This window comes from Pseudonocardia sp. EC080619-01 (assembly GCF_001420995.1).
Classification (GTDB): Bacteria; Actinomycetota; Actinomycetes; order Mycobacteriales; family Pseudonocardiaceae; genus Pseudonocardia.
Genome location: NZ_CP012184.1, coordinates 462055 through 1382489, shown reverse-complemented (window position 1 = coordinate 1382489; position 920435 = coordinate 462055). Strand labels below are relative to the sequence as shown.

General features: G+C 74.1%; 845 protein-coding genes, 3 tRNA genes, 6 rRNA genes and 8 pseudogenes (2 of these 862 only partly in view). 506 read left to right on the top strand and 356 right to left on the bottom strand.

The window, feature by feature from the left end:
* Both AD017_RS06355 and AD017_RS06350 read left to right on the top strand, forming a co-directional pair.
* Positions 1–9: the 3' end of a CHAD domain-containing protein gene (locus AD017_RS06355; RefSeq protein WP_060573454.1), read on the top strand. It extends 1608 nt beyond the left edge of the window; the window shows 9 of its 1617 coding nt (coding positions 1609–1617); its start codon lies beyond the left edge, outside the window; its stop codon occupies positions 7–9.
* A 10-nt stretch (positions 10–19) separates the two neighbouring features.
* Positions 20–1063 (top strand): PHP domain-containing protein, encoded by a 1044-nt coding sequence (locus tag AD017_RS06350; RefSeq protein WP_060573451.1) that lies wholly within the window; start codon positions 20–22, stop codon positions 1061–1063.
* A 10-nt stretch (positions 1064–1073) separates the two neighbouring features.
* On the opposite strand, the gene AD017_RS06345 is transcribed toward AD017_RS06350, so the two are convergent.
* A complete protein-coding gene (locus AD017_RS06345) occupies positions 1074–1523 on the bottom strand; it encodes a cupin domain-containing protein (RefSeq protein WP_255388240.1) in 450 nt (149 codons plus the stop codon).
* Positions 1524–1890: 367 nt separating this feature from the next.
* Between AD017_RS06345 and AD017_RS06340 the strand changes: the two genes are divergently transcribed.
* Positions 1891–2913 carry a glycoside hydrolase family 16 protein gene (locus AD017_RS06340; protein ID WP_145982675.1) on the top strand — a complete coding sequence of 341 codons (1023 nt, stop codon included), beginning with the start codon at positions 1891–1893 and terminating at the stop codon, positions 2911–2913.
* On the opposite strand, the gene AD017_RS06335 is transcribed toward AD017_RS06340, so the two are convergent.
* Complete coding sequence (locus AD017_RS06335) at positions 2914–3912, bottom strand: carbohydrate kinase (RefSeq protein WP_060573446.1); 999 nt, start codon at positions 3910–3912, stop codon at positions 2914–2916.
* A gap of 97 nt (positions 3913–4009) precedes the next feature.
* On the opposite strand from AD017_RS06335, the gene AD017_RS06330 reads away from it, so the two are divergent.
* Positions 4010–5020 (top strand): GTP-binding protein, encoded by a 1011-nt coding sequence (locus tag AD017_RS06330; RefSeq protein ID WP_060573444.1) that lies wholly within the window; start codon positions 4010–4012, stop codon positions 5018–5020.
* A 13-nt stretch (positions 5021–5033) separates the two neighbouring features.
* Here the strand turns inward: AD017_RS06330 and AD017_RS06325 are convergent, their stop codons facing one another.
* From AD017_RS06325 to AD017_RS06310, 4 genes are all read right to left on the bottom strand, one after another.
* Positions 5034–5606 carry a hypothetical protein gene (locus AD017_RS06325; RefSeq protein WP_060573443.1) on the bottom strand — a complete coding sequence of 191 codons (573 nt, stop codon included), beginning with the start codon at positions 5604–5606 and terminating at the stop codon, positions 5034–5036.
* A 177-nt stretch (positions 5607–5783) separates the two neighbouring features.
* Positions 5784–6755, bottom strand: coding sequence for a small ribosomal subunit Rsm22 family protein (locus AD017_RS06320; protein WP_060573441.1), 972 nt, complete (start codon positions 6753–6755; stop codon positions 5784–5786).
* An 87-nt stretch (positions 6756–6842) separates the two neighbouring features.
* A complete protein-coding gene (gene idi, locus AD017_RS06315; RefSeq protein ID WP_010238201.1) occupies positions 6843–7373 on the bottom strand; it encodes an isopentenyl-diphosphate Delta-isomerase in 531 nt (176 codons plus the stop codon).
* A gap of 9 nt (positions 7374–7382) precedes the next feature.
* Complete coding sequence (locus tag AD017_RS06310) at positions 7383–8546, bottom strand: NAD(P)/FAD-dependent oxidoreductase (RefSeq protein ID WP_060573439.1); 1164 nt, start codon at positions 8544–8546, stop codon at positions 7383–7385.
* A 122-nt stretch (positions 8547–8668) separates the two neighbouring features.
* Between AD017_RS06310 and AD017_RS06305 the strand changes: the two genes are divergently transcribed.
* The 7 genes from AD017_RS06305 to AD017_RS06280 all read left to right on the top strand — a co-directional run bounded on the left by AD017_RS06305 (position 8669) and on the right by AD017_RS06280 (position 17088).
* Positions 8669–10174, top strand: a complete 1506-nt coding sequence (locus tag AD017_RS06305) for an MDR family MFS transporter (RefSeq protein ID WP_369821664.1) — start codon at positions 8669–8671, stop codon at positions 10172–10174.
* A 649-nt stretch (positions 10175–10823) separates the two neighbouring features.
* Positions 10824–10904, top strand: coding sequence for a putative leader peptide (locus AD017_RS37355; RefSeq protein ID WP_369821703.1), 81 nt, complete (start codon positions 10824–10826; stop codon positions 10902–10904).
* A 302-nt stretch (positions 10905–11206) separates the two neighbouring features.
* On the top strand, positions 11207–11560 hold the full coding sequence (locus AD017_RS06300) for a hypothetical protein (RefSeq protein WP_010231013.1): 354 nt from the start codon (positions 11207–11209) through the stop codon (positions 11558–11560).
* Positions 11557–13389, top strand: coding sequence for a hypothetical protein (locus tag AD017_RS06295; RefSeq protein ID WP_010231015.1), 1833 nt, complete (start codon positions 11557–11559; stop codon positions 13387–13389). The genes AD017_RS06300 and AD017_RS06295 overlap by 4 nt, the downstream gene beginning before the upstream one ends.
* Positions 13389–15431 (top strand): hypothetical protein, encoded by a 2043-nt coding sequence (locus AD017_RS06290; protein WP_060573435.1) that lies wholly within the window; start codon positions 13389–13391, stop codon positions 15429–15431. The genes AD017_RS06295 and AD017_RS06290 overlap by 1 nt, the downstream gene beginning before the upstream one ends.
* Positions 15432–15463: 32 nt before the next feature.
* Entirely contained in the window at positions 15464–16753 is a 1290-nt protein-coding gene (locus tag AD017_RS06285) for a YeeE/YedE family protein (protein WP_010224574.1), read from the top strand.
* A 38-nt stretch (positions 16754–16791) separates the two neighbouring features.
* Positions 16792–17088 (top strand): hypothetical protein, encoded by a 297-nt coding sequence (locus tag AD017_RS06280; RefSeq protein WP_060573433.1) that lies wholly within the window; start codon positions 16792–16794, stop codon positions 17086–17088.
* A 142-nt stretch (positions 17089–17230) separates the two neighbouring features.
* Here AD017_RS06280 and AD017_RS06275 read toward each other — a convergent pair whose 3' ends face one another.
* Positions 17231–18034, bottom strand: a complete 804-nt coding sequence (locus AD017_RS06275) for a YceI family protein (RefSeq protein ID WP_010224576.1) — start codon at positions 18032–18034, stop codon at positions 17231–17233.
* On the bottom strand, positions 18027–18827 hold the full coding sequence (locus AD017_RS06270; RefSeq protein WP_060573431.1) for a collagen binding domain-containing protein: 801 nt from the start codon (positions 18825–18827) through the stop codon (positions 18027–18029). The genes AD017_RS06275 and AD017_RS06270 overlap by 8 nt, the downstream gene beginning before the upstream one ends.
* 176 nt (positions 18828–19003) lie before the next feature.
* Between AD017_RS06270 and AD017_RS06265 the strand changes: the two genes are divergently transcribed.
* Both AD017_RS06265 and AD017_RS06260 read left to right on the top strand, forming a co-directional pair.
* On the top strand, positions 19004–19918 hold the full coding sequence (locus AD017_RS06265) for a diiron oxygenase (RefSeq protein WP_010224578.1): 915 nt from the start codon (positions 19004–19006) through the stop codon (positions 19916–19918).
* A gap of 16 nt (positions 19919–19934) precedes the next feature.
* Entirely contained in the window at positions 19935–21437 is a 1503-nt protein-coding gene (locus AD017_RS06260; protein WP_060573428.1) for an FAD-dependent oxidoreductase, read from the top strand.
* Positions 21438–21450: 13 nt separating this feature from the next.
* On the opposite strand, the gene AD017_RS06255 is transcribed toward AD017_RS06260, so the two are convergent.
* The 4 genes from AD017_RS06255 to AD017_RS06240 all read right to left on the bottom strand — a co-directional run bounded on the left by AD017_RS06255 (position 21451) and on the right by AD017_RS06240 (position 24101).
* A complete protein-coding gene (locus AD017_RS06255; protein ID WP_060573426.1) occupies positions 21451–22272 on the bottom strand; it encodes an LmeA family phospholipid-binding protein in 822 nt (273 codons plus the stop codon).
* Between the two features lie 196 nt (positions 22273–22468).
* Positions 22469–23473, bottom strand: a complete 1005-nt coding sequence (locus AD017_RS06250; RefSeq protein ID WP_060573424.1) for an isopenicillin N synthase family oxygenase — start codon at positions 23471–23473, stop codon at positions 22469–22471.
* Positions 23470–23922 carry an NUDIX domain-containing protein gene (locus AD017_RS06245; protein ID WP_060573422.1) on the bottom strand — a complete coding sequence of 151 codons (453 nt, stop codon included), beginning with the start codon at positions 23920–23922 and terminating at the stop codon, positions 23470–23472. Before AD017_RS06245 ends, AD017_RS06250 begins: the two co-directional genes overlap by 4 nt.
* Positions 23923–24027: 105 nt before the next feature.
* A tRNA-Arg gene (locus AD017_RS06240) sits at positions 24028–24101 on the bottom strand.
* Between the two features lie 209 nt (positions 24102–24310).
* Between AD017_RS06240 and AD017_RS06235 the strand changes: the two genes are divergently transcribed.
* On the top strand, positions 24311–25108 hold the full coding sequence (locus AD017_RS06235; RefSeq protein WP_050802321.1) for a Stp1/IreP family PP2C-type Ser/Thr phosphatase: 798 nt from the start codon (positions 24311–24313) through the stop codon (positions 25106–25108).
* A gap of 99 nt (positions 25109–25207) precedes the next feature.
* On the opposite strand, the gene AD017_RS06230 is transcribed toward AD017_RS06235, so the two are convergent.
* Positions 25208–25837, bottom strand: coding sequence for a methyltransferase domain-containing protein (locus tag AD017_RS06230; RefSeq protein WP_060573420.1), 630 nt, complete (start codon positions 25835–25837; stop codon positions 25208–25210).
* A 725-nt stretch (positions 25838–26562) separates the two neighbouring features.
* Between AD017_RS06230 and AD017_RS06225 the strand changes: the two genes are divergently transcribed.
* From AD017_RS06225 to AD017_RS06185, 9 genes are all read left to right on the top strand, one after another.
* A 16S ribosomal RNA gene (locus AD017_RS06225) occupies positions 26563–28082 on the top strand.
* 320 nt (positions 28083–28402) lie between these two features.
* Positions 28403–31505: ribosomal RNA gene (locus tag AD017_RS06220) — 23S ribosomal RNA — on the top strand.
* Positions 31506–31638: 133 nt separating this feature from the next.
* Positions 31639–31755: ribosomal RNA gene (gene rrf, locus AD017_RS06215) — 5S ribosomal RNA — on the top strand.
* Together the 16S, 23S and 5S rRNA genes form the textbook arrangement of a ribosomal RNA operon.
* 1487 nt (positions 31756–33242) lie before the next feature.
* On the top strand, positions 33243–33779 hold the full coding sequence (locus AD017_RS06210) for a single-stranded DNA-binding protein (protein ID WP_060573418.1): 537 nt from the start codon (positions 33243–33245) through the stop codon (positions 33777–33779).
* A gap of 25 nt (positions 33780–33804) precedes the next feature.
* A complete protein-coding gene (ettA, locus tag AD017_RS06205) occupies positions 33805–35481 on the top strand; it encodes an energy-dependent translational throttle protein EttA (protein ID WP_010225779.1) in 1677 nt (558 codons plus the stop codon).
* 101 nt (positions 35482–35582) lie between these two features.
* Positions 35583–39155 carry a hypothetical protein gene (locus tag AD017_RS06200; protein WP_145986079.1) on the top strand — a complete coding sequence of 1191 codons (3573 nt, stop codon included), beginning with the start codon at positions 35583–35585 and terminating at the stop codon, positions 39153–39155.
* Between the two features lie 109 nt (positions 39156–39264).
* Positions 39265–44076, top strand: coding sequence for an NAD-glutamate dehydrogenase (locus AD017_RS06195; RefSeq protein WP_227012674.1), 4812 nt, complete (start codon positions 39265–39267; stop codon positions 44074–44076).
* Between the two features lie 21 nt (positions 44077–44097).
* Positions 44098–44523, top strand: coding sequence for a thioesterase family protein (locus AD017_RS06190; protein ID WP_010225636.1), 426 nt, complete (start codon positions 44098–44100; stop codon positions 44521–44523).
* Positions 44520–45200 (top strand): hypothetical protein, encoded by a 681-nt coding sequence (locus tag AD017_RS06185; RefSeq protein ID WP_060573414.1) that lies wholly within the window; start codon positions 44520–44522, stop codon positions 45198–45200. Before AD017_RS06190 ends, AD017_RS06185 begins: the two co-directional genes overlap by 4 nt.
* Before the next feature lie 15 nt (positions 45201–45215).
* On the opposite strand, the gene AD017_RS06180 is transcribed toward AD017_RS06185, so the two are convergent.
* The 5 genes from AD017_RS06180 to AD017_RS34405 all read right to left on the bottom strand — a co-directional run bounded on the left by AD017_RS06180 (position 45216) and on the right by AD017_RS34405 (position 52204).
* Positions 45216–48428 carry a YncE family protein gene (locus AD017_RS06180; protein ID WP_060573412.1) on the bottom strand — a complete coding sequence of 1071 codons (3213 nt, stop codon included), beginning with the start codon at positions 48426–48428 and terminating at the stop codon, positions 45216–45218.
* Positions 48429–48464: 36 nt separating this feature from the next.
* A complete protein-coding gene (locus AD017_RS06175; protein WP_145984107.1) occupies positions 48465–49847 on the bottom strand; it encodes a hypothetical protein in 1383 nt (460 codons plus the stop codon).
* A gap of 188 nt (positions 49848–50035) precedes the next feature.
* Positions 50036–50419 (bottom strand): globin, encoded by a 384-nt coding sequence (locus tag AD017_RS06170; protein ID WP_010235960.1) that lies wholly within the window; start codon positions 50417–50419, stop codon positions 50036–50038.
* Between the two features lie 12 nt (positions 50420–50431).
* The gene (locus tag AD017_RS06165; RefSeq protein ID WP_010235963.1) at positions 50432–51457 is read right to left on the bottom strand and encodes a mechanosensitive ion channel family protein; all 1026 of its coding nucleotides are present in this window, start codon (positions 51455–51457) and stop codon (positions 50432–50434) included.
* A 93-nt stretch (positions 51458–51550) separates the two neighbouring features.
* Positions 51551–52204: a pyridoxamine 5'-phosphate oxidase family protein gene (locus tag AD017_RS34405; RefSeq protein ID WP_033200148.1), complete on the bottom strand. Its 654-nt coding sequence runs from the start codon at positions 52202–52204 to the stop codon at positions 51551–51553.
* Positions 52205–52270: 66 nt separating this feature from the next.
* Between AD017_RS34405 and AD017_RS34400 the strand changes: the two genes are divergently transcribed.
* The gene (locus AD017_RS34400; protein ID WP_060573408.1) at positions 52271–53620 is read left to right on the top strand and encodes a PLP-dependent aminotransferase family protein; all 1350 of its coding nucleotides are present in this window, start codon (positions 52271–52273) and stop codon (positions 53618–53620) included.
* A gap of 46 nt (positions 53621–53666) precedes the next feature.
* Positions 53667–54737 (top strand): D-alanine--D-alanine ligase family protein, encoded by a 1071-nt coding sequence (locus AD017_RS06150; RefSeq protein WP_010232394.1) that lies wholly within the window; start codon positions 53667–53669, stop codon positions 54735–54737.
* Positions 54738–54797: 60 nt separating this feature from the next.
* On the opposite strand, the gene AD017_RS06145 is transcribed toward AD017_RS06150, so the two are convergent.
* Together AD017_RS06145 and AD017_RS06140 are read right to left on the bottom strand one after the other, a co-directional pair.
* Positions 54798–55343, bottom strand: a complete 546-nt coding sequence (locus AD017_RS06145) for a DUF3515 domain-containing protein (RefSeq protein ID WP_202796394.1) — start codon at positions 55341–55343, stop codon at positions 54798–54800.
* An 8-nt stretch (positions 55344–55351) separates the two neighbouring features.
* Complete coding sequence (locus AD017_RS06140) at positions 55352–55588, bottom strand: Lrp/AsnC family transcriptional regulator (protein ID WP_010232392.1); 237 nt, start codon at positions 55586–55588, stop codon at positions 55352–55354.
* Positions 55589–55688: 100 nt separating this feature from the next.
* On the opposite strand from AD017_RS06140, the gene AD017_RS06135 reads away from it, so the two are divergent.
* Both AD017_RS06135 and AD017_RS06130 read left to right on the top strand, forming a co-directional pair.
* Positions 55689–56675 (top strand): thiamine-phosphate kinase, encoded by a 987-nt coding sequence (locus tag AD017_RS06135; protein ID WP_227012897.1) that lies wholly within the window; start codon positions 55689–55691, stop codon positions 56673–56675.
* Between the two features lie 108 nt (positions 56676–56783).
* Positions 56784–58574: an L-lactate permease gene (locus AD017_RS06130; RefSeq protein WP_029239129.1), complete on the top strand. Its 1791-nt coding sequence runs from the start codon at positions 56784–56786 to the stop codon at positions 58572–58574.
* 6 nt (positions 58575–58580) lie between these two features.
* On the opposite strand, the gene AD017_RS06125 is transcribed toward AD017_RS06130, so the two are convergent.
* Positions 58581–58823 (bottom strand): hypothetical protein, encoded by a 243-nt coding sequence (locus tag AD017_RS06125; RefSeq protein WP_139323803.1) that lies wholly within the window; start codon positions 58821–58823, stop codon positions 58581–58583.
* A 335-nt stretch (positions 58824–59158) separates the two neighbouring features.
* Between AD017_RS06125 and AD017_RS06120 the strand changes: the two genes are divergently transcribed.
* The gene (locus AD017_RS06120) at positions 59159–59527 is read left to right on the top strand and encodes a hypothetical protein (protein ID WP_139323804.1); all 369 of its coding nucleotides are present in this window, start codon (positions 59159–59161) and stop codon (positions 59525–59527) included.
* A gap of 478 nt (positions 59528–60005) precedes the next feature.
* Here AD017_RS06120 and AD017_RS06115 read toward each other — a convergent pair whose 3' ends face one another.
* Genes AD017_RS06115 through AD017_RS06105 form a run of 3 tightly spaced genes read right to left on the bottom strand, consistent with a single transcriptional unit; the run spans position 60006 to position 64005 of the window.
* A complete protein-coding gene (locus AD017_RS06115) occupies positions 60006–61400 on the bottom strand; it encodes a heterodisulfide reductase-related iron-sulfur binding cluster (RefSeq protein WP_082538348.1) in 1395 nt (464 codons plus the stop codon).
* 7 nt (positions 61401–61407) lie between these two features.
* A complete protein-coding gene (locus AD017_RS06110; RefSeq protein WP_060573402.1) occupies positions 61408–62535 on the bottom strand; it encodes an FAD-binding oxidoreductase in 1128 nt (375 codons plus the stop codon).
* A 15-nt stretch (positions 62536–62550) separates the two neighbouring features.
* On the bottom strand, positions 62551–64005 hold the full coding sequence (locus AD017_RS06105; RefSeq protein ID WP_010239564.1) for an FAD-binding oxidoreductase: 1455 nt from the start codon (positions 64003–64005) through the stop codon (positions 62551–62553).
* 182 nt (positions 64006–64187) lie between these two features.
* Here AD017_RS06105 and AD017_RS06100 point away from each other — a divergent pair, with 182 nt between their 5' ends.
* The 13 genes from AD017_RS06100 to AD017_RS06040 all read left to right on the top strand — a co-directional run bounded on the left by AD017_RS06100 (position 64188) and on the right by AD017_RS06040 (position 76683).
* Entirely contained in the window at positions 64188–66335 is a 2148-nt protein-coding gene (locus AD017_RS06100) for a malate synthase G (protein ID WP_060573400.1), read from the top strand.
* Positions 66336–66449: 114 nt separating this feature from the next.
* Entirely contained in the window at positions 66450–67646 is a 1197-nt protein-coding gene (locus AD017_RS06095; protein ID WP_060573398.1) for a cytochrome P450, read from the top strand.
* A 10-nt stretch (positions 67647–67656) separates the two neighbouring features.
* Positions 67657–68139, top strand: a complete 483-nt coding sequence (locus AD017_RS06090) for a GNAT family N-acetyltransferase (RefSeq protein ID WP_227012896.1) — start codon at positions 67657–67659, stop codon at positions 68137–68139.
* 170 nt (positions 68140–68309) lie between these two features.
* A complete protein-coding gene (gene mbhE / locus AD017_RS06085; protein WP_060576262.1) occupies positions 68310–70682 on the top strand; it encodes a hydrogen gas-evolving membrane-bound hydrogenase subunit E in 2373 nt (790 codons plus the stop codon).
* Positions 70679–71278, top strand: coding sequence for an MnhB domain-containing protein (locus AD017_RS06080; RefSeq protein ID WP_010239574.1), 600 nt, complete (start codon positions 70679–70681; stop codon positions 71276–71278). The genes mbhE and AD017_RS06080 overlap by 4 nt, the downstream gene beginning before the upstream one ends.
* Positions 71279–71280: 2 nt before the next feature.
* The gene (locus tag AD017_RS06075; RefSeq protein ID WP_033200348.1) at positions 71281–71730 is read left to right on the top strand and encodes a Na(+)/H(+) antiporter subunit C; all 450 of its coding nucleotides are present in this window, start codon (positions 71281–71283) and stop codon (positions 71728–71730) included.
* Positions 71731–71771: 41 nt separating this feature from the next.
* Complete coding sequence (locus tag AD017_RS06070; protein ID WP_060576261.1) at positions 71772–73370, top strand: Na+/H+ antiporter subunit D; 1599 nt, start codon at positions 71772–71774, stop codon at positions 73368–73370.
* On the top strand, positions 73367–74122 hold the full coding sequence (locus AD017_RS06065; protein ID WP_060573396.1) for a Na+/H+ antiporter subunit E: 756 nt from the start codon (positions 73367–73369) through the stop codon (positions 74120–74122). The genes AD017_RS06070 and AD017_RS06065 overlap by 4 nt, the downstream gene beginning before the upstream one ends.
* Positions 74119–74385, top strand: coding sequence for a monovalent cation/H+ antiporter complex subunit F (locus tag AD017_RS06060; RefSeq protein ID WP_010239588.1), 267 nt, complete (start codon positions 74119–74121; stop codon positions 74383–74385). Before AD017_RS06065 ends, AD017_RS06060 begins: the two co-directional genes overlap by 4 nt.
* A complete protein-coding gene (mnhG, locus tag AD017_RS06055; protein WP_010239591.1) occupies positions 74385–74819 on the top strand; it encodes a monovalent cation/H(+) antiporter subunit G in 435 nt (144 codons plus the stop codon). Before AD017_RS06060 ends, mnhG begins: the two co-directional genes overlap by 1 nt.
* Positions 74820–74849: 30 nt before the next feature.
* On the top strand, positions 74850–75374 hold the full coding sequence (locus tag AD017_RS06050; protein WP_010239594.1) for a gamma carbonic anhydrase family protein: 525 nt from the start codon (positions 74850–74852) through the stop codon (positions 75372–75374).
* Positions 75374–76054: a uracil-DNA glycosylase gene (locus AD017_RS06045; protein ID WP_010239597.1), complete on the top strand. Its 681-nt coding sequence runs from the start codon at positions 75374–75376 to the stop codon at positions 76052–76054. The genes AD017_RS06050 and AD017_RS06045 overlap by 1 nt, the downstream gene beginning before the upstream one ends.
* Positions 76055–76098: 44 nt before the next feature.
* Complete coding sequence (locus tag AD017_RS06040; RefSeq protein ID WP_050802497.1) at positions 76099–76683, top strand: DUF1707 domain-containing protein; 585 nt, start codon at positions 76099–76101, stop codon at positions 76681–76683.
* 95 nt (positions 76684–76778) lie between these two features.
* Here AD017_RS06040 and rpmB read toward each other — a convergent pair whose 3' ends face one another.
* Entirely contained in the window at positions 76779–76970 is a 192-nt protein-coding gene (rpmB, locus tag AD017_RS06035) for a 50S ribosomal protein L28 (RefSeq protein ID WP_010239613.1), read from the bottom strand.
* A gap of 148 nt (positions 76971–77118) precedes the next feature.
* Between rpmB and AD017_RS36055 the strand changes: the two genes are divergently transcribed.
* Both AD017_RS36055 and recG read left to right on the top strand, forming a co-directional pair.
* On the top strand, positions 77119–79245 hold the full coding sequence (locus AD017_RS36055; protein ID WP_060573395.1) for a DAK2 domain-containing protein: 2127 nt from the start codon (positions 77119–77121) through the stop codon (positions 79243–79245).
* Positions 79246–81411: an ATP-dependent DNA helicase RecG gene (gene recG / locus AD017_RS06025; protein WP_060573393.1), complete on the top strand. Its 2166-nt coding sequence runs from the start codon at positions 79246–79248 to the stop codon at positions 81409–81411.
* A gap of 6 nt (positions 81412–81417) precedes the next feature.
* Here recG and AD017_RS06020 read toward each other — a convergent pair whose 3' ends face one another.
* Positions 81418–82278, bottom strand: a complete 861-nt coding sequence (locus AD017_RS06020; RefSeq protein ID WP_060573392.1) for a hypothetical protein — start codon at positions 82276–82278, stop codon at positions 81418–81420.
* A 180-nt stretch (positions 82279–82458) separates the two neighbouring features.
* On the opposite strand from AD017_RS06020, the gene AD017_RS06015 reads away from it, so the two are divergent.
* The 4 genes from AD017_RS06015 (at position 82459) to AD017_RS06000 (ending at position 87898) form a co-directional block, all read left to right on the top strand.
* Positions 82459–85839, top strand: coding sequence for a pyruvate carboxylase (locus AD017_RS06015; RefSeq protein ID WP_060573390.1), 3381 nt, complete (start codon positions 82459–82461; stop codon positions 85837–85839).
* 79 nt (positions 85840–85918) lie between these two features.
* Entirely contained in the window at positions 85919–86506 is a 588-nt protein-coding gene (gene rsmD, locus AD017_RS06010) for a 16S rRNA (guanine(966)-N(2))-methyltransferase RsmD (RefSeq protein WP_145982671.1), read from the top strand.
* 41 nt (positions 86507–86547) lie between these two features.
* On the top strand, positions 86548–87033 hold the full coding sequence (gene coaD / locus AD017_RS06005; RefSeq protein ID WP_010232325.1) for a pantetheine-phosphate adenylyltransferase: 486 nt from the start codon (positions 86548–86550) through the stop codon (positions 87031–87033).
* 97 nt (positions 87034–87130) lie between these two features.
* Positions 87131–87898 carry a DivIVA domain-containing protein gene (locus AD017_RS06000; RefSeq protein WP_139317045.1) on the top strand — a complete coding sequence of 256 codons (768 nt, stop codon included), beginning with the start codon at positions 87131–87133 and terminating at the stop codon, positions 87896–87898.
* Positions 87899–87908: 10 nt separating this feature from the next.
* On the opposite strand, the gene AD017_RS33260 is transcribed toward AD017_RS06000, so the two are convergent.
* On the bottom strand, positions 87909–88409 hold the full coding sequence (locus AD017_RS33260) for a glyoxalase/bleomycin resistance/extradiol dioxygenase family protein (protein ID WP_060573388.1): 501 nt from the start codon (positions 88407–88409) through the stop codon (positions 87909–87911).
* A 34-nt stretch (positions 88410–88443) separates the two neighbouring features.
* Here AD017_RS33260 and AD017_RS05990 point away from each other — a divergent pair, with 34 nt between their 5' ends.
* The 8 genes from AD017_RS05990 (at position 88444) to AD017_RS05950 (ending at position 95230) form a co-directional block, all read left to right on the top strand.
* On the top strand, positions 88444–89265 hold the full coding sequence (locus AD017_RS05990) for a helix-turn-helix domain-containing protein (RefSeq protein WP_227012673.1): 822 nt from the start codon (positions 88444–88446) through the stop codon (positions 89263–89265).
* Positions 89266–89389: 124 nt separating this feature from the next.
* On the top strand, positions 89390–90355 hold the full coding sequence (locus tag AD017_RS05985; protein ID WP_060573384.1) for a MinD/ParA family protein: 966 nt from the start codon (positions 89390–89392) through the stop codon (positions 90353–90355).
* 26 nt (positions 90356–90381) lie between these two features.
* Positions 90382–90960 (top strand): DUF177 domain-containing protein, encoded by a 579-nt coding sequence (locus AD017_RS05980; RefSeq protein WP_010232331.1) that lies wholly within the window; start codon positions 90382–90384, stop codon positions 90958–90960.
* A gap of 70 nt (positions 90961–91030) precedes the next feature.
* Positions 91031–91213 carry a 50S ribosomal protein L32 gene (rpmF, locus tag AD017_RS05975; RefSeq protein ID WP_010232332.1) on the top strand — a complete coding sequence of 61 codons (183 nt, stop codon included), beginning with the start codon at positions 91031–91033 and terminating at the stop codon, positions 91211–91213.
* 7 nt (positions 91214–91220) lie between these two features.
* A complete protein-coding gene (gene rnc, locus AD017_RS05970; RefSeq protein ID WP_010232333.1) occupies positions 91221–91970 on the top strand; it encodes a ribonuclease III in 750 nt (249 codons plus the stop codon).
* Positions 91971–92852, top strand: a complete 882-nt coding sequence (mutM, locus tag AD017_RS05965) for a bifunctional DNA-formamidopyrimidine glycosylase/DNA-(apurinic or apyrimidinic site) lyase (RefSeq protein ID WP_060573382.1) — start codon at positions 91971–91973, stop codon at positions 92850–92852.
* Positions 92853–93734: 882 nt separating this feature from the next.
* Entirely contained in the window at positions 93735–94052 is a 318-nt protein-coding gene (locus AD017_RS05955; protein ID WP_060573378.1) for a PadR family transcriptional regulator, read from the top strand.
* Positions 94052–95230: a hypothetical protein gene (locus AD017_RS05950; protein WP_060573376.1), complete on the top strand. Its 1179-nt coding sequence runs from the start codon at positions 94052–94054 to the stop codon at positions 95228–95230. The genes AD017_RS05955 and AD017_RS05950 overlap by 1 nt, the downstream gene beginning before the upstream one ends.
* A 156-nt stretch (positions 95231–95386) precedes the next feature.
* Here the strand turns inward: AD017_RS05950 and AD017_RS05945 are convergent, their stop codons facing one another.
* The 9 genes from AD017_RS05945 to AD017_RS05905 all read right to left on the bottom strand — a co-directional run bounded on the left by AD017_RS05945 (position 95387) and on the right by AD017_RS05905 (position 106611).
* Positions 95387–96451 (bottom strand): magnesium and cobalt transport protein CorA, encoded by a 1065-nt coding sequence (locus tag AD017_RS05945; protein WP_060573374.1) that lies wholly within the window; start codon positions 96449–96451, stop codon positions 95387–95389.
* Between the two features lie 174 nt (positions 96452–96625).
* Complete coding sequence (locus AD017_RS05940; RefSeq protein WP_060573372.1) at positions 96626–97492, bottom strand: alpha/beta fold hydrolase; 867 nt, start codon at positions 97490–97492, stop codon at positions 96626–96628.
* A 220-nt stretch (positions 97493–97712) separates the two neighbouring features.
* Positions 97713–98408 (bottom strand): response regulator, encoded by a 696-nt coding sequence (locus AD017_RS05935; protein ID WP_060573370.1) that lies wholly within the window; start codon positions 98406–98408, stop codon positions 97713–97715.
* Positions 98405–100942, bottom strand: a complete 2538-nt coding sequence (locus tag AD017_RS05930) for a DUF4118 domain-containing protein (RefSeq protein ID WP_060573368.1) — start codon at positions 100940–100942, stop codon at positions 98405–98407. The genes AD017_RS05935 and AD017_RS05930 overlap by 4 nt, the downstream gene beginning before the upstream one ends.
* A 17-nt stretch (positions 100943–100959) precedes the next feature.
* A complete protein-coding gene (locus AD017_RS05925; protein WP_060573366.1) occupies positions 100960–101565 on the bottom strand; it encodes a potassium-transporting ATPase subunit C in 606 nt (201 codons plus the stop codon).
* 2 nt (positions 101566–101567) lie between these two features.
* On the bottom strand, positions 101568–103667 hold the full coding sequence (kdpB, locus tag AD017_RS05920; RefSeq protein WP_060573364.1) for a potassium-transporting ATPase subunit KdpB: 2100 nt from the start codon (positions 103665–103667) through the stop codon (positions 101568–101570).
* The gene (kdpA, locus tag AD017_RS05915; RefSeq protein WP_060573362.1) at positions 103664–105355 is read right to left on the bottom strand and encodes a potassium-transporting ATPase subunit KdpA; all 1692 of its coding nucleotides are present in this window, start codon (positions 105353–105355) and stop codon (positions 103664–103666) included. Before kdpA ends, kdpB begins: the two co-directional genes overlap by 4 nt.
* Complete coding sequence (gene kdpF, locus AD017_RS37350) at positions 105355–105732, bottom strand: K(+)-transporting ATPase subunit F (protein WP_082399074.1); 378 nt, start codon at positions 105730–105732, stop codon at positions 105355–105357. The genes kdpA and kdpF overlap by 1 nt, the downstream gene beginning before the upstream one ends.
* 93 nt (positions 105733–105825) lie before the next feature.
* Complete coding sequence (locus AD017_RS05905) at positions 105826–106611, bottom strand: CAP domain-containing protein (RefSeq protein ID WP_227012672.1); 786 nt, start codon at positions 106609–106611, stop codon at positions 105826–105828.
* A 22-nt stretch (positions 106612–106633) separates the two neighbouring features.
* Here AD017_RS05905 and AD017_RS05900 point away from each other — a divergent pair, with 22 nt between their 5' ends.
* The 17 genes and pseudogenes from AD017_RS05900 (at position 106634) to AD017_RS05820 (ending at position 124356) form a co-directional block, all read left to right on the top strand.
* Positions 106634–106924 (top strand): acylphosphatase, encoded by a 291-nt coding sequence (locus tag AD017_RS05900; RefSeq protein ID WP_029239800.1) that lies wholly within the window; start codon positions 106634–106636, stop codon positions 106922–106924.
* Between the two features lie 84 nt (positions 106925–107008).
* Positions 107009–107425 (top strand): VOC family protein, encoded by a 417-nt coding sequence (locus tag AD017_RS05895; RefSeq protein ID WP_010237268.1) that lies wholly within the window; start codon positions 107009–107011, stop codon positions 107423–107425.
* A gap of 108 nt (positions 107426–107533) precedes the next feature.
* Complete coding sequence (gene smc / locus AD017_RS05890) at positions 107534–111142, top strand: chromosome segregation protein SMC (protein WP_060573358.1); 3609 nt, start codon at positions 107534–107536, stop codon at positions 111140–111142.
* Between the two features lie 49 nt (positions 111143–111191).
* A complete protein-coding gene (gene ftsY / locus AD017_RS05885; protein ID WP_060573357.1) occupies positions 111192–112934 on the top strand; it encodes a signal recognition particle-docking protein FtsY in 1743 nt (580 codons plus the stop codon).
* Between the two features lie 333 nt (positions 112935–113267).
* Positions 113268–114524: an ammonium transporter gene (locus AD017_RS05880; RefSeq protein ID WP_304440542.1), complete on the top strand. Its 1257-nt coding sequence runs from the start codon at positions 113268–113270 to the stop codon at positions 114522–114524.
* Between the two features lie 3 nt (positions 114525–114527).
* Entirely contained in the window at positions 114528–114866 is a 339-nt protein-coding gene (locus tag AD017_RS05875; protein ID WP_010225327.1) for a P-II family nitrogen regulator, read from the top strand.
* A gap of 145 nt (positions 114867–115011) precedes the next feature.
* On the top strand, positions 115012–117396 hold the full coding sequence (locus AD017_RS05870) for a [protein-PII] uridylyltransferase (protein ID WP_060573355.1): 2385 nt from the start codon (positions 115012–115014) through the stop codon (positions 117394–117396).
* 80 nt (positions 117397–117476) lie between these two features.
* Positions 117477–117815: a P-II family nitrogen regulator gene (locus AD017_RS05865; protein ID WP_010236519.1), complete on the top strand. Its 339-nt coding sequence runs from the start codon at positions 117477–117479 to the stop codon at positions 117813–117815.
* Between the two features lie 99 nt (positions 117816–117914).
* Complete coding sequence (locus tag AD017_RS05860; RefSeq protein WP_060573353.1) at positions 117915–118547, top strand: AAA family ATPase; 633 nt, start codon at positions 117915–117917, stop codon at positions 118545–118547.
* Positions 118548–118557: 10 nt separating this feature from the next.
* Complete coding sequence (gene ffh, locus AD017_RS05855) at positions 118558–120126, top strand: signal recognition particle protein (RefSeq protein WP_010229574.1); 1569 nt, start codon at positions 118558–118560, stop codon at positions 120124–120126.
* Positions 120127–120142: 16 nt separating this feature from the next.
* A complete protein-coding gene (locus AD017_RS05850; RefSeq protein WP_060573350.1) occupies positions 120143–121258 on the top strand; it encodes an amidohydrolase family protein in 1116 nt (371 codons plus the stop codon).
* Positions 121255–122031: a CPBP family intramembrane glutamic endopeptidase gene (locus AD017_RS05845; RefSeq protein ID WP_010229568.1), complete on the top strand. Its 777-nt coding sequence runs from the start codon at positions 121255–121257 to the stop codon at positions 122029–122031. The genes AD017_RS05850 and AD017_RS05845 overlap by 4 nt, the downstream gene beginning before the upstream one ends.
* Before the next feature lie 148 nt (positions 122032–122179).
* Positions 122180–122656 (top strand): annotated as a pseudogene (gene rpsP / locus AD017_RS05840) (30S ribosomal protein S16); the annotation flags it as partial.
* A gap of 17 nt (positions 122657–122673) precedes the next feature.
* Positions 122674–122913: an RNA-binding protein gene (locus AD017_RS05835; RefSeq protein WP_060573348.1), complete on the top strand. Its 240-nt coding sequence runs from the start codon at positions 122674–122676 to the stop codon at positions 122911–122913.
* Complete coding sequence (rimM, locus tag AD017_RS05830; RefSeq protein ID WP_010229560.1) at positions 122910–123473, top strand: ribosome maturation factor RimM; 564 nt, start codon at positions 122910–122912, stop codon at positions 123471–123473. The genes AD017_RS05835 and rimM overlap by 4 nt, the downstream gene beginning before the upstream one ends.
* A 100-nt stretch (positions 123474–123573) precedes the next feature.
* A complete protein-coding gene (locus AD017_RS05825; RefSeq protein ID WP_010229557.1) occupies positions 123574–123789 on the top strand; it encodes a helix-turn-helix domain-containing protein in 216 nt (71 codons plus the stop codon).
* A gap of 24 nt (positions 123790–123813) precedes the next feature.
* On the top strand, positions 123814–124356 hold the full coding sequence (locus AD017_RS05820) for a Clp protease N-terminal domain-containing protein (protein ID WP_060573346.1): 543 nt from the start codon (positions 123814–123816) through the stop codon (positions 124354–124356).
* A gap of 26 nt (positions 124357–124382) precedes the next feature.
* Here AD017_RS05820 and AD017_RS05815 read toward each other — a convergent pair whose 3' ends face one another.
* Complete coding sequence (locus AD017_RS05815; RefSeq protein ID WP_010229550.1) at positions 124383–125168, bottom strand: MgtC/SapB family protein; 786 nt, start codon at positions 125166–125168, stop codon at positions 124383–124385.
* Between the two features lie 50 nt (positions 125169–125218).
* Between AD017_RS05815 and trmD the strand changes: the two genes are divergently transcribed.
* The 9 genes from trmD to AD017_RS05770 all read left to right on the top strand — a co-directional run bounded on the left by trmD (position 125219) and on the right by AD017_RS05770 (position 134327).
* Positions 125219–125986, top strand: coding sequence for a tRNA (guanosine(37)-N1)-methyltransferase TrmD (gene trmD / locus AD017_RS05810; protein WP_060573344.1), 768 nt, complete (start codon positions 125219–125221; stop codon positions 125984–125986).
* Between the two features lie 331 nt (positions 125987–126317).
* Positions 126318–126677, top strand: a complete 360-nt coding sequence (gene rplS / locus AD017_RS05805; RefSeq protein ID WP_060573342.1) for a 50S ribosomal protein L19 — start codon at positions 126318–126320, stop codon at positions 126675–126677.
* A 42-nt stretch (positions 126678–126719) separates the two neighbouring features.
* Positions 126720–128996, top strand: a complete 2277-nt coding sequence (gene lepB / locus AD017_RS37345; RefSeq protein ID WP_369821663.1) for a signal peptidase I — start codon at positions 126720–126722, stop codon at positions 128994–128996.
* An 89-nt stretch (positions 128997–129085) separates the two neighbouring features.
* The gene (locus AD017_RS05795; protein WP_139324053.1) at positions 129086–129868 is read left to right on the top strand and encodes a ribonuclease HII; all 783 of its coding nucleotides are present in this window, start codon (positions 129086–129088) and stop codon (positions 129866–129868) included.
* Positions 129865–130188 carry a DUF2469 domain-containing protein gene (locus AD017_RS05790; protein WP_010227806.1) on the top strand — a complete coding sequence of 108 codons (324 nt, stop codon included), beginning with the start codon at positions 129865–129867 and terminating at the stop codon, positions 130186–130188. The genes AD017_RS05795 and AD017_RS05790 overlap by 4 nt, the downstream gene beginning before the upstream one ends.
* A gap of 132 nt (positions 130189–130320) precedes the next feature.
* Positions 130321–130683 (top strand): YraN family protein, encoded by a 363-nt coding sequence (locus AD017_RS05785; protein ID WP_010227808.1) that lies wholly within the window; start codon positions 130321–130323, stop codon positions 130681–130683.
* Positions 130683–132197 (top strand): YifB family Mg chelatase-like AAA ATPase, encoded by a 1515-nt coding sequence (locus AD017_RS05780; RefSeq protein ID WP_060573340.1) that lies wholly within the window; start codon positions 130683–130685, stop codon positions 132195–132197. The genes AD017_RS05785 and AD017_RS05780 overlap by 1 nt, the downstream gene beginning before the upstream one ends.
* Positions 132194–133369, top strand: coding sequence for a DNA-processing protein DprA (gene dprA / locus AD017_RS05775; protein WP_060573338.1), 1176 nt, complete (start codon positions 132194–132196; stop codon positions 133367–133369). Before AD017_RS05780 ends, dprA begins: the two co-directional genes overlap by 4 nt.
* A gap of 31 nt (positions 133370–133400) precedes the next feature.
* Positions 133401–134327, top strand: a complete 927-nt coding sequence (locus tag AD017_RS05770; protein WP_060573336.1) for a tyrosine-type recombinase/integrase — start codon at positions 133401–133403, stop codon at positions 134325–134327.
* 7 nt (positions 134328–134334) lie between these two features.
* Here the strand turns inward: AD017_RS05770 and AD017_RS35185 are convergent, their stop codons facing one another.
* The gene (locus AD017_RS35185) at positions 134335–134904 is read right to left on the bottom strand and encodes a hypothetical protein (RefSeq protein WP_060573334.1); all 570 of its coding nucleotides are present in this window, start codon (positions 134902–134904) and stop codon (positions 134335–134337) included.
* Between AD017_RS35185 and AD017_RS05760 the strand changes: the two genes are divergently transcribed.
* Positions 134892–135608, top strand: a complete 717-nt coding sequence (locus AD017_RS05760; protein WP_060573332.1) for a FliA/WhiG family RNA polymerase sigma factor — start codon at positions 134892–134894, stop codon at positions 135606–135608. The genes AD017_RS35185 and AD017_RS05760 overlap by 13 nt on opposite strands.
* A gap of 13 nt (positions 135609–135621) precedes the next feature.
* On the opposite strand, the gene AD017_RS05755 is transcribed toward AD017_RS05760, so the two are convergent.
* Complete coding sequence (locus AD017_RS05755) at positions 135622–136290, bottom strand: M23 family metallopeptidase (protein WP_227012671.1); 669 nt, start codon at positions 136288–136290, stop codon at positions 135622–135624.
* A 377-nt stretch (positions 136291–136667) separates the two neighbouring features.
* Between AD017_RS05755 and rpsB the strand changes: the two genes are divergently transcribed.
* From rpsB to AD017_RS05730, 5 genes are all read left to right on the top strand, one after another.
* Positions 136668–137528: a 30S ribosomal protein S2 gene (gene rpsB, locus AD017_RS05750; protein ID WP_010239922.1), complete on the top strand. Its 861-nt coding sequence runs from the start codon at positions 136668–136670 to the stop codon at positions 137526–137528.
* A 92-nt stretch (positions 137529–137620) separates the two neighbouring features.
* A complete protein-coding gene (gene tsf, locus AD017_RS05745; RefSeq protein WP_010239919.1) occupies positions 137621–138436 on the top strand; it encodes a translation elongation factor Ts in 816 nt (271 codons plus the stop codon).
* 99 nt (positions 138437–138535) lie between these two features.
* Positions 138536–139093, top strand: coding sequence for a ribosome recycling factor (gene frr / locus AD017_RS05740; RefSeq protein WP_010239917.1), 558 nt, complete (start codon positions 138536–138538; stop codon positions 139091–139093).
* 4 nt (positions 139094–139097) lie between these two features.
* Positions 139098–140033: a phosphatidate cytidylyltransferase gene (locus tag AD017_RS05735; protein WP_082539057.1), complete on the top strand. Its 936-nt coding sequence runs from the start codon at positions 139098–139100 to the stop codon at positions 140031–140033.
* Positions 140030–140785: a class I SAM-dependent methyltransferase gene (locus AD017_RS05730; protein ID WP_060573330.1), complete on the top strand. Its 756-nt coding sequence runs from the start codon at positions 140030–140032 to the stop codon at positions 140783–140785. The genes AD017_RS05735 and AD017_RS05730 overlap by 4 nt, the downstream gene beginning before the upstream one ends.
* Positions 140786–140794: 9 nt before the next feature.
* On the opposite strand, the gene AD017_RS05725 is transcribed toward AD017_RS05730, so the two are convergent.
* Complete coding sequence (locus AD017_RS05725) at positions 140795–141274, bottom strand: Rieske (2Fe-2S) protein (protein ID WP_075300538.1); 480 nt, start codon at positions 141272–141274, stop codon at positions 140795–140797.
* Between the two features lie 221 nt (positions 141275–141495).
* On the opposite strand from AD017_RS05725, the gene AD017_RS05720 reads away from it, so the two are divergent.
* Together AD017_RS05720 and rlmN are read left to right on the top strand one after the other, a co-directional pair.
* On the top strand, positions 141496–142074 hold the full coding sequence (locus tag AD017_RS05720) for a hypothetical protein (RefSeq protein ID WP_010239906.1): 579 nt from the start codon (positions 141496–141498) through the stop codon (positions 142072–142074).
* Between the two features lie 26 nt (positions 142075–142100).
* Positions 142101–143210, top strand: a complete 1110-nt coding sequence (rlmN, locus tag AD017_RS05715; protein WP_010239904.1) for a 23S rRNA (adenine(2503)-C(2))-methyltransferase RlmN — start codon at positions 142101–142103, stop codon at positions 143208–143210.
* A 49-nt stretch (positions 143211–143259) separates the two neighbouring features.
* Here the strand turns inward: rlmN and AD017_RS05710 are convergent, their stop codons facing one another.
* From AD017_RS05710 to AD017_RS05695, 4 genes are read right to left on the bottom strand one after another with little or no spacing between them, the layout of a single operon-like run.
* Positions 143260–144384: an ABC transporter ATP-binding protein gene (locus AD017_RS05710; RefSeq protein ID WP_060573328.1), complete on the bottom strand. Its 1125-nt coding sequence runs from the start codon at positions 144382–144384 to the stop codon at positions 143260–143262.
* 51 nt (positions 144385–144435) lie between these two features.
* On the bottom strand, positions 144436–145308 hold the full coding sequence (locus AD017_RS05705; RefSeq protein ID WP_033200371.1) for a carbohydrate ABC transporter permease: 873 nt from the start codon (positions 145306–145308) through the stop codon (positions 144436–144438).
* The gene (locus tag AD017_RS05700) at positions 145308–146246 is read right to left on the bottom strand and encodes a carbohydrate ABC transporter permease (RefSeq protein ID WP_010239898.1); all 939 of its coding nucleotides are present in this window, start codon (positions 146244–146246) and stop codon (positions 145308–145310) included. The genes AD017_RS05705 and AD017_RS05700 overlap by 1 nt, the downstream gene beginning before the upstream one ends.
* The gene (locus AD017_RS05695; protein ID WP_060576255.1) at positions 146243–147598 is read right to left on the bottom strand and encodes a sugar ABC transporter substrate-binding protein; all 1356 of its coding nucleotides are present in this window, start codon (positions 147596–147598) and stop codon (positions 146243–146245) included. The genes AD017_RS05700 and AD017_RS05695 overlap by 4 nt, the downstream gene beginning before the upstream one ends.
* Positions 147599–147882: 284 nt before the next feature.
* Between AD017_RS05695 and AD017_RS05690 the strand changes: the two genes are divergently transcribed.
* Entirely contained in the window at positions 147883–148860 is a 978-nt protein-coding gene (locus AD017_RS05690) for a LacI family DNA-binding transcriptional regulator (RefSeq protein ID WP_010239893.1), read from the top strand.
* Between the two features lie 67 nt (positions 148861–148927).
* Here the strand turns inward: AD017_RS05690 and AD017_RS05685 are convergent, their stop codons facing one another.
* Positions 148928–149998, bottom strand: a complete 1071-nt coding sequence (locus AD017_RS05685) for an ATP-dependent DNA ligase (RefSeq protein ID WP_010239891.1) — start codon at positions 149996–149998, stop codon at positions 148928–148930.
* A gap of 106 nt (positions 149999–150104) precedes the next feature.
* On the opposite strand from AD017_RS05685, the gene mug reads away from it, so the two are divergent.
* Entirely contained in the window at positions 150105–150665 is a 561-nt protein-coding gene (gene mug, locus AD017_RS05680; protein WP_227012670.1) for a G/U mismatch-specific DNA glycosylase, read from the top strand.
* Here mug and AD017_RS05675 read toward each other — a convergent pair whose 3' ends face one another.
* From AD017_RS05675 to AD017_RS05665, 3 genes are all read right to left on the bottom strand, one after another.
* Positions 150666–150851 (bottom strand): hypothetical protein, encoded by a 186-nt coding sequence (locus AD017_RS05675; RefSeq protein WP_010239887.1) that lies wholly within the window; start codon positions 150849–150851, stop codon positions 150666–150668.
* A gap of 122 nt (positions 150852–150973) precedes the next feature.
* The gene (gene ligD, locus AD017_RS05670) at positions 150974–151945 is read right to left on the bottom strand and encodes a non-homologous end-joining DNA ligase (protein WP_060573326.1); all 972 of its coding nucleotides are present in this window, start codon (positions 151943–151945) and stop codon (positions 150974–150976) included.
* A 7-nt stretch (positions 151946–151952) separates the two neighbouring features.
* Positions 151953–152213 carry a DUF2631 domain-containing protein gene (locus tag AD017_RS05665; protein ID WP_010239883.1) on the bottom strand — a complete coding sequence of 87 codons (261 nt, stop codon included), beginning with the start codon at positions 152211–152213 and terminating at the stop codon, positions 151953–151955.
* Positions 152214–152285: 72 nt separating this feature from the next.
* Here AD017_RS05665 and dxr point away from each other — a divergent pair, with 72 nt between their 5' ends.
* Genes dxr through AD017_RS05650 form a run of 3 tightly spaced genes read left to right on the top strand, consistent with a single transcriptional unit; the run spans position 152286 to position 155229 of the window.
* Positions 152286–153431 carry a 1-deoxy-D-xylulose-5-phosphate reductoisomerase gene (gene dxr, locus AD017_RS05660; RefSeq protein WP_060573324.1) on the top strand — a complete coding sequence of 382 codons (1146 nt, stop codon included), beginning with the start codon at positions 152286–152288 and terminating at the stop codon, positions 153429–153431.
* Positions 153428–154744 carry an RIP metalloprotease gene (locus AD017_RS05655; protein WP_060576253.1) on the top strand — a complete coding sequence of 439 codons (1317 nt, stop codon included), beginning with the start codon at positions 153428–153430 and terminating at the stop codon, positions 154742–154744. The genes dxr and AD017_RS05655 overlap by 4 nt, the downstream gene beginning before the upstream one ends.
* On the top strand, positions 154741–155229 hold the full coding sequence (locus AD017_RS05650; protein ID WP_060573323.1) for a hypothetical protein: 489 nt from the start codon (positions 154741–154743) through the stop codon (positions 155227–155229). Before AD017_RS05655 ends, AD017_RS05650 begins: the two co-directional genes overlap by 4 nt.
* Before the next feature lie 9 nt (positions 155230–155238).
* On the opposite strand, the gene AD017_RS34370 is transcribed toward AD017_RS05650, so the two are convergent.
* A complete protein-coding gene (locus AD017_RS34370; RefSeq protein WP_145982666.1) occupies positions 155239–155532 on the bottom strand; it encodes a hypothetical protein in 294 nt (97 codons plus the stop codon).
* Between the two features lie 776 nt (positions 155533–156308).
* Between AD017_RS34370 and ispG the strand changes: the two genes are divergently transcribed.
* The 5 genes from ispG to map all read left to right on the top strand — a co-directional run bounded on the left by ispG (position 156309) and on the right by map (position 161576).
* On the top strand, positions 156309–157466 hold the full coding sequence (ispG, locus tag AD017_RS05645; RefSeq protein ID WP_010239873.1) for a flavodoxin-dependent (E)-4-hydroxy-3-methylbut-2-enyl-diphosphate synthase: 1158 nt from the start codon (positions 156309–156311) through the stop codon (positions 157464–157466).
* Between the two features lie 46 nt (positions 157467–157512).
* Positions 157513–158346, top strand: a complete 834-nt coding sequence (locus tag AD017_RS05640) for a GNAT family N-acetyltransferase (protein ID WP_060576252.1) — start codon at positions 157513–157515, stop codon at positions 158344–158346.
* Between the two features lie 58 nt (positions 158347–158404).
* Positions 158405–160234, top strand: coding sequence for a penicillin-binding transpeptidase domain-containing protein (locus AD017_RS05635; RefSeq protein WP_060573321.1), 1830 nt, complete (start codon positions 158405–158407; stop codon positions 160232–160234).
* A 76-nt stretch (positions 160235–160310) separates the two neighbouring features.
* Positions 160311–160688 (top strand): DUF3054 domain-containing protein, encoded by a 378-nt coding sequence (locus AD017_RS05630; protein WP_227012669.1) that lies wholly within the window; start codon positions 160311–160313, stop codon positions 160686–160688.
* A gap of 30 nt (positions 160689–160718) precedes the next feature.
* Positions 160719–161576, top strand: coding sequence for a type I methionyl aminopeptidase (map, locus tag AD017_RS05625; protein WP_010239864.1), 858 nt, complete (start codon positions 160719–160721; stop codon positions 161574–161576).
* Position 161577: 1 nt separating this feature from the next.
* Here map and AD017_RS05620 read toward each other — a convergent pair whose 3' ends face one another.
* The 7 genes from AD017_RS05620 to AD017_RS05590 all read right to left on the bottom strand — a co-directional run bounded on the left by AD017_RS05620 (position 161578) and on the right by AD017_RS05590 (position 168517).
* The gene (locus tag AD017_RS05620) at positions 161578–162042 is read right to left on the bottom strand and encodes a peroxiredoxin (protein ID WP_060573320.1); all 465 of its coding nucleotides are present in this window, start codon (positions 162040–162042) and stop codon (positions 161578–161580) included.
* 112 nt (positions 162043–162154) lie between these two features.
* Entirely contained in the window at positions 162155–162985 is an 831-nt protein-coding gene (locus tag AD017_RS05615) for a DUF1295 domain-containing protein (RefSeq protein WP_060573318.1), read from the bottom strand.
* Positions 162986–162989: 4 nt separating this feature from the next.
* Complete coding sequence (locus AD017_RS05610; protein ID WP_060573316.1) at positions 162990–164363, bottom strand: cyclopropane-fatty-acyl-phospholipid synthase family protein; 1374 nt, start codon at positions 164361–164363, stop codon at positions 162990–162992.
* Between the two features lie 9 nt (positions 164364–164372).
* Entirely contained in the window at positions 164373–165671 is a 1299-nt protein-coding gene (locus tag AD017_RS05605) for a cyclopropane-fatty-acyl-phospholipid synthase family protein (RefSeq protein WP_082538347.1), read from the bottom strand.
* Positions 165668–166480, bottom strand: coding sequence for a DUF1365 domain-containing protein (locus AD017_RS05600; protein WP_060573314.1), 813 nt, complete (start codon positions 166478–166480; stop codon positions 165668–165670). The genes AD017_RS05605 and AD017_RS05600 overlap by 4 nt, the downstream gene beginning before the upstream one ends.
* A complete protein-coding gene (locus AD017_RS05595) occupies positions 166474–167745 on the bottom strand; it encodes an NAD(P)/FAD-dependent oxidoreductase (protein WP_010229885.1) in 1272 nt (423 codons plus the stop codon). Before AD017_RS05595 ends, AD017_RS05600 begins: the two co-directional genes overlap by 7 nt.
* A gap of 40 nt (positions 167746–167785) precedes the next feature.
* Positions 167786–168517, bottom strand: a complete 732-nt coding sequence (locus tag AD017_RS05590) for an alpha/beta hydrolase (protein ID WP_060573312.1) — start codon at positions 168515–168517, stop codon at positions 167786–167788.
* Between the two features lie 393 nt (positions 168518–168910).
* Here AD017_RS05590 and AD017_RS05585 point away from each other — a divergent pair, with 393 nt between their 5' ends.
* Positions 168911–169720: a 1-acyl-sn-glycerol-3-phosphate acyltransferase gene (locus AD017_RS05585; RefSeq protein WP_227012668.1), complete on the top strand. Its 810-nt coding sequence runs from the start codon at positions 168911–168913 to the stop codon at positions 169718–169720.
* 8 nt (positions 169721–169728) lie between these two features.
* Here the strand turns inward: AD017_RS05585 and AD017_RS05580 are convergent, their stop codons facing one another.
* Positions 169729–171120 (bottom strand): mycothione reductase, encoded by a 1392-nt coding sequence (locus AD017_RS05580; protein ID WP_060573308.1) that lies wholly within the window; start codon positions 171118–171120, stop codon positions 169729–169731.
* A 53-nt stretch (positions 171121–171173) separates the two neighbouring features.
* Between AD017_RS05580 and AD017_RS05575 the strand changes: the two genes are divergently transcribed.
* Entirely contained in the window at positions 171174–171635 is a 462-nt protein-coding gene (locus AD017_RS05575; protein ID WP_060573306.1) for a GNAT family N-acetyltransferase, read from the top strand.
* A 1-nt stretch (position 171636) separates the two neighbouring features.
* Here the strand turns inward: AD017_RS05575 and AD017_RS05570 are convergent, their stop codons facing one another.
* Complete coding sequence (locus AD017_RS05570) at positions 171637–172560, bottom strand: hypothetical protein (protein WP_060573304.1); 924 nt, start codon at positions 172558–172560, stop codon at positions 171637–171639.
* A gap of 137 nt (positions 172561–172697) precedes the next feature.
* Between AD017_RS05570 and AD017_RS33250 the strand changes: the two genes are divergently transcribed.
* Positions 172698–173195 carry a lipopolysaccharide assembly LapA domain-containing protein gene (locus tag AD017_RS33250; RefSeq protein WP_227012667.1) on the top strand — a complete coding sequence of 166 codons (498 nt, stop codon included), beginning with the start codon at positions 172698–172700 and terminating at the stop codon, positions 173193–173195.
* 531 nt (positions 173196–173726) lie between these two features.
* Here the strand turns inward: AD017_RS33250 and AD017_RS05560 are convergent.
* From AD017_RS05560 to yaaA, 4 genes and pseudogenes are all read right to left on the bottom strand, one after another.
* Positions 173727–175376 (bottom strand): DEAD/DEAH box helicase, encoded by a 1650-nt coding sequence (locus AD017_RS05560; RefSeq protein ID WP_369821662.1) that lies wholly within the window; start codon positions 175374–175376, stop codon positions 173727–173729.
* Between the two features lie 563 nt (positions 175377–175939).
* Positions 175940–176871: pseudogene (locus AD017_RS05555) on the bottom strand (serine protein kinase RIO).
* 416 nt (positions 176872–177287) lie between these two features.
* Complete coding sequence (locus tag AD017_RS05550; RefSeq protein ID WP_010226033.1) at positions 177288–177758, bottom strand: hypothetical protein; 471 nt, start codon at positions 177756–177758, stop codon at positions 177288–177290.
* Between the two features lie 70 nt (positions 177759–177828).
* Complete coding sequence (gene yaaA / locus AD017_RS05545; RefSeq protein ID WP_060573302.1) at positions 177829–178578, bottom strand: peroxide stress protein YaaA; 750 nt, start codon at positions 178576–178578, stop codon at positions 177829–177831.
* Positions 178579–178909: 331 nt separating this feature from the next.
* On the opposite strand from yaaA, the gene AD017_RS05540 reads away from it, so the two are divergent.
* Together AD017_RS05540 and AD017_RS05535 are read left to right on the top strand one after the other, a co-directional pair.
* Positions 178910–180220: a bifunctional o-acetylhomoserine/o-acetylserine sulfhydrylase gene (locus AD017_RS05540; protein ID WP_010226029.1), complete on the top strand. Its 1311-nt coding sequence runs from the start codon at positions 178910–178912 to the stop codon at positions 180218–180220.
* 45 nt (positions 180221–180265) lie between these two features.
* Complete coding sequence (locus tag AD017_RS05535; RefSeq protein ID WP_060573300.1) at positions 180266–181405, top strand: homoserine O-acetyltransferase; 1140 nt, start codon at positions 180266–180268, stop codon at positions 181403–181405.
* A gap of 10 nt (positions 181406–181415) precedes the next feature.
* Here AD017_RS05535 and AD017_RS05530 read toward each other — a convergent pair whose 3' ends face one another.
* Positions 181416–181838, bottom strand: coding sequence for a PPOX class F420-dependent oxidoreductase (locus tag AD017_RS05530; protein WP_060573298.1), 423 nt, complete (start codon positions 181836–181838; stop codon positions 181416–181418).
* Between the two features lie 86 nt (positions 181839–181924).
* Here AD017_RS05530 and AD017_RS05525 point away from each other — a divergent pair, with 86 nt between their 5' ends.
* Positions 181925–183670: a proline--tRNA ligase gene (locus AD017_RS05525; RefSeq protein ID WP_193408776.1), complete on the top strand. Its 1746-nt coding sequence runs from the start codon at positions 181925–181927 to the stop codon at positions 183668–183670.
* 142 nt (positions 183671–183812) lie between these two features.
* Here the strand turns inward: AD017_RS05525 and AD017_RS05520 are convergent, their stop codons facing one another.
* Positions 183813–184571, bottom strand: coding sequence for a hypothetical protein (locus tag AD017_RS05520; RefSeq protein ID WP_060573294.1), 759 nt, complete (start codon positions 184569–184571; stop codon positions 183813–183815).
* A 102-nt stretch (positions 184572–184673) separates the two neighbouring features.
* Positions 184674–185084: a secondary thiamine-phosphate synthase enzyme YjbQ gene (locus tag AD017_RS05515; RefSeq protein WP_010236985.1), complete on the bottom strand. Its 411-nt coding sequence runs from the start codon at positions 185082–185084 to the stop codon at positions 184674–184676.
* 37 nt (positions 185085–185121) lie between these two features.
* On the opposite strand from AD017_RS05515, the gene AD017_RS05510 reads away from it, so the two are divergent.
* Positions 185122–186192, top strand: coding sequence for an aminotransferase class V-fold PLP-dependent enzyme (locus tag AD017_RS05510; RefSeq protein WP_227012666.1), 1071 nt, complete (start codon positions 185122–185124; stop codon positions 186190–186192).
* Between the two features lie 17 nt (positions 186193–186209).
* Here AD017_RS05510 and AD017_RS36045 read toward each other — a convergent pair whose 3' ends face one another.
* On the bottom strand, positions 186210–186671 hold the full coding sequence (locus tag AD017_RS36045) for a ferritin-like domain-containing protein (RefSeq protein WP_010236978.1): 462 nt from the start codon (positions 186669–186671) through the stop codon (positions 186210–186212).
* Complete coding sequence (locus tag AD017_RS36040) at positions 186668–187120, bottom strand: hypothetical protein (protein WP_060573292.1); 453 nt, start codon at positions 187118–187120, stop codon at positions 186668–186670. The genes AD017_RS36045 and AD017_RS36040 overlap by 4 nt, the downstream gene beginning before the upstream one ends.
* A 290-nt stretch (positions 187121–187410) precedes the next feature.
* Between AD017_RS36040 and rimP the strand changes: the two genes are divergently transcribed.
* The 9 genes from rimP to AD017_RS05460 all read left to right on the top strand — a co-directional run bounded on the left by rimP (position 187411) and on the right by AD017_RS05460 (position 196732).
* A complete protein-coding gene (gene rimP / locus AD017_RS05495) occupies positions 187411–187998 on the top strand; it encodes a ribosome maturation factor RimP (RefSeq protein WP_227012665.1) in 588 nt (195 codons plus the stop codon).
* On the top strand, positions 187995–189029 hold the full coding sequence (gene nusA, locus AD017_RS05490; protein WP_060573288.1) for a transcription termination factor NusA: 1035 nt from the start codon (positions 187995–187997) through the stop codon (positions 189027–189029). Before rimP ends, nusA begins: the two co-directional genes overlap by 4 nt.
* Positions 189030–189118: 89 nt before the next feature.
* On the top strand, positions 189119–189439 hold the full coding sequence (locus AD017_RS33245) for a YlxR family protein (RefSeq protein ID WP_010234156.1): 321 nt from the start codon (positions 189119–189121) through the stop codon (positions 189437–189439).
* Between the two features lie 163 nt (positions 189440–189602).
* The gene (infB, locus tag AD017_RS05485) at positions 189603–192632 is read left to right on the top strand and encodes a translation initiation factor IF-2 (RefSeq protein ID WP_060573286.1); all 3030 of its coding nucleotides are present in this window, start codon (positions 189603–189605) and stop codon (positions 192630–192632) included.
* Positions 192633–192734: 102 nt separating this feature from the next.
* On the top strand, positions 192735–193031 hold the full coding sequence (locus AD017_RS05480; RefSeq protein ID WP_060573284.1) for a DUF503 domain-containing protein: 297 nt from the start codon (positions 192735–192737) through the stop codon (positions 193029–193031).
* A gap of 69 nt (positions 193032–193100) precedes the next feature.
* Entirely contained in the window at positions 193101–193547 is a 447-nt protein-coding gene (rbfA, locus tag AD017_RS05475; RefSeq protein ID WP_060573282.1) for a 30S ribosome-binding factor RbfA, read from the top strand.
* Complete coding sequence (locus AD017_RS05470; RefSeq protein ID WP_060573280.1) at positions 193544–194554, top strand: bifunctional oligoribonuclease/PAP phosphatase NrnA; 1011 nt, start codon at positions 193544–193546, stop codon at positions 194552–194554. Before rbfA ends, AD017_RS05470 begins: the two co-directional genes overlap by 4 nt.
* A 166-nt stretch (positions 194555–194720) precedes the next feature.
* The gene (locus AD017_RS05465) at positions 194721–195353 is read left to right on the top strand and encodes a class I SAM-dependent methyltransferase (RefSeq protein WP_010242655.1); all 633 of its coding nucleotides are present in this window, start codon (positions 194721–194723) and stop codon (positions 195351–195353) included.
* Positions 195354–195355: 2 nt separating this feature from the next.
* Positions 195356–196732, top strand: coding sequence for an MATE family efflux transporter (locus AD017_RS05460; RefSeq protein ID WP_060573278.1), 1377 nt, complete (start codon positions 195356–195358; stop codon positions 196730–196732).
* Positions 196733–196748: 16 nt separating this feature from the next.
* Here AD017_RS05460 and AD017_RS05455 read toward each other — a convergent pair whose 3' ends face one another.
* Together AD017_RS05455 and AD017_RS05450 are read right to left on the bottom strand one after the other, a co-directional pair.
* Positions 196749–198464, bottom strand: coding sequence for an ATP-binding protein (locus AD017_RS05455; RefSeq protein WP_060573276.1), 1716 nt, complete (start codon positions 198462–198464; stop codon positions 196749–196751).
* A gap of 84 nt (positions 198465–198548) precedes the next feature.
* Positions 198549–200024, bottom strand: a complete 1476-nt coding sequence (locus tag AD017_RS05450; protein ID WP_060573274.1) for a cation:dicarboxylate symporter family transporter — start codon at positions 200022–200024, stop codon at positions 198549–198551.
* 116 nt (positions 200025–200140) lie between these two features.
* Between AD017_RS05450 and AD017_RS05445 the strand changes: the two genes are divergently transcribed.
* The 10 genes from AD017_RS05445 (at position 200141) to dapB (ending at position 209849) form a co-directional block, all read left to right on the top strand.
* Positions 200141–200800 carry a response regulator transcription factor gene (locus AD017_RS05445; RefSeq protein ID WP_060576247.1) on the top strand — a complete coding sequence of 220 codons (660 nt, stop codon included), beginning with the start codon at positions 200141–200143 and terminating at the stop codon, positions 200798–200800.
* 11 nt (positions 200801–200811) lie between these two features.
* Complete coding sequence (gene truB / locus AD017_RS05440) at positions 200812–201705, top strand: tRNA pseudouridine(55) synthase TruB (protein ID WP_060573272.1); 894 nt, start codon at positions 200812–200814, stop codon at positions 201703–201705.
* 52 nt (positions 201706–201757) lie between these two features.
* Positions 201758–202747, top strand: coding sequence for a bifunctional riboflavin kinase/FAD synthetase (locus tag AD017_RS05435; RefSeq protein WP_010242643.1), 990 nt, complete (start codon positions 201758–201760; stop codon positions 202745–202747).
* 64 nt (positions 202748–202811) lie between these two features.
* Complete coding sequence (locus AD017_RS05430) at positions 202812–203423, top strand: helix-turn-helix domain-containing protein (RefSeq protein ID WP_060573271.1); 612 nt, start codon at positions 202812–202814, stop codon at positions 203421–203423.
* Between the two features lie 222 nt (positions 203424–203645).
* Positions 203646–204167 carry a 2'-5' RNA ligase family protein gene (locus AD017_RS05425; protein WP_060573268.1) on the top strand — a complete coding sequence of 174 codons (522 nt, stop codon included), beginning with the start codon at positions 203646–203648 and terminating at the stop codon, positions 204165–204167.
* A 170-nt stretch (positions 204168–204337) separates the two neighbouring features.
* On the top strand, positions 204338–204607 hold the full coding sequence (rpsO, locus tag AD017_RS05420; protein WP_010227233.1) for a 30S ribosomal protein S15: 270 nt from the start codon (positions 204338–204340) through the stop codon (positions 204605–204607).
* A gap of 254 nt (positions 204608–204861) precedes the next feature.
* Entirely contained in the window at positions 204862–207141 is a 2280-nt protein-coding gene (locus AD017_RS05415; RefSeq protein ID WP_010227236.1) for a polyribonucleotide nucleotidyltransferase, read from the top strand.
* 70 nt (positions 207142–207211) lie between these two features.
* Positions 207212–208519, top strand: coding sequence for a pitrilysin family protein (locus AD017_RS05410; protein WP_010227239.1), 1308 nt, complete (start codon positions 207212–207214; stop codon positions 208517–208519).
* 34 nt (positions 208520–208553) lie between these two features.
* The gene (locus AD017_RS05405; RefSeq protein WP_010227241.1) at positions 208554–209033 is read left to right on the top strand and encodes a DUF456 domain-containing protein; all 480 of its coding nucleotides are present in this window, start codon (positions 208554–208556) and stop codon (positions 209031–209033) included.
* A 111-nt stretch (positions 209034–209144) separates the two neighbouring features.
* The gene (gene dapB, locus AD017_RS05400) at positions 209145–209849 is read left to right on the top strand and encodes a 4-hydroxy-tetrahydrodipicolinate reductase (protein ID WP_060576246.1); all 705 of its coding nucleotides are present in this window, start codon (positions 209145–209147) and stop codon (positions 209847–209849) included.
* Between the two features lie 8 nt (positions 209850–209857).
* Here the strand turns inward: dapB and AD017_RS05395 are convergent, their stop codons facing one another.
* Positions 209858–210388, bottom strand: a complete 531-nt coding sequence (locus AD017_RS05395; RefSeq protein ID WP_060573267.1) for a GNAT family N-acetyltransferase — start codon at positions 210386–210388, stop codon at positions 209858–209860.
* Positions 210389–210514: 126 nt separating this feature from the next.
* Here AD017_RS05395 and AD017_RS05390 point away from each other — a divergent pair, with 126 nt between their 5' ends.
* From AD017_RS05390 to AD017_RS36980, 4 genes and pseudogenes are all read left to right on the top strand, one after another.
* Positions 210515–211444, top strand: coding sequence for a 3,4-dioxygenase subunit beta (locus AD017_RS05390; protein ID WP_060573265.1), 930 nt, complete (start codon positions 210515–210517; stop codon positions 211442–211444).
* Between the two features lie 607 nt (positions 211445–212051).
* Positions 212052–213095: a winged helix-turn-helix domain-containing protein gene (locus AD017_RS05385; RefSeq protein WP_227013361.1), complete on the top strand. Its 1044-nt coding sequence runs from the start codon at positions 212052–212054 to the stop codon at positions 213093–213095.
* A pseudogene (locus tag AD017_RS05380) lies at positions 213046–214119 on the top strand (IS630 family transposase); the annotation flags it as partial. The gene AD017_RS05385 and the pseudogene AD017_RS05380, both read left to right, overlap by 50 nt.
* Before the next feature lie 33 nt (positions 214120–214152).
* On the top strand, positions 214153–214443 hold the full coding sequence (locus tag AD017_RS36980; protein WP_255388955.1) for a DNA glycosylase AlkZ-like family protein: 291 nt from the start codon (positions 214153–214155) through the stop codon (positions 214441–214443).
* A 119-nt stretch (positions 214444–214562) separates the two neighbouring features.
* Here the strand turns inward: AD017_RS36980 and AD017_RS05375 are convergent, their stop codons facing one another.
* From AD017_RS05375 to AD017_RS05360, 4 genes are all read right to left on the bottom strand, one after another.
* Complete coding sequence (locus AD017_RS05375; protein ID WP_060573259.1) at positions 214563–216107, bottom strand: AbgT family transporter; 1545 nt, start codon at positions 216105–216107, stop codon at positions 214563–214565.
* 92 nt (positions 216108–216199) lie between these two features.
* Entirely contained in the window at positions 216200–216643 is a 444-nt protein-coding gene (locus tag AD017_RS05370; protein WP_010234971.1) for a nitroreductase/quinone reductase family protein, read from the bottom strand.
* A gap of 55 nt (positions 216644–216698) precedes the next feature.
* Positions 216699–217835: a DUF4097 family beta strand repeat-containing protein gene (locus AD017_RS05365; RefSeq protein ID WP_060573256.1), complete on the bottom strand. Its 1137-nt coding sequence runs from the start codon at positions 217833–217835 to the stop codon at positions 216699–216701.
* A complete protein-coding gene (locus AD017_RS05360) occupies positions 217832–218416 on the bottom strand; it encodes a toxin-antitoxin system HicB family antitoxin (protein ID WP_060573255.1) in 585 nt (194 codons plus the stop codon). Before AD017_RS05360 ends, AD017_RS05365 begins: the two co-directional genes overlap by 4 nt.
* Positions 218417–218504: 88 nt before the next feature.
* On the opposite strand from AD017_RS05360, the gene thyX reads away from it, so the two are divergent.
* Positions 218505–219269, top strand: a complete 765-nt coding sequence (thyX, locus tag AD017_RS05355; RefSeq protein ID WP_050802541.1) for an FAD-dependent thymidylate synthase — start codon at positions 218505–218507, stop codon at positions 219267–219269.
* A gap of 7 nt (positions 219270–219276) precedes the next feature.
* Here thyX and AD017_RS05350 read toward each other — a convergent pair whose 3' ends face one another.
* Positions 219277–220008 carry a Crp/Fnr family transcriptional regulator gene (locus tag AD017_RS05350; RefSeq protein WP_010241510.1) on the bottom strand — a complete coding sequence of 244 codons (732 nt, stop codon included), beginning with the start codon at positions 220006–220008 and terminating at the stop codon, positions 219277–219279.
* A gap of 143 nt (positions 220009–220151) precedes the next feature.
* The gene (locus AD017_RS05345) at positions 220152–221468 is read right to left on the bottom strand and encodes an MFS transporter (protein WP_060573253.1); all 1317 of its coding nucleotides are present in this window, start codon (positions 221466–221468) and stop codon (positions 220152–220154) included.
* Between the two features lie 178 nt (positions 221469–221646).
* Between AD017_RS05345 and AD017_RS05340 the strand changes: the two genes are divergently transcribed.
* From AD017_RS05340 to AD017_RS05320, 5 genes are all read left to right on the top strand, one after another.
* The gene (locus AD017_RS05340; RefSeq protein WP_060573251.1) at positions 221647–222273 is read left to right on the top strand and encodes a TIGR03085 family metal-binding protein; all 627 of its coding nucleotides are present in this window, start codon (positions 221647–221649) and stop codon (positions 222271–222273) included.
* A gap of 38 nt (positions 222274–222311) precedes the next feature.
* Complete coding sequence (gene dapA, locus AD017_RS05335) at positions 222312–223340, top strand: 4-hydroxy-tetrahydrodipicolinate synthase (protein WP_060573249.1); 1029 nt, start codon at positions 222312–222314, stop codon at positions 223338–223340.
* 93 nt (positions 223341–223433) lie between these two features.
* Positions 223434–225143, top strand: coding sequence for a ribonuclease J (locus tag AD017_RS05330; RefSeq protein WP_304438063.1), 1710 nt, complete (start codon positions 223434–223436; stop codon positions 225141–225143).
* Positions 225144–225259: 116 nt separating this feature from the next.
* On the top strand, positions 225260–227827 hold the full coding sequence (locus tag AD017_RS05325) for a DNA translocase FtsK (RefSeq protein WP_060573246.1): 2568 nt from the start codon (positions 225260–225262) through the stop codon (positions 227825–227827).
* Positions 227828–227905: 78 nt separating this feature from the next.
* A complete protein-coding gene (locus AD017_RS05320; protein ID WP_010241501.1) occupies positions 227906–228853 on the top strand; it encodes a YceI family protein in 948 nt (315 codons plus the stop codon).
* 19 nt (positions 228854–228872) lie between these two features.
* Here AD017_RS05320 and AD017_RS05315 read toward each other — a convergent pair whose 3' ends face one another.
* Together AD017_RS05315 and AD017_RS05310 are read right to left on the bottom strand one after the other, a co-directional pair.
* A complete protein-coding gene (locus tag AD017_RS05315) occupies positions 228873–229334 on the bottom strand; it encodes a tRNA (cytidine(34)-2'-O)-methyltransferase (RefSeq protein ID WP_010241500.1) in 462 nt (153 codons plus the stop codon).
* A gap of 322 nt (positions 229335–229656) precedes the next feature.
* The gene (locus AD017_RS05310) at positions 229657–229962 is read right to left on the bottom strand and encodes a PadR family transcriptional regulator (RefSeq protein ID WP_010241499.1); all 306 of its coding nucleotides are present in this window, start codon (positions 229960–229962) and stop codon (positions 229657–229659) included.
* Positions 229963–230197: 235 nt separating this feature from the next.
* Between AD017_RS05310 and AD017_RS05305 the strand changes: the two genes are divergently transcribed.
* Positions 230198–230638: a hypothetical protein gene (locus AD017_RS05305; RefSeq protein WP_060573244.1), complete on the top strand. Its 441-nt coding sequence runs from the start codon at positions 230198–230200 to the stop codon at positions 230636–230638.
* Positions 230639–230650: 12 nt separating this feature from the next.
* Here AD017_RS05305 and AD017_RS05300 read toward each other — a convergent pair whose 3' ends face one another.
* Both AD017_RS05300 and AD017_RS05295 read right to left on the bottom strand, forming a co-directional pair.
* Positions 230651–231475 (bottom strand): helix-turn-helix transcriptional regulator, encoded by an 825-nt coding sequence (locus AD017_RS05300; protein ID WP_060573242.1) that lies wholly within the window; start codon positions 231473–231475, stop codon positions 230651–230653.
* A 4-nt stretch (positions 231476–231479) separates the two neighbouring features.
* On the bottom strand, positions 231480–231989 hold the full coding sequence (locus tag AD017_RS05295; RefSeq protein ID WP_060573240.1) for an amino-acid N-acetyltransferase: 510 nt from the start codon (positions 231987–231989) through the stop codon (positions 231480–231482).
* A gap of 60 nt (positions 231990–232049) precedes the next feature.
* Here AD017_RS05295 and rimO point away from each other — a divergent pair, with 60 nt between their 5' ends.
* The 4 genes from rimO (at position 232050) to AD017_RS05275 (ending at position 235726) form a co-directional block, all read left to right on the top strand.
* A complete protein-coding gene (gene rimO, locus AD017_RS05290; RefSeq protein WP_010241492.1) occupies positions 232050–233555 on the top strand; it encodes a 30S ribosomal protein S12 methylthiotransferase RimO in 1506 nt (501 codons plus the stop codon).
* The gene (pgsA, locus tag AD017_RS05285) at positions 233552–234163 is read left to right on the top strand and encodes a CDP-diacylglycerol--glycerol-3-phosphate 3-phosphatidyltransferase (protein WP_010241490.1); all 612 of its coding nucleotides are present in this window, start codon (positions 233552–233554) and stop codon (positions 234161–234163) included. Before rimO ends, pgsA begins: the two co-directional genes overlap by 4 nt.
* A gap of 162 nt (positions 234164–234325) precedes the next feature.
* On the top strand, positions 234326–234679 hold the full coding sequence (locus AD017_RS05280; RefSeq protein ID WP_010241489.1) for a helix-turn-helix domain-containing protein: 354 nt from the start codon (positions 234326–234328) through the stop codon (positions 234677–234679).
* A gap of 195 nt (positions 234680–234874) precedes the next feature.
* Positions 234875–235726, top strand: coding sequence for a PspA/IM30 family protein (locus AD017_RS05275; RefSeq protein WP_060573238.1), 852 nt, complete (start codon positions 234875–234877; stop codon positions 235724–235726).
* 537 nt (positions 235727–236263) lie between these two features.
* Here AD017_RS05275 and AD017_RS05270 read toward each other — a convergent pair.
* From AD017_RS05270 to AD017_RS05255, 4 genes are all read right to left on the bottom strand, one after another.
* The gene (locus tag AD017_RS05270) at positions 236264–237136 is read right to left on the bottom strand and encodes a DNA-formamidopyrimidine glycosylase family protein (RefSeq protein ID WP_060573236.1); all 873 of its coding nucleotides are present in this window, start codon (positions 237134–237136) and stop codon (positions 236264–236266) included.
* 37 nt (positions 237137–237173) lie between these two features.
* Positions 237174–238631 carry a glycosyltransferase family 39 protein gene (locus tag AD017_RS05265; protein WP_060573233.1) on the bottom strand — a complete coding sequence of 486 codons (1458 nt, stop codon included), beginning with the start codon at positions 238629–238631 and terminating at the stop codon, positions 237174–237176.
* A gap of 132 nt (positions 238632–238763) precedes the next feature.
* The gene (locus tag AD017_RS05260) at positions 238764–239165 is read right to left on the bottom strand and encodes a MauE/DoxX family redox-associated membrane protein (RefSeq protein WP_010241940.1); all 402 of its coding nucleotides are present in this window, start codon (positions 239163–239165) and stop codon (positions 238764–238766) included.
* A 59-nt stretch (positions 239166–239224) separates the two neighbouring features.
* Positions 239225–239914 (bottom strand): DUF2848 domain-containing protein, encoded by a 690-nt coding sequence (locus AD017_RS05255; protein ID WP_010241941.1) that lies wholly within the window; start codon positions 239912–239914, stop codon positions 239225–239227.
* Between the two features lie 115 nt (positions 239915–240029).
* Here AD017_RS05255 and AD017_RS05250 point away from each other — a divergent pair.
* A pseudogene (locus AD017_RS05250) lies at positions 240030–241304 on the top strand (MFS transporter); the annotation flags it as partial.
* Positions 241305–241382: 78 nt separating this feature from the next.
* On the opposite strand, the gene AD017_RS05245 reads toward AD017_RS05250, so the two are convergent.
* Complete coding sequence (locus tag AD017_RS05245; protein WP_010241944.1) at positions 241383–242024, bottom strand: GntR family transcriptional regulator; 642 nt, start codon at positions 242022–242024, stop codon at positions 241383–241385.
* 65 nt (positions 242025–242089) lie between these two features.
* Between AD017_RS05245 and AD017_RS05240 the strand changes: the two genes are divergently transcribed.
* Positions 242090–242881, top strand: coding sequence for a carbon-nitrogen hydrolase family protein (locus AD017_RS05240; RefSeq protein WP_010241945.1), 792 nt, complete (start codon positions 242090–242092; stop codon positions 242879–242881).
* A 14-nt stretch (positions 242882–242895) separates the two neighbouring features.
* Here the strand turns inward: AD017_RS05240 and AD017_RS05235 are convergent, their stop codons facing one another.
* From AD017_RS05235 to AD017_RS35180, 3 genes are all read right to left on the bottom strand, one after another.
* Positions 242896–247911: an ATP-dependent helicase gene (locus AD017_RS05235; protein WP_082538345.1), complete on the bottom strand. Its 5016-nt coding sequence runs from the start codon at positions 247909–247911 to the stop codon at positions 242896–242898.
* Positions 247912–247971: 60 nt separating this feature from the next.
* Positions 247972–248472 carry a hypothetical protein gene (locus AD017_RS05230; protein WP_010224794.1) on the bottom strand — a complete coding sequence of 167 codons (501 nt, stop codon included), beginning with the start codon at positions 248470–248472 and terminating at the stop codon, positions 247972–247974.
* A 96-nt stretch (positions 248473–248568) separates the two neighbouring features.
* Positions 248569–248730 carry a hypothetical protein gene (locus AD017_RS35180; protein WP_010224792.1) on the bottom strand — a complete coding sequence of 54 codons (162 nt, stop codon included), beginning with the start codon at positions 248728–248730 and terminating at the stop codon, positions 248569–248571.
* A gap of 77 nt (positions 248731–248807) precedes the next feature.
* Between AD017_RS35180 and AD017_RS05225 the strand changes: the two genes are divergently transcribed.
* The 3 genes from AD017_RS05225 (at position 248808) to AD017_RS37340 (ending at position 251487) form a co-directional block, all read left to right on the top strand.
* Positions 248808–249002, top strand: coding sequence for a DUF3046 domain-containing protein (locus AD017_RS05225; protein WP_029239204.1), 195 nt, complete (start codon positions 248808–248810; stop codon positions 249000–249002).
* A gap of 248 nt (positions 249003–249250) precedes the next feature.
* On the top strand, positions 249251–250303 hold the full coding sequence (gene recA / locus AD017_RS05220) for a recombinase RecA (RefSeq protein ID WP_010224787.1): 1053 nt from the start codon (positions 249251–249253) through the stop codon (positions 250301–250303).
* A gap of 2 nt (positions 250304–250305) precedes the next feature.
* Positions 250306–251487 (top strand): regulatory protein RecX, encoded by a 1182-nt coding sequence (locus tag AD017_RS37340; RefSeq protein ID WP_349675461.1) that lies wholly within the window; start codon positions 250306–250308, stop codon positions 251485–251487.
* Positions 251488–251502: 15 nt separating this feature from the next.
* Here AD017_RS37340 and AD017_RS05210 read toward each other — a convergent pair whose 3' ends face one another.
* Positions 251503–252462, bottom strand: coding sequence for a LysR family transcriptional regulator (locus tag AD017_RS05210; RefSeq protein ID WP_029239203.1), 960 nt, complete (start codon positions 252460–252462; stop codon positions 251503–251505).
* 87 nt (positions 252463–252549) lie between these two features.
* Here AD017_RS05210 and AD017_RS05205 point away from each other — a divergent pair, with 87 nt between their 5' ends.
* From AD017_RS05205 to AD017_RS05180, 6 genes are all read left to right on the top strand, one after another.
* Positions 252550–253272: a succinate dehydrogenase cytochrome b subunit gene (locus AD017_RS05205; protein ID WP_082538391.1), complete on the top strand. Its 723-nt coding sequence runs from the start codon at positions 252550–252552 to the stop codon at positions 253270–253272.
* A 3-nt stretch (positions 253273–253275) separates the two neighbouring features.
* Positions 253276–255243: a fumarate reductase/succinate dehydrogenase flavoprotein subunit gene (locus tag AD017_RS05200; RefSeq protein ID WP_010224779.1), complete on the top strand. Its 1968-nt coding sequence runs from the start codon at positions 253276–253278 to the stop codon at positions 255241–255243.
* An 11-nt stretch (positions 255244–255254) separates the two neighbouring features.
* Entirely contained in the window at positions 255255–256004 is a 750-nt protein-coding gene (locus AD017_RS05195) for a succinate dehydrogenase/fumarate reductase iron-sulfur subunit (RefSeq protein WP_060573227.1), read from the top strand.
* A gap of 356 nt (positions 256005–256360) precedes the next feature.
* A complete protein-coding gene (locus AD017_RS05190) occupies positions 256361–257173 on the top strand; it encodes a hypothetical protein (protein ID WP_060573225.1) in 813 nt (270 codons plus the stop codon).
* A 6-nt stretch (positions 257174–257179) separates the two neighbouring features.
* Complete coding sequence (locus tag AD017_RS05185; RefSeq protein ID WP_010224773.1) at positions 257180–259078, top strand: fumarate reductase/succinate dehydrogenase flavoprotein subunit; 1899 nt, start codon at positions 257180–257182, stop codon at positions 259076–259078.
* Entirely contained in the window at positions 259075–259851 is a 777-nt protein-coding gene (locus AD017_RS05180; RefSeq protein ID WP_010224771.1) for a succinate dehydrogenase/fumarate reductase iron-sulfur subunit, read from the top strand. Before AD017_RS05185 ends, AD017_RS05180 begins: the two co-directional genes overlap by 4 nt.
* Before the next feature lie 300 nt (positions 259852–260151).
* Here the strand turns inward: AD017_RS05180 and AD017_RS05175 are convergent, their stop codons facing one another.
* Positions 260152–260430 carry a hypothetical protein gene (locus AD017_RS05175; protein WP_227012662.1) on the bottom strand — a complete coding sequence of 93 codons (279 nt, stop codon included), beginning with the start codon at positions 260428–260430 and terminating at the stop codon, positions 260152–260154.
* 122 nt (positions 260431–260552) lie between these two features.
* Between AD017_RS05175 and AD017_RS05170 the strand changes: the two genes are divergently transcribed.
* The 4 genes and pseudogenes from AD017_RS05170 to AD017_RS37330 all read left to right on the top strand — a co-directional run bounded on the left by AD017_RS05170 (position 260553) and on the right by AD017_RS37330 (position 264400).
* Complete coding sequence (locus AD017_RS05170) at positions 260553–261269, top strand: alpha/beta hydrolase (protein WP_349675460.1); 717 nt, start codon at positions 260553–260555, stop codon at positions 261267–261269.
* 7 nt (positions 261270–261276) lie between these two features.
* Positions 261277–261606: a hypothetical protein gene (locus AD017_RS05165; RefSeq protein WP_060573221.1), complete on the top strand. Its 330-nt coding sequence runs from the start codon at positions 261277–261279 to the stop codon at positions 261604–261606.
* Positions 261607–262269: 663 nt separating this feature from the next.
* Positions 262270–263541 (top strand): annotated as a pseudogene (locus AD017_RS37335) (prolyl oligopeptidase family serine peptidase); the annotation flags it as partial.
* Between the two features lie 109 nt (positions 263542–263650).
* Positions 263651–264400 carry an AAA family ATPase gene (locus AD017_RS37330; protein ID WP_010224315.1) on the top strand — a complete coding sequence of 250 codons (750 nt, stop codon included), beginning with the start codon at positions 263651–263653 and terminating at the stop codon, positions 264398–264400.
* A gap of 60 nt (positions 264401–264460) precedes the next feature.
* Here the strand turns inward: AD017_RS37330 and AD017_RS05140 are convergent, their stop codons facing one another.
* From AD017_RS05140 to AD017_RS05125, 4 genes are all read right to left on the bottom strand, one after another.
* Positions 264461–265339 (bottom strand): amino acid ABC transporter permease, encoded by an 879-nt coding sequence (locus AD017_RS05140; RefSeq protein WP_010224313.1) that lies wholly within the window; start codon positions 265337–265339, stop codon positions 264461–264463.
* A gap of 67 nt (positions 265340–265406) precedes the next feature.
* On the bottom strand, positions 265407–266054 hold the full coding sequence (locus tag AD017_RS05135; protein ID WP_060573213.1) for an amino acid ABC transporter permease: 648 nt from the start codon (positions 266052–266054) through the stop codon (positions 265407–265409).
* A gap of 81 nt (positions 266055–266135) precedes the next feature.
* Positions 266136–267023, bottom strand: coding sequence for a glutamate ABC transporter substrate-binding protein (locus tag AD017_RS05130; protein WP_060573211.1), 888 nt, complete (start codon positions 267021–267023; stop codon positions 266136–266138).
* Positions 267024–267132: 109 nt separating this feature from the next.
* Entirely contained in the window at positions 267133–267861 is a 729-nt protein-coding gene (locus tag AD017_RS05125) for an amino acid ABC transporter ATP-binding protein (protein WP_010224307.1), read from the bottom strand.
* A 135-nt stretch (positions 267862–267996) separates the two neighbouring features.
* Between AD017_RS05125 and AD017_RS05120 the strand changes: the two genes are divergently transcribed.
* Together AD017_RS05120 and AD017_RS05115 are read left to right on the top strand one after the other, a co-directional pair.
* Entirely contained in the window at positions 267997–268680 is a 684-nt protein-coding gene (locus AD017_RS05120) for a response regulator transcription factor (RefSeq protein ID WP_010224305.1), read from the top strand.
* A gap of 17 nt (positions 268681–268697) precedes the next feature.
* Entirely contained in the window at positions 268698–270125 is a 1428-nt protein-coding gene (locus tag AD017_RS05115; RefSeq protein ID WP_060573208.1) for a HAMP domain-containing sensor histidine kinase, read from the top strand.
* Positions 270126–270137: 12 nt separating this feature from the next.
* Here the strand turns inward: AD017_RS05115 and AD017_RS05110 are convergent, their stop codons facing one another.
* On the bottom strand, positions 270138–271124 hold the full coding sequence (locus AD017_RS05110) for a TAXI family TRAP transporter solute-binding subunit (RefSeq protein WP_060573206.1): 987 nt from the start codon (positions 271122–271124) through the stop codon (positions 270138–270140).
* Positions 271125–271221: 97 nt separating this feature from the next.
* Between AD017_RS05110 and miaB the strand changes: the two genes are divergently transcribed.
* Both miaB and AD017_RS05100 read left to right on the top strand, forming a co-directional pair.
* Positions 271222–272700 (top strand): tRNA (N6-isopentenyl adenosine(37)-C2)-methylthiotransferase MiaB, encoded by a 1479-nt coding sequence (gene miaB, locus AD017_RS05105; protein ID WP_082399505.1) that lies wholly within the window; start codon positions 271222–271224, stop codon positions 272698–272700.
* Between the two features lie 10 nt (positions 272701–272710).
* On the top strand, positions 272711–273160 hold the full coding sequence (locus tag AD017_RS05100; RefSeq protein WP_010224298.1) for a hypothetical protein: 450 nt from the start codon (positions 272711–272713) through the stop codon (positions 273158–273160).
* A 46-nt stretch (positions 273161–273206) separates the two neighbouring features.
* Here AD017_RS05100 and AD017_RS05095 read toward each other — a convergent pair whose 3' ends face one another.
* On the bottom strand, positions 273207–274598 hold the full coding sequence (locus AD017_RS05095; RefSeq protein ID WP_060573204.1) for a DUF349 domain-containing protein: 1392 nt from the start codon (positions 274596–274598) through the stop codon (positions 273207–273209).
* A gap of 282 nt (positions 274599–274880) precedes the next feature.
* On the opposite strand from AD017_RS05095, the gene AD017_RS05090 reads away from it, so the two are divergent.
* The 5 genes from AD017_RS05090 (at position 274881) to AD017_RS05070 (ending at position 280161) form a co-directional block, all read left to right on the top strand.
* Positions 274881–275582, top strand: coding sequence for a hypothetical protein (locus AD017_RS05090; protein ID WP_060573202.1), 702 nt, complete (start codon positions 274881–274883; stop codon positions 275580–275582).
* Positions 275579–276523, top strand: a complete 945-nt coding sequence (miaA, locus tag AD017_RS05085) for a tRNA (adenosine(37)-N6)-dimethylallyltransferase MiaA (protein ID WP_060576242.1) — start codon at positions 275579–275581, stop codon at positions 276521–276523. Before AD017_RS05090 ends, miaA begins: the two co-directional genes overlap by 4 nt.
* Complete coding sequence (dapF, locus tag AD017_RS05080; protein ID WP_082399069.1) at positions 276520–277392, top strand: diaminopimelate epimerase; 873 nt, start codon at positions 276520–276522, stop codon at positions 277390–277392. The genes miaA and dapF overlap by 4 nt, the downstream gene beginning before the upstream one ends.
* Before the next feature lie 55 nt (positions 277393–277447).
* A complete protein-coding gene (gene hflX / locus AD017_RS05075; RefSeq protein ID WP_060573200.1) occupies positions 277448–278950 on the top strand; it encodes a GTPase HflX in 1503 nt (500 codons plus the stop codon).
* 77 nt (positions 278951–279027) lie between these two features.
* Positions 279028–280161 (top strand): hypothetical protein, encoded by a 1134-nt coding sequence (locus AD017_RS05070; protein WP_060573199.1) that lies wholly within the window; start codon positions 279028–279030, stop codon positions 280159–280161.
* Positions 280162–280186: 25 nt separating this feature from the next.
* Here the strand turns inward: AD017_RS05070 and lexA are convergent, their stop codons facing one another.
* A complete protein-coding gene (gene lexA, locus AD017_RS05065) occupies positions 280187–280921 on the bottom strand; it encodes a transcriptional repressor LexA (protein WP_060573197.1) in 735 nt (244 codons plus the stop codon).
* A 208-nt stretch (positions 280922–281129) separates the two neighbouring features.
* Here lexA and AD017_RS05060 point away from each other — a divergent pair, with 208 nt between their 5' ends.
* The 5 genes from AD017_RS05060 (at position 281130) to AD017_RS05040 (ending at position 286893) form a co-directional block, all read left to right on the top strand.
* Entirely contained in the window at positions 281130–281462 is a 333-nt protein-coding gene (locus AD017_RS05060; RefSeq protein ID WP_139323810.1) for a hypothetical protein, read from the top strand.
* 175 nt (positions 281463–281637) lie between these two features.
* Complete coding sequence (locus tag AD017_RS05055; protein WP_060573194.1) at positions 281638–282276, top strand: hypothetical protein; 639 nt, start codon at positions 281638–281640, stop codon at positions 282274–282276.
* A gap of 333 nt (positions 282277–282609) precedes the next feature.
* The gene (gene nrdR, locus AD017_RS05050) at positions 282610–283098 is read left to right on the top strand and encodes a transcriptional regulator NrdR (protein WP_029239609.1); all 489 of its coding nucleotides are present in this window, start codon (positions 282610–282612) and stop codon (positions 283096–283098) included.
* 167 nt (positions 283099–283265) lie between these two features.
* Positions 283266–286145, top strand: a complete 2880-nt coding sequence (locus AD017_RS05045; protein ID WP_029239608.1) for a vitamin B12-dependent ribonucleotide reductase — start codon at positions 283266–283268, stop codon at positions 286143–286145.
* 106 nt (positions 286146–286251) lie between these two features.
* Complete coding sequence (locus AD017_RS05040; RefSeq protein ID WP_010231589.1) at positions 286252–286893, top strand: hypothetical protein; 642 nt, start codon at positions 286252–286254, stop codon at positions 286891–286893.
* Positions 286894–286916: 23 nt separating this feature from the next.
* Here the strand turns inward: AD017_RS05040 and AD017_RS05035 are convergent, their stop codons facing one another.
* Complete coding sequence (locus tag AD017_RS05035) at positions 286917–287909, bottom strand: alpha/beta hydrolase (protein WP_349675459.1); 993 nt, start codon at positions 287907–287909, stop codon at positions 286917–286919.
* Between the two features lie 156 nt (positions 287910–288065).
* Between AD017_RS05035 and AD017_RS05030 the strand changes: the two genes are divergently transcribed.
* On the top strand, positions 288066–288536 hold the full coding sequence (locus AD017_RS05030) for an NUDIX domain-containing protein (protein ID WP_010231587.1): 471 nt from the start codon (positions 288066–288068) through the stop codon (positions 288534–288536).
* 7 nt (positions 288537–288543) lie between these two features.
* On the opposite strand, the gene AD017_RS05025 is transcribed toward AD017_RS05030, so the two are convergent.
* The 3 genes from AD017_RS05025 to AD017_RS05015 are packed head-to-tail and all read right to left on the bottom strand — an operon-like array spanning position 288544 to position 289789.
* Positions 288544–288780, bottom strand: coding sequence for a hypothetical protein (locus AD017_RS05025; protein WP_060573192.1), 237 nt, complete (start codon positions 288778–288780; stop codon positions 288544–288546).
* Positions 288781–288799: 19 nt separating this feature from the next.
* A complete protein-coding gene (locus tag AD017_RS05020; protein WP_060573190.1) occupies positions 288800–289567 on the bottom strand; it encodes a methyltransferase domain-containing protein in 768 nt (255 codons plus the stop codon).
* A 9-nt stretch (positions 289568–289576) separates the two neighbouring features.
* The gene (locus tag AD017_RS05015; protein WP_010231584.1) at positions 289577–289789 is read right to left on the bottom strand and encodes a helix-turn-helix domain-containing protein; all 213 of its coding nucleotides are present in this window, start codon (positions 289787–289789) and stop codon (positions 289577–289579) included.
* Between the two features lie 221 nt (positions 289790–290010).
* Here AD017_RS05015 and AD017_RS05010 point away from each other — a divergent pair, with 221 nt between their 5' ends.
* From AD017_RS05010 to AD017_RS04995, 4 genes are all read left to right on the top strand, one after another.
* Positions 290011–290697 (top strand): transglutaminase family protein, encoded by a 687-nt coding sequence (locus AD017_RS05010; RefSeq protein ID WP_060573188.1) that lies wholly within the window; start codon positions 290011–290013, stop codon positions 290695–290697.
* Positions 290698–290723: 26 nt separating this feature from the next.
* Complete coding sequence (locus tag AD017_RS05005; RefSeq protein ID WP_060573186.1) at positions 290724–291797, top strand: MBL fold metallo-hydrolase; 1074 nt, start codon at positions 290724–290726, stop codon at positions 291795–291797.
* Positions 291798–292024: 227 nt separating this feature from the next.
* Positions 292025–292516: a DUF3145 domain-containing protein gene (locus AD017_RS05000; RefSeq protein WP_060573184.1), complete on the top strand. Its 492-nt coding sequence runs from the start codon at positions 292025–292027 to the stop codon at positions 292514–292516.
* Positions 292517–292562: 46 nt separating this feature from the next.
* Complete coding sequence (locus tag AD017_RS04995; protein ID WP_010231577.1) at positions 292563–293108, top strand: hypothetical protein; 546 nt, start codon at positions 292563–292565, stop codon at positions 293106–293108.
* A 69-nt stretch (positions 293109–293177) separates the two neighbouring features.
* On the opposite strand, the gene AD017_RS04990 is transcribed toward AD017_RS04995, so the two are convergent.
* From AD017_RS04990 to AD017_RS04970, 5 genes are all read right to left on the bottom strand, one after another.
* Positions 293178–294425, bottom strand: a complete 1248-nt coding sequence (locus AD017_RS04990; RefSeq protein ID WP_029239605.1) for a beta-ketoacyl synthase — start codon at positions 294423–294425, stop codon at positions 293178–293180.
* A gap of 40 nt (positions 294426–294465) precedes the next feature.
* Positions 294466–294708: an acyl carrier protein gene (locus AD017_RS04985; RefSeq protein ID WP_010231572.1), complete on the bottom strand. Its 243-nt coding sequence runs from the start codon at positions 294706–294708 to the stop codon at positions 294466–294468.
* A 66-nt stretch (positions 294709–294774) separates the two neighbouring features.
* Complete coding sequence (locus AD017_RS04980; RefSeq protein WP_010231569.1) at positions 294775–295755, bottom strand: beta-ketoacyl-ACP synthase III; 981 nt, start codon at positions 295753–295755, stop codon at positions 294775–294777.
* A 5-nt stretch (positions 295756–295760) separates the two neighbouring features.
* A complete protein-coding gene (locus AD017_RS04975) occupies positions 295761–296684 on the bottom strand; it encodes an ACP S-malonyltransferase (protein ID WP_060573182.1) in 924 nt (307 codons plus the stop codon).
* 162 nt (positions 296685–296846) lie between these two features.
* The gene (locus tag AD017_RS04970; RefSeq protein WP_082399068.1) at positions 296847–298169 is read right to left on the bottom strand and encodes a CdaR family transcriptional regulator; all 1323 of its coding nucleotides are present in this window, start codon (positions 298167–298169) and stop codon (positions 296847–296849) included.
* 9 nt (positions 298170–298178) lie between these two features.
* Between AD017_RS04970 and AD017_RS04965 the strand changes: the two genes are divergently transcribed.
* A complete protein-coding gene (locus AD017_RS04965; RefSeq protein WP_060576239.1) occupies positions 298179–298958 on the top strand; it encodes a pirin family protein in 780 nt (259 codons plus the stop codon).
* 63 nt (positions 298959–299021) lie between these two features.
* On the opposite strand, the gene AD017_RS04960 is transcribed toward AD017_RS04965, so the two are convergent.
* Positions 299022–299225 (bottom strand): cold-shock protein, encoded by a 204-nt coding sequence (locus AD017_RS04960; protein WP_010227688.1) that lies wholly within the window; start codon positions 299223–299225, stop codon positions 299022–299024.
* 234 nt (positions 299226–299459) lie between these two features.
* On the bottom strand, positions 299460–302240 hold the full coding sequence (gene aceE, locus AD017_RS04955) for a pyruvate dehydrogenase (acetyl-transferring), homodimeric type (RefSeq protein WP_174521784.1): 2781 nt from the start codon (positions 302238–302240) through the stop codon (positions 299460–299462).
* Positions 302241–302656: 416 nt separating this feature from the next.
* Here aceE and AD017_RS04950 point away from each other — a divergent pair, with 416 nt between their 5' ends.
* From AD017_RS04950 to AD017_RS37325, 5 genes are all read left to right on the top strand, one after another.
* The gene (locus AD017_RS04950; RefSeq protein WP_010227692.1) at positions 302657–303088 is read left to right on the top strand and encodes a DUF3052 domain-containing protein; all 432 of its coding nucleotides are present in this window, start codon (positions 302657–302659) and stop codon (positions 303086–303088) included.
* Positions 303085–303546, top strand: coding sequence for a peroxiredoxin (locus AD017_RS04945; protein WP_060573178.1), 462 nt, complete (start codon positions 303085–303087; stop codon positions 303544–303546). The genes AD017_RS04950 and AD017_RS04945 overlap by 4 nt, the downstream gene beginning before the upstream one ends.
* 22 nt (positions 303547–303568) lie before the next feature.
* Positions 303569–303640, top strand: a tRNA-Val gene (locus AD017_RS04940).
* A 90-nt stretch (positions 303641–303730) separates the two neighbouring features.
* Positions 303731–305527, top strand: a complete 1797-nt coding sequence (locus AD017_RS04935; RefSeq protein ID WP_060573176.1) for a tyrosine-type recombinase/integrase — start codon at positions 303731–303733, stop codon at positions 305525–305527.
* 87 nt (positions 305528–305614) lie between these two features.
* Entirely contained in the window at positions 305615–306064 is a 450-nt protein-coding gene (locus tag AD017_RS37325) for a GntR family transcriptional regulator (protein ID WP_202968830.1), read from the top strand.
* Between the two features lie 75 nt (positions 306065–306139).
* Here the strand turns inward: AD017_RS37325 and AD017_RS04925 are convergent, their stop codons facing one another.
* Both AD017_RS04925 and AD017_RS04920 read right to left on the bottom strand, forming a co-directional pair.
* Positions 306140–306829 carry a TIGR02391 family protein gene (locus AD017_RS04925; RefSeq protein ID WP_060573172.1) on the bottom strand — a complete coding sequence of 230 codons (690 nt, stop codon included), beginning with the start codon at positions 306827–306829 and terminating at the stop codon, positions 306140–306142.
* A gap of 268 nt (positions 306830–307097) precedes the next feature.
* Positions 307098–307520: a hypothetical protein gene (locus AD017_RS04920; protein ID WP_060573170.1), complete on the bottom strand. Its 423-nt coding sequence runs from the start codon at positions 307518–307520 to the stop codon at positions 307098–307100.
* A gap of 125 nt (positions 307521–307645) precedes the next feature.
* On the opposite strand from AD017_RS04920, the gene AD017_RS04915 reads away from it, so the two are divergent.
* Positions 307646–308311 (top strand): NUDIX hydrolase, encoded by a 666-nt coding sequence (locus AD017_RS04915; protein WP_227013360.1) that lies wholly within the window; start codon positions 307646–307648, stop codon positions 308309–308311.
* Here the strand turns inward: AD017_RS04915 and AD017_RS04910 are convergent.
* On the bottom strand, positions 308297–309418 hold the full coding sequence (locus AD017_RS04910; RefSeq protein ID WP_060722190.1) for a hypothetical protein: 1122 nt from the start codon (positions 309416–309418) through the stop codon (positions 308297–308299). The two genes, AD017_RS04915 and AD017_RS04910, sit on opposite strands and share 15 nt — an antisense overlap.
* Before the next feature lie 226 nt (positions 309419–309644).
* Here AD017_RS04910 and AD017_RS04905 point away from each other — a divergent pair, with 226 nt between their 5' ends.
* From AD017_RS04905 to AD017_RS33215, 10 genes and pseudogenes are all read left to right on the top strand, one after another.
* Positions 309645–309905, top strand: a complete 261-nt coding sequence (locus AD017_RS04905; RefSeq protein WP_060576238.1) for a helix-turn-helix domain-containing protein — start codon at positions 309645–309647, stop codon at positions 309903–309905.
* Positions 309905–310144: a hypothetical protein gene (locus AD017_RS04900; RefSeq protein ID WP_060573163.1), complete on the top strand. Its 240-nt coding sequence runs from the start codon at positions 309905–309907 to the stop codon at positions 310142–310144. Before AD017_RS04905 ends, AD017_RS04900 begins: the two co-directional genes overlap by 1 nt.
* 266 nt (positions 310145–310410) lie before the next feature.
* Positions 310411–310596, top strand: a complete 186-nt coding sequence (locus tag AD017_RS34360) for a hypothetical protein (protein WP_145982662.1) — start codon at positions 310411–310413, stop codon at positions 310594–310596.
* A gap of 110 nt (positions 310597–310706) precedes the next feature.
* Positions 310707–311153: a WhiB family transcriptional regulator gene (locus AD017_RS37320; protein WP_082399066.1), complete on the top strand. Its 447-nt coding sequence runs from the start codon at positions 310707–310709 to the stop codon at positions 311151–311153.
* A complete protein-coding gene (locus AD017_RS04885) occupies positions 311150–311665 on the top strand; it encodes a hypothetical protein (protein ID WP_060573156.1) in 516 nt (171 codons plus the stop codon). Before AD017_RS37320 ends, AD017_RS04885 begins: the two co-directional genes overlap by 4 nt.
* Positions 311662–313548: a type IV secretory system conjugative DNA transfer family protein gene (locus tag AD017_RS04880; RefSeq protein ID WP_082399065.1), complete on the top strand. Its 1887-nt coding sequence runs from the start codon at positions 311662–311664 to the stop codon at positions 313546–313548. The genes AD017_RS04885 and AD017_RS04880 overlap by 4 nt, the downstream gene beginning before the upstream one ends.
* The gene (locus AD017_RS04875) at positions 313545–313934 is read left to right on the top strand and encodes a hypothetical protein (RefSeq protein WP_060573153.1); all 390 of its coding nucleotides are present in this window, start codon (positions 313545–313547) and stop codon (positions 313932–313934) included. Before AD017_RS04880 ends, AD017_RS04875 begins: the two co-directional genes overlap by 4 nt.
* On the top strand, positions 313931–314596 hold the full coding sequence (locus AD017_RS04870; protein ID WP_060576237.1) for a hypothetical protein: 666 nt from the start codon (positions 313931–313933) through the stop codon (positions 314594–314596). The genes AD017_RS04875 and AD017_RS04870 overlap by 4 nt, the downstream gene beginning before the upstream one ends.
* Positions 314593–315441, top strand: coding sequence for a hypothetical protein (locus tag AD017_RS04865; protein ID WP_145982661.1), 849 nt, complete (start codon positions 314593–314595; stop codon positions 315439–315441). Before AD017_RS04870 ends, AD017_RS04865 begins: the two co-directional genes overlap by 4 nt.
* Before the next feature lie 124 nt (positions 315442–315565).
* Positions 315566–316069, top strand: a pseudogene (locus AD017_RS33215) (relaxase domain-containing protein); the annotation flags it as partial.
* Positions 316070–316413: 344 nt separating this feature from the next.
* Here the strand turns inward: AD017_RS33215 and AD017_RS04855 are convergent.
* Positions 316414–317046, bottom strand: a complete 633-nt coding sequence (locus AD017_RS04855; protein WP_227012660.1) for a TetR/AcrR family transcriptional regulator — start codon at positions 317044–317046, stop codon at positions 316414–316416.
* 111 nt (positions 317047–317157) lie between these two features.
* Between AD017_RS04855 and AD017_RS04850 the strand changes: the two genes are divergently transcribed.
* The 3 genes from AD017_RS04850 to AD017_RS04840 are packed head-to-tail and all read left to right on the top strand — an operon-like array spanning position 317158 to position 320281.
* On the top strand, positions 317158–318480 hold the full coding sequence (locus tag AD017_RS04850) for an alkyl sulfatase dimerization domain-containing protein (RefSeq protein WP_060573147.1): 1323 nt from the start codon (positions 317158–317160) through the stop codon (positions 318478–318480).
* The gene (locus AD017_RS04845; RefSeq protein WP_060573146.1) at positions 318477–319403 is read left to right on the top strand and encodes a PrsW family intramembrane metalloprotease; all 927 of its coding nucleotides are present in this window, start codon (positions 318477–318479) and stop codon (positions 319401–319403) included. Before AD017_RS04850 ends, AD017_RS04845 begins: the two co-directional genes overlap by 4 nt.
* On the top strand, positions 319400–320281 hold the full coding sequence (locus AD017_RS04840; protein ID WP_010227746.1) for an SAM-dependent methyltransferase: 882 nt from the start codon (positions 319400–319402) through the stop codon (positions 320279–320281). The genes AD017_RS04845 and AD017_RS04840 overlap by 4 nt, the downstream gene beginning before the upstream one ends.
* Before the next feature lie 124 nt (positions 320282–320405).
* Here the strand turns inward: AD017_RS04840 and AD017_RS04835 are convergent, their stop codons facing one another.
* The 3 genes from AD017_RS04835 to AD017_RS04825 form a co-directional block, all read right to left on the bottom strand.
* Positions 320406–321293, bottom strand: coding sequence for a LysR family transcriptional regulator (locus AD017_RS04835; protein WP_060573143.1), 888 nt, complete (start codon positions 321291–321293; stop codon positions 320406–320408).
* 191 nt (positions 321294–321484) lie between these two features.
* Complete coding sequence (locus AD017_RS04830; protein ID WP_060573141.1) at positions 321485–323272, bottom strand: ABC transporter ATP-binding protein; 1788 nt, start codon at positions 323270–323272, stop codon at positions 321485–321487.
* 4 nt (positions 323273–323276) lie between these two features.
* Positions 323277–325025 (bottom strand): ABC transporter ATP-binding protein, encoded by a 1749-nt coding sequence (locus AD017_RS04825; protein WP_145984103.1) that lies wholly within the window; start codon positions 325023–325025, stop codon positions 323277–323279.
* A 259-nt stretch (positions 325026–325284) separates the two neighbouring features.
* Here AD017_RS04825 and AD017_RS04820 point away from each other — a divergent pair, with 259 nt between their 5' ends.
* The 5 genes from AD017_RS04820 to AD017_RS04800 all read left to right on the top strand — a co-directional run bounded on the left by AD017_RS04820 (position 325285) and on the right by AD017_RS04800 (position 340915).
* Positions 325285–325515, top strand: coding sequence for an MbtH family protein (locus AD017_RS04820; RefSeq protein ID WP_010227755.1), 231 nt, complete (start codon positions 325285–325287; stop codon positions 325513–325515).
* Between the two features lie 73 nt (positions 325516–325588).
* The gene (gene panD / locus AD017_RS04815; protein ID WP_010227757.1) at positions 325589–326002 is read left to right on the top strand and encodes an aspartate 1-decarboxylase; all 414 of its coding nucleotides are present in this window, start codon (positions 325589–325591) and stop codon (positions 326000–326002) included.
* A gap of 8 nt (positions 326003–326010) precedes the next feature.
* On the top strand, positions 326011–327642 hold the full coding sequence (locus tag AD017_RS04810; RefSeq protein WP_227012659.1) for a (2,3-dihydroxybenzoyl)adenylate synthase: 1632 nt from the start codon (positions 326011–326013) through the stop codon (positions 327640–327642).
* A 2-nt stretch (positions 327643–327644) separates the two neighbouring features.
* On the top strand, positions 327645–339812 hold the full coding sequence (locus AD017_RS04805) for a non-ribosomal peptide synthetase (protein WP_060573137.1): 12168 nt from the start codon (positions 327645–327647) through the stop codon (positions 339810–339812).
* A complete protein-coding gene (locus AD017_RS04800; protein ID WP_202796347.1) occupies positions 339809–340915 on the top strand; it encodes a TIM barrel protein in 1107 nt (368 codons plus the stop codon). Before AD017_RS04805 ends, AD017_RS04800 begins: the two co-directional genes overlap by 4 nt.
* Positions 340916–341008: 93 nt before the next feature.
* Here the strand turns inward: AD017_RS04800 and AD017_RS04795 are convergent, their stop codons facing one another.
* The 6 genes from AD017_RS04795 to AD017_RS36020 form a co-directional block, all read right to left on the bottom strand.
* Positions 341009–341833 carry a siderophore-interacting protein gene (locus tag AD017_RS04795; RefSeq protein ID WP_010227765.1) on the bottom strand — a complete coding sequence of 275 codons (825 nt, stop codon included), beginning with the start codon at positions 341831–341833 and terminating at the stop codon, positions 341009–341011.
* Positions 341830–342681, bottom strand: coding sequence for an ABC transporter ATP-binding protein (locus AD017_RS04790; protein ID WP_060573135.1), 852 nt, complete (start codon positions 342679–342681; stop codon positions 341830–341832). Before AD017_RS04790 ends, AD017_RS04795 begins: the two co-directional genes overlap by 4 nt.
* A complete protein-coding gene (locus tag AD017_RS04785; protein WP_010227769.1) occupies positions 342678–343769 on the bottom strand; it encodes an iron chelate uptake ABC transporter family permease subunit in 1092 nt (363 codons plus the stop codon). The genes AD017_RS04790 and AD017_RS04785 overlap by 4 nt, the downstream gene beginning before the upstream one ends.
* Positions 343766–344839, bottom strand: a complete 1074-nt coding sequence (locus AD017_RS04780; RefSeq protein WP_145984102.1) for an iron ABC transporter permease — start codon at positions 344837–344839, stop codon at positions 343766–343768. The genes AD017_RS04785 and AD017_RS04780 overlap by 4 nt, the downstream gene beginning before the upstream one ends.
* A gap of 30 nt (positions 344840–344869) precedes the next feature.
* Positions 344870–345913, bottom strand: coding sequence for an ABC transporter substrate-binding protein (locus AD017_RS04775; RefSeq protein WP_010227773.1), 1044 nt, complete (start codon positions 345911–345913; stop codon positions 344870–344872).
* A 361-nt stretch (positions 345914–346274) separates the two neighbouring features.
* Positions 346275–347084 (bottom strand): MerR family transcriptional regulator, encoded by an 810-nt coding sequence (locus AD017_RS36020; RefSeq protein WP_060573133.1) that lies wholly within the window; start codon positions 347082–347084, stop codon positions 346275–346277.
* 175 nt (positions 347085–347259) lie between these two features.
* On the opposite strand from AD017_RS36020, the gene AD017_RS04765 reads away from it, so the two are divergent.
* Positions 347260–347820, top strand: coding sequence for a DUF6230 family protein (locus AD017_RS04765; RefSeq protein WP_010227776.1), 561 nt, complete (start codon positions 347260–347262; stop codon positions 347818–347820).
* On the top strand, positions 347820–348197 hold the full coding sequence (locus AD017_RS04760) for a DUF6114 domain-containing protein (RefSeq protein ID WP_060573132.1): 378 nt from the start codon (positions 347820–347822) through the stop codon (positions 348195–348197). Before AD017_RS04765 ends, AD017_RS04760 begins: the two co-directional genes overlap by 1 nt.
* Positions 348198–348327: 130 nt before the next feature.
* Here the strand turns inward: AD017_RS04760 and AD017_RS04755 are convergent, their stop codons facing one another.
* Together AD017_RS04755 and AD017_RS04750 are read right to left on the bottom strand one after the other, a co-directional pair.
* Positions 348328–348672 carry an EthD domain-containing protein gene (locus AD017_RS04755; RefSeq protein WP_060573130.1) on the bottom strand — a complete coding sequence of 115 codons (345 nt, stop codon included), beginning with the start codon at positions 348670–348672 and terminating at the stop codon, positions 348328–348330.
* Positions 348672–349598: an alpha/beta hydrolase gene (locus tag AD017_RS04750; protein ID WP_060573128.1), complete on the bottom strand. Its 927-nt coding sequence runs from the start codon at positions 349596–349598 to the stop codon at positions 348672–348674. Before AD017_RS04750 ends, AD017_RS04755 begins: the two co-directional genes overlap by 1 nt.
* Positions 349599–349729: 131 nt before the next feature.
* Between AD017_RS04750 and AD017_RS04745 the strand changes: the two genes are divergently transcribed.
* Together AD017_RS04745 and AD017_RS04740 are read left to right on the top strand one after the other, a co-directional pair.
* The gene (locus AD017_RS04745; RefSeq protein WP_010240661.1) at positions 349730–350530 is read left to right on the top strand and encodes an IclR family transcriptional regulator; all 801 of its coding nucleotides are present in this window, start codon (positions 349730–349732) and stop codon (positions 350528–350530) included.
* Between the two features lie 34 nt (positions 350531–350564).
* Entirely contained in the window at positions 350565–351890 is a 1326-nt protein-coding gene (locus AD017_RS04740; RefSeq protein ID WP_060573126.1) for a citrate:proton symporter, read from the top strand.
* On the opposite strand, the gene AD017_RS04735 is transcribed toward AD017_RS04740, so the two are convergent.
* Positions 351865–352803 carry a LysR family transcriptional regulator gene (locus AD017_RS04735; RefSeq protein WP_060573125.1) on the bottom strand — a complete coding sequence of 313 codons (939 nt, stop codon included), beginning with the start codon at positions 352801–352803 and terminating at the stop codon, positions 351865–351867. The genes AD017_RS04740 and AD017_RS04735 overlap by 26 nt on opposite strands.
* 97 nt (positions 352804–352900) lie before the next feature.
* Between AD017_RS04735 and AD017_RS04730 the strand changes: the two genes are divergently transcribed.
* From AD017_RS04730 to AD017_RS04675, 12 genes are all read left to right on the top strand, one after another.
* Entirely contained in the window at positions 352901–354052 is a 1152-nt protein-coding gene (locus AD017_RS04730) for an LLM class flavin-dependent oxidoreductase (RefSeq protein WP_060573123.1), read from the top strand.
* Entirely contained in the window at positions 354049–354903 is an 855-nt protein-coding gene (locus AD017_RS04725) for a fumarylacetoacetate hydrolase family protein (protein ID WP_060573121.1), read from the top strand. Before AD017_RS04730 ends, AD017_RS04725 begins: the two co-directional genes overlap by 4 nt.
* The gene (gene dapA, locus AD017_RS04720) at positions 354900–356339 is read left to right on the top strand and encodes a 4-hydroxy-tetrahydrodipicolinate synthase (protein WP_369821661.1); all 1440 of its coding nucleotides are present in this window, start codon (positions 354900–354902) and stop codon (positions 356337–356339) included. Before AD017_RS04725 ends, dapA (AD017_RS04720) begins: the two co-directional genes overlap by 4 nt.
* Positions 356340–356372: 33 nt before the next feature.
* The gene (locus AD017_RS04715; protein WP_082399060.1) at positions 356373–357764 is read left to right on the top strand and encodes an NtaA/DmoA family FMN-dependent monooxygenase; all 1392 of its coding nucleotides are present in this window, start codon (positions 356373–356375) and stop codon (positions 357762–357764) included.
* A gap of 44 nt (positions 357765–357808) precedes the next feature.
* A complete protein-coding gene (locus AD017_RS04710) occupies positions 357809–358291 on the top strand; it encodes a hypothetical protein (RefSeq protein ID WP_060573119.1) in 483 nt (160 codons plus the stop codon).
* Positions 358288–358788 carry a flavin reductase family protein gene (locus AD017_RS04705; RefSeq protein WP_010240640.1) on the top strand — a complete coding sequence of 167 codons (501 nt, stop codon included), beginning with the start codon at positions 358288–358290 and terminating at the stop codon, positions 358786–358788. The genes AD017_RS04710 and AD017_RS04705 overlap by 4 nt, the downstream gene beginning before the upstream one ends.
* Complete coding sequence (locus tag AD017_RS04700) at positions 358785–359924, top strand: cupin domain-containing protein (protein ID WP_060573117.1); 1140 nt, start codon at positions 358785–358787, stop codon at positions 359922–359924. The genes AD017_RS04705 and AD017_RS04700 overlap by 4 nt, the downstream gene beginning before the upstream one ends.
* Complete coding sequence (locus AD017_RS04695; protein ID WP_145982658.1) at positions 359921–361387, top strand: NAD-dependent succinate-semialdehyde dehydrogenase; 1467 nt, start codon at positions 359921–359923, stop codon at positions 361385–361387. The genes AD017_RS04700 and AD017_RS04695 overlap by 4 nt, the downstream gene beginning before the upstream one ends.
* Positions 361388–361583: 196 nt before the next feature.
* The gene (locus AD017_RS04690; RefSeq protein WP_010240632.1) at positions 361584–361973 is read left to right on the top strand and encodes a DUF4870 domain-containing protein; all 390 of its coding nucleotides are present in this window, start codon (positions 361584–361586) and stop codon (positions 361971–361973) included.
* A gap of 122 nt (positions 361974–362095) precedes the next feature.
* Positions 362096–362308 (top strand): hypothetical protein, encoded by a 213-nt coding sequence (locus AD017_RS04685; protein WP_060573115.1) that lies wholly within the window; start codon positions 362096–362098, stop codon positions 362306–362308.
* Positions 362305–362724, top strand: coding sequence for a type II toxin-antitoxin system VapC family toxin (locus AD017_RS04680; protein ID WP_060573113.1), 420 nt, complete (start codon positions 362305–362307; stop codon positions 362722–362724). Before AD017_RS04685 ends, AD017_RS04680 begins: the two co-directional genes overlap by 4 nt.
* Positions 362725–362818: 94 nt before the next feature.
* Entirely contained in the window at positions 362819–363028 is a 210-nt protein-coding gene (locus tag AD017_RS04675; protein WP_060573111.1) for a helix-turn-helix domain-containing protein, read from the top strand.
* A 42-nt stretch (positions 363029–363070) separates the two neighbouring features.
* On the opposite strand, the gene AD017_RS04670 is transcribed toward AD017_RS04675, so the two are convergent.
* Together AD017_RS04670 and AD017_RS04665 are read right to left on the bottom strand one after the other, a co-directional pair.
* Positions 363071–363277, bottom strand: coding sequence for a hypothetical protein (locus tag AD017_RS04670; protein WP_060573109.1), 207 nt, complete (start codon positions 363275–363277; stop codon positions 363071–363073).
* Between the two features lie 116 nt (positions 363278–363393).
* Positions 363394–364101 (bottom strand): TIGR02206 family membrane protein, encoded by a 708-nt coding sequence (locus AD017_RS04665; RefSeq protein ID WP_060573108.1) that lies wholly within the window; start codon positions 364099–364101, stop codon positions 363394–363396.
* Positions 364102–364284: 183 nt separating this feature from the next.
* Here AD017_RS04665 and AD017_RS04660 point away from each other — a divergent pair, with 183 nt between their 5' ends.
* From AD017_RS04660 to AD017_RS04650, 3 genes are read left to right on the top strand one after another with little or no spacing between them, the layout of a single operon-like run.
* Positions 364285–364695, top strand: a complete 411-nt coding sequence (locus tag AD017_RS04660) for a RidA family protein (RefSeq protein ID WP_060573106.1) — start codon at positions 364285–364287, stop codon at positions 364693–364695.
* Positions 364688–365572 carry an amidohydrolase gene (locus AD017_RS04655; RefSeq protein ID WP_060573104.1) on the top strand — a complete coding sequence of 295 codons (885 nt, stop codon included), beginning with the start codon at positions 364688–364690 and terminating at the stop codon, positions 365570–365572. The genes AD017_RS04660 and AD017_RS04655 overlap by 8 nt, the downstream gene beginning before the upstream one ends.
* Positions 365569–366909: an MFS transporter gene (locus tag AD017_RS04650; protein WP_060573102.1), complete on the top strand. Its 1341-nt coding sequence runs from the start codon at positions 365569–365571 to the stop codon at positions 366907–366909. The genes AD017_RS04655 and AD017_RS04650 overlap by 4 nt, the downstream gene beginning before the upstream one ends.
* A gap of 1 nt (position 366910) precedes the next feature.
* Here the strand turns inward: AD017_RS04650 and AD017_RS04645 are convergent, their stop codons facing one another.
* Positions 366911–367813, bottom strand: a complete 903-nt coding sequence (locus AD017_RS04645; RefSeq protein ID WP_060573100.1) for a LysR family transcriptional regulator — start codon at positions 367811–367813, stop codon at positions 366911–366913.
* A 58-nt stretch (positions 367814–367871) separates the two neighbouring features.
* Here AD017_RS04645 and dapA (AD017_RS04640) point away from each other — a divergent pair, with 58 nt between their 5' ends.
* Genes dapA (AD017_RS04640) through AD017_RS04620 form a run of 5 tightly spaced genes read left to right on the top strand, consistent with a single transcriptional unit; the run spans position 367872 to position 372457 of the window.
* On the top strand, positions 367872–368783 hold the full coding sequence (gene dapA, locus AD017_RS04640) for a 4-hydroxy-tetrahydrodipicolinate synthase (protein WP_193427374.1): 912 nt from the start codon (positions 367872–367874) through the stop codon (positions 368781–368783).
* Positions 368780–369502, top strand: coding sequence for a hypothetical protein (locus AD017_RS04635; RefSeq protein ID WP_060573098.1), 723 nt, complete (start codon positions 368780–368782; stop codon positions 369500–369502). The genes dapA (AD017_RS04640) and AD017_RS04635 overlap by 4 nt, the downstream gene beginning before the upstream one ends.
* The gene (locus tag AD017_RS04630) at positions 369499–370650 is read left to right on the top strand and encodes a CaiB/BaiF CoA-transferase family protein (RefSeq protein WP_060573096.1); all 1152 of its coding nucleotides are present in this window, start codon (positions 369499–369501) and stop codon (positions 370648–370650) included. The genes AD017_RS04635 and AD017_RS04630 overlap by 4 nt, the downstream gene beginning before the upstream one ends.
* Positions 370647–371285 carry a flavin reductase family protein gene (locus tag AD017_RS04625; protein WP_060576230.1) on the top strand — a complete coding sequence of 213 codons (639 nt, stop codon included), beginning with the start codon at positions 370647–370649 and terminating at the stop codon, positions 371283–371285. Before AD017_RS04630 ends, AD017_RS04625 begins: the two co-directional genes overlap by 4 nt.
* On the top strand, positions 371282–372457 hold the full coding sequence (locus tag AD017_RS04620) for an acyl-CoA dehydrogenase family protein (RefSeq protein ID WP_202968829.1): 1176 nt from the start codon (positions 371282–371284) through the stop codon (positions 372455–372457). Before AD017_RS04625 ends, AD017_RS04620 begins: the two co-directional genes overlap by 4 nt.
* Positions 372458–372491: 34 nt before the next feature.
* Here the strand turns inward: AD017_RS04620 and AD017_RS04615 are convergent, their stop codons facing one another.
* The 5 genes from AD017_RS04615 to AD017_RS04595 form a co-directional block, all read right to left on the bottom strand.
* Entirely contained in the window at positions 372492–374951 is a 2460-nt protein-coding gene (locus AD017_RS04615) for an FUSC family protein (RefSeq protein ID WP_145986078.1), read from the bottom strand.
* Positions 374952–375007: 56 nt separating this feature from the next.
* Positions 375008–375832, bottom strand: coding sequence for an SH3 domain-containing protein (locus AD017_RS04610; RefSeq protein ID WP_060573089.1), 825 nt, complete (start codon positions 375830–375832; stop codon positions 375008–375010).
* Between the two features lie 76 nt (positions 375833–375908).
* A complete protein-coding gene (locus AD017_RS04605; protein ID WP_060573088.1) occupies positions 375909–376265 on the bottom strand; it encodes a nuclear transport factor 2 family protein in 357 nt (118 codons plus the stop codon).
* Positions 376262–377215, bottom strand: a complete 954-nt coding sequence (locus tag AD017_RS04600; RefSeq protein WP_060573086.1) for a DUF5996 family protein — start codon at positions 377213–377215, stop codon at positions 376262–376264. The genes AD017_RS04605 and AD017_RS04600 overlap by 4 nt, the downstream gene beginning before the upstream one ends.
* Positions 377216–377255: 40 nt before the next feature.
* Complete coding sequence (locus AD017_RS04595) at positions 377256–377969, bottom strand: flavodoxin family protein (protein ID WP_060576229.1); 714 nt, start codon at positions 377967–377969, stop codon at positions 377256–377258.
* Between the two features lie 185 nt (positions 377970–378154).
* On the opposite strand from AD017_RS04595, the gene AD017_RS04590 reads away from it, so the two are divergent.
* Both AD017_RS04590 and arr read left to right on the top strand, forming a co-directional pair.
* The gene (locus tag AD017_RS04590; RefSeq protein WP_082538342.1) at positions 378155–380908 is read left to right on the top strand and encodes an AAA family ATPase; all 2754 of its coding nucleotides are present in this window, start codon (positions 378155–378157) and stop codon (positions 380906–380908) included.
* Between the two features lie 137 nt (positions 380909–381045).
* Positions 381046–381492 (top strand): NAD(+)--rifampin ADP-ribosyltransferase, encoded by a 447-nt coding sequence (gene arr, locus AD017_RS04585; protein WP_060573085.1) that lies wholly within the window; start codon positions 381046–381048, stop codon positions 381490–381492.
* 540 nt (positions 381493–382032) lie between these two features.
* Here arr and bioD read toward each other — a convergent pair.
* The 3 genes from bioD to bioB are packed head-to-tail and all read right to left on the bottom strand — an operon-like array spanning position 382033 to position 385063.
* The gene (bioD, locus tag AD017_RS04580; protein ID WP_202968828.1) at positions 382033–382794 is read right to left on the bottom strand and encodes a dethiobiotin synthase; all 762 of its coding nucleotides are present in this window, start codon (positions 382792–382794) and stop codon (positions 382033–382035) included.
* Positions 382791–384008: an 8-amino-7-oxononanoate synthase gene (locus tag AD017_RS04575; protein WP_060573083.1), complete on the bottom strand. Its 1218-nt coding sequence runs from the start codon at positions 384006–384008 to the stop codon at positions 382791–382793. Before AD017_RS04575 ends, bioD begins: the two co-directional genes overlap by 4 nt.
* On the bottom strand, positions 384005–385063 hold the full coding sequence (gene bioB, locus AD017_RS04570; RefSeq protein ID WP_029239721.1) for a biotin synthase BioB: 1059 nt from the start codon (positions 385061–385063) through the stop codon (positions 384005–384007). Before bioB ends, AD017_RS04575 begins: the two co-directional genes overlap by 4 nt.
* Positions 385064–385152: 89 nt before the next feature.
* Between bioB and AD017_RS04565 the strand changes: the two genes are divergently transcribed.
* The 4 genes from AD017_RS04565 to AD017_RS04550 all read left to right on the top strand — a co-directional run bounded on the left by AD017_RS04565 (position 385153) and on the right by AD017_RS04550 (position 388292).
* The gene (locus AD017_RS04565) at positions 385153–385749 is read left to right on the top strand and encodes a TetR family transcriptional regulator (RefSeq protein ID WP_227012657.1); all 597 of its coding nucleotides are present in this window, start codon (positions 385153–385155) and stop codon (positions 385747–385749) included.
* A gap of 70 nt (positions 385750–385819) precedes the next feature.
* Positions 385820–386389, top strand: a complete 570-nt coding sequence (locus tag AD017_RS35170; RefSeq protein ID WP_060573081.1) for a universal stress protein — start codon at positions 385820–385822, stop codon at positions 386387–386389.
* Positions 386390–386529: 140 nt separating this feature from the next.
* Positions 386530–387510 carry a PHB depolymerase family esterase gene (locus tag AD017_RS04555; protein WP_168172296.1) on the top strand — a complete coding sequence of 327 codons (981 nt, stop codon included), beginning with the start codon at positions 386530–386532 and terminating at the stop codon, positions 387508–387510.
* Positions 387507–388292: an alpha/beta fold hydrolase gene (locus AD017_RS04550; RefSeq protein WP_304440541.1), complete on the top strand. Its 786-nt coding sequence runs from the start codon at positions 387507–387509 to the stop codon at positions 388290–388292. The genes AD017_RS04555 and AD017_RS04550 overlap by 4 nt, the downstream gene beginning before the upstream one ends.
* Before the next feature lie 18 nt (positions 388293–388310).
* Here AD017_RS04550 and ptsP read toward each other — a convergent pair whose 3' ends face one another.
* The 3 genes from ptsP to dhaK are packed head-to-tail and all read right to left on the bottom strand — an operon-like array spanning position 388311 to position 392379.
* Positions 388311–390725, bottom strand: a complete 2415-nt coding sequence (gene ptsP, locus AD017_RS04545; protein ID WP_060573076.1) for a phosphoenolpyruvate--protein phosphotransferase — start codon at positions 390723–390725, stop codon at positions 388311–388313.
* Positions 390722–391369, bottom strand: coding sequence for a dihydroxyacetone kinase subunit DhaL (dhaL, locus tag AD017_RS04540; RefSeq protein WP_060573073.1), 648 nt, complete (start codon positions 391367–391369; stop codon positions 390722–390724). Before dhaL ends, ptsP begins: the two co-directional genes overlap by 4 nt.
* Before the next feature lie 5 nt (positions 391370–391374).
* Positions 391375–392379, bottom strand: a complete 1005-nt coding sequence (dhaK, locus tag AD017_RS04535; RefSeq protein WP_010227016.1) for a dihydroxyacetone kinase subunit DhaK — start codon at positions 392377–392379, stop codon at positions 391375–391377.
* 179 nt (positions 392380–392558) lie between these two features.
* Here dhaK and AD017_RS04530 point away from each other — a divergent pair, with 179 nt between their 5' ends.
* Positions 392559–393002: a very short patch repair endonuclease gene (locus AD017_RS04530; RefSeq protein WP_349675458.1), complete on the top strand. Its 444-nt coding sequence runs from the start codon at positions 392559–392561 to the stop codon at positions 393000–393002.
* An 87-nt stretch (positions 393003–393089) separates the two neighbouring features.
* Positions 393090–394223 carry a DNA cytosine methyltransferase gene (locus AD017_RS04525; protein WP_082399056.1) on the top strand — a complete coding sequence of 378 codons (1134 nt, stop codon included), beginning with the start codon at positions 393090–393092 and terminating at the stop codon, positions 394221–394223.
* A 15-nt stretch (positions 394224–394238) separates the two neighbouring features.
* On the opposite strand, the gene AD017_RS04520 is transcribed toward AD017_RS04525, so the two are convergent.
* The 7 genes from AD017_RS04520 to AD017_RS04490 all read right to left on the bottom strand — a co-directional run bounded on the left by AD017_RS04520 (position 394239) and on the right by AD017_RS04490 (position 402706).
* Entirely contained in the window at positions 394239–395027 is a 789-nt protein-coding gene (locus AD017_RS04520) for a DUF6339 family protein (protein ID WP_060573071.1), read from the bottom strand.
* Complete coding sequence (locus AD017_RS04515; RefSeq protein WP_060573069.1) at positions 395024–395920, bottom strand: hypothetical protein; 897 nt, start codon at positions 395918–395920, stop codon at positions 395024–395026. The genes AD017_RS04520 and AD017_RS04515 overlap by 4 nt, the downstream gene beginning before the upstream one ends.
* Positions 395917–397788: a hypothetical protein gene (locus AD017_RS04510; protein ID WP_060573067.1), complete on the bottom strand. Its 1872-nt coding sequence runs from the start codon at positions 397786–397788 to the stop codon at positions 395917–395919. Before AD017_RS04510 ends, AD017_RS04515 begins: the two co-directional genes overlap by 4 nt.
* Complete coding sequence (locus tag AD017_RS04505) at positions 397785–398777, bottom strand: PD-(D/E)XK motif protein (protein ID WP_082399055.1); 993 nt, start codon at positions 398775–398777, stop codon at positions 397785–397787. Before AD017_RS04505 ends, AD017_RS04510 begins: the two co-directional genes overlap by 4 nt.
* Positions 398774–401359, bottom strand: a complete 2586-nt coding sequence (locus AD017_RS04500) for a Z1 domain-containing protein (protein WP_060576225.1) — start codon at positions 401357–401359, stop codon at positions 398774–398776. Before AD017_RS04500 ends, AD017_RS04505 begins: the two co-directional genes overlap by 4 nt.
* A gap of 197 nt (positions 401360–401556) precedes the next feature.
* Positions 401557–402333, bottom strand: coding sequence for an SDR family NAD(P)-dependent oxidoreductase (locus AD017_RS04495; protein WP_060573063.1), 777 nt, complete (start codon positions 402331–402333; stop codon positions 401557–401559).
* 61 nt (positions 402334–402394) lie between these two features.
* Positions 402395–402706 (bottom strand): hypothetical protein, encoded by a 312-nt coding sequence (locus AD017_RS04490; RefSeq protein WP_010227007.1) that lies wholly within the window; start codon positions 402704–402706, stop codon positions 402395–402397.
* Positions 402707–402898: 192 nt separating this feature from the next.
* Between AD017_RS04490 and AD017_RS04485 the strand changes: the two genes are divergently transcribed.
* Together AD017_RS04485 and AD017_RS04480 are read left to right on the top strand one after the other, a co-directional pair.
* Positions 402899–404059, top strand: a complete 1161-nt coding sequence (locus AD017_RS04485; protein ID WP_060573061.1) for an LLM class flavin-dependent oxidoreductase — start codon at positions 402899–402901, stop codon at positions 404057–404059.
* Positions 404056–404427 carry a hypothetical protein gene (locus AD017_RS04480; RefSeq protein ID WP_010227003.1) on the top strand — a complete coding sequence of 124 codons (372 nt, stop codon included), beginning with the start codon at positions 404056–404058 and terminating at the stop codon, positions 404425–404427. Before AD017_RS04485 ends, AD017_RS04480 begins: the two co-directional genes overlap by 4 nt.
* Before the next feature lie 12 nt (positions 404428–404439).
* Here the strand turns inward: AD017_RS04480 and AD017_RS04475 are convergent, their stop codons facing one another.
* Positions 404440–405177, bottom strand: a complete 738-nt coding sequence (locus AD017_RS04475) for a helix-turn-helix transcriptional regulator (protein ID WP_075314074.1) — start codon at positions 405175–405177, stop codon at positions 404440–404442.
* Positions 405178–405381: 204 nt separating this feature from the next.
* Between AD017_RS04475 and AD017_RS04470 the strand changes: the two genes are divergently transcribed.
* Together AD017_RS04470 and AD017_RS36015 are read left to right on the top strand one after the other, a co-directional pair.
* Positions 405382–406338, top strand: a complete 957-nt coding sequence (locus AD017_RS04470; RefSeq protein WP_227013359.1) for a DUF222 domain-containing protein — start codon at positions 405382–405384, stop codon at positions 406336–406338.
* Positions 406339–406355: 17 nt separating this feature from the next.
* Positions 406356–406646 (top strand): HNH endonuclease, encoded by a 291-nt coding sequence (locus tag AD017_RS36015; RefSeq protein ID WP_227012655.1) that lies wholly within the window; start codon positions 406356–406358, stop codon positions 406644–406646.
* 98 nt (positions 406647–406744) lie between these two features.
* On the opposite strand, the gene AD017_RS04465 is transcribed toward AD017_RS36015, so the two are convergent.
* Positions 406745–407605, bottom strand: coding sequence for an alpha/beta fold hydrolase (locus AD017_RS04465; RefSeq protein ID WP_060573056.1), 861 nt, complete (start codon positions 407603–407605; stop codon positions 406745–406747).
* 175 nt (positions 407606–407780) lie between these two features.
* Between AD017_RS04465 and AD017_RS04460 the strand changes: the two genes are divergently transcribed.
* Positions 407781–408389: a DUF4232 domain-containing protein gene (locus AD017_RS04460; RefSeq protein ID WP_227012654.1), complete on the top strand. Its 609-nt coding sequence runs from the start codon at positions 407781–407783 to the stop codon at positions 408387–408389.
* Between the two features lie 32 nt (positions 408390–408421).
* On the opposite strand, the gene AD017_RS04455 is transcribed toward AD017_RS04460, so the two are convergent.
* Entirely contained in the window at positions 408422–409321 is a 900-nt protein-coding gene (locus AD017_RS04455) for an NADP-dependent oxidoreductase (protein ID WP_060573052.1), read from the bottom strand.
* A 141-nt stretch (positions 409322–409462) separates the two neighbouring features.
* On the opposite strand from AD017_RS04455, the gene AD017_RS04450 reads away from it, so the two are divergent.
* Entirely contained in the window at positions 409463–409888 is a 426-nt protein-coding gene (locus tag AD017_RS04450) for a hypothetical protein (RefSeq protein WP_139323820.1), read from the top strand.
* 21 nt (positions 409889–409909) lie between these two features.
* A complete protein-coding gene (locus AD017_RS04445) occupies positions 409910–410731 on the top strand; it encodes a S9 family peptidase (RefSeq protein ID WP_010226988.1) in 822 nt (273 codons plus the stop codon).
* Positions 410732–410740: 9 nt separating this feature from the next.
* On the opposite strand, the gene AD017_RS04440 is transcribed toward AD017_RS04445, so the two are convergent.
* The 5 genes from AD017_RS04440 to AD017_RS04420 form a co-directional block, all read right to left on the bottom strand.
* Positions 410741–411973, bottom strand: coding sequence for a cytochrome P450 (locus AD017_RS04440; protein WP_060573050.1), 1233 nt, complete (start codon positions 411971–411973; stop codon positions 410741–410743).
* Positions 411970–412773, bottom strand: coding sequence for a MerR family transcriptional regulator (locus AD017_RS04435; protein WP_060573048.1), 804 nt, complete (start codon positions 412771–412773; stop codon positions 411970–411972). Before AD017_RS04435 ends, AD017_RS04440 begins: the two co-directional genes overlap by 4 nt.
* 68 nt (positions 412774–412841) lie before the next feature.
* Positions 412842–413483: a TetR/AcrR family transcriptional regulator gene (locus AD017_RS04430; protein WP_168170501.1), complete on the bottom strand. Its 642-nt coding sequence runs from the start codon at positions 413481–413483 to the stop codon at positions 412842–412844.
* A 41-nt stretch (positions 413484–413524) separates the two neighbouring features.
* A complete protein-coding gene (locus AD017_RS04425) occupies positions 413525–414820 on the bottom strand; it encodes a cytochrome P450 (protein ID WP_010226984.1) in 1296 nt (431 codons plus the stop codon).
* 203 nt (positions 414821–415023) lie between these two features.
* The gene (locus AD017_RS04420; RefSeq protein ID WP_060572134.1) at positions 415024–416247 is read right to left on the bottom strand and encodes an IS110 family transposase; all 1224 of its coding nucleotides are present in this window, start codon (positions 416245–416247) and stop codon (positions 415024–415026) included.
* Positions 416248–416471: 224 nt separating this feature from the next.
* Here AD017_RS04420 and AD017_RS04415 point away from each other — a divergent pair, with 224 nt between their 5' ends.
* Positions 416472–418013 carry a glycosyltransferase family 39 protein gene (locus AD017_RS04415; RefSeq protein ID WP_060573042.1) on the top strand — a complete coding sequence of 514 codons (1542 nt, stop codon included), beginning with the start codon at positions 416472–416474 and terminating at the stop codon, positions 418011–418013.
* Here AD017_RS04415 and AD017_RS04410 read toward each other — a convergent pair.
* Complete coding sequence (locus tag AD017_RS04410) at positions 417976–418722, bottom strand: MerR family transcriptional regulator (protein WP_033199067.1); 747 nt, start codon at positions 418720–418722, stop codon at positions 417976–417978. The two genes, AD017_RS04415 and AD017_RS04410, sit on opposite strands and share 38 nt — an antisense overlap.
* 175 nt (positions 418723–418897) lie before the next feature.
* On the opposite strand from AD017_RS04410, the gene AD017_RS04405 reads away from it, so the two are divergent.
* Both AD017_RS04405 and AD017_RS04400 read left to right on the top strand, forming a co-directional pair.
* Positions 418898–421156, top strand: a complete 2259-nt coding sequence (locus AD017_RS04405; RefSeq protein ID WP_060573040.1) for a DPP IV N-terminal domain-containing protein — start codon at positions 418898–418900, stop codon at positions 421154–421156.
* Positions 421157–421290: 134 nt separating this feature from the next.
* Complete coding sequence (locus AD017_RS04400; protein ID WP_082399053.1) at positions 421291–422676, top strand: MFS transporter; 1386 nt, start codon at positions 421291–421293, stop codon at positions 422674–422676.
* A gap of 30 nt (positions 422677–422706) precedes the next feature.
* Here the strand turns inward: AD017_RS04400 and AD017_RS33210 are convergent, their stop codons facing one another.
* From AD017_RS33210 to AD017_RS04385, 3 genes are all read right to left on the bottom strand, one after another.
* Positions 422707–424797: a BTAD domain-containing putative transcriptional regulator gene (locus AD017_RS33210; RefSeq protein WP_082399052.1), complete on the bottom strand. Its 2091-nt coding sequence runs from the start codon at positions 424795–424797 to the stop codon at positions 422707–422709.
* A gap of 74 nt (positions 424798–424871) precedes the next feature.
* Entirely contained in the window at positions 424872–426257 is a 1386-nt protein-coding gene (locus AD017_RS04390; protein WP_060573039.1) for an MFS transporter, read from the bottom strand.
* Between the two features lie 130 nt (positions 426258–426387).
* Positions 426388–427005, bottom strand: a complete 618-nt coding sequence (locus tag AD017_RS04385; protein WP_010234467.1) for a TetR/AcrR family transcriptional regulator — start codon at positions 427003–427005, stop codon at positions 426388–426390.
* 169 nt (positions 427006–427174) lie between these two features.
* Here AD017_RS04385 and AD017_RS04380 point away from each other — a divergent pair, with 169 nt between their 5' ends.
* The 4 genes and pseudogenes from AD017_RS04380 to AD017_RS36010 form a co-directional block, all read left to right on the top strand.
* Positions 427175–428077, top strand: coding sequence for a hotdog domain-containing protein (locus tag AD017_RS04380; protein WP_010234465.1), 903 nt, complete (start codon positions 427175–427177; stop codon positions 428075–428077).
* Positions 428074–428895, top strand: a complete 822-nt coding sequence (locus tag AD017_RS04375; RefSeq protein WP_060573038.1) for an alpha/beta fold hydrolase — start codon at positions 428074–428076, stop codon at positions 428893–428895. Before AD017_RS04380 ends, AD017_RS04375 begins: the two co-directional genes overlap by 4 nt.
* Positions 428892–430547 (top strand): AMP-binding protein, encoded by a 1656-nt coding sequence (locus tag AD017_RS04370; protein ID WP_060573036.1) that lies wholly within the window; start codon positions 428892–428894, stop codon positions 430545–430547. The genes AD017_RS04375 and AD017_RS04370 overlap by 4 nt, the downstream gene beginning before the upstream one ends.
* A gap of 500 nt (positions 430548–431047) precedes the next feature.
* A pseudogene (locus tag AD017_RS36010) lies at positions 431048–431953 on the top strand (MFS transporter); the annotation flags it as partial.
* A gap of 314 nt (positions 431954–432267) precedes the next feature.
* On the opposite strand, the gene AD017_RS04360 reads toward AD017_RS36010, so the two are convergent.
* Entirely contained in the window at positions 432268–434571 is a 2304-nt protein-coding gene (locus AD017_RS04360; RefSeq protein WP_060573034.1) for a hydantoinase B/oxoprolinase family protein, read from the bottom strand.
* Positions 434568–436679 carry a hydantoinase/oxoprolinase family protein gene (locus tag AD017_RS04355; protein ID WP_060573033.1) on the bottom strand — a complete coding sequence of 704 codons (2112 nt, stop codon included), beginning with the start codon at positions 436677–436679 and terminating at the stop codon, positions 434568–434570. Before AD017_RS04355 ends, AD017_RS04360 begins: the two co-directional genes overlap by 4 nt.
* Before the next feature lie 146 nt (positions 436680–436825).
* On the opposite strand from AD017_RS04355, the gene AD017_RS04350 reads away from it, so the two are divergent.
* The 7 genes from AD017_RS04350 to AD017_RS04320 all read left to right on the top strand — a co-directional run bounded on the left by AD017_RS04350 (position 436826) and on the right by AD017_RS04320 (position 443583).
* A complete protein-coding gene (locus tag AD017_RS04350; protein WP_060573032.1) occupies positions 436826–438343 on the top strand; it encodes an FAD-dependent monooxygenase in 1518 nt (505 codons plus the stop codon).
* The gene (locus tag AD017_RS04345) at positions 438340–439941 is read left to right on the top strand and encodes a (2,3-dihydroxybenzoyl)adenylate synthase (RefSeq protein WP_060573031.1); all 1602 of its coding nucleotides are present in this window, start codon (positions 438340–438342) and stop codon (positions 439939–439941) included. The genes AD017_RS04350 and AD017_RS04345 overlap by 4 nt, the downstream gene beginning before the upstream one ends.
* Positions 439938–440675: a maleate cis-trans isomerase gene (locus AD017_RS04340; protein WP_060573029.1), complete on the top strand. Its 738-nt coding sequence runs from the start codon at positions 439938–439940 to the stop codon at positions 440673–440675. Before AD017_RS04345 ends, AD017_RS04340 begins: the two co-directional genes overlap by 4 nt.
* Before the next feature lie 14 nt (positions 440676–440689).
* Complete coding sequence (locus AD017_RS04335) at positions 440690–441391, top strand: TetR/AcrR family transcriptional regulator (RefSeq protein WP_010240959.1); 702 nt, start codon at positions 440690–440692, stop codon at positions 441389–441391.
* An 85-nt stretch (positions 441392–441476) separates the two neighbouring features.
* Positions 441477–442109 carry a VOC family protein gene (locus AD017_RS04330; protein ID WP_010240960.1) on the top strand — a complete coding sequence of 211 codons (633 nt, stop codon included), beginning with the start codon at positions 441477–441479 and terminating at the stop codon, positions 442107–442109.
* On the top strand, positions 442106–442354 hold the full coding sequence (locus AD017_RS04325) for a hypothetical protein (RefSeq protein WP_010240961.1): 249 nt from the start codon (positions 442106–442108) through the stop codon (positions 442352–442354). The genes AD017_RS04330 and AD017_RS04325 overlap by 4 nt, the downstream gene beginning before the upstream one ends.
* Entirely contained in the window at positions 442351–443583 is a 1233-nt protein-coding gene (locus AD017_RS04320; RefSeq protein WP_060573028.1) for a hypothetical protein, read from the top strand. The genes AD017_RS04325 and AD017_RS04320 overlap by 4 nt, the downstream gene beginning before the upstream one ends.
* A gap of 473 nt (positions 443584–444056) precedes the next feature.
* On the opposite strand, the gene AD017_RS04315 is transcribed toward AD017_RS04320, so the two are convergent.
* Positions 444057–444767, bottom strand: a complete 711-nt coding sequence (locus AD017_RS04315; RefSeq protein WP_010240964.1) for an IclR family transcriptional regulator — start codon at positions 444765–444767, stop codon at positions 444057–444059.
* 78 nt (positions 444768–444845) lie between these two features.
* Here AD017_RS04315 and AD017_RS04310 point away from each other — a divergent pair, with 78 nt between their 5' ends.
* From AD017_RS04310 to fahA, 8 genes are read left to right on the top strand one after another with little or no spacing between them, the layout of a single operon-like run.
* Positions 444846–445265 carry a nuclear transport factor 2 family protein gene (locus AD017_RS04310; protein ID WP_060573027.1) on the top strand — a complete coding sequence of 140 codons (420 nt, stop codon included), beginning with the start codon at positions 444846–444848 and terminating at the stop codon, positions 445263–445265.
* A gap of 47 nt (positions 445266–445312) precedes the next feature.
* A complete protein-coding gene (locus AD017_RS04305) occupies positions 445313–446146 on the top strand; it encodes an SDR family NAD(P)-dependent oxidoreductase (protein WP_060573025.1) in 834 nt (277 codons plus the stop codon).
* On the top strand, positions 446139–446939 hold the full coding sequence (locus AD017_RS04300; RefSeq protein WP_060573024.1) for an SDR family NAD(P)-dependent oxidoreductase: 801 nt from the start codon (positions 446139–446141) through the stop codon (positions 446937–446939). Before AD017_RS04305 ends, AD017_RS04300 begins: the two co-directional genes overlap by 8 nt.
* Positions 446936–448348 (top strand): FAD-dependent oxidoreductase, encoded by a 1413-nt coding sequence (locus AD017_RS04295; RefSeq protein ID WP_060573022.1) that lies wholly within the window; start codon positions 446936–446938, stop codon positions 448346–448348. Before AD017_RS04300 ends, AD017_RS04295 begins: the two co-directional genes overlap by 4 nt.
* 34 nt (positions 448349–448382) lie before the next feature.
* Positions 448383–449735, top strand: a complete 1353-nt coding sequence (locus AD017_RS04290; protein WP_010240974.1) for an MFS transporter — start codon at positions 448383–448385, stop codon at positions 449733–449735.
* A 28-nt stretch (positions 449736–449763) separates the two neighbouring features.
* The gene (locus AD017_RS04285; protein ID WP_060573021.1) at positions 449764–450963 is read left to right on the top strand and encodes a homogentisate 1,2-dioxygenase; all 1200 of its coding nucleotides are present in this window, start codon (positions 449764–449766) and stop codon (positions 450961–450963) included.
* On the top strand, positions 450960–451823 hold the full coding sequence (locus tag AD017_RS04280) for a hypothetical protein (protein ID WP_060573020.1): 864 nt from the start codon (positions 450960–450962) through the stop codon (positions 451821–451823). Before AD017_RS04285 ends, AD017_RS04280 begins: the two co-directional genes overlap by 4 nt.
* Positions 451820–453010 carry a fumarylacetoacetase gene (gene fahA, locus AD017_RS04275; protein ID WP_060573017.1) on the top strand — a complete coding sequence of 397 codons (1191 nt, stop codon included), beginning with the start codon at positions 451820–451822 and terminating at the stop codon, positions 453008–453010. The genes AD017_RS04280 and fahA overlap by 4 nt, the downstream gene beginning before the upstream one ends.
* 16 nt (positions 453011–453026) lie before the next feature.
* Here fahA and AD017_RS04270 read toward each other — a convergent pair whose 3' ends face one another.
* The 5 genes from AD017_RS04270 to AD017_RS04250 form a co-directional block, all read right to left on the bottom strand.
* Positions 453027–453719, bottom strand: a complete 693-nt coding sequence (locus tag AD017_RS04270; RefSeq protein WP_060573015.1) for a DUF899 family protein — start codon at positions 453717–453719, stop codon at positions 453027–453029.
* Positions 453720–453803: 84 nt separating this feature from the next.
* The gene (locus AD017_RS04265) at positions 453804–454277 is read right to left on the bottom strand and encodes a VOC family protein (protein ID WP_060573013.1); all 474 of its coding nucleotides are present in this window, start codon (positions 454275–454277) and stop codon (positions 453804–453806) included.
* A gap of 70 nt (positions 454278–454347) precedes the next feature.
* A complete protein-coding gene (locus AD017_RS04260) occupies positions 454348–454692 on the bottom strand; it encodes a hypothetical protein (RefSeq protein ID WP_060573010.1) in 345 nt (114 codons plus the stop codon).
* Positions 454693–454923: 231 nt separating this feature from the next.
* Positions 454924–455772, bottom strand: coding sequence for an alpha/beta fold hydrolase (locus AD017_RS04255; protein ID WP_060573008.1), 849 nt, complete (start codon positions 455770–455772; stop codon positions 454924–454926).
* A 121-nt stretch (positions 455773–455893) separates the two neighbouring features.
* Complete coding sequence (locus AD017_RS04250; RefSeq protein WP_227012653.1) at positions 455894–457057, bottom strand: helix-turn-helix domain-containing protein; 1164 nt, start codon at positions 457055–457057, stop codon at positions 455894–455896.
* 139 nt (positions 457058–457196) lie between these two features.
* Here AD017_RS04250 and AD017_RS04245 point away from each other — a divergent pair, with 139 nt between their 5' ends.
* Complete coding sequence (locus AD017_RS04245) at positions 457197–457979, top strand: SDR family NAD(P)-dependent oxidoreductase (RefSeq protein WP_082399497.1); 783 nt, start codon at positions 457197–457199, stop codon at positions 457977–457979.
* Between the two features lie 12 nt (positions 457980–457991).
* Here AD017_RS04245 and AD017_RS04240 read toward each other — a convergent pair whose 3' ends face one another.
* Together AD017_RS04240 and AD017_RS04235 are read right to left on the bottom strand one after the other, a co-directional pair.
* Positions 457992–458222, bottom strand: coding sequence for a hypothetical protein (locus AD017_RS04240; RefSeq protein WP_010236475.1), 231 nt, complete (start codon positions 458220–458222; stop codon positions 457992–457994).
* 3 nt (positions 458223–458225) lie between these two features.
* On the bottom strand, positions 458226–459458 hold the full coding sequence (locus tag AD017_RS04235; protein ID WP_060573006.1) for a S8 family serine peptidase: 1233 nt from the start codon (positions 459456–459458) through the stop codon (positions 458226–458228).
* Positions 459459–459652: 194 nt separating this feature from the next.
* Between AD017_RS04235 and AD017_RS04230 the strand changes: the two genes are divergently transcribed.
* On the top strand, positions 459653–460519 hold the full coding sequence (locus AD017_RS04230; RefSeq protein ID WP_029239778.1) for a universal stress protein: 867 nt from the start codon (positions 459653–459655) through the stop codon (positions 460517–460519).
* Positions 460520–460536: 17 nt separating this feature from the next.
* Here AD017_RS04230 and AD017_RS04225 read toward each other — a convergent pair whose 3' ends face one another.
* The gene (locus tag AD017_RS04225) at positions 460537–462732 is read right to left on the bottom strand and encodes a WD40 repeat domain-containing protein (protein WP_060573005.1); all 2196 of its coding nucleotides are present in this window, start codon (positions 462730–462732) and stop codon (positions 460537–460539) included.
* Between the two features lie 259 nt (positions 462733–462991).
* Between AD017_RS04225 and AD017_RS04220 the strand changes: the two genes are divergently transcribed.
* A complete protein-coding gene (locus AD017_RS04220) occupies positions 462992–463642 on the top strand; it encodes a TetR/AcrR family transcriptional regulator (RefSeq protein WP_227012652.1) in 651 nt (216 codons plus the stop codon).
* Between the two features lie 17 nt (positions 463643–463659).
* Here the strand turns inward: AD017_RS04220 and AD017_RS04215 are convergent, their stop codons facing one another.
* Genes AD017_RS04215 through AD017_RS04205 form a run of 3 tightly spaced genes read right to left on the bottom strand, consistent with a single transcriptional unit; the run spans position 463660 to position 468300 of the window.
* On the bottom strand, positions 463660–465234 hold the full coding sequence (locus AD017_RS04215; protein WP_060573003.1) for a hypothetical protein: 1575 nt from the start codon (positions 465232–465234) through the stop codon (positions 463660–463662).
* Positions 465231–467045 carry an NAD(P)/FAD-dependent oxidoreductase gene (locus tag AD017_RS04210; RefSeq protein ID WP_082399049.1) on the bottom strand — a complete coding sequence of 605 codons (1815 nt, stop codon included), beginning with the start codon at positions 467043–467045 and terminating at the stop codon, positions 465231–465233. Before AD017_RS04210 ends, AD017_RS04215 begins: the two co-directional genes overlap by 4 nt.
* Positions 467046–467082: 37 nt before the next feature.
* Positions 467083–468300, bottom strand: coding sequence for a cytochrome P450 (locus AD017_RS04205; RefSeq protein WP_029239236.1), 1218 nt, complete (start codon positions 468298–468300; stop codon positions 467083–467085).
* Positions 468301–468460: 160 nt separating this feature from the next.
* Between AD017_RS04205 and AD017_RS04200 the strand changes: the two genes are divergently transcribed.
* Both AD017_RS04200 and AD017_RS04195 read left to right on the top strand, forming a co-directional pair.
* Complete coding sequence (locus tag AD017_RS04200) at positions 468461–469141, top strand: TetR/AcrR family transcriptional regulator (protein ID WP_227013358.1); 681 nt, start codon at positions 468461–468463, stop codon at positions 469139–469141.
* Positions 469138–470571 carry a DHA2 family efflux MFS transporter permease subunit gene (locus tag AD017_RS04195; RefSeq protein WP_060572999.1) on the top strand — a complete coding sequence of 478 codons (1434 nt, stop codon included), beginning with the start codon at positions 469138–469140 and terminating at the stop codon, positions 470569–470571. The genes AD017_RS04200 and AD017_RS04195 overlap by 4 nt, the downstream gene beginning before the upstream one ends.
* Before the next feature lie 45 nt (positions 470572–470616).
* Here AD017_RS04195 and AD017_RS04190 read toward each other — a convergent pair whose 3' ends face one another.
* From AD017_RS04190 to AD017_RS04170, 5 genes are all read right to left on the bottom strand, one after another.
* The gene (locus AD017_RS04190; RefSeq protein ID WP_139323822.1) at positions 470617–471189 is read right to left on the bottom strand and encodes a L,D-transpeptidase; all 573 of its coding nucleotides are present in this window, start codon (positions 471187–471189) and stop codon (positions 470617–470619) included.
* A 171-nt stretch (positions 471190–471360) separates the two neighbouring features.
* Positions 471361–473172 carry a glutamine--fructose-6-phosphate transaminase (isomerizing) gene (glmS, locus tag AD017_RS04185; RefSeq protein ID WP_010225305.1) on the bottom strand — a complete coding sequence of 604 codons (1812 nt, stop codon included), beginning with the start codon at positions 473170–473172 and terminating at the stop codon, positions 471361–471363.
* Positions 473173–473190: 18 nt separating this feature from the next.
* A complete protein-coding gene (locus AD017_RS04180) occupies positions 473191–473448 on the bottom strand; it encodes a hypothetical protein (RefSeq protein WP_075300804.1) in 258 nt (85 codons plus the stop codon).
* A 71-nt stretch (positions 473449–473519) separates the two neighbouring features.
* Entirely contained in the window at positions 473520–475412 is a 1893-nt protein-coding gene (locus tag AD017_RS04175) for a maleylacetate reductase and hydroxyquinol 1,2-dioxygenase domain-containing protein (protein WP_060572998.1), read from the bottom strand.
* Positions 475413–475471: 59 nt separating this feature from the next.
* Positions 475472–476320: a MerR family transcriptional regulator gene (locus AD017_RS04170; protein ID WP_060572996.1), complete on the bottom strand. Its 849-nt coding sequence runs from the start codon at positions 476318–476320 to the stop codon at positions 475472–475474.
* Positions 476321–476495: 175 nt separating this feature from the next.
* On the opposite strand from AD017_RS04170, the gene AD017_RS04165 reads away from it, so the two are divergent.
* From AD017_RS04165 to AD017_RS04125, 9 genes are all read left to right on the top strand, one after another.
* Positions 476496–477641: a ferredoxin reductase gene (locus AD017_RS04165; RefSeq protein ID WP_060572994.1), complete on the top strand. Its 1146-nt coding sequence runs from the start codon at positions 476496–476498 to the stop codon at positions 477639–477641.
* 38 nt (positions 477642–477679) lie between these two features.
* On the top strand, positions 477680–478828 hold the full coding sequence (locus AD017_RS04160) for a fatty acid desaturase (protein ID WP_060572992.1): 1149 nt from the start codon (positions 477680–477682) through the stop codon (positions 478826–478828).
* 392 nt (positions 478829–479220) lie between these two features.
* Positions 479221–480740, top strand: a 16S ribosomal RNA gene (locus AD017_RS04155).
* Between the two features lie 320 nt (positions 480741–481060).
* Positions 481061–484163: ribosomal RNA gene (locus tag AD017_RS04150) — 23S ribosomal RNA — on the top strand.
* A gap of 133 nt (positions 484164–484296) precedes the next feature.
* A 5S ribosomal RNA gene (gene rrf / locus AD017_RS04145) occupies positions 484297–484413 on the top strand.
* Between the two features lie 1601 nt (positions 484414–486014).
* A complete protein-coding gene (locus AD017_RS04140; RefSeq protein ID WP_060572990.1) occupies positions 486015–486446 on the top strand; it encodes a VOC family protein in 432 nt (143 codons plus the stop codon).
* Positions 486447–487094 carry a GntR family transcriptional regulator gene (locus AD017_RS04135; RefSeq protein ID WP_060572988.1) on the top strand — a complete coding sequence of 216 codons (648 nt, stop codon included), beginning with the start codon at positions 486447–486449 and terminating at the stop codon, positions 487092–487094.
* A 53-nt stretch (positions 487095–487147) separates the two neighbouring features.
* A complete protein-coding gene (locus AD017_RS04130; protein ID WP_010230945.1) occupies positions 487148–487552 on the top strand; it encodes a zf-HC2 domain-containing protein in 405 nt (134 codons plus the stop codon).
* Positions 487553–487676: 124 nt separating this feature from the next.
* Positions 487677–488174 carry a hypothetical protein gene (locus tag AD017_RS04125; RefSeq protein ID WP_010230943.1) on the top strand — a complete coding sequence of 166 codons (498 nt, stop codon included), beginning with the start codon at positions 487677–487679 and terminating at the stop codon, positions 488172–488174.
* A 2-nt stretch (positions 488175–488176) separates the two neighbouring features.
* Here AD017_RS04125 and AD017_RS04120 read toward each other — a convergent pair whose 3' ends face one another.
* From AD017_RS04120 to AD017_RS04110, 3 genes are read right to left on the bottom strand one after another with little or no spacing between them, the layout of a single operon-like run.
* Positions 488177–488914, bottom strand: a complete 738-nt coding sequence (locus tag AD017_RS04120; RefSeq protein WP_139323823.1) for an alpha/beta fold hydrolase — start codon at positions 488912–488914, stop codon at positions 488177–488179.
* Positions 488911–490140: a glycosyltransferase gene (locus AD017_RS04115; protein WP_060572985.1), complete on the bottom strand. Its 1230-nt coding sequence runs from the start codon at positions 490138–490140 to the stop codon at positions 488911–488913. Before AD017_RS04115 ends, AD017_RS04120 begins: the two co-directional genes overlap by 4 nt.
* Positions 490141–490197: 57 nt before the next feature.
* A complete protein-coding gene (locus tag AD017_RS04110; protein WP_060572983.1) occupies positions 490198–490644 on the bottom strand; it encodes an Lrp/AsnC family transcriptional regulator in 447 nt (148 codons plus the stop codon).
* A 191-nt stretch (positions 490645–490835) separates the two neighbouring features.
* Here AD017_RS04110 and AD017_RS04105 point away from each other — a divergent pair, with 191 nt between their 5' ends.
* Positions 490836–494327, top strand: a complete 3492-nt coding sequence (locus AD017_RS04105; protein ID WP_060572981.1) for an indolepyruvate ferredoxin oxidoreductase family protein — start codon at positions 490836–490838, stop codon at positions 494325–494327.
* Positions 494328–494370: 43 nt separating this feature from the next.
* On the opposite strand, the gene AD017_RS04100 is transcribed toward AD017_RS04105, so the two are convergent.
* The 3 genes from AD017_RS04100 to AD017_RS04090 form a co-directional block, all read right to left on the bottom strand.
* The gene (locus AD017_RS04100; protein ID WP_170918201.1) at positions 494371–494886 is read right to left on the bottom strand and encodes an isochorismatase family protein; all 516 of its coding nucleotides are present in this window, start codon (positions 494884–494886) and stop codon (positions 494371–494373) included.
* A gap of 28 nt (positions 494887–494914) precedes the next feature.
* Positions 494915–495751 (bottom strand): excalibur calcium-binding domain-containing protein, encoded by an 837-nt coding sequence (locus AD017_RS36005; RefSeq protein ID WP_060572979.1) that lies wholly within the window; start codon positions 495749–495751, stop codon positions 494915–494917.
* A 147-nt stretch (positions 495752–495898) separates the two neighbouring features.
* A complete protein-coding gene (locus AD017_RS04090; protein WP_060572977.1) occupies positions 495899–496360 on the bottom strand; it encodes a MarR family winged helix-turn-helix transcriptional regulator in 462 nt (153 codons plus the stop codon).
* A gap of 37 nt (positions 496361–496397) precedes the next feature.
* Between AD017_RS04090 and AD017_RS04085 the strand changes: the two genes are divergently transcribed.
* Positions 496398–496790, top strand: coding sequence for a DUF5313 family protein (locus tag AD017_RS04085; RefSeq protein WP_060572975.1), 393 nt, complete (start codon positions 496398–496400; stop codon positions 496788–496790).
* Positions 496791–496803: 13 nt separating this feature from the next.
* Here AD017_RS04085 and AD017_RS04080 read toward each other — a convergent pair whose 3' ends face one another.
* The 11 genes from AD017_RS04080 to AD017_RS04030 form a co-directional block, all read right to left on the bottom strand.
* Entirely contained in the window at positions 496804–498093 is a 1290-nt protein-coding gene (locus tag AD017_RS04080; protein WP_060572973.1) for a TRAP transporter large permease, read from the bottom strand.
* Complete coding sequence (locus AD017_RS04075) at positions 498093–498701, bottom strand: TRAP transporter small permease (protein ID WP_060572971.1); 609 nt, start codon at positions 498699–498701, stop codon at positions 498093–498095. The genes AD017_RS04080 and AD017_RS04075 overlap by 1 nt, the downstream gene beginning before the upstream one ends.
* On the bottom strand, positions 498698–499774 hold the full coding sequence (gene dctP / locus AD017_RS04070; protein ID WP_010224031.1) for a TRAP transporter substrate-binding protein DctP: 1077 nt from the start codon (positions 499772–499774) through the stop codon (positions 498698–498700). The genes AD017_RS04075 and dctP overlap by 4 nt, the downstream gene beginning before the upstream one ends.
* 355 nt (positions 499775–500129) lie before the next feature.
* Positions 500130–501182 (bottom strand): pyrimidine utilization protein A, encoded by a 1053-nt coding sequence (gene rutA / locus AD017_RS04065; RefSeq protein ID WP_010224029.1) that lies wholly within the window; start codon positions 501180–501182, stop codon positions 500130–500132.
* Entirely contained in the window at positions 501137–502252 is a 1116-nt protein-coding gene (locus AD017_RS04060) for an LLM class flavin-dependent oxidoreductase (RefSeq protein ID WP_060572969.1), read from the bottom strand. Before AD017_RS04060 ends, rutA begins: the two co-directional genes overlap by 46 nt.
* Positions 502245–503627 carry an MmgE/PrpD family protein gene (locus AD017_RS04055; protein ID WP_060572968.1) on the bottom strand — a complete coding sequence of 461 codons (1383 nt, stop codon included), beginning with the start codon at positions 503625–503627 and terminating at the stop codon, positions 502245–502247. Before AD017_RS04055 ends, AD017_RS04060 begins: the two co-directional genes overlap by 8 nt.
* 31 nt (positions 503628–503658) lie before the next feature.
* The gene (locus AD017_RS04050) at positions 503659–505266 is read right to left on the bottom strand and encodes an amidase (RefSeq protein ID WP_060572966.1); all 1608 of its coding nucleotides are present in this window, start codon (positions 505264–505266) and stop codon (positions 503659–503661) included.
* Entirely contained in the window at positions 505263–506426 is a 1164-nt protein-coding gene (locus AD017_RS04045; protein WP_060572964.1) for an acyl-CoA dehydrogenase family protein, read from the bottom strand. Before AD017_RS04045 ends, AD017_RS04050 begins: the two co-directional genes overlap by 4 nt.
* 1 nt (position 506427) lies before the next feature.
* The gene (locus AD017_RS04040) at positions 506428–507633 is read right to left on the bottom strand and encodes a CaiB/BaiF CoA-transferase family protein (RefSeq protein WP_010235937.1); all 1206 of its coding nucleotides are present in this window, start codon (positions 507631–507633) and stop codon (positions 506428–506430) included.
* Entirely contained in the window at positions 507630–508199 is a 570-nt protein-coding gene (locus AD017_RS04035) for a MaoC family dehydratase (RefSeq protein WP_060572963.1), read from the bottom strand. The genes AD017_RS04040 and AD017_RS04035 overlap by 4 nt, the downstream gene beginning before the upstream one ends.
* On the bottom strand, positions 508196–509587 hold the full coding sequence (locus AD017_RS04030) for an MFS transporter (protein WP_010235941.1): 1392 nt from the start codon (positions 509585–509587) through the stop codon (positions 508196–508198). Before AD017_RS04030 ends, AD017_RS04035 begins: the two co-directional genes overlap by 4 nt.
* A 271-nt stretch (positions 509588–509858) precedes the next feature.
* Here AD017_RS04030 and AD017_RS04025 point away from each other — a divergent pair, with 271 nt between their 5' ends.
* A complete protein-coding gene (locus tag AD017_RS04025; RefSeq protein ID WP_010235943.1) occupies positions 509859–510659 on the top strand; it encodes a FadR/GntR family transcriptional regulator in 801 nt (266 codons plus the stop codon).
* Positions 510660–510697: 38 nt separating this feature from the next.
* Entirely contained in the window at positions 510698–512587 is a 1890-nt protein-coding gene (locus AD017_RS04020) for a helix-turn-helix domain-containing protein (protein ID WP_060572961.1), read from the top strand.
* On the opposite strand, the gene AD017_RS04015 is transcribed toward AD017_RS04020, so the two are convergent.
* The 4 genes from AD017_RS04015 to AD017_RS04000 all read right to left on the bottom strand — a co-directional run bounded on the left by AD017_RS04015 (position 512588) and on the right by AD017_RS04000 (position 515342).
* Complete coding sequence (locus AD017_RS04015; RefSeq protein ID WP_010224192.1) at positions 512588–513139, bottom strand: DUF1707 domain-containing protein; 552 nt, start codon at positions 513137–513139, stop codon at positions 512588–512590.
* Between the two features lie 72 nt (positions 513140–513211).
* Positions 513212–513415, bottom strand: coding sequence for a hypothetical protein (locus tag AD017_RS04010; RefSeq protein ID WP_010224193.1), 204 nt, complete (start codon positions 513413–513415; stop codon positions 513212–513214).
* 137 nt (positions 513416–513552) lie between these two features.
* Positions 513553–514221 carry a response regulator transcription factor gene (locus AD017_RS04005; RefSeq protein ID WP_010224195.1) on the bottom strand — a complete coding sequence of 223 codons (669 nt, stop codon included), beginning with the start codon at positions 514219–514221 and terminating at the stop codon, positions 513553–513555.
* Entirely contained in the window at positions 514218–515342 is a 1125-nt protein-coding gene (locus AD017_RS04000; protein ID WP_060572959.1) for a sensor histidine kinase, read from the bottom strand. The genes AD017_RS04005 and AD017_RS04000 overlap by 4 nt, the downstream gene beginning before the upstream one ends.
* 114 nt (positions 515343–515456) lie before the next feature.
* On the opposite strand from AD017_RS04000, the gene AD017_RS03995 reads away from it, so the two are divergent.
* From AD017_RS03995 to AD017_RS03975, 5 genes are all read left to right on the top strand, one after another.
* The gene (locus AD017_RS03995) at positions 515457–516386 is read left to right on the top strand and encodes an ABC transporter ATP-binding protein (RefSeq protein WP_060572957.1); all 930 of its coding nucleotides are present in this window, start codon (positions 515457–515459) and stop codon (positions 516384–516386) included.
* Positions 516383–517156 carry an ABC transporter permease gene (locus AD017_RS03990; protein ID WP_060572955.1) on the top strand — a complete coding sequence of 258 codons (774 nt, stop codon included), beginning with the start codon at positions 516383–516385 and terminating at the stop codon, positions 517154–517156. The genes AD017_RS03995 and AD017_RS03990 overlap by 4 nt, the downstream gene beginning before the upstream one ends.
* 174 nt (positions 517157–517330) lie before the next feature.
* Entirely contained in the window at positions 517331–518746 is a 1416-nt protein-coding gene (locus AD017_RS03985; protein ID WP_060572953.1) for a fatty acid desaturase, read from the top strand.
* A gap of 1 nt (position 518747) precedes the next feature.
* Entirely contained in the window at positions 518748–518942 is a 195-nt protein-coding gene (locus AD017_RS03980) for a ferredoxin (protein WP_060572951.1), read from the top strand.
* A gap of 20 nt (positions 518943–518962) precedes the next feature.
* Positions 518963–520234, top strand: a complete 1272-nt coding sequence (locus tag AD017_RS03975; protein ID WP_145982653.1) for a CdaR family transcriptional regulator — start codon at positions 518963–518965, stop codon at positions 520232–520234.
* 395 nt (positions 520235–520629) lie between these two features.
* Here AD017_RS03975 and AD017_RS03970 read toward each other — a convergent pair whose 3' ends face one another.
* Positions 520630–521391 (bottom strand): helical backbone metal receptor, encoded by a 762-nt coding sequence (locus tag AD017_RS03970; RefSeq protein ID WP_082399046.1) that lies wholly within the window; start codon positions 521389–521391, stop codon positions 520630–520632.
* An 82-nt stretch (positions 521392–521473) separates the two neighbouring features.
* Entirely contained in the window at positions 521474–522373 is a 900-nt protein-coding gene (locus tag AD017_RS03965; protein WP_060572947.1) for a LysR family transcriptional regulator, read from the bottom strand.
* 68 nt (positions 522374–522441) lie between these two features.
* Here AD017_RS03965 and AD017_RS03960 point away from each other — a divergent pair, with 68 nt between their 5' ends.
* Both AD017_RS03960 and AD017_RS03955 read left to right on the top strand, forming a co-directional pair.
* Positions 522442–523695 (top strand): MFS transporter, encoded by a 1254-nt coding sequence (locus tag AD017_RS03960; protein WP_060572945.1) that lies wholly within the window; start codon positions 522442–522444, stop codon positions 523693–523695.
* A 74-nt stretch (positions 523696–523769) separates the two neighbouring features.
* Positions 523770–525026, top strand: a complete 1257-nt coding sequence (locus tag AD017_RS03955; protein WP_060572944.1) for an alpha/beta fold hydrolase — start codon at positions 523770–523772, stop codon at positions 525024–525026.
* A gap of 335 nt (positions 525027–525361) precedes the next feature.
* On the opposite strand, the gene AD017_RS03950 is transcribed toward AD017_RS03955, so the two are convergent.
* The 3 genes from AD017_RS03950 to AD017_RS03940 form a co-directional block, all read right to left on the bottom strand.
* Positions 525362–526765, bottom strand: a complete 1404-nt coding sequence (locus tag AD017_RS03950) for an MFS transporter (protein ID WP_168170500.1) — start codon at positions 526763–526765, stop codon at positions 525362–525364.
* Positions 526766–526912: 147 nt separating this feature from the next.
* The gene (icmF, locus tag AD017_RS03945) at positions 526913–530188 is read right to left on the bottom strand and encodes a fused isobutyryl-CoA mutase/GTPase IcmF (protein WP_060572940.1); all 3276 of its coding nucleotides are present in this window, start codon (positions 530186–530188) and stop codon (positions 526913–526915) included.
* 125 nt (positions 530189–530313) lie between these two features.
* Positions 530314–530760, bottom strand: coding sequence for a hypothetical protein (locus AD017_RS03940; protein ID WP_139323825.1), 447 nt, complete (start codon positions 530758–530760; stop codon positions 530314–530316).
* 86 nt (positions 530761–530846) lie between these two features.
* On the opposite strand from AD017_RS03940, the gene AD017_RS03935 reads away from it, so the two are divergent.
* Positions 530847–531629, top strand: a complete 783-nt coding sequence (locus AD017_RS03935) for a maleylpyruvate isomerase family mycothiol-dependent enzyme (RefSeq protein ID WP_060572938.1) — start codon at positions 530847–530849, stop codon at positions 531627–531629.
* Between the two features lie 16 nt (positions 531630–531645).
* On the opposite strand, the gene AD017_RS03930 is transcribed toward AD017_RS03935, so the two are convergent.
* Entirely contained in the window at positions 531646–533364 is a 1719-nt protein-coding gene (locus tag AD017_RS03930; protein WP_060572937.1) for an alkaline phosphatase D family protein, read from the bottom strand.
* A gap of 46 nt (positions 533365–533410) precedes the next feature.
* On the bottom strand, positions 533411–534373 hold the full coding sequence (locus tag AD017_RS03925) for an ROK family protein (RefSeq protein ID WP_010227040.1): 963 nt from the start codon (positions 534371–534373) through the stop codon (positions 533411–533413).
* A gap of 112 nt (positions 534374–534485) precedes the next feature.
* On the opposite strand from AD017_RS03925, the gene AD017_RS03920 reads away from it, so the two are divergent.
* Entirely contained in the window at positions 534486–535586 is a 1101-nt protein-coding gene (locus AD017_RS03920) for a DoxX family protein (RefSeq protein ID WP_010227042.1), read from the top strand.
* A gap of 85 nt (positions 535587–535671) precedes the next feature.
* Here the strand turns inward: AD017_RS03920 and AD017_RS03915 are convergent, their stop codons facing one another.
* Positions 535672–536838 carry a hypothetical protein gene (locus AD017_RS03915; RefSeq protein ID WP_060572935.1) on the bottom strand — a complete coding sequence of 389 codons (1167 nt, stop codon included), beginning with the start codon at positions 536836–536838 and terminating at the stop codon, positions 535672–535674.
* A 126-nt stretch (positions 536839–536964) separates the two neighbouring features.
* Here AD017_RS03915 and AD017_RS03910 point away from each other — a divergent pair, with 126 nt between their 5' ends.
* Genes AD017_RS03910 through AD017_RS03895 form a run of 4 tightly spaced genes read left to right on the top strand, consistent with a single transcriptional unit; the run spans position 536965 to position 540207 of the window.
* Positions 536965–538167: a Tm-1-like ATP-binding domain-containing protein gene (locus AD017_RS03910; protein WP_060572933.1), complete on the top strand. Its 1203-nt coding sequence runs from the start codon at positions 536965–536967 to the stop codon at positions 538165–538167.
* The gene (locus tag AD017_RS03905; RefSeq protein ID WP_060572931.1) at positions 538164–538997 is read left to right on the top strand and encodes a phosphoenolpyruvate hydrolase family protein; all 834 of its coding nucleotides are present in this window, start codon (positions 538164–538166) and stop codon (positions 538995–538997) included. Before AD017_RS03910 ends, AD017_RS03905 begins: the two co-directional genes overlap by 4 nt.
* On the top strand, positions 538997–539752 hold the full coding sequence (locus AD017_RS03900) for a hypothetical protein (protein ID WP_145982651.1): 756 nt from the start codon (positions 538997–538999) through the stop codon (positions 539750–539752). Before AD017_RS03905 ends, AD017_RS03900 begins: the two co-directional genes overlap by 1 nt.
* A gap of 20 nt (positions 539753–539772) precedes the next feature.
* Positions 539773–540207, top strand: coding sequence for an SRPBCC family protein (locus AD017_RS03895; protein WP_060572928.1), 435 nt, complete (start codon positions 539773–539775; stop codon positions 540205–540207).
* 58 nt (positions 540208–540265) lie between these two features.
* Here AD017_RS03895 and AD017_RS03890 read toward each other — a convergent pair whose 3' ends face one another.
* From AD017_RS03890 to AD017_RS03875, 4 genes are all read right to left on the bottom strand, one after another.
* Positions 540266–540457, bottom strand: a complete 192-nt coding sequence (locus tag AD017_RS03890; protein ID WP_060576219.1) for a DUF1918 domain-containing protein — start codon at positions 540455–540457, stop codon at positions 540266–540268.
* An 81-nt stretch (positions 540458–540538) separates the two neighbouring features.
* On the bottom strand, positions 540539–541549 hold the full coding sequence (locus AD017_RS03885; RefSeq protein WP_060572926.1) for an alanine racemase: 1011 nt from the start codon (positions 541547–541549) through the stop codon (positions 540539–540541).
* Positions 541531–542829 carry a D-arabinono-1,4-lactone oxidase gene (locus AD017_RS03880; RefSeq protein ID WP_060572925.1) on the bottom strand — a complete coding sequence of 433 codons (1299 nt, stop codon included), beginning with the start codon at positions 542827–542829 and terminating at the stop codon, positions 541531–541533. The genes AD017_RS03885 and AD017_RS03880 overlap by 19 nt, the downstream gene beginning before the upstream one ends.
* A 45-nt stretch (positions 542830–542874) precedes the next feature.
* Positions 542875–543213, bottom strand: coding sequence for a hypothetical protein (locus tag AD017_RS03875; protein WP_010239444.1), 339 nt, complete (start codon positions 543211–543213; stop codon positions 542875–542877).
* Positions 543214–543378: 165 nt separating this feature from the next.
* On the opposite strand from AD017_RS03875, the gene AD017_RS03870 reads away from it, so the two are divergent.
* Positions 543379–543942 (top strand): metal-dependent hydrolase, encoded by a 564-nt coding sequence (locus AD017_RS03870; protein ID WP_010239447.1) that lies wholly within the window; start codon positions 543379–543381, stop codon positions 543940–543942.
* Positions 543943–543992: 50 nt separating this feature from the next.
* A complete protein-coding gene (locus tag AD017_RS03865; protein WP_060572922.1) occupies positions 543993–544310 on the top strand; it encodes a PASTA domain-containing protein in 318 nt (105 codons plus the stop codon).
* 145 nt (positions 544311–544455) lie between these two features.
* Here the strand turns inward: AD017_RS03865 and AD017_RS03860 are convergent, their stop codons facing one another.
* The 4 genes from AD017_RS03860 to AD017_RS03850 form a co-directional block, all read right to left on the bottom strand.
* Positions 544456–546819: an FdhF/YdeP family oxidoreductase gene (locus tag AD017_RS03860; protein WP_060576218.1), complete on the bottom strand. Its 2364-nt coding sequence runs from the start codon at positions 546817–546819 to the stop codon at positions 544456–544458.
* A 110-nt stretch (positions 546820–546929) separates the two neighbouring features.
* Positions 546930–548096, bottom strand: a complete 1167-nt coding sequence (locus AD017_RS03855) for a mandelate racemase/muconate lactonizing enzyme family protein (RefSeq protein WP_060572920.1) — start codon at positions 548094–548096, stop codon at positions 546930–546932.
* 141 nt (positions 548097–548237) lie between these two features.
* Entirely contained in the window at positions 548238–548399 is a 162-nt protein-coding gene (locus tag AD017_RS35165) for a hypothetical protein (RefSeq protein ID WP_168170499.1), read from the bottom strand.
* Between the two features lie 329 nt (positions 548400–548728).
* On the bottom strand, positions 548729–549070 hold the full coding sequence (locus AD017_RS03850; protein ID WP_139317203.1) for a hypothetical protein: 342 nt from the start codon (positions 549068–549070) through the stop codon (positions 548729–548731).
* A 461-nt stretch (positions 549071–549531) separates the two neighbouring features.
* On the opposite strand from AD017_RS03850, the gene AD017_RS03845 reads away from it, so the two are divergent.
* The gene (locus tag AD017_RS03845; RefSeq protein ID WP_060572918.1) at positions 549532–550392 is read left to right on the top strand and encodes an LLM class flavin-dependent oxidoreductase; all 861 of its coding nucleotides are present in this window, start codon (positions 549532–549534) and stop codon (positions 550390–550392) included.
* A 4-nt stretch (positions 550393–550396) separates the two neighbouring features.
* On the opposite strand, the gene AD017_RS03840 is transcribed toward AD017_RS03845, so the two are convergent.
* The 4 genes from AD017_RS03840 to AD017_RS03825 form a co-directional block, all read right to left on the bottom strand.
* On the bottom strand, positions 550397–551752 hold the full coding sequence (locus AD017_RS03840; protein ID WP_060572917.1) for an MFS transporter: 1356 nt from the start codon (positions 551750–551752) through the stop codon (positions 550397–550399).
* Between the two features lie 119 nt (positions 551753–551871).
* Positions 551872–552204 carry a rhodanese-like domain-containing protein gene (locus AD017_RS03835; protein ID WP_060572910.1) on the bottom strand — a complete coding sequence of 111 codons (333 nt, stop codon included), beginning with the start codon at positions 552202–552204 and terminating at the stop codon, positions 551872–551874.
* Positions 552201–552467 (bottom strand): hypothetical protein, encoded by a 267-nt coding sequence (locus AD017_RS03830; RefSeq protein ID WP_060572908.1) that lies wholly within the window; start codon positions 552465–552467, stop codon positions 552201–552203. The genes AD017_RS03835 and AD017_RS03830 overlap by 4 nt, the downstream gene beginning before the upstream one ends.
* The gene (locus AD017_RS03825; RefSeq protein ID WP_060572906.1) at positions 552464–552910 is read right to left on the bottom strand and encodes a hypothetical protein; all 447 of its coding nucleotides are present in this window, start codon (positions 552908–552910) and stop codon (positions 552464–552466) included. The genes AD017_RS03830 and AD017_RS03825 overlap by 4 nt, the downstream gene beginning before the upstream one ends.
* Before the next feature lie 111 nt (positions 552911–553021).
* Here AD017_RS03825 and AD017_RS03820 point away from each other — a divergent pair, with 111 nt between their 5' ends.
* On the top strand, positions 553022–553990 hold the full coding sequence (locus AD017_RS03820) for an NAD(+)/NADH kinase (protein ID WP_060572904.1): 969 nt from the start codon (positions 553022–553024) through the stop codon (positions 553988–553990).
* A gap of 129 nt (positions 553991–554119) precedes the next feature.
* Here AD017_RS03820 and AD017_RS03815 read toward each other — a convergent pair.
* Positions 554120–554194 (bottom strand) — tRNA-Ile (locus AD017_RS03815).
* Positions 554195–554257: 63 nt separating this feature from the next.
* Between AD017_RS03815 and AD017_RS03810 the strand changes: the two genes are divergently transcribed.
* The 4 genes from AD017_RS03810 (at position 554258) to AD017_RS03795 (ending at position 560689) form a co-directional block, all read left to right on the top strand.
* Positions 554258–555151: a LysR substrate-binding domain-containing protein gene (locus tag AD017_RS03810; protein ID WP_060572903.1), complete on the top strand. Its 894-nt coding sequence runs from the start codon at positions 554258–554260 to the stop codon at positions 555149–555151.
* 107 nt (positions 555152–555258) lie between these two features.
* Positions 555259–556563 carry an MFS transporter gene (locus AD017_RS03805; RefSeq protein WP_010224731.1) on the top strand — a complete coding sequence of 435 codons (1305 nt, stop codon included), beginning with the start codon at positions 555259–555261 and terminating at the stop codon, positions 556561–556563.
* Positions 556564–556601: 38 nt separating this feature from the next.
* Positions 556602–559508: a CoA transferase gene (locus AD017_RS36000; protein ID WP_238591882.1), complete on the top strand. Its 2907-nt coding sequence runs from the start codon at positions 556602–556604 to the stop codon at positions 559506–559508.
* Positions 559505–560689, top strand: a complete 1185-nt coding sequence (locus tag AD017_RS03795; protein WP_060572900.1) for an acyl-CoA dehydrogenase family protein — start codon at positions 559505–559507, stop codon at positions 560687–560689. The genes AD017_RS36000 and AD017_RS03795 overlap by 4 nt, the downstream gene beginning before the upstream one ends.
* Positions 560690–560711: 22 nt before the next feature.
* On the opposite strand, the gene AD017_RS03790 is transcribed toward AD017_RS03795, so the two are convergent.
* Positions 560712–561218, bottom strand: coding sequence for a DUF6328 family protein (locus tag AD017_RS03790; protein WP_060572898.1), 507 nt, complete (start codon positions 561216–561218; stop codon positions 560712–560714).
* A gap of 488 nt (positions 561219–561706) precedes the next feature.
* Here AD017_RS03790 and AD017_RS03785 point away from each other — a divergent pair, with 488 nt between their 5' ends.
* Positions 561707–562552 carry an alpha/beta fold hydrolase gene (locus AD017_RS03785; protein WP_145984101.1) on the top strand — a complete coding sequence of 282 codons (846 nt, stop codon included), beginning with the start codon at positions 561707–561709 and terminating at the stop codon, positions 562550–562552.
* Here AD017_RS03785 and AD017_RS03780 read toward each other — a convergent pair.
* Both AD017_RS03780 and AD017_RS03775 read right to left on the bottom strand, forming a co-directional pair.
* Positions 562454–563491 carry a helix-turn-helix domain-containing protein gene (locus AD017_RS03780; RefSeq protein WP_060572896.1) on the bottom strand — a complete coding sequence of 346 codons (1038 nt, stop codon included), beginning with the start codon at positions 563489–563491 and terminating at the stop codon, positions 562454–562456. The genes AD017_RS03785 and AD017_RS03780 overlap by 99 nt on opposite strands.
* Before the next feature lie 168 nt (positions 563492–563659).
* A complete protein-coding gene (locus AD017_RS03775; RefSeq protein WP_060572134.1) occupies positions 563660–564883 on the bottom strand; it encodes an IS110 family transposase in 1224 nt (407 codons plus the stop codon).
* A 226-nt stretch (positions 564884–565109) separates the two neighbouring features.
* On the opposite strand from AD017_RS03775, the gene AD017_RS03770 reads away from it, so the two are divergent.
* The 3 genes from AD017_RS03770 to AD017_RS03760 all read left to right on the top strand — a co-directional run bounded on the left by AD017_RS03770 (position 565110) and on the right by AD017_RS03760 (position 566861).
* Positions 565110–565931 (top strand): alpha/beta hydrolase, encoded by an 822-nt coding sequence (locus AD017_RS03770; protein ID WP_010224723.1) that lies wholly within the window; start codon positions 565110–565112, stop codon positions 565929–565931.
* Positions 565932–566199: 268 nt separating this feature from the next.
* Positions 566200–566544: an STAS domain-containing protein gene (locus tag AD017_RS03765; RefSeq protein ID WP_010224722.1), complete on the top strand. Its 345-nt coding sequence runs from the start codon at positions 566200–566202 to the stop codon at positions 566542–566544.
* On the top strand, positions 566541–566861 hold the full coding sequence (locus AD017_RS03760; protein ID WP_010224721.1) for a hypothetical protein: 321 nt from the start codon (positions 566541–566543) through the stop codon (positions 566859–566861). The genes AD017_RS03765 and AD017_RS03760 overlap by 4 nt, the downstream gene beginning before the upstream one ends.
* 8 nt (positions 566862–566869) lie before the next feature.
* Here the strand turns inward: AD017_RS03760 and AD017_RS03755 are convergent, their stop codons facing one another.
* Positions 566870–567598 carry a GAF and ANTAR domain-containing protein gene (locus AD017_RS03755; protein WP_060572894.1) on the bottom strand — a complete coding sequence of 243 codons (729 nt, stop codon included), beginning with the start codon at positions 567596–567598 and terminating at the stop codon, positions 566870–566872.
* Between the two features lie 157 nt (positions 567599–567755).
* Between AD017_RS03755 and AD017_RS03750 the strand changes: the two genes are divergently transcribed.
* The 3 genes from AD017_RS03750 to AD017_RS03740 all read left to right on the top strand — a co-directional run bounded on the left by AD017_RS03750 (position 567756) and on the right by AD017_RS03740 (position 571791).
* The gene (locus AD017_RS03750) at positions 567756–569594 is read left to right on the top strand and encodes a PP2C family protein-serine/threonine phosphatase (RefSeq protein ID WP_060572892.1); all 1839 of its coding nucleotides are present in this window, start codon (positions 567756–567758) and stop codon (positions 569592–569594) included.
* An 80-nt stretch (positions 569595–569674) separates the two neighbouring features.
* On the top strand, positions 569675–570658 hold the full coding sequence (locus AD017_RS03745; protein ID WP_060572890.1) for an AraC family transcriptional regulator: 984 nt from the start codon (positions 569675–569677) through the stop codon (positions 570656–570658).
* Positions 570659–570831: 173 nt separating this feature from the next.
* Complete coding sequence (locus AD017_RS03740; protein WP_060572888.1) at positions 570832–571791, top strand: YhjD/YihY/BrkB family envelope integrity protein; 960 nt, start codon at positions 570832–570834, stop codon at positions 571789–571791.
* 5 nt (positions 571792–571796) lie between these two features.
* Here the strand turns inward: AD017_RS03740 and AD017_RS03735 are convergent, their stop codons facing one another.
* Both AD017_RS03735 and AD017_RS03730 read right to left on the bottom strand, forming a co-directional pair.
* The gene (locus AD017_RS03735) at positions 571797–572561 is read right to left on the bottom strand and encodes a GAF and ANTAR domain-containing protein (protein WP_060572886.1); all 765 of its coding nucleotides are present in this window, start codon (positions 572559–572561) and stop codon (positions 571797–571799) included.
* Positions 572510–573358 carry a GAF domain-containing protein gene (locus tag AD017_RS03730; RefSeq protein ID WP_060572885.1) on the bottom strand — a complete coding sequence of 283 codons (849 nt, stop codon included), beginning with the start codon at positions 573356–573358 and terminating at the stop codon, positions 572510–572512. Before AD017_RS03730 ends, AD017_RS03735 begins: the two co-directional genes overlap by 52 nt.
* Positions 573359–573859: 501 nt before the next feature.
* On the opposite strand from AD017_RS03730, the gene AD017_RS03725 reads away from it, so the two are divergent.
* Genes AD017_RS03725 through AD017_RS03715 form a run of 3 tightly spaced genes read left to right on the top strand, consistent with a single transcriptional unit; the run spans position 573860 to position 577863 of the window.
* The gene (locus AD017_RS03725) at positions 573860–575251 is read left to right on the top strand and encodes a lyase family protein (protein WP_082399035.1); all 1392 of its coding nucleotides are present in this window, start codon (positions 573860–573862) and stop codon (positions 575249–575251) included.
* Complete coding sequence (locus AD017_RS03720) at positions 575248–576801, top strand: DASS family sodium-coupled anion symporter (RefSeq protein WP_060572883.1); 1554 nt, start codon at positions 575248–575250, stop codon at positions 576799–576801. The genes AD017_RS03725 and AD017_RS03720 overlap by 4 nt, the downstream gene beginning before the upstream one ends.
* A 51-nt stretch (positions 576802–576852) precedes the next feature.
* A complete protein-coding gene (locus tag AD017_RS03715; protein WP_060576215.1) occupies positions 576853–577863 on the top strand; it encodes a LacI family DNA-binding transcriptional regulator in 1011 nt (336 codons plus the stop codon).
* Between the two features lie 4 nt (positions 577864–577867).
* Here AD017_RS03715 and AD017_RS03710 read toward each other — a convergent pair whose 3' ends face one another.
* Positions 577868–578860, bottom strand: coding sequence for a sugar-binding transcriptional regulator (locus tag AD017_RS03710; protein WP_075314092.1), 993 nt, complete (start codon positions 578858–578860; stop codon positions 577868–577870).
* A gap of 126 nt (positions 578861–578986) precedes the next feature.
* Here AD017_RS03710 and AD017_RS03705 point away from each other — a divergent pair, with 126 nt between their 5' ends.
* Positions 578987–579355: a hypothetical protein gene (locus AD017_RS03705; protein ID WP_010238659.1), complete on the top strand. Its 369-nt coding sequence runs from the start codon at positions 578987–578989 to the stop codon at positions 579353–579355.
* A 70-nt stretch (positions 579356–579425) separates the two neighbouring features.
* Here AD017_RS03705 and AD017_RS03700 read toward each other — a convergent pair whose 3' ends face one another.
* From AD017_RS03700 to AD017_RS03670, 7 genes are all read right to left on the bottom strand, one after another.
* Positions 579426–580067: a hypothetical protein gene (locus AD017_RS03700; protein WP_060572879.1), complete on the bottom strand. Its 642-nt coding sequence runs from the start codon at positions 580065–580067 to the stop codon at positions 579426–579428.
* Positions 580068–580186: 119 nt separating this feature from the next.
* A complete protein-coding gene (locus tag AD017_RS03695; protein WP_139317202.1) occupies positions 580187–580573 on the bottom strand; it encodes a hypothetical protein in 387 nt (128 codons plus the stop codon).
* Positions 580574–580730: 157 nt separating this feature from the next.
* Positions 580731–581558: an enoyl-CoA hydratase/isomerase family protein gene (locus tag AD017_RS03690; protein WP_010224941.1), complete on the bottom strand. Its 828-nt coding sequence runs from the start codon at positions 581556–581558 to the stop codon at positions 580731–580733.
* A complete protein-coding gene (locus AD017_RS03685) occupies positions 581555–583210 on the bottom strand; it encodes a class I adenylate-forming enzyme family protein (protein ID WP_060572876.1) in 1656 nt (551 codons plus the stop codon). The genes AD017_RS03690 and AD017_RS03685 overlap by 4 nt, the downstream gene beginning before the upstream one ends.
* Before the next feature lie 42 nt (positions 583211–583252).
* Entirely contained in the window at positions 583253–584434 is a 1182-nt protein-coding gene (locus AD017_RS03680) for an acyl-CoA dehydrogenase family protein (protein WP_060572874.1), read from the bottom strand.
* 10 nt (positions 584435–584444) lie between these two features.
* Positions 584445–585191, bottom strand: coding sequence for an SDR family NAD(P)-dependent oxidoreductase (locus AD017_RS03675; RefSeq protein WP_060572872.1), 747 nt, complete (start codon positions 585189–585191; stop codon positions 584445–584447).
* A 31-nt stretch (positions 585192–585222) separates the two neighbouring features.
* Positions 585223–586383, bottom strand: a complete 1161-nt coding sequence (locus AD017_RS03670) for an acyl-CoA dehydrogenase family protein (protein WP_060572870.1) — start codon at positions 586381–586383, stop codon at positions 585223–585225.
* Positions 586384–586530: 147 nt separating this feature from the next.
* Between AD017_RS03670 and AD017_RS03665 the strand changes: the two genes are divergently transcribed.
* Both AD017_RS03665 and AD017_RS03660 read left to right on the top strand, forming a co-directional pair.
* Positions 586531–587157 (top strand): TetR/AcrR family transcriptional regulator, encoded by a 627-nt coding sequence (locus tag AD017_RS03665; RefSeq protein ID WP_060572868.1) that lies wholly within the window; start codon positions 586531–586533, stop codon positions 587155–587157.
* Positions 587158–587514: 357 nt separating this feature from the next.
* Positions 587515–588939, top strand: coding sequence for an HNH endonuclease signature motif containing protein (locus tag AD017_RS03660; RefSeq protein ID WP_060572867.1), 1425 nt, complete (start codon positions 587515–587517; stop codon positions 588937–588939).
* On the opposite strand, the gene AD017_RS03655 is transcribed toward AD017_RS03660, so the two are convergent.
* The gene (locus AD017_RS03655; RefSeq protein ID WP_060572865.1) at positions 588929–589750 is read right to left on the bottom strand and encodes a tetratricopeptide repeat protein; all 822 of its coding nucleotides are present in this window, start codon (positions 589748–589750) and stop codon (positions 588929–588931) included. The genes AD017_RS03660 and AD017_RS03655 overlap by 11 nt on opposite strands.
* Positions 589751–589993: 243 nt before the next feature.
* On the opposite strand from AD017_RS03655, the gene AD017_RS03650 reads away from it, so the two are divergent.
* On the top strand, positions 589994–591856 hold the full coding sequence (locus tag AD017_RS03650; RefSeq protein WP_060572863.1) for a primary-amine oxidase: 1863 nt from the start codon (positions 589994–589996) through the stop codon (positions 591854–591856).
* 3 nt (positions 591857–591859) lie between these two features.
* On the opposite strand, the gene AD017_RS03645 is transcribed toward AD017_RS03650, so the two are convergent.
* Positions 591860–592513 (bottom strand): GPP34 family phosphoprotein, encoded by a 654-nt coding sequence (locus tag AD017_RS03645; RefSeq protein WP_060572861.1) that lies wholly within the window; start codon positions 592511–592513, stop codon positions 591860–591862.
* A 142-nt stretch (positions 592514–592655) separates the two neighbouring features.
* Between AD017_RS03645 and AD017_RS03640 the strand changes: the two genes are divergently transcribed.
* Positions 592656–594326, top strand: coding sequence for an APC family permease (locus AD017_RS03640; RefSeq protein WP_060572859.1), 1671 nt, complete (start codon positions 592656–592658; stop codon positions 594324–594326).
* Here AD017_RS03640 and AD017_RS03635 read toward each other — a convergent pair.
* Entirely contained in the window at positions 594301–594966 is a 666-nt protein-coding gene (locus AD017_RS03635; RefSeq protein WP_010232518.1) for a TetR/AcrR family transcriptional regulator, read from the bottom strand. The genes AD017_RS03640 and AD017_RS03635 overlap by 26 nt on opposite strands.
* Before the next feature lie 112 nt (positions 594967–595078).
* On the opposite strand from AD017_RS03635, the gene AD017_RS03630 reads away from it, so the two are divergent.
* The 3 genes from AD017_RS03630 (at position 595079) to AD017_RS03620 (ending at position 598863) form a co-directional block, all read left to right on the top strand.
* Positions 595079–596506 (top strand): MFS transporter, encoded by a 1428-nt coding sequence (locus AD017_RS03630; protein WP_060572857.1) that lies wholly within the window; start codon positions 595079–595081, stop codon positions 596504–596506.
* Positions 596507–596519: 13 nt separating this feature from the next.
* Positions 596520–597719 carry a cytochrome P450 gene (locus tag AD017_RS03625; RefSeq protein WP_060572855.1) on the top strand — a complete coding sequence of 400 codons (1200 nt, stop codon included), beginning with the start codon at positions 596520–596522 and terminating at the stop codon, positions 597717–597719.
* Positions 597720–598011: 292 nt separating this feature from the next.
* Positions 598012–598863 (top strand): hypothetical protein, encoded by an 852-nt coding sequence (locus AD017_RS03620; protein WP_145986077.1) that lies wholly within the window; start codon positions 598012–598014, stop codon positions 598861–598863.
* A gap of 7 nt (positions 598864–598870) precedes the next feature.
* Here AD017_RS03620 and AD017_RS03615 read toward each other — a convergent pair whose 3' ends face one another.
* On the bottom strand, positions 598871–599362 hold the full coding sequence (locus AD017_RS03615) for a DinB family protein (RefSeq protein WP_060572851.1): 492 nt from the start codon (positions 599360–599362) through the stop codon (positions 598871–598873).
* Positions 599363–599459: 97 nt separating this feature from the next.
* On the opposite strand from AD017_RS03615, the gene AD017_RS03610 reads away from it, so the two are divergent.
* Genes AD017_RS03610 through AD017_RS03600 form a run of 3 tightly spaced genes read left to right on the top strand, consistent with a single transcriptional unit; the run spans position 599460 to position 602733 of the window.
* Positions 599460–600767, top strand: a complete 1308-nt coding sequence (locus tag AD017_RS03610) for a heparan-alpha-glucosaminide N-acetyltransferase domain-containing protein (RefSeq protein ID WP_145982644.1) — start codon at positions 599460–599462, stop codon at positions 600765–600767.
* Positions 600764–602065 carry a sensor histidine kinase gene (locus AD017_RS03605; protein WP_060572847.1) on the top strand — a complete coding sequence of 434 codons (1302 nt, stop codon included), beginning with the start codon at positions 600764–600766 and terminating at the stop codon, positions 602063–602065. Before AD017_RS03610 ends, AD017_RS03605 begins: the two co-directional genes overlap by 4 nt.
* 14 nt (positions 602066–602079) lie before the next feature.
* Complete coding sequence (locus AD017_RS03600; protein ID WP_060576214.1) at positions 602080–602733, top strand: response regulator transcription factor; 654 nt, start codon at positions 602080–602082, stop codon at positions 602731–602733.
* Positions 602734–602757: 24 nt separating this feature from the next.
* On the opposite strand, the gene mgtE is transcribed toward AD017_RS03600, so the two are convergent.
* The 3 genes from mgtE to AD017_RS35160 all read right to left on the bottom strand — a co-directional run bounded on the left by mgtE (position 602758) and on the right by AD017_RS35160 (position 605815).
* Positions 602758–604146, bottom strand: coding sequence for a magnesium transporter (mgtE, locus tag AD017_RS03595; protein WP_060572845.1), 1389 nt, complete (start codon positions 604144–604146; stop codon positions 602758–602760).
* A 114-nt stretch (positions 604147–604260) separates the two neighbouring features.
* Complete coding sequence (locus AD017_RS03590; protein ID WP_060572843.1) at positions 604261–605265, bottom strand: methyltransferase; 1005 nt, start codon at positions 605263–605265, stop codon at positions 604261–604263.
* Positions 605266–605329: 64 nt separating this feature from the next.
* Positions 605330–605815 (bottom strand): cupin domain-containing protein, encoded by a 486-nt coding sequence (locus AD017_RS35160; protein ID WP_157178966.1) that lies wholly within the window; start codon positions 605813–605815, stop codon positions 605330–605332.
* Between the two features lie 172 nt (positions 605816–605987).
* Here AD017_RS35160 and AD017_RS35155 point away from each other — a divergent pair, with 172 nt between their 5' ends.
* From AD017_RS35155 to AD017_RS03570, 3 genes are all read left to right on the top strand, one after another.
* Complete coding sequence (locus AD017_RS35155; protein ID WP_010231059.1) at positions 605988–606308, top strand: hypothetical protein; 321 nt, start codon at positions 605988–605990, stop codon at positions 606306–606308.
* A gap of 76 nt (positions 606309–606384) precedes the next feature.
* On the top strand, positions 606385–607035 hold the full coding sequence (locus AD017_RS03575) for a thioredoxin domain-containing protein (protein ID WP_010231062.1): 651 nt from the start codon (positions 606385–606387) through the stop codon (positions 607033–607035).
* The gene (locus AD017_RS03570) at positions 607032–607673 is read left to right on the top strand and encodes a vitamin K epoxide reductase family protein (protein ID WP_010231065.1); all 642 of its coding nucleotides are present in this window, start codon (positions 607032–607034) and stop codon (positions 607671–607673) included. The genes AD017_RS03575 and AD017_RS03570 overlap by 4 nt, the downstream gene beginning before the upstream one ends.
* 93 nt (positions 607674–607766) lie before the next feature.
* Here AD017_RS03570 and tatA read toward each other — a convergent pair whose 3' ends face one another.
* Both tatA and mgtA read right to left on the bottom strand, forming a co-directional pair.
* Positions 607767–607934, bottom strand: coding sequence for a twin-arginine translocase TatA/TatE family subunit (gene tatA, locus AD017_RS37180; protein ID WP_060572841.1), 168 nt, complete (start codon positions 607932–607934; stop codon positions 607767–607769).
* Positions 607931–610627: a magnesium-translocating P-type ATPase gene (gene mgtA, locus AD017_RS03560; RefSeq protein WP_060572839.1), complete on the bottom strand. Its 2697-nt coding sequence runs from the start codon at positions 610625–610627 to the stop codon at positions 607931–607933. Before mgtA ends, tatA begins: the two co-directional genes overlap by 4 nt.
* 85 nt (positions 610628–610712) lie before the next feature.
* On the opposite strand from mgtA, the gene AD017_RS03555 reads away from it, so the two are divergent.
* The 4 genes from AD017_RS03555 (at position 610713) to AD017_RS03540 (ending at position 614702) form a co-directional block, all read left to right on the top strand.
* On the top strand, positions 610713–611057 hold the full coding sequence (locus tag AD017_RS03555) for a metalloregulator ArsR/SmtB family transcription factor (RefSeq protein ID WP_227012650.1): 345 nt from the start codon (positions 610713–610715) through the stop codon (positions 611055–611057).
* Positions 611058–611215: 158 nt separating this feature from the next.
* Entirely contained in the window at positions 611216–612526 is a 1311-nt protein-coding gene (locus AD017_RS03550) for an LCP family protein (RefSeq protein WP_082399485.1), read from the top strand.
* Positions 612527–612567: 41 nt separating this feature from the next.
* The gene (locus AD017_RS03545; RefSeq protein WP_227012649.1) at positions 612568–613182 is read left to right on the top strand and encodes a DedA family protein; all 615 of its coding nucleotides are present in this window, start codon (positions 612568–612570) and stop codon (positions 613180–613182) included.
* 350 nt (positions 613183–613532) lie between these two features.
* Positions 613533–614702, top strand: a complete 1170-nt coding sequence (locus AD017_RS03540; RefSeq protein ID WP_060572833.1) for a glycosyltransferase — start codon at positions 613533–613535, stop codon at positions 614700–614702.
* 15 nt (positions 614703–614717) lie between these two features.
* Here AD017_RS03540 and AD017_RS03535 read toward each other — a convergent pair whose 3' ends face one another.
* The gene (locus AD017_RS03535; protein ID WP_060572831.1) at positions 614718–615269 is read right to left on the bottom strand and encodes a hypothetical protein; all 552 of its coding nucleotides are present in this window, start codon (positions 615267–615269) and stop codon (positions 614718–614720) included.
* 148 nt (positions 615270–615417) lie between these two features.
* Between AD017_RS03535 and AD017_RS03530 the strand changes: the two genes are divergently transcribed.
* From AD017_RS03530 to AD017_RS03505, 6 genes are all read left to right on the top strand, one after another.
* A complete protein-coding gene (locus AD017_RS03530) occupies positions 615418–616284 on the top strand; it encodes an SAM-dependent methyltransferase (RefSeq protein WP_060576212.1) in 867 nt (288 codons plus the stop codon).
* Positions 616285–616380: 96 nt separating this feature from the next.
* Positions 616381–617778, top strand: coding sequence for an aspartate aminotransferase family protein (locus AD017_RS03525; RefSeq protein ID WP_060572829.1), 1398 nt, complete (start codon positions 616381–616383; stop codon positions 617776–617778).
* 96 nt (positions 617779–617874) lie between these two features.
* A complete protein-coding gene (locus tag AD017_RS03520) occupies positions 617875–620274 on the top strand; it encodes a glycerol-3-phosphate 1-O-acyltransferase (RefSeq protein ID WP_060572827.1) in 2400 nt (799 codons plus the stop codon).
* A complete protein-coding gene (locus tag AD017_RS03515; RefSeq protein WP_139324074.1) occupies positions 620261–621724 on the top strand; it encodes an HAD-IB family hydrolase in 1464 nt (487 codons plus the stop codon). Before AD017_RS03520 ends, AD017_RS03515 begins: the two co-directional genes overlap by 14 nt.
* Complete coding sequence (locus tag AD017_RS03510) at positions 621721–623157, top strand: wax ester/triacylglycerol synthase domain-containing protein (RefSeq protein ID WP_060572825.1); 1437 nt, start codon at positions 621721–621723, stop codon at positions 623155–623157. The genes AD017_RS03515 and AD017_RS03510 overlap by 4 nt, the downstream gene beginning before the upstream one ends.
* The gene (locus AD017_RS03505) at positions 623154–623948 is read left to right on the top strand and encodes an alpha/beta fold hydrolase (protein ID WP_060572823.1); all 795 of its coding nucleotides are present in this window, start codon (positions 623154–623156) and stop codon (positions 623946–623948) included. Before AD017_RS03510 ends, AD017_RS03505 begins: the two co-directional genes overlap by 4 nt.
* Positions 623949–623955: 7 nt before the next feature.
* Here the strand turns inward: AD017_RS03505 and AD017_RS03500 are convergent, their stop codons facing one another.
* Complete coding sequence (locus tag AD017_RS03500; protein ID WP_010226501.1) at positions 623956–624693, bottom strand: Clp protease N-terminal domain-containing protein; 738 nt, start codon at positions 624691–624693, stop codon at positions 623956–623958.
* A gap of 126 nt (positions 624694–624819) precedes the next feature.
* Between AD017_RS03500 and AD017_RS03495 the strand changes: the two genes are divergently transcribed.
* Positions 624820–625116, top strand: coding sequence for an SH3 domain-containing protein (locus tag AD017_RS03495; RefSeq protein WP_082399028.1), 297 nt, complete (start codon positions 624820–624822; stop codon positions 625114–625116).
* A gap of 5 nt (positions 625117–625121) precedes the next feature.
* Here the strand turns inward: AD017_RS03495 and dinB are convergent, their stop codons facing one another.
* Positions 625122–626339: a DNA polymerase IV gene (gene dinB, locus AD017_RS03490; RefSeq protein ID WP_174521782.1), complete on the bottom strand. Its 1218-nt coding sequence runs from the start codon at positions 626337–626339 to the stop codon at positions 625122–625124.
* A gap of 43 nt (positions 626340–626382) precedes the next feature.
* On the bottom strand, positions 626383–628284 hold the full coding sequence (locus AD017_RS03485) for a hypothetical protein (protein WP_060572819.1): 1902 nt from the start codon (positions 628282–628284) through the stop codon (positions 626383–626385).
* A gap of 85 nt (positions 628285–628369) precedes the next feature.
* Here AD017_RS03485 and AD017_RS03480 point away from each other — a divergent pair, with 85 nt between their 5' ends.
* The 6 genes from AD017_RS03480 (at position 628370) to AD017_RS03455 (ending at position 634965) form a co-directional block, all read left to right on the top strand.
* Positions 628370–629197, top strand: coding sequence for a hypothetical protein (locus AD017_RS03480; RefSeq protein WP_010226505.1), 828 nt, complete (start codon positions 628370–628372; stop codon positions 629195–629197).
* 44 nt (positions 629198–629241) lie between these two features.
* On the top strand, positions 629242–630057 hold the full coding sequence (locus tag AD017_RS03475; protein WP_060572817.1) for a DUF1684 domain-containing protein: 816 nt from the start codon (positions 629242–629244) through the stop codon (positions 630055–630057).
* Between the two features lie 16 nt (positions 630058–630073).
* Positions 630074–630997 (top strand): NADP-dependent oxidoreductase, encoded by a 924-nt coding sequence (locus AD017_RS03470; protein WP_060572815.1) that lies wholly within the window; start codon positions 630074–630076, stop codon positions 630995–630997.
* A gap of 138 nt (positions 630998–631135) precedes the next feature.
* Positions 631136–632953: an NAD(P)/FAD-dependent oxidoreductase gene (locus AD017_RS03465; RefSeq protein WP_010226511.1), complete on the top strand. Its 1818-nt coding sequence runs from the start codon at positions 631136–631138 to the stop codon at positions 632951–632953.
* Positions 632954–633053: 100 nt separating this feature from the next.
* Positions 633054–633923 (top strand): hypothetical protein, encoded by an 870-nt coding sequence (locus tag AD017_RS03460; RefSeq protein WP_227012648.1) that lies wholly within the window; start codon positions 633054–633056, stop codon positions 633921–633923.
* Between the two features lies 1 nt (position 633924).
* Complete coding sequence (locus AD017_RS03455) at positions 633925–634965, top strand: LLM class flavin-dependent oxidoreductase (RefSeq protein WP_060572812.1); 1041 nt, start codon at positions 633925–633927, stop codon at positions 634963–634965.
* A 51-nt stretch (positions 634966–635016) separates the two neighbouring features.
* Here the strand turns inward: AD017_RS03455 and AD017_RS03450 are convergent, their stop codons facing one another.
* Genes AD017_RS03450 through AD017_RS03440 form a run of 3 tightly spaced genes read right to left on the bottom strand, consistent with a single transcriptional unit; the run spans position 635017 to position 638116 of the window.
* On the bottom strand, positions 635017–636522 hold the full coding sequence (locus AD017_RS03450; protein ID WP_010243265.1) for a tripartite tricarboxylate transporter permease: 1506 nt from the start codon (positions 636520–636522) through the stop codon (positions 635017–635019).
* The gene (locus tag AD017_RS03445; RefSeq protein ID WP_060572809.1) at positions 636522–637121 is read right to left on the bottom strand and encodes a tripartite tricarboxylate transporter TctB family protein; all 600 of its coding nucleotides are present in this window, start codon (positions 637119–637121) and stop codon (positions 636522–636524) included. Before AD017_RS03445 ends, AD017_RS03450 begins: the two co-directional genes overlap by 1 nt.
* Positions 637118–638116 carry a tripartite tricarboxylate transporter substrate binding protein gene (locus tag AD017_RS03440; protein ID WP_060572807.1) on the bottom strand — a complete coding sequence of 333 codons (999 nt, stop codon included), beginning with the start codon at positions 638114–638116 and terminating at the stop codon, positions 637118–637120. Before AD017_RS03440 ends, AD017_RS03445 begins: the two co-directional genes overlap by 4 nt.
* Positions 638117–638264: 148 nt before the next feature.
* Between AD017_RS03440 and AD017_RS03435 the strand changes: the two genes are divergently transcribed.
* The gene (locus AD017_RS03435; RefSeq protein WP_033200724.1) at positions 638265–638681 is read left to right on the top strand and encodes a universal stress protein; all 417 of its coding nucleotides are present in this window, start codon (positions 638265–638267) and stop codon (positions 638679–638681) included.
* A gap of 7 nt (positions 638682–638688) precedes the next feature.
* Here the strand turns inward: AD017_RS03435 and AD017_RS03430 are convergent, their stop codons facing one another.
* Complete coding sequence (locus tag AD017_RS03430; RefSeq protein WP_010243560.1) at positions 638689–639180, bottom strand: hypothetical protein; 492 nt, start codon at positions 639178–639180, stop codon at positions 638689–638691.
* A 47-nt stretch (positions 639181–639227) separates the two neighbouring features.
* Between AD017_RS03430 and AD017_RS03425 the strand changes: the two genes are divergently transcribed.
* The 4 genes from AD017_RS03425 (at position 639228) to AD017_RS03410 (ending at position 642241) form a co-directional block, all read left to right on the top strand.
* The gene (locus tag AD017_RS03425) at positions 639228–639836 is read left to right on the top strand and encodes a DUF1275 family protein (protein ID WP_145984099.1); all 609 of its coding nucleotides are present in this window, start codon (positions 639228–639230) and stop codon (positions 639834–639836) included.
* A gap of 80 nt (positions 639837–639916) precedes the next feature.
* Positions 639917–641158, top strand: a complete 1242-nt coding sequence (locus AD017_RS03420) for an MFS transporter (RefSeq protein WP_082399027.1) — start codon at positions 639917–639919, stop codon at positions 641156–641158.
* Between the two features lie 230 nt (positions 641159–641388).
* Entirely contained in the window at positions 641389–641781 is a 393-nt protein-coding gene (locus AD017_RS03415) for a transglycosylase family protein (RefSeq protein ID WP_060572803.1), read from the top strand.
* Between the two features lie 25 nt (positions 641782–641806).
* Positions 641807–642241: a pyridoxamine 5'-phosphate oxidase family protein gene (locus AD017_RS03410; RefSeq protein WP_060572802.1), complete on the top strand. Its 435-nt coding sequence runs from the start codon at positions 641807–641809 to the stop codon at positions 642239–642241.
* Here AD017_RS03410 and AD017_RS03405 read toward each other — a convergent pair.
* Positions 642235–642789: a DUF3558 family protein gene (locus tag AD017_RS03405; RefSeq protein WP_227013357.1), complete on the bottom strand. Its 555-nt coding sequence runs from the start codon at positions 642787–642789 to the stop codon at positions 642235–642237. The two genes, AD017_RS03410 and AD017_RS03405, sit on opposite strands and share 7 nt — an antisense overlap.
* A gap of 5 nt (positions 642790–642794) precedes the next feature.
* Positions 642795–643142: a PE domain-containing protein gene (locus AD017_RS03400; protein WP_060572798.1), complete on the bottom strand. Its 348-nt coding sequence runs from the start codon at positions 643140–643142 to the stop codon at positions 642795–642797.
* 279 nt (positions 643143–643421) lie between these two features.
* On the opposite strand from AD017_RS03400, the gene AD017_RS03395 reads away from it, so the two are divergent.
* Positions 643422–644153 carry an alpha/beta hydrolase gene (locus AD017_RS03395; RefSeq protein WP_060572796.1) on the top strand — a complete coding sequence of 244 codons (732 nt, stop codon included), beginning with the start codon at positions 643422–643424 and terminating at the stop codon, positions 644151–644153.
* Positions 644154–644168: 15 nt separating this feature from the next.
* Here AD017_RS03395 and AD017_RS03390 read toward each other — a convergent pair whose 3' ends face one another.
* Both AD017_RS03390 and AD017_RS37315 read right to left on the bottom strand, forming a co-directional pair.
* Entirely contained in the window at positions 644169–645644 is a 1476-nt protein-coding gene (locus AD017_RS03390) for a DNA/RNA helicase domain-containing protein (RefSeq protein WP_349675456.1), read from the bottom strand.
* Between the two features lie 16 nt (positions 645645–645660).
* Positions 645661–646065, bottom strand: a complete 405-nt coding sequence (locus AD017_RS37315) for a hypothetical protein (protein WP_349675455.1) — start codon at positions 646063–646065, stop codon at positions 645661–645663.
* A gap of 318 nt (positions 646066–646383) precedes the next feature.
* Here AD017_RS37315 and AD017_RS35150 point away from each other — a divergent pair, with 318 nt between their 5' ends.
* The 3 genes from AD017_RS35150 (at position 646384) to AD017_RS03380 (ending at position 649086) form a co-directional block, all read left to right on the top strand.
* Positions 646384–646545, top strand: a complete 162-nt coding sequence (locus AD017_RS35150) for a hypothetical protein (protein ID WP_168170491.1) — start codon at positions 646384–646386, stop codon at positions 646543–646545.
* A gap of 183 nt (positions 646546–646728) precedes the next feature.
* On the top strand, positions 646729–647727 hold the full coding sequence (locus AD017_RS03385) for a hypothetical protein (RefSeq protein WP_060572793.1): 999 nt from the start codon (positions 646729–646731) through the stop codon (positions 647725–647727).
* A gap of 114 nt (positions 647728–647841) precedes the next feature.
* Positions 647842–649086 (top strand): DUF418 domain-containing protein, encoded by a 1245-nt coding sequence (locus AD017_RS03380; RefSeq protein ID WP_060572791.1) that lies wholly within the window; start codon positions 647842–647844, stop codon positions 649084–649086.
* 25 nt (positions 649087–649111) lie between these two features.
* Here the strand turns inward: AD017_RS03380 and AD017_RS03375 are convergent, their stop codons facing one another.
* A complete protein-coding gene (locus AD017_RS03375; protein WP_168170490.1) occupies positions 649112–650431 on the bottom strand; it encodes an MFS transporter in 1320 nt (439 codons plus the stop codon).
* Positions 650432–650484: 53 nt separating this feature from the next.
* Between AD017_RS03375 and AD017_RS03370 the strand changes: the two genes are divergently transcribed.
* Complete coding sequence (locus tag AD017_RS03370; RefSeq protein WP_060572787.1) at positions 650485–651006, top strand: GNAT family N-acetyltransferase; 522 nt, start codon at positions 650485–650487, stop codon at positions 651004–651006.
* Between the two features lie 131 nt (positions 651007–651137).
* The gene (locus AD017_RS03365) at positions 651138–652541 is read left to right on the top strand and encodes an amino acid permease (protein ID WP_060572785.1); all 1404 of its coding nucleotides are present in this window, start codon (positions 651138–651140) and stop codon (positions 652539–652541) included.
* Here AD017_RS03365 and AD017_RS03360 read toward each other — a convergent pair.
* The 3 genes and pseudogenes from AD017_RS03360 to AD017_RS03355 form a co-directional block, all read right to left on the bottom strand.
* Positions 652510–652728, bottom strand: a complete 219-nt coding sequence (locus AD017_RS03360; protein WP_010227472.1) for a DUF2945 domain-containing protein — start codon at positions 652726–652728, stop codon at positions 652510–652512. The genes AD017_RS03365 and AD017_RS03360 overlap by 32 nt on opposite strands.
* 90 nt (positions 652729–652818) lie before the next feature.
* Positions 652819–653223: pseudogene (locus AD017_RS37175) on the bottom strand (M13-type metalloendopeptidase); the annotation flags it as partial.
* A complete protein-coding gene (locus tag AD017_RS03355) occupies positions 653202–654794 on the bottom strand; it encodes a M13 family metallopeptidase (RefSeq protein WP_304440540.1) in 1593 nt (530 codons plus the stop codon). The gene AD017_RS03355 and the pseudogene AD017_RS37175, both read right to left, overlap by 22 nt.
* A 63-nt stretch (positions 654795–654857) precedes the next feature.
* On the opposite strand from AD017_RS03355, the gene AD017_RS03350 reads away from it, so the two are divergent.
* Both AD017_RS03350 and AD017_RS03345 read left to right on the top strand, forming a co-directional pair.
* Positions 654858–655499 (top strand): hypothetical protein, encoded by a 642-nt coding sequence (locus AD017_RS03350; RefSeq protein ID WP_060572783.1) that lies wholly within the window; start codon positions 654858–654860, stop codon positions 655497–655499.
* Between the two features lie 69 nt (positions 655500–655568).
* A complete protein-coding gene (locus AD017_RS03345) occupies positions 655569–656492 on the top strand; it encodes a TauD/TfdA family dioxygenase (protein WP_060572781.1) in 924 nt (307 codons plus the stop codon).
* 463 nt (positions 656493–656955) lie between these two features.
* Here the strand turns inward: AD017_RS03345 and AD017_RS03340 are convergent, their stop codons facing one another.
* The 5 genes from AD017_RS03340 to AD017_RS35995 all read right to left on the bottom strand — a co-directional run bounded on the left by AD017_RS03340 (position 656956) and on the right by AD017_RS35995 (position 661795).
* Positions 656956–657822 carry a DUF222 domain-containing protein gene (locus AD017_RS03340; RefSeq protein ID WP_227013356.1) on the bottom strand — a complete coding sequence of 289 codons (867 nt, stop codon included), beginning with the start codon at positions 657820–657822 and terminating at the stop codon, positions 656956–656958.
* 508 nt (positions 657823–658330) lie between these two features.
* The gene (locus AD017_RS03335) at positions 658331–658813 is read right to left on the bottom strand and encodes a hypothetical protein (RefSeq protein ID WP_139323834.1); all 483 of its coding nucleotides are present in this window, start codon (positions 658811–658813) and stop codon (positions 658331–658333) included.
* A gap of 194 nt (positions 658814–659007) precedes the next feature.
* Positions 659008–660582, bottom strand: a complete 1575-nt coding sequence (locus tag AD017_RS03330; protein WP_010227483.1) for an AbgT family transporter — start codon at positions 660580–660582, stop codon at positions 659008–659010.
* Positions 660579–661508, bottom strand: a complete 930-nt coding sequence (locus AD017_RS03325; protein WP_227012892.1) for a threonine synthase — start codon at positions 661506–661508, stop codon at positions 660579–660581. Before AD017_RS03325 ends, AD017_RS03330 begins: the two co-directional genes overlap by 4 nt.
* Positions 661490–661795, bottom strand: a complete 306-nt coding sequence (locus AD017_RS35995; RefSeq protein WP_227012904.1) for a hypothetical protein — start codon at positions 661793–661795, stop codon at positions 661490–661492. Before AD017_RS35995 ends, AD017_RS03325 begins: the two co-directional genes overlap by 19 nt.
* Before the next feature lie 149 nt (positions 661796–661944).
* Between AD017_RS35995 and AD017_RS03320 the strand changes: the two genes are divergently transcribed.
* The 3 genes from AD017_RS03320 (at position 661945) to AD017_RS03310 (ending at position 663751) form a co-directional block, all read left to right on the top strand.
* Positions 661945–662379 (top strand): DoxX family protein, encoded by a 435-nt coding sequence (locus AD017_RS03320; RefSeq protein ID WP_060572778.1) that lies wholly within the window; start codon positions 661945–661947, stop codon positions 662377–662379.
* 42 nt (positions 662380–662421) lie between these two features.
* Positions 662422–663258 (top strand): Fpg/Nei family DNA glycosylase, encoded by an 837-nt coding sequence (locus AD017_RS03315; RefSeq protein WP_060572776.1) that lies wholly within the window; start codon positions 662422–662424, stop codon positions 663256–663258.
* Between the two features lie 124 nt (positions 663259–663382).
* Positions 663383–663751: a hypothetical protein gene (locus AD017_RS03310; protein WP_060572773.1), complete on the top strand. Its 369-nt coding sequence runs from the start codon at positions 663383–663385 to the stop codon at positions 663749–663751.
* 4 nt (positions 663752–663755) lie between these two features.
* Here the strand turns inward: AD017_RS03310 and AD017_RS35145 are convergent, their stop codons facing one another.
* From AD017_RS35145 to AD017_RS03285, 6 genes are all read right to left on the bottom strand, one after another.
* A complete protein-coding gene (locus AD017_RS35145; RefSeq protein WP_010235582.1) occupies positions 663756–663896 on the bottom strand; it encodes a hypothetical protein in 141 nt (46 codons plus the stop codon).
* A 75-nt stretch (positions 663897–663971) separates the two neighbouring features.
* Positions 663972–665294 carry an MFS transporter gene (locus AD017_RS03305; protein ID WP_060572771.1) on the bottom strand — a complete coding sequence of 441 codons (1323 nt, stop codon included), beginning with the start codon at positions 665292–665294 and terminating at the stop codon, positions 663972–663974.
* 55 nt (positions 665295–665349) lie between these two features.
* Positions 665350–665715, bottom strand: coding sequence for a hypothetical protein (locus AD017_RS03300; protein WP_010235578.1), 366 nt, complete (start codon positions 665713–665715; stop codon positions 665350–665352).
* 35 nt (positions 665716–665750) lie between these two features.
* Complete coding sequence (locus AD017_RS03295) at positions 665751–666800, bottom strand: thermonuclease family protein (RefSeq protein ID WP_145982642.1); 1050 nt, start codon at positions 666798–666800, stop codon at positions 665751–665753.
* Positions 666801–666903: 103 nt separating this feature from the next.
* Positions 666904–667950, bottom strand: coding sequence for a DNA polymerase IV (locus AD017_RS03290; RefSeq protein WP_060572768.1), 1047 nt, complete (start codon positions 667948–667950; stop codon positions 666904–666906).
* Between the two features lie 18 nt (positions 667951–667968).
* The gene (locus AD017_RS03285; protein ID WP_060572766.1) at positions 667969–668532 is read right to left on the bottom strand and encodes a hypothetical protein; all 564 of its coding nucleotides are present in this window, start codon (positions 668530–668532) and stop codon (positions 667969–667971) included.
* A gap of 305 nt (positions 668533–668837) precedes the next feature.
* Here AD017_RS03285 and AD017_RS03280 point away from each other — a divergent pair, with 305 nt between their 5' ends.
* The 3 genes from AD017_RS03280 to AD017_RS03270 all read left to right on the top strand — a co-directional run bounded on the left by AD017_RS03280 (position 668838) and on the right by AD017_RS03270 (position 670780).
* Entirely contained in the window at positions 668838–669266 is a 429-nt protein-coding gene (locus tag AD017_RS03280) for a hypothetical protein (RefSeq protein ID WP_010237660.1), read from the top strand.
* 166 nt (positions 669267–669432) lie between these two features.
* The gene (locus tag AD017_RS03275) at positions 669433–669744 is read left to right on the top strand and encodes a hypothetical protein (RefSeq protein WP_029239813.1); all 312 of its coding nucleotides are present in this window, start codon (positions 669433–669435) and stop codon (positions 669742–669744) included.
* Positions 669745–669814: 70 nt separating this feature from the next.
* On the top strand, positions 669815–670780 hold the full coding sequence (locus tag AD017_RS03270; RefSeq protein ID WP_060572764.1) for an NADPH:quinone oxidoreductase family protein: 966 nt from the start codon (positions 669815–669817) through the stop codon (positions 670778–670780).
* Between the two features lie 9 nt (positions 670781–670789).
* Here AD017_RS03270 and AD017_RS03265 read toward each other — a convergent pair whose 3' ends face one another.
* From AD017_RS03265 to AD017_RS03250, 4 genes are all read right to left on the bottom strand, one after another.
* Complete coding sequence (locus AD017_RS03265; RefSeq protein WP_145982641.1) at positions 670790–672535, bottom strand: hypothetical protein; 1746 nt, start codon at positions 672533–672535, stop codon at positions 670790–670792.
* 308 nt (positions 672536–672843) lie between these two features.
* Positions 672844–674700 carry a BCCT family transporter gene (locus AD017_RS03260; RefSeq protein WP_082399023.1) on the bottom strand — a complete coding sequence of 619 codons (1857 nt, stop codon included), beginning with the start codon at positions 674698–674700 and terminating at the stop codon, positions 672844–672846.
* A 184-nt stretch (positions 674701–674884) separates the two neighbouring features.
* Complete coding sequence (locus AD017_RS03255; RefSeq protein ID WP_060572760.1) at positions 674885–676210, bottom strand: serine hydrolase; 1326 nt, start codon at positions 676208–676210, stop codon at positions 674885–674887.
* A gap of 36 nt (positions 676211–676246) precedes the next feature.
* Positions 676247–676747, bottom strand: coding sequence for an Lrp/AsnC family transcriptional regulator (locus AD017_RS03250; RefSeq protein ID WP_060576210.1), 501 nt, complete (start codon positions 676745–676747; stop codon positions 676247–676249).
* A gap of 187 nt (positions 676748–676934) precedes the next feature.
* Between AD017_RS03250 and AD017_RS03245 the strand changes: the two genes are divergently transcribed.
* Positions 676935–679259, top strand: a complete 2325-nt coding sequence (locus tag AD017_RS03245) for a pyruvate dehydrogenase (protein WP_060572758.1) — start codon at positions 676935–676937, stop codon at positions 679257–679259.
* A 13-nt stretch (positions 679260–679272) separates the two neighbouring features.
* Here AD017_RS03245 and AD017_RS03240 read toward each other — a convergent pair whose 3' ends face one another.
* Genes AD017_RS03240 through AD017_RS03230 form a run of 3 tightly spaced genes read right to left on the bottom strand, consistent with a single transcriptional unit; the run spans position 679273 to position 682025 of the window.
* A complete protein-coding gene (locus tag AD017_RS03240) occupies positions 679273–680496 on the bottom strand; it encodes a S9 family peptidase (RefSeq protein ID WP_060572756.1) in 1224 nt (407 codons plus the stop codon).
* A gap of 31 nt (positions 680497–680527) precedes the next feature.
* On the bottom strand, positions 680528–681007 hold the full coding sequence (locus AD017_RS03235; protein ID WP_060572754.1) for a hypothetical protein: 480 nt from the start codon (positions 681005–681007) through the stop codon (positions 680528–680530).
* Between the two features lie 43 nt (positions 681008–681050).
* On the bottom strand, positions 681051–682025 hold the full coding sequence (locus AD017_RS03230) for a proteasome assembly chaperone family protein (protein ID WP_010243878.1): 975 nt from the start codon (positions 682023–682025) through the stop codon (positions 681051–681053).
* Positions 682026–682169: 144 nt separating this feature from the next.
* Here AD017_RS03230 and AD017_RS03225 point away from each other — a divergent pair, with 144 nt between their 5' ends.
* Positions 682170–683468 (top strand): nitrate/nitrite transporter, encoded by a 1299-nt coding sequence (locus AD017_RS03225; RefSeq protein WP_060572753.1) that lies wholly within the window; start codon positions 682170–682172, stop codon positions 683466–683468.
* Positions 683469–683508: 40 nt separating this feature from the next.
* Here AD017_RS03225 and AD017_RS03220 read toward each other — a convergent pair whose 3' ends face one another.
* Complete coding sequence (locus tag AD017_RS03220; RefSeq protein WP_202968825.1) at positions 683509–684177, bottom strand: PadR family transcriptional regulator; 669 nt, start codon at positions 684175–684177, stop codon at positions 683509–683511.
* Between the two features lie 332 nt (positions 684178–684509).
* Here AD017_RS03220 and AD017_RS03215 point away from each other — a divergent pair, with 332 nt between their 5' ends.
* Positions 684510–684839 carry a hypothetical protein gene (locus AD017_RS03215; protein WP_060572751.1) on the top strand — a complete coding sequence of 110 codons (330 nt, stop codon included), beginning with the start codon at positions 684510–684512 and terminating at the stop codon, positions 684837–684839.
* A 10-nt stretch (positions 684840–684849) separates the two neighbouring features.
* On the opposite strand, the gene AD017_RS03210 is transcribed toward AD017_RS03215, so the two are convergent.
* Positions 684850–685266: a MarR family winged helix-turn-helix transcriptional regulator gene (locus tag AD017_RS03210; protein WP_060572750.1), complete on the bottom strand. Its 417-nt coding sequence runs from the start codon at positions 685264–685266 to the stop codon at positions 684850–684852.
* A 107-nt stretch (positions 685267–685373) separates the two neighbouring features.
* Between AD017_RS03210 and AD017_RS03205 the strand changes: the two genes are divergently transcribed.
* Entirely contained in the window at positions 685374–686285 is a 912-nt protein-coding gene (locus tag AD017_RS03205) for an alpha/beta hydrolase (RefSeq protein ID WP_060572748.1), read from the top strand.
* Positions 686286–686319: 34 nt separating this feature from the next.
* Here the strand turns inward: AD017_RS03205 and AD017_RS03200 are convergent, their stop codons facing one another.
* Both AD017_RS03200 and AD017_RS03195 read right to left on the bottom strand, forming a co-directional pair.
* Positions 686320–687903, bottom strand: a complete 1584-nt coding sequence (locus AD017_RS03200) for a thiamine pyrophosphate-binding protein (protein ID WP_060572746.1) — start codon at positions 687901–687903, stop codon at positions 686320–686322.
* Positions 687900–688367: a MarR family transcriptional regulator gene (locus AD017_RS03195; protein WP_139317193.1), complete on the bottom strand. Its 468-nt coding sequence runs from the start codon at positions 688365–688367 to the stop codon at positions 687900–687902. The genes AD017_RS03200 and AD017_RS03195 overlap by 4 nt, the downstream gene beginning before the upstream one ends.
* Before the next feature lie 119 nt (positions 688368–688486).
* On the opposite strand from AD017_RS03195, the gene AD017_RS03190 reads away from it, so the two are divergent.
* Both AD017_RS03190 and AD017_RS03185 read left to right on the top strand, forming a co-directional pair.
* Positions 688487–688930: a CBS domain-containing protein gene (locus AD017_RS03190; protein ID WP_010226107.1), complete on the top strand. Its 444-nt coding sequence runs from the start codon at positions 688487–688489 to the stop codon at positions 688928–688930.
* Positions 688931–689007: 77 nt separating this feature from the next.
* Positions 689008–689406 (top strand): YkvA family protein, encoded by a 399-nt coding sequence (locus tag AD017_RS03185; protein ID WP_060572745.1) that lies wholly within the window; start codon positions 689008–689010, stop codon positions 689404–689406.
* Here the strand turns inward: AD017_RS03185 and AD017_RS03180 are convergent.
* Entirely contained in the window at positions 689379–689843 is a 465-nt protein-coding gene (locus AD017_RS03180; protein WP_010226111.1) for a hypothetical protein, read from the bottom strand. The two genes, AD017_RS03185 and AD017_RS03180, sit on opposite strands and share 28 nt — an antisense overlap.
* Positions 689844–690033: 190 nt before the next feature.
* Here AD017_RS03180 and AD017_RS03175 point away from each other — a divergent pair, with 190 nt between their 5' ends.
* Positions 690034–691239: an RtcB family protein gene (locus tag AD017_RS03175; protein ID WP_060572743.1), complete on the top strand. Its 1206-nt coding sequence runs from the start codon at positions 690034–690036 to the stop codon at positions 691237–691239.
* A 74-nt stretch (positions 691240–691313) separates the two neighbouring features.
* Positions 691314–691736 carry a DUF4190 domain-containing protein gene (locus tag AD017_RS34325; RefSeq protein WP_139317192.1) on the top strand — a complete coding sequence of 141 codons (423 nt, stop codon included), beginning with the start codon at positions 691314–691316 and terminating at the stop codon, positions 691734–691736.
* A 23-nt stretch (positions 691737–691759) separates the two neighbouring features.
* On the opposite strand, the gene AD017_RS03165 is transcribed toward AD017_RS34325, so the two are convergent.
* The 3 genes from AD017_RS03165 to AD017_RS03155 form a co-directional block, all read right to left on the bottom strand.
* Complete coding sequence (locus AD017_RS03165) at positions 691760–692602, bottom strand: glycerophosphodiester phosphodiesterase family protein (protein ID WP_202968824.1); 843 nt, start codon at positions 692600–692602, stop codon at positions 691760–691762.
* Between the two features lie 120 nt (positions 692603–692722).
* Complete coding sequence (locus AD017_RS03160; RefSeq protein WP_060572742.1) at positions 692723–693556, bottom strand: SGNH/GDSL hydrolase family protein; 834 nt, start codon at positions 693554–693556, stop codon at positions 692723–692725.
* Positions 693557–693655: 99 nt separating this feature from the next.
* Positions 693656–694426 (bottom strand): IclR family transcriptional regulator, encoded by a 771-nt coding sequence (locus AD017_RS03155; RefSeq protein WP_060576207.1) that lies wholly within the window; start codon positions 694424–694426, stop codon positions 693656–693658.
* A gap of 608 nt (positions 694427–695034) precedes the next feature.
* On the opposite strand from AD017_RS03155, the gene AD017_RS34320 reads away from it, so the two are divergent.
* Positions 695035–695988 carry a M23 family metallopeptidase gene (locus AD017_RS34320; RefSeq protein ID WP_227012647.1) on the top strand — a complete coding sequence of 318 codons (954 nt, stop codon included), beginning with the start codon at positions 695035–695037 and terminating at the stop codon, positions 695986–695988.
* Positions 695989–696027: 39 nt separating this feature from the next.
* Here AD017_RS34320 and sthA read toward each other — a convergent pair whose 3' ends face one another.
* Both sthA and AD017_RS03140 read right to left on the bottom strand, forming a co-directional pair.
* The gene (gene sthA, locus AD017_RS03145; RefSeq protein ID WP_010234675.1) at positions 696028–697437 is read right to left on the bottom strand and encodes a Si-specific NAD(P)(+) transhydrogenase; all 1410 of its coding nucleotides are present in this window, start codon (positions 697435–697437) and stop codon (positions 696028–696030) included.
* 85 nt (positions 697438–697522) lie between these two features.
* Entirely contained in the window at positions 697523–699013 is a 1491-nt protein-coding gene (locus AD017_RS03140) for an FGGY-family carbohydrate kinase (protein WP_060572741.1), read from the bottom strand.
* 268 nt (positions 699014–699281) lie between these two features.
* On the opposite strand from AD017_RS03140, the gene AD017_RS03135 reads away from it, so the two are divergent.
* A complete protein-coding gene (locus AD017_RS03135; protein ID WP_168170489.1) occupies positions 699282–700427 on the top strand; it encodes a DUF4192 domain-containing protein in 1146 nt (381 codons plus the stop codon).
* A gap of 5 nt (positions 700428–700432) precedes the next feature.
* On the opposite strand, the gene galE is transcribed toward AD017_RS03135, so the two are convergent.
* Both galE and AD017_RS03125 read right to left on the bottom strand, forming a co-directional pair.
* On the bottom strand, positions 700433–701401 hold the full coding sequence (galE, locus tag AD017_RS03130) for a UDP-glucose 4-epimerase GalE (protein WP_060572737.1): 969 nt from the start codon (positions 701399–701401) through the stop codon (positions 700433–700435).
* 99 nt (positions 701402–701500) lie between these two features.
* Positions 701501–702223, bottom strand: coding sequence for a metal-dependent transcriptional regulator (locus AD017_RS03125; protein ID WP_010235530.1), 723 nt, complete (start codon positions 702221–702223; stop codon positions 701501–701503).
* A gap of 72 nt (positions 702224–702295) precedes the next feature.
* Here AD017_RS03125 and AD017_RS03120 point away from each other — a divergent pair, with 72 nt between their 5' ends.
* Genes AD017_RS03120 through AD017_RS03110 form a run of 3 tightly spaced genes read left to right on the top strand, consistent with a single transcriptional unit; the run spans position 702296 to position 707225 of the window.
* On the top strand, positions 702296–703234 hold the full coding sequence (locus AD017_RS03120) for a sulfurtransferase (protein ID WP_369821659.1): 939 nt from the start codon (positions 702296–702298) through the stop codon (positions 703232–703234).
* A gap of 43 nt (positions 703235–703277) precedes the next feature.
* Positions 703278–704450, top strand: a complete 1173-nt coding sequence (locus AD017_RS03115) for an acetoin utilization protein AcuC (protein WP_060572735.1) — start codon at positions 703278–703280, stop codon at positions 704448–704450.
* A 60-nt stretch (positions 704451–704510) separates the two neighbouring features.
* A complete protein-coding gene (locus AD017_RS03110; RefSeq protein ID WP_010227063.1) occupies positions 704511–707225 on the top strand; it encodes a bifunctional GNAT family N-acetyltransferase/acetate--CoA ligase family protein in 2715 nt (904 codons plus the stop codon).
* A gap of 19 nt (positions 707226–707244) precedes the next feature.
* On the opposite strand, the gene AD017_RS03105 is transcribed toward AD017_RS03110, so the two are convergent.
* Positions 707245–708894: a fumarate hydratase gene (locus AD017_RS03105; RefSeq protein ID WP_060572734.1), complete on the bottom strand. Its 1650-nt coding sequence runs from the start codon at positions 708892–708894 to the stop codon at positions 707245–707247.
* A gap of 143 nt (positions 708895–709037) precedes the next feature.
* Between AD017_RS03105 and AD017_RS03100 the strand changes: the two genes are divergently transcribed.
* The 3 genes from AD017_RS03100 to AD017_RS03090 all read left to right on the top strand — a co-directional run bounded on the left by AD017_RS03100 (position 709038) and on the right by AD017_RS03090 (position 713180).
* A complete protein-coding gene (locus AD017_RS03100; RefSeq protein ID WP_060572732.1) occupies positions 709038–711428 on the top strand; it encodes a xanthine dehydrogenase family protein molybdopterin-binding subunit in 2391 nt (796 codons plus the stop codon).
* Between the two features lie 148 nt (positions 711429–711576).
* Positions 711577–712416: a fumarylacetoacetate hydrolase family protein gene (locus tag AD017_RS03095; protein ID WP_010227068.1), complete on the top strand. Its 840-nt coding sequence runs from the start codon at positions 711577–711579 to the stop codon at positions 712414–712416.
* Positions 712413–713180 carry a maleylpyruvate isomerase family mycothiol-dependent enzyme gene (locus tag AD017_RS03090; RefSeq protein ID WP_060572730.1) on the top strand — a complete coding sequence of 256 codons (768 nt, stop codon included), beginning with the start codon at positions 712413–712415 and terminating at the stop codon, positions 713178–713180. The genes AD017_RS03095 and AD017_RS03090 overlap by 4 nt, the downstream gene beginning before the upstream one ends.
* On the opposite strand, the gene AD017_RS03085 is transcribed toward AD017_RS03090, so the two are convergent.
* Together AD017_RS03085 and AD017_RS35140 are read right to left on the bottom strand one after the other, a co-directional pair.
* Positions 713177–713956: a hypothetical protein gene (locus AD017_RS03085; RefSeq protein WP_010227070.1), complete on the bottom strand. Its 780-nt coding sequence runs from the start codon at positions 713954–713956 to the stop codon at positions 713177–713179. The genes AD017_RS03090 and AD017_RS03085 overlap by 4 nt on opposite strands.
* 1 nt (position 713957) lies before the next feature.
* Complete coding sequence (locus AD017_RS35140) at positions 713958–714125, bottom strand: hypothetical protein (RefSeq protein ID WP_010227072.1); 168 nt, start codon at positions 714123–714125, stop codon at positions 713958–713960.
* A 177-nt stretch (positions 714126–714302) separates the two neighbouring features.
* Here AD017_RS35140 and AD017_RS03080 point away from each other — a divergent pair, with 177 nt between their 5' ends.
* Positions 714303–715460 (top strand): glutamate-cysteine ligase family protein, encoded by a 1158-nt coding sequence (locus tag AD017_RS03080; RefSeq protein WP_060572729.1) that lies wholly within the window; start codon positions 714303–714305, stop codon positions 715458–715460.
* A 21-nt stretch (positions 715461–715481) separates the two neighbouring features.
* Here the strand turns inward: AD017_RS03080 and panB are convergent, their stop codons facing one another.
* On the bottom strand, positions 715482–716354 hold the full coding sequence (gene panB / locus AD017_RS03075; protein WP_060572727.1) for a 3-methyl-2-oxobutanoate hydroxymethyltransferase: 873 nt from the start codon (positions 716352–716354) through the stop codon (positions 715482–715484).
* 184 nt (positions 716355–716538) lie between these two features.
* Between panB and AD017_RS03070 the strand changes: the two genes are divergently transcribed.
* The 4 genes from AD017_RS03070 to AD017_RS03055 all read left to right on the top strand — a co-directional run bounded on the left by AD017_RS03070 (position 716539) and on the right by AD017_RS03055 (position 723577).
* Positions 716539–718176, top strand: coding sequence for an alpha/beta hydrolase (locus AD017_RS03070; RefSeq protein WP_139317189.1), 1638 nt, complete (start codon positions 716539–716541; stop codon positions 718174–718176).
* A gap of 94 nt (positions 718177–718270) precedes the next feature.
* Positions 718271–719614: a type I glutamate--ammonia ligase gene (gene glnA, locus AD017_RS03065; protein WP_010227078.1), complete on the top strand. Its 1344-nt coding sequence runs from the start codon at positions 718271–718273 to the stop codon at positions 719612–719614.
* Positions 719615–719654: 40 nt separating this feature from the next.
* Entirely contained in the window at positions 719655–720497 is an 843-nt protein-coding gene (locus AD017_RS03060; protein ID WP_060572726.1) for an alpha/beta fold hydrolase, read from the top strand.
* A 44-nt stretch (positions 720498–720541) separates the two neighbouring features.
* The gene (locus tag AD017_RS03055; protein WP_060572721.1) at positions 720542–723577 is read left to right on the top strand and encodes a bifunctional [glutamine synthetase] adenylyltransferase/[glutamine synthetase]-adenylyl-L-tyrosine phosphorylase; all 3036 of its coding nucleotides are present in this window, start codon (positions 720542–720544) and stop codon (positions 723575–723577) included.
* A gap of 7 nt (positions 723578–723584) precedes the next feature.
* Here the strand turns inward: AD017_RS03055 and AD017_RS03050 are convergent, their stop codons facing one another.
* Positions 723585–724532, bottom strand: a complete 948-nt coding sequence (locus AD017_RS03050; protein ID WP_060572715.1) for a MerR family transcriptional regulator — start codon at positions 724530–724532, stop codon at positions 723585–723587.
* 37 nt (positions 724533–724569) lie between these two features.
* On the opposite strand from AD017_RS03050, the gene AD017_RS03045 reads away from it, so the two are divergent.
* The 5 genes from AD017_RS03045 (at position 724570) to AD017_RS03025 (ending at position 727992) form a co-directional block, all read left to right on the top strand.
* Entirely contained in the window at positions 724570–725457 is an 888-nt protein-coding gene (locus AD017_RS03045) for a TIGR03619 family F420-dependent LLM class oxidoreductase (RefSeq protein ID WP_060572712.1), read from the top strand.
* Positions 725458–725523: 66 nt separating this feature from the next.
* Positions 725524–726243, top strand: coding sequence for a M50 family metallopeptidase (locus tag AD017_RS03040; RefSeq protein WP_010230634.1), 720 nt, complete (start codon positions 725524–725526; stop codon positions 726241–726243).
* A 24-nt stretch (positions 726244–726267) separates the two neighbouring features.
* On the top strand, positions 726268–726690 hold the full coding sequence (locus AD017_RS03035; RefSeq protein ID WP_010230635.1) for a nitroreductase/quinone reductase family protein: 423 nt from the start codon (positions 726268–726270) through the stop codon (positions 726688–726690).
* 34 nt (positions 726691–726724) lie between these two features.
* On the top strand, positions 726725–727159 hold the full coding sequence (locus AD017_RS03030) for a heme-binding protein (RefSeq protein ID WP_060572711.1): 435 nt from the start codon (positions 726725–726727) through the stop codon (positions 727157–727159).
* Positions 727160–727725: 566 nt separating this feature from the next.
* Positions 727726–727992 (top strand): GlsB/YeaQ/YmgE family stress response membrane protein, encoded by a 267-nt coding sequence (locus AD017_RS03025; RefSeq protein ID WP_010230637.1) that lies wholly within the window; start codon positions 727726–727728, stop codon positions 727990–727992.
* Between the two features lie 90 nt (positions 727993–728082).
* On the opposite strand, the gene AD017_RS03020 is transcribed toward AD017_RS03025, so the two are convergent.
* The gene (locus AD017_RS03020) at positions 728083–728562 is read right to left on the bottom strand and encodes a hypothetical protein (protein WP_010230639.1); all 480 of its coding nucleotides are present in this window, start codon (positions 728560–728562) and stop codon (positions 728083–728085) included.
* Positions 728563–728920: 358 nt separating this feature from the next.
* Entirely contained in the window at positions 728921–730342 is a 1422-nt protein-coding gene (glnA, locus tag AD017_RS03015) for a type I glutamate--ammonia ligase (protein WP_010230642.1), read from the bottom strand.
* Between the two features lie 185 nt (positions 730343–730527).
* On the opposite strand from glnA (AD017_RS03015), the gene AD017_RS03010 reads away from it, so the two are divergent.
* Positions 730528–731001 carry an RDD family protein gene (locus AD017_RS03010; RefSeq protein ID WP_010230646.1) on the top strand — a complete coding sequence of 158 codons (474 nt, stop codon included), beginning with the start codon at positions 730528–730530 and terminating at the stop codon, positions 730999–731001.
* 56 nt (positions 731002–731057) lie between these two features.
* On the opposite strand, the gene AD017_RS03005 is transcribed toward AD017_RS03010, so the two are convergent.
* Positions 731058–732902, bottom strand: coding sequence for a long-chain fatty acid--CoA ligase (locus AD017_RS03005; RefSeq protein ID WP_010230649.1), 1845 nt, complete (start codon positions 732900–732902; stop codon positions 731058–731060).
* Positions 732903–733121: 219 nt separating this feature from the next.
* Here AD017_RS03005 and AD017_RS03000 point away from each other — a divergent pair, with 219 nt between their 5' ends.
* From AD017_RS03000 to AD017_RS02975, 6 genes are read left to right on the top strand one after another with little or no spacing between them, the layout of a single operon-like run.
* On the top strand, positions 733122–733523 hold the full coding sequence (locus AD017_RS03000) for a polyketide cyclase / dehydrase and lipid transport (protein ID WP_082538337.1): 402 nt from the start codon (positions 733122–733124) through the stop codon (positions 733521–733523).
* 1 nt (position 733524) lies between these two features.
* On the top strand, positions 733525–734331 hold the full coding sequence (locus tag AD017_RS02995) for a metallophosphoesterase (protein WP_060572710.1): 807 nt from the start codon (positions 733525–733527) through the stop codon (positions 734329–734331).
* A 21-nt stretch (positions 734332–734352) separates the two neighbouring features.
* Positions 734353–734790, top strand: a complete 438-nt coding sequence (locus AD017_RS02990) for an SRPBCC family protein (protein ID WP_060572709.1) — start codon at positions 734353–734355, stop codon at positions 734788–734790.
* 59 nt (positions 734791–734849) lie between these two features.
* Positions 734850–736097, top strand: a complete 1248-nt coding sequence (locus AD017_RS02985) for an ArsA family ATPase (RefSeq protein ID WP_060576204.1) — start codon at positions 734850–734852, stop codon at positions 736095–736097.
* Positions 736094–736453 (top strand): hypothetical protein, encoded by a 360-nt coding sequence (locus AD017_RS02980; RefSeq protein ID WP_060572707.1) that lies wholly within the window; start codon positions 736094–736096, stop codon positions 736451–736453. Before AD017_RS02985 ends, AD017_RS02980 begins: the two co-directional genes overlap by 4 nt.
* Positions 736450–737409, top strand: coding sequence for an ROK family protein (locus AD017_RS02975; protein WP_060572705.1), 960 nt, complete (start codon positions 736450–736452; stop codon positions 737407–737409). Before AD017_RS02980 ends, AD017_RS02975 begins: the two co-directional genes overlap by 4 nt.
* Here AD017_RS02975 and AD017_RS02970 read toward each other — a convergent pair.
* The gene (locus tag AD017_RS02970) at positions 737406–737861 is read right to left on the bottom strand and encodes a hypothetical protein (protein WP_010237164.1); all 456 of its coding nucleotides are present in this window, start codon (positions 737859–737861) and stop codon (positions 737406–737408) included. The two genes, AD017_RS02975 and AD017_RS02970, sit on opposite strands and share 4 nt — an antisense overlap.
* Before the next feature lie 164 nt (positions 737862–738025).
* Between AD017_RS02970 and AD017_RS02965 the strand changes: the two genes are divergently transcribed.
* From AD017_RS02965 to AD017_RS02955, 3 genes are read left to right on the top strand one after another with little or no spacing between them, the layout of a single operon-like run.
* The gene (locus tag AD017_RS02965; protein ID WP_010237167.1) at positions 738026–738781 is read left to right on the top strand and encodes a 1-acyl-sn-glycerol-3-phosphate acyltransferase; all 756 of its coding nucleotides are present in this window, start codon (positions 738026–738028) and stop codon (positions 738779–738781) included.
* 24 nt (positions 738782–738805) lie between these two features.
* Entirely contained in the window at positions 738806–739324 is a 519-nt protein-coding gene (locus AD017_RS02960) for a polyadenylate-specific 3'-exoribonuclease AS (protein ID WP_010237170.1), read from the top strand.
* A gap of 10 nt (positions 739325–739334) precedes the next feature.
* Positions 739335–740741, top strand: a complete 1407-nt coding sequence (locus AD017_RS02955) for a class II 3-deoxy-7-phosphoheptulonate synthase (protein WP_010237172.1) — start codon at positions 739335–739337, stop codon at positions 740739–740741.
* Between the two features lie 22 nt (positions 740742–740763).
* Here the strand turns inward: AD017_RS02955 and AD017_RS02950 are convergent, their stop codons facing one another.
* Positions 740764–741786, bottom strand: coding sequence for a LacI family DNA-binding transcriptional regulator (locus AD017_RS02950; protein WP_060572704.1), 1023 nt, complete (start codon positions 741784–741786; stop codon positions 740764–740766).
* 118 nt (positions 741787–741904) lie between these two features.
* Between AD017_RS02950 and AD017_RS02945 the strand changes: the two genes are divergently transcribed.
* The 3 genes from AD017_RS02945 to AD017_RS02935 are packed head-to-tail and all read left to right on the top strand — an operon-like array spanning position 741905 to position 745187.
* Positions 741905–742897: a nucleoside hydrolase gene (locus AD017_RS02945; protein WP_060572702.1), complete on the top strand. Its 993-nt coding sequence runs from the start codon at positions 741905–741907 to the stop codon at positions 742895–742897.
* A complete protein-coding gene (locus AD017_RS02940; RefSeq protein ID WP_060572701.1) occupies positions 742894–744318 on the top strand; it encodes an MFS transporter in 1425 nt (474 codons plus the stop codon). The genes AD017_RS02945 and AD017_RS02940 overlap by 4 nt, the downstream gene beginning before the upstream one ends.
* 23 nt (positions 744319–744341) lie before the next feature.
* Positions 744342–745187: a ribokinase gene (locus AD017_RS02935; RefSeq protein ID WP_060576203.1), complete on the top strand. Its 846-nt coding sequence runs from the start codon at positions 744342–744344 to the stop codon at positions 745185–745187.
* Between the two features lie 10 nt (positions 745188–745197).
* On the opposite strand, the gene pknB is transcribed toward AD017_RS02935, so the two are convergent.
* Positions 745198–747057, bottom strand: a complete 1860-nt coding sequence (pknB, locus tag AD017_RS02930) for a Stk1 family PASTA domain-containing Ser/Thr kinase (protein WP_060572698.1) — start codon at positions 747055–747057, stop codon at positions 745198–745200.
* 163 nt (positions 747058–747220) lie between these two features.
* Here pknB and AD017_RS02925 point away from each other — a divergent pair, with 163 nt between their 5' ends.
* Positions 747221–747574 carry an Rv2175c family DNA-binding protein gene (locus AD017_RS02925; protein ID WP_337819665.1) on the top strand — a complete coding sequence of 118 codons (354 nt, stop codon included), beginning with the start codon at positions 747221–747223 and terminating at the stop codon, positions 747572–747574.
* A 24-nt stretch (positions 747575–747598) separates the two neighbouring features.
* Here the strand turns inward: AD017_RS02925 and AD017_RS02920 are convergent, their stop codons facing one another.
* The 4 genes from AD017_RS02920 to AD017_RS02905 are packed head-to-tail and all read right to left on the bottom strand — an operon-like array spanning position 747599 to position 752848.
* A complete protein-coding gene (locus AD017_RS02920) occupies positions 747599–748597 on the bottom strand; it encodes a phytoene/squalene synthase family protein (protein WP_060572694.1) in 999 nt (332 codons plus the stop codon).
* Positions 748578–750188: a polyprenol phosphomannose-dependent alpha 1,6 mannosyltransferase MptB gene (mptB, locus tag AD017_RS02915; protein WP_075314114.1), complete on the bottom strand. Its 1611-nt coding sequence runs from the start codon at positions 750186–750188 to the stop codon at positions 748578–748580. Before mptB ends, AD017_RS02920 begins: the two co-directional genes overlap by 20 nt.
* Positions 750189–750215: 27 nt before the next feature.
* Entirely contained in the window at positions 750216–751775 is a 1560-nt protein-coding gene (crtI, locus tag AD017_RS02910) for a phytoene desaturase family protein (protein ID WP_010231354.1), read from the bottom strand.
* A complete protein-coding gene (locus tag AD017_RS02905) occupies positions 751772–752848 on the bottom strand; it encodes a polyprenyl synthetase family protein (RefSeq protein ID WP_029239599.1) in 1077 nt (358 codons plus the stop codon). The genes crtI and AD017_RS02905 overlap by 4 nt, the downstream gene beginning before the upstream one ends.
* Before the next feature lie 194 nt (positions 752849–753042).
* Here AD017_RS02905 and metF point away from each other — a divergent pair, with 194 nt between their 5' ends.
* Positions 753043–753993, top strand: coding sequence for a methylenetetrahydrofolate reductase [NAD(P)H] (metF, locus tag AD017_RS02900; RefSeq protein ID WP_060572692.1), 951 nt, complete (start codon positions 753043–753045; stop codon positions 753991–753993).
* Positions 753994–754070: 77 nt separating this feature from the next.
* Here the strand turns inward: metF and AD017_RS02895 are convergent, their stop codons facing one another.
* Both AD017_RS02895 and AD017_RS02890 read right to left on the bottom strand, forming a co-directional pair.
* Positions 754071–754757: a DUF3153 domain-containing protein gene (locus AD017_RS02895; RefSeq protein WP_010231349.1), complete on the bottom strand. Its 687-nt coding sequence runs from the start codon at positions 754755–754757 to the stop codon at positions 754071–754073.
* 38 nt (positions 754758–754795) lie between these two features.
* Complete coding sequence (locus tag AD017_RS02890; protein WP_060572689.1) at positions 754796–755416, bottom strand: N-acetyltransferase; 621 nt, start codon at positions 755414–755416, stop codon at positions 754796–754798.
* Between the two features lie 393 nt (positions 755417–755809).
* Here AD017_RS02890 and AD017_RS02885 point away from each other — a divergent pair, with 393 nt between their 5' ends.
* Complete coding sequence (locus AD017_RS02885) at positions 755810–756127, top strand: hypothetical protein (protein WP_010231343.1); 318 nt, start codon at positions 755810–755812, stop codon at positions 756125–756127.
* A gap of 393 nt (positions 756128–756520) precedes the next feature.
* On the top strand, positions 756521–756811 hold the full coding sequence (locus AD017_RS36960; protein ID WP_238591881.1) for an SAV_6107 family HEPN domain-containing protein: 291 nt from the start codon (positions 756521–756523) through the stop codon (positions 756809–756811).
* Positions 756812–756814: 3 nt separating this feature from the next.
* Here the strand turns inward: AD017_RS36960 and AD017_RS02875 are convergent, their stop codons facing one another.
* Positions 756815–757645 carry a ParA family protein gene (locus AD017_RS02875; protein WP_010232151.1) on the bottom strand — a complete coding sequence of 277 codons (831 nt, stop codon included), beginning with the start codon at positions 757643–757645 and terminating at the stop codon, positions 756815–756817.
* A 118-nt stretch (positions 757646–757763) separates the two neighbouring features.
* On the opposite strand from AD017_RS02875, the gene AD017_RS02870 reads away from it, so the two are divergent.
* On the top strand, positions 757764–758522 hold the full coding sequence (locus AD017_RS02870) for a bifunctional 2-polyprenyl-6-hydroxyphenol methylase/3-demethylubiquinol 3-O-methyltransferase UbiG (protein WP_168170487.1): 759 nt from the start codon (positions 757764–757766) through the stop codon (positions 758520–758522).
* A 309-nt stretch (positions 758523–758831) separates the two neighbouring features.
* Complete coding sequence (locus tag AD017_RS02865; protein ID WP_060572687.1) at positions 758832–759242, top strand: DUF3040 domain-containing protein; 411 nt, start codon at positions 758832–758834, stop codon at positions 759240–759242.
* Between the two features lie 99 nt (positions 759243–759341).
* On the opposite strand, the gene AD017_RS02860 is transcribed toward AD017_RS02865, so the two are convergent.
* From AD017_RS02860 to AD017_RS02850, 3 genes are read right to left on the bottom strand one after another with little or no spacing between them, the layout of a single operon-like run.
* A complete protein-coding gene (locus AD017_RS02860; RefSeq protein ID WP_145984096.1) occupies positions 759342–761687 on the bottom strand; it encodes a DUF3488 and transglutaminase-like domain-containing protein in 2346 nt (781 codons plus the stop codon).
* Complete coding sequence (locus AD017_RS02855) at positions 761684–763063, bottom strand: DUF58 domain-containing protein (protein WP_060633761.1); 1380 nt, start codon at positions 763061–763063, stop codon at positions 761684–761686. Before AD017_RS02855 ends, AD017_RS02860 begins: the two co-directional genes overlap by 4 nt.
* Before the next feature lies 1 nt (position 763064).
* The gene (locus AD017_RS02850; protein ID WP_075314118.1) at positions 763065–764126 is read right to left on the bottom strand and encodes a MoxR family ATPase; all 1062 of its coding nucleotides are present in this window, start codon (positions 764124–764126) and stop codon (positions 763065–763067) included.
* A gap of 1375 nt (positions 764127–765501) precedes the next feature.
* Here AD017_RS02850 and mraZ point away from each other — a divergent pair.
* The 9 genes from mraZ (at position 765502) to ftsW (ending at position 777189) form a co-directional block, all read left to right on the top strand.
* Positions 765502–765933, top strand: coding sequence for a division/cell wall cluster transcriptional repressor MraZ (gene mraZ / locus AD017_RS02845; RefSeq protein ID WP_010234933.1), 432 nt, complete (start codon positions 765502–765504; stop codon positions 765931–765933).
* A gap of 368 nt (positions 765934–766301) precedes the next feature.
* Positions 766302–767315, top strand: a complete 1014-nt coding sequence (rsmH, locus tag AD017_RS02840; protein ID WP_060572681.1) for a 16S rRNA (cytosine(1402)-N(4))-methyltransferase RsmH — start codon at positions 766302–766304, stop codon at positions 767313–767315.
* 37 nt (positions 767316–767352) lie between these two features.
* Complete coding sequence (locus tag AD017_RS02835) at positions 767353–768054, top strand: septum formation initiator (RefSeq protein WP_145982637.1); 702 nt, start codon at positions 767353–767355, stop codon at positions 768052–768054.
* Positions 768054–769892, top strand: a complete 1839-nt coding sequence (locus AD017_RS02830) for a penicillin-binding protein 2 (protein ID WP_082399018.1) — start codon at positions 768054–768056, stop codon at positions 769890–769892. The genes AD017_RS02835 and AD017_RS02830 overlap by 1 nt, the downstream gene beginning before the upstream one ends.
* 312 nt (positions 769893–770204) lie before the next feature.
* Entirely contained in the window at positions 770205–771809 is a 1605-nt protein-coding gene (locus tag AD017_RS02825; protein ID WP_060572678.1) for a UDP-N-acetylmuramoyl-L-alanyl-D-glutamate--2,6-diaminopimelate ligase, read from the top strand.
* A 118-nt stretch (positions 771810–771927) separates the two neighbouring features.
* A complete protein-coding gene (murF, locus tag AD017_RS02820; RefSeq protein ID WP_060576199.1) occupies positions 771928–773382 on the top strand; it encodes a UDP-N-acetylmuramoyl-tripeptide--D-alanyl-D-alanine ligase in 1455 nt (484 codons plus the stop codon).
* A complete protein-coding gene (gene mraY, locus AD017_RS02815) occupies positions 773379–774449 on the top strand; it encodes a phospho-N-acetylmuramoyl-pentapeptide-transferase (RefSeq protein WP_010237031.1) in 1071 nt (356 codons plus the stop codon). Before murF ends, mraY begins: the two co-directional genes overlap by 4 nt.
* The gene (gene murD / locus AD017_RS02810) at positions 774422–775909 is read left to right on the top strand and encodes a UDP-N-acetylmuramoyl-L-alanine--D-glutamate ligase (protein WP_227013355.1); all 1488 of its coding nucleotides are present in this window, start codon (positions 774422–774424) and stop codon (positions 775907–775909) included. The genes mraY and murD overlap by 28 nt, the downstream gene beginning before the upstream one ends.
* A complete protein-coding gene (gene ftsW / locus AD017_RS02805; protein ID WP_010238102.1) occupies positions 775906–777189 on the top strand; it encodes a putative lipid II flippase FtsW in 1284 nt (427 codons plus the stop codon). Before murD ends, ftsW begins: the two co-directional genes overlap by 4 nt.
* Positions 777190–778461: 1272 nt before the next feature.
* Here the strand turns inward: ftsW and AD017_RS34315 are convergent.
* The gene (locus tag AD017_RS34315) at positions 778462–779700 is read right to left on the bottom strand and encodes a hypothetical protein (RefSeq protein ID WP_145986076.1); all 1239 of its coding nucleotides are present in this window, start codon (positions 779698–779700) and stop codon (positions 778462–778464) included.
* 291 nt (positions 779701–779991) lie between these two features.
* On the opposite strand from AD017_RS34315, the gene murG reads away from it, so the two are divergent.
* The 11 genes from murG to ileS all read left to right on the top strand — a co-directional run bounded on the left by murG (position 779992) and on the right by ileS (position 793890).
* Positions 779992–781056, top strand: coding sequence for an undecaprenyldiphospho-muramoylpentapeptide beta-N-acetylglucosaminyltransferase (murG, locus tag AD017_RS02800; RefSeq protein ID WP_060576197.1), 1065 nt, complete (start codon positions 779992–779994; stop codon positions 781054–781056).
* 59 nt (positions 781057–781115) lie between these two features.
* Positions 781116–782489, top strand: a complete 1374-nt coding sequence (murC, locus tag AD017_RS02795) for a UDP-N-acetylmuramate--L-alanine ligase (RefSeq protein WP_238592056.1) — start codon at positions 781116–781118, stop codon at positions 782487–782489.
* 49 nt (positions 782490–782538) lie between these two features.
* Complete coding sequence (locus AD017_RS02790; RefSeq protein WP_060572674.1) at positions 782539–783546, top strand: cell division protein FtsQ/DivIB; 1008 nt, start codon at positions 782539–782541, stop codon at positions 783544–783546.
* A 315-nt stretch (positions 783547–783861) separates the two neighbouring features.
* The gene (ftsZ, locus tag AD017_RS02785; protein WP_060572672.1) at positions 783862–785232 is read left to right on the top strand and encodes a cell division protein FtsZ; all 1371 of its coding nucleotides are present in this window, start codon (positions 783862–783864) and stop codon (positions 785230–785232) included.
* Between the two features lie 5 nt (positions 785233–785237).
* Positions 785238–786035 carry a peptidoglycan editing factor PgeF gene (pgeF, locus tag AD017_RS02780; RefSeq protein WP_060572671.1) on the top strand — a complete coding sequence of 266 codons (798 nt, stop codon included), beginning with the start codon at positions 785238–785240 and terminating at the stop codon, positions 786033–786035.
* 5 nt (positions 786036–786040) lie between these two features.
* Positions 786041–786784 carry a YggS family pyridoxal phosphate-dependent enzyme gene (locus AD017_RS02775; RefSeq protein WP_060572669.1) on the top strand — a complete coding sequence of 248 codons (744 nt, stop codon included), beginning with the start codon at positions 786041–786043 and terminating at the stop codon, positions 786782–786784.
* 104 nt (positions 786785–786888) lie between these two features.
* Positions 786889–787659, top strand: a complete 771-nt coding sequence (locus tag AD017_RS02770) for a cell division protein SepF (protein ID WP_029239207.1) — start codon at positions 786889–786891, stop codon at positions 787657–787659.
* 3 nt (positions 787660–787662) lie between these two features.
* Positions 787663–787959, top strand: a complete 297-nt coding sequence (locus AD017_RS02765) for a YggT family protein (protein WP_060572668.1) — start codon at positions 787663–787665, stop codon at positions 787957–787959.
* A 47-nt stretch (positions 787960–788006) separates the two neighbouring features.
* The gene (locus tag AD017_RS02760) at positions 788007–788867 is read left to right on the top strand and encodes a DivIVA domain-containing protein (protein ID WP_010224842.1); all 861 of its coding nucleotides are present in this window, start codon (positions 788007–788009) and stop codon (positions 788865–788867) included.
* Between the two features lie 84 nt (positions 788868–788951).
* Complete coding sequence (locus tag AD017_RS02755) at positions 788952–790424, top strand: hypothetical protein (protein WP_060572666.1); 1473 nt, start codon at positions 788952–788954, stop codon at positions 790422–790424.
* 268 nt (positions 790425–790692) lie between these two features.
* Positions 790693–793890: an isoleucine--tRNA ligase gene (ileS, locus tag AD017_RS02750; RefSeq protein WP_060572664.1), complete on the top strand. Its 3198-nt coding sequence runs from the start codon at positions 790693–790695 to the stop codon at positions 793888–793890.
* An 85-nt stretch (positions 793891–793975) separates the two neighbouring features.
* Here ileS and AD017_RS02745 read toward each other — a convergent pair whose 3' ends face one another.
* Positions 793976–794281: a hypothetical protein gene (locus tag AD017_RS02745; RefSeq protein ID WP_060572662.1), complete on the bottom strand. Its 306-nt coding sequence runs from the start codon at positions 794279–794281 to the stop codon at positions 793976–793978.
* Positions 794282–794430: 149 nt separating this feature from the next.
* On the opposite strand from AD017_RS02745, the gene AD017_RS02740 reads away from it, so the two are divergent.
* The 6 genes from AD017_RS02740 (at position 794431) to dnaE (ending at position 802856) form a co-directional block, all read left to right on the top strand.
* On the top strand, positions 794431–795234 hold the full coding sequence (locus AD017_RS02740; RefSeq protein ID WP_060572660.1) for a methyltransferase domain-containing protein: 804 nt from the start codon (positions 794431–794433) through the stop codon (positions 795232–795234).
* A gap of 7 nt (positions 795235–795241) precedes the next feature.
* Positions 795242–796723, top strand: a complete 1482-nt coding sequence (locus AD017_RS02735) for a potassium/proton antiporter (protein ID WP_060572657.1) — start codon at positions 795242–795244, stop codon at positions 796721–796723.
* Positions 796724–796730: 7 nt separating this feature from the next.
* Positions 796731–797273 carry a signal peptidase II gene (gene lspA / locus AD017_RS02730; protein ID WP_010228652.1) on the top strand — a complete coding sequence of 181 codons (543 nt, stop codon included), beginning with the start codon at positions 796731–796733 and terminating at the stop codon, positions 797271–797273.
* 3 nt (positions 797274–797276) lie between these two features.
* On the top strand, positions 797277–798209 hold the full coding sequence (locus AD017_RS02725) for an RluA family pseudouridine synthase (protein ID WP_010228650.1): 933 nt from the start codon (positions 797277–797279) through the stop codon (positions 798207–798209).
* Positions 798210–798243: 34 nt separating this feature from the next.
* The gene (locus tag AD017_RS02720; RefSeq protein ID WP_060572655.1) at positions 798244–798963 is read left to right on the top strand and encodes a hypothetical protein; all 720 of its coding nucleotides are present in this window, start codon (positions 798244–798246) and stop codon (positions 798961–798963) included.
* 335 nt (positions 798964–799298) lie between these two features.
* Positions 799299–802856 carry a DNA polymerase III subunit alpha gene (gene dnaE, locus AD017_RS02715; protein ID WP_010227655.1) on the top strand — a complete coding sequence of 1186 codons (3558 nt, stop codon included), beginning with the start codon at positions 799299–799301 and terminating at the stop codon, positions 802854–802856.
* 27 nt (positions 802857–802883) lie between these two features.
* Here the strand turns inward: dnaE and AD017_RS02710 are convergent, their stop codons facing one another.
* Positions 802884–803759, bottom strand: a complete 876-nt coding sequence (locus AD017_RS02710) for a PaaX family transcriptional regulator C-terminal domain-containing protein (RefSeq protein WP_010227657.1) — start codon at positions 803757–803759, stop codon at positions 802884–802886.
* A 40-nt stretch (positions 803760–803799) separates the two neighbouring features.
* Between AD017_RS02710 and AD017_RS02705 the strand changes: the two genes are divergently transcribed.
* The 3 genes from AD017_RS02705 (at position 803800) to trxA (ending at position 808115) form a co-directional block, all read left to right on the top strand.
* Positions 803800–805116 (top strand): adenosylmethionine--8-amino-7-oxononanoate transaminase, encoded by a 1317-nt coding sequence (locus AD017_RS02705; RefSeq protein WP_082399015.1) that lies wholly within the window; start codon positions 803800–803802, stop codon positions 805114–805116.
* Positions 805117–805369: 253 nt separating this feature from the next.
* Entirely contained in the window at positions 805370–807679 is a 2310-nt protein-coding gene (locus AD017_RS02700; protein ID WP_010227661.1) for a bifunctional SulP family inorganic anion transporter/carbonic anhydrase, read from the top strand.
* Between the two features lie 49 nt (positions 807680–807728).
* The gene (trxA, locus tag AD017_RS02695; RefSeq protein ID WP_010227663.1) at positions 807729–808115 is read left to right on the top strand and encodes a thioredoxin; all 387 of its coding nucleotides are present in this window, start codon (positions 807729–807731) and stop codon (positions 808113–808115) included.
* Positions 808116–808184: 69 nt separating this feature from the next.
* On the opposite strand, the gene AD017_RS02690 is transcribed toward trxA, so the two are convergent.
* Positions 808185–809222 carry a zinc-dependent alcohol dehydrogenase family protein gene (locus AD017_RS02690; RefSeq protein WP_029239390.1) on the bottom strand — a complete coding sequence of 346 codons (1038 nt, stop codon included), beginning with the start codon at positions 809220–809222 and terminating at the stop codon, positions 808185–808187.
* An 82-nt stretch (positions 809223–809304) separates the two neighbouring features.
* On the opposite strand from AD017_RS02690, the gene AD017_RS02685 reads away from it, so the two are divergent.
* The 3 genes from AD017_RS02685 to AD017_RS02675 all read left to right on the top strand — a co-directional run bounded on the left by AD017_RS02685 (position 809305) and on the right by AD017_RS02675 (position 812864).
* Positions 809305–809835, top strand: a complete 531-nt coding sequence (locus AD017_RS02685) for a type II toxin-antitoxin system PemK/MazF family toxin (RefSeq protein ID WP_010227667.1) — start codon at positions 809305–809307, stop codon at positions 809833–809835.
* Between the two features lie 12 nt (positions 809836–809847).
* Positions 809848–811098 (top strand): MFS transporter, encoded by a 1251-nt coding sequence (locus AD017_RS02680; protein WP_060572653.1) that lies wholly within the window; start codon positions 809848–809850, stop codon positions 811096–811098.
* A 137-nt stretch (positions 811099–811235) separates the two neighbouring features.
* On the top strand, positions 811236–812864 hold the full coding sequence (locus AD017_RS02675; RefSeq protein WP_082399014.1) for an ABC-F family ATP-binding cassette domain-containing protein: 1629 nt from the start codon (positions 811236–811238) through the stop codon (positions 812862–812864).
* On the opposite strand, the gene AD017_RS02670 is transcribed toward AD017_RS02675, so the two are convergent.
* Positions 812861–813538, bottom strand: a complete 678-nt coding sequence (locus tag AD017_RS02670) for an LON peptidase substrate-binding domain-containing protein (protein WP_010227672.1) — start codon at positions 813536–813538, stop codon at positions 812861–812863. The two genes, AD017_RS02675 and AD017_RS02670, sit on opposite strands and share 4 nt — an antisense overlap.
* A 4-nt stretch (positions 813539–813542) precedes the next feature.
* Entirely contained in the window at positions 813543–814259 is a 717-nt protein-coding gene (locus AD017_RS02665; protein WP_010227674.1) for an NUDIX domain-containing protein, read from the bottom strand.
* A 168-nt stretch (positions 814260–814427) separates the two neighbouring features.
* Between AD017_RS02665 and nadA the strand changes: the two genes are divergently transcribed.
* The 3 genes from nadA to nadC are packed head-to-tail and all read left to right on the top strand — an operon-like array spanning position 814428 to position 817938.
* Positions 814428–815426 (top strand): quinolinate synthase NadA, encoded by a 999-nt coding sequence (gene nadA / locus AD017_RS02660; protein WP_060572652.1) that lies wholly within the window; start codon positions 814428–814430, stop codon positions 815424–815426.
* A complete protein-coding gene (locus AD017_RS02655) occupies positions 815423–817024 on the top strand; it encodes an L-aspartate oxidase (RefSeq protein WP_060572650.1) in 1602 nt (533 codons plus the stop codon). The genes nadA and AD017_RS02655 overlap by 4 nt, the downstream gene beginning before the upstream one ends.
* Positions 817021–817938, top strand: a complete 918-nt coding sequence (gene nadC, locus AD017_RS02650; RefSeq protein WP_010230967.1) for a carboxylating nicotinate-nucleotide diphosphorylase — start codon at positions 817021–817023, stop codon at positions 817936–817938. Before AD017_RS02655 ends, nadC begins: the two co-directional genes overlap by 4 nt.
* Positions 817939–817948: 10 nt before the next feature.
* Here the strand turns inward: nadC and AD017_RS02645 are convergent, their stop codons facing one another.
* Positions 817949–819160: a winged helix DNA-binding domain-containing protein gene (locus AD017_RS02645; RefSeq protein WP_202968822.1), complete on the bottom strand. Its 1212-nt coding sequence runs from the start codon at positions 819158–819160 to the stop codon at positions 817949–817951.
* 168 nt (positions 819161–819328) lie between these two features.
* Here AD017_RS02645 and AD017_RS02640 point away from each other — a divergent pair, with 168 nt between their 5' ends.
* Genes AD017_RS02640 through hisB form a run of 4 tightly spaced genes read left to right on the top strand, consistent with a single transcriptional unit; the run spans position 819329 to position 823899 of the window.
* Positions 819329–820807 (top strand): hypothetical protein, encoded by a 1479-nt coding sequence (locus AD017_RS02640; RefSeq protein WP_060572647.1) that lies wholly within the window; start codon positions 819329–819331, stop codon positions 820805–820807.
* A gap of 34 nt (positions 820808–820841) precedes the next feature.
* Positions 820842–822182 carry a histidinol dehydrogenase gene (gene hisD, locus AD017_RS02635; protein WP_060572645.1) on the top strand — a complete coding sequence of 447 codons (1341 nt, stop codon included), beginning with the start codon at positions 820842–820844 and terminating at the stop codon, positions 822180–822182.
* Positions 822179–823300, top strand: a complete 1122-nt coding sequence (locus AD017_RS02630; RefSeq protein ID WP_060572643.1) for a histidinol-phosphate transaminase — start codon at positions 822179–822181, stop codon at positions 823298–823300. Before hisD ends, AD017_RS02630 begins: the two co-directional genes overlap by 4 nt.
* Positions 823297–823899: an imidazoleglycerol-phosphate dehydratase HisB gene (gene hisB / locus AD017_RS02625; protein WP_029239581.1), complete on the top strand. Its 603-nt coding sequence runs from the start codon at positions 823297–823299 to the stop codon at positions 823897–823899. Before AD017_RS02630 ends, hisB begins: the two co-directional genes overlap by 4 nt.
* Here the strand turns inward: hisB and AD017_RS35985 are convergent.
* Positions 823896–824543 (bottom strand): response regulator transcription factor, encoded by a 648-nt coding sequence (locus AD017_RS35985; protein WP_010230981.1) that lies wholly within the window; start codon positions 824541–824543, stop codon positions 823896–823898. The two genes, hisB and AD017_RS35985, sit on opposite strands and share 4 nt — an antisense overlap.
* Positions 824534–825730 carry a sensor histidine kinase gene (locus AD017_RS35980; protein WP_060572641.1) on the bottom strand — a complete coding sequence of 399 codons (1197 nt, stop codon included), beginning with the start codon at positions 825728–825730 and terminating at the stop codon, positions 824534–824536. Before AD017_RS35980 ends, AD017_RS35985 begins: the two co-directional genes overlap by 10 nt.
* Positions 825731–825840: 110 nt before the next feature.
* On the opposite strand from AD017_RS35980, the gene AD017_RS02610 reads away from it, so the two are divergent.
* From AD017_RS02610 to AD017_RS02570, 9 genes are all read left to right on the top strand, one after another.
* The gene (locus tag AD017_RS02610; RefSeq protein WP_060572639.1) at positions 825841–826596 is read left to right on the top strand and encodes an ABC transporter ATP-binding protein; all 756 of its coding nucleotides are present in this window, start codon (positions 825841–825843) and stop codon (positions 826594–826596) included.
* Positions 826593–828965: an ABC transporter permease gene (locus AD017_RS02605; protein ID WP_060572637.1), complete on the top strand. Its 2373-nt coding sequence runs from the start codon at positions 826593–826595 to the stop codon at positions 828963–828965. Before AD017_RS02610 ends, AD017_RS02605 begins: the two co-directional genes overlap by 4 nt.
* Before the next feature lie 34 nt (positions 828966–828999).
* On the top strand, positions 829000–829632 hold the full coding sequence (gene hisH / locus AD017_RS02600; RefSeq protein ID WP_010238669.1) for an imidazole glycerol phosphate synthase subunit HisH: 633 nt from the start codon (positions 829000–829002) through the stop codon (positions 829630–829632).
* 30 nt (positions 829633–829662) lie between these two features.
* On the top strand, positions 829663–830094 hold the full coding sequence (locus tag AD017_RS02595) for a VOC family protein (RefSeq protein WP_060572635.1): 432 nt from the start codon (positions 829663–829665) through the stop codon (positions 830092–830094).
* A 710-nt stretch (positions 830095–830804) separates the two neighbouring features.
* Positions 830805–832457: an HNH endonuclease signature motif containing protein gene (locus AD017_RS02590; protein ID WP_060572633.1), complete on the top strand. Its 1653-nt coding sequence runs from the start codon at positions 830805–830807 to the stop codon at positions 832455–832457.
* A 199-nt stretch (positions 832458–832656) separates the two neighbouring features.
* Positions 832657–833163, top strand: a complete 507-nt coding sequence (locus AD017_RS02585; protein WP_227012889.1) for a DUF3558 family protein — start codon at positions 832657–832659, stop codon at positions 833161–833163.
* Positions 833164–833287: 124 nt separating this feature from the next.
* The gene (locus AD017_RS02580; protein WP_060572629.1) at positions 833288–833512 is read left to right on the top strand and encodes a hypothetical protein; all 225 of its coding nucleotides are present in this window, start codon (positions 833288–833290) and stop codon (positions 833510–833512) included.
* Positions 833513–833858: 346 nt separating this feature from the next.
* Positions 833859–834383 (top strand): DUF3558 family protein, encoded by a 525-nt coding sequence (locus tag AD017_RS02575; RefSeq protein WP_227012644.1) that lies wholly within the window; start codon positions 833859–833861, stop codon positions 834381–834383.
* 74 nt (positions 834384–834457) lie between these two features.
* Positions 834458–834832, top strand: coding sequence for a PE domain-containing protein (locus tag AD017_RS02570; protein WP_029239185.1), 375 nt, complete (start codon positions 834458–834460; stop codon positions 834830–834832).
* Here the strand turns inward: AD017_RS02570 and AD017_RS02565 are convergent.
* Positions 834825–835520, bottom strand: coding sequence for an SDR family oxidoreductase (locus AD017_RS02565; RefSeq protein ID WP_060576194.1), 696 nt, complete (start codon positions 835518–835520; stop codon positions 834825–834827). The genes AD017_RS02570 and AD017_RS02565 overlap by 8 nt on opposite strands.
* A 104-nt stretch (positions 835521–835624) precedes the next feature.
* Here AD017_RS02565 and priA point away from each other — a divergent pair, with 104 nt between their 5' ends.
* The 3 genes from priA to hisI are packed head-to-tail and all read left to right on the top strand — an operon-like array spanning position 835625 to position 837506.
* Positions 835625–836374, top strand: coding sequence for a bifunctional 1-(5-phosphoribosyl)-5-((5-phosphoribosylamino)methylideneamino)imidazole-4-carboxamide isomerase/phosphoribosylanthranilate isomerase PriA (gene priA, locus AD017_RS02560; RefSeq protein ID WP_010224568.1), 750 nt, complete (start codon positions 835625–835627; stop codon positions 836372–836374).
* A complete protein-coding gene (gene hisF / locus AD017_RS02555) occupies positions 836374–837147 on the top strand; it encodes an imidazole glycerol phosphate synthase subunit HisF (RefSeq protein WP_060572627.1) in 774 nt (257 codons plus the stop codon). Before priA ends, hisF begins: the two co-directional genes overlap by 1 nt.
* Entirely contained in the window at positions 837144–837506 is a 363-nt protein-coding gene (gene hisI, locus AD017_RS02550) for a phosphoribosyl-AMP cyclohydrolase (RefSeq protein ID WP_010224570.1), read from the top strand. The genes hisF and hisI overlap by 4 nt, the downstream gene beginning before the upstream one ends.
* Positions 837507–837543: 37 nt before the next feature.
* On the opposite strand, the gene AD017_RS02545 is transcribed toward hisI, so the two are convergent.
* On the bottom strand, positions 837544–838473 hold the full coding sequence (locus tag AD017_RS02545; protein ID WP_060572625.1) for an oxygenase MpaB family protein: 930 nt from the start codon (positions 838471–838473) through the stop codon (positions 837544–837546).
* Positions 838474–838641: 168 nt separating this feature from the next.
* Between AD017_RS02545 and AD017_RS02540 the strand changes: the two genes are divergently transcribed.
* Positions 838642–839295 carry a response regulator transcription factor gene (locus tag AD017_RS02540; protein WP_060572623.1) on the top strand — a complete coding sequence of 218 codons (654 nt, stop codon included), beginning with the start codon at positions 838642–838644 and terminating at the stop codon, positions 839293–839295.
* On the opposite strand, the gene AD017_RS02535 is transcribed toward AD017_RS02540, so the two are convergent.
* Complete coding sequence (locus tag AD017_RS02535) at positions 839253–839891, bottom strand: TetR family transcriptional regulator (RefSeq protein WP_060572621.1); 639 nt, start codon at positions 839889–839891, stop codon at positions 839253–839255. The two genes, AD017_RS02540 and AD017_RS02535, sit on opposite strands and share 43 nt — an antisense overlap.
* Positions 839892–839946: 55 nt before the next feature.
* On the opposite strand from AD017_RS02535, the gene AD017_RS02530 reads away from it, so the two are divergent.
* The 5 genes from AD017_RS02530 to AD017_RS02510 all read left to right on the top strand — a co-directional run bounded on the left by AD017_RS02530 (position 839947) and on the right by AD017_RS02510 (position 844638).
* Complete coding sequence (locus AD017_RS02530; protein WP_060576193.1) at positions 839947–841533, top strand: anthranilate synthase component I; 1587 nt, start codon at positions 839947–839949, stop codon at positions 841531–841533.
* The gene (locus AD017_RS02525; RefSeq protein WP_029239857.1) at positions 841530–842156 is read left to right on the top strand and encodes a Trp biosynthesis-associated membrane protein; all 627 of its coding nucleotides are present in this window, start codon (positions 841530–841532) and stop codon (positions 842154–842156) included. The genes AD017_RS02530 and AD017_RS02525 overlap by 4 nt, the downstream gene beginning before the upstream one ends.
* An 85-nt stretch (positions 842157–842241) precedes the next feature.
* Positions 842242–843054, top strand: coding sequence for an indole-3-glycerol phosphate synthase TrpC (trpC, locus tag AD017_RS02520; protein ID WP_029239858.1), 813 nt, complete (start codon positions 842242–842244; stop codon positions 843052–843054).
* A gap of 4 nt (positions 843055–843058) precedes the next feature.
* On the top strand, positions 843059–843994 hold the full coding sequence (lgt, locus tag AD017_RS02515) for a prolipoprotein diacylglyceryl transferase (protein ID WP_010239801.1): 936 nt from the start codon (positions 843059–843061) through the stop codon (positions 843992–843994).
* Positions 843991–844638, top strand: a complete 648-nt coding sequence (locus AD017_RS02510) for a DUF2461 domain-containing protein (RefSeq protein WP_010239804.1) — start codon at positions 843991–843993, stop codon at positions 844636–844638. Before lgt ends, AD017_RS02510 begins: the two co-directional genes overlap by 4 nt.
* Positions 844639–844977: 339 nt before the next feature.
* On the opposite strand, the gene AD017_RS02505 is transcribed toward AD017_RS02510, so the two are convergent.
* Complete coding sequence (locus AD017_RS02505; protein ID WP_227012643.1) at positions 844978–845334, bottom strand: VanZ family protein; 357 nt, start codon at positions 845332–845334, stop codon at positions 844978–844980.
* A gap of 94 nt (positions 845335–845428) precedes the next feature.
* Between AD017_RS02505 and pyk the strand changes: the two genes are divergently transcribed.
* Genes pyk through AD017_RS02490 form a run of 3 tightly spaced genes read left to right on the top strand, consistent with a single transcriptional unit; the run spans position 845429 to position 848503 of the window.
* Entirely contained in the window at positions 845429–846853 is a 1425-nt protein-coding gene (gene pyk, locus AD017_RS02500; RefSeq protein WP_010239810.1) for a pyruvate kinase, read from the top strand.
* 19 nt (positions 846854–846872) lie between these two features.
* The gene (locus AD017_RS02495) at positions 846873–847796 is read left to right on the top strand and encodes an acyl-CoA thioesterase II (protein WP_060572617.1); all 924 of its coding nucleotides are present in this window, start codon (positions 846873–846875) and stop codon (positions 847794–847796) included.
* A complete protein-coding gene (locus AD017_RS02490) occupies positions 847793–848503 on the top strand; it encodes a dienelactone hydrolase family protein (RefSeq protein ID WP_060572615.1) in 711 nt (236 codons plus the stop codon). The genes AD017_RS02495 and AD017_RS02490 overlap by 4 nt, the downstream gene beginning before the upstream one ends.
* Before the next feature lie 6 nt (positions 848504–848509).
* Here the strand turns inward: AD017_RS02490 and AD017_RS02485 are convergent, their stop codons facing one another.
* Positions 848510–849493, bottom strand: coding sequence for a TIGR03617 family F420-dependent LLM class oxidoreductase (locus AD017_RS02485; protein WP_060572613.1), 984 nt, complete (start codon positions 849491–849493; stop codon positions 848510–848512).
* 91 nt (positions 849494–849584) lie between these two features.
* On the opposite strand from AD017_RS02485, the gene AD017_RS02480 reads away from it, so the two are divergent.
* The 12 genes from AD017_RS02480 to AD017_RS02420 all read left to right on the top strand — a co-directional run bounded on the left by AD017_RS02480 (position 849585) and on the right by AD017_RS02420 (position 858843).
* The gene (locus tag AD017_RS02480) at positions 849585–850904 is read left to right on the top strand and encodes an O-acetylhomoserine aminocarboxypropyltransferase/cysteine synthase family protein (RefSeq protein WP_060572612.1); all 1320 of its coding nucleotides are present in this window, start codon (positions 849585–849587) and stop codon (positions 850902–850904) included.
* Positions 850901–851380: a CoA-binding protein gene (locus AD017_RS02475; RefSeq protein ID WP_010239825.1), complete on the top strand. Its 480-nt coding sequence runs from the start codon at positions 850901–850903 to the stop codon at positions 851378–851380. The genes AD017_RS02480 and AD017_RS02475 overlap by 4 nt, the downstream gene beginning before the upstream one ends.
* A gap of 618 nt (positions 851381–851998) precedes the next feature.
* On the top strand, positions 851999–852922 hold the full coding sequence (locus AD017_RS02470; protein WP_060572610.1) for a hypothetical protein: 924 nt from the start codon (positions 851999–852001) through the stop codon (positions 852920–852922).
* Positions 852915–854186, top strand: a complete 1272-nt coding sequence (locus AD017_RS02465; protein ID WP_082399471.1) for an SRPBCC family protein — start codon at positions 852915–852917, stop codon at positions 854184–854186. The genes AD017_RS02470 and AD017_RS02465 overlap by 8 nt, the downstream gene beginning before the upstream one ends.
* A 52-nt stretch (positions 854187–854238) precedes the next feature.
* A complete protein-coding gene (gene gvpJ, locus AD017_RS02460) occupies positions 854239–854616 on the top strand; it encodes a gas vesicle protein GvpJ (RefSeq protein ID WP_010228946.1) in 378 nt (125 codons plus the stop codon).
* Complete coding sequence (locus AD017_RS02455) at positions 854613–855386, top strand: GvpL/GvpF family gas vesicle protein (RefSeq protein WP_060572608.1); 774 nt, start codon at positions 854613–854615, stop codon at positions 855384–855386. Before gvpJ ends, AD017_RS02455 begins: the two co-directional genes overlap by 4 nt.
* A 1-nt stretch (position 855387) precedes the next feature.
* A complete protein-coding gene (locus AD017_RS02450; protein ID WP_010228950.1) occupies positions 855388–855633 on the top strand; it encodes a gas vesicle protein GvpG in 246 nt (81 codons plus the stop codon).
* Positions 855626–856573, top strand: coding sequence for a gas vesicle protein GvpO (gene gvpO, locus AD017_RS35975; RefSeq protein WP_227013354.1), 948 nt, complete (start codon positions 855626–855628; stop codon positions 856571–856573). The genes AD017_RS02450 and gvpO overlap by 8 nt, the downstream gene beginning before the upstream one ends.
* Positions 856570–857499 (top strand): gas vesicle protein, encoded by a 930-nt coding sequence (locus AD017_RS35970; RefSeq protein ID WP_082539053.1) that lies wholly within the window; start codon positions 856570–856572, stop codon positions 857497–857499. Before gvpO ends, AD017_RS35970 begins: the two co-directional genes overlap by 4 nt.
* Positions 857496–858293: a GvpL/GvpF family gas vesicle protein gene (locus AD017_RS02430; protein ID WP_060572607.1), complete on the top strand. Its 798-nt coding sequence runs from the start codon at positions 857496–857498 to the stop codon at positions 858291–858293. The genes AD017_RS35970 and AD017_RS02430 overlap by 4 nt, the downstream gene beginning before the upstream one ends.
* A complete protein-coding gene (locus AD017_RS02425) occupies positions 858290–858532 on the top strand; it encodes a gas vesicle protein (protein ID WP_060572605.1) in 243 nt (80 codons plus the stop codon). The genes AD017_RS02430 and AD017_RS02425 overlap by 4 nt, the downstream gene beginning before the upstream one ends.
* Positions 858529–858843, top strand: coding sequence for a gas vesicle protein K (locus AD017_RS02420; RefSeq protein WP_010241726.1), 315 nt, complete (start codon positions 858529–858531; stop codon positions 858841–858843). Before AD017_RS02425 ends, AD017_RS02420 begins: the two co-directional genes overlap by 4 nt.
* A gap of 9 nt (positions 858844–858852) precedes the next feature.
* On the opposite strand, the gene AD017_RS02415 is transcribed toward AD017_RS02420, so the two are convergent.
* From AD017_RS02415 to AD017_RS02405, 3 genes are all read right to left on the bottom strand, one after another.
* Positions 858853–859071 carry a hypothetical protein gene (locus tag AD017_RS02415; RefSeq protein ID WP_139317183.1) on the bottom strand — a complete coding sequence of 73 codons (219 nt, stop codon included), beginning with the start codon at positions 859069–859071 and terminating at the stop codon, positions 858853–858855.
* 112 nt (positions 859072–859183) lie between these two features.
* Positions 859184–859639: a hypothetical protein gene (locus tag AD017_RS02410; protein WP_060572601.1), complete on the bottom strand. Its 456-nt coding sequence runs from the start codon at positions 859637–859639 to the stop codon at positions 859184–859186.
* Positions 859636–860814, bottom strand: a complete 1179-nt coding sequence (locus tag AD017_RS02405) for a DUF418 domain-containing protein (protein WP_060572599.1) — start codon at positions 860812–860814, stop codon at positions 859636–859638. The genes AD017_RS02410 and AD017_RS02405 overlap by 4 nt, the downstream gene beginning before the upstream one ends.
* Positions 860815–860911: 97 nt before the next feature.
* Between AD017_RS02405 and AD017_RS02400 the strand changes: the two genes are divergently transcribed.
* From AD017_RS02400 to AD017_RS02390, 3 genes are all read left to right on the top strand, one after another.
* Positions 860912–861898, top strand: a complete 987-nt coding sequence (locus tag AD017_RS02400) for a malate dehydrogenase (protein WP_010230103.1) — start codon at positions 860912–860914, stop codon at positions 861896–861898.
* A gap of 211 nt (positions 861899–862109) precedes the next feature.
* Positions 862110–862655, top strand: coding sequence for a DUF3558 family protein (locus AD017_RS02395; RefSeq protein ID WP_060572597.1), 546 nt, complete (start codon positions 862110–862112; stop codon positions 862653–862655).
* 235 nt (positions 862656–862890) lie between these two features.
* Positions 862891–863256, top strand: coding sequence for a hypothetical protein (locus AD017_RS02390; RefSeq protein ID WP_227012640.1), 366 nt, complete (start codon positions 862891–862893; stop codon positions 863254–863256).
* Between the two features lie 125 nt (positions 863257–863381).
* Here AD017_RS02390 and treZ read toward each other — a convergent pair whose 3' ends face one another.
* Positions 863382–865088, bottom strand: a complete 1707-nt coding sequence (gene treZ, locus AD017_RS02385) for a malto-oligosyltrehalose trehalohydrolase (protein WP_255358478.1) — start codon at positions 865086–865088, stop codon at positions 863382–863384.
* Positions 865089–865210: 122 nt separating this feature from the next.
* Here treZ and AD017_RS02380 point away from each other — a divergent pair, with 122 nt between their 5' ends.
* Positions 865211–865678: a DUF5709 domain-containing protein gene (locus AD017_RS02380; protein ID WP_060576191.1), complete on the top strand. Its 468-nt coding sequence runs from the start codon at positions 865211–865213 to the stop codon at positions 865676–865678.
* Positions 865679–865684: 6 nt separating this feature from the next.
* On the opposite strand, the gene treY is transcribed toward AD017_RS02380, so the two are convergent.
* The 3 genes from treY to AD017_RS02365 all read right to left on the bottom strand — a co-directional run bounded on the left by treY (position 865685) and on the right by AD017_RS02365 (position 870868).
* A complete protein-coding gene (gene treY / locus AD017_RS02375; RefSeq protein WP_060572593.1) occupies positions 865685–868051 on the bottom strand; it encodes a malto-oligosyltrehalose synthase in 2367 nt (788 codons plus the stop codon).
* A gap of 11 nt (positions 868052–868062) precedes the next feature.
* Positions 868063–870237 (bottom strand): glycogen debranching protein GlgX, encoded by a 2175-nt coding sequence (gene glgX / locus AD017_RS02370; protein ID WP_060572591.1) that lies wholly within the window; start codon positions 870235–870237, stop codon positions 868063–868065.
* 163 nt (positions 870238–870400) lie between these two features.
* Positions 870401–870868, bottom strand: a complete 468-nt coding sequence (locus AD017_RS02365) for a PPOX class F420-dependent oxidoreductase (protein WP_010230083.1) — start codon at positions 870866–870868, stop codon at positions 870401–870403.
* Between the two features lie 57 nt (positions 870869–870925).
* Here AD017_RS02365 and AD017_RS02360 point away from each other — a divergent pair, with 57 nt between their 5' ends.
* From AD017_RS02360 to AD017_RS02350, 3 genes are all read left to right on the top strand, one after another.
* Positions 870926–871351 carry an HIT family protein gene (locus AD017_RS02360; RefSeq protein ID WP_010230081.1) on the top strand — a complete coding sequence of 142 codons (426 nt, stop codon included), beginning with the start codon at positions 870926–870928 and terminating at the stop codon, positions 871349–871351.
* A 1-nt stretch (position 871352) separates the two neighbouring features.
* On the top strand, positions 871353–871949 hold the full coding sequence (locus AD017_RS02355; RefSeq protein WP_060572589.1) for a histidine phosphatase family protein: 597 nt from the start codon (positions 871353–871355) through the stop codon (positions 871947–871949).
* Between the two features lie 466 nt (positions 871950–872415).
* Positions 872416–873738: a GGDEF domain-containing protein gene (locus tag AD017_RS02350; protein ID WP_145982633.1), complete on the top strand. Its 1323-nt coding sequence runs from the start codon at positions 872416–872418 to the stop codon at positions 873736–873738.
* An 88-nt stretch (positions 873739–873826) separates the two neighbouring features.
* Here AD017_RS02350 and AD017_RS02345 read toward each other — a convergent pair whose 3' ends face one another.
* Entirely contained in the window at positions 873827–875191 is a 1365-nt protein-coding gene (locus AD017_RS02345) for a diguanylate cyclase (protein ID WP_060572586.1), read from the bottom strand.
* A gap of 173 nt (positions 875192–875364) precedes the next feature.
* Between AD017_RS02345 and AD017_RS34300 the strand changes: the two genes are divergently transcribed.
* From AD017_RS34300 to AD017_RS02330, 4 genes are all read left to right on the top strand, one after another.
* Positions 875365–875571 (top strand): hypothetical protein, encoded by a 207-nt coding sequence (locus AD017_RS34300; RefSeq protein ID WP_145982632.1) that lies wholly within the window; start codon positions 875365–875367, stop codon positions 875569–875571.
* Between the two features lie 276 nt (positions 875572–875847).
* Positions 875848–877779: a 1-deoxy-D-xylulose-5-phosphate synthase gene (gene dxs, locus AD017_RS02340; protein ID WP_010230071.1), complete on the top strand. Its 1932-nt coding sequence runs from the start codon at positions 875848–875850 to the stop codon at positions 877777–877779.
* Positions 877779–878477 carry a response regulator transcription factor gene (locus tag AD017_RS02335; RefSeq protein WP_033199544.1) on the top strand — a complete coding sequence of 233 codons (699 nt, stop codon included), beginning with the start codon at positions 877779–877781 and terminating at the stop codon, positions 878475–878477. The genes dxs and AD017_RS02335 overlap by 1 nt, the downstream gene beginning before the upstream one ends.
* A 3-nt stretch (positions 878478–878480) precedes the next feature.
* Positions 878481–879644 (top strand): cell wall metabolism sensor histidine kinase WalK, encoded by a 1164-nt coding sequence (locus AD017_RS02330; RefSeq protein ID WP_060572584.1) that lies wholly within the window; start codon positions 878481–878483, stop codon positions 879642–879644.
* Positions 879645–879668: 24 nt separating this feature from the next.
* Here AD017_RS02330 and AD017_RS02325 read toward each other — a convergent pair whose 3' ends face one another.
* From AD017_RS02325 to AD017_RS02315, 3 genes are all read right to left on the bottom strand, one after another.
* Positions 879669–880841, bottom strand: coding sequence for a ribonuclease D (locus AD017_RS02325; RefSeq protein ID WP_227012887.1), 1173 nt, complete (start codon positions 880839–880841; stop codon positions 879669–879671).
* A gap of 83 nt (positions 880842–880924) precedes the next feature.
* Complete coding sequence (locus AD017_RS02320) at positions 880925–881593, bottom strand: response regulator transcription factor (protein ID WP_010233729.1); 669 nt, start codon at positions 881591–881593, stop codon at positions 880925–880927.
* Positions 881594–881903: 310 nt separating this feature from the next.
* The gene (locus tag AD017_RS02315; RefSeq protein WP_010233725.1) at positions 881904–882509 is read right to left on the bottom strand and encodes a DUF3000 domain-containing protein; all 606 of its coding nucleotides are present in this window, start codon (positions 882507–882509) and stop codon (positions 881904–881906) included.
* 94 nt (positions 882510–882603) lie between these two features.
* Between AD017_RS02315 and hemE the strand changes: the two genes are divergently transcribed.
* Together hemE and hemG are read left to right on the top strand one after the other, a co-directional pair.
* Positions 882604–883674: a uroporphyrinogen decarboxylase gene (gene hemE / locus AD017_RS02310; RefSeq protein ID WP_060572580.1), complete on the top strand. Its 1071-nt coding sequence runs from the start codon at positions 882604–882606 to the stop codon at positions 883672–883674.
* Positions 883671–885134 carry a protoporphyrinogen oxidase gene (gene hemG, locus AD017_RS02305; protein WP_060572578.1) on the top strand — a complete coding sequence of 488 codons (1464 nt, stop codon included), beginning with the start codon at positions 883671–883673 and terminating at the stop codon, positions 885132–885134. The genes hemE and hemG overlap by 4 nt, the downstream gene beginning before the upstream one ends.
* Here hemG and AD017_RS02300 read toward each other — a convergent pair.
* On the bottom strand, positions 885131–885601 hold the full coding sequence (locus AD017_RS02300; RefSeq protein WP_227012639.1) for a nitroreductase family deazaflavin-dependent oxidoreductase: 471 nt from the start codon (positions 885599–885601) through the stop codon (positions 885131–885133). The genes hemG and AD017_RS02300 overlap by 4 nt on opposite strands.
* A 224-nt stretch (positions 885602–885825) precedes the next feature.
* Between AD017_RS02300 and AD017_RS02295 the strand changes: the two genes are divergently transcribed.
* Positions 885826–887049: an IS110 family transposase gene (locus AD017_RS02295; RefSeq protein WP_060572134.1), complete on the top strand. Its 1224-nt coding sequence runs from the start codon at positions 885826–885828 to the stop codon at positions 887047–887049.
* A gap of 76 nt (positions 887050–887125) precedes the next feature.
* Positions 887126–887821: a hydrogen peroxide-dependent heme synthase gene (hemQ, locus tag AD017_RS02290; protein ID WP_010240385.1), complete on the top strand. Its 696-nt coding sequence runs from the start codon at positions 887126–887128 to the stop codon at positions 887819–887821.
* Positions 887822–887881: 60 nt separating this feature from the next.
* Here the strand turns inward: hemQ and msrB are convergent, their stop codons facing one another.
* Both msrB and AD017_RS02280 read right to left on the bottom strand, forming a co-directional pair.
* Positions 887882–888328: a peptide-methionine (R)-S-oxide reductase MsrB gene (gene msrB, locus AD017_RS02285; protein WP_010240384.1), complete on the bottom strand. Its 447-nt coding sequence runs from the start codon at positions 888326–888328 to the stop codon at positions 887882–887884.
* 33 nt (positions 888329–888361) lie between these two features.
* Complete coding sequence (locus tag AD017_RS02280; RefSeq protein WP_010240383.1) at positions 888362–888643, bottom strand: hypothetical protein; 282 nt, start codon at positions 888641–888643, stop codon at positions 888362–888364.
* 61 nt (positions 888644–888704) lie between these two features.
* On the opposite strand from AD017_RS02280, the gene ligD (AD017_RS02275) reads away from it, so the two are divergent.
* Complete coding sequence (ligD, locus tag AD017_RS02275; RefSeq protein ID WP_060576189.1) at positions 888705–889712, top strand: non-homologous end-joining DNA ligase; 1008 nt, start codon at positions 888705–888707, stop codon at positions 889710–889712.
* 31 nt (positions 889713–889743) lie between these two features.
* Positions 889744–889935, top strand: coding sequence for a hypothetical protein (locus AD017_RS02270; protein ID WP_010240344.1), 192 nt, complete (start codon positions 889744–889746; stop codon positions 889933–889935).
* Positions 889936–889941: 6 nt separating this feature from the next.
* Here AD017_RS02270 and AD017_RS02265 read toward each other — a convergent pair whose 3' ends face one another.
* From AD017_RS02265 to AD017_RS02190, 16 genes are all read right to left on the bottom strand, one after another.
* Positions 889942–890922 carry a DNA polymerase domain-containing protein gene (locus AD017_RS02265; RefSeq protein WP_060572576.1) on the bottom strand — a complete coding sequence of 327 codons (981 nt, stop codon included), beginning with the start codon at positions 890920–890922 and terminating at the stop codon, positions 889942–889944.
* Positions 890923–890924: 2 nt separating this feature from the next.
* Positions 890925–891896, bottom strand: a complete 972-nt coding sequence (locus tag AD017_RS02260; RefSeq protein WP_010240340.1) for a glycine betaine ABC transporter substrate-binding protein — start codon at positions 891894–891896, stop codon at positions 890925–890927.
* 158 nt (positions 891897–892054) lie between these two features.
* Positions 892055–893026, bottom strand: a complete 972-nt coding sequence (locus AD017_RS02255; RefSeq protein ID WP_029239897.1) for a glycine betaine ABC transporter substrate-binding protein — start codon at positions 893024–893026, stop codon at positions 892055–892057.
* Positions 893027–893088: 62 nt separating this feature from the next.
* Positions 893089–893880 carry an ABC transporter permease gene (locus AD017_RS02250; RefSeq protein WP_060572575.1) on the bottom strand — a complete coding sequence of 264 codons (792 nt, stop codon included), beginning with the start codon at positions 893878–893880 and terminating at the stop codon, positions 893089–893091.
* Positions 893877–894950 carry an ABC transporter ATP-binding protein gene (locus tag AD017_RS02245; RefSeq protein ID WP_369821658.1) on the bottom strand — a complete coding sequence of 358 codons (1074 nt, stop codon included), beginning with the start codon at positions 894948–894950 and terminating at the stop codon, positions 893877–893879. Before AD017_RS02245 ends, AD017_RS02250 begins: the two co-directional genes overlap by 4 nt.
* Entirely contained in the window at positions 894943–895626 is a 684-nt protein-coding gene (locus tag AD017_RS02240) for an ABC transporter permease (protein WP_010240331.1), read from the bottom strand. Before AD017_RS02240 ends, AD017_RS02245 begins: the two co-directional genes overlap by 8 nt.
* A 407-nt stretch (positions 895627–896033) precedes the next feature.
* Positions 896034–897689, bottom strand: a complete 1656-nt coding sequence (locus tag AD017_RS02235; protein ID WP_060572573.1) for an alpha/beta fold hydrolase — start codon at positions 897687–897689, stop codon at positions 896034–896036.
* Between the two features lie 73 nt (positions 897690–897762).
* Positions 897763–898515 carry a 3-hydroxybutyrate dehydrogenase gene (locus AD017_RS02230; RefSeq protein ID WP_060572570.1) on the bottom strand — a complete coding sequence of 251 codons (753 nt, stop codon included), beginning with the start codon at positions 898513–898515 and terminating at the stop codon, positions 897763–897765.
* 68 nt (positions 898516–898583) lie between these two features.
* Complete coding sequence (locus AD017_RS02225; RefSeq protein ID WP_010240045.1) at positions 898584–899291, bottom strand: hypothetical protein; 708 nt, start codon at positions 899289–899291, stop codon at positions 898584–898586.
* A 1-nt stretch (position 899292) separates the two neighbouring features.
* Positions 899293–899844 carry a DUF6286 domain-containing protein gene (locus tag AD017_RS02220; RefSeq protein ID WP_010240047.1) on the bottom strand — a complete coding sequence of 184 codons (552 nt, stop codon included), beginning with the start codon at positions 899842–899844 and terminating at the stop codon, positions 899293–899295.
* A 38-nt stretch (positions 899845–899882) separates the two neighbouring features.
* A complete protein-coding gene (locus AD017_RS02215; protein ID WP_060572568.1) occupies positions 899883–900257 on the bottom strand; it encodes a hypothetical protein in 375 nt (124 codons plus the stop codon).
* The gene (locus AD017_RS02210) at positions 900254–900433 is read right to left on the bottom strand and encodes a hypothetical protein (protein ID WP_060572567.1); all 180 of its coding nucleotides are present in this window, start codon (positions 900431–900433) and stop codon (positions 900254–900256) included. The genes AD017_RS02215 and AD017_RS02210 overlap by 4 nt, the downstream gene beginning before the upstream one ends.
* Positions 900430–900774, bottom strand: coding sequence for a hypothetical protein (locus AD017_RS02205; RefSeq protein ID WP_033200386.1), 345 nt, complete (start codon positions 900772–900774; stop codon positions 900430–900432). Before AD017_RS02205 ends, AD017_RS02210 begins: the two co-directional genes overlap by 4 nt.
* Positions 900775–900794: 20 nt before the next feature.
* Positions 900795–901184 carry a hypothetical protein gene (locus tag AD017_RS02200; RefSeq protein ID WP_227012638.1) on the bottom strand — a complete coding sequence of 130 codons (390 nt, stop codon included), beginning with the start codon at positions 901182–901184 and terminating at the stop codon, positions 900795–900797.
* Between the two features lie 2 nt (positions 901185–901186).
* On the bottom strand, positions 901187–901666 hold the full coding sequence (locus tag AD017_RS02195) for an Asp23/Gls24 family envelope stress response protein (RefSeq protein ID WP_010240060.1): 480 nt from the start codon (positions 901664–901666) through the stop codon (positions 901187–901189).
* Between the two features lie 106 nt (positions 901667–901772).
* Positions 901773–902450 carry a dihydrofolate reductase family protein gene (locus AD017_RS02190; RefSeq protein WP_082399010.1) on the bottom strand — a complete coding sequence of 226 codons (678 nt, stop codon included), beginning with the start codon at positions 902448–902450 and terminating at the stop codon, positions 901773–901775.
* 145 nt (positions 902451–902595) lie between these two features.
* Between AD017_RS02190 and AD017_RS02185 the strand changes: the two genes are divergently transcribed.
* From AD017_RS02185 to AD017_RS02170, 4 genes are read left to right on the top strand one after another with little or no spacing between them, the layout of a single operon-like run.
* Entirely contained in the window at positions 902596–903642 is a 1047-nt protein-coding gene (locus tag AD017_RS02185; RefSeq protein ID WP_050802507.1) for an iron ABC transporter permease, read from the top strand.
* On the top strand, positions 903639–904748 hold the full coding sequence (locus tag AD017_RS02180; protein ID WP_060572565.1) for an iron chelate uptake ABC transporter family permease subunit: 1110 nt from the start codon (positions 903639–903641) through the stop codon (positions 904746–904748). Before AD017_RS02185 ends, AD017_RS02180 begins: the two co-directional genes overlap by 4 nt.
* A complete protein-coding gene (locus AD017_RS02175; protein ID WP_060572563.1) occupies positions 904745–905617 on the top strand; it encodes an ABC transporter ATP-binding protein in 873 nt (290 codons plus the stop codon). The genes AD017_RS02180 and AD017_RS02175 overlap by 4 nt, the downstream gene beginning before the upstream one ends.
* 16 nt (positions 905618–905633) lie before the next feature.
* The gene (locus tag AD017_RS02170) at positions 905634–906839 is read left to right on the top strand and encodes a PLP-dependent aspartate aminotransferase family protein (protein WP_060572557.1); all 1206 of its coding nucleotides are present in this window, start codon (positions 905634–905636) and stop codon (positions 906837–906839) included.
* Between the two features lie 41 nt (positions 906840–906880).
* Here AD017_RS02170 and AD017_RS02165 read toward each other — a convergent pair whose 3' ends face one another.
* Positions 906881–908026 (bottom strand): acyl-CoA dehydrogenase family protein, encoded by a 1146-nt coding sequence (locus tag AD017_RS02165; protein ID WP_029239874.1) that lies wholly within the window; start codon positions 908024–908026, stop codon positions 906881–906883.
* Between the two features lie 83 nt (positions 908027–908109).
* Between AD017_RS02165 and AD017_RS02160 the strand changes: the two genes are divergently transcribed.
* From AD017_RS02160 to AD017_RS02135, 6 genes are all read left to right on the top strand, one after another.
* Entirely contained in the window at positions 908110–909201 is a 1092-nt protein-coding gene (locus AD017_RS02160) for an alpha/beta fold hydrolase (protein ID WP_010240074.1), read from the top strand.
* Between the two features lie 358 nt (positions 909202–909559).
* Complete coding sequence (locus AD017_RS02155; protein ID WP_010240077.1) at positions 909560–910222, top strand: FadR/GntR family transcriptional regulator; 663 nt, start codon at positions 909560–909562, stop codon at positions 910220–910222.
* The gene (locus AD017_RS02150; RefSeq protein WP_060572556.1) at positions 910219–910983 is read left to right on the top strand and encodes a creatininase family protein; all 765 of its coding nucleotides are present in this window, start codon (positions 910219–910221) and stop codon (positions 910981–910983) included. The genes AD017_RS02155 and AD017_RS02150 overlap by 4 nt, the downstream gene beginning before the upstream one ends.
* A 152-nt stretch (positions 910984–911135) precedes the next feature.
* Positions 911136–912107: a PHB depolymerase family esterase gene (locus tag AD017_RS02145; RefSeq protein WP_145982631.1), complete on the top strand. Its 972-nt coding sequence runs from the start codon at positions 911136–911138 to the stop codon at positions 912105–912107.
* Positions 912108–912169: 62 nt separating this feature from the next.
* Positions 912170–913651, top strand: coding sequence for an AbgT family transporter (locus tag AD017_RS02140; protein WP_227012886.1), 1482 nt, complete (start codon positions 912170–912172; stop codon positions 913649–913651).
* A gap of 52 nt (positions 913652–913703) precedes the next feature.
* Entirely contained in the window at positions 913704–914687 is a 984-nt protein-coding gene (locus tag AD017_RS02135; RefSeq protein ID WP_060572552.1) for an aldo/keto reductase, read from the top strand.
* Between the two features lie 9 nt (positions 914688–914696).
* Here the strand turns inward: AD017_RS02135 and AD017_RS02130 are convergent, their stop codons facing one another.
* Positions 914697–915401 (bottom strand): dienelactone hydrolase family protein, encoded by a 705-nt coding sequence (locus AD017_RS02130; RefSeq protein ID WP_060572550.1) that lies wholly within the window; start codon positions 915399–915401, stop codon positions 914697–914699.
* Between the two features lie 121 nt (positions 915402–915522).
* On the opposite strand from AD017_RS02130, the gene AD017_RS02125 reads away from it, so the two are divergent.
* Together AD017_RS02125 and AD017_RS02120 are read left to right on the top strand one after the other, a co-directional pair.
* On the top strand, positions 915523–916890 hold the full coding sequence (locus AD017_RS02125) for an FAD-binding oxidoreductase (protein ID WP_060572548.1): 1368 nt from the start codon (positions 915523–915525) through the stop codon (positions 916888–916890).
* A gap of 40 nt (positions 916891–916930) precedes the next feature.
* Positions 916931–918196: a cyclopropane-fatty-acyl-phospholipid synthase family protein gene (locus AD017_RS02120; RefSeq protein WP_060572546.1), complete on the top strand. Its 1266-nt coding sequence runs from the start codon at positions 916931–916933 to the stop codon at positions 918194–918196.
* Between the two features lie 51 nt (positions 918197–918247).
* Here AD017_RS02120 and AD017_RS02115 read toward each other — a convergent pair whose 3' ends face one another.
* Positions 918248–919099 (bottom strand): fructosamine kinase family protein, encoded by an 852-nt coding sequence (locus AD017_RS02115; RefSeq protein WP_060572544.1) that lies wholly within the window; start codon positions 919097–919099, stop codon positions 918248–918250.
* Positions 919096–919497 carry a low molecular weight protein-tyrosine-phosphatase gene (locus tag AD017_RS02110; RefSeq protein WP_238592054.1) on the bottom strand — a complete coding sequence of 134 codons (402 nt, stop codon included), beginning with the start codon at positions 919495–919497 and terminating at the stop codon, positions 919096–919098. The genes AD017_RS02115 and AD017_RS02110 overlap by 4 nt, the downstream gene beginning before the upstream one ends.
* A gap of 208 nt (positions 919498–919705) precedes the next feature.
* On the opposite strand from AD017_RS02110, the gene cobC reads away from it, so the two are divergent.
* Positions 919706–920435, top strand: partial view of an Rv2231c family pyridoxal phosphate-dependent protein CobC gene (gene cobC / locus AD017_RS02105; RefSeq protein ID WP_060572541.1) — the 5' portion only. 368 nt of this gene lie beyond the right edge of the window; 730 of the gene's 1098 nt are visible here — the first part of the coding sequence; the start codon lies at positions 919706–919708; its stop codon lies beyond the right edge, outside the window.

The window sequence follows — 920435 nt, the reverse complement described above, 5'->3', positions numbered from 1 at the left end:
CGCCGCTAGCCTGCGAGGTGTGAGAGACGCCGTCGCCGACCTGCGCCGGATCGCGTTCCTGCTGGAGCGGGCACACGAGTCGACCTACCGCGTCCGGGCGTTCCGCACCGCCGCCGCGGCGCTGCGGGGCACCGGCCCCGACGAGCTCGCCCGGCTGCACGCGGCCGGCTCGCTCACCGATCTGCGCGGGGTCGGCGAGGTCACCGCCCGTTGCGTGGGGGAGTCGGTCGCCGGCGAGGAACCGGTCTACCTGCGGCGCCTGGAGGACGCCGTCGCGCGGGCCGACGCCGACGGCGTCCCGCTCGCCGAGGCCGCCGTGGCGATGCGGCAGTCGCTGCGTGGGGACTGCCACAGCCACACCGACGCGTCCGACGGCGGGTCGCCGCTCACCGAGATGGCGGAGACGGCGATCGGGCTCGGCCACGACTACCTCGTCGTCACCGACCACTCGCCGCGCCTCACCGTCGCCAACGGGCTCTCCGCGGACCGGCTGCGCCGCCAGCTGGAGCAGGTCGCGGAGCTGAACGAGCGGATCGCCGGCACCGGGTCGGACTTCCGGGTGCTGACCGGGATCGAGGTCGACATCCTCGACGACGGCGCCCTCGACCAGGACGCCGACCTGCTCGCCGAGCTCGACCTCGTCGTCGCCAGCGTGCACTCGAAGCTGCGGATGCCGCGCGACGAGATGACGGAGCGGATGCTCACCGCCGTCGCGAACCCGCACGTCGACGTGCTCGGGCACTGCACCGGGCGGATGGTCACCGGCCGGCGGAAGCGCCCGGAGTCGGAGTTCGACGCCACCGCCGTGTTCGACGCCTGCGCGGAGCACGGCGTCGCCGTCGAGATCAACTCGCGGCCGGAGCGGCTCGACCCGCCGAAACGGCTGCTCCGCCTCGCCGTCGAGGCCGGGTGCGAGTTCACGATCGACACCGACGCGCACGCCCCCGGCCAGCTCGACTGGCTCGACCACGGCTGCGCCCGCGCCGTCGCCTGCGGGGTCGCGCCGGAGCGGATCCGCAACACCCGCGACGCGGCGGGGCTGCTCGGCACCGCGCCCGCCTGACCGGCCGCTCTCAGCGCAGCTCGAAGTCGGCGAAGTCGAACCCGGGGGAGACGACGCAGCTCACCAGGACGGGCTCGTCGCCGAGCGGGTACGCCCGCTGCCACACCCCGGCCGGGACCTCACGCTGGGGGAGCGTCTCCGGATCCGCCGCGCCGAGGCGGAGCACCTGCTCGGTGCCGGGCGCGTCCCCGTCGCCGCCCAGGACGAGCTCCGCGGCGGAGCCCGAGTGCCACAGCCACAGCTCGGTCGACCGGACCCGGTGCCACCGTCCCGGACCGTCCATCAGGTAGAGGATGGCGGTCGCCGTGGGCCGGCCCCCGTGCGGCGTCGGGACGACGCGGGGGAGGTCCAGGTCCGCCGGTACCAGCCACCCTCCGGGTGAGGTGCGAGGTCCAGCGCGGCAGCGAGATCGGGGCGCGACACGGCCCCACTGTCGCAGAGCACCGGTCCCCGCACCCACCGTCCCGCCCCGCCCCGCCGCTTCGCCCCCGGCGCTGCCGCATTCCCGCCCCGCGCCGCCCGCCCCGCGCCGCCCGCCCCGCGCTGCCGCACCCTTCGACCGCGCCGCACACCTTCCGACCGCGCGCCGCACCCCACGCGACGGGTGCGTGGAGCAGCGAAGGGGTGCGCCGAGCGGCGACGGGCGCGGGACGGGGTGCGTGCCGGTCACGGGCGGTGAGTTCCGCGCCACCGACGTCACCGTGGGTCGATCTCTCCCGGCACGAGCACCGATCGGGGGTGACTCGGACGAGTGTTTCGGCTGGCGCCCCTCACCGACTGCTCGTCTGATGGGGCGGTCGGTAACCGAGTGACGGGAGTGACTCACGGTGCGTGCGAACACGAGGACCCGGCCGCGAGCGCTGGCCGTGGCGTCCGCGCTGGCGGTGACGCTGGCGGTCACGGCGACGACGGCCGCGGGCACCGCCACGGCGCATTCCACGGACCCGGCGTTCACGAGCAACGCCACGACGCAGCCCGCGGACCCGGCACGCGCAGGCGCTGCGGCTGCGCAGCCCGCCGTGCAGCCGCAGCCCGACGCGGAGCCGGCACCTCCGGCAACCGGACCGGCACCGCAGCAACCGCAGCAGCAGCAGGCCCCCGCCCCGGCGTCGCACTGCACGACGACCGCCGCCGACACGCTCGGCTGGGGCGAGCCGACCCGCCGGTCCGACTTCGACGGCACCGCCCTCCCGCCGGACTGGCACCCCTACGGCCCCGAACCCGGCCACGACGAGCAGGGCATCCGCACCCCGGACCAGGTCTCCGTCGCCGACGGCGCCATGACGATCAAGGGCGACGAGGACGGCACCACCGGCGCCGTCAGCTGGCACCCCGGTCAGAAGTACGGCCGGTGGGAGGCGTGCGTGCAGTCGGAGAAGGCGTCCGGCGGGCTCAACGCGCTGCTGCTGCTCTGGCCCGTCGCCGAGGACTTCCCGGTCGGTGGCGAGGTCGACTGGATGGAGATCACCGACGACACGCGGCAGGAGACGGAGTTCTTCCTGCACTACGGGGAGAACAACGACCAGGACTACGGCTCCGTCGAGCACGACGCGACGCAGTGGTCGGCCTACGCGCTCGAGTGGACGCCGGAGAAGATCACGGCCTTCGTGAACGGGAAGGAGTGGTACTCGACCACGAACACCGAGCAGTTCCCGCCGCGGCCGATGAACATGACCATGCAGCTGGACTACTTCGGCGACGCGGGCGGCCCGACCGCCATGCACATGGACTGGGCGAAGCAGTGGGCGCTGCCCGAGAGCGAGCCGGCGGAGCTGACCCTGGCGCCCGGCTCGAACGCGACCGGCCAGCCGAAGGACTTCCCCGAGCGGGCGCCGCGCAGGCTCGGCTGATCAGCCGGCGAGGTCCGCGGCGTCGAGCTCGGCCCGGGTCGGCGGGTTCGCACCGTGCCGGGAGCAGGTGATCGCGGCCGCGGCGACGGCCTCGGCGAGCACGCCGTCGAGGGCCTCGCGCCCGATGCGGTAGAGGTCGTCGCGGGCGATCGCGCCGAGCAGCCCGCGCCGGTGCAGCCCGGCCAGCAGCGCGGCGGAGAAGCTGTCCCCGGCCCCGACGGTGTCGACGACGTCGATCCGTCGGCCCGGCAGCACGCTGTGCAGCCCCGACGCGGTGCCGGCCAGCACGCCTTCCGCCCCCAGCGTCACGACGACGACGGCAGGCCCGAGGTCCAGCCACTCGCCGACGATGTCACCGGGCTCGCGTCCCGGGTGCAGCCAGGCGAGGTCCTCCTCGCTGACCTTCACCACGTCGGCCAGCCCGAGCAGCTCGTGCACGCCGGGCAGGACCTCCTCCGGGGTGCCCATCAGCAACGGCCGGAAGTTGGGGTCGTAGCTCACCGTCGCGGTGTCGACCGCCGAGGCCAGGAGCTCGCGCAGCGCCTCGTGCCCGGGCGCGGTCGTGAGCGCCAGCGATCCGGAGTGGACGGCCAGGACGGGTCCGCCGGGGCCCTCGTCCAGGGCGCCCTCGAGCTCGTCGGTGGTCCACTGCCAGTCCGCGGTGCCCGAGATGCGGAAGTCGTAGGACGCCTGCCCGTCGTCGGCCAGCTCGACGATCGCCAGCGACGACGGCTCGCCGGCCTCGACGGCGTGCGACAGGTCGACGCCGTTGCCCGCCAGATGGTCGCGCAGCTTCCGGCCCAGCAGGTCGTCGGCCAGCCGGGCGAGCATCCGGGCCGGGACGTCCAGCCGCGACAGGCCGACCGCGACGTTCGCCGGGCTGCCACCGGGCGCGAACTCCCAGTACCCCTCGGCCGGGGCGGGGACGATGTCGACGAGGGCCTCTCCGGCGACGGCGATCACTCCGTGTGGCGGACGTCCGGCAGCTGTGTCGGGCATGGGGGGCACTGTATCGACCGGTGGACGACCCGGACCCACTCCGTGCACGCGCCCCCACCCGGCGTGCACGGTCCGTGGCACGTGGTAGGCATGTCGGGTGCCCCGGAAGATCCCGGTCGTGGTGCTGGCCGGTTTCCTCGGAGCCGGCAAGACGACCCTGCTGAACCATCTCCTCGCTACCGGCGGGGACGCGCGCATCGGTGTCGTCGTCAACGACTTCGGCTCGGTCGGCATCGACGCGATGCGCCTGGCGGGGCAGGCGGGCGAGGTCGTCGGCCTCGGCAACGGCTGCCTGTGCTGCGAGGTCGGGGAGGACGGCGTCGCCGGGGTCCTGGAGAACCTGACCCGCCGCCGTGACGAGATCGACGTGATCGTCATCGAGGCCAGCGGGATCGCCGAGCCCGGCACGCTGGTCCAGCTGGTGCTCGACGCGCTCGGCAGGCACCTCAGCTTCGGCGGGCTCGTCGAGGTGGTCGACGCCGCCGAGTTCGAGGACACCCGCCGCCGGCACGCGCAGCTGGACAAGCACGTCGGGATGGCCGACCTCGTCGTCCTCAACAAGATCGACCGGGTCGGGCCGGGGACGCTGTGGCGGGTGCGACGGCTGTGCCGCGAGGCCAACCCCCGGGCCCTGATCGTCCCGGTGCGTGACGGTGCGGTCGACCCGGCGCTGCTGTTCGACATCGAGGTCGTCCCCGGGCGGCAGCTGATGCTCGGCGAGCAGGTGCGCGAGGCCGGCCACGACCACGAGGCCCACCTGCACGCCGGCTACCAGAGCCTCACGTTCGAGTGCGACGACCCGCTCGACGCCGGGCGTCTGCAGGACCTCCTCGACGCCCGCCCGTCCGGGCTCTACCGGATCAAGGGCTCGGTGCGGTTCGCCGCCGCGCCCGGCCGGGAACGCTGGGACCTGCACACCGTCGGCCGCTACGTCCGGTTCCACCGCACCCGGTGGGACGCCGACGAACCCCGCCGCACCACGCTGGTGCTGATCGGCACCGGACTCGACGAGGCCGCCCTGCGGCGCTCGCTGGAGGTGTGCGTCGCGGGCGACGGGGACCGCCGCGACACCGACGCTCTGCTCCCCGTTGCCCGCTACGCGGTGTGACCGCGGCGCCCGCTCAGACGGAGGTGAGGTCGGGGCCGGTCGCCGGCTCGGCCAGCGTGGTCAGGGCGTCGGCCGCCCAGGTCTCCCCACCGCCGACGGCCGTCCACAGCAGCCCGCCGAGGGTCCGCGTCGGGTCGATCCGCCCGGCCTGCCAGGACCGGCTCGCGGCGAGCCGCTCGGCCCGCGCGCACAGCTGCCAGTCCGCCGACGACCGGTCGGTCACGTCGAGCGCGAAACGGGTGTTCCCGAACCGCGCGCGGTAGCGGCGCACCGGGTCGGTCGCCGCGTGGACCAGCGACAGCAGCGCCGCGGCGGCGGCGAACGCGACCGGCAGCCCGATCACGAACACCAGCATCGCCAGGGTCCAGCTGTGCGCACCCACGGTCACCGCGGTGACGGTCGCGGCGAGGAACGCGCTCGCGGTCATGACGCCGGCGGGGACCTTCGTGTAGACGAGGTCGCCGGCGTCGTCGATGACGTAGGAGGTGCCCTGGAGCAGCGCAGGATCGTGCACGCGGTAGCCGCGGCGCGTGCGGACGAGTGTCGGGAGCCGATCGGTGGGAGCACCGGTGGTGAAGTCGTTCATGGTCGTGCTCAATCTGTGAGAAAGCTGCTGCTCGCGGCCCACCGGATGGCCGTCTCGCCCGGTCAGTCGCACACGATGCCCGTCCGTGTTACGGATTCACAACGACTGGACTGTGCATCACCTGTGTGTCGTTGATCACCCCCGGTTGCGAGGGGTCGACGCGGACCCCCTCGCGTGTCACCCGGGTGGCCACGGGTCGCCCCACGCGGCGTCGCGGGCGGCCCGGTACAGCTCCTTGCGGCTGCGCGGAACGGGGGTGTCGCGCAGGGAGCCGTCCGCCGCGCACACACGCAGCGTCACGAGCCCCTTCCGCGTCTGCGGGTGCCGCACCACCCGTCCCGGCGCCGGCGCGGCCGTGTCCCGGACGGCGACGACGTAGGAGAACTTCTCGTCCTCGTGACCCAGTGAGCCGGCCTTGAGCGCGCGGTGCCGCGAGCTGCGGCTGACCCGGGCCGCGAAGTGGCACCAGTCGTCGCCGGTCACCGGGCAGACGTCGTCGTGCGGGCAGGGTGCCGCGATCCGCAGCCCGGCGGCGAGCAGCCGGGACCGTGCGGCCAGCACCCGCGCGTACCCGGCGGGCGTCCCCGGTTCGACGACGACCACCACCCGTGCCGTGCGGGCCGCCGCGTCCACCAGCGCCGCCCGTACCGGCTCGGGCAGCTCACCGAGCAGGTAACAGGCGGTGAGCAGATCGGTGTCCGGCAGCTCCGTGCCGGTGCCGAGCACGGCGGACTCCCAGCGGGCGCCCCGCACCGACGGCGCCGACGCCCCCTCGGCCAGCCGGCGCCCGAGCGCCCGTGTCGGGGCGGCCGCCTCGAGCACCGTGGCCCGGCGCACCGACGGCCACACCTGCGCCGCCGCCCACACCGCGGCACCCGTCCCGCCACCGAGGTCGACGTGCGAGACCGGATCGGGCACCCGCCCGGCCACCCGCCCGAGGACGTCGACGACCGCGGCGTGCGTCGCCGGCATCCGGTACGCCGCGTAGGCGGCCGCGTCGTCGTCGGTGCGCAGGATCGGCGACGAGGGCACCGACCCGCTGCGGTACTCGCCGATCAGCCGCTCGACGAGCGGTGCGAGCCGCCCGCCCGGGATCGGGTCCAGTACCCCGTCGAGCGCGGCACCGAGGTCGTCGGCCAGATCGTCCACCCGGCCATCCCACCACCCCGCCCGGGGAGGTCACGGATCGGGAAGCGGTGCGGCCACATGTGGCCGCCTCCCCTCCCGATCGGTGATCTACCGGGTCAGGAGCGGGTCGGCGAGGGCGTCCAGGAGGGGGGCCTGGAGGCGGGCCCAGGGGGAGAGGCCGGAGTCCGGGTCGTCGGCGGCGGCGCGGAAGCGCTCCCAGCTCCACCACCGGGTCTCCTCGACCTCGTCGGGCCGCGGGTCGGGCTCGCCGGTGATCCGCGCGACGAAGACCGGGCAGAGCTCGTTCTCCTCGATGCCGTCCTGCGAGGCGCGGTAGCTGAAATCGGGCAGCACCAGCCGCAGCTCGGTGGCCCGGATACCGAGCTCGTCGGAGAGCCTGCGGTGCACCGCGTCGGCCATGTCCTCGCCCGGGGCGGGGTGCCCGCAGCAGGTGTTCGTCCAGACCAGCGGGAACGCCGTCTTGCTGCGGGAACGCCGGGTGACGAGCAGGCGGCCGGCGTCGTCCACGCCGTAACAGGAGAACGCCAGGTGCCGCGGGGTCGTCGCGCCGTGCACGGTCGCCTTGTCGGCCACCCCGACCGGGGCGCCGTCGTCGTCGAGGAGCACGACCTGTTCCATGCGACCTGTCTACCCCAGCGACGCCGCGGTGGCCCGGCGGCGGGCGCGGATCACGCTGCCCGGCAGCTGCGCGGCGACGAGTGCGAGCGCCGTGGGGGAGACGGTCCCGCGGGCCAGGCCCAGCCGGACGGCGCAGTCGAACACGGTCCGGTGCGCCGCGGCGGCACCGATCGCGGCGTCCAGGAACGCGGGCCGTGCGGCGAGCCGGGCCAGCGTCCCGACGTGCCGGTGGTGCCGGCCGAAGGTCCGGTCCATCGCGTCCCGGTGCACGGCCCCCGCGGACGCGCCGCGCAGCGCGCTGCGGCCGGCGAGGATCCCCGAGGCGACGGCGTCGAAGATCCCCTCGCCGGTCAGCGGGTTGACCTTCGCGGCGGCGTCGCCGGCGAGCACCACCCGGCCGTCGGGCTGGAACCGGGGCGTCGTCGACAGCGGCAGGTGGTGCGCCCGCAGGGTCGCGGGGTCGGGCTGCTGGCCGGGCAGCAGCACGGCCAGCCGTTCCAGCAGGTCGGCGCGGGACCCGGCGCCGCGCTTGTCGAACACCCCGTAGCCGACGTTCGCGCCGCCCCCGGCGACCGGGAACGACCACGCGTACGCGGGGTGGTCGCCGCCGGCGTACTCGATCGTCAGCGTGCCCGGCTCGGCCGCGACCGGCGCGTACCCGCGGATCGCGACGGCGGTGTCCCCGGGCGGGGCGGCCGGCGCGCCGAGCGCGCGGCGGACCACCGAGTTCGCGCCGTCGGCGGCGACGACCGTCCGTCCGGCGACCACCCCGTCGACGACGACGCGGCCCGGCTCCGGCACGAGCGCCCGGACCCGGTGGGTGCGCAGCTCCGCCCCGGCGGCGACGGCTGCGCCGGCCAGCGCCGCGTCGAGCACCGTCCGCGTGATCACCCGGTTCGGCCGCGGCGCCGCACGGTGCACGGCCCGCCCGCCCGGGGTCCGCAGCCGCAGCCACGGCGCCTCGGGCCCGAGCTCGCGCACGCCGCCGACACCGAGGGCGTCGAGCAGGTCGAACACCTCGGCCGCGACGCCGTCACCGCACACCTTGTCCCGCGGGAACGCCTGCGCGTCGAGCATCAGCACCGTCGCGTCCGGCCGCAGCCGCAACGCGTTCAGGGCCGCCGCGGCACCGGCCGGACCGGCCCCGACCACGACGACGTCGTACGTGTGCATGCGTCCCATTCTGCGCGTCCGCCCCGGGCGGACGGCGTTCGCCGGGCACGGAATCCGTTCGCCGTGGAACGCGGCGTCGTGTTCACTCGATGTACCGCACGACCGTCCGTCCGCGGTCCCGCATGCCCTCGACCGGGGGCCGGACCGTGCCCGAACCGCGAAGGAGTCCCGCTGTGACGACCGAGCCGACGACCGGTCCCGTCCCGGAGGCGGAGCGGCTCCCGGTGGGTGCTCCGCTCATCATCTCGCTGCTGGTCGGGTCCGCCTTCGTCATGATCCTCAACGAGACGATCATGAGCGTCGCGCTGCCCGCGCTGATCACCGACCTCGGGATCACCGCCGCGACCGGACAGTGGTTGACCAGCGGTTTCATGCTGACGATGGCCGTCGTCATCCCGATCACCGGGTACCTGCTGCAGCGGTTCCGGCCGCGGGCGGTGTACCTGGCGTCGATGAGCCTGTTCAGCGCGGGCACCCTGTTGTCCGCGCTGGCGCCGACGTTCCCCGTGCTGCTGGGCGGCCGGGTCGTGCAGGCCTGCGGCACCGCGGTGATGGTCCCGCTGCTGATGACGACGATCCTGCGCCTGGTCCCCGCGTCACGGCGCGGGCAGACGATGGGCACGATCTCCATCGTCATCGCGGTCGCGCCCGCCGTCGGGCCGACGATCTCCGGGGTCATCCTCTCCGCGCTCGGCTGGCGCTGGATGTTCTGGATCGTCCTGCCGATCGCGCTGCTCGCCCTCGCTGCGGGCGCCACCTGGCTGAAGGTGACCGCCGAGACCTCGACGGCCCCGCTGGACGTGCTGTCGGTCCTGATCTCGGTGGTCGCGTTCTCCGGCATCGTCTACGGGCTGTCCGCGGTCGGCGAGTCCGCCGCCGCGGGCACGCACGGGGGCGTCCCACCCTGGGTGCCGCTGGTGGTCGGGGTACTCGCACTGGCCGTGTTCGTGCACCGGCAGATCCGGTTGCAGCGGACCGGGTCGCCGCTGCTCGACCTGCGCCCGTTCGCGATCCGCCGCTACACGCTCGCGCTCGTCCTGGTCGCGACCGGTTTCATGTCGCTGTTCGGCGCGATCATCCTGCTGCCCCTCTACATCCAGGACGTGCTCGGCGACAGCGCCTTCGTCGCCGGCCTGGTCGTGCTGCCCGGCGGCCTGGTGATGGGCCTGCTCGGCCCGATCGTCGGACGTGCCTACGACCGGCTCGGCGTGCGCCCGCTCGTCATCCCCGGCGCGGTGGTGCTGGCCGTCGCGATGTGGGGCTTCACGACGCTCGGCGCCGGCTCGCCGATCTGGCTGGTGGCGGTGCTGCACGTCGGGCTGTCCGCGGCGCTGGCGCTGATGTTCACGCCGCTGATGACCGACGCGCTCGGTTCCCTCCCCGGCGACCTGTACTCGCACGGCAGCGCCATCGTCACGACGATGCAGCAGGTCGCCGGTGCCGCGGGGACGGCGCTGTTCATCACCGTCATGACCCTGGCCTCCGGCGACGGCGGCATCGACGAGGCCGGGGTGCACGCGGCCTTCCTCGTCGCGGCGTTCGTGTCGCTCGCCGTGGTCGCGCTGTCGTTCCTGACCGGGGGCCGCGCGGCCGCCGACCCGGTCACCTCCGGGACGACGATGCACTGAGCCCCCGGACGGCCCGGCCCCCGACGGGCCGGGTCCCGCGCCCTCGCGCCGCACCCGGTGACCCCCTGCCGCACCCCGTGATCCCCTGCCGCACCCCACGCAACGGGTGCGCCGGCCCGTCACGGGGTGCCGCGGCTGTCAGAGCGCGACGAGGTGCCGGTCCGGCGGTCCGGCTGCCCGGCCCGGTGTGCGGTGCCCCGTCTCCGCGTACCGCCGGTGCGCCGCGGCCGGTCCGGTGCCGCCGGGCGGGATCGGCGGTGCGCCGGAGGCCCGGCACGCCTCCGACCTGCGGCGATACTCCGCAATCCGACAAGCCGGATGCTCGGGACGCCCGATGTCAATACCGTTCCGTCACGCCACGACACGCCCGCTTGCCGACGGGTGTTGTCCGGACCGGTTCCCGTTCGCCGTGGAACCGGCGGAGTCATCCCAGGTCAGCGGCATGAGCGTGATCGGTTCCCGACCCGGAAGCCACGATCGGGTGAATCCTGGCGGGCGATTCCCGTGCCCCGTCCCGGCATGTCCGGGCCCGTACGGAGTAGTGCAGGTCACCCGGAGCGGCCGAGGCGAGGCCCGGAGCGGTCGGATCCCACCATCTGGACATGTCCGGGCGCGGGTTGGTCCGAACGAGTAGCGCAGACTCTCTCCCATGCACCTCGTCTCCCGGTTCGCGAGTCGGCGCCACGTCGACCTGCGCCGCCAGGCGAGCGCGCTCTGTTCCGGCGCCTGACCGCGCCCGGCCCCGGGGCGCGCCCGCCCCGTCCCGTGCGGACCCGGCTCCGGCCGCTCCGCACCCGTACGGCACGGGACCGCCCCGACCCCTGAGGAAACGTCCGGTACCGCGCCCCGCGCGACCCTCCTGCCCCGCCACCCGGCGGCCCGGGAGGACGGGATCCGACGCCCACCGGAGTTCACGCCCGATCCGCCGGCGCCCCGGCCGCCGTCCTGCACGGACGGCGGTACCGGCCCGCCTCGGACCGGGTGTCCACATCGGATCCCGATCCGCTCCCCGACCACAGAAGGAGACACGTCGTGCCCCAGCACCGCGCACGATCGACGTCCCGGGCCCGGCTGATCGCGGGGGGTGCCGCACTCGCCGGCACCGCCCTGATCGGCCTGTCCGGCGCGGCCCAGGCGGCCACGCCGGACGTCGTGCCGGACCTCGGCCCGCTGCTCAGCGCGCCGAACGACGCCCAGCCGGACCCGGCGCCCACCGCGCCCCCCGTCGAGCCGTCCTACACCGCGTTCGACTCCGACGAGCCGATCAAGCAGCTGCGTGACTTCGCCCCCGCGGGCGTGCCCGCCGCCGGGCTCGTCGACGTGGTGAGCCAGGCGCCGAAGCAGATCACCCCGACCGTCCTCCAGAGCGGAACGGTCGGCGAATGAGTCTGCTCCCGAAGTCCCGCTGGGGTCGACGGACCGCGTTCGCCCTGCTGGGCGCGGCCGTCGTCGCCGGGGTCGTCGCGGTCCCGGCGACGGCACAGAACAGCATCGACAAGGTCAAGTCCGAGGTCACCGGCTCCGACGGCAAGGACTACTGGGTCGAGAACAACCTCACGCCGGAGGCCCGTCAGCAGTCCGCCGACGGGCCCAAGAAGGAGTACGCGATCGTCTGGGCCGGTGACGAGAACGTCGCCGACACCGCGGTCTCCGACGTGCGGGAGCTGCCCGGCTCCCTCACCGACCCGATCGACAAGGTCCGCGACTCGCTGCCGGGGCCGGACTTCGTCGCCGTGGTCGACGCGACCAAGGGCACCCCGGACTACGGCAAGGTCGTGAACACCGCGACCGTCGGGCCGCTGGTCGAGAACGAGCCGCACCACATGCAGTACACGTGGCGCAAGGGCGACAAGATCTACGCGGGTGGCCTCTACTCGGCGGCCACCTACGTCTTCGACGTCACCGCGCTGCCGGAGCTCAAGCTCTCCGGCATCTCGCTGCCGTCGCAGACCCTCTGCGGCTCGGTGCCGGACGCCTACTGGGTGCTCAACGACGGCACCGCCTACGGGACCTACATGGGCGGCCCTGTCGCCCCGGGCCCGTGCCGCTACACCCACGGCGAGGTCCGCACCGGCAACGGCTTCGCGGGGGCCCCGGGCTCCGTGGTGCGGTTCGGTGAGGACGGCGAGAACCTGGTCGAGGCCCCGGCCGCGACCGAGACGCCGGAGGACCCGACCCAGTGCCTCAACATGCCGGCCCTGGGCAACCCGACCTGCGCCAACCCGCACGGCATCCAGTTGCGCGAGGACCTGGACACCATGGTCACGAGTGACTACGCCGAGCCGAGGTCGATCATCCTCGACCCGGTGAAGAACCCGTCGCCGTACCTGCGACGACCGACGGTGCGGACCTGGGACATCTCCGACCTGAACCACCCGAAGGTCAAGTCGGTGCAGTACCTGCCCACCGGTCCGCGGTCCAACGGCGAGGACCCGCTGCGCAACGAGAACCGCGCCGCGATGGAGACCACGGTCACCAACCAGCCCGGCAACAAGGGCGCGTTCGCCCAGACCATGCAGGGTGGCGCGATCTTCTACACCCCGGACATCACCGCTGAGAACCCGGAGTGGAAGGAGGTCTTCGACCTCGGTACCGCCGCGCCGGAGCTCGGCGTGGGTGGCGAGAACGGTGGCCCGAGCGCGAACGGCGGCTGGATCCAGACCAGCCCCGACGACAAGACGCTCTACCACGCCACGATCGGCCGCAAGGCTGGCACGCTGGGCCCGGACGACAAGGGCACGGCGGGCGGCGTGATCGCGCTCGACATCGAGAAGCTGGTCGGCTCGGGCAACGCGCCCGAGTGCTCGATCGACACGATCGAGGAGACCACCGCCGGTGGTGCCGAGGGCGACTGCCCGACCATCAGGAGCACGGTCGGCATCAACCCGGACCAGACCGGGGCGGGCCCGCACTGGGGCGCCCTGGACAACCTGGAGCTGGGTGACGACGGCTTCTACCACCACACCGACCAGCCGAAGCGCCTCGCGACCGCGAACTACTTCGTGGCCCGCACCGGGCTCGACGGCGACCACCGGGTGTGCATGGTGGACATCGCGGAGGACGGCGAGCTCGCCGTGGACGAGACCTTCAAGGACGAGGACACGGGCGACACCTGCATCAACTTCAACCGCGAGAACTGGCCGCACGGTGCGTTCGGCAACGCCAAGCCGCACTCGATGCTGTTCGTCGCCGCGGACGAGGACATCAAGGACTGATGTCGGTGTTCGCAACCCTGCTGCCCCACGGGGCAGCGCTCGTGCCGGCCGGCGGGCTCCTGCCCGCCGGCCCGGCCGGGGCCGGCCCCGCCACCGTGATCACCACGGTGGCGGGTGCCGCCCCGGCAGGCCCGGCGCTCGCCGCCGGGATCGTCGACGGTGCTCCGCCCACGGAGACCGTCCTGCGCCTGGTACTGCTCACCGCACTCGCCGTCGTCGCGGGGACCGGGCTCGTGCGGGTCCTCTCCGGACCGGCCGGACGCGCGGAGCGGGTCGTCGCGGGAGTCGCGGCGCTCGCCGCCGTCTCCGCCGCGGTTGCCGCGGTGACCTGGTCCGGTGCCGGCACCTCCTCGTGGACGCTCGGCCTGGTGGCGGTGACCGTCGCCGTCCCGGCCCTGCTGTGGACGTCCCGGCCGGTGCTGGCGGTCGTCCCGGCCGTCGCCGTGACGGTCCTGCTGGTGATGCAGCTGGCCGCCGGCAGTCCGGGGTCGGTGCCGTACCTGCTCGACGCCGGGTACGCCGTCGCCGGCGCGTTGCTCGCCGGTGCGGTGGTGCACCTGTTCGCCACCCGCACCGCGGGCGCCCCCGGCGCCGCGGACGTGGTGGACGGCGAGCACGGGACCGGGCGGCCGGGCCGGGTGCGGGTGCTCGCGCTCGTCGCCGGTGTGGCCGCCACGGTGCTGGCCGCGGCCCGGGTCGCCGTGTCCGGGCCGTTCGCACTCGTCGACCTCCCCGGCACCGGCTACGGCCGGGCCGCGGCGGTCACCCTGCTCGCCCCGGCCGCCGTCGTGGCACTGGTGGTCGCCGAGACGCTCGTGTCCCGGCGGGCCGGGCCGTCCGCCCGCGAACGGGTCCGCGCGGCCGCCGTCCGCGAGCGGGGCCGCGGCCTCGCCGCCGTCGCGGCGGTCGCGGGGATCGGCGCCGCGACCCTCCTGGCGGCGCTGCCCGCGCCGGCCCCCGCTGCGGTGCCCGGCCAGGCGCTGCTGCGGGGGCTGGACCTCGGCTCCGGTCCGCTGACCCTCGCGGTCGCACCGATGCGGCCCGGGCCGAACCTGGTGCAGCTCACCGGCGAGGACGTCGAGATCACCGGTGGGGAGGGTGCGGCCGCGATGCCCGGGCACGACGGCGACGCCGCCCCGGCCGGCTACGTCGTCCGCGCCGGGGACCGGGAGGTGCCGTTCGTGCAGCGTGCCGGAGCCCCCGGGGGCTGGGCGCTCGTCGACGTCCCCGCGGGGACCGGCTCGATCACCGTGTCCGACGGTGCGGTCAGCCGCTCGGTGCCGGTCGACGTCGGTGACGAGCGGACCGCGCCGGAGGGCAGCGCCGGGGCCGACGGGCCGGAGTGCCTGTCCGCCGTCCTGGGACGGATCACCGCCGGTGGCGACCCCACCGTCGGGACCTGCCCGTCGGAGACGCTCGATCCCGCCGACGAGCAGGCCCTGCGTGCCACGGTCCGCTCGCTCGCGGGCAGCGGGGTGCCGGGCGTCGCGCTCGCCGCGGACGCGTCACCGCGCTCGCGGGCGGCGGCCGGCGCCGTCCGCGCCGAGGCGACGGCCGCCGGGCTCCGGCTGAGCGAGCGTGCCGGTGCGGACGACGCACTGCTGGTCCTGTCCGGCTGGCAGGGCGGCGCGACGACGCTGCGCGACACCACGGTCGCCGCCGTGGAGCGACCCACGGCACTCGGCGGAATCTACCTCGCACCCTGGCTGTTGACCGGCGGCGTGCTGGCACACACCCCGGGCGTCCTCCTGCCGCTCGACTTCGGACCGCAGGAGGAGATCCCGCAGCGCTACGTCCGCTCGCTGTCCGTCGTCGCCCCCGGCTCGTCGCCGTCGGTGGCCGGGCTGCGGGCCTGGGCCGCCGAGAGCGGCGTGCGGTTCGACGAACCGCCCGCGCTGTACGGTGCCGCACCGGTCAGCGTCCCGATGACCAGCGGCGACGACGACCATCACCAGCCGAACACGGCCGCCTGGTTCCCGGGTGGAGCCGTCGTCCGGATCGGTGGTCCGCTGGACACGGCGCCCCCGGCGCCCACCCCATGAGCACGCCCCCACCCATCCGAGGAGAGACACCCATGTCCGTGGTCAGCGACGAGGCCGCCGGGCGGCCGCCGAACGGTCTGCTCGGCGCCGTCCGGGAGACCGAACGTGCCGCGTACGGCCCGCAGGACCGCGCGGCGAAGCCGCCACAGTGGAAGGTCGTCACCGTCGGCCTGGTGCTCGCGGTGCTGTTCCTGATCGGGGTGAGCACGGTCGCGCCGGCCACGATGGTCGGTACCGCCGCGCTGGGTCTCGCACTCGGCTTCACCCTGTTCCACTCCCGGTTCGGGTTCACCTCCGGCTGGCGGCAGCTCGTCGCGGTCGGCCAGGGTGCCGCGATCCGGGCGCACATGCTGATGCTCGGCACCGCGGCGGTGCTGTTCGCGGTGATCCTCTCGTCCGGCTTCGCGCTGGCCGGCGAGCCCCGCGGGCTCAGCGCACCGGTCGGGATCGGGCTGGTCGTGGGCTCGTTCCTGTTCGGTGTCGGCATGCAGGTCGGCGGCTCGTGCGCGTCCGGCACGCTGTTCGCGGTCGGCAGCGGGCAGAGCGCGATCGTGCTGACGCTGTTCGGCTTCATCGTCGGCTCGATGTTCGCGGTGTTCACGCACAGCTTCTGGACGCAGACGGTGCCCCAGGGCCCGACCGTCGACCTGGCGCAGTCGCTCGGGTACCCGGGCGCGCTCGCGCTGACCCTGGTCGTCCTGGCCGCGATCACGGTCGTCACCTGGGTGGTGGCCCGGCGCCGCACCCCGCCGCCGGTCGAGCGGCCGCCGTCGGCCCGCGGGATCGCCCGGGTGCTGCGCGGCTCCTGGCCGATGTGGGCGGGCGCGATCGTGCTGGCCGTGCTCAACGCTGCGGTCCTGTTCGTCTCCGCCGCGCCGTGGGGCGTCACCTCGGCGTTCGCGCTGTGGGGATCGAAGTTCCTGCAGCTCCTCGGGTTCGACATGGCGAGCCTGGCCTACTGGCAGGTCCCGGCGAACGCGAGGTCGCTGGCCGGACCGGTGCTCGCCGACCGGATCTCCAACCTCGACGTCGGCATCATGATCGGCGCGCTGGTGGCCTCCGCGGTGGGCGGCGCGTTCGTGCTGCACAAGCGGATCCCGTGGAAGCTCGCGCTGGGCGCCGTCCTCGGCGGCATCGCGATGGGCTACGGCGCGCGGCTGGCCGGTGGCTGCAACATCGGTGCCTACTTCTCCGGCATCGCCTCGTTCAGCCTGCACGGATGGATCTGGGCCGTCGTCGCACTCGGCGGTACCTGGGTCGGGCTGCGGCTGCGGCCGCTCTTCGGCCTGACCAACCCCAAGCCGGCCGACTCGCTCTGCTGAGCCGCCCGGTCGCTCCCCGAGAAGAAAGAGGTTCGATCATGAACGTACGCACTGCCGGCCGCGCGGCGGCCGCCGTCGCCGGGGCCGGGGCGCTGGCCGCGCTCACCGGTGGGCTCGCGCACGCCGACACCCCCGGGGCGGGTGGCTACGACGGCGCGTCGTCGTCCCCGTCGGCCGGCTCCGGTCCGGAGTCCGGTCCGGAGGAGGCCGGCGAGTCCTCGGGCACTCCGGTGTTCCTGCTGGACGGCCTGCCGGGGGCCCCGGTTCCCGAGGACCTGCTGAAGCCCGTCGACCTGACCGCGCCGGTCTTCGGCGCCCTCGACGGCCTGTCCTGATCCTGCTCCGGTGCGCGCCGCCACGGCGCGCGCCGGGCATCGGCTCGCCGGGGGCCGCGAGCCGGACACACGGTCACCCGCCCGGAGCCGCGCCGGCCTCGGCGCCGGGCGGGTGACCGTCCCTGCTGTACCGCCCCGGGACTCAGCCCCCGTCCAGGACCGCCTGGACGTCGATGTCGATCCGCAGCGTCCGGCCGACCGCCAGCACCCCGGCCAGCACCGACTGGTTCCAGTCGATCGCGAACTCGTCCCGGGAGATCTCCGTGGTGGCCGTGAACGCCGCGCGCGTCCCGCCCCACGGGTCCGGCCCGCTGCCCCCGTAGACGACGGCGAGGTCCACCGGCGCCGAGACGCCCTTGAGCGACAGCGTGCCGTGCACCGTCCAGTGCGTCGGGTCGTGCCTCGTGAGCCCGGTACCGGCGTAGCCGATCGACGGGTGCCGCTCGACGTCGAGGAAGTCGGCGTTGCGCAGGTGCGCGTCGCGGTCCGGCTCGTCCGAGTCCACCGAGGACGCGTCGATCGCCACCTCCACCCGGCTCGTCTCGAACGGGTCGGCGACGACGACCTGCCCGGAGAACCGGCGCAGCCGGCCGTGGATCCGGCTCATGCCCAGGTGCAGCGCGGTCGCGCGGATGCTCGAGTGCTGCGCGTCGATCCGCCAGGTCCCCGGGGCGGGGAGCACGGCGCCGCCCGCCCGGGTCAGCTCGAACCGGCCCAGGTCGACGCCCGCGCCGTTCACCACCACCGCCCGCGCCGACGGCTCGTGCCCCGGTGCCGCGACGACCACCGTGTGCGGCCCCGCCACCAGGCCGTCGATCGAGAAGCCGCCGTCCGCGCGGCTCGCCGCCCGTCCCTGCTGGACACCGCCGGCGTCCATGACGGTGACGGTCCCGCCGGCGACGGGCCACCCGTCGGGGCTGCTCAGCCGGCCGTACAGCTCACTCATCGGCGTTCTCCGTCCGTGTCCCGGCAGCCGCGCCGCGCGGGTCGGGGAAGTGGACCTGCACCGGGGTCGTCGCACCCCGGTCGATCTGGACCGCTGCGACGACCGGTGGGTGCCCGCTCGCGGTGAGCGAGTGCCGGCCGGGCGGGAGGTCCCGCAGCTCGTAGCGCCCGTCCGGGCCGGTCGTCGTGGTCGCGACGGTGCGGCCGTCGAAATCGGTGAGTGCCATCCGGGCGCCCGCGACCGGGCGGCCGTCGGAGGTGCGGGCGGTGCCGGCGAGCCCGGCGCGGGCGGGCAGCCGGATCTCGACCGGCGGCCCCGGGGGACCGGCGGTCACGGTGCGCGCCACCGGCTGGTGGCCGGGCGCGGTCACGGTGAGGGTGTGCGGGCCGGTGCCCGGGGTCTCGAGCCGGAACCGCCCGTCCGGGCCGGTGGGGCCGTGCCCGACGACCTCGCCCGACTGGTCGATGAGCGTGACCGCCGCCGCGGGGACGGGCACCCCGGCGCCGTCGGTGAGGACACCGTGGACGGTCCCGCCGCCGGTGGTCACGACGTCGTGGCGGGCGGGGGAGTCGCGGACCGCGACGAGGCCGGCGTCCGGCCCGGACCCCTCGGCGCGGACGACGACGAGGTAGGTCCCGCCGGTGCCGAGCGGGACGGACCAGCTGCCGTCCTCGCCGGTGGTGGCCCGGCCGCGCTGGCGGCCGTCCAGGTCGGTGACGGTCACGGTCGCGGCGGGGACGGGGTTCCCGCCGCGGCGCCGGACGGTCCCGGTGATCGAGGGCCCGGTAGTCACGTCGGCTCTCCTCCGTTCATTGCCTATCGCAACGATATCCCCTGCGATGGGTCCGGCGATCACCCGTCCGGTGCGCCGTCGCGGTGGCGGCACGCCGGGACTTGCGTCACGTGTAACCGGTGGTAACGTTACCGGTGGTTACAGCACATGACGTCGTCGTCTACGAGGGAGTCGACATGACTGCCACCGTTCCCGAGCCCGGTATCGACACCACCGAGGAGCGGAAGGACACCGCTGCCCGGTTGCTGCGCTCGTCCGAGGAACTGTCGTTCGACCCCGCGACGCAGGTCGACTGGGAGACCCCGCTGGACCGCAGCTACCACGGCATGAGCCCGGAGTGGAGCAGCCTCTACGGCACCGCGTACTGGGACGAGATGACCGAGGACCAGCGCAGGGAGCTGACCCGGCAGGAGTCGGCGTCGGTCGCCTCCACCGGCATCTGGTTCGAGATGATCCTCCAGCAGCTCGTGCTGCGGGACTTCTACGCGAAGGACCCGACCGACCCGTCGTTCCAGTGGGCCCTGACCGAGATCGCCGACGAGTGCCGGCACTCGATCATGTTCGCGCGCGGCTCGGAGAAGCTCGGCGCCCCGGCCTACATCCCGAAGCGCAGCGTGGTGAACCTCGGCCGGCTGTGCGCGATGACCTACACCGGCGAGGCGGCGTACGCGTCGATCCTGGTCGCCGAGGAGGTCCTCGACGTGATGCAGCGGGACTGGATGCGCGACGAGCGCGTCGTCCCGTTCGTCCGGACGATCAACAACATCCACGTGGTCGAGGAGTCGCGGCACATGAAGTTCGCCCGCGAGGAGACCCGCGAGCGGCTCAAGGGCGCGGGCCCGCTGCGCCGCCGGTACCAGGCGCTCACCGTCGCGGCCGCCGCCTACTTCATCGTCACCAGCATGTGGAACGACCAGATCTACGCGAACGCGGGGCTCGACACGAAGCGAGCGCTGCGCGAGGCGAAGGCCAACGAGCACCACAAGTCGCAGCTGCGCTCGTCGTGCGCCGGGCTGATGGAGTTCCTGTCCTCGTGCGGGCTGCTCACGAAGCCGGCGCTCTGGTTCTACCGCCGCGCCAACCTCGTCTGAGCCGGGGACACCAGCCGTGGCCTTCGCGATCACCCAGACCTGCTGCACCGACGCGTCCTGCGTCGCGGCGTGCCCGGTCAACTGCATCCACCCGACGCCGGACGAGCCGGACTACACGACGACCGACATGCTCTACATCGACCCGCGGGCGTGCATCGACTGCGGGGCGTGCGCGGACGCGTGCCCGGTCGACGCGGTGTTCCCGGTCGAGAGGCTCAGCGCGTCGCTCGCCGGGTACGCCGACGTCAACGCGGCGTACTACGACGGCAAGCCGGTCGCGGGGAAGCTCGAGGGCGACTCCCCGCTGTTCCACGACTGGTACCCGCTGCAGTTCACCCGGTCGCTGCCGGCGGACATGGCGCCGCTGGACGTCGCCGTCGTCGGGACGGGGCCCGCCGGCATGTACGCCGCGCAGGACCTCCTGCTGCACACCGCGTCCCGGGTGACGCTGGTCGACCGGCTGGACACCCCCGGCGGTCTCGTCCGCTACGGCGTCGCCCCCGACCACCCGTCGACCAAGCGGATCGGGGAGTCGTTCGCCCGGTTCCACACCCATCCGCGCGTGCGGATGCGGCTCGGCACCGAGATCGGCCGGGACATGACGGCCGACGAGCTCGCCGCGCAGCACGACGCCGTGGTCTGGGCGGTCGGCGCACCCGTGGCGAAGGACCTCGGGATCGAGGGCGAGGGACTGCCCGGCAGCATCGCCGCGGACACCGTCGTCGGCTGGTACAACGGCCACCCCGACGTGCCCCGCGACGCCGTCGACACCACCTGTGAGCGGGTCGTGGTGATCGGGACCGGCAACGTCTCCATCGACGTGGCCCGGATCCTCACCGCCCCGCCGGAGGACCTGGACGACACCCCGATCGACGCCGCCGCGCTGGCCGCGCTGCGGGCCGGGGCGGTCCGCGAGGTCGTCGTGCTGGGCCGGCGCGGGCCGGAGACTGTCGCCGCGACCGCGCCGGAGCTGCGCGAGCTGCTCGGACGGTCCGGTGTGGACGTCGTCGTCGACGAGCACGACGCGCGCGTCACCGAGTCGATGGACGGCCCCGCCGCCTCCGAGGCGCACCGGCTGCTGCAGGGCGCGCGGCGGGAGAAGATCGACTGGTCGCTGCCCGCCCCCGCGCCGCGGGTCGTGTTCCGCTTCCACTCCGCGCCGGACCGGATCGCGGGTGACGTCCGCGCCCGGGGCGTGCACACGTGCGACGGCACCGAGATCCCGGCCGGGCTGGTCGTCCGCGCCGCCGGGCACCGCGGTCGCCCGGTGCCGGGACTGCCCTTCGACGACGACCGCGGCGTCGTGCCGAACGACGCCGGCCGGGTCGCCGACCGTCCCGGCCACTACGTCGTCGGCTGGATCAAGCGCGGCCCCTCGGGCGGCATCGGCACCAACCGGACCTGCGCGGCCGAGACCGTCGGGTCCCTGCTCGACGACGCCGTCGCCGGCCGGCTGCCGTCGCGCCCGCCGCGCGGGTCCCGGCTCCGCGCCGTGGGCCGCCTGCTCCGCCGGGGCTGAGCCGCCCGCTCTCTCAACGCCCCGGGGCGAACAGGGAGCGGGCCCCGCGCAGGACGTCGTCGATGCCGGTCGGCGGGACCGGCCGCCGCCACGACGCGAGCCGCCCACGGACGGTGATCCCGTCCGGTGCGATCCCGACACCGTGCAGGTGCAGCTCCGGGGGGAGGCCCGCCAGCACGACGCGGCCGGAGCGGGCCGCCCGCAGCGGGGTGCGGTCGAGCAGCGCGCGCACCGAGCGGCGCGTGTCGTCGGAGCGGGGCGGTCCGACGCGGCGGCCTGCGACGGTCAGCGCCGCGACCTTCCACGACAGCGTGTGCCCCACGACGGCGACGGCCAGCTCCGCGGCGCCGAGCCCGGGGTGACGACGCAGCCGGGCCCGCGGGACCCCGTCGGCGTCGACCGTCACGTCCAGGTCCGGTGCGTGCTCGCGGATCCGGGCGGTCACCCAGTCCGGGTCCAGCACCGCCGCGATCTCCACCGGGCCGGTGACCAGCTCCGGGGTGAGCGCGGGCCGCAGCCGGACGTCGGACGCGGACACCGTGAGCTCGCGGACCCGGAGCCCGGGCCGGACGACGTCGCGCGCGGCGAGCCGGACGTCGAGCCGGCCGGTGGTGAGCGCCCGCGTCCCGATGCCCGAGGTCCCGATCGCGGTCGGGACGAGCCGGAGCGTGCCGCCGAGGGTCGTCTCGCGACCCAGGTAGCGGAAGCGGACGGCCTCGATCAGGGCCCGCAGCAGCAGCGCCCCGCCGGGCCCGGTGCCGGACGCGAGCAGGGCCGCGCTCTCCAGCACGCCGGGGCCGCCCTGCGGGGCGGAGACCGGTTCCCGTACGGCCATACGGCGGGGTGCTCCTTCGGTCGCCCGGGGGAGGCGGCGTCGGCGGTGGTCGCGCCGGCCCGGGAGCCGGCACACCGGCCCGGCGCCGTCCGCCGGACCCGTCCGAGCGTCGCAGCCCGGCGGGCGTCCGGACAGGCCGGAGGCGGCCCCCTGCGCCGACGCGCCGCGCGCCGTCGACCGGCGGCCCGCGACCGGACTAGCCAGCCCCGGTGAGATCGGGGTGGTGCCGGGCCGCGACGTCCGGATGGGCGCGCAGCCGCGCCTTGAGCAGGTTGTCGCCGAACGTCCCCGAGATGACGTTGTCCGGGTCCCGGCTGACCCCGCGGGCCTGCGCCGCGAGCGCGGCGGGAAGCGCGATCCGCGGCACCGTGGAGTCGAGTGCGGGGTTGAAGAAGAACGGGACCGACGTCCGGACCTCGCCCGGCGGCGGCGAGGCGACCCGGTGGACGGTCGCCTTGAGGTAGCCGTCGGTGGCGACCTCCATCAGCTCACCGATGTTGACGACGAACGCCCCGGGGACGGCGGGCACGTCGATCCACCCGCCGTCGTGCTCGACCTGGAGGCCGCCCTTGCCCGGCTCGATCATCAGCAGGGTGAGGAACCCCGGGTCCTTGTGCGCGCCCACTCCCTGGCCACGGTCCTCCCGCCCGGGGTAGCGGACCAGCTTGATCAGGGTCGAGGGGCGGTCGCCGAACATGGCGTCGAATACGTCGGCGGGACTCCCCAGCGCGACCGCCCAGGCCCGGAGCAACCGCCGCGCGACGGTCGAGCAGCGCTGCTCCCAGTCGAGGAACGCCTCGCGCAGCGCGGGCTGCGCGGCAGGCCAGAGGTTCGGCCCCTCCATCCGCATGTAGGCGGGAGCGGCAGGATCGTCGTGCGTCGCCCGCTCGGCACCGATGTCGATCTGCTCGCGCCAGTCGACGCGGCCCCGGGTGAGCTCGCCGCCGGTGCGGGTCCAGCCGCGGAACTGCGGGCTCCGCAGCATCTCGACGGCCCGCTTGTCCTCGTCGGGGAGCGCGAAGAACCGTCCGGCCTCGGCGAACGCGCGTGCCGTGACGTCGTCGGGGATGCCGTGGCCTCGGAGGTGGAAGAACCCGACGCCGTGACCCGCGGTCCGCAGCGCGGAGCGGAACGTGTCCGCGGTCTCCGCGTCGCGGTCGAGGTCCGACAGGTCGAGGACCGGGAGGGTGGTCCTGGTCATGAGCTGTCGCCGCCCCGACCCGCAGTGCCTCGGGGGACCGTGGCCGCGCCGATCCGGTCGAACCACGTGTCGATCGACCGCCGGTACCCGTCCGGCATGCGGAGTCCCGCCACCTCGGACCGGGGGACGAGCCCGACCTCCCGGTGCTCGTGGGAGAGGACCGGAGCGCCGGCCGAGACGGGGTGGCAGCCGTAGGTCACGACGAAGACGTGCCGATCGACCTGGTCGATGTGGTACATCCAGGTGTCGAGGACGGGCCCCGTGGTGACCGTCCACCGGGTCTCCTCGGCGATCTCCCGCGCGACGCACTCCTCCGGAGTCTCGCCGATCTCGATGCGACCACCGGGCAGCTCCCACTCGTCGCGTTCGTTCCGGAGGAGGAGTACCCGTCGCTGCGGGTCGAGGACGACCCCCTTGACCGAAACGGCGAACTGCGACGGGGAGGACACGCGACATCCTCTCGACGTGGGCCGGGACCGACGGAAAGTAGCACCGGAGCGGCTCCGTCCGGGCGACCGACGATCCGTCGTGGGACGGAGCCGGTGTGCCGTGTGTGCCCCCGGCAGGACTCGAACCTGCGACCTAGAGATTAGAAGGCTCTTGCTCTGTCCAGCTGAGCTACGAGGGCATGTCCCGGGTCTCCCCGGACGCCGCCCACGGTAGCGACACGCGCAAGTGATCAGCCATCCGACATCGGCCTCCGGGGCGGTCCGACGGCCGTCCGACGGCGGTCCGACGGGCCGCGAGACGCCCCCGACCACCATCCGTCCGGTTGAAGAGCACGCCGAAGGGGCCTCGCCTGCGACGCTGACGGACCGTGACGTCCATACTGTGCCCATGGTTCTGGGACTGCGATCCGCGATCAGGTCGGATGTGGGTCGTCGCCGGACGTCGAACCAGGACTCCGGCGCGACGACGGGCCGGCTGCTGATCGTGGCCGACGGGATGGGCGGGCACGCCCACGGCGAGATCGCGAGCGCGATGACGGTCTCGGCCTTCACCGAGATGGAGGCCCGCCTCCCCGAGGACCTCAGCGACATCGACCTCGATGCCGAGCTGAACTCCGCCCTGGAGGACGCCACCGACCGCCTCGCCCGCCGTGCGGGGGAGGACCCGGAGACCCGGGGCATGGGCACGACCGTCGTGTCGCTGGTGCTGACGGGCGAGCACCTGGCGCTCGCGCACATCGGTGACTCGCGCATCTACCGGCTCCGTGAGGGTGAGCTCGCGCAGCTCACGCACGACCACACGATGGTGCAGCAGCTGGTCGACCAGGGGCAGATCACCGCCGAGGAGGCCGCGCACCATCCTCGGCGCTCGGTGCTGATGCGGGCGCTGAGCACCGATCACGCGCCGGAGCCGGACCTCGACCGCGTCGAGATCGTCGAGGGTGACCGTTTCCTGCTGTGCTCGGACGGCGTCACCGCCGTCCTCGACGACGCCGCGCTCCTGCGCGAGCTGGCGTCGGGGACGGAGCCGGACGCCGTGGTCGAGCGTCTCGTCGAGCTCTCGAACGAGGGCGGCGGCCCGGACAACATCACCGCGATCGTGGCGGACGTCGTCGACGTCCCCGAGGTGGCGACGCAGCCCCTCGAGACGGCCGGCGCGGCCAAGGAGATCGCGACCTCCAACTGAGGACGACGCCGGGCGGCCCCGTCCACGGGTGAGGTCCGGGCGGGCCGGGAAACCCGACGGCGGGACGGGCACCGACACCGCCCCGCCCGCACGCTCGCGTCAGCGGCGGGCCACGATCCGGCGCAGGCGGACCGTCCGCGCCGCCGAGCGGTGCACAGCGAGTTCCGCCCGGGTCTCCGCGGGGAGATCGGGCGGGTAGACGCCCGCCGCGCACAGCTCCGCCACGTCGCCCGCCGGCTCCGCACCCCCGTCGGTGAGCCGGAAGCTCAGCCGGTCGTCGGCGAGGACCGCGAAGTCCGCCGACGACGCCAGCCACTCCGGATGCTCGACGGCCGACCGGTGCCGCCACGCCTCGCGGACCGCCTGCCGGAGGTGCCGTCCGCGCCAGCCCCACGACGCCGGGGCCGGGAGGAGCAGGGACAGCAGCCCGTGCGGGGCGAGCACCCGCCGGATCTCGGCGAGCAGCCCGTCCATGTCCTGCAGGAGCGGGAGGACGAGCGGGACGGCGACGCGCTCGACGGACCGCGTGCGCACCGGAAGGGCGAGGGGCGACGCGGCCACGAGGGCGAACGCACCGTCCCCGGCCTCCAGGGCGGCCCCGATACCGGTGACGGTCGCCCGCACGCGTGCGCTCGCCCCGGGCGCGCGGCACCACTGTGCGGCGGTCGGGCCGTCGTCGGCACGCAGCCGGTGAAGCACCGGCGGGAGGACGTCTCCGTCGAAGGGCACCGGGGGAGTGTCGCGTACAGGTGGCCGATGGAACGGCCGGACCGCGACGAACGGCCGCCCACAGCCGATGATCGTCTTCGAGTGGGGTCGAGACCCGTGCCGAGCGGACGCGTGCCGCCCACCTGCCGCTCGTCGTACCCCGGGCCCGCGACGGACGGTCGAAAAAAATCTTGAAAGAAGTTGGAGATCGGGCGTCCACGAGACGAACGACAGCGCGGACGGCCCGCGCGGGCCCCGATCCGGGCTTCCTCTTGCGCGATCGGCGCTGGTCAACCAGTATCCGGAGGGAGCCCGTCAGCACGACCGTTCGTCGTGCGACAGGGTCGGGTTCGTCCGCGCTGCTGTGCGGCCTGGGGCCGTGTTCGCGCAGGTCAGCGGGCGTTTTCGACCCCGGTTTGACGCGCCCACAGGGCGTGCCGTAACTTTCTTCCTGTCAGCGAGTGAGCCGGACAGAACGGGCCCTGGAGGCCCGGTCAACAGGCCCGCTGGCCACTACGACCCCCCGGTCGGCCTTCGAGTTTGTTGTGGGTTTACGGTGGTGGGGTCAAGGCGATCCGCCTTCTGGATCCGGTCGGGAGATCGGTGATGGTGGTGCGGGTGTCTTTTGAGAACTCAACAGTGTGTCGAGCTATTATATGGTTTGGCGTTTTTGTGCCAGATTGTTTGTTTGGCTGCCGGTGCGACCCCGTCGTGCTGGTGGGCCAGTTGTTTGTAAGTCAGGGTTTTTGTTGGAGAGTTTGATCCTGGCTCAGGACGAACGCTGGCGGCGTGCTTAACACATGCAAGTCGAGCGGTAAGGCCCTTTCGGGGGTACACGAGCGGCGAACGGGTGAGTAACACGTGGGTGACCTGCCCTCCACTCTGGGATAAGCCCGGGAAACTGGGTCTAATACCGGATAGGACCTCTCAACGCATGTTGAGTGGTGGAAAGTTTTTTCGGTGGGGGATGGGCCCGCGGCCTATCAGCTTGTTGGTGGGGTGATGGCCTACCAAGGCGGTGACGGGTAGCCGGCCTGAGAGGGCGACCGGCCACACTGGGACTGAGACACGGCCCAGACTCCTACGGGAGGCAGCAGTGGGGAATATTGCGCAATGGGCGGAAGCCTGACGCAGCGACGCCGCGTGGGGGATGACGGCCTTCGGGTTGTAAACCTCTTTCGCCAGGGACGAAGCTTTTGTGACGGTACCTGGAGAAGAAGCACCGGCCAACTACGTGCCAGCAGCCGCGGTAACACGTAGGGTGCGAGCGTTGTCCGGAATTATTGGGCGTAAAGAGCTCGTAGGCGGTGTGTCGCGTCGGCCGTGAAAACTTGGGGCTTAACTCTGAGCGTGCGGTCGATACGGGCATCACTTGAGTTCGGCAGGGGAGACTGGAATTCCTGGTGTAGCGGTGAAATGCGCAGATATCAGGAGGAACACCGGTGGCGAAGGCGGGTCTCTGGGCCGATACTGACGCTGAGGAGCGAAAGCGTGGGGAGCGAACAGGATTAGATACCCTGGTAGTCCACGCCGTAAACGTTGGGCGCTAGGTGTGGGGACCATTCCACGGTTTCTGCGCCGCAGCTAACGCATTAAGCGCCCCGCCTGGGGAGTACGGCCGCAAGGCTAAAACTCAAAGGAATTGACGGGGGCCCGCACAAGCGGCGGAGCATGTGGATTAATTCGATGCAACGCGAAGAACCTTACCTGGGTTTGACATGCACAGGATCGCGGCAGAGATGTCGTTTCCCTTGTGGCCTGTGTGCAGGTGGTGCATGGCTGTCGTCAGCTCGTGTCGTGAGATGTTGGGTTAAGTCCCGCAACGAGCGCAACCCTTATTCCATGTTGCCAGCACGTAGTGGTGGGGACTCATGGGAGACTGCCGGGGTCAACTCGGAGGAAGGTGGGGATGACGTCAAGTCATCATGCCTCTTATGTCCAGGGCTTCACACATGCTACAATGGCTCATACAGAGGGCTGCGAGACCGTGAGGTGGAGCGAATCCCTTAAAGTGAGTCTCAGTTCGGATCGGGGTCTGCAACTCGACCCCGTGAAGTTGGAGTCGCTAGTAATCGCAGATCAGCAACGCTGCGGTGAATACGTTCCCGGGCCTTGTACACACCGCCCGTCACGTCACGAAAGTTGGTAACACCCGAAGCCGGCGGCCCAACCCTTGTGGAGGGAGTCGTCGAAGGTGGGACTGGCGATTGGGACGAAGTCGTAACAAGGTAGCCGTACCGGAAGGTGCGGCTGGATCACCTCCTTTCTAAGGAGTCTCACCATGTGGTGGGGCACCGGCTCGTTTCTTTCGTTTCTTCTGAAATGTGGGAATGTGTTGGTTCCTTAACTGAGATCGCACTGTCGGCCCCGAGTGTGGGTCGGGTGTGACTGGGTGGAACGCAACGAACGTCAGGCTGTGGTTCGGCACACTGTTGGGTCCTGAGGGGACACCGGTTTGGTGGGTGTTGTCTTTGGCCGCGTGGGTTCTGGGTTGTCCTAACGCCTTCTGGTTGGGGGTGGTGGTTGCCTGGGGTCTTCTGTGGTTGTGGGTTGAGTGTTGCATAGTGGATGCGAGCATCTTGTTGTGGTCAAGTTGTTAAGAGCACATGGTGGATGCCTGGGCATCAGGAGCCGATGAAGGACGTGGGAGGCCGCGATAGTCCTCGGGGAGTTGTCAACCGAACTGTGATCCGAGGGTGTCCGAATGGGGAAACCCAGCACCCGTCATGGGGTGTTACCCGTACCTGAATTCATAGGGTGCGTGGAGGGAACGTGGGGAAGTGAAACATCTCAGTACCCACAGGAAGAGAAAACAACAGTGATTCCGTGAGTAGTGGCGAGCGAAAGCGGAAGAGGCTAAACCGTGTCCGTGTCAAGCTGGCAGGTGTTGCGGATGCGGGGTTGTGAGACGTGCTGTTCATCTTCTGCCGAGGATGGGACGGTCCAGTGTTTGTGTTAGCGGAACGACTCTGGGATGGTCGGCCGTAGTGGGTGAGAGCCCCGTACGCGAAAGCATGAGTCTGGTCGTGGGCATTGTTCTCGAGTAGCAGCGAGCTCGTGGAATTTGCTGTGAATCTGGCGGGACCACCCGTCAAGCCTAAATACTACCTGGTGACCGATAGCGGACTAGTACCGTGAGGGAAAGGTGAAAAGTACCCCGGGAGGGGAGTGAAATAGTACCTGAAACCGTGTGCTTACAAGCCGTCAGAGCCTGGAGCAGTCTTGTGCTGCAGGGTGATGGCGTGCCTTTTGAAGAATGAGCCTGCGAGTTATGCTTCGTGGCGAGGTTAACCCGTTGTGGGGTAGCCGTAGCGAAAGCGAGTCCGAATAGGGCGGTGGAGTCGCGGGGTGTAGACCCGAAGCGGAGTGATCTACCCATGGCCAGGGTGAAGCGTCGGTAAGACGTCGTGGAGGCCCGAACCCACCAGGGTTGAAAACCTGGGGGATGAGCTGTGGGTAGGGGTGAAAGGCCAATCAAACTTCGTGATAGCTGGTTCTCCCCGAAATGCATTTAGGTGCAGCGTCGTGTGTTTCTCATCGGAGGTAGAGCACTGGATGGCCTAGGGGGCCGACAAGCTTACCGAAGTCAGCCAAACTCCGAATGCCGGTGAGTGAGAGCGCGGCAGTGAGACTGCGGGGGATAAGCTTCGTGGTCGAGAGGGAAACAGCCCAGATCACCGGCTAAGGCCCCTAAGCGTGCGCTAAGTGGGAAAGGATGTGGGATCGCCCGGACAACCAGGAGGTTGGCTTAGAAGCAGCCACCCTTGAAAGAGTGCGTAATAGCTCACTGGTCAAGTGGTCCTGCGCCGACAATGTAGCGGGGCTCAAGCGCACCGCCGAAGCCGTGGCAATGACATCTTGTGGTGTTGTTGGGTAGGGGAGCGTCCTGCATCTGGTGAAGCCCGGGAGTGATTTACGGGTGGAGGGTGTGGGAGTGAGAATGCAGGCATGAGTAGCGAATGCAGAGTGAGAATCTCTGCCGCCGGATGACCAAGGGTTCCTGGGCCAGGTTGTTCCGCCCAGGGTGAGCCGGGACCTAAGGCGAGGCCGTCAGGCGTAGTCGATGGACAACGGGTTGATATTCCCGTGCTCGTGATAGTGCGTCCATGCCGGGGCCGGTGATGCTAACCATCCGAACCCACCTTCGCTCCTTCGGGAGTGTTGTTTGTGGGGGAGCGTGGGATCCGATCCGGTAGTAGGCAAGTGATGGGGTGACGCAGGAGGGTAGCTCCGCCACGCGGTGGTTGTCGTGGTGTAAGCCTGTAGCCCGAGTCCTAGGTAAATCCGGGGCTCATTGAGGGTGAGAGGTGATGCGTAGCCGATTGAGGCGAAGAGGGTGATCCCATGCTGTCGAGAAAAGCCTCTAGCGAGTGCTGTTGCGGCCCGTACCCCAAACCGACACAGGTGGTCAGGTAGAGAATACCGAGGCGATCGAGCGAACTGTGGTTAAGGAATTCGGCAAAATACCTCCGTAACTTCGGGAGAAGGAGGGCCATCTGCCTTGAAGCCCCTTTGCGGGCTAGGGGTGGGTGGTCGCAGAGACCAGGCCCAAGCGACTGTTTACTAAAAACACAGGTCCGTGCGAAGTCGCAAGACGATGTATACGGACTGACGCCTGCCCGGTGCTGGAACGTTAAGAGGACCTGTTAGCTCCTTTGGGGGCGAAGCGGAGAATTTAAGCGCCAGTAAACGGCGGTGGTAACTATAACCATCCTAAGGTAGCGAAATTCCTTGTCGGGTAAGTTCCGACCTGCACGAATGGCGTAACGACTTGGGCGCTGTCTCGACCACAGACTCGGCGAAATTGCATTACGAGTAAAGATGCTCGTTACGCGCGGCAGGACGGAAAGACCCCGGGATCTTTACTATAGCTTGGTATTGATGCTCGGTTCGGCTTGTGTAGGATAGGTGGGAGACTGTGAAGTCGTCACGCTAGTGGCGGTGGAGTCGTTGTTGAAATACCACTCTGGTCGAATTGGGTGTCTGAACCTCGGGCCATGATCTGGTTCAGGGACAGTGCCTGGTGGGTAGTTTAACTGGGGCGGTTGCCTCCTAAAGAGTAACGGAGGCGCCCAAAGGTTCCCTCAGCCTGGTTGGCAATCAGGTGTTGAGTGTAAGTGCACAAGGGAGCTTGACTGTGAGACTGACGGGTCGAGCAGGGACGAAAGTCGGGACTAGTGATCCGGCACCTCCTGGTGGAAGGGGTGTCGCTCAACGGATAAAAGGTACCCCGGGGATAACAGGCTGATCTTGCCCAAGAGTCCATATCGACGGCATGGTTTGGCACCTCGATGTCGGCTCGTCGCATCCTGGGGCTGGAGTAGGTCCCAAGGGTTGGGCTGTTCGCCCATTAAAGCGGTACGCGAGCTGGGTTTAGAACGTCGTGAGACAGTTCGGTCCCTATCCGCCGCGCGCGTTGGAGACTTGAGGAAGGCTGTCCCTAGTACGAGAGGACCGGGACGGACGAACCTCTGGTGTGCCAGTTGTCCCGCCAGGGGCACGGCTGGTTGGCTATGTTCGGGAGGGATAACCGCTGAAGGCATCTAAGCGGGAAGCCTGTTCCAAGATGAGGTCTCCCACCACCTTGAGTGGGTAAGGCTCCCAGTAGATGACTGGGTTGATAGGCCGGAGATGGAAGCCTTGTGAGGGGTGGAGTTGACCGGTACTAATAGGCCGAGGGCTTGCCACAACATGTTGTTCGCATCCACTGTGTGACCCTGAGTCCACAACCCTTGGTTGTGTGGTCTCTGTTTCCTGGGTCTTCTTGTGTCCCACCGTGGTGTGGGGTGTGAGGGGGTGTGGGGATGTAATTGGATAGTGTTGTCGGTGGTTATGGCGGTAGGGGAACGCCCGGTCCCATTCCGAACCCGGTAGCTAAGCCTTCCTGCGCCGATGGTACTGCACTCGACAGGGTGTGGGAGAGTAGGTCGCCGCCGACATTCAACATTTCAGGGGATCCCCCGGACCGTTTCGGTCCGGGGGATTTTCTGCGTTCTAGGCCCGGTTTCTGCCGGTGGGTCCGGGGCGTGGGTCCTGGGGTGTCGTCGACGCCGGATGGGTGTGTGGTCTGGGGTCGTCGTGCGTTCCGCGGGACGCCGCCAGGTCCGCGGGACACCGTCAGGACCGCGGAACGCCGCGAGGACCGCGCAACGCTGCCAGGTCCGCGGAACGCCGCCAGGTCCGCGGAACGCTGCCAGGTCGGCGCAACGTTGCCAGGGCCGCGTTCCGCGGAACGCGCCCGCACGGCGTCCCCCAGGTCGTTCACGCCGGCGGCGCCGGTGGCGCCGGCGGAGGCTGGTCGGGCCGGGCGGGTGTGAGGAGAGTGCACCGTCGTCGGCACCCGAGCTGAGAACGGGTGCCACCCCCGGGGTATCCGGGACCGGTGGGCATGTCCCTGTTCCAGCGGGAGCCGTGTGCGTTCCGCGGAACGCGACGGAGCGGCGGACCACCTCGGCCGGGCAGCGGCCGTCGTCGAACCCGCTGTTTCAGCCCGTGAGCGGCAGCTGCGTTCCGCGGAACGCTCCTGCCCAGGAGGCTCAGCGCTTGCTCTGCGGCCGTGACGCGTCGCGGTGTCGCGGGTGCCCGAGCACCTCGGCGCGGATGGCGTCTGTGCCTGGCTCCATCACGGAGACAGAACGGCCTCCCGAGGTCTTGGTGTCGGCGGTGCGCGCTCCGGACGTCCCTGGCCGCATCCGGTCGGCCGCGCAGACAGCAAGCCGTTCCGGATCCCGTTGTTCCAGCGGCAGACGGATATGGGCAGGCGGCGGCGAGCGGGACATCGTCCGTGGGTGGGCAGGGACGCGGACCCGGGGGCCCGCGATGACAATGAGCGCCACGAGCGGTACAGCAGGGTGGACGCCGGGCATCCGTACAGCGTGGCTGCACCGCCTGCGGACCGCCTGCCTGATATCGGCGTGGAGCTCGTGACCGGATTCGGGCGCAGCCCGGTGTGGTCCGGGGAGCGTTCCGCGGAACGCAGATCCGGGTCACCTGCCTGCTCGTGCGAGGACCTCACCTCGACGCGGACCAGGTCCCGGAAAGCAGTGGTCGCCACGAGCGGGCCCGGCGTTCCGCGGAACGCGGCTGCCGTCGGCACCGGACAGGAGCTCTGGTCCGGTGGGCCGGCGAGGAGCGAGTTGCGATGTCGAGCTCGCGGGGCTTCGCGAATCCTGTGCTCCGGCGCGGTTCTCCCGGACCGGTTCGGACCTCGTCGACGGAGGGCCCGCGGCAGTGACGGCACGTCGGACACGGTCACGTGGAGAGCTGCACACGAGGCCGACGATGAACGCCATCGGGCCGGCCGGAGCCGGTCTCGCATCCACAAGTGGCCGAACCATCCACACCCTGCCGGAAGACCGATCCGGAAGCGTCCGGCGGCGGGATGCTCGACGGGACATCGACTCGACGTCCACCCCCGGAGGGTCCCGTGAGCAGCAACCAGATCACCGTCGTCGGCAACCTGACCCGCAAGCCCCAGCTCCGCTACACCCACAGTGGGCGGCCGGTGCTGGACCTGACGGTCGCCGAGAACTATCGCCGGCGCGACGACAGCAGCGGCGAGTGGCGTGACGTCGCCAAGACCTACTACACGGTGACGTGCTGGCGGAGGCTGGCCGAGCACGCCGCGCAGACCCTGGACAAGGGGCACGCGGTCATCGTCGTCGGCCGGCTCTTCGTCGAGGAGTGGCTCGATCGCGACAACGTCCTGCGCAAGACCCCGAAGATCGACCCGATCAGCGTGGGCCTCGATCTGCGGTGCTCGCCGGTGCTGGTCCCGCCGCGGCCGGTGAGCGGCCCCGACCGTGAGCCCGGCCGCGACCAGCGACCGGTCGACGACTGGGAGGTGCCGTCGGAGGCCCTCGACGGCATGACGGAGGACGGCGATGCCCCGTTCGGCGCAGCGCCCGACGGCGGCGAGGAGACTCCGCGTGAGGTCGCCGCCGTACCGGCTTCCGGACGCTGACGGCCGTCGAACTACCATCGGGGGCGTGGCGGACCTGATTTACACGATGCGGAACGTGCGCAAGGCGCACGGCGACAAGGTCATCCTGGAGAACGCGTCGATCAGCTTCCTGCCGGGGGCGAAGATCGGCGTCGTGGGCCCGAACGGGGCCGGGAAGTCGACCGTCCTCAAGATCATGGCAGGGCTGGAGAACGCGAACAACGGTGACGCGTTCCTGAAGCCCGGAGCGACGGTCGGCATCCTCCAGCAGGAGCCGCCCCTCAACGAGGAGAAGACCGTCCTCGGCAACGTCGAGGAGGGGCTGGGCGACGTCAAGGTCAAGCTCGATCGGTACAACGCCATCGCCGAGGAGATGGCGACGAACTACACCGACGAGCTGATGGAGGAGATGGGCAAGCTCCAGGAGGAGCTCGACCACGCCGACGCCTGGGAGCTCGACTCCCAGCTGGAGCAGGCGATGGACGCCCTGCGCTGCCCGCCGGGGGATGCCGAGGTCGGGCACCTCTCCGGTGGTGAGCGCCGCCGGGTCGCGCTGTGCAAGCTGCTCCTCTCCAGCCCGGACCTGCTCCTGCTCGACGAGCCCACGAACCACCTGGACGCGGAGAGCGTGCTGTGGCTCGAGCAGTTCCTCGCGAACTACCCGGGCGCCGTCCTCGCGGTCACGCACGACCGCTACTTCCTCGACAACGTCGCCGGCTGGATCCTCGAGCTCGACCGGGGTCGCACGTTCCCCTACGAGGGCAACTACTCCACCTACCTGGAGAAGAAGGCGGAGCGGCTCGCCGTCCAGGGCAAGAAGGACGCGAAGCTGCAGAAGCGCCTGAAGGAGGAGCTGGCCTGGGTCCGCTCCAACCCGAAGGCCCGTCAGGCCAAGAGCCGTTCCCGGCTGGACCGGTACGACGAGATGGCGGCCGAGGCCGAGCGCCACCGGAAGCTGGACTTCGAGGAGATCCAGATCCCGCCGGGCCCGCGCATGGGTAACCAGGTCGTCGAGGTCTCGAACCTGGACAAGGGCTTCGACGGCCGGCAGCTGATCAAGGACCTGTCCTTCACACTGCCGCGGAACGGCATCGTCGGTGTCATCGGCCCGAACGGTGTCGGTAAGACGACCCTGTTCAAGACGATCGTCGGGCTGGAGGAGCCGGACTCCGGCGAGGTCAAGGTCGGCGACACCGTGAAGCTCTCCTACGTCGACCAGAACCGTGGCGGGATCGACCCGAAGAAGACGGTGTTCGAGGTCGTCTCCGACGGGCTCGACTTCATCCAGGTCGGCAACGTCGAGATGCCGTCCCGGGCCTACGTCGCGGCGTTCGGTTTCAAGGGACCCGACCAGCAGAAGCCGGCGGGGGTCCTCTCCGGTGGTGAGCGGAACCGGCTGAACCTGGCGCTCACGCTGAAGCTGGGCGGCAACCTGATCCTGCTCGACGAGCCGACGAACGACCTGGACGTCGAGACCCTCGGCTCGCTGGAGAACGCGCTCGAGCAGTTCCCCGGCTGTGCCGTGGTCATCTCCCACGACCGGTGGTTCCTGGACCGGGTCTGCACGCACATCCTCGCGTGGGAGGGCACGGACGAGAACCCGGCGGCGTGGTTCTGGTTCGAGGGCAACTTCGAGGCGTACGAGAAGAACAAGATCGAGCGGCTCGGAGCAGAGGCTGCGCGACCGCACCGGGTCACGCACCGTAAGCTCACCCGCGACTGATCACCACTCCGCCGGACCGCTCCGAGTCGGTCCTGTCTGAGCAGAGCGGACGCGACGAGGCGGCGCGGGTGTACCGGGCCGGTGATGTCACGGGAGGCGAAGTGACGTCCCACCTGGGAGATCGCGGAAACGCGACGACGGCTGAACTGAGGACGGCAGCGGCGCTGCGCTGGCAGCGTCCGCTGCTGACCTCGGAGCTCGCCGGTCACGCGTGTTCCCGCGCGGTCGCGGACAGTGACGATCTCGGCTGGGTGCAGGCGGCCGGCTGGCTGTTGGACGGGCATGCCGCCGGCGGTGACGCCCGCGACGTCGCGACGGCCGTCCTCGCCGGTCTCACCGGCACCGGACGCCCGGACGACGCGGTCCCGTCCGTGCCCGTCCGGGCGCCCGGTGCCGCACTGCTGAGCCGGCCCGAGGCCGCTCGGCTGCGGGTCGAGCTCGCCACCGTCGCGCAGGTCGACGGTGAGCTGGCGACCGCGCACGCCCTCGTCGCCGGGCTGCCGGACGACGGTGCCGGGGAGGAGCCGGGGCTGCTCCTGCTCGACCGGCTCGCCGTCCAGGTCCGGTGCGCGCTCGCCGGGCCTGCGGTGGACGACCTCCAGCGCCTGCGCGAGGAGGTCGCCTCCTGCGGGGCGGCCTTCAGCGGTGAGGCGTCGGCCTTCGCCGACCTCGTCGTCGGGTCGGTGCACCGCGCCCGCGGCGAGCACGACCTCGCCGTCGACAGCGCGCTCCGCGGGCTCGCGCAGCTCGGCTGGACGCCGGACCGCGCCGACGCCCGCCCCCTGTCGGCGCACCTGGCCGCGGCCCTGCTCAGCCAGTGGATCACCGCGCTCCTCGACGGCGGCCGGGTACCGGCAGACGCCGTGCGGGCCGCGTCGGCCCAGCGGGACGTGGCCGACGCCGGGCGGCAGGGCGTGTTGCTGCGGCTGACCCTGGCTCGCGCCGGTGCCGGGCGGGCGGACCACGCGTCCCGTGCCCTGGCCGAGGCGGCGGACGGTGCCGGGGCGGCCGGGGTCCCGGCGCTCGTCGCCGCGTGCCGCACCGCCCAGTCCGAGCTGCACGAGAGCGCGGGACGGTTCCGCGAGGCGCTGGAGGCGATGCGGGCGGCCACGGCGGCCGACCAGCTCGACCGGGCCCGCGGTCGCCGCTTCCGGCATGCCGTCGCCGCAGCCCTCCCGCTGGACGGGTCGGCCGGCCGCCGTGCCCGGTGGTCCGGATCCCGCGGAGACGCGCCGACGCCCACGCCGTTCCGGCGGGCGGTGGCCGGCACCGCGACCGGCACGGGCACCGCGACCGGCACCGGCTCCGGCACGGACATCGACGACGCTGCGGGCCCGGCACGCGGCGGACCGGCGGCACGACTGCGGTTCGGGCTCGGGCGCCCGCGCGAGGACGGACCGACGGGAGAACCGTCCGGCGCACCGGTCGAGACCTCGGCGGAGGAGAGTCGGTCGGAGATCGTCATCCGCGGCGACGGGACCGCCGATCCGGTCGTGTCCGGGACGACGGGTCCTGCTGTCCTCCCGGACGAGGGACCTGCCGGGGCGGGGGACACCGCGCTCACCGCCTCCGGCGGCACGAGCTCGATCGATCCCGACGACCCGCTCGGTGTCTCGGGCCTGATGACCGGACGGGCCGAGGACGCGGAACAGGATGCGCCGCTCGGGGGCCTGCCGCCGGTCGGTCCGGACGCAAGCGGCGTGCTCGACCGGGCGGAGGGGGCCCGGTACGGGGTCTCGGGCGTCTCGGGTGCCGACGGTGGTGCGCCCCTCGGAGACGCGTTGCTCGCCGAGCTCCGCGACCCGCGACCGGCGTCGGCGTCGACGAACGGCTCGTCCGTCCTCGGGGCGCTCCGCGCCGAGGCCGCGCCGGTCGATTCCGGCCCGCACGACGGCACAGCCGCCGGTGGGGGCGGTGTCCTGGACGGCGCCGGACCGGAGCCCGCGGGGCCGGGGGCAGGCGAGCCGACGAGGTCCGAGCCGGAGGCGTCCGAGCGGGAGACACCGACGGCGTCCGAGCGGGAGACGTCCGAGCTGAAGGCCGCGGAGCCGAAGACCTCCGGACCGGAGCCCGCCGGATCGCCCGTCGAACCCGACCCCGGTCTCGCTGAGCGGTCGATCCGGGTGGATCTGATCGGCCGGGACGGTGCTCCCGCGCCGGCCCCTCTCCCGGCGGGTGTCCTGCACGAGATCGCGGTCCGGTCGGCGCGGCTGGTCCCGCCGTCCGGGACGACGGTCACCGAGGACGACGCCGTCCTCATCACCCTCCCCGACGCCGACCGGGTGACCGTGCTCCTCTGGGCCCGGTCGCTCGCCGCGCATCTCGCGGTGCGCGTCCGGCGGGGTGGCCTCCCGGCGGGAACCGGGCTGCGGCTGCGCGCCACCGGTCCGCGGGGCGCGGAGGGCGAAGAGATCGTCCGCGAGCTGACCGGCCCCGACGAGTCCGCTCCCGTCCCGGAACCGACGCTCGCCCGACCCGCAGCCGCGGTCGGCGGAGCCCGGAACGGGAGGCGCCGGGCCACACCGCTCGTGGACGACGAGGCGCCTGTCACGACGAGCGCGCCCGGTGAGCCGGACCCGGTCGCACCCGACGGGGCGCCGGTGCCGGGTGGTGGATCGGGGACGGCGCCGTCCGTCGCGGACGCCGGGCCCGCCATGACGGCGGTCTGGGACCCGACGACGGAGCAGGAGGAGCCACGCCGCGGCCGCCGCAGGGCGGTCGAGGGTGCCGAGCCGTCCGCGCTCCCGGCCGGGACGACGGTCCGGCCGGGCAGCGGTGGCCGGCGCCGGTCCGACGCGCCGCGGCGTCCGGAGCCGGTGTCCGAGGCCCGGACGGCCGGACGGCACGGCGGTCAGGAGCAGGACGTCCGTGCCGGGCCGGCGCCGGGTGACGGTGTGCCCGGCGACCGTGCGCAGGGCGACCGTGTCCCGGACGGTCCGGGACGGATCTCCCGGACCGGGCGCAACGGCGACGATCGGCGGCTGGCGGCCGCCGTCCGCGCGCACCTCGAGCTCCCCGACACCGGCGGGGAGGAACCCGGGGAGACCGGGCGTGCGGGTCGGCCGGTCGCCTGGTCCTCGGTGACGGAAGGGGCGGGACCCTCGGCGTTGCCGAAGCGCGTCGGCCCGTCCCGTGCCGCTGTGCGGAACGGGTCCGCCGCGGCCGAGGAACCGCGCGACGAGGTGTGGACCGTCCGGTCGGCCGCCGCGTCGGGGGACGTCCCGGCCGTGGTGCCGGGCGACGTCGCCCCGGAGGTGGAGCCCGACTCCCGTCGTGCGGACGACGAGAGCGGGCACCGGCGCACGGAGGCCGCGTCGAGCGGGCCTGCGGACCGGGGTGGGACGGACGACGACCCGAGCCTCCGCGACCCGGGCCCCCGCGGGCCGGGTCCAGGCACACCGCCCGGATCCCCGGCATCGGACGGCACCGGCTCCGCCGGCACCTCGACCGCGGCGGGCACCCCGATCGCGGCGGGCACCCCGATCGCGGCGGGCACCCCGATCGCGGCGGACGCCCCGACCGCGACGGACGCCCCGTCCGGGACCGACGCGCCCCCTACCGTCGTGCCGTCCGACGACGACGCCACGACGTCCGGCGATCCGCAGGACATTCCTGAGCACATGGGGCTGGCCGATCTCCTCGCCGGAGCCATGGCCGCATACCGCGAGATCTGATCCTGACCTGCGCGAACGGTCCAGTCGCCGTCCGCTGATGTTCCTCCGGGCGGCCGTACCCGGGCGATAGGGTGCGTGAGTCAGCACACGCGCGGGGCCGGAGTGGTACGTGAGCAGCGGTACGGATGGCACGGGGAGCACGACCGGGGTCGAGGTGCGGGCGGGGGGAGAGCCGCGTCCGGGGAGCGGCGCCGCGGCGGAGCTGGTCCGCCTCTACACGCGGAACACCCCCGAGGCGGAGAGCACCGGCGGCCCCGAGCTGGCCGGTCCGGCACCCGTCGTCGATGCGCACCTCGCACTCGCCGCGCGCCGCGAGCCGGGGCGCGCCGTCGTCGACGTCACCGCGGGCCCCGGTGACGCGACGACCGTCGACATCGTCACCGACGACATGCCCTACCTGGTCGAGTCCGTCATCGCCGGGGTCGGTCGCGCGGGCGGGACGGTGCGCCGGGTCGTGCCCCCCATCCTCGTCGTCCACCGCGGTCCGGACGGGTCGCTCGTCCGCGTCGACACCGACGCCGATCCCAGCGAGCCGGGGGACGCCCGGGCCGAGTCCTGGATGCACCTCGACGTCGTCTCCGCGGGTGGCCTCGACCCGGAGCGCCTGCGCGCGGAGCTGGAGCGGACGCTGTCCGACGTCCGCCAGGTCATCGACGACACCGCCGCCATGACGTTGCGGGCCCGCGCGCTCGCCGACGACCTGACCGGCGCCGGGAGCGCCACCGCCCCCCACGAGGGCGACGACGTGCACCCCACCGAGGTCGCCGAGCTGCTCCGCTGGCTCGTCGACGACCACTTCGTCTTCGTCGGCTACCGGCACTACTCCCGGCGCGAGGGCCGCCTGCAGCCCGACACCGACACCGGGCTCGGCGTGCTCCGCCCCGACGACGCCGGCGCCGCGGTCTTCCTCCCCGGGGAGGGAGAGGAGGGCGCCGAGGAGTTCGGCGGCCCCCTCCTGATCACCCGGGCCAGCGAGCGCAGCCGGGTGCTGCGGGCGGTGCACCCGTACTACGTCGGCGTCCGCGCCCGCGACGACGACGGCACCGTCACCGGGGAACACCGGTTCCTCGGGATGCTGACCGTCCCCGCCCGGCACGAGTCGGTCCTCGACATCCCGGTCGTCGCCCGCCGGATCCGCGGCGCGATCCGCCGCGCCGGGTTCCCTGCCGACTCCTACTCGGGCCAGCAGATGCTCGAGGTGTTCTCGGTGCTGCCGCGCGCGGAGCTGTTCGCGTCCTCGGAGCGGCGGCTGCAGGAGACCGGCGTCGGCGTGCTGGAGGCGAGCGGGCGGCGCGCGGTCCGGCTGTTCGTTCACCCGGACCCGTACCGCCGCTTCCTGTCCTGCCTGGTCTACCTGCCCCGCGACCGCTACACGACCGACACCCGGCTGCGGATCACCGAGATCCTGCGGACCCGGCTCGGCGGCACCGACGTCGCCTACACCGCCCAGGTCGGCGACGCCGAGCTGGCGATGCTGCACCTGACCGTCGCCACCGACCCGTCCGCCGAGCCGGTCGCCTACGACCTGCCCGCACTGCAGGACCACGTCGCCGAAGCCACCCGGACCTGGGACGACCTGCTCGTCGCCGCCCTCGGGGACGCCGGGCCGGCCGCCCGGCCGCTGCTCGACGGCGTCCCCGAGTCGTACAAGGCGGGCGTCGCGCCGCACCGGGCCGTGGAGGATCTGCGGCGGCTGCTGGCGCTGGACGAGGACCGGCCGTTCGACCTGCGCCTCTACCGCAGCGCCGACGACGACATCCGGTTCGCCCTCTACCTCGGTGACGCCCCGGCCACGCTGACCGCGGTGCTGCCGCTGCTGCAGCAGCTCGACGTCGACGTCGTCGACGAGCGGCCGTACGAGTTCGTCCGGCCCGACGGCCGCCGCTGCTGGCTCTACGACTTCGGGGTGCGCGCCCCGCAGCCGTCCGGGGCGCCCGCGGTGCCCACCGTCACCGTCGAGGACGCGGGCACCCGATTCGAGGACGCCTTCGCCGCCGCCTGGCGTGGCGACGCCGAGTCGGACCGGTTCTCCGCACTCGTCCTGCGTGCCGGCCTGCACTGGCGGGAGGCGGCCGTCCTGCGGGCCTACAGCCGCTACACCCGCCAGCTCGGCGGGCTGTTCACCCTGCAGTACACGGCGAACGTCCTCGTCGCCCACCCGCAGGTCGCCGAGGGCCTGATCACGCTGTTCCGGGCCCGGTTCGACCCGGCGAAGCCCGACGCCGCCGAGCAGGAGGCGGCCCACCAGCGGGCGCTGGAGAACGTCACGTCGCTGATCGACCAGGTCAGCGGCCTGGACGCGGACCGCATCCTGCGCGGGCTGCTCGCCGTGATCGAGGCGACGCTGCGCACCAACTGGTTCCGCGACCGGCCGTTCTTCTCGTTCAAGCTCGACCCGGCCGCCGTCCCGGACATGCCGCTGCCGCGGCCCCGGTTCGAGATCTTCGTGTACTCGCCGCGGATCGAGGGCGTGCACCTGCGGTTCGGCCCGGTCGCCCGCGGTGGCCTGCGGTTCTCCGACCGCCAGCAGGACTACCGCACCGAGGTCCTCGGGCTCGTGAAGGCGCAGGCGGTGAAGAACGCCGTCATCGTGCCGGTCGGGGCGAAGGGCGGGTTCGTCGTCCGCAGGCCCGCGCCCGCCCCCGACCACGTGCGGGAGTGCTACCGGACCTTCGTCTCCGGCCTGCTCGACGTCACCGACAACCTGCTGACCCACGCCGACGGCAGCACCGAGACCCTGCCGCCGCCCGGCGTCGTCCGGCACGACGGGGACGACTCCTACCTGGTCGTCGCGGCGGACAAGGGCACCGCGACGTTCTCCGACCTGGCCAACTCGGTCTCCGAGGAGTACGGCTTCTGGCTCGGCGACGCGTTCGCCTCCGGCGGCTCCGTCGGCTACGACCACAAGGCCATGGGCATCACCGCCCGCGGCGCCTGGGAGTCGGTGAAGCACCACTTCCGCGAGCTGGACCTGGACACCCAGAGCCAGGAGTTCACCGTCGTCGGCGTCGGGGACATGTCCGGTGACGTGTTCGGCAACGGGATGCTGCTGTCCGAGCACATCCGGCTGGTCGCCGCGTTCGACCACCGTCACGTGTTCGTCGACCCCACCCCGGACGCCGCCACGTCCTACGCCGAGCGGCGCCGGCTGTTCGAGCTGCCCCGCTCCACCTGGGAGAGCTACGACGCCTCCCTGATCAGCGCCGGGGGAGGGGTCTGGCCGCGGACGGCGAAGTCGGTGCCGATCGGGCCGGAGATCCGGACGGCGCTCGGCCTGCCCGCCGACGTCACGCGGATGTCGCCGCCGGAGCTGATCCACGCGATCCTGCTCGCCCCCGCGGACCTGCTGTGGAACGGCGGCATCGGCACCTACGTCAAGGCGTCGGTCGAGACCCACGCCGAGGTCGGGGACAAGGCCAACGACGCGATCCGGGTCGACGGCCGGGACCTGCGCGTCCGCGTCGTCGGCGAGGGCGGCAACCTCGGTCTCACCCAGCGCGGCCGGATCGAGTTCGCCCGCTCCGGCGGCCGCGACGGCGAGTACGGCCGGATCAACACCGACGCGATCGACAACTCGGCCGGTGTGGACTGCTCCGACCACGAGGTCAACATCAAGATCCTGCTCGACCGGCCGGTGGCCGACGGCACGCTCGACCGGCCCGCCCGCAACGAGCTGCTCGCGTCGATGACCGACGACGTCGCCGACCTGGTCCTGGCCCACAACGTCGCGCAGAACGACGTCCTCGGCGTCGCCCGCGCACACGCCACCGCGATGGTCGCGGTGCACGGTCGGATGGTCAGCGACCTCGTCGAACGGGCCGGGCTGGACCGCGAGCTGGAGGTGCTGCCGTCCACCGCCGGGTTCGACGCGCTCGCCGCCGCCGATCTCGGACTCACCGGCCCGGAGCTCGCGACCCTGCTCGCCCACACCAAGCTCGACCTGACCCACCGGCTGCTGCAGACCGACCTGCCCGACCGGCCCGCGTTCGAGCCGACGCTGCCCGCCTACTTCCCGGCCCCGGTGCGGGAACGGTACGACCACGCCGTCCGCAACCACCCGCTGCGCCGCGAGATCATCGGGACGCGGCTGGTCAACGAGATGGTCGACGGCGCCGGGATCAGCTACGCGTTCCGGCTCGGCGAGGAGATCGCCGCCGGCCCGGACGACGTCGTCCGCGCCTACGCCGTCACCACCCGCGTGTTCGCGCTGCCCGCGCTGTGGGAGGCCGTGCGGACCGCGGACGTCCCGGTGGCCGTCGCCGACGCCGTCGTCCTCGAGTCCCGGCGACTGCTCGACCGGGTGTCGCGCTGGTTCCTCACCAACCGGCCGCAGCCCCTCGCCGTCGGTGCGGAGATCAACCGGTTCGCCGCACCGATCGCCGAGCTGCGCGAGCGGCTGCCGGAGCTGCTGCAGGGCCGCGAGCTCGACGCCGTGAAGGAACGCGCGGCGGAGCTGCGGGCGGCCGGGGTGCCCGAGCAGCTCGTGGAACCGGCCGCACTGTCGCTCTACGCCTACGGCCTGCTCGACGTCGTCGAGCTGGTCGAGCTGTCCGACCGGGAGAAGGAGCCGCGGCCGGCGGCCGAGGTGGCGCAGCTGTACTACGCGGTCTCCGAGCACCTCGGCGTCGACCAGGCGCTGACCGCGGTGTCCCGGCTCGACCGCGGGGACCGGTGGCACGCGCTGGCCCGGCTCGCGCTGCGCGACGACCTCTACGGGTCGCTGCGCTCGATCACCCTCGACGCGCTGCAGGAGTCCGCGCCCGGCACCGACGTCGACGAGGCGATCGCGGCCTGGGAGCAGTCCAACGCGTCGAAGCTGTCGCGGGCCCGGACCGCGCTGGAGGAGATCGGCGGATCGGCGTCGCTGGACCTGGCGACGCTGTCGGTGATCTCACGACAGCTGCGCGGCCTGGCCCGCTAGGAGTCGGGGACACTCACGCCCATGTCCGCCTTCGTCACGACGGTCCCGCTGCGCTGGACCGACCAGGACGCCTACCGGCACGTGAACCACGCCCGGATCGTCACGCTGATCGAGGAGGCGCGCGTCGCGCTCGCCTTCACCGGCGCCGGCGAGGAAGGGCTGACCGGGTTCGCGTCCGGCCTGCTCGTCGCCGGGCTGCACGTCGACTACCGGCGCCAGTTGCCGTGGCGGGCGGACCCGCTGCGCGTCGAGATCACCGTCCGGGACCTGCGGGCGGCGTCGTTCACGCTGGACTACGTCCTGCGCGACGGCCCTGGCGGGGACGACGCCGTCGCCGTCACCGCGTGGACGTCGATGGCCCTCTACGACCTCGGGGCGAACCGCCCGCGGCGGATCACCGAGGGCGAGCGGGACTTCCTGAAGCGGCACCTGGGAGCAGTGTCGTGACCCTCCGGCTGGCCGACGCGACCGAGCGGGACGACCTCGGGGCCTTCACGGCGCGGGTCGTGCGGCTCGACCAGGCGGCGGCGATCCGGCTGACGACGGCGGGGGACCGGGTCACGGCGTGGGCGCGGACCCCGTTCGACGTCCTGGTCACCCGGTCGGTCGCAGGCACCCTGGACGGCGGCGTCCCGGTCACGGCGCACGCGTCGTCGCTGCTCACCGCGCTGGCCGTGGAACGGGCCGAGGAGATCGACCCCGGGGCGCCCGCCGCGTGGATGGAGGAGCTGCCGCCGGCCGAGGGCTGGGCCCTGGTCGACGACATCCCGGCCGGCGAGCTCGACGGCCTCGCCGAGCGCGGCCTCGCACTGGCCCGGGAGCACGCGGGACCGATGGGGCCACCGGCGTCGCTGCTGGACCAGACGGTGCTGACCGTGTCGCCGCCGGAGCCGGGGCGGCCGGTGACGGTGCCGATGCGGGTGCTGTTCGCGATGTCCGGGATGGGGTTCCTGGGATCCGGGCCGGCGGACGCGGGTGGTGCCGTGCCGGGGCCGGGGGGAACCGGAGCGGGTGAGCCGCGGGTGCGGGTGTCGGCGTCCGGTTCCTGGGTGCGGCTCGACGCCCGCTACGGCGCCGTCGTGAAGCGTCGCGTGGTGTCGTTGCCGCTCACCGTGACCGGGTAGCGGAGACCCACCGGGTCAGGACAGGTTGAGGACGCTGACCTCGCCGTCGCCGGTGACCCAGCCGGTGCGACCGTCGGCGGAGACGGCGACGGCGGTCGGGTTCAGCGCGACGTCGGTGGAACCGGCGACCTCCCAGGACCGCGTGTCGACCACCTGGAGGCCCTGCCCGGTGGTGACGTACAGGTGGCGGCCGTCGGCGGCGAACGCCAGGCCGGTCGGGCCACCGGCCGCCTCGACGCGGGCGATCTCGCGGCCGTCGTCGGGGTCGAGCACGGTGACGGTGTCGGAGTCCGGTCCGGCCACGGCGACCCGGGGCCCGGGGGACGACGTGGACGCCGGGGCCGCGGCGACCGCCTCGGCGCCCCCGGCGACGGGGAAGCTCCCGAGCACGGTGAGGCTGTCCGGGTCCAGCACCGTCAGCTCGTCCGCGCCGCGGGTGGCGAGATAGACGCGGTTCGCCTCGGCGTTCGGGGCGGCCGCGGACGGGGTCTGCGGGACCGGGACGGAGCGCGTGACGACCCCCGCGTAGGGGTCGAGCTCGTCGACGACGCCGTTCGCGCGCGAGGGCAGGTAGAGGAAGCGGCCGTCGGCGGAGGTGACCGCACCGGCCGGATCGGCCGCGACCGGCACCGTGTTCACGACCGTGGCGCCCGGGACGTCGACGACGGCGAGCTGCCCGCCGCCGTCGCCGGACATCGTCACGAACGCCCGCGTGCCGTCGGGCGAGGTGGTGACGTCCTCCGGGACGCCGGGCAGCGGGATCTCCCCGGTGACGGCGTCGCCGGCGGGATCGACCACGAGGAGCCGGTTCGCGTCGCGCACCGCCACGAGCGCGGGCCCGCCGGGCGCGGCGGCGACCGCGACCGGCGCGGCACCGGCCGGGACGGTCGCGCGCACCGTCGGCTGAGACAGGCTGGCCGCCGCGGCGGCGACCGGGGGCCGCGGGCCCCGGCCCGCGTCCGCGTCACCGCTGACCGCCGCGCCGAGCGTGTCGCCGCCGGCGTCCTCCGGCGTCGGCGAGAGCATCGCCCAGAGCGTCAGCGCGCCGAGGAGGGCGATCGCCAGCGCGATCGCCAGACCGGCCGGGGACACGCCACGGCGGCCGTTGCGCGGCTTCGCCGACATGATCGCCTCGCGGCGCGGGGCGATCGGCTTGTCCGCCGGGGACTGCGGCCCCTGCGGACCGGTGTCGGAGACGGTGCCGTCCTTGCCGGACTCGGCGCGGGCCGCCGCCACCGACACCGCACCCACCGACGCCGCCGCGGCCGCGTTGCGGGTGGTGGGGTCGGGGGCGTCGTCCGTGACCGGCGGCGTGACCGGGGCGGTGCCCTCGACGGCGTGCTCGGCGGGGGCGGGGTCCTCGGCGTCCGTGCGGCCCGGTGCGACGGCGCGGGGGCGCCCGTCGACGTCCAGGGCGGGGATCGTCTCGGTGACGTCGGTCCCGTCGCCGGGACGGCCCGGTGCGGGCCTCGGCGGGACAGGCCGGCCCTGCGACGGACGCGGCCCCTGCGGCGGACGGCCGGGCGCGGCCTCCGGTGGCGCCCAGGGCGAGCCCGGTGCCGGTGCGCCGGGCGGCTGCGCCGGGGCGCGGAACGCCCCGGTGCCGGCCTCGCCGGCGGGGAACGACCCCGACCGGGGGCCAGGTCCGGGCCGTGCCTCCGGGGCCGGGAACGCACCGGTCCTCGGACCGGGTCCGGGTCCGGGACGACCCTCGCGGAGGGCACCCGGCTGCGGGCCGGCGCCGGACCGGGGGTCCTCGGCGGGGAACGCGCCGGTCTGCGGCCCGGTCCCCGGACCGGCCGGATCGGCGGGCCCGGCCTCGTCGCGGTCGGCCGGTGCCCAGGTATCGGCGCCGCGGCCGGGCAGCCTGCCGAAACCGCCACCGGTGTCCGCGCCGGCCTGCGTCGCGAACAGGTCGTCGCCGGACAGGCCGGCCATCGCCGGGCCCGACGGTGTGCGACCCGTCGCGGGCCGCTGCTCCGGCGACCGGTCCGCCGGCGGGCGCCTTCCCGGCATGGTCGGACGGCCGCCGGGCGGGGTCGCCGGCCGGGCGGCGGGCTCGGCCTGCGCCGCGTCGTCCCGGGGCCGGGCGTCGTTCGGTGCGCTCGGGTAGTGCCCGATGAGGGCGCCCGGCGGGAGGATGTCCGTCTCCGGGCCGTCGGACGACGGCCGTGACGGGCGTGGCGGCCACCGCTTCGACGTCGTCTCGCCGCCGTCGTCGTCGGACGTGCCGGCGTCCGGCCGCGCGGCCGGTCCCGCCGCGGGGACCGCGGGCGTCGTGCCGGTGCCCTCCTCGTCGATCGGACGCGGGTTCGGCGCGATCGGCGGGACGACGGTCGGGGCGGGCGCGGTCACCGGGATGCCGTCGGTCGACGGGCGTCCGCCGCCCATCCGCGGACGGCCGGCGGCCGGGGTGGCCGTGGCCGGGTCCGCGGCCGTCGCAGGCGGGGCGAACGACGGCGGCGGCGCGAAACGGTCGGGCGGGGTGTGCAACGGGTCGCCGGAGCCGTCGGTGGATCCGGGGCCCTCCGGGGCGCGGTCGCCGGATCCGTCGTCGCCGGACCCACCGGAAGCGGGGTCGTCGGCCGGCAGCGGCCCGACACCCAGCGGGTCGTCGCCGAGGTCGCCGAGGTCGGCGTACGAGTCGTCGGGGGACGCCTCGTCGGGGTCGTGGCCGGCCGGGGCGGACGCGTCGTCCGCCGCGGGGCGCGGTGCCGGACGGGGCCGGGCGCCGGGCGAGGGCGCTCCGGTGCCGGCGGTCCCGCCGACGCCGGGGGTCCCGTTCACGCCGTTGCCCGACGCACGGTCGGGCGCTGCCGGTGCCGCACGCCCGTCGGTCCCGGACCCGTCACGCCCGCGGGTGACGAGATCGGCGAACCCGGTCCCGGTCCCGGTCACGGCCGAGTCCGGGCCGGGCCCGGTGGCGACCGGGGCGGCCGAGCCGGCCGCGGAGCCGGGCGGCGGGTCCGCGGACCCCGGGGGCCCCGCCGGCTCTGGTCCGGCGTCGCTCGCGCCGTCCGCGGTGCCGCCGGGGGACCCGGGAGGTCCCGGAGGTCCGGAGGCGTCGCCGGGACGGTCCGGGTCGGTGTCGGAACCCGACCTCATCACCAGGTCGACCAGCGATCCGGGGACCACGGGGACGCGGCCGGTCCGGATCGCTTCGCCGAGCCCGTCCGGGGCCGGTTCCGCTGCGTCGTCGCGTCCCGGCTGACCGGGCGCCGACGTCATGCGTTCTGTGACGGTCGGGTGCACATAACGATCCGATTATCGCGAGCGGCGTCCCGGGCCCGGACCCCGGGTGGGTCCCCGCTGGGGGCGGGAGGCGCCGTTGGCCCCGTCCGTCCTGGTCCGGGCGTTGTCACGGCCCGCGCCGAGTTCCCCGAACGGGAGTACCCCGATCGAGGTGAGGGAGATCGGCGGGATCTGCCCGACCGTCGTGCTGTCCGGGTCGTCGTCGTCCCGGCGGGCGCCGCCCGGCCGGCGTCCCGGGCCGAGGAGCAGGGTGCCGGTGGCGGTGTCGCCGGTGGTGTCCGCCGGCTCCGCGGTGGCCGAGGGGGAAGGGGCGTCCGTGTCGTCGGCGGCCCCGTCCCCGGGGGTGTCGTCGGCGGGGTCGCCGGCGGCCGGCTCCTCGTCGGTCACGGTCGGCGGGGTCCGGTCGGCGCCCGTGCCGGACGACCAGACGAACGCCGCACCACGCGCCGAGCCGAGCTCGGAGACCGACGCGACGGCGCCGGCCGGCGCGCCGGTGGCATCGTCGCCGGTCCCGGGCGTGGCGGACGGGCCGAACAGGGCGTCGTCGAGCGCCGCGGCGACCGGCTCACGGTCCAGCTCGGCCGAGAGCGCCTCGCGCACCCGGGTCAGCTCGCCGCGGACCTGGTCACGCAGCGACGCCAGCCGCTCGACGTCCCGGGTGACCCCGTCCCGCGCGGCACCGGCGTCGCGCAGCGCGGACGCGGCCTCGTCGCGGGCGCCGGACAGGACGTCGTCGGCCTCCGAGCGGGCCGTCGCGAGGATCTTCTCGGCCTCGGACCGGGCGGATCCGAACCGCTCGTCGACCGTGCGCTCCCGCTCGGCGAGGCCTCGCTCACGGGACGCGGCGGCCTCCTCGCGCTCGTCGAGCGCGGTGCTGCGGGAGGTGAACTCGCGGTCCAGGGTGGCGGCGCGGCCGAGCAGCGCCTCCTCGGTGCGGGTCCGGCGGTCGTCGGCCTCCGCGCGTGCGCGGGCGACGATCTCGTCGGCCTCCGCGGCCGCCCGCTCGCGCAGCTCGGTGGCCTCCTGCTCGGCGGCCTGCAGCACCCGCTCCACGCGGCGGCCGAACCCGGCCTCCTCGGCACGGCGGTCGGACGCGTCCGCGGCTCCGGCCTCGACCTGCTCCTGCAGGCGGCGCATCTGGGCCCTGGCGGCGGCCAGCGCGCGCTCGGCGGACTCGGCCCGCCGGATCTCCTCGTGGATGCGGTGGTCGAGATCGGCGAGCCGGGTGTCGACCTGGCTGCGGTCGTAGCCGCGGAGCACCACGGTGAACCACGATCCGTCACCCGACTCGTCGCTCCCGACCGCCTCCGGCTCGGCGGCGCGGTGCGAGTGCCGCGACGACCCGTGCCCCGGGTCGGGCCGCTCCGGGCCGGACGACGACGGCATTGCGCTCACGATTACCCCCATACGGGCGACTCCTGGCCGCCCGATGTCCCGGGGCGGCGTCCGGTCCAACGAGCCCGGACGCGTTCGGTCACGACCACACAGGACTAGAGCCCGGATTGACGCCGAACGCCACTCGTTCGGCCGCCAACCGGCGGATCAGACGGTCACGCAGGGTCGCCGACAGGACACCGGAGAGATCAGAACTCGGAGTTCTGCATGCTCAGCGCCGCGTACTGCATGTAGTTCCACAGTTGCTCGCGGTGCTCGGGGGAGAGGTTCTCCTCGTCGACCGCGATCTGCATGCAGCGCAGCCACGCGTCCCGCTCGATGGGGCCGATCGTGAACGGGACGTGCCGCATCCGCAGCCGCGGGTGACCCCGCTGCTCGGAGTAGGTGCGTGGGCCGCCCCAGTACTGCTCCAGGAACATCCGCAGCCGGTCCTCGGCGGGGCCGAGGTCCTCCTCCGGGTACAGCGGCCGCAGCACCTCGTCGCGCGCGACCTCCTCGTAGAACCGGTGGACGATCCGGTGGAAGACCGGCGCGCCGCCCACCTCGGCGTAGAAGTTCTGCGGTGCACTCACGGAGCCATCGTCTCAGTTCTGCTTCTGGGCGCGCTTGTCCAGGCCCGCGCCGCCGAACAGCAGCGGCCGCGGGATCCCGTGGTCGTCGAAGGCGTCGGTGATCGCCCCGTTCAGCGCCCGCTGCACCGCCCACTGGCGGCCCGGGCTGACCCGGACGGTGATCCGCAGCGTCACGCCCTCGGGGCCGATCCGGTCGACGCCGAGCACCTCCGGCGGCTCCAGGACGTCGCCGGCGACGTCGTCCTGCGCGACCCGCTCGGTCGCCGTGGTGCCGGCGATCTCGGTGGCCTCCTCGACGTCCGCGCTGTGCGCGACCGGCAGGTCGACGACCGCCACCGCGTAGCCCTGGCTCATGTTGCCGACCCGCAGGATCTCGCCGTTGCGGACGTACCAGACGGTGCCCTGCAGGTCCCGGATCGTGGTGATGCGCAGGCCGACGGCCTCGACGGTGCCCACGGCCTCACCGAGGTCGACGATGTCGCCGACGCCGTACTGGTCCTCGAGCAGCATGAACATGCCCGACAGGAAGTCGCGCACGAGGTTCTGCGCGCCGAACCCGATGGCGAGGCCGAGCACCCCGGCGCCGGCCAGCAACGGCCCGAGCGGGTAGCCCAGCTCGTTCATCACCATCATCACCGCGACGAGCAGGACCACCGCGGAGACGATCGAGCGCAGCACCGACCCGATCGTGCGCGCCCGCTGCATGCGCCGCTGCGAGCCCGGGGAGTCGCCGGCCCGTCGTGCACCGTCGGTGCGGCGCAGCCGCCGGGCCCGGCCGACGAGTGCGGAGAACCGGCCGTTGGTGGCGCCGTCCACCATCCGCGCGATCGCCCGGTGGGCCACCCACCGGAACAGCACCGCGAACACGACGATCGTGCCGATCGAGAACGTCTTCGAGACGATCGTGTCGGCGTGCTGGGCCAGGAAGTCGTTGCTGGTCCAGCGGTAGAGCGTCGAGCACCACGAGCCCGCGTTCTGCACGCAGTCGGGCATCAGCGCGGGGACGACCCGGTCGGGCACCGGGGGAATGATCGTCACGCGTCCTCCTCGGGGGCGGTGAGGGCGGTGTCCGCGGTCCGGGACCGCGTGGGGAGCGGCCGGGGTCCGGCCGGTGTCGCCCCCGACCCTACGTCACCCGTCCCGGTGAACCCGGCCCGCCAGGTGCGCCGGGAGCGTGTGGTGTTCCGGCAGGTCGGGCGCACGTTCGGGCACTCCCGTGACGGTGCGGACCGGGACCACACCGGACCAGGCGAGATCGGCGGTGACGTCGGCCTCGTCGTCGGACGGGGGGCCGGACCGGGTCTTCACGCTCGCCTCGGTGAGGTCCAGGGCGAACACCGCGGTCGCGGCGAGCTCCCGGCGGTCCGGCCGCCGGGCGTGGTCCCAGGCGCCGGGAGTGAGGTGCTCGACGATCGTCCGCAGGGCGTGCCACCGCTCGTCGGCGCCGGTGAGCCTGCGCGCGCTCCCGTGCACGACCGCGCTGCGGTAGTTCATCGAGAAGTGCATGACGGCGCGGGCGTGCACGATGCCGTCGAGGTGGGTGACCGTCACGCAGCACGGGAGCTCGTCGCCGGCGAGCCAGCGGGCACCGGTCGAGCCGTGCAGGTAGAGGGTCTCGCCGTCGCGGCCGTACGCGGTCGGGAGGACGACCGGTGCGCCGTCGCGGACGAAGCCGAGGTGGCAGACGAGACCCTCGTCGAGGACGGCGTGCAGTGCGGCGCGGTCGGTGGCGGCCCGGTCCCGCTTGCGGCCGAGAGTGCTCCGGGTGGTGGGGGAGAGCGTCACGCTGTCGAGCGTGCCGCGCACAGTGGCATCCTGGAACGGCCAATCCGGAGCGAATCGAGAAGGCCGATGGACCTGCCGCTGCCGCTGGACCGCGCGTCCGGCGTCCCGCTCGCCGTGCAGCTCGCCGACGCGCTGCGGGCCGCCGCGGCCGGCGGCCCGGTGCGCCCCGGTGACCGGCTGCCCTCCACCCGGACCCTCGCCGCGACGCTCGGGGTCAGCCGCACCGTGACCGCCGCGGCCTACGACCAGCTGCTCGCCGAGGGCTGGGTGCAGGGCAGGGTCGGGGCGGGGACCTACGTGACGGCGGTCCCCGCCGGGGCGCGGCCCACGGCCGGCGGAGCCGGGCCGGACCGCGCCGCACCCCCGTCCGGCCCGGACGAGCACCGCCCGCCGTACGTCCTCGATCCCGGGCGGCCCTGCGTCGCCGCGCTGGACCGGACGATGTGGCGGCGGGCGTGGCGGGCCGCCGCCGAGCCCCCGGCCGACGACGCGCCCCGGCCCGACGGCCTGCCCGGGTTCCACACCGCCGTCGCGCTGCACCTGCTGCGGCACCGCGGTCTCACCCCGGACGACATGATCACCACGGCGGGCACGTCGGCCGCCGTCGCCGAGCTCGCCCGGCTGCTCCCGCCCGGAGCGACCGTCGCCGTCGAGGAACCCGGCTACCGGCGCGCCGTCACCGCGCTGCGGGCCGCCGGTGTGCGGGTCGTCGGCGTCCCCGTCGACGACGACGGGCTGGTCGTCGACGCCGTCCCGGCCGGTTGCGCGGCCGTCTACACCACCCCGGCGCACCAGTTCCCGACCGCGGTGCGGATGGCCGCGGCCCGCCGCGTCGCGCTGCTCGAACGGGCCCGGGACGAGGACTTCCTGGTGATCGAGGACGACTACGACGGCGAGCTCCGCTACGACGTCGCGCCGCTGCCGCTGCTCGCCGCGCTCGCCCCCGGCCACGTCGTGCACCTCGGCACCGCCAGCAAGATCGTCAGCCCGACACTCGGGGCGGGCTGGGCGGTCGCCCCGCCCGCGGTGCTCGCGGCGTGGCGGGACCTGCGCTCCCGGACCGGGACGCGCCCGGCACCGGCCGGGCAGCGGGTGTTCACCGCGCTCGCCGCGCACGGTGACCTCGCCCGGCACCTGCGACGCCTGCGCCGAGAGCTCCGGGAACGCCGCGAGCTGGTGCTCGCGGCGGCGGACCGCGTGGGGTGGGCCGCGAGCGGCGACCCGGCCGGCGCGCACCTCGTGCTGCGCGGTCCCGGCGAGCGGGAGGCGGTGGCCGCCGCCGCGCGGCGCGGCGTCGACGTGCGCGGGCTCGCGGACTACCACGACGGCGGACCCCGGACGTCCGGCCTGGTCGTGGGCTACGCCGCCGGTACCCGCGCGGACCTGGAGGAGGCGCTGGACCGGCTCACCCGGTGATCCCGGCTGCGCGACCGCCGGGACCCCCGGCCTACCCTCGGGCCCCATGAGTTCCGACCGGGTCAGGGTGGCCGTCGTCTTCGGCGGCCGCAGTTCCGAGCACGCGATCTCGTGCGTCTCCGCGGGCAGCGTGCTGACCCACCTCGACCCGGAGCGGTTCGAGGTGGTCCCGGTCGGGATCTCCCGGGACGGCGCGTGGGTGACCGGCCCGTCCGACCCGCGGGAGCTGGGGATCAGCGGCCGCGAGCTTCCCGAGGTCGACGGCACGTCCGACGCCCTCGTGCTGCCCGGTGAGCCCGGGCGCGGACTGATCAGGCTGGACGCCGGCGAGGCGCTCTCGCAGGTCGACGTCGTCTTCCCGATCCTGCACGGCGCGTTCGGCGAGGACGGGACGATCCAGGGACTGCTCGAGATGGCGGGCCTGCCCTACGTCGGCGCCGGGGTGCTGGCGTCGGCGGTCGGGATGGACAAGGAGTTCGCCAAGAAGCTGCTGCGTGCCGAGGGCCTGAACGTGGCCGACGGCATCGTGCTGCGGCCCGGGACGGACATCGGGTTCGCCGACCGCGACCGGCTCGGCCTGCCGCTGTTCGTCAAGCCGGCCCGCGCGGGGTCGTCGATGGGCGTGACCCGGGTGACCGACCCGGCCGGGCTCGACGCGGCGATCGCCGAGGCCCGCGAGCACGACCCGAAGGTGCTGGTCGAGTCCGCAGTCCCCGGGCGGGAGGTGGAGTGCGCCGTCCTGGAGTTCCCGGACGGCAGCGTCCGCGCCAGCCTGCCCGCCGAGCTGCGCTACAACGGCGAGTTCTACGACTTCGAGTCCAAGTACCTCGACGTGTCCGAGCTGGAGATCCCGGCGAAGCTCGACGACGAGATCACCGACTCGGTCCGCTGGAAGGCCGTCACCGCGTTCCGCGCACTCGACGTCCAGGGACTGGCCCGGGTGGACTTCTTCGTCACCGACGACGGCCACATCACCGTCAACGAGGTCAACACCATGCCGGGGTTCACCCCGAGCTCGGCGTTCCCGAAGATGTGGGCCGTGACCGGGCTCGACTACGGCGAGCTGCTCACGACCATGGTCGAGACGGCGCTCGCCCGGGGGACCGGCCTGCGCTAGGCGCTCCGCGCTCGTGAGTGGAAAATTCGGCCCTGGCCCACACAACCACTCACGGGCGCGTCAGCGCACACGCACGGGCTCGGCCGGGAGTGTCCCGGTGATCGCGTCCGACACGGCCTGCAGCGGCCCGGGGCCGGCCTCGGCGGCGGCCGAGAGTTCCAGGTACACGCCCCGGTCGACGGCGGCGTAGGTCGTCGTGAGCGCGCCGTCCGGCGTCGCGAGGGGCAGCCAGTCCACGCCGTTCACGACGATCAGCGGCGAGGTCGGCCCCAGCTCGGCGGGGCGTTCGGTGCCGCAGCGCAGCACCACCGGGCCGGGCTCGGCGATCCAGGCCCGCGCGCCGGGGACCGCGGGATCGAGCTCGCGGGGTCCGAGCGGCGCCGGATCGGCCGGGAGCTGCGCGGGGAGCGCGCCCAGCACGGCGTCGCACTGCGGGGTGGACGCCTGCGGTGCCGCCTGCGGGGGGAGCGCGAGCGGGCCGGTGTCCGGCCCGGCGGAGACCCGGCTGTACAGCCCCAGCCCGGCCACCACGAGTGCCAGGAGCAGGGGGAGTGCGATCGCCACCGCCACCGGCGGGGAGATGCGCGACGACCCTGCTCCTGCCACGGCGTGTCTCAGTTCAGCTTCACCACGGGGCAGGTGAGCGTCCGGGTGATCCCGTTGACGTTCTGCACCCGTGCCACGACCAGCCGGCCGAGCTCGTCGACGTCGTCCGCCTCGGCGCGCACGATCACGTCGTACGGGCCGGTGACGTCCTCCGCCGAGATGACCCCCGGCAGGCCCCCGATCTCGGAGGCGACGGCGGCGGCCTTGCCGACCTCCGTCTGGACGAGGATGTATGCCTGCACCACGGCGTGCCCCTTTCCGGTACGTGCCGCCCTGCCGGATGGTTGGCGGCAGGAATGTCGGACGCAGAACTTACCGGAGGCAGCCCCCGTGTCCCCATCCGCGATCACGCCAGAAGGCGGTTCCGAGGCGAGCGTCTCACTCCGGGAGGTGGGCGAGTTCCGACTGATCGACCGCGTCACCACGGGCCGTGTCCAGCCGGTCACCACACTGCTCGGCCCCGGCGACGACTCGGCCGTCGTCGCGGCGGACGACGGCAGGGTCGTCGCCTGCACCGACGTCCTCGTCGAAGGGGTGCACTTCCGCCTCGACTGGTCGTCGCCCGAGCAGATCGGCCGCAAGGCCGCCGCCGCGAACCTGGCCGACATCGCCGCGATGGGAGCGGTGCCGACGTCGTTGCTGGTCGGGCTCGCCTGCCCCTCGACGACGCCGGCGGACCGGCTCGAACAGCTCGCCGACGGGCTGTGGGCGGAGGCGTCGTCGGTCGGGGCCGGGCTGGTCGGCGGCGACCTGACCTCCGGCCCGGTGATCGTCGTCTCGGTGACGGCGCTCGGCTCCCTGCAGGGGCGCGCACCGGTGCTGCGGTCGGGTGCGCAGCCGGGGGACCGGGTGGCGGTCTGCGGGCGCCTGGGCTGGTCCACGGCCGGGCTCGCGGTGCTCGGGCGCGGGTTCCGCTCGCCCGCGGCGCTGGTGAACGCGCACCGGGTCCCGGAGCCGCCGTACGCCGCGGGCCCGGTCGCCGCCGACGCGGGCGCCACCGCGATGATCGATGTCTCGGACGGGCTACTCGCCGACCTCGGGCACGTGGCGCGGGCGTCGGCGGTCGCGCTCCGGCTGCGGTCGCGGGCCTTCACGGTGCCGGCGCGGCTGTCCGAGATCGGCTCGGCACTCGGCCTGGACCCACTGCGCTGGATGCTCACCGGGGGTGAGGACCACGCGCTGGCCGCGACCTTCCCGTCCGGCGCCGCGCTCCCCGCGGACTGGACCGAGATCGGGACAGTCGAGGCCCCCGACGAGGAGGGCCCGACCGTCACGGTGGACGGCAGGCCCGACGACGGCGAGACGGGCTGGCTCCACTTCGCGAAATATTGATTCCACTCAGCTCTTGTGGCCGGCCCGTCCGGGTGACATCGTCCGAGAGGTTCCGTGCCTGTCCAGGCGTTATGTCTGGATGACCGGTGTCTCGAGGGGATTGTCACTGTGGACAATGTGGGTGTACTCAGCCTGCTCGCACTCACCCCGATCGTCGTCGTCGCGATCCTTCTGGTGGGCCTGCGCTGGCCCGCGAAGTACGCGATGCCGCTGGGATTCGTCGCCGCCGCGCTCATCGGATCGCTGGTGTGGGGGATGGACACCACGACGATCCTGGCGTCGTCGATCGAGGGACTGATCATCGCGATCGGTCTGCTCTACATCATCTTCGGTGCGCTCCTGCTGCTCCAGACGCTGACCCAGAGCGGGGCACTCGCGACGATCCGGGCCGGATTCACCGGCATCAGCCCGGACCGGCGGGTGCAGGCGATCATCATCGGCTGGCTGTTCGGGTCCTTCATCGAGGGGGCGTCCGGTTTCGGGACGCCGGCGGCGGTCGTCGCACCGCTGCTGCTGGCGCTGGGGTTCCCGGCGCTGGGTGCGGTGCTCGTCGGCATGGTCATCCAGTCCACGCCGGTGAGCTTCGGCGCCGCGGGCACCCCGGTGCTGACGGGCATCGGGCAAGGGCTGTCCGGGTCCGGCGAGGTGGAGGCGCGGACCGCGCTGCTCGGGCTCGACGCCGACGGCTACCTCACCGCGATCGGGCTCCAGGTCGCCACGCTGCACGCGGTGGCAGGCACCCTGATCCCGCTGTTCATGGTGTGCCTCCTCACGCGCTTCTTCGGCGAGAACAGGCGGTTCTCCGAGGGACTCGCGATCGCCCCGTTCGCGCTCTACGCCGCGCTGGCGATGACCGTTCCGTACCTGCTCGTCGCCGCGCTTCTGGGGCCGGAGTTCCCGGCGCTCCTCGGCGGCCTCGTCGGGCTGGCCCTGGTCATGTTCACCTCGAGCCGCGGGTTCCTCATGCCGAAGCAGGTGTGGGACTTCCCGCCGCGCGAGCGCTGGCTGGACCGCTGGACGGGCACGATCGAGTCGGGCGACGCCGGCGACGCGGAGACCGGTGGTCCCCGCATGCGCACCTGGCTCGCCTGGTCCCCGTACGTCCTGGTCGCCGCAGTGCTGGTGCTGTCGCGGACCGTCGAGCCGGTGAAGGACGCGCTGCAGTCGATCACCATCGGGCCGTCCGACATCCTGGGTACCGGGATCGGCGAGAAGCTCGAGATCCTCTACTCGCCCGGAGCCGTCTTCCTGCTGGTCTGCCTGGTCACCTACGGCATGCACCGCATGAGCGGGCGACAGGTGGCGACGGCGTGGAGGGTGTCCGGTGCACAGCTGGCGGGCGCCGCCGTCGCACTGCTGTTCGCGCTGCCGCTGGTCCGGATCCTGATCAACTCCGGCGCCGACCACAACGCAACCGGCCTGGCGAGCATGCCGCTGACACTCGCCGAAGGCGCCGCGCTGGCGGTCGGCCCGGCATGGCCGATCCTCGCCCCGTGGATCGGCGCGCTCGGGGCCTTCGTGGCGGGCAGCAACACCGTGTCCAACCTGACGTTCTCGCTGTTCCAGTTCGCCACCGCGGAGAACCTCGCCGTCGACCCCGAGACCGTCGTCGCGGCGCAGGCGGTGGGCGGCGCAGCCGGGAACATGATCACCGTGCACAACGTCGTCGCGGCGTCGGCGACGGTGGGCCTGCTCGGGCGGGAGGGTGACGTCATCCGGATGACGATCATTCCGACGACCTACTACTGCCTGCTGACCGGCGGCCTCGCGTTCGTGGCGATCTACGGGGTCGGCGCCAACGCGGGGACGGTGCTGCTGACCGTGCTGCTGGTGACGCTCGCCGCGATCGTGGTCGGGTTGCGACGGGCCGCGTCCCGGCCGCCCGTCACCCGCGCCTGACGCCGGTCAGGCGCCGCGACGCCAGAACATCAGGATCCGGCGCAGCCGGCGACGCATGGTCGGGTGACCGGGAACCGACCGCTGCGGGGTCGGGAACTGCCGGAACTCCGGCGGCGGTGCGGTCGGGCGCGCCGCCGGGAGGGTCGGCGGGTCCATCGCGACCAGCGTCTGCGGGAAATGGCGCGCGGAGGCGGCCGGGGCCTCGGGCGGCCCGGGGGCCTCCGGGGACGGGGTCGGGTTCGGGATCACGGACTGCTCCTCCACGCCAGGTCCATCGCTCTGCGTGGTCGGTCCGTTACCGGTCATCGGGCTGCGCTCCGTCCTCTGGTCGGCCGTGGCGCGGGAGGGCCGCGGCTCGTGGTCACCGTGGTCACGCGCCGCACGGAGGGAAGCGCCGGATCGCCGGTGGCCGGCGGGGCGCGGTCGGGCCCGGACGGGGCCCGGGGAGGGGCGCGCGGGCGACGGTGCCGTCGACGATCGAGGGTAGTGGGTCACGTGACGTGCAGCGCGTGTGCGGTCCCTCACCCGGTCGGCCGGTCGGGACCGCGAATCCGGCTACCGTACGTCCCGGCCAGGCGGAACGGGTGAACGGAGCAGACGTGTCGGGGCTGGTGACGTTCGTGGCCTGGGCCGCCCTGGCCGGCTGGATCGCCGCTGGGGTGCTCCTCGTCCTCGCGCACCGGAGGATCGAGGGCCTGGAACGGGCGCACACCGCCCGGAAGTGGGACATCGTCGCGCTGCGGGCGGAGCTGGGGGCGCTACGGCGGCGGATGGGGCTCTCGGCCCCCGACGACGACCCTGCCCACGGGTCCGTCGACACGACCCCCGAGGGCCCGGTGCCCCGGACCGCCGACGACCCGGCAGGCGCCCGGCACCTCGCCGGGCCGACGGCGTGGCGCCGTGCCCACCGCCCGCGCAAGGACCGCCCGCGCCGTCGCCCGGGCCGCCCCTGACCCGGGCCGCCCCTGACCCGGGCCGCCCCTGACCCGGGCCGCCCCTGACCCGGGCCGCCCCTGACCCGGGCCGCCCCTGACCCGGGCCGCCCCTGACCCGGGCCGCCCGTCTCGTCCCGGAACTCGTACGTGTCCGGACCACCCTCGCCGAGATGCGGCTCAGCGCGAATCGTGGATCTCCGGACGACGCTGGGCTGCATCTCGGTGGGGGAGCGGGTCGTCCCGCCGGCCACCGCTTCCGCCACGTCGAGCACCGGGACCCCGTACGTGCCCGGACCGACCTCGCCGAGATGCGGTTCAGGGCGAATCGTGGATCTCCGGATGACGCTGGGCTGCATCTCGGCGGGTGCCGAGCGGACCGGTTGGGGCGGGACTGGAAGGGGCGGGGCGGGCCGGAAAGGGGCGGGTCGGAAGGGGCGGGGCGGGCAGGAGGGTCGGGATGGGCAGGAGGGACGAGCCGGACGGGGAGCGGAGGGCGCTACCGGTGCGGGACGTCCGCCCCGCGGATGCTCGCGTCGAGCAGCTGCACGGGGTGCAGGAGCGGGATGTCGGCGAAGCCGTCGTCGGGCAGGTACTTCCCGATCTGCAGCAGGCAGCCCGGGTTCGCCGTGACGACGACGTCGGGCTTCGCGTCCCGGATCTTCCCGGCCTTCCGCTCGCCCAGCTCGCCCGCGGCGTCCGGCATGATCATGTTGTAGATGCCGGCCGAGCCGCAGCACAGCGACGCCTCGGCGATGTCGACGAGCTGCAGGTCCGGGATGCTGCGCAGCACCTCGCGCGGCTGGTTCCGCACACCCTGGGCGTGCCCGAGGTGGCAGGCGTCGTGGTAGGCGACGCGGCCGGTGACGGGGGTCCGCGGGGCGCGCGGGCCGCCGTCGTCGGACTCCGGGCGGGCGTAGAGGTCGGCGAGCACCTCGTGCACGTCGCGGCAGGACGCGGAGAACGCCTTCGCCCGCTCGGCCCAGTCCGGGTCGTCGGCGAGCAGGTGGCCGTAGTCCTTCATGGACGACCCGCAGCCGGCGACGTTGGTGACCACCGCGTCGACGTCGAGGGTCTCGAAGCGGGCGATCGTGCGCCGGGCCCGGTCGAGCGCGGACTCCTCGCGGCCGGCGTGGACCTCCAGCGCGCCGCAGCACTGCTGGTCGCGGGGCACGAGCACGTCGCAGCCCTCGGCGGACAGCACCCGCACGGTGGCCTCGTTGACGCGGTGGAAGAACACGTCCTGCACGCAGCCCGTGAGCAGCGCGACCCGCGCCCGGCGCCGTCCGACGGCGGGGGTGTGCACCGGCAGCGTCGCGAACGCCTCGCGCACCGTCACCGGCGGCAGCAGCGACTCCATCGCGGCGAGCCGCCCGGGCAGCTTCTCGGTGAGCCGCCGGATCGCGGGCACCGTGCGCAGCTTCTGGTAGAGCGCTCCGGGCAGGGCGGCGACCCGCAGCCGTCGCTTGTACGGGAACAGTGCGAAGATCGCGTCCCGGGAGAGCTTGTCGGCGCGGGTGCGGGGCACGTTGCGCTCGATCTGCGGCCGGACCGACTCGAGCAGCTTGTCGTACTGCACGCCGGAGGGGCACGCCGTCACGCAGGCCATGCAGCCCAGGCAGTTGTCGATGTGCTCGGTGAAGGGGCCGTCGAGGGCGATGTCGCCCTTCTCCGCCAGGTCCATGAGCAGGATCCGGCCGCGTGGCGAGTCCATCTCCTCGCCCCACAGGACGTAGGTGGGACAGGTGGGCAGGCAGAACCCGCAGTGCACGCAGTCGTCGAGCAGCTCGCGCTGCGGCGGGTGGACGTCGTCGAAGGCGCTCGGGCCCTGCTGCGGGATCTTCGTCTCCGCGGCGCCGGCGGGTGTGCCCTCGGTGTCGTGGGTGCTGGTCACGGGGTCCTCACATCCAGGGGTCGAAGCGGCCGGGTGCGAACCGGGCTCCGGGGTCGAGCTGGGTCTTGATCGCCTTCAGGAGCGCGAGCGCGGACGGGGCGGGGCCCCACGCGGGGGCGTCGAGCGCGTCGGGCCGGTCGCGCAGCACGCTCGTGCCGCCGACCGCGGCGACGGCGTCGTGCACCTCGGCGACCGCGGCGCCGGGCACCGTGACGGTCGCGACGCCGGTGGCGAGCCCCGCCGTCACGCCGGTCGCGGGCAGCTCCGCCACCAGGGACGCGAGCCGGGCCGGGGCGCACCCGATCCGCACGACCGCGCCCTCCGGTGCGTCCGTCGACGGCTGCCCGGCGGTGAGTGCGGCGTGCCCGGACCAGGCGTCGTCGCCGATCTCGCGGGCGTCGTCGCCGAGCAGGTCCACCAGCCGTCCGACCCGGCCGGGGAGGGTGTCGACCCCGCCCTCGAGCCGGATCAGGAGCCGTCCGGGATCACCGGAGACCCACTCGACGGCGATGGGCTCCAGCGGGCTGGAGACGACGGCGGCGGTGTGCCGCGCGGCGTCGGCCACCGGCCCGTCGACGGCCACGCAGGCGGTCGCCTTCGGCACCGGGTGCAGCCGCAGCACGACCTCCACCAGCGGGCCGAACGTGCCGTAGGAGCCGTGCAGCAGCTTGGCCATGTCGTAGCCGGCCACGTTCTTGATCACGTGACCGCCGCTGCGGACCATCGTGCCGTCGGCCAGTACCGACGTCGTACCGATCACCAGGTCCCGCATGGCGCCGTAGACCAGGGAGGACGGGCCGGCGTCGGCCGTGGCGAGCAGGCCGCCGACGGTCGCGCCGCGGCCGATCCGGCCGGCATCGAGCGCGAGCCGCTGCCCGTGGCCGGCCAGCTCGGCCTGCAGGTCACGGACGGGGGTGCCGGCGTGCACCGACACCGTCATGTCGCCCGGGTTGTGGGTGATCACACCCGTCAGTGCGGACAGGTCGAGCGTGGCGTCGACCTCGGCGGGGCGCCCGGCCCAGTGCCGGGCGGTGCCTGCGCCGGAGATCGCGAGCCGGCCGGGGGTGTCCAGGACGGCGTCGCGGACCTCCTTCGGCGTCGTCGGGCGCAGCGTGGTGGGAGCAGCGCGAGTCATGCCCTTCGAACCCTCTCAGAGTCGATCGATCAGCCCGGCTTCTTCCAGGGGATGCGGCCGGTACCTCCCGGGCTTCTCGCCGCACAGCCGCGGGGTCGGCAGCAGCTTGCCCGGGTTGCAGATGTGGTCCGGGTCGAACCCGGCCCGGATGCGGTTCATGACCGCCAGGTCGTCCTCGCCGAACATCTTCGGCATCGAGCAGGCCTTGTCGGTGCCGATGCCGTGCTCGCCGGACAGCGACCCGCCCATCTCCACGCAGAGCTCGGCGATCCCGGCGGAGAGGTGCTCGGCCCGCTCGGTCTCGCCGTCGGCGGCGGAGAACAGGACCAGTGGGTGCAGGTTGCCGTCACCGGCGTGGAAGACGTTCGCGACCCGCAGCCCGGCCTCGTCGCCCATGCCGGAGATCCGCTCCAGGACCTCGGCGAGCCGGGTCCGGGGGACGACGCCGTCCTGGACGATGTAGTCGGGCGAGATCCGGCCGACGGCGGCGAAGGCGGCCTTGCGCCCCCGCCAGATGTTCGCGCGCTCCTCCGGCGAGCCCGCGACGTGCAGCCGGGTGCAGCCGTGCCGGTCGCAGATGTCCTTGACCAGGGCGAACTGCTCGTCGCACTCCTCGACGGTCCCGTCGAGCTCGACGACCAGCGCCGCCGGGGTGTCCAGCGAGTAGCCGGCGCCGGTGGCGCCCTCCGCGGCCTCGATCGCGAGCGCGTCCATCATCTCGACGGCGGCGGGCACGATCCCGGCCGCCACGATGTCCGAGACGACCTGCCCACCGGCGGCGACCGACGGGAAGTCGGCGAGCAGCGTGCGCATGACCTCCGGCGTCCGCAGCAGCCGCACGGTGATCTTCGTGACGACGCCGAGGGTCCCCTCCGAGCCGAGGAACACCCCGCGCAGGTCCGGTCCCTGCTGCTCCATCGAGTCCGAGCCGAGGGTGACGACCGAGCCGTCGGGCAGGACGACCTCGATCGACAGCACGTGGTTGGTGGTGAAGCCGTACTTCAGGCAGTGCGCCCCGCCGGAGTTCTCCGCGACGTTCCCGCCGATCGTGCAGACCTGCTGCGACGACGGGTCCGGCGCGTAGTACAGCCCGTGCGGCGAGGCCGCGGCGGTGATCTCCAGGTTCGTGACGCCCGGTTCCAGGACCGCGCGGCGGTTCTCCACGTCGATCTCGAGCACCCGGTCGAGCCGGTTCAGCCCGATGACGACGCCGTCGGCCACCGGCAGCGCGCCGCCGGACAGGCCGGTCCCGGCGCCGCGGGCGACGAACGGGATCCGGTGCCGTGCGCAGATCCGGACGCACCCGGCCACGTCCTCGGCGGTCCGGGGGAGCAGCACGAGCTCGGGGACGACCCGGTTGCCGGTCAGCCCGTCGCACTCGTAGGCGCGGGTGCGGACCGGGTCGTCGATCACGTCGGCGGGTCCGAGGAGGGCGGCGAACTCCTCACGGACCGGTGCGTCCAGGGGCATCGGTGCACTCCCTTGCTGCAGGACAGGCGTGGCGGGGCTCACGTGAGGGTACGTCGGTGCCGGGGCACGACGCCCGTCCGGCGATCACGTACGGGCACCCAGTACTTTCATGATGCGGAAAAGATAATCCACTGGTAGGAATGTAGCCAGTCCAAGCGAGTACGCAGAGAGGGTGGTCACAGATGGCCGACACCGCCGGGCTGCAGGTCGAGGAGCACCTGAAGTCGTTCGTCGAGGACGAGCTCCTGTCCGACGTGGACCTCACGGCGGCGGACTTCTGGGCGACCCTGGCGGGTCTGCAGGAGCGGTTCGCGCCCAGGATCGCCGACGCGCTGCGCCGCCGTGACGAGCTCCAGGAGCGCATCGACGCCTGGCACGCCGAGCACGGCGCCGGCTCGACCGCCGACTACGAGAAGTTCCTGACCGACCTCGGCTACCTGCTCCCCGACGCGTCGCCGACGATCTCCGTCGACCGGGTCGACCCGGAGATCGCCGAGATCGCGGGCCCGCAGCTGGTCGTCCCCTCGACGGTGCCGCGCTACGCGCTCAACGCCGCCAACGCCCGCTGGGGCTCGCTGTTCGACGCGCTCTACGGCACCGACGCCCTCCCGCAGGACGGCGAGCTCGCCCGCGGCTACGACGAGCGCCGCGGCGCCCAGGTCATCACGGCCGCCGACGAGCTGCTCGACGAGCTGTTCCCGCTGGCGAAGGGGAGCCACGCCGGCGTCACCGCCTACCGGGCCGGGACCGACGGCCTGGTCGCCGACACCTCCGGAGGCACGGTCGGGCTCGCCGATCCGGCGCAGTTCGCCGGCTTCCGCGCGGTCGACGGCGACGGCCGCGGCGCCGTCCTGCTCACCCGCAACGGGCTGCACCTCGAGATCACCCTCGACCCGACCACGCAGGTCGGGCGCCAGCACCACGCCGACGTCGCCGACGTCGTGCTGGAGTCGGCCGTCTCGACGATCGTCGACCTGGAGGACTCGGTCTCGACCGTCGACGGCGAGGACAAGGCGCTGGCCTACCGCACCTGGCTGGGCCTGCTGACCGGTGACCTGACCAGCGAGTTCAGCAAGGGCGGGAGGACCGTCGTCCGCCGGGTGAACCCGGACCGCGAGTACACCGCGCCGGACGGGTCCGTCCTCACCCTGCCGGGCCGTTCGCTGATGCTGGTCCGCAACTGCGGCCACCACATGACCACGAACGCCGTCCGCACCGCCGACGGCACCGAGGTGGCGGAGGGCGTCCTGGACGCGCTGGTCTCCGCCGTCGCGGGGCTCTACGACCTGCAGCACAAGGGCCCGCACACCAACTCGCGGGCCGGCAGCGTCTACATCGTGAAGCCGAAGCAGCACGGCCCCGAGGAGGTCGCGCTCACCGTCGAGCTGTTCGGCGCCGTCGAGGAGGCGCTCGGCCTGCAGGCGAACACGCTCAAGATCGGCATCATGGACGAGGAGAAGCGCACCTCGACCAACCTCGGAGCCTGCATCGCCGAGGCCGCGAACCGGGTCATCTTCGTCAACACCGGCTTCCTCGACCGGACCGGCGACGAGATCCACACCTGCTTCCGGGCCGGCGCGGTGCTGCCCAAGGGCGACATGAAGTCGACGACCTGGCTGACGACCTACGAGGACCGCAACGTCGACGTCGCGCTCGCCGCCGGGTTCAGCCACTCCGCCCAGATCGGCAAGGGCATGTGGGCCAAGCCGGCCGCGATGGCGGAGATGATCGAGCAGAAGATCGGTCACCCGAAGGCCGGGGCGAACTGCGCCTGGGTGCCCTCGCCGACCGCTGCCACCCTGCACGCCCTGCACTACCTGCGGGTCGACGTCCACGAGGTCCAGTCGCAGATCGCGGCGCGCGCCACGGCCGACCGGAGCAGGCTGCTGGAGCTGCCGCTCGCCGGCGCGTCGTCGCTGCCGGCCGAGACCGTCACCCACGAGCTGGAGACCAACGCGCAGTCGATCCTGGGCTACGTCGTCCGCTGGGTCGGGATGGGCATCGGTTGCTCCACCGTGCCGGACCTGTCCGGGGCCGGGCTGATGGAGGACCGCGCGACGTTGCGGATCTCCGCCCAGCTCGTCGCGAACTGGCTCGCGCACGGCGTCGTCGACGAGGTGACCGTCCGGGACACCTTCGCCCGGATGGCGTCGGTCGTCGACGACCAGAACGCCGGCGAGCCCGGCTACCCGCCGATGGCGAAGGACCTCGACGGCAGCGAGTCCTTCCAGGCCGCGCTGGAGCTCGTGTTCACCGGCGCGACCGAGCCGAACGGCTACACCGAGCGCACGCTGACCTCGTGGCGGCAGCGCGCCAAGGCGAACGCCTGATCCGTTCGCAGCGTGACCGACGACGCCCCCGGGACCGAGGTCCCGGGGGCGTCCGCGTGGGAATCCGTTCGCGTGGGCAGGTGCGGGGCCGTTGCCGGACGTAACGTCGGGTGCGTGACCGCCACCACGGACCTGCCCCGCCTCCCGTTCCCGCGCGACGACGTCCTGCGACTCCCTCCGCTCTACGACGAGCTCCGGGAACGGGCGCCGATCACCCCCGTCCGCACCCCGGCCGGCGACGTCGCCTGGCTCGTCACCGGCTACGAGGAGGCCCGCGCGCTGTTCGCCGACGACCGGCTCGGCCGCAGTCATCCGGAGCCGGAGCGGGCGGCGCGGATCTCCGGCTCGATGGTCTTCGGCGGCCCCTCCGGGGACTCGCCGGAGACCGAGCGGGTGAACCACACGCAGATGCGCACGCTCCTCGCGCCGGCGTTCTCGGCACGGCGGATGGGCCGGCTGCGCGAGCACGTCGCCGATCTCGTCGCGGAGCGGCTCGACGCAATGGAGGCGGCCGGACCCGGCGCCGACCTGCACGAGCTCCTCTCGTTCCCGCTGCCGGTGCTGGTGATCTGCGAGCTGCTCGGCGTCCCCTTCGCCGACCGCGCCGAGTTCAGCGCGTGGTCCGAGGGCCTGAGCCGGCTCGACGACCGCGAGCACGCGCAGGCGAGCGCGGCGCGGCTGTTCGCGTACATGCGTGAACTGCTCGACCGGAAGGCGGCCGAGCCGGGGGAGGACGTGCTCTCCGACCTCGCCGCACTCGGCGGTGACGACGATCAGCGCGACCGGCTCGCGGGGCTCGGTGCGGCGCTGCTGTTCGCCGGGCACGAGACGACGGTCGGCCGGATCGACGTCGGCACCGTGCTGCTGCTCGACCAGCCGGGGGAGTGGGCGGCGCTGGCCGCGGACCCCGGCCGCGCCGACGCCGCCGTCGAGGAGATCCTGCGGCTGGCCGCCCCCGGGTCGAGCGGGATCCCCCGCTACGCGCGCGCCGACATCGAGATCGCCGGGGTCCGCATCCCGGCGGGCGACGCCGTCCTGCTCGCCCCCGCCGCCGCGAACCGGGACCCGCGCACGTTCGACGACCCCGGCGCCTTCGACGCCGGACGTCGCCCCGCGCACCTCGCCTTCGGCCACGGCCCGTACTTCTGCATCGGCGCGAGCCTCGCCCGGGTGGAGCTCACCGAGGTGTTCCGCGCCCTGCCGGCGCGGCTGCCGTCGTTGCGCACGGCGGTGCCCCGCGCGGAGCTGCAGCTGCGCTCGGACGTCCTCACCGGAGGCCTCCGCGCGCTCCCGGTGACCTGGGAACGATGATGGCCCGGTGCTGGAACTGCGGGTCTCCGCCCTCGACCACCCGGACGCGGTGACGCTCGACGGGCAGGTGCAGGAGTGCTACCGCCGGGTCTACGGCGACGGCGACGCCACCCCCGTCGCACCGGCGGACTTCGCCGCCCCGCGCGGGCTGTTCCTGGTCGGCTACGACGGCGACCGCGCCGTGGTCACCGGTGCCTGGCGGGCGGTCGACGCGGTGGCGGACGACCCGGTCCGCCGCGACGGCGACGCGGAGGTCAAGCGGATGTATGTCGTCCCGGACGCCCGTGGAAAGGGTCACGCCCGGACCCTGCTGGCGGAGCTGGAACGCACCGCGGAGGCGGCCGGGCGCCGGCGCATGATCCTGGAGACCGGGACCGCGCAGCCGGAGGCCATCAGCTTGTACCGCGCGTGCGGATACCGCCCGATCGGGAGGTTCGGCGTGTATCGGGACGATCATCGCTCACGGTGTTTCGGCAAGCCCCTGCGGACGTGAGCCCCGGTACGGTGGCGGGCGAATCGTCCGGTTGCGCCGATAGGATGACGGAGGCGTCGTCGCCGTGTCCCGTCCGGGGACCGGCTCGTGACACGTCCGCACCGCTCCCCGGTCGATCGTGCAGCGAGTGACCCGCCCGTCCGTACGACCCCGCGAACCAGGAGGTGTCGGTGCTCGCCGTCGTGGCCGCCCATCTCGTCCTGGCGCTGTGCCTCCCGGCCCTCGCCCGGTACAACCGGCGACTGGCCTTCGGGGCCGGCGCCGCACTGCTGGCGGCCACACTGGTGTGGGCGATGGCGCAGGCCCCGGCCGCGCTCGGCGCCGGCGTCACCGACGTCGTCGAGTGGGCCCCGGAGCTCGGGCTCCGGCTGAGCCTCCGGATGGACGCGCTGGCCCTCGCCATGATCGTCCTGGTCTCCGGCGTCGGGGCGCTGATCATGGTCTACGCGGCCTGGTACTTCGGCCCCCGCTCGAAGGACGCCGCCCGCTCGGCCGCCCTGCTGGTCACCTTCGCCGGGATGATGCTCGGCCTGGTCCTGGCCGACGACCTGCTCACCCTCTACGTGTTCTGGGAGCTGACGTCGCTGACGTCGTTCCTGCTCGTGGGGCAGGGCGGTCAGTACCGGGAGAACCGGCGGGCCGCCGTGCAGGCGTTGCTCGTGACGGTGTTCGGCGGCCTGGCGATGCTGCTGGGCATCGTGCTGCTCGGCGGGATCGCCGGCACCTACTCGATCCCCGAGCTCACCGCAGCGGCCTCCGCGGGCACCCTCGCGCCGGACCAGCCGGTCGCGCTGGCGATCTCGCTGGTGCTGATCCTCATGGGGGCGCTGACGAAGTCCGCGCAGCTGCCCTTCCACCCGTGGCTGCCCTACGCGATGGCGGCGCCGACGCCGATCTCGGCCTATCTGCACGCCGCCTCGATGGTGAAGGCCGGCGTCGTGCTGGTGGCGCGGCTCGGGCCGGCGTTCTCGGTGTACACGGTGTGGTGGGTCCCGGTCGTCGTGCTCGGCCTGGCGACGATGCTCCTCGGCGGCTGGCGGGCGCTGCGCCAGACCGACCTCAAGCGGCTGCTGGCCTTCGGCACCGTGTCCCAGCTCGGCTTCCTGATGGTGCTCTTCGGTGCCGGGTCCCGGGTCGCCGCGCTGGCCGGCATCGCGATGCTGCTGGCGCACGGCCTGTTCAAGGCCCCGCTGTTCATGGTCGTCGGCGCCATCGACAAGGCGTGCGGCACGCGTGACCTGCGGGAGCTGTGCGGTCTCGGCCGGCGGCGGCGCGGCCTGGCCGTGCTCGCGACGCTGGCGGGGCTGTCGATGGCGGGGCTGCCGCCGCTGCTCGGGTTCGTCGGCAAGGAGGCCGCCTACGAGGCGTTCGTCCTGGAGGGCGGGACCCGCGGCTGGGTCGTCGCGGTGGGGCTGCTCGCGGGCTCGCTGCTGACCGTCGCCTACACCGCGCGCTTCCTGTGGGGCGCGTTCTCGACCAAGGGCAGCCAGCCCACCGGCGGCGACCCGGTGCCGCTCGGGCTGTCCGGCCCGGCCTGGCTGTGCGCGCTGACCGGCCTGGCCGCCGGCTTCGCCGCGCCGCTGGTGCAGGACGTCGCCGGGTCCTACGCCCGGTCGCTGCCCCCGCTCGGCGACGCCTACGCCACACAGTACGAGCTCGCCCTGTGGCACGGTCTCGGTCTCCCGCTGGGCTTCTCCGCGCTCGCCCTCGTCGGCGGTCTGCTCCTGCACCGCTACGGGGCGCCGCTGACCTCCCGGGCGCGGATCCCGGGGGTGTCCGCGCAGCGCGGCTACGAGGCGGTCGTGACCGGCCTGGAGCGGTTCGCGATCGGCCTCACCGGCCGCCTGCAGATCGGGTCGCTGCCGGTCTACCTGGGCTGCATCCTGGCCACCCTGATCGTGCTCCCGGGCCCGGTGCTGCTGATGACGGGTGCCATGCCCGAGCACCAGGCCCCCTACGACTCGATCATGCAGGTCCCGGTCGGGCTGATGGTCGTGATCGCCGCGGTCGCGCTCACCCGGGCACGCAGGCGGTTCACCGCGGTGCTGCTGGTCGGCGCCGTCGGCTACGGGATCGGCGGCCTGTTCGTCATCGACGGTGGCCCGGACCTGGCCCTCGCCCAGTTCCTGGTGGAGACGCTGACCCTGGTGGCGTTCGTGTTCGTGCTGCGGCGGCTGCCCGCGCACTTCGACGAACCGGACACCGAACGCCGGGTCCGCGCCCCCAAGGCCGGGCTCGCCGCCGTCGGCGGGGTGTTCGTGGCCGGGACTGCGGTCGTGCTCTCCGGGGCCCGGCTGCAGCCGCCGTCGACCACCGACGCCTTCGTCGCGAACGCCCCCGAGGCCGGCGCCACCAACCTCATCAGCGCGATCCTCGTCGACTTCCGGGCACTGGACACCATCGGGGAGATCACCATCCTGCTGATCTGTGCCGCCGGGACGGCGAGCCTGGTCCTCGCCACCCGCTACGACAAGAAGAAGGGCGGCGCGGTCGTGAGCAGCGGTTCGGGCTCGCCGAAGCACGAGCAGGAGGTGCTCGGATGACGACCTCCACCGACCGGCCCGGTGACACGGCTCCGCCCCCCGAGGAGGACACGGCCTGGGAGCGCTGGGACCAGCCCAGCGGCCGCTGGATGCTGCCCGGCAACTGCCCCGACACCCGGGAACGGACCCTCGTCCTCGAGGCCGCCGCCCGGCTCCTGTTCCCGACGGTGCTGGTGTTCTCGGTGTTCCTGCTGTTCGAGGGCCACTACGGCCCGGGTGGCGGGTTCTCCGGCGGCCTGGTCGCCGGGCTCGCGTTCGTGCTGCGGCACATCGCGGGCGGCGACGACGACCCCGGCTCCACACTGCGCATCCGGCCGCCGGTCGTCGTCGGTACCGGGCTGACGATCGCGGTGCTGACAGGTCTCGCACCGTTGCTCTGGGGCGGCGCGGTGCTGTCCTCCGCCAAGTGGCGGATCAGCTTCGGCGACGCCGGCTACATCGACGTCGTCACCAGCCTGCTGCTCGACGTCGGCGTCTACCTGCTGATCATCGGCGTCGTGCTGGACCTGCTGCGCTCGCTGGGCTCGGGCATCGCCCGGGACGCCCGCGAGGCCGGCGAGGCCGCGCCGCGCGGTTCCGGCGGTGGTGACCGGTGAACATGACGATCAACCTGAGCATGGCGATCGTGCTCGCCGTCCTGTACTCGGTCGGGTTCTACCTGCTCATGCAGCGTTCGCTGATGCGGGTCCTGATCGGCATCGTCGTCCTGGGGCACGGGGCGAACCTGCTGCTGCAGCTCGCGGGCGGGCCGCCCGGGCGCGCGCCGATCCTCGGCCCGGTACTGCCCGAGGAGTTCACCGACCCGCTGCCGCAGGCGCTGGCGCTCACCGCCATCGTGATCACCTTCGCGCTGACCACCTACCTGCTGGCGCTCGGATACCGGTCCTGGGTACTGGTCGGCCACGACGAGGTCCAGGACGACGTCGAGGACCGCCGGATCGCCGCCCAGAAGCCGGACGGTGCGATGGAGGAGGGCACCGCCGAGGAGACCGAGGCCGGTCCCGAGGACACCGCCGACTCCCACGAGCTCGAGGAGGGCCGCAAGTGACCCTGCTCCAGGCCTTCGTGACGCTGCCGGTGCTGCTGCCGATGCTCGGCGCCGCCGCCAGCGTGATCGTCAGCAGGCGGGCCTCGCTGCAACGGGTCATCGGCGTGGTGACGCTGGCGATCGTCTGCGTCGTGGCCGGCGTCCTGCTGGTGTCCGCCGACCGCTACGGGCCGGTCGTCGCCGAGCTGGGCGGCTGGCCGGCGCCGATGGGCATCGTGCTCGTCGCCGACCGGATGTCGGCCCTGCTGCTGCTGATCTCGACGCTGGTCACCCTCGCGGTGCTCGTCTACGCGATCGACCAGCGGATCTCCGACTACGGCCGGGAGACGGCCAGCACCACGTTCCACCCGATCTTCCTGCTGCTGTCGACGGGCGTCTCGCTGGCCTACCTGACCGGTGACCTGTTCACGCTGTTCGTCGCCTTCGAGATCATGCTGGCGGCCAGCTACGTGCTGATCACCCGGCGGACGTCGGCGTCGCGGATCCGGTCCGGGATGACGTACGTGATCGTCTCGCTGATGTCGTCGCTGCTGTTCCTGACCGCGGTCGCGCTGGTCTACGCGGCGACCGGCACGGTCAACCTGGCCGACCTCGCCGGGCGGGTCGCGCTGCTGCCCGACGGGCTGAAGACAGTGCTGGCGCTCGTGCTGGTCGTCGTGTTCGGGATCAAGGCGGCGATCGTGCCGCTGCACTTCTGGTTGCCCGACAGCTACCCGAACGCCCCAGCACCGGTCACCGCGCTGTTCGCCGGACTGCTGACCAAGGTCGGCATCTACGCGCTGCTGCGCACCCAGACCCTGGTGTTCCCGCAGGACCACCCCTCGTTGCTGCTGCTCGTGATGGCCGCGGTGACGATGGTGGTCGGCGCGCTCGGCGCCGTCGCGCAGGACGACCTCAACCGGCTCCTGTCGTTCCTGCTGGTCAGCCACATCGGGTTCATGCTCTTCGGGCTGGCGGTGTACACCCCGTCGGGGATCGCCGGGACGGCGCTCTACGTCGTCCACCACATCACCGTGCAGGCGACGCTGTTCCTCGTCAGTGGGTTGATCACCCGGCGGACCGGGACGGTGTCGATCTCGCAGATGGGCGGGCTCGCGAAGACGGCCCCGCACCTGGCGGTGCTGTTCGCGATCCCCGCGATCACCCTGGCCGGGCTGCCGCCGACGTCGGGATTCGTCGCGAAGCTCGCACTGCTGCAGGCCGGCGCCGAGGCCGGTACGGCGGGCCGGATCGTCGCCGCCTTCGTCGTGCTCGCCAGCCTGCTCACGCTCTACGCCGCCGCCCGCGTCTGGGTCCGGGTGTTCTGGGGCACGCCGAAGGAGCCGCTGGTCGACAACGACCCGAACGACGAGCTGGTCGTCGGCACCGCCCGCAGCGCCCGCGGGATGTACGTCGGCGCCGCGTCGCTGATCGTGGTCAGCATCGTCATCGCGGTGTTCGCCGGGCCGCTGTCGGCGGTCACCGCGCGCGCCGGGATCGACCTGCAGACCCGCGACACCTACCGCGGCGCCGTGCTCGGGCCGGACGAGGCTCCCGGCGGGCCCGGTGCGCAGCCGGTCGCGACGGTGCCGGACGTTCCCGACGGGACCGGCGCCGGGACGGCGATGGCGACCGACGACGCGGAAGGGGGCACCCCGTGAGCGAGGACCGGACGATCCGCGACGGCGCGGCTGCGGAGACGTCCCCGGAGGGGCAGCGCGAGGCGGACATGGGTGCCGCGGAGACCGGGACCGGGCTGCCGGCCGAGGAGTCCCGCGAGGCCGCACTCGTGCCCGAGCAGCGCCCCGCCACGGTCGACGACCAGCCGGGCGACAACTCCCGGATCGGGAGCTGGCCGCGGCGGATCCCGCAGGTGCTGGCGCTGGCGCTGGTGTGGGTGCTGTTGTGGGGCAGCCTCGCGCCGACGGCGATCGTCGGCGGTCTGGTCATCGGGCTGCTGGTGACGGTGCTGTTCCCGCTCCCGCTGCTGCCGGACCGGATGCCGGTGCGGCCGCTGAAGCTGCTGCGGCTCGCCGGGTACCTCGTGGTGGACCTCGTCGTCTCCGGTATCCGGGTGAGCGTGGTGACCGTCGCCCAGGGTCGGCGGGCCCGCTCCGGGATCGTGGGGCTGCCGCTGTGCGCCACCTCCGACCGGACGGTGACCATGATCGTCGCGGCGTGCGCGCTGTCCCCGGGCAGCTTCACGTTGCAGATCGACCGCCGGCGTGGCCGCTGGTACGTGTTCGCGCTCGGGCTGCACCGCGCGGGCGCGGTCGACCGGTTGCGCAAGGAGATGATGAACCTGCAGATGCGCGTCATCGACGCGGTCGGTACCGACGCCGACGTGGAGATGTGCCGCGCGGCCGTCGCCGCCGTCGCCGAGGGCCGGGACACGGGGAGGGCGGCGCGATGACCGTCGTCTACGCGATCGTACTGACCATGCTGACCGCCGCCGGCGGGCTCACGCTGTGGCGGCTGCTCCGCGGCCCCACGACCCTGGACCGGATCGCGGCCCTCGACGTCATCGTGGTGCTGATCGTGGCCGCCGCCGGGGTGTACGCGGCGATCTACTCGGACGGGTCGAACATCCCGCTGCTGGCGGCCGTCGCGCTGATCGCGCTGGTCGGCTCGGCGACGGCGGCCCGGCTCGTCGAACGATGGGAGCGGCACCGCTGATGTCGGCCTCGGACGTGACCTCGGTGATCTCCGCCGTGCTGATGCTGGCCGGTGGAGTGTCCTGCCTCATGGGGGCCCTCGGCCTCGTGCGGCTGCCGGACCTGCCGGCGCGGCTGCAGGCGACGACCAAGCCGCAGACGCTCGGCCTGCTGCTGATCCTCCTCGGTGTGGCGGTGCAGCTGGAGTTCGAGAACTCCTCGACGCTGGTGCTGGTCGTGCTGTTCCAGGTGCTGACCGCCCCGGTGATCTCCCAGGTGGTCGGCCGGTCGGCGTACCGCACCGGCGCGATCGACCGGGAGTCGCTGGTCGTCGACGACCTGGGGGAGCGGATGGACGCCGACGCCCGGGCCGTCCGCACCGTGACGCCGGACGGACCGCCGTCGCCGCGCGGGTCCGGATCGGACACGACCGGCGGGGCCGGGGGCCCGGCGTGACGAGTCCTCCGGGACTCGTACCCTGCGGGTGTGCCTCTGTACGCGCTCGGTGACGCCGAACCGGACATCCACCCGACCGCCTACGTCCACCCGGACGCCGTCGTGATCGGGAACGTGACACTCGGGCCGGAGTCGACCGTGTGGCCCACCGCGGTGCTGCGCGGCGACGACGGCCGGATCGAGGTCGGCGCCCGCACCAGCATCCAGGACGGCTCGATCATCCACACCACGCTGCGCCAGGCGACCGTCATCGGCGACGAGGTGACCGTCGGTCACAACGTGCACATCGAGGCGGCGACCATCGGGAACCGGGCGCTGATCTCGTCGGGATCGGTCGTGCTGAACGGCTCGACGGTCGGTGCGGGCGCGATCGTCGCCGCCGGCGCGGTCGTCTCGCCCGGTGCGGAGGTCCCGGACCGGGCGATGGCGCTCGGCGTCCCGGCCCGGGTCCGCGACGGGTACGAGGTGCCGGAGGACCGCTGGAAGCACTCGGTGGAGTCCTATGTCGACCGGGGCCGCCGGTTCCGCGAGCAGCTGCGCAGGCTGGAGGACTGATGGCCGCGAAGCCGTTGCACGAGGTCGTCGAGGCAGGCTGGGCGGAGGCGCTCGCGCCGGTGGCCGAGACGGTCTCCTCGATGGGGGAGTTCCTGCGGGCGGAGATCGCCGCGGGGCGCCGGTACCTGCCGGCGGGGGCGAACGTCCTGCGGGCGTTCCAGCAGCCCTTCGAGGACGTCCGGGTACTGATCGTCGGGCAGGACCCGTACCCGACGCCCGGGCACGCCGTCGGCCTGTCGTTCTCGGTCGCCGAGGAGACCCGCCCGCTACCGCGCTCGCTGCAGAACATCTTCCGGGAGTACACGGAGGATCTCGGGCACCCGGCGCCGTCGTCGGGTGACCTGACGCCGTGGACCGACCAGGGCGTGCTGCTGCTCAACCGGTGCCTCACCGTCGCTCCCGGCGAGCCCGGCTCGCACCGGAACAAGGGCTGGGAGGAGGTCACCGAGCAGGCCATCCGGGCGCTGGTCGCCCGCGACGCCGAGCCGATGGTGGCGATCCTCTGGGGCCGCGACGCCCGCAACCTCGTCCCGCTGCTGGAGGACGTGCCGCTGGTCGAGTCGGCGCACCCGTCGCCGATGTCGGCCGACCGCGGGTTCTTCGGGTCCCGGCCGTTCAGCCGTGCGAACGACCTGCTGGAGGAGATCGGCGGCGACCCGGTCGACTGGAAGCTTCCCTGACGGTCGGAACCATTAGGCTCGTCGGGGTGGACGACTCGGGCGAGATGCGCATATCGGACGCCGATCGTGAAGCCGCCGCGAAGCGGCTGCACGACGCGCTGGGCGAGGGCCGCATCACCCTGACCGAGCTCGAGGAACGCCTCGACGCGGTCTACGCGGCCCGCACCGCGAGCGAGCTGCGTCCCCCGCTGGCGGACCTGCCCGGCGGCCTGCCGCCGTCGGTGGCGTCCGGCGCGGCACCGGCCCGTTCCGCGGGCTCCGAAGACCGGGTGCACCTGCGCACCGGGGCCGGCACCGTGAAGCGGACCGGTGACTGGGAGGTGCCTGCCGCGCTACGGCTCACGACGAGCATGGGCACCATCCACCTCGACCTGTCCGAGGTGCGGCGGATGCCGCCGCGCGTCGACGTCGAGGTCTCGACCGGGATGGGGGAGATCGTGCTGATCCTCCCCGAGGGCGGCACCGCCGACGTCGACGGCGTCAGCGGGTCCTGGGGCGAGGTGAAGACGAAGGTCCCCGGGACGCCCGCCGGATCCGGCCCGCACCTCGTGGTGCACGGCAAGGTCGGGATGGGCTCCCTCACCGTCCGCGGGTCGCGCAAGGGCTGGTGGCGGGCCGTCCTCGGCTAGGAACCGGCTACCGACACGGCCCCGGACACGACGACGGCCCGGTCCCTCGCGGGAACCGGGCCGGTCGGTGTTCTGATCTCGCTGGACGCACCGCGTCAGACGCGGGTGACCTTCCCGGCCTTCAGGCAGGAGGTGCAGGCGTTGATGCGGCGGCGGTTGCCACCGTTGATCGCGGCCCGAACGGTCTGGATGTTCGGGTTCCAGCGGCGGTTGGTACGGCGGTGCGAGTGCGAGACGGACATGCCGAAGCCCGGACCCTTGCCGCAGACGTCGCAGACGGCAGCCACGTCGGACACTCCTCGAGGGGTTGGCGAACAGTTCACGAAGCCCGGGCGTGCCGGGGCTCGGTCTGCAAGTCTAGCGAGGGGGGTACCGCGATCTCCGCGGGGGCCCGCCAGGAGCGCCGGACCGGTGCGGCGCACCTAGGGTGGCAGGGTGGCCCCGCCGTTCGACCCCGCGCTGCTGCGCCGCTGGATCGACGCCGCCGCCGCGCGGCTCGCCGAGTGCCGGGCCGAGATCGACCGGATCAACGTCTTCCCGGTCGCGGACCACGACACCGGGTCGAACCTGCTGCTCACGGTACGTGCGGCGGCATCTGCGCCGCTGGAGGGCGGCCCCGCCCGGGCCGCGGCCGCGCTGGCCGCCGCGGCGGTGCGGGGGGCCCGGGGCAACTCGGGGCTGATCCTCTCGCAGCTGTTCCGCGGGGTGGCCGAGGAGCTGGACGCGGGGGAGGGGCGTGACGGGGCGGGGCGTGACACCCGGGGCGACGGCGCCGTGGTGCCCGGTGGCCGGGTGGACGTGTCTTCGGCGGACGGGAGTCCGGCGAGTCGTGGCCCGGACGGTGCCCCGGTCCCCGGCGCCCCGGTCCCCGGCGCCCCGGTCCCCGGCGCCTCGGTGGCCGGTGGCTCGGTGGCCGGTGGCTCGGTGGCCGGTGGCTCGGTACCCGGGGCGGCGCCCCGGCCGGGCTCGTCGTCGGTCGCGGGCGTGCCGGACGCGGTGACCGTGCTCGCCGGGGCGCTCCGGCGTGCGGCGGACCTGGCCGCGGCCGCGGTGTCCGTCCCCCGCCCCGGCACGGCGCTGACCGTGCTCGACGCCGCTGCGTCCGCCCTCGCCGCACGGGTTCCCGTCGTCCGCACGGGGGCCGATCCCGTGCGAGGCGAGCGAACCCGTGCGAACCATGGGAACGAGGGGGTCGGGGCCATCGGCGGGCGTGTGGTCGCCGGGGGGCTCGCCGGAGGCGCTCGGCTCGCGGCGGAGGCCGCGCGGGTGGCACTGACGACGCCCGTGGGCCGCCCCGCCGAACTCGTCCGCGCGGGAGTGGTCGACGCGGGCGGCCTCGGTCTCGTCGCCGTGCTCGACGCGCTGGTGCTCGCGACCGGGGGCGAGCCGGCACCGCCACCGCCGGGTACGGCGCCGGGTGGGGCCGCGGCCGGGGCAGGCTCGCCACCGAGCGGAGCCGACGCGCCACCGAACGGGAATGCCGGGGCACCGGACGGAGCAGCGCCGGCACCGGCCGACGCGCCGCACCGGCGGGCCCTGCTGCCGGACCAGGAGGTCGGGGTCCCGGACGGAGCAGCCGGGGAACCGCACCGGTGGGCCACGGTGCCGGACCGGGCGGCAGGGGCGCCGCACGGTCCGGCGGACGGGATGCAGCCCGTGCGCCCGGTGCCGCAGCCGGTGTACGAGGTCACCTACTGGCTCGCCGACCCGGGTGCGGACGCGCTCGCGACCCTGCGCGCGCGGCTGAGCGGTCTCGGGGACTCGGTGACCGTCGCGGGCGACGGCACGGGCGGCTGCACCGTCCACGTGCACACCACCGAGGCGGGTCCCGCGGTCGAGGCGGGGATGGTGGCGGGGCGGCCGTCGTCGATCCGGATCGAAGCCCTCCCGGCCGAGGCGCCCACCCGGGCCCGCGCCGTCCTCCTGATGATCGAGAGCGCCGGGGCGGGTGCACTGGCGCGGCAGGCGGGCGGCGACGTCCTGGTCGCCGAGCCGGACCCGGCCGTCGACGAGGTCCTCGCTGCGATCCGGGCCACCGGCGCCGAGCACGTCGCCGTGCTGCCGTGCGCGGCGCACCGCCGGACCCTCGCCGAGACCGCCGCCGCGCGGGTCCGCGAGGAGGGGATCGACGTCGTGGTCGTCCCGTCGTCGTCGGTGCTGCAGGGGCTGGCCGCGCTCGCGGTGCACGATCCGGCGCGGCGGGCGTCCGACGACGTCGTCGCGATGGCGGAGGCCGCCGCGGGGACCCGCACCGGCGGGCTGCAGATCGCCGAGGCCGAAGCGCTCACGTGGGCCGGGCCGTGCCGGCCGGGCGAGGTGCTGGGCCTGTCCGACGGCGAGGTGGTGCTGATCGCCCCGGATCTCGCTGTCGGTGCGCTGTGGTTGGCTCATCGCATGCTCACGCCGGGTGGCGAGCTGGTGACCGTGCTGCTCGGCTCGGCCGCCGGCGACGGGCTGGGCGAGCGGTTCGCCGACGACCTGCGGCGTACCCATCCGGAGGTGGACGTGGTGGTGCACCGGGGCGGGCAGAGTGACTTCCCGCTGGTGCTGGGGGTGGAGTAGATGGACGCGTACGACCTGGACAGCCGGCTGGACGGGCCGCTGGGACGCAAGGCCGCCGAGGCGCTGGCCCCGCTGGGTCTGGAGACGGTCGGGGACCTGCTGCGGCACTACCCGCGCCGCTACGTCGACCGCGGCCGGCTCACCGACATCGCCGGGCTGGTCGCCGGCGAGCACGCGACCGTCGTCGCACAGGTCGCGAAGGCGGAGCTGCGGGACATGCGCAACCGGCGCGGGAAGATGTTGAAGGCCGTCATCCGCGACGAGAAGGGCGGCGAGCTGGACTGCACCTTCTTCAACGGCTGGAAGCTGCAGGGCTTCGTGAAGGCCGGGGCGGTCGGTGTGTTCTCCGGCAAGGTCGGTGTGTTCAACCGGCGGCTGCAGCTCACCCACCCGCAGTTCGAGGAGATCGACGAGACCGACTCGCTGCGCCCGTTCCTGTCGGTCTACCCGGCGAACGCCAAGGTCACCTCGCAGGCCATCGCGCGGTCGGTCCGCCAGGTCCTCGACCAGATCGACGACCCCACCGACCCGCTTCCCGACGCGCTGCGCGAGCGCGAGCAGCTCACCGAGCTGGGGCGGGCGCTGCGCCGGATCCACGTGCCGGAGGCCGAGGCCGACATCCACGCGGCCCGGCACCGCCTGGTGTGGGACGAGGCGCTCGGCGTGCAGCTCGCGCTCGCACTGCGCCGGCAGGCCGCGGTCGCCCGGCCCGCGCCGGTGTGCCCGCGCACCGAGGGGGGCCTGCTCGCCGCGTTCGACGCCGACCTGCCGTTCCCGCTCACCGACGGCCAGGAGGCCGTGGGCGAGGAGATCGCCGCGGACCTCGGTGCCGAGCACCCGATGAACCGGCTGGTCCAGGGCGACGTGGGCGCCGGCAAGACGATCGTCGCGCTACGGGCGATGCTGCAGGTCGTCGACGCCGGCAAGCAGGCCGCGATGCTCGCGCCCACCGAGGTGCTCGCCGCCCAGCACGCCCGCTCGCTGCGCGGGATGCTCGGCGCCCTCGGGCGCGCCGGTGAGCTCGACGCCACCGACGGCGCCACCTCGATCACCCTGCTCACCGGTTCGATGGGGGTGAAGGCCCGGCGTCAGGCGCTGCTGGACGCGCAGTCCGGCGCGGCCGGGATCGTCGTCGGGACCCACGCGCTGATCCAGGACACGGTCGGGTTCGCCGATCTCGGGCTGGTCGTCGTCGACGAGCAGCACCGGTTCGGGGTCGAGCAGCGCGACGCGCTGCGGGCCCGCGGCGAGCGCGCCCCGCACATGCTGGTCATGACCGCGACGCCGATCCCGCGCACGGTCGCGATGACGGTGTACGGCGATCTCGCCGTCTCCGAGCTCAAGGGCCTGCCCCGCGGCCGGTCCCCGGTGACGACGACGGTCGTCCCGCTGTCCGAGCACCCCGGCTGGATCGAGCGCGTGTGGCAGCGGATCCAGGAGGAGGTCGAGCGCGGCCACCAGTGCTACGTCGTGTGCCCGCGGGTCGGGGACACCGAGAAGGAGGATCCGGAGCTGGAGGAGCCGCCGCCGGAGGAGGGGGAGTCCGAGCGGCGCCCCCCGCTGGCGGTCCTCGACATCGCCCCGATGATCACCGAGAAGCTCGGGGGGCTGCGGATCGGGATCCTGCACGGCAAGCTCCCGGCGGACGAGAAGGACGCGGTGATGCGGGCCTTCGAGCGCGCCGAGCTCGATGTCCTGGTGGCGACGACGGTCATCGAGGTCGGCGTCGACGTGCCGAACGCGACCGGGATCGTGCTCCTCGACGCCGACCGGTTCGGCCTGTCCCAGCTGCACCAGCTGCGCGGCCGCGTCGGCCGGGGCAGCGCCGCCGGCCTGTGCCTGCTGGTCACCGAGATGCCGGCCGCCACCACCGCGCGGGAGCGGCTCGACGCGGTGGCCGGCACCACCGACGGCTTCGAGCTCGCCCGGCTCGACCTGGAGCTGCGCCGCGAGGGCGACGTGCTCGGTGCCAGCCAGTCCGGGTCCCGCTCGGGGCTGAAACTGCTGTCGCTCCTGCGGCACGGCGACGTCATCGCGAAGGCGCAGCTCTACGCCCGGGACCTGGTCGACCGCGACCCGGACCTCGGCGGGCACCCGCGCCTGCGCGATCTCGTCGGCGAGACCCTCGGCGACGAGGAGCGGGCCGCCTACCTGGACAAGGCCTGACCGGGCTCATGTCCCGGGCAGCTCGCCCCGGGCCCGCGCGTCCAGATGGGCGCGGGCCGGTCGCGGCAGGTGGATCACCCCGGCGCGGTCGAGCCGGTCCAGCTCGCTGCGCGCGCGGGAGTAGGCGGCCAGCCGTTCCGGCTCGGAGTCCGAGTCCCGCGCCGTCGTCAGGAGCTTGACGACCCGTTCGACGGTGCGCCGCTCCTCCGCGGAGAGGCCGGACAGCCGGATCCGGTCCGCCGCCTCGACCGCGGCCCGCCAGGCCCGGCGGGCCTGCTCGACCGCCCGGACGTAGGTGCCGCCGAACGGTTCGCCGGGGTAGCCGTCGGTGTCGAGTGCCTGCGCGGCGGCGAACGCGTCGACGAACCGCGCCGTGCTCCCGACGGCGACGTCGGACAGCGCGGGCCGGTGCAGCACCGCCATCGGGTCGGTCTCGTGCTCGGCGAACTCGGCCCGCACCCGCTGGAAGTCGGCACGCGCCCGGCGCCACGCCTCCTCGGCCGTCACCGCGGCGGCCGGGACCGCTGTCACGGGGCCGGCCTCCGGGCGTCGTACCGCACCTTTCAGCCAGGTCCACGTCCCGGCCACGACCAGGCCGACGAGCAGGATCGCCAGGATCTGCGCGACCACCGTGACCACCACCGCCACCGCCGTTCCCGTGAGGAGCACCGCACCCGACACGAGCGCGACCGCCGCCACCGGACGGACGGGGCCGCCGCGGCGGCGCAACCGCCGTTCCCGCCGGTGGTCGTACCGGGCGGCCCCGTGGTGCACCCGCGCGCCCCGGTGCGCGACCCCGCCGGGGCCGTGCCGGTGCCCGCCACGGCCGTACCGGCCGCCGTGCCGGTGGTGGGTGCTCCGCGTCATACCTCCTTGCTACCGGAACCCGCCGGGTCGCGGTGCGGGCCGTACGGGTGGCGGTGCCGGGGGGGTCCCGCCACGTGGTCGTGCGGTGGTGGGCCCACGTCCCACGTGCCAGGATCACGCGTCCGGTCTGCGGAAACCCCGCGGTCCCGGGTCTCGACGCCGAACAGGATGAGGAGACAGATGTTCCGCAAGGTTCTGGTGGCCAACCGGGGTGAGATCGCGATCCGGGCGTTCCGGGCGGCCTTCGAGCTGGGCGTGTCGACGGTGGCCGTCTTCCCGTACGAGGATCGCAACTCCTTGCACCGTGCCAAGGCGGACGAGTCGTACCGGATCGGTGAGCAGGGCCATCCGGTCCGCGCGTACCTGTCGGTCGACGAGGTCGTCCGCGCCGCGAAGAAGGCCGGCGCGGACGCCGTCTACCCGGGCTACGGCTTCATGTCCGAGAACCCGGACCTGGCCCGCGCCTGCCGCGAGGAGGGCATCACCTTCGTCGGCCCGCCGACCGAGGTGCTCCACCTGACCGGCAACAAGTTCCGAGCCGTCGCCGCGGCCCGCGAGGCCGGCGTCCCGGTGCTGGAGTCGTCGGACCCGTCGTCGGACGTCGACGAGCTGCTCGCGGCCTCGGAGAACATCGACTTCCCGATCTTCGTCAAGGCCGTCGCCGGGGGTGGCGGGCGCGGTATGCGCCGGGTCCAGGAGCCGGGCGCGCTGCGTGAGGCGATCGAGGCGGCGATGCGCGAGGCCGAGTCCGCGTTCGGCGATCCGACCGTGTTTCTCGAGCAGGCCGTGGTGAACCCGCGCCACATCGAGGTCCAGATCCTCGCCGACGCCGACGGCAACGTCGTGCATCTCTACGAGCGGGACTGCTCGGTGCAGCGCCGCCACCAGAAGGTCGTCGAGATCGCCCCGGCGCCGAACCTCGATCCCGAGGTCCGCGACGCCATCTGCGCCGACGCGGTCAACTTCGCGCGCCAGATCGGCTACGTCAACGCGGGCACCGTGGAGTTCCTGCTCGACGAGCGCGGCAAGCACCACTTCATCGAGATGAACCCGCGGATCCAGGTCGAGCACACGGTGACCGAGCAGGTCACCGACCGGGACCTGGTCATCGCCCAGCTGCGGATCGCGTCCGGGATGACGCTGCCCGAGCTCGCGCTGACCCAGGACGCGATCACGCTGACCGGCACGGCGATGCAGACCCGCATCACCACCGAGGACCCGGCCAACGAGTTCCGCCCGGACGTCGGGACGATCTCGGTGTACCGCTCCCCGGGCGGCCCCGGCGTGCGGCTCGACGGCGGCACCGTGCACGTCGGAGCCGAGGTGTCGGCGCACTTCGACTCCATGCTGGTCAAGCTCACCTGCCACGGCCACGACTTCACCAACGCCGCCCGCCGGGCCCGCCGCGCCATCGCCGAGTTCCGGATCCGTGGCGTCGCGACGAACCTGCCGTTCCTCGCCGCCGTCCTCGAGGACGACGACTTCAAGGCCGGCCGGGTCACCACCAGCTTCATCGAGGAACGCCCGCACCTGCTCAAGGCCCGCCCGTCCGCCGACCGGGGCTCGCGGATCCTGCAGTTCCTCGGCGAGACGACGGTGAACAAGCCGAACGGTGACCGCCCCGTCGTCGTCGAGCCGGTCGACAAGCTGCCGCTGGAGGTGGACCTCGACGCGCCGGTGGCGGACGGGTCGGCGCAGCTGTTGCGGGAGCTGGGTCCGGAGGGGTTCGCGGCCCGGCTGCGGGGGCAGTCCGCGGTGGCGGTCACCGACACCACGTTCCGGGACGCACACCAGTCGCTGCTGGCCACCCGGGTGCGTACCCGCGACCTCGTCGCGGTCGCGCCGTACGTCGCTCGCACGATGCCCGAGCTGCTCTCCCTCGAGTGCTGGGGCGGAGCGACCTACGACGTCGCACTGCGGTTCCTGGCCGAGGATCCGTGGGAGCGGCTCGCCGCGATCAAGGCCGCTGCCCCGAACATCTGCACACAGATGCTGCTGCGCGGCCGCAACACGGTGGGCTACACCCCGTACCCGACGGAGGTGACCGACGCGTTCGTCGCCGAGGCCGCGGCGACGGGGATGGACATCTTCCGGATCTTCGATGCGCTCAACGACGTGTCGCAGATGCGTCCGGCGATCGACGCCGTCCGCAGCACCGGCACCGCGCTGGCCGAGGTCGCGCTCTGCTACACCGCGGATCTGTCGGATCCCGGCGAGAAGCTCTACACCCTCGACTACTACCTGCGCCTCGCCGAGCAGATCGTCGACGCCGGTGCGCACGTGCTGGCGATCAAGGACATGGCGGGGTTGTTGCGGCCCCCGGCGGCGCGGACGTTGGTGTCGGCGTTGCGGGAGCGGTTCGATCTGCCGGTGCATCTGCACACCCATGACACGGCGGGTGGGCAGTTGGCGACGTTGACCGCGGCGATCGATGCGGGGGTCGATGCGGTGGACGGTGCGGTGGCGTCGATGGCGGGGACGACGTCGCAGCCGTCGTTGTCGGCGTTGGTGGCGGCGACCGATCACACCGAGCGGGCGACGGGGTTGTCGTTGCAGGCGGTGGGGGACATGGAGCCGTACTGGGAGGCGGTGCGGAAGGTCTACGCCCCCTTCGAGTCCGGGCTCGCCAGCCCCACCGGCCGGGTCTATCACCACGAGATCCCGGGTGGGCAGCTGTCCAACCTGCGTCAGCAGGCCATCGCGCTCGGCCTGGGCGACCGGTTCGAGCTGATCGAGGACTGTTACGCGGCGGCGGACCGGATGCTGGGGCGGCTGGTGAAGGTGACGCCGTCGTCGAAGGTCGTGGGCGACCTCGCCCTGCACCTCGTCGGCGCCGGGGTCGACGCGGCGGACTTCGAGAAGGACCCGGCGTCGTTCGACGTGCCGGACTCGGTGATCGGGTTCCTGCGCGGCGAGCTGGGTGAGCCCCCGGCGGGCTGGCCCGAGCCGTTCCGGACCCGTGCCCTGGAGGGCCGCAGCCCCGAGGCGGAGAGGGCGGAACTGTCCATCGAGGACCGTCGCGGGCTCCGTGACGAGCGCCGCCGCACGCTGAACCGGCTGCTGTTCCCCGGCCCGACGAAGGACTTCGACGCGCACCGAGAGCACTACGGCAACACCTCGGTGCTCTCGACGAAGGACTTCTTCTACGGCCTGGAGGAGGACCTCGAGCACACGGTGGAGCTCGAGCCCGGCGTGACGCTGCTGATCGAGCTGGAAGCGGTCTCCGAGCCCGACGAGCGCGGCTACCGCACCCTGCTCACCACCCTGAACGGGCAGATCCGCCCGGTCTCGGTGCGCGACGAGTCCGTCGCGACCGAGGTCAAGGCCGCGGAGAAGGCCGACAAGTCGAACGACGGCCACGTCGCCGCCCCGTTCGCCGGCGTCGTCACGCTCCAGGTCGCCGAGGGCGACACCGTCGACGCCGGCCAGACCGTGGCCACGATCGAGGCGATGAAGATGGAGGCCTCGATCACCACCCACCGCGCCGGCACCGTGTCCCGCCTCGCGATCGGCGACGTCCAGCAGGTCGAGGGCGGCGACCTGCTCGTCGAGCTGCGGTAGGCGCCTCCGGCGCTCGTGAGTGGTTCATTCGGTCAGGGCCGAGGCAACCACTCATGAGTGCCGGAGGCACCATGAACACGTGACGAGGGTGATCGCGGGGGCCGCGGGCGGGCGACGGCTGGACGTGCCGCCGTCGGGCACCCGGCCCACGTCCGACCGGGTGCGGGAGGCCCTGTTCTCCGCGCTCGACCACGACCCGGGGCTCGGCGGCGCGGCCGTCCTGGACGTCTGTGCCGGGTCCGGGGCGCTCGGGCTCGAGGCGCTGTCCCGCGGCGCGGCCGACGCGGTGTTCGTCGAGGCCGACAAGCGTGCGGCGGGGGTGCTGCGGCGCAACGTCGGGTCCGTCGGGCTCGGCGGCCGCGTCGTCGCCGGCCGGGCCGGGACCGTGCTCGCCGGGCCCGCACCGCGGACGTTCGACGTCGTGCTGGTCGACCCGCCCTACGCCGTCGGCGACGCCGAGATCGCCGGCTGGCTCACGGCCGCGGCGGGCAACGGCTGGCTCGCCGGCGACGCGGTGGTGGTCGTCGAGCGCGCCAAGGGTTCCGGCGACTTCGCCTGGCCCGCCGGGTTCGAGCCCGGACGGTCGCGCCGGTACGGCGACACCGTCCTGCACCACGCCCGGCACACCGGGGCCGTGTCGGATCCCGACGGTCCGCGGGCCCGGTAGGACGCCCGGAGCGATGATCACCGGCTGATAGGTTCCGCCGCATGTCGGTCGTGCGTCGTGCGGTGTGCCCCGGTTCCTACGACCCGCCGACGGTCGGTCACCTCGACGTGATCGCGCGGACCGCGGGACTGTTCGACGAGGTCTTCGTCGCGATCCTGGTCAACCCGCGCAAGCAGGGCATGTTCGAGGTCGACGAGCGGGTCGCGATGCTGGAGGAGATCACCTCCGACCTCCCCGGCGTGCGGGTCGAGTCGTTCTCCGGGCTCGTCGTCGACTACTGCCGCGAGCGGGGCGCCCAGGCACTGGTGAAGGGCCTCCGCGGCGCCACCGACTACGACTATGAGCTCCCGATGGCGCACATGAACCGGCACCTCACCGGCGTCGAGACGCTGTTCCTGCCCGGGGCGCCGGGCCAGGTCTACGTGTCGAGCTCGCTCGTCAAGGAGGTCGCCCGCGGCGGCGGCGACGTGACGCCGTTCCTGCCGCCGAGCATCCACGCCCGGCTGGTCGAGCGCCTGCAGGGTTGAGCCGCAGGGTTCGCGTTCACATGTGTGGGGGTCACCCGTCCGGAACTTGACACGCGGGAGTGGCCGGTAAGAACGCCCGGTACAGGTCGGCGGTGCGATGATCCCTCGCGTGTACCGGGTCTTCGAGTCGCTGGACGCGCTGGTGACGATCGTCGAGGAGGCGCGCAGCGTCCCGATGACGTCCAACTGCGTCGTCCCGCGTGGCGACGTGCTGGAGCTCCTCGACGACGTGCGCGAGGCGATCCCCGGCGAGATGGACGACGCCCAGGACGTCCTCGACCGCCGCGACGAGGTCGTCTCCGAGGCCGAGCGGGAGGCCGAGGAGACCCGGTCCGCCGCGAACTCCGAGGCCGAGGAGACCCTGCAGAACGCGCGCACCGAGGCCGAGCGGCTCGTCGCCGAGGCCCAGGAGGAGGCCGCGCAGACCCTCGCCGAGGCCCGGCACGAGGCCGAACGCGCCGTCGCCGAGGGGCGCAGGCAGTACTCGGAGCTCACCGACCGGGCCCGCGACGAGGCCGAGCGGATGGGGCACGCCGGGCGGGCCGCGCACGACCGCCTCGTCGCCGACGGGCAGAACGAACAGACCCGGCTCCTGTCGCAGGCCGAGGTCGTCCGCGCCTCGCACGCCGAGGCCGGCCGCGTCGTCGACGCCGCCCACGCCGAGAGCGACCGGCTCCGCCGCGAGTGCGACGACTACGTCGACACCACCCTCGGCGAGCTGGAGACGACGCTGAACAACGCGCTCGGCGTCGTCGGGCGGGGCCGCAGCCAGCTCTGGCGCGGCGGGCAGTACGACCCCGGCTACGAGTCCGGTTACGCGCAGAACGGCGGCCGGTCCGGTACCGGGATGGATCTCATCGACTGAGCGGGCCGGCTCAGGCCTGGGCGGCCGCCCACTCCGCGACCCGGCGCTCGCTCTCGGCGGGCGAGAGGTCCTCCACCCGCGTCATCACGGCCCACCGCACGCCGTACGGGTCGACTACCGAGGCGAACAGGTCCCCGGACACGAAGGTCGTCAGCGGTTCCCGGATGGTCGACCCCGCCGCGGTCAGGACGGCGACGGCGGCCTCGGCGTCCGGCACGTAGACCGCGAGCGACAGGCTCACCGGCTGGTCGCCCGGCTCGGCGGAGACCAGGCCGTAGCACGGCATCGCGTCGCTGACGGTGAACCGCCCGGACGGCAGCGCCAGCTCGGCGTGCCCGATCAGCCCACCCATCTCCGTGATCGAGACGACCCGTGCGCCGAACGCCGCGGAGTACAGTTCGACCGCCTCGCGGGCGGGGGACGCCACCAGGTGCGGTGTCAGCGAGGTGTGCGAGTTCGGGCGGCCCTCGGTGGTGTGCTCGCCGGTGGCGGCGGTGGTGGTGTTCGTCATACGGACCAGCCTGCCGCCCGTACCCGCTGCGTGCTTGAAGATTCCCGACAGCGTCGGCGTCACGGGTGGGGAGGGGCGGATGGTCGAGTCGCGGGGACACCTGAACCCGGGCGCACCGGAGGTGGCGCTGTCCCGGTTCCCGGCCGGTCTCGACGCGCTCGTCCGCTGGGTCTGGGTCGCCCGCTGGACCGTGCCGCACGGCCGCACCGTGACCCAGCGGGTGCTGCAGTACCCGTCGTTCAACCTGGTCACCGGTCCGGTCGGGGCGTCCCTGTACGGGCCGCGGGCCGTCGTCGGCACCCGGGAGCTCGCCGGCCGTTCCTGGGTGGCCGGCGTGCTGCTCCGCCCGGCCGCGGCGCCGGTGCTCACCACGACCGCACCGGCCGCGCTGACCGGCGCCGAGGAGCCGTTCCCCGGCGCACCGGTCGCGGAGCTGACGGCCGCGGTGCACGGTTCCGAGCCGGACCGGGCGGTCGCCGCCGTCGTGCGGGACTGGCTCGGGCCGTACGCGGACCGCGTCACCGACGCGGGGCTGCTGGTCAACCGGGCCTGCGCGCTCGCCGAGGAGCGGACCGACCTCGTCCGCGCCGACCAGCTCGCCGACGCGACCGGGGTCGCGCCGCGCACCCTCGAACGTCTGGTCCGCGCGCACGTCGGGCTGACCCCGCTGTGGCTGATCGACTGCCGGCGGCTGCAGTCGGCCGCGACCACGTTGCGCGAGGACCCCGGCGCGGACCTGGCCGCGCTGGCCGCCGACCTCGGGTACGCCGACCAGGCCCACTTCACCCGTCGCTACCGGGCCGTCGTCGGGGAGACGCCGGGCGCGACCCGGCGGGCCGCACGCGCGGCCGGCTGAGACCCGGCGAATCCGTCCCGCTGCGCCGAACGGCGTACTACTCTTCCGCTCCATGGCGCGCCGGCCCGAGCCCGATCCGACGACCTGGTGGGAGCGCTACGGACACCGGCTGGAAGGAAGCCCCGTGACGACCCGACCGGTCGACCCGCCGTCGTACCCGCCCGCTCCGGCGCGGCCCGACCTGCGCGAGGCCGAGGTGCTGCGGCCGCGCGCCGAACGGCCCCGCACCGGCTGGCGCCGGATGCTGCACGACGTGACCGGCGGCCGGGTCAACCCGGGACCGAGCGACGCCGAGGAGCGGCGCGACGCCCTGCTGACCCGCATCCGCGGGCCGCTGCCCGGCGCGCACCGGGTCGCGGTCATGTCGGTCAAGGGCGGCGTCGGGAAGACGACCGTGTCCGCCTGCCTCGGGCTGGCCCTGGCCGAGCACCGTGGTGACCGGGCCGTCGTCCTCGACGCGAACCCGGACGCCGGGACCCTCGCCGACCGGTTGACCGGCGACTCACGGGTCACCGTCCGGGAGCTGCTCGACGACCTGGAGTCCGTCGGGACCTGGACCGACGTCTCCCGGTACACCAGCCTCGCGGGCCGGCTGCAGGTCCTCTCCTCCGAGCAGGACCCGGCCGCGGGCGACGCGTTCCGCCGCGACGAGTACGAGCGCGTCTGCGACCTGCTCGGCCGGTTCTTCAACATCATCGTCACCGACTCGGGCACCGGGCTGGTCCACTCCGCGATGGAGGGGACCCTCGCCCGCGCCGACTCGGTCGTCGTGGTCGGCGCCCCCACCGTCGACGGCGCCGGGCGGGCGAGCAGGACACTGGACTGGCTGGTCGCGCACGGGCACGCCGGCCTCGCGGCGGACGCGGTCGTGGTGCTGTCCTGCGACCGGCACAGCGCCGAGGTCGACGCCGACCGGGTCCTCGAGCACTTCCGGAGCCGGGTGCGCGGCGTCGTCCCGGTCCCGCACGACCCGCACCTGGCCACCGGCGGCCGGATCGACCCGGCCCGGCTGCGCCCCGCGACGTCGGACGCGTTCCTCGAGCTCGGTGCCCTCGTCGCCGACGCGTTCGACGCGCGACCGGCGGGTTGATCGGTGCGCGTACGCTGGTCCGGGTCATGAGCACGCATCGCACGCCCGGAGACCGTCCCGACGAGAACCCGTGGGTGTTCAGCACCCGCGAGCTGGCCCGGCGGCCCGGCACACAGCGCACCGTCCAGCGCACGGTGCCCGCCCCGTCGGGCGACGCCGCCATCGGCCTGGCCGGCGTCATCGCCGTCCCCGAGGACTCGGAGGTCGACCTCGACCTCTCCCTGGAGTCGGTCACCGAGGGCGTCTACGTCTCCGGCACGGCCGCTGCGCGGCTGGAGGGCGAGTGCTCCCGGTGCCTCGACCCGATCGGCGACGACGTCGCGGTCCGGATCGGCGAGCTGTTCGCCTACCCGGACTCGGTCACCGAGGAGACCACCGACGCCGACGAGATCCCGCGGCTGGTCGACGACCGGATCGACATCACCCAGACCGTGCGCGACGCCGTCGTCACCGATCTCCCGATGGCGCCGCTGTGCAGGCCCGACTGCCCGGGCCTGTGCGACGTCTGTGGCGAGAGGTGGGCCGATCTCCCGCAGGATCACGGGCATGAGACACTGGATCCTCGTTGGGCGGCGCTCAAGGAGCGCCTGCCCTCCACCGACTGAGCGGGGGCTCCACGCGGAGCCCGCTCCCGGTGGGAAGACCTGATCGTTCGAAGTACCGAGGAGTGTCATCATGGCCGTCCCCAAGCGCCGGATGTCGCGGTCCAACACGCGTGCGCGCCGGTCGCAGTGGAAGGCCACTGCGCCGAACCTCGTCGCGTGCTCGAACCGCGCGTGCCGCGAGCCGAAGCTCCAGCACATCGCCTGCCCGACCTGCGGTCAGTACGACGGCCGGCAGGTCACCAGCCCGGCCTGATCCGGTAGTGGGTGACAAGAGCGTGACCGGTCCGGTGACGGACCGGTCTCCTCTGCTGTCCGCACTCGGGGTCGAGCTGGACGAGGAGCTGCTGACCCTCGCGCTCACCCACCGCTCGTACGCCTACGAGCACGGTGGACTGCCCACCAACGAGCGCCTGGAGTTCCTGGGCGACTCGGTGCTGTCCATCGTGATCACCGAACGGCTCTACCGGGACCACCCGGACCTCCCCGAGGGGCAGCTCGCGAAGCTGCGGGCCAGCGTCGTCAACATGCACGCGCTGGCGGGCGTCGCCGTGGCGCTGCCCACTCCCGGTGAGTCGTCCGACGGTCTCGGCGCCTACCTGTACCTGGGACGCGGCGAGGAACTGACCGGTGGCCGGTCGAAGGCCAGCATCCTGGCAGACGCCACCGAGGCCCTGCTCGGCGCCGTCTACCTGCAGCACGGGCTGGAGCCCTCCCGCGAGCTCGTCCACCGGCTGTTCGCCGACCTGCTGCACAGTGCGCCGCTGCTCGGCGCCGGTCTCGACTGGAAGACCAGCCTGCAGGAGCTCACCGCGGCCGGAGGGCACGGCGTGCCCGAGTACCGGATCGACGAGGAGGGCCCGGACCACCTCAAGGTGTTCACCGCGACCGCCGTCGTCGGGGGCCGTGACCTCGGCAGCGGGGCGGGCCGCACCAAGAAGGAAGCCGAGCAGAAGGCCGCCGAGCTCGCCTGGCGCACCCTGTCGGCCGAGAGCACCGGCTCCACGCACTAGATGCCGGAGCTCCCCGAGGTCGAGGTCGTCCGCCGGGGCCTCGCCGACCACGTCCTGGACCGCCGGGTCGCCGCCGTCGAGGTGCTGCACCCGCGGGCCGTCCGGCGGCATCCCACCGGCTCGGCGGACTTCACCGCCCGGCTGACCGGGCGGACGCTGCGTGCGGCCGCCCGCCGTGGCAAGTACCTGTGGCTCGAACTCGACACGGCCGAGGCCGGGGACGACGCGCTCCTCGCGCACCTCGGGATGTCCGGCCAGATGCTCGTCGAAAATCCGGCCGAGCCCGACGAGAAGCACCTGCGGGTCCGCCTCCGCTTCGACGACGACGGTCCCGAGCTGCGCTTCGTCGACCAGCGCACGTTCGGCGGGCTGTCGGTCCATCCGCTCGCCCCGGCGTCCGGCGGGGGCCTGCTGCCCGAGCCGGTCGCGCACATCGCGCGCGACCCGATGGACCCGGCCTTCTCCGCCGACGACACCGTCGCCGCGCTGCGCCGCAGGCGGACCGAGGTCAAGCGGGCGCTGCTGGACCAGACCGTGGTCTCGGGCATCGGCAACATCTACGCCGACGAGGCCCTCTGGCGGGCGAGACTGCACGGCCTGCGGCCCACCGAGAAGCTCACCCGGGCGCAGGGGCACGCCGTGCTCGACGCGGCCACCACCGTCATGACCGCGGCGCTCGCCCAGGGCGGGACCTCGTTCGACGCGCTGTACGTCAACGTCAACGGGGCGTCGGGGTACTTCGACCGGTCCCTGAACGTCTACGGACAGGTGGACCGGGCCTGCCCGCGCTGCGGCACGCCGATCCGGCGGGACGCGTTCATGAACCGCTCGTCCTTCACCTGCCCGCGCTGCCAGCCGAGACCCCGCACGCCGCGCACCTGACCCGCGCGCCGGTGCCGGGCCCTGGCGCACCGGACGCTCGCGCTCGTGCCGGGCCGTCGGGCGGTGCACCGCGCCCCTCGAGCGGCACACCGTGTCCGCCGGCCTCGGCCGTCGCGGTGCAGGGCGTACCCGTCGCCGGGGCCGGCCGTGCGCCCCACCGACGCAGCGGTGCCCGGCGCGTCGCTGGGTCGGCGACCGGGTTGCTGGGGGAGCCCACCGTTGCCGGGGTGCCATCGCGATGCTGCGAACCGCTGCGATGCTGCGAACCGCTGCGATGCTGCGAACCGCTGCGATGCTGCGAACCGTTGCGATGCTGCGAACCGCCGCGAGCTGCGGACCGCCGAGATGCAGCACAGCGCGAATTGTCGATCACTCGGCAACGCTGACCTGCATCTCGGCGGGGGTGAACCGGGCCGGTGCGGTGCGGGGCGAGCACGGTGCGGGCCGGTGCGAGGTGCGCTGCGGGGCATGGCGAGGTGCGCTGCGGGGCATGGCGCGGTGCGCTGCGGGGCATGGAGCGGCGTGGTGCGGGGCATGGAGCGGCGCGGTGCGGGGAACGGCGCGGCACGGTACGGAGCGGCGCGGTGCACGGCACGGCACGGCGCGGCACGGCGCGGTGCGGTGCACGGCACGGGGCGGCACGGCGCGGGGCACGGCGCGGCACGGCGCGGCGCGGTGCACGGCGCGGCACGGCGCGGTGCGGTGCGGGGTACGGCATGGCACGGCACGGAGCGGTGAGGTGCGGTGCGGGGCTCGGGTTGGAGCGGGCTTCGAAAAGGGGCCCGGAGCGGCGCGAGGCGGGTCGCTCATGCGGCGGAGGATGCAACGCGTTCGACACTACTGCGCATCACGTAGTACTCTCCGGCGCAGAAGGAGGGGGCGATGGACACCAGCCAGCTGCTCAAGGGGGTGCTCGACCTCGCGGTCCTGGCCGTGCTCGACAAGGAGGACGGCTACGGCTACGAGGTCGTGCGGGCACTGCGCGCGGCAGGACTCTCCGAGGTCGGTGACGCGTCGGTCTACGGCACCCTGCGCCGGCTCTACGGCGCGGGCCTGCTGACCTCGTACGTGGTCCCGAGCGAGGAGGGACCGCACCGCAAGTACTACGCGATCAACGAACCGGGCCGGGCCCGGCTGCAGGAGACGACGGCGCGGTGGCGGACGTTCGCCGCCACGATGGAAGGCCTGGTGGGCACGTGATGGCCGAGAACGGGACCGACGCGACGATCCGGATCGACGACGCGGTCACGGCCGACTATCTCGACGGGTTGCGGTCGGCGCTGGCCGACCTGCCTTCCGCGGAGCTGGCCGAGATCGTCGAGGACGCCTGCGGGCACCTCGCCGACCTCGCGGGTGAGCTGGGGGAGGCCTACGACCGGGCCGCGGTGCACGAGCGCCTCGGGACCCCCGCGGCGTACGCGACCGAGCTGCGCGCCGCCGCGGGGTTCCCGGCGCCGCCCGGTCCGGAGCCCCGTCCGCGCTGGGCGGCGCGGTTCGCGGTGCTCACGCTGGTCGGCGCGATGCTGCTCGCCGCGCTCGGCGGCGTCATCGGGGTGCCGGAGGGCGGCCTCGCGCTGATCCTCGGGCTCGTCGTCGCAGGGGTCGGGGTGTTGCCGGTGCTGCGGGACGGCCCGCGCCAGCCGACGGCGGGGGCGCTGCGACCGGTCCGGGCGCTCGACCGGCTGCGCGTCCGGGACGGTGCCCCGGCCGAGCCGAACTGGCGGGACCTGCCGGCGTTCGTCGCCGTCCTGCAGCCGGGGTGGTGGGTGCTGCGCGCCGTCGTCGCGGCGGGGGTGGTCGCCGTGATGCTCACGACGGGCGGCTCCACGGCGGTGCTGGTGACGGTGCTCATCTCGCTGGCGGCCGTGCCGCTCTCGGTCGCGCTCGGGGCCCGCTCCCGGTCCGACCGGCGGCTGCTGTGGGCGGTGCTGCCGCTGAACGTGTTCGCGGCGGGGCTGGTGTTCGCCGCGGCCGGGGCGCTCGCCGAGGACGACGACCCGGTCCGCTACTCCACGCCGTCCGGGCTCACGCTCGACGGCGAGTCGATCACCGACGTGCGCCCGTTCGACGCGAAGGGCAGGCCGCTGTCCGGGGTGTACCTGTTCGACCAGGACGGCACTCCGCTGGTGGTGGACGACTACTGCCCGGTCCGCGGACGCCCGGTGGCCGACGAGCCGGATGCGCCCGGTCCGTACCCCCGGGGGACCCGGACCTCGGACCCACGGACCGGTGAGTGCGTGACGACGCCGCCCGCGCCGATGGTCGTCACGATCCCGGGCGCGACGCCCGCACCCGCCACCTCGGCGGGCGCTCCGCCGTCGGCTCCGCCCGCACCGACCGCCACACCGGCGCCGGCCGTCCCGCGCCCCGGCGGCTGAGCAGCACCGGGGGTGGCCCGCGCTGCAGCGCGGGGACAGGACCTGCCGGACTCGGGGGAGAGCCGGCCACCCGGGCCGGGGGTACGCAGGGGGAGCGTGCCCCGGCCCGCCCGGCGCCGGGTACGCACAGGGGGCGTGCCCGGCGCCCGGGACCGGTCAGAGCCAGTCGTTGAACTTGAACATCGCGAAGAGCCCGACGGCGAGCAGCACCATGAGCCCGAACGCCATCGGGTAGCCGAACATCCAGTGCAGCTCCGGCATGTAGTCGAAGTTCATGCCGTAGACGCCGGCGATCAGGCTGGGCGCGAAGAGGATCGCCGCCCAGGACGACACCTTCTTCATCTGCTCGTTCTGCTGGAACCCGGCCTCGGTCAGCCGCGTCATCTCGTCGTTCTGCCGCTGCGCGACCAGGGTCGCGTTGACGGTGAGGATGTTGCCGAGCAGGTCCCGGAAACCCTCGACCCGCTCACGGACCCTTGTGGCGTGGTCGATGACGTCCCGCATCGCCCGTCGCAGCTCGACGTCCGGGCTCGGCCCGGATTTCGCGAACCGGCCGCGCAGCTCGAGGAAGATCTCCTGCAGCGGTTCCACCGCCCGCTGGAAGGCGATCACCTCGCGGGTCAGCTGGTAGATCCGCCGGGAGACGTGCGGGTCGCCGCGGAAGACCTGCTCCTCGATCTCGTCGATGTCGTCCTGCAGGCCGTCGAGGACCGGGATGTAGTCGTCGACGACCCGGTCGAGGACGGCGTAGAGCACCGCCATCGGGCCGTGCGCCAGCAGCTCCGGGTCACGCTCCAGTCGTTCACGGACCTCGCCGAGGTCCGGCTCGACCGCGTGCCGGACGGTGAGCACGAAGTCCGGGCCGAGGAACAGGTGCACCTCGCCGATCTGCACGACCTCGTCGCGGTCGACGTAGCGGGCCGGGCGCAGCACGACGAACTCGGTGTCGCCGTAGCGCTCCATCTTCGGCCGCTGGTGGGCGTTGACGGTGTCCTCGACGGCGAGGGAGTGGAGGTCGAACTCCTTCGCGAGCTCCTCGATCTCCTCGACGTCCGGGCGGAGCATGCCGATCCAGCAGAAGCTGTACGGGGCGGTGGACCCGTCGCCGTCGCCGGTGTGGTCGCTCCGGCAGCGGTGCAGCTCCTCGAGCGCACCGTCGACCGACGCCGGGGCGGCGGCCCGCCGGCCGTCGACGTACACCGCGTTGTCGATCACCGACATGCCTGCGACCTCCCGCCGACCTCGCGTTCCCGGGTGTCCGACCGGGCCGTCGTGCAGGGTAACCACCCCGCTCACGCTCCGCCGACCGGTCGCGAGCCGCCTCGCCGACCCGCTGGGAGATCCGGGGCACCTCCGGTGGGAGGTGTGACGGCTGGCGCGGCGCTCCCGGCACGGTCACCCCGTGACGCCGCCCGGACGGTGCAGGTCCGCGACCGCGGCGACGACCGCGCCGGATGCGCTGTGGGAGAGCAGGTGGCCCGCGCCCGCCACCACCGTCGTCTCCGTTCCGAGCATCCGCCGGGCCGGGACGGCGAGCCGGTGCGCCGGGAAGAAGCGGTCACCGGCGCCGGCCAGCACCCGGAACGGCGTCCGCCCCCAGCCGGTCAGCACCGGCGTCGGCAGCGGTGCGGGCGCCAGGCTGGTGCGGGCGTGCCGCGCCACCAGCGTCATCCACTCGATCAACCGGTCCCGCTCCGGGACGGTCGCGCCGCCGTCCATCGTTCCCAGCAGCCGGTCCGACCACCGCTCCGTCCGCCGCAGCGTCCATCCGAGGGCCGCGGTGAGGACCCCGGGATCCACCCGGGCCGTGACGAGGCCCGCGGGCGCCACGAGCACCATGCCCGTGATCCGCGGGGCCGGCTCGGCACACAGCGCCACGGCCGCGCCGAGTGACTCGCCGACGACGACCATCGGCTCGGTGCCGAGGTGGGCCTGCACCTCGGCGAACCACCGGCGGTGCCGCGTCACGCGGTCGTCCCGGTACCGCACGCCGGAGCTCAGGCCGGGCTGGCCCGGCAGGTCGGGCACGGTGACCCGGTGGGTCGCAGCCAACTCGGTGACGAGCCCGACGGACGCTGCGACGCCGAAGTTGGTACCCGGCAGCAGGAGGACCCGCGGGCCGTCGCCGACGGTCGTCAGGTGGGTGTGCCCCAGCGAGGTACCCACGACCTGCCGCTCGGCGGCGGGCAGGTGCCGGTCCAGCACGCCGCGGCACCAGTCCTGGACGATCCGGCGCCCCGGCTCCGAACGGTAGATCTGCACGAGTGGTCCTCCCGGCGAACGACGGTTCCGCTCGCCGACCAGACTTCCCGGCACACCGAGGACGATCGTAGGGCCACCCGTGCGGCGGCAGGCCTGCCCGGGCCGTCAAGATCGGGCGGGCCCCGCGGGAGATCAGGAACGGCCGCGTCCGGTGTCGTCGCCGGGCCGTCGTCGCGGCGTTCCCGGGGTCGTCGTCCGCGACCACCGAGGCGATGCCGGCTCAGGTCTCGAACCGGTACCCTATACCGGCCTCGGTGATCAGATATCGGGGTGCGGACGGCACCGGCTCCAGCTTCCGCCGTAGCTGGGCCAGGTAGACCCGCAGGTAGTGGGTCTCGGTGTCGTAGCTCGGCCCCCACACCTCGTGCAGGAGCCGCCGCCGGTCGACGAGCTTGCCGCGGTTGCGGACGAGCACCTCGAGGATCCCCCACTCGGTCGGGGTGAGGTGGACGTCCCCGCCGCCGGAGTCCACGACGGTCTTCGCCGCCAGGTCGACGGTGAAGGCGTCGGTCCTGATCACCGCCTCGCCGTCCACGGTCGTGACGGCGGCCCTGCGGACGGCCGCGCGGAGCCGGGCGAGCAGTTCCGCCATCCCGAACGGCTTGGTGACGTAGTCGTCCGCGCCGGCGTCGAGGGCACGGACCTTGTCGCCGGAGTCGCCGCGCGCGGACAGCACGATGATCGGCACGGCGCTCCAGCCGCGGATCCCCTCGATGACCTCGGACCCGTGCAGGTCGGGCAGCCCGAGATCGAGCACGACGACGTCGGGGTGCCCGTCCGCTGCCCGGCGCAGTGCCGCGGCCCCGTCCTCGGCGAGGAGTACGGCGTACCCGTGCGCCGCGAGGTTGATCCGGAGCGCGCGCAGGATCTGCGGATCGTCGTCGACGACCAGGACCGTGGTCCGCACCCCGGTCACCGCCGGGCTCCCGCCGGCGCAGCGGGCAGTGACACGACCACCGTCAGTCCACCCCCGGGTGTGTCCTCCACGGTCAGGGTGCCGCCCATCGCCGTCGTGAGGCCCTGTGCCACGGAGAGTCCCAGACCGAGGCCGCTGGTCGCATCCCGGTCCCCGAGTCGCTGGAACGCGGCGAACAGGTCACCCATCCGCCGCCGCGGTACGCCGGGACCGCGGTCGACGACACGCAGCTCGACGCGGTCGGAGTGCGCGCTGGCCCGTACCGTCACGCCCCTCCCGCCGTGCCGCAGGGCGTTGTCGATCACGTTCGCGATCACCCGCTCCAGCAGGCCCGAGTCGGCGACGACGTCAGGGACGTCCTCCGCGACCGCGACCGTGACGTCTCCGGCCCCGTCCAGGCCGATCAACGCGGTCGCCACCACCTCGTCGTAGCCGACGGGGGCGAGCAGCGGCGTCACGGCACCCGCGGCCAGCCGGGAGGAGTCGAGCAGGTTGTCCACCAGGTTGCTGAGCCGGTCCGCGGACTCCTCGACGGTGGCGAGCAGCTCCGCGCGGTCGTCGTCGGGGAGCCGCAGCCCGGGATCGCGCAGACTGCCGACCGCGGCCTTGATGGAGGTCAGCGGGGTCCGGAGGTCGTGGCCGACCGCGGAGAGCAGCGCTCCGCGGGTCTCGTTGACCTCTGCCCGGCGTTCGGCGTCGGCGGCACCGGCCTCGGACCGTTGACCCCGCAGTGCCAGCAGCGCCTGCCCGCCGACCGTCTCCAGCAGGCGGCGATCGGCGGCCGGCAGTGTCCGCCCGGTCCCGATCAGGTGCAGGCCGTCGTCGACGAGCACGTCGACGTCGGCCTGCTCGGGGCGGCCACACCCGACCGGTCCGGCGGAGGCGATCACGTTCCAGGCCCGGTCCGGCCCGCGCTCCAGCAGGGCGGCGCAGGTCAGTCCGAAGGTCTCGCGAACCTTGGTCAGGAGGCGTGGGAGCGGGTCCGCCCTGGTGAGGACGGTCCGCGCGAACGACGCGAGCAGCGCAGCCTCGGCCCGGGCCCGCGCGGCCTGCTCCGCCTGCCGGGCCGCGCGGTCCACGACGAGCGCGACCAGCACCCCGGCCAGCAGCAGCGCGACGACGGTGAGCAGGTTCCCGGCGGCGGCCACGTTCAGCGAGTAGAAGGGCTGGGTGAAGAAGAAGTTCAGAAGGATCCCGCCGAGCAACGCCGCGAGCAGCGCCGGGCCGAGGCCGCCGGCCAGCGCTGCGAGCACCGTGGCCAGGAAGTAGAGCACCACGTCGGTGGACAGGTCGACCACCCCGGTGAACGCGACGCCCAGCACGGTTGCGGCGGCCGGGCCGATGACGGCGGTCACCCAGCCCGCGATCTGACGCCCGTAGGGCAGCCCGTTCCGCAGGGTGGGGAGCCGCAGCACCCGTCCGGCACTGTCGTGGGTGACCATGTGGACGTCGATCGGACCGGACTCCTGTACGACCCGCGCCCCGATCCCCGGGGCGAACAGCCGCGCCACCCGGGACCGGCGCGAGGTCCCCAGCACCAGCTGGGTGGCGTTGACCCCACGGGCGAAGTCGAGCAGGGCACGGGTGACGGCGTCCGCCCCGCCGTCGCCGACGGCGGTGTGGAAGCTCGCGCCGACGTCGTCGGCGAGCCGGCGGATCCGGTCGACCGAGCCCACCGGCGCGGCCGCAAGGCCGTCCCCGCGCAGCACGTGGACCGCGATCAGGTCGGCCTTGCCGGAGCGGGTCGCGATCCGGGCGGCCCGCCGCAGCACGGTCTCCGACTCCGCCCCGCCGGTGAGCGCGACGACGACCCGTTCCCGCGTCTCCCACACGTCGGTGACCTGCTCGTCGGCCCGGTAGCGCAGCAGGGCGACGTCGACCTCGTCGGCGACCCAGAGCAGCGCGAGCTCCCGCAGCGCGATCAGGTTCGGGACCTTGAAGTAGTGCCCGAGCGCGGCGTCGATCTTCTCGGCGGGGTAGACGTTGCCGTGCGCCAGGCGCCTGCGCAGCGCCTCCGGGGTGATGTCGACCAGCTCCAGCTGCTCGGCCCGGCGGACGACCTCGTCCGGCACGGTCTCGCGCTGGCGGGCCCCGGTGATCCGGTGCACGACGTCGCCGAGCGACTCCAGGTGCTGCACGTTCACCGTGGAGATGACGTCGATGCCCGCCTCCAGGAGCTCCTCGACGTCCTCCCAGCGCTTGGCGTGCCGCCCGCCGGGCGCGTTGGTGTGCGCGAGCTCGTCGACCAGCACGACCTCCGGACGCCGGGCCAGTACCGCGTCGAGGTCCAGTTCCTCCAGGACGACCCCGCCGTGCGTCACCCGCCGCCGCGGCACCACCTCGAGCCCCTCCAGCGCCGCGGCGGTCCGGTCCCGGCCGTGCGTCTCGACGACCCCGACCACCACGTCGGTGCCGCGCCCGAGCCTGCGGTGGGCCTCGCCGAGCATGGCGAAGGTCTTGCCGACCCCGGGCGCGGCACCGAGATGGATGCGCAGCTCGCCACGCGGCCCGCCGCGCACCTTCTCGTCGCTCATCGACGAATGATCCCGCATCAGCCGGTTGCGTCCCGGACGGCGAGGTTCAGCTCGGTGACGTTCACCCGCGGGCTGCCGAGAAACCCGAGCGTGCGCCCGGTCGTGGCCTCGGCGACGAGCTCCCGGACCCGGTCCGGGTCCAGGCCGGTGACCCGGGCGACCCGGGGGGCCTGCAGGGCGGCGTACTCCGGGCTGATGTCCGGGTCCAGGCCGGACCCGGACGCGGTCACCGCGTCCGCGGGGACGATCTCGGGCGCGACGCCCTCCCGGGCCGCGATCAGCCGCTGCCGCTCGGTGACGGACTCGACCAGCTCGGCGTCGAACGCACCCTTGTTGGATCCGCCGGACGACGTCGTGTCCCCGGGACCGAGCACGTCCTCGGACGAGCCGGCCGGCCGGGTGTGGAAGTACGGGTCGGCGGCGGGGTCGGCGGCGACCGGGTCGATCCCGATCAGCGACGATCCGCTGCCGCCGGGCAGGATCGAGCCCTCGGCCCGGTCGTTCAGGCCCGGGATCCGGGCCACGCCCCAGATCGCGAGCGGGTAGACGATCCCGCACAGGACCGTCATGACGAGCAGCACGCGCAGGCCGACCGCGGTCTGGCGGCGCAGGGTGGTCAGCATCTTCAGACTCCGGGGATCAGACGGACGAGCAGGTCGATCAGGAAGATCCCGACGAACGGGGTGACGACCCCGCCCACTCCGTAGACGAGCAGGTTGCGGCGCAGCAGGCTCGCCGCCGAGGACGGCCGGTACCGCACGCCGCGCAGCGCGAGCGGGATCAGCACCACGATGATCAACGCGTTGAAGATCACCGCGGAGAGGATCGCGGACTCCGGCGTGGACAGGCCCATGATGTTGAGCAGGCCGAGCGACGGGTAGAGCGCGGCGAACATCGCGGGCAGGATCGCGAAGTACTTCGCGAGGTCGTTGGCCACCGAGAACGTGGTCAGCGCGCCCCGGGTGATCAGCAGCTGCTTGCCGATCCCGACGATCTCGATCAGCTTGGTCGGGTCCGAGTCGAGGTCGACCATGTTCCCGGCCTCCTTGGCGGCGGAGGTGCCGGTGTTCATCGCGACGCCGACGTCGGCCTGGGCCAGCGCCGGGGCGTCGTTGGTGCCGTCGCCGGTCATGGCGACCAGTCGCCCGCCGGACTGCTCGCGCCGGATCAGCGCGAGCTTGTCCTCCGGCGTGGCCTCGGCCAGGTGGTCGTCCACCCCGGCCTCGCAGGCGATCGCGGCCGCGGTGCGCGGGTTGTCGCCGGTGACCATCACCGTGCGGATCCCCATCGCCCGCAGCTCGGCGAACCGCTGCGCCATCCCCGGCTTGACCACGTCGGAGAGCTGGATCACGCCCAGGATCCGCGCGCCCCGCCCGCCCGGGTCGGTGCCGGTCGCCACCACCAGCGGGGTACCGCCGCCGTCGGAGACGGACTCCACCACCCGGTCCACCTCGGCGCGGACCGCGTCGTCGGCACCCGCCGCCCAGCCGAGCACGGCGGCCGTGGCGCCCTTGCGCACGGACGCCCCGCCCGCGTCGACGCCGGACATCCGGGTCTGCGCGGCGAACGGGACGAACTCCGCGACGGCCTCGGCGGCGTCGGCCTCGGGCGCCAGCCCGTGCTCGGCCGCGCAGAGCTCGACGATGCTGCGCCCCTCCGGGGTCTGGTCGGCCAGGCTGGACAGCCGGGCCGCGCGGGCGAGCTCGTCGAGACCGGTGCCGCCGACCGGGTGCAGCGCGGTGGCCCGCCGGTTCCCGAAGGTGATCGTGCCGGTCTTGTCCAGCAGCAGGGTGTCGATGTCGCCGGCCGCCTCCACGGCACGGCCCGACGTCGCGAGCACGTTGCGCTGCACCAGGCGGTCCATGCCGGCGATGCCGATCGCGGACAGCAGCGCCCCGATCGTCGTCGGGATGAGGCAGACCAGCAGCGCCGACAGCACCAGGACCGGCACCTGGGACCCGGCGTAGGCGCTCATCGGCGCGACCGCGACGACGGCGAGCAGGAAGATGATCGTCAGTGCGGCGAGCAGGATCGTCAGCGCGATCTCGTTCGGCGTCTTGCGCCGCGCGGCCCCCTCGACCAGCCCGATCATGCGGTCGACGAAGGACTCGCCGGGCTTCGTGCTGATCTCGACGACGATCCGGTCCGACAGCACGGTGGTGCCGCCGGTCACGGCGCAGCGGTCGCCGCCCGCCTCCCGGATGACCGGTGCGGACTCGCCGGTGATCGCGGACTCGTCGACCGAGGCGATGCCGGAGACGACGTCGCCGTCCCCGGGGATCGTCTCCCCTGCCTCGACGACGACCCGGTCGCCGATCGTCAGCGCGGTGGCGGGCACCTGCTCCGCACGGTCGCTGCTGCCCTCGATCAGCCTGCGGGCGACCGTGTCCCGCTGGGTCGCCCGCAGCGACGCCGCCTGGGCCTTGCCGCGGCCCTCTGCGACCGCCTCGGCCAGGTTCGCGAACAGCACCGTGAACCACAGCCAGATCGCGATCAGCACGGCGAAGACGCTCGGGTCGACCACGGCGAGCACGGTGACCAGCACCGAGCCCACCCAGACGACGAACATCACCGGGTTGCGGGCCTGGACCCGCGGGGCGAGCTTGCGCAGCGCCTCCGGCACGGACTCGATCAGCTGCCGGGGCGCGAACGCCCCGGCACCGACCGGTGCCGCCGGGGTGTCCGGCCGCGGGTCCTCAGCGGGCGCGACGGTCTGGGCGGTCATGACAGTGCCTCCGCGATCGGTCCGAGAGCGAGTGCCGGGAAGAAGGTCAGGGCCGCGACGAGCAGCACGGTCCCGCCGACGAGGCCCGCGAAGAGCACGCCGTCGGTGGGCAGCGTCCCGGCGCCCGCCGGGGTGCGCCGCTGCCCGGCGAGCGCACCGGCCAGCCCGAGCACGGCCAGGATCGGCACGAACCGGCCGAACAGCATCGCGATGCCGAGACCGGCCTGGAAGAAGTCGTTCGTGACGGTCAGTCCGGCGAACGCCGAGCCGTTGTTGTTGGCGGCCGACGCCCACGCGTAGAGGACCTCGGAGAAGCCGTGCGCACCGTCGTTGTTCAGGGCGTCGAGCGTGCCGGGGAGCACCACCGCGAGGCCGGCGCCGAGCAGCACCAGCGACGGCATGGCCAGGATCGACACCGCGGCGAACGTGACCTCCCGGCGGCCGAGCTTCTTGCCCAGGTACTCCGGGGTCCGCCCGACCATCAGCCCGGCCAGGAACACCGCGACGATCGCGAGCACCAGCATGCCGTAGAGGCCCGCACCGACCCCGCCGGGCGCGACCTCGCCGAGCAGCATGTTGAGGATCAGCACGCCGCCGCCCGCACCGGAGAAGCTGTCGTGCATCGCGTTGACCGCACCGGTCGAGGTGCCGGTCGTCGAGACGGCCCACAGCACCGAGGCCGGGATGCCGAACCGGACCTCCTTGCCCTCCATCGAGCCGCCCGCGATCAGCGCGGCCGGGCCGTTCGGGAACGCCTCGGCCAGCCACACCAGCGCGGTGAACATTGCCCAGATGCCGGTCATCACCGACAGCAGCACGACACCCTGCCGGACCCGGCCGACCATGACGCCGAACGTCCTGGTCAGCGCGACCGGGACGAGCAGGAGCAGGAAGTTCTCCAGCAGGTTCGTGAACGGGTTCGGGTTCTCGAACGGGTGCGCCGAGTTCGCGTTGAAGATCCCGCCACCGTTGGTGCCGAGCTCCTTGATCGCCTCCTGGGAGGCGGTGGGCGCGTTCGGCAGGGTGTGCGTCGATCCGTCGACGGTGACGACGTCGACCCCGGCCCGCAGGGACTGGGTGACCCCGGCGGCCACCAGCACGATCGCCGCGACCGCGGCGATCGGCAGCAGGATCCGGGTGACGCCGCGGGTGAGATCGACCCAGAAGTTGCCGATCCGCCCGTCGTCGGCGCCGCTGCTCGCGAACGCGCGCACCAGCGCGACCGCCACCGCCATGCCCACCGCGGCGGACACGAAGTTCTGCACGGTCAGGCCCGCCATCTGCACGGTGTGCCCGAGGACGGCCTCGCCCGAGTAGGACTGCCAGTTCGTGTTGGTCACGAACGACACCGCGGTGTTGAACGCCATCGACGGCGACACCGAGTCGGCGTCGTCGGTGCCGCGGCCGAATCCCAGCGGCAGGAACGCCTGCAGCCGCTGCATCAGGTGGAGCAGCACGATCGAGACGAAGGAGAACCCGAGGATGCCCGCGGCGTAGGTGGTCCACCGCTGGCCGGTGCCGGCGTCCACCCGCACCAGCCGGTACAGCGCCCGCTCGACGCGCCAGTGTCCGGTGTCGGTGTAGACCCGCGCCATCCAGTCGCCGAGCGGCTTCCAGGCCAGTCCGAGGAACAGGACCAGTGCCCCGAGCTGGATCAGCCCGGCGGCGGTGTCGGAGAGCCCGCCCATCAGAACTTCTCCGGGCGCAACAGTGCCACCACCAGGTAGACCAGCAGTGCCAGGGCGATCAGGCCCCCGGCGATGTTCGCGATCACAGCTTCTCCATCCCACGCAGGATCAGCGCGAGGACGACGAAGGCGGCGATCAGCAGCACGGCGTACAGCACGTCGGCCACAGCATGTCCCTTCTCGACTCCCGCCGCGGTTGTGCGGCTGCGGAATCCTGCGCGGTGGCGGACCGGTACGGGCGTGCCGATGACGTGCCGTTGACGGGTGCGACCACTCGTCCTTACGGGTTCCTGACGCCGCTGTGGCGGCGGCCACCCGTCCGGGTCCGTGTGCCGGAGCCCAGCAGGGTTCGTCGTCAGGGTTCCGTCGACGGCGCATGCCGCGCAGCGGGACCAGCGGTGTCCTGGGCGGATGGTGCGCCGCCGCTACGCCGCCGTCCGACGGGCCGGTGCGCCGGCCCGGTGTCGTCGGCTACCGGCCGAAGTCCTGGGTCCAGTAGCCGTCGGCGAGACCGATGCCGATCGTGCTCAGCGAGCAGTCGAGGATGTTCCGCCGGTGCCCCGGTGACTCCATCCAGTCCTGCACCACGGTCGCCGCGTCGGGCTGGCCCATGGCGATGTTCTCCGCGCCGGGGGAGCCGTAGCCGGCCGCGGTGATGCGGTCGGCGAAGTCCCGGCCGTCGCGGCTGTCGTGCGCGAAGTAGCCGTTCGCGGCCATGTCGTCGCTGTGCGCCTGCGCGGCGGCGGTGATCCGCCGGTCGTGCGTCAGCGGCGCGCAGCCCACCTGCGCGCGCTCGGCGTTGGTCAGTTCGACGACCCGGGCGAGCTGCCCGGACAGACCGGCCACCCCGGCCGCGACCCGGTCCGGCACCGCGCGGGGCCCCGGTGCGGGGGCCGGGCGCGGCTCGGCCACGGCAGCCGCCGCGGCGGCCCGGAACGCCTCGGCCGCCTGCTGCGCCGACCGGGCCGGGAAACCCGGGTCGGCCGCAGCGCCCGCGAACGCGGAGCGGGCCAGGCCGGCCGCGTCGAACGCCGGTGGGGGGACGCTCCGGTCAGCGTGATCGACGACGTCGGCCGTGGGGAGCGCGGCCGACGCCGCACCGACGGCACGCAGCGGGACGGTCTCCGCGACCGTCCCCTCCGGACCGGGCAGCGCCGTGACCAGCGGGGTCAGCGGCGCGGCCATGGCGAGCACCGCTCCGGCCCCGATCCCGCCGAGCACCGCGACGGGGGCCCGCGGAGTGCGTCGTCCGATCACGGTCGGGTAACGTACCAGCACTGTGAGTAGCAACACAGATTCGTCCGTTCGGCTCACCGCATGGGTCCGAGGGGAGGTGCAGGGTGTCGGTTTCCGCTGGTGGACCCGGGCACGTGCGCTCGAGCTGGGACTCGTCGGACAGGCCCGCAACCTCCCCGACGGCCGGGTGGCGGTGACCGCGGAGGGGGGCCGTCCGGACTGCGAGACCCTGCTCGACCTGCTGAAGGGCGGCGGTACGCCGGGCCGGGTGACCTCGGTCTCCGAGCAGTGGAGCGCCGCGACCGGGACGTTCGCCGGGTTCGTCGAGGCGTAGCCGTCACGGATGCGGGCCCGCCGACGAGTCCCGCCCGGAGCAGCCGGTCGTCACCGGCCCGCACCGCCGCCCGAGGAGGCCCGCATGTCCGTCCGCCTGAACCCGTACCTGCACTTCGAGTCGACCGGCCGCGAGGCACTGGAGTTCTACCGCTCCGTCCTCGGCGGCGAGCTGCAGATCATGACCTTCGGGGACATGGGCGCCGAGGGCCCGGTGCCGCCGCCCGAGGGGGTCATGCACGGCTACCTGGAGACCCCGGACGGCTTCGTCCTGATGGCCTCCGACGGCGAGCCGGGCCGCGAGGCCGGTGCCCCCACCGGCATCTCGGTCAGCCTGTCCGGCGACGACCCCGGCAAGCTCGGCGGCTGGTTCACCGCGCTCGCCGAGGGCGGCACGATCGACGTGCCGTTCGAGAAGCAGATGTGGGGCGACCTGTTCGGGCAGGTCACCGACCGGTTCGGGATCCGCTGGCTGGTGAACGCGGCCGATCCGCAGGCCTGACCCCGGCGCGGCGGGACGACCTGCGGGCCGCCCCGCCGCGTGCCGTCCACGGACCGCGTCCCCGTGCCGATAGCCTGGAGGCTTCCCGCTCCCTGGAGACCCGCGCCCGTGCACCTCAAGACGCTGACGATGAAGGGCTTCAAGTCCTTCGCCTCGGCCACCACCCTGCGCCTGGAACCCGGGATCACCTGCGTCGTCGGCCCGAACGGGTCCGGCAAGTCCAACGTCGTCGACGCGATCAGCTGGGTGCTCGGCGAGCAGGGGGCCAAGGCCCTGCGCGGCGGGAAGATGGAGGACGTGATCTTCGCCGGCACGTCCGGCCGGTCGGCGCTGGGCCGCGCCGAGGTCACCCTCACCATCGACAACTCCGACGGCGCGCTGCCGATCGACTACTCCGAGGTCTCGGTGACCCGCCGGATGTTCCGCGACGGCGCGGGCGAGTACGAGATCAACGGGGCCCGGGCCCGGCTGCTCGACGTCCAGGAGCTGCTGAGCGACTCCGGCATCGGCCGGGAGATGCACGTGATCGTCGGGCAGGGCCAGCTCGACGGGGTGCTGCAGTCGAAGCCGGAGGACCGGCGCGCCTACATCGAGGAGGCGGCAGGCGTCCTCAAGCACCGCAAGCGCAAGGAGAAGGCGCTGCGGAAGCTCGACGCGATGCAGGCCAACCTGACCCGGCTCACCGACCTCACCGCCGAGCTGCGCCGCCAGCTCAAGCCGCTCGGGCGGCAGGCCGAGATCGCCCGCAAGGCCCAGTCGGTGCAGACCGAGCTGCGCGACGCGCGCCTGCGGCTCGCCGCCGACGACCTGGTGACCCTGCAGGAGGAGATCACCCGCGAGGAGGCCGACCAGGACCAGGCCCGCCGCCGCCGCGCCGAGACCGAGGAGCAGCTCGACACCGCCCGCGAGCGCCAGCAGGAGCTCGAGACGGCCCTCGCCGCCGACGCGCCGCGGCTGCAGGCCGCCCAGGACACCTGGTACCAGCTCTCCGCGCTGGCCGAGCGCCTGCGCGGCACCGTGCGGCTGGCCGAGGAGCGGGTCCGGCACCTGACGTCGTCCGACGCGGCCGAACGCACCCCCGGCCGGGACCCGGACGAGACCGAGGCCGAGGCGGACGCGATCGCCGAGCAGGAGGAGGAGCTCGTCGCCGGGGTCGCCGAGGCGCGCCGCCGGCTCGACGAGGCCGTCACCGAGAAGGCGGAGCGCGAGCGGACCCTCGCCGCGGCCGAGCGCGAGCACCTCGCCGCCGTCCGGGCGATCGCGGACCGCCGGGCCGGGATCGCGACCCTCGCCGGCAAGGCCGACGCGCTGCGCTCCGGTGTCGCGGCGACCGCGGAGGAGATCGAGCGACTGTCCGAGGCCCTCGCCGAGGCGTCGACGCGGACCGAGCAGGCCGAGGCCGAGCTGGAGGAGGCCCGCGAGGGCCTGGGCCTCGACGCCTCCGACGAGAGCGGCGACGCCCTCGCCGAGCGGGTCGAGCAGGCCGAGGCCGCGCACCGCGCCGCGCAGGAGCGGGTGGCGGAGCTGGCCCGCGCCGAGCGCGACGCCGAGCAGCGCCGCGCGCACTGGCGGGCCCGGGTGGACGCCCTCGAGGTCGGACTCGTCCGCCGCGACGGCACCGGCGCGCTGCTCGGCTCCGGCACGGACGACGCCGCCGACGGCGTGCTCGGCGCGGTCGCCGAGCTCGTCGTGGTGGAGCCGTCGGCCCGGACCGCGGTCGCGGCCGCACTGGGCGAGGTCGCCGAGGGTGTCGCGGTGTCGTCGGTGCCGTCGGCGGCGGGTGCGCTGCGCGCCCTGCGCGACGGCGACGCCGGGCGGGCCGCGCTGCTGGTCGGCGGCGCCGGGGCCGGGGACGGACCGCCCGGGGCGGTGCCGGTGCCCGACGGCCCGCCGCCCGCCGGGCGCTGGGCCGCGTCGCTGGTCACCGCACCCCCTGCACTGGGTGCGCCGCTCGCCGCGCTGCTGCGGGAGGTCGTCGTCGTCGACGACCTGGGCGCCGCGGCCGCCGCGCTGGACGCCCGGCCCGACCTGACCGCCGTCACGACCGACGGGGACCTTCTCACCGCGCACGCCGCCCGCGGCGGTGCCGGGGCCGGGGAGGGCGCGCTGCAGCTGCAGGCCGCCGTCGACGACGCCGTCACCGAGCGGGACGCCGTCGACGCCGAGCTGGAGTCGCTGCGGCCCACCCTGGAGGGCGCCCGCGCCGAGGAGGAGGCGCGCGGCACCGACCTGGGCACCGCCCGGACCGCCGTCGCCGACGCCGACCGGCGCCGCGCCGCGGCCGCGGCCCAGCTGGGCCGCCTGGAGCAGGTCGTCTCCTCCGCCCGGGCCGAGGCGCAGCGGCTGCGCGAGCGGCGGGACGGCGTCGAGACCCGGCGGTCCGAGTCGCTGATCGAGCTGGAGGCCGCCGAGCACCAGCTGTCGCTCGCCGAGGACGCCCCGGTCGACGACGAGCCCGACACCGAGCTGCGCGACGAGGCCGCCGAGAAGGTCGAGGCCGTCCGCTCCGAGGAGGTCGAGTGCCGGCTGGCGCTGCGGACCGCGGAGGAGCGGGCCCGGGCGATCGCCGGCAAGGCCGAGTCGCTGCGCCGCCAGGCCCACTCCGAGCGTCAGGCCCGGGCCCGGGCGGAGGCGGCCGCCACCGAGCGGGAGCGGGCGTCGGAGATCGCCCGGCTCGTCGTCGACGCCGGTGGGACGGCGTCGGAGCGGATCGAGGTCTCGCTCGCCGCCGCGGCCGCGGAGCGCGACGAGATCCAGGCCGCCCGCGCCGACCGGGAGCGCGCCCACACCGAGGCCCGCGAGCAGACCACCCGGCTGACCGGGCTGCTGGAGAAGCTGACCGACGCCGTCCACCGCGACGAGATGGTGCGCCAGCAGACCCGGATGCGGCTCGAGCAGCTGACCGAGAAGATCCTCGCCGACCACGGCATCGGCATCGACGACCTGGTCGCCGAGTACGGCCCGGACGTGCCGGTGCCGCCGTCGGAGGCCGACGTCGCCGAGTACGAGACGGCGAAGGAGCGCGGCGACCAGGTGTCGGCGCCGCCCGCCGTGCCGTTCGACCGGGCCACCCAGGAACGCCGCCTGAAGCGGGCCGAGAAGGACCTCTCGCTGCTCGGCAAGGTGAACCCGCTCGCGCTGGAGGAGTTCGCGGCGCTGGAGGAGCGCTACCGGTTCCTCTCCACCCAGCTGGAGGACCTCAAGAACACCCGGCGCGACCTGCTCACCGTGGTCCGCGAGGTCGACGACAAGATCCTCGAGGTCTTCACGACCGCGTACCACGACGTCGCGCGGGAGTTCGAGACCGTGTTCGCGACGCTGTTCCCGGGCGGCGACGGGCGGCTCGTCCTCACCGACCCCGAGGACATGCTCACCACCGGCATCGAGGTGGAGGCCCGCCCGCCGGGCAAGAAGGTGAAGCGATTGTCGCTGCTGTCGGGCGGGGAGCGGTCGCTGACCGCGATGGCCCTGCTGGTGGCGATCTTCCGGGCGCGGCCGTCGCCGTTCTACGTGCTCGACGAGATCGAGGCGGCCCTCGACGACGTCAACCTCCGCCGGCTCATCTCGCTGATGGAGGAGCTGCGCGCGGCCAGCCAGCTCATCGTCATCACCCACCAGAAGCCGACGATGGAGGTCGCCGACGCGCTCTACGGCGTCTCCATGCGCGGCGACGGCATCACCCAGGTGATCTCGCAACGGTTGCGACCGGCGTCGTAGCGCGGTGTCCTGTGCGCCCGGGTGCACCGGGCGTGGCAGGGTTGGGCGGGTGACCACGCAGACCATCTGGATCGTCGTCGCGGTCGTCGTGGCCGTGCTGCTGATCGCCCTCGTCGCGGGGGTGGTGATCGCCCGCAGGCGGCGGATCAGCCTGCGGTCCGACGAGGAGCAGCGCGAGCTCGGGACCGAGCAGGAGACGCCGCGCACGGGCGGCACCTACCAGGCCGGGGGCGGCTTCGCCTTCTCCTCGGGCACGGCCACCGCGCCCGAACGGCCCCGCGCACCCGACGCCGGGGACACCGGCATCCCCGACACCACCGACACGGCCACGCCGGTCGACGAGACCCCGACCGCGGACGAGGTGCGCACCCCTCCCGGGGGCACCCCGGTCGTCGGCGGTGCCACCGAGGCCCGCACGCCGCCCGGCGGGATCCCGGTGAGCACCGCGCCGCCGGTCCCGTCCGCCGGCACGCCCAGCGGCCCGACGGTCCCGACCGAGCAGCGCGGCCCCGACCCGGGCACCGTCACGGGTACCCCGGGCGAGGGCCGGGTCATCGACACCGCCGAGGCCAGCAAGGATCCGGCGACCCGGCAGATCGCCCGGCCCGACGCCGGGACCGCCACCCCGGACGCCGGGACCACACAGCAGCTCCCGACCGAGCGGACCGGCGGGGCCGCCGGTGCCGCCGGTGCGGCGGCGACCGCACCGACAGCGCCGACAGCGCCGACCGAGCCCGTCGCACGGCCGGAGACCGGCACGTCGCCCACCGAGCCCGTCGCCCGGCCCACCGCGGACACCGCGCCGGCCGCCCCGGAGAGCCCCGCCGACGCGACGGCCCCGGTCGCCCCCGGCGCCCCGGCCGAGGACATCGATCCCGCCGAGGGCCGGATCGGCCGGCTGCGGGGGCGCCTCTCGCGCTCCCGGTCCGGGTTCGGGCAGAGCCTGCTCGGCCTGCTCGGCGCCGGCGACCTCGACGACGAGTCGTGGGAGGACGTCGAGGCCACCCTGCTGCAGGCCGACCTCGGCCCGGAGATGACCCAGGAGGTCACCGAGCAGCTGCGCGAGCAGCTCGCCGCCCGGGGCGTCCGGTCCGCGGAGCAGGTCCGCCAGACCCTGCACGACGTGCTCACCGGGGCGCTCGACACCGGCCAGGACCGCTCGGTGCACGCGCTGCCGCACGAGGGCCGGCCCGCCGTGCTCCTCGTCGTCGGCGTCAACGGCACCGGCAAGACGACGACCACCGGCAAGCTCGCCCGGGTGCTGGTCGCGGGCGGGCACCGGGTCACCCTCGGCGCCGCCGACACCTTCCGGGCGGCCGCCGCCGAGCAGCTGGTGACCTGGGGCGAGCGGTCCGGGGCCGGCGTCGTGCGCGGTCCGGAGGGATCGGACCCCGCCTCCGTCGCGTTCGACGCCGTCAAGCGCGGCACCGACGACGCCGTCGACGCCGTCCTGCTCGACACCGCGGGCCGGCTGCACACCAAGACCGGCCTGATGGACGAGCTCGGCAAGGTGAAGCGGGTCGTCGAGAAGCAGGCCCGGGTGGACGAGGTCCTCCTCGTCCTCGACGCCACCACCGGGCAGAACGGGCTCACCCAGGCCCGGGTGTTCGGCGAGGTCGTCGACGTCACCGGGATCGTGCTCACCAAGCTCGACGGCACCGCCAAGGGCGGCATCGTCTTCCGGGTGCAGCGCGAGCTCGGTGTCCCGGTGAAGCTGGTCGGGCTCGGCGAGGGCCCCGACGATCTCGCCCCGTTCGAGCCGAAGGCGTTCGTCGACGCCCTCCTGAACTGAGCGCGACGCCCGCACGAACGGCGCGGGAGCCTCTCCGGGGCTCCCGCGCCGTCGTCGTCCGCGGGTGTTACACCACGTGCTGCGGCTCACGAAACGGACCATCCGGATGACGTTCCGTACGCCGGATCCGGTTGGGTAACGCAACCGTCATCTGTTTCGGCGGCCTGTTAACGGGTGCGAAACGGACAGGCGCCGAGTGCGAAACACGGGATCACCATTGTTCCTCCCCAGTCGGACACCGACAGACGTGGGAGGGAACGGACCGTGCCACAGGAAGCCCTGAACGGCGGAGATACCGCCTGGATCCTCGCGAGCGCTGCGCTCGTACTGCTGATGACCCCGGGGGTGGCCCTGTTCTACGGCGGCCAGGCCCGGTCCAAGAGCGTCCTGAACATGATGATGATGTGCTTCAGCTCGCTGGGGCTCGTCGGCGTGCTGTGGATCCTCTTCGGTTACTCGATGACCTTCGGCACCGACCTCGGGGGCGGGCTGCTCGGCAACCCGTTCGAGGCGTTCGGTCTGTCGTCGGTCCTGGCGAACGACCAGGCCGAGAACGCGCTGCCGGACCTCGCGTTCGTCAGCTTCCAGGCGATGTTCGCGATCCTGACGGTCGCGCTGGTCGCCGGTGCCGCCGCCGACCGCATGAAGTTCGGCGCCTGGATGCTGTTCTCCGGGCTGTGGGCCACGCTGGTCTACTTCCCGATCGCGCACTGGGTCTTCGACCTGGAGCAGGGCTGGATCGCCACCTCGCTGGGCGCGCTGGACTTCGCCGGCGGTACCGCGGTGCACATCAACGCCGGTGTCGCCGCGCTGGTGCTCTGCATCATCCTCGGCAAGCGCCGCGGCTGGCCGCGTGAGGCCATGCGGCCGCACAACCTGACGATGGTCATGCTCGGTGCCGGTCTGCTGTGGTTCGGCTGGTTCGGCTTCAACGCCGGCTCCTCCGGTGCCGCCGACTGGGCCGCCGCCTACGCGTTCACCAACACCATCGCCGCCACCGCCGCCGCCATCCTCGGCTGGCTGCTGATCGAGAAGATCCGCTACGGCAAGGCCACCTCGCTGGGTGCCGCGTCGGGCATCGTCGCCGGTCTGGTCGCGATCACCCCGGCCTGTGCCTCGGTCTCGCCGCTGGGCGCCCTCGCCATCGGCGTCATCGCCGGTGCGCTGTCGGCCTACGCGGTCGGCTGGAAGTACAAGCTGGGCTACGACGACTCGTTCGACGTCGTCGGCGTCCACCTCGTCGCCGGCCTCTGGGGCACCCTGGCCATTGGCCTGTTCGCCACCGACATCGCCCCCGACGAGACCAACGGTCTCTTCTACGGCGGCGGCGCGGGCCAGCTCGGCATCCAGGCGGTCGCCGCACTCGCCACGATCGTCTACTGCGGCATCGTCACCACGATCATCGCCCTGGTCGTGAAGTTCACCCTGGGCCTGCGGGTCGAGGACGAGGCCGAGCAGACCGGTATCGACGAGGCGGAGCACGCCGAGACCGGCTACGAGTTCTCCGGCCTGCGTGGTGGCTCCGGCCTCGGCTCCGCGCCGAAGCCCCCGGCCGCCGCGCCGACCACCCCGGCGAAGCAGGAGGCCTGACCCATGAAGCTCGTGACCGCCATCGTCAAGCCGTTCGTCCTGGAGGACGTCAAGGGCGCGCTGGAGCAGATCGGTGTGCTCGGTCTGACCATCAGCGAGGTCCAGGGCTACGGCCGCCAGAAGGGCCACACCGAGGTCTACCGTGGCGCCGAGTACTCGGTCGACTTCGTGCCGAAGGTGCGGGTCGAGGTCGTCGTCGACGACGCCCTGCTGGACAAGGTCGTCGACGCGGTCGTCGAGGCCGCCCGCACCGGCAAGATCGGTGACGGCAAGGTCTGGGTGACCTCGGTCGAGACCGTCGTCCGCGTCCGCACCGGCGAGCGCGGCACCGACGCCATCTGATCACTCCGCAGCAAGGAGGACGGGCCCGTCGCATCCCACAGGGGAGTGCGGCGGGCCCGTCCTCCGTCCGGAACAGAAACGGACAATCCGGCCCGATCCGGCCGGGACGGGTCATGACGAGACAGGAAGCGGGTGGCGCGGAGCGATGACGGTCCTCGGGTCGGGCGAGGCGGCGGACCTGGTCAAGGCGAAATCGGTACTGCTGGAGTCCAACGGCCGGAACCATCACGGGCCGGAGGCGTTGCGGGCCGCCCTGGTCGACCTGCACGACTTCTGGCTCTCCTCGCGCTGTGCGGCACTGGGGTTCGGCGGCGACGGCAGCGGCGTCGCCCTCGTCGCCGTCGGGGCGCTGGGGCGTCGCGAGCTCTGCCCCTGGTCCGACCTCGATCTCGTCCTGCTGCACGACGGCCGCAAGGGGATCGACACCCTCGCCGAGCAGCTCTGGTACCCGCTGTGGGACGCGGGCCTCGGCCTCGACCACTCGGTGCGCACCCCGGGGCAGGCCGTCCAGATCGCCACCACCGACCTGCGTGCCGCGTTCGGCCTGCTCGAGGCCCGGCACATCGCCGGCGACGGGACGCTCGCGACGAAGGTCCGCGACGCCGTCCGGCAGGCCTGGCGGGCCGGGATGCGCAGCCGCTTCGACGAGATCGTCGACACCACCACCGAACGCTGGCAGCGCAACGGCGACGTCGCGCACCGGATCGAGCCCGACCTCAAGAACGGCCACGGCGGGCTGCGCGACGTGCAGCTGATCGACGCGCTCGCCACCGCGCAGCTGGTCGACCGGCCCTCGGCGGAGGTCGTCGCCGCCCGCTCGCTGCTGCTCGACGTCCGCACCGAGCTGCACCGCCGCTCGGGCCGGGCGCGGGACGTCCTGCGCGCCCAGGACGCCGACGACATCGCCGGGCTCATGGATCTCGGCGACCGCTTCGACCTGGCCCGGGCGCTGTCGGGAGGCGCCCGTGCCGTCGCGTTCGGCGCCGAGGTGGTGCTGCGCCAGGCCCGCAACGCGCTGCCCCGGCGCGGGCTCGCCGCCCTCCGGCGCGCGCCCGTCCGGCGGCCCCTGGACTCCGGCGTCGTCGAGCACGGCGGGGAGGTCGGGCTCGCCCGCGACGCCTCCGCCGCCAAGGACCCCGCGCTCGTCCTGCGGGTCGCGGCCACCGCCGCCCGCACCGGGCTGCCCATCTCCGCCGGCACCCTGACCCGGCTCGCCGACACCGCCCCCGAGCTGCGTACGCCGTGGCCGCGGGCGGCGCTGGCCGAGCTGCTCGCCCTGCTCGGCACCGGCCAGGCGATGGTCGGCGTGATCGAGTCCCTGGACCGGACCGGGCTGTGGGGGCGGCTGTTCCCCGAGTGGGGTGCGGTGCGGGACCTGCCGCCGCGGGACCGCACCCACGTCTGGACCGTCGACCGGCACCTGGTCGAGGTCGGCGCCCAGGCCGCGCGGCTGACCACCCGGGTCGCCCGCCCCGACCTGCTGCTGGTCGGCGCGCTGCTGCACGACATCGGCAAGGGCCGGGGCGGGGACCACTCGGTCGTCGGGGAGTCGCTGGTCCGGCAGATCGGCGAGCGGCTCGGGCTGCGCGCGGCCGACATGGAGCTGCTCGCCGCGATGGTCCGGCACCACCTGCTGCTGCCGCACACCGCGACCCGCCGCGACCCGGACGACCCCGCCACGGTGGCCCGGGTGCTGGACACGCTGCGGGAGACCGTCGGCGGTGACGACGCGGCCGTCGGCGTCCTGCTCGAGCTGCTCGACGCCCTCGCCGAGGCCGACTCTCTCGGCACCGGGCCCGGGGTGTGGAGCCCGTGGCGGCGCACCCTCATCCAGGGCCTGTCGGGCCGCTGCCTGTCCGCGCTGGACGGCAGGCCGTTCGTCGAGCCCGGCCCGCCGGACCCGGCGTACAAGGAGATGATCGAGGCGGTCGCCGAGGACGACCAGCCCCAGGTCCGGTTCTCCACCGGTGACGACGTCGCGACCGTCGCCGTCGCGGTCCCGGACCGGCGCGGGGCGCTGTCCGCGGTCGCCGGCGTGGTGGCGCTGCACTCGCTGCAGGTGCACGCCGCCGATCTCGCGACCGAGGCCGGGGTCGTCGTGGTCACCTTCGCCGTGACCCCGCGGTTCGGGGGCCTGCCGGACCCGGCGCTGGTCCGGTCCGATCTGGTCCGGGTGCTGTCCGGATCGCTCGAGCTGGGCGCGGCGCTGGCCCGCAAGGAACGCGACTACGCCCCCTCCACCCCGGAGGTGGAGCGCACCGCTCCGCCGCGGGTCCTCTGGTTCGACGACGAGGCCACCGGTGCCGTCGTGCTCGAGCTCCGCGGGACCGACCGGATCGGCCTGCTGCACCACGTCACCGCCGCGCTGGAGCGCACCGGGATCGATCTCGTCTGGGCCCGGGTCGAGACGCTCGGCTCCTCGGTCGTCGACTCGTTCGGCATCGCCGGGGCGCCCGAGCGGGCCGCCCGCAAGGAGATCGAGCGGGCGGTGCTGGCCGTCGCGGCCGGGCGGTCGGCGGCCCGCGCCTGAGCCGACCGGGGCCCGGACGCGACCCGGGCCGGGAACGGGGGCATCCTCTCGGGGCGAAACCGCGTCCGGAGGGGGAAGCGATGAAGCTGGTGACCGCGATCGTCAAGCCGTTCGTGCTGGCCGACGTCAGGGAGGCCCTGGAGGGGATCGGCGTGCTCGGCATGACCGTGACCGAGGTGCAGGGCTACGGCCGGCAGAAGGGCCACACCGAGGTCTACCGGGGTGCCGAGTACCAGGTCGATCTCGTGCCGAAGGTGCGGATCGAGGTCGTGGTCGGCGACGAGGTGGCGGACCGGGCCCTGCAGACCGTCGTCGACGCCGCACACACCGGGCGGATCGGCGACGGGAAGGTCTGGCTGACCGCGGTCGAGACCCTGGTGCGGGTACGGACCGGGGAGCGGGGCGACGACGCCGTGTGAGCGGGCCGCACCCGGCCGCCGCGGGCGGTGCTCGGGTGTGCCGTGCCGGACACGCCGCGTGACCGGAACGATCCCGGCCGCCCGACCGTTTCATCCCACATGACCACCGCCGGTGCCGTGCCGCTCGACGACGTGCCCCTGCCCCCGACCGCCGGCGCGGCGGCGGACCCCGTCCGCGCGGACGCGGACGCCGGGCCGCTCGTCGTGCACCTGCCAGGGCGGACGTTGCTGCTGGTCGCGGGCCTGCCCGGGGCGGGCAAGTCCACGCTGCTGGCCGAGCTGACCGGGTGCCCCGGCGTCCGGGTCCTCGACTCGGGTGAGTCCCGCGCCGCGCTCGCGGCCCGGCTGCCGGCGGGGACGCCGTACGCGGCCTACCGCTGGCTGACCCATCTGGCCCACCGGGCGTCGGTGGCCGGGGCCTGCGCCGGGCAGGCGGACACGGTCGTCGTGCACCTGCCGGCGACCGCGCCCCGGGTGCGGGCCGCGGTCCGCGGGCTCGCCCGGCTGACCGGCCGCGCACCGCACCTGCTGTGGCTGGACGTGCCGGCGGGACAGGCGCTCGCCGGGCAGCACGCGCGCGGCCGGGTCGTGCGGTCCCGCCCGTTCGACCGGCACGCCGGGCGTGCGGCACGCACCGCGGACCTGCTGCGTGCGGGGGGTGAACCGGGCTGGACCTCGGTGCGGACGACCGATCGCTCCGGCGCCCGCCGGGGCCTGGCGCTGGCCAAGTAGGCTGGTAAGGGTGTTCGACTCCCTCTCCGAGCGGCTCGGATCCACGCTGCGTGATCTCCGCGGCAAGGGCCGGCTCTCCGACGCCGACATCGACGCCACCGCGCGCGAGATCCGGATCGCGCTGCTGGAGGCGGACGTCGCCCTGCCGGTGGTCCGCGGGTTCATCGCGCGCATCAAGGAACGGGCCAAGGGGTCGGAGGTCTCGCAGGCCCTGAACCCCGCCCAGCAGGTCGTCAAGATCGTCAACGAGGAGCTCGTGACGATCCTCGGCGGCGAGACGCGGCGGCTGAACCTCGCCAAGGAACCGCCGACGGTCATCATGCTGGCCGGTCTGCAGGGCGCCGGTAAGACGACCCTGGCCGGCAAGCTCGCGCGCTGGCTCAAGGGGCAGGGGCACACCCCGCTGCTGGTGGCGTGCGACCTGCAGCGCCCGAACGCGGTGAACCAGCTGCAGATCGTCGGCGAGCGCGCCGGCGTGCAGACCTTCGCGCCGCACCCGGGCGCCACCGGGTCCGGTGAGCTGCCGGAGGGCCCCGGTGACCCGGTCGGCGTCGCCCGCGGCGGCATCGCGCACGCCCGCGAGAAGCAGTACGACGTCGTCGTCGTCGACACCGCGGGCCGCCTCGGTGTCGACGAGGAGCTGATGCGCCAGGCGTCCGACATCCGGACGGCGGTCGACCCGGACGAGGTCCTGTTCGTCGTCGACGCCATGATCGGTCAGGACGCGGTGGCGACCGCCGAGGCGTTCCGCGACGGCGTCGGCTTCACCGGTGTCGTGCTCACCAAGCTCGACGGCGACGCCCGCGGTGGCGCCGCCCTGTCGGTCCGCGAGGTCACCGGGCAGCCGATCCTCTTCGCGTCGAACGGCGAGAAGCTCGAGGACTTCGACGTCTTCCACCCCGACCGGATGTCCTCGCGCATCCTCGGGATGGGTGACCTGCTCACCCTGATCGAGCAGGCCGAGCAGGTCTTCGACGCCGAGCAGTCCGCGGCCGCCGCGCAGAAGATCAGCTCCGGCGAGCTGTCCCTGGAGGACTTCCTCCAGCAGATGATGCAGCTGCGCAAGATGGGGCCGATCGGCAACATCCTCAACATGCTCCCGGGCGCCAACCAGGGGCAGATGAAGGCCGCGCTCGAGCAGGTCGACGACAAGCAGATCGACCGCCTGCAGGCGATCATCCGCGGCATGACCCCGGCCGAGCGGGACGACCCGAAGATCATCAACGCGTCCCGGCGGCAGCGGATCGCGACCGGCTCGGGCGTCACCGTCTCCGACGTGAACGACCTGGTCAACCGCTTCTTCGAGGCCCGCAAGATGATGAAGCAGATGGCCGGTCAGTTCGGTTTCGGCGGCGGCGGGCGCAAGGCCACCAAGAAGGTCCCGAAGAACGCGCGCAAGGCGAAGCAGGCGAAGAAGCGCCGCAGCGGCAACCCCGCGAACCGGGCCGGGCAGGCCGGCGGGCCGGACCTGTCGAACCTGCCGCCGAGCCTGCAGCAGCTCCCGCCGGGGCTCGCCGGGATGGACCAGCTGCCGCCCGGCTTCGACCCGTCGACGCTGGACTTCGGCAAGAAGAAGTGACGTAGGGTCGCCCGCTATGGGCGATCTTCCTGCCGCGGGGTGGCGGCTGCGCGGAACGGTGCTGGGCCCCGCCGGGGCGGAGTCGGCCGACCTGTACGTCGACGGCTCCGGGCGGATCGTCGCCGAGCCGCTGCCGGGCGCCGAGGACCTGGTCACCTCCGGGTGGATCGTGCCCGGCCTGGTCGACGCGCACTGCCACGTCGGCCTCGGCCCGGACGGCCCGGTCACCGACCTCGAGGAGTGCGCGGCGCAGGCCCGCACCGACCGTGACGCGGGCACCCTGCTCCTGCGGGACTGCGGTTCCCCGGTCGACACCTCGCCGCTGCAGGTCCGCGACGACCTGCCCGAGATCATCCGGGCCGGGCGGCACGTGGCCCGGCCGAAGCGCTACATCCCCGGGCTCGCCGCCGAGCTGGACGACCCGCGGCTGCTCGTCGACGAGGTGCGCACCCAGGCCGCCCGCGGCGATGGCTGGGTCAAGCTCGTCGGCGACTGGATCGACCGCGGTCTCGGCGACGGCGCCGACCTCGCCCCGCTCTGGCCGGACGAGGTGCTCGCCGAGGCGATCGCCGCCGCGCACGACGCCGGTGCCCGGGTCACCGCGCACGTCTTCGGCACCGAGGCGCTGCCCGGGCTGATCGGCGCCGGGATCGACTGCATCGAGCACGGCCCCGGTCTCACCGACGACCTGATCGACGAGATGGCCGCGCGCGGCACCGCACTGGTGCCGACGCTGATCAACGTCGAGACGTTCCCGTCGATCGCCGACAAGGCGACGAAGTACCCGCGCTACGCCGGGCACATGCGGGACCTGCACGCGCACGCCTGGGAGACCGTCGGGAAGGCGATCGAGGCCGGGGTGCGGGTCTACGCGGGGACCGACGCCGGCGGTGGCATCCGGCACGGCCGGATCGCCGACGAGGTCGCCGAGCTCGCCCGGGCCGGGCACCCGGACCCGATCGGCGCCGCGAGCTGGGCGGCGCGGGAGTGGCTGGGCCGCCCGGCCGGTCCGGTCCCGGGCGCGCCGGCCGACCTGGTCGTCTACGACCGTGATCCGCGCGACGACCTCGGCGTGCTGCGGGGCCCGTCGGTGGTACTGGTGCGCGGACGTCGGGTATCAGTGGGGGCATGACCTCCACGCCCGGGCCGCCGGGCGGTCCCGCAGGCTTCTCCGGCGCCTACCGGCCGCAGGCCGGTGCGTTCGGCCTCGACCCGTCCCCGACGCCGCGGGTGCGGTGGGGGCTGTGGGCGTTCCTGGTCGTCGAGGCGGTGTTCCTCGGCTCGTCGGCCCTGGTCGGGCTGGCGATCGACGTCGACTCCGCCGGCGAGGTGCTGCTCGCGATCGCGGTCCCGACCGTGCTCGCCGCGCTGACCTGCATCGGCTGGACGCTCTGGCGGGGCGACGGTCCGGTCGCCGACCTGGGGCTGCGGTTCCGCTGGGAGGACGTCGGGGCCGGGCTGCTGATCGGGATCGCCGGGCTGTTCGTCACCGTCCCGGCCGCCTTCGGCTACCTCTACCTGGTCGGTCCGGACCTCACGACGTCGGTCGGCGTCGCGTTCGAGGGGATCCGGACGACCTGGCCGGTCGCGCTCGCCGTCATGTTCGGCATCGTGGTGATCGCCCCGGTCTGCGAGGAGATCGTCTACCGCGGGCTGCTGTGGAACGCCGTGGCGAAGTGGGTCGCCAACCGCTGGGTGGTGTTCCTGGTGACCACCGCCGTCTTCGCCGTCGCCCACCTGGAGCTCCTGCGGGCGCCGCTGCTGTTCGTGGTGACGCTGCCGCTGGGCGTCGCACGGCTGCTCACCGGGCGGCTGACCGCGGGTGTGGTCGCGCACGCGGTGAACAACTTCCTGCCCGGACTGGCGCTCGCGCTCATGCTGGTCGGGGTCGTCCCTGCCGTCTGACGGCCGTCTGGCAGAATGGTCGATCGGGCCCGTGGCCGGCCCTCTACCAGCCACGGCCGATGACCTTCGAGTGAGCGAGCCCGTACCCCACGCGAGCACCAGCTGACTCATCGCAGCACGAATCGACATTCGCGAGGAGCACCACAGCGTGGCCGTCAAGATCAAGCTGATGCGTCTGGGCAAGATCCGTCAGCCGTACTACCGCGTCGTCGTCGCGGACTCCCGTACGCGGCGGAACGGCCGGGCCATCGAGACCATCGGCAAGTACCACCCGAAGAACGAGCCGAGCCTCATCGAGATCGACTCGGAGCGGGCGCAGTACTGGCTGGGTGTCGGCGCGCTGCCGACCGAGACGGTGCAGAACCTGCTCGAGATCACCGGTGACTGGCAGAAGTTCAAGGGTCTGCCGGGCACCGAGGGCACCCTGAAGCCGCAGGCGGAGAAGGCCGACAAGCTGGCCCGCTTCCAGCAGGCGCTGGCCCAGGCCAACGACGAGCCGAGCACCCCGGCCACCACCCCGAAGAAGAAGGGCGGCGGCGACCGCGTCGGCAAGACCGCGGACGACGCCCCGGCCGAGGCCGCCACCAAGAGCGACGACGTCGTCGACGCCACCAAGGACGCCGACGCGCCTGCCGCCGAGTCGTGCCCCTCCTGGCGGACGCGCTCGAGCACCTCGTGCGCGGCATCGTCGACCACCCCGACGACGTCCGGGTGGACCTGGTCACCGGCCGTCGTGGGCGGATCCTGGAGGTCCGGGTGCACCCCGACGACCTGGGCAAGGTGATCGGCCGTGGTGGCCGCACCGCCACCGCCCTGCGCAACGTGATCGGCGGAGTGGGCGGCCGCGGGGTGCGGGTCGACGTCGTCGACACCGACCGGTGACCAGCAGCAACCCACGCACCAGCGACGCCGGCCGGGACCAGGTCCTGGTCGGCGTCGTCGTGCGTGTGCACGGTCTGCGCGGCGAGGTCGTCGTCGAGTCGCGGACCGACTCCCCGGAGGAGCGGTTCGCCCCCGGAGCGGTCCTGCACGGCAGCCGCCGGCGGGGGAGCGGGCCGGGGCCCCTCACGGTGGCCACCTCCCGCGCGCACTCCGGGCGCTGGCTCGTCCTGTTCGAGGGTGTCGGCGACCGTGACGGGGCCGAGGAGCTCCGTGGCGTGCAGCTGCTGCTGCCGACGACGGAGCTCGCCGAGCCCGACGACCCGGAGGAGTTCCACGTCCACCGGCTCACCGGCCTGCGGGCCGAGCTGACCGACGGGACGCCGGCCGGGACGATCACCGACGTGGTGCACGGTCCCGGGGGATCGCTGCTGGTCGTGACCCGGCCCGCCGGGCACGAGGCGATGGTCCCGTTCGTCGGCGAGATCGTGCCGGAGGTCGATCTCGAGGGCGGCCGGGTCGTCCTCGATCCGCCCGAGGGGCTGCTCGACCCCGAGGAGTGAGCACCGGTGAGGCCCGGCGCCGCACGACGCCGGGCCTCTTCCGTGGCCGCGCTGTCAACGTCGGTTGACAGCGCGTCGATGTCAACCTATGTTGACAGGCATGAGCGATGCGACGGCGGTGGCCGCGGCGGCGTCCAGCAAGGACCCGGCCGTCGGCCTGGCGGCGGTGGCGGCCCTGCGCGGCCTGCAGGAGTCCCTGGAGGAGCTGCAGGTGACCAGTGCACGGGACCAGGGCTGGTCCTGGCAGCAGATCGCCGACGCGCTCCGGATCAGTCGCCAGGCGGTGCACAAGAAGTACCGCCGGCTCGGGCTGTAGCGGCCCGCGACGAGGGGAGAGCACGTGTTCGAGAGGTTCACCGACCCGGCCCGGCGTGCCGTCGTCGTCGCCCAGGAGGAGGCGCGGGGGCGCCACGCCGACCGGATCGGCCCGGAGCACCTGCTGCTGGGGATCCTGCGCTGCCCGGGGACGCCGGGGGAGGAGCTGCTGCGTGCTGCCGGCGTCGGTGCGGCGGAGGTCGACCACGACCTGGCCCGCGCCCGGCCGGACGACGCCGACGCCCTCGCCACCCTCGGCATCGACCTCGACGAGGTTCGCCGGGCCGCGGAAGAGTCCTTCGGCCCGGGCGCCCTGGACCGGACCGGCGGGCGCCGCGGACGGTGGTTCACCGGGCACGTCCCGTTCGACCGGCTCACGAAGAAGGCCCTGGAGCTCGCGCTGCGGGAGGCGATCCGCCTGGGGGACCGGCACATCGGCACCGAGCACCTGCTGCTGGGGTTGCTGCATCCCGGTCACGCGGCGTCGCGGGTCCTCCAGGGACGGGGCGTGACCCTGCAGGGGACGCGGCGGACGGTCGCCGAGCGCCCCGGCCGCCGGGCGGGCTGACCGCCACCCGTGGATCCGGCCGCCCGTCAGGCCCGGTACTCGTCCAACGGGTCGCCGGCGGTGTCGTCGGCCGGGTCGTCCGGGTCCTCCGTCGGGTCGACCCGGGTCTCGGCCGACCGCACACCGGCCGTCTCGGCGAGCGTCGCGGCCAGCGAGTTCAGGTCGCCCCGCCCGTCCAGGCGCAGCGTGAGCGCGGCGACCCGGCCGCCGTCGCCGGTGACCGACCCGCGGTGCACGGACACCCCGGCCACGGAAAACCCGGCGTCGGTGCAGCGTTCGAGGACCCCGCGGAGCACGCCCAGGCCGTCGTCGTAGCGGATGCGCAGCACCGGCGGACGGCGACGGCGGCGCCGGACCGCCCGGGCGAGCGGCTGCAGCCCGCGGGTCACGAGGAAGTGGGCCGCGGTCGCGAGCACGGCGAGCAACGGCAGTCCCGCCCCGCAGGCGGTGCCGACCGCGGCGGCGAGCCAGATCGTGGCGGCGGTCGTGAGGCCCCGCACGACGTCCTGCCGGACGAAGATCAGCCCGGCGCCGATGAACCCGATCCCGGAGACGATCTGCGCCGCGATCCGGGACGGGTCCAGCGCGACGTGCTCGGTCGCCAGCAGGTCCGCGAAGCCGTACTTCGAGATCACCATGAACACGGCCGCACCCACGCCGACGAGCACGTGCGTCCGCAGGCCGGCGCTCTTGGCCCCCGCCTCGCGCTCCAGGCCGATGGCCGTCGTCAGGACCAGGGCGAGCAGGACCGGGGGTAGGAGGTCCCACTGGGCCGCGGTGGACCACAGCGGACCCGACCAGCCGTCCGGCACTGCCGACCTCCCTCGTCGTCCGGGAATGCGGGGCTGCGACGATCCGCCGCGTGCGGATCGACGTCGTCACCATCTTCCCCTCCTACCTCGAACCGTTGCGCGAGGCACTGCTGGGGCGGGCGATCGAGCGCGGCCTGCTCGAGGTCGGGGTGCACGACCTGCGTCGCTGGACCCACGACGTCCACCAGGCCGTCGACGACTCGCCCTACGGCGGCGGGCCGGGGATGGTCATGCGGCCGCAGGTCTGGGGCGACGCGCTCGACGAGGTGCTCGCCGGTCCGCCGGCCCGGCTGGTCGTCCCGACCCCGGCCGGCCGGCCCTTCACCCAGGAGACCGCGCGCGCCTGGTCCGCCGACCAGCGCCTCGTGTTCGCCTGCGGCCGCTACGAGGGCATCGACGAGCGGGTGCTGCTCGACGCGCGGGCCCGCGGGACCCGGGTCGACGAGGTGTCGATCGGTGACTACGTGCTGGTCGGCGGCGAGGTCGCGGTCCTCGTGATGGTCGAGGCCGTCGCCCGGTTGCTGCCGGGGGTGCTCGGCAACCCGCGCTCGGCCGAGGAGGACTCGTTCTCCGACGGGCTGCTCGAGGGGCCGTCCTACACCCGTCCCGAGACGTGGCGCGGGCTCGCCGTGCCGGACGTCCTGCGCAGCGGCAACCACGCCGCGATCGAGCGCTGGCGCCGCGACCGGGCTCTGGAACGCACCCGCGACCGGCGCCCCGACCTGCTCGAGGCATTCCCCGACGGCGCGCTCGACGCCGCCGACCGCGCCGCACTGGCCGCCGGGCGCACCGACGAGGACGGGGCGCCGACCGGCTGACCGGCCCCGGCGGCCCGCGCCGCACCGGGTGGGCTTCCGGTCCCCGGGCTCCGGAGCGTCGGACCCGCGGACGGACCGGCCACCGGGTGTCCGGGCCGATCGGGCCGTCTGGCACTATGGACGGGTTGCCAGCGCCGTGTGCGGTGCCCGGTGACGGTCCCGTGTGCCACCCGGTCGACCCGGGGAGCGCCGGCCGCGCCGGAGCCCGCCATCCGGACGAGCGTCCCACCACCAGGTGCGGACGGCCCGGATGGCCCGGGAGAAAGCCCCGGAACGACCCGGGGCGGCACCGTATGAACCGCACGAACGACACACGAGGACGGACGTCGACATGAACACCCTGGACGCACTGGACGCGGAGATCCTGCGCTCCGACATCCCGGACTTCCGGCCCGGCGACACCCTCAAGGTGCACGTGAAGGTCATCGAGGGCAACCGCACCCGTACCCAGGTCTTCCAGGGCGTGGTCATCCGCCGCCAGGGCTCCGGCGCCCGCGAGACCTTCACCGTCCGCAAGATCTCGTTCGGCGTCGGCGTCGAGCGCACCTTCCCGGTGCACACGCCGAACATCGACAAGATCGAGGTCGCCACCCGCGGCGCCGTCCGCCGGGCGAAGCTCTACTACCTCCGTGACCTGCGCGGCAAGGCCGCGAAGATCAAGGAGCGCCGGGAGACCCCGACCGCGTCCTGACCGTCACCCCGTCGTGACGGTCCGGTGACGTAATCTCGTCGCGTGGCCTTCCCCGAGCTCCCCGATGACCGCCGGGCCCGCCCCCGGCGGTATCGCGGCAGCGACGCCCCCGAGCGCACCGGTCGGCGGCGGGCCCCCGAAGGGTCCCCGCCCCCGGCCGCCGAGGACCAGGACTGGCTCCTCGGGACCCCGCTGCACAGCGGGGCCCCGCCCGCGGGGGACGACGGGGCGGCCGAGCCCGAGGCGCGCGGTGTACGCACCCGGCACGCGTCGGAGGCCGATGCGGACACCTCCGGCGACGCCCCGCGCGGGCGCCGGTACCGCAACGGCTACGAGGACCTGACGGGCGAGCGGACCGGCCGGCACGGCGGGCCCCGCAACGGGTACGCCGAGCCGGACCCGTACGGCCCTGCCGACGCGGGCCCCGGGCGGGAGAGCAACGGGAACGGTGACGGCGGGGACTCCCTCCGGGCACGCTATGCCGACCGGCTGCGCGACTCGCCGCCGTACGAGGCCCCTCCGGACCGGCAGCCCGGCGACGACCGCCGGCCGCCCCCCGGCCGCACCGGCGGGCACCGCCGCGCACCCGAACAGTTCGAGGCGAACGGGACCGGCTCCCACCGCCGAGGCCCGGAGGCCACCGGCAGGCACGGAGCGGCCGATGCCCCCCGCTCGCCGGCACGCAACGGTGGTCCGGCCGGCTACGGGGCCCCCGGGTACGAGGCCGATCCGGCACGCCACGGCGGCCCGGACGGCCGTCCCCGTGACCGCAACGGTCGCCCCGGTGGCCCGAACGTCCAGGACGGCGGCGCCCGGCACGACCGCCACGGCGGACGCGCCGGCCTCGGCGCCCCGTTCCGCCAGGACGGTCCGCCATCCGGCGCCGGCCCCGTTCCCGGACAGGACGCCCGGCCGTCCCGCCGTCGCGCCGCTCCCGACGGTCCCGTGGGCGCTCCCGGACCGGCATGGGCCCCGGGCCGCCCCGGCTCGGAGGCTCCGGCCGCCCCCGGGCCCCGTCGCGGCCCCGGCCCGGGCGGTCCCGCGGCCGCGCCGCCGCCCGGCCGCGCTCCCGCCGCACCGCAGGCGCCGCCGCCGTACGGCGTGGACGCCGCCCACGGCGGGCCCGCCGCGCCCGTCCGGCCGCCCGGTCCCGCCGGGGACCCGCGGCGCCCCCACGGCCCGGCTGACGACGCCGGCCCGGCGGAGGGCGACGACCTCCACGACCAGGCGCCCCCGACCGAGACGCTCCGGCGCCCGTCGCGACGCCGCAGGGGGGCCGCCGGACCGCCGCCGGACCTCTCGCCGCAGGACGAGGCCACCGGCACCGTGGCGCCGCACGACCTCGACGACGACGCCGAGCAGGCCGGTACGGAGCAGGTGGACGACAGGAGCCGGCGCGCGGGGAAGCGCTCCGGACCCGTCGGAGCCGGCGCGAAGCTCGCGGCGATGGCCGGGCTCGGGAAGGGCCCGGACGGCGAGAAGCAGAAGCTCGCGTTCTGGAAGGAGCTGCTGCTCCTGGCCGGTGTCGCGCTGTTGCTGACCGTCCTGATCCAGACCTTCCTGGCGAAGGTCTATGTGATCCCGTCCGGGTCGATGGAGACGACGCTGCACGGCTGCACCGGGTGCACCAACGACCGCGTGCTCGTCGACAAGGTCACCTACAACTTCACCGACGTCTCGCCGGGCGACATCGTGGTCTTCCGCGGCACCGACGGCTGGGCCAGCGAGACCTACACCGGTGAAGGATCGGCGAACCCTCTGGTCAAGGGCCTGCAGACGCTCGGCTCGCTGGTCGGCGTGGCCCCGCCCGACGAGAAGGACTTCGTCAAGCGGGTGATCGCCGTCGGCGGCCAGACGGTCGCGTGCTGCGACGCGCTGAACCAGGTGATGGTCGACGGCCAGCCCCTCGAGGAGCCCTACGTCTACTACCTGCCCGAGGCCGGCCCGGCCCGGCAGATCCCGTTCGGGCCGATCACGGTTCCCGAGGGCGAGTACTGGATGATGGGCGACTCGCGGAACAACTCCGCCGACTCCCGGGCGGCCGGTCACGGCCCGATCCCGGAGGAGAACATCATCGGCAAGGTGCGGCTGATCGTGCTGCCCTTCGACCGGTTCGGCTGGGTGAGCTCGTCCGACCCCCAGACGACGGCCGAGGCGGCCGGCGCACCGGGGCTGCCCGACGGCCTGCCCCTCGCGCTCGGCATCATGGGGACCCTGCCGCTCGCGGCCGGTCGGCGACGGACCCTGCGTGCCCGGGCCGACGCCGAGCGATTCCTGCCCGACACGCGCCACCCCACCGGGTGGCGCCGGAGATCCTGACCGGGAGCACCGTGCCGGTTCCCCCCGCCCGCGCCCGTACGGCCGCGGTGTCCCGCCGCGCGCCGGCCCGTCGCCGACGCCCGGTGCGGGTGCTGCCCGACGGCCTGCGCCCGCCCCGCGCCATCGTCCGCGACGCCGGCACCTGGACCCTGCAGACCGTCCTGCAGCGCCACGGCCTCGGCCCCGTCGCCGGCGTCGACGAGGCGGGCCGCGGCGCCAGCGCCGGACCGCTGGTCGTGGCCGCCTGCGTGCTGCGCCCGGCCGATGCCGCGGCCCTCGACGGGCTCACCGACTCCAAGCTGCTGACGGCGTCCGCCCGCGAGCACTGGTACGGCCGCATCAGGAAGCGGGCGCTGGACCTCGCGGTGGTCGTGATCCCGCCCGCCGAGGTGGACCGCCGGGGCGTGCACATCGCGAACATCGAGGGGATGCGTCGGGCGGTCGCCGCGCTGACCACCGTCCCGCCCGGGTACGTGCTCACCGACGGGTTCGCCGTCCGCGGGTTCGGCCGTCCGGCGCTGGCCGTGCCGAAGGGCGACCGGGTCGCGGCCTGCATCGCGGCCGCGTCGGTGCTCGCGAAGGTCACCCGGGACCGCATCATGACCGAGCTGGACGCCGAGCACGCCGCCTACGGGTTCGCCGTGCACAAGGGGTACAACACACCCGAGCACGAGGGGGCGCTGCGCGCCCACGGACCGTGCCCGGAGCACCGGTTCTCGTTCGCGAACGTCGCCGCGGTGGCCGGGCGCGAGGTGCCGGGCGGGCTGGTCCACAATGAGACCGACCCCGACGAGGTGCTCGGCGACACCGGTGAGGTGGAGCCGGCCCGATGGGAACCGATGGAGACCGTCACAGGAGGAGCAGGCCGGTGAGCGCCGAGGATCTCGAGAAGTACGAGACCGAGATGGAGCTCACGCTCTACAAGGAGTACCGCGACATCGTCGCCCAGTTCTCCTACGTGGTGGAGACGGAGCGGCGGTTCTACCTGGCCAACTCCGTCGACGTGGCCCCCCGGAACGCCGACGGTGAGGTCTACTTCGAGGTCCGCATGTCGGACGCCTGGGTGTGGGACATGTACCGGCCTGCGCGGTTCGTGAAGAACGTGCGGGTGGTGACGTTCAAGGACGTCAACATCGAGGAGCTCGACACCCCCGACCTGCGGCTTCCCGACAGCGACACCTTCCCCGGCTGAGACTGCCAGACCCCACCGACGGCGGACCCCGCCCGCGACCGCGGCCGGCGGTGCCGATCCCCAAGCGGGGAATCCGTCCACAGCGGCCCGATCCGCCGGTCCCGCGCCCCGCCGCGGGCCGATCGTGGATCCATGGCTGCGAAGGACGAGCTCGGCCGGCGCGGTGAGGACACCGCCGCCGAGTACCTCGAACGGGCACACGGCATGGTCGTGCTGGCCCGCAACTGGCGGTGCAAGGACGGCGAGCTCGACATCGTCGCCACCGACCCGGAACACCGGCTGATCGTCTGCGAGGTGAAGACCCGGTCGGGCACCCGGTTCGGGGAACCCGCCGAGTCGGTCACGCCGCGCAAGATGCGCCGGATCCGCGGGCTGGCCCGGACCTGGATGGGCGCCCACCAGCTCGGGTGGACCGAGATCCGGTTCGACGTCGTCGCGGTGCTGATGCCGCCCGGTGGGCCTGCCACGCTCACCCACTACCCGGCGGCGTTCTGATGGGCGAGCTGGCACGGGTGTGGTCGGTCGAGCTGCACGGCGTCGACGGCGTCCCGGTCGAGATCGAGGCGGCGATCGGCGGCGGTATCCCGGGCGTCCACCTGGTCGGGCTGCCCGACGCCGCGCTGAACGAGGCCAAGGACCGGGTGCGGTCGGCGGTCGTGCACTCGGGGCGCCGGTGGCCGAACGAACGGATCGTGCTCGCGCTCTCCCCGGCGACCCTGCGCAAGACCGGGAGCCGGTTCGACCTCGCCCTGGCCGCGGGAGTGCTCGCCGCCGCCGGGGCGGTCCCGGCGGACCGGCTCGCGGGCACCGTCCTCCTGGGGGAGCTCGCCCTCGACGGGCGGCTGCGGCCGGTCCGCGGCGTGCTGCCCTGCCTGCTCGCGGCCCGCGACGCCGGGATGTCCCGCGCCGTCGTGCCGCGCGCCGCGCTCGCCGAGGCGGCACTGGTCGACGGGCTGGAGTCGTACGGCGCGGAGTCGCTGTCCGAGGTGCTCGACTGGGCGGCCGGGAACCGCTCGCTCGACCGGGTCCCGCCCGTCACCGACGCCGGACCCGCCGATCCCGCACCGGAACTGGCCGACGTGATCGGCCAGGACGACGCCCGCCGTGCCCTGGAGATCGCCGCCGCCGGCGGGCACCACCTGCTGATGGTCGGCCCGCCCGGTACCGGGAAGACCATGCTCGCCCAGCGGATCGTGGGGCTGCTGCCCCGGCTCGGGCGGCCGGAGGCGTTGCAGCTCGCGGCGATCCGGTCGGTCGCCGGGCGGCTGGGGGAGTCCGTGCCGCTGAGCACGCTCGCGCCGTTCGTCGCACCGCACCACTCGGCCTCGGCGGCGGCGCTGCTCGGGGGCGGCAGCGGCGTGGCACGTCCCGGCGCGGTCTCGCTCGCCCACCGCGGTGTCCTGTTCCTCGACGAGTGCCCGCACTGGCCCGCCTCGGTGCTCGACGCGCTGCGCACCCCGCTGGAGGAGGGGGAGGTCCGGCTGTCCCGGGCCGAGGGCAGCGTCCGCTACCCGGCCCGGTTCCAGCTCGTCCTCGCGGCGAACCCGTGCCCCTGCGCACCCCCGATCGACCGGGACTGCACCTGTCGGGCCGACGCCCGCCGCCGCTACACGTCCCGGCTCTCCGGCCCGCTGCTCGACCGCGTCGACCTGAGGGTGGCGATGCAACCCGTGACGAGGCTGGTGGTGCAGGGCCCCCGGGGCGACGACACGGCCACCGTCCGGCGACGGGTGATCGACGCCAGGACCGCGGCCGGTGAGCGCTGGTCCGAGCACGGCTGGCGGTGCAACGCCGAGGTCCCCGGCACCGAGCTCCGGTCCCGGTTCCCGCTGCCGCAGGCGGTACTGGAACCCCTGGAGAAGCGCCTGCGTGCCGGTGAGCTGAGCGCCCGCGGGGCGGACCGGGCGCTGCGGGTCGCGTGGACCCTCGCCGACCTCGCCGGGAGCGACCGGCCGGACCGGCACGACGTCGACGCCGCCCTCTACTTCCGCGACCGGGGTGCGGCATGAACGCCGGCGGTGCGACCCGGCCGGCGCCGGGCAGCGGGCCGCCGGAGGAGGTCCTGCGGGCGCGGGCCTACCTGCTGCGCAGCGTGGAACCGCCGAACCGGCACCTGAACCGGCTGGTGGAGGAGTACGGGCCGGTCGAGGCCGCGGACCGGCTGCGGCACGGAGCGGTCCCCGACGAGCTGCTGCGCTCCGCGACGGCCCGCCGGGGCAGCGACCACACCGACGCCGATCTCGACACCGCGGCGGCCGCCGGGGCGCGGCTGCTGGTGCCGGAGGACCCGTCCTGGCCGGTGTGGCCGTTCGCCGCGTTCGCCGGTACCCGGCGGGCGGACCTGACCCCTCCGGTCGCGCTGTGGGCCCGTGGCCCCGGCGACGCGGCGGTGCTGGCGGACCGGTCGGTGACGATCGTGGGCTCGCGTGCGGCGACCCGCTACGGGCTGCACACCGCCACCGACTTCGCCGCGGAGCTCGGCCGCCGGGGTGTCACCGTCTTCTCCGGTGCCGCGTTCGGCATCGACGCCGCGGCGCACCGGGGCGCGCTCGCCGCAGGCAGCCCGACGGTCGCGGTACTGGCGTGCGGTCCGGACCGGTTCTACCCGGCCGCGCACGAGGGCCTCATCGAGCGGATCGCCGAGCGCGGGCTGGTGCTGACCGAGTACCCGCCGGGCACGGTGCCCGGCCGGCTGCGGTTCCTGGTCCGCAACCGGCTGCTGGCGGCGCTCGGCGCCGGCTGCCTCGTCGTCGAGGCCGGGGCGCGCAGCGGGTCGCGGCGCACCGCGTCCGACGCGGTCGCCCTGCGCCGCCCGCTGATGGCGGTGCCGGGCCCGGTCACCTCGGGGCTGTCGGTCGGCTGCCACGAGCTGATCCGCACCGGGGACGCGAGCCTGGTGGGGCGGCCGGAGGACGTCCTGGAGGTCGTCGGCAGGCTCGGGGTGGACCTCGCGCCGCCGCCCGAGGGGGAGACGCGGCCGACCGACGGGCTCGCCCCGCACGCGCTCGCCGTGCACGACGCGCTGCCGGCCCGGGCCGCGTGGCCGCCGTCGCGGATCGGCGAGGCGGCGGGCCTCGACGCCGACGCCGTGCGCGCGGCCCTGACCGAACTGGAGGAGCACGGCCTGGCCGAGCACCACCAGGGGATGTGGCAGCGCCCGGCGCGCCGGGGCGGTCCTTGACCGGGCCCCGTCGGCGGCGGACCGTCCGGGTATGGCCCGCGCCCGCACGGACGATCCCGGTCTCGCCGACGACGTCGCGGCCGCCCTGGAGGCCTTCACCGGCCACCTTCGCCACGAGCGCGGACGGTCCCCGCACACCGTGCGCGCCTACCGGTCGGACCTCACGGACCTGCTGCGGGACCTGCCGGCGCTCGTGGCGCTGGACCTGGACCACCTGCGCCGTGCGCTCACGGTCACCCACTCCGCCGGGGCGGGCCGGGCCACCGTCGCCCGCCGCACCGCCGCGGCCCGGACCTTCTGTGCCTGGGCGGTGCGCACCGGCCGGCTCGACCGCGACCCGGCGGCCCGGCTCGGTTCGCCGCGGGCCGGCACCGTCCTGCCGGAGGTCCCGGCCGCCGACGAGACCGCCGCCGTGCTGGACGCCGCGATCTCCGGTGCCACCGAGGACGCTCCGGAGGCGCTGCGCGACCTGTTGGTCCTCGAGCTGCTCTACGCGACCGGCATCCGTGTCGCGGAGCTGTGCGGCCTGGACCTGGACCGTGTCGACGAGGCGAGTCGTACGCTGCGGGTCCGCGGCAAGGGGGACCGGGAACGCACCGTCGTGTTCGGGGTGCCCGCCGCCCGCGCACTGCGGCGCTGGATCGAGCGCGGCCGCCCGGCCCTCGCGACCCCGGCGTCGCCGCCGGCGGTGCTGCTGGGCGTCCGGGGCGGTCGGCTCGACGCGCGTGTCGCCCGGACCGTCGTGCACCGCGCGATGCGCGCCGTCCCGGGAGCCAGCGACGTCGGCCCGCACGGTCTGCGGCACGCCGCGGCCACCCATCTCCTCGAGGGGGGAGCCGACCTCCGTTACGTACAGGAGTTGCTCGGTCACGCTACGCTGTCGACGACCCAGCTCTACACGCACGTGACCGTCGACCGGCTGAAGGTGGTTCATGACCAGGCCCACCCTCGGGCGTGAGGTGTCGTCACCGACGACCGTCCGGCCCGATCGCTTCCCCTGTGTCCTGGCCTCGGCCCTCGACCGGGTCGCCCAGCCGTCGGCGTCGCGCCCCCTCGTCGCGGTGCCTCCGCCGCCCGGGGACGGCCCCGCCGAGCAGTCCGACGACCCGGGTCCCGGGGATGTCGGGGCGCACGTCGCGGAGCCCGGCCGGGTAGCGCCCGGAGGCGTCGGCGGACGGCGCGCCCTCCACCGGCGCGGCACGGACACCGGCAGCACGAGCGTCGGCGGCACGGGCACCGGCAGCGCGAGCGTCGGTGGCACGGGAACCGGTGGTACGGACGTCGGCGGCACGGGAACCGGTGGCACGGGAACCGGCAGCCCGGGCCCGGGCCCGGGCACCGGCACCGGCACCGGCACCGGCACGGGCACTGAGGGTGCCGCGGATCGCGGGACCGCCACGGGCGCCGTCCGGATGGCGCTCGTCCCGGCCGTCGGTGCCGCTGCGGGGGCGCCGGCGCGCGACACGCCCGGCGCCGTCCGGGACCACCTGATCGAGACCGTCGAGCCGGAGGCGCTGCCGCTGTGGCGCGCCCACCTGGCCGTGCGGAGCGCCGACACCCGCCGGCTCCTGGTCGAGCACCACGCCCCCTCGTCCGCGGGATCGGGGCGAAGCTGGCGACCCGGCTGCCGTCGTCGATCGAGCTGGCGGACCTCCTGCAGTCGGGGACCTTCGGGCTGATCGACGCCGTGGACCGGTTCGACCCGGCACGCGGGGTGCGGTTCGAGGGGTACGCGGCGCAGCGGGTCCGTGGCGCGATGCTCGACGAGCTGCGCGCCCAGGACTGGGTGCCGCGCACCGTGCGCTCCCGGAGCCGGGAGATCGAGCGCGCCCGCGAGGCCGTCCAGAGCAAGGTCGGCCGGCCCGCCTCCGACCGGGAGCTGGCGGCCGAGCTCGGGATCGGCCTGCGCGATCTCCGGCAGGCGGTGCGGCCGGCGCTGCTCGTCAGCGCCGACGACCTCGACGGGAACGCCGCACCCGGCCCGGCCGCCCTCGCCGCCGCCGACACCGCCGACCCGGTCGCCACCGCCGTCCGCCGCGAGACCGGTGCCGAGCTGCGCGCCGCGATCGCCCAGCTCGGTGAGCGCGACCGCACGGTGCTCCGCCTGTACTACGTCGAGGACCACACCCTCGCCGAGATCGGCGCGCTGTTGGGGGTCACGGAGTCCCGGGTCTGCCAGCTGCACACACGGATGCTCACGCGGCTGCGCACCCGGATGGAGCCCGCCCTCGCGGGATGACCGGCCCGGCCGGTCAGGGCGGAGCGCCGTCCCAGGGGAGCAGCCGCATCCGCGGCGGGCGCAGCAGGACCAGCGGATCGAGGTGGTCGAGCCGGTCCCGCCGCACCCCCCAGTGCAGGCACGCGGCGACCGGGCAGCCCCCGTGCCCCGGCTCCAGGACGCCGACGGGGTCGCCCGACGCGACCCGGGCCCCGGTGGCGACGGCCGCCGTCACCGGCTCGTAGGTGCTGCGCAGCCCGTCGGGATGGTCGACCGAGACCACCCCGCGGCCCGCGACGGGCCCGGCATGGACGACGACGCCGTCGCGCGCCACGAGCACCGGCTGCCCGGGTGCACCCGCGAGATCGGCGCCCCGGTGGCCGCGCCCGTAACGGAACGTCGGCGCCCGGAACGGTCCCGTCACGGCAGGCACGGGCGCCAGCGGCCAGGCGTAGTGCGCACCGGGCGCCGGGATCCCGGCATCCGGCGGTCGCGGCGGTCGCGGTGGGACCGGCTCTGCGGCGCGGGCCACCCACGGCGGCGCCAGGGCCACCAGCAGCACCGTCAACGCGACGAGGACCGTCCCGGCCCGCAGGAGCGAGCGCCCGGCCCGTACGAGCGAGCGCCCGGCCCGCGTGAGCGCGCGCCTGGCCCGCAGGAGCGAGCGCCCGGACGGCCCGGGCGGCGAGGGTGTCGTGACCACCCGTTCAGCCTGGATCCGCGACCGTCCGTCGCGACGACGACCACCGGTCCTGGGGACGTACCGGCCGGTTGTGGACGGCCGCGGCCCGCGGCGGGCTCCGATGCGAGGGCCCCGAGGGCCCGGGCGTACACTGGTTCCCGCACCACGGTCAGACGTGGTGACTTCGCGCGCCCGCGTGCCCGGCGCGCCGTCCCCCAGGGTACGGCGCCGGGAGCGGAGGCCGGGCGGTCCCGCGGACCCGGTCGTCGAGTTCCACTCGCCGACCCGGGGAACCGGGTCCGGCCCCGCGGCAGGCGCCAGGGCGGTCCCACCACCGGTGGTCCGCAGAACCGCACGCGCGGCACCCGCCGCGCCCGACCGAGAGGTGATCACAGGCCATGGCCGTCGTCACCATGAAGCAGCTGCTCGACAGCGGCGTGCACTTCGGGCACCAGACCCGTCGCTGGAACCCGAAGATGAAGCGCTACATCCTCACCGAGCGCAACGGCATCTACATCATCGACCTCCAGCAGACGCTGTCGTACATCGACCGCGCCTACGAGTTCGTGCGCGAGACCGTCGCGCACGGCGGGACGATCATGTTCGTCGGCACGAAGAAGCAGGCCCAGGAGGCCATCGCCGAAGAGGCGGGCCGGGTCAACATGCCCTACGTGAACCAGCGCTGGCTGGGCGGCATGCTCACGAACTTCCAGACCGTGCACAAGCGCCTGCAGCGCCTCAAGGAGCTCGAGGCGATGGAGCAGACCGGCGGGTTCGAGGGGCGCACCAAGCGCGAGATCCTCACGCTGACCCGTGAGAAGGACAAGCTCGAGAAGACCCTCGGCGGTATTCGCGACATGTCCAAGGTGCCCAGCGCGGTGTGGATCGTCGACACCAAGAAGGAGCACATCGCGGTCGGCGAGGCCCGGAAGCTCAACATCCCGGTCGTCTCGATCCTCGACACCAACTGCGACCCGGACGAGGTCGACTTCCCGATCCCGGGCAACGACGACGCGATCCGCTCGGCCGCGCTGCTGACCAAGGTCATCGCGAAGGCCGCCGCCGACGGTCTGGTCTCCCGCGGCCAGCGCCGTGGCGAGGGCGAGGCCGCTGCGGAGCAGCCCCTCGCCGAGTGGGAGCAGGACGTGCTCGCCGGTAACGAGGTCGGCTCGGACGGCGCCAGCCTGGCCGCCGCCGGTGGCGACGGAGCGGACTCCGCGCCCGCCCCGGCGTCGAGCAGCAACGGCACCCAGAACTGACCCGCGGGGAGGGCCGGGGCCGACCGGCCCCGGCCCTCCCGGCGACCCGGTGATCCATTTCCCGTCACGACCCAGAGGACGAGAGACACCTGATGGCGAACTACAGCGCCGCCGACGTCAAGCGGCTCCGTGAGCTCACCGGCTCCGGGATGATGGACTGCAAGAAGGCCCTCGAGGAGTCCGAGGGCGACTTCGACAAGGCGGTCGAGCTCCTCCGCATCAAGGGTGCGAAGGACGTGGGCAAGCGCGCCGAGCGCGCCACCGCCAACGGCCTGGTCGTCGCCGACGGCGGCACCCTGGTCGAGCTGGACTGCGAGACCGACTTCGTCGCCAAGTCCGACGACTTCATCGCGCTGGCCGAGAAGATCCTCGCCGCCGCGGTCGAGCAGAAGCCGGCCGACCTGGACGCGCTGCGCGAGACCAAGCTCGACGCCGCCACCGTCGGCGAGGCCGTGCAGGAGCTCTCCGCCCGCATCGGCGAGAAGTTCGAGCTGAAGCGTTACGCCCGCGTCGACGGCCAGGCGGCCGTCTACCTGCACAAGCGCGCCACCGACCTGCCCCCGCAGATCGGCGTGCTGCTCTCCTACGAGGGCGACGACGCCGAGGCCGCCCGCGGCCTCGCGATGCAGGTCGCCGCGGCCCGCCCGGAGTTCACCACTCGTGAGCAGGTGCCGGCGGAGACCGTCGAGAACGAGAAGAAGATCGCCGAGGCCACCGCGCGCGAGGAGGGCAAGCCCGAGCAGGTGCTGCCCCGCATCGTCGAGGGCCGGGTCAACGGCTACTACAAGGACGTCGTGCTGCTCGAGCAGGCGTCCGTCGTGGACCCCAAGAAGTCGGTCAAGGCCGTCGCCGACGAGGCCGGTCTGACGATCAAGGGCTTCGTCCGCTTCGAGGTCGGCCAGAACTGATCTCCCGCCCCGGGCCGGGCGGTGCGAGCGGCACCGCCCGGGCCCGGAGTGAGAGAATCGGGACCACACCGCGAGTACGACAGGCCGGGGGAAGCAACCGTGATCGAGGAAACCCTCTTCGACGTCGAGGAGAAGATGGAGAAGGCCGTCGGCGTCGCGCGCGACGACCTCACCGGTGTGCGCACCGGCCGGGCCACTCCGAGCATGTTCTCCCGGATCGTCGTGGACTACTACGGCGCCGCGACCCCGCTGAACCAGCTCGCCTCGGTCAGCATCCCGGAAGCGCGGATGGCGGTCATCAAGCCCTACGACGCCAGCCAGCTCAAGGCCATGGAGAAGGCGATCGCCGAGTCCGACCTCGGCGTGAACCCCAGCAACGACGGCCAGATCATCCGCGTGATCATCCCGCAGCTCTCCGAGGAGCGCCGCCGTGACATGGTCAAGGTCGCCCGCGGCAAGGGTGAGGACGCGCGCGTCGTCATGCGCGGGCTGCGCCGCAAGGCGATGGACGAGCTGCACCGCATCCAGCGCGACGGTGAGGCCGGCGAGGACGAGGTCGTGCGCGGCGAGAAGGAGCTGCAGGTCCTCACGGACCGCTACGTCGCGCAGATCGACGAGCTCGTGAAGAACAAGGAATCCGAGCTCCTCGAGGTCTGACCCGGTGCCCCCCTCCTCCGACGCCGTCGTCCCCGTGACCTCCGACCTTCCCGGTGACGGGCCGGCCGGTGCCCCGGGGACCCCGGAGGGCGCGAAACCGGTCCGCGGCCAGAAGGGCTACAAGCGGTCCCGGCTGGGCCGCAACCTCGTCGCCGCGATCGGTGTCGGCGTCGGTCTCGGTGCGGTCATCCTGGTCAGCCTGCTGATCGTCCCCCAGTGGTTCGTCCTGGTGCTGGCGGTCTGCACGGTCGTCGCGACCTGGGAACTGGCCGGTGCCCTGCGGCGCGGGGCCGACATCCGGGTGTCGCACCCGGTGCTCCTCGCGGGCGGGCAGGCCATCGTCTGGCTGTCGTGGCCGTTCGGCCTGCGCGGCGCCGCGATCGCGCTCGGCGCGACGGTGCTGGGCTGCCTGCTCTGGCGGATGCGCGAGGGCGCGGCGCACTTCGTGCGCGACATCAGCGCCTCGATGTTCGTGGCCCTCTACGTGCCGCTGCTGGTCGCCTTCGCCGTGCAGATGACGGTCGCCCCGCAGGGCGTCGGCCGCGTCCTGACGTTCCTGCTCTGCGTCGTCGCCTCCGACGTCGGCGGGTACGCGGCCGGGGTCGTCGCCGGCCGGCATCCGATGGCCCCCACGATCAGCCCCAAGAAGTCCTGGGAGGGCTTCGCGGGCTCGCAGGTCGCGGGCATGGCCGCCGGGTCGCTGTGCGTGGCGCTGTTCCTCGGCGTGCCCTGGTACTGGGGCACCCTCGTCGGCGCCCTGCTCGTCGCCACCGCCACCCTCGGAGACCTGGTCGAGTCGCTGGTGAAGCGCGACCTCGGCATCAAGGACATGGGTACCCTGCTCCCGGGGCACGGTGGCCTGCTGGACCGGATGGACTCCCTGCTGCCCACGGCGTTCGTCGCCTGGGCGGTGCTCGGGATCGTCGTCCCCGTCGCGTGAGACGCACCTGGACCGGGTTCGGCGGGCAGCAGAAGTCCGGCCCCGCCATCCCCAGCCCGAACATCTGGAACTGGCCCGAGGTCTACGAGACCGAGAACCGCGCGCAGGACGCCGACGGCACCCTGTGGGCGGCGTTGTGCGAGGAGACCGGCGGCTGGGCGGGGCTCGACGTCGTCGACGTCGGCTGTGGTGACGGTTTCCACCTGCCCCGCTTCGCCGAGGTCGCCGCGACCGTCACCGGCGTCGAGCCGCACCCGCCGCTGGTGGAGCGGGCCCGGGAGCGCTGCGCCGCCGACGACCGGATCTCCGTGCACCGGGCCGGCGCCGAGCGGCTGCCGCTGCCCGACGCGTCCGCCGACGTCGTGCACGCCCGGACCGCCTACTTCTTCGGGCCGGGCTGCGAGCCGGGCCTGGCCGAGGCCGAGCGCGTGCTGCGGCCCGGCGGGGTGCTCGCCGTCGTCGACCTGGACTTCACGTCCCGGCCGTACGGGAACTGGCTGCGGGCGGACCTGCCCCGCTACGACCCGCCTGCGGTGGACAGGTTCTTCTCGGGCCAGGGCTTCGCGCTGCGCCGGGTGCGGTCGACCTGGCGGTTCGCCACCCGGGCCGACCTGGAGGAGGTGCTCCGTATCGAGTTCTCGGCGCGTACCGCGCGCCGGGCGATCGACGACGTCGCCGGCCTCTCGATCCAGGTCGGCTACCGGCTGCACACCCGGCGCCGCGCCACGGGGCTCGTCCTGCCCCGGGGATGACGGCCCGGATCAGGCCAGCGTGACGGACCCGTCGGCGACGGTGACCGGCCGCTGCTGCAGCGGCTGCTGGGCCGGGCCCTTCTGGACGCTGCCGTCGAGGCCGAACCGGCTGTCGTGGCACGGGCACACGATCTGGCCGTCGGTGACGGTGGAGACCGCGCAGCCCTGGTGCGGGCAGATCGCGGAGAGGCCGGTGAACTGCCCCGGCTGCGGCTGGGTGACGACGACCTGCTCGTCGGAGTAGATCTTCCCGCTCCCGACAGGCACCTCGGACGACGGCCCGAGGGTGGTGCCGGGGGCGCCCTGCGGGGCGTCGCCCGCCTCCTGCTGCCCACCGTCGTCGTCGGTGGTGGTGCCGCCACCGCAGGCGGCGACCGCGCCGATCGCGGCGACGCCGGCACCGGCGAACACGACGCGACGGCCGACCTTCGGGCCGCGCGACGGCGGCGGCGGGGCGTCCGAGGTGGGGATGCGGTCGGGGAGGGTCATGGTGCTCCTCGGGCAGAGGCCGGACCGGGTCCGGCGCGTGTGGTGGTGCGGCAGGCGCGGAGTTCGGGGTCCGTGCCTCCCGGCGCCGCCGGGCGTTCCCGGGCGGCTGCGACCAGCGTCCCACGATGTCCGTTTCGGGGCCGCCCGGCGGGCGTGGACCGACGCTCACCGGACCGGGGGAGTGGCGGCGGACGGGCGAGCGGTCTCGCTACCGTGGACCCATGCCGTACACGATGCGCCAACCCTCGCTCGGTGTGCCCGCGCCGAGCCTGGAGATTGCGCTGGGCCTGCTGGCCTGGACGGTCGGTGCGGGCGGTCTCGCGAGCGGGTTCGGCACCGTGCTCGTCGCACTCGGGGTGTTCCTGGCCGCGTACCTGTGGTTCGTCCGGCGCCGGAACTCCGCGCTGGCGGTGACGCTGCACCCGGAGCGCAAGCGGCGGATGCAGCGACTGATCGTCGTCGGTGTCGCCGGGATCGTGCTGCTGCCGTCGATCCTCGCCCTGGTCGGCTACGGGGAGCTCGCGACGGCGTTGTCCGCCGCGCTGGTCGGGGTGCTGCTGATCCAGGCGTCGTCGGTGCTGGAGGAGCGCAGCCTGGTCGCGACCGGTGGGCTGGTCCTGCTGATCGCGGCGTTCGGTGCGTTCCTGGCGCTGACCTACGAGGGGCAGGGGACGGGCTCGTCCCAGGCGGTGATCGGGCTCGGCGCCGGGATCGTGCTGTGGGTGGCCGCGCTGCGCCGGCTGGGGATCCTCACGGACCTGTCCCGCCGCTACAACGTGCGCCTGCCCGGGGTCCGCTGAGCGCGGCTGGCACACTGGTGGGTGCCATGTCCAGCCTCCCGCTCGTCTTCGACGCACCCCGCCGCGGCACGCCGCCCCGCCACCTCGCCGACGTCGACCCGGCCGACCGCGCCGCCGTCGCGGCGGAGCTCGGCCTGCCGAAGTTCCGGCTCGACCAGCTCGCCCGGCACTACTTCGGGCGGCTCACCGCCGACGTCGAGGAGATGTCGGACCTGGGCGCCGATGCGCGGCAGCGCCTCGCCGCCCTGCTCCCGCCGCTCGTCACGCCGCTCACCGAGAAGGCGTGCGACGACGGCGCGACCCGCAAGACCCTCTGGCGCGGGCACGACGGTGTCCTCGCCGAGTCGGTCCTGATGCGCTACCCGGACCGCGCGACGGTCTGCATCTCCAGCCAGGCCGGCTGCGGGATGGCCTGCCCGTTCTGCGCCACCGGCCAGGGCGGGCTGCAGCGCAACCTGTCGACGGGCGAGATCGTCGACCAGGTGCGCCGCGCCGCCGCGGCGGCCCGGGACGGCGCGCTGGACGAGCCGGCCCGGCTCTCGAACGTCGTCTTCATGGGGATGGGCGAGCCGCTGGCGAACTACAAGCGGGTCGTCGCCGCGGTCCGCCGGATCACCTCGCCCGCGCCCGACGGCTTCGGCATCTCCGCGCGGGGCGTCACCGTGTCCACCGTCGGGCTGGTGCCGGCGATCGACCGGCTGCGCGAGGAGGGCGTCCCGGTGACGCTCGCGATCTCCCTGCACTGCCCGGACGACGAGCTGCGCGACACCCTCGTCCCGGTCAACAACCGGTGGAAGGTGTCCGAGGTCCTCGACGCCGGCCGCCGCTACGCCACGACGACCGGACGCCGGGTGTCGATCGAGTACGCGCTGATCCGCGACGTGAACGACCAGCCGTGGCGGGCCGACATGCTCGGGAAGGTGCTGCGGCAGCACATCGGCACGTCCCGGGTGCACGTCAACCTGATCCCGCTGAACCCGACCCCGGGCAGCGAGTGGGACGCCTCGCCGAAGCCCGTCGAGGAGGAGTTCGTGCGCCGGGTGCGTGCCACCGGCGTCGCGTGCACGGTCCGGGACACCCGCGGCCAGGAGATCGACGCCGCCTGCGGCCAGCTGGCCGCGTCGCACCCCGGCTGACCCGTTCCCACCGGCCCGGCCGGGGCGCGGTGGGAACGGTGCGCCGCGCTCAGAGCCGGTCGCCGGACTCCGGGTGGAACAGGTGCAGACCCTCGGACGACGGCGTCAGCGTCACCCGGTCCCCGCGGCGGGCACCCGAACGTCCCCCGGTCCGGACGACGACGGTGCCCTCGCTCGGCCCGGTCAGCGACGCGGTGTCCGACAGGTCCCCGGAGGACTCGGCGAGCACCCCGTAGAGGAACGCGTCCGAGCCGAGCTCCTCGACGACGTCGACCCGGGCCGGGATGCCCTCGTGGCCGTTGGACGACACCGTCCACTGCTCGGGTCGGATCCCGACGGTGACCCGGGTGAGCTGCTGGGCGCCGATGGTGGAGCGGACGTCCTGCGGCAGCGCGACCTCGTGGCCCGCCAGCGTCACGCCGCGTTCGGTCACCGGCACCGTGAACAGGTTCATGGCGGGAGAGCCGATGAACCCGGCGACGAACGCGTTCTGCGGCCGGTCGTACAGGTCGGCCGGGGTGGCGAACTGCTGGAGCTTGCCGTCGGCGAGCAGCGCGACCCGGTCGCCCATCGTCATGGCCTCGACCTGGTCGTGGGTGACGTAGACGGTGGTGACGCCGAGGCGCCGCTGCAGCGAGGCGATCTCGGTACGGGTCGAGACCCGCATCTTGGCGTCGAGGTTCGACAGCGGCTCGTCCATGAGGAACACGCGCGGCTCCCGGACGATCGCCCGGCCCATCGCGACCCGCTGGCGCTGACCACCGGACAGCGCCTTGGGCCTGCGGTCGAGGTAGTCGGTCAGCCCGAGGATCTCGGCGGCCTCCTTGACCTTCTTTGCACGGGCCGACTTCTCCACCCCGGCCATCTTCAGCGGGAACGCCATGTTCTCGCCGACCGACTTGTTCGGGTAGAGCGCGTAGTTCTGGAAGACCATCGCGATGTCGCGGTCGCGCGAGGGCACACCGACCATGTTCTCGCCGTCGATGCGGATGGAGCCGCCGTCGATGTCCTCGAGTCCGGCGAGCATGCGCAGCGCCGTCGACTTCCCGGAACCCGACGGCCCGACCAGGACGACGAACTCGCCGTCCTCGATGGTCAGGTCCAGCCGGTCGACCGCGGGCTTGGAACCCGGGGTGTAGATCCGGCTCGCCTGGTCGAACACGACGTCAGCCACGGCGGGCCTCCTTCTCGATGGTGATCACGTGCCGGCGGCTCATGCTGCGGCTCACTTGACGGCGCCGAAGGACAGGCCCTGGACCAGCTTGTTCTGGGCGATCCAGCCGGCGATGACGACGGGCAGCGCGGCCACGGTCGCGGCGGCACAGAGGCTGGCGAAGTACAGGCCCTCGGAGGTGATGAACCCGACCAGGTAGACCGGCACGGTCGCCGCCCGCGACGCGGTGAGGTTCACCGCGAAGAAGAACTCGTTCCAGGCGAAGATCATGCAGATCAGCGCGGTCGCCGCCATCCCGGGGGAGATGATCGGCAGGACGACCTCGCGCAGCGAGCGCCACAGCGAGGCGCCGTCCATGCTCGCCGCCTCCAGGAGCTCCTTCGGGACCTCCAGGAAGAACGACCGCATCATCCAGACCGCGATCGGCAGGTTCATCGCGGTGTAGAGCACGATCAGGGTCCAGATGTTGTCGAGCGCGCCCATGTAGTTCACGACGACGTAGATCGGCACGATCGCGGCGACGACCGGCAGCATCTTCGTCGAGATGAAGAAGAACAGGACGTCCTGCGTCTTCTTCACCGGGCGCAGTGACAGCGCGAACGCGGCCGGGGTGCCGAGCACCAGGACCAGCAGCGTGGACACGACGGTCGCGAACACGGAGTTCAGCAGGTACGGGCCGACCCCGCCGGAGAAGACCTCGGCGAAGTTGTCCAGCGTCGGGGCGAAGAAGACCGTCGGCGGGACCGTGTAGGCCTGCGCCTCGGTCTTGAACGCGGTCATGACCATCCACAGCACCGGGAAGAAGAACCCGATGCCGACGATCCAGGCCAGCACCGTCAGCAGCGCACCGGTGCCCCGGCCCTTCCCCGGGCGGGCCGGGCTCGTCGGCGGTGCCGAGGTGGTCTTGTCGGCGACGGCGGTCATCACGCCTCCTCGGCGGCGGAGAAGCTGCGGAAGATCAGGCGCAGGGCCAGGGTGGCGATGATGATCGTCGCGACCACGGTGACCACGCCCATCGCGGCGGACTCGCCGATGTCGAAGCCCAGGAACGCCCGCTGGTAGATGTAGAAGGGCAGGTTCGCCGACGCCGTGCCGGGCCCGCCCTGGGTCATCATGTAGATCGTGTCGAACGTGTTGACCAGGTAGATCGCCCCGAGCACCACGCCCAGCTCGATGAAGCGGCGCAGGTGCGGCAGCGTCACCTCGCGGAACACGGCGAAGCCGGTGGCGCCGTCCATCCGGGCGGCCTCCAGGACCTCCGGCGGCTGCGAGCCGAGCCCGGCGAGGATCAGCAGCATCATGAACGGCGTCCACTGCCAGACCAGCGCGATGATCACCGCGGTCCGCGGGAACGTCGACACCCAGTCCGTCTGGCCGGCGCCGAACGGGCCGAGCACGAAGTTGACCAGGCCGTAGGTCGGGTCGAACAGCACCGTCTTCCAGAGCAGCGCGCCGGCCACCGGGGTGATGAGGAACGGCGTGATGATCAGGGTCCGGACGATGCCGCGGCCGACGAACGCCCGGTTCAGCAGCAGCGCGATCGCCAGGCCCAGGATCATCGCGATCGCGACCGAGCCGAGCGTCAGGAGCACCGAGTTCAGCGCGACGCCCCGGAACTGCGAGTCGGTGAACACCGTCCCGTAGTTCTCCAGCCCGACGAAGCGCTGACTGCCGGGGCGGACCAGGTTCCAGGACTGCAGCGAGTACCAGATGGTGATCAGGAACGGCAGCTGCGTGACGATGATCGTGAAGATCAGCGCGGGCAGCAGCGGCGCCCGGCGGATCCAGCCGTCCTTGCGCGACCCCGGCCCGGAGGCCGGTCGCGTCCGCGTCTCCTCGACGCGTTCGGCCGTGGCGGTCACTGGTCCTCCCCGGACTGCTGGTAGCCCTCACCGACGGTCTGGGCGTACTGCTGGGCCTGCTCGAGGGCCTCGTCGGTGCTCTGCTGCCCTGCGACGGCCGCCGAGATCTGCTGGCTGACCCGGGTGCCGAGGTCCTGGAACTCGGGGATCCCGACGAACTGCAGCCCGGTGTAGGGGACCGGGTCCCGGGTGGGACGGTCCTGGTTCGCGGCGTTGATCGCCGCCCGGGTCTGCGGGCCGTACGCCTTCGACGACTCGACGTACTCCGGGATCTCGTAGGTGGACTGGCGGGCACCGGGCGGGACCGAGGTCCAGCCGAGCTCCTCGCCGACCATCCGCTGGTAGGGCTTCGAGGTCATCCAGGACAGGAAGCGCCAGGTCGCGTCGACCTGCTCGGGGCCCTTGTCGGCGGTGGTCTTCGGGATCGCCAGCGCCCAGGAGTAGAGCCAGCTGGACGGCAGTCCGCCCGGGCCGGTGGGGGCCGGGGCGTACCCGACCTTCCCGACGACGTTGGACTCCTCCGGGTTCTCCAGCAGGCCGGCGGCGACCGTGGCGTCGAACCACATCGCGGTGTTGCCCTGGCTGAACTGGTTGCCGCACTCGGAGAACCCGGACCCGGCGGCACCGGCCTGCCCGTCCCGGCGGACCAGGTCGACGTAGAAGTTGGCGGCCTCGCGGACCTCGGGGGAGTTCAGCTGGGCGTTCCACTGCGGGTCGTACCAGCGACCACCCCAGGAATTGATCATCGCGTCGAGTGGGGCCATGACCTCGCCCCAGCCGGGCTTGCCGCGCAGGCAGATCCCGCCGCGGCCCTGCGAGCGGTCGGTCAGCCGGTCGGCGAACCCCGCGACCTGCTCCCAGGTCGGCTTCGCCGGCATCGTCAGCCCGGCCTGCTCGAAGAGGTCCTTGCGATACATCAGGAACGCCGACTCGCCGTAGAACGGGACCGAGTACATGTGGCCGTCCGGACCGGACAGGGCGTTGCGGATGCTCGGGGTGAAGTCCTCGCGGTCGTAGCCCGGCGTCTGCGCCATCAGCGGGTCGAGGTCGGTCAGCCAGCCGTTGCGGGCCCACTGCGGGGTCTCGTAGTTCGAGATCATCACCGCGTCGAACTCGTCGCCGCCGGTCGCGACCGATGCGGTGATCTTCGCGCGCGCCTCGTTCTCCGACAGGCTGACGAACCGGAGCTTGATGTCCGGGTTCTCCGCCTCGAAGCGCGGGCTGAGCTCGATCGCGTCCTCCATCTGCGGGTTGGACACGATCGCGATCGTCACGACCCGGGCGCCCTCGGGCAGGCCCAGCGTCCCCGCTCCCGCGCAGCCGGACAGGACCAGCGCGACCACGGCGAGCACCGAGGTGAGGACGGCGGAGCGGCGGCGGCGCGAACGCGGTCCGCCCGGCCCTCCGGTCGCGGTGTGCGCCGGCGGACCCGGAACGGCGGGTGGGCCGCCGGGTCCCGATCGGTGCAGCCGTCTGTTCACGAGCACCCCTCGTCGTCGAGAATGGCCTGATCGGTGTGATCCGACGCACGCCCGACCGGTGGATGTGTGTACGATATGCGCGGCGTAACCGCTTGCGCAACCGCTTGCCTGTACTCTGTGCTCGTTCCGTGACAGGGAGGTGCACGATCGCGACCATGGCCGAGGTCGCCCGGCTCGCCGGGGTGTCCACCGCGACCGTCTCCCATGTGCTCAACGGCACCCGGCCGGTGCGCGAGCACACCCGCCGTCAGGTGCTCGCCGCCATGGCCGAGGTCAGCTACTCGCCCAACGCGGCAGCCCGCTCGCTCGCGACCGCCCGCACCCGCACCGTGGCGCTCGCCCTGTCCGCGATCTCCAACCCGTACCTCGGCGAGCTGCTGCACGGCGTCGAGGACGAGGCGGCCGCCGCCGGGTACACGCTGCTGCTCACCGACCCGCACGACGACCCCGGCACGGAGGCGACGGCCGTCGCCCGCCTGCGCAGCCGTGTCGACGGGCTGCTGCTCGCGCCGTCGGCGGACTCGTCGGGGACGCTGGAGGCACTGTCCGAACAGGAGGTGCCGGTCGTCCTGGTCGACCGGATGCTCGGTGGCGGCTACGACGAGGTCGGCGCCGAGAACGTCGAGCCGGTGGCCGGGCTGGTCCATCACCTGGCCGCGGCCGGGCACACCCGGATCGGGTTCGTCGCCGGTCAGGCCGGTCTCGCGACGACCGTCGAGCGGCTCGAGGGCTACCGGCTGGGACTGCGCCGCGCCGGGCTCGACTACGGGCTCGTCCTGGAAGGACACTCGGAGGCCGAGCCGGCCCGCAGCGCCGTCCGCTCGCTCCTGTCGGCCCCCGACCGGCCCGGCGCGCTGATCACCGGTAACAACGCCATGACCATCGGTGCGGTCCAGGCCGCGCACGACGTCGGCCTGGCAGTCCCCGGGGACATCGCCCTGGCCGCGTTCGACGACTTTCCCTGGGCCGACGCGTTCAGCCCACGCCTCACCGTCGTCGCGCAGCCGTTCGCCGAGATCGGCCGGGAGGCGGTGCGGCTGTTGCTGCGGCGCATGGCCGACGCGGACGCCGAGCCGCGGTCGGTGCGGCTCCCCACGACCTTCGTGCACCGGGACTCCTGCGGCTGCCGTTGATGATCAAGACGCGGTGCCGGACGCTACCGCGCCGGCGCCGATCGGTCCTCCCGGAGCGTCCTGCGGCTCAGCCGCGGCCCGCGAGGACCTCGGCCAGGTCGAACCCGACCGGCCGGTCCAGCTGTTCGTAGGTGCACGACTCCGGGGCGCGGTCCGGGCGCCACCGCACGAACTGGGTGGTGTGCCGGAACCGGGCGCCCTCCATGTAGTCGTAGCGCACCTCCACGACCCGCTCCGGGCGCAGCGGCACGAACGAGAGGTCCTTGCCGGCGTTCCAGCGGCTCGTCTCGGACTTGCGCGGGGTGCGCTCGCCCTCGAGCTGCTTCGCCCAGGCCCACGGGTGCTCGTCGAAGCCGGTGACCAGCGGCTGGAGCTCGGTCATCAGCTCCCGTCTGCGTGCCATCGGGAACGCGCCGACGACACCGACCGACACCAGCACCCCGCGCTCGTCGTGCAGGCCGAGCAGGAGCGACCCGACGGCGTCCGGCCCGGACTTGTGCACCCGGTACCCGGCGACGACGCAGTCCGCGGTCCGTTCGTGCTTGATCTTGGTCATGACGCGCTTGTCCGGCTGGTAGGTCCCCGCCGGGTCCTTCGCGATCAGGCCGTCGAGCCCGGCGCCCTCGAACCGGTCGAACCAGCGCCGGGCGGTGCCGGTGTCGTCGGTGACGGGGGTGAGGTGCACCGGCGGGGCGGCGTCGGCGAGCGCGGACTCCAGCAGGTCGCGACGCTCGGCGAACGGCAGCCCGGTCAGGTCGTCGGCGCCGAGCGCGAGCAGGTCGAACGCCACGAACGACGCCGGCGTCTCGGTCGACAGGAGCGTCACCCGGCTCGCGGCGGGATGGATCCGCTGCTGGAGCGCCTCGAAGTCGAGGCGGTTGTTCGCGGGGTCCGCGACGACGATCTCGCCGTCGATCACCGCGCGGTCCGGGAAGTTCGCCCGCACCGCCTCGACGACCTCGGGGAAGTAGCGCGTCATCGGCCGCTCGTTGCGGGAGCCGATCTCGACGTCGTCACCGTCCCGGAAGACGATCGAGCGGAAGCCGTCCCACTTGGGCTCGTACAGCCGGCCGTCGGGGATCGACGACGCGGGCTTGGCGAGCATCGGCTTCACCGGGGGCATCACGGGCAGGTCCACGGCGGGGAGTCTCCTCTCGGGCGGCGGTGCGGGCATCCCGGCTCGCCCGTCGGGGGATGGACCTGCCGGCCGCCCGGAACTGATCGCCCGCCGGGATACTGGCCGGGTGGGACGCCTGCCGAGCCGCGACGAGCTCGACCGTGCCCGGGACCGGATGATCCCGGACGTGCTCCCCGGCCCCGGTGACCCGCCGCTGCGGGTGCTGTTCTGCGGGATCAACCCGGGCCTGGTCTCCGCGGCGACCGGGCACCACTTCGCCCGCCCGGGGAACCGGTTCTGGCCGGTGCTGCACGGGTCCGGGTTCACGCCGCGGCTGCTGACGCCCGCCGAGCAGGGCGAGCTGGCCGGGCTCGGGCTGGGCATCACCAACATGGCGCCGCGCGCGACCGCGCGGGCCGACGAGCTGACCGACGACGAGCTGGTCGCCGGTGGCGAGCACCTGCGCACCCTGGTCGGCGCCCGCGCGCCGCGCTGGCTCGCGGTCGTCGGGATCGGCGCCTACCGGACCGCGTTCGGCCGGCGCGACGCCGCGGTGGGGGAGCAGGACGACCGCCTCGGCGCCACGCGGGTCTGGGTGCTGCCGAACCCGTCCGGGCTCAACGCGCACTGGTCGCGGGCCGGGATGGTCGCCGAGTTCGCCCGGCTCCGCGCCGTGTCGGGCGGCTGATCAGTCCTGCGGGCCGGGCGGGGTGGTCGTGCGCAGGAACAGGCCGAGCGCGACGCCGACGGCGAGGAACACCACGACCCACCACCACGAGCCGCCCAGCGTCCAGATCGCGCAGCCGACGACGAGCCCGCCGCCGACGCCGTAGCCGACCCGGTTGAGCTGCCGCTTGCGGAACTCGTCCTCCACGTCCGGCATCCTGCCAGGCCCCGGTCGTCCGGAGCCGGACCGTCTCCGCCGAGATGCGGCTCAGCGCGAGTTCCCGATCACCGGGCGACTCTGGTCCGCATCTCGGCGGAGGGGACCGGGGCTCACGCGTCGTCGAGGTCGGGGAGGTCCGGGGGAGGGGCGCCGTCGCGGGCGTCGCGGTCTGCCCACTCCAGCAGCGGGTCGATGGCGAAGACGGCCTCGTCGATGCCCGCGTGCAGGTCGCCCAGCTCGGCGTACCGGGCGGGCATCGTGGCGATGGTGAAGTCGCCGGGCTCGCAGGCGTCGATCTCGTCCCAGCGGACCGGGGCCGACACCCGCGCGTCGGGCGTGCCGCGCACCGAGTAGGCGCAGGCGATCGTGTGGTCGCGGGCGTTCTGGTTGTAGTCGACGAAGATCGCCGACGGGTCCCGGTCCTTCCGCCACCAGGACAGGTCGACCCGGTCGCAGCGCCGGCCGACCTCGCGGGCGAACGCGTGCGCCGCCCGGCGGACGTCGGCGAACCCGTGGTCCGGCGGGATCCGGACGTAGACGTGCAGCCCGGACCCGCCGGACGTCTTCGGGAAGCCGGTGGCGCCGAGCTCGTCGAGCACCTCGTGCACGACCCCGGCGACCCGCCGCACGTCGCCCCAGCCGGCCGAGGGCATCGGGTCGAGGTCGATCCGCCACTCGTCGGGGGACTCGACGTCGGCCGCGCGGGAGTTCCACGGGTGGAACTCGACGGTGGACATCTGCACCGCCCACACGACGTCGGCGAGGTGGCCCACGCACAACTCGTCTGCGGTGCGGTTGAAGCGCGGGAAGTGCACGCGCACCGTGCGGACCCAGTCCGGGGCACCGCGCGGCAGCCGCTTCTGGTGCACCTTCTCCCCGGTGACGCCGGTGGGGAACCGGTGCAGCATGCAGGGCCGGTCGCGGAGCGCGCGGACGATGCCGTCGCCCACGGACTCGTAGTACGCGGCCAGGTCCCGCTTGGTCTCGCCCCGGGCCGGGAAGTAGACGCGGTCCGGGCTGGACAGCCGCACGACGCGGTCGCCGATCGTCAGCTCGACCGGCTCACCCGCGCTGGCGGCCACGTCCTGCTCAGTGCCGCCAGCTGCGCCGCTTGTAGATCGGGTACACGACGGCGCCGACCAGGCAGAACACGGCCGGGATCGCCATGTAGAGGATCTCGGTCCAGCTGGCCGGGTGGCCGATCAGGAACAGCAGCAGGACGACGCCCGTGAGGCCCGCGGCGATCGGGAGGCCCTTCGTGAAGTTCTGGTGCCATCCCCAGTCGACCGACGGCTCCGCCTCGGGGTCGACGCCCGACCTGATCGCGACCTCGCGTGTGTTGCTCGCCACGGTGGTTCCTCCCGCTCCGCTCACTGCGGGGCCATCGTCGCACAGCACGCGGGGCGAGGATGATGGACGGTGATGAAGTCACTCGTCGTGTTGGGCAGTACCGGGTCGATCGGCGCCCAGGCCCTCGATGTGATCGCGAAGGCCGGCGGGTTCGCCGTCACCGGGCTGGCCGCCGGCGGGTCGGACGTGCCCGCGCTGGCCGCCCAGGCGCGGGAGCACCGGGTGCCGCGGGTCGCCGTGTCGTCCCCGGCCGCGGCGGAGGCACTGCGGGAGCAGCTCCCGGGCGTCGAGGTGCTCGACGGGCCGGACGCCGCGACCGAGCTCGTCGCCGCCGCGGGCGCCGACATCGTGCTCAACGGCATCACCGGGTCCCGCGGGCTCCGGCCGACGCTGGCCGCGCTGGAGTCGGGGGCCCGGCTGGCGCTGGCGAACAAGGAGTCGCTGGTCGCGGGCGGGCCGCTGGTGCTCGCCGCCGCCGGGCCCGGGCAGATCGTGCCGGTCGACTCCGAGCACTCCGCGCTGGCCCAGTGCCTGCGCGGCGGCCGGGCGTCGGAGGTCGACCGGCTCGTCCTGACCGCGTCCGGCGGGCCGTTCCGCGGCCGGGACCGGGCCTCGCTGGCCGACGTGACCCTCGACCAGGCGCTCAAGCACCCCACCTGGGACATGGGCCCGGTCATCACGATCAACTCGGCGACCCTGGTGAACAAGGGACTCGAGGTGATCGAGGCGCACCTGCTGTTCGGTACCCCGTACGACCGGATCGACGTCACCGTGCACCCGCAGTCGATCGTGCACTCGATGGTCACCTTCGCCGACGGCTCCACGATCGCCCAGGCGTCGCCGCCGGACATGCGGCTGCCGATCGCGCTCGCGCTGGGATGGCCGGACCGGCTCCCCGGAGCGTCCGCCGCCTGCGACTTCGCCGAGGCGCAGACCTGGACCTTCGAGCCCCTCGACGACGACGCGTTCCCCGGCGTCCGGCTCGCCCGCGCCGCCGGTCTCGCCGGCGGCTGCGTGCCCGCCGTGCTCAACGCGGCCAACGAGGAGCTCGTGGCGGCGTTCGTGCAGGGCAGGATCGGCTACCTGGGCGTGACCGACCTGCTCGGTGAGGTGCTGGAGGCGGCCGACGCCTGGACGGGTGACCCCGCTACCGTGGCGGACGTGCTGGCGGCCGAGGAGTGGGCCCGCGCCCACGCGCGGGAGAAGGCGGCGTCGTGACCGTGCTCTGGACGATCGTCGGTATCGCGATCTTCTTCTTCGGGCTGCTCCTGTCGATCGCCTGGCACGAGCTGGGCCACTTCACGACGGCCCGCTGGTTCGGGATCAAGGTCCCCGAGTTCATGGTCGGGTTCGGCCGGACGATCTGGTCGGTGAAGAGGGGCGAGACCGAGTACGGGATCAAGGCGATCCCGCTCGGCGGCTACGTCCGCATGATCGGGATGCTGCCGCCGGCCCCCGGGTCCGGGCGGCTCGGCCGCAGCCGGCGCACCGGCCCGTTCCAGGGCCTGATGGACGACGCCCGGCGGCAGTCGCAGATGGACGTGCTGCCGCAGGACGAGGACCGGCAGTTCTGGACCCGCGCGCCGTGGAAGCGGATCGTCGTCATGTTCGCCGGGCCGTTCATGAACCTGATCCTGGCGGTCGTGGTGTTCGCGATCCTGCTGATGGGCGTGGGACAGGCGACCGACGGCACCCGCATCTCCGACGTCAGTGAGTGTGTTGTCCCGGCGAGCGTCGCGGTGACCCAGCAGGTCGAGCAGTGCCCGGTGGATGCGCCGCTGACGCCCGCGGCGGCCGCGGGCCTGCTCCCCGGTGATCGGATCGTGAGCATCGCCGGCCAGGACATCGCCGAGGCCCAGGGGCAGCAGTTGCGCGAGGCCATCCGGGTCGCGTCGGGACCGACCCCGATCGTCATCGACCGAGATGGCGAGCGGATCGCGACGTCGGTGACCATCATCGACAACGAGGTCCAGGATCTCCGGGACCCGGCGCGCACGGTCACGGCCGGCTTCATCGGGGTGTCCCTGCTCCCCGACTACGTGCGGCAGGGTCCCGGCACGGTGGCGACGGAGATGGGCGCCATGATCGTCCGCAGCGGCGAGGCGATCACGCAGATCCCGGAGCGTGTCCCCGCACTTTTCGGCGCTGCGTTCCTCGGTGAGGAGCGTGCGCCGGACAGCCCCGTCGGCGTCGTCGGAGTCTCTCGTATCGGAGGCGAGATCCTCGCTCAGGACGACGTCCCCTGGCAGCAGGACGTGTCCCTATTTCTCGGGCTCCTCGCGGCGGTGAACATCTCGTTGTTCCTGCTCAACCTGCTCCCGATCCCGCCACTGGACGGGGGCCAGATCGTTCCGGCCATCTGGGAGGCGATCAAGAGGAACACCGCGCGGCTCCTCGGTAGACCCGATCCGGGGCCGGTCGATGCGGCTAAGCTCCTGCCGTTCGCCTACGTCTTCGTGCTCGTCTTCATCGGTTTCTCGCTCCTTCTCGCGATCGCCGACATCGTCAACCCGGTCCGGTTCTTCGGGTGACCGCGCAGTGTGGCGACAGGCCGCTCGCGGTCTTCGACATCGACGGTGTCCTCGCCGACGTCTCGCACCGGCTGCACTTCCTCGACGTGCACCGCTGGGAGAAGTTCTTCGCCGCCGCGCACGCCGACCCGCTGCTCGACGAGGGCGCGGAGCGGCTGCGGGAGGCACAGAAGGAGTTCGACGTCGTCTACCTGACCGGGCGCCCGGAGCGGAACCGGCGGCTCACCGAGCGCTGGCTCGCTGGGTGCGGCCTGCCGACGGGACCGCTGTTCATGCGCGCCGACGACGACCTGCGGCCCGCCCGCTACGTCAAGCGCGAGGTGCTGCGCCTGCTCGCCGAGGAGCGGGAGGTCGCGATGATGCTCGACGACGACCCGGCGGTGGTGCGCCTGCTGGCCGACGACGGCTGGCCGATCGAGTTGGCCACCTGGCTGCCGCACTCGTCGACGCTGCAGGACGCACAGGAGAACCAGGGCAGAACATGATATTTCCGCTTAATCGTTGTCCAGGGATTCGTCCTTGGTGAGATCGCTCAGGCGAGCACGCGCGGTGCCATGATCTGTCAACTCCCAATTATCGCGGAAGTGCGCCGATTTACGAATGAGATTTTCCCGTTCGAGTTGACTAGTTGCTTTGCTAACCCCTGAGTAGACCGACGGGTGTGATTTGAGAACCTGACTCTCAGTCGTCTCGTCAAGCATTGCGGCAAGGGCTGCCGTCGTTTCCGGACCCATTAGAAGCAGGTCCAGCACTTCTGCCTGGATCGCCTCGTCTGCATGTTGTGTCATACCGACACTGCAGGTTTCTCGTCGGGAGTTCTGGCATGGGGCCCGTGCAAGGCCTTCCCGTTTCGAACGATGACGTGACACTGTAGGCCGTTGTCGTAGTATACATTGATACTCGTAGACGGCGGATTCTTATACTTCTTGCCAGTTGCGGGCTCCGTCTTGACATTTATCACCTTGGACATTGTGAAGGTGTTAGAAATCAGGCCGTTGCACATCTCAACACCTTGACTTACATCCGACTGAGAATGGATAGAGGCCGTCGTATAAGCGCGCGACGGAATTTGAGGGCTTGCTGACGCCGGGCTGACCCCAAGTAGGCTCATTGTGGCTAGCGCGACGAGAAAGATGATCAGTCTGTGTTTCACGGTTGCCGACTCCCTTCTGCTCGCCTAATGGTTGGGTGTTGTCTCTCCAAGTGCAACTCTTGATTGGCTGTCTCGCCCAAAAGTGCGGCCATTTGCCGCTCGCGAGGCTGGCCGGTTACGCGGCGTCAAATCTTGGAGTGTGGGAACTGGTGAGTAATCACGCTTGCAGCGGTGCCGGTCCGTGCTCGTGGTGATCTACTCGTTATCAGCCGTGGACTGAGCGATCGTGCGGCGATTGGTCGAGGGCCTTCCGGGCCATGAGTCGAGCGGTGTGCGAGCTGCTGGGGCTGTACCCCTGCACTGGTCAGGCCGCGGTTACGGCCACCACCGCTCTCCGTCGAGCGGGGGGAGCGCAGTGCCCCTCCTCACCGGAGACGGCACGCTGCGCGCAGCGATGGGATAGTGGGGGTCGTGAGCGTCTCCCTGGGTATGCCCTCCGCGCCCGCGCCGACCCTGGCCCCGCGCCGGAAGACCCGGCAGCTGCAGGTCGGGCCGGTCGGCGTCGGCTCCGACCACCCGATCTCCGTCCAGTCGATGACGACCACCCTGACCTCGGACGTCAACGCGACGTTGCAGCAGATCGCGGAGCTGACCGCGTCCGGCTGCGACATCGTCCGTGTCGCGTGCCCGTCCGCCGACGACGCCGAGGCCCTCCCGGCCATCGCGCAGAAGTCGCAGATCCCGGTGATCGCCGACATCCACTTCCAGCCGAAGTACGTGTTCGCCGCGATCGAGGCGGGCTGCGCCGCGGTCCGGGTGAACCCCGGCAACATCCGCAAGTTCGACGACCAGGTCAAGGAGATCGCGCACGCCGCGCGCGACCACGGCACGCCGATCCGGATCGGCGTCAACGCCGGCTCGCTGGACAAGCGGCTGATGGAGAAGCACGGCAAGGCCACGCCGGAGGCCCTCGCCGAGTCCGCGCTGTGGGAGGCGAGCCTGTTCGCCGAGCACGACTTCCACGACATCAAGATCTCGGTGAAGCACAACGACCCGGTCGTCATGGTCCGTGCCTACGAGCTGCTGGCCGAGCAGTGCGACTACCCGCTGCACCTCGGCGTCACCGAGGCCGGCCCGGCGTTCCAGGGCACCATCAAGTCCGCGGTCGCGTTCGGCGCGCTGCTGCGCCAGGGGATCGGCGACACGATCCGGGTGTCCCTGTCCGCGCCGCCGGTCGAGGAGATCAAGGTCGGCCAGCAGATCCTCGAGTCGCTGAACCTGCGCCCGCGCAAGCTGGAGATCGTGTCCTGCCCGTCCTGCGGGCGGGCCCAGGTCGACGTCTACACCCTCGCCGACGAGGTCACCGCCGGCCTGACCGGCATGGAGGTCCCGCTGCGGGTGGCCGTCATGGGCTGCGTCGTGAACGGTCCGGGCGAGGCCCGCGAGGCCGACCTCGGCGTCGCCTCCGGCAACGGCAAGGGCCAGATCTTCGTGAAGGGCGAGGTCATCAAGACCGTGCCGGAGCACAAGATCGTGGAGACCCTCATCGAGGAGGCCATGCGGATCGCCGAGGAGATGGGCGAGCCGGTCGACGGCGCCACGGGCGAGCCACAGGTGACGGTCGGCTGAACAAGGCTCTGCGCTGGCGTCCCGTCCGCGTGGCATGATGACCGACGTGCTGAGGGTGGCCGGTGCACGGCTTCTCGACGATCGTCACCGCTCCGGGGTGCACGACGCCCTCGACGCCGATCCGGTCGCCTCGTGCATGGTCGCCGCCCGCGTCGAGGCCGTGGGCCTGGATCCGTGGCGGCTCGGCGGTGAGCTGTGGTCGTACGGCGGGCCGGCCGACGGGCTCTGCTTCTCCGGGGCCAACCTGGTCCCGCTGCGGGGCGAGCGTGCCGCGATCCGCGCCTTCGCCGACCGCGCGCGGCGTGGTGGGCGGGTCTGCTCGTCGCTGGTCGGCCGTGCCGAGCTGGTCATGCCGCTGTGGGACGAGCTCGCCCCCGGCTGGGGCCCGGCCCGCGAGATCCGCGCCGACCAGCCACTGATGGCGCTGCAGGGGCCGCCCGCGGTGGCGCCCGACCCGCACGTGCGCCCGGTGCGGATCGCCGAGCTGGACCGCTACCTGCCGGCGGCCGTCGCGATGTTCACCGAGGAGGTCGGCGTCGACCCCCGTGACGGCGACGGCGGCGCGGGGTACCGCGCCCGGGTCGCCGAGCTGATCACCTCGGGGCGGGCGTTCGCCCGGTTCCACGAGGGCGAGGTCGTGTTCAAGGCCGAGGTCGGTGCGTTGTCCCGGACGGTCGGGCAGATCCAGGGCGTCTGGGTGCACCCGGCCTGGCGCGGGCACGGCCTCGGGACGTCCGGCACCGCCTCGGTCGCGATGGCGCTGTCCGCGATGGGCCGGTGCGCCAGCCTGTACGTCAACGCCTTCAACACCCCGGCCCGCGCCGCGTACCGGCGGGTGGGGTTCACCCAGGTCGCCCGGTTCGCGACGGTCCTGTTCTGAGCCGGCTGCCCCGGGGCTTCATCTCCACGTGATCTCCGGGTGGGCATACTGACCGACCGTGCGCTCCCTGCGGAACCGCCCCGTCGTCCTCGCTGCCGTGATCGCCGTCCTGGCGGCGGCCGGCGTCGTCGTGGCGCTGCTGCGTCCCTGGGAGGGGGCAGGCACGACGGCCGAGCGGTACGCCGAGGCGTGGGCGGCCGGCAACGCGCCCGTCGCGGGCGGGTACACGACCGACCCGGCAGCGGCCGGACCGTACCTCGAGCGCGCCCGCACCGACCTGTCCGCGACCGCGATGACCGCGCGGGTCACCGGCACCCGCACCGAGGGGGAGCGGGCCACCTCGACGATCGAGGTGAACTGGGACCTCGGGCAGGGCCGGGCCTGGAACTACACCCTGGACCTGCCCCTCGTCGCCGCCCCGGAGACGGACGCGAACGACACCGGCTGGGCGGTCGACTGGTCCCCGGCGGCGTTCGCGCCGGACCTGGCCGACGGGCAGCGCCCGGTCGCCCGCACCGTCACGGCCGATCCGGCTCCGGTGCTCGACGCGAGCGGCGCGACGCTGCTCGCGCCCACCCCGGTCGTCACGATCACCCTGGACAAGCGCAACGTCGCCCAGGCCGCGGGGCCGCTCGGCTCCGCGCTCGGCGGGGTCGACCCCGCGATCACCCGGCAGAGCATCACCGCCGGCGCGAACGGGACCCCGGAGGGGCAGGCGTACACGGTCGCCGTCCTGCGCCAGCCGGACTACCAGCGCGTCCGTGACCGGATCTACGAGCTCCCCGGGGTGCGGTTCGCGCCGTCGACCCGGCTGCTGCCCCCGGACTCCGGGTTCGCGGGCCAGGTGATCCAGGGCGCCCGCGCCGAGATCGACAAGGCCGCGGGCGGGACGCCCGGCTGGTCGGTCGACGCCGTCGGTGCGGACGGGTCCACGGCCCGTTCGCTGACCGGCACCCCGCCGGGGCCCGGGCAGCCGGTGACCCTGGAGCTGGACCGCACCGTGCAGGACGCCGCGCAGGCCGCCGTCGACGGGCAGTCCCGGCAGGCGATGATCGTCGCGGTGCGGCCGTCGACCGGCGCGGTCCTGGCCGTCGCGCAGAACCCGGCCGCCGACCGGGACGGCGCCGTCGCCCTGACCGGCCGCTACCCCCCGGGCTCCACCTTCAAGATGATCACCGCGTACGGGGCGATGCCCGCGGAGAACCTCACCCCGCAGTCGCCGGTCGACTGCCCCGGCACCACCGTGATCGACGGCCGGACCATCCCGAACGAGGACACGTTCGCGCTCGGCACCGTCCCGCTGCAGCAGGCGTTCGCCCGCTCGTGCAACACCACCTTCACCCGGCTCGCCCTCGGCCTCCCGGCGGAGGGGCTGCCGAACGCGGGCAAGGCGCTCGGCTTCGGCGCGGACTGGAACATCCCCGGCATGACGACGATCACCGGCAGCGTCGACGCGGCGACCGACGACCTGCAGCGGGCGTCCGACGGGATGGGCCAGGGCGACGTGCTGGCGTCGCCGTTCGGGATGGCGATGGTGTCGGCGACGATCGCGCACGGCGCCCCGGTGACACCGAGCCTGATCCGTGGCCTGCCCTCCGAGGCGACGGTCGCGCCGGGCACCCCCGACCGTGCGGTGCTCGACCAGCTGCGGCCGATGATGCGGGCGGTCGTCACCTCCGGCACGGCGACGGCGGTGAACGGGCAGGGCGAGGTGTTCGGCAAGACCGGCACCGCCGAGTACGCCGGGCCCGACGGCAGCAACCGCGCGCACGGCTGGTTCACCGGTTACCGCGGCGACCTGGCCTTCGCCACCCTCATCGTCGACGGCGGCTCGTCCGGCCCAGCGGTCCAGCTCTCCTCCCAGTTCCTGCAGAACGTCCCGCGGTGATCACGGATCGGGAAGCCCGGCGGTCACAGGTGGCCGCCCCGCTTCCCGATCCGTGATCACGGCCTATCCTTGGTTCGTGTTCTCCCGTCGGGGTGCTGTGGTCGCCGATGTCGTTGCGGTCGTGGTGTTCGCCGCGATCGGGCGGATGAGCCATGCCGAGGCGGGCAGCGTCGTCGGGCTCGCCGGGACCGCGCTGCCGTTCCTGGCCGGGGCGGCGGTGGCGTGGGCGACGCCGTGGGTGCGGGCCGAGCCGGTCTCGTTCCGTGCGGGACTGGTGGTGGTGGCGCTCACCGCGGGCGTGGGGTGCCTGCTGCGCTGGGCGTTCCTGGGCCGGCTCCCGCTGTCCTTCGCGATCGTGACGGTGGTCGCGCTCGCCGTGCTGCTGCTGGGCTGGCGCGGGGTCTCGGCGGCCGTCGTACGGGTGCGGGCGGCGCGGGAGACGTCACGCGGCTGAGGACGCGCTCCGAGGCCTACCATGGAGGACATGGCCACCCGCACGTTGCTCGTCCCCGGCACGCAGACCCCGATCCGCGAGGTGCCGAAGCACATCCCGCGGCCCGAGTACGTCGGCAAGCCGGCCCCGGCGCGCAGCCGCAACGGTGACGTCCAGACGCCCGAGACGATCGAGCTCATGCGGCACGCCGGGAAGGTCGCCGCGCAGGCGCTCGCGCTGGCCGGCGAGACGGTCCGGCCCGGGATCACCACCGACGAGATCGACCGCGTGGTCCACGAGTTCCTGCTCGACCACGACGCCTACCCGTCGACGCTGGGCTACCGCGGTTTCCCGAAGTCCTGCTGCACCAGCCTCAACGAGGTCATCTGCCACGGGATCCCGGACAGCACGGTGATCGACGACGGCGACATCCTCAACGTCGACGTCACCGCCTTCGTGAACGGTGTGCACGGCGACACCAACGCCACGTTCCTCGCCGGTGACGTCGCCGAGGAGCCGCGGCTGCTCGTCGAGCGCACCCGCGAGGCGACGATGCGGTCGATCAAGGCCGTCCGCCCGGGCCGTGAGCTCAACGTCGTCGGACGGGTGATCGAGTCCTACGCGAAGCGCTTCGGCTACGGCGTCGTCCGTGACTTCACCGGCCACGGCATCGCCCACGAGTTCCACTCGGGCCTGGTCGTGCTGCACTACGACCAGCCCGACGTGCACACCGAGCTCGTCCCGGGGATGACCTTCACGATCGAGCCGATGATCACCCTCGGCGGCATCGACCACGACACCTGGGACGACGACTGGACCGTCGTCACCAAGGACAAGTCCTGGGTCGCCCAGTTCGAGCACACCATCGTCGTCACCGACGACGGCGCGGAGATCCTGACGCTGCCCTGACCTACGCGGCTCGCTGCTCGCGCAGCGTGGCCAGCGCGTCGTCGGCGTGCTTGGTCATCGCCGTCTCGGAGCCGATCTCGGCGAGGATCCGGCGGTCGGTGCCGATGACGAAGGTGCGGCGCCGGGTGTGGAAGTTGCCCGGCAGCCACGCCCGCCACGCGCCGAACGACTTCGCGACGGTGTGGTCGGCGTCGGACAGCAGCGGGAAGCCGAAGCCGTTCGCGGCGGCGAACATGTTCTGCTTGTCCGGCCGGTCGCTGGAGATCCCGACGGGCTGCGCGCCCAGCTCGGCGAACTCCGCCGAGAGGTCGCGGAAGTGGCAGGCCTCCTGGGTGCAGCCGCCCGTCATCGCGGCGCGGTAGAAGAACAGGACGACCGGGCCGGCGGCCAGCAGGTCGGTGAGCCGGCGCGGGGCGCCCGTCTCGTCGGCCAGTTCGAAGTCGGTGGCGAGGTCGCCGACGGCCATGGTGTCTCCTCGGGCTGGGAAGGGCTGGAAGGGGAACGGTCTCGCCGTGACGTTCGGTCCGCGGACCGTGCCGGTTCGGCGTCCGGGTGCGTCCGATGATCCCGCAGGCGGGTCACGGCTGCGGGCGGGGCGCGCGCGGCGGGAGCGGGAGGAACCCGCTGGTGCGGCGGACGTAGTCGGCGTAGCCGGGGCGCCGGTCGGCGATGTCGCGCTCCAGCAGTGCGGCGCCCGTGCCCTTGACCAGGTTGGCCGTGATGACGGCGACGCCGACCAGACCGATCAGCCCGGCCGGATGTGCCAGGGCCAGGAGCCCCAGCCCCCACCAGACACACGCGTCGCCGAAGTAGTTGGGGTGCCGCGTGTAGCGCCACAGCCCGGAGTCGAGGACCTCGCCGCGGTGCGCGGGATCGGCGGTGAACCGGGCCAGCTGGGCGTCGCCGACGACCTCGAAGCCGAACCCGACCGCCCAGACCAGCATCCCGAGCACGGTGACGACCACGCCCCAGGTCCCCACCGCCCCGTACGGCGCGATCTGCACCGGCAGCGACACGACCCACATGACCGCGCCCTGGGTCAGGTAGACCTTCCGGAACGCGTACGCCGCCGGGTTCCCGGGCGCGCGGGCGAGGAGATCGACGTAGCGCCGGTCCTCCGGCTTCCCGTGGTTGCGCCGGGCGATGTGCCGGGCCAGCCGGCCACCCCAGACGGTGACGAGAACGACCACCAGCACCCGTCGCCAGGCGTCCCCGGAGGGATCGAGCAGCGTCGCCGTCACCGCGCTGACCAGCGCGACCAGGACGAACCCGAGCCCCCAGACGACGTCGACGCCGTCGTGCCGGCCGCGCCGCACGCCGACCGCGAGCGCCACGACCATCAGCACGAGGACGGCGGCCAGGGTGACGCCGAGGTTCGCGGCCAGGGCGGTCCAGGGGTACGGGTTCACGTGATCATCCTGCGGTGGCGGGGTCCTGCTCGCGCGCCGGAGCCGCCGGGGCCGGGTCCAGGGCGGGGTCGCGGCCCAGGATCCCGGAGCGGCTGCGCGGCAGCCCGGAGGTGCCGTCGGTCCCGGGGCGCACGGTGAGGACCTGGTGCACGCCCATCCGGTTCTCCTCGAAGGCCAGCGCGGCCCCGGCCAGGTACAGCAGCCAGATCCGCCACTGCTCCTCACCGATCATCCGGACGGCGGTCTCGCGGTGCCGCTGCAGGGTCTCCAACCAGGGCCGGACCGTCCACACGTAGTGCTCCCGCAGCGAGTGCACGTCGACGATCTCGTGCCCGGCACGCTCCAGGAAGCCGAGGGTCTCGCCGAGCGGGCGCATGTACATGTCCGGGGCGACGTAGGACTCCATGAACGCCCCGCCGCCCGGGGCGGTGTTGGCGCCGGCCGATCCGCGCGACATCTGCTGCAGCAGCAGCCGGCCGTGCGGGCGCAGCAGCCGGTGCAGCCGCTCCGCGTACACGGGGTAGTTGTCCTGGCCGACGTGCTCGCCCATCTCGATCGAGGCCACCGCGTCGAACGGCTGGTCGTCGATCTCGCGGTAGTCCTGCAGGCGGATCTCGACCCGGTCGGACAGGCCCGCGCGCCGGACCCGCTCGACGCCGTAGTCGCGCTGCTGCGCCGACAGCGTCACCCCGGTGGCGTGCACGCCGTAGTGCTCGGCGGCGTGCACCAGCAGCGACGCCCAGCCGCAGCCGACGTCGAGCAGCCGCATCCCGGGCCCGAGCCCGAGCTTGCGGCAGATCAGGTCCAGCTTGTCGCGCTGCGCGTCGACCAGGGTGTAGTCGGGGCCCTCGTCACGGGTCCAGTAGCCGCACGAGTACGCCATCTGCGGGTCCAGCAGGAACGCGTAGAACTCGTTGGAGAGGTCGTAGTGGTGGCTGATCGCGTCGGAGTCGCGCCGTCGCGTGTGCAGCCGGCCGCCGAGCCGGGCCTCCGAGGCGGGCGGCTTCGGCGGCGGGCCCACGGCGCGCAGCCGGGCCGCGGTGCGCAGCGCCGACACCTTCTGCCGCAGGTCCGGCCGCACCGCCCCGGAACCGGGGCGGGCCAGCTGCCAGAACCGGGACAGCCCGTCGGCGACGTCGCCGTCGACGTCCAGGTCACCGGAGACGAACGCGCGGGCCAGCCCCAGCTCGCCCGGGGACCAGAGCAGGCGTCGCAGCGCGCGCCGGCGCCGGACGATCACCGTCGGCGGGTGCGGGTCGTCCGGGGAACCCGGGTGACCGGCCTCGCTGCCGTCCCAGGCGCGCAGCCGCACCGGGAGCGGGGCGCCGAGGACGTCCTCCAGCAGGGACGCGAGCCGCTGGGCGGGGGTGGGGGACATGCTTCTCCTCTAGAAGGACGGCTTGCGCTGCAGCGAGAACTGGAAGACGTCGAGGTAGCCGACCCGGAACCCGGCCTCGCAGTAGCCCAGGTAGAACTCCCACATCCGGCGGAAGGTCTCGTCGAACCCGAGCTCCTCGACGTCGTCCCAGCGGTCCAGGAAGCGCTCGCGCCAGTGGCCGAGGGTGCGGGCGTAGTCGAAGCCCAGGCTGCGGCGCTCGGCGACGTGCAGCGTGGTGTCGGCCGCCAGGTTGCGCTCGATCGAGGTGACCGACGGGATGAGGCCACCGGGGAAGACGTACTTGTGGATCCAGGTGTAGTCGTCCTTGGCGACGACCATCCGGTCGTGCGGCATCGTGATCGACTGCAGACCGACCCGCCCGCCCGGTGCGAGCAGCCGGTCCAGCGCGGCGAAGTAGGTCGTCCAGTACGCCTCGCCGACCGCCTCGACCATCTCCACCGAGACGACGGCGTCGTAGCTGCCCCGGGCCTCGCGGTAGTCGCGCAGCAGCACCTGCACCCGGTCGGCGACGCCGTCCTCGGCGATCCGCTGCTCGGCGAGGGTCTTCTGCTCCTCCGAGATGGTGAGCGTGGTGACGCGGGCCCCGCGCTGCGCGGCGCGGGTCGCGAGACCGCCCCAGCCGGTGCCGATCTCCAGCACGTGCATCCCGTCGCGGACGCCCGCCATGTCGAGGATGCCGTCGATCTTGCGCTCCTGGGCGAGCACCAGGTCGTCGGAACCATCGGCGAACCAGCCCGCGGAGTAGGACATGGTCTCGTCCAGGAACAGCGCGAACAGGTCGTTGGAGAGGTCGTAGTGGCGGTGGATGTTCTCCCGCGACCCCTCCAGCGAGTTGACCTCCTCGCGGGGCTGGCGGGCCTCCACGTACCGGCGGGCCAGGCGCTGCAGCACCGGCGGGATCAGCGTCGACAGCCTGGCGGCGAACGGGGTGAGCAGGCCGGGCAGGTCGGTCGTCGTCCAGTCGCCCGCCATGTAGGACTCGCCGAAACCGATCTTGGAGTCGGCGCCGAGCCGGGCGAAGAACGCGGCCGGGCGCTCGATCCGCATCACCGGCGAGTCGGTCCCGCCGGAGCCGATCCGCTCGCCCCCGGGGAACACCACCCGTACCGGCAGCCTGCGGACGGCGTTGCGGAACAACGACTCCGCGATCCGGGCCTTCACCGGCGCCGACGGCGGGGTGGCCAGTCCCGGCCAGATCCCCTCGTTCGGGCGGGGGACGGCGCGGGTGCGCGGCCGGCCGGCCGGCCGCGGGGAGTCGTCACGGGACAGGTCGTGCTGCATGGTCATCGCGTGACCCCTTCCTCGGAACGGTCGGCTGCGCGGGACTCCTGCTGTTGTTCGTCCAGCTGGCTCGTCTGGTTCTGCGGTGGCCGCGTGGGCCGGGCCACGATCGGCAGTCGGCGCAGCCACAGCGCGATGCCGTGCCGCCGGATCAGTGCGGACGTCCGGAGCGTCACCAGTGGCCTGCGCAGCACCGTGCGCGCGACCTCCCGCGGCGTCGCCGTGCGGCGGCGGCCGGTCAGGGTCGCGACGAACGCCGGTGCGCCCTCCTGGTGCAGGGTGACCGCGATCCCGAGCCGCTCGCCGGGCTCCGGGAGCCGCATCGTGTAGTGGCCGTCCACGGTCAGGAACGGGGAGACGTAGAACTCCTTGGCCGCGCGGTACCGCCCGTCGCCGTCCCCGTCGCCGTCCCCGTCGCCGGGCTGCAGCAGGTAGCAGTGCCGCTCGCCGTAGGTGTTGTGCACCTCCGCGATCACGCAGGCGAGCGAGCCGTCGGCGCGGTGGCACCAGAACACCGAGATCGGGTTGAACACGTGGCCGAGCACCCGGGCGTTCGCGAGCATCGACACCCGCCCGCCCGCCAGGTCGATGCCGTGCGCGGCGAGGAAGGTGTCGACGTTCGCCCGGATCGTGCGGTCCGGGTCGCCGAGGTGGTCGGCGGCGCGGAACCGGGCGAACGGGCGCAGCCACCGGGGCAGCCGCGGCAGCTCGTCGAGATCGACCAGCCACAGGTAGGTCGGGTGCGCGAAGGCGGTCTCGAGGTCGCGGCGGCGGGCGTGCCGGACCTCGGCGTCGTACAGCGCCGGGGTCACCATGCGACACCCAGCGCGCGGGCCGCGCGGACACCGGAGGCGCACCCGTCCTCGTGGAAGCCCCAGCCGTGGTACGCCCCCGCGAACGCGGTCACCGGGGTGTCGAGCTCCGGCAGGCGGCGTTGTGCGGCGACCGAGGTGGGCGTGTAGATCGGGTGCTCGTACTGCATCCGGGCGACGACGGCGTCCGGGGAGACCCGGCCCGACCCGTTCAGCGTGACGACCCAGTCGTCGGGGTCGGTGAGCCGCATCAGGCGGTTCATGTCGTAGCTGACCAGCACCGGCGCCTCCGCGGAGTCGGCGCAGGCCGGCTTCAGGTAGTTCCACGACGCCCGGGCGCCACGGGCACGCGGCAGCAGCGAGGCGTCGTGGTGCAGCCAGGTCTCGTTGCGCGAGTACTCGAACGCGCCCAGCACCTCCCGCTCGGCGGCGGTCGCGTCGTCGCCGAGCAGCCGCAGCGCCTGGTCGGGGTGGGTCGCGACGACGATCCGGTCGAACGCGGCGACCGCGTCGCCGTCGTCGCGGACCTCGACGCCGGCCGGGGTGCGCAGCACCGACCGCACCGGGGTGCCGGTCCGCACCGCGGGCAGCTGCTTGACGATCCGGTCCACGTAGGACCGCGACCCGCCGGTGACGGTGCGCCACTGCGGCGAGCCGCCGATCGCCAGCATCCCGTGGTGGTCGAGGAAGGTGAACAGGTAGCGGGCGGGGTAGCTCATCGACAGCGCCGCGCCCGCCGACCACACGCAGGACACGACCGGGATCATGAAGTGCTGCACGAAGTAGCGGGAGTAGCCGCCGATGGCGAGGAACGCACCGAGGGTGACGTCGCCCGCCGCCTCGTCGGCCAGCACCCGGCGGGCGTGCCGGTGGAACCGGACCACCTCGCCGAGCATCCGCAGGTACTGCGGCCGGACCGCGTTGGACGCCCGCGGGAACAATCCGCCGATGCGCTGCGCCCCGGCGTACTCCAGCCCGCAGCCGTCGCAGCGCACCGACATCGACATGTCGGAGTCCTGCGTGGACACGCCCAGCTCGCCGAACAGCCGCAGCAGGTTCGGGTAGGTGCGGTCGTTGTGCACGATGAAGCCGGTGTCGACGCGGCTGATCCCGCCGTCCGACGTCGCCAGCTCGTGGGTGTGCGCGTGGCCGCCGGGGCGGTCGTCCGCCTCGTACAGGGTGACGTCGTGGGTGCGGGACAGCAGGTACGCGGCGGTCAGGCCGGACACCCCGCTGCCCACCACCGCGACGGTCGGTCGGCCGGTCATCGGCTCACCACTCCTTCTCGCGTCGGATCCACCGCCGGGCTCAGCCGCGCGCCGGGGTGAGCGCGGCCCGCAGCCCGTCCGGGGCCGGTTCCGCCATGGCATTCGTGATCGACGGGTCGAGAGGTTCGGCCCCGAGCTCGCCGAGCACGAACCGGGACACCAGCGACGTCCAGTCCCCGGCCCGGCGGAGCATGGCGTGGCCGTCGCCGAGCACGTCGAACCGCGCCACCCGCGGGGTGACCTCGCGGGCGCGCAGGGCGTAGGCGTACGACGCGGCCGGGTCGGTCATCCGCTCGCGGTCGCCGTGCACGATCAGCACCGCACGGCCGGCGAGCTGGGTGACCGGGTCCGAGCCGTCCAGCCACGGCGCGAGCCCGCAGACGGCGACGACACCGGGCCCGCCCGCGGCGCGCAGCACCGCGCGGCCGCCCATCGAGTGCCCGACCAGCGCGACCGGGCGGCCCGGGTAGCGGCGGCCGAGCTCGCCGAGCGCCCACTCGACGTCGCGGAACGCGTCCATGGCCTGCCCGTTCCAGCCCTTCACCCGGTACCGCAGCACGTGGACCGCGACGCCCTCGCCGAGCTCGGTGCGCAGGCCGCGGCCGCCCGCCTCGACGGCGCGGGCGAACGGCAGCATCCGCCAGTGGGCGAGCCCTCGGCGCGGCGACGGCGCCGTCGAGTGGGCCTTGCCGCCGTGCGCGACCAGGACGACGGCCGCGGGTCCGGTGCGCGCGGCACCGGTCGTCTCCAGCCGGGGGAACGGATCGGGCACGGCCACCTCACGGGGACGGGGTGCGCGGGGCACCGGGACGGTCGCGTCGTGTGGTTCGTCCGCCGGGCCCGGACCGGCCGATCCGGTGGGACCGACGTCACATCCGGGCGGCGCCCGATCACGGTCCGCACCGGGATCGTATTTCGGTGGAACAGCTCCCCGCGCGGCGAAGCGGGCGGGGACGGCGGTCTGCGAGCGTTGTCACAGGTCGTGGGGCCGGCGGCGCCCGCCCGGTAGGAGCACGGACGCGGGTGCCGGGGCCGCCGCGCAGGATGTGGTCCGGCGGGCGGGGCGGCCGCCGCCACCGCCGCCCCGGTCGAGCCGGCCGCGGTCGGCGGGCCAGGATGTGCGCGACGGGACCGGGCCCGTGCGGGCCGGAGAGGGGTACGGACGATGGGCATGCCACCGGAGCTGACGGTGCGCGGTCGGATCGCGGCGACGCTGCGGCGCCGCCGTCGTGGGTCGGGGTTCTGGTTCGGGCTGGCGATCGCGGTGATCTGGCCGATCGTGCTGTGGGGCACCCGCCTCGGCTGGCGCGGCGCCGAGCACCTGCCCCGCACCGGGGGTGCGCTGCTCGTCGGCAACCACGTCTCGTTCTCCGACCCGATCTTCGACATCGCGTTCGGCACGACGCACGGGCGGATCCCGCGGTTCATGGCGAAGGGTGAGCTCTGGGGCGTCCCGGTGGTGAAGTGGGTGCTCGGCCAGGGCGGGCACATCCCGGTGTACCGGGCGTCCAAGCGGGTGGGGGAGTCGTTCACCGGCGCGATCGACGCGCTGAGCAGGGGCGAGGTCGTCGCCGTCTACCCGGAGGGCACCTACACGGCCGATCCCGAGGGCTGGCCGATGAAGCCGAAGAACGGCGTGGCGCGGATCGCGCTGCGCTCCGGCGCCCCGGTGATCCCGATGGCGAACTGGGGCACCCAGGACTTCCTGCCCGCCGAGGGCAGGCCGAAGCTGTTCCCGCGGAAGCGGATCGGCATCGCACTCGGGCCGCCCGTCGATCTCTCGGAGTTCGCGGGGAAGCCGCTGACCCGCACCACGCTGGACGCGGCCACGAAGAAGATCATGGACGAGGTCACGACGCTGCTGGAGGGGCTGCGCGACGAGACCCGCCCGGCGACGCCCTACGACCCCGAGCTGGGGGCACGCCCGGAGGCCCCGGGCGAGCCGGTCGAGGGGCCCGGGCGCGCCGCGAGCTGACCCCCGGGTCAGACCTCCAGGCCGAGCAGGGCGTTCTCGACGACCTCGGGGAGCGCCGGGTGGATCCAGTACTGCGCGGTGGCCAGCTCGCCGGCGGTCTGCCCGAACACCATCGCCTGGATCAGCTGCTGGATCAGGGTGGACGCCTGCGGGCCGAGCAGGTGCGCCCCGAGCAGCCGCCCGGTGCCCTTCTCGGCGACGATCTTGCAGACGCCGGTCCTGTCCTCCATCGCCCAGCCGTAGGCGACGTCGCCGAAGTTCTGCACCTTGACGGTGACGTCCAGCCCCTGGTCCCTGGCCTCCGCCTCGGTCAGGCCCACCGAGGCGATCTGCGGCTCGGTGAAGACCGCGGCCGGGACGAACGCGTGGCTCGTGGCGCGCAGGTCCTCGGGGTGCGCCAGGTTGTGGCCGACGATCTTGGCCTCGTGGTTGGCGACGTGCTTGAGCTGGTGCGGCGACGACACGTCGCCGAGCGCCCAGACCCCCTCGGCGGACACGCTGCGCTGGAACTCGTCGACCGCGACCCGCCCGTCGTCGTGCACGGTGACGCCGGCCCGGTCCAGATCCATCCGGTCGCCGTTCGGCTCCCGTCCCGTGGCGACGAGCAGGGTGTCCGCGACGACCTCGGAGCCGTCGTCGAGGGTGAGCGTGACCTCGCCGGGCCCGCCGGTCCCGTCGCCGGACAGGGCGGTGACCTGGCGGCCGAGCCGGCAGTCCCAGCGCGAGGTGGCGATCTCGGTGAACCGGTCGGCGAGGGTCTCGTCGAGGTGGCGCAGCAGCTTCGGGCCGCGGGCGACGACGGTGACCTCGGCCCCGAGCGCGGAGAACACGTGCGCGAACTCCGCCGCGATGTACCCGCCCCCGAGGATCACCAGCCGCCGGGGGACGTCGTCCACCCGCATGACCGTGTCGGAGGTCTCGAACGGCACGCCGGACGCGGTGACGGCCTCCGGGGCGACGGGGCGCGACCCGGCCGCGATCACGACCCGGTCGCCGGTGATCGTGTCGGTGCCCGAGCCGTCGGTGCGCTCGACGGCGAGCTCGCGGTCCGCGGTGAACCGGGCGTGCCCGAAGTAGACGGTGACGTTCGGGCTGCGCTCGACGCGGTACTCCCGGCCGCCCTCCGAGATCGGGTCGATCCGGCCGAACACCCGGTCCCGGATGTCGGTCCAGCGGATCTTGTCGACCGACCCGTCGACGCCGTAGGTGTGCGCGTGCCGGATCGTCTCGGCGACGTCGGCGGCGTAGACGTACATCTTCGTCGGGATGCAGCCGACGTTCAGGCACGTCCCGCCGAACACCCCGTGCTCGACCAGTGCCACGTCGAGCCCGGCGAAGCGTTCGTCGAGGAAGGTGTTTCCGGAACCGGTGCCGATGACGACCAGATCATGGTGGGCCACCTCTCGAGGCTAACCGCTTCCGGATGCTCACGAGGCTCTGGTACCCACAGCGGATGACCGTGCACACCCCGGGCGCGACGGTGCGCCGCAGCTGGGCCTCCGATCTCGATCTCGCCACCCTGTACGCGCTGCTCGCGCTGCGTACCGAGATCTTCGTGGTCGAGCAGGAGTGCGCGTACCAGGAGCTCGACGGGCGCGACCTCGAGCCCCGCACCCGGCACTACTGGCTGGCCCGCGACGCCGGGGACACCGTCGAGATCCTCGCCACGCTCCGGCTGCTGAAGGAGCCCGGCGGTGGGTACCGGATCGGCCGGGTCTGCACCCGGGCCGACGCCCGCGGCCAGGGCCTCGGGCACCGGCTGATGGACGCCGCGCTGGCCGAGGTCGGGTCCGGGACCTGCGTGCTGGACGCCCAGGAGGTCCAGGCCGCCTTCTACGAGCGGCACGGGTTCGTGGTTGCGGGGGAGGGGTTCGTCGAGGACGGCATCCCGCACCTGCCCATGCGACGCGCGTGAGCTAGCCCGCGGCGCGCTTGCGGACGTCGGGCGGGAACGCCCCGGCCGCCACGCACGCGTCGGACCAGCGGTTCAGCGCCGCGGTGACGTGCTCCAGGTCCGGGCCGAGCGCGGTGAGCAGATCGGCCTGGGAGGCGTCGGTCGCGGCCTCGACGCCGTCCCGGAACGCCCGGCCCGCGTCGGTGAGCTCCGCGCCGGGGCTTGCGGAGGTGATCAGGCCCTCGTCGGCGAGGCGGTGTGCACCCGCCGTGGCGAACTCCTCGGGCCAGGCCCGGGTCCCGGAGTACTCGCCGAGCGGGTAGCCGACCCACAGCTCGGCGAGGATCCCCATCCGCACCGGGTCGAGCCCGGCCGCGACGCTCGCCGCCACGTGGCCGTCGCCGCGGTGCTCGCGGACCAGGTCGGCGGCCCGCCACAGCCGTCCGGCCGGATGCTCGGGGCGGGGGCGTGCCCGCAGCGCGGCGAACAGCGGCCGCCCGGCACCGGCGACGGCGTCGACGGCGCGTTCGAGGACCGCCGCGACCGGGGCGACATCGGGGTCGTCGCCGAGGATCTCCTGCAGGCTCTCGACGGTCGCGTCCTCGCGCAGGCGCTGCAGGTCCTCGATCGGGAGCAGGGCGCGCCCGCTTTCCCAGGTGTCCCCGACGAACCCCGGCTCGAACACGGCGAAGGCGGCGGCCACCAGCTCCGGCGGCGCGTCGGCACCGAACGGGGCCGCACGGCCGGTGACGTAGGCCGAGAAGAAGTCGTGCCCGTGCGCGGCGGTGGCCTCACCGACCCGCGACGACCAGACGTCGTGCATCGCGAGCGGTTCGAGTGCGTCGCGCAGCGCGCGGGCGGGGCTCCCACCCGTGACGGCGCCGGGGACGGTCACCCCCTCGGGTGAGGCGGCGAAGAAGATCCGCACGGCTTCGGCATGGTCCACGGGGGTCCTCCTGACGACGGCTGCGGCGCTGCGGTGACCGATCGTGCACGACCGAGCGCGCCGCGGCACCCCGGACGGCGTCGTGCGCGATACTCCTGCCGCGCCGGGCGCAGGGACGACGAGGAGGACGAGTGCGGATGAGCGACGATCGACGGGGCGGGGACGCGCCGGCCTGGGGCCGGGTCGGTCCGGAGGACCCCACGGCCGATCCCGCGACCCATCCCGCGATGCGGGTCCCGTCCGGCGAGGTGGAGCGCTCGGAGCAGCCGACCGTCGCCGTCCCGACGGGCGACGGTGCCGGGGGTGCCGGGGGCGCCGGGGGTGCGGCCGGTTCCGCCGGTTCCGCCGGTGACGGTCCGGCCGGTGACGACACCCCGACCGTGCGGCGGAGGATCCCCAACACACGCACCGGTGGTCTGTGGGCGGCGCTGATCCTGTCCGCGGTCGTGCTGATCTTCCTGCTGGTGTTCATCCTGCAGAACACCGAGCCGGTCGTGATCAACTTCCTGTGGCTGACCGGGACGCTGCCGACCGGCGTCGCGCTGCTGTTCGCCGCGATCGCCGGGGTCCTGCTCGTCGCCGTCCCGGGGACGGGCCGGATCCTGCAGCTGCGCCGCGAGGCCCGCCGCACCTGACCCCCGGAGCCTCCGCGTCTGCGCACCCGCACAGGTCGCGGTGCATCCGCACAGGTCGTGGCGCATCCGCGCAGGTCGCGGTGCATCCGTGCAGGTCCCGTGCATTCGCACACGCACTGTGGCGTCCGCACAGGCTGTGACTTGTGCGGCGTGATCCGAACGTGTGCGGGGGGATCCGAAGTTGTGCGGCGGGATCCGAGGTTGTGCGGCGCCGCGGAGCCTGTCCGGCCGCGGTGAAGGAACCGAGCACCACGGCGGAATCCGCGCGGCGGCGCCGGAACCTGCGCGGGGTTACGGGCCTGTGCGGCGACGGAGCCTGCGCGGCGGCGCCGGAACCTGTGCGGGGGTTACGGGCCTGTGCGGCTACGGAGCCTGCGCCGCGGCTACGGAACCTGCGCGGTGGCGACTGAACCCGCGCGGCTGCCACGACGCTGTGCAGCGACCACAGAGTCCGTGCGGTAGCCACGGACCGCGCGCGGCGCGGAGACGATCTGTACGGCCGGACCGGGCGTCGCCGGTCCGGCCGACGGGTCAGCGGCGACGTCGCCCGGCGCCGGGGCGACCGCCCCGCGGCTTCGGCTGTGCCGGCTTGGCGACGACGATCGGCTCACCGGACGGCTCCCGCGCCCCGGTGACACGCACCAGGTCCGGGTGGCCGGGCGTCACGGTCGCGACCTCGGGACGCACCCCCGCCTGCTTCGTGAGGAGGTCCACCTCGGCGCGCTGCTCCGGCGCGGACAGCGTGACGACGACGCCCTCCTCCCCGGCCCGGGCGGTCCGGCCGGCGCGGTGCAGATAGGCCTTCGGGTCGGCCGGCGGGTCGACGTGGACGACCAGGCCGACGTCGTCGATGTGGATGCCGCGGGCGGCCACGTCGGTCGCGATCAGCACCGGCACCTCGCCGGTGCGGAACTCGTCGAGGGCTCGGTTGCGCTGGTTCTGCGAGCGCCCTCCGTGCAGCGGACCGGCCGCGACGCCCTGGCGGCGCAGCACCCGCACCATCCGGTCGGCACCGTGCTTGGTGCGCACGAACATGATCGTCCGGCCCTCGCGGGCGGCGATCTCGGCGATCACCCGGGAGCGGTCGTCCTTGCCGACGACGAGCACGTGGTGCTCCATCGTGTCGACGCTCGCCGTCGGCGGCGCGACCGAGCGCGTGACCGGATCGGTGAGGTGGCGCCGGACGAGGGTGTCGACCTCGCCGTCGAGGGTGGCGGAGAACAGCAGCCGCTGGCCGTCGGACGGGGTGCGGTCGAGGATCCCGCGGACCTGCGGCAGGAAGCCCATGTCCGCCATCCGGTCGGCCTCGTCGAGCGCGGTGATCGTGACCTCGGAGAGGTCGCAGGTGCCCTGCTGGAGGTGGTCGGTGAGCCGGCCGGGGGTCGCGACGAGCAGGTCGATGCCGCGGCGCAGCTCGGACACCTGCTTGTTCATCGACAGACCACCGACGACGGCGGTGACCCGCAGGTTCACCGCTGCGGCCAGCGGGGTCAGCACGTCGACGACCTGGCCGGCGAGCTCCCGCGTCGGCACCAGGACCAGGCCCAGCGGTGCGGTCGACCGGGCGCGGTCACCGGCGATCCGGGCGAGCAGCGCGAGCCCGAAGGCCAGGGTCTTGCCGGAGCCCGTCTGCCCGCGCCCGAGCAGGTCACGCCCGGCCAGGGTGTCGGGAAGGGTGGCGGCCTGCACCGGGAACGGGGCGGTGAATCCCTGCGCGGCGAGCGACTTCACCAGGGCCTCGGGCAGCCCGAGCTCGGCGAAGGACGGCATGCCCGTCGCCGGCGGTGTCCACTGGACGACCTCGGCGTCGGCGGAGCGCTGCCGCTGCCCACCGGCGCGGCCACCCCCGGACGCGGGACCGGCCGGGCGGCCGGACTGCTGCTGACCGCCGGTGCGACGACGGCCGCCGCGACCGCGACCGCCCCCGTCGCGCTCGGTGCGACGGTTGCCGGAGGCGCCGCCGGGACGGTCGCCGGCGTCGTGCCCGGGACCGCCGGGGCGGTGCTCGGTGCCGTGGCGGGGGCCGCGGTCGGGGGAACCGCTCGCGCGGCGGGCCGCGCGGGGCTCGTCGCCGCGGCGGGGGACCGACTCACCGGGCGCCGCCGACGGGCGGGTGGCGCGGCGGCGCGGACGCCGCTCGGGGGCGTCGGGCGACGGCGGACGGAACTGGGGCCTGGACAACAGGTCTCCTCGCGTGACGTGGCACGTCCTGCGGAGACCTCTGCGATGGCGGGTGCTCGGCCGACGGGCCCGGGCGCGGCTCGGCGTCGTCGCGGCGCGCGCTCCGTGATGGGAAGGCTCGGCCCGGCAGCTCGGACGCCGGACGCTCGTCCACCGATCTTACGCCCGCCCCCCATCCACCCCGCCCTCACCCCTCGGCGCAACCGCACAGGTTTCGGGCGTTCGCGCGGGTTGCACCGTGTGCGGTGGGCCCGGAGCCTGCGCGGTTCAGGCGGTATCTGTGCGGCCGGACCGGTAGCTGTGCGGCTGGGGCGGTGCCTGTGCGGCGGGGCCTGAGCCTGTGCGGTGGTGCCCGGGCCTGGACGGCTGCGGCGCCGGGGCCGGACGCAGGGCGGGGGCGAGCCCACGGACCGAGTCGGGCAGGGCGTGAGCTGGCCCTGCGGGACGAGCCGGGTAGGGCGTGGGCGAGCTCTGCGGGCGAGCCGGGGCAGGGCGTGGGCGGGCCCTGTGGGGCGAGCCGGGCAGGGCACGCGGGTGCCCTGCCCGGTGGCGGGCCCGGGCCGTCAGTACAGACGGCTGCACAGGTCGGCCAGGAGCGAGTCCGGGGCGTCCGGGTCGAGCCCGCGGGCGACGAACCACTCTCCGATCCGCCGGACGTCGCGCTCCAGGAACTCCGGCCCCCGCGGGTTCCCGACGACGTCCACCACCTGCGGCAGGTCGATCAGCACCGGCCGGCCGTCGTGGACCAGGACGTTGTAGGCGGACAGGTCGCCGTGGGCGTACCCGAGGCCGGCCAGGATGCCGAGCGCGCGGGCCAGGCCTGACCAGAGGGCGTCCCGCTCGTCGGGCCCCGGGCGGGACGCGGCCAGCCGGGGCGCCGCGGTGCCGTCGGGGGTGCCGAGGAACTCCATCAGCACCTCGGTGCCCGCGACCGACACCGGGTACGGGACGGGTGCGCCGGCGTCGTGCAGCCGGGCCAGCGCGGCGAACTCCGCCTCCGCCCACCGGACCGCGATCATGTCGCGGCCGACGGACGTGCGCCGGGCCATCGCCCGGTTCTCCCGGGACCTCCGGACGCGGCGTCCCTCGAGGTAGCCCTCGTCGCGGTGGAACAGCGGTGTGCGGCGTCGCGGTACCGCTTGGCGGCCAGCAGCACTCCCGGACGGCCGGGCAGACCGCGCTCGACCAGGTGGACGTCGGCCTCCTTGCCGGTCTTGAGCACGCCGCGCTCGCGGTCGACGGCGCCGGTCGCGGTGACCAGCCAGGACGGCCACGGGCGCGGCCCGCGCGATCCGGCGGGCACCGACGGCCAGGTGCTCCAGCGGTCACCCTCGGGCGGGGCGTCCGGGTCGGACCCGGCTCGACCGTCGAGATCGGACAGGTGGGAGGGGACGGCCGCGGGTCGGCCGGGGGTGTCCTCGTCGTCGAATCGGCGGCGACGGCGGCGGACGGGTTCGGACGGTCGTGAGGAGTGCGAGGAGTGCGAGGAGTGCACGGTGGGCTCCGGAGGGCGGCAGGGCGCCACGCGGTGCCGGACGCGCCTCTCGGAGGCGCCGGGTCAGCCGCGGGGCGGGGACGGGCGGGACGGGCGGGACGGGCGCGCAGCGCGCACCCGGACGGGCGTGACGGCCATCGGTACGCACCTCCCCGCTCCCTCGGCGCGGTCGTCCCGCGCACCGGTCCCTCCGGCGACGAGCAGACTGCCGGGCGTCGCCCCCCGGGCGCCACCGGTTATCGCGCCTGGTCCGCCGACCCGCCGACCCGCCGACCCCGCCGACCCGCCGGCCCACAGGTCCGCCGGCCCACAGGTCCGCCGAGCCACCGACCAGGCGAACGACAGGCCGACCGGCCGACCGAACCGGTCGGGCACTCCGCAGCGGCGAGACCCCCGAGACCCCGGGCCCGCCGGGTTCACCCCAGCGCGCTCAGCGCCCCGAGCCCGAGCGCGCCGAACAGCACGCCCCAGACGACGACGGTCACGGTCTGCCACACCACGACCTGCCTGCGGTCCAGCCCGGCCGCGACCATGGCGAAGGCGGTCAGCGAGATCGCCATCAGGGTCGGCGCGAGCAGCGAGGCGACCGGCACGCCGTACCGGTCGACCCGGGCGATCAGCTTCCGGCGCCGCTCGCTCTGCGGCTTCTCCCCGCCCCGGGTGAGGCCGCGCCGGGCGCGGTCGCCCAGCCACACCGCGACGGCCAGCGCGAGCAGGTTCCCGACCACGGCGGCGGTGACGGCGAGCACGACCGGCATCCCGGCGAGGGCCCCGACGCCAGCGCCGACGTAGGACTCCAGGAACGGCACGATCCCGATGACCACCACGGCGAGGACCTGCAGGACCGGGTGCAGGGTGTCCACGACGGCGTTGAGCTGCTCGACCATGTGGAAGATCCTGCCGGATCGCGTGCTGTGTCCGGTATGCCCGGTCGGGCTCCGATCGTGGGACCGCCCGTCAGGCGGGGATCACCAGGTCGAGGTGGTTCCCGGTCCGCTCCACCGCGTGCCCGGCGCGCCGCGCGATCCGGGCGACCGCCCCGGCATCGGACGGCTCGGCCCGCGAGGTCGCCAGCAGCCGGGCCAGCCCGCCCTTGTGCGACTTGTTGTGGTGGCTGACCACCGAGCGGCTGCCGTCGGGACGGACGGCGAGGACGTTCACCGTCACCGCGCCGGGGACCGCGCCCAGCGCGGCGTAGCCGCCGGACCGCAGGTCCACGACGAGCTCGCCGCCGGCGATCCGGGCCAGCAGCGGGTCGAGCACCGGTCGCCACCGTGCCGCGAGGGTGCCCGAGCCGGGCAGCTTCGCCGAGGCCGAGAGCCGGTAGGCGGGGATCGGGTCGTCGGCCCCGAGCAGCCCGAACAGGGCCGAGCAGACCGCCAGCCGGGACCGGGCCCGGTCCCGGACGGCGCGGGTGAAGGAGCCGGAGTCGAGGGCGTCGTAGAGGACGCCGGTGTAGCGGTCCAGCGCGGGCATCGTCGGCGACGTGGTCAGCGCGGCGTCCCGGTCGACCTCCGCGGCCTGACCCGCGGACAGGCCCAGCGCTCGCAGGGCCGCCGGACGGTCGGCGGTGAGCGCGACGAGCTCACCCACCAGTTCCTTGCGGACGGCGCCGAGGTCGGCGTCGTGGGAGAGCGCAGCGAGATCGAGCGGCGCGCCGTCCCCGCCGTCGCGTTTGGTCTCCGAGGGCGGCAGCAGCACGAGCACGGCGGAGCAGCCTAGTTCGCGGCCCGGGCGGACCGGGAGGCGCGCCCGCCGGCTACGCCCCGACGGGGCGTTGTGCGACCCCTGCGACGCGACTAGGTTCGGCCGGGTGACCTGCCTCGTGGCGCGACTGCACGTCGACTTCATGCGGATCACGAGCGCGACCTGTCGCCCTCGTCGCTGATCCCGCGCTGATCCCCCGCCCGGGCCCGGCCCCCGCTCGCCCGCGGCCGCCCGCGCCCCCACGACAGCCCGCCGACGTCCGGCAGCGTCCCCGAGCGATCCGCTCGCCTCGACCGCGTCGACCCGGCCGAACCTCTCCGAGGAGATCCTCATGACCGAGCCCGACCCGACCGCAGGCTGGTCCTTCGAGACCAAGCAGGTCCACGCCGGTGCCGCACCGGACCCGACGACCGGTGCGCGCGCGACGCCGATCTACCAGACGACGTCGTACGTCTTCCGGGACACCGACCACGCCGCGAACCTGTTCGGACTCGCCGAGTTCGGCAACATCTACACGCGGATCATGAACCCGACCCAGGACGTCCTGGAGCAGCGCGTCGCCGCCCTGGAGGGCGGGGCCGCGGCGCTGGCCGTCGCGTCCGGGCAGGCCGCCCAGGCGCTCGCGATCCAGAACATCGCCGAGGCGGGCGACCACATCGTCTCCAGCGCGTCGCTGTACGGCGGCACGTACAACCAGTTCCACTACACGTTCCCGAAGCTGGGGATCGAGGTCACGTTCGTCGACGACCCCGACGACCTCGACGAGTGGCGCGCGGCGATCCGCCCGAACACCAAGGCGCTCTACGGGGAGACGCTGGGCAACCCGCGGGGCAACATCCTGGACATCACCGGGGTGGCCGGTGTCGCGCACGACGCCGGCGTGCCGCTGATCGTGGACAACACCGTCCCGACCCCGTACCTGGTGCGTCCGATCGAGCACGGCGCCGACATCGTCGTCCACTCGCTCACCAAGTTCCTCGGCGGCCACGGCACCTCGGTCGGCGGGATCATCGTCGACTCCGGGACGTTCGACTGGGTGGGCAACGCCGCGAAGTTCCCCGGTCTGACCACTCCGGACCCGAGCTACCACGGCGCGGTGTTCACCGACGCCGTCGGCCCGATCGCCTACATCATCAAGGCCCGCGTGCAGCTGCTGCGCGACCTCGGCCCGGCGATCTCCCCGCAGAACGCGTTCCTGATCCTGCAGGGGATCGAGACCCTGTCGCTGCGGCTGGAGCGGCACAACCAGAACGCGCAGGCGCTGGCCGAGTGGCTGGAGCAGCGCGACGAGGTCGAGAAGGTCCACTACGCGGGGCTGCCGTCGTCGCGGTGGCACGCCGCCCAGCAGAAGTACCTGCCGAAGGGTGGCGGCGCGATCGTCGCGTTCGAGCTGCGCGACGGGCTCGAGGCGGGCAAGAGGTTCGTGAACGCCCTCGAGCTGCACAGCCACCTCGCCAACATCGGTGACGTCCGCAGCCTCGTGATCCACCCGGCGTCCACGACGCACAGCCAGCTGAACCCCGAGGAGCAGCTGGCCTCCGGCGTCACCCCGGGCCTGGTCCGGCTGTCGGTGGGGCTCGAGGGGATCGAGGACATCAAGGCCGACCTGGACTCCGGGTTCCGCGCGTCCAAGGGTGCGTGAGAGCAGCCTGTCGGAACGAACCCCGGATCTGATCTCCTGTCGGACGTGAACGACACACCGCTCCCTCCCGCCAGCGGCGCCTGGCGGGAGGGGGACGACCCCGGCCGCCGCAGGTTCCTCGACCTCCCCGCCCCGCTGAAACTGGAGGCGGGTGGTGAGCTGCCGGGGGTGCGGCTCTCCTACGAGACGTGGGGCGAGCTGGCACCGGACGGCTCGAACGCCGTGCTGGTGCTGCACGCCCTGACCGGGGACACCCACCTCGAGGGTCCCGCCGGGCCCGGACACCCGACGGCGGGCTGGTGGCCGGGACTGATCACGCCGGGCGGGCCGCTGGACCCGGCGCACTGGTTCGTCGTCGCCCCGAACGCGGTCGGCGGCTGCCAGGGCAGCACCGGGCCGGCCTCCACCGCGCCGGACGGACGCACCTGGGGGAGCCGGTTCCCGCTGGTCACCGTGCGGGACTCGGTGGTCGCCGAGCAGCACCTCGCCGACGCGCTCGGCATCGACGCGTTCGCCTGCGTGATCGGCGGCTCGATGGGGTCGATGCGGTCGCTGGAGTGGGCGGCGACCGAGCCCGACCGGGTCCGGCGGCTGTTCCTGCTGGCCGGGCCCGCGGGGTCGTCGGCGGACCAGATCGGCTGGGCGGCCCCGCAGATCGAGGCCATCCGTGCCGACCCGCACTGGCACGGCGGCGACTACCACCAGCTGCCCGAGGGTCCCTGGCGCGGCCTGGGCATCGCCCGCCGGATCGCGCACCTGAGCTACCGCTCCGGGTACGAGCTGGCGACCCGCTTCGGCCGTGACCCGCAGGACGGCGAGGACCCGCTCGACGGGGGCCGGTACGCCGTCGAGTCGTACCTGGACCACCACGCCGTCAAGCTGGTGCGGCGGTTCGACGCGGCGTCCTACGTCCGGCTCACCCAGGCCATGAACCACCACGACGTCGGTCGCGGGCGAGGTGGGACGGGGCCGGCGCTGTCCCGGGTCCGGGCCCGGACCTACGTCGCCGGTGTCACGTCGGACCGGCTCTACCCGCTCGCCGAGCAGGAGGAGCTGGCCGCCGGGATCCCGAACGCGGACCCGCTGAAGGTGATCGACTCGCCGTACGGGCACGACGGGTTCCTCGTCGAGACGCCGACGGTCGCGCGGATGCTCGGGGAGCTGCTGGCCGAACCGGCGCCCTGACCCGTGCCGGTCAGCCGATCCGCTCGCCGTAGACCCGCTGGACGTGCATCGTCATGAGCACCCGGCGGTCGCGCACCATGGCCGCGCGGAAGTCGTCCCAGTCCGGGTGCTCGCCCGCGGCCGCCCGGTACCAGTCGACGAGTGCCTGCACCGCCGGGCCGTCCGGGGAGTCGTCGGGTACGGCGAGCTCGACCGGCCCCTCGGCGGTCGCCCAGGCGCGGCCGTCCGCGCTCTCCACCGACAGGGCGGCCCGCGGGTCGCGGCGCAGGTTCGCCGTCTTCGCCCGGCCCTCGGTCATCGAGACGCCGATGGTGCCGGCGGCGCGGTCGTAGTACGGGGTGACCGGTGACAGCTGCGGCATCCCGCTGCGCTTGATGGTCGCGAGGACGCCCTGACGGGCGTTCCCGAGCAGGTCGTGCTGTTCGTCTCCCATGCCCGGGCCAACGCCGATGGCGTGGGTCACTGTTCCCGCCGGAACCGGGGTGAGCGGCCGCGGGGGGCGTCGCTACCCTTCTCCGGGTGTTGACCCGGATGTCGTCGCTGTTCCTACGCACCCTGCGTGAGGACCCGGCCGACGCGGAGGTGCCCAGCCACAAGCTGCTGGTCCGCGCCGGCTACGTCCGTCGCGTCGCCCCGGGGGTCTACTCCTGGCTGCCGCTCGGGCTCAAGGTGCTCCGCCGCATCGAGAACGTGGTGCGCGAGGAGATGGACGCCATGGGCGGCCAGGAGATCCAGTTCCCCGCGCTGCTGCCGCGTGAGCCCTACGAGGCGACGAACCGGTGGACCGAGTACGGCCCGGCGCTGTTCCGCATCCAGGACCGCAAGGGCGGCGACTACCTGCTCGGCCCCACCCACGAGGAGCTGTTCACGCTCGCGGTGAAGGGCGAGTACTCGTCGTACAAGGACTACCCGGTCGTCCTCTACCAGATCCAGACCAAGTACCGCGACGAGGAGCGGCCCCGCGCCGGCATCCTGCGCGGCCGCGAGTTCCTGATGAAGGACTCGTACTCGTTCGACCTGTCCGACGAGGGGCTCTCGGAGTCCTACGGCAAGCACCGCGGCACCTACATCCGGATCTTCGACCGCCTCGCGCTGAAGTACGTGATCGTGGCGGCCACGTCCGGGGCGATGGGCGGCTCGGCGTCCGAGGAGTTCCTCGCCGAGTCGGAGACGGGGGAGGACACGTTCGTCCGCGGGCTCGGCGGGTACGCGGCGAACGTCGAGGCGGTCACCACCCCCGCGCCCCCGGCGATCCCGCTCGACGGGCTGCCCGCGGCCCAGGTCCACCACACGCCGGACACGCCGACCATCGAGACGCTCGTGACCTACCTCAACGAGCACACCGACCGGACCTTCACCGCGGCGGACACGCTGAAGAACGTCCTGGTCAAGACCCGGCAGCCGGGCGCGGACAGCTGGGAGCTGGTCGGCGTCGGCGTGCCCGGCGACCGCGAGGTCGACATGAAGCGGCTCGAGGCGGCCCTCGAACCCGCCCAGGTCGAGCTCCTGGAGGAGGCCGACTTCGCCCGCAACGCGTTCCTGGTCAAGGGCTACATCGGCCCGGCGGCGCTGGCCGCGAACGGTGTCCGGTACCTCGTCGACCCGCGGATCGTCACCGGCACCGCCTGGGTGACCGGCGCCGACAAGGCCGACCACCACGTCGTCGACCTCGTGGCGGGCCGCGACTTCACCCCGGACGGCACGATCGAGGCCGCCGAGGTGCGCGCCGGTGACCCCAGCCCCGACGGGGAAGGGGTCCTGGAGGCCGCGCGCGGCATCGAGATCGGGCACATCTTCCAGCTCGGCCGCAAGTACGCCGACGCGTTCTCGCTCGACGCGCTGGGCCCCGACTCGAAGCCGGTGCGGATCACGATGGGGTCCTACGGCATCGGGGTCTCGCGGCTGGTCGCGGCGATCGCCGAGCAGTGCCACGACGACTCCGGTCTCGTCTGGCCGCGCTCGGTGGCGCCGTTCGACGTCCACGTCGTCGTCGCCGGGAAGTCGGCCGAGCTGCTCGAGGGCGGCGAGGTCCTCGCCGCGGAGCTGGAGGCCGAGGGCCTGTCGGTGATCCTCGACGACCGCAAGGCCTCGCCCGGGGTCAAGTTCGCCGACGCCGAGCTGGTCGGGGTGCCGACGATCGTCGTCGTCGGCCGGGGGCTGGCCGACGGGAAGATCGAGCTCAAGGACCGTGCGACGGGCGAGCGGACCGAGATCCCGCGCGACGGCGCGGCCGCCCACGTCGCGGGAGTCGTCCGCGGCGCCTGACGGGAACTCCCGCCCGCGCCGCCCCCCGGAGCCACCGGGTTCGCACGGGGTCGGGTCGTTCGCACGGGGTCGGACCTCGTGCGAGCCGAGCGATCCCGTGCGAACCGGGTCGAGGTGCGGCGCGGGTTCCGGCGTAGGCGGGTCAGGGGGGCGGGACGGCCGAGCTCGCCAGGTCGGCGAGGTCGGTGCCGGGGACCGGGTCGCCCGGCCCGCCACCGGCGTCCGCCGCGGTGACGAGCATCGCCACCCCGGTCGAGCCGTCCTGGGCCCGGGTGCGGGGCACGGCGAGCACCCCGACCGCGCCGTCGGTCGCGCGGCATCCGGCGGCCCCGGCGGCGAGGCCGTCGGTCCGGACGGTCGCCTCCACCCACGAACCCGGCTCGGTCCCGCCCGGGCGCGGCACGGCGGGCCCGACCGCCACCTGCGGCGTGGACCCCGCGTAGGCGGACTCCCCGGCGCCCCGGGCGAACGCCTGGGCGGCCTGCTCGACCGTCGTCCCGGCCGGGACAGCGACCAGTGCCGCCGCGGCGACCCCGCGCGGCGCGGCGCCCGGTGGGCACTCCCCGGCCGCGAACGGCGGCACCTCGGCGAGGCGCACGAAGGGCACCCCGAAGACGTCCAGCGGCGCGGTCCCGGCGGGCGCGGGGGTCCAGCCCGACGGCGGGGTCACGGCGAACGCCTCCGACGTCGCGGGTGCGGCAGCCGCGGGGGAGGGCCCGGACGGGCCGGACGAGGGGCCGCTCAGCGCCGCGACGGTCCCGGTCACGAGCAGCACCACCACGACGGCGGCCAGCACCGGCCGGAACCGGCGCCCCGGGCCGCCGCCGGGCGGTGACTGGGCCGGTCGGGCCCCGGACACCGCGCCCGGACGGCTGGTCGAGGTCGTCCACCCGGAGGTCACCGGCGCAGCCTACGGCGCCCTCCGCGCGGTCCCGCCGACCGGACGACGGACGGCCGGGCCGGGGCGCCCGGCGGAGGACCCGGGGGAACGCGGGGGGACCGGTCAGCCCGGCAGCAGGGAGAACCGCACGGACCGCGTCGGGTTGTCCACGTTGGTGTCGACCAGGCACACCGACTGCCAGGTGCCCAGCGCCGGGCGTCCGCCGATCACCGGGATCGTGGTCGACGGCGGCACGAACGCCGGCAGCACGTGGTCCCGCCCGTGGCCGGCGCTGCCGTGCCGGTGCCGCCAGCGGTCGTCGGCGGGGAGGACCTGACGCAGCTGCGCCAGGAGGTCGGCGTCGCTGCCCGCCCCGGTCTCGATCACGGCGATCCCGGCGGTGGCGTGCGGGACGAAGACGTTCAGCAGCCCGTCGCCGGCCCCGGCGCCGGACAGGAATTCCTCGATCGGGCCCGTCAGGTCCACCACGGACTCCTCGGAGCCGGTACGGACCTCGATCAGCTCACTGTGCACGCCGTCCAACCTAGGTCGGTGGCTAGGCTCGGGCAGCGTGGGAGAGACGATCACGGTGTTCGGCCGGGAGCTCCCGCGCCGTCCCGGCTACCTGAACACCGCGAGCATCGGGGTGCCGACACTGGAGGCCTCCGCAGCGGTCGCCGAGACGGTGCGGCGCTGGGCGGTGGCGGAGGCGTCACCGAAGGACTTCGACGACGACGTGGAGGCCGCCCGCGCGGGTTTCGCCGCGATCACCGGCGTCCCGGTCGCCGACGTCGCCCAGGGCGCCACCACGTCCGGGCTGATCGGCCCGCTCGCGGCGGCCGTGCCGGACGGCACCCGGGTGCTGGTCGCGGCGGGCGAGTTCTCGTCGGTCACCCGGCCGTTCGCGCTGCAGGCGCACCGCGGGGTGCGGGTCACCGAGGTGCCGCTCGCCGAGCTCGCCGGGAACGCGCCCGGCCACGATCTCGTCGCGGTGTCGGTGGTGCAGTCCGCCGACGGCCGGATCGCCGATCTCGACGCGCTGGGCGCGGTCCGCGAACGGCACGGCGTTCGGCTGCTGCTCGACGTCACCCAGGCCGCCGGGTGGCTCCCGCTCCGCCTGGCGGGAGCGGACGCCGTCGTCGGGGCAGGGTACAAGTGGCTGCTCGGGCCGCGCGGGACGGCGTGGCTGGCGCAGCGGCCGTCCTGGGTGGCGGGGCCGCCCGGCGGGGAGCGCTGGCCGGAGGTCGTGCGGCACTCCGCCGGCTGGTACGGCACCCGGGACCGTTGGGGCGGCGGCCTCTACACGCCGGACCCGCCCGCGCGCCCGGGGCCGGCTGGCGGGGAGGAGTCGCCGGTCTGGTTCGCGCACGCGGGGTCGGCGGTGACGGTGCCGTGGCTGGCGTCGGTCGACCCGGAGGCCCTGCGCGCCCACTGCGCCGGGCTCGCCGACGCCCTGCGGGAGCGGCTCGGTCTGGAGCCCACCGGGTCGGCGATCGTCTCCGTGCGGGCCGACGGCGCCGCCGACCGGCTGGCCGCCGCCGGGATCACCGCCGCGGTCCGGGACGGCGCGGCACGGCTCGCGTTCCACCTGGCCAACACCCCCGAGGACGTCGACCTGGCCGCCGCCGCGTTGCGCGACTGAGGGCCGTGGGCCGGGCGTCAGCCCCTGCCGGGGAACACCGGGACGACGGGGGAGCGCTCGGTCACCGTGCGCCAGAAGGCGAGCCGGCCCGTGCAGTCGATCATCGCGCGCAGTCCCGCCTCGCGCAGCGCGGTCTGGGTCGAGCGCTCCATCACCGACCGCCAGGCGGCGATCGTGTCGGTCTCGGCGGAGACCAGCAGCGCCCCCGCCGACACCGCGTCGACGACCGGCTGCGGCGGTGTGTACGCGGGCTGCGCCGACACCGGGCGCTGCCCCACGTCGGACAGCGTCTGGGTGATCTGCCCGCGCAGCGTGGTGTGGGCCTCGATGTCGGCGCGGGCCCGCGTGGCCCAGTCGGCCGGGACGAACGCCGTCGACATCTTGTAGGCCCACAGCGCCGCGTGCTCGCTCGCGAGCGCCCGCTGCAACGCGTCGACGGTCACCTGCGGGACCGCGGAGTCGTCTTGTTCCTGGCTCACTGCAGCACCGCCGCGTAGGTCGCGCAGCAGGCGGCCACCTCGGCGACCAGCCCGACCTGCTGGGCCGACGCCCGCGGGACGACCTCGCCCGCGGTCCGCGCGGAGGCGGCGACGGCGTCGCGCACGGCGGCGAGGTCCGCCGCCGGCGGGGTCGCGGGAGCGGGCACCGAGCCCGGCGCGCGCCCGCCGGCCTGGTCGAGCGCGGTCGCGTGCTCCATCCGGGCCGCCCGCAGCGGCTCCAGCCGGCCGGCCAGCGCGGGATCGCCGGTCACGGCGGCGGCGACCATCGCCGCGTCCATCCGGGCGCCGTCGGCCATCGCGAGCAGGGCGTCGCCGGCGTCGTCGGTCCGGGCGGCGCCGGGGGAGCAGGCGGACAGGACCGGCCAGGACGCCACGGCGGCCGCCGCCGTCCCGAGTACCTGCCGCCGGTTGAACCCCGGTGCCGGCACGGTTGGTCTCCGGTCCCTCACGCCGGGTCATGCTGCCAGCCGGTCACGGGGGTCCCCACACCGACCGCCCGCCCCCGTCCGGGTGGACGGCGGCCGCCGCATCCCCGGGCCGACGCGCTAGGCTCGTCGGCCGCCCCTGCCGTCGTCCCCGCCGCCGTCCCGGCCACCGCTCCGCGGTCCGTGACGGGGCCCGTACCCGAGCCGTGCCGCCCCGCGGCGCCGCCCGGTCGCGGGCGCGTGGGCGGGCGGTGACGGCCGGCGACCGACGCGACCACGAGGAGAGTCACCCGATGCGCAGTCCGGACCCCGAACAGCTGGCAGACCAGCTGCGCGGCGTGCTCGAGCCGGTCGTCACCGACGCCGGGCTGGAGATCGACGCCGTGGAGGTCCGCACCGCCGGCCGGCGGCACGCGGTGAAGCTCGTCGTCGACCTGCCGGAGGCCTCGACCGCCACCGGCATCGACCTGGACGACATCGCCCGGCTCAGCCGGACCGCCGCGGCCGAGCTCGACCCGCACGAGCACCTCATCGAGGGGTCCTACACGCTCGAGGTGACCTCGCCCGGCATCGACCGGCCGCTGACCACGCCCCGGCACTGGCGGCGGAACTTCCTGCGGATGGCCCGGATCACGCTGGCGGGCGGCGACGACCTGGAGGCCAGGATCGGCCGGGCCGGTGACGACCGGGTGCAGGTCGCGGTGCCCGGCCGGAAGCAGCCCGAGCTGCGCGAGATCGCCTACGACGACGTCACGCACGCCCAGGTGCAGGTCGAGTTCAAGCCGGCCCCGGCCGCCGAGACCGCCCTGCTCGACCCGGGCGGCGGCAGCGGCGACACCAGCGACAACAGCGGCACGAACGGATCCGAGGAGAACCGGTGAACGTCGACATCCCCGCACTGCGGGCCATCGAGCGGGACAAGGAGATCCCGTTCGAGACGGTGCTGGAGGCCATCGAGACCGCGCTGCTCACCGCCTACCGGCACACCGAGGGCCACCACTCCGACGCGCGCGTCGACATCGACCGCAAGACCGGTGTCGTGCGCGTGCTGGCCCGCGACGCCTCGGACGCGGCCGAGGACGGCACCCCCGGCCCCGAGTTCGACGACACCCCCGAGGGCTTCGGCCGGATCGCGGCGACCACCGCCCGCCAGGTGATCGTGCAGCGGCTGCGCGACGCCGAGCACGAGCGCACCTACGGGGAGTTCTCCACCAAGGAGGGCGAGGTCGTCGCCGGCATCGTGCAGCGCGACGCCCGCGCCAACGCCCGCGGTGTGGCGATCGTCGAGCTGGGCGGCGGCACCGAGGCGGTCCTCCCGGCGGCCGAGCAGGTGCCGGGCGAGGTCTACCAGCACGGCGAGCGCATCCGCTGCTACGTGATCGGGGTCGCCCGCGGGCCGCGCGGGACCACGATCACGCTGTCCCGCACGCACCCGAACCTGGTGCGCAAGCTGTTCGCGCTCGAGGTGCCCGAGCTCGTCGACGGCTCGATCGAGATCGTCTCGGTCGCCCGGGAGGCCGGGTTCCGGTCCAAGATCGCCGTGCGGTCGGCCCGGCCGGGGCTCAACGCCAAGGGCGCCTGCATCGGCCCGATGGGCGCGCGCGTCCGCGGCGTGATGGGCGAGCTGGCCGGCGAGAAGATCGACATCATCGACTGGTCCGAGGACCCCGGTGAGTTCGTCGGCAACGCGCTCTCGCCGTCCAAGGTGGTCTCGGTGACGGTGCTGGACGAGCGGGCGCGGATCGCGCGCGTCGTCGTGCCCGACTTCCAGCTGTCGCTGGCGATCGGCAAGGAGGGCCAGAACGCCCGGCTCGCCGCCCGGCTCACCGGCTGGAAGATCGACATCCGGAGCGACGCCGACCCCCGCGACCCGGTCGGCCCGGACGGCGATCCGGTCGAGGTGTCGTCGTAGCCGCGACCGGACCGGCCGGTGGCCCGCCGGCGACCGGGGAGCGCGACGGCGGCCGGGGCGACGATCACCGCGGTGGGCCGGGCGAGGGAATGCCGGACGACTCCGCTGCGCTACACTCACAGACGGCCCGCGATCGCGGACCGTCGCCCGCTCGCACCCGGTCGGTTCCGATCCGGACGTGCGTCGGGTGCCGGAAACGGGAACGGGCCGGCGCACTGTTGCGGGTGGTCGCGGAGAACGGACGTCTCGTCCCGGATCCGCGTCACCGCCTCCCCGGGAGGGGTGCCTGGCTGCACCCCGCGACGGGATGCCTGGACAAGGCCGAGCGACGCTCGGCGTTCGTCCGGGCGTTGCGGCTCCGGAGCAGACCTGAGGTGGACGCTGTCCGCCGATGGGTGCAGGAGCAGTGACGTCAGCTGGGGATCGGGAGCCTCCCGGTCCCGTCATCGGAAGAAAGCAAGGTCGACCAGTCATGAGCCAGCAGTGAAGATCGCACCATGAACGTGCTTCGACACTAGGTTCGAGGTCGAGCGGGTCGCTGCCGCCCGGCCTCCGGTCAGGACAAGGAGAGCAGTGGCAGGCAAGGCCCGCGTGCACGAGCTCGCTAAGGAGCTCGGTCTCAGCAGTAAGCAGGTCCTCAGCAAGCTGCAGGACCTCGGGGAGTACGTGAAGTCTCCCTCCTCCACCGTGGAGGCCCCCGTCGCGCGCAAGCTGCGCGACGCGATGGCCGCCGGTGGGGGCAACGGCGGTGGCAACGGCCAGCGCCGCGGTTCCGGTGCCCCCGGTGGCGGTCGCCCGCGCGCCGGTGGCGGCGGTTCCGGCGCCCCGTCGCCGTCCCGCCCGAGCGCGCCCAAGCCCGGCCCGACCCCGGGAGCGGCTCCGTCGCGCCCGGGCCCGGCGCCGAAGCCCGGTCCGCGCCCCGGGCCGCCCGCGCCCGCGCAGGGTGCGCCGTCCCCGGCACAGCCGGCGGCCGGTCAGGACGCCCCGAAGCCGGGTCCGGCCACGCCGGCACCCACCCCGCACCCCCAGGCCCCGGCCGCCGACGCCTCGGCTCCGGCCGCGCCGAGGCCCGGTCCCGCGGCGCCGAAGCCCGGCCCCAAGCCGGGTCCGGCGGCGCCGAAGCCCGGTCCGAAGCCGGGTGAGCAGGGTCAGGGCGGCGGCCAGGGCGGCGGTGCCCCGCGCCCCGGTGGCGACGGCCAGCGTGGCCCGAAGCCGGGCCCGCGCCAGCCGCGCGTCGGGAACAACCCGTTCGGCGTCGGCCAGGGTTCGCCCAAGCCGGCCCCGCGTCCCGGCCCGCCCGCGCAGCAGCCGGGCGGCCAGCAGCAGGGCGGCGGCGCCGCCCCGCAGCAGCCGGCGGCCCGCTCCGGTGAGGCCCCGCCGCGTCCGCCCCGTCCGGGCGGTGGCGCCGGTGGTCCGCGCCCGACCCCGAACAGCATGCCGCCGCGGCCGAACCCGGGCATGATGCCCGCGCGTCCGGCCGGTGGGCGCCCCGGCCCCGGTGGCCGTGGCGGCCCCGGTGGCGGCCGTGGTGGCCCCGGCGGTGGCCGTGGTGGCCCCGGTGGCGGTCGTCCCGGTGGCGGCGGCGGTGGCGGTTTCCGTCCCGGTGGCGGCGGTCCCGGTGGACCGCCTCCGGCCGGCGGTTTCCGTGGTCGTCCCGGTGGCGGCGGCGGTCGTGGCCGCGGCGGTGCCGCGGGCGCGTTCGGCCGTCCCGGCGGTCCGGCCCGTCGTGGCCGCAAGTCGAAGCGGCAGAAGCGCCAGGAGTACGACGCCATGGCCGCGCCCTCGGTGGGCGGTGTCCGCCTGCCCAAGGGCAACGGCGAGACGATCCGGCTGCCGCGTGGCGCGTCGCTGACCGACTTCGCGGAGAAGATCAACGCCAACCCGGCCTCGCTGGTGCAGGTGTTGTTCCACCTCGGCGAGATGGTCACGGCGACCGCGTCGGTCTCGGACGAGATCCTGGAGCTGCTCGGCCAGGAGATGAACTACCGGGTCCAGGTCGTGTCCCCCGAGGAGGAGGACCGCGCCCTGCTCGAGTCGTTCGACATCGAGTTCGGCGACCTCGGCGACGAGGAGGCGCTGGTGGCCCGGCCGCCGGTCGTCACCGTCATGGGTCACGTCGACCACGGCAAGACGCGCCTGCTGGACACGGTCCGCAAGGCCAACGTCCGCGAGGGCGAGGCCGGCGGCATCACCCAGCACATCGGCGCGTACCAGGTGCCGGCCGAGCTGGAGGGTGAGGAGCGGCTCATCACGTTCATCGACACCCCGGGTCACGAGGCGTTCACCGCCATGCGTGCCCGCGGTGCGAAGTCCACCGACATCGCGGTGATCGTGGTGGCGGCGGACGACGGCGTGATGCCGCAGACCGTCGAGTCGATCAACCACGCCCAGGCGGCGGACCTGCCGATCGTGGTCGCGGTCAACAAGATCGACGTCGAGGGTGCGAACCCGCAGAAGATCCGGCAGCAGCTCACCGAGTACAACCTGGTGGCCGAGGAGTTCGGCGGCGACACCATGTTCGTCGACATCTCCGCCAAGCAGGGCACCAACATCGAGTCGCTGCTCGAGGCGATCCTGCTGACCGCGGACGCGGCGCTCGACCTGCGGGCCAACCCCGACATGGACGCCCAGGGCGTCACCATCGAGGGGCACCTGGACCGCGGCCGTGGCCCGGTGGCCACGGTGCTGGTCCAGCGCGGCACGCTGAAGGTCGGCGACTCGGTCGTCGCGGGCGACGCCTCCGGGCGCGTCCGGCGGATGATCGACGAGCACGGTGCCGACGTCACCGAGGCGCTCCCGTCGCGTCCGGTGCAGGTCATCGGCCTGACCTCGGTCCCGGGTGCCGGCGACACGTTCCTCGTCGTCGACGAGGACCGGGTGGCCCGGCAGATCGCCGACCGGCGGCGCGCCCGCGAGCGCAACGCCGAGCTGGCGAGCCGTCGCAAGCGCGTCAGCCTGGAGGACCTGGACGCCGCGCTCAAGGAGACGAACACCCTCAACCTGATCATCAAGGGTGACAACTCGGGCACCGTGGAGGCGCTCGAGGAGGCCCTGATGAAGCTGGACGTGGGGGACGACGTCGATCTGCGCGTCATCCACCGCGGCGTCGGTGGCATCACCGAGGGCGACATCAACCTCGCCATCGCGGACAACGTCATCGTCATGGGCTTCAACGTCCGTGCCGAGGGCAAGGCCACCGAGCTGGCCAACCGCGAGGGCGTGGAGATCCGCTACTACTCGGTGATCTACCAGGCGATCGAGGAGATCGAGCAGGCCCTGAAGGGCATGCTCAAGCCGGAGTACGAGGAGGTCGAGCTGGGCCGCGCGGAGGTCCGCGAGGTCTTCAAGTCCTCGAAGTTCGGCACGATCGCCGGTTGCCTCGTGATGGGTGGGGAGATCCGCCGGAACGCCAGGGCGCGCCTGCTGCGCGACTCGAAGGTGATCCACGAGAACCTCCCGGTGTCGTCGCTGCGCCGGTACAAGGACGACGTGGTCGAGGTCCGCGAGGGCTTCGAGTGCGGTCTGACGCTGGGCAGCTACTCCGACATCAAGGTCGACGACGTCATCGAGACGTTCGAGATGCGGGAGAAGCCGCGCGACTGAGTCCCGGAGATCGAGGGACGAAGCAGCGGAACCGAGGTACTCGTCCGACGGGGCGGCCGGTGCGAACCGGCCGCCCCGTCGGCGTCTCGCCCGGAGGTGGGCATGTTCGTCGGCGCACTGGAGTGCGACGTCCTGCTCGGCGACGTCCGGTCGCTGAAACAGAAGCGGTCGGCGGTGCGGCCGCTGCTGGCCGAGCTGCGCCGGTTCGAGGTGGCGGCGGCCGAGGCCGGCCACCAGGACCTGTACCGGCGCGCGCTGATCGGTGTGAGCTGCGTGGCCGCCGACGCCGGACAGGTCACGGCGCTGCTGGAGCGGTGCGAGCGGCTGGTCGCCGCCCGCCCCGAGATGGAACTGCTGTCCGCCCGGACCCGCCTGTTCGGCCCGGAGGACGACGACTGAGAACCCGCGGCGGGACCGGGCCGGCCTTGCCTAGACTCGGCCCCGCACGACCGGTGGAAGGAGCACGACATGGTCGACCAGGCCCGCGCACGCAAGCTCGCCAAGCGGATCTCGCAGATCGTCGCGGAGGCGTTGGAGCACGAGGTCAAGGACCCGCGGTTGTCCATGGTGACGATCACCGACACCCGGGTGACCGGTGACCTGCGGGAAGCCACCGTCTACTACACGGTGATGGGGGCCTCGCTGGAGGAGGCACCCGACACCGCCGGTGCCGCCGCCGCGCTGCAGAGCGCCGCCGGTGTGCTCCGCAGCCGGGTCGGTCAGCAGACCGGTGTCCGGCACACCCCGAGCCTCGCCTTCGTCCTCGACCAGGTCCCGGACGAGGCGCGCCGGATGGAGGAGCTGCTGGCCCAGACCCGCGCCTCGGACGCCGAGGTCGCACGGCTGGCGGCCTCCGCGTCGCCCGCGGGCGACGCGGACCCGTACAAGGCCCCGCGGGAGACCGAGGCGGAGTGAGGGCGACGTCCGCGCCGCCGCTGCCCGGCCCCGGACCGGTCGATCCGGCCGGGGCCGCGGCGCTGCTGCGGCAGGCCCGTGGCGAGGTCCTCGTCGTCGGCCACGTCCGGCCCGACGCCGACGCCGCGGGCAGCGCGATCGCGCTCGCCACGGCGCTGCGCCGCTCGGGCGTGCCCGCGGTGGCGTCGTTCGGCGGGCCCGAGCCGGTGCCGGAGGCGCTGCTCGCGCTCGACCCCGGCGGCGTCGTCGTCGCCTCCCAGGACGCGCCCGCGGCGCCGGACCTGCTGGTCTGCTGCGACATCTCGTCGGCCGCCCGGCTCGGTGACCTGGCGGGGCGGCTCGGGACGGCGCGGTCGTCGCTCGCGCTCGACCACCACGCGTCGTTCGTGCCGTTCGCGACCCACCACCTGGTCGACCCGGGCGCCCCGGCCACCGTGCTGCTGGTACGCGAGGTCCTCGCCGAGCTGGGGACCACACTGGACCCCGTACTGGCCCGGGCGTTGTTCGCGGGCCTCTACACCGACACCGGCGGGTTCCGCTGGGGCGGGTCGGACGCGCTGCGGCTGGGCGCCGAACTCGTCGACGCCGGGGCGGAGCCGCGCGAGCTGATGCGCGAGATCACCGGGACCCGTCCGTTCGCCTGGCTGGCGGCGCAGGCGACCGTCCTGGCCGGGGCCCGGCGGGAGCCCGCCGGGGCCGGTGGCGAGCCCCTGGTGTGGGCGGTCGTGGACGCCGCGACGGCGACCCGGTTCCGGGACCAGACGGTCACCCTGGTCGGGCAGCTGCTGGCCACCGCCGACGACGGTGTCGCGGCGCTGCTGACCGAGGTCGCCCCCGGATCGTGGTCGGTGTCCCTGCGCGGCACCGGACGCCCGGACCTGTCCCGGGTCGCGACGGCGCTCGGCGGGGGCGGGCACGCGGCCGCGGCGGGGTTCGAGCGCGACGGCACCCGCGACGCGCTGCTCGACCTGCTGCGGGCCGAGCTCGCCGCCGTCCCGCAGCCGTGACGCGGCCCCACGACGCCCGGCCGGTCACCGCGTCGCACCGGCGAGGTGTCACGACCGTCATCCGGAATACACCTGCGGTACCACCGCGTCCGGTAGGCACGGGCCGGTCCGACCGGCCACGGTCCCGGGACGTAGCGTGTCCGGCGATCCCCCCAGGAGGTTGCACGTGAGTTCCGAGCCCGCCCCGGGACACGACGGTGCCCGCGACGACGCCAGCGGCTGGCGCGAGTTCCTCGGAGCGTGGGTGCGCAACCCCGCCCGGGTCGGTGCCGTCTGGCCGAGCTCGCAGCGGCTGTCGGAGAAGCTCGCCCGGATCGCGCCCGGTCACGGAGCGCCGGTCGTCGTGGAGCTCGGCCCGGGCACCGGCGCGGTGACCTCCGAGGTCTCCCGCCGGCTCGCGCCCGGCGGCCGGCACCTCGCCGTCGAGCTCGACCCGGGCATGGCCCGCTACCTCACGGGGCGGCACCCGGGCGTCGAGGTCATCAACGGTGACGCCCGCAAGCTGGGCGAGCTCCTGGAGGAGCGCGGCATCGCCGGTGTCGACGCGGTCATCTCCGGGCTGCCCTGGTCGCTGTTCGACCGGGCCTCCCAGCGCGAGATCCTCGGCCAGGTCGTCGACGTGATCGGGGAGACCGGGGCGTTCGCCACGTTCGCGTACTCGCACACCATGCCGATGCCCTCGGCCCGCCGGTTCAAGGCGACCCTGCAGGAGACCTTCGACGAGGTCGTCATGACGCGGACGGTGTGGCGCAACGTCCCGCCCGCGTTCTGCTTCCTCTGCCGCCGCCCGCGTCCGTAGCGGTGTCGGGAGGCTCGGAACCGGACGTCCGCTCCCGGGGCGGGGCCCGGGACATCCTGCGGCTCGCGGTGCCGGCGCTGCCGGTGCTCGCCGCGGAGCCGCTGTACCTGCTGGTCGACACCGCCGTCGTCGGACGGCTGGGCGGGCTCCCGCTGGCCTCGCTCGCCGTCGCCGCGGTGCTGTTCGCCCAGGTCACCACCCAGCTGACGTTCCTGTCCTACGGGACGACGGCGCGGGCGTCCCGGTTCTACGGCGCCGGGCGCCGGTCCGCCGCGGTCACCGAGGGGGTACAGGCGACGTGGCTGGCCGTCGTCGTCGGGCTGCTGGTGATCGCGGCCGGGCAGCTGCTGGCGGCCCCGGTCGCGGGGGTGCTCGCGGGCGGCGGGGACATCGCGGCGGGAGCGGTCTCCTGGCTGCGCATCGCCCTGTTCGGCGCCCCACTGGTGCTGGTCACGCTCGCCGGGAACGGCTGGATGCGCGGGGTGCAGGACACCCGGCGCCCGATGTACTACGTGCTGGCGGGCAACGGCCTGTCCGCGCTGCTGTGCCCGTTCCTCGTGCACGGCGCCGGCTCCTGGGACGGCTGGGGGCTGGAGGGCTCCGCGGTCGCCAACGTCGTGGCCCAGGCGGTGTCGGCGGGGCTGTTCCTGCGGGCGCTGGCGGCGGAGCGGCGGCGGGCGCCGTCGTCCGACCCGGTCCGGTTCGCGCCCGACGCCGCGGTGCTGCGCGCCCAGGTGACGATGGGCCGCGACCTGGTGATCCGGTCGCTCGGCTTCCAGGCGTGCTTCCTGTCCGCGACCGCGGTGGCCTCCCGGTTCGGTGCGGAGTCGGTGGCGGCGCACCAGGTCGTGCTGCAGCTGTGGGTGTTCCAGTCGCTCGTGCTCGACGCGGTGGCGATCGCCGCCCAGGCACTCGTCGGGTCGGCGCTGGGGGCGGCCCGGGATCGGGAGGGCACCGCCGGGGCGCGTGCCGTCGCGGCCCGGGTGACGCGGTACGGGCTGCTGCTGGGCTGCGTGTTCGGCGTCGTCTTCGCGGCGCTCTATCCGGTGCTGCCCGGGGTGTTCACCACCGACGCCGCGGTGCTCGCGACGATCCCCGCCGCGTGGTGGTTCTTCACCGCGCTGCAACCGGTGGCGGGCGTGGTCTTCGCCCTCGACGGTGTGCTGCTCGGCGCAGGTGACGCGGCGTTCCTGCGCACGACGACGCTGCTCGCCGCGGTGTGCGGGTTCCTGCCGCTGATCTGGCTGTCGCTGGCGTTCGGGTGGGGGCTGGCCGGGATCTGGACCGGGCTGGCGATGTTCATGGTCGTCCGGCTGGTGGCCGTCGGGCTGCGGGCGCGCTCGGGGCGGTGGGCGGTCCCGGGCACGGTCCGGGCCTGAGCTCCGCGCCGTCCGGTCAGGGGCGTGCGACCGCGGAGCGCCCCTCGTCGAGCGGGGGTGGGGTCGGGAGCGGGAGCCGCACCGTGAAGACCGCGCCGGTGCCGTCGTCCCGGGGCCCGACGGTCACCGTCCCCCCGAGGCGCCGGGTGATCCGGTCGACCAGGGCCAGCCCGATCCCGCGCGGGCGGCCACCGGGCGTCGCCCGGGTGCTGAAGCCGAACGTGAACAGCTCGCGGGCGGTCTCCTGGGGAACACCGGGACCGCTGTCGGCGACCTCCAGGACCACCTCGCCGCTGTCGGTCCGGACCGTCGCGGTGACCGACCGCTCCGCGCCGCGGGGCTGCGCCGCGACCACCTCGATCGCGTTGTCGACGAGGTTCCCGGCCAGCGAGACGAGGTCGTCGGCGGCGAACGGCAGGTGCAGGTCCGGCAGGGTGTCGGGATCGCAGGCGTCGGTCACCGAGAACGCGACGTCGCGCTCCACCGCCTGCCACGCCTTGTCCGCCAGCAGCGCGGCGAGCACCGGGTCGAGCACCTCGGCGACGACGGCGGAGCCGGGCCCGCGGGTGCGGTCGAGGGCGGCGGTCCCGGCGGCCGCGGCGTCCGAGGTGTCGCCGAGCTCGATCAGCGTCAGCACGGTCTGCAATCGGTTCGCGAACTCGTGGGCCTGCCCGGACAGGGCGTCGACCTTGCCGCGGGCGTCGTCGCGCTCCCGGAGGGCGCCGGCCAGCTCGGTGCGGTCGCGCAGCGTGAACACCCGGGTCCCCGGCCCCGCGGCCGGGCCGGCGTGCCGGCTGTTGACCAGCAGCACCCGTTCCCCGGCGAGCGCGGGCTCGTCGCGGAGGTCCTCGCGCAGGCCGCGGACCAGCACCGCCAGCACCGCCGGGTCGATGCCCAGGCCGGTCAGCGGGCGTCCGGGCTCGGCGGTGTCGGGGCCGCCCTCGATCGGGACGGGGGAGGCCAGCAGCCGCCGGGCCTCGGCGTTGACGACGACCAGCCGTCCGCTGCCGTCGACGACCAGCAGGCCCTCGCCGACGGCGTGCAGCACGGCGTCGTGATGGGTGTAGGCCCCGGCGATCTCCTCGGGCTCCAGCCCGAGGGTCTGCCGCCGCAGCCTGCGGGCCAGCAGCACGGCGAGGCCCAGACCGAGCAGCAGCGCGGCACCGGCGGCGACGACGATGCCGGGCAGCCAGCGCAGCGCCAGGTCGCTGACCCGGGTCTGCAGCACCCCGACCGAGACGACGGCGATGAGCCGCCCGTCCTCGACGACCGGGGTGACGGTGCGGACCGACGGCCCGAGCGTGCCGGTGTAGACCTCGGTGGCCGTCCGGCCCTCCAGCGCCGGGGCGATGTTGCCCTGGTACGGCAGGCCGATCTCGGCGGGGTTGTAGTGGCTGTAGCGGATCCCGGCGGGGGACATGACGACGACGAAGTTGGTGTTCGTCGCGGTCCGGACCCGCTCGGCGACCGGCTGCAGCCGCGACGACAGGGTGGCGACGTCGCCACCGGCCCGCAGCGCGTCGACGACCTCGGGGTCGGAGGCGATGCTCAGCGCGGTGGCCCGGGTCAGCCGCCCGGCGGCGTCGTGCTCGAGTTCCCCGGCGCCGTACACGCCGAGCGCGGTGAGGCCCCCGACGGTCAGCAGCACCGTCACCACCTGCAGCACGAACAGGCGGCGGACCAGCTTCGACCCCCGCAGGGAGGTCGAGGAGGTGCGGAACGCCCGGAGCACGGCCCCACCCTGCCACCGCGGGGGTGGGAGGGGGGACCGTGCTCCGGGCGGGGCGACCGTCATGAGGAGGACGGGACGGTCGCGTCAGGAACCGGTGGTGGCCTTGACGCGGGTGTCGGCGTCGGCGGGAGCCTCGGTGCCGGTCGCGGTCTCCTCGGTCTTCTCGGTCTCCTCGCCGGCACCGCTGCCGTGGGCGGCCTCCATGTCGGCCTCGACGAGCGACGGGTCCTCGAGGACGGCGGCGAGCCGCTCGCGGTCGAGCTCGCCGTTCCAGCGGGCGATCACCAGGGTGGCGACGACGTTGCCGATCGCGTTGGTCAGCGCGCGGCCCTCGGACATCATGCGGTCGATGCCGACGATCAGGGCGAGGCCGACGACGATCGCCTCGGGGGTGAAGAACTCCCCGCCGAAGGCCTGCAGCGACGCGGCCAGGGTGACCAGACCGGCGCCGGTGACGCCCGCGGCGCCCTTCGAGGTGAGCACCATCAGGACCGCGAGGGCGATCTGCGCGCCGATCGGGAGGACCTCACCGCCGGCCTGGATGATGAACAGCGCACCCAGGGTCAGGTAGATGCAGGTGCCGTCCAGGTTGAACGAGTAGCCGGTCGGGATGACCATGCCGACGGTCTGCTTGGACGCACCGGCCGACTGCAGCTTCGTGAGGAAGCGCGGCAGCACCGACTCCGACGACGAGGTGCCGACGATGATGAGCAGCTCGTCCTTGATGAGCCGGATGACCTTCAGGACGTTGAACCCGGCGGCCCAGGAGACCGCGCCGAGCACGACCAGGACGAAGACCGCGCAGGTGCCCCAGAAGACGCCCATCAGCTTGAGCAGGTTGACGAGCGACTCGCCGCCCATCTGGCCGACGGTGTAGGCCATGCCGCCGAACGCGGCGACCGGTGCGGCCCACATGATGATCTTGATGATCCCGAAGATCACCTGCGAGATGCCCTCGATGCCGCGGACCAGCCGGACGCGGAGGTCGTTGTTCAGCGACGAGATCGCGCAGGCGGTGAGGATCGCGAGGACCAGGACCTGCAGGACCGAGTTCTCGACGAACGGCCCGAAGAAGCTCTCCGGCAGCAGCGAGCCCTGGATGAAGCCGATGACGCCTGACTCCTCGGAGCCGGTCGCGGCGTTCTCGGCGGCCTTCGCGAGGTCGGCCGGGTTCGGGGCACCCTCGAAGCCGGCGCCCGGCTGGAAGAGGTTGCCCGCGAGAAGGCCCATCGCCAGCGCGATCACCGTCATGACCAGGAAGTAGCCCAGCGCGCGGGCGGCGAGCCCGCCGGCCCGGGCGAGGTTGCCCAGCGACGCGATGCCCACGATCACGGTGCAGAAGATGACCGGCCCGATGATCACCTTGATCATCTGGACGAAGGTGTCGGCGAGCCACTTGGTGTCCGAGGCGAAGTCGGGGGCGACGAACCCGACCAGGATGCCGGACGCGATGCCGATCAGGACCCAGAACCAGAGCTGGGAGTAGAGCTTCTTCTTCGGCCGGGTGGGGGTCGACGACCCCTGTCCCGGTGAGCCGGCTGCGGTGGCGACCTCGGCCATGTCCGTCCTCCTCGACGTGTTCGGTGCCGAAACGATGAAGGAGGGCCGCCCGCCGCGCCAACGGGAGCGGAGGCGGTCTTGAGGAAGGTTTGAGGGTGCGGACTACGCTGTCGGACGTGCGCGTACTGCTGGTCGAGGACGACGCCGTCCTCGGAGACGCGTTGCGGCGCACCCTGGTCAAGCACGGTCATCCGACCGATCTGGTCGGCAGCGGGACCGCCGCGCTCAGTGCGATCGCGGACCGGGAGCCCGACGTCGTGCTGCTCGACATGGGACTGCCCGACCGCGACGGGATCGGTGTCTGCCGGGAGATCCGGGAGCGGTCCCGGGTGCCGATCCTCGCGATCACCGGCCGCGGCGACGTCGCCGCCCGGGTGCAGGGCCTGCGTGCCGGTGCCGACGACTACCTGGTCAAGCCGGTGTCGACCGACGAGCTCCTCGCCCGGATCGAGGCGGTGCTGCGCCGCTCCACCGGCGGCGCGGTGGCGTCCACGGTGGCGGTGGGCGACGTCGTCGTCGACCTGGAGCGGCGGTCCGTCACCGCGGCCGGGGACGAGGTCGCGCTGACCCGCAAGGAGTTCGACCTGCTCGCGGCGCTGGCCCGGCGCGAGGGCGCCGTGCTGCCCCGGACCGAGCTGCTCGAACAGGTCTGGGGCGTCGCCGACGGCTCCGCCGCCCGCACCCTGGAGGCGCACGTGGCGTCGCTGCGGTCGAAACTCGGCGCCCGCGAGGTCGTCGTGACGGTGCGTGGGGTCGGGTACCGGCTGGCGCGTTAGCGTCTGCGACCGTGCCGAAGCCACCGCCTCCGCCGCCCGGTCTCGTCGTCGTCGACAAGGACCGGGGTCCGACCAGCCACGACGTCGTCGGGAAGCTGCGCCGGATCATGGGCACCCGCAAGGTCGGCCACGCCGGGACGCTCGACCCGATGGCGACCGGCGTGCTGGTCGTCGGCATCGAGCGGGCGACGAAGCTGCTGGGGCACCTGTCGCTGGACACCAAGGCCTACACCGCGACCGTCCGGCTCGGGCAGGCGACCGACACCGACGACGCCGAGGGCACGCCCGTCGGTGACCCCGTCACGGTCACGGCGGGCGAGCCGGAGGTCCGGGGCGCGATGGCGGCGCTGACCGGGGACATCGAGCAGGTCCCGAGCGCGGTGTCCGCGGTGAAGATCGACGGGAAGCGCGCCTACCAGCGCGTCCGCGACGGCGAGACGGTCGAGATCCCGGCCCGGCCGGTCACGGTGTCGGCGTTCGACCTGCGCGACCTGCGCCGGGACGGCGGGTTCGTGGACCTCGACGTCGTCGTGGAGTGCACGTCGGGGACCTACGTGCGGGCGCTGGCCCGCGATCTCGGGGTGGCGCTCGGCGCGGGCGGGCACCTCACGGCGCTGCGCCGCACCCGGGTCGGGCCCTTCACCCTGGAGCACGCCCGCACCGTCGAGCAGCTGGCCGCCGAGCCGGGCCTCTCGCTCGACCTGGCCGCGGCGGTGGCGACGGCGTTCCCGCGGGTCGACGTCGACGACGCGGCCGCCACCGACGTGCGGATCGGCCGGTCGCTGCCGTCCGCGGGGATCCCCGGCACGTACGGCGTGTTCGGGCCCGACGGGGCCGCGCTCGCGCTGATGGCCGACCGCGGACCGTCCGCGCGCCCGGTGGTCGTGCTGGCCCCGGCCGGCTGATCCCCGGCGGCCGGTGGGGCGGGGCGGTCACCGGTTCCGTAGGCTCGCCGCCGTGCAGCGCTGGCGTGGTCTGGAGGCCGTCCCGCCCGGCTGGGGACGCTGCGTCGTCACCGTCGGGGTGTTCGACGGGGTGCACCGCGGGCACCGGCAGCTCATCGCCCGGGCCGTGGAGCTCGCCCGGGACCGGGGGCTCCCCGCGGTCGTCGTGACGTTCGACCCGCACCCGGCCGAGCTCGTGCGCCCCGGGACGCACCCCGCGCGGCTGTCCACGCTGGACCGGCGCGCCGAGCTCGTCGCCGAGGCCGGTGCGGACGTCTTCTGCGTCATCCCCTTCACCGAGCAGCTGTCCCGGATGGCGCCGGCCGGGTTCGCGCACGAGATCCTGGTCGACCGGCTGCACGCGGCCGTCGTCGTCGTGGGACGCAACTTCACCTTCGGGCACAAGGCCGCCGGCGACGTCACGACGCTGCACGAGCTCGGCCGCCGGTTCGGCTTCGTCTGCGAGGCGGTGGACCTCATCTCCGACGACCACATCACCTTCTCGTCGACCTACATCCGGTCCTGCATCGACGCCGGCGCGGTCCGCGACGCCGCCCGCGCGCTGGGCCGCTGGCACCGGGTGGACGGCGTGATCGTGCACGGCCACAAGCGGGGCCGGGACCTGGGCTTCCCGACGGCCAACGTGGCCTGCCCGCCGCACACCGCGGTCCCCGCCGACGGGGTCTACGCCGGCTGGTTCCGGATCGGCGACCGGCGGCTGAAGTCCGCGATCTCGGTCGGGACGAACCCGACCTTCTCCGGGCGGGTGCGCACCGTCGAGGCCTACGTGCTCGACGTCGACGAGGACTTCTACGGCCACGAGGTCGGCGTCGAGTTCGTCGCCCGGTTGCGCGGTCAGGAGCACTACGACGGCATCGAGCCGCTCATCGCCCAGATGACCCGCGACGTCGAGGACAGCCGGACGACGCTCGTCGCCGCCGGCGATGCGACCGGACCGGACGGGGATCCCCCCACCGGACCGGGGCCGAACGCGCCGGGCTGAGTGGAAGTCCCCTACCCGTTCCGATCCGGCCCGGGCGCGACGGGGACGGCCGCAGGATCGCGGCATGGACGATCGTCCCGGTGACCAGGTGGCGGGCAACCGCGCGCGGCAGCGCGAGATCTACGGCGAGCCGCTGGGGGAGCGGGTACGCCGGCTGACCTCCGGGCTGGGGATCACGCAGGCGCGGCTGGCGTCGGCGCTGGGGCTGAGCCCGGCGATGCTGTCCCAGCTGTCCGGCGCCCGGCGGGTCAAGATCGGTGATCCCGCGGTGCTCGGCCGGATGGTGGCGCTCGACCGCCGGGTCGCGCGCGGTCCGGTCCCGCCCGGTGAGATCGAGACGCTGCTGGACCGCGTCCGGTCCGGGTCCGCGGTGCCCTGGGGGCCGGTGCCGGCGGGGGACTGCCGCTGCGGTGCTGCCGGCCCGGGCCTCGCCGGCCCCGATCGCCTCCCGGGCGGCGCCCCGGTCGTCCCGGGTGCGTCAGGCGCGCCGGTCGTTCCGGTCCGCACGGCAGTGGTGCCGCACCCGCGACGGCCGGCCGCCTCCGCGCCGACCGCTGACGACGCGCTGCGCGGCGTCTCCGCGCCGGCCCGCCTCGTCGCGGCCGCGGCGGAGCTGGACCCGTCGTTCCCGGAGATCGCCGATGTGCTCCGGCGGGCGGCGGCGTCGCGGAGATGAGGGGTGCTGCGAGATCGCTTCTCGGGGAAGCGATCTCACGGAAGGAGGTCACCCGCGGCGGAACGCCCCGCGTCACCCGACGGTCGCGAGGCCCCGCCGGGCAGCGCCGCATGCGGGGAATCGCTGCCCGAGGCAGCGATTCCACCGGATACCGTCGCCCTCGATCGCCGCAGCCGTGCTCGTCCGTGGCATCGGGGCGGGCCGCCGGGAGGACGGAGCGGGATGAGGCTGTTCACCGCGCTGTGGCCGCCCCCGGCGGCGGTCGACGCGCTCGCGACGGAGCTGGCGTCCGCACTCCCCTGGCACCCGGACGGCGCGTGGCGGCCGGTGGATCCCGGCACCTGGCACCTCACCCTGTGCTTCCACGGCGACGACGACCCGGACGCGCGGGCCGCGGCCCTCGACGCGGCGTTCGCCGGGGTGCCCGCGCCGCGGCTGCGGATCGCGGGGACCGGCACCTTCCCCGGCGTCGTCTGGGCCGGGGTCGAGCCCGGCGGTGTGCTCGACGACCTCGCGGCCCGGGCCGGGGCCGACCCGTCGTCGTTCCGGGCGCACCTCACACTCGCCCGCAGGCGGCCCGCCGACCGGCCCCGGCCGGACGCCCTGACCGGCGCCGGCGGCGTCCGGCCGGGGCCCTGGTGGACGGCGGACGAGGTGCTGCTGGTGCGCAGCGACCCGGGCCCGCGCTACACCCCGGTGCACCGGGTACGGCTGACGGTCCCGTCCGGTGGAGCAGGGCGCTGAGGTGCGCGGGTCGGCGACGGCGGGCGATGTCGTCGCTGGTACCGTTTCTCCCCGGGTCCGGCTGCAGTCCGCGGCGGCCGCGACCGACCACCTGCCGTTCCACCGGCCGTCCCGGCCGGGGTCGCGAACGGTACGGCCCCGCGGACCGTCCACGAGATGAAGGAGACGCAGTGGCACTGTCCACCGCCGAGAAGAAGACCACGCTCGAGAAGTACGGCACCCACGCCACCGACACCGGGTCCCCCGAGGCCCAGGTGGCGCTGCTGACGCAGCGCATCATCGGGCTGACCGAGCACCTGAAGGAGCACAAGCACGACCACCACAGCCGGCGCGGCCTGCTGCTGCTGGTCGGTCGTCGTCGCCGGCTCCTCAAGTACCTGCGCGCCGTCGACGTGGCTCGTTACCGCGCGCTGATCGAGAAGCTGGGTCTGCGCCGCTGACCCGCCGGCGACCCGGCACCGGACTCCGGTGCCGGGTCGTTCCGCATCCCACGCGGTACAACTGAACCGACACAACTGAACAGAAGCCCACCGCGCGCCGGCGGACGGACGTCCGCCGGTCCTCGGTAGTGGCTCCCGGGAGCACGAGTTGCCGGGGGCTTCGATCGAAGACCGGCCCAGCAGGGGATCGCCCCGGACGTCGTCGGTGGTGGGGACGCAGAGACAACTCCCTACGACGAGGAGATCACCCCCGCATGACTGACGTCATCAGCGAGGACGGCGTGCACGAGAGCACCGCCGTCATCGACAACGGTGCCTACGGCACGCGCACCGTCCGGTTCGAGGCCGGCCGGCTCGCCCGCCAGGCCGCCGGTTCGGTCGTCGCGTACCTGGACGACGAGACCATGCTGCTGTCCGCCACGACCGCCTCGAAGCGGCCGAAGGACCAGTTCGACTTCTTCCCCCTGACGGTCGACGTCGAGGAGCGGATGTACGCGGCGGGCCGGATCCCCGGCTCGTTCTTCCGCCGCGAGGGCCGCCCCGGCACCGACGCGATCCTGACCTGCCGTCTCATCGACCGGCCGCTGCGCCCGTCCTTCGTGGACGGTCTCCGCAACGAGATCCAGGTCGTCGTGACGGTCATGTCGCTCGACCCGAAGGACCCCTACGACGTCGTGGCGATCAACGCCGCGTCGGCGTCCACCCAGCTCGCGGGCCTGCCCTTCTCCGGCCCGGTCGGCGGCGTCCGCGTCGCGCTGATCGCGAACGAGACCGGCACCGACACCCAGTGGGTGGCCTTCCCGACGCACGACCAGCTCGAGCGCGCCGCGTTCGACATGGTCGTCGCGGGTCGCGTCGTCGGCGACGACGTCGCGATCATGATGGTCGAGGCCGAGGCCACCGAGAAGACGATCGAGCTCGTCGACGGCGGCGCCAACGCCCCGACCGAGGACGTCGTGGCCGACGGCCTGGAGGCCGCGAAGCCCTTCATCCGCTCGCTGTGCGTCGCGCAGCAGCAGCTCGCCGACGTCGCGGCCAAGCCGACCGCCGACTACCCGGTGTTCCCGGCCTACCAGCCGGACGCGCTCGAGGCCGTCACCGAGGCCGTCGAGCAGGAGCTGGCGCAGGCGCTGACCATCGCCGGCAAGCAGGAGCGCGAGACCCGCACCGACGAGATCAAGGCGTCGGTGCTGGAGAAGCTGGGCGAGCGCTTCACCGGCCGCGAGTCCGAGCTGGGCAACGCGTTCCGCGCGCTCAACAAGAAGCTCATCCGCCGCCGGATCCTGACCGACCAGGTCCGGATCGACGGCCGCGGCCTGACCGACATCCGGCCGCTCTCGGCCGAGGTCGAGGTCATCCCGCGGGCGCACGGCTCGGCGCTGTTCGAGCGTGGCGAGACCCAGATCCTGGGTGTCACCACGCTGAACATGCTGCGCATGGAGCAGACGATCGACTCGCTCGGTCCGGAGACCTCCAAGCGCTACCTGCACCACTACAACTTCCCGCCGTTCTCCACCGGTGAGACCGGCCGCGTCGGGTCGCCGAAGCGCCGCGAGATCGGCCACGGCGCCCTCGCCGAGCGGGCGCTGCTCCCGGTCCTGCCGGACCGCGAGGAGTTCCCCTACGCGATCCGCCAGGTCTCCGAGGCGCTGGGCTCCAACGGGTCCACCTCGATGGGCTCGGTCTGCGCGTCGACGATGTCGCTGCTCAACGCCGGTGTGCCGCTGAAGGCGCCGGTCGCGGGCATCGCGATGGGCCTGGTCTCCGACGAGGTCGACGGCCAGACCCGCTACGTCGCGCTGACCGACATCCTCGGCGCCGAGGACGCGTTCGGCGACATGGACTTCAAGGTCGCCGGCACCAAGGACTTCGTGACGGCGCTGCAGCTGGACACCAAGCTGGACGGCATCCCGTCCGAGGTGCTGGCCGCCGCCCTGAGCCAGGCCAAGGACGCCCGCCTGACCATCCTCGAGGTGATCGGCGAGGCCATCGACGGCCCGGACGAGATGTCCAAGTACGCGCCGCGGGTCACCGCGGTGAAGGTCCCGGTCGACAAGATCGGCGAGGTCATCGGCCCGAAGGGCAAGATGATCAACTCGATCACCGAGAAGACCGGCGCCGACATCTCGATCGAGGACGACGGCACGATCTACGTCGGTGCGAACGACGGCCCCTCCGCGGAGGAGGCGATCGGCATGATCAACGCGATCGCCAACCCGCAGCTGCCGAAGGTCGGCGAGCGGTTCCTGGGCACGGTGGTCAAGGCCGCCGCCTTCGGTGCCTTCGTCTCGCTGGTCCCCGGCAAGGACGGTCTGATCCACATCTCGAAGCTCGGCAACGGGAAGCGGATCGGCAAGGTCGAGGACGTCTGCAAGGTCGGCGACAAGATCCGCGTCGAGGTCACCGACATCGACAACCGCGGCAAGATCAGCCTCGTCCCGGTCCAGGAGGGCGGGGAGAACGGTGAGGCCCCGGCGGACGCCGAGACCGGCGCCGAGGCTCCGGCTGAGGCCGAGGCCGCGAACCAGAGCTGATCCGTTGGCGGACGCGCACGACTCCAGGGCGGCGGCCCGGGAACCCCAGGGTTCCCGGGCCGCCGCCCGCGTGCCCGCCGATCTCGCGACCCCGGACGCGGTGCGGCGCAGCGAGCTGCCCGGCGGCGTCCGGCTGGTCACGGAGACGGTGCCCGGGGTCCGCTCGGTCGCCGTCGGCATCTGGATCGGCATCGGCTCGGTCGACGAGACCGGCGAGCAGGCCGGTGCCGCACACTTCCTGGAACACCTGCTCTTCAAGGGCACCCGGCGCCGGACCGCGGCCGGGATCGCCGAGGAGATGGACGCCGTCGGCGGTGAGCTGAACGCCTTCACCGCCAAGGAACACACCTGCTACTACGCGCACGTCCTCGACACCGACGTGGCGCTCGCGGTCGACCTGCTCGCCGACGTCGTCACCGACGCCGAGCTGGCCCGCACCGACGTCGAGCTGGAACGGGGCGTCGTGCTCGAGGAGATCTCGATGCGCGACGACGACCCGGAGGACCTGCTCGGCGACCTGTTCGACGAGACCCTGTTCGGGTCGCACCCGCTCGGCCGTCCCGTGATCGGGTCCGAGGAGTCCGTCCGGGCGATGAGCCGGGAGACGCTGCACGCGTTCTGGCGCGGGGAGTACACGACGCCACGGATGGTCGTCGCCGCCGCCGGGAACCTGGAGCACGACCGGCTCGCCGAACTCGTCGCCGCAGCGCTGGCACCCGCGGCGAACGGCCACGCCGACGCCGTCGCCGTCCCGCCGCGCGCCGCCACCGGTGTGCGCCCGGCCCGCTCCGGTGCGCTCGGCCTGCAGCCCGACGACTCCGAGCAGGCACACGTGATGCTGGGCGTCCCGGCCGCGGGCCGGCACGTCCCGGGGCTGCCGGTGCTCGCGGTGCTGAACAACGCGCTCGGCGGCGGCCTGTCGTCGCGGCTGTTCCAGCAGGTCCGTGAGCAGCGCGGGCTGGCCTACCAGGTCTACTCCTCGGTCGCCCGCTACGCCGACGCCGGTGCCCTGTCGGTGTACGCCGGCTGCGCACCGGAGCGGCTCGGCGAGGTCGTGGCCGTCGTGCGTGACGTGCTCGCCGAGGTCGCCGGGGGCGGGCTCACCGAGGCCGAGGTGACCCGGGCCAAGGGCGCGCTGCGCGGGGGACTGGTGCTGGGCTGCGAGGACACCGCGTCCCGGATGAACCGGCTCGGCCGGGCCGAGCTCGACCACGGGCGCCAGCGGTCGCTGACCGACAGCCTGGCCCGCATCGAGGCCGTCACCCCGGCGGAGGTCGCGGCGCTGGCCGCGGGTCTGCTGGACCAGCCGCTCACCGCCGCCGTCGTCGGTCCCTACGACGACGAGTCCGCTCTCCCGGGGTCCCTGCGCGACCTGTGAGCCGGGGTCGATCACGACCTGGCAGGGTGGGGCCATGACCTGGCTCGCCGTCCTCGCCGGCCTCATGATCGCGGTCGGGCTGGCCGGGATCGTGCTCCCGGTGCTCCCCGGCCCCGTACTGATCGTCGGCGGGATCGCGGTGTGGGCGGTGCCGCGCGGCGACGCCGTCGGCTGGTGGGTGCTCGGTCTCGCCGTGCTGGTCACCGTGATCGGCCAGGTCGCGAAGTACCTGCTCCCCGGCCGCCGGCTCAAGGCGTCCGGGGTGCCGACCCGGACCCTGCTCGCGGGCCTCCTGCTCGGTGTCGTCGGGTTCTTCGTCGTCCCGGTGGTCGGGCTGTTCCTCGGGTTCGTGCTCGGGGTGTGGCTGGCCGAGCTGGTGCGGCTCCCGGACGCCGCGACGGCCTGGCGATCGGCGAAGGAGGCGCTCACCGCCGTCGGGTGGAGCATCCTCATCGAGCTCGCCGCCGGGATGCTGGCGACGGCGGTGTGGATCGGCGGGCTCGTCGCCGGCTGAGCGGCACTGCCTAGACTCGCCTGCGGTCACGACGTCGGTCAGAAGATCTGGGAACGAGGTGTGCGGGTGAGCGGGACGATCCGGGTGGCGGTGCTCGGCGCGGAGGGCCGGATGGGCAGCGAGGTCTGCCGTGCGGTCGAGGCGGCCGGGGACACCGAGCTGGTGGCGGCCCTCGACGCGGGCGACGACCTCGCCGCGCTGGACGGCGCCGACGTCGCCGTCGACTTCACCCACCCCGGTGCGGCGCTGGACAACGTGCGGGCGTGCGTCTCGCGCGGGGTCGCGGCGGTCGTCGGGACCAGTGGCTTCGACGCCGCGAAGTTCGACGAGGTCCGGTCCGTCCTCGACGCCCACGGCTCCGGAAGCGTGCTGGTCGCCCCGAACTTCGGGGTCGGCGCGGTGCTGATGATGCACTTCGCCGGGCAGGCCGCGAAGTTCTTCGACTCTGCCGAGATCGTCGAGCTGCACTACGCCGGCAAGGTCGACGCCCCGTCCGGGACCGCGGCCCGCACCGCGTCGGTGGTCGCCGCCGCCCGTGCCGAGGCCGGTCTGGGCGACGTCCCGGACGCCACCACCACCGACCCGGACGGTGCCCGCGGCGCGGTCGTCGACGGCGTCCACGTGCACGCGGTCCGGATGCCCGGTCTGATCGCGCACCAGGAGGTCATCCTGGGCACCGACGGCGAGGTGTTCACGATGCGGCACGACTCGATGAACCGGGCGTCCTTCATGCCCGGCGTGCTGATGGCCGTGCGGGCAGTGCGGTCGCGGCCCGGTCTGACCATCGGCCTGGAGCCACTGCTCGGCCTGGTCTGACCGGCTCCTCAGCCGGTCAGGTGCAGGTCGAGGGTCCCGCCGACCCGGATCTCGCGCAGCGTGCCGGTGCCGGTGTCGAGGGTGCGGACCGCGCCGTCGGGCTGCCAGCCGGCGCGCGCGTAGAACCCCCGGGACGCGGCGTCGGCCTCGGGCAGCCACGCCCGCCCCGACCCGGAGCCGGACCCGCGCAGCGCGGCCGCGGCGGCGGCGAGCAGCCGTCCGCCGTGCCCGCGCCGCCCCCACCGCGGCTCCACCAGCAGCGCGGAGATCTCCGCGATCGACAGGCCGTCGGCTCCCGCGTAGCGCGCGGCGGCGCAGAACCCCACGGCCTCGGCGCCCTCGACGGCGACGAACAGGTGGAAGTCGTCGCCCGCGTGCACGGCGTCGCGCCAGTGCGAGCGGGCCGCGTGGGAGGTCAGGCTCGCGAACGCCTCCTCGGGGAGCAGCCCGGCGTAGGCGGTGCGCCAGGTGCGGTCCTGGATCCCGACGACGGCGTCGACGTCGTCGTCGGTGGCGGGGCGGACGCTCGCGGTGGCCATGCCCCATGCCTACCGTGTCCGTGGCGGGCACCGCTCACAGGGGACGCACAGATGATCCCGGGCCGCCGCCCACGTGCGGTTCCTACCGTCGGTGGCAGTTCCCGACCGACGCTCCTGGAGGACCGCATGAGCCCGCGCCCCACCTACGAGGGCCGCCCGCTGCCCCGCCCCGACGACGAGGTCGTCGACCAGGGCCTCGGGTTCGATCTCGGCACGTTGTTCAGCCGCCGCCGGATGCTCGCGGTGCTCGGCATCGGCGCCGCCACGGCGGGCCTGGCCGCGTGCGGCGCGTCCGGGTCGTCCGGGGCGTCGACGGCGAGCACCACGAGCACCGGCGAGATCCCGGACGAGACCGCGGGCCCGTACCCGGGCGACGGCTCCAACGGGGCGAACGTGCTCACCGAGTCCGGTGTGGTGCGCAGCGACATCCGGTCCAGCTTCGGGACCGGCAGTGCCACCGCGGAGGGCGTGCCCATGACCCTCGAGCTGACGATCACCGACATGGCGGCGGCCGGGATGACCGGGGCCGCGGTGTACGTGTGGCACTGCGACCGCGCCGGCGAGTACTCGCTCTACTCGTCCGGGCTGGAGAACGAGAACTACCTGCGCGGCGTCCAGGTCGCCGGCAGCGACGGGACGGTGCGGTTCACCAGCATCGTCCCGGCCTGTTACGACGGCCGCTGGCCGCACATCCACTTCGAGGTCTACCCGGCGGTCGCCGACATCACCGACGCCGGCAACGCCATCGCCACCTCGCAGGTCGCGCTGCCGCAGGACATGTGCACCGCCGTGTACGCCACGACCGGCTACGAGCAGTCGGTGACGAACCTGTCGAAGGTGTCCCTCGACAGCGACAACGTCTTCGGCGACGACGGCGGGGCTCTGCAGGTCGCGACGGTCAGCGGGGACGTCACCCGCGGCTGGACCGTGGCGCTGACGGCCGCGGTGGACACGACCACCGAGCCCACCGGCGGCGGTGCACCGGACGGCGGGTCCGGTGGCGGGCCCGCCGGCGGGCAGGGAGGCGGCCCCGGCGGTCCGCCGCCCGGGAACTGACCCACACCCGGCACCCCGTGACCGTGCCCGCCACCCCGTGGCACCCCGTGACTGGTCGGCGCACCCTCTGCGATGGGTGCGACGCCGGGTCACGGGGTGCTTCGCCGGGCGAGCGGGTGCGGCGCGGCCGGGGTGCGGGGATCGAGACGGTTGGGAATCGGCAGCCCCGGAAGCGCATCGCTCGGGCAGTGACGTGCGCCGGCACCCCCGGCCGGGTGCGGCACCCCGTCACCGGCCGGCGCACCGTCTGCAGCGGGTGCCACGCCGGGCCGTGGGGTGCGGCGACGGGTCAGGGGGTGCAATGCCGGGTCAGGCAGGTGCGGCGGTCGGGCGCGCGGGCACGGACCTGGGTGGGGTGCGGCCGAGGGTGCGGCACCCCGTCCCCGACCGGCGCACCCTCTGCGGCGGGTGCCTCGCCAGGCGATGGGGTGCGGTGCCAGGCGATGGGGTGCGGCGCCAGGCGGTGGGTGCCTCGCCAGGCCACGGGATGGGGCACCGGGCGGTGGGTGCCTCGCCGGCCACGGATGCGGCGCCGGGCCACGGGGCGCGGGCGCGGCTGCGGGGTGCGGGCCGGTTCCTGTCGGGGGTCCGTGGCAACATCCGGCGGGTGCGGACGATCTCGGGAGACGTGGCCCGGCGAACCTTCCTGGCAGCGCAGGGCTTCGCCGACCCCCGGCCTGCGGGCGCGGTGACCCGGCGGCATCTCGGGCGGGTGCTGGACCGGGTGAAGCTGCTGCAGCTGGACTCGGTGAACGTCGCCGTCCGCGCGCACTACATGCCGATCTTCAGCAGGCTCGGGGCGTACCCGGCGTCCCTGCTCGACGACGCCGCCTGGTCACCGAGCGCGCGCCGCCCACGGCTGCTCGCCGAGACCTGGGCGCACGAGGCGAGCCTGGTCCCCGTGCAGGACTGGCCGCTGCTCGGCCACGAGACGCTGCCGCGGCGGTGGTGGAAGCACTACGGGCCGCTGCTGGAGAAGCACCCGTCGCTGGCCGGGGACATCCGCGACGTCGTCGCCGAGTCCGGCCCGATCGGCGCCGGTGCGATCGAGAAGGCGCTGGCACCCGGCGGCCGGGCGGGCACCGTCCGCCCGCGACCGCCGGGCGCGACCTGGTGGGAGCGGTCCGAGGTCAAGCGGGTCTGCGAGTACCTGTTCGCGGTGGGTGACCTGGCCGTGGGCACCCGGAAGCACTTCGAGCGCCGCTACGACCTGCCCGAGCGGGTCCTCCCGCCGGAGGTCCTCGACGGCCCGCCACCCGACCCGGCCGACGCCGCCCGCGAGCTCATCGCCAAGGCGGCCTCGGCGCTGGGCATCGGCACCGAGACCGACCTGCGCGACTACTACCGGCTCGGCCCGGAACGCACCCGCACGGCGATCGACGAGCTCGTCGACGGCGGGCGGCTCGAACCGGTCGCGGTGCGCGGCTGGGCGAAGCCCGCCTACCGCGACCCGGCGGCCCGGGCACCGCGCACGGTCGAGGGCCGGGCGCTGCTCTGCCCGTTCGACCCGCTGGTGTGGGAGCGCGACCGCACCGAGCGGATCTTCGGCTTCCGCTACTGTCATGAGTCGCGAGTTCGCGACATATTTGTAAGGTGGTCTGGTGGCACGGACCGGACGACCCAAGGCCGAGCTGATCCTGTCCGACGATGAGCGGTCAGCGTTGGAGGAATGGATTCGCCGCGGGTCGACTCCGCAGGCGTGGGCGCTGCGGTGTCGGATCATCCTGGCGTGCGCTTCGGGCGCGACGAACAAGGAAGTCGCGGCGCAGACGGGGTCGGCTGCGCACACGGTGGGCCGGTGGCGTGCCCGGTTCGTTGCTCACCGGATCGCCGGGCTGGGGGACCTGCCCCGTCCGGGCGGTCCGCGCACGGTCACCGACGCTCAGGTCGCCGAGGTGATCACCACGACGTTGGAGTCCAAACCGGCTGATGCGACGCACTGGTCGACCCGCGGGATGGCCGAGCATTCGGGGTTGTCCCAATCGACGATCTCGCGGATCTGGCGCACCTTCGGGTTGGCCCCGCACCGAGCCGAGACGTTCAAGCTGTCCACCGATCCGTACTTCATCGAGAAACTCCACGACGTCGTCGGTCTCTACCTTGACCCGCCCGAGCGGGCGCTGGTGTTCTGCGTGGACGAGAAATCCCAGATCCAGGCCTTGAACCGGTCCCAACCAGTGCTGCCGATGATGCCCGGCATCCCGCAGCGACTGACCCACGACTACGTGCGGGCAGGAACCACGACGTTGTTCGCCGCGCTCGAGGTCACGACCGGGAAGGTGATCGGGTCGCTGCATCGCCGCCATCGCGCGAGCGAGTTCCGCACGTTCTTGACCAGGCTCGACCGCGAGGTCCCCGCCGAGCTGGACGTGCACCTGGTGCTGGACAACTACGCCACCCACAAGACCCCGGCTATCAAGACCTGGCTGGTGGCTCACCCGAGGTTCCACCTGCATTTCACCCCGACCGGATCGTCGTGGCTCAACCTGGTCGAGCGTTGGTTCGCCGAGCTGACCACCAAGAAGATCCGCCGCGGCGTGCACACCTCGGTCCCCGCCCTCGAAGCCGACATCCGCGACTGGATCGCCGGCTGGAACAACAACCCCAAGCCCTTCGCGTGGACCAAGACCGCGGACGAGATTCTCGAACGACTCACCCGATATCTGAAGCGAATCCCTGACTCAGGACACTACCGCATCGAGATCTACGTGCCCGAGCCGCAGCGCGAGTACGGCTACTACGTCTTCCCGTTCCTGCTCGACGGCCGCCTCGTCGGCCGGGTCGACCTCAAGGCCGACCGCGCCGCCGGTGTGCTGCGGGTGCCGGGCGCGTTCGCCGAGCCGGGCGCCCCGGGGCCGGAGTCGCGGATCGCGGCCGAGCTCGCCGCCGAGCTGACGACGATGGCCGGCTGGCTGGGCCTCGACGGCGTCGTCGTGGGGGAGCGGGGCGGCCTCGCGGCGCTGCTGCACGCGGAGCTCCGTCGCTCGGACGCCGCCTGATCAGAGACGCCGCCTGATCAGAGACGTCGCCTGATCAGAGACGTCGCCTGATCAGAGACGTCGCCTGATCAGAGACGTCGCCTGATCAGGGACGCGGCCTGATCAGGGACGCGGCCTGATCAGACCCCGAGCGGGATCCCCAGCGATACCCAGGCCAGGAACAGGACGGTCCAGACGACGAACATCGCCGCACAGATCGGCAGCGTCATCGAGATGAGCGTGCCGATGCCGGCGTCACGCCGGTAGCGCTGCAGGAACCCGAGCGCGACGGCGAAGTACGGACTCATCGGCGTGAGGGAGTTCGCGACGGAGTCCCCGATCCGGAACGCGGCCATCGTCTGGTCGGCGTCGATCCCGACGAGCAGCAGCATCGGCACCAGCACCGGGGCCAGCAGCGACCACTGTGCCGATCCCGACGTGATCATCAGGCCGAGCACGAACACCAGCAGCACGGTCAGGAACAGCAGCACCGGCGCGGGGGCGCCCGACGCCCGCAGCACCTCCGCGCCCGACACCGCGATCCACTGACCGAGCCCGGTCCAGGTGAACCAGGCCAGGAACTGGGCGATCACGAAGAACAGCACGAGGATCGGGACGACGTCGACGAGCCCCTCGCGCATCAGCCGCGGCACGTCGGCGGCGCGGCGGACCGTCCCGACCCGCAGCCCGTACACGATGCCGACCGCGAGGAAGGTCAGCAGCAGCACGACGGCGATGCCGTCCAGGAACGGCGACGGCACCAGGTCCCCGGTGTCCGGGTCCCGCAGCGGGGAGCCCGCAGGCAGCCAGGCCGCCGCGTAGAGCGCCAGGAGCGCGAGCAGCGTCAGGCCGGCGTCCCGCAGGCCACGCACCTGGTCGCGGGAGATCTCGGCGTCCCGCGCCTCCGCGGCCTCCGCCTCCTCGTGCCCGGAGGCGTCAGCCGGTTCCTCGGTGGACCGGCCGGCGGCGGGTTCGACGACCCGGTCGACGACGACCGCCGCCGCCAGGGCGATGAGCAGCGCGCTCACGACGTTGAACCAGTAGTTCGACAGCGCGGTCAGCTCGATCGACGGGTCCACGACGGCCGCGGCGGAGTTCGTGATGCCGGCCAGCAGCACGTCGGTCGCGGTCACGAGGATGCTCGCGTCGTACCCCGCCCCGACCGACACGAACGCGGCCACCGCCCCGACCGCCGGGTTGCGGCCCAGGGTCCGGAACACCATCGCGCCGAGCGGGATCAGCACGATGTACGCGGCGTCGGACGCGACCGACCCGCAGACCCCGGCGAACATCAGTGCCGGGGTGACCAGCGGGCGCGGTGCCCGCAGCACGGTGACCCGCAGCAGCGTCGGCAGCAGCCCGGAGCGGTCGGCGACCGCGATGCCCAGCAGGACCGCGATGATCGTCCCGAGCGGCGGGAACTCGACGAAGTTCGTGACCGCCTCGGTGAGCGCGAACCGCAGCCCGTCACCGGTGAGCAGGCTGCGGACGGGGGTGATCTCGTCCTGGCCGGGGACCTGCGCGGTGAGCCCGGCCGCGGCGAGCACCGCGGACAGCCCGGCCAGCAGCACCGACAGCACCACGAAGAGGATCACCGGGTCGGGCAGCTTGTTCCCGGCCCGTTCGACGACGCCGAGTGCCCGGGTCAGCCGTGACGGTGTCTCCGGTGCTGTCTGCTCGCTCAACGGTCCCCCGCGGATCGGCTGATCGGAGCCGGGAGGTTAGCCCGTCCGGCCCGAACGGTCGACCCCCGCGAGGCCGGGCCGGCGGGGAGATGTCAGTCCCTGTCGAGCCGGAACACGGCGATCGTGCCGAGGTGGGCGGCGACGTCGTCGGCGGAGGCGTCGGCCGGGACCGGGAACGCCCGCAACGCCTGCGGCTGGTCGATCGCCCGCAGGTAGGTGACGACGGCCGCGGCCGCCTCGCCGGGCCCCGGCTCGACGGCACGCCGCTCGCTCCCGCCGTCGCTCGCCAGGAGCGTGCAGCCGGGCGTCGCGCGCAGGTTCCGCACCCAGTCCCGGGCCGCCACCGGCGCGACGACGTACTCCGCCCCGCCGTGACCGACCACGCCCACCGGGGTGTCCCGTGGTTCCCCGCTGCGCCGTCCCCGGGTCCGCAGCACGCGCAGGGCGTACCCGCCGTCCGGGACGGGTGCGGCGGGCATGGTCAGCACCCGCCCGGTCATGGCGGCGTTCATCGCGGCGATCTCGGTGCGCTCCATGCCACCGACCGTACTCCTCGATGAACAACCATCTCCATCATCGAGGGAAACGGCGTCACTCCGCGACGGCGGCCGCCCGTCCGACGAGCACGTCCCCGCTGCCGGTGCGGCCCGAGAGCCGGACGGCCGCGGGGGACGGCGGGCCGTCGTGCCGGACGTCGAGCTCGCTGCGGGCCCGGCCGGAGCCGGTCGACAGGTCCAGCTCGGCGGCGACACCGGAGTGCACCCCCACGCGGACGTTTCCCGAGCCGGTGCTGACCCGCACGTCGCCGCTGACCGCGTCGGCGAGCACCAGGTCCCCGGAGCCGCTGCGGATCTCGAGATCGCCCGTCACCTGCCCGAGCCGGACGTCGCCGCTGCCGGTGCGCACCCGGGACGGCCCGGCGAGCGACCCGGCCTCGACCCCACCGCCGCCGGTGCGGAGCTCGGCGCGCCCGCCGCACGAGCCGAGGTCGATCCCGCCGGAACCGGTGGTGATGTCGGCATCACCCGTCACCTCGGCGACGCGCGCCGTGCCCGACCCGGTCCGGACGGCCGCCCAGGACGCGCGGCCCGTCACCCGGACGCCCGCCGCGCCGGTCCGCACGGCGGCCCGCGACCCGGCCGGGGCCGAGACGGTCACGCTCAACGGGACGCTGCTCAGGCCGGGCTCGTCGGGCCCGCGCACGACCAGCCGCCCGCCGGGGCCGGACCACTCGATGGTCACGGCGTCGACGGCCTCGGCCGACGGGTCGCCGGTCCGCTCCCAGGGGGCGCCGACGATCGGCTCGAAGCCGCGCCCGGACCAGCCGGCGGCGGGCGGTGCCCCGCCGCCACTCATCGACGTCCCGATCCAGTCGAGGAGACCGCCCAGGCCGCCGGACCACGGGGCGCCGGAGCGGTCGGCCGACACCTCGACGCGGACCTCGGCGGCGTCCTCGACGAGGTCGATCCGGACGTCGCCGCCACCGATGGTGATCTCCAGCTCGGCGGGGCCGGTGCAGGCCCAGCTCTCCCGGCGCGCGTCGACCGGACCGGTCCCGGCACCGGCCCCGGAACCGGTCCCGGCACCGGGATCGGAGTCGCGGTCACCGGTGCCCGCTCCGGAGCCGGGAGAGCGGTCGCCGGGCCCGTCGCCCGCGCCCTGAGCGCCCGGACCCCCGGCGTCCCCGCCGTCGATCGGGCCGGTCGTGTCGTCACGCTCGTCGTTCATCCCTGCACCCATCCCCGGAGGTTCCGTCCGTCGCCCGGCCCGCGCCCGCCGCGGGCACGCTCCTCGGCGCCCGCGAGGGCGCCCTGCACCGCCTGGGACACCCAGGTGTTCAGCGAGACGCCCTGCGACTGCGCCGCCCGCTCGGCCTGCGACTTGATCTGCTCGACGATCCGCAGGGTCACCCGGCTGATGTCGCCCGCGTCGGCGCCGAACGGCAGCCCGGACGGTCCGCCGGTCCCCTCGGACCCGCCGGGCCACCTGCCTGCCCACCCGTCGGGTCGGCCCCCGGTCGACCCGGTCGGGGCCTGTCCGGTGGGCTGCTGCGGCCCGTCGCCGGACGGCGTGCCCGAGACCGAGACCCGCACCTCCCGGCCGTGCAGCCGCACCTCCACGGAGCGGTCGCCGAGGGCGGCGGTCGCCTCCGAGGCGAGGTCCGAGAGGGCGTTCATGATCGCGAGGCGGGCGGCGGGCTCGATCGCGGAGCCGAGCAGCGCCGCCGTGCGGCGGGCCTGCTCGTCCCCGGCGGCCGCGGCGGCGGCGAGGTCGTCACGCAGCTGCGTGACGTACGGCGTGAGGTCCATGACGTCACTATGGCGTCACTTGCGATGTCATTTCAAGGAGATGCCGTCACCGGTGATGTCGGGGGGCGCCGAGGCTACGCTCGGGCGCATGTCGGAGACCGCGCCGCAGACCGTCCCGCTGACCGTCCAGCTGGTGGCGAAGACCGAGTTCACCCCGCCCGCGGACGTCCCGTGGTCCACCGACGCCGACGGTGGCCAGGCGCTCGCCGAGTTCGCCGGGCGCGCCTGCTACCAGTCGTGGAGCAAGCCGAACCCGCGCACGGCGACCAACGCCGGCTACGTCCGGCACATCCTGGAGGTCGGGCACCTCTCGGTGCTGGAGCACGGCAGCGTCAGCTTCTACCTCACCGGGATCTCGCGGTCGCTGACCCACGAGCTCATCCGCCATCGGCACTTCTCCTACTCGCAGCTGTCCCAGCGCTACGTCCCCGAGCGGGACGCGGCGATGGTCGAGCCGGACGTCATCGCCGACGACCCCGAGCTGCACGAGCTGTTCCTGCAGGCGTCCGCGGACGCGCTGAGCGCCTACCAGAAGCTCCTCGAAGGGCTGGAGAAGCGCTTCGCCGACGTCCCGAACGGCACGCTGCGCCGCAAGCAGGCCCGTCAGGCCGCCCGGTCGGTGCTGCCGAACGCGACCGAGACGAAGATCGTCGTGACCGGGAACTACCGCGCCTGGCGGCACTTCGTCGCGATGCGGGCCTCCGAGCACGCCGACGTCGAGATCCGCAACCTGGCGGTGGAGTGCCTGCGTCAGCTGCAGCGCGAGGTGCCGAACGTCTTCGCCGACTTCGAGATCCAGAAGCTCGACGACGGCACCGAGATCGCCTCCAGCCCGCTGGTCAGCGAGGGCTGAGCGCTCCTCACGCCAGGACGGCGTGCACCCGGCGGCGCAGGTCCGGCAGGTCCCGCACGACGATGCTGCGGCCCTCCTTCTCGACCAGGCCCTCGGCGACCAGCCGGGACAGCTCCCGGCTCATGGTCACCCGGGTCAGGCCGACGAGCAGGGCCAGCTCGTCGACGGCCGGGCGGATCGACAGCCGGGTGACGGTGTCGAGCGCGACCTCGCCGTAGGCCTCCACGAGGTGCCCGAGCAGAAGGATGACCCGCTCCCGGGCCGGCAGGCCCTCGATGAGGACGTGCAGCTGCATGACGCGCTGCTTGTAGGCGATCCGCCGGGTGATCTCCAGCAGCAGCTCGGGCTCGGCGCGGGCCGCGTCGAGCAGCGCGTCCCGGGTGACCGAGACGATCTCCGACGGCTGGGTGCAGACCGACGCGAGGTGCCGCGGCCGCCCGTCGACGCAGGCGGCCTCACCGAGGGTGGCGCCCGGTTCGGCGTAGGCCAGCGACCGCTCGGAACCGTCCGGGCGGTGCAGGTAGATGCGCACCCGCCCGGAGACGACCAGGTGGAGCCGGGTGGACAGCTCGCCCTGCCGGTAGACGTGCTCGCCGCGGGCGTAGCGGCGCGGGGTCCCCAGACCGGCGAGCCGGTCGGTCACGGGCGTCGCCGGCGCGGTGAGGAAGGGCGAGACGGGATCGCCGGCCGGGCCGTGGGCCCGGTCCGCGCCCGCGTCGTCCGCCGTCCCGGCCGTCACCCGTCACCCGCCTCCCGCGGCCGTCGAGGGACCGGCCGCCGTCCGATGGTGCGGACGGTAGCCCGGCCCGGCCCGCCCGGGAAGCCGTACGGCGTCCCGGTGCGGCCCGGACGGACGAGCGGTGGGCCCGGCGGGGCCCGCGGTCAGACGGTCGCCGGCTGCGCGTCCTGCGCGGCGAGCGAGTCGGCGTCGGTCTGCGGCAGCGCCAGCGTGCAGAGCAGGCTGGCCAGCGACACCCCGGCCAGCAGCAGGCCGATCGCGAGGCTGCCGTAGACGGGCACCAGCGCCGTGGAGATCAGCGGGACGACACCGCCGCCGAGCACGCCGGCGAGGTTGTAGGCGATCCCCGCGCCGGTGTAGCGGTACCGGGTCGGGAACAGCTCCGGAAGCTGCGCGCCGATCGGGCCGTACGCGATGCCGACGACGCCGAGGACCAGCGACAGCCCGAGCCCGAACGACCACGCCGTGCCGATGTCGATGATCGGGAACGCGGCGACGCCCGCCGCCACCGAGGCGATGTTGCCGATCACGACCATCCGCCGTCGCCCGACGCGGTCGGACAGGATCGCCGAGGCGATCGTGGTCATCGCGAACACGAGACCGCCGACGATGCCCATCGCCAGCACGGTCGGCCGGGGCAGCTCCAGCTGCTGGGTGCCGTAGCTGGTCAGGTAGGTGACGCCGATGTAGAAGAAGGCGAACACGGCCGTCGTCGAGCCGGCGCCGAGGAACACCGCGGCCGGACGGCTGGTGAACACCTCCGCGACCGGGAGCCGGGTGGAGGTGGTCGCCGCCTTGCTGCTGCGGAACGACGACGTCTCCTCCAGCGCGAGGCGCACGTACAGACCCACGCCGACGAGCAGCACCGACGCGATGAAGGGGATCCGCCAGCCCCAGGAGGCGAACGCCGCGTCGCTCATCGTCAGCGCGGTGATGAGGAACGTCGCCGACGCCAGCGCGAACGCCACCGACGGGCCGAGCTGCGGATAGAGGGCGTACTTGCCGCGGGCCTTCGTCGGTGCGTTCTCCGCGGTCAGCAGCGTCGCACCGGCCCACTCGCCGCCGACGGCCAGACCCTGCAGGATCCGCAGCACGACCAGCAGGATCGGTGCCAGCACGCCGATCGTCCCGGTGGTCGGCAGCAGGCCGATCGCCAGCGTCGAGAAGCCCATGAGCAGCAGCGTCGTGACGAGGGTGCCCTTGCGCCCGAGACGGTCGCCGAAGTGACCGAAGAGGATCGACCCGAACGGCCGGGCGACGAACGCGACGCCGAAGGTGGCCAGCGCCAGCGCGGTCCCGGCCGCGGTCCCGAGCTCGGGGAAGAACACCTTGTTGAACACGAGGGCGGCGGCGGTGCCGTAGATGAAGAAGTCGTAGAACTCGATCACCGTGCCGGTCATGCTGGCGAGCGCGATGCGGCGCATCGAGTTCGGGGGCTGCGTGGTGGCAGCGTGCGTCATGGGAGTCCTCTCCGCTGAGAACGGGACGCGGGGAGTATGCGCACCCCGACGGGTGAGATCTGTATCACTGGCTACAAAACGGCGTCGTTCCGTCATCCGTCTGTCGACCGTTCGTCCGCCGCTCGTCGTGCGGTGCGCCGGTGGGCGTCGGACGGCCGCGCGCACTACGTTGGGCACGGTGAGCCTCGCGACCGACGAACGTGCCGCCATCTGCGCCGAGTTCGAACGCTCCGGCCCGGACCGCCCGACCCTGTGCGAGGGCTGGAACGCCCGTGACCTGCTCACCCACCTCCTGGTGCGGGAGCGGCAGCCGTGGAGCGCGGCGGGCATCCTGGTGCCCGCGCTGTCCGGGGTCACCGAGAAGGCGATGGAGGGCTACGCCTCCGAGGCCTGGCCGAACATGATCGACGACCTCCGCAAGGGCCCCCCGGGGTGGTCGCCGTTCAAGGTCGGCAAGGTCGACGAGATCGCCAACGGCGCCGAGTTCTTCGTCCACCACGAGGACCTCCGGCGGGGCGAGGCCGGCTGGGAGCCGCGGCCGTCCGAGCCGCAGCGCGACGGGCAGCTGTGGACCCTGCTGTCGTCGCAGGCGAAGCTGCTGTTCCGGCGCAGCCCGGTCGGCATCGTGCTGCAGCGTCCGGAGGGGGCGCAGCAGGTCGTCGCGACCGGGCACGGCCTGGTCACGGTGGTCGGCGAGCCGTCGGAGCTGGTGCTGCACGCGTTCGGTCGCGACGCGGCCCGCGTCGAGGTCCAGGGGCTGCCCGCCGACGTGGAGGCCTACCGCGCCGCGCCCTCCGGGCTCTGAGGTCTCATCGCACCGCCGAGGCGGTACCGTCGACCCCCATGGACTCCGGCTCCCAGACCGCCCCGGCGGGGCAGCACCCGCCACGTCGTCCGTTCGGCGAGGTCCTCACCGCGATGGTGACCCCGTTCGATCCCGACGGGGAGCTCGACCTGGGCAAGGCGGAGGAGCTCGCCGCCCATCTGGTGGACCTGGGCAACGACGGTCTGGTCGTCAACGGGACCACCGGTGAGGGCCCCACCACCTCGGACGCCGAGAAGCGCGAGCTGATCCGCGCGGTCGTCGCGGCCGTCGGTGACCGGGCGACGATCATCAGCGGCGCCGGGACCTACGACACCGCGCACTCGATCGAGCTCGCGCGCGGCGCGGAGCAGGCCGGCGCGCACGGTCTGCTGACCGTGACGCCGTACTACTCGCGGCCGCCGCAGGAGGGATTGATCGCGCACTTCACCGCGGTCGCCGACGCCACCGACCTGCCGGTGATGCTCTACGACATCCCGCCGCGCAGCGTGATCGGGATCGACGTCGAGACGTTCCAGCGGCTCGCCCAGCACCCGCGGATCGTCGCGGTGAAGGACGCCCGCAACGACCTGCGGGTCGGCACCGAGGTCCTCGCGACCACGACGCTGGCCTACTACTCCGGCGACGACCCGGTGAACCTGCCGTGGCTGTCGGTCGGTGCCGTCGGCTTCGTGTCCGTGATCGGCCACGTCGTCGCCGACCGGCTGCGTGCGATGATCGACGCCTACCACGCGGGCGAGCACCAGCGGGCCCGCGCGCTGCACTACGCGATGCTCCCGGTGATCCGGGCGATGGGCCGCGTCGGCGGCGCCGTCTTCGCGAAGACGGCGCTGCGGCTGCGCGGCATCGACGTCGGCGAGACCCGGCTGCCGCTGCCGCCCGCCACCGAGGAGCAGGTCGCCGCGATCGCCGGGGATCTCGCCGTCGCGGGTGTCGCGCTGGACCCGCTGTCCCGGCCCGGTGTCCCGCTCTACCAGTCCGGGCACGGCGCGCTCGGCGGGCGCACCGCCACCGACCTCGGGGCCGAGATCGCGTACCCGCGTACCTGATCCGCCCCACCATCCATCAGTGACGAACCTTGTGAGGCACGAACCCCAGTGAGTCCCCAGCGCAACGACCGCCGGAACCGACCCGGGCGGTCCCTGAGCGCCCCGCCGGAGAAGATCGACCGTCCCGAGCTGCCGGAGGGACGCCCGCCCGCGCTCGCGAAGGGCGGCCTGCGCACCTTCGCGCTCGGCGGCATCGGCGAGGTCGGCCGGAACATGACGGTCTTCGAGTACGAGGGCCGACTGCTCGTCGTCGACTGCGGCGTGCTGTTCCCGTCCGACGACTCGCCCGGCGTCGACCTGATCCTGCCCGACTTCCGCGCCATCGAGGACCGGCTCGACGACATCGACGCGCTCGTCCTCACCCACGGCCACGAGGACCACATCGGTGCCGTGCCGTGGCTGCTGCGGATGCGGCCGGACATCCCCGTCGTCGGCTCGCGGTTCACGCTCGCCCTGGTCGCGGCCAAGTGCAAGGAGCACCGGCTCACCCCGCGCCTGCAGGAGGTCTCCGAGGGAGACCGGGTCTCCCACGGCGGCTGGGACTGCGAGTACTTCGCGGTCAACCACTCCATCCCGGACGCGGTCGCGGTCGCGATCCGCACCCCGGCCGGCCTGGTGCTGCACACCGGTGACATCAAGCTCGACCAGCTCCCGCTCGACGGGCGGCTCACCGACCTCGCCGGGTTCTCCCGGCTGGGCGAGGAGGGTGTCGACATGTTCCTGGTCGACTCCACGAACGCCGAGGTCCCCGGCTTCGTCACCCCGGAGTCCGACATCGGGCCGGTCATCGCCGACCTGGTGCGGCGGGCCCCGTCGCGGATCATCCTGGCCTGCTTCGCCAGCCACGTGCACCGCGTCCAGCAGGTCCTCGACGCCGCGCACGCGCACGGCCGCAAGGTCTGCCTGACCGGCCGGTCGATGGTCCGCAACATGGGCCTGGCCGACGACCACTCGCTGCTCAACATCCCGGACGGGCTCCTCGTCGACATCGACGAGGCGATGCGCCTGCCCGACGACCAGCTGGTGCTCGTCTCCACCGGGTCCCAGGGCGAGCCGCTCGCGGCGCTGTCCCGAATGGCCCGCGGCGACCACCGCAGCATCACGATCCGCCCGGACGACACGATCATCCTGGCCAGCTCGCTGATCCCGGGCAACGAGACCGCGGTCTTCGCAGTGATCAACGGCCTGACCCGGCTGGGCGCGACCGTCGTGCACCAGGGCAACGCCAAGGTGCACGTCTCCGGGCACGCCCCGGCCGGCGAGCTGCTGTTCCTCTACAACGCGGTACGGCCGTCGAACGTCATGCCGGTGCACGGCGAGTGGCGCCACCTGCGCGCCAACGCCGAACTTGCCCGCAAGACCGGGGTGCCGGAGGACTCGGTCGTGATCGCCGAGAACGGCGTCGTCGTCGATCTCGTCGACAGCAAGGCCGGCATCACCGGGCGGGTCGAGGTCGGCCAGGTCTACGTCGACGGCCTGGCCGTCGGCGACGTCGGGGAGAACACCCTCGGCGACCGGATCGCGCTCGGCGAGGGCGGGTTCATCCAGATCACCGTCGCGATCGACCACAAGACGGGGCGGGCGCTGTCCCGGCCGACGCTGTCCGGCCGCGGGTTCTCCGACGACCCCAAGGCGCTCGACGCCGCGCAGGCGCTCGTCGAGAACGAGCTGTCCCGCCTGGAGAACGAGGGTGTGAGCGACCCGCACCGGATCGCCCAGGGCGTCCGGCGGGTCGTCGGGCGCTGGGTGTCGGACACCTACCGTCGCCGGCCGATGATCGTGCCTACTGTCATCGCCGTGTAGGCGGCTGCGCCGCCCGTGAGTGGTTATCGCGGCTATGACCGCGATAACCACTCACGAGCCGCAGGCCCCCGCGTCGGTCCACGGTTCGATCTTCACCGCGGGCTACCGTGTGTGACATGGCAGGACGTACGAGCACGGGCAGGACCACCACGAGAGCGGCCGCGGGTCGCGGCTCGGGGCGGTCCGGCTCGCGCGCGTCGGCGTCCCGCAAGCGGTCCACCACGCGCCGGACGCCGCCGAAGCGCCAGGGACCCGACCTGATCGACCGCGGGATCGACGCGGTCGGGCGGGGTGTCGCGCGGACGTTCCGGGCGTCGGGCCGCGCCGTCGGCCGGACTCGGGACATCGATCCCGCGCACCGCCGTGACGGGCTCGGCTTCGGCATGCTCGTGCTCGCGGTGATCGCCGCGGCCGGACTGTGGTGGCAGGCGGGCGGCTCGGTCGGCTACTGGTTCACGTTCGTCGTCCAGGCCGTGATGGGCGTGACCGGGGTGCTGCTGCCGGTGATCCTGCTGGGCATCGGCGTCGTCCTGGTGACGACACCGGCGCACCCGGAGGCGCGGCCGCGGATCGTGGCGGGGTCGCTGCTGCTCGCGCTGGGCGTGCTCGGCCTGGTCCACCTCGCCCGGGGCGGTCCGTCCGAGCCCGACGCGTGGCGCGGTGCCGGCGGCGCCGTCGGCTACGTCGCGGGCACCCCGCTCGAGGCGGGTCTCACGCTGTGGACGGCCGTGCCGGTACTCGTCCTGCTCACGCTGTACTCGGTGCTGCTCGTGACCGGCATCCCGGTCCGGGAGCTGCCGGACCGGTTCCGCAGGCTCACCGGGCAGCTCCCGCCCGAGGACGACGAGACCGGCGAGGACGGCGCGCCGCGCACGGTCGCCGACGCCGTCGCCGAGAAGGAGGCCGCCGAGAACGGGGAGGAGGCGCCGAAGCGCCGGCGCCCGTCGCGCCGCCGTCAGCAGGCGTCGGAGGCCGACGCGTACCGGGTCGAGGAGGGCGAGCACGCCCCCACTCCGGTCGACGCCGAGGTGCCCGGCGCGCCCCCGGAGGTCCCCGCCGCCGCGGCGGCGAAGAAGGCTCCGCGCAAGCCGGTCGTCGAGACCCCGCCGGCGGAGGACTCGCCGCCCACCGAGGGTGAGCAGCTCTCGATGGCGATCCGGGAGCCGGTCGGCGAGTCCGAGTACGTCCTGCCCCCGCCGGACGCCCTGGAGGCCGGGCCGCCGCCGAAGACCCGCAGCTCCGCCAACGACGCCATGATCGAGGCGATCACCGGCGTGCTGGACCAGTTCAACATCGACGCCCAGGTCACCGGCTTCACCCGCGGCCCGACGGTCACCCGCTACGAGATCGAGCTCGGCCCCGCGGTGAAGGTCGAGAAGATCACCCAGCTGCAGCGGAACCTCGCCTACGCGGTCGCGAACGACAACGTCCGGCTGCTCGCCCCGATCCCCGGCAAGTCCGCGGTCGGCATCGAGGTGCCGAACACCGACCGCGAGATGGTGCGGCTCGGCGACGTCCTGCGCTCGAACTCCGCGCGCAACGAGCAGCACCCGATGGGCATCGGGCTGGGCAAGGACATCGAGGGCCACTACCTCGTCGCGAACCTGGCGAAGATGCCGCACCTGCTGGTCGCTGGCTCCACCGGCTCCGGCAAGTCGAGCTTCGTCAACTCGATGCTGGTGTCGCTGCTGACCCGGGCCACCCCGGACGAGGTCCGGATGATCCTCATCGACCCGAAGATGGTCGAGCTGACCCCGTACGAGGGCATCCCGCACCTGATCACGCCCATCATCACCCAGCCGAAGAAGGCCGCCGCCGCGCTGGCCTGGCTGGTGGAGGAGATGGAGCAGCGCTACCAGGACATGCAGGCCAACCGGGTCCGGCACATCGACGACTTCAACCGCAAGGTCCGCTCCGGCGAGATCACCGCGCCGCCCGGCTCGGAGCGGGTGTACCGGCCGTACCCGTACATCATGTGCATCGTCGACGAGCTCGCCGACCTCATGATGACCGCCCCGCGCGACGTCGAGGACGCGATCGTCCGGATCACCCAGAAGGCCCGTGCGGCCGGGATCCACCTGATCCTGGCGACCCAGCGGCCGTCGGTCGACGTCGTCACCGGCCTGATCAAGACGAACGTCCCGTCCAGACTGGCGTTCGCGACGTCGTCGCTGACCGACTCCCGGGTCATCCTCGACCAGCCGGGCGCGGAGAAGCTGATCGGCATGGGCGACGCGCTCTACCTGCCGATGGGCGCCGGGAAGCCGGTCCGCATGCAGGGCGCCTTCGTCGACGACGACGAGATCGCCAAGGTCGTCGGGTTCACCAAGGAGCAGGCCGAGCCCAGCTACACCGAGGGCGTCACCGCGGCCAAGGCCGGGGAGGCGAAGGAGATCGACGCCGACATCGGCGACGACCTGGACGTCCTGCTGCAGGCCGCCGAGCTGATCGTGACGTCGCAGTTCGGTTCGACGTCGATGCTGCAGCGCAAGCTCCGCGTCGGTTTCGCCAAGGCGGGCCGGCTGATGGACCTGCTGGAGACCCGGCACATCGTCGGGCCGTCCGAGGGGTCCAAGGCCCGCGACGTGCTGGTGAAGCCGGACGAGCTGGAGAACGCCCTGTACCTGATCCGCGGCGGCGGCACCGCCGACGGCGGCGAGGTCGGTGGCGGCGACGACGAGTGATGGTGTGGTGTGACCAATACCAAGCGTGATCACTCTTTGGCTTGGACGGGTTAACGAGACCGTCACGAACGTGCCAGAGTGACGGCCGGGGTCACTGTCCGGTGGCCGCACGTCGTCCTGCCCGGTGCCCGGGCGGAGGAGGTCTGGCCGGTGTTCTGGAGGAAGAAGGACCGTCGTCGTCCGGCACGGGGGACCACCGACCGGCACGCCCTGGTCCCGATCCCCCTCACCGGCGGCGTGCTGTCGGGCCAGGTCCGCGACGGCCGCGGCGGGGCGCTGCACGGCACCGAGATCTCCGTGATCGACGGCGGTGACCGCCGGGTCGCACACCTCGACACCGACCCGTTCGGCCGGTTCGCCGCGTCGCTGATGCCCGGCCAGTACCGCGTGCGGGTCGACGCGGGCGGCTACCAGCAGGTGACCGACGTCGTCGAGGTCTCCTGGGGCCAGCACGCCGACATGGGCACGATCGTCCTCGGCGAGGACCCGGCGCTGCGCCCGCCGCGGCCCGGCCTGTTCGTGATCGACCCCGACCACAGCTCGGTCCGGTTCGTCGCCCGCCACATCGGACTGTCCAAGGTGTACGGACGGTTCAACCGGTTCCAGGGCCGGATCCGGATCGCGGAGCCGTTCGAGGAGTCCTCGGTGGACGTCGTCATCGACTCCGCGAGCGTCGACACGAACGCCGACGCCCGCGACACCCACCTGCGTTCCGCCGACTTCCTCGACGTCGAGCGGTTCCCCGAGCTGCGCTTCTCCAGCGTCCGCTTCGCCGCGCACGGCGGGAACCGCTGGACCGTCGACGGCGACCTCACCCTGCACGGCCTGACCAGCGACGTCTCGCTGGACACCACGTTCCTGGGCTCCGCGGAGTGGAACGGCGACCGGGTCGGCGCGATCGCCACCGGGCAGCTGCACCGCGAGCACTACACGCTCAACTGGCAGCAGACGATCGCGAAGGGACTGCCGGTCGTCGGCTCGACGATCGAGATCCAGCTCGACGTGCAGGCCGTCCGGCAGGGCTGACGGCCGAGCGCCTCGCGCGCTACCGGAACCCGGTCTGCCGCCACGCCTCGTAGACGGCGACGGCGGCCGCGTTGGCCAGGTTCAGCGACCGGTTCGACGGCCGCATCGGCAGCGCCACCCGGCCGGTCACCCACGCCGCCCCGGCGACGTCGGCCGGGAGCCCCGTGGACTCGCGGCCGAACAGCAGCACGTCGCCGGGGGAGTAGGCGACGTCGGTGTAGCGCACCGGCGCGCCGGTGGTGAACGCGTAGACCCGCGCCCCGGCGTCCGCCACCCACGCGGCGAAGGCGTCGGTCCCCGCGTGCACGACGACGTCGGCGAGCTCGCCGTAGTCGAGCCCGGCCCGGCGCACCGCCCGCTCGTCGAGGGAGAACCCGAGCGGCCGGATCAGGTGCAGCTCGGCGCCGGTGTTCGCGGCCAGCCGGATGACGTTCCCGGTGTTGGGCGGGATCTCCGGGGTGTGCAGGGCGAGTCGGAACACGGCGCCGAGTATCGCCCCGGCCCCCGCGCCGGTTCCCGGCGCTCCACCGTCTGCGCACGATCCGCGCGCCCGCCGCGACGCCCCCCGGGGGGCACCGCAGCCGCACAGGGTCCGGCCCCGCCGCACAGGCTCAGGGGCCCCCGCACAGGGCATAACCCGTGCGAACGCCCGAAACCTGTGCGGTTGCGTCGAGGGGTGAGGGTGGGTCCGGATGCGCGCGAGCTGGCCGGCGGGGTCGTCGTCGACCAGGTGGACCGGCGCGCCACCGGGTGGTGGGGGCACTCGCCGTCGTGCAGGAGGCGGGAGGCGGCGGGGCCGGTGGTCAGTCCCCGTCGGCGGGCAGCACGGCCCGGACCGCGCGCACTCCGCGCTCGAACTCGCGCCGGCGTCCGCGCAGCACCCGCGCGCCGGACGCGGTCAGGCGGTAGCGGGTCGACCCCGGGGCCCTGGCCACCAGCCGGTTGCGGCGCATCCGGTGCAGCGTGCTGTGCAGGGTGCCGGGGGAGAGGTCGACGACGCCGCCGGTGCGGTCGCGCACCAGCCGGGCGATCGCCGTGCCGTCGCCCGGCTCGGCCTGCACCGCGGAAAGGATCACCAGGTCGAGCGTGGCTCGGTCGCGGACGCGCATCGGGACTCCTCCCACCGGGGGCGCTCGTCGCCGGACGGTACGTCCGGCTCCGCACGATCGGCACCCTCGCTCCACCCGATTGCCGATGCGGTGCGGCCGGACGGAGGCCCCGGTGCGCGGCGTGGCGACCTACGCTCGATCACGGCCCACGACGACGTACGGCGGAAGGGGCGGCGATGCCCACCGACACCCGCACGGGGGATGCCCCCACCGGGACCCGGCCCGGGATGCGCCGGTGACGGCGCCGGCGGTCGGACGCCCGGCGCTGCGCTCCGTCCCGACCGGCACGGCGGTCCCGCGGACGGGCCCGCCTCCGGACCTGGCCACGACACTGCGCGTGGCGGGCGAGCGGCTGCTCGCCGCGATCGTGGACCGGCTCGCCCAGGCGGCCCTGGAGAAGGTCGACGACCTGGCCGCCGGGCTGGAGCGGATCGCGAGCGAGGGCGGTCCCGGCGTCGGCGCGGCGGTGGGTGCCGGGCGCGCCTACGCGGAGGGGCGCAACGTGCTCTGGGGCGCGATCAAGGGTGGTTTCGCCGCACTCGGCACCGCGGCGAAGGTGCTCATCGGCGTCGTACTGGTCCTGGCACCGGTGCTGCTGGTGCTGTCGCTGGTCGTCCTGATCGTCGCCGCCCTGGTGTGGGGGGTCGTCGCCGCGGTCCGCGCGATCGCCGGCTGAGCCGGGCCCGGGTCAGGGCCGCTCGGCCAGCCAGCCCCGCGCGGTCGTCCCGGCGAGCTCGCGGAAGTCCCGGGCGAGGTGTTGCTGGTCGACGTAGCCGCAGGTCGTGGCCACGTCGACGAGTGCAGGAGCGGTACGCGAGCGCAGCAGCGCGCAGGCCCGCTCGAACCGGATCACCCGCGCCGCCGTCTTGGTGCCGAGCCCGGTCTCTCGGCGGAGCCGCTCGCCGAGGTGCCGGGCCGACCAGCCGACGTCGTCGGCGAGATCCGCGACCCGCACCGTGCCCCCGGAACGGACCAGCAGGTCCCAGGCACGCCCGATCTCCGGCGGTGGACCGGCCGGGCCCGTGCGCCGTGCGGCGATCCGGCACAGCTCGGCGTCGAGGAGGGCGCACCGGCCCGCCCACGACGGCGTGGCGTGCAACCGGTCCAGCAGCGTGCCGGTGTCCGGCAGGAGAAGCCCCAGGTCGACGACGTCGGACGCCAGCTCGGACGCGGGCAGCCCCAGCAGCGCCCGGGCGCCCCGCCAGGTCAGGGCGAGCTGCAGGCCGGCCTGCAGCTCCCCGGTCGCGATGACGGCGGGGGCGGCGTGCAGCCCGGCCGCGGACGCCGCGAAGCGTCCCGCTCCCCGTCCCGGGTCGGGTTTGCGCAGCAGTTCGACCGCACCCTCCAGGCAGAGGATCACCGTCAGGTGCCCGCTCGACACCCCCTGGTGGGTGCCCGCCGGCCCGGTAGGCGACCGCCACGCCCAGATCTCGCGCACCAGCGGGCGGAGCGCGACGGAGGTGCGCCACCGCCACGCCCCGACGGCGTCGTGTGCGGCCCCGTGTCCGGCCATGGGGTCAGAGTGTCAGCAACATCCGGACGTTGCCCAGTGTGTTCGGCTTGACGTGCGCGAGATCCAGGAACTCGGCGACGCCGGTGTCGTAGGAGCGCAGCATCGCGGCGAACACCTCGGCCGACACGGGCGTCCCGTCGATCTCGGCGAACCCGTGACGGGCGAAGAACTGCTTCTCGAAGGTCAGCACGAACAGCCGCTTCAGGCCGAGGTCGCGGGCGCCGGCGATCAGCGCGTCGACGATCCGGTGCCCGACGCCGCGCCCCAGAACCGACGGGGAGACCGCGACCGTCCGGATCTCACCGAGGTCCTCCCAGAGCACGTGCAGCGCACCGCAACCGACGACGCGGCCGTCGAGCTCGGCGACCAGGAACTCGGGGACGGCCTCGTAGAGGGTCACCGTCTCCTTCGCGAGCAGCACCTTCCCGGCGTACTGGTCCACCAGCTCGCGGATCGTGCGGACGTCGGGGGTGCGGGCGCGGCGGACGTGCACGTCGGGGTCGGGATCGGCCACGGACGCCGAGCCTAGACCGCACCGCGTGGGCCGGCCGGGCCGCCGTCTATCCTGGAGGCCGTGGCTTCCCCCGAGAACGCGCCCCGGCGCGCCGCCCTGCTGACCCTGGGCTGCGCGCGGAACGAGGTCGACTCCGAGGAGCTCGCCGGCCGCCTGACCGGCTCCGGCTGGGAGCTGGTCGACGCCGAGGGCGGCTCGCCCGACGTCATCCTCGTCAACACCTGCGGCTTCGTCGAGCAGGCCAAGAAGGACTCGATCGACACCGTGCTGGCCGCCTCGGACGTGGCCCGCCCGGCCGGTGCGAAGGTCGTCGCGGTCGGCTGTTTGGCCGAGCGGTACGGCGCCGAGCTGGCCGCCGACCTGCCGGAGGCCGACGCCGTGCTCGGCTTCGACGCCTACCCGGAGCTCGCCGAGCGGCTCGGCGACGTCCTCGGCGGCCACGCCCCCGCCCCGCACGTGCCGGTGGACCGCCGCACCCTGCTGCCGATCTCGCCGGTGGAGCGGCCCGCCGCCACCGCCGACGTGTCGGTGCCGGGGCACGACTGGGTTCCCGACCTCGCGGGCATCGCCCGCACCCGGCTCGCCGGCGGACCGGTCGCGTCGCTGAAGCTCGCCTCGGGCTGCGACCGCCGGTGCGCGTTCTGCGCGATCCCGTCCTTCCGCGGCAGCTTCGTGTCCCGCCCGCCTGCCGACGTCCTCGGCGAGGCGGCCTGGCTGGCGTCGCAGGGTGTGCGGGAGCTGGTACTGGTCAGCGAGAACTCGACGTCGTACGGCAAGGACCTGCCGGGCGGCACCCGCGCGCTGGTCGACCTGCTGCCGCGCCTCGGCTCCACCCCCGGTGTCGAGCGGGTGCGCGTGTCGTACCTGCAGCCCGCCGAGCTGCGCCCGGACCTGCTCGCCGCGATCGCGACGACGCCGGGGATCGCGCCCTACTTCGACCTGTCGTTCCAGCACGCGTCGGCGACCGTGCTGCGCCGGATGCGCCGCTTCGGCTCGCGCACCGACTTCCTGGACCTGTGCACGCGGATCCGCGAGCTCGCGCCGGAGGCCGGGATCCGGTCCAACGTGATCGTCGGGTTCCCCGGCGAGACTGAGGAGGACCTCGCCGAGCTCGAGGCGTTCCTGACCGGGGCCCGGCTCGACGCCGTCGGCGTGTTCGGGTACTCCGACGAGGACGGCACCGAGGCCGAGGGTTACGACGGCAAGGTCGACCCGGCCGAGGTGCAGGCCCGCGTCGCGCGGATCTCGGCGCTGGCCGACGAGCTCATGGAGCAGCGGGCCGAGGAGCGGATCGGCACCGAGGTCGTCGTCCTGGTCGAGCGGACCGATGCCGACGACGAGGACGACTGCGCCGGCCGCGCCGCCCACCAGGGCCCGGACGCCGACGGCGAGTCCTACGTCGTCGCCGCGGCCGACGACGGCCCGGACCCGTCGTCGCTGCGCCCGGGTGACCTCGTCCGCTGCCGGGTGCTCGACACCGAGGGTGTCGACCTGCTCGTGGAGGCCTGCGAGCTGCTGCCGCGCGCCGGGATCGACGACCCCGTGCCCGCGGTGGCGGCCGGATGAGCTCGTCGCAGCCCGCCGGCGGCACCGTGCCGGTCGGCGGGCAGGCGCCGCTGCTGAACATCGCGAACGCGCTGACCTGCCTGCGGCTGGTCCTCGTCCCGGTGTTCGTCGCGGCGTTGTTCACCGGGGGCGGCGAGGACACCGTCTGGCGGCTGATCGCGTTCGCCGTGTTCGTGGTCGCGGCGTTGACCGACCGGCTCGACGGGCAGCTCGCCCGCAGCCGGGGCCTCGTCACCTGGTTCGGGGCGCTCGCCGACCCGATCGCCGACAAGGCACTCACCGGGGCGGCGCTGATCGGGTTGTCGATGCTGGCCGTCGTCCCGTGGTGGGTGACGATCGTGATCCTCGGCCGGGAGCTCGGCATCACGGTGCTGCGGTTCGCGGTGATCCGGCGCGGGGTCATCCCGGCCAGCCGCGGCGGGAAGGCGAAGACGGTCGCCCAGACCGTCGCCATCGGGCTGTTCCTGCTCCCGCTGCCGCTGCTGCTCCCGGGGGCCGTGGCCGCGGTGCTGGTCGTGCAGTGGGTGGTCATGGCCGTCGCGCTGGTGCTGACCGTCGTGACCGGCGTCGACTACGTCGTCAAGGCCGCCCGGGCCCAGCCCGCCTGACCTGCGGGGACTGAACCGCCGCCCGCGGGCGTTGAGGTGTTCGCCGTGGGCGGACAGGGGCGCGCACGATCGGTCCCGCCGATCCGGTCTGCGAGTCGGTACGGTGATTCACACCGGGGCACGGTGCCACCCCACCCCGGTGGGACGAGTCGAGGAGGGCACATGCTGCTGCGGGAAGCGATCGGCAGCGGCCTGCGCCAGGCGCGCACCGAGCGCCGGCGCACGCTGCGCGACATCTCGCGGGCCGCGCGGGTCAGCCTCGGGTACCTGTCCGAGGTCGAGCGCGGCCGCAAGGAACCCTCCAGCGAGCTGCTCGCCGCGATCTGCGAGGCACTCGGCATCTCCGTCCCGGACCTGCTGACCTCGGTCGCCGTGGAGATGGCCGGCGAGCTGCGCCGCGACGACGTCCTGGTCCCGATCGGCCAGCGGCACGCCGAGCTGCGCCTGGCCGGCCGTCCCGGCACGCCGGTGGTGGCGCCCGCGTCGGCCGGCGGCCCGGTCGCCTCCGCCGCCTGATCGACTTTCGGAGATGCTCGGATCCCCGCCCGGCTCGTCACGGTAGGGTGCGCGCGTACTGGCAGCGGTGCCAGGATGGAGAGGGCCGGAGTGCCGGCGCCGACCGCGGGGGGAACGCGGGGTCGGCCCGTCCCGGTGCGCCCGCCGATACGCGGGCACGGTCGTGAGCGAGCCCCAGCGGAGGTAGGCGGAGAGATGGCCAACGGATTCACCAAGGCCTGGAGCTACCTGATGGCCCTGTTCTCGTCGAAGGTCGACGAGCACGCGGACCCGAAGGTGCAGATCCAGCAGGCCATCGAGGACGCCCAGCGGCAGCACCAGCAGCTGTCCCAGCAGGCGGCGGCGGTCATCGGCAACCAGCGGCAGCTGGAGATGAAGCTGAACCGTCAGCTCGGGGAGATCGAGAAGCTGCAGTCGTCGGCCAAGCAGGCTCTGGTCCTCGCCGACCAGGCCCGCGCCCAGGGCGACGAGCAGAAGGCCCAGCAGTACGAGCAGTCCGCCCAGACGTTCGCCACCCAGCTGGTGACGGCGGAGCAGGGCGTCGAGGATCTCAAGACGCTGCACGACCAGTCGATCGGTGCGGCCGAGCAGGCCAAGCAGGCCGTCGAGCGCAACTCGATGGTCCTGCAGCAGAAGATCGCCGAGCGCACCAAGCTGCTCAGCCAGCTCGAGCAGGCGAAGATGCAGGAGCAGGCCGCGAGCTCGCTCCAGCAGATGAGCGAGCTGTCCGCGCCGCGCAACGCCCCGTCGCTCGACGAGGTCCGCGACAAGATCGAGAAGCGGTACGCCAACGCCCTCGGCTCGGCGGAGCTCGCGCAGAACTCGGTGCAGGGCCGGATGCTCGAGGTCCAGCAGTCGACCACCGACATGGCCGGTGCGTCGCGGCTGGACCAGATCCGGGCCTCGATGTCCGGGACCCCGATCGCCGGCGGGCAGCAGGCGCCTCAGGTCGGGCAGGGCGAGCAGAGCACCCAGCAGCTGCCGTCGAACCCCGCGCCGGCGCAGCAGAACACCCAGCAGAACCAGCAGCAGCCCGGCACCGCCTGAGCCGCCGCTCCACCGCACACGGACGCCGCGCCCCGCTCCGGGGCGCGGCGTCCGCGCGTCCGGCCCCGGCCGTGATCCTGCGCCGCCCACCGCCGCGCCGCCCACCGCCGCGCCGCCCGCGCGACGGCGGCCCTGGCGCACCCCGTCGCCGGTCGTGGCACCCGTCGCGTGGGGTGCGTCGGAGGGCCGGGCAGTGCGTCGGAGGGCCGGGCGGTGCGTCGGAGGGCCGGGCGGTGCGTCGGCGGGGCAGAGGTGCGTCAGCCGGCCAGGGGTGCATCGGCCGGGGAGGGGCGCGCCGGCGTCCGCGCGGGCGGGGGTGCGCGCCCGGACGCACCCCGTCGCCGGTCGTGGCACCCGTCGCGTGGGGTGCCTCGGCCGGTCAGGGGGTGTGTAGGCCGGTCAGGGGTCGCGCGGGCCGGGCACGGGATGCGTCGGCCGGTCAGGGGGGTGTGTCGGCCGGGCACGGGGTGCGTCGGCCGAGGTCGGGAGCGCGCCGGGCGGCGACGGGGTGCGGTCTGCGCGTCCGGGCGCGGCGGGTCAGCGGGTGCGTGCGCCCGGGGGAGGACGGCCGGGGGCGCCGCGGCGCGGGCCGGTCCTGCGGCGCACCGGCTCGGGCGCGGGACCCCGCTGGCAGCGTGGGCACCAATAGGTGACCCGGTCCCGGGGCGGCTCGCCCTGGTCGGCGGTCCGGATCCGGGTCCCGCAGCGCCGGCAGGGCCGGCCCGACCGCTCGAAGACCCAGTGTGCCTCGCCCGCGGCGAGCGACCCCGTCGTCGTCTGCTCGGGTCTGTCCTTGTTGGACGACAGCAGCGTGCGCGACAGCGCGATCACGCCCGGCAGGTCCGGGACGTCCCGCACCAGCACCCAGGGTGTCAGCCCGAGCCGGAAACAGATGTCGTTGCGGTACAGGTTGCCCAGCCCCGCCATCACCCGCTGCTCCAGCAGCACCAGACCGAGCTCGTGGTCCCCGCGCGCGGACATCCGGCGCAGCGCCTCGGCCTCGTGGCCGGCGCCCCAGTCCGGGTCGAGCAGGTCCGGGCCGAGGTGCCCGACGAGGGTGTGTTCGTCGGCGGTCGGCAGGAGCTCGAGGTCGTGCAGCGCGAAGCCGACGGCGACCCGCTCCCGGGTCTCCAGCACCGCACGGGCCTCGTGCGCGACCCGCCGCCAGCGCATCCCGGGCCGGTACAGGTGCCACGCGCCGTCCATCCGGAAGTGGCTGTGCAGGCTGCGGCCGTCGTCGAACCGGGTGAACAGGTGTTTCCCGACCGGGGCGACGCCGGTGACGGTCAGTCCTGCCAGGTCGTGCTCCACCAGCCGCGGGTGCCGCAGCTCCCCGCGGAGGAGCTCGTGGCCGGCCAGCGCGGCGTGCAGCCGCACCGCGGCCAGGTAGACGGTGTCTCCCTCGGGCACGGCGCCGACGCTACCCCCGCCGCAGGACGTGCGCCGCTCAGCTGACCTGCAGCGTGCGCAGCTCGGGCCACACCGCGGACCACGGCCGCCGCATCCCGTCGCCGACCCACACCCGGGTCCCGTCGCCGAGGTCGGCCGCCTGCCGCAGGACGACGCCGGTCGGCGCGAGCGTGGACGGGTCCTTGCCGAGGAAGACGACCGAGTCGTGGTCGTCCGGTGGTGGGGCGAAGTAGCCGTAGGCGCGGTTGCCGCCGTAGGCCTGCGGCAGCCCGGACGCCGAGCCGAAGGTGTCGACGTAGGACGAGTAGATGTAGGACTCCCCGTAGACGACGGTCCGCTCCCGCTGCTCGGGTGGGAGCGCGTCGTACACGCCCGCGACGGCGTCGGTGATCCGCTGCGGGATGTCGGGCGCGGTGAAGGCGGTGCTCAGACCGAACGTGGTCGCCGCCACCAGGACCGCCAGTACCCCGCCCGGCCAGGCGGCCCAGGACAGCCGCCGGTGGCCCGCCTCCCGGCGGTGCTGGAACCACACCGCGCCCACGGCCGCGATCGCGCCGTGGATCCCGTCCAGGTAGTAGGCGCGTCCGACGGTGACGGCGAAGAAGATCCACAGCAGCAGGAAGGCGAGGGTCAGGAACCGGTAGGGGCGCAACCGCGGGTCGGTGACGGTGCCCAGGACGCCCGCCACCAGCAGCACGGTCCCGGCCACGCCGGCGAACAGCACCATCAGGACGGCGTTGGGGACCGGCCCGCCGAACAGGACCGACTCGCCGGCGACGACCGCCCCCATCTCCAGCTGCGGCCATCCGCGGAGGGCCTGCCACACCAGCGTCGGGGTCGCGATCAGCGCCGCGATCACGGCGGCGGCCCAGAAGGCCGGCCTGCGCAACAGGTCCCGCGGCCCGGCGACGAGCACCGCCACGACGAGCACGACCGCGAACAGCATCACCTGGAACTTGGTCAGCGCGGCGAGCCCCAGCACCGGGCCCAGCACGAGCAGCAGCCGGTCGTCGCGGAGCCGCATCCACCGCACGAGGAGCCACACGATCACCAGCCACTGCACCGGCTCCAGGACGTACGGCGCGACGAAGTGCCCGGTCATCGTGACCCAGACGCCCGTGGCCTGGGCGAGTGCGGTGAGGGTCTGGGCGCGGCGGTCGCCACCCAGCTCCCGCGCGATCAGTGCCGCGACGACGACGGCCGCCGCGGTCGCCAGCGACGGCACCAGCCGCAGCACCCCGTTCACCCCGGGGGCGACGGCGTCGGCCAGCGCGGCGAGGGCGGGCGTGAGCGGCGGCTGGTCGGCCGAGCCCCAGTCCAGGTGGTGCCGCCCGATCGCGAGCATCAGCGACTCGTCGAAGTACAGCCCGCGCCCGAGCGCGCCGAGCACGAGGTGGTACACCCCGACGACGGCGGCGATCAGCCCCACCGGTGTGCGCGCGAACGACGGGACGGAGACGGACGGAGCGTCCCGGGCCGGTACGGACGTGGTCATGGAGCCCCCCTGAGCACGGCCGTGCGGTCGCCGGCCGCGGCCAGTAGATCCCGTGCGGGGGGTCCGGCGCTGCCCGAGATCGTGGACCGCGGGGCGACTTTCGTCGATCGGCGCCCGACGTCGGTGGGGTCGCTAGCGGGTACGGCCGGAGCGGGCGACCCGCAGGGCCCACAGCACGAGCGGCACCTGCAGCGGCAGTCGTCCCCAGGCGATCGCCCGGTACGTGGCCGGCTTGCGCCGCCAGCGCAGCGCCATCGACACGTTGGCCGGGAACACGGCGGTGAACAGTCCGGCCGCGGCCCAGCCGCCGGCGCGGCGGGTCCGCGGGTGGACGAGCGCCGCCGCCACCGCGCCCTCGGCGACCCCGGACACGTACGTCCAGGTCCGGGGCTCGCCGGGCAGGCTCTTCGGGACGATCGAGTCGAACGGCTCGGGCCGGGCGGCGTGCAGCACGGCGGCGGCGCCGAGCAGGCCGGCGAGGGCGAGGGCGGTGCGACGGTCACGCGGATCGTGCGCGGTCGGGCGGCGGATCATGACCGTGATCCTCGCAGCCGCCCGGGCCCCGGGCCGGTCGGGCGTCGTCCCCGCGGTGGTCAGCCGATCGGCTCCGGGAGCCGGTCGATCTCGTAGGCGGCCTCGATGGAGTCCCCGGTCGCGGGGTCGTGCAGCTCGACCCGCCAGGCGTCGGCGAACTGGTCGACGCCCTCGCGCATCTGGATCGTCCCGGACAGCACGACGGTGCCCGGGGCCAGCCAGCCGCGCTCGCGGAGCACGTCGAGCCAGTACTGCGGGGGCAGCAGCGCGGCGAGGGTGGCGTCCTGCACGAGCTCGGGCTCGGCGTCGCCGTGCCGCACCCAGGCACGCAGCCGGATGTCGTCGAGGCGGTCGGCGATCTCGGCGAGGCGCCAGGCGCGCCGACCGAGGACGTCCGGGCTCGCGTTCTTGCTCCACGCCACCCCGTGCACCTCGAGGGCTCGGTCGGTGTGGTCGCAGGCGACGGTGAGCAGCGGGTCGTCCACGTCGTCACCGACGACCAGGGCCCACTCGGCCTCGCCGGAGGTGCGGTCGTGCTGGGCGGGGACCCGGTCGGTCTGCGACGCCAGGTACGGCGAGACCGGGTAGAGCGCCGGGACCGCCGACGGCGCCGGGACGCCGAGCTCGGCGAGCTCCGCGACGTGCGCCGCGACCTCCTCCTGCGCGCGCCCGGCGTAGCCGGCGTTGAACACCCGCACGACGTCGGTCGAGCGGGTGCTGCCGTCGGGAAGGGTCAGGTCGAGCTGCACGGGACCTCCATGTGTCCGTCCGGTAACCGATGCGCGGAAGACTTGCGCACACACTGTGTATACAGCAAGTATTACGCCGGTCCAACCGCTTCGACCCGCAACCCCGGAGGCCGAGATGAGCTCACCGCCCGCCTCGTCGTCACAGGCGTCGACACCGCCGGTGGACCGGCGCGACCTGCGCAAGGCGTTCGTCGCCAGCCTCACCGGCACGTCGCTGGAGTGGTACGACTTCGCCGTCTACTCCGCGGCGGCCGCGCTCGTGTTCCCGGTGCTGTTCTTCCCGGCGGCCGACCCGCTGACCGGCCTCCTCCTCGCGTTCTCCACCTACGCGGTGGGGTACGTCTCCCGCCCCCTGGGCGGGGTGGTGTTCGGCAGGCTCGGCGACGTCATCGGGCGCAAGCAGGTCCTCGTCGCGACCCTGGTGCTGATCGGCGCCGCGACCTTCCTGATCGGCCTGCTCCCGACCTACGGCGCGATCGGTGTCGCCGCGCCGATCATCCTGGTGCTGCTGCGGTTCGCGCAGGGTGTCGGCGTCGGTGGGGAGTGGGGCGGCGCCGTGCTGCTCTCCAGCGAGTTCGGCGATCCGCGGCGGCGCGGGTTCTGGGCGTCGGCGGCGCAGATCGGGCCGCCGGCGGGCAACCTGCTGTCCAACGGCGTGCTCGCGCTGCTCACCGTGCTGCTGAGCGAGCAGCAGTTCCTCGACTGGGGCTGGCGGCTGGCGTTCCTGCTCTCCGCGGTGCTCGTCGCGTTCGGTCTCTGGATCCGGCTGAAGCTCGAGGACACGCCGGTCTTCAAGGCGATCGCGGCGTCCGGCGAGCGGCCGGACGCGCCGGTCAAGGAGGTCTTCACGACCGAGGGGCGGCCGTTGCTGGCGGGCATCCTCAGCCGGATCGGGCCGGACGTCACCTACGCGCTGTTCACCGTGTTCGTGCTGACCTGGGCGACCGGGCAGGCCGGGTTCTCCCGCTCCGAGGTGCTCGGCGCGATCCTCGTCGGCTCGGCGTTCCAGCTGCCGGCGATCCCGCTCGCCGGCGCGCTGAGCGACCGCGTCAACCGGCGCGTCGTCTACGCCGTCGCGGCGGCCGGCGGCATCGTCTGGCCGTTCGTGTTCTTCCCGATGATCGCCGGCGGGTCGTTCGGCCTGCTGGTGCTGGGCGTGACCGTCGGGCTGGCGCTGCACTCGTTCATGTACGGGCCGCAGGCGGCGTTCGTGACCGAGCAGTTCTCCCCGCGGCTGCGCTACACCGGCAGCTCGCTGGCCTACACGATCGCCGGCGTCGTCGGCGGGGCGATCGCGCCCCTCGCCTTCACCGCGCTCTCCGGCGGGCTCGGCGGGTGGCTCCCGGTGGCCTGCTACCTGGCCGTCGCCTGCGTGTTGACGCTGGTCTCGGTCTCGGGCTGGGACGGGACCCCGACCACGCCGAGGACGAGGCGTACCTCGTCGCGGGCACGGCGTCCTGACGTGCCCTCAGGCCTGCAGCAGCACGCCCTCGGTGAGCCGGAGGTGCTCGGTGATCGCGGTCGTCGCGGCGTCGGTGTCGGCGGCGGCGAGTGCCTCGACGATCGCGTCGTGCTCGCTGCAGACGGCGCGCTGGCGGTCCGCCGACCGGAACAGCGCGCTCACCCCGGCCCGCCGCTGGCGCACCCGCAGGCTCGCGTAGGTGCGGGCGAGCAGGGCGTTGTCGGCGGCGTCGACGAGTACCTGGTGGAAGGTCATGTCCAGGTCGATGAACGCCGCGGGGTCGCCACCGGTGCTCGCCAGGGCGCGCTGCTCCTCGAGCACGGTGCGCATCGCCCCGAGCGGGACGGTCCCGGCCGCGATCGTCCCGGCCGCGGCGTGCCGCTCCAGGAGACCGCGCAGCTCCATCAGCTCGCGGACCTGCCGCCCGGTCATCGGCGGCACGTAGGCCCCGCGTCCGGGCAGCATCTCGACCAGCCCGTCGGCGACGAGCAGGAGCAGCGCCTCGCGGACCGGGGTCCGGGACACGCCGATCCGCCCCGCGAGCTCGACCTCGTTGAGGAAGGTGCCCTGGACACCCGGGTCCGCGAGGACCGTCTCGCGCAGGTACAGCAGGGCACGCTCGCGACCGGACTCCCTCGACAGCGGCATACACAATGTATACACGTCGGTGAGGGCTCGCACGACGCCGCCCGACACACAGCGTAGGAGGACCGATGCGGATCGCGCTCGCCCAGATCGCCGCGACGACGGAACCGGAGCAGAACCTGGCCCTGATCGCCGACGGCGTCGCCGACGCGGCCGGGCGGGGAGCCGAGCTCGTCGTCTTCCCCGAGGCCACCCAGTGCCGCTTCGGTGTGCCGCTCGGCGGGATCGCCGAGCCGCTCGACGGACCGTGGGCGACCCGGGTCCGGGAGATCGCCGGGCGGGCCGGGGTCACGGTCGTCGCCGGGATGTTCACCCCCGCCGACGACGGCCGCGTGCGCAACACCCTGCTCGCCACCGGCGGCGGGGTGGAGGCCCACTACGACAAGATTCACCTGTTCGACGCCTTCGGGTTCGCCGAGTCCGACACCGTCGCGCCGGGGACCGACCCGGTGACGATCACCGTCGGCGGCGCCACCGTCGGGCTCGCGACCTGCTACGACCTGCGGTTCGCCGGCCTGTTCCAGAAGCTCGGCGACGCCGGGGCCGAGCTGGTCGTCGTCCCGGCCTCGTGGGGCGCCGGCCCGGGCAAGCAGGAGCAGTGGGACCTGCTGGTCCGTGCCCGGGCGCTGGACTCCACCGCGTTCGTGGCGGCCTGCGACCAGGCCGACCCGGCGTCGGTGGGGCACGACGTGCCCGCCGGAGTGCCGACCGGGATCGGGGCGAGCCTGGTGTCCGGGCCGACCGGCACGGCGCTCGACTCGCTCGGCGCCGGACCGGGGCTGCTGGTCACCGATGTCGACCTCTCCGAGGTCGGGCCGGTGCGGCGCGCCGTGCCGGTGCTGGTGAACCGGCGCTACTGAATCCCGGACCCGGGTCAGGCCCGCAGCCGCAGTCCCTTCGGGGTGACCCGGAACCCCGCTTCGGTGAGCACCTCGGACAGCTCCGACGCCAGCGAGTCCTGCCCGTCGGCCCGCTCGACGGCGAGCGACCCGAGCCAGCCCTCGTGCACCGCTCCGGCCAGTGCCTCGGCTCCGGCGCGCAGCTCGTCGTACTCGGTGGTGAAGGAGAGCAGTGACCGGCCGCCCCGCTCGACGTAGAGCGCCGGTGCGCCGTCGACGAGGGTGACCAGGGCACCTGCCTTGCGACCGGGGCGGTGCCGGCTGTCGCCGATCGTCCCGGGCCAGGGGAGTGCCGCACCGTAGGGCTGTGCCGGGTCGGCCGCGGCCAGCACGACCCGGGACAGCGAGCGCCAGGCGTCCCGCGGGGCACCCGCCGCGAACCCGGCTCCGGCGGACCGGCCGTCGAACTCGTCGTGCCGGCCCGCGCCGGACCCCGGGAACATCCCGGGCCCGCGCAGGTCGTCGGGGATCTCGTCGCCGTCGTCGCCGGGCGCGGGTGCGTCGCGCTCGCGTCCCTCCGGCCGGTCTCCGTTGCTGTCGCTGTCGCTGTCGCCGCCGTCGCCGTCCGTCCGGGCGGGGCCGGACCGCTCCGGCGGCGGACCGTCGGGACCGGCGAGCGCGCGGACCCGGTCGATGGCTCCGGGCACCGCGAACTGGGCCGCGCCCAGCCCCTCGACGATGTAGCCGCGCCGGCACCGGCCGGACTCCTCCATCGCGCGGAGCACCTTGTAGACGCCGGCGAACCCGCCGCTCACCCGCTCGGTGCCGAGCGCGCCGCGGGTCAGGACCCCGTGGCGCTCCAGGAACGCCTCGGCCGCCGCGTGGGCCCGGCGCGTCGCGTCGGGCTCCCGGGGCACCGCGACCGACCAGCGGCCGCCGACCGACGGCGGGCCCGTCCGGCTCGGCATCGACGGTCGTCCGGACCGCAGCTGCGCGTAGCGCCCGCGGGGTGCCCGGCGGGCCGTCCGGTGGGCCCCGCCCTGCCGCCCGGAACCGCCGCGCCGGGTGCCGCTGCCGGACAGCCGGGCCCGCAGCGGGCCGAGCGTGTCGTTCGTCAGCGCGCCGGCCCAGACCAGGTCCCAGACCGCGGCGACGACGTCGTCGTCGGACGGCGCCGGCTCGCCCTGCTCGGTCATCAGCATTCCCGCCCGGGTGGCGAGCTCGCGGAAGAACAGCGCACCCCCGCCCTGCTCGGCGGCGACCCCGGGATCGGTCAGGGCCGCCGGGTCGGTCAGTCCCAGGGCGGCGAGCAGCGCCGTGTGCAGGGGCGTCCCGGCGGTGTCGAGGTCCGGTGCCGGCAGCAACAGGTCCGCGACGTCGGCCGGGGCGAGCGCCAGCCAGCCGTCCTGCCCGGCGAGGGCACCGCACCCGGACCAGGTCACCTCGCCCGCCGCGGTCAGCTCGTCCAGCAGCGCGGGGGTGTACCCGGGCAGCCGGGCCGGCAGCACGAGCGACTCGACCGCGCTGGCCGGCAGCGGGGTCCCGGCGAGCTGCTCGACGACCCCGAGGACGTCCTCCGGGCCCGGCGCACGCCGCACCCGGCCGCGCCGCTCGCCCCCGGACCGCACCTGCACGCCCTGCCAGGCCGGCAGGAACCGGCCGAGCGCGCGCTGCTCGACCGGCTCGACCTCGTGCCGCAGCTTGGCGAGCGACGCCCGTCGCAGCCGTCGCAGCACCTCGGCGTCGCAGTACTCGGTCTCGGTACGGGCCCCCGCCGGGATCGCCGCCTGCGGTCGCAGCTCGCCCTTGACCAGCCGGCCGCTCCCGGTGAGCCGGTCGAGCACACCGGCCACGACCGCGACGCCCAGCTCGAACCGCGCCGCGCACTCCGCGGCGGTGAAGGGACCGTGCGTGCGCGCGTACCGGAGCACCAGGTCACCCAGCGGGTCCGTCACCGGCTCGGTGAAGGCCTCGGGCACCCCGACCGGCAGTGCCGTGCCGAGCGCGTCGCGGATGCGGCCGGCGTCCTCGATCGCGATGAACCGTTCCTCGCCGGCGATCCGCACCCGCAGCGCCCGCCGGTCGCGCTCCAGCCCGGCCAGCCAGGCGGGATCGACGCCACGGGCCCGGCCGTCGGCCTCGGACAGGTCGCCGACGAACCGGAGCAGGTCGGCGGCGCCCTCCGCGTCGCGGGCGTGCCGGTCCGGGTCGGTGCGCTGCAGCAGCGCCTCGACCTCGGCCAGCACGTCGGGATCGAGCAGCTCGCGGATGGCCTCGGAGCCGAGCAGCTCGGAGAGCAGCGTCGAGTCCAGCGAGAGCGCGGCGGCCCGCCGCTCGGCGAGCGGGGCGTCGGCCTCGTAGAGGAACATCCCGACGTAGCCGAAGAGCAGGCTCCGGGCGAACGGCGACGGCTGCGAGGTCTCGACCTCGGCGACCTTCACCTTCCGCGAGCCGACGTCGCCCATCAGCTCCCGCAGGCCGGGCAGGTCGTAGACGTCCTGCACACACTCCCGCATCGCCTCGAGCGTGATCGGGAACTGCTCGAACTTGCCGGCCACGCTCAGCAGCTGCGCCGACCGCTGCCGCTGCTGCCACAGCGGGCTGCGCCGGCGCGGGTCGCGGCGGGGGAGCAGCAGCGCCCGGGCCGCGCACTCCCGGAACCGGGACGCGTACAGCGCCGAGTTACCCAGCTCGGCGACGACGATCTGCTCGATCTCACCCGGGTCGAGCAGCACGTCCTCCCCGCTCGGGACGACCTCGGAGCCGGAGTCGTCGACCGCGTCGGGCAGGCGCAGGACGATGCCGTCGTCGGCGCCCGACGCGCTCACCTCGACGCCGCGCCGCTCCCGCATCCGGGCGGCGATCGCGAGCGCCCACGGCCCGTTCACCTGGGCCCCGAACGGCGAGTGGACGACCAGACGCCAGTCGCCGAGCTCGTCGCGGAACCGTTCGACCAGGATCGTCCGGTCGCTGGGGACGTGCCGGGTCGCCTCGCGCTGCTCGCGGAGGTAGGAGAGCAGGTTGTCGCAGGCCCACTCGTCGAGCCCGGCCGCGGTGGCGCGTTCGCGGGCGGCCTCCTCGGCGAGCCCGGACATCTCCCGCACGAAGGCCCCGACCGCGCGGCCCAGCTCGAGCGGCCTGCCGATCGACTCGCCCTTCCAGAACGGCATCCGGGCCGGCACCCCGGGCGCCGGAGTCACCACGACCCGGTCGTGCGTGATGTCCTCGACCCGCCACGACGACGTCCCGAGCAGGAAGGTGTCGCCGACCCGCGACTCGTAGACCATCTCCTCGTCGAGCTCGCCGACCCGCGACCCGGCGCCGTCGGCCCCGCCCGGGGTCATGACGGTGAACAGGCCGCGGTCCGGGATCGTGCCGCCGGAGGTGACCGCGAGCCGCTGCGCGCCGGGCCGGCCGCGCAGCTCGTCCGTCACCCGGTCCCAGGTGATCCGGGCGCGCAGCTCGCCGAACTCCTCCGACGGGTACCGGCCGGACAGCATGTCGAGCACCGAGTGCAGCGCCGAGTCGGGCAGCGCGGCGAAGGGCGCCGCCCGGCGGATCGTCGCGGCCAGGTCGGGCAGCGACCACGTCTCCATCGCCACCATCGCCACGATCTGCTGGGCGAGGACGTCGAGCGGGTTGCGGGGGTAGCGGGTCGACTCGATCGAGCCGGAGGTCATCCGCTCGGCGACGACGGCGCACGACACCAGGTCGCCCCGGTACTTCGGGAACACGACGCCCTCGGAGACCGCGCCGACCTGGTGGCCGGCCCGGCCGACCCGCTGCAGCCCGGACGCGACCGACGGCGGCGCCTCGACCTGGACGACCAGGTCGACCGCGCCCATGTCGATGCCCAGCTCGAGGCTGGACGTCGCGACCACGCAGGGCAGCACGCCGGACTTGAGCTCCTCCTCGACCAGAGTCCGCTGGTCGCGGGACATGGAACCGTGATGGGCCTTCGCCACGCTCGGCACCGCCCCGCCGCCGACCCCGGACTGGCCGACGGCCTCGGCCGGGAACGCGGTCGGCCCGCGCGGGTCGTCGAGCTCCGGCGACGTGCCGGGAGCGTCGGGGCCGGACTCCGCAGCCGCCTCGGCCTCGGCCTCCGCCTGCTCGGCGGCGAGCTCGTTGAGCCGCGACGTCAACCGCTCCGCGAGCCGCCGGGAGTTGGCGAACACGATCGTCGACCGGTGCTCGCGGACCAGGCCGAGCAGCCGTTCCTCGACGGCCGGCCAGATCGAGGGCTTCTGCGCGGTCCCCGCGGCCGACCCGACGACCTCCTCGTCGGTGCTGCCGGGGGAGGGCCGCTCGTCGAGCGCGGCGAGGTCCGGCACGGGGACCTGGACCTCGACCGTGAGCGTCTTCGGGGTGCTCGGCTGGACGACCTCGACCGGCCGGGCCCCGGACAGGAACGTCGACACCTCGTCCACCGGGCGCACGGTCGCCGAGAGCCCGATCCGCTGCGGGGAGCTCTCGGTGATCTCCTCCAGGCGCTCCAGCGACAGCGCGAGGTGCGCGCCGCGCTTGGTGCCCGCGACCGCGTGGACCTCGTCGAGGATCACCGTCGTGACCCCGCGCAGCGACTCGCGGGCGGCCGACGTGAGCAGCAGGAACAGCGACTCCGGGGTGGTCACCAGCACGTCGGGCGGGGTCCGCTGGAACTGCCGCCGCTCGTCGGCGGGGGTGTCGCCGGTGCGCGTGCCGACGGTGATGTCGGGGACCGGATCACCGAGCCGCTGTGCGGCCTGCCGGATGCCGGTGAGCGGCGACCGGAGGTTGCGCTGCACGTCGACGGCGAGCGCCTTCAGCGGCGAGACGTAGAGGACCCGGCACCGGCTGCGCGGCTCGTCCGGGACGGGCGTCGCCGCCAGCCGGTCCAGCGCCCAGAGGAACGCCGCGAGGGTCTTGCCCGACCCGGTCGGTGCGACGACGAGGGCGTTGCGCCCGTCCTGCGCGGCCGACCAGGCGCCCTCCTGGGCGGCGGTGGGCGCGGCGAACGCCCCCTCGAACCACTGGCGGGTGGCGGGGGAGAAGCCGTCGAGTGCGCTCACCCGACCATCATGGGGCCGGGCACCGACAATTACCCGGCGGACCGGGTCCCACCAGCGGCGTCAGCGGCGGGAGTCGGCCCGGGTGCGGGGCCAGATCTCCTCGGTGTCGTCGGCGGGGAACTCCGCGACGAGCCCGGCGACGGTCCAGACCATGGTCGGCAGGAAGTCCGGGCCCAGCGCGTCGACGTAGAGCGAGGTCTCCCGCGCGTTGTCCGGGTCGACGAGCGGGGTCACGGTGTAGCGGGCGCGGGCCGCGAACCGGCGGCCCATGTGCTGCTCGATCCACCCCAGGGCCCGCTCGGCGCGGTCCTCGGAGTCGGCGAGGGCGGTGCGTGCGGCGTCGTACCAGTCGGCGAGCACCAGGAACGCCAGCGACCAGCCCGGCGGGGTGGCGTCGTCGGGGAGCTCCTTGTCGACGGCGGTGAGCTGCCGGACGGCGAAGCGCGCGGGATCGGGCCCGGGCGCGGCGAGGGTCTCGCGCACGGCCCCCTCGAGGACGTCGGAGACGAGGCGGTAGGCGTCCTCGACCTCGGTCTCGCGGTCCTGCTCCGTGCGTGCCATCGGTCCCGGCCTCCTCGTCGTCCCCGCGGGCGTCCGCCCTCGTGTCCGGGGCGGGAGCCTAACGCCCGGGCGGCGCGTGCCCGGACCGGCCGCCGGTCAGCGCTTGCGCTGCTGGATCCACCAGCGCACCAGCACGACGAGGGCGGAGAGCAGCGCCAGCAGCGACACGATCTGCCAGGCGAGGGGGGATCCGATACCGGTCGTCGCGAGGACCTCGTCGGCGACGTCGACGGGCGCGGACGCCAGCAGTTCGGACATATTGCCCATCGTACCGCCGACCGGACGACCGTGGGTGCGGACCGCACGGAACGGTGACGGCGTCTACCCTCACGGCCGTGCGACTGAGCCACTTCCGCGAGCTGATGGAGGGCGAGTTCGGGCCGGTGCGGGCGGCGTCGCTGTCCCGGGACCACGTCTTCGCCGAGCTGGACGGCCAGACCGTCGAGCAGGCGATCGAGTCCGGCTTCGAGCTGCGCCGGATCTGGCGTGCCGTGTGCCAGGCCTACGAGGTGCCGGCCACCCGCCGCTGACGGGCGGCACCACCGCCACGACGCGTGACCGTTCGGCTCCCCGGAGCGTCCGGTCGGCGTGTCGGGTATCCGATCGAACGCGTGTTCGCCTATCGTTCGGGCCGGGATACGACGCTGCACGACCCGAGAAGTTGTCCACAGGTGCCGATCCGGCCACCGGAACTGTCGGGGGTACCCCATACCGTTGCGGTGTGCCTCCCCGAAAGACAGCAGCAGACCCCGATCGCCGACCAGCGAGGAGTCAAGAGATGTCCGCTCCGGACCGCGGCAAGGCGCTGGAACTCGCCCTCGCCCAGATCGAGAAGAACCACGGCAAGGGTTCGGTGATGCGTCTGGGCGACCAGACCCGCGTCCCGATCAGTGCCATCTCCACCGGATCCATCGCGCTCGACGTCGCACTCGGCGTCGGCGGGATCCCCCGCGGCCGTGTCGTCGAGATCTACGGCCCGGAGTCCAGCGGTAAGACCACGGTCGCGCTGCACGCGGTGGCCAGCGCGCAGGCCGCCGGTGGCGTGGCCGCGTTCGTCGACGCCGAGCACGCGCTCGACCCGGAGTACGCCAAGGCGCTCGGTGTCGACACCGACGAGCTGCTGGTCTCCCAACCGGACACCGGTGAGCAGGCGCTGGAGATCGCGGACATGCTGATCCGCTCCGGCGCGCTCGACGTCATCGTCATCGACTCGGTCGCCGCGCTCGTGCCGCGCGCCGAGATCGAGGGCGAGATGGGCGACAGCCACGTCGGCCTGCAGGCGCGGCTGATGAGCCAGGCGCTGCGGAAGATCACCGGTGCGCTGAGCACGTCCGGTACCACCGCGATCTTCATCAACCAGCTGCGCGAGAAGATCGGCGTGATGTTCGGGTCCCCGGAGACCACGACCGGTGGTAAGGCGCTGAAGTTCTACGCGTCGGTCCGGATGGACATCCGGCGCATCGAGACCCTGAAGGACGGCACCGACATGGTCGGCAGCCGGACCCGGGTCAAGGTCGTGAAGAACAAGGTGGCCCCGCCGTTCAAGCAGGCCGAGTTCGACGTGCTCTACGGCGTCGGGATCAGCAAGGAGGGTTCGCTGATCGACGTGGGTGTCGAGCAGGGGATCATCCGGAAGTCCGGTGCCTGGTACACCTACGAGGGCGACCAGATGGGGCAGGGCAAGGAGAACGCCCGGAAGTTCCTCAAGGAGAACCCGGACGTCGCTGCCGAGGTCGAGAAGCGGATCAAGGAGAAGCTCGGGATCGGCGCCGTCGTCGACGCCGAGGAGGCCGCTCCGGTCGAGGCGCTGCCCGCCCCGGTCGACTTCTGAGCGTGCCCGGGGAGCAGGAGGCGTCGTCCGTCTCGCTGGACGACCTGTTCGGTGGGTCGGGGAGCCGCGCGGACGACTCCTCCGGCGAGGTGCACGACGGGTTCCCGGAGGGTGACACCGACGGAGCCGAGGCCACCGGTGCCGGGGCCGCGGCCGAGCCGGTCAGCGGTGACGTCGACCAGGCTGCTGCTGACGGGGGAGACGAGGCCCCGCCCGCTCCCCGGCGTCTCGCGTTCGAGGAGCTGAGTGCCGGTGGGGAGGCAGACGCCGGTGCCCCGCTCCCCCTGACGGTCGGCGAGCTCACCGAGGACCGTGAGCCGCCGCCCGAGGACGACGGCCCGCGGGTCGTGTCGTTCGACGGCCTGTCCGGCTCCCGCGGGGCGCGCCCCGGGGGGAGCGACCGCCGGACCGGCCCGTCGGACCGGGACGGGCGCCGCGGGGCCGATCGCCGTGGCTCCGGCGGTCGACCGGAGGGAAACCGTCCGGATGGCGACCGACCGGGCGGCTCCGACGACGTGGCCGGCCCGAGTGAGGAACGGGACGAGCCGGGGGACGACACCGCCGGGACCGGGCGCGCGGCGCGCGGCCGGGGCGGCCGAGGTGCTCGTGGCGCCCGGACCGGTCGTGGCGGCCGGGGACGCGGATCGACGCCCCCGCCCGACGAGACCCCCGCCGAGCAGGAGACGCGGGCCAAGGGCATCTGCCTGCGCCTGCTGACCGACCGGGCGCGCACCGTCAAGGAGCTCGGCGACGCCCTGAGCCGCAAGGAGATCCCGGACGACGTCGCGCGTCGCGTCCTCGAGCGGTTCGACGAGGTCGGCCTGATCGACGACAAGGCGTTCGCCGACCAGTGGGTCCGCTCCCGGCACCGCCACCGCGGCCTCGGGAAGCGGGCCATCGCGCTCGAACTGCACCGCAAGGGCGTCGACCGCGAGACGGCCGACGAGGCGCTCACCGAGATCGACGAGGACTCCGAGCGCGAACGTGCCCGTGAGCTGGTCACCCGGCGCCTCCGGGGGCTGCCCGTCGGCTCCCGGGAGGAGCAGCAGTCGACCGCGCGCAAGCTCGTCGGGATGCTCGCCCGCAAGGGCTACGGCCCCGGTGTCGCCTACGGCGTCGTCAAGGAGGAGATCGCCGCCGCGGGCGCCGACACCGACGAGCTCGGCGAGCCACCGGAGGACTGACCGGCTCGGGCCGGTTCAGCCCAGGAGCTCCCGCCCGCTGCGGTGCCGGTGCAGCACCTGCACGTCGTTCGTCCCCTCCCGCAGCGACGCCGACGTGTCGGACATGTGCTCCAGCAGGGTGTCCGCGAACGCGATGACCGCCGGCGTCGGTGCGATGTCCGCACGACGGGCCAGCGCGACGGTCCGGTGCAGTGCCGGGGTGAGCACCGTGCGCCGCAGCCGGGGCCGTCCGATGAACACCAGGTCGGGCACCACCGCGACGCCCGTCCCGGCCTCCACCATCCGCAGTACCGCGTCCATCTGGCCGCCCTCGACCGCGATCCGGGGCGTCACCCCGGCGACCGCGTACGCCCGCAGCGTGACCTCACGCAGGTCGTAGCCCTTCCGCACCATGACCAGGTCGTGCTTGGCGAGCTCCGGAACCGCGATCGACCCGCGCGAGGTCAGGGGCCGCCGTGCCCGCGGCGACGCGACCGACAGCCGCTCCCGGAGCAGGGGAGCCGAGTGCAGGGCGGGGTCGACGCCGTCCGGCGGGACGATCACCAGCGCGACGTCGAGCTCGTTGCGCACCAGCGCCGTCTCCAGCGGCTGCGACCCGTCCTCGGCCAGTTCGACGGCGATCTCCGGGTGCCGGGCGTGGAACACCCGCAGCACGTCCGACAGCACGCCGATGCACAGCGACGGCGTCGCCCCGACCCGCACCCGGCCGCTGCGCAGACCCACCATCTCCGCGACCGTCGAGCGGACCATGTCGGAGTCTGCGAGCATCCGCTGGGCCAGTGGCAGTACGGCCTCGCCGGCCGGTGTCAGCGTCACGACCGACCCGCGGTTGATCAGCGGGGCACCCAGCTCGCTCTCCAAGGCGCGCAGGGACTTGCTGAGCGTCGGCTGCGCCACACCCACCAGGTCGGCCGCACGAGTGAAGCTGCGCACGTTCGCCACGGCGACGAAGTACATGAGCTGCTGAAGTGTCACGTGCATAGCCTACGGCTATGACAGTTGACCGCTCGATGCATTGGACGGTCCCACTCGTTGGTATGTCCACTGGTCTCCGTGGTCACCATGTCCGAGAAGTCCCGGGCGGGCGGTGCAGCCAAGACTGCAGCCAAGCCCCGGCGTCCGCGCACGCCGAGCGCGTTCCTGAAACTCGTGATGGCGGTGAGCGGCGTCTTCCTGCTGCTCTACGTCGTCCTGCACATGATCGGCAACCTGAAGATCTTCTTCGGGCCGGAGTCGATCGATCACTACGCGGCCTGGCTGCGCACGATCCTCGAGCCCGCGCTGCCCTACGGCGGCATGCTCTGGATCGTCCGCGTGGTCCTGCTGGTGTCGGTGATCGCGCACATCTGGTCGGCCACCGTGCTGGCCCTGCGCGCGAAGCGGGCCCGCCCGATCAAGTACGCGGGTGGTTCCTACAAGGTCAAGGGCAGCTACGCGGCCCGCACCATGCGCTGGGGCGGGGTCATCATCGTGCTGTTCGTGATCTACCACCTGCTCGACCTCACGGCGGGCACGCTCAACCCGAACGGCGTGCACCTGCAGGCGTACGACAACCTCGCGGCCGACTTCACCCTCCACCGCTGGTACGTGACGCTGTTCTACGTGCTGTCCGTCGTCGCGCTGGGCTTCCACGTCCAGCACGGCATCTTCTCCGGCATCCAGACCCTCGGGTGGTCCAGCAACAGCCGTGAGCGCACCATCAAGACGGTGGCCACGGTGTTCGCCGTCGTGCTCACCCTGGGGTTCGTCTCGGTGCCCCTCGCCGTCACGTTCGGAGTGGTCTGATCCATGACTGACGCCAACACCCACCACGTGTCCTACAGCGACTACACGACCGGCGAGCCGGTCGTCGACAAGGCCGTCCCGTCGGGTCCGATCGAGACCCGCTGGGAGCGCCGCCGGTTCGGCGTGAAGCTGGTCAACCCGGCCAACAAGCGCTCGAAGAAGATCATCGTCGTCGGTTCGGGGCTGGCCGGCGGTGCCGCCGCGGCCACCCTCGGCGAGGCCGGCTACCAGGTCAAGAACTTCTGCTACCAGGACAGCCCGCGGCGTGCGCACTCGATCGCCGCGCAGGGCGGCATCAACGCGGCGAAGAACTACCGCAACGACGGCGACAGCGTCTACCGGCTGTTCTACGACACCGTGAAGGGCGGCGACTTCCGCGCCCGCGAGTCGAACGTCCACCGGCTCGCCGAGATCAGCCGTCAGATCATCGACCAGTGCGTCGCGCAGGGCGTCCCCTTCGCCCGCGACTACGGCGGTCTGCTCGACACCCGCTCGTTCGGCGGCGTGCAGGTCTCCCGGACCTTCTACGCCCGCGGCCAGACGGGCCAGCAGCTGCTGCTCGGTGCCTACCAGGCGCTGGAGCGTCAGGTGCAGGCCGGGACGGTCGAGATGTTCACCCGGCACGAGATGCTCGAGCTGATCGTGGTCGAGGGCCGGGCCCGCGGCATCGTCGCCCGTGACATGGTCACCGGCGAGATCGAGGTGCACACCGCGGACGCGGTCGTCCTCTGCACCGGCGGCTACGGCAACGTCTTCTACCTGTCGACGAACGCCAAGGGCTGCAACGTGACCGCCTCCTGGCGGGCACACCGCAAGGGCGCGCTGTTCGCGAACCCGTGCTTCACCCAGATCCACCCGACCTGCATCCCGGTCTCGGGTGACCACCAGTCGAAGCTGACCCTGATGTCGGAGTCGCTGCGCAACGACGGCCGGGTCTGGGTCCCGAAGAAGCTCGGCGACGAGCGCGGGCCGAACGAGATCCCGCACGAGGAGCGCGACTACTTCCTCGAGCGCAAGTACCCGGCGTTCGGCAACCTGGTGCCCCGCGACATCGCGTCCCGGGCCGCCAAGGAGGTCTGCGACGAGAAGCGTGGCGTCGGCCCGGGCGGGCTCGGCGTCTACCTGGACTTCGACGACGCCATCCAGCGGCTCGGCCGCAAGGCCGTCGAGGCCAAGTACGGCAACCTCTTCGAGATGTACGAGCGGATCACGGGGGAGAACCCGTACGAGGTCCCGATGCGGATCTACCCCGCCGTGCACTACACGATGGGCGGCCTCTGGGTCGACTACGACCTGCAGTCGACCGTCCCGGGCCTCTACATCGGCGGCGAGGCGAACTTCTCCGACCACGGCGCGAACCGCCTCGGGGCCTCGGCGCTGATGCAGGGCCTGGCCGACGGCTACTTCGTCCTGCCGGTGACCATCGGTGACTACATCGCCACGCACAACCTCGACGACGTCCCGGAGGACGCACCCGAGGTCGTCGAGGCCGTGAAGTCGGTGACCGACCGGATCGACCAGTTCCTGTCGATCAACGGCACCCGCACGGTGGACTCGTTCCACCGCGAGCTGGGCCAGATCATGTGGGACTACTGCGGCATGGAGCGGACCGAGGACGGCCTGCGCAAGGCGCTGGACCGCATCCCCGAGCTGCGCCGCGAGTTCTGGAGCAACGTCAAGGTGCCGGGTACCGGCGCGGAGCTGAACCAGAGCCTCGAGAAGGCCGGCCGGGTGGCCGACTTCCTCGAGCTCGGCGAGCTCATGTGCCTGGACGCGCTCGTGCGTCGCGAGTCCTGCGGCGGTCACTTCCGTGGGGAGAGCCAGACCGAGGACGGCGAGGCGAAGCGCGACGACGAGAACTTCTCCTTCACCTCGGCCTGGGAGTACACCGGCCGCGGGCAGGCTCCGGTCCTGCGCAAGGAAGAGCTCGTCTTCGAGTACGTGCACCCGACCCAGCGCAGCTACAAGTAAGGCGAGCAGACGTGAAACTGACTCTGAAGGTGTGGCGTCAGCGCGACGCGGTCGACAAGGGTCGCCTGGCCACCTACGACGTCGAGGCCGACGAGGACATGTCGTTCCTCGAGATGCTGGACGTGCTCAACGAGAGGCTCATCCTCTCCGGCGACGAGCCGGTCGCGTTCGACCACGACTGCCGTGAGGGCATCTGCGGTGCCTGCAGCATGGTCATCGACGGCCAGCCGCACGGCCCGCAGCGGGCGACGACCACCTGCCAGCTGCACATGCGGCACTACTCCGACGGCGACACCATCGTCATCGAGCCGTTCCGGTCGTGGTCGTTCCCGGTGATCAAGGACCTGGTCGTCGACCGGGGCTCCTTCGACAAGATCATCCAGGCGGGCGGCTACGTCTCGGCGAACACCGGCTCGGCCCCGGAGGCCAACGCCAACGCCGTGCCGAAGGCGCAGGCCGACCGCTCGTTCGCCGCGGCGAACTGCATCGGCTGCGGTGCCTGCGTCGCGGCCTGCCCGAACGGGTCGGCGTCGCTGTTCCTGGGGGCGAAGCTGACCCACCTCGGGGAGCTGCCGCAGGGCCAGCCCGAGCGGTGGGAGCGCGTCGTCAACATGGTGGAGACCCACGAGGACGCCGGCTTCGGTGGCTGCACCAACACCGGCGCCTGCGCCACGGCCTGCCCGAAGGAGATCCCGCTCGACGTGATCTCCCAGCTGAACCGCGACTACCTCGCGGCCACGGTGGGCGGCAGGAAGAAGTGAGCCGGGGCGGCCTCGTGCCGCACCGGGGACCGACGGCCCGGTCCACCTCCGCACGCGGGGGTGGGCCGGGCCGTCGGCGTGCCGGGTGGGGCCGCACGACGGCGCCGGCGGCCGTCACGCTCCGCGGATCGGCTCTCGACGGCGCGTGACCTGTGAGTCACGTCTCGATCCACGTCACATTCCGGATGCCGACGTAGATCACATGTGATCCGGGTCGTACGCTCTGGCGACCGTCGTGCTCCTCGTGCGACGGACGAGGATCGACAGGACACGGCGTCGTGTCAGGTGTGTCGGGCCGGGACCCCCCCGGGGCGACGGGGCCGCCGACGTCGTCGAGACGACAGGAGCTCCCGCGCGTGTCATCCACCACTGACACCAGCGGCCGGACCGGCTCGGGCCGGGCGACGATCGCCGCACGCACGCTGCGCACCGACAGATGGTGGCTACCACCGCTCGCGACGTTCGTCGCGTTCGTGGCCTGGGTGGCCTACGCGACGGTCCGCGCGTTCATGCAGGACTACTACTACGTCGCCGAGTACGGCTACCTGACGCCGTTCTACTCGCCGTGCGTCTCGGTCGGCTGTGTCGAGGGCGCCGCGCACTTCGGCAGGTTCCTGCCGGACGTGTGGTGGCTGCCGTACGCGGCGATCTCGCTGCCGTTCCTGCTGTTGTTCCGGCTGACCTGCTACTACTACCGGAAGGCCTACTACCGGGCGTTCTGGCTGTCCCCGCCGGCCTGTGCGGTCGCGGAGCCGCACCAGCGCTACACGGGTGAGACGCGGTTCCCGCTGATCCTGCAGAACGCGCACCGCTACTTCTTCTACATCGCCGGGCTCATCACGCTCGTCAACGCCTACGACGCGGTGGTCTCCTTCGCCAAGCCCGGCGGCGGGTTCGGCCTGGGACTGGGCAACATCATCCTGGTCGTGAACGTCGTGCTGCTGTTCGGCTACACGCTGTCGTGCCACTCGTGCCGCAGCGCGGTCGGCGGCCGGCTCAACCACTTCTCGAAGCACCCGGTCCGCTACAAGCTGTGGACCCAGGTCTCGAAGCTCAACACCCATCACATGGGATACGCCTGGGCGACGCTGGTCAGCCTCGCCCTGACCGACTTCTACGTCATGGCCGTCGCCGCCGGCTGGATCTCCGACCTGCGGATCGTGGGGTGACCTGAGATGTCCGAAGAGATCGAGCGTCACGAGTACGACGTCGTCGTCATCGGGGCCGGTGGTGCCGGCCTGCGGGCGGCGATCGAGGCGCGGCTGCAGGGCAAGCGGACCGCGATCATCTCCAAGTCGCTGTTCGGCAAGGCGCACACCGTGATGGCCGAGGGCGGCTGCGCGGCGTCGATGGGCAACGCCAACCCGAACGACAACTGGCAGGTCCACTTCCGCGACACCATGCGCGGCGGGAAGTTCCTCAACAACTGGCGGATGGCGGAGCTGCACGCCAAGGAGGCCCCGGACCGGGTCTGGGAGCTCGAGACCTACGGCGCGCTGTTCGACCGCACGAAGGACGGCAAGATCAGCCAGCGGAACTTCGGCGGGCACACCTACCCGCGGCTGGCGCACGTCGGGGACCGCACCGGGCTCGAGCTGATCCGCACCCTGCAGCAGAAGGTCGTCTCGCTGCAGCAGGAGGACTTCGCCGAGACCGGCGACTACGAGGCCCGGATCCGGGTCTTCCACGAGTGCACCATCACCGAGCTGTTCACCACCGACGGCGCGATCTCCGGGTGCTTCGGCTACTTCCGCGACGACGGCCGGTTCGTCCGGTTCGACGCGCCGGCGATCGTGCTGGCGACCGGTGGCGTCGGGAAGAGCTACTCGGTCACGTCGAACTCGTGGGAGTACACCGGCGACGGCCACGCCCTGGCCCTGCGGGCCGGCGCCTCGCTGATCAACATGGAGTTCCTGCAGTTCCACCCCACCGGGATGGTGTGGCCGCCGTCGGTGCGGGGCCTGCTGGTCACCGAGTCGGTCCGCGGCGACGGCGGCGTGCTGCGCAACACCGACGGCGAGCGGTTCATGTTCTCCTACGTCCCGGACGTGTTCAAGGAGCAGTACGCGACCTCCGAGGAGGAGGGCGACCGCTGGTACACCGACCCGGACAACAACCGGCGCCCGCCGGAACTGCTGCCCCGGGACGAGGTCGCCCGGGCGATCAACTCCGAGGTGAAGGCCGGCCGCGGGACCGACCACGGCGGCGTGTTCCTCGACGTCTCCACCCGGCTGAAGCCCGAGGAGATCCTCAAGCGGCTGCCGTCGATGCACCACCAGTTCAAGGAGCTGGCCGACGTCGACATCACGAAGGAGCCGATGGAGGTCGGCCCGACCTGCCACTACGTGATGGGTGGCGTCGAGGTCGAGCCGGACACCGCGATGTCGCGGGTGCCGGGACTGTTCGCGGCCGGTGAGGTCGCCGGCGGGATGCACGGCTCCAACCGGCTCGGCGGGAACTCGCTGTCGGACCTGCTGGTGTTCGGCCGCCGCGCCGGGCTCCACGCCGCACAGCACGCCGACCGCGGCCGGCCCGTCGTCGCGGAGGCCGACGTCGACCGGGCCCTGGACCGCGCGCTGCTGCCGTTCTCCACGGCGACCGAGGGTGGGGAGAACCCGTTCGTCGTGCAGCAGGAGCTGCAGAAGACGATGCACGAGCTCGTCGGGATCATCCGCAAGGGCGACGAGATGGAGATGGCCCTCAAGAAGCTCGAGGACATCGCGACCCGGACCCGGACGGTCTCGGTCGAGGGGCACCGGCAGTTCAACCCGGGCTGGCACCTGGCGCTCGACCTGCGGAACATGCTGCTGGTCTCGCTGTGCGTCGGGAAGGCGGCCCTGGAACGCCAGGAGTCCCGCGGTGGGCACACCCGCGACGACCACCCGGTCATGGACTCGGACTGGCGGCACCTGCTGCTGGTCTGCTCCGCGCTGGGCGAGGACAACGTCGAGCTGACCCGGCAGGAGCAGATCGCGATGCGGTCCGACCTGTTCGACCTGTTCGAGATGGACGAGCTGAAGAAGTACTACACCGGTGACGAGCTGGGCGGTCACCGTGCGGAGGGATCCCAGTGACCAGTACCGAGAAGGGCACCCACCTGCAGCACTTCCGCGTCTGGCGGGGTGACGACACCAAGGGCGAGCTCGTCGACTACCCGGTCGAGGTGAACGAGGGCGAGGTCGTCCTCGACGTCATCCACCGCCTGCAGGCGACCGAGGCAGGAGATCTCGCCGTCCGCTGGAACTGCAAGGCCGGGAAGTGCGGCTCCTGCTCGGCCGAGATCAACGGCCGGCCGCGGCTGTTGTGCATGACGCGGATGAACACGTTCGACGAGAACGAGGTCGTCACGGTCACGCCGCTGCGGACCTTCCCGGTGATCCGGGACCTGGTGACCGACGTGTCGTTCAACTACACGAAGGCCCGCGAGATCCCGTCGTTCGTGCCACCGGAGGGCGTCGAGCCGGGCGAGTACCGGATGCAGCAGGTCGACGTCGAGCGGAGCCAGGAGTTCCGCAAGTGCATCGAGTGCTACCTGTGCCAGAACACCTGCCACGTGGTCCGCGACCACGAGGAGAACAAGGAGGCGTTCGCCGGGCCGCGGTACCTGATGCGCACCGCCGAGCTCGACATGCACCCGCTCGACGCACACGGCAACCGCGCGGTCGAGGCGCAGGAGGAGCACGGCCTGGGGTTCTGCAACATCACCAAGTGCTGCACCGAGGTCTGCCCCGAGCACATCAAGATCACCGACAACGCGCTGATCCCGATGAAGGAACGGGCGGTCGACCGGAAGTACGACCCGCTGGTCTGGCTGGGGAGCAAGATCTTCCGACGGCCGGGGTCCTGAGAGCTGCCCCGCGGCGCGGCGGGCCGTCGGCCCGTCCGCGTCGGCGCCGCCGTCCGTGTCCCCGTCCGTGTCGCCGCCCGTGTCACCGCCCGCCGGGCGGTGCCGCGGACCAGGGGGTCCGCTGAGATCGCTGCCTGGGGCAGCGAGTTCACCGGACACACACCCGGGGCGGCAGTGGTCGGGACGGCGCGGGCGAGACCGGTCGGCGGTCACCCGAGCGGCTCGCCCCCCGTCGTCCCGGGGCAGCCGCCACCGCCCGGCGCCGTCGTCGCGGCAGGGCGGCCCGGCGGAGCTCCGGACTCAGCGACCCATCGAGCGGCGGATCTCCTCCAGCCGGTCGGCGGCCTTGCGCTCCCGGTCGGCGAAGGCGTCCTCCGCCTCCCGGGCGCGGGTGTCCCCGCCGGCGAGCTCCTCCGCGGCGGCGGCCGTCGCGGCGCGCCCCTCGATCCGGTCGCGCACGAACTCGAAGGTCGGGGCACCGGACTCCGTGTAGTCGCCGACCGGGCCGGCGGGCTCGACGGGGCCGCCGGGCACGTCCGGGTCCGGCACGGCGGGCGGGTTCGGCGTGGGCTCGCTCATCGGCACTCCTGACGGACGGGCCACCGAGCGTACCGGCGGCCCGGCGGCCGCGGCACCGACGAGAAGCAGCACCGACGAGAAGCAGCACCGACGAGAAGCAGCACCGACGAGAAGCAGCACCGATGAGTTCCGGCGCCGGCGCCGGTCGTAGGACCATGACGACGTTCGCGCTGGTGCCCGGGGCCGGGACCGACACCTGGTACTGGGGCCCGCTGATGTGGGAGCTGACCGGCCGGGGACACCGCGCCGTCCCGGTCGACCTGCCCTGCGACGACGACGGCGCCCGCCTGGAGGACTACGCCGACGCCGTCGTCGAGGCGGTGAAGGCCGGGGGTGACGGGGAGCCGGACGACCTGGTCGTCGTCGCGCACTCCTTCGGCGGGTTCACCGCGCCGCTGGTGTGCGACCGCCTCGCCGTGCGCGAGCTCGTGCTGGTGACGGCGATGGTCCCGGCACCCGGCGAGCCCGCGTCCGGCTGGGGTGCCGCCACCGGGGCCGCCGCCGCGCTGGCGGACCAGGACGCGCGGGACGGCCGGGACCCCGACGACGTCGTCGCCCTGTTCTTCCACGACGTCCCCGACGAGGTCGCCGCCGAGGCGCTGCGCCACGACCGCGACCAGTCGTCGACGGCGTGGGAGCAGCCGTGGCCGCGGGACGGCTGGCCGGACGTCCCGACCCGGTTCCTGCTGTGCCGCGACGACAAGCTGTTCCCGTCGGCGTTCATGCGGACCGTGGTGGCCCGCAGGCTGCGCGGTGTCGTCCCCGAGGCGGTCCCGGGCGCGCACCATCCGATGCTCTCGCACCCCGCGCAGCTGGCCGGGACGCTGCTGGGGCGATGATGCCCGGGTGGCGCGCACGCGGATCCGGGAGCTGGTCGTGGTGCACGACGCGCGCTGCGCCACGTGCTCGCGGATCGCGCAGGAGCTGCCGGGCTGCGTGACCGTCCGGGTGCGCGCACGGTCCTGCCGGGAGCCGCGGCTCGCCGAGATCTACCCGAATCTGCCCGCCGACGTCGCCGGGTGCTGGGTGCCTGCCGTCGGTGTCGTGCGGACCGACGGGCAGGTCCGCTGGTGGCCGGGCATGCGCGGGGTGCTCGGTATCGCGCCGGTCCTGCGGCCCGGGTCGCTGCCGGTCGCGGTGCGGCTCCTGCGCGAGGCGGTCGCGGCCCGCCGCTGACGGGGGCGTGTCCCGGGCCGCCGCCGAGCAACTAGCGTGGGTGCCGTGACGATCTCGGGCTACGGGTCCTGGCCGACACCGGTGACGTCGGAACTGGTGGTGACGGCCGCGGTGCGGCTCGGCGACGTCCGCCCGGACGGCGCCCCCGGTGCGGAGGGCACCGGCGTGATCTGGGCCGAGGGCCGCGCGACCGAGGGCGGGCGCATCCAGCTCGTCCGCCGCACCGACGACGGCACCCGCACCGACCTGCTGCCCGACGGCGCGAACGCGCGCACCGCGGTCCACGAGTACGGCGGCGGCGCCTGGTGGCTGCACGCGGGCAGCCCCGGCGTCGTCTGGTACGTCGAGTGGGCCGACCAGCGGCTGTACCGGCTCGACCGCGGCGCCGCACCGGTGGCGCTGACCCCGGAGCCGGACGTCCCGCGCGGTGACCGCTACGCCGACGGCGACGTCGCGCCCGACGGGTCCTGGCTGGTCGCGGTGCGCGAGCACCACCCGTCCGCGGGCTGCCCCGCCACCGACGTCGTCAACGAGATCGTCCGGCTCGACGCGCGCGAACCGTCCGCGCCGGAGGTCGTCGTGACCGGCCCGGACTTCGTCGCCGCGCCGCGGATCTCCCCGGACGGCGCGACCCTGGCCTGGCTGTCCTGGGACCACCCGTCGATGCCGTGGGACGACGTCGAACTCACCGTGCGGGACCTCGCGTCCGGGGTGGACGTCGTCGTCGCGGGCGGGCCCGGGGAGTCGGTCACCGAGCCGCAGTGGCAGCCCGACGGCTCGCTCACCTTCCTGTCCGACCGCACCGGCTGGTGGAACCTCTACCGCTGGATGCCCGGCGAGGACATCGAGCCGCTGGTCCGGACCGACGCGGAGATCGGGGTCCCCGGCTGGTCGCTCGGCGGCTCCCGCTACACCCTCCTCGACGACGGCCGGGTCGTGTTCGCGCGGTCGTCGCACGGGTTCGACGCGCTCGCCGTCCGCGAGCTGAACGGGCAGATCTCCGAGCTCGACACCCCGTTCTCGGCGATCGGGTCGGTGCGCGCCGACGGGCCGCACGCCGTGGTCTGCGTGGCCGGCAGCCCGACCGCGGAGCCGGGCGTGCACCGCGTCGTCCCCGCGCCGGCGAGTGCGGGGGAGCCGGGCGCGGCCGGGGTGCAGACGCTGCGGCCGCCGCGGGACCTCGGCCTGCACCCGGAGACGATCTCGGTCCCGGAGCCGATCCAGTTCCTGTCGTCCGACGCCGCGGGCAGCCCGCGCACCGGCTACGCGCTGTACTACCCGCCGCTCGGGATGGGCGACGCCCCCGAGGGCGAGCTCCCGCCGCTGCTCGTCGTCATCCACGGCGGGCCGACCGGGTCGGCGGTGCCGGTGCTCGCCGTCGGAGTGCAGTACTGGACGAGCCGCGGGTTCGGCGTCGTCGACGTCGACTACGGCGGCTCCACCGGGTACGGGCGCGCCTACCGCGAGCAGCTGAAGGGCGCGTGGGGCCTGGTCGACGTCGCCGACTGCCTCGCCGCCGCGCGGACGCTCGCCGACACCGGCCGGGTCGACCCACAGCGGATGGCCATCCGCGGCGGGTCCGCGGGCGGGTTCACCACGCTCGCCGCGCTGGCCCGGGAGGACACCCCGTTCTCCGCCGGTGCCGACCACTTCGGCGTCGCCGACCTGGCAGCGCTCGCCGCGGACACCCACAAGTTCGAGTCCCGCTACCTCGACGGTCTCGTCGGCCCCTGGCCCGGCGCCCGCGACGTCTACACCGAGCGCTCCCCGCTCACCCACGTCGACGCGTTCTCCACGCCGCTGATCGTGCTGCAGGGCGACGAGGACGCGATCGTCCCGCCGAACCAGTCCGAGATGATCGTCGACGCGCTGCGCGAGCGCGGGGTGCCGGTCGCCTACCTCCTCTTCGCCGGGGAACAGCACGGCTTCCGGAAGGCGGAGAACATCCGCCGGGCGCTCGACGCGGAGCTCGCCTTCTACGGGCGGGTGTTCGGGTTCGGCCTGCCCCCGAGGAGGGCATCGAGCCGGTGGAGATCGAGAACCTGTGACCACGGGGCCGCGCGGGGGCCACTTCGTCGCCCGGGTGTCGCTCGCCCCGGACGCCCCGGCCGACGGGTACCCGTTCGACCTGCCCGCCGTCCGGTGGCTGCGCGAGCACGGCGCCCTGCCGCTGTACCCCGGCGTCACGTTCCTCGTCGGCGAGAACGGGTCCGGCAAGTCGACCCTGGTCGAGGCGCTCGCCGTCGCGATCGGTCTGAACCCGGAGGGCGGGTCACGCTCGTTCCGGTTCGCGACCCGCGGCAGCGAGTCGGACCTCGGCGCGCACCTGAGGGTCGCGCGGCGCCCGGGGCGGGAGCGGACCAGCTTCTTCCTGCGCGCCGAGTCGTACTACAACGTGGCGACAGAGGTGGAGCGACTCGACCGGGCGGGCGGGCCGCCGCTCCTGCCGGCCTACGGCGGGTCCGGCCACGAGCGGTCCCACGGCGAGTCGTTCGTCGCCCTGCTCAACCACCGCTTCGGCCCGCGCGGGCTCTACCTGCTCGACGAGCCGGAGGCCGCGCTCTCGCTGACGGGCGCGCTCGCCGTCCTGCGCCGGATGACCGACCTGACCGGGCAGGGCAGCCAGTTCGTCGTCGCGACGCACTCACCGGTGCTGCTCGCCCTGCCCGGCGCGACGATCCTGGAGATCGGCGACGACGGTGCGATCCGGAAGGTCGGCTACGACGACGCCGCGCCGGTGGTGCTCACCCGCGGGTTCCTCGCCGACCCGGACGCGTTCCTGCGGCACCTGTAGACGCCGAAGAGCCCCGGGGACGCGGGGTCCCCGGGGCTCGTCGTACAGAGGCTGTCCGGCTCAGGTGATGCCGCCCGCGCCCGACGGCATCGCCGGCGCGACCTGGTCCGGACCCTGGGTGCTCGTCGCCCGCGGTCCGCGGGCGAGCCGCTTCTCCACCAGCCGGGAGAGACCGGTCAGGATCAGGCACAGTCCGATGTAGATGACCGCGATGACGATCGCGACCGGGAGGATCGGGGCACCGAGCTGGTTCTGGCTGCCGAGGAAACGCGCCTGGTAGAGCAGCTCCGGGTAGAGGATGATGAACCCGAGCGCGGTGTCCTTCAGGACCACCACGAGCTGCGACAGGATCGTCGGCAGCATCGACCGGAACGCCTGCGGGAGCAGCACGTTCGTCATCACCTGGGTCTTGCGCAGCCCGAGCGCGTAGGCGGCCTCCCGCTGCCCGCGCGGCACCGCGTTGACGCCGGCCCGGAAGACCTCGGCCAGCACCGACCCGTTGTAGAGCATCAGGCCGAGCACCACGGCCCAGAAGGCGTCGATGTCGATGCCGAGGCCCTGGGAGAGCCCGAAGTACAGGATGAAGATCAGGACCAGCAGCGGGATGGCACGGAAGAACTCGACGATCGCCGTCGCCGGTCCGCTGACCCACCGGTGGTCGGACAGCCTGCCGCCCGCGAACACGGCCCCGAACACCAGGGAGAGCACCGCGGCGACGAGGAACGCGCTGACGGTCGCCCACAGCGCACCCAGCAGGATGTACTGGATGTTGACGTAGGTGATCCACTCCCACAGGCGCGGGGAGAACTGACCGGCGTCGTAGAACCGCCACAGGACGAACGCGACGATCGCGACGACGGCGGCGACACCGACGACGCCGAGCGCCCGGTTCCGCCGGACCGCGGCCGGTCCGGGCACGTCGTAGAGGACGCTGCTCATGTCGCCTCCCCGGTGGGACGGACGTCGGCGGGCATGGTCGGTGCACCTCCGGTGCGTGTCACGGCGGTCACCGGGCGACCCCCCACCGCGCGTCGAGGCGGCGCTGCAGCAGGGTCAGCGGCGCGACCAGGATGATGAAGAACAGCGCCACCCAGAGCAGGCCGACCAGCACGTTGTACCCCCGCTCGGACAGGACGCTGTACACGTTGCCCATGTTGAACACCGCGAAGCCGGACGCGATGGTCGTGTTCTTCAGCAGGGCGATCTGGACGTTCGTCATCGGGGGCACCACGGCGCGGACGGCCTGCGGCAGGACGACCTGGCCGAGCGTCTGGGTGAAGGTGAACCCGAGCGCGCGGGCCGCCTCGGCCTGGCCGACGGGGACCGTGTTGATCCCCGAGCGGACGACCTCGCAGACGAAGGCCGCCGTGTAGAGGGTCAGACCGATGCAGGCGAGGGTGAAGAACGGGAGCTCCACCAGCTCCAGGCGCGGGTAGGCGAAGGCGAAGAAGAACAGGACCAGGGTGAGTGGCGTGTTCCGCATGATCGTCACGTACGCGGACCCGAAGCTGCGCAGCGCCGGGACCGGGCTGACCCGCAGGCCCGCGACGAGGGTGCCCAGCAGCAGCGACCCGATCGCCGCGATGACGAACAGTCCTACCGTGCCGACGAGCCCGCGCCAGTACACGTCGATGTTGTCCAGCAGGACGTCCACCGCGGTGTTCTCCTTCCGTGCTCGCCCGCCCCGGCCGGGCGTGCGGTGACGGGGTCACCGCACGCCCGGGGAGCGGGTGGGTCAGTAACGCTCGATCTGCGGCGGGTCGGCCGGGGTGCCCGACTTGCCCAGGGTGCCGTCGTAGATCGTCTTCCAGGTGCCGTCGTCGATCGCGGTCTGCAGCAGGTCGTTGACCTTGGTGCGGAACGCCGTGTCGTTGAGCGGCACGCCGATGCCGTAGGGCTCCTCGGAGAAGGTCTCGCCGACGACCTTCAGCTGCTCCGGGTTCTGCGAGGCGTAGCCGAGCAGGATCGCGTCGTCGGTGGTGACGGCGTCGACCTGGCCGTTGATCAGCTGGTCGACACACTGGGTGTAGGTCTGGAACTCGACGATGCTGGTGGTGAGGTTCTGGTCCCGGACCCGCTGGATCGGGGTCGAACCGGTGACCGAGCAGACCGTCTTGCCCTGCAGGGTCTGCGGCCCGGTGATCTCGTTCTCGTCGGCGCGCACCAGCAGGCCCTGGCCCGCGGTGTAGTACGGGCCGGCGAACCCGACGCGCTGCTTGCGCTTGTCGTTGATCGTGTAGGTGCCGACGTAGTAGTCGACCTCGCCGCGCTCGATGACGTCCTCGCGGGCCGCGGACGGGACGACCTTCCAGTCGATCTGGTCCGGCGCGAAGCCGAGCCCGCCGGCGACCATCTTCGCGACGTCGATGTCGAAGCCGGAGAACTCACCGGTGGTCGCGTCACGGAAGCCGAGGCCGGGCTGGTCGTCCTTCACGCCGACGACGACGCGGCCGCGCTGCTGCATCGCCTGGAAGGTCGGCGAGCCCTCGACGGTCACGTTCTGCGCGACGACCGGCTCGTAGCCGGACCCCGCGGCGCCGGGCGAGCCCTCCTGGCCACAGCCGGCCAGTGCCAGGGCGGCGGCCATGGCGGCCGCCACCAGGATCCGGGTTCTCTTCATCATGATCTCCGCTCGTGAACGGGTGGTGGGACGGGTGCCGCGGGTGCGGCGGGACGGTGCTCCGGTGACCGGCGGCCGGGGAGCCGCTGCCGGTCGGGGTCCGGACCTCGGCTCAGTGGCTGAGGATCTTGCCCAGGAAGTCCTTCGCGCGGTCGCTGCGCGGGTGGGTGAAGAAGTCGTCCGGTGTGGAGTCCTCGACGATCTCGCCGTCGCTCATGAACACCACCCGGTGCGCGGCCCGGCGGGCGAAGCCCATCTCGTGGGTCACGACGACCATCGTCATGCCCTCGGAGGCCAGCGACGTCATCGTGTCCAGGACCTCGTTGACCATCTCCGGGTCCAGTGCGGAGGTGGGCTCGTCGAAGAGCATGACCTTCGGCTTCATCGCCAGCGCGCGGGCGATCGCGGCGCGCTGCTGCTGCCCGCCGGAGAGCTGGGCCGGGTACTTGTCGCGCTGGTTCGCGATACCGACGCGCTCCAGCAGGGCCAGGCCGGTCTTCTCCGCCTCGGCCTTCGACACCCCGCGGACCTTGATCGGCGCGAGCGTGACGTTCTCGAGGATCGTCTTGTGCGCGAACAGGTTGAACGACTGGAAGACCATTCCGACGTCGGCCCGGAGCGCGGCGAGCGCCTTGCCCTCGGCCGCGAGGGGAGTCCCGTCGATCTCGATCGTCCCGGTGTCGATGGGCTCCAGCCGGTTGATCGTCCGGCAGAGTGTCGACTTGCCGGAACCGGACGGGCCGAGGACGACGACGACCTCACCCCGCGCGACCTCGAGCTCGATGTCGCGGAGGACGTGGAGGTCGCCGAAGTGCTTCTGCACCCCGGTCATCCGGACCATGGGGGTGCGGGACTCGGGCGTGCTGGTCATGCTGCCTCCGGACATGGCGAGAGCCTGGACGGAACGGACACCGCAGTCCACCACCTTGAGGAAGCCTTAGGGTCTCGGCCACGTAACGGAAGGGGCGGTGCGCGGGTGCACATCCTGCTCATCGAGGACGACGACAGGGTCGCGGCCGCGCTGCGTCCGGCGCTGCACCGGCACGGGATGACCACGACCCGGCTCGACCACGGCCGCGGGGTGGTCGACCACCTCGACGGGGTCGACGTCGTCCTGCTCGATCTCGGGCTGCCCGACGCCGACGGCCTCGACGTCTGCCGTGAGATCCGGGCGGTCAGCGAGGTGCCGGTCCTCATGGTGACCGCCCGTGGCGAGGTGACCGACCGGATCGCGGGCCTGCACACCGGCGCCGACGACTACCTGGTGAAGCCCTACGACATCGGCGAGCTCGTCGCCCGGGTGCACGCGGTGCAGCGCCGCCGCAAGGTGCGCGACGACGGCACCGCGGCCCCGGCGGGTGCGGCGCCGGTGGCGGTGGGGGACGTCCGCATCGACCCGGAGCGGCACGCCGTCACGGTCGCCGGTGAGGAGGTCGTGCTCACCCGCAAGGAGTTCCAGGTGCTCGCGCTGCTCGCCCGCGCCGACGGCGCCGTCTGCACCCGGGCACAGATCGTCGCCGAGGTGTGGGGGCGCGGCTGGGCCGGTGCGAACCGGACGCTGGACGTGCACGTCGCGACCCTGCGCACCAAGCTCGGGCGGCCCGAGCTGATCCGGACCGTCCGGGGCGTCGGATACCGCTTCGCCGCCACCGAGGACTAGGCGACCGGGGGAGCGTCATGCGGAGCCGGTTGCTGCTGGTCGTCCTGGTGCTCGTCGGGCTGCTCGCCGCCGGGCTCGGGGTGCCGCTGGCGCTCACCGACGCCCAGCGCAGCCAGGAGGAGGTCTTCACCGACCGGCTGACCGACACGATCTCGTTCGCCTCCGCCGCGCAGCGGCCGCTGATCGAGTCCCCGGACGGCCGGTCCGCGACGACGGCGTTCACCGCCGAGATCACCCGCTACGACGAGGTGTACGACGTCGCCGTCGCCGTGTTCGACCGGTCCGGCGCGCTGCTCGCCTCCTCCCGCCCCGCGGAACGGCTGCCGGAGCTCGCCGGTGACCCGGCCGCCCGGTTGCAGGTCGCGCTGGCCGGCCGCCGCTCGGCCACCGAGCCGCTGCTGATGCCGTGGGACGACCGGCCGATCGTGCTGGCCGAACCCGTCCTGGTCGACGGCGAGGTGGTCGGCGCCGCGATGACGGTCTCGCCGACCGACGCGCTGCGCTCGGCCGAGCTGCGCACCTGGTCGGTGATCACCGGCGCGGCGCTGCTGGCGCTGCTCGCCGGGACTCTCGTGGCGCTGCCGCTCACCGCGTGGATCCTGCGCCCGGTCCGGCGGCTCGACGAGGCGATGGGCCGGGTCGGGACCGCGGTCGTCGCGGGCGGCCCGCCCGGTCCGCCGATCCGTCGCAGCGGACCGCCGGAGCTGCGGTCGCTGTCCGGGTCGTTCGACCGGATGACCGAGACCGTCCGGGAGGCGATCGCCGCGCAGCGCGCCTTCGTCGCCGACGCCTCGCACCAGCTCCGCAACCCGCTCACCGCTCTCCGCCTGCGCCTGTCCAACCTGGACGGCCGGGTCGATCCGGGCGCGGCCGGCGAGCACCTCGCCGCGATGGAGGAGGCCGAGCGGCTGTCCGGTGTGCTGGACGGGCTGCTCGCGCTGGCCCGGGCGGAACGGACGGTCGAGACGGGTGCGGAGGCCGCCGGGACCGATCTCGACGACGTCGTCGACGACCGGGTGGAGAACTGGCAGCCGCTGGCCGAGCACAACGGGGTGGAGCTGCGGCGCAGCGGGCCGCGGGGGATGCGGGCCCGGATAGGCACGGCCGGGCTGGAGGGGGTGCTCGACGCGGTGCTCGACAACGCGCTCAAGTACACCCCGCGGGGGCGCCGGATCCGGGTCGCGACGCTGCGGGTCGCGGGCCGGGTCGGGGTCAGCGTCGTCGACGGCGGGCCCGGCATGCCGGACGAGGACCGTGCGCGGGCCACCGACCGGTTCTGGCGCGCGCCCGGCCAGACCAACGTGGAGGGCAGCGGGCTGGGGCTGGCGATCGCCGCCCGGACGGCGGCGGCGGTCGGCGGGACGCTGGCCCTCGACCCGGCACCGGGCGGTGGCCTGCGGGTCACGCTGTGGCTCGATCCGGTCCCGGAGCACCCGGATCCGTGACCGCGGCGCCGGTCAGTACCCCTTGGTCGAGCGGTAGAACTCGACGGCGCCCGGGTGCAGTGCGATCGGCTGGGTGCCGATCGCCGAGCGCGAGTCGACGGTCACCGCGGCCGGGCTGGCCTGGGCGAGCCGGGGCTGCCCGGCGAACGCGGCGTCGATCAGCGAGCGTGCCGTCGTGTCGGGCATCCCGGCGGTCGCGAGCAGCACGTTGCGCACCGACAGGCACGACACCGGGCCGGGCAGGCCGTAGGTGTTCGCGGGCACCGTGCCGACCGAGTAGACCGGGAACCGCTCCCGCATCCGGTCGAGCACCGCGCCGAGGTCCAGCAGCCGGATCGGCAGCTCGTCGGCCAGCTCCCGGATGCCGTCGGTCGGGACCCCGCCGGACCAGAAGAACGCGTCGATCCGGCCGCCGCGCAGCGCCTCCACCGCGTCCGGCAGCCCCAGGCCGGCCTGCTCGCCGAGACCCGCGGTCCCGATCCCGGCGACGTCGAGCAGGCGCAGCGCGATCGGCTGGTAGCCGCTGCCCGCCGGGCCGATCGACACCCGGGCGCCGCGCAGGTCGTCGAGCGAGCGGTACCGCGAGTCCCGCCGGACGACGACGTGGGTGACGTCGTCGTAGAGCCGGGCCAGCGCGAGGGGCTCGGTCGCTCCGGTGACGCCCGCGGCGACGTCGGCGGCGACGTCGACCTGGCTGATCGCCACGGTCGCGGCGCCGGAGACGAGCAGCTGCATGTTCTGGGTGCTGCCCGCCGTGGTCAGCACCTCGGTGCTCGTGGCGGGGCCGAGCCGTTCCTGCCAGAGGGCGGCCAGCGTGCGGGCGAGCGAGATGTAGACGCCGGGCTGCACGCCGCCGGCGATCACCAGCCGGGGCGGTGGCGCGGGCCCGGTGCAGCCCGCGACGCCGAGGGCACCGAGGGAGACGCCCGCCGCCAGCCCGGCCCCGAGCAGGGTGCGGCGTGACAGGGCGCGTTGCGCCGTGCCGCTCCCGGTCGTCATCCGGCCATCCTCCCGGTGCGGTGTCACCGTGTCGCCGCGAGGGCTCTCCGCCGGGCCCGCGCAGCGGGCCGGGCCCAGCGGCGCCTACCCTCGGGGTGTGAGCCGCAGCTACACCGTGCGCACCTACGGGTGCCAGATGAACGTGCACGACACGGAGCGGATGGCGGGTCTGCTGGAGCAGGCGGGCTACGCCAGGGCCGAGGATCCCGACGCCGCCGACGTGGTCGTGTTCAACACGTGTGCGGTGCGCGAGAACGCGGACAACAAGCTCTACGGCAACCTCGGCCACCTCCGCCCGCGCAAGCAGGCGAACCCGGACATGCAGATCGCCGTCGGCGGGTGCCTCGCCCAGAAGGACCGCGACACGATCACGCGGAAGGCCCCGTGGGTCGACGTCGTGTTCGGCACGCACAACGTGCACGCGCTGCCCACCCTGCTGGAGCGCGCCCGGCACAACGAGACCGCGCAGGTCGAGATCGCCGAGTCGCTCGAGGTGTTCCCCTCGACGCTGCCGGCCCGCCGCGAGTCCGCCTACGCGGGCTGGGTGTCGATCTCGGTCGGCTGCAACAACACGTGCACCTTCTGCATCGTGCCCGCGCTGCGCGGCAAGGAGCGCGACCGGCGCCCCGGCGACGTGCTCGCCGAGGTCGAGGCGCTGGCCGCCGAGGGCGTGCTCGAGGTGACGCTGCTCGGCCAGAACGTCAACGCCTACGGCCAGGACATGGGCGACCGGGAGGCGTTCTCGAAGCTGCTGCGGGCCTGCGGCGGCGTCGAGGGCCTGGAGCGGGTCCGCTTCACCTCGCCGCACCCGCGCGACTTCACCTCCGACGTGATCGCCGCGATGGCGGAGACGCCGAACGTCTGCCCGCAGCTGCACATGCCGCTGCAGTCGGGCTCCGACGCCGTCCTGCGCCGGATGCGCCGCTCCTACCGGTCGGACCGCTTCCTGCGGATCCTGTCCGACGTGCGGGAGTCCATCCCGCACGCGGCGATCTCCACCGACATCATCGTCGGCTTCCCGGGCGAGACCGAGGAGGACTTCCAGGCGACCCTCGACGTCGTCGCCGCGGCCCGGTTCTCCCAGGCCTTCACGTTCCAGTACTCGCCCCGCCCCGGGACGCCGGCCGCCGACATGGACGGGCAGCTGCCCAAGAAGGTCGTGCAGGAGCGCTACGAGCGTCTCGTCGCCCTCCAGGAGGAGATCTCCTGGGAGGAGAACCGCGCGCAGGAGGGCCGGGAGGTCGAGCTCCTCGTCTCCACCGGCGAGGGCCGCAAGGACGACGCCACCCGCCGGCTCACCGGCCGGGCGCGCGACGGGCGGCTCGTCCACTTCGCCCCGGGCGACGCGACCGGGATCCGGCCCGGCGACCTCGTCACCGTCCGGATCGACTACGGCGCCCCGCACCATCTCGTCGCCGACGGCGGGGTCACGACCCACCGCCGCACCCGTGCCGGGGACGCGGCCGAGGCCGGGACCCGGCCCACCGGCGCGCCCACCACCCTGGGACTGCCCGCCTTCGGGAAGCCGGCCGAGGAGCCGGCACCCGAGTCGCCGTGCGCCGTCCCGGCCCCCTGAGGAGGATCCGATGAGCAGCGACGTGACGCCGGAGACCCGCGCGGAGATCGACGACGCCGGCCGGGCCGCGACCCGGCGGATCGACCCGGGCACGCGGGCCATGCTGATCGCGGTCGCGGTCGTCGCCGCGGTGGCGTCACTGCTGCTGCCGTGGGTGGCGGGGGCGCCCGGCTGGGAGGTCCTCGCGGGGGGTGCGGCGGGCCCGCTGCCCCGGCTGTTCTCCGTCACGCTGACGGTGTTCGCGATCGTCGTGTCCGCGTCGGCCCTGCTCACCCGGCTGTGGGTGCTGGCCTGGCTCGCCGCCTTCGGCTGCGGCATCTCGTCGGTGAACGGTGTCTGGGCGATCTGGTCGCAGCAGACCGGCGCCGCGGGCGGGCCCGGGTTCGGGCTGGTGCTGGGCGTGATCGCGGTCGTGCTGCTGACCTTCGTGTGGGCGGGCGCGGCGCTGGCGCGTTCCTGAACGGCCGGCGCGGCCCCGGACGGGGCCGCGCACGGACCGGCGGGACCTACAGCTCGTTGACCGACTGCTCGGCCGCGTCCAGCCACTCCCGCCACTGGGCCGCCTGGGCGCGGGCCTGCTCGGCCCGCCTGCGGTCACCGGACGCCTCGGCCTTCTCGGCCTGCGCCTCGAACTGCTCGACCCGGGACCGGAACTGCTCGACGCGGGCCTGGGCCTCCGGGTCGGTCCGGCGCCACTGCGCGTCGGCGGCCTCGGCGACCTTCTCCTCGATCCCGCGCAGCCGCCCCTCGAGGGTACGGATCTCGTCGCGCGGGACCTTGCCGATGTCCTCCCAGCGTTCCTGCACGTCGCGCAGCGCGGCCCGGGCGGCGTCCGGGTTCGAGAGGTCGATCTTCTCGGCCTCGGCGAGCAGCACCCGCTTCGCGTCGGCGTTCTCCGCGAACTCGGCGTCGCGGGCGGAGAAGTGCTCGTTGCGGCGGGCGAAGAACCGGTCCTGCGCACCGCGGAACCGCGACCACAGCGCGTCGTCGGCCTCCCGGTGCGCCCGGCCCGCGGCCTTCCACTCGGTCATCAGGTCCCGGTAGGCGGCCGCGGTCGACGACCACTCGTCGGACTCGGCGAGGGCCTCGGCCTGCTCGGCGAGCTCCTCCTTGCGGCCCTTGGCGACGACCCGCTGCCGGTCCAGGTCGGCGAAGTGCGAGCCGCGCCGCCGGTTGAACGCCTCCCGCGCCTTGGAGTACCGCTTCCACAGCTGCTCGTCGTGCTTGCGGTCGACGCCCTTGATCGTGCGCCACTCGTCGAGGATCGCCTTGAACCGGTCACCCGCCTGCTTCCACTGGGTGGACTCCTCGGCGAGCTTCTCCGCCTCGACGGTCAGCGCCTCCTTGCGGGCGACGGCGTCGTGCCGGGCCCGGTCACGCTCCTCGCGCGCAGCGTGGACGCCCTCCTCGGCGCGGCCGACGAGCTCGTCGAGCCGGGTCCGCAGCGCCGCCACGTCACCGACGACGGCCGGTTCCTCCAGCCCCGCGATCAGCGTGCGCAGCGCGGTGAGCGACGCCTTCGGGTCGCCGCCACCGGCGATCCGGGCGGCCAGCACCTCGGTCTCGGTGACGAGCGCGTCGAACCGGCGGGCGAAGTGCTCCAGCCCCTCCGCGGGCGGTCCGGCCTGGTACGAGCCGACCACCCGCTCGCCGTCGGGGCCGAGCAGGGTGATGGTGCCGTCGTCGTCGGCGCGGCCCCAGCGGCCCGGGTCGGCGACCGCCGACGGGACCGGGGACGGGTGTGCGGCCGGCGGTACCGGTGCGGCGTTCTGCGCCGCCGGTCCGGGCTTCGCGCCGGGCGGCGGCCCGGGACGCGGGCCGGGGCGCGGCCCCGGCTTCGGGACCGAACCGGGGTTCGGCGGGCGTGCTCCGGGCGTGGCGGCGTTGGTCTCGGGCACCGGTGTCCTCCTCGTTCGGCCCACCGGATCACCGGCGGGCGCCCCGTCCGGATGTCCGTCCGGGGCCGTGCGCGCACCGGGCTCCTCGCCGTGGCCAGGAGCCGGGATGGAGATTCAAGCAGGTCCACCACCTCCGGGGGAACCGCCGAGGCCCCGGCCGGGGACCGTGCGCGCCTCGAACGGGCGTCCGGTGTCGGCGAACCGCACGGTCCGGACACGGCGCGGTGGCGTTCCGCCGGGGCCCCGGGCGAGGGGCGCCCACGCTGGCTACGCTCGGGCGCCGTGCCCGCCGCGATCGCCGTCCTGCCCCAGCCGCCGCTGCTCGTCCCCGACCTGAGCGGGGACGCCGCCGTCGAGACCGAGGCGCTGCGCGAGGCCGTCGGCGCGGTCGTGACGGGACTCGCCGCGGCCGCCGCCGACTGGATCGTCGTCGGGGCGGACCAGGGCGGTCGCCGCACCGTCGCCCCCGGCACCCGGGGCACGTTCGCCGGGTACGGCCACGACGTCCCGGTCGCCCTCCCCGGCCCGGAAGGCGCCGACGAGGGCGCCGAGCTGCCGCTGCCGCTGCTGGTCGCGGCGTGGGCGGCGGCCGGTGCGGGCGTGCGGTCGGCGCGCGGCGAGCTGGTCGCGCCGGACGCCCCGCCGGCGGACTGCCGGGCGCTCGGTGCGGCACTGGCCGCTGAGGACGCGGGCCTGCTCGTCGTGGGGGACGGCGCCGCCCGGCACTCCACGACGGCCCCCGGCGGGTTCGACGAGCGCGCCGAGGCGTTCGACGCCGTCGTCGCCGCGGCCCTCGACGACGCGTCGCCCGGCGCGCTCGCCGGGCTCGACCCGGCCGCCGCGGCGGAGCTGTGGGCGGCGGGCCGCGCCCCCTGGGAGGTCCTCGCCGGCGCCGCGTCCGGGCGGGACTGGCGGGCCGCGCACCGGCACACCTCGATGCCCTACGGCGTCGCCTACCACGTCGCGCTGTGGGAACCGGCGTGACGGCCGGCGGTGACGGCGGGCCGGGGCTGGTCGCCGTCGTCGGGCCGACGGCGACCGGCAAGTCCGACCTCGGCCTGGAGATCGCGCTCGCGCTCGGCGGCGAGGTCGTCAACGTCGATGCGATGCAGCTCTACCGCGGCCTCGACATCGGCACCGCGAAGCTCCCCGTCCCCGAGCGCCGCGGCGTGCCGCACCACCTGCTCGACGTCCTCGACGTGCGGGAGACCGCCTCGGTCGCCGCCTACCAGCGCGAGGCGCGCGCTGTGATCGAGCGCCTGCGGGCCTGCGGCCGCACCCCGGTGCTGGTCGGCGGGTCCGGGCTCTACGTCCAGGCGGTCCTCGACGAGCTGGAGTTCCCCGGGACCGATCCGGGGCTGCGTGCCGAGCTGGAGGCGGAGCTGGAGCGGGACGGGCCGGGGGCGCTGCACCGCAGGCTCGCCGACGCCGATCCCGCGGCGGCCGCCGAGGTGCTGCCGTCGAACGGGCGGCGGATCGTCCGCGCGCTGGAGGTGATCGCGCTGACCGGCGGCCCGTTCCGCGCGACGCTGCCCACCACCGGTGCCCCCCGCTACGGCGCCGTGCTGCTCGGCGTCGACCGCGACGTCGCCGAGCTCGACGAGCGGGTCGCGCTCCGGGTGGACCGGATGCTCGGCGACGGCCTGGTCGAGGAGACCCGCGGCCTGCTGCCGCACGGGCTGGCCGAGGGCCGGACCGCGTCCCGGGCACTGGGGTACCGGCAGGTCATCGAGGCGCTCGAAGGGGATCCCGACGCCCCCGACCTCGCCGCGGTCCGCGAGGAGACCGTCCGTGCCACCCGCCGGTTCGTGCGGCGGCAGCGGTCCTGGTTCCGCCGCGACAAGCGGATCCACTGGCTCGACGGCGCGGCCCCGGACCTGGTCGCGGACGCGCGGTCGGTGCTCGCTCGTACCCTGGTGGCATGAGCGGCGGGATCGAGTTCACCAAGGGCCACGGCACCCGGAACGACTTCGTCGTGCTGCCCGATCCCGACGCCGCGCTCGACCTGACCCCGGAACGGGTCGCGGCGCTCTGCGACCGCCACGGCGGCATCGGCGCCGACGGCGTCCTGCGCGTCGTGCGCTGGGCGAAGCTGGCCGGGGACGAGTCGGTGCCCGAGCCGGTCCCCGGCGTCGAGTGGTTCATGGACTACCGCAACGCCGACGGCTCGGTCGCCGAGATGTGCGGCAACGGGGTGCGGGTGTTCGCCCGCTACCTGCACGAGCGCGGCTGGGCGCCCGGCGGCGGCCCCGTCGGCACCCGGGCCGGGGTGCGGACCGCGACGCTGTCCGGCGACACCGTGTCGGTCGACATGGGCCCGGTCGCGATCGGTCCGGCCTCGGTCGCGACGACCGGTGGCGCCCGGTTCGACGGCATCGCCCTCGACGTCGGCAACCCGCACCTGGCCTGCGTCACCGCCACCGACCCGGACGCGCTGGACCTCACCGGGGCACCGGCCGTCGACCCGGAGGTGTTCCCTCGCGGCGTCAACGTCGAGTTCGTGACCCCGCTGGACGGCCCGGCCGACGGCGGGCGCGTCCGGATGCGGGTGCACGAGCGGGGCGTGGGGGAGACCCTGGCGTGCGGCACCGGGACCGTCGCGGCCGTCGTCGCCGCGCTGCGCGCCGCCGGGCACCCGGCCGGTGACGTGCACGTCGACACCCCCGGCGGCCGGCTCCGGGTGACCGTCGGGGCGGGCGACGACGCGGCCACCGGCACGACGGTGCTGCACGGCCCCGCCGTCCTGCTCGCGACCGGCGAGATCGACCGCTCCTGGTGGGACCGGCCCGCCTGACCGGCGCGAATCCGGGCGGACACACGCCCGCCGACGTGGAACACTGGACGGCACGATGACTGAAGCCCACACCGCCGCCGTGCCGTCCACGTCCGCAGGGTCCGCCGTCCCGTCGGCGGGCGAGCTGGACCTCGAGGAGCGCTCGTCGCTCCGCCGGATCCACGGCCTCTCCACCGAGCTCACCGACATCACCGAGGTCGAGTACCGGCGGCTCCAGCTCGAACGGGTCGTGCTGGTCGGGGTGTGGACCGAGGGCAGCGCCGAGCAGGCCGACGCCTCGCTCGCCGAGCTCGCCCGCCTCGCCGAGACCGCGGGGTCCGAGGTCCTCGACGGACTCGTGCAGCGCCGCTCGACGCCGGACCCGGCGACCTTCATCGGCTCCGGCAAGGTCGACGAGCTGTCCACGGTGGTCCGCGCGACCGGCGCCGACACCGTGATCTGCGACGGCGAGCTCTCACCCGGCCAGCTCCGCCAGCTGGAGGAGCGGCTCAAGGTCAAGGTGATCGACCGGACCGCGCTGATCCTCGACATCTTCGCCCAGCACGCCCGCTCCCGGGACGGCAAGGCGCAGGTCGAGCTGGCCCAGCTGTCCTACCTGCTCCCGCGCCTGCGTGGCTGGGGTGAGGCGCTGTCCCGTCAGGTCGGTGGCCGGGCCGCAGGCGGTGTCGGCATCGGTGGCCGTGGCCCGGGTGAGACGAAGATCGAGCTGGACCGCCGCCGGATCCGGGCGCGCATGTCGAAGCTGCGGCGCGAGATCGGGGCGATGCGCCAGGTCCGCGAGACCCAGCGCGGGAACCGCACCCGCAACGAGGTCCCGTCGGTCGCGATCGTCGGCTACACCAACGCCGGCAAGTCCAGCCTGCTCAACCAGCTGACCGACGCCGGGGTCCTGGTCCAGGACTCGCTGTTCGCGACGCTGGACCCGACGACGCGCCGCTCCGAGACGCCCGACGGGCGCGCCTACACCCTCACCGACACGGTCGGGTTCGTGCGGCACCTGCCGCACCAGCTCGTCGAGGCGTTCCGCTCGACGCTGGAGGAGGCGGCCCGGGCGGACCTGCTGGTGCACGTCGTCGACGGCTCCGACCCGCTGCCCGACGACCAGATCGCCGCGGTCCGGCAGGTCCTCGTGGAGATCGGCGAGGAGCAGGGCGGCACCATGCCGCGCGAGCTCCTGGTGATCAACAAGGTGGACGCCGCCGGTGACCTCGCACTGGCCCGGCTGCGGCACGCCCAGCCGGAGGCGGTGTTCGTTTCCGCGCACGACGGCAGCGGCATCGGGAAGCTCCGCGACCGGATCGCGGAGCTGCTCCCGCGCCCCGAGTACGAGGTCGACCTGCTGCTGCCCTACACCGAGGGTGCGCTCGTGGCCCGGCTCCACGACGAGGGCGAGATCCTCGCCGAGGAGCACACCGGTGAGGGCACCCGGGTCCGCGCCCGGGTCGGCCCGGAGCTCGGCACCGCGGTGCTCCCGTACGCCGTCGGCGGGACCGCGACGGTGCCCGCGGACACCGATCCTGCGGGCACCGACCTGCCCGCGACGGCGGCAGGGCACTGAGCCCGAGGGGGCCCCGCACGTCCCGGCCCCGCACGTCCCGGCCCTGCATGTCCCGGCCCCGGCGGAGCAGGCTCCGTGTGGGGCCGGTCGCCGTCGCGCTCGGGATCGTCCTCGGCATCAGCGGTGCCGGAGCCGGCGGGGTGACGGCGGCGCACGCCGCGCCGGACGAGGTCCCGGGGGCCCCGCCACGGACCGGGGCCGCACCCGGGCCGGCAGCGCCGCGTCCGGTCTGCACGGCCGAGGACCCGCGGGCCGCCGAGCTCTCCGGGCTGGTCGCCGAGGGCCCACCGGGAGCGGGCCCGGTGCGGTACCGGGCGATCGTCGACGGCGGCGGAACCGGCGAGGTCCTCACGCTCGACCCGGTGACCTGCGCGGTCACCGAGATCCGGGACACCGGTGTCCGGGTCACCGACGTCGAGGACCTCGGCGCGACACCCGACGGGACCCTCTGGCTCGCCGACATCGGCGACAACCGCGGCGACCGCGGCACGGTGCGCCTGGTCGAGCTGCCGGTGTCCGGGCCCGCGCGGGCGCACGACCTCGTCTACCCGGACGGGCCGCGCGACGCCGAGGCGATCCTCCTCGCCGACGACGGGACCCCGCTGATCGTCGCGAAGACCACGGGGGCGGCCGGGGTGTACCGGCCCGCCGGCCCGCTCGACGGCGGCGCCACACCGGTCACGCTGGACCGGGTCGGCGAGGTGGTCCTCCCGTACTCCGCCACGTCCGGCGGCCCGCTCGGCGCCACCGGGACCCGGACGGTCACCGGGGGAGCGGTCGGCCCTCCCGGCGCCGACGGTGGCCGGGTCGCCGCGCTGCGGACCTACACCGACGCGTGGGTGTTCCCGCTGCGCCCGCCACCGGACGGCCGGGTCTCCGCGGACGCGCTCGTCGAGGCCCTGCGCGCAGCGCCGCTGCCGGTGCCGCTGCCGGACGAGGCCCAGGGGGAGGCGGTGGCCCTCGACGGCCGCGGGACGCTGCACTCCGGCTCGGAGGCCCGCGGGCTCTCGCCGGCGGGCGTCCGGGCCGTGCCCGGCGTGGCGACGGCCGCGACCGCCGCGGCGGCCCCCGTGGTCGCGCAACCGGCGGAGGTGCCCCGCACCGGGTCGTTCCCGCCGTGGCTGCCCGCCGTCGCCGGGGCCGGGGTGCTCGGGGTGTTGCTGCTGGCCGGGATCGGCGCGATGGTCCTGCACGGCCGTCGGCGGAGCTGATCCGCCGACGGCCCGGTCCCGCGCCTCAGAGCCGGCGCATGACCGCGACGACCCGGCCCAGGATCGACGCGTCGTCCCCCGGGATCGGGTCGTACGCCTCGTTCGCCGGCATCAGCCAGATGTGCCCGTCCTTGCGGCGGAACGTCTTCACCGTCGCCTCGCCGTCGATCATCGCGGCCACGACCTCGCCCTGCTCGGCGACCGGCTGCTGCCGGACGACGACCCAGTCCCCGTCGGTGATCGCGGCGTCGACCATCGAGTCGCCCTTGACGTTGAGCAGGAACAACGTGCCCTCGCCGACGATCTCCCGCGGGAGCGGGAACACGTCCTGCACGGCCTGCTCGGCGAGGATCGGCCCGCCCGCTGCGATGTCACCGAGCAGCGGCACGAAGGCCGGTGCCGGGCGCTCGGACCGGACCGCCTCGGTGTCCGCGTCGGTGCCGTCGCCCGCCGCGGCCTGCTCCGGGCTCCGGACGTCGACCGCCCGGGTCCGGTTCGGGTCCCGGCGGAGGAAGCCCTTCCGCTCCAGGGTCCGCAGCTGGTGGTGCACCGAGGAGGTGGAGGTCAGCCCCACCGCGTCCCCGATCTCGCGCACGCTCGGCGGGTACCCGTACCGATCCACCCAGTCCCGGATCACCGACAGGACCTTCCGCTGCCGCGGGGTCAGCCCACGGGTGTCGGCCGGGGGCTCGGGGAACTCCCGGACGTCCGCGGATCCCGGCCCGGCGGGCGCACCGCCTCCGGACTCGTCCGCTGCCATCGCATTCGCCTCCTCGAGGATCTACCGGCACGAACACTAGCCAAGTCCGGGCCGTCCGCCAAACATGCGTTCGAAGTTCGTGCCGGGCGTGTCGTGGATTCCGTCGGACCCCGGTGGTAGAACATCGCACAGGCGTTCGATCGAACATCGATTCGACGACTTCGGTCCGGCGCCCGTACAGCGCCGGAGACCGGGAGGGGTGGAGATCGTGAGCGCGACGACGGAGGTGCGGGTGGTCCCCGGCGGTGTCCGCCCGCCGGTCACCGCGGAGCTGGTTCGGGCGGCGCCGCTCGCGGTGCCGCCGCCGCCGTGTGGGACGACGGTCCGGGTGTCCTCCGCGACGCCTGCGGCGGTCCGGATGCCGCCGGGTGCGCGCTCGGCGGGGTCGGCGGGTGCGCCCTCCGTGCTGCACCGGGCGGTCGCCGCCGTGGGCGTGCTGGTCGCCTCCGCCACGGCGGTCGTCGGGCTGGGCCTGCTGGCCGAGGTCGCCACCGCCGGCGTCGTCCCGGTCGCTCCGGCGGCCGTGTCCACGGGTCGCTGACCCGCCGGCGTCGGCGGGCCCGCGGGCGCCCGCCGGCGGCCCCCGTTTCTGTCGGGGGCCGGTGCTACACAGCTCGTACACCCGTTCGACCGGGCTCGGGGAAGGGCCGGTCGGGGGTGAGCAGGGCGCGCGGCCGGGTGTGGCCGGGCGCCGACGGCGAGGAGCAGGAGGAGCCATGCGAGAGCTCGACGTGCGTGACGTGGCGCGGGGGACCCGCGAGACGGCGCGGGGAACGCGCTCCGCCGGACCGCGTGAGCGCAGGCGCCCGGTCCGGCCGGTCTGCGCGGGCGGGGGCCGCTCCACGGCGGCGCTGCGCGACGCCGACCCCGTCGAGGACCGGGCGGTGCCGGTGGCCGAGGGCGTCCGCCGGCTGTCGGCGGCCGAGCGTGCCGCGCTCCGCTGGGCCGGCATCGAGCGGGCCGAGGGCGGCCACGACCGTCCGGAGCGCACCGGGCGCCGCACCGTCCACGGTGTGCCGGTCGTTCCGGGCGCGGCACCGGCGTGGCGGACGGCGGGGGTCCCCGGGCGTGACCGGCGGCCGGTGGCGGCGGACCCGTCGTCCGTGCCCGCGCCGCGTACGGTCCGTCCGCTGCACCGCCGGTGCGTCGCCCCGGCGCGTCGCCGGACGCGGCAGGCGCAGGCGCACTCGCGGGGCTCCCGGCTGCTGGCCGGGGTGGCGGTCGCGCTGTGCGCGGCGACCGCCGTCGTGGTGCTCGGGCTGCTGGGTGACGCGGCCGCCGGGTGGAACGCCGGCGGCGCGACGGCCCCCGCGAGCCCGGCGGGGCCGGTCGTGACGGCGGCGACCGGACGCTGACCGGTGGCCGCCGGGCGCGACACACCGGCGTGTCGCGGAACCGGGTGGCCGTCCGGCGCGGTCGTTCCGGGGCGACGGACGGCGGGCGGAGCCGGCGTGCACGACCTGATCAGGGCGTATGCATCCGTTCATGATCGGTTGCTGTCGGCGGGGGCCGGGAGCCGGTGTGCGAGGCTTCGGGTCCCGATCGGGCGAAGCTCGGCGCCGCGCCGCCCCTGGGATGGCGCACCCCTAGATGTAGGGGTTACATTGGTGTCGTTCTCCCACGGGTTGGGGAACAGGTCATCGCGGAGAGTCTCCGGTAGGTCGCGGGAGAAAGAGGGTGGGTACGTCGTGCGTTGCCCCTTCTGCCGCCACCCGGACTCGCGGGTGATCGATTCCCGGACCGCCGACGACGGGACGTGTACCCGCCGTCGCCGGTCTTGCACCGCGTGCGGTCGCCGGTTCACCACGGTCGAGGAGACCGTGCTCGCCGTCGTCAAGCGCAGCGGGGTGAGCGAGCCCTTCAGCCGCCAGAAGGTGGTCGGAGGGGTTCGGCGGGCGTGTCAGGGCCGGCCGGTCGACGAGGACGACCTGCAGCAGCTCGCCCACAGGGTCGAGGAGACGGTGCGTGCCCGCGGGGCGGCCGAGATTCCCAGCCACGAGGTGGGGCTGGCGATCCTCGGACCGTTGCGCGATCTCGACGAGGTCGCGTACCTGCGGTTCGCGAGCGTCTACCGGTCCTTCTCCTCCATCGAGGACTTCGAGAAGGAGATCGCCGATCTGCGTACGGCGGCTGCCGGGGAAGCAGCCGACGACGCGGCCGGCAACCGGGACGGCTGAACCGGGCGACCGATCGGACCGGTGCGGGCACCAGGGGGCGCGCACACCGGCACCGCGGGAGCCACGTCGGCAGGACCGGAAGGGGGACGGTGCACGGCACCGTCCGGGGAACGCCCGCGCACCCCAGCGCGCGGGCGGGCAGAGGACGTCGGATGCGGAGGCAGTTCATGACCGAGACCGTCGGGGGCCCGACGACAGGCACCGGGAGCGAGAGCACGAACGGCGCGGGGGAGGCCCCGAAGGCCGCCCGCGGCCGGGGCAAGGCCGGCGCGAAGCGCCGTGGCCTGACCGTGCCGCGCGTCTTCACCACCGAGGGCGTCCACCCGTACGAGCAGGTCGAGTGGGAGCGCCGGGACGTCGTCATGACGAACTGGCGTGACGGCACGGTCAACTTCGAGCAGCGCGGCGTGGAGTTCCCTTCGTCCTGGTCGGTGAACGCCACCAACATCGTCACGAGCAAGTACTTCCGCGGTGCGGTCGGCTCCGAGACGCGGGAGTCCAGCCTCAAGCAGCTCGTCGAGCGCGTCGTCGGGACCTACCGGCGGGCCGGGGTCGAGAACGGCTACTTCGCCACGGACGCCGACGCCGAGGTGTTCGACCACGAGCTGACCTGGATGCTGATCCACCAGGTGTTCAGCTTCAACTCGCCGGTGTGGTTCAACGTCGGCACGCCCAGCCCGCAGCAGGTCAGCGCCTGCTTCATCCTGTCGGTCGACGACACGATGGAGTCGATCCTGAACTGGTACCGGGAGGAGGGCCTGATCTTCAAGGGCGGCTCCGGTGCCGGTCTGAACCTCTCCCGCATCCGGTCGTCGAAGGAGCTGCTGTCCTCCGGCGGCACCGCGTCGGGCCCGGTCTCCTTCATGCGCGGTGCGGACGCCTCCGCCGGGACGATCAAGTCCGGGGGCGCGACCCGCCGGGCGGCGAAGATGGTCGTCCTTGACGTCGACCACCCCGACGTCGAGGAGTTCGTCGAGACCAAGGCCAAGGAGGAGGCCAAGGTCCGCGTGCTGCGCGACGCCGGCTTCGACATGGACCTCGGCGGTTCCGACATCACCTCGGTGCAGTACCAGAACGCCAACAACTCGATCCGGGTCTCCGACGAGTTCATGCGCGCCGTCGAGGAGGACACCGAGTTCGGCCTGCGCGCCCGGATGACCGGCGAGGTGATCGACACCGTCGACGCCCGCAAGCTCTTCCACGGCATCGCCGAGGCCGCCTGGAACTGCGCCGACCCCGGCATCCAGTACGACGGCACGATCAACGACTGGCACACGTGCCCGGAGTCGGGCCGGATCACCGCGTCGAACCCGTGCTCGGAGTACATGCACCTGGACAACTCCAGCTGCAACCTCGCGTCGCTGAACCTGCTGAAGTTCCTCGACGCCGACGACCGGTTCGACGCCGAGACCTTCGCCAAGGCCGTCGAGCTGATCATCACGGCGATGGACATCTCCATCTGCTTCGCGGACTTCCCGACCGACCCGATCGCGGACACCACCCGGAAGTTCCGGCAGCTCGGCATCGGCTATGCGAACCTCGGCGCGCTGCTCATGGCGACCGGGCACGCATACGACTCGGAGGGCGGCCGCGCGCTGGCCGGCGCGATCACCTCCCTCATGACCGGTGCCGCGTACAAGCGCTCCGCGGAGCTCGCCGGTGTCGTCGGCCCGTACGAGGGCTACGCCCGCAACGCCGAGGCGCACCAGCGGGTGATCCGCAAGCACGCGGCCGCGAACGACGGGATCCGCACCTTCGCGGCGTCCACCGCGATCCAGAAGCTCGCCACACTGACCTGGAAGCAGTGCCAGGAGATCGGCGAGGCGAACGGCTGGCGCAACGCCCAGGCCTCCGTGCTGGCACCGACCGGCACGATCGGCCTGATGATGGACTGCGACACGACCGGCATCGAGCCGGACCTGGCGCTGGTCAAGTTCAAGAAGCTGGTCGGCGGCGGCTCCATGCAGATCGTCAACCAGTCGGTGCGCCGGGCGCTGGACAACCTCGGCTACCAGGCCGAGCAGGCCGAGGCGATCGTCGAGTACGTCGCCGAGCACGGCCACGTCGTCGACGCCCCGGGCATGCGGCCCGAGCACTACGAGGTGTTCGACTGCGCCATGGGCGAGCGGTCGATCGCGCCGATGGGACACGTCCGGATGATGGCGGCGGCCCAGCCGTTCCTGTCCGGTGCGATCTCCAAGACGGTGAACATGCCCGAGCGGGCCACCGTCGAGGACGTCGAGCGGATCTACCTCGAGGGGTGGCGGCTCGGCCTCAAGGCACTCGCGATCTACCGCGACAACTGCAAGGTCGGCCAGCCGCTGTCCGCCGGCAAGGGCGGCTCCGGCGAGAAGACGGCCGAGGCGGAGCCGAAGGTCGTCGTCGAGCAGCGGCCCATCCGCAAGCGGCTCCCGAAGAAGCGCCCCAGCGAGACGGTGTCCTTCACCGTCGGCGGTGCCGAGGGCTACCTGACCGCGGGCAGCTACCCCGACGACGGGCTCGGCGAGATCTTCGTCAAGCTCGGCAAGCAGGGCTCGACGCTCGCCGGCGTGATGGACGCCTTCTCGATGTCGATCTCGGTGGGGCTGCAGTACGGCATCCCGCTCGAGTTCTACGTCTCGAAGTTCTCCAACCTGCGGTTCGAGCCGGCCGGCATGACCGACGACCCGGACGTCCGGATCGCGACCTCGGTGCTGGACTACCTGTTCCGCCGTCTCGCGCTGGACCACCTGCCCTACGAGAAGCGGGTCCAGCTGGGGATCTTCTCCTCGGACGAGCGGTCGGCCCAGGTCGAGAGCGACTACGGCTCGGGCTCGGAGAACCTGGACATGGAGGAGTTCCGGTCCTCCGTGCCCACGTCCGAGAAGAAGGACGAGGCCGGCGTCGAGCCGGCTCCGGCCGAGGTCGGCAGCTCCACCGAGTTGCTGGAGCTGCGGCTGGGCAAGGCCGCGGACGCCCCGCTGTGCATGACCTGCGGGACGAAGATGCGGCCGGCGGGGTCCTGCTACCTCTGCGAGGGCTGCGGCTCCACCAGCGGCTGCAGCTGACACCCGGCACGACACCGCGGGGCGGTACCGGACGACTCCGGTGCCGCCCCGTGGCGCGTCGCGAGGCCCCGCGGCGGAACCCTGGGGACAGGGAGGGGAACCACCGGTGCAGGACCACACGCACGAGCTCGCCCGGCGGCTCGGCATCGACCCGCGGGTCCTCGCTCTGCTGGTCGCGGCACCGTGGCGACCCGCCTCCGGCGACGGCGGGACCCCTCCGGCCGGGGACGACGACCCACCCGCCCGCGGACGGGTGTTCGTCGGCGTCCCCTCGCCGTCCGAGCTGCGCGACCTCGACCTCCCCGCCGACGGCCTGCGGCACTTCGGGCTCACCCCCGCCGAGCTGCGGGCGGGCGGCTGGACCGACGCCGACCTGCGCTCGGCCGGCCTGCCCGTGCCGGGGGCGGGGCCGGACGTCGACTGGTTCGTCGCGGGGGAACCCGCCCAGCTGATGCTCGGGCTGGCCCCGTACGGGCCGCCCCGCCTCGCCCGTCCCCGCACCCGGTGGGACGGGCACCTGCCGGTCCTGGACCCGGTCGAGGAGGAGGAGGTCCGGGGGCTCGCCGGGTGCACCGACCCGGACGACGAGCAGGCGGCGGCGGTCCGCGACGTCCGCGACCGCCTGCTGCGCCGGGCCCGCCGCCGGCTGGTGCACTGCCCGTTCTGCCTGCGCCAGGTGCCTCGCGACGACACCACGTACGGCGCCTGCCACGCCTGTGCATCCCGGTGGCTCGGCATCCTCCACTGAGCGAGCGGCCGGCCTGGGAGCGGTCAGGTCGCGGACACCGGTCCGGGCCGCGCCGGGACGGGGACCGGGCAGCGCAACAGCTGGCGCCACTGCTCCGGGCTCCATCGGGCGGGTTCGGTCGAGTCGAGGAACTCCTCCAGCAGCCCGACGAACCGGGCCGGGTCGGAGTGGAACGGGAAGTGCCCGGCGTGGTCGAACACCTCCAGCCGGCTGCCCGGCATCGCCCGGTGCGCGGTGTAGCCGTGCTCGACGGGCACCACGGCGTCCCGCCCGCCCCACACCAGCATCGTCGGCATCCCGCGGGTCAGGTAGCAGCGGTCGAGCATCGTGACGACCTGCCCGCGCCAGTCGACGACCGCCCGCAGCGTCCGGATGAACGCGGCCCGCGACGTCGCGTCCGGCAACGCGTCGATCAGCCGGAGCAGGTCGGTCGCGTCCCGTCCGAGATCGGCACCGAGCACGCGGAGCAGGTCCAGGACGAGCCCGGCCTGCCACCGCACCGGCGGCAGCTGCAGCGCGGCGAGCGCCGCCTGCGCACCGGGCAGGCTGACGGCCCGCAGCAACGGCGTCACCTCCGGGCCCGCGCCGCCGCTGCCGACGAGCACGAGGCGCTCGGTGCGGTCGGGGTACTGGTAGGCGAACTGCATCGCGACGCCGCCGCCGAGCGAGTGCCCGACCAGCGTCGCGCGCGGTACGCCGAGGACCCCGAGCAGGTCACGGATCCCGTTGGCGTACGCCGCGACCGAGTAGTCGGCGCGCGGCTTGTCCGAGTGACCGTGCCCGAGCAGGTCCGGGGCGATCACCAGGAACCGGCGGGCCAGTGCCGGGAGGACGGCCTCCCAGGTCGCGGAGCTGTCGCCGATGCCGTGCACGAGCACGATCGGCGGCCCGGACCCGGCGACGCGGAACGCCCGCCGGTAGCCGTGCACCGTGCGGAACCTCAGCTCCGACCCGCGTGGCGGAACCATCCCGAGCCGGTCACCGACCGCCCTGCGCTCCTCGTCCCGCACCGCCATCGCAGGGACGGTAGGCGCACCCCGTTACCCCGGCGTTGCGACGAGGTTCGGGGTCCTTCTCGAATCCCGCGCCGAATCCCGCGCCGGGTCCCGCGCCGGGTCCCGCGCCGGGTCCCGCGCCGGGTCCCGCGCCGGGTCCCGCCTAGGGTCGGCGCCGTGACCGATCGCTACCGGGTGGTCCCCGCGTCCTACGTCCTGCTGCTGCGCGGCGACGGCGAGCGCACCGAGGTGCTCCTGCAGCTGCGTGCGAACACCGGGTTCATGGACGGCCACTGGGCCGCCGCCGCGGCCGGTCACGTCGAGGAGGGTGAGGACGCGCCCGCCGCGGCCGTCCGGGAGGCCCGCGAGGAGCTCGGCGTCACGATCGACCCGGCCGACCTGCTGCCGCTGACTGCCGTGCACCGGACGCAGCGCAACGGCGATCCGGTCGACGAACGCGTCGACTTCTTCTTCACCGCCCGCCGCTGGACGGGCGAGCCGCACGCGGCCGAGACCGGCAAGACCGCCGGGCTGGACTGGTTCCCGCTGGCCGCGCTGCCGGTCGACACCGTGCCGCACGAGCGGGCGGTCCTCGACGCCGTCCGCCGCGGCGGCCCCGCCGCGATCACCAGTCACGGCTTCCGCTGACCGGCGCTCAGCCCTCCGGGTCGACGAGCTGGATCTCGATCGTGATGTCCGGCTGGTCGCCGTCGTCGGGGTCGACGGCCCAGTGCATCACCCAGTCGACCTCGTAGTCGTCGCGTGTCATCCCGGGTGGTGCGAAGTTGACCCACTCCCCGGTCCGGGGCACCACCCGGAACCAGCGGACGTGGTCGGGCCGCTGCCCGATCCGGACCCGGGCCGGGACCCGTGCGTCTGGCGTACTGCTCACGGGCGCCGATGCTGCCCGATCATGCTCGGGTCCCGCCAGGCCGCCGGGCGCCCAGGAACCACCGGTCCACCGAGAACGGCTCGTCCGCACACGCGGCGACACCGTCCGCCCAGGCGGCGACCTCGGCCCGGGTGAGCCCGCACCGCCCGGGCGCGGCGTCGGCGACCATCTCGCGCAGCTCCGCGCCGTAACCGGTGGAGGCCGGCCCGCGCATCGTCGCGCGCTCGGCCCACTCGTCGGCGAACCCGGCCGCGCGCAGCAGCGGACCCAGCTCGTGCGGCAGGCGCGGCCGCGGCATCGTCGTGCACCAGGCGTCCCGGACGCGGCGGTGCCGGTCCTGACCGTGGCCCGGCCAGTGCAGCGAGGTCCAGTCGGTGTCGAGCACCAGCAGGCGCCCGCCCGGGCGCAGCACCCGGAACAGCTCCGCCACGGCCGCACGGGTGTCGGTCAGGAACTCCAGCACCTGCAGGCAGGCGACGGCGTCGAACGGCCCGTCGGGCAGCGACCGGGGACCACCGAGCGCCCGCTGCTCGACGACGGCCGCGGGCCCGCACCGTCGCCGGGCGAGCGTCACCATCACCGGGTCGGGATCGACGCCCTGCACGCCGGGACCGCACGCGGTGGCGAGCTCCGCGAGCAGGTGCCCCGGCCCGGTCCCGACGAGCAGGATCCGCTCGCCGGGATCCGCGGCCAGCAACGACCGGGCCCGGACCCGCTCGGCGTCGGCCTCCGGCGTGTCGTAGGTACCGGCCACCCGCCGCGCGGAGGCGGCGTCGGTGGGCAGCATCGGTGGCGCTCAGCTCCCCGTGTAGCGGGCCGACTCGATCAACGTCTCCACCGACTCCGGTGGCACCCGGAACGACCGGCCGAACCGCACCGCGGGCAATTCGCCGGAGTGCACCAGCCGGTACACCGTCATCCGCGACACCCGCATCCGCTCGGCCACCTCTGCCACGGTGAGGAACGGCGCGTCCTGCCCGGACCGTTGCTCCGGGATCCCTGCCCCCATGCGTGCGCCCCTCCTCCGCCGTACCGCGCCCCCGCGGCCGACCATCGTGATCAGCGAACGCAGGGACGGTAGCGCGGAACCGGCCACACTCCCGGCGCGATCATGTCCCACCCTCGGGTGGACTCCGCGCCGAAGATCGGCACAGGGTGCTCGAACGCCTACGTACGGTGAGATTCAGGGGCCCGCGTAGGGTCGCGACCACACGAGAGGGGAGGACGACGGTGTCCGCACGGGAGCCATCGACCGGGACCGGCGAGCCGGCCGCACAGGACCTGGAACCGGGCCGGTTCACGGACTCGGACGCCCCCGCGGTGCGAGCCTTCGCCGCCCGGGTGACCGCGGGGCTCGACGACCCCCGCGCGCGGGCCGCGTCGTTGTTCGAGGCCGTCCGCGACGAGATCTGGTACGACCCGTTCTGCGTCGTCACCGACCCGGAGGCGTACCGCGCGAGCCGGGTCGCCGGGCAGCAGGGCAACTGGTGCGTGCCCAAGGCGGTGCTGCTCACCGCGGCCGCCCGTGCCGCGGGGATCCCGGCCCGGCTCGGCTTCGCCGACGTCCGCAACCACCTCAACACCCCGCGGCTGCGGGACCGGATGGGCGGGGCGGACCTGTTCGTCTGGCACGGCTACACCGCGCTGTGGCTCGACGGCGCCTGGCGCAAGGCCACCCCGGCGTTCAACGCCGAGCTGTGCGCCCGCTTCGGCGTCGAGCCGATCGCGTTCGACGGCACCGGCGACGCCCTGATGCACGCCTACGACGGCGCCGGTGCCCGCTACATGAGCTACGAGCACGACCGCGGCACGTTCCACGACCTCCCGCTCGACGACGTCCTGACCAGCTTCCGGGAGCACTACGGCGAGGAGATGTTCGCTGCGCACGAGCCGGGGGAGGACGCCTTCACCCGCTAGCAACGGCAACGATCTAGGGTCGAGGGGTGAGCCTCCCGACCGTGACCGACGACGATCCCGACGGCGACTGGACCACGCCCGGCGTGTTCCGCTGCGCGCCCGGGGTGTACCGGATCCCGCTGCCACTGCCCCAGGACGGCCTGCGCGCCGTCAACGTCTACGCGATCGCCGATGCCGACGGGTGGACCCTGGTGGACTCCGGCTGGGCCATCGACGAGTCCCGTGACCTGCTGGGGAAGGCGCTGGCCGCCCTCGGTTCCGGGTTCGGCGACGTCCGCCGGTTCCTCATCACCCACGCCCACCGGGACCACTACACGCTCGCGTCGATCCTGCGCCGCGAGTACGGCGCCCGGGTCCTGCTGGGGGCGGGGGAGAAGCCGAACCTCGACATCATCGCCTCCCCGGACCGCGCCGAGCGCGAGCCCGAGCGGACCCGGCTGCTGCGGTGCGGCGCCGTGGACATCGTCGAGGAGATCGGCCGCAGCGGTCCGTGGCCGCGGCCGGTGCCCGAGGAGTGGGAGGCGCCCGACGAGTGGATCGCCGACCGGGCGGCGATCGCCGTCGGGGACCAGTCCGGCACCCGCACCCTCACCGCCGTCGAGACGCCCGGGCACACCCGCGGGCACCTCGTCTTCACCGACGCCGAGAACGAGCTCTTCTTCGCCGGTGACCACGTCCTGCCGCGGATCACCCCGTCGATCGGGCTCCAGCCGACCATCGTGGACAGCCCGCTCGGCCAGTTCCTCGACTCGCTGCGGCTGGTCCGCTCGCTGCCCGACGCCGGCCTGCTGCCCGCGCACGGCGCGATCGGCGGCCGGGTGCACGCCCGGGTCGACGAGCTGCTCGCGCACCACGACGTGCGGCTCGCCCAGAGCCGGGACGCCGTCGTCGCGGGCGCACCGACCGCCCAGGACGTGGCCCGGGTGCTGCGCTGGACCCGCCGCGAGCACCGGTTCGACGACATGGACCTGTTCAACCGGATGCTGGCCGTCCTGGAGACCGGTGCGCACCTCGACGTCCTCGCCGACCGGGGCGATCTCGTCCGCTCGGAGACGGTGGATCCGGCGTCCGGTGCGATGATCGCCACCTACACCGCGTGACCCGCGCGCCGGGCCGCGACACGCCGTCGGCGGTTCACCCGTAAGTCGTGTCGGGGTGGCCGTCCGGGACGGAATGCGGCAGAGTGATGCCACGGACCCACCTGACCCGGAGGTCGCCCTCACACCCACACGCAGCACATCCGTACCGCGCGTCACCACGCAGCACCGCAGAAGTCACAGAGGACGTAGGGGAAGACGATCCTCGTCGACGACAGCGGAGGTTGGCAGTGAGCACACGCGGAGTGGTGTTCGTCCACTCGTCGCCGACTGCGGTCTGTCCGCACGTCGAGTGGGCGATTTCGGGCGTCCTCGGGGCGCGGGTCTCTCTCGAGTGGTCCGCGCAGCCGGTGGCGTCCGGGCAGATGCGGGCCGAGTGCTCGTGGAGCGGTCCGGCCGGCAGCGGTGGGGCCCTCGCGGGAGCGCTGCGCGCCTGGTCGATGCTGCGGTTCGAGGTGACCGAGGAACCGAGCCCCGGCGTGGACGGTGAACGGTTCATGCACGTCCCCGGCCTCGGCATGTGGCACGGCCGCACCAGCGCCAACGGCGACGTCGTGCTGCCCGAGGACCAGCTGCGCGCGGTGATGGGCGAGCACGGCGGCACGGGCCTCACCCGGCAGCTCGACCAGCTCCTCGGCACCGCCTGGGACGACGAGCTGGAGTCCTTCCGCTTCGCCGGTGACGGTGCCGCGGTCACCTGGCTGACCCACCGGGTCGGCTGACCCGGAAGCCTCCGGGCACACTGGACGACGTGTGCACGGGGGAACGATGAGCGCGCGGGCCGCTGCGGTGGCCGCGGGGCTGGTCGTGGCACTGGTCGCGCTCGGGGGGACCGCCTGGACGGCGTCCGGGTCCTCACCGGACGGCGTCGGACCGGCCGCGGCGCCGCCGCGGGTGCCCGACGACGGCGCGGGGGACCAGACCGTCACGATCAGCGACGGGGCCGCGGACCATCCGGCCGCGCAGCTGGTCCTGGAACAGGTCCAGCTCTACTTCAACGCGATCAACGGCCGGGACCACGCGACCTGGACCCGGGTGGTCAGCCCGGAACGCGCCGAGCAGCAACCGCGCGACGTCTGGCTGGACGGGGTCGGGACCACCACCGACGGCACGATCCGGGTGGACCGGATCGACCCGGCCCCGGGCGGTGGCGTGGTGGCGCTGGTGCGCTTCGTGAGCGTGCAGAACCCCGAGGACGGCCCGCCGGGCCTGCAGGTCGGGCGGATCTGCTGGCAGGCCACCTACCCGATGGCGGGCTCGCCGCCGCGGATCCTGGTGGGCGACCCGGGCGGGATCCTCGGCGCCCCCTGCTGACCCCACCACACACGACGACGGCGGCGGCTCCGTGGACCGGAGCCGCCGCCGTCGTCGTGGGGGAGTGCCTCAGGGCTTGGTGAACAGCAGCGAGGCGTTGTGCCCGCCGAAGCCGAACGAGTTGTTCAGCGCCGCGTCGACCGTGAGCTTGCGCGGCTCACCGGAGACCACGTCCAGCTCGACCTTCGGGTCCTTGTCGGTGAGGTTGAGCGTCGCCGGGACGACGTCGTCGCGGACCGACAGCATCGTGATGATGCCCTCGACCGCTCCGGCCCCGCCGACCAGGTGCCCGAGCGCCGACTTCGGCGCGGTGAGCACCGGGTGGTCGCCCAGGGCCTTCTTCACGGCCACCGACTCGCCGACGTCGCCGACCACCGTGGAGGTGGCGTGGCAGTTGACGTGGGTGACGTCGGAGGGCTCCAGGCCGGCGTTCGTGACGGCCTTGCGCATCGCCCGGACCTGGCCCTCGCCCTCGGGGTCGGGCCCGGTGATGTGGTACGCGTCCGAGGTGAGGCCGATCCCGGCCAGCCGGCCGTGGACGGTCGCGCCGCGGGCCTTCGCGAACTCCTCGCGCTCGAGCACCAGCACCCCGGCGCCCTCGCCGAGCACGAAGCCGTCCCGCCCGGTGTCGAACGGCCGGGAGGCGCGCTCCGGGTCGTCGTTGCGGGTGGACAGCGTCCGCGCCTGGACGAACCCGGCCACGGTGATCGGCACGATGCAGGACTCGGCGCCACCGGCGAGCACGACGTCCACCTCGCCGGCCTGCAGCAGCCGGTAGGCCCAGGCGAGCGCCTCGGCCCCGGTCGCGCACGCCGACGCGGGGGAGTGGACCCCGCCCTTGGCCTTGTACTCCAGGCTGACCATGGCGGCCGGCCCGTTCGGCATGAGCATGGGGACGGTGAGCGGCGAGACCTTGCGCAGGCCGTGCTCCTCGAGCAGGTCGTCCTGCGCGAGGAGCGTCGGCGCGCCGCCGATGCCGGCGCCCAGCACGACAGCCAGCCGCTCGCCCTCGACGCTCGCGCCGTCCTCACCGGGGACGGCACCGAGCCCCGAGTGCGCCCAGGCCTCCCGCGCGGCGATCATCGCGACCTGCTCGCAGCGGTCCATGCGGCGGGCCTGCACCCGTGGCAGGACCTCCGCCGGGTCCACGGCGAGCTGGGCCGAGATGCCCACCGGCAGGTCGAAGCGCTCGGTCCAGTCCGCGCGGGTGGTGCCGACGCCGGACTTGCCGGCGAGCAGCGCCTCCCAGGTGGACATGGCGTCCCCGCCGAGCGGGGTGGTGGCCCCGAAACCGGTGACGACCACTCCGTCGGTCATGGTGTCTCCCCTTCCCCGGCGCGGTGCGCGCCGGAACGACTCACTGGTGCTTGGCGATGAAGTCGACGGCGTCGCCGACGGTCTTCAGCTCGGCCAGCTGGTCGTCCGGGATCTTGGCGCCGAACTTGTCCTCGGCCTGGACGGCGATCTCCACCATGGACAGCGAGTCGATGTCCAGGTCGTCCACGAAGGACTTCTCCGGGGTCACCTCGGCGGTGTCGATGCCGGCGACCTCCTCGACGATCTCGGCCAGCCCGGACAGGATCTCAGCGTTGTCAGCCACGGTCGGTATCTCCTTGCGAGGTGGGGTCGGTTTCGGGTGTGGTGCCAGGACGGCGGCTGCCCTGCGTCACGGGCAGACGACGACCTGTCCGGCGTAGGACAGACCTGCGCCGAAGCCTACGAGGAGCAGCACGTCGCCGGACCGTACCCGGCCGGCGGCGCGCATGTGGTCCAGCGCCATCGGGATGGACGCGGACGAGGTGTTGCCGGAGTGCACGATGTCGTCGGCGACGACCATGTCCTCCCGCGCACCCTTGGTGCGCAGCTTGCGCGCGATCGCCTCGACGATCCGCAGGTTCGCCTGGTGCGGGATCAGGACGTCGATGTCGGCCGGCGTCAGCCCGGCCCGCTCGATCGCGTCCAGGGCGATCGGTGCGATCGCGGTGGTGGCCCAGCGGAAGACCGCCTGGCCCTCCTGGTGGAGCTTGTTCGTGGTCTCGCCGAGGATCCGGATGGTGCTCGCGTGGTCACCCGCGCTGCCCCAGCTCACCGGCCCGATCCCGACGGCGTCGTCGGTCTCGGCCGGTCCGACCAGGGCCGCACCCGCGCCGTCGGCGAAGATGATGCAGGTCGAGCGGTCGTCCCAGTCGATCCAGTCGGACAGCTTCTCGGCGCCGATCACGAGCACGTGCTTCGCGCTGCCCGCCCGCACCATGTCCGAGGCGACGCCGAGGCCGTAGGAGAAGCCGGCGCAGGCGGCGTTGAGGTCGAACGCGGCGACCCCGTTCGCGCCCAGCGCGGTGCCGACCTGCGCGGCGGCGTTCGGGATCGGGTTGGGCATGGTGCAGGTCGCGACGATGACGGCGTCCAGGTCGGCGGGGTCGAAGCCCGCGTCCTTGAGCGCGGCCCGCCCGGCCTCGACCGCCATGTCCGGGAGCGACGTCGCGGCGTCGGCGATCCGGCGCTCGACGATGCCGACCCGCGAGCGGATCCACGCGTCGTCGGTCTCGACCCGCTTCTCCAGGTCGGCGTTGGTCACGACCTGTTCGGGCTGGGCGCTGCCGATCCCGAGGATGCGTGCCCCGGTGACGGGCGACGAGAGACGCATGCGACTCACTTTCCGTGTTCGGCGACGAGCTCGGCGGCCGCGCCGAGCTGCTCGGGGGTCTTGACGGCGAGGGTGGGCGTGCCCTTCACGGCCCGCTTGACCATGCCGGTCAGCGTGGCGCCGGGCGGGAGCTCCAGGGTCGCACCGACGCCGTGGCCCGCCAGCGACGCCATGCACAGGTCCCAGCGCACCGGGCGGGTCACCTGGGCGACCAGCCGCTCCAGCACGGCGGCACCCGAGGTGACCGTCCCGCCGTCGGCGTTGGACAGCAGCACCAGATCGGGGTCGGCGACCCGGACCGACGACGCGTGCGCCTCCAGCGCGGCGCGGGCCGGCTCCATGTGCGCGGTGTGGAACGCGCCGGCCACCGGGATCTCCCGGACGCGCGCGCCCTCCGGCGGCGTGGCGACCAGCTCGGCGATCGCGTCCTTCGCGCCGGCCGCGACGATCTGACCGGCACCGTTGCGGTTGGCCGGGTCCAGCCCGAGGTCGGTGAGCCGGGCCAGCACGACCTCCTCGTCACCGCCGAGGACGGCGGCCATCGAGGTCGGCGTGACGGCGCAGGCGGCGGCCATCTCACGCCCGCGCACCCCGGCGAGGGCGACGGCGGCGTCGTCGGTCAGGACGCCCGCGATCGCGGCGGCGGTGATCTCCCCGATCGAGTGCCCCGCGACGACGGTGCCCGCCGGCAGCTCCACGGTCTCCCGCAGCCGTCGCGCGGCCACCAGCCCGAGCGTGACGATCAGCGGCTGGGTGACCGCGGTGTCGGTGATCTCCTCGGCGTCCGCGGTGGTGCCCAGGCGGACCAGGTCCAGCCCGACCGCGTCGGACCAGCCGGCGACGGCCTTCTCGGCGGCCGGGTCCTCCAGCCACGGGGAGAGCATGCCGGGGGTCTGGGCCCCCTGGCCGGGAGCGAGCAGGGCGATCACCGGGACATCACACACCTCACGGGGGCGGCGACGGGATATCGGTTACGACGAACTTCGCCCCACCCGTGTTGGAGGTTTCCTCCAACAGCGAGGTGTGACCGAGCCCTCGTTACCGGTCCGTAGGCGCCGATGTTTGTAGGGTTCACGACATCGTCCATCCGATCACCGCCGGGTTCCGGTAGCGACGGCGGGGGTCGGCCCGGGCGTGTCGGACAGGCGATCCGCGTTCCCGGCGCTCCCCTCGTCGCCGGCGCCGTCGAGCGGGGTGAGCGGCCCGGCGGCCGGGAGTCCCTCCCCGGCCCTGCCCATCCGGTCCGCGACCAGCGCCGCGCGCAGCACGAACGCCTCCCGCGGGTCGGTGGGCGCCAGCCCCGAGAGCTCACCGATCCGCCGCAGCCGGTACCGGACGGTGTTCGGGTGCACGTACAGCGTCCGGGCGCAGCCCTCCAGGCTCGCCCCGCCCTCCAGGTAGGCGGCCAGGGTGCGCAGGAGCTCGCCGCCGGCGTCGTGCAGCGGGGCGAGGACGTCCTCGGCGAGCCGCTGCCGCGCGGTCGCGTCGCCGCAGAGGGCGCGCTCGGGGAGCAGGTCGGCGGCGTCGACGGGGCGCGGCGGGTCCGGGTGCCCGGGCGCCGCGGCCAGCCCGGCGAGCGCCTCGGCGACGGCCGCCCCGGCACCGGCGAGATCGGGGCTCGGCGGCCCGGCGACGACCGGCCCCGGCCCGAAGTGCGTGGCGACCTCGGTGAGCACGCCCGCGGAGCCGCGGGCGGCGCGCCCGGTGGCGTGGAGCAGCACGACCAGCCGTCGTCCCTGCACGCCGACCAGCACCTCGTGCCCGAGCCGCGCCGCGAGCCTGCGCAGCTCCACGATGAGCTGCGGCGACTCCGACCCGGACCCGGGCACGCTGCCGACCAGGCACTGCACCGGGACCGCCGGGTTCCAGCCGAGCGCCGCGGCGCGGGAGACGAGCGCCCCGTCGACGTCGCCGCGCAGCACCGCGTCGACGACGAGGGCCTCCAGCCGGGCGTCCCACGCGCCGCGGGACTCGGCGGCTCCGGCGTAGACGGTGGCCGCCGCGAACGCGATCTCCCGCCCGAAGCGCAGCACCGCCTCGGTCAGCTCGTGGCGTTCGGCGGCGTCCGCCGCGAGCGGGGGCAGGTGCTGCTCGAAGACGTCGGCGGCGATCCGCACCAGCTCGACGGTCTGGCGCAGGCTGATCCGGCGGGCCAGGTCGCGCGGGGCGATCCGGAACGCCTCGGCGGTCAGCGGGGTCGTCCGGTCGGGTTCGCGGAGCCACGACACGAAGTTCGCGACGCCGGTCTGCGTCACCAGGGCGACGCCCGCGCGCTGGTCGGCGGGCAGCCGCGCGAACCACGGGCGGCGCCGTTCCATCTCCGCCAGGCACGCACCGGCGAGCTGCGACGAGGCGAGCTCGAGGCGGCGCAACGTCGCGGCCGCGACCGGGGGGCGGTGCACGTCGGGCAGCATGACACGACGATGGGCGCCTACACAGACCACGACCGGCACGTCTCCCTGCACCGCGCCGGTGAGCGGTTCCGCACCGCGACCGGCTGGCTGGACTCGCGGCACAGCTTCTCGGCCGGCGCGCACTACGACCCGGACAACACCCACTTCGGGCTGCTCCTGCTGCACAACGAGGACCGGGTGACACCGGGGCGGGGCTACGACGAGCACCCGCACCGCGACACCGAGATCCTCACCTGGGTGCTGGAGGGGGAGCTGGAACACCGCGACAGCGGCAGCGGCCGGCTGCAGCGGGTCGGCCCCGGCGCGGTGCAGCGGCTCGGTGCGGGCTCGGGGGTGCGGCACTCCGAGCACGCGACACCGGAGCGCGGCGTGCGTTTCGTGCAGATGTGGGTGGTGCCCGACGCCCCGGGCGGGGACCCCGAGTACCAGGTGCGGGACGCGCTCGGCGGCGACGACGGCACGGTCGTCCTGGCGTCCGGGCTGGCGCGGCACCGGGACGTGGCGGTGCTCCCGCTGCGTCAGCGGCACGCGGCACTCGGCGTCGTCCGGCTGCGGGCGGGGCAGCGCGCGCCGCTGCCCGCGGCGCCGTTCGTGCACGCCTTCGTGGCGCGCGGGAGCGCGGGACTGGAGTCCGCGACCGTCGCCCCAGGGGACGGCACGGGCCCACCGGCGCTGGCCGCCGGTGACGCGGCCAGGATCGTCGACGACGGGGGCCGGCGGCTCACCGCCGGCCCGGAGGGCGCGGAGATCCTGGTGTGGGAGATGCACGGCGCCCTGGGCCGGGAGTGACGGCGGGCGCCGTGGATCACGGCCCGGGCGTCGCCGCGCGGGCCGTCCTGGTGACGGGTGCGCTCAGAGCGGCGTGACGCCGCTGGCCTGCGGGCCCTTCTGGCCCTGCTCGATGTCGAACGACACGCGCTGGCCCTCGTCGAGGGTCTTGTAACCCTGGGTCTGGATCGCCGAGTAGTGCACGAACACGTCTGCACCACCACCGTCGGGAGCGAGGAAGCCGTAGCCCTTCTCGCTGTTGAACCACTTGACGGTGCCTTCTGCCATTCCTGCTCCCTCGTTCATCGGCCCGGCGCACCTCGCACCGCGACCGCCGGCCAGCGGCGCACACGGTCCACGCCCTGGTCGCGACGGCGATCCGTCGTGGAATGTGATCACGACGACCGTCCGTGGCGAGGAGACTATCGTGATCTGCGCCGCCCTGGGAGGGGCGAAATGCACCACGGGCCCGCCCCGTCCCCGGACCGGGGGAGGGCGGGCCCGTGAGGGTGCCGGACGGGGTCAGGCGACGCCGGAGTCGCTGGTCTGCGGCCCGGCGGCCCGCGGGTCGTCGATCTTGTAGCCGGCCGCGGCCTCGGCCGCGGTCTCGGACTTGATCTGGCCCTGCCCGGCGAGCGCCGAGAGGGCACCGACGACGATCGACTCGGCGTCGACGGCGAAGTGCCGCCGCACGGCCGGGCGGGTGTCGGACAGGCCGAACCCGTCGGTGCCGAGCGAGAGGAACGGCGCCGGGGACCACTGGCGGATCTGGTCCGGGACGGCCCGCATCCAGTCCGAGACGGCGACGACCGGGGCCTCGCCGTGCTCGCCCTCGCCGAGCTTGTTCGTCACGTAGGGGACGACCGGGGTGTCGCCGGGCTTGAGCAGGTTCTGGTGCTCGGCCTCGACGCCGTCGCGGCGCAGCTCGCCCCACGAGGTGACCGACCAGACCTCGGCCCGGACGTCCCACTCGTCGGCGAGCATGTCCCGGGCCCGCAGCGCCCACGGGACCGAGACGCCGGAGGCGAGCAGCCGCACGACCGGACCGTTGCCCTCCGGGGCCTGCTCGACGCGGTGCAGGCCGCGCAGGATGCCCTCGGCGTCGACCCCCTCGGGCTCCTTGGGGTGGACGTAGGGCTCGTTGTAGACGGTCAGGTAGTAGATGACGTTCTCGGCGTCCTCGCCCACCATGCGGCGCAGGCCGTCCTTCATGATGTGCGCGACCTCGTAGGAGTACGCCGGGTCGTAGGCGACGATCGCCGGGTTGGTCGCGGCCAGCAGCAGCGAGTGCCCGTCGTTGTGCTGCAGGCCCTCACCGGTCAGGGTCGTCCGGCCGGCGGTGGCGCCGACGAGGAAGCCGCGGGCCATCTGGTCCGAGGCGGCCCAGATCGAGTCGCCGGTCCGCTGGAACCCGAACATCGAGTAGAAGATGTAGACCGGGATCATCGGCTCGCCGTGCGTGGCGTAGGAGGTTCCCGCCGCGGTGAAGGACCCGACCGAACCGGCCTCGTTGATGCCCTCGTGCAGGATCTGGCCCTGCTCGGACTCCTTGTAGGCGAGCATCAGGTCGGCGTCGACCGACGTGTAGTTCTGCCCGTTCGGGTTGTAGATCTTCTGGCTCGGGAACATCGAGTCCATACCGAAGGTACGGGCCTCGTCCGGGATGATCGGCACGAACCGGCCGCCGATCTCCTTGTCCTTGATCAGCTCGCGGAGCAGCCGGACGAACGCCATCGTCGTGGCGACCTCCTGCTTGCCCGACCCCTTCTTGGCGATGTCGTAGACCTTGTCGCCGGGGAGGACGAGCGCCTTGCTCGTGGTGCGCCGCGACGGCAGCGGCCCGCCCAGCTGGCGGCGACGGTCGCGCAGGTAGCGGATCGCGTCGTCGTTCTCACCGGGGTGGTAGTACGGCGGCAGGTACGGGTCCGCCTCGAGCTGCTTGTCCGAGATCGGGATCCGCTGCTCGTCGCGGAACTGCTTGAGGTCGTCGAGCGTGAGCTTCTTCATCTGGTGGGTGGCGTTGCGGCCCGCGAAGTGCGTGCCCAGGCCGTACCCCTTGATCGTCTTCGCCAGGATGACGGTCGGCTGGCCGTGGTGCGCGGTCGCCGCGGCGTAGGCGGCGTGCACCTTGCGGTAGTCGTGACCACCGCGCTTGAGCTTCCAGATCTCGGCGTCCGACATCGGCTCGACGAGCGACTTGGTGCGCGGGTCGCGGCCGAAGAAGTGGTCGCGGACGTACGCGCCGTCGTTGGCCTTGTAGGTCTGGTAGTCGCCGTCCGGCGTGGTGTTCATCAGGTTGATCAGCGCGCCGTCACGGTCGGCGTGCAGCAGCGAGTCCCACTCGCGGCCCCAGATGACCTTGATGACGTTCCAGCCGGCGCCGCGGAAGAACGACTCCAGCTCCTGGATGATCTTGCCGTTGCCGCGGACCGGGCCGTCGAGGCGCTGCAGGTTGCAGTTGACGACGAAGGTCAGGTTGTCGAGGGCCTCGTTCGCCGCGACGTGGATCATGCCGCGCGACTCCGGCTCGTCCATCTCGCCGTCGCCGAGGAAGGCCCACACGTGCTGGTCGTCGGTGTTCGAGAAGCCGCGGTCGCCGAGGTACCGGTTGAACCGGGCCTGCATGATCGCGTTCATCGGGCCGATGCCCATCGAGACCGTGGGGAACTCCCAGAAGTCCGGCATCAGCCGCGGGTGCGGGTACGACGGCAGCCCGCCGCCCGGGCCCGCGTGGCTCAGCTCCTGGCGGAACCCGTCGAGGCGGTCCTCGGAGAGGCGGCCCTCCAGGAACGCGCGCGCGTAGATGCCGGGGGAGGCGTGCCCCTGGATGTAGATCTGGTCCCCGCCGCCGGCGTGGTCCTTGCCGCGGAAGAAGTGGTTGAAGCCGACCTCGTAGAGCGTCGCGGACGACGCGTACGAAGAGATGTGCCCGCCGACGCCGATGCCCGGCCGCTGCGCGCGGTGCACGGTCATCGCCGCGTTCCAGCGCAGCCAGCGCCGGTAGGTCCGCTCGACGTCCTCATCACCCGGGAACCAGGGCTCCTGGTCGGTCGGGATCGTGTTGACGTAGTCGGTGGTGGTGAGCGACGGGACGCCGACGTGCTTCTCGCGCGCACGCTGCAGCATCGTCAGCATCAGGTAGCGGGCACGCTGCTGCCCGGCGTTGTCCAGGACCGCGTCGAAGGACTCGAGCCACTCGGCCGTCTCCTCCGGATCGATGTCCGGCAGGTGGGCCGCAAGCCCGCCCCGGATGACGTTGACGCGGCGTGGCTCGTCGCCCGCCCTGCTGCTCTGCGCGGTCAAGGGTTCTCCCTGCCTGGTCAGTCGGTGGCCGGGGTACCCGGCCCTGTATTCCTCACGTGCCGCCGTGCCCCTGGCCCCCGGATCTGCGGGGCGGCAGGACGCGGAGCCGCCGACCGGATCGAGCGGACGTGATGGTGTCCATCGTGCCCGTTCCGGCTCGGGCCCGAAACTCGCATCGACGAGGGACGATCCGGTTACGGGGCGTTCCGGCGAGGATAGGTACTACTCGTACGTAACTGAACGGAAGGTCGGGTGACCTGCTTCTCCCGCCGCCCCGGTGCCCCGCATCGGGTACGCACAGTTGCGCCGGGTCGCGCCCGCGTGTTCGGATGCCGCATCCGATTTCGCGTGAAGGGTGGCGCCCGCACGCGGAACCGATGACGATGGACTGCGTGAGCAGCGTGAGAGGGGAACGAGTGGTGACCGCGGCTGATGCCGGTGCGTCCGACATCGCGGGGAAGCTCGGCATCGAGCCGGGCCAGATCGTCCAGGAGCTGGGATACGACACCGATGTCGACGAGCAGGTGAGAGACGCCGTCGAGGAGATCACCGGTGAGGAGCTGCTGGACGAGGACGCCCAGGAGGTCATCGACGTCGTCCTCCTCTGGTTCCGTGAGGGTGACGGAGACCTCGTCGACACCCTCGTCGACGCCCGGACCCCACTGGCCGACGACGGCGTGGTCTGGGTGCTGACACCCAAGACCGGCCGGGACGGGCACCTCCAGCCGTCCGAGATCGCCGAGGCGGCCCCCACCGCCGGCCTGTCCCAGACGTCCAACGCGACCCTCGGTGACGACTGGGTGGGCTCGAAGCTCGTCCCGCCGAAGCAGGGCAAGGGCAAGCGCTGACCGTCGCCGTCGGGTCGGTGGCGCCGGCCTTCGAGCTCCCCGACCAGAATCGCACTCCGGTGTCGCTGGAGTCGGTCCTGGGATCGGGGCGCTCGGCGCTGCTGGTCTTCTACCCGTTCGCGTTCTCCGGGATCTGCGGCGGGGAGCTCTCCGCCGTGCAGTCCTCGCTCGCGGACTTCCAGAACTCCTCGACGCAGGTGCTGGCGATCTCGTGCGACCCGACGTTCGCGCTGGGAGCGTGGGCGTCGTCGGCGGGGTTCGCGTTCCCGCTGCTGTCGGACTTCTGGCCGCACGGCGACGTGGCGTCGTCCTACGGGGTGTTCAACCCGGCCAAGGGCATGGCGGTGCGGGGGACGTTCCTCGTCGCCGCCGACGGGATCGTCTCGTTCGCCGAGGTGAACCAGCCGGGGGAGCCGCGGGACCAGGACGGGTGGAGACGGGCGCTCTCGGTCGTGTGAGAGTGTTTCCTCGTTCGTTCGAGGGCGCGTAGCTCAGCGGGAGAGCACTCGGTTTACACCCGAGCGGTCGCAGGTTCGAACCCTGCCGCGCCCACCCTTCTGAACAGCGGATTCGCTGGTTGCATGATCACCGTCCTACGCGCGTGACACGTTTTGTGACTCGAACGGCTCGTACTCTCGGGTCATGACACGGGCGAGGGCCGGTCGCCGGAGGCAGCGCGGGACCATCGATGAGCTGCCCAGCGGGGCACTGCGCGTGCGCGTCTACGGCGGGCAGGACCCGGTGTCGGGGAAGCGAAACACCCTGGTCGAGATCGTCGAGCCCGGGGCGCGCCAGGAGGCTCGCGCGGAGGCCGCGCGGACCCGGCTCCTCAACTCGGTCGACGAGCAACGCAGCCCGCGTACGAGCGCGACGCTGGACCAGCTGCTCGACCGGTACCTGGAGACGCTGGACGTCGGCGCGACCACCCACCGTGCCTACACCCGGTATCTGGAGCTGCACGTCCGACCGTTTCTGGGGAAGACCAAGGCCGGCGCTGTGGGCGCCGAGGCGCTGGACTCGCTCTACGCGGAGCTTCGGCGGTGCCGCGACCACTGCGACCGCGCCGGCCGGGGCGTCGACCACCGGACGCGGCGCGAGCACGAGTGCGACGACCGGTGCCACCCGCACCGCTGCCGGTCGCTGGCGCCAGCGACGATCCGGCACATCCACTTCGTGCTGAACGGCGCCTACTCGCGCGGCGTGCGCTGGCGGTGGGTGTCGGTCAACCCGGTCGAGTTCGTCTCGCCGCCGGCGAAGCCGCCGCCGGACCCGCAGCCCCCGTCGGCCGCCGACGCGGCACGGATCCTGAACGAGGCGTGGCGGGAGCCGGACTGGGGTGCGCTGGTCTGGCTGTTCATGACTACCGGCGCGCGCCGCGGCGAGCTGTGTGCGCTGCGGTGGTCGAACGTCGACCTCGAGTCGGGGACGGTGACGATCCGGCGGGCAATCGCCCAGGACGGTCGGGTGCTGCAGGACAAGGACACCAAGACCCACCAGCAGCGGCGCCTGGCGCTCGACGCGGAGACCACCGAGGTGCTGCGCGACCACCGCGAGCGGTGCGACAAACGGGCGCGAGCGATCGGGGATGCGCTGCGGCCGGAGGCGTACGTGTTCTCGCTGGCGCCGGACGGGGAGACGAGCCTCGTGCCGGGATCGGTGACGCAGCGGTATTCGAGGATGGCGGCGCGGCTCGGACTGGACACGCATCTGCACAACCTGCGGCACTACTCCGCGACCGAGCTGATCGCGGCCGGGGTGGATGTGCGGACGGTGGCGGGGCGGCTCGGACACTCCGGGGGAGGAGTGACGACGTTGCGGGTGTATGCGGCGTGGGTGTCGGAGGCGGACCAGCGGGCGGCGAGTGGGCTCGGATCCCGGATGCCGGAGCGGCCGGTGCCGCTGGATTCGGAGTTGGAGCGGGTGCGGCGGGATCCACGATCGCCGCGGGAGCGGCTGGCGGTCGAGCTGCTGGAGCGGATCGAGTCCGGTGAGGTGCCGGTCGGAGGGCGGCTGCCGGGAATCAAGGCGTTGGGTGCCGAAAAGGGCGTCGCGCCGAGCACGGTGCATCGGGCGTTCGTGCTGCTGCGCGAGTGGGGGGTGCTCGTCGGCGGGCCGGGGGAGCGTCCGACCGTCGCGCTCACGGGTGCGCCGAAATCTTCGGTGGATCCCGAACTGAGCGAGCCGTCCGCCCAGGAGCCCGCTGCGTCGGAGTACTACTTCTCGGTGGCCGTTCGTGGACCCGACGGCCGTCGGTATCCGGCCCGAGTCGTGACGGGAAGCCTCAACGACCCCGGTACCTTCCGTGCCCACTTGCTCGGCATCGCGCGGATCGAGGACCCCGAGAACACCGACGACGGAGAGTCTTGGGTCGGTCGGTACGAGATCGAGGTCGTGCCGCTCGCGTCTCATGACGATCAGCCCATAGTCTTTCGTTGGTAGCGACTCGCGCTGGCTTCCTGCGAGGGGAGCGAGCCGCGACGGCGATACGCTGCGGCGAACTGTCATCGAACCTGGAGCGCTCGCACCGTGGCCCCTCGTGGGACGTCCCGTCGGATCGCGGAGGAACTCCGTGGTCAGATCCGCGACGGCAGCCTGCGGCCGGGGAGCATGCTCCCCTCGGAGTCGCAACTCGCCGACGTGCACGAAGTTGCTCGCGGGACCGTACGTAGTGCGCTTGCTCACCTCGTCGAGGACGGTCTAGTGGAAGTCGTCCCGGGCGTCGGCCGCAAGGTTGTTGGGAGCGCGGACGGTAACGAGCCGACGAGTGCTTACGCGCGGATCGCCGCCGATCTCGGCGAGCGTGTGCGAAAAGGCGAGCTCGGTGCCGGTGCGCAGTTGCCGAGCGAAACGATGCTCGTGGAGCAGTATCGGGTCTCCCGGAATACCGTCCGCCGTGCCTACCGTGTACTCGCAGAATCCGGACTGGTTGTTGTTCGACACGGATCCGGGGCGTTTGTACGCGATGCTGAGGGTTAGCATGACGAAAGCAATGGCCAGCCAGGGTGCTTGGTCGCTGCTTCCGTCGGGTCGTCAGCTGGTTCTTGCCTGCAGTTATCTCTTTTTCTCCGCGATATCCAGTCGGCGCATAAGGAGGCTCGCGAGCCCGAGGTACTCCATGGCCTCCTCGGCGGTGTCGGCCATCTCCTCGTGCGCTCGCGGGTCCCGGATGCCTTGGAAAGAGCCCATGAAGAGCTGGTTGAAGCCCTCTCGTTCGTCCTGGATGCTGCGGGGCTCACGCGCCGTGGTGACGTCGAGGTGCGGTGAGGCCGTACCGAAGGTCTGGCCCATCAGTCGCTTGCCCGAAAGGTCGTGGGGGCTGAGCGCTTTGACCCGAGCCTCGACCGCCTTGAACGCCGCCGACACGGCGTCCGCATACTGGCCGGCCGCGAACCGGCTGCCGGCAGCCTTCGAGATCGCGTTGTGAAGGCCTTCGATCGTCAATGGCTTGACGGGCTTTGGTGTCAGCGGCAGGGTGTCTGCCAACTTGACCTTGAGTAGGGTGTGGTCGAGGTGCCCCTGGTTACCGAGACCCTCCCGGAACGGGGAGTTGTTGAAGTCCACTTGGACGACTCGGAATCGCTGAAGCAGTCCGGCAGGGTTCGTCCGCTCGACGATGTCACCGTCCACGACGTCCTGGTTCGGGCGGAGTGAGATCTGGCGTCCGTCGAGGACGTGCGCGTCGAATTCCCCGACAGGCTCGCCGTTGCGGATCAGCTTGACCTTTTCGTTGAACGGGATCAACTACGCTCCTGATCTTCGATTTGCCGGATCATGGTCAGTATGTCCGACGGCCATTCGGCAACCATGCCCAGTGTCGCCTACGAAGCCGTGTATATTAGTTGTGGTTACCAACGAACGTGCGAGCGAGAATTGGACTGGAACCATGAGTCCGCTCGGCGCATCCGAATGGAACCCTCGGTAGGGGACCGGCTTGACGAGTTTCGCCGCCGAACGGGAAGCGGCGGCCAAGCTCCCCGGAGGGGCTCGACCGCCGCGGTGCCGTCCTAGATCAGCAGAACGTAGCGGACCGGTGCTTCGTCAGGTCCACCACGATGGCTGTGCAAGTCGGGCACATCGCCCAGCCCATCGCCTCCGGCTTGGCGGCCTTGCCGATCGGCGTTGCGGCTTCGGCCGCCAGTTCTGCAATCACCTGCGGCCGACGGGCCAAGTGCCGCTGCTTGATCGGCACGAACTCCGGCGAGGACTTCCCGGCCGCCTTCAAGTATCGGGCGAGCCGGTTGAAGTTGCCTGGGTTGTAGTCCGCCGACTTGGGGTTGCCGTTGAAGGTCACCCGAAGCCCGAGCTTCTCGCCGGTCTCGTCGGTCAGGCTGGGGTCGTTGCACGTGATCGTCACCGACTCCGTGCTCTGGTCCCACCAGACGTGAACGGGGTTCTTGCTGTCACCGAGGACGGTGTAGTCGCCGTTGCTCATTGCAGCGGTCCTCTCAGTTAGGTCAGCGCGCTCCTCAGTTGAGCGCGGATCGCCAAGGCGATCGCCTGCTGAGTCGGGGCCGAGGACCTCGCCGTTTCCCGGACGGCCTCGAATCATCAAGTGTGATGACGACCACGGCGGAGGCCCCGGGGTTGCCGTGGAAGCGCTGGCCGTATCCCTGGGGAGGTGAGGATTGCGGCTACGGTATGAGTATGACGTGCTCGAACAGCGATCCGCGGGATGCATGGGTCGTGCACGGCGAGCGCGCGATCTACGAGAGCGACTGGGTAACAGTGGGGCTCGCGGACATCTCGCAGCCGTCTGGCGATCGTTTCGAACACCACACAGTCAGCCTCCCCCCGGCCGCTATGACCGTCGTTCTCGACGACGCCGGGCGCAACGTCATGCTGTCCTGGCGCCACCGCTTCGTGCCGGACATCTGGAACTGGGAGCTTCCCGGGGGACTCCTAGACGAGGCTGAGGCACCCGCCAAGACGGCTGCCCGTGAGGTCGAGGAGGAGACCGGCTACCGGCCGCGGTCCGTCGAGCATCTCGTGACTTTCGAGCCGATGGTCGGCACTGTCCGCAGCGCACATCACGTGTTCCTCGCCCGAGGCGCCGAGCTGGTCGCGGACCCGACCGAGCTGAACGAGGGCAAGTTCCAGTGGCTTCCGCTCGCTGACGTCCCGGGGCTCATCGCGACCGGGAAGATCGTCAACTCCGGATCGCTGGTCGGGCTCCTACACGTTCTCGCGTTGTCCGGCCCGACGGCTCCGTCACGCGCCGAGTAGAGCCCGGATCCGACGCCGCTGGCGCTCGGACCCGGTCTGACCGGCAAGTCGGCCGGCCCGCGCGGCCTGTGCACGAGACTCTGCGACTTCGCCGCTCGCACGGAGCGCCAACGCGAGATCGACCCGCAGGCTGACCTCCGCACGTCCGTACTGGCCTTCCGGCATCGCTGCGAGTGCTGTGCTGAGGTCGTCGATGGCCGAGGACTCGCCGAGCCGCGCGAGACAGTGCCCGCGCCACCGCGCGAGGTGCCCAGCGTCCAGCATCACGTACGGCATCGCCTGTTCCGGCTGTGCCGGAAGTGCATCCGCCGCCGCATCAAGTGCTCGGAGAGCCGTGTCCCGGTCGCAGAGGGCGGCCAGGGCTTCGCCCTCTGCCGCATAGAGCCAGGCCAGTAGCTCGCGGGGGACCGGTCCGACAGCGTGCTCCCGCGCCGAGGTGATGAGTTCGTACGCATCCGCGGGGCGTCCTACGTCGAGCAGGATGAATGCCTGCTGCGCCCGCGCGTACCCGAGGCCCGACGGCTCGCCGCTCTCGCGTGCCGCGGCTGTCGCGATCTCGTGTAGGCGCCACGCCTCGGAAAGCCGACCCATGTCGAGCGCCTGCCATCCGGCGAGCGCGGCGGCCTGGCCGAGCTCGTCCGCGGCCTGCTCCCGCGAAGTCCCAGGTAGGGCGTTGCGCACCAACCGTTCCACGGTCTCGACGTGCGCGACCGCCTGGCCGTGCACTGTCGAACCACCGATCCGACGGTCCAGCAGGCGGATCGTCTGGGTCTGCGACCGCAGCAGCTCGACGAGTCCAGGGTCGAGCCGCGTGAACTCCGGTAGCTCGAGAGGCTCGGTGACCGGGTCCTCGGCGGTCGGCTCCGGGTGTGGGAGTTCGACGAGACCCAGTTCGGCGGCGGAGCAGCGGTAGACCTCGCACAGCAGCTCGCGGTAGAAGTCGCTGACGACCCCGCCCTGGTTCTCCCAGACGGCGATCCGGCGCGCGAGGCTCTCGTCCTTCGGTAGCTGCTCGTCCCGTCGGGCGGCCGCGGCCCGAAGCTCATGCAGCAGTCGGGCCTTCTTCCAGCGACGCTCATCGCGGACCTGCGCGAGCCGGTTGCGCATCGACTCCCCCCCCCCCGTCCCGAGATCCACGGTGACGCGCTGAACTGCGGAAATCAACCCTGACGCGGATCGTCGCATCACCTCGCGTCAGCCCACGTCATCTCCCGACACCACCGTTCGCGGCGGCAATCTCGTCGTCACGGAGGGCCCCGGCGGTTGACTCGAATCGCCACTCGTGCCCTACTTATTCAGTACACGTATCGTACGTGTACAGATTGGAGCTGTGATGAGTGATCTTCAAGGAGTGGAGACGGCGCCGGGGCCGCCGAGGTTCTACAGCGTCGCTCAGGTCGCTGCGATGTTCGGGATGTCGCCGATGACCGTGTACCGGGCCATCGCGGCGGGGGAGTTCCCGGCGGTCCGCATCCGCGGCCGGCTGATTGTCCCGGCGAAGGTGATCGAAGCCATCGCCGATCTCGCGATCGCCGAGCGGACCGTCGTCGACGCCTCCGGCTGGGTGCCGGCACCGCGTGGGAGCGCCGAGTGATGGGCAGCGTCGGTGTCCTGATCCTGTTCATGGTGATCGGCGCGGTCATCTGCGCGAAGGCGCGCGTCGCCGGGGGAGCTGTCGCGTTCTCACTCGTCGCGCTGGTCATGTTCATCGCCACGCCTGTCGGATCCGGCCTGCCGGACGCGATCGGGACGTTCGTCTCGGCGTTCGACCAGGCTGCGACACCCGCGCTCAACGGGGCGCAGCAGGCCGGGACGAGCGGGAGCGGATCGTGACCGGCCGGCAGAAGACCGCGCTCACGGCCGCGCCGGCCGGGGAGCAGAGCGGACCCACCTGCGGCGGGGCGGGTCCGGTAGCCCGAGCGGAGCACGGCGTCCCTCCCCGTCAAGTGTCGCTGCGCGATCGGCTGCGCCGACGGCCTCCGGCCGCACTGGACGGCGAGCCTCCGACGCCGCGCGGGCGCCGCTTCGCGGTGGCGGGGCAGGCACCCGCCACCCACAGGCCGGGCCACCGGACCCGCAACGACATCGAGGAGGCCAGCGTGCCGATCACCACCGTCCCCGTCGAACGACTCGTCTGTCCGGGCTGCTACGAGCCGGTGCTCGACGAGCCTCCGAGCGGCTGGCCGGACCGCGCCGGACGCGCGCCGGAGTTCAGCCACCGTGACGAATCCGTCCTGTGTCCGGACGCGGCCGGTGGATTCGGCGAACCGGTGGAGGTGCCGTGACGGCGGACGAGAAGCGACCCGAGGGGGTCCGGCCCGGCGACGGGATCTTGGCGGAAACAGCCGCCGGGCCGGATCTCTCCACACATCAGCAGACGCAAGGAGAGACGGAAATGGTAGTCCGAGACGAGGCTCGCCGGGACTGGCGGGACCACGCGCAGTGCGCGGGCGAGGAGCACGAGTTGTTCTTCCCGGCCGGTGACTTCGGCCCGGCCCACGACCGCCAGGTCGCGCGGGCGCTCGCCGTCTGCGCCGGCTGCCCCGTGCGGGCCGCCTGCCTGGCCTGGTCGGTCGAGGAGCTGCCGTACGGCATCGCGGGTGGCCGGACCGCCGAGGAGCGTGGCCGGATGCGGCGGAATCGACGTCGGCGTGTGCGGCGCGGGCGGGTTGTCCGGCCGCGCCCGTTCCGGCGCCGGATCCGAGCGGCGGAGGACGGCCGCGCCGAGCTGGCCGCGGGCAGCGCGCGCACGGTCGTCGCGCACCGGTACGGAGTCTCGCTGCGAACCGTCGAACGGTGGGCGTCCGAGGCCCGGGCCGAGATCGGCGGTGGCTCGCGATGAGCATCGTCGGAGAGCCCACACCGCGCGAGCGTCTGGCTCACCGCGTCCGCAGCCAGATCCGGCGGCTGGCCGTCGACGGCTTCGGGGCGCACGAGACCACGGCACCGATCGGAGACTCCGGGTTCACCCGCCCGGGGCTCGACGACCCGATGGCCGGGCTGCGGGCGGCCGTGCTGACCCGCAACGTCGCTGAGGCGACGATCCACGACAGTGCCGTCGACGTCCGCGCGGCGGGCCGGACCTGGGACGAGGTCGCGGAGGCACTCGGCATCGAGGACGACGATCGCTTCGCCCCGCGGGGTGAGCGCGCGTTCGAGGAGGTCGTCGGGCTCCCCGACCTGTTCGCGCTCGCCTCCGTGCGCTGGACCTGCACCACGTGCGGACGGCGGGTATCGGAATCCGGTCCCTACGAGTCGCACCCCGACGACAACGAGCACGGCCATGACGAGGTCTGCGACCGCCGCGTCCGTGCGGTCGCCGCCTGGCGGGTCCGGGCGGGGGAGGGCCGATGACCACGACCGCTCTCATCCTCGCCGTCCTGCTGACCACGGCAGCGCTGGTGTGGCGTCGCGGCGCGCGAGGCGCTGCGTTCGCGATCGCACTCGTCGCCGTCCTACCGGCCGTGACCTTGACTTCGGGCCTGTTGACAGTCGTGTCGTGGCCTGGCCTCGCTGTGGTCACAGTGCTGCTCGCGGCCGTCGGTTGGCACCGGTGGGCACGGACCTCGTCGACCATCACCCGATGGTCGGCCCGGGCCCGTCGCAAGGCCAGCGTCGCGTCGACTCTGGACGTCGTCCGCCATGCCGGGACGGTCGCCGTCCGGCGGCGGGCGGGGACGGTCCGTCCGTCACTGTCCGGACTGCGCTGGTGGGCGTGGAGCCGGTTCCCGACCGCGGCCGTCGCGGTCGAGCTGTGCCGCTCTGGCGTCCAGCGGGTGTGGTCGTCCATCGAGGACGTCACCATCATCTTCGGCGGGCCGCGCACCGGGAAGACCGGCTGGCTCGCCGGAAGGGTGCTCGACGCACCGGGAGCCGTTCTGGTCACCAGCACCCGCACCGACCTGTACGAGCTGTGCGCTCCGCTGCGTGCCGAGAGCGGCCCGGTCTACGTCTTCAACCCGGTCGGGCTCGGCGACCTGACGTCGTCCATCACGTTCGATCCGCTGACCGGCTGCTCCGATCCCGTGACGGCCTCGGAGCGGGCGACCGACATGATCGCCGCAACCACCCGCGCCAGTTCCGGGGACCGCGAGTTCTGGGACGGTCAGGCCCGCCGCGTGCTGGCCGCGTTCCTGCACGCCGCCGCGCTCGGTGGCGCGTCGATCCGCGACGTCCTCGACTGGGTCGCCGACGCCGACCGCGCCGCACGGGACGTCCCCGCGCTGCTGCGGAAGTCCGGTGTGGAGGCGTTCGTTCAGGACGCCCAGCAGTTCATCACCACCAACGACCGCACCCGATCGTCGATCACCTCGGCCGTCATGCCGGCCCTCGGCTGGCTGACCAACCCGGCCGCCGCCGCGTCCGCGGTCCCGGGCCACGGGTTCGACGTCGCCGACCTCCTCGAGACCCGGGCGACGGTGTTCCTGCTCGGTGCCGAGGAGGCCCAGACTGGGCCGCTGGTGTGCGCCCTCACTGGGCATATCGCCCGCGAGGCGCGGCGGCTGGCGGCGGCCCGGCCGTCCGGTCGGCTCGACCCGCCGCTGACGCTCGCGCTCGACGAGGCCGCGCTGATCTCCCCGGTGCCGCTCGACTCCTGGACCGCCGACATGGGTGGACGCGGTGTGACGATCCTGGCCTGCTTCCAGTCCCGGGCGCAGCTGCTCGGCCGGTGGGGCGAGCACCGGACGGCGACGATCCTCAACAACACCGGCGCCGTCATGGTGTTCGGCGGTACCCGGGATCGCGACGACCTGCAGTTCTGGTCGACCCTCGCCGGAGAGCGCGACGAACCGGTCACGACGACCGACCTGCACGGCCGTGTCGCTTCCCGCAGCGTCCGGAAGGTTCCGGTCCTCGCCCCGGCCCAGATCGCGAACCTGCCGGCAGGGCGCGTCGTCCTGATTCGGCGCGGGATCGCGCCGGTCGTCGGTCGGGTCCGGATGGCCTGGGCCCGTCGCGACGTGCGAGGCCGCGCCCGTCGCCTCGCCCGTGTCGACGTCGTCGCCGCCCGTGCGAGCCGTGTCGACGACCTGCGCCTGGTGCGCGACACCGTCGCTGAGCGGGTCCTCAGCCGAGCCGCGCGCCGCTGGCCGGACCGGTTCGCCGACCGCGCCGCACGGTTGTGCGACGTCAACGCGATGTTCCGCGAGCTGCGCCGCATCCACCGCGGTACACCCCCTGAGTCGACGCCGGTCGAGGGCCCGCGAGCAGGGAACGACGCCGGAGGTGAGCGATGAACCGGGACGCTTGGCACAGGGAGATCGAAGCGCTGGAACGTCGCCTCCAGACGTTGCTCGCCGCAGGTGACCGGGCGACCGAGGCGGACCGCGTGGCGTGGGAGGCGGATCAGGACCGCCTGCTCGACCGCCTCGGCGTACAGGACGCTGCAGACTGCACTGCCCGGACCGGCGCGCGGGGGGCAGCTGCGGGAAGCGCCGCGTCCTGTGCCGACGAGTTCGCGTGGGCTGGCAGTGACTACCCCGATCTGGATGCGCTCGAAGCCGGCCTCCTGGACGTTCAGCAGGCGGTCGAGGCTTCCTACGCCCACGGGGAGGACGCCCGGTACTACCGCCACTCCGGTCGCGCGGACGCGGACCAGCCCGACGACGGGTGGGACCGGTGAGCACGCGTCGTCACCCGCAGCCGCCCGGCGAAGGGCCGGGACTACCCGATGACCTCGCCGCTGGTCTCGCCCTGCAGATCCACAACCTCGGCCGACGCCTCGACGAGCTCGACGGTCTGCCTACCCGCGTCGACGATGTGACCCGGCTCGTCGGTCAGCTCACCGACACCGTCACGGCTGTCGCGGCCCGCAGAGGTCCGGCCCCCGCGCCGTCCTGGCTGATGGCGCCGGGTGACCCGCAGGAGGTGCGGTCGTTGCTCGACCAGCTCTGCGCCTGGCTGGCCGCGATCTTCCTCCGCTATCCGGACGGCGCGTCGTGCCTGCCCGAGTGCTGGCTCTGGCACCCCGACGTCGTCGAGGAGCTGTTGTGGCTCATGCACGCCTGGGGCAACGCCTACCAGGGCGCCGGGGCGTCCGTCGGTGCCGCGGGGGACTGGCACGACCGGCAGCGGCCGGGCGTCGTCAACCGGATCCGGCGCTCGGCCGGGTCGTGCTCCCGGGAGGCCCACCAGACCCGGCAGGGCTGGAGCCGACCACAGTCCGCGGCGCCCGACGTGCCGGGGACCGACGGGCTCGACGCCGTCGCCGACTGGTGGGCGACGCGCCGCGAGGACGCCGCACCCGAACCCGCGGACCCCACGGGCGGAGATGACCGACGATGACTGCATCGAAGCCTGATGTCCCGCCCGCCGGGCGGGCCGCGCGCATGGCGATCTGGCTGCCCGGCCTCGCCGTCGCACTGGCGGCCGCGGTCGCCACCGCGCACGGCCTCTACGAGGTCGCGGTCGCCGCGCGGGTTCCGGCTGCGCTCGCCTGGCTCTACCCGGTGATGACCGACGGTCTCGCCCTCGTCGCCTACGCGGCCACCGCCAGGCTGCGCGCAGGTGCCGCCCGCTACGCCTGGGCGGTCGTGGTTCTTGCCGCCGGTCTCTCCGGGCTGGCGCAGGCCGCGTTCCTCGCCGGGGACACCGCCGTCTCCACCCCGCCGATGCTGCGGTTCGGGGTGGGGGCGTGGCCGGCGGTAGCCGCCGCGATCGTGGCGCACCTGCTGTACCTGCTCGCCACCGACGGCGGATCGGTCGACCATCGGGTGTCCGACCGTACGGAGGCGCCCGACCGTTCAACGGGACAGCGGACAGCCGTTCAGCCCGGGACGTCGGGTTGTACGCCCGCACCCGCGGTTCCGGCCCGCACCGAGCCGCGGCCCGTTCAGCATCCGGTGCCCGCACGACCGGCGCCCGTCCCGCCGGTCCTCACCCCACCGGCACCGCGACCGGCGGACCGCCGCACCGGTGCTGCACCGGCCCGGGAGCGCGCCCGGACTGCCGCCGAGGCGCACCGCGCCCGAACCCGCGAGTGGCCGACCGTCTCCGAGGTCGAGACCGCGGCGGGCGTCTCCCGCGGGACTGCCGCCGCGGCGCTCAAGGAGCTCCGCGAGCTGCCCACCCCACTCCACCTCGTCACCGAACAGGCTACCGACACCGAGGACCAGCAGGCCCGGCCATGACCGACACACGTTCTCGCTTCACCGCCCGCGCGTTTCCGCGCCCCGCGACCCCGCACAGCGCCAGTCCACACCTCGACTACTCCAACCGAAGTACAAGAACGTCAAGATCAACGGCAGCACACCGATGCATCACGATCCGAGGGCGCGTGCCGGCCTCCGGCCGACCGCGGACCTGCCTTCCGCGACTCACGCGGTCCCGGACCCGTTCCATGATCGTTTCGGGATGGTCCTGATGCTGAGCATCTCCTCGGGCTATAGCCCCGAGTACCTCCTCAAGGAGGTCGCGACCGGCCGCGAGAGCTACTACACCGGCGCCGTTCTCGACGGGGAGCCACCGGGGCGCTGGTGGGGCGCGGGAGCCGAGAAGCTCGGCCTCACCGGGCTCGTCGATGCCCAGGACATGCGCGCCGTCTATGAGCGGTTCCTCGACCCGCGCGACGAGCACTTCCGTGACCCGGACCGGTGGGACGAGGCCGCCACCCTCGGCCATACCGGGCGCCGCTACGCCACCGAGGACGACCTGTACGCCGCCGCTCTTGAACGTGAGCCGGACGCGAGCCCTGAACGACGGGCTGAACTCCGTACGGAGGCGGGCAAGGCCGCCCGGCACAACGTGGCCTTCCTGGACGTGACGTTCAGCGTTCAGAAGTCGGTGACCCTGCTGCACACCGCGTTCGAAGCGAAGGAGGTCGCGGCCCGCAGGGACGGCGACGAGGAGACCGCCGAGCACCCGGTGGTCGCGGCCGTCGCCGCGGGCCTGGTACTGGTCCACCCCTCCGCGCGCCCTGCGCCGGTGGCTGGAGCGGCAGGATCCGTCCGGGGAGTCGACGTTCCTCACCGACCCCGGGCCGTGGCAGGAGGGGACGGCCGCCGACCTGGTCGGGGGAGCGCGGTGACGCGGGCCGTGGACACCTCCCTCGGGTGCCCGCCGGATTCGCCCCGGCTGTGGTCCCCGGGGCGCGCCGCCCGTCCTCAGTGGACGAGGGCGTGCAGGGCGTCGGTGAACACGGCGACCACGGTGTCCCGGTCGACCTGCTCCGGGTCGGTGCCGTACTCGAGCACCAGGCCGAGCCGCAGCGACTGCATGGTCAGGGCGAGCTGCGCGGGCGGGACGGCCGGGGTGCGGCCGAGCCGGTCGCAGGCCCGCTCCAGGGCCGCGGCCAGCTCGTCGCGCAGGCTCCGCCGGACCTCGGTGTAGACCGCCCGCACCTCCGGGTCGTACGCCGCCTGCTGGGCGATCTCGACCAGCAGCCGGGCCCAGGTGGGGCCGGCGACGATCCCGTCGGCGAACACCTCGGCGATGTCCTCCAGCGCCCGGCCGGGCCGGTCCCGTGCCTGCAGCTCCGCGGCGCTCGTCGCGAGGTGGGCACTGACGCGCTGCTCGATCAGCTCGGCCAGCAGGGCGTGCTTGCTCGCGAAGTTGGAGTACACCGCCCCCTTGGTGAATCCCGCCGCGCGGGCGATCTCGTCGAGGCGGGCCGCCGCGTAGCCGCGCTGCGCGAACACCTCGGCGGCGGCGTCGAGCAGCCGGCTGCGCACCTCGTCCCGCTTCACCCGGGGGACCGGGCCCGCGTTCACCACGTCCGTACCTCCACGTCCACTCACGGCCCACACGACACCGGCGGTATCGGACCGGCGGGACCTGTTCAGTACCTTGAAGTATCGAATACTACTCGGTATCGTTACAGGTGAATCAGCCGAGAGAGCGGAGGAGCCATGACCGACCTGCTCGACCTGTCCGCCCGGATCATCGACACCGGTGTGCGCGACGTCGCGGTGAACCGCACGAACCAGGAGCTGTCCGAGGTCGCCGAGGACGTCGCCGTCGTCGAGTCCTTCTCGCACTGCGTCGTCGTCCGCACGGACGAGGGTCTGGTGCTGTTCGACGCGAGCGGCGCCGGTACCGGCGCCGAGGTCGTCGACGCCGTCCGCCGGTGGAGCGACGAGCCGGTGCACACCCTCGTCTACACCCACGGGCACCTCGACCACGTCGGCGGGAGCGGTGCGGTCCTCGCCGACGCCGCCCGCCGCGGCCACCCGGCGCCGCGCGTGATCGCGCACGAGAACGTGCCGGGCCGGCTGTCCCGCTACCGGGGCACCGCCGGGTACAACATGCTGATCAACATGCGCCAGTTCGGCTGGCTGATGGACCCGGGCCGGACGGGCGGGACCGGTTCGGACGAGCTGCGGCCGTCGTTCGACGCCGCGCCGAGGGAGTTCGTGCCCTCCGACGTGGCCCTGCCCGACACCCTCGTCGGTGACGCGCTCGACCTCTCGGTCGGCGGGCTCGACATCGGGTTCCGGCACGCGCGGGGCGAGACCGACGACCACCTCTGGTCCTGGCTGCCCGGAAAGCGTGCGGTCAGCACGGGCGACCTGCTCATCTGGAACTTCCCGAACGCGGGCAACCCGCAGAAGGTGCAGCGCTACCCCGACGAGTGGGCCACCGCGCTGCGGGCGATCGTGGCCGAGGAACCGGAGCTGCTGCTCCCGGCGCACGGCCTGCCGATCGGCGGACGGGATCGGATCGCCGCGGTGCTCGGCGAGACAGCCGACGTCCTGGACGCGCTCGTGGCCCAGACCCTGGAGCTGATGAACGCCGGCGCTCCGCTCGACACCGTCCTGCACACCGTCTCCGTGCCGGAGGTGACGCTGGCCAAGCCCTTCCTCCAGCCGCTCTACGACGAGCCCGAGTTCGTCGTGCGCAACATCTGGCGGCTCTACGGCGGCTGGTACGACGGCAACCCGGCCCGGCTCAAGCCCGCCGCGGACGCGGCCGTCGCCGCCGAGGTGGCCGGGCTCGCCGGCGGGGCCGCGGTCCTGGTGGAGCGGGCGGAGGAGAGCGTGGCCGCAGGGGACCTGCGCCTGGCCCGTCAGCTGGTGGAGTGGGCCGCCGGTGCCGCGCCCGACGACGCGGGCGTGCAGCGGGCACGAGCTTCGGTGTACGCGACCTGCAGTGAGGCCGAGGGCTCCCTGATGGCGAGGGGGATCTTCGCGTTCGAGTCGACGGTGTCCGCGGGCCGGGGGACCGGGGCGTGATCGGCGGCGACCTGCTGCGCCGGGGAGCGCACCGCACGGCGCTGCGGGTGCTGCTCGGGGGACTCGCGCTCTGGGTCGCCACGGTGGTGGTCACCTGGACCACGCAGAACCCCACGCTGATCCCGACCGTCATCCTGCTCGGCTCCTTCCTGGTGCCGGTGGCCTTCGTCCTGTGGGCGGTCGACTCGGGCACCGAGCACGTGGCCGTGCGCGACGTCGTGCTCGCCTTCGTCGTCGGCGGCGTACTGGGGATCCTGGGCGCCTCGCTGCTGGAGACCCGGTTGCTCCAGGGCGGCGGACCGGTACTCGGCATGCTCGGGGTGGGGCTGATCGAGGAGCTGATGAAGCTCGGCGCGGTCTGGCTGCTCGCCCGGCGGCTCTCCGGCTACACGGTCCGCGACGGCGCGGTGTTCGGCGCGGCGGTCGGGCTCGGCTTCGCCGCGTTCGAGTCCGCGGGGTACGCGTTCAACGCCGCGCTCGGCCTGGGCGGCCTGGACCTGCGTGCCCTCGTCGAGACCGAGATCCTTCGCGGCCTGCTCGCCCCGGTCGGTCACGGGCTGTGGACCGCGGTCCTCGGGGCGACGCTGTTCGCCGCCGCCCGTGCGGCAGGACGGCTGCGGGTGACCGGCCCGGTGGTCGGCTGGTACCTGGTGGTGTCGCTGCTGCACGCCGTCTGGAACCTCTCCGGCGGGATCGCGGCCGTCGTCGTCTGGTTCCGCACCGCGCAGGTCTGGCAGTACCAGCTGCTCGCCGCCGGGCGGCTGCCCTCGCCGACCCCGGAGCAGGCCCACCTGTTCACACTCTGCTCGTGGGCGATCATGGTGATCGTCGCGGGGCTCGGCCTCGCCTGCCTGCGGCGCGTCCTCCCGCGGTCGCGCCCGGGCACGGGCCATCCGACGCAGGACGAGAGGACCGACGCATGACCATGTCCGACGACGTGCTGAGCGCCGTGTCCGGGGTGGGGAACACGGCGGTGTTCATCGCGGCCCTGCGCGCCGCGGGCCTCGGGCACCCCGACCGTCTGATCGAGTCCGACCCGATCGCCGAGGCGGTGACGGCGGCGGTCGGCGACGCACCCGTATCCCGGTTGTGGCGCGCCGCGGACGGCTCGCCCTCGGTGCTCGCCGACGCCCTGCGCGACTACGTCGCGATGCGGACCCGGTACTTCGACGAGCGGGTGCACTCCGCCGTCGACGAGGGGGTCCGGCAGATCGTCGTGCTCGGCGCGGGACTCGACGGCCGGGCCCACCGGATGCGGCTGCCGGACGCCACGATCTTCGAGATCGACGCACCCGAGGTCCTGCGGGCGAAGCGGCTGCTGGCCGAGAGCCGGAATCTCACGCCCACCACGTACGCGGTGCCGGTGCCCACCGACCTGCGCGACGGCGACTGGCCGGACGCGCTGCAGGCTGCCGGGTACGACCGGGACCTGCCCGCACTCTGGCTGGCCGAGGGCCTGCTGTTCTATCTCGCACCGGAGGACTGCGCCGCCCTGCTCGCCGCGGTCGGGGCGCTGAGCGCGCCGGGTTCGGCCTTCGCGACCGAGTACCCGCAGGGGGACCTGGCCGGAGCGCTCGACGACATCGACGGCGGGGCGGCGACCCGGGACATGATCGCCGCATTCGTGCAGGCGGGCCCGCAGCTGCCGCCGCAGCAGTGGTTCGCCGGCGCGGGATGGTCGGCGACCGCCCGGGACGTCGCGGACTGGGCGCGTGCGCTCGGCCGGACCCCGCCGGACTGGAGCACCTGGGACACCTTCACCTGGTGGTTCGCCACAGCCGACCCGGGACCGGGACGATGAGGCGACTGCAGGGTCGCGGGCGACTCGGATCGTCCACCAGGCCGACGCCGAGCCCACTCACGTGTGATCGACTCTGACCCGCAGTGCACATGGTGCCGCCGGTGTGGCGCGACCGGGTCCACCTTCAGGCGCCGTTCTCGGCCCGACCCTGTGTCCAGTCGTGATTCACGAAGGCGCCGGCGGCGTCGGAGAGGTGACGCCCACGGACCGTGAACAAGCCGATCGTTCGGGAAGGCGGCCGGCGCAGCCTTCTGACGACGACATTCCCGACTGCTGCTTCGGCTGTCATGCGTGGAACGAGTGCCACGCCGAGATTGCTCGCCACGAGCTTCTCGGGGGTGCTGCACTCATGGAGGATGTGAGCCTCGTGCTCTTCGGCTCGCAGGAGTGAGACGAGGACCTCGCGGACGACCGACCCACGGGGATAGCTGACGAACCGTTCGCCGACGAGGTCCTTCGGGTCGAGCCGATCGTGGCGGGTCAGCCGATGCCCGGTGGGTACGGCGACGACGAGCTCCTCGACGAAGAGTGGTCGCCGTTCCAGCGCGGTCGAGCCGTCGCCGAGTCGATCGTCGCTGAGGGCGAGGTCGATGGTGCCCTCGCGCAGACTGCGCAGCATCTCTACCGGCGTCGCCTCGTGGATGGCGACATCCACCTGGGGAAAACGGTGGTGGAACCGGGGTAGCTCGCGGGTGAGCAGCGTGGTCACGTGCGAGTTCAGAGCGCCGACGACGGTGGTGCCACTCGGGGCGTCCGGTTCGTCCTGGACCGCGATCCGTGCGCGTTCGACCTCGGCGAGGATGACCTCGGCGCGGGCGAGGAGACGCTCACCGGCGGCCGCGAGCACGACGCGTCTTCCGTGACGTTCGAAGAGGTCCACTCCGAGTTCGCGCTCGAGCGCGCTGACCTGTTGGGACAGCGCAGGCTGTGCGACGTTCAGTCGTTCGGCGGCTCTGGTGAAGTGCGACAACCGTGCCGCTTCGACGAAGTGCCTCAGCTGTCTGAGTTCCATCCGTCAACGTCTCCACGGTGTGATCGTCGCGGTGAACCGGTCGCCGGAGGCCTGTCCGGAGACTCCGAGCGCCGTCGGCCGGTGAGTCGATGGTGTCGCCGCAGAGTGGTTGCTGCGATCCGCACATCGGGTCCGTTCGCCCGGCGAGGGGGTCGGGTCCGGGCGAGGCGACCCGGTGGCCGGTGGCGGGCTCACCGCTCGTCTGCGATCACCGGATCGCCGCCGCTCCAGGAGTGCCACAGCTGCGCGTACAGTCCATCCACTGTGGTCAGTTCGGCGTGGGTGCCGACCTGTACGACTCGCCCGCCGTCCATGACGACGATCCGGTCGCAGGTCGCGGCCTGTGAGAGCCGGTGCGCGATCACCAGTCCTGCCCGTCCTCGCAGCGCAGCCTCCGAGCAGCGGTCGAGCAGCTCGGCCTTGCTCGACCCGGCCTCCGCGGTCGCCTCGTCGAAGATCGCCAGTTCGGGGTCGGCGAGCAGCGCCCTCGTCAGCGCGACCTGCTGGGACTGCGCCGAGGTCAGCGTGTGCCCGGCCGCTCCCAGGGTCGTGTCCAGACCGTCGGGCAGCAGACCGAGCAATGCCGCCGCGCCGGTCGTGTCCAGTGCGGCGACGATCCGGGCGTCGTCTGCGTCCGGTGCTGCCAGGGCCAGGTTCTCCCGCAGGGTGCCGGCGAAGACGTGGGCGTCCTGGGTGATCAGGATCGTGTGATCAGGTCGGGTGACGGTGCCGTGGTCGGGTCGGTGGATCCCGGCGAGCAGGCTCGCGACCGTGGTCTTCCCTGCGCCGGACGCGCCGACCAGCGCGACCCGTTCACCGGGCCCCACGGTGAGGTCGATCCCGTGCAGCACCCGTGGTCCACCGGGGTAGCCGAAGCTGACGCCGTGCAGCCTGGCCACCGCGGTGTCCGCCGACGTCGCGGTCGGCGGCCCGGCCGGTCCGGCCGGTCCGTCGTGCGCGGGCACCGTGATCACGCCGACGATCCGGTTCAGCGCGGCGATGGCCGCCTGCAGGACATCGATCACCATCAGCAGCAGGGTGATCGGAGCGAACAGTCGCAGGAAGAACAGCATCGCTGTGGTCGCGGTGCCGACGGTCGAGGTCCCGGCTCCGATCAGCAGGCAGCCGGTGATCAGGATTGCGGACAGGCCCAGGTACTCGGCCAGGTTCAGCCGTCCGACGAACATGTTCTGCACGGTGCGGGCACGCATGGTGTGGCGCAGCATCGTCCACGATGCCTCGATCACCCGGTCGTGGCGGTGCGGGCCGAGTCCGTAGGCCTGCACGGTCTGGAATCCGTGCAGCGACTCCAGAATCTGCTGGGCGCGTGCACCCGCCGCGGCTCGCTGTGCCGCGTAGATCCTCGGCGCGGTGGCGAGGTACCAGCGCAGAGCGACCAGGTACACCGGCAGTGTCAGTGTCAGTGCGAGCCCGTACCTCCAGTCCAGCGCGGTCAGGCCGGCCAGCGCGACCACGATGGTGAACGCCGCCGAGGTGAGCGCGGGGATCACCCGTTGCGCGGACCCGGCGATCTGCGCGACGTCGTCGCTCGCGCGGGCGATCAGGTCACCGGTCCCGGACCGTTCCACGACGCTCTGTGGCAACCGCATCGCGTTGGCCACCAGCCGTTCGCGGAGCTCGGCCAGCATCGTCTGGTACAACCGACCCGCCAGCACGGCGGTGACAGCGGCTCCTGCCGCACCGGTCGTGGTCGCACCCACCATCGCGGCGATGCTCCACCCGACAGTGGTCGCGTCGGCGGTCCCGGCGGCGACGGAGTTGATGAGGCGGCCGAGTACCACCGGCATGGCGAGCTCGAGCGCGGCGCTGCCGAGCCCGCACAGCACGACGGCGAGGAGCCGGAGCCGGTGCCCGCGGCTCGCCCGCACGAGCTCACGCCATGTCTCGCTGCCGGTGGCGACGGGCAGGCCCCCGACCGCCGCCGGGTCCGCCGTCGCGCGGTCCGCTGTGGTCGTCACCGGGTCACCGGAGCCCTGGCGTGGACGACCGGCGGCCCAGCTCGACGACCCGGTCGCAGCCCTCGAGCAGTACCGGCGAGGTGGTGATCACCAGGGTCGACCGGCCCGCGCGCGCTGCGCGCAGCCGCTGGGCGATCGCAGTGCCGGTCACCGAGTCGACCGCAGTCGCCGGTTCGTGCAGGACCAGCACGGCGGGGTCGCGGGTGTAGGCCCTGGCCAGGGCCAGGCGCTGGCGCTGACCGCCGGAGAGCCGGTTGCCGTTCTCGCCGACCTCGGTGCTGAGGCCGTGGTCGGCGCCGAGGGTGAAGTCCTCGCAGGCGGCGGCCCACAGTGCCCCGGTCCGGCGCTCCGCCGGGACGCCGGGCAGGTCCAGGTTGTCGGCGACGGTCCCGCTGAACAGGCTCGCCTCGTGTGGCGCGACGAGGACCACCTCCCGGTAGCCCGCCGGATCCAGTCGCCCTGCCGGGTCGCCGTCGACCAGGACCGTCGTGGCGCCGTCACCGTCGCGGGGAGAGGTCAGCGCCTGGACGATCCCGGTGGCGGTCCGCTCGTCGGTGTGCAGCCCGAGCAGGTCCCCCGGGGCGAGGCGGACCGGGGCGTGCCCGTCGATGCTGATCTCCAGGGTCGGCAGGTGTGCGGGTGCCGGGGCAGGTGTCCGCACCGAGTGGTCGCCGGTTCCCGGGGCGCTGAGCAGCAGGTCCAGCACCCGTGCGCCGGAGCCCACCGCTGCCGCCCACACGGCGCCCGCGTTGGCGGTCAGCATGTTGAGCGGCGGCAGGAGTGCCTGGGTGAGCCCCGCGACCGCGATGAGCTCGTCGATGGTGATCGCCCCGGTGACCGCGAACCAGCCCGCCAGCCCGGCGACTGCGGCGACGAACACGCCGCCGATCGTGTTGCTCCCGGCGAGGTAGCGGCCGAGGGCGTCGGTGTTGCGGTACGCGCCGTCGAGGGCGGTCCGGCTCTCCCGGCGGTAGCGGCGGGTCGCCTCGTCCTCGGCTCGGATGCCCTTGATGACCCGGTAGCCGGTGACGAGGTCGGTGGCCCGGCCGACAGCGTCGGCGAGAAGTGCCTGGGCGTGCCGCGCAGTCCGTGCGAACGGTCCGCTCAGTGCGCCCATCAGCCAGACCACGACCGGTGCGCCCAGCAGCACCACGGTCCCGATAGGCCAGTGGATCATCAGCAGTGCCACCGCGATGAACGCGATCCCGGCCAGCTCGCCGACCGGGTAGACACCCAGGTTCACCGCTGTCGCGAGGCGGGTGACGTCGTTGGTCGTGGTGGACAGGAGCGATCCGTCGGCCTGTCGTACTCGTCCGTCGGGCGGGTGGAGGACCGTGCCGGACAGGGTGCTGCGCAGCCGGTGCTCGACCATCTGGACCGCTCGTGCGGCGAGCTGCGCGCTGAACCGTGTGCCCACGGCCAGGAACACGAAGTTCGCCCCGAGAAGTAGCAGCCATCCGGTCAGCTGGACGAAGTCGCCGCTCTGCAGCGCCCGGTCGATCGCCAGCCCCATGATCACCGGTACCAGCGCGGTGCAGGTGTGCTGGACGACGGCGAGCCCCGCAGCCGGGACCGTCAGCCTCGGCGACGAGGTGGCGACCCGGGCGGTGAACCGCCGCGCGCTGATCCGCCCGTCGACGGTGAACGGATCCACCGCGAGTGGGTCCGGCGGGACCTGCAGGAACACCGGAAACCGGCGGGTGAGCCGGCCGCGGCCGAGGTCCGCCGGGTCGGCGAGGCGGTCACCGCGCACGAGCTGCCTGGGAAGTCGTCATGTCATCCATCGCGATGGTCGGTGTGGGCGTCTGGCAGCCGTCCAGGGAAAAGGGCAGGCTAACCAAAGCGGACAGTGTCGACGAAGCGGACAAAGCGGTGACTCTACCCACACGAGTAAAGCTAGCCTAAACTAAGAGTCAAGATCTACTGTCCGTTCCCGGATCCCGCACCGGCATCGACCACCGCGTCGACCGTGCCACGACCGGCGGGACGCAACCCCGACGAAGACGGATGCGATGGCCACGAACCCGTTCGACGACGCCGACGGAAGCTTCTACGCACTGGTCAATCGCGAGGGTCAGTACTCGCTGTGGCCGACGTTCCAGGTGGTGCCGAGCGGGTGGACCGTCGCCCACGGCGAACCCGCGGGCAGACCGCGCCAGGAGGTTCTCGACTGGATCGAACGGACCTGGACCGACCTGCGCCCGCGATCGTTGCGGGACCGCGCCGACACCGCGAGTCCGTGACCGGGCCCGCCGCGACCGGTCCGCGGGACACGTCCGCAACGTCGCACTGATCGCCGATCCCGGGAGGAACCCGATGCTTCGCACCGTCCTCGGTGGAAAGATCCACCGCGCGACCGTGACCCAGGCCGACCTGCACTACGTCGGTTCGCTGACGCTCGACTCCACGCTGGCCGCCGCCGCCGGACTGGTCGAGGGCGAGAAGGTGCAGGTCGTCGACATCACCAACGGCGCGCGGCTCGAGACGTACGTGATCCTGGGCGAGCCCGATTCGGGCGTCATCTGTATCAACGGTGCCGCCGCCCACCTGGTCCACCCCGGCGACCTCGTCATCATCATCTCGTACCTGCTCGCCGAGGACGCCGAACTCGCCGGGCACGACCCGCGCGTCGTCCACGTCGACGCCGAGAACCGCATCGTCAAGCTCGGCGAGGACCCGGGTGAACCGGTGCCCGGGGCGACCGACCAGTTCGATTCCCGGGTCTCGTGAACCCCGCGGTGCCCGGGCCCGAGCCGCTCGTCCTCGACGGCGTCGTCGGATACCCCGAGGAGATCGCCGCCCGCTACCGGCGGGACGGCTACTGGATCGACCAGACGTTCTCCGAGATGTTGTTCGAGACCGTCGACCGGGTGCCCGACGACGTCGCGATCATCGCCGGGGACACGCGGTTGAGCTACGCCGAGCTCGGCGAGCGGGTGCTGCGGCTGGCCGCCGGATTCCGCGACCTGGGGATCGGGCGCGGCGACCGCGTCGTCGTCCAGTTGCCCAACGTCGGGGAGTTCGTTCCGCTGGTGTTCGGGTTGTTCGAGCTCGGCGCGATCCCGGTGCTGGCGCTCGCCGCGCACGAGCGCAGCGAGATCGCGCACTTCGCCGACCTGGCCGAGGCGCGTGCCTATGTGACCGTGGACCGGCACGACGGCGTCGACCTGGGCGCGCTGGCGGCGCAGATCGCGGAGTCCTCGCCGACCGTGGAACACACCGTCGTCCTGGACCGGTCCGGTGGGGGCGCGGCCCTCGAGACGCTGCTGGCTCACGACCCGCTGCCCCGCGAGCGTCGCTGCCTACCGGGAGACGTCGCGTTCCTGCAGCTCTCCGGTGGTACGACCGGGACATCGAAGCTCATCCCGCACACCCACGAGGGGTATCTCGGGTCGATGCGGCAGGCGGTGCGCGTGGGCGGGACCACCGCGTCGTCGGTCCAGCTGGTCGTGCTGCCGATGCCGCACAGCTTCGCGATGCGCTCCCCGGGGTTCCTGGGGGCCCTGCACGTCGGCGCCACCGTCGTCGTGGCTTCCGACCCGAGCCCGGACACGGCGTTCGCGCTGGTCGCCCGGCACGGGGTGACCGAGACCGCGCTGGTCCCGCCGCTGGCCCTGTTGTGGCTGAACTCGTCGCTGCGGCCGGAGACGGACCTGTCCAGCCTGCAGGTCGTCCGGGTCGGCGGCGCGAAGTTCGGCGCCGAGGCGGCCCGGCGCATCCGGGCGGAGCTGGGTGCGACGCTGCAACAGAGCTACGGCATGGCCGAGGGGTTGCACACGTTCACCGATCTCGACGCCGACGAGGAGACGATCACCACCCGGCAGGGCAGGCCGACCTCCGAGGCCGACGAGATCCTGGTCGTGGACGACGAGGACCGGCCGGTGCCCCCGGGCAGCCCCGGGCACCTGCTGACCCGCGGCCCGGCCACCGTGCGCGGCTACTACCGCACTCCCGCCCACGACGCGCAGGTCTTCACGGCGGACGGCTTCTACCGCGTCGGCGATCTCGTCGAGCAGGACGACCGCGGCTACCTCACGGTGGTGGGTCGGGCGAAGGACCAGATCAACCGGGGTGGCGAGAAGGTCGCGCCCGAGGAGGTCGAGAACCACCTCCTCGCCCACCCGGCGGTGCACGACGCCTCCGTCGTCGGGGTCCCGGACGACGCGCTGGGCGAGCGCACGAAGGCCTACCTCGTGCCGCGCCAGGGGATCGACCGGTCGGTGCTCACCGTCGCCGGGACCCGGTCGTTCCTGCGGGAGCGCGGGCTGGCGGCCTACAAGCTCCCCGACCTCGTCGAGGTCGTCGAGACGTTCCCGAGCACGGTGGCCGGCAAGGTCAGCAAGCGGGCTCAGCGAGCGAAGAAGGAGTGAAGGTGACGCCTCCGGTGCGCCTGCCGTTGTCCGTGGCGCAGCGCGGGGTCTGGTCCGCGCAGCAGCTGTTCGCGGACTCGACCGTCTACCGCGTCGGCCAGATCATCTGGTTGTCCGCACCGGTCGACCCCGACCGATTCGTCGCCGCGATCGACGCCACCGTCGCTGAGACCGAGGCGCTGCGCGTCCGGTTCGAGGAGTCCGGCGGTGTCCCGATGCAGTGGGTCGACGACACGGTGTCGGTGCCCACCGAGGTGCGCGCCGAACCACTCGACGATGCCGCGATCATCGAACGCGTCCGGGTGGACTACCGGTCGGGCGCGACCGGGGAGGCGCTGTACGCGCCGTCGTCGATGCTGGTGCGGCGCGCCGCGGGCGGCTGGGCGTGGGCGTTCACCCATCACCACCTGGTGCTCGACGCCTACGGGGTAGCGCTGTTCGTCCGGCGGGTGGCCGAGCACTACACCGCGTCGCATACCCAGGGCACTGCGCCGGAACCGTGGTTCGGTCGCCTCGCCGACGCGGTCGGCGACGGCGGCGTCCCGGACACGGACGGCGAGATCCACTGGCGCACACTGCTCGACGTCGACGTCGACCCACGCGGCGACGCGGGAGATCTCGCCGACGCGTTCTCGTTCCAGCCGCACACCGCGACGGTCCCCCTGGCCGCGGATGTCCGGGACCGGCTGGTGGCCTACGCCCGTACCGCCCGGCTGTCCTGGCCGGACACGATGGTCGCGCTGTGGGGGCTGTTCACCGCCCGCAGCCGACACTCCGACCGGATCGCGGTCCGGATGCCGTTCATGCTGCGCGGCGGTCCGGCGCTGCTGCGCACCCCGTCGATGGCGTCGCGGATCTTCCCCGTCGTCGTCGGCATCACGCCCGCGATGCCGCTGACCGACGTTCTCCGGGCGACCTCGGCGCAGATCCGGGGCGTCGAGAAGTATCAGGGGATCGAGGACTCGCAGCTGGCCCGGCTGTGGCCCGGCGGCGAGGCCGACTACTTCGCGCTGCCGGTCGCCAACGTCAAGGTCCTCGACTACGAGGTCGACTTCGCGGGTACGCCGGGGATCGAGCAGACCGTCAACCCGGGCCCGGTCGGGCGGCTCGACCTGTCGGTCTACAACGACCCGGTGCACGGTTTCCGGCTCGACCTGCGCGGCCGCGAGCCGTCCTACGCCGGGCAGCCTCTGGAGTCCTGGGCCGGGCGGTTCGCCGCGTTCCTGGACACCGCGCTCGAGCTCGGCACCGACGTCAGCCTGGCCGAGCTCGACCGGGCCCTGGCCGTCGACGCACCCGTCGCGCCGGCGACCGGTACCGCGAGCATCGAGGGCACCGAGCTCGCGCTGCCCGCGACCACCGTCGACGACCTCGTGCGGGCCGAGGCCGCCCGGTCGGCCGACCGGGTCGCCGTCGTCGGGGACACCGACGGGACGCGCTGGACCTTCGCCGATCTCGACGCCCGGGTGAATGCGCTGGCCGCGCTGCTCGTCGAGCGCGGGGTGCGGGCCGGGGACCGGGTGGGGGTCCTGCTGCCGCGGTGCCCCGACCTGGTCGTGGCGCTCGCCGCCGTGCTGCGCGCCGGTGCCGGCTACCTACCCGTCGACCCGGCGCTGCCCGCCGGACGGATCGCGGCGATCGTCACCGACGGCGGGCCGCGACTGACGATCACCGACTCCGACGGTGCGGACCGTGTGGGCCCGGACGTCCTGCTGCTCGACGACGCCACGGTCGCCGCCGCGTTGCACCGCGGTCGCGCCACACCGCCGGAGCTGTCCCGGGCCCCGACTGCGGACGACCCCGTCTATGTCATCTTCACCTCCGGCACGACCGGGCGCCCCAAGGGTGTCGTGGTCCCGCACCGGGCGCTGGTCAGCCGGCTGGCCTGGGGCCGGGCCCGCTACCCGCTCGCGGACGGCGAGATCGTGCTGATGAAGACCCCGGTGTCGTTCGACGTGTCCGCGCCGGAGGTGTTCGCCCCGCTCACCGAGGGCGGGACGCTCGTCGTCGCCGCCGACGAGCGGCACGGTGACCCCGAGTACCTGCACGACGCGGTCCGCCGCCACGGCGTGAACCGGATCAACTTCGTGCCCTCGATGGGCGAGGAGTTCGTCCGGGCCGGCAGCGCAGCGCTGCCGTCGGTGACCACGACGATGGTCGCGGGCGAGGCCTTCCCGACCACCCTGTCCGCAGCGCTGAGCACGATCACCGGCGGCACCGTCCTCAACGTGTACGGGCCCACCGAGACCGGCGAGATCACCCATCACGAGGTCGATCCCACCGCGGTACCGGCCGGCGCGGTGGTGCCGATCGGGATCCCGATGGCCAACACCCGCGCCCGGGTGCTCGACTCGTGGCTGCGCGAGGTCGGCCCGGGAGTGCCCGGCGAGCTCTATCTCGGTGGGACGCAGCTCGCCGAGGGCTACGCCGGCCGGCCGGGGCTGACAGCGGAGCGGTTCGTCGCCGACCCCGGGTCAGCGGTGGGGGAGCGCCTCTACCGAACCGGCGACCTGGTCTCGCACGACCGGTTCGGCGTGCTGCACTACCTCGGCCGGGCCGACGATCAGATCAAGATCCGCGGGCACCGGGTCGAGCCCGGTGAGGTCGTGAGCGCGCTGGAGCGCCACCCGTCGGTGACCCGGGCGATCGTGGTCGCCCACGAGCACCCGGTGGCCGGGACCCGGCTGGTCGGCTACGTGACGACGGTGGGCACGGCGGACGGCGCCGCCGGGGACCCCGACGAGCTGCGGGAGCACCTCGCCGCGCTGCTGCCGGGCCACATGGTCCCCGCCGCGATCGAGGTGCTCGAGGCGTTCCCGGTCACCCCGAACGGGAAGATCGACCGCAGGGCCCTGCCCGAGCCCACCGGCCTGACCGCGGCCACCGGCCGCGCGCCCAGCACCCGCACCGAGCTCGCGCTCGCCGCCGCGTTCCGCGAGGTGCTCGGGTTGCCCGTCGACACTGAGCTGGGCGTCGACGACGACTTCTTCGCCCTCGGCGGGCACTCGCTGCTCGCGACACGTGTGGTGGCGCGAGTGGGTGCCGCGGCCGGTGTCCGGATCAGCCTGCGTGATGTGTTCGACCGGCCCACCGTGGCCGGGCTCGCGGACCTGCTCGGCGAGCTGCCCGCCACGGCTCCGGCTGCGCCGGTGCCCGCACCGCGCCCGGACCGGATCCCGGCGTCGGCGGGGCAGCGGGCCCTCTGGCTCGTCGAGCAGCTCGGCGGACCCGGCGGGCGCTACGTCGTTCCGACCGTCGTGCGGCTGACCGGTGCGCTCGACGAGGACGCGCTGGAATCCGCGCTGCGCGACGTCGTGACCCGGCACGAACCGCTGCGCACCCTGCTGCAGGAACACGACGACCAGCTGCTGCAGGTGATCGTGGATCCGGCCGAGACGGCGGACCGGGTGAGGGTCGCTGTCGAGGATCACGTGGGGGCGTCCCGGGCGGTCGTCGAGGACCGGGTGGCCGCGGTGGTGCGGGCCCGGTTCGACCTGGGCGCGGATCTCCCGGTGCGGGCGGTGGTGCTGCGGACCGGTGCCGGTGCGGACCCGGAGTGGCGGCTGGTGCTGGCGGTGCATCACCACGCGGTGGACGAGTGGTCGTTACCGTCGTTGCTGGCGGACCTCTCGGCGGCCTACCGGGCGCGGGTCGCCGGTGCGGAGCCCGGGTGGGCGCCGCTGCCGGTGCAGTACGCCGACCACACCCTCGCCGAGCTCGCCGCACTCGGCGATCCCGACGACGAGGGCTCGGTTCTGGCCGGGCACCTGCGGTACTGGCGCGACGCGCTGGACGGCGCGCCGGACGAGTCGACGATCAGCCCGGACCGGGCCCGACCGGCAGCGCCGACGCACCGCGGACAGGACGTGCCGTTCGCCCTGGAGCCGTCGCTCGTCACGGGCCTGCACGAGACCGCCCGCGCGCGGGGACTGACCCCCTTCATGCTCGCGCAGGCCGCCGTGGCGCTCGCGGTGTCCGCACTCGGTGGCGGGGACGATGTCGTCGTCGGGTCCCCGGTCGGCGGCCGCACCGCCGACGGCGTCGCCGACGCCGTCGGCTACTTCGCCAACATCGTGCCGGTCCGGCACCGGATCGGTGCCGCCGACACCGTCGCCGACGTGCTGGCCCGGGCCCGCGAGACGGTGCTCGACGGGTTCGCCCACCAGGAGGCCCCGTTCGAGAAGATCGTCGCCGCGGCCGGCGCCGCCCGGGACACCGGCCGCAATCCCGTCTACCAGGTGATGCTCACCCATCAGCAGCTCACCGGCGAGCCGTACCCGCTCGCGCTACCCGGCGTCGGCGTCCACCCGGACTCCGCGGACATCGGTGCGGTCAAGACCGATCTCGACATCTACCTGATCGACGGCGCGGACGGGGTCGAGGGCTTCGTCTCGGCGGCGACCGATCTGTTCGACCGGGCGACGGTGGAGCGGTTCGTCGCGGTGTTCACCCGGGTGCTGGAGGTCGTCGCGACGGACCCGGGGCGGGCGGTGGCGCGGCTGGACGTGCTGCCGGCGGCGTCGTCGTCCGAGGTGGAGACCTGGTCGCTGGGCCCGGATGTCGACGCGCCGGCCGCCACGGTGGACGGGCTGCTGCGCGAGCAGGTCCGGTCCACCCCGGACGCTCCGGCGGTGCTCGATGCGACCGTGGGGATCCGGTGGACCTTCGCCGACCTGGACGCCCGCATCGACGCGATCGCCGCCCGGGTCGCGGCGCGGGGTGTCACGGTGGGGGACCGGGTCGCCGTCCTCCTGCCGCGCAGCGCCGACCAGGTCGCCGTGCTCGCCGGGCTGCTGCGCGCCGGCGCGGCCTACGTGCCCGTCGACCCGGCCCATCCGGCGGCGCACGTCGCCCGGATCCTCACCACGGCCACTCCGGCCCTGGTGGTCACCGACCGGGCCACGGCCGCCGCGCACGACCTTCCCGCGGATCGGCTGCTGCTGGTCGACGAGCCCGCCGCCGAGGCGGACCGGTGGTCGGGCCCGGCCCGGCCGGTAACCCCGCGCGACACCGCCCAGGTGATCTTCACGTCGGGCACGACCGGGGAGGCCAAGGGCGTCGGGCTCCCGCACGGCGCGGTCGCCGACCGACTCCGCTGGGGCAATGCGCTGCTGGAACTCGACGGCACCGCCGTGTGCCTGGCCAAGAGCGGCGCCGGCTTCGTCGACGCGGTGACCGAGCTGTTCGGGCCACTGACCGCGGGGGCCGCCGTCGTGGTGGTCGGCGACGGGACGGCGCGCGACGCGGGCGCACTGGCCGAGCTGATACGCGAGCACCACATCACCCATCTGCTGACCGTGCCCGGCCTCGCCGACACCCTCGCCGACTCCCGCACCGGCAGCGGACCGGGGTTCGGCTCGTTGCGGCACTGGGTGTCGTCCGGGGAGCCGCTGACGGCGGCCGGCCGGGACGCCATGCGCCGTGCCGCCCCGCACGCGGTCCTGCACAACTTCTACGGGTCCACCGAGGTCACCGGGGACGCCACCGCCGCCCGCATCGACACCGGGGATCCGGACCGGCGGGTGGCGATCGGCCGCCCGCAGCCCGGGAGCTCCGCACGTGTGCTGGACCGGTGGCTGCGACCGGTGCCCGCCGGTGTCGCCGGGGAGCTCTACGTCGGCGGCGGGCAGCTCGCCGACGGTTACCTCGCGCTGCCGGGGCTCACCGCCGAGCGGTTCGTGGCAGACCCGTTCGGCCACCCCGGCTCCCGGCTCTACCGCACCGGGGACCTGGCCCGTTGGACTGCCGGCGGCGAGCTGGAGTTCCTCGGCCGTGCCGACGACCAGGTCACGATCCGCGGACACCGGGTCGAGCCGGAACAGGTCCGCGGTGTGCTGCGGGAGCACCCGGCGGTGACCGGCGCCGTCGTCCTCGCGGCGGAACGACCCACCGGCGGGCCGCAGCTGCTCGCCTGGGTCACCGCCGGTGGTCCCGGTCCCGGTCCCGGTCCCGGCCTCGCCGTGGAGCTGCGCGAGTTCGTGGCGTCGAGGCTGCCGGAGTACATGGTGCCCGCGGCGGTGACGACGCTGGCGGAGTTCCCCCTCACCCCGAACGGCAAGATCGACCGCAGGGCGCTGCCCGCGCCGGACCTCACCGAGGGGGCGGGGGCCGGTGGGCGCAGCCCGGAGACCGCGACCGAGCGGGCGCTGGCCGAGCACTTCCGAGAGGTCCTGCGGCTCGACGGAGGCGCCGGTCCGCGTGCGGCTCTCGCGGTCGATGCGGACTTCTTCCGTCTCGGCGGGGACTCACTGCTCGCAGCCCGGCTGCTCACCCGCATCAACACCACCTTCGCGTCCGCCCTGCGGCTGCGGCACGTGTTCGGTACCCCGACGATCGCCGGACTGGCCGAGGCCGTCACCGGGGTGGCCCGGCACGACGGCTCGCCGCTGTCGCCGATCACCGAGGTGGTCCGCCCCGATCCCGTCCCGGCGTCCTACGGCCAGCAGGCGCTGTGGCTGCTCGACGAGCTCGGGATGGGACCGGCCTACCAGGTCGGGATCGTCCTGCGGATTCCCGGCGGCGCCGACCCCGCCGCCCTGCACCGCGCGGTGGCCCGGTTCACCGAGCGGCACGAGATCCTGCGCACGGCGTTCGTCGCCGGACCGGACGGCGAGCTGACCCAGCTCGTCCGGCCCCCGGACGACGCGCCGGTCCTGGCGGTCGAGACCGTCGCGGCGGACGCGGTACCGGCCCGGATCGGTGCGCTGCTGGCGCAGCGATGCGACCTGGCAGCCGACGGCGGTGCCGGGTTCACCCTGCTGCGTACCGGCGGCGACGACCTGCTCGTCGTGCACGGCCACCACATCGTCATCGACGAGGGTTCGGTCCGGCCGCTGGTCCGCGACCTCGACGTGCTCTACGACGCCGAGCTGTCCGGCACCGCGGCCGCGCTGCCGCGGCTGCTCGTGCAGTCCGCGGAGTTCGCGGTCTGGCAGCGCAGCACGCTCGGCGACCGGGACGACCCGGACTCGCGTTTCCGGGGCGAGCTGACGTTCTGGGAGAAGGCGCTCGCCGACCTGCCGGCCGAGACCCCGCTGCCGCTCGACCGGCCCCGGTCGGAGACCACCTCGCGCACCGTGCGCACCGTCCGCGACCCGCTGCCGGCCGCCGACTCGGCGGCCGTCGAGCGGCTGCTGGCCGAGCGACGGGCGACCCCGCTGCAGGGGCTGATCACAGCACTGGCGCTGGGTCTGTGGACCGAGGGCGCCGGGAACACGGTGCCGGTCGGCACCCCGGTCGAGCTGCGCGATCAGCCGGAGCTCGACGACGCCGTCGGGTACTTCGTCAACACCGTCGTCGTCCGCGCCGAGATCGACGAGACGGTCGGCTTCGGCACGCTGCTGTCCGGTGTCCGGGACCGGGTGGTCGACGCGGGCGAGCACAAGACGGCGCCGTTCGACAGCGTCGTGGAGGCCCTCGGACCGCCGCGGATCCCCGGCGTCAGCCCGCTGTTCCAGGTGATGGCCGCATTCCTGGACGACACCGCCCGCGACCCCGTGGCCGGGCGTCTGGTCCCGGACCCTGCGGCGGTGGCCGAGGCCACCGGCGACCGGCCGGCGCTGTTCGACCTGGTCTACGCGATCGTCCGGCGTCCGGACGGCGCGCTGGACCTGCAGCTCAACGCCACCCGCGAGCTGTTCACCGCCGACACCGGTGCCCGGCTGCTCGCCGGGGTGCGCCGGTTCCTCGTGCTGGGGGCCCGGTACCCGCAGCTACCGCTGCGGCACCTGGTCGAGCTGGTCCGGGCCGTCACCGACCCCGCGGACCTCGGTGCCGCACCGGACGGGCCGGGGGCGAGGATCCCGCTGCCCGGCTTCACCCCGGACGAGACGACGTCCTGGCGGGCGGCCGCCGAGTACCTGCGCCACGTCGTCCCCGGGGCCGGGATGCTCGCGCTCGAGGTACGCGACGACGGCACCGGCGAGCTGACCGGGACTCCCACCGGCCCGGACGCGGCCGCGCTGCTGGCCGGCCTCGCCGGCGAGCTCGTGGAGAGCTACCGGTCCACCGTCGCGGTGCGTCTGGAGTGGCCCGACGACACCGCACGGGGGACGCTCACGGGGGTGCGGCCGAGGCTGCGCCGGGCCGACCGTGCCCGGGTCTCCCGGGCCGATGCGCGGCGGATCCGGGCCGAGCACGGCGAGGACAGCAGGTTACTGCCGCTGTCGTCGCTGCAGAGCGGACTGCTCTACCACATGGTGCGGGCCCGCGAGACCGGCGATCACAACGCCTACGTGTCGCAGATCCTGCGCGAGATCGAGGGCGAGGTCGACCCGGCGCACCTGGAGTCCACCACCCGCCGGGTGCTGGAGCGGTACCCGAACCTGCGGGCCGCGTTCGTGACGCTGCGCGACACCGAGGTCCAGGTGATCCCGCAGCGCTCCGAGGTCCCGTTCCGGGTCGTCCGGCTCGACCCGCCGGGCGGCCCCGGGCGTGCGGAGTTCCTGGAGGCCGAGCGCCAGGAGCCGTTCGACTTCGCGACCGGGCCGCTGATCCGGTTCACCCTGCTCGAGCACGGGCCGGGGGCCTGGACGTTCGCGATGACCTTCGAGCACATCCTGATGGACGGCTGGTCGATCAACGCGCTGCTCGGCGAGATCGTCGACGCCTACGCCGATCCCGGACTGCTCGACCGGGTCCGGCCCGTGTCGTTCGAGTCCTACCTGGATTGGCTCGAGACCCGCGGCGCCGCGGCGGGCGACCGCGCGTGGGCGGGCTACCTCGCGGAGGTCACCGAGCCGACCCTGCTCTGGCCCGAGGGCGGTGACCTGGGTCTGACCCGGGTCGAGACCGGGGACCTGCACCGGGATCTGAGCCCGGCCGAGGCCGCGACCGTGTACGCGGCCGCCCGCAGGGCCGGGGTCACCGTGGGCACGCTGCTGCAGACCGCGTGGGCGGTGACCCTGGGCCGGGTCACCGGCCGCGGTGATGTCGTGTTCGGCAACACCGTCTCCGGGCGGCCACCGGAGCTGCCCGGTTCGGACCGGATGATCGGGCTGCTGTTCAACACACTGCCGATGCGGGTCCGCGCCCGCCCGGACGAGACCGTCACCCAGCTGCTGGCCCGGGTCCGGTCCGAGCAGCTCGAGGTGCTCGACCACCCGGACGTCGAGCTGACCCGGATCCAGAACGCGGCCGGGCTGGGTGCCCTGTTCGACACCCTGTTCGTCGTCCAGAACCTGCCCTTCGACCCGTTCGAGCCGGAGACGACGCCGGTCGGCGGGCTGCGGGTGACCGGCGGGACGGTGAACGACGCCACCCACTACCCGGTCACCGTGGCGGTGAACCCGTGGGAGCACGACGGCGCCGCGACCGTGCACGTCCGACTGTCCTACCGGCGCGACGCACTCGACGAGGCCGCCGCCGAGCGGCTGACCGAGCGCTACCTGCACGTACTGCGCGCGCTCGCGGCCGGTCCGGACACCGCACTGGGGCGGATCCCGGGCTACCTGCCCGGCGAGGACGCTCCGTCGCCGGCCGGTGTCACCCGGGCCGTCCCCGAGGTGACGGTCGCCGACCTGCTGCGTGCCCAGGTGGCCCGCTCACCGCAGGAGACCGCGCTGGTCGCCGGGGACCGCAGCTACACCTTCGACGGGTTCTCCGCCGAGGTGCACCGGTACGCGCGGGTGCTGCTGGCCCGCGGCGTGCGGCCCGAGCACCGGGTGGCGCTGCTGCTGCCCCGCGACGAGCGCATGGTGATCGCGATGTTCGCGGTCTTCGCGGTCGGCGCCGCCTACGTGCCGATCGATGCCGAGCACCCGGACGAACGGATCGCGACGATGTGCGACATCGCCCGGCCCACCGTGACACTGGTGACCGGCCGCGATGCGGCACGCCTGCCCGGCACCGCCGCCGGGCAGGTGCTCGACCTCGACGAACCCGTGCTGCGCGCGGAGATCGCCGACGCCGGCCAGGGCCCGGTCACCGACGCCGAGCGCGGCGGCCCGATCGACCCCGACCACCTCGCCTACATCATCTTCACCTCGGGCTCGACCGGGCTGCCCAAGGGTGTCGCGGTGGGCTACCGCGGCCTGACCAACATGTACGCCAACCATGTCGAGGAGATCTTCGACCGGGTCGTCGCGCACCAGGGCGGGCGCCGGATGAAGATCGCCCACACCACGTCGTTCTCCTTCGACGCGTCATGGGAGCAGCTGTTCTGGCTGCTCAACGGGCACGAGGTGCACGTGATCGACGAGGAGCTGCGGCGCGAGCCACAGCAGCTGCTGGCGCACTACGACGACGCCCGGATCGACGGGTTCGACGTCACGCCGTCCTACGGGCAGGTGCTGGTGGACCAGGGTCTGCTCGACCGGGACCGGCCTGCCGGTCGATCGGTCGCCGCGGACGCGCCCGGGGTGGTGTTCGTGTCGCTGGGTGGCGAGGCCGTGCCGGACACGCTGTGGCGGCAGCTGCGTGAGGCGCCGGGGGTGGAGTCCTACAACCTGTACGGCCCCACCGAGTACACGATCAACGCGCTCGGCGCGGATCTGGCCGACACGGCGACCTCCAGCGTCGGCCGGCCGATCTTCAACTCGCGGGCCTACATCCTCGACGACAACCTCCAGCCCGCGCTGCCGGGTGTACCGGGGGAGCTGTACCTCGCCGGCGCCGGGACCGCCCGCGGATACTGGGCCCAGCCCGGGCGCACCGCGGAACGGTTCGTCGCCTGCCCCTGGGAACCCGGGACCCGGATGTACCGCACCGGGGACCTGGCCCGCTGGACACCCGGCGGGACGATCGACTACCTCGGTCGCGCCGACGACCAGGTGAAGATCCGTGGTTACCGGATCGAGCCGAGCGAGGTCGCCGACACTCTGGCCGGGGACCCGCAGGTCGCCAGGGCTGCGGTGATCGCCAGGGCGGACGCCCGGGGCGCGCTGCAGCTCTACGGCTACCTGGTCCCCGCGGCGGACGGGCCCGGCACCGTGGACCTCGACGCCGTCCGGGCCCGCGCGCGCACCCTGCTCCCGGACTACATGGTCCCGGCCGGGCTCGCCGCTCTCGACGATCTGCCGCTGACCGTGAACGGCAAGATCGAGACCAAGGCGCTGCCGGTGATCGAGTCCGCGGCCGCGGAGTACGTGGCACCGGCCTCCGGGACCGAGGTGGTGGTCGCCGGTGCGGTCGCCGAGCTGCTCGGCACCCGGGAGGTGTCGGTGTCGGCGAACTTCTTCGACGTCGGCGGCAACTCTCTGCTGGCCATGCGACTGGTCGCCCGGCTCAACGAGCGACTCGGCTCGGAGCTGCTGGTGTCCGACGTCTTCGCCGCGCAGGTGCTCGGCACCCTCGCCGCGGTGGCCGACGACCGGTCCGCGCCGTCCACCTCCGAGGACGTGGCCGGCGCCGTGGCCGGCGCTGTCCTGGTCCCGCTGCGGGCCGCGGCGGCCGGCCGGCATCTGTTCTGCGCGCACGCCCGCTACGGGCACGCCTCGCTCTACTCCGCGCTGGGCAGGTACCTGCCTGACGGTGTCGGCCTGGTCGGATTGCAGGACCCGGCGCACGCCGGGCTCGGCGCCGAGTTCGGCTCGATGGCCGAGCTGGCCACGGTCTACGCCGACGCCGTCCAGCGGGTGCAGCCGCACGGCCCCTACGACCTGCTGGGCTGGTCGTTCGGCGGCCACATCGTGGTCGCCGTCGGGCGGGAGCTCGTCGGTCGCGGGGAGCGGATCGGGTCGGTCACGATCGTCGACACCACCCCGACGGGGCCGGATCACGCACCGGAGCCGGGTGACGTCCTGCCTCGCCCGGGGGTGCCGGTCGCCGAGGACGAGCAGCGGCAACGGGAGTTCCTCGACGTCAACTCCGCCGAGCTGCGCGCGCTGCTCGGGCCCGAGGTGAGCGCCGAGCTCTCCGCCGAGGCGCTCACCGCGTTCGCGGTCGCCGGCCTGCGCTGCGAGCGGCACATGGCCGAGCGGACCGTCGGCGAGCTCGACGCCCCGGCGCTGCTCGTCGCGGCGGGTGCGCCGGTCGAGGCCGACCGCGCCGCGGGCACCGGGATCGCCGCGTGGGGCGCGCACCTGCCCGGGGCCCGCACCGAGTACGTCGACGGCGAGGACCACCACTCGATCATCGACCCGGACCGCGGCCTGCCGCGCTGGGCCGACCACCTGACCGGGCTGCTCGAGGGCGGCACCGCGGGGACCACGCACGAGGAGAGGAAACGATGAGTCTCACCGCCGCCGATGTGACCGCGGACGTCGCGGAGGCGCTGTTCCTGCAACCCGCGGAGCTGGACCACCAGCTGGACCTGCGCGACCAGGGGATGGACTCCGTGCGCACGATGGAGCTGGTCGACCGGTGGCGCCGGGCGGGGGTGCCCGGGATCAGCTTCATCGCGCTGGCCGAGGACCGTCGCCTGGAGCGGTGGATCGAGGTCGTGCGCGAGCTGCAGCCCGGCGCGGCGGAACCGCCCTCGCTGCGCACCTGCATCGCGACGGTGTCGCTGGGCGGTTCGCTCACCGACAAGCTGGACGCCGTCGCCGCGGCCGGGTTCGGCGGCATCGAGCTGCTCGACGCGGACCTGCGCGACTCGTCGCTGTCCGCGTCCGAGGTGGCCGCCCGCTGTGCCGACCTGGGACTGACCATCGACGCCTACCAGCCGTTCCGGCGTGCCGAGGGGGTCAGCGCGGCCGAGTTCACCGACGTGCTGGCGCGCTTCCGTGGCGAGCTCGACGTCATGGCCGGGCTGGGCACCGGCTCCATCCTGGTCGTGTCCAACACCGACGACGACGCCGACCCGGACCGCGACCTGTCGGCCCGGCAGCTGTCCGCGCTCGCCGACGCCGCCGCCGAGCGCGGCATGTCGGTGACCTACGAGGCGCTGGCCTGGGGCACCCACGTCGGCCGTTTCGCCGACGCCTGGGACGTGGTCCGCCGCGCCGGTCACCCGGCCCTGACGGTCACCGTCGACACCTTCCACATGATCAGCCGCGGCGAGGACGCCGGGGCCCTGGACGGCGTCCCGATGGACAAGATCAGCCTGGCCCAGGTGGCCGACGCGCCGATGCTGTCGATGGATCTCAAGCAGTGGAGCCGCAACCACCGGTGCCTGCCCGGCGACGGCGAGTTCGACCTGCGCACACCGTTGCGGGCGCTGTGGGCGGCGGGCTACCGCGGCCCGCTGTCGCTGGAGATCTTCAACCCGGAGATCCGGGCGCAGCCCCCGCACGATGTCGCGGCCCGCGGTGCGCGGGCCCTCGACGCGCTGCTCGCCGAGCTGGACGGGGCCGTGCCGGGGCCGGACGCGAGCGGGGACCCGGTCCGGGCCTAGCCACGCGGCCCGGCGACGCACCCGGTGATCGGGGGTCGGGTGGGGCCGAGCGCGGTACGCGCGGCCCCACCCGGCCCCCGGTTCCAGGGTGGCTCAGATCTGCCCGACGGCCTCGCGCTTCTCGGACTGGAACACGTCCTCCTTGCGGCCGTGCGCCCAGTAGGCCGACAGCGACAGCTGGGACCGGTCGAGGCCGCGCTCGTCGGTGAGGTGTGGGCGCAGCGACTTCATGGCGGCCCGCTCGCCGTGCACGAAGACCTGTACCCGCCCGGCGGGCCAGTCGAGACCTCGGACGGCGTCGACGAGCAGGTCGGTCGTCCCGGCCTCGGCGCCGGCACGGTGCAGCCAGCGCACCTCGAGACCGTCGGGCGCGGTCAGGTCGAGTTCGTCGGCGGCGGAGTCGACCTCGAGCAGTGCGACGCCGCGTGCGTCGGCAGGCATCGCCTCCAGCGCGGACGCGATCGCGGGCAGGGCCGACTCGTCACCGGCGAGCAGGTGCCGGTCGGCCTGCGGGTCGGGGGCGTAGCCGCCGCCGATCCCGCCGAGCACCACCGGGGAGCCGGGCTCGGCCGTCGCCGCCCAGGGCCCGGCCACGCCGGTGTCGCCGTGCACGACGAAGTCGATCCAGATCCGCTGGTTCTCCAGGTCGAAGCGGCGGATCGTGTAGGTGCGGGTCGACGGCAGCGCCTCGACCGGCAGCTCCTCGCGCAGCGCGGCGAGGTCGTAGGGCGGGGTCAGGTCGCTGCCGGGGGGTGCGAACAGCATCTTCGTGTAGGCGTCGGTGTGCCCGTTGTCGGTGACGTCGGCGATGCCGGGCCCACCGGCGACGATGCGCACCATGTGCGGCGTGAGCCGGGTGCGCTCGAGCACCTCCAGCACGATCTGCGGCCGCCGCGGGCGGTTTCCGGGAGTGCTCATCGATGTCCTTCCGTGCTCACGGTGCGGGGGTCGAGCGGCACCACCGTAGGGGTGCCGGTGACGGGGTCGGGCACGACCAGGCAGCGCAGCCCGAACACCTCGTCGATCAGCTCGGCGGTGATCACCTCGTGCGGCGGGCCCGCGGTGACCACCCGGCCCTCCCGCATGACGACGAGGTGGTCGGCGTAGCGGGCCGCCTGGCCGAGGTCGTGCAGGACGGCCACGATCGTCCGGCCGCCCTCGTGCAGCGACCGGAACAGCTCCATCAGCTCGTACTGGTGGGCGATGTCGAGGAACGTCGTAGGCTCGTCCAGCAGCATGATCGGGGTGTCCTGGGCGAGCAGCATCGCCACCCACACCCGCTGCCGCTGCCCGCCGGACAGCTCGGCGACCAGCCGTCCGGACAGCTCGGTCAGCCGGGTCGCCTCCAGCGCCGACCGGACGGCCTCCTCGTCGGAGCCGCGCCACTGGTGGATCAGGTTCTGGTACGGCGCCCGCCCGCGGGCCACCAGGTCGGCGACCCGGATGCCGTCCGGGGCGAGCGAGCTCTGCGGGAGCAGCCCGATGCTGCGGGCGGCCTCCTTCGGCGGGTAGGACGCGATCTCCTTGCCGTCGAGCAGGATCTGCCCGGACGACGGCGGCAGGATCCGGGACAGCGCGCGCAGCACCGTGGACTTGCCGCAGCCGTTCGGGCCGATGATCGCGGTGAACGAGCCGTCCGGGATGTCCAGCGACAGGTCGTCGGCGACGACCCGCCCGCGGTAGCCGATCGCGGCGTCGCGGGTGACGAGCCGAGCGTGCGTCCCGTGTGACGAGGTGTTCAACGAGGGGGCTCCCGGGTCGGTCATGCGAACGTTCCGTACTGCCGCCGTGCCTCGCGGACGAGCAGCCAGATCAGGTAGCAGCCGCCGAGGCAGACGGTGATCAGCCCGACCGGGATGGCCCGGTACACCTCGGCGATCGCCAGGCTCAGCAGGTGCGCCGAGGCGAGCAGCGCCGCGCCCATCGCGGCGGAGGCCGCGGTGCTGACCCCGGGGGAGCGGGTGAGCCGCCGGGCCAGCTGCGGGGCGGCGAGCGCGACGAACCCGATCGGGCCGGCCGCCGCGGTCACCAGCGCGGTGGTCGACACGCCCACGACGAGCAGCCCGAGCCGGGCCGCGCCGACCCGGGTGCCCTGGGTGACGGCGGCGTCGTCGCCGAGCTCGAGGCGGCGCAGCGCCGGGGACAGCAGCACGGTCGCGACGACGATCACCGCGGCGATCCCCAGCGAGGGCAGCATCGGCGTCCAGGTCACGTCGGCGATCGAGCCGGCCGCCCAGAACCCGACGACCATCGCGTCGTCGATGTCGGCGCGGGTGACCAGGTAGGAGTTGACCGAGGTGAGCATCGCCGAGATCCCGATCCCGACGATGATCAGGCGGAACCCGGCGATGCCGCCGCGGTAGGCCAGCACGTACACCGCGAACGCGGTGAGCAGACCGCCGGCCAGCGCCGCGAACGCGACGTTCCAGTAGCTGCTCGCGCCGACGACCAGCAGGGTCAGCACGACCCCGGTGTAGGAGCCGGCGTCGAAGCCGATCACGTCCGGGGAGCCCAGCGGGTTGCGGGTCAGCGACTGGAAGATCGCCCCGCCGATGCCGAGCAGCGCACCGAACACCAGCGCCGCGAGCACCACCGGCAGCCGCCACTCGGTCACGATGATGCGCTGGAACTCCCGTCCGCCGCCGAGCAGTGCCTGCACGACCTCGCCGACGCCGAGCCGGAAGTCGCCCAGCCCCAGCGACACGACGGAGACCGCCACGGCGACCGCGAGTACCGCCGCGGAGACCGCCAGCAGCCGGACGCCGACGCGGCCGGAGAGCCACCGGGTACGGACCGTGCGGGTCGTGTAGCCGAAGTCCACCCGCTCGTCGGGGCGGGTCGGTGTGGTCGTCACAGGCTGCTCGCCTCCCTCCGCCGGACCAGCGCGATCAGCACCGGTGCGCCGATGACCGCCGCGACGACCCCGACCTCGATCTCGCTGGGGCGCACGAGCACCCGGCCCAGCACGTCGGCGACCAGGACGAGCACCGGCGCGGCCAGCGCCGAGTAGGCGATGATCCACCGCTGGTCCGGGCCGACGAACCAGCGCACCACGTGCGGCACCATCAGCCCGAGGAACGCGATGCCGCCGGTCAGCGCCGTCGCGCCGCCCGCCAGCAGGGTGACGACGCCGATGCCCAGCACCCGGGTGCGGCCCACCCGGGTGCCGAGCGAGGCCGCCAGGTCGTCACCGAGGGCGATCGAGTTCAGCGGCCCGGCCAGCGCCAGCGCGCCGATCAGGCCGACCAGGAGGAACGGCGCGACGAGCAGCGTGTCCTCCATCGTGGTCCGCGCCAGCGACCCCAGGCCCCAGTTGCGGAACGACCGGAACGTGTCCGGGTCGATCAGGGTGAGGAACGTGGAGAAGCCGTTGAGCACCGCGCCGAGCGCCACCCCGGCCAGGACCAGGGTGACCGGCGACGCCGTCCCGCCGCCCGCGGAGCCGATGACGAACACCACGACGGTGGTGATCGCGGCACCGAGGAAGGCGAACCACACGTACTGGGAGATGCCCGCCAGCCCGAACACCCCGGCGCCCAGGGTCACGGCGAAGCCGGCGCCCGCGTTGACGCCCAGGATCCCCGGTTCGGCGAGCGGGTTGCGGGTCAGCGCCTGGATCAGCGCCCCGGCGACGCCCAGCGCGGCGCCCACGGCGATCCCGAGCAGCGTGCGGGGCCAGCGCTCGGTCCAGACGATGATGGACGCCTGCGACCCGTCCCGGCCCCACAGCGCCGACCACACCTGGTCGTAGCCGAGCGGGTTCGCGCCGTGCGCCAGGCTCAGGATCACCGCCGCCATCAGCGCCGTGAGGATCGTGGCCAGCCCGAGTGCGCGGCGCCGGTACAGCGACGACGACCGGGCGGGGGAGTCCCCCCGCCCGGTGCGCCGTGCGGTCGCGACGCCGGCTCGCGGTGCGTCGTTCATGTCGCGCCCGTTCCGATCACGTGCACACCGTCAGGCGGTGCCCAGCGCGTTGATCCGCTCGGACAGCCGCTGGACGGTCCACGGCAGGCTGGTCACGCTGGCGCCGCGGCGCAGCACCCAGGTCATGGCGCTGTCCGGGTCGTCGATGGTGATGCCGAGGTAGCGGCCCTCGGCGACGGGGGGCAGCGACTGGAACAGCGGGGTGGCCTCGCGCGCGGTCTTCGAGGCGGGGTCGGTGTAGAACACGACGAGTACGTCGGCGTCGAGCTGGCCGATCTGCTCGTCGGCGACGCCGGCGTCGGCGGTGAAGTTCTCGGCCAGCGGATTCGGCGTGAACCCCATCCGGCGCGTCGCGGCCTCGGCGGTCCCGCCGGCGGCGGTGTAGTAGTCGATACCGCTCTGGGTGTAGTCGGTGGCGATCGTGATCGTCCGGTCCGCGTAGTCCGGGTTCTCCTGCGCGACCCGGTCGATGGCCTGCTCGGCCTCGGTGACCGCGGTGTCGGACGCGGCGCTCAGGTCCAGCGCCTCGCCGATCATCCGCTGGGTGTCCTGCCAGCTGATCTGATCACCCTTGACCTGGGTCGGGTTCTCCAGCACCGGGGCGATCGAGCTGAGCCGCTCGAAGGTGGGCTCGTCCTGGACCCAGTTGGTCGCCACGATCAGATCCGGTCGGGTCGAGGCGATCCCCTCGAAGTTGATCGGATCGCGCCGGGTGACGGTGTCGCGGAACTCGACTCCCGACAACCACTCCTGGCTCCGCCACGGCCACTCGCTCTCTTCGGCCATCGTGTAGACGGGGGTGACGCCCAGGGCCTCCAGCGCGTCCATGTTCGGCGAGAAGCCGATCACGGCGATCCGCTCGGGCCGCTGCTCGAGCACCGTCTCGCCCGCCCACGTGGTGAGCGTCAGCGGGTACTGCGTGGCTCCCTCGGCGGGCGGAAGCGCGGTGGCACCGGGGCTCGCGGCGTCACCGTCGTCGGAAGGTGTCGCGCAGCCGGCGAGCGCGAGGAGGGCTGCGAGCGCGATGGCAGGAACCACGGACCACCGGCTGCGGCGGGGCACGGTGAAGGCCATGACCGTCCTTTCGGGGAGTGGGATGAGACGCAACGGACTGCGATCAGATCCGGACTGATCGGACACTACGGGTCAGGTTAGGCAAATCTACCCTGACGGGACGCAGATCACGATGTGCCCGCGGGACGGCGCCGTACGAGGTGGCCGGAGCAGGACGGTGGCCGCGGCCGACACCGGGTGCGCGGGGCCGGCCACCGGCGAGGTTCGGCAGGTCAGCGGCTCGCTGGTGGATCTGCCCGGCGGGACCGGCGCCGGGTGTTCCCGGCACCCGGCGGTGGAGTCCCGAACCGACCTGGTGGCGGCAGGAACGCGGGCTGCGGTGATTACCGGGGCCGTCGGCCCGGCCGCACGTGTCGGGGCGTCAGACGGATGGCGTGCTCGGGTGCTCGCCGAGGACGAGCCCGGCGCGAGCGTCGAGTACGGCGACGCTGTGACGCTCGAGTGTCGCGGCGAGGAGCTCCGCGATGCCCGTGGTCAGGGCCGGGGTGAGGCTGCGGAGTGCGGTGGCGGCGCGGTCGGCGGCCGAGTCGTCGGGGAGGGCGTCATCGGGGTGGACCACGGCCGAGCCGCCGTCGACGAGGTGGGTCACGACCGCGTCGAGCAGATCACGAGCCATCCCGTCGAGGGCGGTGGTGGTGCGCCGGGCGAGGTCGAGGACGACCTCGCTCGGCACGCCTGCTCGGACGAGGTCGGCTGCGGCGGCGAGGATCTGCTGACTGGGCGCGGTGTGGGTGCCGCGGTGGTGGTGCACCAGCCCGGCGGCCACCAGGGCGTCGACGTCGGCCCCCGGGAAGAGCGCGGTCAGCGCCTCGGGTGTGGTCGGGGTGGCCGGGCGGGGCGGCCACAGGGCGCTCACGGCGGTCTCCAGGCCGAGGACGACGCCGAGGTCGCGGCCGCGTTCCCACTCGGCGAGCAGCTCGGCGATGGTGACGGTGGTGTAGCCGCGGTCCAGGAGCCTGCCGATGATCCGCAGCCTGCCCAGGTGGGTGTCGTCGTAGAGCGCCCGGCGGCCGTCGCGGCGTGGAGGGTGCAGGAGCCCACGCTCCTGGTAGGAGCGCACGTTGCGCACGGTCATCCCGGCGGCGCGGGCGAGGTCGTCGATCCGGTAATCGGTGTCGGCGCCGTGTGGTGAGGGGCGCGGTTCCGGAGCGGGGGGTGGCATCGGGGCCATCGGGTGATTGTCGCGCAGTGCGTGCAGGAGACTCGATAGAGTGAACGACGGCCGGGCGACGTTGCCATAGTTCATTGGCACAGTTGCACATGGTGTGGACTCGACGGCGAGTAGGGGCAGGCACCGTGCCGAGGCGGCACGTGGACCCGCCCGGATCAGGTGGAGGCGCTTCGGTGTGGTCCTCGCGCTGTCGTCCGGTGTCGTGCTGGCGATGCTCGTGGCTGCGGCGACGGGAGGGCTTCCCGTCGCGCTGGCCGCGGACGGCCGCCAGCATGTGAAGATCACCGCTGCGGAGCTCGGCGCCGTGGCGACCGGGGTGTTCCCGCAGTTCGTCCAGGACGCGGACGGGGACAGGCAGCCGGTGGTGGTCGTCGGGCTCGGGGACGTGCGGGTGCGCGGGCTGTGCGCCTCGGGTGCGGTCCCGACGCCGGTGGGGACCTGGGTGCTGCGGCTCGACACTCCGCCCGACGCGGAGGAGATCCGGGCGGGCGACGTGCAGTTCGCGATCGAGAGCGTCGACGGGCTCGGGGCGCTCGGTCAGCGTCTGCTGCTCAACCGGGAGCAGCAGACGCCGGAGGGGATCCCGCTGGATGTCGCGGCACCGGGGAACCTGCCGATCCTGGCGGAAGGGCTCCAGCTGGACCTGGCGGCCACCGTGCGGTGGGCGAGCGTCGCGGACCTGGGTCTGTCCGGGTTGGACCTGCGGATCGGCGACGACGTCGCGGAGTGCTTCTGATGGCGGGACGCACCCCGGTGCCCGGGATGTTCCGGCGCGCCACCCGGGGCACGGCTCTGCGCGGGCGGCCGGTGGCGGCGGTGGTGTTGCTGGCCGTCTCCGGGGCGGCAGTGCTCCTGCTCCCTTCGAGCCGGCTGACGGTGCTCGTGGCCCCCGGCGCCGGAGGACTGACCGGACTCCTGGTCGGCGTACTGCTCCTCGGCTGCGCTGTCACCCTCGTGGTGAGCCCGCGGCACACTGTGCCGTGCGGGGTGGCCGGCCTGCTGCTGGCGGTGGCGTCGCTGCTCACCCCGAGCCTCGGCGGTCTTCTGCTCGGGACGGCGTGTGGGCTCGTGGGCGGCTCGCTGGCGGTGGCCTGGGAACCTCGGGATCGCTGAGGGGCCCGGTGCATGCCCTGCGGCGGGCGGCACCGCGGACGAGTCGCAAGGTGCGCCGCCCCCGGCGTGACGAGTGCCATGAGCCCCCGGGGGGCGTGGACGGACGGTCGATCCGACCACGAGATCGAGCTCAGGGTGTGATCGGCACGTCCAGCTCCGTGGTCACGTAGAAGGTGCTGGAGGCGTGGTCGATGAAGCGTCGTTCGTCCGGCAGCACCACGGTCCGGTACCCGTCGGAGGCGAGCAGCTCGTGGATCGCCTCGACGTCGTCGAACCACTGCCGGACGACGGCGTCGACCTGCGGAGCTGCGAGGTCCCCGACCGCGGCCGGGGACTCCACGGTGTACCGGCGCACGAGCCGGCGCACCTCGTCCACGGACGCGAACAGCGGCGCATGGTGCTCGCGGTGGTGCGCGGTGAACTGCGCCGCGGTGAGCTCCGGCAGGCGCCGGAGCAGGCTGACCAGGACGATCATCAGTGTTCCTCGGTGTCGGTGGAACGGTGCAGGAGCCGGGTGAAGGCGTCGCAGAAGGCGGCCGCGGCCCGGTCGGCCGCCGGGACGTCGCCGGCCATGCCCCAGAGACCATGGGGCAGTCGCGGGTGGTCGTGCAGCACGACCTCGACGCCCGCCGTCGCGAGCGCGCGGGCGTAGGACCATCCGTCGTCGCGGAGGGGGTCGACACCGCCGACGGCGACGACCGCGGGTGCGAGACCGTCCGGCGGGGGTTCGGCCAGCAGGTCGAAGCGCGGGTCGCGCCGGGCGCCGGGACGCGGTCCCAGGTAGTGCCGGAGGTACCAGCGGAGGGTGGCGTCGTCCAGGCCGGGTGCGGCGGCGTTGTCCCGGCGGGCCGGCAGGCCGGGATCGTCGGTGAGCAGGGGCTGGACGAGCAGCTGGGCCACCGGGGCCCCGGGCGTGCCCGCCAGGGCGCGGGCGGCGCCCGCGGCGAGGTTGCCCCCGGCGCTGCTGCCCGCGACGGCGACCGGCCCCGCGTCCCGTGCGATCCGCGCGACGGACTCGACGGCGTCGTCGACGGCGGCGGGGAACGGGTGCTCGGGGGCGAGGCGGTAGTCGATCGAGACCACCGCCCACCCGGTGCGGGTGCAGAGCATGCGCGCCTGACGGTCGTGGCTGTCGAGATCACCGGTGACGAACCCGCCACCGTGGAAGAAGACGACCGTCCCGGGCGGCGCCGCGCCCCCGGGCAGGTAGCGGCGCGCGGCCGGTGCGCGGCCGGACAGCGGGAGCGTGAGCTCCTCGACCGTGCCGACGTCGTCGTCCCGGTCGGCGGGGGTCCGTGCCGACCGGGTCGATCGCGCCTGCTCGGGGGTCAGGGTGTGCAGCGGCGGCCCGTTGCGGCGCGCCAGCAACCGGGCGGCGTCCGGATCGAGGTGTCGGCTCACGCCTGCGGTTCTACGGACCGCCCCGGTGCCCGTTCACGTGCGTTTCGCTGTGCGAAACGGTGTCACGGAGACGGCGCGAGCCGATCTACGGTCCTCCGAGGACCGGCGCCGTCGCCGGGAAGGAGGATCGGATGCCGTCGCACCGTGGCGACTACACCATCGAGTCACTCGCGCGTGGGCTCCGCGTGCTCACCGCGTTCGGACCGGCACGACCGGAGATGTCGTTGCAGGACATCGCCGACCACGTCGACGTCAGCAAGGCCGGTGCGCTGCGGCTGGGCCACACCTTGTGCGAGGCGGGGTTCCTGGTCCGCGTCGGTGACGGGCGCGGCTACCGCCTCGGCCCCACGGCCATCACCGTCGGGCTCGCGACGACGGCGACGATGGCCCTGCCCGAGGTCGCCGAACCGCTGCTCGTGGAGCTGCGGGACGTCACGGGGGAGACCGCGCAGCTCGCCGTCCCGCACGGGACCGACGCGGTCATCGTCGGGCGCGTCCCCTCCCGCCAGTTCCCCCCGAACCCGGTCTACATCGGTCACCGGGTGCCGATCCACGCCGGTTCGCTGGGCCGGGCCATGCTCGCCGCCGCCCCGGCCGGGACGTGCGACGAGGTGCTCGCCCGGTCCGAGCTCCCCGCCCTGACGCCGCGCACCGCCACCACCCCCGAGGCGATCCGGAGCGACCTGGACCGGACCCGGCGCCGGGGCTGGGCGCTCAACGACCAGCAGACGACGGTCGAGCACCGGTCGCTGGCCGCCGCGATCCGCGTCCCCTCCGGAGCGCCCGTCGGCGCCGTCAACATCACCGTGTCCGCGTCGCGGGTCGGCGCCCGCGTCCTGGCCCGCACCCACGCGGCCGCCGTCGTGCACGTCGCGGCGCGGATCTCCGAACTGCTGCCGGAGGACTTCGCCGGCCGCACCGACGTCGCCTGATGCGACCCCGCCCCGCCGACAAGGACCTCTCCTCATGCTGACCTGGCTGACCCTGGCCATGCTGGCCGCGTTCCTCGGGCTCGTCCTCTCCGGACGCGTGTCGGTGGTCGTGGCCCTGGTGGGCGTACCGATCGTGTTCGCCCTGCTCGCCGGTGCCGGTGGCGACCTGGGCGGGATCGTCGGTGACGGCATCGCCACCGTCGCCCCGACCGCGGCGCTGATCCTCTTCGCGGTGCTGTTCTTCAGCATCCTGCTCGACGCCGGCCTGTTCGATCCCCTCATCACCGTGCTCCGCCGGTTCGCGAGGGACGACCCGATGCGGGTCGTGCTCGCCACCGCCGTGCTGACACTGCTGGTCGCCGTCGACGGCGACGGCTCCTCGACCTACATCATCGTCGTCTCGGCGCTGCTGCCGGTGTACCGGCGTCTCGGGATGCGGGTCGAGCTCCTGGCCGTGGTCGCGGTGATGGCCGCGGGGACCGCGACGCTGCTGCCGTGGGGCGGACCGGTGATCAAGGCCGCGACCGCGCTCGACGTCGACGTCGTCGAGGTGTACGCGCCGCTGGTCGTCCCGCAGCTGGCCGGGGCCGCCGCCGTACTCGGGCTGGCCGCCGTGCTGGGCAGCCGCGAACGCAGCCGCCTCGGCGCTCCCCGTGAGCGGGTCGCCGTCGCGCCGGCCGCCGGTACCGATCCACCGAGCGCGGCCGTCCAGGGGGACGAGCCCGCCGAGCAGGATCTGCGACGGCCGCGCCTCGCCGTGGCGAACCTCGTCCTCGCGCTGGCGGTCATGGCGCCCTTGATCGCGGGCCGGGTCGAACCCGTCCTGCTGTTCGTCGCCGGCACCGTCGTGGCGCTGCTGCTCAACTATCCGGACCCGGCGACCCAGGCACGACTGCTGCGGCGCCACGCACCCAACGCGATCCCCGTCACCGTGCTGATCTTCGCCGCCGGGGTGTTCACCGGTGTGCTGTCCGGGACCGGGATGGCGGAGTCGCTGGCGACGTCGCTGGCGGCACTCGTGCCGCCCGACGCGGGCGCCGCGGTCCCGCTGGCCACGGCACTGCTGGCGTTCCCGCTCACGTTCGTCGTCCAGCAGGACACGTTCTACTTCGGTGTCCTCCCCGTGCTCAGTGGGGCCGCCGCCCAGTTCGGGGTGCCCGCCGAGGCCGTCGCCCGCGCGGCGGTGGTCGCGCAGCCGCTGCACGCCTACAGCCCCACGGTCGCCGCGCTGTTCCTGCTGCTGGGGCTCCTGCGCCTGGACTACCGCGCCATGGTGCGGCTGGGGGTGCCGTGCGGACTGGCCGTGTCGGCGGTCGTGCTGGCCGTCGCACTGCTCACCGGGGCGGTGCCGCTGCCGTGACCTCGCCCGATCTGCTCGTCGCCACCTCCCGGAGCATCGCGACGGCCGCCTCCTGGAGCGGGGAGAAGAACTTCGTCCGCCGGTGGAACAGCCCGATCCCCTCGACGAGGTTCGCGTCGCTGATCGTGACGCTCCGCAACCGCCCGGCGTCGACGTCGTCGGTGAGCACGTAGGACGGGGAGAAGCAGCACCAGCCGTTCGCGGCCACCGCCCGCTTCATGGCCTCGGCGTGGCCGAGCCGCATGACGTAGGTCAGCTCGCCGGCCCCGTGGCGGCGCAGCTGGTCGCCCAGCGTGCGGTCGAACGCCACACCGGCGGGGACGCCCACGAGCGGCAGGCCGGCGAGCTCGGCGAGGGTGATCGTGTCACCGTCCGGCGGGCCGCCGGGCGCGGCGGCGAGCACCAGCGGTTCCTCCCACAGCCGCTCGGCGTGCAGGGGCTCGGGATCGAGCTCGTCGGAGAAGGTGGCGACGGCGAAGTCGGCGTCGCCGGTGGCGACGCTGCGGAGCGCCGCTGCCGGCTCGCTGATGTGGACGGTGATGTCGGCACCGGGGCGTTCGTGGCGCAGCCCGGTGAGCAGCGGGGGCACGAGGTAGGTGCCGATCGCCATGCTCGTCGCGACGGTCAGCGACCCGGCGAGTCCCGCACCGAGGTTCTCGATGTCGCGGCGGACCTGGGCACTGCCGGCCAGCACGTCGGCCGCCCAGGCGTGGAAGCGCCGACCGGCCTCGGTCAGCGCGATGCGGCGTCCGTCCCGGACGAACAGCGGCGCGCCTGCCGCCTTCTCCAGGATGCGGAGCTGCGCCGACACCCAGGGCTGTGCCACGTGCAGCCGCTCGGCGGCGCGGGTCACGCCGCCCTCCTGGACCACCGTGCAGAACAGGTCGAGGCGGCGCAGCTGCAGCTGAAGCATACGAAAGAGCATATCGATTCATGGCTGGACTCGTAGTGGTGTTATGTGATGCGGCTCCCTAGCGTCCCTGACACCACCACGGACGAGGAGGTCTGCGATGAATCCGCTGTTCGGCGGCAACACCCTCAAGCTCGGACTGTTCTGCACCAACGGCTCCGGTGCGTCCCAGACCCTGGTGCCGGAGGCGTCGGAGACGTCGTGGGCCATGTCGTTGCGCACCGCCCGGGCGGCCGACCGGGCCGGCTTCGAGGCCGTCGTCCCCTTCGCCCGCTGGAAGGGCTACCCGGAGAACAGCCCCGGGCACCGGTCCGGACGCGTGATGGACCCCTTCACCTGGGCGGCGGGGATCGCCGCCGCCACCGAGAACATCGGCGTCCTCGCCACCTCGCACGCCCCGACGCTGCACCCGATCGTCGCCGCGAAGCAGGCGGCGACCGTCGACCACATCTCCGGCGGCCGGTTCGCGCTGAACGTGGTCGGCGGCTGGAACCGGCCGGAGCTGGAGATGTTCGGCGCTCCGCTGCGTGAGCACGACGAGCGCTACGACCACCTCGCCGAATGGCTGCAGGTGACGCGCAGGCTCTGGACGGAGACCGGCGAGTTCGACTTCCACGGCAGCTTCTTCGACGTCGTCGGCGGTGTGTCGGAACCGAAGCCGGTGCAGCCCGCGATCCCGATCATGAACGCCGGTGGGTCCCCGCGGGGGATGCGGTTCGCCGCCGAGCACGCCGACCTGTGCTTCGTGATCGTGCACTCCGAGGACGAGGACGAGATCCGCGACCAGATCCAGGGCTACAAGCAGATGGCCCGCGACGAGTTCGGCCGCGAGGTCCGCGTCTGGACCCACACCGCGGTCGTGCAGCGGGACACCGGGGCCGAGGCCGAGGCGTACTACCGGCGGTTCTCGGTCGAGCAGGAGGACACCGGGAGCGTCGACGCCTGGATGCGACTCCAGGGGGCGAACACCCAGGTGATGCCCCCGGCCGTGCTGGCGGCGATGCGGCAGCGCTTCGCGGCGGGTGCGGGTGGGTTCCCGCTGGTCGGCACCGCGGAGACGATCTCCGAGCGGCTCGCGATGCTCAGCCGGGCCGGGATCGAGGGCGCGCTGCTGACCTGGGTGGACTACGACGCCGGGCTCGACGCCTTCACCCGCGAGGTGCTGCCCCGTCTCGAGGACGCCGGACTGCGCGCACCGGTGGGTCCGCTCGCGTCGTCGGCCGGCCACGCGGAACCGGCGGTGATCGCATGAGGCTCGCCCGCTTCCGCACCGCCTCCGGCGACGCAGGGTTCGGCATCGTCTCCGGCGACGAGGTCGTCCGGCTCGACCACCGTGTCGACACCTTCGGGTCCGCGCTCGCCCGGCTACCGGCGGACCGCCCCGACGACCCCCGGCTCCCGGTCGGCGAACTGCGCTGGGACCCGCCGATCGGGGACCACGCCAAGATCGTGTGCGTCGGCTTCAACTACGCGGCCCACGCCTCGGAGTCGGAACGCCCGGCCACCGACGGCCCGGACCACCCGACGCTGTTCACCCGGTTCGCCGACTCGTTCGTCGGTGCCGGGACCCCTGTCGTCCGGCCGGCCTCCGACGACACCCTGGACTGGGAGGGCGAGGCCGCACTGGTGATCGGGACCCCGGGCCGCCGGATCCCCGCCGAGGACGCCTGGCGGCACGTCGCCGGCGTCACCTGCATAGCCGAGAACAGCGTCCGGTCCTGGCAGCTGCACTCGAACCAGGCCACCGCGGGGAAGAACTGGCACCACAGCGGTGCTGTCGGCCCGTGGGTCACGACCGTCGACGAGGTCGGCACCGGACCGCTGCGCGTCACCACCCGCCTCAACGGGACGACGGTGCAGGACGACACGACCGACCGTCTCACCTTCGGGTTCGCCGAGCTGGTCGCCTACGTCAGCACCCTCACCCCGCTGCGGCCGGGGGACCTGATCGCGACCGGTACGCCGAAGGGAATCGGGTTCCGGATGGACCCGCCCCGGTTCCTGCGGCCGGGCGACGAGCTCGAGGTGGAGGTCTCGGGCGTCGGGACCCTGCGGCACGGCGTCGTCGACGAGGCCCGCACGACGGTGGAGGCGACCCGATGAAGCTCTGGACCGAGGACGACGTGCGTTCCGGGCCGACCCTGCCGCAGGTGATCGACTCGCTGGAGGCGGTGCTGTCCCACGAGGCCGCCGGCTCGGCCTGGAACCTCGACAAGACCATGACGACGTGGCCGCACGGCGACGCCCGCGGCAGCGCGCACGCGCTCGGTGCGCTCGACCGCGACGCCGACCTGGCGATCTTCAAGACGTGGGTCAACACCCCCACCGGTGCGAGCGCGCTGATGACGGTGTTCTCCGCCGGTGACGGCGCGACCCTCGGCGTCGCCGAGGCGGGTGCGGCCGGTGCGCTGCGGACCGCCGCGATCTCCGGCGTGGCGACGCGGGTGATGGCGGACCCGGACGCCGACGAGCTCGCCGTCCTGGGGGCGGGACGCCAGGCGCTGCGGCAGGTCGAGGCCGTCGCCGCGGTCCGCCCGCTGCGCCGGGTCCGGCTCTGGAACCGCACCACGGAGCGCGCGCACGCGCTGGCCGACCAGGTCCGCGGCGAGCTGGGGCTCGACGCGGTCGTCGCCGGCTCGGTCGGCGAGGCGACCCGGGACGTCCCGGTCGTCACACCCTTCACCGCCGACGGTGCGCTCGACCTCGCCTCGCTGCGCGGGCTGGTGCGCCGGCAGATCGAGTCGGGCTCGCACGGCGTCTCGGTCGGCGGCTCCACCGGGGAACCGTCGGCCCAGACCGTCGCGGAGCGGATCGAGGCGATCCGTGCCGTCGCCGCCGAGGTCGACGACGCCGTCCCGTTCCTGCCCGGGACCGGCTCGGCGAAGCTCGACGAGACCCTGGAGATCACCGCCGCCGCCCGGGACGCCGGCGCCGACGCGGCCCTGCTGATCACGCCGTACTACGCCCGCCCGACGCAGGAGGCGCTCTACACCTGGTACCGCACGGTCGCCGCGGAGTTCCCGGACCTGCCGATCGTGATCTACAACGTGCCGTCCCGGACGGCGGTCGACGTCGCCCCGGAGACCGTGGCCCGGCTGTTCGCCGACTGCGACAACGTCGTCGGCATCAAGGAGACCACCAAGGACTTCGAGCACTTCTCCCGCGTGCTGCACCTGTGCGGGCGGGAGCTGATGGTGTGGTCGGGCATCGAGCTGCTCGGACTCCCGCTGCTCGCCCTCGGCGGGGCCGGCTTCGTCTCCGCGGTGTCCAACCTGGCCCCGGCTGCCGTCGCGCGCATGTACGAGGCCTGGGAGGCGGGGGACCACGAGACCGCCCGCGAGCTCCACTACGGCCTGCACCCGCTGGTCGACCTGCTGTTCGTCGAGACCAACCCGGCCCCGGCGAAGTGGGTCCTGCACCAGCAGGGACACCTGGCGTCGGCGCACGTCCGCGCCCCGCTCCTGCCGTTGGGCGACGACGGCCTGCCCCGGGTCCGCGCCCTGCTCGACCAGGGCGCGGCGCTCCTCGGGCCGTCCTGAACCGACCCCGCCGACCTCACACAGGAGACCACCGTGAGCACGGACATCCTGACCAACGCGTTCTCCATGGCATCGCCCTCGCAGTCCTGGACCGGACTCTGGGCGCACCCCGAGTCCGAGGCCACGCGGTACACCACGCTCGACCACTGGGCCGATCTCGCGCGGACCGCGGAACGGGGCCTGATCGACGGCATCTTCCTCGCCGACGGCCTCGGCATCCACGACGTCTACCAGGGGGCGCCGGACGCGATCATGCGCGCCGGCGGGATGTTCCCGGTCAACGACCCGATGATGATGATCCCGGCGATGGCGGCGGCCACCTCGGACCTGTGCTTCGGCGTGACCGCCAACTCGACCTACGAACGGCCGTACCTGCTCGCACGCAGGTTCTCCACGCTGGACCACCTCACCGACGGCCGGGTGAGCTGGAACGTCGTCACCGGCATCCAGCCCTCCGCCGCGCGGGCGATGGGCGTCGAGCCGGTGCCCCACGACCAGCGCTACGACATCGCCGAGGAGTACATGGACCTCGTGTACCGGCTGTGGGAGGAGAGCTGGGAGGACGGTGCCGCCGTCCGCGACCGGGACCGCCGCGTCTTCACCGACCCCGCCCGCGTGCACCGTGTCAGGACCGAGGGCCGGTACGCGTGCGAGGCGTTCCACCCGTGCGAGCCGTCCCCCCAGCGCACGCCCTTCATCTACTCGGCGGGCGGGTCGCCCCGGGGGATGCGCTTCGCCGGGACGCACGCGGAGGCCGCGTTCATGTCGGTGAGCGACAAGGGGCACGCCCGGCGGCTCGTCGACGGGTACCGCGCGGCCGCGGTGGACGCCGGCCGCAGCGCCGACAGCGTGAAGGTCTTCAACGCGATCACCGTCGTCGTCGCCCCCACCGAGGCCGAGGCCCGGGACGTCGAGGCCCAGTGCCGCGAGTACAGCGACGGCGAGGGCAACCTCGCGATGCTCTCCGGGTTCATCGGCCAGGACCTCTCGAAGTACGGCTGGGACGACCCGGTCGAGCACGTCGAGAGCGACGCGATGCAGTCGGTGCTCGACGCGATGACCCGCCACAACGGTGGGCGGACCGTCCGGATCCGGGACATCGCCTCGTTCAGCGGTCTCGCCGGGAGCGAGGCCTACGTCGTCGGCTCGCCCTCCCAGGTCTGCGACGAGCTGATCTCCTGGGTCGACGGGACCGGCATCGACGGGTTCAACCTGCTCCGCACGATCGAGCCGGGCGGGCTCCGCGCCTTCACCGAGCTCGTCGTGCCGGAGCTGCAGGACCGCGGCCGGTACAAGACCGCGTACCGGCCGGGGACCTTCCGGGAGAAGATGTTCCCGCACGGGGGACCGCACCTGCCGGCCGACCACGTCGGCGCCCGGTACCGGCGCGGCGCCGCCCCGGCCCGCGAGCCGGTCTCGCGGTGAACGCCGTGGTTCCGCGCAGCGGTCCTCCGGCGCGGGGACGCACCATGATCGACGCACCCGTCACCACCGCGGTGATCACGGCGGGCGGACCGCCTGTCGCGGACGTCGCCGACCGGTTCACGACGAGCCTCACCGGGACCCGGCCGACCCGGATGACCACCGCGACCGGGTCGACCGACCTCGTCGCCGTCGCCCGCGACGCCGACGTCCTCGTGGTCGCCGCGGTCGTCCGTGACGGCGAGCTGCCCGTGGACCTGACCCGGGCGCTCGAGCGCCGGTCCGGCACCCGTCCGGCCGCAGGAGTGGCGTTCGCCCTGTGCGTGGCCGAACCGTCGGACCACACCGTCGTCGAGTGGCAGCTCAGGCCCGCACTCGTCGCCGCCGGTCTCGTCTGCCCCACACCGGGGTTGACGCTGCCGCCCCGCCAGGACGCCGGCCCTGCCATCTCCGCCGTGTGCCGCTACTGGCGGTTCACGGTTCCCGGACCGGTCGAGCAGGCCCGGCGGGCGCGGAGGGCCGCGGCATGACGGCGGAGACGCTCGCACCGGACGTCCTGCGCTCGGTGTTCGGTGCCTGCCCGTCGGGCGTCGTCGCCGTCTGCGGGACTGTCGCGGGGGAGCCGGTCGGCATGGCGATCAGCACCTTCGTCCCGGTGTCGCTGGACCCTCCGCTCGTCGCGGTCTGCGTCCAGCAGAGCTCCAGGACCTGGCCGGTGCTCCGCGAGGTCCCCGTCCTCGGCCTCAGCGTCCTCGCGCATCCGCACGAGCACGCGGCACGTTCCCTGGCGGCCCGCAGCGGCGACCGGTTCGCCGGGATCGCGACCTCGGCCACCGGGGGAGCGGTGCACCTCGACGGCAGCGTCGCGCAGCTCACCTGCTCCGTCGACGGCGAGACCGTCACCGGTGACCACCTCCTCGTGCTGCTGCGGGTCCACAGCGCACGTTCGAACGACGACGCCGACCCGCTGGTCTTCCACCGCAGCGGCTTCACCGGCGTCCGTACCCACGGAGAGGAACGCACATGACCACCACTGACGTGCCCCGTGCCGGCTCCGGCGCCCGCGCCGTCGACACGTCGGGCGCGGGATCGGCACGGCCCACCCCCTGGGCCCCGCTGAAGATCACCGCGGCGGAGATCCGGGAGACCGTCGAACGGCTGTCGGAGGGACCCACCCCCGCCGACGGCCGGCGTTCGGCGGCGCTGGTCCATCCCGAGTCGACGTCCGGACGCAGCTTCGCCCCCGGGGTCGAGGTCGTCGTCGAGGTGTTGCTGCCCGGCGAGCGGACGACACCCGTGCGGCGCAACTCCAGCCTCGTCCAGATCGGTCTCGAGGGCACCGGGAGCATCCAGGTCGGGGACACGACGCTGGAGCCGGCCACCCGCGACGTGGTCACCGTGCCCTCGATGAAGCCGCACCGGTTCGTCAACACCGGCGACCGGCGATGGGTGCGGCTGGCCTACTCGAACGCTCCGCTGCTCGAGTTCCTCGGCACCCACTTCCGGGAGGAGCTCGCCGAGGACTGGGTCCCCGGGGTACCGGTCGACGGGCCGATCGACATGGAGGAGGCCGACGACGTCGCCGACCGCGGCACCGCACCGGACCACGAGGTCTCGCCGACCGGGGCGCGCCTGCGCGGTTACGAGTACCTGGTCGACATCGAGCCCGTCCCGGACCGGGCGCTGCACTGGCCGTACCGGGCGGTCGCGGACCTGATGTCGCAGACCCTCGGCGACGGCAGGCGCACGATCATGGCGCTGTACAACCCGGCGACCGAGCGCCGGCAGGGGGCTACCGGCAGCTTCTTCGTCACGCTCTCCCGGATCCCGCAGGGGGTCCGGCAGCGTCCGGAGGGCCCGGGGCACCGGCACAGCTCGGTCGCCATCAACTACCACGTCGAGGGCACCGGCTACTCCGTCGTCGACGGGCAGCGGATCGACTTCGGCCCCGGCGACCTGCTGCTCTCCGCGCCCTCCTGGCGGGAGCACGCGCACTACCCGAGCGACAGCGGACTCACCGTCTACACGGTCCAGGACCACCCGCAGCACATCGGCATGGAATCGCTGATCTGGCAGGAGGACCTCGGTGGGCCGATCCTCGCGCTCGGGCTGGAGAAGGGTCAGACCGGCTACGTCGCCCCGCGGAACTGGGACGACGAGTGAGCACCTCCCTCGCCGCCGGTGACACGGTCCGGCCCGACGACGCCCTCGCGCTGGCCGGGACCGGACGCCACACCGGCGCCGGGCACGGCGTCGACGTCGCCGACCCGGCGACCGGCGCCGTGCTCGCCACCCTCACCGACGACGACACCGACGACGCCCGCCGCGCCGCCGACACCGCGGCCGAGGCGTTCGCCGGGTGGGCGGCGACTCCACCGAGGACCCGGTCGGACGTCCTCGTGGCGGCCCACCGGCTGATGATCGAGCGCGCCGACCGGCTCGCCGCCCTCGTGTCCTCGGAGAGCGGCAAGTCCCGGGGCGACGCCCGCGCGGAGATCACCTACGCCGCCGAGTTCCTCCGCTGGTTCGCGGAGGAGGCGGTGCGACCGGACGGACACTTCGGCACCGCCCCCGACGGCCGCAGCACCACCGTCGTCACCGCGCAGCCGGTCGGGGTCGCCGCACTCGTCACCCCGTGGAACTTCCCCGCGGCGATGGTCACCCGCAAGGTCGCCCCCGCGCTCGCCGCGGGCTGCACCGCCGTGCTCAAGCCCGCGGCGGAGACGCCGCTGACCGCCCTGGCGATCGCCGGCCTCCTCGGCGAGGCCGGGGTCCCGGACGGTGCGGTGCAGGTGGTGGTCACCTCGCGGCCCGGTCCGGTGGTCGCGTCCCTGCTCGACCATCCGGCGGTGCGCAAGCTGTCGTTCACCGGTTCCACGGGCGTCGGCCGCCTGCTGCTCCGCCAGGCTGCCGACCGCGTGGTCACCAGCTCGATGGAGCTGGGCGGCAACGCACCGTTCGTCGTCTGCGCCGACGCGGACGTCGAGGCGGCCGTGGCGGGAGCGGTGATCGCGAAGCTCCGCAACGCCGGGCAGGCCTGCACCGCGGCGAACCGCTTCCTCGTCCACGCCGACGTCGCCGACGCGTTCACCGATGCACTCGCCACGGCGTTCGACGCCCAGCGGGTCGGCCCGGCGACCGATCCCGCGAGCGACATCGGGCCGCTCATCGACCACCGTGCCGTCGCACGGATCCAGGGCCGTGTCGACGACGCGCTGGGACGCGGCGCCGTCCTGGCGAACCGGCCGGGGCCGGTACCGGACGCCGGGTCGTACCTCGCTCCGATGGTGCTGCGCGACGTCCCCGCGGACTCGGCCCTGGTCGTGGAGGAGACCTTCGGCCCGGTCGCCCCGATCCTCACCTGGCGCGAGGTCGACGACGTCGTGCGGTCGGCGAACTCCACCGAGTACGGGCTGGCGGGTTACGTCTTCTCCGGCGACACCGCGGCGGCCCTGCGACTCGGGCGGGCCCTGCGATGCGGGATGGTCGGGATCAACCGGGGAGTCGTCTCCGATCCCGCGGCGCCGTTCGGTGGGATGCGCCGGTCCGGGATGGGCCGGGAGGGTGCGCGGGACGGGATCCGGGCCTTCCAGGAGACCCAGTTCCTGTCCGTGGCGGGGATCTGAGGGCGGGGCTCCGGCCCGGCGAGCCGCGCGGTCCGGATCGGTGCGCTCGTCCGGGTGATCAGGTATCGGAACCGTGTCGTCGGGGTCCGGTTTCGGGGCCGGTGGCTGGCAGGGTGGCACCTACCGGCGGACCCTCGTCCAGAGAGGTGCCGGAGCGCAGCCGGTCATGGCTCGCGGACCAGAGGAGAGAGCGTCGATGTCGCAGCCGTACCCCAGCCATCCCGTGTCCAGGCCGCCCGAGGGCAGCCGGATCGCCGCCATTCTCGCCCACCTCTCGGCGCCGATCGCCGCGGTGCTGAGTGCCGGGCTGCTGAGCCTGCTCGGCCCGCTGCTGGTCTGGCTGGTCAAGAAGGACGACCCGTTCGCACGCAGGGCCGCCGCCGGGGCGTTCAACTTCAACCTGTCGTTCTGGGTGCTCTTCCTGCTCAGCTGGGTGCTGATCTTCACCGTGGTCGGGATCCTCGTCGCTCTCCCGCTCATGCTCGTCCTGTTCGTGGTCTCCGCGTGGTGCCACATCAAGGGAGCGATCCGGGCGTCGAACAACGAGACCTACGACTACCCGTTCCAGCTCCGGGTGCTGTCCTGAACCAGGGCGGCGCCGGGGATTCTCGGCCCACCGCGGATTCGAGGACAGGTGAGTCCCCGTTCAGAAGCGAGTGGGCCTCTGAGATGTGCGTCCGGAGGATCCGACCGCGATAGGCTGCATGCATGAGTGCCGAGCGGGACGAGTTGCACGAGCTCGTCGATCAGGTGCCGGATCACGAGGTACCGGCGGCCCTGGCCGACATGCGTCGGCACGTGGTCGCGGCGGACGGTCCGTCATGGCCGCCGGCGTTCTTCGGCGCCGGGCGTGCTGAGCGCCGGGATGTCGCGGCCCGTTCCGAGGAGATCCTGGACGAGGGCTTCGGCCGACCCGCGTGATCGTGTGTGACACGGGGCCCCTCGTCGCAGCGGCCCTGGCAGAGGACGACCACCACCATGCCTGTGTCGAGTTGTTCACCGGACTGCACCTTGCCGGGCGGGCGCTACTCGTTCCTCCGACGGTCGTGGCCGAGGTCGGGTACTTGCTTGCCCGGGAGGCGGGCGCTGCGGTCGAGGCGATGTTCCTCGACTCGATCGCCGACGGCGACTTCCGCGTGGCCGATCTTCTTCCGGACGACTACCGGCGTGCGGCGGACCTCGTCCGGCGGTACAGGGATCTCCCGCTCGGTACCACCGATGCGACGGTCATCGCGTTGACCGAGCGGCTGGGGCTGACCGAGGTCGCAACTCTGGATCGGCGGCACTTCGCCGTGGTCCGTCCGCAGCATGTCGACGGGCTCGTCCTGCTTCCCTGATCGGGACGACGACACCGGACGTCGTATCAGGGGATGTGCAGGTACATGTCGTGAATCTGCACGGCGATGGTGCAGTGCGTGCGACCCTGCAGGTGTGGACACCGCTGCGGCGCGCGCCCGTCTCGACGCCGCGGTGCGGGAGCGGGACCAGATCAGAAAATCCTTGGACGACGCCGACCTGACGATGCGGCGGGCGATCCGGGACGCGGCCGCCGCCGGTGTCTCGCAGGTCGAGCTCGCCGAGCTGACCGGGCACCACCGCAACACCGTCCGCCGGATCCTCGACGGCGAGCGGATGCCGTGAGCCGGGGCCGGCCGGGACGGTCCGTCCCGGCCGGCCGCGTGCTCAGTCGGCGAGCGTGCTGATGGCCTGGGCCCACAGGAAGTACTTGTTGGTGCCCAGGTCGCGGACGGTCGTGATGCCGAAGGCGTCCTTGAGGTGCTTCGCGTCCCCCTCGGAGACGCCCTGCAGCGCGTCGACCGGTGCGTCGGCCAGCTCGGCGATGCTCTTGCCCTCGTAGGCCTTGTCGACCTTGCTCGCGATGTCGCCCATCGTGGTCCTCCCGTCCACGGCGGCCGGAGCGGCCGCGCCCGATTGCGTGCCCTGGTCACCCTTGCAGCGAGGACCGGGCCGGTGCGGACGCACTCGGTGAACGGTAGATCGACCGGTCACGGCCGGGCGGGGGCCGGTTGCCGCCGCGTCCACGGCCACGTGATCGCGCTCCACCCCACCGCGACGAGCGCGAGCTCCACGACCAGGTACCAGGGCCAGGGGCCCAGCAGGTCCAGCAGCGAGGCGTTCGACGGCGGCCGGGCCAGGAACCCGTAGTTCGTGCCGGCGAGCAGGTTGAACGGCAGGACGACCGCTGCCCAGCCCACCGTGATCGCCAGGGTCACGCGCATGCCCCGCCACGTCGGCCGCACCCCGGCGCCCCAGGTCAGGTAGACGGCGGTCCAGGTGACGAGCAGGTGCAGGACCCAGAAGTGCAGGAACGCGACGTGCGGGAAGTCCGGGGCGTCGGTGGCCGGGGTGAGCAGCGCCTGCGGGGTCAGCGTCAGGCCCCAGTAGTACAGCGGCGCGCACGCCCAGGCGCGCCGCGTCCACAGCGCGTAGGCGGCGGTGATCCAGGACAGGTCCGACAGCTGCAGCGGCAGGGAGATCTGCACGTCGAACGTGCCGGGGGTGAGCAGGCGCAGCTGCAGCGGCACCAGCAGGACGAGGATCGTGACGGCGAACGCCCGGCAGAACGTGCGCTCGGCCGGGCTCCCGCGCAGCCGCCGGCCGACCGCAACCAGCACGACCGCGCCGAGCACGCCGACGGTCAGTGCGCTCCAGTGCGTCGGGCCGTAGGGCACGAAGACGCCGGTGTCTCCCATGTGCCGATCATCCCGGTGCCCGTCGCACCGTGGTGGGGGAGGTGCCTCCTGATGGCGCGCGCCCGGAGCGGGCTCGACCATTGATAAATCCTGAGCATCAATACGCTGCCGGCTTCATTTGAAGCCCTCCTGCGCCACTTCGTAGCGTCCGGAGCGTTCCGGTCGCTGGACGAGGGAGTCCATGTGGGTAAGAGACGCAGCATCCACCTCGAGGGCTTCGCCCACGAGAACCCGGTCCCGGCGGCATGCCGGGTAGGTGACCTTCTCGTCACCGGTGCCATCCACGGCGGGGGCCGCGGAACGGTCGCCGACGACTTCCCCGCCGAGCCCGGTGAGCAGGTCCGGGTGATGTTCGACCGCGTGGCCCGGCTGCTCGGGTCCGAGGGCGGTTCGCTCGACGACGTCGCCAAGTTCTCGATCCGGGTGTCCGGGGCCGGTGCACGCGCCGCGCTGAACGAGCAGTGGGTCGTCCTGTTCCCCGACCCGGACTCGCGGCCGGCCCGTCAGGTCACGGTCGGGACGACCCAGCCGCACATCCTCGTCCAGTGCGAGGTCCTCGCCGTGCTCACCACCGACGGAGGTCGTGATGCCTGACTACGCCCACTTCGACGACGACACGCGGGAGCCCGCGCAGCCGGCACCGGCGCTGGCCTGCGACAGCCAGACCCACATCTTCGGTGCCCCGGACCGGTTCCCGACCCGGCCGGAGGCCGCGTACGTGGTCCACGACGCGACCGTCGAGGCGATGCTGGCGATGCACAAGAAGCTCGGCATCGAGCGCGGGGTCATCGTCCAGTCCACGGCGTACGGCAGCGACCACGACGCACTGATCGATGCCCTGAGGATCGCCGGCCCCGCCTACCAGGGCTGCGGGGTGGTGAACGACGACGTCAGCGACGAGCACCTGGGCCGGATGCACGAGGCCGGTGTGCGGGGTGCTCGCTTCAACTTCCACCCGAAGCTCAGGAACGCGCTCCCGACACCGGAGCAGGTCCGCCGGGCGGCGGCCAGGGTGGTTCCGCTGGGCTGGCACCTGAAGCTGCACATGAACGGGATCGACCCGCGTGAGGTCACCCCGTTGCTCGAACAGGTCGAGGCCGACGTCGTCATCGACCACATGGGCCCCCTGCAGTACGCCCACGGCCTCGACGATCCGCACTTCCGGCACGTCTGCGACCTGCTCGACCGGGGCAACTGGTGGATCATGCTGTCCAACGGCGACCGTCGCTCGGTCGCCGGGTACCCCTGGGACGACGCGACCGGCTATGCCCGCGCCTACATCGAGCGGGCGCCGGAGCGGGTGCTGTGGGCGACCGACTGGCCGCACCCGCTGCACACCGGTCCGGTTCCCAACGACGGCGACCTGATGGACCTGCTGGCCCGGTACGCACCCGATCCTGCGCTCCGGGAGCAGATCCTCGTCACCAACCCCGGACGTCTGTTCCGGTTCCAGGACGGTGGCGGCCGATGACCAGCGGGGACACGACCTCCCGTGCGGGGACGTCCGCCGAGGGGCGGCTGACCGGCCGCGACCGGAAGTCGCTGGGAGCGGCGGTCCTCGGCTGGACCGTCGACATGTACGACCTGCTCGTCATCCTGCACGTGGCGAGCTACGTCTCGGCCGCGTTCTTCCCCTCCGAGGGGAGCCCGATGCTGGGCCTGACGGCCACCTACGCGGCGTTCGCGATCAGCCTCGTCGTCCGGCCGCTCGGGGCGCTGGTGTTCGGGTCGATCGCCGACCGCGCCGGGCGACGTCCCGCGATGGCGATCGCGGTCATCGGCGCCGGCGTGTCGACCGCGGCGATGGGATTCCTGCCGGGGGTCGCGACGATCGGTGTGGCGGCCCCGGTCCTGCTGCTGGCCCTGCGCGTCGTCCAGGGACTCTTCGTCGGTGGCATCACGGCCTCGACGCACACGCTGGCCACCGAGACACTCCCCGAGCGATGGCGCGGGATGGCGGCGGGCCTGATCAAGGGTGGCGGTGCGAGCCTCGCCGTGGTCCTGATCAACCTCCTCGTGATCGGCCTGGTGGCGGTGCAGGGGCAGGAGACCTTCGCGGCCTGGGGCTGGCGCGTGCTGTTCGTCGTCGCGCTCCTCGGGTCCGTGGCGAACTATCTCGTCCTGCTGCGGGTCGAGGAGTCCCCCGCCTGGGTCGCACGCCGGGCGGGCGCGGCCGGCCGGCCTGCCGATCCGAGTCCGGTGCGGGCCCTGTTCTCGGCCCGGTGGCGCATGCTCGTGCTGACGACGATCGTCATCGTGTTCACGGCCTCGGCGCCCTACTACCTGACCACGGGCATCCTGCCGACGGTGTACAAGCAGTCCCTGGGGTTGTCACAACAGGCGGCCAGCGCCTTCCTCATCATCAACGTGGTCCTGTCCGCAGCCGTCGCGGTGGTGTGCGGGCACCTGAGCCAGCGGGTGGGACGGCGCCCGGTCTTCGTGGCGTCCGGGATCGCCTGCCTGGTGTGCATCCCCGGCCTGTACCTCGTGATGTCGGGACGGCCGTCGGACTGGGTGCTGCTGCTCTGTGGGGCGGTCATGGTCATGACGTCCGGTGCGATCAGCGCCCCGCTGATCATCTTCGTCAACGAGCTCTTCCCGACCGAGGTCAGGTCGACCGCGACCGCGTTCTCCTGGAACGTCGGGTACGGGCTGAGCGGGATGCTGCCCACCTTCGTGACGGCGGTGAGCAGCGGACCGGGGGCGATCATCCCGGTCCTGATCGTGACCAGCCTCGTCATCGCCGCCGGGTTCCTGCTGATGATGGTGCGGACCAGGGAGACCCGTGGTGCACTCGACGCCGCGTGACCTACCGGAGCCAGCCGAGCCGCCGCGCCTCCCGCTGGACGGTGTCGGCGAGCAGGTGGACACCGGCGGATGCGTCCGCGCGATGGACGAGGCGGACCGGCAGCACCGCGGCCTCGTCGGCCACGGGGACGAAGCCGACCCCGGGCGGATGGGCGAGCCGGGCGGACGCCGGCAGGAGCGCGATCGCGTTCTTCTGCCGTCGCAACGCCATCATCCGGTTGCCCGGCGCAGTGTTGCGGACGGTCTGCGGAACGACACCGGCGTCGGCGAGCACCGCGTCGATGAGGGCCTGGTACCCGGGGGCGAGCGAGGTCGGGGTCATGACGAAACGCTCGTCGCGCAGGTCGGCCAGGTGGACGAGCCCCCGAGTCGCCAGCTCGTGGGTCTCCTCGACGGCGACGACGAGGCGTTCCCGGCGCAGCAGGATCGAGACCAGCTCGTCGTCGGCCGGATCGAAGCGGACGAGCCCGATGTCCCACCGGCGTCGTCGCAGTCCGTCGAGGACGTCGCGCTCCCACGCCTCGACGGCCTCGAACGCCAGGTGCGGCAGTGCCTCCTCGACGTGGCCCAGCAGGACCGGCACGGCCTCGTAGCCGACGCTCAGGGTGTAGGCGATCTCGAGGGCGCCACGCGCCCCGTCCGCGGTCTCCCGGGCCCGGGCCACCGCGGAGTCGAGCCGCCGGAGGACGTCGGCGACCTCGACGGCGAACTCCTCGCCGGCGGCCGAGAGCCGGACGTTGCGGGTGTCCCGGACGAACAGCTGGACCCCGGTCCGACGCTCCAGGCGCTTGATCCGCTGGCTCAGGGCGGGCTGCTCGATGTGCAGTCGCGCCGCCGCACGGGCGAAGTGCTTCTCCTCCGCCAGCACCACGAAAGACCGCAGCACGGCGACGTCGACATCCACGCCGTGACCGTACCGACCGCCCGCCGTGACGGCGGGCGCCGAACGAAGGAGGCCCCTGGTGGCAGCCGACCCGACATCCCGATTGCGCGGCTCGATCGCGCCGCTCGTCACGCCGTTCCACGACGACGGCGCCGTCGACCACGCGACGCTGCGCGCCCTGATCGACCACCACGTCGAGCAGGGCAGCCACGGCATCTCGGTGACCGGTACGACGGGTGAGCCGGGAGCGCTGACCCTCGACGAGCGGCTGGAGACGATCGAGGTCGCCGCGGAGTCGCTCGACGGCCGGCTGCCGTTCGTGCCGGGCACCGGGATGCACCAGCTCCCGGAGACGATCGCCATCACCCGCCGTGCGGCCGAGGTGGGGGCCGATGCCGCGCTGGTCATCGTCCCCTACTACGCGCGCCCCACCCAGGAGGGTCTCTACGCCTGGTACAGCGCGGTCGCCGAGGCGGTCGACATCCCGATCGTCATGTACAACATCCCCTCCCGGACCGGCGTCGAACTCGCGCCGGAGACGGTCGGCCGCCTCTACCGCGACGTCCCGAACATCGTCGGGATGAAGGAGGCGAGCCCCGACTTCGCCCACGCGAACTTCGTGCTGCGCGAGACCGGGCCCGAGTTCCTGCTGTTCTCCGGCCTGGAAGCACTGTGTTTCCCGCTGCTGGCCATCGGCGGTGCCGGCTTCATCAGCGTCACCGCCAACCTCGTGCCCCGCGAGATCGCCCGCATGTACGACGCGGTGGCCGAGGGCAAGTGGGACGAGGCCCGCGAGCTGCACTACCGCCTGCTCGACCTCAACGACGTCGTGCTCACCGAGACGAACCCGACAGCGGTCAAGTGGCTGATGTCGCAGGTCGGCCGGATCGGCCCGGCCCTGCGCGCCCCGCTGGTGCCGCTCTCGGAGGCCGGGCAGGTCCGGGTCCGCGCCGCTGCGTCGTCGTGGGGCCTGTTGGACGGTGTGCGATGACGGGCTGGCAGCCGGTACCGGAGCGGATCGAGACGCTGCTGTCGTCGGTCACCACCGCCACGCTGGCCGGCCAGCTCCTGTCCCGAGGCCTGCGCGACCAGTTCATCGCCGGTGCCGTACCGGTCGCGCGGGGCCGGCGGATGGTCGGCGCCGCCTGGACGGCCCGGACCATCCCGTCCCGCGAGGACCTCGACGGGCTCTGGCCCGGCTCGAAACCGGTCCCCTCGCCCGGGGTGTCCCTGTTCGATGTCGTCGAATCGACCCCCGAGGGCGGCGTGCTCGTCATCGACGGCCGCGGCGATCACCGCACCGCGACCGGCGGCGACATCCTCGTCGAGCGCCTCCGGGTGCGGGGCGCCCGCGGCCTCGTGACCGACGCCGGCGTGCGCGACGTCGCCGGCGTGTCCGGGACCGGACTGCCGTGCTGGTCCGCCGGCGCGACCGCGAATGTGAGCCGGGCGTTCCTGCGCGTCATCGAACAGGACGTGCCGATCGGGTGCGGAGCGACGGCGGTCTTCCCCTCCGACGTCCTGGTGGGCGACGACGACGGGGTGATCGTGATCCCGCGTGCCATGGCCGAGGAGGTCGCCGAGGCCGCGGCCGAGCAGGACCGGCTGGAGGAGTTCATCGCGCAGAAGGTCCGCGACGGCGCCCCGCTGCGCGGCACCTACCCGCCCTCGCCGGAGCTGCTGGCCGAGTTCCGGGAGCGGACACGGTGACCACGGGCCCGCTCGACGGCGTCCTGGTCGCCGACTTCAGCCGGGTCCTCGCCGCTCCCTACCTGACGATGCTGCTCGGCGACCTCGGAGCCGACGTGGTCAAGGTCGAGCGCCCCGGCACCGGCGACGACACCCGCTCCTGGGGGCCGCCCTGGGCGGGGGACGAGGCCACCTACTTCCTGTCGGTGAACCGCAACAAGCGGTCGGTACAGCTGGACCTGAGCCGTCCCGAGGACCGTGCCTCGGCCCGCGAGCTCGCACGCAGGTCCGATGTGGTCATCGAGAACTTCCGCCCGGGGACGATGGCCCGTTACGGCCTCGACGAACGGACACTGCGCACGGACGCCCCCGGGCTGGTCTACTGCTCGATCTCGGGCTTCGGCACGGGTCCCGGCGCGTCCCTGCCCGGCTACGACCTGCTCGTCCAGGCCCTCGGGGGACTGATGAGCGTCACCGGCGCCGCCGCGGGACACCCGAACAAGGTCGGCGTCGCCCTGGTCGACGTCCTGTGCGGACTGCACGCCGGCCTCGGCGTGCTGGCCGCCCTGCGGCACAGGGACCGCACCGGCCGTGGCCAGCTGGTCGAGGTCGACCTGCTCTCCACCCTGCTGTCCAGCATGGTCAACCAGGCCGGCGCGCATGCGATGACCGGCGCCGTACCCGGGATCCTCGGGAACCGGCACCCCTCGATCGCCCCCTACGAGGTGTTCCCCGCCGCCGACCGGCCGATCGCACTGGCCGTCGGGACCGACCGCCAGTTCCGGAGCCTCGCCGGCGCACTCGACCTCGGTGACCTGGCGGACGACCCCCGCTTCGCCACCAACTCCGCCCGCGTCGCCCACGTCGACGAACTCGCCGGTCTCCTCGCGCCTCGGCTGGCCGCCCGAACAGCCGACGACTGGTTCGACACCCTGACAGCCCGGGGGATCCCGTGCGGGCCGGTCAACGACCTCGCCGAGGCGTTCCGGCTCGCCGCCCGACTGGGGCTCGGCCCCACGGTCCCGGTCGGTGACCGGGAGCTCGTCGCCGACCCCATCCGGCTGGGCACGACGCCGGTCACCTACCGGCGCCCACCGCCACGTCTCGGGGAACACACCGAGGAGATCGGTCGATGGCTCGCCCCGCACGGAGAGGAAACATGCCGATGACCGTCGTCGCTCCGGGGGCTCTGACGCCCGAGCAGACCTACAAGCTGCTCTGCGGGATCGTCGTGCCCCGGCCGATCGCCTGGATCACCACGGCCTCTCCGACCGGCACGGTGAACCTCGCCCCGTTCAGCTGCTTCACCTTCGTCTCGAACGCGCCGCCCATGGTCGGCATCAACATCGGCCGCAAGTCCGGCCGACGCAAGGACACCGGACACAACATCCACGAGACCGGCGAGTTCGTCGTCCACATCCCCGACGAATCCATGATCGAACCCGTCCACCTCAGTGCCGTCGAGCATCCGCCGGGTGACAGCGAGGTCGAGCTGCTCGGTCTGGAGACGGTCGCCTCGCAGCACGTGGGCGTGCCCCGGCTCGCCGCACCCGCGGTCGCCCTGGAATGCCGGCTGCACTCGTCCACCGCCTACGGCAGCACCGGCGCCGAGTTCGTCGTCGGCGAGGTGCTGGCCTTCCACGTGCGCGACGGCCTGCTGGAGGACAACAAGATCGACACACAGGCGCTCGCGCCGATCGCACGCGTGGGCGGACCGGTCTACGCCGGACTCGGCGAGATGACCCGGATGACGCCGATCGCGCAGACCCCCAAGACCGTTCTCACCACGGAGGGCCCCCGATGACCCGTCCCATGACCGACCCGCTCGAGCTCGTCGACCTGCACGCCTCGCTCAGCGACACCGAACGGGACATCACGTCCGCGGTCGCGGCGTTCCTGACCGACCGCGCCCGGCCCCACGTGGGGGAGTGGTTCGACGCCGGCACCTTCCCCCGCGACCTCGTCCCGGAGCTCGGCAAGCTCGGGTTGCTCGGCATGCACCTGGAGGGCTACGGCTGCGCCGGGACCAGCGCCGTCGAGTACGGCCTGGCGTGCATGGAACTCGAGGCGGTGGACAGCGGCCTGCGCAGCTTCGTGTCGGTTCAGGGCTCGCTGTCGATGTACTCGATCCACCGCTGGGGATCGGAGGATCAGAAGCAGGAATGGCTGCCGCGGCTGGCCGCCGGTGAGGCCGTCGGCTGCTTCGCCCTGACCGAACCCGACCACGGCAGCGATCCCGCCGGTATGCGGACCCGCGCCGTGCGCGACGGCGGGGACTGGGTCCTCGACGGCACGAAGATGTGGATCACCAACGGGGGGATCCCCGACGTCGCCACCGTCTGGGCGCGGACCGAGGACGGCATCCGGGGTTTCCTGGTTCCGCGGGGGACTCCCGGCTTCACCACCCGGGACGTCACGAACAAGATGTCGCTGCGCGCATCCGTCACGTCCGAGCTGGTCCTCGACGGCGTCCGCCTGCCCGACTCGGCGCAGCTGCCCGGCGCGAGGGGCCTGCGGGGCCCGCTGTCCTGCCTGAACGAGGCACGGTTCGGCATCCTCTTCGGCGCCGTCGGCGCCGCCCGTGACTGCCTGCAGACCGCGATCGACTACGCCACCACGCGTGTCCAGTTCGGCCGGCCCATCGGCGGTTTCCAGCTCACGCAGGAGAAGCTCGCGGACCGGGCCCTGGCGCTGAGCACGAGCGCGCTGCTCGCCCTGCACCTGGGCCGGCTCAAGGACGCCGGGACGCTACGTCCCGAGCAGGTCAGCGTCGGCAAGCTCAACAACGTCCGGGAGGCGATCAGCACCGCACGCGAGTGCCGCACCGTCCTCGGCGGGAGCGGCATCACCGTCGAGTACTCCCCGCTGCGTCATGCGGCGAACCTGGAGTCCGTCCTGACCTACGAGGGCACGTCCGAGGTGCACCTGCTCACCGTCGGCCGCGCCCTCACCGGGCTCGACGCCTTCGCCGGCTGACCCGGACCGCCGGCCACCGCGCCGGCGGTCCGGGTCAGCCGTGGCCCAGGCAGCCCCGCCCGATCGCCCGGGCCCGTTCCCGCACCGGCTGCGGCCCGAGGACGACGTCCGGCAGCACCGTCCCCGGCCCCAGCGGCACGTGGTCGCCGTACGGGGCCGCCCCGCCGGCGAGCGGTGCGGCGACCAGCAGGTGCGTGCCGGGCGGGACGCGGAGGGCGAAGCGGCCGTCGTCGCCGGTGGTGACCCGGTCGAACTGCCGGCCCGCCCGGTCGACCACGGTGACCGTCGCCGCGGTGGGACCACCCTCGGGCCCGCGGACCCGCCCGACGGCCGCCGGGTCCGGGAGCAGGCCGGGCGCCTCCAGGAGCGCGGGCAGTTCGGCCGCGAGCAGCCCGGCCTCCCGGGCGAGCGCGGCACCCGGGCCGTGCCCACCGGCCGGTCCCACCAGCAGGTCGACGACGGCCGCGCAGCTCCCCGCGGGAACGGGCCGCCCGGCGACGGCGGACGACACGAGCTCCGCGAGCCGCGCGCAGGCCCCGGTCAGCGCGGCCGTCCCGGGCACGCCCTCGGCCGAGCGGGCGAGCCGCCGGGCGTGGTCGGCGACCGCGGTGCAGGCGGTCAACTCGCGCACGACGTCGTCCTGGGCGGAGCCCAGCCAGGTCCGGGTGAGCGGGCGCCCGAGGAGCATCGCCTGGTGCAGGGCCGCGTCGAGCGCGCGGGAGCAGGCCCGCAGGTCCTCCGGCGGTCCCGGCCGCCGCAGCGCGCGGTCGGTGGCGGCCAGCAGCTCGGCGAGGGCGTCGAGCAGCCCGCGGCGGGCCTCGTCGGCCGCGGACCGGGTGCGGGTCGGCAGCACCAGGACCGACACCGCGCAGCCGATCAGGCCGCCCAGGACGGTCTCCTCCAGGCGCAGCACCATCAGGTCCACCGAGAAGCTGCCGAGCAGCGCGTACAGCTCACCCAGCATCAGGGTGATGAAGAAGATCATCAGCGCGTAGGACAGCCGGAACAGGTACAGCGCCCCGAAGATGCTGACGAGGATCACCGGCAGCACGACGGCGACGTCCGGGCCGAGCACCGGGACCAGCACGATCGCCCCGACCAGGCCGATCATCGTGCCGACGGCGCGGTGCGCGGACTTGCGGACGGTCTCGGCGACGGTCGCGGTGCCGGTGAAGGCGATGAACGCGGCCAGCACCGCCCAGTAGTAGCGCTGCTCCGAGAGCGCGTCCCCGGCGGCGATCGCGAGCGCCGTCGCGATGGTGACCTGCACGGCCTGACGGGTGGTCAGCGAGAGCCGTGACGCGGGCCGGTCCGCCTCGGGCGGCCGGTGCAGCCGGGTGACGGTGCCGGCCGAGCCGGGGAGGTTCCCGCCGAACAGCTGCACCGCGGGCGCGAACTCCACCGCGTCGGCGTCGGCGTCGTGCGGCTCCTCGCCGGTCCGGCCCGGATCGCGTGCCCCGGCCGCCCGGGTCCACTCGGCGCGGGCGGAGGCGAGGACGGCCGCATCGACGGCCAGGCGCTGCGGTCCCGGCCCCGTCGCGCCGGTGGCCCGGTCGGCGAGCTCCTGCACGGTGTCCCACCGGCCCCGCCACAGTGCCGTCAGGATCGTGCGGGCCCCGTCGTCGTGGGTGACGGCGGTGGGCCCGACCCGGGCCAGGGCGGTCGCGGCCAGCTCGGCGTCGAAGACGGTGCGACGCACGGTGCGGGCGGTGTCGTCGTCGGTGACGGCGGCGGGCGTGCCCAGCTGCCCGTCGATGACCAGCGCGGACTCGTTGATCCGCACGAGCAGGCTGCGCAGCCGGGTCTCGGCACGGGTCCGCTCGGCCGTGCCCGGGGCTTGGTCGGCGAGCAGGAGGACGGTCCCGGCGAGACCGGCCAGCCGGGCCTCGAACGAGCGCAGCATCCGGCGCAGCACGCGGTCGTTGCGGATCGGCAGCAGGACCAGCGTCAGCAGGAGCACCCAGGCGATCGCGACGACGACCGCCTCCGCCACCCCGGGCAGCATCTCCGGGCGCAGGTTCAGGAACAGGGCGAAGAAGTAGCCCATGAACCCGCCCATGCCGCAGACGAAGAACCGCATCCCGAAGCGCCGGACCCAGACCGCCACGAACACGACCGCGACGAACGTCACCAGCGACGCGAGCCGGTTGCGGTCGACGAGCAGCGCGACGCCCATCCCGGCCAGCATCGCCAGCGGCAGGCAGCACAGGGTGAGGGCCTGCCCGCCACGGGTCGCGTCGACGACGCCGAACGAGGCGAGCATCGCGACGACCGCGCCGAGCATCATCGGGACCAGCGGGGGAGCGCCGGTCACGCTCGCGACGAGGTACTCCACCCCGAGCGCCGAGGCGATCGCCAGGACCGCACGCGCTGCCGACACGAGCCGGACGAGCCCGGGGTCGGAGGCGACGAACCGGTCGCGGGCGCGTCGCAGGCGGCCGGGGACGATCGCGTCGGACGTACGTCCCTCGCCGACCTCCACCAACCGTTGCACATGCTAACTATATGACGGTTCGTGATCGTCTCGCACGCCGCCCGGAGGACGGGACCTCACCGGTGGTGCGGGACGGGCACCGGGGGCTGCCCGGGCCTGCAGTTCGTGATCGTGCCGGGCCCGCGGAGCTCGACGTTCACCGCGGCGACCCAGCTCCCGGTCGCGGTGCGGAGCCAGCTGGAGCTGCGCTCGCCGGTGTCGGTGGTGGTCGCGCGGCCGATCTCGCCGCAGCGGATCTCGACGTCGTCGCCCACGGGCAGCCGCCCGACCGGGTCGCCCGCGGTGGACGGCGCGGCGCGCAGCGCGACGCCGGTCGGGGCCACGTCGGCGCGGGCACCGGCGGTCCACGGCCTGATCGGGACGGGGACGGGTGCCGGCTCCGTCCGGACCGCGGCCTCCGCGGGCGGTCGCGAGAGGACCCAGCCCGCGGTGCCGACGGTCCCGAGAAGGACGACGACCACCGCCGCCGTCACCATCACCACCGACGTCACGGCGCGCCGTCGCCGCGGTCCGGGCGGGGGTCCGGCGGGGGCCGCCGGCTCCGGGGCCGTGGGTACGACGGGGCCGTCGGGTTCGCGGGCGGCGGCGGGTGCGCGGGCGCCGAGGGAGGCGGGCCCGTACGGCACGGCGGCGGTCAGGACCGCCCGCCAGCCCCCGGACGGAGCCTCCCGCAGGGCGGTGGCGAGCGCACCGGCGCGGTCGGCGTCGCCGCCGAACATCGCGGGGAAGTCCGCCGCGAGGGCGCGGTACAGCCGGGCGGCCTCGTCGGCGGCGGCCTCGGCCTCGGCCCGCCGGCCCTCCGCGCCCCGCCGGACGGCGAGGTCGTCCATCCGCGCGGCCCGCTCGGCCGCGGCCAGGTGATCGACGTGCTGATCGGTCACGGACCGCTCCCTCCCCGGCGCCCCTGTGCCCGTACCCGCCTTACGACGCACCCCGGTCACGCCACCGGCGCGGCCGTCACGTCGTGTCGATCAGCACGTACAGGCTCGTGATCCTCCCGTCCCGGACGAGGAGCACGTCACGGCCGGATGCGACCGGCGCGCGCCCCTCGGCACCGAGGACCCAGGTGTAGGTGACCAGGTCCTGGGCCCGCTGGACAGGCCCCGAGCGGGTGATCGCGGCGCCCGGCACCTGTGCGTGGAGGGCGTCGATCGCCTCGGACATCCCGGCGTGCCCGGTGCGGGCGGCGTCCGGCTCCCCGACGAGCACGTCCGGCGCGTAGACCTCCGCGACGGTCGCGTCCCGGCCGGGGCCGGCCGGTCCGTTCCAGGCGTCCAGGTGCGCGTCGACGAGGGTGCCGATCGGGTCGGTCATGTCGTGGTCCGGGGCACGGCGGTCCCCTCCCAGCGGGCGGGGTCGTCCTCCAGCGCCGCGCGGTCCCAGTGGCCGAGGTCCGCGGCGGCCTCGTAGGTGGTGCGGAGGAACTCGGCGACCGCCCGATCGGGGTCGGGTGCGGCGCGGGCGACCTCGTAGGGCAGCAGGAACTGCTGGAACTCGGTGCTGAAGAACGCGCCGTCGGGGCCGACCGGCTGGTCGGCGAACCCGTCGGGCCCGGGGTAGGCGTAGGAGTAGAACGCGCCCTCCTCGCCGCCGCCCGGCCAGAACCCGCAGCTGGACAGCTCCCGGGAGTAGCCCTCGACCATGACCCAGTCCCCGCAGTTGGGGGCGCCGCCCGGGTGCGGCGGGGCCGGCCGCCCGGAGAAGCGGGTGCAGGCGAGGTCCATCGCACCCCAGAAGAAGTGCACCGGGCTGACCTTGCCGACGAAGTGCGACCGGAACTCACCCATCACGCGGTTCGCCTGCAGCAGCTGCCGCCAGAACAGGGCGGCCGCCTCGCCGTCGTAGGAGGTGTGGGTGTGGTCCTCGGCGAAGGGGATCGCCGGGTCGACCTCGTTGGGGTGCGGCCGGATCGGTGCCTCGATCCCGAGCCGGTCGAGCATGTCGAGGACCCGGGTGTAGAACTCCGCGACCGGCATCGGCCGGAGCGGGAGGCTCTGCACCCCGCCGTCGCTGCTGCGGACCTCCAGCTGCTGCCCGACGAAGTCGAACTCGATCTCGAAGGCCCCCGTGCGGTGCGGGACGGCCGACGTCGTCAGCCCGCGCGGGCTGACGTAGAGCGTCACCTGCCACCAGTGGTTCAGCAGGGGCGCGTGGGCCATGCGGATCTTGCCCACGATCTGGGTCCACATGTGGAGGGTGTCGCGGGTGGGGGTCCAGTCGGACACCCGCAGGCTCGGCCAGGTCGTCGTCGCCGGGCTGGTCATCGGTGCTCACATCCTTCGCGGCGCCACGGGAGGGTGACGGTCAACGGTATTCGGGATTGGCGTCGTCGGGGCGGCGCCCGGCGTCCCAGGCTGTGCGCTGGTTGCCGTAGGCGGGGAACCCGCCGGCGTTCCGGAACATCGACGCGAGGTGGAGCAGGTTGTAGGTCATGAACGCGGTGTTGCGGTTGGTGAAGTCGTTCTCCGGACCGCCGGAGCCCTCGTCGAGGTAGGACGGGCCGGGGCCGACCTCGCCGAGCCAGCCCGCGTCGGCCTGGGGCGGGACGGTGAACCCGATGTGCTGCAGGCTGTAGAGGATGCTCATTGCGCAGTGCTTGAGGCCGTCCTCGTTGCCGGTGAGCAGGGCGCCGCCGACGCGTCCGTAGTACGCGTACTGGCCGTGCTCGTTGAGCACGCCGGAGTAGCCGTAGAGCCGTTCGATCACCCGGCGGGTCACCGAGCTGTTGTCCCCGAGCCAGATCGGTCCGGCGATGACCAGGATGTCGGCGGCCAGGACGCGGGTGAGCAGCGCCGGCCACTCGTCGGTGTCCCACCCGTGCTCGGTCATGTCCGGGCGGACACCGGTGGCGATGTCGTGGTCGACGGCGCGGATCTGGTCGACGCCGACCCCGTTCGCCTCCATGATCGCCACGCTGCGGTCGATCACGCCCTGGGTGTGGCTGCGGCCGGGGGAGCGGTTGAGCGTGCAGTTGATGTACGTCGCCCGCAGCCCGGTGAAGTCGGGTCTCTCGGTCACGGGGGTCACGACGCGGGCGGTTCGACGCGTGCGGAGCGGTTCACCCACCGAGTGTCGGGCGCCGCGGACGTCCGCGGATCGGTCGGTGGATCGGTCACGACGGAATGTCCGGAAAGGCGCGGTTACCGTGTGACGAGGCGATCCGTCGTGCCGTTGCGGCCCGGCGCGGGAAGGCACGGTGGACCATGGAGCTGTTCGGGCGGCGCGCCGAGACCGCGGCCCTGGACCGGGTGCTGGCACGGGCGGCCGGCGGCGAGGGCTCCGGGCTCGTGCTGTGGGGCGAGCCGGGCATCGGCAAGACCGCCCTGCTCGACCACGCCGTCGGGGCGGCGTCCGGCGCCACGGTCCTGCGGTGCCGGGGCACCCGGATGGAGGCGGGCCTCGCGTTCGCCGCGCTGCACGAGCTGTTGTGGCCGGTGACGGACCGGCTGGACGCGCTCCCCGCACCGCAGGCCGCGGCGCTGCGCGGTGCGCTGGGTCTGAGCCGGGACCCGGCCAACCGCTTCCTCATCGGTGCGGCCGTGCTCTCGCTGCTCTCCGGCCTGGCCCGGGAACGGCCGGTGCTCGTCGTGGTCGACGACGCCCAGTGGATCGACGAGGCGACCGCGCACTGCCTGGGATTCGTCGCGCGGCGGGTGCGGACCGACCCGGTCGTCGTACTCCTGACCGGGCACGAGGATCCCGCCTCGGGGCCGTGGGAGGGGCTGCCGTCGATGGAGGTCGTCGGCCTGGCCGACGACGACGCACGCCGGCTGGTCGCGGCCGTCGTGCCCGACACCGACGAGACGCTGGTCGACCGCACGGTCCGGACGGCAGGGGGCAACCCGCTGGCGCTGCGCGAGCTGCCCACCCTCGGTCGCGAGGCGCCCCTCCCGGCGGCGGGGGAGCCGGTGGCGGTCGGGCCCCGGTTGCGGCGGGCGTTCTGCGCCCGGGTCGAGACCCTGAAGCCGTCGACGCGGGCGTTGCTGCTGCTGGCGGCGGCCGAGGACCGGGGTGACCGGCACGTCGTGCACCGCGCCGGGGCGGGCTGGGGCGTCGACACGGACGCCTGGGACGAGGCACTGCGCTCGGGTCTGCTCCGTGCGTCGGGAGCCCGGGTGGAGTTCCGGCACCCGCTGGTGCGGGCGGCCGTCTACGACGGCGCTCCCTTCGCGGACCGGCAGGCCGCGCACCGGGCGCTCGCCGCGGTGCTGTCCGGCGACGCCCTCGAGGAACGGGCCTGGCACCTGGCGGCGGCCGCCGAGGAGGCGGACGAGGACGTCGCCGCGCTGCTGGAGCGTGCGGCCGATCGCTGCCTGCAGCGTAGCGCCGGGCCGATGGCGTCCCGCACGCTGCGGCGGGCCGCCGAGCTGTCGCCGGAGCCGGCGGACGCGGCCCGCCGGCTGGCCGCCGCCGCCCGTGCCGCGTGGGACGCCGGTCAGGCCGGTGCGGCGCGACGGCTGCTCGACGACGCCGAGCTCCTGGACGGCGTGGACCCCGTCGTCCGGCGCAGCGGTGGGCTGCGCGGGATCCTCGAGTTCGCCTACGGCAGGCCGGAGCGCGCCCACCACTACCTGGCCCGGGACATGACCGTCGTCCCGGGCACCCGCGGCGCGGTGGAGCTGGGCTCGATGGCGGTCCGCGCGGCGTGGTCGGCAGGCCGGCCCGAGCTGCAGCAGGAGGCGCTGCGCCGGCTGCTGGATCTCGATGCCGGCGGCGACCCGGAGCTGTCACCGGTCGTGCCGGTGCTGCGGGCCTGGTGGGCCTGCTACGACGAGACCGGGCAGGTCGCCCGCGCCACCCCGGGCAGGAGCAGCGACACCGTCGGCCGGCTCGGCACCGTCCCGTGGGAGCTGCTGCCACCCGTCCCGCTGGTCTGGGCCTGGGGCGCCGAGGGCCCGCTGCACGACGTGCTGACCGTGCAGGCCGCGCAGCTGCGGCGCCGGCACGAGCTCGCCGCGCTGGCGATGGTCCTCTCCCAGACCGCCGTCCTCGACCTCGCCGCGGGCCGGTGGGAGGCGGCCGGGTCCGCGGCGGAGGAGGGACTGCAGCTGGCCGCGGAGGTCGGCGCGGACCACATCGCCACGCAGTGCCGCCTCTCCCTGGCCGGCCTGGCCGCGGCCCGCGGCGACGGGGCCCGCACCGAGGAGCTCACCCGGAGCGCACTGGCACTCTCGGCCCCGCGCGGGGTGCGCGCGCTGACGGCCTCCGCGTACTGGCACCGCGGCCGGGCGGCGCTCCTCGGCGGCCGGCCGAAGGAGGCCCTGCGCCACCTGCTGCCGCTCGACGAGCCCGGCCACGAGGCCGCCCACCGCACGGCGGCGCTGCTCGCGGCCCCGGACACCGCGGAGGCGGCGGCGCAGGCCGGGCGCGCCGACGTCGTCGGGGCCCGGGTCGCGACGGTGGCGACGTGGGCCGAGCGCACCGGCGCGGTCTGGGCCCGTTCGGCCGCCCACCGGCTGCGCGCCCTCACCGCGGACGGGCCGGCGGCCGAGACCTCCTACCGTGCGGCCCTCGACGAGGCCGGCGCGTGCGACGACCCGTTCGAGCACGCCCGTACCCGGCTGCTGTACGGCGAGTGGCTGCGGCGGGCGCGCCGCCGGGCCGACGCCCGGCACGAGCTCGCCGCGGCCGCCGACACGTTCGGCCGGCTCGGCGCGGAGCCGCTGCGGGCACGGGCGCTGCGCGAGCAGGACCTGGCGGGCGGGCCGGGCGCCCGCCACGAGCCGGGCTCACCGGCCGGGGCCGGACTGACCGCCCAGGAGCTGCGGGTCGCACGGCTGGCCGCCGACGGCCTGACCAACCGGGAGATCGCGGCACAGCTGCTGATCAGCCACCGCACGGTCGGCCATCACCTGGCCAGCGTCTACCCCAAGCTCGGCATCACCTCGCGCGTCGAGCTCGCCCGGATCGACATGGCGGGGGACCTGCGGTTCCGCGTGGGCGCCGACGAGGGATGACCCGAGACATGCCCCGGTGACCGGCACTGCGTCCGCCGTGATCAACGTATAGCGCGGGGCGGGGCTTGCGGCAAGCCCTCCCTCCCGGCGGAGGATCTCCGCTCGACGCACACGCGACGACGAGGGGGAGTCACGGCATGACGCAGGAGCCGGACACGGGGACCGGGCCGACACCGTTCGAGGTGTACGAGCCGGGGGTCCTGCTGCACGGGACCAGGGCCGACCTGGCCGTCGGTGACCTGCTGGTCCCCGGCCGCCCCTCGAACTTCGAGGAGGGGCGGATCATGAACCACGTCTACGTGACGGCGACGCTCGACGCCGCGGCCTGGGGTGCCGAGATGGCCGCCGGTGACGGGCCCGGTCGCATCTACGTCGTGGAACCGACCGGAGCCGTCGAGGACGATCCCAACGTCACCGACAAGAAGCACCCCGGCAATCCGACGCGCTCCTACCGGACCCGCGAGCCCGTCCGCATCGTGGGTGAGCTGGAGGACTGGACGGGGCACACCCCCGAGCAGCTGCAGACGATGCGGGACCTCCTCGACGACCTGCGGCGCCGCGGCCTCGCCGTCGTCTACGACTGACGATCCCGCACGAACGAGCCGCGCGAACGAGCTGCGCGAACGAGCCGCGCGAACGAGCCGCGCAGACGGGCCGGCGGCGGGCCGGACCTGTCCGGGGCGGATCTCGCGGTGGGCGGCGCCGCCCACCGGGGCGCCCGCACAGGACCGCGGACTCCGGGCCCGGCCGGCACGCGCCGCGGCCGAGGACCTTGTCCGGTGAGATCGCTGCCTGGGGAAGCGATTCCACGGAAGGGGTGTGCCGGTGCGGACCAGGCCCGGCGGACAGAGTGGCGCTCTGCCGAGCCGGGCCGGGCCAGGCCGGGCCAGGCCGTGCCGAGCCGAGCCGAGCCGAGCCGGGCCAGGCCGTGCCGTGCCGTGCCGTGCCGGACACCGTGCCGTGCGGTGCGGATGCGGAGTCCGATGAGTCGCGGCGCCCCCGCACCCCTCGACGGATCGGTTCGCACGGGTTCGCGTCGCTCGCACGGGATCCGACCCCGTGCGAGGCAACCGATCCCGTGCGAACCCGGCCCGGTCCGCGTCGCGTACCCGCCGAGATGCAGCTCAGTGTCGTCCAGGGATCGACATGTCGCGCTGAGGTGCATCTCGATGAGGGTGAGGGTGAGCCGGGTGCGGGGCGGGGGCGGGCCACGAGTCGAGCCACTCGGCTGCCCGGCGGCGGAAGTGCCCGGGGTCGAGCAGGCCCGCTCCGTCGGGGACCGCGCCGAGCAGCGGGGCCGGTCCGGTGGCGAGGCGGCGGCGGTTGTCCTCCTCGATCAAGGACGGGTGCTCCGGCCAGGCGCCGAGGAGGAGCCCGGCGATGACGGCGTCGCGGTGCCGGAGCGCCTCCAGGGTCAGCGCGGTGTGGTTGAGCGTCCCGAGCCCGCTACGGCAGACGACGACCGTCCCCGACGGCTGCGGTGCGGCGACGGCGAGGTCCGCGAGGGTGTGGCCGTCGGTACCGAGCTCGACCAGGACCCCACCGGCGCCCTCGACGATCACATGGTCGTGGGCGGCGCCGAGGGCGGCGATCGTCGCCAGGTGGTCGGGCGCGGCCGGGAGCGGGACGCCCGCGCGGGCCGCGGCAGCGACCGGTGCCATCGGATCGGGCAGCCGCACACCCTCACGGGCCACCGCCGGCGCGGCCAGCCGGACGACGGTGTCGATGTCACCGGCGCCGTCCTCGGTGCCGGCCTGGACGGGCTTGTACACCGCGACGGAGCGGCCCGTCCCGCCGAGGGCGGCGGCGAGCGCGGCGGTGGCGATCGTCTTGCCGACCCCGGTGTCGGTGCCGGTCACGAACAGGACCCGCGGCACCCCGGTCACGACGGCGCCCCGACGGACCCGCCGGTCGACGCGGCCGGGCCGACCGAACCGACCGGACCGGCCGGGCCGACCGAGCGTGCGGCCCGTGCTGCAGCCTCGGCGGCGCGGCCGGGATCGACCCCGGCGCGGGCGACCAGCCGGAGCCGGGAGATCCCGTCGGGGACGCTCGGTGGCCGGAAGCAGCCGACGAGGATCCCGGCCTCGCCGAGCGTCCGCGCCGCGGCGACCGCGATCTCGGGGCCGGCGGCGGCCAGCGACTGCACCGCACCGGGGGCCCGGACGATCCCGGCCGCGGACGCGACGGCGTCGGCGACCGCGTGCAGCGCGGCGCACGGCCCGGGGTCGGTGTCGATGATCCGGCAGCCCTCGGCTGCCGCCGCGGCGGCAGCCGGGGCGAGCCCGGTGTCGAAGACGAACGTGCGCGCCGTGTTCACGAGGTGCTCGCGCAGCAGCGGCGAGCCGAGCACGGCGCCGCCCTGCGAGCCCAGTGCCTTGGACAGCGTCGCGGTGACGGCGATGTGCGGGGCGCCGGCCAGCCCTGCGGCGTGCACGGCTCCCCGCCCGCCGCCCGCCACGCCGATCCCGTGCGCCTCGTCGACGACGAGCATCGCCCCGTACCGGTGGCACAGCTCGGCGGTCCGGCGCAGGTCGGCGGCGTCGCCGAGCACCGAGTAGATCGACTCCACGACGACCACGGCGCGCTCGTGCTCCCGGTCGCGCAGCAGCTCCTCGAGCGCGCCGGTGTCGGCGTGCGGGCAGATCCGCACCGGTGAGCGCGACAGCCTGGCCCCGTCGACCAGCGAGGCGTGCACGTGGGCGTCACTGACGATCAGGGTGCCGGGGTCGCCGAGTGCGGTGAGCAGGCCGACGTTCGCGGCGTACCCGCTCGAGAAGGCGAGTGCCGCCGGCTGCCCGGTGAGCCGCCCGAGCGCGGACTCGAGGTCGTCGTGCGCGCCGGTGGTCCCGGTGACGACCCGGGACGCGCCGGCCCCCGTGCCGTGCCGTCGCAGTGCCTCGGCCGCGGCGGCGACCAGGCGCGGGTCACCGCTCAGCCCGAGGTAGTCGTTCGAGGCGAGGTCGAGGGTCCCCGGACGAGCCCGCGGGTGGCGGGCGGCGTCGGTCGCCCGGACCAGGCCGTCGCGGTGCCGGCGGTCCGCGGCGCTGGCGAGCCAGTCCTCCATCGAGCCCGTCCCGGCAGGCGCGGTCGTCGTCATGCGTTCGGGGCCACGGGCGTACCGGCGCCGCGACGGCGGGAGGCCGGGGTCTGCGCGTCGCCGGTGGCCGACTCGTCGGCGCCCTGGACCCGGAACCCGGCGTCGGCGATGAGCTGGAGGTCGGCCTCCGCCGCCTGGCCCTCGCTGGTCAGGTAGTCACCCAGGAAGATCGAGTTCGCGACGTGCAGGGCGACCGCCTGCAGGGACCGCAGGTGCATCTCCCGGCCGCCGGCGATCCGGACCTCGGTGTCCGGGCACGCGAGCCGAGCCAGGGCGAGGATCCGCAGGCAGCGCTGGGGGTCCAGGGTCCACGTGCCCGCCATCGGCGTGCCCTCGAACGGCATCAGGAAGTTGATCGGGATCGAGTCGGCCCCGAGGTCCCGCAGGGCGAAGATCGCGTCGATCACCTCGTCGTCGGTCTCGCCCATGCCGACGATGAGGCCGGAGCAGGGGGAGAGGCCGGCGTCCCGCGCGCGTTCCACGGTGTCGACGCGGTCGGCGTAGTCGTGTGTCGAGCAGATCGACGAGTACCGCGACTCGGCGGTGTTCAGGTTGTGGTTGTAGGCGTCGACACCGGCCTCGCGCAGGCGTTCGGCCTGGCCGTCGCCCAGGAACCCCAGGCAGGCACAGACCTCGACACCCGGGTGCGCGGACTTGAGCTCCCCGACGACGCCCGCGACCCGCTCCACGTCCCGCGCGCCCGGCCCGCGCCCGCTCGCGACGAGGCAGACCCGCGACGCCCCGCCCGAGATCCCTGCGCCCGCCTGCCGCACGGCCTCGTCGGTCTTCAGCCACGAGTACTTCAGGACGTCCGCCGACGAGCCGAGCCGCTGCGAGCAGTACCCGCAGTCCTCCGGGCACAGCCCCGACTTGAGGTTCACCAGGTAGTTGACCTTCACCCGGTCGCCGAAGTGGGCGCGGCGCAGCCGGCCGGCCGCCGCGACCAGCCCGAGGACCTCGTCGTCGGGGGCGGAGAGCACGGTGCGGGCGTCCTCGCGGTCGAGCACGCCGCCGTCGAGCTGTCGGGAGGCGAGGTCGTCAAAGGTTTTGAACACCGTTCAAACGGTAGCCGGGGCGCCGCCGCGCGACAAGCTCGCCCGGTGGGGACGCGGTCCGGGCCGGCCCGCAGACTGGAGCGGGACAGGTGGGGGGAACCGTGCGGTTGAGTCGGGAACGGATCGTCGGGCAGGCCGTCGCCCTGCTCGGGGGGCAGGGCCTGGGCGGCCTGACGATGCGGCGGCTCGCCGACGACCTCGGCGTGCGGCCCGGAGCGCTCTACTACCACGTCCCGAGCAAGCAGGACCTGCTCGTGGACGTCGCGGTCCGGATCCTCGACGACGCGCCGGATCCCGTCCCGACGGATGATCCGCGCGAGGCCGCGATCGCCCTGCGGGCCGCGCTCCTGGCGGTCCGCGACGGTGCCGAGCTCGTGTCGTTCGCGTTCGCCTTCCGGCCCGAGGCGCTGGGACCCCTCCGGGATCTGCGCGACGCGTTCGACGACCGGCTCTCCGAGCGCCGGGCGGGTTGGGCGGCGCGGACGCTCGTGCACTACGTGCTCGGGTTCGTCGCCGAGGAGCAGAACCACGCCGAGCTGGTGCGGACGGGGATCGTCGCCGACGGTGCCGGGCGGAGCCGCGACGACGACGCGGAGGCGTTCCACTTCGGCGTGGCCGCGATCGTGTCCGGGCTGTCGACGGATCCGGAGGCGCTGGGGCCCGCGCCCGGGACCGGCCGGAGCTGACCGGGCCGGACCGGGGTGCGGGCCGGTCGGCCCTGCCCGTCCCGGGTGCCCCGGCGGGACGCTCACCCGCATGACGACGTCGTCGAGCGTCCCCGGGCCCTTCCTCCCGGCCTGGCTGCGGCGGCTGACCGGCGGTTCCGGCGCGTCCGGGACCGGCGCGCGCGGCCACGGGGAGGACGCCGGCGACGGGCACCGGAGGGCCGGGCCGGTCGTCGCGGTCGGGGACGGGGAGCTGGCCGACCACGTCGCCTGCTGGGCGGAGCAGCTGGCGCGCCGGGCGGGACGTGACCTGCGCCTGGTCGTGGCCGTCGGCGCCCGGTCGCCCGACGACCGGCCGGTGTCCCGCGGCGCGGCGGTTCTCGTGCGGCAGCGCCTCGACCGGGTCGCCGACGACGTCGCGGTCCGGTCGGGCGAGGTCGACGTCGAGGCGGAGGTGCGCATCGGGAGGTGGGCCGACGTCGTCGCCGACGAGGTGCGGGGCGCGGCGGTGGTCGTCGTGCCGCCCGGCGCCCGCCCGGTGCGGCCCTCGCCGGTGGTGCGGTCCGCACCCGCGCCGCCCCGCCGCCGTCCCGCTCCCGGGGGTGTCCCGCACCGTCTGACCGCGGCCGACGCCGGACCGGGGGCGTTGCCGACCGCCTGACCGGCGGGCGGGCCCGGGGACCGCGGTTGACCATGCCGCTACGGCCGGGTGTTCACTGTCGACGGACCCGGCACGGGCGTCCGGAACGGAGCGATGTCGACATGACCCACCGCCGCAGCATCGGCCGATGGACGGGGTGGGTGACGGCCGCGCTCGTGCTCGTCGTCCTCGCCGCGACCCCCTCGGCAGCGGCCCCGGCCGCCGGGCCCGCCCCGGGCGGGGACCGGACGGGCAGCTACTCCAGCTCCGAGGGGCGGCTGGCCTACCAGGTGCACGTCCCGCCGTCGTGGCGGCCGGACCGGCCGATGCCGGTGGTCGTCGCCGTGCACGGGTGCGCGATGAGCGGCTACGGGCTGAACTCGATGAAGGCCACCACCCGCTTCGACGACCTCGCCGACCGGGAGGGGTTCCTCGTCGTCTACCCGACGCAGTCGCTCCTGCGGAACGTCCAGATGTGCTGGAACTCGCTGTCCCCGGACCACCAGGATCGGGGCCGCGGCGAGCCCGAGCTGCTCGCCGGGATGATCCGCCAGGTCGTCGGCGAGTACGGGGCGGACGCCCGGCAGGTGCACGTCGCGGGGGCCTCGTCCGGGGCGGGGACGGCCGTGATCCTCGGGGTCACCTACCCGGACCTCGTCGCGACCGTCACCTCGGTCGCGGGTGGCGAGTACGGGTTCCACCGCGCCCAGGACGACCTCGACGCGGTCACCCCGGTCGACAACGCCCGCCTCGCGCGGTCCGTGATGGGGCCGCGCGCCCGGCACGTGCCGCTGCTCGTCGTGCAGGGCGACCAGGACGAGGTCGTGCCGCCGTTCATGGCGGACCGGCTGGTGCAGCAGTGGCTCGCGCTGGACGCGCTCATCGACACCGGCCTGCCCGACGCCGATCCCGCACCCGACGACGTCACCCGCGTCGCGCCGCCCGGCGGGCACCCCTACACGCTGACGAGCCACCGCGGCCCCGGCGGGGCGGCGATCGACTCGTACCTGGTCGAGGGGCAGGGGCACGCCTGGTCCGGGCCCCGCGCCGACGGCTTGTTCGTGGACCGGGCCGGACCCGACCTGTCGGAGATCGTGTGGGACTTCGCGTCCGGCCGGCCGATGAGCACGGAGGGATCGTGACCGGCGGACGCACCGAACAGGGCCCGGCCGTCCTGCTCCTGCCCGGCGGGGCCGCGGCGTGCGAGGGCTTCTTCCCGGGGATGCCCGAGGCGCTCGCCGACGACCCCGGCTGCCGGGTGATCGTGCACGACCGTCCCGGCACCGGGACGTCCACGGAGGACGGCACGCTCGCCGGGGCCACGGCGCACCTCGCGGCGCTCGTCGGCGAGCTGGGCTGCGGCCCGGTCGTCGTGGTCGGGCAGAGCCTGGGCGGCGCGGTGGCGACGCTGCTCGCCCGGGACCACCCCGAGGTCGTCGCCGGCCTGGTCCTGCTCGACCCGACGCCGGTCAACGACCCGGCCGCCTGCGCCCGGCTCGAACGCGTGATGGGCGTGGTCGCGACGGTCACCGCCGTGCCGCCGGTGCGCCGGCTGCTCGCCGGGCTGCTCCGCGCCACGATGGCCCGGGAGCGCCGCCGGCTGCGCCTGCGCCCGGACTGCGCCGCCGCGCACGAGCGCATCGCCGGCTCCGACATCCGGGTCCTGGCCCGCGCCGTGCGGGGCCTCGCCGCGCTGTCGGCCGGGCTGCGGGAGGCCGACCTCCCGCGGGTGCCGTCCGTCGTGGTCACCGCGGACCGCGCGGAGACGGACGCGGTCCACCGCGCCCACGCCCGGCTCGCCGATGCGTTCGGCGGGCCCCTCGTGTCGTGGCCGGGCTCGACCCACAACCCGCAGCTCGACCATCCGGACGAGACCCTCGCCGTCGTCCGGGAGCTGGCCGGCCGGGTCGCCGCCGGGCGCTGACCCCCGCCGACGACGAGGTCAGCCCGGCAGCGCGCGCACCGCGGCGGCCCCGGCGGCGCGCAGCGCCCGGCCGGTCAGGTCGCGGGCCGTGTCGAGATCGACCCCGCGCACCACCTGCTTGGTCTCCGCGACGGCGGCGGGGGAGACGCTCAGCTCCCGCACCCCCGCCCCGAGCAGCAGCGGGACGGCCGCCGGGTCGGCGGCCAGCTCCCCGCACACCGCGACCAGCAGGTCCGGCGCGGCGACGGCGCCCGCGGCGGCGACGAGGGCGAGCACCCCCGGATCGAGCGGGTCGGCGAGCGCGGCCAGGGCCTCGTTGCCGCGTTCCGCCGCGAGCGCGTACTGGGTGAGATCGTTCGTCCCGACGGAGAGGAAGTCGACGTGCGGGGCGAACACCGCCGCCTTCAACGCCGTCGCCGGCACCTCGACCATGATCCCCACCCGCAGGCCCGCGGGCCGGCCCCGGCCGACCGTGGTGACCGCGCGGTCGAGCAGCCCGCGGGCCGCGAGGAGCTCGTCGAGCGTGCTGACCATGGGGAACATGACGTCGACGGGATGGTCGTGGGCCACCCGGACGACCGCCTCCAGCTGGCCGGTCAGCAGCTCCGGGCGAGCGAGGGCCAGCCGGATGCCGCGGACCCCGAGGAACGGGTTCGCCTCCGGCGCCACCGGCAGGTAGTCCAGCGGCTTGTCACCGCCGACGTCGAGCGTGCGCAGGGTGACCCGCCGTCCCGTCATCGCCTCGGCGATCGCGCGGTACGCGTCCTCCTGCTCGTCGACGGTGGGGGGTGCGGCGCGGCCGAGGAAGCAGAACTCGGTGCGGACCAGGCCGGCCAGGTCGGCCCCGGCGGCGGCGCGGGCGTCGTCGGCGGAGCCGAGGTTGGCCCCGACGAGCACGGTCGTGCCGTCCCGTGTCACGGCCGGTTCGCCGGCCCGGGCGAGCGCCTCGCCGCGCCGCCGGTCCCGGTCCCCGGCGCGCCGCCGGAACCCGGCCAGGGTGGCGTCGTCGGGGTCGACGACGACCTCGCCGGTGGAGCCGTCGAGCGCGACGGTGACGCCGGGCCGGGCCGCCCGGATCGCTCCGGCGGCCCCGACGACGGCGGGGATCCCGCGGGCGCGCAGCAGGATCACGCTGTGCGCCGTCGGGCTCCCGTGGGCGAGGAGCACCGCGACGGTGCGGGCCGGATCGAGCTCGGCGGCCCGTGCCGGGGTGAGGTCGTCGGCGAGCAGGAGGCCGTCGGCGGCCGCGTCCGGCGCGCCGTCGCCGCCGAGAGCGCGGAGGACCTGGTCGCGCAGGTCGCGGACGTCGGCGGCGCGGGCCTGCAGGTAGTCGTCGGCCACGGCGGCGAAGCGCCGCTCCACCTCCTCGACCGCCTCGGCCCAGGCGCGTGCCGCGTCCGTGCCCGCGGCGATCCGGGCGTCGGTGGCCCCGGTCAGCTCCGGGTCGTCGAGCAGCAGCAGCTGGGCGTCGAAGATCGCGGCCTCGGCGGGACCGATGTCCCGGGCGGCCCGGTCCCGGACGGCGCCCAGCGCGGCCCGCACCGTCCCGCACGCCGCCGCCAGCCGCTCGCGCTGCACCTCCGGGGGACCGGCCCGCGGCGGGGGCACGGCCACCGCGGCCGTGCCGGCGAGGACCGCGGGGCCGATGCCGATCCCGGGGGACGCCGCGACCGGCACGTCCGGGACGACCGGCGGGGCCGCCGGGGCGGGTGCGGACGCCTCCCCGAAGCCGTCGCCGGCGAGCGCGAGCAGCGCGCGGACCGCGGTCTCGGCGTCGTCGCCGTCGGCCAGGATCTCGATCTCGTGGTCCTGCAGCGCGCCGAGCGTCGCGACCTGCGAGAGGCTCCGCGCCGGCACGGCCGCGGTGCCCGCGGTGACGTTGCGCAGCCGGACGTCGGCGTCGAGCCCCCGCACCGCCCGGACGACCATCGCGGCGGGGCGGGCGTGCAGCCCGTGCGGCGCGGCGACGGTGAACCGCGCCGTGACCCGCGCCGGGCCCGCGTCCGGCGGGGGACCGGCGGTGGGCTCGCCGAGGTGGTTCTGCTTCGCGAGCAGTGCCGCGGTCGCCTCGGCCGCGACCTCCGCGGTGCCCGCCCCGGACGCGGCCGTCACCGTGGCGGCGACCAGGCCCTCGACCAGCGGTGCGGGGCAGAGCACGACACGGGCGCGGACGTCGTCGTCGAGGAACTCCAGCGCCGTCTCCGCGGAGAGGACGGCGCTGCCGAGGTCCATCAGGACGACGACGCCCGCGCCGGTGTCGGCGCGCGTGACGGCGTCGGCGATCGCGACGGCGTCGGTGCCGAGACCGCCGTCCCCGGTCCCGGCGGCGCACTCGACGACGGAGTCCTGCCCCTGCACCATCTCCGCGGCCAGCGCGACGGCGGCGTCGGCGAGCGCCGGGCTGTGCGAGACGACGACGATGCCGACGGTCACGGGCCGGGCTCCGCCAGCGTCGCGGCCGCCGCGACGAGGAGGGCGGTCGAGGTCGCGCCGGGATCCTGGTGCCCGACGCTGCGCTCGCCCAGGTAGCTCGCACGCCCCTTGCGGGCGAGCATCGGGGTGGTGGCGTCCCGCCCCCGGTCGGCCGCCGCCGACGCCGCGCGCAACGCCTCGTCGAGGGAGCGTCCCCCGGCGAGGGCCTCGTCCAGAGCGTCCGTCGCCGGGCCCAGCGCGTCGACCATCGTCTTGTCGCCCGGGCCGGCCTTCCCCCGCGCGACGACGCCGTCGAGCCCCGCGCGCAGCGCCACCGCGAACGCGGCGGGATCGAGCTCGCCCGCCGCGCCGGCCGCCGTCGCCATGCGCAGGAAGAACGTGCCGTACAGCGGGCCGCTGGCGCCGCCGACGCTGCGGACCAGCGTCATCCCGGCCTGCTTCAGGACGGCGCCCGGGTCGGCACCCGGCGTGCCGTCCAGGTCGGCGACGACGGCTTGCATGCCGCGGTGCATGTTCGCTCCGTGGTCGGCGTCGCCGATCTCGGCGTCAAGCGCGGTCAGCACGTCCTTCTGCGCGGCGACCGTCCCGGCGAACACGCGCAGCCAGCGGCGCACCGCGTCGGCGTCGACCGTCGTGTCGGCCATCCGGGTCAGACTCCCCAGCGCAGCGCGGTCGTCGACACGGGCGCGTCCCAGAGCCGGACGAGCTCGTCGTCGAGGCGGAGCAGGGTCAGCGAGCACCCGGCCATGTCCAGGCTGGTGACGTAGGAGCCCACCAGCGACCGGGCGACGGTGACCCCGGCCTTCTCCAGCAGCGCCGCGATCTCGCCGTACATCAGGTAGAGCTCGAGCAGCGGGGTGGCGCCCATGCCGTTGACGAACGCGACCACCCCGCCGCCGCCCGTGAAGTCGAGATCGGTCAGCACCGGCTCGACCAGCATCTCCGCGGTCTCGCGCGCCGTGGTGAGCGGGACCCGCCGCCGTCCGGGCTCGCCGTGGATGCCGATCCCGACCTCGATCTCGTCCTCGGGCAGGTCGAACGTCGGGGTGCCCTTCGCCGGGACGGTGCACGAGGTCAGGGCCATCCCCATGCTGCGGGCGCCGGCGTCGACCCGGCGGGCGATCTCGGCGACGGCGGGCAGGTCGCGGCCCTCCTCGGCGGCGGCCCCGGCGAGCTTCTCGACCAGCAGCGTCGCACCGACGCCGCGCCGGCCCGCGGTGTACAGGCTGTCCTGGACGGCGACGTCGTCGTCGACCACGACGGACTCCACCGCCACACCGCTCTCGGCGCCCGCGAGCTCGGCCGCCATCTCGAAGTTCATGACGTCGCCGGTGTAGTTCTTGACCACGTGCAGCACGCCGGCGCCGCCGTCGACGGCCCGGGTGGCCGCGACCATCTGGTCGGGCACGGGCGAGGTGAACACCTCCCCGGCGCAGGCGGCGTCGAGCATCCCGCGCCCGACGAAACCGCTGTGCAGCGGCTCGTGCCCGGTCCCGCCGCCGGAGACCAGACCGACCTTGCCCCGGACGGGGGCGTCGGCCCGCAGGACGACGCGGTTCTCGTGGTCGACGCGCAGCTGCGCCGGGTGTGCCCTGGCCACGCCGACCAGCGACTCGGCCACCACGTCGGCGGGATCGTTGATGAGCTTCTTCATCGGAGCTCCTCCTCCACGGAGTACGCGGGTCAGGTGTCGATGGGTCCTCCTGTCGTGCTCGCCGGGCCGGGCCGTGTGGTTACGCCGGCGCATGTCGGTGGTGCTGCACGCTCGTCCCTCCGGAGCGTGCGACGCTCCTCCGAGCATCGAGAGCAGCGGGACACAGCGCCGGGGGAGGGATGGTTCCGATGTCGCAGGTCGTGCCCAGCAGCCCGGACGTCAGCGCACGGATGTCCCGTCAGGCTCGGACCGGGACCTCCCCGGAGGTCGCCCTCCGGAGGGAGCTCCATCGGCGCGGCAGGCGGTTCCGCGTGGAGTACCGCTTCGACATCGACGGCCTCCGCCGTCGCCGAGCCGACGTGGTCTTCACCCGGTACAGGCTGGCGATCTTCGTCGACGGTTGTTTCTGGCACCGTTGCCCGGAGCACGCGACCTCCCCGAAATCCAACGGCGAGTGGTGGGCCACGAAGCTCGCGCGCAACGTGGAGCGGGACCGGGACACCGATGAGCGCCTCGTGGACGCGGGGTGGTCGGTGATCCGGATCTGGGAGCACGAGGCCGCCGATTCCGCGGCGGACGCGGTGGAGGACGTCCTCGACCGGGAGGCGGCGCGTCTCGTGTGACCGGTGGGCGAGTGGCCGTCCGGACGATGTGACGACACGGTGGTGCACCCGACCCGCGGCGGACGGAGCGAGCGATAGAGTCCGTCCGTGCTCCCCGAGCAACCGTTCCTGCACGCGCCGTCGTCCGTCCCGATCGTCGATCTCTTCGCCGGTCCGGGTGGGCTGGACGTCGCCGCGGAGTGGTTGGGATTCCCGGCGGAGGGTGTCGAGTTCGACGCCAACGCCTGCGCGACCCGACGACGCGCCGGACTCCGGACGAGGCAGCGCGACGTCCGGGACCTCGGGCCCGCGGACTTCCCGGACGCGACGGTCCTGACCGGGGGGCCGCCGTGCCAGACGTTCACCGTCGCCGGGACGGGTGGGGGTCGGCGCGCCCTCGAGCGGATCCGGACGCTGGTCGAGCTGATGGTGGATCGCCACGACGTCCGCGAGATCGTCTCCGGCCTGGACGACGAACGGACCGGACTGGTCCTCGAACCGCTGCGCTGGGTGATCGAGGCGATGGACCAGGAACGCCAGTACGAGGCGATCGTCCTCGAACAGGTTCCTGCCGTGCTGCCGGTCTGGGAGGCGATGGCGGAGGCACTGGAACGCGTCGGCAACTATCGGACCGCCACCGGGATCCTGCGCACCGAGCAGTTCGGGGTTCCGCAGACGCGTCGTCGCGCGATCCTGATGGCCCGTCTGGGGGAGCAGCCGGCACTTCCCACCCCCACCCACCGTCCGTATCGACGGGGAGTGGACCGTGACCAGGGCGATCCACGCCTGCTGCCCTGGGAGACGATGGGACGGACCCTCGACCGACCGCAGCCCTTCGAGGTGGTCTCCAACTACGGGACCGGCGGCGACCCGAAGGACCGTGGACGGCGCCGGTTCGACGAGCCCGCCGCCACGGTGACCGGGAAGATCCGCAGGAACCGCATCACCGGGCGTGGGGCCACCAGGGGCGAGCGCTTCACCGAGTACGAGGCCGGGATGCTCCAGACCTTCCCGCACGACTACCCGTGGTCCGGGAACGACGTCGGGCAGCAGGTCGGGAACGCCATCCCGCCCCGGCTGGCCGCGCACGTGTTGGCAGGCGTCCTGGGGATCGAGCTGACCGTCGAGGAACTCGACGCCCGGGTCCGGGCTCCGTGGGTCTCCGGGCTGCAGCCGATCGTCGCCGACCGCCAGGTCGTCGACCTCGACGCGATGCGGCTGGAGGCCGAGCCGGCGTCCTGACCGTGCGGAGACCGGTCAACGGTCCACGGGGCGATCACTCCCGACCCCGGCGCGACGCAGCTCCAGCACCGAATTCCTAGCCTCCCAGCGGATCTGGTCGCGCAACTCCAGATCGTCGAGCGCGTCGAACTCGAGGACCGGAGCCACCCGCAGCAGTCGCTTGAGCAGATCCCTCAGCACATCGCGGCTCTGCAGCCCGCCCCGGTCGATCGTCGGCCACGTCTCGGCGATCGCCCTGATCAGGGTGCGGCTGCCGCCGAGCATCGACCGACGGGCGTAGATCTGGTCGAAGTCCGCCTCGCCGAACGTGGCGAGCAGTCGATACCGGTCGGCGAACTCCTCGGGCAGCACCAGCAGGTGGGCCCGCCACCACAGACGACCCCATACGTGCCGGGTGATGTCGGTCGCGAGCACACGATCCGGCGGGGGATCGGGGAACCGCCAGTACGACACGTCGGGCAGGACCACGAGAGCCAGGAACGCCCAGATCGGCCGGACGGCGGCTTCGGCGGCGACCAGCCCGCACCGTTCGTGCAGCAGCTGGGCGACCACTCGGTCGAACTCCGCATGTGAGCCGCGTCGGGCCGCCGCAGGGAATCCCGCCTCCTCCGCGGCCTTGACGATCTGTTCGCGGAGTTCCTCCAGGTACCCCGCCGGGACCCGTTGCCCACCGGTCGCGGCGAACACCGCCGACGGATGCCCGAACGCCCGCAGCTCACGCAACTGCTCGACCGACATCGTCGTGAAGCGGTAGTGCATGTCACGGGCGGCCTGGTCGAGCAGCCGTGGATAGAGGATGCTCATGGCCCCGCCAGTAGTTCTGTCGCGTGCTGGACACGTGTGGTGAAGAGGATCGGGTCGTGGCGGCGCTCGACGCGCAGGGCCTCCGGCGAACGATCCGGGAAGGTGGCCCGTAGGACGGCGGCGAGGAGCGCTCCGATCGAGCCGACGGGGTAGTCCTCGTCGAGGTCGAATCCGTCGTCGACGAGCGCGCGTTCGACCAGCGACCGGATCACGTCGGTGCGGACCGCCGAGAGGACGCGCCGGTCGGCATCGCCCGGGTCCGCCGCGGCGGCCAACGCACCGGTGACGATCTCCCTGCGTTCGTTGGCCAACAGCAGGATCGAACCGAGTGCCTGCGCCTCCAGATCGTGACCGAGCTCGAGATGCCAGGCCGCACCCGTCGGATAGGGCAGAGCGCCGAAGTCGACCACCGACAGGGGGAAGAGGACGGCGTCTCCCTGGAGCATGACCGGATGGACGTCGCGCCACAGGACGCTGCCGGGTCGACGGGGCGCCGCCGGTGAACCGACCTCCCGCCCGGCCGAGCGCAACGTGAGAACGGTGGAGAGATCGAGCCGCCCCCCGAGCTCGCCGCCGGGCAGCTCGAACTCGACCTCCAGGTCGACGTCGTCGGCGGACGGGACCGGCGCACGCCAGACGCGGTCCCGCAGCGCCGAACTCGTCGACGACCAGTGCACCGACAGATCGAGTTCGGCATCGGCGCCGAGTCCGGTCGCCGCCCGTGCCCGGAGACCGTCGAGTCGCATGGGCCGACGGAGCCGCAGCACGGTCCCGTAGTCCCAGTCCGGGAGATCGGTGCCGACCTCGTCGAGGGTCGTCGCACCGACCCGCAGCCACGGCCCGCACCCGACGACGTCGGCCGGAGGCCTCCGGTACGGGAACGCACGACTCATGGCGACGCCTCCGCCCGGTCCCCGACGACGGCGATGTCGGTGATCGTGTCGACCACGGGAAGGACCACGAGGTCCACCTCGGACGGACTGTCGACCACACAGACGTCGCCCGTGACCGGCCCTGCGGGCGTCGCCCAGAACCACACCTGAGGACGGGACGCGCCCGCGGGCGCATCGGTCTCCTTGGCGCGGTCACCGAGTCCGATCGTGACCGACGCCTGCAGCCGTGCCGGGCCGGGACCGGTCACCGAGAAGCGCTGGACGAGGACCACACGGCCGTCGCGCTCGTCGACAGCAGGATCGGACACGGGCCCGACCCGGATCCGATCGCGGGTTCCCGGGGAGGGTCGGCGACCTCCGGACGACCTTCCGGAGCCCGATCTGCCGGCGTCTCCACCGCCGCCCGGGCCACCCTCCGGTGCGTCCGGTCCCGCGAAGGCCGCTGCGACGATCCCGCCGAGGAAGGTGCTCGCGGCGCCCAGCGGGACACCGCTGCCCGCCTGACGGGTCACGACGGCGGCTGCCCGGAAGCCCTCCAGCGCGTCCTTGATGCGCCGGAAGGTCGTCCGTACGAAGGTGCGGTCGTGGCCGCTGAGCTGTTCGTCGACCCAGTTGTCGTGGGTCGGGGGTTCTGCCGCGGCGTACACGTCGTCGAGATCGTCGACCGCACGGAACACCCCCGCGTACGCCTTGTTGACCGACCCCGTCTCCGGGCCCGGCAGATAGCGGACGACGAGTTCCGGCGATCGCATGAGGCACACGTGATGCGGATCCGACGGGACTCCTGCGCACTCGGCGGCGAGGGACGCCGAGTCCTTCGGCATCGGGACGACCCACTCCTCCTCGACGGCGAACCGCCCCAGCTTCCGCCGCGGTCGCAGGCACTCGAGAACGGAGCCCTCACCGTCACGTTGCTTGCGGTACGCGGCGACGAACATGTCCAGCGGATAGGTGTCCGCGGGGTCGGGCACCGCGAACGTGCGACCGTCCGCGACGACCTCGGCGTGGAGGCGGTCGTGCCCGCGCTCGGTGAGCATGATCGGCCACAGCTGCCAGGAGATCGTCCGCGCCAGGTGCTGCGCGACCTCCTCGACACCGTCGGTCTCGTCGAGATCGGGATCGAGGACGACCAGTGTCGTCCCTGTCTCGTCGTCGACGAACGGGCGCAGCCCCAGGGTGCGGGCGATCGAGTCGGCCTCCGGTCCTCGCAGCGGCTCGACATGATCACCCTGCACGTCGCCCCACCAGTGCCGACCGGTGAACGGTCGGGACTGCTCGCCGACCCGCTCACTGCTGTCGAACGACTCCCCGAGGGCGATTCCGATCAGGCGTGACGACAGCGTTCCGTCCGCCTCCTCGGTCCGGGTGTAGACCAGGATCGTGCCGACCCTGGAGAGCCGGTACAGGACGGCCTTGCCGTAGCCGTAGGTGCCGCCGCCCTGCTCGGTGTCGCGCTTCTCACCGACGTTGAGGACGAACGACACCCAGTCCTTCCGGTCCAGTGCGAGCTCGTCGGCGCGGGTCGGGCCGCCGAGTCCTTTCGTCCCGCGATCGACGACCGACAGCAGCCTGAGGTCGGGCGTCCGGACGACCCGGCCGACCCCGAGATGCTGCTCGGTGTGCGCCGGCGGACCGAGCAGCCGTTCCCAGCTCGGTCGGTGCATCGGCGCGACCGTGGTGAGCTCCAACCGGTAGGTGGTCGCCATCGGGCTCGTCCGGAGTCGTGCGTCCCACGAGTTCTGCGCGGTCTCGCGCACGAAGACGGTCAGCGGATCGACCGGCGGGCGCCCGAGCTGGTTGCGGATCCCCTCCGACGCGATGGCTCCGGTCGGCGGAAACGGCTGGGACCACCAGCGTGGGGTCGTCACGAGTGCTCCAGGAATGCGCGTGCCGCGTCACCGTCGATGATCGTGTCGGTCGCGGTGGCGGTGTCGAGATCGAGGTCGTAGTGGACACCGCCGATGCCGGCGAGGGTGGCGTCGCCCGCCAGGCCCGATGCCGTGATGCGGGGGAATCCGGGGCCGACCTCGAACGTCCGACGCTCGACGACGTCGAACACCTTCCCGGCGTACACCGCACGGTCGGCCGGGAGATAGCCGGCGTCGCGCAACGCCGTGAGGAGAGCACCCTCGTCGTCCGTCCGGGCGAGACAGGCGTCGACCAGGTCCGGCACCGAGCGCCCGCGGTCGGTGCGGAGCCGGACCCAGGTCAGCAGCAACCGCATCGCGTCCCCGCCGTCGAGCTGTCCGACACCGTGGATGCGGACCTTCCGTCCCTCCGCCGCGGTGGTGGCCTTGACCTCCAGTGCGATCGCGCTCCGGTGGAAGTCCTGGGCCGATCCGGAGTGTCCGGTCCAGAACGCGACGGCACCCGGGTCGTCGTCGAGCATCTCGCTCAGGAGCAACAGCTCTCCGAAGAGTCCCGCCAGTTCGGCGGGGCCGAGAGTGCGGCGTGCGCCGGACAACAGGGCCCGCCAGTCCGTCAGTGTGCGACGCAGCGCGGCCACGGCCCGGTCCGGATCCGCCTCGATCCTCGCGAGCACCTCGACGCACAGAGCGCGGAACAGGTCGCCCGGTCCATCGTCGACCAGCGCGAGAGCGGCGTAGGTGCGGTAGCTCGACTCGTCCTCCAGGACCCGTCGGCGGAGGGTGACGGACCGGCCGTCGACGTCCTCCTTCAGGCTGTGTCTCGCGTCGATCGGGACGAGCAGGTGTCTGACGTCGTCCTCGCGCACCGCGACGAGCACCGGTCCGTGCGGGGTCACGACCCCTGAGCTCGCCGTACGGAAGCGGGACGTCGCCGACGTCGAGAGCGCAGCTGTCCACAGTGTGTCGAGCCGGGTACCGTCAGGGCTCACTCGTCGTCCTGCTCCTCGAGGACGGAGTCGTCCTCCTCCTCGACGACGACCTTCGAGAGGTCTGCGCTCATGTACTCGACCTCGGAGTCCTTGCCGTCCGGCTCGGGGAACACGAAGGCGACGCCCATGACGACGTCGTCCGTCGGGGCGTCCAGCGGAACACGGTTCTTGAGCCGGGCAGGCTCCGAGCGGGGCTCGATCGGGTAGAGGAGGACGAGGCCCTCGGTCGGGCGCTGCTGTCGACGCAGGGTCACCAGATCCTTGCGGGTGAGCGAGCTCGGGTGGTCGGCGGCGAGGTCGAGCGCCTCGTCCCGTCGGCTGGTGAGGGTCTTGATGTCCGCGACCCCGTCGAACTCGGTGTCGGCGTCGGTGTGCAGGCGGGAGCGCCGGACCATCCGGACGTCGACGCCGGTGCCGAAGTCGCAGCGCTTGGTGTCGGCGCCGGGGAGCGAGTTGCCGACGACACCGACGCTCCAGCGGCCGAGCGCGCCCTTCCGGACCCGCCTGCGGATGTACTCCGCGATGCGCCTGCTGTCGCCGTCGGAGGACCGCTCGTGGAACGAGTAGCCGTCGAGGAAGTCCAGGACGTCCTCGTGCGGGACCTTGGTGAAGAGTGCGGACTCGGCGTTCGTGGAGGCGGCGTCGCCGTCCTTCGCCGCCGCCGTGACCAGGTTTCGAGCAGCCTGCGCGTTCCGTGCCAGCCAGGCCCCGGCGTCGGGGGAGACGTCGTAGAAGCGCGACTCGACCAGCAATCCGCCGAAGGCGGCCGAGGCCTTCACCGCGCTGGTCATCTTGGCCTTGGTGGTGATGCTCATCTTGGGGTGCGTACGGAGACGGACCGCGAAGTTGAGCGGATCGACGCCGGGGTTCATGTACCGGTTGATGTCCTGCCGCATCTCGGCCTCGACGGTCGCGAGATGGCTGAACCATCCGCGCAGCTCGTCGGTCATCCAGATGCGCGGGAGGTCGCCGTAGTGGTTGCGGTAGCCGAACCAGCGGCCCATCTGCAGGAGCGTGTCGTAGGCCGACACCGCACGGACGAACAGACTGGAGACCAGGCCCTCGAGCGTCAGCCCGCGGGAGAGGGTGTTGCCGCCCACGGCGATCGCCGTCACGGGGCCGGACTCGTAGTCGAGGCGGTCGGTGCTGCGATAGTTGTCGATCACGACCTTCGTGTCGCCGACGACACCGTGCAGGTGGTGGAGGAGCGCGTCGAACGGCACGGTCGCCTCACCGAAATCGGCGGCGGGTACACGCGCCGTCTCCTTCTCCCAGGTGGTCCGGAGACGGTCGAGCAGGGTCGTGTTCCCGCTGTCGAGGTCGCGAAGGGTCCGCGCGCGCAGATCGAGCAGCGGATCCGCGAAGCGTTCGTGGACGACCGTGTCCGTCGTGGTGTGGATCAGCATCGTCGAGTGCGGGTTCCCGCCGCCCCGGACCTTCCGGGCGGCCGTGGCCAGCCAGAACCACTCCACGGCGCGTCGCAGCGAGTGCGCGGCGCCGGGGTGGAAGTCGACCGCTTCCTTCTTGTTCCTCGGCTTCAGCTCGTCGATCTCGGCGTCCGGAACGGTGCGGATCATGTCGTAGCCGCCGTCGAGGGTCGAGGCGTCCTCACCGGGGAGCAGCTCGCGTCCGAAGAGGACCTCCGCACCGTGGTAACCGGTCGGCTGCGGCAGGTTGACGATGAAGTCCCGCGGGTAGAAGTCGTTCTCGTCCGCAGGATCGATCAGGAGGTTGGCGAACGGCGTGGCCGTGTAGCCGATGTAGCCGACCTTGGGGAACTTGTTGAGGACGTCGAACAGCAACGGGTTGATCTTGGAGGTGGCGACGGTCGACTGGTCGGCCTCGTCGTCGATGATCAACGTCGGGCACTTCTCGAGGTACTCGCCGGCCGACGCCAGCCAGGTTCGGAGCTTCCGGAGGACGGTGGCGTTCTTCTTCACGACCAGCAGCAGGTGCTGGTCCTTGGCGGCGAAGAACGCCTTCGGGTTGCCGGGCGGGACGAAGTCGTGCCTGTCGGTGGTGACCTCGTGCCACTTGCCGGGGTTCGCCTGGACGAGGTCGCCCGCGAGACGGACCTGTGTCTGCCGGCGGAGCGTGTTGTGGATGCCGGACAACACGATGAACAGCTTGTAGCCACGGTCGGCCGCCTTGGCCATGACAGCGGTGAAGTTGGTGGTCTTGCCGGACTGGACGAAGCCGACGACCAGGCCGCGCGTGCGGTACGAGTCCTGCTTGGGGTGGTCGAGCAGTGCGAGGACCTTCGTGGAGGAGGCGTCGACCGAGGCGATGTTCGCGTCCCCGAAGCCCTTCTTCTCCATGGCGGCCTTGATCGCGGGCCAGTTCCTGTCCTTGGCCATGTCCGGGCCCGTGTACCAGGTGATACGTCCGTCCAACCAGACCGACGGCGGCTCGTCCAGGTTCCGGATGCGTACGGTCTCGGCTTCGTGCTTCTCCCGGATCGCACTGATCATCTCCGGGGGCTGCCCCATCAGCTGCAGATCGTCCAGCGCTTCCTGGGGCGAACTGGTGTCCGCGTACTTGAGGAAGATCTTGTAGATCTTCTCGACCTGCTCGTCCGTCACGCCGTCCGCCACCTCGCGCCCCTCGCCATGCCGATCTCGAAGCGAGAGGCTATCGAAATCGGCTCGCGCTGCGTGATCGGCTCACCCTGCGGGGTGATTACCGTTCGCCGGCCGGGACCCGTTACAGAGCCCTGGTGGTGGTGTCCGGTGCTGTCGCGGAAGGAGATCGGAACCGATGCGTCGAGGGCGAGGAGAGCTCAGCCGCCCTCGACCGCCGCCGAGATGTCCGGGTAGTTCGTGATCTCCCACCCACCGTCGACGACCAGGCTGGTCCCGGTCACGTACGACGCGTCCGGCCCGGCGAGGAACAGCGCGGGCCCGGCCAGCTCGTCGGGATCGGCGGCCCGCCCCATCAGGATCCGGTTCGCGAAGTCCTGCTCGACCGGTCCGCCGTCGAACCACCCGGCGGTCAGCGGCGTCCGGACGAGGCCGGGCAGCACGGCGTTGACCCGGATCCCGTGGCGCTGGAGCTCCAGCGCGGCGTTCTTCGTGAACACCTCGACGGCGGCCTTGCCTGCGGCGTAGGAGCTCCCGCCGTAGAGCGGGACGTGCGCGTTGAGCGAGGCGACGTTGACGATCGCCCCGCCGCGCCCGGTGTCGCGGATGGCCCGGGCGCCGTGCCGGGTGGTCAGGTAGGTGCCGCCGAGGACGAGGTCCACGGTGGACCGCCAGTCGTCCTCGTCGCCGTCGAGGATGGTGCCCAGCGTGGCGGCGCCGGCGACGTTGAACACCAGGTCGAGGCCGCCGAACTCCTCGACGGCCGCAGCGCAGGCGGCGGCCACGTCGGCCGAGCGGGTCACGTCGGTGACGACGCCGCGTCGGCGGTCGTCGTCCCCCGTGGTGGCCAGCCGGCCGGCGTCGATGTCGGCGAGCAGCACGCTCGCCCCTGCCGTGCGCAGCCGCTGTGCCACGGCGGCGCCGATACCCGACGCCGCGCCGGTGACCAGGGCGACCTTGCCCGTGAAGTCGGTCATGCAGGGAACGGTAGGGCGGGGCGCGGCGGCCGGGACAGTGCACGAAGGTGCACGTGCCGGCTCACTCCCGTTCGACGTGGGCGCGCACCGCGGTGCCGTCCTCGTCGGTCCAGCCCTTCGTCGCGGCGTAGGCGACCATCCCGGCGAGATCGTCGTCCCAGCCCGCGGGCACCCGGCCGGCCGCGAGGCGGCGCAGCGCGTCGACCCGGACGAGGACGTGCTCGCCGTCCGGCGTGACCGTCCCGACGTCCGAGGCCGCCACGGCCGCCTCGACGGCGCCGGCGTCGAACCCGGCGGGGACGACGGCGTGGAACGAGCGGACGTTCTCCGGCTCGACGAGCTCGGCGGTGTCCGCGGTGATCCGGACGTACATCGTCGTCCTCCGGGGGTCGGGGTGCTGTCGCCCGGACGGTAGCCGCCGCCGGCGCCGTACGGGAGTGCACGGAGGGGGACGGCGCGGTGTCTCCTTTCGTGCACTCGTGCCGCGCCCGCCGCGGCTGCACCGTGATCGGCACCACGGCCGCGCGGTGCGACGGCGCACCGCCCGACGAGAGGCACACCTGAGATGGCCCGACTGAACTTCGGCATCTTCCTGGCCCCGGTGCACGCACCGGGCAAGAGCCCGACGCTGCTGATGGAGCGCGACCTGGAGCTCATCGAGCACCTGGACCGACTCGGCTACGAGGAGGCGTGGTTCGGCGAGCACCACTCGGCCGGCTCGGAGATCTACGCCTCGCCGGAGCTGATGATCGCCGCCGCGGCGCAGCGCACCCGGAGGATCAAGCTCGGCACCGGCGTCACCTCGATCGCGTACCACAACCCGCTGTGGGTGGCGGACCGGATCGTGCAGCTCGACCACCTCACCCGTGGCCGGACGCTGTTCGGCGTCGGCCCGGGTTCGCTCCCCACCGACTCGGCGATGATCGGCCTGAACCCGACCGAGACCCGCGAGCTGCTCGAGGTCAACCTCGACATCATCCTGCGGCTGTTCCGGGGCGAGTCGGTCACCGCGACGACCCGCACCCACGAGCTGATCGACGCCCGGCTGCAGCTCGCACCGTTCTCCGACCCGCTGTTCGACATCGCCGTCGCGGCCGTCGCGTCGCCGACCGGGGCGCGGCTCGCCGGCACCCACGGGCTCGGCCTGCTGTCGATCGGTGCGACGCTGAGTGCCGACGGCTTCGACGCGCTCGCCCACCACTGGAACGTGATGGAGGAGCGGGCCGCCGCGGCCGGGACGACCGTCGACCGCTCCGGCTGGCGGCTGGTCAGCCCGTTCCACGTCGCGGAGACCGAGGACCAGGCCTACCGCGAGGTCGAGCAGGGCATCGAGCACTGGTTCGGCTACTTCCAGAAGGTCGCCGCGTTCCCGCAGATGGCCGTCTCCGGCGACAACGTCAAGGAGATGATCCAGTTCATCAACGAGGCCGGCATCGGCGTGATCGGGACACCCGATCAGGCGCGCGCCCAGGTGCAGCGGCTCGTCGACCAGGCCGGCAGCTTCGGCACGCTGCTGCTGATGGGGCAGGACTGGGCGGGTCCGGCGGCCACCCGGCGCTCGTTCGAGCTGTTCGCCGAGGAGGTCGCGCCGCACTTCCAGGGGCAGTCCGAACCCACCGTCGACGCGGCCCGTCGCGCCACCGAGGTCCGCGAGGGATACTCGAAGGCCCAGCTCGACGCCGTCGCGCACATGACCGAGAAGTACGAGAAGGAGCGTGCCCGGTGATCCCTGCGGCACGGGTGGTGGACGCCCTGATGACCCTCGACCCCGGCGAGACGCTGTTCGCGCCCGGATCGGTCACCTGGCACTCGTTCGACGAGGTGGAGGCCCCGACCCTCCCCGCCACGTTCGACTCGGTGCGTGCCATCCGGTCCGTCGTACCGGACTTCGGGATGTACGAGGTCCGCGCCCAGGACACCGGTGGACCGGTCTCCTGGGCGCAGTACACGCTCCGCGGGACCCTGCCCGACGGCGGTACGTTCCGCGCCCCGGCGGCGCTGGCCGTGCACGTCGACGACGACGGCCGGGTGGTCCGGATCGAGGAGTACGTCGACACGGGGCAGCTGGCCCCGCTGTTCGCGGCGCTGGGGTGAGCCGCGGCCGGATCAGCTGCCGCGCAGTACCAGCGCCAGCTCGGTCCGGCTCCGCGCCCCGGTGCGCTCCAGCAACCGGCTGACGTACTTCTTCACCGTGTCCTCGGACAGCTCCATCGTCCGGGCGATCATCGCGTTGGTCATGCCCCGTCCGACGAGCTCGGCCGTCTGGGCGAGCCGCGGCGGCAGCGGGGGCGGGGCCGCCGTCGCGTGCTCGGGCAGGTGCCGGGCGATCGCGTCGAGCTGGCGGCCGAGGAGCCGCAGCTGGGCCAGCTCGGCCGGGCCGACGGTGCCGCTCGGGCCGAAGATCCCGAACAGCGCCTGCCCGCCGCCGGGCGCGACCCGGACGGCGGCGAGGTTCTCCAGCCCGTTGCGGGCCAGCCACGACAGGTACGGCCGGTCGGCAGCAGGGGTGGGTTCACGGGTGTCGACCGCGGCGGCGTGCGTGCGGTGCAGTACCGCCGACTCGCGGGGCTGGGCGAACACGTCGCGGTCCGACCAGCGCTCGCGGTACTCACGGATCATGCTGCGCTGACGGCCGTTGAGCAGCGGGTCCGGGTCGCGGAACAGGCCGCTGTAGGTGGAGCCGGCGAAGAACGTCGTGTTGCGGAAGCCGAGGACCGAACCGAGCGCCTCGAGCACCAGTTCGGCCAGCTCGCCGACGTCACGCGCGCGGTCGACCCGCTCCAGCACCGTGAACACCTGGCCGAGCCGGTCGGCGGGCAACGCCGTCGCCGTAGCCGCACGCATCCTGGCCGACACCTCCCACGCTGACGGTGTGTCGGCGATCATAGCCCGCCGTGCGGCGGGACCGGCGACGGTGACTGACGGGTGACCTGGTCGGCGGCGCGGTGGCCGTGACACGACCCGTCGGAAATTTCTTCGCAGCTCAAAGGTGTGCGGGAGTGAACGGTTACTAGCGGATCGAACATATGTTCGAGTACGATCGACCACATGACCGCGGTCCAGGAACCCCCACGCACCGGCCTCCCCGCCGGAGATCCGGGGTTCCCGCAGGTCGATCTGGCGCTGGTTCAGCTGGCGGTGGAGCAGGCCGCGCTCGACGACCTGTCCGGTGTCTCCGAGGCGGAGTTGATCGATCAGATCCAGCAGCTCGAATCCGTGCAGCACTCCTTGGCGGCGTTGCAGGCGACGCGAGTGCGGGCGTTCGCCCGGCTCCATGTCGAGAACGGCATCGCGGCCGGGCAGGTCGATCCGGATCGGTTGCAGCGCGGTGTGGTGGCGCAGGTCGGGTTGGCCTGTCGGGTGTCGCCGGCCGAGGCGCGGCGTCGGGTGAGTACGGCCCGGGATCTGCACGACGGTCTCGATCATGTTCGTGGGTTGTTCGGTGCCGGTGAGTTGAGCGCGGTGAAGGTGGCGGCGGTGGTGGCCGCGTGCTCGGATCTGGACCGCGCCGAACGTGCTGCGGTGGATGTTCGTCTGGCCGGCCACGATCTGACCCGGCTGGGGATCCGGCGGTTGCAGGATCTCGCCCGCCGGTTCGCCGCCGAGGTGGCGCCGGAGAAGTTCCTCGCCCGGGTCGAGTCCGCCCGTGCCGAGCGGCGGGTGACGTTGCGCCCGGCGCCGGATGCGATGACGTATCTGACCGCGTATCTGCCGGTGGAGCAGGGTGTGGCGTGTCTTGCCGCGCTGAACAAGGCGTTCACCGAGGTGTCGGTGAACCCGGCACCGTTGACCCGGACTCGTGGTCAGGTCATGGCCGATACCCTCGTCGAACGGGTCACCGGCCAGGCCGTGGCGACCGATGTGGGTGTCGAGGTCCAGGTCGTCGTCCCGGTCGAGGCACTGCTGGACCCGGACTCGCCGCTGCCGGCGGAGATCCCGGCCACGGTCCGGTCCCGGTCGACCTCCTGGCCACGAGCGAGGGGAGGAAGACCCTGCGCCGCCTGATCACCTCCGACGGTGTCGTGATCGGCGGGGACTCCCGCCAGCGCACCTTCACCGGTCTCCTCGCCCGCCTGGTCCGAGCGCGCGCGGGGAATCGGTGTACCGAGCCGTACTGCGACGCCCCGGTGCGGCACGTCGACCACATCCACCGCGATGCCGACGGGGGAGCGACCGAGCTCGACAACGGCAGGGGTGTGTGCGAGTTCCACAACCACGTCCGCGAGCAGGCCGGTTGGCGCGTCGCCCGCGGGCCGGACGGCAGGGTCCGCACCACGACCCCGACGGGCCACACCTACCTCGCACCCGGATGACGCGCCCCGGCCCGTCCGGCGCGGAGCTCCCACCGGGCCCGGACGGCGTCGCCGGACGGGTGGGACGGCTCGGTCAGGTCAGGTCTCCCGATGCGTCCTCAGTGGCCGAGGAACTCTGCGATGCGCGGGACCTGTCCGAGCAGCGCGTGCCCGGCACCGGGCACGACCTCGACCCGCACGTCGGGCAGCAGCCCGGTCAGCCGTCGCCCGGTCCCCACCGGGTCGAAGACCCGGTCGCGCTCGCCGAGCACGGCGAGCACCGGCATCGTCAGACGGCGCAGCGCGGCGTCGTCGAACACCGGGATCCGCTCCGTCCGGGGGCGGAAGTGCCGGAAGTGCAGGTCGATCTCGTCGAGCACGTCCGGGTGGGCACGTGCGTCGAGCCCGGTGACGATCTCCGCCGAGCGGCGGCGCCCGCGGGCGCCCAGCAGGTTCAGCAGGAACGCGGGGGCGACCTTCCCGAGGGTCTGCCTGCCGATCCCGGCCGGGCACAGCACCGCGAGCCGCGACACCCGCTCCGGACGACGGGTGGCGAGGTCCACGGCGGTCCACCCGCCGAGCGACATGCCCACGACGGCCGTCACCCCGACACCGAGCAGGTCGAGCGTCTGCGCGAGCCAGTCCGCGGTGTCCGGAGTGGTGAGGTCGAGACGGACCGGGTCGCTGAACCCGGGCTCCCCGAGCAGGTCGACCATCACGACGCGGTGCCGGGCCGCGAGCCCGGCGATCCCGTCACCCCACACGGAGCTGTTCGCGCCGGACCCGTGCACCAGCACCACCGGCGGGGCGTCGTCGTCGCCGCAGGTCAGGGCGAACGTCCGTCCGTAGGAGGTCGCCAGCTCGTAGCGCGCGACGGGGACCGGCCAGCCGGCGAGGTGCTGCTCGTAGCGCTCCCGGACCGCGGCCGCACCGGCCTCGCTCGTCCAGATGTCCGCGCCGACGGCGGGATCCGCACCCATCGTCGCTCCTGTCTGTACGGATCGGGCCGCTGCCGATCGGGATGGGCACGATCCTGCGTGTCCCGGGTTGCCGCGTCCATCGAGATCGGAGCCGCGCGGGCAGCTGCCGTGCACGGACGGGTGCAGATGCCCGTGCCGTCGTGCGGTCGATCGGTGCACGCCGGAGGGTGTCCACATGAGAACCAGACGCATCTCGATCGTGGCCGGGGCGCTCGCCGCCGGCCTCCTGCTCGCCGGCTGTGGCGGGGACGCGGGGTCCTCGGCGGCCGGGCAGATGTCGGCGCCGTCGTCGGAGCAGGCGGCTCCGGAGACCCCTGCCTCGACCGGCGAGCAGGAGTCCGGGCAGGAGGGCGGCGGGTCCGCCGAGCAGGCCGCGGACCGCTGCACCACCGCCGACCTGTCCGCGACGGTGAACCAGCCGACCGGCACCGGACAGCAGAGCACGATCCTCGCCTGGCGCAACACCTCGGACCAGCCGTGCACGATGACCGGCTTCGGCGGTGTCGACCTGCGGGGACCCGAGGACCCGACGTTCGGGCCGTCGTACTCGCTGCCGCGCTCGTCGGAGGAGGCGACGCCGGTGACGCTGCAGCCGGGCGGCACCGGGATCACCACGATCACGACGCTGTCCGGCGGCGGCTGGACACCGACCGAGGTCGTCGTGACGGCGCCGGACGAGACGACGTCGACGACGATCCCGTGGCGCGGTGGCCCGGTGGAGCGCCAGGACGGCGCGACCCGGCCCGGCAGCTACATCGGCCCGGTGGAGCAGGGCTCGGTCTGAGCCCGGCCCGGTGTCGTGGCGCGGGAGCCGCGCTACGGCACCAGGACGATCTTGCCCGTGACGTGCCCGCCCTCGACCGCGGCGAGTGCGGCGCCCGCCTCGTCCAGCGGGCGCACCTCCCGCACCAGCGGGTCCAGCTCCCCGGCGGCGACGAACCGGGCGAGCCCGGCCAGCACGGCCGTGCTGCGGTCGCGCGGGACGTCGCTCCCGCCGAGCTCGGCGACCAGGGGCTTGTCCGCGACCGAGTACAGCCGGCCGCGCGGCACCAGACCCGCGACGGCACGCAGCGCGTCGCCGCCGACGAGGTCCAGCGCACCGTCGACACCGCCGGGCGCCGCGGCCCGGATCCGGTCGGCGACGCCCTCGCCGTAGGTGACGGGCGTGGTCCCGAGGCGGGCGAGGAGGTCGTGCTTGGCAGGGCTCGCGGTCCCGACGACGTGCAGCCCGCGCAGGCGGGCGAGCTGCACCAGCGGGAGCCCGACGCCGCCGCCCGCGCCGTTCACCAGCAGCGTCGCACCCGGCGGGAGACCCAGGTTCTCGAGCGTGTCCCACGCCGTCCCGGCGGCGACCGGCAGGACCGCGGCCTGCTCCGGCGTCACCGCGTCCGGCCGGTGCGCGGCGAACGACGCGGTGACCCGCGCCAGTGGCGCCCACCCGCCGAGCATGCCGGGACACCCGCCGAACACCTCGTCGCCGGGGACGAGCCCGGCCACCCCGTCACCGGTGGCGACGACGGTGCCGGCGACCTCGCGGCCGAGCACCGCCGGGCCCTCGACCCCGTAGGAGCCCTCGCGGACCCGCCAGTCGCCCGGGTTCACCCCGGCCGCGCGCACCCGCACGAGGAGCTCGTCCGGCCCCGCCTCCGGCTCCGGGACGTCCAGGAACGCCTGCTGCTCCGGCCCGCCCGGCCGGAGGAATCCGTAGCCCCGCATACACCGTCCTCGGCTCTCGATCATGTCGCGGGCGACGCTACGCCCACCCCCGCGCCGGTGACTCCGGTCACAGACGGCTTGAGTGTGCCGTGGCGGCACGGCATCTCCTCGTCGCAGCACAGCGGACCGGGGGCGACGACGATGAGCGTGACGGACAGGAACCCGACGCCGGAGGACGCCGTCCGGGCGACGACGGCACTGCTCGAGAGGATGGGCGGCCCGGCGGGCGTCGCCTGCTCGGCCGTGCCCGTGGTCGTCCTCGTGGTGGCCGGCGCCGTCCTGGCACCGCCGATGGCGACCGGGATCGCGGTCGCCGCGGGGCTGGCCGTCACCGGACTCCGGCTGCTGTACGGGGAGCGGTTCTCGTCGGCGACCGGGGGTCTGCTCGCCGTCGCCGCCGCCCTCGGTGCCCGGTCCGTCGTCACGTGGTGGGTCCCCGCCGACGGCACCCCCTGGTGGGCGTCGTTCGCCACGGTCGCGGCCGGCGCCCTGCCGGCCGTCCTCGCCGTCCTCGTCGTGGCCGGGGCGTCCCGCCGCACGTCGACGCGTCGCGTCACCCCGGCCTGACGGGGAGAGAGGCACCGCACCATGGCACTGCCCGACCCGATCCCGGTCGAGGACCTGTTCTCCCCGCACCGCGCGCCCGGCACACGGACGCCGGTGCCGACGACCCCGCTGACGCTCGCGGCGCGGGACGGGCGTGCGCTGCCGTCGTCCCTCACACTCCCGGTGGGCATCGAACCGCGCGGGCTCCCGACCGTGCTGCTGGTCCAGGACCGGCCCTGGCTCGGGCCCCGGTGCGGCGACGGCGCGGTGGTGCAGCTGCTCGCGAACCGCGGCTACGCGGTCCTGCAGGTCGGCGACCGGGAGCCGGTCTCCGTGCCGGAGGACCTCCTCGACGCCGTCGACCGGGTCGTCGAGCTGGGCCACACCGATCCGGACCGGGTCGCGATCGCCGGCAGCTCCTGGGGCGGCTACGCGGCGCTGGCCGGTGTGGCCTTCACCCCGGACCGGTTCGCGGCCGCGGTGGCGCACTCCGGCATCCCGAACCTCGCGAACTACCTGCGGAGCGTGCCGGAACACGACGATCCGGCGACGGCCGCCGCCTGGTTCCGCCACATCGGGGACCCGGACGACCCGGACCAGGAGCACGCCATGCTGGCGCGCTCGCCGGTGACCCGGGTGCGCGACATCCGCACCCCGCTGCTGATCGCTCAGGGGGCGCAGGACCCGCGGGTCGCGCCGGCCGAGTCCGCCCTCGTCGTCGACGCGCTGCGGGCGCGGCGGCGCGAGGTCGAGTACCTCGTCTTCGACGACGAGGGGCACACGATCGAGGACCCGGAGAACCGGATCGCCCTGTTCCGCGCCGTGGAGCGGTTCCTCGCCCGGCACCTGGGCGGTCGCGGCTGAACCGGACCCTCAGATCCGGACGGGGAGCTCGGCCAGCCGGTGGAACCCCAGCTGCGACGGCTCCGGGCCGGGGTCCACCGCGAGACGCAGTGCCGTGAACCGGGTGAACAGCGCCCGCAGGACGACCTCCGTCTCCTGCCGGGCGAGCGCCGCGCCGAGGCAGTAGTGCGCGCCCTGACCGAACCCGACGTGGCCCTCCCCGCGACCGGGGTCGCGCCGGACGTCCAGCTCCTCGGGACGGTCGAGGACACGGGGATCGGTGTTCGCGGACAGCAGCGCAGCCATCACGGTCGAACCGGCGGGGACGGTGACGCCGTCGATGTCGACGTCCTCGGTGGCGTATCGCGGCACGGTCACCGGGATCGGACCGCAGATCCGGACCAGCTCGTGGACCGCCTGCGGCCACAGCCCGGGCTCCGCCCGGAGGGCGGCGAGCTGGTCCGGGCGCGTCAGCAGCGCCTGCACCGCCTTGGCGACCAGGTGCGCCGTCGTCTCGAACCCCGCCGTGACGATGTCGAAGACCATGGTGACCATCTCGCGCTCGGTGAGCCGGTCGCCGTCGTCGTCGTGCACCTCGACCAGCGCGGTGAGCAGGTCGTCGGCCGGTTCGGCCCGGCGGGCCGTGATCAGCTCCTCGATCTGCGCGACGACGGCGCGCACCGCGTCGGGCATCCGCTCGGGATCGGGGTCGATCAGCAGCCGGCCCAGCCGGTCCCAGCGGTCGCGGTCGTCCTCGGGCACCCCGACCAGCTCGCAGATGACGGCGATGGGCAGCGGGCGGGCGAGCGCCGTCACGAGATCGACGGCCGAGCCGTCGGCGCCGGCCGAGGCGACGTCGTCGAGCAGCCGCTCGGTGATCGTCTCGACGCGGGGGCGCAGGCCGTTGACCCGTCGCACGGTGAAGGCGCGGGAGACGAGCTTCCGCAACCGGCTGTGGTCGGCACCGTCCCGGGTGAGCAGGCCGCGCCCGAGGTAGTCCACGTCCGGCGGAAGCCCGAGAAAGGCGAACATCGCCGCGGCGGCGTCCTCCGCCCCCTCGACGGTGCCCGCGTCGGAGCGGAACCGCGCATCTGTCAGGACGGCGCGGACGTCGTCGTGCCCGGTGACCATGACGGTGGTGCGGGTCCCGACGATCGCCGTGTCGACGACCGGGCCCCGCTCCCGGAGGGCGCGGAACTGTGCGACCGGGCAGCCGGTGCCCGCGAGGGGGTCCGTGTGGTCGTCGGTCGTGTGCGTGGTCATGGTCGTCTCCCTCGGGGTGTGGCGGCGGGGGCGCGCACGGTGCCGTCCCCCGGCGGGTCGGCGTCGTCGAGGTGTGCCGGATCGCCGGCGAGGTGCTCCTGGACGCGCCGCATGACGTCGATCTGGGCGGGGTTGTAGAGGTCCCGCATCGCGGCGCCGACGGTGCGCGCCACGTACCGCGCGCCGCGCGGCGCGTCGGAGTCGGGGCCGGCCAGGCCCGGATGGGTCCGGTGCAGCGCCCGGATGTGGGGGGCCAGCCGGTCGGCGAGGCCCTGGCGGACGTCCTCGTCGGCGTCGGCGGTCAGGCTGTCGAACTCGCCGTCCAGCGGGGTGGTGGGCGTGTCCTGCAACATGTCGGCGTAGGCCTGCAGGCGTTGCGGGCCGAGTACCCGGGTCATGACCACGACCAGCGAACGGTCCGCCTCGGACATCCGCTCGGCGCCGGCCGGGGCCAGCTCCGGGGGCAGGTCGGTGGGGGCGGACCGCTGGAGGATGAGTCCGAGCTCGACCCGGACGCGCTGGAGTCGTTCGATGGTGGCCGCGAGCTCGGCGTCGAGGGTGCGCAGGGCTTCCTCCGGGTGGTCGTCGGCGTCGCCCATGGCGGCGATCTGGGACAGTGAGAACCCGAGGTCGGTGAGCCGCTTGATGTGCAGCACACGGACGAGGTGGCGGACTCCGTACTGCTTGTAGCCGTTGGAGCGTCGCTCGGGCTCCTCCAGGAGCCCGATGTCGTGGTAGTGCCGGACGGCGCGCAGGCTGGTGCCGGCGAGCTCGGCGATCTCTCGGGTACTCCAGGCCATGACGCCAGTTCAGACCGTGCCGTCGGGGCATGGTCAAGGACGGGGACCCCACCGGATGGTGACGTGGGTCACTCCCGGGTGACGGCGAGCAGCTCCAGCGCGGCGTCGATCTCCTGTCGCAGCGCGGCGGCCCGTTCGGCCGCGGCGGTGCCGTCGCCGGTGTCCCGCGCGAGCCAGCGGTCCAGTGCCACACGCAGTGCGGCCAGCGCCATCGCCGCCAGGACGTCCGGGACGGACGAACCCGCCGATCCGGACCGGTCGACGCCCAGCCGGTCGGCGATCGCGGCCGCCAGCGCCTCCTCCTGCTCGTGCAGCACCGTCATCTGGCGGGCGAGCAGCGACGGGGCGCGCCGGACCAGCCGCAGCGCGGCGAGATGGTCACGCCCGAGCACGTCGTCGCGGTCGATCACCGCGAGCGCGGCCTCCCGCACCGCGACCGGCACCGGCTCCGCCGTCGGCCGGTGGCGGAACTCGGTGATCAGCTCGGCGGCGCGGACCCGGACGGCGTCGAGGACCGCGTCCTCCTTGTGCGGGAAGTGGTTGAAGAACGTGCGCAGCGAGACGTCCGCCTCCTGCGCGATCCGCTCGACCGTCACGTCCTCGATGCCGTCGCGCACCGCGAGGCGGACGGCGGCGGCACGGACGGCCTCCCGGGTGGCGAGCTTCTTGCGCTCGCGCAGTCCCGGCGTCGTGTCCGTGCCACCGTCCACCGCTGCCCCCTCGTGGTCGTGCCGCAGGATAGTGCCGCCGGTCAGCCCCACGTGACGGGGAGCGAGTGCACCCCGAAGATCAGCATCTCGTTGCGCAGCGGGACCTCGTCGGGTGTGACGGCCAGGCGCAGGCCGGGCAACCGGGCAAACAGCTCGGTGAAACCGACCTTCATCTCCACCCGCGCGAGCTGGGACCCGATGCACTGGTGGACGCCGTGCCCGAAGGCCAGGTGCCCGACGCGGCCCCGCGAGACATCCAGCGCGTCGGCGGCGTCGACCTGCCGCCCGTCGCGGTTCACCTCCGGGATCCCGATGATCACCGTCGCCCCGGCGGGGACCTCGGTGTCGCCGACGGTCACGGTCTCGGTCGCGATCCGCGTGACGCCGAGCTGGATGATGCTCAGGTAGCGCAGCAGCTCCTCGACGGCGTCGTCGATCCGGTCCGGGTGCGTGCGCAGGAACTCCTGCTGCTCGGGGTGCTGCAGCAGCGCGTAGGTGCCGAGCGCGAGCATGTTGGCGGTGGTCTCGTGGCCGGCGCCGAGCAGGACGAGCGCGATGTCGACGAGCTGGTTGTCGGGCAGCGGCGGGTCGGCGTCGTGGACGAGCCCGGACAGGAGGTCGTCGCCGGGGTGCTCCCGCTTGTGGGTGATGAGCCCGGTGAGGAACGCGTAGAGCTCGCCGAGGGCGCGGGCCCGTTCGGCGTCCGAGGAGTTCGCGTTCAGGCCGACGCTGGTGTTCTCCTGGAAGGTCGCGCGGTCGGCGTAGTCGACGCCGAGCAGCTCGCAGATCATCTGCGACGGCAGCGGCAGCGCGTAGGCCGGGACCAGGTCGGCGCCGGGACCGTCGGCGATCATCGCGTCGATGTGCGTGGCCGCGATCTCGGTCATCCGCGTCTCGAGTGCCCGCATGCGCCGCACGGTGAACTGGCCCTGCAGCAGCCGCCGGATCCGGGTGTGCTCCGGCGGGTCCATGAAGATGAACATGCCGTCGTTGCGGTCGACGTCGGCCGGGCGGACGGGTTCGCCGCGTGCGGCCGCGGCGGCGAGCTCGGCGACCTCGTGCGGCTGGAGCGCGGTCGCGTCGGAGTAGCGGACCCGGTCCGAGCTGAACCGCGGGTCGGCCAGGACCTGGCGGGCCTCCTCGAACCCGGTGACGAGGAACGCCCGGGCGCCGTTGCGCAGGTCGACGGTCTGGACCGCGCCCCCGCCGCGCCGGGCGGCGAGACCGGGCGCGGGATCGAACGGACAGCGCGGGCTGCGCTCGAGCAGGTCCTCGGGGACGAGGCTGCGCATCGCGGTCGCGGACTCCGTGGGGGCGGTGCTGTCGCCGGGTGCCATCGGTGCTCCTCGGGGCGTCGTGGTGGGACGCCTCGACGCTAGCAAGTTCGTTGCACGTCATGCAGCGTTGCGCGTAGTGCAGCGAGCCGAGCCGTGTGGCCGGTGTCACCTCGTCCTGCTCTTGAGTGTGCCGCAGCGTCACGCGGTCTCCTGAGGACACACCGCATCACCGCCCCGCCGTGGGAGGAATCCGAATGACCGTGTCAAGCCGCGATAGCGGGTTGTGGTGCGGTGATGGTGAACATCCTCCGGTCACGCAGCAGGGCCCACAGGACGTCGACCAGGCGTCTGGCCAAGGCGAGCAGAGCCTGGGTATGAAGCATTCTTTCGCTGCGTTTGCGCTGGTAGAAGGCCCGGGACGGGCCATTGACCTTGAGGCTGGACAGTGCGGCCATGTAGAACACTCGCCGCAGGCGGCGGTTGTAGCGTCGTGGGCGACGCAGGTTCCCGCTGATCCGGCCGGAGTCCTGGGGCACCGGGACGAGTCCGGCGTAGGAGGCCAGCCGCCCTGGAGAGGTGAATCCGCCCAGTTCAGGGCCGACACCGCCGTGGGTGGCGGTGAGGAACTCCGCGCCCAGGATGGGTCCGAGACCGGGCAGCGACTCGATGATCGCCGCGTCCGGGTGGGAGCGGAACACGGTGGTGATCAGCTTGTCGGTGTCCTTGATCTCCCGGTCGAGTTCCAGCAGTCGTCGGGCCAGGCCGGCAACAAGGATCGCGGTCCGCGTCTCGCTGGGCAGTGCCACGGTCTGGGCGTGGGCGACCTCGACCGCGGTGGCGGCCATCGCAGCAATACCCGGTGCCCACGCCCGATGGGCACGCAGGTACTCGATCACCCCTGCCTCGCCGGCGTCCCGGAGGGCCTGGGGTGTCTGGAACCCGGTGACCAGCACCAGAGCGCTGCGGGTGGAATAGTCGAATGCCGCCTCGAGACCGGGAAAGATCGACCCGAGCAGGTCACGCAGCCGGTTGACCCCGCGCACCCAGTCGGCCATCAGGTCCTCGCGATGGGCCACGAGCCGGGCCAGTTCGGCAGTGGTCTCATCAGTGGCGGTGACCGTGGTGAGGTCGGCGCCGCGCATGCGGGCGGTCTCGGCGATGACCTTCGCGTCACGGGCGTCGGTCTTGGCCTCGCCCCGGAACACGCCGCTCATCCGGTCGACGACCCGACCGGGGACATAGACCACCTGCTGGTCGGCCGCGGTGAGGACCACCTGCAGCAGCGCCGCATAGCTGCAGGTCAGGTCGATGGCCCACCGCACGTCCTGGGCCGCTTCCGCAGCGCGGGCCAGCAACGCCTCGATCGCGGCCTGGTCGTTGCTGACCTTGCGGGAGAACACCACCTTGCCGTCGGTATCGATCGCGCACGCATGGTGCGTCCTCTTCCCGACGTCGATCCCGATCCAGATCACTGGCCGTTGCGCCACGCGCAGGCTCCTGTCGTTGCAGGTCACGCCCGTGGACAACCCGCCATCAGGTCCCTAATCAGCGACGGTCCGCACAGATCCGAATCAGTGGCCAGGCCTGTCCAGCACGACGGGGCGGCCATTCCTTCCGAGCCACCGAAGCGACAACACCTCATCAGCCACACCCCGTCGTCCCGGGCATCCGGGGCACCAACCCCGAACACCTACGACCTTAGGGACACCGCATGACCACCGGTCCCGGAGACGTCGGACGCCCGTCACCGCTGGTGGCAGCGCTGTGGACCGAGCAGCTGCCCCGCTTCGCGACGGCACCGGTGGGCGCGATCGCCGGTGCCGTCGCCGTCGTCCACCTGGTGCTGGCCGCCGTGCCCCGCCGGTGGTTCGACGAGGACCTCATGCTGGCCATCGGCCGTCACCACCTCGCGTGGGGTTCCGTCGACCAGCCGCCGCTGACCCCGCTGCTCGCCCGTCTCGCCGACACCGTCGCCCCGGGGTCGCAGGTCGTGCTCGCCGTGCCGGCGGTCGTGGCGACCGCGGGCACGGTGTTGCTGACGGCGCTGCTCGCCCGGGAGCTCGGCGGGGACCGCCGCGCCCAGACGCTGGCGGCGCTCGGCCCCGGGACCGGGGTGGCCGCCGCCCAGTTCGGACACTGGCTGACCCCGTACACGCTGGAGCCCGCGCTGTGGACGGTGATCTTCTGGCTGCTGCTGCGCTGGGTCAGGACCCGCGACCCGCGGCTGCTCCTGGCCCTCGGGCCCGTCGCCGGGATCGCCGCGATGACCCGGTTCCAGGTGATGGCGCTCGGGGTCGCCGTCGTCGTCGTCGCGGTCGTGCCGGCCGGGCCGCGGGCGCTGCTGCGCACGCCCGCCTTCTGGGCGGGGGCGGTGATCGCGCTGCTCGTCGCGGCCCCGACCCTGGTGTGGCAGGCGGCGAACGGCTGGCCCCAGCTCGCCATGGCCGGAGCGGTCTCGGACGAGAACACGCTGATCTACGGCGGACCGCTCGTCGTCGCGCTGCACGGCCTGGCCGTCGTCGGGCCGGTGACGCTCGGGCTGGCCGCGTGCGGGCTGGCCGGGTTGTGGCGGGACCCGCGGTGGCGTGACCACCGGTTCGTCGGGGTGGCGTTCGTGCTGCTCGCCGTCGCGGTCGTCGTGAGCTCGGGGCGGCACTACTACCTGCTCCCGGCCTACCCGGTGCTCGCCGCGATCGGCGCGGTGACGCTCCAGCACCGGCGGGAGGCCGGCCGGACGCGGGCCGCCTGGCCCGCCGTCACGCTCGGGGTGGTGCTGGCCGCGGGGGCGCTGGCGTCGTCGGTGGTGCTGGCGTCCCCGCGTTTCGCCGACGCGATGGTGGCGGAGACCGCCCGGGCGTACCGCGAGCTGCCGCCCGGGGAACGGGAGCGCACCGCGCTCGGTGCGAGCCCCTACGTCTACGCGACCTACCTCGACGCGGCCCCGCCGGAGCTCGGGCTGCCACCCGCGGCCGGCACCAACCGGGCGTACGGCTGGTTCGCGTCACCGCCCGAGCACCAGGACCGGATGCTGCTCGTCGGGGACCCGGAGCGGCTCCGGCCGTGGTTCACCGGTGCCCGCCCGGTGGCGACGGCCGCGGCGGCGACCCCGCTCGGGACCTACGGCGGCCTGGTGCCCGAGTCGACGACGATCTGGCTGTTGGACGGCCGGACGGCGCCGTGGTCCGAGATCTGGTCAGCGACCCGGGACCTGCACGTCAGCCCGGCTGCCCCGGCTGCTCCGCCTCCGCGCTGAACAGCGTGTGGACGCGCACGAGGACGTCGATCTGGGCGTCGTTGTAGAGGTCCTTCATCGCCCGCCCGACCGTCTTCTCGACGAAGCGCGGGTGGTGCGGGGCGCCCGTGTCCGGCTCCCCGAGGCCCGGGTGCTGCTCGTAGATCGCGCGGACGAACGGCAGCATCCGCTCGGCGATGTCCTGGCGGGTCGCCTCGTCGGCGTCGTCGGGGAGCTCCTCGAAGGCGCCGTCCACCGGGTCCGGCGGCTGGTTCCGGAGCATGTCGGCGTAGGCCCGCATCCGGTCCGGGCCGAGCACCCGGGACATCACGACGGTCATGGACCGGTCGGTCTCGGACATCTCGAGGTTCGCGGTGCCGGCGAACTCGGGCGGGAGATCGGTCGGCGTGGACTCCTGCAGGATCGTCGCGAGCTCGACGCGGGCGCGCTGGAGCCGCTCGATCGTCGCGGCGAGCTCCGCGTCGAGGGTGCGCAGGGCCTCCTCGGGGTGGTCGTCCTCGTCGCCCATCGCGGAGATCTGGGCCAGTGAGAAGCCGAGGTCAGTGAGGCGTTTGATCCGCAGGACGCGGACGAGGTGGCGGACTCCGTACTGCTTGTAGCCGTTGGACCGGCGTTCGGGCTCCTCCAGGAGCCCGACCTCGTGGTAGTGCCGTACCGCGCGCAGGCTGGTGCCGGCGAGCTCGGCGATCTCTCGGGTACTCCAGGCCACGGCCGTCCCCTCGTCGTCTGTGGGGTACCAGTTCACACCGTGACGTGGCGGCATGGTCACGTCCGGGCGCCCGGTCGGGCGCGACAGTGACGTGCCTCACTGGTTCCCGAGCTTGAGTGTGCCGTCACGGCCGGGTGTCTCGTCGGTTCCGACGCCACGAGAGAGGACCCGAACGATGACCCAGCTCGTCGACGCCGACTACGCCCGTGCCGAGCAGATGCTCGCCCCGTACCGGGCTCGGCGCGTCCCCGGGAGCACGGTGCAGCCCCAGTGGCTGCCGGGAGGCGCGCAGTTCTCGTACCAGGTCGGGCGGCGTCACGTCGTGGTCGACCCGGCCGCGGGGATCCGGCGCGAGGCGTTCGACCACGTGCGGCTCGCCGCCGCGCTGTCGGTCGCGTCCGGGACGGCGGTCGAGGCCGGCACCCTGCCGATCACCTCGGTGGAACTCGACACCGGCGGCGACGTCCTCGGCGACCCCGTGCGGTTCACCGCGTTCGGGTCGAGGTGGGAGTGGTCGGACACCGCCGGCACCTGCACGCGCGTCGAGGGCGACGAGCCGCCGGCGCCGCACGAGGTCGTCTCGCCGGACAAGGCGTGGGTCGCGTTCCGCCGCGACGGCGACATCGTCGTCCGCTCGCGCGAGAGCGGCGAGGAGATCGCCCTCACCGACGACGCCGAGCCGGACCACGACTACGGCGCCATGCCCGACGCGCCGGGCTCGCGGGCGCTGCTGCGCGGGCTCGGCATCGAGGCGGGAGCGGTGGTGACCTGGTCGCCGGACTCGGCCCGCCTGATCACGCACCGGCTCGACCAGCGTGGGCTGCCCGAGCAGGTCCTCGTCGAGTCGTCCCCGCCCGGCGGCGGCCGGCCGGTGGAGCACCGCTCGCGCTACCCGATGCCCGGCGACGAGGCGCAGCCGCTGATGTCCTGGGCGGTCCTCGACGTCGCCGCGCGCAGCGTCGTGCACCAGCAGGGCGAGCCCGAGCAGATCGTGCACCCGGTGGCGACGATCCACCGCTGGTGGTCCGGCGAGAAGGGCGACGTGGTGCACGTGCTCCACCAGTCGCGCGACGCCCGCACCCTGGAACTGCGCCGCCTCGACCCCGACACCGGTGCGCTCACCACCCTGGTCGGCGAGACGGGGGAGACCCGGATCGACCCGACGCCGCAACTGGGCGAGACACCGATGGTCCACGTGCTGGACTCCGGCGAGATCCTCTGGTGGTCCCAGCGCGACGGCTGGGGTCACCTCTACCTCTACGACGCCGACGGCACCCAGGCCGCCCGGGTGACGAGCGGGCCGTGGGTCGTGCGCCGGGTGCTGTGGGTCGACCAGGAGCACCGGCAGGTGTGGTTCGTGGCCACCGGCCTCGTCGACGGCGACCCGTACGTCCGGCAGATCTGCCGGATCGGGCTCGACGGCACCGGCTTCACCCGGCTGACCGACGACGACCTCGACCACGACGCGGTCAGCCCGCCCGAGGGCGGCCACATCGTCGACCGCGCCTCCAGCCCCGCCCTCCCGCCGCGCTCGCGGGTCCTCGACCGGGAGGGGCAGGTGCTCGTCGAGCTCGAGGCACCCGGCACCGCGGAGCTCGAGGCGCTCGGCTGGACCGCCCCGGAGCGGTTCCGGGCCACCGCCGCCGACGGCCGCACCCCGGTGTACGGGCTGCTGTGGCGTCCGCACGGGTTCGACCCCACCCGCCGCTACCCGGTCGTCGACCACATCTACCCGGGACCGCAGGTCCACCGGGCCGGGCCGTCGTTCGACGTGCCCCACCACGGTGAACCGGAGGCGCTGGCCGCGCTCGGGTTCGCGGTCGTCGCCGTCGACGGGCGGGGCACCGCGGGCCGCGACAAGGCCTTCCACGACCACTCCTACGGCAACCTCGGCGGGGCCGGGGCGCTGGAGGACCACGTCGCCGCGATCCGCGAGCTCGGGCACCGCCACCCCTGGCTCGACACCGGCCGCGTCGGGATCACCGGGCACTCCGGGGGCGGGTTCGCCACGGCGCGGGCCCTGCTCGCGTACCCGGAGTTCTACTCGGTCGGCGTCGCGGTGGCGGGCAACCACGACAACGGCGTCTACATCCCGATGTGGCCCGAGCAGTACCACGGCGACATCGACGACGAGGCCCGGACGGCGATCTCGAACGTCCCGCTCGCCGCGAACCTGCAGGGCAAGCTGCTGCTCGTGCACGGCGAGCTCGACGACAACGTGCTCCCGGCGCAGACGCTCCGCCTGGTCGACGCGCTGATCACCGCGGACAAGGACGTCGACATGCTGATCGTCCCCGGCGCCGAGCACGCGTTGCTGTTCCGGATGCACCACGTCCTGCGGCGGACCTGGGACTACCTCGTCCGCCACCTGCACGGCACGGAGCCGCCCGGGTACCGCCTCGCGCCGCTGCCGCTGCCCGTACCCGGCGCGTAGCGACCGGCCGGCCGCTCCGTCCACGCCGGACGGGGTGGCCGGGATCGCACGACTCCGGGCTGGAGTGTGCCGCGTCGGCACGCCCTCTCCTGGAGGCACCGCAGTACCGACACGACCGGAGGAGGAGCGACGACATGGGACGGCCGCACAGGACCGCACGGCCGACGGGGGTGACCCCGCGGCTCAGCCCTTCGGTCTGGTTCGCCTCGTACGGGCTGTCCCTGCTCGGCAAGGGCGTCGCGAGCGTCGTGCTCCCGCTGCTGGTGCTCGACCGCACCGGCGACGTCCTCGCCGCCGGCATCCTGGCGACCGTGTCTACGGCGGCGTCGGCGGCGACCGGGATCGTGTCCGGGCTGCTCGTCGACCGCATCGACCGGCGGGTGGTGTCGGTCGTCTCCGACCTGCTCGCGGCCCTGTCGCTGGCCGCCCTGCCGGTCGTCGACCTGCTGTGGGGCCTGGACATGGCCTGGTTCCTCGCCCTCGGGGTCGTCGGGGCGGTGATCCGGGTGCCCGGGATGACGGCGCAGGAGACGATCCTGCCGGTCCTCGCGCGGCTCGGTGGCACGCAGCCCGGCCGGCTGGACCGGCTGATCGCGACCCGGGAGACCGTCGGCAACGTCCTGCTGCTGGCCGGGCCCGGGCTGGGCGGGCTGCTCGTCGGGGTGCTCGGGCTGTCGCCGGCGCTGCTGCTGACGACGGCCGCGACCAGCCTGCTGGCCGCGGGCGCGACGCTGGTCCTCGATCCGCGGACCGGTGCCGTCGCACCGCGGGAGCTCGCCGCGGGGGAGCGGTCCACCGTGACCGGTGCGGTGCGCCGCGCGGTCGCCGACCTCGCGCTGTCCTGGCGGTTCCTGGGCAGCAACCGCCTCCTGCTCGGCGCCACCCTGATCGGTGCGGTCTTCGTCGCCGTCCTGGCGACCCTGCAGAGCACGCTGATGCCCGCCTACTTCACCGCCGAGCAGCTCCCCGAGCTGACCGGGCTCACGCTCAGCGCGATCGCCGCGGGCAGCATCGCCGGGGCCGCGCTGTACGCCGCGTCCGCCGGGCGGGTCCGCAGGCGGACCTGGTTCGTGATCGGGATGACCGGGACCCTGGCCGGGTTCGCCGCCGTCGGCAGCATGGCCTCGCCGTGGCTGGTGCTCGGTGGCGCGGCACTGGTCGGGCTCACCAACGCCCCGGCGTCGGCCGTGCTCGGGGTGCTGACCGTCGAGGCCACCCCGGACGCCCTGCGCGGCCGGGTGCTGGGCGCGCAGAACACCGTCATGCTCGCCGCACCCGCACTGACCAGCGCCCCGCTCGCGGCGGTCGCCACCGGCGCCGGTCTCCCGGCGGCGGGGGCGGTGCTCGCCGTCCTCGCCGGCGGGACGGCGGTCGCGGCGCTGCTCGCACCGGCGTTCCGGAACCTCGACGGCCCGGCGGTGCCGCACGTCGCGCCGGAGCCCCCGGCACCGGTCGGGGTGGTCGGCGCGGGGCCGAGCACCGTCGACGTCGCACCGGGGCGGCGGGTCTCCCGGGAGTGACCCGGGCCCGGGCGTGGGAGCCGGCTCCGGTCAGGCCGGGACCTGCTCGTCCAGCCAGTCGAGGATCCGCTCGCCGCGCAGCCCCTGGCCGACCGGCTCGCAGTGCCCGTCGGCGCCCTCCTCCGCGGTGAAGTGCACGACGGTGACCGGGCAGGTGAGGGCCGCGGCCAGCCGGGCGGGCTGGCCGGGCCAGAACGACTCGTCCTCCGGGTCGGTGATCAGGATCGGGCCGCGGATCGCGGACAGCTCGTCCGGGCCGAGCACGTAGGCGCGCGCCGCGGTGAAGAAGTCGAACGGCGAGTCGACGCCGTAGGGCCGCATCCGCCAGTGCAAGGTCCGCCGGGTGTCGGGGGAGAACCGCATCGCCAGGTCCATGTCCCGGTCGAACCGTTCGCGGTCGCCACGGTCGAGGAGCTTCCGCAGGAAGCCCGGCAGCTGGCTCAGCATCGCCGCCGAGACGTCGACGACCCCCGGATCGGCGACGACCGCGGCGAACCGGTGCTCGAACGCGACGGCCCGCGGCACCCAGTAGCCGCCCTGGCTGATGCCCGTCACCGCGAGCCGGTCGCCGTCCACGTCGGGGCGCCCGAGGAGATGGTCGACGACCGGGGTGAGCACGTGCTCCCAGTCCGGCCGGAACGGCAGGTGCTGCCGGACGAGCGCGGCGTTCTGACCGGGGCCGTCGAACGTCGCGACGTTCCAGCCACGCTCCAGCGCCGGCGCCACGGCGCGGGCCCAGCTCCCGGCGACCGACCCGTCGCTGCCGTTGTTGTAGACCAGGGTCCGGGCGGGCCGTCCCGCGCCGCGGGAGAAGAAGTACCCGGGCAGCGTGGTGTCCTCGTACGGGATCGTGATCCGCTCGGCGACGATGTCGCCGAGCGCGGCGGTGTGGTCGACGAAGGCGTCCCACGCGTCGCGGTGGCGTTCCCACAGGCGGGCGAAGGCGGGATCGGGTGCCGTGTCGGCCGCCTCGGAGTAGTAGCTCGACGCCCGCAGCCGGCGTGCCGCCGCCGACCGGAGGTGGTCGCCGGCCTCGGCGTCGCGGGCCAGCTCGGTCAGCCGGTCCGCCGTCGCCGTCCACTGCGCGGTCCAGGCGCCCGCGTCGCCGTCCGGGATCCGGGCGACCGTGCTGAGGACCTCGCCGATGTCGGTGCTGCGGTGGAACGCACCGCCGAGCAGCCCCCGCACCGCGAAGTCCATCTCCTGGTCCTTGAAGAAGTGGTGCACGGCGGAGCTCCGATCGGTCATCGGACGGCCGGGGCCGGCGTCGTCGCCCGCCGAGCCTGCACCGGCCCGGTCCAACGCCGGTCCAACGCCGGCCCCGCCGGGTGTGTCCGTGCCGGTCAGCAGCGTGGCGTGCAGGGCGCGCAGCTCGGGGCCCGGTTCCAGCCCGAGCTCGGCGACGAGCACCCCGCGGGCCCGGGCGTAGGTGTCCAGCGCGTCGGCGCGGCGGCCGCCGTCGCGCAGTGCGACCATCCGGTGCGCCCACAGTCGCTCGCGCAGCGGGTGCTCCGCGAGCGCCGTCTCGACCTCGACGAGCGCCCGCTCCCGGGCCCCGGTCGCGAGCAGCGCCCCGATGAGGGTCTCCCGGGCCTGGGCGTGCAGCTCCTCCAGCCGCGCGACGGCGGGCGCCGCCCACGGCTCGTCGGCGGCGCCGCCGTACGGCCGGCCGCGCCATCCCGCCAGCGCCTCCTCGGTCCGGCGCAGGGCCCGCGTCGCGGCCCCCGCCGCGAGCAGCCCCGTCGCGTCGGCGACGAGCCGCTCGAAACGCAGCGAGTCGACCTGGTCGATGCTCGCGACGAGCCGGTAGCCACCCGCGTCGCGCCGCAGCGCGGCCGACGGCTGCCCGGGCCGCCGCGCCGGTTCGAGCACCTTCCGCAGCCGGTGGACGTGCGAGTCCAGGGTGGAGGCGGAGCGGTGGACGCCGCCGGCGCCCCACATCGCCTCGCACAGCGCCGCGGGGGAGACCCGGCGGCCGGCGTGGACGAGCAGCAGGGCGAGTGCCGCCTCCAGCCGGCCGCCGCCGACCGGCCGGGTCCGGCCGTCGTGCCCGACCAGTAGCGAGCCGAGGTCGTGGAACCGCGGCGCGGACCGTGGGGCGCCGGTGTCGATCGCTGTCATCCCGGCCACCTCCGCCGTGTTCGCGGGAGGGGCTCGCGGAGCGGGTGCCGCCCGCTAGGGCGGTGTGAGCGTGGTCACACAGTGGTCCCGTCCGATGGCCGGTCCGCCGACGCCGCCCGGGAGGTGGCCGCCGCCTCGGAGTCCGAGGTCTCGTAGAGGTCCCTGCGGAACCGCTCCTTGATCGTCACGACCGACACGAAGGTGACCACGGCGCAGGCCACGATGTAGGCCGACACCGACCACGATCCCCCGGACGCGGCGAGCAGGGCGGTCATGATGAAGGGCGCGAGCCCCCCGGCGAAGACCGAGGCGAACTGGTAGCCGAGCGAGGCGCCGGAGTAGCGCACGTCGGCCGGGAACATCTCGGCGTACAGGGTGGCCTGCGGGCCGTACATCGTCGCGTGGATCGTGAACGCGACCAGCAGGCCGACGAAGACCAGCGGGACCGAGCCGGTGTCGATCAGCCAGAACAGCGGGAAGGCGAACAGTCCCATCAGGACGGTGCCGATCAGGTAGAGCTTCCGGCGCGATCCCATCCGGTCGGTGAGCCCGCCGAAGAACGGCATGCTGACGACCTGGGTGAGTCCGGCGATCATGACGCACCAGAGGATCGAGGTCCGGGACATCCCGACGTTGCTCGTCGCGTAGCTGAGCACCCCGCTGATCAGGATGTAGAAGGTCGCGTTCACGACGAAGAACGCACCGGCGGCCTGCAGGATCTGCACACCGTGCCGCCGGACGGCCTCCACCAGGGGCGCCTTGCGCAGCCCGGCGTCGCGCCGGGACTCCGCGGACTGCTGCTGCATCCGCCGGAACACCGGGGTGTCCTCGATCTTCATCTGCACGTAGGCGCCGATCGCTACCAGGGCGAGCCCGGACAGGAACGGGATCCGCCAGCCCCAGGCCGCGAACTGCTCGTCGGTGAGCGTCGAGGACAGCACCAGGAAGAACAGGTTCCCGGCGACCGCGCCGGCGATCGCGCCGGTCTGGACCAGGCTGCCGTAGAACCCGCGCCGCTCCACCGGCGCGTGCTCGGTCAGGAGCAGCGCCGCGCCACCCCACTGGGCGCCGACGCCGAGCCCCTGGACCAGCCGGGCGACGACCAGCAGGACCGGGGCCCAGATGCCGATCGTCGCGTAGCCGGGCAGCACGCCGATCGCGAACGTCGCCGCCCCCATCAGGAGCATCGACGCGACCAGCGGGGGCTTGCGCCCGAACCGGTCGCCGACGTGGCCGGCGATGATGCCGCCCAGCGGCCGGGCGACGAACCCGACGGCGAAGGTCGCGAAGGACGCCAGCGTCCCGGCGACCGGGCTCACCGACGGGAAGAACAGCGGGCCGAACACCAGGGCGGCGGCCGTGGCGTAGATGAGGAAGTCGAACCACTCGAGCGCGGTCGCGAACACCGCGGCCGTCGCGAGCCTGCCCATCCTCGCCGGCGGTACGTGCTTCTGCTTCATGCGGTTCCCCTCCGGGCCGCGTCGGTGCGGCCGAACAGGGCCGGGCGCGCGGGCGGCTCGGCGGGTACGAACGATCGTTCGCGAAAGCTACCGAGCCGACCCGTCGGGGGCAAGGGGCGGGTTCGGGCCCTCAGTGCGGGAGCGGGCCCTCCAGCAGGGCGACGGCGTAGCGGGCGTACTGTTCGGCCAGCTGGCCGCGGCTCAGCGGCCCGTCCGGCCGGTACCAGGCCGCGATCGCGCCGACGGTGCTGAGGATCGCGCGGGTGGCGTCGTCGGCGTAGGGCGTGCGGAAGCTCCCGTCGCCGGAGCCCTGGGCGACGATCCGGCCGACGATCGCCTGGGTCGCGTCCCGGTCGACGACGAGCTCGGCGCGGTCGCCGGGATCGAGGTAGCGGACCTCGTTGGTCGAGACGAGCATCGCGACCTGGTGGTCGACAACGAACCCGACGTAGGCGCGCACGGCCTCGCGCAGGCGGGACGGGGCGTCGTCACCGGCGTGGGCGACGGCCTCGGCGACCCGTCGCTGCAGCTCGTCGTTGGCGTGCCGCAGGACCGCGGCGAGCAGCTTGGACTTCGACGGGAAGTAGTTGTAGAGGTTCGACAGGCTGGTCTCCGCGCCCTTGGAGACGTCGCGCATCGAGGCGCCGTTGAAGCCCTTGAGGCCGAAGGCCTGCAGGGCCGCGTTGAGGATCGCCGCCTCGTTCCGGCGGCCGGTGTCGGCGACCAGGGCCGCGGAACGGGCGTTCATGTCGCCCAGCGTAGACCACCGGGCCCGCCGGGTCCGGCGTGCTTGACCGGGCGGATCGGCGCGGTCTAGCGTTCTCGACAAGAACGTTCGTTCGTGTGTCCGGTCCTCCGGGTGGCACGGACGAGACCGCACCCGCCCGTGACGGCCGGGCCCGGAGAGGACGACGACGATGACGACGAACGGCACCACCGTCGGTGCGCCCGCGCCGACGACGTCCCCACCCCCGCGCGGGCCCTGGTTCGAGGACTTCGAGGTCGGCCAGGTCGTCACCGGCCCGCCGCGCACCTTCGGGCCGGAGGTGGTCGCCGCGTTCGCCGAGCTGAGCGGCGACCGGGCGGCCCTGCACACGGAGCACGGCCACACGGCCGACGGGCGCCCGCTGGTCCACGGGCCGCTCGGGGAGGCCGCGTTCTTCGGCTGGCACCACGAGCTCGGGCTCTCCGAGCACGTCGAGGCGGCCCTCGGCACGCGGTGGGACTACCTCGCGCCGATCCACGTCGGGGACACCGTCACCTACGAGATGACGGTCGTCCGGGCGCGCCGCACCTCGTCGCTGCGCAACGGGGTGATCGGGCGCGACGTCGTCGTCCGCAACCAGGACGGCGTCGTCGTCCAGCGGGGCAGCACGTCCGCGCTGGTCACGGCCCGGTCGGCGGTCGACGACCACGCGGCGCGCACCGGCCGGGCGTTCGCCACCCCCGGCTGGGCCGCCGCGCTCGCCGCCCGGCTGGACGCCTCCGCGGCGTTCACCACGGCCACCGCCACCTGGGACGGCACGATCGGCCTGCGCTTCGGCGACGACGTCGTGCAGTTCCGCGTCTTCCGCGGCCGGGTGATCGAGAGCGGCCGCCGCACCCCGCACGGGCCCACGTTCGTGCTCGGTGCGTCCGACCTGACCTGGGTGCGGCTGCTGACCGGCCCGGTCAACGACTACACCGTCCGGACCATGCGCGACGAGTTCGCCACGGACGGCGACGCCTACGAGTACCTCCGGCTGACCGCCGCCCTCGTCGCCCTCGTCGACGAGGCGCGTGCGCTCGCCGGTGCCGGTGGGAAGGACGGGGACCGATGAGGGCGGACTACGTCGAGGTGGGCGGCACGCGGTCGTTCGTGCTGTCCGACGGGGACGGGCCGGACGTGCTGTGCCTGCACACCGCGGGACAGAACGGCGTCCAGTGGCGGGACACCCAGACCGCGCTGGCCGCCCGCGGGTACCGGGTCGTCGTCCCGGACCTGCCCGGGCACGGCCGCTCCGAGCCCGCTGCGGGCGGTCCGGTCCGCGACCTCGGCGACTACGCGGCCTGGTGCGAGGAGCTGATCGACACCCTCGGGCTGGAGCGGCCGTCCGTCGTCGGCTGCTCGATCGGCGGCGCGATCGCCCTGCAGCTCGCGGTCCGCCGGGGCGACCGGCTCGCCGGGGCGGTCGCGATGGCTGCGCACGGCGGCACCGACTCGCCGTCGCCGAGCGTGCGGGGGCTCGAACGCGAGCTCGCCGACTCGGCCGCGCCGAGCCGCACCGACCGGACCTACTTCGGGACGCTCGCCGTCGTCGGACGCCGGGTCCCGGCCGCGCGCGCCGAGCTGATCGCGCGGATGCACCGCCGGGAGGACCCGGAGATCTCCACCAGCGACCTCATCGGCTGGGCCCGGCACGACGTCCGGGACTCGCTGGGCGGGGTCGCGTGCCCGGTCCACCTCGTCGTCGGCTCGGACGACCTGTGGGTCGACCCGGCCGACGTCCGGCACGCCGCGGACCTGATCCCCGGTGCCCGGTACACGCTGCTGGAGGGGATCGGGCACTACCCGATGGAGGAGCTCGACGACGTCGCCGGGATCCTCGACGGCTGGCTGCGCGAGCAGGCGGTCCGCCCGGCGGAGGTGACCGCGTGAGCACCGGGGAGACCCTGACCGACCTGCTGACCGGCACCGTCGCCGCGGCACCCGGATCGGTCGTCGTGATCGACGGCGGCCCGCAGCCGCGGCCGGTGACCCGCGACGAGCTCCTGCGCCGGACCGTCGCGCTGCGCGACGACCTGCGCGACCACGGCATCGGCCCCGGTGACTGCGTCGGGGTGTGGCTGCCGAACTGGTCCGACGCCGTCGTCGCGCAGTTCGCGGCCGCCGCGCTCGGGGCGCACGTGATCGGCATCAACACCCGCTACGGCGTCACCGACGTCGCGCACGTCCTCGGGCACGCCCGGCCGGGTGTCCTGCTCGTCGCGCACGGCTTCCTGGGGCTCGACCTCGCGACGACGCTGCACGCGGCCGTCGCCGGGGCCGGGAACGGGGGCGCGACGCCGTCGGTCGCGGTGGTCACCGGGCCGGGGCGTGAGCCCGCGTCCGCGGACGAGATCGCCGCCTACGACGCCGGCGGCGGCGTGTGGGTCCCGCGCCCGCACGACACCGGTGGCGAGCTCGATGCCGATGCGCTCGGCGCGGTGCCCGACGCCCTCGCGGTCGCCTTCACCACCTCCGGTTCGACGGGCATGCCCAAGCTCGCCGCCCACCTCGGCAGCGCCGTCGCGACGCACGCCCGCACCGTCGCCGCGGCCGGCGGGTGGGACGCCGGCTCGGTCAGCCTGGTGGTGCTGCCGCTGTCCGGGGTGTTCGGCTACGTCCCGGCCGTGACGGCGATCGCGGCGGGCGGTGCCGCGCTGCTCGAACCGGTCTTCGACGTCGATCTCGTGCTCGGCCACATGGCGGAGTTCGGTGTCACCCACCTCGCCTGCGCCGACGACGTCAGCGGCCGGCTCATGGACGGGTGGCGCGAGCACCCCGTCGACCTCGGCGCGTGGCGGCGGATGCTCCTCGCCGACTTCTACGGCAACTCGATGCAGGTCGCGGCCTGGGCCGAGGACGAGACCGGTACCCCGGCGCTGGGCGTGTACGGATCCAGCGAGCTGTTCGCGCTGGCCACGTTCTGGCGCGAGGACGACCCGGCCCCGGAGCGCCGCCGCGGCGGCGGGCGCCCGGTGGAGGGCATCGAGGTCCGGTCGGTCGATCCCGTCACCGGCGGCACGCCCGCCGACGGCGAGGCCGGTGAGCTGCAGTTCCGCGGCTACAACGTCGTCGACGCCTACCTGGGCGACGACGACGGGGCGATCCGGGCGCGTTCCTTCACCGACGACGGGTGGTTCCGCTCCGGCGACCTCGGCACCGTCCGCCCGGACGGCGGTGTCGACTACCTGTGCCGGATGGGCGACTCGCTCCGGCTGCGCGGGTTCCTCGTCGAGCCCGCGGAGATCGAGACGCGGCTGGCGGACCATCCCGCGGTCGCCCGGACCAAGGTCGTCGGCGTCACGACGCAGGGGGAGACGCGGGCCCACGCCTTCGTCGAGGCGGTGCCCGGCACCGATCCGGATCCCGCCGAGCTGCGGGACTGGTGTGCGACGACGCTGGCGCGGTTCAAGGTGCCCGAGGCGGTGCACGTGATCGAGGAGATGCCGACGACCGTCGGCACGAACGGCTCGAAGATCCGGGCGGCCGCGCTGCGCGAGCTGGCCGAGCAGCTCGTCGCCCGCGCGCAGGAGGCGGAGGGCTGACGCCGCTCCCTCGGACGGGCCCGGCGCCCGCGGGGGATTCCCTTGCGTGGAATCGCTTCCTCAGGAAGCGATTCTCCGGAACCCCTCCCGAGGCGCGGACCGTCGTGGACAGGTCCGGGCGTCGGACGCACCGCCGCTGTGCCGCCGGGGCGCGGGGGTCGGCGCGCCCACGCGCGACACACGGGAGCGACGGTGGGGCCGGTCACGGCCGGGGGGCGGGACCGGCCCGCCGATCACCGGCTGCGACCGCACGGCCAGCGAGTACACCCCCGCGGCCCGACCGTCCGAGATCCGTACATGGTTTCCTGTACGACTCTTCGTTGTTCGGTGACGATCCTTGTCCGCACGCTGGGCGCGTGTCCGACCTCCGGCTCCGCCCCGAGCCCCGCCCCGAGCCCTGCCCACCACCCGGCCCCGCCGCGCCCGCTGGGCCCACCGGCCCCGCTGCCCGCACGCTCGCCGTCGCCGCGGCCCTCGCGCTCCTCGCGTTCGGCGCGAACATGGCGGGCCCGCTCTACCCCGGCTACCAGTCCCGGCTGGGGTTCGACGATCTGACCCTGACCCTGGTCTACGCCACCTACTCGGTGGCGAGCGTGCCCGCGCTGCTCCTGCTCGGGCCGCTGGGGGACCGGCTGGGCCGGATGCGCCTGGTCCGGGCGGGGCTCGTCGCCGGGGTGCTGGGCTCGGTCTGTTTCGCGGTGGGCGACCACGTGGCGTGGCTGCTCGCCGGGCGGGTGCTGCAGGGCGTCGCGCTCGGGGCGGCGACCGGTGTGGGGATGGTGGTGCTGGCCGGGGCGTCGACGACGGGTGCGCGGCGCCGGATCGCGGCCGCGGGCGCGCTCGCGTTCCTCGCCGGCACCGCGGCGGGCCCCGGTCTGACCGGGCTGCTGGCCGAGCTCGTCCCGGCCCCGCACGTGGTCGCCCACGTGCTGCACGCGGTCGCGCTGCTCGGGGTGCTGTGGTGGCTGCGACCGTCCCGGGCCCGACGCCCGGCGCCGGTCCGGACGGAGAGGGGCACGAGGACCGGGGCGGAGCCGCGCCGGAGCCGTGCCCACGCCGAGGCACTCGTGACCGGGTTCGTGTCGTGGGCGGTCGTCGGGCTGTTCCTCGGGCTCGTCCCGAACGTGCTGGCCCGGGCCGCCGGCGACGTCGGTCCGGCGACGCTCGGCGTGGTGGCCTCGCTCGTCGTGCTCGCCGCGGTGCCTGCCCAGTTCCTGCTGACCCGGCTCGGAGCCCGGCGAGCGCAGGTGCGCGGGCTCGTCCTGCTCGCCGCCGGCCTGCTGGTGCTCGCGACGACCGGGGCCGCCCCGTCGGTGCCGGTGGTCCTCGTGACCGCGGTGGTCGCGGGGTTCGGTCACGGCCTCGCCTACGGCGGCGCACACGCCACGGTGGAGGCCGGGGCGAGCGGGCCCCGGGCGGCCGGGACGACCGCCACCGCCTACGTCGTCTACTACCTGGGCGCCGGCCTGCCGACCCTCGCGGTCGGGATGCTCGCGTCGGTGCTGCCGCTGGGGGAGGCGACGAGCCTGCTCGCGGGCGGGCTGCTCGTCGTCGCGGCCGGTGCCGCCGTCGCGACCGGGACCGCGCCGCGCGGCACGGTTCCGGCCGACCCCGACGGCGACCCGTGGGGCGACCTCGTCTCCCTGGTCGCCGGGGCGCTGCGCGGGGTGCACGAGGCGAACGGGGTCTGGCACGGCCGTCGCCCGCCCGCCCCGGATCCTCACCCCGTGCGGACCGTCGACCGGCCGAGGCTCCTCGCCGCGTCCGGGTGGTCGGCGGGCACCACCGACGACGACAGCGCCGTCCAGCACGACGGGCAGCTGTACTGCCGGAACACCACGGGGGCGTCGACGTAGTCGGACGCGGTCGCGATGATCTGCGGCCCGGCCGTGGCCGGCGGCCCGTCGTGGACCGCCAGGACCAGTGGTGCGTCCCCGGTGTCGCCGAGGATCTCGCCGCAGTGCCCGCAGGCGACGTCGTCGCCCACCTCGACGAGGTTGTCGTCGATCCGCCGGCCCGACGACAGGTCCGCCCGGCCGCGGGTCGTCCCGGTCACGCTGGACCGGTCGCGGCGGGCGTCGCGCTGCCGGGAACGCTCGGCGTCGGTGGCGGCCGCGTCGACGGCGCCGCCGTGCAGCACGACCCCGTAGACGGACCGCGCCGCACCTTCGGTGATCTTCTCCTCGCGCAGGTCGCGGGCGACGGCGGCGGGGTCGCGCCGGAGCGGGTCGCCGTAGCCCCCGCCGCCCTGCCAGGTCATCGCGAACACCTCGCCCGGCGCCAGGTGGCTGGAGGCGTAGTTCTGCCCCGGTTCCAGGGTGTCCGACACCTGCGCCAGCTCGGTCGGCATCGTCCCGCCGGCGAGGAGCTCGGCCACCCGGCTGTCCCGGGCGACGACGTCGAGCCCGGAGTTGCCCGGCAGCCCGCCGGAGAGGCCGGTGTTCTGCGCGACCGCCTTGCCCGCCGATGCCAGCACCAGGCCCATCGGCAGGCTGGTGCCGTGCGGGGTGAAGGCCATCGACGCACCCAGCCCGCCACGTTGCCGCCCTGGCCCGCCGGAGTCGGGGACCTCGCGCCGCCACAGGGTCAGCAGCGGGTAGAGGAACTCGGTCATCTCGACGTCGGGGACCCGGCCCATCGGGATGCAGAACAGCCCGCCCGTGTCGACGCCGTCGGCGTGCGGGCGTGCGCCGTAGCCGCCCGCCATCGGCTCCATCATGATCGACAGGAACGGTGCGGGCTGCTCGCCGCGCTCGTCCAGGCCGGCGATCACGGCGGTGTCCCAGGTGCCGCAGCAGGTCGCCTGCACGTTCTTGCCGAGCTCCAGGTCCCGGTCGAGCATCTGGGACAGGCACTCGGCGACGAGGCTGCCGGTCAGCCAGGCCGGTCCGATCGGCCCCCGCCCGACGGCCGCGGGGAACGTCGCGTTGTTCAGCGTCCCCTCCTCGGTGACGAGGTCGAAGCAGCGCATGAGCCCGCCCGCCGACCACGGGATGTCCCCGGCCAGGATCGGCAGCAGCGCCAGCATGACCCCGCCGCGCATCCCGGCGTAGGTGCAGTTGACGACGCCCGCCTGCGGGTCGGTGCCGGTGAAGTCGAAGGTCAGGTGATCGCCGGACTTCGTCGTCGTCACGGTGATCGTGTGCAGGTTCCGGTCACCCTCGTGCGACTGGTCCTGGTAGCCGGTGGCGGACCAGCTGCCGTCCGGCAGCGCGGTCAGCTTGCCGCGCAGCCGCGACTCGGCGTCGGACATCATCCGCTTCATCACGGCCTTCACCGTGTCCGCGCCGTACTGGTCGATCAGCGCGTGCAGCCGCTCGCCGCCGACGTTGTTCGCGCCGATCTTGGCGCGCAGGTCCAGCCCGACCAGCATCGGCACGCGGGAGCGGCGCACCCAGACGTCGGCGACGTCGGCCTGCAGCCGCCCGTCCCGCACGACCTTGACCGGCGGCGTGGGCAGCGACTCGGAGAACACGTCCTGCGCGGCGGGGGAGAACGACCCGAGGCCGACCCCGCCGAGGTCGGGCTGGTGGGCGATCGCGCTGGTCCAGGCGAAGAGCTTCCCGTCGTGGAAGACGGGCTGGTAGACCATGACGTCGTTCTGGTGCAGCCCGCCGCCGACCCACGGGTCGTTCGTGAGGAACATGTCCCCGGCCTCGATGCCGGGGTTCGACGCCCGGTGCCGCAGCGTCCAGTAGATCGCCAGGTCCACGGCGCCGACGAGCATCGTGTTGTAGAGCCCGACCTGCACCTCCTGGCCCAGCTCGTCGGAGATGGCGAAGTCGAAGTCGTTGGCGTCGGTGACGATCGGCGAGCCGGACATGCGCTTGAGCGCCTCGCCCATCTCGTCGGTGACCGACCAGAGCCGGTGCCGGATCACCTCGTAGGTGAGCGGATCGAGGGCGTCGATCTGGTCCTGGGTGACGGTGTGGACCGCGAGCGACGACGGCAGCGACCGCGCCAGCTCGTCCGGGTCGACGGGGCGGCTGGAGAAGGCCTCCGAGCCGGGGATCGGCATGGTCATCGGGAGCTCCTCGCAGAGTCGGCACGGATCGTGAGGTTGCCGAGGTGGTCGACGGTGCCGGTCGTCCAGCCCGGGACGACGACGGTGGTGGTCGGCACCTCGACGATCGCCGGGCCGGTCAGGACGTGCCCCGCCCGCAGCTCGCGGTAGTCGAAGACCGCCGTGTCGACGTAGCCGGTGGTGGCGTCCAGGCACACCGGACGGGTGGTGGCCGGGACGGGATCGCCGTCGGCCGCGGGGACGCCGGGCAGCTCCGGGCTGAACGGCAGCACGCCGGTGGCGCGCACCCGGAAGGTGATCGCCTGGATGCCGGCCTCGCGGAACCCGGCGTCGGCGCCGAACAGTTCGGCGTAGCGCTTCTCGAACGCGGCCGCCGCGTCCTCGATCGCGGCCGTGTCCAGCGGGCCGCCGGCGACCGGGGCGGTGACCTCGGCGAGCTGCATCGTGTACCGCATGTCGATCTCGCGGGCCAGCTCGACCTTCTCGAACCGCACCCCCTGGCGTTCCAGGCCGTCCCGGACCTGCCGCTCCAGCTCGGCGAAGTTGCGCTCGGCCCGGGCCGGGTCGAACGGGACGACGCTCGGGTCGGAGAGCTCCGCGGCGAGCACGATGTCCGACGACGCGAGCCCGAACGCGGAGAACGCGCTCGCCACCGGGCCGAGCGGGACGACGACCTCGTCGCAGCCGACCTCGGCCGCGTAGCCGGCGCAGTGCGCGGGACCGGCGCCGCCGAACGCGTAGAGCACGAAGTCGCGCGGGTCGTGCCCGGACTCGACGACCGTCTTGCGCAGCAGGTCACCGGTCTGTGCGTTCTGCACGGTGTGGATCGCGGCGGCGGCCTCCTCGACCGTCAGCCCGAGGGGTTTCGCGATCCGGGTCTCGATCGCGGCGCGGGCGAGCTCCAGCGAGAGCGGCTTGCGTCCGCCGAGCAGACCGCGCTCGGGGAGGATCCCGAGGACGAGGTTGGCGTCGGTGTTGGTGGGCTCGGTGCCGCCGTTGCCGTAGCAGGCGGGGCCGGGGACGGCCTGCGCGCTGCGCGGGCCGATCCGCAGGTTGCCGCCCGCGTCGAGCCAGGCGATCGCGCCACCGCCGGACCCGATCGCGTCGACCCGCAGCGTCGGCACGTTGATCGGGTGGTGGTTGATCACCGTGGTGGTGTCGCGGACCGGCTCGCCGTCGACGACCAGCCCGGCGAGGAACGTGGTCCCGCCGACGTCGGTCGAGATGATGTTGCGGTGGCCGAGCTGGCGGCCCAGCGCGACCGACCCGATCACCCCGCCGGTGAGCACCGACCCGACGGTGCTGATCGCGGCGGCCGGGGCCTCCGCCGCGGCGACCGCGCCGCCGTTGCTCTGCATGACGAGCAGCGGGCCGGTGAGGCCGTTGTCCCGCAGCGACGACTCCAGCGCGCCCAGGTAGTCCCGCAGACCCGGCCCGATCTGGGTGCTCATGATCGTCGTGGCGTTCCGGGCGAACTCCCGGATCCGCGGGCTGACCTCCGACGACAGCGCCACGAACAGGCCGGGCGCCTCCTCGGCGATCAGCTCGCGCAGCCGCCGCTCGTGCACCGGGTTGCGGAACGACCAGAGCAGCGAGACCGCGATGGCCTCGACCCCGTCCGCGACCAGGGAGCGGATCGCGGCGCGGGCCTCCTGCTCGTCGAGCGTGACGACGACGGTGCCGTCCCGGTCGATCCGCTCGGTGACCTCCAGCGCGTGCCGCTTGGGCAGCAGCGCGTGGTCCTTGTCCTGGCCGAGGACGTGCTGCAGCTCGTGCGGCGACCGTCCGAGGTACCGGCCCTCGACGTTCATGATGAAGATCGAGTCCCGGTGACCGCGGGTCGTGAGGAAGCCGACCGGCGGCACGTTGCCCATGACCAGCGCGTTCAGCGACGACGTCGTGCCGTGGGCGATGTGGTGGGTCTCCGCCAGCATCTGCGGCAGGCTCGTCCCGAGCTGCTCGGCCAGCAGCGCGAGGACGTCGAGCACGCCCTGGGAGTAGTCCGGCGGGGTGGACGGGGACTTCGCGGCGAGCACGGTCCCGGCGTCGTCGTCGAGCACGGCGTCGGTGAACGTGCCGCCCACGTCCACGCCGATGACATAGGCCATGGCTGGCGCTCCTTCGCGCGGTGAGTGGCTGACGAGTGCGTAGACTATTCAACACATGTGACGGTAGTCAACGTTGACTCGTGGGCCCTCGCTGTCGTCGAATAGTCGACGCTGTCGTCGAACAAGCTGGTGCGGAAGGGTAGGAGATGCAGCCACGTCGCGTCGCGGTGCTGGGCGGGGGGTCGGGTGGGCTCTACGCGGCCCGCCTGCTGAAGCTCGCCTTCCCCACCTGCGAGGTCACCGTGCACGAGCAGGGCGACCCGGACACCACCTTCGGGTTCGGTGTCGGTCTCGCCGCCGGCACCCAGCGCAACCTGGCCGCCGCCGATCCGGACACGTTGCGCGATCTCGTCGCCGCCGGGGTGCGGCACGACATGACGCTGCAGAACGGCGACGACCGGGTGCGCGTGAGCAACGACCGGCTGATCGGGGTCGCCCGGACCGAGCTGCTGGCGATCCTGCAGCGGCACGCGGAGAAGGCCGGGGTCGTGCTGGAGTTCGGCGCGCGGCGTGCGGCGCACGAGCTGGACGCCGATCTCGTCGTCGCCGCGGACGGCGTCAGCAGCGCCACCCGCGAGGCCGGTCCCTACGGCGGCCGGGCCGGGCTCGGCCGCGGGCTCTACCTGTGGTGCGCCGCCGACCTCACCCTGCCGGACGCCGTGTTCGCCCCGGTGGAGACCGAGCACGGGGTCTTCGTGACCCACGCCTACCCGTACTCCGGCGGCCGGTCCACGTTCCTGATCGAGACCGACGAGGCCACCTGGCGGAGGGCGGGGTTCGACGCCACCACCGACGCGACCCCGCCGGACGCGTCCGACACGACGTCGCTGCGCTTCCTGGAGCGGGCGTTCGCCGAGCAGCTGCACGGACACCCGCTGATCGGCAATCGCACCCGGTGGCTGCGCTTCCGCACGGTCCGCTGCGACCGCTGGTCCGACGGCGGCACGGTGCTCCTCGGCGACGCCGCGCACACCGCGCACTTCTCCATCGGCTCCGGCACCAAGCTGGCGATGGAGGACGCGATCGCCCTGGTCGAGGCACTGGCCGGCGAGCCGGGCCCCGGTGCCGCGTTCGCCCGCTACGAGGAGGTCCGGCGGCCCGCCGTCGAACGGCTGCAGGAGCTGGCCCGCCGCAGCAGGCTGTGGTGGGAGTCGTTCCCGTCGCGCCTGGACCTCCCGGCCGCCCGGCTGATGGTCGCCTACATGTCCCGGGCCGGGAACGTGCCGCTGGACCGGTTCGCCGGGACCGCGCCGGACGTCGTCGCCGCGGCGCTGGAGCAGTACGCGGGCGTGCCCGGACCGCACGAGGGGCTCACGGACTGGGTGATCGGCCGGCCCCTGGAGCGCGGTGACCTGCGGTTCGCCGACCGCACGAGCGGCGCTGCCGGGCTCGCCGCGCTGGACGTCCGGCTCGACGACCCGTGGTCCACCGCCGGTGACGCGCTCGTCGAGCGGGTCCGCCGCGACGGGGCGGGGGGCTACCGGATCACCGGGCCCGCCGACCGCGCCGCACTCCTGACCCGGCTCGACCTCGCCGAGCGGGTGCGGCGGGAGACCGGCGCGCTCGTCGCCGTCGAGGGGCCGGCGGCGTTCCGCGACGACCTGGCCGCCGGGCTCGTGAGCGGCCGCACCGATCTCGTGTCACTCACCGGGGAGACCGCATGAGACTCGTCCCGTACCCGCCGGAGGCCGCCCGCCGGTACCGGTCCGCCGGACTCTGGGGCACCCGCACCCTCGCCGACGAGCTGCACGCGGTGGCGGCCGCGCACCCCGGCCGCGACGCCGTCGTCGCCCTCGACGGGCGGGTCACCTACCGTGAGCTCGACGAGCGCAGCGACCGGCTCGCCGCCGGGCTCGCCGGGCTCGGCCTGGAGCCGGGGGACCCGGTGCTGTTCCAGGTCACGAACCGGCTCGACACCGTCCTCGCCTGGTACGGCGTGCTCAAGGCCGGGCTGGTCCCGGTCGCGACCCTCGCGGCGCACCGCGCGCACGAGATCTCCGAGATCGGCCGCCGGGTCGGGGCGCGGGGGCACCTGGTCGAGCGGGGCGGGAGGTTCGATCTCGTCGCGTTCGCCCGCGAGCAGGGGATCGGGCGCACGCTCGTGCTGGGCGAGCTGCCGTCCGACGACGACCCGGAGCGGGCCCGCGCTCTCGTCGAGCGGATCCAGGCGCGGATCGACCCCGACGACGTCGCCGTCCACCAGCTCTCCGGCGGCACGACGGGCGTGCCCAAGGTGATACCGCGGCTGCACGCCGAGTACTGGTACAACGCCGCCGAGTACGCCCGGTCCTGGAGCTGGACCCCGGACACCCGCGTCGCGCACCTCATCCCGGTGATCCACAACGCCGGGATCGTGTGCGCCGTGCACGCCGCGCACAGCACCGGCGCCTGCCTGGTGCTCGGCACCCCCGACCTCGACGAGTCGCTGCCCCTGATGGCCCGCGAGCGCGCCACCCACGTGCTGCTCGGGCACGGGCACTACAGGGCCGCCGACCACCCCGGGTTCGCCGCGGCCACCGCGGCGGTCACCCGGGTCGTGCTGTCCGGGGCGAAGGTCCCGCCGGCCCTGTTCGAGCGCCTGGAGGCCCGCGGGATCTGGTCCGGCCAGCTCTTCGGGATGGGGGAGGGGCTGTTCCTCACCACCCGTCCCGGGGCGCCGCGCGAGGCCCGCCTGACGACCGTCGGCACCCCGCTGTCGCCGCACGACGAGATCCGGGTCCTCGACCCCGGCACCGAGAACGAGGTTCCCGACGGCGAGGTGGGCGAGCTCTGCGCCCGCGGGCCCTACACGCTGCGCGGCTACTACGACGCCGCCGAGCACAACGCCCGCGCCTTCACCGCCGACGGCTTCTACCGGACCGGCGACCTCGCTTCGCTCCGGACGATCGGCGGCGAGCGCCACGTCTCGATCGAGGGCCGGATCAAGGACCTGATCAACCGCGGCGGCGAGAAGATCAACGCCGAGGAGGTGGAGCTGCTGCTGCTCCGCCATCCCCGGGTCGTCGGCGCCGCCGCCGTCGCCATGCCCGACCCGCGGCTCGGCGAGCGGACCTGCGCCTACATCGTCGTCGACGGCGCACCGCTGACGCTGCCCGAGGTGCAGGAGCACTTCGCGGCGCACGGCGTCGCCACCTTCAAGTGGCCGGAACGGATCGAGCACCTCGACGAGATCCCGCGCACGCTCGTCGGGAAGACGGACAAGAAGCGGCTGGCCACCGACATCGCCCGCACCATCGCCTCCGAGGAAGTGAGCCTCCGATGACCCACCCGCGCCGCCCGCCGCACCGGATCGGGCTGGTCGTCCCCAGCTCCAACGTCACCGTCGAGACCGAGGTCCCCGCTCCGCTCGCCCGGCACACCGAGCGCTTCTCGTTCCACTCCAGCCGGATGCGGATGCACCGCGTCTCGCCGGAGGAGCTGGCCGCGATGAACGCCCAGCGCGAGCGCTGCGTCGACGAGCTGGCCGACGCCCGCGTCGACGCCCTGCTCTACGCCTGCCTGGTCGCTCTCATGGCGCAGGGGCCCGGTGAGCACCAGCGGGTGGAGAAGGCCGTCCGCGAGCAGATCGACGCCGTCGTCCTGTCCAGCGCCGGCGCGCTCGTCGAGGGCCTGCGGGCGCTCGGTGCGCGCCGGATCGCGCTGGTCACGCCGTACCTGCGGCCGCTGGCCGAGCAGGTGGTGGCCTACCTGGAGGCCGAGGGGTTCACCGTCGTCGACTGGGCCGCGCTCGAGGTCGGCGACAACGCCGAGGTCGGCTGCATCCCCGGCGACCGGGTGCTGACCGCCGCCCGCGGGCTCGACCTCACCGGCGCCGACGCGCTCGTCATCTCGGCCTGCGTGCAGATGCCTTCGCTCGACCTGGTCGCGCCGGCCGAGGAGGAGTTCGGGCTGCCGGTGCTCTCCGCCGCCACCGCGGGGGCGTACACGCTGCTCACCCACCTCGGGCTGGAGCCCGTCCTGCCCGGCGCGGGACGGCTGCTCGCGGCACCGTCGTGACACGATCTGCGGCCATGAGCGGATCCGAGCCGGCACGCAAGGCCAGCGCCCGCCGGGAGCTGGTCGAGAACGAGCTGTACGAGCACGCCACCCGGCTCTTCGCCGAGCGCGGCTTCGCCGGGACGAGCCTGCAGGACATCGCCGACGCGCTCGGCATCACCCGGCCCGCGCTCTACTACTACGTCAGGAGCAAGGACGAGCTGCTCGCCAAGCTCGTCACCGAGGTCACCAACGGCCCGCTCGACGAGCTGGAGGCGCTCGCCGGTGACGACGCGCTCGACGCCGTCGACAAGCTCCGCGGGATCGTGCGGATCATCGTCGGCCGCCGGACCACCCAGCCCGAACGGTTCCGGCTGCTCATCCGCTCCGAGGCCGAGCTGCCCGAGGAGCTCACGGCGGCCTACGACGAGAGCCGCCGCACCATCCTGAAGGTGATCGCCGGCGTGATCGACGACGGCGTCCGCGGCGGCCGGTTCCGCCCCGTCGACGCCCGGGTCGCGGCGCTGGGCGTGCTCGGCATGTGCAACTGGGTGGCCTGGTGGTTCCACCCCGGTGGCCGGGACACCACCGAGGGCGTCACCGCCCAGCTCGCCGACATGGCCGTCGGGGCGCTCGTGCGCCCGGACGACCAGATGCCCGACGGCGAGGGCCCCGCCGCGGCGTTCAAGCTGCTCCGGCAGAACCTCGACCACCTGGAACGCGTCCTCGACCTGTGACTTCGTCGCTGGCGTCGAACTGTTGACTCAAGTGTCGAGCCGACTTACGGTCGGGTCGACGCACGACGCGAGGAGGCAGTCACCCATGACGGAGCTCGAGCACCGGGTCCAGGGCGTGGACCACGTCGCGTTCCCGACCTTCGACCCGGCGGCCACGGTCCGCTTCTACCGGGACGTCCTCGGATTCCCGGTGGTGCACTCGATCTGCGCGGCCGGCTGGGGTCCGGAGAACCACCCCGACTTCATCCACTTCTTCTTCGACATCGGCAACGACGACCGGATCGCGTTCTTCTACTACTTCGGCACCGACCCCGCCGTCGGCGGCGACGCGGGGGAGAAGGGCGACGTCTACGCCCGGTTCGGCGCCGGGGTGCCGGAGTACTTCGTCCGCTCCCGGCACCTGGCGATCCACGTCGAGTCCGAGGAGGACCTGCTGGAGTACCGGCGCCGGCTCGACGAGAGCGCCTGGCCGGTCGAGATGCAGATCCAGCACGAGACGATCGAGTCGATCTACACGCACGACCCGAACGGCTACATGTTCGAGATCACCCGCGCCATGCGCCCGGTGACCCCGCAGGAGGACCTCGACGCGAACCTGACGATCGACGCCCTGCTCGACGTCGTCGGCGAGCCGGAGCCCACCTTCGGCAAGCTGCTGGCGCGCAAGGCCGAGCTCATCGTCGAGCGCGCCGCGGGCTGGGAGACGGTGACCCGGTGACCACGCTCTACGTGCTCGACGTCCCCGAGAACACCACGGTCGCGAAGGTCGCCGCCGAGGCCCCGGACGTCGTCGTCGACAAGATCGGCCCGTACTTCGAGATCCGTGCCGACGGGCCGATCGTGATCGACCGGCGCGCGACCGGGTGCCGGCACGCGGTCTGGTACTCCTGCGTCGGTGCCGTCGCCCGGGACGGCCGGATCGTCCAGCACGACAAGGACGCGCTGCGCGTGGAGCCGGTGTGACGGGCGGCCTCGGCGCGGGCCGGTACCTGGCGTCGGGCGACCGGCCGCCGTCGACGGTCACGAGCGTGCACGAGCTGACCACCGCCGACGGCGCGACCGTCCGCGGTGTCCTGGCGACCGTGCCCGGCGCGCGCACCGTCGTGTGCCTGATGCACCCGCGCCAGGACGTCACGCACCACCCGCTGGTCCCGCTCCTGCTCCGCGCCGGGGCGGCCGTCTGGACCCAGCACCCGCGCTCGGTCAACAACGACCTGAACCTGGTGCACGAGCAGGCGCTGCTCGACGTCGCCGCCGGGCAGGTCTTCCTGCGGGAGAGCGGATTCGACACCGTCGTCACGCTCGGGCACTCCGGTGGCGGGACGCTGTTCGCCTATTACCTGGAGCAGGCCGCGCTGGCTCCGGCGGACCGGATCGCGACGACGCCCGGCGGGCGCCCGACGACCCTCGCCGAGGCCGACATGCCGGTGGCCGACGGCGCGGTGTTCCTCGCCCCGCACCCCGGCCAGGGGAAGCTGCTGCTGGCCTGCATCGACCCGTCGGTCGCCGACGAGTCCGACCCGCTGTCGGTCGTCGGGGAACTGGACCCGTGGGACCCGGCGAACGGGTTCGCGGAGCCGCCGGAGAGCTCGTCGTACCCCGCGGAGTTCCTGGAGCGCTACCGCACGGCCCAGCGCGAGCGGGTCGCCCGGATCGACGCCGTCGCCCGCGAGGCGCTGGCCCGCACCGCGGAGGCACGCGCGACGTCCCGGCGGACCGGGTCGGCGGCCGATCGCAGGCGCAGCCTCGCGCCGACGATCATGACGATCTTCCGGACCGACGCCGACCCCCGCACCGTCGACCTCTCCCTGGACCCGAGCGACCGGCCCTACGGCTCGCTGTTCGGCAGGCGCCCCGACCTCATCGACTACGGCCAGGTCGGGTTCGGCCGGATCAGCACTCCCGAGGCGTGGCTGTCGACCTGGTCCGGGCTCAGCTCGAACGCCGGCTTCGTGCGCTGCGCCCCCGGCGTGACCGTGCCGACGCTGTTCGTCGAGCTCACCGGCGACCAGGCCGCGTTCCCCGCGGACTCGGCGGACATGATCGCCGCGCTGGGCGCGGGGGACCTCACCACGGCCCGGGTCCGCGGCCTGCACTTCGGGGCCGCGATCGCCCCCGGCGAGCCGACCGGCAACGAGCTGGCCGCCACCGAGATCACCGAATGGTTGGGGAAACGCTTCCCCCTGCCCTGACCCGCCACCCGCGACTCACCCCGCCACCCCGCCACCCCGCCACCCCGCCACCCCGGCGAACGCTCACCGGTTCCGTGAACGCGCACCCGATAGGGCGAGCGCTCACCGAACCGGTGAGCGCCGACAGGCTCGGTGAGCGTCGGCAGCGCCAGTGAGCTGCCACGCCGGCGGCATGGGCGAACGCTCGCCGAATGCGTGGACGCGCACCCGATCGGGCGAGCGCCCACCGAATCGGTGAGCGCCCACGGCACCGGTGAGCGTCGGCGGATTCGGCGAGCGTCGGCAGCGCCTGTGTGTTGCCACCCCGCGGCCTGGGCGAAACGCTCACCGGCTCCGTGGACGCGCACCCGATCGGGCGAGCACCCACCGAATCGGTGAGCGCTGGCAGATCCGGTGAGCGCCGGCAGGGCGGTGGGACGACGGATTCGGTGAGGGTCGGCAGGGCCGGTGGGCGTCGGTGGGGGCGGTGCGGGTCAGGCCAGGTGGCGGGCCAGGCGCTGGGCGGCGGTGAGGACCCGCTCGCCCATGCCCTGCTCGTCCTGCACCTCGAACAGCGACAGGCCCACGCTGACCGTGCCGTTCGGCCGCCGGGCCGGGACGACCGCCGAGATCCCCGTGATCCCCGGCGCGATCTCGCCGTGCGACACCGCGAACCCGCGCCGACGGGCCACGGTGACGGCCTCGCGCTCCCCGGCCTGCGGTGGCTCGGCCGCGAGGATCGCGAGTCCCGCCGAGCCGCGGCCGATCGGGTCGAGCTGCCCGGTCCGGAACGCCACGTGGATCCGGGCCGTGCGCGGCTCCACGATCATCAGCATCCGGACCTGGTCGGCGCTCTCCCGCACGACGAGGTGCGCGGTCGCGTCGGTCTGCTCGCTCAGCTCCTCCAGCACCGGGCGCGCGAGCGTGCGCAGGTCCTGCTCGACCGGTTCGGCGAGCCGGACCAGTCCCGCGCCGAGGGTGACGCGCTTGAACCGGTCGCGCCGGCAGAGGTGGTGTTCCTCCAGGGTCCGTACCAGCCGGTGGGCGACCGTGCGGTGCACGCCGATCCCGTCGGCGATCTCGGTGATCGACAGCCCGTCCGGCGCGCCGACCAGCAGTTCCAGCACCTCCAGGCCGTGATGGAGCGTCTTCGACGTGCCGGTCGCCCGCTCGGCGGGCGCACCGGTCCCTTGACGAGGACCCATCCCCGACCTACCTTTTCCTCAGTTCGCACACTGCGTGCGATAATCGCACACTCACCGGTGAGACGCAAGGAGACCGACGTGGCCGACATCCCCGACCCGGCCGACGTGCTCGCCGTCCACCAGCTCTACGGGCGGCAGAGCCACGCGATCGACTCCGGGCGGGCGGCCGACTGGGCCGCGACCTTCACCGCGGACGGCGAGTTCCACTCACCCAGCTACCCGGAGCCGTCCCGGGGGAGCGCGGAGCTGACCGCGTTCGCGATGCGCTTCCACTCCGGGTGCCGGGCGAGCGGGGAGGTGCTCCGGCACGTCGTGAGCACCGTCGAGGTGCTGGCCGCCGGGCCGGACGCGCTGAGCACCCGCGCCTACCTGCAGATCGTCGGCACCCCGGAGGGCGAGCCGTCCCGGCTGCACCGGATCACGACCCTCGACGACGATCTGGTCCGCACCCCGGACGGCTGGCGCGTCCACCGGCGCACCGTCCGCCGCGATCCCTGATCCACTGCGGCCCCCCCCGACCACCACACTTCTCGAAGGAGAGACACGTGACCGACCTCGAACCGACCGGTCCCGGACGCGTCCTGCACCGGCCGGTCGCGACCGTCCACCCCGAGTTCCCCGGCAGGGTCGCGGTGATCACCGGTGCCGCCCGCGGGATGGGCGCCCGGTTCACCGCCGCACTGGCCGCGCGCGGCGTGCACGTCGTCGCGGGCGACCTCTCCGCGGAGGCGATGACCGCGACCGCGGAGGAGCTGGCGGCCGAGGCCGCCGGGCGCGCCGACGGCGTCACCCCCGGCCGGATCGTCGCGGCCGGTGTGGACGTCACCAGCGCCGACGACCAGCGCGCACTCGCCGGACGGGCGGTCGACGAGTTCGGCCGTCTCGACTTCTGGGTCAACAACGCCGGGATCTTCCCGTTCGCCGAGATCCCCGACATCACGCCCGAGCAGGTGCGCTCCACCCTGTCGGTCAACGTCGAGGGCGTCCTCTTCGGAGCGCAGGCGGCCGCCGAGCGGATGGGCCCGGGCGGGGCGATCGTGAACATGTCGTCGGTCTCGGCGCTGCGGGTGCGGCGCGGGCGCGGCTCCTACTGCACCTCGAAGGCCGCGGTCGCGCACCTGACCGAGTCGCTCGCCGTCGAGCTGGGGGACCGGGGCATCCGGGTCAACGCGATCGCGCCCGGCTTCGTCGACACCGACATGACCCGCTGGATCCAGGACGACCCGCCCGCGCTGGCGAAGGCGCTCGACGCCGTCCCGCTGCACCGGATCGGCTCGCCCGAGGAGGTCGCGGGCGTCCTGATGTTCCTGCTCTCGGACGGCGCCCGCTACGTCACCGGGCACTCGATCGCGGTCGACGGCGGCTCCCGGCATGTCTGACACCCAGGCCACCGAGACCGTGACCTACCCCGGCGTCGTGCTCGTCACCGGTGCCGCGGCCGGGATGGGCGCGCAGCACGCGCGTGCCCTCGCCGCCCGCGGGGTGCACCTCTGCGCGGCCGACGTCGCCGACACCACGGACCTGGTCGACTCGATCACCGCCGACGGCGGCTCGGCCTCCGGGCACACCCTCGACGTCGCCGATCCCGACGCCTGGGCCCGTGTCGCCGGCGAGGTCCGCGAGCGGTGCGGAGAGCTCGGCGGCCTGGTCAACAACGCCGGCATCTCCCGGCGCCGCGGGTTCATGGACACCGACCGGGAGCTCTGGGACCGGGTGCTGTCGATCAACCTGTCCGGCGCGTTCCACGGCATGCAGGCGCTCGCCCCGCTGATCCGCGACTCCGGCGGCGGGTCGATCGTCAACATCGCGTCGATCTCGGGGCAGGTCGGGTACTTCTCGCCGTCGTACTCGTCGAGCAAGTGGGGCCTGACCGGGCTGTCGAAGTCCGCGGCCGGGGCGCTGGCCGAGTGGGGCATCCGGGTCAACTCGCTGCACCCCGGGCTCGTCGACACCGGGCTGCTCGGCGGGGCGGACGCGTTCGTGCGGTCGTCGCTGGAGAGCGTCCCCGCCGGCCGGCTGGCCGGCCCCGAGGAGATCACCGACGCCGTCCTGTTCCTGCTGTCGGACCGCTCCACCTACCTGACCGGAAGCGAGGTGACCGTCGACGGCGGGCTGGTCTCCAACGGGCTGTACCACCGCATCGTCGCCGGGGCCGGGGGTGACCTGGGATGACCGACGAGAGGGTCGACGTCGTCGTGGTCGGCGGGGGCGGGGCCGGGCTGGCCGCCGCCGTCACCGCGGCCGAGCAGGGCGCGTCGGTGCTGCTGTTCGAGTCCGAGCACGAGCTCGGCGGGTCCACCGCGCTGTCCGCGGGGATGCTGACCGCGGCCGGGACCACGGTGCAGGCCGGCCTCGGGATCGACGACGGGCCGGAGCGCTTCTTCCAGCACTACATGGACCTCAACCAGTGGCTGCTCAACCCGGGCCTGGTCCGCACGTTCTGCGAGCAAGCCGGCCCGGCCGTCGAGTGGCTGATCGGGCTCGGGGTCGAGATCCCGGCCGCGGTGTCGCACGACGCGCACACCCCCGGTCTGACCCGGGCCGGCGTGGAGGACGTCTGGCGCGGCCACGTCCCGAAGGACCAGGGCTACGGGATCGTCCAGGTCCTGGACCGGGCCCGGAAGCGGCTCGGCGTCGAGGTCGTCCTGCACACCCGCGTCGAACGGCTGCTGGTGTCCGGGGGTCGGGTCACCGGTGTGGTCGCCGACGGCATCGAGGTCGGTGCCGGCGCCGTCGTCGTGACGACCGGCGGCCTGGCCCACGACCCGGAGCTGCGGGAACGCCACCTCCCGGCGGCCGCCCGTGCGGGCGACGACCTGTTCGTCGTCGCCGCCGACGGCAGCCGCGGCGACCACCTCCGCTTCGGCGAGCAGGTCGGCGCGGCCGTCGCCGGCGAGGGCTGGGGGCTGCTGCTCCCGACCGTCTACTTCCAGCGCCTGCACCACTGGCAGTCCGGGTTCCCGCCGGTCTCGCGGATCGTCGTCGACGGTCACGGCCGCCGCTTCATGGACGAGGACGCCTCCTACGCGGTGTCCCCGGGCCTGATCGAGTCCCGGCCGGGACCGGCCTGGCTGGTGTTCGACGAGGCCGCCCGCCGCGACCTCCCACCCGGCTACGCCCACTGGTCCGCGGGCCACGTCACCGCCGAGGCCGACGCCGGGCGGACCCTGCGCGCCGGGACGCTCGGCGAGCTCGCCCGGGAGATGGGCGTCCCCGCGGACACCCTGGAGTCCACCGTCGGGCGGTGGAACGCGCACCTGCCCGTGACCGGCACCGATCCGGACTTCCTGCGCCACCGCAGCCTCGAGGCCAAGGGCCGGACCGGGCGGCCCGCGCCGGTCGCGGAGCCGCCGTTCCACGCGGCCCGGTTCCTGCCGGCGGAGCTGGTCTGCACCCACACCGGCCTGGAGATCGACCCGACCGCCGCCGTGCTGGACGCACGCGGTGAGCGGGTGCCGGGGCTGTTCGCCGCGGGCGAGGCCGGTGCCGGGGTGCTCGGCCCGCGCTACGTCGGTGGCGGGAACGCCGTCGCCCACGCACTCACCATGGGCCGGGTCGCCGGCCGCCACGCCGCCGCCTGACCGGCGCGTCGCTCACTCACCGTCGAGGAGAACCATGTCCGCCACCACTCCGCCCGGTACGGGCCGGTCCGACGTCGGCAGCCGCACGATCCGCAAGGTCGCGCTGCGGGTCATGCCGATCGCCGGTCTGCTGTACGTCTTCAACTACATGGACCGGGCCGCGATCGGCTACGCCCAGCTCGGGATGGCGACCGAGCTCGGCATCACCGCGGCGACCTTCGGCATCGCGTCGGCGATCTTCTTCCTCGCCTACGTGGTGTTCGAGATCCCCAGCAACATGATCATGAAGCGGGTCGGGGCCCGGCTGTGGCTGGCCCGGATCGCGGTCACCTGGGGCATCGTGACGGTGCTGACCGGGTTCGTGGCGAGCGTCGGTCAGCTGCTGCTCGCCCGGATCCTGCTCGGCGTCGCCGAGGCGGGGCTCTTCCCGGGCCTGCTGCTCTACATGACGTACTGGTTCCGCGGCCGCGAGCGCGGCCGGGCGATCGCGGCACTGGCCCTGGCGCAGCCGATCGCGCTGGTCGCCGGCAGCCTCAGCGGCGGCCTGATCCTCGACCATGTCCACTGGTTCGGGATGAGCAGCTGGCAGTGGGTGTTCGTCCTGCAGGGCGCACCGGCCGTCGTCCTCGGGATCGTGACCCTGTTCGTGCTCCCGAACAAGCCGTCCGACGCGCGCTTCCTCACCGGCGAGGAGAAGACCTGGCTGCAGTCGGAGATCGACGCCGAGTACGTGCCGGAGACCCGGACCGGGCTGCGCGCGGAGCTCTCCGTCGTCCGGGACCGGAAGGTCCTGCACCTGGCGGTGGCGAACCTGTTCATCGCCTGCGGCCTCTACGGGCTCACGTTCTTCCTGCCACTGATCGTCAAGCAGCTCGACCCGGCCTACTCGTCGACGAACATCGGGCTGCTCGGCGCGATCCCGTACGTCGTCGGGGCGGTCGGCATGCTGCTGCTGGCCCGCAGCTCCGACCGCACCGGGGAGCGGAAGTACCACGTGATCGTCCTCGTCCTGGTGGCCGCGGTCGGCTTCCTCGGTGCGATCCAGTTCAAGGACGTGCCCGCGCTGTCGCTGGTCAGCCTGTCGCTGGCGGCGGTCGGCGTGCTCGGCTACCTCGCGCCGTACTGGGCGATGGCGGCGCGCGTGCTGTCGAAGGAGCAGACCGCCGTCGGCCTGGCGGCGATCAACTCGGTCGCCGCGCTCGGCGGCTTCTTCGGCCCGTACGCGATCGGGCTGGCGGCGACCGACACCGACGTCACCGTCGGCCTGTACTTCCCGATCGGCTGCCTGGTCCTCGCCGCGATCATGCTCGCCTTCCTGAAGGTCCCGCGCGAGGACCGGCCCGGCGTCGAGCCCGGCGTCGGCGGCGACGCCGCGCACCGTTCCTGACCCCTGCCCCCGGACCCGAGGAGCCCTCATGCCGTACTACCGCAGCGTCGGTGACGTCCCGCCGAAGCGGCACACCCAGCACCGGCGGCCCGACGGGGGCCTCTATGCGGAGGAGTTGATGGGGGAGGAGGGGTTCTCCTCGGACTCGTCGTTGCTCTATCACCGCGGGGTGCCCTCGGCGATCGTGGACGCGTCGCCGTGGGAGCTGCCCGACCAGTCGTTGAGCGAGAACCGGCCCCTGGTCCCGCGGCACCTGCGGTTGCACTCCCTGGGCGCGGTCGACTGGAAGGCGGTGGACGCGGTGATGGGGCGGCGGCTGGTGCTGGGCAACGCCGACGTGCGGCTCTCCTATGTCGTCGCCGGTGAGGCGAGCCCGCTGTATCGCAATGCGGTGGGTGACGAGTGCGTCTTCGTCGAGTCCGGCTCGGCGGTGGTGGAGACGGTGTTCGGCGCGCTGGCGGCGCGGGCGGGGGACTATGTGGTGTTGCCGCGGGGGACGACGCACCGGTGGGTGCCGGAGGGGTCGGAGCCGGTGCGGTTGTACGTGATCGAGGCGTCGTCGCACATCGCGCCGCCGAAGCGGTACCTGTCGCGGTTCGGGCAGCTGCTCGAGCACGCCCCGTACTGCGAGCGGGACCTGCACGGCCCGGTGGAGCCGTTGCTGGTCGAGGGCACCGATGTGGAGGTGCTGGTCAAGCACCGCGGGGGCGGGTCCGGGATCACCGGGACCCGGTACGTGGTGCCCGAGCACCCGTTCGACGTGGTCGGGTGGGACGGGTGTCTGTACCCGTACACGTTCAACATCGCCGATTTCGAGCCGGTGACGGGGCGGGTGCACCAGCCGCCGCCGGTGCACCAGGTGTTCGAGGGCGGGAATTTCGTGGTGTGCAACTTCGTGCCGCGCAAGGTCGACTATCACCCGTTGGCGGTGCCGGTGCCGTACTACCACTCCAATGTGGATTCCGATGAGGTGATGTTCTACTGCGGCGGGGACTACGAGGCCCGCAAGGGTTCGGGCATCGGGCTGGGGTCGATCTCGTTGCATCCGGGTGGGCACAGCCACGGTCCGCAGCCGGGTGCGGTGGAGCGGGCGTTGGGGGCGGAGTTCTTCGACGAGTTGGCGGTCATGGTCGACACGTTCCGTCCGCTGGCGCTGGGTGAGGGTGGGATCGCGGCGGAGGACCCGGGTTACGCCTGGACCTGGGCCGGCCGCGGCCCCGCCCGATGAGCGTCCCCGCGGCGGGCACCGTCCCGCCGCTGGTCGCCGGGCTCTGCGACGACGCCGCGGTGTTCCCGCCCGGCAACGCCACGCTGCCCGGCGCCGTCGCCGCGTACCTCGACCGGCGCGGCACCTGGTACGCCGCGCTCGCCGGGCCGCTGGTCGTCCACGACGGGCTGCTCGACGCGCTCGCCGCACTGCTGCCGGCCGGCGCCGCGCTGCCGCTGTCGGTGACCCTCCCCGGCGGCCCGCAGGGACTGCCACGCGTCCTCGACCGGGCGGCCGCCCTGCCGGTGCGGCTGGTGTCGGTCGAGATCGCCGCGCCCGCCGGGACGGCCCCGGACGGTGCCGCCGTCGCGCCGCCGCCCACCGGCGGCCCCGACGTCTACGTCGAGATCCCACGCGACGACCGCCGCGACGCGTTCCTCACCGGCCTCCCCGCCGGGGTCCTCGCCAAGTTCCGCACCGGCGGTGTCCGCGCCGACCTCCACCCCGGCGAGGACGAGCTCGCCGCGGGGCTCGCCGGCGCCGTCGCCGCCGGACGGCCGTTCAAGGCCACCGCCGGCCTGCACCACGCCGTGCGGCACACCGACCCGGCCACCGGCTTCGAGCAGCACGGGTTCCTCAACGTGCTGCTGGCGACCGACGCGCTGCTCCGCGGAGGGACCGAGGTCGACGCCGCCGCGCTGCTGGCCGAGCGGGACGGTGCCGTCGTCGCCGGCCGGGTCAACGACCTCGACGCCGACCGGGTGGACCGCGCCCGCGCCGCGTTCCGGTCGTTCGGCACCTGCAGCATCACCGACCCGCTCACCGACCTGATCCACCTGGGCGTCTGCACCGCCCCACCGACGGAAGGAGCGCTCCCGTGAGCGCCGTCGACATCCCGGCCGGCTCGCCGTTCGGGCCCGGGAACCTGCCCTACGGCGTCTTCTCCACCGGAGACGACGACCGGCCCCGGCCCGGGGTGCGGCTCGGCGACACCGTCCTCGACCTGGGTGTCCTGCTGGGCACCGCGGGCGACGACGCGGTGTTCGCCGCACCGGCCCTGAACCCGTTCATGGCGCAGGGCCCGGCGCGCTGGGCCCAGGTCCGCGAACGGCTCACCGCGCTCGTCGCGGGCGACGTGCCCGACGCCGCCCGCCACCCCGTCGGCTCCGTGCGGATGCACCTGCCGTTCGAGGTCGCGGACTACGTCGACTTCTACGCCTCCGAGCACCACGCGTCGAACCTCGGGCGGCTGTTCCGGCCGGACGCCGAGCCGCTCCTGCCGAACTGGAAGCACCTTCCGGTCGGCTACCACGGCCGGGCCGGGACGGTCGTCGCCTCCGGCACCGAGATCGTGCGGCCGTGCGGGCAGCGGAAGGCGCCCGGCGACACCGTCCCGGACCACGGGCCCAGCCGCCGGCTCGACATCGAGGCCGAGCTCGGCTTCGTCGTCGGTGCCGGGTCCCGCCTGGGCTCCCGGATCGCCGTCGACGACGTCGCGGACCACCTGTTCGGCGCCGTCCTGGTCAACGACTGGTCGGCCCGCGACATCCAGGCCTGGGAGTACGTCCCGCTGGGCCCGCACCTGGGCAAGAGCTTCGCGACGTCGGTCGGGGCCTGGGTGGTGCCGCTCGCGGCGCTGGAGCACGCCCGCATCCCGCTGCCCGGGCAGGACCCGGAGCCGCTGCCGTACCTGCGCGGCACGGAGACCTGGGGACTCGACGTCGACATGGCCGTCACCTGGAACGGCGTCGAGGTCACCCGGCCGCCCTACCGCGAGATGTACTGGTCCCCGGCGCAGATGCTGGCGCACCTGACGACGAACGGCGCGTCGAGCCGCACCGGCGACCTTCTGGCGTCCGGCACGGTGTCCGGGCCCGCGAAGGACCAGCGGGGCGCCTTCATCGAGCTGACCTGGGGCGGCGCCGAACCGGTCACGGTGAACGGCGAGCAGCGGACCTTCCTGCTCGACGACGACGAGGTCACGATCACCGCCACCGCCCCCGGACCGGACGGCACCCGGATCGGCTTCGGGGAGGTCACCGGCCGCATCCGGCCGGCGCTCCCCTGAGCCGGTCCGGTGCCGGTCAGCGGCCCTCGCCGTAGGCGGCGGCGATCTCCTCCGGGCCGGCCCACCGGCTGTACGTCGGACCCTGCGGCCAGCCCTCCGGGGAGTCCTGCCACACCTCCTGACGGCCGTAGGGCAGCAGGTCGACGAGCCCGAACAGGTAGCTCAGCTGCTCGGTGCCGCGGCCGTCGGTGTGCCAGGTCCGGTACACGGTGTCCCCGTCACGCAGGAACACGTTGACCGCGAACCCGGCGTCCGGCGGGGCACCGACGTCACTGCCGAACGTGCTGTTCGCCGTCGAGTACCAGGTCATCGTGTTGCCGACCCGGTGCTTGTAGGCCAGTGCCTCGTCGATCGGGCCCTGGGTGACGATCACGAACCGGGCGTCGAACTTCTCCAGCCCGGCGAGCCGGGTGAACTGCGAGGTGAACCCGGTGCAGCCGCCGCACTGCCATTCGGCACCGGCGTGCCACATGTGGCTGTAGACGATCAGCTGCGGGTGCTCGCCGAAGAGGTCGGCGAGGTGGACGGGCCCGTCCTCGCCGTCGAGCACGTAGTCGGGCATCTCGACCATGGGCAGCCGCCGCCGCTGCGCGGCGACGGCGTCGAGCTCGCGGGTGGCGGCCTTCTCCCGGACCCGCAGCGCGGCCAGCTCGGACTGCCAGGTCGCGGCGTCGACGACGGGCGGGAGGGCGGTGGCGGTGGTGGACATGGTGCCTCCGGACGGTCGTGTTCCTGTCTGGAGGTGGTGACTCCCTCGCCGCGCCGTACTCATCGGTGGCCGCGGCGCGGCCCGTCAGGTGCCGGAGCCCCAGCGCTCCCGCACCGACGAGAAGACCTTCTGGTCGTGGGAGAACTCGACGACGTTGCCGTCGGGATCGGTGAGGGCGCAGATGTAGCCGACCGGGCCGGGCATCTGGCGCGGCTCCCAGTGCAGGCAGCCGGCGTCCCGGGCGCGGTCGGCGGCCGCGTCGACGTCGGCCCGGTGCGGCACCTCGATGCCGATGTGCGCGAACGGGCGGAGCAGCCCCAGCTCCTCGCCGCGGTCCTGGTCGAACGAGACCAGGACGAGCACCATCGGCGTCTCCACCTGCTTCGCGTTGGACAGCCAGACGCTCTCGCCGGCGTCGTCGGAGAAGCGCTCGACGACGGTCAGCGGGGTCATCGTGGTATAGAAGTCGATCGCCGCGTCGAGGTCCCCGGTCGGCAACGCGAGGTGCGTCCACCGGGCCTCGGTCAGCTGCTGGTCGTGCGGGACGTCGTCGCCCATCGCGCGTCTTCCCCCTCCTGCGGTGCGGGACCGGTCGTGGACACGGCCCCCAGCATGCACGGTCGCGGGATCAGGCCTCGCCGGCGCCGTCGAGGAGACGCTGGCGGGCGAGCCGCTCGACCAGCTCGGGCAGCGCGGCGTGCGGGGCGGAGTCGAGGTCGCGCCGGGAGCCGCGGACGACGGCGTCGACGAGCCGTTCGGGGACGCGGCCGGCGAACTCGGCGGAGAGCCGGGCGACGGCGCCGGGGACGGAGGTGTCGGGGGGTGGGTCCAGGGTCACGTGCACGGTCGGTGTCGTTTCGTCGTGGGCGGGCCCGGGCGCGGTGGTCCGCGGCTCCGGGCGGTGGGTCGGTGGGTGCCGGGAGGCCCCGCGGGCACCGGACGTGCCGGTGGCCGGGTCGGCCGTGCCGGGCACGGGTGCCCGGTCGGAAGTTCCCGGACGCGGGGTCCTCGGTCGCGGACCGCCGCGTGTTTCACTCGGTGGACACCCGCACGATCACCGGGGCCGGTGCCCGGGATCTCCCGGGCCGCGGCCGGCGACCGTCGCCACCGTAGGACGGGGCGGGGCGTGGCGTCGAACGCATATTCTACACCCGCGACGGCCGCGGTCCGGCCGGGCCCACGACCGGCCGTGCGGTGCCGCGGGTCAGGACCCGTCGAGGAACTCCGCGACGACGGCGTCGAAGGCCGGCGGGTTCTCCAGGAACGGGAAGTGCGAGCTCGCGACGTCGCGTCCGAACACGTGCAGGCGCGCGTCCGGGACCCGGTCGGCGATGTAGCGCTGCGAACCCGGGTCGACGTGGCTGCCGTCGCAACCGATCACCAGCGTCGGCACGTCGATCCGGGGCAGCACGTCGCGCCAGTCCTGCGCGCAGTGGTCCCACAGCAGCGGCACCCCGGCGTGCGGCGGCGTCGACGCGATCTCCTGCTCGACGAACGCCCAGACCTCCGGGTCGGTGTCACCGCTGAACATGCCGCGCACGAAGTCGGTCGCAGCCTTGCGGCCCTCCGGCCCGTCCAGCGACGCGCAGAGGGAGACGAGCGCGGCGACGTCGAAGATCGCGCCGCTGTCGCGCTGGTCGCCTGCCGACATCCACGGCACCGCCGCGACGGCCGCCGGCTGGTCGACCACGACGAGCCTGCGGATCCGGGCCGTCCCGTACTGGTCGACGACGCTCCACCACACCGAGGCGCCCATCGACCAGCCGAGCACGTCCGCCTGCCCGATCCCGAGGTGGTCGAGGAACTCCTGGGCGTCGCGGGCCAGCCGGGCGATGCGGTAGCCGTGGTGCGGCTTCTCGGAGACGCCGTGCCCGCGCTGGTCCAGCGTCAGCACCCGGCGGCCGCCCGCCAGCCCGGTCAGCTGGTGGCGGAACATCGCCTGGGTCTGGCCCCAGCCGTGCAGCATGACCAGCGGCGGTGCCGCCGTACCGGACGCGGGACCGCTGTCGCGGTAGGTGAGCTCGACACCATCGGAGGTGGTGAAGGTCGGCATGGCTGCTCCCGCGTCGTCGACAGGTGACCGACACTCTGCTCCGGGCCACGGCCCGCCACCAGGAACGGGACGTGGAACGTCGTCGGCGGCTCTCCACGCTCTGTAGGACGCCCCGGCCCGCTCAGCCCGTGAGGTCGGTGACGAGCAACCCGAGGTGCAGCAGCAGCCGGTCCCGGCCGTCGTCGAGGTCCAGCCCGGTGACGGCCCGGATCTGGTCGAGCCGGTAGTACAGCGAGGTCCGGTGCAGGTGCAGTGCCTGCGCGGTGCGCGGGATCGAGCCGCCGTGGTCGAGGTAGGCGCGCAGGGTCTCGACCAGCCGTGCGGCACCGGGGTCGGCGCGCAGTGCCGCCAGCGGCGCGGGCACCAGGTCCGTGTCCAGCTCGGCGGGCGGGACCTGCAGCAGCGGCGCGTACGGCCCGAGACCGTCCCACCGCGCGACCGGGCCCAGCCCGGGCACCAGCCGGGCACCGCGGGCGGCGGCCGCGGCCCGGCCCGCCGACCGCCACAGCAGCTCCGGGCGGGGCACGACGGGCCCGATCCCCGCGACCGCGACGCCGGTGCGGCCGAGCAGGTGCTCGACCGACCGCACGATCCGCCCGGCGTCGGCGGCGAGGGCGTCCACGTCGGGCCGGGAGGCGACGAGGACCGCGCGGCCGTCGTCCACGGCGGCGAGGGTCCGGTCCGGACGACGGCCCGGCGACCCGGCGGTCGCGCGCAACGCCACCTCGACCTCCGGCGCCGGGAGCGCGGCACCGACCTCGACGACGGCGGCCGCGCCCGGCCCGGTCGTCCCGCTCTCCCGCACCGCGGCCGCCCGGTCGAGCGGATCGGGGCCGACCAGGCGGAGCAGCAGCCGTTCGCGCTCGCGGTCGCCGGCACCGGTGCGGTCACGGTGCAGCAGCGCCGCGGCCGTCCGCGCGACCTCGTCGATCCGGGTCCGCTCCGCCGCGGCCAGGGTGCGGCCGGCGTCGATCACCATGAGCAGGCCGAGCAGCACGCCGTCCTCGCGGAGCGGCACGCACCAGCGGTCGTGCATGCCGAGCTCCTCGCCGCCCCGCACGAACCCGGGCCCGCCCCACCGCGCGACGCCCTGCCCGAGCACGTGCGCGCCGACCTCGGGACCGGCGTCGCGCTGCAGGACGGCGCGCACCCGGACGGCGTCCTCGTCACCGAAGTGCCTGCTGGTGCACAGCATCCGCACCATCGGGTCGTTCACCACGACCGACCGGCCGAGCTCGTCGGCGAGGTCGTCGACGAGCGTCTGCAGGTCCGCACCGGGCGTCACCGCGGCCTCCTCCCGGGCCCGTCCGACAGTGCGTGGAATCCCCGGCCCGGACACACGACATCACGCGGTGCCGCCGACCGGGTCACCGGACGCACCATGGCACCGGATCGGCGGCGGACGGCGCGGGGAGGCGGAGGACGTGATCGGTGTGGACGGCCGGGTGGTGCTGGTGTTCGGTGCCGGATCGGACGGCGACGGGACGAACAACGGCGGCGCCGCCGCCCTCACCTACGCCCGGGCGGGTGCCGCGGTCGCCGCGGTCGACCTCGACGGCGACGCGGCCTCCCGCACCGCCCGCGCGATCTCCGGTGAGGGCGGCCGGGCGGTCGCCCTCACCGCGGACGTGACCGACGAGGCGTCGGTCGAGCGGGCCGTCGCGGCGGCGGCCGCGGCGCTGGGCACCCCGGACGTGCTGCACAACAACGTCGGTGTCGCGGTCACCGGCGGCGTCACCGCGCTGAGCCGGGAGACCTGGGACCGGGCGCTCGCGCTGAACGTCACCGGCGCGTTCCTGACCTGCAAGCACACCCTGCCGGGGATGCTGGCCGCCGGGCGCGGCGCGATCGTCAACGTGTCGTCGCTGGCCGCCGTGCGCCACCTCGGCTACGACTACCCGGCCTACATGGCGGGCAAGGCCGCGCTGAACCAGCTGACCGTCGCGCTGGCGCTCACCCACGCCCGGGACGGCATCCGGGCCAACGCGGTCCTGCCCGGCTACATCGACACCCCGCTCGTGGGGCGCCAGCTGCACACCACCGACCCGGAGCGCGCCCGCGCCGAGCGGGACGCGCTCAGCCCGACCGGCCGGATGGGGTCGCCGTGGGACGTCGCGAACGCGGCGCTCTTCCTCGCCTCCGACGCCGCCGCCTACGTCAACGGGGTCTGCCTGCCCGTCGACGGCGGCCTGTCCGCGCGGTCCTGAGCCGGCCCCGGCTCACTGCACCCCGGAGTCCGGCGGGTCGAGCCGGACCTCCCGGTCCGGCTCCACCGCACCGACACCGGTGACCGCGGACAGGCCGTCCCGGTGCTCGTCGTCGCAGGTCCCGACGACGACGCCGACCCCGCGCAGCACCTTCTCCACCTGCAGCCCGGCCGCCGAGCAGGCGGCGGCGACGTCGTCGATCGCGTGCCCGTCGGCGACCGACACCAGCACCCGGCCGGCCACGGCTCAGGCCCCCGGCGCCCGGACGAGCCCGGCGCCGACGTCGCCGGAGGGCAGCGGCAGCCGCTGCGCGGCCTGGGTCAGCTGCGTCCACAGCTCGCGGCCGCGGGCACCGGTGCGCTGCGACCAGAGCGCGGCGATCCCGGACACGTGCGGGGTCGCCATCGACGTGCCGGAGATCGTGTTCGTCCGCCGGGGCATCGGCCACGCCGAGTAGACGTCGACGCCCGGTCCCGCGATGTCGACCTGGCCGCCCTCCACCGACGACGACGCCGCGGAGAAGTCCGCGATCGCCAGCGCGGCGTCGACCGCGCCGACGGCCATGATCGACGGGCTGTTCGCCGGGACGCCGACGAACCCGGCGTTGCCGGCGGAGCGCTCGGCGTTGTTCCCGGCCGCGGCGACGATCAGCACGCCCGCGTCGAGGGCGCGACGGCCCGCGTTCTCGTAGGCGGCCGAGACCTCGTCGAGGTCCGCGCCGAGCGACATCGACACGACGTGCGCCCCGGAGGTGATCGCCCACTCGATGCCCTCGAGGATGCCGGCGTCGGTGCCCGAGCCGTCGTCGCCGAGCACCTTGCCGACCAGGATCCGGGCCTCGTGGGCGACGCCGTAGCGCCGGCCCTCGGCGGGGCCCGCCGGTCCGCACGAGGTGCCGACGCAGTGCGTGCCGTGGCCCTGGGCGTCCTGCACCTGCTGCCCGTCGACGAACGAGCGGGACTCGATCTGCCGTCCGGCGACGTCGGGATGGCCGAGATCGAGTCCGGTGTCGAGGACGGCGACGGTGATCCCGGCGCCGGTCTCGGGGGACACGTCGACCCCGGTGGCCTGCAGCCCCCAGGTCAGCCGGTCGGTGTCGGCGAACCGCGCGGGTGCCGGTGCCGCGTCCGCGACGGCGGCCGCGGCCCGGTCGGCGAGGTGGGCGGCCGCGTCGGCGAAGCCCCGCAGGTAGTCCGCGGACAGGCCCGGCCCGGTCAGCGCCCGCTGCACCCGCTCGGGCTCGACGCCCAGGACCCGCCGGTCGGCACGGGCCGACCGGAGCCGGTCCGGGTCGAGCTCGGCGACCGCGACCCCCAGCCGGGAGAACAGCGTCGGGCGGACGCCGGACCGCGCGTCGCGGCTGCTGGTGACGTCGGCCAGGCCGGTCAGCTCCTGCACCGCGGCCCGGGCGGCGGTGTCGTCGTCCAGCAGGTCGTCGCTCAGCACCATCAGGTACCGCCCCGTGTGCGTGTCCGCCATGTCGCCTCCGATGATCGCCGCCGGTGATCACACATCGTGCCGCACCCGTGGCCGTGCGGCACCGCGGCGCGACCGGCCCACCCGGGTCCTCCGCCCCGGGCCCCGGGGGACGGACGCCTCCGGTGCCCGCCCGGCTCCGCGGACCAGTGTGGAGCCGTGGCCGGCGAGGGACGCCGGTGGACGGGGGTGTGGTGATGTCCGACCAGCAGGGTCGTCCGGTGGTCGTCGGGATCGACGGGTCGGCGTCCGCCCGGGCCGCGGTCCGGTGGGCGGCGGCGGAGGCGGTGGCCCGGCGCGTCCGGCTCCGGCTGGTCGCCGTGTACACCCCGTTGCCGCCGGGACACCGCCACGACATGGGGCTCGGACCCGCCTACCGCGCGCAGGTCGTCGGCACGCTGCAGGAGGCGCTGACCGGCGCGGCCGCGCTCGTGTCCGGGATCGACGTCGACCTGGAGTCCGAGATCCGCGCCGGGTACCCGGCGGACGTGCTCACCGAGGAGTCGCGCGGCGCGTCCCTGACCGTCGTCGGGAGCCGCGGCCTCGGCGGGTTCAGCGGCCTGCTCGTGGGCTCGGTCGCGGTGGCGGTGGCCGCGCACGGCGGTTCCCCGGTGCTGGTGGTGCGCGGCGAGCGGGCCCCGGACGCCGGGTTGCCGGTGGTGCTCGGCGTCGACGGTTCCCCGGCGGGGGAGGCCGCGGTCGGGCCCGCGTTCGAGCAGGCGTCCCGGCGGTCGGTGCCGCTGCGCGCTGTGCACGCCTGGTCCGACGTCGTCCTCGATCCGGCCGTCGCGGTGCTGATCGACGCGGCCGCGCTGGAGGCCGAGGAGCGGGAGGTCCTCGCCGAGCGTCTCGCGGGCTGGTCGGAGAAGTATCCCGACGTCGACGTGCAGCGGATCGTGGTCCGCGACCGCCCGGCACACGCGCTGATCGCGGAGTCGGCCGGGGCCGGGCTGGTCGTGGTCGGGTCACGGGGCCGCGGTGGCCTCGCCGGCCTGCTGCTCGGGTCGGTCGGGCAGGCGCTCCTGCGGCACGCGGACTGCCCGGTGCTGGTCGCACGCCCCTGAGCGGCCCGGCCCCCCGCTCACCGCAGTCCGAGGAGCCGCCGCAGTCGCGGCGCGGGCTGCCCGGACGGGGCGCCCTGCTCCGGCGCGCCCGCCTGCTCGGGGACCACCGGCGGCGCGGGCTCGGGCTCCGCGGCGCCGTCCCGCGGGACCGGGATGGTCGGCCCCGTGGTGGAGACCCCGTCGAGGAGGTCCAGGCAGTGCGTGTCGCCGCAGGCGTCGCCCGCGACGACGCTCCCGTGCGCCGCGGCCAGCGCGGTGAGCGGGGCGTCGAGCGGGGTGCGGACGAGCACGGCGGCCCGGGTCAGGTCCCACAGCAGCGCGGTCCCGCCGGTGCCCGCGGTGACGGCACGGTGCCCGCCGGCGGCGGTCGCGGCGCAGAGCTGGACGGGGTCGGCGCGCACCGTGGTCACCCGGTCCGTGCCGACCGTCCAGACGTGCGCCCGGCCGTCGGCGTCCGCGGCGACGGCGTGGCAGCCCTCGTCGTCGATCGCGACCGCCGCGAGCATCGAGCCGGGCAGCGGCACGACGACCGGATCACCCGCGGCAGGCCGCCACGCGGCGAGCGCGGTGTCCGCGCCGAGCAGCACGGTGCTCCCGCCGGGCGTGAGCGCGGCCCGCCGGACCGGCGCCCCGGTCGTCGCGCTGCGGTAGATCCGGCCGGTCCGCGCGTCGGCGACGGCGACCCGGTCGCCGTCGCCGACCACCACGAGCGTCCCGCGCCCGGCCAGCACCCGGCCCGGGACCTCGACCGACCCGGCCGCGAGCCCGGTGGCGGCGTACCGCTCGGTGACGGTGCCCCCGGACGCGGTGAAGATCCGCATCCCGGCGGTGTCCGACCACACCGGGCCGGGCCCGCCGTCGCAGCGCCAGCACTCGTCGCCGGTCCGCAGGTCGAGGGCGACCAGCTCACCGGTGCCGCGGGCCGCGGAGACGATCAGCCCGCCCGCGACGACGATCGCGCCGACGGCCTCCGGGAGGCCGGGGCGGTCCCCGGCCGGTGCCGCGGCGGCCGGGTCCCACAGCAGGATCCGGCCGTGGTCGTCGCCGGTCGCGACGAGCGTGCCGTCGGCGTTCGCGGCCGCGGCCCGCACCGCGGTGCCGTGCCCCGTCAGCGTGACCCGGCCCGGCTCGTCGCCGGTCCACCACAGCTCGACGGTGCCGTCCGCCCGGGTCGCCAGCGCCCGTCCCGGACCCGCGGGGCCGGCGGCGGTGGCCGGGGCGCCGGACCGGTCGAGGACCACCGCGTCGTGCGGTACGCCGGCGGTCATCACGAAACCGTGCACCGCACCGTCGGCGGTGACGGCGAGCAGCTCCTCCGGCCCGGTCACCGCCACCCCGGTGACGCCCGCGTCGGCCTGGAGCGTCGCGAGCTGCGCACCGGTGGTGGTGTCCCAGGCGCGGAGGGTGCCGTCGTCGCCGCCGGTCACGGCGCGCCCGGACGCCGTCGCGACGAGCGCCCGCACCGGGCCGTCGTGCCCGGACAGCACCACCGCGGTGCCGCGGACGACGTCCCAGACGAGGACGGTGCCGTCCAGCGCGGCGCCCAGCAGCCGGGTCGCACCGGAGGGGGCGTCGGCGAAGGCGAGCACGGTGACCGGGGTGGTGTGCCCGGTGAGGGCCGCCACCTCGGCGCCGCCCGCGGCCCGCACCCGGACGACGTCGTCGGACCCCGCGACCGCGACCAGCCCGCCGTCGGCGGTGGTCGCGACGGCGAGCACGGGCGCCGGACCGGCGGCCCGCTCCGGCCCGCACGGCCCCGTCACCGGGTGGGCGACGGGCGTCCCGGTCGCCGGGTCCCAGGCCACCGCGCCGCCGGAGGCGTCGACCGAGAGCAGCGCCCCGCCGGGGTCGACGGCCAGCCCGGTGAGGGCGTCGCCGTGCCCGTCGAGGATGCGCAGCAGCGCCGCGGACGGCGGCCGCGTCCGCCAGCGGGTGGCGAGCGCGGACAGCCCGCGGGACTCGATCCGGGCCCGCGCGGCCCCGGCCAGCGCGTCCTCGCCCGTGACGGCCGCCCGGGCCAGCAGCTGCTGGGGCAGCCCGGCGGCCTGCCCGGCGAGATCGGGGTCGCGCAGGTGGTGCGCCTCCAGGTCCAGCACGCGGCGCACCGCCGCCGCGCTGACGCCGGCCGGCGGGGTCAGGTCACCGGCCCCGTCGTGCAGGGCGCCGCCTGCGACGCGCTGCTCCAGTCCGTCCCAGAACATCTCGACGGGCATGCGGTGGTTCCTCCCCGGGGTCGGCGGCCGTCTGCATGTCGGGCCCCGCGCTCCATCGTTAACGCGCGAGGGGGTGTCACGGGCCGACCGGCGGTGACCGGTTCCGGCCGCTCGGTGACCGGCGGTGCCCCGGACGGGCGAACGCCGGATTCCCCGCGGTGACCGGCCGTCGGGGCGGTGAACGGCGCGCACGGGATGCGGGGGACCCCGGATCCCGACCAGTACGCTGACCGCCCGACGATCCGGGGGAGGCGTGGACGTGGCGGCGGAGACGGCACCGGCGGCGCGGCGCGGCCGGCGGCCGATGAGCGACCGCCGTCGTGCCCTGCAGCGGCTCGAGATCTCCCGGGCGGCGATCCGGCTGTTCCGCGAGCACGGCGTCGCCGGGACCAGCGGGGAGCAGATCGCCGACGCCGTCGGCCTGTCGGCCCGCACGTTCTGGCGCTGGTTCCGGACCAAGGAGAGCTGCGTCGAGCCGGTGCTGAGCCTCTCGACCGACGCCTTCACCGCCTGCCTGGCCCGCTGGCCCGCCGGCCGGTCGCTGGAGGAGCACCTCCTCACCGACTTCCCGGAGCACGACGACGGCGGCCCGGACGACGGTGAGCTCGTGCTGGCCGTCGTCCGGATGTCCCGCGACGAGCTCGCGCTGCGCGCGATCTGGCTCGTCGTGCAGGAGCGGGCCGAGCCGGTGCTGGCCGGGATCCTCGCCGAGCGGCTCGGCCGCGACGTCGGTGACATCGAGGTCCGGGTGCAGGCCGCCGCGCTGAACGCGGCGCTGCGGATCGCGACCGAGGACATCGCGGCCGTCACGGCGGACGGCCACGAGCCCCCGGTCGACGACCTGACCGCCCGGCTCTCGACGGCGGTCCGGGCCGCCACCCACGGCGTCGCGGCGAGCCCACCGGCCTGACCGGCCGGCGGATCGGGTCAGCTCCCGAGCCGCACCAGGTTCCCCGCGCCGGTGCACGCCACGACGATCCCGTCCCCGTCGGCGGTGACCCCCGCGAACGGTGCCGGGCGGCGGGCGGCGCCGCTGCGGCAGTCGTCGGGCACGTGCGGCGGGCGGACGTCGAACGCGAGTCCCGACGCCGCGACGCCGGTGGCCCGCCGGACCGGGTCGATCCGCAGCAGCCGCCCGGTCCCGGCCTCGGCGCACCACAGCGCCCCGCCGGACGCGGCGAGCCCCTCCGGACGGTGCAGGCCGGCGCCGAGCACGGTGGACCCGCCGTCGTCGTCGAGCCGGAGGACCCGGCCGCCACCGGTCGTGGTCACGTACCCGCACCCGTCCTCACCGGTGGCGACGCCGACCGGCCGGTCGAGCCCGTCGGCGCGGACGGTGACGGTGCCGTCGTCGGCGACGTGCAGCACCCGCCCGGCGGCGGTCTCGGCGACGAGCACCCCGTCCCCGGCCTCGGCGACGCCGGTGGGGGAGCCGAGCCCGTCGGCCAGGGGCTTCCACGCGCCGGGTGCGCCCCGCCACACGCCGCCGGCGTCGGTGGTGAGCACGGTGTCCCCGCCGCGCCGGGCGATCCCGCGGACGCCGCCGCGGACCTCGGTCACGACGTCGCCGAGCGCGCCGGCCCGGCCGTCCGCGACGAGTGCGAGTCCGAAGTGGTCCGCGGCCAGGATCCCGTCCGGGGCGGCGGCGATCCCGAACGGGCCGTTCAGCCCCTCCGGCACGATCACGCGCACCGTCCCGGCGGGGTCGACGGCGTGGACGCCGCCGTGGAACGCCCCGGACACGTAGGCCGTGCCGTCCGGGGCGAACGCGACGTTGTCGGCCCCGCCGACCCCGGTGTGCAGCTCGCGGAGAGGCCCGTCGCCGTCGTGGGTCCACAGCGTCCCGCGCTCGCCGTTGGACAGGATCCGCAGCCGCCCGGCCGGGTCGAACCGGACGGCGACCGGGCGGTCCAGCCCGGCGAGGACCCGTTCCGGGGTGCCGCCGTCCGGGTCGACCCGCCACACCTCGCCGGAGAGCAGGTGCGGGTAGTAGAGGAGCCCGTCCGGGCCCACCTGCATCGCGTTGCCCAGCGCGAGGTCGTCCGCCAGCACCCGGGGCGGGCCGCCGGCGAGGTCGATCTCCAGGAGCCTGCCCTCCGGCACCAGCTCGTTGACGAACAGCCGGCCGCGGTGCCAGGCGATCCCGTCCGGCGCGACGATCCCGTCGGCCACCACGGTCGTCGCACCGTCCGGGTCGCGCCGCCACACCAGCCCGGCCGGGAGGTCGACGACGAACAGCTCGCCGCCGTCGCCGAACACCAGGTCGTCCGGGGCGGTCAGCGGGCCGTCCGGCCCGAGCACCGTCTCGATCTCCCCGGTGCCGAGATCGAGCGCACCGACCGTGCCGCCGAGGAACTGGGCGATCCACAACCGGCCGTCCGGGCCGAACGCGATCCCGTTGGAGGCCCAGAGCGGGTTCGGCGGGCACAGCGGCTCGGCCCGCAGGCCGGGCGCCGTCCACAGCGGACCGGAGAGTGGCCCCGCGACGGGGCGGGCGCTCACCGCGGCCCCTCGAACACGTCGTCCATCCCGCTGTCGCGCCAGGCGTGCAGGATCTCGTGGAACTCCACCGGTCCACCGCCGAACTGCTCGTTCCGCTTCCGCGGGCGCCCCTCGAAGTTGTAGTAGCCGGGCGTGCACTCGGCGAGGAAGCCCTGCTGGTCGACCGCGCGGTCGCGGATCGTCGCCACCCAGGCGTCCTCGGCCCCGGCGGTGGGCTCGACGGCGGTCGCGCCACGCCTGCCCGCCTCGGCGACGACGGCCGCGATGTGCGTCGCCTGCTCCTCCAGCACGTGCGTGAAGTTGACCGACGCCGAGTTCTGCAGGGCACCGACGTGGAACAGGTTCGGGAACCCGCGGCTGACCCAGCCGTGCAGGGTGGACAGGCCGTCGGCCCACTTCTCGCCCAGCGCGAGCCCGTCCCGGCCGCGGACGTCCGCACCGGCGCGGGTGGCCGGGTCGGCGCCCAGCTCGAACCCGGTGGCGAACACGATCGCGTCCACCGGGTACTCGGTGCCGTCGACGACGAGCCCGGCCGGGGTGATCTTCTCGACGCCCTGGCCGCCGGTGTCGAGCAGCGTCACGTCGTCGCGGTTGAACGCCTGCAGGTAGCGGTCGCTGAACGTGGGCCGCTTGCACATCTGCCGGTACCAGGGCTTCAGCGCGTCCGCGGTGGCCGGGTCGTCGACGACCGTGTCGACCCGGGCGCGGATCTCGTCCATCTTCTCGGCGTCGGCGATCTCGAGGGCGTCGGCGAGGGACTCGGTGCCGTGGGTGCGGGCGTAGCGGGCGACGCCGCGGATCGGCGCGGTGTCGGTCCACCGGTCGGCGACGCCGTCGTCCCCGGCGCCGCCGTGCCGTGGCGGCAGCATGTTCATCAGGTGCAGGAAGTCCTCGCGGCGGCGCCGCTGCCAGCCGGGTTCGAGCGACGACCACCACTGCGCGTCGTAGGGGGCGTCGTCTCGGACGTCCACACAGGACGGCGTCCGCTGCACGACGTAGAGGTGCGCGGCGCCCTCGGCGAGGTGCGGCACGCACTGGATCGCGGTGGCGCCGGTGCCGATCACGGCGATCCGCTTCCCGCCGATCCGGTCCAGGCCGCCGGTCGCGTCGCCGCCGGTGTAGGCGAAGTCCCACCGGCTGGTGTGGAACGTGTGCCCGGCGAAGTCCTCGATGCCCGGGATCCCGGGCAGCTTCGGCCGGTTGAACGGCCCCGACGAGATCACCACGAAGCGCGCGGTGACGGCGTCTCCGCGGTCCGTCCCGACGTCCCAGTGTCCGGCGTCGTCCCAGGTCAGCGACGTGACCTCGGTGCCGAACAGGGCGTCGGTGTAGAGGTCGAAGCGTTCGCCGATCGCCCGGGCGTGGCCGCGGATCTCCTCGCCCGGCGGGTACTTCCGGCTGGGCATCCCGCCGATCTCCTCCAGCAGCGGCAGGTAGATCGACGACTCGATGTCGCAGGCGATGCCGGGATAGCGGTTCCAGTACCAGGTGCCGCCCAGGTCGCCCGCGACGTCGACGATCCGGATCCGCTCCAGACCGGCCTCGCGCAGCCGGGCGGCGGCGACCAGCCCGCCGAACCCGCCACCGACGACGAGCGCGTCGACGTGGTCGTGCACCGGGTCCCGGTCCCCGGGCGGGGACCACGGGTCGTCGGCGTAGAAGCCGAAGTCGCCGGTGGCGGTGCGGTACTGGGCGGTGCCGTCGGTGCGGATCCGGCGGTCGCGTTCGGTGCGGTAGCGCTCGCGTAGCCGGTCCATGTCGGCGGCGGTCGGGTCGCCCGCGTCGGGGCGGGGGGTGGCATCGGTCGTCACCGCGGGGTTCCTCCGGGGAGTCGGGGGTCGGGTGTGGTCACCAGGTCACCGGCAGCCGGGCCGGGCCGCGCACGGCCGAGGTGGCGCGCCACTCGACGTCGTCGGCCAGGTCGAGCCCGGGCAGCCGGGTGGTGAGCGCGCGCAGGATCGTCTGCAGTTCCATGCGGGCCAGCGACGCGCCGAGGCAGTGGTGCGGGCCGTAGCCGAACGCGACGTGGGCGCCGGGGGAGCGGTCCAGGTGCAGTGCGTCCGGGTCGTCGAAGACCTCGGGATCGCGGTTCGCCGCGTTGGTGGAGACGAGCACGGCCTCCCCGGCGCGGACGGTGCCGCCGGTGAGCTCGACGTCGGCGGTGGCGATCCGCGGCAGCCCGGCCTGCCTGCCGAGCGGGATGAACCGCAGCATCTCCTCGACCGCGGCCGGGATCCCGTCGGGCTCGGCGACCAGCGCGTCCCAGCGGGAGCGCTCGTGCAGGAGCGTCCGGACCATGTTGCCGGTCATGTTCATCGTGGTCTCGTGGCCGGCGAGCAGGATCGCCGAGCCGAGCGAGACCATCTCGCCCTCCGAGAGCCGGTCGCCGTCGTCGTCGCGGGCCGAGACCAGGCCGCCGAGCACGTCGTCGCCGGGCCCGTCCGGCCGGTCCCGGCGCTCGGCGACGAGCGAGGCGATGTAGGTGTGCAGGTCGGTCATGGCCTGCCGCCGCTCCTCGACCGGTACGGCCGACGTCGACAGCGCCGCGTCGGCGGCGGCCCGGAAGGTGTCGCGCCCGTCGAGCGGCACGCCGAGCAGCTCGCAGATCACGATCACCGGGAACGGCATCGACACCGCCGACACCAGGTCGGCGGGGCTGCCGCCCGCGACGAGCCCGTCGACGAGGTCGTCGGCGATCCCGGCGACGTGCGGTCGCATCCGCTCGACGCGGCGGGCGGTGAAGGCGGCCGCGACCAGGCGCCGCAGCCTGCCGTGCTCCGGCGGGTCGATGTTGATGATCGACTCGGGCTGGCCGGGCCGCTCCGGGAGGGCCCGCGGCACGTCGGCGCCGACGACGGCGGCCCGGCTGAAGCGCGGGTCGGACATGACGGTGCGGACGTCGTCGTAGCGGGTGGCGAGCCGGCCCTCCTCGCCGTACGGCATCCGGATCCTGGCCAGCGGCTCCTCGCGGCGCAGCTCGGCGTAGCCGGGGTCGAACTCCAGCTCGTGGGCCTCGCCCAGCGGGTAGCTGCGGGCGTACGGACAGCCGTTCTCGGTGGTGGTCACGGTGCGCTCCTCGGGACGGATCGCGGTCGGGATGCCCGTCAATACTGGCAGATACTGCCAATAAAGCATGCTGAGACGAGCGTCTCGTCGACGCCCGGTGGGGTCGTCGTTAGTGTCAGTCAGTGACAACAAGGCACTGCGTGACAGGGGGTTGGGCGTCGTGACGCTGTCCGCTCCCGCACCCGTCCGCGGTCGTGCGCCGATGACCGACCGGCGCCGGGCGCGACTGCGGCTGGAGATCTCGCGGGCCGCCGTCGCGCTGTTCCGTGAGCACGGCGTCGCCGGGACCAGCGGGGAGCGGATCGCCGAGGAGGTCGGTCTCTCCGCCCGCACGCTGTGGCGCTACTTCCGCTCGAAGGAGAGCTGCGTCGAGCCGGTGCTGGCGCGGGGCATCGACGCGATCGTCGAGGCCCTGCGCAGCTGGCCCGCCGACCGGACGCTCGACGAGCACCTGATCGCCGAGTACCACCCGCCGGCCGACGCCGAGGCTGCCGCCGACGCCGAGGCCGGGCTCACGGTGATCGCGCTGTCGGCGACCGAGCCGGGACTGCGCGCCGTCTGGCTGGCCGTCCACGAGCGGTCCGAGCCGGTGCTGGCCGAGGTCCTCGCCGGACGGCTGGGCCGCCCGGCCGACGATCTCGCGGTCCGGGTGCACGCCGCGGCGATGGCCGCCGCCCTCCGGATCAACGGCGAGGAGCTCGCCGCCGAGCTCGTCTGCGGCACCCGGCCGTCGGATCCGGTCGAGCGGCTCGCCGCCGCGCTGCGTGCCGCCGCCCACGGGGTCGACGCGGACCCCGCCCCACCCTCGTCCACCCACCACCGGGCAGGAGACCCCGAGTGACCACCACCCCGCCCCGTACCGACCCGGTACCGGCGCACCGGACCGGCCTGCTGATCAGTGTCCTGGTCGGCGCCGCGTTCGTGATGATCCTCAACGAGACGATCCTCAGCGTCGCGCTCCGCGACCTGAGCGTCGACCTCGCCGTGCCGACGACGACCGTGCAGTGGCTGACCAGCGGCTTCCTGCTGACGATGGCCGTCGTCATCCCCACCACCGGCTACCTGCTGGACCGCTTCACCCCGCGTCAGGTGTTCCTCGCGTCGCTGGGCACCTTCACCGCCGGCACCGCGGTGTCCGGGTTCGCGCCCGGGTTCGAGGTGCTGCTCGCCGGCCGGATCGTGCAGGCCGTCGGCACCGCGATGATGATCCCGCTGCTGATGACGACGATCCTGCGGCTGGTCCCGCAGGAGCGCCGCGGCGCGACGATGGGCACCATCACGATCGTCATCGCGGTCGCCCCGGCGATCGGCCCGACGATCGGCGGCGCCGTGCTCGCCGGCCTCGGCTGGCGCTGGATGTTCTGGCTGGTCCTGCCCCTGGCCGTGGCCGCGCTGGCGGTCGGTGCCCGCTTCCTGCGGCTCGACGGCGGCGGCCGCCCGGTCCCGCTGGACGTGCTGTCGGTGATCCTGTCCGCCGTCGGGTTCGGCGGCCTCGTCTACGGGCTGTCCGCGATCGGCAAGGGCAGCGGTGGTGGCATCCCGCCGTGGGTGCCGGTCGTCGCCGGCCTCGTCGCGCTCGCGCTCTTCGTCGCCCGCCAGCTGCGGCTGCAGCGGGAGAGCCGCGCGCTGCTCGACCTGCGCCCGTTCCAGAAGCGGCCGTTCGTCGTCGCGCTGGTGCTGACCGCGCTGGTGCTGCTGTCGCTGATCGGTGTCGCCGCGGTGCTGCTCCCGCTGTACCTGCAGACCGTCATGGGGGTGAGCACGGTGGTCTCCGGCCTCGCCGTGCTCCCGGGCGGGCTGCTGCTCGGCCTGCTCGGCCGTCCGGTGGGTGCGCTGTTCGACCGGGTCGGCGCGCGACCGCTGGTGATCCCCGGTGCCGTGCTGATGGCGGCCGGGCTGGGCCTGTTCTCCACCATGGGCCCGGCCACCCCGCTCTGGGTGGTGATCGCCTACCACCTGGTCCTGATGGGCGGGCTGTCGCTGATGATGACGCCGCTGATGACGGAGGCGCTGGGCTCGCTGCCGGACTCGCTGTACTCGCACGGCAGCGCGATCCTCTCCACGCTGCAGCAGGTCGCGGGCGCGATGGGCACCGCCCTGTTCGTGACCGTCGCCGCGACCGGCTCGGCGCCCGGCGGACCGTCGCCGGACGCGGCCGGCCTGCACGCGGCGTTCGCCGTCGCCGGTGGGGTCGGTGTGGTCGCGGTGCTGCTGTCGCTGCTGGTGCGGGGCCGCACCGGGGCCGTCCGGCCCGAGGTCACGACGCACTGAGCAGGGCGTGGCCCGGGAACCCGACGGGCTCCCGGGCCACGGCGCTCAGGCGGTGGCGAGCTTCGCCCGCTCGTCCCGCTCGGTGGTCGCGTTCAGGACCTGGACCTTGTCGCCGTTCTCGAGGTCGGTGAAGAACCGCTGCGCCTCGACGGCGTCGAGCTTGACGCACCCGGCCGACGCGCGGTCCCGGTCACCGCCGTGGAACGCCACCCCGCCGTCGGCGAAGAACACCGACCACGGCATCGGCGACGGCTGCCCCTCGGGCGTCGTGAACTCGCCGCTCGTGTGGTCCGCCTCCTTGCGGTACACGCGGAACGAGTGCCCGATCGGCGTCTCCTGACCGGCCCCGCCGGACGCGACCGGCACCGGCCCGTGGGTGACCGCCCCGTTCTCGATCAGCCAGGCCCGCTGCGTCTCGAGATCGACGCAGGCCCGTGCCGAGACCGAGCACGGCGTGCCCGGGACCTGCTTCTCGGCGTGCGTCTGCCGGGCGGCCTCGCTGTTCTCGGCCTCGGCGTCGGCGGTCGCGACACCGGCGGTCGCGATCCCGGCGACGACGACCAGTGCCGCCACCGCCGCGGTCGCGGCCCGGTTCCGGCGGATCGTCCTGCTCGGCACGTGCACGGCTCCTCGTGACTCGGTCGGTACCCCGACCGGTACAACGCCGACGGGTGGCTTCCGTGACGGTCGACGCACGACCTCGCCCGGGGTTGAGCCACGATCGGGTGGTCGCGGGGGAGCGGTCGGCGGGGCCGGCCCGCCGTGACTCCACTGCGTCCTCCCGCGCCGTCACTCCACGGTGACCGACTTCGCCAGGTTGCGCGGCTTGTCGACGTCCCGCCCGAGCGCGACGGCGACGTGCCGGGCCAGCATCTGCAGCGGCACGGTCAGCAGCAGCGGGGCCAGCTCGGGCTCGGTGCGCGGCACCCGCAGCACGGCGTCGGCGAGCCCGTCGGGCAGGTCGGTGTCGGTCACCGCGATCACCGGGCCGCCGCGGGCCCGGATCTGCTCGATCGTCCCGATGTTCTTCGCGAACAGGTCGTCACCGGGGACCAGCACCACGCTGGGCATCTCCGGCGTGATCAGTGCCAGCGGGCCGTGCTTGAGCTCGGAGGCGGGGTAGGCCTCGGCGTGGACGTAGGAGATCTCCTTGAGCTTCTGGGCGCCCTCCCGCGCGACGGGGCTGCAGCGGGTGCGGCCGACGAAGAACATCGACGACGCGTCGGCGTACCGCTTCGCGACCTCGGCGATCTCCCCGTCCTGTTCGAGGACGGTGTCGATGTGGCCGGGCAGCGCGGCCAGCGCCTCGACGACCCGCCTCCCGTCGGCGACCGACAGGTCCCGGACCCGGCCCAGCAGCACGGCCAGCATCGCGAACGACACGGCCATGTTCGTGACGGCCTTCGTCGAGGCGACGGAGACCTCCGGCCCCGAGTGCAGGAACACCCCGGCACCGCACTCGCGGGAGATCGCCGAGCCGATCACGTTCACCGCGCCGATCACGCGTCCGCCCTTGCGGCGCAGCTCCTGCACGCAGCCCAGCGTGTCGGCGGTCTCGCCGGACTGGCTGACCGCGACGTAGAGACAGTCGGGGTCGACGACCGGGTTGCGGTGCCGGAACTCCCCGGCGGGCTCGGCCGACGCCGGGATGCGCGCCAGCTCCTCGACCAGCCCGGCGCCGATCTCCCCGGCGTAGTAGGCGGAGCCGCAGCCGAGGAACAGGACCCGGCGCACCCCGCGCAGGTCCCGCGGGTCGAGCTCCAGCCCGCCGAGCCGGGTCGTGGAGAACCGGGTGTCGAGACGGCCGGCCAGTGCACGGCGCACGGCGTCCGGCTGCTCGGCGATCTCCTTGGCCAGGAAGTCCGGGTGCCCGCCGAGCGCGTAGTCCTCGGACTCGGTGTCCACCGTGGTCGGCGGGATCCGGGTGGCGCCCTCGATCCCGTCGGCCCGCACGGTGACGAGCTCGCCGTCGTCGAGGAAGACGACCTGGCGGGTGTGCCGGACGACGGCGGCGAGGTCGGAGGCGACGACCATCTCGCCGTCGCCGATCCCCAGGACGATCGGGCTGCCGTTGCGGGCGACGACGATCTCCTCGGGGCGGTGCGCGTCGACGACGGCGAGCCCGTAGGTGCCCTCGACCGGCGCGAGCGCGGTCCGGACGGCGTCGGCGAGGGTCGGGGCGCCGGCGTCGAACGCCTCGGCGATCAGGTGCGGGAGCACCTCGGTGTCGGTGTCGGACACCGGCCGGACCCCGCGCGCGACCAGCCCGGCACGCAGCCCGTCGGCGTTCTCGATGATCCCGTTGTGGACGACGGCGATGCGCCCGGACGCGTCGGTGTGCGGGTGCGCGTTGCCCTCGCTCGGCTCTCCGTGGGTCGCCCACCGCGTGTGCGCGATCCCGGTCCGGCCGCGCGGCGGTTCGTCGCCCAGCACGTCCCGCAGGTCGTCGACCCGCCCCGCGGTGCGGCGCACGGTGACGCGCCTGCGGTGCACCACGGCGAGCCCCGCCGAGTCGTACCCCCGGTACTCCAGCCGGGCCAGCCCGTCCAGCAGCACCGCCGCGGCCTCCCGCGGCCCGACGTACCCCACGATCCCGCACATGCAGGTCTCCCTCCCTGGTCAGCCGTAGACGATCCGGCGCAGCCGGCGCTGCGAGATCTCGCCGGGCGCGACGACGCGGGCGGCGAGCTCGGCGGCGATGTGCGGCCAGATCTCGTCGTTGCGCCGGTCCCGGGACTGCAGCTCGCGGTGCCGCCGCCGGACGAACTCCTCGGTCGTCTCCCCGAAGTGGGCGACGACGTCGGCGACCACACGGGCCGCGACGGGTTCCCCGAGTCCGGTGGTGGCGGCCACGTGGCGCACGAGATCCGGATCCACGGCGGTGATCCTCCCCGCCACGGGCCCGGAGTGCCACGATCCTGCCCGGAATCGGGCAGGGAATGGGCCGATCAGTCGTCGCGGGAGATCCGGAAGGTGAAGGTGAGCTGCCGCCATCCGCCGTCCGGGACGGTCCCGTCGGGCATCGCACCGGTCCGCGGTACGAAGTCGACGATCAGGTCCTCCTTCACCCCGAAGACGGCGTCGGAGTCCAGGTGCGCCCCGCCGGCGACGAACAGCTGGGTGATCAGCTCCCGGTACCCGTCGGCCGTGATGAGGAAGTGCAGGTGCGGCGCCCGGAAGGGGTGCCGCCCGGTCGCGTCGAGCATCGAGCCGACCGGCCCGTCGGCCGGGATGGGGTACGCGGCGGGCAGGATCGAGCGGAACCGCAGCCGTCCGTCGTCGCCGGTGCGGAACCGGCCGCGCAGCACCGGTCCGTCCTCCTCGGGCAGCTGCAGGTCGTAGAAGCCGTCCTCGTCGGACTGCCAGACGTCGACGACCGCCCCCGGGACCGGCCGGTCGTCGGTCCCGGTCACGGCGACGTCGACCCACAGCGGGGTGCCCTTCTTCCCCGCCGAGACGTCGGCGCCCTGGGCGAGCTCCGGTGGTCCCTCGGTGTAGAACGGCCCGAGCACCGCGGACGACGTCGTGTCCGGCGTCCGCGAGTGGGTCAGCACGTCGACCACGCTGGACAGCCCGAGGGTGTCCGAGAGCAGCACGAACTCCTGCCGCCGCTCGTCGGTGGCGTGCCCGGTGGCGGTGAGGAAGTCGATCGCGGCCTGCCACTCCGCCTGGGTGAGCTCGTGGGTGCGGGCGTAGCCGTGCAGCGCGCGGACGAGTCCGGTGAGGAGCTCGCGCAGCCGCGGGTCGCCGGCCCGGAACGAGTCGACGACCTGGGCGGTCAGCCGGTCGAGCGGGCCGGCGACCGGGTCGGCGGGCTCCTGCGGGACCGGCCGGGCACCGGCCCACGCCCGTCCGAGCAGGTCCCGGATCCCGTCCCGGGTGAGCGGCACCGGGTTCGGATAGGGCCGCTGCACCGCGAGGTCGGCGACGCGGTCCAGGCCGGCCTCGGTGACGCCGAGGTCCCGCAGCGCTGTCGGCCCGCCCGCGGAGACCACGAGGTCGTGCACCGCACCGGCCGGGGCCGCGGTGCCGAGCACCTCGCCGAGCCGGGGGAGCGCGGCCGCGTTGAGGGCGATCACGTGCGGCAGCAGGACGGTGTGGGTGGGCGCGTGCGGCAGGTCCAGCGTCCCGCCGAGGGTGTGCGCGAGCTTGTGCTGCACCCCCATCCCGACCCGGTCCAGGCAGGTCCCGGCCAGCCACGCACCGCGCAGCAACTGCTCGGGGTCCCCGGACCGCAGGCCGGCGACGAGCACGCGCACCGCCTCGACCGCGACGGCGTCGGTGAGCGGGGTCGCGCCCGCCCCGTAGAGCGCCTCCACGGCGTGCGCGAGGGCGTTCACCGCGCTCGGCACCGCGACCGCGGCGGGCAGGTCGCGGACCAGGTCGGTGTCGTAGACGACGGTCTCCGGACGGATCGCCTCGTCGGTCCGGGTGGTCTTGACGCCGCCCTCGGTCTCACCGAGCACCGCGGTGCACTCCGAGCCCGAGTACGTCGACGGCAGCACCACCTGGTCGGCCCCGGTCCGCACGGCGATCGCCTTGGACAGCCCGATCGCCGACCCGCCGCCGACGGCCACGACGCAGTCGGCCCCGGCCTCCCGGAACGCGGCGAGCGCCTCCGCGGTGACCTCCACCGGCGTGTGGACGACGGCCCGCGGCGACCGGCCGGCCAGCAGCGGCCCGAGCACGTCGGCGACCCGCTCACCGGCACCGGACGGGCTGCGCCCGGCGACGAGGAACACGCGGGACCGGCCGAGCCGCTCCACCTCGTCGCGGACGGTCCCGAGGGTGCCCGTCCCGAACAGCACGCGGGTGGGGGCCGGTTCGTGGACGAGGGACATGCGGGATACCTCCGGGGCGTCGGCGATCCGGTCGTGCGCCCGTCAGTATGGTTGAGAGGTCAACGATCGTCCAGGCGGCGCTCGGTGCCGCGGGGCCCGAGCAGGCGGGCCGCGTCGGCGGCGGCGCTCTCGCTGATCTCGCCGGAGATCCGTTCGATGAAGGCGTCCATCGTGGACTGCATCCGGGCCCGGAACGAGCTGAGCAGCGCCGTCGTCGCGACCGGTTGCAGGCCCTCGACCACGGTCTGGATCCGTGGCACGCCCTCCGCGGGCAGCCCGTCGCGGACGTAACCGGCCCAGACCTGCTCGGCGAACAGCTCGACGAACAGCTCCGCGATGTGCCCGGTGTGCTCGTCGAGGTGTTCGCGCAGGGTCAGGACGGCCTCGAGCGGGATACCGAGCCGGACCGCGTCCCCGCCGGCCCGCACCATGTCCGGCCGCAGGATCCGGATCCGGCCGGGACCGGCCGGCTCGACCAGCCCGGCCTCGCGCAGCCGTGCCGTCGTGACCCCCGGCCCCGCCGTCCCGGGCCCGGCGTCCCCGGGGTCGCCCCGGAGGGCGTCCAGGGCCTCCGGTGGCAGGCCCATCCAGCCGGCGAGGGCGTCCTCGTCGATCTCGACGGGCTCCTCGGGACGCCACGGGGCGAGCATGCCGCGGTAGAGCCGCAACGCGTCCTCGGCCGCGCGGTCCGGGTCCTGGCGCACCAGCACCTCGATGGCACCCAGGGTGAACCCGCGACGGCGCAGGCCGTTGACGAGATCGAGCCGGTCGAGGTGCTCGTCGGTGTAGCGGGCGGCACGTCCGGCCATCCGTGCGGGCGGGAGCAGCCCGCGTGAGACGTAGGTGCGGACGTTGCGCACGCTCATCCCGGCCCGGTGGGCCAGCTCCTCGATCGGATAGTCCGCCACCGCCGCGATGCTAGTGACGACGATCGTGACACCGCCTGCCGGTGATCCTATGTAACGTTCTCGGTCGATACGTCAGGGCGGTATCGGTGCAGCTCACACGGTCGTGCCGGTTCCAAGTTGCCGGATCGCCCGCGATCCGGTCCGATGGTCGGCAGCCACGACGGGGAGGTCGGCCATGAGCGACACCGGTACCGCGCTGCCCCGCGGACTCCGGCGGGCACGCCGGGCCGCGGCCCGCTTCACCACGCCCCTGCTGCCCGACGACTACCTCCTCCTGCTCAACCCGCTCTGGTCGGCGCGGGAGCTGCGCGGCCGGGTCGTGAAGATCGTCCGGGAGACGTCCGACGCCGCCACGCTGGTGATCCGGCCGGGGCTCGGCTGGTCGTTCGGCCACCGGGCGGGCCAGTACGTCGGCATCGGCGTCCAGGTCGAGGGCCGGTTCCACTGGCGGTCGTACTCGCTCACCTCCGAGCCGCGGCGCGACCGCAGGCACATCTCGGTCACGGTGAAGGCGATGCCCGAGGGCTTCCTGTCGAAACACCTGGTCGACGGCGTCGGGCCGGGCACCATCGTGCGTCTCGCGCTGCCGCGGGGCGAGTTCGTCCTGCCCGACCCGCCGCCGTCGCGGCTGCTGTTCCTGACCGCGGGCAGCGGGATCACGCCGATCATGGCGATGCTGCGCACCCTGGACCGGCGCGGCACCGTGCCCGACACCGTCGTCGTTCACTCGGCACCCCGCAGCGGGGACGTCATCTTCGCCGCCGAGCTCGAGCGGCTGGCGCAGCGGCACCCGTCGCTGCGGCTGCACCGGCACCTCACCGGCGAGCGCGGCAGGCTCACGCCCGACGACCTCGCGCGCTACTGCCCGGACTGGTCCGAGCGCAGCACCTGGGCGTGCGGACCGTCGGCGATGCTCGACGAGGCGGAGGAGCTCTGGTCGTCGGCCGGGTGCGACGACCGGCTGCACGTCGAGCGCTTCTCCGCCTCGCTGCGCGGGGGAGAGGCCGAGGGCGGCACGGTGACGTTCGCGCGCCGGGGCTCGGCCGTCGCGGGGACCTCCACCCCGGACGACGGCGACGTCGCCGCCACCGTGGAGATCGACGGCGCGACGACCCTGCTGGAGGCCGGTGAGTCCGCGGACCTGGACCTGCCCTACGGCTGCCGGATGGGCATCTGCCACACCTGCGTCGTCGGCCTGCGGTCGGGGACCGTCCGCGACCTGCGCGACGGCAGCGAGCACCGCGCCGACCCCGACACCCCCGCGGAGAAGGTGCAGACCTGCGTCACGGCCGCCGCCGGCGACTGCGTCCTCGAGATCTGAGACCCGCACGACCGACCCGACACCGGAGGGAGCCCACCGTGGCCATCTCGGACGTCCAGGAGTTCGCCCACCTCACCGACGCCGACGTCGAGGCGATCGGACGCGAGTTCGACGCGATCCGCGCCGACGTCGAGGAACGGCGCGGCCAGTCCGACGCGGACTACATCCGCAGTCTGATCACCTGGCAGCGCCGGCTCACCGTCGCCGCCCGGGCCACCCTGTTCGGCAGCCGGGTCCCCGCCCTGTGGGCCGCCGGCACCGCCATGCTCTCGGTCGCCAAGATCCTCGAGAACATGGAGATCGGGCACAACGTCATGCACGGCCAGTGGGACTGGATGAACGATCCGGAGATCCACTCGTCGACGTGGGAGTGGGACAACGTGTGCCCGGCCGAGCAGTGGCGGCACTCCCACAACTACCTGCACCACACGTATACGAACGTGATCGGCAAGGACAAGGACGTCGGGTACGAAATCCTCCGGGTCCGCGCCGACCAGCCCTGGCACCCGGTCTACCTCGGCCAGCCCGTGTGGAACGTGCTGCTGATGCTGCTCTTCGAGCACGGCGTCTCGCTGCACGACCTCGACGTCGAGGGCCTGCTGAAGCTCAGCGTGGACGATCCCGCGGAGTTCCGGCGCAAGCTGCGCGACGTGGGCCGCAAGCACGCCCGGCAGATGCGCAAGGACTACGTGCTGTTCCCGCTGCTGACGGGCCGTGCGTTCGTCCCGACACTCGCCGCGAACGCCACGGCCAACGTGGTCCGCAACGTCTGGTCCTACGCGATCATCTTCTGCGGGCACTTCCCGGACGGCGCCGAGGTGTTCACCGAGGAGGAGCTCGACGACGAGACGCGTGGCGAGTGGTACCTGCGCCAGCTGCTCGGGTCGGCGAACTTCGGCGGCAACCGCCTGATGCACGTGATGTCGGGCAGCCTCGGCTACCAGATCGAGCACCACCTCTTCCCGAACCTGCCGTCGAACCGGTACCCGGAGATCGCCGTGACGGTGCGGGAGGTCTGCGACAAGTACGACCTGCCCTACACGACGGGTCCGTTCCCCCGGCAGTTCTGGCAGGCGACCCGGTCGATCTGGCGGCTCTCCCTGCCGGCGCGGGGGATCCGGGAGCGGGAGCACCGCCGGGAACGACGGGGTCTGCGCCGCAGGCCCACGCGCACCGAGGTGGCCTGACCACCGCCCGTACCCGGGAAATCGCGGCCCGACCTGCGGGAACGCCGGTAACCGCCCCCCCTGTTCAGGCACCTCGGACGGTCCTGTAACTTTCTCTCTGTCAGCGAGTGAGCCGGACAGAACGGGCCCTGGAGGCCCGGTCAACAGGCCCGCTGGCCACTACGACCCCCCGGTCGGCCTTCGAGTTTGTTGTGGGTTTACGGTGGTGGGGTCAAGGCGATCCGCCTTCTGGATCCGGTCGGGAGATCGGTGATGGTGGTGCGGGTGTCTTTTGAGAACTCAACAGTGTGTCGAGCTATTATATGGTTTGGCGTTTTTGTGCCAGATTGTTTGTTTGGCTGCCGGTGCGACCCCGTCGTGCTGGTGGGCCAGTTGTTTGTAAGTCAGGGTTTTTGTTGGAGAGTTTGATCCTGGCTCAGGACGAACGCTGGCGGCGTGCTTAACACATGCAAGTCGAGCGGTAAGGCCCTTTCGGGGGTACACGAGCGGCGAACGGGTGAGTAACACGTGGGTGACCTGCCCTCCACTCTGGGATAAGCCCGGGAAACTGGGTCTAATACCGGATAGGACCTCTCAACGCATGTTGGGTGGTGGAAAGTTTTTTCGGTGGGGGATGGGCCCGCGGCCTATCAGCTTGTTGGTGGGGTGATGGCCTACCAAGGCGGTGACGGGTAGCCGGCCTGAGAGGGCGACCGGCCACACTGGGACTGAGACACGGCCCAGACTCCTACGGGAGGCAGCAGTGGGGAATATTGCGCAATGGGCGGAAGCCTGACGCAGCGACGCCGCGTGGGGGATGACGGCCTTCGGGTTGTAAACCTCTTTCGCCAGGGACGAAGCTTTTGTGACGGTACCTGGAGAAGAAGCACCGGCCAACTACGTGCCAGCAGCCGCGGTAACACGTAGGGTGCGAGCGTTGTCCGGAATTATTGGGCGTAAAGAGCTCGTAGGCGGTGTGTCGCGTCGGCCGTGAAAACTTGGGGCTTAACTCTGAGCGTGCGGTCGATACGGGCATCACTTGAGTTCGGCAGGGGAGACTGGAATTCCTGGTGTAGCGGTGAAATGCGCAGATATCAGGAGGAACACCGGTGGCGAAGGCGGGTCTCTGGGCCGATACTGACGCTGAGGAGCGAAAGCGTGGGGAGCGAACAGGATTAGATACCCTGGTAGTCCACGCCGTAAACGTTGGGCGCTAGGTGTGGGGACCATTCCACGGTTTCTGCGCCGCAGCTAACGCATTAAGCGCCCCGCCTGGGGAGTACGGCCGCAAGGCTAAAACTCAAAGGAATTGACGGGGGCCCGCACAAGCGGCGGAGCATGTGGATTAATTCGATGCAACGCGAAGAACCTTACCTGGGTTTGACATGCACAGGATCGCGGCAGAGATGTCGTTTCCCTTGTGGCCTGTGTGCAGGTGGTGCATGGCTGTCGTCAGCTCGTGTCGTGAGATGTTGGGTTAAGTCCCGCAACGAGCGCAACCCTTATTCCATGTTGCCAGCACGTAGTGGTGGGGACTCATGGGAGACTGCCGGGGTCAACTCGGAGGAAGGTGGGGATGACGTCAAGTCATCATGCCCCTTATGTCCAGGGCTTCACACATGCTACAATGGCTCATACAGAGGGCTGCGAGACCGTGAGGTGGAGCGAATCCCTTAAAGTGAGTCTCAGTTCGGATCGGGGTCTGCAACTCGACCCCGTGAAGTTGGAGTCGCTAGTAATCGCAGATCAGCAACGCTGCGGTGAATACGTTCCCGGGCCTTGTACACACCGCCCGTCACGTCACGAAAGTTGGTAACACCCGAAGCCGGCGGCCCAACCCTTGTGGAGGGAGTCGTCGAAGGTGGGACTGGCGATTGGGACGAAGTCGTAACAAGGTAGCCGTACCGGAAGGTGCGGCTGGATCACCTCCTTTCTAAGGAGTCTCACCATGTGGTGGGGCACCGGCTCGTTTCTTTCGTTTCTTCTGAAATGTGGGAATGTGTTGGTTCCTTAACTGAGATCGCACTGTCGGCCCCGAGTGTGGGTCGGGTGTGACTGGGTGGAACGCAACGAACGTCAGGCTGTGGTTCGGCACACTGTTGGGTCCTGAGGGGACACCGGTTTGGTGGGTGTTGTCTTTGGCCGCGTGGGTTCTGGGTTGTCCTAACGCCTTCTGGTTGGGGGTGGTGGTTGCCTGGGGTCTTCTGTGGTTGTGGGTTGAGTGTTGCATAGTGGATGCGAGCATCTTGTTGTGGTCAAGTTGTTAAGAGCACATGGTGGATGCCTGGGCATCAGGAGCCGATGAAGGACGTGGGAGGCCGCGATAGTCCTCGGGGAGTTGTCAACCGAACTGTGATCCGAGGGTGTCCGAATGGGGAAACCCAGCACCCGTCATGGGGTGTTACCCGTACCTGAATTCATAGGGTGCGTGGAGGGAACGTGGGGAAGTGAAACATCTCAGTACCCACAGGAAGAGAAAACAACAGTGATTCCGTGAGTAGTGGCGAGCGAAAGCGGAAGAGGCTAAACCGTGTCCGTGTCAAGCTGGCAGGTGTTGCGGATGCGGGGTTGTGAGACGTGCTGTTCATCTTCTGCCGAGGATGGGACGGTCCAGTGTTTGTGTTAGCGGAACGACTCTGGGATGGTCGGCCGTAGTGGGTGAGAGCCCCGTACGCGAAAGCATGAGTCTGGTCGTGGGCATTGTTCTCGAGTAGCAGCGAGCTCGTGGAATTTGCTGTGAATCTGGCGGGACCACCCGTCAAGCCTAAATACTACCTGGTGACCGATAGCGGACTAGTACCGTGAGGGAAAGGTGAAAAGTACCCCGGGAGGGGAGTGAAATAGTACCTGAAACCGTGTGCTTACAAGCCGTCAGAGCCTGGAGCAGTCTTGTGCTGCAGGGTGATGGCGTGCCTTTTGAAGAATGAGCCTGCGAGTTATGCTTCGTGGCGAGGTTAACCCGTTGTGGGGTAGCCGTAGCGAAAGCGAGTCCGAATAGGGCGGTGGAGTCGCGGGGTGTAGACCCGAAGCGGAGTGATCTACCCATGGCCAGGGTGAAGCGTCGGTAAGACGTCGTGGAGGCCCGAACCCACCAGGGTTGAAAACCTGGGGGATGAGCTGTGGGTAGGGGTGAAAGGCCAATCAAACTTCGTGATAGCTGGTTCTCCCCGAAATGCATTTAGGTGCAGCGTCGTGTGTTTCTCATCGGAGGTAGAGCACTGGATGGCCTAGGGGGCCGACAAGCTTACCGAAGTCAGCCAAACTCCGAATGCCGGTGAGTGAGAGCGCGGCAGTGAGACTGCGGGGGATAAGCTTCGTGGTCGAGAGGGAAACAGCCCAGATCACCGGCTAAGGCCCCTAAGCGTGCGCTAAGTGGGAAAGGATGTGGGATCGCCCGGACAACCAGGAGGTTGGCTTAGAAGCAGCCACCCTTGAAAGAGTGCGTAATAGCTCACTGGTCAAGTGGTCCTGCGCCGACAATGTAGCGGGGCTCAAGCGCACCGCCGAAGCCGTGGCAATGACATCTTGTGGTGTTGTTGGGTAGGGGAGCGTCCTGCATCTGGTGAAGCCCGGGAGTGATTTACGGGTGGAGGGTGTGGGAGTGAGAATGCAGGCATGAGTAGCGAATGCAGAGTGAGAATCTCTGCCGCCGGATGACCAAGGGTTCCTGGGCCAGGTTGTTCCGCCCAGGGTGAGCCGGGACCTAAGGCGAGGCCGTCAGGCGTAGTCGATGGACAACGGGTTGATATTCCCGTGCTCGTGATAGTGCGTCCATGCCGGGGCCGGTGATGCTAACCATCCGAACCCACCTTCGCTCCTTCGGGAGTGTTGTTTGTGGGGGAGCGTGGGATCCGATCCGGTAGTAGGCAAGTGATGGGGTGACGCAGGAGGGTAGCTCCGCCACGCGGTGGTTGTCGTGGTGTAAGCCTGTAGCCCGAGTCCTAGGTAAATCCGGGGCTCATTGAGGGTGAGAGGTGATGCGTAGCCGATTGAGGCGAAGAGGGTGATCCCATGCTGTCGAGAAAAGCCTCTAGCGAGTGCTGTTGCGGCCCGTACCCCAAACCGACACAGGTGGTCAGGTAGAGAATACCGAGGCGATCGAGCGAACTGTGGTTAAGGAATTCGGCAAAATACCTCCGTAACTTCGGGAGAAGGAGGGCCATCTGCCTTGAAGCCCCTTTGCGGGCTAGGGGTGGGTGGTCGCAGAGACCAGGCCCAAGCGACTGTTTACTAAAAACACAGGTCCGTGCGAAGTCGCAAGACGATGTATACGGACTGACGCCTGCCCGGTGCTGGAACGTTAAGAGGACCTGTTAGCTCCTTTGGGGGCGAAGCGGAGAATTTAAGCGCCAGTAAACGGCGGTGGTAACTATAACCATCCTAAGGTAGCGAAATTCCTTGTCGGGTAAGTTCCGACCTGCACGAATGGCGTAACGACTTGGGCGCTGTCTCGACCACAGACTCGGCGAAATTGCATTACGAGTAAAGATGCTCGTTACGCGCGGCAGGACGGAAAGACCCCGGGATCTTTACTATAGCTTGGTATTGATGCTCGGTTCGGCTTGTGTAGGATAGGTGGGAGACTGTGAAGTCGTCACGCTAGTGGCGGTGGAGTCGTTGTTGAAATACCACTCTGGTCGAATTGGGTGTCTGAACCTCGGGCCATGATCTGGTTCAGGGACAGTGCCTGGTGGGTAGTTTAACTGGGGCGGTTGCCTCCTAAAGAGTAACGGAGGCGCCCAAAGGTTCCCTCAGCCTGGTTGGCAATCAGGTGTTGAGTGTAAGTGCACAAGGGAGCTTGACTGTGAGACTGACGGGTCGAGCAGGGACGAAAGTCGGGACTAGTGATCCGGCACCTCCTGGTGGAAGGGGTGTCGCTCAACGGATAAAAGGTACCCCGGGGATAACAGGCTGATCTTGCCCAAGAGTCCATATCGACGGCATGGTTTGGCACCTCGATGTCGGCTCGTCGCATCCTGGGGCTGGAGTAGGTCCCAAGGGTTGGGCTGTTCGCCCATTAAAGCGGTACGCGAGCTGGGTTTAGAACGTCGTGAGACAGTTCGGTCCCTATCCGCCGCGCGCGTTGGAGACTTGAGGAAGGCTGTCCCTAGTACGAGAGGACCGGGACGGACGAACCTCTGGTGTGCCAGTTGTCCCGCCAGGGGCACGGCTGGTTGGCTATGTTCGGGAGGGATAACCGCTGAAGGCATCTAAGCGGGAAGCCTGTTCCAAGATGAGGTCTCCCACCACCTTGAGTGGGTAAGGCTCCCAGTAGATGACTGGGTTGATAGGCCGGAGATGGAAGCCTTGTGAGGGGTGGAGTTGACCGGTACTAATAGGCCGAGGGCTTGCCACAACATGTTGTTCGCATCCACTGTGTGACCCTGAGTCCACAACCCTTGGTTGTGTGGTCTCTGTTTCCTGGGTCTTCTTGTGTCCCACCGTGGTGTGGGGTGTGAGGGGGTGTGGGGATGTAATTGGATAGTGTTGTCGGTGGTTATGGCGGTAGGGGAACGCCCGGTCCCATTCCGAACCCGGTAGCTAAGCCTTCCTGCGCCGATGGTACTGCACTCGACAGGGTGTGGGAGAGTAGGTCGCCGCCGACATTCAACATTTCAGGGGATCCCTCGGACCGTTTCGGTCCGGGGGATTTTCTGCGTTCTAGGCCCGGTTTCTGACGGCGGTCCGGCGGGCCGGCGGTCCGGTGGGTCCGGGGCGCGGGTCCTGGGGTGTCGTCGACGCCGGATGGGTGTGTCGTCTGCGGTCGTCGTGCGTTCCGCGGGACGCCGCCAGGTCCGCGGGACACCGCCAGGACGGGGAACACCGCCGGGACCGCGCAACGCTGCCAGGACCGCGCAACGCCGCCAGGTCCGCGGAACGCCGCCAGGACCGCGCAACGTTGCCAGGACCGCGTTCCGCGGAACGCGGTCGGGACGCGGACGGATTCTCGGAGCGCGACCTGCCCGACCGGCGTGCGCCGACCCGGCGCCGACCGGGCGCCGACCTTGGGCCGACCCGCTGGCGAGCGGCTCCCACAGCACTCCCGGGGCCCACAGACCGTTCTGCGCGTTCCGCGGAACGCGCCCGCACGGCGTCCCCCAGGTCGTTCACACTGGCGGCGCCGGCGGCTGCCTGGTGGGGTCGGGAGGGTGTGAGGAGAGTGCGCCGTCGCCGGCACCTGAACGGAGGACGGGTCCCGCCCGGGGGACCCGGCACCGGTGGACATGTCCCTCGTGGCTGGGGTGGCCCGGTGGCGGGCGGCTCCCATGACTCTCCGTCGGCCCGCGCGGACGGTGGTGCGCGTTCCGCGGAACGCGCACCCCTGGGTCCCCAGTACGCCGTTCCCGCTGGTGGGGCCGGTCGGGTCTGAGGAGGACGGACCGCCGTCGGCACCCGAGCGGAGGGCGTGCGTGGCCCGGACACCTGACATCGGTGCCGGCTCGCCCGTCGTGCCGCTGGAGCCGCGTGCGTTCCGCGGAGCGCAGCGGAGCGGACCACCTCGGCCGCCGCGCCGGGTCGCTGCGACGTGTCGGTGCGCGTTCCGCGGAACGTTCCGGGTGGGTGACGTTGCACAGGAATGGAGCCGCGGTGACGGAGGTGGTCCCCCGAACCGGCAGCCTGCCGGACCCGACGGGATGCGTTCCGCGGAACGCGGGGTCCGGCTGGGTCCGTGGTCCGTGGCGCAGGACTGATGGTGCGGAGTGCGTTCCGCGGAACGCGCCGGTGCACGGCGCTCCGAGGTGACGGCCCGACGCTCGGCCCGTCGCCTCGCAGGCGCGGGAGGACCGAGCGGCGTTCCGCGGAACGCGCATCGTCAGGGTCTGCGAGCGCCGTCGCTCGTTCGCACTGTATGCCCGATGAACGCCCACGCTGCCGTGTGCGTCGGGACCCGCGCTCTCTGCCGATCTGCGGCCCCGTGCACGGGATGGCGTCCGGCGCGCCGTGTGCCCGAGTGCGTTCCGCGGAACGTGACCGGCGCGGCGTTCCGCGCGGTCGCGGCACGGCCTGTGTGGACCGTGGACGGCACCGCGTCGCGGGACGGGGGCCGCGCTCCGGGACGCGCCGCACGCCGACCACCGATGTGGGCGCCTGCTCGTCCTGCAGCCCGTCCTGTGCTCCCGTGCACAGATCGATGTATGCAGAACGGAGATTTGTATACTTGAGCGTGGGTCGATCCGGAGGCCCGTCGTCGTCGAGGAAGGTCCGCATGAGCACCGCAACTCCCGCCCGTCCCTGCTTCCATCTCGCGATCCCGGTCGACGACCTGGCGGCCGCCCGCCGGTTCTACGGCGACGTGCTGGGCCTGCCCGAGGGCCGGTCGTCGGACATGTGGGTCGACTGGAACTTCCACGGCCACCAGGTCGTCACGCACGTCGCCCCGCGGTCGACCCCGCCCGCGCACAACCCGGTCGACGGGCACGACGTCCCGGTGCCGCACTTCGGGCTGGTGCTTCCGGTGGCCGGGTTCCACGAGCTGGCGGACCGGCTCCGCGCGGCGGGCACCGCGTTCGTCATCGAGCCGTACCAGCGGTTCGCGGGCGAGCCCGGGGAGCAGTGGACGATGTTCCTGACCGACCCCGCCGGAAACAACCTGGAGTTCAAGGCGTTCGCCGACGAGTCCCAGATCTTCGCGAAGTAGATGTCCCGCACCAAGGCCGGCGCGATCCACGAGACGCTGCGCGACGAGATCGTCGCCGGCCATCGCGCGCAGGGCTCCGTTCTCGACGAGGCCGAGCTCGCCGCGACGTTCGGCGCCTCCCGGACACCGGTCCGGGAGGCGCTGCGCCGCCTGCAGAGCGAGGGGTTGCTGACCACCGGCAGCCGTCGTCAGATGCGGGTCGTCGACCTGTCCGGCCACCGCAGCGACGCGCACCGGCGGGAGATCGCCACGGTGCGCGTCGCGCTGGAGGGGGCCGCGGCGGCCGAGGCGTGCACCGTGCACACCGAGGGGGAGGTCGATCCGCTGCGGGTCGCCGTCCTGCGCCAGCGGCGGGTCGCCGCGACCGGGGACGTCGAGGGCTTCCTCGCCCTCGACGAGGAGTTCCACCGCGATCTCGCCGCGCTCGCCCGGATGCCCACGCTGTCGCTCCTCCTCGAGCAGCTCGGTGCGTTCGTCCGGCTCGCCCGGCAGGGCGTCCCGACCGACACCGGGCACATGCTCGGTCTCGCCGACGAGCACGATCACCTGCTCGACCTGCTGAAAGACCGCGACCCGGGTGCGCTGCGGGAGGCGCTGTCGTCGCACATCCACGACCTGGGTCCGCGCGGGAGTCGCAACGAGTTCTAGACCGAACAGGGGTCGGCGGGAACCCGACGGCCCCCGTGTACGACAGTGACGGTATGGACTGTCAGCTGTGCCGCGAGGTGGTGTCCGCCGCCCTCGACGGCGAGGCCGCCCCCGAGGAGCGCGCGGCGGCCGACGTGCACCTCGACGGGTGTCCCGCCTGTCGCACGTACGCCGCCGGCGCCGAGCGCGTCACCCGCCTCACCCGGGTACGCCCGGCGGAGGAGGTACCGGACATCGCGGCCGCGGTGCTGTCGGCGCTCGGCGTCGACGACCCCGACACCGTGGCCGTCCCGTCGGCCCGGCCGGACCTGACCTGCCTGGCCGGGGGCTGCTGCGGCGGCGACGTCGTCGCCGATGTCGTCCCCGGTGCCGAGCGGTCGGCGTGCGGCTGCCTGGCCAGCTGCGGCTGCGGCTGCCAGGACGGCGCTCCGTGCCGGTGCGGCACGAAGGCCGCCTGAGCACCGGCGCGGACCGGGGACCACCCCCGTGACGGCACCGGCCGGGGCCTGCCATCCTGGCAGGCGTCGCGCACGACCCGCACCGTCCGGCGCGCGGGCCACGGCGAGGAGCAGGAGGGACCGCATGAGCGAGCAGCCTGCCCCCCACGCCTCGACGAGCCCCGAACTGGAGGACGAGCTCACCCGGATCGCCTGGCGCGTGGAGCGCTGGATCGACCCCGGGCCAGCCGCCGTCGTCGCGGGCGCGTCCGTCGCCGCGATCTCGGCGTCGCTGCTGATGCCCTGGTCCGTCCATGCCGACGGCTGGCAGATCCTGGCCGGACACGTCGTGATGGGTCCGCTGCCGCGGCTGTTCACCGTGGTCGCGGCCGTCGGGCTGGTCGTCTCCGTCCTCGCGCTCCTGACCCGGTTCTGGCCACTGGCCTGGACGGCGGCGACCTGCACCGGGATCGGTGCGCTGACCGGCCTGTGGGCGGTGTGGGCACGGCAGACCGGGAGCCCGGAGGCCGACATCGGCCCGGGGCTGGTGGTGACCGTGCTCGGCGTCTGCGTGCTGTTCGCGACCTGGGCCCGGATCGTCGTCGCCGCCGGCACGCACGTGCCGGGAGCCCCACCGGCCTGACCTCAGCCGGCCGTCCGCAGCCCCGCACGGACGGCGAGGGCCCGCACCGCGGCGGCGACCTGGTCCGGCGACTCGTGCACCGGGGTGTGGCCCGTGCCGAGCACGACGAGCTCGCCGTCGCCGACCGCCGCGGCCAGCTCGGCCGCGCGCTCCACCGGCCGCGTCGGGTCGTGCCGTCCGTGCACGACGGTCACCGGCATCGTCAGCGCCGCGAGCCGCGGTTCGAGATCGAGGTCGCGCTGGCTCGCGAGCACCTGGGCGACGGCCTCCGGTGTCACGCCCGCGGCGTAGTCGCGCAGTACGGCCGCGAACTCCGCCGTGGGAGGCGTCGCGAACGAACGGTCCAGGACGGCCTGCCGCAGCTCCGGGCCCCACGCGGTGCGGACCCGCTCGATGATCGCGTCGACGTCGCCGTGTCCGCGCATGTGCGCCCCGGTCCCGACGGCCAGGAGCCCGGCGACCAGCTCCGGCCGCTCCGTCGCCAGCCACAGCGCGACCGCTCCGCCGGTCGAGTGCCCGATCAGCAGGACCGGGCCGCGCCCGGCCGCGGCGACGGCGTCCCCGATCCGGTCCGCGACGGCGGGCACCGTCCACGGGCCGGAGCCGGTCAGCCAGTCGACCGGCTCGACGTCGAAGCCGTCGCCGAGGGTCGCGGCCAGCGCGTCGAACACGGCGGGGGAGCACAGCGTCCCCGGCACCGCGACGACCGGCACCGGCCGGCCGGGTCCGCTCCCGCTCATCCGGCCAGTGTGGCGCGCCGGCCCTCGGCCAGGTCCTCCAGGTCGGACACCGCGGCGTCGGCCTGGGGGAGCGCCAGCATCGCCCGCTGCGCGCGGCGCATCTGCGCGCGCACCGGGGCACCGCGGTCGCCGAGCAGCTCGGCGCAGGTCTCCGCGACCTGCGCGGGGTCGGGTGGGCAGTGCGCGCCGATCCCGAGCGCGGCGACCCGCTCGGCGTTGTGCTCCTGGTCGCCGAACTGCGGCAGCACCGCGAGGGGCACCCCGTGCCGGACGGCCTCCCGGACGCCGTTGTAGCCGCCGTGGGTGAGGAACAGGTCGGCGCACTGGAGCAGCAACGGCTGCGGCACCCAGGGCGACGGGTGCACGTGGTCCGGGAGGTCGACGTCGTCGAGCGGCAGCCCGCCCGTGGACAGCACCACCTCGGCGTCGAGCCGTGACACGGCGTCGACGACCGTGCGCAGCGCGACGTGCGGGTCGACCGGGCCGCGGGGCGGCGGCTCGCCGGCGCGGGCGGCGTCCTCACCGCGCCGGGCCATCATCGGCATCGCGGTCCCGATGCCGGCCAGCACCAGCGGGCGCCCGGCCGGGAGCTCGCCGATCCAGGCCGGCAGGGTCTCGCCACGGGCGACCTGGTCGTCCTGCCGGAACGCGAGCGGAGCCGTGATCCCGGGTGCGGCCAGCGAGAACTCGGCCGGCATGCAGTCCAGCCTGCCCCAGCGGTGCAGGGCCGCCGGGTCGGCGGGCGCCGCGAACCCGAGGTCGCGGCGGCGCTCGGCGAGGGCGTCGGCGACGATCTCCGGGGTCAGTACGTTGCCCGCACCCGACGGCGCCGCCACGCACGGGACACCCAGGTGCTCCGCGACCAGCAGGCCGGCGGTCTCGCCGCCGTCGCGCAGCACCAGGTCGGGCTTGCCGTCGCGGTCGCACACCTCCAGCAGCGCCCGCGCCGAGCCGGTGACCTGCGGGCCCGCGAACAGCGTCGGCAGCATGGCCCGGGTCAGCTCGGTCGTGCTCAGCGACGCCGGGTCACCGAGCGCGGCGAGGACCGGCCCCAGGTGCTCGGCGGCCTCGGTCATCGGCGCGAACACCGCCTCGACCCGCACCGGGGCGTCGGCGAACACGCCCGCGACGTCCGGCGCGCAGGCGACGACGACGTCGTGCCCGGCCGCGCCCAGTGCCCGCGCGAACGGCAGCACCGCCCGGCCGTGGGAGGGGGACCCGGTCACGCTGCAGAGGACTCGCACCCCTCGATGATCATCCGAGTGGTTGCGGGATGCAAACGGTCAGCTCCGGGTCCACCGGCCGAGCACCATCAGCGTGCGGGTACCGGTGACGGTCCCGGTCCGCCGCAGCCGGTCCACGACCTCCTGCAGGTGGTCGAGGTCGCGGACCCGCATCTGGACGAGCGCGTCGAGGTCCCCGGCGACGGTGTAGACGGCCTGCACCTCGGGCTGGCGGGACGCCGTCTCGACGATGTCGCCGACGCTCGTCGCACCGGCGTAGCGGACCTCGCTGAACGCCTCCACCGGCCAGCCGAGCCTGCGGTGGTCGACCTGCACGGTGAAGCCGGTGATCACCCCGGTCTCGCGCAACCGGTCCACCCGGCGCTTCGTCGCCGCGGTGGACAGCCCGACCCGGCCGGCCATGTCGGCGAAGGTGCGGCGGCCGTCCTCGTGGAGCAGCCGGAGCAGCGCGTGGTCGATGCCGTCGACCTCGGGGTTGTCGGGCACGGGACCTCCGGCGCAACGATGTCCTGTCTATCGGGTGGTACAAGCGTATCCGTTGCGTCTTCGTGGCGAACTTGCTGCGCTGCATTGCGCCGGTGGTCGGCGTCACGTTGTCCTGTACGCACCGTGCCGGGCGCCGCGCGGGCCGGGCACCCCGGTCCGCGCCCCACCACCGACTCGACGAGGAGCCACGCATGAACGGTCCGACCGAGGTCGGTGTGACCCTGGACGACAAGTACGTCGCCACCCGCGGCCGCGCGCCGATGACCGGCGTGCAGGCCCTCGTCCGGCTCACCCTCGCCCAGGCCCGGCTCGACGCCGGGCGCGGGTTCGACACCGCGTCGTTCGTCTCCGGCTACCAGGGCTCCCCGCTGGGCGGCCTGGACACCGAGTTCGGCCGCGCGCGCACCCACCTCGACGCGGCCGGCGTCGTCTTCCGGCCGGGGCTGAACGAGGAGCTCGCCGCGACCGCCGTCGCCGGCACCCAGATGCTCGACGCCGTCCCGGGCGCCCGGCACGACGGCGTCGTCGGGTACTGGTACGGCAAGAACCCCGGTCTCGACCGGGCCGCCGACGCGATCCGGCACGGCAACCTGGCCGGCACCGCGCGGCTCGGCGGTGCCGTCGCGATCATCGGCGACGACCCGTCCTGCAAGTCCTCCACCGTGCCCAGCTCCTGCGAGCCGATCGCGCAGAGCCTCTGCCTGCCGCTGCTCGCGCCGGGCTCGGTGTCCGAGGTGGTCGAGTTCGGCCTGCACGCCGTCGCGCTGTCGCGGGCCACCGGGCTCTGGACCGGACTGAAGATCATCGCCGACGTGGCCGACGCGTCGTCCACGGTGGAGCTGGGAGCGCTCGACCCGGACCTGCTGGGTGTGCCGCTCCCGCCCGCGACCGACCGGGCGCAGGCCGGAGCGCTCGTCGGCCCGGCCGCGGTCGACGCCGAGCACGACCAGCTCACCCGGCGTCTCGACCTCGCCCGCCAGTACGCCCGCGAGACCGGACTCAACCGCGTCACCTTCGACGCCCGCGAGGCCCGGCTGGGGATCCTCGCCTCCGGCACCGGCTACGCGACCGTGCTCCGTGCCCTCGACGACCTCGGCCTCGGTGAGGGCGAGCTCGACGCGCTCGGCGTCCGGCTGATCCGCCTCGCGATGCCGTTCCCGATCGACCGCGACGCGCTCGCCGGCCTGGTCGAGGGACTGTCCGAGGTGCTCGTCGTCGAGGACAAGGTGCCGTTCCTCGAGGGGCACCTGCGCGACGCCCTGTACGGCCGCGACCACCGGCCGCGGATCACCGGCCGCCGCGACGACCGCGAGCGCCCGCTGCTCACCGCCCGCGGCCAGCTCTCCGCCGAGGACGTCGCCCGTGCCGTCGCCGCGCGGCTCACCGCGTGCGGGGCGACGCTCCCGGCCGGGGCCGTCGCGCACCTCGACCGGCTCGCCCCGCCGAAGCCGTCCCGGATCACCGTCCCGATGGCCGGCGACCTCGGCAGCCGCACCCCGTACTTCTGCTCCGGCTGCCCGCACAACACCTCGACCCGGACCGCGGACGACACGCTCGTCGGCGTCGGGATCGGCTGCCACGCGATGATCGCGCTGGACGGCGAGCACCGCGGCCGCCAGGTCGGGCTGACCCAGATGGGCGGCGAGGGCGCCCAGTGGTTCGGGCTCGCCCCCTTCACCGACGACCGCACGCTGGTGCAGAACCTGGGCGACGGGACCTTCCACCACTCCGGCTCGCTCGCGATCCGGGCGGCCGTCGCCGCCGGGGTCACGATGACCTACAAGCTGCTCTACAACGACGCGGTCGCCATGACCGGCGGCCAGCGCGCCGAGGGCCGGATGGGCGTCCCCGAGATCACCCGCTCGCTCGCGCTCGAGGGCGTGCGCCGCATCGTGGTCACCACCGACGAGCCGCAGCGCTACCGGCGCATCGCGCTCGACCCGATCGCGTCGGTGCGCCACCGCGACGACCTGCCCGGCGCCGAGCGGGAGCTGGCCGCCGTCGACGGCGTCACCGTCCTGATCCACGACGACCGCTGCGCCGCCGAGGAGCGACGCCTGCGCAAGCGCGGGAAGCTCCCCGTCCCGGCGGAGAAGGTCGTGATCAACGAGCGGGTGTGCGAGGGCTGCGGCGACTGCGGCGACAAGAGCACCTGCCTGTCGGTGCTCCCGGTCGAGACCGGGTTCGGCCGCAAGACGCGCATCCACCAGGCGTCCTGCAACTCCGACCTGTCCTGCCTGAAGGGCGACTGCCCGTCGTTCCTGATGGTCACCCCCGGCACCCCGCGCCGCCGCGGGATCCCGCCGCTGCCGGTCACCCTCACCGACCCGGAGCCGCGCACCACCGGCGACTCCACGCTGATCCGGATGCCGGGCATCGGCGGCACCGGCGTCGTCACCGCGTCGGCGGTCCTGCAGATGGCCGCCCACCTCGACGGCCTCTGCGCCGCCGGGCTGGAGCAGGTCGGGCTCGCGCAGAAGGGCGGCCCCGTCGTCTCCGACGTGCGGATCTCCAAGCAGCCCGTCGACGGCATCCTGCGGGCCTCCCGCGGCACCGCCGACGTCCTGATCGGGATGGACCTCGTCGGGACGGCCACCGACGCCACCCTCGCGGTCGCGCGGCCCGGGCACACCGTCGCCGTCGTCACCACCTCCCTGATGCCGACCGCGGCCATGGTCACCGGCCGGGTCGTGCTGCCCGGCTCCACCGACGACGCCGTCGAGCGGATCGGGCGGGTCACCCGCGACCTGCTGACCGTCGACGCCCAGACGCTCGCCGAGGCGCTCTTCGACGACCACCTCCCGGCCAACATGCTGCTGCTCGGCGCCGCCTACCAGTACGGGGTGCTGCCGGTGTCCGCCGAGGCCCTGGAGCAGGCGGTCCGGCTGAACGGCGCCGCGGTCGAGCGCACGCTCACCGCGTTCCGCTGGGGCCGGGCCGCCGCGATCGACGCCGCCGCGGTGCACGCCGCGCTGGTCGCGCCCGAACCGGCCGCGGTCGCGGTCGACGGGACGTCCGGCGCGCTCGCCCGCTCCGTCGCGTCCGGCGACGAGTCCTTCGAGGACCTGCTCGCCACCCGGATCGCCGACCTCACCGGCTACCAGGACGCCGGCTACGCCCGCCGCTACGCCGAGGAGGTCCGCCGGGTCGCCGCGATCGCGAGCGTCCGGGCGGGCGACGACGCCGGCACCCGGGTCGCCGCGGCCTACGCCCGCGGCCTGCACACGCTGATGGCCTACAAGGACGAGTACGAGGTCGCCCGCCTGCACCTCGACCCGGTCGAGGTCGCGCGCCGCGCGAGCGAGTACGGCCCGGACGCCCGGGTCTCGGTGATGCTGCACCCGCCGGTGCTGCGGGCGCTGGGCATGCAGCGCAAGATCGCGCTCGACGGGCGGGTCGCGGCGCCCGCGTTCCGGGCGCTGCGCGCGGCGCGCCGGCTGCGCGGCACGGCGCTGGACGTGTTCGGCCTGGCCGGGGTGCGCCGCGTCGAGCGGGAGCTGATCGGGGAGTACCAGGCGCTGGTCCGGGAGGCGCTGGACGCGCTCGACCCCGGCACCGCGGAGGAGGTCGTCGCGGTCGCGGAGACGGCGTCGATCGTCCGGGGCTACGAGGACGTCAAGCTCGCGAACGTGGAGCGTTTCCGTGCCGCGGCCGCCGAGCGCCTGGCCGCCCTGCGCGGCTGAGTGCCGCCGGGGCCGGGCGCGGTCGGGCGCGGTCGGGCGCGGGCTACTTCAGCAGCTTCTGCACCTCGCGGAACCGCGGGTGGGTCGCGTCGCGCAGCCACTCGAACAGCACCATCTCCGAGGTGACGACCTCCGCGCCGGCCGCCCGCGCCCGGTCCAGCGCGACGGACTTGTCGCGGGGGTCCCGGGAGCCGGTCGCGTCGGCGGCGACCAGCACCCGCCGACCGTCGGCCAGCAGCTGCAGGACCGTCTGCAGCACGCAGACGTGCGCCTCCATCCCGGTCACGACGATCTCCGAGCGGCCGGGCGGGAGCAGCCCGGACCCGTCGGCGGCGAACCGGGACTTCGGCGTCACCAGGTGCGGGTACCCGGAGAGCTGTCCGACGGTGGGCCCGAGCTTGTCCGGGACCTGCTCGGTGGCCAGTACCGGCACACCGAGCAGGCCCGCGCCCTCGGCGAGCCGCGCGGCCCGTGCGACGACCTCGTCGCCGTCGTGGATCGCGGGGGCGAGGCGTTCCTGGAGGTCGACCAGCAGCAGGACGGCGTCGTCGGCGGTCATCAGCACGGACCGACCGTAACGCGGGGACTCACTCGCAGGCGACGCCGTCGTTGTCGCGGTCGAGCTTGGCGGCGTACCCGGGCTGGCCGCGGTAGAGGGGGGCGGCGCCCGCGGCGCGCGCGGCCGTGCAGTTCTTGTAGTAGGTCCCGCCGGACGACGCCGGGGCCTTCGCCGCGGGAGCCTTCGTCGCCGGGGCCTGCGCGACCGGGCGGGGTGCGGCGGTGCGCGGTGCCTCGGTGCGCGGGGCGGCCTGCAGCGCGGCCTTCCGCTCGGTCGTCGGGGCGGCCTGCCGGGTGGCGGGCTCGGTGGAGGCGCCGCAGCTGCGGCCGCCGGCGTCGAGGGCGGTCAGCCCGGCCAGGTACGACGCCGAGGCGTTGTTCCCGCCCCGGTAGACGCCGGTGTGGGTGGCCGGGACCATCAGCCGGCCGAAGTCGCCGGACGCGGTGCCGACGTAGCGCACCTCGCGGCCGTACCGGTCGAGGTCGACGCCCGGCTCCCGGGTCAGGGTGACGGTCGCGCCGGACAGCCACCGGCGGGCCGCCGCCGTGGCGTCGCGGCCCCCGGTCGTGCCGGTCTCGCAGGAGTCGATCCCGATCACCCGGATCCGCCGGTCGCCGACGCGGAACGTGTCGCCGTCGGTCACCGAGGTGACGACGACGGTCTCGGCGCCGGTCCCGTAGCCGGTCGACCCGCTGCCGGAGCCGGTGCCCGCTGGCGCCGCGGGGGACGAGGTCGTCGCCGGGGCCGCCGCGGGCGCGACGGCGGCCGCGGCGGCGTCGGTGATCGTCGGCTCGTCCGGGCCGCCACAGGCGCACACGGTGGCGGCGACGACGAGAACGGTGCCGAACAGACCGGCCTTGGACACGGGTTTCCTCCGGGAGGACAGGGAGCGTGGTCCGGCGGATGCCGGATACGGCCGGTTCGTCGACGGTGACGGAGTAAGCGTTAACCCGGTGGGAGCAGGCATCGTCAGAACTGATGAGGACCGGTCCGGTCGTCGGGACTCCGAATTTCAGTCCCGGGACGCCCGGATCACACGGTCGAGCACGGCGCGGAGGTCCTCCAGCTCGGCCGGCGGCATGCCCAGCCGTTCGACGATCGCGGGCGGGATCGCCTCGGCCTCGCGCCGCAGGTCGCGCCCGGCCGTCGTCAGGGTCACCGCGAGGGTCCGCTCGTCGCCGGGCACCCGCCTGCGCTCCAGGAGCCCGGCCGCCTCCAGGCGTTTGAGCAGCGGTGACAGCGTCCCGGGGTCGAGGGCCAGCTCGCGGGCCAGCTCACCGCCGGACCGCGGCGACCGCTCCCAGAGCGCGAGCATCACCAGGTACTGCGGGTGGGTCAGCCCCATCGGCTCGAGCAGCGGCCGGTAGAGCGCGATCACGTTGCGCGCGGCGACGGCCAGGGCGAAGCACACCTGCCGGTCCAGCTTCAGCAGGTCGTCCTGGTCACCCGGGGATGCGGCCTCCACGACCGGCATCGTACATTGTTGGTGCACCAAGGATTGGGGACCAACAGTGGACGAGCCGCACCGTCCCGGCCCGCTGCGCTGGCTGCTCTACGTCTTCGGCGCGGGACTGCCGGACCGGCACCGCACCTGGGTGCTGCACGACGTGACGGCGCCGACCTGGCAGCTGCGCCACCTCGTGCGGGTCACGGTGCAGCTGCTGCCGATCGGGGTCGCGCTGTACCTGCTCATCCCGGGACCGGTGTACGTCCGGGCGCTGTCGGTGCTGGCGGGTGCGCTGCTGGGCTATTTCTACTCGGTCGCCTACATGTACGAGTCGGCCGAGCACCGGGTGGTGAAGGCCGGCTACCCGGTCGGGCACGCCGCCGCCGTCCGCGCCGAGGCCGGCGCGGACGAGCGGGACGCGGCGCGCGAGCGCTACGAGCGCCGCTGGCGCAGCTGAGCCCGGCCCCGGGTCAGCCCGCCATCGTCTCCGGCAGCCACATCACGATGCCCGGCACCGCGGCGAGCAGCACCACCAGCACGAGCAGGCCGAGCACGTAGGGCAGGACCCCGACGAAGATCTCCTCGGCCGGGCGGCCGGTCGAGCTCGACACGATGAACACGTTCATCCCGAGCGGTGGCGTGACCAGCCCGATCTCGGCGAGCAGGATGATCAGCACGCCGAACCAGATCGGGTCGAAGCCGAGCTGTTCGATCAGTGGCAGCACGACCGGCACGGTGAGCGCGAGGATCGCGAGCTGGTCGAGGAACGCGCCCAGCACCAGGTAGACGACCGCGATCAGTGCGAAGATCAGCAGCGGTGGTGCCGCTATGCCGCCGATCGCCTCGACCAGCGTCACGGTGATGCCGGTCAGCGTCATGAAGTAGCCGAACAGGTACGCCGACGAGATGATCAGCAGGATCATCGCGGTCGAGGTCAGCGTCTCGACCAGCGCGTCCCGGATCCGGGCGAGGTCCAGGCGGCGGCGCGCGAGCCCGATCGCCAGCGCGCCCGCGACACCGAGCCCGGCGGACTCGGTCGGTGTCGTCAGTCCGAAGTAGATCGAGCCGACGACGAGCAGGAAGAGCACGGCGACCGGGCCGAGCACCGGGATCGTCCGGATCTTCTCGGCCATCGTGTGCCGCTGCCCGGCCGGTGCCCGCTCCGGGTTCCGGCGGACCAGGACCAGCGTGGTGACGATGATGGTCAGGGTGACGAGGAGGCCGGGCACCAGGCCCGCGACCAGCATCTGGCCGACGCTGACCTCGGCGAGGATCGCGTAGAAGACCAGGATGATGCTTGGCGGCACCATCGCGGCGAGGGTCCCGACGACGGCGACGAGACCGCCGGCGAGCGTGCGGTCGTAGTTCTGCCGCTCCATCTCGGGGACGGTCGTCGAGGCCAGTGCGGCGGCCGCGGCGGTGCTCGACCCGGAGACGGCCGCGAAGGTGGCACCCGTGGTCGTCGTCGCCACCCCGAGCCCGGCGGGGACCCGCCCGACCCAGATCCGGGCCGCCTCGAACAGCTCGGTCGTCACGCCGCTCTTCAGCACGAGCTGTGCCATCAGGATGAACAGGGGGATCGCGGCCAGTGTGTACGCCGAGACCGCGGTGTAGGGCGTCGTCTGCAGGAACCCGACGGCCGTCTCCGGGCCGCCCAGCGCGAGCAGGCCGACCACGCCGCTCAGGCCGATCGCGATGCCGACCGGCACCCGGATCAGGAGCAGGGCGAAGAGCAGGACCAGCACTCCGGCGAGGACCATCAGTGCGTCTCCTCCGCGATCACGGGGCGGGCGGGGGTGTCGGGGGCGTCGTCGGTGTCGTGGGTGTCGCTGTGGGTGTCGTCGCGGGTGTCGCCGCCGGTGCCGTGACGGGCCACGGTCACGAGGGTGTGCAGGGAGCGCAGCACGGCCAGCCCGGCGCCGAGCGGCACCATCACCGCCGACGTCCACACCGGCCAGGACAGCTCGGACGCGCCCGCGAGCGGGGCGTCGCCGAACCGGGCGGCGTCCAGGGTCAGGACCAGCCCGCCGTAGCCGACCAGGGCCAGGAACACCGCGGTCAGCAGCGGCCCGAGCAGGTCCAGTGCGCGACGCCCGACGGGGCCGAGCCGGGTGTACACCAGGTCGATCCGGACGTGGGCGCCCTCGCGCACCGTGTAGGACAGTCCGAGGAAGAAGAGCCCGATCAGCGCGTAGTCGCCGACGAAGCCGACCGACCACGACAGCGGCGCCCCGACGAGGTAGCGCAGCGCGACGTCGACGACGATCAACACGCCGGTGGCCGCCAGGCCGGACAGCCCGACGGCGGCGAGGACGTTCTCGGCGGTCCGCAGCAGGCGGTCGGCGGGGCCCCGCTCCGGCGCGCTCATCGTGCCGCCTCCGCGTTCCCGGCCCGGGTCAGCGCCTGTTCCATCGCGGTGAGGACGGCCCGGCCGGGCTTGCCCCGGTCCTCCATGCCGGTGACCCAGTCGGCGCGGACCTCGGCGACCTTCTGCTGCCAGCGGGCCTGCTGGGCGGGCGTCAGCGAGGTGAAGGTCATCCCGCCGGCCTCGAGCTCCGCCCGGGCCTCCTCGGTCTCCCGGGTCATCTCGTCGCACAGGTGGCCGACGGTCTCGTCGCCGGCGACGCGCATCGCCTCCCGCTGCGGCTCGGGCAGCTCCTGCCAGAGGGACTCGGAGATCGAGAAGGTGAGGGTGAACCCGCCGAGGGGGGCGCCCTCGGTGGCGTGCGAGGCGACCTCGTCGAGGCGGTAGGGGACCGCGCTCATCGGCGGCAGCGTCATCGCGTCGACGGTGCCGCGGGACATCGCCTCGTAGACCTCCGGCCCGGCGATCGAGACGGGGGTGGCGCCCAGGTGGCCGAGGGTCTGGTCGACGACGCCGCCGGGGGAGCGGGTCAGCAGCCCGGCCGCCTGGTCCGGGTCGGTGACCGGGCCGTTGGTGAACAGCTCGTACTGCGGGACGACGCCGACGAACAGCGGCCGCAGCCCGCGCGGGGCGAACTCCTCCTCGTAGAGGATCCCGCCCTCGCGGGTCAGCTCGCTGACGGCGCGCGCGGTGGTGCAGGAGTCCCCGCTGAGCCCGGGGAGGTCGCCCACGTTGGACAGCGGGAGCTTGTCCGACAGGTAGGGCGGGGAGACCACGCCGATGTCGACGGCGCCCCCGGCGACGAGCTTGACGTAGTCGGTGGCCTTGCCCAGCTGCTCGGACGGGAAGTAGTCGAAACCGACGGCCCCGCCGGTCAGCTCGGTCACCCGGTCGGTGAAGTGCACGATGCCGTCCCGCGAGGCGGGATGCGACACCGGGTAGGAGTCGGCGACCACGAGCGTGCGTGCCGCGTCCGGCCCGGGATCCCCCGGTGCGGGTGCGCACCCGGCGACCAGCGCGGCCGCCGCGGCGAGCGAGCCCGCCAGCAGCCCGGCTCCGTTGCCCAGCCTTGTCATCGAACGGTTCCCCTTCGGCGTCGTCCACCGGCGCGCCGGGCGGGGTGGACGGCGGCGCGGGACGCCGGTGTCCCGGCGCGTGCCGGGTGGGCCCCCGCGACGCCCGCCCCGGACGGCTACGGCCGGACGGTGGCACGGACCGGTGGGCCCGTGCTCGGCGTCACAGCCAGCCTCGCACGATCGGGCATATCGGATCAAGAATCATCAGATGTTTTGAACCGGGCATTCTGCGGCGACGGCTGCGTGCGCAGCGGTTCGATTCGGGAAAACATCAGACGTATGGGTGCGCGCCGAACGGCCGGGCCGGTGAGTCCACCGGCCCGGCCGTGTCACGGGGGAGAGGAGCCGCAGGACCTCAGCCCAGCAGCGGCTTCACCTTCGTGCCGAAGTCGTGCACGCCCTGCTCGAAGTCGTCGAAGGTGAACATCATCCCCTTCACCCCGGGCATCGTGGCGACCTGGTCGATCTGCCGGGCGACCGTCTCGTAGCTGCCCACGAGGGTGGCCATGTTGAAGTTGACCGCGCCCTCCGGGAGGTTGATCGTCCGGGCGGTGCCGGAGCCGTCCGCGGTGGCGTCCTTGCCGCCCTCGTCGGACATGTAGCCCAGGGCGGCGGCGTCCGCACCGGCGTTGTAGGACGCCCACTTCGCCTGGGCCTCCTCGTCGGTCTCGGCCATGATCGCCATGAACAGCGGCAGCGAGCCGACGTCGCGCCCGGTGGTCTCGGCCGCCTTGGCGAGGCGCTGGGTGGACTCCCGGTAGACCTCCGGGTCGTTGACCCCGGGGGAGAGCACGAAGTTGTAGTCCCCGTACTCGGCGACCATCCGCATCCCGCGGTCGGACTGCCCGGCACACACGATGTCCACGTGCCCCGACGGCCGCGGCGAGAGCACGCAGTCGTTCATCGTGAAGTGCTCGCCCTGCAGGTCGCAGCGGCCCTTCTCGAACAGGTCGCGCAGCACCTGCACGTACTCGGTGGAGTAGTCGTAGCGGTAGCCGAAGTAGTCGTCGCCGGGCCACAGGCCCATCTGGTCGTACTCGCCCTTGGCCCAGCCGGAGACGATGTTGATGCCGAACCGGCCCGGCGCGATCGAGTCGATCGTCGTCGCCATCCGGGCGACCAGCGCCGGCGGCAGTGTGAGGACCGCGGTGGAGGCGTAGAGCTTGATCCGCTCGGTGACCGCGGCGAGCCCGGCCATCAGCGTGAACGACTCCAGGTTGTGGTCCCAGAACTCGGTCTTCCCGCCGAAGCCGCGCAGCTTGATCATCGAGAGGGCGAAGGCGAAGCCCTGCCGCTCCGCCTCCTGGACGACCCGCTTGTTCAGGTCGAACGACGGCATGTACTGGGGGCTGTTCTCCGAGATCAGCCAGCCGTTGTTGCCGATGGGGATGAAGACGCCGAAGTCCACGGGGAGTCCTTCCGGTCGGAGGCGGGGCCGGCCGCGGCGGGCCGGACGGCGGGTGTGGAACGCAGTACCGGGGCGACCTCGCGGGCGAGCAGGTCGAGCGAGGCGAGGGCGTCGTCGACCGGCATGCCCGCCCAGTCGGTGCGGAGCACGAAACGGTCGACGCCGATCTCGTCGCGCCAGGGGAGCAGCGCCGCGAGGCAGTCCTCCGGCGAGCCCACCACGAACCGGTCCTGTGCGAGGTCGTCGTAACCGGCCCGGAACGACTCGTTTCCGGGCAGGACACGGTCCTGGCCCCAGTCGGCGTAGACCTCGTACTTCGCCGCCAGGTACGGCCGGGCCAGCTCGAGCGCGCGCTCCCGGGTCGGCGCGCAGTAGACCTCGCGCATCAGCGGGAGCTCGCCGACCGGGCCGCGGCCGTGCGCGGCCCGCTCGGCGTGGAACAGCTCCAGCTGGCGCCGCACGGTCGAGGCGGTCGCGTGCGGGTTGATCATCCAGGTGTCGGCGAGCCGCGCCGCCCGGCGGACGGCGCCGTCGGAGTTGGCGGCCATCCACACCGGCGGCGACGACGCCGGCAGGTTCGTCGCGCGCACGCCGTCCAGCCGGCACCACGGGACGTCGGCGTGCACCGGCTCGCCGGACCACAGCTCCCGCACGATCCGCAGGTTCTCGGTGAACCGGCGGACCTTCTCCCCGGGCGGGATCCCGAACGCGGCGTACTCGGTCTCCCGGTAGCCGAGGCCGACGCCGAACACCGACCGGCCCCCGGCGACGACGTCGAGCCCGGCGAAGTTCTCCGCGGTGTCCACCGGGTTGTGCAGTGCCAGCAGGTGGATGCCGGTACCGATCCGCATGTCACCGGCGTCGGCGGCGAGCCGGGCCAGCCACGGCAGCGGCTGGATGTGGGAGAACGACTCGGGCAGGTGGTGCTGGCCGGCGAACACCGAGTCGAGCCCGCCGTCGCGCGCGACCCGCACGAGCCGCAGCTGCTCGTCGAGCGCGACGAGCGGGTCGCGGCCCGCGGGCTGCTGGTGGGTCAGGAAGACCCCGACCTCCACCGGCCGGTCAGCCACGGCACGCCTCGGCGAAGTCCGCGGCCGGGGTGCCGTCGCCCAGGCCGAGCACCGCGGCCTGCACCCGGTCGGCGACGGCGTCCGGGGCGACCCGGCCGATCGTGTCCCGGAACTTCGCGGCGATCTCGTCGTTGGTGAGCGGCCGGTCCTCGTGGCCCCGGTTGACCTGCTCGCGGTGCCGCAGCACCCGGCCGTCGGCCAGCTCGATCTCCACCGCGCCCGAGTAGGCCGCCGGGAACCCGCTGTCCGGGTCGTCGGAGACCCGCACCTTCTGGGCGAGGTCCAGCACGGCGCGGTCGGCCAGCGCGTCGTCCTCCAGTTCGGCGAGGGTGAAGCGGCCGCGGGTCAGGGCGGTGGCGACGACGTAGGGGAGGCTGAACTTGGCGTCGTACTCGTCGCGCGGGGCCCACTTGGCCTCGGGCGGCTCGCAGACGACCTTGCCCGGCACCGGGTGGATCGCGCAGCGGATCTCGCGGATCGTGGTGTCGCCGATCTCCTCGCGCAGCAGCAGCGCCGCGTCGGCGAAGGCGTGGATGAAGTGGCAGATCGGGTACGGCTTCACGGCCGTCCGCATCAGCTCCCAGGTCTCGCCCAGCTCCGCGCCGACGGCCTCGGGCCGGGTCTCCCGGCCGGCGAGGTGGGTGTTGTAGAGCCCGAACCGGCCCTCGTAGACGGCGGGCGGTCCGCTCCAGCCCGCCGACGCGAACCCGGCGGCGGTCAGCCCGGACATCGCCGCCCAGCCCGGGTGGAGGCGCTTCGTCCACGACCCGTCGGCGAGGAACTCGAGCAGGCCCGCACTCATCGACCCGACGACGCCCTGCGCCCGGGTGATCCCGGCGGCGTCCAGACCGGACACCCGGCCCGCGGCGACGGCGGCGCCGAACGCCCCGGCGACGGCGGTCGGGTGGAAGCCGACGTCGTGGAACCCGCCCGCACCGCCGATCCCGACCCGGGCCGAGACCTCGACGCCGAGCACGTAGGCCAGCAGCAGGGTCCGGGTGTCGGCACCGCGGGAGATCGCGGCCGCCAGCGCGGCGGGCAGCGCGGCCGCCGAGACGTGGGTGACGGCCGGGATGTGGGTGTCGTCGAAGTCCATCCCGTGGATCAGCACGCCGTTGAGCACGGCGGCGTCGCGGGCGGGGAGCCGCTCGGACATGCCGAGCACCGGCTGCTCACCGGCACCGCCGAAGGCGGACAGCGCCTGCAGCGCGACGCCGGGGAAGGGATAGGCCGTGGAGGCGAACGCCAGGCCGACGGCGTCCAGCACCAGGTGGCGGGCCCGTTCGAGCACCTCCTGCGGGACGTCGTCGAGGTCGGCCCGGGCGGCGAACTCGCCGACCCTCCCGGCCAGGGTGGGTGCCTGCACTGCGGTCATCGGTGACCTCCGGATCGAGGGCGAGGTTAGGTCAGACGTATTCGGATGGGAAGGGCCCGCCGATCCGGTCCGCGATCGGCGGCCGGCGGCGGTGGTGGTCGGTGCGGTCCTGGAACAGCGCCGCGACGCGCAGCGCGGTGATCTCGTCGTGCGGGCGGGCGATCAGGAGCGCGGAGACCGGGCAGCCGTCCGGGGCGAGCCCGGTGGGCAGCGCCAGGCCGGGTGCGCCGGTGAGGTTGCCGAGCATCGTGGCGCGCGACTGCGCCGCGTAGAGCGGGTAGCGCTCGCCGTCGACGACGACGGTGCAGTCCGGCAGCCGCGGCGCGGTCGCCGGGGTCGTCGGGACGACGATCAGGTCGGCCCCGGCGAACACCGCGTCGAGCTCGCGCTGCAGCTCGGCCCGGAAGTGCAGCGCCCGCAGGTAGTCCGCGGCCGGGGTGGTGATGCCCTGGCTGATCCGGCGCACCGTCACCGGGTCGTAGCCGTCCCAGTCGCCGGCGTCGGACCGGTGCACCGCGGCGGCCTCGGTGAACACGAGCTGGTAGCCGATCGGCAGTGCCCGGTGCGCGGACGGGATCTCCCCGGGCACGATCTCCGCGCCGGCGTCGGTGAGCACGTCGACGAGGTGGTCCACGCCCGCGCGGACCGCGGAGTCGCACAGCTCGGTGAGGTAGCCGCCGGGCCGCGCGACCCGCAGGCCGCGCAGGTCGGCCGGGACGCCCGTCGGGGGGAGGGGTGGGAGCTCCGGGACCCGGGGGTCCCGCCCGTCCGGGCCCCGGAGCAGACCGAGGACGAGCCCGGCGGTGCGGGCGTCGCGGGCCAGCGGGCCGATGGTCTCGGTGGTCCAGGACAGCGGCACCGACCCGGTCCGCGGGATCGCCCCCGCGGTGGGCTTGAGCCCGGTGAGCCCGCACCAGGCGGCGGGCAGCCGGACCGAGCCGCCGACGTCGGTGCCCAGGCCGAACGGCACCACCCCGGCGGCGACCGCGGCCGCGGTGCCGGTCGACGAGCCGCCCGCCCAGCGTTCGGGGTCCCACGGGTTGCGGCAGGCCCCGGTGAGCGGCGGGTGCGGCCCACCGACGGCGAACTCGGTCGTCGCGTCCTTCGACACCGGGACCGCCCCGGCCGCCTCCAGCCGGGCGACGACCGTCGCCGACTCCGCCGCGGGGGCGGCGCCGGCGCGGGTGCGGGAGGCGGCCGTCGTCGGGACCCCGGCGACGTCGATGACGTCCTTGACCGCGAAGGGCACGCCCTCCAGGGGGCGCGGTCCGCCCGCGGGCTCGCGGTGGGCGAGCGCGCGCTCGCGCAGCACCCGGATCGTGCAGTTCAGCTCGGCGTGCAGGCGTTCGAGGCGGTCGAGCGACTCCGGCACCCGGCCGGACCACGCCTCCCGCAGCGCGGCCGCCAGCGGGTCGTCCGCGGGTGGCGCACCGGCGCCGGCGGGCGGCGGGAGCAGCCAGGCGTCACCGGCGGCCGGGTCCGCCGCCACCGCCGGGACCGGGATCTCCCGCAGTGCGGCGGCGACCGGCTCGGTGCCGGCCACCGCCTCGCCCATCGCGGCGACCTGGTCCGGCTCCAGCGCGTAGCCCAGCCGCGCGGCGAGCGCCCCGAGTACCCCGAGGTCGTCGGCCGAGGTCACCGCACGGTCGCCTTCCCGGACAGCAGCGCCTTCGCGACGACACCGCGCAGCACGTCGTTGGTGCCCTCGCCGATCGACATCAGCGGGGCGTCGCGGTAGAGCCGCTCGATCTCGAACTCGGTGGAGTAGCCGTAGCCGCCGTGGATGCGCATCGAGTCGATCGCGCACTCCAGCGCCTGCTCGGAGGCGAAGATCTTGGCCATGCCGGACTCGGTGTCCATCCGGACGCCGTCGTCCATCCGGGACGCCGCCCAGTAGGTCATCAGGCGGGCGGCCTGCAGCCGCACCGCGATCTGGGCCAGCCGCTGCTCGACGGCCTGGAACTCGCCGATCGGGCGGCCGAACGCGGTGCGCTCGCGGGCGTAGTTCAGGGCCTCGTCGTAGGCGCGCTGGGCGATCCCGACACTGCGCGCCGCGATGTTGATCCGGCCGGTCTCCAGCGACGACAGTGCCTGCTGCAGCCCGCGGCCCTCGACGCCGCCGAGCAGCTGGGAGGCGGGGACCCGGACGTCGGTGAGCACGACCTCGCAGGACTCGGTGCCCTTGTAGCCGAGCTTGCCGATGTCGGCGGTGACCTCGAACCCGGGGGAGTCCGCCTCGACCAGCAGGATGCTCATGCCCTTGTGCGCGGGCTCCGCCGACGGGTCGGTCTTGACCAGCACCGGCAGCGGATCGGCGTGCCGCGCGTTGGTGATCCACATCTTGGTGCCGTTGACGACGTAGTCGTCCCCGTCGCGGCGCGCTGTGGTGCGGATGCCCTGCAGGTCGGTGCCCGCGCCGGGCTCGGTGAGCGCGATCCCGGTGCGCCGGGCGCCGCTCGCGAGGTCGGGCAGGTAGCGCTGCTTCTGCTCCTCGGTGCCGTGCCGGGCAAGCATGAAGCAGGACACCGAGTGGCTGCCCAGGATCCCGGCGATGCCCATCCAGCCCCGGGAGATCTCCTCGAACGCGAGCCCGAACGAGACGGTGTCGGCGCCCAGGCCGCCGTGCTCCTCGGGGACGGCGAGCCCGAACAGCCCGAGCTGCTTCATCCCCTCGACGATCTCGGTCGGGTAGCGGCCGGAGTGCTCCCACTCCCGCGCCACCGGCACGATCTCCTTGTCGACGAAGCTGCGCAGCGTGTCCCGGAACAGGCGCTGCTCGTCGGTGAACCGGAAGTCCATCTCAGTCCTTCCCCAGCGCGCCGGACTCGCGGAGCGTGGTGATCGTGGTGTCGTCGTAGCCGAGTTCGCGCAGGACCCGGTCGGTGTCGGCGCCCATCGCGGGGGCCGGCCTCGTCGGGGCGCGGTCGTCGCCGGGCGGTCCGACGCGGACGGGGCTGCGCAGGCTCCGGATCCGGCCGAACGCGTCGTGGTCGGTCTCGGCGATCAGGTCCCGCTCGAGGGTGTGCGGGTCGGTCAGCGCGCCGGCGACGTCGCGGACCGGGGCGCACGGGATCGACGCCGCGTACATCGGGGCCAGCCAGTCGGCGACGGTGCGGGTGCGGAACAGCCGCTCCAGCTCGGGCACCAGCTCGTCGCGGTGCTCGGCCCGGTCGGCGAACGTCGCGAACCGCGGGTCGGCCGCCAGGTCGGGACGCTCCAGCACGACGGTGAGCCGCTGCCAGAACTTCTCCTTCGCGCAGCCCACGACCAGCCAGCCGTCGGAGGCCTCGAACGCCTGGAACGGCACCAGCGACGGGTGCGCCGAGTGCCGGGTGCGGGCCGGGGAGTACCCGGCGGTCATGTGCCAGGTCGCCGGATAGGTGAGGAGGCTGACCGCGGTGTCGTAGAGCGACAGGTCGCAGTCGGTGCCGACGCCGTCGCGCCGTGCGCCGTGGATCGCGCCCAGCAGCGAGATCGCCGCCACGTAACCGCCGCAGTAGTCGACGAGCGACGGGCCGGTCTTCTGCGGCGCCCCGCCCGGCTCGCCGGTCAGCGACATCCAGCCGCCGAGGGCCTGCAGCACGTAGTCGTAGCCGGGCTCCTCCGAGCGGGGGCCGGTCATCCCGAACCCGGTCAGCGAGCAGCAGACGATCCGCGGGTTGACCTCCTTGAGGTCGTCGTAGCGGATGCCCAGCTTCGCCGGGACGTCGCCGCGCAGGTTCGAGTACACGGCGTCGGCGGTCCGGACGAGGTCGTGGAACACCGCCCGCCCCTCCGCCGTGCGGACGTCGAGGGTGATCGAGGACTTGTCCCGGTTGAACGACTGGAAGAACAGCGAGTCCGCGCCGGCGGTGTAGGGCGGGATGGTCCGGCCGACGTCGCCGCCCGCGGCCGGGTCCTCGATCTTGATGATCTCCGCGCCGAGCTCGGCGAGGTGCATCGACCCGAACGGGCCGGCGCCGTACTGCTCCAGGGAGATGATCCGGACGTCCTCCAGCGGTCTCACGAGTCCTCCAGCGTGAGCGGCGTGGCGGCCTGCGGGAACAGGGACGCGGCCCGGTCGGCGTCCGCCTTGTGCACGTAGAAGGCGCGGGTGAAGGTCAGCACCTCGACGGCGTCCTGGTTGAGCGTGCGGGTACGGACCTTCACGATGCCCGCCCCCGGCCGCGACCCGGACTCCCGCTTCTCCAGCACGATCGACTCGGACCAGATCGTGTCGCCGACGAACACCGGCGCGGTCAGCCGCAGCCCGTCCACCCCGAGGTTGGCGAACGCGTTCTGCGAGGTGTCGGTGACCGACTGACCCATCGCGATCGTCAGCGGCGAGACCACCAGCATCCGCCCGAACTCCGAGGACTCACCGACCTGCGCGTTGAAGTGCGCCTGGTTGGTGTTCATCGTGAGCAGCGTGAACCAGGTGTTGTCCGTCTCGCTGATCGTGCGGCCGAGCGGGTGCTGGTAGACGTCGCCGACCTCGAAGTCCTCGTAGTACCGGCCCTGCCACCCCTGCTTGATCGTCACCTGTGCGTCTCCTCCGTCCGTGCGGTGGTGCGTGTCGTGCGTTCCGGTCATGTGCGCTCGATGTCCTCGAGTCGCCGGTTGGTCGTGCGCTCGCCGAACAGGACCATCACCAGGCCGAGGAGCAGGGCCGCCACCGCCAGGTAGACGTAGACGGCGGCGAGGCCGGCGCCGGAGTAGATCGAGGCGACGAGCAGGCCGCCCGCGACGCCCGCGAGGCGGCCCGAGCCGTTGGCGATGCCGGAGCCGAGGCCGCGCAGGTGCAGCGGGAACACCTCGGCGATGTAGGTGTAGAGCGTCGCCACGCCGGTCTGCATGAGCATCGCCGCGCCGAACCCGCACACCACGATGGCGACCGGGTCGTCGGACAGGCCGAACCCGATCAGCAGGGCGGCCACCGCGACCTGCAGCACCAGGATCACCGAGCGCCGTTCGAAGCGGTCGATCACCGGCATCGCCAGCAGCGCGCCGGGGACCGCGGCGATCGCGAGCACCGAGGCGAAGGTCAGGCTCTCCGCGGTGGTGTAGCCGCGCTCGACGAGCAGGGTCGGCACCCACGAGCTGAAGCCGTAGAACGAGAGGATCAGGAAGACGCACGCCCCCGACGCGACGACGGTGCGGCGCAGCATCGCCCCACGCAGCAGCTCGGTCACGCTGCCGCGGGCGACCGGCGGTTCGACGACCGGTTCCGGGAGATCGGCGCCGGTGCGTTCACGGGCCTCCCGCTCGATGCGGGCGATCAGGGCCTCCTCGCGGTCGTCGACCGGCCGGCCGTGGGCCGAGCGCCAGCGGATCGACTCCGGCAGCACGCGCAGGGCGACCAGGCCGCCGACCGCGCCGAGCGCGCCGACGACGAAGATCCACCGCCAGGCACCGGGCCCGAGCGGCACCACCAGCCGGGCCACCCAGGCCGCGATCGGGACCCCGGCCAGGCCGATCGCGAGCAGCAGCGCCTGGTACCGGCCGCGCAGCGCCCGCGGGAACATCTCGCTCACCCAGACCAGCAGCACGCCCGTCATGGCCTGGAGCCCGAACCCGGTCAGCACCCGCAGCACGCCGAGCGACCACGGCCCCGGTGCGAACGCGCTGAGCAGCGAGAACAGCGAGTAGAAGAAGACCGCGCCGATCAGCACCGGACGCCGTCCGAAGCGGTCCGAGAGCCGCCCGCCGACGATCGCGCCGACGAACATCCCGACGAACCCGGCGGAGGTGATCACCCCGACGCCGCCGACGGACAGCCCCCACTCGGTGCGCAGGGCCGGCGCGGCGTAGGCGAAGGAGTTGAGGTCGACCAGGTCGAACACGAACAGGAAGCCGAGCAGTCCCACCCACCGCCGGTGGCTCGGGGTGATGACGGGGATCCGGTCGAGCCGCGCCGCGGGATCCGGCGGGCCGTGCTCCGTGCGGGCCGGGCCGTGCGTGTCGGGTGGGCCGGTGGTCATCGTGAACTCCCCTCGGCGCGCGTCGTCGCGCGGTCGCCGGGCTCCGCACCGCTGCGGAGGGCGCCCCGGCGGGCACCCTCGGACCGTAAACGTCAGACACTTAGGGTCGCAAGGGTTGCTTGGCGGCCTGCGGGGACCTGGACAGGGGTCGCCGTCGATCGGTCGGATGTTTTCACCCGGAGGTCCGGTGCGACCGGCGCCGGGTCGGTACGCTCGTCCCTCCGGCGCGGCGCCCGCCGCGCCGGTGAGCCCGATCCGCGGAGCGTGACCCATGAGCCCGACCCCGGAGCAGCCGGGCCGTGCGGCCGCGCCCGCCGGTGGGTCGTCGCCCTCCGCGGCCCGGCCGCCGACGGCGCGGCTGCAGGTCCAGCGGGTCCGCCCGGCCTACCGCCAGGTCGCCGACGAGCTGCGCACGCAGATCATGCGCGGCTCGCTCGCACCCGGCGCCCGGCTGCCCGCGGAGAGCGAGCTGACCGGCATGTTCGGTGTCAGCCGGTCCACGGTCCGCGAGGCGCTGCGGGTGCTGGCCAGCCAGCACCTGATCGACACCCGGCGGGGCGTGCAGGGTGGGTCCTTCGTCGCCGCCCCCGACCCGGCCCGGCTCGTCGAGGACGTCGGCGGCGCGCTCGGGGTGCTGGTCGCGACCCCGCGCCTGGGCATGGCCGACCTCCTCGAGGCCCGGCTCCTGCTGGAGCCGGCTGCCGCCCGGCTCGCCGCCCAGCGGGCCGCCCCGGAGACCGTCGAGGCGTTGCGCACCGCCGCTGCGGCACCGCGCGACCCGCGCGACCCGAGTGGCTTCGTCGAGCACATGGACTTCCACACCACGGTGCTCATGGCCACCGGGAACCTGATGCTCACGATGATGGGCCAGCCGGTCGGCGACGTCCTGCGCACCCGGCTGGACCGCGGCGCGGTCGCGGCGGAGCGGTGGGCCGAGGTCGACGCCTGCCACGCCGAGATCACCGAGCACATCGCCCGGGGCGAGGCGGCCGAGGCGGAGGAGGCGATGCGGAACCACCTGCTCGACCTGCGCGAGCTCTACGCCCGCCCCGGGGCCTGGAAGTCCGGCTGAACCGGCCCGGCCCGGCGCGCGCACGGCAGGATGGCGGCGTGCGCACCGTCCTCGACCTGCTCCGGCTGCTCGCCGAGCGGGCCGACGGTGACGCCTCCGCCGACGAGCTGGAGCGCGCCGCCGCCGAGCTCGCCTCCGAGCCGGAGGCCGGGGCGCTGGCCCTGCGGGTCCTGGCCGCGATGGACGCCGGCCGCCGCCGCGAGTCGGAGCTCGCCGCACTCGTCGGGATCGCGCGGGACCTGGCCTCGGAGTCCGACACCGGATCGGTACTGGACACCATCGTCCGGCGGGCGCGGGCCCTGCTGGGCACCGACGTCGCCTACCTGACCCTCTACGACGCCGAGCACGGCGACACCTACATGCGGGTCACCTCGGGCTCGGTGTCCCGCCGGTTCCAGACGCTGCGCCTCCCGCTCGGTGCCGGCCTCGGCGGGCTGGTCGCGGCCAGCCGCACCCCGCACTGGACCGGCCGCTACGCCGGCGACGACCGCTACCGGCACACCGAGGCGATCGACACCGCGGTGGGGGAGGAGGGGATCGTCGCGATCTGCGGCACCCCGCTGCTGGTCGACGACGAGTTCGTCGGCGTGCTGTTCGCCGCCAACCGCTCGGCCCGCCCCTTCACCCCCGACGACGTGGCGCTGCTCGGCTCGCTCGCCGCGCTCGCCGCCGTCTCGCTGGTGCAGACCCGCCGGCTCGCCGACACCGCGGCGACCCTGGAGGCGCTGCGGGGGGCGCACGCGGCGATCGCGGAGGCCGCCGACGCGCACGACCGGTTCGCCGGCGTCGTGCTGGAGGGCGGTGACGTCGGGGACATCGCCGAGGCGCTGGGCAGGTTGCTCGGTGGTTGGGTCACCGTCGTGGACCTCGACGGGACGCCCGCCGCCCGGTACGGGCCGGTCCCGCCGGACCTCGACGTCGCCGCCGCCCTGCGCCGCGCCGACGACGAACGGGGCGGTGACGGTGCGGGCAGGCCCGTCACCGTGCCGTGCGCGGGCGGGGCCCGGGTGGTCGCGGTCGTCGCGGGTGGCCAGCGGCTGGGCACCCTGCTGCTGGGCGGGATCGGTGGCGGGCGCGGGCCCGGACCGGCGGAGCTGTCGCCGGCACAGGTCCGCACCGTGGAGCGGGCGGCGATGGTGACGGCGCTGGTGCTCCTGTTCACCCAGCGCGCCGACGAGGCCGACCGGCTCGACCGCGCCGACGGCCTCGCCGAGCTGCTCGGCGCCGCGGGCCCGCCGCGCCCGGCGACGCTGGCCCGGCTCGCCGCCCTCGGGGTGTCGGTCCACCGGCCGCACCTGCTGCTGGTGTGCCGCTCCCACCCGGCGCGGCGACGCGCGCTGGCCCGCGAGGCGGCGACGCTGGGCGGGCGCTCCGGCCTGGTCGCAGAGCGGGAGGGCGCGCTCGTCGTCCTGCTGCCCGGCGACGACCCGGCCGCGGCCGGCGCCCGGCTGGCCCGGCCGTCGTCCGAGCAGGACCCGGACGCCGGCGTCACCGTCGGGGCGGCCGGCCCGTTCCGGCCCGCCGACGGGGCCGACGCCGCGCTCGGGGAGGCGCGGCGCGCGGCGGAGGCGTTGCTGGCGCTGGACCGCGCCGGCGAGTCCGCGGCCGCGGCCGACCTCGGTTTCGCCGGGCTGCTGCTGGGGGACCGGCCGGACGTCGCCGGGTACGTCGACGGGATCCTCGGCCCGGTCGCGGAGCACGACGAGCGCCGCGGCAGCGACCTCCTGCACACCCTGGAGGCGTACTACGCCACCGGCGCCAGCCCGACCCGCGCCGCCGCCCGGCTGCACGTCCACGTCAACACGGTCGCGCAGCGCCTGGAGCGGATCGGCACGCTGCTCGGGCCCGGCTGGCAGGACCCGGAGCGGTCGCTGGAGGTGCAGCTCGCGCTGCGCCTGCACCGGCTGGGCGCGTCGGGCCGGCAGTAGCTACCGGACCCGGACGTTCCCGATGAGCGTGCCGCCACGGACGATCACGTGCGGGACCCCGCGCTCGGCCGCGGCCCCGCGCCGGTCGAGGACCGAGCCGACCGAGGTGCTCACGTCCTCGACGTCGACGGTCGCCTCCGGCGGCAGCCGCAGCTCCAGGTTGCCGAAGGTCAGGTCGCACTCGATCACGACCTCGCCGGTGACGAACCGGGCCCGGCGCATGTCGAGCCGGGCGTTGCCGAACCACGACCGCACGACGATCCGCGGCGGCACCAGCCACTCGCCGCCGCGGCGCAGGTCGCCCGCGGTGTTCGTCAGCTCCAGCACCTCGCGGGTGGGGACGGCGTCCAGCGCGCCGGGCAGGTCGGCGACCGTGCCGTTCAGGTCCGCCCGGGTCACCGCGGCCGACGCCCGCGCGGACCGCTCCGCGAACTCGTCGGCGGTCAACCTGCCCTCGGTGTGGTGACGGGCCAGCAGTGCGGTCACGTGCTCGCGCTCGTCGTGCGAGACGCGCAGGTCGCGCGGGGCGATCGGACCCTCGGAGGACGTCATGCCCCGATCATGCTCGGCGGTCCGCTCCGGGACACCGGGGTTCCCCCGGAGACGTCCCCGGGGTCGCGCACGTCAGGCGTCGACGGGCACCGGCGCCGACAGCCGCACCCGGGCCAGACGCTCGACCAGCTCGGGCAGGGCACCCACCGGACTGCCGCGCAGGTCCTCACAGGCCTGCCGGACGGCCGTCGCGACCGCGTCGTGGCAGGTGCCCGGGCCGAGTTCCTCGACCAGCCGGGTCACCGCGTCGGCGGCACGGGCCAGGTCCGGCGTCACCGGCCGGCCCCGGCGCCGGGGAGCAGGTCACAGGCGCACACGAACCCCTCCACCGTGTGCCGCAACCCGTTGTCTCCCATGCCGACCTCCTCGTGATGTCACCCTTCCGTGTGGGGCGTACCCCGTGTGCCGGAGTTCTAATCCCGGCGGCCGGGGGCCGGATCGAGCAGTCCGTGGTGCAACGCCCGGAGCACCGCCCGGGTCCGGTCGCGGGTACCCAGCTTGAGCAGCACGTTCGAGACGTGGTTCTTGACGGTCCCCTCGGCGAGGACGAGCACCTGCGCGATCTCCCGGTTCGCGTACCCGGCGGCCAGCAGCCTCAGCACCTCCAGCTCCCGCCCGGACAGCTCCTGCAGCGGAGCGCCGTCGTCGGGCGGGGCGGGCACGCCGTGCACCGCGCGCAGCAGCCGCTCGGTGATCGCCGGGCTGATCAGGGTGCCGCCCGCGGCGAGCGTGCGGACCGCGCCGACCAGCTGCTCCAGGGTGACGTCCTTGAGCAGGTAGCCCCGCGCCCCGGCGCGGAGGGCCTGCAGGACGAGCTCGTCGTCGTCGAACGTGGTGAGCACCAGGACGGGGACGTCGAGGCCGCGGGCGCGGAGCTCGCCGAGTGCCCACATGCCGTCGTGGCGGGGCATCCGCAGGTCCAGCAGCACGACGTCCGGCCGGTGCTCGACGACCATCGCCACGCCCTCGGCCCCGTCGCCCGCCTCGGCGACGACCTCCACGTCGTCCGCGAGACCGAGCAGGCTGCGGATGCCGTGCCGGACAAGGGTCTGGTCGTCGACCAGGCACACCCGCACCGTCACGGCAGCACCGCCGTCACCGCGAACCCGCCCGGCCGGGCCGGTCCGAAGTCGACGGTCCCGCCGAGTGCCGCGGCCCGCTCGGCGAGGCCGCGCAGGCCGTTGCCGGGGACGAGATCGGGGGCGGCGCCGCGGCCGTCGTCGCGGGCGTGCAGGCGCAGCCCGCCGTCCGGCGCGGCCTCGACGTCGATCCAGACGTTGCCCGCGTCGGCGTGCCGGATCGCGTTGGTGAGGATCTCCTGCACGCACCGGACGACCGCGATGGTCCGCTCCTCGTCGGCGGTGACGTCGTCGCCGATCCGCACGTGCACGGCCGGGCTGGGCAGCTGTGCGGCGATCCGCTGCAGCGTGGTGGCCAGGTCGGGGGCGCGGCGGCGCAGCTCGCCGACGGTGGACCGGACGTCGGCGAGCAGGTCGCGCGCGATGCCCCGCGCACGGTCGACGTGCTCGGCGTTGTCGGTGCGGTGCGTGGCGACCTCCAGCTCCAGGGCCAGCGCGGTGAGCTGGTGCCCGACGAGGTCGTGCAGCTCGCGGGCGATCCGCAGGCGTTCCTGCACGCGGCTGGTCTCGGCGAGCGCGGCGCCGGTCGCGGCCAGCTCGGCGTGCGCCTCGGCGAGCCGCCGCCGGGACGCCTCCTCGCGGTGCAGGGCGACGATCAGCAGCACCGACGCGCTCTGCAGCATCAGGTAGATCACACCCGCGGTGAGGGAGCCCGCGATCCGCGTGCCGGCCAGAAGCCCGGCGCCGACGACGACACCGACGTTGAACAGCACGATCGCCCCGGTGACCCGCCGGGGAGCGTGGTAGACCGACAGCGCGGCCGTGAACACCAGCAGGATCGGCACCCACCCGAAGCCCGGCGCGAGCAGCACCAGCACCGCGGCGGCGGCCACCATCACGGCGAGCAGGTACCGGGTCACGAGCGGTCCGACGACCTCGTCGAGCCAGCCCCCGAACACGAGCGCGGCGAAGAAGACGGCGTAGACCGACCACCAGAGCCACGGCGGTCCCGCGGTGCGGGCGCCGTCGTCGGCGAGCTGCTCCAGCGCGACGGGGACGGCGAGCACGGCGCAGAGCACGGTCATGATCACCCCGGCCACGGCGTTCGGGTCGACTCTGCGCATATCGGACAGACTAGGGGCGCCGGTGACCGGCGGCGCAGTGCCGGAAGTCATGGGCCGCGGTCACGACGTCCGGCACTCACGGCGAGCCCCCGCCCGGCGGCAGGCTCCTCCACCATGGATGCGATCGAGGTGCACGACCTGCACAAACGCTACGGGGCCCGGGTCGCGGTCGACGAGGTCGGCTTCCGCGTGCCCGCCGGTTCCGTGGTCGGGGTGCTGGGTCCGAACGGGGCGGGGAAGACGACGACGGTCGAGTGCGTCGCCGGCCTGCGGCGGCCGGACCGCGGCAGCGTCCGGGTGCTGGGGCTCGACCCGTGGCGTGACCGGCGTGCGGTCCGGGCGGTGCTCGGCGTGCAGCTGCAGCAGGCCGCGCTGCACGACATGCTCACCGTGACCGAGCTGGTCCGGATGCACCGGGCGCTGCACCGCGACGGCGCCGACCCCGCCCGGCTGATCGCCGCGGTCGGGCTGGAGGAGCAGGCCGGCATCCGGTTCGACCGGCTCTCCGGCGGGCAGCAGCAACGGCTGTCGGTGGCGCTCGCCCTCGTCGGGGCGCCGCGGGTGGTGATCCTCGACGAGCTCACGACCGGGCTGGACCCGCGATCCCGGGAGGGCGTGCTCGACCTGGTCGCGGAGCTGGCGGCCGACGGCGTGACGGTGCTGCTGGTCAGCCACCGCACCGACGAGCTGGAGCGGCTCTGCGACCGGGTGCTGCTGCTCGACGGCGGCCGGGTCGTCGCCGACGCGCCGCCGGCCGGCCTGGTCGCCGCGGCCGGGCTCGCCGCGCGCGTCCGGTTCCGGACGGTCGGCGGGTTCGACCGGCCCGCGCTGCACGCGCTGCCCGGGGTGCGGGAGCTGACCCGGGTGGGGGAGGAGGTCGTCGTGCACGGCGACGGGGACCTGCTCGGCACGATCGGTGCCGAGCTGGTGCGGCAGGGGGTCGTCGCGACCGGGCTGCGGGAGGACCGGCCCACCCTCGACGACGCGTTCCTGGAGCTGACCGGACGGTCGCTGCCTGCTGCCGGGACGGAGGTCGCGGCATGACCGCCGGGACGCGCCGGCCGGGGCTCCCGGCCGCCGGGTGGGTCGCACTCGTCGGGGCGGAGGCACGCATGGTCGCCCGGGACACCGCGGGACTGATCGTCCCGTTCGGACTGCCGCTGCTGATCCTCGCCATGATCGGGTTCACCGCGCCGGACGTCCCGCCGCAGGAGCTGGGCGGCCGTACGGTGCTGGAGGTGGTCGGGCTCCCGATCGCGGCCGCCACGGTGATCGGCCTGGTCGGGATCGTGAACCTGCCGAGCTTCCTCGCGACCTACCGCCGCACCGGGGTCCTGCGCCGGCTCGGCGTCACGCCCGCCGGCGCCGTCCCCGTGCTCGTCGCGCAGGGGGTCGTCGGGGTCGTGCAGGCACTGGCCGGGGTCGGTGTCGCCGTGATGGTGGCGGTCGCCGGGTTCGGGGCGGGGATGCCGTCGTCGCCGTGGGTGGCGGCCGGTGGTCTGCTGCTCGCCGCGGCGGCGTTCTTCGCGGTCGGTGCGCTGGTCGCGGCGATCGCCCCGACGGTCAACTCGGCGATCGCCGCCGGTCTCGTGCTGTTCCTCGGCACCGGCGTGCTCGGCGGCATGTTCGGCGACCCCTCGGCGCTGCCGGGGCCGCTCGCCGACATCGGGCGCGTGCTTCCGTTCGGGGCGACCGTCCAGGTGCTCGGCGCGGCCTGGCGCGGGGTGCCACCGGAGCTCGCGCCGGTGCTCGGCATGGTGGCGACGGCCGTCGTCGCGGGGCTGGGCGCGGTCCGCTGGTTCCGCTGGCAGTGAGCCCGGGGTTGAGCCGCACCGGGGCCCGGCCGTCACGAGGGGGACGGCCGGGCTCCTGTGCTCCCGGCACGACAGCGCGGGGGATCTTCGTTCCCGGCGCCGTCGGATCCCGGCCGCGATCTCCCTACCGTTCCACGGCACATCCCGTCAGAGCCGACGCGAGGGAGACCGGCCGTGAAGACCTACGCACTGTCCGAACCGGTGAACGGCGAGGACACCTGGCACGACGGCAAGCGCCACGCCTGGCTGCTGGGCCTGGTCGTCCCGATCCTGCCGTTCCTGGCGATCGGGCTGCACCTGCTCACCGACCTGTCCGCCGTGCTGTGGCTGGGCCCGGTCGTCGTCCTGCTGATCGTCCCGGCGATCGACCTGTTCGCCGGGCACGACCCGACGAACCCGCCGGACGAGGTGATGGAGGCGCTCGAGGAGGACCGCTACTACCGCTGGGTCACCTACGCCTACCTGCCGCTGCAGTACGCGGGCCTGTTCGCCGGGATGTGGTACATCGCCGACGCCGGGGCGCCGCTCGCCGGGGACATCGGCCTGGCCGTCACCCTCGGCACCGTCGCCGGGGTCGCGATCAACACCGCGCACGAGCTCGGGCACAAGCGCGAGGACGTCGAGCGCTGGGCGGCGAAGATCGCCCTCGCGCCGAGCTTCTACGGCCACTTCTACGTCGAGCACAACCGCGGCCACCACGTCCGCGTCTCCACCCCGGAGGACCCGGCGTCGGCCCGGATGGGCGAGAGCTTCTACCGGTTCTGGCCGCGCACCGTGGTCGGGTCGCTGACCAGCGCGTGGCGGCTGGAGCGCAAGCGCTTCGCCCGCCGCGACCGGCACCCGTACCGGATCGGGAACGACGTGCTCAATGCCTGGCTGATGACGCTCGTCCTGTGGGGTGCGCTGGTCGCGCTGTTCGGCTGGGTCGTGCTGCCGTACCTGCTGGTGCAGGCCGTCGTCGGGTTCACCCTGCTCGAGCTGGTCAACTACATGGAGCACTACGGGATGCTGCGGCAGCGGGTGGGCCCGCCGGACCGTCGCCGCTTCGAGCGGGTCACCCCGGCGCACTCGTGGAACTCGAACAACATCGCCACGAACGTGCTGCTCTACCACCTGCAGCGGCACTCCGACCACCACGCGAACCCGACCCGGCGCTTCCAGACGCTGCGCGACTTCCCCGAGGCCCCGGTCCTGCCGACCGGCTACACCGGGATGATGCTGGCCGCGCTCGTGCCGCCGGTGTTCCGGCGGCTGATGGACCCGCTGGTGATCGCCCACTACGACGGCGACCTGCGGCTGGCGAACCTCCAGCCCGCGAAGCGGGAGCGGCTGCTGGCCACGTACCCGCCGCCGGTGGAGGGGACCGTGGAGGACGACCGGGCCGACACCGCGCGCCGCGCGCAGGCCGACGGCGTCACCGCCGCCCGCTGCCCCGGGTGCGGGTACACCTACGAGGTCGCGGCCGGGCACGAGTCCGAGGGCTTCCCGGCGGGCACCGCCTGGTCGGAGATCCCCGACGACTGGACCTGCCCGGACTGCGGCGTCCGCGAGAAGGTCGACTTCGTCGCCCTCGACGCCGAGGGGGTCTGAGATGCGGATCGTCGCCGACACCGCCGGCTGCGAGGGCTTCGGCATGTGCGAGGCCATGGCCGACGACTACTTCGCGATCGGGGACGACGACGTCGTGGTCGTCCACGACGAGCACCCGCCGGAGGCCGACCGGGAGCACGTCGGCGCCGCCGTCCGGGCCTGCCCGGCCCGGGCCCTGCGCCTCGACGACACCTGAGCGGCGCTACGGTGCCGCACGTGCCCCCGGTCACCGACCTCCTCGCCCGGCTCGCCCGGGCGGCGCGGGACGACCTGGGCCCGCTCGGCGCGCACGTCCTCACCGAGATCGACGCGGGCCTGCCGGAGCTGGGCCGCGACCCGCGCGTGCGTGAGCTGCTGGTCGGGACGATCGAGGGCTCGCTCGACGGTGCCCTGGCCGTCCTGACCGGCGGCGGCGACGCGGACGACGCGCCGATCCCGCCGTCCGCGTCCGGCCTGGCCCGCCGGCTCGCCCAGCAGGGCGTCCCCGTCACCGTGCTGCTGCGCGCCTACCGGCTCGGGCAGGCCGCGTTCCAGCAGGTCCTGATCGGACGGATCGCCGGTTCCGGGCTGCCCGACGGCGAGGTCGCCACTGCCGTCCGGGAGCTGACGGCCGTGGCGTTCGGCTACGTCGACCGGGTCTCGGAGGAGATGGTCGCCGTCCACCAGGCCGAGCGGGACGGCTGGGTGCGCCGCCGCGACGCGGCCCGGCTCGCCATGGTCGACGCCGTCCTCGCCGGCCGGGGCGGCTCCGTCGCCGACGTGGAGGCGGCACTGGGGCACCCGGTCGTCGGCGACCACCTCGCGGCCGTGTTCTGGTCCGCGCCGGGCACCACCGATCCGGGCCGGTCCCTGGAACGGGCGGTCGGCGCGGTCGGCGAGGCGCTCGGGTGCCTACGGCCGCCGCTGGTCGTCGCACCGGACGGCGAGACCCTCTGGGCCTGGTACGCCTCGTCCGGCTCCGGCTCCGGCCCGGGCACGAACTCCGGCGCCTGCGCGGACCCGGGCTCCAGTGCCGGTGCGTCTGCCGTGCCCGCGCCGGAGGGGGTGCTCGTCGCGCTCGGCACCCCCGACCGCGACCTCGACGGGTTCCGCCGCTCGCACCGCCGGGCCCGGCAGGTGCAGTCGGTCGTGACGGCCGCGGCCCCCGACGCCCGCCGGCCGGTGACCACCCCCGCGGACCTCGGCCCGCTGCTGCTCCTCGGCGCCGATGCCGACCTGCTCGGAGCCTGGGTCCGCGAGACCCTGGGCGGCCTCGCCGCCGACGACGAGCAGCACGAACGCCTCCGCGACACCGTCGACGCCTACCTGCGCGGCGGGAACAGCCTCGCCGCCGCGGCCGCCGAGCTGCACCTGCACCGGAACTCCGTGCAGTACCGGGTGCGCCGCGCCGAGGAGGTGCTGGGACGGCCGCTGGCCGAGGGGCGCGTCGACGTCGAGGTCGCCCTGCTGGCCTGCCGGGTCCTGGGATCCGCGGTCCTGCACGGGTGAACCGGCCGGGCCGGACCCGCCGCGTTCCGCGGAACGCGGTGCCTGCCGGACCTGCCGAACCTGCCGGACCTGCCGGACCTGCCGGACCTGCCGAACCTGCCGGACCTGCCGAACCTGCCGGACCTGCCGAACCGGCCGGACCTATATTCCGGAGAATCGCTTCCTCAGGAAGCGATTCGGTGGAGGGGCGACCTCGAAGGGCAGGGCAGGGGAGGGTCGACCGGGTCGGCCTCCGGAGAGTCGCTTCCTGAGGAAGCGATTCCGTAGAAGGACGTACCCGTGGACGGCGGGCCGAGCCGGGCCGGGTGGTCCGTGTCCGTCAGATCGCTTCCTGACGCAGCGATTCTGCAGAAGGACCACCCCGGTGAGGCAGCGACACGTCGTCCGCGACCGGCTCAGGCAGCCGCGAGCCCGAACGCCGCGGGCAGCTCCCGGGCCGCCTCGACCAGGCTCGGCCCGTACCAGGTCAGCAGGCGTCCGCTGACCAGCACGGACGGGGCGTCGAAGGACTCGGGGCCGTCGTCGGCGGTGAACAGGTACGGCTCGTCGGGCAGGACCACCAGGTCGTGCTCGGGCAGCGTGGCCGGGTCGAACCGCGGGTAGCGCTCGGGGGAGTCGTCGAGGACGTTGCCGATCCCGAGCCGGTCCAGGACGGCGCCGGTGAAGGTGTCCGAGCCGACCGCCATCCACGGCTTCCGCCAGATCGGGACGACGGCGCGGCGCCGCGGCGACGCGGGCTCGATCGCGGCCCACAGCTCCCGTGCCTCGCGCAGCCAGTCCGGCTCGGCGAGCCGGCAGGCGGCGAGCATCCGGCCGAGGGAGGCGAGCCCGCCGTCGACGTCGCGGATGTCGGTGACGTACACCGGCAGGCCCGCGTCGCGCAGCGCGTCGAGGTCCGGGAGGCGGTTCTCCTCCTGGTTGGCGAGGACGAGGTCGGGGGCGAGGGCGACGATCTTCTCGACGTCCGGGTTCTTGGTGCCCCGCACCCGCTCGGCGGCGAGGCCGGCCGGGTGGGTGCACCAGTCGGTCGCCCCGACGACGAGGCCGGGCGCGGTCGCCTCGACGGCCTCGGTCAGCGACGGCACCAGGGACACCACCCGGCGCACCTCGGCGGGGACGGCCGGCTCGCGGCCCTCGTCGTCGATCACCGGGTTCACGCCGACGACCGTAACCCGGCGGGCCGGGCACCGTCCGGCCCGCCGGGCCCTCCGAACGTCCGCGCGGGGTCCCGCCGCGTCCTCAGTCGCCGTGCGCGAGCAGACCCGGCCCGTGCTCGGCGACGAAGGCGCGCAGGTCGCGCACGGGCGCGGTCGGCCGGTCGCCCGCGGCGTGCACCATCCCGAGCGTGCGGACCGTGCGCGGTGACCGGACCGGGAGCTGGACGACCCCCGGTGCGTCCGGGCCGCGGGGCAGCAACGCGACGCCGAGACCGGCACCGGCGAGCCCCCGCAGCGTCGCGGTCTCGCCGCCCTCGAAGGCCCGGCGCGGCCGGAAGCCCGCTTCCTCGCACCACGCCTCCACGGTGCCGTGCAGGCCGTAACCGCGCGCGAACAGCAGGAACGGCTCGTCGGCGACCTCGGCGAGATCGACGTCCACCCGCCGCGACAGGCGGTGCCCGGCCGGCACGACCAGGCGCAGCTCCTCCTCGGCCAGGCCGGTCGAGGTGAGCCCGGGCTCGTCGGGCAACGGCGAGGTCAGGGCCAGGTCGACGGTGCCCTCCCGGACCCGGTCCAGCAGCACGGCGTGCCGGCTCTGCACCAGCTCGATCCGGACGCCCGGGTGGGCCTCCCGGAACCCGCGCAGGATCCGCGGCACCACCTCGGTCCCGAGCGTGCCGAGGAATCCGAAGGCGACCCGCCCGGTCCGGGGGTCGGCGTCACCGGCGAGCTCCGCGGCGGCCGCGGTCAGCTCGGCGAGCGCGGCCTCGGCACGGGGCAGCAGCGTCCGCCCGGCCGGGGTGAGCCGGAGCCCGCGCCCGACCCGGCGGAACAGCGCGACGCCGAGCTCGTCCTCCAGCCGCGCGATCGCCCGCGACACCGTGGGCTGCGGGACGCCGATCCGCTCCGCCGCCCGCGTCAGGTGACCGTCCTGCGCGACCGCGACGAACCGGTGCAGCGCGGGCGCCAACGACTCATGCACATCCGCATCTTATCCGGTGAAACCATGCATTGGACGCATGCGACCACCCGCGCCTACGGTCGTGTGCGATGACAACGACCGAACGTCCCACCACCGGAGACACCGGGACCGGCACCCGCCTCGCGCCCCCGCACGAGCGTGGGACGCCGGGCTTCCTGCGCCTCGGCGCGGCGCTGTGGCTGTCAGGGGTGGCGACGTTCGTGCTGGTCTACAGCGTGCAGGGCCTCCTGCCGACGCTGTCGGCGGAGTTCGGCGTCGGGTCCTCGACGGCCAGCCTCGTCCTGTCCGCGACGACCGGGACGCTCGCGCTCGCCGTCCTCCCGCTGTCCGCCGTCACCGAGTCCTGGGGCCGGGCCCGGGTCATGACCTGGGCGCTCGGGGTCTCCGCCGTGCTGGCGCTGCTCGCCCCGTTCGCGCCGACCTTCGAGTCGCTGGTGGCGATCCGCGGCCTGCAGGGCGTCACGCTCGCCGCGCTCCCGGCGCTGTCGATGGCGCACCTGACGCACGAGGTCGCGGCGAAGCACCTCGGCGGTGCGGTCGGCCTGCTCATAGCCGGCAACACGCTCGGCGGGCTCTCCGGACGGCTGATCGCGACCTGGGTGTCGGACCTCGGCGGCTGGCGGGCCGGGCTCGCCGCGGTCGGCGCGGTGTCGGTCGCCGCCACGATCGCGTTCCGGCTGCTCCTGCCGCCCGCGACGGCACCCACGCCGCCCCGGACGAGGCTGCGCGACCTCGGCGGCCCGCTGCGCCGTCACCTCACCGAGCCGGGTCTGCTCAGCCTGTTCGGGATGGCGTTCCTGCTCATGGGTGCCTTCGTGACCGTCTACAACTTCCTGGGCTTCCGGCTGCTCGCACCGCCGTTCTCGCTGCCCGCGACGCTGGTGGGCCTGGTCTTCCTCGGCTACCTCGCCGGCAGCTGGGCGTCCACCCGGGCCGGGCTGCTGGGCGACCGGTTCGGCCGCCGTCCAGTGCTCTGGGTGGCGACCCTCGTCGCGCTGGCCGGGATCTGGGTGACCTGGGCGGACCTCCTGGTCACCGTCCTCGCCGGACTGGTGATGGTGACGGTCGGCTTCTTCGGTGCGCACTCGGTCGCGAGTAGCTGGGTGGGCCGCCGCTCCGCGCTGATGACGGGCGCGGTGCCGGCGCAGGCGTCGTCGCTCTACCTGGTCGGCTACTACGCGGGCTCGAGCGCGGGCGGGGCCGTCGGCGGGATCGCCTACGACCACGCCGGCTGGGCCGGCGTGGTCTGCTACGTCAGCGTGCTGCTCGCCGGTGCTCTCGCGCTCGCGCTGGTCCTGCGGCGCACCCCGGCACCGGCCTGACCCGGGCGCCCCGGAACCCTCGCGGCGTCCCGTTCGTCCACGGTGGAAGAAACGGCGCCGAGGGGGAGGCACGGGTGGGACGGACACGGGATCGGACGGCCGAGGTACGGGAGCGGGCGGCACGTGAGCAGGTGGCCCGGCACGGCGGGACGGTGGACCGGCCGCTCGACGGCGGTCGCGTCCTCCCGCTGGCCTGGGTCCGTGCCCGGGGCGGGGACCGGACGCCGGTCGTCGTCCTCCCGGGCGGCCCGGGGCTCGCGAGTGTGCTGCCGTACCACGCGCTGCGGCAGGCGGCGGTCGCCCGCGGTCTCGACGTGATCATGGTCGAGCACCGCGGGGTGGGGCTCTCCCGGACCGACGGCACCGGGCAGGACGTCACCACCGGCGACGTCACCACCGCGGCCGCCGCCGACGACGTCGCCGCGGTCCTCGACGCGAACGGCGTCGACCGCGCGGTCGTCCTCGGCACGTCCTACGGCAGTTACCTGGCCCAGGTGTTCGGGACGCGGCACCCGGAGCGGGTCGCCGCGATGGTGCTCGACTCGCCGAGCACGGGGCCGGGCTCGGTGCCCGTGCTGCGTGCCCACCTGCGCCGGCTCTACCGGGACGGCGCCGATCCCCGCACGGCGCGGAGCGCGCGGCACGTGGCGGCCCTCGCCGCGGCGGGGGAGGACCCGCGCGACCTCACCTCCGTCGTACGGACCGTGCACGAGTTCGCCGGGCCGGCCCGGCTGGAACGGCTGCTCGCCGCACGCGTCCGGGGTGGCGCCCGCCGTTCCTGGGCGTGGATCGCCGGGCTGGGCGCGGGCGAGTCGGCGGGCAGGAGGGAACCGATGATCTTCGACGGCGATCTGGTCCGGCCGATCGGGATCGGCGAGCTGGGCTTCGGGGTCCCGCCGGACGGCGAGGTGCTCGATCTCCAGCGCACCTACGGGGACATGGCGGGCGGGACCGGGCACGCGGCGCCGTACGATCTCGCGGCCGCGCGCCGCGGTTTCGGCTGGCCGGTGGCGGTGATCTCCGGTGAGCGGGACCTGCGCACCCCGCGACCGGTCGCCGAGCAGGTCGTCGCCGAGCTCCCGGACGGCGTCCTGGTCCCGCTCGCGGGTCAGGGGCACAGCGCCACGGACACCCACTCCCTCGCCGCGCTGAACGTCGCGCACGTCGTCGAGGCCGGGGCGCACCGCGCGCTGCCCCGGCTCGCCGGGCGGCTGGCGGCGATCCCGCGCCGTGGCATGCAGGCGACACTGGCTCCGGTGCTGACGGCCGCGATCGGCGCCGACACCCGGATCGACCCCGGCCGCCGGTGTGCCGCCCGATCGGACGTGTGACCCCGGACGACGGTGTGGCGCTGCGCCGACCGGCGTACGCGTCGCGCGGACACGCCGCGGAGCGCTCCGCGCTCCGGGTGGCAACGCTTCCGATCCGGAAGGAACCTCGTCCGCGCCGTCACCCTGCCGGAGCAGCAACCCACGTGCGCTCGCGGAACGCCGTCTGGGAGCGTGGTCGTCGCCCCCAGCAGTTGCACATCCCCAGGAGGAACCCGATGCGGAAGGCCGGTCGCAAGCTCTCCAAGGCTGCGGAGTCGTTCGTCGAGGCCATCGGCATCATCGGAGGCTGGAACCGCGGCCGTCGCCGGAGCCGGACCCGCCGTTAGGCCGGACGGTCACCACCGGCCGCGCTGGTTGGGGATGCGCGCCGCGAGCAGTGTGACGGCCGCGAGCAGCCCGGCCAGCACCACGATCGCGATCGCCCCCGCCGTGCCCGGTGTGGCGGAGGCGGCGATCGCCGCCGTCGTCGCGGCCACCGCCGCGATCCCGCCGATCTGCCGGAACATGATCCGGAGCCCGGCGACCGCGGTGACGTCGCCCGGGACCAGGTGCATGCCGGCGTTGTTCGCCGCCGGGCCGGTCAGGCCCATGCCGATGCCGAGCACCGTCGCCGCGCCGAGCAGCCAGACCTCGGGTGTGACACCCACGGCCGGTGCCGCGCTGAGCAGCAGCCCGAGCACGATGACGCCCATCCCGCCGAGCAGCAGTGGCCGGTGACCGGTGCGCCGGAGCAGCGCGACCGACACTCCGGACGACGCGATCGTCCCTGCCGCGCGCCCGGTGAGCAGCGCGCCGGCGGCGAACGGCGCGAGCCCGTAGCGCGTCTGCGCGTAGAGCGGGAGCAGCGCCGAGAAGCCGATCACCGCCGCTCCGAAGAGGACGTTGGTGACGTTCATGATCCCGAGCCCGCGCCCGGCGAGGAGCCGCCACGGCACGACAGCGTCCTCCCGGCGCCGCGCGTGCCGGGCGAACGCGTACCCGCCGGCGACGGCGGCGAGCGCCGCGGCCAGCGTCAGCGGCAGCACCGCGGGTGTCCGGCCGAGACCGGACAGCCCGGTGATCGCCACCATCGCGGCGACGAGCGTGACCAGGAGCAGTGCGATCCCGCGGACGTCGACGGCGTCCGGACGGCGGCGCGGCGGGTCCTGCACGGTCAGTGCGGCGACGCCGACCACGACGACCCCCAGGGGCGCGTTCACCAGGAAGATCGCGTGCCAGGACCAGGTGGTCAGGATCAGCCCGCCGACCAGCGGGCCGAGGATCGCGCCGATCGGGAACACGCTGGTGAAGGCGGCGAGCGCGCGGTCGCGGTCGCGACCGTAGTGGTGCGCGACGATCCCGTTCGCGGCCGGCAGCATCACCCCGCCCGCGACGCCCTGCAGGAACCGCAGCCCGATCAGCGGGCCGATCGCCCCGGCGACCGCGCACAGGCCGGAGAGCACGGTGAACGCGGCGACGGAGACGAGGAAGGTGCGCCGGCTGCCGAAGCGGTCGGCGAGCCGCCCGCCGAGCGGCAGGGCGAGGATCTGGCCGACGGCGTAGATGGTGACGATCCAGCCGGTCCAGGCGAGGTCGACGCCGAGGTCGCCGCTGACGGTGGTCAGCGCGGTCGCCACCGCGGTCTGGTCCTGCGAGAACATCAGCAGCGCGACCGAGACCACGGCGAACACGACGTGCCGCCGGGGGTGCGGGGTGTCCCGGTCCCGGCGTGCGGACTCGACGTGCAGGGTCTCGGACACGGTCGGGGCACCTTTCTGCAGCGGTGCCTCCGACATTAGTTGCTTAGGGTCAAACAACTCAAATCGGTTCGACGGCGCAACGACCGGTCCGGGTGCGGACACGGGTGTGCGGCCACCCCCGCCGGGGGCGGCCGCACCCGGCCGGTCTCACATGTTGCGCCGGTACTGCCCGCCCACCTCGAAGAACGCGGTCGTCAGCTGGCCCAGCGAGCACACCCGCGCGGCCTTCATCAGCTCGTCGAACACGTTGCCGTCGCCGGTAGCCACGTCCTGCAGGCGGCGCATCGCCTGCTCGGCCTCGGTGCGGTTGCGGGTCTGGAAGTCCTCCAGCCGGTCCAGCTGGGAGCGCTTCTCGGACTCGGTGGCCCGGGCGAGCTCGATCTCCTGCGGCTCCTCGTCGTCGTCGGAGGGCTTGAGGAAGGTGTTGACGCCGACGATCGGCAGCTCGCCCGAGTGCTTGCGGTGCTCGTAGAGCATCGACTCGTCCTGGATCTTGCCGCGCTGGTAGCCGGTCTCCATCGCCCCCAGCACGCCACCACGCTCGGCGATCGACTCGAACTCGCGCAGCACCGCCTCCTCGACCAGGTCGGTCAGCTCGTCGACGACGAACGAGCCCTGCAGCGGGTTCTCGTTCAGCGACAGCCCCCACTCCTTGCCGATGATCATCTGGATGGCCATCGCGCGGCGCACGGACTCGCCGGTCGGGGTGGTGACCGCCTCGTCGTAGGCGTTGGTGTGCAGCGAGTTCGCGTTGTCGTAGAGCGCGCAGAGCGCCTGGAGCGTGGTCCGGATGTCGTTGAAGTTCATCTCCTGCGCGTGCAGGGACCGACCGGAGGTCTGGACGTGGTACTTGAGCTTCTGCGACCGCTCGTTCGCCCCGTACCGGTCCCGCATCGCGACCGACCAGATCCGCCGGGCGACCCGGCCGAGCACGGTGTACTCGGCGTCCATCCCGTTGGAGAAGAAGAACGACAGGTTCGGCGCGAAGTCGTCGATCGCCATCCCGCGCGACAGGTACGACTCGACGAAGGTGAAGCCGTTCGCGAGGGTGAACGCCAGCTGCGAGATGGGGTTGGCCCCCGCCTCGGCGATGTGGTAACCGGAGATCGAGACCGAGTAGAAGTTCCGCACCTTGTGCGCGATGAACCACTCCTGGATGTCGGCCATCATCCGGAGCGAGAACTCGGTGGAGAAGATGCAGGTGTTCTGGCCCTGGTCCTCCTTGAGGATGTCGGCCTGCACCGTCCCGCGGACGTTCGCCAGCGCGAAGGCGGTCAGCTCCTCGCGCTCGGCGTCGTCGGGCTCGCGGTCGTGCTCGGAGCGGAAGCCGTCGACCTGCTGGTCGATCGCGGCGTTGAGGTAGTAGGCGAGGATCGTCGGCGCCGGGCCGTTGATCGTCATCGACACCGACGTCGTCGGCGAGCAGAGGTCGAAGCCGTCGTAGAGCGCCTTGAGGTCGTCGAGCGTGGCGATCGAGACGCCGGAGGTGCCGACCTTGCCGTAGATGTCGGGCCGGGTGTCCGGGTCGTGCCCGTACAGCGTGACCGAGTCGAACGCGGTCGAGAGCCGCTTCGCGTCCGAGTCGGCGGAGAGCAGCTTGAACCGCCGGTTGGTCCGGAACGGGTCGCCCTCGCCGGCGAACATCCGGGCCGGGTCCTCACCCTCCCGCTTGAACGGGAACACGCCCGCGGTGAAGGGGAAGTGGCCCGGCAGGTTCTCCCGCCGCAGGAAGCGCAGCAGCTCCGCGTCGTCGTCGTAGCGGGGGAGTGCCACCCGGCGGACCTTGTTCCCCGACAGCGTCTCCCGCGTGAGCTTCGTGCGGAACTCCTTGTCCCGCACGGTGTAGACGTACTCGTCGCCGGAGTAGTCCTCGACCCGCGACGGCCACTGCTCCAGCAGCTCCGCGGACTCCGCCGGGACCTCCTTCTCCGCGCGCTGCAGCGCGGTGTCCACGTCGGACCCCCCGACGAGCTCCTTCGCGGTGCGCAGGTGCTGCGCGGTCCGGGCGGCGCGGGCGTGGGTCTCGGTGTCGGAGTGGTAGGTGCGGAGGGTCTCGGCGATCTCGGCGAGGTAGCGCACCCGCTCCGGCGGGATGACGGCCGCGTAGTCGCTGGACGTCTTCGTCTCCACCCGCGGCAGCCTGCCGTCGGCGACGGCCAGGCCGCCCTCGGCGAGCAGGTCGCGCAGGTGCTGGTAGAGCGCGGTGACGCCGTCGTCGTTGAAGGTGGCGGCCGAGGTGCCGTAGACCGGCATGTCCTCCCAGCTCGCGCCGAACTCCTCGCGGTTGCGCACGAGCTGGCGGCCCACGTCGCGACGGGCGTCCTCGGCGCCGCGGCGCTCGAACTTGTTGATCGCGACGACGTCGGCGAAGTCCAGCATGTCGATCTTCTCGAGCTGCGACGCCGCGCCGAACTCCGGCGTCATGACGTAGAGCGAGTGGTCGACGAACGGGACGATGCCCGCGTCGCCCTGGCCGATGCCCGGGGTCTCGACGATCACCAGGTCGAACCCGGCCGCCTTCAGGACCGAGATCGTGTCACCCAGCTTCTCCGGCAGCGAGCCGCCGTCCTGACCGCGGGTCGCCAGCGAGCGGAAGAACACGCTGTCGGGGCCGCCCGCGCCGGCGGGCCCGCGACCGGAGAGCGCGTTCATCCGGATGCGGTCGCCGAGCAGCGCACCGCCGCCCTTGCGCCGGGTCGGGTCGACCGCGAGGACCGCGATCCGCAGCTTGTCCTCCTGGTCGAGCCGGAACCGGCGGACCAGCTCGTCGGTCAGCGAGGACTTGCCGGAACCACCGGTGCCGGTGATGCCGACGACGGGCACGGCGCGTTCCACCGACGCGATCCGCTCCCGCACCTCGTCCGGGAGGCGGCCGGCCTCGGCCAGGGTCAGCGCCCGGGCGAGGGTGGCGGTCTCGCCGGCGAGGACCCCGTCGCCGAAGGCGGAGCTCGCGTAGCCGGCCGTCGACGCCGACGGATCCGTGAGGTCGGTGTCGCACTCGCGGATCATGATGTTGATCATTCCCGGGAGGCCGAGCTTCTGGCCGTCCTCGGGGGAGAAGATCCGGGAGACGCCGCGGGAGTGCAGCAGCTCGATCTCCTCGGGGACGATCACGCCACCGCCCCCGCCGTAGACCCGCACGTGGCCGGCGCCGCGCTCGCGCAGCAGCTCGACCAGGTACGAGAAGTACTCGACGTGGCCGCCCTGGTACGAGGAGATGGCGATGCCCTGGACGTCCTCCTGGATCGCCGCGGTGACGACCTCGTCCACGGATCGGTTGTGGCCCAGGTGGATCACCTCGGCGCCCTGCTTCTGCAGGATGCGCCGCATGATGTTGATGGCGGCGTCGTGCCCGTCGAACAGGCTGGCGGCGGTGACGAACCGGACCGGGTGGGTGGGCACGTGCAGCTCGGGGTCGGCCATGACCCGCTCCTCCCGCCGGGCGGACGGCGACAGGTCCCGGCCGATTTAGTTTGACATCCTAGTATTGGACGTACAAGAAACGGGGCGTGCGTCACACCGTGGAGCAGGCGGGCGGGTGAGCGGTCTCAGGCCGCGTCGGAGTGGGTGCGCCCCGCGTGGACGGGGTTCCCGTCGCCGCCGGGGGAGTCGTCCCCGGCGGCGGAGGTGCCGGGGGTACCGGGGGTCCGGTGCCTGCGGGCGTGCCGGCCGGTGGGCCACACCGCAGGAATCGCGTGGCCGTCGGATCCGGTGCTCCGCTCGTCCGGGTCGTCCGCGGCCTCGGGTGCCGGGCCGGGCAGGACGTCCTCCGCGATGTCGGCGACGATCCGGCGGGCCCGGGCCAGCCGCCGTGCCCGCCACCGCTTGCCCGCGAACCCGCCGACGAGACCGAGCGCCAGGAGGGCGAGACCCGAGCCGACGACGAGCGGCACCGCGAGAGCGGGAAAGGCCGCCGCCAGGATGAAGGCCACCAACGGCCAGTACAGCAGCGCACGCCCCGCTCCCCGTCGCGTCCAGTCGCGATGAGGCGGCATGATCTATCTGTACCCGACCGGCACGATCGTCATGCGCGACTCGCCGGAAAAGTGACTCACTGTTTCGCGAGTGGAGGCCGGATTTCATGCCCTCGACACCGGACCGCAGCGCCGTCGACCCCTACGCGGAGGTCCTGATCGCGGAGAACGACCGGCTCGCCGATCTCCTGGAGACGGCCGATCCGACGGCCGAGGTACCGACCTGCCCCGGCTGGACGCTCCTGCAGCTGCTGCGGCACGTCGGCCGGGGGCACCGCTGGGCGGCGCAGATGGTCGCCTCCGGGGCGACCGAGGGCCTGGACCCGCGCGAGGTCGTCGGCGGGAAGCCGCCCGAGGGCGGGCCGGAGGTCGCCGCGCAGTGGCTGCGGGACGGGGTCGACGAGCTCCTCGACGCCGTCGTCGCCGCCGGGCCGCAGGCCCCGGTCTGGACCTTCACCGGGCCGCGGCCGTCGGCCTGGTGGGTGCGCCGGCGGCTGCACGAGGCGACCGTGCACCGGGCGGACGCGGCGATCGCACTCGGGACCCCGTTCGAGATCGCCCCCGCGCTCGCCGCCGACGGCCTGTCGGAGTGGCTGGACCTGCTCACCGCGCGGCCCGCGGCGGACGAGCCGGCGCTCGCCCCGGGGGCCACGCTGCACCTGCACGCCACCGACGACGGCCTGGGCCCGGCGGGGGAGTGGCTGGTCCGGGCCGAGAGTGGCCGGGTCGTCTGGGAACCCGGCCACGGCAAGGGCGCCGCCGCCGTGCGGGGCACCGCCGCGGACCTCCTGCAGGGCGTCCTGCGCCGCATCCCCGCCGACGACGCCCGGCTCGACGTCCTCGGTGACCGGCAGGTCTGGCAGGACTGGCTGGCCCGCACCGCCTTCTGAGCCGGGCCCGCGGTGGTCAGCTCCCGGCCGGCACGGCCCGGAGGTGGTCGTGCGCCGTGGGTGTCTCGGGCGTGAGGACGCGTTCGGCGGCGGTGTCCAGCACCGACGCCGTCCGGGGCCGCTCGAAGCGGACGGCGGCGCGCCGGCCGTCCAGCTCGAGGGTGGCGATCAGGTTGCCGAACAGCGGGCCCGCCGTGCGTTCCCACGCGACGCCCGCCCGTCCCGTCCCGGTGCCCCGGGTCCACGACGTCGAGAACCGGGCGATCGCCCGCGACCAGGTGACCCGGAACAGCACCCGCATGAACCCGGGGACGATGTTGTGCACCGGCGAGCACGTCAGCTGGTGCACCCGGGTCCCGTCGCGGCCGCGGCCCGGGCGGTCCCCCGGGGTGTCGGTGTGCACGTCGGCCGCGGCGGCGTACGAGTGGTGCACGTCGCCGGACAGCACCGACACCGTCGCCGGGGCCGGGCGGTCGCCGCGCGGGCGGCACGCCTCCCGGATCAGCTCGGCCATCCGCAGGAACGAGTGGCCGAACGCGGGCCAGTGCTCCAGGTCGGCCTCCTGGCGCAGGAACTCCGCGGCCCGGCCGATCCGCCCGGGCCGGTTGCCGCCCTTCTCCACCGCGGCCTGCAGGTCCGAGATGACCTGCGGCAGCAGCCACGGCACCGAGGTGCCGAGCAGCAGGTGGTCGAGCGGCCCGGGCGCGAGCGCCCGGTCGGTGATCCAGTCGAACTCGGCGTCGGAGACCATCTTGCGGGGCGTCGACTCCACGATCCGGCCGTTCCGGGAGTCGATCACGATCAGCCGGGTGTGCCCCAGCTCCCAGCAGAACGAGAAACGCTCCTCCTTGTGCCGGGCGGCCCCCTCCCCGGTCTCGGCGTCCCACCGGTCGGCCCGCTCGGCCAGCAGTGGCCACACGTCGCCGTCGGCGGCCCGCACGGCCTGCCAGTCGGTGTCCGCCTCCAGTTCGGCGGGGGAGAGGTTGCCCAGGTGCTGGTGGACCCAGTACGACGCCAGGCCGGCCCGCACCCGCTCCCGCCACCACGGCTTCTGCGCGATCTGCGCCCGCCAGGTGCCGGAGGTGTTCCAGTCGTCGCGCACGTCGTGGTCATCGAAGATCATCGCGGTGGGGATCGTCGACATCATCCACCGCACCTCCGGGTCCGACCAGGCGTCGCGGTAGAGGCCGGAGTACTCCTCGAAGCTGACGATCTCGTCGTCGGGCCACTCGGGGCGCCGCTCGCCGCGCCCGGCGATGCGCCGACGGCTCTGCGGGGTGAGCTCGTCCGCGTAGACCTGGTCGCCGAGCAGCAGCAGCGCGGTCGGCCACTCCTCGTGGGGACGGGTGGTCATCCGCGTCGCGTAGGCGTCGAGTGCGTCGAGGCCGAAGTGCCGGGCCTGCTTCGGGTCGGCGAGCTTCACGTACCGGCAGGACCCGAAGACGACCCGCTGGCTGCGGGCGGTGGCCGGACCGCGGGTCGCGATCGCGCTGGGCGGGAACGGCGAACCGGGCTGCGGCCAGGCCGTCTCGCCGTCGAGCCGGACCTCGTAGGGCGTGCGCGAGTCCGGCTCCAGCCCGGTGACGACGACGATCGCGTAGTGCAGCCCGGCCACCTCGACGGTGTCCGCCGTGCAGCCCAGCACCTCCACCCGGCAGCGCCGGTCGGTCTGGACCCAGACCAGGGCGGAGGTGTCGTCGACGTGCCGCAGCACCGGGCCGAGGAGGAGCGTCACCCGGTCGAGGGTAGACCTGGCCCGGGACCGTCGCCGGGGGCCGTGCTCAGAGCTCCTCGAGCGCGAGGAGGCCGGCGCCGATCTTGCCGGCGTCACCCTTGTAGGTGGCGGGCACGACCGGCGGGATCGGCCGGACCCCGGGCGGCCCGTAGTGGAACTCCCGCGCCGCCCGCCGGGCCGGACCCAGCAGCAGCTCCCCGGCGTCGACCAGCCCGCCCCCGATCAGGACGACCTCGAACTCGAAGATCGCGTTGATGCTCGCGATCCCGACGCCCAGGGCCCGCCCGAGCCGCTGGAACAGCGACTGCGCGGTCCGGTCGCCCGCCATCGCCGCCATCGTCACGTGCTGCCCGGTCACCTCGCCGCCCGCCTCGCGGGCCAGGCCCGCGATCATCCCGTCGGGATCGTGCGCGGCGGCGCTGCGCCCCATCCGGGTCAGCGCGGTCCCCGAGGCCATCGACTCCAGGCAGCCGTGGTTGCCGCACCCGCACAGCGGGCCCTCCGGGTTGACGTTCATGTGCCCGACCTCGGCGCCCAGGCCGTGCGGCCCGCGGTAGATCTTCCCGCCCAGCACGATCCCGGCACCGACGCCGGTGCCCACGGTCAGCAGCACCATGTCGTCGTTGCGGGTCTCGCCCAGCCGGGCCTCGGCGAGACCGGCGACGTTGCCGTCGTTGTCGACCACGGTGGGCAGCCCGGTCGCCGCCTCCAGGTCCGCCCGCAGGTCCCAGTTCTCGTAGTTGTTGTTGGGCGCCCAGCGGATCCGGCCCACCGGCCACTCCACCGTGCCCGCCGCGCCGACGCCGATCGCGCACACCCCGGCCCCGGCCCCGTCCGCGCGCAGCTCCTCGACCATCCCCCGGAGGAGGTCGTTCATCGTGCTCGCGTCGGACGTGTCCGGGGTGTTGCGCCGCAGTTCGGCGTGGACCGTGCCATCCTCGCCCACGATCGCTCCCGCGACCTTCGTTCCTCCGATGTCGAGCCCGATCGCCCGCCGTCCGTTCGTCACCCCGGCATGATTGCGACACGACCGTCGTGATGCCACACCCGCCCCCGGGTTTGCGGATACGGCGACCGGGGAAAGGTGACCCATGCCAGTCTTGCGACGAGTAGCCCGGCCCATGCTCGCGGCCGTCTTCATCTACGGCGGTGTCAACGCCCTCCGCCAGCCCGAGGGCCACGCGCAGGCCGCCAAGCCGGTTCTCGACCAGGCCTCCCCGGCCATCGACAAGGTCGTCGAGAACGCCCCGCTCGACCGGCGCCCCGAGGCCGAGACCCTGGTCAAGGTCGACGCCGGTGTGAAGATCGCCGCCGGCACGCTGCTGGCCGTCGGCAAGTTCCCCCGCCTCGCCTCCACCGCGCTCGCCGCGACCGTCATCCCGACGACGCTCGCCGGGCACCGCTTCTGGGAGGAGACCGACCAGCAGCGGCGCACGGAGCAGCAGATCCACTTCCTGAAGAACGTCGGGCTGCTGGGCGGCCTGCTCATCGCCGCGTCCGACACGCACGGCAAGCCGTCGAACGCCTACCGGGCGCGGAAGGCGGCCGAGCAGGTGCACGACCGGTTCTCCTCGGCCGACTCCGAGACCGGCTCGCAGCTCGCGGCCGGCCTGGCCGGCGCCGGGTCGTCGATCGCGGCGGCCGCGGCGGGCGGCCGCGAGCGGCTGCACGACGCCGTCGAGGAGTACGGCCCGGTGGTCCGGGACCGCGCGACGGAGTGGAGCGGCAAGGCGTCCGAGCAGGCCGCGCACCTGGGTGAGGTCGCCTCCGAGCGGGCCTCGACCTGGTCCGAGCAGCTCTCGGCCGCCGCCGAGCAGGCGGCGAAGAAGGCCGAGAAGCGGGCGAAGGCGGCCGAGAAGAAGGGCGCCAAGCTCGCGAAGGCCGCCGACAAGCACGGCGCGAAGCTGGAGAAGGCCGTCGACCGCCGCGGTGCGCAGTACCGCAAGGTCGCCGAGCGCACCGGGGACCGGTGGATCCAGGAGGCCGAGCGGCGCCGGGCCCGCTGGGAGAAGCAGGCCCAGAAGGCCGTCGCCCGCGCCGAGAAGCGCGCGCCGGAGTACGCCGACCGGCTCTCCTCGCTCGCGAGCCAGGCCCAGTCGCAGGCCGCGAAGTTCGGCTCCGACCTGGCCGACCGTGCCGCCACCGCCGGTGCCGAGACGGCCAAGCAGGCGAAGAAGAGCGCGAAGGACGCCCGCAAGCGCGCCAAGGCCGCCGCGCGCTGAGCGCGCCCCGTCCTCGCTGATCCGGTCCGGGGGGCCGTGGTCCGGTGCCACCGGACCACGGCCCCCCGTTCGTCCGGGGTGCCGGTCAGACCGGGCGCAGGACCTGCAGCTCGCCGCTCTCCAGTGACTGCACCTCGACCACGACCTGCCCGGACCACGGGGCCGGGCGCAGCGCGTTCGCCAGCCGGGTGAACAGCGCCTGGGTGCGCGCGTTCGTCGCGGCCTGGTCGGCGATGAGGTGCGGCAGCATCCCGCCGGAGCGTTTGCGGACCGTCAGCGGCAGCACCGACAGGCCGGTCGCCAGCCGGTGCAGCCGCCCGACGTCGGCGATCCGCCCGGACAGGTCCGACTCGACCAGCGGGCGCAGCGCCGCGAGCGGCCGGTTCGGGGACCGCAGCAGGTGGTCGGCCGCGGTGAGCAGGATGCGGCGCGCGTCGAGGACGAGCGCCAGGTAGGCGCCGAGCACCGCGCCCGGGAACCGGTCCCAGCCGAGCCTGCCCACCTCGCCGAGCTGCTCGCGCAGGCCGATGCCGCCGGTTCCCGACGGGTCGGCCGCGGCCGCGACGCGCTCCCAGCCGGAGATCCACGCGTGCGTCTGGTGGCGCAGCACGGCCAGGTTCGCGACGGCGGTGTCGAGCCCGGCACCGGAGGTGATCGCCCCGTGCTCGAGCAGCTCCGTCTGCGCGTCGCGCAGCGACTCCTCGGCCGCCCGCAGCCGCGAGTCGAGCCGCAGCGTGCACCCGGGCGCGAGGTCGTCGACGGCGGAGGTCAGCTCGTCGACCACCCGGTGCTGGGTACCGATCGCGGCGATCTCGGCGGCGACCGTGAGCGCGAGCAGGCCGAGCCCGGCGCCCGGTGCCGGGCCGGACGCGGCGTCGCCCACCGGCAGCACGGCCGAGAGCCCGGGGTGGCCGGGGGCGGTCGCGCCGCCCGCGAGCGTGAGCAGCGGCTCGGCCCCGAACGCCTCGGGCAGGGTGAGGCGGAAGGTCAGGCCGCGCTCCGGGCCGCGGGAGCTCCCCGGCCGGGCGAGCCGGCGGGCCAGCTCGCTGGAGGCGGAGAGCGTCGCGCCCCAGGGCCGGTCGGCGTCGGTGGAGCGGGGATCGGCCGGCCGCCAGCTCAGCAGCAGGGCGGGGCCGGGCGGTGTGCCGTTCCGGGCGGGTGCCGGGTTCCCGCCCTGCCCCGTCCCGGCCGCACCGGGCCGCCCGTCGAGCGGGAGCACGACGCCGCGGGGATCGTCCGGGTGACCGAGCATGTCTCTCCAACGACGTCACGGGCCGTGAGGTCACGGGACCTGCCGGCGGGGGCGTACCCATCCTGCCCTGCGTCGTTCCGGTCTCGGCTCTCGCCCCGGAGCGGGAACTACCGGTAGAAATCGGGTGTGGGGACCGCATACGTCATCGGGACGTTCGACACGAAGGCCGCCGAGCTCGGCTTCGTCGCGGGCCTGGTGGCGTCCGCAGGCGTCGCGGTGTGCCGGGTGGACGTGTCCACCTCGGGCTCCGGCCCGGGTGCGGGGGAGCCGGCACCGGACGTCGGTGCGGCCGAGGTCGCCGCGCACCACCCGGGCGGCACCTCCGCGGTGTTCACCGGTGACCGGGGCAGCGCGGTGCAGGCGATGGCGGAGGCGTTGCGCGCCTTCCTCGCCGGCCGGGACGACGTCGGCGGGGTGCTCGGGCTCGGCGGGTCGGGCGGGACCGCGCTGGTCACGCCCGCGATGCGCGACCTCCCGGTCGGTGTGCCGAAGCTGATGGTCTCCACCGTCGCGTCCGGTGACACGGCCCCCTACGTCGGCGCGAGCGACATCGCGATGCTGTACGCGGTCACCGACGTCGCCGGGCTCAACCGGATCTCCCGGCGGGTACTCGGCAACGCGGCCCACATGATCGCCGGTGCCGTGGCGGCCCCGGTCCCGGACGGCGACGCCGGCCTGGCCGCCGTCGGCGTGACCATGTTCGGTGTCACGACGCCGTGCGTGACCGCGGTCCGCGAGCGGCTCGGCGACGAGGTGGACGCCCTGGTCTTCCACGCGACCGGCTCCGGTGGCGCCTCGATGGAGAAGCTCGTCGACGACGGCCTGGTCGACTCGGTGCTCGACCTGACCACCACCGAGGTCGCGGACCTCCTCGTCGGCGGCGTGATGGCCGCGGGGGAGGACCGGCTCGGCGCCGTCGCGCGGACCGGCGTCCCCTGGGTGGGCTCCTGCGGTGCGCTCGACATGGTCAACTTCGGTGCCGTCGCGACCGTGCCGGACCGGTTCGACGGCCGGCTGCTGTACGAGCACAACGCGAACGTGACGCTCATGCGGACCACCGTGGAGGAGAACCGTGGGATCGGGGAGTGGCTGGCGCGCAGGCTGAACGGCTTCACCGGGCCATGGCTGTTCCTGCTCCCGCTCGGCGGGGTGTCCGCACTCGACGCACCCGGCCAGGCGTTCCACGACCCCGCGGCGGACGCGGCGCTGTTCGCCGCGATCGAGTCCGGTGTGGACGAACCGGAGCGGGTCCGGCGGATCCCGCACCACGTCAACGACCCCGAGTTCGCCGACGCGGTGCTGGCCGCGTGGCGGGAGGTGCAGGCATGAGGCGGTCCACCCGCGCCGAGCTGATGGAGCGGTTCACCGGCATGGCGGCCCGCGGCGAGCCGATCGTCGGCGGTGGGGCCGGGACGGGGCTCTCGGCGAAGTGCGAGGAGGCCGGCGGGATCGACCTCATCGTGATCTACAACTCCGGCCGCTACCGGATGGCGGGCCGCGGCTCGCTCGCCGGGCTGCTCGCCTACGGCAACGCGAACGACATCGTCGTCGAGATGGCGGCCGAGGTGCTCCCGGTCGTCGAGCGGACGCCGGTGCTGGCCGGGGTCAACGGCACCGACCCGTTCCTGCTCACCGACCGGTTCCTCGACGAGCTCGCCTCGCTCGGCTTCGCCGGCATCCAGAACTTCCCGACGGTCGGCCTGATCGACGGCGTCTTCCGGGCCAACCTGGAGGAGACCGGGATGGGCTTCGGGCTGGAGGTCGACCTCGTCGCCGCCGCCCGGGCCAAGGAGCTGCTGACCACCCCGTACGTGTTCTCCGCCGACGACGCCCGCGCGATGGCGCGTGCCGGTGCCGACATCGTCGTCTGCCACATGGGGCTGACCACCGGCGGCTCGATCGGCGCGGAGACCGCGAAGAGCCTCGACGATTGCGTCGAGCTGGTCGACGAGTGGGCCGCGGCGGCGCTGGAGGTGCGCGACGACGTGCTCGTCCTCTGCCACGGCGGCCCGATCGCGATGCCCGAGGACGCCGCGTACGTGCTGGCGCGGGCGCAGGTGTGCCACGGCTTCTACGGCGCCTCGTCGATGGAGCGGCTCCCGACCGAGCGGGCGCTCACCGAGCAGACGCGGGCCTTCAAGAACGCCGTGGGGCGGTGATGGCACCGCGGCGGCCGGTCCCGCCACCGGGCGGGGACTGGCGGCGCCGGATGGCGGTCCGCGGCGGGCCGGTGTCGCACACGCTGGCGTCGTACGGCTGGCTGGTGTTCCTGCTGGTCGGTGTGGGAGTCGGCATCGCGCTCGGGGTCACCATCGGGCTGACCGAGGTGCCGGAACCCGGCGATCCGGGCCCGGGCGTGCGGGTCCTCGCCGGCGCGATCGCCGGGATGATCTTCTGCGCGGCGCCGTCGGTGCTGTTCGTCGGGCTCCCGGCGCAGTACCTGGCACGTTCCTACCTGCGCTCCGCGAGCCCCGACGAGCGCCGGGCGATGCAGCTGGCCGCCGAGAACGCCCCCGACGCCCTCCCTGCCGGCCTGGTCGCCGGGTCCCGCTGGGCCCGCGCCTACGAGGGCTGCGTCGGGTCGGTGACCGCCTTCCACGGCATCGTCCGCACCGTGCCGGACGGCCCGGCGAAGGACTGGCTGCACGACATCGGCCGCCGCCTCGACACCGAGCTCGCCGAGGCGCTGCGGACGGCGCGGCTCGGCGAGAGCGTCGAGTCCGGGGCACCGGGCGGGGACGTCGCCCGATCCGTCGGCGCCCGGCTCGAGGTCGCCCGCACCGCCTTCCACGACACGACCGAGCACGCCGCGTCGATCGCGCTGGACCTGCGCGCCGACTCCGGTTTCGAGGACGTCCGCGCCCAGCTCGACCAGCTCACGGCACAGGCCCCACACCTGCGCCGGCAGACCTGACCGCTCCCGAGGAGGAGACCATGCCCCGCCCCTACTCCAGCGCCGTGATCCCGGCGCCGCTGGCCGAGGTCTGGCCGCACGTCCGCGACTTCGGCGCCATCCACCGCTGGCACCCGGCGATCGACTCCGCCGAGCTCACCCGCGGCGCCTCCGGCTCCGACATCGGGGCGCAGCGGCGGCTCGTCCTCGGTGACGGCGGCGTCGTCGTCGAGAACCTGCTGGCGCTCGACGACCGCGGGCACGCGTTGACCTACGAGATCGTCGAGTCGCCGTTCCCGGTGCGCCGCTACGTCTCCACCCTGCGGCTCGCGCCGGTGACGGCGGCCGGTCACACCTTCGCCGAGTGGTGGGTGGAGTTCGACGCCGACGCCGCAGCCGAGGGCGAGCTCGTCGAGCTGTTCGCGAACGGTGTGTTCGGGACCGGGCTGGCGGCCCTGGCGCAGCGCTGGGCCTGACCGCGGGCACCGACGGGCCCGGAGCGGGCACGGGGGCCGGCCCCGTGCCCGCGGGCCGTCAGGCGTGCTCGACGTGCGCGTCCGCGCCCGGGAAGTAGAGCGACTCGCTGCCGTCGCTCCACCGCACCCGGTACCGCACCTGCTCGTCGCCGCCGCCGAGGACCTCCACGACCTCGCCGCGGCGCCGCCCGTGGTCCACGACGGCCGCCTCGACGACGATCCGGTCCCCGACCGATGCCGTGTCGTGCATCGTCGTCACCTCCTTCGGATCGCTCCGTGTGAAGCCGTCCAGCATGCCACCCGGCGACGCCCGTGACATCGGCCGCGCGGGTCACCAGCCGCGCAGGTCGACCGGCCAGGTGTCGAGCACGTCGTCGCCGTCGACGACGTGCATCCGCTCGTGCAGGGCGACGGTCGGGTCGACGTGCGCCGGGTCGATCCGGACCCGGTCACCGGCCCGCGGCGGCGCGTCGAGCGCGAACACGAGGTGCTCGTCGGAGCAGAACCAGACGTTCCCGCCGGGCACCGACGGGTTGCCGTGGTCCATCCCGAACGCCTTGAGCCCGGCGTCGGCGACCGCCCAGCCGGGCATGTCGCCCGCCGGCGCGGTCGTCGAGACCACTGTGGACAGCACGGTCAGCGCCTGGCGGAACGGCAGGCCCGCCGCGGTGTAGGCGGTGTCCATCAGCGCGTACGACCCGGCCTGGATCTCGGTGCAGGCGGTGTTCATCGCGTGCGTGCCGGTACCGCCGCCGGAGACGATCTCGCCGCCGACGTCGGTGTGCGCGGCGAGCAGCAGGTCGGTGCACCCGGCGGTCAGCCGGGCCCGCTCGGCCGCGTCGCCGACCATCTGCAGGTGGCCCTCGTAGCCCATCACACCGCGCACGGTCAGCCCGGCGGCCCGGGCGGCGTCGGCGAGCGCGCCCGCCCGGCCGGGGGCGATCCCGCAGCGCGGCATGCCCACGTTGACGTCGACGAGCACCTCCCGCACCCCGCCGTCGACGGCGGCGCGCAGCGTCGCCTCCGAGTCGATCGCGACCGTCACCCGGGCCCCGGCCTCGACCACGGCGCCGAGCCGGCGGGCGTCGAGCACCTCGTTCGCCAGCAACAGGTCCGTCCCGAGCCCGGCGGCGGCCATCCCCTCGACCTCGCGCACGGTGGCGCAGGTGAAGCCGGCGTGACCGTGGGCGAGCTGCCGCCGGGACAGCTCGGTCGTCTTGTGCGCCTTCACGTGCGGCCGCAGCCGCGGGCCGGGCAGGGCGGCCGCCATGTCGGCGAGGTTCGCCTCCAGGGCGCCCGCGTCGACGACGAGGGCGGGCGTGGTCAGGTCGGTGAGGCGCACGGAACTCCCAGGACCCGGTCGAGGTAGGGGTTGCGGAACCGGCCCTCCGGGTCGAGCCGGTCCCGCAGGGCGACGAACTCCGCGAACCGCGGGTAGCGCGGTCGCAGCTGGGCCGCGGTCCGGGTGTGGATCTTGCCCCAGTGCGGTCTGCCGTCGGCCGCGGACAGCACCGACTCGACGGCGGCGAAGTACGCCTCGTACGGGCGTCCGGCGCGGACGTGGGCGGCCAGGTAGGCGCTGTCCCGGTCGTACGCCGTGGAGAGCGGGACGTCGTCGGCGCCGAGCACCCGGACCTCCACCGGGAACGTGACGTCGCGGGCGTGCCGGGCCGCCGCGGCGCGGAGGCCGGCGAACGCCTCGGGCAGCGCCGCGCGGGGCACGGCGTACTCCATCTCCAGGAAGCGGACCCGGCGTGGGCTGCAGAACACCTCGTGCGAGGGCCCGACGTACTCGGCGGCGGCCATCCGGCCCGCCAGGAACCCGTTCAGCCGGGGGACGAGCGGCGGGGCCAGCTCGCCGGCGCGGCAGGCGAGGGCGAACCCGGCGTTGCCGAGCAGCTCGTCACCGATCCAGGCCGCGGCGCGGCCGCGCCGCGGGCCGGACCGGCCGGTGCGGTCGTTGCACTTCAGCACGGCGACGTCGGTGTGCGGGAACCAGTAGAACTCGACGTGGTCGTGGGCGGCGGCCAGCTCGCCGAGGCCGTCGACGACCTCGGCCAGCGGCCGGACGGACTCGACGGCGTGCAGGTCGAACGCGGGCACCGTCGCGAGCGTGACCTCGGTGATCACGCCGAGGGCGCCCAGGCCGACCGCGGCGAGCGCGAGCTCGGCGCCGTCCGGCCGGTACACGGCACCGTCGGCGGTGACGATCTCCAGCCCGCGGACGCCGGCGGCGATGCCCCGGTACCCGGCCCCGGTGCCGTGGGTGCCGGTGGAGATCGCACCGGCGACCGTCTGCTCCTCGATGTCGCCCAGGTTGGGCAGGGCCCGGCCGCGGCGCCGCAGCCACCGGTTCAGCGCCCGGAGCGTGACCCCGGCGGGGACGTGCACCAGGTCGCCGTCGAGCCGGATCCGGTCCGGGTCGGACGGTGGCCGGACCGCGACGCCGTCGGGCGCCCCGATGCCGGTGAACGAGTGCCCGCTGCCCAGGGCCGTGACCCGCAGGCCGAACAGGGCCGCGGCGCGGACGGCGTCGGCGACCTCGCCGGCGTCGCGGGTGTGGACGGTGCGGGCCGGGCGGCTGCGCTGGTTGCCCGCCCAATTCCGCCAGCCACCCGTCACGGATGCAGCTTCGGCCGGGCGGGCCCGGAGGTCAACAGCGGCGGCTCAGCGGATCGGTCGGTTCGGCGTCTGCCCGGCGACGCCGTGTCGCAGTGGCTGGTTGTACTGCTGCTGGTCGGTGGCCTCGACGGGCGAGCCGCGGTCCGGCGTGCCGGGAACCTCCGGCTGGGCGCCGGCGGGATCGCCCCCGGTCGGCGCCGCGTCGCCGGAGCGCAGGTCGTCGAGCCGGCGCTCGAGCACCATCACGACCTGGATCCGGTTCGCGTGCCCGCGCTCGTACTCGAGGAGCTGGGCGACGCCGTCCGCGTCGAGCGTGCGGATCCGGTTGGCCAGCGCGTTCTCGGGCAGGTTGTCGTAGTCCGGGATCGGGAGCTGATCGGTCATCCCCCGGGGTACCTCACCTGTGGCCGTCGAATCATCTCGCCGGTGGGCGTGTCGTCCGGACGGGGGACGGCTCCGCCGCGGCTACGGTCGGTGCGGCCCGCCCGGCCGTCCGGCCGCCGGCCCACCCGCCGGACGCGCCGCGATGCTCGAACCGACGACCCGGGAGTGCGACGCCGCCGTGAGAACCAGGTGATGGGCCGGACCCACGCCCTGTCCGGGGCCGTCCTCGGCCTCGCCGTGTGCGCGGTCGTGCCGCCGCCGCCCGTGCTGGTCCCGGTCGTCGTGGTGGTGTGCGCGCTCGCGGCGTTCGCACCGGACCTCGACCACCCGTCGAGCACGGCGTCGCGGGCACTGCCGCCGGTGACATGGCTGCTGTGCCGGGCGATCCGGTGGACGTCGAAGGTCCTCACCGGTGTCTCGCACCGCGGCCTCTCGCACTCGCCGGTGTTCGCCGCGGCGGTCGGGCTGCTCGTCTGGTGGGGGACCGGGTTCGTCCTGCCCGGTGACACCGCGGTCTGGACGGGTGCCGCAGCCGGCGCCGGCTGCTGGATCGGGGCGATCGGCGACGAGCTGACGTCGGCCGGGAACCGGTTCGCGTTCTGGCCGCTGGCCCGGATCCGCTGGCCCGACGTGCTGCGGTTCCGCACCGGCGGCCGGGGCGAGCACGTCGTCGTCGGGCTGCTCGCGGTGACGGGGGTCGCGCTGGTCACCGGCTCCTGGGCGTGGTGAACGGGCGCGGCGTGCGGGTTTCGGCGTCGCGCCTGCGGCAATACCTGGTCATGGGGAGGACACGGACACGGCCGGAACGCGAGCGCATCGTCACCGTCCCGCATCTCGCGGGACTCGACGTCCCGAGGGCCCACGACACCGCCCTCGACGGCGGCGTGCTCGCCGTCGAGGAGGGTGTCGCCGGGCACCTGCCGGAGCGGCGGGTGACCGGGCAGCAGCCACCGGGTGGGGAGACCGTCCCGTGGGGCAGCACCGTCCAGGTGTGGACGTCGCCGCCACCGGACCCCGGCGACCCGGGCGGTGGCGGCGGCGATGGCGGTCCGGCCCCGGTAGGTCCCGGTCCCGTGCGGGCCGGACGAGCGGGGTGACGCATCGTCGCGGCGCGAGCGGATAGCCGGCCCGCCTCGTTTCGCACGGGTTCGCGTCCCTCGCACGGGATCGGATCCCGTGCGAACGAACCGATCCCGTGCGAACAGAGCGTCCCCGGCGCGGTCCCGGGTCCCGGAGGGTGGGTCAGGACAGGTGGGGGACCTCGGGGTGGGACTTGTGCGACCAGTCCCCGCCGACCGCGCCCTGTGCGCCCTCGGGCACGCAGTCCTCCGATCCCGCGGTCGTGAGCCGGACGACGACCGACTTCGACGCGGGCTGGTTGCTCTTCAGTGCGGTCGAGTCGAGCGGGACCAGCGGGTTCGTCTCCGGGTAGTAGGCCGCCGCGGTGCCGCGGGGGATCTCGTAGGCGACCAGGCGGAAGTCCCGGGCGCAGCGGACGTGCTCGTCGCCGTCCCACCGCGTCACGAGATCGATGTGGTCGCCGTCGTCGAACCCGAGGGCAGCGATGTCCTCGCGGTGGGCGAAGACCACGCGCCGGCCGCCCTCGATGCCGCGGTAGCGGTCCGACATCCCGTAGATGGTGGTGTTGAACTGGTCGTGGCTGCGCAGGGTCTGCAGCAGGAGGTGGCCCTCGGGGACGTCCAGCACCTCGATCGGCGAGACCGCGAACTCGCCGCGCCCGGACGGGGTCTCGAAGGTGCGGGAGTCCCGGGGCGGGTGCGGCAGGACGAAGCCACCGGGCCTGCGCGCGTTGACCTCGTAGCTCTCGCAGCCGACGACGACACGGGAGATGTGGTCGCGGATCCGGCGGTAGTCCGCACGCATCCCCGCCCAGTCGATCCCGTACCGGTCGCCGAGGGTCGCCTCGGCCATCGAGGTGATGATCGAGACCTCGGACCGCAGGTGCGGGCTCGCCGGCCGCAGCGGCCCGCGGGAGGCGTGGACCGAGCAGGTGGAGTCCTCGACGGTGATGAACTGCTGCCCGGACTCCTGGACGTCGCGTTCGGTGCGCCCGAGCGTGGGCAGGATGAGCGCGGTCCTGCCACCGATCAGGTGCGACCGGTTGAGCTTGGTCGAGATCTGCACGGTGAGCAGGGTGTTCGAGAGCGCGGCGGCGGTGACGTCGGTGTCGGGTGCGGCCTGCAGGAAGTTGCCGCCGAGCCCGACGAACACCTTGACCTTCCCGTCGCGCATCGCACGGATGCTGTCGACGGTGTCGTACCCGTGCTCGCGGGGCGGGTCGAAGCCGAACTCCCGCTGCAGGGAGTCGAGGAAGGTCTTCGGCACGCGCTCCCAGATCCCCATGGTCCGGTCACCCTGGACGTTCGAGTGGCCCCGGACCGGGAACAGCCCCGCGCCCGGCTTCCCGATGTTGCCCTGGGCCAGCGCGAGGTTGACGACCTCCTTGATCGTGGCGACGCCGTTGCGGTGCTGGGTCAACCCCATCGCCCAGCAGAAGACGGTCTTGCGCGAGTCCCGCAGCAGGACGGCCGCCTCCGTGATCTCGTCCCGGGACAAGCCCGTGGAGCGGGTGACGTCGTCCCAGTCGATCCGGGAGACGTGCTCGCGCCACTCCTCGAAGCCCGTCGTGTAGCGCTCGAGGAACGGGTGGTCGAGGGCGTCCCACTCGACGAGCAGGGCGCCGATCGCCTGGAACAGCGCGAGATCGCCGTTGACCCGTACCGGCAGGTGCAGATCGGACAGGTCGGTGCCGCGCCCGACGACGCCCTTCGGGGTCTGCGGGTTCTTGAACCGCAGCAGCCCGGCCTCCCGCAACGGGTTGATCGTCAGGATCCTGGCGCCGTTCTGCTTGGCGTGCTCGAGCTGGGTCAGCATGCGCGGGTGGTTGGTGCCGGGGTTCTGACCGGCGATCACGATGAGGTCCGCGCCGACGAGGTCCGGGAGGGTGACGCTGGCCTTGCCGATCCCGATGGACTCCTGCAACGCGATCGACGTCGACTCGTGGCACATGTTCGAGCAGTCCGGCAGGTTGTTGGTGCCGAACGCCCTGGCGAAGAGCTGGTAGGCGAACGCGGCCTCGTTGGAGGCCCGGCCGGACGTGTACAGGGTCGCCTCGTCCGGCGAGTCCAGGCCGTCGAGCTCGCCCGCGATCAGCCGGAACGCCTCGTCCCAGCCGATCGGTTCGTAGTGCGTGCCGTTCGGTCGCCGCACCATCGGGTGCGTGATCCGGCCCTGCTGGCCGAGCCAGTACTCGGAGCGGGCGTCGAGCTCGGCGATGCTGTGCCGGGCGAAGAACTCGGGCGTCGCCCGGTCCTTCGTGGCCTCCTCCGCGATGGCCTTCGCGCCGTTCTCACAGAACTCGGCGACGGCGCGGTGGCCGGGGTCCGGGTCCGGCCACGCGCAGCTCGTGCAGTCGAACCCCTCGGCCTTGTTCAGGTCCAGGAACGTCCGCGCCGTACGGGCGGGACCCATCCGCTCCAGCGCCCGCTTCATCGACACCGCGACGGCGGTCGGCCCCGCCGCGTGGTCCTCGGGCGGGTGCACCTCGAGATCCGCCTCGCTGACGTCGTGGTCCCGCCGGCTCATCCGGATCCCTCCGGCGTCGACCGCTTGCGGGACGGGCACATCGGCCGTGCATCCATTGCCGTGGCCTACCCACGTGGCGGCGTTCCAATCACGTTCCTCCGCGCGGGGTGTCAGGCGTGCAGTTCGCGCAGGACCGCGTGGAACGCGGCCTTCTGCTCGAACCCGATGCCGGGGGTCTCGGTGAGCCCGACCCGGCCGTTCTCGACGACGGCGCCGTCGGCGAAGCCACCGGTCGGCTGGAACTCGCCGGGGTAGGACTCGTTGCCGCCGAGCTTGAGTGCGGCGGCGATGTGCAGCGAGAACTGGTGGCCGCCGTGCGGGATGCAGCGGCGCGAGGACCAGCCGTGCTGCGCGAGCATCTCCTGGATGCGCAGGTACTCGGTGAGCCCGTAGCTCAGGGCGGGATCGACCTGGATCCAGTCGCGGTCGGGGCGCATGCCGCCGTAGCGGACGAGGTTGCGGGCGTCCTGCAGGGAGAACAGGTTCTCGCCGGTGGCGATCGGGCCGCGGTAGTGCTCGGACAGGGTGGCGTTGAGCCGGTAGTCGAGCGGGTCGCCGACCTCCTCGTACCAGAACAGGCCGTACGGCTCGATGGCCGCGCCGTACTCGAGGGCGGTGGCGAGGTCGAACCTGCCGTTGACGTCGACGGCGAGCCGGGAGCCGTCGCCGTCCAGGACGTCGAGCACCGCCTCGATGCGGCGGAGGTCCTCGGCGAGGTCGGCGCCGCCGATCTTCATCTTCACGACGCGGTATCCCTGGTCGAGGAACCCGCGCATCTCGTCCTGCAGGTCGGAGAGGGTCTTACCGGGGGCGTAGTAGCCGCCGGCCGCGTAGACGAAGACGTCGTCGTCGGGGTCGCCGTCGCCGTGGCGGTCGGACAGCCACCGGTGGAGGGGAAGTCCGTCGATCTTGGAGGCGAGGTCGTACAGCGCCATGTCCAGGACGCCGACCGCGACCGAGCGCTCGCCGTGACCGCCGGGCTTCTCGTTGGTCATGACGACGTCCCAGGCGCGGGACGGGTCGAGCCGGCCGTCGTCGGCGAGCAGGGAGTCCGGGTCGGCGGCGAGCAGGCGGGGGACGATGCGCCTGCGCAGGATGTCCCCGGCGCTGTAGCGGCCGTTGGAGTTGAACCCGTACCCGACGACCGGCTCGCCGTCGCGCACGACGTCACTGACGACGGCGACGATAGAGCAGTCCATGGCGCTGAAGTCGATCCAGGCGTTGCGGATCGACGAGCTGATCGGGACGACACCCTCGTGCACCGAGATGATCTTCATCGACTTCCCCGTCTTCGGTTTCGCATGGATCGTCCGCACGGATCGGGGTGACCGACCGTGCGCTGTCACAGCGACCATTAGCGGGCACGGGAAGGAGAACGTCCAAGACGTAGTGATGGGGTGTTCGATAGGCAGAAGCTCTCACGGTGTGGTGCGGTGACGCCGGAGGAGGTGGCCCACCCGGACCGCGACGGCTCCCGCCAGCGCGGTGACGAGGAGCGGGATCCACGACGTCACCCCGGTCGGGACGGCCGGGGCGTCCAGCAGTGCCACCGACGCCCCACCGCCGAGTGCCAGTAGCACCGACCATCCGGCGAATCGGCGGACCGCCAGGAGAACCGTCCGATTCCCGTGGGCGGCCGGAAAGACTGCCGGCGCCATCGCGCCGAGTATCACCAGAAGGCTCAACTGGAGAATCAGAACTGCAGTGGGGAGAAGATCGGCGAGGGCAGGTGACGTCATGATGCCCCTGTGTGTCACGTCGGGGATCGGGCGGTTCGTGTGATGCCCGGGAGGTCTGGCGGACGGATTCCGCGCCGGGCCTGCGAACGGAAGAATGTCGACCGAATGGGCGCTCGACGGTGACGTCCCGCTCGTATTCCGTCCTGCCGACGGGACGACGACGATCCGCGTCAGAACCAGCTGTAGCAGCTGAGGAGCTCTCCGTTCTTGTCGGTGTGCCGGTTCGGGTGGCTCTCGGGGCAGTCGACGGGTCTCGCCGTCACGCTTCCGTCCTCGTTGGAGCACACCCACTGGAGAGGCTGGTCCGGCCCGCTCTGCGTCGCACGGAGTTCCAGCTCCGGGGGACATTCCTCGGACGACTGGGACGTCGTCCGTTCCACGGACGGCGTCGAGCCGTCGTTCCCGGGGAGCGTCGCCGGTACGGCGACGAACGATGCGGCGAGTACGATGATCACTGCGCGAAGAATCCGCACGGCGCATCGACAGGAAATCGTCCTGGCAGCAGTGGTCATGCCGGGGAACGTACCGATGAACCCGGTTCACCGGAAGCTGTGGTGTCACGAACCGCGTCGATCCTGCACGCAATCGGGAGAAATGCCGGGAATCACGCATCCTCGTGCTGAAAGCGGGGCAGTCTACTCATCGTCCGATGTGTACCGGCCCCACGTCCGACACGGATCTCGAGAGGGAGTTCGACCACTGTGACTGCATCTGTGGTGTGGCCATCCTGTCTGCCTCTTCCCGGACAGACCGCCCCGTGCGGGCCGGTCGCGGACCGGCGACGGTGGAGACCCTGGCGCTGACGTACCGGCGGGTGCAGGCCGAGTACCGGGCTGCGCCCGCGCTGGAGCGTCTCGCGGAGGTCGACCGGCAGGTCGATCGGCAGGTCGAGCGCCTCGGCTGATCCCGGCACCCCGTGTCACCGCCGAGTCACCCGTCCGGTGCCGGGGCGTCACCTTCTATCCTCCGCGGGGTGCGGCTCGGCTATCTCACCCACGTCACGGGCGACGACCCCGCGCGGGCGTACCGCGAGACCGTCGACCTGGCCGTCCGCGCCGAGGAGCTCGGGTACGACTCGTTCTGGGTCGCCCAGCACCACGACGGCCACCTCGGCGGCCGGTTGCCGTCGCCGCTGGTCCTGCTCGCCGCCGTCGCGGAGCGCACCCGGCTGATCCGGCTCGGGACGGCCGTCGTCGCGCTGCCGCTGGAGGACCCGCGTCGTCTCGCGGAGGACGCCGCCGTGCTCGACGCGCTGTCCGGCGGCCGGCTGGAGCTGGGCGTCGGCGCCGGGGCCGACGACGAGGCGTCCGTCCGGTTCGGACGTCACTACGACGACCGGCACACCGACACCCTCGCCGCGCTCGACGTGCTGCTCGAACTGCTCCCGCCGCCGCTGGCCGAGCAGCGGGTGTGGTGGGCGACGTCGTCCGAGGTGGACGCCGCGGCCGCCCGTGGGCTGGGCGTGATCTCAGGGCGGCCGCCCGCGGAGGGCACCGTCGTCCCGGACCTCGCCCGGTACTGGACCTACGCCCGTGGCCTGCCCCGGGTCGCGCTGTCCCGGCCGCTCCCCGCGGGCCACTCGACCGGTCGCGTGATCGACGACCTCCTCGCCGATCCCGCACTCCCGTGGGCGGGCGAGACGATCGTGCAGGCCCAGCCGACCACGGCACCGGCCGACGTGCACCGCGAGGTGCTGGAACGGACGGCGCGGTTCGTGCGCCCGTTCCTCGGGGTCGCCGGGCCGGCGCACCCCGCGCCCGTCGCACAGGCCGCGGAGCCCGTCGTCGACGACGTCCCGCTGCTGCGGCCGCGGCCCGTCCTGCGGGCACGGTAGGAGCTCAGCCCGTCGCCGTCGCGGCCTTCATCCGCTCGTTGTCGCGCTGGACGGTCCGGGTCGCCAGGAACAGGCCGACCGCCGTGATCAGCATCGAGATCGGGACGATGACCGACAGCGCCTGCCGCAGCCCGATCGCGGCCGCCTCGGCCTGCCCCGTGCCGGCGGCCAGCGCCGTCGCCGCGAACGAGTCGGAGAGCGCCCCCGCGATCACCGGGCCGATGGCGCCGCCCAGCAGGTAGAACGCGGCGAAGAAGACGGCGGTCGCGGTGGAGCGCAGGCGCGGTGGGACGACGTCGGCGACGGCCGGGTACGCCGAGGTGTAGTAGAGGTACTGCAGCAGCCAGCCGACACCGAACAGCAGCACGAACGTCCCGGTCGCCTCGGGGCCGAGGGTGAGCGCGAACCAGGTGAGCGGCACCGAGAGCAGCGTGGCCACGGCGCCGACCAGCACCCGCGCCCCGGACGACCGCCGGGCGGCACGGTCGGAGAGCCACCCGCCAGCGAGCAGCCCGACCAGCCCGGTGATCCCGACGACGACGCCGGTCAGCGCGGCCGCACCGGTCAGCGACGCGCCGAAGTAGCGCTGGAACAGCGGCACGGTGAACGTGTTGACCGAGTACGCGGCGAGGTTGGCGCCGATCCCCGCGATGATCAGCCACCACATCGTCGGGACGGCCAGGATCCTCCGGAACGGACGGTCGACCTTCTCGCGCCCCGTGGCTGCCGGAGTCGCCTCGGACGCGCCACGCCGGGGCTCGCGGACGAGGAAGAAGCCGATCGCGATCAGGATCCCGGGCACTGCGGCGAGGACGAACGGTGCCCGCCACGACCCGAACGCCTCGGTGATCGCGCCGACCGAGAAGTAGGCCAGGATCAGCCCGACCGGAAGGCCGAGCTGGAACAGCCCGATGGCGCGGGCCCGCTTCTCGGCCGGGTAGAGGTCCGCGATCGTCGAGTTGGCGGCGGGGGCGTAGCTCGCCTCGCCGACGCCCACGCCGATCCGCAGCAGGAGCAGCGAGGTGTAGTTCCAGGCGGCGCCGCTCGCCGCCGTCAGCGCGCTCCACGCCACCAGGCCCCAGCCCATGATCTTCGCCCGGGAGCGGTGGTCGGCGAGCCGGCCGAGCGGCAGCCCGCACAGGGCGTAGACGACGGTGAACGCCGCCGCGAGGATGCCGATGTCCAGATCGGACAGTGCGAACTCGACCTTGATCGGCTCGGCCACGATCGCCGGGATGGCGCGGTCGTAGAAGTTGAAGGTGTTGGCCGCGAACAACAGCAGCAGGAAGCGTCCGGCATTGGGGGCCTGCTGTCCCCGGTCGGCGGGCAGGAAGTCCTCACGTCGCTGTCCGGTCGTCATCGACCCCTCCGGTGCCGGTCGGCCGCGTCGTTGCGGTCCGGGCACAGCCTGCCGGATCCGGACCGATCCGTCACCGGTGCCGTTTCGGGCTCTCCGCCCGGGGCGGACGGCTCGACCGGTCAGCCCGTCGTGAGCGCCCCACTCGCCGCCCGCCAGTCGATCAGTCCTCGGGTCATGTTGACCGCGTCGAACCCGTTCTCCCGCAACAGGTTCGCCGCTCCGGCGGAGCGGAGCCCACTGGTGCAGAACGTGATGAGGAGACGGTCGTCCGGGAGTTCGACACAGCGTTCGGGCAGGACCTCGAGGGGCATGTGCACGGCGTCCGGGATGTGCTGTCGCTTCCACTCGAAGGCTCGCCGGACGTCGACGACGAGCGCGCCGTCCGCGACGAGCCGGACCGCGTCGGCCGCATCGACGGCCGGTGCCCGGCGCAGGTGGTGGCGCAGGTTCACGGTGTCCGTGCCTCCCGTCGCACGTTGACCATCGTGAGCGGGCCGCTCAGGACGGGGAGTATCGCGCCGATCCGGGTCCACGGTGTCAGTCCGCGTCCGAGCAGGGCGGTGACGGCCACGGCGAGGTAGAGCGCACCGTGGGCCGGGCCGAGGACGCTCGCGACCGTCGCGTCGTGCACGGTCGCGAGGTTCACCAGCAGTGCGAGCACGCTGACGAGCTCGAGTACGGACAGCGCGGCCAGGATGCGCAGCAGCCCGGTCACGTGCTGTCCGATCCGGGCCGCACGATCATGAGGACGACGACGACCGCCCACAGCAGGTTGAACACGCCGGACGTCATGGCGAGCCGCCGTAGCCGGGTGCCGTCGTCGGGGCGGTCGAGCGCCTCGCGCTGGTCCGGCGCGATCCGCAGTGCGAGCAGCCCGCCGGCGAGGGCGGTCAGCACCATCGCGACGACGACCCACACCTCCGTCGTCCGGCCCTGGACGGCGGCCAGCACGAGGCCGACGACCGGGACCGCGATCGCCAGCACGCCGTAGACCCGGGTGATGCGGTGCAGCAGGCGGGCGACGTCGGGGCTCCGCTCCGCGCCGGCCGCTGCGACGGTCACCGGTGCGTACCGGGGGAACAGGCTGGTCGTCACGGCGACCGGGCCGACGAAGAGGATGCCCGCCACGACGTGGACGGACAGCAGGAAGGCTTCCATGAGTTTCAGCCTAGCTGAAAGTACGCCCGGGGACGGCGTGCCCGGGGTTCGCGATGATGGGGTGGTGTGCGGTGGGCACCCGCCCCGTCGCACGCATCGGGAGGAACGGTCATGGTGGTCACCCGCGCCGACGGCGCCGACCTGCACATCGGACTCGTCGTGCACCCGTCGAAGGCGGTGGACGACTCGGTGCGCACCGTCCTGGCGTGGGCGGCGGGGCACGACGCGGACGTCGTCGTCCGGCCGCAGGACGCGGCCCGGCTCGGGACCGACGTCACCGTGCTCGACGAGCCCGGGTTCCTCGACCGCGTCGACGCGGTCGTCAGCCTCGGGGGAGACGGGACGATGCTCGGCGCGATGCGCCTGGTCGCGGCCCGCCCGGTCCCGGTGATCGGGGTCAACCACGGCAACGTCGGCTTCCTCGTCGAGGTCGAGCCGTCGGGGCTGCCCGCGGCGCTCGACCGGCTCGGGGAGGGGGACTACGTCGTCGAGCCGCACAGCTGCATCGACGCCGACCACGACGAGGTGTCCGGGTCGGCGTTCAACGACCTGGTGCTGTGCCGGAACTCGCCCGGGTCGTCGGTCGTCGCCGACCTGGTCGTCGACGGTGCGCACTACGGCTACTACCGGTGCGACGCGCTCGTGCTCAGCACCCCGACCGGCTCGACCGCCTACAACTACGCCGCCGGCGGGCCGGTCGTGTCGCCCGGCGCCGACGTCCTGACGATCACCCCGGTCGCCCCGATGTCGGGCGTGAGCCGGTCGATCGTCCTCCCGGCCGGGGACACCGTCGCCCTGCACCTCGATCCGTCGAGCCGCAGCGCGGAGCTGCAGCTCGACGGCACCCGGTGGGGCGACCTCGGTCCCGACGCGACCCTGACCGCGCGCCTGCGCGCCGACGCCGCCCAGGTCGTCCGGCTCGACCCGGACGCCCACGCCCGGCGCAGCCGGATCAAGCTCAGCCTGCTCGACCTGCCGCTGCGCCCGGAGCAGATCGTCGAGCTGCTGCCTGCGGACCTGCAGTCCGATCCCGTCCGGCTGCGGGAGGTGCTCGAACGGGGCCGGGAGCCGCGGGGCTGACGGGCGCCTCGGCGCCACCAGGGTCCCGGCGTGACCGGGCAGGGCAGTGGCGGATGGCAGACGTTCGGCGAGCGGACGGTCTGTGGCGACCGGTGGGTCGCGGTGCTCCACCACCTGGCATCGCGGCCGTGCGGCGGGCCGGGCTCGAACCGGCAACCTGACGGGTTATGAGTCCGCTGCTCTGACCAGTTGAGCTACCGCCGCTGCGGCGCGCAGATTACCCGAGGCGACCACCCCTCACGACGAGCGGCGGGAACAATGACCCCCATGGAGCTGCGTCACCTCGCGGCCTTCGTCGCCGTGGCCGAGGAACTCCACTTCGGACGCGCGGCGGAGCGCCTGCACATGGCCCAGTCCCCGCTGAGCCGGCGGATCCGGACGCTGGAGGACGAGCTCGGCACGCAGCTGTTCGAGCGCAGCACCCGCAGCGTCGCGCTGACCGCGCAGGGCGACGCGCTGCTGGAGCACGCCCGCCGCCTGCTCGACGAGGCGGCGCTGGCCGAGCGGGCGGTGCGCGCGGCCGGGCACGGCGAGGTCGGCAGGGTCAGCATCGGGTTCGCCGGTGCCAGCAGCTACGACGTGCTGCCCCTGCTGACCCGGGCCGTCACCTCGGAGCTGCCGGGGATTGAACTGGTGCTGCGCGGGCAGACGTACTCGGGGCAGGCGCTCAACGACGTCGCCGACGGGCGGCTCGACATCGGGTTCGCGGCGGTCCCGGTGCGGACCGGGCTGGACGCGCGGGTCGTGCGCCTGGAGCGCATCGTCGTCGCGCTGCCGGACCGGCACCGGCTGGCCGGGCAGGAGTCGGTCGCGCTGGCCGAGCTCGCGTCGGAGCCGTTCGTGTCGTTCCCCGCCGACGGCGGGTCGGCGGTCCGCGACGCCGCGCACCGGGCGTGCTTCGACGCGGGGTTCACGCCGCGCATCGCCCAGGAGGCGCCGGACTCGTACACGATGCTGACCCTGGTCGGGGCCGAGGTGGGCGTGGCGCTGATGGTCTCGTCGGCGCAGCGCATCCACACCGGGCACGTGGTCTTCCGGCCCCTGAGCGACGAGCCGCCCGCGCTGCCGATCGCGCTCGCCTGGCGGGCGGACAACCCGTCGCGGGCGCTGTGGGCCGTGCTCGACGTCGCCGAGCGGGTGCTGCCGACGGCACAGTCCTGACTGTTGCTAAAGCGGTCTCAATGCCGGACTTAATTGGTCTTTGACCAGGCATAATCCTCGCTGACACAGTCGTCGCAGACCCCCGCACGCCGACAAGGAAGTCTGCGATGACCGACTCCGTACCCCGCACCGAGACGACGACGGCGATGCCGAGGGAGGCCCGGAAGGCCGGCGTCACCGCCTTCATCGGGACGACCGTCGAGTGGTTCGACTTCTACATCTACGGCACCGCGTCCGCGCTGGTGTTCGGGCAGCTGTTCTTCCCCGACATGAACCCGGTGCTCGGCACGCTCGCCGCGTTCGGGACGTTCTGGGTCGGATTCCTCGCCCGCCCGATCGGCGGGATCGTGTTCGGGCACATCGGCGACCGCGTCGGCCGCAAGACGGCGCTCGTCACGACGCTGTCGATGATGGCGGTCGCGACGGCGGGCGTCGGCCTGCTCCCGACCTACGCGCAGATCGGCGTCCTGGCCCCGGTGCTGCTGATCGTGCTGCGCATGGTGCAGGGCGTCGCCATGGGCGGTGAGTGGGGCGGCGCGGTCCTGATCGCGACCGAGTACGCGCCCCGCCACAAGCGGATCCTCTACGGGGCGTTCGCCCAGCAGGGCTCGCCGGTGGGCAACCTGCTCGCCACCCTGGCCTTCCTCGGCATCTCCCAGCTCGACGAGGAGGCCTTCGCCTCCTGGGGCTGGCGGGTGCCCTTCATCGCGTCGCTGCTCCTGCTGATGGTGGGCCTGTTCATCCGGCTGCGGATGGCCGAGACGCCCGAGATGACCGCGCTGCTGGAGTCGCGGCGCACCGCGAAGCTGCCGATCGCGGAGGTCCTGCGCAAGCACCGCCTGCTGGTCGCGATCGGGGTCGGCGCCGGTGCCGCGGGCGTGGCGATCACCTACGTGAAGACGACGTTCGCGCTGTCCTGGGCCACGACCGAGATCGGGTTCGACCGGACCACGTTCCTGACCGTGATCACCGTGGCGCTCGTCGTCCAGGTGATCGTGCAGCCGTTCGGGGCGGTGCTGGCCAGCCGGATCGACCTGCGGCGCGCCGTGCTCTGGATGCTGCTCCCCGAGATCGTGCTGCTGCCCCTGATGTTCGTGCTCGTGCAGACCGGTTCGCTCGGCCTGGCGATGCTCGGGATGGCGCTGGCGACGGTGCCGCACGCGATGTTCTACGCCGCCCTGGCCGGGATCCTCTCCGAGGTCTTCCCGGTCGACGTCCGCTACACCGCCACCTCGCTGGCCTACCAGCTCTGCACCACGGTGTTCGCCGGCACCGCGCCACTGGTCTCGCAGACCCTGCTGGTCACCACCGGCAGCATCTGGTCGGTCGTCGTGCTCGGCCTGGGCTACGTCGTCGTCTCGATCGTCTGCACCGCCGCCCTGATCCGGCGCAGCACCTGGGCGGACCGATGACCGCCCCGCACCCGACCCCACTCCGGGAGGAACTCTCCGTGAACGTCGCCGACCGGGACCCGGCACTGCGCCCGATGCTGGACCGCGTGCTGGCCCCCGCCGACCGGGACCGTGCCGGCCCGCTGCTCGACGCCATGGGCGCCGCGGCCGGGGGAGAGGTGGACCGGCTCGCCCGGACAGCCGACCGCCACCCGCCCCGGCACGTCCCGTTCGCGCCGTCCGGGGAACGGATCGACGAGATCGAGTTCCACCCCGCCTACGACGGCCTCGCCGAGGTCGCGTTCCACCGGTTCGGCCTGGCCGCGATGTCGCACCGCCCGGGCGTCAACGGGTGGCCCGGCCGCACCCCGCACGTCGTCAAGTACGCGCTGTCGTACCTGTTCGTGCAGTCCGAGTTCGGCATCGCGTGCCCGCTGTCGATGACCGACTCCGCGGCCCGCATCCTGCGCCTGTTCGACGCCGGCCGGTTCGCCGCCGAGATCGACGCCCTCAGCTCCACCGACCCGGCCACCGCCGCCACCGGCGCGATGTTCATGACCGAGATCGACGGCGGCACCGACGTCGGGCGGACCGCCACCGAGGCGACCGACCACGGCGACCACTGGACGCTGACCGGGCGGAAGTGGTTCTGCTCCAACGTCACCGCGGACGTCGTGCTCACCCTGGCCCGGGTACCGGGACAGGGCGAGGGGACCCGCGGGCTCGGGATGTTCCTGGTGCCGCGGACACGCCCCGACGGCAGCCGCAACGCGGTCCGCGTCGACCGGCTCAAGGACAAGCTGGGGACGCGGTCGATGGCCAGCGGCGAGGTGACGCTGGAGGGGGCCTGGGCGCAACCGGTCGGCGAGCTGTCCCGCGGGTTCCTGCAGATGGCCGAGATGGTCAACGTCTCGCGCCTGTCCAACGCCATGCGCTCGGCGGCGCTGATGCGGCGGGCCGTGCGGGAGGCCGTGGACCACACCCGGGAGCGGGTCGTGTCCGGGACGGCGCTGTTCGACAAGCCGCTGATGCGGGCCACGCTGCTGCCGCTGCTGCTGGACGCCGAGGCGTCGCTGGCCCTGGTGCTGGAGTGCGCCGACCGGCTCGACGCCGCCGACGCCGTCACGTTCGGCGAGGTCACCGGCGACGCAGCCGATCCCGCGGCCCGGTCGCTGATCCGGATCCTCACGCCGCTCGCCAAGTACACGGTCTGCAAGCGGGCCCGATTCGTGACCGGCGAGACGATGGAGATCCGTGGCGGCAACGGCTACATCGAGAACTTCGTCGATCCCCGGCTCCTGCGCGACGCCCATCTCGGGTCCATCTGGGAGGGCTCGTCGAACGTCATCGCGCTGGACATCCTGCGCTGCCTGCGCAAGGAGGGCACCCACCGGCTCCTCGCGACGACCTACCGGGCCCGCCTCGACGCCGTGCGTCACCCGCTCACCGACGGCGCGGCGCGGCGGCTGGGGGAGCGCTGGTCCCGGCTCGCCGCGGACGCGGACCGGCTCCTCGGGAGCCCGGCCGGCGAGCAGGAGATCGGCATCGCCCGCTGGGCCGGCGACGTCGCAGAGACCCTGATGGCGACGCTGCTGCTGGAGCAGGCCGAGCACCGGCTCCACGCCGACGGTGACCACCGGTCGTTGCTCGTCGCCGAGACGGTGCTGCACCGGCTCGACGACCCGGGCGCCACCCCTGTCGCCGCGCTCGACCACCTCGGCGTCATCGCCGACGGCGGTCCGCTGCCGGAGCCCGTGCGGATCCCCGGCGTCTCCGCGGAGGAGGGGACCGGCGCACCGCGCACCGCGCGCCCGCTCGACGGGATCCGGGTCGTCGACCTGTCGAAGATCCTCGCCGGGCCCTACGTCGGCATGACCCTCGCCGACCTGGGCGCCGACGTCGTGAAGGTCGAGCACCCCGACGGCGGCGACCCGACCCGGCAGTGGGGCCCGCCGTTCCAGGGCTCCGACGCCACCTACTACCTGGCGGCGAACCGGAACAAGCGGTCGGTGACCGTCGACCTGAAGTCCGACGAGGGCCGCGCGACGGTCGAGGCGATGCTGCGCGACGCCGACGTCGTCGTCGAGAACTTCCGGCCCGGCAGCAGCCTGCAGCGGCTGTTCGACCACCGTGAGCTGTCCGAGCGGCACCCGCACCTGGTCGTCCTGCACATCTCGGCGTTCGGCGACGACGGACCGATGCGCGACGAGCCCGGCTACGACATGGTCGCCCAGGCCACCGCCGGGCTCATGTCACTCACCGGGGAGCCCGACGGGCCGCCGCTGAAGGCCGGCTACGCGATGGGCGACCTCGGCGCCGCCCTGTTCGGCGCGATCGGGGTGCTGTCGGCGCTGGTCGAGCGGTCACGCACCGGGCTCGGGCAGTACCTGACGACGTCGCTGTACGAGACCCAGCTGGCGCTGCACATCAACTGGGCGACCGGCTACTTCGCGACCGGCGAGACGCCGCGCCGGCTCGGCTCCGGACACCCCAACCTGGTGCCCTACCAGGCGTTCCCGGCCGCGGACGGCTACGTCGTGATCGCCGTCGGCAACGACACGCTGTGGACACGGCTGTGCTCGGCGCTGGAGCGGCCCGAGCTCGCCGAGGACCCGCGGTTCCGCACCAACGCCGACCGGGTCACCCACCGGGCCGACCTGGTCGCGCTGATCGAGAAGGCGCTCGCCCCGCGCACCGTCGCGCAGTGGTGCGAGCTGCTGCGGGCCGACGGTGTCCCGGCCGCCCCGATCCGCGACCTCCACGAGGTCTACACCAGCCCGCACACCGAAGCGCTCGGGATCGTCTCGACCGTGGAACACCCGACCGCCGGCCCGATCCGCCAGGTCGGGTTCCCCGTCAACTACCACGGCACGCGCCCCGCCGTGCGGACCGCGCCGCCCCTGCTCGGACAGCACACCGACGACGTGCTCGACGCCCTGCACGTCACCCCCCGGAGGACCCCGTGACCACCGCGACCCGCTCCCTGGACCTGCTCGACCTCGACGCCCTGCTCGGCGAGGAGGAGCGCGCGATCCGCGACACCGTCCGCCGGTTCTGCGACGAGCGGCTCCGGCCGCACGTGGCCGGCTGGTTCGAGACCGGCGAGCTGCCGGTGCGCGAGCTCGCGGTCGAGCTGGGCGAGCTGGGGGTGCTCGGCATGCACCTGGAGGGCCACGGCTGCGCCGGGACCTCGGCCACCGCCTACGGCGCCGCGTGCCACGAGCTGGAGGCCGTCGACTCCGGCATCCGCAGCCTGGTCTCGGTGCAGGGCTCGCTGGCGATGTACGCGATCCACGCGTTCGGGTCCGAGGAGCACCGGCAGGAGTGGCTGCCGGCGATGGCGGCCGGCCGGGCGATCGGCTGCTTCGGCCTCACCGAGCCGGACTTCGGGTCCGACCCGTCGGGGATGCGCACCCGGGCCCGCCGCGACGGCAACGGCCCGGACGCCGACTGGGTCCTCGACGGCACCAAGATGTGGATCACCAACGGCTCGGTCGCCGACGTCGCGGTCGTCTGGGCGCGGACCGACGACGGCATCCGCGGGTTCGTCGTCCCGGCGGGCACGCCCGGATTCACCGCCCGCGCCGTCCCCGGCAAGCTCTCGCTGCGGGCCTCGGTGACCTCGGAACTGGTGCTCGACGCGGTCCGGCTCCCGGCCACAGCCGTGCTCCCCGGGGTCACCGGCCTGCGCGGTCCGTTGAGCTGCCTGTCGGAGGCGCGGTTCGGGATCGTGTTCGGTGCGCCCGGAGCCGCCCGGGACTGCCTGGAGTCCGCGATCGGCTACGCGCTCGCGCGCCCGGTGTTCGACCGGCCGCTCGCCGGGTTCCAGCTCACCCAGGCGAAGCTCGCCGACATGGCCGTCGAGCTGGACAAGGCGATGCTGCTGGCCCTGCACCTGGGCAGGCTCAAGGACGCGGGCACGATCACGCCGGAACAGATCAGCATCGGCAAGCTGAACAACGTCCGGGAGTCGCTGGAGATCGCCCGGACGAGCCGCACGATCCTGGGCGCGAACGGGATCACGCTCGAGTACCCGGTGCTGCGGCACGCGGCGAACCTCGAGTCGGTGCTGACCTACGAGGGCACCTCGGAGGTCCACCAGCTCACCGTCGGCAAGGCGCTCACCGGGATCGGCGCGTTCCGCTGAGGTGGTAGTGCCGGCCCGTCCGTCACCGCGCCCGCCGGGCCGGGCTCACCACCCACAACCCCACGACGATCGCGGCGAGGCCCGTACCGCCGGCGAGCGCCCCGATCCGTCCGACGGCGAGGTCCAGCACCAGCACGAGCCCGGAGACGAGGGTGAGCGCCAGCGCCACGAGCCCCACCTGTGTGAGGCGGTGCGCCCACCGGACCAGCTCGGGCTTGAGTCCCTTCCGGAAGACCCGCCGGTGGGCCGCGACCGGCGCGACGAGCAGCACCGAGCTCAGCGCCGCCGACAGCAGCGTCGTCACGAACAGGCCGCGCTGCACCGCGTCGAGCTCGGTGAACCGCTCGGTGAACGACGCCGTGAGCAGGAAGCCGAAGAGGATCTGGACCCCGGTCAGGACGACCCGCAGCTCCTGCAGGAGCTCGACGAAGTTGCGGTCGGCGCGCCGCAGCGGCGACTCGGACCGCTCGGCCTGGTTCCAGCCGTCGGTGCCGGTCTCGTGGTCCGGGGTCGTCGTCGGGTAGGGCACGGGGCCTCCAGCAGCGGCGGTCTGTCACTCGTCGGGGTGACGGAGTGCCCGCTGTGACGCGGCCCATGCACGCCGCAACCGTCCTTCCCGCTCCATCGGGGCTCGCGCGGAGCGGTGGGACGGGATCCGGGACCGCCCACGACGAGGACCTCGCCGCGGGGGTGCCGGACCGTCACGTCACTTCTTTTTCTTCTTGTCCTTCTTCTTCTTGCCCATGGGGGGATCACCTCCGTTCACCGGCCGTCACCCTGCCGTTCAGACCGGAGAACGTAGCGCCGACCGAATTCGACGGTCAAGGATCCACAACCGACTTGACCAGGTGAAACGCGATCCGGACAGGTCAAGGTCGAAGCGGACGCAACCGTGGTCCCGAATGGTGCGTCCGAACGGGTGGCCGGGATCGGGCACCTGCGACGGGACCCCGGACGGGCGGGCCGCCCCGTACCGTTCCGGTGCCACTTGTCGCCGAACCAGGAGGCATCGAGCTGATGGCCGACCGCACGTCCGACACGGTCCCGGACCCGGCCGACGAGATCGACGTCGACGGGCACCGGATCCGCTGGTCGGTGTCCGGCGACGGCCCGCCGCTCGTGTTCTGCCACGGGACGCCCTGGTCGTCGCGGCTGTGGGCGCCGATCGCGGCCGTACTGGCCACCGAGTTCCGGGTGTACCTCTGGGACATGCCGGGCTACGGCGCGTCGTCGATGGCCGAGGGATCGGACGTGTCGCTGGCGGCCCAGGGGCGGGTGCTGGCGGCGTTGCTGGAGCGCTGGGGCCTGGACCGCCCGCACGTGGTCGCGCACGACTACGGGGGCGCGGTGTCGCTGCGCGCCCACCTGCTGCACGGCGCGGCGTACGCGTCGCTGACGCTCGTCGACGTCGTCGCGCTCGCCCCGTGGGGATCGCCGTTCTTCCGGCTGGTCCGGGACCACGTGGCGGCGTTCGCCGGTCTCCCCGCCCCGTTGCACGAGGCGCTGGTGCGCGCCTACGTCCGTGGGGCCGCCCACCGCGAGCTGCGCGCCGACGACGAGGACATGCTGGTGGGACCCTGGCTCCCGGCAGCGGGGCAGGCCGCGTTCTACCGGCAGATCGCCCAGGCCGACGAGCGGTTCACCGACGAGATCGAGCCCCGCTACGGCGAGCTCGACCTGCCGGTCCGGATCGTCTGGGGCACCGAGGACACCTGGATCCCGGTGGACCGGGCGCACCGGCTGGCCGCCGCGATCCCGGGGTCGTCACTGCACCTGGTCCCCGGGGCCGGGCACCTGATCCAGCTCGACGCCCCGGAGGCGCTGACCGCCCACGTGCTCGCCGCCGTGCGGTCCGCGTCCTGATCCCGTACGGGCGCGCCGCTCCCGCGGGGTGATGCCGTACGCGGCCTTGAACCTGCGGCTGAAGTGGGCGGGGTCCCGGAAGCCCCAGCCGTGGGCGATCGCGCCGATCGTCCGGTGCGACGAGCCGGGGCCGGCGAGCTCCTGGTGCGCCCCGTCGAGCCGCCGCGTGATGACGAGCTGCTCCAGGCTGATGCCGGCCCGGGAGCAGACCTCGTAGAGGTGGCGGACCGAGATGTTGAGCGCGGCCGCGACCAGCTCGGGGCCCAGGTCGGGGCGCCGGAGGTTCTGGCGCACGACCTCGCGGACCTGCGTCGCCAGGGTCTCGTGCACGGCGTCGCGGTGCGCGGCCGGACCGTCCGCGGCCGACGAGAGCAGGGCCCGGACGAGGTCGATGCTCGCGCCGCCGACCGCGGCGGCCTCCGGACGGTCGGCGAGGTGCCCGGCCTGCTGGAACAGGTCGACGACGTGCCGTGTCACCAGGTCGGACAGCGGGCTCCGGCCGAGCCGTGGCGCCGCCGCGCGGATGACGTCGGCGGGGAGCTCCAGCGCGTCCCGCGGGATCTGCAGCGCCCGCGACGCGCCCCGGGCGCTCCAGGAGAACGCGAACGGGGCCGAGAGGTCCACCAGCATCAGCCCGCCCGCCGGTACGTCGTGGCGGTGGCCGAACTGCTCGTGCCGGGCGCTGCTGCGTTCCTGGACGGCGAGTGCGACGACCGGCCCGCCGTCCCGCCGTGCCTGCCGCTCGTCGCGGGACATCGCGAGCCCGGACGACTCGTTGCGGAACAGGCCCAGCCTGCCGAGCCGCCACAGCTCCATGCGCGCGTGCAGGCGCTCGTGCGGGGCGAGCGTGACGGTCGCGCCGCTGGCCTCGGCCAGCCGGCTCGCGACGGTCCCGGCGCGGTCCTGCTCGGGCACGGTGCGCGAGTCGAGCAGCAGCATCTCCGGGGACTCGCCGCCGCACCCGCCGGTGCTACACGGGCGCCGCCCGGATCGCGCGCCCAGGGACAAGGACCCCGCAGACAGGAGCTGTCCGGTCCGTGCCCTGTTCCTACCTTCGTTCCGGTCGCAGTGCCACCGGACCGACCGGAAGGAATCCGAATGACCGTGTCAAGCCGCGATAGCGGGTTGTGGTGCGGTGATGGTGAACATCCTCCGGTCACGCAGCAGGGCCCACAGGACGTCGACCAGGCGTCTGGCCAAGGCGAGCAGAGCCTGGGTATGAAGCATTCTTTCGCTGCGTTTGCGCTGGTAGAAGGCCCGGGACGGGCCATTGACCTTGAGGCTGGACAGTGCGGCCATGTAGAACACTCGCCGCAGGCGGCGGTTGTAGCGTCGTGGGCGACGCAGGTTCCCGCTGATCCGGCCGGAGTCCTGGGGCACCGGGACGAGTCCGGCGTAGGAGGCCAGCCGCCCTGGAGAGGTGAATCCGCCCAGTTCAGGGCCGACACCGCCGTGGGTGGCGGTGAGGAACTCCGCGCCCAGGATGGGTCCGAGACCGGGCAGCGACTCGATGATCGCCGCGTCCGGGTGGGAGCGGAACACGGTGGTGATCAGCTTGTCGGTGTCCTTGATCTCCCGGTCGAGTTCCAGCAGTCGTCGGGCCAGGCCGGCAACAAGGATCGCGGTCCGCGTCTCGCTGGGCAGTGCCACGGTCTGGGCGTGGGCGACCTCGACCGCGGTGGCGGCCATCGCAGCAATACCCGGTGCCCACGCCCGATGGGCACGCAGGTACTCGATCACCCCTGCCTCGCCGGCGTCCCGGAGGGCCTGGGGTGTCTGGAACCCGGTGACCAGCACCAGAGCGCTGCGGGTGGAATAGTCGAATGCCGCCTCGAGACCGGGAAAGATCGACCCGAGCAGGTCACGCAGCCGGTTGACCCCGCGCACCCAGTCGGCCATCAGGTCCTCGCGATGGGCCACGAGCCGGGCCAGTTCGGCAGTGGTCTCATCAGTGGCGGTGACCGTGGTGAGGTCGGCGCCGCGCATGCGGGCGGTCTCGGCGATGACCTTCGCGTCACGGGCGTCGGTCTTGGCCTCGCCCCGGAACACGCCGCTCATCCGGTCGACGACCCGACCGGGGACATAGACCACCTGCTGGTCGGCCGCGGTGAGGACCACCTGCAGCAGCGCCGCATAGCTGCAGGTCAGGTCGATGGCCCACCGCACGTCCTGGGCCGCTTCCGCAGCGCGGGCCAGCAACGCCTCGATCGCGGCCTGGTCGTTGCTGACCTTGCGGGAGAACACCACCTTGCCGTCGGTATCGATCGCGCACGCATGGTGCGTCCTCTTCCCGACGTCGATCCCGATCCAGATCACTGGCCGTTGCGCCACGCGCAGGCTCCTGTCGTTGCAGGTCACGCCCGTGGACAACCCGCCATCAGGTCCCTAATCAGCGACGGTCCGCACAGATCCGAATCAGTGGCCAGGCCTGTCCAGCACGACGGGGCGGCCATTCCTTCCGAGCCACCGAAGCGACAACACCTCATCAGCCACACCCCGTCGTCCCGGGCATCCGGGGCACCAACCCCGAACACCTACGACCTTAGGGACACCTCGCATGACGCACGCCGCACCCGACACGATCGTCCTGATCCACGGCTTCTGGGTGACGCCCCGGTCGTGGGAGAACTGGATCGCCCACTACGAGAGCCGGGGCTACCGGGTGATCGCCCCCGCCTACCCGGGCTTCGAGGCGGAGGTGGAGTCGCTCAACGCCGACCCCTCCCCGGTCGAGGAGGTCACGATCCCGGCGATCGTGGACCGGCTGGCGGAGGTCGTCCGCGGCCTGTCGGCGCCCCCGATCCTGATCGGCCACTCCGCGGGGGGAGCGTTCACCCAGATCCTGCTGGACCACGGTTTCGGCGCCGCGGGGGTCGCGCTGAACTCGGCGCCGACCGAGGGCGTGCCGGTGGTCCCGCTGTCCCAGGTGAAGGCCACCTTCCCGGTGCTGAAGAACCCCGGGAACCGGCACCGGGCGGTGCGCTACGACTTCGAGCAGTGGAACTACGCGTTCACGAACACCTTCCCCGAGGACGAGGCCCGCGCGCTCTACGAGCGCTACGCGGTCCCGGTGTCGGGCCGCATCCTGTTCGAGACCGCGCTGGCCAACCTCACCCCCGGCCACCAGGGCACCTGGGTCGACTACCGCAACGAGGACCGGGCGCCGCTGCTGTTCGTCGGCGGGAGCGAGGACAAGATCATGCCGCCGAAGGTGCAGTGGTCCAACGCCGCCCACTACCGGGGCACGTCCACGGTCACCGAGGTCGTCGAGTTCGGCGGCAGACCGCACCTGCTGCCCGCGGCGCCGGGCTGGGAGGAGATCGCCGACCTCGTCCTCGCCTGGGCGGTCCGGCACGCCGTGGTGCCGGTGCGCAGCTGACGGTCCGGCGGACGCAGCCTGTTCGTGCTGTGGACATCGCAGACGCCGACCGGATAGTGTGACCGGGGTAACAGGCTCGATCTTCGGACGGGTCGGCGCGGCTCCCGCGTCCGGGCTCAAACCACGACGCCCTGAACGTTCCCCGGGTCACGCACGGTCTGCGTACCCCCTGTTCGGGCGGTGTCACATGAACGGTTCCGACGCAGCACGGCACTCCTCCGGATGCGCTGCCCCCACTGCGCCGGCGGCGGTCCCGGAGGGGGCACGGGTGGCCGTCGAACGGCTGCGACCCGGCACGACCGTCGTGCGGCTGTCCGGGGAGATCGACCTCGCGACCGCGGACGCGGTCGCGCGGACGCTCCTCGACGTCGTCGCCGCCTCGCACGGACACCGGATCCTCGTCGAGCTCGACGAGGTCCGCTTCCTCGGCGCCTGCGGACTGGAGGTCCTCCGCGCGGCCGCGGAACGGGCCGCCTGCCTGGACGCAGAGCTGCGGGTGGTCCTCGACGACGCCGCACCCGCGGCGCGGACGCTGCGTCTGGCGCCCGATCTCGTGTTCCCCGCGGTGCGCCCGCCGGGACTCCCGACGGCCCCGGAAGGCGGACGACCGTGACGCACGACGACGCGCCGGCGAAGGACGACGGAGGAGCGCTGGACCGGGTGGTCGCCGACCAGCTCGCACCGTTCGTCGCCTGGCTGGCCACCCGGTCGCTGGACGAGACGGCCCGGCGCCGGATCCGGATCGTCGTCGAGGGCTTCCTGCTCTGGAGCCGGACCGATCCCGGCCCGGTCGGCGGACGCCGCCGCCGCTACGAGGAACACCTGCGCGGCCGGCGGCCTGCCGACCTGCCGACGGTCCGCGAGGGGCTGGACCGGTGGGCCGAGCACCGGGTGCTCGTCGCCCGGACACTGCCGATCGACGGTCGGTGAACCGCGGGTCACCGCCGCGGGTGCACCGCGCTCTCGGTGATCCGGCGGGCGACGTCGTGCAGCTTGCTGTTGGTGTGCTGCGAGTAGCGGGTGAGCAGGCTGAACGCCTGGTCGGCGTCGAGCTGGTAGGTCTGCATCAGCACGCCCTTGGCCTGCCCGATGAGGTCGCGGGTGGCGAGGGCGCGTTCCAGGTTCGCGATGTCGGTGGCGCCGTAGAGCGCGACGGCGGCGTGCGAGGCGAACACGCCCGCGATCTCCCGGCTCTCCTCGTCGAACCCGCGGGGTGTCACGCTGTAGAGGTTGAGCGCCGCGCGGGTGCCGTCGTGCGGCGCCGTCCGGTGGGAGAGCAGGCTGCGCACCCCGCGTTCCGCGGCGGCGGTGGCGAACCGCGGCCAGCGTCGCTCGTCGCGGAAGTCGTCGACGACGACCCGTGCGGCGGTGCCCGGCGCGACCGCCTCGACGCACGGCCCCTCGCCGAGGGTCACCTGGAGCTGGTCGAGCTGGGTGATGTCGGGGTGGCTGGGTGCGCGGGACGACAGACCGTCGTGGTCGTGCACCGTCAGGCCGGCGTAGTCGGCGCCGGGGATGGTGGCGACCGCCGCGGCGGTCAGGTGCTCGAGCAGCACCCGGCTGCGCGGTCCGCACTGCCGGGAGACACCGCTGGTCAGCTGCGTGGCGATCCGGTCGAGGACCGCCTGTAGCGGTTCGTGGCTGCCGGGGGGCTGGTGGGTGTCCACGTACAGGGACTATCCGCTCACGGCAGCGTTTATCCAAGGAGCGAGAGGCCCGGTGACGTGAGCGGTGGCGGTACCCCGCGTCGGGTGGGAAGGCGTGCCCCCCTCCCGGCCGGTTTGGCAGAATGGGCGGCCGACCAGAGGGCCCCGCAGGAGCAGGATGAACGCCTTGTCCACGACGTGTCCCGCCGACGGCGGCGACCACACCGCCTGCGAGGCGGTCTGCGCGCCCGACCGGCTGGCGGCGCTCGCGGCGTCGGGTCTGTCCGGCGCGCCCGACCCGCACATGCAGTTCCACGCGGAGTGGGTCCGCACCTCCGTCGGTGTCCCGCTGGCGGCCGTCCTGCTGGTCCACCCGGCCCGGCTGGTCGTCCCCGGCCTGGCGGGCGGGACCGGACCGGCCGCCCCGCCCCGGTCGGTGCCGCTGACCCGGCCGGTGTGCCGGCACGCCGCCGAGCTGGCGACCGCTGTCGTGGTCGACGACGCCCGAGGGGCGGACGTCCTCCCGGCGCTCCGTACCGTGGCTCCGGGGGCCGTCGCCCTCGCCGCCGCACCCCTGACCGACGGCCACGGCCACGTCCTCGGCGCTCTCGTCGTCGCCGACGACCGTCCGCGGAGCTGGGATCCGGACGAGATCCGGACGCTGTTCAACGTCGGCCGGGCGTGCTCCACGGACCTGCGGCTGCGGCTGTCCCGTCAGGACGCCGGTATCGAGATCGACCGGCGCGACGAGATCGCGACCGGCCACCGCCGGGCGTTCGACCGCAGCCAGATGCTGCTGTCGGCGTCGCAGGCGTTCACCGGCACGACGACGGTCGACGACGTCCGGTCCCGCATCGAGGACCTCCTGGGGGAGGCGCTGGACCCCGCGCTCCTGACGGTCGTCGTGACCGACGAGCGCGGCGGTCTGCAGCAGTTCGCCCCCGAGCGGACCGCGGACGACGATCCGGGTCCGCTGCGGTTCGCCGGGTCCGTGCTGGCCGCCCCGGACGGCGGGCGCCGCGACGGCGTGCAGTACTTCCGCGGTCGCGCGGAGTTCGACCGGGAGTTCCCGCGGGGCGTCCGTGACCGGCTCCGGGACCTCGGCCTGCACTCCGTGGTCTCCGTGCCGTTGCCCTCGGCGGCCGGCGCGCCGGGTTCCCTCGTGCTCGGGTGGACCACGCCCGACGCCGTCGAACCGACCGACCTCCTGACCATCGCCACCATCGCCGGTTACGCCGCCCAGGCGCTGGCCAGGGCCCGGCGGCTCGACCACCGCACCGCGGTGGCGCACGAGATGCAGAACGCCATGCTGACGACGCTGCCGAAGATCGACGGCCTGCCCATGGCCGCCCGCTACCGTCCGGCCGACTCCCGGGAGTACGTCGGCGGCGACTGGTACGACGTCGTCCCCAAGACCGATCCCGACCGGCCCCGCGACGACCTGTTCGCGGTGTCGGTCGGTGACATCGTCGGCCATTCGGTGACCGCGGTCACCCTGATGGGGCAGGCTCGCTCGATGCTGCGTCAGGCCACCTGGGACAACCCCGGAGGACCGCCCACCGCGATCCTGGAGTCGTTCGAGGCGGCGAACAGCGGGCTCGACCTCGGTGCCGCCGGTACGACCGTCGTCGTCCACCTGCGCCGTGACCCGGCGGGCCGCTGGTCGATGACGTGGGTCAACGCGGGCCACCCGCCACCCGTCCTGCTGCACCCCGACGGCACCGCCGAGCTGCTCAGCGAGCACGACGTGCTGTTCGGGTACGACCTCGCCGGACCCGGCGCCCGCCACGACCACCACCGGGACCTCGCGCCCGGCAGCACGCTGTTCCTCTACACCGACGGTCTGGTGGAGAAGCGCGGCAGCGACCTCGACACCGGGACGGCGGCCCTGGTCGAGCTGCTGGAGGGCGTGTCCGACCGGTCCGTGGACGACATCGCCGACATCGCCGTCGAGACGCTCGCCCCGGGGGCGGACGACGACGTCGTCGCGTTCGCGATCCGCTTCCCGCCCGGCTGACCGGGCCCGGACCGGCGGCGCTCCCGGGGTTTGGCCCGCGGTTCCTCGGGTACACGCCGTCCCCGTTCCGAGGAGGTCCGATGACCGAACCGGTGACGTCACCGGTCTCGCGGTTCGACGTGAGGTCGTCCGATCCGGAGTACTCGCACGAGGTGCTCCGCGCGACCTACACCGACTTCGCGGTCCGCACGTCCAGGAACCTCGACGACTTCCGCCTCGCACTCACCGGTGTCCGGACCGGCGACGTGGTGCTCGCACGGACGCGGTACGGCGCGGCCGCCGAGATGGGCGTGCCGCCGCAGGACCGGCAGTTCCACCTGGCCACCTACGCCGGTGGCCGGGTGTGTCTTCGGGACGGCAGGGAGATCGTCACCCCCGGCCTGGGCACACCGACGATGCTGCCGAGGCGTGAGATCACCTGCCGCCTCGCGGACGTGGACGTCCGCACCGTGTCGCTGACGTCGTCGCTCATGGACCGGGCCGCCCGGTCGGCGTTCGGCACCGAGGCGCCACCGACCCGCTTCACCTCGACGGCGCCGGTCTCGCCGGAGGCGGCCCGGTACTGGCAGGGCGTCGTCGCCCACCTGCGCGACGACGTCCTGGGCGACGACGCGGTGGCGGCGAACCCGCTCGTCCTCGCCGAGGCGACCCGCGCGCTGGCCACCGCGACGCTCGTCGTGTTCCCGAACGTCGGGCTCGCCCGGGCCGGGGAGCGCGCCGACGCGGGGGGCCGGGCGGATCCGGCCGTCCTGCGGCGGGCCCTCGCCTACATCGACGAGCACGCCGGCGAGGACATCGGGGTCGACGACATCGCCGCGGCGGCCCGGATCGGCGTCCGCGGGCTGCAGCACATGTTCCGCAGACACCGCCGTGGCACGCCGCTGGAGGAGCTGCGCCGGGTCCGGATGGCCCGCGCGCACGCCGATCTGCGGGCCGCGGACCCCACCTCGGGGGACACGGTCGGCTCGATCGCGGCCCGGTGGGGGTTCGCCCACTCGGGCCGGTTCTCGGTCGAGTACCGCCACGCCTACGGCTGTTCCCCGAGCGCGACGCTGCGGCGGTAGCCCTGTCCTCACCCGTGCCGGGTGACGAGCGGGACGCCCGCCTGCGGCAGGGTCGGAGCACGCCGAGTCCCCCGGAGGCAGACGATGACCGAGCCCGTCACGGCCTCCCGGGACCCGCACTCGCGGAACGGCGTGCACGACGGCCCGCCGGTACCGGCCCGGCAGCCGCCCGCATGCGCCGGCTGATCCCGGCCGGCCGGTCCCGCAGGCCACGCCGGCCCCACCGGTCCGGCAGGCCGCACCGGAGCGTGCGGGCGTCGGTCGCCACCCTGCAGGCCGGGTTCGCCGGGCGCCTCGTGGTCCGGTTCGTCGCGGCCAGCGGATACGACCGGGCGCTGGCCCTGGCGGCGCAGGCGTTCGTGGCCCTCGTCCCGGCGGCGCTGCTCACGCTCGCCTACTTCCCGGTGGACCAGGGGGCGGCCGTGACCTACCTGATCGACCGCTTCGGGCTGACCGGCGACGGGGCCGAGGCGGTGCGGGAGCTCGTCGCGCGGCCCCGGCAGGCGGGTACCCCGGGGGCGGTCGGCGGCGTCGTGCTCGTCGTGATGACCGGGATCGGGTTCACGCGGACGCTGCAGCGGCTCTACGTCTCGGCCTGGGTGCTCAGCCCGCTCGGCCTGCGCGGGTTCCTGCACGCGTTGCTCGCGGTCGTCGCGCTCGTGGCGGCCGTGCTCGCGGCGGTCGTGTTCGCGCCGTCGGACGAGGGCCCGCACCCCGTGGCCGCGCTCGCCGTGCAGGCCCTCATCGCGGCGGTGCTGTGGCTGCCGATCCAGCGGCTGCTCGTCGGTGACCGCGTCACGCTGCGCCGACTCCTGCCCGGCGCAGTGGTGACGGGCGTCGGCCAGACGCTGGCGACCCTGCTGTCGGGGCCCTACCTGCGGCTCGCCGTGGGGGAGCAGGCCGACCGGTTCGGCGTCCTCGGTGTGGCGTTCGTGCTGGTCTCGTGGCTGCTGGTCCTGGCCTACCTGCTCGTCGGCGCCGCGGTGTTCGGTGCGGAGCTGGCGGGAGCACCCGTCCCCGGCTCTCCGGCGACCCGCCCGGACCCGGACCCGGACCCCGAGCCCGAGTCCGAGTCCGAGCCCGACGACGGTGACGCGACCACCCCGCGGACGATCGGTGGGGCGCGCGCCTGAGCTCCTCAGCGGTCGTCGTCGCGGCGGGGGAGCATCACGGTGGTGTCGACGCGGCCCTCGACGATGCCGCGGGCGACCGCGGACAGCTGCTGCTTGGTGGACCGCGCGTACGCGCGCAGCCGGGTGAAGGCGTCGTCCATCGTGACGCCACCGCGCTCGGCCAGGACACCCTTGGCCTGCTCGATGACGACCCGGCTGGACAGCGCGGCCTGCAGCTGCCCGGTCAGGAGCTCCCGCTCCCGGGAGGTGCGGTCGGTCAGGATGCCGATGGTGGCGACGTCCGCCAGCGCCTGCCCGACCCGGAGGTCACCCACCGGCATCGCGACCGGTGTGCTGTGGAAGAGGTTGAGCGCGCCGATGGTGAGGCCACGCAGACGCATCGGCAGGGCGTGCACCGCGAGGAAGCCGGCCGCGCGCGCCCGCGGGGCGAACGCCGGCCAGCGACGGTCCCGCCGGAGATCGGGCGAGCGCACCTGCCTGGTCGTCCGGAAACAGTCCAGGCACGGCCCCTGGTCGGCCTGGATCTGGAACAGCTCGAGCAGGTTCGCGGCCTCGGCCGAGGCGGCGACGGCCTGCAGCGCCCCGCGCCGGTCGGTCAGGACGAGGCCCGCGGCGTCGGCGCCCAGCAGCGTGACGCAGTCGTCGCACAGGCCCTTGAGCAGGTCGATCACGTCGTAGTCGTCGACCAGGGTGTCCGCGAGCCGCACGAACGCCTCGATCAGCGGCCCTTCCCGTTCCCGGGGCGACCGTGCTGGTGACTCTCCGGCCATGGCGGTCCCTCCTCGACGCCGCGCGCGACCCGTGACAGGTCGGGCTGCCACGCGCCGTCGGGGGTCAGCCGCAGACGGCGAGCCACGACCTCGGCCGCGACCTGTCCGAGGGACAGTTCAGTGGCGAACGCCGCCGCGCGCAAGCGGGCCAGCGCGACGGAGGCACTCACCCGGGCCTGCGCGACGAGCATCCCGGTCGCCTGGTGCACCTCCGCCCGGGGTGGCGCCGCCGCGGCGAGTCCCCCGCCCAGCACGGGGGTCCCGCTGCCCGGGGGGCCGCCGGGCAGGTCGTCGGCCGCGGCTCCGGCCCAGTCCATCCGGTCGATCAACGTCCAGACGGCGACGTCCGCGGCACGGAGCGCACCGGCCAGCTCCGCGCTGCTCAGCGGCCCGGCCTCGGTGCGGTAGCAGTCCAGCACCCCGACGCGCGCGGCCCCGATCTGCAGCGGGAACACGAACATCGCACGGGCACCGGTCTCCACCGCGGCGGCGCTGAAGAGCGGCCACCGCCGGTCGGACGGGTCGGTCGTGTCGGACACGAGCACGGCGCGCCCGGTGCGGAAGGCGGTGAGGCAGGGCCCGTCCCCGAAGGCGAACTGGAGCTCGTCGATCCGTGCGGCGACCGGATCGGTGGCGCAGACCAGTTCCTGCTGCTCCTGCCCGGTCATCACGGTGACCGCCGCACCGGTCATCGGGAGCCAGGACACGCACGCCTCGCAGACCGCCATCGGGGCGTCCGGCCCGGCCACCTCCGACGCCGCCGCCAGGTCGCGGCTCAGCCGGCCGAGGTCGACCACGGGTCGTCCCCCCACCCGGTCGTTCCGTTCTCCGCCCGGCCGGGGCGGGACGGCTCCGGTCGGGTCCGGTACCTCCGGTCCATCGGGCCTCCAGCCCTCGGCGCGGGTGCGGAGTACGACCGCGGGGTCGCCCACCGCCGTCTCTCCGTCGGTGCCCACGCTCCGGCACTTGTCCGCCGAGCGTCAAGGGTATCCACGAACCGACCGGATCCGCCCGAGCCGGCGCACGGCGATCGCGCGGCCGTCCGGGACGGCGTGCGGCACGGAACGGGCCGGGTGCGGCGACGGCGGGGACAGGGGCGTCGCGCGGGCCGGTGGCACTGCCGCGCGGCGGAGGAGGACGTGTCCGGGGCCGGCGACCCGACGAGTGTGAGGCACGCGGCGTCCCGGCGTCTACGGCCGGGACAGGTCTTGACGGAGTGTGGAATCGATCCCATAGTGGAATGCATTCCACACCGCTCGACGCGGAGTGGTGCAGCGACGCGCCATGGAGGTTCGACGATGACCCCGACCGCCGGTCGGTCCCCGTTCTCCCTGCTCACCCAGCTCGCGGGTGACGAGGAGCAGCTGGAGATCTTCTCCGAGCAGAGCTCGATCGAGAGCTGGCTCGCCGCCGAACGGGCACTGGCCCAGGCCCAGGCACGGCACGGCGTGATCGCCCCGGACGACGCCGAGGCGATCGTCGCCGCCGCGCACCTGGACAACATCGACCAGGACGCCGTCTGGAAGACCGCCCGCAACGTCGGCTACCCGATCCTCGGCCTGGTCCGCGAGATCTGCGGGTCGCTGCCGCCCGGGCCGGACGGCCGCGTGCACTACGGCGCGACGACCCAGGACATCATGGACACCGGTCTCGCCCTGCAGATGGCGCGCTCGCTGGCCGCCCTCGACCGTCGCCTCGGTGCGCTCGGAGACGCGCTGGCCGATCGGGTCACCGAGCACGCCGGTACGGTGATGGCGGCCCGCACCCACGCCCAGCAGGCCGTCCCGACGACGTTCGGTGCCACGCTCGCGACCCTGCTCGCCCAGTTCACCCGCCAGCGCGAGCGTCTCGCCCAGGCCGCCCCGCGGATCGCGCTGGTCTCGCTGTTCGGCGCCGGCGGCACCGGCGCCGCGCTCGGCCCGCGCTCCGCCGAGGTCCGCGCGACGACCGCGGAGCTGCTCGGCCTGCACCACACCGACGTGCCGTGGCACGTCGACCGCGACGGCGTCGCCGAGTTCGGCTGGCTCTGTGCGACCGTCACCGCGACCTGCGCGAAGCTCGCCCGCAACGTCGTCGATCTGTCGCGGACCGAGATCGGCGAGGTCTTCGAGCCGTTCGAGAGCCACCGCGGCGCGTCGTCGACGATGCCGCAGAAGGTCAACCCGATCTCCTCGGAGATCGTGATCGGGCTGTCCGGGACGGCCGGGGCGCTGGCGTCGTCGCTGGCGAGGATGCAGGAGGCCGGGCACGAGCGGGCCGCCGGCGAGTGGCAGATCGAGTGGCAGGTGCTGCCGCAGCTCGCGGTGCTGGCCGGGACCGCGCTGGCCGAGACGCTCGTCGTCGTCCGCGGGATGCGGGTCGACGCCGGCCGGATGCGCGCCAACCTGGAGCAGGACGGGGGGCTGGTCATGGCCGAGGCCCAGATGATCTCACTGGCCGGCGCGATGGGCCGCGAGCACGCGCACGACCTGGTGTACGAGGCCGCCGCCCGCGCCCGCCGGGACGGCCGGACCCTGGCCGAGGTGCTGCCCGAGGTCGCCGAGGAGCAGGGCCGTGCCGCGCTGCTGCCCGACCCGCTCGTCACCGCCGACGACTACGTCGGCGAGGCGTCCCGGATCTCCGCCGCCGCGGTCCGTGGCTGGACCGCCGTCCCGGCCCTGGCCGCGAGCGGCCGGGGGACGGCGTCGTGACCGCCCCCACGACCTCCGCGCCCGCCCCGGCCGACGGCGACGCCGAGGGCCCGGAGAACCGGTTCGACCGGATCCGCTCGCGGATCGGCGGATGGGCGGTCCTCCCGCTGATGGCGCTCGCCCTGCTCTGGCCCGGTGACCTCTCCGCCGACCAGCGCGGGATGCTCGCGGTGCTGGCGTTCGTCGTCCTGCTGTGGATCTGCGAGACGATCCCGATCGCGGCGACCGCCCTGATCGGGATCGCGCTGCTGGTGCTGCTCGGCGTCGGCTCCGCGTCCGAGGTGTTCGGCGCCTTCGGCTCGCCGACCGTGTTCCTCGTGATCGGCGCGTTCCTGCTGGCACGCGCGATGACGGTGCACGGGCTCGACCGCCGGTTCGCGCTGCGGGTGCTCGCACTCCTGGGCGTCGGGAACAGCACCTATCGCACGGCGCTGGCGTTCGGTGTCGTCGCGACGGTGCTCGCCACCCTGGTCTCCGCCTCGGCGACCGCGGCGATGCTGCTGCCGATCGGCGTCGGCGTCGTCCGCACCGTCGGGGACCTCGTCCAGGAGCAGAACCCCGAGGTGCGGGGACACCGGACGCGCTTCTCCTGCATGCTGATGCTGGCGATCGCCTACGGCGCCGGGGTCGGCTCGGTGCTCACCCCGATCACCGGGATCGCGAACGTCATCGGCCGGGGCGCGGTCCAGGAGATGACCGGCTACCAGATCCCGCTGTTCGACTGGCTCGCGCTGTCCGCGCCGTACGTCGTCGCGCTCGGCGTGGTCGTGTTCACCGCGCTCGTGCTGCTCAACCGGCCCGAGACCCGGCACATCCCCGGAGGCCAGGAGCACTTCCGCGCGGCCCACCGCGAGCTCGGCGGCATGAGCACCGGCGAGCGGAACGTCCTGTGGACCTTCGCGCTGACCGTCGTCCTGTGGGTGACGCCGTCGCTGCTGGAGACCCTCGGGGCGGTCCCGCCGGACACGGTGCTCGCCACCGTGCTGGACCGGCTCAACGAGGGCGCGGTCGTGGTCGCCACCGCGGGCCTGCTGTTCTTCCTCCCGGCGGGCGGCGGGGAGCGGACGCTCTCCTGGGCCGACGCCGGGAGGATCGACTGGGGCACGGTCGTCCTGGTCGGGGTGGGACTGACCATCGGCCGGATGATGAGCGAGACCGGCCTCGCGGACTCGTTCGGCGCCGCCGTCGCGGACCTGACCGGCGTGCAGTCCACCCTGTTGCTCTGCCTGGTCGCGGTCGTCCTCGGCATGGTCATCTCGGAGACGACGAGCAACACCGCCTCGGTCGGCATCGTCGTGCCGATCGTCATCCCGATCGCCGTGGCCATCGGGGTGGACCCGCTGATCCCCGCGATGGCCGCGATCTTCGGCGGCAACGCCGGCGCGATGCTGCCGGTCTCGACGCCCCCGAACGCCATCGTCCACGGATCCGGCTACGTCCCGATGATCCGCATGATCCGCACCGGGGTGGTCGCCGACCTGGCGACGATCCCGCTGATCCTGCTCGCCACCGTCGGGATCGGCTCGATGATCGGGCTGGCCCTGCAGTGAGGACCTGAGCGCGTGCCCGGTCACCCGGCCCCGGTCAGTACGTTCGACACCGTGAGCACCCTCGCGGACGTCGCCCGGCTGGCCGGGGTCGGTGTCGGTACCGCCTCCCGCGCGATCAGCGGGAAGGGCTACGTCGACGACGCGACCCGGCGCCGCGTGCTCGACGCCGCCGGTGAGCTCGGCTACCGGCGCAACGCCGCCGCGCGCGCCCTGCGCGAGCGGCGCAGCCTGGTCGTCGGGCTGATGCTCCCCGACATCCACAACGAGTTCTACACGGCGAGCGCCGCGGTCCTGCAGGCCGAGCTGGCCGACGCCGGGTACCAGCTGCTCGTCGTCGCGACCGGCAACAGCGCCGACGCCGAACGGCACGCCTGGGAGACGATGCTCGACCGCCAGGTCGACGGCGTCGTCCACGTCCCGGTCGACCCCGGCGGCGTCGCACCGCCCGGGCTCCCCGTCGTCCAGCTCAACCGGCACACCGGTACCGCCGGGACGCCCGCCGTCGTCAGCGACGACGTCGCCGGGGTCGCGGAGCTGACCCGGCACGTGATCGCCGCCGGCCACACCGACCTCGCCGTGCTGGTCGGCGCACCCGAGCTGTCTACCAGCGCCGAACGGCTCGCCGGGTTCCGCACGGCCGCCGACGCGGCCGGTCTCGCCGAGGACGGGCCCCGCGGCGCCCGCTACCGGGTGCTCGTCACCGGGTTCAGTGCCGACGGCGGGGCCGCGGCGATGGCCCGGACCGCAGGCGACCTCCCGGGGGCGGTCGTCGCGCTGAGCAGCCGGCTGGTGATGGGTGTGCTGCGCTGGGCGGGCGAGCACGAGGTCCGCATCCCCGCGGACCTGTCGCTGGCCGGCCTGGGCGACCCCGAGTGGTTCGCGATCTGGCAGCCGGGGATCACCACGTTCGCGCCGCCGCTGGCCGAGATGGGCCGGCGGGCCGCACACGAGCTGATCGCCGCGATGGGGGAGGAGCCCGGCCCGGCGGGCGGGACGATCCGGCTGCCCGGCGAGCTCCGGATCCGGGGATCCGTCACCGGCGCCGTCCCGGCCCGGCCGTAGCGGCTCACACCCCGGGCACCGGTCGCTCCGCGGTGAGCCGCAGCAGCGCATCGGCGGTGCCGGCGTCGGCGACGAGGGTGTGCACCAGCCCGGACCGCAGCACCGCGTCGACGGCGTCGGCCCGCTCCGGGTCCCGCACCAGCGCGACGACCTCCCGTGCGGCGCGCAGCTCGGCCTCGCCGACCGCGACGACGTGCTGGGCCAGCGGGGTGTCCAGGACCCGTCCGTCGGCGTCGACCAGCAGCCCGACGATCTCGCCGCACGCGCCCCGCCCGCCCAGCCGCTTCCGCTCGGCCGCCGTCAGCACGTCGTGCACCGTCGAGTGCCCGGTCCGCCAGGCGCCGACCGACACGACGGCGGTGCCGAGCTCGGCGAACCGGGCGACGGCGTCCGCGACACCCGGCTGGGACCGCACCGCGGTCGCCGAGTCCCGGTCGGGGAGCACGAGCGGGGCGTAGATCGGGAAGGCGTCCCCGCCGCACAGCGCGGCGGCCCGGTAGACCGCGGTCGCCGACCCGTCGCGGCGCCACGGCAGCGAGTACGCCCCGCACAGCTGGACGACCTGGCAGCGGGGCAGCCGGTGGAGGTGCTCGACGACGTCGTTGACCGTGCGCGACCAGGCCAGCCCGAGCACGTCACCCGTCCCGACGGTCTCGCGCAGCAGATCCGCGGCCAGCGCGGCGACCCGCACCGGGACCGAGCGCGCCGGCCCCGGCGGGACGACGAGCGCGCGGCGCAGCCCGTAGGCCGCACGCAGCCCGGCGGAGCGGGCCCGGTCGACGTCCGGGCCCGCGTCGATCTCGACGCGCACCAGGCCACGCTCGCGGGCCGCGTCCAGCAGCCGGGCCACCTGGAACCGGCTCAGCCCCAGCTCCGCCGCGATCGTGATCTTCGTCTGGCCGGCGGCGAAGTACCGGTCGGCGACGTCGGCGGCGAGCAACCTGCGGGCGGGCCCCCACCGGTCGTCCGGCCCGGAGTCCCCGGCAGTGGCGCTCATCTGAGCACCCTAGCCCACCATTTCACCGGTCGAGTTGACCCGTCGGACCCCGAAACCCTCTACTGGCCGAGTGGCGGAACACGGAGTGTTCCGCTCATCTGAGTCACCGAGCACCGGGAGGGTGACATGACCGCCACCGCTGTCGATCGCGTCGTGCGGTGGGGCGCCCCGAACGGGCCGTCCGGCCCGGCGCCCGCCCACCAGCTGCTCGTCGGTCCGGACGACGGCTACGGCGACGTCGCGCTCGAGCGGCTGTCGCTCGTGCCCGGCCCGGCGCCGTGGTGCGGACCGGCCTCGACCGAGGACCGCCTGCTCGTCGTCCTGACCGGGCACGCCCGCGTGACGGTCGACGGCGGCGTCACGGCCGTGCTGTCGCCGAACGAGGTCGTGCACCTCGGGCGGGGGCGGACGTTCGCGGTGGAGGTCCTCGGCACGGGCGCGGCGGGCCTGCTGGACCTGCTCGTGCTGTCCGCGCCGGGCGCGCGGCCCGCCTGACCCACCCCCGGACACACGCCGGGCCCGCCACCCACGCGGGGTGACGGGCCCGGGCCGGGTCCGTGCGGTGTCAGCCGCCCATGCCGGGCATGCCCGGCATCGCGGGCAGCACCGGCTGCGCGGCGAACACGTCGAGGTACATCCCGCCCGCGACGAGCAGGCCCAGCACGCCGAGCACGAGCCCGCCGAGCGCGACCGGGCGGGCCCACGCGGCCGCACCGGGGCGGGCCGCCGGGCCGAACGCGATCGCGCCGGCCACGATCACGGCGAGGATCGCGAACACACCGTTGGCCAGCGCCGCGGTGTGCCACGGGGCGCCGTAGAACGCCTCGATCTGGTTGCCGGGCAGGCCGGTCGCGGCCTCGATCTGGCCGATCAGGCTCTGCCGGTCGCGGAGCATGTCGGTGAGCTGGGTGCCGGTCAGCGACACCAGGCCGAGCGCGGCACCGACGACCGCGCCGGCACCGGCGACGAGCCCGCCGGAGGTCGCGGCCGCGCCGGCACCGGTCCCGGTGGTCTCGGCGGCCTTCTCGGGCTCGGCGGCCTTCCCGGTGACCGTGTCGCCGGACTTCTCACCGGTCTTCTCGTCGGCCCCGGCGGTGGCCGTCTCGGTGGTGGCCGTCGTCGTCGACTCGGTGCCGGCGCCGTCGGTCCCGGCCGTGTCCGTGTCGGCCGGCGTGGTCTCCGTGTCTCGGGTCGTCTCGGTAGCCATGGCCGCACCGTACGTCAGGTCACCGGACCGCCTACGGGCCCCCTACCTGGGCAGACGTCCGGACAAGTTTCCGTTTCCGGTCAGCGCGACACGCGCGGGCAGCGGCCCGGCACGCCCGGTCAGGCCTGGCGGTGCGGGGTGCCGCGCAGGCTGAACCAGTAGGCGCCTGCCTCGGCGTCGGAGAGCTCGGTGCGCACCCGTGCCCGTGCCGGGCACCCGAAGCGCCGCTCGAGCGCCTTCCGGGCGGTCTTCTCGATCTTGCGGTGCAGCCGCTCCGGTACCGACCGGCCCGCCATCGTGAGGACGGCGACGAACGCGTACCGCGCCGGGCCGCGCCGGGGCCACGGGCCGGTGCCGTCGGCCAGCGACAGCTCGACCGTCATCGGGCGCTTCTGCCGGGCGTGCAGGGCCCGGGTCAGCTCGGCCTCCACGGTGTGCGCCTCGGCCCCGGCCGGGGCCTCGACCCGGACCACGGCCATGACGGCGTTCGTCCTACCGGTGCTCACGGCGCTCACGGTCCGTTGCCCCTTCCGGTACGCCGCCCCCCGGTGGTGCGGCCCGCGTATCATTCTTCCCGGCGCGAACCCGGTTAAACACGACCTGAAGCGTGAAAGTACGCAGGAATTGCGGTGAGGGCGCTCTCACGCCCCCACCGATCGGGTGTCAGGGGCGCCTCGCCGAGGGGAAGTCGGGCCGGCGCTTCTCGCGCAGCGCCGCGGCGCCCTCGACGACGTCCGGGCCGAGGAAGCAGAGCATCTCGTAGGCGGCCGACTGGTCGAAGGTCGGTCCGGCGCTGCGCAGCCAGCTGTTCAGCGAGCGCTTCGTGAGCCGGATCGCCTGCTGCGACCCGGTGGCCAGCTCGTGCGCGACCCGCAGCGACTCGTCGAGGACCTGGTCGCGGGGGAGCGCCTTGGCGACCATGCCCAGCCGCTCGGCCTCGGCGCCGGAGAGCATCTCGCCGGTGAGCAGGTAGTAGCGGGCCTTCGCCATCCCCGCCAGCAGCGGCCAGATGATCGCGGCGTGGTCCCCGGCCGACACCCCGAGCCTGACGTGGCCGTCACCGATCTTCGCGTCCTCGGCGCAGATCGCGATGTCGGCCAGCAACGCCACGACGACACCGGCGCCGACGGCCACGCCGTTGATCGCGGAGACGACCGGCTTCTCGCAGTTGATGATGTTGTAGACCAGGTCGCTCATCTCGGTGAGCATGTGCGAGACGCGCTCGTGGTCACCGGCCATCCGCTCGACCATGCCCAGGTCGCCGCCCGCGGAGAACGCCTTGCCGGCACCGGTGATCACCGCGACCCGGGTCTCGTCGTCGCGGGCGACGTCGTTCCACACCCGGGCGAGCTCGCCGTGCAGCTGCTCGTCGGTGGCGTTGTACTTCTCCGGGTTGTTGATCGTGATGAGCAGGACGCCGTCGTCGCGGCGCTCGAACAGCAGCTGGGAGTAGGAGCTCGGGTCGAGGGTCGTCGTTGTCGTCGTGGTCATCGTGGTGTTCCTTCCGGACGGGTGGTGACGGTCTCGAAGAGGCCGCCGGCGTCGTCGTCGGCGGCCTGGGCCACCGCCTTGTAGTGGATCTTCTTCCCGGTCGCGTTGCGCGGCAGCTCGTCGACGAAGCGGTAGCCGCGGGGGCGCTTGAAGTCGGCCAGCATCGGGTGGGCGCGGCAGTGCCGGTCGCAGTCGTCGGCGGTCAGGCCGGGATCGGCGCGCACCACGTAGGCGACGACGCGGCGTCCCCACCGCGCGTCGGGCACGCCGACGACGAGCGAGTCGGCGATCCCGGGGTGCTGGTTCAGCGCCTCCTCGACCTGCGCGGGGTGCACGTTCTCGCCACCGGAGACGAGCATGTCGTCCTTGCGGCCGACGACGGTGACGAACTCGTCGGCGTCCCAGGTCGCGAGGTCGCCGAGCCGGACCCAGCCGCCCGCGAACTTCCCCGGGTCGGCGCCGCCGGTGTAGGCGTAGCCGCCCTTGGGGGAGCGCACCACGACCTCGCCGATCTCCTGGCCGTCACGGGCGGCGGGATCGTCCGGGTCGGCCCGGCCGGAGTCGTCGATGCGGACCACGCGGACGTCGTCGTCGGTGCAGGCCCGCCCGGTGGTCCCGGCGTGCCCGGGCAGGTCGTCGGGGCGCAGGAAGGTGTTCCAGAACGTCTCGGTGGTGCCGTAGCCGTTGAAGATCCGCGGGGTGAGCAGCTCCTGGTAGCGCAGGCACGCGTCGCGCTCCAGCGGCGCGCCCATGGTGACGACGCCGCGCAGCGACGACAGGTCCCGGGCCCGCCCGGCCTGGGCGTGGGAGAGCATCTCCAGGTTGGTCGGGGCGCCGACCAGGTAGGTGATGCCGTGCTCGGCGACCAGGTCCAGCACCCGGTCCGGGTCGAACGCCCGCAGCGGGACGACGCCCGCGCCGACGTAGAACGCCGGGTTCGGCCCACCGGCGTAGAGCCCGCCGCGGTGGAACCACGGCGTCATGTTCAGCGTCAGGTCGCCCGGGCCCAGCGGGAAGTGCATGAGCACGTCGTGCGCGCTGAACACCTCGACGAGGCTGTTCAGCGGCACGCCCTTCGGCATGCCGGTGGTGCCGGAGGTGTAGAGCCGGGTGGTCTCGTCGTAGGTGGTGCGCGCCGGTTCCGGGGGCACCTCGCCGGGCCGGGCGAGCTCGCCGATCCGGACCGACCCGGGCAGCGGCTCCCCGCCCCCGGCGGCGACGAGCAGCTCCGGGCGGTGCACGGCGATCCCCAGCGCGTCGCGCGCGGTGCCGGCCAGCTCGGTGTCGTACACGAACACCCGTGGCCCGCTGTCGTCGAGGACGTGCGCGACCTCGCCCGCGGCGAGCCGGAAGTTGACCGGTGCCCCGACCGCGCCCGCGGCCTGGGTGGCCAGGTAGAGGCGCGCGAAGTCGGCGGTGTTGAACAGCTGGTAGGCGACGACGTCGCCGGGCCGCACGCCGGCGTCGAGCAGGCCGGCCGCCAGGGCGTCCACCTGGGCGGCCAGGTCGGCGTAGGTGTGCCGGTCACCGGTGGCCGGGTCGACGACGGCGGTCCGGCGGCCGAAGCGGCGCACGGTGCGCCGGAACCCGGCCAGGTAGGTGAAGTCGCGTTCGAACCACTCCCGGAAGGGTGCGGGGTCGTAGGTGTACATCGGCTCCTCCTCGTCGAGGGCGTCAGGTGCGGGCCGGGCGGGTCACCCCGCACCGCCCGCGGTGAAGGCCGGGATCCCGGTGAGGGCCCGGCCGAGGATCAGCGTGTGGATCTCGTCGGTGCCCTCGTAGGTCCGGACCGCCTCCAGGTTCGCCGCGTGCCGCAGCGGCGGGTACGCGGCGGACAGGCCGTTCCCGCCGAGCATCGTGCGCGCCGTCCGGCAGATGTCGATCGCCTCGCGGACGTTGTTGAGCTTGCCGACCGAGATCTGCTCCGGGCGCAGCCGTCCCGCGTCCTTGAGCCGGCCGGTGCGCAGCGCGACGAGCATGCCCTTCTGCAGCTCCAGCGCGGTGTCGACGAGCTTCTGCTGGGTCAGCTGGAACGCGGCCAGCGGCGTCCCGAACTGCCGGCGCTCCAGCGTGTAGCGCCACGCCGTCGTCCAGGCGTCGCGAGCGGCGCCCATCGCGCCCCACATGATCCCGTAGCGGGCCTCGTTCAGGCAGGTGAAGGGGCCGCGCAGGCCGGTCGCGCCGGGCAGGACCGCGTCGCCGGGGAGCCGGACGCCGTCGAGCACGACGTCGGCCTGCACCGACGTCCGGAGCCCCAGCTTCGGCTCGATCGGGGTGGCGGTGAACCCGTCGGTGCCGGTCGGGACGCAGAACCCGCGGATCCCGTCCGGCGTCCGCGCCCAGACGACGGCGACGTCGGCGATCGTCGCGAGGCCGATCCAGCGTTTCGCGCCGTGCAGCACCCAGCCGACGCCGTCGGGCTCGGCGCGGGTGGTCATGCTCGCCGGGTCGCTGCCGGACCCGGGCTCGGTGAGCCCGAAGCAGCCGACGAGCTCGCCCGCTGCCATCCCGGGCAGCCAGCGTTCCCGCTGCTCGTCGGTGCCGAACCGGTCGATCGCGGTCATGGCGAGCGAGCCCTGGACGCTGACGATCGTCCGGATCCCGGAGTCGGCCGCCTCCAGCTCGGCCGCGGCGAGCCCGTACTCGACGGCGCTGCGGCCCGGACATCCCGGGCCGTGCAGGTGCGCGCCGAGCAGCCCGGCCCGGCCCAGCTCGGGGATCAGCTCGCGGGGCAGGTGTGCCCGCTCGAACCAGTCGGCGACATGCGGGGTGACGCGCTCGGCGACGAACCCGCGGACGTGCTCGCGCCAGGCGCGCTCGTCGTCGGTGAGCAGGTCGTCGAGGTCGAGGAGGTCGTGTGCGGAGGTGGTGTCCACGGCGCGCCGATCAGGCCATCGAGAGGCCGCCGCTGACGCTGACGGTCTGCCCGGTGAGGTACGAGGCGTCAGGGGAGGCGAAGAACGCGACGGTGGCCGCGAGGTCCTCCGGCTGCGCGAGCCTGCGGAACGGGATGGCCTTGACCAGCGCGTCGCGCAGCCTGTCGTTGCCCTCGACGACCGAGGCGAACAGGGCGGTGTCGGTCGGACCGGGGCACACGCAGTTGGCGTTGATCCCGTTCCGGGCGACCTCGCGGGCGAGGGTCTTGGTGAAGGAGATGACCCCGCCCTTCGCCGCGGAGTAGACCGCCTCGCCGGACGAGCCGACCCGGCCGGCGTCGGAGGCCAGGTTGACCACCGTCCCGCCGCCCTGCTCGACCATCACCGGGACCACGGCGTGTGCGGTGTGCAGGACGCCGTAGAGGTTGATCCGGATGATCCGGTCCCAGTCGGCGGGGTCGGAGTCGACGAACGGGCCGACCTTGTCCCAGCCGGCGTTGTTCACCAGGACGTCGATCCGGCCGTACTCCGCGCGGACCCGGTCCACCATGGACCGCACCGACTCCGGGTCGGCGACGTCCGCCCGGATCCCGACCGCCCGTCCGCCGATCTCCGCGGCGGTCCCGGCCGCGGTCGCCTCGTCGACGTCGGTGACCGCGACGGCGGCGCCCTCGGCCGCCAGCCGCTCGGCGATCGCGCGGCCGATGCCGCGCCCGGCGCCGGTCACGATCACGGTCCTGTCGTCCATCCTGCCCATCGGGTGTTCTCCTCGTGGTCGGTCGGGTGAGTCAGGGTGCGAGCCCGCGGCCCAGCCGCCGGCGGGCGATGACGAGCTTCATGATCTGGGCGGTGCCGTCGCCGATCTGCAGGCCGAGCACGTCCCGCAACCGCTGCTCGATCGGCAGCTCGGTGCGGTAGCCGTACTGGCCGTGCAGCAGCAGGCACTGGGTGATCTGGTCGTGGGCCGTCTTCGGGGCGAACCACTTGCACATCGCGGCCTCGGCGGTGTGCGGCTCACCGGCGTCGGCGAGCCAGAGCGCGCGGTGGCAGAGCCCGCGGGCCGCGGCGAGCAGCGTGTCGGCCTCGGCGAGCGGGAACGAGACGCCCTGGTTGACCGACAGCGGCCGGTCGAACGCCTCGCGCTCCGACACGTACCGCCAGGTCTCGTCGACGGTCTGCTGCGCGCAGCCGAGACACTGCAGCCCGATCAGCGCCCGGGAGAAGTCGAACCCGGACATGACCTGACCGAACCCCTGCCCCTCGGGTCCGAGCAGGTGGTCGGCGGGGACGCGGACCCGGTCGAGGTGGGCGGCCCCGCGGCCGACGGCGCGGGTGCCCATGTCCGGGTACGGCTCGACGGTCACGCCGGGCCGGTCGAGCGGCACGAGGAACGCGGAGATGTCGCGGCCGCGCTCGGTGGACCCGCCGGTGCGGGCGAAGACGACGACCGCGGCGGCGTCGGCGGCGAACGACAGCGACTTGACGCCGTCGAGGACCCAGTCGGCGTCGTCGGACGTGCCGTCGCGGGTCGCGGTCAGCCGGGGGACGCCGGCGTCGGACCCGGCGTGCGGCTCGGTCAGCCCGATCCCGACGATCTCCTCCCCGGAGCAGATCCGCGGCACCCAGTGCGCGGCGAGCTCGGACGTCGCGTTGGCGGCGAGGATCCGGCCGGTCAGCGCGCCGACGACGTTCAGGTAGCCGACGTTGATGTCGCCGCGGCCGATCTCCTCGACGACGAGGCCCGCGGTGAGCCGGTCCGTCCCGCCGCCGCCGAGACCGGTGGGCAGCTGCGGGCCGATCAGGCCCGCGCGGCCCATGTCGCGGCGCAGGTCCGGGTCGATCCGGCCGGCGGCCTCCCGGCCCCGGTAGCCGGGCAGCAGCACCGACTCCGCGAACGCGCGGGCCCGGTCGCGGTGCGCGCGCTGGCTCTCGGTGGGGGCGAAGTCCACGTCGCCGACCTCCTCTGGGTATCGACCTCGGCGTCGAACTCTGACGACAATGACAAAACTTGACTCGTAGGTCAATACTGGAGCCCGTGAGGTGCCCGCGCGGCCGGTGCGAGACTGGTCGGCGGAGGTTTCGGCGGAGGTGGAGTGATGACGGACGCGGCGCGCGTGGGCGAGGAGCCGGTCGGGCGGGTGCAGCGCAAGCGCGGCCGCCGGATCCGGCAGATCCTGACGACGGCCGCCGAGCTCGTCGGCGAGCGCGGGTACGACGCGGTCAGCCTGGAGGACGTGGCCGAGCGCCTCGATGTCACGAAGGGGTCGCTCTACTACTACTTCCCCGGCAAGGACGAGTTGGTCACCGCTGCGATCGAGACCCTCGGCGACGACTGGACGAGCCGCCTGGAGAGCCTCCCGGCCGGTCGGGAAGGGAGCGCCGCCCGACGGCTGCGGGCCCTGATGCGCGAGCACGTGACGATCGCGGTGCGCGAGTACCCCGCGGCGCTGCGGCTGTTCCTGGTGCCCAGCACCTGGCCCGCCGCGCAGCGCACCCGGATCAAGGCGCTCCGGCGCCGGCACGACGCGGTGTTCCGGGCCGTGCTGACCGAGGGGCTCGCGGCCGGGGAGTTCGCGGTCGTCGACACCGACGCCACGCTGCAGTGCCTGCACGCGACGATGAGCCAGGCGCCGGTGTGGTGCGGGGAGCTCTCCGGCACGGCGCAGGAGCGGGCCTTCGACGACGTCGTCGACACGCTGATGAAGCTGGTGGCCCGGGACTGAGGGTGGGCCGCGGCCTCGGGTGATCATGTGGCGGGCGGAGGTCCGTGGCGGAGGTGTGCGAGCCGAGGTCTGTGCAGTCGACCGTGTGGTCCGTGACGTTTCCGGGGCGGTACAGGCTCGGGGCCGGTTCGCCAGGGCGAGAGGTGAGGCGATCCGCGGTGGTGCCGGAGTGGAGGGGGCGCATCATCTGCCGGTCGACTCGGACGAAGGCGGCTCCGCGAACGTGCTCGGCAGCGGCCGACGTCCCGGGACGATCGCCGGCACCGAGTGGTTCGCGCGCTCCCTCGCAGGTCACGGGTGTGGGGGCGCAAACGACGTACTAGCGGATCGAACATATGGTCGAGTACACTCGGCCCTATGACCGCGGTCCAGGAACCTCCACGCACCGGCCTCCCTGCCGGGGATCCGGGGTTCCCTCAGGTCGATCTGGCGCTGGTGCAGCTGGCGGTGGAGCAGGCCGCGCACGACGACCTGTCCGGTGTGTCCGAAGCCGAGTTGATCGATCAGATCCAGCAGCTGGAGTCGGTGCAGCACTTCCTCGCGGCGCTGCAGGCCACTCGGGTGCGGGCGTTCGCGCGGCTCCATGTGGAGAACGGCATCGCGGCCGGGCGGACGGATCCGGATCGGTTGCAGCGGGGTGTGGTGGCTCAGGTCGGGTTGGCCTGTCGGGTGTCGCCGGCCGAGGCGCGGCGCCGGGTGGGTACGGCCCGGGATCTGCACGACGGTCTCGATCACGTCCGTGGGCTGTTCGCCGCCGGGGAGCTGTCGGCGCTCAAGGTGACGGCGGTGGTGAGCGCCTGCTCGGATCTCGACCGCGCCGAACGTGCTGCGGTGGATGTTCGTCTGGCCGGCCACGATCTGACCCGGCTGGGGATCCGGCGGTTGCAGGACCTCGTACGCAAGTTCGCCGCCGAGGTGGCGCCGGGGAAGTTCCGGGCCCGGGTCGAGTCGGCCCGCGCAGAGCGGCGTGTGACGTTGCGCCCGGGGCCGGATGCGATGACGTATCTGACCGCGTATCTGCCGGTCGAGCAGGGTGTGGCATGTCTGGCCGCCCTGAACAAGGCGTTCACCGAGGTGTCGGTGAACCCGGCACCACTGACCCGGACCCGCGGGCAGGTCATGGCCGACACCCTGGTCGAGCGCCTCACCGGGCAGGTGGTGGCGACCGATGTGGGTGTCGAGGTCCAGGTCGTGGTGCCGGTCGAGGCGCTGCTGGACCCGGACTCGCCGTTGCCGGCGGAGATCTCCGGCCACGGCCCGGTCCCGGTCGAACTCCTGGCCACGGGCGAGGGGAGGAAGACCCTGCGCCGCCTGATCACCTCCGACGGCGTCGTGATCGGCGGGGACTCCCGCCAGCGCACCTTCACCGGTCTCCTCGCCCGCCTGGTCCGAGCGCGCGCGGGGAACCGGTGCACCGAGCCCTACTGCGACGCCCCGGTACGGCACGTCGACCACATCCACCGCGATGCCGACGGGGGAGCGACCGAGCTCGACAACGGCAGGGGTGTGCGAGTTCCACAACCACGTCCGCGAACAAGCGGGCTGGCGGGTGGCCCGCGGGCCGGACGGACAGGTCCGCACCACCACCCCGACCGGACACACCTACCGGGCTCCCGGATGACCGACGTGCGCACGTGGCGCGCGGCGATCCCACCTGCGGCCTGGCGGCGTCCGCGTCCACTCCCGACCGCGGGGGTCCTCCGGCCGGCCCACCGCGAGGGGAGGCTGCCCGGCGGTGGGTCCCGGGAGGCGGTGTCGTGGGACCGGTGGATCAGCCGATGACCGGCAGCGGTCCGGAGGGCCGGTCGAAGAAGATCGGGCGCGTCTCCTCGCGGGGGTCGGGGACCCGGGAGAGCACGGGGAGCAGACCGGTGGGCTCCTCCGTGGGCTCGTCGGCCGGTTCCTCGCGGCCCGGGCGGACGGCGGCGAGCGCCTCGTCGGCCAGCGCCTCACGACACTCGGCCAGCAGCTCGCGGACGTCGTCGGTCACCGGGTGGCTCGGCCCGAGGAACCGGTCGGCGGTGTCCAGCGTGGACGACAGCAGCCCGGCGGCGCCGCGCAGGTCGCCCGCGTCGGCGCGGGCCACGGCGAGCGCCGCGCGGGAGGCGACGGTGCACGGGTGCGCGTCGCCCAGCACGCGCCCGCGCCGGGTGATCACGTCCTCGTGCCGGGCGACGGCCTCCTCGGGGCGGCCGGTGACGCGGTGTGCCGCGGCGAGCGCGTCGGCGGCGGCCAGCGAGGCCGGGTGGTCGGCGCCGAACTCCTGCTCGCGAGCCGCCAGGTTGCGGGCGGCCAGCTCGAGGCCGCGGGTCTCGTCGTCACCGAGCAGGTACGCGACCGACAGGGTGCCCTCGACGACGAGGGTGTCGGCGTCGCGCGCACCGAGCTCGCGGCGGGCCGCGGCGAGCAGCTGCTCCAGGCGCCGGGTCGCGTCGAGCAGGCCCTTCTCGTCGCCGGACCGGCCGGCGGCGCGGACGTCGGTCGCGGCGCGGTCGTGCCGGGTCCGCAGGGCGGTCCGGACGCCGCCGGCCCGGTGGTCGACGGCCGCACTCTCGCGCAGGAACGGGGAACCGGCGAAGACGCTGTTACTCACGGTCGCGTTACCTCCTCGCGGTAGGCCGTCCGGACGGTGCGAGCCACCCGGTCGGACTAGTTGATCGGTACTGAACGTACCGGTAACCGGTGTCGCTTGGGCCTCCGGAGCGAGATTCGAGGCGCACGCCACCGTTGCCGGTGACCCACCGTCGTCGCACGTGAGCCCCCGGTCGTGATCGGCGCGAGCCCGGTCCCGCGTGGCAGGGTCGGCGGCACGCACCGGCACGACTGGAGAGGTCGCATGATCCACCCGCTGTCCCGGCTCACCGCCGCCGAGATCGACGCCGCACGCGCACTGCTGACGTCGCACGACCTGCTCGGTCCGGGCGTGCGCGTGCCGGTCCTCGCACTGGAGGAGCCGCCCCGGGCCGAGGTCGCCGCCCACCGCGACGGCGACCCGGTGGACCGCCGGGTGCGCGCCGTCCTGCTGGACCCGGCGTCCGGCACGTCCCGCACGGTGATCGCGTCGCTCACCCGGTCCACGGTGGACGCCACGGTCGAGCACGATCCGGCCGTCGACGGCCAGCCCCCGATCACGGGTGAGGAGATGGAGGGCGTCGACGCGATCGTGAAGGCCGACCCCGGCTGGCTGGCCGCGATGGCGGAACGGGGCGTCGAGGACGTCTCGCTGGTCGCGGCGTGCCCGCTGTCGGCGGGTTCGTTCGGGCTCCCGGGTGAGGAGGGGCGCCGGATGCTGCGGGTGCTGTCGTTCCTGCAGCACCGCCCGGACGACAGCCCGTGGGCGCACCCGATCGACGGCGTCGTGGCCTATGTGGACCTGCTGGAGCGCCGGGTCGTCGAGCTCGTCGACACCGGGGTCGTCCCGATCCCCGAGGAGGAGGGCAACTTCGGCGAGGGCCCCTACCGTGAGACCCGGCGGCCCCTGCACGTCACCCAGCCCGAGGGTGCCAGCTTCACCGTGTCCGGCGACGACGTCGTCGAGTGGGAGGGCTGGCGCTTCCGGATCGGCTTCGACCCGCGCGAGGGCCTCGTCCTGCAGCAGCTCTCGATCTCCGGCCGGCCGGTGGCGCACCGGGTGTCGGTCGCCGAGATGGTCGTCCCCTACGCCGACCCCGGTCCGGTCCGCTTCTGGCAGAACTACTTCGACGCCGGTGAGTACCTGCTCGGGCAGCAGGCGAACTCGCTCGAGCTCGGGTGCGACTGCGTCGGCGAGATCCACTATGTCGACGCCGTCGTCGCCGACCCGGACGCGCGGCCCCGCACGATCCGCAACGCGGTCTGCCTGCACGAGGAGGACGACGGCGTGCTCTGGAAGCACACCGACGTCTTCACCGGGAAGCAGGCGGTGCGGCGCCGCCGTCGCCTGGTGGTCTCGTTCTTCGCGACGATCGGCAACTACGACTACGGCTTCTACTGGCACCTCCACCCCGACGGCGCGATCGAGCTGGACGTGAAGTCCACCGGGGTCGTGTTCACCGGCGCCTACGACGAGCGGGCGTCCCGCTGGTCGAGCCAGGTCGCGCCCGGCCTCGGCGCGCCGTACCACCAGCACCTGTTCTGCGCCCGCCTCGACCTGACCGTCGACGGCGCGCGGGGTGCGGTCGACGAGCTCGACGTGCGGCGGCTGCCGGTCTCGGCGGACAACCCCTACGGCAACGCGTTCGAGCGCACCGTCACCCGGATCGCGTCCGAACGCGAGGCCGGCCGGTTCGCCGACCGCGGCGCCGGTCGCGTGTGGAGGGTCTCCTCCGCCGAGGCGCGCAACCGGTTCGGCGACCCGACCGCGTACGTGCTGGAGCCGGAGGACGGGCCGGCCCTGCTCGCCGACGACGGCTCCTCGATCGCCGGCCGGGCCGCGTTCGCGAGCCGGCACCTGTGGGTCACCGCCTACGACCCGCAGCGTCGCTACCCGGCGGGTGAGCTGGTGAACCAGCACGGCGGCGGGGCGGGACTGCCGGCGTGGGTGGGGGAGGACCGTGACGTCGACGGCGTCGAGCTGACGCTCTGGCACACCTTCGGCGTGACCCACTTCCCGCGTCCGGAGGACTGGCCGGTGATGCCGACCGCGTCCTGCGGGTTCCGGCTGACGCCCTCGGGTTTCTTCGACCGGAACCCGACCCTCGACGTGCCGCCGGGGCGCTGACCGTCAGCGCCGGACGGCGACGCCGGCCGCGGCGGCGGTCTCCGCCAGGCCCTGCCGCAGCCGCTCGACGGGCGCCGGCAGGTGCCCGGCCGCGTCGCGGGCCAGCGCCCGCGCGGTCGCCCGGTCGACCTCCGGCTCCAGCAGCCGTTCGACACCGAGTGCCGAGACCAGCACGAGGGTGACGGCGCCCGGCAGGGTGAAGGTGGCGGGCGCGCGGACCATCTCGCGCAACGCGATCGACGGTGCCCGCGCGGCGGTGGTGTCGGTCGCGGTGAGCCGGGTCCGGCTCCGGCCCAGCAGGGTCCGTCCCGTCGACTGCGCGAGCGTCCCGCGCTCCACCAGGTTGTTCCGGACGGCGTCGGTCAGCGGACCGCCGAGCGCCTCGATCCAGGCCCGGACGGGGTGGGCGCGGGGCTCGTGGGCGATGCTGTCGAGGACGAGGGTCGCCGCCTCGCCGGTCACCCGCGCCGCCGGGCCGGGCCGGGTGGCGACGACCCGGTCGTCGGCGCCGACGGTCAGCGCTCCGGCCATGACCAGGTCGGCCAGCTGGGCACCGACCAGGCCGCAGGCCAGGAGATCGGGCGCCAGTCCCGGGCGGCCCGCCGCCTCGTCGTACGCGATCAGGAACAAGCCGTTCGCCAGCGCGCCCTGTTCCACCTGTCGCCCCTCGATTCGATTTCACCCTGGGTAATTGCGCGAGCGCATATCGCCAACATTTCTTACCGATTTCGCGCCCGTTCTGACGTGACGTTATCATTCCGCATCGTCAAACGATTCTCCCCGAGTTCAGGAGTCGCGCATGTCCGCGCTCGCGACCGCAGACCGGCAGGTCCCCGGCCTGCGCCGGCGCCGCCTCGGTGTCGTGCACCTGGTGTTCTTCACCGTCGCCGCCTCGGCCCCGCTCACCGTCCTCGCGGGTGGTGTCACCACCGCGTACGCGGTGAGCGGCAACCAGGGAGTCCCGCTGGCGTTCCTCGGCGTCGCCGCGGTGCTCGTGCTGTTCGCGGTCGGCTACGCCGCGATGAGCCGGCACGTCGCGAACGCCGGTGCCTTCTACTCCTACCTCGCCCGCGGGCTCGGCAGGCCGGCCGGGGTCTCCGGGTCGTTCGTCGCGCTCGTCGCCTACAACGCGATCCAGATCGCGCTCTACGGACTGTTCGGCTCGACGATGTCCGACTTCGTCGGCGACGTCGCGGGCCTGCGGCTGCCGTGGTGGACCTGGGCGCTGTTCGCGATGCTGGCCGTCGGCTGGCTCGGGCTGCTGCGCGTGGACCTGAACGCGCGGATCCTCGCCGTGCTGCTGGTCGTCGAGGTGGCGGTGGTCGTCGGGTTCGACGTCGCCGGCTTCACCCGTCCCGCCGAGGGCGTGGTCACGGCCGAGCCGCTGATGCCCGCCACGCTGTTCGCGGGCGGGATCGGGGCGGTCGTCGCCTTCACGGTCGCGTCCTTCACCGGGTTCGAGTCCGGCGCGATCTACTCCGAGGAGGCGCGTGACCCGCGCCGGACGGTGGCCCGGGCGACCTTCGTCGCCGTCACCTTCACCGGCCTGTTCTACGCGCTGTCCGCCTGGGCGATGGTCGCCGCCACCGGGCCGTCGCAGCTGCAGGCGCGCGCGGGGGAGGAGGGGCCCGGCCTCGTCTTCGGGCCGCTGGCGGAGATGTTCGGGCCGGTCGTCGCCGACGTCGCCACCGTCCTGCTGCTCACCAGCGTCTTCGCGGCGCTGCTGAGCTTCCACAACGGTGTCGCCCGGTACCTGTTCGCGCTCGGCCGGGAGCGGGTCCTGCCCGGCGCGCTGGCCGCCGTCGGTGCCCGTTCCGGCGGCCCGGTCGCCGGGTCGGTGGCGCAGTCGGTGCTGGCGCTCGTCGTCGTCATGGGCTTCGCCGTCACCGCGGCCGACCCGATGCTGTCGCTGTTCAGCTGGTTCTCCGGGCTCTCGGCGATCGGCGTCGTGCTGCTGATGACCGGCACCTCGGTGGCCGTGATCGGGTTCTTCCGGCGCAACCGGACGGCGCCGGTGTCGGTGTGGTCGCGCCTCGTCGCCCCGGCGCTCGCGGCGCTGCTGCTCGCGGCGATCCTGGTCGTGCTCGTCGGTAACTTCGACGCGCTGCTCGGCACCGACCCGTCGTCGCCGGCCCGGTGGGTCCTGCCCGGGGTCGTACTGGTCGCCGCGGTCGCGGGCGGAGCGTGGGCGCTGAGCCTGCGCCGCAACCGTCCGGAGGTCTACGAGGGCATCGGCGGCGGCGCCCCGGCGCCGGACGGCCTCGCCCCCGACACCGGCGCGCCCACCGTCTACCGCCGGCGGATCGGCGAGACCGGGCCGGCCGACTGGGCGGGCGCCGGGACCGCGGACCCCGACGACGTCGCCCCGGACAACGCCCCGGACGACGGCGACACGACGGTCTTCACGATGCCCGGCCGGCCCGGGAACGAGGAGACGACCGAGTTCAGGCGCCCGGACCTGCGGGACTGACCGGCGCCGTCCACACCCCGACGAGCACGTCGACCAGCCCCGTCGCGGCGTCCGCCCAGGACGACCGCGGCGTGGGCAGGCCCTCGGCCAGCGCCCGCTCCCGCTCGGCGAAATGGTGCACGAGCAGCTGACGGCAGATCTCACCGCGCTCGAGCCGGACCTCCGGCGGCAGCGTGGGGAGCCGGGCGTTCAGCCCGTCGAGGACGACGGTCAGCGACCGCGACGCGAGCGACTCGGCGACCATGATCTCCCGCAGCGCGGGGTCGGTCATCACCTGCGCCCCGAACCGCGCGTACCAGGTCGGCGCCCCGGCCGCGGCGAGGTGGTCGGCGACCGGCCGGACCAGGGCGTCGACCCAGTCGCGGAGGTCCGCCTCGGGCGGCAGCCGGGCCGCCGTCTCCTCGCGGCGGGCGTCCATCGCCCCGGCCTGGCGCCGGATGAGCGCGCGGACGAGATCGGCCTTCGTGCCGAAGTGGTAGCCGACGACGGTGTTGTTGCCCTGTCCGGCCGCCTCCGCCACGGCCCGGTTCGACACCGCGTGGACGCCGTGCTCGGCGAAGAGCCGCTCGGCGGCCTCCAGGATCCGTTCCCGGGTCGCCGCGGCGCGCTCGCTCGGGCCGCTCGTGCTCACCGTGCTCATCTCGTCGCCTCCCGTCCGGGGTCGCGGTGCCCAGGGAACCGTTCCGCTTGCATTAAGTCAAGTGATTGACTTAGCGTCGGCGGTGTCCCGCACCGGTGTCGCAGGAGTGTGCATGTCCCGTCCCTCGAGCTCCCCGGCCTCCCCCGTGGACGCTCCCACCCCCATCGGGCCGCCGTCCGCGCTGGTCGCCGTGCTCGCCGCGGCGGGCATCGTCGTCTCGCTCCAGCAGACCGTGGTGGTCCCGCTCGTCCCGCTGTTCCCGTCCCTGCTGGGTGCCGACCCGGCGGACACCGCGTGGATCGTCACCGCGACACTCCTGGCCGGCGCCGTCGCCGTCCCGGTGGTCGGACGGTTCGCCGACATGGTCGGCAAGCGCCGGATGCTGCTCGTCTGCCTCGGCGTGCTGGTGACCGGCTCCGTGGTGGCCGCGCTCAGCACCTCGCTGGTCCCGCTGGTGGTCGGGCGGGCGCTGCAGGGACTGGCCGCGGGCGTCGTCCCGCTGGGGATCAGCCTGATGCGGGACCTGCTGCCCGCGGAGCGGGTCGGCTCGGCCACCGCGACGATGAGCGCCTCACTCGGCGTCGGCGGCGCGCTCGGCCTCCCCGCGTCCGCGCTGGTGGTGCAGGTCGCCGACTGGCACGCACTGTTCTGGGCCGCCGCGGTGCTCGGGGCCGCGGTGATCGCCCTGGTGGTGCTGCTCGTCCCGGAGTCCCCGCAGCGGACCGGGGGACGGTTCGACCTGCCCGGTGCACTGCTGCTCGCGGTGGCCCTCGTCGGGCTGTTGCTCGCGGTGTCGAAGGGCGGCGACTGGGGCTGGGCGAGCCCGCTCACGCTGTCGCTGCTCGCCGTCGCGGCGGTGGCGCTGGCCGGTTTCGGGCTGCGCGAGCTGCGCACCCCCGATCCGCTGATCGACCTGCGGGTCAGCCGGCGGCGCCCGCTGCTGCTCACCAACACCGCGTCCGCCGTGTTCGGGTTCTCGATGTTCGCGATGTCGCTGGTCTTCCCGCAGCTGCTGCAGCTGCCCGAGGAGACCGGCTACGGGCTCGGGCAGTCGATCCTGGTCGCCGGCCTCGTCCTCGCGCCCGGCGGGCTCTGCATGATGGCGATGTCCCCGGTGTCGGCGCGGATCAGCGCCCGCTACGGCCCGCGGACGACGCTGATGGCCGGCGCCGTCGTCGTCGCCGCCGGGTACGGGCTGGGGGCCGCGTTCCACGCCGCGGTGTGGCAGCTGCTGGTGAGCTCCGTCGTGATCAGCGCCGGCATCGGACTGGCCTACGGCGCGATGCCCGCCCTGGTCATGGCCGCGGTGCCGGTCACCCAGACCGCGGCCGCCAACAGCCTCAACAACCTGATGCGGGCGATCGGCCTGTCCACCGCCGGTGCCGTCGCGGGCGTCCTGCTCGCCCGGATGACGACGGCGGGTCCCGGCGGCTCCGTCGTCCCGTCCGAGGCCGCGTTCTCCCTGGTGATGCTGCTCGGGGCCGGCTCCGCGCTGGTCGCGATGGCCGTCACCGCCGCCATTCCCCGCACCCGACCCTGACGGAGGACCACCCGTGACCACCACCGAGGAGCCCCGGCCGATCGAGCTGCGCCGCAGCGGGTTCGGCCCCGCCCCGGACGCCGCGGAGCTGCGGGAGCAGCCGGGCGTCGTCCGCGTCCCCACGCCGTTCGGCCCGTCCGCGTGGCTGCTGACCCGGCACGCCGACGTCCGCCGGATGCTCGGCGACGCCACCACCTTCCGCAACGGCTGGACGCCCGCCGACCTGACGGGTGGCCCGAGCCGCGACCCGCGCCAGCTCTCCGGCGACCGCACCGGCAACCTGCTCTCCCTCGACCCGCCCGACCACACCCGGCTGCGCCGCCTGCTGACCCCGGAGTTCACGGTGCGGCGGATGCGCAGGCTCGAACCGCGGATCGTCGAGATCGTCGACGAGCACCTCGACGCCGTCGAGCGCGACGACGCCCCGGCCGATCTCGTCCGGCTCTTCGCGCTGCCCGTCCCGTCGCTGGTGATCTGCGAGCTGCTCGGCGTGCCGCCCGCCGACCAGGACGAGTTCCAGACCCGCACGGCCCGCCAGCTCGACACCACCCTCGGCGAGGCCGAGCGCGTCGAGCTGGCCGCCGAGGCACTGGCGTACATGCAGGACCTCGTCGCGCGGGCCCGCCGCGACCCCGGCGAGGACCTGATCGGGATGCTGATCCGTGAGCACGCCGACGTCGTGACCGACGCCGAGCTCGTCGGCATCGCGAACCTGCTGCTCGTGGCGGGGCACGAGACGACGTCGAACATGCTCGCCCTCGGCACGCTGGCGCTGCTCCGGCACCCCGACCAGCTCGCACTGGTCCGCGACGACCCGGACGCCGTGCCCGCCGCCGTCGAGGAGCTGCTGCGCTGGATCTCGATCGTCAACTCCGGGTCGCCCCGGCTCGCCACCACCGACGTCGAGTTCGACGGCACCACGATCCCGGCGGGCGACCTCGTGCTGTTCAACCTGCCCGCGGCCAACCGCGATCCCGGGATCGCCGACGACCCGGAGCGGCTCGACGTGACCCGCCGCCCCACCAACCACGTCGCGTTCGGGCACGGCATCCACCACTGCCTCGGCGCGCCGCTGGCCCGCGCCGAGATGCGGGTGGCGTTCCCGGCGCTGCTGCGCCGGTTCCCGGGGCTGCGGCTCGCCACCGACGACGGCATCGCCTGGGCCAGCCACAAGGCGATCTTCGGTCTGGAGGAGCTGCCGGTCGCCTGGTGAGCCCACCGTCACCCGCTCGTGCGTTTCTCCGGTGCTCCGGGGTGCATCCGGGGTGTACGGCTGGCCCCGGTGGACCGGCACCGCGACGATCGCCCCTCGGCTTACGAGCAGGGGGTGCAGTGCGGTGACGGGCGGGGTCGGCGACGACGACGGTGAGCACGGGGGCGACGACCGGACGTCGTCCCGCGGGCGGTCGGCGGAACCCCCGCCGCGGCCCCCGATCCGTCCGTCCGGTGAGCCGGCCGAGCCGGTCGTGACCACTGACCCGGCACCGACGCTCCACGGTGGACCGATGCCGGTCGTCCCCGCCACGCCGTCCCGGACGGTGTCGCGGGCGGTGACGCTCGGCGTCGCGGGCGCGGTACTGGCCGTCGCGGGTGCGGCGGGCGGGGTCGCGGTCGCGGTCGCCGCCGCACGCCCGGACGGCGGCTGGCCGCAGCTCGGGACGCCGCCCGCCGTCGCGGACCCGCCGGCGGTCGACGGCGGCCCGCGCGCGGCGCCCGGTCCGGTCCCGGACGCGGTGGACCCCGGCGCCGTCGCCCGCCTCCCCGGTGCGGGAGATCCGTCGCGGCCGGTGGAGCCGGAGCGGCGGCCCGCCCATCGCGCCGCCGAGCCCGGTCCGGTCGCGCCGCGACCGGGTGCCGGTGCGCACCGCCCACCGGCTCCGGCGCCGGGTGCCGGGCCCGGCGGTGGTGTTCAGGCCCGGCCGGGCCCGGGCGCGCCGGCGCGACCCGCTCCGACGCGGGGAGCGGCCCCCACCGCCCCGCCGGACACCGGGCCGGGGACGGCGCCCGGCACGGAGCCGGGGCAGGGGCAGCCGCCCGGAACGGGCACGGCACCCGGCACGGCCCCGGCACCGGGCACGACTCCCGGTGCGGGGACGGAGCCCGGGTCCGGTTCCTCGCCGGGTGCGGGTACCGAGCCGGACCCTGGCACGGCGCCCGGGGCGGGCACGACGCCGGCCGGTCCGGCACCCGGGGCGGGCACGACGCCGGGCACCGCTCCCGGTGGCGACGGTGCACCGGGGCCGTCGGCCGGGCCCGGGGTCTCCGGGGCCGACCCGGGCGGTCCGGGGGCGGCGCCGACGGCTCCGCCGGACCCGGCCCGGCGCACCGGGTCCCCGGGCCCCGCCGGCTCGGGGTGACGGTCGATCACCCCGCCCGGTCGGCGGCGAGCACCTGCTCCCGCAGGATGTCCGCGTGCCCGCAGTGGTGGGCCAGCTCCCGCAGCACCTGCAGGTGCAGCCAGCGCACCGTGATCGGCCGCCCGCGGCCGTGCACGGTGTCGTCCAGCGACAGGTCGGCGACGGCGGCGCGGGACCGCTCGGCCACCGCGCGGTAGCGGGCGCGGACCGCGGCCACGGTGTCGTCGTCGGTGAACTCGAAGGAGTCCTCGACCGACTCCGGGATGCCGAGCTCCGCCCGCGTCGCCCCGGTCACGGCCTGTCCGAACCAGACCGTCTCGACGAACGCCGCGTGCCCGACCAGTCCCAGCAGCGTCGTCCGGGACGGGACGAGCCGGCGGCGGGCCTGCTCCTCGGTCAGCCCGTCGAGGGAGGCGTCGAGGAGGGCGCGGTACTCGTCGAGGAAAGCGGTGAGCTGGGCGCGTTCGGCGCCGTCCTGGACGGCGAACGGGCTGGTCATGAGGTCACAGCCTAGGGGGCCTCATGCCGTGGTCGGACGCGGGAATCCGTCCCGGCTCCGACGCGGCCGGCCGGGCCGGGAGGCCATCGTCGACACCATGACCACGACCGAGTCCCCCACCGAGCCGTCCGGCATCGCCGCCGTCGGCCGCTTCCCGGCGGTCCCGGCACCGCGCCCGGCACGGGCGCCCACCGCACCGGCGCCGTGGCGGACCGGCCGCCGGTCCGGCGCGTCCGGCCGGGAGCGGCTGGCGGGCGTCGACGCCGCCCGCGGCCTCGCCGTCCTCGGGATGATCGTCGCCCACGTCGCGGCCGCGGAGGCGACCTCCACGCTCTGGACTCTGGTGAACGGCCGCGCGGCCGTCCTGTTCGGAGTGCTCGGCGGCGTGTCGCTCGCGCTCATGGCGCGGTCCGCGCTGCGCTCCGGCGATCCCCGTGACCGGGCCGCGCTGCGCCGCCGGGTCGCCGTGCGCGCCGGTCTGCTGATCGTGCTCGGTGTCGTCCTCGCCGCGGTGAGCACCGGACCGATGGTGATCCTGGCCGTCTACGGCGTCGAGTTCCTGCTGGTGCTGCCGCTGCTGTTCGCCGGGGCGCGGACGCTGACCGCCACCGCCTCGGTGTGGGCGGTCGCCGGGCCGCTGCTGTCGTTCGCCCTGCGTTCGGTTCTGCCGGGGCCGACCACCGCGGACGGCGGCACCATCCTCGGCGGGGTGCTGCAGGCGTCCGACCTCACCTCGGGCGCCGGCCTGGTCCGGGCCGTCGACGTGCTGCTGCTCTCGGGTGCCTATCCCGTGCTGACCTGGATGCCGTTCCTGCTGCTGGGCATGGCGATCGGCCGGCTCGACCTGCGCGCCGCCGCCGGCAGGCTGCTCGCCGGGGGCCTCGTCGGTGCCACGATCGGGTACGGGGGATCATGGCTCGCCGTGGACGTGCTCGGCGGGCGGCAGGCGCTGCTGGGCAGCGTCGCGCCCGTCGCCGACCGGCTCGGCATGCCGCCGGAGGCCGCGCTCGAGATCCTGGGTTCGTCGTCGTACGGCACGGTCGCGACGACGACGCCGGCCTGGCTGCTCGTCGCCGCCCCGCACAGCGGCAGCCCGTTCGACGTCGTCGGGGCGGCCGGGGTCGCCGTCGCGGTGCTCGGGCTGTGCCTGCTCGTGGCCCGCGCCGTCCCGGCGCTGCTCGTGCCGCTCGCCGCGACCGGCTCGCTGGCGCTGACCGTCTACGCCGGACACATCGTGGTGCTGACCCTGGCCGGCGGCGCACCGGAGACCTCGCCGTGGGCCGTCACCGCCGTGTTCTGCGCGATCGCGGTCCTCTTCGCCGCCGGCTGGCGGGGGCTGGCCGGTCGCGGCCCGCTCGAACAGGTCGTGCACGTCCTCTCGGCGCGCGCCGGAGGTGCCCGATGACCGCCGCGTTCCGGACCCTGCGCCGCTACCTGAACGACATCGGCCGCCCCTCGTCGGCGGAGGAGCCCACGCTCGTCGAACGGTTCGTCGTGCTCTGCCGGCGCAACCCCGTCGTCGTCGACGCGGTGCTCGCCGCGCTGCTGATCGGGATCGCGGTCAGCTGGACGTTCGAGGGCAAGGTCATGGCCTCCCAGCGGACGGCCGCCCTCGTCGTCGCGGTCCTCGCCGCCGCGCCGGTGGTGTTCCGGCGCGCGTACCCGATCCCGGCGGCGGTGGCCACGGCGGTCGTCGCGACCGTCTGCACGGTCGCGCTGCCGGGGACGCTCGCCGCGTTCCTGCTCCCCGCGCTCGTGATGGGGTACTCGGCGGTGGCCTACGGGCCCCGCTGGGCGGGCCCCGTGGCCGTGCTCCTGCTCCTCGCGGGGATGTTCGGGCCGTTCCTGCTGCGGGGGGCCGTGCCGCAGATGGGACTGCTCGGCATGGCCGTGGTCGGTGGCTACATGCTGCTGGTCGCGATCGGCGTCTGGCTGACCGGCTCGCTGCGCCGTGCGTCGTTCCGGCACACCGAGGGTCTGCGCGACCGGGCCCGGCTGCTGGAGGAGAGCCGCCGCCAGGAGGTCCGGATCGAGCTGCTCGCCGAGCGCTCGCGGATCTCCCGGGAGGTGCACGACGTCGTCGCGCACTCGCTGTCCGGCATCATCGCCCAGGCCGACGGCGGCCAGTTCGCCGCGCAGCGCGACCCGCAGAAGGCGGTCGACGTGCTCGCCGGGATCGCCGACACCGGCCGCGAGGCGCTCGCCGACGTCCGCGGGCTGCTGGAGATGCTGCGCGACACCGGCCCCGACGACCCGGCCGACAGCACCACCGACACCGCAGGCCGCCCGCAGCCCGGCACCGACGACGTCCCCGCGCTGGTCGAGCAGGTCCGCGCCGGCGGTCTCCCGGTCGACCTGGAGGTCACGGGCACGCCGCGGACCGTCCCCACCGGCCCCGGCCTGACCGCCTACCGGGTGGTCCAGGAGGCCCTCACCAACGTGATCAAGCACGCCGGTCCCGGCACACCCACCCACGTCCGTCTGGAGTGGAGCACCGACGAGCTGGCCGTGCGCGTCCGCGACGAGGGTGCCCGCGGCCCCGTGCCGCGCCCGCCCCGCGGCGGGCACGGCCTGACCGGGATGCGCGAGCGGGCCGCCCTGCACGGCGGCTCGGTCGAGACCGGGCCGCACCCCGACGGCGGCTGGTCCGTCCGGCTGCGGCTCCCGGTGCCCCCGTCGACACCCACCCGAGGAGAACGGTGAACCCTGTCCGCCTGATGCTGGTCGACGACCAGGAGCTCGTCCGCGCCGGATTCGCGATGGTGCTCGACTCGTGCGACGACCTGACCGTCGTCGCGCAGGCCGGGGACGGTGAGCAGGCGCTCGCCGAGCTCGACCGGACCGCGGTCGACGTCGTCCTGATGGACGTGCGCATGCCGCGCCTCGACGGGATCGAGGCGACCCGCCGGGCGCTGGCCGCGCATCCCGGGCTGAAGGTCGTCGTGCTGACGACGTTCGACCTCGACGAGTCGGTGACGGCCGCGATCGGGGCCGGGGCCAGCGGGTTCCTGCTCAAGGACGTCAAGCCGCAGGGCCTGATCGACGCGGTGCGGACGGTCCACAGCGGCGACTCGGTGATCGACCCGGTGTCGACGCGCCGGCTGCTGCGGGCGACCGCGCCACTGCTGTCCGCGCCGGAGCCGGCCGCCGCGGCGCCCGACGCGGCGGCCGCGCTCGCCGATCTCACCCCGCGCGAGCGGGAGGTGCTGAACCTGGTCGGCGACGGCCGGTCCAACGCCGAGATCCAGCAGGACCTGGTCGTGTCGGAGGCGACGGTGAAGACACACATCGGCCACCTGCTGGCGAAGACCGGCTCCCGGGACCGCGTCCAGCTGGTGGCACTGGCCTTCCGCGCCGGACTGGTGAGCTGACCCCGCCCGGCGTGCGGCCGGGCGTCAGAACTGCAGGACCAGGTGGGCCACGGAGAAGTAGATGACCAGGCCGGTCGCGTCGACCAGGGTCGTCACCGCGGGGGCGGACACCACCGCGGGATCGATGCCCAGCCGGCGCGCGACCAGCGGCATCGTCGCCCCGATCGTCGCCGCCCAGGCGCAGATCGCGACCAGCGAGATCCCGACGACGAGCGCGATCTGCGCCCCCACGAGCGCGGTGCCGATCACCAGCCCCGCCAGGGCCAGCATCGTGCCGAGCGCGGCGCCGACCCGGGCCTCGCGCCACATCACCGTGAGCACGTCCGACGGCCGGACCTCGCCGACGGCGAGCGCGCGCACGCTCGCCGTCGCGGCCTGGGCGCCGGCGTTCCCACCGGTGCCGATCAGCAGCGGCACGAACAGCGCCAGTGCCGTGACCTGGGCGAGTGTGTCCTCGAAGTACTGCAGGACGTTCACCGTGAGCGTGGCCGCCACCAGGAGCAGGAGCAGCCAGACGATCCGGGAGCGGGCCAGCGACAGCACGCCGACGGTCATGTAGTGCCCGGACCACGGGGCCGCGCCGGACTGCCGTGCGACGTCCTCGGAGTCGGCCCGCTCCAGCTCCTCCACCGCGTCGTCGATCGTGAGCAGGCCCAGCAAGCGGTCCTCGCCGTCGACGACCGGGAGCGCGATCCGGTCCGAGTCGCCGAGCAGCCGGGCGGCGTGCTCCCCGGTGTCGGTGGCGCGCACCGTGGGGGTGCCGGTCTCGACGAGGTCGGCGAGCGGCGTCTCCGGCGTGCTGAGCACGAGCTCGCGGAGCGTGACGACACCCTCCAGCACCCGGCCCGGCCCGACGACCGGCAGCGTGTAGACGGTCTCGGCGTTCCGCCCGGCCCGGCGCACCCGGGCCAGCGCCTCGGTGACGGTGCCGCCGGAGTGCAGGCTCACCGTCTCGGGCGTCATGAGCCGGCCGGCGGACCCGGCCGGGTAGCCGAGCAGCGCGGCGGTCGCCCGGCGCCGGTCCGGGGCCAGCCCGGCGAGCACCCGGTGCGCCACCGACGCCGGCATCTCGCCGAGCAGCCGGGCGCGGTCGTCGGGATCGAGGCCCTCGACGAGTTCCGCCACCCGGTCCTCGCGCATCCCGTCGAGCACCCGCTGGGCGGTCACCGCGTCGAGCTCCTCGAACGCGGCGGCCGCGGTGTCCTTGTCCAGCAGCCGGAACAGCACACCGGCGTCGGCCTCGTCGCACCGCGCCAGCGTCTCGGCGAGGTCCCGGGGGCTCAGGTCCCCGGCCCCGGCGGCGACGGCCGGGAGGTCACCCGCGCGCAGCGCACCGGCGAGCCGGGGATGATCCGGGATCGCGTCCCGGGCGGCCCGTTCGGCCTGCGTGCGCGTCGTGGTCGTCGCGTCCATCTCTCCACCTCCCCGGCTGCGGCGGCAGGCCCGGCAGGGGCCCGCCCAGATACATTGCGTACGGCAACAATTCTACGTTCGACGCAAGTGTCCCGCAGCCGGCGGAGGCCGGCCTCACCGGGGGCGGGCGTCGATCACGCTGCGCGGGCCGGTGGTCGGGACGACCGCCTCGACCCGGAAGCCGGTGTCGTCCAGCAGCTCCGCGTACTCCCGGGCGGTGCGCTCCCGGCCGCCGGTGCCGACGAGCATGTGCAGGTCGTAGAGGGCGGGTCCGGGCTCGCCGGGGCCGTCGTCGGGCAGCAGCTGCTCGAGGATCAGCACCCGGGCGTCCGGCCCGGTGGCGACCCGCACCGTCCGCAGCAGCGCGCGGCACTCGTCGTCGGTCCAGTCGTGCAGGACGAACGAGAGCAGGTAGACGTCCGCACCGCCGGGGACGGCCTCGAAGAAGTCGCCGAGCATCACGTCGCAGCGGCTCGCGAGCCCCGCGGCGGTGAGCTCGTCGTGCGCCCGCTGGGCGACGTCGGGCAGGTCGAGCAGCATGCCGCGGCACGACGGCCGTGCGGTCAGCACGTGCCGCAGCAGCGCGCCCGTCCCCCCGCCGAGGTCGACGACGGTGCTGCCGTCCGGGACGTCGTAGGCGTCGACGAACGCGGCCCCCGCCTCGTCGACGAGGCCGCGCTGGGTGACGTCGTAGAGCGCGCCCAGCTCGGGCCGGTGGGTGAGGTGCCCGAAGATCGGCCGCCCGGTCACCCGCCGGCACGCCTGCTCGCCGGTGCGGACCGACTCGGTCAGGTCGTCCCACAGCGGGCGCCACAACCGGGAGGTGAGCAGTGCCCTGGCGTGCGCACCGCCCGGTGCGTCGCGGCGCAGCGCCCCGCCCAGCTCGGTGTCCGCCCACCGGCCGTCCGGCTCGCGGGCGCACAGGCCGAGCGTGGCGAGCGCGCGCAGCAGCCGGTCGAGCGTCGGCGGGTGCGCGCCGGTCTCCGCGGCCAGCTCGTCGACGCCGGCGGGCCCGCGGGCCAGGACGTCCATGACGCCCAGCTCGGCGGCGGCGCAGATCGCGTCGGTGGTCCAGTGGGCCTGGACCATCCCGATCAGCCGGGTGGCGGCGGTGTCCATCGGAGCTCCTCACGGGTGCGGGGATCTTCTCCGTCGAAGTGTCCCCGGTCACACCGCGGGCGGCCTAGAACCCCGGGTGGTCGCGCAGGTTGACCTGGTCGCAGCTGCGCGCGAACGCGTCGACCTCGTCGTCGGTCGGTGGCTCGGCCCGCGCGGCGAACCCGGCCAGCCCGCGGAAGTAGCGCTCCCGCGGGGCGCCCGGCACGAAGAGGATCAGGAACCGGGCGTCGGAGTCCGGGCCGGTCCGGAACGCGTGCACCCCGTGCGCCGGGACGTGCACGAGATCGCCGGGGCCGGCCTCCGTCCAGTCCGACCCGGTCATGATCCGCAGCCGTCCGCCGATCACGTAGAAGCTCTCGGTGAAACCCGAGTGGTAGTGCGGCAGTGCGCCGGGGGAGTCCGCCGGGATCCACGACTCGAAGAGCCCGAAACCGCCGCCGACGGATCCGCCCGGCGCGGCGAAGCGGGTCCACGATCCGGTGGGGGAGGTGACCGCGCGCTCGGTGTCGGCGGCCGGACGCCACACGGCCGACGGTTCGGGGAAGCTCACGCCCACCGACGGTAGCCGCCCGACGACCGGGCGTCGGCACGCGACCACCGGTCCGGGCCCGGATCGGGGCGATGGGGGAGCGGCGACCCCTCTGAGCTGCGTCGGTATCGTCGGGCCCCGCGGCCGGAACGCGTCCCGCCGCGGTCCGTCGGCGAGGAACGAGGTGAGGTGCGTGCGCGTCCTCGCCTCGTTGCTGCTCCTGCTCGTGGCCCTGGTGGTCTGTGCGGGGCCGGCCGCGGCCGCGGCGACGCACCACGCGGAGCACGTCCGGGCCGTCGAGTGCCCGTACCAGACCCCGACGACGCTGCACGTCGGCGACTCGGAGCAGGTCCCCCGGCGGGACGGCGACGATCCCCCGTCGCCGGCCGCCCTGCCGGTGACACCGGTCGCCGCCGTCCCGGCGGGCCACGCCGACACCGACCCGTCGCCACCCCCGGAGCGGACGCTGCTCGGGCCGTCGCCGGTCGAGCAGCTGTGCGTGGACCGGAACTGACCGGGAGGGAACGTCCCGCGTCCCCAGTACCCGTGATCCCGGCTCCGTGCCGGAGCCCCGTGGAGGAGCCCTCCCCATGACCCGCAATGTCAAGATCTCGCTGTTCGTCGTCGGTGCGTTCGCGCTCCTGGTGGCGGCACTGCTGTTCGTCAACCGCCCCGACGCCCCCACGGGGAGCGCCGGCGGCGAGGTGTCCGCCGACGCGCTCGCCCCGGCCGACGCGCCGCGGCTGAACGACGCCCCGGGCGCCCAGGTGACCCTCGTCGAGTTCCTCGACTTCCAGTGCCCCGGCTGCGGCCAGCTCCAGCCGATCATGAGCCAGCTGGTGCAGCAGTACGGCGACCGCGTCGAGTTCGTCGTCCGGGACTTCCCGCTGCCGATCCACCCCAACGCCGAGCAGGCCGCCGTCGCCGCCGAGGCCGCGCACCAGCAGGGCAAGTTCGTCCCGATGTACGAGAAGCTCTTCCAGAACCAGCAGAACTGGTCCGAGCAGCCCGACCCGACGGCGATCTTCCGCGGCTACGCCGACGAGATCGGCCTCGACGGAGCCGCCTACGACGCCGCCGTCGCGAACCCGGCGACCCTGGAAGCGGTGCAGGCCGAGAAGGCGGCCGGTGAGGCCGCCGGCGTGCAGGGCACCCCGACCATCTTCGTGAACGGCGAGCAGGTGCAGGTGAGCTCGGTGCAGGACATCACCGACGCGCTCGACGCCGCGGTGAACCGGTGACGGCCGCGGCCATGACCGAGGAGATCGACCGGGTGCCCGGCGGGCCCGTGGCCGGCGGCGTCCCCGGCCCGGTGCCGCGGGTCCTGCCGTGGCTGCTGACGCTCGGCGGCGCGCTCGGCCTGGTCGCCGCGTTCACGCTGACCGTCGAGCGCATCGAGCTGCTGCTGGACCCGGGGTACACGCCGTCCTGCAGCATCAACCCGGTGCTGTCCTGCGGGTCGGTCATGCAGACCGAGCAGGCGGCGTTCTTCGGGTTCCCGAACCCGCTGCTCGGGATCGGTGCCTTCGCCGTCGTCGTGACGGTCGGGGCCGCGCTGCTCGCCGGGGTCCGCTTCCCGGCGTGGTGGTGGGCCGGACTGACCGCGGGGGCGGCGCTCGGCGTCGTCTTCGTGCACTACCTGATCGTCCAGAGCCTGTACGAGATCGGGGCGCTCTGCCCGTACTGCATGGTCGTCTGGGCCGTGACGATCCCGATCTTCTGGTACTCGGCACTGGCGGCGCTGGACCGCAGCGGCGCGGCCCGCGGGCTCTACGAGGGCCTGCGCCGCTACCACGCGGTGCCGGTCGTCCTCTGGTTCCTGGTGATCATCGGCCTGGCGCTCCAGCGGTTCTGGATCTACTGGTCCAGCCTGCTCTGAGCCGCGTCCCGCCGGGGCGCACCCCGTCACGGCGCGGCGCACCCCACGCGACGGGTGCGCCGCCCCGCGGAGGGGTGCGCGGCCAGTGTGGGGTCAGCGGTCGGTGTGGTCGGTGCGGTTCTCCTCGGCGGACAGTTCCGTCTTGAGGATCCGGCTCGAGCGACCTACGGAGCGGGCGAGGTCGGGCAGCTTCTTCGCGCCGAACAGCAGCACGAGCACCAGCAGCACGATCAGCAGCTGGGTCGGTCCGGGTGGGGTCATGGGACACCGTCCTTCTCCGCCGGGGCGATCCCCAGCACGTGACGTAGGTAGAGCGGCCGCGTCGCGGCCACGCACAGCAGGAACGGCGGCACGACGGCCGCCAGCAGGGGCCACACCGCGGGCGGCGGTGCGGCCATCCCGAACACCGGGGCGAGCGGGGTGAAGGGCAGCGCCACCCCCGCGACGACGACCGCCGCGACGGTGAGCACCACCGCGCGGACCGGGCGTCCGGCCCGGGTCCGCAGCAGGAGCAGCACCAGCACCTGGGACAGGACGCCCTCGACGAACCAGACCGCCTGGAAGACCGCCTGCTCCTGTGGGGTGTCCAGGCCGAGGAAACGCCACACCGCCCAGAACGTGACCAGGTCGAACGCCGAGGACAGCGGCCCGAGGACCGCCATGAACCGCAGCATGCCGCGGGTGTCCCAGGTCCGGGGCCGGGCGGTCCAGCCCGGCTCGACCCGGTCGAACGGCAGCGACAGCGCCGCCACCCCGAACAGCACGCTCTGCAGCACCAGCTGCGCGGGCAGGAGCGGGAGGAACGGCAGCACCGCCGAGGCGACGACCACCGACAGCGCGTTGCCGACGTTGAGTGCGGCGGTCACCGTCAGGTAGCGGGTGGCCCGCCCGAGGGTGCGCCTGCCCTCCTCGACGGCGGCGACGACGGCGTCCGGGCCCCGGCCGGTGAGCACGATGTCGGCGGCCGCGCGGGCGGCGGGCACGGCGTCGTCGACCCCGATCCCGACGTCGGCGGTGCGCAGCGCGCCGACGTCGTTGACGCCGTCGCCGAGGAAGCCGACGGTGTGGCCGCGTGCCTGGAGCGCCGCGACGACCCGCTCCTTCTGCAGTGGGGCGAGCCGGGCGAACACGGTGGTCCGCTGCACCGCGCGGGCCAGCGCGACGTCGTTGAGCGCGTCGAGGGCGGCGCCGTCGAGTACCCCGTCGATCGCGATCCCGGCCCGCTCGCAGACCTGCTCGGCGACGACCGGGTCGTCCCCGGTCAGCACCTTCACCTCGACGCCCTGCTCGCGGAACCGCGCCACCGCGCCCGCGGCGGACGCGCGGACCGGATCGACCAGCCCCACGAACCCGAGCAGCAGCAGGTCCTGCTCGGGGTCCGGGTCGTGCGCGGCGATCCGCCGGGTGGCGACGGCGACGACCCGCATCCCGCGGGCGCGGTGGCCGTCGGCGGCGTCGGCCGCGGCGGCGCGCAGCGAGCGGGTCAGGGGTCCGGCGGAGCCGTCGCGGACCGCGTGCGAGCAGCGAGGGAGGACGGTGTCCGGGTCGCCGCGCACGATCACGAGCTCACCGGGGTCGTGCGCGTCGCGCAGCACGACGGCCGCGCGGCGCCGTGCGTGGTCGAACGGCAGCTCGTCGACCCGGGTGAGCAGCCCCTGCGCGAGCTCCGCCGACCCGTCCCGGCCCGCACCGGCCAGCGCGTCGTCGATGCCGTCGCGCGGGGTGGCCTGGAACCGGACGGCGACGGCCGCGGTGTCGCCGGGTGCGGGATCGGGCCGCCCGTCGACGTCGACCGAGTGCGTGAACACGACCCGGTCCTCGGTGAGCGTGCCGGTCTTGTCCAGGCAGGCGACGTCGATCGCCCCGAGGTCGTGGATCGCGTCCGGCCGGGTCACCAGCACACCGGACTCGCGCAGCCGGGCGGCGCCGCGCAGCAGCGTCGTCCCGACGATCAGCGGGAGCAGCTCCGGCGCCAGCCCGACGGTCACGGCGACGGCGAACAGCAGGGCCTGCCGCGGGTCGCCGGACACCGAGCCGTTGACGACCACGACCAGCGGTGCGGCGACCAGCATGCAGCGCACCAGCGTCCAGCTCACCGCGCGGACGCCCCGGTCCACCGCGGACGACGGCCGCGGCCGGTGCGCCCGGCCGCCGAGCTCCTCGGCGTGCGTGCGGGACCCGGTGGCGAGCACGACCGCGGTCGCCTCGCCCCGGGTGACGGTGCCACCGGCCGGCAGCAGCGACGGGATCGCCGTCACCGGAGGGATCGTGGCCGGCCGGTCACGGAGCCGGCGCGGCGAACGCTCCGGGGCCGACGGCGGTGCCTTCGGGACCGGCAGCAGCTCCCCGGACAGCGACGACTGGTCGACCAGCAGGTCCGTGGCGCGCAGCAGCCGCAGGTCGGCGGGCACCGGGTCGCCGGCCCGCAGGAGCACGACGTCGCCGGGCACCAGGTCCTCGGGCGGCACCTCGCTCTCCCGCGGGGACGAGCCGGCGGCGGGGCGCCTGCGCACCGTGACCGTCGTGCCGGCCCGGGCCCGCAGCACCCGCGCGGTGCGGTCGGCCCGGATCTCGTGCCACAGCCGCAGCCCGATCCCGAGCGCGGCGATCACCAGTACCAGCGCCGCGCTCCCGGCCTCGTCGGCGACGGCGAGCAGTGCACCGAGCACGGTCATCAGTCCGGCGAACGGGCTGGCCAGTGCGCGGCGCAGCCACACCGGCGGGCCGTGCCTGCGGTCGGCGGCGGGGACGTTCTCGCCGTGCTCGGCCAGGCGGAGCGCGGCGGTGTCCTCGGTGAGCCCGCGCCGGGACGTCTCGAGGCCGCGGAGCAGGGCGAACGCGTCGGCCTGTGCGTAGTGGCGCAGGGCGGCCTCGCCCGGGACCGGCGGGGGGCCGGGGCCGCGGCGCGGAGGGGGCGCGGCCGCGGCGGCGCCCGCCTCGGTCGTCCGGTCCATCGCGCTCCTCGGTCCCCGGGGCCGTGCCCGGACCCCGACCGGTACGGTAACAGTTGCGTAAGTATTGCAACTGTCTGGAGGTGTGGTGGACGAGGAGCTCCTCGAACCCGAGCTGCTGGCCGACGTGGCCGCGGCGTTCGGGATGCTCAGCGCGACCTCCCGGCTGCAGATCGTCTGGCTGCTCGCCGCGGGCCCCCACGACGTCGGCTCGCTGGCCACCGCGCTCGGCCAGCCGGTCGCCGCGGTCAGCCAGCACCTGGCCAAGCTGAAGCTCGCCGGGCTCGTGCGGGCCCGGCGGGAGGGCCGGCACCAGATCTACGTGATCGACGATCCCGGCGTGGTCGAGACGGTGCACGCGGTCGTCGCGGCACAGCGGGCACGACGCCGCCCCGACGCCGGAGGCGCCGGCCGGGCCCGGGGGAGTGCGTGACCCCGCCCCGCCCGCCGCGGCGCGACCCCCGCGGCGCGGTGCCGCCGGGCCCGCCGCCGGCCCGTCCGCCCGGCCCGCCGCCGGGCACCCCGCCGAGGCGATCCGCCGAGCGCCCCGGACGGCCCCGCCCGCCGCGCCGCCCTCCGGCGGCGCCCCCCGTGGACCCGACCCGCCGGACCACCCCGCTCGCCCCGGTCGGGGCGGTCGCACCGGGCGGGCCGGTCGCGCCGTGGCCGCGGGCGGGGGACCGGCCCCCGGCGCGCCCGTCGCGGGCCCGGCGCTGGGTCGCGGCACTGTCCGCGTCCGTCCTGCTCGCCACCGGCGCGGCCTGGTCGGTGCTGGGCGGCGACGGCGGGCTGGTCACCGCCGACATCACCGGCGACACGGTGGCCGACGGCGCCACCGACATCCTGCTGGTCGGCAGCGACTCCCGGGTGGACGCCCGCGGCAACCCGCTGCCCCGCGAGGTGCTCGACGCGCTCGACGCCGGTGACGCCGACGGTCAGGCCAACACCGACACCCTCATGCTCGTCCGGATCCCGGACGACCCGTCGCTCGGCGCGTCCGCGGTCTCCATCCCGCGCGACGCCTGGGTCGACGTCCCGGGCCTCGGCATGCACAAGATCAACTCTGCGCACGCCCGCGGCGCCGCCGTCGCCCGGCCCGGCCTGAGCGGGCAGGGCCTGTCCGGGGCCGATCTCGAACGCGAGGCGAACGCGGCCGGCAGCCGCACGCTCGTCGCGACCGTGGAGGAGCTGACCGGCGTCTCCGTCGACCACTACGCCCAGGTCAACCTCGCCGGGTTCGCCGAGATCACCCGCGCGCTCGGAGGAGTGCCCGTCTGCCTGCGCGAACCCGTCCGGGACCGGTACTCCGGTGCCGACTTCGCCGCGGGCCCGCAGACGGTGGAGGGCGCGCAGGCACTGCAGTTCGTCCGGCAGCGGCACGGGCTGCCGGGCGGGGACCTGGACCGGGTCCGGCGCCAGCAGGCGTTCCTCGCCGGGCTCACCCACCGGCTGCTCTCGGCCGGGACGCTGGCCGATCCCACGGCCGTCGCCGGGCTGCTGCGTGCGGTCAACGGCGCCGTCGTCCTCGACCAGGGGTGGGACCTCACCTCGATGATCGCGCACGCGAGCCAGCTGCGCGGCGACCGCGTCGAGTTCCGGACGATCCCGACCGGCCGCGCCGACTACCGCACCGGCAGCGAGGGCGTCGCCGTGCAGGTGGACCCGGCCGAGGTCACCGCCTTCCTGGCGGACCCCACCGACCCCGCGGCGCCCGGCGAGGACCCGGACGGGGACGGCACCGGTGCCACGCCCGAGGCCGCCGTCGGCGACGACCCGGCCCCGGCCGAGGACTCCGGCACGACGGGCGCCGCCGCCCCGCGCGGGTCGCCGGACCCGGCCGCGCCACCCGCGAGCGTCCCGCCCCCCGACCTGACCGCCGACGGCGTTCCCTGCGTCGACTGAAGGAGCCTCCCATCTCCGAGATCATCGAGTTCCTCACGTCCGTGCCGCTCTGGGTGGTGGTACTCGTCGCGGGCCTGGTCACGCTCGGGGAGACCACGCTCGGAGTCGGCCTCCTCCTGCCCGGCGAGACCGTCCTGATCGCGGCGGCGATGGCCGTCCCGGACGTGCCGGCGGCCGTGCTGGTCACCGGCGTCGTCGCCGTCGCGGCGGCCGGTGGCGACACCATCGGCTACGCGATCGGACGACGGTTCGGGTCCCGGCTGCGCGAGTCCCGGCTGATCGGTCGGATGGGCCGCGACTCGTGGGACGACGCCGCTCGCACCCTGCGCCGACACGGCTCCTGGGCCGTGCTGTGCGCCCGCTTCCTGCCCGTGGTGCGCACGATGACGCCGGCCGCGGCCGGTGCGTCCGGGCTGCCGCTGCGGCGGTTCCTGCCCGCCGTCGCCGTCGGTGCGACAGCGTGGGCGGCGATGCACGTGACCGCCGGGTTCCTGCTGCGCGAGGCGGCGAAGGAGTTCGAGCACGCCTTCGGGCTGCTCGGCTGGATCGTCCTCGCGGTGGTCGTCGTGGCCGGGGTCGTGGCCTGGCGGGTCCGCCGGCGCCGTGCCGACGCCCGCCGGGCCGCCATCGAGGCCACGGCCTCCGCTCAGAAGTAGTAAGTAGTCGTCGCCGTCCCGGCCCGCGTCGCGCTGCTGCTCGGCGACGTCGGCCGGGTCGGCCTCCGACGTGCTCATCGGGACGGCGCCGCCGGTCTCGGCGTCGGCCGGGTCCGGATCGGTCTCGAGGCGCTGTTCCCGTGCGTCGGTCGGGTCGGCCTCGGTGAAGGGGGTGTCGGGGCGCATCCGTCTCCTCTCGTCGTCCGTCCGGTCGGGGGCGTACCCGGATCCGGGAGCGGGCATGCGCGCTGCGCCGGGTGGCGCCGCCCGCTCGAACGGGTAGGGTCGGCCGTCCGACGCGTAGAGCCACCTGCGCGTGCCCGCATCGCGAGCACGACGAGGAGGCTGCCTTGCGTATCGCCATCGTCCGAACCCCCGAGGTGCCGGAGGACTGCGGCACCGGTCTCGTCGCGGCGGCGCTGGCCGCGGCCGGCCACCGGATCCGCGTCGTCACCGACCTCCCCGACGACCCCGCCCTCGTCCGGCCGGACGGCCCGGGCGACCTGCGGGTCGACACCCTCACCCCGGCCACGCTCACCGACGGCCTCGCGTCCGTCTGGGCGGACGACCCGCCCGAGCTGGTGCACGCCGTCGGCCCGGCCGCCGCCCGGGCCGCGGGGACGACCGGTCTCCCGGTCGTCCTGTCCTACCCGGCCGGTGTCCCCGCCCGGTCCGGCGCCGACGACGACCCGCTGCCGGTCGGCCGCGCCCGGGTGCTGGCGGCCAGCGAGGACCAGCACACCGCGTTGCTGCGTCTCGGCGTCCCGCGGGCGGTGCTGCGCACCGTCCCGGCCTGCGTCGACACCGACGTCTTCACCCCGGAGGGGCCTGCCCTGCGCCGGGACGAGCACCCGCGGATCGTCACGCTCGGGTCGCTGGCCGACGGTGCGGGGGCGGGTGCGGCGATCCGCGCACTGGCCCGGGTGCCGGGTGCGGAGCTGCTCGTCGGCGGCGGCGCCACCGGCGACGACGCGGACCGCGCGCGGTTGTTCGCCGTCGCGGAGTCGGTGGGGGTCGCCGGGCGCGTCCGGTTCCTCGGCCCGGTCGGTGCCGCGACGGTGCCGCGGCTGCTGCGCTCGGCGGACGTCGTCGTGGCCGCCCCCGGGCACGACGTCCCGGTCGCCCCCGTGCTGCAGGCCATGGCGTGCTCGCGGCCCGTGGTCGCCGCCGGCGTCGGTGGTCTGCGCGACGCGGTCGTCGACGGCGTGACCGGACTGCACGTCCGGCCCGGCCGCGTCGACGACCTGGCGGTGGCGGTGCGCGAGATCCTCGCCGACGACGGGCTGCGGACCGGCTTCGGCATCGCCGGCCGGGACCGGGCGGTGTCGCGCTTCGACCGGTCCCGGATCGCGGACGCACTCACCGGGGTCTACACCGAGCTGCTGGAGGGGCGCGCCGCGACGCCGGAGACCGCGGGCGATGCCGATCCCGCCGACCTCCCGGACGCCGCGGAGTCCGAGGACCCCGCGGAAGCCGGGGCCGGGGCGGAGCGGCAGGAGCCGGTGGGCGCCACGGGCTGATCCGGGCCGGCGTCCTCAGTACCCGGACCCGGGCCGCGACCGGCCCGGGTCGTCGGGTTCCGCGGGCGGGACCGCGTCGACGGGGGCCACGTCGAACAGGGACCCACCGTCCGGCGCGTCGGGCGGGACGGCGGTGTCCGGCTCCGCGCCGGGCACCACGAACGGTGCCGTCCCGAGCTCGCCCGCCGCGTGCCGGTGCGGCCCGGACGAGCCGGGCTCGCGGATCACCTGGAAGTGCCCGGTGCGCCGGACCCGCTGGGCGAGCGGCACGCGGTGCCGGGGCAGCGCGACCAGCTTCCGGTGGATCCGGCGCAGCCCGGTCGCCAGCGCGAAGGTGACCGGCACCGCGACGATCACCTGCCACCACGCGGTGGCCCAGAAGTGGACGAGCCCCACGAACAGTCCGGCCAGCGCCACCGCGCACAGCCGCACGGACAGCACCTGGGCCCGCAGACGACGGCCCCGGGTGCTCTTGCGCAGCTCCGGGGCGGTCCGCGAGAGCAGCCACAGCAGGTAGAGCGCGAGGAGGCCCAGCGCGATGTACCCGGTGACCCGGCGGAGGTCCATCGCGTGGACTCGGGCCGCCCCCGGGGTGTGTTACGGGTCACCGCGCCCGACGGCTATGGGACCGGGTGTCCGGTACGTCCTCCGCCACGTGAGTGATCATCACGCGCTGACCTGAGCAATGCTAATGAACCGTCGTACGGTGATCGTCATGCGTACCGCCGACGATCAGTGGGACATCACCAGCAGCGTGGGCGCGACCGCTCTCGCGGTCGCCGCCGGGCGGGCCACCGAGACCCGCCGCACGGACCGGCTCGTGGACGATCCGCTCGCCCAGGCGTTCGTCGACGCCGCGGGGCACGGCGTCGACATCCAGGGCGACCCGCAGGACCCCGACGAGCTGTGGCGCCTGCAGGCCACCTACCAGGGCGTCCGGTCCCGGTTCTTCGACGAGGCCCTGCGCGGCGCGGGGACCGGCCAGGTCGTGCTGCTCGCCGCCGGCCTGGACGCCCGCGCACTGCGGCTCGACTGGCCGTCCGGGACGACCGTCTTCGAGGTCGATCAGCCGCGCGTCCTGGCCTTCAAGGACGGCGTGATCGCCGACGCCGGCCGGGCACCCACTGCGCGGCGGGAGACCGTCCCGGTGGACCTGCGGCACGACTGGCCGCTCGCGCTGACCGAGGCCGGGTTCGACCCGGCGCGCCCGACGGCGTGGCTGGCCGAGGGACTGCTGCCGTACCTGCCCGCCGACGCCGAACGGCTCCTGTTCGAGCGGGTCCACGCGTTGTCCGCGCCGGGCAGCCGGATCGCCGTCGAGCACTTCGGCGTCTCGATCGACCGGATCGTGTCCGACCCGCACTTCCGCGCTCTCTCCGAGCGGATGCTCGGCACCGACGTCCGCGAGCTCTTCTTCGACGAGCCGCGCAGCGAGGGCCCGGTCGAGTGGCTGCAGCGGCACGGCTGGACGGTCGGGTCGCGGCGGGCCGCCGACGTCGCCGCCGGCTACGGCCGCCCGCTCGACGGTGCCGTCGCGGCCTCGATGGGGCAGGTGGAGCTCCTCTCTGCCGACCTCGGGTGATCCCGCGGCCGGGCGGCGCGGGCCGCCCGGCTCGTATGCTTGCCCGCGGCCCACGGACGCCGGGACCCGCGTCCCCCGCGGAGCAAGGAGCGCCCCATGACCGCACTCGAGGACCCCACCGCCACCGGGACGTCGCAGGCCGCCCGGTCGGCGGGCCGGCACCTGTGGATGCACTTCGCCCGGATGCACGGCCGGGACGGGGCGAACCCGGTCCCGGTGATCACCCGGGGCGAGGGTGTGCACCTGTGGGACGACCGGGGCAGGCGGATCCTCGACGGTCTGGCCGGCCTGTTCGTGGTCCAGGCCGGTCACGGTCGTCGCGAGCTCGCCGAGGTGGCGGCGCGGCAGGCGTCGGAGCTGGCGTACTTCCCGGTGTGGGGCTACACCACCCCGCCCGCCGCGGAGCTGGCCGAGCGGCTCGCCCACCTGGCACCCGGGGACCTGAACCGGGTCTTCTTCACCTCCGGCGGCGGGGAGGCCGTGGAGAGCGCCTGGAAGGTCGCCAAGCAGTACTTCACGCTGCTCGGCAGGCCCGCCAAGCACAAGGTGATCAGCCGGGCGACCGCGTACCACGGCACCACCCACGGGGCGCTGGCGATCACCGGCCTGCCGGCGATGAAGAAGGACTTCGAGCCGCTCGCGCCCGGCGGGTTCCGGGTGCCGAACACCAACCTCTACCGGCACCCCGAGTTCGACGGCGACGCCGAGGCGCTGGGCCGCTGGGCCGCGGACCGGGTCGAGGAGGCGATCCTCTTCGAGGGCGCCGACACGGTCGCGGCCGTCGTCGTCGAGCCGGTGCAGAACTCCGGCGGCTGCCTGACCGCGCCGCCGTCGTACTTCGCGCGGCTGCGGGAGATCTGCGACCGCCACGACGTGCTGCTGGTCTCCGACGAGGTGATCAACGCCTTCGGCAGGCAGGGGCACCCGTTCGCCTGCGCGAAGTTCGGGCTCACCCCCGACATCGTCACCTGCGCCAAGGGCATGACGTCGGGTTACGGCCCGCTCGGCGCGATGATCGCCTCGGACCGGGTGATGGAGCCGTTCCTGGCCCCGGGGGTCACGTTCCCGCACGGCTACACCTGGGGCGGGCATCCGGTCTCGGCCGCCGTCGCGCTCGCGAACCTCGACCTGATGGAACGCGAGGACCTCTACGGCCGGGTCCTCGGCAACGCCGCGGGGTTCGAGACCACCCTGCGCAGGCTGCTGGACCTGCCGATCGTCGGTGACGTCCGTGGCGACGGCTACTTCTGGGCGATCGAGCTGGTCAAGGACCGGCAGACCCGGGAGACCTTCGACGCGGGGGAGCGGGAGCGGCTGGTCAAGCAGTTCCTGCCCGGCGCGCTGCTGGACAACGGGCTCTACTGCCGTCCCGACGACCGCGGCGACGTCGTCGTGCAGCTCGCCCCGCCGCTGGTCGCCGGGCAGGCCGAGTTCGACGAGATGGAGCAGATCCTGCGGCACACCCTCACCGAGGCGTGGTCGCTGGTCGGCTGAGGCCCCGGGCCGTGTCCCTGTTGTTCCCGAACTCATCGGTAACTACGTTGGGTCCCCACGACGCCGCGGTGCGGCGGCGGTCCGAACGGGGGTTCCATGACGACGGACGGACCGAGCGGCACCCGTGAGGTGGTGGTGGCCCAGTCGCGGTCGCACACCGAGCGCACGATCCTGCGGCGCTGGGCCGAGGAGCACCATCCCGGCTCGGTCGTCGTGCCCCTCGGCGTGGGGTCCGACGTCCCGTCCGCGCTCGGGGAGTCGCTGCACTCCGACGACGCCACCGTGATCGTCCCGGCCCGGGTCACCTGGGTGACCCCGGAGTCCGACGAGCCGGGGGCGGTCCGCAAGCTCGCCGGGCTGGCGACCACCGCCGTCATGCGGATGGCGTGGTCGCCGCTGCACCCGTCGATGGCCCGGCACCGGCCGGACGCCGCGCGCGTCGTCGCGGGGGAGCCCGCGACCGTCGCCGACCTGGTCTCCCGGTTCGTCGCGCAGGAGAACGGGCGGCCGGGGTCGCACGGCTTCGCGCGGTTCGTCGCCCGCCAGGCCGTCCTGGCGTGCGACCGGGCCGAACGACGCGTGCTGGGTGACCGGTACAAGGTGCCGCGCCGGATGGTCGAGCAGATCACCTCGTCGACCCGGTTCCCGGCGCTCGTCGAGCGGCTCGCGCGCCGGACCGGGCAGCCGGCCCCCGAGATCGAGCGCCGGCTCGAGTCGTGCCTGCACGAGATGGCCGCGGTGCAGAGCCCGCCGGCGATCGACGTCTTCCGGGCGATGATGGGGCCGATGCACTCCCGGGCCTGGGACGTCCAGGTCGACGAGTCGGGCCTGGAGCGGCTGCGCGAGCTCAACAAGGAGCACGCGCTGGTGTTCCTGCCCAGCCACCGCTCGTACGCCGACCCGCTGCTCTTCGCCGAGGTGCTGCACGACCGCAACTTCCCCCGCAACCACGTGCTCGGCGGCAACAACCTGTCGTTCTGGCCGATGGGGGCGCTCGGCCGGCGCGCGGGCGTCGTGTTCATCCGCCGCAGCTTCGGCGGCGACACCGTCTACAAGGCGGCGATCCAGGAGTACCTGGGGCACCTGCTCGCCAAGCGGTTCAACCTCGAGTGGTACATCGAGGGCGGCCGCAGCCGCACCGGCAAGCTCCGCAAGCCGCGGATCGGCCTGCTCCGCTACCTCGTCTCGGCGATCGAGGACCGCCCGGAGCTCGACGCCGTGCTCGTGCCGGTGTCGATCGCCTACGACCAGCTGCACGAGGTCGGCGCGATGGCCGCCGAGCAGCGCGGCGGCGAGAAGAAGGCCGAGGGCCTGGGCTGGCTCTACCACTACTTCCGCGACCAGCGCCGGCACATCGGTACAGCGCGGGTCCGGTTCGCCGAGCCGATCGGGCTGCGGCAGGCACTCTCCGACGCCGGCGAGGGGTCCGCGCAGCTGGACAAGGTCGCCTTCCGGGTGTGCGCCGGGATCAACCGGGTCACCCCGGCCACCGCGACGTCGCTGGCGACCTTCGCGCTGCTCTCGGCGCGGGACCGGGCACTGACCCTGCAGCAGGTCCGGGATGTCGTCGCGCCGCTGGCCGACTACCTGGAGTCGCGCGGCGTCCCCGTCCCGATCGCCGAGCTGCGCACCCGGCACGGCCTGCGGATGACGCTCGACCGGCTGGCCGAGGCCGGCGTCGTGACGATCTTCGAAGACGGCACCGAGCCGGTCTTCTCGATCAGCTCGGGCCGCCACCACGTGGCCGCCTTCTACCGCAACGGGACGCTGCACCACCTGCTCAACCGGGCGTTGCTCGAGGTGGCGCTGCTGCGCATCGGCGACGCCGGCGACGGTGAGGACCTCGTCGAGGTCGCCTGGCGGGAGCTGGCCCGGCTGCGGGACCTGCTGAAGTTCGAGTTCTTCTTCTCGACCCGCCGGGAGTTCCGCGACGAGATCCTGCACGAGCTCGATCTCGTCGACCCGGACTGGCGCTCGCGTGCCGCGGCGCCGGCCGACGTGCGGGGCGCGCTGCGCCAGGCGCCGCTGCTCGTCGCCCCGGGCGTGCTCCGCTCCTTTCTGGACGCCCAGCTCGTCGTCGCCGACCGGCTCGCCGCGCGGGACGACGAGGCGCTGACCGAAGAGGGGCCGTTCCTCGAGGAGTGCCTCGGCGTCGGCGGCCAGATGCTCCTGCAGCACCGGCTGGACCGGGCCGACTCGGTGTCCCGCGAGCTCTACGCCACCGCGGTGCGGCAGGCGGGCAACCGGGGCCTGCTCACCGACGCGGGCGACGGGGCGGCCGATCTCGGTGAGCGCCGCCGGATGTGGCGGGACGAGGTGACGGGCGTCATCGACGACCTCGGCCGCCTCGCGCAGCTGCAGCGCGCCCGGCTCGCCGTCGTCCTGGGATCGGCGACGGACGGCTCCCGGTCGGCGGACCCGGTACCCGCGGCGCCGGCCGTGGCGTCCGACAGTGACCACGCACGTGCGGAGGGGGACAGTGGTGTCGCGAGCTGAGACCGCCCGGGCCGAGCGGCTCCGGGCGATCCGGGAGGCCCCGCCGGGGCCGGGGACGATCGCGTACTTCGACTACGACGGCACCGTCATCGACGGGTACTCGGCAGGTGCCTTCTACCGGAAGCGCCTGCGCGAGTTCGACGTCGGCCCGGTCGAGATGGTGCGCACGGTGCTGTCCGGCATGCGCGGCATCCGCACCGACGACGACTTCAAGGAGTTCCTCTCGATCACCCTGGCCACCTGGAAGGGCCGCAGCGAGGACGAGCTGCACGCACTGGGCCGGACGCTGTTCAAGGAGGAGATCGCGGGTGCGCTGCACCCGGAGGTGTGGGAGCTCGTCGCCGCGCACCAGGAGCAGGGGCACCAGGTCGTCATGGCGTCGTCGGCGACCCGGTTCCAGGTCCAGCCGATGGCCGAGGAGCTGGGCGCCGACCGGGTGCTGTGCACCGAGCTGGAGGTGCGCGACGGCGTGCTCACCGGGCGGGTCGCCGGCATCTCGCTGTGGGGCGCCGGGAAGGCTGCCGCGGTCCGTGCCGACGCCGAGGCCCAGGATGCCGAGCTCACCGACTGCTTCGGGTACGCCAACGGCACCGAGGACGCCGAGTTCCTCTCCGCGGTCGGCAACCCGGTCGCGGTGTCGCCGACCGACTCGCTGCGCCGGGTCGCCGTCGAGCTGGGCTGGCCGGTGCTGGACTGCGCGCCCCGCGGCGGGCTCCTCCCGGACGTCGCCGACGTCGCCCGCACCGCCGTGTTCTACGGCGGCATGGCGGGCGGGCTGGCCGCCGCGGCCGGTGCCGGGCTGCTGCACGGCTCGCGCCGCCGGTTCGTCGACCTGGCCGCGTCGGTCGGGTCCGACGTCGCGTTCGGACTGTCCGGGATCGACGTCGAGGTGACGGGCGCGGAGCACCTCGTCGCCGCCCGGCCGTGCGTGTTCGTGTTCAACCACCAGTCCAAGTTCGACGTGCCGGTCCTGATGAAGCTGCTGCGCGGCAGCTTCACCGGCGTCGCGAAGAAGGAGGCGGCGCAGATCCCGGTGTGGGGTCAGCTGTTCCAGATGGCCGACGTCGCCTTCATCGACCGCGGCGACAGCCGGCAGGCCCGCGAGGCGCTCCGGCCGGCCGTCGCCAAGCTGCGCGACGAGGGCATCTCGCTGGTGATCGCCCCGGAGGGCACCCGCTCCCCGACGCCGCGGCTGGGCCGGTTCAAGAAGGGCGCCTTCCACATCGCGATGCAGGCCGAGGTGCCGATCGTGCCGGTCGTGATCCGCAACGCCGGCGAGATCATGTGGCGCGGCGCGCAGACCCTGCGGGCGGGCACCGTGCAGGTCGCCGTGCACCCGCCGGTCGACACCACCAACTGGGTGCCGGAGAACGCCGGGAAGTACTCCGAGGAGATCCGGGACCTGTTCGTCGACACACTGACCCACTGGCCGGAGGGCGGCACCCGATGAGCGACGTCCCGCTGTCCTGGGGATCGGTCCGCGAGATGTCGCCGTTCGAGGTGATGATGTGGCGCGCCGAGGCCGAGGACCCGCGCTACCGCTCGCCGGTCCTCGCGGTCGAGCTGCTCGACACGAAGCCCGACCGGGACCGGCTGGTCGCGGCCGTCGACTGGGCGACCCGGATGGTGCCGCGGTTCCGGGAGCGGGTCCGCGAGCCGCTGGCCGGGCTCGGCACCCCGTACTGGATCCACGACGTCGAGTTCGACCTGCACTACCACCTGCGACGGGTGCGGATCCCCGGTGCGGGCCCCGGGTTCTGGAGCGAGCTCGGCCCGATCGCGGAGCAGTTCGCGATGACCCCGTTCGACCGGGAGCGGCCGCCGTGGGAGGCGATGCTGGTCGAGGGGCTGCCCGGTGGCCGTGCCGCGTTCCTGCTGAAGCTGCACCACGTGCTGACCGACGGCATGGGCGCGGTCCAGCTGCTGGCCCAGCTGCACAGCCGCAAGCGCGAGCACGACGAGACGAAGCCGCAGCCGCCGGCACCCGCGACCGAGGCGCCGGACCCGCTGGCCGAGATGGACCGGCTGGTGCGGCGCGAGGCCGGGATCGTGCCGTCGGCGGCGCGCGCGGCCCGGGACGTGTTCGGGGCGCTGACCCACCCGCTGACCGCGGCCCGCGAGACGGCCCGCTACCTCGACTCGGCGGTGCGGGTGCTGTCCCCGCCGTCGGGTGGCGGCTCCGAGCTGCTGCGCCCGCGCGGGCTGTCCTGGCGCTTCGTCGCGGTCGACGTCGTGTTCGCCGACCTGCGGGCGGCCGGGAAGTCGGTGGGCGGCTCCTTCAACGACGCCTACGTGGCCGCGCTGCTCGGCGGGTTCCGGCACTACCACGAGCGCATGGGCCGGCCGGTCGGTGCGGACACCACGCTCCGCACGTCGGTGCCGGTGTCGGTGCGCCGCGACGGCGACTCCGCCGGCGGGAACCGGTGGGCGCCCGCCCGGCTGGCCGCGCCGATGGGCGTGACCGACCCGGCCGAGCGGATCCGGGCGGTCGGCGAGCAGATGCGCGCGGCGCGGGGCGAGCCCGCGCTGGAGAGCACCGACGTCGTCGCGCCGCTGCTGGCGCGGCTGCCGGGCCCGCTGCTGACGCTGGTCGCCGGCGGGTCGACGGCCGGGAACGACCTGCAGGCGTCGAACGTGCCGGGGCTGCGCTCGGAGGCGTTCCTGTGCGGCGCGCGGATCGAGCGGGTCTACCCGTTCGCGCCGCTGCCCGGCTGCGCGGCGATGATCTCGGTCGTCACGCACGGCGACGTCTGCTGCGTCGGCGCCAACCTGGACGCGGCGGCGATCACCGACCGGGACCTGTTCGCCGAGTGCCTGGCCGCGGGCTTCGACGAGGTGCTCGCGCTGCATCCCGGCGCCGCGGCGCCCATGATCGTGAGATGACCGCGTTCCACCGGGGCGGCTCCGGCGAGCCGCTGCTGCTGTTGCACGGCGTGACGTCGTCGTGGCGCGCCTGGACGCCGCTGCTCCCGATGCTGGAGGAGCACCACGACGTCTGGGCGGTCACGATGCCCGGGCACCGCGACGGCCCCCCGCTGCCCGACGGCGAGTTCTCCATCGACGTCATGGTCGACGCGCTGGTCGAGCAGCTCGACGAGCTCGGGATCGACGAGATGCCGCACGTCGTCGGGAACTCGCTCGGCGGCTGGGCCGCGCTGGAGCTGGCCCGGCGCGGGCGGGCCCGCTCGGTCGTCGCGCTGTCCCCGGCCGGGGCGTGGGCGCTGCCGAAGGACCTCTACCGGCTGCTCGCCACCTTCCGGGTGGGGGCGCTGCTGGCCGGGTGGACGCCGGTGCGGCTGCTCGCGTCGTGCGGGCTGGTCCGGCGCCTGCTGCTGCTCACCCTCGCGGAACGCGCCGACCTGTACTCGGCCGAGGACGTCGCCGTGCTCTTCGACGATCTCGCCGCGTGCACGGTGCTCGACCCGCTGCTGTCCGCGGCCAGTATGGAGACGGCCATCGTGCCGTTCGACGAGCTGCCCTGCCCGGTCCGGATCGCCTGGTCAGGTTCGGACCGCACGATCCCGTACGGCCGCTACGGCCGCCCGCTGATGGACGCCGTCCCCGGCGCCGAGCTGGTGGTGCTGCCCGGTGTCGGGCACGTGCCCATGATGGACAACCCCGCGCTGGTGGCGTGGACGATCCTGCAGCACACGCGCTACCAGCTGGCGTCCTGACCGGTTCTCAGCCGTCGCCCTGCTCCTGCTGCGCGGCGATCGCGGCGAGCGCCTTCACGATCGCGGCCTCGGCACGCGGGCCGTCGACGCCCAGCCCGGACAGCACGCCGTCGCCGTCCTCCTGCTCCAGCAGGGCGAGCAGGATGTGCTCGGTGCCGACGTAGTTGTGGCCCAGCCGCAGCGCCTGGCGGAAGGTGAGCTCGAGCGCCTTCTTCGCGGCCCCGTCGAACGGGACGAGGTCGGGCACCTGCTCCACCCGCTCCGGCAGCCGCGCGACGGCGGCCTCGCGCAGCGCGTCCGGCGTGACCCCCTGGGGCTCCAGCAGGACGACGGCGAGCGCCTGAGGGTCGGCCGCCAGGCCGAGCACCAGGTGCGCCGGGGTGATCCGGTCGTTGCCGGCGCTCCTGGCCTCGCTCTGCGCCGCGACCACGACGCCGCGGGCGCGCGGGGTGAACCGTTTGAAGCCCTCCTCGGGGTCGACCGGCTCGTCGGGCTTCGGGACGAAGCGCTTCTGGGCGGCCTGCTTGGACACGCCCATGCTGCGGCCGATGTCGGTCCAGGACGCGCCGGAGCGTCGGGCCCGGTCGACGAAGTGGCCGATCAGGTGGTCGGCCAGGTCACCGAGGTGGTCGCCCGCGAGCACCGCGCCGGAGAGCTGCTCGAGCGGGTCGGAGTGGACGTCGGTGATGGCGGAGATGAGGTCGTCGAGCCGGACGGTCCCGGTGACGGGGGACGGAGTGGTCATGCGTCAACTGTAGGTTGACGATCTTGGGTCGTCAACCGTGGGTTGACCGCGATTCGCCGTGCACGGTCGGTCGCTCATCGCTACGTTGCGCATCCGCGATGTCACCTGATCGGGTGAGGTGAGGGTGTGCGACGGAAGCGTGTGGCGCAGGGCCTCGTGGTGCTGTGCGGGGTTCTCGTGCTGTCCGGGTGCACCCGGACCTCGATCGAGGGTCTACAGGTCCGCTCCGGACCGGGCACCGGTTTCGCGGTCGTCGGGACCATCCCGGAGTCCGGGACCCCGGTCCGGATCGGCTGCTGGCAGCGCGGGGAGGCGGTCCGCGGCGACACCGTCTGGTACCGCATCCTCGGCCCGCAGGAGGGCTGGGTGACGAACTACTACACCCGCACCACCCGCGAGCTCGGCAGCAACCCGTCCTGCTGAGGTGCTCACTCGTGCTCGGGCAGCAGCGGGACCTGCAGTCCCTGGTCGCGGCCGAGCTGGGTCGCCCGCGACACCGAGGAGGCACCGAACCGGCGGCGCACCTCGTCGAGCGCGGTGTCCAGTGCCGGGCCGGCGTGCGCGTCGAGGGGGAGCTCCAGCTGCACCGCGTCGTCGCGGTCGAGGTTGGTCAGCGACAGTCCGAGCAGGGTGATCCCGCGGTCCCGGATCTCCGGCGTCGCCGCGACCAGCAGCCGCCGGGCCGCCGTCAGGATCGTGGGCGTGTGCGCGGTCGGCACCGGGAGCGTGTGCGAGCGGGTGACGCGGGCGAAGTCGCCGAACCGCAGACGCAGCACGACCGTGCGGCACACCCGCCCGCCACCGGTCTCGCGGGGCGCCCGCAGCCGCCGTGCCAGCCGGTCGACGGTGCCGGCCAGGATCGCGTCGAGCTCCTCCGGGGTGCGGGGCCTGCGGCCGAGCGCGCGCTGCGAGCCGATCGACCGCCGCGAGCGGTGCGTGTCGACCGGGCGGGGGTCGCGCAGGTGGGCCAGCGCGTGCAGGTGCCGCCCGCTCGCCGGACCGAGGAACGACACCAGCGCGGCCTCGCCGAGACCGGCGACGTCGGCGACCGTGCGCACGCCCAGCTCGTGCAGCTTCCCCGCGGTGACCGCGCCGACCCCCCACAGCCGTTCCACCGGCAGCGGGTGCAGGAACTCCCGCTCGCGGGCCGGGTCCACGACGAGCAGCCCGTCCGGCTTCGCGACGCCGCTCGCGACCTTGGCGAGGAACTTCGTCCGCGCGACGCCGACGGTGATCGGCAGCCCGGCCTCCGCCGCCACCCGGGCACGGAGCCGGGCCGCGACCTCCCGGGGCGTGCCCGCGATCCGGGCGAGCCCGCCGACCTCGAGGAACGCCTCGTCGATCGACAGGCCCTCCACCTCGGGCGTGGTGTCCCGGAAGATCGCGAACACGGCCCGGCTCGCCTCGGAGTAGGCCGCCATCCGCGGTGGGACGACGATCGCGCCCGGGCAGTGCGCGCGGGCCTGGCCGCCGTTCATGGCGGTCCGCACGCCGAACGCCCTGGCCTCGTAGCTCGCGGCCAGCACCACCCCGCCACCGACGATCACCGGGCGGCCGCGCAGCCGTGGGTCGTCCCGCTGCTCGACCGACGCGTAGAACGAGTCCAGGTCGGCGTGCAGGATGGTGGCCAGGCCGCGCACGAACATATGTTCGCACGATCCGGCCGGGTGGGCCAGACTCCGGTACCGGTCAGTGCCCGCCGCTGCGGCCCCGCCACCGGGACAGCGCCGTGCGGGCGGCCTCCGCGACCCGCGCATCGGGATGGTGCGCACCGACCTCGGTGAGCACGTCGCCGAGCCGGGGATGGTCCAGCCGCCAGAGCTCGTCGAACACCTCCGCGGCGTCGGCCGGGAACTCCCGGGCGAACAGCGCGGGCCACTCGTCGGACCCGATCGTGTCGACGGTGACGGCGAGGACGTCGATCGAGGCCTGCAACAGCAGCTCCGGCTCGAGCGTGCCCGGGTCCAGCTGCCCGCGTGCCACCAGGCGGCGCGCCACCTGGGCCCGGTGCGGACCGTCGAGGTGCCGGCGGAGCAGGCCGTCGACGACGTCGTCCCCGAACCTGTCCGCGGCGACGCCGGTCGCCGTCAGCACGACGACGAGCGGGCGCCCCGGTGCCAGCGCCCGGTCGACGAACGCCGCGACCGCACGGCCCGGGTCGGGCTGCGCCGCGTGCCAGGCGTCGATGTCGCGGCGCCACTCGGTGGGCGTCACCTCGCCCGCCAGGTCGACGATCTCCTCGACCGACGCCACGGCCGGATCGGGGCGGGTCGGGAACTCCAGGCTCTCCGCGGCCAGCACCAGCAGACCGCAGGCGACGCCGCCGGGGGTGAGCGTGACCCGCCCGCCGGACCGGACGTCGGCACCGAGCACGTCGTCCTGCTCCAGGGTGGAGTCCGACCACTCGGCGAGGCCGAGGCGCTCGAGACGGGTGACGAGCATCCGGGCCGGGAAGGCCCCGTCGCCCGCGGGGCCGCCGTCCCAGCCCAGCACCAGGTCGAGCAGCGCGGCGAGATCCTCGAAGGGCATCCCCTCGACCGGGTGGCGCAGCAGCGCGAGGAACGCGGGGGTGGCGTCGTCGGCGGGCTCCGGGACCGGGGTGCCCTGGTCGAACCCGTCCTCGTCGAGGAGTTCCTCGCCGTCGGCCCGGCCCAGCTGCTCGGCGAGGATCTCCAGCGCGTTCCGCCCGTCCTCGTCGTCGGTCCCGGCGGGCGGCTCCTCGAGCAGGCCGTCGAGGACGTCGAGCGGCTCGGCCCCGTCGGGCACCCGCCGCTCCCCGGTGACGGTCAGCACGCCCTGGTCCCGCGCGGCGAGCACGAGGTCCTCGTGCGCGGTCGTGTCGTCGAGCCCGCCGAACCGCCCGCCGGCGACGAGCCGGCCGTTCTCGCGGTGCACCGCCCCGGCCCGGACCGCCGTCTCCAGCACCCAGGTCAGGACCGGGAGCCGGTCGGCACGGTCGAGCCGGGCGAAGGCGGGGGAGTCGAGGTCGTCGGTGCCGAGCTTCCCGGCCAGCTCCCGGGCGTCGGCGATGCGCAGGTTGCCGGTCCTCGTCAGGACCCGGCCCGACGGCCCGCACCAGGTGGCGAGCGCACGGGCGTCGGCCAGCACCGTCGCCGCCGCGGCCGAGGCGGCGCGGTCGGCCGGTCCCGGGATCCGGACCGGGTCCGGGGGCGTGCCGAACTCGTCGAGCACCGGGTGGACGCCGCGGGCCTCCAGCTCGTCGTAGTCGTCGGCGTAGGCGGTGCACAACCGCCGGACCTGCGACGGCCGCGGGCTGTCCGGGGTCAGCAACCCGCGCTCGTCGAGGTACTCGACGAACGACGCGACGCTGAGCGGGACCAGCCGCACCGGCAGCCGGTACTCGGTCATGACGCGCGGGCACCAGCCGTCGAGGAACGTCTCGACGTGTGCCAGCGGCCACGCGGCGAGGTCGCCGTCGGCCTCCAGCCACTTGTACTGCAGCAGCAGCTCCGCCGAGACGGGCTCGGCGACCAGGTCGTTCTCGTCGAGCCAGTCCGCGAACCCGCTGATCAGCCGGCCCGCGCACTCGTGGAACGCCTCGTCCTCGTCCACACCGAACTGCATGCGCATGGCCCGAGTGTGCACCGCGTCCTCCCGCCGTGGGGATCGGCGTGTCCGGAGCCGCCCGGCGCGGGAGGGGGCAGGATGGGCGGAGATGACGACCGTGTTCGCCTTGTTGATCGCCGTGGCCGCCATGGTCGGCAACACGATCGCCGCGCTGTGGGAGGCCCGGGGCAGCAGGCTGGCCCGCTACGGGCGCCCGGTGTGGCAGCAGCCGTGGTTCCTCGCGGGCCTGTTCGCGGACGTCGTGGCCTGGGTGCTGACCGTCGTCGCGCTGCGGTACCTGCCGGTGTTCGCGGTGCAGTCGATCCTGGCGGGCGCGATCGCGCTCACCACGTTGTCCGACCACGGCTGGAACCCGTGGAACCTGGCGTGGCGGGACCGGTGGGCCGTCGTCGCCGTGCTGGCGGGGCTGGTGCTGGTCGCCGCCGCGGCCGAACCGGACCGCCCGGAGGCGCTGCCCCCCGCGGCGACCCCGGCGCTGCTCGTCGCGTTCGTGCTGATCCTCGTCGCGACGCCGTTCGTGTGGCGGACGGGACGCCCGATGCTGCTGGCGCTGCTCGCCGGGCTCGGGTTCGGCGGCACCGCGCTCGCCGTGCGCGCCCTGCACCCCGGGCCGCTCCGCTGGGACACGATCGGGGACCTGCTGCTGGACCCGCTGGTGTACGGCGTCGTCGTGATGGGGGTGCTCGGTGTCCTGGCGTTCGCGAAGGCGCTGCAGAACGGCCCGGTCGGCCCGGCGACGGCGGTGCTGTCGGTGACCGAGGTCGTGGTGCCGGGCGTGGTCGGGATCGCGCTGCTCGGCGACCGGATCCGGGACGGGTGGGCGGGCGCCGCGCTGATCGGCGTCGTCGTCGCGCTCGCCGGGGTGATCGCGCTGACCCGCACCGACCCCGAGGCCGAACGGCACCGGGTGCACTGACACCCGCCCGGGAAGTCATCCGGCGCACGCCGCGTTCCACCGGCATGACGACGACCGGTACCGACGCCCGCACCGAGCACGCCGCCTGGAAGGCCGCCCGCGAGGAGACGCTGCGCGAGCCGCACGGCTGGCTGTCGCTGACCGCCCTGCACTGGCTCGACGACGGCCCGGGCACGGTCCCCGGCCTCCCCGGCACCTGGCGGGCCACCGGCGGCGGGACGGTGACGGTCACCGCGGCCGCCGCCGACGGCGTCGTGCCGCCCGGCGCCGACACCCCGCTCGACGGCACCGTGGACCTGCACCCGGTCGACGGTGCGCCCGGCGTGATGGTCGCCGTCGGCGACCGGATGGTCGAGATCGCCCGCCGCACCGACTCCTCCGCGCTGCGGATCCGGGACCCGCACGCGGTCACCCGCACCGCCTTCACCGGGGTCCCCGCGTACCCCTACGACGAGGCCGCCGTCGTCGACGCCGCCTTCACCCCCTACGACGAGCCGCGCCGGATCACCGTCGACGCGGTCGTCGACGGGCTGCAGCACTTCCCGACCGCCGTCGGCGAGGTGACGTTCCGCCACGGCGGCGCACAGCAGCGCCTGGTCGCGCTGTCCGGGAGGGACGGCGGCCTGTCCCTGCACTTCCGCGACGCCACCTCCGGCGACACCACCTACGGCGGGGGCCGGATCCTGAAGACCGCCGACCCCGGCGCCGACGGCGCGCTGCGCCTCGACCTCAACCGCGTGGTGAACCTGCCGTGCGCCTTCACCGCGCACGCGACCTGCCCGCTGCCGCCCGCCGGGAACCACCTCGACGTGGCGGTCGAGGCGGGGGAGACGCTCCCACCGCGCCCCGATCCCGCCTGACTGTGAGGGTGGGTCCATGCGCGCCGTCGGACTCACCACGCACGGAGGCCCGGACGTCCTCGAGGTCCTCGACCTGCCCGAGCCGCACGCCGGCCCGGGGCAGGTCCGGATCCGGGTGTCCGCGGCCGCGGTCAACCCGACCGACACGCTGCAGCGCTCCGTCCGGCGCCAGGAGACGGACCCGCCGTGGGTGCCCGGGATGGACGTCGCGGGCGTGGTCGACGAGGCCGGGGACGACGTCCCGCTGCGGGTGGGCGACCGGGTGATGGCGATCGTCGTCCCGGACGGGACGCACGGCGGCTATGCCGAGCACGTCGTCGTCCCGGCCGGGTCGGCCGTCCCGCTGCCCGACGGCGTCGACGAGACCGCCGCCGCGACGCTCCCGATGAACGCGCTCACCGCCTGGCTGGCGCTCGACGAGCTGGCCGTCCCGCGCGGAGGGACGGTCGCGGTCACCGGTGCGGCCGGGGCGTTCGGCGGGTACGCCGTGCAGCTCGCCGTGGCCCGCGGCCTGCGGGTGGTCGCCGACGCCGCCGAGCGGGACACCGAGCTCGTCGACGGGCTGGGCGCGCACGTCGTGCTGCCCCGCGGCGACGGGTTCGCCGGGTCGGTCCGCGGTGCCGTCCCCGGCGGCGTCGACGGGCTGGCCGACGGCTCCCTGCAGGGCGACGCGCTGCTGCCCGCGGTCCGGGACGGCGGCCGGATCGCCACCGTCCGCGGTCACCGCGGCACCGCGGAGCGCGGCATCACCTGGCACCCGGTGTGGGTGCGGACGGTCGCCGAGGACCGGGAGACGCTGCTCGCGATCCGCGACCTCGCCTCGTCGGGCAGGCTCACCCCGAGGGTCGCCGCCACCTGGCCCGCCGGGGACGCCGCGGAGGCCCACCGCGCCCTGGAGGCGGGCGGGCAGCGCGGCCGCGGAGTGCTGCTCTTCCGGTAGGCCGAGCGGTTGCAACCTCGCCGCAACCCGTGTCGCGCGTCACGACGGTGGTGTTCACTGCTCCCGTTGCCCCGACGACCGCGGCAGGGACGGCGAGCGCCCCGTGGTCGCGGCGAACCGCTCGCAGGAGGTGCTCACGTGACCACCACGCAGGAGAAGTCCGCGGCGCGCACGACCGCTGAGGGCTGGCTGGACGCCTTCGGCGAGGCGCTGGCCGCCCGGGACGTCGACCGGGCGGTGTCGCTGTTCGCCGAGCAGAGCTACTGGCGCGACCTGGTCTCCTTCACCTGGAACCTGAAGACGGTCGAGCACCACGCCGGTGTCCGCGACCTGCTCGAGAACACCCTCGAGGGCACCGACCCGTCGCGGTGGGAGCTGTCGGCGGAGCCGGCCGAGGCCGACGGCGTCACCGAGGCCTGGTTCACCTTCGCGACGGCGGTGGGCCGCGGCTCCGGCCACGTCCGCATCGTCGACGGGAAGGCGTGGACCCTCCTCACCACCCTCGACGAGCTCACGGGGCACGAGGAGCCGATGCGGGAGAACCGCCCGTTCGGCACCGAGCACGGCGCCAACCCGGACCGGGTCACGTGGAAGGAGCGGCGCGAGGAGGAGCTGTCCGAGCTGGGCCGCACCCGCGACCCCGAGGTCGTGATCATCGGTGGTGGCCAGGGCGGCATCGCGCTGGGTGCCCGGCTCCGGCAGCTCGGCGTCCCGACGATCATCGTCGAGCGCAACGAGCGCCCCGGCGACTCCTGGCGCAGGCGCTACAAGAGCCTCGCCCTGCACGACCCGGTCTGGTACGACCACCTGCCGTACCTGAAGTTCCCGGACAACTGGCCGGTCTTCGCCCCGAAGGACAAGATCGGCGACTGGCTCGAGTTCTACACGCGGATCATGGAGCTCAACTACTGGGGCTCCACGACCGCGCGGTCCGCCGAGTTCGACGAGGCCACCGGTCGCTGGACCGTCGTGGTCGACCGGGCGGGCGAGGAGGTCACCCTCCGCCCGCGCCAGGTCGTCGTCGCGCTGGGGGTCTCCGGCAAGCCGAACGTGCCGGACTTCCCGGGCCGGGAGCAGTTCCGCGGCGAGGTGCAGCACTCCTCGCAGCACCCCGGGCCGGACGCCTACCAGGGCAAGAAGGTCGTCGTCATCGGGTCGAACAACTCGGCCTTCGACATCTGCGGCGCCCTCTGGGAGGTCGGCGCCGACGTCACGATGGTGCAGCGGTCCTCGACCCACATCATCAAGTCCGACACGCTGATGGAGTACGGCCTCGGTGACCTGTACTCCGAGCGCGCGGTCAAGGCCGGTGTCGACACCTACACCGCGGACATGATCTTCGCGTCGCTGCCGTACCGGATCATGGCGCAGTTCCAGAAGCCGGCCTACGACAAGGCCCGCGAGGTCGACGCCGACTTCTACCAGCGGCTGACCGACGCCGGGTTCGAGCTGGACTTCGGCGACGACGACTCCGGCCTGTTCATGAAGTACCTGCGCCGGGGCTCGGGCTACTACATCGACGTCGGCGCGGCCGAGCTCGTCGCCGACGGCAAGGTGAAGCTGGTCCGCGGCCAGATGCAGGAGTTCACCGAGAAGGGCGTGCGCCTGACCGGATCGGACGGAGCCACGGTCGAGCTCGACGCGGACCTCGTCGTCTTCGCCACCGGCTACCGGTCGATGAACGGGCTCGCCGCCGACATCGTCGGCCAGGACGTCGCGGACAAGGTCGGGAAGGTGTGGGGTCTCGGCTCCGACACCACCAAGGACCCGGGCCCGTGGGAGGGCGAGCAGCGCAACATGTGGAAGCCCACCCAGCAGCAGAACCTCTGGTTCCACGGCGGCAACCTGCACCAGAGCCGGTTCTACTCGCTGTACCTCGCACTGCAGCTCAAGGCGCGGCAGGAGGGCATCTCCACGCCGGTCTACGCGCTGCAGGAGCGGCACCACCTCTCCTGACCGCCGAGCAGGGGAGCCCGTCCGGGCCCGCACACCCGCGTGGTGTGCGGGCCCGGCGGCGTGCGCGCCACCGGCGCCGCACACGGGTTACGGTGCGCCGGTGACGCCACCTCCCGGGCCGGTGCCGGCCGCGCGTGCGCTGTGGGAACGCCTCGAACCGGTGCACGACGTCGTGTACTTCACCCCGGAGACCCGCGCCGCCGCCGAGGCGGCCGGCTACCGCGGCTTCTGGCGGGGCTACTTCGCGATGCGCGCCGCCCCGCTGGGGCCGGTGGGTCCCGCGCCGGTGACGGCCGCGTTCCACAACTTCCACCCGTCGATGCCCGCCCGCGCGCTGCCGGAGGTGTGGTCGCTCGCCCCGCCCGCCGCCGCCCTGGACGCCCGGTCGTCCGGCGCGGCCGCCGCGCTGCGGCGGATCGGGACCGGCCCGGTGGACCGGGCAGCGGAGCTGGCCTGGGCGGCCGCGTCCGAGGTGGACGTCGAGGGCCGGGTGCTCGCCGCCGCGAACGCGGCACTGCCCCGCCCCCTTGGGGCGGTCGAGACGCTCTGGCAGGCGACGACGACGCTGCGCGAGCACCGCGGCGACGGCCACGTCGCCGTCCTGGTCGCCCGCGGTGTCGGCCCGGTCGCCGCGCACCTGCTCGAGGCCGCCGCGGGGGAGACCGACGCCGAGTGGCTGCGCACCGCCCGCGGGTGGAGCGACGACGACTGGGCCGCCGGGACCGAGGACGTCCGCCGCCGCGGCTGGACCGGCCCCGACGGGACCCTGACGTCCGCCGGGGCCGCCGAGCACACCGAGATCGAGCGGCTCACCGACGCGGCCGCCGCCCGGCCGTGGACGGCGCTCGGCGGGGACCGCACGGACGAGCTCGCCGCGCTGCTCGACCCGCTCGCGTCCGCGGTGCTCGCCGCGGGCGACGTCCCCGAGCGCAGCCCGGTCGGGCTCGTCCGGTCCACCGGGGAGTCCTGAGGTGCGCACCGCGACGACGGTCGAGGCGTCCGGGGGGAACTGGGCGGAGACCGTCGAGTTCGTGACCGAGGCCGAGAAGCTCGGGCTCGACGACTGCTGGGTCGCCGAGGCGTGGGGCTCCGACGCGCCGTCCGCACTCGGCTTCCTCGCCGCCCGCACCGACCGGATCCGCCTCGGCTCCGGGGTGATCCAGGTCGGCACCCGCTCCCCGGTCGCGGTCGCGCAGGCCGCGCTGACCCTGCACGACATGTCGCAGGGCCGGTTCGTGCTCGGGCTCGGCCCGTCCGGCCCGCAGGTGATCGAGGGTCTGCACGGGGTGCCGTTCGACCGCCCCCTGACCCGGCTCCGGGAGACGATCGAGGTGATCCGCGCGGCCTGCGCCGGCGAGCGGATCTCGCACGACGGCGACACCGTCGCGATCCCGCTGCCCGGCGGCCGCGGTCGCCCGATGCGCCTGTCGACCACCCCGGTGCCGGACCTGCCGGTGTTCGTCGCGGCGCTCTCGCCGCGGATGCTGGAGCTGACCGGCCGGGTCGCCGACGGCTGGCTGGGCACCAGCTTCGTCCCGGAGGGCGCCGCGGCCTACCTGTCCCCGCTGGACGCCGGGCTCGCCGCGGCCGGGCGCACCCGTGCCGACGTCGAGCTCTGCCAGGGGGCCGAGGTCGCGTTCGCCGCCGACCCCGGCGAGGAGGCCGCGATGGTCGACGCCCGCCGCCCGGGGATCGCGTTCAGCCTCGGCGGGATGGGCACGGCGGAGCAGAACTTCTACTTCGACGCCTACCGCCGCCAGGGCTGGGGTGAGCGGGCCGACGCCGTCCGCGCCGCCTGGCTCGGCGGCGACCGGGCGGGTGCCGCCGCGCTCGTCACGGACGACATGGTGCTCGGCACGACGCTGATCGGCACCGAGGAGCGTGTCGCCGCGCGGCTCCGGGACTGGGCGGCGGCCGGGATCGGCACCGTGCGCCTCTACCCGGCGGGCGACACCCTCGACGAGCGGCTCACGACGCTGGCCCGGGCGATCGGTCTCGCCCGGGCCACGTGATCCTCCGGCCCCGCCGCGGGGAGCACGGCGGGACCGGGGTGCACCGCCGGGTCAGACGTCGGCGGCACGCTTCTCGGCGAACCTGCGCCAGCCGGTCCAGGCCAGTCCGGCGAGGAGCAGGAGGTAGAGCACGACGGTGATCGGGCTGGAGACCAGGACGGCGGGGTCGTTCTCGGAGTTGCCCATGGCGTCGCGCAGCGAGTACTCGGCCAGCGGGCCGAGGATGACCGCGATCAGCACCGGTGCGACCGGGATGTCGTAGAGCCGCATGGCGAGTCCGAGCACACCGATCACCAGCATGATCACGAGGTCGACGGTGCTGGCCCCGGCGGCGTAGACACCGAACGCGGCGAACACGGCGATGCCGGCGTAGAGGTAGGACTTCGGGACCCGCAGCAGCTGTGCCCACAGTGGTGCGAAGGGCAGGTTGAGGATCAGCAGCACGATCATCGCGAGGAAGAACCCGGCGAGCAGGGCCCAGACGATGTCGCCGGAGCGTTCGAGCAGCAGCGGTCCGGGTTGCAGGCCGTACTGCTGGAACGCGGCGAGCAGGATCGCCGCGGTCGCCGAGGTGGGCAGGCCCAGTGCCAGCAGTGCTCCCATGGCGGTGCCGGCGGTGGCGTTGCCGGCGGCTTCGGGGCCGGCGACGCCCTGGATGGATCCCTTGCCGAACATGGGGGTGTCGCGGCGGCGGTCGAGGCGGCGTTCGGTGCCGTAGGCGAGGAAGGTGGGGACCTCGGCGCCGCCGGCGGGGATGACGCCGAAGGGGAGCCCGTAGCCGGTGCCGCGCAGCCACGCGGGCAGCGCGGCGCGGAACTCGGCGCGGGAGAGCCAGGGGCGTCCGGTGGGCAGGACGGTCTCCTGGTCGGTGGTGCGGCCGAGTTTCGCGGCCTGGTGGAACACCTCGCCCAGCGCGAGCAGGGACACGGTGATCACGACGATGGAGATGCCGTCGAGCAGGGCGGGGAAGCCGAAGGAGAACCGTGGGCTGCCCGAGGGCTGGTCGATGCCGATCAGGGCCAGGGTCAGGCCGATGGCCAGGGCGGCGAGGCCGCGGATGGCGGAGTCGGCGACGACCGCGGAGATCGCGACGAAGGCGAACACGGCGAGGGCGAGGAACTCGGCGGGCCCGAACCCGGTGGCGAGCTCGGCGAGGGTGGGGGCGAAGAACACCACCAGCACGGAGGCGATCATGCCGCCGATGAAGGCGCCGATGGCGGCGGTGGCCAGTGCCTGGGCGGCCTTGCCGCGCTGGGCCATGCGGTAGCCCTCGAAGGAGCTGGCGATGGCGGTGGAGTTGCCGGGGGTGTTCATCAGGATCCCGGCGATGGAGTCGCCGAACAGCCCGCCGAAGTAGATGCCGGTGAACATGATCAGGGCGTTGGTCGGTTCGAGGACGAACGTCAGCGGCAGCAGCAGCGCCACCGCCATCGACGAGCCGAGGCCGGGCAGGACGCCGACGGCGGTGCCGAGCAGGGCGCCGAGGAAGACGAACAGCAGTGCGGAGGGGCTGAGGACGTCGGCGAAGCCGCCGAGCAGGTTGGTGAGCTGGTCCATCACAGGCCACCTCCCAGGAGGCCGACGAAGCCGGCGGGCAGGGAGATGCCGAGCAGACCGCTGAACACGACCTGGATCGCGGAGGCCAGTGCGAGGCCGGCCAGGACGACCGGCAGCCACCTGCGGTTGCCCAGTGCGGCGGCGACGGCGGTGAACAGGCCGGTCGCGGAGAGGATCCAGCCCAGCCAGGGCAGGACGACGATGAAGGCGACGACGCCGCCGACCGCGGTGAGCACGGCCGGGGCGTTCACCCCCTCCGGATCGGTGCGCTCCGCGGGCTCCTCGTCCGTGTCACCGGCGGCCGTGTCCCCGGAGGCCGGGGCGGGGCCGTCGGACGCGCCGGCGGCGACCGCCGGCTCCGGGGTCCTGGCGGGGGTGTCGTACTCGCGGCGGGGACGCAGGATGTCGAAGGCCAGCCCCGCGGCGACGACGAAGCACAGCACCGCGACGATCCACGGCATCGTCGTCGGGCCGAACAGGCCGCCGTCACCGACGACCTCCATCGTCAGCGTGCCGTAGACCAGGAACAGCCCCAGCGCGGTCAGGATCGCGGGCACGACCAGCGCGCCCTTCGACAGATGTGGCGGACGGCGGCTCATGCCAGCCCCAGCTCCTTCAGAAGATCGTCGATGCGGCGCTGCTCGCTGACCAGGAACTCGCCGAAGTCGTCGCCGTAGGCCTCGCTGCGCACCCACCGGTTGCGCTCCACCGACTCGGCCCACGACTCGGTCCCGACCATCTCGCGGGTGATCTGCTCCAGCTCCGCCCGCTCCTCCGGGGTGATCCCGGCCGGGGCGACGAGGCCGCGCCAGTTCACGAGGTCGACCTGCGGCAGCCCGAGCTCGTCCATCGTCGGCGCGTCCACGCCCTCCAGACGCTCCGGGGAGACGACGGCCAGCACCCGCAGCTGCCCGGCCTCGACGAGGTCGCGGAAGTCGTTGTACCCCGAGATCCCGACGCCGACGGTGCCGGCCGCCGTCGACAGCAGGCTGAGCGTCAGCTCGCCGCCGCCCGGGTGCGGGGTGTAGACGAGGTCCTCGACCGGCACCCCGCGGGCCTGCGCCAGCTGCGCGGCCACCATGTGGTCGATGCCGCCCGCGGAGCCGCCGCCGACCGGCAGGCCGCGCGGGTCCTCCTTCCACGCGGCGAGGAAGTCCTCCAGCGTGCGGAACGGCGAGTCCGCCGGCACCGCGATCACCTCGAAGTCCTCGGCGACACGGGCGATCGGCGTCGTGTCCTCCAGGCTCAGCGGGCTGTTGGACTGGCTGATGCCGCCGAGCATCACGGTCCCGGTGACCATCATGGTCGTCTCCTCACCGGCCAGGCCGGCGAGCTGGTTGAGACCGATCGTCCCGCCCGCGCCGGGGATGTTGACGACCTGCACGGTGTTGACGACGTTGCCCGTGCGCATGGACTGCTGCGCCTCGCGGGCGACGAGGTCCCAGCCGCCCCTGGCGGCTGCGGGGGCGATGAGGGTGAGGTTGGAGCGCGCTGCCTGACCCTGCCCGGAACGGGCGGCGTCGGCGAACGCGGTCACCGCGAGAGCGGCGACGAGGACGATTCCGAGGGCTGCAATGACCTGCCGTCGTGGCATGGCCGGAGACGTTGGCACAGATCACCGCGGTCGCCAATGTCCGGTTCCGGAAACTCTACGAACGCTGTGAACACAACGAACTTTTCCTCGACTCGTCCGTTTCGCTGGATATCGTTCCGCCGTCCGCACGCGCTTGATGGGGAGCGACATGACGATCTGTGTGGCCTACGGCCCGACGCCCGAGGGCGCTGCCGCGCTCGACCTGGCCGTCCGCGAGTCCCGGTTGCGGGGCGCGACCCTCGTCGCGCTCGCGACCGAGCGCCAGGAGCGGTTCGACCCCGACTCCGACGTCCACGACGGCGGCACGCTGCGCGCCGACATCGAGGCCCGCCTCGCGTCGCTGCGGGCCGACGGCGACCCGGGCACCGACGTCCGCGTCGTCGACGACGGCGGCGACCCCGCCGAGGCACTCCTGGACCTGGCGGCCGCGCAGGACGCGGAGCTGCTCGTCGTCGGGGTCAAGCGGCGCAGCCCGGTCGGGAAGCTGCTCACCGGCAGCACCGCTCAGCGGATCATCCTGGAGTCGCCGATCCCGGTGCTCGTGACCCACGCCGCCGCCCGGTAGGCGCCGGTCACCGGGCGACGGCGGTCGCGGCGGCGACGCTGGCCCGCCAGATCGCCATCGCCGACCACAGCACGAACACCTGCACCGGCAGTTCCAGCGCGTCCGGCAGCTGCGCGGCGTACGACGGCCGCAGCGCCCCCGTCCGCCACACCCGGCCGGCCTCGTTGACCGCGTCGGCCGTCGTCAGCAACGCGAACCGCCGCCCGACGCCCGACCCGGCCAGCCGGTACGTCAGGTCCCCGATCTCGATGTTCCAGTGTGGTCGCGACAGCGGGCCGTCCGGATGGTCCACGGAGCGCAGGATGTGCGCGCGCAGGTCGCCCTCCAGCGCGAACCGGGCAATGCCCTCCGAGCGCAGCGCGTAGGGATGGCCGTCGATCACGAGGTCCCGATGGCGTTGCCAGGTACGCGCCGTCCAGCCGGTGACGGGGCGGCCGTCGTGGCTCACCTCGTAGCGCACGTGGAACAGCCCGACCCGGGAGGACGTGGCACGCAGCATGTTCCGAGAGCCTGCCACCGTCGCGCCGATTCCGGGAGGATCGACGCGTGCGACGTGCGGTGGTGCTCGCCGCGATGGCGGCGTGCTCGGGTGTGGTGGACGTCTGGGCGGTCGGCTCGCTCGGCGGGGCGTTCGCCGGCGTGGTGACGGGGAACCTCGTGACGACCGGGGCCGCGACGGCCGCCGGACGGTGGGGTGATCTCGTCGCGCCGGTCGTCGCCGTCGCCGGGTTCGTCGTGGGCGTCGCGCTGTGGACGTTCGGACGGCGACGGTGGCCGGCCGCCGTGGCCGCGCCGTTGCTCGCGGAGCTGCTCCTGCTCGTCGTGCTCGCGGTGCTCTGGCCGTCGGCCGGCGCCCCGGCCGTGCTGCTGCTCGCCGGGGCCGCGATCGCGATGGGCGGGCAGAGCAGCGTCGCGCTGCGCCTGGGGGAGTCGTCGACCTACCTGATGGGCACGCTCACCGGCGCCGTCGCCGACCTCGCCGCGGGGGAGGCCCGGCGGTGGAGCGCGGTGCGCCAGCTCGGTGCGCTCGTGCTCGGCGCGGTCGCCGGTGGGCTGCTGCTGGTGCACCTGCCGGGCGCGGTGCCCGCGCTCGCGGCGGTGCCGCTGCTCGTGGCAGTGGTCGTGCAGGGCGCGGGGGAGTGGCGACGGACCTGACCTGTCACACGGTCCGGGGAATGCCGGGACCGGGCCCGGTCGTTGGCAACGCTCAGCAGACGAGCGACCCGAGGAGTCCCGTGAGCACCGCCCCGTCGAGCCGCCTCCGGCTCAGCCCACCGGTCGCCTTCGCCGTCGTCGCGGCGACCTTCGTCTGGTTCCTCGCCGCGTCGTCGGCGCCGTCCCCGCTCTACGTCGTGTACCAGGAGCGGTTCGCCTTCACCGAGTTCACCCTCACCGCGGTCTTCGCGGTGTACGTGCTCGCCCTCATCGCGGCGCTGCTCGTCGTCGGTGCCCTGTCCGACCACGTGGGACGACGGCCGGTGCTGCTCGGCGCGATCGCGCTGGAGATCGTCTCGTTGCTGCTGTTCCTCGCCGCCGACGGCGTGGGCTGGTTGCTCACCGCCCGCGTCGTGCAGGGGATCGCGACCGGCGCGGCGACGGCGACACTGCCGGCGACCGTCGTCGACCTGGCGGGTCGGCGCGGCGACCCGGCCCGGGCCGGCCTGGTCAACGGCACCGCCCCGCTCGCGGGGCTCGGCCTCGGCGCGCTCGCCTGCGGCGCACTCGTCGAGTTCGCCCCGGCCCCGACGCGGTTGGTGTGGGTGCTGCTCACCGCTGGCCTGCTGGTCGCGGCGGTGCTGGTGGCGCTGATCCCGGAGACGATCGACCGGCGGCCGGGCGCACTGCGGTCGCTGCGGCCCCGGGTCGGGGTACCGGCGCGGGTCCGTCCCGGCTTCGCGGTGATCGTGCCGATCCTGATGGCGAGCTGGGCGCTCGGCGGGCTGTACATGTCGCTCGGGCCGTCGGTCGTCGTCGACGTCTTCGGCGTCCGGAACCACCTGGTCGGCGGCCTGGTCGTCGCGGCGCTCTGCCTCACCGGCGCGCTGACCGCGTTCCTGCTGCGCGGGAGCACCCCGGCCCGCGTGCTGACGCCGGCCGCGGCGTTGCTGGCCGTCGGTACCCTCGTGACGCTGACCGGGGTGGTGACGGGCGTGCTCGTCGTCGCGACCGTCGGGACGCTCGTCGCCGGCGTCGGGTTCGGCTCGGCGTCCTTCGCGACGTTCGGGACGCTGTCGGCGCTCGCCGCCCCGCACGAGCGCGGTGAGCTGTTCGCCGCGACCTACACGCTGGCGTACCTCTCGTTCAGCGTCCCCGCGATGATCGCCGGGGTGGCCGCGACCGCGGGTGGGCTGCGCCCGACGGCGCTCGCCTACGGCGGTGTGGTCGTCGTCCTGGCCGTCGTCGCGTCGGTCCTCGGCCGGAAGGCGGCGGTTCCCGCCACCGGGGACCGGGTCCCGGCGGCGAACAGCACCCGCTGATCGGCCGACGGAGGGGGCCCGGGCACTGGTCCGTTCGTCCGGTTCGCGTTACTGCGTCCATCGCCGATCGCGTGCGTCCGACCACTCACCGCGCACGTCCGCGACGAGCGGAGGTGACGGGTTGAGCCGGCCGGGGTGGGCGTGCCTACCGTGTCGGCCGCCGTCCGGGCCCTCCCCGAACCGTGCCCGGCCGGCGACGCAACTGCTCCCCACCGCACGGAGAAGCGAACATGGCAGGACGGCACCGCAAGCCCACCGACACCGGCCGCACCGCGGCCCGGATCGGCGCCGCCGCCGCGATGGCCGCGGCACCGCTCGGCATCGTCGGCACCGCGTCGGCCGCCCCCTCGGCTCCGGCCGCACCCTCGGTCGAGAAGACCGCCACCTGGGACAAGCTCGCGCACTGCGAGAGCACCAGCGACTGGCAGGCCGACACCGGTAACGGGTTCAAGGGCGGGCTGCAGTTCACCCCGACCACGTGGAAGTCGTTCGGCGGCACCGAGTTCGCCTCCAGCCCCGAGCAGGCGTCGAAGTCGCAGCAGATCGAGGTCGCCAAGAAGGTCCAGGACGAGCAGGGCTGGAAGGCCTGGCCGTCCTGCACGAAGAAGCTCGGCTGGCGCTGAGGCCGGTCTGCGGCACACTCGGTCCATGAGTGCCGATCTGGATCCCGTCCGGCGCATCGTGGCCGAGGACAGCGGCCTGTGCACGGTCGCCGTCGTCCGCCCCGACGGGCGCCCGCACACCTCACTGGTGAACGCCGGCGTCCTCGACCACCCGGTGACCGGCACACCCGTCGCCGCCTACGTGACATACGGCCCGGTGAAGCTGCAGGCGTTGCGCGCGCGGCCCGCGACGTCGCTGCACTGGCGGTCCGGCTGGCGCTGGGTCGCCGTCGAGGGCTCGTCGGAGATCATCGGGCCGGACGACCCGGTCGACGGCGTGGACGTCCCCCGGCTCCTGCGCGACGTCTTCGCCGCCTGCGGCGGGACGCACGACGACTGGGCCGAGTACGACCGCGTGATGGCCGAACAGCGCCGCGCGGCCGTCCTGGTGGAGCCGGTGCGGGTCGTGGGGAACTACTGACCCTGCTGCGTCCGGAGGTTCTCCAGCATCGTCGTCGCGGCGGCGTGGAGCTGCGCGCACGTGCCCTCGACGGTGCGCCGGTCGGCGTCCTCGGCGAGGGGGGTGACCTGGAGCTGGGCTCGGAGGGAGGAGCCGTCGGCGACGTCGAGGACGACCTGGCAGAACGGCAGACCCGTACCCTGGGCGGGTGGTGAGCTCTGGACGGCGCCGAAGCCGGCGAGGGTGATGACCTGCGAGGTCGGTTCGGCGGCGATGGCGACCGACGCGTCCTTGTCGTCGAAGGTCTGCAGGTTGTAGCCGAGCCCGTTGTCTCCCGGCCAGGTACAGCCACGGGATGTCCCGCCATGGCTGGTCCCCCCGCTGCCGTAGCGGAGCTGAAGAGCTGCCCGGTCCTTCTCGGTCAACGCGGTACACGGATCGACGATCGCGACGTCAAGGGCGTACGGCCTGTGCGGAAACGGATCAACCGGCTCCGGGGCTGCCTCCGCGCACCCGGTCAACGTCGACGCAGCGACGACCGCCCCCAGCACTGCCCGCCACCTGAGCATGTCGATCATTCGCCGGTGAGTCTCCGAAAGGAGGCGTCGAGATCGGTGTCGGTGAAGCCGTAATCGAAGGCGCACCGCCGGAGAGCCTCCACGGCGCTGCGCACTTCTTCACAGTGGGCCCAGTGGAGGTCGAGGATCCGGCGGATTTTCGGGCGAAAGCTCTCGGCTGCGTCTCGTGATACCGGATCGGCCCCCAACGGCTCGACCCGTAGCTCTCGGTCTGCCTTCACGAGCGCACGCTCCATCTGATCTGCTTGCCTCCGCAACAGCGCGGCGACCTGCAGGACATTATCCACGTTTATCTGTGCGACGAGTTCATCGATCGAACGCTGCTGTTCCGGAGTCATGGACATGGCGCGAGAGTAGAGGGGACCTGTGGTGGCCGGACCCGAATCGCAGAAACCGGTCACACAACTCCGTGGCCGCACGTAGATGGCCCCATGCGTCGCCCCGGTCAGGAATTCGGTGGCGCTCCTCAGCGCCCGCGGCCTAGCTTCTGTGTGGCCGTGCAAGAGATTCAGGAGGTGATCCCCGTGAACGCGACATCGACACGGGTGCTCCCCTCCGGGGTCACGGTCGGGCGGTAGGTCGTCCGGGAGCGCCGTTCACGAACGCTCCCGAAGGGCACGACCATGCGACTCTCCTCCGCGCAGCATCTCGACGACGGCGTCCTCGAACGCAGCGTCACCCTCGACGGGATCCCCGGGATCCTCTGGACACCCGCATCGGCGTCCGAGCCGGTCCCGCTGATCCTTCTCGGCCACCCCGGCGGACTGCGCCGGATGTATCCCCGGCTCGTCGCCCGGGCCCGGCGCTGCGTGGCGGACGGGTTCGCCGCGGCCACCATCGAGCTTCCCGGGAGCGGCGACCGGCCCCGTTCCACCGACGCCGAGGACGCCCGCGCCGAACTCCGTCGCGCGCTCCGGGCGGGCGAGCCGGTCGGCGACGAGATCGTCGACAGGCTCGTCCTCCCGCTCGTCGATGCGGCGGTGCCGGAATGGCGGGCCGTCCTGGACGCCCTGCTCGCGCTCCCCGGGCTACGGGAGCCGGTCGGGTTCGCCGGGGGAGTGATCTCCGTCGGCGTCCGGCTGGCGGTGGTCGAACCGCGCATCGTGGCCGCGCTCCTGTTCGCCGGGAGTGTCGTGCCCCGCGCCGTGGTAGAGGATGCCCGGCGGGTCACCGTTCCGCTGCTGGTCCTGCTGCAGTGGGACGACGAGGGGAACGACCGGCGGACGGCCCTGGACCTGTTCGACGCCTTCGGCTCCGAGGAGAAGACGCTGCACGCCAACATGGGCGGGCACACCGGCGTCCCGGCGTTCGAGGGTGACGAGGGGAGCCGCTTCTTCGCCCGTCACCTGAGCTGACACCCGACCGCGGGGTCAGCGGCAGACGGATTCCAGGAATTCCTGGGTCTCGGGATCGGTGGAGAAGATCGCGGTGCCCTTCATCCCGCGGGTCAGGAGCACCTTGTAGGTGTTGCGCACGAGGGCCGGGAATTCCTCCTGGCCGGCGCGCTTCACCGCACCGTCGAACGAGGCCCGGCTGTCGGCGACCCAGCGGTCGCCCCGCCGGACCAGATCGGGGCCCACGATCACTCCCGACCAGTCGTACTCGAAACCCTGCGCGGTGTAGATGCATCCGACCTGGCCGAACCCGCGGGGGTCGCTGGCCCAGAAGTGCGACTCCGGCGCGTCGGGGACCCGGGTACCTGGCTTGGCGTTCCACGGGCGGGACCACTCACCGACCACGACGTCGTCGACCAGGCGCTTCCCACCGCCGTCATCGGGTGCGGGGTCGCTCCAGCGCCAGCAGTACCCGGCCGAGAGGCGAGCGGTGTCGGCCGAGTCACCGACCTGCCCGAGCAGCCACGACTCCAGGGCGGTGGGGGAGGGGAGCGCGGCCACCCGGTAGTGCTCGTCGGCCGGGTCGGTGAGCTCCGACCACCGGACCGGCGGGCGCGGGTCCAGCCCGAGGAGCCGCCGCACCCACTCCTCGTAGAACTCCGAGCCGCCGCAGCGGTACTGCCCCGCGAGCCGGACGACCTCGACCCGGCACCCGGCGCGTTCCGCGGCGGCGCGGATCTCGGCCTCGGTCCCCATCTCACCGGGGCGGACCACCTGGTGCTCGTCGAGCAGGAACACCGGGACCCGGGCGACGCCGATCAGCTCCTCGACCTGGGGGCGGGCCTTCGCCCGGACGGTGGCGGGCGTGTACCGGTTGACGCTGTACTCGCGGATCCGGTGTGCCTCGTCGCAGATGACGACGTCGAGGTCGTTCGGCTCGTGACCGATGAAGCTGTTGAAGTAGGTGAACAGCTTCTGCGTCCGGGTCGAGCGGGCACCCGCGACCTTGCGCAGTGTGCGGGTGAACGCGCTCGATCCGGTCGCGTGCAGGACCGAGCGCCCCTTCCTGGCCAGGTCGCCGAGGAGGCTCAGGGCCAGCACGCTCTTCCCGGAGCCCGGCCCGCCCAGCACGATCACCGCGGTCTTGGTGTTGTGGCGGTGCGCCCGCTCGACCGCGTGCTCGACCATCCGGTAGGCGACGCGCTGCTCGTCGACGAGGACGAACTGTTCGCGCTGCCGGACCTCGTCGGCGGCCACCGACAGCAGCGGTCGCGACGGCCGCGGTGCTGCGCCGAGCAGGTCGTCGGCCGCGGCCCGGGACGCGTCGGCACTCTCGGGGTCGGCGTCGAGCAGGCGACGCAGCTCGCCCACGAGGGCACCGCGCTGGTCACCGCGGAACAGCTGCCCGTGCGCGTCGACCTCGTAGGTGGCGAGCTTCCACCCGGCGGCAGCGGCATTGTGCAGGTAGGCGATCCCGTGGACGTCGCTGTGCTCCGGTGCCAGGGAGGGCACGAAGTCCACCAGGTAGTCAGTCGCAGTAGCCGCGGACCTGGTCCACCGGGTGCAGCACCGGACGTCCGTACTGCGGGACGTCGACCAGGCCGTCCTCCCGGGACACCGCGTTCGTCCACTGCTTCAGCTCGACGACGACGTAGCTCGGCCGGCGTGTCGTCGGGTGCACGCCGCAGAGGATCGCGTCGACCCGCTTCGGGGAGAACGGCAGCTTGTGCTCGAGCAGGACCTCGACGTGGTCGAGCCCGGCGTCGTGCACGTCGGTGAGCAGCGCCGGGAGGCTCTCCCGCCAGGAGCGGACCTCACCGGCGCCGACACCGGAGCCGAAGGTGATCCGGGCCTGACGCACCAGGAGATCGTCCAGGTCGTGCGCCTCGGCCCGGGCACGGAGGGCAGCGGCGTTGTGGCGGACCAGGGCCACGGGGTGAACCTCCACAGGGCACGCGTCATCGGCGTGCGGGTGTGGAGGCGACACGGGATCCGGTGCCTGGCGGTCCGCGGGTGATCACCGTACGTGAGACGGCGTCCGATCCTCCAGCCTCATGGGTGCTCCGGTGTTCACTCCTGCGAACGCGGCCCGGATCCCCGCCGCGGGCCGGAGGCGCGCCCGCCACCCTCCGGCGATGACCACCTACGCCCACCACCCGTCCGCGTCGTCGCTCGTCGCGATCCGGCCCACCGGTGCCGGCTCCACCGCGGACCTGGTCACGCGGCTCCCCGGATCCTGGTCGGAGGTCTCGTGGCCGCTGTCCGGGGCTGCTTCGACCTGTACCTCGAGGACACCGCGCGGTCGACCGGGCCGCACCGGGTGGACCAGATCCGCACGCGGTTCGACGACGAGGTGCGCGAGGCCGTCGCGGAGACCCGGCGGTCGCTGGGTGCCTCCGGGCGCGGGGTCTGACCGATGGTCATCGTGTCGCCCCGTACCGCGGGCTCCCGGTGCCGGACCGCAGAGGCCGTCGGAACCGTGCCGCCCCCGCCGTCGTCCAAGCCGCATGACTCCCACCGACACCGGCCTCGCCGGTGCTCCACGTCTCCCTGACACCCGGTCCCGCCGGTGGCCGGAAGTTCCGGCGGGGCCGAGATGACCACCTACGCCCACGACCCCGCCGCGTCGGCGATCGTCTCCACCTGGCCGACGGGTGACGGTGCCGTCGCCTGCCGGGTCGCCCGGGTGCCGCGGGACCTCGGCGATGCCCTCGCCCGCCGCATCACGGTCGTCCTCACCCGGCTCTCGGCGGTGCTCTGGTCCGCCTACTCCGAGGGCGAGGCCGGGCAGCTCCGCCCCGCGGATCTCCTCGCCACCCTGCGGGACCCGGACCGTCCACCGCCCGACGGCGACGACGAACGTGTCCGGCTCGTCCACGCGCTCGGCCGCCTGCTGGCCCGGACGCCCGGGCGGGCGTTCCGTGAGACCGTCGTCCGGGAGGTGCGTGCCGAGCTCGACGCCGTCCTCGACGCCGACGCCGGTGAGCTCACCGGACGGGCACTCCAGGCCGTCCGGTACGTCCGGGGCGACGTCCACGAGGGACACGTCGCCACCGCGGACGCCGTGCTCGAGGCCGATCCGCTCGAACCCGTCGGCCTGCTGACCACGGTCGAACCCCACTCGGCCGCGGTCGCCGCGGTGCACTGGCTACGGGCGGCGGCCCGCTGGGTGGCGGAGGTCGCCGGGCACTCCGTCGCCGATGTCGTCGCGCTCGCCGAGGCGATCGAGCACGAGGACCTCGGCGTCGCGAGGGAGGTCCTGGTCATGCGCCAGGACGAGCCCGACGAGGAGGTCGTGCGTGATCTCCTCCAGGAGGCGGTACTCGCCGGGCGCGGGATCTTCGTCGTCTGCCCGGACAGGCCCGACCCCGACACCGACCACGAGCACCGGGTCCTCACGACGGTGCTGCACCCGCTCGAACCGGGGCGGTGCCTGGTCGACGGCCTGATCCGGGGCATCCAGGGCTGCTTCCGGGTCTACGCGGACGCGATGACCACCCGGGAGCGTCCGGGGGTGGACCCGAGCGACCCGGGGCACGAGTGGGCCGTCGAGCTGCGGAACCGGTTCGTCACCGAGCTACGGGAGGAGGCGTGACGACGGAGACGGCCGACCGGATCGTCGACCTTCGGCCCGGATGAATCGTCCTTTTCCTCCTTGACCGTCCCGGTCGGCCCCGCTGTGCTGGGCTCCGGGGAACAGGGGGACCACATGACCGTCGAGAACGCTCGACCACCACTGGCAGGACCGCTCGGCATGAGCGGCCGGGCACCGGCGCCGGACCTGGCGCGCGGTGCGATGCTGCTGCTCATCGCGCTCGCGAACACGCCGTTCTACCTGTACGGCCGCGAGCACTCCCAGGCCGGCTTCCACCCGGTCGAGAGGTCGGTCGTGGACAAGATCGTGCAGGCGGTGCTCATCACGGGCGTGGACATGCGGGTGTACCCGATGTTCGCGTTCCTGTTCGGCTACGGGCTGGCGGTGATCTACCGGCGTCAGGGGGCGAAGGGCGTGCCGGAGCGGGACGCGTTCCGGCTGCTGCAGCGGCGCAACCTCTGGCTGCTCGTGTTCGGATTCGTGCACGCGGCCCTGCTGTGGGGCGGGGACGTCCTCGGTGCCTACGGCCTGTGCGGGCTGCTGCTCGTGTGGCTGTTCGTCCGCCGGGCCGACCGCACGCTGCTGGTGTGGGCCGGTGTGGGCACCGGCATCCTGGTGCTGCTCGCCGGGTTCGCGGTCTTCGGTGCGTGGGCCGTGCTGACCGTGGGCGCGTCCGCCGGGGGCGGGATGCCGGCGGACATGACGGCCAGCGCCTCCCAGCCGTCGGTGCTCGCGGCGGTCGGGGACCGGCTCGCGCTCTGGCCGCTGATCACGCTCGGCCAGGGCGTGGTCGGGTTGACGGTCCCGATCGCGATCCTGCTCGGCTTCTGGTCCGCGCGGCGCCGGATCCTGGAACAGCCGGAGCAGCACCTGCGGCTGCTGCGGGTGACGGCCGTCGTCGGGATCGCACTGGGCTGGGCGGGCGGCCTGCCGCACGCGCTGGCGCACGTCGGCGTCATCGGCGGGTGGGGCGAGATCATGTGGGTGTTCGCGGCGACGCAGCTGGTCACCGGCCTGGCCTGCGGCGTCGGCTACGTGGCGCTGTTCGGGCTGATCGGGAACCGGCTCGCCGGGAGGCCGCTCGGCCCCGTCGGCTCGGCGGTGACCGCGGTCGGCAAGCGGTCGCTGAGCTGCTACCTCGCCCAGTCGGTGCTGTGCGCGCCGGTCCTCGCGGCGTGGGGACTCGGCTGGGGCGCGTCGCTGGGCAGCACGACGATGGCGCTGTACGCGGTCGGGGTGTGGCTCGTGACGCTGGTGTTCGCGGTCGTCCTGGAGCGGCGGGGGACGCCGGGCCCGGCGGAGACGCTGCTGCGACGGCTGTCCTACCGCAGCACCAGCGGCGCTTCCGCGCCCGCCTGATCCCGTCCGAACCCGGTCGTGCAGGTCAGGCCGTGCGGATCGCGACGAGGAGGCCGATCGATCCCAACAGGGGCAGCACCAGGAGCAGCGCCAGTGCCGCCGCCAGCCCGACGACGACGGCGAACCCGCCGATGACGGCGGCGCCGATCCCGGCCCCGGCGAGGAAGCACAGCGTCGCGACGCCGATCGCCCCGCTGCGCCGGTCCGCGGGTACCGCGCCCCCGACGGCGGCGATCATCGCGGGCTGCCCCGTCCCGAACGCCAGCGTCACCAGCATCGGGGCCACCGCGAGCACCCACGGCTGGTGCCAGGCGACGCCCGCGACCGCGGCGAGCAGTCCGGCGACCGTCGCCGCACAGGCCGCGAGCAGGGTGCGGGTCGGTCCGAGCCGTCGCTGCAGCCGGGCGGACAGCGCCGGGCAGGCGAGCGCGACCGCCGCCGACGGCACCAGCATCAGTCCGGTCGTCAGCGGGGTCCATCCGCGCTCGGCCAGCGCCAGCGGGATGCCCAGCAGCAGCGCGAACCAGCTCGCAGGGATCGCCGACGCGCACAGCGACGACCGCACCACCGTCGCGTTCCCGACGACCGCGCGGGGCAGGAAGCCGTCCGGCCGGTGCCGGACCCAGGCGGCCGTCGCCGGGACGCCGACGGCCAGCAGCACCGCTCCCGTCACCGCGGCCGCGGTCCCCGCGCTCGGCGACTGGATGAGCAGGACCAGCCCGGACACCGCCGTCGCGACGATCAGCGCGCCGGCCGGGTCGGGACGGGCCCCGTCGCCGTCGACGACCGACCGCCGCCACAGGTACGGCAGCGCCAGCAGTCCGACGACCGGCAGCGCGACCGCCGCGCGCCAGCCACCGGCCGTCGTCAGCGCGCCGCCCAGCAGGGGGCCGAGTGCGGACAGCACCGCGGACGTCCCCGCCAGGCGTCCCAGCACCGCTCCGCGTCGCTCCTCCGGGGCGCGTGCGCTCAGCAGGGCTGCCGCGAGCACCGGGATCGCGGCCGCCCCGAGCCCCTGCACGACGCGCGCCACCATCAGGAGCGCGAAGTTCGGCGCCAGCGCCGCGGCCAGTGCACCCAGACCGAGCAGCGCCGTCCCCGTGCACAGCGGCGCCCGGATGCCGACGGCGTCGGCGAGCCGCCCGTGCACCGGCGTCGCGACGGCGAGGGCCACCGCGTAGCCGCTGACCATCCACGTCGCGTCGGCGGTCGTCACGCCGAGTCCCTCGGCGAGGCTCGGCAGCGCGACCGTCACCCCCGACGTCGACGTACCGGCCAGGCCGAACAGCAGGCCGAGCACCACCGAGAGGAGACCCGTCCGCGCCGCGGGAGGAGCAGTCGTCACGCCCCGATCCTCACCCGGAAGGCGTCCTGATTGCATCGTGATTCGATGCGATCGTGCAGATCCGTGACGCCACCGCCGAGGACGCCGACGCCTGCGCGGTGATCTACGCGCCGTACGTCCGCGACACCGCCGTCAGCTTCGAGTCGGAGCCGCCGGGGCCGGTCGAGATGGCCGGGCGGATCGCCGCCGCACAGGAGCGGTACGCGTGGCTGGTCGCCGTGACCGACGACGGCGACGTGCTCGGCTACGCCTACGGTGCCCCGTTCAAGCCCCGCGAGGCGTACCGCTGGACCTGCGAGGTCAGCGTCTACCTGCACCCGGAGGCCCGCGGCCGCGGCACCGGGCGCGCGTTGTACGAGGCGTTGCTCGCCCGGCTGACCGCGTGCGGCCTGGTCGTGGCGGTCGCCGTCCTGACCCTGCCGAACGAGGCCAGCGTCGCGCTGCACCGGGCGCTCGGGTTCACCGAGGTCGGGGTGTTCCGCGGGGTCGGCTGGAAGCTGGGGGCGTGGCGCGACGTCGTCTGGTACCGCCGGGACCTCGCCGACCCGTCGCCGCAGGGGCCCGCCGGAGCGTGACCCGCGGGCCCGGTGCCCGAGGGTGACGTGCGAGGATCCCGGGCCGTTGCGCCGCGCACGTGATCACCACGCGTGCCGGTGCGCCCCGTCCGCGATCCGGACCGGGGGATCGGTACCGCACGGGAGCACGGGTGGAGCGCGGCAGCACGGGCGGCGAGCAGCAGGGGCTGCGCCGGGACCTCGACGGCCGGCAGATCGGGATGATCGCCGTCGGTGGCGCGATCGGGACCGGGCTGTTCCTCGGTTCCGGGCTCGCCATCTCGATCGCCGGACCGGCCGTGATCGTCGCGTACGCGGTGGCGGCCGTCGTCGCGCTCGCGCTGGCCTACGCGCTCGCCGAGATGGTGGTACGCCATCCCGAGGCCGGCGGGTTCGGGCCGGTCGCGCAGCGCTACCTCGGCGACGGGACCGGGTTCGTCCAGCGCTGGATCTACTGGGCCGCGCAGGTGGTCAACGTCGGCAGCGAGGTCGTCGCCGCCGGGCTCTACCTGCAGTTCTGGTACCCCGACCTGCCACTGTGGATCCCGGTCGTCGGCTTCTCGGTGATCATGCTGGCGATCAATGCCGGCGCGGTCCGGTTCTTCGGCGAGACCGAGTACTGGTTCGCGATGATCAAGGTGGTGGCGGTCGTCGCGTTCATCGTCGTCGGCCTGACGGCGATCGTGTTCGGCCTGCCCGGGCAGGAGGCGGTCGGGGTAGGCGCGCTCACCGCGCACGGCGGGTTCGCGCCGAACGGGCTCGGGGCGATCTGGCTCGCGCTGACCGTGGTGACGTTCTCGTTCCTCGGGACGGAGGCGGTCGCCGTGACCGCCGCGGAGTCGCGCGATCCCGGCCGGGACATCCCGCGCGCCGCGCGGCGGACCGTGCTGCGGCTGGCCGTGTTCTACATCGGCGCGATGCTCGTCGTCGTCACGCTGGTTCCCTGGAACACCGTGTCGACGGGGGAGAGCGTCACGGAGTCGCCGTTCGTCCGGCTGTTCGCGCAGGCGGGCGTGCCGGCTGCGGCTGCGGTGATGAACGTCGTCGTGCTCACCGCGGCGCTGTCGGCGATGAACACCAACCTCTACGTGACCGCGCGGATGACGTACTCACTGGCCGTCGACGGCTACGCCCCGCGGGCGCTGGCCCGCACCAACCGGCGCGGCGCGCCGCAGCGGGCCCTGGCGCTGTCCGCGGCCGGCCTGGCGCTCGCGTCGCTGGTGTCGGTGTTCGCCGAGGAGACGGCGTTCCCGCTGCTCGTCGGGCTGGCCCTGTTCGGGGCGCTCACCACCTGGCTGCTGATCTTCGCCAGTCACCTGGCGTTCCGCAGGGCGCACGCGGGGGAGCGGTCCCCGGTGCGGCTGCCGGGCGCCCCGTACACCACCGTCGCGGCGATGCTGTTCGTCGCGGCGGTGCTGGCGACGACGCCGTTCACCGACCAGTTCTCGACGGCCTGGAAGGCGGGTGTGCCGTTCCTGCTGCTGCTCGTCGTGATCTACCTGGTGATCCGGCGACGGCGCCGGATCAGGCCTTCTTCAGCTCCGAGTGGAGCTTGAGGACGGTCTGCCCGCTCTCCTGTTCGAGGACGTAGGCGGGGTTGTCCTCGGTCCCGTTGCGGGACTGCGTCGTGCCGTCGATCGTCCGCTCGATGCGGTCGGTGGCGGAGTCGACGACCTTGGCGGTGGGGGTGCCGTTGCCCCAGTTCCACGCCACCCAGGTGCCCTTCGCGAACTTCTCGGTCATGGGCGGCGGGTACCCGGGGCACGTCGGTCGAACCGCCATCCGGGCGGCGTGCCCGGTGCCGGGGGACCGGCCCCCGGCACCGGGCACCCCTCACCAGATCCGGACGCGCCTGCCCGGCTCCGTGAACAGCTCGTCGGTCTCCGTCACCCCGAACGCCTCGTGGAAGGTGTCCAGGTTGGTCACGACGGCGTTGCACCGCAGGTCCGGCGGCGAGTGCGGGTCGGTCGCCAGCCGGCGGATCGCCTCGGCGTCGCGGGTGACGGCCCGCCACACCTGCGCCCAGCCGAACAGCACCCGCTGCTCGCCGGTCAGCCCGTCCAGGGTCGGGGGCTCGGTGCCGTCGTTGGCGATCGCGTAGGCCTTCAGCGCGATCGTCAGACCGCCGAGGTCGCCGATGTTCTCGCCGACGGTGAGCGCCCCGTTGACCTTGTGCTCGGGCAGGCCCATGGGGGAGAGCGCGCTGTACTGGTCGATCAGCATCCGGGAGCGGGTGTCGAACTCCTCGCGGTCGGCGGTCTCCCACCAGTCCTGGAGGTTGCCGTCGCCGTCGTAGCGCGGGAGCCCTGGTCGTCGAACCCGTGGCCGATCTCGTGGCCGATCACCGCGCCGATGCCGCCGTAGTTGGCGGCGTCGTCGGCGTCGGCGTCGAAGAACGGGGGCTGCAGGATCGCGGCCGGGAACGCGATCTCGTTGAGCCGCGGGTGGTAGTAGGCGTTGACCGTCTGCGGGGTCATCAGCCACTCGTAGCGGTCGACCGGGCCGCCGAGCTTCGCGTACTCGAAGTCGTGTCGCCACTCCGCCGCGCGACCGACGTTCCCGAGCAGGTCGGCCGGGTCGATCCCGAGGTCCGAGTAGTCCTTCCAGCGCTCCGGGTAGCCGACCTTCGGTGTGAACTTGCCGAGCTTCTCCAGGGCCCGCTCGCGGGTCTCCGGGCTCATCCAGTCCAGCGTGGAGATCGACTGCCGGTACGCCTCGACGATGTTGGCGACCAGCTCGTTGATCCGCTCCTTCGCCTTCGGCGGGAAGTGCCGCTCCACGTAGAGCTTCCCGACGGCCTCGCCGAGCGCACCCTCCACGAGCGACACCCCGCGCTTCCAGCGCTCCCGCAGCTCGGGGGTGCCGGACAGGGTGCGGCCGTAGAAGTCGAAGTCCTCCTCGACCAGGTCCGACGACAGGTACTCGGCGGCCGCCGCGGCGGTGTGCAGGGCGAGCCACGCCTGCCACTGCTCGAGCGGGCGGCCCGCCCAGAGCGCGCCGGCCTCGGTGACGAAGCTCGGCTGCCGGACGATCACCTCGTCGTACGAGTGCGCCGGGACGCCCAGCGCGGCTTCCCACTCGGCCCAGTCGAACCCGGGAGCGGACTCGCGGAGCTGCTCGCGGGTCAGCAGTGTGTAGGTCTTCTCGGCGTCGCGGTTGGTGACGCGGTCCCACGACGCGGCGGCGAGCGCCGTCTCCAGCTCCATCACCTGCTCGGCCACCCGGGCCGGCTCGGCCAGGCCGACCAGCTCCGCCAGCCGCTGCAGGTGCTCCACGTACTTCGCGCGGATCTCCGCCGAGTCGTCCTCGCGGTAGTACGCCTCGTCGGGCAGGCCCAGCCCGGACTGGTTGAGGTTGACCAGGTAGCGCGACGAGTCCTTGGCGTCGGTCGCGATGAACTCGCCGAACAGCGCGGCCCGGCCCTCACGCTGGCGCCGCCCGAGAACGCCGGCGAGCGCGGCCCGGTCGCCGGCGGCGTAGATCTCGTCCAGCAGCGGACGCAGCGGCGCGACGCCCAGCTGCTCGACACGCTCGGTGTCCATGAAGGAGGAGTAGAGGTCGCCGACCTTGCGGGCCTCGGTGCCCGGCTCCGGTGAGCCGGCGGCGCACTCCTCGACGATGACGCGCACGTGCTCCTCGGCGCGGTCGCGCAGCACCCGGAACGCACCGTCCTGCGAGCGGTCCTCCGGGATCTCGTGGGTCGCCAGCCACCGGCCGTTGACGTGGGCGAACAGGTCGTCCTGCGGACGGACGTCCGGGTCGACCCAGGTCAGGTCGAGACCGGAGTGCTTCGGCTCGGTGGTCGTCATGGCCCCATCCTGCCTGCCGGGGCCGACGGTTTCGAGGAAGCGACCCGCGGTAGAAATCTCGTGATGACCGACATGTGGGACGAGCTGTTCGAACCCCCGGACCCCGCCGACGTCCTCGGCGACCTGCACGAGATCGCCGTCGATCTCTTCGACCTCCGCTACGACGGCTCCGAGCAGGCGTGGGCGGCGTGGGCGTGGGGCGTGCTGACGACCGCCCGGCTGACCGCTGCCGGCTCCGAATACCAGCGCGGCGAGCTGGTGCTCCGGCTCCTCGCACTGCACGCGTTCCACCGCGAGCTCTGCGCGCGGGCCTTCGGGATCGGCGAGCCCGGTGGCTCCGAGGTGGACCCGGACCGGGTGCTGGGCGATCACCCGCGGCTGCACCCGGTGCTGCTCGGGGTGATCGCGGAGCGGCGCAGCCTGGACCTCGCCGACTCCAGCGACGCCGGTGACCTGGACTTCGACATCGCCGTCGCCTCCACGGCACTCGACCAGCTGGTCCGCTCCGAGTACCGGCAGGTCGTGCCGTCGCTGATCCGGACCGCGGGCGCGGCGGACCTGGCGGCGGCGACGTGGGCGTCGTTGCAGGAGGACGTCCGCTACCCGCTGCCGCCCGACGACGTCCGGGCGATCACCACCACCGACGTCACGCCGGAGAAACGAGCCGTGATCGAGTGGGTACGGGCCGGCGCCCGGCCGGGGTGACCGGACAGGCATTCCGTCCGTTTGGACGGGGGTTGTCCGGACGGGGGGTCCGGACGCAGGATCGGGGACGTGACGATCAACCTCGACGCGCCGGTGAGCCGGCCCCGGTCCACGCCCGCCATCGATCTCCTGGAAGGCGAGCGCCTGCTCTGCCGCCTGCCGGGCGACGGGCCGGACCGACCGTTCGAGCTGTTCACCGTCACCCCGGTCGGGCGGACGCTCGGAGCCGAGATCACGGGAGTCGACCTGCGTGAGGCCCCCGGTCCGGAGCTGCGCGCGGAGCTCCACCGCGCGCTGCTCGAGTGGAAGGTGCTGTTCTTCCCCGGGCAGGACATCACCGGCGAGCAGCAGCGGGACTTCGGCGCGCTGTGGGGTTCGCTGGAGACCAACCCGATGCTCGACCGCGGCGGGTCCGACGAGGTCGTCCGGTTCGGTGCCGGGGCGAAGACCTACGAGAACATCTGGCACGCCGACACCACGTTCCGCGAGGAGCCGGCGATGGGTGCGGTGCTGCGCATGGTGCAGACGCCGCCGTTCGGCGGGGACACGATGTGGGCGGACATGGCCGCCGCCTACGACAACCTGTCCGACGAGGTGAAGGCCCGCATCGAGGGGGCGGAGGCCGTGCACGACATGGTGCCCGGCTTCGCCCGCTTCCTGGACGCGGACAAGCTCGCCGGCCTGCAGGACGAGTTCCCGCCCGTGACCCACCCGGTCGTCCGGACCCACCCGGAGACGGGCCGGCGGACGCTGTTCGTGAACGCGTCGTTCACCACCGAGATCGTGGGGCTGCCCCGCGAGGAGTCCGACGCGCTGCTGCGGCACCTGTTCGCCCAGGCGCACGTGCCCGAGTTCCAGGTCCGGCACCGCTGGTCCGAGGGCACCGTGGCGTTCTGGGACAACCGCGCGACGCAGCACTACGCGGTCGGCGACTACCACCCGCACAAGCGGGTCGCCGAGCGCGTCGCGATCGCCGGGGGCCGCCCCTTCTGATCGGATCTCGCCGGGGCCCCGGAGTTCGCGTCGCCGAGCTCCGGGGCCCTGTCGCTGATACCCGGGCGTTCCGCACCGGTCCGGCCGACCGGTCGGGTCGATGACGGTGAGGCGCGCGCCGGAGCCGTGACCGTCCGCGCGACGAACCGCAGCGAGGTCAGCCGGGGGCACGGTAGGTGTGTCCGGTCGGGGTGGTGGTGCGGACCTGTCCGTCGGGGCCGCGGGCGACGCGCCAGCCGGCTTGTTCGCGGACGTGGTTGTGGAACTCGCACACACCTGCCGTTGTCGAGCTCGGTCGCTCCCCCGTCGGCATCGCGGTGGATGTGGTCGACGTGCCGCACCGGGGCGTCGCAGTACGGCTCGGTACACCGATTCCCCGCGCGCGCTCGGACCAGGCGGGCGAGGAGACCGGTGAAGGTGCGCTGGCGGGAGTCCCCGCCGATCACGACACCGTCGGAGGTGATCAGGCGGCGCAGGGTCTTCCTCCCCTCGCTCGTGGCCAGGAGGTCGACCGGGACCGGACCGTGGCCGGGATCTCCGCCGGCAGCGGCGAGTCCGGGTCCAGCAGTGCCTCGACCGGGACGACGACCTGGACCTCGACACCCACATCGGTCGCCACGGCCTGGCCGGTGACCCGTTCGACGAGGGTATCGGCCATGACCTGACCACGAGTCCGGGTCAACGGTGCCGGGTTCACCGACACCTCGGTGAACGCCTTGTTCAGCGCGGCAAGACACGCCACACCCTGCTCCACCGGCAGATACGCGGTCAGATACGTCATCGCATCCGGCGCCGGGCGCAACGTCACCCGCCGCTCGGCACGGGCGGACTCGACCCGGGCGAGGAACTTCCCCGGTGCGACCTCGGCGGCGTAGCGGCAAGCGAGATCCCGCAACCGGCCCAGACCGAGCCGGGTCAGATCGTGCGCAGCCAGACGAACATCCACCGCGGCACGTTCAGCACGGTCCAGACCCGAACACGCGCTCACCACCACCGCCACCTTCGCGGCGCTCAACTCACCGGCCCCGAACAACCCACGAACATGATCGAGACCGTCGTGCAGATCCCGGGCCGTACTCACCCGACGCCGCGCCTCGGCCGGCGACACCCGACAGGCCAACCCGACCTGCGCCACCACACCGCGCTGCAACCGATCCGGATCGACCTGCCCGGCCGCGATGCCGTTCTCGACATGGAGCCGGGCGAACGCCCGCACCCGCGTCGCCTGCAACGCCGCCAAGGAGTGCTGCACGGATTCGAGCTGCTGGATCTGATCGATCAACTCCGCCTCGGACACACCGGACAGGTCGTCGAGCGCGGCCTGCTCCACCGCCAGCTGAACCAGCGCCAGATCGACCTGCGGGAACCCCGGATCCCCGGCAGGGAGGCCGGTGCGTGGAGGTTCCTGGACCGCGGTCATGTGGACGATCGTACTCGACCATATGTTCGATTCGCTAGTAAACCGATCGCGGCCGAACAGCGCTGAGCTGCAGATACCGGTGTGGCGATCCGCGTTGCACCATTCCCGTCAGCGACGGCGTGACCGCGGCCCGGTGCGTCCCTCCGCGCGGTGGTGGTCCGACCGGCGCACCACGAACGGTGTCGCTCTGCCTGCGCGCGAGTCTGACGACGTCCCGTCGAGACGGCACCGGTTCGGCTGCAGGGCCGGACCGCGCCGAGCCGGACGGTTCGCGACGGACGCTGTCCTGCCGGACAGGACGCGACGGACGCTGTCCTGCCGGACAGGACGCGACGGACCCTGTCCTGCCGGACAGGACATGCTTCACGTCGTGGTCGCCGAGCCCGTCGGCCCGGCGCGCCCGTCAGGACGCCGCCCGTCAGGACGCCGTGCGGCCCCACCGGCGACGCCGGCCCTGCGGCTCCGACTCGTCCTCCAGCGGCGCGGCGATCGCGAGGCGTCCGACCTGCTCGTTGAGCACCTTGAGGTGGACGCGGACGTCGTCGTGGGTCGGGTCCAGAACCGCCTGCTCGGCGATCTCGGCCGCCTGGTCCACCGACTGCTTCAGCGACGCCTTCGCCTTGTTCAGCCGGTTCGCGATCCGCCTCGCCGGCGGCTCGGTGATCCGGAATCGCGCGGGTTCGATCGAGTCGCCGACCGCGGCGAGCCGCTGGACGGCCTCCAGTTCGGTGTCCAGTCGCTTCCCGATCTCGGTCAGCCAGGTGCGCACCTGCATCGCGGTGATCACGGCGGTGATCCGGTGGAAGCGGTCGACCTGCTCGGTGCAGTCGGCCACGTAGCCCTTCCAGTATCGCGACAGCGGGGCGGGCGGTGGCTCGGCGGACGGTCGCAGGCGTGGCACGACCTACAGGGTGCACGATCGCGACGGCAGCGGGCGTCACGGGTCGGCATCGGTGCGACGCGTGCGGTGACGACGGAACGCGTGCGGCGGCGGCGGAACGCGTGCGGCGACGGCCTGCACGGGGCCGTGAGCGGGTCCGGTCAGGGTGCCCGGAACCGCACGGGAGCGTGTCGTCCCCGGCCTGCCGGCCGCGGTCAGCCTCCGATCATGATCGTCGTCCCGGGCCCCAGGGGGACGCCCAGCGCATAGAACGCCGCCAGGATCGCCACCCACAGCACGAAGGTGGGCACCACGAACATCGCCATCCGGGAGAACACCATCCCCAGCGAGAACGACCGGTCGTAGCGGCGGCAGGTCAGCTGCAGCACGTAGAGGTAGGGGTTCAGCGGGGAGATCGGGTTCGTGATCGAGTCGCCGATCCGGTAGGTGGCCTGGATGACGGCGGGGTGCATCCCCAGCCCGACGAACACGGGCACGAGCACCGGCGCCAGCACCGCCCAGAGTGACGACCCGGAGAACACCACCATCGCGAGCAGCGAGCACAGCACCAGCGCGACCAGCAGCGCGCCGAACCCGGTCAGCCCGATCGCCCGCAGCCCGGCGGAGCCCTCGACGGCGAGCCACGTCCCGACCCGGCTCCAGGTGAACATCGCGATGAACTGCCCGGCCGAGAACGCGATGACGACGAATCCGAGCATCCCCCTGAGCGCGTCGGCCATGAGGTCGGGCACGTCGGACGGGCTCGTGATCACCCCGGCCGCCGCGCCGTAGGTGACGCCCGCGACCAGGAAGCTGATCATGATGAGGGGGACGATCGCGTCGAAGAACGGGGAGTCGACCAGCGCGCCGTCGTCGCCCTGCAGCGGGGCGCCCGGCACCAGCCAGGAGGCGAGCGCGAGTCCCACCCACGCGGAGAGGGCGACCCCGGCGAGCCGCAACGCCCGCCGCTGCCGCGGCGTGACGGTCGTGTCCGGCTCGGCGTCCGTGACGTCTGTGACGTCCGCGGCGTCGGCACTGTCCGAACCCGTCCCGTCCGACGACGGCGGGTCCACCGCAGGCAGCCCGGGCTCCACCCGGTGCACCAGGATCCACCCGACCACACCGGGCAGCACGAACGCAGAGACGAACTGGATCCAGTAGTTCATCAGCACCGAGACCCCGACGTCCGGTGGTGTCCCGGGCGGCAGGACCGACTCGGTCAGCGCGGCGAGGTTGGCGTCGAGCGACCCGACGATCACCCCGGAGCCGTAGCCGACCGCCGTCGCCGCGAACGCGCCGAGCGCACCGGCGACCGGGTGCCGTCCCACCGACCGGAACGCCAGGGCGGCCAGCGGTGGCAGGACGACCATGGCCGCGTCGCCCATGAAGTGCCCCTGCCCGCACAGGTAGACGACGGCGTAGGGCATCCACCGGCGCGGTACCCGCGCCAGCGCGGCGTTGACCAGCGTCCGCAGCAACCCGGTGCGCTCGCAGATCCCGACGCCGAACAGCACCGTCAGCACGACGCCCAGCGGCGGGAAGCCGACGAAGTTGTCGACCATCGTCGTGAGCAGCTCCCGCAGGCCCGTCACCGAGAGGATGTTGCGGACCGGCTCGGCCTCCGGCGCGCCGGGCAGCTGCGCCGTCGCTCCGGTCGCGGCGAGCACCGCGGACCCGATCCCGAGGAGGAGCAGCAGGATCCAGAACAGGTAGAACGGGTGCGGGATCTTGTTCCCGGCCCACTCGATGCCCCGGACGATCCGGCCGGGTGCCCGCACCGGCGTCGTCACGGGATCCGTCCGTCCACCGCCAGTACCGGCGGTTCGGCGGCCACCGTCTCCGGGTAGATCAGCCCGCTGCCCGTGTTGAGGACGACGACCTCCTCGCTGCCGTCGAGCCAGCCCGACTCGCGCAGCCGGCCGGCCGCCGCCACGCAGGCGGCACCCTCCGGGCAGATCCAGGTGCCCTCGTCGCGGGCGAGCGCGTGCTCGGCGGCGAGCAGCTCGTCGTCGGAGACGGCGACGGCCGTCCCGCCGGTGTCGTACACGGCGTCGAGCACCAGGAAGTCGCCGAGCGCCTTGGGGACGGTGATCCCGAACGCGACCGTGCGCGGGTCGGCGGGGGCGGTCGACTCGCGCAGCCCGGCGTCGAACGCGTCGACGATCGGGGCGCACCCCTCGGCCTGCACCGCGACGAGCCGGGGCATCGGCCCGGTGATCCAGCCCAGCTCCCGCATCTCCTGCAGGGCCTTGTGGATCGCGATGATCCCGACGCCGCCGCCGGTGGGGTAGAGGAGGACGTCCGGGCAGCGCCAGCCGAGCTGTTCGGCGATCTCGTAGCCCATCGTCTTCTTGCCCTCGATCCGGTAGGGCTCCTTCAGCGTCGAGGTGTCCTGGTAGCCGTCGCGACGGCCCACGGCGTCGGCGACCAGCCGGCCGGCGTCGCCGATCAGGCCGTCGACCAGGTAGAGCTCTGCGCCGGAGACGACGCACTCGCGCCGGGTGATCTCGGGAGCGTCGACGGGCATCGCGATCAGCGCGTCGATCCCGGCCCGCGCCGCATAGCAGGCCCAGGCCGCACCGGCGTTGCCGTTCGTCGGCATCGCGATGCCGCGCACGCCGAGCTCGGCGGCCCGGGAGACGCCGACGGCCGCCCCGCGCGCCTTGAACGCGCCGGTCGGGATCAGGCCCTCGTCCTTCATGAGCAGCCGCGGCAGGCCGAGCCGGGCACCGGCGCGGGGAGCGGGAGCAGCGGGGTCATGCCCTCGCCCATCGTCACGACGTGCGCGGGGTCCCGGACGGGCAGCACCTCGTGGTAGCGCCAGAGGTCCGGCGGGCGGGCGGCGATCTCCGCCGGGGTCACCAGGTCCCGCGCGCGTTCCAGGTCGTAGCGGGCGAGCAGCGGGGCGCCGTCGGGCGAGGTGCCCTGGACCGTGTCGGCGTCGTGCCGCGATCCGGTCCGGGAGCACTCCAGGTGGGACAGCGTCGAGTGGGGAGCGTGCACGACGATCAGCGCACCCCGGACCGTGCCGCCCCGCAACCCGGGCGGGGATGTGACCTCCTCCGCATCCGGCCGCACGACGAGCGTCCGAACGGACCCGGCCGCTACGGTGGCGCCGAAGAGTGAACGTTCAACTGTCGAAGGGATCCACCGTGCGCCCGCTCCCCGCCCCGTACTCCGACCTCGCCCTCCTCGTCACCCGGCTCCTCGTCGGCGTCGTCCTCGTCGCCCACGGCCTGCAGAAGCTGGGCAACGGCGTCGGCGGCGTGGCCGGCGGCTTCGCCGGCATGGGCATCCCGCTGCCGACGGTCTCCGCGCTGTTCGTGATGCTCGTCGAGTTGCTCGGTGGCGTGCTGCTCGTCGTCGGCGCCGCGACGACCGTCGCCGGCCTGGCCGCGTTCGTCGCGATGGCCGGGGCATTCCTGTTCGCCCACTTCGGAGCCACGGTGTTCGTCGACGCCGGCGGCTGGGAGCTCGTCGGCGTGATCGCCGCCGGTACGCTCGCCCTCGCCGCGGCCGGGCCCGGCCGGTTCTCCGTCGACGGCGCGCTGGCCGGCCGGCGCACCCGCGCCACCGTGGACGCCTGAGCCCGCCGGGCGGCGAGCCGCCGCCCGGGAGACGCTGGGGGCATGCCCGAGGGACACACCGTGCACCGGCTCGCCCGGCTGCAGCGACGCCGCTACGCCGGGCGGGAGGTCGCCGTCAGCAGCCCGCAGGGCCGGTTCACCACCGGTGCGGACGTCGTCGACGGCCGGGTCCTGGAGACCGTGGAGGCCCACGGGAAGCACCTGTTCCAGTACTACGGACCGGACACGGTCGTGCACGTCCACCTCGGGCTCTGGGGCCGGTTCGCGAACCGGCGCCTGCCCGAGGCGCCGCCCCGTGGCCAGGTCCGGATGCGGATCGTCGGCGGGACCCACTACGCCGATCTCCGCGGCCCGGCGGCCTGCGAGCTGCTCGACGACGTCGCGGTGAAGGCCCTGCACGACCGGCTCGGCGAGGACCCGCTGCGCGACGACGCCGACCCCGACCGGGTCCGGCACCGGTTCGCCCGCTCCCGCGCGCCGCTCGCCGCACTGCTCATGGACCAGTCGGTGATCGCGGGCGTCGGCAACGTCTTCCGCGCCGAGACCCTCTTCCGCACCGGTCTCGATCCGCTGACCCCCGCCCGCGACCTGGACGACGACTCGTTCGGCCTGCTCTGGGACGACCTCTCCGCGATGCTGCGCGAGGGCGAGCGCCGCGGCCGGATCGAGACCCTGCTGCCCGAGCACGATCCGGCACTGCTCGAACCCGCCGACCGGGGCGCGGTCTGCGCGAGCGTCGTCTACGCCTACCGGCGCACCGGCCGGCCCTGCCTGGTCTGCGGGACGCCGATCGCGCACCGGGAGTTCCGCGCGCGCAACCTGTTCTGGTGCCCACGCTGCCAGGGCGGCGGCACCGCCCGCCCCGTCACCGGCAGGTGACACCCGCTTCACGATCGACGGTCTCGGGGTGGCGTTCCGGTGTCGTGGCGTACGCGATCCCCGTCGTCGCGTCGTCCGATGTCCGATCTGTCCCGCTCCGGGGGATACGAGTACCGTTCGGAGCATGGTGCCGACCGGGTCCCCGCGCGCGGGCACGGCCCGCGGGCCGGTGATCGGGTGGGACGTGGCGCTCTCCGGCATCGCCCTCACCGTCACCGGGATGCTGATCGCCCTCGGCGTGTTCGGCGCGGTGTTCCTGGTGGCCTTCCTCGACTACTGCCCGCCGCCGGCCTGCAGCTCGTCCCGGCTGTTGGTGTCGGTGGCCGGGTCGCTCGCCGTCGCCGTCGCGGCCGTGATCGCCGGGCTCGCGATGACCGTGCTGCGGATCGTCGAGCGCCGGCTGTCCTGGCCGTTCGCGCTGGTGACCCCGGCGATCACGACCGTCGCGATCGGGGTCGGTGCCGCGGGGTACACCAGCGCCATCGGCTACTGAGGGCTCACTCGCCGCGGTAGCGCCTGCGGCCCTCCCACACGTTCCTCCGGTCGAACATCGCCCGCCGTGTCTCGGTGGTCCAGCGTCCGACGAAGAAGCCGCCCACGCCTCCCAGCAGCAGGAGAATGATCGTCGCGGTGTCCATGGTGCCCCCCGGTGGTGGTTCGGGCGCTCGTGCCCGGCACATCCATGATGGACACACGAATGGGTGACATGATCGCTATTTCGTCGATCTTGATGATCCGGCGGGTGCCCGCCGGAAGGCGAGCGTGATCCCCGCCGACATCAGCATCATCGCCGCGACCACCCACATCCCGGCCTGCGCGTCACCGGTCAGGTCCTTCAGCCAGCCGGTCACGAACGGCCCGACGAACCCGGACAGGTTCCCGAACGAGTTGACGAGGCCGATCCCGGCGGCCGCGCCGACACCGGTCAGGAACGAGTTCGGCAACGACCAGAACGGCGGGATCGCGGTGAACACGCCGATCGCGCAGACCGTCACGCACGCCATGACCAGCAGTGGTGAGGGCATCGCCAGCGCCGCGGCGATGGCGACGGCACCGACGGCCGCGGGAACGGCCACGTGCAGCGCCCGCTCCCCGGTGCGGTCGGAGTGCCGGGCCCACAGCACCATGGCCACCGACGCGATCGCGTACGGGACCGCGGTGATCAGCCCGATGTCGATCAGCGAGTAGTCCGCACCGAACTGCTCCTCGAACCCGGCGATGATCTGGGGCAGGAAGAAGGCCAGCACGTAGAGGCCGAACACGATCCCGAAGTAGACGGCGGACAGCGCGATCACCCGGACGTCGCGCAGCGCCGCGCCGATCCCGCGGTCGTGACCGGCCTCCGCGGCGTCCTCGGCGGCGATCGTCTCCTCCAGCGCCGCCGCCCGGCCGGCCGGCAACCAGCGGGCCGACGACGGCCGGTCGGGGAGCAGCCACAGCACCGCGATCCCCAGCAGCACCGCGGGGACGCCCTCGACGAAGAACATGAACCGCCACCCGGCGTCGAACCCGAGCGCGCCGTCGCCGACGGTGATCAGCCAGGTCGACAGCGGCCCGCCCACGACCGAGGACAGCGGCACGGCCAGGAAGAACAGTGCGACGATCCGCGCCCGGTCCACCCTCGGGAACCAGTAGGTCAAGTAGAGGATGATCCCCGGGAAGAAGCCCGCCTCGGCGATGCCGAGCAGCACCCGGACGACGTAGAACCCGATCTCGCCCTGGACGAACGCCGTCGACGACGCGACGATCCCCCAGGTCACCATGATCCGCGCGATCCAGAGCCGCGCGCCGACCCGGTGCAGGATGACGTTCGAGGGCACCTCGAAGAAGAAGTACCCGATGAAGAACAGCCCGGCGCCGAGGCCGTAGGCGGCCGCGGACAGCCCGAGGTCGGCGTTCATGGTCAGGGCCGCGAAACCGACGTTGACGCGGTCGATGTAGTTGAGCAGGTAGGCGAGCCCGAGCAGCGGGATCAGCCGGACGGTCGCGGTGCGGACCGCCGCCCGCACCTCCGCCTGCGGTCGTGCCGAGACCATCGCGCGTCCCCCTCCGTTGCGGTGCGCAGCCGTGGAGCAGTCTCGACGAGGACGATCAGTCCTTCAACCAGGCGTACGCGGTCTGCCGGGAGATCCCCAGCGCCGACGCCATCGCGCTGATCTCGCACCCGGCCTCCCGGCCGGCCCGGAGCAGCTCGCGCTGCCGGGAGCGCAGCTCCTCCAGCTCGGCGCCGGTCCCGCGCATGCGTGCCAGGAGCTCGTCGGCGTCGCCGGAGGTGCGGCGGCGCCCGGCGCCGGGCCGCGACCAGGACCGGACCTCGTCGGCGTCCCACACCTTCCGGCCGTCGGGGCCGGGACCGGGCAGCGGCGCGGGCGCCTGGCCCCGGCTGACGTAGGAGTTCCAGGTCCCCACCTGCACGCCCCAGTGGGCGGCGCACTCGTCGCTGGTCCAGGTCGTCACCGGGCAAGCGTGCCACCCGGCGGTGCCGGTCACGGTCAGCAGGGCTTCCAGGTCTTCCCACCCGGTGCATAGCAGCGTGGTCCCGTGTACCCGGCGGGACCGGAGCCACCCGAGGTGTCCACGTTCGGCTTCGGCTTCGGAGCGGGTTTCGGCGTACCGGCCGACCCTCCCGACGACGGCTTCGGCGTGGGCTTCGCCGTCGCGCCGGCGCCACCGCCGGACGGCTTCGGCTTGGGCTTCGGTCGCGGGGAGGACGCGGCGCTCCCGGTCCCGCCGCCGGCGGCCGGTGGCGGGGGAGGAGGGGTACGCAGTACCCGGGCGCGCTCCCGGAAACCGTTCTCGTTCGTCCGTGCGGTTCCCGCGACCCTCTGCACCCGGGCGGACATCGACGAACGGGTCGGCAGGGCGTGTGCCGCCTTCCAGATCAACCCGTCGCCCGGCACCCCGGAGTCCAGCGCTCCCTTGAGCAGGAGCGCGCTCGCGATGACGGCAGCGGCACCCGAGGCGCCCGAGTCGGCCTGTTCGGCTGTCGTCGCAGCGGACGACGACGGGAGCGTCGATGCGGTCCGCTCGATGTCGGCGACCTGTCCCGGGACGGTGCAGCCGATCTCGGGGTCGTACAGACCGCGCTGCGCGGCCACCGCCTCGGCATTGGCCTGCTCGACCTCGGGGAGGAACCGGTCGTTGCGCCCGATCGCCATGGGCAGCGCCAAACCGGCCCGCGCCATCTCCGCGTTCACCAACCGCCCGTCGTCGAGGCGGACACCGGCGAGGACCCGGTCGTACCCGTCCCGGTGCTCGTCGTCGACCAGGAGCTCGACCTCGGTCCCGACCGGCAGGAGCGATGCGAGGTGCGCCGAGGCCTCCGGGCCGAGGCACTGCACGTCCTCGTCCGGGTCCACGGTCTCGGGAGTGTCGATGTTGAGCAGCCGCACACGCTGTTCCCTGCCGTCGGCCGTCACGTCGATCGTGTCCCCGTCCACCACCCGCGAGACGGTTGCCCGGGCCGAGTCGCACCCCGTGAGCATCCCCGTCATCACCGAGGCGGTCAGCATCATCGCTGCTGCCCGCGTTGCACGCCGCACGGAATCCTCCTCGTGCGGATCCGTCGGCCCCGTGCCGGCGCGTTCCGCAGACAGCCTGTCGATCTTTGTCCGGTAGGTCGTTATCGACCGGCGTCCGGGCTCATCACAAATGACGAGCGGATCCTCCGGATGCCTGCTCGGCCAGTTCCGCCCGCACCCCGAGCAGCCGCACCGGACGGTCCGGGGCCATCTCGTCCAGCAGCGCGGCGGCGACGTCCGCGATCACGTCGCCGTCGCGCCCCGGCGGGTCGAGGGCCCGGCTGCGGGTGGTGGTGCGGAAGCTGCGGGTCCGCACCCGGATCCCGACCCGGACGCAGTCGCGGTCCTCACCGGCGACGTCGGCCGCGACCCGGTGGGCCAGCGTGCGCAGCTCGGCGTGCATCGCGGAGCGGTCGGTGAGATCGGCGGGGAAGGTCGTCTCCCGGCTGCGCGAGCGCGGCACCCACGGGCCGGTGTCCAGCTCGGTGCGCCCCATCCCGCGGCCGAGCGAGACGTAGTACGGCCCGCGGTTCGGCCCGAGCCGGGCCGCCACGTCACCGGGGCGGGACTCCGCGAGCTCGGTGACGGTGGTGATCCCCAGCTCGGCGAGCGCCCGCGCGGTCGCCCGGCCGATGCCCGGCAGCGCCTCGGGCGGGTCGGCACCGAGGGTGGCGAACCAGTTCGCGGCGGTCAGCTCGTGCACCCCGCCCGGCTTCGCGTAGCCGGTGGCCGCCTTGGCCCGCAGCGTGTTGTCGCCGATCCCCACCGCGCAGGACAGCCCGGTCGAGGAGACCGTCTCCCGGATCCGCTCCGCGAGGGCCCACGGGTCGCCGTCGGTGCCGACGAACGCCTCGTCCCAGCCGATCACCTCGACCGGCTCGCCGAGATCGCGGAGCAGGCCCATGACCTGCTCGGAGACCTCCTCGTAGTACGGCTTGTCCGACGGCAGGAACACCGCGCCGGGACATCTCCGCCGGGCGAGCCGCATCGGCATGCCCGACCGCACGCCGAACGCGCGGGCCTCGTAGGACGCGGTGGCGACGACCGTGCGGGAGTCCGGGTCACCGTCGCCGCCGACGACCAGCGGTAGCCCGGCCAGCTCGGGCCTGCGCAGCAGCTCGGCCGCGGCCAGGAACTGGTCGAGGTCGGCGTGCAGGATGCGGCGGCTCACGGCCGGAGCATCGCGGGTTCAGGGCCGCAGCGCCGCGACCACCCAGCGCATCGTCGACCGGTCGGTGCAGGTCGCGAGGAGCTCGGCCTGCTCGACGGCCTCGTCGTCGTGGCGGCGGGTGTCGAACAGGTCCTCGACGACACCCGGCACGTCCAGGTGCTCGCCCCGCAGCGCCTGCGTGGGGCCGGCCAGGCCCAGGCGGGAGATCAGCAGCCGGAGCGTCCGGTACCCGATGACCCGCATCCCCGGAGTGAGCAGTGAGGACGGGGCCTCCGGGACCAGTCCGGCGGTCGCCGGCCGCCCCGGCATCGGTACGGCGCCGGGCGGGGAGCCCGGCAGCGTCACCGCGGACGCCGCGAGGACGCCGCCGTCGAGCATCGCCCACGCGTCGATCGCGGGGCGGTGGGGCTCGCGGCCCCACGCGGTGGGCAGGTCGTGGGCGGCGAGCCAGCCGCGCAGCCGGGGGCGCAGGTCCCAGCGGACGTCGAACACCCCGGCGCAGAGGTCGGAGTCGGAGAGGACCTCGGTCCAGCGCGGTCCGCCCTGTCCGCTGCCGATGCCCGTGTCGGGCTGGATCGCCATCTCGTTCCCCCCGGACCCGCTCGCGACCGGTGATCCGCGTCACGCACGGGCCGGGTTTTCATCATACGGGCGCGCAAAGCCATGGACAGCCTGCCGCCGGACGCTCTACCCGCTGGTGTGACAACCTCCGGAGGACGGCGTCCGGCGGTGCGCCGGATGCGCCGAACAGCGGGGTACTGTGACGTTCCGTCACCGTCTGGGGTTGCCAGGTGGTGATGGATGACACGATCGAGGGACTCCGTGGGCGCCGGTAACGAGGCAGGATGTCGGCAGCGATCCACAAGTGACGGCGACGTGGAGGCGACATGGACGGGAAGTACGACAGGATTCCGGCGGTGCACCCGGGGCTCATCCCGGCTGCGCGACGCTCGGTGGAGGACCTGCCGTCCGGCCGTGGTGTCGTCGACGCCGACCGCGGACGCGTGCTGGGCCGGTACGCGCGGCTGATGCGCTCCGGCCGCCCCGAGGTGTGCCGGCCGGGCCGGCGCGAGATCGAGGACCGCGAGCGGTTCGGCGGCGGGGGCGTCGCCGGCAGCGACGGCAAGGTCATCTATCCGGATCGTGACGCCGCCGAGTGCGCGGCCCGCGAGCTCGAGGCTCTCGGCGGGCGCCCGCAGCGCGCCTATCTCTGCCGTCGCTCGAAGCGCGGCCACTTCCACCTGACGACCGACCAGGTCGCCGAGCGCCGGGGCGTCCCGGCCGAGCTGATCCCGCGGCCCCGCCGCGGCGACTGAGCGGATCCCCGTCCCGCAGGTTCTGGTGATTCACCGGGATGCGACATCGATGTGATGCGCGGCACACGCTGATCGTCTAGCGTGGATGTGGCGGCGGTCACGTGGGCCGTCGCACCCGGACCGACGCGGCCACCACCGCACGTCGACGCACCAGGAGGGCCTGCCCGTGAACCCCCACCTGCTGGAAGAACGAGTCGCCTCCGTCTCCGGCGGCGCCGACCTCGCCGAGACCACCCGCGCACGCCTCACCGCCCACAAGGCCACCGCCGACGCGTGCCGCCGGCGCACGCTGGAACGCCGTGCCGAGCTGGAGCGGGTGCTGGCCGGTACCGACGGCGCACAGGACGCGCTCGACCTGATGCTGGAGCTCGACGCGCTGGAGCGCGTGCAGGACCGGATCGACCAGCGCCTGTCCGAGCTGTGCGAGTCGCTGACCGACACGCGCACCCCGCGCTACGGCGACGCGCAGCCGGTGTAGATCACCCGCACGTCACACGTGCCCGTGGTTCGATGGCGGTGACACCGCCGTCGAACGACAGGGAGAGCACGTGCGTGCAGTGCAGGTCGTCGAGCTGGACGGGCCGTCCGCGGTCCGCGTCAACGAGGTGGACCCACCGGTCCGGGGGGACGGCGAGGTCCTCGTCGACGTCGCCGCGGCCGGGGTCAACTTCCCGGACGTCCTGCTGACCCGCGGCCTGTACCAGTACAAGCCGGAGCCCCCCTTCACGCTCGGCTCGGAGTGCGCCGGGACGGTCCGCGAGGCCGGGCCGGGCAGCCGGTTCGCGCCGGGCGACCGGGTCGTCGCGTTCACGATGTCCGGGGTGTTCTCCGAGGTCGTCTCGGTGCCGGAGCAGGTCGTGCTGCCGCTGCCCGACGAGGTCGGGTTCGCGGCCGGGGCCTGCCTGCCGATGAACTACCTGACCGCGCACTTCACCCTGGAGACCCGGGGCGGCCTGCGGGCGGGGGAAACGGTCCTCGTCCAGGGTGCCGCGGGTGGCATCGGGACGGCGGTGATCCAGCTGGCGGCGGCGCTCGGCGCCACGGTCATCGGGGTCGCCTCCACCGAGGCCAAGGCCGACGTCGCACGGCAGGCCGGCGCGGCCCACGCCGTCGGCGTCGAGGGGTTCAAGGACGCCGTCAAGGAGCTCACCGGGGGAGCGGGCGTCGACATGGTCGTCGACCCGGTCGGCGGTGACCGCTTCACCGACTCGCTGCGCTGCGTCGGCCCGCTGGGCCGGCTGATGGTCGTCGGGTTCACCGCGGGCGACATCCCGACGGTGAAGGTGAACCGGCTGCTGCTGAACAACGTCGACGTCCGCGGCGTCGGGTGGGGCGCCTACGCGCTCGCCCGGGACGGCTTCGTCGCGCAGGAGTGGGACGCGCTGCTCCCGCACCTGCGGTCCGGCGCGCTCGACCCGATCGTGAGCGAGCGCTTCCCGCTGGAGAAGGCGGGCGAGGCCCTGTCCCGGATCGACGACCGCGTCGTCACCGGCAAGGTCGTCCTGGAGACCTGACCGCCCCGTTCAGCCGGCCGGTTCGAGGTTGTGCCGGACCGCGGTCCGCGGGTGCGGTGCGGCCGGCGGCCGGTCCCCGCCGCCCGGGTCGCGCGGGGCGGGGGCCGGGCCGGACCAGACCGGCCCCGCGACGGCCGTCGCCGGCTCGGCGACGTGCAGCCGGTGCCGGGCGGCGACCGCGCGACCGGCCGGACCGGTCTCGCCGAGTGCGTGCAGGGCGAGGGCCCGGTGCGCCGGGACCTCGCAGCGGCGCAGGAACCGGTCCAGCTCGCGCACCGCGTCGCCGGTCTGCCGGGCGCTGACCCAGGCACCCATCTCGACCTCCGCGACCTCGTTCCGGACCGCACCCAGCCGGACGCAGACGTACTCCAGGTCCTCCTCGGCGAGCTCGCCCGGCGCGGGGACGTGGACGCCCTGCTCCAGCAGGTACTCGTGCACCGCCCACAGCCCCATCGGGGTCAGCGCGACGACCGTCGGGTCCGGGTCGTCGCGGTGCGCGACCTGGGACAGGTCGTCGAGCTCGTCGGCGTCGAGCGTCTCGGTCAGCTCGATCGCGCCGAGCAGCTCGCAGGCGTCGAGCAGGGCCGTCACGTCGCGGCGCCACAGCCGCTGCTCGACGTCGCCCGCGAGGTCGTCGACGACGCAGCCCGCCTCGTCGTTCACGGTGTCGCGGACCTGGCGGTGGAAGTGCTCCAGCGGGACCGGGCCGCCGCCGGCGCAGTACAGGCCGACCCAGAGCATGGGCAGGGCCTCGGACATCGACATCCCGAACAGTGACGGCGCGCCGAACACGTCGGTCCCGCCGAGGTTGTCGCCGAGCCGCCCGACGGACTCGAACACCCGGCGCCACAGCTCGATCGGCCGGTTCAGCAGCGGCCCGGCGCTCTTGACCGGCAGCAGCCGGCCGCGCACGACGCGGACGAGCCGAGCGGCCCGGGCCCAGCGCAGCAGCAGCGAGACCTCGGGCAGGTCGTCGCTGGTGCGGGCGGTCTCGCGGTAGAGGTGGTCGAGCTGCAGGTGCGCGGCCAGGTCGAGCGCGTCGGCGCGGCCCAGCCTGCCGTCCGAGGTGAGCCGTCGCCCGGCCCGCACCCAGACGGTCAGCTTGCGGAGCTGGTCCAGTGCCTCCGAGCGCTCCGCCGCGTCGACGAGCGTGGCGGCGCCGGGCATCGGCACCGGGGGCAGCTCGGGGTTCCACTCCGGCCGGGCGGGGCGCAGGGCGTCACGCCGCATGATCTCGGCGAGGGCGTGCCGGTCGACGTCGGCCTCGCCCGACCCGGCCCGGTCGAGGAAGCGCTGGACGGCCGACGGGTCGGCCGGGTCGATCCCGTTGCGGTGCAGCTGGACGCCCCAGAACTTGCCGAGGTCGTAGTTCCGCTCGTCGGCGAGGCCGTCGTGCAGCGCGGGGGTGGAGTCGAGCACCTGCCGGTGCAGCGCGTCGGGCTCGGACGACTGCGGGTCGAACCAGTCGTGCTCGGCGAGGAAGTCGACCAGGGCGTGGAACGCGGGGGCGACGTCGTCGGGCTCCAGCACGGTCACCTTGCGCGGGAACCACATCCCGAGCGCGTCGGCGATGTGCGCGCGGGTCCAGCGGCCCAGCCGGCGGTCGCGGGCGTACTTGTAGTCGAGCGTGGCGGCGACGAGCGCGGTGTCCACCTCGACGCGGCGACGGCGCGCCCAGACGAGGAACTGCTCCAGCAGGCGGCTCCGGGCCTCGGCGTACCCCTGGTCGTCCCCGGGGGTGAACACGAGACGCATCCGGCCCACTTTGTCAGGTCCCTCCATCCGTTCGGTCACGGGGTGGACGGTGATCCACTCCGGCTGCGGTGCGACGCCCGCGATGATCTCCGGTCGGCCGGCGGGCCCCGCCACCGGGAGCCCCTCCTGTGCAACGAGCGGAGTCGGCGCGGGTCACTCCCGACCACTCACCGTGCGTCGGTGTGCGGTCACCGCCTGTGAGTGACGTCTCGCCGCGCCGCAGCGTGTCGGTCCACGACCCTCCCACGACGACGGCGGCCGGGCACCCCGTCGGGGTACCCGGCCGCCCTGTCGTGCGGGGATCCGGTCTAGTCGCCGCCGACCGGGCTGTCCTTGCGGTCGGACGTCCCGCTCCCGGAACCGTCGTCCGGGGTGGTGGTGTCCGCGGACCCGTCACCGGTCCCGTCCTCGGCGGACACCGGGCCCTCCCCGGGCTCGGTCATGGTGTAGCCGGGGCCGGTGCCGGGACCGTTCGCGTACCCGTTGGTGGAGGGCTCCTCCTTGTAGTCCTTCGGGAACACGCCGACCTTCACGTAGAAGTCGTCACCGTGCTTGTCGGTGGCCCAGTCCACGGCCTGCTCGATGACCTCGGCGCCCTTCTGCTCACGCAGGACCACGGGGTCGCGCCGCAGGTCCTTGTAGAGCGCGAAGCAGAGCATGACCATGATCACCACGAACGGTGCGGCGACCAGGATCGTGAGGTTCTGGATGCCGTCGAGCGCGTCCTCCCCGCCGGTGACCAGCATGAGCACGGCGACCGCACCCATGACCGCACCCCAGAAGATGACGACCCAGCGGCTCGGCTCGATGGTGCCGCGCTGCGAGAGCGTGCCCATGACGATCGAGGCCGCGTCGGCACCGGACACGAAGAAGATCGCGACCAGGAGCATCACCAGCAGGCCGGTGAAGGTGGCCCACGGGTAGGCCCCGAGCATCTCGAACAGCTGGACGTTCGAGTCGTCGGAGAACTGGGTCGTGCCCTGCTGCACCTGGGTGATGGCGGTGCCGCCGTAGACGCAGAACCAGACCAGCGAGACCAGGCTCGGCGCGAGGATCACGCCGCCGACGAACTCGCGGATCGTCCGGCCGCGCGAGATGCGGGCCAGGAACATGCCGACGAACGGCGTCCAGGAGATCCACCAGGCCCAGTAGAAGACGGTCCAGCCGGACAGCCACTCGAGCATCGGCTCCCCGCCGACGGCCTCGGTGCGCCCGACCATCTCGAAGAACTGCGAGAAGTACGCGCCGATCGTGGTCGGGATCAGGTCGAGGATGATCACCGTCGGGCCGACCACGAACACGAAGACGGTGAGCACGGCGGCCAGCACCATGTTGGTGTTGGACAGCCACTGGATGCCCCGGGCGACGCCGGAGACCGCGGACAGGATGAAGGCCGCGGTGAGCACGACGATGATCACGGCCAGCACCGGGGCGCCGACCTGGCCGTCGACCCAGCCGACGGTCTGCATGCCACCGCCGATCTGGAAGGCGCCGATGCCCAGCGAGGCGGCGGAGCCGAACAGCGTGGCGAAGATGGCCAGGATGTCGATGGCCTTGCCGATGCCGCCCTCGGCGGCACGCTTGCCGATCAGCGGGATGAACGCCTGGCTGATCAGCTGACGGCGCCCCTTGCGGAACGTCGAGTAGGCGATGGCCAGGCCGACGACGGCGTAGATCGCCCACGGGTGCAGCGTCCAGTGGAACAGCGAGGTCGCCATCGAGACCTGGAGCGCCTCGATCGACTCCGGCGCCGCGGAGCCGGGCGGGGGCGAGGTGAAGAAGGTCAGCGGCTCGTTCACGCCGAAGAACATCAGCCCGATGCCCATGCCGGCGGAGAACATCATCGCGATCCAGGACACCGTCCGGAACTCGGGCTGCTCGTCGTCGGTGCCGAGCTTGATCCGGCCGAACTTGCTGAACGCGAGGAAGAGCGCGAACGCGACGAAGCCGGTCGCGGCGAGGATGAAGCCCCAGCCGCCACCGCGCATGAGGCCGTCGAGCATCGTGCTCGCGGCGTTCGCGAGGCTGTCGGGGGAGAGGAGACCCCACAGCACGAAGAGCAGGGCGAGCGCCGCACCCACTCCGAAAACGGTCCAGTCGGTGCGTGACCGACCCTCAGCGGCCCCGGAACTATCGGGATCCGTACGTGGTTCCGCCTGTGTCATAACAGGTCACGCCCCGACGGGCGTTTCCCCCCTCCCGGTCGAACACGATGAATCGTGCACAAGTCGTTTCGAGGGGGAAGTGTAGGTACTACGCTCGTCCCTGTCGCCGCCCACGTCCGCCGCTCCGGACGTCGTCGCAGGTCAGCGCCGTTCGGCGGTCGGTTGCGATTCGATATCGGCGCCGTCAGCGCCAGCCGGCGTCGTCCACCCCGCCCGGAACGGGTGCGGCCGGATCGTACGGGGTGCGGGTGAAGACGAAGGTGGCGAGCCACAGGTGGTCGCCCTCGATCCGCAGGGTCTCGCCGGCGAAGTAGCCGTCCATCCCGATCCACGTCCCGTCCGGACCCGGGCGGAACCGCGACGACCGGCCCGGTCGCCCGAGCCCGCCCAGGTGCAGCAGCCCGCCGCCGACCGCTCGCAGCGCGTACGGGGAGGGTCCCCAGAACCACGGCCCCAGCAGCCCCGGATCCACCGGCGCGGGCTCCGGCGCCCACGCGTCGACGATCCGGGGCTCGGCCGCGCGGAGGTCGGCGAGCAGGCCGGCGCCGAGGCCGGAGTCCAGCCCGGTCGTCGTGTTCCCGAGTGCCAGCGCGCCGGTGCCCTCCTCGCGGTCCACCCAGAGCCCGGCGAGGAAGCCCGGCATCGAGCCGCCGTGCCCGACCAGCGTGGCGCCCTCGACCCGGAGCACCTGCACGCCGAGGCCGTACCCGGCCCAGATCGGCGACGAGGAGTCGATGCCCGCCGGCAGCGTCATCTCCTCGACCGTGGCCGGGGAGAGCACGCCGCCGGTGTCGCCGAGCAGGAACGCGCCCAGCCGGGCGAGATCGCGCGCGGAGCACCACAGCTGGCCGGCCGGGGCCATCACGCCCGCGTCGTGCTCGGGCTCGGGCAGGGTCAGCTCCGCCCACGGGTGCACGGCCAGTCCCTCGGCCGCCGGCGCCTGCGGCCGGGGCGAGGTGCGCTTCATCCCGAGCGGGGCCAGCACCTCGTCGTGCGCGACGTCGGACCAGCTCGTGCCGCGGCGGCGCGCGACCAGCTCCCCGAGCAGGCCGAAGCCGAGGTTCGAGTAGTGGAACCGGCGGGCCGCGGGCAGCACCCGGTCGGCGTCGCCGAGGCCCAGCTCCTCCAGCGGGCCGCCGGGGCTGCGCTCCCACCACTGTCCGGGGCTCTCGGACCCGGCGCCCGCCAGGTGCGAGAGCAGCTGGCCGAGGGTGCGGTCGCCCAGCGGGGTGCCGGGCAGGTGCTGCTCCAGGCGGTCGTCGAGGTCGAGCAGGCCCTCGTCGCGCAGCCGCAGCACGGTGACCGCGCAGACCGTCTTGGTGATCGACCCGATCCGGTACTGGACGTCGTCGGCGTCCGCGCCCGCGGGCAGCGCGCCGCGGCCGGCGTGCCAGGCCAGGCCACCGTCCCGGACGACGCCGGCGACGAGGGAGGGGACGCGGCCGTCGCGCTGGGCGCGGGCGACGCGGGCGAGCAGGGTGCGCTGGGTGGAGGGCAGCAGATCGGGCACGACCCGACCGTAGTCCGGGCGGGCGGGGCGCGGGTGTCAGCCGCCGCCGGCCAGCCGGTGCAGCAGGGGGGCCGTACGGAACCCGACCAGCGAGCGCATGACCAGCGACGTCGACGTCCGCTCCACCCCGTCGATGGCGAGCAGGTGCCCGGCGATGCGGTAGAGGTCGTCGGCGTCGCGGGCGACCAGGTGGACGAGCAGGTCCTCCTCGCCGGAGACGCCGTGCACCTCCAGCACCTCCGGCACCCGCTCCAGCGCGTCGGCGACCGCGGCGAGCTCGCGCTGCACCACCCGCACGGTGACGAAGGCGGTCAGCGGGTAGCCCAGCGCGGCCGGGTCGACGCGGCGCTCGAAGGTGTCGAGCGCCCCGAGCCGGTCGAGACGGGCCAGCCGGGCCTGCACGGTGTTGCGGGAGAGCCCGACCTTCCCGGCCAGCGCCAGCACGGTCGCCCGCGGGTCCTCGGCGAGGGCCAGCAGGAGCCGGGCGTCGTGCCCGTCGAGGTCGGTCGGCGCCGGTGCGCCCGGACCCGGCGGCACCGCGCGGTCGCCGCCGCCGGTCGTGTGGGTGTGGTCGCCGGTGTGCACTCTGCCCGTCCCCGCTCGGTCCGCTGCCCGTGGATCCGTGCACTCTGCACGGTCCCGCCGGATCAGGTTGTGCACTCATGATCGCGGTGGTGGGCTGGGGGAGCAACCTGCGCGAGCAGCGACGAAGCTGGAGACGACGATGAGCACGGCAGCCGACCCGACGAACGCCCCCGCCGTCCCGGCGGCCGGGCCGATGGCCGAGATCGAGCAGCGGGTGCTGTGGCTGTCGACGGCGATCATCGACGCGGCCAACCGGCGCGGGGACCCGAGCGGCCTCAAGGTGGGCGGGCACCAGGCGTCGTCGGCCTCGCTGGTGACGATCATGACGTCGCTCTGGTTCGAGCACCTGCAGCCCGGTGACCGGGTCTCGGTCAAGCCGCACGCGTCGCCCGTCCTGCACGCGATCAACTACCTGCTCGGCGAGCTGGACGCGTCGTACCTGCCGACGCTGCGGGCGTTCGGCGGGCTGCAGTCCTACCCGTCCCGCTCGAAGGACCCCGACCCCGTCGACTACTCGACCGGCTCGGTCGGCATCGGCGCGACCGCCCCGATCTGGGGGGCCGTGGCCCGCCGCTACGTCTCGTCGCGGTTCGGCGGTGTCTCCCAGGGGCGCCAGTACTCCCTGGTCGGCGACGCCGAGCTGGACGAGGGCGCGGTCTGGGAGGCCATCCTCGACCCGATGGTCGGCGAGCTCGGCGAGGTCGTCTGGATCGTCGACCTGAACCGCCAGTCGCTGGACCGGGTCGTGCCCAACATCGGGGCGACGCGGATCGAGGGCATGTTCGCCGCCGCCGGCTGGCAGGTCCTCACGGTCAAGTACGGGCGGCTGCTGCACGAGCTGTTCGCCCGCCCCGGCGGCGAGGCGCTGCGGACCCGGATCGACACCATGCAGAACCCCGAGTACCAGCGGCTGCTGCGGTGCGACGCCGGCGAGGTCCGCACCCGGCTGCCCGGCGACGACCCCGGGCTCGCCGAGCTGGTCGCGACGCTGGACGACGAGACGCTGCTCGCCGCCGTTCGGAACCTGGGCGGGCACGACCCGGACGCGCTGCGCGAGGCGTTCGACGCGATCGACGACTCCCGCCCGACCGTCGTCCTCGCCTACACGGTGAAGGGGCACGGCCTCGCATCGGCGGGACACCCGCAGAACCACGGCTCGATCCTCGACGCCGGCCAGATGCGCGAGCTCGCCGACGCTGTCGGCGCCGACGTCGACGACCCGTGGCGGCGGTTCCCGGCAGGCTCCGCTGCCGCCGAGCTGTGCCTGGCCACCGCACGGCGCCTGCACCGCGACCCCGTCGAGGACCACCCGGCTCCCGCGCTGCCCACCGACATCGGCCGCACCCCGACCGGCCGCGCCACCACGCAGGCGGCACTGGGCCGCGCGCTGCTCGACATCACCCGGGAGGCGCCCGACGCCGCCGGGCGGGTCGTCACCCTGTGCCCGGACGTGTCGTCGTCGACCAACCTCGGTGGCTGGGTCAACAAGGTCGGCGTCTGGTCGACGGCCGAGCGCAAGGACTGGTTCGACGACGACCCCGAGACGATCCTGCACTGGCGCGAGCGCCCCACCGGCCAGCACCTGGAGCTGGGCATCGCCGAGGGGAACCTCGTCGGCGCGCTCGGCGAGCTGGGCGCCACCTGGTCGCGGTGGGGGCAGCCGCTGCTGCCGATCGGGGTGCTCTACGACCCGTTCGTCGAGCGGGCGCTGGAGCCGTGGTCGTTCGGGATCTACGCCGGCGGGCAGTCGATCCTGGTGGGGACGCCGTCCGGGGTGTCGCTGGCGCCGGAGGGCGGCGCCCACCAGTCGGTGACGACGCCGTCGGTCGGGCTGGAGCAGCCGGGCTGCGTGACCTACGAGCCGGCGTTCGCGATCGACGTCGAGTGGACGCTGCTGGCGTCGCTGGCCCGTCTCGGGCGGCCGGACGGAACGTCGGCGTACCTACGGCTCTCGACGCGCCCGGTCGACCAGTCCCTCGCGGCGATCCCGGCGGACCCGGCCGCACGGGAGCGCCGTCGCCGGCAGGTCGTCGCCGGCGCCTACCCGCTGCGCCGCACCGAGGGCACCCCGGACCTGACGATCGCCGCGGCCGGGCCGCTGCTCACCGAGGCGCTCGCCGCGGCCGACCGGCTCGCCGGGCAGGGGTACGCGGTGGAGGTCGTCTGCGTGACCAGCCCCGGGCTGCTGTTCGACGCCGTCCAGGCGCGGGCCGGGCGCCCGGCCCGGCCGCAGGCCGAGCCGTGGGTGCTCGACTCCGTCTTCCCGGCCCGCCGGGCGGCACCGATGGTGACGCTGCTCGACGGGCACCCGCACACCCTCGCGTTCCTGGCCGGGATCAACCGGGTGCCCGCCACCCACCTGGGCGTGTCCCGGTTCGGGCAGTCCGGCGACCTCGCCTCGGTGTACGCCCACCACGGGCTCGACGCCGACGCGGTCGTCGGTGCCGCCCTGGACCTGCTGTGACCCGGGCCGCCGGTCAGCCCGCCGCCGCGACCCGGGCGGGCGCCGCCAGCGTGGCGTCGAGCCAGTCGAAGACGCGGCGGTGGTACACGGCACGCCCGCTCGTCTCGCAGTGCCCGGACACGTCGTCGGCCCGGCCGAACTCGACGTACTCGACGGGGCAGGTCAGCGCGGCGGCCAGGACCGGGGCCGCCGCGGACAGTTCGTCGCCCGCGGTGCGGCACACGAACGTCGGGCAGCGGACGAGGTGCTCGCGGCCCTTGAGCGTGTACGCGGCGAGCATCGACAGCATCTCCAGCGGGTCGCCGGCCCCGTGCACCCAGAGGTTGCGGCGCATCGACCAGCCTGCGGACGGCTTGCGGATGGTGGAGCCGAGGGCGGCCCGCAGCAGGGGCCGGGTGAGCGGCGTGCCGTGGGGGAGCCCCCGGGTCAGCACGCGGGGCAGCTTCGCGCGGACGGCGTCGAGCAGGTCGTAGGGCCCGCTGTCGGAGACGCAGGCGGCCAGCCGGTGCTCGGCGGTCGCGGCCCGCGGGGCGGTGTAGCCGCCGAAGCTCCAGCCGATCAGCGCGATCCGCGCCGGGTCGACGTCGGGGCGGGCGAGGGCGTGGTCGACGACGGGGGAGACGACGTTCTCCCAGTCCGGCCGGAAGGGGATGCCCTGGTCGAGGATCACCGATCCCTGGCCGGGGCCGTCGAAGGCGAGCACGTGGTAGCCGCGCTCCAGGGCGGCGGCGCCGGAGGCGAGGTAGAGCTCCTCGACCGTGCCGTCGTAGCCGTCGGTGAGGATCACGGTCGGCCGGGGCCGGTCGTCGCCGGCTGCGCGGAAGAAGTAGCCGGGCAGCGTGGTGCCCTCGTACGGGATCGCCAGGACCTCCGGCGGGCGGTCGAACAGCTCGCCCGCGGCGCGGAAGGCCGCCGTCTGGGCCCGTGAGCTGTCCCGGAACCGCTGGTCCACCGGCGCGCCCATGAGGAACAGGCCGGCGGTGCGGTGGTAGTTCGACGCCCGCAGGAACGCGTCCCGGGCGCTCGCCCGGTGCCCCCGGCGCAGGCTCTCCTCGGCGTCACGCTGCACGCGTTCCGCGGTCGCGGACCACTCCGCGTACCAGAGTGCGCCGTCGGTGCGGGTGATCCGCCGTGCGGTCGCCACGCACTCGCCGAGCTCCGCCCCGCCGGACCGGACGTAGGCCAGCGCACGCACGAACTGGGCGTCGAAGAGGTCGTCCTGCATCACGAGGCCCACGGGCCCTCCCGGAATCGGATCGGTCGCGGGCTCAGCGCAGGATCTCCACGAGCAGCACCCAGGTGGTGGTCAGCGCACCCGCGAAGGCGGCGAGGACGGTGAACACGAGCACGTACAGGCCGGCGGTGCTGCCCGTGACCAGCAGGACACCGCTCACCAGCACGCCGCCCGCCGTGCAGACGGCGGGGGTGACGGTGCTGGCGAGCCGGACGGCCACCGGTTGCTCGGGCGGCCGGACGCCCGGCCGGGCCTGCCAGAGCAGCCCCGGGCAGACCAGTGCGGCGAGCACGAGCAGCTCGACGCCGAATGCCGCCGGGGTCTGCGGCACGAGCAGCAGCATCGCCGACGCGGTCGGGACGAGGAGCAGCAGCAGCGCGAACGCGGAGCGGCTCTGCAGCAGCGCGGAGCCGATGATCTGCCGCAGGTTGATCGAGATCGAGACGAAGAGCAGGCCGATCAGGGCGGCACCGGCGCCCGTGACGGCGACCCCGAACTCGCTCCATGCCTCCACGGAGCGGGGACTCGCCGGGCGCGGTGCCGGTGTTAGCGGACGCTCACGCCGGTGCCGGCGGGGCCGGCGGTTCCTGCGGCGGGTCGTTGTCGCGCCCGGACTTGTCGCCGGGCTTGTCGTCGCCGCCCGCGGCGAGGAAGCGTTCGAACTCGGCGGCCAGCTCGTCACCGCTGGGCAGGTCGCGACCCTCCAGCTCGTCGGTGAGGTTTCCGCCCTCGCGGGCCGCGGCGACCTGGTCGTACTGCTCCTCGAGCGCCTTCACCACCTGGACGACCTCGTCGGAGTCGGCCATCTGCTCGGCGATCTCGGTGTCGGCCTGCTCGGCGGCGCGGGTCAGCGTCTCGGTCGGCAGGTAGAGACCGGCGGAGAGGCCGGCGTGGTCCAGCAGCACCCGCGCGGCCTGCGGGTACGCCGACCGGGCCAGGTAGTGCGGGACGTGCACGGCGTACCCCATCGCGTCCTGACCGGTCTGCCCGAGCCGGTACTCGAGCAGCGCGGCCGCGCTCCCCGGGACGTCCGCGGTCGCGAACCAGGGGGTGTGGCCCTCGACCAGCTCGGGGCGGGTCGCGTGCGCGGTGACGCCGATCGGACGGGTGTGCGGCACCGCCATCGGGATGCCCTGCAGGGTGATCACCAGGCGGACGCCGAGCTGCTCGACCAGCAGGCCGACGGCGGCGACGAACCGCTCCCACTGGGTGTCCGGCTCGGGGCCGGAGAGGAGCAGGTACTGGGTCTCGCCGGTGTCGGTGAGCGCGACGACGTCGAGGGCGGGCGGGTCGTAGTCGGACCAGTGGTCGGTCTCGAAGCGCAGCGGCGGGCGCCGGGAGCGGTAGTCGACGAGCTGGTCGATGTCGAAGCTCGCGACCGGCGTGGTCTCGCGCTCGTCGGTCAGCGCGCCGACCGCGAGGGCCGCGGCGTTCCCCGCGTCGACGAAGCCGTCGAGGACGACGATGAGGACGGGCTCGTCGAGCCGCGGTGCGGCCTCGTCGACCTGGTAGAGCTGGGCGGGATCGAGCACCGGTGTCCTCCGTGTCGTGGCGTGCGGCCCGACCCTATCCGGATGCGCGCCGCCCGCGCCCGGTACTCGTCGGAGGTCCGCGGTGTGAGACGTGTCGTCGGAGCGGGTGTGCGGTGTGCGCATGGACCACAATGGGGTTCCGTCATGCACACGTCACAGCGCGCTTACCTCGTCTGGTCCGCCGGTCTCCTCGCCTACGTCGTGGCGGTGCTTCAACGCAGCTCGTTCGGCGTCGCCGGGCTGGACGCCGCCGACCGGTTCGACGCGTCACCGACGATGCTCGGCGGCTTCCTCGTCCTGCAGCTGCTGGTCTACGCGATGCTGCAGGTCCCGGTCGGGCTGCTCCTCGACCGGTTCGGCGCGCGGACGATGGTGCTCGCCGGCGCGGTGACGATGACGGCCGCGCAGGTCCTGGTCGCGCTCGCGACCTCGCTGCCGCTGGCGATCGTGGCCCGGGTGCTCGTCGGTGTCGGTGACGCGCTGACCTTCATCTCGGTGCTGTCGGTCCTGTCGGTGTGGTTCCCGGCCCGCCGGGTCCCGCTGATGACCCAGCTCACGGCGCTGCTCGGCCAGTTCGGGCAGGTGCTCTCGGCGGTGCCGCTGGCCACCGTGCTGCACGGCTGGGGCTGGACACCGGCGTTCCTCGCCGCCGCGGGGGCCGGCGTCGTCGCCGGGATCGCGGTGTTCGCGGGGTTCCGTAACCGCCCGCCGGGTGCGCCCGCCCCGGCGGCCGCCGCGAGCCCGCGCGAGGTCCTCGACGGCCTGAAGGGCGCGTGGCGCCATCCGGGGACCCGGCTCGGGCTGTGGTCGCACGCCGGGACGCAGTTCTCCGGCCTGGTGTTCGCGCTGCTCTGGGGCGTGCCCTACCTGGTGGTGGGGCAGGGCATGAGCCCGACCGGTGCCTCGGTGATGCTGACCGTGCTGGTGCTGGCGGGCGCCGTCGTCGGGCCGGTGTTCGGCGAGTTCACCGCCCGGCACCCGCTGCGCCGGTCCTGGCTCGTGCTGTCGGTGATCGCGGCGACCGTGCTGGTGTGGGTCGCGGTGCTGCTCGTGCCGCCGCCGGCGCCGATGTGGCTGCTGGTGCTGCTCGTCGTCGTGCTGGCCGCGAACGGGCCGTGCTCGGCCGTCGGGTTCGACTACGCCCGCACGTTCAACCCCGAGCACCGGCGCGGGACGGCGGTCGGCATCGTCAACGTCGGCGGGTTCACCGCGTCGCTGACGACGACGCTGCTCGTCGGCGCCGTGCTCGGGGCCTCGGGCGGCTACACGCCGGAGGCGTTCCGGACGGCCTGGCTGGTGCAGTTCCCGATCTGGGCGATCACCGTGGTCGGTGTCGTCGGCGCCCGTCGCAAGGCGCGCCGGGTGATGGCGGCCGAGGGCACGGTCGTCCCGCCGATCCGGGACGTGCTGCGGCGCGGCCGTCGCCGCCGCGAACTGTCCTGAGGACACCGGTGCCCGGCCGCGCGGCCGGGCACCGGCGTGATCACTCCGCCAGCAGGCGGTAGAGCGCCTTGCGGGCCTCGGTCAGCGACTCGGTCGCCGAGGCGACCTGCTCGGCCGACCCGGCCGCAGCGACCTGCTGGGCGGCGGCGAACAGCTTGGACAGCTCCTCGCCGAGCCCGTCGGCCGGCTCGTCGGACGCCTCGCCGTCGGCGGTGAAGGGGGCCCACACCGCGTCCAGCGCGGCGCGGTTCTCCTCCACGTGCCGGGTGCCCTCCTCGGTGAGGTGGACGACCCGGCGGCCCTCGGTCTGCTCCGAGCGGACCAGGCCCTCGTCCTCGAGCTGGGACAGCATCGGGTAGACCGAGCCGGGGCTCGGCTTCCACCGGCCGCCGGAGCGCGCGGTGATCTCCTGGATGATCTCGTAGCCGTGCCGCGGGCCGTCGGCGACGACGGCGAGCACCGCGGTGCGGACGTCACCGCGGGCGGTGCGACGGCCGCGCCGGCCGAAGCCGCGCGGTCCGCCCGGCCCGAACGGACCGCCGGGGCCGAAGCCACCCGGTCCGAAGGGGCCGCCGGGGCCGAAGCCACCGGGGCCGAAGGGGCCGCCCGGCCCGAAGGCGCGTCCGCGGCCGTGCGGGCCACCGCGGTGGTGCCGGCGTCCGCGGCCGCGCGGGCCGCGCTCTTCGTCGTCGTCGTGCTCGTCGTCCATGGGTGCCTCCTGGGGGCCGCAGGTGAAGGGGGAGTCGGGTCCGAACCGGGCCCGGGGGTGGCGATGGCCGGGGCGGCGTCCGCGTGCGAACGGCGGGCCCCAGGGCATGTCTCGCGTGGTCATGACTCGTGGTCCTCTCGTCGTGAGCCTCCTCTTCGATCGGCTCGTGTGCCATCACGATATATCGCGACCTGTCAGCGTTGCAACGAGATATGTCTGAGAATCTGCTGAGGAGGACCCCCGCCGTTCGGCGGGTGGCCGGTCGCACGGGTCCCGTGTTGACTGTTCGTGCAGGTCCGGGGGGATGCCGGGCCGGACGAGGGGAGGTCGCCGTGGGGCGTCACGACAGGAACGACGGCTCCGAGGGCGCGTCCCGGGGCGAGGCCGAGATGCTCGACCTGAGCGAGATCTCGGCGGAGGACCTGCGCGACCGGCTCTCCGCACGCTCCGACGGCCGCGACGAGCGCGTCGTCCACGCGGCGACCGAACTCCGGGCGAGTCTCGACCGGCTCACCGGGGCGATCGCCTACCGGCGCGAGGCCCTGGTCACCCGGGCCGGGGAGATCGTGCGCGCCGCGGCCCCGTTCGCCGGCGGGGCGGCTGCGGCCGGGGTCGGGGCGTTGCTGGTCGTCAGGCGGGCCCGGCGGCCGCGACGGTCCTGACCGGCCGGGGTCACTCCCCGGGCGCGAGCAGCGCGTGCAGGATCCGCTGCAGTGCGGCGCGGTCGCGCGCCGTGATCGTCGCGAGCCTGCGCTCGAACTCCGTCGCGAGCGCCGCGAGCGCCCGGTCCCGGGCCGCTTCGCCCTCGGGGGTGAGTGCGAGTCGGTGCCGCCGGAGGTCCGCGTCGTCGATCTCGCGTCGGACGAACCCCTTGCCGACGAGGTTGCGGACGTAGACGGTCACGCTCGCCCTGGGGATCACCAGCGCCGCCGCCAGCTCGGCCGGGTACGGCGACGTGCCCACCTCGGCGAGGACGAAGAACTCCTTCGTCTCGAGCCCGAGCGCGGCCAGCTCGCCTGTGCAGGCGTCCAGCACGACGGTGAGCAGGCGGTGGTTCAGCGTCCACAGCTGCGCGGCGTCGACCGACATGCGCGTCTCCCGTCAGGTAGTACAGTACTGAACAAGTACGAGAATGAACTGGTGGTGGTCCGGAACGGCCGATGGTCGGACGGACTCTAGGCGGAAGGCGTCACCCGGTGCTCCAGCACGTCACGATCCTGCGCGGGCCGATCGAGCTCGCCGCCGACCTCCACCTGCCCGACGACGCCGGCGACGCGCCGCTGCGCGCCGTCGTGCTCTCCACCCCGGGCAGCAGCGTGAAGGAGCAGATCGGCGCGAACTACGCCGCCCGCCTCGCCGCCCGGGGCATCGCGGCGCTCGTGTTCGACCCGGCACACCAGGGGAGCAGCGGCGGCGAGCCCCGCGACCTCGAGGACCCGTACCGCCGTGGCGAGGACATCTCGTACGCGATCGACACTCTCGGCACGCTCCCCGGCATCGACCCGGAGCGGATCGGCGTCCTCGGCATCTGTGCCGGCGGCGGCTACGCGGTGCACACCGCCCGGACCGACCACCGCATCCGGGCGGTCGGCACGGTCGTCCCCGGGAACATGGGCACCTCGTTCCGCGGCTTCCAGCCGGACGGGCCGGTGGCCGCGCTCGACGCCCTGGCCGCCGCACGCACCGAGGAGAACCGCACCGGTGAGCAGACCCGGGTGAACTGGCTGCCCGACACCCCGGAGGAGGCCGTCGCGGCCGGCCTGACCGACCTCGACACCACCCAGGCCGTCACCTACTACCGGACCGCGCGGGGTGGCCACGAGCACTCGACGAACCGCCGCCTCGCGCGTGGCGACGCGCTGCTCCTGGGGTACGACGCCTTCCACCTGGTCGACCGGCTCATGACCCAGCCGCTGCAGGTCGTGCTCGCCGGGCGCGCCGGGAACACCGGCTCGTCCGAGGCGGGGAGGCGGCTGTGGGACCTGGCGCCGCACCCCGTCGACCTCATGGTCGTCGAGGGCGCCGGCCACTACGAGATGTACGACGTCCCGGAGTACGTCGACGCGGCCACCGACCGCCTGGCCGCCTTCTACGAGTCCCACCTGTAACCCGTGATCACGGACCGGGGAGGGAGGCGGCCGGTCACTCGTCGTCCCAGCGGGGGGAGGTCGTGCGGGGCGGGAGCAGCGCGGCGCCGAGCCGGACCAGGTGCGGGCGGCCGGACCCGACGGCGTCGCGTACCGCGGCGCCGAGCCCGGCGATCGGGACGTCGACGGCGTCCAGCCCGTACGCGTGGGCCAGCGCGACCAGGTCGGGGGTGTGCAGGTCCACCCCGGCGTGCGGCGCACCGGCGCGGTCCTGATCGTAGCGGAGCATCCCGTACCCGCCGTCGTCGACGACGAGGACGGTCACCGGCAGCTGCTCCTGCACCAGCGTCGCGAGCTCGCCTACCGCCATGGCGAGCCCGCCGTCGCCCACCACGGCCAGGGTCGGGGTCCCGGTCGCCGCCACGCCGAGCGCCGCGGGCAGGCCGAACCCGAGGGTGCCCCAGCCGACCGGGTACGCGAGACCGCGCGGCCCGCTCACCCGGGCGTAGCCGCCGGTCCAGTAGCCCGCGACGGCCATGTCGCAGACGACGGCGGCTCCGGTCGCCGTCACCGACTCGACGGCCTCGACCAGCGTCCAGGCGTCGGCGGTCGCCGGGTCGTCACGCAGGCGGGCCCGGACCCGGCCGGCGACGCCGGTGTCCCACCACGGCCCGCGCCCCGGGAGCCCGGCGGCCAGCTCCCCGGCGATCACGGCCACGTCGCCGGTCAGGGCGTGGTCGGGCGTCCACTCCGGCGGATCGGCCGGCGGCGCCGGGTCGACGGTGACGAGCACCGGCGGGCGGGGCATCGTCCAGTTGCGGGTGTCCATCCCGTCCAGCCCGCCGCCGACGGCGAGCAGGACGTCCGCCGACCCGACGAGCGCGGCGACCTCCGGCTCGTGCGGGGGAGCGTCGAGCGCGCCGTCGAGCCCGCGCGCCCCGAACGCGGTGACCAGCGGCGCCCCGAGCCGGCGGGCGAGCGCGGAGACCGGTCCGGCGGCGTCGACGGCACCGCGACCGGCCCAGACGACGACGGTCCCGGCCGCGAGGACAGCCGTCACCGCGGCGAGCGCGTCGTCGTCGGGTCGTGCCGGGGCGCCGTCCTCGACGGTGCAGGGAGGGACCTCGGCGGGTGCGCCCAGCAGGTCGGCGGGGACGTCGACGTAGACCGGGCCGCGTGGCTCGGTCAGCGCGACGACGACCGCCTCCCGGACCGCCCGCGCGGTGTCGGCCGCCGTGCGCGGGGTGCGGACCGCCTTCACCAGCGGCGCGACCACCGCGGCCTGGTCCCGTGACTCGTGCAGCACCCCGCGCAGCCGTCCCGGGCGCCGCAGCCGCTGCGGGATCTCCGAGGCCACCAGCACCACCGGTGACCCGGCCGCCGCGGCCTCGCCGAGACCGGTGAGCGCGTTCGTCGCCCCCGGCCCGGTGGTCACGACGGCCGCGCCGAGCCGCCCGGTGCGGCGGGCCCAGCCGTCGGCGGCGGCGGTCGCGGCCTGCTCGTGCCGGACGACGACCGGTGAGCCGGGTCCGGGACCGAAGAACGCGAGGTTGTGCACGCCGGGCAGGCCGAACACGGTCGTGGCGCCCGCCTCGCGCAGGACCGACAGCACGTCGTCGGCGACGGTCGGTCCCGTCATGCGGAGGCGGGACGCGCGCCCGCGGCGGCGAGCGCGGCGAGCAGGGCGGCGGCGTCGTCACGGCGACCGGCCGGGACCCTGCCCAGGACGGCGGCGATCTCCGCCCGGCGGTGCTCGTCGATGTCGTGGACGACGGCGCGGCCGGCCGCGGTGAGCTCGACGACGAGGTGCCGGCGGTCGTCGTCGTGGGTGCGGCGGGCGATCAGGCCGGCCCGCACCAGCCGCTCGACCACCCGGGTGGCGTTGGACGAGTGCACGCCCAGCCCGCGGCCGACGGTCGCGACGTTCGTCGGCCCGGACTCGTCGATCATCATCAGGACCCTGAGCTGCGGCAACGTGATCGCGTTGTCGGTCGCGGCGACGGCGCGGACGCTGATCCCGGTGAACAGCCGCGCCACGGCGAGTCCGGCCTCCACGTCGGCGCTGCGGACGTGATCCATCTCGCGGGCTCGTGTGTCGGGCACGTCGCGTCCCCTCCCTGACGGGCGGATTTTACCGGCCGATGAGAGCTCGCCCGGAAGTTCTTGGCATTGCACAACTACTGCGCAAGCGCAACAATAGCGGGCGTCGAAGGGAGAGTTCCATGAAGGTGTCCGACATCCTGCGGATCAAGGGCGACGCGGTGCAGACCGTGCTGTCGTGGAACACGGTGGGGGAGGCGGCCACGCGGCTCGCCGGACCGCCCGCCATCGGCGCCCTGGTGGTGTCCGACGACGGGTTCCGTGAGCGTGTCGACGGGATCGTCTCCGAGCGGGACATCGTGCGCCGGCTCGCGTCCGACGGCGGCGCGGTCAGCCGCCTGACGGTCGCCGACGTGATGACCCGGCACGTGATCACATGCCGGCCCGACGACCCCATCGCCGAGGTCATGGCGCAGATGAACCGCTGGCGGCACCGCCACCTGCCGGTCGTCGAGGACGGGAAGCTCTGCGGGATGATCAGTATCGGCGACGTCGTGAAGCAGCGGCTGGCCGAGATGAGCACCGAGGCCGGGGTGCTGCGCGACATCTACCTCGCCTCGCACTGATCCCGGGCGGGGCCCGCCGGGAGGGTGACGTCCGTTCCACCGGGAACGACGGCGGGTGCGCGTGCGTTGACCATGTCATGAGCGCTGCATCCGCCACGTCCCGCCGGGCCGGTCGTACGGCCGCGTTCACCGCGCTGTTCCGGGCGCTGACCCGTCGCGGCGGTCCCGGTGAGCCCGGCCCCGCCGCCCGGGTCAGGGCCCTGCCGTGCATGGTCGGCGACGCCTGGCGCGGTACCTACCCGCACCTGGGCAAGGGCCGGATGGCCACGTTCCTGCTGGCACTGGCCTACCTGGTCTCGCCGGTCGACCTCGTGCCCGAGGCGTTCCTGGCCGTGCTGGGCCTCACCGACGACGCCGTCGTCGCCATGTGGCTGGGCGGGGCCCTGCTGGTCGAGGCCGACCGCTACCTCGGCTGGCGCCGGAGCGCCCCCGTCGTGATCGACGGCGGTCAGGTCGCGCAGTTCGACCGGACGTAGTCGTTGATCCGCTGCGACGCCGCCTGGTACTCGGGGTCGCTGCGGGCCTGCGCGATCTCCGGGTCCCGTGCGACGGCCATCGTGTCGCCGCCGTTGGCCTCGAGCAGCTCCAGCTGACGCTCGACGAGCTGGTTGGCCCGGTCGAAGTCGGCGCGGATCTCCTGCGGAGCCAGCGAGCTGACCTGCTGGTTCGCCCGGCGGACCTCGGCGGCGACCCGGTCGATGTCGCCCAGCGAGCGGCCGATCGCGAGCCCGCTGACCGGCTGGGCGGCGTCCCGGCTGGCCTGCACCGCCTCGCAGAACGGGGTCGTCGCGACCGCCTCGGTGGTCGTCGCCTGGCGGGACGAGCCGGGCTGCGTGGCGAGCGACCCGCCGCACCCGGCGACGAGCACGAGGGCCGCCGGGACGAGCAGCGCGAGCCGCCGTACAGCCGTCATCGTGGTGCCTCCCCGTCGCCGACCGGGCCGCGCGGCCGATCCGTCGGCGGAATTCTAGGTCGGGGCCCGTGAGGTCCCTGTCGGCGGACCCCGCGGCACGCGACCGGAAATGCGGATGCCCGTCCGGCGCCGGTGCGCGATCGTCGATCACCCCCGATCGCCGGGGCGTACCGAACCGGAAGGACGAGCCATGTTCACCCTCACCGGCACCGCCGCACCGGTCCGTCTCTGGACGGACCCGGAGTCGGTCGAGCCGGGCGCACTGACCCAGCTGCGCAACTGCGCGGCGCTGCCCTGGACGCACGGCGTCGCCGTCATGCCGGACGTGCACCAGGGCTACGGCGCGACCGTGGGCTCGGTCGTCGCCATGCGCGACGCCGTCTCCCCGGGCGCCGTCGGCGTCGACATCGGGTGCGGCATGTCCGCGGTCCGCACCGACCTGACCGCGGCCGACCTCCCCGACTCGCTCGCACGCGTCCGGTCGCAGGTCGAGCGGGACGTCCCGGTCGGGCGCGCCGGCCACCGCGACGGCCCCGACCTGGCCCGCCTCGGCATCGAGGACGGCTACGACTGGACGGCGTTCTGGACCGGGTTCGACCGGCTGCACCACCTGCGCGACGCGTCGTGGACCAGCGAGGACGCGCTCCGCACGAAGGCACACCGGCAGCTCGGCTCGCTCGGCTCCGGAAACCACTTCCTCGAGCTGTGCACCGACGGCGACGGCCGGGTCTGGCTGATGCTGCACTCCGGCTCGCGCGGGATCGGCGACGTCCTCGCGAACCTGCACATCGAGAAGGCGAAGGAGCTGCCGCACAACCAGGACCTGCCCGACCGCGACCTCGCCGTGTTCCTGTCCGGGACACCGCAGATGGACGCCTACCGGGCCGACCTCTTCTGGGCACAGGAGTACGCCCGGCTCAACCGGCACGTGATGATGCGGCTGTTCGAGGCGGCGCTCGCCCGCGCACTGGGCCGGCCGGTGGCATTCGAGCCCGAGGTGTCCTGCCACCACAACTACGTGTCCGAGGAGACCTACGACGGTGTCGAGCTCGTCGTGACCCGCAAGGGCGCGATCTCCACCGAGGGCGGGCGCCGGGGGATCATCCCCGGGTCGATGGGGACCGGTTCCTTCATCGTCTCCGGCCTGGCGGCCCCGGAGTCGTACTGCTCGGCGTCGCACGGTGCCGGGCGGCGGATGTCGCGGGGAGCGGCGCGCCGGCAGTTCTCGGTGGCCGACCTGCAGGCCCAGACCGAGGGCGTCGAGTGCCGGAAGGACGCGGGCGTGCTCGACGAGATCCCCGGCGCCTACAAGGACCTGGACACGGTGATGTCCGAGCAGACCGACCTCGTCCGGGTGGAGCACCGGCTCCGCACGATCCTCTGTGTGAAGGGGTAGGTGCCCGTCCACTGTCGACCGGCCGGGTGCGCGCCGGGCTGGTGCCGGGCCGCCGCGCAGGGCACGGTGGTGCCGTGAGCAGTGACGACCGCGACCCACGGCCGGGCGGGACGCCCGGGGACGACGCACCCGGCGGCGCCGGGTACGGCCCCGGGGCCGCGGGCCCGCCACCGTGGGCTGCCGGCCCACCGGGGTACGGGGGACCGCCCGGCCCGTACCCCGGCTGGGGCCCCGCCTACCCGCCGCCCCGCCCGACGAACGGCATGGCGATCGCCTCGCTCGTCCTCGGGATCCTCTGGCTGTACGGGCTCGGGAGCATCCTCGCCCTGGTGCTGGGCTACGTCGCGAAGCGGCAGATCGCGGAACGTGGCGAGCAGGGCGGCGGCCTGGCCACCGCGGGGATCGTGCTCGGCTGGATCGGCGTCGCCGTCCTGGTCGTGGCGATCGTGTTCTTCGTCGGGATCGCCGCGTTCGGGATGGCGGGCAACAGCTACTGACGGCCCGGGCCGGGACCCGCGGATCAGCCGCCGAGCACGCCCCGCAGCACGCCCGGGTGATCGGTGATGATCCGGTCGACACCGGCGTCGAGCATGCGGCGCATGTCCGCCTCCTCGTTCACGGTGTAGACGCCGGTCTCCATGCCGCGCTCGCGGACGGCCTCGACCAGGGCGGCGTCGGTGTTCCGGAAGCTCGGGTTGACCTGGTCGACCCCGGCGGCCTTCGCCTCGTCGAGTTCGGCGGCGGTCGGGCGGGTCTCGTAGAGCCACCCGGCGGGGACCCCCGGCGCGGCCTCGGCGAAGCGCAGCATCGCGTCGTGGTCGAACGACTGCACGACGACGCCCGGGCGCGGCTCACCGAGCGCGGCGGCCACCTCCTTCTCGATGCCGGGGTAGGTCGCCGGGTCCTTGAGCTCGATCAGCAGGCCCGCGCGGTCACCGGCCCGCTCGACGAACTCGTCGAAGGTCGGGATGCGCTCGCCGGCGAACTCCGGACCGAACCAGGATCCGGCGTCGAGCTGCTTCAGCTCGTCGAGGGTGAAGGACCCGACCGGGGCGAGCGCGCGGGCCGGGAAGACCTGCTCGACGTCGGTGGTGCGGGTCAGGGTGCCGTCGTGCAGCAGCACGAGGTGGCCGTCGGCGGTGCGCTGGACGTCGATCTCGACCGAGTCCGCCTTCTGGGCGACGGCCTCGTCGACGGCGGCGAGGGTGTTCTCCGGGGCGTCGCCGGACGCGCCGCGGTGCGCGACGACCTCGGGGCCGCCCTCCTGCGGCTCCGCGACGGCGGACGGGGCGAGGGCCAGCAGGGCGGCCGGGACGAGGGCGACGGGGAGCAGCGTGCCGAGCACACGGCGCAGGGGGCGCACGGGGGGTACCTCCGGATGGGGGAACACGATCGGGTTCGACCCTTCGTGTCCGGTCCGTCCGGTGGGTGGCGTGCAGATGGCCACGCGGCGACGAGCGCCGGAACCCCTGGGCGCCGGGTGTCAGGTGCGTGCGGCCGCCGCGGTGAGTGCGGGCAGGTAGCCGCCGGCGTAGCCCTCGGCGGTCGGGTGGTAGAGAGCCTGGTCGGCGGACCTCCCCGGCGGGTTGATCCACGGGTCGGCACTGCAGAGCCCGTGTCCGGCGAAGGCGCCCCGGACGTCGACGAACTCCCCGCGGAAGCGCTGCGCCGCGTCGGCGAGCGATGCGTCGAGCGTGTCGGCGGCCCGGTTGAGCGCCGCACGCCGGGCCGCGTTCGGCACTCCGCTCACGTCGCAGGACGCGCCGGGCTCGAACAGCCGCGGGTAGCCGAGGACGAGGATCGTCGCGTCCGGTGCCTGCAGCCGGACACCGACGATCGTCGAGATCAGGCCGCCCGGCGCGACGAACCGGGCGGCACGCTCACCGGCCCGGATCGCGCGGAAGCAGGTCTCGTCGTCGGGCGCCGTGCTGCAGGTCGCCAGCACCGGCCCGAAGCCGGTGTCGTTGCCGCCCACCGTGATCGTGACGAGCGAGGTGTCCCTGGCGACCGTGCGGACCTGCTTCGCGACGACCTCGCCGCTCGTCGCGCCGCTGCAGGCGACGTTCGTGAACGACGCGGGGGAGTTCCGGGCCGCCCACAGCGCGGGGTAGGAGCTGTCGCTGCGACGGCAGGCGCCGGTGGCGGGATCGGGGGTGGCCCCGACCCCGGCGGCGTAGGAGTCACCGAGCGCGACGTAGCGGGTGTCGCTGCGGGCGACGGCGGGTCCGGGCGGGGCGGCGACGGCGGCGGGCGCGAGCCCGGCGAGCAGCAGCACCGCCAGGGCACAGACCGGCAGCGGGAGCAGGAGGCGGCGCACGGCTCCAGCCAACCGCCGGCGACACCCTCCCGGCAATCGCGGTACCGGGTGACCGGGTGCACGGGCGGTGGAGCACGGTGTGGGCCGAACGGGTCCCGGTCACCGGTCCCCGGGCCCGGCGCCGGTCTCCGGCACCCACCCGAGCCGGCGGGAGATCGCCTCCCCGGCCTCGACGACGAGGCGGGCGACCCGTCGTCGTTCCGGGGGGCCGAAGCGGGACACCGGCGCGCCCACCGCGAGCGCGGCGACGACGTGGCCGGTCGCGTCGCGGACCGGCGCGGCGACCGAGGCGACGTCGCCCTCCTGCTCGTCCGGCACCTCCGCCCAGCCGGACCGCAGCACGCGGTCCAGCCCGGCGCGCAGGTCCTCCGGCTGCCGGGGGGCGGGGATCCGCGGGTGCGCCAGGTACTCCTCGCGCTCGGCGGGGTCGAGGTGGGCGAGCAGCACGCGACCGCAGCTGGTGCGGTGCGCGGGAACGCGGCCCCCGGCCCCTGGCGGCGGGTGGTGGGGGCCCTCCAGCCGGTCGACGTGGACGACCTCGTCGCCGACGAGCACGCCGACCTGCACGGACCCGCCGGTCTGCGCGCGGACCCGGAAGAGGACCTGGGCCGCGGCGGTGTGCAGCTCGCGGTGCAGCGGAACCGCCCGGCCGAGCTCGAGCACCACGATGCCGAGCCGGTAACCGCCGGTGTGCGGGTCCTGCTCGACGAGCCCCTCCGCGGCCAGCGTCGTGACCAGCCGGTGCACCGCGGACTTCCCGACGCCGAGCCGCCGCGAGAGCTCGGAGACGCCGACCGGGCCCTCGTCGGTGAGGAAGGTCTTGAGCAGCCGGGCGGCGTTCGTGACCGTCGACAGCGGTGCGTCGCCCACGGCCGTGCCTCCCGTCCGGACGAGCACGGGGTGACCTCCGGGGCCGATCGCTCCGGGAGCGGGCACGCTAGGCCCGCCCGGCCGGTGCGTCAAGCGGCTCCCGGGGCGCCCGGCAGGGCGCTGACGTGCGGATCTCCGGTCGCCGCACGCGATGCTCGACGGCACCCGGTGTGCCGCAGGCGTGCCACCCGATGGTGGCCACGGTGCGTGACCGCCGGCACACCCCGGCCGGACGGCGAGACCACTCGGCCCGAGCGGGCCCGGCGGCGTTCGTGCAGGTCGATCGCCTGATTCGGGGTGAGATCGCCGGTGGTCGCTGCGATGAACGGCAGGTTGCGCCGGTGTCGGTCACCGAGCGTCCGCTCACCGCCCGTCGCGTTCCGGTGGTCTCGTGATCACCCTTTCGGGTTTGTCCGGGCGCCGAGCCCCGCTAGCGTGCTCCTCAGATCACGGAACGGTTACGAACCGGACGCGGCCCGACCCCCGACGGGCTGCCCGCTCCCCACGGGATGTCCGCCGTTCCGCGATCTGGAAGGAAGATCGTGGCACGGCATCGCTCCCCCCAGGGCCGACCTGCGAGCCTCGGGCTCCTGTCACCGCAGTTCGCGGTGGCAGGAGCCGGTGGCATCGGCGGCACCTTCCCGGCCGGACCGCACGTCCGGCACGCCCGCACCGCGGGCTGGTCCGTCCCCCGTGACCCCGCCGGGACCTCCCGCTCCGCCGGCTCCCGGGACACGGGCTCCTCCGTCTCGACGTCGGCGAAGGTCGTCGCGGCCGTCGTCGCGGTCGGCGGGCTCGCCGGCGCCGCGCACGCGACGACGGGCGGCGCCGAGCTGCCCTCCCCGGCGGCCTGGTTCCAGGGGCTGTCGTCCGAGGCCCCCGCCGAGGCCGCCGTACCGGCGCCGCGGGCCCCGGTGGACTCCGCCCCGGCGGCGACGCCGATCGCCGACGCGAGCACCATCGCCGCGCTGGCCACCCCGGCCGCCGCGGGTGGCTCGGTCGCCGCACGGACCGTCACCGCGGCTCCCGCCGCGCACACCGGCGCCGCCGAGGCCGTGCAGAGCGCGTCGGCGTCGGTCGGCGAGGTGCAGAAGGCCGCCGCCGAGCGTGCGCGCGCCGCCGAGGCCGCCCGCGCCGCCGGTGCGACCGGCTCGCTGCAGTCCGCCTCCGCGGGCGGCGCGGTGTCGATCGTGACCGGGCGTGTCACCTCCGGGTTCGGCACCCGGTGGGGCACCGGCCACATGGGAATGGACGTCGCCGCGCCGATCGGGACGCCGATCCACGTCCCGCTGGCGGGCACCGTGATCAGCTCCGGTCCCGCCAGCGGGTTCGGCATGTGGGTCCGCGTGCAGCACGACGACGGCACCGTCACCGTGTACGGCCACATCAACCGTTCCCTGGTGTCGGTCGGGGAGAAGGTCTCGGCCGGTCAGCAGATCGCCGAGGTCGGCAACCGGGGCCAGTCCACCGGCCCGCACCTGCACATCGAGGTCGTCGACCCGAGCGGGACGAAGATCAACCCGAAGCCGTGGCTGGACGCCAACGGGTTCTCCTACACCTGACCGGGCGGCCGGGCCCGGCGGCCGTGGGGGACCGCCGGGTCAGGAGCCCTGCACGGACTCCAGCGCACGGATCTTGTTCGTCGCGTCCAGGGCCGCCACCTTGTACGCCTCGGACAGCGTCGGGTAGTTGAGGACGGTGTCGACCAGGTAGTCGACCGACCCGCCGCAGCCCATGATCGCCTGGCCGATGTGCACCAGGTCGGTGGCGTTCGTGCCGAACACGTGCACGCCGAGCAGTGTGTGGTCGTCGGGGGAGACCAGCAGCTTGAGCATGCCGTAGGAGTCGCCGACGATCGCGCCGCGGGCGAGTTCGCGGTACCGGGCCAGACCCGTCTCGTAGGGGATCGCGGCGGCCGTCAGCTCGGCCTCGGTCCGCCCGCAGAACGAGATCTCGGGGATCGTGTAGATCCCGATGGGCTGCAGCTCGTGCAGCTCCCGGACCGGCTCGTCGAACAGGTGGTACGCCGCCAGCCGGCCCTGGTCCATGCTGGTCGACGCGAGCGCCGGGAACCCGATGACGTCGCCGACCGCGGCGATGTGCTCCACCGAGGACCGGAACTGCTTGTCCACCTCGATCCGGCCGCGGTCGTCGGCCTGCAACCCGGCTGCGGCGAGCTGCAGCTCCTCGGTCAGCCCCTGCCGGCCCGCCGAGTACATGACCATGTCGGCGGGGATCTTCTTGCCGCTGACCAGGCTGGTGACGGTGCCCTTGCCGTTGACATCGACCGAGGACACCTCCTCGCCGAACCGGAAGGTCACCGCCGAGTCGCGCAGGTGGAACTTCAGCGACTCCACGATCTCGGGGTCGCAGAAGCCGAGCATCGAGTCCCGCTTCTCCACCACGGTGACGCGGGTGCCGAGCGCGGCGAACATCGAGGCGTACTCGATGCCGATCACCCCGGCGCCGACGACGACCATCGATCCGGGCACCCGGCCCAGCTCGAGCACCTGGTCGGAGTCGACGACCCGCTCGCCGTCGAACGCGACGGTGTCCGGGCGGGCCGGCCGGGTCCCGGTGGCGATCACGAACCTCGACGCGGTGACGGTGTTGTGGTCGCCCCGCCCGGAACCCTCGACGACGACGGTGTGCGGGTCGGTGAACCGCGCGGTGCCGGTGAGGATGTCGACGTGGTTGCGCAGCAGCTGGTTGCGCACGATCTCGATCTCGCGGCCGATGACGTGCCGGGTCCGGGCCAGCAGGTCGTCGATGGTGATCTCGGCCTTGACCCGGTAGCTCGCGCCGTACATCTCCCGCTGGTGCAGGCCGGCCAGGTAGACGACGGCCTCCCGCAACGTCTTCGACGGGATCGTCCCGGTGTTGACGCAGACGCCGCCCATCATGTGCCCGCGGTCGGCGATGGCGACCCGCTTGCCGAGCTTCGCCGCGGCGATCGCGGCCTTCTGCCCGCCGGGCCCGGAACCGATCACCAACAGGTCGTAGTCGTACACGGGGCGCTCCTCGGCGTCGGCACTCACGCCGACCAGCCTCACGGTCGCCGGGGCACCCGGCAACAGGGCGGACGTGAACAGCATGTCACGCCCGGTAGGCGCGGCGCCGCTCGTGGGACAGGAAGTGCGCGGTCTCCCGGGTCGCGGTGTAGAGCGAACGGTAGTGCGGGTGGAACCGGTCGTACACCTCGCGCGCGACCGGGTCCGGTTCGATGGTGCGGGCCACCGGGTTCCAGCGGCGCAGGTCCGGATCGGCCCCGGTCGCGACGGCGGCCAGCCAGGCGTCGCCGAACGCGGCGCCGACGGTCTGCTCCGGCACGTCCTGCGGCACACCCGTCACATCGGTGACGATCCGGGTCCACAGTCCACCCTGGACCCCGCCGCCGACGGCGACCAGACGCTTGGTCCCGCCGCCGGCCTCCCGCATGACCTCCAGGTTGTGCCGCACGCCGTGCGCGATGCCCTCCAGCGCCGCCCGGTAGACCTCGCCCCGGGTGTGACCGGTGGTGAGCCCCGCGAGGATCCCGCGGGCGTCCGGGTCGAACAGTGGGGTGCGCTCGCCCGCGAAGTACGGCAGGAGCAGCAGCCCACCGCTGCCCGGTGGCACCGTGCCGGCCTCGCCGACGAGCTCGGCGAAGTCGGAGCCGGTCAGGTCGCGCAGCCAGTTCGTGATCGCACCGGAGGTCGCCATCCCCCCGGCCAGGGTGTGCGTGCCCGGGACGACGCCCCGGGTGGTCCACATCGCCGGGTGCGGGCGGGGCCGGTCGATCACCTCGATCAGGAACATCGTGGTGCCGTACATGACCATCACCTCGCCGGGGGAGGTGACGCCGGCGCTGGTCGCCTCGGCCCACGCGTCGACCGTGCCCGCGGTGACGGGCAGGCCCTCCGGCAGCCCGGTCGCGGCCGCCGCGGCGGCGGTGACGTGCCCGGCCACCTCGGTCGGCCACAGGAGGCGGGGCAGCGCGATCCCGGGGGCGACGGCCTCGGCCCAGTCCCGCGCCCAGTCCGCGGCGGCCAGGTCGTACATCGGGTCGCACTGGCTGGCCGAGTGGTGGTCGAGCACGTACTCGCCGGTCAGCCGGTGCACCAGGTAGGACGAGCACATCAGGAACAGCGACGTGCGCTCGAACACCTCCGGCTCGTGCCGCGCCAGCCAGCGCCACTTCGGACCCACCGCCTGGGACGACAGCGCGGTCCCGGCCCGGGCCAGGATGCGGTCGGCGCCGATCTCCGCGGTGAGCTCGTCGATCTCGGCGGCGGCCCGGGTGTCGACGCCGTAGAGGATCGCGGGGCGCAGCGGCCGGCCGTCGGCGTCGGCGGGCAGCAGCGTGGGGCCGATCCCGGAGACGCCCAGACCGGCCGGCTCGGCGTCGGGGACGGCGGCGAGCAGCTCGCGGACGACGGCGGTGAAGTCACCCCACCAGATCGTCTCCGCGTCGTGCTCGACCCAGCCGGGCCGGGGCTGTGCGGTCTCGTGCGCGCGGTCGGCGCGGGCGAGGACCCGGCCACCGGCGTCGGCGACGACACCCTTCGAGCCCGACGTGCCGATGTCGACGCCCAGATACACGCGCATGCGTTCTTCCTACCGTTCCGCCCGAGGCGGGCGCACCGGTCCCCGCCCAGAACATCGGTGCGGATCCGGGCGGCGGACGGTCCGTGGCCCGGTCACGGAGGCCCCCTCCGACTCCTACCAGCGGGAGCCGACAGAACCGCGGCGCACCGGCACCGGGCACCGCCTGCTGTCCACGAGACGGTGTCGGAAAGGAGGCGCCCGCGGCTCCGTCCACAGCCCGGCGGGCGGTCCCGCCCGGACGTCGCCCACCCGGCGCACGCTCACCGTCATGACCGCACACCCCCGGCCCGACGCCGATCCGCCACCGTCTCCCGTGCACCGACCGGCCGGGAGCGCCGCTCCCCCCTGGCCAGCGGGCGACCCTCCGCCGGCCGCGGGAGGGCGGCTCCGGCTCTCCTCGCCCGGCGACCTGGTCGCCGCGCTCCCGGTGCTGATCGGCTTCCATCCGGAGGACTCGCTGGTCCTGGTCGGGCTGGCCGGGCCGGAGCTGCGGGGCCGGGTCGGCCTCACGGTGCGGGTCGACCTGCCGTCCGGGCGGGACGTGCGCCGCGTGTGCACCGACGCGGTGTCCGTGCTCGCGGGGAGCGGGCCGGACCGGGCGGTGGCCGTCGTGGTGCGGGGCCGGCCGTCCGCCGCGCCCCGGCGCGCCCGGCGCGACGTCGCGCTGGCGGTCCGGCGGGAGCTGCGGCGGGCGGGGATCGGGCCGACGGCGGTGCTGTGGGCGTCGGGCACCCGCGCCGAGGACCGCTGGAGCTGCTACCCGCTTCCCGGACAGGCCTGCGGCTGCTCCGGCACGGTCCCGGACCCGACCGCGACGCCCGTGGCGGTGGCCGCCGCGGTCCAGGGCGGCCGGGCGGTGCTGCCCGACCGGGCCGCGGTCCGCGCCCAGCTCGACGGCGACGTCACCGACTCCGCGCGCCGGGCGCGGCTCGGGTCGGCACCCGTCCTGGTGGGCAGGCCGGGCAGGCCGGACCCGTGGTTGCTCGACGGCTGCCTCGACGACGCCGCCGAGGGTCGCCTGATCGTCGACGACCGTCTCGCGCTGGGCGTCGCGGCGGCCCTCGCCGATCCGGACTTCCGCGACGAGGCGCTGCGCCGGTGCCTCGGAGCGCAGGCACCGCACGCCGAGCAGCTGTGGGCGGCACTGACCCGGGCGCTGCCGGCGCCCGAGCGGGCCGATGCGGCCGCGCTGCTGGCGACCTGCGCGCTGCTGCGTGGCGACGGGGCCCTCGCCACGCTCGCCGTGGAGCGGGCACTGGAGGACCGCCCCGCCCACATCCTGGCCACGGTCGTGGACACGTCGCTGCGGGGTGCCGTGACCCCGGGGGTGACGCCGGGTCCGTACGCCGGGCCGGTAGGGCTGCGCCGGCTGCTCACCGCGGCGGCCGGGGTCCCGGCGGAGGGCGACGGGTGACCGGGTCAGCGCCCGCGGGCGAACTCCCACGCGTCGGAGACGATCCGCTGCAGCTCGGTGCGCGACGGCTTCCAGCCCAGGTCCCCGGCGGCCCGCTCGCTGGACGCGACCAGCACCGCGGGGTCCCCGGCCCGCCGCGGCGCGACGACGGCCGGGATCGGGTGGCCGCTGACCGCACGGCAGGCCTCGACGACCTCCAGCACCGAGAAGCCGCGACCGCTGCCCAGGTTGTAGACGTCGTGCCGGCCCGCGGTCGCGTGCTGCAGCGCGAGCAGGTGCGCGTCGGCGAGGTCGTCGACGTGGATGTAGTCCCGCACGCAGGTGCCGTCCGGGGTGGGCCAGTCGTCGCCGTAGATCGAGATCGACTCGCGGGTGCCTGCGGCGACCTGCAGGACCAGCGGGATCAGGTGCGTCTCCACCGCGTGCCGCTCGCCGAGGCGCTCCGCGCCGGACACGTGCGCCCCGGCGACGTTGAAGTACCGGAGGCTGGTCGCGGCGAGGCCGTGCGCCGCGGCGTACGACGTGATCATGTGGTCGATCGCGAGCTTGCTCGCACCGTACGGGTTGGTCGGACGGGTGGGTGCGGTCTCCGTGATCGGGACCTGCTCCGGCTCCCCGTAGGTGGCGGCCGTGGAGGAGAACACCAGCCGCGGCACGGCGTGCTCGCGGATCGCCTCCAGGAGCCGGAAGGAGGCGACCACGTTGCCGTTCCAGTACTTCTCCGGCTTCTCCACCGACTCGCCGACCAGCGAGCGGGCCGCGAAGTGCAGGACGCCGTCGAACCCTCCGGCACCGAGCACGTCACCGGCCGTGCTGCCGAGCTCGCCCTCGACGAACGTGGCGCCGGCCGGGACGGCGTCGCGGTGCCCCGTCGACAGGTCGTCGAGCACGACGACCTCGTGTCCGGCCTCCAGCAGGTGCGCCGCGCACACGCTGCCGACGTACCCCGCCCCGCCCGTGACGAGCAGCTTCACTCCGGTCCTCCCCGCCTGGTCCGCGCCCGGGTCCGCGCCGTGCCGGTCCCGCGGCACGACCTTCTCACGGGCGCCCGCGGCGGCCGCCGCGAGGCCGGGCTACTGGGCCCGGACGAGGACCGCGTGCGCGACCAGCGGAGCGACCGTGGCCTTCTCGTCGTCCGCCGACGTGACGGGCACGGGGTCGCCGAACCTCGGGATCGAGCCGACCTCGACGCTGTTGCCCGGCACGATGCCGGCGAGCTTCAGCTCCGCCATGAGGTCGGCGTCGTTCTGCACGTGCTCGGCGATGCGACGCACCTCGACCCGGCCGCCGCCCCGGCGGGCGAGCTCGTCGAGCCGCTGCAGCCCGACCTCGAGCGTGGGCGGCACCGACGACGCGGCCGACGGCCCGTGGTCCTCGCGCTCCAGCTCGTCGAGGCCGGGGATCGGGTTGCCGTAGGGGGAGACGGTGGGCTTGTCGAGCAGGCGCACCAGCTTGCGCTCGACGTCCTCGCTCATCACGTGCTCCCAGCGGCAGGCCTCGGCGTGGACGAGTTCCCACTCCAGGCCGATGACGTCGATGAGGAGGCGTTCGGCGAGCCGGTGCTTGCGCATGACCGACACGGCGCGGCCGCGCCCTTCGTCGGTCAGCTCGAGGTGGCGGTCCCCGGCCACGACGACGAGACCGTCACGCTCCATCCGGGCGACGGTCTGGCTCACGGTCGGGCCGCTCTGTCCGAGGCGCTCGGCGATCCGCGCGCGCAGCGGGACGACGCCCTCTTCCTCGAGCTCGTAGATGGTCCGGAGGTACATCTCAGTGGTGTCGATGAGGTCGTTCACGTGGGGCCCCTTCGTTCGACGTCCAGTCTACCCAGGGCGAGCCCCGGGCACGGCGCACCCATCCGGGGCAGGATGGGCCGCGTGTCCGGTTCCATGATCACCCCTGAGGACCTGGTGGGGTTGCTGGCCCCTGCGGGTACGCCCGGCGGCGCAGCCGGTGTCCTCCGCCCGGTCGTGCTCGACGTGCGCTGGCGGTTGACGGGGCCACCCGGTAGAGACGATTTCGAGGCCCGTCGTGTTCCCGGGGCGGTGTTCGTCGACCTCGACTCCGAGCTCGCGGCGGGTCCGTCGGTGCCGGGGCCGGGCGGGCGGCACCCGCTCCCCGAGCCCGGGGCGCTCCAGCGTGTGCTGCGCGCCGCCGGGATCGGCGAGGACGACCGGCCGGTCGTCGTCCACGACGATCGCGACGGCTCGGTGGCGGCCCGTGCCTGGTGGTTGCTGCGGTGGGCCGGGCTCGATCCCGCCCGGGTCCGGGTGCTCGACGGCGGGTTCGCCGGGTGGGAGTCCGCCGGTGGGCCGGTCGCGGGGACCGCGGGCGGCGCGGACGAGCCCGAGCCGCTGCCGCCGGGCGACGTCGTCGTGCGGGCCGGTGCTATGCCGGTCGTCGACGCCGACGGAGCGGCCGCGCTGGCCCGCGACGGCGTGTTGCTCGACGCGCGCGCCGCTGCCCGGTTCCGGGGCGAGACCGAACCGGTCGACCCGCGCGCCGGGCACGTGCCCGGCGCCCGCAACCTCCCGGCCGCCGCGAACGCCGGCCCGGACGGGCGCTGGGTCGGGCCCGACGTGCTCGCCGACCGGTTCCGCGCCGCCGGAGCGGCACCCGGCGTCCCGGTCGGTGCCTACTGCGGGTCCGGGATCAACGCGTGCGCCCTCGTCCTGGCCCTCGAGGTGGCCGGGCTGACGACGGCGGACGCGCCGGCGGCGCTCTACCCGGGCTCCTGGTCGGAGTGGAGCGCCGACCCCGCCCGCCCGGTCGCGACCGGTGACCGCCCGTGGGCGCAGGAGCGGTGAGCCCCGTGGCTGCGGCGGTCCTGCTGACATACGGTCCGGTGTCATGAGCGCGCGCACCTCGGTCGTGTGGACCCCGGACTTCCTGACCTACCAGCTGTCCGACGACCACCCCCTGAACCCGGTGCGGCTCGACCTGCACATGGAGCTGTCGCGCGGGCTGGGCGTGCTCGACGGCGTCGAGCTGATCGCGCCGGAACCGGCGACCGACGCCGAGCTGACCCGGGTGCACACGCCGGGCTACCAGACCGCGGTCAAGTCGGCGCCGGAGGCGCCGTTCGGGGTGGGCCACGGGCTCGGCACCTCCGACAACCCGATCTTCTTCGGGATGCACGAGGCGGCCTCGCTCATCGCCGGTGGATCGGTGGCCGCGGCCCGGGAGATCGCCGAGGGCCGGGCGGACCGCGCGGTGAACATGGCCGGCGGCCTGCACCACGCCATGCGGGACCGGGCGGCCGGGTTCTGCGTCTACAACGACTGCTCGGTCGCCATCGCCTGGCTCCTGGAACAGGGCTACGAGCGGATCGCCTACGTCGACGTCGACGTCCACCACGGCGACGGGGTGCAGGACGCCTTCTACGACGACCCGCGGGTGCTGACGGTCTCGCTGCACCAGCACCCGCTCACCCTCTGGCCCGGCACCGGCTGGGCCGGCGAGTACGGCCGCGGCGACGGCGAGGGCTACGCGGTCAACGTCGCGCTCCCGCCGGGCACCGGCGACGCCGGCTGGCTGCGGGCCTTCCACGGCGTGGTGCCGTCGCTGCTGGAGTCGTTCCACCCCCAGGTGCTGGTCACCGAGTGCGGCGCCGACACCCACGCCGAGGACCCGCTCGCGAACCTGGAGCTGTCGGTCGACGGTCACCGGGCGATCTACCACGCGCTGCGGGAGATGGCCGAGACGACGGCGGGCGGCAAGTGGCTGGTGCTCGGCGGCGGGGGATACGCCCTGTACCGGGTGGTGCCGCGGTCCTGGACGCACCTGCTCGCCGTCGCCCTCGACCGCGACCTGCACCCGGACACCACGATCCCGGCCGACTGGACGGCCCGGGCGTCCACCCACACCCGCGCACCGCTGCCGGTGTCGATGTCCGACGGGGCGGACCCGTCGTTCGAGCGGTGGGGCGGCGGCAACGAGGACCGGGTGGACTCGGCCGTCCTGGAGACCCGTCGTGCGGTGTTCCCGCTGCACGGCCTCGAACCCGACGACCCGCGGGACTGAGCGGGCCCGCGGACGCGGAACGGACCCCGGTAGCGACAGGCGGACAGGACGACCACGCGCATGCCCGACGAGCAGCAGCCCCAGCAGGTCGAGTACCCGTATCCCCGGCAGTGGGAGGCCGACGTCGTCGCCTCCGACGGCGGGATCGTGCACCTGAGGCCGATCACCCCCGACGACGCCGACGCGTTGCTGTACTTCCACGGCAAGCTGTCGGACCGGACCCGCTACCTGCGCTACTTCGGCCCGTACCCGCGGATCTCGCCGCGGGACCTCGAGCGGTTCACCGTCGTCGACCAGCGCACCCGGGTCGCGTTCCTCGCCCTGCTCGGCGACGAGATCATCGCCGTCGGCCGGTACGAGGGGCTCACCGCGAACGGCGGGGCGGCGGCGTCGGAGGGCGCGGGGACCGACCAGCCCGTCACGTCGGCCGAGGTGGCCTTCGTCGTGCGCGACGACCATCAGTCCCGCGGGCTCGGGTCGATCCTCCTCGAACACCTCGCCGCGGCCGCCCGGGAGAACGGGCTGTCCCGGTTCGAGGCCGAGGTGCTGGTGGAGAACCACGCCATGGTGCGGGTCTTCCGGGAGGCCGGCTACCAGGTCAAGCGCGCCTTCGCCGAGGGTGTGCTGCACCTGGAGTTCGACATCGACCCCACCGAGAAGTCGATCGCGGTGCGGGACTCGCGCGAGCAGGCCGCCGAGGCGCGCAGCGTGGCGAACCTGCTCCACCCGTCGTCGGTCGCGGTGATCGGTGCGTCGGCCGACGAGACCAAGATCGGGCACGCGGTACTCGTGAACCTGCTCCGGGCCGGGTTCACCGGGCCCGTCTACCCGGTCAACCCCGACGCCCGGTCCGTGCGCGGCGTGCGCGCCTACCCCTCGGTGATCGACATCCCGGACGAGGTGGACCTGGCCGTCGTCGCCGTCCCGGCCGCGAACATCGACGAGGTCATGGACTCGTGCCTGGCCAAGGGCGTGAAGGTCCTCGTGGTGATCAGCTCAGGGTTCGCCGACGCCGGGGGCGGCGGGAAGGTCGCCGAGCGCCGCCTGGTGGCCGAGGCCCGTGCACACGGCATGCGGGTGGTCGGCCCGAACGCGCTCGGCGTGGCGAACCCGGACCCGTCGGTGCGGCTCAACGCGACACTCGCACCCGCGATGCCCGGGCCGGGGCGCACCGGGTTCTTCTGCCAGTCCGGCGCGCTGGGCACCGCGATCCTCGCGAACGCCCGCTCGCGCGGGCTGGGACTGTCGTCGTTCGTCTCGGCCGGGAACCGCGCCGACGTCTCCGGCAACGACCTCATGCAGTACTGGCAGACCGACCCCGGGACCGACCAGGTCCTGCTCTACCTGGAGTCGTTCGGCAACCCGCGCAAGTTCGCCCGGGTCGCACGGCGGCTGGCCCGGACCAAGCCGATCGTCGCCGTGAAGTCCGGCAGGCACACCGGCCCGTTGCCGTCGCTGGCCGGGACCGCCGCGCAGATCGACGAGTCGAGCGTCCAGGTCCTGTTCGAGCAGTCCGGGGTCATCCGGGTGCAGACGCTGCCGCAGCTGTTCGACACGGCACTCCTGCTCGCCTACCAGCCGATGCCCACCGGGCGGCGGGTCGCGGTCGTCGGCAACTCGACGGCGGTGAACCTCCTGGTCACCGACGGTCTGCTCGACGAGGGCCTCGAGCCCGCCGGGGAGACCGTCGACGTCGGCACCCAGGCGTCGCCGGAGGCGTTCGCCGACGCGGTCCGCACCCTGTTGGAGGGGCCGGAGCAGCCGGACGCGCTGATCGCGGTGTTCGTCCCGCCGGTCGCGGTCGAGGGGACCGCGCACGCGCAGGCCCTGCGCGGCGCCGCCGCCGGTGCCGGGATCCCGGTGCTGGCGGTCTTCCTCGCGGCCGAGGGGATCCCGGCGGAGCTGTCGGTGCCGCAGGCCGACGGCAGCCCCGGCCCGGGGTCGGTGCCGAGTTACGCCAGCCCGGAGCGGGCGACGTCCGCGCTCGGCCGGGTCGCCCGCTACTCGGAGTGGCGCAACACGCCGGTCGGGGACTTCGTCGTCCCCGAGGGGATCGACCCGGAGCGGGCGCGCCGGCTGGTCGCGTCGTTCCGGCCCGACACCCCGCACGCGCTGACCGACGACGAGGCCGTCGAGCTGCTGGCCTGCTACGGCCTGGAGGTGATCGCGTTCCGCCGGGTCAGTGGCGCCGAGGCCGCGGTCGCCGCGGCGGAGGAGGTCGGCTACCCGGTGGTCATCAAGGCGACCGGTGAGCAGTGGCGGCACCGCGGGGACTTCGTCGGCGTGCGCCTGGACCTCGTCTCCGCCGAGGCGGTCCGGGCCGCGCACGCCGAGCTGTCCCGGCTCACCGGCTCCGGCGAGGTGTACGTCCAGCGGATGGCGCCCAAGGGCAGCTCGTGCAAGATCGAGGTGGTCGACGACCCCTCGTTCGGTTCCCTCATCGCCTTCGGGCTGTCCGGGATGGCGACCGAGCTGCTCGACGACCGGGCCTACCGGGTGCTCCCGGTGTCGACCGAGGACGCGAAGCGGCTGGTCCGCGCGCCGCGGGCCGCTCCGCTGCTGACGGGCTACCGCGGCACCGACCCGGTCGACACCGACGCACTCGAGGACGTCGTGCTGCGGATCGGGCAGCTCGCCGAGGACATCCCGCAGGTGCGGTCGCTGGCGCTCGATCCCGTGCTGGCCTCGCCCGACGGCGCCTTCGTGACCGGTGCCCGGGTGACGCTCGGCCCGGTCCCGGACCGCCGCGACGCGGGCCCCCGCCGGCTGCGCTAGCCGCCGGGGGCGCCACGCGTCAGCTCCGGAACGACACCTGCAGCGTCGGCGCGGAGGTGTCGGCGAAGAAGTCGTTGCCCTTGTCGTCCATCACCACGAACGCCGGGAAGTCCTCGACCTCGATCTTCCAGACGGCCTCCATGCCGAGCTCCGGGTACTCCAGGACGTCGACCTTGCGGATGCAGTCCTGTGCCAGCCGGGCCGCGGGGCCGCCGATGGACCCCAGGTAGAACCCGCCGTTCGCGGCGCACGAGTCCACGACCTGCTTCGACCGGTTCCCCTTCGCCAGCATCACCAGCGACCCACCGGCCTCCTGGAACTGCGTCACGTAGGAGTCCATCCGGCCGGCCGTCGTCGGGCCGAACGACCCGGACGCGTAGCCCTCGGGGGTCTTGGCCGGGCCGGCGTAGTAGACGGCGTGGTCGCGCAGGTACTGCGGCATCGGCTCGCCGGCGTCGAGTCGCTCGGCGATCTTCGCGTGGGCGATGTCGCGGGCCACGACCAGCGGCCCGGTCAGCGACAGCCGGGTCTTCACCGGCAGCTGCGAGAGCTGGGCGCGGATCTCGTCCATCGGGCGGTTCAGGTCGACCCGGACGACCTCGTCCGACAGGTCCTCCGACGTCGCCTCGGGCAGGTACTGGGCGGGGTCGCGCTCCAGCTGCTCCAGGTACACCCCGGACGGCGTGATCTTCGCCTTGGCCTGGCGGTCCGCCGAGCACGACACCGCGACCCCGACCGGCAGCGAGGCGCCGTGCCGCGGCAGCCGGATCACGCGGACGTCGTGGCAGAAGTACTTGCCGCCGAACTGGGCGCCGATCCCGAAGTTCCGGGTCAGCTCCAGCACCTGCTGCTCCAGGTCGGTGTCCCGGATCGCGTGCCCCAGCGGGGAGCCCTCGGTCGGGAGACCGTCGAGGTAGCGGGCCGAGGCGAGCTTCGCGACCTTGAGGTTGTACTCGGCCGACATCCCGCCGACGACGATCGCGAGGTGGTACGGCGGGCAGGCCGCCGTCCCCAGCGAGCGCAGCTTCTCGTCCAGGAAGGTCGCGAGCCGCTTCGGGTTCAGCAGCGCCTTGGTCTCCTGGTAGAGGAAGGTCTTGTTCGCCGAACCGCCGCCCTTGGCCATGACCAGGAACTCGTAGTACGGGTCGCGGCCGGGCTTGGAGTAGAGCTCGATCTGGGCCGGCAGGTTGGTGCCGGTGTTCTTCTCGTCCCAGAAGGATAGCGGCGCCATCTGCGAGTAGCGCAGGTTCAGCTCCTGGTAGGCGTCGAACACGCCGCGGGAGACGGCGGCCTCGTCGTCGCCGCCGGTCAGGACGGTCTCGGTCTTCTTGCCGACGACGATCGCGGTGCCGGTGTCCTGGCACATCGGCAGCACGCCACCGGCGGAGACGCAGGCGTTGCGCAGCAGGTCGGTGGCGACGAACCGGTCGTTGCCGGACGCCTCCGGGTCGTCGACGATCGCGCGCAGCTGCCTCAGGTGCGAGGGCCGGAGCAGGTGCTGGATGTCGGTGACGGCGGCGCGGACCAGGCCGGTGATCGTCTCGGGCGGGACCTCGAGGAAGGTGCGTCCGGCGGCCTCGGTGGTGGTACCCGCCGGCAGGTCGAGCTCGCGGTACTCGGTCTCGTCCGGGCCGAGCGGGAGCACGTCGGTGTGGTGGAACTCGGGCATGACCGGGACGCTACCGGGCGCGACCTCGGCGTGACCGCGGGTGGAGACGCAGCCGACGCGTGACGGGGACCGCTCACCGACGTAACCGGACGGCCCTCCGTTTCCGGTCGCCGTCGGTGGTCGCCGGCGCTAGCGTGGGACGCATGCCTGGCTCGATCCTGGGAACCTCCGTCCGCCGCGTCGAGGACGCCGACCTGATCACCGGCGCGAGCACCTACGTCGGCAACCTGCTGCACGGTGCCGGCGCCCCGCCCGCCCTCGCGCACGTCGCCTTCGTCCGCTCGCCGCTGGCGCACGCGCTGGTCACCGGCGTCGACACCACCGAGGCCGCGGCGGCGCCCGGGGTGCTGGCCGTGTACACCGCGGCCGATCTCGACCTGCCCGCCCACCACGGCCTGATGGTGCTCAACCCGGACCTGCCGCGCCCGCCGCTGGCGACCGGCCGGGTGCGGTTCGTCGGTGAGGCGGTCGCGATGGTGGTCGCCGACAGCCGGGCCGCCGCCGTCGACGCGACCGAGCTCGTCGAGATCGACTACGACCCGCTGCCCGCGGTCACCGACCCCGAGGCAGCCCTGGCCGAGGGCGCCGAGCTGCAGTTCCCCGAGCAGGGCAGCAACCTCGCCGCGGGCGAGCGCGGCCCGGAGCCGGACCCGCTGGACGACGCCGAGGTCGTCGTCCGGGCCCGGATGGTGAACCAGCGCGTGGCCGCGGTCCCGCTGGAGGGCAACGCGATCCTCGCCGATCCCGCCCCGGACCCGGCCGACGGCGACTTCGACCTGACCGTGCACGTCTCCACCCAGATGCCGCACGGGTTCCGCGCGCAGCTCGCCGGCCTGCTCGGCCTGGACACCGACCGGGTCCGGGTGATCGCCCCGCACGTCGGCGGCGGTTTCGGCGCCAAGGCCGGTGTGCTCGCCGAGCACACCGCGACCGTCGTCGCCGCACGGGCGCTCGGACGTCCCCTGGCCTGGGTCGAGACGCGCTCGGAGAACCTCGTCTCGATGCCGCACGGCCGCGGCCAGGTCGGCTACTACGAGCTCGGCCTGACCCGCGACGGCCGGATGACCGGCCTGCGGACCCGGGTGATCGGCGACGCCGGCGCCTACGCCGGCTTCGGCGGCGCGCTGCCGCTGCGCACGACCTTCCTGATGGCCACCGGCGTCTACGACATCCCGAAGCTGCGCTACGACGCGGTCGCCGCCCTGACCAACACGACGCCGATGGGCGCCTTCCGCGGTGCAGGCCGTCCGGAGGCCGCGGCCCACCTGGAGCGCCTGGTCGACGTCGCCGCCGCCGAGCTGGACATCGACCCGGTGGAGCTGCGCCGGCGCAACTTCCTCGCCCCGGACGTCTTCCCCTACACCACGCTGACCGGCGCCACCTACGACGTCGGCGACTACGACCTGCCGCTGCGCGAGGCGCTCCGCCTGTCCGGCTACGACGAGCTGCGCGCCGAGCAGGCCCGCCGCCGCGAGGCGGGCGACCCGGTCCGGCTCGGCATCGGGATCGCGGCCTACGTGGAGGTCACCGCGGGCGGGGGCGGCGGCGAGTACGGCTCGGTCACCGTCCACGCCGACGGGACGGCCACCGTCTCCGCGGGCACCTCGGCGCACGGCCAGGGGCACGCGACGTCGTTCTCGATGCTGGTCTCCGACCGGCTCGGGATCCCGCTGGAGAAGATCACCTACGTGCAGTCGGACACCGCGAGGGTCCCGCGCGGGGCGGGCACCGGTGGCTCCCGGTCGCTGCAGCTCGGCGGCACCGCGGTCGCCGAGGCCGCACACGAGCTCCACGACCGCGCCCGCAAGATCGCGGCGACGCTGCTGGAGGCCTCGACCGACGACGTCGAGATCACCGAGGACGGCCGGTTCGGCGTCGCCGGTGTCCCCGGCGGCCCGTCCGTCGGCTGGCCCGAGGTGCACGCCCAGGCGGCGACGACGGGGGAGGAGCTGCACGTCGGGCTGGACTCGGAGCAGGCGGGGGCCACGTTCCCGTTCGGGGCGCACGTGTCGGTCGTCGAGGTCGACACCGACACCGGGCGGGTGACACCGAAGCGGCACGTCGCCGTCGACGACTGCGGCCGGATCCTCAACCCGCTGCTGGTCGAGGGGCAGCAGCACGGCGGCATGGCGCAGGGCATCGCGCAGGCGCTGTACGAGGAGGTGCTCTACGACGACGAGGGCCAGCCGCTGACCTCCAGCCTCGCCGCGTACACGATCCCGACCGCGGCCGACATGTTCGACTACGAGACCGCGACCACCGAGACCCCGACGCCGCTGAACTCGCTGGGCGCCAAGGGGATCGGCGAGTCGGCGACGATCGGGTCGACCCCGGCGGTGCAGAACGCGGTGGTGGACGCGCTGTCCGACCTCGGCGTGCGGCACATCGACCTGCCGTGCACCCCGGAGCGGGTGTGGCGGGCGGTGTCGGCGGCCCGCGCCGGCGCCCCGCAGGACGCGTGGCGGGAGCCGCCGGAGGTGTTCGGCGACCTGCCGGTCCGTGGCGGGGGCGGTGACGACGAGGCCGCCATCTGACCCGCCACCGGGCCGCACCCACCCCGCGGTGCGGCCCGGCACGGGGGCCCGGCGGGCCCCGACCCACCCCCTGACTCCCGTTCCCGCCCGCGGTGGCGCAGACTCTGCGCCGGACGCAGACGGCGACACTCGAGGAGGGGCGCGCACGATGAGGCTCGCGACGATCCGGACCGCGACCGGGCACCGGGCGGTGCGTGTGGACGGCGACAGCGCCGTCGAGACGGGGGAGGCCGACGTCCGCGCGCTGCTCGAGCGCCCGGACTGGGCCGAGCACGCCGCGACCGCCGACGGACCGGTGCACGACGCGGCGGCACTGGACCTCGCCCCGCTGGTCCCCTCGCCCGAGAAGATCATCTGCGTCGGCCTGAACTACCGCGACCACGTGCTCGAGATGGGCAACGAGCTGCCGGAGTACCCGACGATCTTCGGCAAGTTCGCCCCGGCGCTGATCGGCGCCCGCGACGAGATCGAGCTGCCCCCCGAGTCCGACCGGGTCGACTTCGAGGCCGAGCTGACGGTCGTCATCGGGCAGGCCGTCCGGCACGCCGACGCCGAGTCCGCGCGGGCCGCGATCGCCGGCTACACGGTGCTCAACGACGTTAGCATGCGCGACTACCAGCGCCGCACGAAGCAGTTCCTGCAGGGCAAGACCTGGGAGCACTCGACGCCGCTGGGCCCCGAGCTCGTCACCCCGGACGAGCTCACCGCCGACCCGGCCGACGGCGGCGCGCTGCGCATCCGTTCCGAGCTCGGTGGCGAGACCATGCAGGACTCCACCACCGACCAGCTGGTGTTCGGCGTCGTCGACCTGATCGTCTACCTGTCGACGATCCTCACGCTCAACCCGGGCGACGTCATCGCCACCGGCACCCCGGGCGGTGTCGGCGACGCCCGCACGCCCCCGCGCTACCTCACCGACGGCTGCGAGATCGTCACCGCGGTCGAGGGGATCGGGGAGTGCCGCAACGTGGCACGGGCCCTGCGGTGACCGACGCCCCGGTCGCGGTACCCCCGCCGCTCGCGGACTCGCTGGCCTGGGCCGGCGACGGCCAGGCCCACCTGCGGGGGCTGATGACGCGGATGGGCGACGAGGCGTTCGGCGCGCCGTCGCTGCTCGCCGGCTGGAGCCGGGCGCACGTGCTCACCCACGTGGCCCGCAACGCCGACGCGATGATCAATCTCCTGCACTGGGCGAGCACCGGGGAGGAGACCCGTGCCTACCGGGACCCGCAGGCGCGGGACGCCGACATCGCCGCCGGTGCGGCGCGCAGCCCCGAGCAGATCCGCGCCGACGTCGTCGCGACCTCGGACCGGCTCGCCGACGCCGTGCGTGCGATGCCGGAGAAGGCCTGGTCGGCCCGGGTCCGCAACGCGCAGGACGTCGAGATCCCGGCAACCGCGGTGCCCTGGGCGCGAGCTCGTGAGGTGTGGGTGCACGCCGTCGATCTCGACGTCGGCGCGTCGTTCAAGGACCTGCCGATCCCGATGCGGAAGGTGCTGGTCGCCGACGTCGCCGGGACCCTGGAGCAGCGTCCCGGTTGCCCGCACGTCCGGCTGGAGGAGTCGCGGACCGGTCAGGTGCGCGAGTTCGGGCCGGGACCGGCCACCGCCGACGGCGCCGAGCCCGGTGACCTCGGCACGATCCGGGGCCGGGCGCCGGACCTCATCGCCTGGCTCCTCGGCCGTCCGTTCGGCAAGGGCCTGCGCGACGCCGACGGCAACCGTCCCGCCCCGCTGCCGGTCTGGCTCTAGAGGTCCCGGCCCTCCAGCTCGTCCAGCCGGGCGGTGGCCCGCCCCAGCTGCCGGGCCATCTCGTCGAGCCGCGCCTGCAGCAGCGCCATCTCGGCCGTGAGCACCGCGACCGCCCCGGCCGTCGCGACCGGGTCACCGGAGTCGGGGAGGGGCGGGGCACCGAACGCCGAGTCGTCGAGCGGGTGCGGCCCGGTGGGGACGGCGTCCCCGGCCGGTACCAGCGGTCCGGCCGGTACGTCGTCGGGCAGCAGGAGCACCCCGGCCAGGCGGGTGAACCGTTCCGGCGTCAGCACCGGCCGGGCCCCCGCGCAGCGCCCGCACACCGGTTCCAGCCGCCGCCAGCCGTGCTGCCCGGAGCCGGTGTCGGCGAGCGCCGAGACGCCCGCGCCGCAGCGGCACGGCCGCATCCGGACCGACCGGACCCGCTGCCGGGAGTAGCGCAGTCCCAGCTCGTAGCGCCGGAACCGGCCGGACACCGCGACCTCGAGCAGGACAGCACCCTGGTGCTCGGGTGCGCAGGCCAGCTCGCGGGCGTCGGCGTCGGAGTGGAAGCAGTAGAAGCCGCAGTCGCACCAGCGGGACGGGCACGCGTGCCGGCAGCCGTGGGCGCACAGCGCGTCGTCGACCGTGCGGTAGACGTGCGCACGCCCGAGGGTGACACCGCTGAACCCGGCCGTCGTCCCGTCCGCGGACAGCATCGGGAACGCGAGCTTGTGCCCCTCCAGCGGACCGGCCGGGTGCTCCTGCGGTGCGCGGCGGAAGAGACCGCTGGGCACGTCAGTCCTCGCGCGAACCCGTCCGGGCCGGCTCCTCGGTGGCCGCCGACCACCCGGTGAGCTCGGGCCGTGGGGCGGGGGCGGGTTCCGGTCGGTCCTGTGCGGCGGCGAGCCGGTCGGCCTCGTGGTCGACGGCGTACCCCTCGGAGATCTTGCGGCCCAGCCTCATGACGCCTCCCGTGTTCCGGGCTCCGGGCGGACCTCGTGTGGCCGCCGTCACCAGGCTGACCCCTCCGCCCGGTGTTGTCCAGGGCGGAACGGGTGAGCGAGGGCCGGGAACGGATCACACCGGCACCGGGTGCGCCCGGCGGTACGGTGCATCACCGGACGGACACCGGGGGGATCGATGCGGGGCGCGGCGCGGTACGGGATCGAGCACGAGCTGGCACTCGTGCGGCCGGACGGCTCGCTGGCGGACTTCACCGTGCTGGGCCACGACGAGGTCGCGGCCGTCGTGGCCCAGCTGCCCGAGCTCCCCGGCGACCAGGCCGACCTGCGGATCGGCGACGCCGGGATCCGCCGCAAGCGCTGGTACGCCGAGGGCTACGAGCGGCTCGGCGAGCAGGGCGAGCTGCTGCGGTTCGAGCCGAAGGGCATCGAGATCCGGACCGTCGTGCACGACTCGGTGGAGGCCACCGAGGCCGCGCTGGCGGCGGACGCGGTGCTGCTCGCCGAGGTCGCCGCCCGCCACGCGCTGCGGCCGGTGGCGATCGGCCACCATCCGGTGCGGTCGTCCTACCAGCTGGATCCACCGCCGAACGCCTGCGAGCGGGCGCTGATGGCGTCCTCCCCGGAGGAGCGCACCGCCCCGCTGCACATGGTCACCTGGGGGCCGGACCTCAACCTGTCGTTCCCCGAGGCCGGGAGCGATCCGGCGGTGCTCGCCGACGCGGCGGCCAAGCTCACCTACTACAGCCCCTACCTGGTGCCGTGGTCGTTCTCGTCGCCGTTCCGGGACGGGCGGCCGTGGGGCGGGCTGTCGGCACGGACGTCGCGCCGCACCGGGGCCCGTCCGGCCGCACTGGCCTACCTCGAGCCGGACGCCCCGCTGCTGCCGACCGACCCCAGCCTGGTGCGGCACGCCGGCATCCCCGGCGAGATCGGCCGGATCGAGTTCAAGGCCTTCGACGCGGTCGCGGTCGTGCCGGGGGAGGAGCCGGCCGACGGCTGCGGCACCGGCCTGCCCGGCGCGCTGCTGTCGCTGCTCGCCGGGCTGCTGCGGGACACCACGCTGCCCGGGCGCCGGCGCACGCCGGACGCGGTCGCGCACCGGCGTTCCGCGCTGCGGGGCTGGACCGACCCCGGCACCCGGGCCGGGTCGCAGGCCGTGCTCGACGCCGCCACGGCCGCCCTGCGGGACGAGCCCGGTCACGACGACCGCCTCGCGCTGCTGCGCGAACGGCTCGGCCGCCGGGAGACCCCGGCCGGCCGGATGCTCGCCCGGTACCGCTCCGGTGGCGGGATCACCGGCGTCGCGGCACAGGTCCGGCCGGCGGCCCTGTAGACGCACCGGCCGGACCGCGGCTCAGCGGTAGCTGTGCTCCTCCGCGGGGTACTCGCCGCCGCGGACGTCGGCGGCGAAGGCGGCCGCTGCGTCGTGCAGCACCGAGCCGACCTCGGCGTAGCGCCGCACGAAGCGGGGGACCCTGCCGCGGTTCATGCCGGCCATGTCCGACCACACCAGCACCTGGCCGTCGCAGTCCGGGCCGGCGCCGATCCCCACGGTCGGGATCCGCAGCTCACCGGTGACCCGCTTCGCGACGTCGGCGGGCACCATCTCCAGCACGACGGCGAACGCCCCCGCCTCCTGGACCGCCAGCGCGTCCTCGACGAGTGCGTCGGCGGCGTCGCCCCGGCCCTGGATGCGGAAGCCGCCGAGCGCGTGCTCGCTCTGCGGTGTGAACCCCAGGTGCCCCATCACCGGCACGCCGGACGCGGTGAGCGCCTCGATCTGCGGTGCGAACCGGGCGCCGCCCTCCAGCTTCACCGCGTGCGCCCCGGCCTCCTTCATGAACCGGAACGCCGACTCCTGGGCCTGGGCGGGGGAGATCTGGTAGCTGCCGAACGGCAGGTCGGCGACGACGAGCGCGCTGCGCGCGCCGCGGACGACGGCGCGGGTCAGCGGGAGCAGGTCGTCGATCGTGACGGGGATGGTGTTGTCGTGCCCGAACACGTTGTTGCCCGCCGAGTCGCCGACGAGCAGCACCGGGATGCCGGCGTCGTCGAAGATCTCGGCGGAGTAGACGTCGTAGGCGGTCAGCATGGGCCAGCGCCGGCCCTCCTGCTTCCACTGCGTCAGGTGGTGGACGCGGGTGCGCTTCGGCGCCGCCGGCGTCCGGTACGGGGCCTCGGCCTCGGTGCCGGCGGGCGTGCCCTGCTGTCTGGTCTCTATGCTCACCAGTGAGCTCCTTCCGTGCCTCGAGGCCCACGCTGATCGCGGGTCCCCGGGTTCGCCGTCGGTGGCGGACGCCAGGGTGCACCCGGCGGCGGCGCGGTGGGCCGGGGTGTGGGAACGGTCACCGGGTGGCCGTCGCAACCCCCGCGCCCGGCCACTGTCCGGGGTCGATGGCATGCTCCCCGTCATGGCCCCCCGTCTGCGCCTCCGTGGCCCCGTACCCGCGACACCGCCACCCCGGACGGGACGGCGGCGACGGCCCGGCCGGGTCGCCGGCGCGGCGGCCCTCGGTGCCGCGGCGCTGATGCTGGTGGGGGCGTGCTCCGACGTCGGGACGACGTCGAACGAGTCCCAGGCCCCGCAGAACCCGCCGGACCTGGCCCGGTTCTACGACCAGGAGCTGAGCTGGGGGCCCTGCGCCGACTACGCGCCCACCGAGGAGGACGGCCAGTCCTTCGCGGACCCGCAGTTCGACTGCACCCGGGTCACCGTCCCGCAGGACTACGCCCAGCCCGACGGCGACACCATGCAGATCGCGATGCTGCGCAAGAAGGCGACCGGCAACAAGATCGGCTCGCTGTTCGCCGACCCGGGCGGCCCGGGCGCGTCCGGCACGTCGTTCATGGCGAGCTCCGCGCCGACGTGGTCGGCGAACGGGCTGGGGGACCGGTTCGACCTGATCGGCTTCGACCCGCGCGGCACCGGCGCCAGCGAGCCGAAGATCGAGTGCCTGACCGACCAGGAGAACGACGAGGACCGCGGGCAGGTCTTCGCCGACCCGTCCCCGGCCGGCGTCGCCGCGGCCGAGGCGCGCAACAAGCAGTACGCCGACCGCTGCGCCGAGCGCACCGGTGCCGACGTGCTGGCCAACGTCGGCACCCGCGACGTCGCCAAGGACATGGACGTCATGCGGGCCGCCGTCGGCGACGAGAAGATGACCTACGCGGGCTTCTCCTACGGCACCGAGCTCGGCACCGCCTACGCCGAGGCGTTCCCGCAGAACGTGCGGGCGCTGCTGCTCGACGGGGCGATCGACCCGACGCAGACGACGCTCGACTCCAGCGTGAAGCAGAACGCCGGCTTCCAGCTGGCCTTCGACAACTTCGCCAAGGACTGCACCAGCAGGCCGAACTGCCCGCTGGGCACCGATCCCGCGCAGGCGACCCGCGCGTTCCAGACGGTCATGCAGCCGCTGATCGACAAGCCGGTCCCGACGAGCGACGGCCGCACGCTGAGCTTCAACGACGCGCAGACCGGCGTGAGCCAGGCGCTCTACGTGTCGCAGCTGTGGCCGGCGCTGCAGCAGGGCATCTCGCAGGTCGCGAACGGCAACGGCGACTTCCTGATGACGCTGGCCGACCTCTACTACGAGCGTGACCAGCAGGGCCGCTACAGCAACATGCTGGAGTCGTTCCAGGCGATCAGCTGCGTGAACCAGACGCCGCTGAAGGAGCCGTCCGAGGCGCTCGAGCTCGCGAAGCAGGCCGACGAGGCCGCCCCGTTCCGCTCGACCGGCCGTGGCCCGGTCGGTGCCCGTGACTCGTGCGCGTTCTGGCCGGTGCCGCCGACCAGCGAGCCGCACGTGCCGCAGGCCGAAGGGCTCCCGCCCGTCGTCGTGGTGTCGGTCACCGGCGACCCGGCGACGCCGTACCAGGCCGGGGTGGACCTGGCCGGCCAGCTCGGCGGCAGCCTGATCAAGGTCAACGGGAACCAGCACACCGCGTCCCTGCAGGGTGACCCGTGCGTCGACCGGCTCGCGGTCGACTACCTGGTCGACCTGAAGCTGCCCCAGGAGGGCGCCGAGTGCTCGCTGGCCCCGGCCTGACCGGGACCTGATCGGGGGTGTGCGGGTGCCCCGGACCGGGCACCCGCACACCCCGGTAACTTCCGCGTAACACGGGGTTCCTAGGCTCCGCCGCATGGACCGCCAGCAGGAGTTCGTCCTCCGCACGCTCGAGGAGCGCGACATCCGTTTCGTCCGTCTGTGGTTCACGGACGTGCTCGGTTATCTGAAGTCGGTGGCGATCGCCCCGGCCGAGCTGGAGGGTGCCTTCGCCGAGGGCATCGGGTTCGACGGATCGGCGATCGAGGGCTTCGCCCGCGTCTACGAGTCGGACATGGTCGCCAAGCCGGACCCGTCGACGTTCCAGGTCCTGCCCTGGGAGAGCGCGTCCGGCGAGCACTACTCGGCCCGGATGTTCTGCGACATCGCGATGCCGGACGGCTCGCCGTCCTGGGCCGACCCGCGGCACGTGCTCACCCGCGCGCTCAACAAGGCGGGCGAGGCCGGGTTCACCTGCTACGTGCACCCGGAGATCGAGTTCTACCTGCTCAAGAACCTGCCCGACGACGGCTCCCGGCCCACGCCGGCCGACTCCGGCGGCTACTTCGACCAGGCCAGCCACGACGTCGCCCCGCACTTCCGGCGCAACACCATCGAGACGCTCGAGTCGATGGGCATCTCGGTGGAGTTCAGCCACCACGAGGGCGGCCCCGGCCAGCAGGAGATCGACCTCCGCTACGCCGACGCGCTGACGATGGCCGACAACCTCATGACGTTCCGCTACGTCGTGAAAGAGGTCGCGCTCACCCAGGGCGTGCGGGCGTCGTTCATGCCGAAGCCGTTCTCCGAGCACCCCGGCTCGGCGATGCACACGCACTTCTCGCTGTTCGAGGGTGACCACAACGCCTTCCACGACCCGGACGACCCCTACGAGCTGTCCGCGACCGGCAAGGCGTTCGTCGCCGGGGTGCTCAAGCACGCCCGCGAGATCACCGCGGTCACGAACCAGTGGGTGAACTCCTACAAGCGGCTGATCACCGGCGGCGAGGCACCGACCGCCGTGTCGTGGGGGCACGCCAACCGGTCCGCGCTGGTCCGGGTGCCGATGTACTCGCCGGGGAAGTCGTCGTCGCGCCGGATCGAGGTCCGCACGCTCGACTCGGCCTGCAACCCCTACCTCGCCTACGCGGTGATCCTGGGCGCCGGGCTGACCGGCATCCAGAAGGGCTACGAGCTGCCCCCGGCCACCGAGGACGACGTCTGGGCCCTCACCGACACCGAGCGCAAGGCACTGGGCTACGAGCTGCTGCCGCAGAATCTGACCGAGGCGCTCGACGTCATGGAGCGGTCCGAGCTGGTCGCCGAGTACCTCGGCGAGCACGTGTTCGACTTCTTCCTGCGGAACAAGCGCGCCGAGTGGGACGCCTACCGGCGCAACGTGACGCCGCACGAGCTCGCCACCTACCTGCCGGTGCTGTAGGGCCGTCGCGCTCAGGTAAGGCTCGCCTTAGTATCGCGGCGTGGAACGCGCTGTGGTCACGGGCGGGCACGGCCTGCCGATCGGGTACGCGGAGTACGGCCCGTCGGACGGGCCGCCCGTCCTCCTGCTGCACGGGCTGTTCGGCTCGGCGGTGGTCGGGGCCGCATGGTCGGACCGGGCCGAACGGCACGGCGTCCGGCTGATCGCCGCCGAACGCCCGGGCTACGGCGTCTCGCCGCCCGCGGGGTTCGGCGCGGTCGCGGACTGGGTACCTGCCGTCGCGCCGCTGCTGGAGTGGATCGGCCGGCCGGTCGACGTCGTCGGGATCTCGGCCGGGGCGCCGTACGCCTACGCGCTCGCCGCGCTCGCGCCCGAGCGGGTCCGGGAGTGCTGGGTCCTGAGCGGGCTGCCCTACGTCCACGACGACGCCATCCGCGGCCGCTACCCGCAGGCGTCGCTCGACGCCTGGGCGTTCTTCCGCGACGGCGACCCGCGCGACGTCGCCGCCCGGTTCGACGCCGGGCACGACCGGTTCGCCGCCGCGTTCGCCGGCCACCCGCACCTGGTGGAGGCCCTCCGGGAGATCAGTGGCCACGGATGGGCCGGCCCCGCCCGGGAGGCCGCGCTCCAGGTGCGGCCGTGGGGCTTCACCCCGTCCGACGTCGCCCGCCCGGTCACCGTCCGGCACTCCCGCGCCGACGACCAGGTGCCGTTCGACGCGGCAGAGGCCACCGTCGAGCTGATCCCCGGCGGCCAGCTCGTCGAGCAGGTCGAGCCGGGTCACCTGCCGTCGGAGACGTCGCTGGACGCGGTGTTCGCCGAGCTGACACGGCCCGGCCGGGAGGAGGCCGCCGTCACCGGCGGCCCGTGCCGCAGGCGGTAGGGGCGTCGTGACCCGGCCGTGATGGGGCAGGATCGGCGTCCGTGATGGATCGGCGCACGGGAACCTCGCTGGCCCGGCTGGGACTCCCCGGACCGGATGCGGACGCGACGCTGCGCGAGCTGGGCTGGTGGGACGGCGACGCCCCCGCCAGCGGCTGCGAGGAGATCATGTGGGCGCTCGCCCGCAGCCCCGACCGCGACCTCGCGCTGCGCGCCGTGGAGCGGCTCGCCCAGACGCCCCCCTGGCCGGAGATCGACCGCGCGCTCCGCGGTGACGCGGGCCTGCGCGGGCGGCTGTTCGCGACGCTGGGCTCCTCCACGGCGCTCGGCGACCACCTGATCACCCACCCGGACCGGTGGGCGCTGCTCGCCGACACCCCGGACCGCCGGGACCCGCCGCCGGACCTGGCCCGGCGCACCGCGCACCTGCTGCGCGCCGTCGGTGCCGATCCCGACGCTCCGCCGCCCGGGGCGCCGGGCGGCGCCCGCGCGACCCTCACCGGAGCCGAGGCCGTCACGGCGCTGCGCACGGCCTACCGTGACGAGCTGCTCGGCCTCGCCTCCGCGGACCTGGCCGCCGTCGGGGACCCGACGCTGCCGGTGATGGAGGTCGACGACGTCGCCGCCCAGCTCGCCGACCTGGCCGAGGCCGCGCTGGCGGCGGCGCTCGCGGTCGCCGCCGCCGAGCAGGACCCGCCGGAGGAGCTGCGGCTGGCCGTGATCGGCATGGGCAAGTGCGGCGGCCGCGAGCTGAACTACGTCTCCGACGTCGACGTCATCTTCGTCGCCGAGCCCGGCGGGGAGCTCACCCAGGCGTCGACGAAGCTGGCGTCGCGGGTGATGCGGGTGGCCGGGGAGGCGTGCTTCGAGGTCGACGCGAACCTCCGCCCGGAGGGCAGGCAGGGTGCGCTCGTCCGCACCCTCGACGGGCACGTCACGTACTACAAGCGCTGGGCGAAGACCTGGGAGTTCCAGGCCCTGCTCAAGGCCCGTCCGATCGCCGGGGACCCCGCGCTCGGTGCCGCCTACGTCGAGGCGCTCTCCCCGATGGTGTGGCAGGCGTCGGCCCGCGACGACTTCGTCGCCGAGGTGCAGGCGATGCGCACCCGGGTGATCGACAACATCCCGTCGGACCAGAAGGACCGGGAGCTCAAGCTCGGCCGCGGCGGCCTGCGCGACGTCGAGTTCGCCGTCCAGCTGCTGCAGCTGGTGCACGGCCGCACCGACGACACCCTGCACTCCGGCAACACCCTGCGTGCGCTCGCCGCGCTGAGCGACGGCGGCTACGTGGGCCGCGACGACGGGGCGAACCTGGCCGCGTCGTACCGGTTCCTGCGGCTGCTGGAGCACCGGCTGCAGCTGCAGAAGCTGCGCCGGACGCACCTGCTGCCGGCGGCCGACGACACCGAGGCGCTGCGCTGGCTGGCGCGCTCGGCGCGGATCCGCCCCGACGGCCGCCGCGACGTCGTCGGGGTCCTCGTCGCGGAGTGGCAGCGCAACGCGCGGCGGGTGACGCGGCTGCACGAGAAGCTCTTCTACCGGCCGCTGCTGACCGCGGTGTCCCGGCTGGCGGGGGAGGAGGCCGACGGCGTCCTGTCCCCGGACGCGGCGAAGGCGCGGTTGTCCGCACTGGGCTGGGCCTCGGCCGAGGGCGCGCTCGGGCACCTGCGCGCGCTCACCGGCGGGGTCTCGCGGGCGGCGTCGATCCAGCGGGCGCTGCTGCCGGTGCTGCTCGACGAGCTGTCCCAGAGCCCCGACCCGGACCGCGGGCTGCTGGCCTACCGGCGGGTGTCGGAGGCGCTGGCCGCGACCCCCTGGTACCTGCGGCTGCTGCGCGACGAGGGCGCCGTCGCGCAGCGCCTGATGACCCTGCTCGGGACGTCCGCGCTGGTCCCGGACCTGCTGCAGCGGGCGCCCGAGGTGCTGCGGATGCTCGCGATCTCCTCGGGGGTGCAGAGCCCGGAGCTGACGCGGGACCCGGCCGAGGTGTCGGTGGCGCTGAGGGCCACGGTGGCCCGGCAGTCGACGCCGGAGGCCGCAGTGGCCTCCGCGCGCTCGTACCGGCGGCACGAGATGCTGCGGATCGCCTGCGCCGACCTGCTCGGCGTGCTCGAGGTCGACGAGGTGTGCGCAGCGCTGAACTCGGTGAACGAGGCCGTGCTCGCCGCGACGCTGGACGCCGTCCTGCGGTCCGAGCCCGACGACCGGGCCACCCTCGCGGTGATCGGCATGGGCCGGTTCGGCGGCGGCGAGTCGAGCTACGGCAGCGACGCCGACGTCATGTTCGTGTGTTCCCCGGCCGAGGGCGTCGACGACCACACGGCCGTGAAGTGGGCGACGCGCGTCGTCGAACGGGTACGGCGGCTGCTCGGCTCGCCGAGCCCGGACCCGGCGCTGCCGGTCGACGCCGACCTGCGGCCCGAGGGCCGGTCCGGGCCGATGGTGCGGACCCTGTCGTCGTACCGCGAGTACTACGCCCGCTGGGGCGAGGTCTGGGAGGCGCAGGCGCTGCTGCGGGCCCGGCCGGTCGCGGGGGACCGGGCGCTCGGGCGCGAGTTCACGACGCTGATCGACCCGATCCGCTACCCGGCCGACGGGCTCCCGGCGGCGTCGGTCGTGGAGATCCGCCGGATCAAGTCCCGGGTCGACGCCGAGCGGCTGCCCCGCGGCGCGGACCGGACCACCCACACCAAGCTGGGGTCCGGCGGGCTCGCCGATGTCGAGTGGACGGTGCAGCTGCTGCAGCTGCAGCACGCCGGTGACGTCCCCGAGCTGCGGACGACCTCGACGCTCGACGGGTTGCACGAGGCCACCGAGGCCGGCCTGCTCCCCGCCGACGACGCCCGCGAGCTGGAGGAGGGCTGGCGGACCGCGACCAGCGCCCGGAACGCGATCATGCTGGTGAAGGGCAAGCCGGGGGACCAGCTCCCGCGCTCGGGGCGGGAGCTGGTCGCCGTCGCCGCGGCGCTCGGGTACCCGGCGGGCGGGGACCCTGGCGAGTTCCTCGACGACTACCGGCGCGTCACCCGGCGCGCGCGGAACGTCGTCGAGCGGGTGTTCTACGGCTGGACGGAGGACTGAGCGCCGCTCAGCCGTCCACCGGGGCGGACCGCAGCGCCGCCGCGAACCACTCGAACGCCGGGATCACCGGCTCCCGGGCCGGCCAGCCGTTCAGCGTGCCGAGCAGCGCCCAGTAGCGCTCGACCCGGCGGTCCGCGAACAGCTCGACGGTGCCGGCCGCCCGGACCCGGGCCGCGGCGTCGAGCCCGGCGGCGCCCGGGATCCGCTCCAGCACCGCGGCCGCGTCGGCGCTCGCCGGGTCGACTCCCGCGGCCAGTGCGGCCCCGGCGTGCTCGGCGACGGCGGCCGGGTCGGCCTGCCGCTCCTGGTGCTCCGGCGCGGACGATCCCGCACCGGCGACGGCCATCTCCCTGACCCGGGCCGTGAAGCCCGGGTCCCGGATCAGCTCGGCCAGCTCCACCCAGGCCGACACCTGCTCCGGTGTCGGGTCGTCGGGCAGCTCCGTGGGCAGCATCCGCATTCCGTCGGCGATGCCGGCACCCGGCGCCGCCGGGTCGGTACCGGCGAACGCCTCGGTGACGAACTCGTCGATCATGTGCTGGCGCTCGGCCGCGGACAGCCGTGCGAGGTCGTTCATCAGGGTCACGCTCCTCTCGTCGGGTTCGGTACCGGTCCGGGCGAGCAGCACGCACACCGCGCGCTGCGCCCTCAGCTCCCGGATCCGGCTCTCCAGGGCCCGTGCGTGCGCCTCCGCGATCTCGCCGACCCCCCGCCGGCGGGACAGCACGGAACGCACGTCGTCCAGGCCCAGCCCCAGCTCGCGCAGGGTCCGGACCAGGTCGAGCCGGGCCACGGCGGCCGCGTCGTACACCCGGTGGCCCGCTCCGCTGCGGTCCGAGGGCACCAGGCCCTCGTCCGACCAGAAGCGGATCGTGCGGACCGGCACCCCGGTCCGTCCGGACAGTTGCCCGATGCTCAGGACGACGGGGTGATCATGGGTGTGCGACGCGGTCACCCCGACAGCGTCGCGGGTTCCAGCCACTGGAGGTCAAGTGCGAATCGGATTCGGGATCCCGCAGTTCGGCGGGGCCGCCGCCCGGGTGGAGGAGACGATGCGGTTCGCCGCGGGTGCGGAGGAGCGCGGCGCGGCGAGCCTCTGGACGGGCGACCGGCTGCTGGCGGCCGTCGACCCGTCCGTCGGGTACGCCGGGAGCGACACGATCCCGGCCGAGTTCCGGGCGTCGCACGACCCGCTCGCGCTGCTGACCGCGGCCGCGGCGGTGACCACCCGGGTGCAGCTGGGCACGAGCACGCTGAACGCGCCGTGGTACCCGCCGGCGCTGCTGGCGCGGCACGCGCTGACCGTCGACCGGATCTCCGGGGGACGGCTGCTGCTCGGCCTGGGCACCGGCTGGTCGCCCGAGGAGTACGACGCGGTGGGCGTCCCGATGTCCGAGCGGGGTGCCCGCCTCGACGACGCCCTCGACGTGCTCGACGCCTGGTGGCACGACGACCCGGTCGCCTACCGGGGCAAGAACGTGTCCATCGCGCCGTCGCACGTCGAGGTCAAGCCGCACGGGATCCCGGTCTACCTGGCCGGGTTCGCGCCGCGGGCGCGGCGGCGGATCGCCGAGCGGGCCGACGGCTTCCTGCCGGTGGTGACCCCGGGCGTGCCGGACCTCGGCCGGGCCGTCTCGCGGCCGTGGGCGGAGCTGCGCGCGGCCGCGGCGGACGCCGGTCGCGGTCCCGGCGCGGTCGGTGCGGTGCTGCGGGTCAACCTGCCGCCCGGGTCGACGGCCGCCGACGCGGTCGCGCTGCTGCGCCGGGTGCGGGCGGAGACGGAGATCGAGCACGCCTTCGTCGACCTCATGTACCTGGGCGCGGACTGCGGCACCGCGCTCGACCTGGCCGGGGGGATCCTGGACGCCGCCGGGTCGTGAGGCACCGGTCCGGTGCCGGGGCGACCGGCTCCCGGGGCGTTCCCGGCCGCTGGTTCACTGGACGGCGTGTCCCCGGATCCCCTGGACCTGCTGACCCGCGGCTACGACCTGGTCGCGGCGCGACCGGCGTCGCTGCTGGCGGCCGTGCTCGCCCTGGCCGTGGTCGCGTGGCGTCCGACCTGGCGGCTGACCCGGACCGCGGTGACGATCGCCCACGAGGGCGGGCACGCGCTGGTCGCGGTGCTGGTGGGCCGCGGCCTGACCGGGATCCGGCTGCACGCCGACTCCTCGGGGGTGACCTACTCGACGGGCGCCGGGCGCGGCCCCGGTGTCGTCGTGATGTTCCTGGCCGGGTACGTTTTCCCGCCGCTGCTCGGCCTCGGCGGGGCCGTGCTGGTCGCCTCGGACGCGGCGCAGGCGATGCTCTGGATCGGGGTCGCGCTGCTGGCGGCGACGCTGCTGCAGATCCGCAACCTCTACGGCGGGCTCGCCGTGGTCGTCACCGGGGCGGTGCTGGTGCTGGTCGCGCTGCGCGCCGAGGAGGACCTGCGCACCGGGTTCGCCGCCGCGCTGGCCTGGTTCCTGCTGTTCGGCGGGGTGAAGGCCTGCACCGAGCTGCGGCGCGGGCGGCGCGGAGGCCGGCTGCGGCACTCCGACGCCGACCGGCTCGCCGAGCTGACGCCGTTGTCGGGCGGGGCGTGGGCCGGGTTCTTCCTGATCGCCGCCGTGGTCGCGACGGGGGCCGCCGGTTGGGTGGTCTTCGCGCCCGGCGGCGCCCCGGCGTGAGCCGGAGCTGGAAGGATCGGCGGCATGGCAGAGGACTTCAACAGCCGGGTCATCCGCGAGTTCCGGGAGAACGACGGCCGGGTCGGTGAGCCGTTCACCGGCCTCCCGATGGTGCTGGTCCACCACGTCGGGGCGAAGAGCGGCACGGAGCGGGTCGCGCCGCTGCGCTGGTTCGCCGACGGCGATTCCTACGTCGTCGTCGCGTCCGCGGCCGGGGCGCCGAAGCACCCGGCCTGGTTCCACAACCTGATGGCGAATCCCGACGTCGTGGCCGAGATCGCCGACGGCGCGGGCACCGTCGAGACGGTCCGCGTGCACGCGAGCGAGCTCGGGACCGCCGACCGGGACCGGGTCTGGACCTGGATCAAGGACAACAACGGCGGCTTCGCCGACTACGAGCGCAAGACCGACCGGACCATCCCGCTGGTGGCGCTCACCCCGCAGTGAGCACCGGCACGTCCGGAATGGCAGGCTCGGCAGCATGACGATCACCCTCGAGCAGGCCCAGACCATCGCCGACGCCGCGCTGAAGCACGGCACCGAGCAGGGCTTCAACCCGCTGACGGTCGCCGTGCTCGACCCGGGCGGCGCCGTCGTGACGCTGTCCCGGCAGGACGGCTCCGGGTTCCTCCGCCCCGACCTCGCGACCGGCAAGGCGAGCGGGGTCCTGGCGCTGGGCATGACCAACCGGGCGATCGCCGCGCGGGCCGCGGACTCGCCCGAGTTCTTCACCTCGGTCGCGAACCTCGCCGACGGCAAGATCCTCTCCGTGCCCGGTGGCGTGTTCGTCAAGGACGCCCAGGGGACGCTGCTCGGCGCGGTCGGCGTGACCGGGGACGCGTCGCTGAACGACGAGGCCGCCGCCGTCGCCGGGATCGAGGCCGCAGGTCTCGTCGCCGTCACCGGCGCGGAGTAACACCTCCACGACGAGCCGCACCCCCGGGCGACGAGGTCAGCCCGGGGGCGCGGAGGGGACACGGCCCTGCCGCCGAGGAAGGGCCGTGCACGTGCGTGGGCACGCGCGGACGACGGCGCGTGCGGGGTGTCGCGTGGTGGTGGCTGCGGCGCTGCGCAGTCGGGACGTCACCGTTCGTGGTCGGGCAGGTACAGCCCTCATCCGATGTGACGCGGAACACGGTGACTCGGAGTCAACCAGTCCGTTCGGGCAGTTGTCAACGCTCCCGCGAACGCGGGCGGCGAGCCGACGACTGGACCGATTCTGCGACCGTACCGTCCCGACGGACGGTGATCGGGACCGGGGGTCGCGACGCGCCGCCGTCCGGGCGCATCGGGGAGGTCCCCGATCCGGGACCAGGGACACCGGATCGGGTACGAGGGTGTTTCCGCGATGCCGATGTGACCTGTGACGGCTACCGTCAGCCACGTTTCGACCGGCGGCCGGTTGGTCACTCGTTGTCCAGGTCGGCCGCACGGCCGCCACAAGGTCCGTCGGGGGACGGTCCGGAACAAGGAGGAAACGTCATGCTGTGGACCATTCTCGGGTGGATCGTCCTGGGTCTCGTCGCGGGCTTCATCGCCCGTGCCGTCGTCCCGGGCAAGGACGACATCGGGATCCTGCGCACGATCCTGCTGGGTATCGTCGGCTCGTTCGTCGGTGGTGCGCTGGCCAGCATCTTCACCGGCTTCAGCAGCTTCTCGCCGTCGAGCTGGATCGGCTCGATCATCGGCGCGATCATCGTGCTCGTGGTCTACAACCAGATCACGGGGCGCAAGAAGATCGGCCGCTGAGCCACACCGCCGGCACCACGGCGCCGTCCGGATCCGTCCGGTCGGCGCCGTCGTGTGTGCAGGGCCGGATCGTGGACCGCGGGGGAGCGGTCAGAGCCGCTCGGCGCCGTCGGGCCAGACGACGGTGACGGGGATCCCGAGGTCGCGGGCCTCGCGCACGGTGTCCCCGGTGCCACCCCTTCCGTCGGGCGGGGCCCCGTCCCAGACGGCGACGAGCAGGCCGACGTCGTCGAGCACGGCCCGTCCGGCGGCGGCGTAGGCGTCGCGGTCCGCGGTGCCGAACGGCAGCACCCGCACCTCCGCCGCGCGGGCGTGGAGCCGCTCGAACTCGTCGCGGTTCCCGGGCTCGACCTTGCTGCGCCGGTAGTCCTCGGAGGGCAGCACGACGACGAGGTCGCCGCCGGCGTCGAGGACCGCGTCGGCGAACAGCTGGTCCGCGCCGCGGGCGAGGCACGACACCCCGACCAGCGGGGCCGGGTGCGACCGGAGCTCGTCACGGAGGGCGGCGGCGACCAGCGGCACCGAGGCGGGGGTGAGCTTCGAGTGCCCGGTGATCCCGAGACGGGGCATGTCAGACGGTCCTTCCGTGGGTGGCGAGACGAGATCGAACGCACGGCAGCGGGCCCGGGAGTGCAACGCGCAGCGCGTGTTCCGGCTCGACCATCTCTGCACCTCCCCGCCCGGTCGCGACGGGATGGTAGCGGCGGGCCGACGGTGTCGATCTCCAGTTGCGCGGATCTGCTCCCGGTCGCCCTCCGGGGCTGCGGTGTCGGACGCCTCCCCACGATCTCTCTCCTGCCCGAGCCTCGTCCCGGGCACGACGAAGGCCCGGTGCTCCCGTCCGGGGACAGGAACACCGGGCCTTCGAGGTCTGACGGCCTGATCACGGCCGCCCGACGAGGATCACCAGGTCGGGAGGCCGTTCCGATCACACGTCGTAGTACAGGGCGAACTCGTACGGGTGCGGGCGCAGCCGCAGCGGGTCGATCTCGTTCTCCCGCTTGTACTGGATCCAGGTCTCGATCAGGTCCGGGGTGAACACGCCGCCCTCGAGCAGGTAGTCGTGGTCCTCCTCGAGCTTGTCGATGACGGCGCCGAGGCTGCCCGGGACCTGCGCGATGTCCTTGGCCTCCTCCGGCGGGAGCTCGTACAGGTCCTTGTCGATCGGCGCCGGCGGCTCGATCTTGTTCTTGATCCCGTCGAGGCCGGCCATCAGCATCGCCGAGAAGGCGAGGTACGGGTTGCCGGACGAGTCGGGGCAGCGGAACTCGATGCGCTTGGCCTTCGGGCTGTCACCGGACAGCGGGATCCGGATGCAGGCCGAGCGGTTCCGGGCCGAGTAGACCAGGTTGACCGGCGCCTCGAAGCCCGGGACCAGGCGGTGGTAGGAGTTCACCGTCGGGTTGGTGAACGCCAGCAGCGACGGGGCGTGGTGCAGCAGGCCGCCGATGTAGTAGCGCGCGGTGTCGGACAGGCCGCCGTAGCCGGACTCGTCGTGGAAGAGCGGCTGGCCGTCCTTCCAGAGCGACTGGTGGACGTGCATGCCCGAGCCGTTGTCGCCGAACAGCGGCTTCGGCATGAAGGTCGCGGTCTTGCCGTTCTGCCACGCCACGTTCTTCACCAGGTACTTGAAGAGCATGATGTCGTCGGCCGCGCTGAGCAGGGTGTCGAACTTGTAGTTGATCTCCGCCTGCCCGGCGGTGCCGACCTCGTGGTGCTCGCGCTCGACCTCGAAGCCCGACTCCTGCATGGTGCTGACGATGTCGGCACGCAGGTCGGCGTAGTGGTCGACCGGCGGGACGGGGAAGTAGCCGCCCTTGTAGTTGACCTTGTAGCCCAGGTTCCCGCCGACCTCGTCGCGGCCGGTGTTCCACCAGCCCTCGGCGGAGTCGATGTGGTGGTACGCCTGGTGCGGGTCGGTGCCGAAGCGGATCGAGTCGAAGACGTAGAACTCGGCCTCGGGCGCCATGAACGCGGTGTCGGCGATGCCCGACGCGGCCAGGTACTCCTCGGCCTTGCGTGCGACGTTGCGCGGGTCACGGGAGTAGGGCTCACCGGTGACCGGGTCGTGCACGAAGAAGTTGACGTTCAGCGTCTTGTGCTTGCGGAACGGGTCGACGCGCGCGGTCGTGGTGTCCGGGTACAGCGCCATGTCGGACTCGTTGATCGCCTGGAAACCGCGGACGGAGGAACCGTCGAACGCGGCACCGTTCTCCAGGAGGTCGCCGGCCGTCTTGGCGGGGACGGTGAGGTGCTGCATGACGCCGGGCAGGTCGCAGAACCTGATGTCGACGTACTCGACCTTCTCGTCCGAGATGTACTTGAGTACCTCTTCGGCGTTGCTGAACACTCTCTCGGGCTCCTTCAATCGCTGGTGGAGATCGTGGGTGACGGTAGGAGGACCGTGTTGCTCACCCATCACTCACCTGTTTCACCGACGTTAACTGACCGGCGCGCGACGCCGATCACATTCGTGCCGGATGTCCGGTACCCGTCGGCGGCGGCGCTGTCGATGTGGCGCCTAGGCTAGAAGCCATGGCCCGCTGGATCGAGTCCTGGCAGCCCGGTTCACCCTCCGGGAGCGGCGCCGACCCGGGCGGACACCGGGGGAAGCAGTTCGGGTTACCCGCGTCGGGGCACTACTCGGTCGCGGGCTTCGGCCGCCGTCTGCTCGGCGTGTGCCTCGACTGGCTGCTGGCCTACCTGCTGGTCCTGCTCGTCGCCGGGAGCGCGGCGATCGGCACGTCCGACTTCGGCTGGTGGATCCTCGGCACCTGGTTCGTGATCACCGTGCTGACGGTGGCGGTCCTCGGTGGCAGCCCCGGGCACCTCGCGCTCGGCATGCGGGTGGCCCGCACCGACATGGCGCAGCAGGTGGGCGTGCCGAAGGCGCTGGTCCGGACCGCGATGATCGCGGTCGTCCTGCCGCCGTTCTTCCTCGACTCCGACGGCCGTGGCTGGCACGACCGGGCGAGCACGACGATCGTCGTCCGGACCGTCCGCGCCTGACCGGACCCGCCCGGCCCGGACCCGCCTGCGGCCCGGCGGGCCGCAGGCGGGAGGTGTCAGCTCCGGTCGGCCGTGGAGCCGGAGTAGAGCGCCTCGATGTCGTCGGCGTAGGAGTCGAGGACGACCTTGCGCTTGACCTTCATCGTCGGCGTCAGCTCGCCGCCGGCCTCGGTGAAGTCGGTCGGCAGGATCCGGAACTTGCGGATCTGCTCGGCGCGCGACACCGCCTGGTTGGCCTCCTCGACCGCCGCGGCGACCTCGCCGCGCAGCTCCGGGTCGTCGATCAGGTCGGCCGCGGACGCACCGTCCCCGGCCGGCTTGCCGTTGCGCTCGCGCCAGCCCGGCAGGGCCTCCGGGTCGATCGTGACCAGCGCGGAGATGAAGGGCTTCTGGTCGCCGAGCACGATGCACTGCCCGACCAGCGGATGTGCACGCAGCCGGTCCTCGAGCACCGCGGGCGCGACGTTCTTCCCGCCGGCGGTGACGATGATCTCCTTCTTCCGGCCGGTGATCGTCACGAAGCCGGCGTCGTCGATCTCGCCGATGTCGCCGGAGTGGAACCAGCCGTCCTGTTCGAGGGCCTCCTTGCTGGCCTCCTCGTTGTTCCAGTAGCCGCGGAAGACGATGTCGCCACGGAGCAGGATCTCGCCGTCCTCGGCGATCCGGGCCGCGCAGCCGGGCACCGGGCGGCCGACCGAGCCGACCCGCTGCGCGTCGAGCGTGTTCAGGGTGATGCCGGCCGAGGTCTCGGTCAGGCCGTAGCCCTCCAGGACGGGCAGGCCGATGCCGCGGAAGAAGTGGCCGAGGCGGGCGCCGAGCGGCGCCGAGCCGGACACGGCCGCCCGGACGTTCCCGCCGACAGCGGCGCGCAGCTTGCCGTAGACGAGCTTGTCGAACAGCGCGTGCCGGGCCTTGAGCAGCAGGCCGGGGCCGCCGGCGTCGAGCGCCTCGGAGTAGGCGATCGCGGTGTCCGCGGCCGTGTCGAAGATCTTGCCCTTGCCGTCGTTGTGGGCCTTGAGCCGCGCGCCGTTGTAGACCTTCTCGAACACCCGCGGCACCGCGAGCAGGAAGGTCGGGCGGAACTCGGCCAGGTCGGGCAGGAGGTTCTTGACGTCGGGGCTGTGCCCGACCGTCGTCCGGCTGGTCAGCGCGCCGCACTGGATCGCCTTGCCGAACACGTGCGCGAGCGGGAGGAACAGCAGCACCGACCCGCCGGCGGCGAGCAGGTCCGGGACCGTCGCGGTGATGGTCCGGCACTCGGTGAGCAGGTTCCGGTGGGTGAGCTCGCAGCCCTTGGGCCGGCCCGTCGTGCCCGAGGTGTAGATCAGCGTGCACAGGTCGTCGGCGCGGACGCCGCCCCGGCGCTCGTGGACGACGTCGTCGGACGTGTCGGAGCCGAGCCCGCCGAGCTGTTCCACGGCCGACGGCGAGTCCGGCGCCGCCGCGGACGGCTCCATCTGCCAGACGTGGCGCAGGCCCGGCAGGTCCGCGCGGACCTTCTCGACCGACGCCGCGTGCTCGGCCGTCTCCACGACGATCGCGACGGCGCCCGAGTCCGAGAGGATCCAGCCGATCTGGTCCGGCGACGACGTCTCGTAGATGGGCACGGTCACGGCACCGGCGGCGAGGATCGCGTAGTCGAACAGCGTCCACTCGTAGCGGGTGCGGGACAGCAGGGCGATCCGGTCACCGGCCTGCACGCCGGCGGCGACGAGACCCGCGGCGAGCCGGGTCACCTGCTCGGCGAACTCCCGGGCGGTGACCTCGGTCCAGGCGCCGGTGGCGTCCTTGCGCCGGTAGAGGACGTCCGTGGGATGCTCCGCGGCGTTGGTGAAGACGGCGTCGGAGAGCGACTCCTCGGCTCCCACCGACACCTTCGCGGGGACGCTGTACTCACGCACGGGGATCGACCTCCTGGCGGCCTCGACAGGGCATGGCGCTCGGTCCGGTACCGGTGACGGGCACCGGTGCCGACCTGCTGGAGCCCGAACCTACCGGTAAGTAGGGGTCGAGTACATCGAATCGGGCATTACGGATGCGGAACGGTCACCGACGGCCGTGCCGCGGGCGGCACGGTACCCCCGTCGGCGAGCCGCGGGGCGGGTGGCACGCTGGCCGGTGTGCCGGCGGTGGACGTGATCGACGAGACGTTCCTGGCCGTGCCCCGTGAGCGGGTGGCGGCCGAGTTCGCCGACCCGTCGCGGTGGCCGTCGTACTGGCCGGACCTGCGGCCCGAGATCGCGCACGACCGCGGTCCGTCCGGGCTCCGCTGGACCGTCACCGGAGCCATGACCGGGACCATGGAGGTCTGGTGCGAGGAGGTGCTCGACGGCACCGTCCTGCACTTCTTCCTGCGCGCCGACCCGTCGGGGCCCGGTCCCGGCGGGCGGCTGCGCCGTGCCCGGTGGAACCGGGCGGAGACCGACCGCAGGCACCGGGCGTTCAAGGCGCACGCCTTCGCGCTCAAGCGCCGCCTCGAGGGCGGGCGTCCGGCCGGTGTCGCGCCGGCGGGGGAGTCCTGACGTGCGGGTGCACGTCGTCTCCGACGTCCACGGCAACGCCGGGGCGCTCGCCCGGGCCGCCGACGGTGCGGACGGCCTGATCGTCCTCGGCGACCTGCTGGAGTTCATCGACTACCGCGACCCGGAGAACGGCATCGTCTCCCGGCTGCTGGGCACCGGGGTCGCCGCCGAGTTCGGCCGGATGCGCCGGATCGGTGCGCCCCGCGCGCAGATGCTCGGCCTCCTGGAGCGCTCCTGGGCGCGGTTCGCCGACCCGGCCGCGGCGGTCGAGGAGGCCGTCGCCGAGCAGTACGCCGAGCAGTACGCCGAGCTGTTCGGGGTGCTGTCCGGGCTCGGCGTCCCGGTCTGGGCGATCCCCGGCAACGTCGACATGCCGCACGCCTGGCCCGAGGCCGACGGCGTCACCGCCGCGGACGGCCGGGTGATCGAGATCGGAGGCGTGCGCGTCGGGTTCCTCGGCGGGGTGCCGCTGCCACCCGGTGTCGACCCGCGCCGCAACGGCCCGTGGCGGCCGCACTTCCTCGGCCACGACGAGTGGACCGCCCGGCTCGACGCGCTCGGGCCCGCCGACGTGCTCTGCACACACGTCCCGCCGGAGCACCCCGCGCTCACCTACGACGTCGTGACCCGCCGTGCGGAGATCGCCAGCCGCCCGCTCGCGGGGCGGATCGCGGCCGAGCAGCCGTCGCACGCGCTGTTCGGGCACGTCCACCAGCCGCTGCACCGCCGCGCGCGGATCGGGCGCACCGAGTGCGTGAACGCGGGACACTTCCGCGCCCTGCAACGGCCCTACGTGCTGTGGACCTAGGTACCGGATAGCCTCCCCGCCATGGCCGACGCGACCACGTCCTCGATCCACATCGACGCCCCGCCGGACCAGGTGATGGCGGTCATCGCGGACTTCGAGTCGTACCCGGAGTGGACCGACCAGATCACCGCCGTCGAGATCCTGGACCCGGGCGCCGGGGAGCGGGCGAGGCAGGTCCGGTTCTCGATGGACGCCGGCGCGATCAAGGACTCCTACACCCTCGACTACGACTGGGCGGGTGACGACCGCTCGGTGTCCTGGACGCTGGTCAAGGGCGGGATCCAGAAGGCGCAGGACGGTGCCTACCGCCTGGATCCCGACGGCGGCGGCACCACCGTCACCTACGAGCTCTCGGTCGAGGTGAACTTCCCGATGATCGGGATGCTCCGCCGCAAGGCCGAGAAGGTGATCATCGACGCGGCGCTGAAGGGTCTCAAGCGGAGGGTCGAGAAGAGCTGACACGCCGGTGATCGGTGCCGGTCGGCGGTCACCCACCGGCGATCGATACCCTCCGCTCCGTGCGCGTCGTGCTGTTCACCGGCAAGGGCGGGGTCGGCAAGACCACCCTCGCCGCGGCCACCGCCGCGCTGATCGCGGGCTCCGGCCGGTCCGCGCTGGTCGTCTCCACCGATCCCGCGCACTCCCTCGGTGACGCCCTCGGCACCGACCTCGGCGCCGAGCCCACGAAGGTCGCCGACCACCTGTGGGGCGCCCACATCGAGGCCCGGCACCTGCTCGAGGGCGCCTGGGGCGACCTGCAGGACCACCTGCGCACCCTGCTCGCCGGGGCCGGTGTCGACGAGCTGGTCGCCGACGAGCTCACCGTCCTGCCCGGCGTCGAGGACCTCCTCGCGCTGGTCGAGGTGCAGCGGTTCGCCGACTCCGGCGAGTACGACGTCGTCGTCGTCGACTGCGGCCCGACCGCCGAGACGCTCCGGCTGCTCACCCTCCCCGAGGCGCTGTCGGGCTACCTGGAGCGCCTGTTCCCGGCGCACCGCCGCGCCGTGCGCGGCCTGGTCGCGAACCTCGCGGGCGCCCGCAACGACGGTGGCGGCTGGGACCGCACGGTCGCCGCGCTGGGGGCGCTCGCCGACCAGCTCACCGGGCTGCGCGAGCTGCTCGCCGACCGCACCCGCACCTCGATCCGGCTGGTCCTCACCCCGGAGCGGGTGGTCGCGGCCGAGACCCGCCGCACGCTGACCGCGCTCGCCCTGCACGAGCTGCGGGTGGACGCCCTGATGGCGAACCGGGTGATGCCCGGCCCGCCGCCGTCGCTGCGCGGCCCCGCGGCGCGCTGGCTGCGGGAGCGGGCGACCGAGCAGCAGGCGGTGCTGGGCGAGCTGTCGGAGCTGGGGGCGGACGTGCCCGTCACCGTGGTGCGCTACACCGCCGCCGAGCCGACCGGCGTCGAGTCGCTGCGCGAGCTCGCCCGGTCCGTGTACCACGACACCGACCCGGCCGGGGCGCCCGAGGACGCGCCGCCGCGCCCGCTGATGGAGCTCCGCCGCACGTCCGGGCACGGGGTCTCCACGGACACCGAGTTCGAGCTCGACGTCGCGCTGCCCGGCGCCCAGGACGCCCCGCTGGACCTCGCCCGCGTCGGCGACGACATGGTCGTCGGGATCGGGTTCTCCCGGCGGGTGGTGTCGCTGCCCTCGGTCCTGCGCCGCTGCGAGGCCACCGGCGCCCGGCTGGAGGGTTCCGGAGCCGCCGCCCGGCTCGTGATCAGCTTCGTGCCCGATCCGGGCACCTGGATGACCTCGTGACGGATGGCTGCGGCGCCCACGCGGGCATCCCGGACGACCTGCGGGTCACCGCACGCCAGGTGCTGGAACGGCTGCGGTCGGCCGTCGAGCCGCTGGCCGCGGCCGGTGACGGCCCGCCCGAGCCGGGCTCGGCCGGTGCCTGCACCGCCTGCCCGGTGTGCGCGGTGCTGGCCGCGCTGCGCGGCGAGCGGTCCGAGCTGGCGGCGAACCTGGCCGAGCACGCCACCGGCCTGATCACGGCGCTGCTCGCGGCGCTGGAGGAGTCCGCGCCGCCGCCGGCCCGGCCCGCCCCCCACGACCGGCACCGCCCGCACGGAGGCCGCTCCGTGCAGCGGATCGTGGTGCACCGGACGTGACCCGCGACCTCACCATCGGGGTCGACGTCGGCGGGACCAGCGTGCGGGCGGGTGTGGTCGACGCCGACGGCGAGGTGCTCGACACCGCCGCCGCGCCCACCCCGCGCACCGACGACGCCCTGGAGGCGGCGATCGCCGGCGCCGTCGACGAGCTCCGCAGGCGGCACCGGGTGCGCGCCGCGGGCCTCGCGCTGGCCGGGTTCGTCGACGCCCCGCGCGGGCTCGTCCGCTACGCCCCGCACCTGTCGTGGCGGGACGCGCCGGTCGCCGAGCGCGTCTCGGCGCGGCTGGGCGGGCTGCCGGTCGTCGTCGAGCACGACGCCAACTCCGCCGCGCTGGCCGAGCGCCGCTACGGGGCGGCCGCCGGGGCGGGCACGGTCGTGCTGATCGCGCTCGGTACCGGGATCGGCGGGGCACTGCTGCTCGGGGGCGAGCTGTACCGCGGCGCGCACGGCGTCGCCCCGGAGCTGGGGCACCTGCGGGTCGTCCCGGACGGGCGGGCCTGCCCGTGCGGCAAGCGCGGGTGCTGGGAGCGCTACTGCAGCGGCACCGCGCTGGCCACCACGGCGCTGGAGATGATCTCGGCCGGTGACGCGCCGGGGCCGTCGGTGCTGGTCCGGGAGGCCGCCAGGGACCCGGGTTCGATCACCGGCAAGCGGGTCGCCGGCGCCGCGCGGGAGGGCGACCCGGTGGGCCGTGCCGCGGTCGCCGACCTCGGGCGGTGGCTGGGGGAGGGGCTGTCGCTGGTGGCCGACGTGTTCGACCCGGACCTCGTCGTCGTCGCGGGTGGGGTGTCGAGCTCGGCGCCGCTGTTCCTCGACGCCGCCCGCGAGCACTACGGCCGGATCGTGACCGGCGCCGGCAACCGGCCGCTGGCCCGGATCCGCACCGCCCAGCTCGGCATCTCGGCCGCCGTCGTGGGCGCGGCGACGCTCGCGCGGGAGGCCACCGGCTAGAGCCGGGACCCGTCGTCGAACGGGTCGGGGTCGTCGCCGCGGTCGGGGGTCCACAGCCGCAGCATCAGCCAGGTCAGCCCGGCCGCGATCAGGACCAGCCCCAGCGGCAGCGGCCAGGTGCCGCCGACGCCGAGCAGGCCCGGGGTGACGCAGAGCAGCAGGCCGAGGAGGATCAGCCCCCCGCCGACGACGGCGGGCGGGCCCGGCCGGGGCAGCGGTGGCGGCTCGGGCGGGTGGTAGTGGTCGTCCTCGGGCTCGGACGCCGGTCCCGGACGGTGCACCGGCCGGTCACCCGACGGCGGCGTGGACGGCGGCGTGGACGGTGGCGCGGACTCGGCAGGCTCGGCGCGGTCCGACGGCCAGTCCGGCACCGAGCCCTCGCTGCGCCAGCCCGCGACGATCGACTCGAACTCGTCCTCCGGTCGGTCACCCCGGCCGTGTGCTGGGTCCATGCCCGTTCCTTCCCCGGCTCGTACCGCCGCCCATCCTGTCACGCCCGGACCGCCCGGCCGTCCCTGTGTCGCGGTGCGGGGAGGGGGTGACCACAGCCCCGTTGTGAGGAGCGCGGGACGCTCCGTAGGCTGACGCCGCGAAGTCGGTAGGGAGGCAGCGCAGGGTGCTGTACTGGTGGTCCAAGTTCGTGCTGCTCGGCCCGTTGATGCGGCTGTTCTGCCGACCCGAGGTCCGGGACGCGGAGCGCGTCCCCGCGAACGGTGGGGCGATCCTCGCCAGCAACCACCTCGCCGTCGCCGACTCGTTCTTCCTGCCGCTGATGCTGCCGCGGCGGGTCACGTTCCTCGCGAAGCGCGAGTACTTCACCGAGCCGGGCCTGCGCGGCTGGTTCAAGAAGGTGTTCTTCACCGGCGTCGGGCAGGTGCCGGTGGACCGCTCCGGCGGGTCCGCGGCCCGGGCGGCGATGGACACCGCGGTGCGGCTGCTCGGTGAGGGGAAGCTGCTCGGGATCTACCCGGAGGGCACCCGCTCGCCCGACGGCAAGCTCTACAAGGGCAAGACCGGCGTGGCCCGGATGGCGCTGGAGGCCGGCGTCCCGGTGATCCCGGTGGCCATGGTCGGCACCGACCGGGTCAACCCGATCGGCTCGAAGATGTGGCGCCCGCGCAAGGTGAAGATCGTGATCGGGGAGCCGCTGGACTTCTCCCGGTACGAGGGCATGGCGGGGGACCGGTTCATCGAGCGGTCGATGACCGACGAGATCATGTACTCGCTGATGGAGCTGTCCGGCCAGACCTACGTGGACCTGTACGCCGCGTCGGTGAAGGAGAAGGCCGCGTCGGGCGCTCCGCCGCCCGCGCCGTCCCGCTCGTCCGGTCAGCGGCCGGACGCCCACGTGCCCGACTCCCGCGCCAGCTGAGCACCGGGGTACACAGGTCGGACCATGCGCTTCTTCTACGACTGCGAGTTCATCGAGGACGGCACCACCATCGAGCTGGTGTCGATCGGCATCGTCGGTGAGGACGGCCGCGAGTTCTACGCGGTTTCCACCGAGTTCGACCCCGGCCGGGCCGGCAAGTGGGTGCGCGCGAACGTGCTGCCCAAGCTGCCGTCGCCGTCGTCCCGGGCGTGGATGTCACGCTCCCGGATCCGCGACGAGGTCCTGGAGTTCTGCACCTCGGCCCCCGGCGACGTCGAGCTGTGGGCCTGGATCGCCGCCTACGACCACGTCGCGCTCTGCCAGCTCTGGGGCGCCATGCCCGCGCTGCCGCGGTCGATGCCGCGGTTCACCCGCGAGCTGCGCCAGCGCTGGGAGGACGCCGGCCGGCCCACCCTGCCCCCGCCGCCGCGGGAGGCGCACGACGCGCTCGCCGACGCCCGGCACAACCTGCGCCGCTGGGAAGTGATCGCGGAGACCCTCGGCACGGGGGCCGGGGCTCCCGCACCGGGGGCGCGGGCCTAGTCTGGTCGGCGTGAACTGGTCCGTCGACGCGCCGATCGACGTCCTCCCGGAGCTGCCGCCGCTGCCCGCGGACCTGCGCTCCGCCCTGGACGACGCCCTCTCCCGCCCCGCTGCGCAGCAGCCCGAGTGGCCCGAGCCGTCCCGTGTGGGCGACGTGCGCAAGGTCCTCGAGTCGGTGCCGCCGGTCGTGCTGCCGCCCGAGGTGGACCGCCTCCAGCAGCGGCTCGCCGAGGTGGCGAACGGCGAGGCGTTCCTGCTGCAGGGCGGCGACTGCGCCGAGACCTTCGTCGACAACACCGAGCCGCACATCCGCGCGACCATCCGCACGCTGCTGCAGATGGCCGTCGTGCTGACCTACGGCGCGTCGCTGCCGGTGGTGAAGGTCGGCCGGATCGCCGGCCAGTACGCCAAGCCGCGCAGTTCCCCGGTGGACTCCGCCGGGCTGCCGTCCTACCGGGGTGACATCGTGAACGCGCTGCAGCCCGACCCGGAGGCCCGGATCCCGGACCCGTCGCGGATGGTCCGTGCGTACGCCAACGCCTCGGCCGCGATGAACCTGGTCCGCGGGCTGACCGCGACCGGTATGGCGGACCTGACCAAGGTCCACGACTGGAACAAGGACTTCGTCCGGACCTCGGCCGCCGGGGTGCGGTACGAGGCCGTCGCGGCCGAGATCGACCGGGCCGTCCGGTTCATGGACGCGTGCGGCGTGCAGGACCACAACCTGCACCAGGTCGAGTTCTACGCCAGCCACGAGGCGCTGCTGCTCGACTACGAGCGGGCCATGCTCCGCCTCGACCTCGAGCGCGAGGAGGACCCGGCGACCGGCGCCCCGCGGCTGTTCGACCTGTCCACGCACTTCCTCTGGATCGGTGAGCGCACCCGCCAGCTCGACGGCGCGCACGTCGCGTTCGCGGAGCTGCTGGCCAACCCGATCGGCATGAAGATCGGCCCCTCGACGACGCCCGACCAGGCGGTCGAGTACGTCGAGCGGCTCGACCCGCACAACCGGCCCGGCCGGCTGTCGCTCATCTCCCGGATGGGCAACGACAAGGTCCGCGACGTGCTCCCGGCGATCGTCGAGAAGGTCACCGCCTCCGGGCACAAGGTGATCTGGCAGTGCGACCCGATGCACGGCAACACCCACGAGGCCTCCACCGGCTACAAGACCCGGCACTTCGACCGGATCGTCGACGAGGTGCAGGGCTTCTTCGAGGTGCACCGTGCCCTGGGCACGCACCCGGGCGGCATCCACGTCGAGGTCACCGGGGAGGACGTCACCGAGTGCCTCGGTGGTGCGCAGCGGATCTCCGACACCGACCTGGCCGGCCGCTACGAGACCGCCTGCGACCCGCGGCTCAACACGCAGCAGAGCCTGGAGCTGGCGTTCCTCGTCGCGGAGATGCTGCGCGGCTGACGGCGGCTGACGGCGGCCGGGATCAGCCCGTGCTGTCCCGGACCGCCAGCCGGGAGGTGAGCGCGGCGACCGGGCCGCCCGGGTCGCCGCCGAGCAACGCGGTGAGCCGCAGCGCCGCTGCCCGCCCCAGCTCCTCGGCGGGCAGCGCCACACTGGTCAGCGCCGGTGCGGTGACCCGGGAGTAGGGCAGATCGTCGAACCCGGCGACGGCGAGGTCGCCCGGCACGTCCAGCCCCAGCCGCCGGGCCGCGGCGAGCACCCCGTAGGCGAGGGTGTCGGCGGCCGCGACGACCGCGGTGGCCCCGGAGGCCCGCCAGCCCGGCAGGGCGGCGACCGCGGTGTCGGCGGCGGCGTCGAGGGTCAGCCCGGCGGCGACGGCACCGTCGCCCCCGGCACCGAGGACGGTCAGCCCGTGGTCGGCCGCGACGTCGCGCAGCAGGTCGCGGCGCAACGTGAAGGTCGCCGACGGGGTGGACCCGTCCAGGTAGGCCACCGTGCGGTGGCCGGTCGCGGCGAGGTGCCGGACCAGGGCGTGCACTCCCGGCCGGAGGTCGAAGGTGACGGTCGCGGCCCGGTCCTCGAAGCCGGGGGCGTCGAGCAGCACGACCGGCGGCCCGCCCGGGTCGAGATCGTCCAGGAACGACGGTGCCGGCGCGTGCACCAGCAGGCCGGCAGGGCGGAACGCGACGACCCGGCGGACGTCGTCGGCGGTGGGCTGCTCGCCGCCCGGGATCACCGACAGCATCAGCTGGTGCCGGTCGCCGAGCGCCTCCCGGATGCCGGTGGCGACCCGGCCGAAGTACGGGTTGGGCAGGTCCGGGGCCAGCAGCACGACCAGGTCGGTGCGCCCCCGGGCCAGCGAGCTGGCCGCGTGGTCGACGACGTAGCCCAGCTCCGACACGGCGTCGCGGACCCGCTCGGTGATCACCGGTGACACCCGGCCGCGGGACTTGCCGTTCACCACCAGCGACACGGTCGACACGCTGGTCCCCGCGCGCTCGGCCACCATCGCCGCGGTCACCCGCCGCGTACCCCCTGCGGTCATCCGCCGAGCCTACCGGCCGCGACCATCCATCAAACGCTTGACGTCACGCGCTTGACGAGTCAGTGTGGCCACGCTCGGAGCACCCGGGCGACGATCTACGACGAGGTGGGTGCCGCGCATGGCGGAGAAGATCGTCCTGGACTGCGATCCGGGACACGACGACGCGATCGCGCTGCTGCTCGCGCACGGCGACCCCGGGATCGAGCTGCTCGCCGTCACGACCGTGGTCGGCAACCAGACCCTGGCGAAGGTCACCCGCAACGCGCTGTCGGTCGCGACGATGGCCGGGATCACCGGCGTCCCGTTCGCCGCGGGCGCCGACCGGCCGCTGCTGCGGGAGATCGAGGTCGCCGCCGACATCCACGGCGAGTCCGGGCTGGACAGGCCGGAGCTGCCCGAGCCCGCGTTCGGCGTCGTCGGCGCGCACGCGGTCGACCTGATCGTCGAGACCGTGCTGGCGCACGAGCCGGGCACCGTCACGCTCGTCCCGACCGGCGGGCTGACCAACATCGCGCTGGCCGCACGGCGCGCCCCGGAGATCGTGGAGCGTGTGAAGCGGGTCGTGCTCATGGGCGGCGGCGTCGGCGTCGGGAACCGGACCGCGGTCGCCGAGTTCAACATCGCCATCGACCCCGAGGCCGCGGACATCGTGTTCTCCGCGGGCTGGGAGGTCGTGATGGTCGGGCTCGACCTGACCCACCAGGCCGTCGCGGGCCCGGAGGTGCGCGAGGCGATCCGCGCCGTCGGGACCGGCCCGGCCCGCTTCGTCGACGAGCTCCTCGACTTCTTCGCCGGCACCTATCGCGACGTGCAGGGCTTCGACGCCCCGCCGGTGCACGACCCGTGCGCCGTCGCCCACGTCATCGACCCGACGGTCGTCCGCGCGGTGCCGGTGCCGCTCGTCGTCGAGACGACCGGGCGGTACACGACCGGCATGACCGTCGCCGACCTGCGCGGGCCCGCGCCGGAGGGGTGCCGCACGTACGCCGCGCGCGAGCTCGACCACGGCCGGTTCTGGGACCTGGTGGTCGGTGCGCTGACCCGGATCGGCGACCCCACCGTCGCCGCACCCGTCGCCGCTCCGGTCGTCGCATCGGAGCAGCCCGCGTGACCGCCACCCGCCGGGGGACGGCGACGCTCGTCGCCGCCGTTCTCGCCGCCTGCGTCGCCTTCCAGCTCAACGCCTCGATGCTCAGCCCCGCGCTGGTCACCATGGCCCGCGAACTGGGCACCGACGACGCCACCGTCGGCCTCTCGCAGACGATGTTCTTCACCCTCGCGGCGATGTTCTCGCTGTTCCTGCCGCGACTGTCCGACATCGTCGGCCGGCGGCGGACCCTGCTCGTCATGCTGGCGGTGATGCTGGTCGGGAGCATCGTCGCGGCGCTCGCGGTGTCGGTCGAGATGCTCTTCGCGGGCCGGATCCTCCAGGGCGTCACCGGCCCGGTCGTCCCCATCGGACTCCTCATGCTGCGCAGCGAGATCGCCGATCCCCGCCGGTACGGTGCGGCGCTCGGACTGATCACCGCGGTCAACGGCGGTGTCGCCGGCGTCGACGCGCTGCTCGGCGGCTGGCTCGCCACCGCGCACGGCTTCCGGGCGATCTTCTGGGTGATCGCGGCGACGACGGTCGTGGCGCTCGTGCTCGTCGCGGTGTGGGGAGTGGACTCGCGCCCGTCGGCCGGGACCCGGATGGACTGGCGCGGCGTCGTCCCGCTCGTCGTGTCGGTCGGGGCGCTGCTGCTGGCCTTCGACGAGGCGGGCGGTCTCGCGGACGCGAGGTGGGCGCTCGCCGCGGTGTACGGCCTGGTCGCGGCCACGTCGTTCGTCGTGTTCTGGCGGCTGCAGGACCGCACCGAGCAGCCGCTGATCGCGACCGCGGACCTGCGCCGCCGCGCGACCTGGGCGACGCTCGGCACCACCCTGCTCACCATGACCGGCGTGTTCGCCGTGGTGAACGGCCTGGTCGCCTCGCTCGCCCAGAACACCGACGCCGGGTTCGGCCTCCCGGCCGACCTCACCGCGCTGGTGCTGCTCGCCCCGTACGCGCTGGTCGGATGGGTCGTCGGCCCGTTCGCGGGGCGGATCGCGCCGGTCCTCGGCTACCGGACCGTGCTGCGGATCGGCCTCGCCGGCAGCGTGGCCGCGACGCTGTTCATGGCGTTCGCCGGGGTGCGGTCGTTCCCGATGCTGGTCGTCGCGACCCTGCTGCTCGGCGTCACCTACGCCGGGATCGCGAACATCGTGCTGAACGGGCTGGGCGTCGTCCTGTCCCCGGCGGGCAACCCGGGGATGCTGCCCGGCCTCAACGCCGGTGCGTTCAACCTGGGCGCCGGGATCAGCTTCGTGATCCTGCCCGCGGTGCAGGTGGCGGTCGGCGCGGCGGACCAGGCCGGTACCGCCGGGTACTCGGCGGGCATGCTGGTCGGCGCGGTCTGCACGGCCTGCGCGCTGGCGATGTCGCTGCTGATCCCGCGCCCGGCGGCGGCGGAGACCGCCGACGACCGGACCGCACCCGCGGTGTCGCGGTGACGACGGAACACGAGAGGAACCGGATGAACGACGTGGTGGTGGTCGGCTCGCTCAACGCCGACCTGGTGGTGCGCACCGAGCGGTTCCCCACGGCGGGGGAGACGGTCGCCGGCGCCGACCTCGTCGTCGGGCCCGGCGGGAAGGGCGCCAACCAGGCCGTCGCCGCCGCCCGGCTCGGCGGGGACGTCGCCATGGTCGGCGTGACCGGTGCGGACGCGCACGGGGCGCTGGTGCGGGACGCCGTCGCCGCGGCCGGTGCGGACGTCTCCCGGGTCGCCACCCGCGACGACACCGCCACCGGCACCGCCGTGATCACCGTCGACGCGGCGGCGGACAACACGATCGTCGTCTCGCCGGGCGCGAACCGGACGCTCACGGCCGCGGACCTGCCCCCGTTCGACGGCGCCGCGGTGCTCACCCTCTCCCTGGAGAGTCCGCTGGAGACGGTGCTCGCCGCGGCGCGTGCCGCCCGGGCGGCCGGGGTCACCGTGCTGCTCAACCTGTCCCCGTTCGGCCCGGTGCCGGACGGGCTGCTGGAGGCCACCGACGTGCTGGTGGTCAACGAGCACGAGGCGGCGCTGCTGGGGGAGCACCCGGTCCCGCGCTCGGTCGTCACCCGCGGGGCCCGCGGCTGCGAGATCGACGACCGGGGCACGACGACCACCGTGGAGGCACCGGTGGTGTCCCCGGTGGACACCACCGGGTCCGGGGACGCGTTCCTCGCCGCCGTCGCCGTCCGGCTCGCCGCGGGGGACCCGCTCGCCGGTGCCGCCCGCTACGCCGTGCGGGTCGGCGCGTTCGCGGTCACCGCAGCCGGTGCGCAGCTCCCGGAGATCACGCCCGCGGAGCGGGAGCGGTTCGGCCTGTGACCGCGCCGCCTCAGAGCACGGTGAGGGTGACGGTGTCGCCGGGCTCGGCGGAGTCGCCCGCGGACGGGTCCTGGCCCACCACGCGGCCGTCGCGGCGCCCGAACGGGAAGCTGCGGTCGATCTCGACGTCGTAGCCCTGCGACTCGAGCAGCTCCTCGGCCTCGTCGGTGCTCATCCCGATCACGAACGGCATCGAGGGCGACGACGGCGGCGGCGCCTCCGTGGTCGGCGGCGGGGCCGGTTCGGCACCCCGGCTGGTCACGAGGGTCACCGCGGATCCGCCGGGGACCCGGGTGCCCGGCTGCGGGTCGGTCCGGATCACCGCACCGGCCGGGACGTCGGAGCTGTACTCGTCGGCGCCCGTCGACCGGACCGGGGTGAGCCCGGCCTCCCGGATCGCGGCCTCGGCGTCGGCGACGGCGCTGCCGGCCGGCACGTCCGGCACCGCGGGGCGCCCGGTGGAGACGAACAGCGTGACCGTCGAGCCGCGCAGCACCCGGGTCTCCGGGGCCGGCGTGACCTCGGCGACGAGGTCCGGCGCGACGTCGTCCTCGGCGCGTTCGGTGATCGTCGGGGTGAGGTCGGACTCGGCGATCAGGGCGGTGGCGCGTTCGCGGTCCAGGCCGGCGACGGCGGGCATGGTCGTCCAGCGGCCCGATCCGAGCCACCATGCGCCGGTCCCGGCCAGCGCCGCGAGCAGCACCAGCAGCACCATCCACAGCGCGAAGACCCGGCGGCCGCGGCGCCGCTGGGCACCGAGCTCCGCCCGGGACAGCGCCTCCGGCTCGGCGGCCGGGGTGACCGCGGTGCCGTGCGCGCCGCGGGCCTGCACCCGGGTGCCGTGCGGCGTCGCCTCGGCGGCCGCGTCCGGACGGACCCGCCGCGGACCGGCCGGCAGGGTGACGCCGTCGTCGGGCGGGGGCGGCCCGGGCGGGCGGGGGACGCCGGTGCGGGGCAGACCGAGCCGGTCGGCGACCGCGAGGAGCTCGCGGCGCAGGTGCTCGGCGTCGACCGGGCGGCCGTCGGGGTCGCGGGCGGTGGCCCGGGCGACCAGCTCGTCCACCGCGGGCGGCAGCCCGGGCACGAGGGCCGACGGCGGCGGGACGTCCTCGTTCACGTGCCGGTAGGCCACCGACAGCGGGTTGTCCGCGGTGTACGGCGGCTGGCCGGTCAGCATCTCGTAGAGGACGACGCCGGCGGCGTAGACGTCGCTGCGGCCGTCGGCGCGGCCGGAGACGACCTGCTCGGGGGAGAGGTAGGCCATCGTCCCGAGGATCATCCCGGCGTGGCTGACACCGGCCTCCGCGGCCGCGGTGAGCAGCCCGAAGTCGGCGACCTTGACCTCGCCGGTCGCGGCGATCAGCACGTTCTCCGGCTTCACGTCGCGGTGCACCATGCCGAGCCGGTGCGCGCGGGCCAGCCCGGCCAGCACCGGTTCGAGCACCTGCACGGCGGCCGGGAGGCCGAGCGCGCCGCGGGCCCGCAGGACGTCGCGCAGGGTGCCGCCGTCGACCAGCTCCATGACGACGAACAGGCTCGGCTCGCCCAGCGGCCCGGCCGGGACGGTGCCCCGGTCGTACACGGCGACAACGGCCGGGTGGTCGATCCGGGCGGCGAGCCGCGCCTCCCGGTCGAATCGGGTCCGGAACGCGTGGTCCCCGGCCATCCGCGGGTCCATCACCTTGATGGCGACGGCGCGCTCGAGCCGGGTGTCGGTGCCGTGGTAGACGGTGGACATGCCGCCGCGGGCCAGCACGGGCCCGACGGCGTAGCGGCCGTCGAGCAGCACCGGGCCGGGGCCGTCGGCCACGATCCGCCCGGCGGCCCCACCCGGCGTGCCGGGATCGGCCGGTCCGGACGGTGAGCTCACGCCGGGAAGGCTACTTCAGCGGCGGTCACCGTCCGTGCGGGTGGTCCGGCGTGTGCGCCCGCCGCGACCGCCGGTGACCGGCCCGCGACCCGTGGCGACCCGTGGCGACACGGCGTGCGGACCGCTGTGGCGCGCGCGGGCCGGTATGGAACAGTGTCCGGCTGTGAGCGAGTCCCTTCCCGCGGCCGTCACCGAGGAGACGCTGACCGTCTCCGAGGTCGCCGAGCGGCTGTCGATCCCTGCCTCCCGCGTCGTCCAGCTGGTGCGTGAGGGCCAGCTGCTGTCGCTGCGCCACGAGCGCGAGGTCGTCGTCCCGGCGGTGTTCCTGGACGGCCAGGACGTGATCCGCGGCCTGTCCGGCACGATCATGGTGCTGCGTGACGGCGGATTCGAGGACCGCGAGATCCTCGCCTGGCTGTTCACCGAGGACGAGTCGCTGGGCGGGTCGCCGATCGGTGCGCTCAGGGCGGGGCGGCAGAAGGAGATCAAGCGCCGCGCGCAGGCCATGGCGTTCTGACCCCCTCGCGCTGCCCGGGGGCGGCTACCGCCCGCGCCCGGCCCGTCCGGCCCGCTCGGCCGCGACCTGCATCCCGCGCACCGCGAGCGCGCGCCCCAGCCGGGGGAGCGCCACGGCGGCCCGGCGCCGGTTCGGCACCGCGACGCGCCGGCGCAGCACGTCGTAGCCGGCGTCGGCGATCCCGTCGAGGATCTCGGAGTAGAGCGTCCGGGCCGCACCGACGCAGGCCCGCGACACCGGCTCCAGCATCGGGATCCCCGGGTCGGCGCGGCGGTAGGTGGCCCGCGTGCGGGCGACCAGGTGGGCGATCGCCCGGCGCACCCGGGGATCGGCCCGGCCGGTGCGCCGCGACCAGGCCAGCAGCTCGCGGTCGACGCCGAACGCCGCCAGCTCGTCGGCGGGCAGGTAGACGCGACCGCGGTCGAGGTCCTCGCCGACGTCGCGCAGGAAGTTCGTCATCTGGAAGGCGACGCCGAGCAACGCGGCGTGCGGCTCCGCCTCGGCGCGGGGCGCCACCGTCCCGAGCACGGGCAGCGTCTGCAGACCGATCACCGCGGCCGAGCCGTGCACGTAGACGGCGAGATCGTCGTCGGTCGGGTAGCCGGAGACGGTCAGGTCCATCCGCATCGAGACCATGAAGTCCCGGAACAGCTGCGGGTCCAGCGCGTGCCGGCGCGCGGTCTCGGCGACGGCGACCACCTCGGGGCGGCTGCCGGGCAGCGGCGCACCGCCGAGCGCCGCCTCGAGTTCGGCGTCGAGCGCGTCGAGGCGGATGTGCGGCTCACCGCCACCGGCGCCGTCCGGGTCGTCGACGATCTCGTCGGCGTACCGGGCGAAGCCGTAGAGCGCGTGGATGTCGACCCGCCGTCCCGGCGGCAGCAGCCGGGTGGCCAGGAAGTAGGTGCGGCCGTGCTCGGCGTGCAGGTCGCGGCAGGCGGCGTACGCCGCGCGCAGGGCGGGGTCGGTCAGGCCGGCGGCGTCGAGCTCGACCCGCCCGGCCCGGTCAGCCGCGGCCGGCCGCACCGTCGGGCACCAGGGTGGCACCGGGGACGTCGGGACGGTCGCGGCGCAGGCCCAGCGGGTCGGTGCGCACCAGCGACAGCGCCGCCAGCACCCCCACCGCGGCGCACAGCGCCAGGTACGGCCACGCGTAGAGCGCGGTCTCGCCGTTCGGGAAGTAGACGATCATCAGCCACACCGAGCCGAGGACCACCCACTGGAGCCCGCGGGTGCTCCACGCCGCCATCGCGAGCAGGCAGAAGCCCCAGCTCAGGTACCACGGCAGCGTGGTCGGCGACAGGACCGCCGCGAACGCCATGGCGACCGCGGCGCAGCTGATCGCGGCCGCACCGCCCACCCGGGCCCGCCACCACAGCGCCGCGATCACCAGGGCGAGCACGCCGCCACCGATCGCCCGCGCCACCTCGACGAACGCCTGCTCGTTCAGGTCCTCGGCGAACATCCCCGCCACGGCCGCGGCGGCCTGCCCGGCGCCGGTGGACCAGGACAGCCAGTTCACGATCATCGACGGAGCGCTGAGCGCGGGCAGCCAGCCCAGGCCGAACCCGGACAGCCAGGTGCACCCGCCGAACACGACGAGGTACACCAGCACCGACGGGACCCCGGCCCGGACCAGCCGCGACCAGAAGCCGCCGGTGAGCCTCGCGGCCCACACCAGGACGAGGAACGGCAGGATCAGCCCGGCCGAGGCCTTGACCGCCATCGCGAGCGAGGCGACGGCCACCGCCGCGACGAACCGGTCGCGCAGGGCCAGCAGCGCGGCCAGCGGCAGCAGGCCGACGACCAGCAGGTCGTTGTGCACCCCGCCGATCATGTGGACGATCATCACGGGGTTGGCGACGGCGATCCACAGCGCGACCGCGGGCCGCCCGCCCAGCCGGCGGGTCAGTGCCGGCAGCACCGCGATCATCAGCAGCACGCCGGTGACCAGCGAGAGCCGCATGAGGATCACGCCGAGCAGCACGTTGTTGCCGGTCAGCAGGACGACGCCCTGGGCCAGCAGGATGAACAGCGGCCCGTACGGCGCCGGGGTGTCCTGCCAGAAGAAGTGGACGTTGTCGGTGAGGAACCCGCCCATCGCGTCCGGGCCGAAGACGTACGGGTCGTACCCGGCCAGCGGCAGCGCGCCCTGGGCGAGGTAGCTGTACGGGTCCCGGGTGAACAGCGGGGGCGTGACCAGCATGGGCAGCACCCACACCGCCGACACGGTCAGCACCGCGCGGCCACCGGTCCGCCGGGCGAGGACCTCGCGGCCCAGCCGCACCCACGCCCAGACCATCAGTGCCAGCCCCGTGTAGATCACGACGGAGGCGAGCATCTGCCCGTGGCCGTAGCGCCAGAACGAGAGCCAGGAGTTGCCCAGCACCGGGTCCCGTACCGGGATCCCGCCGCCACCCGGCGCGCCGACCAGCATCAGGACGGTGCCCGCCAGGCCGAGCAGCAGCACGCCGCGCGGCGGGCGGCCGAGCCGGTCGGCGAGACCGGCGGCACGGGACGACCACGTGCCGGCCCGCGGGACGCCCACGTCCCCGGCCGGAGCAGCCGGGACGGTGCCGGCCGGACGGGGGAGCGGGGGCGATGGCTGGGTGGTCATGGTGGTGTCGATCGTCCCACGGGGGCGTCAGCGGACCGTCCGCGACCCCGCACCGTGACCGGCGTGTTCGGCCTCCCGGGGGCCGGTGATCCGCTCGGCCGCGAGCCGTCCCGAGATCAGCACCGGCGGGATGCCGACACCCGGTGTGGTGCCGCAGCCCGCGAGCACCGCGTTGGCCGTGCCGGGCACCAGGTTCCGCGGCCGGAAGGGCCCGGTCTGGGGCAGCGTGTGCGAGGCGGAGAACGGCGTCCCGGCGGCCATCCCGGCCCGCGCCCAGTCCTGCGGGGTCCACAGCCGGGTCCAGCTCGGTCCGGTGCCGGGATCGAGCAGCCCTCGGTCGGCCAGCACCCCGAACAGCTCCTCGGCGTAGGCGGGCCCGACCCGTTCCCAGTCCAGGCCCGGGGCGACGTCGGTGTTCGGGCACGGCGCCAGCACGCTGAGCACCTCGCGCCCCGCGGGCTGCAGCGACGGGTCGGTGAGCCCGGGCCGGGTGACCAGCAGCGACGGGTCGCTCATCAGGCGGCCGTCGTCGATGATCTCGCGGAAGGTGCCCTCCCAGGCGGCGCCGAACGAGATCGTGTGGTGGTGCTCCGCGGTCCCGGGGCGCGGTGCGGGGGCCCCGGCGTGCACGACCACCGCCGAGGGCGACCACCGCAGCCCCAGCGGGCGCCGGGGCGCGCCGCCCAGCAGCTCGTAGGCCGCCGGCAGCTCCGGGGTGAGGACGACGGCGTCGCACGCGGTCTCGGTCGTGCCGGAGCCGTCGGCACCGGCGTGCCGCACGGCGGTCACCCGGTCCCCGGACCGCACGAGGCCGGTGACCGTGCGGCCGTAGTGGATGTCGGCGCCGGCGTCGGCGGCCGCTCCGGCCAGCCCGTCGCCCATCGCGCGCATGCCGCCGCGCGGGAACCAGACCCCCGCGACGGTGTCCATGTAGGCGATCACGCCGTAGGCGCCGAGCGCGTCCTGCGGGGCGACGCCGGCGTAGAGCGCCTGGAACGAGAAGATCCGGCGCAGTCGCTCGTCGGGCAGGAACCGGCCGATCCGCCGCCCCAGCCTGCCGAACCCGCCGAGCGCGGCCAGCCGGGCGAGGTCCGGGCCGAGCAGGGAGAACGGCGAGTCCATGTTCGCGCCGATGAAGGAGTCCATCTCGGCGCGGTAGAGGTCGGTCAGCCAGCGGCGCAGCCGCCGGTAGCCGGCCGCCGAGTCCGGTCCGCAGGTCTCGCGGATCTCGTGCTCCATCGCGGCGGCGTCGGTGTGCACCGCGATCGCCGAGCCGTCGGCGAACTCGGCCCGGTAGGCGGGGTCGAGCCGGACGAGGTCGAGGCGGTCCGCCGTCGTCTCGCCGACGGCCGCCAGTGCCGACTCGAACAGCTCCGGCATGGTCAGGACGGTCGGGCCGGTGTCGAGCCGGTAGGTGCCGTGCCCGTCGGCGACGTCGAGGCGTCCGGCCCGGCCACCGGGCACGTCCTCGCGCTCGACGATCGTGACGCGGCGTCCCGCACCGAGCAGGTGCAGCGCGGCCGACAGCCCGGCCAGCCCGGCACCCACCACCACGACGTGGTCGGTGCGGCCCGGGATCCGTCTCACCAGGCCCGCCGGGTGGCGCGCTCGGCCAGCTCGAACAGGTGCGCCCGGCCCGGCTCGGCGACCGGGGCGGCGTCGAGGGCGTCCAGCGCGGACCCGGTCAGTGCCGCGATCCGCTGCTCGACGGCCTGCACCGCCCCCAGCTCGGCCAGCGCCGACCGGGCCCGGTCCAGCGCGTCGTCGGGGAGACCGGGGTCGCCGAGGGCCGCGGTGATCGCCTCGTGCGCGGCCGGGTCGCCGCGCTGCTCGGCCCGTTGCAGGCCGGCCGCGACCAGCAGCGTCCGCTTGCCCTCGCGCAGGTCGTCACCGGCCGGCTTGCCGGTCACCCGGGGGTCGCCGAAGACGCCGAGCAGGTCGTCGCGCAGCTGGAAGGCGACGCCGATGTCCGCGCCGTAGCGGCGGTAGGCGTTCACCACCTGCGGTTCCGCGCCGGCGATCGCCGCGCCGAGGTGCAGCGGGCGCTCCACGGTGTAGGCGGCCGTCTTGAACCGGTCGATCTGCAGCGCCGTGGACTCCGCGGTATCGCCGGAGGCCTGCGCCAGCACGTCGAGGTACTGACCGGCCAGCACCTCGGTGCGCATCGCCCGCCACGGCTCGGCGGCCCGCCCGTGCGCGCCGTCGGGCAGCGCCGCGGAGTGGAACATGTCGTCGGCCCACACCTGGGCGAGGTCGCCGACGAGGATCGCGACCGCCGCACCGAACCGGGCCGGCGGGCCGGACCAGTCGTTCGCCGCGTGCGTCCTGGCGAACTCGACGTGCACCGTCGGACGGCCGCGGCGGGTGGAGGACGCGTCCATCAGGTCGTCGTGCACCAGCGCGCAGGCCTGGATCAGCTCGAGCGACGCGACGGCGGTCAGCACCGCCTGGGCGTGGTCGGAACCCGGGTCGCCGCCCGCTCCGCGCCAGCCCCACCAGGCGAACGTGGGCCGGAGCCGCTTCCCGCCGCCCAGCACGAAGCCGGCGAGCGCGTCGGCGGCCTGCGCGACGGCCGGATCGACGCCCAGGACGTCGGTGCGGCGCCGGTCGAGGTAGCCGGCCAGCACCCGCTCGACGTGCTGGGGCAGCGCGTCGTCCAGCGGGGTGGCACCGGCCGGGGTGACCTCGGCCCGGCCGGACGGGACGGACGCGGGAGCTGCGGGGTCGACCACGGATCCAGGCTATCGGTGGGGCCGCGACCCCACCCGTCGGCCACCTGACGATCAGCGGTGGCACTCGTTACCCTGGCGCCGAAGTGTGTTCCTCCGCACCGACAGCAGGGGGAGTTGCACGTATGGTCACCTCCGTGACGACGACCTCTGCATCCACGGTGACCGAACGGATCAGTGTCGACCGCCCCTTCTTCGCGGTGGAGTTCTTCCCGCCGAAGGACGATCAGGGCGAGGCGGACCTCTGGCGGGCGATCCGCCGGCTGGAGGTGCTCGACCCGGCGTACGTGTCGGTGACCTACGGCGCGGGCGGCTCCAGCCGCGACCGCACCGTGCGCACGGTCGAGCGGATCGCCAGCGACACCACCCTGTGCTCGATGGCGCACCTCACGGCCGTGTCGCACTCGACCGAGGAGCTACGGCACGTGATCGGCTCGCTGGCCGCGGCCGGCGTCCGCAACATCATGGCGCTGCGCGGCGACCCGCCCGGGGACCCGCTGGGCGAGTGGGTCAAGCACCCCGAGGGCCTCGAGTACGCCGACGAGCTGGTCTCGCTGATCAAGCGGTCCGGGCCGTTCTGCGTCGGCGTGGCGGCGTTCCCGTACGGCCACCCCCGCTCGGCGGACGTCGAGTCCGACACCGAGAAGCTGGTCGGCAAGTTCCGGGCCGGTGCCGAGTTCGCGGTGACCCAGCTGTTCCTGGAGCCCGACGGCTTCCTGCGGCTGCGCGACCGGGTCGCCGCGGCCGGGTTCGACCAGCCGATCATCCCCGGGATCATGCCGCTGACCTCCGAGAAGACCTTCCACAAGGGGCCGGAGCTGTCCGGCTCGCCGCTGCCGGAGGCGCTCGTGGAGCGCCTCTCGAAGTACTCCGGCGACGCGAAGGCGTTCCGGGAGGCGGGCATGGAGGTGACCGGCGAGCTCTGCGAGCGGCTGATCGCCGAGGGGGTCTCCGGGATCCACTTCTACTCGCTGAACCGGTCGACGGCGACGACCGAGCTCGTCGAGCGGCTCGGCCTGGCCGCGCAGCCCGCCGGCGCCGACCGCGCCGAGAGCGAGGCCGTGCTGCCCGTCTGAGGCAGCTGCCCGAGGCGACCACGTGCCCGGTACGTCCGTCCCGACCGCGACGGACGTGCCGGGCACGCGTGCGTGTCCTAGCGGCGGATCGCAGGGTTCCGGTCGCGCCGGGCGAGCAGGACGGCCGCCCCGGCGGCGACCACGACCAGCCCGGCCAGCAGCAGCGACCAGCCCAGTACCGACGGCGCGTTCGGGTCGGTCGAGACGACCGAGGCGTTGAGCTGGGAGACCTCGCCCGGGGCGAAGTTCCAGGTGACGGTGCTGCCGTCGGCATCGCCGTCGCTCTCGACAACCTCGCCGGGGAAGCTCATCGCGAGCCGCACGTCGGAACGGTCCACCGGCATCGTCGTCAGGTCGGCGCGGCCCTGCACCGCGATCCGTTCGCCGACCCGGCGCATCTCCACGTTCGCCCGGCCGCCCGCGTTGCCGCCGAGCGCGTTGAGCTCGGAGACCTCGGCGAAGGTGAGGTCGGTGAACGACGCCTGCGAGCCGACGTAGCCGTCCTGGTCGTAGGCCGACACGTCGACCCGGCCCTCGAGCTCCGGCGGCACCGTCATCGTCGGGCCGTCGCCGTCGGGAGCGCCGTCCGGGGTCGCGACCACGACGGTGCCGTCGACCGTGTCGTCGGGCTGGACCGCCATCGCGACCTGGACCCGGGTGCAGCCCGTCAGCGTGATCAGGGCGAGCACCACGAGCAGCACCGCGGCCTTCGACCGGCCCCGGGTACGGCGGCGCGGGACGGCGGCGGTGGTGGGGAACGGCATGCGGGTCATCGTGCCACCCGGCACCGACGGTCCCGGTGTCACGCCGGGTGTGTCGGGTGATCTCTCCCGGGGCCGGGTGACAGCAGCGGGAGCTCCCGGCCGAGGACCGCGAACGGCCGCGGGTCGCCGGTGAACAGGTGCTCGCGCAGGACGTCGCGGAAGCCCGCGCGCCGGTACAGCCGCCAGGCCCGCCCGGGTGCGTCCCGGCCGTACTCGGGGGTGGAGAGCAGCATCCGGGCGCGGCCGGCGTCGCGGGCGAGCGCGTGCAGCAGCTGCTCGCCGATCCCGCCGCCCTGGGCCTGCGGGTGCACGTGGAGCTCGGTGAGCTCGAAGTAGTCGGTCAGCCACTCGGGGCCGACGGCGTCCGGGTCCCCGCGGCGGGACCGCAGCCCGCGCCGGACCTCCTCGAACCACCACTGCCCGGGGCCGCCCCGGTAGCCGTAGCCGATGCCGGTCAGGCGGTTCCGCTCGTCCAGCCAGCCGACGGCGTGCCAGCCGGGCCGGTAGGAGTGCTCCAGCCACAGCGACCGGCGCTGCCGGGCCGTGGAACGCGGGTACCCCATGGCGGTCACGTAGACGTCGATCGCCTCGGCCAGCCGGTCGGCGAAGTCACCGCGGGAGAGCCCGACCAGACGGGGGCGGGCCGGTGCCGCGGTCACGGTCCCCACCGCCCGGCGCGGCGGCGGGTGCGCGCGGCGCTGCGGGTGTCGGACTGCATGTCCCCATCACATCACGACCCGGCCGGGTGTGCGGGCCCGGAGTGCGGGGCCGGCGGCACGGGGCCCGCGGGACCTGCGCCGGATGCCCCGTGCCGGGCGGGCCGCCCGGGACCGGTCCGGCCGGTGCCCCGCACCACCCGTCCGTGGTGCCGGACGCCCGGCGGCCGACTTGACGCCGGATCGAACACGCGTTCTACTGGACGGCGTCGAACACGCGTTCGACGCCCGGGCGTCCGGCGCGGGGTGGGGGAAGCGCCCCGCCGCCGGACGACCCGGGGACCGAGTCCGGGGAGCGGGAGCCGAGGCCCGCCGACCGGGAAGGGGCGTGGTGGTGTGGGCGGCTTCTCGCGACTGTTCCGGGGGCGGCAGCCGGCGGCCATCGACGTGCGCTGGCAGAACGGTGAGCCGGTCGAGTTCCAGCGACGGCCGTCCCGGCGGGGTGAGCGGTTCCTGGTCACCGGCGTCCGGGACCAGTGGATCGAGGAGTCGCCGTGGCCGTTCCCGTCGCCGATGCCGGTCGGCGGGGACCGGCTGAGCTGCTGGCGGGTGCTCGCCCGCTCGGTGGAGGAGCCGCACGAACCGCCCCGCGAGGTGGTGCTGCGGATGCGTGCCGGTCCCGGGGTCTGGGACCTCGTGAAGCTGAACGACTGAACGCGGGAGGTGCGTATGAGGAGCGGGACGATGGAACTCGACCTGCAGCTGCCGGAGCCCCGGCCCCCGCGGTCCGGGGGTGCGGCGGGGCAGGGTGTCCGCGGGGTGTGCCGGGCCGGTGCGCAGGCGGCCGCCCCCGCACGAGGAGTGGCGGCGCCGTGCACACGGACAGGGACGGCTCCGGCTGTGCCGGCTGTGCCGCCTGCGCCGTCGGCGCAGGCCCCGGTGCCGGCTGCTGCTCCGGCGGCTCCCGGAGGGCACGGTGGTGTACGGCGCGGTGGCGGTCGCCGCGCCGCACCGCGCCGCGGTCCGGTCCCGCCGTCGCGTGATGCGCTGGCACGGCTCCGGCAGGCGGCCGACCAGCTGGCGCAGGCCCACCACGAGCCCGAGCCGGTGCGCCGCTATCCCGCCGCCTACCTGGCGGCGCTCCGGGCGGGCGCCGCGGTGCTGGCGATGCGGGCCCGTCCGCGGCCGCGCCGCGGCGCCCCGCGGGACGTCTGGGGGCTGCTCGCGGAGGTCGCACCGGAGCTGGGGGAGTGGGCGTCGTTCTTCGCGTCCTGCTCGCGGACCCGGACCGCGGCCGAGGCGGGCATCGACCGTCTGGTGGACCGCCGCGCCGCCGACGACCTGCTGCGGCAGGCCGAACAGTTCGTCGCCCGGGTGCAGCTGCTGCTGCCCCGGTGAGGATCAGGCCGAGGCGGCCGGGCGGTCCCGGGAGGCGCTGCGCAGCACCCGTCCCAGCAGGGAGCTGAACACCGCGGAGATCTCGCGGGCCCCGGGGGTGTCCCAGGCCTGGATCGGCAGGCAGGCGCCCTGCGCCTGTTGCACCGCCGAGCGGTCGGGAAGGACGCTGTTGAACACCAGGGGGCCGAACAGCTCGCGCAGCTCGGAGATCCGGAACTCGTGCTCGGTGTTGCGGGGCCGTACCCGGTTCACCAGGACGCCCAGCGGCTGGAGCCGGTCGTTGGAGCGTTCCCGCTCGGTCTGCACCGCGTCGAAGGCCCGCTGGACGCCGGACACCGAGAACATCGTCGGGTCGGTCACCAGGATGGCCCGGTCGGAGGCGGACAGCGCGCTGCGCGTGAGCTGTCCCAGCGACGGCGGGCAGTCCACGATCACCAGCCGGTAGCGCTCCTCGACCAGTCCCTCGCCGTCGTCGGACAGCAGGTCCCCGGCCAGCCGCTGCAGCGCACGGTCCAGCCGGTGCAGCTGTGCCGCACCGGGATCGGGATGGTTGTGCCGCTCGGTCTGCTCGGCGCCGACCAGGACGTCGAGACCCTCGCCCCACGCCGACGGCGCGATCGCACGCTCGACGACCGCGCGGCGCGGCTCGTCGAGGACGTCGGCGACCGTCGCGGTGGTCGGCTCCGGGTCCAGGGCGGTGGTGGCGTTGGCCTGCGGGTCGAGATCGACCACGAGGGTGGACACACCGTGCCGCTGGGCCGCGCCGGCGAGACCGAGTGCGACCGTGGTCTTCCCGACGCCGCCCTTGAGACTGAGCGTGGCGACGACCTGCACACCTCCAACCTACAGGGCGGTCCCGCGGCCGTGTCCCGCGGAGTGGCACCGGTCCACACCGGTGCGCCGGTCCGGCGTGGCCGGTGGTGCCACGGAGGGGGAGCACTAGGCTGCGGGCGTGGGATCGCCGACACGTGAGCAGGCCGGAGCAGCGCGCGGTGCGGCCGTGACCCGCGTGCTGGACAGGGAGATCGAGCGGGTCCGCCGCGGGACCGGCAGCGCCCCGCGGGTGCTGGACGTCGGTGGTGGCAGCGGGACCTGGGCGGTCCCCCTGGCCGTCACCGGATGCGCGGTGACGGTCGTCGACACCAGCCCGAACGCCCTGGCCACCCTGGCCCGCCGCGCGGACGAGGCCGGCGTCACCGACCGGATCACCCCGGTGCACGGCGACGTGGACACCCTCGCCGACGTGGCCCCCGCCGACGGCGCCGACCTCGTGCTCGGCCACGGCCTGCTCGAGGTCGTCGACGAGCCGGGCCGCGTCCTGACGGCGCTGGCGTCCGCGGCCGCGCCCGGCGGTGCGGTCTCGGTGCTGACCGTCGGCCGCTACGGGGCCTTCGTCGGCCGGATCACCACCGGGCGGCTGGCCGAGGCCCGTGCGGTCCTCACCGACCCGGACGGCCGCAGCGGCCCGGACGACCGCCTGCTGCGCCGGTTCGACGCCGGGCAGCTGCGCGAGCTCGCGTCCGCCACCGGCCGGCTGGAGGTCGAGGCGCTCCAGGGGGACGGCACCCTCGAGGCGTGGCTCCCCGGTCCCGGCCCGGACGGTGAACCGGCCGGACGGGACGAGCGGGACGAACTGGACGCTCTGGCGTCGGCGGTGCCGGCACTGGGTGAGGTCGCTCCGCGGTTGCATCTGCTCGCCCGGCGGTTCTGAGGCGTGATGCCGACCTCTCCGTGAGGTCGCCGTGCGGCGACCGTCCGTCGTCGTCCGTCGGGCGTTCACCTGCGGTTCCACGGCCGATCGGGTTGCTCCGACCCGCCGAACGTGATCGGCGACACGCCGCGCCACGCCGTCCGCTCGACGATCAGCCGTGCGGGTTGGCCGGTCCGGGTGGTCGCCGCACGATTCGCCTCGTACTCTTGGACCCAGACGCCCAGGTGGGGCGCCCGTCGTTCCGATCGGGGCAGGGAAGCCCGGGTCGATTCGGCCTACCGTCCGATTTCGTGTGCCGGAGGTGAAGGCATGCCGCTCTCCGAGCACGAGCAGCGCCTGCTCGAACAGATCGAACGGGCCCTCTACCAGGAGGACCCGAAATTCGCCTCGTCGGTGAGTGGCAGCCGGATGAGCAAGCCGGCTCGTCGGCGCCGGATCCAGGGGGCCGTCCTCTTCGTCGTGGGTCTCGTCCTGCTCGTGGCCGGGATCCCGTTCCAGGTGCTGTACCTGGGCGACATCCCGGTGCTCAGCGTCGTCGGGTTCCTGGCGATGCTCGGCGGAGCCCTCCTCGCGGTGACCTCGATCGGCGCGCGCGGCGGTAACGACGCCGAAGCGGCCGAGGGCGACGCGACCCCGCCGAAGGACAAGCCCGGTGGGGAGAACGGTGGCTTCACCGACCGGATGGAGGAGCGCTTCCGGCGCCGCTTCGAACAGGAGTGACTCCGGCGGCCACACGGCCGCGACACGAACCCACGGCGGGGCGGGACACCACGGTGTCCCGCCCCGCCGTCGTGTGCGCTCCGGTGTACGGCGTGGCGGTCAGCGTCGAGGCGCGTCCGCGGGCTCGTCGCCGGGCGAGGTACCGGCGACGGGGGAGGTGTCGTCCACGCCGGTCCCACCGTCGTCGTCGCCCATGTCGCCGTTCCGGGTGCGCCGCACGGACTCCGGCACCACCGACGCCGGCAGTATCCGCGCCCGCAGGGACGGGGCACCGGTGGCGATCGCCGTCCGCACCTCGTCGACCAGGCCGTCGAGGACGTCCGGCTCCGGGGGCATCGCCCCGTACCAGCTGGCCTCCACGCTGCGGACGAGCTGCTGCAGCGCCTCCGCCGCCCGGTCGGTCAGGCCGTGCCGCTCGGTGATCCGGTCCGCTGCGGCCCGCACCGTGTCGCCGGGCGGGACCGGCACGCCGTGGTCGCGGGACGCGGCGAGCACCTCGTCCCAGGCGGCGGTCGCGGCGCCCGGGCCCCCGGCGCGCGCGATGCCGGCCCGGCGCGCGTACTGACGGCGGCGCCAGAACCCCGGGAACAACGCCAGCAGCACCAGCCCGGCGAGGGCCAGGGCGCCCACGAGCACCGGGAGCCACCAGGTCCCGGCAACCGGACCGGGTTCCTGGCCGTCCTCGGCCGGGGGCGGCGGTTCCGGCGTGGCCTCGTCCCCGCCCGCCGGGGGCGGGGGAGCGGCGGTCGGCTCCGGGGCCGGCGGCTGCTCCTGGGCGGGGGTGCCGCCGTCCTGCTCGCGGGCCTGCTGGACGTAACCGGGGTCGATGGTGCGGCCGTCGGCGAGCGGGGTCGGGTCGAACGTCATCCAGCCGTAGCCGGGGAACCACGCCTCGACCCAGGCGTGCGCGTCCTCGGTGGTGATCGTGCGGCCGTCCGGGCCGTCGTCGCCCGCGGTGAACCCGACCGCGACCCGGGCCGGGACGTCGACGGCCCGCAGCATCACGGCCATGGCGGACGCGTACTGCTCGCAGTAGCCGGTCCGGCCGCGGGTGAGGAAGTCGACGAGCGCGTCCCCGCCGCCGCCGGGCGCCGTCGACAGGCTGTAGGTGAAGGGCGAGCCGGGGCCGGTGAAGTGGTTCTCGATCGCCATCGCCCGGTCGAACGGGGTGGCCTCGCCGGCGGTGACGTCCTGCGCGATCTGCGCCACCCGCGGGTCGACGCCGGTGGTGTCCAGGTACGAACGGTCCACGGTGACCGGCCCGCCCGCTCCGCGCAGCTGCTCCGCGGACGGCTCGGGCAGACGCATGGCCTGCGACCAGCCGTCCTCCTCGCGGGGGCGTTCGCTGTAGGCGATGCCGCCGGCCGCGTCGTATGCCCAGCTGTCCGAGGCGACCTCGACCGCCGTCGGGTCGCCGAACACCGGCAGCCAGTAGTCGCGGAAACCGAGGTTGTCCACCTGCACGGTCTGCTCGGCAGCGGGCCCCGACGTCGACGGCGGCAGCTGCCCGCTCAGCGGGACACCCGGTGCGGGCCGCTCCGCCGTCCAGCCCTCCTGGGGCACGTAGGTCTGCAACGTCAGGGCGCGCAGGTAGCTCGCCCGCTGCAGGCCCTGCACGCGGAACAGCTCCCGCGGCTCGCTGCGGGTCAGCTGGCCGCGCAGCGAGGTGAAGGGGTTCAACCCGATCGAGCCGTCCGCGCCGCCACCGGCGCCGCCGGTCGCGTCGAACCGGCCCGCGGTGCCGACGGCGGTCGCGGCGGTGCCGACCAGGAGCGCGCCGACGACGGCGACCGCGACGACCGCGATCCCGCCCGGTGCCTGCCGCAGCCGCTCCGGGCGCAGCAGGAGCAGCACGAACCCGGCCCCGGCCGCCACCAGCGACCACCACGGCAGCAGGTCGGACTGCAACGCCGTCGGCACCGCGAACACCACGAGCAGCGGCACCCCGGCCGCGGCGGGCGCCGCGACGGTCACGGCGAGCCCGAACACGGCGATGGCGAGCGTGCCGAAGCCGAGCGTGACCAGCAGCAGGATCTCCGGCGTCGCGGCGACCGGCGGGACGCCCGTGTCGATCTGCTGCCCGGCGCCGCCGAGCAGTGCGCCGAGCTCGGCGAGCGCGTCCGGTCCCGGCAGGACGACGGCCACGCCACTGCCGGTGAACCAGCCGGTGGCCAGCAGCGCGAGGGCGACCAGCTGGCCCGGCGCGGCGAGCCACGGCCGGACCCGCACCAGCACCGCCCCGGTCACGACGACGACCGCCACCGCGACCAGCGCGTGCCACACCCAGGCGGCGCCCTGCACGACCGCGCCGGTCGCCGAACCGGCCAGCAGGACGGCGAGACCGGAGGCGAGCGGCGCGAGCAGCGCGGTCCAGCCCAGGGGGCCGGGCGGACCACCCGACGCCGGGGTGGCCGCCGTCGGCGGTGCTGTCGCCAGCGCGCTCACCGGAGGGCTCCCGCCGGCGCAGCGGGTTCGCCGCACGCGTCGGCCCAGGCCCGCTGCACGGTGACCCCCGCGGGCACGACGGTCGCCTGCCAGCCGGCCTGACGCAGCGCCCCGGCCGCGGTCGCCGCGCGACCGGTACCGGTGCCGGAACCCCACCCGTCGACGTCGAGCAGGATCGCGTGCCCGCCCCGCGGCCAGGCGGCCGTCAGCGCCGTCACGTCCCGGGGACCGGTGGAGCCGAGGACGGCGAGCACGCCGTCCGAGGTCACGGTGCCCGCCGCGGGCTCACCGGTCCCACCGAGCGCGGCCGTCGCGGACGGGCGCAGCACCGCGAGGGACTCGAGCCGCTGGGGCACCTGGTCCTCCTCACCGGTCGGGACCGGCCCGCCGTCGTCGAGGGGGTCGCCGGACTCGTCGACCAGGGTGACGGCCTCACCGCGACGCACCAGGTGCACCGCGACGCTGGCGGTGAACTCCACCGCCCACTCCAGGCTGGACGCGGCGCCGTGACCGCGGTGCGCGGCGTCCCGCCGGTCGAGCAGCAGCGTCACCCCGGAGGGGTCGGGACGGTCGTCGAGCCGGACCATCAGCTCGTCGCGTCGCGCGCTGGAGCGCCAGTGCACGCGACGCATCTCGTCGCCCTGGCGGTACGGGCGGATGAGGACGTCCGGGTTGCCGGTGCCGGGACGGCTGCCGCCCTCGGCGCCCCGGCCGACCGCGGTCGAGGCGAGCGGCGGACGCCCGGTCAGCGGCGTGACCCGGGGGAGTACCAGCCAGCGGTCGGCGGCGAGCAGGTCGTGCCGGAACTCGGCCAGGCCGAGCGGGTCGGTGCCGCGCCCGCGCAGCGGGCCGATCCGGTAGGCGCCACGGACCGCCGGACGGAGCGGGTAGCCGACCCGGGCTCCCCGGCGGCCGAGACGGTGGACGGTGAACCGGGGCGGGTAGCGGTCGGACGGCCCGGCCGCGTCGGGCACGTGGTCGGCGATGCGGAGCGAGCCGAGCAGCGCGCCGCCCGCGATGCGCAGCAGCGCCGTGCCCGAGGCACCGGCCTCGATCCGGACCGGTTCCAGTGACCGCTCCACCTGCAGCGTGCGGCGCGACCGGAGCGCGACCACCAGCGCCAGCAGCGGGAGCAGCACGACGAACGCCCCGACCCGGACGAGATCCCGCTCGTCGAGGACGACGGCGGACACGACCATCGCGAGGCCACCCGCCAGCAGACAACGGCCGCGGACGGTCAGGCCGGCCCGCCGCTCCGTGCGCGGGGCCGCGGTGGGTGCGGACGGGGCGGAGGACCGCCCGGTGTCGGTGGGTCCGGCGCCACCCGTGGCGGGCCGGGCCGGTGGGCCGTCCCGACGGGGGTCCGGTGCGGTCACGTCAGCCCCGCGGCGGGGACGGCACCGCGACCCGGCCGACGGCGCCGCGCACGAGATCGGCGGTCGAACGGCGGGCGGCGACACCCTCCGGCCCGAGGAGCAGGCGGTGCGCCAGGACGGGGACCGCGACGGCCTGGACGTCGTCCGGGATCACGTAGCCGCGCCCGGCGGTGACCGCCCACGCCCGCGCGGCACGGAGCAGGTGCAGCGTCGCGCGCGGGGAGGCGCCGAGCCGGACCTCGCTGAGCCGGCGGGTCGCGCCGACGATCTCGACGCAGTACCGGCGCACCTCGGCGGCCGTGTGCAGGGCCCGGGTCGCGGCGATCATCGAGCGGATCGTGCGCAGGTCGGTGACGGGGCGCATGCGGTCCAGCGGCTCGGCGGCGCCGTGCTCGTCGAGCATCGCCAGCTCGGCCGCCGGGTCCGGGTAGCCGACCGAGATCCGGATCGTGAAACGGTCCCGCTGCGCCTCCGGCAGCGGGTAGGTGCCGTCCATCTCGACCGGGTTCTGGGTCGCGACGACCATGAACGGGTCCCCGAGGGGATAGGTGCCGCCGTCGACGGTCACCTGGTGCTCGGCCATGCACTCCAGGAGCGCGGACTGCGTCTTCGGCGACGCCCGGTTGATCTCGTCGGCGATCACGAGGTTGGCGAACACCGGTCCGGCGCGGAACTCGAACTCGGCGGTCTGCCGGTTGTAGACCGAGGTGCCGGTGATGTCACCGGGCAGCAGGTCCGGGGTGAACTGCACCCGGCTCACGGCGCCGTCGACCGAGCGGGCGAGCGCCTTGGCGAGCGAGGTCTTGCCGACGCCCGGGACGTCCTCCACCAGGAGGTGCCCCTCGGACAGCATGGCGACCAGCGCGAGACGGACCGCGTCCGGCTTGCCGACGATCACCCTCTGGACCGCGGCGGCGATCCGGCCCGCGACCTCGGCGACGGCCCCCGCGTCCATCGGTTCGGCGGCGTACCCGGGGGTCGCGCCGGTCGAGTCCGGATGACGCCCGGACACACCGGACGGCGGGGACGGCACGGACGGCGCAGAGGGTGCGCTCGACGACAACGGGCCTCCTCGGGTGGCGACGCGGGCGGGTCCAGTCTGTCAAACCTCGCACGCAGGGGGACGGGTACCGCTCCCGGCGGACGACCGTTGCTCCGGACGGTCGTACCGATCGTCGCACCCGGCCGGACACGGGCCCGGAAACCGGGCGCGCCGGGGACCGCGGACCGCCACGGGCGGTGCTCGCCGGGCCACGGAGGGTCGTCGCGGGGCGCGTCGACGCGGGGCGGGCACGGGCCGGGGCGACGCCACCACCCCGACGGCCGCGAGCGCATCGGCGGCGCCCGTCGCCGGCCACGCAGGAATCGGCACACCCCGTGTCCGCTCGACGCCCCTCGCCGGCTCGGTGCCCCTCGGTCGACCGACGCCCCCTGACCGGCTCGGCGCCCCCCGACCGGCTCGGCGCCCCCCAACCGGCTCGGCGCGCCCCGTTCCGGCTCGGCGCGCCCCGCGCCGGTTCCCTGCACCGCGCGCCGATTCGGCGCACCCGTGCCGACTCGGCGCACCGAGCGCCGGCTCCGCGCACCGCGTGCCGGTTCGGTGCACCCCGCGCCGGTTCCGCGCACCGCGTGCCGACGCCGCGCACCCCGTGCAACGGGTGCGGCGCACGGCAATGGGGTGCGGCGCACGGCAATGGGGTGCGGCCACCGGGGAGGGCCGCGCCATCCCGCCGCGAACCGGGGCATGCACAGGCTCCGGTGCCGGCCGCCCTCCGGTGCCGGCCACCCTCCGCCGCCCGCCGCCGCACCCCTCGACGGCTCGGCGCACCCACCGGCGGTCCGAGGCACCCGTTGCGTGGGGTGCTGCGCGCTGCCGGGGGGTGCGGCAGAACGTCGCGGGGTGCGGCGGGTGCGGCGGGTGTGGTGGCGCGGCGCGGGGCAGAGGGGTGCAGCAGGACGTCGCGGAGTGCGGCAGAACGTCGCGGGGTGCGGCGGGGTGCGGGGCCGCACGACGGCGGGGCCGCGGGACGGCGGGGCCGCACGACGGCGGGGTGTGGGGCGGGACGGAGTGGGGTGCGGGGCGGTCGGACCGGCTGCCCCCACCTCCCCCCACCGGATCCCCCACGACGCCCCCCACGGCGCCCCCCACGTCGCCCCCACCTCTTCCCACCACTCGTGCCCCGATCCGGCCGAATCGCGCTCTGACCTGCGATGACGTCCGGTGGGGGAGAAGGGGGGTGATCGGGCCGGATCTGGGCCCCGGACGTCCCGCTACCGGGTGGCGCCGCGCCGCTCCCCACGACTCCCCACCGCCTGTCACCTGCGGAAACACCGGATGAACCCCGGAGACCGGACCCTGCTCGGGTTGACGGTGGGTGGTTGTGGGGTACTGTGGTGATCGCTGGGGCGAACAGGTGCCCCAGGTGGAGGTGGGGTCGGTGTTCCTCGGCACCTATTCCCCGAAGCTGGACGACAAGGGGCGGCTCACGCTGCCGGCCAAATTCCGCGACGAGTTGCGAGGCGGTTGCATGATCACGAAAGGGCAGGACCACTGCCTCTACGTGTTCACCCGTGACGCCTTCACCGAGATGGCGCGCAAGGTCGCCGCGGCCCCGCTGACGAACGAGTCGGCGCGGGTGTTCCAGCGCAACCTCTTCTCGGGCACCGACGAGCAGAACCCCGACGGCCAGGGCCGGATCGCGATCACGTCCGAGCTCCGCCGGTACGCCGGACTGTCCAAGGACTGCGTGGTGATCGGCGCGTTCACGCGTGCCGAGATCTGGGACGCGCAGGCCTGGCAGGAGTACCAGGAGCGACACGAGGACGAGTTCGCCAAGGCCCAGGACGAGGTTCTGCCCGGGCTGTTCTGACTCCCGCTGGCGGGTGGGAGGACGAGCGGCACAGGAACGACACGGGCGGCAGCACCGTCGCCGTCCCGACCCGGGTGCCGTGATCGCCCGGCCCTGGCACACCTTCCCCGGTGCCAGGTCCGGACGGCACGGTCCCCGGGTGGGGGCGGCGCCGGATCCCCACCCCGACTGGGGAGTTCGGGTGGGGCGGCGACGCCCGCGTCACCGGGAGTGCGGCGGGACCGGTTGTGGGAACCGGCGACGTGGCACGACCTACGTACAGGATCGACCGGTTCCGGCCCCGCGAGGGGCCGGGACCGGATCCGGGACCACGCCGGCGGCGCGGGGCCGGGAGCACGGACCACGGGGACGGACGACGGCACCGGGGGGTGGACGTGGACAGCACCGGGCCGGACCCGTCACCCGCCGAGCGGCACACCCCCGTCCTCCTGGAGCGCGTCTCCGCGCTGCTCGCCCCGGCGATCGCGGACCGGCCCGCCGTCTACGTCGACGCCACCCTCGGCATGGGCGGCCACGCCGCCGCCCTGCTCGCCACACACCCGCAGCTGACCGTCGTCGGGCTCGACCGCGACCCGCAGGCCCTGGACCTGGCCGGTCGCCGGCTCACCGCGTACGCCGACCGGCTGCGCCCGGTGCACGCCGTCTACGACCGGATCGGCGAGGCCCTCGACGAGACGGGCGTGGGGCCGGCCGACGCGATCCTCTTCGACCTCGGCGTCTCCTCGCTGCAGCTCGACGAGGTCGAGCGCGGCTTCTCCTACTCCCGCGACGCGGATCTCGACATGCGGATGGACCCGACCACTGGGCCGACCGCCGCCGACGTGCTCAACACCTACACCGCGCCCCAGCTACGCCGGATCCTGCGCGAGTACGGCGAGGAGCGCTTCGCCGGCCCGATCGCGAACGCGATCGTCCGGAACCGGGAGAAGCGGCCTTTCACCCGCAGCGCCGAGCTCGTCGAGCTGCTCTACGGGGTCGTCCCGGCCGCGTCCCGCCGCACCGGCGGGCACCCGGCCAAGCGGACGTTCCAGGCGCTGCGCATCGAGGTCAACGCCGAGCTGGACGTCCTGCGGGACGCGTTGCCCGCGGCGTTCGACGCACTCGCCCCGGGCGGCCGGATCGTCGTCCTGTCGTACCACTCGCTGGAGGACCGGATCACCAAGCGCGCCCTCGCCGAGCGCACCCGCTCGCGGACCCCGCTCGACCTCCCGGTCGAGCTGCCCGGGCACGAGCCGGAGTTCCGGCTGCTGACCCGGGGCGCCGAGACGGCGTCCGACGACGAGATCGAACGCAATCCGCGGGCCGCCCCGGTGCGGCTGCGTGCGGCCGAGCGGACCGGGGGCGCCACCGGGCCCGGACCCGACGGCGGCGAACGCGGATGACCGGCACGACCAGCACGGCGGAGAGGCAGGAATCCCGATGAGCACACCCGTCATCGAGCGCCCGGGTACCCCGGGCGGTGGCCGGCCGCGTCCGCAGACCCGCCGGACGGCTGCCCCGCCGCGGATCCCGGCGCAGCGGGGGCCGGGCGACGCCCGGCGGGCCCAGGACCAGCGCCGGCGCAGCGCGGCACGGGAGAACACCGGTCGCGCGAAGTTCGTGCTGGTCGTGATGGTGCTGCTCGCCGTCGGGCTGATCGCGACGCTGTGGCTGTCGACCGCCGCGGCCGCCGACTCCTACGCGCTGCAGGAGGCCCGCCAGCGCACCGGCGGCCTGACCGAGCAGTCCGAGGCCCTCCGCAAGGAGGTCTCGGTGCTGGAGAGCCCGGCCTCGCTGGCGCAGCGCGCCGCGGCCCAGGGCATGGTGCCGGTCTCCGACCCGGCCCGGCTGGTCGTCGCGCCGGACGGGCGGGTCGACGTCGTCGGGGAGCCGCAGGCCGCGGTCGCTGCGGCCCCGCCGCCCGCACCCGATGCGCCGCAGCCCGCCGCGCCGGCCGCACCGCAGGGCACCACCTCGGACCCGGAGGCCGACGGCGGTGACGCCGCCGCGGCGGCCGGGGCCCGGGCGGACGCCCCGGCCGCGGACGCGCCGCAGGACGGGCAGCAGGGGCCGGACGGCGCCGCGCCCGAGGGCGCCGAGCGCGAGGTCCCCGCCGACACCCGGGCCGCGGGCCGGGACTGATGGCCTACGCCCCGCCCCGCCCCCGGCGGCCCGGCGGGGGCCCGCCGCGGTCCGGCGGCCCCCGGCGACGGCGCTCCGCGGCCGACGACCCGCGCTTCCGGCTGCGTCTGGCCTGGGTGCTGCTGGCGGCGCTGTTGCTCGTCGCGGGCACGAAGCTCGTGTTCGTGCAGACGGTGCAGGCCGGCACGCTCACCGCGGACGCCGAGAAGCAGCGCGCCAGCCGGATCACCATCCCCGCGGAGCGCGGCGCGATCACCGACAAGGACGGCAACGTCCTCGCCTTCTCGACCGAGTCGAAGGCGCTGGTCACCAACCCCCGGCTGATCGACAAGACGAAGGGCGCCGAGGCGGTCGCCTACAAGCACGCGATGGCCACGGCCGTCGCCGCCGTCACGAAGGGCGACCCGGCGGAGCTCGAGCGTGCGCTGAACACCGACCGCGGGTACGTCGTCATGGCGACGGCGGTCGACCCGGCCCCGGCGCGGGACCTGCGGGAGAAGTTCCCGGAGATCGCCGAGGAGGGCCGTGAGGCACGCCAGTACCCGGGCGGGACGCTCGCGTCGAACATCATCGGCGCCGCCACCTGGAGCGCCGACGCCCAGAAGCTGGTCGGCCGCATCGGGCTGGAGTCCTCCGACGACGGCCTGCTCGCCGGCCAGGACGGGTTCCAGGTCGCCGACACCGCGGAGGGCAGCCGCACCGTCATCCCGGGCAGCGTGCGGTCCGAGCAGCCCGCGGTGTCCGGGTCGGACGTCCAGCTGACGATCGACTCGGACCTGCAGCACCAGGTGCAGCGGATGCTGTCGGAGTACGCCGCGAACTCCGGCGCCCGCAGCGGCTCCGCCGTCGTGCTCGACCGGGAGACCGGGGAGGTGCGGGCGCTGGCGGACAACACCTCCTTCGACCCGGCGCAGCTGCTCACCTCGGACCCGAAGTCGCTCGGGAACAAGGCCGTCACGACGCCGTTCGAGCCGGGCTCGGTCAACAAGGTCGTGACGATGGCGGCGGCGCTGCAGGCCGGCGTCGTGAAGCCGGAGGACGTGCTCGAGGTCCCCGGCAGCATCGAGTTCGCCGACCGGACGATCAAGGACGCCTGGGCACACGGTCTCGACCGCTACACCCTCACCGGGGTGCTGGCGAAGTCGTCGAACGTCGGGACCCTGATGACCGCGCAGAAGGTCGGCCCGGACGCGTTCTCCGACATGCTCGGGCGGATGGGCGTCGGCCAGCGGACCGGGATCGGGCTGCCCGGCGAGAGCGCCGGCGTCGTCCCGCCGCGGGCGACCTGGTCCGGGTCGACGTTCGGCAACCTGCCGATCGGGCAGGGCCTGTCGATGACCGTGCTCCAGATGGCCGGGATGTACCAGGCGATCGCGAACGACGGCGTCCGCATCCCGCCGCGGGTCGTCGCCTCGACCACCGGCCCGGACGGCGTGCGGGTCCCGGCAGAGGCGGCTGCGCCGGTCGAGGTGATGTCGCCGCAGACCGCGCAGACGCTGCGGACGATGCTCACCGCCGTCACCCAGAACGAGCGCGGCCAGGCCGGGACCGGCCCGGCCGCCGCCGTCCCCGGCTACGAGGTGGCCGGCAAGACCGGTACCGCCCAGCAGGTCGACCCGGAGACCGGCGCCTACTCGCGGTCCCAGTACTGGATCACCTTCGCCGGGATGCTCCCGGCGCAGGACCCGCGGTTCGTGATCGGGATCATGCTGGACGCGCCGAAGGCCGGGACCAGCGCGGCGCCGCTGTTCCACGACATCGCGTCCTACCTGGCACAGCGGGACGGGATCCCGGTCCGGACGACCCCGCCGCCGGTCCAGACGCTGCAGATCAAGTGACACGGCCGGGGGCCGCCGGTGTGCGTCGGGCGGTCCCCGGTGCCGCTCACCCGTACGGGGCACGCCGGTCGCGGTCCGGGCTGCCCGTGACGGCCCGCTCACCGGCCGTGCGCCTGCGCCGGATGGCGGCATCGGTGTCGTCGTACGGCCGTACGGTGACGCGGGTCCCACCGCCCGTCGTGACGACGCCCGCGAGCGGTCCTCCGAGCCGGAACCGGCCGCAGGGCCGGTTGCCGCCGGTCGGTAACCTCCCGCGCTGTGCCCGACGTCCACGCTGCGTACGCCCCCCGTGCCGAGGGTGGAGCCCGGCCGGTGACCCGTGACCAGCTGCCCGACCGGCCGGAGACGGTCCGCCCGGTCGACGTCGCCCTGCTCGGACGGCTCGCCGGAGCCGAGCTGAACCCGCGCACCGCGGGGACCGGTCCCGGCCCGCTGCTCGACGCCGCCGCGGGACCGCACGTCGTCACCGGCGCCACCCTGCGGGCGGGCTCGGTGCGTCCGGGCGACCTGTTCGCCGCGCTGCCCGGTGCCCGCGCGCACGGCGCCGACTTCGCCGCCCAGGCGATCGCCGGGGGAGCGGCCGCGGTGCTCACCGATGCGGACGGCGCGGACCGTCCGGAGATCCGCCACTCCCGGCTGCCGGTGCTCGTGCACCCGGCGCCGCGGGAGGTCCTCGGCCCCGTCTCCGCGGCGATCTACGGCGAGCCGACCGCCCGGCTGCGGGTGCTGGGGGTCACCGGCACGTCCGGCAAGACGACCGTCGGGCACCTGCTGGAGGCGGGCCTGACCGCCGCCGGCCGGTCCACCGGGCTGCTCGGCACCGTCCGGACCCGGGTGCAGGTGCCGGGCGAGGAGCCGCGGGCGCTGCCCAGCGCCTTCACCACGCCGGAGGCGCCCGACCTGCAGGCGCTGTTCGCGGTGATGGTCGAGGCCGGCGTCACCGACGTCGCGATGGAGGTCTCCAGCCACGCGCTCGCGCTGGGCCGGGTCGGCGGTTCGCGGTTCGCGGTCGGCGCCTTCACCAACCTCTCGCAGGACCACCTGGACTTCCACCCGACGATGACCGACTACTTCGAGGCCAAGGCCCGGCTGTTCGGCGGCGGCGGTGCGGGCGTCGAGGCGGCCCGGCACGGCGTGGTCTGCATCGACGACGAGTGGGGCCGCCAGCTCGCCTCCCGCCGCCCGGACGCGGTGACGGTGGGCTCCGACCCGGCCGGCCCGCACGCGACCTGGACGGTGCGCGATCTCGTGGCCCACCCGGACGGCACCCAGACCTTCACCGCCGTCGGGCCGGGCGGACTGGCCCAGGCCGTCACGCTGGCGCTGCCGGGTCGCTACAACGTGGCGAACGCCCTGGTGGCGCTGGCCTGCCTCGACGCCGACGGCATCCCGCCCGAGGTCGCCGCGCAGGGCTTCGCCCGGCTGTCGGTGCCGGGCCGGATGCAGCGGGTCGACGCCGGGCAGCCCTGGCTCGCGGTGGTCGACTACGCGCACAAGCCCGCCGCCGTCGCCGCGCTGCTGGACGCACTGCGCGCCCAGATCCACCCGCACGCCCGCGTGATCACGGTGCTCGGCTGCGGCGGCGACCGGGACACCGGCAAGCGCCCGCTGATGGGTGCCGCGGCCGCGATCCGCTCGGACACGCTCGTCGTCACCGACGACAACCCGCGCGGCGAGGAGCCTGCGACGATCCGCAGGGCGATGCTGGAGGGCGCGATGCACGAGCCCGCCCGCGGGGACGTGATCGAGATCGGGGACCGGCGGAGCGCGATCGTGTACGCCGTGCGGTCCGCGCGCCCCGGCGACGCCGTCGTGATCGCCGGCAAGGGCCACGAGACCGGTCAGGAGGTGCACGGGGTCAAGTACCCGTTCGACGACGCGGACGAGCTGGTGAACGCGATCCGTGCGGCCTCATGACGACGACTGCGACGACTGCGACGACCGCGACGACCTGTACCGCGACGTGCGCGAGCACGTCCGGGACGACAGCTGGGACGACAGGAGGACGGGCAGAGCCGGTGGAGGCGATCGAGCGATGATCGAGATGACGCTGGCCGAGGTCGCGGCGGTGACCGGCGGCACCCTGCACGGGGTCTCCGACGAGCAGGCCGCCGTCCCGGTGACCGCCGTCGAGTTCGACTCGCGGAAGGCGGGCCCGGGCGCGTTGTTCCTGGCCCTGCCCGGTGAGCGGGCCGACGGCCACGACTTCGCCGCCGGGGCGGTGACCCGCGGCGCGACCGGGGTGCTGGCCGGGCGCCCGGTCGACGCCCCCGCGGTGGTCGCGCCCCCGGCCGAGGTGCGGGACGCGCACACCTACCTGGGGTCGGTCGATCCCGACGGGCACGGCGCCGCCGTGCTGGCCGCGCTGGGCAGGCTGGCCCGGCACGTCCTGGGCGCGCTGCCCGGACTCGCCGTCGTCGGCGTGACCGGCAGCGCGGGCAAGACCTCCACCAAGGACCTGCTGGCCGCGGTGCTGGCGCCGCTGGGCCGCACGGTCGCGCCCCCGGAGTCGTTCAACAACGAGCTCGGGACCCCGTGGACCGCGCTGCGCGCCGACGCCGCGACCCGGCACCTGGTGCTGGAGTTCTCCGCCCGCGGCGCGGGGCACATCGCCGCCCTGTGCGCGGTCGCGCCGCCCCGGATCGGCGTCGTGCTGAACGTCGGCTCCGCCCACCTGGGCGAGTTCGGGTCCCGGGCCGGGATCGCGGCCGCGAAGGGCGAGCTCGTCGAGGCGCTGCCGCCCGGGGACCTGCCCGGCGGGCGGGGCGGCGTCGCCGTCCTCAACGCCGACGACGAGCTGGTCCTGGCCATGCGCAGCCGCACCCCCGCGCGTGTCGTCACCTTCGGCCGGTCGGCCTGCGCCGACGTCCGTGCCGAGGACGAGACCCTCGACGCGGGGCGCCCCTCGTTCCGCCTGGTCACCCCGGCCGGGTCGGCCCCGGTGTCGCTCCGGCTGGTCGGCGCCCACCAGGTGTCGAACGCGCTCGCCGCGGCCGCCGTCGCCCTCGAGCTGGGCGGCACGCCGGAGGGGATCGCGGAGGCGCTGTCCGCTGCCGGGCCCGCCTCGCGCTGGCGGATGGAGGTCACCGACCGCGCCGACGGCGTCACCGTCGTGAACGACGCCTACAACGCCAACCCTGAGGCCATGCGGGCCGCGCTGTCCGCACTGGCCTCGGTGGCGGGCCCCGACCGGCGGGCGTGGGCCGTGCTCGGCCCGATGGCCGAGATCGGCGACGGCGCCGCCGAGGCGCACGCCGACACCACCCGCCGGGCCCGCGACGCCGGCGTCGCACGCGTCGTCGCGGTCGGCGCCCCCGACTACGGCGACGGCGCCGAGCACGTCGGCGACGTCGGTGCCGCGCTCGACCTGCTGCGCGCGGAGCTCGCCCCGGGCGACGTCGTGCTGGTCAAGGCTTCGCGCAGCGCCGGTCTCGAGCGGGTCGCCGCGGGCCTGCTGGGCCACGACGCAGAAGGGCTGGTGCGCCGGTGAGGGGCGTCTTCCTGGCCGCGGGTCTCGCGCTCGCGGTGTCGATCCTGCTCACGCCGTACCTGATCCGGTTCTTCGCGAAGCAGGGCTTCGGGCAGGAGATCCGCGAGGAGGGTCCGCAGAGCCACCAGTCCAAGCGGGGCACGCCGACGATGGGTGGCGTCGCGATCCTGCTCGCCATCTGGGTCGGCTACCTGGGCTCGCACGCCTTCACCCGGGAGCCGATCACGGCCTCGGCGCTACTGGTCCTGTTCCTCACCACCGCGCTCGGCGTGGTCGGCTTCCTCGACGACTTCCTCAAGATCCGCAGGCAGCGCAACCTCGGCCTGAACAAGACGTCCAAGATCGTCGGGCAGGTCCTGACTGCGACGATCTTCGGGATCCTGGCCGTCCGGTTCGCCAACGAACGGAACCTGAGCCCGGCCTCGGAGAGCCTGTCGTTCGTCCGGGACATCCCGGTGCTGGCGTTCGGCGTCGTCGGGTTCGTGATCCTCTGCAACCTGATCGTCGCCGCCTGGTCGAACGCGGTGAACCTCACCGACGGGCTCGACGGCCTCGCCGCCGGCACGGCGGCGATGGTGCTCGGCACCTACGTGATCATCGCCTTCTGGCAGTTCCGCAACAGCTGCGCGGTCGCCGCGTCGGCCGGCTGCTACGAGGTCCGCGACCCGCTCGACGTCGGCCTGGTCGCCGCGGCCGCGATGGGCGGCTGCATCGGCTTCCTGTGGTGGAACGCCGCGCCCGCCCGGATCTTCATGGGCGACACCGGCTCGCTCGCCCTCGGCGGGCTTCTCGCGGGGCTGTCCGTGGTCACCCGCACGGAGCTGCTGCTCGTCGTGATCGGTGGCGTGTTCGTGGTCGAGGCGCTCTCGGTGTCGCTGCAGATCCTGGTGTTCCGCACGGCCCGGCGACGGCTGTTCCGGATGGCCCCGTTCCACCACCACTTCGAGCTGGCCGGCTGGGCCGAGACGACGGTCATCATCCGGTTCTGGCTGCTGGCCGCGATCTGTGCGGCGATGGGGCTGGGGATCTTCTACAGCGAGTGGCTCGCGGCGTCGGGTTCGGCGTGACGGGCGCGGGCTTCGCGGGACGTCCGGTGCTGGTGGCCGGTGCCGGGATCTCGGGGCTGGCCGCCGCGACCGCACTGCGCGACGCCGGAGCCCGCGTCCTGGTCTCCGACGACTCGTCCGCCGCGCTGGACACCCTGCCCGACGGCGTCGAGCCGTGGCCCGGCGCCGGGCTGCCCGACGGGGTCGCGACGGTCGTCACCTCGCCGGGCCGCCGTCCGGAGCACCCGCTGGTCGCCGAGGCCGCCGCGGTGGGCGCCGAGGTCATCGGCGAGCCCGAGCTGGCGTGGCGGCTCGGTGCCGCGCGGGCGACCCCGCCGTCCTGGCTGGTCGTCACCGGCACCAACGGCAAGACGACGACCACCGAGATGCTCGCCGCGATCCTGCAGGAGGCCGGGCTGCGCTCGGTGGCCTGCGGGAACATCGGCTACCCGGTGGTGAGCGCGGTGAGCGCGCCCGGCCCGGGGCACGAGGTGCTCGCGGTCGAGCTGTCCAGCTTCCAGCTGCACTGGTCGCCGTCCGTGCGGCCGGCGGCGGGTGTCGTGCTGAACGTCGCCGAGGACCACCTGGACTGGCACGGCGGCCGGGACGGGTACGCCGCGGCGAAGGCGCGGGCCCTGACCGGAGCCGTCGCGGTCGGCGGGGTGGACGACCCGGTCGCCGCCCGCCTGCTCGCCGCCGCGCCCGCGCCGCGCCGCGTCGGGATCACCCTCGGCGAGCCCGGGCCGGACCAGCTCGGGGTCGTCGACGGCACGCTCGTCGACCGGGCGTTCGGCGGCGGGGAGCTCCTGGCGGCCGACGCCGTCGTCCCGCCGGGACCGCCCGGGGTGACCGACGCGCTCGCCGCGGCGGCACTGGCCCGCGCGTACGGCGTGGCGGCCCGGCACATCACGACGGCGCTGGCGGCGTTCGCGCCGGGGCCGCACCGCAGCGCCCCGGCCGGCGAGCACGACGGCGTCGTCTACCTCGACGACTCCAAGGCCACCAACCCGCACGCCGCCGGTGCCGCGCTGGCCGCGATCGCCGCCCGGCGTCCGGGCGCCCGCGCGGTGTGGGTCGTCGGCGGGCTCCTGAAGGGCGTCGCGCCGGACGAGCTGGGCAGGCTGGCCAGGGAACACGCGGCACTGCTGGCCGGGATCGTCGTGATCGGGACGGACCGGGCACCGATCGTCGAGGCGCTGTCCCGACACACGCCCGGCCTCCCGGTCGAGGAGGTCGCGGCGGTCCACGATGGTGGGATGGCGCCCTCCGACCTGCCGGATCCCGCCCGAACCGACGCCCGCCCCGACCCCATGCCGTCCGCGGTCCGCCGCGCGGCGGCGCTGGCCCGGCCCGGCGACGTCGTGCTCCTGGCCCCGGCGGCCGCGTCGATGGACCAGTTCCGCGACTACGCCCACCGGGGCGACGCGTTCGCGGCCGCCGTCGCCGGACTCGGCGCCCCGGCCGGAGGGCTGTCCCGATGAGCCCGGGCACGCCGGAGCGCACCGCGGGGCAGGCCGTCACGGCCGGCGTCCAGGGCGGGATGCGACGCCTACGGCGCTGGCTGCGCCGGCCGCTCACCTCGCTGCACCTGGTCCTCGGCGTCTTCGGGCTGCTGACCCTGTTCGGCCTGGTCATGGTGCTGTCGGCGTCGTCGGTGTCGACCGGGTCGGCGTACTCCGTGTTCACCCGTCAGCTCATGTTCTGCGGCGTGGGGCTGGTGCTGTTCTACATCGGGGTGCGGGTGCCGCCCCGCCGGCTGCGCGCCGCGGCGCCCGTGCTGCTGATTATCGGGATCGGGACGCTGATCGCGGTGCTGATCCCCGGCGTCGGCGCGATCCGCGGCGGTGCCCGGTCGTGGTTCGCGTTCGGGCCGGTGTCGCTGCAGCCGTCGGAGATGGTGAAGATCGCGCTGACCCTGTGGGGTGCGCACGTCCTCGTCGCGCGGCGGGCCGTGATGCACCGCTGGAAGCACGCGCTGAACCCGGTCGTGCCGGTCACCCTGGTGATCTTCACGCTGCTGGTCCTGCAGCCCGACCTGGGCATGACGATCTCGGTCGGCATCGTGATGCTGGCCCTGCTCTACTTCGGCGGCGCCCCGCTGAAGCTGCTCGCGCTGATCGCGGGCGGCGGCCTGGTGGGCGCCGCGCTGCTCGGCCTCACCGCCGGCTACCGGGCGAGCCGGATCACCGCGTTCCTGTCGCCGGCGACCTCGGACCCGCTGGGCCCGGCCTACCAGGCGACCCAGGCGCTCTACGCCCTGGCCGACGGCGGCCTGTTCGGCGCCGGGCTGGGGCAGGGCCGCGCGAAGTGGGACTACCTGCCGAACGCCCACAACGACTTCATCTTCGCCATCATCGGCGAGGAGCTGGGGCTGGTCGGTGCGTTCGCGGTGCTGGCGTTGTTCGCGACGCTGGCCTACACCGGGATGCGGATCGCCGCCCGCAACACCGACCCGTGGCTGCGGATCGTGGTCGCGACGTCGACGACGGGCCTGGTCGTCCAGGCCTCGATCAACATCGGGTACGTCGTGGGGCTGCTGCCCGTCACCGGTCTGCAGCTCCCGCTGATCTCCTCCGGCGGCACCTCGCTGGTGGTGACGATGTTCCTGTTCGGGCTGATCACGAACGCGGCCCGGCACGAGCCGGAGGCGGTCGCCGCGCTCCGGAAGGACGGGCAGGGGCGCGTGGCGAAGCTGCTGCGGCTCCCGCTGCCGCAGCCCTACCGGACGCCGGGACCGGCGTCGCGGTGGGCGGCGCGGTGAGGACCTGAGGTCCCTCCACGGGACCGTGACGTAGTCGGACGACGCAAGGGGCACGAGAGCGTGACGGGCACGGATCACAGCGGCGGTACCGGGGGTACGGGCGACGGCGGCGCAGGCCGCGACGGCCGTGGTCCCGGACCGGGCGCGGCCGGCGGCCCCCGCCGGCCGACCATGGGACGGCCGACCGGGTCGTCCCCGGTGGAGCCGGACGGCGTCGTCTTCGGGACCGCGTCCGGGACCGGCGGCACGTGGCCGGGCCCGCCGGCCGGGTCCGACCCGTCCGCGAACGACCGGTCCGTGGGCACGGATCCCGCCGGAGTGCCCGCGCCGGAGGAGGCGCGTGGCCCGCAGCGGCTGCCCGGCACCGGGTGGGACCCGTACACCCACGGCGGACGGCAGTCGTTCCGTCCGGTCCCCGGTGGAACGGGGGTGAACGGGGCGGCCCCGCACGGTTCCGAGCCGGACGGTTCCGCCACGGACGGTCCCGGGACCCACGGTTCCGGGCCGCACGGTTCCGGGTCGCACGGTCCGGGGGCCCACGGTCCTGGCGCGCGCGGCTCCGCGCCGCACGGTGGCGCGCCGAACGGGACCTCCCGGAACGGTGCCTCCCGCAGCGACGAGCCCGGTCCGCGTGATGCGCGCCCGCCGCGCGACGGCGGAGCACCCGCCGGTGGTGCGCCGCGTGACGGGGGAGACCCCGGTGACCTGCCGCGGCGTACCGGTGGATCCGGTGCCGCCGGTCGTCCGTCCGGCGCCGGGCCCGGCCCGGCCCCGTCCGGTCCGACCTCGTCCGGCCCGACCCCGCCCGGCTCGATGCCCCCCGGCGGACTGTTCACGCCGTCCGTGCCGCAGGAGCCCGGCACCGGCGGATTCGGCCCCCGAGGGCAGCAGCCCCCGTCCGGGGCCGGTGCCCGGCCCCCCGGGAACCGGCCGTCCGGCCACCCGGCCGGCCCGAACGGTGGAGCGCCGGAGCAGGGCACCGGCGGCCACGGCGCCCCGGACGGCCCGGCCGGGACGGACCGCGACCCGGCGACCGGCCCGCAGGCGGCGACCGACGGGACCCCGGGCGACACGCCCCCGGGCGAGCCGGCGGACGGGGCCGCCCGGCCGGGAGCCGCGCCCTCGGGGCCCGCGTCGTCGGGCTCCGCGACCTCGGCATCTGCCACGCCGTCGTCCGCCTCGTCGGGTTCCGCCGGGTCCGGTTCCGCGTCGAGCGGTGCCGGCTCCACCGGTGCCGAGCCGACCGGTGCTGCCGGGTCCGGGCCTGCCGGGTCAGGAACCCCTGGTTCCGGGCCTGCCGGGAACGGGCCTGCCGAGTCCGGGGCTGCCGAGTCCGGGGCTGCCGAGTCCGGTGCTGCCGGGTCCGGTGCCGTGGAGCCGGCCCCTGGATCGTCCGGGGACGGCGAGGCCGCGGCCGCCGGGTCCGGGCCGGGTGCCGTGGAGCCGGGTGCCGCCGACCCCGGTGCTGCCGCGTCCGCATCCGGCAGCCCGTCCCGCCCGGGCGGCACGACCGGCTCGGGACCGGACACCGGCGACGGCACCACCGACGTGCCGACCACCGCCACCGGCCCGCAGGGCGAGCCGCGACCGGACATCCCGGCGGCCGGCCCGCAGCAGGGCCCGACCGGCCGCGACGCGGCCGCGCTCTCGACGACCGGGCCGCGCGGGATCCCCGCCGCGGGCCGTCCGGGCGCAGGCGCCCCCGGCCGTCCGGGTGGGCCCGGCCCCTCCGGGGCGCACCCCGGAGCATCGTGGACGGGCGGCCCCTCGTCGACCGGTGGCCAGGCCCCCGCAGGCGGCGCGTCCGGCCGACCGCCGCAGTCCGGAGGCCCGGTCGGACCCACCGGTCCCGCCTCCTCCGGCGCCCAGCCGCCCGCCGGCGGACCCGCGCAGCAGGCCGGTCCGGGGCAGCAGTCCGGTCCCGGCGCCGTCTCGTCGGGAGGCTTCCCGCATGCCGGAGGCCCGGGACAGCCCGGAGGCCCGGCACAGGCCGGTGGCCCGGGGCAGCCCGGTGGACCGGCCCGGCCGAACGGCCCCGGTGTGGCCGGGTCCCATCCGGGCATGCCCCCCTACCCCGCCCAGACGGGCCGGCCGATGCCCGGTCAGCAACCCGGGTACCGGCAGCCGGGAGCCCCCGGGCAGCAGCCGCAGGAGGGCGCATTCGGGCAGCACCCGCAGCAGGGCGCACCCGGGCAGCAGCCTCGTCCGGTGCAGCCGGGCCAGCAGGCGTGGCAGGGACGGCCGGGACAGCCCGGTGGCACGGTGCCGCCCGGCCCGTTCCCCGCCGGCCACGCGATGCCCCCGGGGCAGCAGCACCCCACCGGACCGCAGCAGCGGTTCGGCACACAGCCCGGTGGCGCACAGCCCGGTGGCGCACAGCCCGGTGGTGCCCAGCCCGGTGGTGCCCAGCCCGGTGGTGCCCAGGCGGCGCCCGGCCGGCCGCCCCACCCGGGCGGTCAGCCGATCCCCGGTCAGCAGCCCGGCCAGCACGGTCAGCAGCCCGGCCAGCACGGTCAGCAGCCCGGCCAGCCCGGCCAGCCCGGACCGTTCCCGGGCGGCCCGTTCCCGCCGCCCGGTGCGCAGGACCGGCCGGACACCGGTGCCCCGCAGGGACCGCCACCGGCCACGAACCTCGCCGGCGCCGGAACCCCCGAGGGCCCCGGCGGACCGGGCGTGCCCGGTGCCCCGGGCGGCTCCGGAGCCCCCGGCACCCCGGGACCCCGCCCCGACGGCACCCGTGCCTTCCCGCCCGCGACCACCCGGCCGGCGGGGGAGCAGACGCCGGCGCCCGTCCCGGGCGCGCTGTCGGTCGTCGTCGCCGGGGGTGGCTCGGCCGGGCACATCGAGCCGGCCCTCGCCGTCGCCGACGCCGTCCGCCGACTCGTCCCCGGCGCCCGGGTCACCGCGCTCGGCACCGAGAAGGGCCTGGACACCCAGCTGATCCCGGCCCGCGGCTACCCGCTCGAGCTGATCCCGCCGGTGCCGCTGCCCCGTAAGCCCAGCGCCGACCTGCTGAAGCTGCCCGGCAACGTCCGCGGTGCCGTCAAGCGGGTACGCGAGGTGCTGGAGGCGGCGGAGGCCGACGTCGTCGTCGGGTTCGGCGGGTTCGTCTCGCTGCCGGCCTACCTCGGCGCCCGCAACCGGGTCCCGGTCGTCGTGCACGAGGCGAACGCCCGCGCCGGGCTGGCGAACAAGGTCGGCGCGCGGTTCGCCGCGGCCGTCTGCACCGCCGTCCCGGGTACCGGGCTCGCGAACGAGGAGGTGGTCGGCATGCCGCTGCGCCGGTCGATCACCACGCTCGACCGGGCCGCGCTGCGCCCGGAGGCCAGGACCTACTTCAACCTGCCCCCGCACGGGCCGGTGCTGCTCGTCTTCGGGGGCTCGCAGGGCGCGCGTTCCCTCAACGAGGCGGTGGCCGCGATCCTGCCGACGCTCACCGAGCGCGGCATCTCCGTGCTGCACGCCTACGGGAAGAACGGCACCCCGGCCGACCCGCGGCCCGGGTACGTCCCGATGCCCTACATCGACCGGATGGACCTGGCCTACGCGTCGGCCGACGTCGTCCTCGGCCGGTCCGGCATGACCACGGTCGCCGAGCTGACCGCGGTCGGGCTGCCCGCCGTCTACGTCCCGCTGCCGCACGGCAACGGGGAGCAGGCGCTCAACGCCCGCCCGGTCGTCCAGGCCGGTGGCGGGAAGCTCGTCGCCGACGAGGACCTGACCGCCGAGCGGGCGCTCGACGAGCTCGTGCCGATGCTCACCGATCCGGACCTCGCCCTGGCGATGGGCCGCCGGGCCCGCGCGGCCGGGCACGGCGAGGCGGACGAGAAGATCGCGCGGATCGTGATGGAGGTGGCGGGGCGGTGAGCGGTGTCGACACGGCACTCGGCCGGCACGTCCACCTGATCGGGATCGGCGGGGCCGGCATGAGCGGGATCGCCCGCATCCTGCTGGCCCGCGGGATCACCGTCTCGGGCTCCGACGCCCGCGAGTCCCGGACCGTCACCGCGCTGCGCGCGCTCGGTGCCCGGGTCGAGGTCGGTCACGACGCCGCCCACCTGCGCCACGACGGCGAGGACCCGCCGACGGTCGTCGTCTCCACCGCGATCCGGGAGACCAACCCGGAGCTGGCCGCCGCCCGCGAGCAGGGCCTGCAGGTCGTCCACCGGGCGGTCGCGCTCGCCGCGCTCACCGAGGGCCGACGGCTCGTCGCGGTCGCCGGGACGCACGGCAAGACGTCGACGACGTCGATGGTCACCGTCGCCCTCCAGCACACGGGCGCCGACCCGTCGTTCGCCATCGGCGGCGACCTGTCGGTGTCGGGCAGCGGGGCCCACCACGGCAGCGGCGACGTCTTCGTCGTCGAGGCCGACGAGAGCGACGGCTCCTTCACCGCGTTCGCGCCGTCGGTCGCGGTCGTCACCAACGTCGAGCCCGACCACCTCGACCACCACGGCGACGAGGCCACCTACCGCGCCGTGTTCGAGCGGTTCCTGGAGCGGCTCGTCCCCGGCGCCACCCTGGTCACCTGCGCCGACGACCCGGGCTCCGAGCTGGTCGCGGTGCACGCCGAGCGTGCCGGGACCACCGTGCGCCGCTACGGCCGCACCGCCACCGGCTCGCAGGACGCGCGATTGCTCGACTTCGCGCCCGACGGCGTCGGGTCCCGCACCCGGTTCCGGTGGGGCGGCGAGGAGCACGAGCTCGCACTCGGCGTGCCGGGCGAGCACATGGCGCTCAACGCGCTCGGTGCGTTCCTCGCCGGGACCGCCGTCGACCAGGATCCGGCGGCCCTGCTCGAGGGGCTCGCCGGGTTCGGCGGGGTGCAGCGGCGGTTCGAGTTCAAGGGCCGCGTCCGCGGCGTCGCCGTCTACGACGACTACGCCCACCACCCCACCGAGGTCGCCGCGACCCTGCGCGCCGCGCGCGAGGCCGCGCCGGTGGTCCAGGGCCGCCGCGGACGGGTGCTGGTGGCGTTCCAGCCCCACCTGTACTCCCGGACCCGGCTGTTCGCGGGCGAGTTCGGCGCGTCGCTGTCGCTCGCGGACGAGGTGATGGTCCTCGACGTCTACGGTGCCCGGGAGGACCCCGAGCCCGGAGTCGGCCCGGCCCTGATCACCGACCGGGTGCGGCTGCCGGCCGAGCGGGTGCACCGCGCACCGTCGTGGGAGAAGACCCCCGCGGCGATCGCGGCGCTCGCCGCCGACGGCGACACGGTGATCACCATGGGGGCCGGCGACATCACGGCGCTCGGCCCGGAGATCCTGCGCGAGCTGGCGGTCGGCGACGACGGGGCATGACCGGCCCGGGCGGTGACGTGCCGGGCGAGGCACACGGACGGGGGCGACGATGACCGACGGCGACGGCGACGGCGACGACGCGGGCACCGGCGGCCGGCGTACCCCCGAGCAGGAGCGACGGGCCGCCGAGCGCGCCCGCCGCATCCGTGAGCGCCGGTCCGCCGAGCGGTCCGGGCGGTCCGGACGGTCCGGCTCGCGGGAGACCGACCCGGCCGCCGACCGGGACGGGGGGCCCGACGGCGAGGAGATCGGTCCGTCGGTGGGGGAGCGGGACGGCACCCCGCGCCCCGGGCGTCGCAGCGCGGCCGCGGTCCGCGAACGCACCGCCGCCCGGTCCGCCGACCGGGGACGCACCCGGGACCCGCGCCACCGCCGCCGTCGGACGGTCGCGCTGGTCGCGACCGTCGTCGTCGCACTGCTCGGGGTGTCCGCCGCCGCGTGGTGGGGCCTCGCGCAGTACGGGCCCGGGGTCGCGTCGGTCGAGGTCACCGGCGCCCGCCAGATCCCCGCCCGGGACGTCGTCGACGCCGCCGCCGTCGACATCGGCACACCGCTCGCGGCGGTCGACACCGCCGCCGTCGCCTCCCGGGTCTCGGCGATCCCCGGCGTCGCGACCGTCGACGTGGACCGTTCCTGGCCGGACACGCTGACCGTGGCCGTCACCGAGCGGACCCCGGTCGCGCTGGCCGACACGCCCGACGGCCGGATGCTCGTCGACGTCGCCGGGTTCGCCTACCGGCCGGCGCCCCCGGACGTGCGGCTGCCCGTGCTCCAGCTGTCGTCGGTCGCACCCGACGACCCGGCCACGCTCGCCGCCGTGGCCGTCCTGCGGGCGTTGCCGCAGCCGGTCCGCGACCAGGTGGAGACGCTGTCGGCGGGCGCGGCGGGCTCGACGTTCGAGCTCGGCCTCACCGAGGGCCGCCGGGTGTTGTGGGGTCCGTGGGCCGACGGCGCCGCCACCGAGCGGCGCGCGGCCGTGCTCGGCCCGCTGCTCGGCCGCGAGGGCACCGTCTACGACGTCTCCAGCCCGGCCCTCGTGACCGTTCGCGACGACTGAGACCGACCCCCGTCCGGTACGGGCGTCCCACCCGGACGGCGGTCGCGCACGGCGGCCGTCGAGGTCCGGCGTACCGGCCCCGCCGGCGGGCACCCCGTCGTGTCCTGGGAAGGTCGGCGCAGGGTGACCGGCCGGCGACCGTACGCGTTTCACGTGACCGGGAAACGCGAACCACTCGGGCGGGGTGTTGTCGCCGCGCGGCGCGCCTGCTGGACCCGGGCCGTGGATCCGACCTAGCGTCTGCACGCGAAGGCCCGGGGCACCCGGAGCTTGACCCCTGGACCCGGACCCCGAGCGAGACGGAAGGTGCCGCACATGACGCCCCCGCACAACTACCTGGCCGTGATCAAGGTCGTCGGCATCGGTGGCGGCGGCGTGAACGCCGTCAACCGCATGATCGAGGTCGGCCTCAAGGGCGTGGAGTTCATCGCGGTGAACACCGACGCCCAGGCGCTGCTGATGTCGGACGCCGACGTCAAGCTCGACATCGGTCGCGAGCTGACCCGCGGTCTCGGCGCCGGCGCCAACCCGGAGGTCGGTGGCAAGGCCGCCGAGGACCACGCGGAGGAGATCGAGGAGGTCCTCAAGGGGGCCGACATGGTCTTCGTGACCGCGGGTGAGGGCGGTGGCACCGGTACCGGTGGCGCCCCGGTCGTCGCGTCGATCGCGCGGAAGCTCGGCGCGCTCACCATCGGCGTGGTCACCCGGCCCTTCACGTTCGAGGGCCGCCGGCGTGCCGGCCAGGCCGAGGACGGCATCCAGGGGCTCCGCAACGAGTGCGACACGCTGATCGTCATCCCGAACGACCGGCTGCTGCAGCTCGGCGACGTGGGCGTCTCGCTGATGGACGCCTTCCGCTCCGCCGACGAGGTGCTGCTCTCCGGTGTCCAGGGCATCACCAACCTGATCACCACGCCGGGCCTGATCAACCTCGACTTCGCCGACGTCAAGTCGGTGATGTCCGGTGCAGGCTCGGCGCTGATGGGCATCGGGTCCTCGCGCGGCGAGGGCCGGGCGGTGCAGGCCGCCGAGAAGGCCATCAACTCGCCACTGCTCGAGGCGTCGATGGACGGCGCGCAGGGCGTGCTGCTCTCGATCGCCGGTGGCTCCGACCTGGGGCTGTTCGAGATCCACGAGGCCGCGTCGCTGGTCCAGGAGGCCGCGCACCCCGAGGCGAACATCATCTTCGGCACGGTGATCGACGACTCCCTCGGCGACGAGGTCCGCGTCACGGTGATAGCGGCCGGGTTCGAGGGCGGCACCCCGACGCACAAGAAGCTGGAGCCCGCGGTCTTCCGCCAGGGCACCCAGAAGCCGGCCGAGCCGGCCGCGACCCAGCCGGCCGCGCCGCAGGCGCCGGCCACCCAGCAGACGTCGCCGACCTCGCCCGTCACCCCGACCACCCCTGCTGCGCCGCCCGCCGGTGCCCAGGGGCAGGCGGCCGACCGGACCGCGCCGCACCTGCCCGCGTCGGTCTCGGCGGACCGGACCGGTGTGCTGCCGCCGGCGCAGCCGACCGCTCCCGCGCCGCGCCAGCCCGACCTCCGGAACGAGCACGCCGCCCCGGGGGCCGACGCCACCGGGCCGGTCTCCGCGCCGGCCTCGCACGGCACCGCGGCCCGCCCGCCCGCCGCCGCGGACCCCGCGGAGGACGAGGTGGACGTCCCGCCCTTCATGCGCCGCTGACCGCGGTGCCGGAGGTACCGACCCGGCCCGGGGCGCGCGTCCGCCGGGTCACGACGACGCGTGCGGGCGGCCGGTCGGGCGGCCCGTTCGCCACGTTCAACCTGTCCCTCGGCGTCGGTGACGACCCGGCGGCCGTGACGGCGAACCGGGCCCGGGTGGTCCGCGAGCTGGGCCTGTCCGGGCTGGTGTTCCTGACGCAGGTGCACGGGCGCGACGTGACCGTCCTGCGTGAGCCGCCACGGGCCCGTCCGGGGACCGGCGGTGTGGCACCGGACGTCCCGGACGTCGACGCCGTCGTCACCGACGTGCCGCTGCTCGGCATCGCCGTGCTCGCCGCGGACTGCGTCCCGGTGCTGCTGGGCGATCCACAGGCCGGTGTCGTCGGGGCAGCACACGCGGGTCGCGTCGGCGCCGCCACCGGGGTCCTGGACGCCGTCGTCGGCGAGATGACGGCGCTCGGCGCCGCCCCCGAGCGGCTGGAGGTGCTGCTCGGCCCCGCCGTCTGCGGGCAGTGCTACGAGGTTCCGGCCGCGATGCGCGACGAGGTGGAGGCCGCACTGCCGGGCAGCGCGTCGACCACCCGCACGGGCACCGCGGGCCTCGACCTGCGCGCCGGGCTGGCCCGACGGCTGGCCGGCCTCGGCGTGACAAAGGTCGGCACCGACCCGCGCTGCACCATCGAGGACCCCGACCTGTTCAGCCACCGTCGCGAGGGCCGGTGCGGCAGGCAGGCCGCGATCACCTGGCTCGACCCGCGTGACGTGCGCGACGGTCGCGGCGCCCCCGCACGCGCGGCACGATGACCGGTGTGGCCGACTCGAACCCGCCCGACCGCACCGCGGAGCTGAAGGAACGTCTCGGCGCCGTCCGGGAACGACTGGACGCGGCCTGCCGGGCCGCCGGTCGCGACCCCGCCGCGGTCTCCCTGCTGGCGGTGACGAAGACCGTCCCCGCCCGTGACGTCGCGGACCTGATCGACCTCGGGCTCGCCGCGTTCGCCGAGAACCGCGCCCAGGAGGCCGGGACGAAGGTCGCCGACGTCGCGCGGCTCCGCCCGGACGCGGACGCCCGCTGGCACTTCGTCGGGGGCCTGCAGCGGAACAAGGTACGGGCGGTGCTCCCGTGGGTGACACGGATCGAGTCGGTCGACTCGCCCCGGCTGGCCAGGGCGATCGACAAGGAGGTCGCGAAGGCGCGGGACCGTGGCGAGCGCAGCGGTCCGCTGCCGGTGCTCGTCCAGTACAGCGTCGACGGCGACCCGGACCGCGGCGGCGTGCCGGACGACGGGCTCGACGAGCTGACCGACCTGGTCACCGAACTGCCCGGCCTCGAGCTCGGGGGCCTGATGGCCGTCGCGCCGCTGGTGGGGGAGCCGGAGCGAGCGTTCGCCACGATCGCCGCGGCCGCCCGGCGGACACGGGAGCGCCACCCCGGTGCGGTCGAGCTCTCCGCCGGGATGAGCGCCGACCTGGAGACCGCCGTCGATCACGGATCGACCGTGGTGCGTGTCGGTACGGCTCTTGTGGGGGAACGGCGGATAGCCTCCGAGTAATCGCTGGTCGGTACGGGTACAGGGCCATCGGCGAGACCGTCGCCAGAACGCGGGGTGCGCGCTGGCCGCGCACGGAGTCGAGCAGTACTGCGAGGGGACAGCGGATGAGCGCGATGTACCGGCTGAAGGCCTACTTCGGCATGGTCCCGGCCGACGAGATGGACTATGTGGACGAACCGGACCACTACCGGGGCGGCCACGAGCAGCACGTCGGCCCGCGTGGCGACCGCTGGTCGTCCGGTGGGGGGCGGTTCGCCGACCCGGCCGGCTACGACGACGACCGTTACGACGGCCCCGGGGGCTACGACGACGGCTGGGGCGCCCGTACGGCGCGCGAACCGGTCCGTCCGGCGCGCGCCGTGCGGCAGGAAGCCCGCGGCGAGCGGGAGCCGGGAACGGGTCCCGGCGACCGTGGAATGCTCCCGACCCCCATCGGCGGCGGCGCCGGAGCGGCCGTCCGCGGCTCGCTCGCGATGGATCCCGACGCCTTCCGCGGCCCCTCCCGGGAGCCGCAGCGGGAGGAGCGCGTGGCCCCGGTGGCGCCCGCTCCGGCCCCGTCGACGGTGCCCGAGCAGCGTGACCGCAACGCCGCCGGCCTGTCCTCGATCACGACGCTGCACCCCCGCAGCTACACCGAGGCGCGGACCATCGGCGAGCGCTACCGCGAGGGTGTGCCGGTCATCATGAACCTCACCGATCTCGACGGCGCGACGGCGAAACGCCTGGTCGATTTCGCTGCGGGACTGGTCTTCGCGCTGCGCGGGGGCTTCGACAAGGTCACCGACCGGGTGTTCCTTCTCACCCCCGCGGACGTCGAGGTGTCCGCCGACGACGCGCGGAGGCTCGCCGAGCGCGGAGCTTTCCGACAGGATTGAGCCGTGTCCACCGCGATCGGCTTCCTGATCTATTACGTCCTGTTCTTCTTCTGGCTGCTGCTCGCGGCCCGGATCGTCGTCGAGATGGTCCGGTCGTTCGCGCGCCAGTGGCGACCCGCCGGCCCGCCCGCGGTGGCGCTCGAGGTCGTCTTCACCGTGACCGACCCTCCGGTCAAATTGCTGCGGAGAGTGATCCCCGTGGTCCGTATCGGAGGCGTCGGACTGGACCTGTCGATTATGGTGCTGGTGCTGGTGGTGTTCATCGCGATGACCGCCGTCAGATCACAGCTCCTGGGATGAGCCCCAGTCACCCAGGAGTGCCGCCGAGGACCGCATGAGGTGATCCGATGCCGCTGACGCCCGCCGACGTACACAACGTCGCGTTCAGCAAACCCCCGATCGGTAAGCGGGGATACAACGAGGACGAGGTCGACGCCTTCCTCGATCTGGTCGAGGCCGAGCTGGCCCGGCTGATCGGGGAGAACGACGACCTCCGAGACCAGGTCTCCCAGCTCGAGCAGCGCCTCGGCGACGCCGAGGCCGACCTGGACGAGGCCCGGAGCCAGCCGGCTCCGGCCCAGACCCAGGCGCTGCAGGCGTCGCCGTCGCCGATGGGCCGTGGCCCGGGTGCGCCCGCGCCGCAGCTGGCCGGTGCCGTGGCCGCTGCCGCCGACGACGGCGGTGACCACCACGTGCAGGCCGCGAAGGTCCTGGGCCTGGCCCAGGAGATGGCCGACCGGCTGACCGCCGAGGCGAAGAACGAGGCCGACACGATGCTGTCGGATGCCCGGACCAAGTCCGAGCAGCTCCTCTCCGACGCCCGGACGAAGGCCGACGGCCTCGTCAACGACGCGCGCTCGCGTGCGGAGACCATGCTCAACGACGCCCGTACCCGTTCCGAGACGCTCGAGCGGCAGTCGCGCGACAAGGCCGCAGGCCTGGTCAGCGACGCCGAGCGCAAGCAGAACGAGATCATGGGTGCCATCCAGCGGGACAAGTCCGTGCTGGAGAAGAAGATCGACGAGCTCCGCACCTTCGAGCGCGAGTACCGGACCCGGCTCAAGACCTACCTGGAGTCGCAGCTGCGCGACCTGGAGGGCCGCGGGTCGGCCGCACCGTCGGACAGCTCCGGCACGGCCAACCGGTCGGGCTCGAACGGTGGGTACGCCGCCTCCGGCTACGGCCAGCGGGCCGACACCGGGAGCTGACGCTCGGGCGCGGTGACGCGCCCGAGACGACCGACGACGACCGGGTAGCGGCCGGGTGCCGCTGCCGACCGACGGAGTTCGCCGATGCTGGTGCTGGTCCTGATCCTCGTGGTCATCGCGCTGGTGCTGCTGCTCGCAGGATGGTTCCTGGGTGTGGTGGCACTGGCCTGGACGTCGGTGGGCATCAGCCTGCTGGCCGGTCTCGCGTTGCTCTACGACTGGTGGCAGACCCGGTCCGCGGTGCGGGCCGGTGACCGGTCGGAGGCGGCCGGGGCCGACCACACGGGCTCCGGTGAGGCGGCCGCGCACGCGGCCGTGGGAACGCCCGAACGGGCCGAGATGGAGGCGCGCTACGGCGCCGACATGGAGCCCGCGACACAGGTCCTCCCGGTCGTCCGACCCCCGCAGGGCGGCCCGGCCGCGGCGGGACCGCCGGGTGCTCCCGGCGGCCCGGGCGGTGTCGAGGACGGTGCCGGTGCGACCGATGCGACCATCCGCATGCCGGTCGTCCGGCCGCCCGGCTCTGCAGAGGGACCGTCCGGCGTTTCCCGATCGAGTGGTTCTTCGTCACTTTCCGTGACTGAATCCGGGTCCGAGTCGGCCGCGGCGTCGGCCACGGGCCACCCGGACGGGTCCGGAGGAGCCGCCGCGGCGATCTCCACCGAGGCCGCTCCGGCGGACCAGGAGGGTGCGGGTCGTGGCGGCGGCCCCACGCGCTCCGGTGCTCCGGGCGGCTCCGGCGACGGCACCTCGGGCGATGAGCGTTCCGGTGAGACCCCGGGCACCCCGGGCTCCGAGGACGAGCGGTCCGCGCCGGGCTCCGGCGGCGTGGCCGGACGTGACGACATGACGACGGCGACTGCGGCCGGTGCCGCAGGCGCCGTCGGTGCCGCGGGCATCGCGGGAGCGGTGGCCGGTTCCGACCGGCGGCCGTCCGACGACCCGGGCTTCGGCGCCGGGTCCGCGAACTCTGCGAGCGGTGGCGGGGATCCGGGCACGCCCGGCGACTCGCCGACGACAGCCGGCCCGGCGGCGTCGGCGACGACCGCCGCCCCGACCGGCACCACGGACACGACCGCCGTCCCGGCGGACGCCCCCGGCAGCACCGGTACGGCGGACGCCATCGGCCCGGCGGGCGCGACGGGTGCCGCGGGTACGGCGGGTGCTGCGGCCACGACGGCGATGGGCGCCGCCGGTGCCCCGGACGTCGCCGGCAACCGTGCCGGCACGGCCGACGGCTCCGAGGCGGTCGCGGGCGGAACGGTCGCGGGCGGATCCCCCGCGGAGACCGGGGCCGCAGCGGAGCCCCCGGCCGACGCCGAGTCCCCCGAGGAGCCCCGCGACCCGACCCTCGCGAACCTGGTCGCCCGGCTCCCGGACGAGGTGCTGGTCATCGACGAGCACCCGCGCTACCACGTGCAGACCTGCCGTGCTCTGTCCGGACGTGCGGTCATCCCGCTGCCGGTCAGCGAGGCCGTCGAGCTCGGGTTCACCCCGTGCGGCTGGTGCTCGCCGAACCGCACGCTCGGCGAGCGGCACCCGGCACAGGTCCGCTAGGGCACGGGCGCGGGCTGGGGAATATCCCGGTGCGCGCCCGCGCTACCCTGGTTCCACAGGCACCGATCCGGCCATCACCGGGGAGCCTCCGGAAGAAAGGGCCGTGAAGACGGCCCGAGTAGAACCGGACGGGTGCGGCCCGTCATCGCCGTCCGACGAGAGGCGCACGCGGGTTCGCGCGCGCAAGCGGGGTGGTACCGCGGCTCGGTCCGAGGTGGGCCGGTGTCGTCCCCGTGCGAGACACGCATCGCACGAGGAGCCGACAGCCGTGAGCGAGACCGGATACCCCGAGGTGCCGGCGCACCCGACGTTCCCGACGCTCGAGCAGGACGTGCTCGCGAGCTGGGACGCCGACGACACGTTCCGCGCCTCGGTCGAGCAGCGCCCCGCCGGCGTCGACGGCGGCGACGAGTACGTCTTCTACGACGGCCCGCCGTTCGCCAACGGCCTGCCGCACTACGGCCACCTGCTGACCGGGTACGTCAAGGACGTCGTCCCGCGCTACCGCACGATGCGCGGCAAGCGCGTCGAGCGCCGGTTCGGCTGGGACACCCACGGCATGCCGGCCGAGGTCGAGACCGAGAACCAGCTCGGCATCAAGCACAAGTCCGAGATCGACGAGATGGGCGTCGCCGCGTTCAACGAGGCGTGCCGCACCTCCGTGCTGCGCTACACCGGTGAGTGGCGCGACTACGTGACCCGGCAGGCCCGCTGGGTCGACTTCGACAACGACTACAAGACGCTCGACCTGGACTACATGGAGTCGGTCATGTGGGCGTTCAAGTCGTTGTGGGACAAGGGGCTCGTCTACTCGGGCTTCCGCGTGCTCTGGTACTGCTGGCGCTGCGAGACGCCGCTGTCGGCCACCGAGACGAAGATGGACGACGTCTACCAGGACCGGCAGGACCCGGCCGTCACGGTCGGGCTGCGGCTCGCCGCGCCGGAGCGTCCCGAGCTCGACGGCGCCCTCGCCCTGGTCTGGACGACCACGCCGTGGACACTGCCGTCGAACCTCGCCGTCGCCGTGCACCCCGGCGTCGACTACGTCGTCGTCGAGGCGAAGGGGGAGCGGTGGCTGCTCGCCGAGGCCCGGGTCGCCGCCTACGCCCGTGAGCTGGGCGAGGAGCCGCGGGTCGTCGCGACCCTGACCGGCTCCGACCTGCTCGGCGTCGGCTACGCCCCGCCGTTCGACTTCTTCACCGGCCGTGCGAACGCGCACCGGATCCTGTCCGCCGACTACGTCACCACCGACGACGGCACCGGGCTGGTCCACATCGCGCCCGCCTTCGGTGAGGAGGACAAGGAGGTCACCGACGCGGCCGGGATCGAGGTCGTCAACCCGGTCGACTCGCGCGGTGAGTTCACCACCGAGGTGCCGCCCTACACCGGCCTGCAGGTGTTCGACGCCAACCCGTCGATCATCCGCGACCTCAAGGAGCGCACCGAGCCGCACGTGCTCGGCGTGCTGCTGCGGCACGAGACCTACGACCACCCGTACCCGCACTGCTGGCGGTGCGGGAACGCGCTGATCCAGCGCGCCGTCGACTCGTGGTTCGTCGAGGTCACCCGGTTCCGCGACCGGATGGTCGAGCTGAACCGGCAGATCGACTGGACGCCGTCGCACATCCGGGACGGCCAGTTCGGCAAGTGGCTCGAGGGCGCCCGCGACTGGGGCATCTCGCGCAACCGGTACTGGGGCAGCCCGATCCCGGTGTGGCAGTCGGACGACCCGCGGTACCCGCGGACCGACGTCTACGGCTCGCTCGACGAGCTGGAGCGCGACTTCGGCGTGCGTCCGACCGACCTGCACCGCCCGTACATCGACGAGCTGACCCGGCCCAACCCGGACGACCCGACGGGGCAGAGCACCATGCGCCGGGTGCCGGAGGTGCTGGACTGCTGGTTCGAGTCCGGTTCGATGCCGTTCGCCCAGGTCCATTACCCGTTCGAGAACGCCGACTGGTTCGAGCACCACTACCCGGGCGACTTCATCGTCGAGTACAACGGCCAGACCCGCGGCTGGTTCTACACGCTGCACGTGCTGGCGACGGCGTTGTTCGACCGGCCCGCGTTCCGCAACTGCGTCGCGCACGGGATCGTCCTCGGCGACGACGGCGCCAAGATGTCGAAGTCGCGGAAGAACTACCCGGACGTCAACGAGGTCTTCGACCGCGACGGCTCGGACGCCATGCGGTGGTTCCTCATGGCGAGCCCGGTGCTGCGCGGCGGGAACCTGGTCGTCACCGAGCAGGGCATCCGCGAGGGCGTCCGCCAGGCGATCCTCCCGCTGTGGAACACCTGGTACTTCCTGTCGCTCTACGCCGGGGAGGGGCGGGGCACCTTCCGCACCGACTCGACGCACGTCCTCGACCGTTACGTGCTCGCGAAGACGGCGGACCTGGTCGACGGCGTCACCGCGGCGATGGACGGCTACGACGTCGCCGGCGCGTGCGAGCGGATCCGCGAGCACGCTGAGACGCTGACCAACTGGTACGTCCGGCGCTCCCGCGAGCGGTTCTGGTCGACCGACGACGCGGTGCGCCGCGACGCCGTCGACACCCTGCACACCGTGCTGGAGGTGACCTGCCGGGTCGCGGCGCCGCTGCTGCCGCTGACCACGGAGGCGATCTGGCGCGGCCTGACCGGCGGCCGCTCGGTGCACCTCACCGACTGGCCCGGTGGTGCCGACCCGACGGTGACGCAGCAGCAGCCCGGCGCCGGGCTGCCGCACGACGCCGCACTCGTCGCGGGGATGGACCGGATCCGGCAGGTCGCGAGCGCCGCGCTGTCGCTGCGCAAGTCGGCGAAGGTGCGGGTGCGCCAGCCGCTCCCCGGGCTCACCGTCGCCGCCGCCGACGCGGCCGCGCTGGAGCCCTTCACCGGGCTGCTGCGCGACGAGGTCAACGTGCGCTCGGTCGAGCTGACCGACGACGTCGCCGCCCACGGCCGGTTCGAGATCGCGGTCAACGCCCGCGTCGCCGGACCGCGCCTGGGCTCGGACGTGCAGAAGTGCATCCGCGCGGTCAAGGCGGGGGAGTGGAGCCAGGAGGCCGACGGGTCCGTCGTCGCCGCCGGGATCACGCTGACCGACGGCGAGTTCACCGAGAAGCTCGTCGCCGCCGACCCGGAGCGGACCCAGGCGCTGCCGGGGAACGCCGGGCTGGTCGTGCTGGACACGACGGTCACCCCGGAGCTGGCGGCCGAGGGCACCGCGCGCGACGTCGTCCGGGTGGTGCAGCAGGCCCGCCGTGACGCCGGGCTGGCCGTCGCCGACCGGATCGGGCTGACCCTGGACGGGCCGGACGCGGTGCTCGACGCCGTCCGCACGCACGAGGCGTTCGTCGCCGGCGAGGTGCTGGCGACCGCGGTGTCGTACGGCTCCGCGGACGGTGCGGCGTCGTCCGGCCAGGTCGTGGGCCCGGACGGTGCCGCGGTCGAGCTGCGGGCGGCGGTCGCGCGGGCCTGACGGCCGGTGGTCACGGATCGGGAGCCGAGGCGGTCACGAACGGCCGTCCGGCTGCCCGATCCGTGATCATGTGGGAGCCCGGGGCTCAGGGCTGCGGGGTGACCGTCAGGTGGAGGTGGTGGCGCCCGCCGTCACCAGGGCGGGTCACCTCGACGGCGGCCGGCACGCCCGTCACGGTGCAGCGCACCGTCGCCCCCGGTGCGACCGGTGGGCACCGGGGCGCCACGAGCTCGTCGTGGCCGGCGGCGCGCAGCGGGTCGCGCAGCGCGAAGATCAGCGCCCCCGTGAGCGTCCGCGAACCGGTGGGGCTCCCCGCCCGCACCGGGACGTCGACCTCCAGCTCGGCCAGCCCGTCCGGGGACACCGGGAAGTCGTGGTCGTGCCGCACCACGTCCTGCGGGGTCCGTCCGCGGACCCCCGTCTTCCGCGCCGTCGGCCCGGTGTCCCCCGTGGGACCACGGAGGCCGGGCGGACGGGATGTGCCCGACACCGCCGGCGGGCACGCCGTGTCGGGGTGGAACGGCGCACTACCCTCACCCCATGGGTGACGCGGCGCGGAGGTGGCGGGAGCGCCAGTCCGCGCGCGGCATCCCCGAGCGGATCCTGCGGGACGCCCCGGCCGACCCGTGGACGCACACCACCGCCGACTTCACCCCGCCGGAGACGCCCGCCGACACGCCGTCGCGCCGGGCCGCCCGCGCGCTCGCCGAGCGGGCCGCTGCGTGGACGTGCACGGGGGCGTCCCTGCTCGACGTCGGCTGCGGCGGCGGGGAGGCCGCGTTCGGCGCGGCCTGGCCGGACCCGTCACCGGTCGCGCGGGTCGTCGGCACCGACCGGCAGGTCGACATGTTCGCGGTGTTCGCGGGGACCGCGCGGGACCGCGGCGTCCCGCACGGCACCGTGCACGGCTCCTGGCCGGAGGTCGCCGGCGCGGCGGGACGGCACGACGTCGTCGTCTGCCACCACGTGCTGCACAACGTCGTCGACCTGCCGCCGTTCCTCGCCGCGCTGACCTCCGCGGTCCGCGGCGGGGCCGGTGGCGTCGTGGTCGAGATGCTGCCCGAGCACCCGATGGCCTGGCTCGACCCGCTGTGGGAGCGGTTCCACGACCTGCAGCGCCCGGCGAGCGCCACCGCCGACGACGCCGTCGCAGTGCTCGGCGAGGAGCTCGGGACCGAGCCGGAGGTGCACCGCTGGGAGCGCGACCGCCGGCTCCCGCACGACGCCGCGTGGGTCGCGCGCCGGCTCTGCCTGCCCGCGGACCGGGTCCCGGAGGTCGAGGAGGCGCTGACCGGGATCCCGCCGCGGCCGACCGCCGTCGTGACCCTCGTGTGGACCCCCTGAGCCGGTCATGAGTCTGGAACTGCTGCTCGGCGTCACGGCCGGGGTCCTGCTGCTCGGCGTGCTCGCCGTCCGGATCTCGGTCCGGCTCGGGCTGCCCTCACTGCTGCTCTACCTCGGGATCGGGGTGCTGCTCGGCGAGTCGGTGCTCGGGTTCGAGTTCTCCGACGCCGGGCTCACCGAGACCCTCGGCCTCGCCGCGCTCGTCCTGATCCTGGTCGAGGGCGGCATGACGACGCGGTGGGAGGCGGTCCGCCCCGCGCTCGGGCTCGGGATGCTGCTGTCGACGCTGTCGGTGGCGGTGTCGATCGGTGTCGCGGGCGGGCTGCTGCACCTGCTGCTGGACCTGGAGTGGCGGACCGCGCTGCTGTGGGGTGCGGTGCTGTCGTCGACCGACGCGGCCGCCGTGTTCAGCGTGCTGCGCGGCGTCGCCGTCCCGCGCCGGCTGGCGGGGACCCTGGAGCTCGAGTCCGGCATGAACGACGCGCCGGTGGTGATCGCCGTCGTCGTCCTCGCGGGGAGCGACCCGATCAGCTGGACCACCCCGCTGCTCGTCGTCTACGAGCTCGCCGCCGGTGCGCTGATCGGGGTGCTGCTCGGCGCGGGCGGGGCGTGGGCGCTGCGCCGCGCGGCCCTGCCGTCGACAGGTCTCTACCCGCTCGCCGCGATCGCGGTCTGCCTGCTGGCGTACGCCGCCGGGCAGGGGGTGCACGCGTCCGGTCTGCTCGCCACGTACTGCGCCGCGCTCGTCCTGGGCAACTCGCGGCTGCCGCACCGCAGCGGCGTCGTGTCCTTCGCCGAGGGCACCGGGTGGATCGCCCAGATCGGGCTGTTCGTGCTGCTCGGGCTCTACTCGGTGCCCGAGCGGCTGCCCGGGGCGATCGTGCCCGCCCTGGTCTGTGCCGGTGTCGTGCTGCTCGCCGCGCGCCCGCTGTCGGTGCTGGCCGCGGCGCTGCCGTTCCGGGTCCCGCTGCGGGAGCAGGCGTTCCTGTCCTGGGCGGGGCTGCGGGGTGCGGTGCCGATCGTGCTCGCGCTGGTCGCCCTCACCGAGGGCGGGCCGCAGAACCAGATGCTCGTCGACGTCGTGTTCGTGCTGGTCGTGCTGCTCACCCTGGTGCAGAGCACCAGCCTGCCGTGGGTCGCGCGGCTGCTCGGCGTGGTCTCCCGGACCGGCACCCGCGAGATCGACATCGACGCGGCTCCGCTGGACGAGGCCGACGCCGAGCTGCTCCAGGTCCGGGTCCCGCCCGGGTCCCGGCTGCACGGCGTCTACCTCCGCGAGCTCCGGCTGCCGGCCGGGGCGACGGTGAGCCTGGTCGTGCGGGAGTCTGCGGCGTTCTCCCCGGACGGCGAGACCCGGCTCCGCGAGGGCGACCAGTTCCTCGTCGTGAGCACCCGCGCGGTGCGCGACGCCACCGAACAACGGATCCGGGACGTCGACCGGGGCGGGAAGCTGGTCCGCTGGCACTCCGACGGGGGCCGCTCGTCATAATCGGGGTGTGAGTGCCGATCCCCCTGTCAGCGAGACGCCCGCCGATCCCGCCGTCCGGCGACGCGGAACGCTCCTGCTGGCCGGGATCGCCGGGTTCGTGCTCGCCCTCGACCTGGTCACCAAGATCGCGGCGGTGGCGACGCTGGAGGACCGCGAACCGGTCGCGGTGATCGACGGCCTCCTCTGGCTGACGCTGCTGCGCAACCCGGGTGCGGCGTGGTCGATGGCCACCGGCTACACCTGGATCCTCACGATCGTCGCCGTCGTGGTCGTCGGTGTGATCATCCGGATCGCGCGCCGGCTGGCGTCGACCGGCTGGGCGATCGGGCTCGGCCTGGTCCTCGGCGGCGCGCTGGGCAACCTGATCGACCGGTTCTTCCGCTCGCCGGGGCCGATGCGCGGGCACGTCGTCGACATGGTCGCGGTGTTCGCGCCGGACGGCAGCGTCTTCCCGGTGTTCAACGTCGCCGACTCCGGCATCGTGTGCGGCGGGATCCTGCTGGTGCTGATGGCGCTGCGCGGCGTCGAGATCGACGGGACGCGGGGCTGAGACATGGGTGAGCTGCGGAGCATGCCCGTCCCCGACGGGCTCGACGGGATGCGGATCGACGCCGGGCTGTCCCGGCTGCTGGGGCTGTCGCGGACGGTCGTCGCGGGGCTGGCCGAGGAGGGCCGGATCCAGGTCGACGGCCGCGACGCCGGCAAGTCCGACCGGCTGCCGGGCGGGTCCTGGCTGGAGGTCGAGCTGCCCGACGCCGCCGCGCCGGCCGTCATCGAGGGACCCGCCGAGGTCGTCGCCGGCCTGTCGGTGCTCCACGACGACGAGGACATCGTCGTCGTGGACAAGCCGGTCGGGGTCGCCGCGCACCCGTCGCCGGGCTGGACCGGGCCGACCGTCACCGGCGGGCTCGCCGCGCTCGGGTACCGGCTGTCGACGTCCGGGGCGGCCGAGCGGCAGGGCATCGTGCACCGGCTCGACGTCGGTACCACCGGGGTGATGGTCGTCGCGACGTCCGAGCACGCGTACACGGCGCTGAAGCGGGCATTCAAGGAGCGGACCGTCGAGAAGCGGTACCACGCGGTCGTGCAGGGGCACCCCGACCCGTCGTCGGGCACCATCGACGCGCCGATCGACCGGCACCCGCGTCACGACTACCGGTTCGCCGTCCTGCAGGGCGGCAAGCCCAGCATCACCCACTACGACACGATCGAGGCGTTCCGCTCGGCCAGCCTGCTGGACGTGCACCTCGAGACGGGGCGCACCCACCAGATCCGGGTGCACTTCTCCGCGCTGCGCCACCCGTGTGTCGGCGACCTGACCTACGGCGCCGACCCGACGCTGGCGAAGCGGGTGGGGTTGTCCCGGCAGTGGCTGCACGCGCGCACCCTCGGCTTCGAGCACCCCGCCGACGGCCGGTACGTCGAGTTCACCAGCCCCTACCCCGACGACCTGGCCTCGGCGCTCGCGGCGCTGCGGGAACCGTGACGGCGGTGCCGCCCCCCGCGGTGACGGGGCGCCCGTGACGGGCCTGAGCACCCGCGGCCTGTGGGTGGTGGTCGCGGTGATGGCCGTGGTGCTGCTCGGTGCGGTGTGGGCGGCGGGCTCCGGGCCGTCGCCGGGCCCGGCACCCGCGTCCGGGTCGGTCCGGCTCGGGCCCGATCCCGGCCAGGACGTCGCGGGCTACCTGGCGTCGCTGCCCGCGCAGCTGCCACCGGCGGGCGCGCGCGCCGCGGCCCTGGTGCAGCTCGACCGGCCGTCGGACGCCGCCTCGGTGGCGGCGCTCGGCGCGCCCGGGATCTCCACGGCGGTGTTCCGGGTGCCGTTCGCACGGGTGCAGACCGCCCTGCGGTTCGAGCCCGTCGTCGGCACCGGGGACCCGGCGGCCGCCCTCGGGGTGGCCCGCGAGCGGGCCGCGTTCGCCGCCGAGGCCGACGCGGACCGCGCCCGGCAGGCCGTGGCCGGTGCCCCCGGGGCGCGGGAGTCGCTCACCCGCCGCGCCGACGTCGCCGGCGCGGAACGGCGTGCGCTCGCCGCACCGGACTGTGCCTGCGTGATCGCGTTCGTCGTGACCGCCGACCGTGCCGGGCTGGAGTCGCTGGCCGCCCGCGACGGCGTCCGCGCGGTGCAGGCCGCACCCCCCGGGACGACGGAGCGCGAGCTCGCACTGTCCCCGCTGCTGCCGGAGCAGACGACCGCCGCGACCCCGCCGCCCGACGACGGCCCGGTCCCCGCCGGCTGACCGCGACACGCCGTCGCCCGGGCCGCACGGCCCTGAGCAGGAGCGACGCGCCGGACCCGGTCCGGAGCCGCCGCCGTCGCCGGAACTGTCGGGGGGCGGGGCTAGTCTGGGCGCTCACCGAAACCGGTCGTTCCGGCCCCGCGGCAGGAGTCCCACCGGCACCGTCGACCGGCCCCGCCAGGCCGGGCCGGAGGTGCCGTTCCGCCCGTCGCCGGGTCCGGCCGTGGTCGGTGACCAGCACGGCACGCACGCGTCCCCGGCCCCGCCGCGGGCGGGCGCGTGCGCACGGGGAGCACCGCGCCACCCAGGGCGCGGGAGAGGAGCGCGGAACACACATGGCCTCGTCCGGAGCAGGCTCCTTCGTCCATCTGCACACCCACACCGAGTTCTCGATGCTGGACGGGGCGGCCCGGCTCGACGACCTCTTCTCCGAGGCCGTCAAGAACGACATGTCCGCGGTCGCGATGACCGACCACGGCAACGTCTACGGCGCCTTCGAGTTCTGGCGCAAGGCCAAGGCGGCGGGCGTCAAGCCGATCATCGGCATGGAGGGGTACCTCGCGCCCGGTTCGCGGCACGAGCGGAAGCGGGTCGCGCTCGGCGGCAGCAACCCCGGCGCCGCCGACAAGAACCCCGACCTCATGTACACCCACATGACGCTGCTGGCCGAGAACACCGAGGGGATGCACAACCTCTTCCGGCTCTCGTCGCTCGCCAGCCTCGAGGGGTACTACTACAAGCCCCGTATGGACCGCGAGCTGCTCGAGCAGTACGGCACGGGTCTCATCGGGACGACCGGCTGCCCGTCCGGCGAGGTCGCCCGCCTGCTCCAGCAGGACGACTTCGAGGGTGCCTGCCAGGCCGCGTCCGACTACCGGGACATCTTCGGCAAGGACAACTTCTTCTGCGAGTTGATGGACCACGGGATCGAGATCGAGAAGCGGGTCCAGGAGGACCTGTTCGCGCTGAAGAAGCGCCTCGACCTGCCCGGTCTGGCCACCAACGACCTGCACTACACCTACCCGGACGACACCAAGGCGCACGAGGTGCTGCTCTGCGTCCAGACCGGGAAGACTCTCGCCGACCCGAACCGGTTCAAGTTCGACGCGCAGGACTTCTACCTCAAGTCCGCGACCGAGATGCGCGAGCTGTGGGACCCGATCCACCCCGAGGCGTGCGACAACACCCTCTGGGTCGCCGAGCGCTGCGACATCGACTTCACCACCGGCCAGGACCTGCAGCCCAAGGCTCCGGTGCCCGAGGGGGAGACCGAGGAGTCCTGGCTGATCAAGGAGGTCGAGCGGGGCCTGCACGACCGGTTCCCGAACGGCATCACCGAGCAGTACCGGACGCAGGCGAACTACGAGGTCGGCGTCATCATCAAGATGGGCTACCCCGGCTACTTCCTGGTGACGGCGGACCTCATCCGGCACGCCAAGTCGGTCGGCATCCGGTGCGGCCCCGGCCGCGGCTCGGCCGCCGGGTCGCTGGTCGCCTACGTCCTGGGCATCACCGACCTCGACCCGATCCGGCACAAGCTGATCTTCGAGCGGTTCCTCAACCCGGACCGCGTGTCCATGCCCGACATCGACATGGACTTCGACGAGCGCCGGCGCGGCGAGATGATCCGCTACGTCACCGAGAAGTACGGCGAGGACCGGATCGCGCAGATCATCACCTACTCCACGATCAAGGCGAAGGCCGCGATCAAGGACTCGGCGCGGGTGCTGTTCGGCCAGCCCGGCTACTCGGTCGCCGACCGGATCTCCAAGGCGATGCCGCCCGCCGTGATGGGCAAGGACATCCCGCTCTCGGGGATCTTCGACCCGTCGCACAAGCGGTACTCCGAGGCCACCGAGGTCCGCGCGCTCTACGAGGCGGACCCGCAGGTCAAGGAGATCGTCGACACCGCGCGGGGCCTGGAGGGCCTGAAGCGCCAGTGGGGCGTCCACGCGGCCGGCGTGATCATGTCGTCGACGCCGCTGATCGACGTCATCCCGATCCAGCGCCGCGAGTCCGACGGCGCCGTCATCACCCAGTTCGACATGGGCGTCTGCGAGACCATCGGTCTCCTCAAGATGGACTTCCTGGGGCTGCGGAACCTCACGATCCTCGACGACGCCCTGGAGAACATCACCCTCAACGGCAAGCCCGAGGTCGACCTCGACCACGTCGAGCTGGACGACGGGCCGACCTACGAGCTGCTCTCCCGCGGGGACACGCTCGGCGTGTTCCAGCTGGACGGCGGCCCGATGCGGGACCTGCTGCGCCGGATGGCGCCGTCGGAGTTCGAGCACATCTCTGCGGTCGGTGCGCTCTACCGCCCCGGCCCGATGGGCGCGAACGCGCACAACGACTACGCCGACCGCAAGAACGGCCGCCAGGAGATCACGCCGATCCACCCGGAGCTGGCGGAGCCCCTCAAGGACGTCCTCGGCGAGACCTTCGGCCTGATCGTCTACCAGGAACAGGTCATGTCCATCGCGCAGGTGCTGGCGGGCTACTCGCTCGGCCAGGCGGACCTGCTCCGCCGCGCGATGGGCAAGAAGAAGAAGGAGATCCTGGACAAGGAGTACGTCGGCTTCGCCCAGGGCATGAAGGACAACGGCTACTCCGCCGATGCCGTCAAGACGCTCTGGGACATCCTGCTCCCGTTCTCCGACTACGCGTTCAACCGCGCGCACTCCGCCGCGTACGGCGTCGTCTCGTACTGGACCGCGTACCTCAAGGCGAACTACCCGGCCGAGTACATGGCCGGCGTCCTCACCTCGGTCCGCGACGACAAGGACAAGGCCGCCGTCTACCTGGCGGAGTGCCGCCGGATGGGCGTCACGGTGCTCCCGCCGGACGTCAACGACTCGGTCCGCAACTTCGCCCCGGTCGGCAACGACATCCGGTTCGGTCTCGGCGGCATCCGCAACGTCGGGCACAACGTGGTCGACGCGATCGTCGCCGCGCGCCGGGAGAAGGGGAACTTCGTCGACTTCTCCGACTTCCTGCGCAAGGTCGACGCGGTGGTCTGCAACAAGAAGGTCGTCGAGTCGCTGATCAAGGCCGGGGCGTTCGACTCGCTCGGTCACTCCCGCAAGGGCCTGCTGCTGGTGCACGCCGACGCGATCGACGCGGTGATGAGCACCAAGAAGGCCGCGTCGCTGGGCCAGTTCGACCTGTTCGGGTCGATGGACGGCAGCGGCGGCGACGACGGCGACGAGCTCGGCGGCATCTTCGACGTGAAGGTGCCCGAGGAGGAGTGGGACTCCAAGCACAAGCTCGCCGTCGAGCGCGAGATGCTGGGCCTCTACGTCTCGGGGCACCCGCTGCAGGGCCTCGAACAGGCGCTCGCGGCGAAGGCCGACACCTCGATCGCCGACATCGTCGAGGGCTCGGTCGCCGAGGGCGGCCAGGTCACCGTCGGCGGCATCCTCGCGAACGTGAACCGCCGGGTGAACAAGAACGGCGAGCCGTGGGCGTCGGCCCAGATCGAGGACCTCGCCGGTGGGATCGAGGTGCTGTTCTTCCCGCGGGCCTACCAGGTCGTCGGCGTCGACGTCGCCGAGGACGCGATCGTGCTGGTCAAGGCCCGGGTGAACAAGCGCGACGACCGGATCTCGCTGATCGCGAACGATCTCGCGGTACCCGAGCTGGCCGCCGCCGGGGAGGGCGGGCTGCCGATCCGGGTGAGCCTGCGGACCGACCAGTGCACCCCCGAGCGCGTCTCGAAGCTCAAGGAGGTGCTGACCCACCACCCGGGCACCTCCGAGGTGCACCTGTCGCTGGTCTACGGCAGCAAGATCACCGCCCTGCGGCTGGACGACTCGCTGAAGGTCATGCACACCTCGGCGCTGATGGGCGACCTGAAGGCGTTGCTCGGGCCGGGCTGCCTGGGCGGCTGAGCGGGCTCGCGGGCGGCACCCCCGGGATCAGGGGGTGCCGGCCAGCTCCGCCCAGGCGGCGCGGGCCGCGCCGTCCCACCGCGCGTGCAGCGCGGCGAACAGCTCGGTGGCGCGGGTCCCGGCCCAGCGGTCGGGCAGCAGCTCGGCGGGCAGCTCCGGGTCGAGGAACGGGAAGCGACGCCAGGCGTGCACGAGCCGGACCTGGCGGGCCAGCACGTCGCCGGGATCGGTGCGGTCGAGCTCGGCCCCGAAGTCGTCGAGGAACTCCTGGTAGGCCGCCTCCACCCGGTCGAGGTCCCAGGCCTGGGCGACCACCTCGGCAGCGCTGCCGATGCCGCCGTAGCGCCCGACGAACGAGCTGCTCATCCCGGCCAGTCCCAGCTCGTCGAGCACGGCGGCGACCTGCTCCTCCTTGCCGGGGTCGGGGGAGAGCCACACCCCGGGGGCGGGGGAGCCGAGGCCCGCCCACGCGAGCCGGGTGCGGAGCCGGTGCCGCAGCCGCCTGCGGGACTCGGGGACCGAGGCCAGCAGGACGAGCCAGCGGCCGTCCCACTCGGTGCCGGTGGCGCCGAGCCCGTAGATGCGGGCTGCGCCGTCGGACAGCAGCCGCTCGCCGGACGGGGTGAGCGACCAGCGCACCCGCCTGCCGTCGCGGTCGGAGGTCAGCAGGCCCTCGGCGGCGGTCCTGGCGAGTGCCTGGCGCGCCGACTTCGCCTCGACGCCGAGCGTGCCGAGCACCTCGAGCAGCGCGCGGGTCCACACCGGCTCCCCGGCCGGGAGCACGAACTCGCCGAGCACGGTGAGCAGCAGCGACCGGGCGGAGGTCTGGCCCAGCTCGCGGCGCCGTAGCGCGGAACCGTCGGCGGCCTCGGCGGGCCCGGGGTCACGGAATGGGGTGGCCATGGTCGGACCAGGGTAGAACCCGGGACTACGGTGGACAGCCGTGACCGTCCCCGGATCCGCCCCCGAGCCGGGGGAGACACCTGCCCCGCACGGCACCGGGGGGCTGCTCGCCACCGACCGTGCCCACGTCTGGCACCCCTACTCGCCCATGCCCGCCACCGCGACCCCGCTGGTCGTGGAGTCGGCCGAGGGGGTGCGGCTACGGCTGCCGGACGGCCGCGAGCTCGTCGACGGCATGTCGTCGTGGTGGTCGGCGATCCACGGCTACCGGCACCCCCGGCTGGACCGGGCCGTGCAGGACCAGCTCGGCCGGATGAGCCACGTGATGTTCGGCGGGGTCACCCACGGCCCGGCCGTCGACCTGGCCCGGCTGCTGGTGGACGTCACCCCGGAGGGCCTGGAGCACGTCTTCCTCGCCGACTCCGGCTCGGTCTCGGTCGAGGTCGCGATCAAGATGTGCCTGCAGTACTGGCGCTCCCGCGGCCGGCCGGAGAAGCACCGGCTGATGACCTGGCGGCGCGGCTACCACGGTGACACGTTCGGCGCGATGAGCGTCTGCGACCCCGACGGCGGCATGCACTCGCTCTGGTCGGACGTGCTCCCGCAGCAGGTGTTCGCCGACGCACCGCCGGAGGACTTCTCGCACGACTACGTCGCGCACCTGGCCGAGCTGGTCGAGACGCACGCCGACGAGCTCGCCGCGGTGATCGTCGAGCCGGTCGTGCAGGGGGCGGGCGGCATGCGCTTCCACGATCCCCGCTACCTGCACGTGCTGCGGGAGCTGTGCCACGCGCACGACGTGCTGCTGGTCTTCGACGAGATCGCCACCGGCTTCGGCCGCACCGGCGAGCTGTTCGCCGCCGACCACGCGGGCGTCGCACCGGACGTCATGTGCCTGGGCAAGGCGCTGACCGGCGGGTATCTGACGATGGCCGCGACGCTGTGCAGCGGGCGCGTCGCCCACGGCATCACCGAGGGCGAGGCGGGCGTCCTCATGCACGGGCCCACCTTCATGGGCAACCCGCTGGCGGCCGCCGTCGCGCACGCGTCGGTCTCGCTGCTGCTGGAGCGCGACTGGCGGCGTGAGGTGAAGGACGTCGCCGCCGCGCTCCGGGCCGGTCTCGCACCGGCCCGGTCCCTGCCCGGGGTGACGGAGGTCCGCATCCTCGGTGCGATCGGGGTGATCGAACTCGACCACGAGATCGATCTCCCCGCGGCGACCGCCGCGGCGGTCCTCGCGGGAGTCTGGCTGCGGCCGTTCCGCTCGATGGTCTACGCGATGCCGCCGTTCGTCTGTACGCGTGAGGACATCGGGCTCATCACGGCCGGAATGCGGGCCGCGGCGCTGGCGGGATAGCACCGGCGCCGGTGACGGGGGCCACCTGCACGGGTGGATCTTACTGTGACGCTGATCACGTTACACAGAGGTGAAGTGTCCTGACCGGGCGTTTCGTCGTGTCCCACCGATTCGATGAGAAGCACTCTCATCAAGATCCGTTTCCGTGACTCGACGAAACGTCCGGCTGGTGGCGTGCACGCACGCCCCGCCGGCCACGCGACCGCATCGCCGCGGTCCGCCTGCCCCCAACGGACCGACCCCGGAGGATCCGGTGCCCTCGCACAGTCACTCCAGTAACACCAGTCACACCAGTCCCGTCCGCACCACCCAGGACGAGCACTCCCCGGTCGAGTCCGGCCGGGGGGAGCACTCGCCGCCCGGTGGTGGATGGTTCGGGCGGACCTTCCCGCACGCGCGGGCCGACTTCTCGGCCTCCATCGTCGTCTTCCTCGTCGCGGTGCCGCTCTCGCTCGGCATCGCCGTCGCCTCCGGCGCCCCGATCCTGGCCGGCCTCGTCGCCGCCGTGGTGGGTGCCGTCGTCGCCGGGCTGCTCGGCGGCTCGAAGCTGCAGGTCTCCGGGCCGGCCGCCGGTCTCACGGTGATCGTCGCCGAGCTCGTCAACACCTACGGCTGGCAGGTCACCACGCTGATCACCGCCGGCGCCGGTGTGCTCCAGATCGTCTTCGGTCTCACGAAGCTCTCGCGCTTCGCCCAGGCCATCCCGCCGGCCGTCGTGCACGGCATGCTCGCCGGTATCGGCGCGACGATCGCACTCGGCCAGCTGAACGTCGTCCTCGGCGGCGAGGCCCAGACCGGCGGTGTCGCGTCCATCACCGCGCTCCCGGGCGCGATCGCGAACCTGTCGCTCCCCGCGCTGCTGCTCGGCGGCCTCGTCATCGCGATCATGCTCGGCTGGAGCCGGCTGCCCTCGAAGGTCACCGTGGTGCCCGCGGCGCTGATCGCCATCGTGGCCGCGACCGTGGTGTCGCTGGGCTTCACCGACGTCGCCCGGGTCGAGCTGGGGGGCTCGCTCCTGGACGCGCTGTCGCTGCCGTCGCTGCCGGAGTCGAACTGGGGCGGTGTCCTGTTCGGCATGCTCACCGTGGCGCTGATCGCCAGCGTCGAGTCGCTGCTCTCGGCCGTCGCCATCGAGCGGATGAAGCCGGGCACCCGCACCGACACCGACCGCGAGCTGCTCGGCCAGGGTGCCGCCAACACCGTCTCCGGCATGATCGGCGGCCTGCCGATCACCGGTGTCATCGTGCGGTCCGCCGCGAACGTCAAGGCCGGTGCGGAGACCCGCGCCTCCACGGTGCTGCACGGTGTGTGGATCGCGCTGTTCGCGATCGTCCTGATCGGCGTCATCGAGCTCATCCCGATGGCCGCCCTGGCCGGTCTGCTGGTCATGATGGGTATCGGCCTGATCAAGCCGGTCGACATCCGCACCGCCCGCGCCCACGGCGAGCTCGCGATCTACGCCGTCACGCTCGCCGGTGTCGTGTTCCTGAACCTGCTCGAGGGCGTCGTGGCCGGGCTGGTGCTGGCCGGCCTGATGCTCCTGTGGCGTGCGGTGCGCTCGCGCCCGCACCTGGAGCAGGCCGCCGACGGCAGCTGCGAGCTCGTCATCGAGGGCTCGCTGAGCTTCCTCGCCGTGCCGCGGCTGTCCCGTGAGCTGAACGCCGTGCCGCGCGGCACCGATGTCACCGTCCGTCTGGTCACCGACTACCTCGACCACGCCGCCTACGACCACCTGCTGGCCTGGAAGGCGCGGCACGAGGGCACCGGCGGGACCGTCGTCGTCATCGAGCCGGACGAGGCGCGCCGCAGCGCCGCCACCGCGCCCGGCGCCCGGTTCCTGACCTGGGGCGAGTGGCAGTCCCGCAACGCCGAGCAGACGGCGTCCGAGCCGCTGATGGCGGGCGTCGCGGCGTACCACGAGAACACCTGCGACGCGATCCGCCCGACGATGTCGGAGCTGGCCAACGGCCAGGCCCCGTCCGCGATGATGATCTCCTGCGCGGACTCCCGGGTGCTGCCGCACGTGATCACCCACAGCGGTCCCGGTGACGTGTTCACCGTGCAGAACGTCGGCAACCTGGCCTGCGGGCCGGGCACCGCCGCCGCGGTCGAGTTCGCGACCTCGGCGCTGAACGTCCCCCTGGTCGCCGTCTGCGGGCACTCCGGCTGCGGCGCGATGAAGGGCCTGCGGTCCGGCGCGGCCGGCACCGAGGGCGCCCTCGGGACCTGGCTGCTGGAGGCCCGTCCGGTGCTGCGCGCCTTCGAGACCGGTCACCCGGTCGCCGAGGCCGCTGCGCAGGACGGCTTCGAGGAGACCGACCAGCTCGCGATGGTGAACGTCGCGCTGCAGATGGAGATGCTGCGGGCCCAGGACTCCGGCGCCGAGGTGATGGGCATGTTCTACGACATCCGCACCGCCCGCGTGCTGGTGCTCGACGAGGAGGCCCAGCGCTTCGTCGACGTCCGTCCGGACGACGAGGCCGTCGGCTCCGGCCTGGACAAGATCGCGGCAGGGCACGGTCACGGCATCACCGCGGCCGCGCGCCGCATCCTGAAGGTCTGATCCACCCGGATCGGGAACAACTCCGCCCCCCGACGTCGTTGGAGCGACAATGGCCACCGTGGAACTGACCACCGACAACTTCAACGACGTCGTGGGCGCGCCCGGGGCGACCGTCCTGATCGACTTCTGGGCGTCCTGGTGCGGACCGTGCAAGCAGTTCGCCCCCGTCTACGACGAGGCGTCCGAGAAGCACGAGGACGTGACCTTCGGGAAGGTCGACACCGAGGCGCAGCAGGAGCTGGCCGGCGCGTTCGGGATCTCCTCGATCCCGACCGTGATGGCCGTGCGCGACGGCGTCGTCCTGTACTCGGAGCCGGGCGCACTGCCCGCCGAGGCGCTCGAGGACCTCATCGGACAGGTCAAGGGCGTCGACATGGACGAGGTCAAGGCCGCCGTCGCCGAGCAGGAGAAGCAGGAGGGCGACGGCAGCGCCTGAGGCGTCACCGACCACGAGAGGCCCCGCACACCCACGGTGTGCGGGGCCTCTCGTCCGTCCGGCCCGGGGTCAGGGCGCGATCAGCACCTTCAGCGCCTCGCGCTCGTTCATCGCGCGGTAGCCGTCCGGGACGTCGTCGAGGCCGATCGTCCGGTCGAACACCCGGCCCGGCTCGACGGTGCCGTCGAGCACGTCCGGGAGCAGCTCCTCGATGTAGGCGCGGGCCGGGGCCACCCCGCCGACGATGCCGACGTTGCGCATGAACGGGCCCACCCCGAGCGGCACGTCGGTGTACTGCGAGACGCCGACGCGGCCGACGAGACCGCCGTCGCGGGTGATGCCGACGGCGGTGCGGACCGCCTCGGCGAACCCGACGCACTCCAGTGCCGCGTGCACGCCGTCGCCGCCGGTGAGCTCGCGGACCCGCTCGATCCCCTCGTCGCCGCGCTCCGCGACGACGTCGGTGGCGCCGAACTCCCGGCCGAGGTCGGTGCGGTCGGTGTGCCTGCCGAGCAGGATGATCCGCTCCGCGCCGAGCCGGTTCGCGGCGAGCACCGCGGACAGCCCGACCGCGCCGTCCCCGACGACCGCGACCGTGTCGCCCCGCCTCACCCGCGCGGAGACGGCCGCATGGTGGCCGGTGGAGAACACGTCGGACAGCGTGAGCATCGAGGCGAGCAGCGCGTCGTCCGGCTCACCGGGCATCGGGACCAGGGTGCCGTCGGCGAACGGGACGCGGACCGCCTCGCCCTGGCCGCCGTCGGTGCCGTCGGCACCCCAGCCGCCGCCGTGCCGGCAGGAGGTCTGGAGGCCCTGCGCGCAGAAGTCGCAGGTGTTGTCGGCCCACACGAACGGTGCGACGACGAGCTGCCCCTTGCGGGTGGTCCGGACGCCCGCGCCGACCTCCTCCACGACGCCGAGGAACTCGTGCCCGATCCGCTTCCCCTCGGGGGAGTCCTCGGCCGCGTTGTACGGCCACAGGTCGCTGCCGCAGATGCAGGACCGGACGACCCGCACGATCGCGTCGGTGTCGTCGCGCAGCCGTGGGTCCGGCACGTCGGCCGAGACCCGGATGTCGTGCGTGCCGTGGATGAGCGTCGCCTTCATGCCGGGCGGATTCCCACGTGCTCCGCCGTTCATGCGTGCCCCGGCGCCGGTGATCACCCGCACGTGCGGCAGGCTGACCGGCATGGCGATCAACTGGGGCTCGGTCCTGCGCAAGGCCGCCGACGTGGCGATGCAGCTGCTGAAGGACTCGCAGAAGCAGAAGGACCGCGGCGGCCGACCGGCCCCGGCGCGGGGCGGAGGTGCCCCCGCCACGGCGCCGGTGCGCACCGCCCCCACCGGCGACCGGGCCCGCAAGGTCGCCTACGCGCCCGAGCCGGACGGTGCCGCCGACCCGGGTGAGATCGTCTGGACCTGGGTGCCCTACGAGGAGGACCCGAGCCAGGGCAAGGACCGGCCGCTGCTGGTCGTCGGGCGCTCCGGTGCGGAGCTGCTCGGGCTCATGCTGTCCAGCCAGGACCGGCGGGCCGACGACCCGGACTGGGTCGGCATCGGCTCCGGCGCCTGGGACCGGGAGGGCCGCGACTCCTACATCCGGCTCGACCGGGTGCTGGAGATCGACGAGCACGGGATCCGGCGCGAGGGCGCGGTGCTCGACCGGAGCCGGTTCGACCGGGTCGCCGACCAGCTCCGGTCGCGCTACGGCTGGAGCTGAGACACTCGGTCCGTGACCGCTGCCCGCGACGGCTCCCCGCCCCGGCCGCAGATCGGGCTGCTGCTCGCCGCGGTGTTCCTGGTCTTCCTGGGCCAGATGACGCTCAACCCCGTCATCGCCCCGCTGTCCCGCGAGGTCGGCCTGGCCGAGTGGCAGGTCGGTGTCACGATCAGCACGGCAGCCCTGATGGTCGTGCTCACCAGCCAGTCCTGGGGCCGCCGCTCGCAGTCCTGGGGCCGCAAGCCGGTGCTCGTGGGTGCGCTGGCACTGGCCACCACGTCGATGGCGCTGTTCGCGCTGGTCGCCTGGTCGGGGACGACCGGTGCGGTGACCGGGACGGGACTGTTCGTGCTGTTCGTGCTGCTGCGTGGCCTGGGGTTCGGCACCGCGATCGCCGCCGTGCCGCCGACCGCGCAGGCCTACGTCGCCGACGTCACCGCCGACGAGCGGGCCCGGGTGAAGGGCATGGCCGGTATCGGCGCGGTGCAGGGTGTCGCGATGGTGGGGGGCTCGGTCGTCGGGGGCGTGCTGTCGGTGTTCGGTGTGCTCACCCCGCTCATCGCGGTCCCGGTGCTGCTGGGTGCCGGGCTCGTCCTGGTCGCGACCCGGCTCCGGCGCGAACCGCGCGCCGAGCTGGTCGAGGAACCGGCCCGGGTGCGGCCGACCGATCCGCGGGTCTGGCCGTTCCTGCTGGCCGGGTTCGGCATGTTCACCGCGCTCGGCTTCATCCAGGTGATCACCGGGTTCCTCGTGCAGGACCGCCTGGGGCTCTCCGCGGAGGCCACCGGGCTGGTGACCGGCGGGACGCTGCTCGCCGCCGGGCTCGGCATGGTGCTCGCGCAGGCGGTCGTCGTGCCGCGCAGCGGCTGGACCGCGCCGACCCTGCTGCGGGTCGGGGGATCGGTGGCCCTCGCCGGGTTCGTCCTGCTGGTGCCGGACACCGGCGCGGCGGCGATCGTCGTCGCGATCCTGCTCGTCGGGCTGGGGCTCGGCACCGCGATGCCGGGCTACACCGCCGGCCCGACCCTGCTCGTCGAGCGGGCGGAGCAGGGCGGGCTGGCCGGCCTGACCACCGCCACCTCCGGCCTGACCTTCGTGATCGCCCCCACCGCCGGGACCGGGCTGTACGGGATCTGGCCGCCGCTGCCGGTGCTGGTGGGTGCGGCCGTCATGGCCGCGGTGACCGCTTTCGTCCTGCTGCACCCGCGGTTCCGGCGGGTCCCCGCGGTGCCGGCCGCCGACGTCGCGAACGAGCACGGCTGACGCCCGTCGATACGAGTGGCGGCACGGGCGGCCGCCGGGATAGGCTCCCGATCATCATGAGGCTCTGACGACACCACCGACCGTGGACGCGGCACCTAGCCCCTGCGGTCTCCCTCCGGTTCCTCGGAGTCGTCGTCGTGCCGTCCCTCACCGATACCCAGGCCCTCACCGCGCGCGGTGTGGTCCGTTCCTTCGCCGCCCGCGCCGGGCGCCCGCCGGTCCTCGACGGGATCGACCTCACCGCCGGTCCGGGGACCCGGGTCGGGCTGATCGGCGAGAACGGCGCCGGGAAGTCGACGCTGCTGCGGCTGCTGGCCGGCGTCGACGTCGCCGACGCCGGGACCGTGTCGGCCCCGGCCGACCTGGTGTACCTGCCGCAGGAGCCCGAATTGTCCGCCGAGGGCACCGTCGGCGACCTGCTCGACGGCGCGCTGCGCCCGCTGCACGACGCCGTCGCCGAGCTGGAGCGGCTGGCCGCCGGGATGGCGGACGGGGCCGACGTCGGTGGGAGCTACGACCGGGTGCTCGCCTGGGCCGTCGCGCACGACGCCTGGGACGCCGACCGCCGCGCCGAGGTCACGGCCGGGACCCTCGGTGTCGCCGAGCTCGACCGGGACCGGCCGGTCGGCACGCTGTCCGGCGGGCAGCGGACCCGGCTCGCGATGGCCGCCGCCCTGGTGCGCCGCCCGGCAGCGCTGCTGCTCGACGAACCCACCAACCACCTCGACGACGCCGCCCTCGACCTGCTGGAACGCTCGCTGGTCGAGCTGCCCGGCGTCGTCGTCGCGGCCAGTCACGACCGCGCCTTCCTGGACCGGGTCTGCACCGAGCTGCTCGACCTCGACGCCGGCGCACTCGGCACCGACGGGCACGGCGGGCGCCGCTTCGGCGGCTCCTTCACCGAGTACCTCGACGCGCAGGCCGCGAGCCGCCGGCGCTGGGAGGAGCAGTTCGCCGCCCAGCAGGAGGAGATCGCGGCGCTGCGGGACCGGACGCGCACGGGTACCTCGGCGATCGCGCCGGGCCGCGGCCCGCGCGACAACGACAAGTTCATCGACAAGTTCAAGGGCGCCAACGTCGAGCGCACCCGGGCGCGGCGCGTCAACGACGCCCAGCGCCGGCTCGAGGTCGCCGAGCGCGAGGCGCTGCCGAAGCCACCGCGGCCGCTGCGGTTCTCCGGCCGGCTCACCGGTACCGACGCCGGTGACGGGCTCGCCGTGCAGGTCCGCGGTCTGCGCGTCGACGGTCGTCTGCGACTCGACCTGCTGGATCTGCCGGTGGGGGAGACGCTGCTGGTCACGGGGCCGAACGGGTCGGGGAAGTCGACGCTGCTCGCCGTGCTGCACGGCGATCTCGCGCCGACCGCGGGCACCGCGGACGTCCGCGCGCGGCGGGTCGGCCTGCTCGCCCAGGACCCCGACGTCGGACCGCCCGACCGCACCGCCCGCGACGCCTGGGCCGCGCTGCTCGGCCCGGACCTCGCCGAGCGGGTCCCGCTGAACGAGCTCGGTCTGCTGCACCCGCGTGAGCACGGCACGGCGGTGGGTGCCCTGTCCCTCGGGCAGCGACGGCGGCTGGCGCTCGCCCTCGCCGTCGCCGACGCGCCGGACCTGCTGCTGCTCGACGAGCCGACCAACCACGTGTCGCTGCGGCTGGCGGGCGAGCTGGAGGAGGCGCTCGGGACGGCGCCCGGCACCGTCGTCGTCACCTCGCACGACCGGTGGCTGCGCCGCCGCTGGTCCGGGGCGGCGCTCGCCCTCGGCTAGTTGACGCTGTGGTCGTCGGCGAAGGTGCCCTGCGGGGCCGGCACCGCGTGCAGCCGGCCGAGCAGGCCGGTCTCCCGGGCCAGCAGCCGCCGGACCTCCCGCAGCCGCTGCACCGGGGAGGTCTGCTCGAGCAGGTCCTGCCGGTCGGTCAGGGGCAGCAGGCAGTCGTCGGCGAGCAGGTGCGCGAGCTCGGCGGTGGGGGTGTCGTCGCCGGGCTCGGACCAGTCGCCGGCCCGCCACGCGGTGTCGCAGTAGCCGCGGTGCGCCGCGCGGGCGGCGTTCTCGAGCATCCGCACCAGCCGCGGGTCGTCGCCGGGCTCGTCGTCGGGCAGGAACTCGACCTCGCCGCACAGGTACTGACGGGACCCCTCGTCGACGTCGAGCAGCCGGAAGCGGCGCGCCCCCCGGGTGACGACGTCGTAGCGGCCGTCCGGCAGCCGCCGGGCGTCGAGCACGACGGCGGTGCAGCCGACCGCGTGCATCCCGGCCATCCCGGAGCGGTCCGCGGAGTGCCCCTCGCGCACGGCGACGACACCGAACTCCTTGTCGGGGACGGTCCCGGTGATCAGGTCGACGGTGAGCTGCCGGTAGCGCGGCTCGAAGATGTGCAGCGGTAGCGCCGCGCCCGGCATCAGCACCGTTCCCAGCGGGAACAGCGGGATCGTCGCGGACACCGGCTCACGGTAGTACGGCGCCGGGCACGCTGCCCGGCCGCGCGTGGGCCGGCGGGCGGAGCACGGCGAAGGCGTCGGTCACCCGCAGCGTCCGGTCGGTGAACCGGAACACCGCCGCCGGACGGCCACCGGCCCGCCCGGGCGCGGCCGTCTCACCGGTCGGGGTGAGCAGGGCCCGCCGGGTCAGGACGCGCTGGAGGTTGGTCGCCGACACCCCGTGGCCGAGCGCGGCGACGTAGTGCTCGCGCAGCGCCGAGATCGTGAACTCCGCCGGGGCGAGGGCGAAGCCCAGGTTCGTGTAGGAGAGCTTGGCCTGCAGCCGGTCCCGCGCCGAGTCGACGATCGCGGCGTGGTCGAACGCGGTCGGGGGGAGCGCGTCGACCGGGTGCCAGGCCGTGTCGGCGGGCAGCTCCGGGTCGGCGTCGGAGGGGACCAGGCCGAGGAACGCGGTCGCGATCGTCCGCGGGGCCGGGGTACGGCCCGGGTCGGAGAACACCGAGAGCTGCTCGACGTGCGCGATCTCGCGGACGTCGACCTTCTCGGCGAGCTGGCGGCGCACCGAGGTCTCGACGTCCTCGTCGGCGGCCAGCCGCCCGCCGGGCAGTGCCCAGCGTCCGGCGTCGGGCGCGAGCGCCCGCTCCCACAGCAGCACCCGCAACCGCCCCTCCCGGATCCCGAGCACGGCGGCGAGCACCTCGTGCAGGACCGGCGGTGACGTCACGACGGCCAGCCTAGGGGGACTGCCGGTCCGCACCGGCGGATGACGCCGGGGTGTCCTTCAGGTGAGGTCCCGGTCACCACGGAGGTGTCGGCGGCCTGCTGCCGGTGCTACGATCCGCCTAGTTTCCGCTCACTAGGCGAAAACCTGACACGGCCCGGGAGGGCGAAGATGGTTCCGACGCTCACGGCGCCCGGGTCGACCGCGGTCGACCCCGGCTGGGCGGACGAGGTCCGCGCGCTGGCCGGCCGGCGGGACGCTGTCCTGCTCGCGCACAACTACCAGCTGCCCGAGATCCAGGACGTCGCCGACCACGTGGGGGACTCGCTCGCGCTGTCCCGCATCGCGGCCGGGTCGGACGCCTCGACGATCGTCTTCTGCGGCGTCCACTTCATGGCCGAGACCGCGAAGATCCTCGCCCCGGAGAAGACGGTCCTGATCCCTGACGCGCGGGCCGGCTGCTCGCTCGCCGACTCCATCACCGCCGAGCAGCTCCGGGAGTGGAAGGCCGAGCACCCCGGCGCCGTCGTCGTGTCCTACGTCAACACGACCGCCGCGGTGAAGGCCGAGACCGACATCTGCTGCACCTCGTCGAACGCGGTCGAGGTCGTCGCGTCGATCCCGCGCGAGCGCGAGGTGCTGTTCCTGCCCGACCAGTTCCTCGGCGCGCACGTCCGCCGGGTGCTCGACCGGGCGGACATGCACGTCTGGGCGGGGGAGTGCCACGTGCACGCCGGCATCAACGGCAAGCAGCTCTCCGACCAGGCACAGGCCCACCCGGAGGCGGACCTGTTCGTGCACCCCGAGTGCGGGTGCGCGACGTCGGCGCTCTACCTCGCCGGCACCGGAGCGGTCCCCGAGGACCAGGTCAAGATCCTCTCGACCGGCGGGATGATCGAGGCGGCGCGCTCCACCGGTGCGAAGGAGGTGCTCGTCGCGACCGAGGTCGGGATGCTGCACCAGCTCCGCCGGGCCGCCCCGGAGATCGACTTCCGGGCGGTCAACGATCGCGCGTCCTGCACCTACATGAAGATGATCACCCCCGAGGCGCTGCTCCGGTCGGTCCGGGAGGGCACCGACGAGGTGCACGTCGACCCCGATCTGGCCGCGCGCGGCCGCGCCGCGGTCCGGCGCATGATCGAGATCGGGAACCCGGGGGGCGGGGAGTGACCTGGGAGGCGGGGGCCGACCTCGTCGTCGTCGGCTCCGGCGTGGCGGGCCTGACCGCCGCGCTCGACGCGGCCGCGGCCGGGCTGCGCACCGTCGTCGTCACCAAGGACGACGTCGCCGAGGGCTCCACCCGGTTCGCGCAGGGCGGGGTCGCGGTCGTGCTCGGCGACATCGCGGGCGACACGCTCGACGCGCACGTCGCCGACACCCTCGACGCCGGTGGTGGGCTCAACGACCTCGCCGCGGTCGACGCCGTCGTCCGCGGCGGCCCCGGCGCGCTGCGACGGCTGCGCGAGCGGGGCGCCCTGTTCGACGCGCACACCTCGCCCGGCCGCCTGGACCGGACCCGGGAGGGCGGCCACTCGGCGTTCCGGGTGGTGCACGCCGGCGGCGACGCCACCGGCGCGGAGATCGAGCGCGCGCTGGTCGCCGCGGCCCGGTCGGCGCAGATCACCGTGCTGGACGGGCACGTCGCGGTCGACGCGGTCCGCGACCCGGACGGGCGGGCGGCCGGGCTCGCACTGCTCGACGACCGCGGCCGGGCCGGGCGGATCGCCGCCGGGGCGGTGCTGCTCGCCACCGGCGGATACGGCGGGCTGTTCGCCTCCACCACGAACCCGTCGACGGCCACCGGCGACGGTGTCGCGCTCGCCCTGCGGGCCGGGGCCACGGCGTCGGACCTGGAGTTCGTGCAGTTCCACCCGACGGTGCTCTGGGCGGGCCCGGACAGCGACTCCGCCGGACGACGACCGCTCGTCACCGAGGCCGTCCGCGGCGAGGGGGCGGTCCTGCGGGACCGCGCCGGGATCGCGTTCATGGCCGGGGTGCACCCGCGCGCCGACCTCGCCCCGCGCGACGTCGTCTCCGCGGCCATCACCCGGAGGATGGCCGAGACGGGCACCGACCGCGTGCACCTCGACGCCACCGGGATCGACGGGTTCGCCCGCCGGTTCCCGACGGTGCACGCCTCCTGCCGCGCCGTGGGCATCGACCCGCGCACCGACCCGATCCCGGTGACCCCGGCCGCGCACTACGCCTGCGGCGGGATCGTCACCGACGTCGACGGCCGGACCGGCGTGCCCGGCCTGTACGCGGCCGGCGAGGTCGCCCGCACCGGGCTGCACGGGGCGAACCGCCTGGCGTCGAACTCCCTGCTGGAGGGCCTGGTCGTGGGGGAGCGCGCGGTCCGCGCGGTGCTCGCCGACCGGCGGTCGGGCGGGGCGCGGCCGGGCGGGCGCACCGTCGAGCCGGCCCCGGCGGTGCCCGTCGCCGACCGGGGGACCGTGCAGCGCGCGATGACCCGCCACGCCGGGATCGGACGGGACGCGACCGGTCTCGCGGCCGCGTCCGACGTGGTCGAGGCCGGCACCGTGACGGCCGTGCCGGTGGACCGGGCCGGTGTCGAGGACGCGGCGCTGACCCTGCTCGCGCAGGCGGTGCTCGCCGCCGCCGGAACCCGGCGCGAGAGCCGGGGCTGCCACGTCCGCACCGACTTCCCGGACCGCGACGACACCCACCAGCGGGTGTCGCTGCCGGTGCGGCTGGACGCGACGGGCCGGCCCGTCGTCGTCGCGGACGCCCTGGCCGGTGCGGCGTGAGCGCCGGGATCGCCGCCGGTGTCGGTGGGGTCTCCGCGATCGGGGTCCCGGACCGGGACGACCTGCTCCGCGTCGTGCGGACGGCCCTGGAGGAGGACCTGCGGTACGGCCCGGACGCCACGACCGCGGCCACCGTGCCCGCCGGTGCCGTGGCGCTCGCGTCCTTCACCCCGCGGGCCGGCGGGGTGCTCGCCGGGCTCCCGGCGGCGCTCGCCGTGCTCGACGAGGTGCTGGGCGGGGCCCCCGGCCCCGGGTACGAGGTCCTCGACGCCGCCGCCGACGGGGACCGGCTCACCGCGGGCACGCCCGCGCTGGTGGTGCGCGCCCCGGTACGTGGCCTGCTGACGGCCGAGCGCACCGCGCTCAACCTGCTCTGCCACCTGTCCGGGATCGCGACCGCGACCCGGGCCTGGGCGGACGCCGTCGACGGCACCGGCGCCGCGGTCCGGGACACCCGCAAGACCCTGCCCGGCCTGCGGCTGCTGGAGAAGTACGCGGTGCGCTGCGGCGGCGGGGTGAACCACCGGCTCGGGCTCGGCGACGCGATCCTGATCAAGGACAACCACGTCGCCGCGGCCGGGTCGGTCCCGGCCGCGCTGGCCGCGGCCCGTACCGCCGCCCCGGACCTGCCCTGCGAGGTCGAGGTCGACTCCCTCGACCAGCTCGACGAGGTGCTCGGGTTGTCGGCGGAGCTCGTCCTGCTCGACAACTTCACCGTGGCGCAGACCGCCGAGGCCGTCGCCCGGCGCGACGCGGTGGCCTCGGCGACCGGGCACCGGGCGCTGCTGGAGTCGTCCGGGGGCCTCGCCCTCGCGGTGGCCCGGGACTACGCGGTGACCGGGGTCGACTTCCTCGCCGTCGGGGGTCTGACGCACTCGGTCACCGCCCTCGATCTCGGTCTCGACCTGGGCTGATCCGCACCGCTCACGCCCCGGCCAGCAGCTCCGGCTGGACCGGGGCGGGGTAGCGGACCGAGAACCGGACGTCGCCGAGCACCGCCCGGTGGCGCTCCGCCGCGGCGGCGACGTCGTCCTCGACGCCGGGCCGGTCGTGCGCGCCGGGGAACAGCCTCGTCGCGATCGTGCCGTCCCGGCGCTGCACCCAGGTCCCGGCGATCCGGCCGTCCACCCAGATCGCGGGCCCGCCGTTGCCGTTGCGGTCGAACAGCAGCGCCGCGTCGTCCCCGGACAGGTAGTGGCCGCGGGCCTTCCAGCCCATCGTCGTCGGGTCGAGGCCGGGGAGCAGTGCCACCGACGGGCCGGGGTCGCCGACCGGCCCGAGGTCGTCGGGCAGCAGGTAGCCGGTGGCCCCGCCGTCGAGACCGACCTCGACGGCGCCGGTGTCGGCGAGCGCGGCCCTCGTGGTCGCGACCGTCCAGCCGGCCCACCACCTCAGGTCGTCCCGGGTCACCGGGCCGAACGCGCGCAGGTAGGCCCGGGCGAGGCCCGCTGCGGCGGCCCGGGCGCCCCCGGAACCGTCGTCGCCGTCGGGTACGGGGGCGGGCCCGATCCCGCCCGGGACCCAGCTCCCCGCCGTCGCCCACCGGTACTGGCCGTTGATCCAGGTGCCGGTCGGGCGGGCCCGCAGCACCCGGCCCTCGAACCCGAGGACCAGCAGCACCCGGCTGTGCGCGGGGTGGCTCCCACCCTGGATCGGGAGCTGCTGCGCGGCCAGGTCGGGCAGCGCGGCACCGACCTCGCGGGCGGTCGTCGGCCCCCGCTCCGCCAGCACCGCCAGGACCCGGGCGGCGGCGTCGGCGTACCAGGCGGCGGGATCGGCGACCCCCGCCGCGCCGACCTGGCCCATGAGGTTCCGGTACTGCACCGCGGCGACCCCGGACGTGGCGCCGTGGTGGGCCAGCGCGGCGTGCTCGTGGCCGAACACCCACAGCGTGCGGCGCATCGCGTGGTGGCGGAGCAGGACACGGTCGTCGTACAGCGCGGCGTCGACCGGGGCCAGCGACGGCGTCACCATCCGCGCCGCGGCCGACAGGTAGACGGTCACGGGATCCGTCGAGTGCAGCGCGACGAGATCGTCCGCGATCGCGGTGACGTCGTCGGTGCGGGTGTGCGGGGCGAGCCGGTGCCGGGTCACGAGCCGGGCCCGGCGCTCGTCGTCGCCCACATGGAGGTCCACGGCCCGGAGACTGCCACGCGGCACCGACAACGACCTCGGCCGCACACCGGACCGGGCTCCGGGCGGCTCGACACGAACAAGAGCGTCATTCCCGGTCGTCGCCGCCATTTTCGCACGTCACCGACGCGTCGACGTCCCACGGCGACGATTCGGTGCCAGACTCCGGACGTGCTCACCCCCACCCGGCCTCCGGAGGTGCGCCGAGGGCGGCACCGGGCGCCCGTACCGGCGCCGTCGCGGCTCCTGCCCGCCGCGCTGCCGGCCGGTGCGGCCGTCCTCGCGGCCGGGGTGTTCCTGCTCGTCCGGGACGCGCTCGTGGACGACGCCTACATCACGCTCACCTACGTGCGGAACCTCGCGTTCCACGGGCACTGGGGTGCGAACCTCGACGGGATCTCCCACACCGCGACCTCGCCGCTGAACGTGCTGCTGCAGGCCGTGGTCACCGTCGTCGTGCGGGACGCGGTCGTCGCCGCCGGGATCGTGCTCGCCGGGCTCGCCGCGACCGTCACCTGGTGGTCGCAGCGCACCGGGGACCATCTCGGGTGGCCGCGCTGGACCGCGGCGCTGCCGGCCGCGCTGCTCCTGGTGAACCCGCTGCTGCTGTCGACCGTCGGGCTGGAGACCTACCTGGCGGTGACGCTGCTGGCCGGGCTGGCGTACGCGGCCGTCACCGGGCGGGTGGTGGTCGCGGGCGTCGTCTGCGGGCTGCTGACGCTGACCCGGCCGGACCTCGTCGTGGTCGCGGCCGTCGCCGCGCTCGCCGTGCCGGTGCTGCGACGCCGGCTCGCCACGGTGCTGGCGGCCGCGGTGGCGGTGTCGCTGCCCTGGTACGCGTTCTCCTGGGTGGCGCTCGGCTCGGTCGTGCCCGACACCGTGCTGTGGAAGATCGGCGACAGCTGGGGCAGGCACCACATCACCTTCACCGACGGGCTGTTCGTCTACCACGAGCGCTTCCCGGAGGCGACCGTCCTCGCCCTGCTCCCGGCGGCCGCCGGGCTGGTCGGCGGGGTGTCCTGGCTGCTCGCGCGCCGTCCCGGGGCGGTCGCGCCGGTCGTGCTGGGGCTCGGTGCCGTGGTGCACGCGGGCGCGTTCGTCGTGATCGGCACCGCGCCGTACCACTGGTACTACGGGCCCGCGGTCGGCGCGCTGAGCCTGCTGGCGGCCTGGACGGTCGGGGCGCTCGCGACCGGTGTGCCCGCCGTCGTCCTCGGGGTGGTCGCGGCGGGGCTCGTCGTGGTCTCCGGCGGGTTCGACCTGCGGCACGGCACCCCGTGGACGGTCGCGCCGATCGCGACGAACCGGGCGACGACGGCGGAGTACGCGACCGTCGCCGCCGGGCTGCACGGCAAGGTCGTCTCGGCCGGTGAGCTCGGGGCGCTGGCCTACTTCTGCGCCGACCGCTGCGCGATCGACGACCCGCTGTCCGAACGGGCCCCGATGCTCGCCCGGATCGAGCAGCGACGGGCCGCCGCCGGTCCGGTGACGCGGGTGCTGCTCGACGCCAACTACCTCTTCCTGGAACCGGCGCCGTACCACCGCGGGACGACCCGGCTGGTCTCCCGGTCCGGGCACCACCCGGAGGGTGTGGACGTCGGCACCCCGTGGTCGGGTCCGGAGAACCTCCGGCTGGTGCCGGTGGGCTGAGTCGGTGTCGGCCCCCCGCCGTACGCTGGGGACCATGCTCCGCCGCCTCGACCTGCGCCCCGACGTGCCCGGTGCGCCGCTGCCCCGCCCGGCGACCCTGCGCGGGATGATGCCGCGCGCCGAGCTGGACATCGACGCCGCGCTCGACGCGGTGCGCCCCCTGGTGGAGGACGTGGCCGAGCGCGGTGCCGCCGCCGCGCTCGACGCCACGGAGCGGTTCGACAAGGTCCGCCCGGAGACCGTGCGGGTGCCGGCCGCGGCGGTCGCCGCCGCCCTGCGCGACCTCGACCCCGCGGTGCGCGAGGCACTGGAGACGTCGATCGGGCGGGCCCGCACGGTGCACGCCGACCAGCGCCGGGCCGACGTCGTGACGCAGGTGGTCCCGGGCGGCACCGTCACCGAGCGGTTCGTCCCCGTCCGCCGGGTCGGCCTCTACGCGCCCGGCGGGCTCGCGGTCTACCCGTCGTCGGTGATCATGAACGTGGTCCCGGCCCAGGCGGCGGGGGTGGAGTCGCTGGTCGTCGCCTCCCCGGCGCAGGCCGAGTTCGGCGGCCGGCCGCACCCGACGATCCTGGCCGCGGCGGCGCTGCTCGGCGTCGACGAGGTGTGGGCGGTCGGCGGCGCGCAGGCCGTGGCGCTGATGGCCCACGGCGGTACCGACACCGACGGCGCCGAGCTGGAGCCGGTCGACATGGTGACCGGGCCGGGCAACGTCTACGTCACCGCCGCGAAGCGGATGCTCCGCGGCCTGGTCGGGATCGACGCCGAGGCCGGCACCACCGAGATCGCGATCCTCGCCGACGCCACCGCCGACGCCGCGCACGTCGCCGCCGACCTGGTCTCGCAGGCCGAGCACGACCCGAACGCGGCGTCGGTGCTGGTCACGGACTCCGACGAGCTGGTCCGGCAGGTCGAGGCGGAGCTGGAGACCCGGGTCGGGGCGACCAAGCACACGGAGCGGGTCCGCACGGCGCTGACCGGCCCGCAGTCCGGTGTGATCCTGGTGTCGTCGGTCGACGACGGTGTCGCCGTCGTCGACGCCTACGCCGCGGAGCACCTGGAGATCCAGACCGCCGATGCGGCCGCCGTCGCCGCGCGCATACGGAACGCCGGCGCGATCTTCGTCGGGGCCTGGTCGCCGGTCTCGCTCGGCGACTACTGCGCCGGGTCCAACCACGTGCTGCCGACCGGTGGCTGCGCCCGGCACTCCGGCGGGCTCTCGACCGCGACCTTCCTGCGCGGCGTGCACGTCGTCGACTACAGCGAACAGGCGCTGCGCGACGTCGCGGCGCAGGTCGTGACGCTGGCCGACGCCGAGGACCTGCCCGCCCACGGCGAGGCCGTGACCGCCCGCTTCGAGGAGGCCCGGACGTGACCCCCGGTGAGAACGTCCGGCTCGACGAGCTGCCGCTGCGCGCCGACCTGCGCGGGAAGAGCCCGTACGGGGCCCCGCAGCTCGACGTCGCGATCCGGCTGAACACCAACGAGAACCCGTACCCGCCGCCGCCGGAGCTGGTGGCCGACATCGCCTCCGCCGTGGAGGAGGCCGCCCGGGAGCTGCACCGCTACCCGGACCGCGACCACGTCGCGCTCCGTGCGGACCTGGCCACCTATCTGTCCCGGCAGACCGGTGTCGAGCTGACGCGGGAGAACCTGTGGGCGGCGAACGGCTCGAACGAGATCCTGCAGCAGCTGCTGCAGGTCTTCGGCGGCCCGGGCCGCACCGCGCTCGGGTTCGTGCCGAGCTACTCGATGCACCCGATCCTCGCGTCCGGCACGCAGACCGAGTTCGTCGGTGTCCCGCGCCGCGACGACTTCACCGTCGACGTCGAGGCCGCCGTCGCGGCGCTCCGCGACCGGGCGCCGGACGTCACCTTCATCACCAGCCCGAACAACCCGACCGGGCAGTCGATCGCCCCGGAGGACCTCGCCCGCCTGGTCGACGCGGCGCCCGGGATCGTGATCGTCGACGAGGCCTACGCCGAGTTCGCCGAGGCCACCGGCCGCCCGAGCGCGACCACGCTGCTCGCGACGCACGGCCACAAGCTCGTGGTGTCGCGGACGATGAGCAAGGCGTTCGCGTTCGCCGGGGGCCGGCTCGGCTACCTCGCGGCCGCGCCCGCCGTCGTCGAGGCGTTGCAGCTGGTGCGGCTGCCGTACCACCTGTCGGTGCTGGCCCAGGCGTCGGCGCGGGCCGCGCTGCGGCACGCCGACGCCACCCTCGGCTCGGTCGCGCTGCTCGCCGCCGAGCGCGACCGCGTGTCGGGGGAGCTGGCCGCCGCGGGTTACGACGTGGTGCCCAGCGACGCCAACTTCGTCCTCTTCGGCCGGTTCGCCGACGCAGGGCGTGCCTGGAAGGGATTCCTGGAGCAGGGCGTCCTCATCCGCGACAGCGGGATCCCCGAGCGGTTGCGTGTCACGCTCGGCACGCCCGAGGAGAACGACGCCTTCCTCGCCGCCGCCACCGACCTCGCCACGAAGGAGCTGCTGTGAGCAACCGAGTGGGGCGCGTCGAGCGCGTCACCAAGGAGACCCGGATCACCGTCGAGATCGACCTCGACGGCACCGGCCGTACCGAGATCGACACCAAGGTGCCGTTCTACGACCACATGCTCGACGCGTTCGGCAAGCACGGCTCGTTCGACCTGTCGGTCCACGCCGACGGTGACACCGAGATCGACGCCCACCACACCGTCGAGGACGTCGCGATCGTGCTCGGCCAGGCGATCCGGCAGGCGCTCGGCGACAAGACCGGGATCCGCCGGTTCGGCGACGCGTGGATCCCGATGGACGAGGCGCTGGCCCAGGCTGTCGTCGACGTCTCCGGGCGGCCGTACACGGTGTGCACCGGCGAACCGGAGATGATGCGCGGCTTCGTCGTCGGCGGGCACTACCCGACCGTGCTGAACAAGCACGTGTTCGAGTCGCTGGCCTTCCACGGCCACCTCGCGCTGCACGTGCGGGTGATCGACGGCCGGGACCCGCACCACATCACCGAGGCGGAGTTCAAGGCCGTCGCGCGGGCGTTGCGCGCCGCGACCGAGGCCGACCCGCGGGTCACCGGGGTGCCGTCGACCAAGGGCGCGCTCTAGGACCCCGACCGGAGCCGGGCCAGCACCGCGAGCACCCGCCGGTGCCCGGCGGTGTCGGCAGGCAGGTCGAGCTTGGTGAACACCGCGCGGACGTGCTTGTTCACCGCCGCGTCGGACAGCACGAGCGCGGCGGCGATCTCGGCGTTCGACCGGCCCTGCGCCATCAGGTCGAGCACCTCCCGCTCGCGCGGGGACAGCCGCCCGACCGGGTCCCGCCGTCGCCGGACCAGCCGCTGCACGACCTCCGGGTCGAGCACGGTCCCGCCGGCGGCCACCCGCTCGGCGGCGGTCGCGAAACCGGTCACGTCGGCGACCCGGTCCTTCAGCAGGTAGCCGACGCCCGCGCCGTCGCCGGTGTCGAGCAGCGCCTCCGCCGCGACCGGCTCGACGTACTGGGACAGCACCAGCACCGGCAGGCCGGGATCGGCGGTCCGCAGACCGACGGCGGCGCGCAGGCCGTCGTCGGTGTGGTCCGGTGGCATCCGGACGTCGGTCAGCACGAGGTCCGGCCGGTCCCGCCGGACCGCGCCGAGCAGCGCCGGGGCGTCGGCGACGGCGGCGACGACGGTGTGGGAGAACCGCTCCAGCAGTGCGACGAGCCCCTCCCGCATGAGGACGGCGTCCTCGGCGACGATCACGCGCACGGCAGCTCCACCCGCAGCAGGGTCGGGCCGCCGGGAGGACTGGAGAGCCGCACCCGTCCGCCCGCGAGCGCGACCCGCTCGGCCAGCCCGGTGAGACCGGACCCGCTCCCGGGGTCGGCGCCGCCGCGGCCGTCGTCGCGGACCTCGAGGACGAGCTGGTCGGCGTGCCGACGCCCGGTGACCGTCGCCGACCGGGCCCCGCTGTGCCGGGCGGTGTTGGTCAGGGCCTCGACGAGGACGAAGTACGCGGTCGTCGCGACCCGCGGCGGCAGCAGGCCCGCCGGTCGCAGGTCGACCTCGGTCGGCACCGGGCAGCGCGCCGCGTGGTCCTCCACGGCGGCGGCCAGCCCGTCGTCGGCGAGGGTCCGCGGGTCGAGCCCGCGGACGAGGTCGCGCAGCTCGGCGAGCGCGAGCCCGAGCTGGTCGCGGGCGTCGTCCAACCGGGCCGCCGCGGGGGAACCGTCGGTGGCGTCGAGGCGGGCCAGCCCGAGTGTCACCCCGAGCGCGACGAGCCGTTGCTGCGCACCGTCGTGCAGGTCCCGCTCGATCCGGGCGCGCTCGGTCTCGAACGCGCCGATCAGCCGCCGGGTGGCGACGTCGGCGATCCCCGGCCCCAGCTCGGCGCCACGCGGACCGAGGACGGTGCGGGTCAGCGCGGCCCGCGCACCGGCCCAGGCGGTCACCGTCCACGGCGCCGCGAGGAGCAGCAGGACACCGACGATCACCAGCGGCCACGCCGCCGGGTCGTCGACGGGGGAGAGGGCCAGCAGCACCGGCAGGACGAGGGAGAAGCCGAGGACGCAGGCGTCCAGCGCGGCCAGTCCGGTCGCGACGAGCAGCGCGAACCCGACCTCCCGCCAGGTGACGGCGGCCCGCCACCACGGCCCGGGCAGGCGGGGCGGCGCGGGCAGCGGCTCGTCGTCGACCAGCCGCAGCCGCCGTCGTTCCAGTGCCGCCAGCGGCCGTCCTGCCGACAGGACGGCCAGGACCAGCAGCGATCCGGTGCCGACGGCGAGCGCCGGCCCACCCAGCACCAGTCCGGAGCCGGGCACCGCGAACGCGCCCAGCACGACGGCGCCGAGTGCCGCTCCGGTGACGAGGTAGCCGAGCGAGCGCCACGGCCACGGCGTCGCGAGGAACCGCAGCGGCTGCTGGTCCATCGCCTGCCAGGCCGTCGCGATCCGCACACCCCGCAACGTAGGAGATCGCGGCGCCGCGCGCGGTAGTGCCAGGGCTACCTCCGCTCTCCCGTGCGGGTGACCGCGCCCGGCCCGGTCGCCGGGGTCTGCTCGGGAGCATGACCCCTCCTCTCGAACTGCGGGCCGTCCGCCGGGTGCACTCCGGCGCCGGTCCCGCGGTCGCCGCCCTCGACGGCGTCGACCTCACCCTGCGTCCCGGGACCCTCACCGCGGTGATGGGGCCGTCCGGCTCCGGCAAGTCGACGCTGCTGCACTGCGCGGCCGGGCTCGACGTGCCGACGTCGGGCCACGTGCTGCTCGACGGCACCGACCTCGGTGCGCTGTCCGAACGCCGCCGCACGCTGCTGCGCCGCGAACGGATCGGGTTCGTGTTCCAGGCGTTCAACCTGGTCACCTCGCTGACGGCCGCGCAGAACGTGGCACTGCCCGCGCGGCTCGCGCGGCGGCGCGTCTCCCGGGACGCGGTGACGGCGGCCCTGGACGAGGTCGGGCTCGCCGACCGCGCCGGGCACCGCCCCGCACAGCTGTCCGGGGGGCAGCAGCAGCGGGTCGCGATCGCCCGCGCCCTGCTGTCCCGCCCGGCGACGGTGTTCGCCGACGAGCCGACCGGCGCGCTCGACTCGACGTCGTCGGCGCAGGTCCTGGGGCTGCTGCGGCGGTGCACCGACGTGGCCGGGGTGACGACGCTGATGGTCACCCACGATCCGGCGGCCGCGGCCTGGGCGGACGAGGTGGTGGTCCTGCGCGACGGTCGCGTGCACGAGCGGTTCGGCGTCCCGGGCCGGTCGGGGGACGGGGACACGGCCACCGGGATCGCCCGCCGCGTCGCGGGGCGTGCGGGTGCCGTCCGATGATCGCCGCGGCGAACCTGCGGGTCCGGTGGCGGGAGCTGCTCGCGACGGTGCTCGCCGTCGCCGTCGGGGTGGGGCTGCTCGGCGCGGTACTGCTGGCCGCCGGGGCCGCCCGGCCGCCGGTGCAGGAGCGGCTCTCGGCGACGTCGGCGCTGGTCGTCCCGCCCCGGGTCGCGGAGTCCCGGACCCCGCGGTCCGACGGACGGGTCCCGTGGCCGTCGGCCGGGGCCGCCGCCGTCGCCGACCGGCTGGGCGCGACCCCGGGGACGACGGCGGTGCCCGACCGGTCGTTCCCCGCCGTCCCGATGCCGGGCGGCATCCCGGCCGGGGACCCGGAGGACCGGGAGGGCGGGCACGGCACCGCGAGCCTCGCGCTCGGCGGGTACCGGATCGTCGCGGGCGGGTCGCCGTCGGTTCCCGGCGAGGCCGTCGTCGGGGCGGACCTGGGCCTGCGCCCCGGTGCGGAGCTGCCGGTGCTGTTCGCCGACGCCGTCCGCCCGGTCCGGGTCACCGGCGTCACCGACGGCCCCGGGGTGTACCTGACCGACGCGGAGGCGGCCCGGCTCGCGCCCGGTGTCCGGACGATCGGGGTGCTCGGCCCGGTGCCGTCGGCGTCGCAGGTCCCGCCCGGCGCGGCGGTGCTGACCGGCGACGACCGCGGCGCCGTCGAGCCGGTGCAGGACTCCCGCGTCCGGTACCGCGGCGACCAGCTGCTCGCCGCGCTCGGCCTGCTGACCGGGGTGACGACGGTCGTCGTCGGGTCGGCGGCGCTGTCCACCGCGGTCGCCGGGCGGCGGCGCGAGCTCGGGCTGCTGCGCGCGGTCGGTGCCACGCCCGGCCAGGTCCGGCGGGTGGTGCTGGGGGAGGCCACGCTGGTCGGGGCCGCGGGTGCGGCGCTGGGAACGGCGCTCGCGGCCGCGCTCGGGCCGGCGCTGTACCGGGCGCTCCTCGCGGTGGACGCCGCGCGGCCGGTCGGGTCCGTGCCGGTGACGCCGGGGCCGCTGCTCGTCGCGGCCACGGCGGGGATCGTGCTGGCGCTCGGCGGTGGCCTCGCCGCGTCGAGGACGGCGGCGCGCGCGGTGCCGCTGGACGCCGTCACCGACCGCGGTCCCGCCGGCCGGGCCGGACGGCCGCGGCTGGTCACCGGGCTCGTCGTCGCGGTCGGCGGCGGGGTACTCGCGGTGCTCACCGCCGGTGCGGAGGGCGACGGCCGGATCGGGCTCGCGCTGGCGGCCGGGGCGGTGCTCGTGGTGGCCGCGGCGCTGCTGGCGCCCGCGGTGATCGCGCTGCCCGGTGGGCTCGCCGCCGTCCCGTCCCGAGGCGCACGAGCCCGTGGCGCCGGGCCGCTGTCCGGAGGGGCCGTGCCGGGCCTCGTGCGGGCCGGGCTCACCGCCGCACCGGCGCGGTCGGCGGCGGTGGCGGCACCGGCCGTCGTCGCGGTCGGGTTCGCGGTCCTGATCGGCGGCCTGGTCGACACGATGGCGGCGGCCTACCCGGCGCAGCGGACCGCGGTGCTGGCCGGCAGCGTCGCCGTCGAACAGGCAGGAGCGCCGGGGATGCCGGACACCACCGCCCGCGCGCTGTCCGTCCCCGGCGCGCGGATCCCGCTGCCGACCGTGCTGGTGCTGCGCGGCCCGGCCGGTCCGACCGCGGTGGACGCCGTCGGCACCGCCGACACCGCGCTCGTCCGGCCGGGGGAGGTGGTGCTCTCCGAGCCGGTCGCGGCCGGCCTCGGGGTGGTGGCGGGCGACGTGCTGCCCGTCCGGTTCGCCGACGGCAGCGACCCGGCGCTGCGGGTCGCCCGGGTGCTGCCACCGGACGAGCGGCGCGGGGACGTCGCCGTCGCCCGGGACGACGTCCGTGCGCACGACCCGGCCGCGCTCACGGACACGGCGTTCCTCCCCTCGGACGCCGTGCCGGATCCGCCGCCGGCGGGCGTCACCGTGCGGGACGCGCGGTCCTACGCCCTGGCCGACTACGCCGTCGACGCCCGGCTCACCGACGCGCTCGCCGCGCTGCTCGTCGCCGTCTCGTCCGGTTACGGAGGGCTGGCCGTCGTGAACGGCATCGCGGCCGCCGCCCGCTCCCGCCGCCCCGACCTCGCGGTGCTCGCCGCGGCCGGTGCGACGCCCGGGCAGCGGATCGCGGTGGCCGCGGCCGAGGCGGGCGCCGCGACGCTCGTCGGGGTCGTGCTGGGCGTCGCGGTCACCGTCGCGCCGCTCCTGGCGGTCGCGTCGGGGCTGTCGGTCGCGACCGGCGCGCCGGTCGCGGTGGTGATCGGTCCCGGGACCGTTGCCCTGGCCGCCGGGGCCTGCCTGGCGGCGGCGGCCGGGACGTCGGCCGTCGTCACGGCCCGCGCCGGGCGGTCCTGACGGTCGGCCACGGACCGGCGACTATCCTGGCCCGGTGACACGGATCGTCGTCCTCGACTACGGCTCGGGAAACCTCCGCTCCGCCGAACGGGCGCTGGAACGCGTCGGCGCGGACGTCACCGTCACGTCCGACTTCGACGCCGCGGTCGAGGCCGACGGGCTCGTCGTCCCGGGCGTCGGTGCGTTCGCGGCCTGCATGAAGGGTCTGCACGAGGTCCGCGGCCCGCAGATCATCGGCAGGCGCCTGGCCGGGGGACGGCCGGTGCTCGGCATCTGTGTTGGGATGCAGGTGATGTTCGAGCGCGGCGTCGAGTTCGGCGAGGACACCGAGGGCTGCGGCGAGTGGCCCGGGACCGTGGAGCGGATCCAGGCCGACGTCCTGCCGCACATGGGCTGGAACACCGTGCGGGTCCCCGACGGCAGCACCCTGTTCGCCGGGCTGGACGACGCGACCCGCTTCTACTTCGTGCACTCGTTCGGTGTGCGACGGTGGGAGCTGCAGGAGTCGCACGCGATCGCCCCGCCGAAGGTCACCTGGACCCACCACGGCGAGGACGTCGTCGCGGCCGTCGAGAACGGGCCGCTCACGGCCACGCAGTTCCACCCGGAGAAGTCCGGCGACGCCGGGGCGACCGTGCTGGAGAACTGGCTGACGTCCGTCGGCTGAGCGGACCCGGTGAGAGGGGATGATCGAGCCGTGCTGCTGAGCGGGGTCGACCACATCGCCACCCTGACCCACGATCCCCGGCGCCTCGGGGCCTTCTACGAGGCGGTGTTCGACGCCGAGATCGGGCCGACCCGGTCGCACGGGCAGGACGCCGAGGAGACGATGACGGTGATGCGGATCGGTCCGCACACCGAGCTCAACGTGTTCACCGTGCCCGGCAGCGACGAGGCCGACCGCCAGACCCCGATGTGGCACCGCGGGCGGCTGGACCACGTCGGTCTGCGGGCGTCGTCGTACGCGGCGTTCGCGACGATCCGGGAGCGGCTGATGGCGCACGGCGCCTCGGACGGCACGGTCAACGACTTCGGGGCGGCCTTCAGCATGTTCTTCCGCGACCCCGACGGTCTCGAGGGCGAGGTGCTCGTCCCCAAGGCGGCCGACGGGTCGCACCCCGTCGGCTGACACCGGCGGGCGCGGGCTCCCGGGCCACCCGCCGCGCGCGTTCCCGCCTGCCGGTGCGGCTCGCCGGCCCGGCCGCGCACCGGTGTGCCTGCCCGCGGTATCGCTCGTCGCACGCGTCCGGGCTCGCTCGTGTCGTGGCAGTGTCGCCAGCGCCGTCGCCGCTCCGCCTGCGTCCCGTTCCGGCGGTGACCAGCGGTCTCGCCGGTTCCGCGGGGACGGTGAGAAGTGCGGGATCGCGCCTCCGATCGGCGGGGCTGCGTCCTTTCGCCGACGGGGCTCGCCCGGCTCGGGCGGTGGGCGGGTGGGCCGTCGCGGGATCGACCACGGAGCTGCAGCCTGCCTCGGTGCTGGGTCCGCCTGGGTGTTCTGGCGTTTTGTGGTGCTGGGTCTGGCGTGGTGCCCGGTCGGTCTGGGTGTTCTGGCGTTTTGTGGTGCTGGGTCTGGCGTGGTGCCCGGTCGGCCTCGGTGTTCTGGCGTTTTGTGGTGCTGGGTTCGGCGTGGTGCCCGGTCGGCCTCGGTGTCCCGGCACGCGCGGTGCCCGGCCCGCCGCGGTCCCCGGCCCGCCGCCGTGCCCCGGCCCGCCCCGGTGGCACAGCCCGTCGGCACCATGGCCCGCCGCGGGTCGATCGGGCCGAGCGGTCGTGTCCTTGCGCCGGATGGGCTCAGGTTCTTCTAGAGGGGACTGTCACGGCACCGGTAGAATCGAACACATGGTCGATCTGGACGGCGATCTCGTCTCGCTGGACGCGGTACTCGCCGACCCGTGCCCACACGGGATGCCCCGCAGTCTGTGCGCGCGGCTGTGCGGCGACGACGAACCGTGGGCGGCGACGGTGCACCGGGACCGGCCGGTGGGGCACGGGTTGGCGTTGGAGTGCCAGACCGCGGGTGGCATGGCTGACCTTCTCTCCGACGAGCAGGTGCTCGCCGTGGTGGAAGGGGCGGAGCGGATGGTGCGCTGGGCCTCGGCGTTGCGGACCCGGATGCTGGGCGAGTTCGCGTCCCGGCACCCGGCGGGGTCGCGCGCGGCGCCACCGGACGCGGATCCGCGAGCGGTGTGCGAGGTGTCGCGGTGGTTGCCGGACCAGGTCGCGCTGGTCCTGGGCGTCAGCCGGGACCAGGCGCGGGGCCTGCTGGGGGAGGCGTTGCGGTTCCGGCAGGTGCTGCCGCTGACGCTGTCGACGTGGGAGTCGGGGGAGATCGACGAGCGCCTCGCGTGCGCGATCGGCGACGCCACCGCCGTGTTGTCCGACGAGCTCGCCCGGGAGGTCGAGGATCGGATCCTGGCCGGTGCACCGGGGACGCCGTACCGGCTGCTGCGGGACCGACTGCGTCGCGCGATCGCGCGGGCCGATCCCGACGGCGCCCGGGTCCGGCACGAGCGGGCGAAGGCGGACCGGCGGATGTCGATCAGTCGTGGCGACGAGGGGATGGCCTCGTTGTGGCTGGGCGGCACGGCGGAGCAGACCGAGGCGTCGTGGCGGTGCGTGGACCGGCTGGCCCGGTCGCTCGGCACGGACGATCCGCGGACGTTGGACCAGCGGCGGGTCGACCTGGCCCACCAGCTGTTGCAGGGCACGCTGTCGGTGACCGACCTGGGCAGCGTCTGCGCCGCGGTCGAGGGCGAGCTCGGCAGGGCGGGTGCCGAGGCGGTGTCGGTCGGTGAGGCGGTGTCGGTCGGTGAGGCGGCGTCGGTCACCGAGGCGGTGGTCCGGGCGCTCGCGGCGAAGCCGGATCCGTCCGACGTGATCGGGCGCAAGCCGTTGATCCAGGTCGTGGTCTCCCTCGACACCCTGCTCGGGGCGGATCGGCCGGCGGAGCTGGTCGGGCACGGTCCGATCCCGGCGGTCACCGCTCGCGCGCTGGCCGCGGGCGGGGTGTGGCAGCGGCTGGTGACCGATCCGTTGTCGGGCGTGTGCCTGGACCACGGGCGCAGCACCTACCACCCGCCGGAGGGTCTGGCCGACTTCGTGCGGTCGCGGGACGGGACGTGCCGCGGCCCGTCGTGCACCCGGCCGATCCGGGACCTGGATCACCTGGTGCCGTGGGCCGCAGGCGGACCGACGAGCGCGGCGAACCTGCACGGACTGTGCCTGGGGCATCACAAGCTGAAGGACGTGCCGGGCTGGCAGGTCCTGGCCGGGCCGGACGGCGCGTTGACCTGGATCAGCTCGTGCGGCTGGTCGGAGACCTCGCGCCCGGCGGACTACCGGCACTTCACCGATCCGCTCGAGCCGAGTTCGGAGACGATCGGGGGGTCGGCTATGACGACCTCCGACGGTCCGGCCGACCGGACGACCTGCCCGGGCGCCGACGGGCCGGGAGACGGGACAGGGGATCCGTTCCAGGGCCCGCCTTTCTGACCAGGTACGTCCGGTAGACGCGGACGACCGGTCGGTCCACGGATGTGAGCCGCCGGTCCGAATGGTGTGAGCCGGGGTGGGCTGAACCGGCCGTGACACGGGGACGAGCTGGCTACGCTCAGCCGACACCCGCCCGGGAGGATCCGTGCCGCCACCCCGTTCGCGACCGGTCGTCGCCGTCGTCCTGGCCGTGGCAGCGATGGTCGTGGGGTGCAGTTCCGGTCCGGCCGGCCCGCCGGATCCGTTCCCGCCCCGTCCGGTGGACATCGCCATCGAGCGGTTGGATCCGTGCGCCCTGTTGAGCGACACGACTCGATCCGAGCTGCAGATGGGTGGCGCGCGTGCCGGCACAGCGCCGGTGAGGGGCGTCTCGACGCAGGTGTGCGGCTGGTCGAGCATCCGCACGGGATACGACTACAGCGTGCAGTTCCTCCCCCAGGACGCCGCCGACGCGGTCGGAGCGCCCGGGACCCGGGTCGGGGTCGTCGAGGGGTACGGGTCGGTCCGGGTGATCGACCGGGTCGGCTCCTACCCGTTGTGCGAGATCGTCGTCGACGTCGGTGAGGCACGGGCGATTCGAGCTCGCGCCGCTGCGATCACGCGGGAAACGGACGGATCGCCTCGCCCCGCCGACGAGGTGTGCCGCAGGGCGGAGACGGTCGCGGCCGACGCACTGCGCACCGCCGTCCGCGGCCGGACCGGCTGACAGGAGGTCGTTCGCGGTCGAGAACCGTCACCGTCATCGTCCTGTGGGTGGACATGGCGGTTCCTACGGTCCCGCCCATGATGATTGCGCGAACGGTCCACGGGGGACGGCATCGGACAGTCTGATGACGCAGGTCGGTCCCGAGAGCGTCCTGGCGGTACACGCCGTTCTGGCCGCGCAGGCCGAGGCGATGAACGCCGCCCTGAGCGCCGCCGACTGGATGCGGGACATCCCGCGGTGCGGCGACGACCCCGTGTCGATCGACGCCAAGGCCGCGCGTTCCAGCCGAAGATCGACCGGATACTCCACCGGATACTCCAGGTGCACCGCGCCCACCTCGACGAAGTGACCGAAGCGGTCGACCGGCTCCGCGAGGCGGCATTGCAGTACCGGTACACCGACGACGACATCGCCGCCGCGCTGATCCCCGCCCGCGAGAAGTTCGGCCTCCCCGCGCTCGGCTGAGTACACACCTGGCCGGCCCGCCCGACCGCACGACGACAGAGCGTGTGCCCGGTGCCTCGGCTGCCCGGGGGCGAAGACGTGGCCGCTCCCACGTGTCGCTCTCCGCTTCGTGGACCGGTCGCCCTGATCAGGCTCCTCCGGGAGGAGGCGGTCGCTAGTCTCGCCGGACGCGCCCGACTGGAGGATCCGTGGCCCGTTCGCATGCCCGTCCACGTCGGATGATCGCCCTGATGGTCGCGACGGCCGCGACGGTGGCCGGCTGCAGCTCTGCCCCGGCGGCTCCGCCCGATCCGTTCCCGCCCCGGCCGGCGGAGATCGACATCGAGCGCCTGGACCCGTGCGCTCTGGTGGGGGCCCGCGCTCGTGCCGACCTCCGAGTGGGGACGGGCAGGCCGGCGACCGCCGTGTCGAGTGGGACGACGACGCGTGCGTGCGGCTGGGGCAGCCTGGACACCCCGTTCGACTACAGCGTCCAGCTGATCCCGCAGGACGCGGCGGATGCCGTGGGTGCCCCCGGAGCGGTCGTCGGCACGATCGCGGGATACGGGACGGTCCGGATCGTGGAGCGTGAGGCCACCTATCCGCTCTGCGAGATCCTCGTCGACGTCGGGGAGGCGCAGCTGATGCGGATCCAGGTGCAGACCGTCGAACGGCAGCGGGGCTCGGGCGCGCCGTACCCGGTCGACCAGGTCTGTGCGCAGGCGGACGCCGCCGCGACCGAGGCACTGGAGAGCGCGCGCCGGAGGGTCTCCTGACATCGGGTTCGCTCGTGCGAACCGGGCTGTGGAGAACCGCGTGGGCGGGATCGTCGGCTCCTACCGTTCCGGGCGTGACGATCGCAGCGAACTCACCCCGCGGAACCGCCTCGGACAGCCTGATGGTGCAGGTCGACGCCCACAACGTCCTGGCGGTGCACGCACTGCTCGCCGCGCAGGCGGAGGCGATGATGGCCGCCCTCCGGGACGCGAACGGGTTGCGCGCCATCCCGCGGTGCGGTGACGACGTCGTGTCCGTCGACGCACAGGCCGTGTTCCAAGCGAAGATCGACTCCATTCTCGACATCCACCAGGCGCACGCCGACGAGGTCCGCGAGGCCGCCGACCGTCTCCGTGAGGCTGCGTTGCAGTACGAGTACACCGACGACGACATTGCCGCTGCGCTCGTTCCCGCCCGCGAACGGCTCGGGCTGCCGGCGCTCAGCTGACCGCGTACTCCCCGCTCCGCAGGTCGAACGTGACGGCCCGCCGGTCGTCGCGCAGCGCGTCGAGCACGTGCCCGACGAGGGCGCCGACGTCCGAGCCCGCGCTGATGCCGGTCGGCAGCGTCCCCGCCACGGCCCGGTCGGCCAGACCGGTCTCGATGTGCGGTGGGCGGACGTCGAGGACCCGCACGCCCTGCCGTCGCGCGGCCGGGCGGGTCGCGGTCAGCCACGCCGAGAGCGCCGCCTTGGACGCCGAGTAGGTCGCCATCCCGGGCGTCGGGACGTCGGCGAGGATCGCGGAGATCATCGCGACGGTGCCGCCGCCGTCGTCCTTCGGCGGGAACCGGCGCAGCGCGGCCCGGCCCAGCGCCATCGGGGCCTGCGCGTTCACCGTCAGGAGGTGCTCGGTGACCACGTCGGTCTCGGCCTCGTCACCGAACCCCGCCACCCCGATCGCGACGACCAGCAGGTCCAGCCCGCCGAGCGCGTCCGCCGCCTCGTCGACGACGGCGGCGCACCGCTCCAGGTCCAGCGCGTCGAGGGTGAAGGTCGGCTCGTCGCCCTGCCCGGCCGGTGCGGACCGGCCCGCCAGTGCGAGCGTCGCGCCGGCGTCGCGCAGGGCGTCGGTCAGCGCCGCACCGAGCACCCCCGTCGCACCGACGACCAGCGTGCGTGCCCCGGAGAGATCCATGCCGGCGACGGTAGGGCCGCCGGCACCGGGTCGCGCGCCGAGTTCGACGACGCCGTCCCCGGCCACCCCCGGGCCGTGGGGCGGCCCTGGATACCCTTGGCCCCGTGAGCTTCACGTTGCTTCCCGCGGTGGACGTCGTCGACGGCCAGGCCGTCCGGCTGGTGCAGGGCGAGGCCGGCACCGAGACCGGTTACGGCTCGCCCCTGGAGGCCGCCCTGACCTGGCAGCGCGGCGGCGCCGAGTGGGTGCACCTGGTCGATCTCGACGCGGCGTTCGGGCGGGGCTCGAACGCCGAGCTGCTCGCCGAGGTCGTCGGCACGCTGGACCTGTCCGTCGAGCTGTCGGGCGGCATCCGCGACGACGAGTCCCTCGAGCGCGCGCTGTCGACCGGCGCCGCCCGGCTCAACCTCGGCACGGCCGCGCTGGAGAACCCGGAGTGGTGCCGGCGTGTCCTCGCCGAGCACGGCGACCGGATCGCGATCGGGCTCGACGTCAAGATGATCGACGGGCGGCGCCGGGTCGCCGGCCGCGGCTGGACCACCGACGGCGGTGACCTCTGGGAGGCCCTGGAGCGGCTCGACCGCGACGGTGCGGCCCGCTACGTCGTCACCGACGTCTCCAAGGACGGCACGCTGCAGGGCCCGAACGTCGACCTGCTCACCGAGGTCGCGAAGGCGACCACGGCGCCGGTCGTCGCGTCGGGCGGGATCGCCGAGGTGGCCGACCTGGTCCGGCTCGCCGAGGTCGCCGCGACCGGCGTGAACATCGAGGGCTCGATCATCGGGAAGGCGCTCTACGCCGGCCGGTTCACCCTGCCGGAGGCGCTGGAGGCCGTCCGGAAGGTGGGTGCCTGATGGGCGTCGCGGTCCGCGTCATCCCCTGCCTGGACGTCGACGCCGGGCGCGTGGTGAAGGGCGTCAACTTCAAGGAGCTCCGCGACGCGGGCGACCCGGTCGAGATGGCCCGCATCTATGACGCGGAGGGCGCCGACGAGCTGACCTTCCTCGACGTCACGGCGTCGTCGTCGGACCGCGGGACGATGATCGACGTCGTCCGGCGCACGGCCGAGCAGGTGTTCATCCCGCTGACCGTCGGCGGCGGCATCCGCACCCCCGACGACGTCGACCGGATGCTCCGCGCCGGTGCCGACAAGGTCGGTGTGAACACCGCGGCGATCGCCCGGCCGGAGCTGCTGCACGAGATGTCGCGGCGGTTCGGCTCGCAGTGCATCGTGTTGTCCGTCGACGCCCGCCGGGTCCCGGAGGGCGGGCAGCCGCAGCCGTCGGGCTGGGAGGTCACCACGCACGGCGGCCGACGTTCCGCGGGGATCGACGCCGTCGAGTGGGCCGAGCGCGGCCAGGAGCTGGGCGTCGGCGAGATCCTGCTCAACTCGATGGACGCGGACGGCACCCGCGCCGGGTTCGACCTGGAGATGATCGAGGCCGTCCGGAAGGTGGTCGACGTCCCGGTGATCGCCTCCGGCGGTGCGGGCGCGGTCGAGCACTTCACCCCGGCCGTCCGCGCCGGCGCCGACGCCGTGCTCGCGGCCAGCGTGTTCCACTTCGGACAGCTGCGGATCGGCGAGGTCAAGGACGCGATGCGCGACGGGGGAGTGGAGGTCCGATGAGCACGCGGGTCACCGAGTCGGCGCTGGACCCTGCGGTCGCCGCCCGGCTCAAGCGCGACGCCGACGGCCTGGTCTGCGCGGTCGTCCAGTCGCGGGCCGGTGAGGTGCTGATGGTCGGCTGGATGGACGACGAGGCGTTGCACCGCACGCTGACCACCGGCCGCGGCACCTACTGGTCCCGGTCCCGGCAGGAGTACTGGGTCAAGGGCGACACGTCGGGACACGTGCAGCACGTGCACGAGGTGCGGCTGGACTGCGACGGCGACGCCGTGCTCGTCGTCGTCGACCAGGAGGGCCCGGCCTGCCACACCGGCACCCGGACCTGCTTCGACACCGACGTCCTGCTCGCCGCCGAGTAGCGGAGCAGCGGAGCAGCGGAGTAGCGGAGAGCAGCGGCTACGGGTGCACCGGCGGCATCGGGGGCACCGGTGGCGCCGGTTCCGGGGGCGCGCTCGTCACCCAGCGGATCCCCGCGGTGATCAGCGTCCCGCCGGCCCGGACGACGGTCGCCTCGGTGACCGGCAGCCACGGCAGCCGCAGCGGCATCCGCGCCCAGCGCGGCAGCAGGCCCACCGACGCGGCCGCCAGCACGCCGTAGGGCACCCGCGCGGTCAGCGGCAGCGGAGGTTCCAGGAGCAGGAACCGGGCGGCGTCGCGGGCCTCCGGGGTGCCGCGCAGCTCCGGCCGGTACCCCTCGATCTGTGCGGCCAGCTCCGCGGCCGTCTCCGGCGGGTCCGGCACGCCCAGCGCGCGGGCGACGCGTGCGGTGTCGGCGACGTAGCGGTCCCGGCCCGCCGCGTCGAGGGGCTCGCTGCCGTAGCGGTCGTGCGCGGTGAGGAAGCTGTCGATCTCGGCGACGTGCACCCAGCGCAGCAGGTGCGGGTCCGACGCCGAGTAGGGGCGCCCGTCCGGCGCCGTCCCCTGCACGTACCCGTGCGCGTGCCGGATCCTCGCGATGACGCGCTCGGCCTCCTCGGCCGGGCCGAACGTCGTCGCGGCCAGGAAGTACGACGTCCGCTGCAGCCGTCCCCACGGGTCGCCGCGGTACCCCGAGTGCCCCGCGACGCCGGCCATGGCGAGCGGGTGCAGCGACTGCAGCAGCAGCGCGCGCAGCCCGCCGACGAACATCGACGCGTCGCCGTGCACCCGGCGGATCGGGGCGTCGTCGTCGAACCAGCGGGGGCCGTCGGCGCCGAGGATCCGGGCCCGGCGGCCGGAGCCCTCGTCGCCGGCGACCCGGGAGAACACCGCCGAGCCGACCCGGGACCGCAGGGCCGCGAGCCGGTCGGTGACGGCGCCGGGCAGCAGCGCGACGGGATCGGTCATCACCTCAGTGTGCGGGCGGCGCCGGGACCCGGCCACCGCGCCGCCGGGCGGCCGCCTCCGGCTGCGCCGACCGGGCCACGGTGGGCACGGGACCGGCGCGGCGCGACCCGGAACGGCCGCGACCTGGGGTAGGACGGTCCCCGGGACGGCCGGGCCGAGGGGAGCGACATGACCGTCGGGGTGCTGCTGGTGGACGACGACGCGGTCCGCGCCGGCCTGCGCGCCGTGGTCGCCGCCGAGCCGGATCTCACCGTCGTCGGGGAGACCGCCCGGGGTGCCGAGGCACCGGGGCTGGTCGCCTGGCTGCGCCCCGACGTCGTCCTCGCCGGCGTGCGGCTGCACACCACCGGCGACCTCACCGTCACCCGGGACCTGCTCGCCCGGCCGGACCCGCCGCGCGTGCTGGTGCTGACGACGTTCGGCCACGACCGCCGGGTGTACGACGCGCTCTGTGCGGGGGCGTCCGGGTTCCTGCTCCGGCGCACCCCGTCCCGCGACGTCGCCCGCGCCGTGCGGACCGTCGCGGCGGGGGAGGCGCTGCTGTTCCCCGCCGCCGTCCGCGAGCTGGTCGCCGGGTTCGCGCCCGCCGGCGGGGACCGGCTGGCCGGGGCGGGGCTGACCGCCCGCGAGGGCGAGGTGCTGCGACTGGCGGCGCGGGGGCTGTCCGACGCCGAGATCGCCGACGAGCTGCGCCTCGACGTGCCGACGGTGACGGCGGACGTCGCGGCGGTGCTCGCCAAGACCGGCGCACGGCACCGGACGCAGGCCGTCGTGACCGCCTACGCCTCCGGGTTCGTCGACCCCAGGTTCCCGGTCAGGTAGCGCTGCACGGTCGGGCCGATCGACGCGACGAGCTCCTCCCGGGAGGCCGACGCCAGCGGTTCCAGCCGCACCACGTACCGCATCATCCCCAGCCCGATCAGCTGCGACGCGACCAGCGCGCCCCGTTCCGCGTGCCGGTCCGGCGACACCCGCTCCGTCACCGGCCGCAGGATCACCCGGGTGACGAACTCGCGCAGCATCCGGGCGGCGAACTCGTGCCCGGCGACGCTGCGCAGCAGCGCGGCCATCGCACCACCGTCGCCGGCGGTGTCCCACACGGAGAGGAAGCCGCCGACCACCCGCTCGCCGACGTCCCGCGGGTCGCCGCCGAGCACCTCGGCCCGCACCCGGGCCGGGTCGATCTCCAGCTCCAGGGTCGCGACGAACAGCTGGTCCTTGCCGCCGAACCAGTGGTTGACCATCGCCGCGTCCACCCCGGCGCGCTCCGCGATCCGGCGGACGGTGGCGCCCTCGTAGCCGCGTTCGGCGAACTCGGCGCGACCCGCCGCGAGCAGCGCGGCCCGGGTGTCGGTGCCGCCCGAACGACGCCCGCGGCGCCGCCGGGGCTGCTCGGCGTCGGCCTGGGAGGCGGTCATGACCCCATCTTCACCCGCCCGACCGTGCCCGTCACGGTGGGGGACAATGCTCGCCATGACCGCTGTGCCCGGCACCACGACCGTCCTCTCGGCCGCAGCGTTGGGAGCGGTGAGCCCGAGCCGCGAGGAGTTCCGCGAGCTCGCCCGCGCGCACCGGGTGATCCCGGTGACCCGGCGCCTGCTGGCCGACGACGAGACCCCGGTCGGCGTCTACCGCAAGCTGGCCGACGGCCGGGCCGGCACCTTCCTGCTGGAGTCCGCGGAGAACGGCCGGTCCTGGTCGCGCTGGTCGTTCGTCGGGGCGCGCAGCGCCGCCGCGCTGACCGCGGTCGACGGCGAGCTCCGCTGGACCGGTGAGGTGCCCGACGGCCTGCCCACCAGCGGAGACCCGCTCGACGCGCTGCGCACCGTCGTCACCGAGCTGCACTCCGAGCCGCTGCCCGGCCTGCCCCCGCTGACCGGCGGGATGGTCGGCTACCTGGGCTACGACGTCGTCCGCCGGGTGGAGCGGATCGCCGACCCGGACGACCCGGCCGTCGACGACCTGCAGCTCCCGGAGCTCGTGATGCTGCTGGCCACCGACCTGGCCGCGCTCGACCACCACGAGGGCACGGTCACCCTCATCGCGAACGCGATCAACTGGGACGCCTCGGACGAGCGCGTCGACCAGGCCTACGACGACGCCGTCGCCCGGCTGGACCGGATGACCGGCGAGCTGGGGGCCGCGGCGCCGTCGTCGGTGGCGGTGTACCGGCCGGGCGAGCCGCAGTTCCTCCGCCGCCGCACCCCGGCCGAGCACCACGCCGCGATCGAGGACGCGAAGGAGCAGATCCGGGCGGGCGAGGCCTTCCAGATCGTGCTCTCGCAGCGCTTCGAGATGGAGTGCGACGCCGACCCGCTCGAGGTCTACCGGGTCCTCCGCACCACGAACCCGAGCCCGTACATGTACCTGCTCAGCCTGGAGGACGCTGCGGGCGGGCCGCCGTTCTCGATCGTCGGGTCCAGCCCGGAGGCCCTGGTCAGCGTGCTCGACGGCCGCGCGACGACGCACCCGATCGCCGGTACCCGGTGGCGCGGCGCGACCGAGGAGGAGGACGAGCTGCTTGAGAAGGAGCTCCGCGGCGACGAGAAGGAGCGCGCGGAGCACCTGATGCTCGTCGACCTCGGCCGCAACGACCTGGGCCGGGTCTGCGAGCCGGGCACCGTCACCGTCCGGAACTTCTTCGAGATCGAGCGCTACAGCCACGTCATGCACCTGGTCTCGACGGTCACGGGGCTGCTGCGCGGCGGACGTACGGCGTTCGACGCCGTCGTCGCCTGCTTCCCGGCGGGCACCCTGTCCGGCGCGCCGAAGGTCCGGGCGATGCAGGTCATCGACCGGCTGGAGCCGACCCGCCGCGGCCAGTACGGCGGCATCGTCGGCTACCTGGACTTCGCCGGGAACGCCGACACCGCGATCGCCATCCGCACCGCGATGATCCGCAACGGGACGGCCTACGTGCAGGCCGGCGGCGGGATCGTCGCCGACTCCGACCCGGCCGCCGAGGACACCGAGTGCCTCAACAAGGCCAGGGCGGTGCTGTCGGCCGTCGCGGCCGCGGGCTCCCTGCGGCCGCCCGAGACGAACGGGTCCACCCCGTGACGGCCGCCGCCCCGGAACGCACCGATCGGCGGGCCCTCGGGCTCGTGGTCCTCGGCCTGCTGGCCGGGGCCGCGGCGCTGTGGGGATCCGGATCGGCGGCCTGGTTCGGCGTGGCGGTGCCGACGGGGACCCGCGGCACCGTCGAGGCGACCGCGACCGGGGCGCAGCTGCAGCCGGCGGTGACGGCGGTCGCGGCGTTGCTGCTGGCGGCGGTCGCCGCGCTGGTGGCCCTGTCCGGCATCGCGCGCCGGCTGCTGGGCGTGCTCGTCGGGCTGGCGGCGATCGCCGCCGTCGGGCTGACGGTGCGGCTGCTCGTCGTCCCGCCGACGGCGGCCGAGCTCGCCTCGGCCCGGTCCGGGCTCACCGCGCCGAACGCGCCGGGTGGGATGGGCGCGGTGACGGCGACCCCGTGGCCGTGGCTCGCCGTCGCGGGTGGTGTGCTCGCGCTCGGGGCGGCCGTGCTCCTGGTGGTCCGGGAACCCCGGCTGCCGCGGCTCGGTGCGCGCTACTCCGCTCCCGGGGCACGGGAGCGGGCGACGGAGTCGGACCCGGACCGCGCGGCCTGGGAACGGCTGGACGCGGGCGGCGACCCGACGGTGGGGCCGCGTGAGGGGGAGAACTAGCATGGCGCCGACGACGGACGACGCGCGAGGTGGAGAAGGAGTCGACACGGTGGGCACGGGACAGCACGACGGAGCCGGCGGCGGTGTGCCGAGCGTCCTGGAATCCATCGTGGAGGGTGTCCGGGAGGACCTCGCCGAGCGGGAGAAGGCGGTCGATCTCGAGGAGATCAAGCGCCGGGCCGCGGCCGCGCCGCCTCCCCGGGACGCGATGGCCGCGCTGCGCGAGCCCGGTGTCGGCGTCATCGCCGAGGTGAAGCGGGCGAGCCCGTCCAAGGGGTCGCTGGCCGACATCCCGGACCCGGCCGACCTGGCGGAGACCTACGCCGACGGCGGCGCCCGCGTGATCAGCGTGCTCACCGAGCAGCGCCGGTTCGGCGGGTCGCTCGCCGACTTCGACGCCGTCCGTGCGCGGGTCGACGTCCCGCTGCTGCGCAAGGACTTCATCGTCACGCCGTACCAGGTGCACGAGGCCCGCGCGCACGGCGCGGACGTCGTGCTGCTGATCGTCGCCGCGCTGGAGCAGCCGGTGCTGGACTCGCTGCTCGACCGGGTCGAGTCGCTCGGGATGACCCCGCTCGTCGAGGTGCACACCGAGGAGGAGTGCGACCGCGCGCTGGAGGCCGGTGCGACGCTGATCGGCGTCAACTCGCGCAACCTGCACACCCTCGAGGTGAACCGCTCGGTGTTCGGCGAGATCGCGCCCGGACTGCCCTCGAACGTGATCAAGGTGGCCGAGTCCGGTGTCCGCGGCCCCGGTGACCTGCTCACCTACGCCGGCTGGGGCGCCGACGCGGTGCTCGTCGGCGAGGGCCTGGTGACCAGCGGCGATCCCGCCTCCGCGGTCCGCGGCCTGGTCGCCGCGGGGTTCCACCCGTCCTGCAGCCGCACCGGCGCCTGAACCAGTGCTCGCGTCCGCACTCACCCCGGCCGTCACCACCGCGCTCGCCGCCATCCCGAGCCCGGACCGTGGTGTCTGGCACCTCGGCCCGATCCCGATCCGCGCGTACGCGCTCTGCATCGTCGCCGGCATCGCGCTCGCGCTGTGGTGGGGGGAGAAGCGGCTCGTCGCCCGCGGCGGGCGGCCCGGCACGGTCCTCGACGTCGCCGTCTGGGCGGTCCCGTTCGGCCTGGTCGGCGGGCGGCTCTACCACGTCGCGACCGACTGGCAGACGTACTTCGGACCCGGCGGCGACCCGCTCGGCGCGCTGGAGATCTGGAACGGCGGGCTCGGCATCTGGGGCGCCGTCGCGCTCGGTGGTGTCGGTGCGTGGATCGGCTGCCGGCGCCTCGGCGTCCCGCTACCGGTCTTCGCCGACGCCGTCGCGCCCGGCATCGTCGTCGCGCAGGCGGTCGGCCGGCTCGGCAACTGGTTCAACCAGGAGCTCTACGGCGGCCCGACGACGCTGCCGTGGGGGCTGGAGATCTACCGGCGGGTGGATCCGGCGACCGGGCTGGAGGACGCCCTCGGCGGCGTCGCGATCGACCCGACGCCGATCGCGGTCGTCCATCCGACGTTCCTCTACGAGCTGCTGTGGAACCTCGTCGTCGCCGCGGTCGTGGTGTTCGCCGACCGCCGCTTCCGGCTCGGCCACGGTCGCGCGTTCGCCGTCTACGTCGCGGGCTACACGCTGGGCCGGTTCTTCATCGAGCTGATGCGCACCGACCCCGCCACCCGGGTGTTCGGCGACCTGCGGATCAACGTCGTCGTGTCCGCCGTGGTGTTCGTCGGTGCGGTCGCCTACATCGCGTTCGCACCGAAGGGGCGCGAGGACTTCCGGCAGGCCGACCCCGAACCGGACCCCGACGAGGAGTCCGCGCCCGACCGCACGGAGGCGTGAGCGCCGTGGCCGGTTTCTCCGGCTTCGGCGACGCCGCGGTCGAGTTCTACGACGGCCTGCTCGCCGACAACTCCCGGGCGTACTGGACGGACAACCGCGAGGTCTACGAACGCGACGTCCGCGCCCCGATGCTCGCCCTCCTCGCCGATCTGGAGGACGAGTTCGGTGCCGGGAAGGTCTTCCGCCCGCATCGCGACGTCCGGTTCTCCGCGGACAAGACGCCGTACAAGACGCACTGCGGTGGCTACACCGCACCGTTCTACGTCGAGGTGTCGTCCGAGGGCATGCTCGCCGCGGGTGGCTACTACATGATGGCGCCCGACCAGGTCGCCCGGTTCCGCACGGCGGTGGACGACGAGCGCCGCGGCGAGGATCTCCGCGACCGGCTGGCGGCCGCCGAGAAGGACGGGCTGGCCGTCGGCGGGGAGACCCTCAAGACCCGCCCGCGTGGCACCGACCCCGACCACCCGCGACTGGACCTGCTGCGGCACAAGGGCCTCTTCGTGTCCCGCCGGTGGCCGCCGGACGAGGTCCTGCACGGCCCGCGGGCCAGGGACCGGGTCCGGAAGGTCTGGCGCGCAGCGGGTCCGCTCGCCGAGTGGCTGGCCGACCACGTCGGGCCGAGCGAGCAGCCCCGCCGCTGAGCGGCAGCGGTGCCGGGTCACGGGACTGCCGCGCCCGCCGCTGCGTCCTGCCGGCCTGCGTGGCCCGCCGGGGGTGCCCTTCTGTCGAATCGCTTCCTCGGGCAGCGATGTCCGGGAAGGGATCGGTCCTGGGCCCGGGCCGGGTGTCCGGCGGTGTGCGTGCGATCCCCCCGGGGGTGTCCTTCTGAAGAATCGCTTCCCCGAGCAGCGATTCCAGGAAAGGGCACCTGCGGATCCGGGCTCGCGCACCGGGGACGGCGTCCGCGGTGGTGTGTCGCCGGGGTCCTCGGTCTCGAACCGCTGAGTCGGGCAGCGAGCCGACCCGCTCAGCCGCGCCGCTCAGCCGAGCCGCGAGCGTCCGGAGCGTTCCCCGGTGCGCAGCCGGGCCGTCGCGAGGTACAGGCCGAGTCCGAGCAGGGCGCCGGCGACGTCGGTGAGTCCGTCCAGCACGTCGCCGCTGCGGCCGATCGGCAGCGCGGCCTGCAGCACCTCGGACGCCGCCGCGTACACGACGAGCCCGCCCAGCAGCGGCCACGGACGCAGCCCCGCGGTGCGCCCGGTCCAGGCGAGCAGGGCGAAGACGAGCAGGTGCACGATCTTGTCGGTGCCGGGCGGTGCGGTCGGCACCCCGGAGGCCGGGGTGAACAGCACGACCAGGCTGAGCAGGACCGCGAGGACGAACGGCTGGACACGCACGACCCCAGTCTCCTCCACCGGCTCCACCCGACCGGACACCGACTGGCCTTGCGCCGGGAACCTGATCGTTCCAGTACAGCGCTACGCTGGTCCCGTGACACGTCGAACCAAGATCGTTTGCACCATCGGGCCGGCCACCGCGACACCTGACCGGATCCGGGATCTCGTCGACGCCGGGATGGACGTGGCCCGGCTCAACTTCAGCCACGGCGATCGCGAGGACCACAAGCGCGTCTACGACATGGTCCGCGACGCCGCCGACTCCAGCGGTCGCGCCGTCGGCGTCCTGGCCGACCTGCAGGGCCCGAAGATCCGCCTGGGCCGGTTCACCGACGGGCCCACCGAGTGGCGCACGGGCGAGGAGGTGCGGATCACGTGCGACGACGTGGCCGGCACCCACGACCGCGTCTCCACCACCTACAAGGGACTCGCGCAGGACGCGAAGGTCGACGACCGCATGCTCGTCGACGACGGCAAGGTCGGCCTGCGGGTCGTGGCCGTCGAGGGTAACGACGTCGTCTGCCGGGTCACCGAGGGCGGCCCGGTGTCCGACAACAAGGGCCTCTCCCTGCCGGGGATGAACATCTCGGTGCCGGCGCTGTCGGAGAAGGACATCGCCGACCTCGAGTTCGCGATGGCGCTGCGGGCCGACGTCGTCGCGCTGTCGTTCGTGCGCAGCCCCGCCGACATCGAGCTCGTCCACAAGATCATGGACCGCACCGGCTACGGCCGGGTCCCGGTCGTCGCGAAGCTGGAGAAGCCGGAGGCGGTCGACAACCTCGAGGCCGTCGTCCTGGCCTTCGACGGGATCATGGTCGCCCGTGGCGACCTCGGCGTCGAGCTGCCGCTGCAGAACGTGCCGCTGGTGCAGAAGCGCGCGGTGCAGATCGCCCGGGAGAACGCCAAGCCCGTCATCGTGGCCACCCAGATGCTGGACTCGATGATCACCAACTCGCGGCCGACCCGGGCCGAGGCGAGCGACGTGGCGAACGCGGTCCTCGACGGCACCGACGCCGTGATGCTCTCCGGCGAGACGAGCGTCGGCCGGTTCCCGATCAAGACGGTGCGGACGATGGCCGAGATCGTCGAGGCCGTCGAGTCCGGCCCCGCGACCGTGCCGCCGCTGAACCACGTGCCGCGCACCAAGCGGGGCGTGCTGTCGTACGCGGCCCGCGACATCGGCGAGCGGCTCTCGGCGCGTGCGCTGGTCGCGTTCTCGCAGTCCGGTGACACCGTGCGCCGGCTCGCCCGGTTGCACACCCGGCTGCCGCTGCTGGCCTTCACCCCCGAGCCTGCGGTCCGGAGCCAGCTCGCGATGACCTGGGGTGTGGAGACCTTCCTGGTCGACAAGGTGGACTCGACCGACGCCATGGTCCGGCAGGTCGACCACGCGATCCTGTCGATCGGCCGGTTCAAGCCGGGCGACCTCGTCGTGATCGTCGCCGGCTCGCCGCCCGCGACCGTCGGCTCGACCAACCTGATCCGGGTGCACCGCCTGGGCGAGGACGATCTCACCTGATCCCGCATACTCCCGTCCCGTGAGCCCCGCCGAACCCGTTCCCGCGACCGAGCCGCAGGCGACCGCCGCCGACGGCGAGCCGCGCGGCCAGGCCGTCCTCGACGACCTGGTCTCGCTGCTGGACCTCGAACGCCTGGAGGACAACCTCTTCCGCGGCGTGAGCCCGCCGGTCTCGCTGCCCCGGGTGTTCGGCGGGCAGGTCGCGGGGCAGGCGCTGGTGGCGGCCGGGCGGACGGTGCCCGGCGACCGTCCGGTGCACTCGCTGCACGCGTACTTCATCCGGCCCGGCGACCCGAACATCCCGATCGTCTACGAGACCGAGCGGGTGCGGGACGGGCGGTCGTTCACGACCCGCCGGGTGCTGGCGATCCAGCGCGGCGAGGCGATCTTCTCGCTGTCGGCGTCGTTCCAGATGGAGCAGGACGGGCTGCGGCATTCCGAGCCGATGCCCCAGGGCGTCCCCGCACCGGACCGGATCGACGACCTCGGCGCCCGCGCCGTGCGCGGCGACGGCGGGTGGATGGCCGGGCTGCCCCGGCCGCTGGACATCCGGCTGATCGACGAGCCGGTGTCCTCGCAGCGCTGGACCGGGCCGTCCGACGAGCCGATGCGGTTGTGGCTGCGCGCCGACGGGACGCTCCCGGACGAGAAGCTGCTGCACGTCTGCCTGCTGACCTACGCCAGCGACCTGACGCTGCTCGGCTCCGTCGTCGCCCGGCACGACGCGCCCGCGAACGGCGTGCAGATGGCCAGCCTGGACCATGCGATGTGGTTCCACGAGCCGTTCCGGGCCGACGAGTGGCTGCTCTACACCTGCTACTCGCCGGCCGCGTCCGGCGGGCGCGGGCTGGCGTCGGGCCGGTTCTTCACCGCGGACGGCCGTCTGGTCGCCACGACGATGCAGGAGGGCCTCGTGCGGGTCCGGAAGGGCGGTCGACGATGACGGTCGAGGCGGACGTCGCGGTTCCCAGCGTCAACGGCGGGACCCTGCCCGGGTTCCTGGCGCGGCCGGAGACCGGTGAGCCCGGCCCGGCGCTGGTCATGATCTACGAGGCGTTCGGGATGACCCCGGAGATGCGCCGGATCGCCCGGGAGCTCGCCCGCGAGGGCTACACCGTCCTCATCCCGGACCTGTTCGCCCGCGGGAAGGTGAAGCCGCTGTGCGTCGCCTCCACGATGGCGACGATGGCGTCCGGCCGGGGCGCGGCGCTGGGGGACTGCGAGTCCGCGCGACGCTGGCTCGCCGGCCAGCCCACGGTGGACGCCGACCGGATCGGTGCCATCGGGTTCTGCATGGGCGGCGGATTCGCGATGCTGCTGTCGCAGACCGGGCTGTACCGGGTGGCGGTGCCGTTCTACGGCCGCAGCGGCACCCGGGTCGAGCCCGTCTGCCCGGTGGTCGCCAGCTTCGGCGGCCGGGACGCGCAGTTCGCCGACGGTTACCCGGAACGTCTCGAGGCCGATCTCGCCGAGCGCGGGATCCCGCACGACGTGAAGGTCTACCCCGACGCCGGGCACTCGTTCATGACGCGGACCGAGGGCGTGCTCGGTGCGGCCGCGCGGCGCTCGCCGCTGCACGCGGCCTACGACGAGCCGGCCGCCACCGACGCGACCCGGCGGGTGCTGGAGTTCCTCCGCACCCACCTGTGAACCCCGTCAGGCGCGGAGCGCGGCCACCAGGTCGGCGAAGCGCTCCGGCGGCGGGATCTCACCGGGCACCGTGAACCGCAGCCGGTCCGCGGTCCCGCCCCAGCGCCGGCGCAGCCCGTCGGCGACGCCCGCGGTGTCGCCGGTGGCGCACATGAGGTCGAGCAGGTCGTCGTCGACGAGCGGGACCATGTCGTCCCACCGGCCCTGTTTGGACAGCGCGTTGAGCTCGTCCTGCAGCTCGCCCAGGCCGTGCAGCTCCAGGACGGGCCGGTAGGCGGGGGTCGAGCCGTAGAAGGAGATCCGCCGGCGCACCTCGGCCACGTCGGCGTCGTCGAACGCGACGAACGGCGACAGCGCGATCTCCAGCGGCGCCATGCCCGCCGGACGGTGCTCGGCCACCGCCGGGGCGATGACCTCCTCCAGGTACCGGGTGGTGCAGAACGGGTGCACGAACAGCCCGTCGGCGACCTCCGCCGCCACCCGCAGCATCTGCGGACCGACCGCGGCCACGAACACCGCGGGCGGGCCGTGCGGGTTCGGCGGCGGGACGAACGCCGGCGTCATCAGGGAGTGGTCGTAGAACTCGCCGCGGTGCGCGAGCGGCTCGCCGGTCTCCCAGCTCCGCCAGATCGCCCGCAGCGCGACGACGAACTCCCGCATCCGCGCGGCCGGCCGCGACCACGGCATCGAGAACCGGCGGGTGACGTGCGGCCGGATCTGGCTGCCGAGGCCGAGCACCAGCCGTCCGCCGGAGAACCGCTGCAGGTCCCAGGCCGGGTAGGCGACCGTCATCGGCGTCCGCGCGAAGGCGATCGCGACCGACGGGCCGAGCTGCACCCGCGTCGAGTGCTCGGCGGCGAGCACGAGGGGCAGCAGGCCGTCGGCGCGGTTCTCGCCGTTCCAGGCGCCGTCGTACCCGATCTCCTCGCAGGCCCGGACGTCCCGGGCGACGGTCTCCAGCGAGTCGCGGACGCGCGCGTCGATCCTCATGCGGCGCAGACGGGTCGACAGGGATGTTCCGGACGTACGGTGCGCATGATCGGACGGTACCCCGCACCACGCCGCGCGGTCAGGAGGCAGGATGGGGACCGTGAGCGATCACCAGCAGCAGGACCGGGCCTGGGGCTTCCGCACCCGGGCCGTGCACGCGGGCACGGTGCCGGACGCGGAGACCGGATCGCGGGCCGTCCCGATCCACCAGACCACCAGCTACGTCTTCCGGGACACCGACGACGCCGCGGCGCTGTTCGCCCTGCAGAAGTACGGGCTCATCTACTCCCGGATCGCCAACCCGACGGTGTCGGCGCTGGAGGAGCGGCTGGCCAGCCTGGAGGGCGGGATCGGCGCGGTCTGCACGGCGTCGGGGCAGTCGGCGGAGTTCCTGACCTTCGCGGCGCTCGCCGGGACCGGGGACCACGCCGTCGCCGCGGCCGGGCTCTACGGCGGCACGATCACCCAGCTCGACGTCACGCTGCGGCGCTTCGGCGTCGACACGACGTTCGTGCCCGGCACCGACCCGGCCGACTACGCCGCGGCGATCCGCGACGACACGAAGTTCGTGTTCGCCGAGGTGATCTCGAACCCGGGCGGGGAGGTCGCCGACATCGCCGGGCTCGCCGAGGTCGCGCACGCCCGCGGCCTGCCGCTGATCATCGACGCGACGCTGGCGACGCCGTACCTGTGCCGCCCGCTCGAGCACGGCGCCGACATCGTCATCCACTCGGTGACGAAGTTCCTCGGCGGTCACGGCACCACGCTGGGCGGCGTCGTCATCGACGCGGGCACCTTCGACTGGGGCAACGGGAACTTCCCGCAGATGACCGAGCCGGTGCCGTCGTACGGCGGGCTCACCTGGTGGGGCAACTTCCAGGAGCTCGGCTTCCTCACGAAGCTGCGGGCCGAGCAGTTGCGCGACGTCGGCGCGACGCTGTCGGCGCACTCGGCGTTCCTGCTGATGCAGGGCGTCGAGACGCTCCCGCAGCGGATGGACCAGCACGTCGCGAACGCTCGCCGGGTCGCGGAGTGGCTGGAGGCCGACCCGCGCGTCGAGTACGTGACCTACCCGGGGCTGCCCTCGCACGAGCACCACGAGCGCGCCGGGCGCTACCTGCCGGACGGGCCGGGCGCGGTCTTCGCGTTCGGTGTGACGGGCGGCCGCGACGCGGGCGCCCGGTTCATCGAGTCGGTGCAGCTGTGCAGCCATCTCGCCAACGTCGGCGACGCGCGCACGCTGGTGCTGCACCCGGCGTCGACGACGCACCAGCAGCTCACGCCCGACCAGCTGGACCAGGCCGGCGTCCCCGCGGACATGATCCGGATCTCGGTCGGTCTCGAGGATCCGGACGACATCGTGTGGGACCTGGACCAGGCCCTCACCGCAGCGCTGAAGGAGGACGCGTGACCTGGGAGAACCCGCCCGCGTGGCGGCGGCAGCGGATCCTGCGCGACACCCGGACCGTCGCGATGGTCGGTGCGTCGCCCAACCCGGCCCGCGCCAGCAACTTCGTCGCGACCTACCTGCTGGCCTCCACCGGGTTCGACGTGTACTTCGTGAACCCGCACGCGACCGAGATCCTCGGCCGCCCGGTGTACCCCTCGCTGGCGGAGCTTCCCGTCGTCCCCGACCTCGTCGACGTCTTCCGGAAGCCGGAGGACCTCCCGGGGGTGCTCGACGAGGTGCTGGCGCTGGACCCGCACCCGTCGGTGTTCTGGTTGCAGTTCGGCCTGTTCGACGCCGACCTCGCCCGCCGTGCCGAGCAGGCCGGCCTCGACGTCGTGATGGACCGCTGTCTCAAGGTGGAGCACGCCCGCTTCGCCGGCGGGCTGCACCTGGCCGGGTTCAACACCGGCGTGATCACCTCCCGCCGCCGGGACTGACACACCCGCACCCGGCCCTCCCGGCCCCGCCCTGCCACCCCGCGCCGCTGCCGTCCGGCCGCGGGCGGGGTGGCCGGCGACCACTGCGGACGGTCACGGCCGCAGGCTCCCGACCGTTGCGCCGCGCGTCCGCGCCCGCCGGTCCCGCCCCCGCGCCACCCCCGTGCCATCCCCGCTCCGGCCCTGCTCCGGAACCATGCAGGTGGCACCGTATTTCCCGGATCATGCTGCTCTCTTCGAGTGAAGAATTCTTTTGCCCGGGGGACTCCGGAAACGTGATCACCAGTGATCGAGAACGAGCTGATTCCATTGAGGATCTCTCGGGAAGATCATGCGCCGTCCGATTCACCGGGTCCCCTCTTCCGGTCTAGTGACAGCATTTGCGTCAGCCCGTCCACGGTGTGCCGCACACCTTTACGGCGCAATCTCATGTTGCTCCGGACGGAGGCGTACGGAAATTGACCATTCGCTGTAACGTCGCGCCGGAACGTGACCCGTGCGAGGCTTTGTGCAGTCGGCGTTGCAGCTGATCTCGGTGGGAGCGTCGCGACAGAAGTCGATCTCGACGGTGCGCCGAGCGGTCAAGATCGCATTCTCGTATCGGAGGAGTGGTCATTCATGAGTTCGGCCGCGAAGGTGGGGATGGCGGTGCTCGGGGGGTATGTCCTCGGCCGCACGAAGAAGATGAAACTGGCGATCATGCTGGGCGGCGCGCTGGCCGGCCGGAAACTCGATCTCTCGCCCACGGATCTGCTGGGAAAGGGCGCGAAGCTGGCGGCCGGGTCGGCCGACGTGTCGCGACTGCGGGAGGCGATCACCGGGCGTCTGGTGGAGGCCGGGAGGGACGCGGCGCTCGCCGCCGCGGCGAGCCGCATGGAGTCGTTGACGGACTCGCTCGTCGAGCGGGTGGAGAACCTCGGCAAGCCGGTGGAGAAGGTGGCGGACACGGCGGGTGACGTCGCCGGGGCCGGTGTCGAGACGGTGGGCGACACGGCGGGCGCCGTCGCGGGGTCCACCGCGGACGGTCTGGACGCCGCGCGCCGGACGACGGGGCGGCTCGCGTCGGCGGGCCGGTCCCGCCGGTCGGCCGGGGACTCCGGCCCCGGCGATGCCGGCACGGACGGGGGCGACGACACGGCTGACGACACGGCGGACGACACCGCTGACGACACGGCGGACGACACGGCGGACGACACCGCGGAGGACAGGGACGACTCGGCCGACGACTCGGCCGACGACGGCCGCCCGGGCACCGGCGGCCGCCGTTCCGGCGCCGCGGCCGGTGACGCGACCGGGGCGACGGCGAAGGCACCGGCACGGCGGCGCACGGCCGCGTCGGCGGCCTCGGGGGCGGCGAAGTCGGCGAAGACCGCGAAGTCGGCGAAGTCGGCGGCGTCCGGCACGGCGTCGCGGTCCCGGGCGCGCAGCACGGGCGGCCGGTCCGGCAGCGGATCGGACTCGGCGTCGGGCACCCGGCGCACGGCCCGCGGTGGCGGCCGCGGCAGCACGACCCGGACCCGCCGCGGGGGCGACGATGCCTGAGGCGAACCCGGCGGACGACGTCGCCGACCAGGCCTCGGGCCTCGCGCAGCTGCCCACGGACCGGTTGAAGGACGCGGCGATGACCCTGCTCGGTGCGGTGACCGACCGGGCGGTCGGGGCGGCTCTGGAGCGGGTCGACGCGCTGACCGGACGGCTCACCGACGTCACCGAGAACGGTGGCGCCGGGCTCGGGGCCGCGCTCGGTGGCGGCACGGCGATGCTGCAGGGCGGGAACCCGGTGACGGGCGCGCTGAAGGGCGGCCTGTCGGCGGCGAAGGACAAGGTGCTCGGCGCGGTCGGGCTCGGCGGCGGCTCGGACGACGACTCCGACGACTCCGGCGGCTCCGGGGGATCCGGCGGCCCGGGCGGCGGGCAGCGCGGCAAGTTCAAGTTCATGAACATCGTCGAGGAGCTCGACGTCGGGGTGCCGGTCCGCGTCGCCTACGACCAGTGGACGCAGTTCGCCGACTTCCCGAGCTTCATGAAGAAGGTGCACAGCGTCGAGCAGGAGTCCGACGAGAAGACCACCTGGCGGGCCCAGGTGTTCCTGTCCAAGCGGACCTGGAACGCGACGATCATCGAGCAGGTCCCGGACAGCCACATCGTCTGGCGCTCCGGCGGGGCGAAGGGCTACGTCAACGGCATCGTGACGTTCCACGAGCTCGCGCCGCAGCTGACCAAGGTCCTGCTGGTCCTGGAGTACTACCCGGTCGGGCTGTTCGAGAAGACCGGGAACGTCTGGCGTGCCGTGGGCCGGCGGGCCCGGCTCGAGTTCAAGCACTACCGCAGGCACGTCATGGTCGAGACGCTCGTGAACCGCGAGGAGCTCGAGGGCTGGCGCGGGGAGATCCGCGACAGCGAGGTCGTCAGGACCCACGAGGAGGCGCTCGAGGAGGAGCGTGCCCGGGAGGACGAGGAGTACGACGACGACGCCTACGACGAGTACGACGACGGCGCCGACGAGGAACTCGAGGACGACGAGGGCGAGGCCGCCGAGTACGCCGACGACGACGTCGAGGAGCCGGCAGGCGGGCCCGACGACGAGTTCGAGGAGTTCGACGAGGACGAGGTCGTCGACGAGGTCCCCGAGGACGAGGACGGCGACGACCTGGACGTCGAGGACCTCGACGAGGACCTGGACGCCGGTGAGTACGCCGACGACGAACCCGAGGAGCCGGAGCCCGCGGACGACGGTGGCCGCAACGGGTCCGGCGGCCGCCGGGGCCGTACCGCCCCGCGCCGCCGCAAGGCCGGTGCGTCCTGATCCGGCGGCACCGGCCGGGCCTGCCACGCCGTACGAGAGGAGGGGATGACGGGTGACCGTCAGCCGTCAGGAAGGGGGCCGGGTCTCCCGCGCACCGCAGGGGGACCTCGCCCAGGTGATCGACCTGATCCTGGAGAAGGGCCTGGTCATCGACGTGTTCGTGAAGGTGTCGCTGGTCGGCATCGAGCTCGTCACGATCGACGCGCGGATCGTCGTCGCCAGCGTCGACACCTACCTCCGCTTCGCCGAGGCCACCAACCGGCTCGACCTGCACCAGAAGGGTGGCAAGGACCTCGGGCAGGTCGTCAGCGGGCTCACCGAGAGCGCGTACGAGGGTGGCGCGAAGGGCACGACGCGCGGCGTCCTGGAGGCGGGGAAGGAGAAGTTCGACGAGTTCCGCGGCGAGCGCAAGGGGGAGAAGCGCAGGTGAGCGAGGGAGCGGCCGGGAACGGCGTCTACGTGTACGGGGTGGTCGCCGCGGGCGCCCGGATCCCCGGCGACCTGGACCCGGTGGGCGCGCCGGGGGGTGAGATCGGTCTGCTCGACCACCGCGAGCTCGCGGCGGTCGTCAGCGACGTCCCGACGGACCGGCCCCTGGGCCGGCGTGACGACCTGATGGCGCACGAGCGGGTCGTGAACGCGGTGGCGGCGGAGGTGACGGTGCTGCCGATGCAGTTCGGCGGCGTCGTCTCCGACGACCTGGCCGTCGTCGACGAGCTGCTGGAGGAGAACCACGACTTCTTCGTCGACGTGCTGCAGCGCCTCGACGGGTGTCTGCAGTTCGTGCTCTACGGCCGTTACGACGAGGACCTCCTGCTCGGCGGGATCGTCGACCGCGACCCGGAGATCGCCGAGATGAGCCGGTCGTTGCGCGACAGCGATCCCGACGCGACCCACTACGAGCGGATCACGCTCGGCGAGCGGATCGCGAACGAGGTGGAACGCCTGCGCACCGCCGACGCCGAGGCCGCCGTCGAGCTGCTGGAGCCGCAGTGCGAGGGGATCGTGGTCAAGGAGGTCGGCGGTGAGGACGGTGCGGTGCACCTCGCGGTGCTGGTGCGCCGCGACCGCCGCGCGGAGTTCGACACCGCGGTCGACGCGCTCGGCGACGAGTGGGGTGACCGGGTGTCGCTGCAGCTGATCGGGCCGGTCGCCCCGTTCGACTTCCTGCCCGCTCCCGACGCCGGGACGGAGGAGTGAGATGGGGTTGCTGACCGGGATCCTGACGCTGCCGCTCGCCCCGGTGCGGGGCGTCATGTGGATCGCCGAGCAGATCGAGGCCGAGGTCGACCGGGAGATGAACGACCCGGCCGTCATCCGTCGCAAGATCGACGAGTCGGAGCGGGCGTTCGAGGACGGCGAGATCGACGAGGCCGAGCGCGACGCCCGCCAGGAGGAGCTCCTCGGGCGGCTGATCGACCGCGGCGGGGGAGGCCGGAGTGGCTGACCGCCCCGTCCGGCGACGGCCCACCCGCGACGACGACGGCGGCGGCCGTGATCACGACCGCGCGGGGGGCGGGCCGGGCGATCGCGCGGAGCGCCGCACCGCCCGGGGAGGATCCGCTGCCCGCCGCCGGGACGGTGCCGAGGCACCCGGGCGTGACGAGGCGACGGCCCCGCGGCGTCCCCGCGCGGAGGGCGGTGCCCGGCCGAGGAGGGCGCGGTCGGGTGAGGAACCGGGCCGCCGTGCCGACGGGGAGGGGACCGGCGAGCGGCCGCGGCGTCGCCGGGCCGACGGGGATTCGGCGCGCCGGGCACCGGCGGGCGACGCCCCTCGGCGCAGGTCCACCGGTGACGGGTCGCGGCGCCGTGCCGCCGACGAGGCGCCCGGGCGCCGGGCGGCCGGGGACGGCCCCCGGCGACGGGCGGCGGAGGACACGCCCCGGCGGCGGCAGGTGCGGCGGGCCGCGGAGGACGAGGTCCCGGAGGACCGGGTCGCGGAGGACGAGGAGGCGCCCGACGATGCAGCTCCGGACGACGAGATCGAGGAGATCGACGAGATCGACGACGACATCGACGAGATCGAGGGCGACGACGGGACCGACGAGGGCCAGGACGAGGGGGACGACAGCGACAACGGCGGCGACGACGACGGCGGGGGCGAACCGGAACCTCCGCCCCGTCCGGCCCGGCTCGGTGCGCGGGCCGTCGCCCGGGCTGCGTTGGAGCAGGTCGTCGAGATGACCGGCCGCACCCCGGAGGGTGTCACCTCGGTCTCCCGGCACGACGAGGGCTGGACGATCGAGGTGGAGGTCGTCGAGTCCCGGCGGATCCCGGACTCGGCCGACGTCCTCGGGGTGTACGAGGCCGAGCTCGACCGGGAGGCCGAGCTCGTGTCGTACCGGCGCGTCCGCCGCTACACCCGCGGGACCGGGGGTGAGGCATGAGCAGCGACACGGTGCGCTGGTCGTCCGGGCAGCCCCGGCGGCAGCAGGAGTCCCGGAACGACGGGGCGAACCTCGCCGACATCCTTGAACGGGTGCTGGACAAGGGGATCGTCATCGCCGGGGACATCCAGGTGAACCTCCTCGACATCGAGCTGCTGACGATCAAGATCCGGCTGGTGGTCGCGTCCGTCGACCGGGCGAAGGAGATGGGCATCGACTGGTGGGAGCGCGACCCGACGCTCTCGGCCGGACGGCAGGACCTGGAGACCGAGAACGCCCACCTGCGTGAGCGGGTCGAGGCCCTGGAACGCGCCGCGGGTCGCGACGGTCTGCCCCCGGCGGGGCCCTCGGGCGACGGAGCGAACCGGCACCGGGCCGACGACGACGCCGACGACGCCGGAGCAGACGCCGGAGCAGGGGCGGCCGCCGCTGCCGCCGACCTCGACGCCGACCTCGACGCCGACCTCGACGCCGACCTCGACGCCGACCTCGACGCCGACCTCGACGCCGACCTCGACGCCGACCTCGACGCCGACCTCGACGCCGACCTCGACGCCGACCTCGACTCCGGCGCCGACGACGACTTCGACGCCGACGACGCCGACGACTTCGACGACGCGGACGCCGACGACGACCTCGACTTCGACGCGGACGCCGACGCGGACGCCGACGCGGACGCCGACGCGGACGCCGACACCGGCGCCGACACCGGCGCCGACGCCGCCGACGCGGACGAGGAGCGGCAGCCGCCCGACCGGACCGAGGAGCGCGCCGGGATCGACAGGCCCGGACCCGACGATCCCCCCGCCCCGTCCCGGCGCCGTGCTGCGGGAGCACCACGCCGCCGCGCCCGTGACGCCCCGGCCCGCGAGCCGGCGGAACGGCGCCGCGCCCGTGACGACGGCACCCGCTCCCGGAGGCGATGACCGTGCAGGAGACACCCGACGACAGCCCCGCGGCCGCGCCGGGCGAGCTGTCGTACGTCTACGCCGTCACCCGTCGTGAGCCGCCCGGGCTCGCGACACTGACCGGGGTGCTCGACGCGCCCGTCCGGGTCGTCGCGGGGTCCGGGCTGCACGCCGTCGTCAGCCGGGTGCCTGCCGCCGACTTCGCGCAGGACGCGATCGACGAGCGGCTCCAGGACCTCGACTGGCTCACCGCGACCGCCCGCGCGCACCACCACGTCGTCGACGAGGTCGGGCGCTCGTCCGACGTGGCGCCGCTGGCCCTCGCGACCGTCTTCACCGACGACGCGCGGGTCCGTGCGGTCCTCGACGAGCGCCGGTCCGGGTTCGAGGCCGTCCTCGACCGGGTGCACGGCCGGGCCGAGTGGGGGCTGAAGGCGTGGGCCCCGCAGGCCGCACCCGCGGCGCGGGGCGAGCGGCCGTCGTCCGGGGCGGAGTACCTGCGCCGCCGCCGTGCCGCCGCCGGGGCGGCGGAGGCCCGGACCGACGAGGCGTTCCGGGCGGCCGAGAGCCTGCACGACGCCGTCGCCGGGGCCGCGGTCGAGGCGCGCCGGCACCGCGTCCACGACGCCGCGCTCACCGGCCGGACCGAGCAGATGGTGCTCAACGCGGCCTACCTCGTCGACACGGACGACACCGACCGGTGGCGGGCCGCGGTGGAGGCGGCCGCGACGCCCGCGCTGCTGGTCGAGGTGACCGGCCCCTGGGTGCCGTACTCGTTCGCCGGGACCGCCCCGGGCGGTGACGACGGATGACCGAACCGACCGGACTGTTCGGCGACCGCGAGGTGGCACTCGTCGACCTCCTGGACCGGCTGCTCGCCGGGGGAGTGGTGCTCACCGGGGACGTGACGATCTCGCTGGCCGGCGTCGATCTCGTCCGGATCTCGCTGCGCGCGCTCATCACCTCGATCGCGCCGGCGGAGGACGTGCCCCACGGGGACGGGCGTGTCTCCGCCGCCGAGCCGCGTGCGCTCCCGGGGGCCGGTGGATGAGCGCCCCGGAGCCCGGGTCGCGCCCGGCCCGGCCCGCCGGCCGGGTCGAGATCGACCGTGAGTCGGTCGAGCGGGACCTGATGAAGCTGGTGCTGACGATCGTCGAACTGCTGCGTCAGCTGATGGAGAAGCAGGTGCTGCGGCGGGTCGACCAGGGCGATCTCACCGACGACCAGATCGAGGACCTCGGTACGTCGCTCATGCACCTGGAGTCCGCGATGGAGGAGCTGACCGAGCGGTTCGGACTCACCGCGCAGGACCTCAACATCGAGCTCGGTCCGCTGGGCCCGCTGCTCCCGCGGCAGCGGTAGCGGCGGGCCTCAGACCGGGTCGGAGCCTTCCGCCGCCCGGACCTCGTCGACGGCCTGCGCGCGCTCCGACGGCGGCGGCTCGTTCTCGGCGCGGAGGGCGTCGGACCGGTCCTGCGCCTCGTCCTGGGTGGCGTACTGCTCGAAGGCGCCGCACCCGCAGTCGCACCGGACCACCCACTTGTCGGCGACGTCGACCATCGGCAGGACGTACGGGTCGTGCTGCGCCACGAGGAGCTCCTTCGCCGGGACGGGCGGTGCGGAACGCATCATTCCGGCACGCACCGTGTGCTGCCACTCGAGATCGCGACGGATGGCCCGCCGCGGCCGGAGGGGCCGTCGCTCACCAGCCGAGCAGACCGACCAGCAGCGCGTGCAGCAGCCAGAACGGACCGAACGCCAGCGCCACCAGTCCACCCGGGCCGGCGCCGCGGCGGGCCGGGACGAGCAGCGCGACGGCCGTCAGCCCCCACGGTACGACGAGCGCGATCCCGCGCAGCGGCCACGACACCACACCGGTGACCAGCGCCAGGAGCAGCGCGACCGCCACCCAGCCCGCGCTCGCCGCGACACACCGGGGGAGCAGCCGCTCGACCGGCGACGGCTCCCGGTCGGACGGCGCGCAATCGTCGGGCCCGGTCCCCGGCGGGTACGGCGGGGCGCCGGGCAGCGGCGCGTGCGGGGGCACCCCGCCGGGACCGGGATCCGGGTCGTCCACACCGGAGTACCCGGGCGCTCCCTGCCACGGCGGACGGTCGTCCGGCTCGTCGCGGTGCGCGGGATCCTCCCGGCCGGTCACGGGCGCGACCCCAGCCCCGGGCCGACGGGCCGGGGGTACGTCAGGCGGCGCAGCAGCGACTCGGCCGGGCCGCGCCCGCCGGTGCGTGCCGACCACGTCGCCACCAGCACCGTCGTCGCCCAGACCCCGGTCCCGCACAGTGCCGCCGCCCACAGCGGCAGGCCCGCACCCAGCCCGAGCGTCCAGGCCGGGAACAACGCCACGAACGCCACCGACTGCGCCAGGTACGCCGACAACGACCGCTGCCCGGTCGCCTCCAGCGCCGCGCCGACGCGGCCCGGCGCACGCCCGGCGCGCCGCGCCACGACCAGCCCGGCCAGCGCCGCGTAGCCGACCCCGGCGGCGTACCCGGTGAGCGCGTGCAGCGGCCCGAGCACCAGCAGCACCGTCGTCGGCGGGGACCAGGACCCCGCGGCGACGAGCGCCATCGGCAGCCCGCCGAGGACACCCGTCGCGATCCCGGCGACGGCCAGTCGTCGCAGCGGGCGGCGGTGCCGGGCCGGGTCGGCGAGCAGCCCGGACCGGTGGAGCAGCACGCCGACCGCGGCCGCGCCGGTGAGCGCGAGCGCGCTCAGCAGCAGGTTGCCGAACAACCACTCGCCGAACCGGTCCGCCATCGCCACGAGGGCGTCCGGCTGCACCAGCGACGGCGACGCCGACGGTGCCCCGGCATCGGTGAGCGCCACCGGCAGGTGGAGCAGCACGGCGAGGGCGGTCGTCGCCGCCGCCGTCGTCACCAGCTGTGGGGTCGTGCCCCGGGCCAGCAACCCGGCCGCCAGCACCGCGATCAGCCCGTACGCGGCGACGAAGTCGCCGTGCCACAGCAGGACCGCGTGGATCGCACCGATCGCGAGCAGCGCGCCGCCGCGCCGGCGGACCAGCGCCACGACGTCGTCGCCGGCCCGCGCGCCGGGCGGGGTGCGGCGGGCGGCGAGGCCCGCGATCCCGAACCCGAACAGCACCGCGAACAGCGGGTACGCACGGCCGTCGACCAGGGTGAGCTGCACCGTGGCGACGACGGCGTCGATCCCGGAGAGGTCCCGCGGGTAGGTGCGGACGCCGATCCCGCGGTGCGTGACGAACGTGTGGGCGTTGGCGATCGCGATGAGCAGCAGCGCCGCCCCACGGGCCAGATCGGGGGCCGCGGACCGGTCGGTCACCGGGAGGGCGTGCACGGACGTCGACGCTACCGGGTGTGGTTCGTGCCACCTGGAGCGATCCGTGTGCTCCCCGTCGCGGCGTGCGACGCCCGACAGGGCTAGGGTCCGCGTCGTGTCTGCTACCCCCGTTTCCGTCACCGTCACCGGAGCCGCTGGCCAGATCGGTTACGCGCTGCTCTTCCGGATCGCCTCCGGGCAGCTGCTGGGGCCCGACACCCCGGTCAAGCTGAACCTTCTCGAGATCCCGCAGGCCGTCAAGGCCGCCGAGGGCACCGCGATGGAGCTCGACGACTGCGCGTTCCCGCTGCTGCGCGGCATCGACATCCACGACGACGCGAAGGCCGCCTTCGACGGCGCGAACGTCGCCCTGCTGGTCGGCGCCCGTCCCCGCACGAAGGGCATGGAGCGCGGCGACCTGCTCGAGGCCAACGGCGGCATCTTCGGTCCCCAGGGCAAGGCCATCAACGACGGCGCCGCGAGCGACATCCGCGTGCTCGCCGTCGGCAACCCGGCCAACACCAACGCCCTGATCGCCCAGGCGTCCGCGCCGGACGTCCCGGCCGACCGCTTCACCGCGATGACCCGCCTCGACCACAACCGTGCGCTGGCCCAGCTGGCCAAGAAGCTCGGCGTCGGCCTCGACGAGATCTCCAAGCTCACGATCTGGGGCAACCACTCCGCCACCCAGTACCCCGACCTCTTCCACGCCGAGGTCGGCGGCAAGATCGCCGCCGAGCAGGTCGAGCGGGAGTGGCTGGAGAACGACTTCATCCCGACCGTCGCCAAGCGTGGCGCCGCGATCATCGAGGCCCGGGGCGCGTCCTCGGCCGCGTCGGCCGCGAACGCCGCCATCGACCACGTCCACGACTGGGTCAACGGCACCCCGGCCGGCGACTGGGTCTCCGCCGCGATCCCGTCCGACGGCTCCTACGGCGTCGCCGAGGGCATCATCTCCTCGTTCCCGGTCACCTCCGAGAACGGCGAGTGGAAGATCGTCCAGGGCCTGGAGATCGACGAGTTCTCCCGCGGGAAGATCGACGCCTCGGTCGCCGAGCTCGTCGAGGAGCGCGACGCGGTGAAGAAGCTCGGCCTGATCTGAGCCCACCCCCACGCACGTCCTCCCCGGCCGCGACCACCCAGGTGGTCGCGGCCGGCTCGCGTCCGGGCCCGCTCGCCGCAGCCCGTGATCACGGATCGGGAAGGGATACGGCCGTTCGTGGCCGGATCGCTTCCCGATCGGTGATCACCCCGGAATCTCCGTGCGGGACAGGGGGTAGGGGCTAGCGTCTCCCCGGAGGCGAGGAGGGTCCGTGACGCGGTGGTGGGCGGCGGTCGTGCTGGTTCTCGTGCTCGGGGGGTGCGCGTCCGCGCCTTTGGGGCCGCCGGATCCGTTCCCGGCCCGGCCGGCGGACATCGACCTGAACCGCCTCGATCCGTGCGCGACGGTGTCGCCGGAGAGCCTGAGGGCCGCGGGTGTGGCCCCGGAGAGGCGTCGGATCGCGTCGCCGGTGGTCGGGGGGAAGCCGACCCGCCTGTGCGACTGGGGCGGCTACGGCAGCGACTTCGGTTTCACGGTGCAGTTCTTCCCGTCCGATGCCGAGCAGGCGGTCGGCGCCGACGGTGCGATGATCGGCGAGATCGAGGGTTACGGCACCGTCCGGCTCACCGAGCGGGAAACGATCGCCCCGCTCTGCGAGATCCTCGTCGACACCGGTGAGAGCCAGCTGATCCGCACGCAGACCCAGGCTGCCGACGTCGAGCCGCCGGGGCCGGGGTCCTGGATCGACAAGTCCTGCGATCGGGCCGTCCGGCTCACCGCCGAGGTGATCCGGACCGCACGCGGGCTCGCTGCGTGACGACCCGTGCCGCCCGTGACCACCGGACTCGTCGTGTGACCACCGGACTCGCCGTGTGGGCCCCGGATTCCCCGTGTGGGCCCCGAATTTACCGCGTGGAGCCCCGGTACTCGGTGTGAGCCTCGGACTCTCGCTGCGTGACCACCGCTCGCTGCTCGGCGACCGGGTTCGCACCCGCGAACGCCGCGGTCCGAACAGCGACCGGCCGTGCTGCCCGCTCCTACCGTGCGTCGCCATGACGATCGATGCAGCCCGCCCGCGAGGCACCGCCTCCGACAGCCTCATGGTGCAGATCACCACCGGCAACGTCGTCCAGGTCCACGCGATCCTCGCCGCCCAGGCCGAGCGGATGTACACGGCCCTGAAAGACGCAGAGTGGCTGCGGAACCTGCCGGCCGTCGGCCAGGATCCGGTGTCGCTCGACGCCAGGAGGGCTTTCCAGCCGAAGGTGAACCACATCCTCGACACCCACTGGGCGCACTACGTCGAGGTCCGGGAGGCGGCCGACCGGCTCCTCGTCGCCGCCCGGCAGTACGGCCACGCCGAGGACGCCATCGGCCGCGCCCTGGAGGTACAGCGGGAGCACTTCGCCCAGCTGTGATGCCTCCCGGCCGGGCCCGTGATCACCGATCGGAAAGAGAGACGGTCGGATGTGGCCGGATCGCCTCCCGACCGGTGATCACGCCGGTCGGGTCTGCCGGTCGAGCGGGTGCAACGCCGGTGCCGTCACCCCGCGATACGGCAGATCGCGAACGCCTCCGCCGGAACGGTGAACGAGTCGTCGTCGCTGCGGGTCGGCTCGGACGCCAGCAGGATCCGGGTGATCGTCGACCCGAGCGACAGCGTGACGGGCTCCGGCCCCAGGTTGACCACGACCCGCATCGCGCCCCGGGCGATCACCAGGGTTCGGGCCTGCTCGTGGACGTCGACCCCGACCGAGTCCAGCCACGGGTCGGACAGCTCCGGCCAGGTGCGGCGCAGCGCGATGAGCTCGCGGTGCATCCGCAGCAGCGTCGCGTGCGGCTCCTGCTCCGGCTCGGACCAGTCGAGCGTCGAGTCCGTGAACGTCGACTCCGCGTTCGGGTCGGGGACCTCGTCGGCGTCGGACCAGCCGTGGTCGGCGAACTCCGTGCGCCGCCCGTCGCGGACCGCCTGCTGCAGGCCCGGGTCTCCGAACCGGGAGAAGAACTGCCACGGCGTGCGCGCGCCCCACTCCTCGCCCATGAACAGCATCGGGGTGAAGCCGGAGGTGAACAGCAGCGCCGCGCCGCAGGCCAGCAGGCCGGGGGACAGCGTATGGGTGAGCCGGTCGCCGGTGGCCCGGTTCCCGATCTGGTCGTGGTTCTGCAGGTAGGTCACCAGCCGGGAGCCGGGGATCCGTGCCGTGTCGATCGGGGCGCCGTGACTGCGCCCCCGGAACGACGACCAGGTGCCCTCGTGCAGGAACCCGCGCGTCAGCACGTGCGCGAGCCCGTCCAGGCCCGCCTCGGCGAAGTCGCCGTAGTAGCCCTGGCCCTCCCCGGTGAGCACCGTGTGAAGGCAGTGGTGGACGTCGTCGGCCCACTGGGCGTCGAGCCCGTAGCCGCCGCCCTCCCGCGCGGTGATCATCCGCGGGTCGTTGAGGTCGGACTCGGCGATCAGCGACAGCGGACGCCCGACGTGCGCCTCCAGGGCCGTGACCTCGACGGCGAGCTGCTCCAGGACGTGCTGGGCGCGGGTGTCCCGCAGCGCGTGCACGGCGTCGATCCGCAGCCCGTCGACGTGGAAGTCGCGCAGCCACATCAGCGCATTGTCGATCACGTAGCGGCGGACCTCGTCCGAGCCGCCGCCGTCGAGGTTCAGCGACGGGCCCCAGATGTTCGATCCGGCGAAGTACGGGCCGAACCGGTCCAGGTAGGCCCCGGAGGGCCCGAGGTGGTTGTAGACGACGTCGAGCACGACGCCGAGGCCGCGGGCGTGGCAGGCGTCGACGAACCGCTTGAAGGCGTCCGGGCCGCCGTAGTTGCCGGTGACGGCGTACCAGGCGACGCCGTCGTAGCCCCAGTTCACGGGGCCGTCGACGGCGTTGACGGGCAGCACCTCGACCAGGTCGATCCCGAGCGAGACGAGATGGTCGAGCCGGCCGATCGCCGCGTCGAAGGTGCCCTCGTCGGTGAAGGTGCCGATGTGGCACTCGTAGAGCACCGACCCGGCCAGGGTGCGGCCGGTCCAGGTGTCGTCGGTCCACCAGAACGAGTCGTGGTCGTAGACCCGGGAGCGCTCGTGCACCCCGGCCGGCTGCCAGCGGGAACGTGGGTCGGGGAGCGGGGCGGGGTCGTCGTCCAGCAGGAAGGCGTAGTCGGTGCCGTGCCCGTGGTCGGGCAGTTCGGTCCGCCACCACCCGCCGGGTGCGGGGTCCAGCGCGATCCGGTCGTCGCCGACCAGGACGCTCACCCGGTTCCTGTCAGGGGCCCACACCGAGAACACCGTCACGGGCGTCGATCCTTCCGCACCCGGTGGGGGTCCCGCGCGGGCGGGCGGGGGTGGCGCCGCTCACCCGGCGCTACGCTGCCTCGATGGCCGACCCGGACAGCGGTGACGACACCGACCAGTACGCCCAGCTGCAACCCGACGACACCCTGGAGTACGGCGGTGTCACCGACGTGCTGGACGAGGGCTACTCGCCGCCGGAACGGCCGTGGAACTCCCGCGACCACGAGTCGCTCGACGAGCGTCTCGCCGACGAGGAACCGGACCCGTGGAACGCCACCGACCCGGCCCTCGAGGACGACACCGACCGCGACACCGACCGCGACACCGACGACGCCACGGGGGAGGACCTCGGCGACACCACCGGGACCGACGGCGAACTCCGGGACGGCGAGGTCGGCGATCGCCGGGCAGGCCGGCTGACCGTCGACGACGCGTCGTTCGACGGCAGCGACGGCGGCGAACAGCAGCTCGTCGCCGGTGACGCCGGGATCGACGGGGCGGGGGCGTCGGCGGAGGAGGCCGCCGTCCACCTCGTCGACGACGAGGAGTAGCCCGCCTCAGGCGGGGCGGACCAGCAGCGCCACGGGGTAGCGGTCCAGCAGCCCGGCGAGCGCCGGTGCCGGGCCGTCCACCGGCTTGTTCGCGATCATGTCGTGCCAGTCGTCGAACCCGCCGGGCAGCGGCAGCGTCGTGTCGCCCCACCCGCCGCGGCGGGCCAGGCCCTCCGGCAGGCGGGTGGCGACGGCGACCAGCGCCCCGCCGCCGCGGGAGAACGCGACCGCGTGCGACGCCGCGGTGCCCTGCGCGTCGAGGGGCCCGTAGCCGGAGAACAGCTCCGGCCGGAACCGCCGCAGCCGCGCCGCCGCCGACGTCACCAGCAGCTTCGCCGCGCCGGAGGCGTCGACCGGGGGCTGCCAGCCGCCGTCGATCCGCTCCAGCAGGCGTTCGCGGACCCCGAAGTCGACGGGCCGCCGGTTGTCCGGGTCGACCAGCGAGTACTCGAACAGCTCGGTGCCCTGGTAGACGTCGGGCACGCCCGGCCCGGCCATCTGCAGCAGCTTCTGGCCCAGCGAGTTCGACCAGCCCGGGCCGGCGATCCCGGAGACGAACGCCTCGATCTCGGCGACCAGCTCGGCGTCGGCGAGCACCTCGCCCGCCCAGGCGGCGATCCGCTCGTCGACCTCGGGCACCGCGTCGGTGTGCGAGGTGACGAGCTTGGCCTCCTTCGAGGCCTTGCCCAGGTACGACGCCAGCCGCTCGGCCGGGATCGGCCACGCCCCGACCAGCGACTGCCAGGCGAGGAGCTCCAGTGAGCGGTCCGGCAGCGGGTGGCGCACCGACCACCTGCGGACCTGCGCGGTCCAGTCGCCCGGGCGCTCGGCGAGGACCGCGAGCCGCGCCCGCACGTCCTCCGAGCGCTTGGTGTCGTGCGTGGACAGTGTGGTCATCGTGCGCGACCGGCCCGCCTCGCGGTGGGTGAGGCCGGCGTGGAACTCGGTGGGGGACACCCCGAACCGGGCCGGGTCGCCGCCGACCTCGTTGAGCGCGACGAAGCGGTTGTACCGGTAGAACGCGGTGTCCTCGACACCCTTGGCGGTGACCATGCCGGAGGTCTGCTGGAGCCGGGTCGCGTACTCCGAGCCGGGGTCGGCGACCAGGCCGGCGTGCAGGGCGGTGACCACCGCGGCCAGGTCGGGGCGCCGGGTGCGGGCGACCGACACGGCGGTGTCGGCGGCGGCGCGCCCCTCGGCGATCGCCGGGGTCAGGTAGGAGCGGTAGACCGGGAATCCGCAGAGGAACTCGGCGACCGCGTCGTGCAGGTCCTCGGCGGTGACCGCGGTGAGGTCGACGCCGGTGGCCGCGGCGTCCGCGCCCGGTCCGGCCCGGAACGCGTCGGCGATCCGGTGGACCTCCGCGACGAGGATCCGGTCCACGACGAGGTGCCTGCCGTCGTCCTCCACGGCGTGCGCGGCCGGCTTCGCACCGGTGTGCTCGGCGGCGAACTGGGTCAGGAGCCCGGCGCCGTCGGGATCGACGAACACCCCGCAGATCTCGCGCAGCGCCTCGTAACCGCTGGTGCCGTCGACCGGCCACGAGGCGGGGAGGTCCTCGCCGACGGCGAGGATCTTCTCGACCAGCAGCCACTTCCAGGGCCCGATCTCGGCGCGCAGCCGGCGCACGTACCCGCCGGGATCGGCCAGGCCGTCCGGGTGGTCGACGCGCAGCCCGACGATCGTGTCGTCGCCGCGCAGCAGCTCCAGGACCGTCCGGTGGGCGTCGGCGAACACCTCGGGGTCCTCGACGCGCACCGCGGCCAGGTCGGAGACGTCGAAGAACCGCCGGTAGGTCAGCTCCGCCGCCCCGCGCCGCCAGGACACGAGCCGGTAGTGCTGGCGGTCGTGCACCTCCTGCGCGGTGCCGTCCCCGGTGCCGGGGGCGACCGGGAAGCGGTGCTCGTGGTAACGCAGCTCGCCGTCGGTGACGGTGAGGTTCTCCAGCGCGCCGGCCTCGTCGGCGTCGAGCACCGGGAGCAGGATCCGGCCTGCGCCCCAGTCGACGTCGAAGTGGTGCGCCCACCGCGACGACTGCCCGTGCGTCAGCACGTCCCACCACCACGGGTTCTCCGCGGGCCGCGCGACGCCGACGTGGTTCGGCACGATGTCGAGCAGCAGGGTCAGCCCGTGCTCGCGCAGCGTGCCGAGCAGGGCGCGCAGACCGGCCTCGCCGCCGCGCTCCGCGGAGATCCGGGACGGGTCGACGACGTCGTAGCCGTGGTTCGACCCGGTCCCCGACTCGAGCAGCGGGGAGGCGTAGAGCGCCCCGATCCCGAGCCGGTCGAGGTAGCCGGTGAGCGCCCGCGCGTCGGCGAACGTCCGGTCCTTCGAGAACTGCAGCCGGTAGGTGGAACCCGGAAGGCGGCTCATGCGGGTGCGCCTCAGCCCTTCGATCGCAGGACGAGCAGGGAACGTGCGGGCAGGGTGAGCACCGAGCCCGCGGAGACCGGGTCGAGGTCGACGCCGTTCTGGCCGGCGGCCGACGGCGGGTGCACCTCGCCCGAGTGCGTGTCGACGACGACCTCCCAGGCCGATCCGAACTCGGACGGCGGGAGGGTGGCGTCGATGTCCTCCCAGTAGGAGTTGAAACAGAGCAGGAACGAGTCGTCGGTGATGCGCTGGCCGCGCTGGTCGACGTCGGCGATGCCCTCGCCGTTGAGGAACACGACGACGGCCCGGCCGAGCTCGTTGTCCCAGTCGTCCTCGGTCATCTCCCGGCCGGCCGGGGTGAACCAGCCGATGTCGGACACCGCGTCGCGCCGGCGGCGGCCGATGGGCCTGCCCGCGAAGAACCGGCGCCGCCGGAACACCGGGTGCGCGTGCCGCAGGGCCGTGACGCCCGCGGTGAAGGTGACCAGGTCGTGGTGCTTGCCGGAGAGCTCCCAGTCCTGCCAGGCGATCTCGTTGTCCTGGCAGTAGACGTTGTTGTTGCCGCCCTGGGTGCGGCCGAGCTCGTCGCCGTGCAGCAGCATCGGCGTGCCCTGCGAGAGGAGCAGGGTGGCCAGGAAGTTGCGCTGCTGGCGGGCTCGCAGCTCGAGCACCGCCTCGTCGTCGGTGGGGCCCTCGACGCCGCAGTTCCAGGACCGGTTGTGGCTCTCGCCGTCGTTGCCGTCCTCGCCGTTGGCCTCGTTGTGCTTCTCGTTGTAGGAGACCAGGTCGGCGAGGGTGAACCCGTCGTGCGCGGTCACGAAGTTGATCGAGGCGTAGGGGCGGCGGCCGTCGCCCTGGTAGAGGTCGGAGCTGCCGGTGATCCGGGACGCGAACTCGCCCAGGGTGCCTGCCTCGCCGCGCCAGAAGTCGCGGACGGTGTCGCGGTACTTGCCGTTCCACTCGGTCCACAGCGGGGGGAAGTTGCCGACCTGGTAGCCGCCGGGGCCGACGTCCCACGGCTCGGCGATGAGCTTGACCTGGGAGATCACCGGGTCCTGCTGGACGAGGTCGAAGAACGTGGACAGCCGGTCGACGTCGTAGAACTCCCGGGCGAGGGTCGAGGCGAGGTCGAAGCGGAAGCCGTCGACGTGCATCTCGGTGACCCAGTACCGCAGCGAGTCCATGATCAGCTGCAGGGTGTGCGGGTTCCGGACGTTCAGCGAGTTGCCGGTGCCGGTGTAGTCCATGTAGTAGCGGGCGTCGTCGTCGACCAGCCGGTAGTAGGCGTGGTTGTCGATCCCGCGCATCGACAGCGTCGGTCCCATGTCGGAGCCCTCGGCGGTGTGGTTGTAGACGACGTCGAGGATCACCTCGATGCCCGCGTCGTGCAGCTCGCGGACCATCGCCTTGAACTCCGGGACCTGCGAGCCGGCCCGCGCGGAGCCGGAGGCGTAGGCGTGGTGCGGGGCCAGGAAGCCGATCGTGTTGTAGCCCCAGTAGTTCGACAGGCCCTTCTCGGTGAGGTGGTGGTCCTGCACGAACTCGTGCACCGGCATCAGCTCGACGGCGGTGACGCCGAGCTGCTTGTAGTGCTCGATCATCGCGGGGTGCGCGACGCCGGAGTAGGTGCCGCGCAGGTCCTCCTCGACGTCCGGGTGCAGCGTGGTGAGCCCGCGGACGTGCGCCTCGTAGACGACGGTCTCGTTGTAGGGGATCTTCGGCGGCCGGTCCGAGCCCCAGTCGAAGAACGGGTTCACCACCACCGACTTCGGCACGTGCGGCGCCGAGTCGGTGTCGTTGCGCGAGTCGGGGTCGCCGAAGTTGTAGCCGAACACGGCCTCGTCCCAGTCCACCGGACCGTCGACGGCCTTGGCGTAGGGGTCGATGAGCAGCTTGTTCGGGTTGCAGCGCAGCCCCTGTGCCGGGTCGTACGGGCCGTCCACCCGGTAGCCGTAGCGCTGCCCGGGCTCGATGCCGGGCAGGTAGCCGTGCCAGACGAAGCCGTCGACCTCGGTGAGCCTCACCCGGGTCTCGGTGAGCCCGCCGGGCGCGTCGGCGCCGCTGCCGTCGGGGTCGAACAGGCACAGCTCGACCGACTCGGCCGCCTCGGAGAACAGCGCGAAGTTGGTGCCGGTGCCGTCGTAGCTGGCACCCAGCGGGTAGGCGTGCCCGGGCCAGGGCTGCATCTCACGGTCCTCTCCTCGCGACCCGGCCACCGGCCGTGTGCGCGCTCAACCTATCGGGGGCCGGCGCCGTTGCCGTTCGCTCCGCGGACGGGGCGCGGAGCAGGTCGGTGCTCACCGGGCCCGGCGGTGCGGGCGCGGAGCCGCCGATCCTCCCAGGACCTGCTCAGGAGTCGGCGAACCGGGCGGGGAAACCGCCGGTCGCGACCGGGCTCCAGCGGGTCGGGGTGATCCGGACCAGCGCCTTGCCCTGGTCGCTCATGGCCTGCCGGTACTCGTCCCAGTCGGGGTGCTCCCCGGAGATCGCGCGGAAGTAGTCGACGAGCGGCTCCAGCGCGTCGGGCAGGGTGATCAGCTCGGCGTCGCCGTCGACCTGCACCCAGGCCCCGTCGAACTTCTCGGAGAGCACGACGACCGAGGCCCGGCCGTGCCGTGCGACGTTGGTGGACTTCGCCCGCTCCGGGTAGGTCGAGATCACGATGCGGCCCTCGTCGTCGACGCCACCGGTGACGGGGGAGGCCTGGACGCCGCCGTCGGACCGGGTGGTCATGAGGATCATGTGGTGCCGCGGCCGGACGAAGTCCAGCAGCTCGTCGCGGTCGACGCGGTCGTTCGTGGCGATGGTGCGGGGCATGCGGCCAGGGTATGGCCGGACCGCCCGTCCCGCTGGGATGCCCTAGGGTCGGTCGTCGTGAGCAGCGTCTTCACGAAGATCATCGACGGTGAGATCCCCGGCCGCTTCGTCTGGTCCGACGACCGGTGCGTCGGGTTCCTCTCGATCAACCCGCTCGGGCCGGGGCACACCCTGGTCGTGCCGCGGGCCGAGATCGACCAGTGGGTCGACGCCGACGCCGGGCTGACCGCGCACCTGACGGAGGTCGCCCGCACGGTCGGGATCGCCGTGCGGGAGATCTGGGCGCCGCCGCGGGTCGGGCTGCTGGTCGCCGGGTTCGAGGTCCCGCACCTGCACGTGCACGTCTTCCCCGCCTGGGACATGCGCGCCTTCGACTTCGCCAACGCCGCCGCCGAGGTCGACGCCGCCGAGCAGGACGGGCACGCCGAGGCGCTGCGGACGGCGCTGCGCGGCGCGGGTCACGCCGACCACGTCCCCGCCTGACGTGCAGCTGGTCCTCGTCCGGCACGCCCTGCCCGAGCGGGTCGAGCACGCCGACGGCTCGCACGCCGACCCCGGCCTGACGGCCGACGGGCACGCCCAGGCGGAACGTCTGGTGCGGGCGCTGGCGGGGGAGCGGGTGGACGCGCTCCACACGAGCACCATGCGCCGGGCCGTCCAGACGGCGGCGCCCCTGGCCACCGAGCGCGGTCTGGAGCCCGTCACCCACGCCGACCTGCGCGAGTACGACGCGGAACGGTCCGAGTACGTGCCGATCGGGCAGATGGCGCAGGCCGATCCGGCCGCCTGGGAACGGATGCGCGCCGGGTACCTGCCCGAGCACGTCGACGCGGCGGCCTTCACCGAGCGGGTGCACCGGTGCGTGGAGGGGATCGTCGCCGCCCACCCGGGACGGTCGACCGCCGTCGTCGTCGCCCACGCCGGCGTGCTGAACGCGTACCTGGCGGCGATCCTGGGTGTGGACCGGACATTGCCGTTCCCGCTCGACTACACGGGTGTGAGCCGGGTGGTCTGTGCGCGGGACGGAATGCGCAAGCCCTGGACGGTGAACGAGATCGCGCACGTGTCCGACCTGCTGTGACGGGCCGCACGTCGGCCGTTCGCCGCCGCCGGGGCGCCGTCCGCCGGTACGGGCCCGCCGGGGCCTGACGAACGTCGGACGTATACATAGTCTCGACGAGAACTCCGGCGGTCCGCGGACCCTCGGGCGCACCCGCCCGGTGCGCCGGGAGGTGCGTCCCCGCCGGTCCGCCACCGACCGTCGAAGGGACCCGCACCGGGATGGACGTGACCGGCAGGGGGTACGTGGCGCCCGGGCGCGGCCCCGGTGCCGGGCCCGCCGTCGGTCCTCGCCGTACCGGCCGGTCGTGGTGGGGTCACCAGCCGCGGTTGCGCATGACGACACCTCCTGTCACCGGTTCGGATGCCGGTGTGACTCTGAGCAATATCTGCGACGTCAGAGTACCCGTTCGGGTGATCCAGATGGTGGGGCCCGCCCGATCTGTCCGGAACGTCCCGGACTGGATTGCACCATTAGGGGAGGGTGCGTGACGGCGACCGGCCCCCGGCACGGAGGCCGTCGCCGGCCGGTGTGGGACCTGCCCCGGTCGATGCTCGTGGTGCTCGTCGTCGTCGAGCTCTCCGCGGCCGCCCTGGTCGTGGGCGGTCTCGCGATGCTCCCGGCGGACGCCTCCACCGGGTACGCCGCGCTGGGGGCGCTGGGCCTGGTCGCGCTCGGCGTCCTGCACACCGAGCTCGCCACCGGGATCGAGCGGGTCCGTCGCCGGGTGGCGCACGCCTCGTACTTCGACCTGTCGAGCGTGTGGACCTTCGCCGGCGCGCTGCTGCTGCCCCCGCCGCTGGCCGGCGTCGTCGTGATCGGCATCTACGCCCACCTGTGGTGGCGGGTCTGGTACCCGGCGGGCGCCGCGCTGCACCGGCACGTCTACACCACGGCGACGGTGGTGCTCGCGGCCTGTGCCGCCGGCGCCGTCGTGTCGCCGGAGCGGCTGACGGGTGCCGCCGGCGCGGGGGAGGGCAGCGGTCCCGCCGCGTACGGCGTGCTGCTCCTCGCCATGGTCACGTACATGCTGGTCAACCAGGCGCTCGTCGCGCTGGCCCTCTCGCTGACCACCGGCCGCCGGTTCGCCTGGCGCGGGGTGCTCGGCGACGGCGACGACCACGTCCTGGAGGGCGCGACGCTGTGCCTGGCCGTGCTGGCCTCCCTCGCCGCGCTGCGCCAGCCGCTGCTGGTCCTGCTCGTCCTGCCCCCGCTGCTGGTGCTGCACCGCGCGGTGCTGATCCGCCAGCTCGAGGAGCGGGCGAACACCGACGCCAAGACCGGCCTGCTCACGGCCGCCGCCTGGCGGGGCCGGTCGCACCGGGCGATCGCCCGCTCCCGGCGGCAGCGGCGCGCGGTGGCCGTGCTCGTCCTCGATCTCGACCACTTCAAGTCCGTCAACGACGGCTACGGCCATCTGGCAGGCGACGAGGTCCTCTCCGCCGTCGCCGCGACGCTGACCGACCAGGTGCGCGACGTCGACCCGGTGGGCCGGTTCGGGGGCGAGGAGTTCGTCGTGCTGCTGGCCGAGCTGCCGCCCGGGACGGAGGGCCGCGATCTGGCACACGTCGCGGCCGAGCGGATCCGGCACACGGTGCGTGGCCTCGCCGTCGACGTCGAGGCCCCGGGCGGGCCTCTGACGATCACCGACCTGTCGGTCTCGGTCGGGGTGTCGGTCGCCGGGCTGGACGGCGACACCCTCGACGAGCTCCTGCAGGTCGCCGACCACGCGCTCTACGCCGCCAAGCGCGCCGGCCGCAACCGGGTGCGGCTCGGGCGGGCCGCGACCGGCCCGGCCAGCGAGGTCTGACCCGGCCCGGCCGGGGCGCGCCCGTCGGGCTCGCTCGGGTTTCGTGGCGGGGAACGGGTGCCCGACCGGTGGGAGCCGAGCGGGTCGGTCAGGCTCGCTCGGGTTCGGTGGCCGGGAACGGGTGCCTGCCGATCCGGACCGTGTCCCGGCCGGCCCGCTTGGCGGCGTAGAGGGCCGAGTCGGCGACCTCCAGCAAGGCGGTGAGCCCGCCGCCGTCGCCGGGGAACACCGCGCCGCCGATCGACACCGTGATCCCGATGCCCGCCGGGCCGCCGGGGGCCCCGTCCGCGCGCCCGGCGGGCAGGTCCGCCACCGGACGGGCGGCCGGGTCGTCGTCGCGGCGGGTCCCGGAGATCCGCCCGCGCACCCGCTCGGCGATCTGGCGCAGCTCGCCCTGCCCGTCGTGGCCGGAGAGCCGGGGCAGCAGCACGACGAACTCCTCGCCCCCGAAGCGGCCCACCAGGTCGTGGTCGCGCAGCTCCTCCTGCAGCACCCGGGCCACGGCGGCCAGCACCTGGTCGCCGTAGAGGTGGCCGTGCGTGTCGTTGATCTCCTTGAAGTGGTCGAGATCGAGGATCAGCAGGGCGGCCTGGCGCCGTTCCTGCTCGGCGATCTGCAGCGCCTGTGACCCGCGCAGGTGCCAGGCGGCGTGGTTGAGCAGGCCGGTCTTGGCGTCCAGGTCGGCCTTCTCGCGGAGCTGGCGGACCAGGATGGTCCGGTGCAGGGCGAGGATCGGCGGCACCGCGAGCAGGGCGACCAGGGGGCTCGTGGTGGCCAGAGCGCCTGCGGTGAGCGCGCCGAGGCACAGCGTCGCGAGCTCGAGGGTGAGCTCGTCGCCGCCGAAGAGGATCTGTGAGATCCGCGTGTCGGGGGTCGCCATCGCGACCACGCCGAGCACCAGGCAGGTGTTCACCACGGTGTAGGTGAGCAGCGTGAGCACCAGCGCGACCGTGCCGGGGACCGTCCCGTACAGCTCGCCGGGGCGGGTGGCGGCGAGCATCCCGGCCGCCGCGTGCACGGAGAGGATGACGGTCGCGGCGTTGTAGACCTCCCGGAACACCGGGCGGCGGTCGGGCGGCGGTACCGGCCGCAGCACCCGCACGTAGAGGTGGGTGTAGACGACGACCACCACGAGCGCGCCGAGCACCGGCGGGAGCAGCAGCGCCGAGGCGAACGTCCACACCGACGTCAGGTTCACGTGGTGGGTCTCGGCCGTGTAGCGGCGTACCCGCTCGACCCCGGAGACGATCTCGGTGTGTGCCACCCCGGCGACCGTCAGGGTGACCAGCAGTACCAGCGTGCCCCGGTCGATCTGCGGCGGGTTCGTCGCGCCGGCGACGACCAGTGCCAGCGCGAGCAGCTCGACGGCCAGCACGGCGCCGAGCAGCCGCGGTGGGATCGACCACACCGGCCACCGGGAGATCCGGTGCAGCGGGACGGGGGACGACGGCATGCGCTCCCTCCCGGTCCGGCTCGGCGCCACCCCGGTGCCGGGCGGCCCGCCCTGATCCTAACCGGCATCGGTCGCGGTGCGTGATCGGCGCGGCCCTCACTCGACGTCCGTGCTGCTCGAACGAGCAGACCGGTTACGTTCGGTGATCATGATCTCGCGCCCATCATGTAGTTGTGTACGCAATGGTGCTGCCCGGATTGTTTTCCCGGCGCGGCCGGGCGATTCTTTTCCCGCTCTCCGCGGAAAAGGGTCCGGACCGTCCGCGGGGCAACGGCGTCCACGTCACCGATTTCATGATCGGCAATGCGGGTCACCGGATGGACGTGCAGGACCAGGCGGTATCGGAAAGGGGATCGATCGTGCGCAACTGGGGTTGGTGAACGTACCGGCGGATGCCGCCGGAATGAATTGGAGAAGGTGTCGTGAAGATCGTCGGGAGGTGTGTCGCAGATGCGTAACTGGGGTTGGTGAGTGAACGATTCGTCCCGCGGGCGCGGAGCGGACCCCGTCAGGACGACGGGGTCGGCCGCGACTCCTGGTGCACCGCCGGGTCGGCTCGGCTACCCGTCCGTAGAGTGGACGCGAAGAGTCGATGCCGGGCCGCCACGGCGGTGAGTCGCCCGCGAGCGGGGTGCCCGGCGGCGAGGAGGCACCACGTGACGACGAACCCGGGGCTGGCCGCGATCCGGCGACCGGCCGACCTGCGCGGGCTCGGGCCGGACGAGCTCGCCTCGCTGGCGGCCGAGATCCGCGGCTTCCTGATCAGGGCGGTGTCGCGCACCGGTGGTCACCTGGGGCCGAACCTGGGCGTGGTCGAGCTGACGCTCGCCCTGCACCGGGTCTTCGACTCGCCGCAGGACGCGCTGATCTGGGACACCGGGCACCAGGCGTACGTGCACAAGCTCCTCACCGGCCGTCAGGACGGCTGGGAGCGGCTGAAGAAGACCGGCGGGCTGTCCGGGTACCCGAGCCGTGCCGAGTCCGAGCACGACCACGTGGAGTCCTCGCACGCCTCGTCGTCGCTGTCCTGGGCCGACGGGATCGCCCGGGCGAACGCGCTGACCGGGCGGGACCGGCACGTCGTGGCCGTCGTCGGTGACGGCGCCCTGACCGGCGGCATGGCCTGGGAGGCGCTGAACAACATCGCCGCGGGCGAGGACCGCAACGTCGTCATCGTCGTCAACGACAACGGCCGGTCGTACTCGCCGACGATCGGCGGGCTCGCCGACCGCCTGGCGTCGCTGCGGCTGCAGCCCGGCTACGAGCGGATCCTCGAGGCCGGCAAGCGCACCGTCCGCGGGACCCCGGTCGTCGGGCCCGCGCTCTACGCGGGCCTGCACGCGTTCAAGGCGGGCGTGAAGGACGCGCTCAGCCCGCAGGAGCTGTTCTCCGACCTGGGGCTCAAGTACTTCGGCCCGGTCGACGGGCACGACATCGCCCAGGTCGAGTCGGCGCTGCGCCGGGCGAAGCGGTTCGGCGGGCCGGTGATCGTGCACGCCGTGACCCGCAAGGGCAACGGCTACCCGCCCGCCGAGAACGACGAGGCCGAGCAGATGCACAGCCCGTCGGCGTTCGACCCGGAGACCGGTGCGCCGACCGGCGCGCCGTCGACCGGCTGGACCGACGTGTTCTCCGAGGAGGTCGTCGAGCTCGGTGCCCGGCGCACCGACGTCGTCGCGATCACCGCGGCGATGCTCGGTCCCACCGGGCTGGCGCCGTTCGGGGCCGCCTACCCGGACCGGCTGATCGACGTCGGGATCGCCGAGCAGCACGCGCTCACGACCGCGGCCGGCCTGTCGCGGGCCGGGATGCACCCCGTCGTCGCGCTCTACTCGACGTTCCTCAACCGCGGCTTCGACCAGCTGATGATGGACGTCGGCCTGCACCGCGAGCGGCTGACCCTGATGCTGGACCGCTCCGGCGTGACCGGCAGCGACGGGCCGTCCCACAACGGCATGTGGGACCTGTCGATCCTCGGCATCGTGCCCGGGATGCGGGTCGCGGCCCCCCGCGACGAGCCGACCCTGCGCGAGGAGTTCCGCGAGGCCGTCGCGGTGTCCGACGGGCCGACCGCCCTGCGCTATCCCAAGGGGTCGGTCGTCGCCTCGGTGCCCGCGGTGCGCCGCCTCGACGGGCCGGCCGGCGTCGACGTACTGCACGAGCCCGCCGACGGGCGCGCCCAGGTGCTCGTCGTGTGCGTGGGCGGGTTCGGGAAGCTCGGCGTGGCGGCGGCGAAGCGGCTGGCCGACCAGGGGGTCGACGTGACCGTCGTCGATCCGCGGTGGGTGCTGCCGGTGCCCCGGGAGCTGCTGACCCTGGCCGCCGACCACCAGCTCGTCGTCACGGTGTCGGACTGCGGCACGCACGGCGGGTTCGGCTCGGCGCTGTCCGACGCGCTGCGCGGTGCCGACATCGACGTCCGGCAGCGCGACCTCGCGCTGCCCCAGGAGTACCTCGAGCACGGCAGCCGCGACGACGTGCTCGCCGCGGTCGGGCTGACCGAGCAGGACGTGGCCCGCCGGATCACCGAGTGGGCCGCGGCCGCCGTGCCGGCCCTGCCCCGGCTGGACCCGGAGCGCACGGGCTGATGCGGGTCATCGTCGTCGAGGACGAGCCGGCCATGGCCGACGCGGTCGCGCGCGGCCTGCGACGGGACGGGATCGCCGTCGACGTCGCCTACGACGGGGACGAGGGCTCCGAGAAGCTGTCGGTGACCCGCTACGACGTCGCCGTGCTCGACCGCGACCTGCCGGGCCGCAGCGGGGACGAGCTGTGCGACGAGCTGGTCGCCGCCGGCGGCCTGACCCGGGTGCTGATGCTGACCGCGTCCGGCACGCTCGCCGACAAGGTCGAGGGCCTGTCCCGCGGGGCCGACGACTACCTCGCCAAGCCGTTCGACTTCCCCGAGCTCGTCGCCCGGGTGCGGGCACTCGGCCGCCGGGCCACCCCCGCCGTGCCCCCCACGCTCGCCGCGGGGGACCTGGTGCTGGACCCGGCGCGGCGGACGGTCGGCCGCTCCGGACGCCCGGTGGAGCTGACCCGCAAGGAGTTCGGCGTGCTGGAGGTGCTGCTCGCCGCGGGCGGTGCCGTCGTCTCGTCCGAGGAACTCCTCGAGCGGGTGTGGGACGAGAACGCCGATCCCTTCACCACGACCGTGCGGGTCACCGTGATGACGCTGCGCAAGAAGCTCGGTGAGCCGGCGCTGATCGACACCGTCGTCGGCGCCGGGTACCGGGTCCCCAGCGCGACCGACGCCCCACCCGGCGCCGGGACCGCGGCGGGCTGACCCGTGCAGCGCCTCCGGCCGCGCCTGACGCTGCTGGCCACCGTGCTGGTCGCGGTGGTGGCGGCGGTGCTGCTGTGGCTGGGGTGGATGCTGGTCGGGGCGGCCGTGGCGGGGACGCCCGCGCTGCCCGGCACGGTCGTCGTGAACGGGGTGCCGGTGCCCGCCGAGACCGCCCGGGACGCGATCGCCGCCGCCGCCCGCGACGACGTGCTGCGCGCCGGTCTGGTTGCGTTCCCGCTGGTCGTCGTGGCCGGCGCGGTGTGTGCGTGGGTGCTGGTCGGGCGGGTGCTGGACCCGCTGCACCGGGTGGTGGACACCGCGTCGCGGCTGTCCGCGAGCTCGCTCGACGAGCGCGTCGCGCTGGAGTCGGCGCGCGGCGAGGTCGCGGAGCTGACCGCCGCGTTCGACGCGATGCTCGACCGGCTGCAGGCCGCGTTCGACGCCCAGCGGCGGTTCGTCGCGAACGCCGGGCACGAACTGCGGACCCCGCTCGCCGTGCTGCGCACCGAGATCGACGTGACGTTGCAGGACCCCGACGCCGACGCGACGGAGCTGCGCCGGATGGCCGAGGTCGTCCGCGACGCCGGGCGCCGCTGCGACGAGCTCGTCGCCGGGCTCCTGCTGCTCGCCCGGACCGAGGCCACCGGCCCGCTGAGCGGGTCCGACCGCGCCGCGGTGGACCTGGCCGCCGTCCTCGCCGTGGAACTCGACGCGATCGCCCCGGCCGCCGTCGCGCGGGCGTTGTCGGTCCGGACCGACGCGTGCCCGGTCGTCGTCGACGGGGACGAGGTCCTGCTGCGGCGCCTGGTGGCCAACCTGCTCGAGAACGCCGTCCGGCACAACCGTGACGCCGGCTGGATCGAGGTCGGGTGCGGGGACGCGGCGGACGGGGGAGCGGACCTCCGGGTGCGGTCGTCCGGTCCGGAGCTGCCGGCCGAGCAGGTCGCGGAGCTGTTCGAGCCGTTCCGGCGCGGCCCGGTGGCGCGCACCGCGCACACCCGGGGGTCCGGGCTGGGGCTGTCGATCGTGCGGGCCGTGGCGACGGCGCACGGCGGCCGGGTCGATGCCGAGGCCGTCCCCGGCGGGGGCCTGGCGGTCCACGTCGTGCTCCCGGCGGCGACCGGGGCGGGCCGGGAGCCGCGGACCGATCCCGCACCCGCACGCTGACCGCCGGTCCCGGGACGCCGGCCCTCAGGCGCCCAGCACCGGCTCCAGCAGGGGGGCGAGCAGCTCGACCTGCCACGGTCGGGCACCGCCCGCCGCCAGCGCGCCGCGGACGTCGCCGCCGGACGGCGGGGTCCAGCACAGCCGGCGCAGCAGGTCGGGCTGCAACAGGTTCTCCACCGGGACGTCGTGCTGCTCGGAGACCCCGGCGAGCGCCGCCCGTGCGGCGGTGAGGCGCGCGGCCGCGTCCGGGTCCCGGTCGGCCCAGCGGGCCACCGGAGGGGGCCCGTCGGTGGTGGCCGAGCCGCGCGGCAACTCGGCGTCGGGGAGGTCGGCGGCCCGGCGGAGCGCGTCGAACCAGTAGCCGGCCAGCCGGCGCTGCGAGCGTCCGCGGAAGACCGGCAGCCCGGCCAGCGTCTGCGCCGACTCCGGGTTCCGGACGGCCGCGTCGACGATGGCCGCGTCGGGCAGCACCCGGCCCGGGGCGATGTCGCGCTCGGCGGCCAGCGAGTCGCGGGCCTGCCACAGCTCGCGCACCGCGGCCAGCGGGCGGGGCCTGCGGACCTTGTGGATGCCGGAGGTGCGGCGCCACGGCTCGGCGCGCGGGGCGGGCGGTGGCGCGGTCCGCACGGCCTCGAACTCCTGGCGGGCCCACTCCAGCTTGCCCTGCTCGTCGAGCAGCCCGGTCAGCACGTCGCGCAGCTCGATGAGGACCTCGACGTCGAGCGCGGCGTAGACCAGCCAGTCCTCGGGGAGGGGACGCCGGGACCAGTCGGCGGCGCCGTGCCCCTTCTCCAGGGAGAGGCCGAGGAGGTTCTCCACCATCGGGCCGAGCCCGACCCGCGGGAGCCCGGCCAGGCGCCCGGCGAGCTCGGTGTCGAAGAGCGAGGCCGGACGCAGGTCCAGCTCACCCAGGCACGGCAGGTCCTGGGACGCCGCGTGCAGCACCCACTCGGGGCCGCCGAGCGCCGCGGCGAGCGGCCCGAGCTCGCCGCGCAGGGGGATCGGGTCCACCAGCGCCGAACCGGCCCCCGCCCGTCGCAGCTGCACCAGGTAGGCGCGCTGCGAGTAGCGGAAGCCGGACGCGCGCTCGGCGTCCACCGCGACCGGTCCGGTGCCCGCGGCGAACGCCTCGGCGACCCCCGCGAGGGCCTCGGCCGTCGCCGTGACCGGCGGCAGACCGTCGGCCGGACGCAGCAGCGGTACCGGATCGGGTGAACCGTCCGGGGACGGATCGCCGGGCGGCCGGAAGTCCGTACCGCCTGTCGTCCGCGCACCCTGGTTCAGCGAATGACCCCCGCACGCATGGCCAGCGCCACCATCTGGGCGCGGTCGCCGGTGCCGAGCTTGCGCCCGATCCGGGACAGGTGGCTCTTCACCGTCAGCGCCGAGAGGTTCAGCGCCTCACCGATCTCCTTGTTCGACTGCCCGTCGGCGACCAGCTGCAACACCTCGACCTCGCGGGCGGAGAGCTCGCGCGGGGTGTTGTCGGTGCCCGGCACGCGGGAACCGGTGGCCAGCAGCGGGGCGACCGTCGGGTCGGCGTAGACGCCGCCGTCGAGCACCCGCTTCACGCCGTCGGTCACGACCGAGGGCGACGCCGACTTGAGCAGGTACGCCTGCGCGCCGGCCTGGAAGGCCGAGCGGACCGCGTACGGGTCGTCGGAGGAGGCCAGGACGACGAGCCTGTTCCAGCCCAGCGAGCGGAGCTCGCTGACCAGGTCCAGGCCGCTGCCGTCCGGCAGGGTCAGATCGAGGATCGCGAGGTCGCACGGACCCGCGGCGTGTGCCCGGGCGCGCGCCTCGGTCACCGACGCGGCCTCGTGCACGGTGCCCGCGCCCATGGAGCGGAGCCGCCCGGCGATCGCCTCGCGGAGCAGCGGGTGGTCGTCCACGACGAGAACCGTGAACAGCTCCTCCCGCGGCTGTGGGACGATCCCCGGCGAGAGCACTGCTCCACCGATCGGAGCGCCACCTGAGGTGGTGCTGCCGGAGCTCTGCGCCGGCACTTGCTGGCCAAGTACAGCCACGTCGTCAACCTTCCTGGAGTCGGCCGTCAGCCCCCGACCAACACCGGAACCCGAGGGACGGAGAGTGGCGCTCGGCCGCCCGGGTGGGTGCCATGCGGGAGATGGTATCCCTCCATGCGGCCTAACGTCGCGTGTGCATTCGAACTTCTGGCCCGGAAAGTTACATGGCTGTGGGCGTGGGCCCACTCTTTCGGGTGATCTTTTTCGTCAGGACGCCGCTGACCTGCGGTTATCAGCCGGGTGATCGGGTCAACGGTACTGCCCCGACCGGAGGCAGTCCGGCGGCGGTCGCGACCAGGGAACCGAACGCCGCGGCGTGTCGGGCGAAGTCGGCGTCGCTCTCCGTAGGCGTCCAGGAGGCACGCAGCTCGACGTCGTCCTCCCGTGGTGGCTCCTCGCCGTCCGCCTGGAGGCCACCGAACCGGACCGACGAGGTCTGGGTCACCGTCCCGCCCAGCGCGGTGAAGTCCGCGCCCGCGTGATCGAGGGCGTCGGTCAGCCAGGACCATCCGATGCGCGGCAGCATGTCGTCGCCGAGCTGGCCGGGCTCCAGGCGGGCCTGGACGAAGCAGACCAGCCGGAAGGTGCCCTGCCAGCGGTCCTGGCCCTCCGGGTCGTGCAGCAGGATCAGCCGGCCCGACGTGTCGGGCTCGTCCAGGTCGTCGGTGCCGTCGCCGCGGTGGCCGATGTCGGCCTCGACGCTCGTCGCCCAGCTGAACGGCGCCAGCCGGGGCGGGGCCTCCAGCTTGCGCACCACGAGCTCCGGGCGCGGCGCCACCGAGGCCAGCGCACTCACGGCCCGGCGGAACAGCGGAGGTGGGGAGTTCGGGTCCGGCACGGCGGGGAACTCTAGGCCGCGCGGGCCGTCGTGCCTGGCAGGCGCGCCGGGCGGCTGCGCGGCGGTCCGGGCCCCGTGCGACGATGTCGGGGTCATGACTGCAGGCACCGCCACCCCCGCGACCACGGCCCGCCGCGACCTGGCCGGGTCCCCGTTCCTCGACGCGGTGCGCGGCCGCCGCCCGTCCCGGCTGCCGGTGTGGTTCATGCGCCAGGCTGGCCGGTCGCTGCCCGAGTACCGGGCGCTGCGGCAGCACAACGGGATGCTGGAAGCCTGCCTGACCCCGGATCTGACCTGCGAGATCACCCTGCAGCCGGTCCGCAGGCACGGGGTCGACGCCGCGATCCTGTTCTCCGACATCGTGGTGCCGCTGTACCTGGCGGGAGTCGGCGTCGACATCGTCCCCGGCACCGGCCCCGTCGTCGACCACCCGGTGCGCACCGCGGCCGCCGTCGAGGCGCTGCCCGAGCTCGCGCCCGAGCAGGCCGACGCGGTCGGCGACGCGATCTCCCTGCTGCTGCCCGAGCTGGGGGAGACCCCGCTCATCGGGTTCGCCGGGGCGCCCTTCACCCTCGCGTCCTACCTGATCGAGGGCGGGCCGAGCCGCAACCACGAGAAGACCAAGGCCCTGATGCGCTCCGAGCCGGAGGTCTGGCACGCCCTCATGGCGAAGCTGGCCCGGCTGACCGGAGCCTTCCTGCAGCGACAGGTCGCGGCCGGCGTCGACGCGGTGCAGCTGTTCGACTCCTGGGCCGGGGCGCTCTCCGAGCGCGACTACCGCGAGTTCGTGCTGCCGCACTCGTCCGCGGTGCTGTCCGCGCTCGCCGGGTCCGGACTCCCGCGGATCCACTTCGGGGTCGGCACCGCCGAGCTGTACGGGGCGATGACCGAGGCCGGGGCGGACGTCATCGGCGTCGACTGGCGCACCCCGCTCGACGTCGCCGCGGCGCGGGCCGGGGGAGCGGTGCCGGTGCAGGGCAACCTCGACCCGGCCGTGCTGTTCGCCGGCCAGGACGCGATCGACGCCGACGTCGCCCGCATCGCCGCCGAGGGCGCCCGCTGCCCGGGGCACGTGTTCAACCTGGGGCACGGCGTGCTGCCGCAGACCGACCCGGACGTCGTCACCCGGACCGTCGAGACGATCCACTCCCAGCCGGCCGGATGAGCCCCCGCGTCGCCGTCGTCGGCGGCGGGATCTCCGGGCTCGCCGCGGCGCACCGGTTGCGGACCCTGCTCGGCCCGGACGCCGGGATCACGGTTCTGGAGCAGCGCGACCGGCTCGGCGGGGTGCTGCGCACCGTCGACCTCGCGGGCGCGCCCTTCGACGTCGGTGCCGAGGCGTTCCTCGTCCGGCGCCCCGAGATGCCGGCCCTGCTCGGCGAGCTCGGCCTGTCCGGGGCCCTGGCCCACCCGACCTCCGCGACCGCCACCATCCGCGCCGGCGGGCGGACCGTGGGGCTGCCGCGCGGGACGCTCATGGGCGTCCCGGGCCGCGACGCGGTGCTCGACGGCGTGCTGTCCGACGCGGGCCGGGCGGCGGTGGCGGCCGAGCCGTCGCGGCCGCTGGCCTGGGATCCGGGCACCGACGTGGCGCTGGGCGGGCTGCTGCGGGAGCGGTTCGGCCCGGAGGTCGTCGACCGGATCGCGGACCCGCTGCTCGGCGGGGTCTACGCGGGCCGGGTCGACACGCTCGGGCTGCGGGCGACCGTGCCCGCGCTGGCCGGTGCGCTCGACGACGGTGCGGCGTCGCTGACCGACGCGGCGAGTGCCGGGATGGCGGCGAGCGGGCAGCGGGCGGGCACCCTCGCGGCCGGGCCTTCCGGGGGGACCGGCGCCGCGTCGGCCGCGCCGCAGCCCGTCGCGGCGGGGCCGGTGTTCGGGGCCGTCCGAGGCGGCTACCGCGAGGTGGTCGCGGCTCTGGCGGTCGCGTCGGCGGCCACCGTCCGGACCGGGACGACCGTGCGCGCGCTGGAGCGCCGCACCGGAGGGTGGCGGCTCGTGCTCGGGCCCGTCGGGCAGCCGGAGGCGCTCGACGTCGACGCCGTCGTCCTCGCCGTCCCCGCGCCGGCCGCGCGCCGGCTGCTGGAACCGGTCGTCCCGGCCGCTGCCGGGGCGGCGGCCCGGATCGGGCTGGCGTCGTCGGCGGTCGTGGCGCTGGCCTACCGGGCCGCGGACGTCGCCGGGATGCCGGGGACCTCGGGGTGCCTGGTCGCGGCGGACGAGCCGCTGTCGCTCAAGGGCGTGACGCACGCGTCGACGAAGTGGGCCCACCTCGGCGAGGACGGCCTGGTCCGGGTCCGCGCGTCGATCGGGCGGTTCGGCGAGGAGGCGGGCCTGCAGGTCGACGACGCCGAGCTCGTCGCCCGGACCCGGGCCGACCTGCGCGAGCTCGACGGGATCGGCGCCGAGCCGGTCGCGGTGCACGTGCAGCGCTGGGGTGGCGGGTTGCCGCAGTACGGCGTCGGGCACGGGGAGCTCGTGGCGGGCCTCGAGGCGGCCGTGGCGGCCGAGCCCGGCCTGGCGGTCGCGGGCGCGATGCTGCACGGCGTCGGCGTCCCCGCGTGCGTCGGGACGGCGCGGGCCGCGGCGGAGCGCCTGGCCCGGGTCGTGCCGGCTGCGTCCTAGCGGGGGTCGAGCACGAGCTCGACGACCGGCACGTGCGGCGCGAGCGGCTCTCCCGGGCCGAGCCCGCAGGCGGCCCGCACGGTCGGCTCGAGCCGGGCCCAGGCCCGCGGGTGGCGGCGCGGGTAGTCGGCGAACAGCGCCGCGGCCCGGTCCCGCGGAACGCGGTGTGCCGTCGCGGGCGCGGACCGGCGCGTCCCGACCGAGATCCGGACCCACGGTTCCGCGGTGACGTTGCGGAACCACTGGGCGCGGTCCCCGAACCCGGACACGACCACGTAGCGGCCCGGTCCGGGGCGGTCGGTGACCTCGAGCACGGCGCGGCGGACCCGGCCGGTGCGCCGGCCGGCGTGCTCGAGCAGCAGCATCCGGCGCCCGAACAGGAACCCGAGACCGAGCCGGTAGAGGGCGATCGGCGCTCGGACGAGCATCCGCCGTCGCAGGATCCGCAGCCCGATCGGTTCGTTCACGAGGTCTCCCTAAGGTCGTAGGTGTTCGGGGTTGGTGCCCCGGATGCCCGGGACGACGGGGTGTGGCTGATGAGGTGTTGTCGCTTCGGTGGCTCGGAAGGAATGGCCGCCCCGTCGTGCTGGACAGGCCTGGCCACTGATTCGGATCTGTGCGGACCGTCGCTGATTAGGGACCTGATGGCGGGTTGTCCACGGGCGTGACCTGCAACGACAGGAGCCTGCGCGTGGCGCAACGGCCAGTGATCTGGATCGGGATCGACGTCGGGAAGAGGACGCACCATGCGTGCGCGATCGATACCGACGGCAAGGTGGTGTTCTCCCGCAAGGTCAGCAACGACCAGGCCGCGATCGAGGCGTTGCTGGCCCGCGCTGCGGAAGCGGCCCAGGACGTGCGGTGGGCCATCGACCTGACCTGCAGCTATGCGGCGCTGCTGCAGGTGGTCCTCACCGCGGCCGACCAGCAGGTGGTCTATGTCCCCGGTCGGGTCGTCGACCGGATGAGCGGCGTGTTCCGGGGCGAGGCCAAGACCGACGCCCGTGACGCGAAGGTCATCGCCGAGACCGCCCGCATGCGCGGCGCCGACCTCACCACGGTCACCGCCACTGATGAGACCACTGCCGAACTGGCCCGGCTCGTGGCCCATCGCGAGGACCTGATGGCCGACTGGGTGCGCGGGGTCAACCGGCTGCGTGACCTGCTCGGGTCGATCTTTCCCGGTCTCGAGGCGGCATTCGACTATTCCACCCGCAGCGCTCTGGTGCTGGTCACCGGGTTCCAGACACCCCAGGCCCTCCGGGACGCCGGCGAGGCAGGGGTGATCGAGTACCTGCGTGCCCATCGGGCGTGGGCACCGGGTATTGCTGCGATGGCCGCCACCGCGGTCGAGGTCGCCCACGCCCAGACCGTGGCACTGCCCAGCGAGACGCGGACCGCGATCCTTGTTGCCGGCCTGGCCCGACGACTGCTGGAACTCGACCGGGAGATCAAGGACACCGACAAGCTGATCACCACCGTGTTCCGCTCCCACCCGGACGCGGCGATCATCGAGTCGCTGCCCGGTCTCGGACCCATCCTGGGCGCGGAGTTCCTCACCGCCACCCACGGCGGTGTCGGCCCTGAACTGGGCGGATTCACCTCTCCAGGGCGGCTGGCCTCCTACGCCGGACTCGTCCCGGTGCCCCAGGACTCCGGCCGGATCAGCGGGAACCTGCGTCGCCCACGACGCTACAACCGCCGCCTGCGGCGAGTGTTCTACATGGCCGCACTGTCCAGCCTCAAGGTCAATGGCCCGTCCCGGGCCTTCTACCAGCGCAAACGCAGCGAAAGAATGCTTCATACCCAGGCTCTGCTCGCCTTGGCCAGACGCCTGGTCGACGTCCTGTGGGCCCTGCTGCGTGACCGGAGGATGTTCACCATCACCGCACCACAACCCGCTATCGCGGCTTGACACGGTCATTCGGATTCCTTCCGTCCGGACCCCGCACCGGTGAGGGGCCCCTTACCGTCGGCGTAGCATGCGCCCCATGGCCCGCGTGGACACCAGAGCGATCAACGAGACCATCCGCTACACCATGTGGTCGGTGTTCCGGGTGGAGCCCGGAAAGCTGGGCGACGACCGTGCCGAGGCCGCCCGGCAGGCGACCGAGTACCTGGACTCCCTGGCCAACAAGGACGTGACCGTCCGCGGTGTCTACGACCTCGCCGGCGTCCGGCACGACGCGGACTACATGATCTGGTGGCACGCCTCGGAGATCGAGTCGCTGCAGGCCGCCTACGCCGACCTGCGCCGCACCACGGCGCTCGGCCGCGCCTCGGTGCCCGTCTGGAGCCAGACGGCGCTGCACCGTCCGGCGGAGTTCAACAAGAGCCACGTGCCGGCGTTCATGGCGGGCGAGGACCCCAAGCGCTACGTCTGCGTGTACCCCTTCGTCCGGTCCTACGAGTGGTACCTGCTCCCGGACCAGGAGCGCCGCACGATGCTCGCCGACCACGGCAAGGAGGCCCGCGACTACCCGGACGTCCGCGCCAACACCGTGCCCGCGTTCGCGCTGGGCGACTACGAGTGGATTCTCGCGTTCGAGGCGGACGAGCTGCACCGGATCGTCGACCTCATGCGGCACCTGCGGGGCACCGAGGCCCGCCGGCACGTCCGCGAGGAGATCCCGTTCTACACCGGCCCGCGGGTCGAGGTCGGCGACCTGGTCGCGTCCCTGCCCTGACCGCTGCGCCCGGGCCTCCGCACCGCGCACCGGATCCGTACCGGTGCGCGGGTGCGGCGCCTACTCGGCCGGCTCCAGGGAGAGCGAGACCGAGTTGATGCAGTAGCGCAGGTCCGTCGGGGTGCCGTAGCCCTCCCCGGCGAACACGTGGCCCAGGTGGCTGTGGCAGGTCGCGCACAGCACCTCGGTGCGCGTCATGCCGAGGGTGGAGTCGGTGCGCTCGATGACCGCGTCGCCCGCCAGCGGCGTGAAGAACGACGGCCACCCGCAGTGCGACTCGAACTTCGTCTCGCTGCGGAACAGCTCCGCCCCGCACGCCCGGCAGCGGTAGACGCCGGTGCGCTTCTCGTCGGTGTACTCCCCGGTGAACGGGCGCTCGGTGCCGGCCTGACGGAGCACCTGGTACTCCGCCGGGCTCAGCTGGGCCCGCCACTCCTCGTCGGTCTTCTGCACCTTCGCCGCCGGCTCGGCGTCGGAGGAGCCGGTCTTGCTGCTGAACAGACCCATGCGCCCACGCTAACCCGTTCCGGGACGCGCGGCTCAGATCCAGGTGGTGACGACGAAGACCATCGCGTTCGCGACCACCCACGCCGCGAACAGGAGCAGGAGCACCACGGCGGCGACGGCGGCCGTCCGCCGCGGGCCGCGCAGCCGGTTCGCCGATTCCGCGAAGTCACCGACGCCGCGGATGTAGCCCTCCACCGAACACGACGGGACCCGCTGCATCCGGTCGAGGTGCGCGGCGAACGCACGGGCCTCGGGGTCGTCGGGGTCCAGACCGACGAGATCGTCGTCGAACCGGGGCGACCGGTCAGCACTCATGTGCTCACGATAGTGGCGCACCCGCGGTAGGTTCCCCGGTGTGGCGAGCCGTGAGGTCGTGATGCTGCGGGTGGAGGGGCCGGACGGGCCCCGCGACGTCCGCCTGACCAGCCCGGACAAGGTCGCGTTCCCGAAGCTGGGCATCACCAAGCGCGAGGTGGTCGAGTACTACCTCGCCGTCGGCGTGCCGATGGCCCGCGCGCTGCGGGACCGCCCGACGAACCTCAAGCGGTTCAACGACGGCGCCGAGGGCGAGCCGTTCTTCGTCAAGCGCGTCCCGAAGGGCGCCCCCGACTGGGTCCGCACCTGCACGGTGACCTTCCCCAGCGGCCGGAAGGCCGACTCGGTGGCCGTCACCGAGCCCGCGACGATCGCGTGGGCGGCCAACCTCAACACCCTCGACTTCCACCCCTGGCCGGTCCGCTGCCCGGACACCGACCACCCCGACGAGCTGCGGATCGACCTCGACCCGCAGCCGGGGACGGACTTCGCCGATGCCGCCGCCGTCGCACTCGTGCTGCGCGACGTGCTCGCCGAGGCCGGCCTGACCGGCTGGCCGAAGACGTCCGGTGGCCGCGGCCTGCACGTGTTCTGCCCCGTCCGGCCGGAGTGGGACTTCGTCCAGGTGCGCCGCGCGGTCATCGCGATCGCCCGCCGCGTGTGCCGCCGCATCCCGGAGCGGGCCACCGTCGACTGGTGGAAGGAGGAACGCGGCGAGCGCGTGTTCCTCGACTTCAACCAGGCCGCGCGGGACCGCACCATCGCGTCGGCCTGGTCGGTGCGCGGGCTGCCCGGCGCGACCGTGTCGATGCCGCTGACCTGGGACGCGGTGGGCGCGGTCGATCCGGCGGAGTTCACCCTGCGCACCGTCCCGGGCCTGCTGGAACGGTACGGGGACCCGCACGAGCACATGGACGCCGAGCGCGGCGGCTGCGACACGGCGCTGGAGTGGTTCGCCGAGGACGAGATCGAGCTCGGAGTGGCGGAGATGCCCTACCCGCCGGAGTACCCGAAGATGCCCGGCGAGCCGATGCGGGTGCAGCCGAGCCGGGCCCGCCAGAAGGACTGAACCCCGTCCGTCGGTGGCAGAATCCCGGTTCGTGTACGCGTACCTGGACGACGGCCCGCACGCCGGGGAGCGGGTACGCATCGATCCCGGTCCGGACGGCCGCCCGCCCCGCACGATCGAGCTCGCCGACCCCGGCGGCGACCCGGCGTCGTACGCCCTGATCGGCCCGCACCACGACGACGACCGCTGGATCTACCGCCGGATCCCGCCGGCCGACGCCTGACGGGTCTCAGCCCGGGTCCGTGCCGCGCTCCCGGGCGCGCTTGCGCCGCTTCCCCTCGTGCATCGCCTGCACCCGGGGGACCGGGATGGCCCGGCCCTCCTCGACGAGCCCGTCCGGCAGCACCGCGGGTGGGGGCCGCAGCGTCCGCCACGGGTCGGTGTCCCCGAGCAGCCCGGCCGTCGTCGTGACGGTGAAGTCCGACGGCGTGACGGCGCCGAGGTCGTCCCACGCGACCGGGAACGACACCGGCAGCCCCGGCCGCGCCCGCGGGCTGTAGGCGGCCACCAGCGTCGCGCCGCCTGCCCGGGTGGGGTCGAGGAACACCCGGCCGCCGCGGTCCTCCTTGATGAAGGCGGTCGTCGCCACGTCGGGCCCCAGGGCGGCGGCGCGGGCGCAGACGGCGCGGGTGACGGCGAACGCGTCGTCGATGCCGAGCGGCGCGGCCAGCGGCACGACCAGGTGCAGCCCCTTCGCCCCGCTGGTCTTCACCGCCGCGTCCGCGCCGAGCTCGGCCAGCGCCGAGCGGACGAGCCGGGCGGCCGCGACGACCCGGTCGAAGCCGCCGTCCGGCGGCGGGTCCAGGTCGACGACGAGCTCGCCGGCCCGTGTCCCGCCGTGCGGCACCAGGGTCGGGTGGTACTCGATCGCCCGCTGGTTGCCGAACCACAGCAGCGTCCGCCGGTCGGTGCACAGCGGGTAGTGCACGGTCCGCTGCGAGGTCTCCGCCCACACGTCCAGCGTCGGGATCCACGAGGGCGCCCCGCGCGGGATGTTCTTCTGCATGAACGGGGCCTGCCCGGGACGGGCGCGGACCACCGTCAGCGCCCGGCCGTCGAGTCCCGGGAGCATCCGGTCCGCGACGGCGTCGAGATGGTCGACGAGCGCCCGCTTGGTGACGCCCGCGCCGTCGAACACCTCGCCGTCGAGACTGGTGAGCGCGACCCCGTCGCGGGTCTCGCCGTCGTCGCGGCCCTGCCCTCGTGCCATGCCTACCCCCCGATGAAGCCGCGCTGGGTCAGCCAGGCGCGTGCCACGTCCCGCGGGCTCTCGCCACCGGCCGAGACACGTCCGTTGAGGCGCTGGATCGTCGGCTGGTCCAGCGCGGCGGCGATCGGTGCGAACACCTCGGCCACCTGCGGCGCCCGGTCGAACACGTCCTGGCGGATCGTCGGGACCGCGCTGTAGGTGATGTGGTAGCCGCGGTCGTCGTCGAGGACCTTCAGGCCGAGTCCGGGGATGCGGCCGTCGGTGGCGGCGACCTCGCCGAACAGGCAGACGCCGTCCGCGGTGGACTGGAAGATCAGCCCCTGTTCGACGACCTCGGTGCGGTCGCGGGGGATCTCCATGTCGTAGGCCTGCTGCAGCCCGCGCAGACCGTCGGCACGGGAGTTGTACTCGGTCTCCACGCACACCGACCCCGGCTGGCCGGAGCGGAGGTAGGCGGCCATGTCGCTGATCGAGTCCAGGTGCAGCCGGGCGGCCGTGGTGCCGTCGACGACGAATGCGTAGGTGTTGTCGAACCCGGCCCGGTCCAGCCAGACGACGCCGTTCTCGGCCCGGTCGCGCTCGCGCAGCTCGCGGAGCACCTCGTCGTCGGGGAGCTTGCGGGTCTCGGTCAGGAACGACGCCCACGCGGTGCCGGTGTACTCCCAGTAGGTCGAGATGTCGCCGTGGACCAGTGCCTGCCGGGTGACGTCGGACCCGCCGACGTTGCACCGGTCGGTGACCGCGGCCCCGACCGACTCGAGCGCCGCGATCGAGATCTGGCACAGCACCTGCTGCTCGTCGAAGTTCTTCGACCCGACGACGTAGGTCTGGCCGGAGAGGTCCACCTGCTCGGCGAGCGACCCGGCCGACGCGTGCGGGCCGGACGCGGACAGACCACCGCACCCGGCGAGCAGCAGGACGGCGGCGAGCAGGACGGCGGCACGCGGTGCGGCCCGCCGGGGGGAGCTGATCACGACGTGTCTTTCGAGGTCGCAGGGCTGGAGGGTTCAGCCGACCACGAATCCCCGCGCCGTGCAACGACCCGCCCGGCGCCGTGACCGGGCCGGTATGCGCGGCGGCCCCGCACCCCGGGAGCCGGGATGCGGGGCCGCCGTGCGGGGGCACCGGTCGATCAGCCGGTGAAGCCCTTCTCGGTCAGCCAGTCACGGGCGACCGTGCGGGCGTCCTGACCCTCCGAGGAGACCTTGCCGTTGAGGCTCAGCATGGTCTGGTAGTCGAGGGCGGCCGCGATCGGCGCCATGACCTGGCGGATCGCCTGGTTCTGGTTGTAGGTCTCCTCGCGGACGATCGGGGCCGCGTTGTAGGTGACGTGGTACTTCTTGTCGTCGTCGAGGACCTTCAGGCCGAGACCGGGGATGCGGCCGTCGGTGGTGAACACCAGGCCGAACATGCAGTCGCCGTCCGTGGTGGCCTGGTAGATGGCGCCGGTGGCGAGCACGTCGAGCCGGTCACCGCCGACCTGGAAACCGTAGGTCTGCTGCAGGCCGCGCAGGCCGTCGTCGCGGGAGTTGTACTCGGTCTCCACGCAGACCTTGCCCGGCTTGCCCGCGTTGATGTACGCGGCCATGTCGGACAGCGTGTTCAGGTTCTCCTGCTGCGCCTTCTCACCGTTCACCGCGAAGGCGTAGGTGTTGTTGAAGTTCGCCTTGTCCAGCCACACGAGCTGGTTCTCCTGCAGGTCACGCTCGGAGACGAGGCGGTAGAGCTCGTTGTCGTCCGGGATGCGCTGGGTCTCCTTGAAGAAGGAGGCCCACGCGGTGCCGGTGTAGTCCCAGTAGATGTTGATGTCGCCGGACAGCAGGGCCTGCCGCGCGACGTCGGTGCCGCCGAGGTTGCAGCGCGGGGTGACGTTGCCGCCGACCGACTCCAGCGCGGCGACGGTGATCTCGCAGAGCACCAGCTGCTCGTCGAAGTTCTTGCCACCGACGATGTAGTTGACGCCCTCCAGGTTGCCGGCCTCGGCCAGCGACCCGCCGGAGGCCGATGGCCCGCTGGCGTCGAGGCCGCCACAGCCCGCGAGGGTCAGCGCGGTGACGGCGGCCATCGCCGTCATGGCGATGCGCCGGGATCGTCCGAATCTCACGTGTCCTCCAGGAAAGCGGTGGTGCGGGACGTCGAGTGGTGGAACGGGGTGGGCGGGCGTCGTCAGCCGGAGTTGCGGCGGACCGCGTACTCGGCGAGACCGGCCAGCCAGTCCACGATCAGGGCCAGGGCGGCGACGATGGCGGCGGCGACCAGGGTCCCGGTCGGCCTGCCGAGCTCGAGCATGCCCTTGATCGGCTCGCCGAGACCGCCGGCGCCGATGAAGGTGGCCAGTGCGGCGGTGCCGACGTTCAGCACGAGCGCGACCCGGACGCCGGCGACCATGACCGGCGTGGCCAGCGGGAGCTCGACCCGGATCAGGGTCTGCCGGGCCGACATCCCGATCCCGCGCGCCGCCTCGATCAGCGAGCGGTCGACCTGCTGGAGGCCGACGACGGTGTTGGTCAGCACCGGCAGCAGCGCGGCCAGCGCGAGCGCGACGACCGCGGTGGGCAGGCCCAGCCCGAGCGGCGAGAACGCCAGCAGCACGATCACACCGAACGCGGGCAGCGCCTGCATGAACCCGGCGCCCGCGAGCACCGGGCGCTGGATCCGGCCCGCGGCCGGCCGGCTGATCGCGATCCCGGCCGGGATCGCGATCACGATGACCACCAGGGTCGAGAGCCCGGTGAGGATCATGTGTTCCCAGAGCCGCACGGCCAGCGCCGCCGGGTTGATCACCGACTGCTCGACGGCGTCGAGGCCCTGGCTGCCCGCGTAGGCGAACACCCCGACCAGGCCGACGAGCGCGATCAGCGGGTTCGCGATGAGCGACTTGTCGAGCTTCGCCCGCTGCCGGCGCGGTGCGTCGGCGACGGCGGTGCCGCTCGCGGCCTCCGCGGCCGGGGCGCTCACGCCTGCCCCTTGGTCTTCAGGCCCTCGACGAGGTCCTTCCACCACAGGGCGCCCTGCAGCTTCTGCTCGTCGTCGACCACACCGACCAGCTCGGTCTGCGAGTCGAGCATGACGTCGACGGCGTCGTAGACCGTTCCGGAGTGCGGGACGGTGACCATCTTCGGCATCATCTCGGTGCCCGGCAGGTAGGCCCAGCGCGACGGCCTGCCCTCGGCGTCGGCCTCGTAGGTCGGTGCGCCGTTCCGCTCGCCGGTGCCGTCCAGCCCGACCGGCTGCAGCTCGAGCCGGGACAGCTCGAGCAGTGACAGCCGCCGTACCGCGGCGCCCGAGCCGACGAACTCGGCGACGAAGTCGTTCGCGGGATGGGTGAGGACGTTGTCCGGGGTGTCGTACTGCTGCAGCGTCCCGCCGGGGCCGAACACGGCGATCCGGTCACCCAGCTTCACCGCCTCGGACAGGTCGTGGGTGACGAAGCAGATCGTCTTCGCGATCTGCTTCTGCAGCTCCAGGAACTCGCCCTGGATCCGCTCACGGGTGATCGGGTCGATCGCCCCGAACGGCTCGTCCATCAGCATCACCGACGGGTCGGCGGCCAGGCCGCGGGCGACGCCGACGCGCTGCTGCTGCCCGCCGGACAGCTGGCGCGGGTAGCGGTCGCGGTAGTCCTTCGGCTCCATGCCGACCAGGTGGAGCAGCTCGTCGACCCGGGCGGTGATCCGGTTCCTGTCCCAGCCGAGGATCTTCGGGACGACGGCGATGTTGTCGCCGATGGTGAAGTGCGGGAACAGGCCCACCTGCTGGATGACGTAGCCGATCCGGCGGCGGAGCTCGTCGGCGTTCACCGCGGTGACGTCCTCGCCGTCGAGCATGATCCGGCCGGTCGTCGGCTCGATCAGCCGGTTCATCATCTTCAGCGTGGTCGTCTTGCCGCAGCCGGACGGTCCGATGAACATCGAGATGGTCCCCTCGGGGACCTCGAGGTTGAGCTCCTGGACGGCCGGGGCGGTCGCCTTCGGGTAGGTCTTGCTGATGCCTTCGAGGGCGATCATCGGCTTGCCGGAATCAGACACGGATCCCCCTCGGGGTGGTGAAACGCTGCACGAGCCAGAACACGAGTTCGTAGACGGCAGCCACGACGAGGCAGCCGAGCGTGGCCGCCAGAACCTGGTTGAAGGAGTTGACCGAGCCCAGCCGCTGCAGGCCCAGGAGCAGCGAGGAGCCGAACCCGGGGCCGTTGATGGCGCCGGCGACGACCGCGATCCCGATGATGATCAGGACGGCGACCCGGATGCCGGACAGGATGACCGGCCAGGCCAGCGGGAGCTGGATGGACAGCATCCGGCGGACCGGGCCCATGCCCATCCCGCGGGCGGACTCGAGCACCGCGTCGTCGACCGAGGAGAGCCCGGCGACGACGTTGCGCAGGATCGGGTAGACGGCGTAGATGGTGAGTGCGGTCAGCGACGGCGTCGCACCGAGCCCGAGCACCGGCTGCAGCAGGCCGAACAGCGCCAGAGACGGCACGGTCAGCGCCGCCGAGCTCACGATCAGCAGGCCCTCCCGCGTCCCGACCCGCATCGGCTTGCTCCAGCTGTCCGGGGTCAGCCGGTTCGTGTGGAGCACCATCCCCGCGAGGAGGGCGAAGACGGCGGCGATTCCGACGGCAATGGCGACCAGCAGAAAGTGCTGCTGGCCGTAGAACACCAACTGGTTCAGTTGTGATCCGACGTAGGTGAAGAAATCCACCGTGCTCCTTCCGCCCGGTTCCGACCTCCGCCGAGCGGCTCAGGCCGACCGGTTCGCACTGCACCGTTCGTCGGAACGTTCGCCGGTGAGGGCCACCGGCGTTACACCGTCCGAACGTGGCGGCCGAGATCGGACCGCACTGGCTGCCCCCGGTACGACCTGCGATGACCCGTCGCCGGAGGGAGCCTAGCCGGAACAGGGGAGCCGGGTAAGCCGAACGAGCGTCTCGGTGATGTCACGGTGACCGTTTCGAGAAACGTTTCGTGGAACTGTCGCCGCAGGTCGTCGGCACCGTGACGGTTCCGTCCGCAACCGCGCCGGAAAACGGCGGATACGTAATTGTGACCTTCGGTGTCGGGTTCGTCGCACCGCTCGGCCACGCGGGGTACCCCGTCCGGTGCACGCGGTTACGGCGGACAGACGACCGGTTCGGCCGGGGCGTGCCCGTCGAGGAGGGCACGGTCGACGACCGCGGTCACGCACGGGGTGCGGGGATAGGCGCCGGTGCCCGCGCCCTCCCAGCGCACCACCCGGCCGTCGCCGAGCTGCTCGGCGGTGCGCTCGGCGCCGCTCTGCGGGGCCCGCGGGTCCTGCGCGGTGCCCAGCACGACGACCGGCGGCAGGGTGCCGGTGCGCGGCGCCGCCGGAGCGGCCGACCCACCGGGCGGCCACGGCCCGCAGGCGACCAGCTCCTGGGCCGCGGCGACGCCGAACAGCGGGAACCGGCCGGCCCACTGCCCGGCCAGGTCGGCGCCCTCGCCAGGGGTGACCCGGACCCGGCTGTCGTTGCAGCTGGTGGCGAGCGCGGCGTCGAAGCGCCCGAGCGGCCCGGCCGGTGCGCTCGCGCCGGCCCGCAGGATCCGGTCCAGACCGGTGGCGTCACCGCCGTCGGCGGCGGCCAGCGCGGACTGCAGCTCCGGCCAGCGCGACGGCTGGGACAGTGCCGAGCGGATCGCCCGCACGGTCGCGCCCGCGGTGACGGCGTCGCCGTCGCCGACGGGGAGGGCGACGCGCGAGAGCCGGTCGACCAGCCCCCGCACGGTGGCCCGCGGGTCCGGGCCGAGCGGACAGTCCGCGCCCGCGAGGCAGGCCGTCGCGAAGGCGTCGAACGCGGCCTCCGCGGCACCGGTGGTGGTCTCGGTGCGCACCGGGTCGTCGAGGGTCGGGTCGCCGGGGCCGTCGAGGACGACGCGGCCCACCGCGTCCGGGTGCCGGGCGGCCCAGTCGGCGACCGCGTCGGCGCCGTCACCGACGCCGACGACGTTCAGCCGGGCGAGCCCGAGCGCGCCGCGCAGCGACTCGACGTCGTCGGCGGAGCTGTCGGCCCGGTAGCTGGTCAGCGTGCCGGACAGGAGCAGGTAGCAGTCCTGGACGATCGAGCGGGAGCGCTCCAGCAGGGCGGTCATCGCCCGCTCGTCGCGCCGGTCGGGGCCGGCGTCGAGCAGGGCGGTGCGGGCGTCGGCCGGCGCGCAGTCCAGCAGGTCCTCGCCGGAACCCCGGCGGTCCATCCCGATCACCTGGTAGCGCGTCAGCACCTCATCCGGGAGCCGCGCGGCCAGCGTGGCAGCGGCACCCGAGGATCCGTCGACGCCGGTGTCGCCGAGCACGACGAGCACGGGCAGGTCGGCGGGGGCGCCGGGCGTGGTCACCCGGGTCAGGCCGAGCCGGGTGGGGCCGAGGTCCGGCCGGTCCCGGTCCGCGGGGACGGTGAGCCTGCTGCAGCCGGCCGCCAGCGCGCGCCCGGCCGGGACCGGGGTGCCGGACGCCGCCTGCTCCCCGAGGACCGCGGCCGTGCAGTCGGTGAAGGTGGGCCCGGCACGCAGCGGCTCGGTCCCGGGCAGCAGGTTCGGGTCACCGGGCGGCCCGGCGGCCGCGGGCGGGGGAGTGGCGGGCAGCAGCTCGCCGCGGACGGCGACCGGCGGGCGCTGGGACGGGCCGACCGCGCAGCCGGCGAGCAGCGCCAGCGCCAGCAAGAGGACGAGCCCGGCGAGGCCGGTGCCGCCCGCGGGCCGCCGGTGACCGGGGTCGCCCGGCGGGCGACGGCCGTCCTGCTCGTGCCCCACCCGGAGTCCCCCGATCTCGTCGTCGCGCCGTGGAGAGTCTGCCCGGCGGGTGGTGAGGCTCGGGTGAGCCGGGTCAGCGGGCGGTCCAGCCGCCGTCCTGGCTCAGCGAGGAGCCGGTGATCGAGGCCGATGCCGGGCCCCACAGCAGCGCCGCCAGCTCGGCGGTCTCCGCGGGCTCGATCAGCCGCTTCACCGCCACCGGCGTCAGCATGATCTTCTCGACGACCTCGTCCTCGGAGATCCCGTGCGTGCGGGCCTGGTCGGCGATCTGCTTCTCGACCAGCGGGGTGCGGACGTAGGCCGGGTTGATGCAGTTGCTGGTGACACCGTGCTCGGCGCCCTCCAGCGCGGTCACCTTGGACAGGCCCTCGAGGCCGTGCTTGGCCGAGACGTAGGCCGACTTGTACGGCGAGGCGCGCAGCCCGTGCGCGCTGGAGATGTTGACGACCCGGCCCCAGCCGCGGGCGTACATGTGCGGCAGCGACCGCCGGATCAGCCGGAACGGCGACTCGAGCATCAGCCGCAGGATCGCCGAGAACGTGTCGGGATCGAACTCCTCCAGCCGGGAGACGTGCTGGCGGCCGGCGTTGTTGACCAGGACGTCGATGTCGCGGGGGAGCTCCTCCACGGCGTCGAGGTCGGACAGGTCGTAGGTGTGCGGGATGATCCGGTCGCCCCCGGCGGCCAGCTGCTCCAGCTTCGCGGCGTCGAGGTCGACCGCGTGCACGGTGGCGCCGTCGGCGACCAGGCGACGGGCCACGGCGGCCCCGATCCCGCTGCCCGCGCCGGTGACCAGAGCCGTCGTGCCGTCCAGCAGTGCGCTCATGGCCCGACCGTACGGCGACCGGCGGACCCGCCCGCTGTGAAGCGGATCACGCCGGTGCGCCGGACCGGTCAGGACACCCGCGGGCCGGAGTCCCGGCGGGCCGAGTCGAGCTCCAGCCGGACGGCGACGGGGAGGTCGGCCAGGCCGAGCGCGTCGCGCACCTGAGGCAGGACCTCGGCGTCGAGCCGGCGGCAGATCTCGGCGACCTCGGTGTCGGCGACGTCCTCGTCGACCCACACGGTCGCCCGCACCGCGGGGCGGGCGGCGCTGCCGACCATCCGGGCGCGGGCCCGGGTGACGCCGGGGAGCGCGTCGGCGCCGTCGGCGACCGCGTCGGCCGCCGCGGAGGAGCTGATCCGGATCCGGGTGCCCTCGCCCCCGTCGAGGACCAGGTCCGGACGGGTCTCGGGGCGCAGCGACCGCGCGGTCCACAGCAGCCCGAGCACGAGCAGCAGCAGGCCCACGACGATCGTGACGGCCCGGACCGCGGTGACGTTCGCCAGCAGGAACTGCTCGACGAGCGGGTCGAACACCGGCCGCTGCGGCCGGTTCTCCCCGAACACCCCGTTGACGAGCAGGACGGTCAGGACGCCCGCCGCCAGCAGCACGAGGCCGAGCAGGGTGAGCCCCCACCGGGCGCCGCCCGCCGAGCGGTACTGCGCCCTGCGGGCGTCCTTCGCGGCGCGGCGCGGGTTGCCCGGGGCGACCGGACGGGTGCCGGCGTCCGACGGCTGGGGGCCACCGGTCGTCGGCGCCGGGGTGGTGTCGGCGGCCATCTCAGTGCACTCCCTTCGTCGAGGCCGGACGGTCCGGCGCGGTGCGCACGCTCAGCCGGGGCCTGCGGGCCAGCGGCAGTGCGTCGAGCACACCCTTCGCGGCCGTGTCGGCCTCGGACCGGAGCTCGCCGGCGTCGCCCCGGCCGCCGGCCCGGACGACCACCGACGTCGCCGACGCGGTGACCGTGGCCCCGGTGACCGGGTCGAGGGCGCGCACCCGGCTGCCGACCAGGCGGGCCAGCACCCGCGGTGCGGTCGCGACGGTCAGCCCCGGCGAGGGCGAGGTGAGGGCCACGTCGTGCCGGCGGGCGAGCAGCCCGACGACCAGCAGCACCACACCGACGACGATCGCGGCGACCGCGATCCAGAGCACCGGCGCGGCCGTCCAGAGGGTGGCCGTGCCGGTCGCCCACCAGTCCCGCCAGGGGACGAGCAGGCCGGCGCCGGACCCGGGGTCCACCCAGGCGGCGACGGCCTCGGTGACGATCAGTGCGCCGAGTGCGGCGACGGCCAGGCTGACCAGCGGCGCGAGGACGCGGAGCAGGACACGCATCGCGTGTCACCTGCCTTTCTGGTGGGTCGGGGGCGCGGTCACTGCACCCGGGCGGTCTCCGGCGAGGCGGACCGGTCGGACTGCAGGGCACCGATCTCGACGGTGAAGCGGTGGAGCCGGTGCCCGGTCATCCGCAGCAGGTCGGCGGCGATCCGCTCGCGGACCTGGGCGACGGCCGCCCGGACGGGGCCGGGGTAGACGAGGGTCAGCCAGAGCCGGACGTCGATCTCGTCGCCGGTCCGTGCGGTCACCCGGGCGCTCGGCCCGGACTCGCCGACGCCGAGGCCGGCGACCCGCCGGGTGCGGTGCCGGGTGGCGGGCGCGGTGTCGGCGGCGTACTCGACGATCTTGCGGAGGACCGACGGGTCGACGTCGAGGGAGCCGCGTTCGTCCGGCTCGGCGAGGGCGGTCACCGGTCGCGGCCCCGGCCGAGGACGCCGCTGACGTCCAGCTCACCGTCGAGCACCCGCCCGACGACCAGGCCGATCGCACCGAGGACGAGTGTGAGGACGAAGAACAGGAACCCGCCGGTCGTGCCGGCGATGCCCAGCAGGAGACCTGCCAGCAGGCCGGTCTGGGTGGCGTTCATGGAAACCTCCGAGAGGTGTCGTTGTCGGGCCGGCCGGGACGGTCGACCCGGGTCCGCCTCTGGCGGCGGACGGTGCGGATGAGCGCGACCAGGACCCGGGTCGGCAGGGGCAGGTCCGGGACGATCTCGATCGGACGGTCGTAGCGGCTGTCGTCGCCGGCCGCGGCGTGGCCGCCGTCGCGCTCGCCGGGGGGCTGCCCGGCCAGCGCACGGAACCGGGCCAGCCCGGCCCGGAAGACCTCGGGGTCACCGCCGCGGTCGGGGTGGTGGGTGCGGACGAACGACCGGTACGCGGCGCGTTCCGAGGGCGTGAGCCCGCCGCGGGCGTCCCGACCGTCCATCCGTACCTCCACTTGCTGCGTCATGCGGTGCCGCCTCCGCCGGGGATCTCCACGTCGGAGACCGTGACGTCGATCGGCGCCCCGCCGACGAGCGGTGCGACGGTGCGGCGCAGAGCGGCGACGGTAGCCGGGATCGGCCGGTCGAGGTTCAGCACCACACCGATCTCCACCGGCTCGCCCGGTCCGCCGACGTGTACCCCGACCAGCCGGCGCCCCGGCAGCCAGGTCGCGACGGCGCCGAAGACGCCGCCGTCGAGCCGGACCACCGACGGGTGCGCGGTGACCGCCCCGGCGACCAGCTCGGCGAGCGTGGCCGGGTCCGGGTCGCGCTCCGCCTCGGCCGCGACCGCGGCGGCACCGGGCGACCCGGTGACGACCGCGGCGGGGGACTCGGGGGAGGGGTCCGGCACGGTCACTCCACGACGCGGCCGGTCGGGGCGGGCGCCGCCGGCGCCTCGTCCTTGTCGTCGTCCTCGGACGCGAGGTGGATGTCGTTCACCGAGATGTTGACCTCGATGACCTCGAGCCCGGTCATCCGCTCGACTGCGCCGATCACGTTGCGCCGGACCGCCTTGGCGAGCTCGGCGATGGACACGCCGTACTCGACGACGAGGTCCAGGTCGACGGCCGCCTGCTTCTCGCCGACCTCGACGGCGACGCCGGCGACGTTGGACGCGCCGGTCGAGCCGCCGCCCGGGATGCGCTCGCGCAGCGCGCCGAACGCGCGGGAGGCGCCCGAGCCCATGGAGTGGACGCCCGACACCTCGCGGGCGGCGATCCCGGCGATCTTCTGCACGACCGAGGCGGCGATCGAGGTCTTGCCCTGGCCGGTGTCGTCGCCGATCTTGGCCGGACCGGCGCCGGAGGTGGTAGCCGGAGTGCTGCTGGTCATGTCGTCTCCTCTCGCGGACGGCGGGCCCCTGGGGCCGTGTGCCGTGCCGCCGGTCGTCGTGCGGTCACCCGTGTGATGCCCGGACCGGCGGATTCCTCACGCGAGTTCACCCGTTCGGCGGGTGACCCTCCCTGATGTAGTGCAGGAGGAGGGTGCCGTCGTCGGCCTGACGGCTGCCCGCCGGCCGCAGCGACCGGGCCGGTCCCGCGACCGGGCCGCTGGCGATCCGCCCGGCGGGACCGCCGACGAGGACCGGTACGAGGGTCAGTCGCAGCTCGTCGACGGCGTCCGCGGCGACCAGGGCACCGAGCAGCGTCGGACCGCCCTCGCAGAGCACGTCGTGCAGCCCGCGCCGGCCGAGCTCGGCCAGCAGCGTCGCGGGGGCGAGATCGGGCAGGACGGCCACGTCGGCGCCGGCGGCGGACAGCGCGGCGCGGCGGTGCGCGGGGGCGTCCGCGGTGGTGAGCACGATCGGCGCAGTGACGGTGTCGGTGAACAACGCCGCGTGCGGGTCCAGATCGGCCGATCCGGTGACGACGGCGACCGGTGGCGGCGGCCCGGGGTCCGGCTCCCCGGGGCCGGCCCGGCGCGGCCGGACACCGCGGTAGTCCTCGTCGCGCGCCGTGCCGGCTCCGACCAGGACGACGCCGGTGGCCCGCCGCAGTGCGCGGAACAGCTCGCGGTCGGCCGGGGTGCTCAGCCCCTGCGATCCCCGCCCGCCTGCGGTGACCGCCCCGTCGAGGGAGGACACCATGATCGCGGTCACCCGGGGCTGCGGCGGCATCGGCCGAGCATGCCGGGTGTGACGGGCCTGTGACCGACGGGGTGTTCTGCGGTAGGGCAGCCTCACTTATGGTGAGCGGAGCCGCACCGGACGGGTGCGTGCGTGGACGAACGACGTGCAGGAGGACCGCAGTCAGGTGAACGCGATCCCCGTCCGGTCCCGCTCCACCGGGGCGCCCGCCCCGCCGAAGCGCTCGCTGCGGCGCCGGCGCCTGACCGGCCTCGCCCTGCTCGCCGGCGCCCTGGTCGTCGCGGTGCTGGCGAGCATCGCCATCGGGACCAAGGTCATCCCCGTGAACGAGGTGTTCTCCGCCCTGTTCGCGCCGACCGGCTCCGAGAACGACGTGGTGATCCGCTCGCTGCGGATCCCCCGCACGCTGCTCGGCCTGCTGGTGGGCGTCGCGCTCGGCCTCGCCGGTGCGCTGGTGCAGGGCTTCACCCGCAACCCGCTCGGTGACCCCGGCCTGCTCGGCGTGAACGCCGGCGCAGCCTTCTTCGTCGTCTGCGGGATCTACCTGTTCGGTGTCACCAGCCTGTTCGGCTACGTCTGGTTCGCCTTCGCCGGTGCGCTCGTCGCCAGCGTGACGGTGTTCGTGGTCGGGACCCGGGCGCCCGGCGGGGCGACCCCGGTGTCGCTCGCGCTCGCCGGCGCCGCGGTGACCTTCCTGCTGCAGGCGTTCACGTCGTCGATCGTGCTGCTCGACGAGACCAGCCTCGACGCCTACCGGTTCTGGGTGGTCGGCTCGCTCGCCGGGCGGGACGCGGCCGTGGGCGGCCAGGTGGTCTGGTTCATCGTCATCGGCGTGGTGCTCGCGCTGGCCAGCGCGCCCGCGCTGAACGCGCTGTCGCTGGGCGACGACGTCGCCACCTCGCTGGGGCACTCGGTGCGCCGGACCCGGATCGTCGGCGTCGTCGCGATCACCCTGCTGGCCGGGGCCGCGACCGCGGCCTGCGGCCCGATCACCTTCCTCGGGCTGATCGTGCCGCACGTGGTCCGTGCCTTCACCGGGCCCGACCACCGGTGGCTGCTGCCGGCCTCCGCGCTCGCGGGAGCGGTGCTGCTGTTGCTGGCCGACGTCGTGGGACGGGTCGTGGCCCGCCCCGGGGAGCTGCAGGTGGGCATCGTCGTGGCACTGATCGGCGGACCGTTCTTCATCGCGCTCGTGCGCCGCCGGAAGCTGGGGGCGGTGTGAGCGCCCCCGCCGAGGTCCGCGAGCCCGAGGCCCCGGCGGTCGCGGGGCGCCGCCCGCTGCGGGTCGGCCGGTTCTCCGGCGTCCTGCGCCCGCGCCCGCTGATCGTCCTGGCGGTGACGGCGGCGGTGCTGCTGCTCGCCGCCGCCGCCAACATGGGCCGCGGCGACTACCCGATCGCCATCACCGATGTCCTCGCCACGCTGTTCGGCGGTGGCGACGCCGGCCAGCAGCTGGTCGTGCTGGAGCTCCGGCTGCCGCGCACGCTGACCGGCGCGCTGGTCGGCGGGGCGCTCGCGGTGTCGGGCGCGATCCTGCAGTCCGTCGCACGCAACCCGCTCGCCAGCCCGGACATCATCGGCGTCCAGTGGGGTGCGGGTGCCGCCGCGGTGTTCGTGATCGTGCTCGGCGGCGGGGCCGCCGGGGCCGCCGGGGTCGGTGGCTGGTTCGCCTCGCTCGGCATCCCGCTCGCGGCGCTGCTCGGCGGACTCGTCAGCTCGACCCTGGTCTACGTGCTGGCCTGGCGCCGCGGCATCCAGGGCTACCGGCTGGTGCTGATCGGCATCGGCATCCAGGCGGTGCTCGTCGCGGCCGTGCAGTGGCTGCTGACAGTGGCGCAGATCTACCAGGCCGCGCAGGCCCAGGTCTGGCTCAACGGCAGCCTCAACGCCCGCAGCTGGAACGAGGTCGTCCCGCTCTCGATCGCGATGGCGGTCCTCGTGCCGCTGGCGCTGGTCCTCGCCCACCAGCTCGGCGGCCTGCGGTTCGACGACGACACCGCGCGCGGCATCGGGATCCGGGTGAACCACGCCCGCACCGGGCTGCTGTTCGTGGCCGTCGGTCTCGCGTCGGTGGCGACGGCGGCCGCGGGCCCGATCGCGTTCGTCGCGCTGGTGTGCCCGCAGATCGCCCGCCGGATCTGCCGGGTCGGCAGCCCGCCGCTCGCGGTCTCGCTGGTGCTCGGCGCCGCGCTCACCGTCACCGCGGACCTCATCGCCCGTACCGCGCTCGGCTCCGTCGAGCTCCCGGTCGGCATCGTCACGGCGGTGCTCGGTGCGCCGTACCTGTTGTTCCTGCTCGCCCGCGCCCGTCAGGAGGCCCGCGCATGACCGCGTATCTGGAGGACCGGACGACCACCCAGGGCGCCCCGGTCGAACCCGGGGTCGTCCGGCTCCGCGCCGACGGGGTCAGCCTCGGCTACGGCGACCGCACGATCGTCGAGGACCTCGACCTCGACGTGCTGCCCGGGCGGGTCACCACCGTGATCGGCCCGAACGGCTGCGGGAAGTCGACCGTGCTCCGCGCACTGGCCCGGCTGCTTCCGGCCCGCTCCGGGCAGGTGCTGCTCGACGGCAAGCGGATCGACCAGACCCCGACCAAGGAGGTCGCGCGGGTCCTCGGTGTGCTGCCGCAGTCGCCGCTGGCCCCCGAGGGCCTGACCGTCGGCGACCTGGTCGCCCGCGGGCGGCACCCGCACCAGGCCTGGTACCGCCAGTGGTCCGGCGACGACGAGCGCGCCGTCGCCGACGCGCTGGCCTGGACCGGGCTCGAGGACCTCGCCGACCGCCCGGTCGACGAGCTGTCCGGCGGTCAGCGCCAGCGGGCGTGGATCTCCATGGCGCTGGCCCAGGAGACCGACCTGCTGCTCCTCGACGAGCCGACCACGTTCCTCGACCTGGCCCACCAGGTCGACGTGCTGGAGCTCGTGCGGCGGCTGCAGTCCGAGGGCGGGCGCACCGTCGTCATGGTGCTGCACGACCTGAACCTGGCCGCCCGCTACGCGGACCAGCTGGTCGCCATGAAGGACGGCCGGATCGTCGCCGCGGGGACGCCGTCCGAGGTGATCACCGAGGAACTCCTGGCCGAGGTGTTCGGGCTGCGTGCCCGGGTCATCCCGGACCCGGTGACCGGCACCCCGCTCGTCGTGCCCGACGCCGGGCCGTCGCTGCGGGCCCCGGAGCCGGTCGCCGAGCACTGAGGGGCAGGATCGGCGGGTGACCCACGACGACCGGCCGCCCCACCTCGCGACGCGTGCGGTGCACGCCGGAAACGACGTCGACCCCGGCACCGGCGCGATCCGGCGTCCGATCGTCGCCGCGAACTCCTACGCGCTGCCCGAGGACCCGTCCGACCTGGACTGGTCGGGCACCACCACCCGGCTCTACACCCGCAACGGCGGGGCGAACCAGGGCTGGCTGGAGGACAAGCTCGTCGCCCTGGAGGACCCCGCCGGGGCGGTGCCGGGCGGCTGCGCCGCCGTCGCGCTGGCGTCCGGTGTGGCGGCCCTGCACGCGGTGTTCTTCACGTTCCTGCGCTCCGGCGACCACGTCGTCAGCTCGGACGTCACCTACGTCGCGACCCACCGGCTCCTGACCGAGCTGCTCCCGGACCGGTACGGGATCACCGCGACGCTGGTGGACTCCTCCGACCCGGGGGCGGTGCGGGCGGCGATGCGGCCCGGGACCCGGCTCGTGCACGTCGAGACCCCGGCGAACCCGACGACCCGGATCGCCGACGTCGACGCCGTCGCCGCGGTCGCGCACGCCCACGGCGCACTGCTCTCGGTGGACGCCACGTTCGCCACACCGGTGCTGCAGCGCCCGCTCGAGCGCGGAGCCGATCTCGTCGTCCACTCGCTGACGAAGTACGTCAACGGGCACGGCGACGCGATGGGCGGCGCCGTGCTGGGGGCGCGCGAGCTGGTGGACCGGATCCGGGCGGACGCGATGGTCGACGCCGGGGGAGTGATCAGCCCGTTCAACGCCTGGCTGATCGCGCGCGGCGCGGTGACCCTGCCGATGCGGATGCGGGCGCACTGCGAGAACGCTCTGGTCGTGGCCCGGTTCCTGGAGTCGGAGCCGCGGGTCGCCTACGTCGCCTACCCGGGCCTGGCGTCGCACCCCCAGCACGAGCTGGCCGCCCGCACCCTCGACGGCGGATTCGGCGGGATGCTCGCCTTCGCCCTCGACGGGCCGCCGGAACTGCAGAACCGCTTCGTCGCGCACCTGCGGGTCATCACCTCGGCGGTGTCGCTCGGGCACGACGAGTCGCTGGTCGTGCACGTCGGCGCCGGCTCCGAGGGCCGGGCCGCGCACTTCCCGCCGGACTTCCGGCGCCTCGGGCACCTGCGGCTCTCGGTCGGGCTGGAGGACCCGCGGGATCTCGTGGCCGATATCGGGCAGGCGCTGGCGCGCCTGTGAGTGGAAAAGCGGGTCCAGGCCCACTTTTCCACTCACGAGCCCTACCCGATCAGCGACCGGCCGATGATCTCCTTCATGATCTCGTTCGTGCCGCCGTAGATCGCCTGGACGCGGGAGTCGACGAAGGCGCGGGCGATCGGGTACTCGAGCATGTAGCCGTACCCGCCGTGCAGCTGGACGCAGCGGTCGACGACCCGGTTCTGCAGGTCCGAGGTCCACCACTTCGCCTTCGCCGCGTCCGGGACGGACAGCTCGGACTCGACGTGCTGGCGGATGCAGCGGTCCACGAAGATCCGCGCGATCGAGGCCTCGGTGTCCATCTCGGCCAGCTCGAACCGGGTGTTCTGGAAGTTCGACACCGGACGCCCGAAGGCCTTGCGGTCCTTGGTGTACTCCAGCGTCATCCGCACCGCGGCCTCGGCGCCGGCCGCCGAGGCGACGGCGATCGACAGCCTCTCCTGGGCGAGGTTCTGCATCAGGTAGACGAAGCCCTGCCCGACCTCGCCGAGCCGGTTCGCGTCGGGCACCCGGACGTCGGTGAAGGACAGCTCCGCGGTGTCCTGCGCCTTCATCCCGACCTTCTTGAGCCGTCGGCCGCGCTCGAAGCCCTCCATCCCGCGCTCGACCACGAACAGGGTGAAGCCGAGGTGCTTGGCGTCCGGGTCGGTCTTCGCCACGACGATCACCAGGTCGGCGAGGATGCCGTTGGTGATGAACGTCTTGGACCCGTTGAGGATCCAGTCGCCGTCCGCGTCCTGCTTGGCGTTGGTGGCGATGCCCTGCAGGTCGGATCCGGTGCCGGGCTCGGTCATCGCGATCGCGGTGATCAGGTCACCGGAGCAGAACCCGGGCAGCCAGCGCTGCTTCTGCTCCTCGTTCGCGAGCCGCAGGAAGTAGGGCTGGACGACGTCGTTGTGGAGCGGGAACCCGATCCCGCTGGTCCCGGCGGCGACGATCTCCTCGTCGAGGACGGCGTTGTAGCGGAAGTCGTCGACCCCGCCGCCGCCGTACTCCTCGGGGACCCCCATGCCGAGCAGGCCCGCGGCGCCCGCGGTCCGCCAGATCTCCCGGTCGACCTGTCCTTCCTCCTCCCACCGGTCGTGGTGGGGGAGGATCTCCTTCGCGATGAAGGTGCGGCACAGGTCCCGGAACGCGTCGTGTTCGTCGTCGAAGATGTCGCGCTGCATGGTCGGGAGTCTCACATACCGGCCGGTAACCCACGGCGTCCTCGCGGGCCGACGGTGACCCCCGCGTGCCGTAGGGTGCGCCCGTGCACTTCGTCGACGCCGTCGCCAACGTCTGGGACCGGACGGTCGTCGGGCATCTCGCCGATCTCGAGCGGATGCCGCGGGAGGCGCTCGTCGGCTCGCCGTCGGCGATCCTCTACCGCTACCGGCCGCTGTCCGGTGTGGACCCCTCGCCCGGGGCACCGGTCCTGCTGGTGCCACCGCTGGGTGCGCCCGACTTCGCCTACGACCTGCGGCGCGGCTGCTCGCTGGTCGAGCACCTCCTGCTCCAGGGCCGCAGCGTCTACCTGATCGACTACGGGCCCAAGTCCTTCTCCGACCGCTCGCTCGGCATGGAGCACTGGGTCGACGAGCTGCTCCCGGCGACGATCCGGGAGATCGCCGCGAGCGAGGGCGACGACGTCCATCTGGTCGCCTGGTCGCTGGGCGGCATCTTCGCGTTGCTGACGGTCGCCGCCGCGGTGCGGGAACGGTCACCACTGCCGGTGCGGAGCGTGTCCGCGATCGGGACGCCGGTCGACATCTCCCGGGTGCCGCTGGTGGCGCCGCTGCGCCCGCTCGCCCAGGTCACCGGCGGCCGGCTGATCTCCTCGATCTACAAGGGGGTCGGGAGCTTCCCGGCGCCGGTCGTGAGCTGGGCGTTCCAGCTGACCGCCGTCGACAAGCTGGTGACCCGGCCGCTCGCCGTCCTGTCCCGGATCGACGACCGCGACTGCCTGGCCCAGATCGAGGCCGTCGACCACCTGATGAACAACATGCACGGCTATCCCGGCCGCGTGTTCGGGCAGATCTTCCACCTGCTGCTGCGCAGCAACGACCTCGCGTCCGGCGGGCTGCGGCTGGCCGGGCGGGACGTCGAGCTGTCCGACGTCGACGTGCCGGTCCTCGTCGTCGCCGGGCGGGACGACGTGATCGCGCCGCTCAAGGCCGTCCGCGGCGCGGTGCCGCTGCTGTCGGGGAGTCCGGAGGTGCGGTTCTCGACGTCGCCGGGCGGGCACCTGGGTGTGCTCACCGGGCGTCGGGCCCGGGACACGACCTGGCCCGAGCTGGACCGGGCCCTGTCCGACTGGGACGGCCCCGCCGCCGACGAGCCGGACACCGCCACCAGCGCCTGACCCCACGACCGGCGCCGGACCCCGCCCCTCGCGGGCCGCCGCACCCGGGCCGGGGCCTGCAGCACCTGTCCCCGGCGGCCTCCGGCACCCCACGGCCGCCCGGCGCACCGTGTCGTGGCTTGTGGCACCCGTCGCGTGGGGTGCGGCGCACCGTGACCGGGTGCGCCGGGCGGTCGTGGGGTGCGGCGGCGAGGTGCGGCGGGGAGTCGGGTCGCGAGTCCGGCCCGCCGGCCCGCCGGTCGGCCGGTCGGCCGGTCGGCCGGTCGGCCGCAGAGCGTGCAGGGCATGAGCGAGCGGCTGCGGTCGATGCTCCCGTTTGCGCTTGACCGACTAGCTCACTAAGTGATTTAGTCACTTTATGAGCACGGGGGAGACGCTGTCCGAGCGCCTGGCCGACGACATCCTGCAGATCATCCGGGGTGAGGGTCTGGCGCCGGGGGACCAGCTGGCGTCGTCCCGGGACCTCGCGAAGCGGTTCGAGGTCACCACCCCGACCGTCCGCGAGGCGCTGCGCAGGCTGGAGGCCACCGGCGCGGTGGAGTTCCGGCACGGCTCGGGCACCTACGTCGGCGACGGCGTGGACCGGCGGCTCCTCGCCAACCCGCACCGGCCGCTCAGCACCCCGGGCACCGTGCTCGAACTGGTGGAGGCCCGGCTGGTCGTCGAACCGCCGATCGCCGCGGCCGCCGCCCGGACCCGCGACGCCGACGGCCTGCGGTTGCTGACCGACAGCGTCACCAACGCGCTGCACCCGCCGCGGGGCGACCTCCGCCCGGCGGTGCACTTCCACGTCGCGCTCGCCGCCACCAGCGGCAACGCGCTGCTGCGGGAGACGGTCGAGGCGTTGCTGCACGTCCGGGCGCGGGACCAGATCGAGATCCGGCACCGCTACGACGACCGCGAGCGCGACCACGCCGAGCACGTCGAGCTGCTGGAGGCGGTCCGGGACGGCGATCCCGCCCGGGCCGAGCGCCTCACCCGGCAGCACCTCGAGTCGATCGCCGCGGCGGTGCGCGCATGAGCACCCACCGGCTCGCGGAGATGACGACCACCGAGGCGGCGGCCGCGGTCGTCGACAGTCCGGTCGTGCTCGTCCCGGCGGGGGCGTTCGAGCAGCACGGCCCCGGCCTGCCGCTCGCGACGGACCTGGTCCGGGCCGAGGCCGTCTCCGACCGGGTCGCGCAGCGGCTCGGCGGGCGCGCGGTGATCGGGCCGTCGCTGCCGGTGGGCGTCTCACCGCACCATCTCGCGTTCGCCGGGACGGTCAGCCTGTCCACCGCCACGTTCGCCGCGGTGCTGGGCGACTACGTCGACGGCCTCTACCGGCACGGCTGGCGCAGGATCCTCGTCGTCACCGGGCACGGCGGGAACGACGCGACGCTCGGGACGGTCGCGCAGGACCTGCTCGTCACCCGGCCCGACCTGCAGTTCGCGTGGAGCCCCCTCACCCCGCTCGCCGCGGACGTGGTCGCGGCGTCCGGCCCGCCGGAGGTCTCCGGGCACAGCGGGCAGGCCGAGACGGCGCAGATGCTGGCGGTGGCACCGCACCTGGTGCACACCGACCGTCTGGTCGCCGGGACGACCCGGCTCTCCGAGCTGGACGCGCTGGGCGGGCTGGCCCGGTGGCGCGGCGGTCCGAAGCTCACCGTGGGCTACGACCGCCTGTCCGGCAGCGGGGTCCTCGGCGACCCCCGCCGGGCCGATCCGGAGCACGGCGAGGCGATCGTCACCGCGATCGTCGACCGGATCACCGACTTCGTCACGGCCTGGCTGAAGGCCTGACGCCCACCCTCCGACCAGGAGCCACCAGCACTCCGACACAGCACTCCCGCACCGCGGGGCGTCGTCCGGCGTCCCGCCGAGCCGCCCTGCCCCGGCGCGACCGGGCGGGGACGACCACCGGCCGTCGACGACGCCGTCCGAAGGGGACCAGCATGTCCGGAACGACCCGACCACGACGCCTGTGCGGCGCGGTGGCCACCCTGGCCGCGGTCGCGACCTGCCTGACGATCGGCGCCGGGACCGCTGGCGCCGCCCCGGCCGGCGCGGCGGACGACCCGGCCACGCCGGGCGGCACGGGCTGCGGCAGGCCCGCCCCGCAGCAGCCCGGCACCACGGCCGTCCGCACGACGGCGAGCGGCGGTCTCGACCGCTCCGTCCGCGTCCACCTGCCCGAGGACTACTCGCCGGACCGCGCCTGGCCACTCGTCCTGGTCTTCCACGGCCGCGGCAACAGCGGCGCCGAGACGGAGGGCTTCTCCGGGCTGTCCGGGCTCCCGGCTGTCGTCGCCTACTCCGACGGCGTCCCGGGCGGGGAGGGCAAGCGGTCCTGGCAGGGCGCGCCGTACTCCGCGCCCGGGGTGGACGACGTCGCCTTCACCGGCGACCTGATCGACGACCTCGGCGCCGACCTGTGCCTCGACGACGACCGGACCTTCGCGACCGGCAAGTCCAACGGGGGCGGCTTCACCGAGATCCTCGCCTGCCGGCTGCCGGACCGGATCGCGGCGATCGCCCCGGTGGCGGGCGCGTACTACCGGGCGGGTGAGCCGCCGTGCGACCCCGGCCGCCCGGTCCCGGCACTGTTCGTGCACGGCACCGGTGACGCGACGATCCCCTACACCGGCGACGTCGGCCGCGGCCTGCCCGCGATCCCGGACACGGTCGCCGGGTGGGCCCGCCGCGACGGCTGCGACCCCGTCCCCGCGACCCGGCGGATCGAACCGGACGTGACGGTGCAGCGCTTCGACGGCTGTGACGGGGGAGCCCGGGTCGGGCACGTCGCCGTCGACGGCGGCGGGCACACCTGGCCGGGCGCGACCGCGTACTCCGGCGGTGGGACGACCACGCAGACGGTCCGTGCGACGGACCTGATCGGCGCGTTCTTCGGGCTGGGCCGGTCGTGAGCGCCCCGCTGGAGGAGGCCCGCGACACCGGGTCGGCGGAACTGCCCCGCATCGTGCGGGCGATGGCCGTCGTCGAGCGGGTCGGCAACGCGCTCCCGCACCCGTTCTGGCTGTTCTGGGTGCTGTCCGCGATCCTCGCCGTGATCAGTGCCGGGCTCGCCGCCGCCGGGGTGTCGGTGATCGCGCCCGACGGCGAGCCGGTGGCCGTGCGCAACCTGCTCTCCGGTGACGGCGTCGCCATGGCCGTCTCGTCGATGATCGACAACTTCGCCGAGTTCCCGCCGATGGCCACGATCGTCACCGTGATCATGGGCGTCGCGGTCGCGGAGCGCAGCGGGCTGCTGGCCGCGGCGATGCGGGTCGGCGTGGCGCGGGTGCCGGCGTCGCTCGTGGTGTTCGCGGTCGCCTTCGCCGGGACCGTCGCGCACGTCGCGTCGGCCGCGGCCTACGTCATCCTGGTCCCGCTCGGCGGGCTCGCGTTCCGGGCGGTCGGGCGCTCGCCGATCCTCGGCATCGTCGTCGCCTACACCGCGATCGCGTCGGGCTACGACGCCAGCCCGGTCCCGACCCCCAACGACGCGATCTTCGCCGGGATCACCACCGCGGCGGCGCGGATCGTCGATCCAGCGGTGACGGTCTCGCCGGTGAGCAACTGGTTCTTCAACATCGCGTCGTCGCTCGTGCTGGCGGTGGTGATCACCCTGATGACCCGGCTGGTGCTGAGCAGGCGGCCCGACCTCGGCGTCGACCCGGACGCCCCGGACGACGACCTCGGCCGGCTCTCCCTGGAGCCCGCCGAGCGCGCGGCGCTGCACCGCACCGGCTGGGTGCTGCTGGGTGCGCTGGTCCTGCTGACGGCGGCGGTGCTGCCGTCGTCGTCGCCGCTGCGTGGTGCGGACGGGGGGATCGTCGAGTCCCCGCTGATCGAGGGCATCGGCGCGGTGATCGCGCTGCTGTTCGGCCTGCTCGGCATCGTCTACGGCCGCCGCGCCGGGACGATCACCTCCGCGGGCGACGTCCCGAAGCTGATGGCCGACGGCATCCGGCAGATGGCACCGGTGCTGGCGCTGTTCTTCGCGATCGCCCAGTTCCTCGCGTACTTCGACTGGTCGCACGTGGGGGACGTGCTCGCCGTCGTCGCCGCGGACGCCCTGCGGACCACCGGGATCCCGATCCCGGTCGTGTTCCTCATGGTGCTGGCCGTGCTCACCGTGGTGAACGTGATGGTCACCAGCGGCTCGGCGATGTGGTCGATCGCGGCGCCGGTGATCGTGCCGATGCTCATGCTGGTGCACGTCCCACCGGAGACGACGCAGGCGCTGTTCCGCATCGCCGACTCCGGCTCGACGGCGATCACCCCGATGAGCCCGTACTTCGTGATGGCACTGGGGTTCCTGCAGCGCTACCGGCGCAGCGCGGGGATCGGGACGCTCGCGTCGTACACGCTGCCGCTGGCCGTCGCGATGACGGCGGTCTGGACCCTGCTGTTCTTCACCTGGTGGGCGCTGGGGATCCCGCTCGGCCCGGGGGCTCCCGTGCGGTAGTCGAGGGGTCCGCACGGGCGGTGGCCCGGGGACGTCGGGAACAATCGCGCTGGTGCGGTATCTCGACGTCCCCGGGACCACCGGTACGCCGTGGTCGGTGATCGGCCTCGGCACCTGGCAGTTCGGCTCCACCGAGTGGGGCTACGGCGCGGACCTCGTCCGGGAGGCCGGGCGGATCGTCGCCCGCGCCCGCGAGCTCGGCATCACGGTGTTCGACACCGCCGAGATGTACGGCCTCGGGCGGAGCGAGCGGATCCTCGGTGACGCGCTGCGGGCCTCCGGCGGGACCGACGGCGTCGTCGTCGCCACGAAGTTCCTGCCGGTCCTGCCGCTGGGGCCGGTCCTGCAGCAGCGTGCGGTGGCGTCGGCGGCGCGGCTCGGGGTGTCCACCCTGGACCTCTACCAGATCCACAAGCCGCACCCGGTGCTCGGCGACGTCTCCGCGATGCGCGGGATGGCCGCGCTGCAGCGGATCGGCCTGGTGCGCGAGGCCGGGGTCTCGGCGTACTCGCTGGACCGCTGGCGGTCCGCGGAGGCCGCGCTCGGCGCCCCGGTGCTGTCCGACCAGGTGGAGTTCAGCCTGCTGCGCCGGGGACCCGCGGCCGACCGGGTGCCGCACGCGGCGTCGCACGGCCGGATCGTCATGGCCTACAGCCCGCTGGCGCAGGGCCTGCTCACCGGCCGCTACGACGGGACGCACCGGCCGTCGAACACGATCCGCCGCAACACCGCGTGGCTGCCGGACAACCTCGCGGCGCTGCGCCCGCTGCTCGACGCCCTGCGCGACGTCGCGTCGGCGCACGGCGCGACGCCCGCCCAGGTCGCGCTGGCGTGGGTGGTGCACCACCCGAACACGGTCGCGATCCCGGGGGCGTCGAGCGTCGCGCAGCTGGAGTCGAACGCGGCCGCCGCGGAGCTCGCGCTCACGGCGGGCGAGCACGCCGGGCTCACCGCCGCGGCCGAGCGGGTGCACCGGACCGTCGGGCCCCGCGCCTACCCGGCGCTGGCCCGGGACCTCGCCGGCCGGGGCCGCTGAGCCGCCGGTCTACCTCACCTGCTCGCGCAGGAACTGCACGGCACGGCCCCAGGCGATCCCGGCCTGCTCACGGTCGTAGGTGCCCATGAGGTTCTCGTCGTTGAAGAAGGCGTGGCCGGCCGGGTACTGGTGGAACTCGGGCTTCCGGCCGGACTCCCGCTCGATCCGCTCGGCGAGCTTCTCGACCGAGGCGGGGTCGGCCATCTGGTCGTCGCGGCCGAAGTGGCCCTGCACCGCGGCCGTCAGCTGCCCGAAGCTCGGGTAGTCCTCGCCCAGCACGCCGTAGAACGGCACGGCGGCACTCACCTTGTGCGGCTGCTGCGCGGCCAGGACCAGGACGAACCCGCCGCCCATGCAGAAGCCGATGCTGCCGACGGTCTCCGAGGTGACGGCGTCGTGGTCGAGCAGGAACTGCACGGCGCCGCCGAGGTCGGTCGCGGCCTGCTGCACGGGGAGTTCGCCCATCAGCGTCCCGGCCTCGTCGGAGTCGTGGGTGGTGCGGCCGCCGTAGAGGTCGGGGGCCAGTGCGACGAAGCCCTCGGCGGCCAGGCGGTCGGTCACGTCGACGATGTGGTCGGTCAGCCCCCACCACTCCTGGATCACGACGACGCCCGGCCCGGATCCCGACTCGGGCAGCTTCAGGTAGCCGTGCGCGGTGCCCGCGGCGGACGGGAAGGTCACGTTCTGTGCGGGGTTCTCATTGCTGTGTGCCACAGGCGCGATGACACCACGCCGCCACCGGTGCCGCGCGCCGGACCGGGACCGTTTCACGGTGTGACGCACGTCCGGGGAAAATCGTGAGCGTCGCAAACGATCGGGGTCTATCGTCTGCACCATGGTGGCGCCATCAGCACCCGCATCCCGGGCCGCACACGACGCGGCGGTGGACGAGATGCGCCGCGTCCGGTCCGCCGCGGGGCGGGTCCAGCTGGGCAAACCGTCGTCGAACCTGTTCCGGTTCGGGGACCGCGACACCGGCCGCGGCGCCCGCCGGCTCGACACCTCCGCGCTGGACGGCGTGCTGGCCGTCGACCCGGACGCCCGCACCGCCGAGGTCCAGGGCATGGCGACCTACGAGACGATCGTCGACGCGACGCTCGCCCACGGGCTGATGCCGCTCGTCGTCCCCCAGCTCAAGACGATCACCCTCGGCGGCGCCGTCACCGGGCTCGGGGTGGAGTCGACGTCGTTCCGGCACGGTCTGCCGCACGAGTCGGTGCGGGAGATGGACGTGCTCACCCCCGCCGGGGAGCTGCTGCACGTCACCCCCGACGGCGAGCACGCCGACCTGTTCGCGGCGTTCCCCAACTCCTACGGCACGCTCGGTTACGCGGTGCGCCTCGTCGTCGAGCTCCAACCCGTGCGTCCGTTCGTGAAGCTCACCCACCACCGCTACCCGACGGCCGGGCAGGCGACGGCCGCGATCGGCGAGCTCGCCGCGAGCGGTGTCGACTTCCTCGACGGTGTCGTGTTCGGCGCGGGGGAGCAGTACCTCACGACGGGCGAGTTCGTCGACGCCCCGATGCCGGGCGCGCGGATCTCCGACTACACCGGGCAGGAGGTCTTCTACCGGTCGCTGCAACGCCGCCCGGTCGACCACCTCACCGCGCACGACTACATCTGGCGCTGGGACCCGGACTGGTTCTGGTGCTCGCGTGCCTTCGGCGTCCAGCAGCCCCTGGTGCGCCGGTTCTGGCCGCGCCGCTACCGGCGCTCGGACGTCTACCGCAGGCTGGTCGCGCTCGACCAGCGCCACGGGGCGTCGAACCGGGTCCGTGAGGCTCTCGGCGGGACGGCCGAGGAGATGGTCGTCCAGGACGTCGAGATCCCGGTCGAGCGGCTCCCCGAGTTCCTCGAGTTCTTCCACCGCGAGATCGGGATCTCGCCGGTGTGGCTGTGCCCGCTGAAGCTGCGCGGTGACCGGTCGTGGCCGCTGTACCCGATGGAGCCGGGCCGGCTCTACGTCAACGTCGGGTTCTGGTCCTCGGTGCCCGAGAAGCCCGGCGACCCGTGGGCACACAACCGTCTGCTCGAGGCCGCGGTCGCGGACCTGGGCGGGCACAAGTCGTTGTACTCGACCGTGCACTACGGCGAGGACGAGTTCTGGGCGCACTACAACGGGGACGCCTACCGCGCGGTGAAGCGGCGGTACGACCCCGAGGGACGTGCGCCCGACCTGTACCGCAAGGTGACCGGCCGCTAGGACGTGGGGCCGGCGGCGCTACGAAGGGGAGGGTTCGGCGATGACGGGAGTGCTGGAACGACGGGCCGCGACGACGGAGCCGGTGGCCGGGATCCTGTCCCGGGTGCTGGGGTCGGCGCGGGACCTGCGGGTGGAGGCGTTCGACGGATCGCACACCGGTCCGGCCGACGCGCCGGTGACGCTGAGGGTCCGGTCGCCCCGGGCGATGGCACGGCTGGTGAGCGCGCCGGGGTCGCTCGGACTGGCCCGCGCGTACGTGACCGAGGAGATCGACGTCGAGGGTGACCTCTACACGGCGCTGCGCTCGATGGCCGAGGTGACGCTGCACTCGATCCCGCGCAAGGACCAGCTGTGGCTGGCGCGGCGACTGCTGCCGTACTGGCGGGAGCACCGGATGCCGCCGCCGGACCTCGAGGCGCGTCCGAAGGGGCTGCTGCACTCGAAGCGGCGGGACTCGCAGTCGATCTCGCACCACTACGACGTCTCGAACCGGTTCTACGAGTTCGTGCTCGGTCCGTCCATGACGTACACCTGTGCCGCCTACCCGGACGCCGACGCGTCCCTGGAGACCGCACAGGCGGCCAAGTACGAGCTGGTCGCGCAGAAGCTGGACCTGCAGCCGGGGACGCGCCTGCTCGACGTCGGCTGCGGCTGGGGCGGGATGGTCCGGCACGCCGCGAAGGAGCACGGTGTGCGCGCGCTGGGCGTCACGCTGTCGAAGGAACAGGCGGAGTGGGCGCAGGCCGAGATCGAGCGCCAGGGCCTCGGTGACCTCGCCGAGGTCCGGCACCTCGACTACCGCGACGTGCCGGACGGCATCTACGACGCGGTGTCCTCGATCGGCCTCACCGAGCACATCGGCAAGGCGAACCTGGACTCCTACTTCCAGGCGATGCAGGCCAAGCTGCGCCCCGGCGGCCGGATGCTGAACCACTGCATCACCCAGCCGTTCAAGCCCGACCACCGCCACACCGACCCGTTCATCCACCGCTACGTCTTCCCGGACGGCGAGCTGGAGCCGGTCGGCACGCTGGTCACGGCGATGAACGAGGCCGGGTTCGAGATCCGGCACGAGGAGAACCTGCGCGAGCACTACGCGATGACGCTGCGGGACTGGGGCACCAACCTGGAGCGCAACTGGACCGACGCCGTCGCCGAGGTCGGTGTCGGCCGGGCGCGGGTGTGGCGGCTCTACATGGCCGCCTGCCGGCTCGGGTTCGAGCTCAACAACATCCAGCTCCACCAGGTGCTGGGCGTGAAGCTGAACGACGACAAGAGCGCCGGCTTCCCGCTGCGCGGGTACTAGGCGGCTCCGCCGCTCGTGAGTGGATCCTTCGGTCCGGACCGAACGATCCACTCACGAGCGCGCCAGCGCCTCCCGGGCCGCCGCGACGGCCTGCCCGCCGTAGCCGCCGCCGAACAGGACGGCGTGCACGAGCAGCGGGAACAGCTGGTGCAGCGGGATCCGGTCGCGCCACCCGCCGGCGAGCGGGGCGGTCTCGTCGTAGGCGCCGAGCAGTGTGTCCAGGTGCGGGAGCCCGAACAGGTCCAGCATCGCCAGGTCGGACTCGCGGTGCCCGCCGTGCGCGGCCGGGTCGATCAGCCGGGCGTCGCCGTCGGCGGCCCACAGCACGTTGCCCGACCACAGGTCACCGTGCAGCCGGGCGGGCGGCTCGTCCGGCCCGGCGAGGTCGCCGATCCGCTCGCAGACCTGCTCGACGGTCGCGGCGCCCGCCGGGTCGACGACGCCGCGGTCGCGCGCGGTACGCAGGTAGGGGAGCACCCGATCGGCGGCCAACCAGTCGCCCCACGGGCCGTCGTGCGGGGTGTTGCGCATGCCGGTGTGCCCGATCCACGCCTGCTCCGGGCCACCGGGCGGTGCCGCGCCGAACGCGGCGGCGCCGGCGGCGTGCAGGGCGGCGAGCCGGCGGCCGAGCCGGGCGGCGGCGCCGGCCGACGGGCGGCCCGCCGGGACGAACCCGGTGACCAGCAGCGTGTCGTCGTGGCCGAACACCGGTGGGACGGCCGGTCCGCCCGGCACGTCGAGCCAGCGCAGCCCCGCCGCCTCCGCGGCGATCGACCCGGGGTCGCCCGCCCCGTCCTTCACGACGACGGCGCCCGCCCCGTCCAGGTCGAACCGCGGCGGGTGCCCGCCGAGCCCGGCGACGACCGTGCGGCCGGTGAGCCGCTCGACGTCGGCAGGTCTCACGCGTGGCGCTTGACGTGCTCGACGAGGCCGGGCAGGGCGGCCGCGAGCATCTCGTAGACCTCGCCGAAGCCGTCCGGGCCGCCGTAGTACGGGTCGGGGACCTCGGCGCCGTCGGGTGCGTCCGGGTCGAACGAGCGGAGGAGCCGCACCCGCTTCGGGTCCGGCACCGACCGCTGCAGGGACCGCAGGTGCCCGGAGTCCAGGGCGATCAGCAGGTCCGCGGACAGGGTCTCGGAGTCGACCTGGCGGGCGCTGTGTGCGGTGTCGTAGCCGTGCCCGGCCAGCACCTCGGCCGCACGCTCGTCCATCGGCTGCCCGATGTGCCAGTGCCCGGTGCCCGCGCTGCCGACCCGGACGCGGTCGGACAGGCCGATCGCCTCGACCTCGCCGGCGAGCATCTTCTCCGCGATCGGCGACCGGCAGATGTTTCCGGTACAGACGAACACGACGTTCACGTTGATTCCTCCCGGGGAGCGCGGGCACGGACGTCGACGCTGACGGCGGACATTGTCGGCCATTGTCGCCGATCCGGCAGTGCCGCGGCCCACCCCCCGCCCCGGTCGGGTGGTGCGGGAAGGCGCCCGGGGCCCGCCGTAGGGTGACCGGATGTCGTTCGATCAGCTCCCGGGCGGTCACGGTCCCGGCGAGCCGGGTGCGCACGACCTGCGGCACCACGGCGACGCCGAGGCCACCGACGGACTCGTCGACTTCGCGGTCAACGTGCTCTCCGACGGCCCGCCGACGTGGCTGCGCGACCGCCTCGTCGCGACCCTCGACGGGCTCGGCCGGTACCCGCGCGCCGACCACGACGCCCGTGCCCGCGCCACCGCGGGCGCCCGGCACGGCCGCGCCGCCGACCACGTCCTGCCGCTGGCCGGCAGCGCGGAGGGGTTCGCACTGCTCCCGGCCCTGCAGCCGCGGCTGGCGGCCGTCCTCCACCCCGGTTTCACCGAGCCCGAGGCGGCGCTGCGGGCGGCCGGGGTGCCCGTCGTCCGGGTGCTCACCGACCCGGCGGCCGGGCACGTCCTGGAGCCGCGGGACGTCCCCGACGAGGCCGATCTCGTCGTCGTCGGGAACCCGACCAACCCGACCGGCGTGCTGCATCCCGCCGACGACGTCCGCGCCCTCGCCCGGCCGGGGCGGGTGCTGCTGGTCGACGAGGCGTTCGCCGACGCCGTCCCCGGGGAACCGGAGGCCCTCGCCGGTGACGCCGAGACGCCCGGGCTACTGGTGTTCCGCTCGCTGACCAAGACGTGGGCGCTGGCCGGTCTGCGCGCCGGGTACGCGCTCGGCGACCCCGCCCTGCTGGCGCGGCTCGCGGCGCCGCGCCCGCCCT

Coding starts and splice junctions, on each gene's coding strand:
- AD017_RS06075 (WP_033200348.1), top strand. CDS start 71,281: ATGACGATCAACCTGAGCATGGCGATCGTGCTCGCCGTCCTGTACTCG.
- AD017_RS04515 (WP_060573069.1), bottom strand. CDS start 395,920: ATGAGTCGTGCGTTCCCGTACCGGAGGCCTCCGGCCGACGTCGTCGGG.
- AD017_RS02585 (WP_227012889.1), top strand. CDS start 832,657: ATGGTCGTGGGGTGCAGTTCCGGTCCGGCCGGCCCGCCGGATCCGTTC.
- AD017_RS05425 (WP_060573268.1), top strand. CDS start 203,646: ATGAGGCTGTTCACCGCGCTGTGGCCGCCCCCGGCGGCGGTCGACGCG.
- AD017_RS05480 (WP_060573284.1), top strand. CDS start 192,735: ATGTTCGTCGGCGCACTGGAGTGCGACGTCCTGCTCGGCGACGTCCGG.
- AD017_RS04025 (WP_010235943.1), top strand. CDS start 509,859: ATGAGCCCGACCCCGGAGCAGCCGGGCCGTGCGGCCGCGCCCGCCGGT.
- AD017_RS04175 (WP_060572998.1), bottom strand. CDS start 475,412: ATGTCCCTCGTCCACGAACCGGCCCCCACCCGCGTGCTGTTCGGGACG.
- AD017_RS02725 (WP_010228650.1), top strand. CDS start 797,277: ATGGGTGAGCTGCGGAGCATGCCCGTCCCCGACGGGCTCGACGGGATG.
- AD017_RS04475 (WP_075314074.1), bottom strand. CDS start 405,177: ATGCGTGCGGCTACGGCGACGGCGTTGCCCGCCGACCGGCTCGGCCAG.
- AD017_RS06290 (WP_060573435.1), top strand. CDS start 13,389: ATGTCGGTGTTCGCAACCCTGCTGCCCCACGGGGCAGCGCTCGTGCCG.
- AD017_RS04270 (WP_060573015.1), bottom strand. CDS start 453,719: ATGTCCACCACCGCCACCGCCCTCCCGCCCGTCGTCGACGCCGCGACC.
- AD017_RS04460 (WP_227012654.1), top strand. CDS start 407,781: ATGAGAACCAGACGCATCTCGATCGTGGCCGGGGCGCTCGCCGCCGGC.
- rbfA (WP_060573282.1), top strand. CDS start 193,101: ATGGTCGACCAGGCCCGCGCACGCAAGCTCGCCAAGCGGATCTCGCAG.
- AD017_RS04800 (WP_202796347.1), top strand. CDS start 339,809: ATGAGTCTCACCGCCGCCGATGTGACCGCGGACGTCGCGGAGGCGCTG.
- AD017_RS03530 (WP_060576212.1), top strand. CDS start 615,418: ATGCGTACCGCCGACGATCAGTGGGACATCACCAGCAGCGTGGGCGCG.
- AD017_RS05945 (WP_060573374.1), bottom strand. CDS start 96,451: ATGTCGGTGATCGACAACGCGGTGTACGTCGACGGCCGGCGGGCCGCC.
- AD017_RS04445 (WP_010226988.1), top strand. CDS start 409,910: ATGGCACTGCCCGACCCGATCCCGGTCGAGGACCTGTTCTCCCCGCAC.
- AD017_RS04910 (WP_060722190.1), bottom strand. CDS start 309,418: ATGCGCAACCGGCTCGCGCAGGTCCGCGATGAGCGTCGCTGGAAGAAG.
- AD017_RS04920 (WP_060573170.1), bottom strand. CDS start 307,520: ATGAGCAACGGCGACTACACCGTCCTCGGTGACAGCAAGAACCCCGTT.
- AD017_RS04900 (WP_060573163.1), top strand. CDS start 309,905: ATGGGCAGCGTCGGTGTCCTGATCCTGTTCATGGTGATCGGCGCGGTC.
- AD017_RS04990 (WP_029239605.1), bottom strand. CDS start 294,425: ATGACCGACGGAGTGGTCGTCACCGGTTTCGGGGCCACCACCCCGCTC.
- AD017_RS03960 (WP_060572945.1), top strand. CDS start 522,442: ATGACAACGACCGAACGTCCCACCACCGGAGACACCGGGACCGGCACC.
- AD017_RS04590 (WP_082538342.1), top strand. CDS start 378,155: ATGGAGCTGTTCGGGCGGCGCGCCGAGACCGCGGCCCTGGACCGGGTG.
- AD017_RS03175 (WP_060572743.1), top strand. CDS start 690,034: ATGTTCACCCTCACCGGCACCGCCGCACCGGTCCGTCTCTGGACGGAC.
- AD017_RS03900 (WP_145982651.1), top strand. CDS start 538,997: ATGGCACCGCGGCGGCCGGTCCCGCCACCGGGCGGGGACTGGCGGCGC.
- AD017_RS04405 (WP_060573040.1), top strand. CDS start 418,898: ATGACCCAGCTCGTCGACGCCGACTACGCCCGTGCCGAGCAGATGCTC.
- AD017_RS04055 (WP_060572968.1), bottom strand. CDS start 503,627: ATGACCGCAGTGCAGGCACCCACCCTGGCCGGGAGGGTCGGCGAGTTC.
- AD017_RS03605 (WP_060572847.1), top strand. CDS start 600,764: ATGACCGCCGCGTTCCGGACCCTGCGCCGCTACCTGAACGACATCGGC.
- AD017_RS04850 (WP_060573147.1), top strand. CDS start 317,158: ATGACCGACCTGCTCGACCTGTCCGCCCGGATCATCGACACCGGTGTG.
- AD017_RS02450 (WP_010228950.1), top strand. CDS start 855,388: ATGGGGTTGCTGACCGGGATCCTGACGCTGCCGCTCGCCCCGGTGCGG.
- AD017_RS33250 (WP_227012667.1), top strand. CDS start 172,698: ATGAGCGACGATCGACGGGGCGGGGACGCGCCGGCCTGGGGCCGGGTC.
- AD017_RS03475 (WP_060572817.1), top strand. CDS start 629,242: ATGACGACGACCGGTACCGACGCCCGCACCGAGCACGCCGCCTGGAAG.
- AD017_RS03650 (WP_060572863.1), top strand. CDS start 589,994: ATGATCCACCCGCTGTCCCGGCTCACCGCCGCCGAGATCGACGCCGCA.
- AD017_RS05125 (WP_010224307.1), bottom strand. CDS start 267,861: ATGGTCCGGATGACCGGGGTGCAGAAGCACTTCGGCGACCTCCACGTC.
- hemQ (WP_010240385.1), top strand. CDS start 887,126: ATGGCCCGCGTGGACACCAGAGCGATCAACGAGACCATCCGCTACACC.
- AD017_RS04100 (WP_170918201.1), bottom strand. CDS start 494,886: ATGACCGCCGACGACGCCGTCCTGCTGCTGGTCGACCTCCAGGAACGC.
- AD017_RS05720 (WP_010239906.1), top strand. CDS start 141,496: ATGCCGTACACGATGCGCCAACCCTCGCTCGGTGTGCCCGCGCCGAGC.
- AD017_RS06285 (WP_010224574.1), top strand. CDS start 15,464: ATGTCCGTGGTCAGCGACGAGGCCGCCGGGCGGCCGCCGAACGGTCTG.
- AD017_RS03435 (WP_033200724.1), top strand. CDS start 638,265: ATGACGATCTGTGTGGCCTACGGCCCGACGCCCGAGGGCGCTGCCGCG.
- AD017_RS05430 (WP_060573271.1), top strand. CDS start 202,812: ATGGACGATCGTCCCGGTGACCAGGTGGCGGGCAACCGCGCGCGGCAG.
- AD017_RS03430 (WP_010243560.1), bottom strand. CDS start 639,180: ATGCTGCGTGCCACGTCCTCCCGGGTCGGGCTGTTCCACGTGCGCTAC.
- AD017_RS02365 (WP_010230083.1), bottom strand. CDS start 870,868: ATGCCCCGCACCATCGCCACGAACGACCGCGTCGACCGCGACGAGCTG.
- AD017_RS03905 (WP_060572931.1), top strand. CDS start 538,164: ATGAGGCGGTCCACCCGCGCCGAGCTGATGGAGCGGTTCACCGGCATG.
- AD017_RS02760 (WP_010224842.1), top strand. CDS start 788,007: ATGCCGCTGACGCCCGCCGACGTACACAACGTCGCGTTCAGCAAACCC.
- AD017_RS05110 (WP_060573206.1), bottom strand. CDS start 271,124: ATGACGACCGGGAGCGGCACGGCGCAACGCGCCCTGTCACGCCGCACC.
- AD017_RS03825 (WP_060572906.1), bottom strand. CDS start 552,910: ATGGAAGCCTTCCTGCTGTCCGTCCACGTCGTGGCGGGCATCCTCTTC.
- AD017_RS04380 (WP_010234465.1), top strand. CDS start 427,175: ATGACGACGAACGGCACCACCGTCGGTGCGCCCGCGCCGACGACGTCC.
- AD017_RS03350 (WP_060572783.1), top strand. CDS start 654,858: ATGACCGACATGTGGGACGAGCTGTTCGAACCCCCGGACCCCGCCGAC.
- AD017_RS03185 (WP_060572745.1), top strand. CDS start 689,008: ATGAGCGCTGCATCCGCCACGTCCCGCCGGGCCGGTCGTACGGCCGCG.
- kdpA (WP_060573362.1), bottom strand. CDS start 105,355: ATGGGCGGGCTCTCCGACACCGCCGCCGGGCTGATCCAGCTCGGGGCA.
- AD017_RS06100 (WP_060573400.1), top strand. CDS start 64,188: ATGGCCGACACCGCCGGGCTGCAGGTCGAGGAGCACCTGAAGTCGTTC.
- AD017_RS02565 (WP_060576194.1), bottom strand. CDS start 835,520: ATGGATCTCTCCGGGGCACGCACGCTGGTCGTCGGTGCGACGGGGGTG.
- mptB (WP_075314114.1), bottom strand. CDS start 750,188: ATGACCACCCAGCCATCGCCCCCGCTCCCCCGTCCGGCCGGCACCGTC.
- AD017_RS04600 (WP_060573086.1), bottom strand. CDS start 377,215: ATGACCAGCCCGGCGACGACGACCTGGCCGAGCCTGCGGGTGTCCGAC.
- coaD (WP_010232325.1), top strand. CDS start 86,548: ATGTCGGTCGTGCGTCGTGCGGTGTGCCCCGGTTCCTACGACCCGCCG.
- AD017_RS05310 (WP_010241499.1), bottom strand. CDS start 229,962: ATGCGCGTCCGCGACCGAGCCACGCTCGACCTGGTGATCCTTTCCGCG.
- AD017_RS05870 (WP_060573355.1), top strand. CDS start 115,012: ATGACGGTCCTCGGGTCGGGCGAGGCGGCGGACCTGGTCAAGGCGAAA.
- AD017_RS03665 (WP_060572868.1), top strand. CDS start 586,531: ATGACGGACGCGGCGCGCGTGGGCGAGGAGCCGGTCGGGCGGGTGCAG.
- nadA (WP_060572652.1), top strand. CDS start 814,428: ATGGTTCCGACGCTCACGGCGCCCGGGTCGACCGCGGTCGACCCCGGC.
- AD017_RS02740 (WP_060572660.1), top strand. CDS start 794,431: ATGGGTGACGCGGCGCGGAGGTGGCGGGAGCGCCAGTCCGCGCGCGGC.
- AD017_RS05055 (WP_060573194.1), top strand. CDS start 281,638: ATGCGAGAGCTCGACGTGCGTGACGTGGCGCGGGGGACCCGCGAGACG.
- mnhG (WP_010239591.1), top strand. CDS start 74,385: ATGTCGGCCTCGGACGTGACCTCGGTGATCTCCGCCGTGCTGATGCTG.
- AD017_RS04255 (WP_060573008.1), bottom strand. CDS start 455,772: ATGCCGACCTTCACCACCTCCGATGGTGTCGAGCTCACCTACCGCGAC.
- AD017_RS03600 (WP_060576214.1), top strand. CDS start 602,080: ATGCTGGTCGACGACCAGGAGCTCGTCCGCGCCGGATTCGCGATGGTG.
- AD017_RS04080 (WP_060572973.1), bottom strand. CDS start 498,093: ATGGTCCTCGCCGGAGTGCTGGTCCTGCTCTTCGCCCTGCTCCTGATC.
- AD017_RS03630 (WP_060572857.1), top strand. CDS start 595,079: ATGTCCCGTCCCTCGAGCTCCCCGGCCTCCCCCGTGGACGCTCCCACC.
- AD017_RS03940 (WP_139323825.1), bottom strand. CDS start 530,760: ATGCCGCCTCATCGCGACTGGACGCGACGGGGAGCGGGGCGTGCGCTG.
- AD017_RS04795 (WP_010227765.1), bottom strand. CDS start 341,833: ATGAGCACTCCCGGAAACCGCCCGCGGCGGCCGCAGATCGTGCTGGAG.
- AD017_RS03915 (WP_060572935.1), bottom strand. CDS start 536,838: ATGCTCGGTCACCCGGACGATCCCCGCGGCGTCGTGCTCCCGCTCGAC.
- AD017_RS04335 (WP_010240959.1), top strand. CDS start 440,690: ATGAGCGGATCCGAGCCGGCACGCAAGGCCAGCGCCCGCCGGGAGCTG.
- AD017_RS05540 (WP_010226029.1), top strand. CDS start 178,910: ATGACCGAGCCCGACCCGACCGCAGGCTGGTCCTTCGAGACCAAGCAG.
- AD017_RS04120 (WP_139323823.1), bottom strand. CDS start 488,914: ATGAGCGGGAGCGGACCCGGCCGGCCGGTGCCGGTCGTCGCGGTGCCG.
- AD017_RS05825 (WP_010229557.1), top strand. CDS start 123,574: ATGAGCGATGCGACGGCGGTGGCCGCGGCGGCGTCCAGCAAGGACCCG.
- AD017_RS05860 (WP_060573353.1), top strand. CDS start 117,915: ATGACCACCGCCGGTGCCGTGCCGCTCGACGACGTGCCCCTGCCCCCG.
- AD017_RS02545 (WP_060572625.1), bottom strand. CDS start 838,473: ATGACCGATCCCGTCGCGCTGCTGCCCGGCGCCGTCACCGACCGGCTC.
- AD017_RS02265 (WP_060572576.1), bottom strand. CDS start 890,922: ATGGCACGAGGGCAGGGCCGCGACGACGGCGAGACCCGCGACGGGGTC.
- AD017_RS03480 (WP_010226505.1), top strand. CDS start 628,370: ATGACGACCGTGTTCGCCTTGTTGATCGCCGTGGCCGCCATGGTCGGC.
- AD017_RS02175 (WP_060572563.1), top strand. CDS start 904,745: ATGACCGCGTATCTGGAGGACCGGACGACCACCCAGGGCGCCCCGGTC.
- AD017_RS04780 (WP_145984102.1), bottom strand. CDS start 344,839: ATGAACGACGCACCGCGAGCCGGCGTCGCGACCGCACGGCGCACCGGG.
- AD017_RS04285 (WP_060573021.1), top strand. CDS start 449,764: ATGCCGTACTACCGCAGCGTCGGTGACGTCCCGCCGAAGCGGCACACC.
- AD017_RS03245 (WP_060572758.1), top strand. CDS start 676,935: ATGAGCACGGCAGCCGACCCGACGAACGCCCCCGCCGTCCCGGCGGCC.
- AD017_RS05365 (WP_060573256.1), bottom strand. CDS start 217,835: ATGAACGACGAGCGTGACGACACGACCGGCCCGATCGACGGCGGGGAC.
- AD017_RS03035 (WP_010230635.1), top strand. CDS start 726,268: ATGGCAGAGGACTTCAACAGCCGGGTCATCCGCGAGTTCCGGGAGAAC.
- AD017_RS05405 (WP_010227241.1), top strand. CDS start 208,554: ATGACCTGGCTCGCCGTCCTCGCCGGCCTCATGATCGCGGTCGGGCTG.
- AD017_RS03180 (WP_010226111.1), bottom strand. CDS start 689,843: ATGACGGCTGTACGGCGGCTCGCGCTGCTCGTCCCGGCGGCCCTCGTG.
- AD017_RS02935 (WP_060576203.1), top strand. CDS start 744,342: ATGAACGACGTGGTGGTGGTCGGCTCGCTCAACGCCGACCTGGTGGTG.
- AD017_RS05955 (WP_060573378.1), top strand. CDS start 93,735: ATGGACACCAGCCAGCTGCTCAAGGGGGTGCTCGACCTCGCGGTCCTG.
- AD017_RS03445 (WP_060572809.1), bottom strand. CDS start 637,121: ATGAGCCGCCGTCCGCCACATCTGTCGAAGGGCGCGCTGGTCGTGCCC.
- recA (WP_010224787.1), top strand. CDS start 249,251: ATGTCCGCTCCGGACCGCGGCAAGGCGCTGGAACTCGCCCTCGCCCAG.
- panD (WP_010227757.1), top strand. CDS start 325,589: ATGCTTCGCACCGTCCTCGGTGGAAAGATCCACCGCGCGACCGTGACC.
- AD017_RS05170 (WP_349675460.1), top strand. CDS start 260,553: ATGAGTTCCGGCGCCGGCGCCGGTCGTAGGACCATGACGACGTTCGCG.
- AD017_RS03935 (WP_060572938.1), top strand. CDS start 530,847: ATGCCCTCGACACCGGACCGCAGCGCCGTCGACCCCTACGCGGAGGTC.
- AD017_RS02110 (WP_238592054.1), bottom strand. CDS start 919,497: ATGCTCGCCGGCGAGGTCGAGGCGATCGGCCTGTCCGACCGCGTCCGG.
- dapA (WP_369821661.1), top strand. CDS start 354,900: ATGAAGCTCTGGACCGAGGACGACGTGCGTTCCGGGCCGACCCTGCCG.
- AD017_RS02830 (WP_082399018.1), top strand. CDS start 768,054: ATGGCCTACGCCCCGCCCCGCCCCCGGCGGCCCGGCGGGGGCCCGCCG.
- AD017_RS03450 (WP_010243265.1), bottom strand. CDS start 636,522: ATGGACCAGCTCACCAACCTGCTCGGCGGCTTCGCCGACGTCCTCAGC.
- AD017_RS02420 (WP_010241726.1), top strand. CDS start 858,529: ATGAGCGCCCCGGAGCCCGGGTCGCGCCCGGCCCGGCCCGCCGGCCGG.
- AD017_RS03380 (WP_060572791.1), top strand. CDS start 647,842: ATGACCGTCGAGAACGCTCGACCACCACTGGCAGGACCGCTCGGCATG.
- AD017_RS05875 (WP_010225327.1), top strand. CDS start 114,528: ATGAAGCTCGTGACCGCCATCGTCAAGCCGTTCGTCCTGGAGGACGTC.
- AD017_RS05930 (WP_060573368.1), bottom strand. CDS start 100,942: ATGAGCGACGAGAAGGTGCGCGGCGGGCCGCGTGGCGAGCTGCGCATC.
- AD017_RS05205 (WP_082538391.1), top strand. CDS start 252,550: ATGTCCGAGAAGTCCCGGGCGGGCGGTGCAGCCAAGACTGCAGCCAAG.
- AD017_RS06040 (WP_050802497.1), top strand. CDS start 76,099: ATGCGCATATCGGACGCCGATCGTGAAGCCGCCGCGAAGCGGCTGCAC.
- AD017_RS03305 (WP_060572771.1), bottom strand. CDS start 665,294: ATGGTCTCGGCACGACCGCAGGCGGAGGTGCGGGCGGCGGTCCGCACC.
- AD017_RS02590 (WP_060572633.1), top strand. CDS start 830,805: ATGGTCGATCTGGACGGCGATCTCGTCTCGCTGGACGCGGTACTCGCC.
- AD017_RS03280 (WP_010237660.1), top strand. CDS start 668,838: ATGGACGGGAAGTACGACAGGATTCCGGCGGTGCACCCGGGGCTCATC.
- AD017_RS02210 (WP_060572567.1), bottom strand. CDS start 900,433: ATGAACGCCACCCAGACCGGCCTGCTGGCAGGTCTCCTGCTGGGCATC.
- AD017_RS03485 (WP_060572819.1), bottom strand. CDS start 628,284: ATGCGCATGCAGTTCGGTGTGGACGAGGACGAGGCGTTCCACGAGTGC.
- AD017_RS04135 (WP_060572988.1), top strand. CDS start 486,447: ATGTCCCGCACCAAGGCCGGCGCGATCCACGAGACGCTGCGCGACGAG.
- AD017_RS06280 (WP_060573433.1), top strand. CDS start 16,792: ATGAACGTACGCACTGCCGGCCGCGCGGCGGCCGCCGTCGCCGGGGCC.
- AD017_RS04650 (WP_060573102.1), top strand. CDS start 365,569: ATGACCAGCGGGGACACGACCTCCCGTGCGGGGACGTCCGCCGAGGGG.
- AD017_RS05620 (WP_060573320.1), bottom strand. CDS start 162,042: ATGGCCGTCGGCGACCTCGCCACCGACTTCGAACTGGCCGACGAGACG.
- AD017_RS02990 (WP_060572709.1), top strand. CDS start 734,353: ATGGCCGACGCGACCACGTCCTCGATCCACATCGACGCCCCGCCGGAC.
- AD017_RS03080 (WP_060572729.1), top strand. CDS start 714,303: ATGCGGGGCGCGGCGCGGTACGGGATCGAGCACGAGCTGGCACTCGTG.
- AD017_RS04625 (WP_060576230.1), top strand. CDS start 370,647: ATGACCGTCGTCGCTCCGGGGGCTCTGACGCCCGAGCAGACCTACAAG.
- AD017_RS05585 (WP_227012668.1), top strand. CDS start 168,911: ATGGGCATGCCACCGGAGCTGACGGTGCGCGGTCGGATCGCGGCGACG.
- AD017_RS06180 (WP_060573412.1), bottom strand. CDS start 48,428: ATGACGTCGGCGCCCGGTCAGCCGGGACGCGACGACGCAGCGGAACCG.
- AD017_RS04165 (WP_060572994.1), top strand. CDS start 476,496: ATGAGCGACACCGGTACCGCGCTGCCCCGCGGACTCCGGCGGGCACGC.
- AD017_RS03805 (WP_010224731.1), top strand. CDS start 555,259: ATGACCGACTCCGTACCCCGCACCGAGACGACGACGGCGATGCCGAGG.
- AD017_RS03470 (WP_060572815.1), top strand. CDS start 630,074: ATGCGCGCCGTCGGACTCACCACGCACGGAGGCCCGGACGTCCTCGAG.
- AD017_RS04880 (WP_082399065.1), top strand. CDS start 311,662: ATGACCACGACCGCTCTCATCCTCGCCGTCCTGCTGACCACGGCAGCG.
- AD017_RS03780 (WP_060572896.1), bottom strand. CDS start 563,491: ATGCTGCTGCTCGACTCGCGCACCGTGCCCGAGCAGGACCGCGCCGGG.
- AD017_RS04045 (WP_060572964.1), bottom strand. CDS start 506,426: ATGGACTTCCGGTTCACCGACGAGCAGCGCCTGTTCCGGGACACGCTG.
- AD017_RS03995 (WP_060572957.1), top strand. CDS start 515,457: ATGGATGCGATCGAGGTGCACGACCTGCACAAACGCTACGGGGCCCGG.
- AD017_RS03820 (WP_060572904.1), top strand. CDS start 553,022: ATGGTGGTCACCCGCGCCGACGGCGCCGACCTGCACATCGGACTCGTC.
- hemE (WP_060572580.1), top strand. CDS start 882,604: ATGACTGCAGGCACCGCCACCCCCGCGACCACGGCCCGCCGCGACCTG.
- AD017_RS03735 (WP_060572886.1), bottom strand. CDS start 572,561: ATGGCCGGAGAGTCACCAGCACGGTCGCCCCGGGAACGGGAAGGGCCG.
- AD017_RS02865 (WP_060572687.1), top strand. CDS start 758,832: ATGCCGCTCTCCGAGCACGAGCAGCGCCTGCTCGAACAGATCGAACGG.
- AD017_RS02165 (WP_029239874.1), bottom strand. CDS start 908,026: ATGCAGCGCGACATCTTCGACGACGAACACGACGCGTTCCGGGACCTG.
- AD017_RS05600 (WP_060573314.1), bottom strand. CDS start 166,480: ATGGTGACCCCGGCGCTGTACGACGCCGAGGTCCGGCACGCCCGCCGC.
- arr (WP_060573085.1), top strand. CDS start 381,046: ATGACGCAGGAGCCGGACACGGGGACCGGGCCGACACCGTTCGAGGTG.
- AD017_RS04520 (WP_060573071.1), bottom strand. CDS start 395,027: ATGAGCATCCTCTATCCACGGCTGCTCGACCAGGCCGCCCGTGACATG.
- AD017_RS03400 (WP_060572798.1), bottom strand. CDS start 643,142: ATGTCCATGACTCCGGAACAGCAGCGTTCGATCGATGAACTCGTCGCA.
- AD017_RS05200 (WP_010224779.1), top strand. CDS start 253,276: ATGACTGACGCCAACACCCACCACGTGTCCTACAGCGACTACACGACC.
- AD017_RS03210 (WP_060572750.1), bottom strand. CDS start 685,266: ATGTCGGTCGACGCCGCGCAGCTGTGGACGCTGAACCACCGCCTGCTC.
- AD017_RS04840 (WP_010227746.1), top strand. CDS start 319,400: ATGACCATGTCCGACGACGTGCTGAGCGCCGTGTCCGGGGTGGGGAAC.
- AD017_RS04670 (WP_060573109.1), bottom strand. CDS start 363,277: ATGGGCGACATCGCGAGCAAGGTCGACAAGGCCTACGAGGGCAAGAGC.
- tsf (WP_010239919.1), top strand. CDS start 137,621: ATGGCGAACTACAGCGCCGCCGACGTCAAGCGGCTCCGTGAGCTCACC.
- AD017_RS04735 (WP_060573125.1), bottom strand. CDS start 352,803: ATGCTTCAGCTGCAGCTGCGCCGCCTCGACCTGTTCTGCACGGTGGTC.
- AD017_RS03025 (WP_010230637.1), top strand. CDS start 727,726: ATGCTGTGGACCATTCTCGGGTGGATCGTCCTGGGTCTCGTCGCGGGC.
- AD017_RS04605 (WP_060573088.1), bottom strand. CDS start 376,265: ATGACCGACCCGATCGGCACCCTCGTCGACGCGCACCTGGACGCCTGG.
- AD017_RS04035 (WP_060572963.1), bottom strand. CDS start 508,199: ATGACCGGAACGCACGACACGCACCACCGCACGGACGGAGGAGACGCA.
- AD017_RS04485 (WP_060573061.1), top strand. CDS start 402,899: ATGGCCCGACTGAACTTCGGCATCTTCCTGGCCCCGGTGCACGCACCG.
- AD017_RS04235 (WP_060573006.1), bottom strand. CDS start 459,458: ATGGCGGACACGCACACGGGGCGGTACCTGATGGTGCTGAGCGACGAC.
- AD017_RS03785 (WP_145984101.1), top strand. CDS start 561,707: ATGGCCGACCGCACGTCCGACACGGTCCCGGACCCGGCCGACGAGATC.
- murC (WP_238592056.1), top strand. CDS start 781,116: ATGAGCGGGATCGCCCGCATCCTGCTGGCCCGCGGGATCACCGTCTCG.
- AD017_RS06000 (WP_139317045.1), top strand. CDS start 87,131: ATGATCCCTCGCGTGTACCGGGTCTTCGAGTCGCTGGACGCGCTGGTG.
- AD017_RS04685 (WP_060573115.1), top strand. CDS start 362,096: ATGAGTGCCGAGCGGGACGAGTTGCACGAGCTCGTCGATCAGGTGCCG.
- AD017_RS03095 (WP_010227068.1), top strand. CDS start 711,577: ATGAGGCTCGCGACGATCCGGACCGCGACCGGGCACCGGGCGGTGCGT.
- AD017_RS06235 (WP_050802321.1), top strand. CDS start 24,311: ATGGTTCTGGGACTGCGATCCGCGATCAGGTCGGATGTGGGTCGTCGC.
- AD017_RS34400 (WP_060573408.1), top strand. CDS start 52,271: ATGGACCTGCCGCTGCCGCTGGACCGCGCGTCCGGCGTCCCGCTCGCC.
- AD017_RS05140 (WP_010224313.1), bottom strand. CDS start 265,339: ATGAGCAGCGTCCTCTACGACGTGCCCGGACCGGCCGCGGTCCGGCGG.
- AD017_RS04710 (WP_060573119.1), top strand. CDS start 357,809: ATGATCGACGCACCCGTCACCACCGCGGTGATCACGGCGGGCGGACCG.
- AD017_RS04105 (WP_060572981.1), top strand. CDS start 490,836: ATGAACGGTCCGACCGAGGTCGGTGTGACCCTGGACGACAAGTACGTC.
- AD017_RS02140 (WP_227012886.1), top strand. CDS start 912,170: ATGGCCGTCGTCGAGCGGGTCGGCAACGCGCTCCCGCACCCGTTCTGG.
- AD017_RS02195 (WP_010240060.1), bottom strand. CDS start 901,666: ATGACCAGCAGCACTCCGGCTACCACCTCCGGCGCCGGTCCGGCCAAG.
- AD017_RS06080 (WP_010239574.1), top strand. CDS start 70,679: ATGACGACCTCCACCGACCGGCCCGGTGACACGGCTCCGCCCCCCGAG.
- AD017_RS03405 (WP_227013357.1), bottom strand. CDS start 642,789: ATGCTCAGGTGGCGGGCAGTGCTGGGGGCGGTCGTCGCTGCGTCGACG.
- mgtA (WP_060572839.1), bottom strand. CDS start 610,627: ATGGACCGGACGACCGAGGCGGGCGCCGCCGCGGCCGCGCCCCCTCCG.
- AD017_RS03810 (WP_060572903.1), top strand. CDS start 554,258: ATGGAGCTGCGTCACCTCGCGGCCTTCGTCGCCGTGGCCGAGGAACTC.
- AD017_RS02205 (WP_033200386.1), bottom strand. CDS start 900,774: ATGGACGGTCGGGACGCCCGCGGCGGGCTCACGCCCTCGGAACGCGCC.
- mutM (WP_060573382.1), top strand. CDS start 91,971: ATGCCGGAGCTCCCCGAGGTCGAGGTCGTCCGCCGGGGCCTCGCCGAC.
- AD017_RS06325 (WP_060573443.1), bottom strand. CDS start 5,606: ATGAACGACTTCACCACCGGTGCTCCCACCGATCGGCTCCCGACACTC.
- AD017_RS02155 (WP_010240077.1), top strand. CDS start 909,560: ATGAGCACGGGGGAGACGCTGTCCGAGCGCCTGGCCGACGACATCCTG.
- hemG (WP_060572578.1), top strand. CDS start 883,671: ATGAGCCCCCGCGTCGCCGTCGTCGGCGGCGGGATCTCCGGGCTCGCC.
- AD017_RS05550 (WP_010226033.1), bottom strand. CDS start 177,758: ATGGTCGAGCAGCTCAACGCCGTCGTGGACACCCTGCACCCGGTCCTG.
- AD017_RS04290 (WP_010240974.1), top strand. CDS start 448,383: ATGTCCGCCACCACTCCGCCCGGTACGGGCCGGTCCGACGTCGGCAGC.
- AD017_RS06295 (WP_010231015.1), top strand. CDS start 11,557: ATGAGTCTGCTCCCGAAGTCCCGCTGGGGTCGACGGACCGCGTTCGCC.
- AD017_RS04140 (WP_060572990.1), top strand. CDS start 486,015: ATGAGCACCGCAACTCCCGCCCGTCCCTGCTTCCATCTCGCGATCCCG.
- AD017_RS03265 (WP_145982641.1), bottom strand. CDS start 672,535: ATGCGTCTCGTGTTCACCCCCGGGGACGACCAGGGGTACGCCGAGGCC.
- AD017_RS03575 (WP_010231062.1), top strand. CDS start 606,385: ATGACCCGCAATGTCAAGATCTCGCTGTTCGTCGTCGGTGCGTTCGCG.
- AD017_RS03855 (WP_060572920.1), bottom strand. CDS start 548,096: ATGAAGATCATCTCGGTGCACGAGGGTGTCGTCCCGATCAGCTCGTCG.
- AD017_RS03440 (WP_060572807.1), bottom strand. CDS start 638,116: ATGCCACGACGGCAGGTCATTGCAGCCCTCGGAATCGTCCTCGTCGCC.
- rpsB (WP_010239922.1), top strand. CDS start 136,668: ATGGCCGTCGTCACCATGAAGCAGCTGCTCGACAGCGGCGTGCACTTC.
- AD017_RS05880 (WP_304440542.1), top strand. CDS start 113,268: ATGACCCCGGGGGTGGCCCTGTTCTACGGCGGCCAGGCCCGGTCCAAG.
- dctP (WP_010224031.1), bottom strand. CDS start 499,774: ATGACAAGGCTGGGCAACGGAGCCGGGCTGCTGGCGGGCTCGCTCGCC.
- AD017_RS05230 (WP_010224794.1), bottom strand. CDS start 248,472: ATGGCACGCACGGAGCAGGACCGCGAGACCGAGGTCGAGGACGCCTAC.
- AD017_RS05115 (WP_060573208.1), top strand. CDS start 268,698: ATGCGGAGCCGGTTGCTGCTGGTCGTCCTGGTGCTCGTCGGGCTGCTC.
- AD017_RS35180 (WP_010224792.1), bottom strand. CDS start 248,730: ATGTCCGAACTGCTGGCGTCCGCGCCCGTCGACGTCGCCGACGAGGTC.
- AD017_RS05415 (WP_010227236.1), top strand. CDS start 204,862: ATGACTGACGTCATCAGCGAGGACGGCGTGCACGAGAGCACCGCCGTC.
- AD017_RS04350 (WP_060573032.1), top strand. CDS start 436,826: ATGCAGCCACGTCGCGTCGCGGTGCTGGGCGGGGGGTCGGGTGGGCTC.
- AD017_RS03030 (WP_060572711.1), top strand. CDS start 726,725: ATGACGATCACCCTCGAGCAGGCCCAGACCATCGCCGACGCCGCGCTG.
- AD017_RS03860 (WP_060576218.1), bottom strand. CDS start 546,819: ATGAGCCGGCGGGACCACGACGTCAGCGAGGCGGATCTCGAGGTGCAC.
- AD017_RS03395 (WP_060572796.1), top strand. CDS start 643,422: ATGCGACTCTCCTCCGCGCAGCATCTCGACGACGGCGTCCTCGAACGC.
- AD017_RS03500 (WP_010226501.1), bottom strand. CDS start 624,693: ATGACCACTCCGTCCCCCGTCACCGGGACCGTCCGGCTCGACGACCTC.
- AD017_RS37320 (WP_082399066.1), top strand. CDS start 310,707: ATGGTAGTCCGAGACGAGGCTCGCCGGGACTGGCGGGACCACGCGCAG.
- AD017_RS02790 (WP_060572674.1), top strand. CDS start 782,539: ATGACCGACGGCGACGGCGACGGCGACGACGCGGGCACCGGCGGCCGG.
- AD017_RS02150 (WP_060572556.1), top strand. CDS start 910,219: ATGAGCACCCACCGGCTCGCGGAGATGACGACCACCGAGGCGGCGGCC.
- dhaL (WP_060573073.1), bottom strand. CDS start 391,369: ATGGCCGACACGACGGTCGACGCCGACGCGGTGCGCCGCTGGCTGCGC.
- AD017_RS02190 (WP_082399010.1), bottom strand. CDS start 902,450: ATGCCGCCGCAGCCCCGGGTGACCGCGATCATGGTGTCCTCCCTCGAC.
- AD017_RS04015 (WP_010224192.1), bottom strand. CDS start 513,139: ATGACGTCCTCCGAGGGTCCGATCGCCCCGCGCGACCTGCGCGTCTCG.
- AD017_RS05725 (WP_075300538.1), bottom strand. CDS start 141,274: ATGACCCTCCCCGACCGCATCCCCACCTCGGACGCCCCGCCGCCGCCG.
- AD017_RS03895 (WP_060572928.1), top strand. CDS start 539,773: ATGCCCCGCCCCTACTCCAGCGCCGTGATCCCGGCGCCGCTGGCCGAG.
- AD017_RS33245 (WP_010234156.1), top strand. CDS start 189,119: ATGCCGGACGACTCCGCTGCGCTACACTCACAGACGGCCCGCGATCGC.
- AD017_RS06275 (WP_010224576.1), bottom strand. CDS start 18,034: ATGAGTGAGCTGTACGGCCGGCTGAGCAGCCCCGACGGGTGGCCCGTC.
- idi (WP_010238201.1), bottom strand. CDS start 7,373: ATGGAACAGGTCGTGCTCCTCGACGACGACGGCGCCCCGGTCGGGGTG.
- AD017_RS05045 (WP_029239608.1), top strand. CDS start 283,266: ATGACCGAGACCGTCGGGGGCCCGACGACAGGCACCGGGAGCGAGAGC.
- AD017_RS05395 (WP_060573267.1), bottom strand. CDS start 210,388: ATGGCCACCGCGAGCGTCCGCCCCGCCACCGACGACGACGTCGACGCC.
- AD017_RS03745 (WP_060572890.1), top strand. CDS start 569,675: ATGACCGAACCGGTGACGTCACCGGTCTCGCGGTTCGACGTGAGGTCG.
- AD017_RS03020 (WP_010230639.1), bottom strand. CDS start 728,562: ATGCCCCGTCTCGGGATCACCGGGCACTCGAAGCTCACCCCCGCCTCG.
- AD017_RS05605 (WP_082538347.1), bottom strand. CDS start 165,671: ATGACCATGCAGCACGACCTGTCCCGTGACGACTCCCCGCGGCCGGCC.
- AD017_RS05925 (WP_060573366.1), bottom strand. CDS start 101,565: ATGCTGACCACCCTGCGCCGCCAGACCGCGGTCGGCCTGCGCGTGCTG.
- AD017_RS02690 (WP_029239390.1), bottom strand. CDS start 809,222: ATGAAGGCGACGCTCATCCACGGCACGCACGACATCCGGGTCTCGGCC.
- AD017_RS06190 (WP_010225636.1), top strand. CDS start 44,098: ATGTCCGCCTTCGTCACGACGGTCCCGCTGCGCTGGACCGACCAGGAC.
- AD017_RS06335 (WP_060573446.1), bottom strand. CDS start 3,912: ATGCCCGACACAGCTGCCGGACGTCCGCCACACGGAGTGATCGCCGTC.
- AD017_RS03770 (WP_010224723.1), top strand. CDS start 565,110: ATGACGCACGCCGCACCCGACACGATCGTCCTGATCCACGGCTTCTGG.
- AD017_RS02895 (WP_010231349.1), bottom strand. CDS start 754,757: ATGCCGTTCCCCACCACCGCCGCCGTCCCGCGCCGCCGTACCCGGGGC.
- AD017_RS05020 (WP_060573190.1), bottom strand. CDS start 289,567: ATGCTGCCCACCGACGCCGCCTCCGCGCGGCGGGTGGCCGGTACCTAC.
- AD017_RS02465 (WP_082399471.1), top strand. CDS start 852,915: ATGCCTGAGGCGAACCCGGCGGACGACGTCGCCGACCAGGCCTCGGGC.
- AD017_RS05950 (WP_060573376.1), top strand. CDS start 94,052: ATGGCCGAGAACGGGACCGACGCGACGATCCGGATCGACGACGCGGTC.
- AD017_RS04385 (WP_010234467.1), bottom strand. CDS start 427,005: ATGAACGCCCGTTCCGCGGCCCTGGTCGCCGACACCGGCCGCCGGAAC.
- AD017_RS04415 (WP_060573042.1), top strand. CDS start 416,472: ATGACCACCGGTCCCGGAGACGTCGGACGCCCGTCACCGCTGGTGGCA.
- AD017_RS04965 (WP_060576239.1), top strand. CDS start 298,179: ATGGGCGCCTACACAGACCACGACCGGCACGTCTCCCTGCACCGCGCC.
- AD017_RS02345 (WP_060572586.1), bottom strand. CDS start 875,191: ATGCCGTCGTCCCCCGTCCCGCTGCACCGGATCTCCCGGTGGCCGGTG.
- icmF (WP_060572940.1), bottom strand. CDS start 530,188: ATGGCCGACCCCGAGCTGCACGTGCCCACCCACCCGGTCCGGTTCGTC.
- dxr (WP_060573324.1), top strand. CDS start 152,286: ATGAAGTCACTCGTCGTGTTGGGCAGTACCGGGTCGATCGGCGCCCAG.
- AD017_RS02425 (WP_060572605.1), top strand. CDS start 858,290: ATGACCGAACCGACCGGACTGTTCGGCGACCGCGAGGTGGCACTCGTC.
- AD017_RS04995 (WP_010231577.1), top strand. CDS start 292,563: ATGAGCGCGCGGGCCGCTGCGGTGGCCGCGGGGCTGGTCGTGGCACTG.
- AD017_RS03740 (WP_060572888.1), top strand. CDS start 570,832: ATGCGCCGGCTGATCCCGGCCGGCCGGTCCCGCAGGCCACGCCGGCCC.
- AD017_RS02335 (WP_033199544.1), top strand. CDS start 877,779: ATGCGGGTCATCGTCGTCGAGGACGAGCCGGCCATGGCCGACGCGGTC.
- AD017_RS05705 (WP_033200371.1), bottom strand. CDS start 145,308: ATGACCGCCGTCGCCGACAAGACCACCTCGGCACCGCCGACGAGCCCG.
- AD017_RS02945 (WP_060572702.1), top strand. CDS start 741,905: ATGGCGGAGAAGATCGTCCTGGACTGCGATCCGGGACACGACGACGCG.
- AD017_RS04635 (WP_060573098.1), top strand. CDS start 368,780: ATGACGGGCTGGCAGCCGGTACCGGAGCGGATCGAGACGCTGCTGTCG.
- AD017_RS05980 (WP_010232331.1), top strand. CDS start 90,382: ATGAGCACGCATCGCACGCCCGGAGACCGTCCCGACGAGAACCCGTGG.
- AD017_RS04690 (WP_010240632.1), top strand. CDS start 361,584: ATGTCGCAGCCGTACCCCAGCCATCCCGTGTCCAGGCCGCCCGAGGGC.
- hisF (WP_060572627.1), top strand. CDS start 836,374: ATGGGCGTCGCGGTCCGCGTCATCCCCTGCCTGGACGTCGACGCCGGG.
- rlmN (WP_010239904.1), top strand. CDS start 142,101: ATGTCCAGCCTCCCGCTCGTCTTCGACGCACCCCGCCGCGGCACGCCG.
- AD017_RS02610 (WP_060572639.1), top strand. CDS start 825,841: ATGACCCCTCCTCTCGAACTGCGGGCCGTCCGCCGGGTGCACTCCGGC.
- AD017_RS04345 (WP_060573031.1), top strand. CDS start 438,340: ATGAGACTCGTCCCGTACCCGCCGGAGGCCGCCCGCCGGTACCGGTCC.
- AD017_RS02605 (WP_060572637.1), top strand. CDS start 826,593: ATGATCGCCGCGGCGAACCTGCGGGTCCGGTGGCGGGAGCTGCTCGCG.
- AD017_RS05325 (WP_060573246.1), top strand. CDS start 225,260: ATGGCAGGACGTACGAGCACGGGCAGGACCACCACGAGAGCGGCCGCG.
- AD017_RS02480 (WP_060572612.1), top strand. CDS start 849,585: ATGGGGACCGTGAGCGATCACCAGCAGCAGGACCGGGCCTGGGGCTTC.
- AD017_RS04745 (WP_010240661.1), top strand. CDS start 349,730: ATGCCGTCGCACCGTGGCGACTACACCATCGAGTCACTCGCGCGTGGG.
- AD017_RS04400 (WP_082399053.1), top strand. CDS start 421,291: ATGGGACGGCCGCACAGGACCGCACGGCCGACGGGGGTGACCCCGCGG.
- AD017_RS05450 (WP_060573274.1), bottom strand. CDS start 200,024: ATGGCCGAGGTCGCCACCGCAGCCGGCTCACCGGGACAGGGGTCGTCG.
- AD017_RS03225 (WP_060572753.1), top strand. CDS start 682,170: ATGCACACGTCACAGCGCGCTTACCTCGTCTGGTCCGCCGGTCTCCTC.
- AD017_RS03660 (WP_060572867.1), top strand. CDS start 587,515: ATGACCGCGGTCCAGGAACCTCCACGCACCGGCCTCCCTGCCGGGGAT.
- AD017_RS03590 (WP_060572843.1), bottom strand. CDS start 605,265: ATGGACACCGCCGCCACCCGGCTGATCGGGATGGTCCAGGCCCACTGG.
- AD017_RS04125 (WP_010230943.1), top strand. CDS start 487,677: ATGAGCGAGCAGCCTGCCCCCCACGCCTCGACGAGCCCCGAACTGGAG.
- AD017_RS04740 (WP_060573126.1), top strand. CDS start 350,565: ATGCTGACCTGGCTGACCCTGGCCATGCTGGCCGCGTTCCTCGGGCTC.
- AD017_RS04090 (WP_060572977.1), bottom strand. CDS start 496,360: ATGCCGGTCGTGGAGGCCGCATCCCCGGGTGACCAGGACGACCTGCTG.
- AD017_RS02770 (WP_029239207.1), top strand. CDS start 786,889: ATGAGCGCGATGTACCGGCTGAAGGCCTACTTCGGCATGGTCCCGGCC.
- AD017_RS02220 (WP_010240047.1), bottom strand. CDS start 899,844: ATGCGTGTCCTGCTCCGCGTCCTCGCGCCGCTGGTCAGCCTGGCCGTC.
- AD017_RS02540 (WP_060572623.1), top strand. CDS start 838,642: ATGACCGTCGGGGTGCTGCTGGTGGACGACGACGCGGTCCGCGCCGGC.
- AD017_RS04435 (WP_060573048.1), bottom strand. CDS start 412,773: ATGGCCTGGAGTACCCGAGAGATCGCCGAGCTCGCCGGCACCAGCCTG.
- AD017_RS04935 (WP_060573176.1), top strand. CDS start 303,731: ATGACACGGGCGAGGGCCGGTCGCCGGAGGCAGCGCGGGACCATCGAT.
- AD017_RS03840 (WP_060572917.1), bottom strand. CDS start 551,752: ATGACGACCGGACAGCGACGTGAGGACTTCCTGCCCGCCGACCGGGGA.
- AD017_RS04655 (WP_060573104.1), top strand. CDS start 364,688: ATGCCTGACTACGCCCACTTCGACGACGACACGCGGGAGCCCGCGCAG.
- hisI (WP_010224570.1), top strand. CDS start 837,144: ATGAGCACGCGGGTCACCGAGTCGGCGCTGGACCCTGCGGTCGCCGCC.
- dnaE (WP_010227655.1), top strand. CDS start 799,299: ATGGCCTCGTCCGGAGCAGGCTCCTTCGTCCATCTGCACACCCACACC.
- AD017_RS03750 (WP_060572892.1), top strand. CDS start 567,756: ATGAACGCCTTGTCCACGACGTGTCCCGCCGACGGCGGCGACCACACC.
- dinB (WP_174521782.1), bottom strand. CDS start 626,339: ATGTTCGTGCGCGGCCTGGCCACCATCCTGCACGCCGACCTGGACTCG.
- glmS (WP_010225305.1), bottom strand. CDS start 473,172: ATGTGCGGGATCGTGGGGTACGTCGGGCCGCGGGAGGCCGCGGCGGTG.
- AD017_RS37355 (WP_369821703.1), top strand. CDS start 10,824: ATGCACCTCGTCTCCCGGTTCGCGAGTCGGCGCCACGTCGACCTGCGC.
- dprA (WP_060573338.1), top strand. CDS start 132,194: ATGAACGCCGGCGGTGCGACCCGGCCGGCGCCGGGCAGCGGGCCGCCG.
- AD017_RS05100 (WP_010224298.1), top strand. CDS start 272,711: ATGAGCAGCGACGTGACGCCGGAGACCCGCGCGGAGATCGACGACGCC.
- AD017_RS03140 (WP_060572741.1), bottom strand. CDS start 699,013: ATGCGCGTGTATCTGGGCGTCGACATCGGCACGTCGGGCTCGAAGGGT.
- AD017_RS04340 (WP_060573029.1), top strand. CDS start 439,938: ATGACCCACCCGCGCCGCCCGCCGCACCGGATCGGGCTGGTCGTCCCC.
- AD017_RS35140 (WP_010227072.1), bottom strand. CDS start 714,125: ATGAGGCTGGGCCGCAAGATCTCCGAGGGGTACGCCGTCGACCACGAG.
- pgsA (WP_010241490.1), top strand. CDS start 233,552: ATGAGCTCGTCGCAGCCCGCCGGCGGCACCGTGCCGGTCGGCGGGCAG.
- ftsZ (WP_060572672.1), top strand. CDS start 783,862: ATGACGCCCCCGCACAACTACCTGGCCGTGATCAAGGTCGTCGGCATC.
- tatA (WP_060572841.1), bottom strand. CDS start 607,934: ATGACCCCACCCGGACCGACCCAGCTGCTGATCGTGCTGCTGGTGCTC.
- AD017_RS03360 (WP_010227472.1), bottom strand. CDS start 652,728: ATGACCGAGAAGTTCGCGAAGGGCACCTGGGTGGCGTGGAACTGGGGC.
- AD017_RS05015 (WP_010231584.1), bottom strand. CDS start 289,789: ATGGGGGCAGGGATCCCGGAGCAACGGTCCGGGCAGGACGCGCCGTTC.
- AD017_RS03510 (WP_060572825.1), top strand. CDS start 621,721: ATGAGCGACGTCCCGCTGTCCTGGGGATCGGTCCGCGAGATGTCGCCG.
- AD017_RS04075 (WP_060572971.1), bottom strand. CDS start 498,701: ATGAGCGCGCCGGAGCGGGGCCCCGCCGACCGCCTGCTGCGGACCGCC.
- AD017_RS02430 (WP_060572607.1), top strand. CDS start 857,496: ATGACCGTGCAGGAGACACCCGACGACAGCCCCGCGGCCGCGCCGGGC.
- AD017_RS04130 (WP_010230945.1), top strand. CDS start 487,148: ATGGACTGTCAGCTGTGCCGCGAGGTGGTGTCCGCCGCCCTCGACGGC.
- AD017_RS06265 (WP_010224578.1), top strand. CDS start 19,004: ATGACTGCCACCGTTCCCGAGCCCGGTATCGACACCACCGAGGAGCGG.
- dapB (WP_060576246.1), top strand. CDS start 209,145: ATGGGCAGCGAGGTCTGCCGTGCGGTCGAGGCGGCCGGGGACACCGAG.
- AD017_RS04980 (WP_010231569.1), bottom strand. CDS start 295,755: ATGCGTCTCTCGTCGCCCGTCACCGGGGCACGCATCCTCGGGATCGGC.
- AD017_RS03100 (WP_060572732.1), top strand. CDS start 709,038: ATGCCTGGCTCGATCCTGGGAACCTCCGTCCGCCGCGTCGAGGACGCC.
- AD017_RS04730 (WP_060573123.1), top strand. CDS start 352,901: ATGAATCCGCTGTTCGGCGGCAACACCCTCAAGCTCGGACTGTTCTGC.
- AD017_RS03135 (WP_168170489.1), top strand. CDS start 699,282: ATGACCGCACACCCCCGGCCCGACGCCGATCCGCCACCGTCTCCCGTG.
- AD017_RS05275 (WP_060573238.1), top strand. CDS start 234,875: ATGGCCAACGGATTCACCAAGGCCTGGAGCTACCTGATGGCCCTGTTC.
- recG (WP_060573393.1), top strand. CDS start 79,246: ATGGACGCGTACGACCTGGACAGCCGGCTGGACGGGCCGCTGGGACGC.
- AD017_RS06015 (WP_060573390.1), top strand. CDS start 82,459: ATGTTCCGCAAGGTTCTGGTGGCCAACCGGGGTGAGATCGCGATCCGG.
- AD017_RS02710 (WP_010227657.1), bottom strand. CDS start 803,759: ATGGCCACCCCATTCCGTGACCCCGGGCCCGCCGAGGCCGCCGACGGT.
- map (WP_010239864.1), top strand. CDS start 160,719: ATGGCCACCCGCACGTTGCTCGTCCCCGGCACGCAGACCCCGATCCGC.
- AD017_RS03355 (WP_304440540.1), bottom strand. CDS start 654,794: ATGACGACCACCGAGCCGAAGCACTCCGGTCTCGACCTGACCTGGGTC.
- AD017_RS03920 (WP_010227042.1), top strand. CDS start 534,486: ATGCTCGCGGCCGTCTTCATCTACGGCGGTGTCAACGCCCTCCGCCAG.
- AD017_RS03190 (WP_010226107.1), top strand. CDS start 688,487: ATGAAGGTGTCCGACATCCTGCGGATCAAGGGCGACGCGGTGCAGACC.
- AD017_RS04375 (WP_060573038.1), top strand. CDS start 428,074: ATGAGGGCGGACTACGTCGAGGTGGGCGGCACGCGGTCGTTCGTGCTG.
- kdpB (WP_060573364.1), bottom strand. CDS start 103,667: ATGACCGCCCAGACCGTCGCGCCCGCTGAGGACCCGCGGCCGGACACC.
- AD017_RS04700 (WP_060573117.1), top strand. CDS start 358,785: ATGACCACCACTGACGTGCCCCGTGCCGGCTCCGGCGCCCGCGCCGTC.
- AD017_RS03120 (WP_369821659.1), top strand. CDS start 702,296: ATGGGCCGCGTGTCCGGTTCCATGATCACCCCTGAGGACCTGGTGGGG.
- thyX (WP_050802541.1), top strand. CDS start 218,505: ATGTCGGAGACCGCGCCGCAGACCGTCCCGCTGACCGTCCAGCTGGTG.
- AD017_RS05240 (WP_010241945.1), top strand. CDS start 242,090: ATGCGGATCGCGCTCGCCCAGATCGCCGCGACGACGGAACCGGAGCAG.
- AD017_RS04465 (WP_060573056.1), bottom strand. CDS start 407,605: ATGGGTGCGGATCCCGCCGTCGGCGCGGACATCTGGACGAGCGAGGCC.
- AD017_RS04425 (WP_010226984.1), bottom strand. CDS start 414,820: ATGGCACCCGGCGACAGCACCGCCCCCACGGAGTCCGCGACCGCGATG.
- treY (WP_060572593.1), bottom strand. CDS start 868,051: ATGAGCCGCCTTCCGGGTTCCACCTACCGGCTGCAGTTCTCGAAGGAC.
- AD017_RS04875 (WP_060573153.1), top strand. CDS start 313,545: ATGAACCGGGACGCTTGGCACAGGGAGATCGAAGCGCTGGAACGTCGC.
- AD017_RS04705 (WP_010240640.1), top strand. CDS start 358,288: ATGACGGCGGAGACGCTCGCACCGGACGTCCTGCGCTCGGTGTTCGGT.
- mgtE (WP_060572845.1), bottom strand. CDS start 604,146: ATGGACGCGACGACCACGACGCGCACGCAGGCCGAACGGGCCGCCCGG.
- AD017_RS02380 (WP_060576191.1), top strand. CDS start 865,211: ATGGCCGACCCGGACAGCGGTGACGACACCGACCAGTACGCCCAGCTG.
- kdpF (WP_082399074.1), bottom strand. CDS start 105,732: ATGCGCCGTCGACGGAACCCTGACGACGAACCCTGCTGGGCTCCGGCA.
- AD017_RS04330 (WP_010240960.1), top strand. CDS start 441,477: ATGACGGAGCTCGAGCACCGGGTCCAGGGCGTGGACCACGTCGCGTTC.
- AD017_RS04440 (WP_060573050.1), bottom strand. CDS start 411,973: ATGACCACGCACACGACCGACGACCACACGGACCCCCTCGCGGGCACC.
- AD017_RS03200 (WP_060572746.1), bottom strand. CDS start 687,903: ATGACGGGACCGACCGTCGCCGACGACGTGCTGTCGGTCCTGCGCGAG.
- AD017_RS03710 (WP_075314092.1), bottom strand. CDS start 578,860: ATGAGCGCCACTGCCGGGGACTCCGGGCCGGACGACCGGTGGGGGCCC.
- AD017_RS03070 (WP_139317189.1), top strand. CDS start 716,539: ATGGCCCCCCGTCTGCGCCTCCGTGGCCCCGTACCCGCGACACCGCCA.
- AD017_RS05185 (WP_010224773.1), top strand. CDS start 257,180: ATGTCCGAAGAGATCGAGCGTCACGAGTACGACGTCGTCGTCATCGGG.
- AD017_RS04865 (WP_145982661.1), top strand. CDS start 314,593: ATGACTGCATCGAAGCCTGATGTCCCGCCCGCCGGGCGGGCCGCGCGC.
- AD017_RS03505 (WP_060572823.1), top strand. CDS start 623,154: ATGACCGCGTTCCACCGGGGCGGCTCCGGCGAGCCGCTGCTGCTGTTG.
- AD017_RS03725 (WP_082399035.1), top strand. CDS start 573,860: ATGACCCCGACCGCCGGTCGGTCCCCGTTCTCCCTGCTCACCCAGCTC.
- glnA (WP_010227078.1), top strand. CDS start 718,271: ATGGACCGCCAGCAGGAGTTCGTCCTCCGCACGCTCGAGGAGCGCGAC.
- AD017_RS03385 (WP_060572793.1), top strand. CDS start 646,729: ATGACCACCTACGCCCACGACCCCGCCGCGTCGGCGATCGTCTCCACC.
- msrB (WP_010240384.1), bottom strand. CDS start 888,328: ATGGGTCTGTTCAGCAGCAAGACCGGCTCCTCCGACGCCGAGCCGGCG.
- AD017_RS05850 (WP_060573350.1), top strand. CDS start 120,143: ATGGGCGATCTTCCTGCCGCGGGGTGGCGGCTGCGCGGAACGGTGCTG.
- AD017_RS03990 (WP_060572955.1), top strand. CDS start 516,383: ATGACCGCCGGGACGCGCCGGCCGGGGCTCCCGGCCGCCGGGTGGGTC.
- AD017_RS03690 (WP_010224941.1), bottom strand. CDS start 581,558: ATGACCACGACGACAACGACGACCCTCGACCCGAGCTCCTACTCCCAG.
- AD017_RS03525 (WP_060572829.1), top strand. CDS start 616,381: ATGACCGCACTCGAGGACCCCACCGCCACCGGGACGTCGCAGGCCGCC.
- AD017_RS05785 (WP_010227808.1), top strand. CDS start 130,321: ATGGCTGCGAAGGACGAGCTCGGCCGGCGCGGTGAGGACACCGCCGCC.
- AD017_RS04775 (WP_010227773.1), bottom strand. CDS start 345,913: ATGGCCTTCACCGTGCCCCGCCGCAGCCGGTGGTCCGTGGTTCCTGCC.
- AD017_RS04280 (WP_060573020.1), top strand. CDS start 450,960: ATGAGCGTCCCCGCGGCGGGCACCGTCCCGCCGCTGGTCGCCGGGCTC.
- AD017_RS03620 (WP_145986077.1), top strand. CDS start 598,012: ATGCCGGTCGTCCCCGCCACGCCGTCCCGGACGGTGTCGCGGGCGGTG.
- AD017_RS02950 (WP_060572704.1), bottom strand. CDS start 741,786: ATGACCGCAGGGGGTACGCGGCGGGTGACCGCGGCGATGGTGGCCGAG.
- AD017_RS04820 (WP_010227755.1), top strand. CDS start 325,285: ATGGCCACGAACCCGTTCGACGACGCCGACGGAAGCTTCTACGCACTG.
- AD017_RS03105 (WP_060572734.1), bottom strand. CDS start 708,894: ATGCCCGAGTTCCACCACACCGACGTGCTCCCGCTCGGCCCGGACGAG.
- AD017_RS03615 (WP_060572851.1), bottom strand. CDS start 599,362: ATGACCAGCCCGTTCGCCGTCCAGGACGGCGCCGAACGCGCCCAGCTC.
- AD017_RS03520 (WP_060572827.1), top strand. CDS start 617,875: ATGACGACGGACGGACCGAGCGGCACCCGTGAGGTGGTGGTGGCCCAG.
- AD017_RS06310 (WP_060573439.1), bottom strand. CDS start 8,546: ATGCACACGTACGACGTCGTCGTGGTCGGGGCCGGTCCGGCCGGTGCC.
- AD017_RS02575 (WP_227012644.1), top strand. CDS start 833,859: ATGGTCGCGACGGCCGCGACGGTGGCCGGCTGCAGCTCTGCCCCGGCG.
- AD017_RS35170 (WP_060573081.1), top strand. CDS start 385,820: ATGACGACGTCGTCGAGCGTCCCCGGGCCCTTCCTCCCGGCCTGGCTG.
- rimP (WP_227012665.1), top strand. CDS start 187,411: ATGCGCAGTCCGGACCCCGAACAGCTGGCAGACCAGCTGCGCGGCGTG.
- AD017_RS04620 (WP_202968829.1), top strand. CDS start 371,282: ATGACCCGTCCCATGACCGACCCGCTCGAGCTCGTCGACCTGCACGCC.
- AD017_RS02225 (WP_010240045.1), bottom strand. CDS start 899,291: ATGGCCGCCGACACCACCCCGGCGCCGACGACCGGTGGCCCCCAGCCG.
- AD017_RS35145 (WP_010235582.1), bottom strand. CDS start 663,896: ATGGACACCGCGACGATCATTCTCCTGCTGCTGGGAGGCGTGGGCGGC.
- AD017_RS02835 (WP_145982637.1), top strand. CDS start 767,353: ATGAGCACACCCGTCATCGAGCGCCCGGGTACCCCGGGCGGTGGCCGG.
- AD017_RS04490 (WP_010227007.1), bottom strand. CDS start 402,706: ATGTACGTCCGGATCACCGCGGACACCGCCGAGCTCGTCGAGCCGGAG.
- AD017_RS04495 (WP_060573063.1), bottom strand. CDS start 402,333: ATGACCGACTTCACGGGCAAGGTCGCCCTGGTCACCGGCGCGGCGTCG.
- AD017_RS04355 (WP_060573033.1), bottom strand. CDS start 436,679: ATGGCCTATGTCATCGGCGTGGACGTGGGCGGCACGTTCACCGACGCC.
- AD017_RS05260 (WP_010241940.1), bottom strand. CDS start 239,165: ATGATCCGCCGCCCGACCGCGCACGATCCGCGTGACCGTCGCACCGCC.
- AD017_RS04960 (WP_010227688.1), bottom strand. CDS start 299,225: ATGGCAGAAGGCACCGTCAAGTGGTTCAACAGCGAGAAGGGCTACGGC.
- AD017_RS04835 (WP_060573143.1), bottom strand. CDS start 321,293: ATGGAACTCAGACAGCTGAGGCACTTCGTCGAAGCGGCACGGTTGTCG.
- AD017_RS04390 (WP_060573039.1), bottom strand. CDS start 426,257: ATGAAGCAGAAGCACGTACCGCCGGCGAGGATGGGCAGGCTCGCGACG.
- AD017_RS06255 (WP_060573426.1), bottom strand. CDS start 22,272: ATGGCCGTACGGGAACCGGTCTCCGCCCCGCAGGGCGGCCCCGGCGTG.
- AD017_RS02145 (WP_145982631.1), top strand. CDS start 911,136: ATGTCCGGAACGACCCGACCACGACGCCTGTGCGGCGCGGTGGCCACC.
- AD017_RS03635 (WP_010232518.1), bottom strand. CDS start 594,966: ATGAGCACGGTGAGCACGAGCGGCCCGAGCGAGCGCGCCGCGGCGACC.
- AD017_RS05245 (WP_010241944.1), bottom strand. CDS start 242,024: ATGCCGCTGTCGAGGGAGTCCGGTCGCGAGCGTGCCCTGCTGTACCTG.
- AD017_RS05865 (WP_010236519.1), top strand. CDS start 117,477: ATGAAGCTGGTGACCGCGATCGTCAAGCCGTTCGTGCTGGCCGACGTC.
- AD017_RS06105 (WP_010239564.1), bottom strand. CDS start 64,005: ATGCCCCTGGACGCACCGGTCCGTGAGGAGTTCGCCGCCCTCCTCGGA.
- AD017_RS03260 (WP_082399023.1), bottom strand. CDS start 674,700: ATGACACAGGCGGAACCACGTACGGATCCCGATAGTTCCGGGGCCGCT.
- AD017_RS06305 (WP_369821664.1), top strand. CDS start 8,669: ATGCCCTCGACCGGGGGCCGGACCGTGCCCGAACCGCGAAGGAGTCCC.
- AD017_RS05530 (WP_060573298.1), bottom strand. CDS start 181,838: ATGGGAGACGAACAGCACGACCTGCTCGGGAACGCCCGTCAGGGCGTC.
- AD017_RS33210 (WP_082399052.1), bottom strand. CDS start 424,797: ATGACAGCGATCGACACCGGCGCCCCACGGTCCGCGCCGCGGTTCCAC.
- AD017_RS04265 (WP_060573013.1), bottom strand. CDS start 454,277: ATGGGCGACGACGTCCCGCACGACCAGCAGCTGACCGAGGCCCGGTGG.
- ligD (WP_060576189.1), top strand. CDS start 888,705: ATGCTGCGGGTGGAGGGGCCGGACGGGCCCCGCGACGTCCGCCTGACC.
- AD017_RS05895 (WP_010237268.1), top strand. CDS start 107,009: ATGTCCGTCCGCCTGAACCCGTACCTGCACTTCGAGTCGACCGGCCGC.
- AD017_RS03980 (WP_060572951.1), top strand. CDS start 518,748: ATGCGGATCGTCGCCGACACCGCCGGCTGCGAGGGCTTCGGCATGTGC.
- AD017_RS05175 (WP_227012662.1), bottom strand. CDS start 260,430: ATGAGCGAGCCCACGCCGAACCCGCCCGCCGTGCCGGACCCGGACGTG.
- AD017_RS04230 (WP_029239778.1), top strand. CDS start 459,653: ATGTCCGACCAGCAGGGTCGTCCGGTGGTCGTCGGGATCGACGGGTCG.
- AD017_RS03285 (WP_060572766.1), bottom strand. CDS start 668,532: ATGGCGATCCAGCCCGACACGGGCATCGGCAGCGGACAGGGCGGACCG.
- AD017_RS03865 (WP_060572922.1), top strand. CDS start 543,993: ATGGGGAGGACACGGACACGGCCGGAACGCGAGCGCATCGTCACCGTC.
- ftsW (WP_010238102.1), top strand. CDS start 775,906: ATGAGCCCGGGCACGCCGGAGCGCACCGCGGGGCAGGCCGTCACGGCC.
- AD017_RS05595 (WP_010229885.1), bottom strand. CDS start 167,745: ATGACCGGCCGACCGACCGTCGCGGTGGTGGGCAGCGGGGTGTCCGGC.
- AD017_RS05780 (WP_060573340.1), top strand. CDS start 130,683: ATGGGCGAGCTGGCACGGGTGTGGTCGGTCGAGCTGCACGGCGTCGAC.
- AD017_RS02485 (WP_060572613.1), bottom strand. CDS start 849,493: ATGAGGATCGACGCGCGCGTCCGCGACTCGCTGGAGACCGTCGCCCGG.
- AD017_RS05690 (WP_010239893.1), top strand. CDS start 147,883: ATGGCCGAGGTCGCCCGGCTCGCCGGGGTGTCCACCGCGACCGTCTCC.
- AD017_RS05280 (WP_010241489.1), top strand. CDS start 234,326: ATGCTGCTGCGGGAAGCGATCGGCAGCGGCCTGCGCCAGGCGCGCACC.
- AD017_RS05610 (WP_060573316.1), bottom strand. CDS start 164,363: ATGTCCCCCACCCCCGCCCAGCGGCTCGCGTCCCTGCTGGAGGACGTC.
- AD017_RS05265 (WP_060573233.1), bottom strand. CDS start 238,631: ATGACCACGTCCGTACCGGCCCGGGACGCTCCGTCCGTCTCCGTCCCG.
- AD017_RS03850 (WP_139317203.1), bottom strand. CDS start 549,070: ATGACCACTGCTGCCAGGACGATTTCCTGTCGATGCGCCGTGCGGATT.
- AD017_RS04665 (WP_060573108.1), bottom strand. CDS start 364,101: ATGGGAGACACCGGCGTCTTCGTGCCCTACGGCCCGACGCACTGGAGC.
- AD017_RS05845 (WP_010229568.1), top strand. CDS start 121,255: ATGACCTCCACGCCCGGGCCGCCGGGCGGTCCCGCAGGCTTCTCCGGC.
- AD017_RS02530 (WP_060576193.1), top strand. CDS start 839,947: ATGACCGCTGTGCCCGGCACCACGACCGTCCTCTCGGCCGCAGCGTTG.
- AD017_RS02685 (WP_010227667.1), top strand. CDS start 809,305: ATGGCGATCAACTGGGGCTCGGTCCTGCGCAAGGCCGCCGACGTGGCG.
- glgX (WP_060572591.1), bottom strand. CDS start 870,237: ATGCAGCCCTGGCCCGGGCACGCCTACCCGCTGGGTGCCAGCTACGAC.
- AD017_RS04905 (WP_060576238.1), top strand. CDS start 309,645: ATGAGTGATCTTCAAGGAGTGGAGACGGCGCCGGGGCCGCCGAGGTTC.
- AD017_RS04885 (WP_060573156.1), top strand. CDS start 311,150: ATGAGCATCGTCGGAGAGCCCACACCGCGCGAGCGTCTGGCTCACCGC.
- dapA (WP_060573249.1), top strand. CDS start 222,312: ATGGACTCCGGCTCCCAGACCGCCCCGGCGGGGCAGCACCCGCCACGT.
- AD017_RS04300 (WP_060573024.1), top strand. CDS start 446,139: ATGTCTGACACCCAGGCCACCGAGACCGTGACCTACCCCGGCGTCGTG.
- AD017_RS03700 (WP_060572879.1), bottom strand. CDS start 580,067: ATGGCTACCGAGACGACCCGAGACACGGAGACCACGCCGGCCGACACG.
- AD017_RS06150 (WP_010232394.1), top strand. CDS start 53,667: ATGAGTTCCGACCGGGTCAGGGTGGCCGTCGTCTTCGGCGGCCGCAGT.
- AD017_RS03315 (WP_060572776.1), top strand. CDS start 662,422: ATGCCCGAGGGACACACCGTGCACCGGCTCGCCCGGCTGCAGCGACGC.
- AD017_RS03310 (WP_060572773.1), top strand. CDS start 663,383: ATGGTGCCGACCGGGTCCCCGCGCGCGGGCACGGCCCGCGGGCCGGTG.
- AD017_RS03055 (WP_060572721.1), top strand. CDS start 720,542: ATGGATCGGCGCACGGGAACCTCGCTGGCCCGGCTGGGACTCCCCGGA.
- hisD (WP_060572645.1), top strand. CDS start 820,842: ATGCTCCGCCGCCTCGACCTGCGCCCCGACGTGCCCGGTGCGCCGCTG.
- AD017_RS05345 (WP_060573253.1), bottom strand. CDS start 221,468: ATGACGCACGCTGCCACCACGCAGCCCCCGAACTCGATGCGCCGCATC.
- AD017_RS03890 (WP_060576219.1), bottom strand. CDS start 540,457: ATGCACGACACGGCATCGGTCGGGGACCGGATCGTCGTCGAGGCGGCC.
- trxA (WP_010227663.1), top strand. CDS start 807,729: ATGGCCACCGTGGAACTGACCACCGACAACTTCAACGACGTCGTGGGC.
- dhaK (WP_010227016.1), bottom strand. CDS start 392,379: ATGAAGAAGCTCATCAACGATCCCGCCGACGTGGTGGCCGAGTCGCTG.
- rplS (WP_060573342.1), top strand. CDS start 126,318: ATGAACACCCTGGACGCACTGGACGCGGAGATCCTGCGCTCCGACATC.
- AD017_RS04470 (WP_227013359.1), top strand. CDS start 405,382: ATGACCGCGGTCCAGGAACCCCCACGCACCGGCCTCCCCGCCGGAGAT.
- AD017_RS04225 (WP_060573005.1), bottom strand. CDS start 462,732: ATGCCCGTCGAGATGTTCTGGGACGGACTGGAGCAGCGCGTCGCAGGC.
- AD017_RS03535 (WP_060572831.1), bottom strand. CDS start 615,269: ATGGACCTCCGCCGGGTCACCGGGTACATCGCGCTGGGCCTCCTCGCG.
- AD017_RS03410 (WP_060572802.1), top strand. CDS start 641,807: ATGAGTGCCGATCTGGATCCCGTCCGGCGCATCGTGGCCGAGGACAGC.
- AD017_RS02470 (WP_060572610.1), top strand. CDS start 851,999: ATGAGTTCGGCCGCGAAGGTGGGGATGGCGGTGCTCGGGGGGTATGTC.
- AD017_RS02230 (WP_060572570.1), bottom strand. CDS start 898,515: ATGAGCGCACTGCTGGACGGCACGACGGCTCTGGTCACCGGCGCGGGC.
- AD017_RS02735 (WP_060572657.1), top strand. CDS start 795,242: ATGAGTCTGGAACTGCTGCTCGGCGTCACGGCCGGGGTCCTGCTGCTC.
- dapF (WP_082399069.1), top strand. CDS start 276,520: ATGAGCGGCGGGATCGAGTTCACCAAGGGCCACGGCACCCGGAACGAC.
- AD017_RS04760 (WP_060573132.1), top strand. CDS start 347,820: ATGGCGGGACGCACCCCGGTGCCCGGGATGTTCCGGCGCGCCACCCGG.
- AD017_RS02960 (WP_010237170.1), top strand. CDS start 738,806: ATGCGCTTCTTCTACGACTGCGAGTTCATCGAGGACGGCACCACCATC.
- AD017_RS05390 (WP_060573265.1), top strand. CDS start 210,515: ATGAGCCCGCGCCCCACCTACGAGGGCCGCCCGCTGCCCCGCCCCGAC.
- rpmF (WP_010232332.1), top strand. CDS start 91,031: ATGGCCGTCCCCAAGCGCCGGATGTCGCGGTCCAACACGCGTGCGCGC.
- AD017_RS05360 (WP_060573255.1), bottom strand. CDS start 218,416: ATGGACCTCACGCCGTACGTCACGCAGCTGCGTGACGACCTCGCCGCC.
- AD017_RS02970 (WP_010237164.1), bottom strand. CDS start 737,861: ATGGACCCAGCACACGGCCGGGGTGACCGACCGGAGGACGAGTTCGAG.
- AD017_RS02535 (WP_060572621.1), bottom strand. CDS start 839,891: ATGACCGCCTCCCAGGCCGACGCCGAGCAGCCCCGGCGGCGCCGCGGG.
- AD017_RS04755 (WP_060573130.1), bottom strand. CDS start 348,672: ATGATCGTCCTGGTCAGCCTGCTCCGGCGCCTGCCGGAGCTCACCGCG.
- AD017_RS02120 (WP_060572546.1), top strand. CDS start 916,931: ATGACGGGAGTGCTGGAACGACGGGCCGCGACGACGGAGCCGGTGGCC.
- AD017_RS05370 (WP_010234971.1), bottom strand. CDS start 216,643: ATGGAGCGCACCGAGATCGCCGCGATGAACGCCGCCATGACCGGGCGG.
- metF (WP_060572692.1), top strand. CDS start 753,043: ATGGTCACCTCCGTGACGACGACCTCTGCATCCACGGTGACCGAACGG.
- AD017_RS04970 (WP_082399068.1), bottom strand. CDS start 298,169: ATGCTGCCCGACGTGCACCGCCCCCCGGTCGCGGCCGCGACGTTGCGC.
- AD017_RS06045 (WP_010239597.1), top strand. CDS start 75,374: ATGGCCGCGAAGCCGTTGCACGAGGTCGTCGAGGCAGGCTGGGCGGAG.
- AD017_RS04575 (WP_060573083.1), bottom strand. CDS start 384,008: ATGACGACGACCGCGCCTGCCGGGACGGGCTCGATGGAGGACTGGCTC.
- AD017_RS03875 (WP_010239444.1), bottom strand. CDS start 543,213: ATGACCGATCAGCTCCCGATCCCGGACTACGACAACCTGCCCGAGAAC.
- AD017_RS02125 (WP_060572548.1), top strand. CDS start 915,523: ATGGTGGCGCCATCAGCACCCGCATCCCGGGCCGCACACGACGCGGCG.
- AD017_RS06070 (WP_060576261.1), top strand. CDS start 71,772: ATGCTCGGCGCCGCCGCCAGCGTGATCGTCAGCAGGCGGGCCTCGCTG.
- AD017_RS05300 (WP_060573242.1), bottom strand. CDS start 231,475: ATGGCCGGACACGGGGCCGCACACGACGCCGTCGGGGCGTGGCGGTGG.
- murF (WP_060576199.1), top strand. CDS start 771,928: ATGATCGAGATGACGCTGGCCGAGGTCGCGGCGGTGACCGGCGGCACC.
- AD017_RS04000 (WP_060572959.1), bottom strand. CDS start 515,342: ATGCGCAGAGTCGACCCGAACGCCGTGGCCGGGGTGATCATGACCGTG.
- AD017_RS03675 (WP_060572872.1), bottom strand. CDS start 585,191: ATGGGCAGGATGGACGACAGGACCGTGATCGTGACCGGCGCCGGGCGC.
- AD017_RS03220 (WP_202968825.1), bottom strand. CDS start 684,177: ATGGACGACGAGCACGACGACGACGAAGAGCGCGGCCCGCGCGGCCGC.
- AD017_RS05130 (WP_060573211.1), bottom strand. CDS start 267,023: ATGATGAAGAGAACCCGGATCCTGGTGGCGGCCGCCATGGCCGCCGCC.
- AD017_RS04915 (WP_227013360.1), top strand. CDS start 307,646: ATGACGACCACGGCGGAGGCCCCGGGGTTGCCGTGGAAGCGCTGGCCG.
- AD017_RS03685 (WP_060572876.1), bottom strand. CDS start 583,210: ATGTACACCTACGACCCCGCACCCTTCCGGGAGTGGTTCGAACGCGAC.
- AD017_RS06250 (WP_060573424.1), bottom strand. CDS start 23,473: ATGACCAGGACCACCCTCCCGGTCCTCGACCTGTCGGACCTCGACCGC.
- AD017_RS04450 (WP_139323820.1), top strand. CDS start 409,463: ATGAGCGTGACGGACAGGAACCCGACGCCGGAGGACGCCGTCCGGGCG.
- AD017_RS03010 (WP_010230646.1), top strand. CDS start 730,528: ATGGCCCGCTGGATCGAGTCCTGGCAGCCCGGTTCACCCTCCGGGAGC.
- AD017_RS02755 (WP_060572666.1), top strand. CDS start 788,952: ATGCTGGTGCTGGTCCTGATCCTCGTGGTCATCGCGCTGGTGCTGCTG.
- AD017_RS05770 (WP_060573336.1), top strand. CDS start 133,401: ATGGCCCGCGCCCGCACGGACGATCCCGGTCTCGCCGACGACGTCGCG.
- AD017_RS02490 (WP_060572615.1), top strand. CDS start 847,793: ATGACGGTCGAGGCGGACGTCGCGGTTCCCAGCGTCAACGGCGGGACC.
- AD017_RS04455 (WP_060573052.1), bottom strand. CDS start 409,321: ATGCGGGGCTACGGATTCCTCCGGCCGGGCGGGCCGGAGCAGCAGGCG.
- AD017_RS03110 (WP_010227063.1), top strand. CDS start 704,511: ATGCCCGACGAGCAGCAGCCCCAGCAGGTCGAGTACCCGTATCCCCGG.
- AD017_RS02390 (WP_227012640.1), top strand. CDS start 862,891: ATGACGATCGATGCAGCCCGCCCGCGAGGCACCGCCTCCGACAGCCTC.
- AD017_RS04790 (WP_060573135.1), bottom strand. CDS start 342,681: ATGACCGACCCGGGAGCCCCCTCGTTGAACACCTCGTCACACGGGACG.
- AD017_RS04360 (WP_060573034.1), bottom strand. CDS start 434,571: ATGACCATGCCGATCCCCGGCTCGGAGGCCTTCTCCAGCCGCCCCGTC.
- lexA (WP_060573197.1), bottom strand. CDS start 280,921: ATGGCAGCGGACGAGTCCGGAGGCGGTGCGCCCGCCGGGCCGGGATCC.
- AD017_RS04030 (WP_010235941.1), bottom strand. CDS start 509,587: ATGACCACCGGCCCACCCGACACGCACGGCCCGGCCCGCACGGAGCAC.
- AD017_RS04725 (WP_060573121.1), top strand. CDS start 354,049: ATGAGGCTCGCCCGCTTCCGCACCGCCTCCGGCGACGCAGGGTTCGGC.
- AD017_RS04315 (WP_010240964.1), bottom strand. CDS start 444,767: ATGGGTCCTCGTCAAGGGACCGGTGCGCCCGCCGAGCGGGCGACCGGC.
- AD017_RS36020 (WP_060573133.1), bottom strand. CDS start 347,084: ATGGCCCCGATGCCACCCCCCGCTCCGGAACCGCGCCCCTCACCACAC.
- AD017_RS34370 (WP_145982666.1), bottom strand. CDS start 155,532: ATGACACAACATGCAGACGAGGCGATCCAGGCAGAAGTGCTGGACCTG.
- hflX (WP_060573200.1), top strand. CDS start 277,448: ATGACTGAAGCCCACACCGCCGCCGTGCCGTCCACGTCCGCAGGGTCC.
- AD017_RS06060 (WP_010239588.1), top strand. CDS start 74,119: ATGACCGTCGTCTACGCGATCGTACTGACCATGCTGACCGCCGCCGGC.
- AD017_RS03705 (WP_010238659.1), top strand. CDS start 578,987: ATGACCGCCACCGCTGTCGATCGCGTCGTGCGGTGGGGCGCCCCGAAC.
- AD017_RS06110 (WP_060573402.1), bottom strand. CDS start 62,535: ATGACTCGCGCTGCTCCCACCACGCTGCGCCCGACGACGCCGAAGGAG.
- AD017_RS04295 (WP_060573022.1), top strand. CDS start 446,936: ATGACCGACGAGAGGGTCGACGTCGTCGTGGTCGGCGGGGGCGGGGCC.
- AD017_RS03640 (WP_060572859.1), top strand. CDS start 592,656: ATGTCCGCGCTCGCGACCGCAGACCGGCAGGTCCCCGGCCTGCGCCGG.
- AD017_RS04530 (WP_349675458.1), top strand. CDS start 392,559: ATGGTTCCGATGTCGCAGGTCGTGCCCAGCAGCCCGGACGTCAGCGCA.
- AD017_RS02280 (WP_010240383.1), bottom strand. CDS start 888,643: ATGAGTGCTGACCGGTCGCCCCGGTTCGACGACGATCTCGTCGGTCTG.
- AD017_RS33260 (WP_060573388.1), bottom strand. CDS start 88,409: ATGACGAACACCACCACCGCCGCCACCGGCGAGCACACCACCGAGGGC.
- AD017_RS03115 (WP_060572735.1), top strand. CDS start 703,278: ATGAGCGCGCGCACCTCGGTCGTGTGGACCCCGGACTTCCTGACCTAC.
- AD017_RS35970 (WP_082539053.1), top strand. CDS start 856,570: ATGAGCAGCGACACGGTGCGCTGGTCGTCCGGGCAGCCCCGGCGGCAG.
- AD017_RS05575 (WP_060573306.1), top strand. CDS start 171,174: ATGACCGTGCACACCCCGGGCGCGACGGTGCGCCGCAGCTGGGCCTCC.
- AD017_RS02580 (WP_060572629.1), top strand. CDS start 833,288: ATGACGCAGGTCGGTCCCGAGAGCGTCCTGGCGGTACACGCCGTTCTG.
- AD017_RS06020 (WP_060573392.1), bottom strand. CDS start 82,278: ATGACGCGGAGCACCCACCACCGGCACGGCGGCCGGTACGGCCGTGGC.
- AD017_RS03415 (WP_060572803.1), top strand. CDS start 641,389: ATGGCAGGACGGCACCGCAAGCCCACCGACACCGGCCGCACCGCGGCC.
- AD017_RS05035 (WP_349675459.1), bottom strand. CDS start 287,909: ATGGCGGTGCGGGACGAGGAGCGCAGGGCGGTCGGTGACCGGCTCGGG.
- AD017_RS03610 (WP_145982644.1), top strand. CDS start 599,460: ATGACCACGACCGAGTCCCCCACCGAGCCGTCCGGCATCGCCGCCGTC.